This is a genomic window from Plantactinospora sp. CA-294935 (assembly GCF_050936445.1).
GTDB lineage: Bacteria > Actinomycetota > Actinomycetes > Mycobacteriales > Micromonosporaceae > Plantactinospora.
On record NZ_JBNJMU010000001.1, the window covers coordinates 800,281 to 1,685,000 of the forward strand.

Annotated in this window: 770 protein-coding genes, 8 tRNA genes, 2 rRNA genes, 1 other RNA gene, 24 pseudogenes and 3 riboswitches (2 of these 808 only partly in view); of the genes and pseudogenes, 337 read left to right on the plus strand and 468 right to left on the minus strand. The window is 72.1% G+C overall.

Annotated elements, in window-relative coordinates; translation table 11 throughout:
• Positions 1-809, plus strand: the 3' portion of a protein-coding gene (locus ACQEVC_RS03595; protein WP_432873315.1) for an ABC transporter substrate-binding protein. It extends 490 nt beyond the left edge of the window; the window shows 809 of its 1,299 coding nt (coding positions 491-1,299); its start codon lies off the left edge, out of view; it ends in the stop codon at positions 807-809.
• Positions 810-940: 131 nt separating this feature from the next.
• On the opposite strand, the gene ACQEVC_RS03600 is transcribed toward ACQEVC_RS03595, so the two are convergent.
• The 9 genes from ACQEVC_RS03600 to ACQEVC_RS03640 all read right to left on the minus strand — a co-directional run bounded on the left by ACQEVC_RS03600 (position 941) and on the right by ACQEVC_RS03640 (position 9,464).
• Positions 941-1,192 carry a hypothetical protein gene (locus ACQEVC_RS03600; RefSeq protein ID WP_432873317.1) on the minus strand — a complete coding sequence of 84 codons (252 nt, stop codon included), beginning with the start codon at positions 1,190-1,192 and terminating at the stop codon, positions 941-943.
• 146 nt (positions 1,193-1,338) lie between these two features.
• Positions 1,339-1,467, minus strand: coding sequence for a hypothetical protein (locus tag ACQEVC_RS03605; protein WP_432873319.1), 129 nt, complete (start codon positions 1,465-1,467; stop codon positions 1,339-1,341).
• Between the two features lie 52 nt (positions 1,468-1,519).
• Positions 1,520-2,014 carry a DUF1772 domain-containing protein gene (locus tag ACQEVC_RS03610; RefSeq protein WP_432873322.1) on the minus strand — a complete coding sequence of 165 codons (495 nt, stop codon included), beginning with the start codon at positions 2,012-2,014 and terminating at the stop codon, positions 1,520-1,522.
• A 309-nt stretch (positions 2,015-2,323) separates the two neighbouring features.
• Positions 2,324-3,514: an NAD(P)/FAD-dependent oxidoreductase gene (locus ACQEVC_RS03615; protein ID WP_432873324.1), complete on the minus strand. Its 1,191-nt coding sequence runs from the start codon at positions 3,512-3,514 to the stop codon at positions 2,324-2,326.
• Positions 3,515-3,599: 85 nt separating this feature from the next.
• Complete coding sequence (gene sigJ, locus ACQEVC_RS03620) at positions 3,600-4,556, minus strand: RNA polymerase sigma factor SigJ (RefSeq protein WP_432873327.1); 957 nt, start codon at positions 4,554-4,556, stop codon at positions 3,600-3,602.
• A 239-nt stretch (positions 4,557-4,795) separates the two neighbouring features.
• Positions 4,796-4,872, minus strand: a tRNA-Met gene (locus ACQEVC_RS03625).
• 180 nt (positions 4,873-5,052) lie between these two features.
• Positions 5,053-5,129 (minus strand) — tRNA-Met (locus ACQEVC_RS03630).
• 105 nt (positions 5,130-5,234) lie between these two features.
• Complete coding sequence (locus ACQEVC_RS03635) at positions 5,235-8,255, minus strand: UPF0182 family membrane protein (protein ID WP_432873330.1); 3,021 nt, start codon at positions 8,253-8,255, stop codon at positions 5,235-5,237.
• 189 nt (positions 8,256-8,444) lie between these two features.
• On the minus strand, positions 8,445-9,464 hold the full coding sequence (locus tag ACQEVC_RS03640) for a YlbL family protein (RefSeq protein WP_432873333.1): 1,020 nt from the start codon (positions 9,462-9,464) through the stop codon (positions 8,445-8,447).
• 183 nt (positions 9,465-9,647) lie between these two features.
• Here ACQEVC_RS03640 and ACQEVC_RS03645 point away from each other — a divergent pair, with 183 nt between their 5' ends.
• The gene (locus ACQEVC_RS03645) at positions 9,648-10,859 is read left to right on the plus strand and encodes a zinc-dependent metalloprotease (protein ID WP_318402805.1); all 1,212 of its coding nucleotides are present in this window, start codon (positions 9,648-9,650) and stop codon (positions 10,857-10,859) included.
• A gap of 152 nt (positions 10,860-11,011) precedes the next feature.
• On the opposite strand, the gene ACQEVC_RS03650 is transcribed toward ACQEVC_RS03645, so the two are convergent.
• A complete protein-coding gene (locus ACQEVC_RS03650) occupies positions 11,012-11,611 on the minus strand; it encodes a hypothetical protein (protein ID WP_432873335.1) in 600 nt (199 codons plus the stop codon).
• An 85-nt stretch (positions 11,612-11,696) separates the two neighbouring features.
• The gene (locus ACQEVC_RS03655; RefSeq protein ID WP_318402758.1) at positions 11,697-12,227 is read right to left on the minus strand and encodes a M48 metallopeptidase family protein; all 531 of its coding nucleotides are present in this window, start codon (positions 12,225-12,227) and stop codon (positions 11,697-11,699) included.
• A 515-nt stretch (positions 12,228-12,742) separates the two neighbouring features.
• Between ACQEVC_RS03655 and ACQEVC_RS03660 the strand changes: the two genes are divergently transcribed.
• The 3 genes from ACQEVC_RS03660 (at position 12,743) to ACQEVC_RS03670 (ending at position 15,918) form a co-directional block, all read left to right on the plus strand.
• Positions 12,743-12,910 (plus strand): DUF5679 domain-containing protein, encoded by a 168-nt coding sequence (locus tag ACQEVC_RS03660; RefSeq protein WP_165436864.1) that lies wholly within the window; start codon positions 12,743-12,745, stop codon positions 12,908-12,910.
• 225 nt (positions 12,911-13,135) lie between these two features.
• Positions 13,136-14,257, plus strand: coding sequence for a hypothetical protein (locus ACQEVC_RS03665; RefSeq protein ID WP_432873339.1), 1,122 nt, complete (start codon positions 13,136-13,138; stop codon positions 14,255-14,257).
• 269 nt (positions 14,258-14,526) lie between these two features.
• A complete protein-coding gene (locus tag ACQEVC_RS03670) occupies positions 14,527-15,918 on the plus strand; it encodes an ABC1 kinase family protein (RefSeq protein ID WP_432873341.1) in 1,392 nt (463 codons plus the stop codon).
• Positions 15,919-16,083: 165 nt separating this feature from the next.
• Here the strand turns inward: ACQEVC_RS03670 and ACQEVC_RS03675 are convergent, their stop codons facing one another.
• The 3 genes from ACQEVC_RS03675 to ACQEVC_RS03685 all read right to left on the minus strand — a co-directional run bounded on the left by ACQEVC_RS03675 (position 16,084) and on the right by ACQEVC_RS03685 (position 19,447).
• Positions 16,084-16,341, minus strand: a complete 258-nt coding sequence (locus tag ACQEVC_RS03675) for a hypothetical protein (RefSeq protein ID WP_432873343.1) — start codon at positions 16,339-16,341, stop codon at positions 16,084-16,086.
• Position 16,342: 1 nt separating this feature from the next.
• Positions 16,343-16,708: a WhiB family transcriptional regulator gene (locus ACQEVC_RS03680; RefSeq protein WP_101369728.1), complete on the minus strand. Its 366-nt coding sequence runs from the start codon at positions 16,706-16,708 to the stop codon at positions 16,343-16,345.
• Between the two features lie 570 nt (positions 16,709-17,278).
• Positions 17,279-19,447 carry an ATP-dependent DNA helicase UvrD2 gene (locus tag ACQEVC_RS03685; RefSeq protein ID WP_432873346.1) on the minus strand — a complete coding sequence of 723 codons (2,169 nt, stop codon included), beginning with the start codon at positions 19,445-19,447 and terminating at the stop codon, positions 17,279-17,281.
• Positions 19,448-19,584: 137 nt separating this feature from the next.
• Here ACQEVC_RS03685 and ACQEVC_RS03690 point away from each other — a divergent pair, with 137 nt between their 5' ends.
• The gene (locus ACQEVC_RS03690; RefSeq protein WP_318402770.1) at positions 19,585-19,830 is read left to right on the plus strand and encodes a mycoredoxin; all 246 of its coding nucleotides are present in this window, start codon (positions 19,585-19,587) and stop codon (positions 19,828-19,830) included.
• Positions 19,831-20,123: 293 nt separating this feature from the next.
• On the opposite strand, the pseudogene ACQEVC_RS03695 reads toward ACQEVC_RS03690, so the two are convergent.
• A pseudogene (locus ACQEVC_RS03695) lies at positions 20,124-21,305 on the minus strand (MFS transporter); the annotation flags it as partial.
• Positions 21,306-21,713: 408 nt separating this feature from the next.
• Between ACQEVC_RS03695 and ACQEVC_RS03700 the strand changes: the two are divergent.
• Both ACQEVC_RS03700 and ACQEVC_RS03705 read left to right on the plus strand, forming a co-directional pair.
• Positions 21,714-22,688 (plus strand): helix-turn-helix domain-containing protein, encoded by a 975-nt coding sequence (locus ACQEVC_RS03700; RefSeq protein ID WP_432873349.1) that lies wholly within the window; start codon positions 21,714-21,716, stop codon positions 22,686-22,688.
• A gap of 362 nt (positions 22,689-23,050) precedes the next feature.
• Positions 23,051-23,284, plus strand: a pseudogene (locus ACQEVC_RS03705) (hypothetical protein); the annotation flags it as partial.
• Between the two features lie 281 nt (positions 23,285-23,565).
• Here ACQEVC_RS03705 and nudC read toward each other — a convergent pair.
• From nudC to ACQEVC_RS03755, 10 genes are all read right to left on the minus strand, one after another.
• Positions 23,566-24,537, minus strand: coding sequence for an NAD(+) diphosphatase (gene nudC / locus ACQEVC_RS03710; RefSeq protein WP_432873351.1), 972 nt, complete (start codon positions 24,535-24,537; stop codon positions 23,566-23,568).
• Complete coding sequence (locus ACQEVC_RS03715) at positions 24,534-25,859, minus strand: M16 family metallopeptidase (RefSeq protein ID WP_432873353.1); 1,326 nt, start codon at positions 25,857-25,859, stop codon at positions 24,534-24,536. The genes nudC and ACQEVC_RS03715 overlap by 4 nt, the downstream gene beginning before the upstream one ends.
• Entirely contained in the window at positions 25,856-27,169 is a 1,314-nt protein-coding gene (locus ACQEVC_RS03720) for a M16 family metallopeptidase (RefSeq protein WP_432873354.1), read from the minus strand. The genes ACQEVC_RS03715 and ACQEVC_RS03720 overlap by 4 nt, the downstream gene beginning before the upstream one ends.
• Positions 27,170-27,230: 61 nt before the next feature.
• Positions 27,231-28,178: a hypothetical protein gene (locus tag ACQEVC_RS03725; protein WP_432873356.1), complete on the minus strand. Its 948-nt coding sequence runs from the start codon at positions 28,176-28,178 to the stop codon at positions 27,231-27,233.
• Between the two features lie 216 nt (positions 28,179-28,394).
• A complete protein-coding gene (locus ACQEVC_RS03730) occupies positions 28,395-28,607 on the minus strand; it encodes a hypothetical protein (RefSeq protein ID WP_318402781.1) in 213 nt (70 codons plus the stop codon).
• 269 nt (positions 28,608-28,876) lie between these two features.
• Positions 28,877-30,205, minus strand: a complete 1,329-nt coding sequence (locus ACQEVC_RS03735; RefSeq protein ID WP_432873358.1) for a DEAD/DEAH box helicase — start codon at positions 30,203-30,205, stop codon at positions 28,877-28,879.
• Between the two features lie 221 nt (positions 30,206-30,426).
• Positions 30,427-30,630, minus strand: coding sequence for a transcription antiterminator/RNA stability regulator CspE (cspE, locus tag ACQEVC_RS03740; protein WP_101369720.1), 204 nt, complete (start codon positions 30,628-30,630; stop codon positions 30,427-30,429).
• 261 nt (positions 30,631-30,891) lie between these two features.
• Positions 30,892-34,449, minus strand: a complete 3,558-nt coding sequence (locus tag ACQEVC_RS03745) for an ATP-dependent helicase (protein WP_432873361.1) — start codon at positions 34,447-34,449, stop codon at positions 30,892-30,894.
• Positions 34,446-38,102 carry an ATP-dependent helicase gene (locus tag ACQEVC_RS03750; RefSeq protein WP_432891004.1) on the minus strand — a complete coding sequence of 1,219 codons (3,657 nt, stop codon included), beginning with the start codon at positions 38,100-38,102 and terminating at the stop codon, positions 34,446-34,448. Before ACQEVC_RS03750 ends, ACQEVC_RS03745 begins: the two co-directional genes overlap by 4 nt.
• Positions 38,103-38,336: 234 nt before the next feature.
• Complete coding sequence (locus ACQEVC_RS03755) at positions 38,337-38,777, minus strand: MarR family winged helix-turn-helix transcriptional regulator (protein ID WP_432873365.1); 441 nt, start codon at positions 38,775-38,777, stop codon at positions 38,337-38,339.
• A 74-nt stretch (positions 38,778-38,851) separates the two neighbouring features.
• On the opposite strand from ACQEVC_RS03755, the gene ACQEVC_RS03760 reads away from it, so the two are divergent.
• Complete coding sequence (locus ACQEVC_RS03760; protein WP_432873367.1) at positions 38,852-39,229, plus strand: nuclear transport factor 2 family protein; 378 nt, start codon at positions 38,852-38,854, stop codon at positions 39,227-39,229.
• A gap of 270 nt (positions 39,230-39,499) precedes the next feature.
• Complete coding sequence (locus ACQEVC_RS03765; protein WP_432873368.1) at positions 39,500-39,877, plus strand: hypothetical protein; 378 nt, start codon at positions 39,500-39,502, stop codon at positions 39,875-39,877.
• A gap of 124 nt (positions 39,878-40,001) precedes the next feature.
• Here the strand turns inward: ACQEVC_RS03765 and ACQEVC_RS03770 are convergent, their stop codons facing one another.
• A complete protein-coding gene (locus ACQEVC_RS03770; protein WP_432873370.1) occupies positions 40,002-40,859 on the minus strand; it encodes a TIGR00730 family Rossman fold protein in 858 nt (285 codons plus the stop codon).
• Between the two features lie 171 nt (positions 40,860-41,030).
• On the opposite strand from ACQEVC_RS03770, the gene ACQEVC_RS03775 reads away from it, so the two are divergent.
• Positions 41,031-41,192, plus strand: a complete 162-nt coding sequence (locus tag ACQEVC_RS03775) for a hypothetical protein (protein WP_318397533.1) — start codon at positions 41,031-41,033, stop codon at positions 41,190-41,192.
• A 120-nt stretch (positions 41,193-41,312) separates the two neighbouring features.
• Here the strand turns inward: ACQEVC_RS03775 and dapE are convergent, their stop codons facing one another.
• Positions 41,313-42,386, minus strand: a complete 1,074-nt coding sequence (gene dapE, locus ACQEVC_RS03780) for a succinyl-diaminopimelate desuccinylase (protein ID WP_432873373.1) — start codon at positions 42,384-42,386, stop codon at positions 41,313-41,315.
• 116 nt (positions 42,387-42,502) lie between these two features.
• On the opposite strand from dapE, the gene dapD reads away from it, so the two are divergent.
• Both dapD and ACQEVC_RS03790 read left to right on the plus strand, forming a co-directional pair.
• A complete protein-coding gene (dapD, locus tag ACQEVC_RS03785; protein WP_432873374.1) occupies positions 42,503-43,456 on the plus strand; it encodes a 2,3,4,5-tetrahydropyridine-2,6-dicarboxylate N-succinyltransferase in 954 nt (317 codons plus the stop codon).
• Positions 43,457-43,472: 16 nt separating this feature from the next.
• A complete protein-coding gene (locus ACQEVC_RS03790) occupies positions 43,473-44,060 on the plus strand; it encodes a sugar O-acetyltransferase (protein ID WP_432873376.1) in 588 nt (195 codons plus the stop codon).
• A 54-nt stretch (positions 44,061-44,114) separates the two neighbouring features.
• Here ACQEVC_RS03790 and ACQEVC_RS03795 read toward each other — a convergent pair whose 3' ends face one another.
• The 7 genes from ACQEVC_RS03795 to fdxA all read right to left on the minus strand — a co-directional run bounded on the left by ACQEVC_RS03795 (position 44,115) and on the right by fdxA (position 55,920).
• A complete protein-coding gene (locus ACQEVC_RS03795) occupies positions 44,115-47,282 on the minus strand; it encodes a putative bifunctional diguanylate cyclase/phosphodiesterase (protein WP_432873379.1) in 3,168 nt (1,055 codons plus the stop codon).
• 191 nt (positions 47,283-47,473) lie between these two features.
• Positions 47,474-48,121: a nucleoside/nucleotide kinase family protein gene (locus ACQEVC_RS03800; RefSeq protein ID WP_432873382.1), complete on the minus strand. Its 648-nt coding sequence runs from the start codon at positions 48,119-48,121 to the stop codon at positions 47,474-47,476.
• A gap of 7 nt (positions 48,122-48,128) precedes the next feature.
• Positions 48,129-49,631: a class I tRNA ligase family protein gene (locus ACQEVC_RS03805; protein ID WP_432873384.1), complete on the minus strand. Its 1,503-nt coding sequence runs from the start codon at positions 49,629-49,631 to the stop codon at positions 48,129-48,131.
• 199 nt (positions 49,632-49,830) lie between these two features.
• A complete protein-coding gene (locus ACQEVC_RS03810; RefSeq protein ID WP_432873386.1) occupies positions 49,831-50,490 on the minus strand; it encodes an SIMPL domain-containing protein in 660 nt (219 codons plus the stop codon).
• A 180-nt stretch (positions 50,491-50,670) separates the two neighbouring features.
• Positions 50,671-54,195 carry a ThuA domain-containing protein gene (locus ACQEVC_RS03815; RefSeq protein ID WP_432873389.1) on the minus strand — a complete coding sequence of 1,175 codons (3,525 nt, stop codon included), beginning with the start codon at positions 54,193-54,195 and terminating at the stop codon, positions 50,671-50,673.
• Between the two features lie 262 nt (positions 54,196-54,457).
• Positions 54,458-55,534: a succinyldiaminopimelate transaminase gene (dapC, locus tag ACQEVC_RS03820; protein WP_432891006.1), complete on the minus strand. Its 1,077-nt coding sequence runs from the start codon at positions 55,532-55,534 to the stop codon at positions 54,458-54,460.
• A gap of 62 nt (positions 55,535-55,596) precedes the next feature.
• Complete coding sequence (fdxA, locus tag ACQEVC_RS03825; RefSeq protein ID WP_432873391.1) at positions 55,597-55,920, minus strand: ferredoxin; 324 nt, start codon at positions 55,918-55,920, stop codon at positions 55,597-55,599.
• Positions 55,921-55,999: 79 nt separating this feature from the next.
• On the opposite strand from fdxA, the gene ACQEVC_RS03830 reads away from it, so the two are divergent.
• Positions 56,000-57,148, plus strand: a complete 1,149-nt coding sequence (locus ACQEVC_RS03830; RefSeq protein WP_432873393.1) for a GNAT family N-acetyltransferase — start codon at positions 56,000-56,002, stop codon at positions 57,146-57,148.
• A 4-nt stretch (positions 57,149-57,152) separates the two neighbouring features.
• On the opposite strand, the gene ACQEVC_RS03835 is transcribed toward ACQEVC_RS03830, so the two are convergent.
• From ACQEVC_RS03835 to mshB, 3 genes are all read right to left on the minus strand, one after another.
• The gene (locus tag ACQEVC_RS03835; protein WP_432873396.1) at positions 57,153-57,617 is read right to left on the minus strand and encodes a hypothetical protein; all 465 of its coding nucleotides are present in this window, start codon (positions 57,615-57,617) and stop codon (positions 57,153-57,155) included.
• Between the two features lie 137 nt (positions 57,618-57,754).
• A complete protein-coding gene (locus ACQEVC_RS03840; protein WP_432891009.1) occupies positions 57,755-58,138 on the minus strand; it encodes a hypothetical protein in 384 nt (127 codons plus the stop codon).
• A gap of 92 nt (positions 58,139-58,230) precedes the next feature.
• Positions 58,231-59,247, minus strand: coding sequence for an N-acetyl-1-D-myo-inositol-2-amino-2-deoxy-alpha-D-glucopyranoside deacetylase (gene mshB / locus ACQEVC_RS03845; protein ID WP_432891012.1), 1,017 nt, complete (start codon positions 59,245-59,247; stop codon positions 58,231-58,233).
• Between the two features lie 167 nt (positions 59,248-59,414).
• Here mshB and ACQEVC_RS03850 point away from each other — a divergent pair.
• The 8 genes and pseudogenes from ACQEVC_RS03850 to ACQEVC_RS03885 all read left to right on the plus strand — a co-directional run.
• Positions 59,415-59,636: pseudogene (locus ACQEVC_RS03850) on the plus strand (peptidase S9); the annotation flags it as partial.
• Positions 59,637-59,759: 123 nt separating this feature from the next.
• A pseudogene (locus ACQEVC_RS03855) lies at positions 59,760-61,679 on the plus strand (prolyl oligopeptidase family serine peptidase); the annotation flags it as partial.
• 373 nt (positions 61,680-62,052) lie between these two features.
• On the plus strand, positions 62,053-62,463 hold the full coding sequence (locus ACQEVC_RS03860; protein WP_432891014.1) for a YciI family protein: 411 nt from the start codon (positions 62,053-62,055) through the stop codon (positions 62,461-62,463).
• Positions 62,464-62,476: 13 nt separating this feature from the next.
• The gene (locus ACQEVC_RS03865) at positions 62,477-63,721 is read left to right on the plus strand and encodes an RNA polymerase sigma factor (protein ID WP_432873399.1); all 1,245 of its coding nucleotides are present in this window, start codon (positions 62,477-62,479) and stop codon (positions 63,719-63,721) included.
• 142 nt (positions 63,722-63,863) lie between these two features.
• Positions 63,864-63,946: riboswitch (S-adenosyl-L-homocysteine riboswitch) on the plus strand.
• A 16-nt stretch (positions 63,947-63,962) separates the two neighbouring features.
• On the plus strand, positions 63,963-67,616 hold the full coding sequence (gene metH / locus ACQEVC_RS03870) for a methionine synthase (RefSeq protein WP_432873401.1): 3,654 nt from the start codon (positions 63,963-63,965) through the stop codon (positions 67,614-67,616).
• 114 nt (positions 67,617-67,730) lie between these two features.
• Positions 67,731-68,333 (plus strand): hypothetical protein, encoded by a 603-nt coding sequence (locus tag ACQEVC_RS03875; protein WP_432873403.1) that lies wholly within the window; start codon positions 67,731-67,733, stop codon positions 68,331-68,333.
• Positions 68,334-68,545: 212 nt separating this feature from the next.
• Positions 68,546-69,142, plus strand: coding sequence for a TIGR03086 family metal-binding protein (locus ACQEVC_RS03880; protein ID WP_432873405.1), 597 nt, complete (start codon positions 68,546-68,548; stop codon positions 69,140-69,142).
• Between the two features lie 76 nt (positions 69,143-69,218).
• On the plus strand, positions 69,219-69,707 hold the full coding sequence (locus ACQEVC_RS03885; protein ID WP_432873408.1) for a type II toxin-antitoxin system PemK/MazF family toxin: 489 nt from the start codon (positions 69,219-69,221) through the stop codon (positions 69,705-69,707).
• 117 nt (positions 69,708-69,824) lie between these two features.
• On the opposite strand, the gene ACQEVC_RS03890 is transcribed toward ACQEVC_RS03885, so the two are convergent.
• The 7 genes from ACQEVC_RS03890 to ACQEVC_RS03920 form a co-directional block, all read right to left on the minus strand.
• Positions 69,825-71,585 carry an ABC transporter substrate-binding protein gene (locus tag ACQEVC_RS03890; RefSeq protein WP_432873411.1) on the minus strand — a complete coding sequence of 587 codons (1,761 nt, stop codon included), beginning with the start codon at positions 71,583-71,585 and terminating at the stop codon, positions 69,825-69,827.
• A gap of 156 nt (positions 71,586-71,741) precedes the next feature.
• On the minus strand, positions 71,742-72,740 hold the full coding sequence (locus ACQEVC_RS03895) for an ABC transporter permease (protein ID WP_318397550.1): 999 nt from the start codon (positions 72,738-72,740) through the stop codon (positions 71,742-71,744).
• Between the two features lie 9 nt (positions 72,741-72,749).
• Positions 72,750-73,796: an ABC transporter permease gene (locus ACQEVC_RS03900; protein WP_432873415.1), complete on the minus strand. Its 1,047-nt coding sequence runs from the start codon at positions 73,794-73,796 to the stop codon at positions 72,750-72,752.
• A gap of 54 nt (positions 73,797-73,850) precedes the next feature.
• Complete coding sequence (locus ACQEVC_RS03905) at positions 73,851-74,888, minus strand: ABC transporter ATP-binding protein (protein WP_432873418.1); 1,038 nt, start codon at positions 74,886-74,888, stop codon at positions 73,851-73,853.
• Entirely contained in the window at positions 74,885-75,961 is a 1,077-nt protein-coding gene (locus ACQEVC_RS03910) for an ABC transporter ATP-binding protein (protein ID WP_432873420.1), read from the minus strand. The genes ACQEVC_RS03905 and ACQEVC_RS03910 overlap by 4 nt, the downstream gene beginning before the upstream one ends.
• Before the next feature lie 177 nt (positions 75,962-76,138).
• Positions 76,139-76,402, minus strand: coding sequence for a hypothetical protein (locus tag ACQEVC_RS03915; RefSeq protein WP_432873423.1), 264 nt, complete (start codon positions 76,400-76,402; stop codon positions 76,139-76,141).
• A 7-nt stretch (positions 76,403-76,409) separates the two neighbouring features.
• On the minus strand, positions 76,410-76,706 hold the full coding sequence (locus ACQEVC_RS03920) for a hypothetical protein (protein WP_432873426.1): 297 nt from the start codon (positions 76,704-76,706) through the stop codon (positions 76,410-76,412).
• 338 nt (positions 76,707-77,044) lie between these two features.
• Between ACQEVC_RS03920 and ACQEVC_RS03925 the strand changes: the two genes are divergently transcribed.
• Positions 77,045-78,373 carry a hypothetical protein gene (locus ACQEVC_RS03925; protein WP_432873427.1) on the plus strand — a complete coding sequence of 443 codons (1,329 nt, stop codon included), beginning with the start codon at positions 77,045-77,047 and terminating at the stop codon, positions 78,371-78,373.
• Between the two features lie 43 nt (positions 78,374-78,416).
• A complete protein-coding gene (locus ACQEVC_RS03930) occupies positions 78,417-78,947 on the plus strand; it encodes an NUDIX hydrolase (protein WP_432873429.1) in 531 nt (176 codons plus the stop codon).
• 1,422 nt (positions 78,948-80,369) lie between these two features.
• On the opposite strand, the gene ACQEVC_RS03935 is transcribed toward ACQEVC_RS03930, so the two are convergent.
• Both ACQEVC_RS03935 and ACQEVC_RS03940 read right to left on the minus strand, forming a co-directional pair.
• The gene (locus ACQEVC_RS03935; RefSeq protein WP_432873432.1) at positions 80,370-87,338 is read right to left on the minus strand and encodes a polymorphic toxin-type HINT domain-containing protein; all 6,969 of its coding nucleotides are present in this window, start codon (positions 87,336-87,338) and stop codon (positions 80,370-80,372) included.
• Positions 87,339-87,476: 138 nt separating this feature from the next.
• Positions 87,477-91,397: a LamG-like jellyroll fold domain-containing protein gene (locus ACQEVC_RS03940; protein WP_432891016.1), complete on the minus strand. Its 3,921-nt coding sequence runs from the start codon at positions 91,395-91,397 to the stop codon at positions 87,477-87,479.
• 398 nt (positions 91,398-91,795) lie between these two features.
• Here ACQEVC_RS03940 and ACQEVC_RS03945 point away from each other — a divergent pair, with 398 nt between their 5' ends.
• The 7 genes and pseudogenes from ACQEVC_RS03945 to ACQEVC_RS03975 form a co-directional block, all read left to right on the plus strand.
• Positions 91,796-93,232 (plus strand): TldD/PmbA family protein, encoded by a 1,437-nt coding sequence (locus ACQEVC_RS03945; protein ID WP_432873435.1) that lies wholly within the window; start codon positions 91,796-91,798, stop codon positions 93,230-93,232.
• Positions 93,233-93,464: 232 nt separating this feature from the next.
• Positions 93,465-94,853, plus strand: a complete 1,389-nt coding sequence (locus tag ACQEVC_RS03950) for a TldD/PmbA family protein (protein ID WP_432873438.1) — start codon at positions 93,465-93,467, stop codon at positions 94,851-94,853.
• Positions 94,854-94,933: 80 nt separating this feature from the next.
• Entirely contained in the window at positions 94,934-95,653 is a 720-nt protein-coding gene (locus tag ACQEVC_RS03955; protein WP_432873441.1) for a hypothetical protein, read from the plus strand.
• Between the two features lie 333 nt (positions 95,654-95,986).
• Positions 95,987-96,808 (plus strand): hypothetical protein, encoded by an 822-nt coding sequence (locus tag ACQEVC_RS03960; protein WP_432873443.1) that lies wholly within the window; start codon positions 95,987-95,989, stop codon positions 96,806-96,808.
• 12 nt (positions 96,809-96,820) lie between these two features.
• Complete coding sequence (locus ACQEVC_RS03965) at positions 96,821-98,746, plus strand: fumarate reductase/succinate dehydrogenase flavoprotein subunit (RefSeq protein ID WP_432873445.1); 1,926 nt, start codon at positions 96,821-96,823, stop codon at positions 98,744-98,746.
• A pseudogene (locus ACQEVC_RS03970) lies at positions 98,746-99,534 on the plus strand (succinate dehydrogenase/fumarate reductase iron-sulfur subunit); the annotation flags it as partial. The gene ACQEVC_RS03965 and the pseudogene ACQEVC_RS03970, both read left to right, overlap by 1 nt.
• 51 nt (positions 99,535-99,585) lie before the next feature.
• A pseudogene (locus ACQEVC_RS03975) lies at positions 99,586-99,837 on the plus strand (succinate dehydrogenase/fumarate reductase iron-sulfur subunit); the annotation flags it as partial.
• Between the two features lie 115 nt (positions 99,838-99,952).
• Here the strand turns inward: ACQEVC_RS03975 and ACQEVC_RS03980 are convergent.
• Entirely contained in the window at positions 99,953-100,336 is a 384-nt protein-coding gene (locus ACQEVC_RS03980; RefSeq protein WP_432873447.1) for a (deoxy)nucleoside triphosphate pyrophosphohydrolase, read from the minus strand.
• A 269-nt stretch (positions 100,337-100,605) separates the two neighbouring features.
• Here ACQEVC_RS03980 and ACQEVC_RS03985 point away from each other — a divergent pair, with 269 nt between their 5' ends.
• Positions 100,606-100,917 carry a 4a-hydroxytetrahydrobiopterin dehydratase gene (locus ACQEVC_RS03985; RefSeq protein WP_432873450.1) on the plus strand — a complete coding sequence of 104 codons (312 nt, stop codon included), beginning with the start codon at positions 100,606-100,608 and terminating at the stop codon, positions 100,915-100,917.
• Between the two features lie 86 nt (positions 100,918-101,003).
• Entirely contained in the window at positions 101,004-101,366 is a 363-nt protein-coding gene (locus tag ACQEVC_RS03990) for a PH domain-containing protein (RefSeq protein ID WP_318397569.1), read from the plus strand.
• Positions 101,367-101,433: 67 nt separating this feature from the next.
• On the opposite strand, the gene ACQEVC_RS03995 is transcribed toward ACQEVC_RS03990, so the two are convergent.
• Positions 101,434-101,853, minus strand: a complete 420-nt coding sequence (locus ACQEVC_RS03995) for a winged helix-turn-helix transcriptional regulator (RefSeq protein ID WP_432873453.1) — start codon at positions 101,851-101,853, stop codon at positions 101,434-101,436.
• Between the two features lie 114 nt (positions 101,854-101,967).
• On the opposite strand from ACQEVC_RS03995, the gene ACQEVC_RS04000 reads away from it, so the two are divergent.
• A complete protein-coding gene (locus ACQEVC_RS04000) occupies positions 101,968-102,843 on the plus strand; it encodes an SDR family oxidoreductase (protein WP_432873456.1) in 876 nt (291 codons plus the stop codon).
• 18 nt (positions 102,844-102,861) lie between these two features.
• On the opposite strand, the gene ychF is transcribed toward ACQEVC_RS04000, so the two are convergent.
• Positions 102,862-103,950: a redox-regulated ATPase YchF gene (gene ychF, locus ACQEVC_RS04005; protein WP_432873459.1), complete on the minus strand. Its 1,089-nt coding sequence runs from the start codon at positions 103,948-103,950 to the stop codon at positions 102,862-102,864.
• A gap of 254 nt (positions 103,951-104,204) precedes the next feature.
• On the opposite strand from ychF, the gene ACQEVC_RS04010 reads away from it, so the two are divergent.
• The 7 genes and pseudogenes from ACQEVC_RS04010 to ACQEVC_RS04040 all read left to right on the plus strand — a co-directional run bounded on the left by ACQEVC_RS04010 (position 104,205) and on the right by ACQEVC_RS04040 (position 114,268).
• Positions 104,205-105,884, plus strand: a complete 1,680-nt coding sequence (locus ACQEVC_RS04010) for a DNA-3-methyladenine glycosylase 2 family protein (protein ID WP_432873462.1) — start codon at positions 104,205-104,207, stop codon at positions 105,882-105,884.
• A gap of 5 nt (positions 105,885-105,889) precedes the next feature.
• A complete protein-coding gene (locus ACQEVC_RS04015) occupies positions 105,890-106,393 on the plus strand; it encodes a methylated-DNA--[protein]-cysteine S-methyltransferase (RefSeq protein ID WP_432891018.1) in 504 nt (167 codons plus the stop codon).
• A 154-nt stretch (positions 106,394-106,547) separates the two neighbouring features.
• Positions 106,548-108,518 (plus strand): annotated as a pseudogene (locus ACQEVC_RS04020) (ABC transporter ATP-binding protein); the annotation flags it as partial.
• Positions 108,519-108,745: 227 nt separating this feature from the next.
• Positions 108,746-110,656 (plus strand): ABC transporter ATP-binding protein, encoded by a 1,911-nt coding sequence (locus tag ACQEVC_RS04025; RefSeq protein WP_432873465.1) that lies wholly within the window; start codon positions 108,746-108,748, stop codon positions 110,654-110,656.
• Between the two features lie 160 nt (positions 110,657-110,816).
• Positions 110,817-112,508, plus strand: coding sequence for a serine hydrolase domain-containing protein (locus tag ACQEVC_RS04030; protein WP_432873467.1), 1,692 nt, complete (start codon positions 110,817-110,819; stop codon positions 112,506-112,508).
• A gap of 33 nt (positions 112,509-112,541) precedes the next feature.
• On the plus strand, positions 112,542-113,213 hold the full coding sequence (locus ACQEVC_RS04035; protein ID WP_432873470.1) for a response regulator transcription factor: 672 nt from the start codon (positions 112,542-112,544) through the stop codon (positions 113,211-113,213).
• On the plus strand, positions 113,210-114,268 hold the full coding sequence (locus tag ACQEVC_RS04040; RefSeq protein WP_432873473.1) for a HAMP domain-containing sensor histidine kinase: 1,059 nt from the start codon (positions 113,210-113,212) through the stop codon (positions 114,266-114,268). Before ACQEVC_RS04035 ends, ACQEVC_RS04040 begins: the two co-directional genes overlap by 4 nt.
• Before the next feature lie 164 nt (positions 114,269-114,432).
• Here ACQEVC_RS04040 and ACQEVC_RS04045 read toward each other — a convergent pair whose 3' ends face one another.
• Positions 114,433-115,353, minus strand: coding sequence for an aminoglycoside phosphotransferase family protein (locus ACQEVC_RS04045; RefSeq protein ID WP_432873476.1), 921 nt, complete (start codon positions 115,351-115,353; stop codon positions 114,433-114,435).
• 122 nt (positions 115,354-115,475) lie between these two features.
• Here ACQEVC_RS04045 and ACQEVC_RS04050 point away from each other — a divergent pair, with 122 nt between their 5' ends.
• Positions 115,476-116,078: a DUF6939 family protein gene (locus ACQEVC_RS04050; protein ID WP_432873477.1), complete on the plus strand. Its 603-nt coding sequence runs from the start codon at positions 115,476-115,478 to the stop codon at positions 116,076-116,078.
• Between the two features lie 211 nt (positions 116,079-116,289).
• A complete protein-coding gene (gene valS, locus ACQEVC_RS04055; protein WP_432873480.1) occupies positions 116,290-118,902 on the plus strand; it encodes a valine--tRNA ligase in 2,613 nt (870 codons plus the stop codon).
• Here valS and ACQEVC_RS04060 read toward each other — a convergent pair.
• Positions 118,899-119,522 carry a TetR/AcrR family transcriptional regulator gene (locus tag ACQEVC_RS04060; RefSeq protein ID WP_432873483.1) on the minus strand — a complete coding sequence of 208 codons (624 nt, stop codon included), beginning with the start codon at positions 119,520-119,522 and terminating at the stop codon, positions 118,899-118,901. The genes valS and ACQEVC_RS04060 overlap by 4 nt on opposite strands.
• A 66-nt stretch (positions 119,523-119,588) precedes the next feature.
• On the opposite strand from ACQEVC_RS04060, the gene ACQEVC_RS04065 reads away from it, so the two are divergent.
• Positions 119,589-120,305 carry a hypothetical protein gene (locus ACQEVC_RS04065; protein ID WP_432873486.1) on the plus strand — a complete coding sequence of 239 codons (717 nt, stop codon included), beginning with the start codon at positions 119,589-119,591 and terminating at the stop codon, positions 120,303-120,305.
• Between the two features lie 195 nt (positions 120,306-120,500).
• Here the strand turns inward: ACQEVC_RS04065 and ACQEVC_RS04070 are convergent, their stop codons facing one another.
• Positions 120,501-121,766 carry a M14 family zinc carboxypeptidase gene (locus ACQEVC_RS04070; RefSeq protein WP_432873487.1) on the minus strand — a complete coding sequence of 422 codons (1,266 nt, stop codon included), beginning with the start codon at positions 121,764-121,766 and terminating at the stop codon, positions 120,501-120,503.
• A 496-nt stretch (positions 121,767-122,262) separates the two neighbouring features.
• On the opposite strand from ACQEVC_RS04070, the gene ACQEVC_RS04075 reads away from it, so the two are divergent.
• Positions 122,263-122,859 (plus strand): hypothetical protein, encoded by a 597-nt coding sequence (locus tag ACQEVC_RS04075; RefSeq protein WP_432873489.1) that lies wholly within the window; start codon positions 122,263-122,265, stop codon positions 122,857-122,859.
• A gap of 473 nt (positions 122,860-123,332) precedes the next feature.
• Positions 123,333-123,497: pseudogene (locus ACQEVC_RS04080) on the plus strand (DUF397 domain-containing protein); the annotation flags it as partial.
• Here ACQEVC_RS04080 and ACQEVC_RS04085 read toward each other — a convergent pair.
• Positions 123,453-124,397, minus strand: coding sequence for a hypothetical protein (locus tag ACQEVC_RS04085; RefSeq protein ID WP_432873491.1), 945 nt, complete (start codon positions 124,395-124,397; stop codon positions 123,453-123,455). The pseudogene ACQEVC_RS04080 and the gene ACQEVC_RS04085 sit on opposite strands and share 45 nt — an antisense overlap.
• 372 nt (positions 124,398-124,769) lie before the next feature.
• The gene (locus ACQEVC_RS04090) at positions 124,770-126,695 is read right to left on the minus strand and encodes a serine hydrolase (RefSeq protein WP_432873493.1); all 1,926 of its coding nucleotides are present in this window, start codon (positions 126,693-126,695) and stop codon (positions 124,770-124,772) included.
• A 199-nt stretch (positions 126,696-126,894) separates the two neighbouring features.
• Between ACQEVC_RS04090 and ACQEVC_RS04095 the strand changes: the two genes are divergently transcribed.
• From ACQEVC_RS04095 to ACQEVC_RS04115, 5 genes are all read left to right on the plus strand, one after another.
• Positions 126,895-128,712: a glycoside hydrolase family 3 protein gene (locus tag ACQEVC_RS04095; RefSeq protein WP_432873496.1), complete on the plus strand. Its 1,818-nt coding sequence runs from the start codon at positions 126,895-126,897 to the stop codon at positions 128,710-128,712.
• 95 nt (positions 128,713-128,807) lie between these two features.
• Positions 128,808-129,704: an ATP-binding cassette domain-containing protein gene (locus ACQEVC_RS04100; RefSeq protein WP_432873499.1), complete on the plus strand. Its 897-nt coding sequence runs from the start codon at positions 128,808-128,810 to the stop codon at positions 129,702-129,704.
• On the plus strand, positions 129,701-130,483 hold the full coding sequence (locus tag ACQEVC_RS04105) for an ABC transporter permease (RefSeq protein WP_432873502.1): 783 nt from the start codon (positions 129,701-129,703) through the stop codon (positions 130,481-130,483). The genes ACQEVC_RS04100 and ACQEVC_RS04105 overlap by 4 nt, the downstream gene beginning before the upstream one ends.
• 6 nt (positions 130,484-130,489) lie before the next feature.
• Positions 130,490-131,671: a sensor histidine kinase gene (locus ACQEVC_RS04110; RefSeq protein WP_432873506.1), complete on the plus strand. Its 1,182-nt coding sequence runs from the start codon at positions 130,490-130,492 to the stop codon at positions 131,669-131,671.
• Positions 131,672-131,710: 39 nt separating this feature from the next.
• The gene (locus ACQEVC_RS04115; RefSeq protein WP_432873508.1) at positions 131,711-132,388 is read left to right on the plus strand and encodes a response regulator; all 678 of its coding nucleotides are present in this window, start codon (positions 131,711-131,713) and stop codon (positions 132,386-132,388) included.
• Positions 132,389-132,415: 27 nt separating this feature from the next.
• Here ACQEVC_RS04115 and ACQEVC_RS04120 read toward each other — a convergent pair whose 3' ends face one another.
• The gene (locus ACQEVC_RS04120) at positions 132,416-133,069 is read right to left on the minus strand and encodes a hypothetical protein (protein WP_432873510.1); all 654 of its coding nucleotides are present in this window, start codon (positions 133,067-133,069) and stop codon (positions 132,416-132,418) included.
• A gap of 112 nt (positions 133,070-133,181) precedes the next feature.
• Entirely contained in the window at positions 133,182-133,955 is a 774-nt protein-coding gene (locus tag ACQEVC_RS04125) for a hypothetical protein (protein WP_432873512.1), read from the minus strand.
• Positions 133,956-134,026: 71 nt separating this feature from the next.
• Between ACQEVC_RS04125 and ACQEVC_RS04130 the strand changes: the two genes are divergently transcribed.
• Both ACQEVC_RS04130 and ACQEVC_RS04135 read left to right on the plus strand, forming a co-directional pair.
• A complete protein-coding gene (locus tag ACQEVC_RS04130; protein WP_432873514.1) occupies positions 134,027-135,208 on the plus strand; it encodes a DNA recombination protein RmuC in 1,182 nt (393 codons plus the stop codon).
• Between the two features lie 192 nt (positions 135,209-135,400).
• Entirely contained in the window at positions 135,401-138,667 is a 3,267-nt protein-coding gene (locus ACQEVC_RS04135; RefSeq protein WP_432873517.1) for a S8 family serine peptidase, read from the plus strand.
• Between the two features lie 82 nt (positions 138,668-138,749).
• Here the strand turns inward: ACQEVC_RS04135 and ACQEVC_RS04140 are convergent, their stop codons facing one another.
• The 4 genes from ACQEVC_RS04140 to ACQEVC_RS04155 all read right to left on the minus strand — a co-directional run bounded on the left by ACQEVC_RS04140 (position 138,750) and on the right by ACQEVC_RS04155 (position 142,528).
• Positions 138,750-138,947, minus strand: a complete 198-nt coding sequence (locus ACQEVC_RS04140) for a DUF397 domain-containing protein (protein ID WP_432873520.1) — start codon at positions 138,945-138,947, stop codon at positions 138,750-138,752.
• Positions 138,938-139,816: a helix-turn-helix domain-containing protein gene (locus tag ACQEVC_RS04145; protein ID WP_432873523.1), complete on the minus strand. Its 879-nt coding sequence runs from the start codon at positions 139,814-139,816 to the stop codon at positions 138,938-138,940. The genes ACQEVC_RS04140 and ACQEVC_RS04145 overlap by 10 nt, the downstream gene beginning before the upstream one ends.
• A 756-nt stretch (positions 139,817-140,572) precedes the next feature.
• A complete protein-coding gene (locus ACQEVC_RS04150) occupies positions 140,573-141,016 on the minus strand; it encodes a hypothetical protein (protein ID WP_432873525.1) in 444 nt (147 codons plus the stop codon).
• Between the two features lie 480 nt (positions 141,017-141,496).
• Entirely contained in the window at positions 141,497-142,528 is a 1,032-nt protein-coding gene (locus ACQEVC_RS04155) for a 4-hydroxy-3-methylbut-2-enyl diphosphate reductase (RefSeq protein WP_432873526.1), read from the minus strand.
• Positions 142,529-142,634: 106 nt separating this feature from the next.
• Here ACQEVC_RS04155 and xseA point away from each other — a divergent pair, with 106 nt between their 5' ends.
• Entirely contained in the window at positions 142,635-143,855 is a 1,221-nt protein-coding gene (gene xseA / locus ACQEVC_RS04160) for an exodeoxyribonuclease VII large subunit (protein WP_432873527.1), read from the plus strand.
• A gap of 60 nt (positions 143,856-143,915) precedes the next feature.
• A complete protein-coding gene (locus ACQEVC_RS04165; protein ID WP_432873528.1) occupies positions 143,916-144,152 on the plus strand; it encodes an exodeoxyribonuclease VII small subunit in 237 nt (78 codons plus the stop codon).
• 58 nt (positions 144,153-144,210) lie between these two features.
• Here the strand turns inward: ACQEVC_RS04165 and ACQEVC_RS04170 are convergent, their stop codons facing one another.
• The gene (locus tag ACQEVC_RS04170) at positions 144,211-145,017 is read right to left on the minus strand and encodes a hypothetical protein (protein ID WP_432873530.1); all 807 of its coding nucleotides are present in this window, start codon (positions 145,015-145,017) and stop codon (positions 144,211-144,213) included.
• A gap of 81 nt (positions 145,018-145,098) precedes the next feature.
• On the minus strand, positions 145,099-145,731 hold the full coding sequence (locus tag ACQEVC_RS04175; RefSeq protein ID WP_432873532.1) for a DUF4245 domain-containing protein: 633 nt from the start codon (positions 145,729-145,731) through the stop codon (positions 145,099-145,101).
• 177 nt (positions 145,732-145,908) lie between these two features.
• Between ACQEVC_RS04175 and glpX the strand changes: the two genes are divergently transcribed.
• Complete coding sequence (gene glpX / locus ACQEVC_RS04180) at positions 145,909-146,940, plus strand: class II fructose-bisphosphatase (RefSeq protein WP_432873534.1); 1,032 nt, start codon at positions 145,909-145,911, stop codon at positions 146,938-146,940.
• Positions 146,941-146,972: 32 nt separating this feature from the next.
• On the opposite strand, the gene ACQEVC_RS04185 is transcribed toward glpX, so the two are convergent.
• Entirely contained in the window at positions 146,973-147,902 is a 930-nt protein-coding gene (locus tag ACQEVC_RS04185; protein WP_432873536.1) for an NAD-dependent epimerase/dehydratase family protein, read from the minus strand.
• Positions 147,903-148,113: 211 nt separating this feature from the next.
• Between ACQEVC_RS04185 and ACQEVC_RS04190 the strand changes: the two genes are divergently transcribed.
• Positions 148,114-148,872, plus strand: a complete 759-nt coding sequence (locus tag ACQEVC_RS04190; protein WP_432873538.1) for a TetR/AcrR family transcriptional regulator — start codon at positions 148,114-148,116, stop codon at positions 148,870-148,872.
• On the opposite strand, the gene ACQEVC_RS04195 is transcribed toward ACQEVC_RS04190, so the two are convergent.
• From ACQEVC_RS04195 to ACQEVC_RS04220, 6 genes are all read right to left on the minus strand, one after another.
• Positions 148,851-149,819, minus strand: coding sequence for an NAD(P)/FAD-dependent oxidoreductase (locus ACQEVC_RS04195; RefSeq protein ID WP_318397603.1), 969 nt, complete (start codon positions 149,817-149,819; stop codon positions 148,851-148,853). The two genes, ACQEVC_RS04190 and ACQEVC_RS04195, sit on opposite strands and share 22 nt — an antisense overlap.
• A 112-nt stretch (positions 149,820-149,931) precedes the next feature.
• Entirely contained in the window at positions 149,932-150,576 is a 645-nt protein-coding gene (locus ACQEVC_RS04200; protein WP_432891021.1) for a rhomboid family intramembrane serine protease, read from the minus strand.
• Positions 150,577-150,708: 132 nt separating this feature from the next.
• Positions 150,709-151,398, minus strand: a complete 690-nt coding sequence (locus ACQEVC_RS04205; RefSeq protein ID WP_432873540.1) for a lytic transglycosylase domain-containing protein — start codon at positions 151,396-151,398, stop codon at positions 150,709-150,711.
• A 307-nt stretch (positions 151,399-151,705) separates the two neighbouring features.
• Positions 151,706-153,124: a PhoH family protein gene (locus ACQEVC_RS04210; RefSeq protein ID WP_318397606.1), complete on the minus strand. Its 1,419-nt coding sequence runs from the start codon at positions 153,122-153,124 to the stop codon at positions 151,706-151,708.
• 363 nt (positions 153,125-153,487) lie between these two features.
• A complete protein-coding gene (locus ACQEVC_RS04215; RefSeq protein ID WP_412102828.1) occupies positions 153,488-153,820 on the minus strand; it encodes a hypothetical protein in 333 nt (110 codons plus the stop codon).
• A 318-nt stretch (positions 153,821-154,138) separates the two neighbouring features.
• Positions 154,139-154,498 carry a hypothetical protein gene (locus tag ACQEVC_RS04220; RefSeq protein ID WP_318397607.1) on the minus strand — a complete coding sequence of 120 codons (360 nt, stop codon included), beginning with the start codon at positions 154,496-154,498 and terminating at the stop codon, positions 154,139-154,141.
• Between the two features lie 264 nt (positions 154,499-154,762).
• Here ACQEVC_RS04220 and ACQEVC_RS04225 point away from each other — a divergent pair, with 264 nt between their 5' ends.
• From ACQEVC_RS04225 to otsB, 3 genes are all read left to right on the plus strand, one after another.
• A complete protein-coding gene (locus ACQEVC_RS04225; RefSeq protein ID WP_432873543.1) occupies positions 154,763-155,203 on the plus strand; it encodes a helix-turn-helix domain-containing protein in 441 nt (146 codons plus the stop codon).
• A gap of 158 nt (positions 155,204-155,361) precedes the next feature.
• Complete coding sequence (locus ACQEVC_RS04230; RefSeq protein ID WP_318397609.1) at positions 155,362-155,727, plus strand: hypothetical protein; 366 nt, start codon at positions 155,362-155,364, stop codon at positions 155,725-155,727.
• A gap of 206 nt (positions 155,728-155,933) precedes the next feature.
• Positions 155,934-156,758, plus strand: a complete 825-nt coding sequence (gene otsB, locus ACQEVC_RS04235) for a trehalose-phosphatase (protein WP_432873545.1) — start codon at positions 155,934-155,936, stop codon at positions 156,756-156,758.
• A gap of 58 nt (positions 156,759-156,816) precedes the next feature.
• On the opposite strand, the gene ACQEVC_RS04240 is transcribed toward otsB, so the two are convergent.
• The 4 genes from ACQEVC_RS04240 to ACQEVC_RS04255 all read right to left on the minus strand — a co-directional run bounded on the left by ACQEVC_RS04240 (position 156,817) and on the right by ACQEVC_RS04255 (position 161,598).
• Positions 156,817-157,587, minus strand: a complete 771-nt coding sequence (locus tag ACQEVC_RS04240; RefSeq protein WP_318397611.1) for an isoprenyl transferase — start codon at positions 157,585-157,587, stop codon at positions 156,817-156,819.
• A gap of 17 nt (positions 157,588-157,604) precedes the next feature.
• Entirely contained in the window at positions 157,605-158,753 is a 1,149-nt protein-coding gene (locus ACQEVC_RS04245) for an NAD(P)/FAD-dependent oxidoreductase (protein ID WP_432873547.1), read from the minus strand.
• 11 nt (positions 158,754-158,764) lie between these two features.
• On the minus strand, positions 158,765-159,649 hold the full coding sequence (locus tag ACQEVC_RS04250) for a hypothetical protein (RefSeq protein ID WP_432873549.1): 885 nt from the start codon (positions 159,647-159,649) through the stop codon (positions 158,765-158,767).
• 77 nt (positions 159,650-159,726) lie between these two features.
• Positions 159,727-161,598 carry a phosphoenolpyruvate carboxykinase (GTP) gene (locus ACQEVC_RS04255; RefSeq protein ID WP_432873550.1) on the minus strand — a complete coding sequence of 624 codons (1,872 nt, stop codon included), beginning with the start codon at positions 161,596-161,598 and terminating at the stop codon, positions 159,727-159,729.
• A 401-nt stretch (positions 161,599-161,999) separates the two neighbouring features.
• On the opposite strand from ACQEVC_RS04255, the gene ACQEVC_RS04260 reads away from it, so the two are divergent.
• The 3 genes from ACQEVC_RS04260 to ACQEVC_RS04270 all read left to right on the plus strand — a co-directional run bounded on the left by ACQEVC_RS04260 (position 162,000) and on the right by ACQEVC_RS04270 (position 163,868).
• Positions 162,000-162,548 carry a GtrA family protein gene (locus ACQEVC_RS04260; protein WP_318397615.1) on the plus strand — a complete coding sequence of 183 codons (549 nt, stop codon included), beginning with the start codon at positions 162,000-162,002 and terminating at the stop codon, positions 162,546-162,548.
• 61 nt (positions 162,549-162,609) lie between these two features.
• Positions 162,610-163,359, plus strand: a complete 750-nt coding sequence (locus ACQEVC_RS04265; RefSeq protein ID WP_432873552.1) for a GtrA family protein — start codon at positions 162,610-162,612, stop codon at positions 163,357-163,359.
• 8 nt (positions 163,360-163,367) lie between these two features.
• Positions 163,368-163,868 carry a MaoC/PaaZ C-terminal domain-containing protein gene (locus ACQEVC_RS04270; protein ID WP_432873554.1) on the plus strand — a complete coding sequence of 167 codons (501 nt, stop codon included), beginning with the start codon at positions 163,368-163,370 and terminating at the stop codon, positions 163,866-163,868.
• Between the two features lie 105 nt (positions 163,869-163,973).
• On the opposite strand, the gene ACQEVC_RS04275 is transcribed toward ACQEVC_RS04270, so the two are convergent.
• On the minus strand, positions 163,974-164,546 hold the full coding sequence (locus ACQEVC_RS04275; protein ID WP_432873556.1) for a PH domain-containing protein: 573 nt from the start codon (positions 164,544-164,546) through the stop codon (positions 163,974-163,976).
• 233 nt (positions 164,547-164,779) lie between these two features.
• The gene (locus ACQEVC_RS04280; protein ID WP_432873557.1) at positions 164,780-165,829 is read right to left on the minus strand and encodes a biotin--[acetyl-CoA-carboxylase] ligase; all 1,050 of its coding nucleotides are present in this window, start codon (positions 165,827-165,829) and stop codon (positions 164,780-164,782) included.
• Positions 165,830-165,973: 144 nt separating this feature from the next.
• Here ACQEVC_RS04280 and ACQEVC_RS04285 point away from each other — a divergent pair, with 144 nt between their 5' ends.
• Complete coding sequence (locus ACQEVC_RS04285; RefSeq protein ID WP_432873558.1) at positions 165,974-167,566, plus strand: acyl-CoA carboxylase subunit beta; 1,593 nt, start codon at positions 165,974-165,976, stop codon at positions 167,564-167,566.
• A gap of 168 nt (positions 167,567-167,734) precedes the next feature.
• On the opposite strand, the gene ACQEVC_RS04290 is transcribed toward ACQEVC_RS04285, so the two are convergent.
• The 7 genes from ACQEVC_RS04290 to ACQEVC_RS04320 all read right to left on the minus strand — a co-directional run bounded on the left by ACQEVC_RS04290 (position 167,735) and on the right by ACQEVC_RS04320 (position 174,745).
• Complete coding sequence (locus ACQEVC_RS04290; protein WP_432873560.1) at positions 167,735-168,829, minus strand: hypothetical protein; 1,095 nt, start codon at positions 168,827-168,829, stop codon at positions 167,735-167,737.
• Complete coding sequence (locus ACQEVC_RS04295) at positions 168,822-169,322, minus strand: SigE family RNA polymerase sigma factor (RefSeq protein ID WP_432873561.1); 501 nt, start codon at positions 169,320-169,322, stop codon at positions 168,822-168,824. The genes ACQEVC_RS04290 and ACQEVC_RS04295 overlap by 8 nt, the downstream gene beginning before the upstream one ends.
• Positions 169,323-169,518: 196 nt before the next feature.
• On the minus strand, positions 169,519-170,694 hold the full coding sequence (locus tag ACQEVC_RS04300) for a ketopantoate reductase family protein (RefSeq protein ID WP_432873562.1): 1,176 nt from the start codon (positions 170,692-170,694) through the stop codon (positions 169,519-169,521).
• Positions 170,695-170,796: 102 nt separating this feature from the next.
• Entirely contained in the window at positions 170,797-171,534 is a 738-nt protein-coding gene (locus ACQEVC_RS04305; protein ID WP_432873563.1) for a M50 family metallopeptidase, read from the minus strand.
• A 47-nt stretch (positions 171,535-171,581) separates the two neighbouring features.
• Positions 171,582-171,800 carry a winged helix-turn-helix domain-containing protein gene (locus ACQEVC_RS04310; RefSeq protein ID WP_432873564.1) on the minus strand — a complete coding sequence of 73 codons (219 nt, stop codon included), beginning with the start codon at positions 171,798-171,800 and terminating at the stop codon, positions 171,582-171,584.
• A 516-nt stretch (positions 171,801-172,316) separates the two neighbouring features.
• Positions 172,317-172,580, minus strand: a complete 264-nt coding sequence (locus ACQEVC_RS04315; protein ID WP_432873566.1) for a hypothetical protein — start codon at positions 172,578-172,580, stop codon at positions 172,317-172,319.
• Positions 172,581-172,639: 59 nt separating this feature from the next.
• Positions 172,640-174,745: a protein kinase domain-containing protein gene (locus ACQEVC_RS04320; RefSeq protein ID WP_432873568.1), complete on the minus strand. Its 2,106-nt coding sequence runs from the start codon at positions 174,743-174,745 to the stop codon at positions 172,640-172,642.
• Between the two features lie 91 nt (positions 174,746-174,836).
• Here ACQEVC_RS04320 and ACQEVC_RS04325 point away from each other — a divergent pair, with 91 nt between their 5' ends.
• Both ACQEVC_RS04325 and ACQEVC_RS04330 read left to right on the plus strand, forming a co-directional pair.
• The gene (locus tag ACQEVC_RS04325) at positions 174,837-175,064 is read left to right on the plus strand and encodes an acyl-CoA carboxylase subunit epsilon (RefSeq protein ID WP_432873570.1); all 228 of its coding nucleotides are present in this window, start codon (positions 174,837-174,839) and stop codon (positions 175,062-175,064) included.
• Between the two features lie 90 nt (positions 175,065-175,154).
• Entirely contained in the window at positions 175,155-175,628 is a 474-nt protein-coding gene (locus ACQEVC_RS04330; protein ID WP_432873571.1) for a hypothetical protein, read from the plus strand.
• 1,338 nt (positions 175,629-176,966) lie between these two features.
• On the opposite strand, the gene ACQEVC_RS04335 is transcribed toward ACQEVC_RS04330, so the two are convergent.
• Complete coding sequence (locus tag ACQEVC_RS04335; RefSeq protein WP_432892083.1) at positions 176,967-177,176, minus strand: hypothetical protein; 210 nt, start codon at positions 177,174-177,176, stop codon at positions 176,967-176,969.
• On the opposite strand from ACQEVC_RS04335, the gene ACQEVC_RS04340 reads away from it, so the two are divergent.
• The 3 genes from ACQEVC_RS04340 to ACQEVC_RS04350 all read left to right on the plus strand — a co-directional run bounded on the left by ACQEVC_RS04340 (position 177,138) and on the right by ACQEVC_RS04350 (position 179,610).
• Positions 177,138-178,121, plus strand: coding sequence for a S8 family serine peptidase (locus ACQEVC_RS04340; protein ID WP_432873572.1), 984 nt, complete (start codon positions 177,138-177,140; stop codon positions 178,119-178,121). The genes ACQEVC_RS04335 and ACQEVC_RS04340 overlap by 39 nt on opposite strands.
• Positions 178,122-178,187: 66 nt before the next feature.
• On the plus strand, positions 178,188-178,913 hold the full coding sequence (locus tag ACQEVC_RS04345; protein ID WP_432873573.1) for a Maf family protein: 726 nt from the start codon (positions 178,188-178,190) through the stop codon (positions 178,911-178,913).
• Between the two features lie 43 nt (positions 178,914-178,956).
• Positions 178,957-179,610 carry an O-methyltransferase gene (locus ACQEVC_RS04350; RefSeq protein WP_432873575.1) on the plus strand — a complete coding sequence of 218 codons (654 nt, stop codon included), beginning with the start codon at positions 178,957-178,959 and terminating at the stop codon, positions 179,608-179,610.
• A 79-nt stretch (positions 179,611-179,689) separates the two neighbouring features.
• Here the strand turns inward: ACQEVC_RS04350 and ACQEVC_RS04355 are convergent, their stop codons facing one another.
• From ACQEVC_RS04355 to ACQEVC_RS04365, 3 genes are all read right to left on the minus strand, one after another.
• Positions 179,690-180,445 carry an ABC transporter permease gene (locus ACQEVC_RS04355; protein ID WP_432873577.1) on the minus strand — a complete coding sequence of 252 codons (756 nt, stop codon included), beginning with the start codon at positions 180,443-180,445 and terminating at the stop codon, positions 179,690-179,692.
• A 57-nt stretch (positions 180,446-180,502) separates the two neighbouring features.
• Positions 180,503-181,462 (minus strand): ATP-binding cassette domain-containing protein, encoded by a 960-nt coding sequence (locus ACQEVC_RS04360; protein ID WP_432873579.1) that lies wholly within the window; start codon positions 181,460-181,462, stop codon positions 180,503-180,505.
• 113 nt (positions 181,463-181,575) lie between these two features.
• On the minus strand, positions 181,576-182,319 hold the full coding sequence (locus ACQEVC_RS04365) for a PadR family transcriptional regulator (protein WP_432873581.1): 744 nt from the start codon (positions 182,317-182,319) through the stop codon (positions 181,576-181,578).
• 301 nt (positions 182,320-182,620) lie between these two features.
• On the opposite strand from ACQEVC_RS04365, the gene ACQEVC_RS04370 reads away from it, so the two are divergent.
• Together ACQEVC_RS04370 and ACQEVC_RS04375 are read left to right on the plus strand one after the other, a co-directional pair.
• Entirely contained in the window at positions 182,621-184,396 is a 1,776-nt protein-coding gene (locus ACQEVC_RS04370) for an acetyl/propionyl/methylcrotonyl-CoA carboxylase subunit alpha (RefSeq protein WP_432873583.1), read from the plus strand.
• 231 nt (positions 184,397-184,627) lie between these two features.
• The gene (locus tag ACQEVC_RS04375) at positions 184,628-186,067 is read left to right on the plus strand and encodes a GuaB1 family IMP dehydrogenase-related protein (protein WP_432873584.1); all 1,440 of its coding nucleotides are present in this window, start codon (positions 184,628-184,630) and stop codon (positions 186,065-186,067) included.
• A gap of 123 nt (positions 186,068-186,190) precedes the next feature.
• Here the strand turns inward: ACQEVC_RS04375 and ACQEVC_RS04380 are convergent, their stop codons facing one another.
• The 3 genes from ACQEVC_RS04380 to ACQEVC_RS04390 form a co-directional block, all read right to left on the minus strand.
• Positions 186,191-186,787 carry a TetR/AcrR family transcriptional regulator gene (locus tag ACQEVC_RS04380; protein WP_432873586.1) on the minus strand — a complete coding sequence of 199 codons (597 nt, stop codon included), beginning with the start codon at positions 186,785-186,787 and terminating at the stop codon, positions 186,191-186,193.
• Between the two features lie 59 nt (positions 186,788-186,846).
• Complete coding sequence (thrS, locus tag ACQEVC_RS04385; RefSeq protein WP_432873588.1) at positions 186,847-188,058, minus strand: threonine--tRNA ligase; 1,212 nt, start codon at positions 188,056-188,058, stop codon at positions 186,847-186,849.
• Positions 188,059-188,610: 552 nt separating this feature from the next.
• On the minus strand, positions 188,611-190,014 hold the full coding sequence (locus ACQEVC_RS04390) for an NAD(P)H-quinone dehydrogenase (RefSeq protein ID WP_432873590.1): 1,404 nt from the start codon (positions 190,012-190,014) through the stop codon (positions 188,611-188,613).
• Positions 190,015-190,120: 106 nt separating this feature from the next.
• Here ACQEVC_RS04390 and ACQEVC_RS04395 point away from each other — a divergent pair, with 106 nt between their 5' ends.
• The gene (locus ACQEVC_RS04395; RefSeq protein WP_101369614.1) at positions 190,121-190,576 is read left to right on the plus strand and encodes a gamma-glutamylcyclotransferase; all 456 of its coding nucleotides are present in this window, start codon (positions 190,121-190,123) and stop codon (positions 190,574-190,576) included.
• A gap of 14 nt (positions 190,577-190,590) precedes the next feature.
• Here ACQEVC_RS04395 and ACQEVC_RS04400 read toward each other — a convergent pair whose 3' ends face one another.
• Entirely contained in the window at positions 190,591-192,567 is a 1,977-nt protein-coding gene (locus tag ACQEVC_RS04400) for a sensor histidine kinase (protein ID WP_432873592.1), read from the minus strand.
• A 131-nt stretch (positions 192,568-192,698) separates the two neighbouring features.
• Here ACQEVC_RS04400 and ACQEVC_RS04405 point away from each other — a divergent pair.
• A pseudogene (locus ACQEVC_RS04405) lies at positions 192,699-193,355 on the plus strand (ABC transporter ATP-binding protein); the annotation flags it as partial.
• A gap of 127 nt (positions 193,356-193,482) precedes the next feature.
• On the plus strand, positions 193,483-194,298 hold the full coding sequence (locus ACQEVC_RS04410) for an ABC transporter permease (RefSeq protein WP_432873594.1): 816 nt from the start codon (positions 193,483-193,485) through the stop codon (positions 194,296-194,298).
• Between the two features lie 123 nt (positions 194,299-194,421).
• On the opposite strand, the gene ACQEVC_RS04415 is transcribed toward ACQEVC_RS04410, so the two are convergent.
• The 3 genes from ACQEVC_RS04415 to ACQEVC_RS04425 form a co-directional block, all read right to left on the minus strand.
• The gene (locus tag ACQEVC_RS04415; RefSeq protein ID WP_346260338.1) at positions 194,422-195,180 is read right to left on the minus strand and encodes an SCO6745 family protein; all 759 of its coding nucleotides are present in this window, start codon (positions 195,178-195,180) and stop codon (positions 194,422-194,424) included.
• Positions 195,181-195,525: 345 nt separating this feature from the next.
• The gene (locus ACQEVC_RS04420) at positions 195,526-196,587 is read right to left on the minus strand and encodes a hypothetical protein (RefSeq protein ID WP_432873596.1); all 1,062 of its coding nucleotides are present in this window, start codon (positions 196,585-196,587) and stop codon (positions 195,526-195,528) included.
• A gap of 18 nt (positions 196,588-196,605) precedes the next feature.
• A complete protein-coding gene (locus ACQEVC_RS04425; protein ID WP_432873597.1) occupies positions 196,606-197,235 on the minus strand; it encodes an MBL fold metallo-hydrolase in 630 nt (209 codons plus the stop codon).
• A gap of 116 nt (positions 197,236-197,351) precedes the next feature.
• Between ACQEVC_RS04425 and ACQEVC_RS04430 the strand changes: the two genes are divergently transcribed.
• A complete protein-coding gene (locus tag ACQEVC_RS04430; protein WP_432873599.1) occupies positions 197,352-198,377 on the plus strand; it encodes a DUF4349 domain-containing protein in 1,026 nt (341 codons plus the stop codon).
• 90 nt (positions 198,378-198,467) lie between these two features.
• Here the strand turns inward: ACQEVC_RS04430 and ACQEVC_RS04435 are convergent, their stop codons facing one another.
• Both ACQEVC_RS04435 and ACQEVC_RS04440 read right to left on the minus strand, forming a co-directional pair.
• Complete coding sequence (locus ACQEVC_RS04435; protein WP_432873600.1) at positions 198,468-199,721, minus strand: amidohydrolase; 1,254 nt, start codon at positions 199,719-199,721, stop codon at positions 198,468-198,470.
• Between the two features lie 499 nt (positions 199,722-200,220).
• Positions 200,221-201,804: an acyl-CoA mutase large subunit family protein gene (locus ACQEVC_RS04440; RefSeq protein ID WP_432873602.1), complete on the minus strand. Its 1,584-nt coding sequence runs from the start codon at positions 201,802-201,804 to the stop codon at positions 200,221-200,223.
• A gap of 282 nt (positions 201,805-202,086) precedes the next feature.
• On the opposite strand from ACQEVC_RS04440, the gene ACQEVC_RS04445 reads away from it, so the two are divergent.
• Together ACQEVC_RS04445 and ACQEVC_RS04450 are read left to right on the plus strand one after the other, a co-directional pair.
• Entirely contained in the window at positions 202,087-204,009 is a 1,923-nt protein-coding gene (locus ACQEVC_RS04445) for a protein kinase domain-containing protein (protein WP_432873604.1), read from the plus strand.
• Between the two features lie 88 nt (positions 204,010-204,097).
• On the plus strand, positions 204,098-205,804 hold the full coding sequence (locus ACQEVC_RS04450; protein ID WP_432873606.1) for a phospho-sugar mutase: 1,707 nt from the start codon (positions 204,098-204,100) through the stop codon (positions 205,802-205,804).
• Between the two features lie 43 nt (positions 205,805-205,847).
• Here ACQEVC_RS04450 and ACQEVC_RS04455 read toward each other — a convergent pair whose 3' ends face one another.
• Positions 205,848-206,525 (minus strand): GOLPH3/VPS74 family protein, encoded by a 678-nt coding sequence (locus tag ACQEVC_RS04455; RefSeq protein ID WP_432873608.1) that lies wholly within the window; start codon positions 206,523-206,525, stop codon positions 205,848-205,850.
• A 118-nt stretch (positions 206,526-206,643) separates the two neighbouring features.
• Positions 206,644-207,276: a uracil phosphoribosyltransferase gene (gene upp, locus ACQEVC_RS04460; RefSeq protein WP_318397650.1), complete on the minus strand. Its 633-nt coding sequence runs from the start codon at positions 207,274-207,276 to the stop codon at positions 206,644-206,646.
• A 134-nt stretch (positions 207,277-207,410) separates the two neighbouring features.
• Here upp and deoC point away from each other — a divergent pair, with 134 nt between their 5' ends.
• The 3 genes from deoC to ACQEVC_RS04475 are packed head-to-tail and all read left to right on the plus strand — an operon-like array spanning position 207,411 to position 210,792.
• A complete protein-coding gene (gene deoC, locus ACQEVC_RS04465) occupies positions 207,411-208,541 on the plus strand; it encodes a deoxyribose-phosphate aldolase (RefSeq protein ID WP_432873610.1) in 1,131 nt (376 codons plus the stop codon).
• 3 nt (positions 208,542-208,544) lie between these two features.
• The gene (locus tag ACQEVC_RS04470; protein WP_432873612.1) at positions 208,545-209,975 is read left to right on the plus strand and encodes an aldehyde dehydrogenase family protein; all 1,431 of its coding nucleotides are present in this window, start codon (positions 208,545-208,547) and stop codon (positions 209,973-209,975) included.
• Positions 209,968-210,792 carry an aldehyde dehydrogenase family protein gene (locus ACQEVC_RS04475; RefSeq protein ID WP_432873614.1) on the plus strand — a complete coding sequence of 275 codons (825 nt, stop codon included), beginning with the start codon at positions 209,968-209,970 and terminating at the stop codon, positions 210,790-210,792. The genes ACQEVC_RS04470 and ACQEVC_RS04475 overlap by 8 nt, the downstream gene beginning before the upstream one ends.
• Positions 210,793-210,934: 142 nt before the next feature.
• Here the strand turns inward: ACQEVC_RS04475 and ACQEVC_RS04480 are convergent, their stop codons facing one another.
• Entirely contained in the window at positions 210,935-212,524 is a 1,590-nt protein-coding gene (locus tag ACQEVC_RS04480; protein WP_432873616.1) for an alkaline phosphatase D family protein, read from the minus strand.
• 228 nt (positions 212,525-212,752) lie between these two features.
• On the opposite strand from ACQEVC_RS04480, the gene ACQEVC_RS04485 reads away from it, so the two are divergent.
• From ACQEVC_RS04485 to cydC, 4 genes are all read left to right on the plus strand, one after another.
• A complete protein-coding gene (locus ACQEVC_RS04485; protein ID WP_432873618.1) occupies positions 212,753-213,160 on the plus strand; it encodes a BlaI/MecI/CopY family transcriptional regulator in 408 nt (135 codons plus the stop codon).
• Between the two features lie 4 nt (positions 213,161-213,164).
• Complete coding sequence (locus ACQEVC_RS04490) at positions 213,165-214,088, plus strand: M56 family metallopeptidase (protein ID WP_432873620.1); 924 nt, start codon at positions 213,165-213,167, stop codon at positions 214,086-214,088.
• A gap of 202 nt (positions 214,089-214,290) precedes the next feature.
• The gene (gene cydD, locus ACQEVC_RS04495) at positions 214,291-216,099 is read left to right on the plus strand and encodes a thiol reductant ABC exporter subunit CydD (RefSeq protein WP_432873621.1); all 1,809 of its coding nucleotides are present in this window, start codon (positions 214,291-214,293) and stop codon (positions 216,097-216,099) included.
• Complete coding sequence (cydC, locus tag ACQEVC_RS04500; RefSeq protein ID WP_432873623.1) at positions 216,096-217,889, plus strand: thiol reductant ABC exporter subunit CydC; 1,794 nt, start codon at positions 216,096-216,098, stop codon at positions 217,887-217,889. The genes cydD and cydC overlap by 4 nt, the downstream gene beginning before the upstream one ends.
• Before the next feature lie 36 nt (positions 217,890-217,925).
• On the opposite strand, the gene ACQEVC_RS04505 is transcribed toward cydC, so the two are convergent.
• Positions 217,926-218,267 (minus strand): PadR family transcriptional regulator, encoded by a 342-nt coding sequence (locus ACQEVC_RS04505; RefSeq protein ID WP_346260324.1) that lies wholly within the window; start codon positions 218,265-218,267, stop codon positions 217,926-217,928.
• A gap of 153 nt (positions 218,268-218,420) precedes the next feature.
• On the opposite strand from ACQEVC_RS04505, the gene ACQEVC_RS04510 reads away from it, so the two are divergent.
• From ACQEVC_RS04510 to ACQEVC_RS04520, 3 genes are all read left to right on the plus strand, one after another.
• Positions 218,421-219,386: a DNA primase gene (locus tag ACQEVC_RS04510; RefSeq protein WP_432873624.1), complete on the plus strand. Its 966-nt coding sequence runs from the start codon at positions 218,421-218,423 to the stop codon at positions 219,384-219,386.
• 38 nt (positions 219,387-219,424) lie between these two features.
• Complete coding sequence (locus tag ACQEVC_RS04515) at positions 219,425-221,761, plus strand: transposase (protein ID WP_432873625.1); 2,337 nt, start codon at positions 219,425-219,427, stop codon at positions 221,759-221,761.
• A 313-nt stretch (positions 221,762-222,074) separates the two neighbouring features.
• Complete coding sequence (locus ACQEVC_RS04520) at positions 222,075-223,289, plus strand: ABC transporter substrate-binding protein (RefSeq protein WP_432873626.1); 1,215 nt, start codon at positions 222,075-222,077, stop codon at positions 223,287-223,289.
• 603 nt (positions 223,290-223,892) lie between these two features.
• Here the strand turns inward: ACQEVC_RS04520 and ACQEVC_RS04525 are convergent.
• The 5 genes from ACQEVC_RS04525 to ACQEVC_RS04545 all read right to left on the minus strand — a co-directional run bounded on the left by ACQEVC_RS04525 (position 223,893) and on the right by ACQEVC_RS04545 (position 230,436).
• Entirely contained in the window at positions 223,893-224,480 is a 588-nt protein-coding gene (locus ACQEVC_RS04525; protein WP_101369592.1) for a GTP-binding protein, read from the minus strand.
• 1 nt (position 224,481) lies between these two features.
• Positions 224,482-224,859 carry a DUF742 domain-containing protein gene (locus ACQEVC_RS04530; protein ID WP_101371820.1) on the minus strand — a complete coding sequence of 126 codons (378 nt, stop codon included), beginning with the start codon at positions 224,857-224,859 and terminating at the stop codon, positions 224,482-224,484.
• 107 nt (positions 224,860-224,966) lie between these two features.
• A complete protein-coding gene (locus ACQEVC_RS04535) occupies positions 224,967-225,371 on the minus strand; it encodes a roadblock/LC7 domain-containing protein (RefSeq protein WP_130465005.1) in 405 nt (134 codons plus the stop codon).
• Positions 225,368-228,772 (minus strand): nitrate- and nitrite sensing domain-containing protein, encoded by a 3,405-nt coding sequence (locus ACQEVC_RS04540; RefSeq protein WP_432873628.1) that lies wholly within the window; start codon positions 228,770-228,772, stop codon positions 225,368-225,370. Before ACQEVC_RS04540 ends, ACQEVC_RS04535 begins: the two co-directional genes overlap by 4 nt.
• A 584-nt stretch (positions 228,773-229,356) precedes the next feature.
• Positions 229,357-230,436, minus strand: a complete 1,080-nt coding sequence (locus ACQEVC_RS04545; protein WP_432873630.1) for an adenosine deaminase — start codon at positions 230,434-230,436, stop codon at positions 229,357-229,359.
• Between the two features lie 105 nt (positions 230,437-230,541).
• Between ACQEVC_RS04545 and ACQEVC_RS04550 the strand changes: the two genes are divergently transcribed.
• Positions 230,542-231,402 (plus strand): putative RNA methyltransferase, encoded by an 861-nt coding sequence (locus ACQEVC_RS04550; RefSeq protein WP_432873632.1) that lies wholly within the window; start codon positions 230,542-230,544, stop codon positions 231,400-231,402.
• Positions 231,403-231,413: 11 nt separating this feature from the next.
• On the opposite strand, the gene ACQEVC_RS04555 is transcribed toward ACQEVC_RS04550, so the two are convergent.
• The 9 genes from ACQEVC_RS04555 to ACQEVC_RS04595 all read right to left on the minus strand — a co-directional run bounded on the left by ACQEVC_RS04555 (position 231,414) and on the right by ACQEVC_RS04595 (position 242,343).
• Complete coding sequence (locus tag ACQEVC_RS04555) at positions 231,414-232,094, minus strand: DUF4272 domain-containing protein (RefSeq protein WP_432873634.1); 681 nt, start codon at positions 232,092-232,094, stop codon at positions 231,414-231,416.
• Between the two features lie 219 nt (positions 232,095-232,313).
• Positions 232,314-233,594 (minus strand): thymidine phosphorylase, encoded by a 1,281-nt coding sequence (locus ACQEVC_RS04560; RefSeq protein ID WP_432873635.1) that lies wholly within the window; start codon positions 233,592-233,594, stop codon positions 232,314-232,316.
• Positions 233,595-233,990: 396 nt separating this feature from the next.
• Positions 233,991-234,695, minus strand: a complete 705-nt coding sequence (locus ACQEVC_RS04565; RefSeq protein ID WP_432891024.1) for a cytidine deaminase — start codon at positions 234,693-234,695, stop codon at positions 233,991-233,993.
• 30 nt (positions 234,696-234,725) lie between these two features.
• On the minus strand, positions 234,726-236,003 hold the full coding sequence (locus ACQEVC_RS04570; protein WP_432873637.1) for an ABC transporter permease: 1,278 nt from the start codon (positions 236,001-236,003) through the stop codon (positions 234,726-234,728).
• 116 nt (positions 236,004-236,119) lie between these two features.
• A complete protein-coding gene (locus ACQEVC_RS04575; RefSeq protein WP_432873639.1) occupies positions 236,120-237,550 on the minus strand; it encodes an ABC transporter permease in 1,431 nt (476 codons plus the stop codon).
• Positions 237,547-239,214 carry an ABC transporter ATP-binding protein gene (locus tag ACQEVC_RS04580; protein ID WP_432891027.1) on the minus strand — a complete coding sequence of 556 codons (1,668 nt, stop codon included), beginning with the start codon at positions 239,212-239,214 and terminating at the stop codon, positions 237,547-237,549. Before ACQEVC_RS04580 ends, ACQEVC_RS04575 begins: the two co-directional genes overlap by 4 nt.
• Positions 239,215-239,444: 230 nt before the next feature.
• Positions 239,445-240,509: a BMP family lipoprotein gene (locus tag ACQEVC_RS04585; protein ID WP_432891029.1), complete on the minus strand. Its 1,065-nt coding sequence runs from the start codon at positions 240,507-240,509 to the stop codon at positions 239,445-239,447.
• A 317-nt stretch (positions 240,510-240,826) separates the two neighbouring features.
• Positions 240,827-241,168, minus strand: coding sequence for a hypothetical protein (locus ACQEVC_RS04590; RefSeq protein WP_432873641.1), 342 nt, complete (start codon positions 241,166-241,168; stop codon positions 240,827-240,829).
• Positions 241,169-241,293: 125 nt separating this feature from the next.
• Positions 241,294-242,343 (minus strand): hypothetical protein, encoded by a 1,050-nt coding sequence (locus tag ACQEVC_RS04595; protein ID WP_432873643.1) that lies wholly within the window; start codon positions 242,341-242,343, stop codon positions 241,294-241,296.
• A gap of 99 nt (positions 242,344-242,442) precedes the next feature.
• Between ACQEVC_RS04595 and ACQEVC_RS04600 the strand changes: the two genes are divergently transcribed.
• Positions 242,443-243,048 (plus strand): TetR/AcrR family transcriptional regulator, encoded by a 606-nt coding sequence (locus ACQEVC_RS04600; protein WP_432873644.1) that lies wholly within the window; start codon positions 242,443-242,445, stop codon positions 243,046-243,048.
• Between the two features lie 268 nt (positions 243,049-243,316).
• Entirely contained in the window at positions 243,317-244,069 is a 753-nt protein-coding gene (locus ACQEVC_RS04605) for a DUF305 domain-containing protein (protein ID WP_432873646.1), read from the plus strand.
• 78 nt (positions 244,070-244,147) lie between these two features.
• Here the strand turns inward: ACQEVC_RS04605 and ACQEVC_RS04610 are convergent, their stop codons facing one another.
• The 3 genes from ACQEVC_RS04610 to ACQEVC_RS04620 form a co-directional block, all read right to left on the minus strand.
• Entirely contained in the window at positions 244,148-244,993 is an 846-nt protein-coding gene (locus tag ACQEVC_RS04610) for a sugar ABC transporter permease (protein ID WP_432873648.1), read from the minus strand.
• A 2-nt stretch (positions 244,994-244,995) separates the two neighbouring features.
• Complete coding sequence (locus tag ACQEVC_RS04615; RefSeq protein ID WP_432873650.1) at positions 244,996-246,015, minus strand: carbohydrate ABC transporter permease; 1,020 nt, start codon at positions 246,013-246,015, stop codon at positions 244,996-244,998.
• Between the two features lie 106 nt (positions 246,016-246,121).
• The gene (locus ACQEVC_RS04620) at positions 246,122-247,426 is read right to left on the minus strand and encodes an extracellular solute-binding protein (RefSeq protein WP_432873651.1); all 1,305 of its coding nucleotides are present in this window, start codon (positions 247,424-247,426) and stop codon (positions 246,122-246,124) included.
• Between the two features lie 275 nt (positions 247,427-247,701).
• On the opposite strand from ACQEVC_RS04620, the gene ACQEVC_RS04625 reads away from it, so the two are divergent.
• Entirely contained in the window at positions 247,702-248,778 is a 1,077-nt protein-coding gene (locus ACQEVC_RS04625) for a LacI family DNA-binding transcriptional regulator (protein WP_432873653.1), read from the plus strand.
• A gap of 369 nt (positions 248,779-249,147) precedes the next feature.
• Positions 249,148-250,794 carry a glycoside hydrolase family 13 protein gene (locus ACQEVC_RS04630; protein ID WP_432873654.1) on the plus strand — a complete coding sequence of 549 codons (1,647 nt, stop codon included), beginning with the start codon at positions 249,148-249,150 and terminating at the stop codon, positions 250,792-250,794.
• Between the two features lie 263 nt (positions 250,795-251,057).
• Here ACQEVC_RS04630 and ACQEVC_RS04635 read toward each other — a convergent pair whose 3' ends face one another.
• From ACQEVC_RS04635 to trpS, 4 genes are all read right to left on the minus strand, one after another.
• Positions 251,058-251,504: a hypothetical protein gene (locus ACQEVC_RS04635; protein WP_432873656.1), complete on the minus strand. Its 447-nt coding sequence runs from the start codon at positions 251,502-251,504 to the stop codon at positions 251,058-251,060.
• Positions 251,505-251,622: 118 nt separating this feature from the next.
• The gene (locus tag ACQEVC_RS04640) at positions 251,623-252,531 is read right to left on the minus strand and encodes a YihY/virulence factor BrkB family protein (protein ID WP_432873658.1); all 909 of its coding nucleotides are present in this window, start codon (positions 252,529-252,531) and stop codon (positions 251,623-251,625) included.
• A 98-nt stretch (positions 252,532-252,629) separates the two neighbouring features.
• Positions 252,630-253,145: a 2'-5' RNA ligase family protein gene (locus tag ACQEVC_RS04645; RefSeq protein ID WP_432873660.1), complete on the minus strand. Its 516-nt coding sequence runs from the start codon at positions 253,143-253,145 to the stop codon at positions 252,630-252,632.
• A gap of 135 nt (positions 253,146-253,280) precedes the next feature.
• Positions 253,281-254,306, minus strand: a complete 1,026-nt coding sequence (gene trpS, locus ACQEVC_RS04650) for a tryptophan--tRNA ligase (RefSeq protein WP_432873662.1) — start codon at positions 254,304-254,306, stop codon at positions 253,281-253,283.
• A 207-nt stretch (positions 254,307-254,513) separates the two neighbouring features.
• Between trpS and ACQEVC_RS04655 the strand changes: the two genes are divergently transcribed.
• A complete protein-coding gene (locus ACQEVC_RS04655; protein WP_432873664.1) occupies positions 254,514-255,188 on the plus strand; it encodes an RNA polymerase sigma factor in 675 nt (224 codons plus the stop codon).
• 3 nt (positions 255,189-255,191) lie between these two features.
• A complete protein-coding gene (locus ACQEVC_RS04660; protein WP_432873665.1) occupies positions 255,192-256,460 on the plus strand; it encodes a hypothetical protein in 1,269 nt (422 codons plus the stop codon).
• Between the two features lie 230 nt (positions 256,461-256,690).
• On the opposite strand, the gene ACQEVC_RS04665 is transcribed toward ACQEVC_RS04660, so the two are convergent.
• Positions 256,691-257,797 carry a hemolysin family protein gene (locus ACQEVC_RS04665; RefSeq protein WP_432873667.1) on the minus strand — a complete coding sequence of 369 codons (1,107 nt, stop codon included), beginning with the start codon at positions 257,795-257,797 and terminating at the stop codon, positions 256,691-256,693.
• A 198-nt stretch (positions 257,798-257,995) separates the two neighbouring features.
• On the opposite strand from ACQEVC_RS04665, the gene galE reads away from it, so the two are divergent.
• Together galE and galK are read left to right on the plus strand one after the other, a co-directional pair.
• Entirely contained in the window at positions 257,996-259,003 is a 1,008-nt protein-coding gene (gene galE / locus ACQEVC_RS04670; protein WP_432873669.1) for a UDP-glucose 4-epimerase GalE, read from the plus strand.
• Positions 259,000-260,217 carry a galactokinase gene (galK, locus tag ACQEVC_RS04675; protein ID WP_432873671.1) on the plus strand — a complete coding sequence of 406 codons (1,218 nt, stop codon included), beginning with the start codon at positions 259,000-259,002 and terminating at the stop codon, positions 260,215-260,217. Before galE ends, galK begins: the two co-directional genes overlap by 4 nt.
• Before the next feature lie 60 nt (positions 260,218-260,277).
• On the opposite strand, the gene ACQEVC_RS04680 is transcribed toward galK, so the two are convergent.
• Together ACQEVC_RS04680 and ACQEVC_RS04685 are read right to left on the minus strand one after the other, a co-directional pair.
• Positions 260,278-261,183 (minus strand): arylamine N-acetyltransferase family protein, encoded by a 906-nt coding sequence (locus tag ACQEVC_RS04680; RefSeq protein ID WP_432873673.1) that lies wholly within the window; start codon positions 261,181-261,183, stop codon positions 260,278-260,280.
• Positions 261,184-261,336: 153 nt separating this feature from the next.
• Positions 261,337-261,666, minus strand: a complete 330-nt coding sequence (locus ACQEVC_RS04685) for a hypothetical protein (protein ID WP_432873674.1) — start codon at positions 261,664-261,666, stop codon at positions 261,337-261,339.
• Positions 261,667-262,062: 396 nt separating this feature from the next.
• Between ACQEVC_RS04685 and ACQEVC_RS04690 the strand changes: the two genes are divergently transcribed.
• From ACQEVC_RS04690 to ACQEVC_RS04705, 4 genes are all read left to right on the plus strand, one after another.
• Complete coding sequence (locus ACQEVC_RS04690; RefSeq protein ID WP_432873676.1) at positions 262,063-262,557, plus strand: hypothetical protein; 495 nt, start codon at positions 262,063-262,065, stop codon at positions 262,555-262,557.
• A gap of 21 nt (positions 262,558-262,578) precedes the next feature.
• Positions 262,579-263,691, plus strand: coding sequence for a hypothetical protein (locus tag ACQEVC_RS04695; RefSeq protein ID WP_432873678.1), 1,113 nt, complete (start codon positions 262,579-262,581; stop codon positions 263,689-263,691).
• Between the two features lie 179 nt (positions 263,692-263,870).
• Positions 263,871-264,419, plus strand: coding sequence for a hypothetical protein (locus ACQEVC_RS04700; protein WP_432873679.1), 549 nt, complete (start codon positions 263,871-263,873; stop codon positions 264,417-264,419).
• Between the two features lie 6 nt (positions 264,420-264,425).
• Positions 264,426-264,812, plus strand: a complete 387-nt coding sequence (locus ACQEVC_RS04705) for a RidA family protein (RefSeq protein ID WP_432873681.1) — start codon at positions 264,426-264,428, stop codon at positions 264,810-264,812.
• 30 nt (positions 264,813-264,842) lie between these two features.
• Here the strand turns inward: ACQEVC_RS04705 and cysN are convergent, their stop codons facing one another.
• From cysN to ACQEVC_RS04755, 10 genes are all read right to left on the minus strand, one after another.
• Positions 264,843-266,132: a sulfate adenylyltransferase subunit CysN gene (cysN, locus tag ACQEVC_RS04710; protein WP_432873683.1), complete on the minus strand. Its 1,290-nt coding sequence runs from the start codon at positions 266,130-266,132 to the stop codon at positions 264,843-264,845.
• Positions 266,132-267,043 carry a sulfate adenylyltransferase subunit CysD gene (cysD, locus tag ACQEVC_RS04715; protein ID WP_432873685.1) on the minus strand — a complete coding sequence of 304 codons (912 nt, stop codon included), beginning with the start codon at positions 267,041-267,043 and terminating at the stop codon, positions 266,132-266,134. Before cysD ends, cysN begins: the two co-directional genes overlap by 1 nt.
• Positions 267,040-267,183 carry a hypothetical protein gene (locus ACQEVC_RS04720; RefSeq protein WP_432873687.1) on the minus strand — a complete coding sequence of 48 codons (144 nt, stop codon included), beginning with the start codon at positions 267,181-267,183 and terminating at the stop codon, positions 267,040-267,042. The genes cysD and ACQEVC_RS04720 overlap by 4 nt, the downstream gene beginning before the upstream one ends.
• Positions 267,184-267,228: 45 nt before the next feature.
• Complete coding sequence (locus tag ACQEVC_RS04725) at positions 267,229-268,092, minus strand: inositol monophosphatase family protein (RefSeq protein ID WP_432873688.1); 864 nt, start codon at positions 268,090-268,092, stop codon at positions 267,229-267,231.
• A 152-nt stretch (positions 268,093-268,244) separates the two neighbouring features.
• Positions 268,245-268,835, minus strand: coding sequence for an aminoacyl-tRNA hydrolase (gene pth / locus ACQEVC_RS04730; protein WP_432873690.1), 591 nt, complete (start codon positions 268,833-268,835; stop codon positions 268,245-268,247).
• 99 nt (positions 268,836-268,934) lie between these two features.
• Positions 268,935-269,627 carry a 50S ribosomal protein L25/general stress protein Ctc gene (locus tag ACQEVC_RS04735; RefSeq protein WP_432873692.1) on the minus strand — a complete coding sequence of 231 codons (693 nt, stop codon included), beginning with the start codon at positions 269,625-269,627 and terminating at the stop codon, positions 268,935-268,937.
• 438 nt (positions 269,628-270,065) lie between these two features.
• Positions 270,066-271,046: a ribose-phosphate diphosphokinase gene (locus ACQEVC_RS04740; protein ID WP_318397708.1), complete on the minus strand. Its 981-nt coding sequence runs from the start codon at positions 271,044-271,046 to the stop codon at positions 270,066-270,068.
• 51 nt (positions 271,047-271,097) lie between these two features.
• Complete coding sequence (gene glmU / locus ACQEVC_RS04745; RefSeq protein ID WP_432873694.1) at positions 271,098-272,612, minus strand: bifunctional UDP-N-acetylglucosamine diphosphorylase/glucosamine-1-phosphate N-acetyltransferase GlmU; 1,515 nt, start codon at positions 272,610-272,612, stop codon at positions 271,098-271,100.
• Positions 272,613-272,725: 113 nt separating this feature from the next.
• Positions 272,726-272,797, minus strand: a tRNA-Gln gene (locus tag ACQEVC_RS04750).
• Positions 272,798-272,810: 13 nt separating this feature from the next.
• Entirely contained in the window at positions 272,811-273,677 is an 867-nt protein-coding gene (locus ACQEVC_RS04755) for a helix-turn-helix domain-containing protein (RefSeq protein ID WP_432873696.1), read from the minus strand.
• A 148-nt stretch (positions 273,678-273,825) separates the two neighbouring features.
• On the opposite strand from ACQEVC_RS04755, the gene ACQEVC_RS04760 reads away from it, so the two are divergent.
• Together ACQEVC_RS04760 and ACQEVC_RS04765 are read left to right on the plus strand one after the other, a co-directional pair.
• The gene (locus ACQEVC_RS04760; protein WP_432873697.1) at positions 273,826-274,797 is read left to right on the plus strand and encodes an acyl-CoA desaturase; all 972 of its coding nucleotides are present in this window, start codon (positions 273,826-273,828) and stop codon (positions 274,795-274,797) included.
• Between the two features lie 231 nt (positions 274,798-275,028).
• Positions 275,029-275,631: a TetR/AcrR family transcriptional regulator gene (locus ACQEVC_RS04765; RefSeq protein WP_318397763.1), complete on the plus strand. Its 603-nt coding sequence runs from the start codon at positions 275,029-275,031 to the stop codon at positions 275,629-275,631.
• A gap of 18 nt (positions 275,632-275,649) precedes the next feature.
• Here ACQEVC_RS04765 and ACQEVC_RS04770 read toward each other — a convergent pair whose 3' ends face one another.
• The 7 genes from ACQEVC_RS04770 to ACQEVC_RS04800 all read right to left on the minus strand — a co-directional run bounded on the left by ACQEVC_RS04770 (position 275,650) and on the right by ACQEVC_RS04800 (position 283,070).
• Positions 275,650-276,123 (minus strand): DUF4383 domain-containing protein, encoded by a 474-nt coding sequence (locus ACQEVC_RS04770; RefSeq protein ID WP_432873699.1) that lies wholly within the window; start codon positions 276,121-276,123, stop codon positions 275,650-275,652.
• Between the two features lie 128 nt (positions 276,124-276,251).
• Positions 276,252-276,707, minus strand: a complete 456-nt coding sequence (locus ACQEVC_RS04775; protein WP_432873701.1) for a DUF4383 domain-containing protein — start codon at positions 276,705-276,707, stop codon at positions 276,252-276,254.
• 120 nt (positions 276,708-276,827) lie between these two features.
• The gene (locus tag ACQEVC_RS04780) at positions 276,828-278,636 is read right to left on the minus strand and encodes an ABC-F family ATP-binding cassette domain-containing protein (RefSeq protein WP_432873703.1); all 1,809 of its coding nucleotides are present in this window, start codon (positions 278,634-278,636) and stop codon (positions 276,828-276,830) included.
• A 23-nt stretch (positions 278,637-278,659) separates the two neighbouring features.
• On the minus strand, positions 278,660-279,616 hold the full coding sequence (locus ACQEVC_RS04785; protein ID WP_432873704.1) for a 4-(cytidine 5'-diphospho)-2-C-methyl-D-erythritol kinase: 957 nt from the start codon (positions 279,614-279,616) through the stop codon (positions 278,660-278,662).
• A 130-nt stretch (positions 279,617-279,746) separates the two neighbouring features.
• On the minus strand, positions 279,747-280,622 hold the full coding sequence (gene rsmA, locus ACQEVC_RS04790; RefSeq protein ID WP_432873706.1) for a 16S rRNA (adenine(1518)-N(6)/adenine(1519)-N(6))-dimethyltransferase RsmA: 876 nt from the start codon (positions 280,620-280,622) through the stop codon (positions 279,747-279,749).
• Between the two features lie 272 nt (positions 280,623-280,894).
• On the minus strand, positions 280,895-282,049 hold the full coding sequence (locus tag ACQEVC_RS04795) for an ABC transporter ATP-binding protein (RefSeq protein WP_432873708.1): 1,155 nt from the start codon (positions 282,047-282,049) through the stop codon (positions 280,895-280,897).
• Positions 282,036-283,070, minus strand: a complete 1,035-nt coding sequence (locus ACQEVC_RS04800) for an ABC transporter ATP-binding protein (RefSeq protein ID WP_432873709.1) — start codon at positions 283,068-283,070, stop codon at positions 282,036-282,038. Before ACQEVC_RS04800 ends, ACQEVC_RS04795 begins: the two co-directional genes overlap by 14 nt.
• Before the next feature lie 215 nt (positions 283,071-283,285).
• On the opposite strand from ACQEVC_RS04800, the gene ACQEVC_RS04805 reads away from it, so the two are divergent.
• The 7 genes from ACQEVC_RS04805 to ACQEVC_RS04835 all read left to right on the plus strand — a co-directional run bounded on the left by ACQEVC_RS04805 (position 283,286) and on the right by ACQEVC_RS04835 (position 291,259).
• Positions 283,286-284,494 carry a dipeptidase gene (locus tag ACQEVC_RS04805; protein WP_432873710.1) on the plus strand — a complete coding sequence of 403 codons (1,209 nt, stop codon included), beginning with the start codon at positions 283,286-283,288 and terminating at the stop codon, positions 284,492-284,494.
• Positions 284,494-286,107 carry an ABC transporter substrate-binding protein gene (locus ACQEVC_RS04810; protein WP_432873711.1) on the plus strand — a complete coding sequence of 538 codons (1,614 nt, stop codon included), beginning with the start codon at positions 284,494-284,496 and terminating at the stop codon, positions 286,105-286,107. The genes ACQEVC_RS04805 and ACQEVC_RS04810 overlap by 1 nt, the downstream gene beginning before the upstream one ends.
• 75 nt (positions 286,108-286,182) lie before the next feature.
• A complete protein-coding gene (locus ACQEVC_RS04815) occupies positions 286,183-287,148 on the plus strand; it encodes an ABC transporter permease (protein ID WP_432873713.1) in 966 nt (321 codons plus the stop codon).
• Positions 287,149-287,221: 73 nt separating this feature from the next.
• Entirely contained in the window at positions 287,222-288,142 is a 921-nt protein-coding gene (locus tag ACQEVC_RS04820; protein WP_432873715.1) for an ABC transporter permease, read from the plus strand.
• Positions 288,143-288,150: 8 nt separating this feature from the next.
• The gene (locus tag ACQEVC_RS04825; protein ID WP_432873716.1) at positions 288,151-289,317 is read left to right on the plus strand and encodes a M24 family metallopeptidase; all 1,167 of its coding nucleotides are present in this window, start codon (positions 288,151-288,153) and stop codon (positions 289,315-289,317) included.
• Positions 289,314-290,180, plus strand: a complete 867-nt coding sequence (locus tag ACQEVC_RS04830; protein ID WP_432873717.1) for an alpha/beta fold hydrolase — start codon at positions 289,314-289,316, stop codon at positions 290,178-290,180. Before ACQEVC_RS04825 ends, ACQEVC_RS04830 begins: the two co-directional genes overlap by 4 nt.
• Positions 290,177-291,259, plus strand: coding sequence for an Lrp/AsnC family transcriptional regulator (locus ACQEVC_RS04835; RefSeq protein ID WP_432873718.1), 1,083 nt, complete (start codon positions 290,177-290,179; stop codon positions 291,257-291,259). The genes ACQEVC_RS04830 and ACQEVC_RS04835 overlap by 4 nt, the downstream gene beginning before the upstream one ends.
• A gap of 102 nt (positions 291,260-291,361) precedes the next feature.
• On the opposite strand, the gene ACQEVC_RS04840 is transcribed toward ACQEVC_RS04835, so the two are convergent.
• Entirely contained in the window at positions 291,362-292,267 is a 906-nt protein-coding gene (locus ACQEVC_RS04840; RefSeq protein WP_432873719.1) for a TatD family hydrolase, read from the minus strand.
• 203 nt (positions 292,268-292,470) lie between these two features.
• Between ACQEVC_RS04840 and ACQEVC_RS04845 the strand changes: the two genes are divergently transcribed.
• Both ACQEVC_RS04845 and ACQEVC_RS04850 read left to right on the plus strand, forming a co-directional pair.
• Positions 292,471-293,757 (plus strand): hypothetical protein, encoded by a 1,287-nt coding sequence (locus ACQEVC_RS04845; protein WP_432873720.1) that lies wholly within the window; start codon positions 292,471-292,473, stop codon positions 293,755-293,757.
• 69 nt (positions 293,758-293,826) lie between these two features.
• Positions 293,827-295,122, plus strand: coding sequence for a DUF6236 family protein (locus ACQEVC_RS04850; protein WP_432873721.1), 1,296 nt, complete (start codon positions 293,827-293,829; stop codon positions 295,120-295,122).
• A 158-nt stretch (positions 295,123-295,280) separates the two neighbouring features.
• Here ACQEVC_RS04850 and ACQEVC_RS04855 read toward each other — a convergent pair whose 3' ends face one another.
• The 4 genes from ACQEVC_RS04855 to metG form a co-directional block, all read right to left on the minus strand.
• Complete coding sequence (locus ACQEVC_RS04855; RefSeq protein WP_432873723.1) at positions 295,281-295,841, minus strand: hypothetical protein; 561 nt, start codon at positions 295,839-295,841, stop codon at positions 295,281-295,283.
• Complete coding sequence (locus ACQEVC_RS04860; protein ID WP_432873725.1) at positions 295,841-296,413, minus strand: RNA polymerase sigma factor; 573 nt, start codon at positions 296,411-296,413, stop codon at positions 295,841-295,843. Before ACQEVC_RS04860 ends, ACQEVC_RS04855 begins: the two co-directional genes overlap by 1 nt.
• 504 nt (positions 296,414-296,917) lie before the next feature.
• On the minus strand, positions 296,918-297,778 hold the full coding sequence (locus tag ACQEVC_RS04865) for an SAM-dependent methyltransferase (protein ID WP_432873727.1): 861 nt from the start codon (positions 297,776-297,778) through the stop codon (positions 296,918-296,920).
• A 75-nt stretch (positions 297,779-297,853) separates the two neighbouring features.
• Complete coding sequence (gene metG, locus ACQEVC_RS04870) at positions 297,854-299,686, minus strand: methionine--tRNA ligase (RefSeq protein ID WP_432873729.1); 1,833 nt, start codon at positions 299,684-299,686, stop codon at positions 297,854-297,856.
• 221 nt (positions 299,687-299,907) lie between these two features.
• On the opposite strand from metG, the gene ACQEVC_RS04875 reads away from it, so the two are divergent.
• Positions 299,908-301,050: a hypothetical protein gene (locus ACQEVC_RS04875; protein WP_432873731.1), complete on the plus strand. Its 1,143-nt coding sequence runs from the start codon at positions 299,908-299,910 to the stop codon at positions 301,048-301,050.
• A 24-nt stretch (positions 301,051-301,074) separates the two neighbouring features.
• Here ACQEVC_RS04875 and rsmI read toward each other — a convergent pair whose 3' ends face one another.
• Positions 301,075-301,935 (minus strand): 16S rRNA (cytidine(1402)-2'-O)-methyltransferase, encoded by an 861-nt coding sequence (gene rsmI / locus ACQEVC_RS04880; protein ID WP_432873733.1) that lies wholly within the window; start codon positions 301,933-301,935, stop codon positions 301,075-301,077.
• Between the two features lie 147 nt (positions 301,936-302,082).
• Between rsmI and ACQEVC_RS04885 the strand changes: the two genes are divergently transcribed.
• The 4 genes from ACQEVC_RS04885 (at position 302,083) to ACQEVC_RS04900 (ending at position 309,052) form a co-directional block, all read left to right on the plus strand.
• Complete coding sequence (locus tag ACQEVC_RS04885) at positions 302,083-303,729, plus strand: dolichyl-phosphate-mannose--protein mannosyltransferase (protein WP_432891032.1); 1,647 nt, start codon at positions 302,083-302,085, stop codon at positions 303,727-303,729.
• 704 nt (positions 303,730-304,433) lie between these two features.
• The gene (locus tag ACQEVC_RS04890; protein WP_432873735.1) at positions 304,434-306,572 is read left to right on the plus strand and encodes a DUF6461 domain-containing protein; all 2,139 of its coding nucleotides are present in this window, start codon (positions 304,434-304,436) and stop codon (positions 306,570-306,572) included.
• A 41-nt stretch (positions 306,573-306,613) separates the two neighbouring features.
• Positions 306,614-308,140 (plus strand): PQQ-binding-like beta-propeller repeat protein, encoded by a 1,527-nt coding sequence (locus tag ACQEVC_RS04895; protein WP_432873737.1) that lies wholly within the window; start codon positions 306,614-306,616, stop codon positions 308,138-308,140.
• A gap of 87 nt (positions 308,141-308,227) precedes the next feature.
• Positions 308,228-309,052, plus strand: coding sequence for an SGNH/GDSL hydrolase family protein (locus ACQEVC_RS04900; RefSeq protein ID WP_432873739.1), 825 nt, complete (start codon positions 308,228-308,230; stop codon positions 309,050-309,052).
• 113 nt (positions 309,053-309,165) lie between these two features.
• Here ACQEVC_RS04900 and ACQEVC_RS04905 read toward each other — a convergent pair whose 3' ends face one another.
• The 9 genes from ACQEVC_RS04905 to ACQEVC_RS04945 form a co-directional block, all read right to left on the minus strand.
• Positions 309,166-310,578 (minus strand): hypothetical protein, encoded by a 1,413-nt coding sequence (locus ACQEVC_RS04905; protein ID WP_432873740.1) that lies wholly within the window; start codon positions 310,576-310,578, stop codon positions 309,166-309,168.
• 1 nt (position 310,579) lies between these two features.
• Positions 310,580-311,236 carry a SigE family RNA polymerase sigma factor gene (locus ACQEVC_RS04910; protein WP_432873741.1) on the minus strand — a complete coding sequence of 219 codons (657 nt, stop codon included), beginning with the start codon at positions 311,234-311,236 and terminating at the stop codon, positions 310,580-310,582.
• A gap of 245 nt (positions 311,237-311,481) precedes the next feature.
• Positions 311,482-311,715 carry a hypothetical protein gene (locus tag ACQEVC_RS04915; RefSeq protein ID WP_318397738.1) on the minus strand — a complete coding sequence of 78 codons (234 nt, stop codon included), beginning with the start codon at positions 311,713-311,715 and terminating at the stop codon, positions 311,482-311,484.
• A gap of 283 nt (positions 311,716-311,998) precedes the next feature.
• On the minus strand, positions 311,999-314,827 hold the full coding sequence (locus ACQEVC_RS04920) for an FtsX-like permease family protein (RefSeq protein ID WP_432873743.1): 2,829 nt from the start codon (positions 314,825-314,827) through the stop codon (positions 311,999-312,001).
• Entirely contained in the window at positions 314,824-318,012 is a 3,189-nt protein-coding gene (locus tag ACQEVC_RS04925) for an FtsX-like permease family protein (protein ID WP_432873745.1), read from the minus strand. The genes ACQEVC_RS04920 and ACQEVC_RS04925 overlap by 4 nt, the downstream gene beginning before the upstream one ends.
• A 16-nt stretch (positions 318,013-318,028) precedes the next feature.
• Entirely contained in the window at positions 318,029-318,733 is a 705-nt protein-coding gene (locus ACQEVC_RS04930; protein WP_432873747.1) for an ABC transporter ATP-binding protein, read from the minus strand.
• 76 nt (positions 318,734-318,809) lie between these two features.
• On the minus strand, positions 318,810-319,730 hold the full coding sequence (locus tag ACQEVC_RS04935; RefSeq protein WP_432891035.1) for an ABC transporter ATP-binding protein: 921 nt from the start codon (positions 319,728-319,730) through the stop codon (positions 318,810-318,812).
• Between the two features lie 275 nt (positions 319,731-320,005).
• On the minus strand, positions 320,006-320,665 hold the full coding sequence (locus ACQEVC_RS04940) for a response regulator (protein ID WP_432873749.1): 660 nt from the start codon (positions 320,663-320,665) through the stop codon (positions 320,006-320,008).
• Positions 320,662-321,828: a sensor histidine kinase gene (locus tag ACQEVC_RS04945; protein ID WP_432873751.1), complete on the minus strand. Its 1,167-nt coding sequence runs from the start codon at positions 321,826-321,828 to the stop codon at positions 320,662-320,664. Before ACQEVC_RS04945 ends, ACQEVC_RS04940 begins: the two co-directional genes overlap by 4 nt.
• A 192-nt stretch (positions 321,829-322,020) precedes the next feature.
• On the opposite strand from ACQEVC_RS04945, the gene ACQEVC_RS04950 reads away from it, so the two are divergent.
• Genes ACQEVC_RS04950 through ACQEVC_RS04965 form a run of 4 tightly spaced genes read left to right on the plus strand, consistent with a single transcriptional unit; the run spans position 322,021 to position 325,438 of the window.
• Positions 322,021-323,421: a hypothetical protein gene (locus ACQEVC_RS04950; protein WP_432873753.1), complete on the plus strand. Its 1,401-nt coding sequence runs from the start codon at positions 322,021-322,023 to the stop codon at positions 323,419-323,421.
• Positions 323,418-323,819: a FixH family protein gene (locus tag ACQEVC_RS04955; protein ID WP_432873755.1), complete on the plus strand. Its 402-nt coding sequence runs from the start codon at positions 323,418-323,420 to the stop codon at positions 323,817-323,819. Before ACQEVC_RS04950 ends, ACQEVC_RS04955 begins: the two co-directional genes overlap by 4 nt.
• Positions 323,820-323,823: 4 nt before the next feature.
• Positions 323,824-324,918 (plus strand): hypothetical protein, encoded by a 1,095-nt coding sequence (locus ACQEVC_RS04960; protein ID WP_432873756.1) that lies wholly within the window; start codon positions 323,824-323,826, stop codon positions 324,916-324,918.
• Positions 324,911-325,438 carry a hypothetical protein gene (locus ACQEVC_RS04965; RefSeq protein ID WP_432873757.1) on the plus strand — a complete coding sequence of 176 codons (528 nt, stop codon included), beginning with the start codon at positions 324,911-324,913 and terminating at the stop codon, positions 325,436-325,438. The genes ACQEVC_RS04960 and ACQEVC_RS04965 overlap by 8 nt, the downstream gene beginning before the upstream one ends.
• 370 nt (positions 325,439-325,808) lie before the next feature.
• Here ACQEVC_RS04965 and ACQEVC_RS04970 read toward each other — a convergent pair whose 3' ends face one another.
• A complete protein-coding gene (locus ACQEVC_RS04970) occupies positions 325,809-326,675 on the minus strand; it encodes an NAD(P)H-binding protein (protein WP_432873759.1) in 867 nt (288 codons plus the stop codon).
• Positions 326,676-326,773: 98 nt separating this feature from the next.
• On the opposite strand from ACQEVC_RS04970, the gene ACQEVC_RS04975 reads away from it, so the two are divergent.
• Positions 326,774-327,517, plus strand: a complete 744-nt coding sequence (locus ACQEVC_RS04975; protein ID WP_432873761.1) for a TetR/AcrR family transcriptional regulator — start codon at positions 326,774-326,776, stop codon at positions 327,515-327,517.
• Positions 327,518-327,929: 412 nt separating this feature from the next.
• Here ACQEVC_RS04975 and ACQEVC_RS04980 read toward each other — a convergent pair whose 3' ends face one another.
• The 3 genes from ACQEVC_RS04980 to msrB form a co-directional block, all read right to left on the minus strand.
• Positions 327,930-329,111 (minus strand): low temperature requirement protein A, encoded by a 1,182-nt coding sequence (locus ACQEVC_RS04980; RefSeq protein ID WP_432873763.1) that lies wholly within the window; start codon positions 329,109-329,111, stop codon positions 327,930-327,932.
• A gap of 783 nt (positions 329,112-329,894) precedes the next feature.
• Entirely contained in the window at positions 329,895-330,401 is a 507-nt protein-coding gene (gene msrA / locus ACQEVC_RS04985) for a peptide-methionine (S)-S-oxide reductase MsrA (RefSeq protein WP_432873764.1), read from the minus strand.
• Between the two features lie 9 nt (positions 330,402-330,410).
• Positions 330,411-330,890 carry a peptide-methionine (R)-S-oxide reductase MsrB gene (gene msrB, locus ACQEVC_RS04990; protein WP_432873766.1) on the minus strand — a complete coding sequence of 160 codons (480 nt, stop codon included), beginning with the start codon at positions 330,888-330,890 and terminating at the stop codon, positions 330,411-330,413.
• Between the two features lie 402 nt (positions 330,891-331,292).
• Here msrB and ACQEVC_RS04995 point away from each other — a divergent pair, with 402 nt between their 5' ends.
• Positions 331,293-331,631, plus strand: a complete 339-nt coding sequence (locus ACQEVC_RS04995) for an SDR family NAD(P)-dependent oxidoreductase (RefSeq protein ID WP_432873767.1) — start codon at positions 331,293-331,295, stop codon at positions 331,629-331,631.
• Positions 331,632-331,807: 176 nt separating this feature from the next.
• Positions 331,808-332,725 (plus strand): NADP-dependent oxidoreductase, encoded by a 918-nt coding sequence (locus tag ACQEVC_RS05000; RefSeq protein WP_432873769.1) that lies wholly within the window; start codon positions 331,808-331,810, stop codon positions 332,723-332,725.
• Positions 332,726-333,172: 447 nt separating this feature from the next.
• Here the strand turns inward: ACQEVC_RS05000 and ACQEVC_RS05005 are convergent, their stop codons facing one another.
• The 4 genes from ACQEVC_RS05005 to ACQEVC_RS05020 all read right to left on the minus strand — a co-directional run bounded on the left by ACQEVC_RS05005 (position 333,173) and on the right by ACQEVC_RS05020 (position 335,434).
• Complete coding sequence (locus ACQEVC_RS05005; protein WP_432873770.1) at positions 333,173-333,583, minus strand: GNAT family N-acetyltransferase; 411 nt, start codon at positions 333,581-333,583, stop codon at positions 333,173-333,175.
• A gap of 248 nt (positions 333,584-333,831) precedes the next feature.
• Positions 333,832-334,125, minus strand: a complete 294-nt coding sequence (locus ACQEVC_RS05010; protein WP_432873772.1) for a DUF6510 family protein — start codon at positions 334,123-334,125, stop codon at positions 333,832-333,834.
• Between the two features lie 2 nt (positions 334,126-334,127).
• Positions 334,128-334,868: an FAD-binding oxidoreductase gene (locus ACQEVC_RS05015; protein ID WP_432873774.1), complete on the minus strand. Its 741-nt coding sequence runs from the start codon at positions 334,866-334,868 to the stop codon at positions 334,128-334,130.
• Positions 334,838-335,434, minus strand: coding sequence for a sulfite oxidase-like oxidoreductase (locus ACQEVC_RS05020; protein WP_318400313.1), 597 nt, complete (start codon positions 335,432-335,434; stop codon positions 334,838-334,840). The genes ACQEVC_RS05015 and ACQEVC_RS05020 overlap by 31 nt, the downstream gene beginning before the upstream one ends.
• Positions 335,435-335,862: 428 nt before the next feature.
• Between ACQEVC_RS05020 and ACQEVC_RS05025 the strand changes: the two genes are divergently transcribed.
• Together ACQEVC_RS05025 and ACQEVC_RS05030 are read left to right on the plus strand one after the other, a co-directional pair.
• Positions 335,863-336,192 carry a hypothetical protein gene (locus ACQEVC_RS05025; RefSeq protein ID WP_432873776.1) on the plus strand — a complete coding sequence of 110 codons (330 nt, stop codon included), beginning with the start codon at positions 335,863-335,865 and terminating at the stop codon, positions 336,190-336,192.
• A gap of 141 nt (positions 336,193-336,333) precedes the next feature.
• Positions 336,334-336,978 carry a TetR/AcrR family transcriptional regulator gene (locus tag ACQEVC_RS05030; RefSeq protein WP_432873778.1) on the plus strand — a complete coding sequence of 215 codons (645 nt, stop codon included), beginning with the start codon at positions 336,334-336,336 and terminating at the stop codon, positions 336,976-336,978.
• A 400-nt stretch (positions 336,979-337,378) separates the two neighbouring features.
• Here the strand turns inward: ACQEVC_RS05030 and ACQEVC_RS05035 are convergent, their stop codons facing one another.
• The gene (locus ACQEVC_RS05035; RefSeq protein ID WP_432873780.1) at positions 337,379-337,801 is read right to left on the minus strand and encodes a DUF5709 domain-containing protein; all 423 of its coding nucleotides are present in this window, start codon (positions 337,799-337,801) and stop codon (positions 337,379-337,381) included.
• A gap of 607 nt (positions 337,802-338,408) precedes the next feature.
• Between ACQEVC_RS05035 and ACQEVC_RS05040 the strand changes: the two genes are divergently transcribed.
• Complete coding sequence (locus ACQEVC_RS05040; protein ID WP_432873782.1) at positions 338,409-338,837, plus strand: OsmC family protein; 429 nt, start codon at positions 338,409-338,411, stop codon at positions 338,835-338,837.
• A 405-nt stretch (positions 338,838-339,242) separates the two neighbouring features.
• Here ACQEVC_RS05040 and ACQEVC_RS05045 read toward each other — a convergent pair.
• The 6 genes from ACQEVC_RS05045 to ACQEVC_RS05070 all read right to left on the minus strand — a co-directional run bounded on the left by ACQEVC_RS05045 (position 339,243) and on the right by ACQEVC_RS05070 (position 346,434).
• A tRNA-Ala gene (locus tag ACQEVC_RS05045) sits at positions 339,243-339,316 on the minus strand.
• Positions 339,317-339,412: 96 nt separating this feature from the next.
• Complete coding sequence (sepX, locus tag ACQEVC_RS05050; RefSeq protein ID WP_432873784.1) at positions 339,413-340,243, minus strand: divisome protein SepX/GlpR; 831 nt, start codon at positions 340,241-340,243, stop codon at positions 339,413-339,415.
• A gap of 220 nt (positions 340,244-340,463) precedes the next feature.
• On the minus strand, positions 340,464-341,105 hold the full coding sequence (locus ACQEVC_RS05055; RefSeq protein WP_432873786.1) for a GNAT family N-acetyltransferase: 642 nt from the start codon (positions 341,103-341,105) through the stop codon (positions 340,464-340,466).
• A gap of 186 nt (positions 341,106-341,291) precedes the next feature.
• Complete coding sequence (locus ACQEVC_RS05060; protein WP_318400299.1) at positions 341,292-342,611, minus strand: molybdopterin molybdotransferase MoeA; 1,320 nt, start codon at positions 342,609-342,611, stop codon at positions 341,292-341,294.
• Between the two features lie 22 nt (positions 342,612-342,633).
• Positions 342,634-343,590, minus strand: coding sequence for a UTP--glucose-1-phosphate uridylyltransferase (locus ACQEVC_RS05065; protein ID WP_432873788.1), 957 nt, complete (start codon positions 343,588-343,590; stop codon positions 342,634-342,636).
• 9 nt (positions 343,591-343,599) lie between these two features.
• Positions 343,600-346,434: a diguanylate cyclase gene (locus tag ACQEVC_RS05070; protein ID WP_432873790.1), complete on the minus strand. Its 2,835-nt coding sequence runs from the start codon at positions 346,432-346,434 to the stop codon at positions 343,600-343,602.
• 101 nt (positions 346,435-346,535) lie between these two features.
• On the opposite strand from ACQEVC_RS05070, the gene ACQEVC_RS05075 reads away from it, so the two are divergent.
• Positions 346,536-347,150, plus strand: coding sequence for a 5-formyltetrahydrofolate cyclo-ligase (locus ACQEVC_RS05075; RefSeq protein WP_432873792.1), 615 nt, complete (start codon positions 346,536-346,538; stop codon positions 347,148-347,150).
• A gap of 282 nt (positions 347,151-347,432) precedes the next feature.
• Here ACQEVC_RS05075 and ACQEVC_RS05080 read toward each other — a convergent pair whose 3' ends face one another.
• Positions 347,433-347,663, minus strand: a complete 231-nt coding sequence (locus ACQEVC_RS05080; protein WP_432892086.1) for a hypothetical protein — start codon at positions 347,661-347,663, stop codon at positions 347,433-347,435.
• 353 nt (positions 347,664-348,016) lie between these two features.
• On the opposite strand from ACQEVC_RS05080, the gene ACQEVC_RS05085 reads away from it, so the two are divergent.
• Positions 348,017-348,655 (plus strand): flagellar biosynthesis protein FlgA, encoded by a 639-nt coding sequence (locus tag ACQEVC_RS05085; protein ID WP_432873794.1) that lies wholly within the window; start codon positions 348,017-348,019, stop codon positions 348,653-348,655.
• Positions 348,656-348,914: 259 nt separating this feature from the next.
• Here the strand turns inward: ACQEVC_RS05085 and ACQEVC_RS05090 are convergent, their stop codons facing one another.
• Positions 348,915-349,100, minus strand: coding sequence for a hypothetical protein (locus ACQEVC_RS05090; protein ID WP_318400295.1), 186 nt, complete (start codon positions 349,098-349,100; stop codon positions 348,915-348,917).
• A gap of 92 nt (positions 349,101-349,192) precedes the next feature.
• Between ACQEVC_RS05090 and ACQEVC_RS05095 the strand changes: the two genes are divergently transcribed.
• Positions 349,193-349,534: a translation initiation factor 2 gene (locus tag ACQEVC_RS05095; protein WP_432873796.1), complete on the plus strand. Its 342-nt coding sequence runs from the start codon at positions 349,193-349,195 to the stop codon at positions 349,532-349,534.
• Positions 349,535-349,586: 52 nt separating this feature from the next.
• On the opposite strand, the gene ACQEVC_RS05100 is transcribed toward ACQEVC_RS05095, so the two are convergent.
• On the minus strand, positions 349,587-350,078 hold the full coding sequence (locus ACQEVC_RS05100) for a DUF2231 domain-containing protein (protein ID WP_432873798.1): 492 nt from the start codon (positions 350,076-350,078) through the stop codon (positions 349,587-349,589).
• A 214-nt stretch (positions 350,079-350,292) separates the two neighbouring features.
• Here ACQEVC_RS05100 and ACQEVC_RS05105 point away from each other — a divergent pair, with 214 nt between their 5' ends.
• Complete coding sequence (locus ACQEVC_RS05105; RefSeq protein ID WP_432873800.1) at positions 350,293-350,718, plus strand: Fur family transcriptional regulator; 426 nt, start codon at positions 350,293-350,295, stop codon at positions 350,716-350,718.
• A gap of 173 nt (positions 350,719-350,891) precedes the next feature.
• Here ACQEVC_RS05105 and ACQEVC_RS05110 read toward each other — a convergent pair whose 3' ends face one another.
• The 10 genes from ACQEVC_RS05110 to ACQEVC_RS05155 form a co-directional block, all read right to left on the minus strand.
• Complete coding sequence (locus tag ACQEVC_RS05110; RefSeq protein ID WP_432873802.1) at positions 350,892-351,833, minus strand: RecB family exonuclease; 942 nt, start codon at positions 351,831-351,833, stop codon at positions 350,892-350,894.
• Positions 351,834-351,989: 156 nt separating this feature from the next.
• Positions 351,990-352,604, minus strand: coding sequence for a MarC family protein (locus ACQEVC_RS05115; RefSeq protein WP_432873804.1), 615 nt, complete (start codon positions 352,602-352,604; stop codon positions 351,990-351,992).
• Between the two features lie 40 nt (positions 352,605-352,644).
• Positions 352,645-353,544 carry a PHP domain-containing protein gene (locus tag ACQEVC_RS05120; protein WP_432873806.1) on the minus strand — a complete coding sequence of 300 codons (900 nt, stop codon included), beginning with the start codon at positions 353,542-353,544 and terminating at the stop codon, positions 352,645-352,647.
• 59 nt (positions 353,545-353,603) lie between these two features.
• On the minus strand, positions 353,604-354,779 hold the full coding sequence (locus ACQEVC_RS05125) for a hypothetical protein (protein WP_432873807.1): 1,176 nt from the start codon (positions 354,777-354,779) through the stop codon (positions 353,604-353,606).
• Positions 354,776-355,480, minus strand: coding sequence for a SigE family RNA polymerase sigma factor (locus tag ACQEVC_RS05130; protein ID WP_432873808.1), 705 nt, complete (start codon positions 355,478-355,480; stop codon positions 354,776-354,778). The genes ACQEVC_RS05125 and ACQEVC_RS05130 overlap by 4 nt, the downstream gene beginning before the upstream one ends.
• Positions 355,481-355,656: 176 nt before the next feature.
• Positions 355,657-356,532, minus strand: coding sequence for a PH domain-containing protein (locus ACQEVC_RS05135; protein ID WP_432873810.1), 876 nt, complete (start codon positions 356,530-356,532; stop codon positions 355,657-355,659).
• Between the two features lie 6 nt (positions 356,533-356,538).
• Positions 356,539-356,697, minus strand: coding sequence for a hypothetical protein (locus ACQEVC_RS05140; protein ID WP_165436875.1), 159 nt, complete (start codon positions 356,695-356,697; stop codon positions 356,539-356,541).
• A 119-nt stretch (positions 356,698-356,816) separates the two neighbouring features.
• Positions 356,817-357,488 (minus strand): DUF6758 family protein, encoded by a 672-nt coding sequence (locus ACQEVC_RS05145; protein WP_432873812.1) that lies wholly within the window; start codon positions 357,486-357,488, stop codon positions 356,817-356,819.
• Positions 357,489-357,635: 147 nt separating this feature from the next.
• Positions 357,636-358,274: a TrmH family RNA methyltransferase gene (locus tag ACQEVC_RS05150; protein WP_432873813.1), complete on the minus strand. Its 639-nt coding sequence runs from the start codon at positions 358,272-358,274 to the stop codon at positions 357,636-357,638.
• A 26-nt stretch (positions 358,275-358,300) separates the two neighbouring features.
• A complete protein-coding gene (locus ACQEVC_RS05155; RefSeq protein ID WP_432873814.1) occupies positions 358,301-358,840 on the minus strand; it encodes a hypothetical protein in 540 nt (179 codons plus the stop codon).
• 631 nt (positions 358,841-359,471) lie between these two features.
• Here ACQEVC_RS05155 and trxA point away from each other — a divergent pair.
• The 3 genes from trxA to ACQEVC_RS05170 all read left to right on the plus strand — a co-directional run bounded on the left by trxA (position 359,472) and on the right by ACQEVC_RS05170 (position 361,327).
• Entirely contained in the window at positions 359,472-359,834 is a 363-nt protein-coding gene (gene trxA, locus ACQEVC_RS05160) for a thioredoxin (protein WP_346259841.1), read from the plus strand.
• Between the two features lie 141 nt (positions 359,835-359,975).
• A complete protein-coding gene (locus tag ACQEVC_RS05165) occupies positions 359,976-360,413 on the plus strand; it encodes a hypothetical protein (protein ID WP_432873816.1) in 438 nt (145 codons plus the stop codon).
• Positions 360,410-361,327: an MFS transporter permease gene (locus ACQEVC_RS05170; RefSeq protein WP_432873817.1), complete on the plus strand. Its 918-nt coding sequence runs from the start codon at positions 360,410-360,412 to the stop codon at positions 361,325-361,327. The genes ACQEVC_RS05165 and ACQEVC_RS05170 overlap by 4 nt, the downstream gene beginning before the upstream one ends.
• On the opposite strand, the gene ACQEVC_RS05175 is transcribed toward ACQEVC_RS05170, so the two are convergent.
• Genes ACQEVC_RS05175 through ACQEVC_RS05185 form a run of 3 tightly spaced genes read right to left on the minus strand, consistent with a single transcriptional unit; the run spans position 361,267 to position 363,731 of the window.
• Entirely contained in the window at positions 361,267-361,710 is a 444-nt protein-coding gene (locus ACQEVC_RS05175) for a thiol-disulfide oxidoreductase DCC family protein (protein ID WP_432873819.1), read from the minus strand. The genes ACQEVC_RS05170 and ACQEVC_RS05175 overlap by 61 nt on opposite strands.
• Positions 361,711-361,743: 33 nt before the next feature.
• A complete protein-coding gene (locus tag ACQEVC_RS05180) occupies positions 361,744-362,559 on the minus strand; it encodes a sugar phosphate isomerase/epimerase family protein (protein WP_432873821.1) in 816 nt (271 codons plus the stop codon).
• Positions 362,556-363,731, minus strand: a complete 1,176-nt coding sequence (locus tag ACQEVC_RS05185; protein WP_432873822.1) for a Gfo/Idh/MocA family protein — start codon at positions 363,729-363,731, stop codon at positions 362,556-362,558. Before ACQEVC_RS05185 ends, ACQEVC_RS05180 begins: the two co-directional genes overlap by 4 nt.
• Positions 363,732-364,031: 300 nt before the next feature.
• Between ACQEVC_RS05185 and ACQEVC_RS05190 the strand changes: the two genes are divergently transcribed.
• The 4 genes from ACQEVC_RS05190 to ACQEVC_RS05205 all read left to right on the plus strand — a co-directional run bounded on the left by ACQEVC_RS05190 (position 364,032) and on the right by ACQEVC_RS05205 (position 367,907).
• Positions 364,032-365,060 (plus strand): LacI family DNA-binding transcriptional regulator, encoded by a 1,029-nt coding sequence (locus tag ACQEVC_RS05190; protein ID WP_432873824.1) that lies wholly within the window; start codon positions 364,032-364,034, stop codon positions 365,058-365,060.
• Positions 365,061-365,196: 136 nt separating this feature from the next.
• On the plus strand, positions 365,197-366,735 hold the full coding sequence (locus ACQEVC_RS05195) for an Rv2578c family radical SAM protein (RefSeq protein WP_432873826.1): 1,539 nt from the start codon (positions 365,197-365,199) through the stop codon (positions 366,733-366,735).
• A 98-nt stretch (positions 366,736-366,833) separates the two neighbouring features.
• A complete protein-coding gene (locus ACQEVC_RS05200) occupies positions 366,834-367,241 on the plus strand; it encodes a CoA-binding protein (protein WP_432873828.1) in 408 nt (135 codons plus the stop codon).
• 114 nt (positions 367,242-367,355) lie between these two features.
• Entirely contained in the window at positions 367,356-367,907 is a 552-nt protein-coding gene (locus ACQEVC_RS05205) for a DUF4190 domain-containing protein (RefSeq protein ID WP_432873830.1), read from the plus strand.
• 69 nt (positions 367,908-367,976) lie between these two features.
• Here the strand turns inward: ACQEVC_RS05205 and ACQEVC_RS05210 are convergent, their stop codons facing one another.
• On the minus strand, positions 367,977-368,831 hold the full coding sequence (locus ACQEVC_RS05210; RefSeq protein WP_432891037.1) for an SDR family NAD(P)-dependent oxidoreductase: 855 nt from the start codon (positions 368,829-368,831) through the stop codon (positions 367,977-367,979).
• A 325-nt stretch (positions 368,832-369,156) separates the two neighbouring features.
• Between ACQEVC_RS05210 and ACQEVC_RS05215 the strand changes: the two genes are divergently transcribed.
• Both ACQEVC_RS05215 and ACQEVC_RS05220 read left to right on the plus strand, forming a co-directional pair.
• Positions 369,157-369,723 (plus strand): DUF4190 domain-containing protein, encoded by a 567-nt coding sequence (locus ACQEVC_RS05215; protein ID WP_432873832.1) that lies wholly within the window; start codon positions 369,157-369,159, stop codon positions 369,721-369,723.
• A 44-nt stretch (positions 369,724-369,767) separates the two neighbouring features.
• Complete coding sequence (locus ACQEVC_RS05220) at positions 369,768-370,208, plus strand: DUF4190 domain-containing protein (protein WP_432873833.1); 441 nt, start codon at positions 369,768-369,770, stop codon at positions 370,206-370,208.
• A 285-nt stretch (positions 370,209-370,493) separates the two neighbouring features.
• On the opposite strand, the gene ACQEVC_RS05225 is transcribed toward ACQEVC_RS05220, so the two are convergent.
• Positions 370,494-371,510 carry a DMT family transporter gene (locus ACQEVC_RS05225; RefSeq protein ID WP_432873835.1) on the minus strand — a complete coding sequence of 339 codons (1,017 nt, stop codon included), beginning with the start codon at positions 371,508-371,510 and terminating at the stop codon, positions 370,494-370,496.
• Positions 371,511-371,613: 103 nt separating this feature from the next.
• Here ACQEVC_RS05225 and ACQEVC_RS05230 point away from each other — a divergent pair, with 103 nt between their 5' ends.
• The 3 genes from ACQEVC_RS05230 to ACQEVC_RS05240 all read left to right on the plus strand — a co-directional run bounded on the left by ACQEVC_RS05230 (position 371,614) and on the right by ACQEVC_RS05240 (position 374,445).
• The gene (locus tag ACQEVC_RS05230; protein ID WP_432873837.1) at positions 371,614-372,462 is read left to right on the plus strand and encodes an HAD family hydrolase; all 849 of its coding nucleotides are present in this window, start codon (positions 371,614-371,616) and stop codon (positions 372,460-372,462) included.
• Positions 372,450-372,971 carry a hypothetical protein gene (locus ACQEVC_RS05235; protein ID WP_432873839.1) on the plus strand — a complete coding sequence of 174 codons (522 nt, stop codon included), beginning with the start codon at positions 372,450-372,452 and terminating at the stop codon, positions 372,969-372,971. Before ACQEVC_RS05230 ends, ACQEVC_RS05235 begins: the two co-directional genes overlap by 13 nt.
• A 271-nt stretch (positions 372,972-373,242) precedes the next feature.
• Positions 373,243-374,445, plus strand: coding sequence for an Mrp/NBP35 family ATP-binding protein (locus tag ACQEVC_RS05240; RefSeq protein WP_432873841.1), 1,203 nt, complete (start codon positions 373,243-373,245; stop codon positions 374,443-374,445).
• Positions 374,446-374,537: 92 nt separating this feature from the next.
• Here the strand turns inward: ACQEVC_RS05240 and ACQEVC_RS05245 are convergent, their stop codons facing one another.
• Together ACQEVC_RS05245 and ACQEVC_RS05250 are read right to left on the minus strand one after the other, a co-directional pair.
• The gene (locus ACQEVC_RS05245; protein WP_432873843.1) at positions 374,538-374,969 is read right to left on the minus strand and encodes a preprotein translocase subunit TatB; all 432 of its coding nucleotides are present in this window, start codon (positions 374,967-374,969) and stop codon (positions 374,538-374,540) included.
• Positions 374,970-375,041: 72 nt separating this feature from the next.
• Complete coding sequence (locus ACQEVC_RS05250; protein WP_432873844.1) at positions 375,042-376,370, minus strand: S1C family serine protease; 1,329 nt, start codon at positions 376,368-376,370, stop codon at positions 375,042-375,044.
• 447 nt (positions 376,371-376,817) lie between these two features.
• On the opposite strand from ACQEVC_RS05250, the gene ACQEVC_RS05255 reads away from it, so the two are divergent.
• Positions 376,818-377,393 (plus strand): O-methyltransferase, encoded by a 576-nt coding sequence (locus ACQEVC_RS05255; protein WP_239312401.1) that lies wholly within the window; start codon positions 376,818-376,820, stop codon positions 377,391-377,393.
• 119 nt (positions 377,394-377,512) lie between these two features.
• Here ACQEVC_RS05255 and ACQEVC_RS05260 read toward each other — a convergent pair whose 3' ends face one another.
• Entirely contained in the window at positions 377,513-379,069 is a 1,557-nt protein-coding gene (locus tag ACQEVC_RS05260; RefSeq protein ID WP_432873846.1) for a leucyl aminopeptidase family protein, read from the minus strand.
• A gap of 148 nt (positions 379,070-379,217) precedes the next feature.
• Positions 379,218-379,385, minus strand: a complete 168-nt coding sequence (locus tag ACQEVC_RS05265; RefSeq protein WP_007455245.1) for a DUF3117 domain-containing protein — start codon at positions 379,383-379,385, stop codon at positions 379,218-379,220.
• 187 nt (positions 379,386-379,572) lie between these two features.
• On the opposite strand from ACQEVC_RS05265, the gene ACQEVC_RS05270 reads away from it, so the two are divergent.
• From ACQEVC_RS05270 to ACQEVC_RS05285, 4 genes are all read left to right on the plus strand, one after another.
• Positions 379,573-380,397, plus strand: coding sequence for a PaaX family transcriptional regulator (locus tag ACQEVC_RS05270; protein ID WP_432873851.1), 825 nt, complete (start codon positions 379,573-379,575; stop codon positions 380,395-380,397).
• Positions 380,394-381,182, plus strand: coding sequence for an enoyl-CoA hydratase-related protein (locus ACQEVC_RS05275; protein ID WP_432873853.1), 789 nt, complete (start codon positions 380,394-380,396; stop codon positions 381,180-381,182). The genes ACQEVC_RS05270 and ACQEVC_RS05275 overlap by 4 nt, the downstream gene beginning before the upstream one ends.
• A gap of 101 nt (positions 381,183-381,283) precedes the next feature.
• Positions 381,284-382,588 (plus strand): DUF1800 domain-containing protein, encoded by a 1,305-nt coding sequence (locus ACQEVC_RS05280; protein WP_432873855.1) that lies wholly within the window; start codon positions 381,284-381,286, stop codon positions 382,586-382,588.
• 18 nt (positions 382,589-382,606) lie between these two features.
• Positions 382,607-383,857 carry a DUF1501 domain-containing protein gene (locus tag ACQEVC_RS05285; RefSeq protein ID WP_432873857.1) on the plus strand — a complete coding sequence of 417 codons (1,251 nt, stop codon included), beginning with the start codon at positions 382,607-382,609 and terminating at the stop codon, positions 383,855-383,857.
• Positions 383,858-383,879: 22 nt separating this feature from the next.
• On the opposite strand, the gene ACQEVC_RS05290 is transcribed toward ACQEVC_RS05285, so the two are convergent.
• From ACQEVC_RS05290 to ACQEVC_RS05305, 4 genes and pseudogenes are all read right to left on the minus strand, one after another.
• Entirely contained in the window at positions 383,880-384,479 is a 600-nt protein-coding gene (locus tag ACQEVC_RS05290; protein WP_432873859.1) for a hypothetical protein, read from the minus strand.
• Between the two features lie 4 nt (positions 384,480-384,483).
• Positions 384,484-385,074: a DNA-3-methyladenine glycosylase I gene (locus tag ACQEVC_RS05295; protein ID WP_432873861.1), complete on the minus strand. Its 591-nt coding sequence runs from the start codon at positions 385,072-385,074 to the stop codon at positions 384,484-384,486.
• A gap of 125 nt (positions 385,075-385,199) precedes the next feature.
• The gene (locus ACQEVC_RS05300; RefSeq protein ID WP_346259866.1) at positions 385,200-385,718 is read right to left on the minus strand and encodes an SRPBCC family protein; all 519 of its coding nucleotides are present in this window, start codon (positions 385,716-385,718) and stop codon (positions 385,200-385,202) included.
• A gap of 455 nt (positions 385,719-386,173) precedes the next feature.
• Positions 386,174-386,785, minus strand: a pseudogene (locus ACQEVC_RS05305) (DivIVA domain-containing protein); the annotation flags it as partial.
• A 225-nt stretch (positions 386,786-387,010) separates the two neighbouring features.
• Here ACQEVC_RS05305 and folP (ACQEVC_RS05310) point away from each other — a divergent pair.
• Positions 387,011-387,880 carry a dihydropteroate synthase gene (gene folP, locus ACQEVC_RS05310; protein WP_432873863.1) on the plus strand — a complete coding sequence of 290 codons (870 nt, stop codon included), beginning with the start codon at positions 387,011-387,013 and terminating at the stop codon, positions 387,878-387,880.
• A 97-nt stretch (positions 387,881-387,977) separates the two neighbouring features.
• Here folP (ACQEVC_RS05310) and ndhC read toward each other — a convergent pair whose 3' ends face one another.
• Positions 387,978-388,358, minus strand: a complete 381-nt coding sequence (gene ndhC, locus ACQEVC_RS05315) for an NADH-quinone oxidoreductase subunit A (protein WP_432873865.1) — start codon at positions 388,356-388,358, stop codon at positions 387,978-387,980.
• A gap of 319 nt (positions 388,359-388,677) precedes the next feature.
• Here ndhC and ACQEVC_RS05320 point away from each other — a divergent pair, with 319 nt between their 5' ends.
• On the plus strand, positions 388,678-390,525 hold the full coding sequence (locus ACQEVC_RS05320) for a 2-oxoacid:acceptor oxidoreductase subunit alpha (protein WP_432873867.1): 1,848 nt from the start codon (positions 388,678-388,680) through the stop codon (positions 390,523-390,525).
• Positions 390,518-391,552 carry a 2-oxoacid:ferredoxin oxidoreductase subunit beta gene (locus tag ACQEVC_RS05325; protein WP_432873869.1) on the plus strand — a complete coding sequence of 345 codons (1,035 nt, stop codon included), beginning with the start codon at positions 390,518-390,520 and terminating at the stop codon, positions 391,550-391,552. Before ACQEVC_RS05320 ends, ACQEVC_RS05325 begins: the two co-directional genes overlap by 8 nt.
• 73 nt (positions 391,553-391,625) lie before the next feature.
• On the opposite strand, the gene ACQEVC_RS05330 is transcribed toward ACQEVC_RS05325, so the two are convergent.
• Entirely contained in the window at positions 391,626-392,654 is a 1,029-nt protein-coding gene (locus ACQEVC_RS05330; RefSeq protein WP_432873871.1) for a potassium channel family protein, read from the minus strand.
• A gap of 252 nt (positions 392,655-392,906) precedes the next feature.
• Here ACQEVC_RS05330 and ACQEVC_RS05335 point away from each other — a divergent pair, with 252 nt between their 5' ends.
• The 6 genes from ACQEVC_RS05335 to ACQEVC_RS05360 all read left to right on the plus strand — a co-directional run bounded on the left by ACQEVC_RS05335 (position 392,907) and on the right by ACQEVC_RS05360 (position 397,897).
• Positions 392,907-393,164: a hypothetical protein gene (locus tag ACQEVC_RS05335; protein ID WP_318400213.1), complete on the plus strand. Its 258-nt coding sequence runs from the start codon at positions 392,907-392,909 to the stop codon at positions 393,162-393,164.
• 217 nt (positions 393,165-393,381) lie between these two features.
• Positions 393,382-395,040: a glycoside hydrolase family 10 protein gene (locus tag ACQEVC_RS05340; protein WP_432873873.1), complete on the plus strand. Its 1,659-nt coding sequence runs from the start codon at positions 393,382-393,384 to the stop codon at positions 395,038-395,040.
• A gap of 214 nt (positions 395,041-395,254) precedes the next feature.
• Positions 395,255-395,806 carry a phospholipase gene (locus tag ACQEVC_RS05345; protein WP_318400210.1) on the plus strand — a complete coding sequence of 184 codons (552 nt, stop codon included), beginning with the start codon at positions 395,255-395,257 and terminating at the stop codon, positions 395,804-395,806.
• 304 nt (positions 395,807-396,110) lie between these two features.
• Positions 396,111-396,332, plus strand: a complete 222-nt coding sequence (locus tag ACQEVC_RS05350; RefSeq protein WP_432873875.1) for a hypothetical protein — start codon at positions 396,111-396,113, stop codon at positions 396,330-396,332.
• Between the two features lie 588 nt (positions 396,333-396,920).
• Positions 396,921-397,718, plus strand: coding sequence for a helix-turn-helix domain-containing protein (locus ACQEVC_RS05355; protein WP_432873877.1), 798 nt, complete (start codon positions 396,921-396,923; stop codon positions 397,716-397,718).
• Positions 397,709-397,897: a DUF397 domain-containing protein gene (locus ACQEVC_RS05360; RefSeq protein WP_318400206.1), complete on the plus strand. Its 189-nt coding sequence runs from the start codon at positions 397,709-397,711 to the stop codon at positions 397,895-397,897. The genes ACQEVC_RS05355 and ACQEVC_RS05360 overlap by 10 nt, the downstream gene beginning before the upstream one ends.
• A gap of 160 nt (positions 397,898-398,057) precedes the next feature.
• On the opposite strand, the gene ACQEVC_RS05365 is transcribed toward ACQEVC_RS05360, so the two are convergent.
• Both ACQEVC_RS05365 and ACQEVC_RS05370 read right to left on the minus strand, forming a co-directional pair.
• On the minus strand, positions 398,058-400,892 hold the full coding sequence (locus ACQEVC_RS05365) for an ATP-binding protein (protein WP_432873879.1): 2,835 nt from the start codon (positions 400,890-400,892) through the stop codon (positions 398,058-398,060).
• A gap of 289 nt (positions 400,893-401,181) precedes the next feature.
• On the minus strand, positions 401,182-401,400 hold the full coding sequence (locus ACQEVC_RS05370) for an FmdB family zinc ribbon protein (RefSeq protein ID WP_432873881.1): 219 nt from the start codon (positions 401,398-401,400) through the stop codon (positions 401,182-401,184).
• Between the two features lie 56 nt (positions 401,401-401,456).
• Here ACQEVC_RS05370 and ACQEVC_RS05375 point away from each other — a divergent pair, with 56 nt between their 5' ends.
• The 4 genes from ACQEVC_RS05375 (at position 401,457) to ACQEVC_RS05390 (ending at position 405,866) form a co-directional block, all read left to right on the plus strand.
• Positions 401,457-403,106 carry a lytic murein transglycosylase gene (locus tag ACQEVC_RS05375; RefSeq protein ID WP_432873883.1) on the plus strand — a complete coding sequence of 550 codons (1,650 nt, stop codon included), beginning with the start codon at positions 401,457-401,459 and terminating at the stop codon, positions 403,104-403,106.
• Positions 403,107-403,178: 72 nt separating this feature from the next.
• Positions 403,179-404,201: a GNAT family N-acetyltransferase gene (locus ACQEVC_RS05380; protein WP_432891040.1), complete on the plus strand. Its 1,023-nt coding sequence runs from the start codon at positions 403,179-403,181 to the stop codon at positions 404,199-404,201.
• Between the two features lie 52 nt (positions 404,202-404,253).
• Complete coding sequence (locus ACQEVC_RS05385) at positions 404,254-404,781, plus strand: sigma-70 family RNA polymerase sigma factor (RefSeq protein ID WP_432873885.1); 528 nt, start codon at positions 404,254-404,256, stop codon at positions 404,779-404,781.
• Positions 404,778-405,866 carry a hypothetical protein gene (locus tag ACQEVC_RS05390; protein WP_432873887.1) on the plus strand — a complete coding sequence of 363 codons (1,089 nt, stop codon included), beginning with the start codon at positions 404,778-404,780 and terminating at the stop codon, positions 405,864-405,866. The genes ACQEVC_RS05385 and ACQEVC_RS05390 overlap by 4 nt, the downstream gene beginning before the upstream one ends.
• 23 nt (positions 405,867-405,889) lie before the next feature.
• Here ACQEVC_RS05390 and hemB read toward each other — a convergent pair whose 3' ends face one another.
• The 5 genes and pseudogenes from hemB to ACQEVC_RS05415 form a co-directional block, all read right to left on the minus strand.
• The gene (hemB, locus tag ACQEVC_RS05395; RefSeq protein WP_432873889.1) at positions 405,890-406,873 is read right to left on the minus strand and encodes a porphobilinogen synthase; all 984 of its coding nucleotides are present in this window, start codon (positions 406,871-406,873) and stop codon (positions 405,890-405,892) included.
• A 159-nt stretch (positions 406,874-407,032) separates the two neighbouring features.
• Positions 407,033-408,613 carry a uroporphyrinogen-III synthase gene (locus ACQEVC_RS05400; protein WP_432873891.1) on the minus strand — a complete coding sequence of 527 codons (1,581 nt, stop codon included), beginning with the start codon at positions 408,611-408,613 and terminating at the stop codon, positions 407,033-407,035.
• Positions 408,610-409,575 carry a hydroxymethylbilane synthase gene (hemC, locus tag ACQEVC_RS05405; RefSeq protein ID WP_432873893.1) on the minus strand — a complete coding sequence of 322 codons (966 nt, stop codon included), beginning with the start codon at positions 409,573-409,575 and terminating at the stop codon, positions 408,610-408,612. The genes ACQEVC_RS05400 and hemC overlap by 4 nt, the downstream gene beginning before the upstream one ends.
• 220 nt (positions 409,576-409,795) lie before the next feature.
• Positions 409,796-411,121, minus strand: a pseudogene (locus ACQEVC_RS05410) (glutamyl-tRNA reductase); the annotation flags it as partial.
• Positions 411,118-411,981 (minus strand): redox-sensing transcriptional repressor Rex, encoded by an 864-nt coding sequence (locus tag ACQEVC_RS05415; RefSeq protein WP_432873894.1) that lies wholly within the window; start codon positions 411,979-411,981, stop codon positions 411,118-411,120. The pseudogene ACQEVC_RS05410 and the gene ACQEVC_RS05415, both read right to left, overlap by 4 nt.
• 599 nt (positions 411,982-412,580) lie before the next feature.
• Here ACQEVC_RS05415 and ACQEVC_RS05420 point away from each other — a divergent pair.
• Complete coding sequence (locus tag ACQEVC_RS05420; RefSeq protein WP_432873895.1) at positions 412,581-413,891, plus strand: sensor histidine kinase; 1,311 nt, start codon at positions 412,581-412,583, stop codon at positions 413,889-413,891.
• Positions 413,892-413,995: 104 nt separating this feature from the next.
• Complete coding sequence (locus tag ACQEVC_RS05425; RefSeq protein ID WP_432873897.1) at positions 413,996-414,658, plus strand: LuxR C-terminal-related transcriptional regulator; 663 nt, start codon at positions 413,996-413,998, stop codon at positions 414,656-414,658.
• Between the two features lie 164 nt (positions 414,659-414,822).
• Here the strand turns inward: ACQEVC_RS05425 and ACQEVC_RS05430 are convergent, their stop codons facing one another.
• The 3 genes from ACQEVC_RS05430 to ACQEVC_RS05440 form a co-directional block, all read right to left on the minus strand.
• Complete coding sequence (locus ACQEVC_RS05430; RefSeq protein WP_432873899.1) at positions 414,823-415,464, minus strand: HAD family hydrolase; 642 nt, start codon at positions 415,462-415,464, stop codon at positions 414,823-414,825.
• Between the two features lie 148 nt (positions 415,465-415,612).
• Positions 415,613-415,870 carry a glutaredoxin family protein gene (locus ACQEVC_RS05435; protein ID WP_432873901.1) on the minus strand — a complete coding sequence of 86 codons (258 nt, stop codon included), beginning with the start codon at positions 415,868-415,870 and terminating at the stop codon, positions 415,613-415,615.
• Positions 415,857-417,521: an AMP-binding protein gene (locus ACQEVC_RS05440; protein ID WP_432873903.1), complete on the minus strand. Its 1,665-nt coding sequence runs from the start codon at positions 417,519-417,521 to the stop codon at positions 415,857-415,859. The genes ACQEVC_RS05435 and ACQEVC_RS05440 overlap by 14 nt, the downstream gene beginning before the upstream one ends.
• A gap of 758 nt (positions 417,522-418,279) precedes the next feature.
• Here ACQEVC_RS05440 and ACQEVC_RS05445 point away from each other — a divergent pair.
• From ACQEVC_RS05445 to ACQEVC_RS05455, 3 genes and pseudogenes are all read left to right on the plus strand, one after another.
• Complete coding sequence (locus ACQEVC_RS05445) at positions 418,280-419,146, plus strand: ECF subfamily RNA polymerase sigma factor, BldN family (protein ID WP_432891043.1); 867 nt, start codon at positions 418,280-418,282, stop codon at positions 419,144-419,146.
• 254 nt (positions 419,147-419,400) lie between these two features.
• A pseudogene (locus ACQEVC_RS05450) lies at positions 419,401-420,291 on the plus strand (DUF5667 domain-containing protein); the annotation flags it as partial.
• Between the two features lie 293 nt (positions 420,292-420,584).
• Positions 420,585-421,463, plus strand: a complete 879-nt coding sequence (locus ACQEVC_RS05455; protein WP_432873905.1) for an HAD family hydrolase — start codon at positions 420,585-420,587, stop codon at positions 421,461-421,463.
• A gap of 10 nt (positions 421,464-421,473) precedes the next feature.
• Here ACQEVC_RS05455 and ACQEVC_RS05460 read toward each other — a convergent pair whose 3' ends face one another.
• The 9 genes from ACQEVC_RS05460 to ACQEVC_RS05500 form a co-directional block, all read right to left on the minus strand.
• Positions 421,474-422,508, minus strand: a complete 1,035-nt coding sequence (locus ACQEVC_RS05460; RefSeq protein ID WP_432873907.1) for a lysophospholipid acyltransferase family protein — start codon at positions 422,506-422,508, stop codon at positions 421,474-421,476.
• Positions 422,505-423,629, minus strand: coding sequence for an NAD-dependent epimerase/dehydratase family protein (locus ACQEVC_RS05465; RefSeq protein ID WP_432873909.1), 1,125 nt, complete (start codon positions 423,627-423,629; stop codon positions 422,505-422,507). Before ACQEVC_RS05465 ends, ACQEVC_RS05460 begins: the two co-directional genes overlap by 4 nt.
• Before the next feature lie 120 nt (positions 423,630-423,749).
• The gene (locus ACQEVC_RS05470) at positions 423,750-423,851 is read right to left on the minus strand and encodes a 30S ribosomal protein bS22 (protein ID WP_007465623.1); all 102 of its coding nucleotides are present in this window, start codon (positions 423,849-423,851) and stop codon (positions 423,750-423,752) included.
• Positions 423,852-424,080: 229 nt separating this feature from the next.
• Positions 424,081-424,293, minus strand: coding sequence for a helix-turn-helix domain-containing protein (locus ACQEVC_RS05475; RefSeq protein ID WP_432873910.1), 213 nt, complete (start codon positions 424,291-424,293; stop codon positions 424,081-424,083).
• A gap of 245 nt (positions 424,294-424,538) precedes the next feature.
• Positions 424,539-425,723, minus strand: coding sequence for an ABC transporter permease (locus tag ACQEVC_RS05480; RefSeq protein WP_432873911.1), 1,185 nt, complete (start codon positions 425,721-425,723; stop codon positions 424,539-424,541).
• Positions 425,720-426,676, minus strand: coding sequence for an ABC transporter ATP-binding protein (locus ACQEVC_RS05485; RefSeq protein ID WP_432873913.1), 957 nt, complete (start codon positions 426,674-426,676; stop codon positions 425,720-425,722). Before ACQEVC_RS05485 ends, ACQEVC_RS05480 begins: the two co-directional genes overlap by 4 nt.
• 62 nt (positions 426,677-426,738) lie before the next feature.
• Complete coding sequence (locus ACQEVC_RS05490; RefSeq protein WP_432891046.1) at positions 426,739-428,196, minus strand: efflux RND transporter periplasmic adaptor subunit; 1,458 nt, start codon at positions 428,194-428,196, stop codon at positions 426,739-426,741.
• Positions 428,197-428,232: 36 nt separating this feature from the next.
• The gene (locus tag ACQEVC_RS05495) at positions 428,233-430,047 is read right to left on the minus strand and encodes a hypothetical protein (protein ID WP_432873915.1); all 1,815 of its coding nucleotides are present in this window, start codon (positions 430,045-430,047) and stop codon (positions 428,233-428,235) included.
• 43 nt (positions 430,048-430,090) lie between these two features.
• Positions 430,091-430,792 carry a permease prefix domain 1-containing protein gene (locus ACQEVC_RS05500; RefSeq protein WP_432873916.1) on the minus strand — a complete coding sequence of 234 codons (702 nt, stop codon included), beginning with the start codon at positions 430,790-430,792 and terminating at the stop codon, positions 430,091-430,093.
• Positions 430,793-431,242: 450 nt separating this feature from the next.
• On the opposite strand from ACQEVC_RS05500, the gene ACQEVC_RS05505 reads away from it, so the two are divergent.
• Entirely contained in the window at positions 431,243-433,759 is a 2,517-nt protein-coding gene (locus ACQEVC_RS05505; protein ID WP_432873918.1) for a hypothetical protein, read from the plus strand.
• Between the two features lie 165 nt (positions 433,760-433,924).
• Here the strand turns inward: ACQEVC_RS05505 and ACQEVC_RS05510 are convergent, their stop codons facing one another.
• Positions 433,925-434,695, minus strand: coding sequence for a DUF1963 domain-containing protein (locus tag ACQEVC_RS05510; protein WP_432873920.1), 771 nt, complete (start codon positions 434,693-434,695; stop codon positions 433,925-433,927).
• Positions 434,696-434,825: 130 nt separating this feature from the next.
• A complete protein-coding gene (locus ACQEVC_RS05515; RefSeq protein ID WP_432873922.1) occupies positions 434,826-435,746 on the minus strand; it encodes a proline dehydrogenase family protein in 921 nt (306 codons plus the stop codon).
• A 117-nt stretch (positions 435,747-435,863) separates the two neighbouring features.
• On the opposite strand from ACQEVC_RS05515, the gene ACQEVC_RS05520 reads away from it, so the two are divergent.
• From ACQEVC_RS05520 to ACQEVC_RS05530, 3 genes are read left to right on the plus strand one after another with little or no spacing between them, the layout of a single operon-like run.
• Positions 435,864-436,160 (plus strand): hypothetical protein, encoded by a 297-nt coding sequence (locus ACQEVC_RS05520; RefSeq protein WP_432873923.1) that lies wholly within the window; start codon positions 435,864-435,866, stop codon positions 436,158-436,160.
• A 2-nt stretch (positions 436,161-436,162) separates the two neighbouring features.
• A complete protein-coding gene (locus tag ACQEVC_RS05525; RefSeq protein WP_432873925.1) occupies positions 436,163-437,344 on the plus strand; it encodes a glutathionylspermidine synthase family protein in 1,182 nt (393 codons plus the stop codon).
• An 18-nt stretch (positions 437,345-437,362) separates the two neighbouring features.
• Positions 437,363-437,938 carry a CGNR zinc finger domain-containing protein gene (locus ACQEVC_RS05530; protein ID WP_432873927.1) on the plus strand — a complete coding sequence of 192 codons (576 nt, stop codon included), beginning with the start codon at positions 437,363-437,365 and terminating at the stop codon, positions 437,936-437,938.
• A 64-nt stretch (positions 437,939-438,002) separates the two neighbouring features.
• Here ACQEVC_RS05530 and rpmG read toward each other — a convergent pair whose 3' ends face one another.
• Positions 438,003-438,170 carry a 50S ribosomal protein L33 gene (gene rpmG / locus ACQEVC_RS05535; protein ID WP_318400155.1) on the minus strand — a complete coding sequence of 56 codons (168 nt, stop codon included), beginning with the start codon at positions 438,168-438,170 and terminating at the stop codon, positions 438,003-438,005.
• A gap of 236 nt (positions 438,171-438,406) precedes the next feature.
• On the opposite strand from rpmG, the gene ACQEVC_RS05540 reads away from it, so the two are divergent.
• Entirely contained in the window at positions 438,407-439,681 is a 1,275-nt protein-coding gene (locus tag ACQEVC_RS05540; RefSeq protein WP_432873929.1) for a CobW family GTP-binding protein, read from the plus strand.
• On the opposite strand, the gene ACQEVC_RS05545 is transcribed toward ACQEVC_RS05540, so the two are convergent.
• Genes ACQEVC_RS05545 through ACQEVC_RS05555 form a run of 3 tightly spaced genes read right to left on the minus strand, consistent with a single transcriptional unit; the run spans position 439,615 to position 440,852 of the window.
• Positions 439,615-440,061 carry a VOC family protein gene (locus ACQEVC_RS05545; protein ID WP_432873931.1) on the minus strand — a complete coding sequence of 149 codons (447 nt, stop codon included), beginning with the start codon at positions 440,059-440,061 and terminating at the stop codon, positions 439,615-439,617. The genes ACQEVC_RS05540 and ACQEVC_RS05545 overlap by 67 nt on opposite strands.
• Positions 440,062-440,101: 40 nt before the next feature.
• Positions 440,102-440,629, minus strand: coding sequence for a GNAT family N-acetyltransferase (locus ACQEVC_RS05550; RefSeq protein WP_432873933.1), 528 nt, complete (start codon positions 440,627-440,629; stop codon positions 440,102-440,104).
• 37 nt (positions 440,630-440,666) lie between these two features.
• Positions 440,667-440,852 carry a hypothetical protein gene (locus ACQEVC_RS05555; protein ID WP_432873935.1) on the minus strand — a complete coding sequence of 62 codons (186 nt, stop codon included), beginning with the start codon at positions 440,850-440,852 and terminating at the stop codon, positions 440,667-440,669.
• A gap of 157 nt (positions 440,853-441,009) precedes the next feature.
• Here ACQEVC_RS05555 and ACQEVC_RS05560 point away from each other — a divergent pair, with 157 nt between their 5' ends.
• Entirely contained in the window at positions 441,010-441,456 is a 447-nt protein-coding gene (locus tag ACQEVC_RS05560; protein ID WP_432873936.1) for a hypothetical protein, read from the plus strand.
• A 33-nt stretch (positions 441,457-441,489) separates the two neighbouring features.
• Here the strand turns inward: ACQEVC_RS05560 and ACQEVC_RS05565 are convergent, their stop codons facing one another.
• Positions 441,490-442,464, minus strand: a complete 975-nt coding sequence (locus ACQEVC_RS05565) for a LysR family transcriptional regulator (protein ID WP_432873938.1) — start codon at positions 442,462-442,464, stop codon at positions 441,490-441,492.
• 59 nt (positions 442,465-442,523) lie between these two features.
• On the opposite strand from ACQEVC_RS05565, the gene ACQEVC_RS05570 reads away from it, so the two are divergent.
• Complete coding sequence (locus ACQEVC_RS05570; RefSeq protein WP_432873940.1) at positions 442,524-443,402, plus strand: serine hydrolase; 879 nt, start codon at positions 442,524-442,526, stop codon at positions 443,400-443,402.
• A gap of 266 nt (positions 443,403-443,668) precedes the next feature.
• On the opposite strand, the gene ACQEVC_RS05575 is transcribed toward ACQEVC_RS05570, so the two are convergent.
• From ACQEVC_RS05575 to ACQEVC_RS05605, 7 genes are all read right to left on the minus strand, one after another.
• Entirely contained in the window at positions 443,669-445,519 is a 1,851-nt protein-coding gene (locus tag ACQEVC_RS05575) for a LamG-like jellyroll fold domain-containing protein (protein WP_432873942.1), read from the minus strand.
• 195 nt (positions 445,520-445,714) lie between these two features.
• The gene (locus ACQEVC_RS05580; RefSeq protein ID WP_432873943.1) at positions 445,715-446,410 is read right to left on the minus strand and encodes a hypothetical protein; all 696 of its coding nucleotides are present in this window, start codon (positions 446,408-446,410) and stop codon (positions 445,715-445,717) included.
• Between the two features lie 353 nt (positions 446,411-446,763).
• Positions 446,764-447,969 carry a DUF418 domain-containing protein gene (locus ACQEVC_RS05585; protein ID WP_432873944.1) on the minus strand — a complete coding sequence of 402 codons (1,206 nt, stop codon included), beginning with the start codon at positions 447,967-447,969 and terminating at the stop codon, positions 446,764-446,766.
• A 127-nt stretch (positions 447,970-448,096) separates the two neighbouring features.
• Positions 448,097-448,696, minus strand: coding sequence for a dihydrofolate reductase family protein (locus ACQEVC_RS05590; protein WP_432873945.1), 600 nt, complete (start codon positions 448,694-448,696; stop codon positions 448,097-448,099).
• Between the two features lie 113 nt (positions 448,697-448,809).
• On the minus strand, positions 448,810-449,526 hold the full coding sequence (locus tag ACQEVC_RS05595; RefSeq protein ID WP_432873947.1) for a hypothetical protein: 717 nt from the start codon (positions 449,524-449,526) through the stop codon (positions 448,810-448,812).
• Between the two features lie 274 nt (positions 449,527-449,800).
• Positions 449,801-450,298, minus strand: a complete 498-nt coding sequence (locus ACQEVC_RS05600) for a hypothetical protein (RefSeq protein ID WP_432873949.1) — start codon at positions 450,296-450,298, stop codon at positions 449,801-449,803.
• Between the two features lie 311 nt (positions 450,299-450,609).
• Positions 450,610-450,870, minus strand: coding sequence for a hypothetical protein (locus ACQEVC_RS05605; RefSeq protein ID WP_432873950.1), 261 nt, complete (start codon positions 450,868-450,870; stop codon positions 450,610-450,612).
• A gap of 63 nt (positions 450,871-450,933) precedes the next feature.
• On the opposite strand from ACQEVC_RS05605, the gene ACQEVC_RS05610 reads away from it, so the two are divergent.
• Genes ACQEVC_RS05610 through ACQEVC_RS05625 form a run of 4 tightly spaced genes read left to right on the plus strand, consistent with a single transcriptional unit; the run spans position 450,934 to position 453,247 of the window.
• Positions 450,934-451,320 carry a DUF5919 domain-containing protein gene (locus ACQEVC_RS05610; protein ID WP_432873952.1) on the plus strand — a complete coding sequence of 129 codons (387 nt, stop codon included), beginning with the start codon at positions 450,934-450,936 and terminating at the stop codon, positions 451,318-451,320.
• A complete protein-coding gene (locus tag ACQEVC_RS05615) occupies positions 451,317-452,132 on the plus strand; it encodes an inositol monophosphatase family protein (RefSeq protein ID WP_432873954.1) in 816 nt (271 codons plus the stop codon). Before ACQEVC_RS05610 ends, ACQEVC_RS05615 begins: the two co-directional genes overlap by 4 nt.
• 1 nt (position 452,133) lies before the next feature.
• Positions 452,134-452,667 carry an isochorismatase family cysteine hydrolase gene (locus tag ACQEVC_RS05620; RefSeq protein ID WP_432873956.1) on the plus strand — a complete coding sequence of 178 codons (534 nt, stop codon included), beginning with the start codon at positions 452,134-452,136 and terminating at the stop codon, positions 452,665-452,667.
• Positions 452,668-452,707: 40 nt separating this feature from the next.
• A complete protein-coding gene (locus ACQEVC_RS05625) occupies positions 452,708-453,247 on the plus strand; it encodes a flavoprotein (RefSeq protein WP_432873958.1) in 540 nt (179 codons plus the stop codon).
• Positions 453,248-453,325: 78 nt separating this feature from the next.
• On the opposite strand, the gene ACQEVC_RS05630 is transcribed toward ACQEVC_RS05625, so the two are convergent.
• From ACQEVC_RS05630 to ACQEVC_RS05650, 5 genes are read right to left on the minus strand one after another with little or no spacing between them, the layout of a single operon-like run.
• On the minus strand, positions 453,326-454,675 hold the full coding sequence (locus ACQEVC_RS05630) for an AAA domain-containing protein (protein WP_432891048.1): 1,350 nt from the start codon (positions 454,673-454,675) through the stop codon (positions 453,326-453,328).
• Positions 454,676-454,692: 17 nt separating this feature from the next.
• Positions 454,693-456,216 carry a hypothetical protein gene (locus ACQEVC_RS05635; RefSeq protein ID WP_432873959.1) on the minus strand — a complete coding sequence of 508 codons (1,524 nt, stop codon included), beginning with the start codon at positions 456,214-456,216 and terminating at the stop codon, positions 454,693-454,695.
• Complete coding sequence (locus ACQEVC_RS05640) at positions 456,213-456,383, minus strand: hypothetical protein (protein WP_432873960.1); 171 nt, start codon at positions 456,381-456,383, stop codon at positions 456,213-456,215. Before ACQEVC_RS05640 ends, ACQEVC_RS05635 begins: the two co-directional genes overlap by 4 nt.
• Positions 456,384-456,436: 53 nt before the next feature.
• Positions 456,437-457,603, minus strand: a complete 1,167-nt coding sequence (locus tag ACQEVC_RS05645; protein ID WP_432873962.1) for a hypothetical protein — start codon at positions 457,601-457,603, stop codon at positions 456,437-456,439.
• Positions 457,600-458,493, minus strand: coding sequence for a hypothetical protein (locus tag ACQEVC_RS05650; protein WP_432873963.1), 894 nt, complete (start codon positions 458,491-458,493; stop codon positions 457,600-457,602). Before ACQEVC_RS05650 ends, ACQEVC_RS05645 begins: the two co-directional genes overlap by 4 nt.
• A 57-nt stretch (positions 458,494-458,550) precedes the next feature.
• Between ACQEVC_RS05650 and ACQEVC_RS05655 the strand changes: the two genes are divergently transcribed.
• Positions 458,551-458,676, plus strand: a complete 126-nt coding sequence (locus tag ACQEVC_RS05655; RefSeq protein WP_432873965.1) for a hypothetical protein — start codon at positions 458,551-458,553, stop codon at positions 458,674-458,676.
• 3 nt (positions 458,677-458,679) lie between these two features.
• On the opposite strand, the gene ACQEVC_RS05660 is transcribed toward ACQEVC_RS05655, so the two are convergent.
• The 3 genes from ACQEVC_RS05660 to ACQEVC_RS05670 all read right to left on the minus strand — a co-directional run bounded on the left by ACQEVC_RS05660 (position 458,680) and on the right by ACQEVC_RS05670 (position 460,949).
• Positions 458,680-459,021, minus strand: coding sequence for an MmcQ/YjbR family DNA-binding protein (locus ACQEVC_RS05660; RefSeq protein WP_432873966.1), 342 nt, complete (start codon positions 459,019-459,021; stop codon positions 458,680-458,682).
• Positions 459,022-459,098: 77 nt separating this feature from the next.
• On the minus strand, positions 459,099-459,836 hold the full coding sequence (locus ACQEVC_RS05665; protein WP_432891051.1) for a sugar phosphate isomerase/epimerase family protein: 738 nt from the start codon (positions 459,834-459,836) through the stop codon (positions 459,099-459,101).
• 147 nt (positions 459,837-459,983) lie between these two features.
• Positions 459,984-460,949, minus strand: a complete 966-nt coding sequence (locus tag ACQEVC_RS05670) for a Ppx/GppA phosphatase family protein (RefSeq protein WP_432873967.1) — start codon at positions 460,947-460,949, stop codon at positions 459,984-459,986.
• A gap of 80 nt (positions 460,950-461,029) precedes the next feature.
• On the opposite strand from ACQEVC_RS05670, the gene ACQEVC_RS05675 reads away from it, so the two are divergent.
• The gene (locus tag ACQEVC_RS05675) at positions 461,030-461,929 is read left to right on the plus strand and encodes a hypothetical protein (protein WP_432891053.1); all 900 of its coding nucleotides are present in this window, start codon (positions 461,030-461,032) and stop codon (positions 461,927-461,929) included.
• Positions 461,930-461,967: 38 nt separating this feature from the next.
• Here the strand turns inward: ACQEVC_RS05675 and ACQEVC_RS05680 are convergent, their stop codons facing one another.
• Positions 461,968-462,651: a response regulator gene (locus ACQEVC_RS05680; protein WP_101369394.1), complete on the minus strand. Its 684-nt coding sequence runs from the start codon at positions 462,649-462,651 to the stop codon at positions 461,968-461,970.
• Positions 462,652-462,684: 33 nt separating this feature from the next.
• On the minus strand, positions 462,685-463,968 hold the full coding sequence (locus tag ACQEVC_RS05685) for a sensor histidine kinase (protein ID WP_432873968.1): 1,284 nt from the start codon (positions 463,966-463,968) through the stop codon (positions 462,685-462,687).
• A 219-nt stretch (positions 463,969-464,187) separates the two neighbouring features.
• Here ACQEVC_RS05685 and phoU point away from each other — a divergent pair, with 219 nt between their 5' ends.
• The gene (gene phoU / locus ACQEVC_RS05690; protein ID WP_432873969.1) at positions 464,188-464,835 is read left to right on the plus strand and encodes a phosphate signaling complex protein PhoU; all 648 of its coding nucleotides are present in this window, start codon (positions 464,188-464,190) and stop codon (positions 464,833-464,835) included.
• A 60-nt stretch (positions 464,836-464,895) separates the two neighbouring features.
• Here phoU and ACQEVC_RS05695 read toward each other — a convergent pair whose 3' ends face one another.
• A complete protein-coding gene (locus tag ACQEVC_RS05695) occupies positions 464,896-465,663 on the minus strand; it encodes a phosphoglyceromutase (protein WP_432891055.1) in 768 nt (255 codons plus the stop codon).
• Positions 465,664-465,850: 187 nt separating this feature from the next.
• On the opposite strand from ACQEVC_RS05695, the pseudogene ACQEVC_RS05700 reads away from it, so the two are divergent.
• The 3 genes and pseudogenes from ACQEVC_RS05700 to ACQEVC_RS05710 form a co-directional block, all read left to right on the plus strand.
• A pseudogene (locus tag ACQEVC_RS05700) lies at positions 465,851-467,179 on the plus strand (MDR family MFS transporter); the annotation flags it as partial.
• Positions 467,180-467,399: 220 nt separating this feature from the next.
• Positions 467,400-467,924 carry an ArsR/SmtB family transcription factor gene (locus ACQEVC_RS05705; RefSeq protein ID WP_432873970.1) on the plus strand — a complete coding sequence of 175 codons (525 nt, stop codon included), beginning with the start codon at positions 467,400-467,402 and terminating at the stop codon, positions 467,922-467,924.
• Between the two features lie 22 nt (positions 467,925-467,946).
• Complete coding sequence (locus tag ACQEVC_RS05710; protein ID WP_432873971.1) at positions 467,947-468,747, plus strand: M23 family metallopeptidase; 801 nt, start codon at positions 467,947-467,949, stop codon at positions 468,745-468,747.
• Between the two features lie 415 nt (positions 468,748-469,162).
• On the opposite strand, the gene ACQEVC_RS05715 is transcribed toward ACQEVC_RS05710, so the two are convergent.
• The 3 genes from ACQEVC_RS05715 to mshA all read right to left on the minus strand — a co-directional run bounded on the left by ACQEVC_RS05715 (position 469,163) and on the right by mshA (position 472,353).
• Positions 469,163-470,329, minus strand: coding sequence for a hypothetical protein (locus tag ACQEVC_RS05715; RefSeq protein WP_432873972.1), 1,167 nt, complete (start codon positions 470,327-470,329; stop codon positions 469,163-469,165).
• Between the two features lie 86 nt (positions 470,330-470,415).
• The gene (locus ACQEVC_RS05720) at positions 470,416-470,940 is read right to left on the minus strand and encodes a YbjN domain-containing protein (protein ID WP_318400105.1); all 525 of its coding nucleotides are present in this window, start codon (positions 470,938-470,940) and stop codon (positions 470,416-470,418) included.
• Between the two features lie 39 nt (positions 470,941-470,979).
• Complete coding sequence (gene mshA, locus ACQEVC_RS05725; protein ID WP_432873974.1) at positions 470,980-472,353, minus strand: D-inositol-3-phosphate glycosyltransferase; 1,374 nt, start codon at positions 472,351-472,353, stop codon at positions 470,980-470,982.
• Between the two features lie 185 nt (positions 472,354-472,538).
• On the opposite strand from mshA, the gene ACQEVC_RS05730 reads away from it, so the two are divergent.
• Both ACQEVC_RS05730 and ACQEVC_RS05735 read left to right on the plus strand, forming a co-directional pair.
• Entirely contained in the window at positions 472,539-473,318 is a 780-nt protein-coding gene (locus tag ACQEVC_RS05730) for an SDR family oxidoreductase (RefSeq protein WP_432873976.1), read from the plus strand.
• Between the two features lie 170 nt (positions 473,319-473,488).
• A complete protein-coding gene (locus ACQEVC_RS05735; RefSeq protein WP_432891058.1) occupies positions 473,489-474,328 on the plus strand; it encodes a class I SAM-dependent methyltransferase in 840 nt (279 codons plus the stop codon).
• Positions 474,329-474,514: 186 nt separating this feature from the next.
• On the opposite strand, the gene ACQEVC_RS05740 is transcribed toward ACQEVC_RS05735, so the two are convergent.
• From ACQEVC_RS05740 to ACQEVC_RS05750, 3 genes are all read right to left on the minus strand, one after another.
• Positions 474,515-475,129, minus strand: coding sequence for a DUF1700 domain-containing protein (locus tag ACQEVC_RS05740; RefSeq protein WP_432873978.1), 615 nt, complete (start codon positions 475,127-475,129; stop codon positions 474,515-474,517).
• Positions 475,126-475,476, minus strand: a complete 351-nt coding sequence (locus ACQEVC_RS05745) for a PadR family transcriptional regulator (protein WP_432873980.1) — start codon at positions 475,474-475,476, stop codon at positions 475,126-475,128. The genes ACQEVC_RS05740 and ACQEVC_RS05745 overlap by 4 nt, the downstream gene beginning before the upstream one ends.
• A 119-nt stretch (positions 475,477-475,595) precedes the next feature.
• The gene (locus ACQEVC_RS05750) at positions 475,596-476,684 is read right to left on the minus strand and encodes a UDP-N-acetylmuramate dehydrogenase (protein ID WP_432873982.1); all 1,089 of its coding nucleotides are present in this window, start codon (positions 476,682-476,684) and stop codon (positions 475,596-475,598) included.
• 64 nt (positions 476,685-476,748) lie between these two features.
• Here ACQEVC_RS05750 and ACQEVC_RS05755 point away from each other — a divergent pair, with 64 nt between their 5' ends.
• A complete protein-coding gene (locus tag ACQEVC_RS05755; protein ID WP_432873984.1) occupies positions 476,749-477,510 on the plus strand; it encodes a maleylpyruvate isomerase family mycothiol-dependent enzyme in 762 nt (253 codons plus the stop codon).
• A gap of 119 nt (positions 477,511-477,629) precedes the next feature.
• The gene (locus ACQEVC_RS05760) at positions 477,630-478,646 is read left to right on the plus strand and encodes a LacI family DNA-binding transcriptional regulator (protein ID WP_432873985.1); all 1,017 of its coding nucleotides are present in this window, start codon (positions 477,630-477,632) and stop codon (positions 478,644-478,646) included.
• A gap of 17 nt (positions 478,647-478,663) precedes the next feature.
• Here the strand turns inward: ACQEVC_RS05760 and ACQEVC_RS05765 are convergent, their stop codons facing one another.
• Both ACQEVC_RS05765 and ACQEVC_RS05770 read right to left on the minus strand, forming a co-directional pair.
• Positions 478,664-479,182: an O-acetyl-ADP-ribose deacetylase gene (locus tag ACQEVC_RS05765; RefSeq protein ID WP_432873987.1), complete on the minus strand. Its 519-nt coding sequence runs from the start codon at positions 479,180-479,182 to the stop codon at positions 478,664-478,666.
• Positions 479,182-480,018 carry an EI24 domain-containing protein gene (locus tag ACQEVC_RS05770; RefSeq protein WP_432873989.1) on the minus strand — a complete coding sequence of 279 codons (837 nt, stop codon included), beginning with the start codon at positions 480,016-480,018 and terminating at the stop codon, positions 479,182-479,184. Before ACQEVC_RS05770 ends, ACQEVC_RS05765 begins: the two co-directional genes overlap by 1 nt.
• 98 nt (positions 480,019-480,116) lie before the next feature.
• Here ACQEVC_RS05770 and ACQEVC_RS05775 point away from each other — a divergent pair, with 98 nt between their 5' ends.
• Positions 480,117-481,139, plus strand: a complete 1,023-nt coding sequence (locus tag ACQEVC_RS05775; RefSeq protein WP_432873990.1) for a helix-turn-helix transcriptional regulator — start codon at positions 480,117-480,119, stop codon at positions 481,137-481,139.
• Here the strand turns inward: ACQEVC_RS05775 and ACQEVC_RS05780 are convergent.
• The gene (locus ACQEVC_RS05780) at positions 481,130-482,044 is read right to left on the minus strand and encodes an SDR family oxidoreductase (RefSeq protein ID WP_432873991.1); all 915 of its coding nucleotides are present in this window, start codon (positions 482,042-482,044) and stop codon (positions 481,130-481,132) included. The two genes, ACQEVC_RS05775 and ACQEVC_RS05780, sit on opposite strands and share 10 nt — an antisense overlap.
• An 81-nt stretch (positions 482,045-482,125) precedes the next feature.
• On the minus strand, positions 482,126-482,896 hold the full coding sequence (locus ACQEVC_RS05785) for a GntR family transcriptional regulator (RefSeq protein ID WP_432873993.1): 771 nt from the start codon (positions 482,894-482,896) through the stop codon (positions 482,126-482,128).
• A gap of 80 nt (positions 482,897-482,976) precedes the next feature.
• Here ACQEVC_RS05785 and ACQEVC_RS05790 point away from each other — a divergent pair, with 80 nt between their 5' ends.
• Positions 482,977-483,378 carry a hypothetical protein gene (locus ACQEVC_RS05790; RefSeq protein ID WP_432873994.1) on the plus strand — a complete coding sequence of 134 codons (402 nt, stop codon included), beginning with the start codon at positions 482,977-482,979 and terminating at the stop codon, positions 483,376-483,378.
• A 384-nt stretch (positions 483,379-483,762) separates the two neighbouring features.
• Here the strand turns inward: ACQEVC_RS05790 and ACQEVC_RS05795 are convergent, their stop codons facing one another.
• The 9 genes from ACQEVC_RS05795 to ACQEVC_RS05835 all read right to left on the minus strand — a co-directional run bounded on the left by ACQEVC_RS05795 (position 483,763) and on the right by ACQEVC_RS05835 (position 490,754).
• Entirely contained in the window at positions 483,763-484,500 is a 738-nt protein-coding gene (locus ACQEVC_RS05795) for an alanyl-tRNA editing protein (protein ID WP_432873996.1), read from the minus strand.
• Between the two features lie 164 nt (positions 484,501-484,664).
• Positions 484,665-485,549: an alpha/beta fold hydrolase gene (locus ACQEVC_RS05800; RefSeq protein WP_432873998.1), complete on the minus strand. Its 885-nt coding sequence runs from the start codon at positions 485,547-485,549 to the stop codon at positions 484,665-484,667.
• Complete coding sequence (locus ACQEVC_RS05805; RefSeq protein ID WP_107257588.1) at positions 485,546-485,860, minus strand: DUF2516 family protein; 315 nt, start codon at positions 485,858-485,860, stop codon at positions 485,546-485,548. Before ACQEVC_RS05805 ends, ACQEVC_RS05800 begins: the two co-directional genes overlap by 4 nt.
• A gap of 90 nt (positions 485,861-485,950) precedes the next feature.
• Complete coding sequence (locus ACQEVC_RS05810; RefSeq protein WP_432874000.1) at positions 485,951-486,616, minus strand: hypothetical protein; 666 nt, start codon at positions 486,614-486,616, stop codon at positions 485,951-485,953.
• Positions 486,613-487,215 (minus strand): helix-turn-helix domain-containing protein, encoded by a 603-nt coding sequence (locus ACQEVC_RS05815; protein ID WP_432874002.1) that lies wholly within the window; start codon positions 487,213-487,215, stop codon positions 486,613-486,615. The genes ACQEVC_RS05810 and ACQEVC_RS05815 overlap by 4 nt, the downstream gene beginning before the upstream one ends.
• Positions 487,216-487,338: 123 nt before the next feature.
• Complete coding sequence (locus ACQEVC_RS05820) at positions 487,339-488,301, minus strand: asparaginase (RefSeq protein WP_432874004.1); 963 nt, start codon at positions 488,299-488,301, stop codon at positions 487,339-487,341.
• 46 nt (positions 488,302-488,347) lie between these two features.
• On the minus strand, positions 488,348-489,184 hold the full coding sequence (locus tag ACQEVC_RS05825) for a 3-keto-5-aminohexanoate cleavage protein (RefSeq protein ID WP_432874006.1): 837 nt from the start codon (positions 489,182-489,184) through the stop codon (positions 488,348-488,350).
• Between the two features lie 29 nt (positions 489,185-489,213).
• Positions 489,214-490,326 carry a YgfZ/GcvT domain-containing protein gene (locus ACQEVC_RS05830; RefSeq protein WP_432874007.1) on the minus strand — a complete coding sequence of 371 codons (1,113 nt, stop codon included), beginning with the start codon at positions 490,324-490,326 and terminating at the stop codon, positions 489,214-489,216.
• A complete protein-coding gene (locus ACQEVC_RS05835) occupies positions 490,323-490,754 on the minus strand; it encodes a Fur family transcriptional regulator (RefSeq protein WP_318400068.1) in 432 nt (143 codons plus the stop codon). The genes ACQEVC_RS05830 and ACQEVC_RS05835 overlap by 4 nt, the downstream gene beginning before the upstream one ends.
• Positions 490,755-490,811: 57 nt before the next feature.
• On the opposite strand from ACQEVC_RS05835, the gene ACQEVC_RS05840 reads away from it, so the two are divergent.
• A complete protein-coding gene (locus ACQEVC_RS05840; RefSeq protein ID WP_432874009.1) occupies positions 490,812-491,672 on the plus strand; it encodes an aminotransferase class IV in 861 nt (286 codons plus the stop codon).
• A gap of 10 nt (positions 491,673-491,682) precedes the next feature.
• Here ACQEVC_RS05840 and ACQEVC_RS05845 read toward each other — a convergent pair whose 3' ends face one another.
• On the minus strand, positions 491,683-492,276 hold the full coding sequence (locus tag ACQEVC_RS05845; protein WP_432874011.1) for an FABP family protein: 594 nt from the start codon (positions 492,274-492,276) through the stop codon (positions 491,683-491,685).
• A 55-nt stretch (positions 492,277-492,331) separates the two neighbouring features.
• On the minus strand, positions 492,332-492,436 hold the full coding sequence (mtfM, locus tag ACQEVC_RS05850; RefSeq protein WP_278065698.1) for a small membrane protein MtfM: 105 nt from the start codon (positions 492,434-492,436) through the stop codon (positions 492,332-492,334).
• 25 nt (positions 492,437-492,461) lie between these two features.
• Here mtfM and ACQEVC_RS05855 point away from each other — a divergent pair, with 25 nt between their 5' ends.
• The gene (locus tag ACQEVC_RS05855) at positions 492,462-492,824 is read left to right on the plus strand and encodes a DsrE family protein (protein ID WP_318400063.1); all 363 of its coding nucleotides are present in this window, start codon (positions 492,462-492,464) and stop codon (positions 492,822-492,824) included.
• Positions 492,825-492,846: 22 nt separating this feature from the next.
• On the opposite strand, the gene ACQEVC_RS05860 is transcribed toward ACQEVC_RS05855, so the two are convergent.
• Both ACQEVC_RS05860 and ACQEVC_RS05865 read right to left on the minus strand, forming a co-directional pair.
• Entirely contained in the window at positions 492,847-493,713 is an 867-nt protein-coding gene (locus ACQEVC_RS05860) for a hypothetical protein (protein WP_432874013.1), read from the minus strand.
• Positions 493,714-493,743: 30 nt separating this feature from the next.
• Positions 493,744-494,217 carry a winged helix-turn-helix domain-containing protein gene (locus ACQEVC_RS05865; protein WP_432874015.1) on the minus strand — a complete coding sequence of 158 codons (474 nt, stop codon included), beginning with the start codon at positions 494,215-494,217 and terminating at the stop codon, positions 493,744-493,746.
• A 316-nt stretch (positions 494,218-494,533) separates the two neighbouring features.
• Here ACQEVC_RS05865 and ACQEVC_RS05870 point away from each other — a divergent pair, with 316 nt between their 5' ends.
• From ACQEVC_RS05870 to ACQEVC_RS05880, 3 genes are all read left to right on the plus strand, one after another.
• Positions 494,534-498,928, plus strand: a complete 4,395-nt coding sequence (locus tag ACQEVC_RS05870) for a S8 family serine peptidase (protein WP_432874017.1) — start codon at positions 494,534-494,536, stop codon at positions 498,926-498,928.
• 178 nt (positions 498,929-499,106) lie between these two features.
• Positions 499,107-499,877 carry a hypothetical protein gene (locus ACQEVC_RS05875; protein WP_432874019.1) on the plus strand — a complete coding sequence of 257 codons (771 nt, stop codon included), beginning with the start codon at positions 499,107-499,109 and terminating at the stop codon, positions 499,875-499,877.
• Between the two features lie 46 nt (positions 499,878-499,923).
• Positions 499,924-500,391: a DUF1348 family protein gene (locus ACQEVC_RS05880; RefSeq protein ID WP_432874020.1), complete on the plus strand. Its 468-nt coding sequence runs from the start codon at positions 499,924-499,926 to the stop codon at positions 500,389-500,391.
• Positions 500,392-500,408: 17 nt separating this feature from the next.
• On the opposite strand, the gene ACQEVC_RS05885 is transcribed toward ACQEVC_RS05880, so the two are convergent.
• From ACQEVC_RS05885 to ACQEVC_RS05925, 9 genes and pseudogenes are all read right to left on the minus strand, one after another.
• Entirely contained in the window at positions 500,409-500,909 is a 501-nt protein-coding gene (locus ACQEVC_RS05885; RefSeq protein ID WP_432892088.1) for a hypothetical protein, read from the minus strand.
• Positions 500,910-501,092: 183 nt separating this feature from the next.
• Positions 501,093-501,164, minus strand: a pseudogene (locus ACQEVC_RS05890) (DUF2510 domain-containing protein); the annotation flags it as partial.
• An 81-nt stretch (positions 501,165-501,245) separates the two neighbouring features.
• Positions 501,246-501,704, minus strand: a complete 459-nt coding sequence (locus ACQEVC_RS05895) for a hypothetical protein (protein WP_432874022.1) — start codon at positions 501,702-501,704, stop codon at positions 501,246-501,248.
• A gap of 203 nt (positions 501,705-501,907) precedes the next feature.
• A complete protein-coding gene (locus ACQEVC_RS05900) occupies positions 501,908-503,479 on the minus strand; it encodes a type I restriction-modification system subunit M (protein WP_432874024.1) in 1,572 nt (523 codons plus the stop codon).
• Entirely contained in the window at positions 503,476-504,978 is a 1,503-nt protein-coding gene (locus ACQEVC_RS05905) for a restriction endonuclease subunit S (RefSeq protein ID WP_432874025.1), read from the minus strand. Before ACQEVC_RS05905 ends, ACQEVC_RS05900 begins: the two co-directional genes overlap by 4 nt.
• A complete protein-coding gene (locus ACQEVC_RS05910; RefSeq protein WP_432874027.1) occupies positions 504,975-508,466 on the minus strand; it encodes a DEAD/DEAH box helicase family protein in 3,492 nt (1,163 codons plus the stop codon). Before ACQEVC_RS05910 ends, ACQEVC_RS05905 begins: the two co-directional genes overlap by 4 nt.
• Positions 508,467-508,722: 256 nt before the next feature.
• Entirely contained in the window at positions 508,723-509,154 is a 432-nt protein-coding gene (locus tag ACQEVC_RS05915; RefSeq protein WP_432874028.1) for a hypothetical protein, read from the minus strand.
• Positions 509,138-509,788, minus strand: coding sequence for a hypothetical protein (locus ACQEVC_RS05920; protein ID WP_432874030.1), 651 nt, complete (start codon positions 509,786-509,788; stop codon positions 509,138-509,140). The genes ACQEVC_RS05915 and ACQEVC_RS05920 overlap by 17 nt, the downstream gene beginning before the upstream one ends.
• 406 nt (positions 509,789-510,194) lie before the next feature.
• Positions 510,195-510,434, minus strand: coding sequence for a winged helix-turn-helix domain-containing protein (locus ACQEVC_RS05925; protein ID WP_432874032.1), 240 nt, complete (start codon positions 510,432-510,434; stop codon positions 510,195-510,197).
• A gap of 227 nt (positions 510,435-510,661) precedes the next feature.
• Here ACQEVC_RS05925 and ACQEVC_RS05930 point away from each other — a divergent pair, with 227 nt between their 5' ends.
• The 4 genes from ACQEVC_RS05930 to ACQEVC_RS05945 all read left to right on the plus strand — a co-directional run bounded on the left by ACQEVC_RS05930 (position 510,662) and on the right by ACQEVC_RS05945 (position 513,227).
• Complete coding sequence (locus ACQEVC_RS05930) at positions 510,662-510,973, plus strand: DivIVA domain-containing protein (RefSeq protein ID WP_432874034.1); 312 nt, start codon at positions 510,662-510,664, stop codon at positions 510,971-510,973.
• A complete protein-coding gene (locus tag ACQEVC_RS05935; RefSeq protein WP_432874035.1) occupies positions 510,970-511,275 on the plus strand; it encodes a hypothetical protein in 306 nt (101 codons plus the stop codon). Before ACQEVC_RS05930 ends, ACQEVC_RS05935 begins: the two co-directional genes overlap by 4 nt.
• 342 nt (positions 511,276-511,617) lie before the next feature.
• Positions 511,618-512,946 carry a hypothetical protein gene (locus ACQEVC_RS05940; RefSeq protein ID WP_432874037.1) on the plus strand — a complete coding sequence of 443 codons (1,329 nt, stop codon included), beginning with the start codon at positions 511,618-511,620 and terminating at the stop codon, positions 512,944-512,946.
• The gene (locus ACQEVC_RS05945; protein ID WP_432874038.1) at positions 512,943-513,227 is read left to right on the plus strand and encodes a hypothetical protein; all 285 of its coding nucleotides are present in this window, start codon (positions 512,943-512,945) and stop codon (positions 513,225-513,227) included. The genes ACQEVC_RS05940 and ACQEVC_RS05945 overlap by 4 nt, the downstream gene beginning before the upstream one ends.
• Positions 513,228-513,233: 6 nt before the next feature.
• On the opposite strand, the pseudogene ACQEVC_RS05950 reads toward ACQEVC_RS05945, so the two are convergent.
• The 6 genes and pseudogenes from ACQEVC_RS05950 to ACQEVC_RS05975 all read right to left on the minus strand — a co-directional run bounded on the left by ACQEVC_RS05950 (position 513,234) and on the right by ACQEVC_RS05975 (position 518,751).
• Positions 513,234-514,968: pseudogene (locus ACQEVC_RS05950) on the minus strand (alpha-keto acid decarboxylase family protein).
• Between the two features lie 171 nt (positions 514,969-515,139).
• Entirely contained in the window at positions 515,140-515,460 is a 321-nt protein-coding gene (locus ACQEVC_RS05955) for a DUF1416 domain-containing protein (protein WP_432874040.1), read from the minus strand.
• Positions 515,461-515,465: 5 nt separating this feature from the next.
• Positions 515,466-516,314 (minus strand): sulfurtransferase, encoded by an 849-nt coding sequence (locus ACQEVC_RS05960; RefSeq protein ID WP_432874042.1) that lies wholly within the window; start codon positions 516,312-516,314, stop codon positions 515,466-515,468.
• Between the two features lie 175 nt (positions 516,315-516,489).
• The gene (locus ACQEVC_RS05965) at positions 516,490-516,567 is read right to left on the minus strand and encodes an Ms5788A family Cys-rich leader peptide (protein WP_311202345.1); all 78 of its coding nucleotides are present in this window, start codon (positions 516,565-516,567) and stop codon (positions 516,490-516,492) included.
• Between the two features lie 87 nt (positions 516,568-516,654).
• Positions 516,655-517,467, minus strand: coding sequence for an LmeA family phospholipid-binding protein (locus ACQEVC_RS05970; protein WP_432874043.1), 813 nt, complete (start codon positions 517,465-517,467; stop codon positions 516,655-516,657).
• A gap of 147 nt (positions 517,468-517,614) precedes the next feature.
• Positions 517,615-518,751: a hypothetical protein gene (locus ACQEVC_RS05975; protein ID WP_432874045.1), complete on the minus strand. Its 1,137-nt coding sequence runs from the start codon at positions 518,749-518,751 to the stop codon at positions 517,615-517,617.
• A 268-nt stretch (positions 518,752-519,019) separates the two neighbouring features.
• On the opposite strand from ACQEVC_RS05975, the gene ACQEVC_RS05980 reads away from it, so the two are divergent.
• From ACQEVC_RS05980 to pstB, 7 genes are all read left to right on the plus strand, one after another.
• Entirely contained in the window at positions 519,020-519,733 is a 714-nt protein-coding gene (locus ACQEVC_RS05980; RefSeq protein ID WP_107257554.1) for a winged helix-turn-helix transcriptional regulator, read from the plus strand.
• Positions 519,734-519,967: 234 nt separating this feature from the next.
• Positions 519,968-521,089 carry a polysaccharide deacetylase family protein gene (locus ACQEVC_RS05985; RefSeq protein ID WP_432874046.1) on the plus strand — a complete coding sequence of 374 codons (1,122 nt, stop codon included), beginning with the start codon at positions 519,968-519,970 and terminating at the stop codon, positions 521,087-521,089.
• 46 nt (positions 521,090-521,135) lie between these two features.
• On the plus strand, positions 521,136-522,176 hold the full coding sequence (mshD, locus tag ACQEVC_RS05990; protein ID WP_432874047.1) for a mycothiol synthase: 1,041 nt from the start codon (positions 521,136-521,138) through the stop codon (positions 522,174-522,176).
• A gap of 377 nt (positions 522,177-522,553) precedes the next feature.
• Positions 522,554-523,657 (plus strand): phosphate ABC transporter substrate-binding protein PstS, encoded by a 1,104-nt coding sequence (pstS, locus tag ACQEVC_RS05995; RefSeq protein ID WP_432891062.1) that lies wholly within the window; start codon positions 522,554-522,556, stop codon positions 523,655-523,657.
• 49 nt (positions 523,658-523,706) lie between these two features.
• Positions 523,707-524,837, plus strand: a complete 1,131-nt coding sequence (gene pstC / locus ACQEVC_RS06000; RefSeq protein ID WP_346260945.1) for a phosphate ABC transporter permease subunit PstC — start codon at positions 523,707-523,709, stop codon at positions 524,835-524,837.
• Entirely contained in the window at positions 524,834-525,922 is a 1,089-nt protein-coding gene (gene pstA, locus ACQEVC_RS06005; RefSeq protein ID WP_432874049.1) for a phosphate ABC transporter permease PstA, read from the plus strand. Before pstC ends, pstA begins: the two co-directional genes overlap by 4 nt.
• 16 nt (positions 525,923-525,938) lie before the next feature.
• Positions 525,939-526,715: a phosphate ABC transporter ATP-binding protein PstB gene (gene pstB, locus ACQEVC_RS06010; protein ID WP_432874051.1), complete on the plus strand. Its 777-nt coding sequence runs from the start codon at positions 525,939-525,941 to the stop codon at positions 526,713-526,715.
• Between the two features lie 94 nt (positions 526,716-526,809).
• On the opposite strand, the gene ACQEVC_RS06015 is transcribed toward pstB, so the two are convergent.
• The gene (locus ACQEVC_RS06015) at positions 526,810-527,640 is read right to left on the minus strand and encodes an NUDIX hydrolase (protein ID WP_432874053.1); all 831 of its coding nucleotides are present in this window, start codon (positions 527,638-527,640) and stop codon (positions 526,810-526,812) included.
• A 663-nt stretch (positions 527,641-528,303) separates the two neighbouring features.
• Positions 528,304-528,513, minus strand: coding sequence for a hypothetical protein (locus ACQEVC_RS06020; protein WP_432874055.1), 210 nt, complete (start codon positions 528,511-528,513; stop codon positions 528,304-528,306).
• A gap of 641 nt (positions 528,514-529,154) precedes the next feature.
• On the opposite strand from ACQEVC_RS06020, the gene ACQEVC_RS06025 reads away from it, so the two are divergent.
• From ACQEVC_RS06025 to ACQEVC_RS06035, 3 genes are all read left to right on the plus strand, one after another.
• A complete protein-coding gene (locus ACQEVC_RS06025; RefSeq protein ID WP_432874056.1) occupies positions 529,155-529,946 on the plus strand; it encodes a helix-turn-helix domain-containing protein in 792 nt (263 codons plus the stop codon).
• Entirely contained in the window at positions 529,943-530,134 is a 192-nt protein-coding gene (locus ACQEVC_RS06030; protein ID WP_432874057.1) for a DUF397 domain-containing protein, read from the plus strand. The genes ACQEVC_RS06025 and ACQEVC_RS06030 overlap by 4 nt, the downstream gene beginning before the upstream one ends.
• A gap of 242 nt (positions 530,135-530,376) precedes the next feature.
• A complete protein-coding gene (locus ACQEVC_RS06035) occupies positions 530,377-531,372 on the plus strand; it encodes a Gfo/Idh/MocA family protein (RefSeq protein WP_432874058.1) in 996 nt (331 codons plus the stop codon).
• Between the two features lie 106 nt (positions 531,373-531,478).
• Here ACQEVC_RS06035 and ACQEVC_RS06040 read toward each other — a convergent pair whose 3' ends face one another.
• On the minus strand, positions 531,479-532,480 hold the full coding sequence (locus ACQEVC_RS06040) for an anion permease (RefSeq protein ID WP_432874059.1): 1,002 nt from the start codon (positions 532,478-532,480) through the stop codon (positions 531,479-531,481).
• 3 nt (positions 532,481-532,483) lie between these two features.
• Positions 532,484-533,110, minus strand: coding sequence for a DUF47 domain-containing protein (locus ACQEVC_RS06045; protein WP_107257547.1), 627 nt, complete (start codon positions 533,108-533,110; stop codon positions 532,484-532,486).
• A 346-nt stretch (positions 533,111-533,456) separates the two neighbouring features.
• Here ACQEVC_RS06045 and sigJ (ACQEVC_RS06050) point away from each other — a divergent pair, with 346 nt between their 5' ends.
• Complete coding sequence (sigJ, locus tag ACQEVC_RS06050) at positions 533,457-534,428, plus strand: RNA polymerase sigma factor SigJ (RefSeq protein ID WP_432874060.1); 972 nt, start codon at positions 533,457-533,459, stop codon at positions 534,426-534,428.
• A gap of 49 nt (positions 534,429-534,477) precedes the next feature.
• Here sigJ (ACQEVC_RS06050) and ACQEVC_RS06055 read toward each other — a convergent pair whose 3' ends face one another.
• Positions 534,478-534,981, minus strand: a complete 504-nt coding sequence (locus tag ACQEVC_RS06055) for a DUF402 domain-containing protein (protein WP_432874062.1) — start codon at positions 534,979-534,981, stop codon at positions 534,478-534,480.
• Between the two features lie 363 nt (positions 534,982-535,344).
• Here ACQEVC_RS06055 and ACQEVC_RS06060 point away from each other — a divergent pair.
• Both ACQEVC_RS06060 and ACQEVC_RS06065 read left to right on the plus strand, forming a co-directional pair.
• A pseudogene (locus tag ACQEVC_RS06060) lies at positions 535,345-535,449 on the plus strand (DEAD/DEAH box helicase); the annotation flags it as partial.
• Between the two features lie 1,554 nt (positions 535,450-537,003).
• A pseudogene (locus ACQEVC_RS06065) lies at positions 537,004-537,525 on the plus strand (ATP-dependent DNA helicase); the annotation flags it as partial.
• Positions 537,526-537,592: 67 nt separating this feature from the next.
• Here the strand turns inward: ACQEVC_RS06065 and ACQEVC_RS06070 are convergent.
• Complete coding sequence (locus tag ACQEVC_RS06070; protein ID WP_432891065.1) at positions 537,593-538,888, minus strand: AI-2E family transporter; 1,296 nt, start codon at positions 538,886-538,888, stop codon at positions 537,593-537,595.
• Positions 538,889-538,990: 102 nt separating this feature from the next.
• On the opposite strand from ACQEVC_RS06070, the gene ACQEVC_RS06075 reads away from it, so the two are divergent.
• On the plus strand, positions 538,991-539,329 hold the full coding sequence (locus tag ACQEVC_RS06075) for a GroES family chaperonin (protein ID WP_432874064.1): 339 nt from the start codon (positions 538,991-538,993) through the stop codon (positions 539,327-539,329).
• Positions 539,330-539,461: 132 nt separating this feature from the next.
• Here ACQEVC_RS06075 and ACQEVC_RS06080 read toward each other — a convergent pair whose 3' ends face one another.
• Positions 539,462-541,075 carry a PrsW family intramembrane metalloprotease gene (locus tag ACQEVC_RS06080; protein WP_432874066.1) on the minus strand — a complete coding sequence of 538 codons (1,614 nt, stop codon included), beginning with the start codon at positions 541,073-541,075 and terminating at the stop codon, positions 539,462-539,464.
• A gap of 66 nt (positions 541,076-541,141) precedes the next feature.
• Positions 541,142-541,263, plus strand: a riboswitch (SAM riboswitch).
• A gap of 96 nt (positions 541,264-541,359) precedes the next feature.
• Here ACQEVC_RS06080 and ACQEVC_RS06085 point away from each other — a divergent pair.
• Positions 541,360-542,622, plus strand: a complete 1,263-nt coding sequence (locus ACQEVC_RS06085; RefSeq protein ID WP_432891068.1) for an aminotransferase class V-fold PLP-dependent enzyme — start codon at positions 541,360-541,362, stop codon at positions 542,620-542,622.
• Between the two features lie 85 nt (positions 542,623-542,707).
• Here the strand turns inward: ACQEVC_RS06085 and ACQEVC_RS06090 are convergent, their stop codons facing one another.
• Positions 542,708-543,940 carry an FUSC family protein gene (locus tag ACQEVC_RS06090; protein ID WP_432874067.1) on the minus strand — a complete coding sequence of 411 codons (1,233 nt, stop codon included), beginning with the start codon at positions 543,938-543,940 and terminating at the stop codon, positions 542,708-542,710.
• Between the two features lie 369 nt (positions 543,941-544,309).
• Here ACQEVC_RS06090 and ACQEVC_RS06095 point away from each other — a divergent pair, with 369 nt between their 5' ends.
• Positions 544,310-545,719 (plus strand): FAD-binding oxidoreductase, encoded by a 1,410-nt coding sequence (locus tag ACQEVC_RS06095; RefSeq protein ID WP_432874069.1) that lies wholly within the window; start codon positions 544,310-544,312, stop codon positions 545,717-545,719.
• Positions 545,720-545,880: 161 nt separating this feature from the next.
• Here the strand turns inward: ACQEVC_RS06095 and ACQEVC_RS06100 are convergent, their stop codons facing one another.
• On the minus strand, positions 545,881-547,710 hold the full coding sequence (locus tag ACQEVC_RS06100) for a glycerol-3-phosphate dehydrogenase/oxidase (RefSeq protein ID WP_432874071.1): 1,830 nt from the start codon (positions 547,708-547,710) through the stop codon (positions 545,881-545,883).
• Between the two features lie 139 nt (positions 547,711-547,849).
• Between ACQEVC_RS06100 and ACQEVC_RS06105 the strand changes: the two genes are divergently transcribed.
• The 5 genes from ACQEVC_RS06105 (at position 547,850) to ACQEVC_RS06125 (ending at position 553,272) form a co-directional block, all read left to right on the plus strand.
• Positions 547,850-548,599, plus strand: a complete 750-nt coding sequence (locus ACQEVC_RS06105) for a hypothetical protein (RefSeq protein ID WP_432874073.1) — start codon at positions 547,850-547,852, stop codon at positions 548,597-548,599.
• On the plus strand, positions 548,592-548,942 hold the full coding sequence (locus tag ACQEVC_RS06110; RefSeq protein ID WP_432874075.1) for a winged helix-turn-helix domain-containing protein: 351 nt from the start codon (positions 548,592-548,594) through the stop codon (positions 548,940-548,942). The genes ACQEVC_RS06105 and ACQEVC_RS06110 overlap by 8 nt, the downstream gene beginning before the upstream one ends.
• Before the next feature lie 448 nt (positions 548,943-549,390).
• On the plus strand, positions 549,391-551,859 hold the full coding sequence (locus tag ACQEVC_RS06115; protein ID WP_432874077.1) for a S8 family serine peptidase: 2,469 nt from the start codon (positions 549,391-549,393) through the stop codon (positions 551,857-551,859).
• Between the two features lie 77 nt (positions 551,860-551,936).
• Complete coding sequence (locus ACQEVC_RS06120) at positions 551,937-552,902, plus strand: GNAT family N-acetyltransferase (RefSeq protein WP_432874078.1); 966 nt, start codon at positions 551,937-551,939, stop codon at positions 552,900-552,902.
• A gap of 127 nt (positions 552,903-553,029) precedes the next feature.
• The gene (locus ACQEVC_RS06125) at positions 553,030-553,272 is read left to right on the plus strand and encodes a hypothetical protein (protein WP_432874080.1); all 243 of its coding nucleotides are present in this window, start codon (positions 553,030-553,032) and stop codon (positions 553,270-553,272) included.
• Positions 553,273-553,321: 49 nt separating this feature from the next.
• On the opposite strand, the gene groL is transcribed toward ACQEVC_RS06125, so the two are convergent.
• Positions 553,322-554,944 (minus strand): chaperonin GroEL, encoded by a 1,623-nt coding sequence (gene groL / locus ACQEVC_RS06130; protein ID WP_432874082.1) that lies wholly within the window; start codon positions 554,942-554,944, stop codon positions 553,322-553,324.
• Between the two features lie 944 nt (positions 554,945-555,888).
• Positions 555,889-556,092 (minus strand): cold-shock protein, encoded by a 204-nt coding sequence (locus tag ACQEVC_RS06135; RefSeq protein WP_123563110.1) that lies wholly within the window; start codon positions 556,090-556,092, stop codon positions 555,889-555,891.
• Between the two features lie 452 nt (positions 556,093-556,544).
• Here ACQEVC_RS06135 and ACQEVC_RS06140 point away from each other — a divergent pair, with 452 nt between their 5' ends.
• Positions 556,545-557,042: an N-acetyltransferase family protein gene (locus ACQEVC_RS06140; RefSeq protein WP_432891071.1), complete on the plus strand. Its 498-nt coding sequence runs from the start codon at positions 556,545-556,547 to the stop codon at positions 557,040-557,042.
• 135 nt (positions 557,043-557,177) lie between these two features.
• Here ACQEVC_RS06140 and paaN read toward each other — a convergent pair whose 3' ends face one another.
• From paaN to thrC, 3 genes are all read right to left on the minus strand, one after another.
• Positions 557,178-558,851: a phenylacetic acid degradation protein PaaN gene (paaN, locus tag ACQEVC_RS06145; RefSeq protein ID WP_432874084.1), complete on the minus strand. Its 1,674-nt coding sequence runs from the start codon at positions 558,849-558,851 to the stop codon at positions 557,178-557,180.
• Positions 558,852-558,915: 64 nt separating this feature from the next.
• Positions 558,916-559,932, minus strand: a complete 1,017-nt coding sequence (locus ACQEVC_RS06150; protein WP_432874085.1) for a GNAT family N-acetyltransferase — start codon at positions 559,930-559,932, stop codon at positions 558,916-558,918.
• A gap of 412 nt (positions 559,933-560,344) precedes the next feature.
• Positions 560,345-561,640, minus strand: coding sequence for a threonine synthase (gene thrC, locus ACQEVC_RS06155; protein WP_346260922.1), 1,296 nt, complete (start codon positions 561,638-561,640; stop codon positions 560,345-560,347).
• Positions 561,641-561,653: 13 nt separating this feature from the next.
• Positions 561,654-561,770: riboswitch (SAM riboswitch) on the minus strand.
• 187 nt (positions 561,771-561,957) lie between these two features.
• On the opposite strand from thrC, the gene ACQEVC_RS06160 reads away from it, so the two are divergent.
• Together ACQEVC_RS06160 and ACQEVC_RS06165 are read left to right on the plus strand one after the other, a co-directional pair.
• On the plus strand, positions 561,958-562,701 hold the full coding sequence (locus ACQEVC_RS06160) for a dienelactone hydrolase family protein (protein WP_432874086.1): 744 nt from the start codon (positions 561,958-561,960) through the stop codon (positions 562,699-562,701).
• 32 nt (positions 562,702-562,733) lie between these two features.
• Positions 562,734-563,012, plus strand: coding sequence for a DUF6295 family protein (locus tag ACQEVC_RS06165; protein WP_432874087.1), 279 nt, complete (start codon positions 562,734-562,736; stop codon positions 563,010-563,012).
• Positions 563,013-563,034: 22 nt separating this feature from the next.
• Here ACQEVC_RS06165 and ACQEVC_RS06170 read toward each other — a convergent pair whose 3' ends face one another.
• From ACQEVC_RS06170 to ACQEVC_RS06185, 4 genes are read right to left on the minus strand one after another with little or no spacing between them, the layout of a single operon-like run.
• Positions 563,035-563,847: an ABC transporter permease gene (locus tag ACQEVC_RS06170; protein ID WP_432874088.1), complete on the minus strand. Its 813-nt coding sequence runs from the start codon at positions 563,845-563,847 to the stop codon at positions 563,035-563,037.
• On the minus strand, positions 563,844-564,779 hold the full coding sequence (locus ACQEVC_RS06175) for an ABC transporter ATP-binding protein (protein WP_432874089.1): 936 nt from the start codon (positions 564,777-564,779) through the stop codon (positions 563,844-563,846). Before ACQEVC_RS06175 ends, ACQEVC_RS06170 begins: the two co-directional genes overlap by 4 nt.
• Positions 564,776-565,657: a hypothetical protein gene (locus ACQEVC_RS06180; protein WP_432874090.1), complete on the minus strand. Its 882-nt coding sequence runs from the start codon at positions 565,655-565,657 to the stop codon at positions 564,776-564,778. Before ACQEVC_RS06180 ends, ACQEVC_RS06175 begins: the two co-directional genes overlap by 4 nt.
• Positions 565,654-567,306, minus strand: a complete 1,653-nt coding sequence (locus ACQEVC_RS06185) for a PqqD family peptide modification chaperone (protein ID WP_432874091.1) — start codon at positions 567,304-567,306, stop codon at positions 565,654-565,656. The genes ACQEVC_RS06180 and ACQEVC_RS06185 overlap by 4 nt, the downstream gene beginning before the upstream one ends.
• 240 nt (positions 567,307-567,546) lie before the next feature.
• Between ACQEVC_RS06185 and ACQEVC_RS06190 the strand changes: the two genes are divergently transcribed.
• Positions 567,547-568,245 carry a response regulator gene (locus tag ACQEVC_RS06190; protein ID WP_432874093.1) on the plus strand — a complete coding sequence of 233 codons (699 nt, stop codon included), beginning with the start codon at positions 567,547-567,549 and terminating at the stop codon, positions 568,243-568,245.
• On the opposite strand, the gene ACQEVC_RS06195 is transcribed toward ACQEVC_RS06190, so the two are convergent.
• From ACQEVC_RS06195 to ACQEVC_RS06220, 6 genes are all read right to left on the minus strand, one after another.
• On the minus strand, positions 568,188-569,459 hold the full coding sequence (locus ACQEVC_RS06195) for a sensor histidine kinase (protein WP_432874094.1): 1,272 nt from the start codon (positions 569,457-569,459) through the stop codon (positions 568,188-568,190). The genes ACQEVC_RS06190 and ACQEVC_RS06195 overlap by 58 nt on opposite strands.
• A 116-nt stretch (positions 569,460-569,575) precedes the next feature.
• Complete coding sequence (locus tag ACQEVC_RS06200) at positions 569,576-569,932, minus strand: hypothetical protein (RefSeq protein ID WP_432874095.1); 357 nt, start codon at positions 569,930-569,932, stop codon at positions 569,576-569,578.
• Between the two features lie 357 nt (positions 569,933-570,289).
• The gene (locus ACQEVC_RS06205; RefSeq protein ID WP_432874096.1) at positions 570,290-571,045 is read right to left on the minus strand and encodes an NAD-dependent epimerase/dehydratase family protein; all 756 of its coding nucleotides are present in this window, start codon (positions 571,043-571,045) and stop codon (positions 570,290-570,292) included.
• A gap of 131 nt (positions 571,046-571,176) precedes the next feature.
• On the minus strand, positions 571,177-571,695 hold the full coding sequence (locus ACQEVC_RS06210; RefSeq protein ID WP_432874097.1) for a DUF6879 family protein: 519 nt from the start codon (positions 571,693-571,695) through the stop codon (positions 571,177-571,179).
• Between the two features lie 51 nt (positions 571,696-571,746).
• Positions 571,747-572,631: an ABC transporter permease subunit gene (locus ACQEVC_RS06215; protein WP_432874099.1), complete on the minus strand. Its 885-nt coding sequence runs from the start codon at positions 572,629-572,631 to the stop codon at positions 571,747-571,749.
• Entirely contained in the window at positions 572,631-575,555 is a 2,925-nt protein-coding gene (locus ACQEVC_RS06220) for an alpha/beta fold hydrolase (RefSeq protein ID WP_432874101.1), read from the minus strand. The genes ACQEVC_RS06215 and ACQEVC_RS06220 overlap by 1 nt, the downstream gene beginning before the upstream one ends.
• A gap of 377 nt (positions 575,556-575,932) precedes the next feature.
• Between ACQEVC_RS06220 and ACQEVC_RS06225 the strand changes: the two genes are divergently transcribed.
• The 7 genes from ACQEVC_RS06225 (at position 575,933) to ACQEVC_RS06255 (ending at position 585,070) form a co-directional block, all read left to right on the plus strand.
• Complete coding sequence (locus ACQEVC_RS06225) at positions 575,933-577,258, plus strand: hypothetical protein (RefSeq protein ID WP_432874103.1); 1,326 nt, start codon at positions 575,933-575,935, stop codon at positions 577,256-577,258.
• On the plus strand, positions 577,248-580,376 hold the full coding sequence (locus tag ACQEVC_RS06230) for a nitrate- and nitrite sensing domain-containing protein (RefSeq protein WP_432874105.1): 3,129 nt from the start codon (positions 577,248-577,250) through the stop codon (positions 580,374-580,376). Before ACQEVC_RS06225 ends, ACQEVC_RS06230 begins: the two co-directional genes overlap by 11 nt.
• Positions 580,373-580,843, plus strand: coding sequence for a roadblock/LC7 domain-containing protein (locus tag ACQEVC_RS06235; RefSeq protein WP_432874107.1), 471 nt, complete (start codon positions 580,373-580,375; stop codon positions 580,841-580,843). Before ACQEVC_RS06230 ends, ACQEVC_RS06235 begins: the two co-directional genes overlap by 4 nt.
• 76 nt (positions 580,844-580,919) lie before the next feature.
• Positions 580,920-581,423 (plus strand): DUF742 domain-containing protein, encoded by a 504-nt coding sequence (locus ACQEVC_RS06240; protein WP_432874108.1) that lies wholly within the window; start codon positions 580,920-580,922, stop codon positions 581,421-581,423.
• Positions 581,401-582,186, plus strand: a complete 786-nt coding sequence (locus tag ACQEVC_RS06245; RefSeq protein WP_432874110.1) for a GTP-binding protein — start codon at positions 581,401-581,403, stop codon at positions 582,184-582,186. Before ACQEVC_RS06240 ends, ACQEVC_RS06245 begins: the two co-directional genes overlap by 23 nt.
• 53 nt (positions 582,187-582,239) lie before the next feature.
• The gene (locus tag ACQEVC_RS06250) at positions 582,240-582,653 is read left to right on the plus strand and encodes a hypothetical protein (protein ID WP_432874112.1); all 414 of its coding nucleotides are present in this window, start codon (positions 582,240-582,242) and stop codon (positions 582,651-582,653) included.
• 173 nt (positions 582,654-582,826) lie between these two features.
• Positions 582,827-585,070 (plus strand): AAA family ATPase, encoded by a 2,244-nt coding sequence (locus ACQEVC_RS06255; RefSeq protein ID WP_432874113.1) that lies wholly within the window; start codon positions 582,827-582,829, stop codon positions 585,068-585,070.
• 101 nt (positions 585,071-585,171) lie between these two features.
• Here the strand turns inward: ACQEVC_RS06255 and ACQEVC_RS06260 are convergent, their stop codons facing one another.
• A complete protein-coding gene (locus ACQEVC_RS06260; RefSeq protein WP_432874114.1) occupies positions 585,172-585,579 on the minus strand; it encodes a nuclear transport factor 2 family protein in 408 nt (135 codons plus the stop codon).
• A 91-nt stretch (positions 585,580-585,670) separates the two neighbouring features.
• Here ACQEVC_RS06260 and ACQEVC_RS06265 point away from each other — a divergent pair, with 91 nt between their 5' ends.
• Positions 585,671-586,255 carry a TetR/AcrR family transcriptional regulator gene (locus tag ACQEVC_RS06265; RefSeq protein WP_432874115.1) on the plus strand — a complete coding sequence of 195 codons (585 nt, stop codon included), beginning with the start codon at positions 585,671-585,673 and terminating at the stop codon, positions 586,253-586,255.
• Between the two features lie 16 nt (positions 586,256-586,271).
• On the opposite strand, the gene ACQEVC_RS06270 is transcribed toward ACQEVC_RS06265, so the two are convergent.
• The 3 genes from ACQEVC_RS06270 to ACQEVC_RS06280 all read right to left on the minus strand — a co-directional run bounded on the left by ACQEVC_RS06270 (position 586,272) and on the right by ACQEVC_RS06280 (position 588,580).
• Positions 586,272-586,817, minus strand: a complete 546-nt coding sequence (locus ACQEVC_RS06270; RefSeq protein ID WP_432874116.1) for a GNAT family N-acetyltransferase — start codon at positions 586,815-586,817, stop codon at positions 586,272-586,274.
• Between the two features lie 184 nt (positions 586,818-587,001).
• Entirely contained in the window at positions 587,002-587,598 is a 597-nt protein-coding gene (locus ACQEVC_RS06275; protein WP_432874117.1) for a DUF4291 domain-containing protein, read from the minus strand.
• A 145-nt stretch (positions 587,599-587,743) separates the two neighbouring features.
• Positions 587,744-588,580 carry a hypothetical protein gene (locus tag ACQEVC_RS06280; protein WP_432874118.1) on the minus strand — a complete coding sequence of 279 codons (837 nt, stop codon included), beginning with the start codon at positions 588,578-588,580 and terminating at the stop codon, positions 587,744-587,746.
• A 324-nt stretch (positions 588,581-588,904) separates the two neighbouring features.
• Between ACQEVC_RS06280 and ACQEVC_RS06285 the strand changes: the two genes are divergently transcribed.
• On the plus strand, positions 588,905-589,117 hold the full coding sequence (locus tag ACQEVC_RS06285; RefSeq protein WP_107257510.1) for a hypothetical protein: 213 nt from the start codon (positions 588,905-588,907) through the stop codon (positions 589,115-589,117).
• Between the two features lie 39 nt (positions 589,118-589,156).
• On the opposite strand, the gene ACQEVC_RS06290 is transcribed toward ACQEVC_RS06285, so the two are convergent.
• The 4 genes from ACQEVC_RS06290 to ACQEVC_RS06305 form a co-directional block, all read right to left on the minus strand.
• The gene (locus tag ACQEVC_RS06290) at positions 589,157-589,537 is read right to left on the minus strand and encodes a DUF3263 domain-containing protein (protein ID WP_432874120.1); all 381 of its coding nucleotides are present in this window, start codon (positions 589,535-589,537) and stop codon (positions 589,157-589,159) included.
• 260 nt (positions 589,538-589,797) lie between these two features.
• Positions 589,798-590,814, minus strand: a complete 1,017-nt coding sequence (locus ACQEVC_RS06295) for an ABC transporter permease subunit (protein WP_432874122.1) — start codon at positions 590,812-590,814, stop codon at positions 589,798-589,800.
• On the minus strand, positions 590,811-591,824 hold the full coding sequence (locus ACQEVC_RS06300) for an ATP-binding cassette domain-containing protein (protein WP_432874124.1): 1,014 nt from the start codon (positions 591,822-591,824) through the stop codon (positions 590,811-590,813). Before ACQEVC_RS06300 ends, ACQEVC_RS06295 begins: the two co-directional genes overlap by 4 nt.
• Positions 591,825-592,370: 546 nt before the next feature.
• Positions 592,371-593,270 carry a hypothetical protein gene (locus ACQEVC_RS06305; RefSeq protein ID WP_432874126.1) on the minus strand — a complete coding sequence of 300 codons (900 nt, stop codon included), beginning with the start codon at positions 593,268-593,270 and terminating at the stop codon, positions 592,371-592,373.
• Between the two features lie 154 nt (positions 593,271-593,424).
• On the opposite strand from ACQEVC_RS06305, the gene ACQEVC_RS06310 reads away from it, so the two are divergent.
• Together ACQEVC_RS06310 and ACQEVC_RS06315 are read left to right on the plus strand one after the other, a co-directional pair.
• Complete coding sequence (locus tag ACQEVC_RS06310) at positions 593,425-594,561, plus strand: sensor histidine kinase (RefSeq protein ID WP_432874127.1); 1,137 nt, start codon at positions 593,425-593,427, stop codon at positions 594,559-594,561.
• On the plus strand, positions 594,558-595,208 hold the full coding sequence (locus tag ACQEVC_RS06315) for a response regulator (protein ID WP_432874129.1): 651 nt from the start codon (positions 594,558-594,560) through the stop codon (positions 595,206-595,208). Before ACQEVC_RS06310 ends, ACQEVC_RS06315 begins: the two co-directional genes overlap by 4 nt.
• 31 nt (positions 595,209-595,239) lie before the next feature.
• Here ACQEVC_RS06315 and ACQEVC_RS06320 read toward each other — a convergent pair whose 3' ends face one another.
• The 3 genes from ACQEVC_RS06320 to ACQEVC_RS06330 all read right to left on the minus strand — a co-directional run bounded on the left by ACQEVC_RS06320 (position 595,240) and on the right by ACQEVC_RS06330 (position 597,475).
• Positions 595,240-595,755 (minus strand): hypothetical protein, encoded by a 516-nt coding sequence (locus ACQEVC_RS06320; protein ID WP_432874131.1) that lies wholly within the window; start codon positions 595,753-595,755, stop codon positions 595,240-595,242.
• A 142-nt stretch (positions 595,756-595,897) separates the two neighbouring features.
• Positions 595,898-596,569: a hypothetical protein gene (locus tag ACQEVC_RS06325; RefSeq protein ID WP_432874133.1), complete on the minus strand. Its 672-nt coding sequence runs from the start codon at positions 596,567-596,569 to the stop codon at positions 595,898-595,900.
• Between the two features lie 120 nt (positions 596,570-596,689).
• The gene (locus ACQEVC_RS06330; protein WP_318396735.1) at positions 596,690-597,475 is read right to left on the minus strand and encodes a DeoR/GlpR family DNA-binding transcription regulator; all 786 of its coding nucleotides are present in this window, start codon (positions 597,473-597,475) and stop codon (positions 596,690-596,692) included.
• Positions 597,476-597,703: 228 nt separating this feature from the next.
• Between ACQEVC_RS06330 and ACQEVC_RS06335 the strand changes: the two genes are divergently transcribed.
• The 3 genes from ACQEVC_RS06335 to nagA all read left to right on the plus strand — a co-directional run bounded on the left by ACQEVC_RS06335 (position 597,704) and on the right by nagA (position 600,850).
• A complete protein-coding gene (locus ACQEVC_RS06335) occupies positions 597,704-598,633 on the plus strand; it encodes an SIS domain-containing protein (RefSeq protein WP_432874134.1) in 930 nt (309 codons plus the stop codon).
• Positions 598,630-599,574, plus strand: a complete 945-nt coding sequence (locus ACQEVC_RS06340; protein ID WP_432874136.1) for an ROK family protein — start codon at positions 598,630-598,632, stop codon at positions 599,572-599,574. Before ACQEVC_RS06335 ends, ACQEVC_RS06340 begins: the two co-directional genes overlap by 4 nt.
• Positions 599,575-599,725: 151 nt before the next feature.
• Positions 599,726-600,850: an N-acetylglucosamine-6-phosphate deacetylase gene (gene nagA, locus ACQEVC_RS06345; protein ID WP_432874138.1), complete on the plus strand. Its 1,125-nt coding sequence runs from the start codon at positions 599,726-599,728 to the stop codon at positions 600,848-600,850.
• A gap of 105 nt (positions 600,851-600,955) precedes the next feature.
• On the opposite strand, the gene ACQEVC_RS06350 is transcribed toward nagA, so the two are convergent.
• Positions 600,956-602,035 carry an EI24 domain-containing protein gene (locus ACQEVC_RS06350; protein ID WP_432874140.1) on the minus strand — a complete coding sequence of 360 codons (1,080 nt, stop codon included), beginning with the start codon at positions 602,033-602,035 and terminating at the stop codon, positions 600,956-600,958.
• 384 nt (positions 602,036-602,419) lie between these two features.
• Entirely contained in the window at positions 602,420-604,402 is a 1,983-nt protein-coding gene (locus ACQEVC_RS06355) for a LamG-like jellyroll fold domain-containing protein (protein WP_432874142.1), read from the minus strand.
• A gap of 322 nt (positions 604,403-604,724) precedes the next feature.
• Between ACQEVC_RS06355 and ACQEVC_RS06360 the strand changes: the two genes are divergently transcribed.
• Positions 604,725-605,636, plus strand: coding sequence for a DUF3105 domain-containing protein (locus ACQEVC_RS06360; RefSeq protein ID WP_432874144.1), 912 nt, complete (start codon positions 604,725-604,727; stop codon positions 605,634-605,636).
• Positions 605,637-605,690: 54 nt separating this feature from the next.
• Here the strand turns inward: ACQEVC_RS06360 and ACQEVC_RS06365 are convergent, their stop codons facing one another.
• The gene (locus tag ACQEVC_RS06365; protein WP_432874145.1) at positions 605,691-606,908 is read right to left on the minus strand and encodes a hypothetical protein; all 1,218 of its coding nucleotides are present in this window, start codon (positions 606,906-606,908) and stop codon (positions 605,691-605,693) included.
• Between the two features lie 97 nt (positions 606,909-607,005).
• Here ACQEVC_RS06365 and ACQEVC_RS06370 point away from each other — a divergent pair, with 97 nt between their 5' ends.
• Both ACQEVC_RS06370 and ACQEVC_RS06375 read left to right on the plus strand, forming a co-directional pair.
• Positions 607,006-607,356, plus strand: a complete 351-nt coding sequence (locus ACQEVC_RS06370) for an ArsR/SmtB family transcription factor (RefSeq protein WP_346261587.1) — start codon at positions 607,006-607,008, stop codon at positions 607,354-607,356.
• Complete coding sequence (locus ACQEVC_RS06375) at positions 607,340-607,816, plus strand: SRPBCC domain-containing protein (RefSeq protein ID WP_432874147.1); 477 nt, start codon at positions 607,340-607,342, stop codon at positions 607,814-607,816. The genes ACQEVC_RS06370 and ACQEVC_RS06375 overlap by 17 nt, the downstream gene beginning before the upstream one ends.
• Before the next feature lie 139 nt (positions 607,817-607,955).
• Here ACQEVC_RS06375 and ACQEVC_RS06380 read toward each other — a convergent pair whose 3' ends face one another.
• The 3 genes from ACQEVC_RS06380 to ACQEVC_RS06390 all read right to left on the minus strand — a co-directional run bounded on the left by ACQEVC_RS06380 (position 607,956) and on the right by ACQEVC_RS06390 (position 609,283).
• The gene (locus ACQEVC_RS06380; RefSeq protein WP_432874148.1) at positions 607,956-608,207 is read right to left on the minus strand and encodes a hypothetical protein; all 252 of its coding nucleotides are present in this window, start codon (positions 608,205-608,207) and stop codon (positions 607,956-607,958) included.
• A 169-nt stretch (positions 608,208-608,376) separates the two neighbouring features.
• Positions 608,377-608,520 (minus strand): hypothetical protein, encoded by a 144-nt coding sequence (locus tag ACQEVC_RS06385; RefSeq protein WP_432874150.1) that lies wholly within the window; start codon positions 608,518-608,520, stop codon positions 608,377-608,379.
• Between the two features lie 10 nt (positions 608,521-608,530).
• Complete coding sequence (locus ACQEVC_RS06390; protein WP_432874152.1) at positions 608,531-609,283, minus strand: phosphatase PAP2 family protein; 753 nt, start codon at positions 609,281-609,283, stop codon at positions 608,531-608,533.
• Positions 609,284-609,380: 97 nt separating this feature from the next.
• Between ACQEVC_RS06390 and ACQEVC_RS06395 the strand changes: the two genes are divergently transcribed.
• Complete coding sequence (locus tag ACQEVC_RS06395; protein ID WP_432891073.1) at positions 609,381-610,637, plus strand: DUF4032 domain-containing protein; 1,257 nt, start codon at positions 609,381-609,383, stop codon at positions 610,635-610,637.
• Between the two features lie 19 nt (positions 610,638-610,656).
• On the opposite strand, the gene ACQEVC_RS06400 is transcribed toward ACQEVC_RS06395, so the two are convergent.
• A complete protein-coding gene (locus ACQEVC_RS06400; protein WP_432874154.1) occupies positions 610,657-612,621 on the minus strand; it encodes an NAD-binding protein in 1,965 nt (654 codons plus the stop codon).
• 115 nt (positions 612,622-612,736) lie between these two features.
• Between ACQEVC_RS06400 and ACQEVC_RS06405 the strand changes: the two genes are divergently transcribed.
• The gene (locus ACQEVC_RS06405) at positions 612,737-613,237 is read left to right on the plus strand and encodes an MSMEG_6728 family protein (protein WP_432874156.1); all 501 of its coding nucleotides are present in this window, start codon (positions 612,737-612,739) and stop codon (positions 613,235-613,237) included.
• Positions 613,237-614,715, plus strand: coding sequence for an FAD-dependent oxidoreductase (locus ACQEVC_RS06410; protein ID WP_432874157.1), 1,479 nt, complete (start codon positions 613,237-613,239; stop codon positions 614,713-614,715). The genes ACQEVC_RS06405 and ACQEVC_RS06410 overlap by 1 nt, the downstream gene beginning before the upstream one ends.
• Before the next feature lie 237 nt (positions 614,716-614,952).
• Here ACQEVC_RS06410 and ACQEVC_RS06415 read toward each other — a convergent pair whose 3' ends face one another.
• Both ACQEVC_RS06415 and lhgO read right to left on the minus strand, forming a co-directional pair.
• Positions 614,953-615,189: a hypothetical protein gene (locus tag ACQEVC_RS06415; protein WP_432874159.1), complete on the minus strand. Its 237-nt coding sequence runs from the start codon at positions 615,187-615,189 to the stop codon at positions 614,953-614,955.
• Positions 615,190-615,305: 116 nt separating this feature from the next.
• Positions 615,306-616,496 (minus strand): L-2-hydroxyglutarate oxidase, encoded by a 1,191-nt coding sequence (gene lhgO / locus ACQEVC_RS06420; protein ID WP_432874160.1) that lies wholly within the window; start codon positions 616,494-616,496, stop codon positions 615,306-615,308.
• Between the two features lie 209 nt (positions 616,497-616,705).
• Here lhgO and ACQEVC_RS06425 point away from each other — a divergent pair, with 209 nt between their 5' ends.
• The 3 genes from ACQEVC_RS06425 (at position 616,706) to ACQEVC_RS06435 (ending at position 618,570) form a co-directional block, all read left to right on the plus strand.
• Positions 616,706-617,530, plus strand: a complete 825-nt coding sequence (locus tag ACQEVC_RS06425) for a hypothetical protein (protein ID WP_432874161.1) — start codon at positions 616,706-616,708, stop codon at positions 617,528-617,530.
• 72 nt (positions 617,531-617,602) lie between these two features.
• On the plus strand, positions 617,603-617,842 hold the full coding sequence (locus tag ACQEVC_RS06430; RefSeq protein ID WP_432874162.1) for a hypothetical protein: 240 nt from the start codon (positions 617,603-617,605) through the stop codon (positions 617,840-617,842).
• A gap of 77 nt (positions 617,843-617,919) precedes the next feature.
• Entirely contained in the window at positions 617,920-618,570 is a 651-nt protein-coding gene (locus ACQEVC_RS06435; protein ID WP_432874164.1) for a hypothetical protein, read from the plus strand.
• Between the two features lie 24 nt (positions 618,571-618,594).
• Here the strand turns inward: ACQEVC_RS06435 and ACQEVC_RS06440 are convergent.
• A tRNA-Thr gene (locus tag ACQEVC_RS06440) sits at positions 618,595-618,671 on the minus strand.
• A gap of 321 nt (positions 618,672-618,992) precedes the next feature.
• On the opposite strand from ACQEVC_RS06440, the gene ACQEVC_RS06445 reads away from it, so the two are divergent.
• The gene (locus ACQEVC_RS06445; RefSeq protein ID WP_432874165.1) at positions 618,993-620,084 is read left to right on the plus strand and encodes an ABC transporter ATP-binding protein; all 1,092 of its coding nucleotides are present in this window, start codon (positions 618,993-618,995) and stop codon (positions 620,082-620,084) included.
• A gap of 96 nt (positions 620,085-620,180) precedes the next feature.
• Entirely contained in the window at positions 620,181-620,537 is a 357-nt protein-coding gene (locus tag ACQEVC_RS06450; protein WP_432874167.1) for an aldo/keto reductase, read from the plus strand.
• An 83-nt stretch (positions 620,538-620,620) separates the two neighbouring features.
• Here ACQEVC_RS06450 and ACQEVC_RS06455 read toward each other — a convergent pair whose 3' ends face one another.
• The 8 genes from ACQEVC_RS06455 to ACQEVC_RS06490 form a co-directional block, all read right to left on the minus strand.
• Positions 620,621-623,215: a family 16 glycoside hydrolase gene (locus ACQEVC_RS06455; RefSeq protein ID WP_432874169.1), complete on the minus strand. Its 2,595-nt coding sequence runs from the start codon at positions 623,213-623,215 to the stop codon at positions 620,621-620,623.
• A gap of 262 nt (positions 623,216-623,477) precedes the next feature.
• Positions 623,478-625,100, minus strand: a complete 1,623-nt coding sequence (locus ACQEVC_RS06460) for a pectate lyase family protein (protein WP_432874171.1) — start codon at positions 625,098-625,100, stop codon at positions 623,478-623,480.
• Between the two features lie 201 nt (positions 625,101-625,301).
• The gene (locus ACQEVC_RS06465; RefSeq protein ID WP_432874173.1) at positions 625,302-626,663 is read right to left on the minus strand and encodes a pectate lyase family protein; all 1,362 of its coding nucleotides are present in this window, start codon (positions 626,661-626,663) and stop codon (positions 625,302-625,304) included.
• Between the two features lie 254 nt (positions 626,664-626,917).
• Positions 626,918-628,150, minus strand: coding sequence for a Gfo/Idh/MocA family protein (locus ACQEVC_RS06470; RefSeq protein WP_432874175.1), 1,233 nt, complete (start codon positions 628,148-628,150; stop codon positions 626,918-626,920).
• Positions 628,147-629,652 (minus strand): mannitol dehydrogenase family protein, encoded by a 1,506-nt coding sequence (locus ACQEVC_RS06475; RefSeq protein WP_432874177.1) that lies wholly within the window; start codon positions 629,650-629,652, stop codon positions 628,147-628,149. The genes ACQEVC_RS06470 and ACQEVC_RS06475 overlap by 4 nt, the downstream gene beginning before the upstream one ends.
• Positions 629,643-630,953, minus strand: a complete 1,311-nt coding sequence (locus tag ACQEVC_RS06480) for an enolase C-terminal domain-like protein (RefSeq protein WP_432874179.1) — start codon at positions 630,951-630,953, stop codon at positions 629,643-629,645. The genes ACQEVC_RS06475 and ACQEVC_RS06480 overlap by 10 nt, the downstream gene beginning before the upstream one ends.
• Positions 630,950-632,386, minus strand: coding sequence for a glucuronate isomerase (uxaC, locus tag ACQEVC_RS06485; RefSeq protein ID WP_432874180.1), 1,437 nt, complete (start codon positions 632,384-632,386; stop codon positions 630,950-630,952). The genes ACQEVC_RS06480 and uxaC overlap by 4 nt, the downstream gene beginning before the upstream one ends.
• Positions 632,387-632,403: 17 nt before the next feature.
• Complete coding sequence (locus tag ACQEVC_RS06490) at positions 632,404-633,732, minus strand: Gfo/Idh/MocA family protein (protein WP_432874182.1); 1,329 nt, start codon at positions 633,730-633,732, stop codon at positions 632,404-632,406.
• Positions 633,733-633,973: 241 nt separating this feature from the next.
• On the opposite strand from ACQEVC_RS06490, the gene ACQEVC_RS06495 reads away from it, so the two are divergent.
• The 5 genes from ACQEVC_RS06495 to ACQEVC_RS06515 all read left to right on the plus strand — a co-directional run bounded on the left by ACQEVC_RS06495 (position 633,974) and on the right by ACQEVC_RS06515 (position 639,108).
• Positions 633,974-635,137: a LacI family DNA-binding transcriptional regulator gene (locus ACQEVC_RS06495; RefSeq protein ID WP_318396764.1), complete on the plus strand. Its 1,164-nt coding sequence runs from the start codon at positions 633,974-633,976 to the stop codon at positions 635,135-635,137.
• Positions 635,138-635,155: 18 nt separating this feature from the next.
• A complete protein-coding gene (locus ACQEVC_RS06500) occupies positions 635,156-636,502 on the plus strand; it encodes an ABC transporter substrate-binding protein (RefSeq protein WP_432874184.1) in 1,347 nt (448 codons plus the stop codon).
• Between the two features lie 77 nt (positions 636,503-636,579).
• Entirely contained in the window at positions 636,580-637,563 is a 984-nt protein-coding gene (locus ACQEVC_RS06505) for a carbohydrate ABC transporter permease (protein WP_432874185.1), read from the plus strand.
• Positions 637,563-638,432, plus strand: coding sequence for a carbohydrate ABC transporter permease (locus ACQEVC_RS06510; RefSeq protein WP_432874187.1), 870 nt, complete (start codon positions 637,563-637,565; stop codon positions 638,430-638,432). The genes ACQEVC_RS06505 and ACQEVC_RS06510 overlap by 1 nt, the downstream gene beginning before the upstream one ends.
• A gap of 25 nt (positions 638,433-638,457) precedes the next feature.
• A complete protein-coding gene (locus ACQEVC_RS06515; RefSeq protein ID WP_432874189.1) occupies positions 638,458-639,108 on the plus strand; it encodes a hypothetical protein in 651 nt (216 codons plus the stop codon).
• 100 nt (positions 639,109-639,208) lie between these two features.
• On the opposite strand, the gene ACQEVC_RS06520 is transcribed toward ACQEVC_RS06515, so the two are convergent.
• From ACQEVC_RS06520 to cysS, 9 genes are all read right to left on the minus strand, one after another.
• Positions 639,209-640,486, minus strand: a complete 1,278-nt coding sequence (locus ACQEVC_RS06520) for a hypothetical protein (protein ID WP_432874191.1) — start codon at positions 640,484-640,486, stop codon at positions 639,209-639,211.
• The gene (locus ACQEVC_RS06525; protein WP_432874192.1) at positions 640,483-641,127 is read right to left on the minus strand and encodes a GTP-binding protein; all 645 of its coding nucleotides are present in this window, start codon (positions 641,125-641,127) and stop codon (positions 640,483-640,485) included. Before ACQEVC_RS06525 ends, ACQEVC_RS06520 begins: the two co-directional genes overlap by 4 nt.
• Positions 641,108-641,479, minus strand: coding sequence for a DUF742 domain-containing protein (locus tag ACQEVC_RS06530; protein ID WP_432874193.1), 372 nt, complete (start codon positions 641,477-641,479; stop codon positions 641,108-641,110). Before ACQEVC_RS06530 ends, ACQEVC_RS06525 begins: the two co-directional genes overlap by 20 nt.
• 48 nt (positions 641,480-641,527) lie before the next feature.
• Entirely contained in the window at positions 641,528-641,932 is a 405-nt protein-coding gene (locus ACQEVC_RS06535) for a roadblock/LC7 domain-containing protein (RefSeq protein ID WP_318396771.1), read from the minus strand.
• A 29-nt stretch (positions 641,933-641,961) separates the two neighbouring features.
• The gene (locus tag ACQEVC_RS06540) at positions 641,962-643,410 is read right to left on the minus strand and encodes an ATP-binding protein (RefSeq protein WP_432874195.1); all 1,449 of its coding nucleotides are present in this window, start codon (positions 643,408-643,410) and stop codon (positions 641,962-641,964) included.
• A 186-nt stretch (positions 643,411-643,596) separates the two neighbouring features.
• A complete protein-coding gene (locus ACQEVC_RS06545) occupies positions 643,597-644,679 on the minus strand; it encodes a pentapeptide repeat-containing protein (RefSeq protein WP_432874197.1) in 1,083 nt (360 codons plus the stop codon).
• 217 nt (positions 644,680-644,896) lie between these two features.
• Entirely contained in the window at positions 644,897-647,686 is a 2,790-nt protein-coding gene (locus ACQEVC_RS06550; protein WP_432874199.1) for an Hsp70 family protein, read from the minus strand.
• Between the two features lie 316 nt (positions 647,687-648,002).
• Positions 648,003-649,160: a 23S rRNA (guanosine(2251)-2'-O)-methyltransferase RlmB gene (gene rlmB / locus ACQEVC_RS06555; protein WP_432874200.1), complete on the minus strand. Its 1,158-nt coding sequence runs from the start codon at positions 649,158-649,160 to the stop codon at positions 648,003-648,005.
• Positions 649,160-650,581, minus strand: coding sequence for a cysteine--tRNA ligase (cysS, locus tag ACQEVC_RS06560; protein ID WP_432874202.1), 1,422 nt, complete (start codon positions 650,579-650,581; stop codon positions 649,160-649,162). The genes rlmB and cysS overlap by 1 nt, the downstream gene beginning before the upstream one ends.
• Before the next feature lie 122 nt (positions 650,582-650,703).
• Here cysS and ACQEVC_RS06565 point away from each other — a divergent pair, with 122 nt between their 5' ends.
• Positions 650,704-651,381, plus strand: a complete 678-nt coding sequence (locus ACQEVC_RS06565; RefSeq protein WP_432891076.1) for an IclR family transcriptional regulator — start codon at positions 650,704-650,706, stop codon at positions 651,379-651,381.
• A gap of 45 nt (positions 651,382-651,426) precedes the next feature.
• Here the strand turns inward: ACQEVC_RS06565 and ACQEVC_RS06570 are convergent, their stop codons facing one another.
• Positions 651,427-652,827, minus strand: a complete 1,401-nt coding sequence (locus ACQEVC_RS06570) for a class II fumarate hydratase (protein WP_432874204.1) — start codon at positions 652,825-652,827, stop codon at positions 651,427-651,429.
• A 104-nt stretch (positions 652,828-652,931) separates the two neighbouring features.
• A complete protein-coding gene (locus ACQEVC_RS06575; protein ID WP_432874206.1) occupies positions 652,932-655,928 on the minus strand; it encodes a BTAD domain-containing putative transcriptional regulator in 2,997 nt (998 codons plus the stop codon).
• A gap of 245 nt (positions 655,929-656,173) precedes the next feature.
• Here ACQEVC_RS06575 and ACQEVC_RS06580 point away from each other — a divergent pair, with 245 nt between their 5' ends.
• The gene (locus ACQEVC_RS06580; RefSeq protein ID WP_432874208.1) at positions 656,174-656,428 is read left to right on the plus strand and encodes a hypothetical protein; all 255 of its coding nucleotides are present in this window, start codon (positions 656,174-656,176) and stop codon (positions 656,426-656,428) included.
• Between the two features lie 110 nt (positions 656,429-656,538).
• On the opposite strand, the gene ACQEVC_RS06585 is transcribed toward ACQEVC_RS06580, so the two are convergent.
• The 6 genes from ACQEVC_RS06585 to ACQEVC_RS06610 all read right to left on the minus strand — a co-directional run bounded on the left by ACQEVC_RS06585 (position 656,539) and on the right by ACQEVC_RS06610 (position 662,560).
• Entirely contained in the window at positions 656,539-656,664 is a 126-nt protein-coding gene (locus tag ACQEVC_RS06585; protein ID WP_432874210.1) for a GntR family transcriptional regulator, read from the minus strand.
• A gap of 357 nt (positions 656,665-657,021) precedes the next feature.
• A complete protein-coding gene (locus ACQEVC_RS06590) occupies positions 657,022-658,692 on the minus strand; it encodes a fumarate hydratase (protein ID WP_432874212.1) in 1,671 nt (556 codons plus the stop codon).
• A 107-nt stretch (positions 658,693-658,799) separates the two neighbouring features.
• The gene (locus ACQEVC_RS06595) at positions 658,800-660,230 is read right to left on the minus strand and encodes a PQQ-binding-like beta-propeller repeat protein (RefSeq protein WP_432874213.1); all 1,431 of its coding nucleotides are present in this window, start codon (positions 660,228-660,230) and stop codon (positions 658,800-658,802) included.
• Between the two features lie 115 nt (positions 660,231-660,345).
• Positions 660,346-660,627 carry a hypothetical protein gene (locus tag ACQEVC_RS06600; protein WP_432874215.1) on the minus strand — a complete coding sequence of 94 codons (282 nt, stop codon included), beginning with the start codon at positions 660,625-660,627 and terminating at the stop codon, positions 660,346-660,348.
• Positions 660,628-660,646: 19 nt separating this feature from the next.
• Entirely contained in the window at positions 660,647-661,219 is a 573-nt protein-coding gene (locus ACQEVC_RS06605) for a Panacea domain-containing protein (RefSeq protein ID WP_432874217.1), read from the minus strand.
• 135 nt (positions 661,220-661,354) lie between these two features.
• Positions 661,355-662,560: an MFS transporter gene (locus ACQEVC_RS06610; protein WP_432891079.1), complete on the minus strand. Its 1,206-nt coding sequence runs from the start codon at positions 662,558-662,560 to the stop codon at positions 661,355-661,357.
• 283 nt (positions 662,561-662,843) lie between these two features.
• On the opposite strand from ACQEVC_RS06610, the gene ACQEVC_RS06615 reads away from it, so the two are divergent.
• A complete protein-coding gene (locus tag ACQEVC_RS06615) occupies positions 662,844-663,884 on the plus strand; it encodes a DUF5937 family protein (RefSeq protein ID WP_432891083.1) in 1,041 nt (346 codons plus the stop codon).
• Here the strand turns inward: ACQEVC_RS06615 and ACQEVC_RS06620 are convergent.
• A complete protein-coding gene (locus tag ACQEVC_RS06620) occupies positions 663,788-664,330 on the minus strand; it encodes an Lrp/AsnC family transcriptional regulator (RefSeq protein ID WP_432874219.1) in 543 nt (180 codons plus the stop codon). The genes ACQEVC_RS06615 and ACQEVC_RS06620 overlap by 97 nt on opposite strands.
• Positions 664,331-664,464: 134 nt before the next feature.
• Here ACQEVC_RS06620 and hppD point away from each other — a divergent pair, with 134 nt between their 5' ends.
• From hppD to ACQEVC_RS06650, 6 genes and pseudogenes are all read left to right on the plus strand, one after another.
• The gene (gene hppD, locus ACQEVC_RS06625) at positions 664,465-665,685 is read left to right on the plus strand and encodes a 4-hydroxyphenylpyruvate dioxygenase (RefSeq protein WP_432874221.1); all 1,221 of its coding nucleotides are present in this window, start codon (positions 664,465-664,467) and stop codon (positions 665,683-665,685) included.
• Between the two features lie 11 nt (positions 665,686-665,696).
• On the plus strand, positions 665,697-666,389 hold the full coding sequence (locus ACQEVC_RS06630) for an RDD family protein (RefSeq protein ID WP_432874223.1): 693 nt from the start codon (positions 665,697-665,699) through the stop codon (positions 666,387-666,389).
• A 28-nt stretch (positions 666,390-666,417) separates the two neighbouring features.
• Positions 666,418-667,504 (plus strand): annotated as a pseudogene (locus ACQEVC_RS06635) (RDD family protein); the annotation flags it as partial.
• Between the two features lie 22 nt (positions 667,505-667,526).
• Positions 667,527-668,672: a histidinol-phosphate transaminase gene (gene hisC / locus ACQEVC_RS06640; RefSeq protein ID WP_432874224.1), complete on the plus strand. Its 1,146-nt coding sequence runs from the start codon at positions 667,527-667,529 to the stop codon at positions 668,670-668,672.
• Between the two features lie 133 nt (positions 668,673-668,805).
• The gene (locus ACQEVC_RS06645) at positions 668,806-669,360 is read left to right on the plus strand and encodes a hypothetical protein (protein WP_432874226.1); all 555 of its coding nucleotides are present in this window, start codon (positions 668,806-668,808) and stop codon (positions 669,358-669,360) included.
• A 139-nt stretch (positions 669,361-669,499) separates the two neighbouring features.
• Positions 669,500-670,393, plus strand: coding sequence for a hypothetical protein (locus ACQEVC_RS06650; protein WP_432874228.1), 894 nt, complete (start codon positions 669,500-669,502; stop codon positions 670,391-670,393).
• A 42-nt stretch (positions 670,394-670,435) separates the two neighbouring features.
• Here the strand turns inward: ACQEVC_RS06650 and ACQEVC_RS06655 are convergent, their stop codons facing one another.
• The 5 genes from ACQEVC_RS06655 to ACQEVC_RS06675 all read right to left on the minus strand — a co-directional run bounded on the left by ACQEVC_RS06655 (position 670,436) and on the right by ACQEVC_RS06675 (position 675,034).
• Entirely contained in the window at positions 670,436-671,731 is a 1,296-nt protein-coding gene (locus tag ACQEVC_RS06655) for a PQQ-binding-like beta-propeller repeat protein (protein WP_432874230.1), read from the minus strand.
• Positions 671,732-671,821: 90 nt separating this feature from the next.
• Positions 671,822-672,397, minus strand: coding sequence for an SRPBCC family protein (locus ACQEVC_RS06660; RefSeq protein WP_432874232.1), 576 nt, complete (start codon positions 672,395-672,397; stop codon positions 671,822-671,824).
• Between the two features lie 180 nt (positions 672,398-672,577).
• Entirely contained in the window at positions 672,578-672,775 is a 198-nt protein-coding gene (locus ACQEVC_RS06665; protein ID WP_318396792.1) for a DUF397 domain-containing protein, read from the minus strand.
• 179 nt (positions 672,776-672,954) lie between these two features.
• The gene (gene fahA, locus ACQEVC_RS06670; protein WP_432874234.1) at positions 672,955-674,160 is read right to left on the minus strand and encodes a fumarylacetoacetase; all 1,206 of its coding nucleotides are present in this window, start codon (positions 674,158-674,160) and stop codon (positions 672,955-672,957) included.
• A 16-nt stretch (positions 674,161-674,176) separates the two neighbouring features.
• Positions 674,177-675,034, minus strand: a complete 858-nt coding sequence (locus ACQEVC_RS06675) for a hypothetical protein (RefSeq protein WP_432874235.1) — start codon at positions 675,032-675,034, stop codon at positions 674,177-674,179.
• Positions 675,035-675,128: 94 nt separating this feature from the next.
• Between ACQEVC_RS06675 and ACQEVC_RS06680 the strand changes: the two genes are divergently transcribed.
• Positions 675,129-676,304 (plus strand): homogentisate 1,2-dioxygenase, encoded by a 1,176-nt coding sequence (locus tag ACQEVC_RS06680; protein WP_432874237.1) that lies wholly within the window; start codon positions 675,129-675,131, stop codon positions 676,302-676,304.
• A 23-nt stretch (positions 676,305-676,327) separates the two neighbouring features.
• Here ACQEVC_RS06680 and ACQEVC_RS06685 read toward each other — a convergent pair whose 3' ends face one another.
• The 8 genes from ACQEVC_RS06685 to ACQEVC_RS06720 all read right to left on the minus strand — a co-directional run bounded on the left by ACQEVC_RS06685 (position 676,328) and on the right by ACQEVC_RS06720 (position 682,855).
• Positions 676,328-677,431 carry a hypothetical protein gene (locus ACQEVC_RS06685; RefSeq protein WP_432874239.1) on the minus strand — a complete coding sequence of 368 codons (1,104 nt, stop codon included), beginning with the start codon at positions 677,429-677,431 and terminating at the stop codon, positions 676,328-676,330.
• Positions 677,432-677,540: 109 nt separating this feature from the next.
• The gene (locus ACQEVC_RS06690; protein WP_432874241.1) at positions 677,541-678,578 is read right to left on the minus strand and encodes a tetratricopeptide repeat protein; all 1,038 of its coding nucleotides are present in this window, start codon (positions 678,576-678,578) and stop codon (positions 677,541-677,543) included.
• Between the two features lie 411 nt (positions 678,579-678,989).
• Entirely contained in the window at positions 678,990-679,415 is a 426-nt protein-coding gene (locus ACQEVC_RS06695) for a hypothetical protein (protein WP_432874243.1), read from the minus strand.
• The gene (locus ACQEVC_RS06700) at positions 679,412-680,680 is read right to left on the minus strand and encodes a DUF6973 domain-containing protein (RefSeq protein WP_432874244.1); all 1,269 of its coding nucleotides are present in this window, start codon (positions 680,678-680,680) and stop codon (positions 679,412-679,414) included. The genes ACQEVC_RS06695 and ACQEVC_RS06700 overlap by 4 nt, the downstream gene beginning before the upstream one ends.
• A gap of 4 nt (positions 680,681-680,684) precedes the next feature.
• On the minus strand, positions 680,685-680,999 hold the full coding sequence (locus ACQEVC_RS06705; protein WP_432874246.1) for a hypothetical protein: 315 nt from the start codon (positions 680,997-680,999) through the stop codon (positions 680,685-680,687).
• 99 nt (positions 681,000-681,098) lie between these two features.
• Positions 681,099-681,575 carry a 2-C-methyl-D-erythritol 2,4-cyclodiphosphate synthase gene (ispF, locus tag ACQEVC_RS06710; RefSeq protein WP_432874247.1) on the minus strand — a complete coding sequence of 159 codons (477 nt, stop codon included), beginning with the start codon at positions 681,573-681,575 and terminating at the stop codon, positions 681,099-681,101.
• A gap of 18 nt (positions 681,576-681,593) precedes the next feature.
• Positions 681,594-682,304: a 2-C-methyl-D-erythritol 4-phosphate cytidylyltransferase gene (ispD, locus tag ACQEVC_RS06715; RefSeq protein ID WP_432874249.1), complete on the minus strand. Its 711-nt coding sequence runs from the start codon at positions 682,302-682,304 to the stop codon at positions 681,594-681,596.
• 65 nt (positions 682,305-682,369) lie between these two features.
• Positions 682,370-682,855: a CarD family transcriptional regulator gene (locus ACQEVC_RS06720; RefSeq protein WP_007073334.1), complete on the minus strand. Its 486-nt coding sequence runs from the start codon at positions 682,853-682,855 to the stop codon at positions 682,370-682,372.
• Between the two features lie 330 nt (positions 682,856-683,185).
• Between ACQEVC_RS06720 and ACQEVC_RS06725 the strand changes: the two genes are divergently transcribed.
• Positions 683,186-683,968, plus strand: coding sequence for a hypothetical protein (locus ACQEVC_RS06725; protein ID WP_432874251.1), 783 nt, complete (start codon positions 683,186-683,188; stop codon positions 683,966-683,968).
• 74 nt (positions 683,969-684,042) lie between these two features.
• On the opposite strand, the gene ACQEVC_RS06730 is transcribed toward ACQEVC_RS06725, so the two are convergent.
• From ACQEVC_RS06730 to ACQEVC_RS06745, 4 genes are all read right to left on the minus strand, one after another.
• Positions 684,043-684,546 (minus strand): hypothetical protein, encoded by a 504-nt coding sequence (locus tag ACQEVC_RS06730; protein WP_432874252.1) that lies wholly within the window; start codon positions 684,544-684,546, stop codon positions 684,043-684,045.
• A 36-nt stretch (positions 684,547-684,582) separates the two neighbouring features.
• Positions 684,583-685,713: a type III polyketide synthase gene (locus tag ACQEVC_RS06735; RefSeq protein ID WP_432874253.1), complete on the minus strand. Its 1,131-nt coding sequence runs from the start codon at positions 685,711-685,713 to the stop codon at positions 684,583-684,585.
• A 276-nt stretch (positions 685,714-685,989) separates the two neighbouring features.
• On the minus strand, positions 685,990-687,159 hold the full coding sequence (locus ACQEVC_RS06740; RefSeq protein WP_432874255.1) for an acyl-CoA dehydrogenase family protein: 1,170 nt from the start codon (positions 687,157-687,159) through the stop codon (positions 685,990-685,992).
• Positions 687,160-687,205: 46 nt separating this feature from the next.
• Positions 687,206-687,988: a methyltransferase domain-containing protein gene (locus ACQEVC_RS06745; RefSeq protein ID WP_432874257.1), complete on the minus strand. Its 783-nt coding sequence runs from the start codon at positions 687,986-687,988 to the stop codon at positions 687,206-687,208.
• 46 nt (positions 687,989-688,034) lie between these two features.
• Here ACQEVC_RS06745 and ACQEVC_RS06750 point away from each other — a divergent pair, with 46 nt between their 5' ends.
• From ACQEVC_RS06750 to disA, 4 genes are all read left to right on the plus strand, one after another.
• Complete coding sequence (locus ACQEVC_RS06750; protein ID WP_432874258.1) at positions 688,035-688,874, plus strand: UbiA family prenyltransferase; 840 nt, start codon at positions 688,035-688,037, stop codon at positions 688,872-688,874.
• Positions 688,875-689,053: 179 nt separating this feature from the next.
• Positions 689,054-689,773, plus strand: coding sequence for a hypothetical protein (locus ACQEVC_RS06755; RefSeq protein ID WP_432874260.1), 720 nt, complete (start codon positions 689,054-689,056; stop codon positions 689,771-689,773).
• 84 nt (positions 689,774-689,857) lie between these two features.
• Entirely contained in the window at positions 689,858-691,303 is a 1,446-nt protein-coding gene (radA, locus tag ACQEVC_RS06760; protein ID WP_432874262.1) for a DNA repair protein RadA, read from the plus strand.
• A gap of 236 nt (positions 691,304-691,539) precedes the next feature.
• Positions 691,540-692,721, plus strand: a complete 1,182-nt coding sequence (gene disA, locus ACQEVC_RS06765; RefSeq protein ID WP_432874264.1) for a DNA integrity scanning diadenylate cyclase DisA — start codon at positions 691,540-691,542, stop codon at positions 692,719-692,721.
• Positions 692,722-692,790: 69 nt separating this feature from the next.
• On the opposite strand, the gene ACQEVC_RS06770 is transcribed toward disA, so the two are convergent.
• The 3 genes from ACQEVC_RS06770 to ACQEVC_RS06780 form a co-directional block, all read right to left on the minus strand.
• The gene (locus ACQEVC_RS06770) at positions 692,791-693,459 is read right to left on the minus strand and encodes a hypothetical protein (RefSeq protein WP_432874265.1); all 669 of its coding nucleotides are present in this window, start codon (positions 693,457-693,459) and stop codon (positions 692,791-692,793) included.
• Between the two features lie 150 nt (positions 693,460-693,609).
• Entirely contained in the window at positions 693,610-694,167 is a 558-nt protein-coding gene (locus ACQEVC_RS06775) for a peptide deformylase (protein ID WP_432874266.1), read from the minus strand.
• 20 nt (positions 694,168-694,187) lie between these two features.
• A complete protein-coding gene (locus ACQEVC_RS06780) occupies positions 694,188-694,700 on the minus strand; it encodes a glycine cleavage system protein R (protein WP_432874267.1) in 513 nt (170 codons plus the stop codon).
• Between the two features lie 131 nt (positions 694,701-694,831).
• Between ACQEVC_RS06780 and ACQEVC_RS06785 the strand changes: the two genes are divergently transcribed.
• Positions 694,832-695,722, plus strand: coding sequence for an A/G-specific adenine glycosylase (locus ACQEVC_RS06785; protein ID WP_432874269.1), 891 nt, complete (start codon positions 694,832-694,834; stop codon positions 695,720-695,722).
• A gap of 64 nt (positions 695,723-695,786) precedes the next feature.
• On the opposite strand, the gene ACQEVC_RS06790 is transcribed toward ACQEVC_RS06785, so the two are convergent.
• The 3 genes from ACQEVC_RS06790 to lysS form a co-directional block, all read right to left on the minus strand.
• A complete protein-coding gene (locus ACQEVC_RS06790) occupies positions 695,787-698,318 on the minus strand; it encodes an ATP-dependent Clp protease ATP-binding subunit (RefSeq protein WP_432891086.1) in 2,532 nt (843 codons plus the stop codon).
• Between the two features lie 553 nt (positions 698,319-698,871).
• On the minus strand, positions 698,872-699,222 hold the full coding sequence (locus ACQEVC_RS06795) for a histone-like nucleoid-structuring protein Lsr2 (protein ID WP_318396815.1): 351 nt from the start codon (positions 699,220-699,222) through the stop codon (positions 698,872-698,874).
• 111 nt (positions 699,223-699,333) lie between these two features.
• Positions 699,334-700,788 carry a lysine--tRNA ligase gene (gene lysS, locus ACQEVC_RS06800; protein ID WP_432891089.1) on the minus strand — a complete coding sequence of 485 codons (1,455 nt, stop codon included), beginning with the start codon at positions 700,786-700,788 and terminating at the stop codon, positions 699,334-699,336.
• 141 nt (positions 700,789-700,929) lie between these two features.
• On the opposite strand from lysS, the gene ACQEVC_RS06805 reads away from it, so the two are divergent.
• Positions 700,930-701,676 carry a class I SAM-dependent methyltransferase gene (locus ACQEVC_RS06805; RefSeq protein WP_432874270.1) on the plus strand — a complete coding sequence of 249 codons (747 nt, stop codon included), beginning with the start codon at positions 700,930-700,932 and terminating at the stop codon, positions 701,674-701,676.
• A gap of 112 nt (positions 701,677-701,788) precedes the next feature.
• Here the strand turns inward: ACQEVC_RS06805 and ACQEVC_RS06810 are convergent, their stop codons facing one another.
• The 7 genes from ACQEVC_RS06810 to ACQEVC_RS06840 all read right to left on the minus strand — a co-directional run bounded on the left by ACQEVC_RS06810 (position 701,789) and on the right by ACQEVC_RS06840 (position 708,767).
• Entirely contained in the window at positions 701,789-702,547 is a 759-nt protein-coding gene (locus tag ACQEVC_RS06810) for a type III pantothenate kinase (RefSeq protein ID WP_432874272.1), read from the minus strand.
• Positions 702,548-702,587: 40 nt separating this feature from the next.
• A complete protein-coding gene (nadC, locus tag ACQEVC_RS06815) occupies positions 702,588-703,475 on the minus strand; it encodes a carboxylating nicotinate-nucleotide diphosphorylase (RefSeq protein ID WP_432891092.1) in 888 nt (295 codons plus the stop codon).
• Positions 703,472-705,172: an L-aspartate oxidase gene (locus tag ACQEVC_RS06820; RefSeq protein ID WP_432874274.1), complete on the minus strand. Its 1,701-nt coding sequence runs from the start codon at positions 705,170-705,172 to the stop codon at positions 703,472-703,474. Before ACQEVC_RS06820 ends, nadC begins: the two co-directional genes overlap by 4 nt.
• Before the next feature lie 191 nt (positions 705,173-705,363).
• Positions 705,364-706,269, minus strand: a complete 906-nt coding sequence (locus ACQEVC_RS06825; protein ID WP_432874276.1) for a septum formation family protein — start codon at positions 706,267-706,269, stop codon at positions 705,364-705,366.
• Positions 706,270-706,412: 143 nt separating this feature from the next.
• The gene (gene panD / locus ACQEVC_RS06830) at positions 706,413-706,838 is read right to left on the minus strand and encodes an aspartate 1-decarboxylase (RefSeq protein WP_432874278.1); all 426 of its coding nucleotides are present in this window, start codon (positions 706,836-706,838) and stop codon (positions 706,413-706,415) included.
• 44 nt (positions 706,839-706,882) lie between these two features.
• Positions 706,883-707,743 (minus strand): pantoate--beta-alanine ligase, encoded by an 861-nt coding sequence (gene panC, locus ACQEVC_RS06835; RefSeq protein ID WP_432874279.1) that lies wholly within the window; start codon positions 707,741-707,743, stop codon positions 706,883-706,885.
• Positions 707,744-707,765: 22 nt separating this feature from the next.
• Positions 707,766-708,767: a DUF2520 domain-containing protein gene (locus ACQEVC_RS06840; RefSeq protein WP_432874280.1), complete on the minus strand. Its 1,002-nt coding sequence runs from the start codon at positions 708,765-708,767 to the stop codon at positions 707,766-707,768.
• Between the two features lie 345 nt (positions 708,768-709,112).
• Between ACQEVC_RS06840 and ACQEVC_RS06845 the strand changes: the two genes are divergently transcribed.
• Positions 709,113-710,159: an SAM-dependent methyltransferase gene (locus ACQEVC_RS06845; protein ID WP_432874282.1), complete on the plus strand. Its 1,047-nt coding sequence runs from the start codon at positions 709,113-709,115 to the stop codon at positions 710,157-710,159.
• Positions 710,160-710,449: 290 nt separating this feature from the next.
• Positions 710,450-711,613 (plus strand): NADH-quinone oxidoreductase subunit D, encoded by a 1,164-nt coding sequence (locus ACQEVC_RS06850; RefSeq protein ID WP_432874284.1) that lies wholly within the window; start codon positions 710,450-710,452, stop codon positions 711,611-711,613.
• A gap of 97 nt (positions 711,614-711,710) precedes the next feature.
• On the opposite strand, the gene ACQEVC_RS06855 is transcribed toward ACQEVC_RS06850, so the two are convergent.
• The 4 genes from ACQEVC_RS06855 to ACQEVC_RS06870 form a co-directional block, all read right to left on the minus strand.
• Positions 711,711-713,936 (minus strand): hypothetical protein, encoded by a 2,226-nt coding sequence (locus tag ACQEVC_RS06855; RefSeq protein ID WP_432874285.1) that lies wholly within the window; start codon positions 713,934-713,936, stop codon positions 711,711-711,713.
• A gap of 145 nt (positions 713,937-714,081) precedes the next feature.
• Positions 714,082-715,095: a glycine betaine ABC transporter substrate-binding protein gene (locus ACQEVC_RS06860; protein ID WP_432874287.1), complete on the minus strand. Its 1,014-nt coding sequence runs from the start codon at positions 715,093-715,095 to the stop codon at positions 714,082-714,084.
• A 263-nt stretch (positions 715,096-715,358) separates the two neighbouring features.
• A complete protein-coding gene (locus ACQEVC_RS06865; RefSeq protein WP_432874289.1) occupies positions 715,359-716,093 on the minus strand; it encodes an ABC transporter permease in 735 nt (244 codons plus the stop codon).
• Positions 716,094-716,275: 182 nt separating this feature from the next.
• Positions 716,276-716,968 (minus strand): ABC transporter permease, encoded by a 693-nt coding sequence (locus tag ACQEVC_RS06870; RefSeq protein WP_318396829.1) that lies wholly within the window; start codon positions 716,966-716,968, stop codon positions 716,276-716,278.
• Positions 716,969-716,970: 2 nt separating this feature from the next.
• On the opposite strand from ACQEVC_RS06870, the gene ACQEVC_RS06875 reads away from it, so the two are divergent.
• On the plus strand, positions 716,971-718,002 hold the full coding sequence (locus ACQEVC_RS06875) for an ABC transporter ATP-binding protein (protein ID WP_432874291.1): 1,032 nt from the start codon (positions 716,971-716,973) through the stop codon (positions 718,000-718,002).
• A gap of 247 nt (positions 718,003-718,249) precedes the next feature.
• Here ACQEVC_RS06875 and ACQEVC_RS06880 read toward each other — a convergent pair whose 3' ends face one another.
• The 7 genes from ACQEVC_RS06880 to folP (ACQEVC_RS06910) form a co-directional block, all read right to left on the minus strand.
• Positions 718,250-718,741 (minus strand): hypothetical protein, encoded by a 492-nt coding sequence (locus ACQEVC_RS06880; protein WP_432874293.1) that lies wholly within the window; start codon positions 718,739-718,741, stop codon positions 718,250-718,252.
• A gap of 154 nt (positions 718,742-718,895) precedes the next feature.
• Entirely contained in the window at positions 718,896-719,204 is a 309-nt protein-coding gene (locus ACQEVC_RS06885; protein WP_107257392.1) for a hypothetical protein, read from the minus strand.
• Between the two features lie 152 nt (positions 719,205-719,356).
• Entirely contained in the window at positions 719,357-720,694 is a 1,338-nt protein-coding gene (locus tag ACQEVC_RS06890) for an ABC transporter permease (protein ID WP_432874295.1), read from the minus strand.
• 182 nt (positions 720,695-720,876) lie between these two features.
• Positions 720,877-721,356 (minus strand): DUF3180 domain-containing protein, encoded by a 480-nt coding sequence (locus ACQEVC_RS06895; RefSeq protein ID WP_432891094.1) that lies wholly within the window; start codon positions 721,354-721,356, stop codon positions 720,877-720,879.
• A gap of 127 nt (positions 721,357-721,483) precedes the next feature.
• The gene (gene folK, locus ACQEVC_RS06900; RefSeq protein WP_432874297.1) at positions 721,484-722,008 is read right to left on the minus strand and encodes a 2-amino-4-hydroxy-6-hydroxymethyldihydropteridine diphosphokinase; all 525 of its coding nucleotides are present in this window, start codon (positions 722,006-722,008) and stop codon (positions 721,484-721,486) included.
• Between the two features lies 1 nt (position 722,009).
• Positions 722,010-722,420 carry a dihydroneopterin aldolase gene (folB, locus tag ACQEVC_RS06905; RefSeq protein ID WP_432874298.1) on the minus strand — a complete coding sequence of 137 codons (411 nt, stop codon included), beginning with the start codon at positions 722,418-722,420 and terminating at the stop codon, positions 722,010-722,012.
• Positions 722,417-723,238, minus strand: a complete 822-nt coding sequence (gene folP, locus ACQEVC_RS06910; RefSeq protein WP_432891097.1) for a dihydropteroate synthase — start codon at positions 723,236-723,238, stop codon at positions 722,417-722,419. The genes folB and folP (ACQEVC_RS06910) overlap by 4 nt, the downstream gene beginning before the upstream one ends.
• A gap of 582 nt (positions 723,239-723,820) precedes the next feature.
• On the opposite strand from folP (ACQEVC_RS06910), the gene ACQEVC_RS06915 reads away from it, so the two are divergent.
• The 7 genes from ACQEVC_RS06915 to ACQEVC_RS06945 all read left to right on the plus strand — a co-directional run bounded on the left by ACQEVC_RS06915 (position 723,821) and on the right by ACQEVC_RS06945 (position 732,430).
• Entirely contained in the window at positions 723,821-724,132 is a 312-nt protein-coding gene (locus tag ACQEVC_RS06915; RefSeq protein ID WP_432874300.1) for a hypothetical protein, read from the plus strand.
• 15 nt (positions 724,133-724,147) lie between these two features.
• Positions 724,148-724,510 (plus strand): hypothetical protein, encoded by a 363-nt coding sequence (locus ACQEVC_RS06920; RefSeq protein ID WP_432874301.1) that lies wholly within the window; start codon positions 724,148-724,150, stop codon positions 724,508-724,510.
• A 90-nt stretch (positions 724,511-724,600) separates the two neighbouring features.
• Positions 724,601-728,047 (plus strand): ATP-binding protein, encoded by a 3,447-nt coding sequence (locus tag ACQEVC_RS06925; protein ID WP_432874303.1) that lies wholly within the window; start codon positions 724,601-724,603, stop codon positions 728,045-728,047.
• Between the two features lie 123 nt (positions 728,048-728,170).
• A complete protein-coding gene (locus ACQEVC_RS06930) occupies positions 728,171-730,075 on the plus strand; it encodes an MFS transporter (protein WP_432874305.1) in 1,905 nt (634 codons plus the stop codon).
• Between the two features lie 4 nt (positions 730,076-730,079).
• On the plus strand, positions 730,080-730,625 hold the full coding sequence (locus ACQEVC_RS06935; RefSeq protein ID WP_432874307.1) for a hypothetical protein: 546 nt from the start codon (positions 730,080-730,082) through the stop codon (positions 730,623-730,625).
• A 25-nt stretch (positions 730,626-730,650) separates the two neighbouring features.
• Positions 730,651-731,784, plus strand: coding sequence for a peptidoglycan DD-metalloendopeptidase family protein (locus tag ACQEVC_RS06940; protein WP_432874309.1), 1,134 nt, complete (start codon positions 730,651-730,653; stop codon positions 731,782-731,784).
• Positions 731,774-732,430, plus strand: a complete 657-nt coding sequence (locus tag ACQEVC_RS06945) for a hypothetical protein (protein ID WP_432874311.1) — start codon at positions 731,774-731,776, stop codon at positions 732,428-732,430. Before ACQEVC_RS06940 ends, ACQEVC_RS06945 begins: the two co-directional genes overlap by 11 nt.
• A gap of 14 nt (positions 732,431-732,444) precedes the next feature.
• Here ACQEVC_RS06945 and ACQEVC_RS06950 read toward each other — a convergent pair whose 3' ends face one another.
• A complete protein-coding gene (locus ACQEVC_RS06950) occupies positions 732,445-733,002 on the minus strand; it encodes a hypothetical protein (RefSeq protein ID WP_432891099.1) in 558 nt (185 codons plus the stop codon).
• A gap of 193 nt (positions 733,003-733,195) precedes the next feature.
• Here ACQEVC_RS06950 and ACQEVC_RS06955 point away from each other — a divergent pair, with 193 nt between their 5' ends.
• The gene (locus ACQEVC_RS06955) at positions 733,196-736,045 is read left to right on the plus strand and encodes an FtsK/SpoIIIE domain-containing protein (RefSeq protein ID WP_432874313.1); all 2,850 of its coding nucleotides are present in this window, start codon (positions 733,196-733,198) and stop codon (positions 736,043-736,045) included.
• Positions 736,042-736,482 carry a hypothetical protein gene (locus ACQEVC_RS06960; protein WP_432874315.1) on the plus strand — a complete coding sequence of 147 codons (441 nt, stop codon included), beginning with the start codon at positions 736,042-736,044 and terminating at the stop codon, positions 736,480-736,482. Before ACQEVC_RS06955 ends, ACQEVC_RS06960 begins: the two co-directional genes overlap by 4 nt.
• Positions 736,483-736,515: 33 nt before the next feature.
• Here the strand turns inward: ACQEVC_RS06960 and folE are convergent, their stop codons facing one another.
• The 4 genes from folE to ACQEVC_RS06980 all read right to left on the minus strand — a co-directional run bounded on the left by folE (position 736,516) and on the right by ACQEVC_RS06980 (position 740,539).
• Positions 736,516-737,193 carry a GTP cyclohydrolase I FolE gene (folE, locus tag ACQEVC_RS06965; RefSeq protein ID WP_432891102.1) on the minus strand — a complete coding sequence of 226 codons (678 nt, stop codon included), beginning with the start codon at positions 737,191-737,193 and terminating at the stop codon, positions 736,516-736,518.
• 41 nt (positions 737,194-737,234) lie between these two features.
• Positions 737,235-739,259: an ATP-dependent zinc metalloprotease FtsH gene (gene ftsH, locus ACQEVC_RS06970; RefSeq protein ID WP_318396846.1), complete on the minus strand. Its 2,025-nt coding sequence runs from the start codon at positions 739,257-739,259 to the stop codon at positions 737,235-737,237.
• A gap of 470 nt (positions 739,260-739,729) precedes the next feature.
• Positions 739,730-740,305: a hypoxanthine phosphoribosyltransferase gene (gene hpt / locus ACQEVC_RS06975; protein ID WP_318396847.1), complete on the minus strand. Its 576-nt coding sequence runs from the start codon at positions 740,303-740,305 to the stop codon at positions 739,730-739,732.
• A gap of 102 nt (positions 740,306-740,407) precedes the next feature.
• Complete coding sequence (locus ACQEVC_RS06980) at positions 740,408-740,539, minus strand: hypothetical protein (protein ID WP_346259090.1); 132 nt, start codon at positions 740,537-740,539, stop codon at positions 740,408-740,410.
• Positions 740,540-740,722: 183 nt separating this feature from the next.
• On the opposite strand from ACQEVC_RS06980, the gene ACQEVC_RS06985 reads away from it, so the two are divergent.
• Positions 740,723-741,709, plus strand: a complete 987-nt coding sequence (locus ACQEVC_RS06985; protein ID WP_432874318.1) for a GlxA family transcriptional regulator — start codon at positions 740,723-740,725, stop codon at positions 741,707-741,709.
• A gap of 152 nt (positions 741,710-741,861) precedes the next feature.
• On the opposite strand, the gene ACQEVC_RS06990 is transcribed toward ACQEVC_RS06985, so the two are convergent.
• The 5 genes and pseudogenes from ACQEVC_RS06990 to dacB all read right to left on the minus strand — a co-directional run bounded on the left by ACQEVC_RS06990 (position 741,862) and on the right by dacB (position 747,207).
• A complete protein-coding gene (locus ACQEVC_RS06990; protein WP_432874320.1) occupies positions 741,862-743,505 on the minus strand; it encodes a gamma-glutamyltransferase family protein in 1,644 nt (547 codons plus the stop codon).
• 9 nt (positions 743,506-743,514) lie between these two features.
• A pseudogene (locus ACQEVC_RS06995) lies at positions 743,515-743,736 on the minus strand (TilS substrate-binding domain-containing protein); the annotation flags it as partial.
• 102 nt (positions 743,737-743,838) lie between these two features.
• A pseudogene (gene tilS / locus ACQEVC_RS07000) lies at positions 743,839-744,600 on the minus strand (tRNA lysidine(34) synthetase TilS); the annotation flags it as partial.
• A gap of 6 nt (positions 744,601-744,606) precedes the next feature.
• Entirely contained in the window at positions 744,607-745,677 is a 1,071-nt protein-coding gene (locus ACQEVC_RS07005; RefSeq protein WP_318396852.1) for a zinc-dependent metalloprotease, read from the minus strand.
• 48 nt (positions 745,678-745,725) lie between these two features.
• Entirely contained in the window at positions 745,726-747,207 is a 1,482-nt protein-coding gene (gene dacB / locus ACQEVC_RS07010; protein WP_432891104.1) for a D-alanyl-D-alanine carboxypeptidase/D-alanyl-D-alanine endopeptidase, read from the minus strand.
• A 704-nt stretch (positions 747,208-747,911) separates the two neighbouring features.
• On the opposite strand from dacB, the gene ACQEVC_RS07015 reads away from it, so the two are divergent.
• Positions 747,912-748,418: an inorganic diphosphatase gene (locus ACQEVC_RS07015; RefSeq protein ID WP_107257365.1), complete on the plus strand. Its 507-nt coding sequence runs from the start codon at positions 747,912-747,914 to the stop codon at positions 748,416-748,418.
• A gap of 154 nt (positions 748,419-748,572) precedes the next feature.
• Here the strand turns inward: ACQEVC_RS07015 and eccD are convergent, their stop codons facing one another.
• A complete protein-coding gene (gene eccD / locus ACQEVC_RS07020; RefSeq protein ID WP_432874323.1) occupies positions 748,573-750,000 on the minus strand; it encodes a type VII secretion integral membrane protein EccD in 1,428 nt (475 codons plus the stop codon).
• 315 nt (positions 750,001-750,315) lie between these two features.
• On the opposite strand from eccD, the gene eccCa reads away from it, so the two are divergent.
• Complete coding sequence (eccCa, locus tag ACQEVC_RS07025; RefSeq protein WP_432874325.1) at positions 750,316-754,296, plus strand: type VII secretion protein EccCa; 3,981 nt, start codon at positions 750,316-750,318, stop codon at positions 754,294-754,296.
• A 182-nt stretch (positions 754,297-754,478) separates the two neighbouring features.
• Complete coding sequence (gene mycP / locus ACQEVC_RS07030; protein ID WP_432891108.1) at positions 754,479-755,771, plus strand: type VII secretion-associated serine protease mycosin; 1,293 nt, start codon at positions 754,479-754,481, stop codon at positions 755,769-755,771.
• Between the two features lie 97 nt (positions 755,772-755,868).
• Here mycP and ACQEVC_RS07035 read toward each other — a convergent pair whose 3' ends face one another.
• The 7 genes from ACQEVC_RS07035 to ACQEVC_RS07065 all read right to left on the minus strand — a co-directional run bounded on the left by ACQEVC_RS07035 (position 755,869) and on the right by ACQEVC_RS07065 (position 763,204).
• The gene (locus ACQEVC_RS07035) at positions 755,869-757,047 is read right to left on the minus strand and encodes a MarP family serine protease (RefSeq protein ID WP_318396856.1); all 1,179 of its coding nucleotides are present in this window, start codon (positions 757,045-757,047) and stop codon (positions 755,869-755,871) included.
• Positions 757,048-757,181: 134 nt separating this feature from the next.
• Entirely contained in the window at positions 757,182-757,898 is a 717-nt protein-coding gene (locus tag ACQEVC_RS07040; RefSeq protein ID WP_432874327.1) for an NUDIX hydrolase, read from the minus strand.
• Positions 757,895-758,524: a TlpA family protein disulfide reductase gene (locus ACQEVC_RS07045; RefSeq protein WP_432874329.1), complete on the minus strand. Its 630-nt coding sequence runs from the start codon at positions 758,522-758,524 to the stop codon at positions 757,895-757,897. Before ACQEVC_RS07045 ends, ACQEVC_RS07040 begins: the two co-directional genes overlap by 4 nt.
• The gene (gene nth / locus ACQEVC_RS07050; protein ID WP_432891111.1) at positions 758,521-759,315 is read right to left on the minus strand and encodes an endonuclease III; all 795 of its coding nucleotides are present in this window, start codon (positions 759,313-759,315) and stop codon (positions 758,521-758,523) included. Before nth ends, ACQEVC_RS07045 begins: the two co-directional genes overlap by 4 nt.
• A 256-nt stretch (positions 759,316-759,571) precedes the next feature.
• On the minus strand, positions 759,572-760,771 hold the full coding sequence (locus ACQEVC_RS07055) for a CapA family protein (RefSeq protein WP_432874331.1): 1,200 nt from the start codon (positions 760,769-760,771) through the stop codon (positions 759,572-759,574).
• A gap of 159 nt (positions 760,772-760,930) precedes the next feature.
• Positions 760,931-762,013, minus strand: coding sequence for a hypothetical protein (locus ACQEVC_RS07060; RefSeq protein WP_432874333.1), 1,083 nt, complete (start codon positions 762,011-762,013; stop codon positions 760,931-760,933).
• A gap of 396 nt (positions 762,014-762,409) precedes the next feature.
• Positions 762,410-763,204, minus strand: coding sequence for an adenosylcobinamide amidohydrolase (locus ACQEVC_RS07065; protein WP_432874335.1), 795 nt, complete (start codon positions 763,202-763,204; stop codon positions 762,410-762,412).
• A 377-nt stretch (positions 763,205-763,581) separates the two neighbouring features.
• Between ACQEVC_RS07065 and ACQEVC_RS07070 the strand changes: the two genes are divergently transcribed.
• The 8 genes from ACQEVC_RS07070 (at position 763,582) to ACQEVC_RS07105 (ending at position 774,741) form a co-directional block, all read left to right on the plus strand.
• Complete coding sequence (locus ACQEVC_RS07070; RefSeq protein WP_192766500.1) at positions 763,582-764,259, plus strand: Crp/Fnr family transcriptional regulator; 678 nt, start codon at positions 763,582-763,584, stop codon at positions 764,257-764,259.
• A 539-nt stretch (positions 764,260-764,798) separates the two neighbouring features.
• Entirely contained in the window at positions 764,799-765,413 is a 615-nt protein-coding gene (locus ACQEVC_RS07075) for a TetR/AcrR family transcriptional regulator (protein WP_346259105.1), read from the plus strand.
• A gap of 212 nt (positions 765,414-765,625) precedes the next feature.
• Complete coding sequence (locus tag ACQEVC_RS07080) at positions 765,626-766,450, plus strand: TIGR03084 family metal-binding protein (protein WP_432874338.1); 825 nt, start codon at positions 765,626-765,628, stop codon at positions 766,448-766,450.
• Positions 766,451-766,527: 77 nt separating this feature from the next.
• Positions 766,528-768,495: an acyclic terpene utilization AtuA family protein gene (locus ACQEVC_RS07085; protein WP_432891114.1), complete on the plus strand. Its 1,968-nt coding sequence runs from the start codon at positions 766,528-766,530 to the stop codon at positions 768,493-768,495.
• Positions 768,492-769,661, plus strand: a complete 1,170-nt coding sequence (locus ACQEVC_RS07090) for an acyl-CoA dehydrogenase family protein (RefSeq protein ID WP_432874340.1) — start codon at positions 768,492-768,494, stop codon at positions 769,659-769,661. Before ACQEVC_RS07085 ends, ACQEVC_RS07090 begins: the two co-directional genes overlap by 4 nt.
• A 121-nt stretch (positions 769,662-769,782) precedes the next feature.
• Positions 769,783-771,321 (plus strand): acyl-CoA carboxylase subunit beta, encoded by a 1,539-nt coding sequence (locus ACQEVC_RS07095; protein ID WP_432891116.1) that lies wholly within the window; start codon positions 769,783-769,785, stop codon positions 771,319-771,321.
• A gap of 48 nt (positions 771,322-771,369) precedes the next feature.
• Positions 771,370-773,406, plus strand: a complete 2,037-nt coding sequence (locus tag ACQEVC_RS07100; protein WP_432874342.1) for a biotin carboxylase N-terminal domain-containing protein — start codon at positions 771,370-771,372, stop codon at positions 773,404-773,406.
• A gap of 90 nt (positions 773,407-773,496) precedes the next feature.
• Positions 773,497-774,741 carry an acyl-CoA dehydrogenase family protein gene (locus ACQEVC_RS07105; protein ID WP_432874344.1) on the plus strand — a complete coding sequence of 415 codons (1,245 nt, stop codon included), beginning with the start codon at positions 773,497-773,499 and terminating at the stop codon, positions 774,739-774,741.
• Here ACQEVC_RS07105 and ACQEVC_RS07110 read toward each other — a convergent pair.
• From ACQEVC_RS07110 to ACQEVC_RS07150, 9 genes and pseudogenes are all read right to left on the minus strand, one after another.
• Positions 774,735-776,123, minus strand: coding sequence for a hypothetical protein (locus ACQEVC_RS07110; protein ID WP_432874346.1), 1,389 nt, complete (start codon positions 776,121-776,123; stop codon positions 774,735-774,737). The genes ACQEVC_RS07105 and ACQEVC_RS07110 overlap by 7 nt on opposite strands.
• On the minus strand, positions 776,120-777,064 hold the full coding sequence (locus ACQEVC_RS07115; protein ID WP_432874347.1) for a transporter substrate-binding domain-containing protein: 945 nt from the start codon (positions 777,062-777,064) through the stop codon (positions 776,120-776,122). The genes ACQEVC_RS07110 and ACQEVC_RS07115 overlap by 4 nt, the downstream gene beginning before the upstream one ends.
• An 83-nt stretch (positions 777,065-777,147) precedes the next feature.
• The gene (locus tag ACQEVC_RS07120) at positions 777,148-778,905 is read right to left on the minus strand and encodes a serine/threonine-protein kinase (RefSeq protein WP_432874349.1); all 1,758 of its coding nucleotides are present in this window, start codon (positions 778,903-778,905) and stop codon (positions 777,148-777,150) included.
• 31 nt (positions 778,906-778,936) lie between these two features.
• Positions 778,937-779,380: a hypothetical protein gene (locus ACQEVC_RS07125; RefSeq protein ID WP_432874351.1), complete on the minus strand. Its 444-nt coding sequence runs from the start codon at positions 779,378-779,380 to the stop codon at positions 778,937-778,939.
• Positions 779,381-779,568: 188 nt separating this feature from the next.
• Positions 779,569-781,590 (minus strand): annotated as a pseudogene (locus tag ACQEVC_RS07130) (adenylate/guanylate cyclase domain-containing protein); the annotation flags it as partial.
• Between the two features lie 249 nt (positions 781,591-781,839).
• Positions 781,840-783,411: pseudogene (locus ACQEVC_RS07135) on the minus strand (adenylate/guanylate cyclase domain-containing protein); the annotation flags it as partial.
• Positions 783,408-784,208, minus strand: coding sequence for an MBL fold metallo-hydrolase (locus tag ACQEVC_RS07140; protein WP_432874353.1), 801 nt, complete (start codon positions 784,206-784,208; stop codon positions 783,408-783,410). The gene ACQEVC_RS07140 and the pseudogene ACQEVC_RS07135, both read right to left, overlap by 4 nt.
• Before the next feature lie 321 nt (positions 784,209-784,529).
• On the minus strand, positions 784,530-784,991 hold the full coding sequence (locus ACQEVC_RS07145) for a RidA family protein (protein WP_318396870.1): 462 nt from the start codon (positions 784,989-784,991) through the stop codon (positions 784,530-784,532).
• Positions 784,988-785,143: a DUF4177 domain-containing protein gene (locus ACQEVC_RS07150; protein ID WP_130465462.1), complete on the minus strand. Its 156-nt coding sequence runs from the start codon at positions 785,141-785,143 to the stop codon at positions 784,988-784,990. Before ACQEVC_RS07150 ends, ACQEVC_RS07145 begins: the two co-directional genes overlap by 4 nt.
• Positions 785,144-786,222: 1,079 nt before the next feature.
• On the opposite strand from ACQEVC_RS07150, the gene ACQEVC_RS07155 reads away from it, so the two are divergent.
• From ACQEVC_RS07155 to ACQEVC_RS07165, 3 genes are all read left to right on the plus strand, one after another.
• Positions 786,223-786,873, plus strand: a complete 651-nt coding sequence (locus tag ACQEVC_RS07155; RefSeq protein WP_432874355.1) for an Rv0361 family membrane protein — start codon at positions 786,223-786,225, stop codon at positions 786,871-786,873.
• A 41-nt stretch (positions 786,874-786,914) separates the two neighbouring features.
• Positions 786,915-787,904, plus strand: coding sequence for an ArsA-related P-loop ATPase (locus ACQEVC_RS07160; protein WP_432874357.1), 990 nt, complete (start codon positions 786,915-786,917; stop codon positions 787,902-787,904).
• A 275-nt stretch (positions 787,905-788,179) separates the two neighbouring features.
• Positions 788,180-789,328 (plus strand): ArsA family ATPase, encoded by a 1,149-nt coding sequence (locus ACQEVC_RS07165; protein WP_432874359.1) that lies wholly within the window; start codon positions 788,180-788,182, stop codon positions 789,326-789,328.
• Here the strand turns inward: ACQEVC_RS07165 and ACQEVC_RS07170 are convergent.
• Positions 789,315-789,611, minus strand: a complete 297-nt coding sequence (locus ACQEVC_RS07170; protein ID WP_101369108.1) for a WhiB family transcriptional regulator — start codon at positions 789,609-789,611, stop codon at positions 789,315-789,317. The genes ACQEVC_RS07165 and ACQEVC_RS07170 overlap by 14 nt on opposite strands.
• Positions 789,612-790,019: 408 nt before the next feature.
• Here ACQEVC_RS07170 and ACQEVC_RS07175 point away from each other — a divergent pair, with 408 nt between their 5' ends.
• Positions 790,020-792,437, plus strand: coding sequence for a transglycosylase domain-containing protein (locus ACQEVC_RS07175; protein ID WP_432874362.1), 2,418 nt, complete (start codon positions 790,020-790,022; stop codon positions 792,435-792,437).
• A 160-nt stretch (positions 792,438-792,597) separates the two neighbouring features.
• Here the strand turns inward: ACQEVC_RS07175 and ACQEVC_RS07180 are convergent, their stop codons facing one another.
• Positions 792,598-793,056: a GatB/YqeY domain-containing protein gene (locus ACQEVC_RS07180; RefSeq protein WP_432874364.1), complete on the minus strand. Its 459-nt coding sequence runs from the start codon at positions 793,054-793,056 to the stop codon at positions 792,598-792,600.
• A gap of 25 nt (positions 793,057-793,081) precedes the next feature.
• Between ACQEVC_RS07180 and ACQEVC_RS07185 the strand changes: the two genes are divergently transcribed.
• From ACQEVC_RS07185 to ACQEVC_RS07195, 3 genes are all read left to right on the plus strand, one after another.
• Entirely contained in the window at positions 793,082-793,975 is an 894-nt protein-coding gene (locus ACQEVC_RS07185; RefSeq protein ID WP_432874365.1) for a metallophosphoesterase, read from the plus strand.
• A gap of 98 nt (positions 793,976-794,073) precedes the next feature.
• A tRNA-Pro gene (locus tag ACQEVC_RS07190) sits at positions 794,074-794,150 on the plus strand.
• Between the two features lie 204 nt (positions 794,151-794,354).
• Entirely contained in the window at positions 794,355-795,014 is a 660-nt protein-coding gene (locus tag ACQEVC_RS07195) for a class I SAM-dependent methyltransferase (protein ID WP_432874367.1), read from the plus strand.
• Between the two features lie 51 nt (positions 795,015-795,065).
• On the opposite strand, the gene ACQEVC_RS07200 is transcribed toward ACQEVC_RS07195, so the two are convergent.
• Entirely contained in the window at positions 795,066-796,499 is a 1,434-nt protein-coding gene (locus tag ACQEVC_RS07200; RefSeq protein ID WP_432874369.1) for a hypothetical protein, read from the minus strand.
• A 323-nt stretch (positions 796,500-796,822) separates the two neighbouring features.
• On the opposite strand from ACQEVC_RS07200, the pseudogene ACQEVC_RS07205 reads away from it, so the two are divergent.
• Together ACQEVC_RS07205 and ACQEVC_RS07210 are read left to right on the plus strand one after the other, a co-directional pair.
• Positions 796,823-797,287: pseudogene (locus ACQEVC_RS07205) on the plus strand (XRE family transcriptional regulator); the annotation flags it as partial.
• A gap of 150 nt (positions 797,288-797,437) precedes the next feature.
• Entirely contained in the window at positions 797,438-797,623 is a 186-nt protein-coding gene (locus tag ACQEVC_RS07210) for a hypothetical protein (RefSeq protein WP_432874371.1), read from the plus strand.
• Between the two features lie 175 nt (positions 797,624-797,798).
• Here the strand turns inward: ACQEVC_RS07210 and ACQEVC_RS07215 are convergent, their stop codons facing one another.
• From ACQEVC_RS07215 to ACQEVC_RS07225, 3 genes are all read right to left on the minus strand, one after another.
• The gene (locus ACQEVC_RS07215) at positions 797,799-798,404 is read right to left on the minus strand and encodes a hypothetical protein (protein WP_432874372.1); all 606 of its coding nucleotides are present in this window, start codon (positions 798,402-798,404) and stop codon (positions 797,799-797,801) included.
• A gap of 93 nt (positions 798,405-798,497) precedes the next feature.
• Positions 798,498-798,980, minus strand: coding sequence for a GNAT family N-acetyltransferase (locus ACQEVC_RS07220; protein ID WP_432874374.1), 483 nt, complete (start codon positions 798,978-798,980; stop codon positions 798,498-798,500).
• A gap of 103 nt (positions 798,981-799,083) precedes the next feature.
• Complete coding sequence (locus ACQEVC_RS07225) at positions 799,084-799,533, minus strand: hypothetical protein (RefSeq protein WP_432874376.1); 450 nt, start codon at positions 799,531-799,533, stop codon at positions 799,084-799,086.
• Positions 799,534-799,783: 250 nt separating this feature from the next.
• Here ACQEVC_RS07225 and ACQEVC_RS07230 point away from each other — a divergent pair, with 250 nt between their 5' ends.
• From ACQEVC_RS07230 to ACQEVC_RS07240, 3 genes are all read left to right on the plus strand, one after another.
• Positions 799,784-800,752 (plus strand): GlxA family transcriptional regulator, encoded by a 969-nt coding sequence (locus ACQEVC_RS07230; protein ID WP_432874378.1) that lies wholly within the window; start codon positions 799,784-799,786, stop codon positions 800,750-800,752.
• A 192-nt stretch (positions 800,753-800,944) separates the two neighbouring features.
• Complete coding sequence (locus tag ACQEVC_RS07235) at positions 800,945-801,568, plus strand: DJ-1/PfpI family protein (protein WP_432874380.1); 624 nt, start codon at positions 800,945-800,947, stop codon at positions 801,566-801,568.
• 106 nt (positions 801,569-801,674) lie between these two features.
• Positions 801,675-803,105: a diguanylate cyclase gene (locus ACQEVC_RS07240; RefSeq protein WP_432874382.1), complete on the plus strand. Its 1,431-nt coding sequence runs from the start codon at positions 801,675-801,677 to the stop codon at positions 803,103-803,105.
• 356 nt (positions 803,106-803,461) lie between these two features.
• On the opposite strand, the gene ACQEVC_RS07245 is transcribed toward ACQEVC_RS07240, so the two are convergent.
• Entirely contained in the window at positions 803,462-804,526 is a 1,065-nt protein-coding gene (locus ACQEVC_RS07245; protein ID WP_432874384.1) for an aspartate-semialdehyde dehydrogenase, read from the minus strand.
• Positions 804,527-804,532: 6 nt separating this feature from the next.
• The gene (locus ACQEVC_RS07250) at positions 804,533-805,798 is read right to left on the minus strand and encodes an aspartate kinase (protein ID WP_203857652.1); all 1,266 of its coding nucleotides are present in this window, start codon (positions 805,796-805,798) and stop codon (positions 804,533-804,535) included.
• Positions 805,799-806,013: 215 nt separating this feature from the next.
• Between ACQEVC_RS07250 and ACQEVC_RS07255 the strand changes: the two genes are divergently transcribed.
• From ACQEVC_RS07255 to leuA, 3 genes are all read left to right on the plus strand, one after another.
• On the plus strand, positions 806,014-806,826 hold the full coding sequence (locus ACQEVC_RS07255; protein ID WP_432874386.1) for a hypothetical protein: 813 nt from the start codon (positions 806,014-806,016) through the stop codon (positions 806,824-806,826).
• A gap of 85 nt (positions 806,827-806,911) precedes the next feature.
• On the plus strand, positions 806,912-807,457 hold the full coding sequence (locus ACQEVC_RS07260) for a nitroreductase family protein (RefSeq protein ID WP_432891119.1): 546 nt from the start codon (positions 806,912-806,914) through the stop codon (positions 807,455-807,457).
• A 298-nt stretch (positions 807,458-807,755) separates the two neighbouring features.
• Positions 807,756-809,510 (plus strand): 2-isopropylmalate synthase, encoded by a 1,755-nt coding sequence (leuA, locus tag ACQEVC_RS07265; protein WP_432874388.1) that lies wholly within the window; start codon positions 807,756-807,758, stop codon positions 809,508-809,510.
• Between the two features lie 160 nt (positions 809,511-809,670).
• Here leuA and ACQEVC_RS07270 read toward each other — a convergent pair whose 3' ends face one another.
• On the minus strand, positions 809,671-811,158 hold the full coding sequence (locus ACQEVC_RS07270) for an MFS transporter (RefSeq protein ID WP_432891122.1): 1,488 nt from the start codon (positions 811,156-811,158) through the stop codon (positions 809,671-809,673).
• A gap of 133 nt (positions 811,159-811,291) precedes the next feature.
• On the opposite strand from ACQEVC_RS07270, the gene ACQEVC_RS07275 reads away from it, so the two are divergent.
• The 4 genes and pseudogenes from ACQEVC_RS07275 to ACQEVC_RS07290 all read left to right on the plus strand — a co-directional run bounded on the left by ACQEVC_RS07275 (position 811,292) and on the right by ACQEVC_RS07290 (position 813,700).
• Entirely contained in the window at positions 811,292-811,930 is a 639-nt protein-coding gene (locus ACQEVC_RS07275) for an HNH endonuclease family protein (protein ID WP_432891125.1), read from the plus strand.
• 35 nt (positions 811,931-811,965) lie between these two features.
• Positions 811,966-812,193: pseudogene (locus ACQEVC_RS07280) on the plus strand (hypothetical protein); the annotation flags it as partial.
• Between the two features lie 86 nt (positions 812,194-812,279).
• A complete protein-coding gene (locus ACQEVC_RS07285) occupies positions 812,280-812,834 on the plus strand; it encodes a helix-turn-helix domain-containing protein (protein ID WP_432874389.1) in 555 nt (184 codons plus the stop codon).
• Positions 812,831-813,700, plus strand: coding sequence for an SRPBCC family protein (locus ACQEVC_RS07290; protein ID WP_432874390.1), 870 nt, complete (start codon positions 812,831-812,833; stop codon positions 813,698-813,700). The genes ACQEVC_RS07285 and ACQEVC_RS07290 overlap by 4 nt, the downstream gene beginning before the upstream one ends.
• 52 nt (positions 813,701-813,752) lie before the next feature.
• Here the strand turns inward: ACQEVC_RS07290 and ACQEVC_RS07295 are convergent, their stop codons facing one another.
• The 10 genes from ACQEVC_RS07295 to ffs form a co-directional block, all read right to left on the minus strand.
• Positions 813,753-814,874 carry an ABC transporter ATP-binding protein gene (locus ACQEVC_RS07295; protein WP_432874392.1) on the minus strand — a complete coding sequence of 374 codons (1,122 nt, stop codon included), beginning with the start codon at positions 814,872-814,874 and terminating at the stop codon, positions 813,753-813,755.
• Positions 814,871-815,998 (minus strand): ABC transporter ATP-binding protein, encoded by a 1,128-nt coding sequence (locus ACQEVC_RS07300; RefSeq protein WP_432874393.1) that lies wholly within the window; start codon positions 815,996-815,998, stop codon positions 814,871-814,873. The genes ACQEVC_RS07295 and ACQEVC_RS07300 overlap by 4 nt, the downstream gene beginning before the upstream one ends.
• A 6-nt stretch (positions 815,999-816,004) precedes the next feature.
• Positions 816,005-816,976, minus strand: coding sequence for an ABC transporter permease (locus ACQEVC_RS07305; protein WP_432891128.1), 972 nt, complete (start codon positions 816,974-816,976; stop codon positions 816,005-816,007).
• Positions 816,977-817,090: 114 nt separating this feature from the next.
• Positions 817,091-818,095, minus strand: a complete 1,005-nt coding sequence (locus ACQEVC_RS07310) for an ABC transporter permease (RefSeq protein ID WP_432874394.1) — start codon at positions 818,093-818,095, stop codon at positions 817,091-817,093.
• A gap of 114 nt (positions 818,096-818,209) precedes the next feature.
• On the minus strand, positions 818,210-819,877 hold the full coding sequence (locus ACQEVC_RS07315) for an ABC transporter substrate-binding protein (RefSeq protein WP_432874395.1): 1,668 nt from the start codon (positions 819,875-819,877) through the stop codon (positions 818,210-818,212).
• A gap of 420 nt (positions 819,878-820,297) precedes the next feature.
• Entirely contained in the window at positions 820,298-820,891 is a 594-nt protein-coding gene (gene recR / locus ACQEVC_RS07320; RefSeq protein WP_101369083.1) for a recombination mediator RecR, read from the minus strand.
• An 11-nt stretch (positions 820,892-820,902) separates the two neighbouring features.
• Positions 820,903-821,211 carry a YbaB/EbfC family nucleoid-associated protein gene (locus tag ACQEVC_RS07325; protein ID WP_239312288.1) on the minus strand — a complete coding sequence of 103 codons (309 nt, stop codon included), beginning with the start codon at positions 821,209-821,211 and terminating at the stop codon, positions 820,903-820,905.
• 116 nt (positions 821,212-821,327) lie between these two features.
• Positions 821,328-821,471, minus strand: coding sequence for an RDD family protein (locus ACQEVC_RS07330; protein ID WP_432891131.1), 144 nt, complete (start codon positions 821,469-821,471; stop codon positions 821,328-821,330).
• A 296-nt stretch (positions 821,472-821,767) separates the two neighbouring features.
• A complete protein-coding gene (locus ACQEVC_RS07335; protein ID WP_432874396.1) occupies positions 821,768-824,302 on the minus strand; it encodes a DNA polymerase III subunit gamma and tau in 2,535 nt (844 codons plus the stop codon).
• A 237-nt stretch (positions 824,303-824,539) separates the two neighbouring features.
• An RNA gene (gene ffs / locus ACQEVC_RS07340) (signal recognition particle sRNA small type) lies at positions 824,540-824,629 on the minus strand.
• A gap of 85 nt (positions 824,630-824,714) precedes the next feature.
• On the opposite strand from ffs, the gene ACQEVC_RS07345 reads away from it, so the two are divergent.
• Positions 824,715-824,799: transfer RNA gene (locus ACQEVC_RS07345), tRNA-Ser, on the plus strand.
• Positions 824,800-824,916: 117 nt separating this feature from the next.
• Here ACQEVC_RS07345 and cutA read toward each other — a convergent pair.
• Positions 824,917-825,264 (minus strand): divalent-cation tolerance protein CutA, encoded by a 348-nt coding sequence (gene cutA / locus ACQEVC_RS07350; RefSeq protein WP_432874397.1) that lies wholly within the window; start codon positions 825,262-825,264, stop codon positions 824,917-824,919.
• Positions 825,265-825,478: 214 nt separating this feature from the next.
• Here cutA and ACQEVC_RS07355 point away from each other — a divergent pair, with 214 nt between their 5' ends.
• A complete protein-coding gene (locus ACQEVC_RS07355; protein ID WP_432874398.1) occupies positions 825,479-826,381 on the plus strand; it encodes a phosphotransferase enzyme family protein in 903 nt (300 codons plus the stop codon).
• Positions 826,382-826,398: 17 nt separating this feature from the next.
• Here the strand turns inward: ACQEVC_RS07355 and ACQEVC_RS07360 are convergent, their stop codons facing one another.
• Complete coding sequence (locus ACQEVC_RS07360; RefSeq protein WP_432874399.1) at positions 826,399-827,010, minus strand: hypothetical protein; 612 nt, start codon at positions 827,008-827,010, stop codon at positions 826,399-826,401.
• A gap of 63 nt (positions 827,011-827,073) precedes the next feature.
• On the opposite strand from ACQEVC_RS07360, the gene ACQEVC_RS07365 reads away from it, so the two are divergent.
• A complete protein-coding gene (locus tag ACQEVC_RS07365; protein WP_432874400.1) occupies positions 827,074-827,403 on the plus strand; it encodes a hypothetical protein in 330 nt (109 codons plus the stop codon).
• A 707-nt stretch (positions 827,404-828,110) separates the two neighbouring features.
• Positions 828,111-828,413: a MerR family transcriptional regulator gene (locus ACQEVC_RS07370; protein WP_432874401.1), complete on the plus strand. Its 303-nt coding sequence runs from the start codon at positions 828,111-828,113 to the stop codon at positions 828,411-828,413.
• Positions 828,414-828,499: 86 nt separating this feature from the next.
• Here ACQEVC_RS07370 and ACQEVC_RS07375 read toward each other — a convergent pair whose 3' ends face one another.
• Positions 828,500-829,252 (minus strand): dihydrofolate reductase family protein, encoded by a 753-nt coding sequence (locus ACQEVC_RS07375; protein WP_432874402.1) that lies wholly within the window; start codon positions 829,250-829,252, stop codon positions 828,500-828,502.
• An 83-nt stretch (positions 829,253-829,335) separates the two neighbouring features.
• Here ACQEVC_RS07375 and ACQEVC_RS07380 point away from each other — a divergent pair, with 83 nt between their 5' ends.
• Positions 829,336-829,710 carry a peptidase inhibitor family I36 protein gene (locus ACQEVC_RS07380; protein WP_318396909.1) on the plus strand — a complete coding sequence of 125 codons (375 nt, stop codon included), beginning with the start codon at positions 829,336-829,338 and terminating at the stop codon, positions 829,708-829,710.
• A 118-nt stretch (positions 829,711-829,828) separates the two neighbouring features.
• On the opposite strand, the gene ACQEVC_RS07385 is transcribed toward ACQEVC_RS07380, so the two are convergent.
• Entirely contained in the window at positions 829,829-830,773 is a 945-nt protein-coding gene (locus tag ACQEVC_RS07385) for a LysR family transcriptional regulator (protein WP_432874403.1), read from the minus strand.
• A gap of 127 nt (positions 830,774-830,900) precedes the next feature.
• On the opposite strand from ACQEVC_RS07385, the gene ACQEVC_RS07390 reads away from it, so the two are divergent.
• Positions 830,901-831,521, plus strand: a complete 621-nt coding sequence (locus ACQEVC_RS07390; protein WP_432874404.1) for a dihydrofolate reductase family protein — start codon at positions 830,901-830,903, stop codon at positions 831,519-831,521.
• Between the two features lie 98 nt (positions 831,522-831,619).
• Here the strand turns inward: ACQEVC_RS07390 and ACQEVC_RS07395 are convergent, their stop codons facing one another.
• Positions 831,620-832,504, minus strand: coding sequence for a hypothetical protein (locus ACQEVC_RS07395; protein WP_432874405.1), 885 nt, complete (start codon positions 832,502-832,504; stop codon positions 831,620-831,622).
• 154 nt (positions 832,505-832,658) lie between these two features.
• Positions 832,659-835,013 (minus strand): HAD-IC family P-type ATPase, encoded by a 2,355-nt coding sequence (locus ACQEVC_RS07400; RefSeq protein ID WP_432874406.1) that lies wholly within the window; start codon positions 835,011-835,013, stop codon positions 832,659-832,661.
• A 155-nt stretch (positions 835,014-835,168) separates the two neighbouring features.
• On the opposite strand from ACQEVC_RS07400, the gene ACQEVC_RS07405 reads away from it, so the two are divergent.
• On the plus strand, positions 835,169-836,935 hold the full coding sequence (locus ACQEVC_RS07405; RefSeq protein WP_432874407.1) for a sensor histidine kinase: 1,767 nt from the start codon (positions 835,169-835,171) through the stop codon (positions 836,933-836,935).
• 82 nt (positions 836,936-837,017) lie between these two features.
• On the opposite strand, the gene ACQEVC_RS07410 is transcribed toward ACQEVC_RS07405, so the two are convergent.
• On the minus strand, positions 837,018-837,791 hold the full coding sequence (locus tag ACQEVC_RS07410; RefSeq protein WP_432874409.1) for a hypothetical protein: 774 nt from the start codon (positions 837,789-837,791) through the stop codon (positions 837,018-837,020).
• 168 nt (positions 837,792-837,959) lie between these two features.
• On the opposite strand from ACQEVC_RS07410, the gene ACQEVC_RS07415 reads away from it, so the two are divergent.
• The 3 genes from ACQEVC_RS07415 to ACQEVC_RS07425 all read left to right on the plus strand — a co-directional run bounded on the left by ACQEVC_RS07415 (position 837,960) and on the right by ACQEVC_RS07425 (position 839,977).
• Positions 837,960-838,472: a hypothetical protein gene (locus ACQEVC_RS07415; RefSeq protein WP_432891134.1), complete on the plus strand. Its 513-nt coding sequence runs from the start codon at positions 837,960-837,962 to the stop codon at positions 838,470-838,472.
• 58 nt (positions 838,473-838,530) lie between these two features.
• Positions 838,531-839,262, plus strand: a complete 732-nt coding sequence (locus ACQEVC_RS07420) for a hypothetical protein (RefSeq protein ID WP_432874410.1) — start codon at positions 838,531-838,533, stop codon at positions 839,260-839,262.
• A gap of 64 nt (positions 839,263-839,326) precedes the next feature.
• Positions 839,327-839,977: a flavin reductase family protein gene (locus tag ACQEVC_RS07425; protein ID WP_432874411.1), complete on the plus strand. Its 651-nt coding sequence runs from the start codon at positions 839,327-839,329 to the stop codon at positions 839,975-839,977.
• A gap of 323 nt (positions 839,978-840,300) precedes the next feature.
• Here ACQEVC_RS07425 and ACQEVC_RS07430 read toward each other — a convergent pair whose 3' ends face one another.
• Positions 840,301-840,996, minus strand: coding sequence for a hypothetical protein (locus ACQEVC_RS07430; protein ID WP_432874413.1), 696 nt, complete (start codon positions 840,994-840,996; stop codon positions 840,301-840,303).
• 234 nt (positions 840,997-841,230) lie between these two features.
• On the opposite strand from ACQEVC_RS07430, the gene ACQEVC_RS07435 reads away from it, so the two are divergent.
• Positions 841,231-842,601: a glycoside hydrolase family 18 protein gene (locus ACQEVC_RS07435; RefSeq protein WP_432874415.1), complete on the plus strand. Its 1,371-nt coding sequence runs from the start codon at positions 841,231-841,233 to the stop codon at positions 842,599-842,601.
• An 80-nt stretch (positions 842,602-842,681) separates the two neighbouring features.
• Here ACQEVC_RS07435 and ACQEVC_RS07440 read toward each other — a convergent pair whose 3' ends face one another.
• The gene (locus ACQEVC_RS07440; RefSeq protein WP_318396919.1) at positions 842,682-842,822 is read right to left on the minus strand and encodes a hypothetical protein; all 141 of its coding nucleotides are present in this window, start codon (positions 842,820-842,822) and stop codon (positions 842,682-842,684) included.
• A gap of 497 nt (positions 842,823-843,319) precedes the next feature.
• Here ACQEVC_RS07440 and ACQEVC_RS07445 point away from each other — a divergent pair, with 497 nt between their 5' ends.
• Positions 843,320-844,828, plus strand: a complete 1,509-nt coding sequence (locus ACQEVC_RS07445) for an alkaline phosphatase family protein (RefSeq protein WP_432874417.1) — start codon at positions 843,320-843,322, stop codon at positions 844,826-844,828.
• 133 nt (positions 844,829-844,961) lie between these two features.
• On the opposite strand, the gene ACQEVC_RS07450 is transcribed toward ACQEVC_RS07445, so the two are convergent.
• Positions 844,962-845,051, minus strand: a tRNA-Ser gene (locus ACQEVC_RS07450).
• Between the two features lie 76 nt (positions 845,052-845,127).
• Between ACQEVC_RS07450 and deoD the strand changes: the two genes are divergently transcribed.
• The gene (deoD, locus tag ACQEVC_RS07455; protein WP_432874419.1) at positions 845,128-845,835 is read left to right on the plus strand and encodes a purine-nucleoside phosphorylase; all 708 of its coding nucleotides are present in this window, start codon (positions 845,128-845,130) and stop codon (positions 845,833-845,835) included.
• Positions 845,836-845,898: 63 nt separating this feature from the next.
• Here the strand turns inward: deoD and ACQEVC_RS07460 are convergent, their stop codons facing one another.
• From ACQEVC_RS07460 to ACQEVC_RS07475, 4 genes are all read right to left on the minus strand, one after another.
• Positions 845,899-847,122, minus strand: a complete 1,224-nt coding sequence (locus ACQEVC_RS07460) for an ABC transporter permease (RefSeq protein ID WP_432874421.1) — start codon at positions 847,120-847,122, stop codon at positions 845,899-845,901.
• Positions 847,122-847,838 (minus strand): ABC transporter ATP-binding protein, encoded by a 717-nt coding sequence (locus ACQEVC_RS07465; RefSeq protein WP_432891136.1) that lies wholly within the window; start codon positions 847,836-847,838, stop codon positions 847,122-847,124. The genes ACQEVC_RS07460 and ACQEVC_RS07465 overlap by 1 nt, the downstream gene beginning before the upstream one ends.
• Positions 847,839-847,900: 62 nt before the next feature.
• Positions 847,901-849,100 (minus strand): efflux RND transporter periplasmic adaptor subunit, encoded by a 1,200-nt coding sequence (locus tag ACQEVC_RS07470; protein ID WP_432874423.1) that lies wholly within the window; start codon positions 849,098-849,100, stop codon positions 847,901-847,903.
• Positions 849,097-849,639, minus strand: coding sequence for a hypothetical protein (locus ACQEVC_RS07475; protein ID WP_432874425.1), 543 nt, complete (start codon positions 849,637-849,639; stop codon positions 849,097-849,099). The genes ACQEVC_RS07470 and ACQEVC_RS07475 overlap by 4 nt, the downstream gene beginning before the upstream one ends.
• A 131-nt stretch (positions 849,640-849,770) precedes the next feature.
• Here ACQEVC_RS07475 and ACQEVC_RS07480 point away from each other — a divergent pair, with 131 nt between their 5' ends.
• Both ACQEVC_RS07480 and ACQEVC_RS07485 read left to right on the plus strand, forming a co-directional pair.
• Positions 849,771-850,427: a response regulator transcription factor gene (locus ACQEVC_RS07480; protein WP_318396925.1), complete on the plus strand. Its 657-nt coding sequence runs from the start codon at positions 849,771-849,773 to the stop codon at positions 850,425-850,427.
• On the plus strand, positions 850,424-851,698 hold the full coding sequence (locus ACQEVC_RS07485; protein ID WP_432874427.1) for a sensor histidine kinase: 1,275 nt from the start codon (positions 850,424-850,426) through the stop codon (positions 851,696-851,698). Before ACQEVC_RS07480 ends, ACQEVC_RS07485 begins: the two co-directional genes overlap by 4 nt.
• A gap of 154 nt (positions 851,699-851,852) precedes the next feature.
• Here ACQEVC_RS07485 and ACQEVC_RS07490 read toward each other — a convergent pair whose 3' ends face one another.
• The 4 genes from ACQEVC_RS07490 to ACQEVC_RS07505 all read right to left on the minus strand — a co-directional run bounded on the left by ACQEVC_RS07490 (position 851,853) and on the right by ACQEVC_RS07505 (position 853,989).
• Complete coding sequence (locus tag ACQEVC_RS07490; protein WP_432874428.1) at positions 851,853-852,413, minus strand: nucleoside deaminase; 561 nt, start codon at positions 852,411-852,413, stop codon at positions 851,853-851,855.
• Positions 852,410-852,946, minus strand: a complete 537-nt coding sequence (locus tag ACQEVC_RS07495; protein ID WP_432874430.1) for a tRNA adenosine deaminase-associated protein — start codon at positions 852,944-852,946, stop codon at positions 852,410-852,412. Before ACQEVC_RS07495 ends, ACQEVC_RS07490 begins: the two co-directional genes overlap by 4 nt.
• A 158-nt stretch (positions 852,947-853,104) precedes the next feature.
• Positions 853,105-853,272 (minus strand): hypothetical protein, encoded by a 168-nt coding sequence (locus ACQEVC_RS07500; protein WP_203857601.1) that lies wholly within the window; start codon positions 853,270-853,272, stop codon positions 853,105-853,107.
• A 183-nt stretch (positions 853,273-853,455) separates the two neighbouring features.
• On the minus strand, positions 853,456-853,989 hold the full coding sequence (locus ACQEVC_RS07505; RefSeq protein ID WP_432874432.1) for a hypothetical protein: 534 nt from the start codon (positions 853,987-853,989) through the stop codon (positions 853,456-853,458).
• Positions 853,990-854,305: 316 nt separating this feature from the next.
• Between ACQEVC_RS07505 and ACQEVC_RS07510 the strand changes: the two genes are divergently transcribed.
• Both ACQEVC_RS07510 and ACQEVC_RS07515 read left to right on the plus strand, forming a co-directional pair.
• Positions 854,306-854,950 carry a M23 family metallopeptidase gene (locus ACQEVC_RS07510; RefSeq protein WP_432891139.1) on the plus strand — a complete coding sequence of 215 codons (645 nt, stop codon included), beginning with the start codon at positions 854,306-854,308 and terminating at the stop codon, positions 854,948-854,950.
• Positions 854,951-854,978: 28 nt separating this feature from the next.
• Positions 854,979-855,983 carry a prephenate dehydrogenase gene (locus ACQEVC_RS07515; RefSeq protein ID WP_432874434.1) on the plus strand — a complete coding sequence of 335 codons (1,005 nt, stop codon included), beginning with the start codon at positions 854,979-854,981 and terminating at the stop codon, positions 855,981-855,983.
• On the opposite strand, the gene mtnA is transcribed toward ACQEVC_RS07515, so the two are convergent.
• Together mtnA and ACQEVC_RS07525 are read right to left on the minus strand one after the other, a co-directional pair.
• The gene (gene mtnA / locus ACQEVC_RS07520) at positions 855,955-856,950 is read right to left on the minus strand and encodes an S-methyl-5-thioribose-1-phosphate isomerase (protein WP_432874435.1); all 996 of its coding nucleotides are present in this window, start codon (positions 856,948-856,950) and stop codon (positions 855,955-855,957) included. The genes ACQEVC_RS07515 and mtnA overlap by 29 nt on opposite strands.
• A 72-nt stretch (positions 856,951-857,022) precedes the next feature.
• Positions 857,023-858,870 carry a M48 family metalloprotease gene (locus ACQEVC_RS07525; RefSeq protein ID WP_432874437.1) on the minus strand — a complete coding sequence of 616 codons (1,848 nt, stop codon included), beginning with the start codon at positions 858,868-858,870 and terminating at the stop codon, positions 857,023-857,025.
• Between the two features lie 338 nt (positions 858,871-859,208).
• On the opposite strand from ACQEVC_RS07525, the gene ACQEVC_RS07530 reads away from it, so the two are divergent.
• On the plus strand, positions 859,209-860,282 hold the full coding sequence (locus ACQEVC_RS07530; protein ID WP_432874439.1) for a PHP domain-containing protein: 1,074 nt from the start codon (positions 859,209-859,211) through the stop codon (positions 860,280-860,282).
• Here the strand turns inward: ACQEVC_RS07530 and ACQEVC_RS07535 are convergent.
• The gene (locus ACQEVC_RS07535; protein ID WP_432874441.1) at positions 860,268-861,272 is read right to left on the minus strand and encodes a DMT family transporter; all 1,005 of its coding nucleotides are present in this window, start codon (positions 861,270-861,272) and stop codon (positions 860,268-860,270) included. The two genes, ACQEVC_RS07530 and ACQEVC_RS07535, sit on opposite strands and share 15 nt — an antisense overlap.
• Before the next feature lie 85 nt (positions 861,273-861,357).
• On the opposite strand from ACQEVC_RS07535, the gene ACQEVC_RS07540 reads away from it, so the two are divergent.
• Positions 861,358-861,954, plus strand: coding sequence for a Uma2 family endonuclease (locus ACQEVC_RS07540; protein WP_432874443.1), 597 nt, complete (start codon positions 861,358-861,360; stop codon positions 861,952-861,954).
• A gap of 82 nt (positions 861,955-862,036) precedes the next feature.
• A complete protein-coding gene (locus ACQEVC_RS07545; protein ID WP_432874444.1) occupies positions 862,037-863,707 on the plus strand; it encodes a DUF885 domain-containing protein in 1,671 nt (556 codons plus the stop codon).
• Positions 863,708-864,449: 742 nt separating this feature from the next.
• Here ACQEVC_RS07545 and ACQEVC_RS07550 read toward each other — a convergent pair.
• Entirely contained in the window at positions 864,450-864,731 is a 282-nt protein-coding gene (locus tag ACQEVC_RS07550) for a flavin reductase (RefSeq protein ID WP_432874446.1), read from the minus strand.
• A 480-nt stretch (positions 864,732-865,211) separates the two neighbouring features.
• Here ACQEVC_RS07550 and ACQEVC_RS07555 point away from each other — a divergent pair, with 480 nt between their 5' ends.
• Both ACQEVC_RS07555 and ACQEVC_RS07560 read left to right on the plus strand, forming a co-directional pair.
• Entirely contained in the window at positions 865,212-866,015 is an 804-nt protein-coding gene (locus ACQEVC_RS07555; RefSeq protein WP_432891141.1) for a helix-turn-helix domain-containing protein, read from the plus strand.
• Positions 865,975-866,166 (plus strand): DUF397 domain-containing protein, encoded by a 192-nt coding sequence (locus ACQEVC_RS07560; RefSeq protein WP_432874448.1) that lies wholly within the window; start codon positions 865,975-865,977, stop codon positions 866,164-866,166. The genes ACQEVC_RS07555 and ACQEVC_RS07560 overlap by 41 nt, the downstream gene beginning before the upstream one ends.
• An 11-nt stretch (positions 866,167-866,177) precedes the next feature.
• Here ACQEVC_RS07560 and ACQEVC_RS07565 read toward each other — a convergent pair whose 3' ends face one another.
• From ACQEVC_RS07565 to ACQEVC_RS07580, 4 genes are all read right to left on the minus strand, one after another.
• A complete protein-coding gene (locus ACQEVC_RS07565) occupies positions 866,178-866,729 on the minus strand; it encodes a Uma2 family endonuclease (RefSeq protein WP_432874449.1) in 552 nt (183 codons plus the stop codon).
• A 62-nt stretch (positions 866,730-866,791) separates the two neighbouring features.
• Complete coding sequence (locus ACQEVC_RS07570; RefSeq protein WP_432891144.1) at positions 866,792-868,825, minus strand: ABC transporter ATP-binding protein; 2,034 nt, start codon at positions 868,823-868,825, stop codon at positions 866,792-866,794.
• A 239-nt stretch (positions 868,826-869,064) separates the two neighbouring features.
• On the minus strand, positions 869,065-870,798 hold the full coding sequence (locus ACQEVC_RS07575) for an ABC transporter ATP-binding protein (protein WP_432874450.1): 1,734 nt from the start codon (positions 870,796-870,798) through the stop codon (positions 869,065-869,067).
• A gap of 34 nt (positions 870,799-870,832) precedes the next feature.
• Positions 870,833-871,573, minus strand: a complete 741-nt coding sequence (locus tag ACQEVC_RS07580) for a TetR/AcrR family transcriptional regulator (protein ID WP_432874451.1) — start codon at positions 871,571-871,573, stop codon at positions 870,833-870,835.
• A gap of 185 nt (positions 871,574-871,758) precedes the next feature.
• Between ACQEVC_RS07580 and murD the strand changes: the two genes are divergently transcribed.
• Positions 871,759-873,144 (plus strand): UDP-N-acetylmuramoyl-L-alanine--D-glutamate ligase, encoded by a 1,386-nt coding sequence (gene murD / locus ACQEVC_RS07585; RefSeq protein ID WP_432874453.1) that lies wholly within the window; start codon positions 871,759-871,761, stop codon positions 873,142-873,144.
• A gap of 16 nt (positions 873,145-873,160) precedes the next feature.
• On the opposite strand, the gene ACQEVC_RS07590 is transcribed toward murD, so the two are convergent.
• Entirely contained in the window at positions 873,161-874,189 is a 1,029-nt protein-coding gene (locus tag ACQEVC_RS07590; RefSeq protein ID WP_432874454.1) for a hypothetical protein, read from the minus strand.
• A 138-nt stretch (positions 874,190-874,327) separates the two neighbouring features.
• A complete protein-coding gene (locus ACQEVC_RS07595) occupies positions 874,328-878,707 on the minus strand; it encodes an ExeM/NucH family extracellular endonuclease (protein ID WP_432874455.1) in 4,380 nt (1,459 codons plus the stop codon).
• 426 nt (positions 878,708-879,133) lie between these two features.
• Between ACQEVC_RS07595 and ACQEVC_RS07600 the strand changes: the two genes are divergently transcribed.
• Both ACQEVC_RS07600 and ACQEVC_RS07605 read left to right on the plus strand, forming a co-directional pair.
• Positions 879,134-881,017 carry a VanW family protein gene (locus tag ACQEVC_RS07600; RefSeq protein ID WP_432891146.1) on the plus strand — a complete coding sequence of 628 codons (1,884 nt, stop codon included), beginning with the start codon at positions 879,134-879,136 and terminating at the stop codon, positions 881,015-881,017.
• Between the two features lie 140 nt (positions 881,018-881,157).
• Complete coding sequence (locus tag ACQEVC_RS07605) at positions 881,158-881,961, plus strand: S1 family peptidase (RefSeq protein WP_432874457.1); 804 nt, start codon at positions 881,158-881,160, stop codon at positions 881,959-881,961.
• Between the two features lie 115 nt (positions 881,962-882,076).
• On the opposite strand, the gene rrf is transcribed toward ACQEVC_RS07605, so the two are convergent.
• A 5S ribosomal RNA gene (gene rrf, locus ACQEVC_RS07610) occupies positions 882,077-882,193 on the minus strand.
• A gap of 100 nt (positions 882,194-882,293) precedes the next feature.
• Positions 882,294-884,720: ribosomal RNA gene (locus ACQEVC_RS07615) — 23S ribosomal RNA — on the minus strand; it runs 683 nt beyond the window's last position.

Genomic DNA, 884,720 nt, shown 5'->3' on the forward strand with positions numbered 1-884,720 from the left:
TGCTCGACCGGTACGACCTGCCGGAGCCGCAGATCGGGATGTCCTACGAGGACTATCTGGAGTGGGCCGAGCGGATCACCGAGCGCTCCGACGGCGAGGTCTACGGCACCATGGACCCGTCCGCGGACTACAAGGCGCTCTGGGTCTGGCTGCGCTCCCAGGACAAGGAGCTGTACCGGGGCCGGCAGGTGGGCTTCACCGAGAGCGACCTGGCTCGCTGGTTCGAGCTGTGGGCCGATGCCCGGAAGCGCGGGGCGGCCCCGCCGGCACAGGTGATCCAGCCGGCGAACAGCGGTGACGTGACCAAGCAACTGGTGGCCAGCGGCCAAGCGGCAACCTCGTTCGTCTGGTCCAACCAGCTCCCGGAGTTGCAGAAGCTCACCAAGGACCGACTCAAGGTGGTCAGCTATCCCGGCAAGCCGGCCGCGCAGTGGGCCCGGGCCTCGCTCTACTGGGCCGCCTTCCGGGGTACCCGCCATCCGGAGACCGTCGTGCACGTCATCGACTTCCTGGTCAACGACGCCGTGGCCGGCGAGATCCTCGGCACCGAGCGGGGCCTGAGCGCCAACCTGGACGTACGGCGGGCCGTGGAGGCGTCGCTGACCGACGAGAGCATGAAGCAGTCGGTCGCCTTCGAGACCACCATGACGGAGAAGTTCGGACCGGCTCCGGTGCCGCCGCCGAAGGGGCACGCCACGGTCAAGCAACTGCTGATCCAGGCGGCCGAGAACGTCCAGTTCGGCAGGGCTTCCCCGCGTACCGCCGCGGCGTCCTTCATCAGCCAGGCGAACGCCGCGCTGACGAGCTGAGCCGCCGGGAAGGGACCCGCCCGCCGTTCTCCCCGCGGCGGAGGGGTCCCTTCCGGACACCGGCGAGGGCCGCCCGCCCGGCGATCGACCAGCAGCCGGTGCGCCGGGTCGGGGTCACCCGACGCGGCTGCTCAGCGCTTCCCTCCCGACCTGCGGTTGCGCATCACGAGGACCAGTACGGCGACGATCACGCCGACCACGATCAGGCAGCAGACCAGCCCCCAGATCCCGAAGCTGCCCCGGGCCCGGCGCCCCCGGGCCGCCTCCACCACCATCTCGCCGGGCCCGCTCGACGCCCAGGCCATGGCCGGTACGAACACTGTCAACGCCGCCGTACCGAGCACTGCGGTCAGGCGGACCCACCAGTTCCGGAAAATCTCCATGGCTACATCCTCGGGGCTACTCGCAAGTCCCGCCGGCAACGCGGCCGATCACCGGACCTGAACCTCGGGCGGTACCGGCGCAGCGAGCCGGGTCGATGCGGTGACCTGCGGTGCGCCGATCGTGCTGACCTCGCTACCGGCGATCTTCAACGCGGTACACCTGAACCCGCTCGAAGCGGCAACGTCAGCAGCGCGGCACCGCCCTCGGGATCAACATCGTCGCCGGTGTCGCCGGCTCGTTCCTCGGCCTGTTGCATCCTGTTCTGGCTGGTCATCGCGATGGCCGCGCCTTGTCCGGCAACCGGCCGGCTCGCCGGGTGGGAGGGATCAGCGCCGGCGGCCGTACACGACGAGCGCGACGAGCAGGCAGCCGAACGCCGTGGAGCTGAGTACGACGCGGACCAGGTTCCACGCCCGCCACCTCGCCTCGCCGAAGTCCCGGCGTACCTGGGCGAGGTCGGCGATCCGGTCCGGGTCGCCGGCCACCTTGATCGCGTCGTTCAGCGGTACGTTCACCGCCAGCGTGATCACGACCACCACCAGGTAGAGCAGGAACGCGACGGCGATCCACGGCAACCCGCCGTGCCCGTCCGCCCGCAGGTGCAGGGCGGCGGAGACACCGGTGAGGACCAGCGCCCCGAAGAAGCAGGACATGAACCACGGGTTGATGATCGCCCGATCGACGGCCTGGAACGCACCCACGAACGTACGGTCGTCGGTACGGCCCAGCCCGGGCATGATCGTGTGTGCGTACAGGACGAAGACCCCGGCCACCAGCCCGGTGGTCATCGCGGCGGCCCCCAGCACCAGCCCGGTCAACATTCGCCCGCCTTCCCGTCGGTTCCGCCGGCATCCCCGGCAGTGGTCCCGGCACCCCGCCCCTCCCCGTCCGGCCAGACGTGTGGGAAGAGCAGAACACGCCACCCTTTCAACTCACGGTCATCGCCCGGCCAACCGTCCGCCGGCCGGCTCAACCGGCGTACGACGTGTCCGGCCGGATCCCATTCCTACCAGATGGCGACCACAGCGCAGCCCGGACGAGTTGGCGAGCGGCCCTGGGGACAGAGCCGGAACGGCCCTCCAGATGATCTCTGGAGGGCCGGCGAAGACGCCCGATCCGAGCAGGGCGGCTCAGTGGGCAGTTACCGGGAGTGCCTCGGTCTCGACGGGCGTGACATGACGGCGGCGGGTCGGCACCATGACCGTCGGGTGGCCGATGCTCCAGGCCGCGCCCGCGCAGACGAACTCCTTGATCCGGGCAGCCGGCCGGCCCGTGATGGCGGACGGCTTGGCCTGGTCATCGGGGGTCACGAACTGGATGATGCCGTCGCGGCGGCCGAGGCTGATGCACTGCAGGAAGTAGCCGATCGTCTTCTCCGGAACCTGGCGACCGGTCAGGCGCGCGGCGATGGCGTCGGCGGCCTGCCAGGCCATCGGGATCCCCGAGGCACAGGACATCCGCAGCGGCTTCCCGCCCGCTCCCTGCGCGATCCCGGCGTCGCCGACGGCGTACACGTCGGGGTGCGAAACCGAGCGCATGGTGCCGTCGACGACGATCTGCCCGGTGTCGGCGACCTCCAGGGTGGTGGCGGCGGCGATCGGGTGCGTGCTGAAGCCCGCTGTCCAGACGGTCACCTGGGCCGGGATCCGCCCGGCGGCCCCGGTGAGTACGCCGGTCTCGTCGACGTGCGTGATGTCGGTGTCCTCGTGCACGGTGATGCCGAGCCGGTCGAAAACGGTGCGCAGGTGTCGCCGGGCCTTGTCACTCAGCCAGTCGCCGACGCCACCGCGGGCGGCGATCGCGACGTCGAGATCCGGCCTGCTCTCGGCGATCTCGGTGGCTGCCTCGATGCCGGTGAGGCCACCGCCGACCACCAGCACGGTCCCGCCCGCGGCGAGGTCGTGCAGCCGCTCGCGCAACCGCAGCGCACCCTGTTCGCCGGAGACGTGGTAGGCGTGTTCGGCGGCCCCGGGAACACCATGGTCGGCGGCGGTACTGCCGAGGGCGTAAACCAGGGTGTCGTACCCGATCTCGTCGGCGCCGTGCTGGTCGACGAGATCGACGGTCTTGCGCTCGACATCGACGGCGGTGACCCGCGCCGGTCGTACCGCGACACCCGTACCCGCGTAGACGTCACGCAACGGCCGGCGCCGCAGGTCCTGCCCGGCCGCGAGCTGGTGCATCCGGACCCGCTCGACGAACTCCGGGTCGGCGTTGACCAGGGTGATCTCGGTGTCGTCGGAGTGCAGTCGCCGGGCGAGACGCCCGGCGGCGTGGGCTCCGGCATATCCGGCCCCGAGGACGACGATGCGGTGCTTCATGTTCCGCCTCCTGTCTGGTGTGGCCTGCTCGCTTCCTGAACCGGACAGCGACGCGATCCCTGACAGGAGTTGCTTGTAACCTGAGTCACCAAGCGTCGAGGAGCGGCTCCCCGCGCTCGGCTACCGCCCACTGGCGAGTGACGCGCTCCAGCTTGTCCGGGTTGGCCTGGACGTGGATGGCAGCCACGCCGTCGGGGGTCACGTCCAGCGACAGGACGCCGACGACCCGGTCGCCGGCCACGACCAGCAGCGCCGGGCCGCCGTTGACGACGGCGACGTACACGGCGACGCTGCCGCCGACGATGTTCCGGAAGATGGCCCGCTGGGCATCGGTCGGCGTGAACACGGTCCGTAGGAATCGAGCGATAGCGAGCGCGCCGACGATCGGGGTGGTCCGGGCCGGGACCCGGCCGCCGCCGTCGGCCACGCTCGTCGCGTCGTCGGTCAGCAGCCTGACCAGCGGCTCGGTGTCGCCGCTGCGGGCGGCGGCGAGAAACTCCTCGGCGATCTTCCCTGCGGCGGCGGCGTCGATCTCCATGCGCGTCCGGTCGGTGCCGAGGTGTTGCTTGGCCCGCCGGTAGATCTGCTGGCAGTTCGGCTCGGAGATGTCGAGGATCTGGGCGATCTCGCCGTGCGAGTAGCCGAACGCCTCGCGCAGCACGTACACCGCGCGCTCGTTGGCCGACAGCCGCTCCATGAGGGTGAGCACCGCGATCGAGACCAACTCACGCTGCTCGGCGGTCTCGGCCGGACCGAGCATCCGATCCCCGGCGAGAACGGGCTCCGGTAGCCACTGCCCGACATACGTCTCGCGTCTGGCCCGCGCCGACGTGAGCTGGTTCAGGCACACGTTGGTGAGTACCTTCGTCAGCCACGCCTCGGGCGTTTCGATGTGTTCCCGGTCGGCCGCCTGCCAACGCAGAAAGGTGTCCTGGACCGCGTCCTCGGCGTCGGCCGCCGAGCCCAGCAGGCGGTAGGCGATCGCCTCCAGGCGGCCCCTGGAGCGCTCGAACAGATCAACCTCACGCGAGCTGAGCGTCATCGCCCAACAGTTAAGCACGCCGGCACGCCGCGTCAACGCGAACGCGGCTCCTCCGCTGATTCGCAGCGCCTGCCGTCCGCTCCGATCGGGGCACCTGCCGTCCGCTCCGATCGAGGCACCTGCCGGCGGGGCCACTCGGCCCGATCCCACCGTCGGCCACACCAGCGTCGGTGACGTTTCTGGTTGCACCCGTACGCGAAACGGCCCCTCGGATGATCTCCGAGGGGCCGTTTTTCCACTGGTAGCGGGGACAGGATTTGAACCTGCGGCCTCTGGGTTATGAGCCCAGCGAGCTACCGAGCTGCTCCACCCCGCGTCGCCGGATGAACCCTAGCCCAACTGGGGCCGAAGTCCAACTTGAAAAAACTCTCGGTCGGCGCCGCCCTCGGAAATGTCGCGATCCCCGGAGCGCCACGCGTCGGAGAGGGCAAGAAACGTTCGGAAAAGCAAGAACCCGGCCTCATAGTTGAGGACCGGGTTCCAACTGATAGTTCTGTGGTAGCGGGGACAGGATTTGAACCTGCGACCTCTGGGTTATGAGCCCAGCGAGCTACCGAGCTGCTCCACCCCGCGTCGGCTCGTTAACACTAGCGCACACCGCCCACGCCCCGCAAAACAGGGGGCGAACTACCCGGCGGCGACCATACCGCCGCCGCCGGGAAGCCGCGTACGACCTGGTCAGCCGCTCGGAGAGGCCGGCGGCGGGCTGGGCGTACCGCCGCTCGCCGCCGGGGCCGGAGACCCGCCCGGTGCCGGGTTGCCGGTCGCCGCCCGCTGGGCGGCCTGGAACTCGGTCATCGCGTCGTCGAGCGCCTTCAGCGCGCGCCCGTACCGCTCGAAGTCACCGGCGGTCTGGGCGGCCTTCACCTCGACGATCGCGGCCTGCACCTTGCTCGCGGCGGCGGCCAGTTCCGGAGTGAGCTGCGGATTGGTGTCCGCCGGTGGTGTCGTCGGGCTGGGCGTCGGGTTCGTGCCGCCGTCGGTCGGTGGTGGCGGCGGCGTCGGCGTCGTCGGGGCGGCCTTCTTGCCCTGCTCGACGAGTTGTTTGATGCCCTCTTCGAGGCTGTTCGCCAGTACGACGTACTGGCCGCCGTCGCCGTACGAGATCAGCACCCGTTGCAGCAGCGGATAGGCGTTCGTCTGGTTGCTCTTCACGTAGACCGGCTCGACGTAGAGCATGCCGTCGCCGAAGGGCAGCGAGAGCAGGTTGCCGTACTGCACCTGGGCCTGGTTCGAGGAGAGCAGGTTGAGTTCCTGCCGGATGTTGGCGTTGTTGGTCATCTTCTGGTGCACCTGGACCGGCCCGGAGACCGCAGTCTGGTCGGGCAGTTCCAGCACCTCCAACCGGGGCTGGCCGTTCAGGTACGACCCGCTGATCAGCGCGGCGAGGTTCTGCCGGCCGGCCGGGGTGACCGCCGAGGTGAGCTGGAAGCGCGGCGCCTCCTGCCCCGGCAACTGGGTGTAGAGGTAGTACGGCGGCTGCTTCTCACCGGAGTCCGGCGCGTCCGGCGCGTTCGGCACCTCCCAGAAGTCCTGCCCGGAGAAGAACTCGGACGGGTCCGTGACGTGGAACTTCGCCAGCAGGTTGCGCTGCACCTTGAACAGGTCGGCCGGGTAGCGGAAGTGTGCCGCCAGGTCGGCCGGGATCTCCGACTTCGGCTTCACCAGGTCACCGCCGAACGCCTTGTTCCAGGCCTTCAGCACCGGGTCGGTCTCGTCGTACTGGTAGAGGTTCACCGTGCCGTCGTACGCGTCGACGGTCGCCTTCACCGAGTTCCGGATGTAGTTGACGTCCTCCCGGGCGAGTTCGAAGGTGCCCAGCCCGGTCAGCTCGTCGGCGGTCTCCTGCTGGAGGTTCACCTGCTCGGCGTACGGGTAGGTGGCCGCCGTGGTGTAGCCGTCGACGATCCACTGGATCCGCCCGCCGACCACCGCCGGATAGGGGTCGCCGTCCAGGGTGAGGAACGGTGCGACCTTCTCCACCCGCTCCCGCGGGTTGCGCACGTAGAGCAGCTTGGAGTTCTCGTTGATCGCGCCGGAGAGCACGAAGTTCGGCTCCTGCTCCTTGATCGAGTAGAGCAGCCGGCGCCCGAACGAGCCGATCTCGACCCCGCCCGAGCCGGTGTACGTGTAGTACTGCTCGCCGCCGTCCCGGCCGGTCGGCCGGTCGAACTCGACCGGGTTGTTCCCCTCGGTCTGCCCGACGATCGCGTAGTCGCTGCCGTCCATCTGCTCGCCGTAGTAGATCCGCGGCTGGGTGGCCGGGATCGTCTCGGTCGACGAGGAGCACGCCTCCTCGGCGCGCTCACCGAGGAAACCGGAGACGAAGTACGGCTGGCCGCCGCAGACCACCTGGTTGGCGGGTGCACCGACCAGGCCGTAGCCGTGGGTGAAGACGGTGTGCCGGTTGATCCAGTTGCTCTGCTGGTCGGTCAGCTCCAGGTAGTTGATCTCCCGCATCCCGACGACGTAGTCCTGGGTCTCGCCGTTGACCTGGTAACGGTCGATGTCGAGCTTCGGGCCGAAGTCGTAGAAGCCGCGCACCTGCTGAAGCTGGGTGTAGGTCTCGGAGACCAGTTGCGGGTCCAGCAGCCGGATGTTCGGCACCACCGAGGTGTCGGTGGCCAGCGCCTCCGGCGGCTTCAGGTTCGCCGCGTTGTACGGCGCCATCACGGTGTTGGCGAGCCCGAACGAGTCCCGGGTGGCCGTGATGCTGCGCTCGATGTACGCGGCTTCCTTGTCCTTGACGCTCGGCTTGACCTCGAAGGTCTGCACCGCCCACGGGTAGATGCCGCCGATCGCCACCGCCGAGATGCCGAGCAGGGCCAGCGAGATACCGGGCCAGACCAGGTTCCGCATCACCGCGTTGGAAAAGATGATGATCGCGATGGCGACCACCACCGAGATGTACGCCAGGATCTCCTTGGCCGGCAGCAGCGCGTTGATGTCGGCGTAGCCGGCGCCGTACAGGTTGACGCCCTCGTTGAACTCCAGCAGCATCGCCCGCCGGTCGAGCACGTACGCCAGCGCCTTGAGCAGTACGAAGACCGCGACCAGCGTGGTCAGGTGGGCCCGGGCGGCGCTGGTCATCCGGTCGCCGACGCCCTGCAGCCGGACCCCGCCGAAGATGTAGTGCATCGCCAGCGAGCCGATCATGGCCAGCACCACGGCGGTGAAGCCGACGCCGAGCAGATAGCGCAGGAACGGGAACTGGAAGACGTAGAACCCGATATCGATCTTGAATTCCGGGTCCTCGATGCCGAAGCTCTGCGAGTTGCGGAACAGCATCCACTGACCCCAGCGGGTCTGCGCGGAGAGACCGGCGAAGAGTCCGACGATCACCCCGATCGCGACCAGCCAGGTGCCGATCCGGGGCGCCAGCACCGAGCGGTAGCGTTCCAGGGTCACCTGCTCCGGCGAATTCGGCCGGAGCACCGGCCGCAGCCGGTAGGCCAGCCACATGTTGCCACCGACCAGCAGCGCCATGGCCAGACCGATCACGACGAAGAGCAGGATCCGGGTGACCAGCACCCCGCTGAAGACCCGGGTGTACTGCACCTCGTCGAACCAGAGCCAGTCGGTCCACGCCTGCACGCCCCAGCCCAGCAGGGTGAGGAGCAGGAACACCCCGAGGAGTACGCCGACCGTGACGCGACCGCGTCGACTCATTCTTGGTAGGGGGCTGCTACGCATGACCACTGTTGGCTCCGCACCTTCGGCAATGACCGGCTCTGATCAGAGCACCTAGACTACGGGGTATTCCTGAGTCCGATCGGTCCCCCGTCGGGGCAGCCGAAAACGACCGGTCAATCGGGCGGGACACGTGGCCACCGGAGCGCAGTCACATCGGCGCCGGAGAGTAGCCCGACACTGACGCTGCGCGACAATTCAGCACTTCGGCGGCTCGCCTCCGGCGCTGATCGTCGCCAGTGCGCTCAGCGCCTCGTCGAGGGTCCCGACCCGGGCCATCGGCAGCCCCGACTGGGCGTTGCGGACGGCCTCCTCGCAGTTGTCGGCCGGTACGAGGAAATACTTGGCGCCCGCGTTCTTCGCGCCGACCAGTTTCTGCGGGATACCGCCGATCGGGCCGACCTCACCCAGGTCGTTGATGGTGCCGGTGCCAGCGATGATCTTTCCGCCGGTCAGGTCCTCCTCGGTCCGGATCTTGTCGATGATGCCGAGCGCAAACATCAGCCCGGCACTCGGCCCGCCGATGTCGCCGAGATCGATCTTCAACTCGAACGGGTGCGGCTGCCGCTGCTCGATCTCGACGCCGATCCGCGGCGGGTTGTTGTCGGTGGCGGCGCTGACGATGGTCGCGGTGGCCGGCTTGCCGTCCCGGGTGTAGCCGATCTTCAGCGACGAGCCGGCCGGGCGGGCCCGGATCAGGTCGGTGAGGCTGCTCGCCACCACCACCGGCTTGTCGTCGACCGAGGTGACCACGTCACCCACCTTGAGGATGCCCTCCGACGGGGCACCCGCGGTGACGGCCTTGACCACGACCTCCACCGGATAGCCGAGTTCGCGCAGCGCCGCGGTCTCGGCACTGGTCTGCGAGGCGGCGAAGTCCTCCGCGTTGCGCTCCTCCACCTGCTGCTGGGTCTGCCCCGGCGGGTAGATCAACTCGTACGGCACCACGGCCTCGTCCGAGGAGAACCAGCCGGCGATCGCGGAGAGCAGCTTGACGTCGGGCTGCACGCCGACCGTGGTCAGCCGGAGTTGTCCGGCCGACGCCGAGGTCTCCCGGCCGGAAACCTGGATCACCTCTTTGTCGTTCTGCCGGCCCAGCGTGTCCACCGTCGGCCCCGGACCGAGCACGACGTACGGGATCGGGGCGGCGAGCACGCCGACACTGAGCAGGGCGGTGATCACCGCGCCGAGCAGAACCGTGACACCGCGACGTCTCATGGCCGCCAAGCGTACCCAGAAGGCACCCCCGGGCCGGTCAGTGAACCCCGAGGTTCGCCCTCGGCGTGACACCTGGGCGGGCGGCGCAACCCCCGGCGCGCGTACCGTGGACGGGTGCCTGATATTCCGTTCGGCTTCGCCCTGCCGGGTGGCCAGCCGCCCGACCCCAACGACCCGCAGCAGATGCAGCAGTTCATGGCGCAGCTGCAGCAGTTGCTCGCCGCGCCGGGCAGCGGCCCGGTCAACTGGGACCTGGCCCGCCAGGTCGCGGCCAGCCAGCTCTCCTCGGCCGGCGACCCGGCCGTGACGCCGTACGAGCGCAACGCCGTCGAGGAGGCGCTCCGGCTCGCCGACCTGTGGCTCGATCCGACCTCGGCACACCCCTCCGGGATCCGCAGCTCGGTCGCGTGGAACCGGAACGAGTGGATCTACAAGACGCTGGACGTCTGGAAGAAGCTCTGCGACCCGGTGGCCGGGCGGATGGTGGCCGCGATGGGCGACCTGGTGCCGCCGGAGGCCCGGTCGCAGCTCGGCCCGATGCAGTCGATGCTGACCACGCTGGGCGGGGCGCTCTTCGGCGGCCAGCTCGGGCAGGCGCTCGGCTCGCTCGCCGCCGAGGTGCTCTCGGCCGGCGACATCGGCCTGCCGCTCGGCCCGGCCGGAACGGCCGCGCTGCTGCCGGCCAACATCCGGGCGTACGGCGAGGGCCTCGAACTCCCCGAGGACGAGGTACGCCTCTACGTCGCCCTGCGCGAGGCCGCCCACCAACGGCTCTTCCAGCACGTACCGTGGCTGCGCGGCCACGTCCTGACCACCGTCGAGATGTACGCCACCGGCATCACGGTGAACCGGGAGGCGATCGAGGAGGCGATGGGCCGGCTCGACCCGATGAACCCGGAGTCGGTGCAGGCGCTCTCCGTGGAGGGCATCTTCACCCCGGAGGACACTCCGGCGCAGAAGGCCTCGCTGGCCCGGCTGGAAACCACGCTCGCCCTGGTCGAGGGCTGGGTGTGCCACGTCGTCGACACCGCCGCCGCCGAGCGGCTGCCGAACGTGAACCGGCTCGCCGAGGCGTTCCGTCGGCGCCGGGCCGCCGGTGGCCCGGCCGAGCAGACCTTCGCCGCGCTGGTCGGGTTGGAGCTGCGACCCCGCCGGCTGCGCGAGGCCGCCGCGCTCTGGGCGGCGCTCAGCGAGCACCGGGGCATCGCCGGCCGGGACGCGCTCTGGGGGCACCCGGACCTGCTCCCCGCCGAGGAGGACTTCGCCGACCCGGACGCCTTCGCCCGGTCCCAACTCGACCTCGGCGACCTGGACGACTTCGACTTCGGCACGCCGGAATCCGAGGGCGACTCCGGTGACTCCGATCCGGGCTCGGAGCGGCGCGACCCGGAGTGACCGACGCCGGCGGGCGTGCGGAGTGGCTGGCCGACGCGCCCTCGGGACGTGAGACGTAGCTGGCTCACGCCACCCTCCTCAACGTGAGGAGTGGCCGACTCACCCCGCCCTCGGGACGTGCGGAGTGGCTGACCCACGCCTTCCGGGGTCGGTCAGCCGCCGAGCAGCACCCGGGTGGTGTCCCAGCCCTCGACCGCGGGATCGAGGGTCGCGAGGTCGGCCGCGGTGCGGAGCCGGCGCCAGCCCGGGGCCACCGCCACCTCGGCCGGTCGCGGCGCGGCGGCGCGCACCTGCTCGACCTCGGCGGTGTCCAGGTCCAGCTCCGGCAGCCAGTCCGGCGCGGGTAGCCGGGCCGCCAGGCCGAGCAGCCCGGGCCCGGGATTCGTCGCCGGGGCGACCGCGACGGGACGGCTGGTCAGCGGGCGGAGCAGTTTGCCGAGGATCAGGCCGGGCACGTCGGGCGCGTCTGCGACCAGCACGGCGGCCTGGTCGTAGCCGTCCCGGGCCGCCGCCCCCAGCGCGGCACCGACCCGGTTGGCCGGCAGGTCGTACACCGGCATGCCGGGCCAGGCGACGGCCTCGGCCAGCGGGCGGTCGGGCGCGGTGGCGGCGATCGCCGGCTCCACCTCGGCCAGGGTGGCGACCAGGTCGACCACGTCCTCGGCGAGTGCGGCCCGCCAGCGGGCCGGATCGGTCCCGGGCGGCGCCCAGGCGACGGGGCCGAGCATCACCACGATCAGACGGCGGGTCACCCGCCGACCTTACCGATCTGCCGGCCCGGCGTCCCCGCGCGGCCGCACCGCCCGTCCGGGCCGGTTCAGCCGCACCGGTACGGGCTCAGTCCGGCAGGACGATCCCGGCGGTCGCCGCGACGCCCTCCAGGTAGCCCCGGGCCCGTTCCGTCTTCGGATAGCGCCCGACCAGTTCCCAGAACCGCGCGTTGTGACTCGGCACGACGAGGTGGGCCAGCTCGTGCAGCAGCACGTAGTCGATCACCCAGTCCGGCATCTCCTGGATCCGGTGCGAGATCCGGATCGTCCGGTCGGCCGGGGTGCAGGAGCCCCACCGGCCGTTCTGGTTCGTCACCCACCGGACGCTGGCCGGTACCGCCATCCGGCCGTGCTCGCTCAGGTAGCGGTCGATCAACCGGCGGGACCGGAGCAGCAACTCCTCGTCGGAACGTCCGAGCCGCTCCTCCCGGGCCGCGAGCCGGGCGAGCATCCGGTCCACCCACTCGGTCTCCTCGGCACGGGAGAACTGGTCGGGGATCAGCACCACGACCCGCTCGCCGTCCCGGTAGGCGGACACCGTCCGGCGCCGACGCTGACTGCGCCGTACCTCGACGACCGGCTTCCGCAACCCCGCCATTAGCGGCCCGCGCAGCCCCGGGTTTCGTTCACGATGGAAAACTAATGCGTACTGACCAGGTCACCGCAAGAGTCAACCCGCAGATAGCCGCCGGAAAAATACCGGTTAGCGGTGACCCGTCCGGAAAAAATTCATTGCGGTGATCGTCTACGTACCCATGATCAGCCGGTTCCGGGCCCCGCGGGGGCGTACGGTCGAGCGCCGGAGGCAACGGTAAACGATCATCCCCCGGTCCCGCCAGGCACCCCCCGATCAGCGATCTGACGCGGTTCATCCGGCGTGTCCCTGCGAAACTGACTTATCCGACCTATTCCGGCATGCACACTCTGGGCGTCGGCTTCCTCACAGTGTCGACAGATCGCTGACATGGAACTGCCCAGAACTGGGTAGGGTCCGCGGACCGGCGGTCACATCGGTGACCGCGGAGAAACCCCAGCGCTGGCGCCTACGTGGCCGCCCGCCGCCGGGCGCACGTCAGGCTCGCGAGAGCCGGCGGATGAGACGAGGAGGGCACCGTGGCCGAGAAGGCCCAGACCTACAACGGGTACTGCGTGAAGTGCAAGGAAAAGCGTGACTTCGAGGGCAACGTCGAGGTTTCCAAGACGGGCATGAACATGGCCAAGGGCAAGTGCCCGGTCTGTGGCACGACCGTCAACCGGATCCTCGGCAAGGCCAAGGTCTGATCATCGAGAAGTACGCGGAACTGCGGGAAGGGGTGGCCTGGCGCCACCCCTTCCCGCTTTCACTGTCGCGCTGCGGACACCCGCTGTGATGTCCGCGCGGCGACAGAAGTTACCCATGGGTTGTGGATAACACCCCAGATCCTGTGGATAGGGCAGTGCACAGCGTCCACCCGCTGTGGACAACCGCCGCCTTCCCGCACCCGGGCGGTGACAGCGTGTTGCCCCATGACCAGAACCGTGCTGCCCCGCCCCACCCTGCTGCCCGGCCTCGCCCGACTCTGGCGTGACCGGCACACCCTGCAACTCGGCCTCGACCCCCGTCGCGCGGTCCTGCTCGAGGTCGCCAATCCGGCCGCCGCCCGGCTGCTCGACCTGCTCGACGGCAGCCGCAGCGAGCGGGCCGTCCTGGACCACGCCGTCACGATCGACGTGTCCCGCGACGACGCCCGTACCCTGATCGACACCCTGCGCGCCGCCGGCCTGGTGGTCGCCGCACACACCCTGCTCCCCACCGACCTGCCCGAGCCGGCCCGGCAGCGACTCTCCGCCGAGGCGGCGGCGCTCGCCCTGCACGGCCGGGACTCACCCGGCACCCCCGCCCAACTGCTCCGGCGGCGGGCCGCGGCCCGGATCGTGGTGACCGGTCAGGGCCGGCTCGCCGCCCCGGTGGCGGTGACCCTGGCCCAGGCCGGCGTCGGACAGGTGCACCCGGACCTGCGGGGCCGGGTCCGGCCGGCGGACACCACCGGCAGCGGGCTGCTGGCCACCGACGTACGCCGGCCGAGCGCCGCCGCCGTCGCGGACGCGATCGCCCGGGCCGCACCCGGCACCGCGACCCGACCCGTCCGGCGCGGTCGTGCCGACCTGGTGGTCCAGGTCGGGGCGGACCGCCCCGCCGGACTGCTCGCCGCCGGCTACGCCCAGCACCGGCAGGCGCACCTGCTGCTGACCATGCGCGACGGCGTCCCGGTCGTCGGCCCACTGGTCCGGGCCGCCGGATCACCCTGCCTGAACTGCGTCGACCTGCACCGGCAGGACCGCGACCCGGGCTGGCCCGGCCTCGCCGCCCAGTTGGCCGGCGGTGACGGCCAAGAGCCCTGCCTGACCGCGACCCTGGTCACGGCGGCCGGCTACGCGGTCGGCGAGGTGCTCACCTTCCTCGACGGCGGTACCCCGGAGACGGTCGGCGGGGCGGTCGAGGTGACCGGTGCCGGTCGGCTGCGCCGCCGCACCTGGCCACCGCACCCGGGATGTGGCTGCACCGTGCGACGGCGCGGAACGCCGCCCCGCCGCGCCCCACGTGCGCCGGAAACCCCACCCGGACCCCCGGACCAGGGTCCCGGCTGACCCCCTTTCCACCCGAACCATGCGGCGTTGTGCGCCGTCGCGGAGACCGGCGGCTCCGGGACCGGCCGAACTGCCCAGCCGGGCGGAACTGCACCGGGTCGCACGAACCGGACCAGCGCGACGGCCGCGCCCAGTCGGGTAGGACGGGGGACGGTGGGGCGGATTCCGCCGCCCGGATCAGGCGGTGGCCGGTCGACGACGACCAGGACGTGGCCTGAGCCACCCGCTGACGGCGGACCGGATCTCGTCGAGTCGGTAACAATGATCTGGTGACCGACATCCCGCGCCGCGCCGTCTCCCGGACCGCCAAGCTCGCCGCTCTGCCGCTCGGCTTCGCTGGCCGGACCGTCCTCGGCGTGGGCAAGCGGGTCACCGGCCTCGCCTCCGAGGTGATCTCCAACGAGATCCAGCAACGCACCGCCGAGCAGCTCTTCAGCGTGTTGGGCCAGCTCAAGGGCGGGGCGATGAAGTTCGGACAGGCCCTGTCCGTGTTCGAGGCGGCCCTGCCCGAGGAGATCGCGGCGCCGTACCGGCAGGCGTTGACCAAGCTCCAGGAGGCGGCCCCGCCGCTGCCTGCGGCCAGCGTGCACAAGGTGCTCGCCGAGCAGCTCGGGCCGGACTGGCGGTCGCTGTTCGTGGAGTTCGACGACAAACCCGCCGCCGCCGCCAGCATCGGCCAGGTGCACCGGGCGATCTGGAAGGTCGAGGGCGGCGGTACGCCGGCCGTCCGGCGGCGCGGCGCGAAGACGGCGGCCAAGACGGGTACGCCGACCCCGGCCGGTCGCCCGGTCGCGGTCAAGGTGCAGTACCCGGGCGCCGGGCCGGCGCTGCTCTCCGACCTGAAGCAGCTCTCCCGGCTCGGTGCCATGTTCCGGGCGATCCAGCCCGGCCTGGACATCAAACCGCTGCTCAGCGAGTTGCGCGAGCGGATCAGCGAGGAGCTGGACTACGAGCTCGAGGCGGAGTCGCAGCGGATCTTCGCCGCCGCGTACGCCGACGATCCGGAGATCTTCGTCCCCGGCGTGGTCGCGGCCGCGCCCCGGGTGCTGGTCACGGACTGGGTCGAGGGCACCCCGATGTCAGCGATCATCGATTCGGGATCCGAGGCCGACCGGGACCAGGCCGGCCGGCTGATGGCCACCCTGCACTTCTCGGCACCGATGCGCGCCGGGCTGTTGCACGCCGACCCGCACCCCGGCAACTTCCGGCTGCTGCCCGACGGGCGGCTCGGCGTGATCGACTTCGGCGCGGTGGCCCGGCTGCCGGGCGGGCACCCGGAGCCGATCGGCCGGCTGGTCCGGTTGGCCCTGGCCGGTGATGCCGAGGCGGTGGTGGCCGGGCTGCGCGAGGAGGGCTTCATCCGGCTCGACTCCCCGATCGACGCCCAGGCGGTACTCGACTTCCTGATGCCGATCCTGCAACCGCTCTCGGTGGAGGAGTTCCGGTTCACCCGGGCGTGGCTGCGGGTCGAGGCGGCCCGGCTGGCCAATCCGCGTTCCCCGGCGTACCAGCTCTCGCGGCAGCTCAACCTGCCGCCGTCGTACCTGCTGATCCACCGGGTGACCCTCGGTTCGATCGGGGTGCTCTGCCAACTGGAGGCGAAGGCGCCCTACCGGGGGATCGTGGAGCGCTGGCTGCCCGGGTTCGCCCCGGTGGCCTGACCGCGCCTAACCCGCCGACGACCGTCACCCGGTAGGTCGCACGCAGCGGGCAGCCGCACAACGACGCCGGGCCCGGTCGCGGCGGAGGGCGTACCCCCGCCGGGACCGGGCCCGGCTGTGCAGACGTCAGATTCGGTTAGCTACCGACGGCCTCGGGCCGACGGCTCACAGGATGCCCAGCTCGCGGGCGGCCCGGCGACGGGCCTCCAGCGCGATGGTGCGGGCGGATCGGGTTGCCTCAGTGCTCGTGGTGCTGCGACCGGCCTGAGGCAGGCGCATTCGAGCCCGTGACAACGCTTCGTGGATGAGATGCATCTTGGTGGCTCCGTCTCGGATGGGCATGGCAGTGATGGTCTTCGACACCGCGGCCATCGCGGTGTTCGGCGCCGATACCAGACCGGCGTTCGTACGGATCGGGTTCATGTCAGGCCGCCAACCGGACCGCACTGCGCGACTCGGCAAGGCCACTGGCCGCCAGCCGCGCCTGGGCCTCGACCCGCAGCGCCGCGTCACGGGCGACGTCCTCCTTGCGCGGGCGACCACGGGGCCGCTTGCGCGGAACGACCGCGCCACGCTCGAAGATCTCGCCGCCCCAGACGCCCCACGGCTCCTCCCGCTCCACCGCACCGGCGAGGCACTCGACGCGCAGCGGGCAGTCCCCGCAGAGCGACTTGGCCAGCTCCAGCTCGGCAGGCGAGTCGGCGAACCACAGGTCGGGGTCGAACTTCCGGCAGGGCAGGTTCGCCTCCAGCTCGACGTTCGCGTCGAGGGGGGCCAACGCCAGACTCATCGCCCGGTCACCTCTCTCTCGTTTCGATCTCGTAGATCGCTGTTCCGACTTACTTTCGGCAGTGCGGAAATGACTAAGGCCGCGGATCCCGGTGTACGGGGTCCGCGGCCTCGAGGTGAGCCGGCTGGTCTGTGTTAGACCGGTCTCCCTCGAGGTGGAACCCCGCTGACATCCATCCGCTTGACGCCGACGCGGATGCCATTGCCCGTGAATCCATTGGTCCCCTGGCGCTGCGCGGACGCGGGGGCCTGAACCAGCTCGGCCTGGGTCAGGACCTGGTGCGCCTGCGAGTGCCGGAGGAGTTCAGTGATCAGCATGCAGCCGACCTCTGACACCGGAGCTGGGGCAGCAGGCAGCGCCCACGGTCGCTGGGTGACATAGGTCGTCCCCATCGGGGCCACCTCCTGACTCTCGCTCGTCGCCAACATCGGACTCATCCCCCTCTTGAGCAGCCAGAAAGCCGCCGCTCGCGAGGTGTGCCATGAGGCTATTCCTCCTCCGGGCACGAGGGCAAACGAATTACGGCGAGATCTCGCAACTTTCTTCCGACACCCGCCGACGGCGCTCGACTCAGCCCGGCGCCGGCTCGGTCGGCTCCTCCGTCAGCAGCACGTCGTCGACCCGGACGCCGTCGATCAGGGCCAGCGCGGCGTCGCCGTACAGGGCGACCTTGCGGGGGCCGATCCCGGCGATGGCCAGCAGTTCCGCCGGACGGCCGGGACGGCGTTCGGCCAGCGCGAGCAGGGTGGCGTCGGTGAAGACGACGTACGCGGGGACCTTCTGCGCCCCGGCGACCCGGGCCCGCCAGTCGCGCAGCCGGTCGAGCAGCTCCTCGTCCAGATCGGACGGGCAGGTGGCGCAGCGGCCGAGTTTGCGGTCCGCGCCGGCCAGCAGGGTCGCCCCGCAGACCCGGCAGGAGACGACCTGGGTACGCCGACGGTCGGGTTTCCGACTGCCGCCGGGCGCCTCGACGGTGCGTCCACCGCCGGAACGGTCGAACTGGGGCAGAAACCGGCACGGCCGCCGGGCCCGGCCGCCGGGCGAGCGCGCCGAGGCGTACGACAGCCAGAGCCACTCGCGGGCCCGGGTCACCCCGACGTAGAGCAGCCGGCGCTCCTCCTCCACCTGTTCGACGGTCTTGGCGTAGCTGGTCGGCAGCGTGCCGTCGGAGAGCCCGACCAGGAAGACCGCGTCCCACTCCAGCCCCTTCGCCGAGTGCAGGGACGCCAGCGTCACACCCTCGACCGTCGGCACGTGCTGCGCGGCGGCCCGCCGGGACAGCTCGGCGCAGAAATCCGCCAGCGTCACCGGCCGCTCGACCGAGGCAGCCTCGCCGATCGGCAGGAGCGCCGGGGTCGCCGCGTACTCCTCGGCGAGCTGCACCAGGGCGGCCACCGCCTCCCAGCTCTCCCGGGCCGAGCCACCCGGTGGGGGCTGGTCGGGCGCCCAACCGACCGCGGAGAGCGCCTCGACCACGGCCGGGACCAGCGGCATGTCCCCGGGCGTCGACCGGGTCGCGGCGCGGAGCGCGACCAGCGCCTGCCGGATCTCGGCCCGCTCGAAGAAGCGTTCGGCGCCCTGCACCTGGTACGGCACCTCCGCCTCGGCGAGCGCCTTCTCGTACGCCTCGGACTGCGCGTTGGTGCGGAACAGCACGGCAATCTCCCGGGCCGGCGTACCGGCGGCAATCAGGTCACGGCAGCGCACCGCCACCGCTGCCGCCTCGGCCGGCTCGTCCGGGAAGATCCGCAGGTCCGGCTCGGCGCCCGGCGGTCGCTGCCCGACCAGTTCCAGCCGCAGCCGCGCCTCGGCTCCCCGGGCCTGCTTGATCACCGCGTTGGCCAGCCCGACCACCTGCGGGGTCGAGCGGTAGTCCCGGACCAGCCGGACCACCACCGCGTCCCGGCGCTGCCGGGGAAAGTCGATCAGGTACGCCGAGGTGGCACCGGTGAACGAGTAGATCGTCTGGCTGGCGTCGCCGACCACGGTCAGGTCGTCCCGGCCGCCCAGCCAGGCGTCGAGCAGGCGCTGCTGGAGCGGGTTGACGTCCTGGTACTCGTCGACGACGAAGTGCCGGTATTGCGCCCGGATCTGCTCGGCGACGTCCGGGTGCTCCTCGATCCCCCACACCGCCGCCCGGAGCATGTCCTCGAAGTCGATCACACCGTTGGCGCGTTTCACCTTCTCGTAGCCGGCGTAGACCTCGGCCACCTTTGCCGGGTCGTGTGGCGTCTCGCGCAGCGCCTTGGCCGCCGCCACCACGTACTCCCCCGGCTCGACCAGGGACGACTTGGCCCACTCGATCTCGCCGGCCAGGTCCCGCGCGGCGGCCCGGTCGGTGCGCAGCCCGGCCCGGGCGGCGGCCAGGGTGACCAGCCGGACCTTGCTGTCCAGCAGCTCGGGCATCTCCCGCCCGGCGAGCAGCCGGGACGCGAAGTACCGCACCTGACGCAGCGCGGCACCGTGGAACGTCCGGGCCTGCACCCCCGGTACCCCGAGCGCGCCGAGCCGGGCCCGCAGCTCGGCGGCGGCCCGGGCGGTGAAGGTGACCGCGAGTACGTGCCGGGCGGCGACCTCCCCGGCCGTCACCCGGTACGCGATCCGGTGCGTGATCGCTCGGGTCTTGCCGGTGCCGGCGCCGGCCAGGATGCAGACCGGCCCGGCCGGAGCGGTCACCGCGGTGCGCTGTTCCGGGTCGAGTCCGGCCAGGATCCGTTCCACGCGAGAGTCAGCCGCCACAGGTAGGAATCATGGCAGCCCCTCCCGACGTTGCACCTTTAGCCTGTGTGATCGACAACCCGTCCGATCCGACGTCCGACCGGGCCGAACCGGCCGGGCCTGGCTGGGAACGATTGAGCACCGCGGAGGTCTCGACGATGTTGACGATGTATTCCACGTCCTGGTGCGGCTACTGCCACCGGCTCAAGTCACAGCTTGACCGGGAGGGCATCGGCTACACGGTGGTGGACATCGAGCAGGATCTGGCGGCCGCGGAGTTCGTGATGAGCGTCAACGGCGGCAACCAGACCGTGCCGACGGTGCGCTTCGACGACGGTTCGGCGCTGACCAACCCGTCGATCGTCGACGTCAAGAAGCACCTGGCCGCGCTCGCCGGAAGCTGACCCGGTCGGCGGTGGGCCCGGCGCGGCCCACCGCCGCCCGCGCGTCGCTCAGCGGGGCTCAGCGGGGCTCAGCGGGGCCGGCATCCCGGGGCCGGCGACGCCGCCGAGGACCGGCCGGCAACCGGCGGTACCGGCTCGGCCGGCGGTACCGGCGGCGTGACCCGGTCGGCGGTCACACCGTCGCCGATCGAAGTCACGGCGGGCACACCCGAGACGGGTGGAACGTCGGGCAGGATCACATCGGGCGCCGGCACGCCCCCGGGCACGCCGGGTCGGGCCGCCGTACCGGTGGCGGGCGGCGCGGAGAGTCCCCGACCCGCCCAGAGGTATCCGGCCGCAATCGTCATCACCACCGCGATCACCACGAAGAGCAGCCGGTAGTCGACGAAGCCGACCAGCAGTGCGCCGGTACCGATCGAGATCGCCTGCGGGCCGCTGATCAGCGCCTCCGAGGCGGCGGCGACCCGGCCGAGCAGCGGTCCCGGGGTGCGGCGCTGGATCAGCGTGTTCAACCCGACGAACGCGATCGGCAGGCCGAAGCCGAGCAGCACCAGGGCGACGAAGGCCAGCCAGATCGTCGGGTACGCCAGCAGCAGCGCGCCGGGCGCGAAGAGCGCCACCCCGACGGCCAGCGCGGCCAGCTCGCCGAACCGGCGTACCACGGCCGGGGAGGAGAGTCCGCCGAGCACCCCGCCGATGCCCTGCACCGTGACCAGCACCCCCACGAAGCCCGGTTCCCGGCCCAGCCCCTGGTCCACGTACGCGAAGATCAGCGACTCGCTGAACCCCATCACCAGTACGGCCAGCGCGGCGCCGACGACCGCCCGACGCAACGCCGGCTCGCCGAGCATGTGTCGCAGTCCCGCACCGACCTCGGTCACCCAGCGGAGTTGGGCCGGGCCGGGCCTCCGCTCGGCGATCCGCAGCGCGGAGACCGCGCAGGCGGCGGCGACGAAACCGATCATGCCGACCGTCGGCAGGGTCCAGCCGCCCGCCCCGGTGTAGAGGGCCGCCCCGGCCAGCGGGCCGACCAGCCGGAGGCCCTGCTTGACGGTCTGCAACACGCCGTTCGCCTGGGCCATCAGCTCCTCGGGCACGATCTGTTTGATCAGCCCGTTCAGCGTCGCGCCGAGGGCGACGTAGGAGAGCCCGTACAGGGCGCCCACCACGTAGATGACCCAGACGTCGGTGCGGTCCCGGACCAGGAACAGCGGGGTGAGTACCACTGCGGTGGCGAGGTTGGCGACCAGGAAGAACGGGCGTCGCCGGAACCGGTCGACCACCCAGCCGACGATCGGGGCCAGGGCCATCGGCGCGACCATGGCGAAGATGGTGGCGCCGGCCATGCCGTCCGAACCGGTCAGGTCCTTCACCCAGACGGCCAGCGCCAGAAGCATGATCGACTCTGCCGTCATGCTGAACACGAGCCCGGCGAAGAGCAGCCGGAAGTCGGGGCGACGCAGGATGGTTCGCATGCGAGGGGTCCCTTTCGAGGTGGCGGCGAGCCGCTCGGGGACCGCGGACACCCGGAGGTCAACGTGATCATCGCCGCCGGGTGGATCGCGGACGCCGGGTCGCCCGCGGCGGCTGCTCGCCGTACTGGTGGGGGGCGGGTTCTCTCCGGTGGCGTACGGCGTGGTCGTCGTGGTGGGAAATTCGTCGCAGTCGATGGTGGTGGGGGCGGCCGGTCGCGCGCGGGGCTCGATCGGCTATCCGACGGCAGGGCCGGAGGTGTCCCGGAAAGCCCTCTCCATTTAGACACGCCGTTACCATCCGACGGCATGCCGTGAAGAACGAGCGGCATACTGGACCGCCGGGGGCGTGACCTGGACGGTCCGCACCTGCCCGGCGACGGGCTCGAAGCGATCGAGAGCGAGGATCCAGTGCCTCCTGCTCAACCCAGCCCGATCCTGCGGCGGCGCAGGCTCGGCACGGAACTGCGCAAGCTGCGGGAGTCCGCCAAGCTCACCGGCGACCAGGTCATCGAGGCGGTGGGCTGGGCGTCGGCGTCCAAACTGTCCCGGCTGGAGAACGGCCGCAGCCGGCCCGACCTGCGCGATGTCCTCGACCTGCTGGACCTCTACAAGGTCACCGGGCCGTTGCGGGACGAGCTGACCGCGATCACCAACGAGGCCGGCGACATCCGGGGCTGGCTGCGCTCGTACGCGACGATGACGCCGCGGCAGCGCGGTTACGCCGAACTGGAGGCCGGCTGCGCGGAGATCCGCGAGTACAGCCCGGTGATCGTGCCGGGTCTGTTGCAGACCAAGGCGTACGTCAACCTGCGGATCCTCTCCTCGCGGCAGTTCGTGGACGACCCCGACACCGACGACACCGAGGACGCCGAGACCGAGGTGGCGGCCCGGATGGCCCGGCAGTCGCTGCTCACCCGCGAGGTCGAGCCGCCCCGCTATTCGGCGGTGATCGAGGAGGCCGCGCTCGGCGGTCGGGCCGGTCCGCGCGAGGTGCTACGCGCCCAACTGATCCAGTTGCGCAAGCTCGCCGGGCTGTCCAACGTGACGCTCCAGGTGCTGCTCACCGAGCAGACCATCGCGGACTGGTACCTGCCGCACACCGGGTTCTCGCTATACCGCTTCGCCGAGCCGCAGGATCCGGAGACCCTGGCGATCGAGGGGCTGGCCACCAACCTGATGGTGACCGACCCCAAGGAGATCGCCACCTATTCGATGGTCTTCGAGTGGCTCCAGGACGCGGCCCTCAGTCCGGACGAGACGATCACCTGGTTGACCGACATGGCGGGGCAGCGCTCGTCGGCCCCCCGGAAGCCGGCCAGCCGCGACCCGGGGATGCCGCCGACCCAGCGCAGTCGCCGCTCCGGCCGGCTGACCGAACAGTAGTCCCGGCCCAGCTCGGTCGGGCGCCGGCCCGATCCGCCGGTACCGTACACAGACGAGTCCGAAGCCGCCGGCTCCCGCCCGGGAGCCGGCGGCTTCGCCGTACCCCGCAACGGCGCCGACCCGGGCTCGCGTCGCAGCGGCGGGCCGCTCCGGTCAGCTAGGCGCTGACCTCGGATCTCACCGGGCGAGGCGTTGACCCTGCGTCACCTGATCGGACGAGCAACTACTCCAATCGGCGCGTTTCACTTGCCCACCGGCCAAGAATGGGTGAACATAGCCGAAGGGGGACGTGGAAGTTCCACGCAATGGCTTCGTTGGGTAATCGCAGGATCATCGTCCGTCACCGGCCTTCGGAGACACCCATGCGGTTTCTAATCGTTCGCACGGACATCCGTGCCGCCGCTGACGACGAGCTGGCCGCTGCCTGGGCGCAGGGGGAGCGCCTCCGCGACGAACAGACCTCTCCGGAACAGCGCCGTCAGATCGTCCGCGCCGAGGACCGGGACGCTGCCCTGGTGCTCGCCCGGGCGCTGTCCAGTGTGGGCGCGGTCCGGTCCGGACGGCAACGGGTCAAGGTGGTGCCGGTGGGCGAGCCCGACCGGCGGCAGCGCAACAGCCCGTTCCGGGACCAGGCCGGTGACCGGGTCCTGCCGGGCGACCCCCACGGGCCGGCCCAGTCCGACCCGCCGACCGGCGGGGACCCGCAACCCAGAAATCTCGGCCCGCAGTCGAGGTTCGGTTAGTCGACCGTCGTCGTCCGGGTGGCGTCCCCCGCCACGTACCATGCCTGACCCGGCAGCGACGGCCTATGATCTTGGCCCGTGATCGTCGCGGCAACGACGGTCGCGGGCCAAGATTTGGGCCCGGCGCGGCCCGACTACCGGGCATCCTCCAGCCAACTGCGGATCAGGAACAGCGCGATCGACGACGGCGGCGGCAGCGCCAACCGGAGCCCGTCACCGACCTCGACCGCCTCCCCGGCCAGCACCGCGGCGATGTCCCGCCGGCTGAACCAGCCCGCGTGCGCGATCTCCGCCGGGTCCAGCCGGATCGGCCGCTCCGGGTCGGCGAGGGCGAAGAAGCCCAGCATCAGCGAGCCCGGGAACGGCCAGGACTGGCTGGCGACGTACCCGATGTGGTGCGGGACCAGGCCGACCTCCTCGGTGACCTCCCGGACCACCGCATCCTCGGCCGACTCGCCCGGCTCCACGTAGCCGGCGAGGCAGGAGTACCGGCGCAGGCCCCGCTCGGACCGCCAGGCCGCGTTGTTGCCGAGCAGGCACCGGCCGCCGGGACCGGGGACCCCGTCGTGCACCAGCACGATCATCGCCGGATCGGTACGCGGCCAGAGCTGGTTGCCCGCCTCGTCCCGCCGGGACCAGCCCGCGTCCCCGACCGCAGTGGACAGGCCGGTCAGCGACGAGTACAGGTGCCGGGCGTGCCAGTTCGCCAGCGCCACGGCGGTGGTGAAGAGGCCGGCGTCCCGGTCGCTGAGCAGGTGGCCGACCTCGCGCAGGTTCGCCGGCCGGGTACCGGCCAGTTCCGGCAGCGGCGCGTCGACCGCGAAGACCGGTACCCCGTCCGGCTCGACGCCGAGGAAGAGCCGGGCGCCCGGGGCGCTGTCCCGGGCCGCGTCCGGGCCGAGCAGGATCAGCTCCGGCTTGTCACCGACCGAGCCGACCAGGGTCCGGCCGCCGTTCGCCACGTCCACCAGCAGCACCCGGGCCCGCTGCCAGGCGTCGGCCAGCCACTGCGGGTCGGTACGCCGGTGCGCGGCGCGGTCGAGCGTGGACCTGGCCAGCGGTGGATGACCGGCCGGCAGGTCCGTCGGCGGTAGGCCGGAGGTCACGATCCCGCGGCCTCGGTCCGGACCGGTCCCAGCACGCCGAGCGGCGCCTCCACCTGGCCGGCGTCGCCGAGCACCACCATGACCGCCCGGGCCGGAGCCAGATATTTCGCCGCCGCGGTGGCCACGTCGTCCCGGGTCGCCTTCGCCAGCCGGGCCGCGTGCTCGGCCAGGAACTCCAGCCGCAGCCCGGAACCGGCGTACGCGCTGGCCACCGCCGCCAGACCGGCCTGGGTCGAGATGCCGAGCTGGAGGGTGCCGAGGGCGTACTGGCGGGCCTGCTCCAGCTCGTCCTCCTTGGGCGGCAGCGAGGCCAGCCGGCCCAGCTCGTAGATCGTCTCCAGCAGGGCCGGCCCGGTCACCTCGGTGGCGACCTCGGCCGAGACCACCAGCGCCGACCCGGCGACCGAGTGCTCGATCGTCGAGTGCGGCCCGTACGTGTAGCCCTTGTCCTCGCGGATGTTCTCCACCCAGCGGGACGAGAAGTAGCCGCCGAAGACCAGGTTGGCCAGTTGCAGCGACGCGTGGTCGGGATGGGTGCGCGGCACCGCCGGCAGCGCCAGCCGGACCGACGACTGCACCGAGCCGGGCCGGTCCATCAGCAGCAGCGGCCCCGGCTCCGGCGGCGGGGTCGGCGGCAGCTCACCCGGGGCACCGTCTCCGGTCCAGCCGCCGAGCGCCCGCTCCACCGCGTCCAGCGCCCTCGCCGGCTGCACGTCGCCGACCAGCAGCAGGATCGCCCCGGTCGGCCGTACCCGGGCGGCGTGCAGGCGGCGCAACGCCGCCGGCCGGACCGCCTCGACCTGCTCCGGCTCCGGAGTCTGCACCGCGTACGGGTGCTTGCCGTACATCCGCTTCAGCAGCGCCTTGCGGACCAGGTGGGTCGGCTGGCTCTGCGCCATCCGGATCCCGTCGATCAGCCGGGCCCGCTCGGTGGCGACCTCGTCGTTCGGATAGCTGGCCCCGGTCAGCACCTCGGCGAGCAGCTCCAGAGTCCGGTTCAGTCCGGTGGAGAGGCCGGTGCCGGAGATCATCAGCCGGTCGGCGTCGGCCCCGGCGGAGAGCCCGCCGCCCACCTTCTGCAACTCGGCGGCGAGCTGCACCGAGGTCATCGTCCCGGTGCCGGAGAGCAGCGTCTGGGACATCATCAGGCCCCGGGCCAGGTGGGCCCGGCCGAACGGCACCCAGAGCCGCAGCTCCACCAGCGGCACCGCCGGCCGGCGCAGCACGATCACGGTCAGCCCGTTGGGCAGGGTGTGCTCGACCGCGCGGGGCAGCTTGAGCTTGCGGTTCGGCCCGAGCGGGGGCAGCGTACGGACGGTCACCTGACACCTCCACCGGGGACGACCTCGACGGCGGCCCGGCGCTGCGGTCGCAGGGTGGCGGCCGCTGCCCGCACCTGCTCCTCGGTGACCTCGCCGACCAGCCGGGGCAACTCGCCCAGCAGCCCCGGATCACCCCGCTGCTGCTCCAGTACCGCCATCTGGAGCGTCCGGCCGAGCACCGCGTCGGTCTCCCGGAGCAGGTGGGTCGCCATCCGGGCCTGGGTCCGGGCCAGCTCGTCGGTGGCCAGCCCGTCGGTGGCGACCCGGTCGAGTTCCTCGTCGATGGTCTGCAGCACCTTCTCCACCGCGCCGCCCGGCGGCAGGTGGGCCTGCAGCACCAGCGCGGTCGGGTCCCGTACGTCGAACGGGTCGCCCATCAGCCCGAGGTAGCCGCCGACGCTGGTCACCGTGCGGTCCCGCAGCACCAGCCGCTCCACCAGCCGGGACGCGTCGCCGTCGGTGAGCACCTCGGCCAGCACCACGTACGGCAGGTAGCCGGCGAAGTCGCCGATCGGGTCCGGTACCCGCCAGGCCGCCGCCACCGCCGGCAGCGGCGCCAGCTTGTCGGTGTACGCCTGGCGCCGCTCCCCGGTCAGGTCCGGCTCGGCGAAGTCCGGTCGGGCCGGGGCGGGCCGGGCCGGCACGTCACCGAAGTGCCGCTCGATCAGCGCCGTCGCCTCCGCCACGTCCAGGTCCCCGCCGACCGCGAGTACCGCATTGCCGCAGGCGTAGTACCGGTCGAAGAAGTCCGTCGCGTCGGCGATGTTCGCGCTCTCCAGGTCGTCGAAGGAGCCGTAGCCGTCGTGCGCGTTGGCGAACGTGTCGAACATGACCGGCGGCAGTCGCAACCACGGAAAGCCGCCGTACGGCCGGTTCAGCACGTTGACCCGGATCTCCTCCTTCACCACGTCGACCTGGTTGCGGAGGTTCTCCTCGGTCAGCCGCGGCCCGCGCATCCGGTCCGCCTCCAGGAAGAGGGCCCGCTCCAGCGCGTTGCTCGGCAACGTCTCCCAGTAGTCCGTGTAGTCGAGGTGGGTGGAGCCGTTGAAGGTCCCACCGGCACCCTGGACGTGCCGGAAGTGCGCAAGCTTCTCCAGGTTTTCCGAGCCCTGGAACATCAGGTGCTCGAAGAGGTGCGCGAAACCCGTCCGGCCCTCCGGTTCCGACCGGATGCCCACGTCGTAGATGACCGCCACACCGACCACCGGGGCGCTGCGATCCGGGGCCAGCACCACCCGCAGGCCGTTGTCGAGGGTGAACCGCTCGACCGAATGCTTCGTCGCTGGAATTCTCGATCTTCCCGCCGCCACGAACCGACCCTAGCGCGTCCGGTCACCACCGGTGGCGGGGCTCGGCGTACCCGCACCCGGCTCAGGCGGGGCGGACCGAGGCGAGAGCGTGCTCGACCACCCAGTCGAACTCCCGATGGGTACCGGGTATCGAGATGTACAGGACCGCGGCGGTGGACCGGCCGACGTCGATGCAGGCCACGGCGGCCAACTCGTCGGTGGCCCGCAACTGCGGCCGCTTGAAGTGCAGCCGGAACACGGAGACCCAGGCCGGCCGCCCGCCCAGCGTGGTCCGGCCGTCCCGGATCGACTCCATCCGGTTCGGCTGCGGGTAGTACTCGGTCCGCACGTCGGTCGCCACCTGCCGACCGACGCACTCCAGGTCGAACGTCAGGGCGTCGTTCTCGGCCGCCGGGACGGCCGCCGACAGGATCGAGGCGTGGTAGTCGCTGAACCCGTCGTACTCCCGCTCGGTGACGAAGTGCTGCCCGACCTTGTACGGCACCTCCAGCGTCCCGGCACTCCACACCGTCAGCCACGGCTGCCAGGGTGCGCCGTAGCTGGCGTATGAGATCCCCGCCTCCGGGTCGACGGTCCGCTCCCCGCTCAACGGCTGCCCCGGCCCGGCCGGCGGGACGACCGGATCCGGCTCCGGCTCGGTCGGCCCCGGCGACCCGGGTACCCCCGGCGACGGTGTACCCGGGGCGGCCTGGCCCGACGAGCCGGGCAGCGGGCACTTCCTGGCCAGCGGGGGCCGCACGTCCGTCGGCGCTTCCGGCCGGCTCCACAGCGGGTCGACTCCGCCGGACATGGTCAGCCCCAGCACCACCACCAGGCCGATCACCAGTACGCCGCCGGCCGCCCCGGCGAACCACCACAGCCGACGGTCCCGACCACCCGTACCACGGGGTGGTTCGGGCGGTTCCGGTGCCGGTGCGGGCAGGCCGATCCGGGTGACCGCACCCGCCGCCCAGGCGGCTCCGGGCCGGGCCTCGGTACCGTCGGTCGCACGCGGGGAGTTAACCGGCATACCACTAGTGAACACCACCGGCAGCCCGGTCAGCCGACCCGGCGGGAGGGCGGGCACGGGGGTTCGGGCTGTGCCGGGTTCACCTGACCAGGGGGTTTGGGAGGCCGGATCACCCGCTCTGGGCGGTCAGGCTTGATCCCGACACCGGCGATCCGGCCCCCACCCCGATCTGCTCGGCGCCCGTGCCCAACCTTCAGGTCAGCGATCCTGACCAGCTCAGCCGTCCCCGGCGACAGTCATCCCGATCTCGTCCCCGGACGACGTCCCCACCGTCGAGTGCATCTCGACCACCTCGACCTCGGGCGCCCCGGCGGCAAAGCCGTACCACGGGGTGAACGCGACGAGCGTGGCGAGGAGCAGACCGCTGACCGCGAGCGCGAGCACCACCAGGATCTCCCGCGTCGAGCCCTGACCGACACGCACGGTCATCGCAACCTCCCCCATCGCGACCCGCCCCCGTGGTCGCTGGTTCCCCAGGACAGGATGGCCCGTCGATGGTTACTCCGCAGTCGCCCATCGGACCCGATCAGGTGTATTCGCGGGCATAGTTGCCCTGACCGATCGGCGCACCGACCGCGCTACCCGCTCGGGACACGCCGACGAGGGTCAACGCGGCCTCACGCGGCGTCACGACACCGGGACTTCCACGGCCATCCGGGAGGGGCGAACGGCCGAGGCGGGACCGAGGCGTGGGCCGATCAGGCGGCCCGGCGAAGCCGGCGCGAGCGCGACGCCCGGCGAGGCCCACCGTTCGCGGAGCGGGGCTTCGGCACCGTCGCCGAGGCCGTCGTCGCGGCTGTCGACCGGGCCGACGTCACCGGTGCCGGCCGGGCCGTCGACGCCGAGAGCGGAATCCCGGACGGGACCCGCGCCCCGGTGAGCTGCACCAGTGCCTGGTCGCCGGGGCGGACCACCAGGGTTTCGGGCCTGATCCCGGCGTCGTTGAGGAGTCGCGCCACCTCGCGGCGCTGTTCGGGTAGCACCAGGGTCACCACCCGGCCGGACTCGCCCGCCCGGGCCGTCCGGCCGCCCCGGTGCAGGTAGTCCTTCGAGTCGGTGGGCGGGTCGACGTTCACCACCAGGTCGAGCCCGTCGACGTGGATACCCCGGGCCGCCACGTCGGTTGCCACCAGTGCGTTCACCTGACCGGACTTGAACTGCTCCAGGGTACGGGTCCGCTGCGGCTGCGACTTGCCGCCGTGCAGCGCTGCCGCCCGTACGCCCCTGGTCAGCAACTGCCGGGCCAGCCGGTCGGCGCGGTGCTTGGTGCCGACGAACATGATGACCCGACCGTCCCGGGCCGCGATCTGCGCCGCCGCCGTCGTCTTGTCCTCGGCGTCCACCTGGAGGACGTGATGGGTCATCGCGGTGACGGTGGCGGTCGTCGGGTCGACGGAGTGCGACACCGGGTCGGTGAGGAACCGGCGGACCAGCCGGTCGACGCCCCGGTCCAGGGTGGCCGAGAAGAGCATCCGCTGCCCGCCCGGCGCCACCTGGCGCAGCAGGTCGGTGACCTGCGGGAGGAAGCCCATGTCGGCCATCTGGTCGGCCTCGTCGAGCACCGTGACGGCGACCTCGTCCAGCCGGCAGTCGCCCCGGTCGACCAGGTCGGCGAGCCGTCCGGGAGTGGCGATCACCACCTCCGCGCCGGTTCGCAGCGCCGCCGCCTGCCGGGTCAGCGAGAGTCCGCCGACCACCGTGGCGCAGCGCAGCCCGAGCGTGCGGGCGTACGGGGCGAGGGCGGTGGTCACCTGCTGCGCCAGTTCGCGGGTCGGGACCAGGACCAGCCCGAGGGGGCGGCCCGGCCGGGCCCGACGCCCGGCGGTACGGGACAGCAGGGGCAGGCCGAACGCGAGCGTCTTGCCGGAGCCGGTACGGCCCCGGCCGAGTACGTCCCGACCGGCCAGCGAGTCGGGCAGCGTGGCCGCCTGGATCGGGAACGGCGTGAGGATGCCGTTCTCGGTCAGCGCGGCGTGCAGTCCAGCGGCCAGCGGCGCGTCGGCGAAAGAGTGGATGGTGCGGGTCATTACGGACCTTCCTCGATGCGGTACGTGTCGAGGAAGGTCACCGGCGCCCGCCACCGGCGGCTCAGCCACCGGCGGCGGTGCGCCCGGCGACCGCAGCCACGGACCGGGAGATACGCGGGAGCCAGCCCGTGCCGTCGGGCGCGGGCTGGCCGCGTCACCACGCCGGTCTGGGCGCGGTGGTCGAACTTCGTCTCTGGGCTGACGCCGCAGAGGGCGCTGGGTCAGATCGGGCGGATGTTCTCCGCCTGCGGGCCCTTCTGGCCCTGGGTGACCTCGAACTCCACCCGCTGGTTCTCGTCCAGGCTCCGGTAGCCGGAGCTCTGGATCGCAGAGAAGTGGGCGAAGACGTCGGCGCCGCCGCCGTCCGGGGTGATGAAGCCGAAGCCCTTGTCGGCGTTGAACCACTTCACGGTGCCAATTGCCATGTGTTTCGTCTCCTGACGGAACGTTCGGTCCGCACCTGTTGCGGACCGAATAGTTGCCCACCGTGGCCGGTGGGCCGCTGTCGCTCTGGTCGCCCCGCCCGGAGAACTCCGGACATAACAAAGAGCGCCTACGGTCACAATCCCGCAGGCGCACACAGAGTCTCTGGGAACCAAAACTGCAACGCCGCAACGTTAGCACACCACCGGCCCGGTCGGGCAGGATTCCGGCAGATCAATCGGATGACCCTGTCCTGAGCAGGCTCAACCGCCCACCGCCGCCTCGGGCACCCGCGCCAGCAGCGCGGCCAGGCCGTCGGCGTCGAGCAGGTCCGCCGGGCGTACGGTCACGTTGTCCCGTACGTAGTGGAAGGCCGCCCGGACCCGGTCCACCGGCACACCCGCCAGTTCCGCCCAGGCCAGCCGGTACGCCGCCAACTGCACCGCGGCGGCGTCCGCCTCGACCCCGGTCGGCTGCCGGCCGGTCTTCCAGTCGACCACGTCGTACCGGCCGCCGGGGAGGGTGAAGACGGCGTCCATCCGGCCCCGCACCAGCAGCCCGCCGATGGAGGTGGCGAACGGCACCTCCACCTCGACCGGAGTGCGCTCGGCCCACTCGCTGGCCAGGAACCGCTCCTGCAACTCGGTCAGCGCCTCGTCCGGCGCGGCGTCCGAGTCGGCCGCCCCGGGCAGTTCGTCGACGTCGAGCAGCCGGCTGATCCCGTACCGCTGCTCCAGCCAGGCGTGGAACGCGGTGCCCCGCCGGGCGTACGGCTCGGGGCGCCGGGGCATCGGTCGGCGCAACGCGCGGGCCAGCGCCGCCGGGTCCCGGCGCAGCGTCACGAGTTGCGAGACCGACAGGTGGCCGGGAAGCGCCACCTCGACCGGTCCGGAGCGGTGGGCGAGCATATCCCGCTCGGCGAGCAGCAGTTCGGCCTCGCGCCGCCAGGCCGCCGCGGCGACCGCCGCCTCCGGATCGACCGGCGGCAACTCCTCGCCACCGGCATCGTCTCCCGTAGCGAGGTCGCCGTCGCCGGCCCGGGCTCCCGGGGCGAGGGCGCCGTCGCCAGCCCGGGCTCCCGGGGCGAGGGCGCCGTCGCCGGCCCGGTCTCCCCGGGGGAGGTCACCGTCGCCGGGGGCGGCGATCTCCTGCGACGGCTCCGCTTCGGATGGTTGTTCGGACATCAGACGGCGGACCAGGGCGGCGGCCTCGGCGAGTACCGGGCGTCGGGCGCCCAGCGGGTCGGCCGGCCACTCGGCCCGGAGCACCACCTCGGTGGTCGGGTTGGTGGCGTCGGCCGCCGGCTCGGCTGCCCAGGCGTCGACCACGAAGCCGCTCTCGCCGGCCTCGGGCGTGGTCAGGCACCACTCGTACACCTCGGAGAGGAACGTCGACGGGCCGCGTGGTCGCTTCGTCCCCTCGCCCCACCAGTAGCCGGAGCAGAGCAGCAGCCGGCGCGGCCGGGTGACCGCGACGTACGCCAGCCGGCGTTCCTCCCGCTCGTCGTGCGCCCGCCAGTCGTCGGTGAAGGTGGCCAGTGCCCGGGCTACCGCCTTCTGGTCGTCGGCGTCGTCCAGGGCCAGCTCGGGAAGCCCGTCCGCGTCGCCGCGCAGCGGGAACGGCAGCACCCCGAGGCCGAGCAGATAGTGGTCCGAGCCCCGGGCGGTACCCGGCCAGACACCCTTGCTCAGCCCGGCGACCGAGACCACGTCCCACTCCAGGCCCTTGGCGGCGTGTGCGGTGAGAATCTGCACCGCGCCCTCCACCACCTCGACCTCGCCCGGGGAGAGTCCCCGCTCCTCGTCCTCGGCGGCCGCGAGGAAGGCCAGGAAGGCGTGCAGCGGCGCACCGGCCGAGTCACCGGCGAACCGGGCCGCCACGTCGCCGAGCGCGTCCAGATGCCCCCGGGCCAGGCCGGCGTCGCCGTCCCGGCCGTCGCTGCCGGCGCGTACCGCCACCTCGACGTCGAGGCCGATGGTCCGCTCGACGTCGGCGAGCAGGTCCGGCAACGGCTGGTCCAGGCGGTGCCGGAGCAGGCCGAGTTCCCTGGCGTACGCCCGCAGCCGGGCATAGCCCTCCGCCGAGTACGCCTGCGCCGGACCGAGGTCGGCCAGCGCCTCGACCAGGGTCGCCTCGTCCAGCCGGTCGGTGACGATCTCCGGCTCGGAGTCGTCGTCGGACCGGGGTAGTTCCCGGCGAGCGCGGGCGATCGCGGTGGCCCGGCGGTGCAGGGCGACCAGGTCACGCGGGCCGATCCGCCAGCGTGCCCCGGTCAGCAGCCGGAGCAGTGCGGCACCGTCGGTCGGGTCGGAGAGCACCCGCAGGGTGCAGACCACGTCCCGCACCTCGGGGGTGTCCAGCAGTCCGCCGAGGCCGACCACCTCGACCGGCAGTCCCCGGTCCCGCAGCGCCGCCTCGATCGCCGGGATCTGGCTGCGCAGCCGGACCAGTACCGCCGTCGTCGGCCGGGCCACCACCGGAATCTGCTCCGGCAGCGCGTCCGGCATCCGGGCCGCGCCCCGCCAGGCGGCGAGGATGCTGTCGGCGATCCAGTCGGCCTCGTCGGCGTACGTGTCGAGCAGCGCGCAGTGCACCGTGCCGCCGACGTACCCCCGGCCGGTGCGGCCCGGAATCTCCTCGTCCACCCGGAACGCGGCGGCCAGCTCGGCGACCTGGGCTCCGGCGGCCCGCAGCGGCGCGGCGAGCCCGTTGGCGACGTCCAGGATCTGCGGCCGGTTGCGCCAGCTCGTGGTCAGGGTGCGCACCTGGGCCGGGGTGCCGTCCGGCTGGGCGAACTCGGTCGGGAACCGGTCCAGGGTGCCGGCGCTGGCGCCCCGCCAGCCGTAGATCGACTGGCACGGGTCGCCGACGGCGGTGACCGGGTGACCGCCGCCGTAGAGCGAGCGGAGCAGCACCACCTGGGCGTGACTGGTGTCCTGGTATTCGTCGAGCAGCACCACCCGGTAGCGCCCGCGCTCGATCGCGCCGACCTCCGGATGGTCCCGGGCCACCCGCGCCGCCCGGGCGAGCTGGTCGCCGAAGTCCATCGCCTCGAAGTCGTCCTTGCGCTGGGCGTACGCCCGGACCAGCGGCAGCAGCCGCAGCCGGAGCTGCTGGACGTGCAGCGCCTTGCGTACGTCGGCGTAGACCCGGCCGGGTCGGGACTGCACCTCGGCGAAGAACCGGCCGGTCCAGGCGGCCAGGTCGTCCGGGGTGACCAGATGTTCGGCCAGGTCGGCGGCGAGCGCCAGCACGGCGTCGGTGACGGTGCTCGGCTGCCGCTCCACCTCGGACATGTCCCCGTCGTGGTTGCGCACCAGCGAGTCGACGATCTGCCAGCGGGACGCCTCGGTGAGCAGCCGGGTGGACGGCTCGTACCCGCCGCGCAGGCCGTGCTCGGTGACGATCCGGGCCGCGTACGAGTGGTACGTCGCCACGGTCGGCTCGCCGCCGAACGGGTCGTCGTCGCTGTTGCGGCTGTTGCGGCCGAGCCGGCGCACGAGTTGGCCGAGCCTCGTCCGGATCCGGGTGCCGAGTTCCCCGGCCGCCTTCCGGGTGAAGGTGAGGCCGAGCACGTGCCCGGGTTCGACGTACCCGTTGGCGACCAGCCAGACCACCCGGGCGGCCATCGTCTCGGTCTTGCCGGAGCCGGCCCCGGCGACCACCAGCAGCGGTTCGACCGGCGCCGAGATGATCGCGGCCTGCTCCAGGGTGGGTGCCGGCAGCCGGAGCAGCTTGGCCAGCTCGACCGGGGTGTAGCGCGGTCCGGCGTCGGCGACCCGCTGGGTCGGAGTCGAGGCGAACAGGGACGGCTGGGTCACCGGCGCTCCCCGCCGCCACGCTGTCCGGGCGGTTTCGGCGGGGCGCCTGCCTGCGGGCCGGCTCCGCGCCCGCCCGGCGGTGTGCCGGTGTCCGGGCGGCGCCGGGTGGGCGGCTCGACGACCTGCCGGCCCTGCCCGGAGATCGGGCAACTGCTGCGGACCGGGCAGACCCGGCACTTCGAGTTGGCGACGGCGGAGAAGGTGGCCGCGGCCATCGTGTCGGCGGTACGCCGGACCATCGCCCGGGCCCAGCTACCCGCTTCCTCGGCGGCGCCGGCCGGCGGCTGGACCTGCTCCTTGGCGTCCTGGGTCGGCGTACCGAGCTGCACCAGCGCGGCTCCACCGGACTCCGACCCGGCACCGAGGTCGGTGAAGGCGCCCGCCTCCACCGCCGCCTGGTACGCGCCGAGCTGCGGATGCTCGGCCAGCTCCGACGCGGTCACCGCCGTCGACTTGCCGGTCTTGAGGTCGATCACCACGAGCCGGCCGTCGGCGTCCACCTCCAACCGGTCCACCCGGCCGGTCAGCTCGATCGGCCGCGACGGGTCGTCGAGGCGTACCGCGAACTCGTGCTCGATCGCGAGCAGCCGGCGCGGGTTGCCGGCCAGCCAGCGCAGCAGCTTGTCCACCATCACCTCGGCGCGGGCCCGTTCGGTGCCGGCCATCCAGCGGGCGGCGAGTTCGATCACGTCGAACCGGGCGGCGACGTACTCCAGCAGTTTGCCCCGGTCGGCGCTGGCGTCCTCGGCGAGCATCGCGGCGGCGTGCACCAGGTTGCCCACTCCCTGGGCGGAGCTGGCCGGTGCCTTGCCGCCGTGCCGTTCCAGCAGCCAGCGCAGGCTGCACCGCAGCGCGCTCTCCATCCCGGACGGGGTGACCCGGACCGGTTCCCCCTCGTCGACCAGCGGCCGGTCGTCGGAGAGCGGTCGCAGCCCCCACCAGTCGTCGGGATGCGCCCCCGGCACACCGGCGACGGCCAGCCGGGCCAACTCCTCCGCCGCCGCGCGCCGCCGGGCCGGCGACGCCTCCGGGTCGGTGACGGCGGTACGCAACTCGGCGACCAGCGCCGACAGCGTCAACGCCCGGGGCGGCCGGCCGACGGGCAGCGCCGGTACGTCGTCGGCCACCCCGTCCACCTCCTCCACGGCGGTGCCGTTACCACCTAGCGTGGCTTCGCCAGCGGCAACGGGGCCACCCTGACCGTCCGGCCCCGCCGGACCCCCGCGACCGTCCGGCCCCGCCGGGTCCTTCGGTCCTTGCCCGCCGTCCGGTCCGCCACTGCCGTCCGGTCCGCCACTGCCGTCCGGTCCATGTCCGCCGCCCGGTCCGCCACTGCCGCCCGGTCCGTTCCTGCCGGTCGGGCTGTCGCCGTCGTCCGGGCGCTCGACCGTCGGGCCGAGTTCGTAGAGGAAGCGGCTCGGCTGCTCCTCGTGGTCGGCGACCCCGACCGCCGCCGAGGCGACCGCGCTGACCAGCAGCTTCCGCCGGGCCCGGGTGGTGGCGACGTAGAAGAGCCGCCGTTCCTCGTCCAGCATTGCCGAACTCTGCCCGACCAGCGTGGCCGCGACCCCGGCCCCCTCGCCCCGGCCGGCGAGCAGGTCGACCAGCCGTTCCGAGCCGAGCAGGCTGCCGCGCAGCCGCAGGTCCGGCCAGATCCCCTCCTGTACGCCGGCCACCGCGACCAGGTCCCACTCCAGCCCCTTGGCCGCGTGCGCGGTGAGCAGGCGTACCGCCTCGCCCCGGTCGGCGCTCGGCGCGAGCGTGTCGGCCGGCATCTGCTGCCCGAGCACGTGGTCGAGGAAGACCTCGGTACGCGCCCCCGGCAGCCGGTCGACGAACCGGGCCGCCGCGTCGAAGAGTACGACGATCGCGTCCAGATCCCGGTCGGCCGCCGCGGCCCGCCAGCGCAGCCCGCTGTCCTGCGCCCCGGCGGCCGTACGGCCCCGGGCCAGCGCGCCGGACCAGCGCTCGGCGAGCCCGCTGGCCCGCCACACCGCCCAGAGCACGTCCTCGGCGGTCGCCCCGGGCACGGCGGCAGCCTCCCGGGCGGTGGCCAGCAGGTTGGCGACCGCCTGGGCCGGGGCCGCCCACCGGCGTTCGATGGTGAGCAGGTCGCGCGGATCCCCCAGCGCCTCCACCAGTAGGTCGCCGGAGGGACGCCGGTCTCCGCCGGCCAGCGCCAGTGCGCGTAGCCCCTGCCGGAGCCGCCGCTCGGCCAGCGGGTCGGCGCCGCCCAGCGGCGAGTGCAGCAGCGTCACCGCCGCCTCCTCGTCCAGCCGCTCCGGTTCGAGCGCGCAGCGCAGCAGCAGCAGGAACGGGGCCACCGCCGGTTGCAGGTGCAGCGGCAGGTCCTCGGCGTGCACCACGGTCGGCACCCCGACGGTGTGCAGCGCGCGCTGCAACGGCGGAAGTTGCAGTGTGGTGGAGCGGAGCAGCACCGCCATCTTCGACCAGGGCACCCCGTCGAGCAGGTGCGCGGAGCGCAGCGCGTGCGCGAGGTAGGCCGCCTCGCTGGTGCCGGAGCGGAAGGTGCGGATCTCCACCGTCCCCGGCTCGGCGTCCGGCACCGGGTGCAGGTCACGGTGGGCCACCGGCCCGCGCAGCCGCCGCGCCAACCGCCGGGTCGCGTCCAGCAACCCCGGCCCGGCCCGGTACGAGGTGTGCAGCACCAGCGTCCGGGCCACCGCCCCGGAGACGGTACGGAACCGGTGCGGGAAGCTGTGCACGATCTCCGGGTCGGCGCCCCGGAAGGCGTACGTGGACGAGTCCGGGTCGGCGAAGGCCACCAGTGGCTTGCCCCCGCCGGCCACCAGGTGCAGCAGGTCCACCTGCGCCGGATCGGTGTCGGCCAGTTCGTCGACGTAGACGTGCGCGAGCCGGGCCCGTTCGGCGTCGAGCAGGTCGGGGTCGTCGGTGAGCAGGCCGGAGGCGGCCCGGACGAGTTCGGCGGGATCGTAGGCGACCGAGCCCCGGGTGGTGACGTCGCGCAGGGCGAGCACGGCGACGTACTGCCGGAGGAACCGGGCGGCGGCCGGCCAGTCGGCCCGGCCGAGCCTCTCGCCGAGCCGGGCCAGCTCGACCGGCCCGACGCCCCGCTCGGCGGCCCGCATCAGCAGGTCGCGGAGCTGTTCGGCGAAGGCCCGGGTACGCAGCGCCGGCCGCAACTCCGCCGGCCAGCCGACCGGGTCCTCGATCTCGTTCCCGCTCTCGGGCTCCTCGTCCTCGCCCCCGACCACCCCGAGCAGCTCCCGGATGATCAGATCCTGCTCCGGGCCGGTGAGCAGTCGCGGGGACGGCTCGCCACGTTCCGCCGCCGACCTGCGCAGCAGCCCGAACGCGTACGCCGGGAAGGTCCGGACCAGCGGCTCGTGCAGTACCCGGTTGGTGGCTTCGGCGACCCGGGCCTCGATCCGGTGTCGCAGTGCGGTGGCCGAGCGGCGGCTGAAGGCGAGCACCAGGACGCGCTCCGGGTCGACGCCCTCGGCGACCCGGCTGACCACCGCTTCGACCAGGGTGCTGGTCTTGCCGGTACCCGGTCCACCCAGGACCAGCAGCGGGCCGTCGGTGTGTCCGACCACCTCCCGCTGCACGGGGTCGTCGAGTCGCGCCGGCCCGGCCTCGGCCGGCCGACGGACCAGCCGGTACGCCTGCACGCCGCCCATCACACCACGCCGCCCTGACGAGCCCCCCTCAGGTACGCCCCGCGCCACGCCCTGGTCGCACTCCGGGTACGTCCGCCGATCCAGCATGGGGGCTATTCGACGAAGCGTTCAGGGACAGCAAGAATGGCGGTTCATCGCGCGGGCCGGGTTATCGGCTCGGCTGGCCGGCGACGGTGTGCCCGGAGCGGGCCGAGGTCGGCCGACCGGCCGGGCCGGCGGGCGCGGCTACCTGGCGTCGATGCGGTTCTGGGCCTCGACCAGCCGGCCCATCAGCGCGACGAGCGTACGGACCTCCTCGCGCGACCAGTCGGCGGTCAGGGTACGCAGCACCCCGTCCTGCCAGGCGTACGCGGCACGCAGCAGTTCCCGGCCCTCACCGGTGACGGAGATCGCCGTCGCCCCGCCGACGGCCGAGGGTCGCACTCGGGAGAGCAGCCCCAGCCGCTCGGCCCGGGACACCATCCGGCTGGCGCCGGACTGGTCGACGCCGAGTTCCCGGGCCACGTCATTGACAGACGCCACCACTCCCCGGCCGGTCAGCGCCGCCACCGCCTCCACCACCATCACGTCCCGCCCCCGCTCGGCATCGACGCCGAGGCCCGCACCGGTCCAGCGCCGGGACCAGTAGCGCACGAACGAGAAGAGCACCCGCCCACCGGAAGCCATCCGCCGTACCCCTCCCTTGGCAGTCGTATGACTTTCGCATACGGTTGCATGCAGAACGCATACGGAGGATGGTCATGTTAGAGGAAGCGGTCTCCCGGTGGCACGCCGCTGTCAACCAGCGGGACCTGTCAGCGGCTCGCGACGCGGTGACCGACCCGGTCGATGTCTCCGGGCCGTGCGGTACCGGCCCGATCCCGGCCGACGCGTTCGTCGAGTGGATCGTCGGCTCGGGGATCGCACTGCACCCGGTCTCCTGGCACCCGGTCCGCACCGACACGATCGTGGTCGAACAGGACGCCAGCTGGCCCGACCCCACGGCGGCGGACGCCGGCCGTACCGCGCCGACCAGGGTGGCAACGCTGTTCCGGGTACGCGACGGCGCAGTGACCCTGGCGCACCGCCATGACGACCTGCACGCGGCCCTGCGCGCAGCCGCCGACCTGGTCCCCTGAGCAGCCACGGACGCGCTCCTCGCCCGCCCGGTCGAGTGCGGGTCATGATTCTTGGCGAATTATGGTTCGCCGCTAACCACAACTCGCCAAGAATCTTGGGGTACCCGCGCCCGAACATGCCGAGTGCGGCGTGAAAGCGAAATGAAGTTCCCCGGCCGTAGCGTGCAAGCCAGCCGGCCGACGAAGACCGCCGATGCTCCGGCCTCGGCGGCGACACGTCGGCGAGCGCTGGTCACCGGTCAGCACTTCGATCCCTGGGGAGGATTTCTCGTGGAAACCATGGAAGCAGCACCGACGCGGTCCCGTACGGCGGGACGTCGATCGAGCGCCTGGCGCCGGGCGGCCCGGGTGGCCGTGGTCGGTGTGCTGGCCGGTGCGGCCGTCGGGCTCGCCGCCTCACCCGGCCTCGCCGCCACCGGCCGGGTGGTCGTCGCCAGCCCCGCCGGCCCGAGCGCCATCCTGGTCAACCCGGCCGCCGGCTGCCACAGCGTCAATGCCACGTTCCCGCCCGGCACCACGGTAAGCAACCAGACCGACGCCACGATCGTGGTCTACACCGGAGGGTTCTGCACCGGCTTCCCGTCGCTAGCCCTCCCACCCGGCGACTCCACGGTCTTCTCCCCCGGCAGCATCCGCGTGCTGTCGTAGCCGGGGAGACCGGCCGGCCCGCCCCCAGTGGGACCGAGGGCGGGCCCAGTGGGACCGGCCGGCCCGCCCCCAGTGGAACCGGGGGGCGGGCCGCCGCGCCGGACGTGTCCGGGAGGTCGGTCGTTCAGCGCGAGTTGCGTCCTCCGGCGGCCGACTGCTGGGCGGCCTCGGCCTGGGCGATCGCGGTCTCCTGGAGCGCCTCCTGCTCGGCCGCGAGGGCCGCGTCCGCCTCCACGATGTGCCGGACGGCCGCGTTCACGTCGTCGGTGACGATGATCAGTTCGAGGTCGGCCAGGCCGATCTTGCCGTCGGCGGCGAGGGTGTCCCGGAGCCAGTCGAGCAGGCCGCTCCAGTACGCTGTGCCCATCAGGACCACCGGGAACCGGGTCACCTTGCCGGTCTGCACCAGGGTCAGCGCCTCGAACAGCTCGTCCAGGGTGCCGAACCCGCCGGGCAGCACCACGAACGCCTGGGCGTACTTGACGAACATGGTCTTGCGGGCGAAGAAGTACCGGAAGTCGATCGCCATGTCGACCCAGTCGTTGATGCCCTGCTCGAACGGCAGCTCGATGCCGAGCCCGACCGACAGCCCGCCCGCCTCGGTGGCGCCCCGGTTGGCGGCCTCCATCACACCCGGCCCGCCGCCGGTGATCACCGCATAGCCGGCGGCGGCCAGCGCCGCACCCAGTTCCTCGGCAAGTACGCACTCCGGGCTGTCCGGCTTGCTGCGGGCCGAGCCGAAGACGCTGACCGCCGGGGGCAGGTCGGCCAGGGTGTCGAAGCCCTCCACGAACTCGGAGAGGATGCGCAGCGCCCGCCAGGCGTCCTTGGTCTTCCAGTCGCCCCGGCTACGCGAGTCGAGCAGCCGCTGGTCGGCCGTACTCAACGGGATGGCCTCGCGACGCAGGGTGACCGCACCCCGATGCCGTTCCGGTCCCCGACCCCGACCCCGGCCGCCGTTTCGCCCCTCGTTGTGGTTCATGGGGTCCACGGTAATCCGGTGGACCGCGACCGGGGTGGCGTGATCCGGTACGTCACGGGACAAACATCCAGCGCCGACGCAACCGAACGGGGCTGGCGGGCGTCTTACCAATCACAAGGGGGAACGCGCGGCGCCCACACCACGGCCGCGCACCTTCGGGGGGCAACGGTGATGACCAGCGGGGAGATCATCCGACTTCGACGGCAGATGCAGCGCCGGATCCGGGCGGTGGTTGCGGAGCGCCGGATGGCGCGCAACGCCGCGCCGATCGGCGCCATCGACGATCCGGGGCCGGACCAGGAATCGCGTACGCAGCAACACGTCGACGGGTAGTCCGCCGACCGAATATCACGGGGAAACCGGTGCCGGCCGGCGGCAAAGGGGCCACCGCCGGCCGGCACCGGATCGAACCTCGACGCGACGCCGGAACTCCGTGCGGCGCGACAGCGGAAGTCAGTGCGAGGCGAGCCAGCGGTGCAGGGTCGCCGCGCCGTCCCGGATCTTGCCGATCTCGACGTGCTCGTCGGGGGCGTGCGCCAGGTTGGGGTCGCCCGGCCCGAAGTTGAGCGCCGGGATGCCCAGCGCGGCGAACCGCGACACGTCCGTCCAGCCGAGCTTGCCGATCGGGTCCGCGCCGACCGCCGTCAGGAACTCCCGGGCCGGTGCCGCGGTCAGCCCGGGCAGCGCACCGGGCGCCGAGTCCGTGACCCGGACCTGGTAGCCGTCGAAGACCTCGCGTATGTGCGCCTCCGCCTGCTCCGCCGTACGGTCCGGGGCGAACCGGTAGTTCACCTCCATCTCGCAGAGGTCCGGCACCACGTTGCCGGCCACCCCGCCGCTGATCCGGACCGCGTTCATCCCCTCCCGGTACACGCAGCCGTCGATGGTGACCATCCGGGCCTGGTACGCCGCCAGCCGGTTGATCGCCCCGCCGATCCCGTGGATCGCGTTCACCCCGTTCCAGGAGCGGGCCGAGTGCGCCCGCCGGCCGGTGGCGCTGACGATCGCCCGCATGGTGCCCTGGCAGCCCGCCTCGACCACCCCGTGCGTCGGCTCCAGCAGCACCGCGAAGTCGGCGGTCAGCCACTCCGGATGCGCCTGCGCGACCAGGGTCAGCCCGTTGTAGCGGGACTCGATCTCCTCGGCCTCGTAGAAGAAGTAGGTGACGTCGTACCGGGGCTCGGGCACGCTCACCGCCAGGTGCAGCGCGTACGCCACCCCGGACTTCATGTCCGAGGTGCCGCAGCCGTAGATCAGGTCGCCCTGCACGCTGGACGGGAAGTTGTTGTTCAACGGCACGGTGTCCAGGTGCCCGGCCAGCACCACCCGCTGGGCCCGGCCCAGGTCCGTACGGGCCATGATCGTGTTGCTGTGTCGCGCCACGGTCAGGTGCGGGACGTCCCTGAGCACCTCCTCGACGCAGTCCGCGATCTCCTTCTCGTTGCGCGAGACGGACTCGATGTCGACCAGGGCGCGGGTCAACGCGACCGGATCGGCCAACACCTCGGGGGTGAGCGGGTTCTCCATGGTGGGAGACGGTACCGTCAAGGTCGTATCGGCGGGATGCGTCCAAGGCTCGGAAATGACGTTCCACACTCACGGCTGAGCCGAGGTCGCAGACGGATGACGGAGAGGTAGACCCGGTGACGACCGCACAGCCCGCCTGGGGGATCGGAGTGGCCACGCTCGCCGGAGACCAGGTGCTCGACACGTGGTATCCGACCGGCAAGCTCGGCCTCGGTTCGGCGCCGCTGGTCGCGGGCGAGGACGGCGACGTACTCGACCTGCCGCCGGGCGCGATCGGCGAACGGGCGCTGCCGGGGCTGCGTACCGCCGTGGTGGTCACCGAGATCGGCTCGCTGGCCGACCCGATCAAGGACGCTTCCGACGCGTACCTCCGGCTGCACCTCCTCTCCCACCGCCTGGTCCGACCCAACGAGCTGAACCTCGACGGCATCTTCGGGGTGCTGGCCAACGTCGCCTGGACCTCGGCCGGGCCGTGCCCGCCGGAGCGGGTCGACGAGCTGCGGGTGATCGAGCGGGCCGCCGGCCGGCACCTGGCGGTCTACGGGGTCGACAAGTTCCCCCGGATGACCGACTACGTGGTCCCGTCCGGGGTCCGGATCGCCGACGCCGACCGGGTACGCCTCGGCGCGCACCTGGCCAGCGGCACCACCGTGATGCACGAGGGCTTCTGCAACTTCAACGCCGGCACGCTGGGCACCTCGATGGTGGAGGGCCGGATCGTCGCCGGGGTGGTGGTCGGGGACGGCTCCGACGTCGGTGCCGGCGCCTCGATCATGGGTACCCTCTCCGGCGGCGGCAAGGAGAAGGTCCGGATCGGCGAGCGGAGCCTGCTCGGCGCCAACGCCGGGATCGGGATCTCGCTCGGCGACGACTGCGTGGTCGAGGCGGGCTGCTACATCACGGCCGGCTCGAAGGTGACCCTGCCGGACGGCCGGGTGGTCAAGGCCCGCGAGCTGTCCGGGGTCGACGGGCTGCTGTTCTGGCGCAACTCGGTGACCGGCGCCCTGGAGGCGAAGCCGCGTACCGGCCGGGGCATCGAGCTGAACGCCGCCCTGCACGCCAACGACTGAACGGGCCGGTCCGGCAATGGGTTCCGAGACGGATCCGCGCTCGCAGCGGGAGCGGATGCTCGCCGGTGACCTCTACCGGGCCGACGACGCCGAACTGGTCGCACTGGCCCGCCGCGCTGCCCTGCTCGTGCAGCGCTACAACTCGACCGCCGCCGACCAGCCGGAGCGGCACGAGGCGCTGCTGCGCGAGCTGCTCGGCGCGGTCGGCGAGCAGGTGGTGGTCCGGCCGCCGTTCCACTGCGACTACGGCAGCCAGATCCGGATCGGCGACCGGTCGTACCTGAACTTCAACGCCGTACTGCTGGACGTCGCCGCGATCGAGATCGGTGCCGACGTGCAGGTCGGGCCGAACGTGCAACTGCTGACCCCGCACCACCCGCTCGATCCGGAGCAGCGCCGGACCGGCTGGGAGGCGGCCCGGCCGATCACCATCGGCGACAACGTCTGGCTCGGCGGCGGGGTGATCGTGCTCGGCGGGGTCACCATCGGACCGGACACCGTGGTCGGCGCCGGCAGCGTGGTCACCCGGGACCTGCCGGCCGGCGTACTGGCCGTGGGCAACCCGGCCCAGGTCCGGCGCCCGCTCACCCCGTCGGGCGACTGAGCCGGTACCGCCGGCTCCGCCGGACAGCCCGGTCGGGGCGCGGTCCGGCCGGCGTCACTCGGCGGAGGGGCGGGGCTTCGGCACCGTGCCGGTGCCGGTGCCGGTGCCGGTGCCGGGTGCGGGTGCGTCGCCGAGCCAGCGCAGCACGTCGCGGTCCTTCAGGGGCCGGGCGAAGAGGTAGCCCTGCCCGGAGGCGCAGCCCATGTCCAGCAGGATGGTCCGGACCGCCTCCGTCTCCACCCCCTCGGCGATGATGTCCAGGCCGAGGGTGCCGGCCAGCCGGATGATCCCCTCCACCAGCAGCCGCTGCCGCCGCGACGACGCCACGGTCTCGGTGAACGACCGGTCGATCTTGAGTACGTCGGCCGGCATCTGCTGGAGGTAGCTCAACGACGAGAAGCCGGTGCCGAAGTCGTCGATGGCGACCCGCAGGCCGAGGGAGCGCAGCTCGGACAGTTCGGCCCAGACCGGCTCCTGGTCCCGCAGCAGCAGGCTCTCGGTGATCTCCAGCATCACCCGGTCCGGCGGTACGTCGGCGGCGGCCAGCGCCCCGCGTACCGTGTTGACGAAGCCCGGGGTACGCAGTTGCCGGGCCGAGACGTTGATGCTCACGTACGGCGCAGCCGTCGCGCCCCGCTCGGCACGCCACCGGGCCACCGCACCGGCCGCCTGGCGCAGCACGTAGTCGCCGATCGGCTCGATCAGACCGGTCTCCTCGGCCAGCCCGATGAACAGCTCCGGCGGCACCGGCCCCCGGGCCGGATGGTGCCACCGGGCCAGCGCCTCGAAGCCGACCGCCGCCCCGGTCCGCATGTCGACGATCGGCTGGTAGTCGACCGAGAAGCTGAGCTTCTGCACCGCCTCGGTCAGCGCGGCCCGCAGCTCCAGCCGCTCCACGATCGCGGTGTGCAGCTCCGACTGGTAGCGGCACCAGCGCCCCTTGCCGGCCCCCTTGGCGACATAGAGCGCCAGGTCGGCGCGTTGCAGCAGCTCCCCCGCGTCGCTCGCGTCGGCGGTGGTGGCCACCCCGACGCTGACCGACCCGTTGACCACGGTGTCGCCGACCTCCAGCGGTTCGGCGAGCGCCCGGACCAGGTGGTCGGCGACCTGCTCGACCTGCTCCGGGTCGTCCGCGTCCGGGATGAGTACGGCGAACTCGTCGCCGCCGAGCCGGGCCACCAGGTCGTTCGGCCCGACGATCTCCCGCAGCCGCTGCCCGGCCGCGATCAGCAGCGCGTCCCCGATCGCGTGCCCGTGGGTGTCGTTGACCGCGGTGAACTCGTCCAGGTCGATGGAGAGGGTGCCGACGGTACGGTCACCGTCCCGGGCCTTCTCCACCGCCTCGTACACCTGGTCCTGGTAGGAGGCCCGGTTGGCCAGCCCGGTCAGCGCGTCGTGCACCGACCGGTGGGTCAGCTCCTGCTCCAGCCGGACCCGCTCGGTGATGTCCCGCAGCGTCAGCACGAAGCCGCGTACGGTCCGGTCCCGGCGCAGGTCCCGACAGGTCACCTCAAGCTGCACCCGCTGGCCGTCGGGCCGCCGTACGCTCCAGCCGACCCCTCGGCGGTCCGATTCGGCGAGCGCCGTGTCCAGCAGGGCGGGGACCGAGAGCTGGTCCTCGGGGGAGAGCACGGTGCCCAGGTCGGTGCAGTCGGCCGGCTCGACCCCGAGCACGGTCCGCAGCGACGGGCTGGCGTACCGGACCCGGTGGTCGTCGTCGACGATCAGGATCACGTCGGCCGCGTTCTGCACCAGGCTGCGGAAGTACGCCTCGCTGTCCCGGCGGTTGATCTCCTGGGCCAGGCTGATCCGCTCCAGCGCCATCGCCGCCTGCGCGGCCAACACTTCCAGCGAGTCCCGCAGCGCCGGCAGCAGCCGGCTGTCGGTGGCCACCAACAGCGCACCGACCCGGGGTGCGCCGCTGGCCCCGCCGTCGACCCGACCGTCACCGACCAGCGGGCAGAGCGCGACGGTCTCGAAGCCGCGGAGCTGCTCGGCCAGCGCCGGTTGCAGGGTCCGGACCCGGAGCAGCCGGCTGCGCCGGGCGGCGGCGGCGGTCGGGGCCGGATAGAAGGGTGCCGGCGTTGCCATCCCCGGGCCCCAGATGCTCACCGTGGCCGCCGGCACCCCGTCGGCGTGGTTGATCGTGAAGACCATCCGGTGCGAGGACTGCCGGGGCACCAGCCGGGCCACCGCGGTCCGTACCGCCCGGCGCACCTCGGCGGCGTCGGTCGCGGCCACCAGTTCGGCGCCGGACTGCCGCAGGCTCCGCTCCCGGGCCACCGCCTGCCGGTGCCCGTCCACCGCGTCGCCGAGCCGGCTCAGCACCAGGGCGAAGACCACCCCGCCGACCACGGCGATCACCGCGCCGTCCCGGACGTCGCCGTTCACCACCTGGAAGAGCAGTACCGCCGGGGCGAGCGTCGCGGCGATGCCCAACAGGACCAGTCGGGTCTTGTCGATCTCGCTGTCCGGCGGTGCGGCCGGCTCGGTCAGCCTCGCCATCGACGGATGCAGCGCGGCGGCGCCCCAGGCGACGTAGAAGGCGAGCCAGCCCAGCTCGTTCGGGCCGCCCGGCTGCCACTCGCCGTGCAGCAGCGCGGCGCCGTAGCCGATGTCCGAGACCAGCATCCCGGCCGCGCCCACGACCAGCAGCAGCCCGGCGACGCTGCCGCGCGAGGTGACCGCCACCCGTACGGCGGTGGCCAGCAGCAGCACGTCGAGCAGCGCGTACGCGGCCAGCACCGACTGCTCGAACGTGCTCGGCCCCGGACCGACCAGGTAGGGCCGGATCACCAGTACCCAGAGCAGGAAGGCACCGGCGGTGGTGAAGATCAGGAAGTCGAGCAGTCCGGACCGGTCCCGGGCCCCGGTGGTGGAACGGGTCAGCCCGAGCAGCCCGGCGCCGATCAGCGGCACCATCACCAGATAGAAGAGGTCGGAGACGAGCCCGGAGTCGGCCGGGGAGTCCCCGAGCGGCAGGTTCGCGGCGAGCAGGTAGACGGTGTCGCCGGCCGCGAAGACCCCGAGTGCCGCGACAAAGAGCCACCAGGCGTACCCGCGCTCCGGCCGGTAGCGGCGGAGTCCGATGGCGACGGCCGCCATGCTGGTCAGCCCGAACGCGGCGGTCACCACCGGACGCGGCACCGGCAGGGCGAAGAAGCCGACCACCAGTACGGCGTTCACCCCGGCGTACCCGGCCAACAGCTTCCGAACTGACACGGCTCTCCTGCCGATCGTCGCTCCCCTGCCGATCGTCGCCGGCGGCTGCACACCACTGGTCCAAACAGTGTCGCCGATCGGTCTACCAGTCCTCGATGCGCTTCGCCATCACCCCGCCGGGTAGTGGTACCGGCCGATGGGCAGTGAGCAATCCGGGACCTATGTCGACAGCTCGGAATGGACCCGCGGCATCAGGCGGGATTGGACGGTGCCATCCGGACGACGAGGTCGGCGCGGTCGACCGTGCCGGCGACGAGTTCGGCGTTGCGCTGGTCGGTACCCCGGGCCCGGGCCGCCGCCTCCAGCGGTTCCCGGCCGAACGCGATGTGCCGCTCGGTCAGCCGGTGCAGCCGCTCGGTCTCGTCGAGGTCGAGGAACCACACCTCGTCGAGGAGTCCGCGTACCTCGCCCCAGGGCTGGTCGGGCACCAGCAGGTAGTTCCCCTCCACCACCACCAGCGGCACCGACGGCGGGACCGGGATCGCCCCGGCGACCGGTTCCTCCAGTTCCCGGCGGAACTCGGGCGCGTACACCGTCTCGGTACCGGCCCGCAGCCGGCGCAGCAGCGAGACGAACCCGGCTCCGTCGAAGGTGTCGGGCGCGCCCTTGCGGGCGTGCCGGCCGAGCCGGTGCAGTTCGGCCTCGGCCAGGTGGAAGCCGTCCATCGGCACCAGCTCGGCGATGCCGTCCAGCGCCGTCACCAGCAGTCCGGCCAGGGTCGATTTGCCCGCCGCGGGCGCACCGGTGATGCCGAGCAGCCGGCGCGGCCCGGTCGACGCCAGTACGCGGGCCCGGGCGACCAACTGGTCCAGGGTGTGGCGGAACGGTTCGGTGCGCACCGGGGAACTATCCCACCCCGCCGGCCCGCACCCGAACCCCTGCCGCGAGCCGGGGAAAGAGCGGCGCGGCCCGGGTGACCGGGCGTCCGCCCGGATAGCCGCCCCAGGTCAGGTCGTCGGGGACCCGCGGGGCGTACCCGTCGAGCCCGATCTGCCGCCAGATCCGCGCGGCGGTCTCCGGTACCGCCGGGGCGGCCAGTACGGCGACGATCCGCAGCGCCTCCAGCGCGTCCCCGAGTATCGTGGCCGCCTCGGGCGAGTCGGCCGGCAACCGCCACGGCTGCGCCGAGACCAGGTACGAATTGGTCGCCGCCACCAGCCGCCAGGCGGCGGCCAGCGCGTCGGACGGCTGCCCGGCCGCCCAACCCGCCGCGCTGGCTTCGGCGGCACGGGCGGCGGCCGGGGCGAGCCCGGAGCGCCGGCTCGGCGCCGGACCGGTCCCGGCACATCGGGACACCACCAGCGCGGAGACCCGGGAGAGCAGGTTTCCGAGCGTGTTGGCCAGGTCGGCGTTGTAGCGCGCCTCGACCGAGGCGGACGAGAACTCCCCGTCCGGGCCGACCGGGTTGTCCCGGAGCAGGTGGTAGCGGAGCCCCTCCGGGCCGAACCGGTCGAGCAGGTCGTCCAGGGCGACGGCCCGCTCCCCGGATTTCGCAATCTTGCTGCCGCGTTGCAGCAGGAAGCCGTGCACGGTGATCCGCTCCGGCAGCGGCAGGTCGACGGCGAGCAGGATCGCCGGCCAGTAGATCGCGTGGAATCGCAGGATGTCCTTGCCGATGACGTGCCGGGCCGGCCACCAGCGGGAGAACTCCGGCGCCGGCCACCCGGCGGCGGTGAGATAGCTGCCGAGGGCGTCGAACCAGACGTACGTCACCTGGGTCGGGTCCCAGGGCAACGGGATGCCCCAGTCCAGGTTGGCCCGGCTGATCGAGAAGTCGGTCAGTCCCCGGCGCAGCCAGCCGAGCGCCTCGTTGCGGCGGCTGGCCGGCCGGACCGCGTCCGGGCAGCGGTCGAACCACTCGGCCAGCGGCCGGGCGAACTCGGAGAGCCGGAAGAACCAGTTCTCCTCGCCGACCAGCTCGGTCGGCCGGTTGTGCACCGAGCAGACCGGCTCCGTCGTGTACGCCTCACAGCCGACGCAGTACCGCCCGTCGTACCGGCCGGGGCGGAGGTACCCGGCGTCGTGCACCCGGGTCAGCAGTTCCGTCACCGTCTCCCGGTGCCGGGCCGAGGTGGTCCGGACGAACTCGTCGTACCCGATGCCGAGCCGGTCCCAGGTGGCCCGGAACCGGCCGGCGGTGCGGTCGGCGAGCGTGGCCGGCGCGATTCCGGCCTCCGACGCCGCCCGGCGCACCTTGGCGCCGTGCTCGTCGGTGCCGGTGACCAGCCGGACCGGCCGGCCGCAGAGCCGCTCCCAGCGCGCCAGCGCGTCGGCCAGCACCGTCGTGTACGCGTGCCCGACGTGCGGCAGGTCGTTGACGTAGTAGATCGGTGTCGTCAGGTAGGTCATGGCGCTCCTCCAGAGGTGCTCGGGAGGGGCCCGGCCACATGCGAAACGGGCCCCTCGAGGAATCGAGAGGCCCGTCGACGCGGGCGGTTGGCGCGCGCGACCTAGCTCCGGCCCCTCCGGGGCCGGCGCATGACTCGGGTACGGGTCGCGGCGGTCATGGCGGCAGGCTAGTACGGCACGCCGCCGTCGCGCACCGGCATTATTCCGGTGCGAGTCGGGGCGGGGTGATGGCGAACCGGGCCTCGACGGTGGCGTGCACGGTCTGCACCTGCGGGTCGAGTTCGAGTTCCGGCGGCGCTCCGCCGGCCGCCCGGTAGCCCATGGTGTGCGCGGCCCGGGTCATCATCAGCGGCTGCGCGGTCAGGCCGGCGTCGGAGAGGTGCAGCAGGGCGGTCACCTCGGCGCCGAGCGCGTCGGCGTACTCCCGGGCCCGGGCGATCGCCTCCGCGACGGCGGCCCGCCGCGCCTCCCGGTGCACCGGGCTGCCCGGCCGCAGCTCCCACCACGGGCCGGCGACGCTCGTCTGGTCCTGGTCGGCGAGCCGGAGCATCAGCTCGCCGAGCACCCCGAAGTCGGTCACCGTGACGACGGTGGTGGCGCTGCCGGCGTAGCCGGTCACCTTCTCGCCCGAGCGCTTCAGCTCGGGGCGGACCCACAGGTCGCCGGTCTCGCGGCGCTCGATGGCGTCGCCGTAGCCGTCGACCAGGGCCCGGACCGCCTCCGACCGCTCGGCCAGCCGGGACAGTGCCGCCGGGCGGTTCTTGTCCCGGGCGGCGACCGTCACCGAGAACCGGGCGATCTCCGGAGGAACCTCCCGGACCACCTCGCCGCGCACCAGCACGTTGGGTTGCTCCGTCATCCGCCCACCCTAATGCGCCGTCCACCGACGTTCGCGACTCACGGCCGGTCGTCCGGCCGCCGGTATCTGCCCGGTGAGCGTGATACCAGGGAGTCAGCACGATGACTCTCTGGTATCACCGGCACAACGAAGTTGCCCACGCCGCCCGCCGACAATCACCTCGGCGTTCGGCTCGGGAACTCAACTCGGATACGCCTCCAGCTCCCAGAGCGAGTAGCCGTAGCCGGTGCCCCGGGCGGTGCCGTTGATCCGCAGGTAGCGGCCGGTGGCGCCGAGCCCGGTGTGCTCGTCGGTGCCGCCGTCGCCGCCGGTCACCGACTTCACCGTGGTCCAGGCGTTGCCGTCCGCCGAGGTCTGGATCTGGTACGCGCTGCCGTACGCCGCCTCCCAGACCAGCTTCACCCGGCCGATCGACCGGGCCGAGCCGAGGTCGACCCTGATCCACTGCGGATCGGTGAAGGCGGACGACCACCGGGTGGCCGGGTTGCCGTCCACCGCCGCCGAGGCGGGCACGTCCGCACCCTCCACGCTCGACGCGGTCGCCGGCCGGTTCAGCGCCAGGTTGCCGGTCGGCTCGGGGTCCGGCCCCGGCCCGCCGCCCTCGCCGAGCAGGGTGAACTCGTCGATGTCGTAGAGCCCGCCGCCGGTGCCCCGGAACACCAGGTACAGCTCGTGTGTGCCGGCCGGTGCGGTGATGCCGCCGGTGACATCGCGGAACTCGCCGTAGCCGCCGGTGGCGGGGACCGTCGCCGAGCCGATCAGCTGGCCGGTCGGCGAGCCGATCCGGAACTCCAGGGTGTGCCCGCCCACGTTGGCGCCGACCCGGGCCGAGAACGACCGCACCCCGGTCAGGTTGTACGGGGTGAACGCGATCCAGTCCCCGTTGTCGATGTAGCCGACCGCCCGGCCGCCGTGCGCCTGGCCCGGGGCGCTGGTCTGCACGCCGTTGCTCGACGAGTAGTGCTCGGCCTGGCGTACCCGGGGTTGCAGGATGCTCTGCGCGTGCGTGGTCAGCGGCGCCTGCCCGCCCCCACCGTTGTCGGTGTATTCCGCGTCCAGGACGCCGAAGATGTTCGCCGAGACGTCGTGCTCGCCGTCGGCCAGCGTCCGCAACGTGCCGGTGCAGCCCTGTGCGCTGGTCAGCAGGTGTGCGTGCGCGTCGTGCCCGAGCAGGTAGCTGACCTTGACCCGGGAGCAGTCGATGGTGCCGTCCTGCGGGTCGGTGACCACCACCCGGAACGGCACCGCGTCGCCGAAGGTGAAGGTCTGGCCGTTGCCCGGCAACTCCAGCCGGACCGTCGGGGCGGTGTTGCCGACCGTGATCACCACGCTGCCGGTGGCGGTCTTGCCGGTCGAGTCCCGGACGGTCAGCGTCGCGCTCCGGGTGCCGTTGGCGGTGTAGGTGAAGGTCGGGTTCGGTGCCGTGGAGTCGGTGCTGCCGTTGCCGTCGAAGTCCCAGGCGTAGCTGATCGGGTCGCCGTCCGGGTCGAGGGTGCCGGCCGAGGAGAAGCTGACGGTCAGCGGCGCCACCCCGGAGGTCGGAATCGCCGCCACCACCGGCTTCGGGGCGCGACCGCTGCGGGCGTACTCGACCCGGTAGACCGCCGAGTTCTCGTCGCCGTTGAAGAAGCCGGTGCCGTAGTCGAGCACGTAGAGCGCGCCGTCCGGGCCGAACTCCAGGTCCATCACCTGGGTACCGGACCACGGGAACGGATTGATCTTGAACGGCCTGCCCGCCTCGTCCAGCACGATGTTCCTGATCCAGCGCCGGCCGAACTCACCGGCGAAGAACGTGCCGTGGTAGTACTCCGGGAACGCCACCTCGGAGGTCGAGTTCGGGTCGTACCGGTAGACCGGCCCGGCCATCGGCGACAGCCCACCGCCGGGGAACTCGGGCGGCTGCGACCCGGTGTACGGCAGCCAGGCCGGCACCGCCGCCGGCAGGTTGCGGATGCCGGTGTTGTTCGGTGAGTCGTTGGTCGGCCCGCCCGCACAGTTGTACTTCGGCCCCGACGGCCCGGACGGGAAGGTGAACTCGTTGTACGCGTCGTTGTTGCCGGTGCAGTACGGCCAGCCATAGAAGCCGGGCGAGGTGATCCGGGCGAACTCCACCTGCCCGGCCGGTCCCCGGTTCGGGTCGGCGGTGCCCGAGTCCGGGCCGTAGTCGCCGAGGTAGACCGCGCCGGTGATCTTGTCCACACTCATCCGGAACGGGTTGCGGAAGCCCATCGCGTAGATCTCCGGCCGGGTGTTCGGGGTGCCGGGCGCGAACATGTTCCCGGCCGGCACGGTGTAGCCGCCGCCCGCGCCCGGCCTGATCCGCAGCACCTTGCCGCGCAGGTCGTTGCTGTTCGCCGAGGTCCGCTGGGCGTCGAACGCCGGGTTGCGACCGGGCCGCTCGTCGATGGGGCTGAACCCGGCCGAGTCGAACGGGTTGGTGTCGTCGCCGGTGGAGAGATAGAGGTTACCGGCGGCGTCGAAGTCGATGTCCCCGCCGACGTGGCAGCACATCCCCCGACTGGTCGGCACGTCCAGCACCAGTGTCTCGCTCGCCATGTCCAGGGTGTTGTCGGCCCGTACGGTGAATCGGGAGAGCCGGTTGACGCCGTTCCAGGGGGCGAAGTCGGCCGGCGTACCGGTGGCCGGGGCGCCGCCGCCCGGGGTGTTCAACGGCGGCGCGTAGAAGAGGTACACCCAGCGGTTGGCGGCGAAGTCGGGGTCGGCCTTGATGCCCTGCAAGCCCTCCTCGTCCGAGGTGTAGACGGCGAGCCGGCCGGCGACCTTGGTGTTGCCGACCGCGTCGGTGTGCCGGATCGTGCCGTCCCGGGCGGTGTGCAGCACGCCCCGGTCCGGCAGCACGGTCAGGCTCATCGGCTCGCCGACCTCGGCCACCCCCTTGGCGAGGGTGACCTGCTGGAAGCTGCTCTCCACGGTGCCGCCGCAGACCCCGGGCTCGACCCCGGCCGCGCTGCGCAGCCCGCCGAGCAGGTGGGTCCGGAACAGCGGTTCGGCGAAGGATTCGTCGGTGTGCCCGCCGCCGGTGTACCAGGACCGCCCGCCGTCGTAGTTGTGGCACCAGGCGATCGGGTGGTCGTGCCCGTTGCCCCCGCCGGTGTACGTCGTCTCGTCCAGGGTGGCCAGCACGTGCACCTTGCCGCGCGGGTTGGTCCGGAAGTTGTACCACTCGTCGGTGCGGTTCCAGCGCGGCGGCAGCGTCCGGGTGGACGGGTGCACCCGGTCGGCGACCTTGAGGGTGGCCGGCTGCGGCGCCGGATGCGAGGCGAAGTACGCCCCGACCAGCCCGCCGTACCACGGCCAGTCGTACTCGGTGTCGGAGGCGGCGTGCACTCCGACGTACCCCCCGCCGGCCTGGATGTAGCGCTGGAAGGCGCCCTGTTGTGCGGTGTCGAGTACGTCCCCGGTGGTGGAGAGCCAGACCACCGCGTCGAACCGGGCCAGGTTGGCGTCGGTGAACGCCCCGGCGTCCTCGGTCGCCTCGACGGCGAAGTTGTTGGCCGCGCCGAGTTGCTGGACGGCCGCGATGCCGGGGCCGATCGAGCCGTGCCGGAAGCCGGCGGTCTTGGAGAAGACCAGCACGGTGAAGGCGGGCGCGGCACTCGCCACCGGCGGTGTCACCGCCACCCCGACGAGTACGAGAAGCAGGCTCAGCGCAGCGCCGAGCCATGATCGTTGAAATGTCCGCACGGACCGGTCCTCCCTGTCAGCGACCGGGCGGTCCGCCGTGCACGCCCTTGGTCCACGCCGTCGGTGACCACTTCGGGCCGGCGGCGCGAAAGATGTGCATACATCGTTGCGAGCGTGTTGCCACGACGTCAAGCGGGAACTGTGAAGTTTCCGAGAGCGCTCTCCGCGAGCGCCGACGCCACGGCCAGTCCGGCGAGCAGCCGCGTCGGGCACGGGATCCGGGTCAGCCCGCCTCCTGCCGGCGGCACCTGCCGGCTGTCGATCAGGAGAGCAGCCGGTCCGCGGCGGCGGCCACCCGCTCGTCCGTCGCGGTGAGCGCGACCCGGACGTGCCGGTCGCCGGTCGGGCCGTAGAACTCGCCGGGCGCGACCAGGATGCCCCGCCGGGCGAGCCAGTCCACCGTGGCCCAGCAGTCCTCGCCCCGGCTGGCCCACAGATAGAGCCCGGCCGTGGAGTACGTGATCTCGAAACCGGCCTTGACCAGCGCGTCTCGCAGTACCTCGCGGCGGGCGGAGTATCGGATCCGCTGCTCGACCACGTGTGCCTCGTCGCCGAGCGCCGCGACCATCGCCGCCTGCACCGGAGCCGGCACGATCATCCCGGCGTGTTTCCGCACCGCCAGCAGGGTGCCGACGATGCTCCGGTCCCCGGCGACGAAGCCGGCCCGGTAGCCCGCCAGGTTGGAACGCTTGGAGAGCGAGTGCACGGCCAGCAGGTTGGTGTGGTCGCCGCCGGAGACCGCCGGGTCGAGAATCGAGGTCGGCGTCTCCTCCCAGCCCAGCGAGAGGTAGCACTCGTCACTGGCGACCACGACGCCGCGTTCGCGGGCCCAGTCCACCACCTTGCGGAGATGTTCCGGCGGCAGGACCCGGCCGGTCGGGTTGGACGGCGAATTGACCCAGAGCAGGCGTACCCGGGGGTCGGGGCCGAGCGCGGTCAGGGCGTCGGCCCGGACCACCTCGGCGCCGGCCAGCCGCGCCCCGACCTCGTACGTCGGGTAGCAGACCCGCGGGATCACCACGACGTCGCCGGGACCGAGCCCGAGCAGGGTGGGCAGCCAGCCGACCAGTTCCTTCGAGCCGATGGTCGGCAGCACGCCGACCGTCTCCGGGTCGGCCCCGCAGGACCGGGCCACCCATTCGGTGAGCGCGGCACGCAGCGCCGGCGAGCCGGCGGTCAGCGGATAGCCGGGCGCGTCCGAGGCCGCCGCCAGCGCGGCCCGGATCGCACCGGGCACCGGGTCGACCGGGGTACCCACGGAGAGGTCGACGATCCCGTCCGGGTGCCGCCCGGCCAGCGCCTTCGCCGGCTCGAGCAGGTCCCAGGGGAAGTCGGGCAGATTGCCGGTACGGCCGGAGGCCGCCCCGTCGGGCGTACGGCCGGGAACCGGTGTCGTGCCGCTCAGTGCTCACCTCGCGGCGGCTGCGCCGCGACGAAGGGAGTGTCCTTGTCGATCTTGCCGCTCTTGGAAGCCCCACCCGGCGAACCGAGGTCCTCGAAGAACTCGTAGTTGGCGGTGGTGTAGTCCTTCCACTGCTCCGGCACGTCGTCTTCGTAGAAGATCGCTTCCACCGGGCAGACCGGCTCGCACGCCCCGCAGTCCACGCACTCGTCCGGGTGGATGTAGAGCATCCGGTTGCCTTCGTAGATGCAGTCGACCGGGCACTCCTCGATGCACGCTTTGTCGAGCACATCCACGCACGGCTCGGCGATGATGTAGGTCACCGATCTTCTCCTCCGCAAGCCACGCCGCGATCGACCGCGACGGTAAGAGCCTAGTATGTCGCCGGGGAGGGGGTCGATCGTGCTCGGACGCCGCGATGTGGGACACCGGATCGTCGTTCGCCGGATTGTCGGAAATCAGAGCGGACGTACCCTGTTCAGCGACGCGCTCGGCGAGCTGGTCGACCTGACCGAGACCCATCTCACGCTGGCCACCGCGAACGGGCCGCTCCGGGTGCCGCTGCGCGAGGTGCACCGGGCCAAGCGGGTGCCGCCGGCCCGGCGCCCGAACGCGGCGGCGGTGGTCGAACTCGAACTCGCCTCGGACGAGGCCTGGCCGGCCCCGGTACGCGAACGGCTCGGCGACTGGCTGCTCCGTACCGCCGACGGCTGGTCCGGGCGGGCGAACACCGCGCTGCCGGTGGGTGACCCCGACCGGCCGCTCGACGAGGCAATCGACGCGGTGCAGCGCTGGTACGCCGCACGCGGCCGGCCGGCGATGGTCAACGTGCCGCTCCCGCTGGCCGCGCCGGTCGGGGCGGCGCTGGACGAGCGCGGCTGGTCGGCCCGGCCGCTGGTACTCGTGCAGACCGCGCCGCTGGCGGCGATCCTGGACGCCGTCCCCGCCCGGCCGGACCTGCCGGCGCCGGAGCTGGCCCGGACACCCTCGCCGGAGTGGTTCGCCCTGGCTGCCCGGCGCAAGGCGAAACAGGGTCGGCAGTACGCCCGACTCGACGCGGCCGGCACCGGCGCCGGCCGCTCCCCGGACCCCGGGGCGCCGGCCGAGCTGCCGGCCGCCGCCCGGCACATCCTCACCGCCGTGCGGCAGGTCCGCTTCGCCCACCTGTACGCCGCGCCGCCCGCCGGCCACGGAACGCCGCCCGCAGGCCACGCCGCGCCGCCCGCAGGCCACGCCGCGCCGCCCGCAGGCCACGGAACGCCGCCCGCCGGCCACGCGGGCGACGGACCGGAGTTGATCGCGGTGGCCCGGGGCACGGTCACCGGCCAGCACCGCTGGCTCGGGTTGAGCCTGATCGAGGTGGTCCCGTCGGTCCGGCGGCAGGGGCTGGCCCAGCACCTGATCCGGGCGCTGGCGGAGTGGGCGGCCGGGCTCGGCGCGACCCGGACGTTCCTCCAGGTCGAGGAGCGCAACGAGGCCGCCGTCTCGCTCTACCGCCGGCTCGGCTTCAGCACGCACCACACCTACCAGACCCGGGTCGCGCCGCACTGACCGGTCAGCGGCGTACGACCCGGCGGGGCTTGGACTGCTTGGCCTCGGCGAACCGCTTGAGCGACTGGGACCGGTAGTCCCGGCCGAACGCGGTGAGCAGCAGGTAGCCGACGAGTACGCCGCCGAGGGTGAAGCCGGCGTAGAGCCAGATCTGCGAGAAGAACGCCCCGGCCCCCGAGGCGAACGGCTGGCTGCCGCTGATGAACGGCCCGACGAAGATGGTCAACACCATCGCGACCAGTACGGCGAGCGCCATCTCCCCGCCCCAGTCGGGCAGCGGACGGCGCTGCCCCCGGAGGAAGGCGAGGGTCGCCAGGACCAGCCCGATCGCGGCGAACATACCCAGCGAGATCCGGTCCTGCGTCTCGGTGTTGTCACCGAACCCGAACCGGGCCACCAGGCGGGCCACGACGTTGATCCCGAACAGCACGCCCGCGAGTACTCCGACCGGCAGCCAACGCTCCTTCATCCGCACGTCCTCTTGACCTCGGGCCCCCACCCGTCCGGGGGCTTCCTGCCACAGATTTCTACCACCCGTGGCTGAGTGGATCCATGGTGCGAGCGGTCTCGGATCGCAGCGGGGAGGAGCCGTTGCCGGACCGGGGGTCAGAGCCGGAGCTGCGGGGATCCGGGGGCGCGCGGATTCATGATCGTGCGGAAGCCCATCACCGCGAAGGTCACCGAGCCGGCGAAGATCATCGCCAGCCCGACCCAGTTGTTGGCGGCGATCAGCACGTCACCCTCGGAGGTGCCGCCGGCGGCGACCACCATCAGGGCGAACCAGACGACGGCGGGTAGCGCGAGCGCCCAGCGCCGCCCCACCACCCGGGGCGCGAACCAGCCCAGCGCCACGTTCGCCAGGACGGTGACCAGCACCGACACCCCGATCAGCACACCGCCCACCCGGAGCATCGACAGGATCAGCTCCAGCACGGCGGTGACCGCCGCGGCCACCACCGCGACCACGCCACCGACCACCCGCAGCACCATGTCGACCGCCCGGTGCGCCGCCGACGGCTCGGCGGGCGGCGGGGCGACGGGCTCCAGCTCCGGCGGGGTGGACACGGACGGGCTCGGCAGGCTCACCGCGCGCCCGCCTGCGCCGGCGTACCGGTCGGGGGCGTCGGGACCACGGCGGTCGAAGCGGGCCGGACATCGCCGGCCGGGACCGGCGCGGTCGCCTCCGCCACCGCCAGCCCGGCGAAGAGGTCGCCCTCCCAGCCGTACGGGCCGAAGCCCGGGCCCCGGGAGCCGACGGCCAGGGTGTAGTACTCCACCCCCATGAACTCGCCGCCGAAGTTGCTGGCGATCGAGTAGAGCCACGAGTTGTCCGGAATCTGCGTGGCGTGCGCCCGCATCGCCGCCTCCTTCGCGGCGTGCTGGTCGGTGCCGTCGATCCGGGCCGCGATCTGCTCGTCCGGGGTACCGAACGGGAGGTCGTCGACCTGCTCGGTGCCGGCGAACGGGTTGTCGGCGGCGTCGGCGAAGGCGAGCAGACCGGCCTCCAGCACGCTCCTCGGCATCGCCGTCCAGTAGATCTTGTCTGGTCCGAAGCCCTCGGCGGTGGCGAGTTCGGCCGCCCGCATCGCCACCCGGTGCGCCTGGATGTGGTCGGGGTGCCCGTAGAAGCCGTTCGGGTCGTAAGTGATCATCACCTGCGGGCGCACCTCGCGGATGATCTCGACCAGGTGGCCGGCCGCCTCGTCGAGATCGGCCCGCCAGAAGGCCCGTGGGTGGTCGTTGGTGGGCAGCCCCATCATGCCCGAGTCGCGGTACCGCCCGGCGCCGCCGAGGAACCGGTGGTCCCGTACGCCGAGCGCGGCACACGCGGCGGCCAGCTCGGTGATCCGGTACCCGCCGAGCTGGTCGGCCTCGGTGGCGGCCAACCCGGCCAGCGCCGGTACGTGGATCTCGCCCTCCTCGCCGAGGGTGCAGGTGACCAGGGTGACCCCGGCGCCGGCCGCCGCGTAGTACGCCATCGTGGCGCCGGTGCCGATCGCCTCGTCGTCGGGATGCGCGTGCACCAGCAGCAACCGCCGGGCCGGCCGGGCCGGATCGGCGGCGCCGAACGGCTCGGGCGAGTCGGCCGGAGCGGCCACCTCGTTCGGGTTCGTCACCCGGGCAACTCTACGCGGCCGGGCCGGTTCACCCTACTCAGGGAGTTAGTCGCCGCCTCCGCAGAGTGAGCACCCCGCTACCGGTACCCGACCGGGCGGCGATGGCCGGCTCCGCCACATCGCCGACCGCCCGGCTCTACGATCACGATGTGGACTACCCGGAGTTGGCCGCCCGTACCCGCCGGTTCAGCCGCGGTGCGCCGCGCGCCGTGACGGTGGCGAGCGACGGCTCGCGGGTGGTCTTCCTCCGCTCCGGCGGCCCCACCGACCCGGTCGACGCGCTCTGGATGCTGGACGTCGCCGACGGCACCGAACGGCTGGTCGCCGACCCCGCCGACCTGCTCGCCGACCCGGCGGCCGACACGGACCCGACCGGGGTCGGGCCGGTCGCCGACCCCACCCACCTGGCGGCGGCCGCCGCCGGTGCCCATCCGGACGGTGCCGGCGCTGCCGGGCCGGCCGTCGGCACCGACCTGGCCGGCGCGCCGAACTCGACCGAGCGGGCACTGCGCGAACGGCTCCGGCTGAGCGCCTCCGGCATCGCCTCGTACGCCACCGACCCGGCCGCCCGGGTCGCGGTCTTCACCCTCGACGGCCGGCTGTTCCGGGCCGATCTGGTGCACGGCGACGTGGTCGAGGTCGCCGTCTCCGGCCCGGTGGTCGACCCCCGACCCGATCCGACCGGCCAGCGGCTGGCCTACGTCACCGACGCCGCGGGGGACGGTGGCCGGGTCGGGCAGTTGCGGGTGGTCGACTCCGACGGCACCGACACCCTGCTGGCCGGCGAGGACGCCGGAGTCACCTGGGGGCTGGCCGAGTTCGTCGCGGCCGAGGAGTTCGACCGGTTCCGGGGGTACTGGTGGGCGCCGGACGGGCGGTCCATCCTCGCCGCCCGGGTCGACGAGTCCCGGCTGCCGCGCTGGCACCTGCACGACCCCGGTGCCCCGGCCAGCCCGCCACGCTCGGTGGCGTACCCGCGCTCCGGCGGGCCGAACGCCGAGGTGAGCCTGCACCTGCTCGACCTGGACGGCGGCTGGGTCGACGTGCACTGGGACCGGGAGACCTATCCCTACCTGGTCTCCGTGGAGTGGGCCGAGACCGGGCCGCTGATCACCGTACTGCGCCGGTTGCAGCAGCACGGCCTGGTGCTGGCGGTGGACCCGCGTACCGGCGAGACGCAGGTGCACGCCGAACTCGCCGACCCGCGCTGGGTCGACCCGGTCGCCGGCACCCCCCGGCACCTCCCCGACGGCCGGGTACTCGTCGGCGGCGAACTCGCGCACGACGGGTACGACGCCCGCTGCCTCTTCGCCGACGGCACCCTGCTCACCCCGCCGTCCCTCTACGTCCGCCGGGTGGTCGGCTGGCTGCCGAACCGCAACGGCAGCCCCGACCTGCTGGTCGAGGGGAGCGACGGCGAGCCGAGCCAGCAGCACCTGTTCCGGGTGCGTACCGCGATCGGGGCCGGCGGGATCGACGCCCGGCGGTTGACCGGCGACCCGGGCTGGCACAGCGGGACGGTCGGCGGCGACGTACTCGTGGTGCAGTCCCGCTCGCTCGACGCGGCCGGCAGCACCTGGACGGTGTGGCAGGGCGACCGTGAGGTGGGCGCGCTGCGCTCGCTCGCCGCGACCCCGCCGTACGCGCCCCGGCCCGCGCTGGAACGGGTCACCGACCGCCGGCTGCCGGCCGCGGTGGTCTATCCCGGCAACCACGTCGCCGGCCGCCGGCTGCCGGTGCTGCTCGACGTCTACGGCGGCCCCGGCCACCAGGAGGTGGTGGCCGCCCGGTCGGCGTGGCTGGAGCGGCAGTGGTGGGCCGACGCCGGTTACGCCGTGGTCACCATCGACAACCGGGGTACCCCCGGGGTGGCGCCGTCGTTCGAGAAGGTGGTGCACCGGCGGCTGGCCGACGTGATCCTGGCCGACCAGGCGGACGCGCTGACCGCGCTGGCCGGCAAGCACCCCGACCTGGACCTGGGCCGGGTGGCGATCCGGGGCTGGTCGTTCGGGGGCTGGCTGGCCGCGCTGGCGGTACTGCGCCGGCCCGACCTGTTCCGATGCGCCATCGCCGGCGCACCGGTCACCGACTGGACCCTGTACGACACCGCCTACACCGAGCGCTATCTCGGGACACCGGCCGACAGCCCCGAGGTGTACGCCCACCACTCGCTGCTGGAACTCGCCGCCGAGCCGGTACGCACCCCCGACGAGGTCCGGCCGATCCTGCTGGTGCACGGGCTGGCCGACGACAACGTGGTGGCCGCGCACACCCTGCGGCTCTCCGCCGCGCTGCTGGCCGCGGGCCGCCCGCACTCGGTGATCCCGTTGACCGGCGCCACCCACATGGCCGCCGGTGGCACCTCCGAGCGACTGCTCGCCCTCGAACTCCACTTCCTCCGGCAGCACCTGTAGCTGCCGAGAACGGTGTTCCGGTAGCTGCCGAGGGCGGTGTTCCGGCGGGCTGAGGTGCGAGAATCCGCCCATGACCCGGCCCTCGAGCTACGAGTACGCCGGCGGCGAGCCAGCCTTCCTCCCGGTTGCCGCCGTGCACCACCGGCGCTGCCGCCAGCACGCGGTGGGCCGTGGACGAGGGAGTTCGAGTACGGGCCGCCGGGCGGCCGGGGTTGCCGGTCCCCCGCTGGTCCTGGGACGGCCCGCAGAGCGGCGGACCGGCGTAGCGAAAACCCGCCCGGGCGGATGTCCGGAACCGTCCGCCGGCCCCGACGTCTCCAGCGAGCAGGCACCGAAGGCGGTGCCGACCGGAGAGGGAGTCACCGTGAAATACATGATCATGATGAGCGGGTCCCAGCGCGACTACGACGCGATGGCGGGCAAGGACAGCGACGGCTCCCCGGCCTGGTCGCCGGAGGACATGGCGGCGTTGCACGAGTTCATGGCGGCCTGGAACAACGACCTGGTGGAATCGGGCGAGTTCGTCGACGCCCGGGGGCTGACCGCACCGGTGCACACCCGGCGGATCTCACTGCGCGACGGGGTGCCGGTGGTGACCGACGGGCCGTACCCGGAGACCCAGGAGGTGCTGGCCGGCTACACGATCGTGGAGTGCGCCAGCTTCGACCGGGCGACCGAGATCGCGGCGAAGCTGGCGAAGACGCCGCACCCGGAGGACGCGACCCTGACCAACGAGTGGTACGTCGACATCCGGCCGATCGCCGAGGGCATCGAGGATCTGTAGGGCTGTCGCCAGCGTGCCGGTAAACGACGTCGAGGACCTGCTGCGTCACCTGGCGCCGCAGGTCCTCGGCGCGCTGGTCCGCCGGTACGGGCACTTCGACACCGCCGAGGACGCGGTGCAGGAGGCGCTGCTGGCCGCCGCCACGCAGTGGCCGGGCGAGGGCGTACCGGAGAATCCCCGGGCCTGGCTGATCACCGTCGCGGCCCGCCGGCTCACCGACCTGCTCCGCGCCGAGCAGGCCCGGCAGCGTCGGGAGGACAGGGTCGCACGCTGGGCACTCCCCGAGCAGTGGCTGGCGCCGGCCGCCGACCGGGCGCCGTCGGACTCCGACGACACGCTGGTACTCCTCTTCCTCTGCTGCCATCCCGCGCTCTCGCCGGCCTCGCAGATCGCGCTGACCCTGCGCGCGGTCGGCGGCCTGAGCACCACGGAGATCGCCCGGGCGTTCCTGGTGCCGGAGTCGACCATGACCCGGCGGATCAGCCGGGCCAAGCAGCGGATCAGGGACAGCGGCATCCCGTTCGGGATGCCGCCGGCGGCCGAGCGCGCCGGGCGGCTCGACGCGGTGCTGCACGCGCTCTACCTGATCTTCAACGAGGGGTACGTCACCACCTCCGGCCCGACCCTCTACCGCACCGAGCTCTCCGCCGAGGCGATCCGGCTGGCCCGGATGCTGCACCGGATGCTGCCCGACGACGCCGAGGTGACCGGGCTGCTGGCGCTGATGCTGCTCACCGACGCCCGGCGGCCGGCGCGTACCGGTCCGGACGGCGCTCTGATCCCGATGGCGGAGCAGGACCGGAGCCGGTGGGACGCCGGGCAGATCGCCGAGGGGGTGGCCCTGGTCAGCGCGGCGCTGCCGAACGGGCCGACCGGGGCGTACCAGGTGCAGGCGGCGATCGCGGCCCTGCACGACGAGGCGGCCAGTGCCGAGGCGACCGACTGGCCGCAGATCGTCGCGCTCTACGAGGTGCTGCTGCGGATCGCCGCCAATCCGGTGGTGGCGCTCAACCACGCCGTGGCGGTGGCGATGGCCTCCGGGCCGCGTGCCGGGCTCGACCTGCTGGACCGGCTCGCCGCCGACGACCGGATCGCCGACGACCACCGGATGTACGCGGTCCGGGCACACCTGCTGGAGCTGGCCGGAGACCGGGCCGCGGCCCGCGAGGCGTACCGGACGGCGGCCCGCCGGGCGACCGGGCTGGCCCAGCAGCGCTACCTGAACGACCGCGCGGACCGCCTCACCGGCGACCCGTGACCCGTACCGCCCCTCCCGGAGCAGTTCCGTTCGGTCCTCGCGGGCGCTGGACCAGGAGCGGGTGCAGAGCACCAGGTGGCCGCCGTCCCACACTGCGCGAAGCTTTCGGCCTCGTCGGGTCCTTTCCGGTAGTCTCGATCCCCGGGTCGAGAGGCGCTGCAACGGGCGGTGACGCCCGCCACGCTCGACCCGAGGATTGATCTTCTCCAAGGGCGCCTCCGTTCCACGACGGAGGTGGCCAATGGGTACGGGTACGGCTTCGAGCGGCACCGGCACGCGGGCGGCGCGCACCCTAGCACTGCGGGAACTGCTCGCCGAGCGGATCGTGGTGCTGGACGGTGCCTGGGGCACGATGCTCCAGGGCGCCGGGCTCACCCCCGCCGACTACCGGGGCGACCTGCTGACCGACCACTCGCACGACGTGACCGGCGACCCGGACCTGCTCAACCTGACCCGGCCGGACGTCATCCTCGACGTACACCGGCGCTACTTGGCGGCCGGCGCGGACATCACCTCGACGAACACCTTCACCGCGACGAGCATCGCGCAGGCCGACTACGGCCTTCAGGCGCTGGTCCCGGAGATGAACCTGCGCGGCGCCCAACTCGCCCGGCAGGCGGCCGACGAGGCGGGCGGCAAGTTCGTCGCCGGCTCGGTCGGGCCGCTGAACGTGACGCTCTCGCTCTCGCCCCGGGTCGACGACCCGGCCTTCCGGACGGTCTCCTTCGACACGGTCCGGGAGGCGTACGCGGAGCAGATCCGGGCGCTGGCTGACGGCGGCGTCGACATCCTGCTGATCGAGACGATCTTCGACACGCTGAACGCGAAGGCCGCGATCGCCGCCGCCCGGGAGGTCGCGCCGGACCTGCCGCTGTGGATCTCGGTGACCATCGTCGACCTGAGCGGCCGGACCCTCTCCGGGCAGACCGTCGAGGCGTTCTGGAGTTCGATCGCGCACGCCGAGCCGCTGGCGGTCGGGGTGAACTGCTCGCTCGGCGCCGCCGAGATGCGCCCGCACGTCGCCGACCTGGCCCGGCTGGCCGACACCTACGTCGCCTGCCACCCCAACGCCGGGCTGCCGAACGCGTTCGGCGGCTACGACCAGCAGCCCGAGGAGACCGGCCGGCTGCTCCGCGAGTTCGCCGACGCCGGCATGGTCAACATCGTCGGCGGCTGCTGCGGCACCGGCCCCGAGCACATCGCCCGGATCGCCGAGGCCGTCGCCGGCCAACCGCCCCGGCCGGTGCCGGCGGTGCCGAGCGCCACCCGGTTCAGCGGGCTGGAGCCGTTCGCCATCGGCGCCGACACCGGCTTCGTGATGATCGGCGAGCGGACCAACGTCACCGGCTCGGCCCGGTTCCGCCGGCTGATCGAGGCCGACGACTACCAGGCCGCCGTCGACGTGGCGCTGGAGCAGGTACGCGGCGGCGCCAACATCCTCGACGTGAACATGGACGCCGACCTGCTCGACAGTGAGCGGGCGATGACCACCTTCCTCAACCTGATCGCCACCGAGCCCGAGGTCGCCCGGATCCCGATCATGATCGACAGCTCGCGGTGGAGCGTGCTGGAGGCCGGGCTGAAGTGCGTACAGGGCAAGGGGATCGTCAACTCGATCAGCCTCAAGGAGGGTGAGGAGGCGTTCCTGGAGCAGGCCCGGCGGATCCGCGACTACGGCGCCGGGGTGGTGGTGATGGCCTTCGACGAACTCGGCCAGGCGGACACCGCCGAACGCAAGGTGTCGATCTGCGCCCGGGCGTACGACCTGCTCACCCAGCGGGCCGGGTTCGCGCCCTCCGACATCGTCTTCGACCCGAACGTACTGGCCGTGGCGACCGGTATCAGCGAGCACAACGGGTACGCGAAGGCCTTCATCGACGCGCTCCCGCAGATCAAGGAGCGCTGTCCGGGTGCCAGGACCAGCGGCGGCATCTCCAACCTGTCGTTCTCGTTCCGCGGCAACGACGTCGTACGCGAGGCGATGCACTCGGCGTTCCTGCTGCACGCCGTACGCGCCGGGCTGGACATGGGCATCGTCAACGCGGGCCAGCTCGCCGTCTATCAGGACATCCCCGCCGAGCTGCTGGAACTCGTCGAGGACGTGCTTTTCGACCGGCGACCGGACGCCACCGACCGGCTGGTCAGCTTCGCCTCCACGGTCAGCGGCTCCGGCACCCGGCGCACCGTCGACCTCGCCTGGCGGGAGACGCCGGTCTCCGAGCGCCTGTCCTACGCGCTCGTGCACGGCATCGTCGACTTCATCGAGGCCGACACCGAGGAGGCGCGTAAGCAGGCCGATCGCCCGCTCGACGTGATCGAGGGGCCGCTGATGGACGGCATGAAGGTCGTCGGCGACCTCTTCGGCTCCGGCAAGATGTTCCTGCCCCAGGTGGTCAAGAGCGCCCGGGTGATGAAGCGCTCGGTCGCCTACCTGGAGCCGTACATGGAGGCGGAGAAGGAGCAGGCCCGGGCGGAGGGCCGGCTCGAGGGCAACCGTGGCCAGGGCAAGGTGGTGCTGGCGACGGTCAAGGGCGACGTGCACGACATCGGCAAGAACATCGTCGGCGTGGTGCTGGGCTGCAACAACTACGACGTGGTCGACCTCGGCGTGATGGTGCCGGCCGCCAAGATCCTGGACACCGCGATCGCCGAGGGCGCCGACGCGATCGGGCTCTCCGGGCTGATCACCCCGTCCCTGGACGAGATGGTCGCGGTCGCCACCGAGATGCGGCGGCGGGGCATGAACCTGCCGCTGCTGATCGGCGGGGCGACCACCTCGCGGCAGCACACCGCGGTCCGGATCGCCCCGGCGTACGACGGCAGCACCGTGCACGTGCTCGACGCGTCCCGGGTGGTCGGGGTCGTCTCCGACCTGCTGAACCCGGAACGGGCCGCCGAACTGGACGTGCGCAACCGGGCCGAGCAGCAGCGCCTGCGCGAGCAGCACGAGGGGCGGGAGCGGGTACCGCTGCTCACCCTCGCCCAGGCCCGGGACAACCGCGAACAGGTCGGCTTCGACGAGCTGCCGGTGCCGGCCTTCACCGGCGTACGCATCGTCCGGCCCGAGCTGACCGCACTGCGCGAGATGATCGACTGGCAGTTCCTCTTCCTCGCCTGGGAGTTGAAGGGGAAGTTCCCGGCGATCCTCGACCAGCCGGTGGCCCGGGAGCTCTACGACGACGCCAACACCCTGCTCGACCAGATCATCGCGGACGGCTCGCTGACCGCCGTCGGGTCGTACGGCTTCTGGCCGGCGCACGCCGACGGGGACGACATCGTGCTGACCGGTGACGCCGGGGCCCGCTTCCCGATGCTGCGCCAGCAGACCACCAAGCCGGCCGGCCGGCCGAACCGCTGCCTCGCCGACTATCTCGCCCCGGCCGGTGACCACCTCGGCGGCTTCGCGGTGACGATCCACGGCGCCGAGGAGCTGGCCGCCGGCTTCGAGGCACGGCACGACGACTACCGGGCGATCATGGTCAAGGCGCTGGCCGACCGGCTCGCCGAGGCGTTCGCGGAATACCTGCACCTGCGGGCCCGGCGGGACTGGTACGAGCCGGACGCCGACCCGGCGATCGAGGATCTGCACGCCGAGCGGTTCCGGGGGATCCGTCCCGCCCTCGGCTACCCGGCCAGCCCCGACCACAGCCTGAAGCGGGAGCTGTTCGACCTGCTCGACGCCGAGGCGCTCGGGATGGGCCTGACCGAGTCGTACGCGATGACCCCGGCCGCCAGCGTCAGCGGCCTGCTCTTCGCGCACCCGTCGTCGCGGTACTTCACCGTCGGCCGGCTCGGGCGGGACCAGGTCGAGGAGTACGCGGCCCGGCGGGGCCTGCCGGTCGCCGAGATCGAGCGCTGGCTCCGCCCCAACCTGGGGTACGACCCCGAGAAGTGATCCGGCACCGCCTCCCACCTATCGGCCGACCGGCCATCCACCCATTTGCCTCCGCCTATCCCCCGTTCGGCTCACTACCCTGGTCAGTGGCGCCGCTGACGGGAGGAGACGCCGGTGGAACTGCGAGGCCCGCTCTCCTGGCGGATCGGCATCCGCAGGTGGGACTACCTGGTCGACTGCGCCTTGTGGATCCGGGCGAGCGAGCGCATCGAGGTGCCGGCACACCGGTTGGTGCCCGGCCCGCTGGATCTCGACGAGCTTCCGGCGCCGGCCAGCCCGCTCGGCTTCGTCCCCGGCGCGGAATGGCTCGGCTGGTGGCTCTCGCTGGTCGACCCGGCGGGACAGCGTCCGCAGCCGCGCGCCGACCTGGAGCCCGCCGACGACACTCCGGACCCGCTCGGCCTGGCGCCGTGGCCGGCACTGCGCCGGGTGGTCGCGGAACGGTGGCCGGAGGCGCGTGACTGGCACATCGCCCGGCAACGTGACTCGTTCGGCCGGCCCGGCCCGGGTACGTCGACCACCACCGAGGTGGTACGCCGGGTCGAGGCGTCGCTGGGCCGGTCGATTCGCCCGTTCAGCGTCGAGATCGTGCTGCTGCCGGTACGCGACGAGGTGATCCGCCGGGTGGACCACGAGCGCTACCTCGTGCCGGAACGGGTACACGACAGTCCACGGTGGTCGGTCTGGCTCCGCGACCTGGTGCTGCGGATCGGCTGACCGGTCACCGCCGTCGCCCGCCGCGCGCTGGCCGGTTCGAGCCCCGGATTGTCGGTGCCGGTGGATAGTCTCCCGGAGGGTCGGCCTGGCACAGGCCCGGCCCTTCGGATGCGGGCCGGTTCGGCCGATCCGCCGCGCACCCCGGCCCGCCCGGTCGATCGACGAGTCGGTCCGGGCGTGCTCCGGCACAGAGACCCCGAGGGGAGTCGCAGATGCTCGACCTGGATCCTGCCGCTCAGGAGGTGATCCGGCTGGCCGACGGCGTGACCGACGAGCAGCTCACCGATCCGACGCCGAGCACGGACACCTCGGTGGCCGCCCTGCTCGACCACCTGATGGGGCTGTCGCTCGCCTTCACCTGGGCCGCCCGGAAGTCCGGTGGAGACGGGCCCGGCGTCTCCGCACCGCCGCCACCGGCCAGCGCCGACAACCTCGATCCACAGTGGCGCACCATCCTGCCGGCCCGGCTGACCGAGCTGGCCGAGGCGTGGCGGCAGCCGGATGCCTGGGCCGGGATGACCACGGCCGGCGGGGTGACGATGCCGGCCGAGGTCATGGGCGTGGTCGCGCTGGACGAGTTGGTGCTGCACGGCTGGGATCTGGCCAAGGCGACCGGGCAGCCGTTCCACTGCGATCCGGCCAGCACCGAGGCGGTGCTGGCGTTCACCACCGAGGCGGCCCGGCCCGAGCAGGCCGCCGGCCGCGACGGGCTGTTCGGGCCGGTGGTGCCGGTGCCGGCGGACGCACCGCCGTTCGACCGGGCGTTGGGCTTCGCCGGCCGCGACCCCAACTGGACACCGCCGGCCTGAACGCCACGACCGGCCGCTGACGTGCCGCCCCAGAGCCCGGCGGTCAGCGGGTACCGGCGACGGGTAGGGTTCCGCCGTGGCGAATCTCTGGAAGGGCGTGACCGCGACCGTCAGCCGGGTGACTCGGCGTGCCCCCGCTCCTACCGCCGGCCCCATTCCCGCTCAGCTCGCGCGGCGCCGCCAGGTCTCCACGTTGCAGCGTCGGGAGCTGGTCTACGCGCCCGAACTCGACGGGCAGGCCGATCCGGGCGAGATCGTCTGGACCTGGGTGTCGTACGAGGACGATCCGCGCCAGGGCAAGGACCGCCCGGTGCTGGTGGTCGGGCGGGTCAGCCGGACCCTCTTCGGGTTGATGCTCTCCAGCAAGAGCGACCGGGACGGCCAGCGGCACTGGCTCGCCCTCGGCCCCGGCGAGTGGGACCGGGACAACCGGCCGAGCTGGATCCGGCTCGACCGGGTCCTCACGATGCGCGAGGACAGCATCCGGCGGGAGGGCGCGGTGTTGGACCGGGCCCGCTTCGACCGGGTCGGCCGGGCACTCCGTACCGGGTACGGCTGGCGCTGACCCGCCGCTCCCGGTCCCCGAGCGTTGCCGGCCACGGAATCGCCGTCGGCCCGGTGGGTCGAGACGTGTAGGGGCCCTCTCCGGACGCGACCGGCGAGGACCCCTGCACGGACCCGGCTAAGGCTTGATGTGGCTGTTGTAGAGGACCGGGATGCCGAACTGGTCGGAGACGATCAGGCCGCCCACCTTCGGCCCGGTCACCAGGAGGCTGTTGACCTGGTAGAGCGGCACGACCGGGGCGTACTTCTCCGTGATCATCTGGTCGAGCTTGGCCCACTCCGGACCCGCCTCGCCGGCCGGCAGGTTGCTTACCCGGTCGATCTCGGCGTTCACGTCGTCGGCGTTGAAGTACGACACGTTGGAGTTGCCCTGCGGCCCGAGCTTGCGGCCGTCCCAGAGCACCGGGATGGTCGACACCGCGCTCGGCCAGTCCGCCGCCCAGTTCGACAGGTAGATGTCGTACGGGTTGCCCCGGGTCCGGGCGGTCGGGTTGTGGGCCGGCTGGTCGACATACTGCACGGTGACGTCGAAGCCCGCCTTCTCCAGGCTCTGCTCCACGATCGGCGCGGTCTGCTGGCCGAAGGCACTGTTCCGGGACATGAAGACCAGCTTGGGCGTCTGCCCGCCCAGCAGTTCCTTGGCCTTCTCCGGGTTGCCGGTCGGCCCGCCGTCGTACGGGTTCGGGTAGTCGGTGTGCCCGATGGTGGTGTCGGCGAGCAGGGTGTGGGTCACCTTGCCGGCGGCGTCACCGCCCTGGGTAGCGAGGATGCCCTGCTTGTCGATCGCGTACGCGATGGCTTGGCGCACCTTCACGTCCTTGATCCGCTCGTTGTTTATGCTCAGGTACCAGACCGACGGGCCCGGCTTGCGCAGCACCCGCTCGCCCAGCGAACTGTTGCCGAGCACCTGGTTGACCAGTGCCTGCGGCACCCCGTCCCAGGAGACCACCGTCTGGTCGGCGCCCTGGCCAGCCAGCGCCCGTTCGGTGGCGGCGGCGTCGTCGGGCCCGATCTCCACCTCGATGTTGTCCGGGTAGGCGTGCCGCAGCGGGTCGGTCTTCGGGTCCCAGTTCGGGTTGCGCTCCAGCACGAACCGGGTGTCCTTGACGTATTCCTTGATCTTGTACGGCCCGGAGGACACGACCCGGCGGTCGTACTCGGTCTTGGTGTCCTGGGCCTTCGGCACCGGCACCGAGGTCGGCAGCGAGAGCGCGAACGGCAGGTCGCAGTGCGGCTTGGCGAAGTTGAAGACCAAGGTCTTGTCGTCCTTGACGGTCAGCCCGGGGACGGTGTCGGTGCCGGAGGTGTACGGCCCCTTGTACGTCGCGTTGAACTCCGGGCTGTCGGCCAGCCACTCCTGGATGTACGTCGCCCCGCCGTCGATGCTCTCCTCGAAGGAGCGGGCGATCCCGTACGCCACGTCGGCGGCCTTGATCGGCGTACCGTCCTCGAACTTCACCCCGTCCTTGAGGGTGTATTCCCAGGTCTTGCAGTCGGAGTTGACGTCCTTGCCGGCATCGGTGGCGAGGTCGCCGACGAGCAGCACTTTCCCCTTGCCGTCGTCCTTGAAGACGGTCAGGGTACGCACGAACATCTGCTGGATCGACATGGCGGCGAAGGTGTAGCTCCGCTGCGGGTCCAGGTGCTCGAAGTCGGCCTCCTGGATCACCTTCAGCACGCCGCCGGACTGTGCCCCGGGCACCTCGGCGGCCGGCCCCTGGGAGTCCTTCGGGTCGGTCGCGATCGAGCTGGTGAACTGCTTGCCGCCGCCGTTGTCGGAGTCACCGTTCTCGCCGGTGTTCTCCGAGCAGGCGGCCAGCGCACTGGTCGCGAGCACGAGCGCGGCGCTCGTCGCGGCCACCGCGAGCCTGGGTCGCATAGGAATTCCTCCTGGTTTCGTTCCCGCAGGTCGGATCGGCGTCAATCTGTTGAAAGAAATATTCACTCAAGCAGACTTGAAGGTAAGTTTCATAGCAGTAACGATGGGGCAACGTTTCCGTACCCGCCACCGGGTCGCCACCGGACGGTCATCCGGTCACCCGAGTCGGACCCGGGGGTCGACCACCGCGTACAGCACGTCGACCAGGACGTTGGCGGCGACCACGAAGACGGCGGCGAGCAGTACCGTCGCCATCACGATCGGCATGTCCAGGTTGAGCGCCGCGTTCAGCGCCGTCTTGCCGAGCCCGGTGAACCCGAAGACCGTCTCGGTGATGACGGTGCCGCCGAGGTAGGCGCCGAGGTCCAGCCCGGCGATGGTGATGATCGGGGTGATCGCCGCGCGCAGCGCGTGCCGGCCGTACACGGTGATTTTGGACAGCCCCTTGGCCCGCGCGGTCCGGACGAAGTCCTCGGAGAGGGTCTCCAGCATCTGCGCCCGGGAGAGTCGGGCGTAGGTCGCGGAGTTGAGGAAGCCGAGCGCGAACCAGGGCAGCAGCATCGCCGACGCCCAGGCCACCGGATTCTCGGTCAGCGGGGTGTAGCGCGGATAGCTCAGGATGCCGGTCTCGTAGACCAGTCCGATCAGCAGCAGCGGCCCGAAGAGCAGGATCGGCATGGAGGCGCCGACCAGCGACGTGCCGACCGCCAGCTTGTCGAAGACGGTCCCCCGGCGCAGCGCCGAGACCATCCCGATCGAGACGCCCAGCACCAGCCAGACCACGGCCGCGCCGAAGACGATGCTGAGGGTCACCGGCAGGGTACGCCCGACGATCCCGGTCACCGGCTCGTCGTTGCGGAACGAGAAGCCGAGGCAGGGCGCGGGGCAGTCCCGGGCGGTCTCGCCGGCGCCGATGGTACGGCCGACGAAGATGCCCCGCATGAACTCGCCATACTGCGCCGGGATCGGCTTGTCCAGTCCCATCCGGCGTTCGATCATCTCGATCCGCTCCGGACTGCAGACGTTCTTGCTGTCCCCGCACATCAGCTCGGCCGGGTTGTTGGGCACCGCGAAGAACATCCCGAAGGTGATCACGCTGACCGCGAGCAGGGTACTCAGGGCCAGCAGTACCTTCTTGACCACGAATCGCAGCACGGACGCCTCCTACCTGCTCGACTTCGGGTCGAGCGCGTCGCGCAGCGAGTCGCCGAAGAGGTTGAACGCCAGCACCAGCAGGAACAGCGTGGTCCCGCCCACGATGGTGAAACTCGGTACGTCCCGGATGTAGCGCACGCTGTCGTTGATCAGCCGGCCCAGGTCGGGCGTCGGCTCCAGCACCCCGATGCCGAGGAACGACAGCGCCGCCTCCGCGGTGATCAGGGCCGGCACGTTCAACGAGAAGGTCACCAGGATCGGCGCCCAGAGGTTCGGCAGGAGCTGCCGGAACAGGATGTGCCCCAGCCCCGCCCCGGAGGCGCGGGCCGCCTCGACGAACTCCCGCTCGCGCAGCGAGAGCACCTGTCCCCGGACCAGCCGGGCGGAGATGGTCCAGTTGAAGAGTACGAAGATCAACACCAGCAGCGCCGGTCTGAACCAGGACGCCACCTCGTCGCGCGGCCCGTAGAACTGGTTGACCGCCAGCGGCACGAACGCGAAGCAGAAGATGTAGAACGGGAAGGCCAGCGCCAGGTCGAGGACCCAGGTGATCACGGCGTCGACCCAGCCGCCGACGTACCCGGCGACGATGCCGATCACCACGCCGAGCGCGATCGTCAACACGGCGGCGGTGAAGGCGATCATCAGCGAGGTACGCAGCCCGTAGACCACCTGGATGAAGATGTCCCGGCCGATCCCGGGCTGGATGCCGAACCAGTGCTCACCGGAGACCCCGGCGTAGCCGAGCGGGAACCCGTTGCGGTCCAGGCGTTCCGGGAACCGCTCCTGTGGCCCCTTGCCGTAGAGCCGGGCCACCAGCGGCGCGGCCGCCGCCAGCAGCACGAAGAAGACCAGCACCGCGCCGCTGACCAGCGCCACCCTGTCCCGGCGCAACCGCCGCCAGGCGAGCTGTCCCGGCGACCGGCCGACGAACCCGTCCGCCTCGACCGCCCTGGTGACGCTGCCGTCGGGCGGCGTGCCGTCCGGTACGCCCTCTGGAACCGGCGGAACCGGGCCGACCCCGGCCGCGATCGCCCCGACCTGCTGCTCACTCACGGCACTCGCCTTCGTTCGCGCCGCGGGACTCGCAAACCCGGCTCGTCCTCGCGCTCACGGGAGATCACCCTCCTCCGGGAAGTGGCAGGCCACCGCGCCGGTCCCACCGCCGCTCCCGCCCGGATAGGCGGTGAGCGGCGGCTCCTCGGTCGCGCAGATCTCCTGGGCCTTCCAGCAGCGGGTCCGGAACCGGCAGCCGGATGGTGGATCCAACGGCGTCGGTACGTCCCCGGTGAGCCGGATCCGCCCCGCCGGTCCCAACTTCGTCACGTCCGGTACGGCGGAGAGCAGCGCCCGGGTGTACGGATGCCGTGGCCGCTGGTAGATCTCCACCCGGTCCCCGGTCTCCACGATCTTCCCGAGGTACATCACCGCGATCCGCTGGCAGAAGTGCCGGACCACGGCGAGGTCGTGTGCGATGAAGACGAAGGCGAGATCCAGCTCCCGTTGCAGGTCGCGAAGCAGGTTGACCACCTGCGCCTGGATCGACACGTCCAGCGCGGAGACCGGCTCGTCGGCGACCACCAGCTTCGGCCGCAGGGCCAGCGCACGGGCGATCCCGATCCGCTGCCGCTGGCCGCCGGAGAACTCGTGCGGATAGCGGTTGTAGTGCTCGGGGTTCAGCCCGACCAGTTCGAGCAGCTCGCGTACCCGCTGCTTCACGCCGCCGGGCGGGACGATTCCGTTGACCTGCAACGGCATCGCCACGATCCGCCCGACGGTGTGCCGGGGGTTCAGCGAGGCGTACGGGTCCTGGAAGATGATCTGGAGGTCCTGGCGGAGCGGCCGGAGTTCGCCCCGGGAGGCGTGCGTGATGTCCCGTCCCTCGAAGACGATCTTGCCAGCGCTCGGCTCCAGCAGCCGGACCAGCAGCCGGCCGGTGGTGGTCTTGCCGCAGCCGGACTCGCCGACCAGGCCGAGGGTCTCCCCCGCCCGTACCTCGAAGTCCAGCCCGTCGACCGCGCGCACCAGGCCACGACGGCGCAACCCGGAGCGCACCGGGAAGTGCTTGGTCAGCCCGGTCACCGTCAGCAGCGGCTCGCCCCCGGCCCGGGCCGGCCGCTCCGGCGCCACCTCTGTCTGCGCACTCACGGTGCCACCCCCACCTGGGCGATCTCGTCGGCGTAGTAGCGCTGCCGGTCGGCCTCGGACAGGTGGCAGGCGACCAGGTGACCGGCCTCGGCCACCGGCAGCAGCTCGGGTACCTCGGTCGAGGAGCGACCGCCGTTCCGGTCGGCGTAGCGGCAGCGGGGGTGGAAGGCGCAGCCCGGCGGCAGGTGGATCAGGCTCGGCGGATTGCCCCGGATCGGCACCAGGTCCGCGGCCGCGTCACCGTGCAACGACGGCACGCTGGAGAGCAATCCCCAGGTGTACGGGTGCTGCGGCCGGCGCAGTACCTGCTCGACGCTGCCGTGCTCGACGGCCCGGCCGGCGTACATCACGAGTACGTCGTCGGCGACCTGGCTGACCACTCCGAGGTCGTGGGTGATCAGCACGATCGCCGAGTTGAACTCCGACTGGAGGTCGGCGAGGAGGTCGAGAATCTGCGCCTGCACCGTGACGTCCAGCGCGGTGGTCGGCTCGTCGGCGACCAGCAGGTCGGGGTCGTTGACCAGGGCCATCGCGATCATCACCCGCTGCCGCATCCCGCCGGAGAACTCGTGCGGGTAGTCGTCGACCCGGCGCTCCGGCTGTGGGATGCCGACCCGGCCCAACATCTCGACCGCGCGTCGCCGGGCGGCCTGGCGACCGGCGCCGGGATGGTGCACCCGGTACGCCTCGGCGATCTGCCGCCCGACGGGATAGTAGGGGTGCAGTGCGGAGAGCGGATCCTGGAAGACCATCGCCATGTCCCGGCCGCGCAGTTTGCGGCACTGCGCGTCGGGCAGCCCGACGATGTCCCGCCCACCGACCAGGATCTCGCCGCTGATCTCCGTACGCCTCGGGTCGTGCAGCCCGAGCACGGCCAGGCTGGTGACGCTCTTGCCGGAGCCGGACTCGCCGACGATGCCCAGGGTGCGTCCGCGCTGCACGGCGAACGAGAGCCCGTCGACCGCCCGCACCACCCCGTCCTCGGTACGGAACCGCACCCGCAGATCCCGCACCCGCAGGTACGCCTCGTCCGTCGGGGGCGCGGCCGACGCTGTCGATGCCGGTGTTCCCACCAGCGCCCTCCCTCTTCCTGCTCCGTCACCGGTTCCGCCGCTCACCCGGCCCGAGCCGCGCCGACCCCGGGGAACGTGAAGGTAACCTACAGCAGAGTTCAGAGGGTGAAAATAAGCTACAGGTGCCGATCTTCCCGGTACGCCGGACTTCCTCGGCCGGAGGACCGGTGCATCGCCCTATTCAAATGGGTCCGGTCCAATCCTGTCGACCCCGCCCGCCACCTCGGCACCGTCGATGTCTCTCCGGATCCGGTCGGCGATCCGGCGTACGTCGTCGAGAGTCTTCGGGCCACGCGGTCCCGCCGCCACCGCATCCTCGAACAGCGTCACCGCCGCCCACTCGTCCGCCGGGCAGCCGCCGCCCGGGGTGCAGCGGGGACACGTGTTGTTCTCGTGTGCCCTGATGATGCCCCGCGCGGCATCCAGGATGTCGGCCGGCAAGGGGCGCTCACCGGGCATGTCGACGGAGCACGTCGAGGCGGACCATCAGTTCGATGCAGGGCGCGTGCGGCTCTACCGACGACCACGAGCAGGTCGGGTGGTCATGGCCGGTGACCCAGACCCAGAGATGGCCGCCGTCCTCCCGGGTCACCCCGGCATGGACCTTGGTCACCGTCATGTCGCAGTACGCGGTGCAGGGCAGGTCGTGGATGTGGTACCAGTCCCCGGACCGGAGCCGGAGCGGAGTTCCGGCGGGCAGTTCGGGGATCTCGGGCGGGGAGATGTGCGGGGGCTTCGTCGTCATCGCTTCGGCCCCGGTACCCGTACCCAGCGGCGACCGTCCCACCGGTAGTCACGTACCCTGCCGCTGCCGCAACCAGATCCATCCTCGGGTTCGTGCCAGCATCGCTTCTCCTTCGTCCAGGGCCGCCAACCGGTCGAGGCCGAGCCGCCGAAATCAAGACCGGAAGGCCCCCGTGGTGATCGACACGGCCGAATGCTCAATGGCTCACAATCAGCCAACTCGCCTCGGCGGGTCGCCGGGAGGGTTTGAAAGGAGACGATCAGTGCAGCGAGTTCACACCCCGTGTGAACGGCGCACGGTTACCCTGGGCTCGCCCTGTTAGCAGAGGCTGGTGAAGGATGGAGCCGAATACCCTGCTCGACGCACTTCTTGATGAAGCCGGCATGTCCCGGGCCGGATTGGCGGCCCGGCTCAACCAAGCTGGGCAGCGCAACGGAATGATCATGCGGTACGACCACACGTCAGTAGGTCGGTGGTTGAAGGGGCAGCGGCCGCGAGGCTGGGTACCCCAGATCATCTGTGAACTCCTCAGCGAGTGTCTGTCGCGGCGAGTCACCCTCGACGACATCGGCATGGGACGCCCGGAATCCGTGCACGTCGCACCGCTCACAGGCTTCATCGCCCGCGCGACTGCGCTCTGGCGTTCAGACCAGGAGCGCCGGGATCTCCCGGACATGCCTGTCATCACCGGGACACGCGCCATCGCCCCAGTCTGGGAATGGGAGAACCCACCCGAGGACCGCGACGTGTCCCGACCTGCAGGTCTCCGCGTCGACGCCGGTGACGTCGCCATGCTTCGGACCGCCCGCACCCACTACGAATCGATGTACCGGCAGGCCGGAGGCATCGCTACCAGACCCCGAGTGGTGAGATTCCTGATGGAGCACACCGCGCCACTGCTTCGCGGCTCCTACAGCGACAGGACGGGCCGCAGCCTGTTCCGGGCCGCCGGTGGGCTGGTCGCCGTCGCCGGAATCTGCGGATACGACTCGGATGCACAGGGCCTCGCACAGCGATACTTCCATCAAGCGCTACGCCTGGCCAAAGCGTCCGGCGATCGCCGGTTCGGCGGATATGTCGTCGCCCTGTTGGTCAACCAGGCGGTGTCTCTCAAGGACTACCGACAGGCCATCGCGTTCGCCGAGGCGGGCCTGCGTACCGCCGGACCCCACATCTCTCCAGCGCTCAAGACCGATCTCTATGCGATGCAGGCAAAAGCCTTCGCCGGCATGAAAGCCGTCTCGGACGCGCACCGTTGCATGATGCTTGCCGAACAGACGGCAGCGCAGATCCGCCGTGAAGACGAGCCACCCGAGACGGAATACATGCAGCCCGGCCTGGTGGAAGCACAGCTTGCCGAAGCACTTACCAGCCTAGGGGAGCTGGCCTCCGCACGGGCGTACGCCGAGGAGGCGGTCCGCAGACACACCCACGCCCGGGGCCGAGTCCACCGGATGGCCACACTCACGATGGTGGAACTCAATCGCGGTGAGGTGGAACGGGCTGCGGTTTCCGCAGTGCAGATGGTCGATCTCGCGAGCGGTATGGAGTCCCGGCGGTTGCGCGACAGGTTTGACCAGCTACGCAGGCGTCTGACCCAGCAAGGCGGCGCTGTGACGGCCGAGGCTGTCGCCCGGCTCGACGAAGCGTTGTCGGTCCCGCTGTAGCCTGGCCGGCGACCAGACGGACGAGAAGGGCGGTCGGCGGCGAATGCGGTGGAAGAACCTCGGCGAGCACACCGTCTACGAGAACAAGTGGCTGACGGTGAACCTCGCCGACGTGGAACTACCCGATGGAAGGCACCTCGACCACTTCCTGATCCGACAGCGCCCAGTCGCGCTCTGCGCGGCCGTCAACAATCAGAACGAGGTACTGCTGTTGTGGCGGCACCGCTTCATACCCGACACCTGGGGCTGGGAACTGCCCGCTGGTGTCGTCGATGCCAGCGAGACGGTCGAAGAGGCCGCCGCACGCGAGATGCTCGAAGAGACCGGCTGGCGGCCAGGGCGGCTGACGCCGCTCATCACGGTCGAGCCGTCCAACGGGCTATCCGACGCACAACATCACGTATACCTGGCCGACGGCGCCGAGCGTGTGGGCGAACCTGAGGACTACTTCGAGTCCGAGAAGCGGGAGTGGATCCCCCTCGCCCGAATTCCGGATATGGTCGCGGCGGGTGAGATCCGCTCGGCAAATGCTGTCGCCGCACTTCTGGTGCTCCACCAACGGCTTCTCCCCTAGCCGTCCACGGGCAACACCGCGCGACTCGCTCTGTGCCAGCCGCCCGCTACGCCTGACCGAGGTCACCAACATCGCCGCCGCCAACCGGCATCACGCCCGCGACAGCACCCGCCCGCTGGCACTACTCGGCATCACCTGACGACTTTGCCGGGGCCCTGGGCAGCCCATGCCTCGCCAGTTCATCGAGGAACTCCACCACCAGTACCCACTTCGAGCGGTGACGCTCCCGATCGGGTACCCCGTACCGGGCTCGCCGCACGGTCACACCCGGCTAGCCGACCCTCGTCGACGCCCTGGTCGTCCCAGGACGTAACGACGTGGGCCTACGAACACCGAGCGGTCAACGTTCGCGGCGCAGCCGTCACCCAGCACAGCGGCCTAGCATCGGGATGATAGATGGGCCGCCCGACAAATTCATCTCACCGACACCGATCACCACATTCGAACAATGGTCAAAGTAAGCCGCATCAACCATAGGCTCTCCGGGCAATCGATCTCGCTTTTCTGCCAAACCAGATACACCTTGGTAATCGCACGCCGACAAGTGGCCGCCATTGCAGAGAGTCGCCCGCTAGAACACGGCTGTTCCAGCGACCGCCGACACGCTTCCCACCCGACCTGAAGATCCGGACGCCTCGTGCTGTTACAGCCCTCCAAAAGACTTAGGACCTTAACCTTCTATACCCCTGGCATTTAGCTTGGGCACAATTCCATGCATCTCGCCCGCAGTGAAGAGTGACTCACTGATCCCATTATCTCGGAGGGCTCTACGAACTAGCTCCTTTACTCCGCTCGTTTTTACTAGAACCGCAATTTGCGGATGCATGCTCCGCCCTGGAGAGAGATAGGGATGCGCAGCGATCACCACTTCGGGTGACAACCACCAAGAGCTCAATCCGCCCGACGCTGAATCGTCGCGCGTCAGATCAGGAAGTTTTTCAAGTACGATCTCAACCGATAATGCGCCCACGGCGACATAAGACCAACCCTGCACGGACCCCCACATTGCAGCATCCTCGATGAACAGCTCTACAGAGTCGAATAGGGGGATAAAATCTCGACTCCAGGAGCACCCAAGCCGTCGGTCGACAGTGCTCACGATTGCACATTGAAGGGTGGGATGAGACGCACACTTGAACATCTCGACGCCTTGCCGACTACGCCATACAGCCTCCGGCCCCGTAACCCCGAGTACGACCTCGCCCTCGAACGATCCTCCAAGAACGGTAATCTTCAGACCACCGTATTCACCGTCGAAACGCTCCGCCTCATGCTGGGCTTCAGGCGAGGCGTTCCACCGTGATTCGGTCTCCGGAGCAGGTGATGCCGATGCACGCCAGACAGCATCGCTTACTCGTGTAATCCCAGGGAAATTGCGGGCGCGCCCAGAAAGGCTACGCAGCAGGGTCTCAGGCAACCTCGTCACATCGGCCCCCCGTCCAAGTAGTCGAAGAGTCTGACACATGCAGGGCAGAAGCCGATCCCTTCTCCATGCTGTTCCACCGGCCAGTCACCGCCACCATGTACCTTCACCGCCTGACCGCGAGCGCCCTGAATGGGGTGTCCCCCCAGTTCCAGCCAGCAAAGCGCGCCGATTTCTGCGCACCCCATATGGTGATCGACAGCTTGAGCAGCAACGCGGACATTTGGCGTCAGCTGTGACACCGTACGAGGCCCACTGACTCCCCAGCCTACACCACCATCAGTGGCAACAACCTCGGCGGCAACATTGGTAGTTCCGTTTAGGTTGGCGTCTGCCAAATCCAAGAGCTCGTCCGACGCTTCACCGCAGTTATGGACGAGCACCGGGGTGTTGCCAGCGATCACATAGTACGTGTGTGTATCGGCGACGGTGAGGTCGTGCATCGTCGCCGCGCCGTACCAGAGACTCGTTGCCAGGACGGCGGGTGCTACTGCGGCCCCGAGTGTGGCGAGTTTCTCGCCAGGGCGTAGGTCCTTGGCGTCGGCCCACGTCTTGGCCGAGTCGTTCCAGAACGGGTGGGACTGGGTGGTGTTCAGAACCGCCTTCATCCCGGTCTTCGGGTCGACGACCGTGACGTCGGCGAGGTCCCTATCAAGGTTGATGTGGGTCGCCAGCACCTTCTTTGGGGCGGTCTTCCCGGTCCCCGGATCAGTCGCGAGGACCTTCTCCCCCGTCTTGACATCCTTTATCGGCTTGGTGCTGCCGTCGGCCATCACGACACGCGTCTTGGGATCGAAGCTGTGCTTACAACCCCGGCCGGCGATGTTTCTGACCTCTTTGCCGAACCCTCTGGCGAACGCGCTGCCCCGTGCGCCTGCACCGGCACCGATGGCGCCCTTGACTCCCGAGCCGATCGCGGAGAAGAGGCCGCCCGTCACTCCACCTACCACGGCGCCAATGCCTGTGGTCAGCGCCAGGTCCCAGCCGCGTTGACCGTCCATCCAACCGGTCACGAACGAGCCAGCCGCCCCGGCGAGCGCGCCACAAGCGACCGCGCCTACCCCGGTCCACCCGACGGCCAGCCCGCACCCGGCGCCGACCACGATCCCCACCGCCGCACCGGCGATCTTGCTCTTGTTACGGCACCAGAAGCTGGACTGACACTCCCGCTTCTTACGCTCGGCGATCGCCCGATCGCGTTGCTTCTTTGCGTACTCGTCGGAGACCGCCGTGTTCTTGGTCTTCGTGTCAGGCCACTTACCCTTGTTGACCTCAGGATTCGCCTTCGGCACGTTGCTGCTGCAACTGTACGTACCCGTACCGCCACCACACTCCGGCCGCAGACCGGTGGGGTCGGAGTGGGTGATCGGGCTGTTGTGGCCGTACGCGTACGCGTTCCACTGTTGCGGGTCGGTCAGGTCCATCACCGGGTCGACGGAGATGAACCGACCCAGGACCTTGTCGTACTGCCGAGCCCCGATGTTGACCATGCCCGTCGGGTCGATGTCGCCACCGACGAAGCCCTTGTTGTTGACCCAGACCGGATTCTCGCCCCGGGCGTCGCCGTAGGGCGTCTGCCGACGGATGGTGACCGCCTGGGTGCCGGCGTTGATCGCGGTCTGCTGGGTGCCCTGATGATCGGGATACAGCCAGGTCAGATCGGTGATGCTGGAGGCACCCTTGCGGCTGGCGCAGATGGTGCCGGCGAAGCTGTAGTACCGGGTCCCGGTGTTGACCCCACCCTCGCGACGGATCTCCTGCCCCGGCAGATACAGCGTCGTCCCGGTCGCGTCACGACGGATCAGCCGCACGCCTTCGGCGTCGTAGATGTTGGTCTCGATCGTCTGCCCACCGGACGCGACGGTGGCGAGCTTGCCTTCGGCGTTCCAACCCAGGGTCTGACTGTTCGTGGCGGTGGCACAGTCGTTCGCGGTTGTCCCCGCCGGCCGGCAGGTGGTGTTACCCGCCTGGTCGTACCCGTACCTCGAAACCACGTCCGGCTGCGCTGGAGCGGCGGTGGTCATCGAGGTGACCGCATGCGGCCGGACCACACCCTGCCCACCGTTCGGCAGAGCATAGGTACGGGTGGTGTCACCGCCGGTGGTGTGACTGGTCTCAGTGAGCCGGGAGCCGGTCGAGTCGAACGTCCAGTCGTGCCAGTACGGCGCCGGCCCGCCCAGGTCGGCAACCGTCGGATCGGCCTCGCAACTCACCCCACTCTTCGGCGTCCAGGCGGTCGCCAGCCGGCCGAGGGCGTCCTGCCGGAAACACTGAACATCGGCCTGCCCCACCTGCGGGGTGTCGGCAATCGAGGTGATGTTTCCGGCCTCGTCATAGTCGTACGCCCGGTCGGAGACGGTGCCGGCGACGGTCTCCCGCTCCACCGTGGTTCGGGTGACACGCCGGGTGGCCTCATCCCGATAGACCAGGTCCCGGGTGTACTTGCCGCTCGGCATCTTGTAAATGGAGCCCGAGCGCTCGCCGTACGCGGTGTAGGAGGCGGTGGCCATGGTGCCCGCCGAACCGGTGAGACTGGTGTCCAACCGGGTCGGCATACCCGTCGTCGAGTCGTAGTCGGTCGTCAACTGCTCCGTGACAAGCCCGCCGGCTCCGGGATACGACATCGACGTCTGGGTGCCGGTGAATTCCGAGTAGCCGTACGCGTAGATGTACGTGGCATCCAGACCCGTCTCCACCGCCGGAATGACGTAGTCGACCCCGGTCGGCTGGTAGCGGTTGTTGAACTGGCGTACCCGCCACCGGTAGGCGTTGGTGGAACCGGCCGGTTCGTACCGGATGGCCTGGGCCAGGTGGCCCTTGAAGCCGGGCTGGCCGCTGAAGAGGCTGTCGTACTTCCACTCCGCGCGCAGCGGGCCGGTAGCGGAGTCGTCACGTAGCTGCGTCTTGCGACCGATCTGGTCGTAGACGTACCACAGCGACTCGCCACGGGCGTCGGTCGTCTTGACCAACTCGTCGTAGTCGTTGTAAGTGCTGGTGGTGACGCCCTTGTCGGGGTCGGTGACCCGCCAGAGCCGGCCCTGGACGTCGTACTCGTTGATCCACTCGTTTCCGGCCGTGTCGATGGTCTTGACCATCTGGTCCTTGTGGTTGAGGACGTACCTGGTCTCCTGGTAAGCCCCCGTGACGCCCGCTGGCGTGGTGTGCTGCCGCACCGCCACGGTCCGGTCCTGGATGTCGGTCACCGTCGTGGTGGGGGTCGCGCCGGCCGGCGGGGTGACCTTGGTGAGGTCGCCTTCGTGGCTGGTGGTGGTACGCCACTTCTCGACCAGGTTGGTGACCCCGTCATCAGCCAGGAAGATCTCCGTGGTCGGCCGCGACGCACGGTCGAAGAGGGTCTTCGTCACCGCCGCCACGGACCATTCCGGTTCCCACCACAACGCACCCGCAGGCGCACCCGGTTCGGCGTGCGCTCCGTAGGAGACCGCCGCCCGCCCGAACTCGTCGTAGATGGTGTCGCTGACCACCCGGTCGCCGCTGCCACCGAGCGAGATCGACTGGGTCTGCCGAGGACGCAACAGGCCGTCGAGGATCTGGAACGAGGAGATGTAGTTGCCGTCCGGATTCAGCGTCAGCGACTGGACGTACGGGTAGGCGTTACGGCCCGACGCGTACGTGTAGCTGTACTGGGCAGATGGTCTGGTCGGGTTGGCGGACTTCGACCAGCCGAAGTCCCACACCTTGGCGACGCGCCCGAACGCGTCGTACTCGACCTCCGAGGTGGTCTTCCCGTTCTGGTCGGTGCCCTTTACGGCAGAACCCCAGTACGGGTTGACCTCCTCGCTGGTGACCCAGTTGAACGGCGCCGGTCCGGTGGTGGTGACCTTGCTCACCGGCCCGCCGACCGCCGGCGTGTAGGCGGTGGTGGTGACGTTCCCCTTGATGTCGGTGTTGGTCAACTGCCGGCCGGTGCTGTCGTACGTCGCCCGGCTGACGGTCTTCCATACCGTTTGGGTGTCGGGCGCCCAGTCCTTGAGTTGCTCGGACCTTGTCACCGACCCGAACCTCGGCGCCGTGTCCACGCTGGTCGCGCCGTCGTAGTAGTCGCGTCCGTCGCTGATCAGATGGTCGGTGCTGGTCGGTGCCGTGTCGCAGGGCAGCGCCTTGGCGGTGGTCTGCTTGACCAGTTGGGTGAGGTTCTTGGCGAGGTTTCGGTTGTAGCTGTAGGTGACACACTTCTCGTCACCGGTCTCGGCGATGTCGCCGTCGTCCTGCGACCAGTTGATCGTCCCGTAGGTGTGGTCGAAACTCTGGCGGCCGCGGGAGACCCGCCACCCCCGGTCACCGTCGACCCCGAGGGCGGTGGCGGTGTACGTGGTCTGGGTGTCGGTGAAGCGTGCCTCCACCAGGTCACCGTTGATGGTGCGGCTGGCGGTCGGGTTGGATCGCCACGGGACGTGCACGGTCTTGGAGACCGGCTTGGTGTCGACGCCGTTGTAGACGACCTGCTCGCGGATCTGCCCGGCGAACTGGTCCTCGTCGTAGACGGTTTCCGAGCCCAGCGACGCCGGCACCGGCACCGTGCGGGTACCCCCGGAAGGGCTGGACCGGTCACCGTGCATGCCACGCATGAAGGTGGTCACGGACAACGTCCGGGTCGCCGGGTCGTCACCCACCCGGGTCTTGACCTGCGCGTAGCCGCGCCACTGGCTCCACGTCTTGCGATCCGGTTTGGACAGGCCGTCGTCGTCGGCATAGTGCCAGGCCGGACTTCCGACGTATTCGTACCAGGTGTGCTTCGACGGCGCCTGGTGCCCGTCGCTCAGCTGCACGTCGTCCTCGGCGACATGCTCGACCCGGTACTTGTGCCACCACTCGGTGACCAGCGCTTTGCCGGTCGGATCAGCGGGGTCCGGCACCTTCACCGGATAACAGCGCTTGGTGTTGGTGTGCGGCGCAAGCGTCTCCACCATCGCCTCGGTGCACTCCGGCAGCGAATAGTCGACCTTGATCCGCGCGCCGGTCTCGGTGACGATGCTGGAGATCCGAAGCCAGTTGTCGGCGGTGCCGTGTTCGGTCAACACCCGGTTCGGCAGTGACTCGGCCTCGAAGGTCACCGGCGGCAGGTTCACCGTGCCGCCCACCAGCCCCGCGTGGTCGATCCGGTCCAGCCACAGACCCTCGTGGGTGGAGTCCGCCGTCGCGGCGAACGTGTGCGACAGCGTCCAGGATTCCACGTTCTGCCAGGCCGGGGTCGCCTTGGTCGTGTCCCACACCCGGGTGGTGATCTTCTTCAGCCGCTTGGTGGTCCAGAACGTCGGGGTGTACTGCTGCGGGCACGACGTCGCCGACGCCGTGCACGCCTGGTCCCACGGCGTGTCCTTCCAACTCGACTTCACCGGGGCGGACTCGGTCCCACAGTTGGCGGTGCACCGCATGTCGGTCTCGAACAACACCTGGGCGTACGGGTTGACGCTGCGCTCGGTCACGTCGTGCGTCGCGGCGGTGCGGTCGTAGGTGCCGTAGTCGACCCGGGTCAGATAGCCGGACCGGTCGTACGTCACGTCGTCGGAGTCTGTGGCGTTACGGGCGTACTTGTTGGTCTCCTTGCCGTACCAGAACGACATCGTGTTGCCGCGCACGTCCACGACGTAGTCGAGATTCCACCGCCACGCCTGCACACAGTCGGAGCCGGCGAAACTGCTCTCGTGGCACGGCTCCCCCGAGTGGTTGCCGAAGACCGGGACGGTCAGCGTCGAGTTCGTCCTACCGCTCTGCCCGGGCAGGCTGTGCATCCCGAAGAAGTACTGGGTCCCGTCGGTGGTCGTCACCTTCCAGTACTCACCGACATCCCCGTAATCCGGGTCGCCCGCGTCACCGTTCGACGCGCCGGTCAGCTTCTCGATCTTCGACCCGTCCTCGCCACGGGAATGCCAACCCCGACCCGACTGGAAGACCAGCTCTCCGCCGCGGCCGTTGAGGCTCATTGTCGCGTTGTCCGACCGCCAGCACTGGTCACCACTTGAGGTGGTGCTGTTCGCCCCGTCCTTCGAGTCCTCCGCACACGGCACGTACCGGCGCTCGATGTAGCCGGGTGAGTAGTCGAACCCCTCCCCGATCCACGACGGCTGATTGTTCGTCACCTCGGAACGGCCGTCCACAGACGACGACGAGTAGGCCAACGAGATGTCCGGCACCGGTCCTGTTGCCGGCGGCATCCGCACCGGGTAGTTCCAGGAGAAGTCACCCGACGACCCCCCGGCCGACCACGTCGACGAGGAAGCCAGGCTGGTGGCGCCGAAGTCACCGTCACTGCCGGCAGCGCCTGCGGCGAGCACCACGAACGGGCCGGCCGCTGAGGAGTCCGGTACCCGGCCGGCGGCCGGCGACGGCGGCACGTCCACCACCGCCGACGCCACTCCCGTGGCGAGGTCGTTGGAGGTACGCAAAGGCGTTGACCGGCATGCCGGCTCGTCCGGGGTGGTGAGCGCGCACCCCGGTACCTGCCACAGGCGCAACCGAGATGCCCACGACCCACCGGCCGCGTACCGGAATCCGCTGTAGTCCACCGACAGCTTCGCCGCGCCGCCGCTGGCCCCGGCCGGGGCGCCCACCTTCAACACCAGGCCGTCCTGCCACGCCTGCGGGACACTGTCGCGATCGACAACCTGGAGATGCAGAGCGGACAGTCGCCCGTCGCCCTCGCCGTCGGCACTGTCCACCCAGACCGGCATGCTTCCGGCTTTGACGCCCAGGCCCGCGGCATTGCGCGCGTTGGTCGCCGGAAGGTCGACCCGGGCGGTTGCCGGGTCTGGCCAGCGCGGCGTCGGGGCGGGATCGGAGGTGACCCGCTTCTGCGACCAGGCCCGGCCCGCCACCGGCCCGCCATCGGAGTCGAGCTTCTCCACCGGGGGTGCCGCAGGCTCTCTCGGCGGGACGTCCGGTGCCGCCTGCCCCGGACTACCTGGCAGCAGGGCACCCAGCAGCGCCGCAACCAACCCGACCACCACCCAGCGCCGGCTACCGGTGGCGGAATGCCACCGACGTCCGCGCCGCGAACCGCGTGCCGACCCTGCGAACATCAGGTCTTCCTCCCCGAACGAATCCCGCCACCACGTCTTGAGAGCGAATCGATAGCTGTCACCCGGTCACCGCCGCCACATGACCTGACCATTCGTGTCGAGCAGGACGAGTTCCCCGTCGTCGCGGAGCACAAGGCGGTCAGCCGTGCTCCCCCAGGTTTCGGTATCCCACAGCGGGACATCGTCGGCGCTGTAGAGCACCACGTTTCCGTCGACCTGGAAGAGCAGGTGTGCACCGGGATTGCCCCAGGTCGCGGTGTCCCACAGCGGATAACCCGCCTGGTAGAGAACCAGGTTGCCGTCGTCCTGCATCAGGAGCTGATAGTTACCGATGTCCGAGCGAAGATACTGGCCCTCGGTCAGCTCCTCCCCGCGCGTGAGCACATTCGTCCCCGGGGTCACCGGGATCTGCGCGTTGTACCACTCGAACATCGAGGCATCGCTCATCGCGCCCTGGAACACCGCGACATCGTCGATGCCGCCGGTCCACTGGTCCATGCTCCCGTCGTGCCACAGCACCCGACCGACGAGCAACGGACCGGACGAACTCATCGGCCTGAACGAGATCGTCCGCCGGCCCTCCAGTTCGCCGTTCACGTAGAGGCGGATCTCGCTACGGGACGCGTCGTACACACCGGCCAGATGCGTCCACACCCCGGTTTCCGGTGCCGATGTCGAACTGACCCCCGTTGTGACGGAGGGGTTGACATCCTCAGCGCTCACGTTGAACTGCCATTTGCCGTCCCCGGAGGAGTACTTCAGCCAGGCCGCGCTCTCGTGCGCTCCTCGCTGAGCCACCGCGGTACGCATCCCGTCCAGGCGGTCCAGCGTCACCCAGGCGGACATCGTGAAGGAGTCATCGGTACGCAGTACCGGCGTCTCCTGCCAGGTGGTGAACTCCCGGCCCTCGCTGTCGGGGGGTGTCACGCCCGTCTTGACCGCACTACGGCCATATTCCTCAGCCGGCTCGGTGTGGCCCTCCTCCGGGAAGTACTCGTAGTCCAGCCAGAGCCCGGAACCGCTGGTCGAGCGGCCTGCCCCGACAGCGGCACCCCGGGTCAACGCCAGCCACCGGCCCCACCCCGTCACTGTCTCCGGCGCCTCGCAGGTGTCCTTCAGGTTGGCCAGATAGCAGGGTGCCGCAGCCTCGAAGTCCCAGTTCCCCACCTGGACCGGCGTCAGGATTCCCGGCTCGTTGAATCCGCCGGAGAGTGGGTCCATCGCCAACTGGCCGGTGAAGTCGTGCCGCACGAGCACCCGATCGAAGACCTGCACGTCAGCGATGGCGCCGTTCCACCAGAGCGCGACCGCGCCGGCATTGAAGCTGTGGCCCACCACCAGCCGACCCGACGCCGGCCACGGCGCCGCGGTGCGCTCCGCCTCCGCCACCTGCTGACCGTTGACATACAGCCGGAGCATCTTCTCCGTCGCGTCGTACACGCCGGCGAGATGGGTCCACCGCCCCACGTCCGCCCCCGTGATCGCCGCCGTCGAGACTGCCGCCCGGGTGGTGCTCGACTGAGCCGCGGTGTCCTTCATCACGAACGACCAGTACGGCGTCAACGGGGTGCCCATCCGACGCACTCCCAGCTCGAACCCTGCCGCGTCGACACCCGACTGGGCAACGACCTTGACGTCAGCGGTGGTGGGGACGGCACCGAGACGGACCCAGGCAGCGACGCTGAACGACCGGGTGGTGTCCACCACGCTGGCGGCGGTCGTCGCCGCGGAGGAGGAGCCGTTGAAGGCGGCGGTCTGACCACCGACCATTCGTACGCCGTTGGCCCAGGCAACATTCGTGGCCGTCAGCGAGGAATCGATCGGGGCCGGTTGCCCGTCGGCCAGCGCCGCCGCCTGATCGACGCCCGGATAGGTCTGCAGCCCCCACTCGGCAATCGGTGGTGCCGGCCGCCCGACGGTGAACTCGACCGACCCGTTCCCCTCGTTCAGGGTGGCATCGATGGCCTTGACCAACAGCACATTGCGGCCGAAGCTCGGCGCCGTCAGGTCGACCTCCGCGTACCTCGGATTCGAGCCCTGGGCCGGAACCTCCTTCGTCGCGGCATCCCAGCCGTACCTGAACTTGGTCACGTCGGAGGCCGTCGACTCGAACCGGACCCTGCCGGTCGTGCCGGGACCGGCCGGCGCGGTCACCACCTTCGCCTCGACCGGCGGCACCGTGGTGTCCGCCGTGAACTGGCACCACGCCGACCACACGCTGGGCAGCGAGTACGGCGGCTTGTCGGTGCCCCTGGCCCGGAAGGCATACGTCTTGTCGGCAACGATCGACACCGTGTTACTCGTCGCTCGGGCGTTCGGGGTGATACCCGTCCTGGCCGGCGGAGCGGACTTCCGCGTCGGCGACGTGTCGGTCACCGAACCCATCCCACCGGCCGGCACCTCGATCCATTCGAATGTTCCGGTCAACGAGTCGGCCTTGTCGGCGTCGGGGAACACCGCCGACAGGGTGGGGCTCAACGTGCCGACCGTCAGTACACCCGAAGTTGGGCAGGCCACCCCGGCAACCTGCAGGCCGTTGGGCTGGCCAGGCTTGGTGTCATAGTCCACGTAGAGCTTCGCGCTGTTGGGGAAGAACTTCTTCCAGCGACCTTGCGTCGACTCGCCCGAACCGTCGGAGGCTCGAGCCGTGAACCCGACCGTGACGCTGGACGACCCGTCGGTCGCCACGGTTCGCAGCCGACTGGTCACCCCCGAACCTGAAAAGTTCATGATCATGTCGGGCTGGATCGACTCGCATCCGCCAGACTCGTTGGCGTGGCCGGAGGCGGAGTCCATGAACGCTTTCAGCCCGATAGACCACGAAGCCTTCGGCGTGGCGTTGATCGCCGACGTCCAGTACATCGACGCCACCGTGTCGTCACACGACCAGGAGTGGTCGAGTTTCATCTGCACGTAGGCCGACTCGATGTGCTTGCCCCGCAAGGACACGCCGTTCGCCGTCGTCGAGAACTGGAAGAACGACCGGTAGAGGGCGCCGGTATCCGGATTCAACCCCACCCGGGCCGCGCTGTAGTCGGTGTTCGACGAGCCGTTGTTGGTCGCGTACGCCCACTTCGTCTTGTAGACGGACCACGCCGGGTCGACATACAACGGGAATACCGTGTCCGGCGCGGTGAGAAGCTCCGCGTCCGGTCGCAGCAGCAGGTCCCCGCCAGAGACCTCCACCTCCACCGGCGCGACCCTGGCAGCGTCGCCAGCCGCCGCGGCTGTCGACTCCGATCCCTCCGGCGACGCCTGCGCCCCGGCGGAACGCCCCGCCGCGCCCGTACGCGAGTCCCACATCACCGGCGGCTCCGCCGAAGCGATCTCGCGTGAGCCCACCACCGCCCGAAGCCCGCCATCCGGCCCGGAAAGCACCTGCGCATCGCCGCCGAGCCCGAACCGAATCTGACGCACCGCCGGATTCGCCGCGGCACTCGCCGACTTGACCACGAAAACATGGCTGAACCCCGTCCAGGTCGCCCGAACCACCAGGTCCACATCGGGCAACACGTTCGGGTACGTCGCTAGTTCACCGGAGACGGTCGGCGTCGGCAGCGCACCACCCGGCCACGACATCACCAGGGTCCGGCCCTCGCTGACCAGCGTCGCCAGCGGACCAGGACCACCGGCCGAAAAGGCCACGTCGGCCACTGATGCGGCTGGCCGCCACAGGCCGCCCTCGGCAGGGACAAGGCCCAGGTCGACATCGACCCAACCCCCCGCCCGATAGGTACGCTGCGGCACGGCCGCGGACTCGAACAGGAACCGCCCGTCCGGCTGCGCCACCACCTGGGAGAACTCCGTCTGCGAACCGTCGACCACGACAGGTTCGGCACAGGCCACCGCCAGCGCGGACGCCTGAGCCTCAGAATCAGCGACTCCCGTGCAGACCGGGGCCGGAGCCGCCGCAGCAGTACGCCACGGTCCGGGATCGACCAAGACGCCGCCTGCCGCCGCGACCACCGCCACCACCCACAAGGCCAGACCGCGGCGTACCCGACGTCGCACGCCACGCCGCGAAGCTGAGCTGGCCGCCACCAAGCCGGGCGATCCTGTACCGACACGCCGAAATTTGGGCGCCCAGGCACCAAGCACCGCAACCCCCCGTGATTGATTGATGACAGCGTGCGCAGACTGTACAGACGCGAAAGAAGCTCCGTAAAGAGTCGTTACAACTGGTGATCACAAAACCGGCAAAGGTTTGCATCCTCGTCGCGGAACAGCACTCGTTGCAGCACCTGACCAGTACGTCGCGCGCGCCGTCGGCAAACCCGGCGAGGTGTTCCGGCTCGCTGACCCCGGCTCCTCGCATAAGGTCATCCATGATCGGGTCCGGCTCCGGCCGGATCGCCGAACGGGCGAACCAGCGAGGAGAGATGCCGATGGCCGAGTTCGACGTGGCGACGGCGGCGGTGCAGGCCGCCCTCGATGCTGGGGCCCGGTACGCCGACGCGCGGGTCATGCACCGCCGGTACGAGTCGATGTCCGCCCGCAACGGCGAGATCGAGTCCGTCAGCCAGGACGAGAGTGCCGGGATCGGGGTACGCGCCCTCGTCGGCGCGGGGTGGGGCTTCTACGCCGTACCCGATCTCTCGGAGTCGGCGGCCCGGGCGGCGGGTGAGCGGGCCGCGCGGATCGCCGCCGCGAGTGGCCGGGTCGCCGGTCCCGGCAGCAGTCTGCTTCCGGTGCCGGCCAGCACCGGGTCGTGGAGTTCGCCCTGCGCGGTCGACCCGCTCTCGGTGCCGCTGTCCGACAAGGGCGACCTGCTGGTCCGGGCCACCGGGACGTCCCGGGAACACGGCGCCGACCTGGCCGAGGGCCTCTACCAGATCTGGGACACCCGCAAGTGGTTCGTCTCCAGCGAGGGTCACCGGATCGACCAGCACGTCCGGGAGTCCGGGGCGGGGATCTCGGCGACGGCGATCGGCGACGGCGAGACGCAGCGCCGCTCCTACCCCAGCTATCGCGGCCAGTACGGCACCCAGGGCTGGGAGCTGGTCGACTCGCTCGACCTGACCGCGCACGCCGCCCGGATCGCCGAGGAGGCCCGGGAGCTGGTGACCGCGCCGCTCTGCCCGGCCGGCGAGACGACCCTGATCCTCGGCGGCGAGCAGATGGCGTTGCAGATCCACGAGTCGGTCGGGCACGCCATCGAACTCGACCGGATCCTCGGCTGGGAGGCCGCCTTCGCCGGTACGTCCTGGCTGGACCTCGACCAGCTCGGCGCGCTGCGGTACGGCTCCGAGCTGATGAACATCACCATCGACCCGACCATCCCCGGTGCGCTGGGCAGCTTCGGCTTCGACGACGAGGGGACCCCGGCGGCCAAGCGCGACGCGGTCCGGGAGGGACGCTGGGTGGGCACGCTCGCCGGCCGGGACTCGGCGGCGATCGCCGGGCTGGACTACGCCGGCAGCGTCCGGGCCGACGGCTGGGCCCGGTTGCCGATGGTCCGGATGACGAACGTCGGGCTGGAGCCCGGCCCGCACACCCTGGACGAGATCATCGCGGCCACCGACGACGGCGTACTGATGGACCTCAACCGCTCCTGGTCGATCGACGACAAGCGGCTGAACTTCCAGTTCGGCTGCGAGATCGGCTGGGAGGTCAAGAAGGGCCGGCGGGGCCGGATGCTGCGCAACCCGACCTACACCGGGATCGGCCCGCAGTTCTGGCGGTCGATGGACATGCTCTCCGCGGAGACCGTCGCCTGGGGTACGCCGAACTGCGGCAAGGGGCAGCCCGGCCAGATCGGCCACACCGGCCACCCCGCCGCCCCCGCCCGCTTCACCAACGTCCGGGTCGGAGTCCACGGGTGAGCGCGAGGAGTGAGCCGGGTCTGCGAGCCCCGCAGTCGCGAACGAAAGGCAGGCACGGGTGAGCGCGAGGAGTGAGCCGGGTCTGCGAGCCCCGCAGTCGCGAACGAAGGACGAGAACGGGTGAGCGCGAGGAGTGAGCCGGGTCTGCGAGCCCCGCAGTCGCGAACGAAGGACGAGAACGGATGACGAGTCGGCAGGGGTACCTGCCCGGCGCGAGGCTATGGAGGCAGCGATGACATCCCCACTCGACCTCGCCGGCCAGGTCGTCGAACTCGTCCGGCAGGTCGCCGGGCCGGGTGCCGAGGCGGAGGTCGGCACCGAGCACGCCGAGCTGGCGCTGACCAGGTTCGCGAACTCCTTCATCCACCAGAACATGGCCGACGCCGTCACGACCGTGCGGCTGCGGCTGCACCTCGACGGGCGTACCGCCACCGCGTCGTCCACTGTGGTGAACGCCGAAGGAGTGCGTGACCTGGTCGAACGTACCGTCGAGGCGGTCCGGCACTGCCCGCCCGACCCGGGCTGGCCGGGGCTGACCCCACCGACCACCGTGGACGGGAGTGGCAACTGGGACGAGGCCACCGCCGTGGCCGGGCCGGAGCAGCGGGCTGAGCGGGTACGCGAGTTCGTCGAGACGGCCGGTGGGCTGGAGGCGGCCGGCTACTGCCGTACCGGGCAGCGGACCGGTGCCTTCGCCAACACGGCCGGGCACGCGGTGACCGGGCGGAGCACCGAGGCGGCGATGGACGGGATCGCCCGGTGCGGTGGCGCGGACGGGGTGGCCCGGGTGGGCTCGTTCCGCCTCGCCGACCTGGCCGGCGGCGTACTCGGCGCGCGGGCCTCGGTGAAGGCGCGGGCCGGCGTCGCCCCCGTCGAACTGCCCCCGGGGCGGTACGAGGTGGTGCTGGAGCCGACCGCCGTCGCCGACCTGCTGCAGAACCTCTCGACGTACGGCTTCAACGGCAAGGCGTACAACGAGCAGCGCTCGTTCGCCGTGCCCGGGGAGGAACAGTTCGACCGGTCGGTCACCCTGCTGGACGACGCGCTGGCCGGCCCGGCGCTGCCGTTCGACGCCGAGGGCAGCCCTCGGGTCCCGGTCGCGCTGGTCGAGCACGGCATCACCCGGACGGTCGCGCACGACCGGCGCACCGCCGCCGAGGCCGGCACCGCCTCGACCGGACACGCCGTACCGGGCGGGGCGGCCTTCGGGGCGGTCCCGCTGCACCTCGGGCTGGCACCGGCCGCCTCGCCGAACGGTGTGACCAGGCCGGGCGAGGTCTCCGGGCCGGTGGTCGACGCGGACAGCGCCGCGCTGGTCGCCCAGGTAGGGCGCGGGCTGCTGGTCACCGACCTCTGGTACACCCGGGTCCTCGACCCGAGGAGTCTGGTCGTCACCGGGCTCACCCGCAACGGGGTGTGGCTGATCGAGGACGGTGAGGTGGCCGCCGCGGTGCAGAACTTCCGGTTCACCCAGTCCTACCCGCAGGCGCTCGCCCCCGGTGCCGTACTCGGGATCGGCCGGCACTCGGCGTTGCAGTCCCAGACCTTCAGCAACGCGTGGTGGTCGGCGCCGCCGCTCCGGCTGGCCTCGTGGAACTTCACCGGCGGCGCCTCCGGCTGACCGGTCTCCAGGACGGCGGAACGTCCCCGTCCCCCCGCACGGGGATGCCCGGATCGCGTCACGGTGCTTCACTGTGTGGCGTGACGGACGACGCGACCACCCCCGCCGACGACGCGGGCTCCGGCTCCCGGTACGGGTCCGACAGCCCGGCCCGGGCCGAGCCGGCGAGCAGAGCCGGCGACGTACCCCCGGGTGCGCCGGCCGGCACCGACCAGCCGGCCGGGCAGCGACGTCCGCCCGACGCGGCCGCCCGGCGGCGCCGCCGGCTGACCATCGCCGGAATCGCCGGTGCGGCGGTCCTGGTACTGCTGGTCTGCGGCTGCCTCGGCGCGTTCGCGGCCGGTCTGGGCCGGTTCGCCCGGGAGTCCGACCGCGAGCGGACGGCGCAGGCCCGGGGCGATTCCGCCTGCCGCGAGCTGGAGAGGCGGCTCAACCGGTTGACCCCGCCGGGTGCCACCGGAAGCCCGGGCGCGCGGGCGGCGGCGATCCGGGACGAGAACGCCGCCGTGCGGCCGTTCCTGTCCGAAATCGAGCGACTACGCGGCTGGTGGGACGACGACCGCGACGACGACCCGGACGACGACCGCGGCGGTCGCGGCGCTCGTGGCGAATCCTGGCAGCGGCTGGTCGACGCCCGGGCCAGTTACGCGGACGCACTCGACCGGCAGGTGACCAACGGTGAGCCGGCGTTCTTCATCGCGCCGCGCGATCCGGCCGGCCGACCTGTGGTGGACCGGTTGCAGCACGGGCCCGAGGAGTGTGCCTCGGCCGCCCGCAGACTCGGCGCGCCCGACCTGTAGGCGGCGCACCAGACCTGTCAGCGGTTCACGTTCCGCAGCCGACCTGAATTTGTCCGTGCCCCGCTCGGCCGCACCGATCCGGCCGTACCCGGCACGGCGGGTGTCACCGAGTGAAGTTATGCACAACCGCGCCCGGATCCGGGAACAGGACTTTCGTAATCGGCGGGAAACCCGCGAGACTCCCTTGCGCATGTGCCTGTCAACGTGCGGCGTAACGTGTGCACCGACGCGGACGCAGGTAGCGCGGCTGCGGGTCCTCCCCTGCCCCCGCGCGCCCCGCCGGAACACCATCCGTGCCCGTCAGCCAGACCGGGCCCCGTCAGGGAGACATAGATGACTACGAGGACGGCCCCACCTCCGGCCGGACTGCCGGGGAGCGTGCGCCAGCGCGCGGCCATCACGGCAAAAACCCTGCGTACCGACCGCTGGTGGTTCGCTCCACTGATCACGGTGATCGGGCTCGGCGCCTGGGTCACGTACGCCACGGTGCGGGTATTCATGCACGACTTCTACTGGGTCGCGGACTACCACTACCTGACCCCGTTCTACTCGCCGTGCGTGACGGAAGCCTGCATCCCCGAGGCGGCGCACTTCGGCCGGGTGCTCCCCGGCTGGTGGTTCATTCCGGACGCCGCGCTGACCCTGCCGTTCCTGCTGCTGTTCCGGCTCACCTGCTACTACTACCGCAAGGCTTACTACCGGTCGTTCTGGCTCTCGCCGCCGGCCTGCGCGGTCCCGGACGGGCACAAGACCTACACCGGCGAGACCCGCTTCCCGCTGCTCGGCCAGAACCTGCACCGCTACACCTTCTACGCCGCCGTGATCATCTCGCTGATCAACAGCTGGGACGCGGTCCTCGCCTTCCACAGCCCGAAGGGCTTCGGCTTCGGCCTCGGCAACCTGGTCCTGCTCGGCAACGTGGTGATGCTCTGGGCGTACACGCTCTCCTGCCACTCCTGCCGGCACATCGCGGGCGGCCGGTTGAAGCACTTCTCCCAGCACCCGGTGCGGTACCGGTTCTGGACGTTCGTCTCCAAGCTCAACGTCCGGCACATGCAGCTCGCCTGGATCACCCTGGGCACCCTGGCGCTGACCGACTTCTACGTCATGGCGCTCTCCGCCAACTGGTTCGACGACCTGCGGTTCATCAACTAAAGGGCCTCTGACATGACTACCCGAATCGAACGACACCACTACGACGTCGTCGTCATCGGTGCCGGTGGTGCCGGCCTCCGCGCGGCGATCGAGGCCCGGCTGGCCGGGAAGCGCACGGCGATCATTTCGAAGTCGCTGTTCGGCAAGGCCCACACCGTGATGGCCGAGGGCGGCGCCGCCGCCGCGATGGGGAACGTGAACAGCCGGGACAACTGGCAGGTGCACTTCCGGGACACCATGCGGGGCGGCAAGTTCCTGAACAACTTCCGGATGGCCGAGCTGCACGCCAAGGAGTCGCCGCAGCGGATCTGGGAGTTGGAGACGTACGGTGCGCTCTTCGACCGCACCAAGGACGGGAAGATCTCGCAGCGCAACTTCGGCGGCCACGAGTACCCGCGGCTGGCGCACGTCGGTGACCGGACCGGCCTGGAGCTGATCCGCACCCTGCAACAGAAGATCGTCTCGTTGCAGCAGGAGGACAAGAAGGCGCACGGCGACTACGAGGCCCGGATCAAGGTCTTCGCCGAGACCACCATCACCGAGCTGCTGCTCGACGGGGACAAGATCGCCGGCGCGTTCGGCTACTACCGGGAGTCCGGCGAGTTCGTCCTCTTCGAGGCTCCGGCCGTGGTGCTGGCCACCGGCGGGGTCGGCCGGTCCTACAAGGTCACCTCGAACTCCTGGGAGTACACCGGGGACGGGCACGCGCTGGCGCTGCGGGCCGGCGCGACGCTGATCAACATGGAGTTCCTCCAGTTCCACCCGACCGGCATGGTCTGGCCACCCTCGGTGAAGGGCATCCTGGTCACCGAGTCGGTCCGGGGCGACGGCGGGGTGCTGAAGAACTCCGAAGGCCAGCGGTTCATGTTCAACTACGTCCCCGACGTCTTCCGCAAGCAGTACGCGGAGACCGAGGAGGAGGCGGACCGCTGGTACACCGACCCGGACAACAACCGGCGCCCGCCGGAGCTGCTGCCCCGGGACGAGGTGGCCCGGGCGATCAACGCCGAGGTCAAGGCCGGTCGGGGTACGCCGGCCGGCGGCGTCTACCTGGACATCGCCAGCCGGCTGCCGGCCGAGGAGGTACGCCGCCGGCTGCCCTCGATGTACCACCAGTTCAAGGAGCTGGCCGACGTCGACATCACGGCCGAGCCGATGGAGGTCGGGCCGACCTGCCACTACGTGATGGGTGGTGTCGAGGTCGAGCCGGACAGCGGCGCGGCGGCCGGACACGTGCAGGGGCTCTTCGCCGCCGGTGAGGTCTCCGGCGGCATGCACGGCTCCAACCGGCTCGGCGGCAACTCCCTCTCCGACCTGCTGGTCTTCGGCAAGCGGGCCGGCGAGCACGCCTCGTCGTACGCCGGAGGGCTGGCCGCCCGTCCGAAGGTGTCGGCGGCGGACGTCGAGGCCGCGGTGGACCGGGCGCTGGCCCCGCTGGAGCGCGAGGGCGGGGAGAACCCGTACACCTTGCAGCAGGACCTCCAGGCGGTGATGGGCGACCTGGTCGGCATCATCCGGCGCAAGGGCGAGCTGGAGGAGTCGCTGGTCAAGCTGGCCGACCTGCGGGACCGGGTGACCCGGGTGGCGGTGGCCGGCGGCCGCCGCTACAACCCCGGCTGGCACCTGGCGCTGGACCTGCGCAACATGCTGGTGGTCTCGGAGTGCACCGCCCGGGCGGCGCTGGAGCGCGAGGAGTCCCGGGGTGGCCACACCCGAGAGGACTTCCCGACCATGGCGCCGCAGTGGCGCACGGTCAACCTGGTCTGCTCGCTCGACGGCGACAAGGTACGCCTGGAGCACAAGCCGCTGCCGAAGATGCGGGGCGAGCTGATCCAGCTCTTCGACCGCACCGAGCTGGCCAAGTACCTGACCGAAGAGGAGCTGGCGGACTTCGACGCCCTCACCGCAGAGGCGCACGCTGAGGAGGCGGCCAAGTAATGGCGACACAGAACGCGCCGGGCGGCACCGGCAAGGCCGGCACCACCCGCCACTTCCAGGTCTGGCGCGGGGACGAGTCGGGCGGGGAGCTGACCGACTACCAGGTGCAGGTGAACGAGGGCGAGGTGGTCCTCGACGTCATCCACCGGTTGCAGGCGACCGAGGCGCCGGACCTGGCCTGCCGGTGGAACTGCAAGGCCGGCAAGTGCGGCTCCTGCTCGATGGAGATCAACGGCATGCCCCGGTTGGGCTGCATGACCCGGATGTCGACGTTCGAGGAGAACGAGACGGTCACCATCACCCCGCTGCGGACCTTCCCGGTGATCCGGGACCTGGTCACCGACGTCTCGTACAACTACGAGAAGGCCCGGGAGACCCCGGCGTTCGCCCCGCCGACCGAGCTGGCGCCGGGTGACTACCGGATGCAGCAGGTCGACGTCGAGCGGTCGCAGGAGTTCCGCAAGTGCATCGAGTGCTTCCTGTGCCAGAACACCTGCCACGTGGTCCGGGACCACGAGGAGAACAAGGTCGCCTTCTCCGGGCCGCGCTACTTCATCCGCGCCGCCGAGCTGGACATGCACCCGCTGGACGCGAAGACGGACCGCAAGGAGTACGCCCAGGCGTCGCAGGGTCTCGGCTACTGCAACATCACCAAGTGCTGCACCGAGGTCTGCCCCGAGCACATCAAGATCACTGACAACGCGATCATCCCAATGAAGGAACGCGTCGTCGACCGACGGTACGATCCAGTTGTGTGGCTCGGTAGCAAGATCTTCCGCCGTGGCAAGCAGAACGAGGCCGCGCAGGGCCAGACCCCGCGCGACCCGGACGAACTCGGCTCGGTGCACTCGCACGCGGGCGGTTCGCACGAGCCCGAGGCCGAGGCCGGGGCGGAGCACGGTGTGCACTGGGGCCGGCAGGTCCCGCACCCGACCGCGCCCCCACTGGACTCCCGGGGTCGGTTGGCGATCAGCGAGTTCACCTTCGACAAGGCGGCCGCGCCCTCACCGTTCGGTGACGACGTGACCTTCCCGCTGCCGGCCGAGGGTCTCAACTACAGCCACCCGGAGCAGCCGCGCGACAAGGACTGACCCGTCTCGTGGTGCGGGCCGAGCCACCGGAGGGTGGACTCGGCCCGCGTCCCGGGGCCGGGTGGCGGTCCGACGACGGCCGACGGGACGACGGTGTTCAGCACCGGCCGGCCGGTCAGGACGCGGTCAACACCGCGCGCAGCGCCGCCATGATCGGTACGTCCGCCGGCAGCCACGGCACGCTGTCCAGCTCTTCCGGGCGCAGCCAGCGCAGTTCGGAGTGCTCCAGGGGTTGCGGCTGGTCCCCGTCGACCAGTGCGGCCAGATAGACCCGGAGCACCGAGCGGCCATGCCCCATCGGGACATCCCGGCCGATCCGGTCACCGATCTCGACCCGTACGCCCAGCTCCTCGGCACACTCCCGGACCAGCGCGGCGACCTCGGACTCGCCCGGCTCGACCTTGCCGCCCGGGAACTCCCACCGGCCGGCGACCTCGGGCGGGTGAGATCGCGCACAGCCGAGTACCCGGCCGGCGACCACGATGGCCGCTCCCACCACGACCTTCGGCTCCCGCCGTCCGCGCCCGGAATGTCCCCTGGTCGACCCATCCCGGTCGTTACCATTCGCCCAATCGGTCCGCACGGACGTCCAGCGTGCCAGATCAATCGGGAATTCGGGTAGCTGCGCCGGACCCACCGGCCAACAGAAGACGGAAGGGTGGACGTGGACACACCAGCCGGCCAGCGACAGACTAGGGAGCACCGACCGAGACACGGGATGGCGACGATTTGGCCACAAGCCGGCAACGACGCCTGGGAGGTTTGGCGATGCGTGCTCTGTGGGGTGGCCGGATGGACCGCGACTACCTGAGCGACGCACTCACCCTACTGGGCGGCTGGACCCGCGAGGGACAGCAGATCAAGAGGACCCTCATCCTCGACGACACCCAGCACGCAGCTCTCACCGAGCGGATAAAGATCATCGCGGACGCGCTGCATCTCCGCCCGGAGGTGCGGCGACTGGACGGGCACACCCAGATCAGGATCGGCCCCCGCGACGACAGCGAGATCACCGAGGGTGAGGTCACGCTCGCCGCCCGGATCGAGGACGTCTACCGCGCGGTGACCGCTCCGAACTGACCGGGCGAGGCCCCGGCCCCGTCTCCTCGGACCCGGCGACCCGGCTGGGCGGTGCGGTGGTGGCGGGCCCCTCCTACCCTCGGATCATGGCCAACGTCACCTTTGACCGTCGCGAGCAGCTCAAGCAGATCGAGAGCGGCCTGCTCGACGGGGAACAGGTCATCGCCGTCTACGACGCCATCGGCACGGGCACCGGGTTCATCGGGCTGACCGACCGACGCGTGATCATCCAGGACAAGTCGTTCGTCGGCAAGAAGTTCGCGATCACCAGCATCCCGTACTCGAAGATCACCAGCGTGAGCGTGGTCAGCAACAAGTCCTGGGGCGGTTCGTTCTTCTCCACCGGCGCCATCGCGATCAACGTCGGCACCCACACCTACGAGGTGGAGTTCCGTGGCGACCAGAAGAGTCACCACGTACACAACGTGATCCTGCACTACATCTCGTGACCGTCCACCGGACTGGTGTCCGGCCGGTCGCCGTCCGGGGACGCCCCCGGGACGGACGCGCCGACGCTCAGGCTTCCCGCGTCGCGTCGTACGCCTTCCGGGCGGCGAGGACGTCGTCCAGCCGGCCCTCGACCCAGCGGGCCAGCGCCGACACCTGCTCCGCGACCTCCCGTCCGGTCGGGGTCAGCGAGTAGTCCACCCGGGGCGGGATCACCGGTCTGGCGGCGCGGTGCACGAAGCCGTCCCGCTCCAGGGTCTGGAGGGTCTGCGCCAACATCTTCTCGCTCACCCCGCCGACCTGGCGGCGCAGCTCGCTGAACCGGTACGACCGGTGCAGCAGCGCGGCCAGCACCAGCACGCCCCAACGGCTGGTGACATGTTCGAGCACCCCCCGGGACGGGCAGTCCACCCGGTTGACGTCGGGCGCCGTGCCGGGCGACTTGGGCGGAACCCGACCGGCGGGAGTCGAATTCTCGGTTACGCTCACGTCACTACCTTACTCAGAAGTGGGTACTGTCACCAGAGCCCATACCCCTCCTACAGTGAGTGCGGAACGTACGGCGTGCACCTGCGCCGCCAGACGACCGGAAGAAGCACTCAGATGAGCATCGTCATCACCGGGGCAACCGGCCAGCTCGGCCGCCTGATCATCGCCGACCTGCTCGCGGCGGGCGTGCCGGCGGACACGATCACCGCCGTCGCCCGGAGCAAGGAGCGGGCGGCCGACCTGCTGGCCCGGGGCGTCGGGCTGCACGTCGCCGACTACGACGAGCCGGACACCTTCACCCGGGCGTTCCAGCCCGGCGACCGAGTACTGCTGATCTCCGGCAGCGAGGTCGGCAGGCGCATCCCCCAGCACGCCGCGGTGATCCAGGCGGCCCGGGTCACCGGCGTCGCCCAGTTGGCCTACACCGGCGTGTTCGGCGGCCCCCGGGCCGACTTCCGGCTCGCCACCGAGCACCGGGAGACCGAGCGGCTCATCCTCGACTCCGGCCTGCCGTACACGTTCCTGCGGAACAACTGGTACTCCGAGATGTACGCGGTCAACGAGCTGCCGGGGATCCTGACCCGGGGCGCCGTCGTCACCAACGTCACCCCGCGCAGCCGGATCGCCACCGCCACCCGGGCGGACTACGCCGCCGCCGCGGCCGTCGTGTTGCGCGAGGACGGGCACCTGGGCAAGGCGTACGAGCTGAGTGGCGACACCGCGTGGACCTTCGAGGAGTTCGCCGCGGAGGTGTCCCGGCGCAGCGGCCGGACGGTCGTGCACACCTCCGTGCCCGGGCCGGAGCGGGCGGCGATCCTGACCAGCGCCGGTGTCCCCGCCCCCTTCGCCGACGTACTGGTCGAGGTGGACGACGCGATCAGCCGCGGTCTGCTCGCCGGCACGCCCGGTGACCTGTCCCGACTCATCGGCCGCCCGACGACACCGATCGCCGACACCATCGCGGCGAGCCTGGCCGCCCAGGCCGGCTGAGCCGAGCCCCGACCGCGGTCAGACGTTGAACCGGAACTCCACCACGTCGCCGTCCTGCATGACGTAGTCCTTGCCCTCGATCCGGACCCGGCCGGCGGCCTTGGCGGCTGCCATCGAGCCGGCGGCGACCAGGTCGTCGTACGAGACGATCTCGGCCTTGATGAAGCCGCGCTGGAAGTCGGAGTGGATCACACCGGCCGCCTCCGGCGCGGTCGCCCCGATCGGGACCGTCCAGGCCCGTGCCTCCTTCGGCCCGGCGGTCAGGTACGTCTGCAGACCCAGGGTGCGGAAGCCGACCCGGATGAGCTGGTCGAGACCGGGCTCGGACTGCCCGATCGACTCCAACAGTTCCCGCGCCTCGTCCGGGGGCAGGTCGGTCAGCTCCGACTCGACCTTGGCGTCCATGAAGATCGCCTCGGCCGGTGCGACCAGCAGGCGCAGCTCGTCGAGCAGGTCGGCGTTGTTGAGTTCCGCCTCGTCGACGTTGAAGACGTACAGGAAGGGCTTGGTGGTCAGCAGGTGCAGCTCGCGCAGCTCGACCACCTCGATCCCGGCGTTGGCCGCGCCCGCGTAGAGGGTGACCCCGGTGTCGAGCAGCTCGGCCGCCTTCTTCGCGGCGGTGACGGCGGCGGCCCGGTCCTTGCGGACCTTCGCCTCCTTCTCCAGCCGGGGCAGGGCCTTCTCGATGGTCTGGAGGTCGGCCAGGATCAGCTCGGTGTTGATCGTCTCGATGTCGTCGCCGGGCGAGACCTTGCCGTCGACGTGCACCACGTTGGGGTCGGAGAAGACCCGGACGACCTGGCAGATCGCGGCGGCGTCCCGGATGTTGGCCAGGAAGGCGTTGCCCCGGCCCTGCCCCTTCGACGCGCCCCGGACCAGGCCGGCGATGTCGACGAAGGAGACCGGCGCGGGGATGATCTTCTGCGAGCCGTGGATCTCGGCAAGCTTGCCCAGCCGGTCGTCCGGCAGGCCGACCACCCCGACGTTCGGCTCGATGGTGGCGAACGGGTAGTTCGCGGCGAGTACGTCGTTCTTGGTCAGCGCGTTGAAGAGGGTGCTCTTGCCGACGTTGGGCAGGCCGACGATGCCGATGGTCAGTGAAGTCATGCGAACGCGACTGCCTCTCTCGTAGCCTCCGGCGACCCGGTGTGGTCCACCGGCCCGGCCCGGGATGAAGTCTACGGACGCTCCCGGACCGCTACCGCGACGGGCGAGACCCGGCGCCGGGGCCACCGCTGACGGACCGGCCGGAGCGCGCCGGCCGGTCCGGGCGGTGACCCCGGCCACCACTCGGTGAGGTAGGCACGGCCAGGTCCGATTCCCGCGAGTCAACGCGCCCGGCACGCGGCACCATCGAAGGCATGGAACTGGACTTCGAACGGTGCTATCGGGCGGTCGACAGCCGGGACCAGCGGTTCGACGGCTGGTTCTACACCGGCGTCACCACCACCGGCATCTACTGCCGGCCGTCCTGCCCGGCGATGACCCCGAAGCGGCGCAACGTCCGATTCTATCCGTCGGCCGCAGCCGCCCAGCGCGCCGGGCTGCGCGCCTGCCGGCGCTGCCGGCCGGACGCCGCCCCCGGATCGCCGGAGTGGAACGTCCGGGCCGACATCGTCGGACGGGCGATGCGGCTGATCGCCGACGGTGTGGTCGACCGGGAGGGGGTGCCGGGGCTGGCCGGCCGGCTCGGCTACACCGACCGGCACCTGCACCGGATGCTGGTCGCGGAGGTCGGTGCCGGGCCGCTCGCCCTGGCCCGGGCGCAGCGGGCGCAGACCGCCCGGATCCTGGTCGAGACGACCGACCTCGGGCTGGCCGAGATCGCCTTCGCCGCCGGCTTCGGCAGCGTACGGCAGTTCAACGACACGATCCGCGAGGTGTACGCGGTGGCGCCGTCCCAACTGCGCGACGCCGCCCGCCGCTCGGCCGGTACCGGCTCCCGCCGCGCTTCCCGGACGGTCGGGGGCGAAGTCTCCGGTGCGACGGCGTCGGCGGTCCCCGGCGGCTCGAACGGCACGCCGGGGACGATCGCGCTGCGGCTCGCGTACCGGGCACCGCTGCACGCCGACGCGCTGCTGGACTTCCTCGCCCTGCGGGCGGTACCCGGAATCGAGGAGGTCGAGGCCGGGTCGTACCGCCGCGGCCTGCGGCTGCCGAACGGGCCGGCCGAGATCGCCATGACCCCGATGCCCGGGTACGTCGCCGCCACCCTCCGGCTCGCCGATGTCCGTGACCTGGCCCCGGCGGTGGCCCGCTGCCGCCGCCTCTTCGACCTGGACGCCGACCCGGAGGCGGTGGACGGGGTGCTCGGCGCCGATCCGGTGTTCGCCGAGGCGGTGGCGAAGGAGCCGGGCATCCGGGTGCCGCGTGCGGTGGACGGTTTCGAGATGGCCGTCCGGGCGATCGTCGGCCAGCAGGTCTCGGTCGCCGGGGCGCGTACCGTGCTGGCCCGGCTCGCCGCCGCCGACACCGACGCGCCGGCCGCGCTGGCCCGGGACGCCGACCCCGCCGACCCCGCCGGCCGGGTCGCCCGACTCGGCCGGACCGAGGCGGCCACCGTCCCCACGGACTCGGCTGTCAAGCCGGCGGGCTCGGCCGGCGGGCCGGCGGGCTCGGCCGGCGGGCCGGCGGGCTCGGCCGAGACAACCGGACCCGCCGGGCTGCGTGCGTTTCCGACCGCCGAGGAGGTGCTGGCGTTGCCGGACTCCGCGTTCGGCATGCCGGCCGCCCGGCGGGCGACGATCCGGGCGCTGGCCGAGGCGGTCGCCGCCGGCGACCTGGACCTGGACCCCGGCGCGGACCGGGCCGAGCTGGTCGACCGGCTGACCGCGCTGCCCGGCATCGGCGCCTGGACCGCCGGCTACGTCGCGATGCGGGCGATCGGCGACCCGGACGTCTTCCTCCCCACCGACCTCGGGGTACGCCGGGGCGCCGCGGCGCTCGGCCTCCCCGACGACCCGAAGAGCCTCGACGCGTACGCCGGCCGCTGGCGGCCCTGGCGCTCGTACGCGGTGATCAGACTATGGAGAGCAGAGTGAACGAGATGTACAGCAGTCGGATCGAGACGCCGACCGGACCACTGACCGTCCTCGCCGACCCGGAGGGCGTGGTGCACGCCGCCGGCTTCACCACGGACACCGCCAACCTGCTCGGACTGGTGCACCCCCGACTGCGCCGGGAGGTCCGGGAGCGGTCCGAACTCGGCCCGGTCAGCGCGGCGGTACGGTCCTATCTGGACGGCGACCTGACCGCGATCGACGCGGTACCGGTCGTGCAGCACACCGACGGCGAGTTCATGGCCCACGCCTGGAACACGTTGCGGCAGGTCAAGCCGGGCGAGCCGATCACCTACACCGAGTTCGCCGAGCTCTCCGGCCGGCCCCGGGCGGTCCGGGCCGCGGCGATGGCCTGCGCCCGGAACGCGGCGGCGCTCTTCGTACCGTGTCACCGGGTGCTGCGCACCGACGGCGGGCTCGGCGGTTTCCGGTGGGGACTGCCGGTGAAGACCTGGCTGCTCGCCCACGAGCGCAGCCCGATCGGCGGGTGACCGCCCCGCCAAGTTCTGCACTGCCAGATCGTGTGCTGTTACTTCCCCTCCATGGGTAGTGACAGCACACGATCCGGCGCGGATCCGCTCCGGCGACGCCAGGTGACAACAACACGACTCATCCGGAAGCTGGATTTGCCGTTAACGTCATGGCATGGCGCCGGATCGTGACGACGAGCCCACGGTCCGGGGCCGGCCGGGCTTCCGGCTGCCCGCCCGGCTGGGGATTCGCCGGAAGGGAGAGCTGTCGCGGCGCACCACCGAGCCACCGTCGCAGCGCACCGTCGACCCACCGTCGCAGCACACCACCGAGCCGCCGTCGCAGCACACCACCGAGCCACCGTTGCGGCGCTGGCGGCGGCTCCGGCTGCCCGGCAATCCGTTGCCCCGCAACCTCTGGCGGCTGCGGCGCTACCTCCGCCCGTACCGGGTGCAACTGGTCTGGCTGCTGCTCGCGGCGTTCGCGGCGACCGGGGCGAGCATCGCCGTACCGCTCGTCGTGCAACGGGCGGTGGACGGTCCGATCGCGCACCGCGACCCCGGCGGCCTGCTCCGGCTCGGCGGGCTGGCGCTGCTGCTCGGGCTCGCCGAAGCGGCGTTGATCTTCATCCGGCGGTGGGCCCAGTCCTCCTCGGCGGTCGGGATGGAGGCCACCATCCGGGACGAGATCTACGCCCACCTGCAACGGCTGCACATCGGCTTCCACGACCGCTGGCAGTCCGGCCAGTTGCTGTCCCGGGTCACCAGCGACCTCTCGGTGATCCGGCGCTTCCTCTCCTTCGGGCTGCTCTTCCTGGTCGTGAACGTCACCACCTACCTCGCCGTGGTGACACTGCTGATCACCCTGCACCCGGGCCTCGGGCTGCTGGTGGCGGCCGGCGCGGTGCCGCTGTTCCTGGCAAGTCGCCGGTTCACCCGGTCCTACCTGCTGGCGGCCCGGCGGCTCCAGGACGAGCAGGGCGACCTGGCCACCCTGATCGAGGAGTCGGCGCAGGGCATCCGCACAATCAAGGCGTTCGGCCGGCGCCCGGAGATGACCCGGCGGTTCGCGGCCGGCAGCCGTACGCTGCACGACACCGCGACCGGCAAGGGCCGGCTGCTCGCCCGTACCTCCGCGCAGTTCGACCTGATTCCCAACCTGACCCTGGCGGCGGTGCTGGTGGCCGGTGCGGTCGCCGTCGCGCAGGGCTCGCTGACCATCGGCGGACTGGTCGCCTTCGTCAGCCTGCAACTGATGCTGATCTGGCCGATCGAGTCGCTCGCCTGGATCATCGCCAACGCCCAGGAGGCGATGACCGCCGCCGACCGGATCTACGAGGTGCTGGACACCCGGCCGACCATCGTCGACCGGCCGGGCGCGGTGGCGCTGGCCGGGCCGGAGGGCGCTGGCCGGGGCGGCGCGCTCCGCTTCGACGGGGTGTGGTTCGGCTACCCACAGGGGCCCCCGCTGCTGCGCGGCGTCGACCTGGCGGTCCAGCCCGGCGAGACGCTGGCCATCGTCGGCGCCACCGGCTGCGGCAAGACCAGCCTGCTCTCGCTGGTGCCGCGCCTGTACGACGTCACCGCCGGCCAGGTCAGCCTGGATGGGCGGGACATCCGGGACATCCGGCTGGACTCGCTGCGCAGCCGGGTCGGGATCGCCTTCGAGGAGCCGACGCTCTTCTCGATGTCGGTGCGGGAGAACCTCACCCTGGGCCGGGCCGACGCGGGCGACGACGAGGTACGCGCCGCGCTCGCCGTGGCCCAGGCCGACTTCGTGTACGACCTGCCGTGGGGGCTGGACACCCGGATCGGCGAGCAGGGGCTCTCCCTCTCCGGCGGGCAGCGGCAACGGCTGGCCCTGGCCCGGGCGGTACTCGGCCGGCCCGGGGTGCTGGTGCTCGACGATCCACTGTCGGCGCTGGACGTACACACCGAGGCGCTGGTCGAGCGGGCGCTGGCCCGGGTGCTCCGGGACACCACCGCGCTGGTGGTGGTGCACCGGCCCTCGACCGTCGCCCTCGCCGACCGGGTGGCGCTGCTCGCCGACGGCCGGATCGCCGCCGTCGGTACCCACGCCGAACTGCTGCGCGAGGTGCCCGCGTACCGGGCGGTGCTCTCCGCCGAGGACACCGACCCCGCCGACGCGGCCTGCGACGGTCGCCCCGCCGAGGCTTCCACGGCCACCCGTCGCGCCGACGCCACCCATGACAGCCGTCGCACCGCAGCCGCCCACGACAGCCGCTGCGCCGACGCCGCCCACGACAGCCGTCGCACCGAAGCCACCCACGACAGCCGCTGCGCCGAAGCCACCCACGACGGCCGTCGCGCCGAGACTGCCGAGGACACCGACGACCTGGGACTCGTCAGGTCATGACGGCAGCCGGTCCGGTCGACGGCGCGACGGCGGCGGAGTCCGCCGACGACCCGACGACCAGTTCCCCGGACCTGGCCCGGTGGCGGGGCATCGCCGCCGACCCGGAGGCGGACCGGACCGCCGCCGAGACCGGCACCGCGCAGGGCATCGCCAGGCTGCGCAGCCGCAGCCGGGTCCTGCTCGGCTCGCTGATCCGGCCGCACCGCAAGCTGATCGGCGTGGCGGTGGCCCTGCTGCTGCTCCAGAACGCGGCCGGGATGGCCGGGCCGTACCTGGTGATGCTCGGTATCGACCGGGCAATCGGGCCACTCCGGGCCGGTGACCCGGGTCCGCTCGTCGCGGTGGCGACCGCGTTCGGGCTGGCTGCCGGAGCCGAGTACGTCGGCAAGCGCGGCTTTCTCACCCTCTCCACCCGGATCGGCCAGGCCATCCTGCTCGACCTGCGCCGCCGGGTGTACGACCACTTCCTGCGGCTGTCGGTCAGCTTCCACGAGCGCTACACCTCGGGCCGGCTGGTGGCCCGGCTGACCAGTGACATGGACTCGATCGCCGAACTGGTCGACGGCGGCATCGACGACCTGGTACTCGCCGTGCTCTCCATCGTCTCGGTGGCCGGCGTCCTGCTCTGGCTGGACCTGCCGCTGGCCGCGGTGACCCTGCTCGCCTTCCCGTTCCTGCTCTGGCTGTCCCGCTGGTTCGCCCGCGCCTCCGCGTCCGCCTACCGGCGTACCCGGGAGACGGTCGCGCTGGTGATCGTCCACTTCGTCGAGTCGCTCGGCGGGATCCGGGCGGTGCAGGCATTCCGGCGGGAACCGCGCAACCAACAGATCTTCGCCACCGTCAACGACGACCACCGGCGGGCGAACCTGCGGGCGTTCCGGCTGATCGCCACCTACTCCCCGGCGATCAAGGTGATCGGCAACGTGACCATCGCGGTGGTGCTGGCGTACGGCGGCATGCGGGTGCTGGGCGGGCACACCGAGATCGGCGTACTCGCCGCGTTCCTGCTCTACCTCCGCCGGTTCTTCGAGCCGATGCAGGAGTTGAGCCAGTTCTACAACGCGCTCCAGTCCGCCACGGCGGCGCTGGAGAAGCTGGCCGGGGTGCTCGACGAGCGGCCCGGCGTACCGGAGCCGGCCGCTCCCCGCCCGTTGCCGACCGGCCCGGCCCGGGGTGCGGTCGAACTGCGCACGGTGACCTTCGGCTACCGCGCCGACACCCCGGTCCTGCCGGAGTTGAGCCTGTCGATCCCGGCCGGCCAGACGGTGGCGCTGGTCGGCGCGACCGGGGCCGGGAAGTCGACGGTGGCGAAGCTGGTCGCCCGGTTCTACGACCCGGCCCGGGGCACCGTCACCCTGGACGGCGTCGACCTGCGCGACGTGGCCGACGCCGACCTGCGCCGGGCGGTCGTCATGGTCACCCAGGAGAACCACCTCTTCGCCGGGTCGGTGGCGGACAACATCCGGTTCGGCCGGCCGGGCGCGGACGACGAGGACGTGGTCGCGGCGGCCGACGCGATCGGCGCGCACGACTTCATCGCCGCGCTGCCCGCCGGGTACGCGACCGACGTGCACCGGCGCGGCGGCCGGCTCTCCGCCGGGCAGCGCCAGCTCGTCGCGTTCGCCCGGGCGTTCCTCGCCGACCCGGCGGTGCTGATCCTGGACGAGGCCACCTCGTCGCTGGACATCCCGAGCGAGCGGCTGGTGCAGCGGGCGCTGCGGACCATCCTCGCCGACCGGACCGCGATCGTCATCGCCCACCGGCTGTCCACAGTGGAAATCGCGGACCGGGTGCTGGTGCTGGACGGCGGCCGGGTGGTCGAGGACGGTCCGCCGGAGCTGCTGATCGCCCGAGGCGGCCGGTACGCGGCGCTGCACCGGCAGTGGCGCGACTCGCTGCTCCAGTGAGCCGCCGACCCGGCCCACCGCAATCCGGAGGACTCCCCGGTCCGACGCTGCCCGCCGCCGGATCTCCCGACCGCCGGCCGGGCGGTCCCGCCGCGGTGGCCGGACGATCCGGGCCAGCTCGTTTACCTCAGGTTCGCACCGGTACTCCTAGCTTCGGCCCATGACCGAGCACTTCAGGTTCGTCGCGGTGGCGATGATCGCGGTGTCGCTGGCCGCCTGCACTGCCGAGAGCGGTCCGCCGGAGTTCGAGCCGGGTTCTCCGGCCGCCACCGGTGCCCGCTGCGACGGCCGCATCGACGCCGCCTTCGGCGCATGGGCTCGGGCCGGGTTCAGCGGCTCGATCGCGATTTCGACCGGTGGGCGCTTCGACTGCCTGGCCAGCTACGGATCGGCGGACGAGGCCGCCGGCACCCCGAACACGGTCGATACCGTCTTCAGCATCGGCTCGGTCACCAAGGCGTTCACCGCCGCCACCGTGTTCCGACTGGTGGACGACCGCAAGCTGGCGCTCGACGACCGGGTCGGCAGCATCCTGCCGGAGCTGACCGGTCCGGTGGCCGGGGTGACCGTCCGGCAACTCCTGCTGCACACCAGTGGGCTGAACGGCACGCACGGCACCGACCACGAGCCGCTGGACCGGGCCGGCGCGCTGTCGGCGATCGGCGGCCTGAGGCTGGCGTTCGCGCCGGGCACCGGTTACGTCTACTCGAACGCCGGCTACACCCTGCTGGCCCTCGTGATCGAGAAGGTCTCCGGCCGCAGCTACCGGGACTACACCATGGCGGAGATCCTGCCGCTGCCGGACGGCCGGGTCGCCGGCGGATTCTGGGACGGCCAGCCGGCCGCACCGGGTCCTCGCGCCGTCGGCCGGCTCGACGGCGGCCAGACCGGTGAGTCGGGAGGCTTCGCCGGACCGCACTGGGCGGTCGACGGCAACGGCGGGCTGGCGATGACCACTCGGGACCTGGCGGCCTGGACCCACGCGCTCTTCACCGGCCGGCTCGTCTCGGCCACGTCGGTGCGGGCGATCGGCACCCCGGGGCACGACCTGGGCAAGGGCAGGTCGGAGACGCCCGGCTGGGTGGCGTACGGCGCCTCCGTGTACGGCAAGCCGTTCCTGACCACCGCGGGTGGGGGCGGCGACATCGGCCACAACGCCGTGGTGGTGTGGGTACCCGAGGGCGAGCGGGTGATCGCGATGGCGTCCAACCGGCCCGAGGTGAGCGCCGAGAAGCTGCTCGAAAAGGTGGGCCCGGCCCTGCTCGCCGGCGCTCCGCTGCCGACGCCCAGCCCGCCCCCCGGCGGCACCGCCCCGGCCGCTACCGTCGGGAAGTACCGGCTGGAGACGGGAGGTGGGTTCGAGGTGACCACCGCCGGCAACCAGATGTCGGTCTCCGCGAGCGGTGCCGACGCCGTTGCCGCGCTCTTCCCGCCGCGCGGCGTCTCCGCCGACGAGCTGCGGCGGCACGAGGAGCGGGTGCTGGCGCTACTCGACGGGGAGACTCAGGAGGGCCGCAACGAACGCAAGGCACTGGAGGCCGCGTTCGGGCGGATCACCGGCATCACTCCCGGCGGCACCGTCGTCCGGGACGGCGAACTGCACAGCTACGTCTCCGTCACCACTGACTCCCGGACGGTCCTCGGGTGGTTCGCGGTCAACCAGGAGGGCGGGGTCGAGGCCGCCGAGGTGGACACCGGACCGCCGACCCTCACCCTCACCTCGGCCGGTGCCGGCCGCTACCGTCCCGACGACCCGACCGGCAGCGGCCCGGAGGTGGTCGTCGAGTTCGGCGCGGGCCGGCTGACCGTCACCGGACCGGGCGGCCCGTACGTCGCCAAGCTGGCCGGCTGACCGGCCCCGGCCCCGCTGTCGAGGAGCCACGCCATGCGCATCCTGCTGGTCGAGGACGACCCCGATCTCGCCGAGGTGGTCGCCCTCGGCCTGCGCAACGAGTCGTACGCGGTCGACCTGGCGGCCAGCTACGCCGACGCCGAGGAGCTGCTCCGGATCACCGGCTACGACGTCGCCTGTCTCGACCTGGGGCTGCCGGACGGGGACGGGCTCGACCTCGTCCGGCGGCTCGGCCGGGATCCGGAGCTGCACCGGCCCCGGCGCTGCCTGGTGCTGACCGCCCGGGACGCGGTGACGGACCGGGTGGCCGGGCTCGACGCGGGTGCGGACGACTACCTGGTGAAGCCGTTCCACTTCGCCGAACTGGTCGCCCGGCTGCGGGCGCTCGGGCGCCGGGGCGACGTACCCGGCTCGACGCTGCGGGTCGGCGACCTGACCCTGGACCTGGCCGCGCACCGGGCGTGGCGGGCCGGCACCGAAATCGGGCTGACCGCCCGGGAGTTCTCGCTGCTGCGCTACTTCATGCACCATCCCGGCCGGGTGCTCTCCGCCGAGGAGCTGCTCGAACACGTCTGGGACGCGCACGCCAACCCGTTCACCTCGTCGGTCCGGGTGATCCTCAGCCGGCTGCGCCGCAAACTCGGCGAGCCGGCGTCGATCGTCACCATCACCGGCGTCGGCTACCAACTGGCGGAACCGTCGTGAGCCGCGGCTGGCGCTCGCTGCGGGTACGCCTCGCGGTGCTCGGCTTCCTGGCCAGTTACGTACCGGTCCTGCTGCTGTTCGGCGTGACCCTGGTGACCGACACCGAGACGACGACGCAGGCGCTGATCGGTGCGGAACCCGTCGAGCACACCACCACCGACCGGTCCGGCTGGGTCACCTGGACGGTTCTCGCCCTCGCCCCGGTCGCCGCCGGACTGGCCTGGTGGTGGGCCGGCCGGGCGGTCGGCCCGATCGACCGGATCCGGCGGGTCGTCGAGGAGATCGAGGGAGCGGACCTGAGCCGGCGTACCGGGCTCGACCGGGGTCCGTCCGAGCTGGTGTCGCTCGCCGCGAGCTTCGACGCGATGCTCGACCGGCTGGAGCGGGCCGCCGACACCCAGCGGCAGCTCGTCGAGGAGACCAGCCACGAACTGCGGATCCCGCTGGCCGTCCTGGTCACCAATGCCGAGGTGCTGCTCACCCATCCGGAGCCCACCGTCGAGGTGTACCGGAAGGGACTCGAACGGTCCCGGACCGCGGCGGTGCGGCTGCGGGCGACTCTCGACGAACTCCTGGTGGATGCCCGCGGCCGGGCCCGCGTCCTCGACCGGCAGCCGGCCGAGCTGACCGCCATCGTCGGCCGGGTACTGGAGGACGCCGGCGTGCTGGCCGCGAAGCGGCGGATCCGGCTCTCGGTCGGCGGGCCGCCGGACGCTAGCTGCGCGGTGGACGAACCGACGGTACGGCGTGCCGTCACCAACCTCGTCGACAACGCGATCCGGTACGCCCCGGCCGGCTCGGCGGTACGGGTCGACGTCGAGGCCACCGACTCCGAAGTGGCCGTACTGGTCACCGACCACGGCCCGGGCGTCCCCGCCGACGAGCAGGAGCACGTCTTCCAGCGTTTCTGGCGTGGCCGGCGGGATGTCCCCGGCACCGGTCTCGGCCTGGCGATCGCCCGGCAGATCGCACTGGCGCACGGCGGCGACCTCACGCTGCGCTCGCCGGGACCCGACGGCGACGGTTGCGAGTTCCGCCTCACCCTGCGCCGCTGACGCCGTACCCGGCCCGGCCGGGACAACAGCCCGCCCAGCCCAGCCGGGACAACAGCCCGCCCAGCCCAGCCGGGACAACAGCCCGCCCAGCCCAGCCGGGACAACAGCCCGCCCAGCCCAGCCGGGACAACAACCTGCCCAGCCCAGCCGGGACAACAGCGTGCTCAGCTCAGCCGGGGCAGCAGTAGGCGGGCGACGTCCAGGGCGCGGCTGGCCGGCGACGGGTCGCCCGGTTTCCACTCCTCGGCCGTCCAGACGTCCGACAGCACCGCCATGACGAAGCCCCAGCCGACCACCCGGTCCACCGGCATCGCCAGCAGGTCGGCGAGCTGTTCGACCCGGGCCGGCACCAGCGCGGTCAACGTCGGGTCCCGGTCGTCCGGCTCGGGGTTGTAGAGCAGCGCGCCGACCTCGAACCCGGGATCGCCGACCAGCCCGTGCGGGTCGATGGCGAGCCACGGTTCGCGCTCCGCGCGCAGGATGTTGTCGTGGTGCAGGTCGCCGTGCAGCACCACCCGTCCGGTCGCCGAGGCGCACAGCTCGCGCATCAGGCCGCCGGCCCGGGCGACGAGGTCGGCCGGCAGCGGCCCGCCGTCGCCGTGCACCGCCAGGTACCCGTCGAAGCCGGCGCCGTAGGTGGACAGGTCGGGCAGCGGGCAGTCGGCCGGCGGCGGTACGGCGAGCCGGCGCAGCACCTCCGCCGCCACCGAGGTCGCCTCGGCGTCCCGGCCGGGCACCAGGTCACGCAGCCGCCAGCCGGGTTCGGCCCGCTCCAGCAGCAGGGCACCCCGGTCCAGGTCGGCGCGGAGCAGGCGTACGGCGCCCCGGCCGGCGAACGCGGCCAGCGCCGGTGACTCGGTACGCAGCGACTCCCCGCTCGGTACACCCAGCTTCAGCACCGCCGGCCGGCCGTCGGCACAGGTCACCGCGGTGACGAAGTGGAACGACAGGTCGTACGGCTCGCCGACGGTCAACTCCCAGTCGGCGGCCACCTCGGCGAGCACCCGGGGCAGTCCGGCGAGCCAGCGGATGCCGTCCGCCCCCCACACCTGCCGTACGTTGCGGGCCAGCGCCTCGGGAATCACGGCGTCCACGGTAGCCGGCGGATCGGCGGCAGGGCGGGGTGTCGTACCCGGGCGGCAGGATGCGGGTCGACCATCGTGGTCACGTCGGGCCGGCGACGTGCCGTCGACCGGAGGGTGAATCCGTGGCGATACGGGTGATGAGCCGGCGGCGCTCCGCCGCGACCATCGAGGCGGCGGCGCCGGGCGCGTTGGTGCTCGACGTGACCTCGCGCGGGCCCGACCCCTGGGTGCGGCTGAGCCCGTTCTATCCGCACGGCGGCATCCCGGTGCCGTTCTCACCCGGCGTTTCCGGCGAGTCCGTGGAGGGGATCTGGCAGGCGCTCAAGGTCTTCGCCGGCGCCGACGTCGACCCGAGCCGGCTCGGCGTGACCACGATGAAGGGCCTGAAGCGGACGGTGCGCCGCTACGGTGCGGTGCGGGGGCACCGGGCCGGGCTGACCGGCGACCGACTGCTGGGCTACGCGGAGGCGCGGCGCCTGATCTACCTGCCGGCGTACCGGTGGGTGCTGGAGCATCCGGCGGCCGACCTGGTCGCCGAGTTGCGTCGGCTCTCCGCCGACCGGGATCTGGTGCTGCTGGACTACACCACCAACGCCGACGTCGCCGACCTGGGCACCCCGCTGTCGCACGCCGCCCTGGTCCGGTCGTTCCTGACCGGGGACTGGCCGGCGGAGTCACCGCCGGGCGAGCCGGCTGGGGCGCTGTCCGGCGGGCCGGCGGAATAGCAGTCCGGCGGGCCGGCGGCGCCGTCCTCGGGCCGATGGCCGGCGGAATAGCAGTCCGGCGGGCCGGAAGCGCCGTCCTCAAGCCGATGGCCGGCGGTGTGGTATCGGTGTCGGGCAAGTGTGCCGGCGGTGCGGAAGCTACCTGGGGCGGGCGGGCTGGCGGTGCGGAAATCCCGGTCGCCCGCCCAGCCGTCTCCCGTACCATCAACCGATGACGGATACGGAGCGGCACCAGCGCACCGGCGTCCCGGAGCGGCCGAGCCTGGACGGGCTGGCCGAGAAGTGGGCCCGCCGGTGGCAGGAGGAGGGGACGTACGCCTTCGACCGGACGAAGAGCCGGTCGGACGTGTACGCGATCGACACTCCTCCGCCGACCGTATCCGGCGAACTGCACATGGGGCACGTCTTCTCGTACACCCACACCGACACGGTGGCCCGGTTCCAGCGGATGCGCGGCCGGACGGTCTTCTATCCGATGGGCTGGGACGACAACGGCCTGCCCACCGAGCGCCGGGTGCAGAACGTCTACGGCGTCGCCTGTGACCCGAGCCTGCCGTACGACCCGCAGTGGCAGCCGCCGCGACGGCCGGTCGGCGAGGAGGCCCGGAAGAACCCGGTGGCGATCTCGCGGCGCAACTTCGTCGAACTGTGTGCCGCGCTGACCGCCGAGGACGAGCAGGTCTACGAGGAGCTGTGGCGGCGCCTCGGGCTGTCGGTGGACTGGTCGCTGACGTACACCACGATCGGCCCGACCGCCCGGGCCACCGCGCAGCGGGCGTTCCTGCGGAACCTGGCCCGGGGTGAGGCGTACTCCGCCGAGGCGCCCGCGCTCTGGGACGTCGGCTTCGGCACGGCGGTGGCCCAGGCGGAACTGGAGGACCGGGAGCGGCCGGGGGCGTACCACCGGATCCGGTTCGAGGTGCTGGCGTCCGGGCCGGGCAGCGCCGGTACCCCGATCAGCCCCGGCCCGGGCCGCGACGACCCGTACGTCCAGATCGAGACCACCCGCCCGGAGCTGCTGCCGGCCTGTGTGGCGCTGGTCTGCCACCCCGACGACGAGCGGTATGCCGACCTGGTCGGCGGCACCGTCCGCACCCCGCTGTTCGGCACCGAGGTGACCGTCTACGCCCACCCGCTGGCGGATCCGGCCAAGGGCACCGGTCTGGTGATGACCTGCACCTTCGGTGACCTGGCCGACGTGACCTGGTGGCGGGAGCTTCGCCTGCCCACCCGGGTGGTGATCGGCCGGGACGGCCGGCTGCTGCCCGAGCCACCGCCCCCGGTCGACCCGGCCCCGTACGCCGAACTCGCCGGCCTGAGGGTCAACGCGGCCCGGCGGCGGATCGTGGAGCTGCTGGCCGCCTCCGGCGACCTGGACGGCGAGCCGAGGCCGATCACGCATCCGGTGAAGTTCTACGAGAAGGGCGACAGCCCGCTGGAGATCATCTCCACTCGGCAGTGGTATCTGCGCAACGGCGGTCGGGACGCCGAACTGCGGGCCGCACTGCTCGACCGGGGAGACGAGCTGAACTGGGTGCCGACACACATGCGGCACCGCTACGAGCACTGGGTGAGCGGGCTGACCGGGGACTGGCTGATCAGCCGGCAGCGCTATTTCGGGGTGCCGTTCCCGGTCTGGTACCGGCTCGACGACGCTGGCGAGCCGGATTACGCCCAGCCTCTCACGCCGGACGAGGCAGCGCTGCCCGTCGACCCGACCTCCGACACCCCGGCCGGCTACACCGAGTCGCAGCGCGGCCGGCCGGGCGGTTTCATCGCCGACCCGGACGTGATGGACACCTGGGCCACCTCGTCGCTGACCCCGCAGATCGTCGGCGGCTGGCTCGACGATCCCGACCTGTACGCCCGGGTCTTCCCGATGGACCTGCGGCCGCAGGGGCAGGAGATCATCCGTACCTGGTTGTTCGCGACCGTCGTGCGCGCGCACCTGGAGGCCGGGGTGCTGCCCTGGCGGGACGCGGTGCTCTCCGGTTGGATCCTCGACCCGGATCGCAAGAAGATGTCCAAGTCCAAGGGGAACGTGCAGACCCCGATGGGGCTGCTGGAGGAGCACGGCCCGGACGCGGTCCGCTACTGGGCGGCGAACGGGCGGCCCGGCACCGACCTGGCGTTCGACCCGGGCCAGATCCGGATCGGCCGGCGGCTCGCCACCAAGCTGCTCAACGCGTCCCGGTTCGCGCTCGGCCTCGGTGCCGGCGACGCCCTGCGGGCGCCGGCGACCGAGCCGTTGGACCGGTCGATGCTCGCCGGACTCTCCACTGTGGTCGCCACCGCCACCGCCGCCTTCGACCGGTACGACCACACCGAGGCGATGCAGGTCACCGAGGCGTTCTTCTGGCGGTTCTGTGACGACTACATCGAGTTGGTGAAGGAGCGGGCCTACGGCGAGGGGCCGGGTGCCGAGTCGGCCCGGGCCGCGCTGGCGGCCGCCCTCTCCACGCTGCTGCGGCTGTTCGCCCCGTTCCTGCCGTACGTCACCGAGGAGGTCTGGTCCTGGTGGCGGTACGGCTCGGTGCACCGCTCCCCGTGGCCGACGACGTACGAGATCCAGCGGGTGGCCGCCGACGGCGACCCGGCCCTGCTGGAGCTGGCCGGCGCGGCACTGACCCAGGTGCGGCGGGCGAAGTCGGAGCGGAAGGTGTCGATGCGTACCGAGGTGCCGCTGGCCGAGGCGCTCGGCCCGGCGGCGATGCTGGAGCAGTTGGCCAGCATCGCCGGTGACCTGAAGGCGGCGGGCCGGATCGGCAAGCTCGACTTCCTGCCCGACCGCACCCCGGAACTCGTCATCGCCTGCGCCTTCTAGCCGAGCAGTTCCCGGATCAGCAGCTCGGTCCACCAGCGTTCCACGCGCTCGGGCGACCAGCCGCGTCCGGCGGTCAGCTCCGCGTACGCGTCGATGCCGCAGATCGCGCCGTACATGTCGACGGCGGTGCGCGGGTCGACGCCGTCGGAGAAGGTGCCGGCGGGCCACGAGGAGAAGAGCGCCAGTAGCGCCTTCTCGCCACGCCGGGGTCCTTCGCGGTAGGCGGCGGCCAGCTCGGGTTCGGTCCGGCCGCCCTCGCGGAGCAGCAGGATCACGTCTCCGGCCCGCTCGAACAGCCGTCGATGGAAGGCGACCGAGACCGCGAGCTGACCGGACGGATCGGCGGCCGCCGCCAGCTCCGCCACCAGCCGGTCGGGGTCGGCGGCCAGGTCGGCGGCGTCCATCAGCGCGATGGCGAGACCCAACTTGTTGCCGTACGCCGAGTAGACCGTCGGGACCGAGACGCCGGCCTCGCGGGCCACGTCCCGGACGGTCGTCCGCCCCCACCCCTGGGCGACGAAGAGCCGGCGGGCCGCCTGGGCGATCTGCCGGCGGGTCTCGTCGGCCTGCGCTGTCCGGACCAGCGAGTCGTACCGCCGCCGTTCCGGCGTTGCCGCCATCTTGTCCTCCCTCTTGTTGCTGCCTATATTCAATATAAGTCACGTAAAGCCAATTGGAGGCACCTCATGCGCTTCGCCCGGCTGGCCGGCCTGTCCGGCATCGGTTTCGTACTGCTGCTGCTCGGCGGAAACCTGGTGCTGGTCTCGGCCGGCTTCCCGAACCCGTCCGACAGGATGGAACTCGACGAGATCGCCCCGGCCCATGTCGACGCGTCGGATGCACTCCGCCTCACCTCCGCCCTGCTGCCCACCGCCTGGTTGCTGGCCACCATCTTCGCCGCTGGAGTGTTCGCCGCGCTGTGGCGCCACGACCGGGTGCGGGGCGAGGGCTGGGCCATGGTCGGCCTCGCCGGCATTCTCATGCAGTGCGTCGCGTTCGCCAGCGTGGGGGCGTCCCGCCTGGCCGTGGCCACGGCCGCGTCGCACGATCCCGGCGCCGTGGCCGGGCTCTGGGGCCTGCACAACGCACTCTTCGGCTTCAACCAGATCTTCCTGGCGACAGCCCTGCTCGGCCTCTCCGTCAGTGGCCGGCGGGCCGGCCTCGTCACCCGCTGGCATGCCGCCGTCGGTGTGCTCGGCGCGGCGCTGCTCTTCCTCGCCGCGACCACCAGCCCGTACGGCACCGACGGGGTCAACCCGCTCTCGCTGTTCGGCCTGGTCGGCTGGCTCCTCTGGCTGGTCTGGATCGTGGCGTACAGCCTGTTCCTGATCCGGGGCGCCGATCGACCCGCGCAGGGCCACGCCGTCACCGGCGGCCTGTCACCGCACCCGGTGAGCCATTGACCGCCACCTGTGCCTCGACGGCAGGCGCGCTCCACGCGGCGGTTCAATGTGGCGTCCCTCTGCGCAGCGCAGGCAAGCGGTCGGAGCGGCGCTGGCGTCCCGGCCGCCCCCACGGGAGGCCGGGACAGCAGTTCGTTCCGGTCGCCCCATGGAAGGCCGGGACGCCAGTTCGTTCCGGTCGTCAGCTCCGCCTCGTCAGTCCTGCGGGACGTTCATCCGCTCCGGGATCGACTCGTAGCGCTCCGGGACGATGCCGGCTAGCGTCCCGTCGGTGACGGCGTCGATGATGCCGAACATCCCGACCTCGATCTGCTTGTTCAACATGCCGTTCTGCTTCTGGCTCCAGGACTGGGTCTGGCCCCGCGTCTCGAACAGGATGGTCGCGCTGCCCCGGAGGGCGAACGAGCCCAGTGCGGTACCGGGCAGGTTCGTGTCCTGCGGATAGCGCGTCACCTTGCTCTGCGGCGAGTTCCCGCCCTGCATGGCGTCGTAAGCGGCGACGTTGATCCGCCGGGACGCGTCGTAGTCGAACTTGGGCCAGTTTCCGTGCTGTGCCGGGTCGGTGATGAAACGCCCCGAGATGGAGAGCGTGGTGAAGTCGTCCATCCCCTCACCGGTGTAGCAGGGCGCCTGGTTGTGCAGGTCGACGAAGACGTCCACGGTGCCGAACTCCCGCTCCAGGCCACGGTAGACCTCGCGGACGGTCTGCGCCTCGGGAGTCACGTACCAGCCGACCGACGCGCTGTTGCCGGGGAAGTCGGCCGGCTGGGGAACGTAGTCGAGGTCCGGGTTGAAGTCGCGGTTCACGTCGAACCCGCCGAGCCGGGAGTTGTAGTTCCACGCCGGCTGGACCCCCGCCAACTGCGGGAAGTCGGCGACGACATCGTCCCAGCTCGTCGCGTTCTGCCGGGTGTCCAGCTCGCCGCCGTCGGCGTTGAGCCTCGGCACGGCGACCACGGTGACGGCCTTGCGGATCTCCGCGGAGCGGGCCGAGTTGTCGCCCAGCTTCTTGAGCGTCTCCAGCAGTGCGACGGTGCCGTTCATCTCGTTGCCGTGGATCTGGCTCTGGATCAGGACCACGGTGTCGCCCTCGCCGACCCGGGCGGTCCAGATCTCCCGCCCCTGGTTGGAGTGACCGGCGACGTCGACGGCGACCTTGCCCCCGCTGGTCTGCTCGATCTGCGCAAGGCTGCCCCGCAGCTCGTCGTGGCTGATGAAGCCCTCGACCGGCTTGTTGCCGGTCTCCGTCCCGCAGTGCGACTGGAGGGGCTGGGCGGCGACCGGCCCGCTGGTCATCGCGACCGCCCCCGGTACGCCGACGAGCAGGGCGGCGGCCACCGCGAGGCGGCGCTTGAGCTGGCCGACGGCCGCGTCGGCTCCGGACGATGACGCGGCGGCGCCACCTGTGACGGATCGCGTGGTGGCTGGCTGACTACTGTGGCGGGACAACCTCGATGACATGCGCTGTACCTCCGATGGGGTGGGGGTCCGGCGTGACGCAGTCGTGTCGGACACAGATTGATCTTGCTGCACCGAGCCGCACCCGGGGCCGACGGAAACAGTGAGAAATGTCCGCCGGGCCGTACGGCGGGTCGATGTAACGAAATCCGACCTAATTTCGCTGCGAATGCGTTCCTCGGCTTCAAAATCGGAGACGCGAGTCGAAACTGCCGACGTCCGCAGCGGGGTCGCCACCTTTCGAGAATCCGTCACCGTCGGCCACTGCATCCCACCCTCAGCAGGTCAGAGGCTAGGCTCGCCACTCGGACCGGCACACCCTCAGCCGACACCGTTGTCTAGCCATTGGAACCAGGACCGCCGACTCCTCACGCATCACAGGTAACCAGTTTTACTTCCACCCCGGACGCCGGCATGGGCCGGGCCGACCGTCGCCAGAATCCTGGCACGGCCTTTCCAGACGTCCGCTCAACCGCAATGAATTTGTAAGGAGAAACCGTTGGCCCCCGCGAAGAATGCCCGCCGTTCCGTCTCGCTGACCATCGCCGCGCTGGCCGTGCTCTCCGCCGGCGGCTGCGGTGGCGACGGTGAGCCCGCCACGTTCGGCGGTCCGGTCGACGCGGTCTCCTCGCCCGGCGCGAAGCCAACCGCCAGCGCTCCGGCCCGGCTCAAAGAGATCACCTCGGCCTGCGAACTGCTTCCTGCCGATGCGGTGGTGAAGACCCTGGGCGGCTCCGACCAGACCAAACTCAGGGCCACCGAAGGGCCGCCCGTCGAGGACGAGACCACCCGCTACACCTGCGCCTACCAGGACGGCAGCCGCGAGGCGCTGTCGCTGGTCGCGACCGCGTTCCCCGACCGCGCCGACACCGTGACCGAGACGATCGACGCCATCGGCGAGGGCAGCCAGGCCAAGACGACCCGGGTCGACGGCGTCGGGGCGGACGCGGTGGCGTACACGGTCGACGGCGCCCGGGTGTTGGCCTTCGCCGTGCCGTACCAGCAGGAGCTGCGACTGGTGGTGCTCTCCGGCCCGTCGGTCATTCCGCAGAGCAAGTTCGCCGCACTCGGCAAGCAGGTTGCCGCCCGGCTCTGAACCGGCGCGACATCAGTCCGAGCCGGCGAGGCGCCAACGGTTGGCGGGAGCAGGAGGAACAGGTCTCTTCTTATCGCTGTCCGATCGGCCTCGCTTCGATACCGGCGCGACTCGGAGTCGTGCGGCAGGCACTCTCCGTGATAGATGTGGGCGCACGCCGGTTACGGGTGTGCACCACCCTTTGCCGCCCACGTCGGGAGAGCGCCCCTTCGTCACCGCCTGGAAGCTCCCTCCACGGCCACGTTCCACCAGGCCGTCGACTTGGAACAACGACAGTTGCGTCGAAGCGGGTCCGCTGGCGGACGGGTCGGGGCAGATCGCCGTACGGCACAGTGAACCTTCTTCAACCTCCCCTTGCGGTCCGCCGGACCGCAGCGTCGGACGCGGTGCGTGCGCGCCGCGCGGTTCAGGTTGAAATCGGACGCGGTGCGTGCGCGCCGCGCGGTCTAGGTTGAAAAGGGTTCAGTCATCATCCGGACGGGCCGATGATCGTCTACACCCGAGACGAGTGGAACGCCTTCCTGGCCGGCGCCAAGGACGGCGAGTTCGACTTCCGACAGCCGCTCTTCGCCACAGCTCCCCAGGTCGCGGGGTCAGCGATCGGGTCGCCAGCCGGCCGCTTCGAGCCCCGCCCGTAGCTGGTCGGCCACTTCCGCCGGCCGGCTCCGGACCAGCGAGGCCGGAAACCGCAGGATCCGGTCGCCAGCGATCCAGATGTCGTTCTGCCTGCGCAGGTCGGCTTCCCAGTACCGGACGTCCATGTGGTGTGCGCCATCGATCTCGACGTGCAACCGCCAGCGCCGCCAGTACGCGTCCAGATAGCGCACCCGCCCGCTGGCGTCGACCCGCCGCTTTTGGAGGTCGGGCGGCGGAAGCCGGAAGCGGCGGCACAGTGCCACGAAGTCCAGTTCGGACAGCGCCTCGGCACCGCCGGAGATGTCGTCGAGGGTACGAGTGATCAACGATCGCCGGTGCAGCTTCGGCAGTTCCGCCATCATCTCCCGGAGTTCCCGTGCCGTCGTACGCCGCTGCTGGCAGCCGGTGGCGAGAACCGTCCGTGCCTCGTCATCGGTACGCGCCCAGCCCGCCGCGTCGAGCAGCGCCCGCGCGATGGTGGTACGCCTCGGCCGGCCGAGTTGCAGGTGCGACTCGGGCAGAATCGTCGTGCGGCGCACCAGGACACCCGGCATGTCCAGCGGTAGCCGACGCAGCGCCGTGGAGGCATGCCGGGCGGCCGGAACCAGCACGTAGAGCGGCTCCTGCCGCAGTCCCCGTACGCCCGCTTCGGCAGCGGCGGTGGCACCGGCCAACACCGCCCCCTTTCCCGCGACGAGTACGGCCACCCAAAGCTGCTGGTCACGGGTGAGGCGCCCGTTGCCGGCGAGCAGCACACCTCGGCACAGCGAGCGCCACCGGCCCGATTCGATCAGCCCACGGACGGCGCCCCGGCCGAGCAGCCGTACCGCCTGGCCGGTTGCCAGGACTCCGGCCTGCTCGAACGCCAGCCAGTCGAGTTCGCCAGCGCCCTCCGCCGGCACCCCCGACACCCCGGGCAACCGCACCCGATCCGGTCGTCTGCGATCGACGGCCGCCTTCGGCTGCCTCCGAGCGATGGACACCCGCCCAAGTCTCCGCCCCCCATCACACCCCCGCAACGCCCACCCACCCACCTGTGGACAACCACCTCCGCGCGTCAAGATTCTTGGCGAATTGTGGTCCGCCACGCGCCCTAACTCGCCAAGAATCTTGGGCGGCGGCCGCGAAGGCGGCACGGCCGCGAAGGCGGCGGGAAGCGGCGGCCGCGAAGGCGGCGGGAGGCGCATCCTGCTGGACACCTCGGCGATACTCGCCTGCACGCAGGCGTCGACCGCTCGCTGCCGATCCACCAGCAGCGGCGGGCCGGCCCCGGACTAACGACTCGACGGGGTCCAGCCGGTCGGGACGAAGCGGGTCGCGTCGCTGCCCTCGCCGGAGAAGAGCAGGCCGTTGGTGCCGACCACGAGCAGGCCGTCGACGTACACGCCGCGGCCCCGGGAAGTGCCGTCGGTGGTGTAGCTCCAGCGCAGGTCGGTGGTGCCGGTCGGCAGTTCCGCGAACGCCTGCCACCAGCGCCGGCCGCCGTAGCCGGTGACCGAGCCCTCGGCGGTCCACCGCCCGGTCGGACCGACCAGGGTCACGTCGACCGGGGCCCAGGTCTCGCCGCCGTCGGCCGAGGTCTGGAAGTGCAGCAGGTCGTAGCGCGGCTCGGTGTCGTACCAGAGTTGGAAGCTGGCCACCGCCGCACGGCCGGCGGCGCGGCGCAGCGGCGCGCTGAGGGTGACGCTGCCGCCGTCGAGGTCGTCCGCGCGCCAGGCGGTGCCGCCCATCGGTGGCCGGACCGGAGTCGCGTACGCCAGGTCACGGGCCAACGCCCGCCGGGCCACGTTGTTGCTGCCCCAGTTCCGGTCCGGGTGTACCCGGTTGGTCAGCAGGATCAGGAAGGTGTGCGACAGCGGGTCGACCACGATCGAGGTGCCGGTGAACCCGGTGTGCCCGAACGCGACCGGCGAGGCGAGCCCGGACATGTACCAGTGCTTGTGCAGCTCGACCCCGAGCCCTCGGTCGCTCTCCGGATAGCGGCTCTCCAGGCTGGCGTTGTAGTTGACCAGCATGTCCCGCACGGTCGACTCGCGGAGGATCCGGGCGCCCCGGTATTCGCCGCCGTTCAGCAGCATCTGGCAGAAGATGGCCAGGTCGGCGGCGGTGGAGAAGAGCCCGGCGTGCCCGGCCACCCCGCCGAGTGCCCAGGCGTTCTCGTCGTGCACCTCACCCCAGACCATGCCGCGGTCCGCGTACGGCTGGTATTCGGTGGCGGCGATCCGGTGCCGGAGCGCCGGTGCCGGGTTGTAGCCGGTGTCGACCATCCGCAGCGGCCCGGTCACCTCGGTGGCGACGAGTTGCTCCAGCGGGCGGCCGGTCACCCGCTCCACGAGTACGCCGAGCGCGATCAGCCCGAGGTCGGAGTAGACGTACTGGTTGCCGGGGCTGGCACCGGCGGCGAACGGGGTGGCCAGGGCGGCCGCCTCCCGCTCCTGCGGGGTCGGGTAGCTGCTCCACAGTGGCGCGAACGCGGGGAGCCCGCCGGTGTGGGTGAGCAGCATCCGTACGGTCACCGCCTCCTTGCCACCGGCGGCGAACTCCGGCAGGTAGCGCACCACCGGTGCGTCCAGCTCGACGGTGCCGCGCTCGACCTGGCGCAGCGCCACCACGGTGGTGAAGAGCTTGGAGATCGAGGCGAGGTCGAAGATGGTGTCCTTGCGCATCGGGATCTGCTGGTCGGCCGGCAACTCCACACCGACCCGCCCGGGTGCCGGCCCGACCTCGCGGTACTTCACCGCCGTGCCGACCGCCTCGTGTCGGACCACCACCCCGTCCTTGGCGGCCAGCAGCACGGCTCCGGCGTACGTCGGGAAGGTGGGGTGGTCCGGGGTGGGCGTCAGGTACGCCTCGGCGTCGGTGCGCAGCCGGTCGACGTACTCGGGCAGCAGGCCGACCTCCTGCGGCCGGCCGGCCCGCAGCGTGCGCCGGGCGAACCGGACGTCGCCGGGCTCGACGGTCGGCGGCCCGCTCTGCCAACCTCCGCTGCGGTCCCCGGGCACTGCCTGGCCCACCGTGCGACCGCTCACCGCCTGGCCGACCGTAGGACCGCTCACCGCCTGGCCCACCGTGGGACCGCTCACCGCCTGGCCGACTTTCGGTCCGGCGGTCGCCGGGTGCGGTACGGCCAGGGCCGTGACCAGGACCGCCGTGCCGACTCCGGCGCCGAGAAGTCCGGTGCCGATCCTCCGACGACGCATCGCCACCACCTCCGTGCCGGTCGTCGACCGATCTCGTCAGCCACGACTCCCGTCAGCCACGACTCCCGTCGACAACGACTCTCGTCGACAACGACCAGAATGAAGGTTTCCTTCGCCATTGGCAATAACACAGAAGCTTCTTGCCCCTCACCGTGGGGGCGACTAATTTACAGAGTCGGATGAATCACCTGGAGGTGCCATGCGGACCCGGCTACTGGCAGCAAGCGTCGCGATCGCCCTGCTCGCCGCCGGCGGCACCAGCCCGCCCGCCCAGGCCGCACCGTCCACCCGGGGCACACCGTCCCCGGTGGACCGGCTGATCGCCCGGATGAGCCTGCCGGAGAAGGTCGGCCAGCTCTTCGCCACCTACGTCTACGGCGGCTCCGCCACCGCGCCGAGCGCGGCCGACGCCACCGCCAACCGCCAGGCGTACGGAGTGGAGACCGGTGCCGAGGTGGTCGCGAAATACCACCTCGGCGGGGTCATCTACTTCACCTGGTCGCACAACCTGGACTCACCCCGGCAGATCGCCACGCTCTCCAACGGGCTCCAGTCGAGCGCCGCCGCCAACGGCCCCCGGATCCCGCTGTTCATCTCCACCGACCAGGAGCACGGCATCGTGCAGCGGCTGCCGGCACCGGCCACCCTCTTCCCCGGCAACATGGCGCTCGGCGCCGGGCGCAGCCTGGTCGACGCGTACACCGCCGCCCGGATCACCGGGCGGGAGCTGGCGGCCGTCGGCATCGGGCAGGCGTGGGCGCCGTCGGCCGACGTCAACGTCAACCCGGCCAACCCGGTGATCGGGGTACGCTCCTTCGGCTCCGACCCGCTGCTGGTGGCCGGGATGACCGCCGCCCAGGTGGTCGGCTTCCAGGCCGGCGCCGGGGTCAGCGTGGCCGCCAAGCACTTCCCCGGACACGGCGACACCCGGGACGACAGCCACACCGCGCTGCCGGTGATCCACCACACCCGCGACGAGTGGCAACAGCTTGACGCCCCGCCGTTCCGGGCCGCCATCGCGGCCGGAGTGGACGCGATCATGACGGCGCACATCGTCGTACCGTCGCTCGACGACTCCGGCGACCCGGCCACGCTCTCCGCGCCGATCCTCACCGGACTGCTCCGGGATCAGCTCGGCTTCCGGGGGGTGGTGGTGACCGACTCGCTCGCCATGGCCGGGGTACGCCAGAAGTACGGCGACGAGCGCGTCCCGGTGCTCGCCCTCAAGGCCGGCGCCGACCTGCTGCTGATGCCGCCGAACCTGGACCTGGCGGTCAACTCCGTACTCGCCGCCGTCGCCTCCGGTGAACTCACCGAGGCCCGGATCGACCAGTCGGTACGCCGGCTCCTCACCCTCAAGCAGCGCCGGGGCGTACTCGACGGGGTGCCGCCGGTCGACCCGGCCGCCGCCGAGCGGGTGGTCGGGCAGCCCGCCCACCAGGCCGAGCTGCGGAAGATCACCGACCGTACCGTGACCGCGGTGCGCAACGACGCCAAGCTGCTGCCACTGCCGAGGGCCGACCGGTCGGTGCTGGTCACCGGCTGGAACTCCAGCGCCTTCGACAACGTCGGCACCCTCGCCGCCGGGCTGGCCGCCCGGGGCAACCGGACCAGCGCGCTGCCGACCGGGCTGCCGAACGACGCGAAGATCGCCGAGGCGGTGGCCGCCGCCCAGGCCAACGATCTGACGATCGTGCTGACCCAGAAGGCCTTCGACACCACGGTCACCGACCCGAACGCCCGGCAGCAGAAGCTGGTGCACGCGCTGGCCGCCACCGGCAAGCCAGTGGTGGTGGTCGCGGTGCGGGACGCGTACGACGTCGGGCACTTCGACGACGTGCCGACCCAGCTCGTCACGTTCGGCTACACGAAGGCGTCGATGGAGGCGCTGACCCGGGTACTCGCCGGAGAGGTCGCGCCGCGCGGCAAGCTCCCGGTCAGCGTGCCGGACCCGGCCGACCCGGCGACGGTCCGCTACCCGTACGGCCACGGCCTCACCTGGCGGCTCCGCCGCTAGCAGCACCACGTACGACTTCCGGCGTACGGCCGGGGCGCCGACGACCAGCCTCGCGGCGGTCGGCGGGCGGCCCGGCCGCGCCTAGCGTCGGAGCCATGATTGAGGTGCAGGCGCTGACCAAGCGCTACGGCGGGACCCTCGCCGTCGACGAACTGTCGTTCGCGGTCACACCCGGCCAGGTCACCGGGTTTCTCGGGCCGAACGGAGCCGGCAAGTCCACCACCATGCGGATGATCGTGGGGCTGGACCGGCCGACCGGCGGGACGGTGACGGTGGCCGGCCGCCCCTACCGCGACCACCCCGCGCCGCTGTGCCAGGTCGGTACGCTGCTCGACGCCAAGGCGGTGCACCGGGGACGGAGTGCCCGCAACCACCTGCTGGCGCTGGCCCAGACCCACGGGATCGGCCGGCGGCGGGTCGACGAGGTGCTGGAGACGGTCGGGCTGACCGCCGTGGCGGACCGGCGGGCCGGCGGCTTCTCGCTCGGGATGGGCCAGCGGCTCGGGATCGCCGCCGCGCTGCTCGGCGACCCGGCGGTGGTGATCCTGGACGAGCCGGTCAACGGGCTCGACCCGGACGGGGTGCTCTGGGTACGCAACCTGCTCAAGGGGCTGGCCGCCGAGGGACGTACCGTGCTGGTCTCCAGCCACCTGATGAGCGAGATGGCGGTCACCGCCGAACACCTGGTGATCATCGGTCGGGGCCGGCTGCTCGCCGACACCACGGTCGCGGGCCTGATCGCCCGGGTCGCCGTCGGCAGCGTACTGGTGCGCTCGCCGCACGCCACCGAGCTGGCTGAACTGCTCACCGCGCACGGTGCGGCGCTGACCGGGGTCGAGCCGGGCCTGTTCCAGGCCGCCGGGCTGGCCGCCGAGCGGATCGGTGACCTGGCCCTGGCCGGCGGGCTGGCCGTGCACGAGCTGACCCCGCGCCGGGCGTCGCTGGAGGAGGCGTACATGGAGTTGACCCGAGAGGCGGTGGAGTACCGGTGAGGATCACGTTCACCGGGGTGGTCCGGTCGGAGTGGACGAAGCTCCGCTCGCTCCGCTCCACCTGGCTGACCCTGGGTACGGTGCTGCTGCTCGCGGTGGGGCTGGCCGGCGCGATCGGCTACGGCGTACGGCGCTCGGTGCAGTCCGGCGACCCGGCCCCGTCCGTGGCCGACGCGGTCGCGATGGCGTTCCTGCCGATGGACTTCCTGATGCTGGTGATCGGCGTTTTCGGGGTGTTGCAGATCTCCGGCGAGTACGGCAGCGGCGCGATCCGGGCCACCCTGACCGCCGTACCCCGGCGCTGGCCGGTGCTCGCCGCCAAGGCGGTCGCCCTGACCGGGGTCACCACACCGGTTCTCGCGGTCACCTGCCTCACGGCGTTCCTGGCCTGCCAGGCGTGGCTCGGGCCGGACGGCGCGTCGCTGGGTGATCCCGGGGTTCCCCGGGCGATCGCCGGAGCGGCCGGATCGGCGGTGTTGATGGGGCTGCTCGGGCTCGGCCTCGGTGCGATGCTGCGGCACACCGCCGGGGCGATCACCGCGCTGGTGGTACTGCTGATGGTCGTACCGGCACTGCTCGGGCCGGTGCTGCCCGGCGACCGGGAGGAGGCGGTGCTGAAATACGTACCGGCCCTCGCCGGTCAGGCGATGTACGGCCTGCACGGTGCCGGCGGCCCGTTCGAGATGCTGTCGCCCGCCCCCGCCAGCGCGGTGCTGGTCGGCTGGGCCGGCCTGCTGCTGCTCGGCGGGGTCGCCGTGCTGCGCCGGCGGGACGGATAGCTCGCCGTGCCCGACACGCCCCCGCCGGCACGGACAACTCCGGCACTGTTGGCGGACCTGCTCCGGCGGCATCCCCGGTGGGTCGACGCCGGCCTGGTCGTGCTGCTCGGGCTGGCCAGCGGACCGGTGGCGCTGGCCGGCACCGGAGTGGACGCCTGGCTCTGGTTCGTCGCCGTGCACGCCCCGCTGGTCTGGCGCCGCCAGGCGCCGGTCCTGGTCTGCTGGACGGTGTACGGCCTCGCGATCGTCGCGGCGGTGCTGGTCGGCATCCGGGTCAACGGGATCCACCCGGAACTCGTCGTCGCGGTGGCGATCTACACCGTCGCCCGGTACCGCCCGCAGCGCCACGTCTGGCCGATCGTCGCGGCGACCGAGATCCCGGCAGTCGTACTCCTGCTGCCGGGCGGGCCGAACTGGACCTCGCTCGGCTTCATCACCTGCGGCCTCGCCGCGACCGTGCTGCTCGGGGTGACGGTGCGGATCCGCCGGGCCTACCTGGCCGAACTGGAGGAGCGGGCCCGCCGGCTGGAGCGGGAACGGGACCAGCGGGCCCGGCTCGCCGTCGCCGCCGAACGGGCCCGGATCGCCCGGGACCTGCACGACATCGTGGCGCACAACCTCGCCGTGATGGTGGCGCTGGCCGACGGCGCCAGCTACGCCGCCGGTACGGCACCACAGCGGGCCGCCGAGACCATGGCCCAGGTGTCGGCGACCGGTCGGCAGGCGCTCGGCGAGATGCGCCGGCTGCTGGGGCTGCTCCGCGACGACGCGGTCGGCCGGGCGCCACAGCCGGGCCTCGGCGACCTGGATTCGCTGGTCGCGCAGGTCCGCACCGCCGGGCTCCGGGTCGGGCTGACCGTGCACGACGCGCCGCCGGTCTGCGGTCCGGGCGCCGGGCTCGCCGTCTACCGGATCGTCCAGGAGGCGCTCACCAACACCCTCAAGCACGCCGGCCCGGCCGCCGAGGTGCGGATCCGGCTGTACTCCCGGCCGGACGGCCTGCACCTGGAGATCCTCGACGACGGCGCCGGACGTACCGCCGAGGCGTCGACCGGTGGGCACGGGCTGGCTGGAATGATCGAGCGGGCCGCCGCGTACGGCGGGGAGGTCGAGGCCGGACCCCGGTCCGACGGCCCCGGCTGGCGGGTACGGGCCCGGCTGCGCCTCGACGACGAGGAGACGACGTGACCGGGCAGCCGAGGTGACCGGGCGGGGCGGGGAGGCGGCGTGACCATCCGGGTGCTGCTCGTCGACGACCAGCCGCTGCTCCGGCTGGGCTTCCGGATGGTGCTGGAAAGCCAGCCCGACCTGACGGTGGTCGGCGAGGCCGGCGACGGTGCGCAGGGCGTCTCGATGACCCGTACGCTCCGCCCGGACGTGGTGCTGATGGACGTCCGGATGCCGGTGCTGGACGGCATCGAGGCAACCCGGCAGATCGTCGAGTCCGGCGCCCCGGCCCGGGTCCTCGTGCTCACCACGTTCAACCTCGACGAGTACGTCTTCGCCGCGCTGCGGGCCGGGGCGAGCGGGTTCCTGCTCAAGGACGTACCCCCGCCGGACCTGCTCACCGGGATCCGGGCGGTGGCGGCCGGCGACGCGGTGGTGGCGCCCAGCGTGACCCGGCGGCTGATCGACGCCTTCGCCTCGCACCTGCCGGACCCGTCCACCGGGCGGTCCCCGGTCGACGAGCGGCTGCACCGGCTGACCGACCGGGAACGGGAGGTGCTGGTGGAGGTGGCCAAGGGCCGGTCCAACGCCGAGATCGCCGGGCTGCTCACCGTCTCCGAGGCGACCGTGAAGACCCATGTCGGGCGGATCCTCGGCAAGCTCGGCCTGCGGGACCGGGTCCAGGTGGTGGTCTTCGCCTACGAGGCGGGCATCGTACGCCCGGGTGACGAGCGCTGACCGGGCCGCTGGAGGACGGCGCCCGGCTCAGAACTGGAACGGCCAGTCGCGCAGGAAGCGCAGGCCGAGCAGGAAGGCGATCACCGCCGGGCCGACGGCCAGGGTGACGGCCTGGGCCCGGTACTGGATCCGGTGCCGGAACAGTTCCAGCCCGTTGGCCAGGATGATCACGCCGCCGACCATCATGAAGACGCCCCACCAGCCGGTCGAGCCGAAGTCCAGCGCGTCGTTGACCAGCAGCAGGAACGTGATCCCGAGCGCGGCGGTGTTCAGCGCCAGCATCGCGACCGTGCGGTGGAACGCCCGGGGCAGCGGATCCGGCGACCGCCAGTGATAGGTGCCGGCGACGGCCAGCGCCGGCAGAGTGATCATGAACGGCCAGCCGCGCCCCATCACCCCCAGCATCAGCATCGCGCCGACCGCGAAGACCAGGCCGCCGACGCAGGCCAGCAGGTATCCGACGAACGCGCGTCCGCCGCCGCGGGCCAGCAGGGGTCCGCCGGACGCCGCGATCAGGGCTCCGGGTACCAGCACGAAGCCGGCCCACCAGTGGAACCGGTCGATCGACTGTGCGGTCACGGTCACCGCCACGACCCCGAGTCCCGCCACGGCCAGGCTGGTCAGCCAGCGTCCGGCAATCACCGGCCGGCGCCTCCCCACGGTCTCCACGTCAACGCTCACAGTTGACGACTCTGCCGGCTGGCCCTCGCAAGGACCATCCCGTCAGCCCTACCATCCGCCGGACGGTTAGCCCGAAGACCGGACAGACCCCCGGGACAATCCGGTCGTACCGCTAAAAGTCTCCACCGCCGCCGAAGTCTCCGCCGCCGAAATCCCCACCACCGAACCCGCCTCCGCCGAAGTCGCCGGAACCGGGATCCCCCGCTCCGCCCGCGTCGCCGTAGTCCGCGCCGTCGGCGAAGCCCTCCTGGTAGCCGGCGTCGGAACCGTAGCCCGGGTCGGCGAAGGCGGGCGAGAAGAGGGCGTCGGCGATCAGCACGCCGCCGAGCACCCCGGCACCGGCCGCCAGGCCGGTCTTCCACCACGGCGTCGAATACCAGCCGGCCGGCACCGGCCGGCCCTGCATCCGCCCACCGGGGTAGTAGTAGGGCGTCCCCGCCCCCGGGGCCGGCCCGGCCCGGAACGTCTCGCCCTGGACCTGCACCTCCCTGGGCAGGGTGACCGCACCGACGCCCCGGGCGGCGGCCAGCGGCGGCAGTTCCGGCCCCGGATCGATGCCGAGCGCCACCCGGGCCGCCCGGACGTACGCCAGCCCCTCCAGGGCGGTCTCCCGGGCCAGCTCGTACTGCCGGGCGCTGCGCGCCTGTTCGAGCTGAGCACCGGCGGCGTTGTAGCGCTCCCCGGCGTCGGCCAGCGCCTGCCGGACCGCCGGTTCGGTGCCGTGCAGGTTCATCAACTGCCCGCCCAGCCGCTCGTACCAGCGACCGGCCTCGGCCCGCGCGTCGGCGAGTTCCCGGGCCTGCCGGGCGGCGCGCTCGCGACGCCACCAGAGCACCCCGCCGCCGAGCAGCACCACCAGCAGCAGGAACCAGATCACCTCGCCCATCACTCCACGGTACCCACCAGCACCGGCGAGTACTCGCGCCGCTGCGCCGGACGCCTGGCATGCTCTGTGAGGTGGACCTCTCGACCGTCGCCGTGGTGATCGTCTGCCTCGTCGCGGGCGGGGCGATCGGCTGGCTGGCCGCCACCGCACGGTCGACCGCCGAGATCGCCCGGCTGGACGCGACCCTGCGGGCCACCCGGGAGGGCGAGGGCCGGCTGGAGCAGTCGATGCGGGCGCTCTCCTACGAGGCGACCGCCCAGTCCCAGGAGGCGGTGGCCCGGGCGGTGGCGCCGCTGCACGAGACCCTGCGCCGCTACGAGCAGCGGGTCGCCGAGCTGGAGCACGACCGGGTCGACGCGTACGCCGAGCTGCGTGAGCAGGTCCGCGCGATGACGGCGGTCTCCGGCGAGCTGCGTACCGAGACCAAGCAGCTCGTCGCCGCGCTGCGCGCCCCGCAGGTACGCGGCCGCTGGGGTGAGCACCAGCTCCGCCGGGTGGTGGAGGCGGCCGGCATGCTGGAGCACTGCGACTTCGCCGAGCAGGTGACCGCGGCGACCGAGCATCAGACGGTCCGCCCCGACCTGGTGGTCCGGCTGCACGGCGGCCGCTCGGTGGTGGTGGACGCGAAGGCACCGTTCGACGCGTACCTGACCGCCATGGAGGCCCGGGACGAGCAGGGCCGGGACCGGCACCTGGACGCGCACGCCCGGCACCTGCGGGCACACGTCGACGCGCTGGCCGCCAAGTCCTACTGGGCCGCCTTCGACCAGTCCCCGGAGTTCGTGGTGCTGTTCGTGCCGGCGGACCCGTTCCTCGACGTGGCGCTGCAACGCGACCCGACGCTGCTGGAGCACGCGTTCGCCCGCAACGTGGTGCTGGCCACCCCGGCGACCCTGGTGGCGCTGCTGCGTACCGTCGCCTACTCGTGGCGGCAGGAGGCGCTGGCCCGCAACGCGGTCGCGGTGCACGCGCTGGCCCGCGAGCTGTACGGCCGGCTCGGCACCCTCGGCGAGCACGTCTCCAAGCTGGGCGGGGCGCTCGGCGGGGCGGTGACCGCGTACAACCGGGCGGTGGGTTCGCTGGAGGCCCGGGTACTGGTCAGCGCGCGCAAGCTCGCCGAGCTGGGCGTGGCCGGCGACGACCTGCCGGTGCCGCCGCAGGTGGAGACCGCGCCACGCCAACCGCAGGCGCCCGAGCTGGTCGATCCGCCCACCGCGCGGCAGCTCGAGATTCCCCGGTCGACCCAGCTCTGACCGTCCGAATCGGAACCGGCGTTCAGCCGGTCATCGACGCCGATCCGCCCAGCTACCGCGCCGATCGGTCCACTCAGATCACGGGGTGGTCACAACGCGGAGCGCGATAGTGACAGGCATGTGCACGGCGACCGAGGATTCCGGTCACGTGTGCCCTGCGCTGTAGGGCCTGTTCTCCCGAAGGACATGAACGTGAGTAGATCCCGCGCCTGGCGCCGACGGACCTCCGCCGGGGTACTCGCCTCGGCCATGGTCCTGAGCGGCCTGACCCTGGCCACCGGTGCCACCCCGGCGAGCGCCGATCCGACCGCCGCTCCCGAAACCCTGAAGTCCGATCCCACCGACACCCTGGGCCCGCGCGACCTGGAACTGCTCGCCGAGGCGAAGTCCCGCAAGGAACCCCGGGTGACGCTGCTCATCGCGGCCGACAAGGGCCGGTCGGCCACCGTCGTCGCCGGGCTGCGCAAGCTCGGCGGCATCATCGCCAAGCGGGCCGACCAGGTCGGTTACGTCCGCGCCAGCGTGCCCACCTCGGCCGTGCCGGCCGCCGCGGCGCTGCCCGGCATCGCGGCGGTCGACCTCGACGACAAGGTCAAGCTGCCGGACCCCGAGCCGGCCCCGGCTCGGGCACAGGCCCGGGCCAAGGCGGCGGTGGCCGGTCCCGGCGCCGACACGCCGGCCCGGAACCCGTACATGCCGACCCACGAGATCGGGGCGGTGGACTTCAAGACCGCGCATCCGAGCTGGGACGGCCGGGGCGTCACGATCGGCATCATGGACACCGGGGTCGACCTGGACCACCCGTCGTTGCAGACCACCTCGACCGGCGAGCGCAAGATCGTCGACTGGTTCACCGCCACCGACCCCATCTTCGACGGGGACGCCACCTGGCGGATCATGCGCGACCAGGTGACCGGCCCGAGCTTCAGCTACGCGGGTGCCACCTGGACGGCGCCGGCCGGGACGTACCGGATCAACCGGTTCGCCGAGTCCATCACCGCCGGGAGCGCCCCGGCCGGTGACATCAACCGGGACGGCGACACCGCGGACCTGTTCGGCATCCTCTACGACCCGACGAGCCACGACATCCGGGTCGACGCCAACGGCAACCGGGACTTCACCGACGACCCGGTGATGCGCCCGTACGCCGAGCGCTACGACGTGGGCCACTTCGGCACCGACAAGCCGGACACCCCGGTACGCGACCAGACCCCGTTCGTGGTCGAGTTCCGCGAGGACGTGGACACCACCCCGGCCGGCCTGCCGGGCGCGTACGACTTCGTCAACATCGGGGTGGTCGAGGACGCGCACGGCTCGCACGTCGCCGGCATCACCGCCGCGAACGACATGTTCGGCAACGCCAACCTGGACGGTGGCGCGCCCGGCGCCAAGCTGGTCTCCGCCCGCGCCTGCACCTGGGGCGGCGGCTGCACCTTCGCCGCGCTCACCGACGGCATGGTCGAGCTGGTGGTCAACCGTGACGTGGACGTGGTCAACATCTCGATCGGCGGCCTCGGGTCGCTGAACGACGGCAGCGACCTGCGCGCCGAACTCTACAACCGGATCGTCAACGAACTCGGTGTGCAGCTCGTCTTCTCGGCCGGGAACTCCGGCCCCGGCATCAACACCATCGGCGACCCGTCCACGGTCACCGACATCGTCAGCGTCGCGGCCGGGATCAGCCAGGAGACCTACCTGGCCAACTACGGCTCGGAGACCCGCACGCCGTACCAGCTCCTCTACTTCTCCTCGCGCGGCCCGCGTGAGGACGGCGGGTTCAAGCCGAACATCACCGCACCGGGGTCGGCGATCTCCACCACCCCGCTCTGGCTGCCGGGCAACCCGGTGGCCGAGGCGGGCTACCCGCTGCCGCCGGGCTACCAGATGATCAACGGTACGTCCATGTCCGCCCCGCAGGTGACCGGCGGCATCGCGCTGCTGCTCTCGGCCGCCAAGGCGAACCGCAAGCTGGTCACCACCGCCGCGTTGCGCCGGGCGATCTACTCGTCGGCGTCCTGGATCGACGGGATTCCGGCGCACGGCCAGGGCAACGGGCAGCTCAACGTACCGGCCGCCTGGCAACTGCTGGCCGGTGCCGCGCTGGAGACCCGGGGCTACACGGTCGACGCCCCGGTCTGCACGCCGCTGGCGGACCTGCTGGCCACGCCGTACCGGGGCACCGGCATCTACAACCGGTGCGCCGTCGGCGCCGGCGGGCAGAAGCCGAACGTGGCGAAGACGTACAAGGTGAAGGTGACCCGGAACAGCGGGCCGAAGGGGACCGTCCGGCACGACCTGCGGCTGGTCGGCAACACCGGCAACGTGTTCGGCAACCTGCCGGAGCACCTGGACCTGCCGCTGGGCAAGACGGTGACGTTCAGCGTCGTGGCGAAGGCGGGCGTCGGGGCGCACAGCGCGATCGTCGAGGTCGACGATCCGGCGACCCCGGCGGTGGACTTCGAGTTCATGAACGTCGTAACGGTCGCCGAGGTGCCGAAGAAGAAGAACTTCTCCTTCTCGGCCGGCGGCAACGTGGACCGCAACCTCTTCAAGACGTACTTCGTCACGGTGCCGGAGGGTGCCGGATCGTTGCAGGTCAACCTGACCGGCATCGCCCCCGGCTCGCAGACCCGGTTCATCGCGATCAACCCGTGGGGCATCCCGGTGGACAGCACCGTGAGCACCGCCTGCTTCACCAACTTCTCCGACGTGGCCGCCTGCAAGCCGGACGAGCGGTCGTACGACAACCCGATCCCGGGCGTCTGGGAGATCGAGGTCGAGTCCCGGCGTACGTCGCCGCTGCTCGGCAACCCGTACCAGATCCAGGCCCGGGTGCAGGGCGTCGAGGTCACCCCGGACGAGACCGAGCTGCTCAGCGTGCAGGCCGGGGAGCCCACCCCGGTCGACTGGGAGCTGACCAACCAGTTCGGTCCGCTCGTCGTCACCGGCTCGGGCGGGCCGCTCGGCAGCACCGTGGAGGCGCGGCCGAGCATCGGGCACCACGAGGTGCTGACCTACGAGGTGGTGGTCCCGGCCGGGGCCAGCCGGCTCGACGTGGCGATCGGCAACACCAGCGACGCCGGTGCCGACCTCGACCTCTACGTCTACAAGGACGGCGTACGGGTGGCGTTCGACGCCGACGGTGACTCGGAGGAGTCCGTCTCGCTGGCCAACCCGGCGGCCGGGACCTACGAGATCGAGGTCGACGGGTACTCGGTGCCGGCCGGTACCACCCAGCTCGACTACCGGGACGTGTTCTTCTCCCCCGCCCTCGGCAACCTGTCCGTGCCGGCGAGTTACGAATCGCTGGCGTACCAGGACACGACCACCATCACCGGTTCGGTGACCGCGCTGACGGTTCCGGCCGCCGGCCGGCAGCTCTCCGGCCAGATGCAGGTCGTCACCGTGGACGGTGCCGTGGTCGGCAACGCCCTGGTGAAGGTCGACGCGGTGAACTGATCCGCACGCTCCACCGTCAACGGGGTCCGTCCCAGCCCGGGACGGACCCCGTTCGACGTCTTGGGATTACTACGGCCTGGGGTTACCGCGGTCGCCGGGCCACCTCGTCAACGAACGCGCGCCACGCGATCGGCCCGAACGCCAACGCCGGCCCCTGCCGGTCCTTGCTGTCTCGGACCAGCACCCGACTGGGAAGGTTGTCGGCCACCTCTACGCAGTTGCCGCCCTGCCCATTGCTGCGCGAGGACTTCCGCCAGCGCGGCCCGTCGGTCAACTCCATGATTCCGCTGCTTCCATGATCAGTTCGAGGGATGGTCGTGCAGGCAGAGCGTACTCGCGGATCGCCTCCCAGATCTCGTCCAGCGCGGCCACCTGGTCCGGGTCCTCGACCACCCGACCGCCCAGCGGATCGTCCAGGAACGCGACGGTGCGACCGTCCACGGTGGCGAGCGCCAACGGACCGTTGAGCCCGGGGTAGGCACCCGCCGACGCCGGCACCACGGCGACGCTGACGTTCGGCAGGGCACACGCCTGCACGATCGCGTGCAACTGCTCGGCCATCACCTTCGGGCCGCCCACGGGCCGGCGCAACACCGCCTCGTCGACCACCGCGAAGAGCCGGCACGGGTGGTCGTCCCGGCGCAGCACCGCAGCCCGGGCGATCCGGCTCGCCACCGTGCCGTCCAGGTCCGGTACGCGGGTGCCAGCGTCCCGGAGGATGGCCCGCGCGTAATCCTCGGTCTGGAGCAGCCCAGGGACCACCGTCAGCTCGAAGCTTCGGACCATGGTGGCATGTTGCTCGTACTCCAGCCACGGCCTGATCCAGACGGTCACGCCGGAGAACGCCCGCGCCTCGGCCGCCGACTCCTGGAACAGCTCCGCGGAGTCGAACACCGCGTCGAGATCTCGGGCGGTGTCGTGCTTGGGGATCAGTCGATTGGTCTCGAACTTGGCGATGAGCGAGGTCGACACATTAAGCCGTTCGGCAAGTTGATCCTGAGTCATTCCTGATTTGGACCGCGCGAACTTGAGCATTCTTCCGAGTCCGCCATTGTGATTCGACATTCCCCGCCCTTCCCGGCGCACCATCGGGTCCGTCATCTTTGCTGCCAAGCGCTTATCTTCCGCCGATTGCCGGGCGAAGTCCAAGGTGGAATTCAGGCAACATCGCCCGGTCCCCCGTGCAAGCCCTCCGATGCCGGGCGGTGGCGCCAACGGGGGCGGTGCCAGGTCGAAGCCAGGTGCCGCCCCGTCCACATTTCGGCCGACGGGAGGCAGCAATGAGATTCAGATTCGGTCGCAGGGCGAAGCCGTATCACCGCCGGGACTGGCGCCGGCTCTGGCGGTACTGCCGGTGCGGGTTGCGCTGGCGCTGCCCGGACTCGGTGGAACTCGCCCCGAGGCCCTACCAGCCACCCCCTCCGCCGCCGCTGTCCCGTGCGGAGTACCAGGCGGCGGTCCAGGCAAAGGCATTCGCCCCGCCGAATGCGGAGACACGTTCGTCGGCCCCGGGTCGGATGCGTAACCGCCGGACCGCGTGGGACACCAGGGCCGGGTCGCACCCCCACCTGTCCAACGGTCGGGCGGGCAGCCTGACCCATGCCGGGGAGCACCGCGAGCGGCACGGCGAGCGGGTCGGTCGGAGGTCGGCGTGATCGGGCCGCAGGAACGGTGGCGCCGGCACGTAGCAGCGCATCCGTCGTACCGCTGTCGTGGCTGTGGTGCGCCCTGGCCGTGTCAGCCGGCCCGGCTGGCGCTCGTGACCGCCTTCCGGAATGACCGGGTCGGCCTGATGGTGTACCTCGGTGCCCAGCTCGCCCGTGCCCTGCGGGAGCTGCCCGACGTCCACCCCGCGTTGCTTGCCGGCCAGACCTCTACTGGGTACGCCGTCGCCGCTGACGGCGGTCAGCTCCGGGTCGCGCTCTGCACCTGGAACGGGATGCCCTGCTGGCAAGTGGTCATCAGGTCGGCACGTACCTCGCCGACGACCGTCACCCGCGCTCCGGCCGTGATCACGTCACGAGGGCCACCAACCAGCAGGTAACCGTCCAGCAGCACACAGTTCGGCTCGACACCCGCCTGGACAGTCCCACTGAGCGTGGTCGTACCGCTCGGCGCCGCCCCGCCGCGCGGTGGCGTGGTCGGAGGCGCCGGATTCGCGGTCGGGTCACTGGGGGGCGTCGGAGCGCCCCCCGGCGGGCCGGACGGACCGGAAGAGGGACCTGGCGACGGGTGCAGGGTCACCGGCGTTCCTCCCGATTCGCTCGGCGGTGTCGAGCCGGAGTCCGCGCAGCCGGCGAGGGCCAACCCGGCGGCGAGCACGGCGCCGACCATCCAGCGCGTCGTCATAACAGATCCGACGCGTACGCCGGACCGCCCGTTCCACGCCATGCTGCACCACCCAGCCCGTTCGATGCTGCCGGAATCGTTTCGCAGCGTCACTCCGGTAACCGACCTGGACATCAGAGGCGTTACCGCCCACCGATAACGCATCTGGTGTCCAGGTCAAGGTGGGAGCGGCGGCCGGAGAGCGGCGGCGGGACGGCGTGGCGGCGCGGTGGAGACGGCATCCGGGACGGCGCTATCACGACCCCGAGCCATGCCGGGCCGCGCGTTCCGCGCCGCGCTGACCAGAGGCTCCACGCCACGCCGGGGCCGCGCGTTCCGCGCCGCGCTGACCAGAGGCTCCACGCCACGCCGGGGCCGCGCGTTCCGTGCCACGCCGCCCGGACGCTCCACGCCACGCCGGGGCCGCGCGTTCCGCGCCGCGCTGACCAGAGGCGCCACGCCACGCCGGGCCGCCCGTTCCGTGCCACGCCGCCCGGCCGGTCAGCCGTTGGCAGCGCTCGCCGCAACCGGGCTCGCCTGCTCGGCCGCCGCCTTGGCCGCCGCGGCCTTCATGTCGCGCCTGAGGTCCTGCGGCAGCGAGAAGGTCAGCCGCTCGTCGGCCGTGGTCACCTCGGTCACGTCGGTGAAGCCGCGCGCGGCGAGGTGGTCGAGCACCTCCATCACCAGGTCGTCGGGGACACTCGCTCCGGAGGTCAGGCCGACGGTGCTGGCCCCGGCCAGCCACTCGTCGGAGATCTCCGAGGCGTAGTCGACCAGGTAGCCGGCCCGGGCGCCCGCGTCCACCGCCACCTCGACCAGCCGCACCGAGTTGGACGAGTTGCGCGAGCCGACCACGATCACCACGTCACAGTCGGCGGCGATCTCCTTGACCACGTGCTGGCGGTTCTGGGTGGCGTAGCAGATGTCGTCGCTGGGCGGCGACTGGAGCAGCGGCAGCCGGCGCTTGAGCCGGGCGACGGTCTCCATCGTCTCGTCCACCGACAGGGTCGTCTGGGAGAGCCAGACCACCTTCGACGGGTCCCGTACGGTGACCTTGTCGGCGTCGTCCGGACCGTCCACGAGCTGGATGTGCGCGGGTGCCTCACCTGAGGTGCCGATCACCTCTTCGTGCCCCTCGTGACCGATGAGCAGAATGTCGTAATCGTCCGCCGCGAACCGCCGGGCCTCGTGGTGCACCTTGGTGACCAGCGGGCAGGTGGCGTCGATCGCCTTCAGCGAGCGGGCCTTCGCCTGCTCGTAGACCTCCGGCGCCACGCCGTGCGCCGAGAAGATCACGATCGAGCCCTCCGGCACCTCCTCGTTCTCCTCCACGAAGATGGCGCCCTGCCGCTCCAGGGTGGAGACGACGTGCTTGTTGTGCACGATCTGCTTGCGCACGTAGATCGGCGCCCCGTAGAGCTTGAGGGCCTCCTGCACGGTCTGCACGGCACGGTCGACGCCGGCACAGTAGCCGCGGGGCTTGGCCAACAGGACACGCTTGCCGGTCTGGGGTGTCGCCTGAGCCTCGGTCACCCGCCCAGTCTACGTTCCGCCCGTGGTACCGCCCGCTGGCCGCCGTCCCGCCCAGGTCCACGAGGTGCTACCCGAGGCCGCCGGCCCCCCGCCGTAGGCTGACCGGATGACCGAGGCCGGCATCCCGCGCAGTACCCCCGACGACCCCTGGCCGGTCCGGGTGGTCAGCCAGAAGCTGAGCGCCTGGATCGGCAAGCTCGGCTGGGTCTGGGTGGACGGCCAGGTGGCGCAGCTCAGCCGCCGCCCCGGCGCGGCGACGGTCTTCCTCACCCTGCGCGACCCGTCGGCCGACCTCAGCCTCACCGTCACCACCAACCGGGACGTACTGGACGCCGGTGCACCGGAGCTGGCCGAGGGCGCCCGGGTACTGCTGCACGCCAAGCCCGAGTTCTACGCCGCCCGGGGCACGCTCAGCCTGCGGGCCGACGAGATCCGGCAGGTCGGGCTCGGCGAGCTGCTGGCCCGGCTGGAGAAGCTGAAGAAGCTGCTCGCCGCCGAGGGACTCTTCGACCGGGCCCGCAAGCGCCGGCCGCCCTTCCTGCCGAGACGGATCGGCCTGATCACCGGCCGCGCCTCGGCAGCCGAACGGGACGTGCTGACGAACGCCCGTCGCCGCTGGCCGGCGGTGCAGTTCCGTACGGTCAACGTGGCGGTGCAGGGCCCGACCGCCGTACCGCAGATCGTCGACGCGCTCAAGGTGCTCGACGCCGACCCGAGCATCGACGTGATCGTGCTGGCCCGGGGCGGTGGCAGCGTCGAGGACCTGCTCCCCTTCTCCGACGAGGCGCTGTGCCGGGCGATCTTCGGCTGCCGTACCCCGGTGGTCAGCGCGATCGGCCACGAGACCGACACGCCGCTGGTCGACTACGTGGCCGACCTGCGCGCCTCGACCCCGACCGACGCCGCCAAGCGGATCGTGCCGGACCTCGGCGAGGAGACCCGGCTGATCCGGATGGCCCGGGACCGGCTCGACCGGGCGATGATCGGGCTGGTCGACCGGGAGGCGCACCGCCTCGACGCCTGGCGGTCCCGCCCGTCGCTCGCCCGGCCGGAGGTACTGCTCGACCAGCGGGCCGCCGACGTGACCGCGCTGCGGGACCGGGCCGTCCGCTGCGTGGAACACCGGCTCGGCACCGCGACCGGGGAACTCCGGCACACCGTGGCGCGGCTCCGCGCCCTCTCCCCGGCCGCCACCCTGCACCGGGGGTACGCCATCGTGCAGCGCGCCGACGGGCACGTCGTACGGGCACCGGGTGAGGTCGCCGCCGGTGACCCGCTGCGGGTACGCCTCGCCGAGGGCGAACTGGGCGCGGTCGTCGAGCCGTAGCGGTCGCACGGGTGTGTGCGCGGATCCGTCCGGCGACGGTGTGCTGAGATGGGAGCCACCATGACTGACACGGAAGAACGCGCGAGCGGGCCGGGCGAGGGACTCAGTTACGAGCAGGCCCGGGCCGAGCTGGCCACGGTGGTCGAACGGCTGGAGGCCGGCGGCACCTCGCTGGAGGAGTCGCTGGCGCTCTGGGAGCGGGGCGAACGGCTGGCCGAGATCTGCCAGGGCTGGCTGGACGGTGCCCGGCAACGGATCGACACCGTCCGGCAGGCTCGGGAGACCAGCCAGAGCTGACCGCCGGCACCGCGAGCACCGGGCGGAGCGGCAGCGCCACCCCACCCGGCACCGGTACTCACTTGTTGAACAGCTCGTACACCTCGGGCGACGCCTCCACGACCTCGGCCGCCGGGGGCGCCTTGGCCGGGCTCGCCGCGCCGTAGTCGGAGTAGCCGACCGTCAGTTGCTGCGCCTTGCCACCGCCGACCGCCGGCAACTGGATGGTCAGCGAGGTGAGCCGGCCCTGCGCGTCGAGCTTGGCCTCGAACGGCAGCTTGGTCGCCTCGGCGCCGAGCAGCTTGACCGCGTCCTCGTCGACCATGCCGGCGCCGGTGGCCTTGGTCAGGTCGATGGTGCCGGTGTACGCGCCCTCGCCGGTCTTCTGCACGTCGACGACGGCCTTGGTCAGCGCCTCGCTGCCGGCCGGGTCGACGGCCTTGAAGTCGAAGCCCAGCCCTCGGGTACCCGTGATCTTGGACTGGTCCAGGTGCTGGTACTTGCCGGAGTTCAGCTTCTCCAGCCCCGGTACGCCCTCGGCACCGGTGACCGTCAACTTCACCCAGCTGTCCGGCTCGATGTAGATGATCTCCATGTCCATCGAGAACTCGTCGCTGCCGGCCTTCATGGACATCTGGGCGCTCTGGCTCGGCACGTGCACGACGCCCTGACCGTCCAGGTCGCTGCCCGTCATGCTGAACCTGAAGTTACCCTTGGTGATCTCCTTGGTCGACGCGAGCAGCGCCTCCTTGGCGTCGTCCGGGATCGCCGGCGATTCGGAGCCGGAGGTGCCCGGCTCGGTACCCGCGCCCGCGCAGGCCGTCAGAGCTGGCGTGAACAGGGCCACCGCGGCGATCGTGGCAACGCCCCAACGTCGGAATGTCACTGTCGATTCCTCCCCAGAAGGTTGCCCGGCAGGCGTGTGCCCACCGTGATGGCAGACACGAAGCGTACCGATACCGGACAGCTACCGCAGAGAAGCGACTAGCTGCCGCAGCTCACCCTCGGACGTCCGGCCGACCACCAGTACCGTCCGGTCGGGCTCCAGCAGCACCAGTGCCGACTCGTCGGAGCGGGCCGTGTAGCGCTGCCAACTACGGCCACCCACCTCGATCGTGCCCTGCGGCCGCCCCTCGCGGGTCAGCTCGGCCCGCAGCAGCCCGTCGGCCGGCAGACTGCTCTGCACGAGCTGCACCCCGCCGCCGTCCGGGCTGAGATAGCCGATCCGGAGGGTCGCGCCGCCGGCTTCCCGCCGGAACTCGGCCAGCACGGTGCGCCAGCCGTCCGCCAGGCCGGCCGGCTCGCCGACCGGGAAGACGTCGGCGGCGCGGGCCTCCTGGAGCGCCGGGGCCGGATCGACCACCACCGGCTGGTCCGCGTTGAGGACAGCCCGGCCGAAGCCGATCACGACGGCGATCGGTATCAGCAGCACCAGCAGCGAGATGACGATGTCCTTGGTCGACCGCTGTGACCTGACCGCGGCCGGCACGACCCGCTCGTCACCCGGCCCGGCGCCCTCCGACCGGTCGGCGAGGGCTGCGTCGGGTTCGCCCGAGAGCTGGTCGTCCGGGTTACGGTCGGCAGGCTGGGTGGGGTTCACCCCTCTATCTTGACAGCCCCGCCGGCCGGGGCTTTCGGCCCACCGGTTACCGGGATCCGGACACCGGCCCCCCGAACCGGCGTTAAGTTGACCAGCGTGTCAGGATTCCTGACAAGGCCGGCGGCGGCGCGCCGCGCTGTGCCGGGCCACCCCGCAGTGCCGCGAGGAGGAGCCGACATGACCAACGCCCGTACCCGGGTGCCACAGAACCTGGACCGCAACCTGGCCCTCGACCTCGTCCGGGTGACCGAGGCGGCGGCGATGGCCGCCGGCCGGTGGGTCGGCCGGGGCGACAAGGAGGGTGGCGACGGCGCGGCCGTCGACGCCATGCGCAAGCTGATCAACTCGATCCCGATGCGCGGCGTCGTGGTGATCGGCGAGGGTGAGAAGGACAACGCCCCGATGCTGTTCAACGGTGAGCAGGTCGGTGACGGCACCGGGCCGGAGGTCGACGTCGCGGTCGACCCGATCGACGGCACCACGCTGATGAGCAAGGGCATGCCGAACGCCCTGGCCGTGCTCGCGGTGGCCGAACGCGGCGCGATGTTCGACCCGAGCGCCGTCTTCTACATGGAGAAGCTCGCGGTCGGCCCGGTCTACGCGGACGCCGTGGACATCAACGCCGGAGTCGCGGAGAACCTGCGCCGGATCGCCAAGGTCAAGGGCACCGAGGTCTCCGACGTCACGGTCTGCGTACTCGACCGGCCCCGGCACAACGACCTGGTGCAGCAGATCCGCCGGGCCGGCGCCGGCATCCAGTTCATCTCCGACGGCGACATCGCCGGGGCCATCGCCGCCGCCCGGGGCGAGTCCGGCGTCGACGTGCTGATGGGAATCGGCGGCACCCCGGAGGGCATCACCGCGGCCTGCGCGCTGAAGTGCATGGGCGGGGCGATGCAGGCCAAGCTCTGGCCCCGGGACGACGAGGAGCGGGAGAAGGCGCTCGCCGCCGGGCACGACCTGGACCGGGTACTGCGCACCGACGACCTGGTGACCGGGGACAACGCCTTCTTCGTGGCCACCGGGATCACCTCCGGCGACCTGTTGCGCGGGGTCCGCTACCGGGCCGGTGGCGCGTACACCCAGTCGATCGTGATGCGTTCCAAGAGCGGCACCATCCGGGTGATCGACTCGTACCACCGGCTGGAGAAGCTGGCGCTCTATTCGGCGGTCGACTTCGACGGCCGGCCCCTGGCCGAGCAGGAGTAGCCCGGGCCGGGAGGCCGTCGGACCGGCCTGGATCAGCGGGACGCCGCCGGGGTGCGCCCGGCGGTCTCCCGCAGCGCGGCGTCCAGCCCGGTCGGCTCGATGCCGAACGTCGCGGTCGCCGCCGAGGAGTCCAGCACGAACGGCCGGCGGAACTGGTACGCCGTCTCCCGCAGCTCGCGGGCCGTCGGGTCGAAGAGCCCGCCGAGCCAGAGCACCGCGGGCGGCATCGAGGCCAGCCGCGGGGCCGGGGCACCGGCCAGCTCGGCAAGCCGGGCCGCCAGCGCCCGGACCGACACCGGCGGCTGACTGGGTACGTGCCAGGGCCGCCCCCAGGCCCGCTCGTCGTCGGCGGCGGCGACCAGGGTACGGGCCACGTCGCCGACGTACGTCCAACTGTGCGGGGCGTCCAGGTCGGCCGGCACGGAGGCCCGCTTCCCCGCCAGCACCTTCGGCACCACGAGGAGGGTGAACAGGGTCTGCGCGCCCGCGCCGAGGTAGTCGGAGCCGCGTACCTCGGTCACCCGGGCCCGCCCCGCCTGGTGCGCGGCCAGCGCGTCCTGCCACATCTTCGCCCGGACCTGTCCCTTCACGCCGTTCGGGCGCAGTGGCGCGCTCTCGGTGATCGGCCCGTCCACCGGGCCGTAGCCGTACAGGTTGCCGGTGGTCGCCAGCACCGCCCCGGTGCGCTCCGCCACGGCCAGCAGTGTGGCGGCGATCGGCGGCCAGTCGGTCGCCCAGCGGTGGTACGCCGGGTTGGCGCAGTTGTAGAGCGCCGCCGCGCCCTCAGTCAGCTCGGCCAGCCGCTCCAGGTCGGCCGCGTCGGCGCCGACCCGCTCGATCCCGGGATGCTCCGGCCCGGTGCCCCGGCGGCTGACCAGCCGCACCCGCTCGCCCCGGTCGGCGAGCAGCCGGGCAACTCCCCGGCCGACCGGACCGGCACCGACGATCACCTGGAGCGCCATCGTCCCCACCTTTCAGATCAACTCTCTGGACCGAGAGCACCGCTCTCTGTCTGCCTCCCCACTGTGCCTCCCGGCGAGGCCGGCGTCAAGAGCACCGCTCTGATTTCTGATCAGCGCTCACGTAAAGCACGGAATGCTCCACCGGGAATCGGCCGCTTCCTAGCTGGAGCAGGTGCTCTCGAAGTACGTCCGGGTGTGGCAGGGTGGCGGCATGTCCGCACCATCGATCCGGGCCCGGGTCCGCGCCGAGATGATCGAGGAGATCAAGGCGGTCGCCCGGCGGCACCTCGCGACCGAAGGCGGCAACCTCTCGCTCCGGGCCGTCGCCCGCGATCTCGGCATGGTCTCGTCGGCCATCTACCGGTACTTCCCGAGCCGGGACGCACTGCTCACCGTGCTGATCGTCGAGGCGTACCGGTCGCTCGGTGACGCGGCCGAGGCGGGTGACGCGGCAGCCGCTCGGCACGACCTGCGGGGGCGCTGGCTGGGCGTGAGTCACGCCGTACGGGCCTGGTCACTGGCGCATCCCGCCGAGTACGCGCTGCTGTACGGCAGCCCGGTACCCGGCTACGCCGCCCCGTCCGAGACCGTCGTCCCGGCCCAGCGGGTGGTCTTCGCGCTGGTCCAGATCATGGTCGACGGGGCCGCCGCCGGCCGGCTCGCCCCACCCGAAGGCACTCCCGTGCCGCCCCCGGTCCGCGTCGAGCTGACCCGACTGCTGGAGCCGCGCCCCGGCGCGCTCACCGAGGAGCAGCTCGCCCGCTGCATGGCCGCCTGGAGCCAACTCTTCGGCCTGGTCAGCTTCGAGGTGTTCGGCCGGTTCGCCCAGGGTGTGGTCGAGGATTGCGAGGCGTACTTCGACTACCAGATGCGGCTGATGGCCGACCTCGCCGGCCTGCCCGGCGAGCCGGGTCAACCAGACGAGCCGGGTCAACCAGACGAGCCGGGTCAGCCCGCGTCGGAGGAGTGACCGGGGAAGAGGTGCGCGGCCGGGTTGATCACCACGGCCGCGTTGTTCACCGCCGTCGCGGCCTCGCCGAAACCGGTCGCGATCAGCCGGACCTTGCCCGGATATTCGGTGATGTCACCGGCGGAGAAGACCCGGGACAGGTTCGTCACCATGGTGCTGTCGACCAGGATGTGCCGCTTGTCGAGCGCCAACCCCCACTCGGTGAGCGGGCCGAGATCGGCGGTGAAGCCCAGCGCGGCGACCACGGTGTCGACCGGGATCGTCTCGGTCCCGCCGCCCTTGACCGCGATGTCCGCCCCGGTCACCGCGCCCTCGCCGTGCAGCGTCGTCACCTCGGCGTTGACCACGATGCGTACCGGCAGTTCGCGTACCCGGTCGACGGTGGCGGCGTGGGCCCGGAACTTCTCCCGACGGTGCACCAGGGTGACCGACCGGGCCAGGGGTTGCAGCGCCAGCGCCCAGTCGAACGCCGAGTCGCCGCCGCCGACGATCAGCACGTCCTGCCCGGCGAGGTCGGCCAGGTGCGGTACGAAGAAGACGATGCCGCTGCCGACGAAGTTCTCGGCGGCGGGCAGCGGGCGGGGGGTGAAGCTGCCCAGCCCGGCGGTGACGATGATCGCGCCGCAGTGCAGGATGTCGCCGTTGGCCAGGCTGAGCACCGGCTTGCCGTCCAGATACGACAACTTCTCCGCGCGTACCCCGAGCAGGTATTCGGGGTTGAACGACGCGGCCTGGGTGACCAGGTTGGCGACCAGGTCGCGGCCCTTGATCGACGGGAACCCGGCGACGTCGTAGATGACCTTCTCCGGGTACATGGCGGTGACCTGTCCGCCCGGCTCGGGCAGCACGTCGATGACCGCGACCGACAGTCCCCGGAACCCGGCGTAGTAGGCGGCGAAGAGCCCGGTGGGGCCGGCCCCGATTATCGCGACATCGACCTCACGCATGTGCTCACCGTCGCTCTCCGACCACGGACTGATCAACAGCTGTGCTGATCCGACCGTAGGCGGACAACAGGCATCGAAGCAATAGCCGTCCCACCGGCGGGTGTACGCCAGGTCAGGGCAGGGTCATCGTGGACTCCGACCGGTACGGGTCGTCGTCGCGGGGCCGGCGTCGCCGGAAGATCACCGCGGCCACCAGCCCGCCGAGCAGCCCGAAGAGGTGCCCCTGCCAGGAGATCGGTTCGTCGGTGGGTAGCACCCCGAGCAGTTGCCAGCCGTAGAGCAGCCCGACCAGCAGCACGACCGCGAAATTCCACCAGCTCCGTTCCACGATCCCGCGCATGAAGAGCAGGCCGAGGTAGCCGAAGACCACCCCGCTGGCACCGACCACGATCGACTGGGGCGATCCGGTGATCCACACACCGACCCCGCTGACGAACATGATCAGGAGCGTGGAGTAGAGGAACCGCCGCGCCCCGGTGGCGAGCACGAAGGTGCCGAGCAGGATCAACGGGATGCTGTTGCTGTAGAGGTGGTCGAAGCCGTGGTGCAGGAACGGCCCGAAGAAGATGCCGTCGAGCCCGGCGACGCTCCGGGGCATGATCCCGGCGGTGGTGTCGAATCCGGCGTTCAGCCAGACGTCGAGCGCCTCGATCACGAAGAGCACCGGTACCACGGCGCACATCGCGACGAAGGCCCGGCCGAGCGCCGCGTAGAAGGCTTCGGTGCCGAACCGGTTGGGATCGTTGGCACGGGACATCGGGTCGAACGTCACCCTCACGTTGCTATCAGCTTCCCGGGCCAACCGCCACCGGAGCCCGTCGACAGGATCGCACCCGACGAAAAGAGCGGGGGCTCGGACCATCCGATCCGGCCCCCGCTCTCCGGGTCATCAGTAGAAGCCCTCGTCCTGGAAGAAACCCCAGGCGCCGCAGGGCGTGTCGTACCGGCCCTTGACGTAACCCAGCCCCCACTTGATCTGCGTCGCCGGGCTGGTCCGCCAGTCGCTGCCGACCGAGCCCATCTTGCTGCCCGGCAGCGCCTGCGGGATGCCGTACGCCCCGGAGGACCTGTTCTCGGCCTTGTGGTTCCAGCCACTCTCGTGGTCCCAGAGCTTGTCCAGGCAGGGAAACTCGGAGAGCTTGAAACCCGCGTCGAGCATCAGGGCACAGCCGATCTTGCGGTTACCGCTGTATTCGTTGCACGAGTCGGGGATCGGCCCGGTGTACGGCTTGGTGGCGCCCTCCGCCTCCTCCTTCTCCTGCTTCTCGCGTTCGCGCTTACGGCTCGCGGCCTGCTCGGCCTTCCTGGCCCGCTCGGCCGCCGCCCTGGCGACCTCGGCCGCCTTGCGGGCGGCCTCCGCCTCGGCTGCCCGCTGCGCGGAGGTGGCGCGGATGTGCGCCGCGTGCCGCTCGCGGAGCAGGTCCCACTCCGCCTGCTGCGCGTCGAACGCCGACTCGGCCTCGATGCTGTGTTGCTGCGCTTCCCGGTCCTCGCCGAGGTAGTAACCACCGCCGACGCCCCCCAGGAGCAGAGCGACGGCGACTCCCCGGACACCGAACCGGCTCCACAGCCGACTCACAAAGTGGTCCTCTCGTCGGGGGCAAGGACGCGGCGCGCCGGAGGCGGGAACGCCCGCCGGTCACGCCGCGAGCGCCCCGACCCGGTGGGCCGCGACCCCGACCGACCGCTGCCCGTCGGTGCCTCCGCCCCGCGAGGAGAACTGATCTCCAGCTATGCCCCTGGGACGTGGGCGCTCGAAGGACACGATTGCGCAAGGTGAGGCGGTTGGGAAACGAGAGGCAAAATTTGTGAACTGGGTCACGCCACATATCGGCACAAAGTGGGACAAATGACGCCGCCAAGTCGTTCGCCGGAGCGCTCATCCGCTACAACGGGATGTCCTCCAGCAGATCCGTGACCACCTCGGCGATCGGGGACCGTTCGGACCGGGTCAGGGTGACGTGGGCGAAGATCGGGTGTCCCTTCAGCGCCTCGATCACCGCCGTCACACCGTCGTGCCGGCCGACCCGCAGGTTGTCCCGCTGGGCGACGTCGTGGGTGAGCACCACCCGGGAGCCCTGCCCCACCCGGGACAGCACGGTGAGCAGCACCCCGCGTTCCAGCGACTGGGCCTCGTCGACGATGACGAAGGCGTCGTGCAGGCTCCGCCCCCGGATGTGGGTCAGCGGCAGGACCTCCAGCATCCCCCGGGCCAGTACCTCTTCCATCACGTTCTCGTGCACCACCGCGCCGAGGGTGTCGAAGACCGCCTGCGCCCAGGGCGACATCTTCTCCGCCTCCGAGCCGGGCAGGTAGCCGAGTTCCTGGCCGCCGACGGCGTACAGCGGGCGGAAGACGATGACCTTCTTGTGCCGGCGCCGCTCCATCACCGCCTCCAGACCGGCGCAGAGCGCCAGCGCGGACTTGCCGGTGCCGGCCCGTCCGCCGAGCGAGACGATGCCGATCGACTCGTCCAGCAGCAGATCGAGCGCGACCCGCTGCTCGGCCGAGCGGCCGCGCAGACCGAACGCCTCCCGGTCACCGCGGACCAGGCGTACGGTCTTGTCCGGCAACACCCGCCCCAGCGCGGAGCCGCGTGGCGAGTGCAGCACCAGGCCGGTGTGCGTGGGCAGCCCGGCGGCGGTGTCCAGGTCCAGCGCCGCGCCGTCGTAGAGCTGGTTGACCTGCTCCTCGCCCAACTCCAGCTCGGCCATCCCGGTCCAGGTCGGGTCGCTGGCCTGGCCGTGCCGGTACTCGTCGGCGGTCAGCCCCACCGACGCCGCCTTGACCCGCAGCGGCATGTCCTTGCTGACCAGCGTGACCGCCCGGCCCTCGGCGGCCAGGTTGAGCGCGACCGACAGGATCCGGGTGTCGTTGGACTCGGTACGGAACCCCGGCGGCAGTACGCCGTCGTCGGCATGGTTCAGCTCCACCCGCAGCGTCCCGCCCGCGTCGTTCGCCGGTACCGGCTGGTCCAGCCGGCCGTGCTTGACCCGCAGCTCGTCGAGCATCCGCAGCGACTGGCGGGCGAACCAGCCCAGTTCCGGATGGTGGCGCTTCCCCTCCAGCTCCGAGATCACCACGAGTGGCACCACCACCTCGTGCTCGGCGAACCGGTGGAAGGCGCCGGGGTCGGAGAGCAGCACCGAGGTGTCCAGGACGTACGCCCGGCGTTCTGGTGCGGGCTCCGCACTGGCGGCCGGCTCGGACGTCCGGGTGCGGCGTCCGCTCCTGGCTCGCCCCGGGGTCTTGGTGGCGGCCGGGTTCTGATCGTCGGCCCGAGGGGTGGTACGGCGATTCGTCACAGGCCTGCTCCGGCGGGTGTGCACCCGTCCACCCGCGTTCCGCCTCGTCCGGTGCCCGGAGACACGGGGTCGGATGCGGGCCCCGTGGCACGTGCAGTCGCAGAGTCCGGGCCGGCCGGCTGGCCCGGGACGACCCCGTGCCATGCGTAGACGCTAACCGGGAGATGCCAGCTTGGGCTAGGGCGCACAACTGTGCGACTTCGCACGACGCCGGGCGGCGGACCGGCCGGGATGCATGCCCCCTGCGCGCATCCCGGCCGGTGGGATCACCGTCACCGGTCTGACGTGATCCCGACGGTGCGGGTCCTCACGGACCGGCGCACCGTGCTCGCGGGTGACCGCTCACCCCAACCGCGCCGCCGGTCAGGCGTTCCTGACGGCGAGTGCGTCGGTGGAGTGCCGTCCGCCGTTGGTCGCGGTCCCCGCGAAAGAGGCGCCCGTATACGTCGTTCCCTGACCTACGACGGTGTGGGCGATGTGCGGTGTGCTGGGTGATGGCACCGCCAACACCGAGGCGATGGCCGCCTGCGCCTCTCTACGCCGACGGTTCCAGGCCCCCCGGTCCCCGTCGAAATATCCCTGGCGGTAACCGAACCGGTAACCGAGCCGGTAGCTGAGCTGGCCGTGCAGCCGTCCGGCCGCATAGCTGGCCGAGACGAGCAGAAGCAGGCCGAAAACCATGAAGAACGGACTCACCGCGTCTCCTCGCACCGCTCGCCGACGCCACGTCGCCCGCCGACGCCGCGAGTTCGAGACCTGAGCCGACTGATTCGCTCGCTCCGCCCACTCATGCCGGCACTCCGCTGCGCTCCGTGCCGTCATGAGACACATACGCACTGAGCCGACTGATTCGCTCGCTCCGCTCGCTCATGCCGCCGCCCGGCTCGGCCGGTCGACGCCGGAAGTCCGGGGCCTGAGCCGGCCGATTCGCTCGTAACTCTCGCTCACGCAATCTCCTCGCTCCGCTCGTCGCTGTCCTGGGTTCCACACCCGGCCGATCGGTCGTCGGCCGGGTCACTTCTCCTCCGGGTCGAAGGAGGTCGGGTCGAAGGAGGTGGGATCGGTGATGAGCAGCCGGTCGAGATCTTCGGTGCTCACCTCCTCGACCAGTTCGACACTGATCCGGCAGCCGTCCAGCACGACCTCGGCGACCGAGGCCCGCCGGATCTCGCCGCCGGCGTCGTACACCCGGACGCTCAACTCCGGACAGCCGAGGTGGGTCCGCCAGGAGTTCCACTCCGCACGGTCGCCGACGTTGAGCGACAGGTAGCGGCAGCCGCGGGCCAGGTAGAGCCGCCACGGCGCACTGAGACCGGCGGCGACGCCGTCGGCGATCAGACCGAATGCCTGGGCCCGGGTTGCTAGTTCGGTCACCGGACTCCTCCAGTCGCGGGGGTGTCACCCTCGCGAGCACGAAACGTCTCATGCACGAGACAAACGGTAGGGCGTATCGTACGCGTGACAGTATCAGCTTTTCGTCTGATTACCCCCACACCTACGTACACCTATTGTTGCCACGTGATACCCCTCAGCACAAGCAAGAGCGCCGCGCGCCGGAAAAGTGAGCCGTTGTCACGCACGCAGTACAGGCTGGCCGCAGTCCCCCCGGAACCGGGCACCTGGCCGTACCGTCACCGGGTGCCGGACCGCGCCCACGGACGGAAAATCGCGTTCGCTGCCTTCGTACGCAAGGCACTCGACGACGCCCGCACCACCCGCGCCTGGACCGGCACGGAGGTCTCCCGGCGTACCGGCGTGTCCCGTCAGACCATCAACCGCTGGGTGCGTGGCGAGTGGGCCAGCGACCCCGAGGCCGCCCGGGTGGTCGCGTTCTGCGAGGGCTTGGGGCTGGATCCGAGTGTCGCGTTCGGAGTCCTCGGCTGGGACCGGGCCACCCCGTCCCGGCCGGCGCCGAGCGCCCCGCCGATGGATCCGGACGTCGAGGCGCTGCTACGCCGACTGGTCGACCCTAACGTCTCGGACGCGGAGAAGTTCCACATTCGAGAGACCATCCGCTATCTGGCATATCGTCCGCCTCTGCGGCTGGACGTCCGAAAAGGCCGAAAGCAAGCCGGGTAGTTACTCAGATGGCGCAACTTCGCGCATGAGTCCCATCCAATCAGCTCCAGGAATCAATCAGTCGCGCTAACGTCCCTGCGTACTGCTTGGGCTCGTCGTCGGCGGGGGGACGGGACAAGGCCGAATTCAGCCCTGCGGGACAGAAGGAGGGGTCAGCCATGACCCTGAAGTGGATGGCTGTCGTTGTCGCGGCGGTGTCCCTGACCTTGTGCGTGACCGCGAACGTCGTGGTCGGGACGGTGCGCGGCGGCGACCCGGTGCCGTTCCTCGTGAACGTGCTCGCCATCACCGCCACCGGTACCGCCATCGTCCTGGCCGTCGTCGCCGATCTCCACGAACGGCTCAATGCCCGAATTACCGCACTCACCGAGTTCCTGATCGCCCGACTGAACGAGCTCGACCGCAACACCGGAGACCACAACACCGGTTTCGTCGAGGGCTACCTGCTGAGCCGCAACCAGGACTCGGTGGTGCCGATCGGGCCCCGACTGCACGGCCGCCGGGCGATGCTCGGCGACGACTGAGCTTTCCACCTCCGAGCCGACCACGGCGACAAGGGGAGATCGCCGTCAGCAGCTCCGCCGGCCGGTTGCCGTGCCAGCCGCCCGGCAGGCACCCACCCGTACCACCGGCGGGTCGCCACCGCGACGATCGAGGTTGCCGCCTCGACGAGTGAGACGTTTTCGCTTCGACGTCTGCGGCGGCAACCCGCCGGGGTACGCTGACGCCCGTGCGGCCGATCAACACGGGGGGCGAGCCCCCGACCCGTCCACTGACTGCCGAGCAGGCATGGCGGGCGACCGCCGAGCGGGCCGGGCGTTGTGTCCTGTTCTTCGACTTCGACGGCACACTCGCCCCGGTCCGGGACGATCCGACGACCGTCGAGCCGGCCCCCAAGGCGCTGGCCGCGATCACCGCGCTCACCGAGGTGGTGCAGCGGGTGGCCATCGTCTCGGCCCGACCGGTGGAGTTCCTCCGCGACCGGTTCGCCGGCGCGCCCGGCGTGGACCTCTACGGCCTCTACGGGCTGGAGCACCTGCACGCCTCGGGCGAGACCATCACCGAGGAGGCCGCGCTGCCGTTCGTACCCACCATGGCCGAACTCGCCGACCACGCCCGGGCGGAGCTGCCCGCGGGCACGCTGGTGGAATACAAGCGGCTCTCGGTCGCCCTGCACTACCGCACCGCCCCGCACCTGGCCGAGCAGGTCGAACGGTGGGGTCGGGACCAGGCCGACCGGCTGGGCCTGCGGGTGCAGGTCGGCCGGATGGTGCTGGAACTCAAACCGCCCGTCGACCGGGACAAGGGGATGGTGATCGACGAGGCGGTCCGGGACGCCGGCTGCGCCTGGTATTTCGGTGACGACGTCTCGGACATCAAGGCGTTCGCCGCCCTGCGCGCCCGCGAGGCGGTCGATCCGGACTTCTTCGGCGTCTGCGTCGCGGTGGCCAACCCGGAGACCGGCGACGAGGTCTCCACCGCCGCCGACCTGAACATCGAGTCCCCGGAGGCCCTCGGCGACTTCCTCACCGAGGCCCTGCACCGGCTGACCTGACCGGCGCCGCGCCAGGCGGCCGGCACGGCACGGCACGCCGGTCCCCCCGGTGGGCTGGCTAGGCGCCGTACCGGCGTTGGCGGTTGGCGTACGACCGCAGGGCACGCAGGAAGTCGACGCGCCGGAAATCCGGCCAGTTCAGCTCGCAGAAGTAGAACTCGGAGTGCGCCGACTGCCAGAGCAGGAACCCGGAGAGCCGCTGCTCGCCACTGGTCCGGATGACCAGGTCGGGATCGGGCTGCCCCCGGGTGTACAGGTGCTCCGCGATGTGGTCCACGTCGAGCACCTCGGCGAGTTCCTCGATGGTGCCGCCGGACGCCGCGTGCTCGTAGAGCAGGGACCGGACCGCGTCGGCGATCTCCCGCCGGCCGCCGTAGCCGACCGCGATGTTGACCTGCGCCCCGCCGACCCGGTCCTGGGTGCGCTCCTGCGCCGACTTGAGCGTGATGGCGGTCTGCGCCGGTAGTAGGTCGAGCGCGCCGACCATCCGCAGCCGCCAGGGATTGCCCTCCTCGGCCAGCTCGACCACCAGGTCCTCGATGATCTGCACCAGCGGATCCAGCTCGCTGGCCGGCCGACGCAGGTTGTCGGTGGCCAGCAGATAGAGCGTGACGTGCCCGATTCCGGCCTGGTCGCACCAGCCCAGCACGTCTTTGATCTTGGCTGCGCCGACCCGGTGCCCGTCGTTGGGGTCGACATACCCCATCTCCCTGGCCCAGCGCCGATTGCCGTCGCACATCACCCCGACGTGCTTCGGCACGGGTTTGCCGGCGAGCTTTGCCGTCAGACGTCGCTCATACACCGAGTAGATCAGGTCGCGCAGACTCATCCCTTGCAGCGTACCGATCAGAGTCGACTACGGAAGTGCCGGCCGGCCGAGCCGGCCACCGCGCCGGCGACCCTGGTCAATGTCCGGGCGTCCAGCCGGCCGTCGCCCAGGCCCAGTTCGACCAGGGTCCGGAAGACCCGGGCGTCCCGCTCGGCGGCCCGGACCACCCCGTCCACCACCGGCGCCCGGCGGGCCAGCCAGGCCACCGCCGAACTGTCCCGCAGGTGAGCGCCGAGCCGGGCCCGCAGCGCGGCGGCGTACCGGTCGGCGGCGGCGTGCGGGGCCGTGGCGGCGGCCGCCCCGGCCAGCGCCCCGGAGAGGACCGCGTAGAAGATCCCCTCGCCGGTGAACGGGTTGACCAGCGACAACGCGTCCCCGGCCAGCACGATCCGGCCCCGGCCCGGCGCCGGCCGGCGGGTGGAGAGCGGCAGGTGGTGCGCCCGCAGCTCGGTGACGGCCGCCGGGTCGATCTCGGGAAGCAGCGCGGCCAACCGCTCCAGCAGCTCGGTCCGGCGCAGCGGGCGGCCGGCCAGCACCTCGCCGTACCCGACGTTCGCCCGCCCGTCACCGATCGGGAACGACCAGGCGTAGCCGGGCCAGTGCGCCGCCGAGGTGACGATCCGCTGCTCGGCCGGGCCGGCGGCGTCCGGGGCGTACCCCCGGATGGCCAGCGCCAGGTGGCCGTCGGGATTGGCGCCGTGCCCCAGCGCCCGCCGGACCACCGAGCCGGCGCCGTCGGCACCGACCACGGCACGGGCGGCCACCGTACCGTCGAGCACCACCAGGCCGTCGGAGCGCTCGATCCGCCGCACCGCGTGCCGGCGCAGCTCCGCGCCGGCCGAGCGCGCCGCCGCCACCAGCCGGGCGTCGAAGACCCGGCGCGGCACCGTGTACGCCGGCCGCGGCAGCCGCCGCGCTACGTTCCCGCCACCGGGCGCCACCAGGCGCAGCGCCGGCACCGGCCGGTAACCGGACACCGGCTCGGAAACCCCCAGTTCGGCGAGTACGTCGAGCGCGTGCGCGGCGATCCCGTCTCCGCATGCCTTGTCCCGGGGAAAGTCGGCCCGGTCCAGCAGCAGTACCCGCGCTCCCGCCCGGCGGGCCGCCAGCGCGGCGCTGGCCCCGGCCGGACCGGCACCCACCACCACGACGTCGACGGTCTCCACGGCCGGTCACCTCAGCCGGGTCGGGCGGCGGCGACCCGGGCCGGGGGTTCCGACCGGGCGGCCCGGGCGGCCCGGCACAGCGCGTAGAGGGTCAGCCCGGCGGCCACCACCAGCGGCACACCGTCCCGGACCAGGCCGTCGACCCCGAGCAGCAGCCAGCAGAACGCCAGGTCGACCGCGACCACCAGCACGCTGATCAGCACCAGCAGCCCGCCGGCCCAGGTCTTGCCCCGCAGCAGGAAGAAGGTGCTGAACAGCACCGCGTAGCTGACCCCGATGCCGATGCCGAACCACAGCACCACGGTAGGCACCGCGAGCAGCCGGCCGTCGAGAATCGTGCCGATTGCCACCAGGCAGGGCACCAGGGTCAACGGCCCGTACGTGAAGGCGGCGACCCGGGCGGTGAGCAGCCAGCCGGCGACCGGCGGCCGACGCGGGGCGACCTCCCGCCAGGAGATGCCGCGCCGGTCGACGACCAGCCGGCTCGGGTGCCGGACCAGGTATTCCTGCAACGGTGGCGACCGGTAGAGCAGCCAGACGACGGCGGCGCAGAGTACGGCCAGCACGGCGAAGCCGAGCACTCCGGGCAGCGCCGGTACGCCGGCCCGGGGCAGGATCAGCCGGCCGACCGCGAAGACCGTGGTCACCGCGAGGATCAGCCCGAGCGGGCGGGCACCGGCCCGGCCCCGCCGGACGTGCCGGATCAGGATCAGGAACCCGAGGGTGCGCAGCAGCGCCCAGCCGCTGCGTACCGCCAGCCCGAAGCCGCGGTCGGCGGCGTACCACCAGTTGAGCACGTCGACCGCGACGGTGGCCGCCGCGGTCGCGGCGAGCAGCCAGGTCAGCGCGCGGACGGCGGACGGCCGCCGGACCTCGGTCGCGGCGGCCGTCGTCATGCCGTCGATGATGCCCGACCCGGACCACCCGCACACCCGCCCGGGCGTGTCCCGGACCGGCCGCCCGGGCCTTGTCCCTAGCGGGCCGAGCGCTGCTGGTCGGCGCCGACCCGGACCGCCTCGTCGTCGAGCCGGGCCCGCAGCGCGTCCAGTTCGGCCCAGAGCACGCCCGGCAGCTTGTCACCGAACTTCTCGAACCACTCGGTGACCATCGGCAGTTCGTCGCGCCACTCCTCGACGTCGACCCGGGTGGCGATGCGGAGGTCCTCCGGGCTCATGTCGAGCCCGTCGACGTCGAGCGCGCCCGGTGCCGGTACGAAGCCGATCGGCGTCTCGACCGCCTCGGCCCGGCCCTCCAGGCGCTCGACGATCCACTTGAGCACCCGGGAGTTCTCGCCGAAGCCGGGCCAGATGAAGTCGCCGTCGGCGTTCTTCCGGAACCAGTTGACGTAGTAGATCTTCGGCAGCTTCGACTCGTCGCCGTCGGTGCCCTTGCCCATCTCGATCCAGTGCCGGAAGTAGTCCCCGCCGTGGTAGCCGATGAACGGCAGCATCGCCATCGGGTCCCGCCGGACCACGCCGACCTCGCCGGAGGCGGCGGCGGTGGTCTCCGAGGAGAGCGTCGCTCCCATGTAGACGCCGTGCACCCAGTCCCGGGCCTCGGTGATCAGCGGAATGGTGTCCTTGCGCCGCCCACCGAACAGGATCGCGTCGATCGGTACGCCGTTCGGGTCGTTGAACTCGTCGGCCACGATCGGGCACTGGAGCAGCGGGGTGCAGAACCGGCTGTTGGCGTGCGAGGAGAGTTCGCCGCTCTCCGGCGTCCAGTCCCGACCCTTCCAGTCGATGAGGTGGGCCGGCGGTTCGCTCATCCCCTCCCACCAGATGTCGCCGTCGTCGGTCAGTCCGACGTTGGTGAAGATGGAGTTCCCCAGGTCGATGGTGCGCATCGCGTTGGCGTTGGTCTTCCAGCCGGTGCCGGGCGCGACGCCGAAGAGCCCGTACTCGGGGTTGACCGCGTAGAGTCGGCCGTCGGGGCCGAACTTCATCCAGGCGATGTCGTCGCCGATGGTCTCGACCTTCCAGCCCGGAATGGTCGGTTCCAGCATGGCGAGGTTGGTCTTGCCGCAGGCGGACGGGAAGGCGCCGGCGATGTAGTGCACCGACCCCTCCGGCGAGGTCAGCTTCATGATGAGCATGTGCTCGGCGAGCCAGCCCTCGTCCCGGGCCATCACGCTGGCGATCCGCAGCGAGTAGCACTTCTTGCCGAGCAGCGAGTTGCCGCCGTAGCCGGAGCCGAAGGACCAGATCTCCCGGGTCTCCGGGAAGTGCGAGATGTACTTGGTGTCGTTGCACGGCCACGCGACGTCCGGCTGGCCCGGCTCCAGCGGCGCGCCGATCGAGTGCAGCGCGTGCACGAAGTCGGCGTTCTCCCCCATTCCGGCCAGTACCTTCGTGCCCATCCGGGTCATGATGCGCATGGACGCGACGACGTACGGACTATCGGTGATCTCGACGCCGAACATCGGCTGTTCCGCCTCGAGCGGGCCCATGCAGAACGGAATGACGTACATGGTCCGACCGCGCATCGAACCCCGGTAGAGGTCGGTCATCAGGCGCTTCATCTCGGCCGGGGCCATCCAGTTGTTGGTGGGTCCGGCATCGGCCTCGTCGACCGAGCAGATGAAGGTACGGTCCTCGGCCCGGGCCACATCGGAGGGATCGGTACGCCCCCAGAACGAGTTCGGCTTGCGGGCCGGATCGAGGCGCACGAGCGTGCCGGCGTCGACCAGTTCGTCGGTGAGGCGCTGCCATTCCTCGTCCGAGCCGTCCACCCAGACGACCTGGTCCGGGCTGGTGAGTTCGGCTACCTCTTTGACCCAGGCGAGTAGTTTCGGATGGCTTGTCGGAGCTTGATCGAGACCCCGGATAGTAGCCGGAGCGGCCATGACAGTTCTCCTTTGGTCGACGCTGACCGATTGCCGCGCGCGCGGTGCCGACGGGGCGGCGACCGCGTCGCCTTGTGAAAGCCTGGGATTTCCGTCAGCGTAAACCGAGCCGGCGTTCGGGGCAGCGAGACTGGTTGTGAAGAACTGCACAAGATGCGGGCGGGCTGCCGTAAGGCGATTCTTTCCTCGCTCCCACGCGCAGTTTCACGCAAATCCTTCAGGGCAACAGCATTGCGTCACGGCGTCCTCACAGCAGTCATTGACGCCAGGTGACCCGGATGTCACACCAGACACTCCTTCCGCGAAACGGTCCGGCCACCGCCAGGCGTCCGCCGCGGTCCGGTCCCGCGAGTCGCCCGTTGCGGGGCGTGGGGACGACCGGCAACCGGTACGCTCAAGCCGTGTCTTCGACCGCCACCGGCGAACAGCCCTCACCGCCGGGCGCCCGCCGCGGTTTGATTCGGACCCTTCTGGACCGGTTCGGTCATCTCATTCATGAGCTGGGCAAGTTCGGCACGGTCGGTGCGGTGGCCTTCGCGGTCGACTTCGTGCTGTTCAACTACGCCAACGCGAGCCTCGGCTGGGAGACCCTCACCGCGAAGACGTTCTCCACGGTCATCGCCGCCACCGTCGCCTTCGTCGGCAACCGGTTCTGGACCTGGCGACACCGGGAACGCTCCGGCATGGCCCGGGAGTACTCGCTCTACTTCTTCTTCAACGCCGTCGGCCTGGGCATCGGCCTCGCCTGCCTGGCCATCAGCCACTACGGGCTGGGCAGCATCTGGCCGGGCGTGTTCAAGTCGCTGATCGCCGACAACATCGCGGCCAACTTCATCGGCGCCGCGCTGGGCACCTTCTTCCGGTTCTGGTCGTACCGCCGGTTCGTCTTCGTCGGCCCGGCGGCCTCCGACGCACCAGAAGTGATCACACAGAGTCACAAGAGGCAGTGACCGGCGACCCACCTCGCCCCGTCGGCGCGTCCGGCGCCCACATCTGCCCTAAGGTGGTCGAATGCGTTTCGCCCGTCTGTTGCCCGAGCGCTGGCAGAGGTTCCTGCGTGAGGTGCTGAAATTCGGTGCCGTGGGAGGTGTGAACGCCGCCATCAACTACGCGGTGTTCAACGCGCTGGCGCTCACCGTGTTCGCCGACGGGCAACTCAAGGCGAACGTCGTCGCCACGGTCGTCGCCACCATCTCGTCCTATCTGATGAATCGGCACTGGACCTACCGGGACCGGCCGAAATCGGCGATGCGCCGCGAATACGCCCTCTTCTTCCTGTTCAACGGTGCCGGCCTGGTCATCGAACTCGGCGTACTGGCGCTGGCCAAGTACGGGTTCGGCATCAGCGGCCTGCTGGCGCTCAACCTCGCCAAGACGGTCGGCGTCGGGCTGGCAACGGTCTTCCGGTTCTGGTCCTACCGCACCTTCGTCTTCCGGAAGTCCCCGAGCACACCGTCCGTCCCGACCGCGCCCGGTGTGGTGGGCAAGACGACCGGATTGCACCCGGCGGGCGAGCCGGACGGCGAATTCCTGGCCGAGCTCGACCCGGTCGCCGAACTCGCCGAGGCGGTCAGCGAGCTGACCGAGCCCGAGACCGTCGGTGCCGCACCGGCCACGACCGGGACACGGGCCGACCCCGGGTCCCCGGTCGGCTCCGCCCAGCCGCTCGAGGTCCAGTTCGCCGAGACCATCGACGCCGCGCTGGAGACCGAACTCGCCGCCGAGCTGAACGCCGCACCCCGGCGTTCGTCAGCCCGCTGAGCGGCACGGTGAGCCGATCCGGTACCGGCGCGCCCGCCGAGCTGTTCTTCGAAGACCTGACGCCCGGTCGCTCCTTCGACCTCGGGGTCACCGTCGTCGACGGGCGGGAGATGGTCGACTTCGCCCGGCGCTTCGACCCGCAGTGGTACCACCTCGACGAGGAACTGGCCCGACGCAGCCATCACGGTGGGCTGATCGCCAGCGGCTTCTTCACGGTCAGCCTCTTCATGCGGGCGTACGTCGACCACGTGCTGGCCCGGGCCGCCGGGGACGCCTCACCCGGGCTGGAGGAGCTGCGCTGGCTGGCCCCGGTACGCGCCGGTGACCGGCTGGCGACCCGGCTGACCGTACTCGGCAGCAAGCCGTCGGTGGCGCGGCCCGGCTTCGGCACCGTCACCCTGACCGCCAGCATGGACCGGTTGGACGCCCAGGGCCAGCCGGAACGCGAGGTGCTGCGTACCCGCTTCCGGGGCTGGTTCGTGATGCGGGAATCGGTGCCTCCGGGCTGATCTGCCCCGAAGGGCCCCTGACCGGCCGCGAACGGCGGGCTCCAGGGACCCTTCGGCGTGTTGCTCCGGCTCTCGCGCAGCCTGTTTCGGCTGCCGGCACAGCCGCTACTTCGACTCTTCGCGCAGCGGCTTGCCCTCGGTCATGTCCGCCATGATTTCGCGCATCTCGCCGTCACCGAGCGAGTGCTTGTCATGGTTTGCCTCCACGATCTCGTAGAGCATGGTCTGCACCTTCTCCACGCCCGGGATGTCCGCCAGCACCGACTGGCCCCGCTCGCCGGCCGACTCGATGGTCAGCGTGCCGCAGCCGAGCAGCCGCTCGAGAAACTTCTGGTTCATCGAGTGGTCGTTGATCCGGCCCAGCGGGATGTCCCGGCGGTCCCGGGAGAAGACACCCTTCTGCAGCAGCACCCGCTCGTTGGTGAACAGGTAGTGCGTGGTCCGCCAGACCAGGTACGGCCAGATGCTCAACCAGACGACCAGTACCAGCGCGACCGCCGCGATCACATAGCCCCCAACGGTGCCCGCACCGCTCGACGGCAGCAGAACGAGGCCGGCGACCACCGCGGCGACGGCCAGGACCAGCACCACGACCGGTCGGATCAACGCCTTCCAGTGCGGGTGCAGGTGCGCTACGACATGCTCGTCCTGGGTGAGCACGTCCTCAGGGAAAGCCACCCCATCCTCCTCGTCCATAACCGAATGTCCGCGGTGACCGTAGCGGTTCCACGCTACGACCGTGGTATCCGGTATCGACTCTTTACCGACAGTCGGGCGGATCGCCGTCCGCCCGACACCGACGCGGTGGCGGATCTCCGCACCGTTGCCGGGCCGATGACGCCGTCACGGCCGCGGCCGTGCGGGTCGGAGCCGAACGCACCCGGTGCCGGCAAAAGCAGCAGAGGCGCTGGTCAGCGCAGGTGCAGGACGTCACCGGCGGCGACCCGGCGTTCGCCGCCGGCGGTGGTGAGCACCAGTTGCCCGTCCGGGTCGACCGTGCTGGCGGTACCGACCAACTCGTCGCCGGCCGGCAGCAGCACCCGTACCTCTCGGCCGAGGGTCGCGCAGTTGCGCACGTACGCCTCGTGCAGACCGCAGGCGAGGGCATCGCCACCGGCGGTACGCCAGCGGCCGTACCAGCGGTCGATGCCGCGCAGCAGAGCCCGCAGCAACGGATCGCGGTCGGTGGCCGCCGCACCGGCCAACTGAAGCGAGGTGGCGGGCAGCCCGGTCGGGTTGACCGGCAGCTCGGCCGCGCGCAGCGTCACGTTCACGCCCAGGCCGAGCACCACTGCCGAGTCCGCTCCACCGGCTCCGGAGACCCCCTCGGCGAGGATCCCGGCAGCTTTCGCCTCGCCACCCGTGCGCCCGTCCGGCTCGCCACCCGACCGCCCGCCCGGCTCGCCACCCGACCACCCGGCAGCCTCGCCACCCGACCGCCCGCCCGGCTCGCCACCCGACCGGCCGGCAGCCTCGCCACCCGTCCGACCGGTGGGCGGGCCCTCGGAGGGGTGGCCGTTGCGGGAGTCGGGCCAGACCAGCAGGTCGTTCGGCCACTTCAGCGCGGAGTCCAACTCGGCCAGCAGGTCCACCGCCTCCACCAGCGCGACCCCGGCCAGCAGCGGCAGCCAGCCGTACCGGGGTGGCGGCACCGCCGGCCAGTCCCGGTCGGGCACCTCCACCCCCGGGCGGAGCAGCACGCTGACCGCGAGCCCGGCCCGGGCCGGCGACTCCCAGGTACGTCCGCGTCGCCCTCGCCCCGCGGTCTGCCGCTCGGCGACCACCACCAGCCCCTCCGGCTCGCCGGCCCGGGCTGCCTCGGCCGCGTCGGCGTTCGTCGACCCCGTCTCGCCGTGCAGCACCAGCCGGGTCCAGAGGCTCTCCGGCGTGATCAGGGCCCGCCGGAGCCGCCGCGCGTCGAGCGGCGGACGGTCCAGGTCGGTGTACGGCGATCCGGGCATCAGCCCAGCGTACGGGTCCGACGCCCGGGGCGGGTCCGGCCGGTCGCGGCCGGGGTATCGCCGCCGGTCGCCGGTGGGGTGGTGCGGCACACGCCCCACCACCGGGCGGTGGCCTGGGCACGGACCGTCGTTACGATCGCGGACGTGACTGGGCAGCCGAGCACCGCCGACATCGACCCCCACAGCACCGCCGGTCGCCTCGCGGACCTGGACCGACGGGTGGACGAGGCGGTGCACGCCGGGTCGGCCCGGGCGGTGGAGAAACAGCACGCCCGGGGCAAGAAGACCGCCCGGGAGCGGATCGAACTGCTTCTCGACCCGGGGTCCTTCGTCGAGCTGGACGGGCTGGCCCGGCACCGGTCGACCAACTTCGGGCTGGACCGCACCCGCCCGTACGGCGACGGCGTGGTGACCGGGTACGGCACCGTCGACGGCCGGCAGGTCTGCGTCTTCGCCCAGGATTTCACGGTCTTCGGCGGCTCCCTCGGGGAGGTGTTCGGAGAGAAGATCGTCAAGGTGATGGACCTGGCGATGAAGATCGGCTGCCCGGTGGTCGGCATCAACGACTCCGGCGGCGCCCGGATCCAGGAGGGCGTGGTCAGCCTCGGCCTCTACGGCGAGATCTTCTTCCGCAACGTCCGCGCCTCCGGGGTGATCCCGCAGATCTCACTCGTGATGGGGCCGTGCGCGGGCGGCGCCGTCTACTCCCCGGCGGTCACCGACTTCACCGTGATGGTCGACCAGACCTCGCACATGTTCATCACCGGGCCAGACGTGATCAAGACGGTGACCGGCGAGGACGTCGAGATGGAGGAGCTGGGCGGGGCGCGTACCCACAACACCAAGAGTGGCAACGCGCACTACCTGGCCGCCGACGAGGACGACGCGATCGACTACGTCAAGGCGCTGCTGTCGTACCTGCCGAGCAACAACCTCGACGAGTCGCCGGTCTTCGACGCCCCGGCGGAGCTGGAGGTCACCGACGCCGACCGGGAGCTGGACGCCCTCATCCCGGACTCGGCGAACCAGCCGTACGACATCCACCAGGTGATCGAGCACGTCCTCGACGACGGGGAGTTCCTGGAGGTCCAGCCCCTCTACGCGCAGAACATCGTGGTCGGCTTCGGTCGGGTCGAGGGGCGGCCGGTCGGGGTGGTGGCGAACCAGCCGATGCACTTCGCCGGTTGCCTGGACATCGCCGCCTCGGAGAAGGCGGCCCGATTCGTCCGCACCTGCGATGCGTTCAACATCCCGGTGCTGACCTTTGTGGACGTGCCCGGGTTCCTGCCCGGTACCGGCCAGGAGTGGGACGGCATCATCCGGCGGGGCGCCAAGCTGATCTACGCGTACGCCGAGGCGACCGTGCCGAAGGTCACCGTGATCACCCGGAAGGCGTACGGCGGGGCGTACGACGTGATGGGCTCCAAGCACCTCGGCGCGGACCTCAACTTCGCCTGGCCGACCGCGCAGATCGCGGTGATGGGCGCGCAGGGCGCGGTGAACATCCTCTATCGGGGCGAGCTGGCCGCCGCCGACGATCCGGCCGCCGTCCGGGCCGAAAAGATCCGGGAGTACGAGGACACCCTCGCCAACCCCTACGTGGCGGCTGAGCGCGGCTACGTCGACTCGGTGATCCGGCCGGCGGAGACCCGCAGCCAGATCGTCCGGGCGCTCCGGATCCTCCGCACCAAGCGGGAGACGCTGCCGGCCAAGAAGCACGGCAACATCCCGCTCTGATCGGCTGACGCCGCCCCGCTCCGACCGACGCCGCTCCCCGGGCCCCGGACAGCCCTGTTTCCGGGCCCTGACCGGCGCGGTTTCCCGGGCCTGACCGCCGCTGCTCCCGGGCCGTCGCCGCCGCTGCTCCCGGGCCGTCACCGCCGCTGCTCCCGGGCCCTCGGCGGTTCAGCAGGGCGGGGTGGCGGCCTGGCAGAGCCGGGCGGCGGCGCCCAGCGTCAACGCCCGGGCCCGCTCCGGGTCCGGCTCCTCGTCGACCTGGTCCACCGTCGCGACCAGGTCGCCGACCCGGACGACTCCGACCAGCCGGCTGGCCGGACCGTCCACCACCTCCGAACTGTCCTGCCGGCGGATCGTCGTCTGCCAGCCCAGCAGCACCGACTCGTCCCCGGCGAAGCCCTCGGCGACGACCCGCCAGCGGTGCTCCGCGTCGACGGGGAGCCGGCGACCGTCGACCTCTATCGCGCCGGGTGTGCGGTATTCGGTGCAGAGCTCGGGCACGGCACGGGCGTCCGCGAAGACCCGCCGGGCCGCGCCGGGCACGAGCCGGAAAACCCGCTCGTGTACGACCGCCGCCCCGCTGTACGGATCACCGGGTACCGTCGGCGGCTGCTGCACGGTGTGCCGGCGGGCCACCCGGGCCAGCCCGTCGTAGCGGTCCCGTGCCGCGTACCCGGGACAGCCGAGCGGCACAGTCGGATCGACCACCTCCACCGGCGCGTCCGCCTGCACGTCGACCCGGTCCACCACCAGCCCCGGCCCGACGTCCTCCGGTTGCAGCAGCGCCGACGCCGGGACGGCGACCGGATCCGGCGGCACCGGGGTCGACGGTTCGGCGAGCAGCGACTGCCCGGCCGGCAGCGGTCGTGGCCCGTACCGCTCGACGGCCGCGACCGAGCCCGCCACGACCACGACGAGTACCGCGACCGTCCCGACGAGCGACCGGATCCGATTGCGCCGCCCGGCCCGGGCCCGGATCTCCTCGGGCGCGAGCCAGCGCACCACGGCGATCTCCTGGCCGACCTGGTCGACGAGACTCGTCCCCGGTCCCGAGGCAGTGGAGCCGGACGTCAGCGAGCCCGACCCCAGCGAGCCCGACCCCAGCGAGCCCGACCCCAGCGAGCCGGACGTCAGCGAGCCCGACCCCAGCGAGCCCGACGTCACCGAGCCCGACGTCAGCGAGCCGGTGCACGGCCGAGCCGCCTCCGGCGGGTCGGAACGGTGCCCCGGCTCGGGGGTCCGGGTGGGCATCGACTCAGGCATCGGCGGCCTCCTCCAGATCCACGACCGTCAGCAGGCCGGCCAGCGCGGCCCGGCCCCGGGCCAGCCGGGCCTTCACCGTGCCGACGGGTGCACCGGTCTCCCGGGCCACCTCGGCCACCGGCAGACCCAGCAGGTAGTACAGGGCGATCGCGGTACGTTGCTCCTCCGGCAGCAGACGGAGCGCGGCGACCACCTCGACGGTCTCGATACCCGGCGCCGGGGTGTCGGCCGGTACGCCGTGCCGCAGGTAGGCCCGGCTACGGCTGCGCAGGCTGCGCCAGCGGCTGATCGCCACCCGGGCGGCCACCACCCGCACCCACGCCTCCGGGTCGGCGTACCCGCGCACCCGCGACCAGTGCTGCCACGCCCGGATGTACGCCTCCTGCACCGCGTCCTGAGCCTCGGACAGGTCACCGGTCAACAGATAGACGTACCCGAGCAGCCGTTGCCGGCTTCCCCGGTAGAACTCGTCGAAGTCCTCGACGTCGGGCACCTGCGACCTCCCCTGGCGGACATAGCCAATACGCCTGGGCCCTGCCGTGCGGTTGCCGGCCAGCTCGAAACGATTGCCGGAGTTCCGTCCGTTCCCGGATCCTCGCAGCGGCGCCTCTCGATCCCCGCTGCGGCGCCGGAACCCCTCAGCGCGAGCCGGTTCCGGTCGAAGTCGGGCAGCGGGCGTCCTGGCATCCTCAGTGCGGCGTCGGGGTCAGCTCCTCGATCGGAAACTCACCGGCCGGGATGTGCTCCCGTACCGCCCGGCGCATCGCCCGCTGCACCGCCGCGTTGGCCGGGGCCGGCACGCCGTGCAGCCGGCCGAGCAGCACGATCTCGCCGTTGAGGTAGTCCGTCTCGGCCGATCCGGCGTCCCGGGCGAGGCTCTGCCAGGTCGAGCCGCCCTGCCGGGGCTGCCCGGCCACGGGTACCGCCTCCACCCGGTCACCGCGCTCGGCGGTCTCCTCCGCCCGCGAGCTGTACCCGATCCCGGCAGTGGTGAGTACCTTCTCGCCCTCGGCCAGCACCGCCGCGAGCAGCTCGGCCACCTGGGCCGCCCGCCGGTCGTCCGGCCCTCCGCTCGCCCTCTCGCTCGGCCTTACGCTCAATCCTTCGTTCGGCCCTTCGTTCGGCCCTTCGTTCGGCCCTTCGTTCGGCCCTTCGTTCGGCCCTTCGTTCGGCCCTTCGTTCGGCCCTTCGTTCGGCTTGGACTTGGTGCCGGCCGAGGGGCCGAAGAGCGCCTGGACGGCGTTGCCGAGGTTGCGCAGCAGCTTGCCGTACTTCCAGCGCATCACGTCGTCGCGGACCGGGGCGAGGATCCGGGCCGCCGTCAGGTCCGCGCTGATCCGGTGCGCAAGGTCGTCGGAACCGTGCGGGAAGGCGCCGAGGTGCAGCATGCCCGAGTACGGGTGCCCGCTGGCCACCACCCGACCCGGCTCCAGGTGGGTGGCCGGAAGCCAGACGCAGACCGGGTACACCCGGTCGAAGAGCCGGGCGGCGGCACGTTCGTTCGCCACCCCGTTCTGCGCGGTCAGCAGCGGGAGCCGCTGCGCCGCCGTACCGCCGCCCTGGACCGGCAGGTCGGCCCAACTCCGCAGTGCCGCCTCGGTGTCCTGCGACTTCACCGTCAGCACCAGCACGGTGTCCGGGGTCAGCGGCTCGTCGGCGAGGCCGGAGTCGACCGATGCGGGATCGCCGATCGCGGGGAGTCGCCCGACGTACTCGCCGTCCGGGGTGCTCAGGGTCAGCCCGTGCGCCCGGATCGCGGCCAGGTGCGCACCCCGGGCCACCAGGGTCACGTCCCGACCCGCCTCGCCCAGCCGTACCCCGATGGTGCCGCCGACGGCGCCGGCACCGATGATCACGTAACGCATCCCGTCCCCTGTTTCTCGGCCGCTCACTGTGGTCGGGCGCCTGGCCCGCGCCGGTCGCCGCATGGCCGCATGGCCGCACCGAGCCCGGCAGGCTGGTCGAACTCAGTACAGGCTGGCCGAACTCAGTATCGGGCCGGTGAGCAGGGCGGCTCCGGCCAGCAGGGCGATCAGGTTGACCGCGCCGAAGACCCCGACCCAGACCAGTCCCGGTATCCGGGTAAGCCAGGCGAGCTGGTCTGCGTCCGACTGTGGCAGTTGCCCCCGGCGACGCAGCGTCTGGAGTTCACCCACCGGCCGTACGCCGCCGAGCAGCAGAAACCACACCCCCGTGTACGCGAACGCGGCCTGCACCTCCGGTGACGCCATCCAGGAGACCCCGAGTACGACCCCGGTGGTGACCACGATCGAGATGATGCCGAAGACGTTGCGGATCATCACCAGCATGGCGAGCAGCAGTGCGACCGCCACCCAGAGCAGCAGGGTGATCCGGTTTCCGCCGAGTACCCAGGCGCCGATCAGCCCGATCAGCGAGGGTGCCAGATAGCCGGCCAGCAGGGTGAAGACCATCCCGGGACCGGTCGGGCGACCCGCCGACAGGGTCAGCCCGGAGGTGTCCGAGTGCAGCCGGATGCCCTGGAGACGGCGTCCGGTGAGTACCGCCGCGAGCGCGTGCCCGCCCTCGTGCGCGATGGTGATGGCGTTGCGCCCGACCCGCCAGGGCACCCGGGTGACCACCACGGTTAGCGCGACCAGCCCGGTGATCAGGACCAGCAGCGGGGGTGGGTCCGGTTGCGCCCCGAAGAGCTTGTCCCAGAGGTCTGTCAAGCCGTCCACTGACATCCGAGCGAGCCTAGCTCACGTCCGCCACTGCCCAGCGGGGCTGCCTACTACTTGTCCTCGGCGACGAAGACGCCGACACCCGGCACGCCCTTGACTGCGCCGGTTGCCTTCAACCAGTTGATGGCGCCGCGAACCACCGTGATGGACACGCCATATTCGGCGCGCAGCTCAGCCGCACTGGGAATCTGGTCGCCAGGATTCAGTTCGCCCGCTGCGATCTTGCGGTTGATGTCATCAATGATCTTTTGAGTCTTCGACGTTGTCACCGATACTCCCTGGTCCGCAGGAGTATTCGATCACGCAGCCTTGTGCCAGCACAAGCCTAAGGATGCATAAGGATGCATCAAGGGTTGCCTAGGGCATCTAGATGCCCTATGTTCAAGTGGCCGATTTCTCCTGGTCCGCAACCCGGTGGGGTCGGTCTCCCGCGCGGCGGCTCGTCTCCCCCGACAGCCGGCGAGCCGCCGCGCGTCCCGCAACGGCCGGAGGTCCGGAATGGAACGCGACCGCTCCATGGCAATCGTCGAACGACATCGCCCGGCGCCCCTGTGGCGACTACTCGGCATGTGGCGCTGTGTCGCCTGCCGACGCCGCTGGCCCTGCCCCCGCTATCGCGACGCCCGTACCAGTCTGCTCGCCCACAATCGGCACGACGTCGCGGACGTGGCCCGACGACTGAACAGCCGCTGGCCACGTCCCTGAGACGAGTTAGCGGCAGCGGGACCCGTCATCACCCGTGAAGGTCGATAACTGATCCGGCTGCCGCTATCCGTAGCCCGATCTCAACGAAGCTGGCCGGCAGAGCCAGCCCGCGCCCGCCCCGTCGCCGGTACGGCCACCCGGGCCGGTAGCGCCGCAGTCCGGTTCGGCACGCCGCGCCGCAGCAGCAACCAGCCACCGACCGTACCGACGGCCACGGCCACGACGCTGGCGAGCGCGATCATCGCGACCATTCCGACGCTCGCCACCAGCAGGGCGAGATCGCCGATCGCGACCAGCATCCACAGGGCGATGCTCGGCTTCGTCGCATGATGTCGGGAACGCATCAGTCGTACCTCCTTCCGTCGAGATCACCACTACCCCGGCGGAAGTGAGGTCATGCCTGTCAACTCTTCGCGGGTCGGAAACCGTCCGCGATGATCTTGAAGGTGGCGAGTTCCCGATTCCAGTCGGCCGCCTCGGTGTCCCAACGGATCGCGTAGGCCTTCCTGCTGCTGGTGACGAAGCCCCGGTTACGGACGTGCATCCGCGCCCCGTCCTCGTCGTGCAGCCACTCCCAGTCGGCGGCCCTCAGCCAGTAGTCGACGGCCTGGATCGTCACGCGCTGGTAGTTCTGGTAGGTGCCCCGGCGAGCGCGCTCCTGCTCCCTCCAGTCCGCAACGGGATCCGGCCGAGGACTGTTCGTCTGGTCGATCATGAGGAACCGGCGGCTGTTGGGATCGTTGAACTTCACCCGCGGGCCTTCCCTGCTAATCGTCCAACCGTTCGGCACCGGCACGGAGAACCCGGTTGGGTCCTGATGCAGCCGCCAGCCCGCCGGTAGTTGCGGGGCGGACTGACCCGTCGGTGTGACCGGCGGCTGGGCCGACTGACCAGTGGTCGCCGCCGGTGTGGGCGTCGGCGCCGCACTGGTAGCGGGTGCGGACGGCGTACTGGCGGGCTGGCTCGTCGGCGCGGAGCCAGAGGTCGGGTCCCTGTCCTCGTCGCCCGATCCGCCGTCACGGACCAGTGGCACGACCACGACGAGAGCGAGCAGGAGCAGCACGACCAGCCCGCCGAGCAGCCACATCCGGCGGTTGCCGGCAGCTACGGCGGCCAGCGGGCCGTCCCGGTCGCCCTGTCGGTCGCCGTACTCGTCGTCGCGGCCGGCCGGGACCGCTGCCCGGCCCGCCGGCTGCGCTGCCGACGACTGAGCCGGGGTTGCCTCCGCCTTCGGCTGGACCGCGGTGGGCGCCGGCTCCGACTTCACCTCGGCCTTGTCGGCCGACTCGCCGGGCACGACGACGACCGTCGGCTCGGCGGGTGGCCGGGCAGTGTCCGAGTCGGTGGCTTCCTCCGGTACCTCGGTTGCGGGTGACTCCGCCGCCGGCTCCTTCTCAGCCGGGGCGGGCAACTTCGTCGTCTCGCCGGCCGGTGGAGCGGCCGGCAGCTTCGTGGTCTCGGAGGCTGACAACTTGGTCGTCTCGGCAGCCGGCGGAGCGGCCGGCAGCTTGGTCGTCTCGGCGGTGGGCGGCACCGCCGGGGCAGCGGCCGGTGCGGTCGGCGGCGCGGCAGGGGCCGGTCGGGGCGACGGCAGCGGCACGATCCGGGTACGCGGCTCGCCCGGTTCGCGCGGGCCGTGCGGCCCCGGCCGTCGTACCCCGTCCAGCAGTGACATCCCGGGGTTCCTGCGCCGGCCTGCCGCGCGCCGGAGCAACCGCTCCGCCACCTCGGCGTTGATCCGGGTCGTCGGGTCCTTGCGCAACAGCCCGGCGAGCACGGCCTTGAGCGGGCCGGCCCGGCGCGACGCCGGCGGTGGCTCGGTGGCCAGCGCCGCCAACGTCGCGATCGCGGACGGTCGGGCGAACGGCGACTGGCCCTCGACGGCGGCGTAGAGCGTCGCGCCCAGCGACCAGAGGTCACCCTCCGGCCCGGCGGTGCCGTCCCGCGCCCGCTCCGGCGCGATGTACGCGGGCGACCCCAACACCAGTCCGGTACGGGTCACGTTCGGGTCCCCCGGCACGGTGGCAAGCCCGAAGTCGGTCAGTACCACCCGACCGTCGTCGCCGAGCAACACGTTGCCTGGCTTCACGTCCCGGTGCATCACCCCGGCCCGGTGCGCGGACTTCAGCGCACCGAGCACCCCGAGGCCGATTTCGGCGGCCCGGGTCGGCGACACCGGCCCGTCGCTGGCCAGCGTGTCCTGCAACGACCGGGACGGGACGTACTCCATGACGATCCACGGATCACCATCGGTACGCAGTACGTCGAAGACCCGGACCACGTTCGCGTGGTTGAGCCGGGCGATCGCCCGCGCCTCGCGGAGCGAGCGCTCGCGCATCTCCCGACGCTCGTCCTCGGTCAGCCCGGGCGGCGGGACCAGTTCCTTGATCGCGACGTCCCGGTGCAGCACCTCGTCACGCGCCTTCCAGACCCGACCCATCCCGCCCTGGCCGAGCGGCTCGACAAGTCGGTACCGGTCAGCGATGAGTTGTGGAGGCGCACTAGACACGCGTGGACGGTACCCAACGGCAACAAGAGTCACACCCTCGGCACGCCTATCTGAGACGCCCACCAATTGACAGGGACGTACCCTCAATGCCATGGCTGACGAAGAACCACTGCTCCGGGTGGTGCGGGGTACCCCGACACCGGAGGAGTTGGCCGCCCTGGTCGGAGCGATCCTCCTCCATCCCCGACCGGCCACATCGGCCCGACCCACCGCCGTGTCGACCTGGGCACGAACGGGTCGTCCCGGTACGGTGTCCCCGTCCGGCATGCCGGCCCACACCGGCCGTGACGCCTGGCGGGTCTCCGGCCTTCCTCACTGACCTGCTCCGGGCGACCCGACGGGGCTGCCCACGCCGGCCCGTACCCACTAACCTTGGTATGGGGCAGTACGTAGCACCTGGGGAGAAGACGTGATACCTGAGGAAGACCGCGGCCCTGCGTGGCTGCGCGACTACGGCGGCGCCATAGAAGCCGACATCCAGCGGATGGAAGAGTTCGCCCAGCAGCTCCTGGCCGAGGTCCAGAAGAACTACGTACCACATATGGAAGAAGTCCAGTCGGACATGCTGCCCAACCTGCCCGCGCCGAACGCAGGTTTTGCGGAGCTGGTGTCCTTCTTCGAAGCGCACCGGAACGTCCAACAGGACACGTCCACACGGGTCTGGGACGTCGGCGACGGCACCGGTGGCCTCGCCACCGCCGCCGAGAAGGTCAGCAAGAACTACGGCAACGCCGACGCGTTCTCGCAGGCCCGGGTCCGCGACGTCGAGACTGCGCTTGATGAGACTGGTGCAGCGGCACCGCCACCCCGCGGGTCGCAGAACGCGACAGCGCCGCAGGGTGACGCGGGGAACACGGGGAACACGGGGAGTCCAGATGCTTGATGGTGGGGGGACCGGCCAGATCTCCGGTACGACCAACTGGGTGTCACATGATGTCCGGCAGATGTGGAGTCTGTTGGCCAACCAGCAGACGGACACGCACTGGCAGCATGTCAGCGGTTGGCGGAAGACTTCGGAACTCAGCCTGCTCCACCTGTCGCGGTTGAAGCAGTACCGCGAAAACCTGATCGAAGCGTGGCCGCCGGAGAAGAGCGAGGCAGCGAAGGCATACGTCGCGCGGCTCGACTACCTCGTCGAAACGGTGCAGGGCGTCTACGACACAGCCGCCGCCAACCAGCAGGCCCTCACGGGCGTGACTCAGGCGATCTGGGAGTCGCGTAGGAACCTTGAGGAGATCCACAAGGAGTACCTCGCGAAGGAGCAGGCCAAGCAGCAGTACGACGCGGCGGTTAAGGCGAACAACGGTCGGCCGCCTGCTGGGCAGCAGCCGACGACCCAATCCGACCTGGAAGACCTGAACTGGCGCGCCCGCCACATCATGTACGGGCTCAGCAGCGAACTCGCCACCGCCCAGGTACAACTCCGCAAACCTCCGGTGTACAAAACTCCAGGCGATGGAAGAGATGAGACTGGTAGCGGAAGCGGGTCGGGTGGCAGTAGCGCGATGGGCGGTTCGAGCCCACCGGTGCTTCCACCCGTTGTGCCGATGCCAGCGGGCGGGGGTGCGAGCTACAGTCCCTCTCCGACTCCGGCCATCCACACTGTCGTTCCGACACCACCTGCGCCTGGTGCAGGTCCGATCCTCGGTGGTACTGGGCCGATAGCTCCCCCGGCGGTGCCACCAACGCCGCCGAGTGTCGTTCCGCCACCGCCGCCCACCGTTGGTCCCGGCCTGCCCCCGCCTCCGATTCCCCCTGGCTTGCCGCCAGGAGCCAGACCGCCAGGATTGCCTCCTGGGGCTAAGCCGCCGGGGCTGCCTCCTGGCTATCCGACCTCAGCGGTACCACTTGGGAACCAGCTAAACAAGCCAGGACTTGGCCCCAACGTTGGAATGGGTCCGCGAGTAATGCCTCCGGGCGGGATGATCGGTGGAACACCAGGCACAGGCCTCTCACAGCCCGCTTCGGGAGTTGGAGGAACTCGGCGGATCAACCCGGTCGGTGGTGTCATCGGCGCTAACGGCGCAGGCACGACGCCAGTCGGTGCTAGCCAGCGAATCAGTAGTATGAGCTCTGGCGCACGAACTGGTGGTCAGGGTAGCAACGAAGAAAACAGTCGCCACTGGGACCCGGATAATCCGTGGGAGACAGATGAGGGAGTAGCGCCGGTCATGATGCCCAGTCGCGATAAGGGCAGGATCGACCCTGGCCCAGCGATCGGTCACAAGCGGTGATCTTCCGCGCGACCCGCACGGCCGTGGCACTTCTTTGTGCCACGGCCGTCGCTGTTTTTCCAGCGACGGCGGCCAAGGCCGACCAGGTGCGCAACAATCAATGGCACCTCAGGTATTTGAAGGTTGCCGAAGCGCACAGGATTAGCCAAGGAGAAGGGGTGGCTGTCGCCGTCATCGACACCGGCGTCGACCCGCATCCTGACCTTCGCAATAATCTCCTACCAGGCACCGTCACAGAAGGCGGCGGTTCCGGCAACGGCCGTCAGGATAGCGACCCCGGCGGCCATGGGACCGGAATGGCCGGCCTAATAGCCGCCCACGGCCGTGGAAGCAACGGTGCCCTCGGAATCGCACCACAAGCCAAGATTGTTCCAATACGGAACGGAAACAAGAGTCATGACACAGACGATACCGCCAAGGCTATCGAATGGGCTGTATCGAAACGCGTTGATGTTATTAGTTTATCATCAGGAGGAGGATCCACATCCCGCCTGAACGCAGCACTACGAGCAGCACTTGAGGCGGACATAGTAATTGTTGCAGCAGCCGGAAACAGACCAGGAGATTTCCTAATCCAATTTCCCGCCGCAGCAGAGGGAGTCGTTGCAGTTGGCGCGACTGACCAGAGAGGAGAGCACGCCGACATCTCTGTAACAGGCAGTAGGCTTGCCCTCAGCGCACCTGGGGTCGGAATTGTCAGCACCTCGGTTAACGGGCGCTACCGAACCGGTACTGGAACCTCGCCTTCGACCGCGATCGTGGCTGGGGCGGCTGCGCTCGTACGGAGCAAGTTTCCGGATCTGTCGGCGGAGGAAGTCGTACATCGGCTGACCGCGACCGCTGATGACAAGGGGGCACCCGGTCGGGACGAGGAGTACGGGTACGGGGTACTCAACCTGGTCAAGGCGCTGACGGCGGACGTACCTCCCCTGGAGGGAAGCGCCGATCCGAGCGCCAGTGCCGCGCCCAGCCCCAGTCAGACCCAGCCCACCGGCAACGCGGCTCCCGAGCCGGAGAACAGGTCGAACGTCGGCTCGACGATCCTGATCGGTGTCCTGGTGGCTCTCGTCGTACTGGGCCTGTTGGTGACCCTGCTGGTAGTACTCCTGATGCGACGGCGACAGCAGCCGCGCCGCTTCTGAATCGAGTCACCCGAATACCCGGCCCGATCGCGGGTGGCCCTCGTGGGGCCGGGTACGTTGGCCGTCGTGCACACGACAAATCGGCTACGCCTGGTGCTCGCCTCGGCGAGTCCGGCTCGACGCAAGCTCCTGCAGGCCGCCGGCATCGAGCCGGACGTACTGGTCAGCGGGGTCGACGAATCACAGGTGGACCCCTCGACCCCGGAAGCCCTGAGCCTCACACTGGCTCAGCTGAAGGCACGAGCGGTAGCCGAGCGGATCGCGTCGGCTGCCGTAGGTGCCGGTGCCACCGATGAGATCGGAAACAACGCGGCCGAGCCCCGTACGCTCGTGCTCGGCTGTGACTCGGTGCTGGCCTTCGACGGCGAGATCCTCGGCAAGCCGGCCGACGCGGACGAGGCGACCCGCCGCTGGCAGGCGATGCGGGGCAAGAGCGGCGTGCTGCACACCGGGCACTGCCTGATCGACCTGTCGAACGGGCGCGAGGTTGCCCGGGTCGCCGGCACCGCCGTCTACTTCGCGGAGATCACCGACGAAGAGATCGCCGCGTACGTGGCGACAGGTGAGCCGTTGCAGGTGGCGGGCGCGTTCACCATCGACGGGCTGGGTGGCCCGTTCGTCGACCGGGTGGACGGCGATCCCGGCGCGGTGATCGGCCTCTCCCTGCCGCTGTTCCGCCACATGCTCGGCGACCTCGACCTGCTGATCACGGACCTCTGGGCCGCCCGAACGACTCCGTTCGGTGTCGACGGCGGGACAGCGGCCACGTCGGCGGCGACCGACCCGCACTGACGAACCGCTACCGTCGGCCGGGAACCTGGCATAGCGTCGAGCAGTGCCCACGAAGTCGATTCCGCTTACCGAAGACCTACACGCGTACGTCCTGGCGCATGGCTCCCCGCCGGACGCCCTGGCCCAGGAGCTGATCGACGAGACGGTTTCGCTACTGCCGGCCGACGCCGCGATGCAGATCGCTCCGGAGCAGGCGGGGCTGCTCACCTTCCTGACCCGGCTGCTGAACGCCCGGCAGGCGGTCGAGGTCGGCACCTTCACTGGGCTCTCCTCGTTGGCGATCGCCCGTGGCCTGCCCGCCGACGGCCGGTTGACCTGCTTCGACATCTCCGAGGAGTACACGGCGGTCGCCCGCCGGTACTGGGCACGGGCCGGGGTCGACGACCGGATCGAGCTGCGGATCGGCCCGGCCGCCGAGAATCTGCGATCCCTCCCCGTGGAGCCGCACCTCGACTTCGCCTTCGTCGACGCCGACAAGCCGGGCTATCTGACCTACTGGGCCGAGTTGGTGCCGAGGATGCGTACCGGTGGGTTGATCGTGGTGGACAACGTGCTGCGGGGCGGTCGGATCCTGGCCCCGCAGACCGTGGCGGACCGGGCGATCGCCGAGTTCAACGAGGCAGTACTCGCCGACGAGCGGGTCGAGCTCGTGATGCTGCCGATCGCCGACGGCCTCACCCTGGCCCGCCGCCGCTGACCGTCGGCAACACCGACCCCGAACCCGGGTACGGGTGTAACCGACGCGGAGGTCGGCTCCGCCCGTACCCGATGGGGAGCTAGCGGACGCTGCGGGCGAACTCTCGCGCGGCCCAGACCACGGCGAGCGCCGTGATCACCGCCATCACCGAGAGTCCCTGCCAGACGGCGTCGTTGCCGAGATCGCCGGCGAACAGCGCCCGGGCGCCGTCGACCGCCCAGGAGAACGGGTTCCAGTCGGCGATCCCCTGCAACCAGCCGGGCGCGAAGTTCAGCGGCAGCAGGATCCCGGAGAGCAGCAGGACCGGTTGGGCGATCGTGTTCATCAGCGGCGCCAGCGCGTCCTCGCTCTTCACCACCAGCGCGATCCCGTAGGACAGGGCCGACGTCATCAGTGCGATCAGCGCCAGCAGCAGGTACGCCAGCAGCAGGTCACCGATGAAGACCGAGAGCCCGAAGGCCAACGCCAGCACGGTGATGATGATCGCCTGGGCGATCAGCGACACCACGTCGCGCAGCGATCGGCCGAGCAGCAGGGCGAGCCGGCTGACCGGGGTGACCCGGGACCGTTCGATCACCCCGGCCCTCAGCTCGGCGATCAGACCGAAGCCCTGGAACAGCCCGCCGAAGATGGCGAGCAGGACCAGCAGGCCGGGCACGAAGATCCGGTACGCCTCCGCGTTGCTCGACGCCTGCAACGCGGGCTTGAGCAGCGGGGCGAAGAGCAGCAGGTACATCACCGGCTGGAAGATGCCGACGAAGAGCCAGACGGGCTGGCGGACCAGCAGCAGGAACTGCCGCTGGAAGATCAACCATGTGTCGCGGGCGAATTTCATCACAAGTCTCCTGTTCGGCGGTGCGCGGCGAAGGCGCAGGTCTCGCGCGGCGAGCGGTCAGGACTCGCGCAGCGAGCGGCCGGTCTTGGTGAGGAACACGTCGTCGAGGCTGGGCCGGTGCAGCTCGATCGAGCTGAGCGCGATGCCGGCGGCGTCGAGCGCACGGAGGATCTGGGGCATGTCCCGGGCACCGTCGTTGACGTAGAGCCGGAGGCCGCCCTCGTCGGAGGCCTCCAGCCCGGTGACGTACGACTCGTTCTCCAGCACCTTGCCGGCGGCTTCGGGAGCCGAGCCTTCGATGGTGACCAGCACCACGTCGCCGGAGATCTCCCGCTTCAACTCCGCCGGAGTTCCCTCGGCCACCACCTCGCCGTGGTCCATGATGGCGATCCGGTCGCAGAGCGCGTCCGCCTCGTCGAGGTAGTGCGTGGTGATGAAGACGGTCATGCCCTCGGCGCGCAGCCGGCGGATCTCGTCCCACATGTGTGCCCGGCTCTGCGGGTCGAGGCCGGTGGTCGGCTCGTCCAGAAAGACGATCTTCGGCTCGTGGATGATGCCGAGCGCGATGTCCACCCGGCGACGCTGGCCGCCGGAGTAGGTCTTGCACTTGCGGTCGGCGTACTCGGTGAGCTGGAACGCCTCCAGTGCGCGTACCGCGCGCCGGTTCGCCTCGGCCTTGCTGAGGCCGTACATCCGGGCGTGCAGGACCAGCTCCTCGCGGGCGGTCGACTCGTCCCAGGTGCTGCCGCCCTGTGCCACGTAGCCGATCCGCCGCCGCACCTCACCCGGATTGGTCCGCAGGTCGACACCGGCGATGTTCGCCTCGCCGCCGTCCGGCTCGATGAGCGTGGCGAGCATCCGCAGCGTGGTGGTCTTGCCCGCACCGTTCGGGCCGAGGAAGCCGAAGATCTCCCCCTCGGCCACCACCAGGTCGACACCGCGGACCGCGTCGACCGACTTCTTCTCTCTGCCCTGTCGGGAGCGGAACGACTTCCGCAACCCCTTTGTCTCGATCATGCCTGCTCCTGGTCAGCCTGGACCGGCATCCCCACCGGCCCCATCCCCCGGGGCACGCCAGAAGGCGCCCACCGCAACGCTTCCGGGAGGCTAACGCGATATAGCGCATCTAGTCAACGTTGATTATTACGCGTCGTACCGCCGTCCCCGGCCGGTCGGGACGACGACTCCGGCGACGGCTCGGACCCCGCCGCCGACGGCGGCTCGGCGGGAGCCGGATCGTCAGGCGTACGGCCGCCGCCCCAGGAGGGCTCGACGGCCATCGAGGCGAACTGTGCCCAGTCCTGGTTCTCCGCGTAGTCCTCCGGCAGGTACGGCACCCCGGCGTCGATCAGGTCGGCGATCCGCTCACACCAGCCGATCTCCCCCTCCGCCCGGGCGATCGACAACTGCCACATCCAGGCGACATGCACCGGCTTGTCCTTCTTCATCCAGCCGGACTCCATCGCCGCCCGCAGACTGTCGTTGACCGCCCGCAGCAGTCGGGCCCGGTTACGCAGCGCCGCCGACGCCTCCTCCCTGGGCAGTGCGGGCAGGAAGGAGAAGGCCGCGAAGAACGGGTCGACGACCTCGTCGAGGTTCCACCAGTTGCCCCTGAGCAGGCCCTGGAACTCGTCCTCGCCCTTCGGGGTGATCCCGTACGTGACCCGGGCCGGACGGGCGCCGACCTGCTCGGTGGCCACCTCCCGTAACAATCCCTCCTCGGTCAGCTTGCGCAGCGCGTGATAGATCGAGCCGGGCTGGACGTTCGCCCACTTGTCCGCGCTCCAGCTCAACAGCTCGCGACGTACGTCATAGCCGTGTACCGGTTGCATCCACCGGACCAGGCCGAGAATCATCATTCGGGTAGCTGACACACCCAGAAGCGTAATAACCAAAATTGACTAGCTACCAACGCCGCCCCGCGGCTGGGCCGACCAGCTAGGTAACGGCGTGTAGCTGACACGGTAACCAACAGCAACACCGCCTTCTCGGCGGCGGCTGGAAGCGACTGGCGAGCGGGTCGGGAGCAGCGCCGGACGCGGGCCGGCCGACCGGGGTCACCGCCCCGCCCGTCGGACGGACGGCCGGGGTCGTTGACAATGGCCCTGGCAACGTCCCTGGCAGCCACCTCGGCGACCGGCGACGGTGGGGAGCGATTCGAGGAGGAGCAGCCGCGTGCGCAAGGTACTGATCGCCAACCGGGGCGAGATCGCGGTACGGGTCGTCCGCGCCTGCCGGGACGCCGGACTGGCCAGCGTCGCCGTCTACGCCGACTCGGACCGGGACGCGCTGCACGCCACCCTCGCCGACGAGGCGTACGCACTCGGCGGCGAGACCGCGACCGAGACGTACCTGCGGATCGACAAGCTGCTCGACGTGGCCGCCCGCTCGGGCGCTGATGCCGTACACCCGGGTTACGGGTTTCTCTCGGAGAACGCGGACTTCGCGGCGGCGGTGATCGACGCCGGCCTGACCTGGATCGGGCCGAGCCCGCAGGCGATCCGCGACCTGGGCGACAAGGTCACCGCCCGGCATCTCGCGCAGCGGGCCGGCGCTCCGCTGGTGCCCGGCACCTCCGAGCCGGTGAGCGGGCCGGACGAGGTGCTGGCCTTCGCCGCCGAGCACGGTCTGCCGGTGGCGATCAAGGCGGCGTTCGGCGGCGGCGGCCGGGGTCTCAAGGTGGCCCGGACGATGGAGGAGATCCCGGCGCTCTTCGAGTCGGCCACCCGGGAGGCGCTGGCCGCGTTCGGCCGGGGCGAATGTTTCGTCGAGCGCTACCTGGACCGGCCCCGGCACGTCGAGGCACAGGTCCTCGCCGACCAGCACGGCAACGTCGTGGTGGTCGGGACCCGGGACTGCTCGCTGCAACGCCGCCACCAGAAACTCGTCGAGGAGGCGCCGGCCCCGTTCCTGACCGACGAGCAGCGGGCGGCGATCCACGCCAGCGCGAAGGCGATCTGCCGGGAGGCCGACTACCACGGCGCCGGCACCGTGGAATACCTGGTCGGCGTGGACGGCACCATCTCCTTCCTGGAGGTGAACACGCGGCTACAGGTGGAGCACCCGGTGACCGAGGAGACCGCCGGCATCGACCTGGTCCGGGAGCAGTTCCGGATCGCGTCCGGCGAGAAGCTCCGGTTCGACGCCGATCCCGTGCCGCGCGGGCACTCGATCGAGTTCCGGATCAACGGCGAGGACCCGGGCCGGAACTTCCTGCCGGCGCCGGGCACGGTGACCGCGCTGCGGCTTCCCACCGGGCCCGGCGTACGGGTGGACGCCGGCATCGTCGCGGGCGACGTGATCGGCGGCAACTTCGACTCGCTGCTCGCCAAGGTGATCGTCACCGGCGAGACCCGTACCGAGGCGCTGGAGCGCGCTCGCCGGGCCCTCGACGAGATGGTGGTGGACGGGATGGCCACCGCGCTGCCGTTCCACCGGCTCGTCGTCCGGGACCCGGCTTTCACCTCCGCGCCGTTCACCGTGCACACCAGGTGGATCGAGACCGAGTTCGACAACACCGTGCCGGCGTTCACCGGCGCCGGGCCGGCCGACGAGCCGGCCGGCGATCGGGAGACCGTCGTGGTCGAGGTCGGCGGCAAGCGGCTGGAGGTCAGCCTCCCCGCCGGCTACGGCGCGGGTACGGCCCCGGCCGCCGGCCCGGTTGCCTCCGGTGCCGCCGTCCGACGGCCGGCCCGGCGCGCTGGCCGGTCGGGTACGGCGGGCGGGGCCGCCGGCGGTGGAGACGCGCTGACCTCCCCGATGCAGGGCACCATCGTCAAGATCGCGGTTGCCGACGGCGACACGGTCGCCGAGGGTGACCTGATCGTCGTCATGGAGGCGATGAAGATGGAACAGCCGCTGCACGCGCACAAGGCCGGCGTGGTGAGCGAGCTCGCCGTCGAGGTCGGCGGGGTGCTCACCGCGGGCGCCGTCATCTGCGTCATCAGCTGACCCGTCCGGCACACGTCGCACACCCTCGGCCCGGAGTCCCCGGCACCGGCTGGCAGCGAGCCCAGACCGTCAGACGGGCAGCGAGCCCAGACCGTCAGGCGGGCAGGAGACGACGGGAGCGGGGACACCGGCGTCGCGGGGGCCGGCGACAGCGGTGAGAACCGGAGAGGCCGGTGACGTGACCAGCGGGACTGCCGGGCCGGGCGGATCGTCCTCCGGCATGATGGCCAGGTGCGGTTCATCACCGGCGGAAAGCCCACCCAGGATCTGACCTACAACGACGTCTTCCTGGCCCCGGTCCGGTCGGCCGTGGAGTCCCGGCTCGACGTCGACCTGGCCAGCAGCGACGGGACCGGCACCACGATCCCGATCGTGGTGTCCAACATGACGGCGGTGGCCGGTCGGCGGATGGCCGAGACGGTGGCCCGGCGCGGAGGTCTCACCGTACTGCCGCAGGACATCCCGATCGAGGTGGTCGCCGAGGTGATCGGCTGGGTCAAGCAGCGGCATCTGGTGCACGACACCGCGATCACGCTCGGTCCGACCGACACCGTCGGAGACGCCATCCATCTGTTGCCGAAGCGGTCGCACGGTGCGGTGATCGTGGTCGACCCGGACGGACGGCCGGTCGGCGTGGTGACCGAGGCCGACACGGTCGGGGTGGACCGGTTCGCGCAGTTGCGGCATGTGATGTCCACCGAACTGCACACCGTGCCCGCCGAGGCCGATCCCCGAACCGGGTTCGACCGGCTGTCCCGGGGCCGCCGCCGGCTCGCTCCGGTGGTCGACGTCGAGGGCCGGCTGGTCGGGGTGCTGACCCGCCGGGGTGCGCTGCGGGCCACGCTGTACCGGCCCGCGCTGGACGGCAAGGGTCGGTTGCGGATCGCCGCCGCGATCGGCATCAACGGCGACGTCGCCGGCAAGGCCGCCGCGCTCTTCGAGGCCGGGGTGGACACCCTGGTGGTGGACACCGCGCACGGCCACCAGGAGCGGATGCTCCGGGCCCTGCGGGCGGTACGCAGCCTGAACCCGCCGGTCCCGGTGGCCGCCGGCAACGTGGTCACCCCGGAAGGGGTACGGGATCTGGTCGAGGCGGGTGCGGACCTCGTCAAGGTCGGCGTGGGGCCGGGTGCGATGTGCACCACCCGGATGATGACCGGGGTGGGCCGGCCACAGTTCTCCGCGGTACTCGACTGCGCGGCCGCCGCCCGCGAGCTGGGCCGGCACGTCTGGGCCGACGGCGGGGTACGGCACCCACGCGACGTCGCGCTGGCCCTGGCCGCCGGGGCGTCGAACGTGATGATCGGCACCTGGTTCGCCGGCACCTACGAGTCACCCGGGGATCTCTACACCGACGCCGACGGCCGGCGCTACAAGGAGAGCTTCGGCATGGCCTCGGCGCGGGCGGTCAGTGCGCGTACCGCCGAGGACAGCCCGTACGACCAGGCCCGGAAGGCGGTCTTCGAGGAGGGGATCTCCAGCGCGCGGATGTACCTCGCCCCGAACCGGCCGGGCGTGGAGGACCTGATCGACGAGATCGTCGCCGGGGTACGCAGCGCGTGCACGTACGCGGGCGCCGCCGATCTCGCCGAGTTCCACGCCAACGCGGTGGTCGGGGTGCAGAGCGCCGCCGGCTACACCGAGGGGATGCCGCTGCCCACCAACTGGTGAGCTGCCGGGAAACACCGCCACCAGGCGAGCTGCGTGAAACACCACCACCAGGCGAGCTGCCGGGAAACACCACCAACAGGTGAGCTGCCGGGAAATCCCCCACTGCTGAGCGGCGGAGACGGCTCAACCGGGTGTCGTGAAGAGTCGAGTGATCACCAGCCTGGCGGCGGCCTCCGGGTCGTCGCCGACCTGGTCGCCCCGGAGCGCTCCGCCGAGCCACAGGTTGGCGAAGCCGTGCACGATCGACCAGGCGGCCAGCTCGGTCTGCGCCCCCTCCGGGCCGACCGGTGCCGCCGGCAGGCCGGACACACCGGCCCGGAGTGCCGCCCGGGCCCGCTGCTGGGCGGCGGCGAGTGCGGCGTCGTCGCGGTGGAAGAGTTCCGGCCGGAACATCACCTCGAAGTGGGCCCGGTGGTGCACTGCGAACGTGACGTAGCCGACCCCGAGTTCGAGCAGGTTGCCGCCGGACTCCTGGCGGATCCGGGCCAGCCTGTCGGCCAGCATCTCGAAGCCCTCGGTGGCGAACGCGGTGAGCAGCCCGGCCTTGTCGCCGAAGTGGTGCGCCGGGGCGGCGTGCGAGACGCCGGCCCGGCGGGCCAGGTCGCGCAGGCTGAGACCGGCCGGACCGGACTCCTCGATCGCGGTCGCGGCGGCGGAGAGCAACGCCCTCCGCAGGTCTCCGTGATGGTACGGCCGCCCGGCGGTGCTGTCCTCGCTCATGGCGGCCAGCATATCTTGACATCGACAAGATATGCTGGCCGCACCAGCTTTGGCCCGGCTCAGGGTAGGAGTTCCGCCGATCGGCCGGCAACCACCCCGGCGATCAGGCCCAACGCGTCCGGCGCCGCCATCGGGTCGACGCCCCGGCCGTCCCGCAGCCGCAGCGCCACCTGCCCGGCCGCCACCTCCCGGGCACCGAGCACCGCCGCGTACGGGACCCGGCGCTGGGCGGCGTCCCGGATACGGGCGCCGAGCGACCCGTCGACGACCAGCTCCGCCCGCAGCCCGGCGAGTACGCAGTCCCGGCGGAACGCCTCCGCCGCCGCCACCTGCTCCGGCCCGACCGGCAGTACCCGCACCTGGACCGGGGCGTACCAGGCCGGAAAGGCACCGGCGTGCACCTCGATCAGGTACCCGAAGAGCCGCTCCATGCTGCCGACCAGGCTCCGGTGCACCATCACCGGCCGCGCCCGCCGTCCCCGGGCGTCGGCGTAGCCGAGATCGAACCGGGCCGGCTTGTCGAAGTCGAGCTGGATGGTGGAGAGGGTCGACTCCCGGCCGGCGGCGTCCCGTACCTGGATGTCGATCTTCGGTCCGTAAAATGCCGCCTCCCCGGGCGCCTCGACGTACGGCAGTCCGGACAGTGCCGCCCGGAGCAGGTCCTCGGCGTGCCGCCACTCCTCGTCGTCGCCGACGTACTTCTCGCCCGGTCCGCGCAGCGACAGCCGGAACCCCGCCGGGCGTACCCCGAGCGCGGCGTGCGCCACCCGGATCAGCTCCAGCACCTCGGCGACCTCGGCGCCGACCTGCTCCGGCGGACAGAAGTTGTGCGCGTCGTTGAGCGAGATCGCCCGCACCCGGCTGAGCCCGCCGAGCACCCCGGACCGCTCCGGCCGGTACATCCCGCCCAGCTCGGCGATGCGCAGCGGCAACTCCCGGTAGGACCGGCCCCGGGCCCGGTAGACCAGGGCGTGGTGCGGGCAGAGCGCCGGACGGAGTACGAACTCGTCGTCGTCGGAGAGCCGCAGCACCGGGAACATGTCTCCGGCGAAGTAGCCGAGATGCCCGGACAGCTCGAACAGCTCCCGCTTGCCCAGCGGGGGCGAGTAGACGTGCTGGTAGCCGGCCCGACGTTCCAGCTCGCGGACGTACTCCTCGACGCTGTGCCGGGCGGCGGCGCCGGCCGGCAGCCAGACCGGCAGCCCGGCCCCGGAGAGCGGATCGGCGTGGAACAGCTCCAGCTCACGGCCGAGCCTGCGGTGGTCGTGCATGTCAGCTCCCAGATCTGGTACGGCCCGACGGCTGCTCCGCCCAGGGACCGCGCCGATCTGGTGCGCACGACGAAGCCCCGGAGCGGATCGCCCCGGGGCCAGTCGACGAGTTGGTCTGCGTCAGCGCGGCACGCCGGGGTGTCCCGGCGTCGTCGTCTCGCTCATCGCGCTGCGCATGGCGGCCACGGTACTCCGGCCGGCCGGCCGCCCGCAGTCGATTTCCACCCGGCCCGGCTCAGCGCAGTCGGGTGATGGTCACCTCGACACCCTGCCCGGTGTCGGCGAGCACGTCGGCCCGGACCCGCAGCTCCACGCTGGACAACGGTCGCGGGGTGACGTCCAGCGCCTCGTACGGTGCCTTGATCGCCGATGGCGGATTCGCCGATTAGGAGGGCCGCCGGCGCGGGACCCGCCGGCGGCCCGGTGGCGAACCGCTTCGACCACCGGGAACGGGGGACCCGACGGGATACGGTTCGCGCGCCGACAACGGTACGCCGCCGGCCGCGCCACCACCGCCCCGCGAAACTATCCGTACCACCCGCCCGGAGCCCCCTACTCCAGCCCGTGCAGCATCAACTGCCGCGCCGCCTCGGTGATCGATCCGGACAGCGAGGGATAGATGGTGAAGGTCATCGCCAACTGGTCGACCGTGAGGTTGTTCTCCACCGCCATGGTGATCGGCAGGATCAGCTCGCTGGCCTTCGGCGCCACCACGACACCGCCGACGACCTGGCCACTGGCCGGGCGGCAGAACAGCTTGATGAAGCCGTCCCGCACGTCGGCCATCTTGGCCCGGGCGTTGCCCGCCAGCGGCAGCATCACCTGGCGGGCCGGGACCCGCCCCGAGTCCACCTCGTTCTGCGACACCCCGACCGTGGCCAGCTCGGGATCGGTGAAGACGTTGGCGGCGACGGTACGCAGCCGCAGCGGCGAGACCGCCTCGCCCAGCGCGTGCCACATCGCGATCCGGCCCTGCATGGCGGCGACGCTGGCCAGCGGCAGTACCCCGGTGCAGTCACCGGCGGCGTAGATGCCGGGCACGTTGGTCCGGGAGACCCGGTCGGTGCTGACGTAGCCGCCCGGGGCCACCGTCACGCCGTACTCGGTCAGGCCGAGATCCGCGGTGTTGGGGACCGAGCCGACCGCCATCAGCGCGTGCGAGCCGGACACCACCCGGCCGTCGGCGAGTTCCACCTCGACCCCGTCGCCGGAGCGGCGGACCGCGTTCGCCCGGCTGTTGTTGAGGATCTCCATCCCCCGGGCCCGGAAGACCTGCTCGATCGCCATCGCGGCGTCGGGGTCCTCGTGCGGCATCACCCGGTCGCGGCTGGAGACCAGGGTCACCTGTACCCCCATCGCCAGGTAGGCGCTGGCGAACTCGGCACCGGTGACGCCGGAGCCGATCACGATCAGCCGTTCCGGCAGCTCGGCCAGGTCGTAGACCTGGCGCCAGTCCAGAATCCGCTCGCCGTCCGGGACCGCGGTGGGCAGCACCCTCGGGGTGGCACCGGTGGCGATCAGCACGGTCGAGGCGTCCATCGAGTACGTGGAGTCACCGTCCGGCGGGGTCACCAGTACCCGGTGGGTGTGACCGAGCGTGTCCTCGCCCAGCCGGGCCCGACCGGAGACGAAGGTCACGCCGGCCTTGATCAGTTTTGCCTGGATGTCGGCGGACTGGGCGAGCGCGAGCCGCTTGACCCGGCCGTACACGGTCGGCGCGTCGACGGTGATCGCGTCCAGCCCGTCCGAGTGCACCCCGAACTCCTCGGTGTCCCGATATCCGGTCACCACTTCGGAACTGGCGATGAAGGTCTTCGACGGTACGCAGTCGTGCAGCACGCACGCCCCGCCCGCCCCGTCGGTCTCGACCACCGTCACATCGGCGTCCAACTGCGCGGCGACCAGCGCCGCCTCGTAGCCGGCCGGCCCCCCGCCGATGATCACAATCCGGCTCACAGTGCTCGCCCTCCGTCGCTGCTTCCAGTGACAATCTCGTTCAGAACCCGTCCGACACGCACGGTCGTATTCTCCCCCACCCCTCCACCGGGCTATCGTCATCGCCGTGCGTCATTACGCCGCGTACGGCTCAAACCTCGATCCCGCCCGGATGCGTGCCTACTGCCCGCACTCACCCATGGTGGGCACCGGCTGGCTGGAAGGCTGGCGGCTCACCTTCGCCGGCGAGGGGGTGATCGGCTGGGAGGGCGCCGTCACCACCATCGTCGAGTCGCCCGGCGATCGGGTCTTCGTCGCACTCTACGACGTGCACTCCTGGGACGCCGCCCAACTCGACGAGGTCGAGGGGGTGGCCTCCGGCACGTACCGGAAGCTGCACGTCCGGGTGGTCACCCTGGACGGCGAGATCACCGCCTGGGTGTACGTCTTCGCCGGCTACGAGGGCGGGCTGCCCACCGCGTGGTACCTGTCGGAGATCGCCAACGCGGCGGAGAAGGCCGGTGCCCCCGACGACTACGTGGCCGAACTGCGTTCCCGGCCCACCGGCACCGCCTCGGCCTGACCCGGCCGTCCCCGCTACCCGGCGAAGCCGTCTCCGCTACCCGGGAGCGGGCAGGGAATCTCCACGGTCACCAGCGTCGGGCCGCCGACCGGGCTGTGCACGGTGAGTATCCCGTCGAACGCGCCCAGTCGACGCCGCATGCCGCGCAGCCCGGTCCCACGGGCCGGATCGGCGCCGCCCCGACCGTCGTCGGCGACCGTGATCCGCAACACCGTGCCGGTGTGCGCGATGTCGATCTCCACCGTGCTCGCGCCGCCGTGCCGGCTGGCGTTGGCCAGCGCCTCCAGCGCGCAGAAGTACGCCGCCGACTCCACCGGGGCGTCGAGCCGGCCGGGCAGTTCCCCGGTCACCCGTACCGGGACCGGGCTGTCCAGCGCCACGGCCCGGAGCGCGTCCGGCAGGCCCCGCTCGGCGAGTACCGGCGGATGGATGCCCCGGACCAGGTCCCGCAGCTCGGTCAGCGCGGTCGCCGAGGCGTGCCGGGCCTGGGCCACCATCGCCTGCGCCGTCGACGGATCCTCCTCGATCAGCCGCTCCACCCCGGCCAGGCTGAGCCCGACCGCGATCAGCCGGGCCTGCGCCCCGTCGTGCAGGTCCCGTTCGATCCGGCGCAGTTCGGCCGCCTGGGTGTCGACGGCGTCGGCCCGGGTCTCGGTCAGTCGCCGTACCCGCAGCGCCAGCTCGGCCGACCGGGTCGGCGCGAGCAGCAGCCGGTCGTACCGCAGACGCAACCGGAGCAGGGCCGGGGCGAGCAGCGCGCCGAGGCCGGCCAGCGCCAGGCCGAACAGTGCACTGGTCCAGCCGGGGATCTCGCCGAGGCCAGGCGAGAGGTACGTCACGCCGTACCAGATGTACCAGGGCGTGACCCACTCCCCGCTGAACAGTCCCAGCGGCACCGCCCACGGCGCCCACCAGAGTGGCTGCCCGGCCAGCCCGAACATCCCCACCGAGATCAGCGTCGCCGGGACCAGTCCGAGCACCCCGAGCAGCGGGTTGGTGGCCATCCAGAGCTGGTCCCGCCAGAACGCCGGATCGGTGAAGAGCCACCCGTACCCCTGGACCCGGATCGCCGTGTCCCGGTCGTCGTACAGGGTACGACCGACCCGGTAGCGGCCGTCCTCGTCCGGCCGGGGCGGCGCGGGATACGGCCGGTACGGCTCCGGGATCGTCACCCCGACCCAGGTGCGTACGTACCGGCGGTAGCGGCTGACCAGCGGCCGGGTCAGCTTCGACACCTGCGGCGACAGCCCGCCCCAGGTGACGACCAGGGCCAGCAGGTTGAGCAGGAAGCCGCCGAACGCCGCGAAGCCGAGGCCGGCCAGCCCGGCGGCGCGCCAGGCACCCGTCGACCGCCGCCTCGTCCGGCCAGCCAACCCCGACCGGTGCCACCAGGACTGTTCCGGCGGCTGGAGCAGCAGCCGACTCCACCGGGCGTGCAGCCGCAGCGTCAGCGGCGCGACCGCGAGGCCGAGGGCGACCAGCACCAGCCCGACCGGCAGCGCCAGCGCGAGCGGCGGCGAGCCGACGACCGGGGCCGTACCGCCGGTCAGCCCGAGCGCGCCGAGCCCGATCCCGGCACCGGCCAGCACCGGCGGGATCAGCGTGCCGAGACCGCCGGCGAAGGGCGTGAGGTGCAGCCAGACCCACTCGCGCAGCAGCGCCGGGTCCTCGCCGCGCCAGGTGAGCTCCATCAGGTACGCCGGCAGCCGGGGCGAGCGGTAGAGCTCGTTCTCGTAGACGTACCAGCCGTCGGCCCTGCGCCGCGGCGCCGGCGGTCCCGGGCGCTGCTCGACCGGTATCGGGACGCCGCCCCAGCGCCCGGCCAGCCGCCGACCCAGATCGGCCAGCCGCTTGCCGGCCCGGGCCGCCGGCAGGTACGGCACGACCAGGGTGGCCGCCGCCACCAGCAGTACGGACATCAGCAGGCCAAGCAGACCCAGCCCGGTCTGGGCGAGGTTACGGACGAACGCGAGACCGTACCGGCGCGACATGCGTCCAGTCTGGGCGCCCGGCGCCTCCAACGGACTGCTGCCAGGCGCCCGGCCGGGGTGTAGTTACCTGCACCCCGGCCGGGCGGGTGGACGCATTCCGGGGAACGGCCCGGATTCCTAGCGTTTTCGGCATGACAGTCATCGAGATCGGCAACCTGCACAAGCGGTACGGCGACCAGGTCGCGGTCCGCGACGTCTCCTTCGAGGTGTCGGCCGGAGAGATCTTCGGGATCGTCGGCCCCAACGGCTCCGGCAAGACCACCACGGTCGAGTGCCTGACCGGGCTGCGCCGGGCCGACGGCGGAACGATCCGGGTACTCGGGCTGGACCCGGTCCGGGACCGCGCCGCGCTGCGCCGCCAGGTCGGCATCCAGCTCCAGGAGAGTCACCTGCCGGACCGGCTGAAGGTCTGGGAGGCGCTCGACCTGTACAGCTCGTTCTACGCCGAGCCGGCCGACTGGCGGGCGCTGATGGACGAGCTGGGGCTGACCGCGAAGCGGAACACGGTGTTCGGCAAGCTCTCCGGCGGACAGAAGCAACGGCTCTCCGTCGCGCTCGCCCTGGTCGGCAACCCCCGGATCGCGGTACTCGACGAGTTGACCACCGGGCTGGACCCGCAGGCCCGCCGGGACACCTGGCAGCTCGTCCGGGAGGTCCGGGACCGGGGCGTGACCGTCGTCCTGGTCACCCACTTCATGGACGAGGCCGAGCGGCTCTGCGACCGGCTGGCCGTGATCCGGGCCGGTGAGGTGGTCGCGATCGGCACCCCGGCCGAACTGGTGGCCCGGGCCGACGTGCCCGGCGTCGAGCGCCCCACCCTGGAGGACGCCGTCCTCGCCCTGACCGGTTCGACCGCCAGCAGCCCGAACTGACCCGGCCTCCTACCCGCCCGAACCGAAGGATCGAGGAACCCTGATGAACGCCACCGCCCGTCCCGAAACCGTCCCGTCCGGCAGCACCGGCCGGGGGCGCCGAGGCCGTACCGCCGGCCGGAGCACCGGCAAGCTGGTCGTCACCGAGGCGAAGCTCTTCGTCCGGGACCCGCTGGGCTCCTTCTTCGCGGTGATCTTCCCCGCCGCCCTGGTCCTGATCCTGGGTAGCGCCATGCCGGGCTTCAACGAGCCGAACGCCGACATCGGCGGCCGGAAGCCGATCGAGTTCTACCTGCCGATCACCCTGGCCCTGGCGATCGGCACCGTCGCCCTGGTCAGCCTGCTGAACACGCTCGCCGCCGACCGGGAGAAGGGTGTACTGCGCCGGCTCTCCACCACCCCGGTCTCACCGGTCCGGCTGCTGGTGGCGCAACTGGCGGTCAACGTGGCCGCGCTGCTCGCCGGCTCCGCGCTGGCGCTGCTCGCCGGCGGGCTGGTCTTCGGGATCGAGGCCCGACCGAACGTACCCGGACTGCTCGCCGCCTTCGTGCTCGGCTCGGCCTCGATGGTGGCGCTGGCCCTGCTGGTCGCCGCCTTCACCCCGACGAGCCGGGCCGCGACGGGCATCGGCAGCCTGATCTACTACCCGATGCTCTTCGCGGCCGGAGTCTGGACCCCGGGCCCGCTGATGCCGGAGGCGGTACGCCGGGTCGCCGACTTCACCCCGCTGGGCGCCACCTCCCAGGCGCTTCAGGACACCTGGACCGGCAACTCGCCGCAGCCGCTGCACCTGGCGGTGCTGGTCGGCTCCACCGCCCTCTTCGGCGCGCTGGCCGCGAGGCTGTTCCGCTGGTCCTGACCCCTCGGGCCGTCGCCCCGGACGGGGTGCGGACCGGCTCCGTGGTTCCGCCGAGGGTGGGCGGAACCACGGCGATCGCGTGCACCCCGGCCCGACGGGACCAGTTGGGCGGGGAGGAGGTGGTCAGTCCAGGTTGGGCGGTGACATCCGCACCCCGGTCAGCGCGGCGCCGAGCAGGCTGACCAACTCCACCCGCTCCGCCGGGTCGAGCACCCCGTACGCCTGGGCCACGATCCGGTCGGTCACCGACTCGGCCCAGAGCCGCCGCCGGACCAGCGGCCCGACCGGCGGGTACGGCGGCGACCAGCCGTATGTCACCGCGCCGGACTCCCCCTCCGGACCGGCGAGGATGACCTCCATCGCCGTCATGCCGGCCGCGCGTACCGCCATCAGGCTGGCGCCGGAGTAGTACTCGAAGAGCAGGTGCAGCAGCACGGCCGCCCGGGCGGCCGGGGCGGCGTCCGCCGGCACCGGCATGCCCCGCCAGGCCGCGAAGAGCGGCATCCCGGTGGCGTCGGCCGCCACGACGACCGGCTCGACCAACTCGATCAGCCGGGCCAGCGGCGGGAAGCCGGCCAGGTAATCGATCCCCCAGCGGCAGCACTCGGCCCGGCTGACCTCGGCCACCGCGCTCGGGGTGGCCACCCGGACGGCGGTCTCCCAGCCGTCGGCGACCGCGTCCGGCGAGAGGATGCCGATCGCGGCGGCCACGGTCTCGGTCCGTACGTCGCCGAGGACCGCACCACGACCCGTCACCAGGAACGCCCAGCCGGAGATGCCCATCTGGCGCGCCCGGCGCAACGTGCGGGGACACTCGATGAAGGCGCTGCCCAGCTTCAGCACGGTCGGCCTGGCCGCGCCGGCGGCCTGCTCGGGGGTCAACGACACTGCCTTCCGGTCTGAGTTCCGGGTTGTGCCCGCGTCATCCGGTTGAGTCTGCCTCGCGGACCGGGATTTCGGCAGCCCCGACCGCCAGCCGCGCCGAAACGACCCGCCGGGCGCCTCCCGGCCCGACCGAGCCGGCCCGGCCGAACCGGGCGTGTCCAGCGCGCCGGCCCGACCGGGCCGGGCGCCCTGCCGGCCAGCCACCACCTTCGGGCCGCGCCGCACGCACGGCTCTCCGGCCAGCACGGTTGCGCTGCCGTCGGTGTCCGGCTCGACGCCGGGGAAGAGCCGGGCGTCCGGGCGTGGACCGGCCCGCAGGGGATCGGTGACGGCGGCGCCGCCTCAGGGCGTGTCGTCGCCGTCCTCCGCCATCGCCTCGACCGCCGCCTGCACCTCGCCGGCCCGGCGCCGGGCGGCGACCGCTCCCCGCTCGGCGGCCCGCCTTGCCAGTTTGCGCCGCCCAGACTCCTGTTCGGCGGCGGCCCGCCGCCGCTCCAGTTCGGCGAGTTCGGACTCGATCGCGGTCAGCGCCGCGGCGGCGTCCCGCTCGGCCGCCACCGCCGCCGCCAGCTCCGCCTCGGCCCGCTCCTGCCGGGTACGCGCCTCGGCCAGCGCCCGGTCGAGGGTACGACGACGGGCGGCCCGGGCAGACTCCTCGGCCCGGGCGGCCCGGGCGGCTGCCCGCTCGGCGGTCGAGGTGCCCTGCGGCGCACCGGCCGCACCCGGTCGCCCCGCTCCGGCTCCGGTACGCCGGCCGCGCACCCCGCCCGCCGCCGCCCGACCGGCCGGACCGGTCCCGGTCTCCCGGCCCGGCTCCGCAGACCCGTCGGCGGCGGCCTCGACCAGTTCGTCGACGGCGCCTTCGGTCAGCTCCTCGGTGTCCGGACCGCCGACGATCAGTCGCAACTGCGGCCGGGGTACCTCGCCGAAGCCGGCGTAGCTGGCCGCCCGGACCAGCCGGCCGGACCGGGCCTGCTCGGCGACCCCGACGTCGGCCAGCGCCGCGTTCAACGTCGCCTCCACGTCGGCCAGCGGCAGCTTTCCGGCAGCCAGCCGGGGATCCTCCTGCTCGGCGAGCGCCCGGGCCTGGCCGACCAGCGCGCCCACCACGCCCCGCCGCTGCGCGGAGAGTTCCCGCAGGCGGTCGCCGCGCAGTTCCCGCTGTGCGCCCCGGAGCGCGGCGGAGAGTTCGACCAGGTCGGCCATCAGCTCCGGGCGGCGCAGGGCCAGCAGGTTCACCAGCCAGGCCGCCACGGTCGGCTTGCGCAGCTTGGCTATCTCCCGGGCGGCGCTCGGGTCACCGGCGGCCCGGGCCGCGGCGACCGCCTCGGAGCGGGCGGCGACGAAGCCGTCCGGCGGCGCGGTGTAGAGCCGTTCGACGAGTTCACGGGGCAGGCCGGGCATTCTCTCGATTCTCCGGGTTCAGTCGACCGCGGTCCCGGGCACCAGGCGGGCGTAGTCGCAGTTGGCCAGCAGCGCCATGTTCTTGTCGTACACCGTGAGCCCGGCGTCGCCGAGCAGCCCGTCGTGCAACGCGTACGCCCGGCGCGGGCTGACCGCCCGGACGAAGCTCACCGAGTCGGCGAGCTTGAGCCAGGGACCCGAGATCGGCACGAACAAGGTGTCCACCTCCACCGCCTCCGGTACGTCGAACGAGTCGCCCGGGTGGTACACCGAGTCGTTCACCAGGAAGCCGAGGTTCACCACCCGGGGAATCTCCGGATGGATCTCGGCGTGCCAGCCGCCGTACGCCCGCACGGCGAAGCCGGCCGCCTCGAACGACTCCCCGGAGGAGACCGTACGCACCACCCCGGCCAGTGCATCCAGTTTGGACGCCACGTCCGGATGGGTGTGGACGGTCACCGACGGACGCCGGTCGAGCGCCTCGGCCAGGGCGTCCACGTCGAGGTGGTCGGCGTGTTCGTGGGTGATCAGCACCGCGTCCACCCCGTCCAGCGCGGCCGGCTCGGTGAGATTGCCGGGGTCGACGACCAGCACCGCCCCGTCCTCCTCCACCCGTACGCACGCGTGGCCGTACTTGGTCAGTCGCATCGAGACTCCTCGGTCACCGAATCGTGATGTCTCCAGCGCAGTCTGCCGGAACCGGGGTGACTTCGCGGCGCGTCTGACGGAACGCCTCTACGGGGGACGGACGAACGGAGAGGGACATGAGCGGACGAAGCGGGACCGTGGTCGGACGGAACAGGATCTCGGTCGGACCGGGTCGGCGCAGGCGGGCCGGGCTGCTGGGTGCGGTGGCACTGACCGCCGCCCTGGCGCTGGCCGGCTGCGGAGCCGACGGCGGGGACAGCGCCTCCGGCACCTCGGCGGCGGACGCCCCGGCCGGCGGCGCCGAGCAGGCACAGCCCGGCGCGGCCGAGGGGCCGCTGGGCGGGGGCGGGGCGCCACAGGCCGGCCAGCCGGCGAAGGAACCGACGACCGAGCTGGGGGTCGGCCAGCGCGCGATCGTCTACACCGGCTCGGTGACGGTACGGGTGGACGACGTGGAGGCGGCGGCTGCCCGGGCGGTGGGCATCGTGACCGGGGCCGGCGGCTTCCTCGGTGGCGACAACCGGAGCAGCGACGCGTCACGCTCCGAGGCGACCCTGCAACTGCGGGTCCCGGCCGACCGGTTCGCCGCCGTGGTGGACGAGGTCGCCCGGCTGGGCGAGCAGTTGCGCCGGGAGGTGAAGACCGACGATGTCACCGAGGAGACCCTCGACCTGGACGCCCGGATCGCCACCCAGCAGGCGAGGGTGGCCAGCGGCCGGCGGCTGCTGGCCCAGGCGAAGTCCCTGTCGGACCTGGTGATGCTGGAGAGCGAGCTGGCCAAGCGGGAGGCGGACCTCGCCTCGCTGGAGGCGAAGAAGCGCCGGCTGGCCGACCTGACCGCGCTCTCCACGGTCACCGCGGTGCTGCTCGGGCCGAACGCCCAGGTGCCGGAGGACGACGAGCCGGCGATAGGTTTCCTGGCCGGGCTGGAGGGCGGCTGGACGGCGTTCGTCGTGTCGCTGCGGGTCCTGCTGACCGTGCTGGGCGCACTGCTGCCGTGGGCCGTCGCGCTGGGCCTGCCGGCGTTCGGGCTGGTCTGGCTGGGCCGTCGGCTCCGCGGCCGGCGCTCCCGGCCGACCCCGCCGGCCCCGCCCCGGAGCACGCCCGCGGTCCCGGCCCAGGCGCCGGCCCCGCCCGGCTGAGCGGTTTTCCGGGTACGCCGGGTGCCGCGTCCAGGGCACCCGGCGGCTCCGGCCCGGACCGTCGCGGCGATCCGGGTCCGGTACGGCGGGTCAGCCGGCCAGGGCCTTGAGCGCGGTCTGCACCAGCAGCCGTACGCCGACCCCGATCGCCCGCTCGTCCACGTCGAACGTCGCCCGGTGCAGGTCGACGTTGGCCGCCGCCCGCCCGACGCCGAGCCGGGCCAGCGCACCCGGCACGTGCTCCAGATACCAGGAGAAGTCCTCGCCCCCCATGCTCTGCGGGGTCTCGGCGATCCCGGCCGGGCCGGCCGAGGCCACGGTCGCGGCGGTCAGCACCCGGATCGCCCCGGCGTCGTTCACCACCGGCGGGCGCCCGCGCAGGTATTCGACGTCCACGGTGGCGCCGGTCGGGGCGATGACGTCCCGGACCACCTGGGCGACGATCTTCGGTGCCTGGTCCCAGGTGTCCCGGTCCAGCACCCGGAGTGTGCCGGCGGCCATCGCCTCGTTCGGGATGACGTTGTACTGGGTACCGGCCGAGGCCTGCCCGAAGACCAGCAGCAGTCCGCTGTTCGCCGGCACCCGCCGGTTGACCAGCGCCGGTACCTCGGTGACCAGCCGGCCCAGCGCGTCGACCAGGTCCACGGTCAGGTGCGGCCGGGCGGTGTGCCCGCCCGGTCCGGTCAGCCGGACGGTGATGTTGTCCGCCGCCGCCGTGATCGGGCCGACCCGCAGGCCGACCCGGCCGACCGGCAGGTTCGGGTCGCAGTGCAGGGCGAAGATCTGGGTCACGTCGGTCAGTCCACCGGCCTCGATGACCTCCAGCGAGCCGCAGGGCAGGATCTCCTCGGCCGGTTGGAAGATCAGCCGGACCCGCCCGTCCAGTTCGCCCCTCCGGGCGAGCTGGGCCAGCAGCAGTCCGACCCCGAGCACGACGGTGGTGTGCACGTCGTGCCCGCAGGCGTGGCAGGCACCGTCCACGGTGGACCGATACGGGACGTCTTTGACGTCGGTCAGCGGCAGTGCGTCGAGGTCGGCCCGGAGCGCGACCACCGGCCCGGAGGGCCGCCCGTCGATGTCGCAGATCACCCCGTTGCCCTTCGGCAGCAGGCGCGGCTCCAGACCGGCCAGCGCCAGCTCCCGGGCGATCAGCGCGGCGGTGTCGAACTCCTGGCCGGAGAGTTCCGGGTGGGCGTGCAGGAACCGGCGGGTAGCGATCAGATCGGGCAGCCGGACGTCGAGCATCCGGTCGAGCCCGGAGGGCAGGGGCTCGGCCCCGGGCGGCGTCTCGGATTCCGACGACGCCGGCTGGCTGCCGGTCGGCAGTTGCAACGCACTCGTCACGTCGAATTCTCGATCACTGTGGATGGGATGGGACTCGGACAGCCTAGACCGCCGACGGTGACGCTGCGCAACCTCGTTCTGGTAGTGATCAGACAGCACAGCGTCACGAAAGCCCTGGTAGGAGCGCTCGGCAATATACGGAGGGCTACCTATCCCGCCATCAGACCCCGCCATCTGTGCCACACCTCCTACAACGCGTGACGGTTTCACCGGTCACGATCTAGCTCGGCAGCAGCGTCGTCCGTCCGATTTGTCGAGGTTCCGACCGTCCTCGGGCAGGCGACGATGGAGCACCACCGGGTGGGGTGGCGGGGGTCCCCAGGGTGACAGTTGGTGTCAAACGGGCCGCGCACAGGCTGTCCGTCGTCCACCGGTAGGGCCCGGCCACCTCCCGATACCCGAAAAACCGGGCCGGCACTCCACAGACCGCCGATCACCCGACCGGGGTACCCGGCAGCGGGCGGCCCGGTCCGCCGGGACGTCGGTGCGATCGCGGCGGTCAGAACCGGTCGCTGGGCCGGTACGTCCCCCATACCTCGCGCAGCACGCCGCAAACCTCGCCGACGGTGGCCCGGGCCCGCAGCGCCTCCTTCATCGGGTAGAGCACGTTCTCCGTACCCGAGGCGACCGCGCGCAGGTCGGCGAGGGCGCGCTCGACGGCGGCCGAGTCCCGGTCGGCCCGCAGCCGGGCCAGCCGGTCGCGCTGGGCCGCCTCGATCGCCGGGTCGACCCGGAGCGGCTGGTACGGCTCCTCCTCGTCGACGGTGAACCGGTTGACCCCGACCACCACCCGGTCGCCGGACTCGATCTCCTGGGCCACCCGGTAGGCCGAGGACTCGATCTCGCGCTTCTGGAAGCCCGCCTCGATCGCCTCCACCGCCGAGCCGTACTCGGCGACCCGGGCCATCAGCTCCCGCACCCCCGCCTCGATCTCGTCGGTCATCGCCTCGACGACGTACGAGCCGGCGAACGGGTCCACCGTGGCGGTCAGGTCGGTCTCGTACGCCAGCACCTGCTGGGTACGCAGCGCCAGCCGGGCCGCCTTCTCGGTGGGCAGCGCGATCGCCTCGTCGAAGCTGTTGGTGTGCAGCGACTGGGTGCCGCCGAGCACCGCCGCGAGGCCCTGCACGGCGACCCGCACCAGGTTCACCTCCGGCTGCTGGGCGGTGAGCTGCACCCCGGCGGTCTGGGTGTGGAAGCGCAGCATCAGCGACTTCGGGTTCTGCGCGCCGAACTCGTCCCGCATCAGGTTGGCCCAGATCCGCCGGGCGGCCCGGAACTTCGCCACCTCCTCCAGCAGGGTGGTCCGGGCCACGAAGAAGAAGGAGAGCCGGGGCGCGAAGTCGTCCACGGCGAGGCCGGCGGCGAGCGCCGCGCGGACGTAGGAGATGCCGTTGGCCAGGGTGAAGGCGATCTCCTGCACCGGGGTCGCCCCGGCCTCCGCCATGTGGTAGCCGGAGATCGAGATGGTGTTCCACCTCGGCACCTCCTTGCGGCAGTAGCCGAAGGTGTCGGCGACCAGCCGCAGCGAGGGCTTGGGCGGGAAGATGTAGGTGCCTCGGGCGATGTACTCCTTCAGGATGTCGTTCTGGATCGTCCCGTTCAGCGCCGAGCCGGCCACCCCGGCCTCCTCGGCCACCAGTTGGTAGAGGAGCAGCAGCACCGAGCCGGGGGCGTTGATCGTCATCGAGGTGGAGACCTTGTCCAGCGGGATGCCGGCGAAGAGGGCCCGCATGTCGTCGACCGAGTCGATCGCCACGCCGACCTTGCCGACCTCGCCGTGCGCGATCGGGTGGTCGGAGTCGTAGCCCATCTGGGTGGGCAGGTCGAAGGCGACCGAGAGGCCCATGGTGCCGGCGGCGAGGAGCTGGTGGTAGCGCGCGTTGGACTCGGTGGCGGTGCCGAAGCCGGCGTACTGGCGCATGGTCCACGGCCGCGAGGTGTACATCGTCGGGTAGACGCCCCGGGCGTACGGGAACTCGCCGGGCGCACCGAGCCGGACGTCCAGACCTGCCGGTACGTCGGCGGCGTCGTAGACCGCCTTGATCGGGAAACCCGACTCGCTCGACCGACCTTCACTCATGACCGGCATGGTAGGCCGGCTCCCGCGCACCGGGCTCTCCCGGGCCGAATCGGCCCCGCCGGAGGACGCGCCGGACGGGTCCGGAGCCGCCCGGCGTGACGCCCGTCCCGGGTGAGCGGACCGGCACTCGCCGTCGATAAATACGAACGTTGAGTGAAAGAATCAACACGTACGGTCGAGTTCTCGGTAACTCCGGCGGTTGTCTTTCCCTTCTGCGGTCGGAACCCGCAATATAGGGGGGTTCTGTCCTGTGCCCCCTCGATTCTCTTCGGTGGCTTTTCTGTGACTCAGATCCCGACGTGGAGTGGCGGACCGGCCAATCCCACCAACGGACGTGCGGCACCCGGCATCACCATCGGCGGTAGGTACTCGTTGCGGGCGGCGGTCGGCCACGGCGGCATGGGTACGGTCTGGCGCGCGGCCGACACCCTGCTGCGCCGCGACGTCGCGGTGAAGGAGGTCGTGCTCCCACCGGGGCTGGCCCCCAGCGACCGCGACGCGATGTACGAACGCACCCTCCGCGAGGCGCGGGCCGCGGCGGCCCTCCAGCACCCGGCGGTGGTGCAGGTCTACGACGTGGTCACCGAGGGCGGGCGGCCGTGGATCGTGATGGAGCTGCTCGACGCGCGCAGCCTCGCCGACATGGTGATCGAGGACGGCCCGCTCGCGCCCCGCGCGGTCGCGAAGATCGGCATCGCCCTGCTCGGCGCGCTGGAGGTGGCGCACGCGATCGGGGTGCTGCACCGGGACGTCAAGCCGGCCAACGTGCTGATCTGCTCCGACGGCCGGTGCGTACTCACCGACTTCGGGGTGGCCCGGATGCCGACCGACGTCCAGCTCACCACCCCCGGCATGGTGCTCGGCTCGCCGCACTTCATCTCGCCGGAGCGGGCCATGGGCCAGGACTTCGGCCCGCCCAGTGATCTCTTCTCGCTCGGCGTCACCCTCTACACCGCGGTCGAGGGGCGGCCGCCGTTCGACAAGGGCGACCCGATCGAGACCATGCACGCCGTGGTGGAGGATCCGCCCGCGCCGCCGGTCCGGTCCGGGGCGCTGACCCGGGTACTGCTCGGCCTGCTGGAGAAGGACCCGGCCCGCCGGCTCGACGTGACCGCCTCCCGCACCATGCTCCGCGAACTGCTGGCCGGCCCGCTGGCCAGCAACGCCGCCGGGCACATGGTCACCGACCCGTACGCGGTGGTGCCGTCCCAGCGCTCGCCGTGGCAGCAGTCGGCACCCGGCGTGCCCCAGTCGCCGACACCGGCCGGAGCCCAGGGCCAGTCCACCCGGCCGGCGGCCAACGGTGAGATCGGCGGCCGGGCCATGCTCGCCCCCAACGAGTCCCCGGCCGACCGGATCGCCCGGAACTCCCGCGACGCGGCCACCTCCAACCGGCCACCGGCGGCCGGCACCAATCCGCTGGATGCCCCGACCGGGGCGATGCCGGGCTCGGCCGGCCGGCGCGGCGGGCCGCTCGACACGCCGACCGGGGCGATGTCCGGACACGGCGGTCGGGGCGGCACGGTGCACACGGCCAGGGGTGGCGGGCTCGGTCGTGGCCTGACCGGCGCCCGGCAGACCGGCGACTCGGTGCTGCGCACGGTCCAGGGCTGGCCCCGGAAGATGCAGCTCGCCGTGGCCGGCGGGGTCGCCGCGGTGTTGCTGATCGGCATCGTCGCGCTCTCCCTCGGCGGCGGCGAGGAGCCGGCCGACACGCCTCCCCCGCAGGCCGGACCGACCAGCCAGGCGCCGGTCCAGGCGGCCTTCGCCACCCAGTCGCACAGCTCGAAGGGTGTCTCGGTCAACGTCCCCAAGGGCTGGAAGAAGAACGTCGGCGGGGTCTTCACCGACTACACCGATCCGGAGGACAGCGGCCGGCGGGTCCGGATCCTGGTGGAAGAGGGCAAGACCCCGATGGGCTTCATGAAGGTCGCCGAGGGCGGCCTGAAGAAGAACGGCAGTAGCTGCAAGAAGCCGTACGCCCAGGTGGCGCTCCAGGAGGTCGAGGTGGCCGGCCAGCCCGCCGCCGAACTGGAATACACCTGCGGCGAGGGCTCCGGCAAGCGGCACGGGGTGTGGCGGGCGATCACGGAGGACGGGAAGGCGTACTCGTTCTACCTGACCACCCCGGACGCCCGGTTCGAGGAGAGCAAGCCGATCTTCGACGAGATGGTCAAGTCGTTCCGGCTCACCAGCGCCGGCTGACGCGTTCCACCCGGCCCCGCCCCGACGTACACCACGCCGGGCGGGGCCGGGCTGCGTCCGGGGGTGGCCGGCGTGCTATCACAGTCCGATGGCGGCGAAACCGAACCAGCGGGACGGCGAATCCCCGGACGAGTCCACCGACGAGCTGGCCGGGCTCAGGGCCCGGGCCCAGGCGTGGCTCGACGACGACCCCGACCCGGCGACCCGGGACGAGCTGCGGGGCGTACTCGACCGGCTGCCGGCGAGCGGGACCGAGCTGGCCGACCGGTTCGCCGGGCCGCTCACCTTCGGCACCGCCGGGCTGCGGGGCCCGCTGCGCGCCGGCCCGAACGGGATGAACCTGGCCGTGGTCACCGCGGCCGCGGCCGGGCTGGTCGGCTGGCTCGCCGCCCGCGACGCGTCCGGCCCGCTGGTGATCGGGTACGACGCCCGGCACGGCTCGAAGGAGTTCGCCGAGCGGACCGCCCGGGTGGCCACCGGCGCGGGACGGCCGGCCCTGCTGCTGCCCCGGCCGCTGCCCACTCCGGTGCTGGCGTACGCGGTCCGGGCCCTCGGCGCGGTCGCCGGGGTGATGGTCACCGCCAGCCACAACCCGCCGCAGGACAACGGCTACAAGGTCTACCTGGGCGCCTCGACCGGCGGCCCCCGGGGCGCGGGTGCGCAGATCGTGCCGCCGGTGGACGTCGAGATCTCCACGGCGATCCGGGCGGTCGGGTCGCTGGCGGCGGTGCCGCTGGGCGAGCCCGGGAAGGTGCTCGGTGACGACACCGTCGCCGGGTACGTCCGGGCCACCGCCGGGCTGATCGACCCGGCCGGGCCGCGCGGGCTGACCGTGGCGTACACCCCGCTGCACGGGGTGGGTGCCGCCGTGCTCACCTCGGTCTTCGCCCGGGCCGGGTTCGCCGTGCCGGGCATCGTGGCCGAGCAGGCCGAGCCGGACCCGAACTTCCCCACCGTCTCATTCCCCAACCCGGAGGAACCGGGCGCGACCGACAAGCTGCTCGCGTTGGCCCGGGAGATCGGCGCGGACATCGCGCTGGCGAACGACCCGGACGCCGACCGGTGCGCGGTGGCGATCCCCGACCGGGTACGCGGTTGGCGGATGCTGCACGGCGACGAGGTCGGGGTACTCCTCGCCGACCACCTGGTCCGGCAGGGCCGCACCGGCCTGTACGCCACGACGATCGTCTCGTCGTCCCTGCTCAGGGCATTGTGCGAGGCGCGGGGCCTGCCGTACGGCGAAACGCTGACCGGGTTCAAGTGGATCGTCCGGGCGGAGTCCGGCGACGCCGAACTGACCTACGGCTACGAAGAGGCCCTCGGCTACTGCGTCGCCCCGGACCAGGTACGGGACAAGGACGGGATCAGCGCCGCGCTCACCTTCGCCGAACTGGCGGCGACGCTGAAGGGGCAGGGCCGGACCGTGGCCGACCGGCTGGACGAACTGGCGCGCGAGTTCGGGGTGTACCTGACCGACCAGCTCTCGGTCCGGGTCGACGACCTGCGCGAGATCGGGAACACGATGACCTACATCCGGACCAAGACCCCGAAGACGCTGCTCGACGAGCCGGTGGTCTCGGTGCAGGACCTGGCTCCGGAGGCGGACGTGCTGATCCTGCGTACCGACGCTGCCCGGGTGGTGGTCCGGCCGTCCGGCACCGAGCCGAAGCTGAAGGCGTACCTGGAGGTGGTGGAGCCGGTGGTCGACGGTGACGTACCGGCAGCCCGGGAGCGGGCCGCCGCCTCGGTACGCGCGCTGCGCACCGAGACCGCCGCGGCCCTCGGCATCTGGTAGGCCGGCACCCGCCGGCCCCGGGCCGGTCCGCGCCGGCCGGCGGTCAGGTCCGGGTGCCCAGCGCGGCGTCGATGGCCCGGGAGAGCGCGGCGATCACCAGCGCCACCGAGGGGCGGATGGTGGACTCCTCCAGGCTCACGTCGTCGGTGAACCCGGCACCCCGGGCGATTTCGGTCAGCCGCTTCCGGGCGTCCTCGGCGGCCGGCCCGGTCAGCCCGAGACTGGGCTGTACCCGGATCGCCGCCATCACCGCGGCGAGCGCGGCGGTCCGCTCGTCCGGTACGGCCTCCCCGGTCAACGCGTTCACCAGCCGGGCCCGGATCTCCGCCTCGACCGACGGGTCGAGCACGGGATAGCGGTGGATGTGGATGTAGCCGAGTTCGGTTTCGTCGACGTCGCTGATCACGCCGCGGGTGCAGAGGCCGTTCAGGATCCGGTCGCGCAGTCCGTGCCGGAGCCGCTGCACCCAGGAGGCCGGCGTGTGCGGGGTGTCCGCCGCGATCCGGGCGAGCACGTCGTCGGCGATCGGGTCGCCGGTCGGCGTCGCGTCGGTGGCCACGATCGAACCGTCGGAGAAGGCGACCCGGCCGGCGAGCGCGAGGTCGACCAGCACGGCGGCGGCCATGCCGAGGTCGAGTCCGATCCGGGAACCGGTCGCCTTGCCGGATTTATCGTCGTAGCCGAGCAGCAGCAACTCCTCGGCCAGCCCAACACCAGTCATGGCCCGGAACGGTAGCCGTTCCGCGCCAGCCGCGCATGCGTCCCGGCCGGACCCGCCGCCCGGTTCCGTGGAATCCCGGCTGACCGCTTCGGTGGAGTCGGGTCCGGTTCGGTGCGGATCAGAACCGCGGCATGCCGCCGAACTGCCGGTCGCCGGCGTCACCGAGCCCCGGCACGATGAACATCCGGTCGTTGAGCCGCTCGTCGATCGCGGCGGTGACCAGCCGCAGCGGCAGCCCGGAGCGGTCCAGCCGCTCGATGCCGGCCGGCGCGGCGAGTACGCAGAGCACGGTGATGTCGGTGCAGCCCCGGTCGGCGAGCAGCCGGCAGCAGTGCTCCAGCGAGCCGCCGGTGGCGAGCATCGGGTCGAGTACCAGCACCGGCCGGCCGGTCAGGTCGGTCGGCAGCGACTCCATGTAGGCGCGCGGCTCGTAGGTGTGCTCGTCCCGGGCCAGCCCGACGAAACCCATCGACGACTCGGGCAGCAGGCCGAGCGCCGAGTCGGCCATGCCCAGCCCGGCGCGGAGCACCGGTACCAGCAGTGGCGGGTTGGCCAGCCGGATGCCCTGGGTGGGTGCCACCGGCGTGTCGATCGGGAACTGTTCGACCGGCAGCGAGCGCGCGGCCTCGTACACCAGCATGGTGGTGAGTTCGTGCAGCGCGGCACGGAACGACGCCGAGTCGGTCCGGGCGTCGCGCATCACGGTCAGCCGCGTCTGGGCCACGGGATGGTCAACCACGAGTACGTCCACGGTCGCTCAACCTACCGCTAACCTCGGGCCGGACCTTCTCCTGGTCGCCGGGTCCCCGGAGCACCAGGTGCCGGCGGCCGCCGGGCGGCTATGGCCAAGATCACACCTCCCGGCCGGTGCGTAGACTTGCCCGCATGACGGCGACAACGGCGTCGGCGCGATCCGACCTGCGTGAGGTGGGGCGCTCCGAGGCGACCCTGCGGACCTTCCTGCACGGCCTGCCCGGCGTGGACCAGGTGGGCGCGGAGCAGCGCACGGCGATGCTCGGCACCCGCTCGATCAAGACCACCGCCAAGGCGTGGGCGATCGATCTGGCGATCCGGATGGTCGACCTGACCACGTTGGAGGGCGCCGACACGCCCGGCAAGGTGCGTGCGCTGGCCGCGAAGGCGCTCCGCCCGGACCCGGCCGACCCGTCCTGCCCGTCGGTCGCCGCCGTCTGCGTCTATCCGACGATGGTCCCGGTGGCCGCCGCCGCGCTCTGGGGCGCCGATTCCGGTCCGGGCCGGCCAGGCGACGGGAGCGGCGCAGGCGGAAGCGTTCCCCGGCTGGGGCTGCTCGGCGAGCCGTCCGACGGCCGGGGCCCCCGGGACGGCGCGAGCCCGGCCGGCGACGGCGCAGGCCCGGCCGGCAGTGCCACGGGGCTGCCCGGCGCACCGGGCCGGGTGCACCTGGCCAGCGTGGCCACGGCGTTCCCGTCCGGGCAGGCACCGCTGGAGGTCCGGCTCGCGGACACCCGCTCGGCGGTGGCCGGCGGGGCGGACGAGATCGACATGGTGATCAACCGGGGCGCCTTCCTCTCCGGCCGCTACCAGGAGGTCTACGACGAGATCGTCGCGGTGAAGGCGGCCTGCGGAGACGCCCACCTCAAGGTCATCCTGGAGACCGGCGAGCTGGCCACCTACGACAACGTCCGGCGGGCCTCCTGGCTGGCGATGCTGGCCGGCGCCGACTTCATCAAGACCTCGACCGGCAAGGTGCCGGTGGCCGCGACCCTGCCGGTCACCCTGGTGATGCTGGAAGCGGTCCGCGACTTCCGGGACGTCACCGGCCGGCAGGTCGGGGTCAAGCCGGCGGGCGGGATCCGGACCACCAAGGACGCGATCAAATACCTGGTGCTGGTGAACGAGACCGCCGGCCCGGACTGGCTGCACCCGGACTGGTTCCGGTTCGGCGCCTCCAGCCTGCTCAACGACCTGCTGATGCAGCGCACCAAACTGAGCACCGGCGTCTACTCCGGCCCCGACTACTTCACCCTGGACTGACCCATGTTCGAATACGCCCCGGCGCCGGAGTCGCGCGCTGTAGTGGACCTCAAGCCGTCGTACGGGCTGTTCATCGGCGGCGAGTTCGTCGAGCCGGGCGACGGCGGCCAGCTCAAGTCGATCAACCCGGCCTCGGAGGAGGTGCTGGCCGAGGTCGCCGAGGCCGGCCCCGGCGACGTGGACCGGGCGGTCCGGGCGGCCCGCCGGGCGTACGACGAGGTCTGGGGGCCGATGCCGGGCCGGGACCGGGCCAAGTACCTGTTCCGGATCGCCCGGATCGTCCAGGAGCGGGCCCGCGAGCTGGCCGTGCTGGAGTCGCTGGACAACGGCAAGCCGATCCGGGAGTCCCGGGACGTCGACATTCCGCTGGTCGCCGCGCACTTCTTCTACTACGCCGGCTGGGCCGACAAGCTCGGCCACGCCGGCTTCGGCCCCGACCCGCGCCCGCTGGGCGTGGCCGGTCAGGTCATCCCGTGGAACTTCCCGCTGCTGATGCTGGCCTGGAAGATCGCCCCGGCGCTGGCCGCCGGCAACACCGTGGTGCTCAAGCCGGCCGAGACCACCCCGCTGAGCGCGCTGCTCTTCGCGGAGATCTGCCAGCAGGCCGACCTGCCGCCCGGGGTGGTCAACATCGTCACCGGGGCCGGCGAGACCGGCCGGGCGCTGGTCGAGCACGACGGGATCGACAAGGTCGCCTTCACCGGCTCCACCGAGGTCGGCCGGCAGATCGCCCGCTCGGTGGCCGGCACCCGCAGGAAGCTCACCCTGGAGCTGGGTGGCAAGGCGGCGAACATCGTCTTCGACGACGCCCCGGTCGACCAGGCCGTCGAGGGCATCGTCAACGGCATCTTCTTCAACCAGGGCCACGTCTGCTGCGCCGGCTCCCGGCTGCTGGTCCAGGAATCGGTGTACGACGAGGTGCTCGCCTCGCTCAAGCGCCGGATGGCCCGGCTGCGGGTCGGTGACCCGCTGGACAAGAACACCGACATCGGCGCGATCAACTCGGCGGCACAGCTCGACCGGATCCGGACGCTGTCCGAGATCGGGTCGTCCGAGGGGGCCGAGCGCTGGTCCCCGCCGTGCGAGCTGCCGGACCGGGGCTTCTGGTTCGCCCCGACCATCTTCACCGGGGTCAGCCAGGCGCACCGGATCGCCCGGGAGGAGATCTTCGGACCGGTGCTCTCGGTGCTGACCTTCCGTACCCCGGCCGAGGCGGTGGAGAAGGCGAACAACACGCCATATGGCCTGTCGGCCGGGATCTGGACCGACAAGGGCTCCCGGATCCTCTGGATGGCCGACCGGCTGCGCGCCGGGGTGGTCTGGGCCAACACGTTCAACAAGTTCGACCCCACCTCGCCGTTCGGCGGCTACAAGGAGTCGGGCTACGGCCGGGAGGGCGGCCGGCAGGGGCTGGAGGCGTACCTCGATGTCTGACCGGGTGGCGGTACGCAAGACGTACAAGCTCTTCATCGGCGGGAAGTTCCCGCGCAGCGAGTCGGGGCGGTCGTATCCGGTGCAGAACTCCAACGTGGCACTCGCCTCCCGCAAGGACGTCCGGGACGCCGTACTGGCGGCGCGGGCGGCGGTCAAGGGCTGGTCGGGGGCGACCGCGTACAACCGGGGGCAGATCCTCTACCGGGTGGCCGAGATGCTGGAGGGCCGGCGGGACCAGTTCGTCGGTCTCGGTGTGCCGGCCGCCGAGGTGGACGAGGCGATCGACCGCTGGGTCTGGTACGCCGGCTGGGCCGACAAGCTGACCCAGGTGTACGGCGGCGCCAACCCGGTCGCCGGGCCGTACTTCAACCTCTCCGCGCCGGAGCCGACCGGGGTGGTCGGGGTGCTCGCCCCCGCCGAGCCGGCGCTGCTCGGGCTGGTCAGCGTGGTGGCACCGGCGATCGTCACCGGCAACACGGTGGTGGTGCTGGTGGCCGAGGCGAGCCCGCTGCCCGCGATCACCCTCTCCGAGGTGCTGGCCACCTCCGACCTGCCCGGTGGGGTGGTCAACCTGCTCACCGGCCGGCCGGCCGAGACCGCGCCCTGGCTGGCCGGGCACATGGACGTGAACGCGCTCGACCTGACCGGGGTCGCCGACCCGACGCTCGCCACCGAGCTGGAGCGGGCCGCCGCCGGCAACCTCAAGCGGGTGCTCCGGCCGGCCGAAGGACCGGTCGACTGGGCCGCCGATCCCGGCATCGGCCGGATGACCGCCTTCCTGGAGACCAAGACGGTCTGGCACCCGAAGGGCATCTGAGCCGGCGGAGGTACCCCGGGGGCGTCCCGGCGGCGTCCGGCCGCCCGGCGGTGGCGTCGTCGCCGGCCTCCCCGACGTGCCGGGTCCGCCCGGCGGGGTGCGCCGCGCGGACCCGGCGGTGTTGGTCGGGAGCTGGGCCCGGCTACACCGGCCGGGCGCCCGGCCGGCCGTCCGGCACGACGAACGAGGCGTACGTCGACTCCGGCGCGTCCGGCCGGCTGACCGTGCTGACCATCCGCAGGTCGGCCCGGAGTTCCGCGCGGGTGACCCGGCAGCGCACGTAACCGCGCCGGTCCCCGTCGAAGAACCGGATGTGCGGGTTGTACTTGATCATCGGTCCGTAGTACGGCCCGTAGACGTCGCCGTCACCGTTGGTGGAGATGGAGGTGCCGACGATCTCCGAGGCGACGACCGGCGAGGACGGGTCGTCGAAGTCCCGCAGGATGTCGTTGACGAAGGTGGAGTGCCAGTCGCCGGTGACCACCACCGGGTTGCTGACCTGGTGCCGTACCCATGCCTCGGTGAGCCGGTTCCGGGCGGCCGGGAAGCCGTCCCAGGCGTCGTGCCAGAGCCGCTCCCCGGCCGGGCCGTCGTGGTCCAGCCGGGCCAGCATCACGTTGCTGCCCAGGATGTTCCACCGCGCGGCCGAGGCGGCCAGGCCGGCGTAGAGCCACCGCTCCTGCTCGGCACCGAGCATCGTCACCGCCGGGTCGTACGCCTCGGCGCAGGCGTCGGCCTCGCCCCAACCGCACGGCGGCACCGAGCGGTACTGCCGCCCGTCGACCAGGTCGAGCTGGGCCAGTCGACCCCAGCGCAGCCGGCGGTAGATCCGGGGTCCGCCGGGCCCGGGGCGGGCGGGTACCCGTACCGGCTGGTGCTCGTACCAGGCCTGGTAGGCGGCGGCACGCAGCGCGCCGATCTCCCCCTCGTACTGCGACGTGCTGTTGGCGTAGTCGTTCTGCACCTCGTGGTCGTCCCAGGTGACCATCCACGGGAAGCGGGCGTGCGCGGCCTGGAGGTCCGGGTCGCTCTTGTAGAGGGCGTACTGCATCCGCCACCGCGTCACGTCGCGCGGCGCCGCCCGCAGTACGTCCGGAGTCGACGTGCGCCGGTAGCCGCCGTCGGCCGGGATGCCACCCTCGTAGACGTAGTCGCCGAGGTGCAGCACCAGGTCGAGATCCTCGCCGGCCATGTGCCGGTACGACGGGTAGTAGCCGCTGTCCCAGGACTGGCAGGAGGCGAAGGCGTACGCCAGCGTCCCGCCGGCCGCGGACGCCGAGGGTGCGGTACGGGTCCGGCCGGTCGCCGACACGTCGTGCCGGTACCGGAACCGGTAGAACCACTCGCCGTCCGGCTTGAGCCCGTCGACCTCGACGTGCACCGAGTGCGCCAACTGTGGCGACGCCCACGCGGTGCCGTCCCGGACCACGTGCCGGAACCGCTCGTCGCGGGCCACCTGCCAGTGCACCGGTACCGGCCGGTCGGGCAGCCCGCCGCCGGGCTCGAACGGCTTCGGCGCCAGCCGGGTCCAGAGCACGACTCCGGTGGCCGTCGGGTCGCCGCTGGCGACGCCGAGCGTGAAGGGGTAGTCGCCGCCGGCCGGTCGGGGTGTGGCGGCGGCCCGGTCCACCGGAAGCTGTGCCAGGGCGGCGGCTCCGGCGACCCCCGCCACGCCGGTCAGGAAGCGGCGGCGGTCGACGGCGGCGGCGGGTGGCATCGTTCTGTCGGTCATGCCGGAAGGTCTATCGACGCCACGTGACGGGCAGGTGGCGGCCGGATGTGCGGGGAAGGGCCCTCGGCTGGCGCCTCGTCCGGTTCGACGGGGCTGCGGCGCCCGGCGCCCCCGCCCGGTTCGACGGGCCGCGACCGTCGCTCCGCCCGGCCCGGCGGGACCGCGACGGTCGCTCCACCGGGGTTGGCCGGCCGGCAACTGTACGACACTGAGTAGTAGAATTGCCGCGTGACGCGACTCGGTGATCTCGAACGTGCGGTGATGGACGTGCTCTGGGACCGGGGCACCGGTGCCGGGGCGACCGTCCGCGAGGTGGCCGAGGCGCTGCGCGACCGTGAGCTGGCGTACACCACGGTGATGACGGTGCTCGACCGGCTGGCCGGCAAGGGCATGGTCGAGCGCGAGCGGGAGGGACGGGCCTGGCGCTACCGGCCGGCCGCCAGCCGGGAGGCGCACATCGCCCGGCTGATGCTGGACGCTCTCGACCTGGCCGGCAGCCGGGACGCCGCGCTGGTCCGGTTCGCCCGGTCGGTGACCGGGACCGAGGCCGAGGTGCTGCGTGCGGCGCTCGCCGGAGAGCCCGACGACACCGCGGCGGCGACCGACCGGTCTGCCGCCACCGAACGGCAGGGCTGAGTCGATGCTCTACGCCGCGCACTTCGCGCTCGCCGTCCTGGCCTGTTATCTCGCCGCCCAGGTGCTGGCCCGGTCCGGCCGGCTGGGCTCCGGGTGGGCGTGGCACAGTCCCCGGGTCGCGATCGTCTGCTGGCAGTTCGTCGGACTGGCCCTCGGGCTCTCCGCGATCGGTCTGCCGATCTCGCTCGGGCTCGCCCCGTACGGCCAGGGCACCGGCTCCGCGCTGCGGTCGCTCGCCGGTGACCTCTTCGGCGGCGGCGACCTGCCGCCCGGCCTGGGGGTCACCCACCTCGGCCTGGTCGGCGTCGGCGTCGGCGTGGGCGTGGTGCTGCTCGGCTCGACGGCGCGGAGCCTGCTCGGCGCGCTGCGCGCCCAGCGCCGGCACCGTGACCTGCTGACCCTGGTCGCCCGGGACGACCCGGCCGCCCCCGGCGCGCTGGTACTCGACCACCCCAGTGCGGCGGCCTACTGCCTGCCCGGGGTACGCCCGCAGGTGGTGGTCAGCGCCGGCACCCTGAGCCTGCTCGACCGGGCGCAGCTCGCGGCGGTACTCAGCCACGAGCGGGCGCACGCCGACGAGCGCCACGACCTGGTGCTGCTCCCCTTCACCGCGCTCTGCCGGGCCCTACCCGGCGTCCGCTGGGTCCGCGCGGCACACGATGCCGTCGCCCTGCTGGTGGAGATGCGGGCCGACGACAAGGCCCGACGCCTGCACGCCGACGGTCCGCTCGCCGCCGCGCTGCTGCGGTTCGCCAGCGCCGGTGCCCGGGTCACCCCGGCCGGTGCGCTCGGCGTCGCGGACGGCGAGATCGACGCCCGGGTGCAGCGTCTGCTGGCCGCCCGCCGACCGGGCCGGCTGCCGGGCGCGACCGCGCTGGCACTGGCGACGGCCCTGGTCACCCTGCCGGTGTCGCTGTTCCTGCACTGAGCCGCCGGGCATCTACTACACCCCGTAGTAAACTGGCCCTGTCACGGAAGCTGCCCGAAAAGATGCGTGGGACATGGGTCTTCGATGGTCGCCGGCCACGCCGGCCGGACGGGGCGGCGCCCCCGGCACCGCCCCGCACGCCGCCGCCGGCCCACGCGCACGACGGCCAGCGCCGGCCGGTCGCCGGCAGCCCGGGGCACCGGTGAGTCGCCGCCCGTTCGACCCCCGCCTGCTGCGCCGGGTACCCGGCGCGCGGCGCCAGCTCGGACTGCTCGGCGCGCTCGGCGTCGCCGCCGCCGGACTGGTGATCGCCCAGGCCACCACGCTCGCCACGGTGCTGGCCGAGGCGGCCGGTGGCCACCTCGACCGGGCCGCGCTGGCCGGCTTCCTGGCCAGTGTGGCCGGCCGGGCGGCCCTGCTCTGGGCGCAGGGCACGGTGGCGGCCCGGGCCGCCGCCACGGTCAAGGCCGCGCTCCGCGCCGACCTGCTCGACGCCGTCGGCCGACGCGGCCCCGGCTGGCTGTCCGGACAGCGTACGGGTCAGCTCGCCACCCTGGCCGGGCGCGGGCTGGACGCGCTCGACGCGTACTTCACCGGCTATCTGCCGCAGCTCGTGCTGAGCATCACGGTGCCGCTGGCCGTACTGGCCCGGCTGGTCTTCGCCGACTGGAGTTCCGCCCTGGTCATCGCGGTGACGCTGCCACTGGTCCCGATCTTCGGAGCACTGCTCGGCTGGCAGGCCCAGGCCGCCACCGAACGCCAGTGGCGCCGGTTGGCACTGCTCGGCGGGCACTTCCTGGACATGCTGCGCGGGCTGCCCACCCTGCACCTGTTCGGCCGGGCCCCCGCCCAGGTGACCGTGGTACGCGCGATGGCGGACCGGCACCGCCGGGCGACCATGAAGACGTTGCGGATCGCCTTCCTCTCCGCGCTCGTACTCGAACTGGTCGCCACCCTCTCGGTCGCACTGGTCGCGGTGCCGATCGGCCTCCGCCTGCTCGGCGGCGGGCTCGCCCTGCAGACGGCGCTGCTGGTGCTGCTGCTCGCCCCCGAGGCGTTCCTGCCGCTGCGCGCGGCCGGCAGTCAGTTCCACGCCAGCCAGGAGGGGCTGACCGCACTGGACGAGGCGTTGACCCTGCTCGACCCCGAGCCGCCCGCCCGGACCGCCGGGCAGCCGCCCGCCCGGACCGCCGGCCAGCCGCCCGCCCACACCGCCAGCCCGCCGCCCGCCCCTGCCTCCGGGAAGCCGGCCGCTGCCCGGCTGACCGGCGGTCCGGACGACCCGGACCGCGAACGCCACCACCGACCGGGTCGGCACGGCGAGATCAGGTTCGAGGCCGTGACGGTCGAATACCAGCGCACCACCGCGCTGCGCGACGTCACCCTCACCATCCGGCCCGGTGAGCGGATCGCCGTCGTCGGCCCGAGCGGCGCCGGCAAGAGCACCCTGCTGCACCTGCTGCTCGGATTCGTCAGCCCGAGCAGCGGGCGGATCACCGTCGACGGTACCGACCTCGCGGCGCTGGACCTGGCGCGGTGGCGCCGGCAGCTCGCCTGGGTACCGCAGCGGGCCCACCTGTTCGGCAGCTCCCTCGCCGACAACATCCGGCTCGGCGCGCCGGAGACACCCGACACGGCGGTCCGGGACGCGGTCCGGGCCGCCGGCCTGGCCGAGCTGGTCGCCGACCTCCCGGACGGCCTCGACACCCGGCTCGGCGAGCGCGGCCACGGGCTGTCCAGCGGGCAGCGGCAGCGGGTCGCGCTGGCCCGGGCCTTCCTCCGGGACGCCCCGATCGTGCTGCTCGACGAGCCCACCGCCCGGCTCGACGCCGGTTCGGAGGCGGCCGTACTCGCGGCCACCCGGCACCTGGTCGCCGGGCGTACGGCGCTGCTCGTGGCGCACCGCCCGACACTGCTGGCCGGGGCGGACCGGGTGCTCCGGGTCGAGGACGGGCGGGTGACCGAGCAGGAGCCGGTCGCGGCGCTGCTGCCCCGGGAGGTGGTGGCGTGAGGCTGCGACCCGAACGTGCCGCCTGGCGACTGGCCCGCCCGTACCTCGGTCGGCTGCTCGGCGCCGGCCTGCTCGCCGCCGGCACCGAACTCGCCGGGCTCGCCCTGCTGGCGACCGCGACCTGGTTGCTGGTCAGCGCCGCCGGCCGGCCGCCGCTGGACACCCTCACCGTGGCGATCGTCGCGGTCCGGGCCCTGGCGATCGGCCGGGGTGTGCTGCGCTACACCGAGCGGCTGGCCGGGCACGACGCCGCGCTGCGCGTCGTCACCGAGGTACGGGCCCGGCTCTTCGCCGCGCTGGCGGCCCGGCGCACCGCCGCTCCGCAGCGCTCCGGTGACCTGCTCAGCCGGCTCGTCTCGGACGTCGAGGCGGTGCAGGACCTGCTGCTCCGGGTGCTGGTCCCCGGGGCCGCCGCCACGATCGTGGGCCTGCTCGCCGTGGCCGGCGCGTCCGCCGTCGACCCGCTCGCCGGGCTGGCCCTGGCCGGCGGACTGCTGCTGGCCGGAGTCGTGCTTCCGGCGCTGGCTGCGGTGCTCACCCGGCGTACCGCCGCCCGGGTGGCGCCGTTGCGCGGCGCGCTCGCCGGGGACGCGGTGGACCTGACCGCCGGCGCCGCCGACCTGGCCGCCTTCGGCGCCACCCGGGCGGCGCTGGACCGGACGGACGCCCGGGCCCGCGAACTCGCCGGGCTGGAACGCCGGACAGCGGCGGTGGGCTGGGCCGTGGACGGTCTCGGGGTACTGCTCGCCGGTGCGACCAGCGCCACCGTGCTGACCGTGGCGCTGCGGGCGGGCGTCGGCGGCGTACTCGTCGGGGTCCTCGCGGTCGGCACGCTCGCCGCCGTCGAGACGGCCCTGGCGCTGGTCGGCGCGGCCCGGCACTGGGCCCGGCTGCGCACCGGCCTGACCCGGGTGGCCGACCTGCTGGCCGCTGGGCAGGGCGAACCGGAAGGGTCGGCCGGCGGGCCGACGTCCTCGCCGGGCGTCGAACTTCGGGGCGTCTCCGGTGCGGAGGAGGTCGCCCGACGGTGGCACTGCCGGGTCGAGGAGGTGAGCCTCCGATACCGCCGGCCGGGACCGCCCGCACTCGACGGGGTCAGCCTCGACCTGGCGGCGGGGAGCCGGATCGCCGTCGTCGGTCCGAGCGGTGCCGGCAAGAGCAGCCTGCTCGCCGTACTGACCGGGATGGTCCGGCCGGACCGGGGTCGGGTCGTGTGCAACGGCGTCGACCTGCCCGACCTGCCCGTCGACCGGCTGCCCCGGATCGTCGGCGGACTGCTCGCCGAGGCACACGTCTTCCACGCCACGGTCCGGGAGAACCTCCTGCTCGGCCGGACCGGAGCGACCGACGGCGACCTGGCCGGCGCGGCCGAGGCCGCCGGCCTGCTCGACTGGGTACGGCAGCAGCCCGCCGGCTGGGACACGGTGGTCGGCGAGGACGGCGGTCAACTCTCCGGCGGGCAACGTCAACGGCTGCTGCTGGCCCGGGCCCTGCTCGCGGCCCCGGCCGGGATCCTGGTGCTGGACGAGCCGACCGAGGGTCTCGACCCCGCCGCCGCCGACGCGGTGCTCGCCTCGGCGACCGCCCACGCCGGCCCGGACCGCACGGTGGTACTCGTCACGCACCGACTATCCGGTTTGGACCGCTACGACGAGGTCGTCGTCCTCGACCAGGGGCGGGTCACCGACCGGGGCAGCCACGCCGAGCTGGTCGGCCGCCCCGGCTGGTATCGGGACCAGTGGCTGCGCCAGACCGGCGCGGAACGCGACTACCTGGCGATCGGCGCCTGAACCGGGGTCGATACCGCGGCGATCCGCGCCAACTGCTCAGGCGGGTGCGCCGGGCGTGGGCGCTCCGCCGAGAAACTGCCCCACCGTCGAGCTGAACTCCTGCCAACTGGTCCGCTCGCCCGCCAGCGCGCGCTGCCCGGCACCGGTCAGCTCGTAGGTCCGGCGTTCGCGGCCGTTGACGGTGCTCCAGGTGCTGCTGACGTATCCGGCCCGTTCCAACCGGCGCAGTGCCGGGTAAATGGTCCCGGTGGGCAGATCGAGCACGCCGCCGCTGCGGGCCCGGAGCGCCTCGATGATGGCGTACCCGTGCAGCGCGCCCCGCTCAAGCACCGCGAGCAGCAGCGCATCGAGATGGCCGTGCAGCGCCTGGGCGTTCATAAGTAGCAAGCCTACTAATATATGCGACGAAGTCCAACGGGGTGCCGGCATCCATGCCCGCCGCCGGCCTACTAGGGTGTGTGCGCAGAGTCACCGATCCGCCGGCACCCTCGCCGGGTCGGGTGCCCATATCGAGCGCACACGGAGGTCAGCGTGGCCCGCCAGTCGTCCCACCGGCCCGAAACCGACGAGCCCGGCAACGAGCCCGCCGGAAGCGACGGGGCTGTCGACCCCGGGCAGATCGACGGCTCCTCGGAAACCAGCGACGACACCGCCGGCACCGACGACGCCCCGGCGGCGTCCGGCACGCCGGACCGGTCGCTGTGGGAAGAGGTCCGGATCGACCCGGTCGAGATCGCCCTCCCCTCGGGCGCCGGCTTCACCCTGCGGACCTACCGCCCGGCGAGCGAGCTGACCCCGACCGACATCGAGGACCGGGAGCAGGACGACCTCTTCGCCAACCGGTCGCGGCAGGCCGAGGTCGAGGAGGACGAGGACGACGAGACGGTCGTGATCCTCGACGAGGAACTCGCCGACCAGTTCGCCGAGGCCGACGAGGAGGAGGCGGAGCGGGACGGCAAGGCCAAGGCCGCCGACTCCGACGCCGAGGCGGCCGAGGAGGAGGACGAGGGCGAGGAGGTGCCGGCTTTCCTCACCCACCGGGGCAAGTTGCTGCTGTTCAAGAGTCCTGAGGCACTTGTCACATTCGTCAAGTCCGGCGCGCCGCACGACCTGGCCGATCTGGACACCTGGGACCAGCTCGTCGAGCGGATCACGCCGGCCGACGTCGCCCCGCTCGACGAGGACTCCTACGAGCTCGACCTCGTGGTGGAGAACCTCCGTGGCGGGCACGACGTCTGGGACTCGACACTGCTCATCGAGGCTGGTGAGGTGGCCCGCGACCTGGCCTACGCGCTTCGGCTCCCCGCCGTACTCGATATGCTGTCCGCCGGCTCCAGCCTGGACGACCTCGACGAGGCGCTCCGGGCGACCGTGGCCGGCGGTCTCGGTGGATTCCGGGGTCGGCGGCGACTCAAGAAAATCGGGGCACAAACCGCAAGTCTCGGGTGGCGCACGATTATCGGCAAGATCTCTGCCGCCGTGGACTGGCGCGACTGACCCCTTACCAGGGAGCATCAGTCTTTGGCACACCACTTGTGTCTCGGGAGGAGGACGACGCCGTGGCGCTCGTGCGGGTGTACTGCGGTCTGGCCTCTGCGGATGCGACGGGCCGGCCGGCTTCGGCCGGCGCGACGCTGACCTCCGCGGTGGTCGATGACGCAGGCAGACTGCTCCATGTCTGCGAGATCACCGATGACCCGGCTGGCTACGCCCAGCTCGGCGCGGTGCTCGTGGAACGGAGCAGCGGGCCGAGCGGGGCGGCCGTCGCGGCGGACAGCGACGACCACATGGTCACCTCGCTGCTGAGCGCGGCCGGGCGTCCACTGGTCATCGCCGACGACGACTCCGTCGACGACTTCGCCGAACGGTTCGCCGACGACGAGTCGGCCGAGGAGCGGGAGTCCGCCCCGGCCGAGCGACGCGCCGTCGGGCTCGCCCGGGCGTTGCAGGCCGGCGCGCTCTCCGCTGCCACCCTGCCGCCGCCGCGCGAACTCGCCAGCTTCAAGCCGGTACTCGCCGCGCACGCCGCGCTCGCCAACGGCCGGCACGCCGCCGCCGTGGCCCTGCGCGAGGTGCTGCGCGAGCTGTACCCGGCCGCGCTGCGGGCGTACCCGGATCCGGCCGAGCCGGTCTCGCTGGCCGTGTTGGACGCACTGCCCGAGCCGGGCATGATCGGCGGCACCAGTGCACGCGGCCGGGACACCTCGGTCGCCACCGACGCCATCGCCGCGCATCTCGCCGCGGACGGCGTCGCCGAGGCCGACGTCATCACCGAGGCGGTCACCGCACTCCGGGTCGCCATCGCGGAGACCCCTCGACGGGGCGCCGCCAACAAGGCCCTCACCTCCGCCGCTGCGGAGACCGTACGACAGGCCGTGGCGGCCGTACGCGCCTGCGACGCCGGCTGCGACGCGCTGGTCGCCACCCTGACCGCCCGGGTCGCCCCGGCCCCGAGCCGGCGGGCCGGGCGGCGCAGCGCCGGCGAGACACCGGCGCCGGCCGGCACCGGACTGCCCGGCCCGGCCCGGGAGCCGGTACCCAGCTCGGGGCGGCGCACCCGGCATCAGCCGGCGGCGGCCGGCAACGGGCCGGCCAGCCCTCAGCCGATGGGACCACCGCCGGTGGCGCCGGCACCGGTCGCGCCGCCGCCGATGGCACCGCCGCCGGTCACCCCCTCCTCGGCACCGCCGCTGTCGCCGGCCGCCACGCTCTCCATGCCGGTCGTCCCGGTCTCCGGGCCTCCCCGCGAACCCCGCTCGGCCGCGCCCTCCTCCGCGCCGCCCGCCTACCACGCCGACACGATGGCGAACCGGCCGGTCTCCGCGCCGCCGCCCCCGCCGCCCGGGATGACGCCGATGCCACCGGCACAGCGTGGCTCGATCCCGCCGGCCGAGGCCGGCGAGCCGTTCCGGGCCACCCTGACCACCGCCGCCATCAACAGCGCCCGCAACGAGCGGCGGCCGACGCCGATCACGCCCCGGCCGAAGACCAACGGAGACGGCCCGGCACGCCCCGGCACCATCTCCGCCGCCGGCCTGACCGTCTCGGTGCCGGCGACCCGGCCCGAGCCGCCGGCACCGCCCGGTTCCCGGGCCAACTGGCCGCTGGTCAACTCCGGCGAGGAGCAGGACGACCGGGCGAGCGGGTCGGGATATCCGGGATACTCGGGCGAGCAGTCCGGTCAGCGCGACGCGCCGGTCAGCCCGGCGCCCTCCGACGGGCGGGTCACCCCGCCGTGGCAGGCGGACGACCTGCCCCCGGAGCCGCCCACGCTGCGCCTCGTCGAGCCGTCACCGCTGGCCGACGACCGGAACCTGCACAACGGGCTCCCCGCCGACAACCCGCCGCTGCGCCTGGTGGACCGGGCAGAGCCGCCGACCCAGACGGGTTCGGGCCTGCCCCGCCGCAACGCCGAGCCGAGCACGCCGCCGGTCTCGGACGAGGGTGACGGTGATCTGCTGATCTTCGCGGCGGCCAGGTCCGCCTGGTTCACCGGTCACTCCGAGGAGACCGAAGTGGAGTGGTCGTCGACGGCCGACAGCGGTTGGCAGGCCGCCCAGCAGGCGGCGCGCCCCTCGGTCGGCGCCTCGACCACCGCCGGCCTGCCGAAGCGGGTGCCGCAGGCCAACCTGGTGCCCGGCTCACCGCTGCGCGACGAGCGGCCGCTGCGGATCGTCCGCGACGCGGCCCGGATCGCCGAGCACACCACCGGGTACTTCCGGGGTTGGCGCCGTGGCCAGGAGATCGGCGGCTACGCCGTCGGCGGCCGGCCGGGCCGGGAGGCCGCCGGAGGCTGGGACTTCAGCCGTGATCCGGACGAGCGGGCCGACAACCGCGACTACGAGTACCGCTCCGCCAGTTACCGGTCCTGACGGACCGGATACACCACTCCACCGAAAACCCACACCGGCGTCGTCATCGACTTCCAGCCGGTGTGGGTTTCGGCGTCGACCGGGCTGCCCGTGCCTGTTCGGACAGGCTCCGCTCGTGTTGCCCAGCCGGTCGACACCGCCGTTCGGACTGTCCGGTCAGGACCCGCCGACTGACTGGCCAGTCAGCTTCAGACCTATGTCCACCTGGTGTTTCTCACCACACTGCGCGGAGTTGACGACGCCTGGGAGTGGCCGCGACCATACCCCGGGACCGTAGGCGGCACCTACGACCAGCGCAGGGAGGGTGGCGACGATGGCCGGACCGGCAGTGCAGGCGTGGACACTGAGCCGGCGCGGCCTCCTGGCGGCGGCCGCCACCACGCTGCTCGCCGCCTGCGGACGCGACGACGAGGACCGGGGCGGACCGCGCGGGCCCGGTTCGACCGAGCTGCTCGTCGGCGCCAGCCTCGAACTGACCGGCCCCGGCCGGGTACTCGGCGTACTCCAGGAACGGGCGCTGAAGATCACGGCCGACAAGCTCAACGAGCAGGGCGTACCCGTCGGCAACCTGCGCCGCAACATCCGGCTGGTGATCCGGGACAACGCCAGCGAACCGCGGCTCGCCGCCCAGCACGCGACCGAGCTGGCCACTCGGGAGAACGTGCACGCGCTGGTCGGCGGGTGCCTCGCCGAGACCTCCCTGGCGATCATCCCGATCGCGCAGCAGCAACAGGTGCCGTTCATCTCCTTCGCCGCCGCCGACAACATCAACGTGCCGCTGGCGCAGCGGACGTACATCTTCAAACTCACCCCGGACGCCCGCGACGTGGCACGGGCGTTGGCCCGGCTGATTCGCTCGCAGGGCTTCGAACGGGTCGGTCTGCTGGCCGCGCCAGGGGCGCACGGAGATTCGGGCGTACGGGCCCTCACAGCGGCCCTGAAGTCCGTGGACGTCGACCTCGTCAAGGTGACCCGGCTGCCCCTGCCCGAGAACGCCGACTACCGCCCGGCGGTCCGGAAGGTGACCGACCCCGATCCCGAGGCGGTGGTCGTCTGGGGCACCGCGCCGTTCTCCGGCAAGGCGGCCCGGGTGCTGCGGCAGGCCGACTACGAGGGCCGGATCTTCTTCGACGCCGGGGCGGTCGCCGAGGACACCCTGTCGGAGGCGAACGCACCGGCGGTCGAGGGCGCGTACGCCGTGCACCCCGGCTCGCTGGGCAGCTCCTCGCTGACGAACACCAGCACGGCCGGGCTGGACCGGCGAGACTTCGTCTACCGCTACATCCACCTGCACGGCTCGTTCAGCGGGTTCGCACCATACGCGTCGGACTCGCTGCGACTGATCGTCAACGCCGCACGGCTCGGCAAGAGCGTCGACCGGGGTCGGCTGCGCGCCTACCTGGGGAACCAGATCACCGAGGGGATCGCCGGGGCGTACTCGTTCGCGCCGATCCGGCACGGCGGGATGGAGCCGGACTCGCTCGGCGTCTTCACCGTGGTCTCCGGCGCCTGGAGCCGGGTCTCCTGACCAACGGGGCCGCAGCGTTCTGAACCAGGTCTACGCGAGCGCGCCTTCCCGCGGCCGGCCTTTCCGCCGGGTGCGATCACCGCCGGGTGCGATCACCGCCGTGCCGCGATGGCGGCGGCAGCCGAGCGGCCGGCAGCGGACTCGCGCGGTCCGCTCCCCGAGGGTGAGCATCCGATCCGGATACCGGTCGACCGGCTCTCCGGGCAGCGCTGCCGCCGGAACCGGCCCTCGGCCCGCCTCGCCTCGCTCGGCCGTTCCCCCGAGGTCCGTCACCGGGTGCGGGTGCGGGAACTCGTCCGGAACCGGCCCTCGGCCCGCCTCGCGTCGCTCGGCCGTTCCCCCGAGGTCCGTCACCGGGTGCGGGTACCGGAACTCCGCCGGGTCGGCTCGCGGCGTGACTGGCGGGCGTCGTGCGGCACCGGTGGCCATCCGCCGCTACGACGCCGCCACCGCAGTGGACGGTGCCGGACGGCCCGGCGGATGGCGCGTTCCGCGCCGTCGCCACCGGCACGCGGGCAGCCGGCCACCCGGCACGGGCCGGGTGACCTCGTCGGGCGTACCGGCCGATGACCGGGCCGCCGCGACGGGCGAGGTGCTCGCCGGTCAGGCCGGGGCGACGGCGCGCGAGCGCCGCATGGTGAGCACGTACTCGACCAGCGAGATCAGCACGTGCTTGGTCGACTCCCGGTTGCGGGCGTCACACGCGACCACCGGCACCTCGTTCGAGATCGCCAGCGCGTCCCGCACGTCCTGCGGGTCGTGGTACTGCATCCCGTCGAAGCAGTTGATCGCCACGAGGTACGGCAGTCGCCGGTGCTCGAAGAAGTCGATGGCCGCGAAGCAGTCGGCCAGCCGGCGGGTGTCCACCAGGACAACCGCACCGATCGCTCCCCGCACCAGTTCGTCCCACATGAACCAGAACCGCGTCTGGCCCGGGGTGCCGAACAGGTAAAGGATGAGATCCCGGTCGATCGAGATCCGACCGAAGTCCATCGCGACCGTGGTGGTCGTCTTGCCCGGCACCTGGCGGGTGTCATCGACACCCACACCAGCCGACGTCATGATCGCCTCGGTGGTCAGCGGCGTGATCTCCGAGACCGAACCGACCAGTGTTGTCTTGCCGACGCCAAAGCCACCGGCGATGACGATCTTCGCCGATGTCACGCGCCCGGCCGTTGGGCGGTGCGACATGTCAGAGCCTGCGAAGTCCACTCAGCACCCTCTCCAGCAGTTCAGTGCCCACCGCGTCGTTTGAGTCGTCCAGAATTGTCGGTTCGTGCACCGCCACCAGGCCATCGGCGGCCATGTCGGCGATCAGGACCCGAGCCACTCCGAGCGGTAACTGCATCCGCGCCGCGATCTCCGCGAGCGACTGCAGCCGACCATCACACAGCGCGGCGATGTATTGATGCTCCCGGCCCTGGCCGCCATTGCCGTTACCGGCGGACCGACCGCGCACCGTCGTCTCGACGAGCGCCTCCAGGGCAATGTCGAGCCTCGGCCTGGTACGACCACGGGTAACGGCATATGGCCTCACCAGCGCGCCCGTCGGCTCGTCGCGTTCGGCCATCATCGCCGTTCACCCCCTTCTCGTCGTACCCGAGACTCAAAGCCTGGAGTTCGTCATTGTTCCATTGTCGTCGCACCGGCCAGCGAACCACACCGGCCGGGTACCACCTAGCTCAGCATCCCCGCGGCGGCCCGGGTCGGTGGCGTCAACGCGTCACCCACCCGGTCGACGAGCAGTGCCATCTCATATCCCACCTGTCCGACGTCACAGCTCCGGGCGGCGAGCACCGCGAAGGACGAGCCGTCCGAGATGGACATCAGGAACAGGAAACCATTGTCCATCTCGACAACCGTCTGCAGCACCGCCCCACCCTCGAAGCAGCGCGCCGCCCCCTGGGTGAGGCTGACCAGGCCGGACGCGATCGCGGCGAGCTGATCCGCCCGGTCGCGCGGAAGGTCCCGTGACGACGCCAGGAGCAGGCCGTCCGCGGAGACGGCGATCGCGTGGGCGACGCCGGGCACACGATCGGCGAAGTTGGCCAAAAGCCAACCGAGATCCTGCGTAGATGTCATCCTTCATGCTCCTTCTGGCCGCTTGCGGTCGCGGGGCCCACCTCGGCCTGCGAGGACTGCTGCCCTGCCGGAGTCGCCTCCGGGTTAATCGACTGGTCGTCCGTCGGGTGCGTGCGGCCACGCTGCACCCCACGGTGGTACGCGGACAAGAGCCCGCGCACCGCCTCCGGCGTACGACGCTGCACCGGGGTGGTTGGCTTCTCCACGGCTCCGGGCACCAACTGGGCCATCGGCACCCGCTTGGGCAGTCCGGTCTGGGTGGTCTGGCTACCCGTGGTGGCGGCTGCCGTAGCCGCCATGGCTGCCCGCCAACCGTCGTCGGCAGCCGTACGCCAGCCGCCGTCACCCGGCCGTCCGGTGCCGTTGGTGATCGGCCCACTCCCCGGCTGCTGGCCACCGGGCCTCGGGCTGTTCACCGTTGCCGCATTGCCTGTCGGTACGGGTCCGGCCTGGGCCGCGTCGGGGACGGCGGTGTCCACCGCGACGGCCTGGCCGGGCGCCTGGGAAGCCGCACCGGCTCCCTGCGGCTGTCCACCGGTCTCCTCGGGCTTCCGGCGGGTGCGGAACCAGGCCGACTCCAACTCGCGGAAGATCGGCAGTTCCATGGTCTCGTCGGCGAACTTCGGCCGGGCCTCCACGTTGGCCGCGGCGTCCGCCGCCGACGGCCGAGCCATCCGAGGCAGCTCGGCGGTCATGTCCAGGGCCGCGGCCAGGCGCTCTGGAACGGGCGGCGCTGCGGCCTCCCGGTCCGGCGTGTTCACCGGCGGCCAGGCCGGCGGCGCGTTGACCGCCGGAGCCGGCGGCTGCGCGGCCGGCGGCACGGCCGGCGACGAGGTCTGACCGAACGGCGGCGCGGAGACCGGCGGTTGCGCGGCCGGCGGCGCCGAGACCGGTGGGATCGGCGGCGCGGAGACGGGCGGCAGCGCGGTTAGCCCGTTCGGCTGCGGATCCGGCGCGGCCGGACGCTGCCGGGGGATGAACCCGGACATCGTCGTCGTCTCGTTCGCCGAGAGGCCGGCCGGGTCCTGCTCGGTGGCCCGCCGCTGCGGCAGCGGCTCGATGTCGTGCCCGTTGGGGATCCGCGGCGTGAACGGGTCACTTCCGTTGCGTCCTGCCCGGGCGCCGGTCAGGTCGGACCAGGCCGGCATCTCCCTGGGCTGGCTCGGGGCGCTGGTCTGCCCGCCGCCGTTCATCGCCGGCTCGTACGGCCGGTCGACGGGCGCGCCGTCGCGGCCGCGACCGCCGCCGAAGCTCGGGGCACGGTCGCCGCCGAGGCCCGGACCACCATCGCCGCCGAAGCTCGGTACCGGCGGCGTGGCCGGACCGCTCTCCAGGGCGAGCGGGGCGCCGAAGGCCGGCCGGGCGGTCGGTTCCGGCATGGGCGGGAGGCCCCCCGGCTGCGTCCGGCCGGAGAGCGCCCGGGGGATCAGCATCGAGGTGGGCAGCGTGACGTCGGCGACGGTCCCCCGGTCGGGGCCGGCCCGCAGCTCGACCTTCACGCCGTGCCGGGAGGCCAGCCGGGCGACCACGACCAGGCCCATCATCCGGGAGACGGTCACGTCGACGGCGGGTGGCGTGGCGAGCCGTTCGTTGAGGTCCTGTAGCTGCTCGGCGGAGATGCCGATGCCCCGGTCCTCGACGAAGAGCGTCGCCCGGTCACCCACCCGACGGGCCTCCACCATCACCTGCGAGTCCGGCGGGGAGAAGGCCGTGGCGTTGTCGAAGAGCTCGGCGACCAGGTGTACCAGGTCGTTGACGGCTGCGGCCTGGACCTCGATGTCCCGGTCGACCATCCCGAACTCGATCCGGGTGTAGTGCTCGACCTCGGACTGCGCCGCCCGGAGCACGTCGATCAGTGCCGCCGGCTCGCGCTGCACCCGGGTCGAGTCGGCACCCGCGAGCACCAGCAGGTTCTCGTCGTTGCGGCGCATCCGGGTGGCCAGGTGGTCGAGCTGGAAGAGCTCGGCCAGCCGGTCCGGGTCCTCCTCGCCCCGCTCCAGCCGGTCCAGGTGACCGATGAGCCGGTCGACCAGGATCTGCGAACGGCGGGCGAGGTTGACGAACATCGTCGCGACCGAGGACCGCAGTGCGGCCTGCTCGGCGGCGGTCCGGACGGCTTCCAGGTGGACGGCGTTGAACGCCTCGGTGACCTGGCCGAACTCGTCCTTGCTGCGTACCGGTAGTGGCTCGGCGATCTGGTTGGCCACCTGCACCGGCGACATCTGCGCGGTCATCTGCGGGTCACGCAGTCGGGACACCGCGTGCGGCAGGCCGTACTGGGCGATGGAGAGCGCGCCGTGCCGCAGCTCGCGCAGCGAGCGGGCCATCGAGCGGGCGACCAGATAGGCGAAGAGCACCGCCAGCAGCAGCATGCTGAGCAGCAGACCGGTCTCCAGGAAGACCTGCCGCTGCACGTCGTCGCGGAGCGCACTCGCCTCGTCGAGCACGTCGGAGTCGAGCCGGCCCTCGACCGAACGGATCAACTGGGCGTTGCCGACCATCGCGGAGTCCCAGTCGTCGGCGTCGAACGGAGCGTCGGCCATGCTCTCGTTCGTCCGGCCCCGGATCCAGCCGCCGTAGCTGTCGACCTCACGCACGTCGGCGCCGGTGACCGTCTCGTCGTAGAAGGCGGACTCGGAGCTGGTGGCGATCGCCTTGAACGTCTGCAACGCCTGCTGCTGACCGGTCTCGGTGGCGATGTAGTCGGTTTGGAGCGCGGCGGTCAGTCGGCCGTCGATCAGGGCGCGGTGCACCACGACCCGCCGCATCGACAGGAACTCCTTGCCGCGCGCGTTGGCGGCGGCGGCCCGCATCCGGTCGCTCAGCGAGGAGTCGCCGGCGAGCTGCGAGGCCAGGTCCCGGATGTTCAGCAGGTCGTTGATCAGACCCTCGTACGACTGCGCCGCGTCGGTCAGCTTGAGCTTGGAGTTGATGACCTGGCTGCGGATCCCCGGCAGGTCGGCCAGGCCCTGGTCGATCTGGGCCAGCAGCGTGTCGAAGTTGCCCGGCAGCTCGTCGAGCTGCGCCCGGCGTTCCGAGTAGGGTCCCTTGGCCTTGTCGACCTCGGGGTGCACCTTGTTGTAGGTGTCCCGGGCCGCCTTGCGGGTGCTCTCGTTGCGCGAGCCGAGCAGCAGCACGGCGCCCGCCCGCTCGTCCTGCAGGTCGTGCACCAGTTCGCCGGAGGTCTGGGCGAGCGTGGCCAGGGTGTGCGCCCGGTTCGCGTCGTCCAACGTCTCCATGTGGTCGACGATGCTGGTCGTACCGACCACGACGACCGCGATGGTCGGCGCGATCATGATCAGACCCAGCTTCGACCAGATCGGCATGTCGCGCAGCCGGCCGGCGACCGGCCAGCGGAGACGCGACAGGAACGGGCTTGCTGTCTTCGGCCGCTTGCTCACGTCACCGCCTTCCCATCCAGTACCCGGCCAAGGGCCCAGGGCACCGCTGATCGACCGACCCGGGCGGGTCGGACCTCCGAGATTCCATCACGCCGCAACTCAAGAAGAAAGCCCAGGTTGTCACCGACTGGAAGCGCATCGGGATGTCCCCGCGATTTGACAGCAGTCTGTCTTTCTGGCGTCACCCAGGGTAGTCACGCATCCTGTCCGTGCTCTACTGCTATCGACCGTCCACAACCGGATGGTCACTGCTCGCCCGCACCCGGGGCCAGTACCGCAACGTATCGAACGTTACCGGCACGGGAAACCCTACGCCCTCGCGTACGGTGGCTGCGTTCGACTCCGGTGTCACTGCCAGCCTGGCACCCGCACAGCGCAGAGAACCATTGCCCGACCGGTCCGCCACGGCAAGGTCGAAGTGCCGGATTACGCGGTCCGTGCGGACCACCGAATGGCCGCCCGGACGGCCGTGCTGACCGGCCCGGCAGTTTTCCCGGCCAAAAGAGATAGCAGACCGGAAATCGTGCGACAACGCCCCCGCTCGGCGGCCGATCCGGGCCCGGCCGTATCGATCGGTGCGACGGTCAGGACAGCAGCTTGGCGTACGCCGGCTTGATCACCTCGTTGATGATGGCGAGCCGCTCGTCGAACGGGATGAAGGCGCTCTTCATCGCGTTGATGGTGAACCACTGCAACTCGGGGTAGCCGTAGCCGAACGCCTCCACCAGCAGCGCCATCTCCCGGGACATCGAGGTGCCGCTCATCAGCCGGTTGTCGGTGTTGACCGTGACCCGGAACCGCAGGTCCCGCAGCAGCCCGATCGGATGCTCCGCGATCGACGGGGCGGCACCGGTCTGCACGTTGGACGACGGGCACAGTTCCAGCGGGATCCGCTTGTCCCGGACGTACGCGGCCAGCCGGCCGAGCACCGGCCGGGCGTCCCCCGGGGTGATGTCGTCGACGATCCGCACCCCGTGCCCCAGCCGGTCGGCACCGCACCACTGGATCGCCTGCCAGATCGAGGGCAGCCCGAACGCCTCGCCGGCGTGGATGGTGAAGTGGAAATTCTCCCGTTGCAGGTATTCGAAGGCGTCCAGGTGCCGGGTGGGCGGAAAGCCCGCCTCCGCACCGGCGATGTCGAAGCCCACCACGCCGGTGTCCCGGTGCCGGACGGCGAGTTCGGCGATCTCCTGCGACCGGGCGGCGTGCCGCATCGCGGTCAGCAACGTGCCGATCCGGATCGGGTACCCGTTCGCCGCCGCCTCGGCCGCGCCCTCGGCGAAGCCCTCCAGCACCGCCTCCACCACGTCGTCGAGGCCGAGGCCCCGCTCCAGGTGCTGCTCCGGGGCGAACCGGACCTCGGCGTAGACCACGCCGTCCACGGCCAGGTCGAGGGCGCACTCGGCGGCCACCCGGCGCAGCCCCTCGGCCGTCTGCATCACCGCCACGGTGTGCGCGAAGGTCTCCAGGTAGCGCTCCAGCGACCCCGAGTCGGCCGCCTCCACGAACCACCGGCCGAGTTCGTCCGGGTCGGTGGTGGGTAACGGATGCCCCACCGCCTCGGCGAGTTCGACCACCGTCGCCGGGCGCAGCCCGCCGTCGAGGTGGTCGTGCAGCAGCGCCTTGGGAACCCGGACGATGTCTTCGTAGCCGATTGCCGCCATGCACCGACCCTAGTGGCCCGGCTGCCCCGGCCAGCGGCGGGACACCGGGCACCGGAGCGGCGGACCACCACCGGCCCCGGCCGGGTCGGGCACTATCGTGACGGAGTGCCACCCGAGGTCCTGCGCCGGCTCCGCTGCCCGGTCTGCGCCCGGCCGCTGGCCGCCGTACCGCCCGCCGCCGTGGTCGCGCTGCGCTGCCCGGCGGGGCACAGCTTCGACCTGGCCCGCCAGGGGTACGTCAACCTGACCGCCGGTCGGGCCACGCACTCCGGGGACAGCCCGGCGATGGTGGCCGCCCGGGAGGAGTTCCTCGGCGCCGGCCACTACGACCTGATCTCGACCGCGCTCGCCGACCTCGCCAGGGCGGTCGCCGGGCCGGCGCTCCAGACGTACCCGGAACTGGTGGTGGACGCCGGAGCCGGCACCGGCCGGCACCTCGGCGCGGTGCTCGACGCCCTGCCCGCCGCCGTCGGGTTGGCCCTGGACGTCTCCAAGCCGGCGCTGCGCCGGGCCGCCCGGGCCCATCCCCGGGCCGGTGCCGCGCTCTGCGACACCTGGCGCGGGCTGCCGCTGGCCGACGGTGCCGCCGGGCTGCTGTTGAACGTCTTCGCCCCACGCAACGGACCGGAGTTCCGCCGGGTACTCCGGCCCGACGGCGCGCTGCTGGTGGTCACGCCGACCGCCGAGCATCTCGGCGAACTGGTCGACCGGCTCGACCTGCTCCGGGTCGACCCGGCCAAGGAGGCCCGGGTCGCCGGCAGCCTGGCCGAGCACTTCACGCCGGGCCCGACGGCGGTGCACCGGGCCACCCTCCGGCTCGACCGGACCGAGGTGCGCACCCTGGTCGGGATGGGACCGAGCGCCTGGCACGCCGAGCCCGACCGGCTCGACCGGCGGATCGACGACCTCCCGGAACCCGTCCAGGTAACCGTCGCGGTCCAGGTGACCGCCCACCACCCCCGCTGACCGCCGGCCGGTCAGGTGGAGAGGTCGACCTCCTCCCACCCGGCGGGCGGGTCGTGGAACGGTCCCCGGAACACCACCGCCCACTCCAGCGCCCACCGCCGCTGGCCGATCGCGTTGCTGTCGATCAGCCCGGGCAGATCCAGCCCCTCCTGCTCGGCCTCCAGATAGCCCCAGTCCAGGCAGTAGTAGAAGTCGAGTACGGCGGCCACCTCCGCGGCGTCCCGAGGCGCCGCCAGGGTGCGGGAGCGCCACTGGCCGAAGGTCTCCCCCGCCGCCAGGTTGGGCAACTGCTCCATCAGCCGCTCGTCGCTGGGCTCCGTCGGGTCGAGGTGCCGGCTCAGCCCGAGTACCCAGGCCAGCGCGAAGATCGCGTCGTGGTGCAGTACGAACGACCGGTGGTCGCCCCGGCTGCCCATCACGAACTGCCACTCCGGCGGTGTCACCTGCTCCACCAGGTGCGAGCCGAGCAGCCAGCTCATCCCGGCCTGCGGCGGCATGCCGAAGCACCGCGCCAGCACCAGGTGCAGTACGGCTGTCCGGGCCTCGATCTCGGCGGTGGGCCGGAGTTCGACCGCGTCGCCCGGCTCCCACACCAGCGGAAACTGGGACGGCGGCACGGGCAGCCCCAACCGCTGCAACTCGGCCACGTTCGCGGCCCGGACCGCCTGCGGGTCGGGAGCGGATACGGTCACAGCGTGGTTTCCCGTCACCTCGGAGTCGCCTCGGGCGCCCACGGCACCCCCGGCACCGGATGCGGTGTGGACCCGGTAGTCGAGCCGACTCAGCACCCCGTGCTACCCCCCGGCGACGGAGGATAGCCGGTCGGCAGCGCGTACACCATGGGTGCCCGGCGTGGCAGCCGCGCGGGTGGAAGTCGACGGACAGCCCGCCGATCCCGACCCGGCCGACGGCTAACCGATCCGGTCGATGACCAGGGCCGGCAGGGTCGGCGGCTCGGCCGAGATCGACACCGCCTCGGCGGCGACGGCGCGGGCCGCCGGAATCCGGCCCGCGTCGTCGGCCCGCAGCTCGTAGAGCGGCTCGCCGGCCCGTACCGGATCTCCCGGCTTGCGGTGCAGCAGCACGCCGGCCCCGGCGCTGACCGGGTCCTCCTTACGGGCCCGCCCCGCGCCGAGCCGCCATGCGGCGATCCCGATCCGGTACGCGTCGACGGCGGCCAGGTAACCGTCCCGGTCGGCCCGGACGACCTCCACCTCCGGGGCGACCGGCAACGGGGCCTCCGGATCCCCACCCTGGGCCCGGATCATCGCCCGCCAGACGTCCATGGCCCGGCCGTCCCGCAGCGCCCGCTCCGGATCGGCGTCCGGCAGCCCGGCCGCCACCAGCATCTCCCGGGCCAGCCGCAGGGTCAGCTCCCGCACGTCGGCCGGCCCGCCGCCGGCCAGCACCTCGACCGACTCGGCCACCTCGACCGCGTTGCCCACGGCCAGCCCCAACGGCGTCGACATGTCGGTCAGCAGGGCGACCGTCCGGACCCCGTGTGCGCCGCCCAGCTCCACCATGGTCCGGGCCAGCTCCCGGGCATCCGCCTCCGACTTCATGAACGCGCCGGAGCCGACCTTCACGTCCAGCACCAGGGCCCCGGTACCCTCCGCGATCTTCTTGCTCATGATCGAGCTGGCGATCAGCGGGATGGCCTCCACCGTGCCGGTGACGTCGCGCAGCGCGTACAGCTTGCGGTCGGCCGGGGCGAGCCGCTCGCCCGCCGCACAGATCACCGCGCCGACCTCACCCAACTGGGCGATGAACTCGTCGTTGCCCAGCGCGGCCCGCCAGCCCGGGATCGACTCCAGCTTGTCCAGGGTCCCCCCGGTGTGCCCCAGCCCCCGCCCGGAAAGCTGCGGTACCGCGGCACCGCACGCCGCCACCAACGGAGTGAGCGGCAGCGTGATCTTGTCGCCGACCCCACCCGTGGAGTGCTTGTCCACGGTCGGCCGGCGTACCCCGGAGAGGTCCAGCCGGTCTCCGCTGCCGATCATCGCGGCTGTCCAGCGGGCGATCTCGCCCGGCGTCATGCCGCGGAGCAGGATCGCCATGGCCAGCGCGGACATCTGCTCGTCGGCCACCCGCCCCCGGGTGTACGCGTCGACCACCCAGTCGATCTGCTCGTCGGACAGCGTCCCGCCGTCCCGCTTGACCCGGATCACGTCGACCGCGGCGAACCCACTCACAGCTTCCTCTTCCCCACCTGCTTGTCGAAACCCCAGACCTGCCTGTCGAAACCCCAGACCTGCTGGTCGAGACCCCAGACCTGCGTGTCGAGACCCCGGTCTCCTGTCGATCGAGACCACGAACCCGGCACCGGCCCACGGTCAGTGCCCACCGAGCCGGGGCCTGCCGTGCCCGGCGGAGGGATCAAGCCTGACCGCCCGGAGCCGGGCACGGCAGGCCCCGGCCCACCCCGCGCCAGGCCGGCTCCGCCCCACGCGGCCCGGCCACCGCGAACCCCGGAAACCCGGCCACCGCGAACCCCGGAAACCCGGCCACCGTGAACCCAGAAAGACCGGCCACCGCGAACCCCGGCCACCGCGAACCCCGGAAACCCCCGGCCACGACGAACCCGGAGATCAGTCGCCCCAACGCCGAGGGATCTCGACCGGCGGCTCCGCCTCACCCGCCCAGAACATCGCCCCGTCCGCGTCGACCACCACCACCCGGGGCGTACGCGCCTGGCCCCAGGTCACCGCCTCGGCCGGGTCGTCCCAGGTCGGCGCCTCCTCGAGTACCCCGGTCTGCGCCCCTTCGGCGTCCCCGGCGGCCCGCTCCCAGTACCCGGTCCAGACCTGCCGCCCGCCCGAGACGTCCGGATGCACGAAGACGGTGCCCCGCCCCCGCCAGGCGGCCAGTTCCTCCGGTACCGGAGGCACCTTCACCGACGCCGCGATCGCCTCCAGATCTTCCACCCCGAACGCGTGCGGCAGCAGCTCGGCCATCCGCAGCGGCACCGGCTCCGCCTCGATCAGGCACTCCGGCCCACCGTTCTCCCAGAGCAGTTGCCGGCACCGGCCACACGGCATCAACGGCTCACCGGTCGCCCCGACGCACGAGAGCGCGACGAGCCGCCCCCCGCCGGAGGCGTGCAGCGCGGACACCACCCCGCACTCGGCGCAGAGCGTCACCCCGTACCCGGCGTTCTCGACGTTGCAGCCGACCACCACCCGGCCGTCGTCGACCAGCGCCGCCGCCCCGACCGGGAAGTTCGAGTACGGCGCGTACGCGTGCCGCATCACGTCGGTCGCCGCGGCCCGCAGCTTCGCCCAGTCAATCTCCATGGTCACGCCCCCATCCTGCCCCGCCGCTGGTCAGCCCTTGATGTAGGGCTTACCGTCCGCGGCCGGCGCCCGCACCTTGCCGACCAGGCCGGCGACGGCCAGCAGGGTGGCGAGGTACGGCAGCATCGCCAGGAACTCGCTGGGAATGCTGCTGTCGATCGCGCCCAGGTACGTCCCGAGCTGGTCCGCGAAGCCGAAGAAGAGCGCCGCCAGCAGCGCCCCCGTCGGGCTCCACCGGCCGAAGATCAGTGCCGCCAGCGCGATGAAGCCCTTGCCGCCGATCATGTTCTTGCTGAAGGTGTAGAGCGCCAGCGTGTAGGAGGCGCCGCCCAGCCCGGCGACCATGCCGGCGAGCAACACGTTCCGGTAGCGCAGCGCCAGCACCTTCACCCCGAGGGTGTCGGCGGCGGTCGGGTGCTCACCCACCGAGCGGGTCCGCAGCCCCCACCGGGTACGGAACAGCGCGACGTGGATCACCACCACCAGGATCAGGGCCAGGTAGAGGAAGATGTTGCCCCGGAACAGCGCCGGCCCGAGCACCGGGATGTCGGACAGCACCGGGATCGGCCACGCCTCGAACCTCGGCGGCTGGTTGTACTTCGCCGCCTCCGGCTGCATCAGCCGCTCGTAGAGGAAGCCGGTCAACCCGACCGCGAAGAGGTTGAGCACGATCCCCATCACCACCTGGTCGACCAGGTAGCGGATGGTGAAGATCGCCAGCAGCAGCGAGATCAGCGCGCCGCCCAGCGCCGCGGCGATCAGCCCGACCCAGGCGCTCGCCGCGATGGTGCCGACCAGGGCACCGGCGAAGGCGCCCATCAGCAACTGGCCCTCGATCGCCACGTTCACCACGCCGGACCGCTCGCAGAGCACCCCGGCCAGGGCACCGAAGATCAGCGGCAGGGCCAGGACGAAGGTACCCCGGACGATGTTGACCAGCGGCATGAAGTTCTGCCCGGTCGGCGCGGCCGACACCTGCCAGCAGAGGAACGAGAGCACCACCCCGACCACCGCCACGCCGAGCAGCGGCACGAACCAGCGCTTCGGCAGCCCGGCCAGCAGTGCCGCGCCGGCCGCCGCCGCGACCAGCCCGAACAGGATCGCCCCCACGGTGCCGTCGACGGACAGCGCCGCGCCGCCGGCATCCTCGCTGAGCGTGAACCGCGCGTCCGCGCCGGTGGCCTGCGCACCGAAGAGCACCGCCGCGACCAGGCCGAGCAGTACGGCACCGGCGCCGACCTTGCGGTCCCGGGTCCAGAAGCCCGGCCGTACGGTGACGGTCAGCTCCTCGACAGTCATGGTCGACATCAGCGCCGCCTTCCGTTCGCGACTGCGGGGCTCGCAAGCTCACTCCTCGCGCTCACCTGTGCCGCCTTCCGTTCGCGACTGCGGGGCTCGCAAGCTCACTCCTCGCGCTCACTGCCCTACCAGCCCTTCGCCATGCTCGTGGACAACCTGGCGGCCCGGGCGGCCCGGAGCCCGAAGATCACCTTCACCAGTGCCGGCGCGGCGATGAAGATGACGATCAGCGCCTGGAGCACGGTGACCAGCTCCAGCGAGATGCTGGCGTACGACTGCATCCGGTTGCCGCCGGCCTGGAGCGCGCCGAAGAGCAGCGCGGCGAGCGCGACGCCCCACGGCTTCACCCGGCCGAGCAGCGCCACCAGGATGCCGTCGAAGCCGATCTGGGCGATCACCAGCGGGGTGAGCGCGGTGGCGGTGCTGCCGAGCACCATGTTGGCGCCGCCCAGCCCGGAAAGCGCCCCGGCGATCACCATGACCAGCACGTACGTCCGGCCGACGCTGATCCCCGCGGTCCGCGCGGCGTCCGGGTTGGCGCCGACCGCGCGCAGCTCGAAGCCGAAGGTGGAGCGGTTGAGCAGCCAGCCGACCGCCCAGGTGGCGGCGACCGCCAGCACGATGCCGAGGTGTACCCGCAGGTCGCTGCCGAGCAGCCGGGGTAGCTGCGCGGAGCCGTCCACCGGCCGGCTGATCGCGTCCGTCCGGTCCGGATCGTGTACGCCGTTCTGCACGATGATCCAGGCCAGGAAGGAGATGGCGACGTAGTTGAGCATGATCGTGGTGATCACCTCGTGCGCACCGGTACGCGCCTTCAGGAAGCCGGGGACGAAACCCCAGATCGCCCCGCCGAGCGCTCCGGCGAGTACTGCCACGATCAGGTGCACCACCGGGGGCAGCGGGAGCAGGAAGCCGGCCAGCGCCGCCAGGATCACCCCGATGGTGGCCTGTCCCTGGGCGCCGATGTTGAACAGGCCGCCCCGGAAGACGAGCGAGACCCCGAGCCCGGTGAAGACCAGCGGGGCGGTGTAGGTCAGCGTCTCCGAGATCGGCGCGAAGACCGGCTGCCAGCCGCCGGTGCCGTTCGTCCAGGCCTGCACCGCCGCCGGGTCGAAGACCGCGCCCTTGAACAGGTTCGCGTACGCCTCGCTGACCACCGTCCAACTCGCGTTGAGCGCGTCGGAGGGCTGGGCGGTGAAATAGCCCCAGGTGGCCAGCACGTCCGGGTCGGAGACGATGATCAGTACGGCGCCGATCAGCGTGGCCAGCACGATCGCCAGTACGGTCACCGTGAGGGTGTTGGCCGCCCAGAGGTTGTGCACGAACGCCTGGAGCAGTTGCCGACCGCCACCGTTCCGGTCGGTCAGCCCGTTCCCGGGCCCGCCCGACTGGGTACCCCCGGAATCGGCCGCACCGGCTGCGGTGCCGGCGGCGGCGGACGGATCGGCCGCGGACGGATCGGCCGCGCCGACCGTGGCCACCGTCTCGGCGCCGGGCCGCTGCCCGGCCGGAGACTTCTCCGGCGACGGTGATCCGGGCTCGTTCACGTCGGTCATCGGGTTTCCTCGCTACCAGCGACGTCGGGAGCCGGGGTCACCGGCCCGTCGGGGGTTGCGGCCGACCCGGCACCGCCGCCGTCGGCGGTCCCGGTCGAGTTGGTACCGCCGTCGGCGGTCCCGGTCTGCGCGGCGGCCTCGCCGGTGCCGGTCGGTGCGGCGTCGGTGATGCCGGCCATCAGCAGGCCGATCTCCTCGCGCGGGGTCTCCGGCCCGACGACGCCGAGGATCCGGCCCCGGTACATCACCGCGATCCGGTCGGCGAGCCCGATCACCTCGTCCAGCTCGCTGGAGACCAGCAGTACGGCGGTGCCGATGTCCCGCTCGTGGATGATCCGGCGGTGGATGAACTCGATCGAGCCGACGTCCACCCCCCGGGTCGGCTGGGCGGCGACGAAGAGCTTGAGCGGCCGGGACATCTCCCGAGCGATGATCACCTTCTGCTGGTTGCCGCCGGAGAGCGTGCCGACGGCGGCCTCTGCCGACGGGGTGCGTACGTCGAACTCCGGGATCCGCTCCCGGGCCGAGGCGGTGATCGCGTCCGGCCGGAGCACCAGGCCGGAGCCGAACGGCGGCCGGTCGTAGATGTCCAGCACCAGGTTCTCGGCGACGCTGAACTCCTTGACCAGCCCGTCGACGCTGCGGTCCTCCGGGACGTAGCCGACGCCGGCCCGCAGCACCCGCTTGGTCGGCCAGCCGTCGATGCGCTGACCGGCCAGGCTCACCGTGCCGTGCAGCACCGGGCGCAGCCCCATCAACGCCTCGATCAGCTCGGTCTGGCCGTTGCCCTGCACACCGGCGATGCCGAGCACCTCGCCGGCCCGTACGGTCAGGTCGACGCCGTCGACGGCCCGGACCGACCGCTCGTCGTCGACGACGAGTCCCGCCACCTCCAGTACCGGCTCACCCGGCGCGGCGGCGGCCTTCTGCACGGTCAGGTTGACGGTCCGCCCGACCATCAGCGCGGCCAGCTCGTCCTCGCTGGCGCTCGGGCTGGCGGTGCCGACGGTCCGGCCACGGCGGATCACGGTGATCCGGTCGGCGATCGCCTTGACCTCTTTGAGCTTGTGCGTGATGAAGACGATGGACTTGCCGGACTCCTTGAGCGACCGCATGATCCCGAGCAGTTCCTCGGTCTCCTGCGGGGTCAGCACGGCGGTCGGCTCGTCCAGGATGAGCAGGTCGACGTCCCGGGTCAGTGCCTTGAGGATCTCGACCCGCTGCTGCACGCCGACCGGCAGGTCCTCGACCACCGCGTCCGGGTCGACCCGCAGGTTGTAGCGGGTGGAGACCTCGGTCACCTGGCGCCGGGCCCGCCGCCGGTCGAGGAAGCCGGCGATGCCGCCCCGGACCTGCTCGGCACCGAGCATCACGTTCTCGGCCACGGTGAAGACCGGGACCAGCATGAAGTGCTGGTGCACCATGCCGATGCCGGCCGCGATGGCGTCGCCGGGGCCCTTGGCCGCAAGCGGCCTGCCGTCGACCAGTACCTCGCCCGCGTCGGGCTGGAGGAGGCCGTACAGCACGTTCATCAGAGTGGACTTGCCCGCGCCGTTCTCACCGAGCAGCGCGTGGATCTCTCCGGGCTCCACCGTCAGGTCGATGTGGTCGTTGGCGACCAGCTCACCGAACCGCTTGGTGATGCCGCGCAGTTCGAGTCTCAGCGCAACCTCCTGGAGTGCGGGCGATGGTGCAGCCTAGCTGCTGCTCGGACCGGGTCGACAGGGTCGGTCCGTCGATCACTGCGGGCTGTTCGGCCCGTACCGGCCGGCGTGAAAACCGGCCGCCCCGACCATCGCGGAGATATGTCTCCACGACGATCGGAGCGACCGGATCGTCGGCGTCGCAGCCGTACCGGTCGGCCGTCCGAGCTGGTCAGACGGTCAACCCGGGATCACTTCGGCTGGCTGGCCGAGGTGACCTTGATCGCACCGGAGCTGACGTCGGCCTTGATCTTGTCGACCTCGGCCTTCAGCTCCGCCGGCACCTTGCTGTCGAACTCGTGGTACGGCGCGAGCGAGACACCGTTGTTGGCCAGGGTGCCGAGGTAGCCGGGGTCGTGGGCCAGCTTCTCGCCCTTGGCCGCCGTCACCACGGCCTCCTTGACCGCGTCCTTGATGTTCTTGACCACGGTGGTGACCAGCGCGGCGCAGTTCGGCGTGCTCTCGCAGCCGTCACTGTCCACCCAGATCGCCGAGTACTTGCCGCCGGAGGCCTGGGCGGCGGCCGTGGTGCCCAGGCCGGCCCCGCCGGCCACCGGCATGATGATGTCGGCGCCCTGGGCGACCAGGGTGTCGCTGACCTTCTTGCCCTCGTCCTGCTTGACGAAGCTGTTGGTGAACGAGCCGTTCTGGCTGGCCTTGTCCCAGCCGATCGACTTGACGGTCTTGCCCTTGACCTTGTTGTAGTGCGCGACGCCGTCGACGAAGCCGTCCATGAAGATGGTCACCGGCGGGATCTTCTCCCCGCCGTACGTGGCGACCACGCCGGTCTTGGTCAACCCGGCGGCCAGGTAACCGGCCTGGAAGGCCGCCTGCGCGGTGTCGAACTGCATCGGGTAGACGTTGCTCTCCGGCAGCTTCGCGTCGACGATGCCGAACTGCTGGTCCGGGTTCGCCTTGGCGATCTTCGAGGTCGCCCCGCTCATCAGGCCACCGACGGCGAGGATGAAGTCGCAGTCCTGGTTGACGTACTGGGTCAGGTTCGGCTCGTAGTCGGCCTCTGCCTTGGACGCCACGTACTTGATGTCGATCTTGTCGTCGGCGGCCTTGGCCGCCTCCAGGCCCGCCCAGGCGGAGGTGTTGAACGACTTGTCGTCGATGCCTCCGACGTCCGTCACCATGCACGCGGTGTACTTGTCGGCCGCGGCGCCGCCCGCGTTGCTATCGCTCGGTGCCTCACCACACGCGGCGGCGCCCAGCGCGAGCCCGCCCACCGCGAATACCGAGACGATCCGCATCCCACGCACAGAGCGCAAGACGGTCTCCTTCCCATTGCACACCGCCCACCGCGGTGGCAGCCCTAAGCCGGCCTGCGCGTTGCCGCCGGCTGTCCCACGTTACGGACGGGAGCGTACGCCCGCGCCTGTCCACCGGCCGACAATCGTGCCTGACTGTTGAACGCCCGTTACCCTTACGTAACTTCGGGGTGCGCGACATCACCTCGCGGCCCGCCCGGTGCGGGACCTCGAGCTATGGGACGTCCCGTTTCGCCCGTTCCGCCCGGACGGCGCCGCCGGAGCGGCCCCGGCCGCCGGTTAACAACTCGGGCGCGGGGTTAACGCCAGAAGACCGCGACGGCGGCATTGACCAGGGTCAGCCCGATGATCGCCAGGAAGTGGCCACGGTTGACCTCCTCCCGCTTGCGGGAGAAGAACACCATTACGAAGATCATCAAACCGATCACCAGCTTGGTGGCGAGCTTCGCCGGGGCGGGCTCGTCGCCGTCCCGCAGCGGTGCGGAGAGCCCGATCCCGGTCAGCACCTGGATGACGGCGCCCCAGAGCATCAGCGGGTTGATCCGGATCCGTCCGGTGGCGTACTGGGCGGCGGCACCACCCAGCAGCAGGGCGAAACCGATCAGGTGGGCGTAGAGGAGTATCAGCCGGAGAGGTTCCACGGCGGCCATCCTCCCCCATCGGGTACCCGCACGTCGTCCCCGGCCCGCCGCGCGGACCGGGGACGGCACCGGGAGACGTCACGCTGCTTCCGGAAAGTCGTGGCTTCCCGGGGAGTTCGAGGGAATCACCTCACCGAGGCAGCCCGGTCATCCGCACGGACGACGGAGGCGGAGGCGGAGTCGGTGGCGGTGGCCTGCGGATGGCGGGTGCGGGCCAGGGTGACCAGGAGCAGGCCGACGGCGGCGTACCCGGCGAGGACCAGCAGCGGGGTGCCGGCTCCGGCGCCGTCGAAGAAGGCGGTCGACCGGAGCAGGGTGCCGCCGGCACCGACCGGGAGCCACTGGCCGACCTCGCCCCAGGGCTGGGGCAGCAGTTCCGGCGCCGCGCCGACCGCCGAGAGCGGGTTGCCGACCAGGAAGACGAGTACCGCGCCGAGCCCGAGACCGGGCCGGCCCAGCATCGCGCCGAGCCCCGCGACGGTGGCCGCGACCGCCAGCCCGACGAGCCCGAGTACGGCACCGACAGTCACGACGTCGCCGGGCAGCAGGCCGAGCCAGCCCTGCAGCACCAGCGGCCCGGCGACGCCGACCAGCAGCCCGAAGCTGACCAGCCCGGCCAGCCGGGCGAACCGACCACCGAGCAGCAGCACGAGCAGCACCCCGAGCACCATGCCGGTCAGCGCGAGCGGTAGGAAGCCGGCCGCGAAGCCGGCGCCCCGGGGGTCGTCCGGGTCGGCCGGCACCACGTCGACCACCCGGACGGGCTGGCCGCCGGAGACCTGCCCGGCCGCCTGGGTGAGCAGGGCCGCCACGGTCGGGCTCGCCGCGCTCGCGGTGTGCAGGGTCGCGCCGTCCGGGCCGAGCACGAAGGCGGCGTACGCCTCGCGGTCGCGCAGCGCCCGGTCGGCGGCCGTACCGTCCGGCAGCCGGATCACCTCGAAGGCGCCCGGTGCCGCGGCGTCGAGTTGCCCCACCAGCCGGTCGGTGGCCGGCGCCGGGCCCGCGACCACCACCGGCAGGTCGCGCGGCTCCAGGTTCGCCGCCGGGCCGGCGAAGAGGGGTACGAGCAGCGACTGCAACAGCACCACCGCCACGGCCAGCAGTACGGCGACCGCCAGCGGCCGGCGGAGGTGCGTGGGGGTGGGCGGCCCGGAGAGGGCCGATGGACGAGTCATCTCAGGACTCCTTCTAAAACGAATGCTCGTTCTTTTATGCAGCGTCCTCCCCACGCACTCCGCAGTCAAGGAACGAGCGTTCGTTTTACACTGTGTGCCGTGCCACGCGTATCCGACGAACACCTGGCGGCCCGGCGCCAGCAGATCCTCGACGCCGCCCGGCGCTGCTTCCTGCGCAACGGCTTCCACGCCACCTCGATGCAGGACGTGATCGCCGAGGCCGGTCTCTCGGTGGGCGCCGTCTACCGCTACTTCGGCAGCAAGCAGGAGCTGGTCACCTCGATCGCCGAGTCGGTGGTCGACGGCGCGGACCAGCTCTTCGCGACGCTGGCCACGACCGAGCCGCCACTGCCGCTGATCGAGGCACTTGACCGGGCGCTCCAGTTCGTCGAGTCCCAGACCCGCCAGGACGGAGTCTTTCCGCTCGCCATCCAGGTCTGGTCCGAGTCGCTCCGCGATCCGGCGCTGGCCGAGTTCGTCGCGCGGCTGTACGCCGGCTTCCGGTCCAACTTCGTCGTACTGGCCCGCCGGGCTCAACAGGCCGGCGAACTGCCGGCCGACGCCGACGTCGAGGCGGTGGGTGCCGCCCTCTTCGGCCTGATCCCCGGCTTCGCCCTGCAACGGATACTCGCCGCCGGCCCGGATCCGAAGACCTATCTCGACGGTGTACGCGCCCTCCTGGCCAGCAAGGGCGCTGGAGAGTGAACCTTTCTCAACCTGGACCGCGCGGCGCTCACGCACCGCGTCGGACCTTGCGGTCCGTCGGACCCCAAGGGGAGGTTGAAAGGTTCATTAGGTAGAGCCGGCGGAAACCGGCCCGGACAGCCGCCGAGGTCAGGGCGTACTCGATCTTCCAGCGTCCCGGCGGTCGGGCTACCATCGGCCCAACCCGGGGTTGACGACCCGGCCCCGGCGCAGAGCCCCGGCTACGCCTCGACCGGCCGGCAGGGTGGACGGGAGTCACGCTGTGGTGTTGGCCAGGAGCGCGACCGGCGGCAGTCGCCGACCGGTGATCGTGTTTCTCGCGTTGGTGGAATCGGCGGCGGTACTGCTCGCCCTCGGCATCGCCGGGATCGCCACCACCCGGGAGGGACGCCAACCCGCCCCCGTCGCCGCCCCGGCCACCACGACCCCGGCCCCGGTGCCGTCGGTCCTGCCCACCTCGGCCATCGGCACGGCGCCGGTGATCCAGCCCGGCCGGCCGGGCGAGTCGGCCCAGGTGCTCCGGCCGGACCAGCTCACCCCGCCGCCCGGGGCGCAGCACAACGCGGCCGACATCCGGTTCGTCGCGATGATGGTGCCGCACCACGAGCAGGCGTTGCAGATGGCCGCCCTGGTCCCCGACCGGGCCGGCAGCACCGGCGTGATCGCGGTCGCCGACCGGATCCGGGCCGCCCAGCAGCCCGAGGTCGAGGTGCTGCGGGGCTGGCTCCGGGACCGCGGCCTCGACTCGCTGCTCGGCGGGACCGGGCACGAGCACCCCGGCATGCACGGCATGCAGACCCCGGAGGCGATCGCCACGCTCACCGCGACGACCGGGACCGACTTCGACCGGATGTTCGTCGAGATGATGGGCGCGCACCACCAGGGCGCCATCGCGATGGCTCAGGAGGTACTCGCGAACGGCGTCGACCGGCAGATCCGGGAGCTGGCCCGGAACATCGCCTTCGAGCAGGCCGTCGAGGTCAACCGGATGCGCGAGGTACTCGACCCGCAGTCGAAGTGAGCCGGAGCCGGTTCAGCGCGGCGGCCGCACCCGGAAGGTCGGGCCGTTCCCGGGGCGGCGCCAGCGCGGCCGGCCCGGTCACCCCTTGGTGCCGCCGCCGGTCAGCCCGGAGACCAAATGCCGCTGGGCGTAGAGGAAGACCAGACCGGCCGGGATGGTGACCAGCACCGCCGCCGAGGTGAGGTACTCCCACTGCGGGTTGAACTGGGGTACGAACTGCTGGAGCCCGTACGCCAGGGTGAAGTTCCGGTCCTCCTGGATGAACGCCGAGGCGTACGCCACCTCGCCCCAGGCGGTGAGGAAGGCGTAGAAGCCGGTGACCGCCAACGCCGGGCGGGCCAGCGGCAGCACTATTCGCCAGAAGATGCCGTACGGGCCGCAGCCGTCGATCGCCGCCGCCTCGTCCAGCGCGGTGGGGATGGAGTCGAAGTAGCCCTTGAGCATCCAGGCGCAGAACGGCACCGCGATGGTCAGGTTGGCGATGATCAGTGAGGCCGGCGTGTTGATCAGCCCCAGCCGAGCCATGATCATGTAGATCGGCACGATCAGGATGGCGACCGGGAACATCTGGGTGACCAGGAAGACCGTCATCAGTGGCCGGCGGCCCGGGAAGTTGAACCGGGAGACCGCGTAGCCGGTGGTGGCGGCGAGGAAGATCCCGAAGAGCATGGTGAACGCGGCGACCAACACCGAGTTGCCGAACCAGCGCACGAAGCTCGTCTCGCCCAGCACGTACGCGTAGTTGGCCAGCGTCGGGTCCTTGACCAGGGTGAGTTCGCTGCTCTGCACCGCGTACCCGGGTTTGAAGGAGGAGAGCAGCACCCAGAGGATCGGGCCGACCGCGATCAGCGAGGCGACGATCAGGGTGGCGTGCAGCCCCACCGACCGCAACGGGCTCCGGCCGGTACGCACGGATCGGCTCATGGTTACCACACCTCGCCCTGCTTGCGCAGTGCCCGCCGGTAGAAGATCGAGAAGACCAGCAGGATGGACAGGATCAACACCCCGTAGGTCGAGGCGAGCGAGTAGTTCCGGATCCCCTCGAAGGCGGCCCGGTAGGCGCCGGTCACCAGGATGTCGGTCTGGCCGGCCGGCTGGCCCTCGGTGACCAGGAAGATGATCGGGAACATGTTGAAGGTCCAGATGGTGCCGAGCAGCAGCACCGTCATGCTGACCGGGCGCAGGCCCGGCAGGGTGATGTGGACGAAGCGCTGCCACGGGCTGGCGCCGTCGATCTCGGCCGCCTCGTACAACTCGCCGGGGATGGTCTGCATGCCGCCGAGCAGCGCCACCATCATGAACGGCACCCCGAGCCAGATGTTGGTGACGATCGCGGTGGAGAGCGAGGTCCACCGGTTGGCGAACCAGTCGACCGGGTCGACGCCGACGGCGGTGAGCAGCGAGTTGGCCAGCCCGAACCGCTCGTTGAAGATGAACTTCCAGGCGAAGGCGCTGACGAAGGCCGGCACCGCCCAGGGCAGCACCAGCAGTACCCGGTAGAGCCCGCGCAGCCGCATCGGCCGGTTGAGCATGGTGGCCAGCCCCAGCCCGAGCCCGTAGTGGAAGATCACGCAGACGGAGGTCCAGATCAGCGTGACCCCGGTCCACTGCCAGAACTCGCCCACTCCGCCGGTGAGCACCCGGGCGTAGTTGTCCAGCCCGACGAACTCCCACCGGTTGGGGTTCTCCTTGCAGACCTCCCCGCCGGTGATCGACCTGGTGCAGACCTCGGCCACCTGGTTGGCCTCGGTCAGGTCGGTCAGCGAGAGCCAGATGCCACGGACCAGCGGATAGAAGATCAGTACCGCCAGCACCAGCACCACGGGCAGCACCATCGCCCAGGCGTACCAGTGCTTGTCCCAGCTTCGGCGCAGCCGGGACGGACCGGCGGGGCGGCGTCCGGGCGGCGCGGGCGCCGGCGCCGGGCCGGCGGTCACGGTGGTCATCAGCAGCGCTCCAGGAAGGGAGCCTGGCAGGGCCGCCGGCCAGCGCCGGTCGGCCCCGCCAGGTGCCGGACGGGATCGCCGGCCGGGGCCGGCGCCGATGATCGGATCACATGCCGTACGACGGTACGACCTCGGACTTGTACTTCCCGGCGACCTCGTCCAGCGCCGCCTTCGGGTCCTTGTTCTGCACCAGGACCTGGGTGGCGAGCTGGTCGAGCGGGCCGAAGAACTGGCCGCCCTCGGGGATCCACGGCCGCGGCACCGCCGACTCGACCACCGGCCGGAACGCCGAGACGACCGGGTTGTTCTTCACCGTGTCCAACTCGTACGCGGACTTGCGGGTCGGCAGCAGACCGAGCCGGTCGGCGAGGAAGCCCTGCGACTCCGCCGAACTCATGAACTTGACGAACGCGATCGCCGCCTCGACCTTCTCCTGCGGCATGCCGGACCAGACCACGTAGTTGTGCCCGCCGACCGGCGCACCGGCCCTGGCCGAGCCGGCCGGGACCGGGGCGATGCCGAGGTTCTCCAGCCCGCCGAAGGTCGGCGCGTTCTTGATGTTGTTGACCTCCCACGGCCCGTTGACGATCATGGCGACCTTCTTCTCCTTGAAGAGGGTCATCATGGTGCCGTACGCGTCGTTGGCGGCCGGCTTCGGCGCCGCGCCGCTGGCGATGAGGTCCTTGGCGACGTTCAGACCGGCGACGTTCTGCGCCGAGTTGACGACGATCTTCTTGGCGGCGGCGTCGACCAGGTCGCCGCCCTCGCCGTAGATGAAGGGCAGCATGAAGTAGCCGGCCGGGTTGACGTAGACACCGTCCACACCGGTCTTCTGCTTGACCGCAAGCGCGGCGGTCTTCAGGTCGGCCCAGCTCGCCGGAGCCGTGCTGATGCCGGCCCTGGTCAGCAGTTCCTTGTTGTAGAGCAGCGCGAGCGAGTCGGTCACCTGCGGCACGCCGTACGTCTTGCCGTCGTACTTGTCCGCCGAGAGCGGGGTGGCGAGGAAGTCGGACTCGTCGCTGGTCAGCTCCGAACCGTCGAGGGCGTAGAGATAGCCGAGCGAGGCGAACTCCGGCACCCAGGCCACCTCGGCGCGCAGGATGTCCGGGGCACCGGTCTTGGCCTGCGCCGCGGTCTTGAACTTGTTCTGGGCCTCGCCGAACGGCACCGACTGGTAATTAATCTTGACGTTCGGGTACGTCTGGTTGAACTTCGCGACGAGTTCCTGGAAGGCCGGTCCCTCGTTCTTCGGGTCCGAGGTGTCCCACCAGGTCAGTTCCGCCTTCAGGGCGGCGGGGTCGGTCTTCTGGCCCGACTCCCCCGACGTGTCGTCCTCGCCGCCGCAGGCGGCGAGCGTCAGAGCAAGGGTCGTGCAGGCGAGTACGACGATCCCTCTGGCTGTGCGACGCATCTAGCGCTCCTAGTCTGCCGGCCGGGTATCGGCGGGACAGTAGCAAGGAGTTGCCGGTTACGAAACCCCTTGCAAACCTCCTTGCAACAACCGCCGCCCAGTCGACATCTGGACGGGGCGGTTCATCCCTTTTGGAGCGGCCACCGAGTGGACGGATCACCGCTGCGGTACAGGCTGCCCCTGGCACATCACCGGACCGGCCCACACGTGGGGCCGGCTTTGCAAGTACTTGCCGTGGGCTACGCAAGAAACGACTCGTGGGCTACAGTTCCGCCATGCGTGCACGACTGGCCGACATCGCCCAGCAGGCCGAGGTGAGCGAGGCCACGGTGTCGCGGGTGCTCAACGACCGCCCCGGGGTGGCGCCGGAAACCCGACAGGCCGTACTCACCGCGCTCGACGTACTCGGCTACGAACGCCCCGCCCGGCTGCGCAAGCGCAGTGCCGGGCTGGTCGGGCTGGTGGTGCCGGAGCTGGAGAACCCGATCTTCCCGGCCTTCGCCCAGGTGGTCGAGTCGGGGCTGGCGCAGGCCGGCTACACCTCGGTGCTCTGCACCCAGACCCCGGGCGGGGTCACCGAGGACGAGTACGTCGAGATGCTGCTGGACCGGCAGGTCTCCGGGATCGTCTTCGTCTCCGGCCTGCACGCCGACACCGCCGCCGATCCGGCGCGCTACCGCACGCTGATCACCCGGCCGCTGCCGATCGTGCTGGTCAACGGCTACCAGCCCGGCCTGCCGGCACCCTTCGTCTCCTGCGACGACCGGGAGGCCGGCGAGCTGGCCGTGGCCCACCTGGTCGCGCTCGGGCACCGCCGGATCGGCCTGATCACCGGGCCCGGCCGGTACGTGCCGGTGCAGCGCAAGGTGGCCGGATTCAAGACCGCGATGAAGCGGTTGGTCGGGCTCCCCGACGCCGAGTTGGACGAGCTGGCCGAGCTGTCGCTGTTCGGCGTGGAGGGTGGCGAGGTGGCCGCCGCGCGGCTGCTCGACCGGGGCGTGACCGGGCTGGTCTGCGGCTCCGACCTGATGGCGCTGGGCGCGATCCGGGCGGCCCGGCAGCGCGGCCTGTCGGTGCCCGCCGACCTCTCCGTGGTCGGCTACGACGACTCGCCGCTGATGGCGTTCACCGATCCGCCGCTGACCACGATGCGGCAGCCGGTCACCGCGATGGCGGTCGCGGCGGTACGCGCACTGGTCGACGAGATCCACGGGCATGCGGCGCCGCACTCGGAGTACATCTTCCGGCCGGAGCTGGTGGTGCGCGGCTCGACCGCGGTCGTACCGGGGGTGCTGGACAAGCCGGTGGACAAGCCCCGGCCGCCGGCCGCCGACCTGCCGCTGCCGGTCTGAACCCGGGCCGCCCGGCGGAGCAGCCCGGCACCTTCTTGCGCAAGGATTGCTTGACTCTTGCAGGCGCGGCCCGGCATCCTGCTCTGACCCGCCCGGCGTCCCCACGCCCGACGAACGGACACCCCCCGCATGAGCGAACGTAGTGAGCGAATCAGCCAGTTCAGTGCGGATGTGCCTCATGACGGCACGCAGCGAAGCGGAGTGCCGGCATGAGCGAACGCAGTGAGCGAATCAGCCAGTTCAGTGCGCATGTGCCTCATGACGGCACGCAGCGGAGCGGAGTGCCGGCATGAGCGAACGCAGTGAGCGAATCAGCCAGTTCAGTGCGCATGTGCCTCATGACGGCACGCAGCGAAGCGGAGTGCCGGCATGAGTATCTCCCCCGCATCGAGCCGGCCCGAGGACTGGTGGAAGTCCGCGGTGGTCTACCAGGTGTACGTCCGCAGCTTCGCCGACGACGACGGAGACGGCATCGGTGACCTGGCCGGGGTACGCAGCCGACTGCCGTACCTGCGCGACCTCGGCGTGGACGCGCTCTGGCTGACCCCGTTCTACCGCTCGCCGATGGTGGACGGCGGCTACGACGTCGCCGACTACCGGGACGTCGACCCGATCTTCGGCACGCTCGACGACTTCGACAACATGATCACCGACGCGCACGCGCTGGGGCTGCGGATCATCGTCGACATCGTGCCGAACCACACCTCGGACGCGCACCCGTGGTTCGTCGCCGCCCTGGCCAGCCCGCCCGGCTCGGCCGAACGGGACCGCTACCTGTTCCGGGACGGCCGGGGACCGGGCGGCGAACTCCCGCCGAACGACTGGGAGTCGATCTTCGGTGGCCCGGCCTGGACCCGGGTCCCGGACGGCCAGTGGTACCTGCACCTCTTCGACCCGGCCCAGCCCGACCTGAACTGGCGGCACCCCGAGGTACGCGCCGAGTTCGAAGACGTACTGCGGTTCTGGCTCGACCGCGGGGTGGACGGGTTCCGGATCGACGTGGCACACGGGATGATCAAGGCGGACGGGCTGCCGGACGTCGGCGACGGCGTCCCGGCCGGTCAGCGCCAGGTCGAGCTGCTCGGCCGGGCCCGGCTGCCCTACTTCGACCAGGACGAGGTACACGACATCTACCGGGCCTGGCGGCCCATCCTGGACAGCTACCCCGGCGGCCGGATGGCGGTCGCCGAGGCGTGGGCCGAGACCCCGCAGCGGCTGGCCCGCTACGTCGGGCCGGACGAACTGCACCAGGCGTTCAACTTCGACTTCCTCGACGCCACCTGGTCGGCCGACTCGTTCCGCAAGGTGGTCGACACCGCGCTGGCCGAGTCGGCGATCGTCGGCGCGCCGACCACCTGGGTACTGTCCAACCACGACAAGCAGCGACACGTCACCCGGTACGGCGACGGCGCGCTCGGGCTGCGTCGGGCCCGCGCGGCCGCCCTGCTGATGCTCGCGCTGCCTGGCAGCGTCTACCTCTACCAGGGCGAGGAACTCGGCCTGCCGGAGGTGCTCGACCTGCCGGACGAGCTGCGTCAGGATCCCGCGTTCCGCCGCACCGGCGAGAGCCGGGACGGCTGCCGGGTACCGCTGCCGTGGGGCGGCGACGTCCCGCCGTACGGCTTCGGTCCGGCCGGCGGCGCCCCGGCCTGGCTGCCGGCCCCGCCCACCTGGCGGGCCCGCTCGGTCGCCGCCCAGACCGGCGTCCCGGACTCGACCCTGGAGCTCTACCGGACGGCGCTGCGGCTGCGGCGCGAACACACCGCGCCGGCCGGCGGTGCGACCGAGCCGGGCCGGGTGACCTGGCGGGACGGCGAGCCGGGCGTGCTCGCCTTCAGCCGGTCGGCGGTGGGTTCGGCGGAGCTGGTCTGCGTGGTCAACTTCGGCGACGAACCGGTGGACGTCGACGGATACGGGACGCCGATCCTGCGCAGCCAGCCGCCGGGCGCGGCCCACGCCCCGGCTCGGCTGCCGACCGACACGGCCGGGTGGTTCATCCGGCCGGTAACCGGGTAACTCCCTATCGACCTGGTCGCCCGCCGCGCTCCGCGCCGACGGGCGGCTGGGGCGGCGACCCCTTTGTGGTGGAGGGGGATGGTGGTACCGGTGCTCCGGGAGCGCGCTCCCGGGGCACCGGTACGTCAACCGCCCGGCCGCTGTGCCGACTGACGGTTTTGTCGTCGGTTTCCTCGGCGCGGCGGTTCGGGGAATCTCAGCGGGGTGGGAACCTCGTCGGGATTCCCCGATCCGGTCGGGACGGGGTGTGCCCGGAGCCGCCGTCAGGGGGAGGGGCGGGTGAGCATCGCGGCGATTCGGGCGATGCCGGCGCGTACCTCGGTGGGGTCCGGGGGTTGCCGGGGCTGCGCCGGCGCTCGGCTGCTCTCGCCGATCACCTCCTCCTCGCCGAGGTCCTCGTAGTCGCCGTAGATGCTGGTGTCGTCGAGGTCCGCCGCCTCGTCCTCGGCCTCGACCGCGATCTGCGCGGCGGCGATCTCGGCCCGGATCTCCTCGGCGGAGATCCGGGGCAGCAGCGGCTCGACCACCGCCATCAGCTCCTCGTCGGCGACCACCGATTCGGCCAGCGCCAGGGCGTGGGGCCGCTCGTACGGGCCGCAGACCACCGGCTCCCACTCCTCGTCGTCGTCGAGCGGGCCGAACGTGATGATCCAGGGCAGGGCGAGGATCGGCGAGTCGTCCGGCAGTTCCAACGTCACTAGTGCGCCCACGCGACTCATCATCGCGGCGATCCACACACCATTAGTGGCTTTTGCCCGAATCGTAGTTCTGGTCTCTTTCCCCGGGGCCGATCACGCTCGGCTGCCGCCCCGGCAGCCGGCCGCCGCCTCATTCGGTCGACGGTGGGTGTGGCCGGGCCGGATCGGGCACCTCCGGCGCCCTGGTCAGGTCCCGGACCCTCCCCCGGTGGCTGGTCGCCGCGAGCGCCGCCCCGAACAGCAGCAACTGGTTGAGCAGATAGAGATAGATCAGCAGGCCGACCGCGCCGGCCACCACCGTGTACGCCGGATTCCGCTCCCAGCGCACCACGTAGTACCGGCCGACCGAGTTCAGCAGGGTCACGCCCACCGCCACCAGCAGCACCGCCGGCAGCCACCGCCGGAAACTCATCCGCAGCCTCGGTACGGCGAGCAGCAGCGCCGAGGCCAGCAGCATGTTGATCAGGAACGCCAGGAACCAGCTACAGATCGTGAGCCCGATCGAACGTGCGCCCAAAAGCCAGCTCAGCACCGACTCCAGCGCGTCCACGGCGCCGATCGAGAGCCCGAGCAACACGAAGATCACCAGCAGTACGGCCAGGTCGACGAGCTGGCGCAGCACGATGTAGCCCGGATGCTGGGCCAGACCGTGGATCAGGCGCTGCGAGGAGCGGATCGACTCGACCCAGCCGATGCCGGTGACCGCCAGCAGGATCAACCCGATGACCCCGGGGCGGCTGCTGCTCTGCCGGATCTGCTCGGGGTCGACGAACGGCAGGTTCCGCTTGAGGAACCCGACTATCACCTCGCCGCTCTCCGCACTGTCCCCGAGCAGCGCGCCCAGCACCGCGTACGCCACCAGGCCGAGGGCGAAGACCGCGAAGAAGCCGTAGTAGGCGATCGCCGCCGCCAGCCGGGCGCCGAGCACGTCGGTGTAGCGGCCCACGGCCCGGGCGAGGTGGTCGAACCACGGCGCCTGCCGACGGTACGCCGTCAGCCGCGCGTCGATGCGCAGCACCGCCCGCTCGAACGCGTTCACGCCGCCATCCTTGCCCATCACCACCTGATGCGGGGCCCGCTCGACCCGCCACGCCGGCACCGCCGTGCCGTGACCGGCTTCCCGGCTCTCGACAGGATTCAGCCGCCGAGCGGGAAGTCCCGGCGGGGCTGCCAGCGGGCGTCGCCGCTGTGCGAGAAGAGGGTGAACTTCTCGACCTTGAAGAGGGCGGAGAAGTCGGCCAGGTCCTCGTACACCTGGTCCAGCGCCTCCGGTGCGACGTCCTGGGCGACCGTGACGTGCGGGTGGTACGGAAAGCGGCTCTCCCGGCGCAGCTCGGGCGCCCGGCCGATCGCCGCGGCGAGCAGCTCGCACTCGCTTATCCCGGCGGCCACCACCACGAAGACCACCTCGGTGATCGGCCGGAAGGTGCCGGTACCGCGCAGGTGCAGCAGGTACGGCCGGTGCGCGGCGGCCACCTCGGCCAGGTGCCGCTCCACCACCGGCAGGCTCGCCACGGGTACGTCGGTCGGCCCGAGCAGCGTCAGATGCGCCGGCACGTACGCGGCCTGCGGGTCACCGGCCTCCGCCCGCCGTCGGGTGAGGAACTCACACCACGGCTCCGGGACGTCCACGGCGATCCCGACCCGGGTCATCGGAGTTCCCGGATCCTGCGATCCGTCCGTGACAACCACACTCCGCTCCACTCACCGCACCGGGCGGCAGCACGCCACCCGGCGACCACGTTCCGGTACCCGGCGGTCTGAGCCCCGCCGGGGCGTCCGGCGGGCTCAGCCGTTCCGCGTGCCGGGCAGGAACCCCACCCGGTCGTACGCCTCGCGCAGCGTGCCCGAGGCGACCGCGCGGGCCTTCTCGGCGCCGATCGCCAGCAGCTTGTCGAGCTGCGCCGGATCGTCGAGATAGCTCTGGGTGCGCTGCTGGATCGGCCGGACGAACTCCGCCACCACCTCGGCCAGGTCCTTCTTCAGGTCCCCGTAGCCCTTGCCCGCGTACGCCTCGACCAGCTCGTCGATGCTCCGGCCGGTCAGCGCGGAATAGATGACCAGCAGGTTGGAGACCCCTGGCTTCCGCTCGGGGTCGAAGAGGATGTCCCGGCCGGTGTCGGTCACCGCCGACCGGATCTTCTTGGCCGATTTCGCCGGGTCGTCCAGCAGCATGATGATCCCGGCCGGCGACGAGGACGACTTCGACATCTTGGCCGTCGGGTCCTGAAGGTCGGTGATCTTCGCGGTGTCCCGGACGATGTACGGCGCCGGCACGGTGAACGTCCGGCCGAACCGGGTGTTGAACCGCTGCGCCAGGTCGCGGGTCAGCTCCAGGTGCTGCCGCTGGTCCTCGCCGACCGGCACCGCGTCGGCCTGGTAGAGCAGGATGTCGGCGGCCTGCAGGATCGGATAGGTGAAGAGCCCGACGCTGGACCGGTCGGCGCCCTGCTTCACCGACTTGTCCTTGAACTGGGTCATCCGGCTCGCCTCGCCGAACCCGGTGATGCAGCTCAGCACCCAGGCGAGCTGGGCGTGCTCCGGCACCTGGGACTGGACGAAGAGGGTGGTCCGCTCCGGGTCCAGCCCGACGGCGAAGAGCTGCGCCGCCGCTACCCGGGTGGCGTTCCGCAGCGCGACCGGGTCGTGCCCGGCGGTGATGGCGTGCAGGTCCACCACGCTGTAGAAGGTGTCGTGCGTCTCCTGCATCGCCACCCAGTTGCGCACCGCACCCAGGTAGTTGCCCACGTGGAACGAGTCGGCGGTCGGCTGGATCCCGGAGAGCACGCGGGGCCGGGCAGGAGCGTCGGACATGCCGGCAATTCTGACAGCAACCGTGGGAACGTGTCCGCACGCCCCCGTGCCATTCCGCCCCGGCCACAGCCACCGGGCCGGGCGCGGTCGAGCGGGAAACCGGGGAACCGGCCGGAACGGTGGGGACTCGTACCCTGAAACCGGAGTCGGTCGGCGCGGCTCCGCCGCACCCGGTGCGGCGTACCGCCCGGCCGGGAGGGACAGCGCTTGGTACGGCATCGGGGCGGACGCTCCTCCGGCGACGACCGGGGCGCGGTGGACGAGGCGATGGGCGAGCTGTACCACGCCTGCTACCGGCGACTGGTCGCACAGGTCTACGCGTTCACCACGGACCTGACCGAGGCGCAGGACGTGGTGCAGGAGGCGTTCGCCCGGGCGATCGCCCGGCCGCAGGGGTTGACCGACGTCGACAACCCGGAGGCGTGGCTGCGTACGGTCGCGGTCAACGTCGTACGGCGACGCTGGCGGCGACGCCAACTGCTGGACACCATCCTGCTGCGGGACCGTCCGGTGACCCGACTGGTCGAGGCTGCTCCCGGACCCGAGCGGACCGACCTGCGGGAGGCCCTGGCCGGCCTGCCGGTCAGTTATCGGGAGGTGATCGTGCTGCACTACTTCGCCGACCTGCCGGTCGAGGAGATCGCCACCGTGCTCGGGGTACCGACCGGCACGGTGAAGTCCCGGCTGTCCCGGGGGCGGTCGGCGCTCGCCGCCCGACTCGGCGACTACCAGGGCACCGGCGGGCCCGCCTCGACGCCGGGACCGAAGGGCCGGACGGACCTTCCGGCCGACAGCGCGGACAGTCCGGCCGGCCGGCCGGATCCGATGGCCGCCAGGACGGAACCACCGGCCCGGGTACGGCCGGCGGTGCGACCGGGGTGAGAGATGCCTGACCGAGACCTGCCCGACCCGGACCTCGACGTACGGCTGGCACGCGGCCGCGCGGCGCTGCTGGACAGCATCGACCAGCCGCCACTGGCCCGGATCCGGGACCGCGCGGCGACCCGGCGCCGTCGCCGGCACGCGGCCGGCGCGGCCGGGGGTGCCGCCCTGCTCAGCCTGGCGGTGGTGGCGACGGTGGCGCTCCAGCCGTGGACGGCCGACGGCACCGACCCGGTGCCGCCGCCGGTGGCCGACGCACCGCCCGGCGGTCCGGTCTACACCGGTGCCGGCATCACCATCAACGGGCTCACCACGGCCGCCGTCGCACACGTGCCGGGGACGATCAGCGACGTCGAGTTCGTCGACCCGGACCACGGCTACCTGCTGGCCCGCTGCGGGGCCGCCGAGCCCTGCCCGGCCAACCTGGCCCGGACCTCGGACGGCGGCGCGAGCTGGGAACACACCGAACTGCCGGCCAGCAGCGCCGGGCAGCCCAGCCTGGACCTGGCCGCGTTTCCCGGCGGCCGCCTGCTGGTCAGCCACCCCGGCGGGGGGTACGCCTCCACGGACGAGGGACGGAGCTGGCAGGAGGTCGGGAGCGGGGACGGAACCGGCCCGGCGCCGGCGGTCCGAGGCGACCTGCTCCGGGCCGGACCGGGCGGCGGGCGGTGCGACCTGGACGTGGAGGTGTGGCGGCCGGAGCTGGCTCGGGCGGGTGCCCCGGCGACCGCACCCGATCTCGACGTCTGCTGGGTGGCACCGGCGGCCGGTGCCGACGGCGCCTGGTGGGTCGGTGGCTTCCGGAACGGTCAACCCGCGGTGGCGATCACCCGGGACCGGGGAGCACGCTGGCGGACGGTGGAACTGCCGGAGACCAGCGCCTCGGCCGGTACCGTCGAGGTGGCCAGCCTGGGCAGCCAGGCGTACGCGGCGGTGCTCGGCACCGACCGGAGGCTGCTGGCCCTGCACCACTCCGCCGACGGTGGCCAGACCTTCAACCCGAGCCGGTCCGGCTCGTCGGGGCTGCCGACGGGGCTCTCCGGTGCGCTGGTGCCGCTGCTGGACGGGCGGCTGCTGGTGACCGGCACCGACCGGCAGCTCTATCTGAGCGCCGACGACGGGGTGACCTTCCAGCGGGCCGGCGGGAGCCTGCCTCCGCTCGCCCGGCTGGAGCGGACCGTCGCCGGCTACGTCGCCTACGACCTGTTCGGTTCCGGCTGGGCGGCCTACTCGGCCGACGGCGCCACCTGGCGCAAACTCCAGATCATCTGACCAGACTTGGGACCATCCGACCGGCCTCCAGATCGTCCGAGCGGCGCCTCGTCTAAGCGGCGCCTCGTCCGAGCGGCGCCTCGTCCGAGCGGCGCCTCGTCCGAGCGGCGCCTCGTCCGAGCGGCGCCTCGTCCGAGCGGCGCCTCGTCTGAGCGGCGCCTCGTCTGAGCGGCGCCGATCCCGGCGATCCGTGACCGGCGAGTCAGCCGAGATCGGCCGGGCCGGCCGAGTCAGCCGAGATCGGCCGAGCCGGGCGAGGGCTCGGTTGCCCCGCCGGGCTCCCCGTCGGTGCGCGCGGCCGGCACGCTGGCGCGCTGTTGCTCCGGCAGCCGGGCCACCGAGACACCGACCCGGGCCACCCGGCGGCCCTCCACCGCCAGCACCCGGAGCAGCCAGCCGCCCGCGCCGGAGCCGCCGTCCGGGTCGACACCGTTGCGGAACCCACCGGCCGGGCGGCCCGGACCGCCGCCGTTGCCGGCCACGCCGGGCTCCTCCGCACCGGGCACCGGCACCTCGTCACCGCAGACCGGCAACCGGCCCAGGGCGGCCATCACGAAGCCGCCGACCGTCTCGTACGGGCCGGGTGGCAGGGCGAAGCCGACCCGTTCGGCGAAGTCGGCGAGGTTGAGCCGGCCGTCCACCTCGGTCGGGCCGCCGATCGACACCGGGTCGGGCGCGCTGTCGTACTCGTCGTGGATCTCGCCGACCAGCTCCTCGATCAGGTCCTCCAGGGTGACGATCCCGGCCGTGCCGCCGTACTCGTCGATGACGACCGCGAGGTGGTGCCGCTCGCGGCGCATCTCGGTCAGCGCCGCCAGCACCCGCTTGCTGCCCGGGATCTTCTTCACCTCCCGGGTCAGGTCCCCGATCGTGGTGCAGGCGTCGTCGTCCGGCCGGAGCAGTACGTCGCGCAGGTGCACGAAGCCGACCACGTCGTCGGAGGTGCCGTCGACCACCGGGTACCGGGTGTGGGTCTCGACCCGGACGAGTTGGGCCGCCTCCTTGAGGGGCAGCCCGGCGGCCAGGAAGACCACCTCGGTCCGGGGCATCATCACCTCCCGGACCAGGCTGGCGCCGGCCACGAGTACCTCGTCGATGATCCGCCGTTCGACCGGGTCGAGCCGGGTGTTCGCGGCGACCAGGTCCCGGAGTTCGGCCTCGCTGATCTGCTCCCGACCCGCCGTCGGGCTGGCCCCGAGCAGCGCGGTGACCAGCCGGGTCGAGCCGTCCGCCGCCCGTACGATGATCCGGGCCAGGGCCCGCGCGAGTGGACCCGGTTGCCGTCGAGTACGCCCCGACGATCGTCGCCGGGGCCCGGTACTGCCGCCGTCCCGCATGCCAAGGATGGTAGACACCGGAGGTGCCCGATGTGGGCACCTCCGGACCCGTGCGCCCACCGGTCGATGTTCGACTCTGTGCAGAATTGACAGAACATGGTGGAATGCTGGGGGGCCCGGCGCCGAACACGAAGCCGATACGGAATCGTCACCGGAGTCAGCACGGCATCCGTCGTACCGAAGCAGAAAGGCACAGGCGTGAAACTGCTCGTCACCGGAGGTGCCGGTTACGTCGGCAGCGTCGTCACCCGGCTGCTGCTCGACGCCGGGCACGAGGTGGTGGTCCTGGACGACCTGCGTACCGGGCACGCCGAGGCACTGGCCCCGGAGGCCACCTTCGTCCAGGCCGACATCGCCGACGTCGCCGGAGTGCTGACCCCCGACTCCGGCTTCGACGGCGTGCTGCACTTCGCCGCGCTGATCGCGGCCGGGGAGTCGATGGTCAAGCCGGAGCTCTACTGGAAGGTGAACACGGTCGGCTCACTGGCGCTGCTGGACGCCGCCCGGCTGGCCGGGGTGCCCCGGTTCGTCTTCTCCTCCACCGCCGCCGTCTACGGCAACCCGACCTCCTCGCCGATCAAGGAGACCAGCACTCCGCTGCCGACCAGTACGTACGGCGCCACCAAGCTCGCCGTCGACATGGCGCTCACCTCGATGGTCACCGCGCACGGCCTGGCGGCGGTCTCGCTGCGCTACTTCAACGTCGCCGGGGCCTACCTGCGGGCGCCCGGCGGCGACCGTCCCGGGGTGGCGCTCGGCGAGCGGCACGAGCCGGAGACGCACCTGATCCCGATCGCTCTCCAGGTCGCCGCCGGCCGCCGGGACAAGCTGCAACTCTTCGGCGACGACTACCCGACCGAGGACGGCACCTGCGTCCGGGACTACATCCACGTCGAGGACCTGGCCCGGGCCCACCTGCTCGCGCTGGAGGCCGCCAAGCCCGGTACGCATCAGGTCTTCAACCTCGGCAACGGCTGCGGCTTCTCCAACCGCCAGGTGGTGGAGGCGGTCCGCGAGGTGACCGGGCACCCGGTGCCGGTCGAGACGGCCCCGCGCCGCTCCGGCGACCCGGCCGCGCTGGTCGCCTCCGCCGAACGCGCCCGGGCCGACCTCGGCTGGACCCCGGCCAAGCCGGCCCTGCCGCAGATCGTCGCCGACGCCTGGACCTTCTACCAGGAGCAGATCCTCGGCGGGGCGGCGTCATGACCGGCACTCCCGACACCACGCACCGCCCGGGCACCACCAACCACCCGGACCGGCCGGTCGGGCCGGTCACCGAGCGCGCCGCCGCCGGCTTCATCAGCGAGTACGCCGAACGCCCCGCCGGAGTGTGGGCGGCACCCGGCCGGGTCAACCTGATCGGCGAGCACACCGACTACAACGACGGCTTCGTGTTGCCGTTCGCACTGCCGCAGCGCACCGTCGTCGCCGCCGCACCCGAACGGGGACGCCGCTGGACGGTCTGGTCCGAGCAGGCCGGTGAACGGATCTCGTTCGGCCGGGCCGACGCCGCCGAACCGGGCCGGGTGACCGGCTGGGGGGCGTACGTCGCCGGAGTGGTCTGGGCGCTGCGCGAGGCCGGCCACGACGTACCGGTGGCCCGGCTGGCCATCGCCTCCGACGTACCGCTCGGGGCCGGACTCTCCTCCTCGGCCGCGCTGGAGTCCGCCGTGCTCACCGCGCTGGCCGACCTCGGCGAGCTGGACCTGCCACTGGCCGACCGGCCGGCGCTGGCCCAGCGGGCCGAGAACGGCTACGCCGGAATGCCCTGCGGGATCATGGACCAGTCCGCGTCGCTGCGCTGCCAGCCGGGGCACGCGCTCTTCCTGGACTGCCGGACGCTCGCCGTCGAGCAGGTGCCGTTCGACCTCGACGCCGCCGGGCTCGCCATCCTGGTGATCGACAGCAACGCGCCACACCGGCACGTCGGTGGCGAGTACGCCGCCCGCCGCGCCGCCTGCGAGTCCGCCGCCGCCGCGCTCGGGGTCCCGGCGTTGCGGGACGTGACCGTCGACCGGCTCGACGCCGCGCTGGCCCGGCTCGACGACGAGACGGTACGCCGAAGGGTGCGACACGTCGTCACCGAGAACCAGCGGGTACTGGAGACCGTCGAACTGCTCCGCACCGGCCGGCTGGCCGAGATCGGGCCGCTGCTGACCGCCTCGCACACCTCAATGCGGGACGACTTCGAGATCACCGTCCCGGAGGTGGACACGGCGGTGGAGGCGGCGCTGACCGCCGGGGCGTACGGGGCCCGGATGACCGGGGGCGGGTTCGGCGGCTGCGTACTGGCCCTGGTCGACACGGCAGCGGCCGAGACAGTGGCGTCGACGGTGACCGAGGCCTACGCCGGGCGTGGCTTCCGCGCACCGTCCAGCTTCACCGTCACCCCGGGGGCCGGAGCCGAACGGATCAACTGACGGTGAGCATGCCCATCGCCGCGCGGCGCCTCGGCGGCCGGCGGGGGTGTCGCGGCGGCTTCAGGCTTGGCGGTCACGTTCCCATGCGGCATGGTCCGCCTCGATTCGCTGCCACACCGCCCGCAACCGCTCCTCCGGTACGTCGTCGAGCGGCAGGTGGAACACCTCGCGCAGCAGGGCGCGCCATTCGGCGTACCCGGAGAGCTGCCGGACCGTCGCGGAGCCGGCCACCGGCCGCTCGGACAGCATCCGGCCACGGATGATCCGGGCACCGGCCGGGGTCCGGTGCTGCACCGTCACCACCCGCACCATTCCGGACGTCGGCGAGGTGGAAATCTCGACGTGCTTGGCCAGCAGGTCGGTCGGCCCGATCGCGGTGGTCGGAAAATCCATCCCGAAGAAGGCGCCGCCGGGCTCGTGGTCGAACCGCCAGCCGCCCGGCACCGAGTCCGACGGCCGCAACCGGAACCGGTCGTCCGGACCGAACGCCCCGGCGACCAGCGGTACCGGGTCGAGCGGCCCGTCGCCCAGGCCGGTGTCCAGCCACCAGCCCTGGCCGTCGAGGACGGTGGTCAGCGCGAGATGATTGCCGCTGTCCCCCGCCGGGTCGCCGGGCTGGCCCTGCACGCCGGCCCGGTGCCAGGTCACGGGATAGCCGAGGGTGGTCAGCAGCGCGGAGAAGGCCCCGTTGAGCTGGTAGCAGTAGCCGCCACGCCCCGCCACCAGGCAGCCGGCCGCCTCGACCGGGTCCATCCCCCGGGTTTCCCCCAGCGCGATCCAGACCGTCTCGTACGGCACCCGCTCGACGTGCGCGGCATGCAGCCGGTGCAGTTGCGCCACCGACGGCCACTCCGCCCGCTCGGCCGTCGGGTCGAGACCCAGCCGGCGCAGGTACGCGGTGGCGACCTCGTCGTCGAGCGCCGGTGGCCGCCAGAGATTTACCTTGGTCGAGGTGGAGTCGATCACCGCGTGAGCTTAGCCAGGGGCACCGACAAACATGAATAGGAAGTTCTCTTAGGCACTGTCGATCCGGCCCGGGTTGGCCTGGAGGTCCCAGAGCGCGGCGTCGACCCGGATCTCCCGATCCTCCGGCGGGATGCCCATCGACGAGGCCTCTCCCTAGATCGGGATGTTGCGATGATCGCGGCGATGTCGCTCGGCGGCTCGCTCGTCGGCCTGCCGATAGGCGAAGGCGACCTGGAGCAGGCTCTCGTTGTCGACCTCCAGCACGCCGATGACGCGCTCGACGGCCGTGCCGGCGCTGCCCGCCACGGTGTTGTAGGCGTCCTGTAGCTGGCCGGCCGGGCTGACCCGCCCGAAGTCAGCCGGCGAGATCACGGCGTCGGCGCGCACCGCGCGCAGCGCGGATGCGAGTTCAGTGGAGTTGTCCAGATAGGACCGCGCGACCCTGGCGATCTCCACCGGATCGGCACGCACCTCGTCCCCCATGCCCGTCCACGCTACCGCTGGGCTGCCAGCAGGCACGGATAGAAGTTCGACTATTACCTTTGGCGAGAAGTTGCTTGGCCCGCTGCCGCTCATGTCGAGGCGCACGTCAGCCATCACCTCGTCTTTGAAGTTCTTGCGGAGGCGTTCCTCGCAGCTCGCCGACGCCTAATCGCGCTGACCGAGGACACGGTCGTGGCCGTGAACGGCTGGACCGCAGGAGGTCGGTGGGGAGCAGCCGGCCTGGGACACCGCCGCCGAAAGACGGATCCTGATCGGAGGGTCGGGCGGTACGAGCGTCGAGGTTATCCACAGGTTCCCGACTGTAGGGTGACGAGACGGTTGCGCTTCGTGCTATAACCTCCGAGGCAATTTCACCTGTATCGGGGGAACGGGATCATGGAGACAACCGAGCCGGGGTGGCGGCCGGAGTATCGCGGCGATGACGCCAGCGTCGGCAACGTCGGCTCGGGCAGGGAATTCGGCGCCGACCTCTACTACCTCTATCGGGCCGGCCGCAACGAGCTGCCGCGGATCGCCAGGACCTACGCCGACGTGACCGTGCTGGTACACCAGACGGCCGGGGCGACGGAAGGGCAGTTCGACCTGCCCGGCCGAGGGATCGGTCCGGCCCAGCAACGTCTGCTGGAGTTGCGCGCCGAGGTGCAGGACGTGTTGCGGCTGACCTCGCTGCGGATGTCAGAGGTCGGCGCCGCGCTGGTGACGATCGCCGACCGGTACGCGGCCACGGACGAGGCGGCGGCGGAAGAGTTCGCCCGGCTCCTCGCCAACAACGCGTCGGACTACCAGCACCGCGCCCTCGCCCCGCCCGACCCCCCGGCCCCCGGAGAACCGCCGCTGGTGAACCGCATCCCTCGCAACATCGTTGACTGACCTGGCCAGACGGGAGACGCCATGGTCGACAACTCGATTCCCTTCGACTACCGGCAGATGCACCAGTACCTCAACGAGATCGGCACGTACCTGGCCGAACTGCACTACATCGACCAGGTATTCGCGTACATGGACGGCATCGAATCCAGTTCGTGGGAGATCTTTACCGAGATCGCCGCCGCCGGGACCGCTCCCGGTTCATGGATCACAGTGGAGTTCGCCGGGACGGTCCCGTTCAGGCGTACCTGGCGCGTGCCGCCGCCATTTCCGCCACGAATGATCTGGCAGGATTCGGTGGAGGAGGAAATTCAGAAGCAGACCGAGGAGTACCAGGCGAAGGCCGCAGGGTGGGCGTCGGACAACGTGGACTCGATCAGGACGATGGTCAAGCCCTTGGCTCATCCCACCGGATCCGTCTATCTCAACGACATCATCCAGCCGGTACGGGACGCACTGGCCCGGCTCGAGGACTTCGTGCCCCACGACTTCGGCAAGCTGCGGTACAGCCTCGGCCACTGGTCCGGTGAGGCGGCCGAGGATTTCGCGACGAACTTCTACGACCCGTTCGAGCGTACCCTGGCAAGCCATCACCGGATGCTCGCCTCGCTCGTCGCCGGTCTGGAGGCTGCGCACACCACCGTCGAGCTCAGCCAGCAGAGCCTGATGAACGTGCTGCACGCCACCCGCGAAGCGCTCCTGGAACAGTTACACCGACGGCCCGCGCAGGCGGCAGCGCAGCAGCAGGAGCAGTCCACCAAGCACGCCATGGTGATCGTCAGCGCGTTCGTCCCCATGGCAAAAGGCCGGGATCTCTGGGCCAACAGCCTCGACCTGGCCAGCGCCGGCGCCAGCGCAATGGCAAGCGGCGCAGTCCCGCAGCCCATGGATGGGCATGCATTAACTGGAGGTACTGCGGAGGAGCTACTGCATGCCCTGACAGATGCCATCACGCTCATCGACCAGAATTCGAACGAACAATATGAGGATCTTGCTGCACTGGTGAAGGGCGCTCTCTCGCGAATGGAACTCATCCGGGACATGCCGGATGGCGAGGATGGGCGACTGGTGCCCCGGCAGCCCCGGCTACTCCACGGCACGGACAGCAGTAGCTTCTATTTGTCGGGGGCCCGATGAACGGAGTTGTCGGCGTGCAGACGCAGCGCCGAGTCCGCTGTCCGATCGTTCGAGGTTGGGCGGGGGTTGTCGCCGCTGCTGCCCTGCTCGTCTACGGATGCGACTCCAGCCCGGAGCCGACCGAAACTCCTGAGCCAGGTGTGACATACGGGCAGGCGACCCCGGACATGTGCGAACAGATGAAGCTGGCGGAGGTCGCTACACGATTCGGCCTGAAGCTGAGACCCTCGTACGATCCGACGGTACAGTTCGACACCCGAGGTACGGACGTCTACCTGAGCTGCGCCATCAGAGCCTACGACGACAGCGAACGATTCCGTACCGAGGCCGGAGAGTTTGATCCGGCCGGCACGGTCAGGTTGCGGACGTACCCGAAACAGGAGGACGCCGAGAAAGCCCACGAGGCCGAGGTCATCTCACTGCGGAAGTTCGCGGAATCCAAGCCGGAGATATCGACACAGGATGTCAGCGGCTGGTGGGACGAAGGAGTCTACTTCCAGACCGTGGTTCCGATCGAGCCGAAGCAGTATCCCCGCGCCAAGAACCTTGATGCCGCCGGGGTAGAGGTTCTTTACGAGCTACGCCACGGCAACCTCCGCGTCACCACCCGTATCGACAATCGGGCAGCAACCCCAGAAATCGAGCAGGTCCTCGCCTTCCTCCGTGACTTCGCCCAAGCGTTCACCAAGGAGGCGGTTTCCCACCTCTCCCGGACCGGACCAAGCTAATCCGTCATGACACGATTCCACAACCCCTCGCCGGAACGGGTGCACCCGCCGATCGCCGGCTTCCACCACCAGGCCGAGGTCAACTCGCCGCGCTGGTTGGTGCTCTCCGACCAGTTCGGAATCCGACCTGGCGGGCATGTGCCGGACGACTCGATCGAACAACTGGTGATCGCGCTCGACAACGTCCGTTGGAACCTCTTCGCCGCCGGCCTACAGGTCAGGGATGTGGTAAAGCTGACCATCTATCTTGTCGGTGACATTGACATGGACCGGCTGCGAGCCGAGCTTGCCCGCTGGCTCGTCCGCCACAAACCGACCCTGAGCATCCTGTTCGTCGCCGGGCTCGTCGGTCCGAGCTTCCGGGTACAGGTAGACGCCCTGGCCGTCCACTGAACCACCGGGGGCGGCACCGCCACCCGACCGTCAGCCCGCCTCGACGATCATCCCCGCGCCGACCGTACGGTTGGTCGATTCGTCGATCACGATGAAGCCACCCGTCGTACGGTTGCGCCGGTACTCGTCGGCGAGCAGCGGCACGGTGGTGCGCAGCCGTACCCGGCCGATCTCGTTGAGCTTCAGTTCGGTCGCGGACTCGTCCCGGTGCAGCGAGTTCACGTCGAGCAGGTACCGCAGGTTGCGGATCACCGCCCGGGCGGACCGGGTGGTGTGCTTGATGGCGTACTTGCCGCCGACCCGCAGCGGCCTGGTCTCGTCCATCCAGCAGATCATCGCCTCGATGTCCTGGGCCACCGCCGGGGCGTTGGTGGGCCGGCAGATCAGGTCGCCCCGGGAGATGTCGATCTCGTCGGTGAGGCGCACGGTTACCGACATCGGCGGGAACGCCTGCTCGACCGGGCCGTCGGCGGTCTCGATCGAGGCGATCCGGCTGGTGAACCCGGACGGCAGCACCATCACCTCGTCGCCCGGCTTGAGCACACCCGAGGCGACCTGCCCGGCGTAGCCCCGGTAGTCGGTGACCGTGGTCGACTGGGGACGGATCACGTACTGCACCGGGAACCGTACGTCGACCAGGTTGCGGTCGCTGGCGATGTGCACGTGTTCCAGGTGGTGCAGCAGTGACGGGCCCTCGTACCACGGGGTGTGCTCGGAGCGGGAGACGATGTTGTCACCGTGCAGCGCCGAGATCGGCACCACGGTCAGGTCCGGCACGTCCAGCTTCGCCGCGAACGCGGTGAACTCGTCCGCGATCCGCTCGAAGACCTCCTGGGACCAGTCGACCAGGTCCATCTTGTTGACGCAGAGCACCAGGTGCGGCACCCGGAGCAGCGAGCACAGGAACGCGTGCCGGCGGGACTGCTCGACCAGCCCCTTACGCGCGTCGACCAGGATCAGCGCCAGGTCCGCGGTGGACGCCCCGGTCACCATGTTCCGGGTGTACTGGATGTGCCCGGGGGTGTCGGCGATGATGAACTTCCGCCGGGGGGTGGCGAAGTACCGGTACGCCACGTCGATGGTGATGCCCTGCTCGCGCTCGGCCCGCAGCCCGTCGGTGAGCAGCGCCAGGTTGGTGTACTCGTCGCCCCGGGCCGCGCTGACCGCCTCGACCGCTTCAAGCTGGTCGGTGAAGAGCGACTTGGTGTCGTAGAGCAGCCGGCCGATCAGGGTGGACTTGCCGTCGTCGACGCTGCCGGCGGTGGCGAACCGGAGCAGGTCCATCGCACGGGTCTCGGTCGGGACCGCGGTCGCCGTCATCAGAAGTACCCTTCCCGCTTGCGGTCTTCCATCGCCGCCTCGCTGACCCGGTCGTCGCCCCGGGTGGCGCCGCGTTCGGTGATCCGGGTCGCGGCCACCTCCTCGATCACCAGCTCGACGGTGTCCGCCGCCGACCGGACCGCCGCCGTGCACGAGGCGTCGCCGACGGTGCGGTAGCGGACCTGCTCGACAAAGGGCGTCTCGCCGGCCCGGGGCGAGACGAACTCGTTGACCGCGTAGAGCATGCCGTCCCGCTCGACGACCTCCCGCTGGTGGGCGTAGTAGATCGACGGCAGCGCGATCTTCTCCTGGGCGATGTAGTGCCAGACGTCCAGCTCGGTCCAGTTGGAGAGCGGGAAGACCCGGATCGACTCGCCCGGATGGTGCCGGCCGTTGTAGAGCGACCACAGCTCGGGGCGCTGGTTCTTCGGATCCCACTGGCCGAAGTCGTCGCGGAAGCTGAAAACCCGCTCCTTGGCCCGGGCCTTCTCCTCGTCCCGCCGGGCGCCGCCGAAGAGCGCGTCGAAGCGGTACTTCTCCACCGCGTCGAGCAGCACCGGCGTCTGGATCCGGTTGCGTACCCCGTCGGCCGGCTCCTGCACCAGCCCGGACTCCAGCGCCTCCGGCACGCTGGCCACCACCAGTTGCAGCCCCATCTGGGCCACCCGCCGGTCGCGGTACTCCAGCACCTCGGGAAAGTTGTGCCCGGTGTCGACGTGCATCACCGGGAACGGGATCCGGGCCGGCGCGAACGCCTTCTCGGCCAGCCGGAGCATGACGATCGAGTCCTTGCCACCGGAGAAGAGCAGCACGGGCCGCTCCAGCTCGGCCACCACCTCGCGGATGACGAAGATGCTCTCGGCTTCCAGCGCGTCGAGATGGGAGACCCGGTAGGCCGCCGGCGAGGTCATGCCGTCACCTCGCCACGCTCACCGACGGAATCCGGCTTCCCGGCGCTGGCGAGATCGGCGATTTCGGCAAGCGCGCCGGCCCGCTGGCCGATCCGCTCGCGGTGCAGGCTCGTGCCGGTCCTCGCAGGTGCTGCTCGCATGGGATTTCCAGACCCTCCCGGTCGGTTAAGTCGCCATGTCCCGGCCTAGGGTACCCGGAGGTGGCGCTGCAACGCTGCGAGCAGCCGAGGAGCGAGATCCTTACGGCACACCACCAGATCCGGCAGGCGGGGATCGGCCTGGTTGTATTTCAGCGCGGATCCGTCGATTCGGGAAGCGAAAAGCCCGGTGGCCGTCGCCACAGCGACCGGAGCCGCCGAGTCCCACTCGTACTGACCGCCGGCGTGCACGTACCCGTCGACCTCGCCGCTGATCACGGCGGCGATCTTCGCGCCGGCCGAGCCCATCGGCACCAGCTCGGCGCCGAGTTCGGCGGCCAGGTCGGTGAGGAAGACCGGGGGCCGGCTCCGGCTCGCGGCCAGCCGGATCCGCCGGCCGATGCCGTCCGGGTCGGCCGGTCCGGTATGGTCGGTCGCCGCCGCCAGCGTCATCGGCGGGTACGCCGGCGGCTGGTCCGTGCCGAGCACCCGGTGCTGGGCGGGAAGCCCGACCGCGCCGGCGACCAGTTTGTGCGCGGTGCCGGCCCGGCGGGACCAGAGCGCCACGTGTACCGCCCAGTCCGCCCGGCCCTCCTCGGAGAACTCCCGGGTACCGTCCAGCGGGTCGATGATCCAGACCCGCTCGGCGGCCAACCGGGGCGCCACCTCCGGCTCGGCCTCGGCGGCCCAGGCCAGCCGGGCGCCCTCGTCCTCCTCCGAGAGCACCGCGTCGGCGGGTCGCCAGCGGGCCAGCTCGGTGCGGAGGAGTTCGTGCGAGACCTTGTCGCCGGCCGCCTTCAACGCACCCGGGTCGGAGAAGCCCAGCTCGGCCCGGAGTTCCAACAGCGCCTGGCCGGCCCGACCGGCCAGCCAGCGGGCGAACTCACCGTCGATCACGGGCGGCGCCGCCATCAGCACACCTCCATGGAACCGGCGTCGCCGGCCGCCCGACACGGAATCATCATTGTCAGCCTCCTCACCCGCGGCGAGAAGACTACCGGTCTCGATGCTGGCACGGGTGCACCGGAGGTCCGCCACACCGGTCGCGCTCCGTCCGTCGCCGCTCAGCCGCCGTGGTACGCGTTCTGCGCCCACTCCAGGCCACGGGTCACGACCGCCTCCGCCGCGTCGGCTGCCCGGTCCACCAGGAACTCCAGCTCCTTGCGCTCCACCGAGGAGAAGTCGGAGAGTACGAAGTCGGCCGGGTCCTGCCGCCCCGGCGGCCGCCCGATCCCGAACCGCACCCGCAGGTAGTCCTTCGTTCCCAGCGACTTGGACATCGACCGCAGCCCGTTGTGCCCGCCCTCGCCACCGCCCTGCTTCAGCCGGATCTGCCCGTACGGGATGTCCAGCTCGTCGTGTACCGCGACCACCTGGTCCACCGGCACCTTGTAGAACTGGGCCAGTGCCGACACCGGGCCGCCCGAGAGGTTCATGTAGGTCATCGGTTTCGCCAGCACCAGCTTCGGCCCGCCGAACCCGAGCCGCCCCTCGGCCACCTCGGCGGCCGCCCGGCGGTGCCGGCCGAACTTGGCGCCGATCCGCTGGGCGAGCAGCTCGGCCGCCATGAAACCGACGTTGTGCCGGTGCCGCGCGTACTCCTTGCCGGGGTTGCCGAGCCCGACCAACAACCACGGATGAAGCTCCTCCGCCACGCCGCTCTTCCCCCAGTTCTGCTTCCCGGCCCGCTGGGTGTCACAGTACGGAAACAGGCGCCCCCGAAAGTCCGGGGGCGCCTGTCAGACGGTTGTCGCTCAGGCCTCCGCGGCAGCCTGCGCGGGCGCGCCCTGGTTGTCGCCCTCGGCGGCCTCGGCGGCCTCGGCACCGGGGCCCTCGGCTCCGGCCTCCTCCTCGGCCTCCTCGGTCGGCTCCTCGCCGGCCTCGGCGGCCATCTGCTCGGCGCTCGGCGCCTGGGTGACGAGCGCGAGGATCTGCTCCGGGTCGGCGACCAGCTCCACACCCTGCGGCAGTCGTACGTCCGCCGCGGTCACCTGCGAACCGACCTCGAGACCGTCGATCGAGACCTCGAAGCTCTCCGGCAGCCGGGTCGCGTCGGCGCTCACCGAGAGGGTGTTCTGCTCATGCACGACCAGGGTGTCCCTGGCCGCCTCACCGGTCAGGTGCACCGGCACGTCGACGGTGACCTTCTCGCCCCGCCGGACCAGCAGCAGGTCGATGTGCTCGAGAGTGTCCTTGATCGGATCACGCTGGATGGCCTTCGGCAGCGCGAGCGCCTGGGTGCCGTCACTGATCTCGATCGCGAACAACTGGTTGGCGCCACCGTGCCGGATGGCGGCGGCGAACTCACGCGCGGGTAGCGCGATGTGCTTGGGCTTTTCGCCGTGGCCGTACAGCACGGCGGGCACCTTACCGGCCCGGCGGGTACGACGGGCACCACCCTTGCCGAACTCGGTGCGGGGCTCGGCGCTGATCTTTACCTCGGACACGGGAAGACTCCTGATACGGTCACTGCGGCGCTACGTCGGCTGGCGGTTGGCGGTGCTTGGGCGAAGGGCGCGCTGGGGGCTTTGCGTGTGGCCACTGCCCGGAGCACCGCGTCGATGACGGTGCATCCGTGCGGCGCTTGCTTCAGCGGCCCGCAGGGCACCCTCGCCGTGGCAACCGCACCAGTCTACCCGAGCCCCGACGCGGCTTTGCGGCGGTCCCCGCCCAGGCACGTTGGCGCCATTCGCCATCCGCCAATTCCGTCTCCCGGCGCCCCCGCAGGCTGCACGCCTGCCGCGGTGCAGGGGCCCTCCACCGACCCGAAACAGCGTCGGGTCACCCCGCCGACCCGGCAGAGCGTGCAGTCAGCCCCCCGGACAGACAGCGCCGTCGGGTCACCCCGCCGGACAGGCCGTCAGCTCAGCCCGCCGGACAGGCCGTCAGCTCAGCCCGCCGAAGAGGGTGGTCACCGAGCCGTCGTCGAAGACCTCGCGGATCGCCCGGGCCAGCAGCGGCGCGATGGAGAGCACGGTGAGCTTGTCGAGCTGCTTCTCCGGCGGCAGCGGCAGGGTGTTGGTCACCACCACCTCGCTGATCCGGCTGTTCTTCAGCCGTTCGGTCGCCGGGTCGGAGAGCAGGGCGTGGGTGGAGGCCACCAGCACGTCCGCGGCCTTCGCCTCGTGCAGGATCTCGGCCGCCTTGCAGATGGTGCCACCCGTGTCGATCATGTCGTCGACGATCAGGCAGACCCGGCCCTCGACGTCGCCGACCACCCGGTTCGCCACCACCTGGTTCGGCTTGGAGGGATCCCGGGTCTTGTGGATGAACGCCAGCGGACAGCCGCCGAGCCGATCTGTCCAGCGTTCCGCCACGCGTACCCGGCCCGAGTCCGGGGCCACCACCGTCATCGGGCGGCCGGCGTACTTGCGCTGGACGTACTCGGCCAGGATGTCCATCGCGAAGAGGTGGTCCACCGGCCCGTCGAAGAATCCCTGGATCTGCGCGGTGTGCAGGTCCACGGTGAGGATCCGGTTGGCGCCGGCCGTCTTGAGCAGGTCCGCCACCAGCCGCGCCGAGATCGGCTCCCGGCCGCGGTGCTTCTTGTCCTGCCGGGAATACGGATAGAACGGCAACACGACGGTGATCCGCTTGGCCGAGCCGCGCTTCAGCGCGTCGATCATGATCAGGGTCTCCATGACCCACTTGTTCACACCATGCGTGACGGACTGCACCACGAAGGCGTCCGAACCACGCACCGACTCCTTGAACCGTACGAAGATCTCACCGTTGGCGAACTCGTACGCGTCGGAGGGTGTCGGCGCCACCCCGAGCACCTCACCGATCTCCGTTGCCAGCTCCGGAAATCCCCTTCCGGAGAAGAGCATCAGACTCTTGCGATTTTCGGCGACGATGCTGCCCATCGGCTCGTCTGCTCCCGTTTGTCGGTGGGTCACCCGGCGTTGGGCCAGAGACTATTCGGTTGCAGTATCTCCCGAGGCCGGACGACCTTCACCCGCTACGGATCCCCCGTGCAGTGGCTCACCTTCGCTTGCGCCCGGCGCCCCCTGTCCGGCACGCTCCGCGGCCGCCGCCGACTTCGTGCCGGCCCGCCGGCGCAGCACCCAGCCGTCGATGTTCCGCTGCTGGGCCCGGGTCACCGCGAGCGCCCCCGGCGGTACGTCCGTGGTCACCGCGCTGCCCGCCGCCACGTACGCCCCGGCGCCCACCTCGACCGGCGCGACCAGGCTGGTGTCGCAGCCGACGAAGGCCGCCTCACCCACCACCGTGTGGTGCTTGTTGACGCCGTCGTAGTTCACGAAGAGCGTCCCGGCGCCGATGTTGGCCCGTGGCCCGATCGTGGCGTCCCCGACGTACGTCAGGTGGGGGACCTTGGCCCCCTCGCCGATCTCCGACTTCTTCACCTCGACGAAGGTGCCGACCTTCGCCTTCTCCCGCAGCGTCGCCTCCGGCCGCAGGTACGCGTACGGCCCCACGCTCGCGCCCGGGCCGACCGCCGCGCCGACCGCGTGCGCCCGGATCACCGTGGCGCCCGCGCCGACGGTGGTGTCGATCAGGGTCGTGTCCGGGCCGACCGCCGCCTCCGGACCGACCGTGGTGGCGCCGCAGAGCTGGGTGTTCTGGTCGACCACCGCGTCCCGGCCCAGCGTGACGGTGACGTCGATCCAGGTGGTCGCCGGGTCGAGCAGGGTCACACCGCTGCGCATCCAGCCCTCGTTGACCCGGTCCCGCAGCAGCCGGCGCAGCGCCGCCAACTCGACCCGGTCGTTGCAGCCCAGCGTCTCGGTGGCGTCCGCCGCCACGTGCACCGCCACCGTCTCGCCGGTCGCGGCGAACTGGCCGAAGACGTCGGTCAGGTATTCCTCGCCCTGGTCGTTGTCGGTGGAGAGCTTGCCCAGCGCGTCGCGCAGCAGCGCGGCGTCGAAGGCGTAGATCCCGGCGTTGATCTCACGGATCGCCCGCTGGGCAGGGCTGGCGTCGCGCTCCTCGACGATCTGCTCCAGCCCGCCGTCGGCGCCCCGGACGATCCGGCCCAGGCCGGTCGGGTCGGCCACCTCGGCGGCGAGTACGGTCGCCGCCGCTGAAGCGGCCTCGTGCGCGGCGACCAGCTCGGTGACGGTCTCCGGCCGCAGCAGCGGTACGTCTCCGTTGAGCACCACCACGGTGCCCCCGGCGTCCGGCGCACTCTCCAGGGCGATCCGGACGGCGTGCCCGGTGCCGTGCTGCTCGGCCTGGAGCACCGGCTCGGCGTACGGGGCGACCTCGCGCAGGTGCGCGGTGACCTGGTCGGCACCGTGGCCGACCACCACCAGCGTGCGGTCGGCCGACACCGGGGCGGCGGCCGCGAGCACGTGGCCGAGCAGGGTGCGGCCGAGGATCGGATGGAGCACCTTGGGTAGCGCCGACTTCATCCGCTTGCCCTCACCGGCGGCGAGGACGACGACGGTGCGGAGGCGGGGCTGGGACACGAGAATGCTCCCGTCGTACGACTGGCAGTTTGCGGCCTCATGCTAGCCGTACTCCGCGGAGCGGTTCGGAGGTTCTCGGCCGGACAAACCGCCCAGGCGGGCTGAAGTAGGAGCTCGGCCGCCAGGACTCGAACCTGAAACACAAGAACCAAAATCTTGGGTGTTGCCAATTACACCACGGCCGAAGGTGTAGCGGCCTTAGCCTAGCGCCTCGCCCTCCGTTGGCCCCACCCCCTCGGCGCCGCCGCCGAGCGCGGTCACCACACCCTCGATCCGCCAGTAGAGCTCCCGGCTGCGTGGGACATCGACGATCAGGCACCCGTGGTAGCCCTCGCCGGTGTTGTAGCGGATCGTCTTCGGCTGGTGACGCTTGAGCGTGGGGCGCCGGAACCGGTCTGCCGGCAGGCCGAGCGCCGCCTGCCACCACCGGGCCGCCGCCTCGGCGTCCGCCGACTCGTGGATGCTCAGCCGATAGCTGGGAACGCTCCGGTCGATCCCGCAGATGGCCAGGAAGCGCAGGAAGATGTCGAGCAGCCGGACGTCGCTGTTGACCAGTACGACCCGGTCGTCACGACGCCAGGGCTTCGACTTGGTGCCCTCGCACCAATAGAGCGTGGCGCCGACGAGCAGCAGGTCCCGCACGCTCACCGGACCGACTTCGTCGGCCGCCCGGGTGTGCGCTTCCGCCTCGGCCACCGCCCGGGCGGTGCGGTGCCGCGCCCAGCGCGCCTCCGACATCTGGTGCGCGTGCGCCCGGCGCCGTGCCTCGGCTTCCGGGTCGGGGTCGAGCGGCAGGTGCCGGACCCACCGGTACGCCGTCGACTTCGCCACCCCCAGCTCGTCGGCGATCTCCGGCACCGAGCGGCCTGCCCCGCGCAGCTCGACGGCCCGGGCCCGCAACTCGTCCTTGGCGTTGGGCCGTTTCGTCCACTCCGGCGGGGGAACATCTCGCAGCAACGCCGACAACCGGTCCTTGCCGATGCCGAGCCGTCGCCGGATCTCTCGCGCGGACAGCAGCTCGACGGTACGCAGACGACGCGCCTCGGCAGCGAGCGGATCGACCATGACCTGGAGATTAGGACTCGTGTACGACAAGATCCGTCGATGGCTGACAGCGGATTCTCAGTTCGCGTCCATGGCAGACTACGAGAGCGTAGGTTACGGTGACGTAGGCGTAAGTTATCAGTCTTCCCCCTACGCTCAGCGAGGTGCCATGTCCTCCGTCCTGCTCGAACAACCGGCCTCTGAAGCCAAGAAGGGGCCCAAGCCGCTCACCGACGGCGTCCAGTCCAAGGGCATCCTCGTCGCCCTCTGGTCCTTCGTCACCATCCCCTTCCTCGCCCTGCTCGTCGCGATACCGGTGGCCTGGGGCGGGTGGCTGAGCTGGACCGACATCGCGATCGCCGGAGTGTGGTACGTGGTGGCCGGGCTCGGCATCACGGTGGGCTTCCACCGGTACTTCACGCACGGGTCGTTCAAGGCCAAGCGCTGGCTGCGGGTGGCCCTGGCGGTGGCGGGTTCCTTCGCCATCCAGGGGAACATCACCCAGTGGGTCGCCGACCACCGCCGGCACCACGCCTTCTCCGACCTCGAAGGCGACCCGCACTCGCCGTGGCGGTTCGGCACCAGCGTGTGGGGGCTGACCAAGGGGCTGTTCCACGCCCACGTCGGCTGGCTGTTCAACCGGGAACTCTCCAACCGCGAGCGGTTCGCCCCCGACCTGCTCGCCGACAAGGACATCGACCGGGTCGACCGACTCTTCCCGCTGCTGGTCAGCCTCTCACTGCTCACCCCGGCGCTGCTGGGCGGCCTGGTCACCTGGTCCTGGCAGGGTGCGCTGACCGCGTTCTTCTGGGCCGGCCTGGTCCGGGTCTCCCTACTGCACCACATCACCTGGTCGATCAACTCGGTCTGCCACGTCTACGGCGAGCGCCCCTTCGAGGTGCGCCAGGGCGACCGGGCGACGAACTTCTGGCCGCTGGCCATCCTGTCCTTCGGCGAGAGCTGGCACAACCTGCACCACGCCGACCCGACCTGTGCCCGGCACGGCGTACTGCGTGGTCAGGTGGACATCACGGCCCGGACGATCTGGCTCTTCGAGAAGGCCGGCGCCGCGTACGACGTACGGTGGCCGAAGCCCGAACGAGTCGCCGCGAAACTGCTCAAATCAACACCGTCGCAGTGACCCGCGACGCGGCCGGGCATCCGGCCACGAGCGTCTGCCTGGCAGGATGGCCAGGTGACCGAGCGCAGCGAGGGCACCACCAGGGACGACACGAGTCGGCACGGCATCGCGGGACGGCAGCGGGATGACGAGGTGACAGACGGTCCGCCCACCACCCGCAGGGTCGGGCGCCGGCAGGTGCCGGCCCCGACGCCACCGCCGCCGCCGGCCAAGCCCGTTTCCCGGGTACGGATGTCCGCGGCCCAGCGCCGGGAGCAGCTCATCGCGATCGGCCGGCAGGCCTTTGCCGAGCGCGGGTTCGACGCCACCTCGATCGAGGAGGTCGCCGCCCGCGCCAAGGTCTCCAAGCCGGTGGTCTACGAGCACTTCGGCGGCAAGGAGGGCCTCTACGCGGTCGTCGTCGACCGGGAGGTACGCGCCCTGCTCGACCGGGTCACCACGGCGCTGACCGCCGGGCACCCCCGGGAGCTGCTGGAGCAGGCGGCGCTGGCCCTGCTCGACTACATCGAGGAGGAGACCGACGGCTTCCGGGTGCTGGTCCGGGAGTCTCCGGTGCTCTCCGCCACCGGCAACTTCAGCAGCGTGATGAACGACGTGGCGCACCAGGTCGAGCACATCCTGGGCGCCGAGTTCAAGAGCCGGGGCTACGACCCGAAGCTCGCCGAGCTCTACTCGCAGTCCCTGGTCGGCATGGTGGCGCTGAGCGGTCGCTGGTGGCTGGAGGTACGTAAGCCGCGCAAGGAGACGGTGGCGGCGCACCTGGTGAACCTGGCCTGGAACGGCCTGTCCCACCTGGAGGCCAAGCCGACCCTGCTCACCCGCCGGACCCGCTGAGCGGCCGGCGGGTCGGGTTCAGCGGCCGGGGCGGGCGCTCGAACTGCTGCGCATCTCGCGTTCCTCCTCGGCGTGCTCCGGCGGGCCGACCTTGTCGTACAGGCCGGTGGCGAGCAGGACCAGGCCGAACAGCATCGACACGATGACCGTCGACATCGAGAAGTTGAGGATGTTCGCCTCGGTCTGCAACACGGTCATCATCGCGATGGCGACCACCAGGAAGACCACCCCGATGGCCAGGTTCATCAGGTGCCCGAAATTGCCCCGGTGCACCGCCCCGAACAGCACCACCAGCCCGAAGATCACCGACGCCAGCGCGAACGCCATGTTGGTCCGCAGCCCCAACACCCAGTGGCTGCCCCGGCTGAAGAAGTCGTCCCCGGCGGTCTCGAAGAGTCCGAAGACGCCGAAGACCACGATGTAGAGGCCGATCAGCCCGGCGAGTACCCGGTAGACCGGCCGGGCCGGATGGTTGATCGGGATATGCGCCATGTCCCCTCCTCGCCGCCGGTGGGCGGCTTTCCTACCGGATTGTCACCCGGGCCGGAGGGGATTGCCCGGCGAACGCCGGGATCGGCACCGGCCGACCGGGAGAAACCGGCGGCCGGCACGTCGCCGGATCAGAGCACCAGGCGGGCGTCCTGCCAGGCCTTGGCCTCTTCCTCGGAGCCGACCTTGCCGTACATGCCGCACATCAGCAGGACCAGACCGAGGATCATGGTCACGACGGTGGTGGCGACGGTGAAGTTGAGATAGTTGGCGTCGGTACGCAGCACCGCCAGCTCGGCGAGCCCGAGCGCCATCAGGCCGTACCCGAGGAACTTGTCGACCGCCGTGTCGACGTTCCGGCCGACCAGGGTGGCGAGCAGGATGACGAGGCCGAGCACGGTCGAGATCGCCGAGTAGCCGAGGTTGGTCCCCTGGCCGAGCACGAGGGTGTCGTCCTGGGCGAAGAACTCGCCGCCGCCGGCCTCGACGAGGCCGAGGACGCCGAAGGCCACCAGGTAGAGGCCGGTCAGCCCGCCGATCGCCCGGTAGACCGGCCGCGCGGGATGGTTGACGGGGTTGTGGGCCATGATCAGCAGTCTCCAACGCCGTTGCCAGTGGGGGGTCAGGGCTAGATTCTTCCGCATGGCATCCGGGTGACGCCGCACACCCCCGCCGGTCAGGTGCCGCCGTCGTCGCGGCGCCGGCGCTCAGCCCTCCGGTACCTGCTCGGCCAGGGCCAGCCAGGCCTCCTCGGTCTGCTCCCGCTCGGCCCGTACCGCCCGGAGCTGGCCGTCCAGCTCGGCGATCCGGGCGTAGTCGGTGGCGTGCTCGGCCATCTGGTCGTGCAGCGCCGCCTCGCGCTGCTCCAGCTTGCCGACCTGCCGCTCCAGCCGGCTCAGCTCCTTGCGGGCCGCCCGCAGCTCCCCGCCGGAGAGCGCGCCGTCGACCCGTGCGGCGGCCGGTGCCGCGCCGTTGTTCCGCCCGTCCGGTGGCGGCCCGCCGGGTGTGGCGGCCCGGGCAAGATATTCGTCGATACCTCCGGGCAGGTGCACCAGCCGGCCGTCGCCGAACATCCCGTACACCACATCGGTGACCCGTTCGACCAGATAGCGGTCGTGACTGGCCACGACCAGGGTGCCGGGCCAGGAGTCGAGCAGGTCCTCCAGCGCGGCCAGGGTGTCGGTGTCCAGGTCGTTGGTCGGCTCGTCGAAGAGCAGCACGTTCGGCTCGGCGGCGAGCAGCCGGAGCAGTTGCAGCCGGCGCCGCTCACCGCCGGAGAGGTCGGCGACCGGGGTCCAGAGCCGCCGGTCGTCGAAACCGAAGATCTCGGCGAGCTGGGACGCGTTGACCTCCCGGTCCCCGAGTACGACCCGGCGGGCCACCTCCTCGACCGCCTCCAGTACCCGCAACTGGCCCGGCAGCTCGGCCAGCTCCTGGGACAGGAAGGCGGGCCGGACGGTGGAACCGGTCCGCACCTGCCCGGCGTCCGGACCGCGTACCCCGGCCAGCAGCCGGAGCAGGGTGGTCTTGCCCGCCCCGTTCGCGCCCACGACGGCGATCCGGTCGCCCGGACCGACCTGCCAGGTCAGGTTCTCGAGGATCAGCTTCGGGCCGGCGGTCAGGGTGACGTCGGTCAGGTCGTACACCTGCTTGCCGAGCCGGGCGGTGGCCAGCCGTTGCAGCGACACGGTGTCGCGCGGCGGCGGTACGTCCGCGATCAGCGCGTTCGCCGCCTCGATCCGGAACCGCGGCTTGGAGGTCCGGGCCGGCGGGCCGCGCCGCAGCCAGGCGATCTCCTTGCGCAGCAGGTTCTGCCGGCGCGCCTCGGTGGCCGCGGCCACCCGCTCCCGCTCGACCCGGGCCAGCGTCCAGGCGGCGTAGCCGCCCTCGTAGGCGCGTACCGTCCGGTCGGCGACCTCCCAGGTCTCGGTGCAGACGGCGTCCAGGAACCACCGGTCGTGGGTGACCACCACCAGCGCGCCGCGCTTGCCGATCAGGTGCCGGGCCAGCCAGTCCACCCCGGCCACGTCGAGGTGGTTGGTCGGCTCGTCCAGCACCAGCAGGTCGGCGGTGCGGACCAGCAGGGCGGCCAGGGCCACCCGCCGCCGTTCGCCGCCGGACATCGGCCCGACCGGCTGGTCCAGCCCGAGGTACGGCATGCCGAGCCCGTCCAGGATCGCGCGTACGCCCGCGTCGCCGGCCCACTCGTGCTCGGCGCCGAACCCCTCGTCGAGCCAGGCGGTGCCGAGCACCACGTCCCGGACCCGGGCCTCGGGGTCGAGCACGAGGGTCTGTGGCAGCCCGGCAACCCGCAGGTCGCGGCGGTGGGTCACCCGGCCGCTGTCCGGCTCCTCGGTCTTGGTCAGCAACCGCAGCAGGGTGGACTTGCCGGTGCCGTTCAGCCCGACGACGCCGATCCGGTCCGAGTCGGAAAGGCCCAGGGAGACGTCGGTGAGGAGCTGCCCCGCCGCGCCGTACCCCTTGGAGACCCGGTCCAGATTGACGATGTTGGCCATGTACTCAGACGGTAGTCAGGTGGTCAGCTCACCCGGGCGCCGGGGACCGGCCCGTACGCCGTCCGGACCGTCCGGCACAGCCCGGAGGCGGTCAGCTCGGCGGCGACCCGCTCGGCGTGACCGCTGTCGACGGCCAGGAAGACGCAGGTCGGCCCGGAGCCGGAGACGATGCCGGCGAGCGCTCCGGCCGCCTCGCCGGCCTTCAGTGTCTCGGCGAGCGCCGGGCGCAGCGAGAGCGCGGCGGCCTGGAGGTCGTTGCCGAGCGCCCGGCCGAGCCGGGCCGGATCCCGGCCGCGCAGCGCGGCGAGCAGCGCATCGGCGGTGCGCAGCGGCGGTGGGGCGGCGTGTTCGGCGCGCAGCCGGTCGAGTTCGCGGTACGCGGCCGGGGTGGAGAGGCCGCCCTCGGCGATCGCCACCACCCAGTGCCAGGTGAGCGGGCGGGCCAGGATCGGGCTGATCGTCTCGCCGTGGCCGGTGCCGAGCGCGGTGCCGCCGTACACCAGGAAGGGGACGTCGGAGCCGAGCCCGGCGGCGATCCCGGCAAGGTCGTCCCGGCTCAGGTCGGTGCCCCAGAGCGCGTCGCAGGCGACCAGCGTGGCGGCGGCGTCGGCGCTCCCCCCGGCCAGGCCGCCGGCCAGCGGGATCTGCTTGCGCAGGTGCAATCGGGCGTGCGCCGGCACCCCGGCGTGCGCGGCCAGCGCCCGGGCCGCCCGGATCACCAGGTTGGACTCGTCCAGGGCCAGCTCACCGGCGCCCTCGCCCTCCATGGTCAGGGTGAGGGTGTCACCCCGGCGGGCGGTCAGCTCGTCGTGGATCGAGATCGCCTGGTAGACGGTGTTCAGCTCGTGGTAGCCGTCCGGGCGCAGCGGCCCGACCCCGAGATGGAGGTTCACCTTCGCCGGCACCCGGACCTTGACCGGGCCGGACATCCTCCGGCGCGGACGTTCGTCCTCGTCGTCCGGCCGCCATGCCTCGGTCATGCAGCGATGCCCCGGGCCCGCCGCCGGGCGAGCCGCTCGCGGAGCGGGTCGGGTGACCACGGCCGCCGGGACGCGGGATCGCCGGGCTCGGCCGTCACGTCGGCCACCTCCTGCCACACACGCCGCCAGCCTACTCGGCGGGTCGGGCGGCCACCGTGGCCGACGCGGCGATCGCGGCGAACTGCGCGACGGTCAGCGACTCGCCCCGGGCGCCGGGATCGACCCCGGCCGCGACCAGCGTCGCCGCCGCCCGGTCCGGACCGCCGGCCCAGCCGGCCAACGCGGCCCGCAGGGTCTTGCGGCGCTGCGCGAACGCCGCGTCGACCACCGCGAAGACCTGGTGCCGGGGTACGTCGGGCCGGGGCGGCTCGCGCCGGGTGAAGGCGACCAGCCCGGAGTCGACGTTCGGTACCGGCCAGAAGACGTTCGGCGGGACCCGCCCGGCGCTGCGCGCGTCGGCGTACCAGGCGAGTTTGACGGACGGCACACCGTAGGTCCGGGAGCCAGGACCGGCGACCAGCCGGTCGGCCACCTCCTTCTGCACCATCACCAGTCCGTAGCGCAGGGCGGGCAGCTCGGCGAGCAGGTGCAGCACCACCGGCACGGCGACGTTGTAGGGCAGGTTCGCCACCAGCGCGGTCGGGGCCGGCTCGGCCAGCTCGGCAGCGGTGATCCGCAGCGCGTCGGCGGGGTGCACGGTCAGCCGGGCGGCACCGGCCGGGCCGGCGTACCGGCGCGCCGTCTCCGGCAGCGCCCCGGCCAGCACCGGGTCGAGTTCGACCGCGTGCACGTGCCCGGCCACCGGCAACAGGCCGAGGGTGAGCGAGCCCAGCCCCGGCCCGACCTCCAGCACCACGTCAGCCGAGGTCAGTCCGGCGGCGGCGACGATCCGGCGCACCGTGTTCGGGTCGTGCACGAAGTTCTGGCCGAGCTTCTTGGTCGGGTGCACACCCAGCCGGGCGGCGAGTTCCCGGATCTCCGCCGGGCCGAGCAGGTCTGCGGCCATGCTGCAACAGGGTACGGCCCACCGGTGCGGCCGGGACGGCGTACCCGCCGTACCGTCCGACGCCGCTATGCCCACGGTCGCCGCAGTGCCCACGGTTACCGCTGTGCCCACGGTCACCGCTGTGCCCACGGTCGCCGTCCGCACGAGCAGCCGGCCGGCCGCTCCACCGTCGCGGCCGGCGCTGACCTGGACACCAGAGGCGTTATCCGAGTGCCGTAACGCCTCTGGTGTCCAGGTGTACCGCGCAGCGAGCCGGACCACGGCGCTGCGGGCTACGGCGTGGCCGGGATGGGCGTACCGGCGAAGTGGCAGGCGGCGACCCGCTCGCCGGCGACGGTCGTGGCGTCGCCCTCGGGTACGAGCAGCGCCGGGGTCTCCCGGGCGCAGACGTCCTGGGCGATCGGGCAGCGGGTGTGGAAGCGGCAGCCGGACGGCGGGTCGACCGGGCTCGGCGGGTCGCCGGCCAGCACGATCCGCTCCCGCCCCCGCTCACGCGGGTGCCGCACCGGTACGGAGCCGAGCAGCGCCCGGGTGTAGGGGTGCGCCGGGTCCTGGTAGACGGTGGCGGCCGGGCCGAGTTCGGCGAGCCGGCCGAGGTACATCACCGCGACCCGGTGCGAGACGTGCCGGACCACGCCGAGGTCGTGCGCGATGAAGACCAGGGCGATGCCGAGCCGCTGCTGCAACTCGGCGAGCAGGTTGACCACCTGGGCCTGCACCGAGACGTCGAGCGCGGAGACCGGCTCGTCGCAGACCACCACCCGGGGTTCGGTGGCCAGCGCCCGGGCGATGCCGATCCGCTGCCGCTGCCCGCCGGAGAACTCGTGCGGGAACCGGCGCATCATGTCCGGGGCGAGCCCGACCATCTCCAGCAGTTCGGCGACCCGGTCCCGGCGGGCGGCCGCGCCCCGGGCCAGCTTGTGCACGTCGAGCGGCTCGGCGATCACGTCCAGGATCGGCATCCGGGGGTTGAGCGAGGTGACCGGGTCCTGGAAGACCATCTGGACGGCGCGGCGCAGTTCGCGGCGGCGGGTGCCCCGGGCGGAGCCGACGTCGAGGCCGGCGTAGCGGACCTGGCCGGAGTCGGGTCGTTCCAGCCCGACCAGCAGCCGGGCCAGCGTCGACTTGCCGCAGCCGGATTCGCCGACCACCCCGAGGGTCTCGCCGGCCGCCACGGTCAGGTCCACCCCGTCCACGGCGTGCACCCGGGAGTGGCCGCCGAGGCCGCGTCCGGCCCGGTAGGTCTTGCGGACCCCGGTGGCGACCAGCAGCGGCTCGCCGACGGTCGGCGCGTCGGCGGTCAGCGGACCGGAGGTGTTCGGGCCGGCGGAGACGGAGAGCGCGGTCGGCGTACCGACCGTGGGGGTTGACCCGGCCGGGCCGGCGGAGGCTGGGCCGGGCCCGGCCGGGTGGTCAGACGGGGGCATCGACGGCCTCCTCGGCGTGGTGGCAGGCGGCGGTCCGGCCGGGTACGGCGAGCGGCCGCCGCTCCGGGCGGGTCACCGTGCACTCCTCGGTGGCCCGGTCGCAGCGCGGATGGAAGGCACAGCCGGTCGGCAGCGCCAGCAGGTTCGGCGGGCTCCCCGGGATCGGCCGGAGCCGGTCGCCGGGCTCCACCAGATCGGGTACGGAGCGCAGCAGCGCCGCCGTGTACGGGTGGGCCGGCCCGTCCAGTACCTCGGCCACGGTGCCGGTCTCGACGATCCGGCCGGCGTACATCACCGCGACCCGGTCGGCGATCTCGGCGGCCACCCCGAGGTCGTGGGTGATCAGCAGGACGCCCATTCCGAGTTCGCTGCGCAGCCGGTCGACGAGTTGCAGGATCTGCGCCTGCACGGTCACGTCGAGCGCGGTGGTGGGCTCGTCGGCGATCAGCAGCCGGGGCCCGAGCGCGACCGCCATGGCGATCAGGATCCGTTGCCGCATGCCGCCGGAGAACTGGTGCGGATAGTCGCGTACCCGGCGGTCGGGGGCCGGGATGCCGACCAGCCGGAGCAGTTCGGCGGCTTCGGCCCGGGCGGCCCGGCGGGAGAGCCCGCGGTGGATCCGGAACACCTCGCCGAGCTGGTCGCCGATCGAGAGCACCGGGTTGAGCGCGGAGAGGGCGTCCTGGAAGACCAGCGCCATGGTCTCGCCGCGCAGCTTCCGGACCTGCTCCGGCCCGGCCGTGGTCAGGTCGTGCCCGGCGACCCGGAGCTGCTCGGACCGGACCTGTACCCCGCCGGAGTCGAGCAGTCCCATCACGGCGCGGGCGGTGACCGACTTGCCGGAGCCGGACTCGCCGAGCAGCACCAGCACCTCGCCGGCGGCGATGTCGAGGTCGACCCCGCGCACCGCCGGTACGACGCCGCGCCGGCCGCTGAAAGTGACGTCGAGGCCCCGGACCCGCAGTGCGGCCGGCAGGTCGGCATCGGGTGACCGACGCTGGATTTCTACCCCGCTAGTCACTACACCTCCCGAATTTCCGTGATGTTTCCTGCCGTAACGGTTTCTGTCGCCCAGCCCTTAATCTGCGCCGGAGTTGGCCAACATGTTGACACGCTGCGCCTGATCCTGGCAATCTCTGCTCCCACATCGCCGACAATCCACACCCAGATCAGGTCACGGCGCCGAAATCCACCGCGCGCTGCGGTACCTGGCACCGACCCGAAGGAGGCAGCGGCGTGCTCGACCCGGCCCCGCGCTACACCGGATACACGTCCTACAGCTACCTGGAGGCAGGTACCGACTACCGGGAGTTCAAGCTCGCTCCGGAACTCGGCCGGGTGCCGGCGTACCAGGGCACCTCGCTGACGGACGGACAGCGAGACCGGGTCCGCCGGCTGCTCACCGACAACGTCGTGATCTCGCTGCACGACCACCCGTCGGTCTTCCCGGAGGAGATCGGCCAGACCGTCGACTACAACCGCACCGCCCGGCACCACACCGGGTACGCCGGACTGGCCCGCTCCGGCATGACCGCCGTCTTCGACAACATGATGGACGGCACCTGCTGCGTGACCAGCCAGATGGGCTGGAAGTGGACCGACGTCATCGCCGACCTCGGGATGCGGCTCTCCGACCTGGCCCACCAGGACTACCTGATCCGGGTGGAGCGGCTGGCCGACATCCACCACGCCCACGAGACCGGCCGGATGGGCCTGGTGCTGGCCACCGAGGCGGCCACGATGATCGAGAACGAGCTGGACCGGATCGACATGCTCTACGGCTTCGGCGTCCGGCAGATGGGCATCGCCTACAGCGAGGCGAACACCCTGGGCAGCGGGCTCAAGGAGCGTGGCGACGGCGGCCTGACCTACTTCGGCGAGAAGGCCGTCCGCCGGATGAACAAGCTCGGCATCGCGATCGACGTGTCGCACTCCGGCGACCGTACCTCGGCCGACGTCATCGCCGCCTCCACCAAGCCGATCTTCATCACGCACGCCGGATCGCGTACCGTCTGGCCCACCAACCGGATGAAGCCGGACGAGGTGATCCGGGCCTGCGCGGAACGCGGCGGGGTGCTCGGCCTGGAGGCCGCACCGCACACCACGCTCTCGCCGGCCCACCCCGAGCACAGCATCGAGTCGGTGATGGACCACTTTGTGCACTGTGTCGACCTGGTCGGCATCGACCACGTGGCGTTCGGGCCGGACACCCTCTTCGGCGACCACGTCGGACTGCACGACACCTTCGCCGCACACCTGTCCATCGCCGAGGCGCACGGCCACGTCGAGCACCCCCGGGTGCCCTACGTGGACGGGCTGGAGAACCCGGCCGAGTGCTACTGGAACATCGTCTCCTGGCTGGTCGGCCACGACTATTCGGACGACGAGATCGGCAAGGTCCTGGGGGGCAACATCATGCGCGTCCTTGAGGAGGTCTGGCACTGATGCGTACATTCCGGCGCGCCCTCGCCGTGGCGGCGGGCGCGCTCTCGATAGGGCTGGCGGCGACCGCCTGCTCACCAAGCAACCCGGACAGCTCCGATGGCGGCGGCAGCGGCGGCTCGGCGGACCGGATCACGATCGGCACCACCGCCGACGTGCTCAACTACAACCCGCTGGTCGGCAACAGCCGTACCGACACCTGGGTCACCAACCTGATGTATCCCCGGCTGATGAGCATGGGGATGGACGGGGTGCGCTCGCCGTACCTGGCCAGCAAGTGGGAGTACACCGACGGCGGGCGCAAGGCGAAGTTCACGCTGCGGGACGACTTCACCTGGAGCGACGGGGAGAAGGTCACCGCCGACGACGTGGCGTTCACCATCGACGCCGTCGCCAAGGAGAAGATCGGCGTCGTCGCCGGGCTGATCTCGTCGTACCAGAAGTCCACCGTGATCTCCCCGACGGAGATCGAGTTCCAGCTCTCCCAGCCGGACGGCACCTTCCTGGAGAACGTCGGCTTCTGGATGCCGGTGGTGCCGGAGCACGTGTTCAGCAAGGTCGGCAGCGTGCAGAAGTTCGCGAACGACAAGGACTGGGTGTCGGCCGGGCCGTACAAGCTGACCACGGTGGAGCGGGGCCAGCGGTACGTGCTGGAGCGGATGGAGAACTTCCCGCTGGTCGAGGGCGGTCCGAAGACCAGGGAGGTGGTCTTCCGGGTCTTCCCCGACGTCAACACCGAGGCACTGGCGCTGCGTAACGGCGATGTCGACCTGATCGCCAACGCGCTGCCGCCGCCGCTGGCCAAGACCCTGGAGGGCGACAGCAAGCTCAAGCTGGTCAAGGTGCCGTCGCTGGGCTGGGCGCACATGCAGTACAACACCGCCCGCGAGCCGCTGGACAAGCTGGAGGTACGCCAGGCGCTGGCCGCCGCGGTCGACTACGAGGCGATCCGCCGGGTGGCGTTGCAGGGCAAGGCGGTCTCGTCGAACTCCTCGGTGCTGACCCCGACGCTGAAGCAGTGGCAGGACCCGTCCGCCAAGGAGTACGCGCACGACCCGGCCAAGGCGAAGTCGCTGCTGACCGGGGCGGGGTTCAAAGACGGCAACGGTGACGGGCTCTTCGACGGGCTGAGCCTGCGGATGATCTACGACCAGGCCGACCCGAACATCTCCAAGTGGGCGCAGCTCGTCCGGGACTCCAGCAAGGAGGCCGGGATCGAGATCAAGCTGGAGGGCCTGGAGCGGAACACGTACGTCGAGAAGTACACCGCGCGGGACTACGACATCTACGCCGGCTCGTGGGCGATCATGGAGAACCCGCCGGCCAACCTGGCGCTGGCGTTCAAGTGCAAGGGCTTCATCAACTACGCCAACGCCTGCGACCCGGAGCTGGACGCCCTGATCGACCAGGCCCGGTCGCAGTTGGACCAGGCCGGCCAGAAGGGCCCGATCCAGCAGGCCGCGAAGATCATCACCGACAAGGTGTACGACAACGTGCTTTACGTCGAGGAGTTCACCATCGCGCACTCGGCGGAGTGGTCCAACTTCCTGGTCCAGCCGAGTGAGCTGCTCTCCATCGTCAACCCCGTCTCGGTGGCCCAGGCCACCAAGGGCTGACCAGTTCGACGCGGTCGGGGCGGGCCCGGTGTGACCGGCCCGCCCCGACCGGCAAGCCAAGAAAGGAGAGAGACCATGCCCGCTGGCGCCCGGTTCGTCACCCGCCGCCTGCTGCGCGGCGTACTGACCATGTGGTTCGCGGTGACCGTGACGTTCTTCCTGCTCCGCCTGCTGCCCGGCGACCCGGCGCTGGCAGTGGCGGACCCGGGGATGACCGAGGAACTGCGGGCCGAGCTGCTGCGCGACTACGGCCTGGACCGGCCGCTGGCGGTGCAGTACTGGGAGTACCTGACCCAGCTCCTGCACGGCAACCTCGGGGTGTCGTTCCGGCAGAACCAGCCGGTGCGGGACATCCTGCTGGAACGGCTGCCCTGGACCCTGCTGCTGGCCGGTTCCGCGCTGGTGGTGACGGTGGCGCTGGGCATCCCGCTCGGCGTGCTCGCGGCCACCCGGGCCAAGGGCACCCTGGACCGGCTGATCCAGGTCGGCGGCATCACCGGCCAGTCGCTCTTCATCCCGAGCATCGGGGTGTTCCTGCTCTACGTCTTCGGGGTGGTCTTCGGCATCCTGCCGATCGGCGGCGCGATGGACGACGACGTCTACGGGCTGGCCGCGTACGGCAGCATCGCGATGCACCTGATCCTGCCCTGCCTGTCGCTGGTGCTGGTGCAGCTCGGCTCGTACGTGCTGACCCTGCGCAGCACGCTGATCGACGCGCTCGGCGAGGACTACTGCACGCTGGCCCGGGCCAAGGGGCTGCCGAACCGGAAGGTGGTCTGGCGGCACGCGCTGCGCAACGCGCTGCTGCCGACGACCACGCTGGTCGGGCTGCAACTGGGCTTCCTGGTCGGCGGCGCGGTGCTGACCGAGTCGATCTACGCGTACCCGGGGGTCGGCCGGGCCATCTTCGAGGCGGTCGGCCAGCTCGACTTCCCGGTGTTGCAGGGCGCGTTCCTGATGCTCGCCTTCGCGGTGATCGCCGCCAACCTGCTCACCGACCTCGCCTACGGACTGCTCGACCCGAGGGTGCGGACCTCATGAGCGAGCGCAGCCAGCGAACCAGCCAGCTCGGCGAAGAACGTCATGACGACGACGAGCGCAGCGAGGAGGCGGCATGACGACCACCGATGCCCTGATTCCGTCGCCTGGCGACACGCCGCCGCCGGCCGCCGCGATCCCGGCGTCCGGCGGGCTGCCGCCGTCCGAGTCGGTGGGGCGGCAGACCTGGCAGTCGTTCCGGCGCAACCCGCTCGGCCTGGTCAGCGCCGGGATCCTGCTGCTGCTCGGCCTGGTCGCGCTGGCCGCGCCGCTGATCGCCGACTACCCCAGCGGGTACGGCGAGGAGGTGCTCGCCGGCCCCGGTGCCGGGCACTGGTTCGGTACCGACGATCTGGGGCGGGACGTCTTCGCCCAGGTGGTCTGGGGGACCCGGGTCAGCATCGTGGTCGGCCTGGCGGCCAGTCTGCTGGCGATCGTCATCGGCGTGCTGGTCGGGGTCGCGGCGGCGTACTTCCGGCCGGCCGACCTCGTGCTCGGGGTGATCGTCGACGTCTCGCTCTCGCTGCCGGTGCTGCCGTTGATGATCCTGGTCGCCGCGCTGGCCGGGCCGAGCGTACCGACCCTGGTGGTGGTGATCGCGGTCTTCAGTTGGCCCGAGGTGGCCCGGGTGGTCCGCTCCCAGGGGCTGGCCGTGGTGCCGATGCCGTACGTCTCGGCCGCGCACGTGATCGGCGGCTCGCACCTGTGGATCATCCGCAAGCACGTACTGCCCGGCGTCGCACCGGTGGTCGCGGTCTCGGTGGTGCTGACCACCTCCCGGGCGGTGCTCTCCGAGGCGGGACTGTCGTTCCTCGGGCTCGGCGACCCGAACAGCTGGTCCTGGGGGACGATCCTGCACCAGGCACAGCGCTCCGGCTCGCTCGCCACCGCCTGGTGGACCACGCTCTTCCCGTCGCTGGCCATCCTGCTGCTGGTGGTGGCCACCACCCTGCTCGCCGTGGCGTACAACGACGCCCGCAACCCGAGGACGAGGTGACGAGGCCGGTGCGACTGGCTGCTTCCTTCTACTCCGCGCTGCACGAGACCGTCCGGGCCGAACTGGACCGGGCCGGGCTGGACGCGCTGCTGCTGGACGATCCGCTCGACGTGGCGTACCTGACGGGTTTTTCGCACCTCCCGAACGAGCGCCCGGTCGCCGCCTACCTGGCCCGGGACGGCGCCGTGCTGCTGCTGGTCCCGGACCTGGAGCGGGAGTACGCCGCCGACCAGCGGGCCGCCGCCGACCTGGTGGTCTATCCGGAGTTCCCGGGCGAGCGGAGCCCGTGGGCGGTGCTCCGGGACGCGGTGCCGGCCCCGCCGGTCCGGGCCGGCTACGCCCCGTCCACCTCGGTCGCCCGGGTCGCCGGGATCGGCCGGGCGTTCCCCGGCACCGCCTGGGAGCCGAGCGACCTGGTCGGGGCGCTGCGGCTGCGCAAGACCCCGGAGGAGATCGCCCTGCACACCGAGGCGGCCCGGATCGCCGACGCGATGCTGGCCGAGGGCGTCCGGCTGGTCGCCGACGCGGTGGCCGCCGGCGGTGAGCTGCCCACCGAGACGGAGCTGGCCGGGCACGTCACCCGGTACGGCGCGGCGCTGATGTACGCCGAGCACGACGACGTCGTGGTGGTGCCGATGCTCACCGGCGGCCTGGTCTACGGCGGCCCGAACTCGGCCCAGCCGCACCGGCTGCCCGGCGGGGACCGGCTGCGGCACGGCGAGCCGTTCATGCTCTCGCTCGGCTGCGCGGTCGGCGGCCGGTTCGTGGAGAGCGAGCGGACCTTCCTGCTCGGCGAGCCGACCGCCGAACAGCGCCGCTACTACGAGGTGGTCCGCCAGGCGCAGCAGGTCGGCACCGAGGCGCTGCGCCCGGGCGTCCGCTGCGTGGACGCCAACCGGGCCTGCCTGGACGTGATCCGCCGGGCCGGGCTGGGCGAATACCTGCGGCACCGGCAGGGGCACGGGATCGGGCTCGGCTTCCACGAGCCGCCCTGGGTGGCCGACGGCGACGACACGGTGCTGGCGGCTGGCATGGTGCTCTCCAGCGAACCCGGGGTGTACGTGCCCGGACACGCCGGCTACCGGATCTCGGACACCGTACTGGTGACCGACGACGGGCCACGGCGGCTCACCAGCTATCCCCGGGACCTCGACGAGATCGTGATCGGAGCATGACCATGGAACCGACGATGGTGGAGATCAACGGCAACCGGCTCAACGTGCTGGTGCTCGGCGACGACGCGCCGGGCAAGCCGGTGATGATCGTGCACCACGGCGCGCCGGGGCTGGGCTCGATGGCCGAGCCGAGGGCGTCGTTCGCGGCCTTCGCCGACGAGTACCGGGTGCTGGTCTTCGACGCCCGGGGTTCCGGGGCGAGCGAGGGGAACGGGCCGTTCACCCACCAGCAGTGGGCGGCCGACGTGGACGGGCTGCGGGAGTGGATCGGCGCCGAGCGGATCGTGATGGCCGGCGGCTCGTACGGCGGCTTCATCGCGATGGAGTACGCGATCCGCTATCCGGACCGGGTGGCCGCGCTGGTGCTCCGGGACACCGCCGCCGACAACGCCAACCAGGAGTTGGCGCTGCGCAACGCGCTCGCCTCGGCGCGGGTGGAGATCGACCGGGTGAAGCTGGACCGGATCATGTCCGGCACGGTCCGGGACGACGCCGACCTGCGGGACTGCTGGGCGGAGATCCTGCCGCTCTACGACCACGACCTGGACTGGGACAAGGTGCGGGAGCGGGTGGCGAACACTCCGTACCGGTATGCCACGCACAACTTCGCATTCGCCGTCAACCAGCCGAATTACGACATCAAGTCGTTGCTCCCGGGGATCTCCTGCCCGACCCTGGTCACCGTGGGTCGACATGACTGGATCACGCCGGTGGAGTGCAGCGAAACCATCGCCGGACTGATCCCGGACGCGAAACTGGTGGTCTTCGAGCACTCCGGGCACTCCCCGCAACTGGAGGAGGCGGAGCGGTTCCAGCAGGTCGTCCGGGAGTTCCTGGCCGGCGTACCGGCGCCGCAGGCATGATCCCGGGCGAGATCTACGACCTCGATCCGACCGACCGGCGCATCGTCGCCGCGCTCCAGGTCAACGGTCGGGCGAGCTGGACGGAGATCGCACAGCTCACCGGCACCTCGGTCACCACCGTGGCCCGGCGGGCACAGCAGCTCTTCGCCGACGGGCTGGTCAAGGTCGCCGCCGCGCCGCAGCCCGGCGGCGGGCCGGCCGACCTGCTGATCGTACGGATCCGCTGCGCGGCGGGGAGCCAGCTCGCCGCCGCCCAGGCGCTGGCCGCGATGCCGGAGATCCGCTTCGTCGCACTGGTGACCGGGGTGTACGACCTGGTGGCCGAGGTACTGGTGCCGAAGGGGACCAGCCTGCACAGCGTGCTGCTCAACGGGTTGCAGAAGATCCCCGGGGTGCAGGGCAGCGTCGCCGACCTGAACCTGCACACCTACAAGTCGACCCACGAGTGGTCCCGGCACCTGCTCGGCACCGAACCCCAGCTCGTCGCCCCGCCGCCGGTGCACGACTGCCCCCCGGCGCACCTCGACGAGCTGGACGAGCGGATCATCGCGGCGCTCCGCGAGGACGGCCGGAACAGCTTCCAGGCCGTGGCCGGCGGGTTGGGGGTCAGCGAGAGTACCGTCCGGCGGCGGTTCGAGTCGCTGTACAACGCGGGCTGCGTACAGGTGATCACGCTGGTCCCGGCAACGGCGCTCGGCTTCGAGGCGGAGATCTTCTTCTGGCTCTCGGTGGCGCCGTCCCGGCTCGACGGGGTGGCCCGGGAGCTGGCCGCGCTGCGCGGCGTCCGCTACGTCGCCGCGACGCTGGGCCAGGAGTCGCTGATGTGCGAGGTGATCCTGCCGACCCACGCCGACGTCTTCGAGTTCACCACCAAGACCCTCGGCGGGATCGACGGCATCCAGGCATGGACGGCCGGGGTGCAACTGCTCACCGTCAAGCGGGGCTTCGTGATCACCCCCTGGGCCGCCCGGCGACTCGCCGCCGCCGGCATGGGCGGCGAGCTGGTGCCGGCCCAGGCGTCCGGCAGTGCGCCGGCCGGCAACGGCCGCGCCACCCGTAACCGGCGCGCCTCGGCCTGAAACCACGCCGGCCGGGAACCGCGCCGGCCTGAGACCACGACCTGAAACCACGCCGGCCGGAAACCGCGCCGGCCAGGAACGGTCGGCGGCCGGGGACCGCGGTCACCAGGGGCCGAAGACCCGGTCGCCGGTGGCGGAGATCGCCGCGCAGAGTTCGCCGAGGTCGGCGCCGGTCGTCTCGGCCAGCGACCGGACGGTCAGCGGGATCAGGTACGAGGCGTTCGGCCGCCCCCGGTGCGGCATCGGCGTCAGGTAGGGCGCGTCGGTCTCCACCAGGATCTGGTCCAGCGGGGTGATCCGGGCCGCCTCGCGCAGCCCGGCGGCGTTGCCGAAGGTGACCGTGCCGGCGAAACTCAGCAGGTAGCCGCGCCGGACGCACTCGGCGGCGAACTCGGCGTCCCCGGAGAAGCAGTGCAGCACCACCGTCTCCGGAGCACCCTCCGAGTCGAGGATCCGCAGCACGTCGGCGTGCGCGTCCCGGTCGTGGATCACCAGCGGCTTGGCGTACCGCTTGGCGATCGCGATGTGCGCCCGGAAGCTCGCCTCCTGGGTCGCCCGGCCCTCGTCACCGGTACGGAAGAAGTCCATCCCGGTCTCGCCGATCCCGCGTACCCGGTCCTCGGCGGCGAGTGACTCGATCTCCCGCAGCGCCTCGTCGAGGTCGGCCAGCCGGGGCGCCTCGTTCGGGTGCAGCGCCACCGTGGCGACCACCGCCGGTTGTCGCCGGGCCAGCTCGGCACCCCAGCGCGACGACGTCACGTCGACGCCGACCTGCACCAGCCGGTCCACCCCGACCCCGGCGGCCACCTCGACGGCCGCCGCCACCGGATCGTCCGGCCGGCCGTTCCACGGCGGGGTGCCGGCCTCGGCGAGGGTGATGTCCAGGTGGGTATGGCTGTCGATCACCGGCCCGGGCAGTGGCTCCGGTACCGGTGGAAACTCTCCCGCCCGGCGGGCGGCCCGCGCACGGCGGCTCTCGGTCGGCTGCTGACTCATCGCCGTCAGCATCACACATCGGCGGGGCGGGCCGGGCTCGGGCGTACCGAACGGGGTGGCTCTGGGCGGGATCCGCCGAACCGGCGGGGCGAGCGGCCGAACCGGCGCCAGCCGGCCAGCCGAACCGGCAGTTCGCGCTCGGGGCGGACCGGGCAACCCCGGCCGGTAACCCTCTGTTCACCGCGCCGGTACGGATCGGTCTTAGCGTCGGCGCGGTGAGCGTGTCCCCGCCGGCCAGTGCGGTGCCCGAGACGCCGGCCGGACTCCGCGTCCGGTACGGCGCAGCCGTGCACCCGGCCGAGGAACTCGCCCGGGGTGCCGCCTACGAGCTGTTCAGCACCGAGCCCCTGCCCGGCTTCGCCCGGGACCGCCGCCCCGACGCACGCTACCCGTACCACCGGTACGCGCACGCCAGCGAGGTCGGGGTACTCCCCGACGGCCGGGCGACCGGCGGTGGCGCCGGTCCGGGCGAGCGGGCGAACGGCCTCGGTGTCCCGGACACCCCCCTGGCCGCACCGCTGCACCGGGTCTGGGGCTGGACGGACATCCACGGCCTCAGCCAGAGCCCGGCCGCGGCCGAGGACCCGGTGCTGGTCTCGGTACGCGAGTCGGCGACCGTGCAGCGGGGCAGCCAGATGGTCAAGGCGCTCTCCGCCCAGCAGTTCGCCGGTTTCCTGCTGCGCGGCTGGCTGCCGTACGGCTTCTGCTACCGCGAGTACGACGTGGCGCACCTGCGTACGCCGGCCGACCAGATGCTGCTGCGTACCGACTCGGACGCGGGACGGGCGGTGCCCGAGGTCGCGTACCTGCTGCGCTGGCGGGCGACCGACCCGATCGACTACGTCGCACCGCTGGCCCCCGAACACCAGGGTCTGATGACGATGCCGCCGCACGACCGGGTCGGGCCGCCGGTGCTCGGCACCGGGTTCACCCCGAGCGGGCGGCACCTGATCCCGGAGTTCGTCACCCGGGACTTCGCCGACCTGCCGCTGCCGGCGAACGCCGCCCTGCTGGCGCACACCCCGGACGGGGACGAGGTGGTGCTCTACACGTACCAGCCGGAACAGCGCGGCTGGCTGCGGATGGCCGGGCCGCGCTGGCGGCACCTGCTGGCCGCGGTGCCCGGGGTCTCACCCGATCAGGAGTACGTCTCGACCAGCGACGCCATCCGGTCCACCCTGCTGATCGGCGGTTACCGGGGGCAGGAGCACGAGGCGGTCGCCGACCCGCCCGGCGAGTTCCGGGTGCTGGCGATGACCAGGGCGGCCCGCTATCCGGTGGATGCCCTCACCCGCCGGGCCCGGTACGTCATCTGGCGCGACACCCGCTGCCTGGTGCTCCGCGAGGAGGGCGGCTGGCTGCGGGTACGGCTCTGCCGGCCCGACCCGGACAACGTCGCGGCACTCGGCGCGCAGTGCTACGAGCGGGGCGTCTACGAGGCGTGGGCGCCGGCGGTCGAGGTGACCGACGACCGGCTCCTCGACGTGCCGTACGAGATCTGAGAGAGCGTCGGTCTCAAGACGCGTCGGCGCGACTTCCGGGTGTGGCGCCGAGCGGGCATTGTGGTCCCCGTGAGTGATGTCGCCCTCTACTTCCCATACGTCCACCTCCCGGCGGACGAGTGGGTGAAGGCCGCCGCCCTGCACTGGCCCCAGCTCGGCCGGATCCGTCCGTCCGGCTACTACGGCCTGTGCGACTCCGACACGGTCAAGCGGCTCCGGGACGAACTCGACTTCATCATCGACGTACGGCCCGAGCGGGGCGAGCGGTCCTGGGTGGACCGCGAGGTTCTCGAAAGGGTGGATGACGTCTACCTCGAGTGGGCCGGGCGGGTGGGCACCGAGGACCAGGTCGACGCGCTGTTCTTCGACTTCCTCGACCGGCACCAGGACGAGCTGACCCCCCGCTACGGGGCCGAGGCACTCGGTCTCGAATCCCTGCGCACCTCGGACGTGTACGACGAACTCCTGCCGACGGATCCCCGGCTGGAGAAGATTCATCCGGGCAAGCTGTCGTACGGGCTGGCGCACCGGTTGGCGGAGGCCGGTTTGCTGATCTCGCGGAGTTACCGGTGGCGGCGCGCGTCCGACGGGAGGGTGCTGCACATCGCTGACCTGGCGGCGCACCGCCGCCTGGCCCGGCTGTATCTGGCGATCCTGGCTGACGTCGTCGCCCGGGAGAACGGTATGACGCCGATCACCGACCAGCCGCTGGCCTCCGCCGGCATCTCGGGCTGGACGGTCGAGGCGATGGCCCGGATCCTGCTCGGCGAGGGGACCGACGCGGCGCTGGAGGATCCGACGGACTACAGCCACGCGTTCGCGGTGTTGGCCCTGGAGACGGTGCTGCCGCGCGACCTCGCCGAGGTGCCGGTCGAGCGGATCATCGAGGCGCGACGGAGGCTGCTGCCACAGTTGCTGCAATATCGCGAATTCCTCGACTCGCTCACCCCGGACTTCGTGGCGATCAGCGAGGTCCGGGACCCGGACGTCCGAGCGGCCAAACTCCGTAACCACGTGCAGAGCCGGATCGCCCATCCGCTTGAGGAGATGGAACGTACGCTCGGTCGGCTCGGCCTGGTGCCGGTCCGAGCCGTACTCAGCCTCCAAACGCTCGCGCCGCCGGCGGCATTGGGGGTGCTGGCCAACGCCGTTCACGTTCCGCCGGTCGTCACCAGCGCGGGTGTGGTCGCGGGATGCCTCGTCGGTGCGGTGAGCAGCGCGCTCGACCACCGGCGGCAGGTCGTCGCCGGCCATCCCGCCGGTTATCTGTTGCACCTGCGGCACGAGTTGGGTCCTTCCGACACCGCTGCGCAGATCCGGTCCGCCATCCGGCGGGCGGTCCCGGAGCGACGAAGCCGCCGGTGAGCACGCTCCCCCGTGATTTCGCGGCCTCGCGCCCGCATCCATACCGGTAGCGGAATGACGATCAGGACGGCCGGCGAGGCGATCGGATGCTCGACGACCGCGCGTGGCGGACAGTGCACCGATGGCCCACCGTCCGCCACGCGCCCTGCCACCTGCGGTCAGCCCCTGGCCGGCGTGCCCAGGTGCTCGCCGAGCAGGTTCTGGGTGATGATCCCTTCCTCCACCGCCCGCTGGCCGGCGTAGCAGGTCCAGTGCAGTCCCGCCGCGTCCTCGCCGACACAGCCGCCGGCGACGTTGCCCTGCTCGTCGGCGAACATCTCCTTCCGGTCCGTGTAGTCGCGGACGATCGGCTTGGTCGGGCGCTTCATCTCCGGAATTCGGGAAAGGTCGGGTAGCGGGTCGTTGGGGGGACGGCTGAGGGTGCAGGTGAAGACGATGTTGTCCTCGGTCGTACAGGTCGGGTCGGTCCCCTGGAAGATCTCGGCCGCGCCGGGCATGCCTCGGCTGACGGTCTCCGGGGTGAGCAGCGCCACCGCCGCGAAGGCGGCGCCGCCACCGATCGCCAGCACTCCGGCGGTGACCGTCGTCAGGAACGCGGCCCGGGATCCGAAGAGCCGGCGGCTTCCGTGTCGCCGGCCGGTGGCGGCGAGGTCCCGGCTGACCGCGTGTTCGAGTTCGTTGCCGAGCCGGAGCAGGTCCGGGTGCAGGTCGTTCGTCATCAGAGTGCCCTCCTGGTCCGGGTTGCCGGGGTCGGTCTGGTCGGTCGGAGTTTGCCGCGCAGCGCGGTGAGTCCACGGGAGACCCGGATCCGGGCCGCGCCGGGCGAGCAGTCGAGCGCGGCGCCGATCTGCTGGTAACTCTGGTCATGCAGTACCCGCAGCTCGACCGCGCTGCGCTGGGCCGCCGGCAGCGACGCGAGCGCCGCCTCCAGATCCGCGTCCAGGCCGTCGAGCCAGCTCTGCTCCGGGGCCACGGCGGCCCGATCGGCTCGTACGTGCAGTCGGGCGCTCGCCTCGGCGTGGATCCGCCGGTCCCGTACCGCCCGGAGCAGCAGGTTGCGGGCGATACCGAACAGCCACGGTCCCACCGATCCGGCCCGCTGGTCGACGAAGCGGTGCCGCGACTGCCATGCCTGGGCGAAGGTCTCCGCCGTCAGGTCAAGTGCCGCTTCGTGGTCGCCGGTGCGCTTGCGGCAGAACCCGTGGATCGCCTGCGCGTACCGGTCGTACAGCTCTCGGAAGGCGTGTGCGTCGTGGTCCGAGGCCACGAGCAGTTCGATGTCGGTCCTCATCCGTGCCCCGTTCGGGCCGGCCTTCGAACGTGTTCGTCCACCAACGTGTCCCTCCCAGGTCGTGGTGTTCTTCCACCTCTGCTATGCCGGAGAAGGGGTCGGTTGTTTCAGCTTGATCGGTTCGGGCGGATTGGCCGCGGGCTCAGGCAGGACGGAAAGCCGCCATGGCTGTCATCTGGGAGCGCGCGGAGTTTCTTCGTCGGGCACCCCGAACCGGCGGTGGAGCAGGCGCAGACGTTCGTGGGCACTGGTCCAAAGCCGGGGCCGGACCGGTGACCTGGACACCAGATGCGCTATCGATGCCGGATAACGCATCTGGTGTCCAGGTGAAGCTCGTCGGCCACCGAGGGGTGGTGCCCAGGTGAAGCTCGTCGGCCACCGACGGGTGGTGCCCAGGTGAAGCTCGTCGGCCACCGAGGGTGCCGGGAGCACAAGCGGGGCAGCTCGACAGCCCTCGACGGGGACATTCCTTGCCGGGACATCGTCCCCGAGTTACCGGGTGGGTCAGAGCTTGCGGAACACCACGCCGCACTCCATGGAGCGCTGGTTCTCCGGGGGTGACTCCAGATACGGCCGCAGCGGCTCGTCGACGTGCGCCAACGTCGGCTGGTCGGGGTCGGGACGCCAGTCGACGACCTTCACCAGGCCCGGCTCCACCGGCTCCGCCGCCGTCAGCCCGCCCATCAGCTCGACGACCTGGTCTGTCGTGCGGTTACGCCAGGCCAGGCCGAGCCGTTTGGTCATCTCGTTGCCCTCGTCCACCGTCGCCTGGTCCACCCCGCACACCTGAGAGAACGCGAGGTAACTGCCGGACGCGAGCGCCTCCCACACGGTGCCGAGCATGCTCCGCAGCAACGCGTCGTCGACGATGGAGTGCCCGATGGACAGGAACAGCGCGGCGGCCGGCCGGGAAAAGTCGATCAGTTTCCGCGCCTCCGGGTCGCCGAGGATCCGCTCCGGTTCGGTCATGTCCGCCGCGATCACGGTGGTGGTCCGGTCGTCGGCCAGCAGCGCCCGCCCGTGGGCCAGCACGATCGGGTCGTTGTCGACGTAGACGACGTGCGCGTCCGGCTGGAACCGCTGGGCCACCTGGTGCACGTTGGCCTGGGTCGGCAGTCCGCTGCCCATGTCCAGGAACTGCCGGATCCCGGCGTCCCGGGCCAGGAAGCGCACCAGCCGGTAGAGGAACAGGCGGTTGTTCCGGGCCTCGGTCACGCCCTCCGGGAACTGCTTGTGCACGGCCAGCACCGCCGCCCGGTCGACGGGGAAGTTGTCCTTGCCGCCGAGGCAGTAGTCGTACATCCGCGCCGCGGTGGGCAGGTCCTGCCGGATCTGAGGCTTGCTTCCGTCATTCGGCGCGGTCACGACACCAGCTCCACGATCGACAACCGTCTCTGACTCGGGGGAAATGGAAAGACGGATCGTACCCGACCGGCTGGCTCAGCCGACGAGTCGGGCGAGTTCCTCGTCCACGATCGACGGGTCGAGCTTGCGGAAGACCGGCTTCGGCGCGGCCAGTGCCCGCCCTGCCTCGACCGGTACCGACTTCCACCGTGCCCCGACCGTGTAGTCCCCGGTCAACACCGGGTACGACGGCCCGCCGTCCAGGTCGTCGACCTCCACGATCGACGGCATCGGCGCGTGCACACCCGTCCCGCCGAGCAGCTCGTGCACCTGCTGCGCCGAATGCGGCAGGAACGGGGTGAGCAGCGTGTTGGCGTCGCTGACCGCCTGGAGCGCGACGTGCAGGATGGTGCCCATCCGGGGCTTGTCCGCCTCACCCTTCAGCTTCCAGGGGGCCTGCTCGGAAAGATATTTGTTGGCCTCGGCGACCACCCGCATCGCCTCGCCGATCGCCTGCTTCTGCCGGTGCTTGGAGATCAGGTCGCCGACGGTGCCGAACCCGGCCCGCGCGGTGGCGAGCAGCGCCTCGTCGGCCTCGGTCAGCCCGGCCGGGTCGATCGGCGGGATCGCGCCGAAGTTCTTCGCGGCCATCGAGATCGACCGGTTGACCAGGTTGCCCCAGCCGGCGACCAGTTCGTCGTTGTTGCGGCGCAGGAACTCCGCCCAGGTGAAGTCGGTGTCCTGGCTCTCCGGGCCGGCCACCGCGATGAAGTAGCGCAGCGCGTCGGCGTCGTACCGGGCCAGGAAGTCGCGTACGTAGATCACGACCTGCCGGGACGAGGAGAACTTCTTCCCCTCCATGGTCAGGAACTCGCTGGAGACCACCTCGGTCGGCAGGTTGAGCCGACCCAGGTCGCCGGGCTCACCGCCCCGGTCGCCCTCGCCGTCGTAGCCGAGCAGCAGCGCCGGCCAGATCACCGAGTGGAAGACGATGTTGTCCTTACCCATGAAGTAGTAGCCGCGGACGTCTCCGCCGACCCCGTCGGCGCCGCCGGTCGAGCCCTGGGCGTCCGTTGGTGTCCAGAAGCGCCGCCACGCCTCCGGGTCGCCGGAGCGCCGCGCCCACTCGATGGACGCCGACAGGTAGCCGATCACCGCGTCGAACCAGACGTAGATCCGCTTGTCGCTGCGGTCGCGCCAGCCCTCCAGCGGAATCGGCACGCCCCACTCCAGGTCCCGGGTGATCGCCCGGGGCTGGAGGTCGTCCAGCAGGTTCCTGGAGAAGCGCAGCACGTTCGGCCGCCACCCCTCCCGGCTGTCCAGCCACTTCGCCAGCGCCTGGGCGAAGGCCGGCAGGTCGAGGAAGAAGTGCTCGGTCTCGACGAACTGCGGTGTCTCGCCGTTGATCTTGGAGCGGGGGTCGATCAGGTCGACCGGGTCGAGCTGGTTGCCGCAGTTGTCGCACTGGTCACCCCGGGCGTGCGGGTAACCGCAGATCGGGCAGGTGCCCTCGATGTAGCGATCCGGCAGGGTACGGCCGGTGGACGGCGAGATCGCCCCCATGGTGACCTTGGGCACGATGTAGCCGTTGCGATGCAGCGTCTCGAACAGCTCCTGCACCACCGCGTAGTGGTTGCGGGTGGTGGTCCGGGTGAAGAGGTCGTAGGAGAGGCCGAGCCCGTGCAGGTCCTCGACGATCACCCGGTTGTAGCGGTCGGCCAGCTCGCGCGGGGTGACCCCCTCCTTGTCCGCCTGCACCTGGATCGGCGTGCCGTGCTCGTCGGTGCCGCTGACCATGAGTACGTCGTGCCCGGCCATCCGCATGTACCGGCTGAACACGTCGGAGGGGACCCCGAAGCCGGAGACGTGGCCGATGTGGCGCGGGCCGTTGGCGTACGGCCAGGCAACCGCCGCGAGAACGTGACTCATGAGAAGCAAGCCTAGTGACCACCGTCCGAGTACCGCGAACCAACGCCGTACCCCGGGCCGACGGCGCCGGTAGGGGCCTGGTTGGAGATGCGGCATCGACGGGTGTTTAGCGGAAAGATCACTCAACCTGCCAATATTCAGACTGATATCCGACTTTTTTCTCCTTCGACACGCCTGTACGGCTGCCTGGGCGAGTCCGGTCAGCGTTGTCCAATGGACGGGTGACGGGCCAGGAGGGTGGGCAGCCAGCAGCGGAAACGCGCCCTTCCGAGGCCCAGTCCGGTCCACCGGCACCGGCACCGGCACCGGCCCAGCCCGGTCCACCGGCACCCGTCCAGCCCGGTCCACCGGCACCCGTCCAACCCGGTCCACCGACACCGGCCGGGACCGCGCCCGTACCCGCCGACGGGCAATCACCCACCGGGCCGGTCCAGCCCGCCGAGGCCACCGACAACCCGGCCGCCGAGGCGGGACCGGCGCCGCAGCAGCGGCCGGCCCCGGCGTACGAGCCGGCGCCGGCCAGACCGTTCCGGGGTGCCACACCCGCACTCGGCTCCGCCTGGCTCGGTGCCCCCGGCACGCTCGCCGGCCCGTCCGGCATCGAGCCGACCACCGGCGCCCCGCTCGCGATGCTGCCCCGGCGGGCGCCCCGGGCCACCGCACCGACCTGGAACGGACCGACCGGGTCGCTACCGACCGCCGCACCGGGAACGGATCCGGAAACGGCCGAGGAGGACGACTTCTGGCTGCCGATCGAGGAGGTCCACTGGGACGGCACGCCCGTGCAGCCGACTCCCCGGACCTGGTACGGCCGACCGAAGGACCCGGCCGCGACCGCGACCCGGCGGGTGCCGCGACCGCCGAAGCCGCCGCGGAACCCGGCGCTCGGGCTCGCCGGGGTGATCCTCTGCTCCCTGGTCGCCAGCTTCTTCGCCTGGGTCAGTGCCGAGCCGTTCTGGCTCGCCGTCGGCCACGGCGAGCTGGGTACGGCGACGGTGCAGACCTGCACCGGGCGCGGGCTCGGGCAGCACTGCCGGGGCACCTTCAGCGCCGACAGCGGCCGCTTGCGGGTCCACGACATCCGACTGGTCGACGTCGGCGCGGCGCACCGCGAGTTCGGCAGCCGGCTCACGGCCCGGATGGTCGGGGCGGACAGCGGAAAGGCGTACGTCGGCGCGGGCAGCGGCCTGCTGCACCTGCGCTGGATACTCGGCTTCGGGATGGTGCTGCTGTGCTGCGTGGGAGCCGGTTGGACCAGCGGGGCGCTGCGACTGGTCGAGCGGCGCAACCGGCACGCCGCGGCCCTGGTGAGCGTCGCCGGCCCCCTGCTGCTCGCCGCCGGGTTCCTGGCCGGCGCCTACTGACCCCCGCTGGCGGCGGCCGGCGCGTCAGCTCGACGCCGGGGGGTGCACGGCGTTGTAGACGTCCCGGCGGCGCAGGCCGTACTCGGTGGCGACCGCGGTGATGGCGTCGCGTCGGGACGTACCCCCGGCCTCCAGGTCGGCGACCGCGGCCCGCAGGTCCGCGACGGCCGGGACCGGCGCGGCGACCGCCGGGGCACCGGCCACCACCAGGGTGATCTCGCCGCGCGGCTCGCCGGTGGCGGCCCAGGTCGCCAGCTCGCCGAGCGGGCGACGCAGCACCTCCTCGTAGGTCTTGGTCAGCTCCCGGCAGAGCGCCGCCGGCCGATCGGCGCCGAACGCGGTCGCCAGGTCGACGAGCGCGCCGGCCACCCGGTGCGGCGCCTCGAAGAAGACCAGCGTCCGCTCCTCGGCGGCGAGCGCCCGCAGCCGGGCCCGGCGCGGGCCGCCGGTGCGGGGCAGGAACCCCTCGAAGCAGAACCGGTCGGTGGGCAGGCCGGAGAGGGCGAGCGCGGTGGTGACCGCGCTCGGGCCGGGCGCCACGGTGACCGGCACGCCCGCGTCGAGCGCGGCCCGGACCAGCCGGTAGCCGGGGTCGGAGACGCTCGGCATCCCGGCGTCGGTCACCAGCGCCACCAGCGCGCCGTCTCCGGCGGCGTCGACCAGGTCCGGGGTACGGCGCTCCTCGTTGCCCTCGAAGTACGACACGATCTTGCCGGTGATGGTGACGTCCAGGTCGCGAGCCAGCCGGGTGAGCCGGCGGGTGTCCTCGGCGGCGACGACGTCGGCCTGCCCGAGGGCGTCCCGCAGCCGCGCCGAGGCGTCGCCGGGGTTTCCGAGCGGCGCCCCGAGCAGGATCAGCCGGCCGTTACCGGGCGTTTTTTCCACCGACTGGCTCCTTCATCGATACCTGTCATCGCACATAGCGAGCGTCGTGCCCCGTTTCACACCATCGCAGCCTACGATCACGGGGTGACTCTGGCGTCGACAGCGCAGACCGAGAGCCCGGGCACCGCCGGGCCGGCGGCAGGCCCGGTGGTCGAGGTGGTCTCGGCCACCCCGGCCGGGACAGCCACGACCGAGCGCCCCGAGCGCCCCAACGGGGGCGTACCCGGGATCATCAGACGCCGGCTGGCCCCGTTCGACGCCCGGCTCGAACCGTGGTCCTGGCTGGCCACCGCCGTGGTGGTGCTGATCGCCGGCATCCTGCGCTTCGTCGGGCTGAGCAACCCCAAGGGCAAGATCTTCGACGAGATCTACTACGCCACCGACGCGCACAACCTGCTGCTGCGCGGCGTCGAATGGGACGAGAAGAACAATACCGCCGCGTACGTGGTGCACCCGCCGCTCGGCAAGTGGATGATCGCGATCGGCGAGCAGATCTGGGGCTACAACGAGCTGGGCTGGCGGTTCTCCGCCGCGGCGATCGGTACGCTCTCCGTCCTGCTGCTGATCCGGATCGCCCGCCGGATGTTCCAGTCGACCGTGCTCGGCTGCACCGCCGGGCTGCTGATGGCGCTGGACGGCTTCCACCTGGTGCTCTCCCGCACCGCACTGCTCGACATCTTCCTGATGTTCTTCGTGCTGGCCGCGTTCGGCGCCCTGGTGGTGGACCGGGACGTCCGGCGGAAGCGCTGGCTGCGGGCGATCGAGTCCGGCCTCGACCCGAGCCAGCCGGGGCGGCGCAACCGGCCGGCGTTCCGGTGGTCCGACGGGGTGCCGTGGTGGCGGCTGCTCGCCGCGGTGCTGCTCGGCTGCGCGTTCGGGGTGAAGTGGAGCGCACTGTACTTCGTACCGGTGTTCGCGCTGCTGGTCGTGCTCTGGGAGGTCGGCGCCCGCCGTTCCGCCGGGGTACGCCGGCCGTGGCGGGACACCTTCCTCGACGAGGGACTCTGGCTGCTCGGCGCCGGGGTGCTGATCGGGCTCGTCTACCTCGCCACCTGGTCGGGCTGGTTCGCCAGCGACAACGGCTACTTCCGGAACTGGCGGGCCGACACCGGCCAGTCCAGCGTGCCGATCATCGGCAGCCTGCAGAACCTCTGGCACTACCACGAAGAGGCGCTCAGGTTCCATTCCGGCCTCGACGACAAACACGTCTACCAGTCCTGGCCCTGGCAGTGGCTGCTGCTCGGCCGGCCGGTCGCGTTCCACTGGTCCGACCAGGGCGCCTGCGGAGCCCCGAGCTGCGCCTCGGAGATCCTGCTGCTCGGTACCCCGATCCTGTGGTGGTCGTTCCTGCCGGCGCTGGCCGCAGTCGCCTGGCTGGGCCTGGCCCGGCGGGACTGGCGCCCCCTGGCCATCCTGCTGCCGGTGGCGGCCGGCCTGCTGCCGTGGTTCTGGTTCGCGCTGGACGGCCGGACGATGTTCTTCTTCTACGCCGCGCCGGTGGTGCCGTTCATGATCCTGGCCGTGACCTACGTGCTGGGCGCGATCACCGGCCCGGCCCGGGCACCGGCGCCGGCGGGCGCCCAGGCCGGTGGTGATCCGCCGGCCGAATCGTCCGGCGACGGTGGCCAGGGCGGGCGGACCAGTGACCGCCGCATGATCGGCGCGATCGTCGCCGGCACGTACGTGCTGCTGGTGGCGATCTGCTTCGCCTACTTCTATCCGATCTTCGTGGGACAGCTCCTGCCGTACGCGGAGTGGTCGAGCCGGATGTGGCTCGGCAACCGCTGGATCTGACCCTTCGGCACAGCCGACGGAGCGGCCGGGCGGCGCACACTCCGGGCCCGCCCGGCCGCTCCCTCTCGGCGGTCCCGGCCGTGTCGACGGGGTCCGGCCGGGTCGACGGGGTCCGGCGGATCGCCGGCAGGGTGATCGTGTGGACCCTGCGGCGGTGATCCGCCCGGCGTGGTTCCACCGTGGACGACCAGGCCGAACGCGGACGATCGCAGGAACGGCTACGCGTGCGTGGTGTTGCCTGGGGCGCCTCGCGGTCGGTGCGCGGGGCACGGCGGACGGCGCCGGCCGGAAGGTTGGTCGGGACACGAAAGGGCCCGGACATAGGTGCGCGCCCCGATCGCCTGCCACGGGGGAAGCGGGCGATTGGGGCGCGCACCAAGGAGCTTAACCACCCTGGATCAGTGACACAACGGGTGGTGTTAAGTCAGATTTCCGACCCACGCACCGCCGAGCACAACGGGCGTATGGGGCAGAGTGCTCGGACGGGTATCAGCCACCCGACCGAGCGGCCCCGGCCGGCCAACTGAACCGGCCCGAAGCGGGGCCGCCACCGCTCGCTCCCGGTCAACCGGTACCGGTCCCCGGCCGGTCAGCCGCTCCCGTCGATCGGCCCCCGGTGGGTGTCACCCCGGACCGGTACGCTGCCGTACCGGCGCCGCCGGCAGTGAGCGGCGTCGATGGTCGGTGTCCACGGGGGAGGACCGGTGACGGGTGTCGAGCGGGTCGTCGCGGGCTGGGCCGGGATCGAGGAGTGGCTGGCCCGGCACGCCGTCGAGACGTACGGGTCGCTGCGCCCGCCCGCCGATGCGGCAGCGGTGGCGGACGCCGAGCGGGCGATCGGGGTGACCTTCCCGGCCGACCTGTCCGCATCGCTGGCCCGGCACGACGGCTGTGCCGACGGGGCGGGCACGCTGGAGCTGGCCGGGTCGTACCAGCCGATGTCGGTGGAGCAGATCGTGCGGCGGTGGCGGAGCACCGAAGAGGGGCTGCGCGAGTTCATGACCGACGACACGATGCGTGGCCACTACTGGCATCCCGAGTGGGTGCCGTTCGCCAGGACGAACTCGGTGGACATGCTGGTGCTGGACTGCCGCCCCGGCGGGTCGTACGGGGCGGTCGGAACGCACCTGAAGGGCGGCGGGACCAGTTTCGGCCGCTGGGCGTCGCTGGGCGACCTGCTGGCGGAGGTGGCGGACGCGCTGCACCGGGGGCGGTCGCTGCGATCCAGGCATCCGGTCGCCTTCGGCGGGCGGCTGCACTGGGAGACGGTCCGGGAGCAGCATCCGGCCCCCCGGTCGGTGTTCGCGCTGGCGGCCGAGGTCGGTCCGGCGGCAGCGGCCGGGACCACCGGGCGTTATCCGGCGCGGCCGCACCCGCCGCAGCCCGAGGCGGGCTGGGTCGGCGAGTTCGGCAACCTCTGCCTCAGCTTCGTGGCGGGCGTCGACGAAGCCGAGCTGCTCCGCCGGTACGGCGCCGAGCCGGCCCGTGCCGTACCCCGGGACCGGCTGGCGGCCGGAGACCTCGCCGGGACCTGGACCGAGGGCTACCGGCCGGTGGTCCGGGTCGGCCGGGCCGGCGCCTGGGCGTTCGCCGCCGAGGAGCGGGACGCGCAGGGCGCCCGCCCGGAGGTGTTGCGACGGCTTTCCGCCGGCACCCGGGCGGTGGCGGTGCACTACATCGGCACCGCCACCCGGTTCGCGCTGTACGAGGACGGCACGCTGGTCACCGGGTACGACACGCTCCGGCCGGAGCAGTCGACCGGCAGCCGGCCCGACCTCTTCGCACCGACGCTACGGGCCGCCGGGCTGCTCCCGCCGCCGCCCGACCGTTACCCGGACGAGGACCTGCCGGCCCTGCTCGACGTGCTCCGGGCCGAGTTGGGCATCGAACTGGACGCCACGACGCTGCTCGGGGCGCTGCCGAGTGCGCAGTATCACCCGCTGCTGCCCGCTCCGCCGACCGAGGCCGCGCTGCCGGCGGTACTGGAGCCGACGATCGCCGGCCTGATCAGGTACGCCGACGAGCCGGACCTGCGGTCGGCGATGGTCGCACAGGCCCGCCGGCTCGCCGCCGAGACCGGGCTCGACGGCTATCCGGAGTTCTCCGAGGCGCTGGACCGGGCGGCGACCGGCGAGCGCTGGCGGGTCGACGACGACTCGCCGCTCGGGCTGCGGATCCGCCGGATCGCGGCCGAGGCCCGGGCCGCGTACGCCCTCCGGGGCGACTACCAGGCGCGCGACCTGCTCACCGAGGCGGAGCGGGAGGCATGGGCGCGCCGGCAACGGGCTGCCGAGGCGATGCTCGGCGTCTTCGGCTCGCCGCCCCGGGTCGCCGTGTCGCATCTGCTCCGACACCGGCTGCCCCCGGACTGGCGTGCCGAGTTCGCCGCCGACCTGGGTCCGGTGCGGATACCGGACGGGGCGATCGAGGACCTGATCGCCGAGGAGGACCGGGCGCGAAGGGCGAACGCCGTCATCGCGCCCCTGGTGATCCGCCCGCCGCGTCGCCGGCGGTGGCTCCACCGGTCCGGTGGTCCCGCCCTCCGGCCGCCGACCGCGATCCGGGCGGTCCCACCGGCCGGTCATCTCCCCATGCCACCCCGCCAGCTTCCACCGCCGCCGGCCCCACCTGGCCAGCCTCCGCAACCGCCGGCACCACCGGTCCTACCCGGCCAGCTTCCACCGCCGCCGCTCCCACCTGGCCAGCCTCCGCAACCGCCGAGGCTGCGGGGCCGGGACCGGCGCCCGCCTGCCGCCGGGCGGCTCCCCCGTTCGCGGGATGCCGACTCCGCCGATCATCAGGCCAACCCGCCGGAACGACCGGACATTGAAGTGACCGAATAGCGGTCCTGTCGGTAGTTGACGTCGGTAGGCACACTGTTGCGGTGACCGGACCACTGCGTTCAGGATTCACCCCGACCCCGACCCGGCTTGTCGTGGTCGGCCTGGTGGCCGTACTCGGCCTCACCTCCTGCGACCTGGGCGGCGACGCGCCCGACACCGGGCCGAGTTGGTCGGGCAGCGCAAGCCCGACCCCGGGCGGCGTGGGTGCCGCCAAACCCGCCGCGTTCACCGGCTGGTCGGATCCGGCCCTGGTCGGCAAGCCGTACGGCGACAAGGTGGACGGCCTGCTCACCTTCCGGGGCAATCCGACCCGGACGTACTACGGCACCGGGCCGATGCCCCGGACGACTCCGGCGCGGCAGTGGCAGTTCCCGCGCAGCGGTGGCCTGTGTGGGGAGTCGACCGACGAGAAGGGCACCCGGGTCTGGTGCGGTACGGGCTGGACCGGCCAACCCGCCGTCTTCGAGCGGGCCGGGCGGACCTGGGTGGTCTTCGGGGCGTACGATCACAAGATCCATTTCCTGGACGGCGAGAGCGGCGAGCGGATCCTGCCGGACTTCCCGACCGGCGACATCATCAAGGGCTCGGTCACCGTCGACCCGGACGGGTTCCCGCTGGTCTACTCCGGATCGCGGGACAACTACTACCGGGTGATCGCGATCGACCGGGGCAAACCGACCGAGCTGTGGAAGCTGTCGGCGCGGGCGGTCTCGCCGACGATGTGGAACGACGACTTCGACGGCGCCGGCCTGATCCTCGACGACTACCTCTTCCTCGGCGGCGAGAACAGCCAGTTCCACATCGTCAAGCTCAACCGGAAGTACGCCGCCAACGGCAAGGTCACGGTCAAGCCGAAGCTGGTCTTCAACGCCCCCGGCTGGGACGCCCAACTCCTCCGCGACGTGGACGACCGGATGGTCTCGATCGAGAACTCGGTGGCGATCTCCGGCAACGTCGTCTACTTCGCCAACTCGGGCGGGCTGGTCCAGGGCTGGGACATCAGCGGCCTGAAGCAGGGGCGCAAGCCCAAGCGGGTGTTCCGGTTCTGGACCGGCGACGACACCGACGCCTCGATCGCGGTCGACGAGACCGGCGCGCTCTACGTCGGCTCGGAGTACGAGCGGGGCACCGCCCGGTCGAAGCAGGTCGGGCAGATGATGAAGCTCGACCCCAGGCGCAAGGGCAACCCGAGCGTCTGGCACGTCGACGACCACGCCCGCAAGCCGGCCGGCATCTGGGGCAGTCCCGCCCTGCACAAGGACATCGCGATCTTCGACACCCAGGGCGGCGAGGTACTCGGCGTCGATCGGGCGACCGGAGCCGTACGGTGGCGGTTCGAGCTGCCCGGTCCGACCTGGCAGTCGCCGGTGGTGGTCGACGACGTACTGGTGATCGGGGACTGCAACGGCACGCTGCACGCGTACGACGTCGCCGACACCACGGCCGCGCCGAAGCCACTCTGGAAGGTCAAGCTGGGCGGCTGCATCGAGTCGACTCCGGCGGTCTGGCGGGGGCGGATCTACGTTGGCACCCGGGCTGGCGCGTTCCACGCCATCGCGGCCCGCTGAGCAGAAAGAAACCTACACAGCTACTACCGCGCAGCGCAGGTATCTGCCAACCTGACATCTATCTTTGCCTATGTCAGGAGGCCAATCATGTCGCTGCCTCGTCGCCTGGTCCCCCTGCTAGCCGCCATCACCGTCCCACTCGTCACCACGCTCACCGTCGGCCTGGCCGCCGTACCCGCGCACGCGGCGGCGACCACCTACACCGCACTCGGCGACTCGTACGCCTCCGGCACCGGCACCCGGGAGTACTACCCGGACAGCGGCTCCTGCCAGCGCTCCCGGCACTCCTACCCGGTGCTCGACGCCGCCCGGCTCGGCGCCACGCTCAGCTTCCCGGCCTGCGCCGGAGCCACCACCTCCAGCGTGCTCAGCGGGCAACTCAGCAGCCTCAACTCGGCCACCAACTACGTCACGGTGCAGGCCGGTGGCAACGACATCGGCTGGTCATCGGTGATCGTGCAGTGTGCGCTGCCCTGGCCCACCACCTGCTGGTCCCAGATCGACAGCGCGGAGAACACCATCCGGAACACCCTGCCGGGCCGGCTCGACCAGCTTTACTCCCGGATCCGCAGTCTCGCCCCGAACGCCCGGGTCGCGGTGGTCGGATATCCGCGCCTCTTCAACGGCGAGGAGTGCAACATCATCGCCCGGATCTCCCCCGGTGAGCAGGCCGAACTCAACGCCGCGGCGGACCTGCTGGCGACCACCATCGCCGCCCGGGCCGCCGCGCACGGGTTCGCCTTCGTCGACGCCCGGAGGCCGTTCACCGGGCACGCGGTCTGCGACGACGTCGAGTGGCTGAACGGCACCTCCAACCCGATCGGCGAGTCGTACCACCCGAACCGGGCCGGCCACGTCGGGTACGCCGGCATCGTCGAGACCGCCATCCGGGCCGCCGCCCGCAAGTCCTGACCGGCAAGCCTGACCCGCAGGTCCTGACCGGTACGTCCACGGCCCCGCCCGGTATCCGCCCGGGCGGGGCCGGCAGATGTCCGGCGACGGCTTGCTCCCGCCGTACCCGTGGATTATTCGCAGGTCCAGCGGACGGCGGCGGTGGCGTCGTCCGGGCCGACCGAGACGAGCCCGCCGACCACCCGGCCGTCGTCGCTGACGCTCACCGCCGCCGGTCCCGCCCTGCCGGGTACGGCCCCGTCCGGCAGCGGCAGCACGACCGGCCGCTCGCCGGCCAGCACCGCCGGGGTCTCGACGCCGGCCGCGTCCCGGACGAACCCGGCCACCCAGCCGGACCGGTTGATCGCCGCCGCCCCGGCCAGGCCGGTCAGCGGGGTCGCCTCGGCGGTACGTAGGTTCCACCGGGTCGGTACGACCTTCTGCTCGGCGCCCGGCGACGCGACCGACCAGCCGAGCACCCAGCCGCCCCGGATCGAGAGGTTGCCGGTGGTGACACCGTGTCGGGGCGGGGGTGCCAGGGTGCGCACCGTACTGTCCGGAGCCCACACCAACATCCGGACCACCTGGTCGGTCCCGGACCTGAGCATGCCGCCGACCAGGGTGCCGTCGTCCCCGAGCCCGGTGGCGTAGGGCGATCCGGTGCCGTCCTCCCCCAGCCTGGTCGGGCTCTGCTCCGCGCCGGCCGCCCAGACTGCCGGGTGGCGTCCCGAGACGACCGTGTAGCCGTCGGAGCGCCCGCCTCCCGGCGACGCGGCCGGCTCACCCGGCGTCCCTGCCGCACCGCCCGTGGGCTGCGGAGGGCCGCCCTTCGTGCCGGTCGACCCGCCCTGATAGGCGAAGGTGCGGATGCCGCCGAGCACGTCACCGCGTTCGTTGAGGTCCAGCACGTCACCGAGATAGCCCCCGTTCGAGTCGGTCAGGTCCACGTACCGGCCGTACCGGTAGACCCAGGAGACCTGCACGGCGGTACCGTCCCGCACCGCGATGCCGTCACCCGCCACCACTCCCTGGGAGTTGACCAGCAGCCGGGCCGGATCGGTGGTCGGCGGTTCGAGCACCGTCATGGCGCCCCGGTCCCAGCGCAGCGTCCAGGTACGCGCGGTGCGGGGATCCCGGGCCACCCCGACCAGGTACCGCCCGGTCGGGTCGCCGTCGAGTACCTGGCTCTCGGTGGCGCCGTCCGGCAGCGGCAGCCGGTGCGGCGTACACCTGCTCAGGACGGGTGGCGGGGTGGAGTCGGCGGTGTGCCGGTCGTCCGGTGTCGGGCCGGGCTGGACGACCTGGCCGGGAGCCGGGTCGGGGGCGATGGGCTCGTCGTCGCGTACCGCGGCCAGCGCGACCGGGACCGCTACCAGGACGACGGCGGTCGTCGCGGCCAGGCCGCCGCCGGCCAGCAGCCGGCGGCGCCGGACCCGGCGCCGGCCGGTGCGGAGCAAGGTGTCTATCTCCACCGTGGAGGGTTGGTCCGGGTCGCCGTCGAGCGGGCGCAACAGGTTACGGGCCGCGGCGTCGTCGAACTCGTCCATCTCATCTCCTGTCCGTCGGACCGGGAAGGCCGTCAGGGCTGGCCGGGGCGACACGGCTGGGCCAGGACGGTGCGGTCCGCGCCCGAGTCGGGCATCTGGTCGGCGAGGTCGCCACAGCCGGCGACGGCGGCCCGGCGCGGGCGGTCGGGTCGGGCGATCCGCCGGATTCCGGCTGCTCGTCGAGCAGCCGCCGGAGCGTGGCCAGCCCGTGGAAGCTCTGGCTCTTCACCGTCCCGGGGGAGCAGCCCAGCGTCTCGGCCACCTCGGCGACGGACATGTCGCAGAGGAAGCGCAGCACCAGCACGGCGCGCTGCTTCCGGGGCAGCCGGTCGAGCGCCGCCCGCAGTACCGTCCGTTCCTCCACATCCGGCCCGCCGCGTGGGAACGGCTCGGGCGGCGACTCGGTGAGGCGTACCCGCTTCGACCACGGCCGCCGCTTCTCACCCTGGAAGAACCGGACCAGGGCGGTCCGGACGTACCCGTCGAGGTGGGTGACAGTACGGACCCGGGGCCAGTGCACGTAGAGCGTGGTGAAGGTCTGCTGGACAAGATCGTCGGCCCGGTGCGCGTCGCCACAGAGCAGGTACGCCAGCCGCCGCATCCTCGGCATCGCGGTCGTGACGAACTCGACGTACTCGTGCTCCCAGTCCGGCTGCATCCGGTCGACCCTCCCAGAGACGATTCCGGCACTGGGATGCTCGCCGGGCCGCGAATGGTTGTATCCGCGCTCGACAATTTCCCGCAGGGCCAGCAGTTCTCGGCAGGGCCAGCAGTTCTCGGCAGGGCCAGCGGTTCCCGGCAGGGCCAGCAGTTCCCGGCAGGGCCAGCAGTTCCCGGCAGGGCCAGCGGTTCCCGGCGCGGTCGGCCTCGCGTCGTGCGGCAGAGCCTCTCGCCCCGGCGCCGCTACTCAGTCATCCCGACCGGGTCGGAGCGGACGAACGCCATCGTCCAGCAGCCGTCGGCTTCCTGCTGGGGCCGCAACTCGTAGAGGTGGTCCACGCCGGGCGGCTCCGCAGGCCCGTCCGAGCTGCTGCTCAACACCCACCGTCGCGGCGGCCGGCCACCGGGCGCGGCCGGCAGGTCCCGGGCGGTGCCGTCGGCCGGACCGCCCGCGAAGCGTACGGTGACCCACTCCACGTCCTCATGTTACGAGCGCGATCGCCCGCAGATGCGCCGGAACGAGCAGCCGGTCGCGGTCCACCGCCGGTTCGACCGGGTGGACCGCGTTCCCGACATGCTCACGGTCAGAGCAAGGGTCAGACCGGCCGGTACGGGACTCACCTACATCCTCACTGTCAGAGCAGCCGCAGCCGCAGCCGGTTCCGGTTCCGGAGAACGGCCGTTTCCGAGCCGGAACTGCCGCAGGTCCGACCGCCGGCTGTCCCCGCCCGCCCGAGGTACCGCGCCCGGTCGACGGCGGCTACCCCCCGCCCGCCCGGAGTACCTCGCCCAGTCGCCGACGGCGCCGGAATGCGAACTCGACCCGCAGCACCGCGACGACCGCCACCGGCAACGCGACGGCGAGCAGACCGATCTGCCACCACGGCAGCACCAGCGCCGGGTCGGCAGCCTGCACGGTGAGCAGCCGCAGCGCGAGCGGACCGAGCGTCAGGCCGGCGAGCAGCACGCCGAGCAGCGGGCCGGCCACCGCGGCGACGGCCACCGGCGGCAGCAACTCGCCCGCGGCGACCCGGCGGGTGTCCGTCGACCGCAGGCCGAGCGTCCGCAGCCGGGTCAGCGTCTGCCACCGCTCCGACGCGCCGGCAGCCGCGCCGAGCGCCAGTCCGAGCAGCCCCATCGCCAGCAACATCGCCACCGAGGCCCAGCCCAGCCGCAGCATCCCCAGGGAGAGCGGCGCCGCGCGGCGCTGTGCCAACACGTCCTCGCGCACCACCACCTCAGCCGCGACACTGGTGTCGGCGGCCGCCCGAGCCGCGCCGGGCCCGGCCACCCACACGGTGTTCGGAACGACCGGTACACCGGTGGCGGCGATCGCGGCGGCGTCGACGATGACCACGTCGTCCGCGTCGCCGACGGTTGGCGCCGCGCCGACCACGGCGAGCTGGACGGCCGGGCCGTCCTGCCGGCGGAGCTCCAACCGCGTGCCGGGCCGCAGCTCGCCGTCGGTGGAGCGCACCAGCGCCGGGACGGGACCGGGGCCGGCCACCGCGAGCTTGTCGAGTTCCGGTCCGTCCGCCAGCGGGGTCGCGGCCAGGAGCCGCGCGAGAGCGACGGCGTCCACGATCACCAGACGGGGTGCGACGAGCGTCGAATCGGCGGCGATCGGCGCACCGTCGGTCACCTGCGCGGCCACCACCTGCCGCACCCCCTGCGCGGCGGCGATGCGCCGGGCGAGATCTGCCGTGGAGTCCTCGGCGGCCGGGCTGACGTCGAGCCGGACGTCGGCGCCGACGGTACGCCACGCGCCCGCCGTGAGGCCCCGGACGGTGGTGGCCTGGAGCGTGAGCGCGAACGACGCCAGCGCGACGGAGGTGACCAGGACCAGCAGTGGAAGCACGCGTGCCGACGTCGCCGCCGCCTGCGCGGCGCCGAACACCGCGAGCGGGCGGCGGGAGCGCAGGGAGCGCCACAGTGCAAGGCGGGTGCCGGCAGGCAGCAGCCGCAGCAGGACGAGCCCGCCGGTGAGCGCGCCAAGCGCGGGCGCGCTCGCCGGCAGTGTCACGCCATCGTGCTGGCCGGATTCCGGACCGGCCGGCGCGCCGGAGTGGACGGCCGGAAGGATTCCGCGCTGGTGCAGCGCGACGAAGGCGGCCACCGCGGCGGCCAGGACCGCAGCCTCCAGGGTGGCCCGGCGCAGTTGCCCGGTGCGGCGGACCCAGCGGCGTGCGGACCGGTTGGCCGGGACGCGCCGGTCCCGGGTGGCCCGGGCGGCGGCGAGTGTGCCGAGAGCCGGGCCGGCAGCGGCCGCGGTGAGCACCACCGGGGCCGCCCAGCTCCAGGAGAGGCCCGGGGCGACCGTGCCGGCCAGCGCGAGCCCGGCCACGGCGGCCACCAGCGCCAGCACGGTGGACTCGAGCAGCAGTTCCGCGGCGAGGTCCGGCAGGGAGGCGCCGCGCTGCCGGGCTGCGGCCAGCGCCGAGGCGCGGCGGCGGACCAGCAGCTCGGCAGCGAGCATCAGCACCAGTACCGCGACGGCCAGAACCCCGATGAGCAGTACGGACGCCTGCGCGGTCGCGGCGGCGATCTGGGTCCGGACGTCCCGTAGCACGGCATCGAGCTGCGTCTCCCAGCGCAGGGTGCCGTCTCGGACCCCGGAGGAGCCGGAGGACGCCTTGAGGGCGACCACGGTCGCCGCGATGCTGCCCGCCGAGTCCTGGGTGAGCGCCTCGGGGTCGGGGCTGAACCAGAGGCTGCGCTCCAGTTCGTCGTCCTCGAAGGCGAGCCGGGCGTCGGGCAGGGAGTCGGCGGAGAGCAGCCCGGCGAGCCGGGTGCTGCCCACGCCGTCCACGCCGGGAACGGGTCGCAACAGCCACGGTGCGAGCCGCCAGGCCGGATCGCCGCTGTCCGCCGCCTCGAAGACACCGCTCACCTGGACGTGCTTCTCGTTATTGCGCTGGTCCACGAGCGGGATGCGGTCGCCGGGGCCCAGGCCGAGCGCTTCGGCGTCCGCCTTCGACAGGCCGACCTGCACCGGCCAGGGCGGTCCGCCGTACGGGACCTCGACCCGGCTGTCCACCTCCGGAACCGCCGGCCGGGGGGCACCGCCGGCGATCCAGGTGACGTCCGGGCCCCCACCGGCGGCCGGATCGTTCCCGAGGTAGCTGAGCTGGAAGGTGCGTTGCACGCTGCCGTCAGCGATCTTGAGTGTGCTGCTGGTGACGCCGGCGATGGACGGGCGCAGCGCGGCCGCCAGATCGGGTCCGAGTTCGTCCCGGGCCATCCTGTGCAGGTCGCCGACGGCCTCGGCGAGGTACGGGTCGCGGACGCGTCCGCCGCGCGGTCCGGCGTCCGGCTCCCAACGGGCATGCACCCGGATCGCCGCGTCGTCGCCGGCGCGGCGTACCGCCTGCTGGACGGCGTCGTCGGCGGTGGCCCGGATCAGCGGCGGCACCGCACCGGCGAACAGGACGACGACCGCGACGACGACCGTTGTCAACAGCAGCGGCCCGGCATCGGCCCGAGGGCGGCTGCGGACAGTCGGCCAGTGCAGCGCGGGCCACCAGTGCAGCGCGGATCGCCAGCGCACAGCGGGTCGCCAGTGCGCCGAGGGGCGCCGAAGCCGGATCACGAACTCACCCGCAGGTACGCGGCCTCGGCACGCCGGGTCCGGACGGTGACCACGACCGCCACCGCGAGCACGCAACCGGCCAGCAGCAGGCCGAGCAGGGCCGCCTCGGCCGCCCACGGCCAGTACGGCACGACGGGCGGGACCGGCGCGGCACCGGCCTCGGACCGGATCATCGGGGGCGCGACGACGAGCGTGGCGAGCCCGCCGACGGCCGCACCCGCGATCAGCAGCGGCAGCAGCAGGCCGGCGTACTGGCCGAACAGCACCACGCGGACCTCGCGCCGGGTCATTCCCAGCCCGCGCAGCCGGGCCACCTCGACCCGGCGGGCCCGCAGGTCGACGAGCACGTGCAGGACGACACCGGCGATCAGCAGCAACGCGGCGGCGGGGACGAGCAGCCGGAGCGCGGCCGGGGGCCCGGCGCGCAACGGCCCGGCGCGCAGGCGCTCGGCCTCCGCGGCACGGGTGGTGACCTGACCGAGGTGCAGGGCCGCGGCGTGTACGGCGGCGTCCGCCCGGGCGGGGTGGCCGACCCACCAGCCGTCCACGGGATACTCGAGGTTGCCGGTGACCACCAGGGCACGGGAGACCGCGTCCAGATCGGCCAGGATGGCTGCGGCACCGGGGGCGGACGGGACGTGCGGCACCACGTCGGCGACGACGACGGAAACGGCCGAGACGCCGACGCCGATGCTGAGCGGGGAGCCGCGGTGTACCCCGAGTTCGTCGAGGAGGCGGGCCGAGACGGCCACGGGTATCGGTCCGGGCGCGGGGAAGGCGGTCGCGACGAGGTCGCGGGCGGCGATCTGAGCGCCGCCGAGCTGGACAGTCGTCGTCATCCTCAACCCGATACCCGAGGCGGTACCGGCGAGCGCGACGGCCGAATCCGTGAGCTGTTCGGGTGCGGGCGGGGCGGAGCTGGCCGTCCACGGCGGTGCGCCGTTCCGGGCCGACGCCCCGGGGGCCGTCAGCGTCACGGCGACGTGGCTGCGCTCGGGACCGGCCGGTCCGGCGGACGGATCGGCCGCGATCGGCAGGGAGAGCGCGACCAGTTCCAGACCGTCGGCCGGCACGCACTCCGGTAGCCGGTGTACCGCGCCGTCGAGCGGGACGAGCTCGCCGGTGCAGGTCGTCCGCAGGCCCGTGGCGTCCTGGAACACCAGCCTGGGGGTCACCACGACCGGGGTCGAACCGGTCGCCGTACCGGTCAGGGCGAGGGCGGTACCGGCCGGGACGGCGACTCCGACGGCGCGGGACGGCGGCGCCAGTGCGGCGCCCACCTCCGCCCAGCTACGGTCGCCGTCCAGCCGCCCGCGCAGCAGCGCCCCGGCGCGGCCGGTGTCCACGGCCACCAGCCGGGGCGCGTCGCCGGGCGTGCCGAGCCACTGGCCGATGGCGACGCCGCGCTCGGCGGCCGGGCTCACCGCTCCCCCGGTCGCCCCGCCGACCGCCGCGCCCTGCCCGGCGACCGGCGGGGCCGTCAACGCGATCGCCAGATCGGTGCCGACCGAGAGGTCGGCCTGGTCGTACTGCGACCGTTCCCAGGTGGCGCCGAAGGCGACCCCGAAGGTGCCGGCTCCGCAGGCAAGGCCGATCAGCAGGCCGGCGGCGACCGCCTGGGGCCGGCGGGCGGCCTCGAACGCGGCAAGCGGAAGCGCCAGTCCCCGGGCGCGACGGGCCAGCCGCTCGGCACCGTGCAACGCGGGCGGCACCAGGCGCAGGGCCAGCGCGGCGCCGGCGGCCAGCAGCAGCGTGGGCGCGACCACGCGGGCGGCGTCGATCCGGCTGTCGGCGACGGTGGCCTGGGCGTGCAGTTGCCAGAGCCCGGCCGCGCCGAGCGCCACGAGCAGGACGTCGGCTCCGGACCGGGCGAGCAGCCCGCGCGGGTCGCGTCGGCCGCCGGCCACGACGACCGGCCGGGCGGCGAGGGCCACGAGTACCGCCGCGAGCACCAGTACGCCGCCGATGATGACGAGCACCTGCGGGGCGGTCACCTCCGGTGGCCCGGCCAGGCCGGCACCCGCCAGCGGTGGTAGCCGGGTCAGGCCGGAATGCAGCAGGGACGAGGCGGGGACCGCGAGCGCGGCGGCGAGCAGCGCGAGCGTACCGCCCTCGACAGCCGCCCCGGCGGCGAGCCGGCCACGGCCGAAGCCGAGTGTCGACAGCAGGCCGCTCTCCTCGGCGCGTATTCCGGCAGCGAGCCGTCCGGCGAGGGCCAGGGCGGTCGCGGTCAGGACACCGCCGAGCAGGGCGACGGCAAGCACCGTGGCGGCGGCGACCCGCTGCTGTTCACGGGCGGTCAGCAGCGTCTGCGGCAGCCGCGAGGCGAGGCTCTCGATCCGCACCCGGTCGCCGAGGATCCCGGCCAGCCGGCGGTCGGCGCCGCGTACGGCCCCGGCGACGGTTTCCAGGTCGTGGCGGGCGGCACTGGAGAGGTCCGGTTGGGCGGTGATCTCCATCCGGTCGATGGTGTGGCCGCCGGAGAGCAGGTCGGCGAGATCGACGACGACCGGACCGTAGGCGTGCACCAACTGCGGTTGGCGCCCGTCGCTGAAGGCGAGATCGTAGCCGGCCCCGCCGAGCGGATCGCGGTCCCACCCGGTGCCGGGCAGCGGGCGTACGACGCCGACCACGGTCACGTCGACCGCCGGGGCGGGCTCGTCGTTCAACTCCGCGCCGAGCCGGACGCGGCTGCCGAGGCCGAGATCGAGCTGCCGCGCGGTGGGTTCGAGCAGCACGGCCTCCAGCGACGTGGCCCCGTCGGCGGCCCGTGGCCAGCGTCCGTCGACCAGCGCGGCGCGGGCCGGCAGGTCGTCCATTGCCGACAGGTACGTCTCGGTCAGGACGTCGCTCCGTGCGGCCAGCTCCTCCGGCAGCGTGCGGAACGCGGACGACGCCCGGGTGGCCGTCGTCGCGGAGAACGGGGCGAGGGTCGAGGTCAGCAGCTCGCGGGTGTCGGCGGCCACGGAGCTGGCGTGGGTGCCCCGCACGGTGACGGTGTAGGCGGTGACACCGACGTCGCCGGGGGCGGCCCGGGCCGCGGCGACCTCGAACGCCCGATCGGCGGTACCGGTCACCAGCAGGGCGCAGGTGCCGAGCAGGGTCGCGCCGAGCGCGACGACCGCCAGCAGAGCCGCGAGCAGCGGCCACTGGGCGCGGGCACGGAGCCCGAGCAGCCTCAGCATCCGCCGCCCCGGGCCGTCACCGGGATGCCGGCCCGTCGGGCTCGTCGTCGAGCCGGCCGTCCTGGATCCGGATCACCCGGTCCGCCAGCGCCATCATCACCGGGTCGTGCGTGGAGACCAGTGCCGTGACACCCTCGGACTCCACCACGGCACGCAGCAACGACATCACCGACAGGCCCGTCTCGGCGTCCAGTTGCCCGGTCGGCTCGTCGGCGATCAGCAGCCGTGGTGACGCGGCCAGGGCCCGGGCGATCGCCACCCGCTGCTGCTGGCCGCCGGAGAGTTCGCCGGGACGCTGCTGGGCGTGGTCGGCCAGGCCCACCAGTTCCAGCAGCAGCTCGACCCGGCGCTCGCGCTCCGCCACCGGGGTACGGGCCAGCCGCAGCGGTGCGCCGACGTTCTCCGCGGCCGACAGCACCGGGATCAGTCCGAACGTCTGGAACACGTAGCCGACCGTCGCGCGTCGTAGCCGGGAGAGGCCGTCCTCGTCGAGGGCGGTCACCTCGGTGCCGTCGACGAGGACGGTGCCGGAGTCCGGCCGGTCCAGCCCGCCGACGATGTTGAGCAGGGTGGTCTTGCCGGAGCCGGAGCGGCCGACCAGGGCGACCATCGTGCCGGCGTCGACGTCGAACGACACGTCCCGTAGCGCGTGTACGACCGTCGGCTCGACACCGAAGCTCCGCCGGACGCCGCGTACGGTGACCAGCGGGTCGGCGCTCATGCCGGCACTCCGCTGCGCTCCGTGCCGACATGAGACACATTGGCACTGAGTCCGATGATTCGCTCGCTGCGCTCGCTCATGCGGGCTCGGCGAGGTCGGGGCGGATCGCGACGTGGTCAGCCTCCAGGGCGAGCCGGACCCGCCTGGTCAACGCCAGCGCCTCGCGGTACTCGCGGGGCACCTGGACCCGCCCGGCACGGTCCATCACGGCGTACTCCTCGGCGACCACCCGCACGTCGCCGTCGGCGCCGGTCGCCGCACGGCGCAACACCTCGCTGCTGGTACGCCCGTCGCGGATCGCCACTGTCCGCTCGACCTTGCCGCTGACCTCGGGATCGTGGGTCACGACGACGACGGTGACGCCGAGCTGCCGGTTGACGTCCCGCAGCGCCCCGAAGACCTCCGCCGAGGTGGCGGTGTCCAGCTCGCCGGTCGGCTCGTCGGCCAGCAACACCCGAGGCTGGTTGGCGAGGGCGACCGCGACGGCGACCCGCATCTGCTGCCCGCCCGACATCTGCGCGGGACGCCGGTCGGCGCAGTCGGCGACGCCGAGGGCCTCCAGCAGTTCGGCGGCGCGGGCGCGGCGGGTACTGGCCGGGGTGCGGGCCGCGGTCATCGGCAGGTCGACCATCTGCCGCGCGGTCAGGTAGGGCACGAGATTGCTCGTGCTCTGCTGCCGGACGAACCCGACGGTGTGCCGTCGGTAGCGGACGCGGTCGGCCCGGGACATCGCCAGCAGGTCCCACCGGTCGACCCGGGCCCGCCCGGCGGTGGGTGCGTCGATTCCGGCGAGGATGGAGAGCAGCGTCGACTTGCCCGACCCGGAGGCCCCGACGACGGCGACCATCTCGCCGCTCTCCACGACGAGGTCCAGCCCCTGCAATGCCTGCACCTCGATCGACCCGGTCTGGTAGATCCGGACCAGGCTTTCGCAGACGATCAGCGCGTCCCGGCCGAACTCCACCGCTCGGCGCGGTGTTGGCTGCGGGAGAGACAGCGGTGTGATGGCGATTCCTCTCCTTCGGCCCGCGTCGCGCAGACTGTAGCCATGGAGATCCAGGCCCGTCAACGGCTGGCGGCCTGGCGGTGCCGACCTCCCCGGACCGCTCGCCGGGCGGACCGAGCACGATCAACTGCGTGATTCGGCACCGGAACGGGTGCCCACGAGGCGGAGCGAGCTTCGACGGCGTGGCGACCACGGCCGCACCGATCGAGGTGCACGGTGCGGGGGTGTCCGACCGGTACAGGTCGGCCGCGCATGACGACTTCAGGCTACTTCCTGCCGGGAGTGACCAGTCCCGTCTCGTACGCCAGGACGACGGCTTGGACCCGGTCGCGCAGGTCCAGCTTCTGCAGGATCCGGCTCACGTGGGTCTTCGTGGTCTGCTCGGCGATGTACAGCACGGCCGAGATCTCGGCGTTCGACAGGCCGAGCGCGATCTGCCGCAACACCTCGCGCTCCCGGTCGGTGAGGATGTTGAGGACGGTGGCCGACACCGACGGGTCGGGACGGGCGGTGACGAAGTTCTCGATCAGGCGTCGGGTGATGGAGGGCGCGAGCAGGGCTTCCCCGGCGGCCACCACCCGGACGGCCCGCACCAACTCCTCCGGCTCGCTGTCCTTGAGCAGGAAGCCACTCGCGCCGATCCGCAACGCCTCGTAGATGTAGTCGTCCAGATCGAACGTGGTGAGCATCAGCACGCGCGCGGGATGCGGGCCGGCCAGGATCTCCCGGGCTGCCGCCAGACCGTCGAGCACCGGCATCCGCACGTCCATCAGGACGATGTCGGGCAGCAGGCGCCGTGCCCGGTCGACGCCGACCCGACCGTTCTCCGCCTCGCCGACGACCGTGACGCCCTGCTGAGCCGCGAGGATCGCCCGGATGCCCGCACGGATCATCGCCTGGTCGTCGACGATGAGGACGCGGATCACCCGGTTCCTCCGATCGGCAGTCGCGCCGCCACCCGATAGCCTCCCTCGGACCGCGCGCCGGTGTGCAAGGTTCCGCCGAGCAGCCGTACGCGCTCGCCCATGCCGTACAGCCCGTGACCGCCTTCAGCGGATGTCGGGGCGTCGCGCACCGAACTCTCGTTGACTATTTCGAGGTGCAACGCGTCGGGTACCTGTCCTATTGTGACCGTCGTACGAGCTCCGGGGGCATGCCGGATCACGTTGCTCAACGACTCCTGGACGATCCGGTACGCCGCCGCGCCCACCGTCTCCGGCAGGTCCGGCACCGACCCGCGCACCTCCACCGGCACCCCGGCCCGACGCGCCGACCGCACCAGGTCGTCCAACTGGTCCAGGCGCGACACCGGGGCCAGCGTCGGATCCGCGCTCTCCTCGCGCAGTACCGTCAACAGTTGCCGCATCTCGCGGATCGCCGAACGTGCCCCGTCCGCGATGCGGACGAACTCGGCCTTCGCCTCCGGGTCGACGTTCGGCAGCCGGTACGACGCCGACGTGGCCTGCATGTGAATCACCGACATGCTGTGCGCCACCACGTCGTGCAGCTCGCGCGCGATCCGGGTCCGCTCGATCGCCACCGCCCGCCGACTCTGCTCCGCCGCTATGTCGCGCCGGGCGTCCGCGAGCTGCCGCTGGATCGTCGCGCCGTGCCGCACCACGATCGCGGCGATCAGCATCAACGCCGAGTTCGTGGCGTAGACGACCAATGTCGTGTCGGCGGCGTCGATGCTGTGGCTGCGCGGGTCCAGCACCACCCGCAGGATGCACAGCAACAAGCTCCCCCACCACAGCGCCAGCACCGGCCGCCAGCCGTGACGCACGCCGATGAGCCCGATGTGGGCGATCAGCCCGATCATGCCCGGAACGGTGAGCGGCCACGTCGGTACCTCGGTGACCGGTATGAAGGCCGACAGGGTGCCCAGCGCGGCGAGGTGCAGTACGGTCGCGGCCACCGGGCGCACGAGCAGCAGTGGGAGCGCGGCGGACTGGGCGGTGACGGTCACGAAGGTGAGCACGACCGGAGTGCCGTAGGTGGAGACGTCGACCGGCAGGCTGACGACCAGGAGCACCAACGCCACGGCGCCGGTGCCGAGCCACCAGAATATTCCGAGCTCCTTGGCCGGCACGGGCCGAACGATACCGGTCGGGTCGTGCCCGGGGCGTCACCCCACAGAGGTAGGCCGGCCAGTACGCCGGGGTGACGCCCGACCGCAAACCGCGGGCTCATCCTTCGACTCATGGATGTCGTGCGGCAAGGGGCCCGGGCGCCGGCGGAGAACGGTCGCGCCTGGCGGCGAGTGTGGACGACGTGCTTGCCGATGGCTGTCGTAGCGGTACTCCACGCGGCGCTCGGTGGCGCCGGCCCGGCCTCCGCCGACGGTCCGGCGGTCGGCGCCGACATCCACCTGGCGCAGACGATGGCCGGCCGGGACCTGACCGTGATCGTTCGCCGGACGGACCGGCCACCGGCCCCACTGCGGGTCGACGTGGTGACGCACGCGGGTTCGCCCGCGGGGCGGCTGGCACTGCGAGCGAGCACCGCGGGAGAGACCGTGAGCAGCACGACGATCGACCTCGGCGCGTCCCCGGGCTTCCACGCCGCGACGCTGCGGGTGGACCGGACCGGCCCCTGGGAACTGGCGCTCGACGACGGTACCCAGGTGGCCACGATCCCGTTCGTCGTACCCGCAGCGGTCCGGCCGCCCTGGGAGAACGCCGTCTACGGCGGTTTCGTCGTGGCCGGCGCCCTTCTGCTGATCGCCCTCGGCCTGGCGGCGTTCGGCCGGGTCGGCGCCGCGCTGGCGCCGGCGGGGGGCACGGTCGCGGGGCTTGCGGTGGCGGTCACCGCCGCGGTTCTGTCGTCGACGATCGTTCCGCCTTCCCCGCCCGGCACGCTGCTCGATCCCACCGTCGCCAACGTCAACGACCCCTACCGGCAACCGCCCTCCGTGGACTTCTCCCGTCCACCGGTGAATCTGACGACCCGCACGGCAGGCCGCGACCTGCACCTCCGGCTGACCGACGGTGCGACCGGCCGTCCGGTGGACGACCTGCTGGTGCACCACCACGCGTTCCTGCACCTGGTGGTGGTCTCCCCGTCCGGCGGCATGCGACACCTGCACCCCGTCCGGGTGGCGCCCGGCGACTACCGGGCCAGGCTCGATCCCAGCGAAGCCGGCGTACACGCCGTGACGGCGGAGCTGGCCAGGCGCGGTGGCGGCGTCCAACACGTACGCTCGGCGGTGCACGTCTCCGCGCACCCGTCGGCGGTACGAACCGGCGCCGCGCAAGCCGGTAGCGCCGGTTGCCGCCGGATCGCCACGGCCTCCGCCACGACCGCCAGTGCCTCCTGCACGCTGTCGAAGGAGATCCGGCCGGCCGGCACGGCGAGCACGATCACGGCGGATTTCGGCTCGCCGACCCTGCAACCGTGGCTGGGCATGCTCGGACACATGATCGTCGTGGGCCCGGTGGACGGAACGACAACGCCGGTGACCGCCCCCATCTGGGCCCACGTGCACGCGATGCTTCCGCAGCCGTCCGCAGCACGGGACGCACCCGACGAGAGCATCGCCTCGTTCGGCCCGCAGATCCGGTTCACGTACACGTTCCCGTTGCCGGGCAGGTATCTGGCCTGGGTGCAGGCGGCGCGGGGCTACTCGGTGATCACCGTCCCGACGGTGGTCGAGGTGCCTGCGGCAGGCGGGGGACAGGGATGAAGACAGCCGTCGTCGCGACCGTGACCGGGCTCGTCGCCGTCGCCGTCGCCGCGCTCCTGTGCTGGCCGAGCGGCACCGAACCGGAGATATCCACCGTCCGCACCGCCGGGTACGAGGTGAGCCTCATGGTGCAGAGCCCGAAGCGCGGCGCGAACACGCTCGACTTCGAGATCACCGACCTTTCGGACCGGCCGGTCACCGTGGACGAGGTCGGCGTGGAACTCGCGATGCCGCAGATGGGCCACGCGTTGCCACCGGTCGCCGCCACCCGGACCAGGCAGGGGCGATACCGCGCGCCGAACGTCGACATCCCGATGTCCGGCCAGTGGGACGTGACGGTGATCCTGCCCGGCACCGAGAAGGTCGTGCTTCCCCTACTGGTCAACGAAAGGGAGTAGATCCATGATCGCGACTGCGTCGGTGACGACGCCATCAACCAGAAGGGTGCCGCACGGCCTGGCCCCGGCCGGTCTCGTGCTGTGCGGCGCACTGCTCTCACTGGTCGGCATGGCCTGGGACATCCAGTGGCACAACGACGTCGGCCCGGACACCTTCTTCACCCTGCCCCACCTGGTGCTCTACCTGGGCAGTGCGACGGCCGGGCTGACCAGCCTGGCGGTCGTGCTGGCGACCACGGCCGCGCGGCGTCAGGGACGCCCGATCGACCCGAGTGTCGGCGGCCGCCCGGTCGGCGTCTTCGGCCGGACCTTCACCGCACCGGTCGGCTACCTGGTCGCCGGCACGGGAGCGGCGCTGTTTCTGCTCTACGGGTTGTGGGACGAGTGGTGGCACAGCCTGTACGGCTTCGACGTCATGCTCGCGTCCCCACCGCACAACGGTCTGCTGCTGTCGATCCAGCTAACCATGACCGGGGCTCTGGTGGTCTTCGCGTCCGCGCGGGAGCGCCGCTGGGGCGCGATCGGCATCATCATGACGATATCGACGTCGGTGGCGTTCGGAGTGGTGACGACGGCCGGGGTCGAGGGGCTGCCGATCGACGACGACATCGCGGCGCCGGTCGGCACCGTGTTCATGTGCGCGTTGCTCGTGACCCTCGCCGCCCGCGCCCTGGACTGGCTCGGCAGCGCGGTCACCGTCGCGGTGGTGGTCGCGGCCATCCAGGCGGTCCTGTGGTGGTTCGCGCCATGGGCCACCAGGGTGTACGCGAACGCGAGCGGCCTGCCGCTCCGCGACTACACCGAAGGCGTTTCGCAGCACGCCGCGAGGATTCCGATGCTGCTGGTCGTGTTCGGCGTGCTCGTGGCGGCTCTGCGGCGGCAGCCTGCCTGGCTCGTCGGTGGGATCGGGGGTGCGGTCCTCGGCGTCGCCGCCCCGCTTCAGCAGGCGTGGCTGTACGGTCTCGACCGGCCGGCGACCGCCGACGTCATAGTGGTGGCGACCGTCGCGGCGCTCCTCGCCGCCCTGGCCGGGTTCCTCGGTGCGCGCTGCGCCGAGATCCTGCGACACGTCATGCGGCAGGAGGCGAGTCATGCGTAGATCCCTCGTGGTACTGGTGACCGCGCTCGGCCTGCTGCTCGGCTGGGTGGTGCCGGCTTCGGCGTACGAGCCGGTCAGGGTCGTGCACGCCGAACGGGTCCAGGCCGGCCCCTACGGTGTCACGGTCGGCTTCAGCACCTGGCCGGTACGCGCGATGCGATCGCTGGACTTCACCTTCGCCCCGGATGGCGGGATCGCCGGCAAGTCCGGGGTGTTGGAACTCATCGGCCCGGACGCCCACTACACCGTCCCGCTGGCTCGACACCCGCGCAAACGCGAGGTGTGGGGACTCGACACGGAGAGCCTGCGGTTCGCCGGCAACTGGACCATGCGGTTCACCGTCGACGGACCGGCGGGGAAGGGCGTCGGTGAGTTCCGCCACCTCGATGTGCTGGAGCAGCCCGGCCCACCGTTCGCCCTGAGCTGGTCGGTGAGCACGCTGCCGCTGCTCTGCCTGATCGCGCTGATCGTGGTGGCCTGGCGCCGCACGCGCACGAAGGTGCGCGCGGTGGCCGCCTGACCACCTTCGCGCGCGGGCCACCGGCCCGGGTGCCTTACTCCCCCGAACCGCGGCCGGCCCGACATCCCCCCGTTCGGGCCGGCCGCCCGTGGGTCCGCTCCCGCCCGGGCCGAGGATCGCCGACGTTTCGAGGTCCTGGCTGAATCGACCGGTCGCCACGATCACGTTGCTTGATCGAGGTCCCGTAATGCGTCTACCAGACCCAGCCGGGTGACGAGTTTGGTCACGGCGAGGACTCTCGCCCGTCCGGTGACGGACGTGTCCGGTACCTCCCCACCCCGGCCGCTTGGCACGCAGAGCCTTCATCGAACACGCGAACCACCCGAACAAGACGTCCTCTCAGGTGGGCGGTGCCGTGACGTGATTCGCTCTAAGTAGTGGTCCTGGTGAGTCCTTCCAGGATCGAACGGACAGGCGTGGCTCTGCGCTGGAGGAGGTTCTCGAGTTCGGGACCGGTGGTAGCGAATTCCCTGCGGCGTGCGGCGCGGAACATGCCGAGCAGCATCGTCGCCTGATCCGCGGGCACACCATGTCCGATCATCGCGGCTGTCCACTCGTCGTCGTCGGCGACGACACGGCGGATGGTGCGTCCGGTGAGTTCGGTGAGGATGCCGGCGACGTCCGCGAGGTCGAGCGCGTCCGGCGCGGTCAGCGGCGGGGTCGGGCCATCGAACCGGCCTTCGTCGGCGAGGATGGTCGCTGCCGCTTCGGCGAGGTCGGCATGGGCGGTCCAGGACACGGGCCCATCGGCCGGTGCGACGAGTTCGCCGGTCTCGAGGGCCCGGCCGAGCAGATGCCGGAGGGTACTGGCGTAGAACCCGTTCCGCAGTGCCGTGGACGGCGTGTCCGTCTTGGACAGGTAGCGCTCGGTGGCGGCGTGGTCAGGCATCGGCGCGAAGAGCGAATCTTCGGCGGCGCCCTGGTGGCTGGTGTAGAGAATGCGCTCGGCTCCGGAGTTGCGAGCGGCGTCGATCGCCGCGACGTGCTGGGCGACCGCCGCCGCGCCTGACTGGTTGGTCGAGACGATGAGCGCCTGCGTTGCGCCCTCGAACGCATCGGCGAGGGAGTCGGGCTCGGTGAAGTCGCCGCGCCGTACCCGCACTCCGCGGGCGGCCAGGTCGCCAGCCCGGGCGGTGTCGCGGACGCTGACGCCGACCTGGTCGGCGGAGACCCGGTCCAGGAGCCGATCAACGATCTGGAAGCCGAGTCGGCCGGTGCCGCCGGTGATGACGATCATGTCAGACCTCTCCATTGCTAACACTGGAACGGTATTTACTGTATCAGTGTTAGCAACAGAGATAACAAGAGTGCGTTATCGTTGGAAGCATGGCAGAGGTGAGGCTGGACAGCGCCAGTAGGCACAAGACGCGAGCGAGCATCGTGGAGTGCGCGGCACGGCTCCTGCGTGAGCAGGGGGCGGGCGCGGTCACCACCCGCGCGGTCGCGCAGGCGGCCGGCATGCAGGCGCCGACCATCTACCGGTTCTTCGAGGACAAGGAAGCGCTGCTCGACGCCGTCGCCGAACATGTCTTCGCCACCTACGTAGCCGAAAAGACCCTCGTCCACGACAGCGGCGACCCGGTTGCAGATCTTCGCGCGGGCTGGGACACGCACATCGGCTTCGGTCTTGCCAACGCCGCGCTGTTCGGCCTCCTCACCGACCCCAGCCGCGGGGCTCGTTCACCGGCGGCGGCCGCCGGCCTGGAGGTGCTGCGCGCCCGGGTGCACCGCGTTGCGGAGATCGGCCGGCTTCGGGTCCCCGAACGGCGCGCCGTCGAACTCATCCACGCCGCCGGCACCGGCGCCGTGCTCACCCTGCTCTCCACCCCGCCGCAGCACCGGGACCTCCACCTTGCCGACGCGATGTACGAGGCGGTGATGCGATCGATCCTCACTGACGTGCCGACGCTTCCCGCCGACAGCACGGCCGCGGCCACTGTCGCGTTCCGGGCCCTCGCACCGACGCTGCCCATGCTCACCGACGCCGAGCGCGCCCTGCTCGCCGAGTGGCTGGATCGAGCAGGTGACAGCACCCCAATGCCGCAACCGGTCCCGGCCAAGACCGCCGAGCGTCCCTGACAAGCCAACGCCTCGACGCCGAACCGAGCCTGGGTCTGTCAAACGAACGGCCCTGTCTCACATTCGTTTCACAGTCCCGCCGTCAGCGGCCAAGAACGCCAAGGTCGTCCTCGCCTGACGCCCCGCAGCGCGGACAGACCCACCCCGCCGACGAACGCCCCATCCGGACCGCACCGCAGCGACCGACCCGCCCGGCGAGCGCGGTCGCGGACGATGACGCTCTGCTCGCCGAGTTGCGCTGCGCTGTTCAACCAGCGTCCGGAGCACCGCCCGAGCAGGTGCCGGTCCGGGTCCGGTCGCGGGTCCTCGCATTGACCCGGATGACGCTACCTGCGGAGACTGGTCTGTCGCACTGGTCGAGTCGGGAGATGGCGCGAACAACACCAAGTAAACCGATCAGGATCACGCGCCACTAGCCGGGTGGTGACGGCGGCTCGGGCGGGCGTTTGCGGGCGCGGGCTGTGTCGGATATGGCGATCCCGGTCAGGACGAGGGCGGCAGCGGCGGCGACCACGACTGGCGGCAGGGGGAGCATCGCCGGTGTCAGGGCGGCCAGCGCAAGGACGCCGATCGGTCGGGACCGGGACACGCGGCCGAATACCGCGTGCTCGAAGCGGGCGCGCCCGGCCAGGTACAGCGCGGGTCCGCCGAGGATGACGGCGATCCAGGCCGGTGGGGTGTGCCCGAGTGGATGGGCGATGACAAGTTCGTCGCCGACGGCGGCGGCGACCACGCCGGCCACCATGGCCAGATGGGCGTAGGACGTCGATCTGGCGAGGCGGACCGGGTCGGCAGACATGGCAATCGCCTCCGCCAGGACTTGCCCAGCGCGGTAGATGTAGATCCGCCACAACAGCACGGTGGTCGCGATCGACACTGCGAACGCGGCGGCCCCGTCCGGCGCGAAGCCGCTGCTGCTCAGCGCCAGTCCGGTGACCAGGATCAGCTCGCCTAGCGCGATGATGAAGAACTGCCGGTAGCGCTCGGCCAGATGCTCGCCCGAGATCACAAGGTCTTGGCTGGGCGTACGGCCCGCCCCCGGGGTGGGGAAGCCGATTCTGCCTGCCGTGTGGTCAAGGACCACCGCGAGTGCCCACAACGCGCCACGCGTCGTGCCGTGCACGAACGCCCCCGCGATCCACGGCAGCGCCGACAGGCCGTACCAGAACAGCCCGCGCACGCCGGTGCGCCGCAGTTCGCGGCCACGCAGAACGGCCACGAGGACGAGCCCGCGGCCGAGCTGGATGGCGACGTAGGCGCCCGCGAAGATCAGGCCTGTGTCGCCGAATGCCTCGGGTACCGCGGCCGCCATCACCAGGCTGCCGACCATGGTCGCGATGACCAGCGCCTGGATTACCGGTCGTTGCTGGTCCGTCCGGTCGGTCAGCCACGCGGTGCTGGACCAGACCCACCACATGGCCCCCAACAGCACCAGCGTCCGGAAGGCACCGCTCCACCCGAGATCCTCGGCCAGGCCGCGCGAGAGCTGAACGAGCGCGAGGACGAACACCAGGTCGAAGAAGAGTTCCAGGAACGTGGCCCGCTGTGGATCCCCGGCTTTCCGCACCAGCTCGGCCGCCCTGCTCGTCGTCATCGGCTCGCCCGTTCTGCCAGCTCTGCTCCAGGTTTGGGGGCATTCTGACATGCGGAAGCAGCGGTGACCGCAGACGTGTCGCCACGGACCGGATCGAGCGAGTTGCGTTACACGTACGGGCGACGGTCGAGGCGGGCGAGTTCCTTCCATCCGTCGCCGCTGGATCGGATCAGCTTGTCGACCTTGGCCAAGCGTCGAGCCGGTGCTACCGAGGGCGGAGTGTGTCACCCAGGTCCTGATACCGGACAGCTAGCTGCCGGCGTTGGAACTTGCTGTACGTCTTGACGCCGGACTGAACGTGCCGCAGGCCCCGCCTGCTGGCCGGCTGCCGGCTGTCCTGCTCGGCGGGCTGCCCTTGACGCCGGACTGAACGGGCCGCAGGCCCCGCCTGGGCGCGCCGGCCACTGCCGCTCGGCAGCCGTCACGGCTGACGCCAGGCGGATGCGCAAGGTTGCCGTTGGCGAGGTCGACCGCACCGGCCGCCGGACCGCCGCGTCAAGGGCGAGTCGGTCCCGTCGGCTCCGCTCGGGCCACCCTTACTGCCACCGCCGTGGAAACGCCCAAGACGTCGGGCGGCGCGGGCCCGGTCAGCGGTGAGCGCGTCGCGGGCCGGCGCACCTCCCGCAATGCCGCGCACCGGCATCTCGTGCAGCCGATCGAATGCCACGTCTCGCTCGGCACCGGTGCCGGAGAGAGCCGGCACCCATCCGGCCGAGTCCTCGTCCAGGCCGACCACCTCGGCCCCGGGCCGGCGCGCGGACCCGGGGTCCGCGCGCCGGGGTGTCAGGCCGTCGCCCGCTTCGGGAGCTTCCACCCGGGGCGGGGAAAGTGGCAGGTGTAACCGCTGGGGTAGGTCTGCAGGTAGTTCTGGTGCTCGGGCTCGGCCTCCCAGAAGTCGCCTGCCGGGGTGACCTCGGTGACGACCTTGCCGGGCCACAGGCCCGAGGCGTCGACGTCGGCGATCGTGTCCTCGGCGACCCGCTTCTGCTCGTCGCTGGTGTAGAAGATCGCCGAGCGGTAGCTGGTGCCGATGTCGTTGCCCTGGCGGTTCTTCGTCGAGGGGTCGTGGATCTGAAAGAAGAACTCGAGCAGCGCGCGGAAGTCGGTCTTCTCGGTGTCGTAGACGACCTCGATGGACTCCGCGTGAGTGCCGTGGTTGCGGTAGGTGGCGTTCGGGACGTCGCCGCCGCTGTAGCCGACGCGCGTGGACACGACGCCGGGCTGGTGGCGGAACAGCTCCTCCATGCCCCAGAAACAGCCGCCGGCAAGGATCGCCTTTTCGGTGGTCACGTCGTCTCCTTACTTGTCGTCGGCGCCAGTGTTGGTGTTACCCGTGAACAGGGTGCGGTATTCGCCGTACCCCGCGTTCTCCAGGTCATCGAGGTGGATGAACCGCAACGACGCGGAGTTGATGCAGTAGCGCAGTCCACCCTTGTCGGGCGGACCGTCGTTGAAGACGTGGCCGAGGTGGCTGTCCCCGTGCAGCGAGCGGGCCTCAGTCCGGATCATCCCGTGGCTGGAGTCTCCGCGCTCAATGACGTTCGTCTTGGTGATCGGCTTCGTGAAGCTCGGCCAGCCGGAGTTGCTGTCGTATTTGTCGACCGATGCGAACAGCGGCTCGCCGGACACGACGTCGACGTAGATGCCGGGCTCGTGGTTGTCCCAGTAGGCGTTGGCGAACGGGCGCTCGGTGCCGTCCTGCTGGGTCACACGGTACTGCTCCGGGTCGAGCCGCGAAACGGCCTCCGGGTTCTTGTGGTACTGGGTCTGCTGGGGCACAGCGCTCCCTTCCCGGCCTTTCGGCGTGAAGCTGAGGAACGAGGTGAAACGCACCCGGGCCTGCAAAGGTACAGACACCGTACGGGCTGGTTATATTCCCGCAGCCCCTACTTTTTGTGGACTATAAAGTCCAGAAGAGATGTCCGGAAGTACTCGGCTTGGCGCCGTCGTTGCGGTAGGGGCCTGGGTAGGTCGTCTCCACCGTAGCACCCGCTTGACTCCAAGAGTGGACTTGACCGGCCAGTTCTACTGCGACTAGGTTCGGGGCGTCCGACTGGGTGCCTCCCGCTGGCGAACTGTCCGACGTGCCCACCCGCGCCGGGTTCTACGGACGTCGCGCCACTCCCGGGGAACCGGGTGTGCCAGCCCAAATCGCGATTCTGTGGAGAAGGTACAACTGTCATGAGTGAGAGTTTCGAGGGCCGTAAGGTCGTGGTCGTCGGCGGCAGCAGCGGCATGGGCCTCGCCACGGCTCATCAAGTGGGCGCCGGGGGCGGCACCGCCGTGATCACGGGCCGGGACCAGGACAAGGTCGGGGCCGCGGTCGAAGCGTCGTCGCAGAACGGAAAGGCGTGGGGCATCACGGCCGAGCTGACCGACCGTGACCAGGCGCCCGAGGTCCGAAGCAGCTCACCGCCGAGCACGCCGACGCGATCCTGCTCGTCAACGCCACGGGTTTCTTCATCCCGAAGGCGTTCGGCGAGCACGATGAAGCCTTCTACGACTCGTACAACGAACTGAACCGCGGCGCCGTTTACCGACGACTTCGCTGTCGCGCTCGTTCCTCGACACCCTCGCGCCACAACCGCTACCGATCAACGTGGTAAGACGCCGAGGCCTGGCGCCGCTAATGCTGGTGAAACGAAATTTGCTCCTCGTGACCGTGCGAACGAGGACTGGATACAAGGAGGTACCGGATGAAGGCGATTGTAGTAACGGACGAGGCCACGGGAACGGCCGGGATGACGCTGGTGGAGCGGCCCGAGCCGGAACCGGCGCTGAACGACGTCGTCGTGCAGGTTCATGCGTCGGGATTCGTCCCGACCGAGCTGACGTGGCCCTCGACCTGGACCGATCGCCTCGGCCGTGACCGGACGCCGTCGATCCCTGGGCACGAGCTGGCCGGAGTGGTCACCGCTCTCGGCTATGGCACGACGGGACTGACTGTGGGACAGCGGGTGTTCGGCCTCACTGACTGGACTCGCGACGGCACCCTGGCGGAGTATGTGGCCGTCGAGGCGCGTAACCTCGCGCCGCTGCCCGGAGACGTCGACTTCACGGTGGGCGCGAGCCTGCCGATCTCGGGCCTGACCGCGTGGCAGGGACTGTTCGAGCACGGCCGCCTTCAGGCGGGGCAGAGCGTCCTCGTGCACGGCGCGGCCGGCGCGGTCGGTTCGATGGTCACGCAGCTCGCACGTGAGTTCGGCGCCTACGTCATCGGCACCGGACGCGCCGCCGACCGTCAGAAGGCGCTCGACTTCGACGCGCAGGAGTTCGTCGACCTCGAGAACGACGCCCTCGAAGACGTCGGCGGAGTCGATCTGGTGTTCGATGTCATCGGCGGCGACATCGGGAAGCGGTCCACGGGCCTGATTCGAGCCGGAGGAACGCTGGTGTCCGCCGTCGGGCCGCCCGAGGCACGGCCCGCGGACGGCCTGGCGGTCGATTTCGTCGTCCTGCCCGATCGCGCCCAACTGGGTGAGATCGTCCGGCGGGTGCGGGACGGACGGCTGCGGACGAACATCAGCAACGTCGCGACCCTCGACGACGCCGTCGCCGCTCTCAACCCGACCGAGCGGATCACCGGGAAGCCGATCATCCGCGTCCGTGCGTGAGGACTCAGGGACAGCGAGCGGTACTGCCCTCCTTGTCGAGCAGCCTCAACGGCGTGGCAAGGTCGGGCGACTCATACCGGAAGACGTCATCGGACTAGTCCGCTACCTCCTGGGTGGGCACCCGGCGTAACCAGCTCCCGGCAGCCCGGAGGAGATCACGAACGCGGTGTCGCGCTCCTGCTGTAGGGCAAGTCGAGCTGGCTGACCGGCGCCATCACCGACGTCGACGGGCTTGCCGAGCGCATTGCGGTACTCGTCGCCGACGCCCACCTAGCCTTCGCGCGATGAACCCCGCCGTGGGGGACGCCTGAACCTTCTCAGCGGGTCGGCGCACGTTCAGACGCGACGACGCGTGTTCAATGAACCTTTTTCAACCTGAACCGCACAGCGCGCACGCACCGCATCCGACCTTGCGGTCCACCGGACCGCAAGGGGAGGTTGAAAGGTTCAATGCCCGTGCCCGGCTGTGTGCGAACCAGGGAAAGCCGGGTCTAGAACGTCGGCATATTCCGGATGAGCATTGACGAATGCTGCCGCGAACGGGCACCTGACGGTGGCGGTCTTTCCTTGCATGCGCAGCTTGTCGAGGACGCCGCCGATGAGCTTGGCGGCTACTCCCTTCCCGCGGAACTCGGGGAACACGGATGTCGCCGACAGTATGACGCGGCTCCCGACCTTGCTGTAGACGAGCCCAGCGGCTGTCCGACCCCCTATCGCGGCCTCGTAGATGCCGAGTTCACTGTTGTCGGTGATGACGAGGTCTTCCGCGTCGGGCGCGGTGGCTCCCGACAGGTTCGAGCCACCCGAATCTTGCTCGGCACCGGTCAACGTGATCATATCCTCGGCGTTGCTCGCCATGTTGTCTCCTGAATCTCGCGTCTGGTCAGCGACCTGGCAGTGCCCAGTCAGGTCGGATGAAGTGGCAGGAGTATCCCGCCTCGGAGTATTGCGTAACCGACGTCGGCGACGTTGGCATCGTCCGAGTGCGCCATGATTGAACCTTTTTCAACCTGAACCGCGCGGCGCTCACACACCGCGTCCGACCTCGCCCTCCGACGAACCGCAAGGGGAGGTTGAAAAAGGTTCATTGGCCGGATTCTCAGCGTTCAGGCAGTCGGCACCGGGAGGCTGAGGACGAGCGACCCACGCAGGTCGATCAGGACACGGCCGGCCGTGCGCACCACGCGCATGACGACGTCCTCGCAGCCGGGACATCGGGCGACGAGGCCAGGCGCTCGGTCGAACACGCGCATCACGGCCAGCGGACGGGTCGTCCGGCAGCCGGCGCAGGTGAGTTCGGCAACGGTGAGGTCGGTCCCCATGATCTCGCCGAGCGGTCCGGCGAGGGCGTTACCGTCCACCCAGGGTGCGTCGTCGGCTCCGACGTTGGTGGTCGACATTGTCATCCTCCGGTGGGTCCGAATCGTTCAGTGCGGATGTTCGCGGGATCGTGGCCGATGTCCACGAGGAGGTCGGCAACGGTCTCGACGAATCCGGTGGGCCCGCAGACGAACGCCACAGCGTCGGCATCGCGGGGCCAGGCGACGCGGGCGAGGGCGTCCGCGTCCAGTCGTCGGGGTGGGGCCGGCCAGCCGGAGGGCGCGACCCTGGTATAGAGGTGTGTGACGGCGACACGCCCATCGCCTGCGGCTCGTGCGATTGCAAGATCCGCGGTGAACAGCGCATCGGACGGGGATCGGGTCGAGTAGAGCAACCTGGTGGGATTCGTCGCCGCACGCACCATCGACATCAGGGGCGCCACGCCGGACCCGCCGCCGATCAGCAACGCCGGGCGCGGATCGGCGGGTCGGCGTACGAACCAGCCGCCGAGCGGTCCACGGATCTCGAGTTGGTCACCCGGCCCCGCCACGTCGACGAGGTACGGCGAGACCTCACCGTCGGTCACCGCTTGGACGGTCACCTCGAGCCTTTCGGGCCCCGGGGCGGACGAGATCGAGTAGCTGCGGTACGCCGTGTAGCCGTCGGGAGCCGTCAACCGGACGTCGACGTGCTGGCCCGGCACGTGACCTGCCCAGCCGTCGACGTCGAGGACGAGGGTCCGCGCCGTCGCAGTCTCCGCCCGGGTGGCGGCGACGGTTGCCGGCTGCCAGGTCAGTCTGCCCGGTACCGCTGCTCGCGCCATGGGTCGCCGTAGTTGTGGTAGCCGGCCGTCTCCCAGAACCCGGGCTCGTCGTCGAGACGCAGTTCCAGTGCGCGCAGCCATTTCGCGCTCTTCCAGAAGTACAGGTGAGGAATGAGGAGACGAGCTGGGCCGCCGTGCACCGGCACCAGCGGCTCGCCGTCGAACTCGTACGCCACCCAGGCCCGACCGTCGAGAAGGTCCTCGAGCGGGACGTTCGTGGTGTAGCCGCCGTAGGAGTGGGCGATGACGTATTCGGCCGTAGTCTCGACGTCGGCCAGCAACGTGTCCACCGAGACGCCTCGCCAGCTCGTGCCGAACTTCGACCAGTGCGTGACGCAATGGATGTCCACGGTCGGCTCGTCGGCAGGCAGGGCGGTGAACTCCGCCCATGACCACGTGCTCCGCTCGCCGGTCTCGGTGACGACGGCGAGCTCCCACTCGTCGAGGCCGATGCGTGGTGTCGGTCCCGCCGACAGCACCGGGAAGTCGTCCGTGCGGTACTGGCCGGGCGGGAGGTCGGTGTCGTCGCGTCTGCGGCCGCCGAAGCCGCGTGTGATCACTGCCATGCGCCCCTCCCATGTGGCCGGGCGGCCGCGGCCCCGCTGCCACCCCGTGCTTCCACCCGACCGATGGATGTCGATGTGGCACCCGCCCATGACGTCATCGTCAACGAGTGCCCCGGTGATGAGATTCTCCGCGGCGAGGACGTGGTCGCCCGCAATTCCGAGGTAAATGAACTGGACTCTCACGTCCGTAATATGCTGGGGTGACGTCGGTCGGCAAGCCTTGCTGACCGTCGGTGGTTTAGAGTAGCACCAGCACTGCTGACGGTCGTGGCGACGCGTCCCTGTCTGGCCGACGACTCTGCAGCAGGACTGGAATGGACGATAGCGTCCATATAATGTGGTAGATCGTTCCGAGTTGGTCGTTCGGCACGTCGTCGCCGCCGCGAGATGGCGGCGGCCAGTGTCTTGCCCGAGGTCAGGAGAGTTCGATGGACGCTGTTCCCTGCGGTGGGGACGTTGTCGACGGCCAGCCGGTCGATGCGACGGACATGATCGCCGCCCTGACCGCCGCACAGTTGGTGTTCCAGGACGGTGCGACTCAATCGTTCACGGCGCACGGCCGAACGACCTACGTCGACAGGGGCACACCGTCAGCGGGCGAGTGGTCTGTTACGGGTGACGGGACCTTCGCTTCCTTCTGGCCGCCGACATACCGGGCGACGTACACGGTCCGGTGGATCGTCGAGGACGGGGTGCGGGTGGGCGTCAGCTTCACGGATGCCCGGAGCGGAGTCCGCTACGACGGCCGGTACCGGTGACCGGACGAGATTCGAGCCATACGTGGAATCACGATCGGCTCGGTGCTTCCTCCCGGCAGATTGCTCGACTCCGGCTCAGGGCACTCTCCTCGTCCGCATGACGATCCCTGTCCGCGGGAGGGAGGTCAGTAGAATGGCCACGTGGAGGAGCGCTCGAGCCAGGCCACGACCTCGCGGTTGACGGCGCGTGGCGCGAAGACGAGGTCTCGGATCGTCGGGACGGCAGCCGACCTGATGCGCGTACGAGGTGTCGGTGGTACGACCCTCGACGACGTCATCGTAGCTAGCAACGTTAGCAAGTCGCAGCTATACCGGCACTTCGAAGACAAGCAAGCGCTGGTGAGGGCGGTCATCGAGCTTGTGGGGGACCGCACGATCGCCATTGAACGCGAACGGTTGAGCAAGGTGATGACGTTCGCAGGACTGCGGCGTTGGAGGGACGCCCTGGTCGAGAACAACGCCCTACAAGAGGGCAGGTACGGGTGCCCATTGGGTTCGCTGGCAAATGAGGTTTCTGATCAGGACTCGATCGCACGGAAGAGACTCCTCGACCTGTTTTCGGCGTGGCAAGAACTCTTCGAAGATCTCCTGCGACGGTTTCAGAAGGCGGACCTCATCCCACAAGAAGCCGACGTCTCACAACTAGCCACGGGCCTCTTGGCAGCCGTACAGGGTGGCTACCTATTGGCGCAGGCGTCCCGCGACGTCACACCAATGGCTTCCGCGATCGACATGGCCCTAGCGCATCTTCACACGCTACACAGCAAGCGGAATGCGGCATCATGAAGGCCACGTGGGAAGCCCTGCCGTCTCTGCTTACCTGGAATACCCTGTCGCCGCAGCACGAAGAAACTGCATGACCTTTTCCGCCGGCACCTCACACGGCCTGAGGATTGGCCCCTCAGACGTGATCCAGACGTTTGCACCGAGTTGCTCGGTGGCGCCGAGTCGCTCCGCGTTGATGGAGACCACTTTGCCTCCTGCGTGAGTAGCACGCGTAACACCCCAAGCTCGTCCAGCTACCTCCGCACGCGTCCAACCCTCTGGGATCGCCCTCAGCAGCGTCTCGAGCTCCTGATCCCGTCCCCCGTCCATGGCCAGATCCTCCTGTCGGGCCGGTAGCTCACAAGCCGGTCGGAACCGGATGGTGTCACCTGAGTATCAGCAAGCCCATGCACCCCGACGCCTACACCCCGAACAGGTCGTCGGGGATTATATGAATCGCTGCCTCCTCCGCGGAAGCGCCCCCGCCGTCGATGCCAACGTCCTCGGCCTGAAGATCCGACGACGGGTCGTCAGCATCCTGAGTGGCCCAGACAAGCCGACCCGCCCTCAAGTATCCGACCTGGTCGTCGATCGGCTCGCCGTTAGTATCGGATGCGTCACCAATCCCATCACCGACCTCTTCAGCCGCGATGTCGGGAACCTCACGGGCAAGTCTCCGGCTTACGGGCTCGTGTGTACTAGCTTCGTAGGCAGTCACCCCCCAAGCCAGGCTTCCGATTGGGCGATCAAGCGGCGAGTAACCCGGGCCATCAACGTCGTCGCCAAGCTCCTCGTCATCGAGACTCTCATCCGCTGGCAGCAGTCCCGGAACGTACTCGTCCATAAGGTCTCCTCTGATCCTGAATCGCTCGAACTCATCCCGCCGTCCGGTCCTTCCTCTTCACCTCCGCCTGTCGGTCCGTAGGCTGGGCAACCGCCGGCTCCCCGCCCAGATAACCGTCAGCGGCCAGGAAACTGCGGATCTTGCGGTGTGCATCGAAAACGGTCCGCAGATCGCTCCTCGACTCGATCCAGACCAGGACACCATCGGAGCATCGATGTTCCTCATGTTGCCCGGATTGAGTCCGCCCGTGTCGCGGTAGGCGACGACGATCGCCGCCCGATGCGTGAACGACGGCAACATCTTAGCCAAAGCGGACTGACGAGTCCATCTCCGATTTGGTGTTGAGCGAGTTCAGTGGAGGTCGTCTTGAGCCCTAGCCGCTCTCGTCGCAGGTGAAGAAGCCCAGAGGTGATGGCCCACGAGGGCCGAGCGGTTCTGGCGGCGAGCGATCAACTGGACTATATAGTCCGCGAGGGCTAGCCTGCGGAGGCACTCGGTCATGGGGTGATACGCCCGGCCACAGCCCCCCGCTCAGACTGCGGCTCGGCTGCTGCTGGGTCCGCGTACCCGGACCGCCACCAACAGGATCTACAGGAAGGCACGACTGATGGAAACCGACCAGGATCGTGTCGTCGCATCCGCCCGAGTTGTCCTTCCGGCCACTGAACGCCGGCGCACGGACATGACCACCCGCGGCTTCACGTTCGTCGCCGATGAACCGCACAACGGCGCACTCGGCGAAGGCCCGACACCGACGGAGTACCTGTTGATGGCGCTCGCGTCGTGCACTGCTCAGACGCTGCGGCAGTACGTCGACTACAAGTACGACACCGCCGGTGACATCGCCGTCGAGATCCACTACCACGAACCCGAGCAGGAAGGCGCAGAGCGTTACCTGCAGCGAACGATCACGCTGAGCGAAGAACCTGACCCCGACGACTTGAAGGTGATGCATGACATTGCCGAGAAGTCCCCGGTGACCCTGCTGATTCAGTTCGCGTGGAGCGTGCGGACCGAGTTCGTCGGGCCGCGCTGAAAATCAGACCGCCTGCTACTCGGCGATCAGGGCCGAGCCGCAAGCGGTTGTCGTTCCGCCCTGGTGTCTCGTGATCCTGTTGTTTTTGCCTGAGGTGTGTCGTGGTTTGCTGTGGCCGTGAAGTTGTCGTCGGGTGAACGGGCCGAGCTCCGGGCGTTGATCAACGGCACGGAGGTGTCGGCGGCGGTCGGTACGCGGGCGCGGGCGCGGGCGCGGGCGCGGATCGTGTTGTAGCACGCCGAACCACGGATGAAATCGTCAAGTCTTCAGCGCGAACAGACCCGCGCCGCCGACGAACGTGGTCGCGCCCAGCCGTTTGCGGGGGTTTTCGGGGGGTGATTCAAAATCGCATGGACAAACTTCAGGCCCTGATCAGCATTCTTGCTGGTCAGGGCCTGAATTATGTGGAGCTGAGGGGATTTGAACCCCTGACCCCCTCGATGCGAACGAGGTGCGCTACCGGTCTGCGCCACAGCCCCTTGACCAACCCACCGAACCGGCGGGCCGGCGCCAAGGCTAACAGGTCGGCCGGTCCGAGCGCGAACCAGCCCCGCCGACACGTCACCCCACGCCGGTCACCGTCCGCCGGCCTCGTAGGGGCGCCCACGCAGGCCGCCGGCCCGCCGGTAGGAGACCGAACCCGCCGCCCGGCCGCCCCCACTGGCCGCCGGTGGCAGGTCGACCGTCCGGTTCATCCCCAGCGCCGCCCGGCGTACCGCTTCCCGCTGGGCCGCCAGGCGACGCTGCGCCTCCCGACGGGCCTGCGCCCGGCGGGCCTGGGCGCGCCGGACCTCCGCCTGCCGGGCGGCCAGCCAGGCTGCCTCCCGGGCCTGCATCCGCCGCCGGCGGCGATCGGCGATGGCCCGGCTCCGCAGGTGTACGAGGTACGCGCACAGCAGCGTGCCGGTGGCCGCGAAGCCGATCCAGAAGCCGGGGCTGACCAGCACCACCCCGACCAGCTCGACGAAGTTGAGCAGCAGCAGGGCGGCGAAGACCCGGCGCCGCCGGTAGACGGCCGGGGTGTGCCGGGCGGGCGGTGGCCGCCGCCGGGCCGGTCCCGGGGTCCGGGGCACCGAACGCAGTCGGCGGCTCCGCCGACCGTTCCCCGGCGGACCGGAGACCGGCGTGCCGGGACCGGCGGCCGGCGAGACCGGTTCGGCGCCCGCAGCGTCAGGAGGCGGAACGCCGGCACGCAGGGTGATGATTCGGGTGCGGGGCGGGTTCACCGGCTGCCGCCCCGGGACACTCCGGCGCCGTCGGCGGCGCTGGAGCACCCGCGCCGTCGACTGCGCCCGCTCCGCGGCCAGCCGCTCCGTGGCGTCGTACCGGCGGACCAGTGCCGGCGCGAGGGCGAGCAGACCGGCTGCGGCGAGGACGGCGAGGAGCACCGAGGCCGGCACCCTCATCCCTCCCGTCACCCACCTCGGGGCAACCGACCGGACGAGCACCTCACGCACCGCCGGGTACGTCCACGGCAGGCGCGGACCAGCTCCCGGAGCCGGCGCGGGTCCGTCCGACGTTGCCGCACGTCCCGATTACTTCAGGTTACGGGGACACACCAGGAATATCGTGCGGCGCGCCGGCCGACCAGCGACTAAGAAGATCAACAGGGGCGGCGCCGCGGGGTCAGGAGGCGGCGGCGCGCAGCCGGTGCCAGCGGGCCAGCAGGCCGCCCTCCCGGATGACCTCCTCGCTGGTCATCGCGTAGCCGATGTGGTCACGCCAGGCGCCGTCGATGTGCATGTATCGCGGGTGGTACGCCTCCTCGCGGAAGCCCAGCTTCTCCACCACCCGCCGGGACGGGCCGTTCTCCGGCCGGATGTTGACCTCGATCCGGTGCAGTCCGCCGGGCCCGAACGCGTGGTCGACGGCGAGCGCCATCGCGGTCGGCATCACGCCGCGCCCGGCCACCCGGCTGTCCACCCAGTAGCCGGCGTACGCCGAGCAGAACGCCCGGCGCACGATGTTGCCCAGGTTGAGGTGCCCGACCAACCGCTCCCGACCACCCTCGACCAGGCAGACCGCGAACGGCATGCTCTCGCCGCGACGCGCCTGTCTGCGCTGGTCACGATAGACCCAGCGGAACGCGGCCGGAGAATTCATCTCGTCCCACCGCCCCGGCGGGGACGACTCCCAGGGTGCCAGCCAGGCCTGGTTGGCGCAGCGCACCTCGGACCAGGCCACCGCGTCCGACCGCCGGTACGGGCGCAGCAGCACCGCCCCGTCCCGGAGTTCGACCGGCCAGCCCGGGGTCGCGGCAAAGTTCACGCCCGGTGTCCCGTCGGCAACCCACGCCTCCTCATCGACGTCCCGACACCCTTCCGCACGCCGTTGCCCGCGCCCCGGCAACCGTCACCGACGCCGCCCCGCAGCATCGCGGCCCGGCCACCGGCCCGGCAGCGCCACGGCACCTCACCGGCGCCGGTCCAACCGTCCGAGAGTCCGGCAGCCCGGTCACCGGCGCCGGTCCAGCAGCAGCACGTCCACCGTGGAGCCGGCCGCCGCGCTGGTCACCCGCTCGCCGAGCACCATCAGGCCGTTCGCCTCGGCCAGCCCGGAGAGCGTGTACGGCCCGCCGCGCAGCGGCTGCACCGTGTAGCCGCCGCCGCGCCGCTCGGCCACGTGCGCCGGCCGGAACTCCCGCAGCCCGGACGGCGAGGAGACCGTCTCCAGCAGATGTGCCCGGACACTGGGCCGGAACACCGGCTCGGCCCCGGCCAGCAACTGGATCGCCGGCCTCGCCAGCACCTCGAAGCCGATCAATGCCGCGCCGGGCTCACCGGGTAGACACACCACCGGCACCTCCTCGGCTCCGACCGTACCGAATCCGAGGGCGCTTCCGGGATAGAGGGCGACCTCCATGAAGGTCACCGGGCTGGCCCGGCCACCATCCCGGCGGGACAGTACCCGGCGGATCATGTCACCCGGGCCGGCGCCCGTACCGCCCGTCGTGATGATCAGGTCGGCCCGGAGCGTCTGGTCCTCCAGCAGACCGCGCAGCCCTTCCGGGTCGTCGTCGCAGATGCCCACCCGGTACGCCAACGCGCCCACCTCGGCCGCGGCCGCCGTCAGCGCGTGCGAGTTGATGTCGACCACCTGCCCCGGCTGGCTGGCCCGGCCGACGTCGACCAGTTCGTCACCGGTCGCCACGATCACCACCCGGGGACTGGGCCGGACCACCACGTGCCCGATGCCGGTCGCCGCGAAGACCGCGACCAGGGCCGGCGAGATGTACGAGCCGGAGCGGGCCAGCAGGGTACCGGCCGGCAGCTCCTCCCCGGCCCGGCGCAGCCCGTAGCCGCGCTTCGGGGTCCGGAAGATCTCCACCGCCGCCATGCCCTGGTCGGTCCACTCCACCGGCACCACCACGTCGGCGGCGATCGGCAGCGGCGAGCCGGCCGCCACCGAGAAGCAGGCTCCCGGGGTCAGCCGCACCGGCCGCCAACTCGCCGCGCCGAGGTCACCGACGACGTTGAGCCGCACCGGGCGGGGATCGCCGAGCCGGCTCGGGCCGTAGCCGCCCGCCGTGCCACCGGTACGCCCCGCACCCGAGATGTCCTCCCAGCGGGCCGCGTACCCGTCGATGGCCGCCTGGTCGAAGGCCGGATAGGCGTGCGGCGCGACGACGTCCTCGGCGAGCACGTTGCCGTACGCCTGGGTGAGGTCGAGGTCGAGCGGGGGAAGCGCCCGCAACCTGCGCAGCACGCTGCCCAGGTAGTCGGCGAGCGGCGTCAGCTCGTTGGCGGCCGCCTCGGCATCGGCCGTCGCTGTCACACCGTCACCTCGCAGCGGGGCGTCATGTGCGGCGGCCGGCGTCGGAGGCGACGAACTCGCCCAGCCACTGCCGGAACTCCGCACCGAGATCCTCGCGCTCGCAGGCCAGTTGCACCACGGTTTGCAGGTAGCCCAGCGGCATGCCGGTGTCGTAACGGGTGCCACGGTAGACGATCGCGTGCACCGGCATGCCCTCCTTGAGCAGCAGACCCATCGCGTCGGTGAGCTGGATCTCCCCGCCGCTGCCCTTTCCGGTACGCCCGATCGCGTCGAAGATCGCGCTGGGCAGCACGTACCGGCCGAGCACCGCCAGGTTGCTCGGCGCGTCCTCCGGCTTCGGCTTCTCCACCAGCCCGGTCACCTCCACCACCTCGCCGAGGTCGGCCAGGCTCCGGTCGGCCGGCGCCACCGAGGCGATGCCGTACCGCTTGGTCTCCTCCGGCGGTACCTCGAAGAAGGCCAGCACGATGCCGCCGGTCCGGGCCTGGAGGTCCAGCATGGCCGGCAGCAGCGGCTCGGAGAGGTTCACGAACTCGTCGCCGAGCATGACCGCGAACGGCTGGTCACCGACGTGCGCCTCGGCGTACCCGACGGCGTGGCCCAGGCCGAGCTGCTCCGGCTGCCGGCAGGTGTAGATCTGCGCCAGCTCTCCCGGCCGGCGCACCGCGGCCAGCAGTTCCGGGTCGCCCTTCTCCGCCAGCCGCGCCTCCAGGTCGGGCCGGCGGTCGAAGTGGTCGACCATCGCGGTCTTGCCCCGGCCGGTGATCAGCAGGACGTCGTCGATACCTGCCTGGGCGGCCTCCTCGACGATGTACTGCAACACCGGACGGTCCACCACCGGCAGCAGTTCCTTCGGCACCACCTTGGTGGCGGGAAGGAACCGGGTCGCCAGGCCGGCAGCCGGGATGACCGCCTTCACCGCCCGTCGTCCGGCCGTCGGCGTCGAGGAGTTGGCTGGGGTAGCTGCGTTCTCCGGCATGTCGCGAGACTATCGGCCACGGCCCTGGCGCGGCGGTTGTGGCCCGGATAACGCGCCGTCCGGGCCGCCGTCCGCGGTGACCGGTCCGTCCGCGCCCGGCCGCCCCGCGCGGGCCGGTCCGTCTCCGCCCGGCCGCCCCGCCCGGCTCGGCCAGCCGCCGCCCGCGCCGATCGTCGGCCGGCCACCCGCCCACGGAAGCCCGTCGTCCGGCGTCGCCGCACCGGCCCGGACCGGAATCTCCTCGACCGTCAGCCGGCCACCGGCGGTGGCCATCTGGTACGTGTCCCGGCCCGCCGCCTTCGCCGCGTAGAGCGCCTCGTCGGCCGCGACCAGCAACTGCGGGCCGGTGGCGGCGTGGTCGGGATAGACGGCGACGCCGATCGACACGGTGACCGAGACCAGGGCCCCGACCGGGGTGACCGCGCCGGGCCGGGGCCGGATCGCCATCGGGGTCTCCCGGACGGCCGCGCCCAGCCGCTCCGCCACCGTTGCCGCGCCCCGGGCATCCGTCTCCGGCAGCAGCACCACGAACTCCTCGCCGCCCTGCCGGAAGGCGAGATCCACCTCCCGCATCGCGCCCCGGATCCGCTGGGCGAACTCGGCCAGCACCGCGTCCCCGGCCGCGTGCCCGTACGTGTCGTTGACCTCCTTGAACCGGTCGAGGTCGAGGGCGAGCACGCTGAGCATCCGGCCGAACCGGCTGGCCCGTTCGATCTCCCGCCGGATCGACTCCTTGAGATAGCGGTAGTTCCAGAGTCCGGTCAGCGGGTCGGTCAGCGACAACCGCTGCGCCTCCTCGTGCATCCGGACGTTCTCCAGCGCCACCGCCGCGTGGTCGGCGAAGGTGCTCAGCGTGACCAGGTCGACGTCGTCGAACTCGTCCGCCCCGAGCCGGTCGTAGAGGGCCAGTACGCCGACCGGCGTCCGCCCCACCCCGAACGTCAGCCCCGGACGCCCGGTACCCGGCCCAGCGGCCGTACCCGGCCAGCCGCCGACGGTCGCCGAGCGCAGCGGCGGCGTACCGGTCCCCGGCTCCGCACCCGGATACGGCACCTGACCGGCCGTACCGGAGGACGGGAACGGCACCGCCACGTATGTCCGGCAGCGCGGCTCGCGGCCGTAGAGGCGCGGCCCGTCCCGGTCCAGCCGGCCCCGGCGCGGCTCACCCGTCGCCACGACCGTGCCGAGCAGCCCCTTGCCGAGCGGTACCCGCAGTGCCGGCGGATCGCCGTGCCGCTGCCGGTCGTCGGCCGGGCGATCCCGACCCGCCCCCGCGGGGCCGCTCCCCCGACCGTCCGCCGTCCCGGTGGCTCCACCGCCCGCAGGGTCGGCGGGGCCACCGCCCGCCGGGTCGGTGCTCCCGTCGCCGGCCGGGTCGATGCCGCCGGAGCTGGCGGGTGCGGCCGGTGCGCGGGTCGACGCCGGACGGGAGAGTCCGACGCCGCGCCGGTCGAGACCTTCGGCGCACTCGCTGACCAGGACTCCGGTCCTCGGGTCGAGCAGCAGCACCACCCCGGCCCGGGCCCCGGTCGCCGCCATCGCGGCCCGGAGCAGCAACTGGAAGATCCGGTGCAGGTCGTGCGAGCTGGCCAGGGTGTCGCCGAGCACGGCAAGCTGCTCACGCAACTGGTGCCGGCTGATCACCAGGGCCCGGAGGTAGGACTCCGCCTCCCGGGTCATCCGGTTGAAACTGTCGGCGAGCCGGCCGACCTCGTCCGGGGACCGGACCGGCACCCGGGTCGCCAGGTCACCCTCGGCGACCCGGTCGGCGGCCCGGGCCAGCTCGGCCAGTGGCCGGGTGGTCGACCGGGCCAGCCGGCCGGCGGCCAGTACCGCGAACACCCCGGCAAGCAGTACGACGATCGCGAGGGGTCCGTACCGGGCCACCGGCGGATCGCGCGGCACCGACAGCACCAGCGCCAGCGGCTGGCCGGGGGCCGGACCGACCCGGCGGACGTACCGGCCCCCGTTCGCCTGGACGATCCTGTCTCCGGAGATCCGCCGAGCGGCGGCGAGCACGGCCGCCCGGGAACCGTTCGACTCGGTACTCGGCGACTCGGCCCCCTGCGGCCCCCCGTCCGGCGCCGCGCTGCCAGCCGGCCCACCACCAACGGACGAAGCGACACCCGGAGAAACGCTGCCAGCCGGACCACCACCAACGGACGAACCAACACCCGGAGAATCGCTGCCGGACGGACCACCACCAACGGACGAACCAACACCCGGGGAAACGGTGCCGGACGGACGACTACCGGAGGTTCCGGGATCCGGGCGTGCGGAGCCTGGCGCCGCGACGGGACCCGGCGGCGGCGCAATCGGGAACGTCGCCGCTGGTCCGGGCAGCTCCCGCAGCAGGGTCACCGCGGTTCCGCTGGCGGCGGCGAGCCGGCGGACGAACGCCGCGTCGAGGACCTGAGCAGTCCAGACCTCGCCGGTCACCGCCCCCGAAGGGTCCCGGAGTTCCACCCGGGCCGCCAGGGCACGCGGCGCCGGGCCGGTGCCGGCCGGCCCGGCGCAGAACGTCCAGGGCCGGGCCGGTGCCGTCGGGGTGACGAAGTCGACCGCACCGGCCGGGCCGGTGATCAGCACGCCGTCCGCCAGTCCTCGCGCCACCGCCTCGGCCGCCGCGCCGGTCCGGCTGGCCGGATCGGCGAGTACGGCCAGCGCGCCGGCCGTGGCGTGCAACTGTTGGCAGAGCGCGCCGATCGAGGTACGGACGGCGTCGGCGGCGAGGTTGAGCCGGTGCTCGGCCCGATGGCGGCTCGCCGTGGCGGCCGTACCGGCGACGGAGAGCGCACCGAGCAGCACCGGCCCGAGCACGACGGCGAGGAAAGCTGTGGTCAAGCGTCCACGCAGCGTCACTCATCCCCCCGGAAGCTCGGCACCCGATGCTGCGATGCTGACCCAACCGCAATGGTTAACCGGCCTGCCCCCGGGAGTGTTACGTGCCGGATTTTTCGGATGAAGGTGTCGGCCCGCGCAAGACCGCGCTCCGGGCCACCATGCTGGCCCGGCGCCGGGCGCTGTCGGCGCCGGCCCGACTGGCCGCCGCCGAGCGTGTCCGGGCCGAACTCCGCACCCTGGTCCAGCGGGTACGACCACGGCTGGCCACCGGCTACGTGCCGGTCGGCAGCGAGCCGGGCGGAGCGGAGTTGCCGGACGAGTTGGCCGGCGCGCTGGGACCGGGTGCAGAGCTCCTGCTGCCGGTACTCCGCCCCGACCTCGACCTGGACTGGGCGCCGTACGCCGGACCGGGCTGCCTGGTCGCGGCCGGCCGAGGGCTGCGGGAGCCCGCCACCGACCGGCTCGGTCGGGGCGCGATCGGCTCGGCGGAGCTGGTCGTCGTACCGGCGGTGGCGGTCGACCGGCGCGGCGTCCGGCTCGGTCGCGGCGGCGGCTCGTACGACCGCGCCCTGGCCCGGGCCGCTCCCGGAGCCCTCACCGTGGCGCTGTTGCACGACGGCGAATTGATCGACTCGGTGCCGGCGATGGATCATGATTGTCCGGTACAGGCCGTGATCACCCCTTCCGGTGGACTCCAGCCGATGGGGTCCGGTTGACGGTCGCGGGTCAGGGTTCCCCTGCGTCGGCCCGGACACTTTGGCTGGACGAAAACGGGTACGATGCCGCACCATTGGCACTCGGATACGTCGAGTGCCAACAAACTTGCAAAATCCGGAGGGGAACGTGCCCACCTACCAGTACGCCTGCACCGAGTGCGGCCACCAGCTCGAGGCGGTGCAGTCCTTCACCGATGAGCCGTTGACCGAGTGCCCGGCGTGCGAGGGTCGCCTGCGCAAGCTCTTCAACTCCGTGGGCATCGTCTTCAAGGGCTCCGGCTTCTATCGGACCGACTCCCGGAACAACGGCTCGGAGGGTGGCGGCAGCTCCACGGCGGCGAAGTCCGACTCGTCGAAGAGCGACTCCAGGAAGACCGGCTCCGGCGGCGACTCGAGCTCGACCAGCGGCGGCACATCCGGCTCCACCAGCGGCGGCGGATCCGGCTCGACCAACGGCGCGTCGAGCGGGTCCGGCAGCAAGCCGAAGGCGACCTCCTCCTCCTCGACCAGCACGACCTGACGACCTCCGACCAGCGGATCCGCCAGGTCCGGGAGACGACCGGCAACGTGCCGTCCTTCTCCAGGAACGCCCCGCCGGGCAGGAAGCCGTCCGGCACCTGGCGGGCCCGGTGTCCCGTCCGCCGTCGACACGGTGGTCGGCAGGTCGCGTCGCCCGGCCACTCCCTCTCCCGGCGGGGCCGCCCGGGCGGATGCGCCTGACCGGGGTCAGTGGAGTTATCCACAGCCCCCCGAGTTATCCACAGGGTATGAATCGTCGACTGCCTCCCCCGGGTGCCCTCGCCTAGCCTGCTGCGCACCGGACGACGCCGACCCCACTGGCGCCGCCGGGCCGAGGGAGGTTCGCCGTGGCGCTCGACCGTACGCCCACCCGTCGCGATGCCACGCTGAGCCCGACCCGCTGGTCACGCCCTGGCGCCGGCTCGATACTGCGCTGGGTGCTGGTCGCCGCCCTGGTGGCGCTCGCGCTCGGCGCGCTCTACCTGCGCGAGCCGACGTCGTCCTGCCCCGCGCCGTCGGCCGGTGCCAGCGGGGGCAAGGTCGGCCCCGCCGGGTCCGGCGGACCGGTCGGCGGCACGGCGTCCACCGGTCCGGCCGGCACGAGTCCGGCGGCGGGGAGCGGGCCGGCGGGTCGGCCCAACGGGTCGCCGGCCGGACCCGGTGGCTCGGCAGCCCCGGGCGACGCAGCGGTGCCGGTGCCGGCGGGGACCGTGGGGGTGCCGATCCGGCTCGCCGAGCCGGCCGCGCTGACGGTGGCCCGGCCGGGAGTCCGGGTGGATCTCCTCGCGGCACCCGGCGGCGACCAGGCGGGCCGGGAACCGAGGCCGACCGTCCTGGCGACCCGGGTACTGGTCCTCGACGTGCTGGGTCCCGGTCAGACCGATGGCGCGGCCAGCGCCATCTACCTGGCGCTCCGCCCGGACCAGGCCCACCGCGCGGTCGGGATGCCGGAATCCACCCGCTTCGCAATCATCGTTCGTTCGTAGCCACCGGCACAGCCGCCGGCCGCCGGCCCGCGGATGGCCCGGCACACGTGGTCAGCCACCGGAACGGCGCAGGTGGCCAGCCGCCCAGAACGGCACAGGTGGTCAGCTACCGGAACGGAGCAGGTGGTCAGCCACCGGAACGGAGCAGGTGGCCAGCAGCCGGCACGACGCCGGTGATCAGCAGCAGGGACGGCGCCGGTGGCCAGTCGCGCCCGGAACGACGCGGTCGATCAGCCGCAGCCGCGGCGGCGCGGACGGGTCAGTCCCAGTGCGGCGGGCGCTCGGCCAACAGCCGTTCGTCGTTGGAGTCCGGCCGCTCGCCCCAGCCCCGGTCGGTGTCGTCCACAGACTGCTCCGGCAGCACCCGGTGGTCACCGGTCAGCTTGACCGGCCGGTCGTCATCCCGCCCGGCACCGGTGGTGCGCTGCTGCTCCGTCCCCGACACCCGGCAAGCGTACCCGGGGCTGCCGGTCGACAGTCCGCCGGTGACAGCGGGCGAGGGGCCGGAAACGGCTCGGGTTGGTAGCGTCGGACAGCGTGACGACGCAGAGCGGGAACTCCGCCGATGACGCCTTCTGGCGTCGACCCACCGGACCGCCCGCCGACAGCCCGGAGTCCACGGCAGAGTCCGCGACGCCGCCACCGGTACGACCCGGGATCCACTACCCCGGCCCGCCGCCGAGTACCAGCCCACCGCCGGGTTGGCGTCCGCCGCTGCACGTACAGCCGGCACCGCCACGACCACTGCCGGCCCAGGACCACGCCGCGCTGGACGTCGAGGAGGGGAGCGCCCGGACGCTGACCTATGGCGTCGGCCTGGTGGGCGGTGCGGTGGTGCTGGTGTTGATGTGCCTGCTCTGCTCCCGGGCCCTGTTCTGACCGGACGCTCGGGTGGGCGCCGGCCGGGCGCGGGCGGTTGTCGCTCGGCGGGTCAGATGACGCCCTGCCAGACCGCCTCGGCGCCGGTGTCGCCGGTGAGATAGACGTACCAGACGTTCAGCGCGGCGAGCACCACCACGACCGCGCCGAGCAGCAGGCCGAGCCAACCGGGCACGGACCGGGCCCGGGCTGCCCGAGGGCTGGTCACGACGAGCAGTACCAGCGTCACCACGCCGAGGGCGAGGCTCCACCACAACGTCAGTTCGCCGTAGCCCTGATGCTCCTCCACCTTCTGGAGGATCTCCGGGCCGTAGTTCTTGGCGATCAGCACCTTCTGGAACTCCTCGCCGGACTGCACCGCGAAGAAGGCGGCGACCGGCGCGACCACCGCCAGTACTCCGGCCGCCCAGTCGAGCCGGCTGCGGAACCGGGACCGGGCCAGTACGGCGTACCCGGTGGAGACCAACGCGAGCAGTGGCACGAAGACGACGGCCGCGTGCACCAGCAGCGCGTGGGCGGGGAGACCCATGACTTCCCTGAACACCGACGCCTCCTTGCTAACGCTCCCGGCGGGGAGCCCCTGACGGTACGAAAATTCGATCACGTCATCCGCGACCTATACCGGTACACGAGCATCGAGCCGTCCCGGTTCACTCAGGTTCCACCTCCGGTGCGACCTGCCGGTACCCGTGTGGTGGTGGCCACGATCGGCCCGCATCCGCCTTGTTGGGGCCCCATCGACGTGCTGTGATAGGGGGATGACTGGCGAGGAACTGCTCCGGTCGAGGGGCCTTCGGGTCACCCGGCCGCGCCTCGCCGTCCTCGATGTGCTGGCCGGTGGCGGGCACCTGGAGGTGGAAGAGATCACTCAGCGGGTCCGGGAACGCCTCGACTCGGTCTCCACCCAGGCGATCTACGACGTGCTCGGCGCGCTCTCCCGGGCCGGGCTCTCCCGGCGGATCGAGCCGGCCGGATCGCCCGCCCGCTACGAGGCGCGGGTCGGCGACAACCACCACCACGTCGTCTGCCGGGGCTGTGGCGAGATCGCCGACGTGGACTGCGCGGTCGGCTCCGCACCCTGCCTCGACCCGGTGAGCGCGTACGGCTTCGAGGTCGACGAGGCCGAGGTCACCTACTGGGGTCTCTGCCCGAGCTGCCAGTTGCGCCGAGCCACCGACGACTGAAAGCCATACCCACCGCGTCCGTACCCTACGGGGCCGGACGACTCAAAGGTAGGGACGACCGACTCCCGCCCTCGACTGCTCGGCCGCCCGGACGCCCACGCCCGGCTTGTCCGCCCCGAATGCCGGGCTGCCGGGTCGGGGAGCCGGGCGTCGTGCATGATGCCGGTGCCGTGTCACGCCGTCCCGGCGGGCCCGCCGTCGCCCGGGTCGGCGGGTGCGAGTGCCCGTTCCACCGCTGACCAGGGCTCGCGATCCGGGGCGTCCGCGCCGGCCGGGCAACTGCGGCGGTAGTCGCACCAGCCACACCGGATGCCGGGCGCGACCGGAAATGCTTCGTCCGGGTCGGTGCCGTCGGCGACCGCCCGCTCGGCGGCGACGATGTCCCGCGCGGTGTCCTCGGCCCGGACGAGTTGCCGGGCGAGCGACTCCTCGGTGTGGTCGTGCCCGGCCACCGTCCGGGTCGGCAGGTGGTGCAGTTCCACCCGCCGACAGGGCTTCCGGAAGACCCGCTCGGCGGCGTAGGCGTAGAGCGCGAGCGCCTGGGAGCCGCGGGCGTCGTCGGAGTCCAACCCGCTCCGCCCGGTCTTGTAGTCGACAATCACCAACTCCGGGCCGTCCGGGCCGGGCCGCGAGTCGATCCGGTCGGCGCGACCGTTGAACGCCAACACGGCGGTCTTGACCGCCACCACCCGCTCCACCCCCAGCGGCTCGTCACCGGGGTCGAGCGTCTCCACGTAGGACTCCAGCCACTCCAGAGCCCGCCGGAACACCGCCCTCTCCTGTTCCTCGTCGCGGTAGCCCTCCCGGACCCAGGTGCCCTTGAGCAGGGTCGGCAGCGCCTCCGGACGGCGCCGGTCGGGCGGCGACGCATACCAGTTGCGAAGTGCGGTGTGCACGCTAGCGCCGAGCGAGTTGTGTGCCCAGGGCGGCCCCTTGGGCGGCGCGGGCCGGTCGATGTAGGAGTAGCGGTAGCGGCGTGGGCAGTCCGTGTACGCGCCGAGCTTGCTCGGGGTGCAGACGAAGAGACGCTCGGGCATCCCCTCGAAGCCCAACTGCTCGGGCTGGGCGCCACGCGGTCGAGGAGTCCGGTTACCGGCGGACGATGGCCTTCGCACGCACCGATCCTGCCATGCCGGTCCGACACCCCCGTCGATCCGCCACCCCCACCCGCCGGACGGCGAGAGCGGTCGGGCCGGCCGGATCGGCAGCGGGACGGCGCGGTCACCCGTCGCCGGGAGATCCCCGACCGCAAGGGGCACCGGAAACCGCGGTCAGGAGCCGCCGAGGTGCGCGGTCACGAAGGCGGCGACCGAGTCGGCGATCAACTGCACCGCGATCGCGGCGAGCAGCAGCCCGGCGATCCGGGTCAGCACCTCGATCCCGGCCGGCCGGAGCACCCTGACCACGATCCCGGAGAAGCGCAGGATCAGCCAGACCGCGGCCATCACCGCGACGATGCCGACCGCGATCGCCAGGTAGTCCGCCGTACCGTCGGCCCGCTGCACGAAGAGCATGGTGGCGACGATCGCACCCGGACCGGCCAGCAGGGGCGTACCGAGGGGCACCAGGGCGATGTTCGAGGTGTTCTGCTGGCCGGGGTCGTCGGCCTTGCCGGTGAGCAGTTCCAGCGCGACCAGCACCAGCAGCAGGCCACCGGCGCCCTGCAACGCCGGCAGGTCGATGTGCAGGTAGTCCAGCAGGGTCTGCCCGGCGACCGCGAACACGACGATCACCCCGAGGGCGAGCGCCACCGCCTGCCACGCGGCGCGTACCCGGTCCCGGGCCGGCATCTGGCCGGTCAGGGCGAGGAAGATCGGCACCATGCCCGGTGGGTCGGTGATCACCAGCAGGGTCAGCAGGACCTCGCCGAGCAGCTTCATGTTCACGTGATCACGTTAACCGGGCGCCCGACGGCGTCCGCCGAGGTCAGCCCGGGTCGGCCAGTACGCCGACTCCGCTGCCCGCCGCGAGGATCCGCTCGTACGCCTCGACCTCGGTGGTGTGCGCGCCGAGCCGCACGGTCTTGTGCGCACCGTGGAAGTCGGACGAGCCGGTGACCAGCAGTCCCAGCTCGGCGGCGAGGACCCGTACGGCGTCCCGTTCGGCCGGGGAGTGGTCCTCGTGCTCCGCCTCCAGCCCGGCCAGCCCGGCCGCGGCCAACTCGACGATCAACGAGTCGGGCACGATCCGCCCCCGCCTGGTCGCCTTCGGATGGGCCATCACCGGCACCCCACCGGCCTGCCGGACCAGCCGGACCGCCCGGAACACGTCGATATCGTCCTTGGGCAGCCGGTAGCGCTCGCCGAGCCAGTGCGGGGTGAATGCCTCGGCGGTCGTCCCCACCAGCCCGGTCTTGATCAGCGCCTGCGCGATGTGCGGCCGGCCCACCGTGCCGCCGGCGGCAGCGGCCCGGATCTCCGCCCAGTCGACGTCGATCCCGTCGGCCCGGAGCAGCTCGACGATGCGTTCCCCGCGTACCTCCCGGGCGGCCCGTACCCGGGTCAGCTCGGCGACCAGCTCCGGCGACTCGGGATCGAAGAGATAGCCGAGCAGGTGCAGCGGGATCGACGGCTCGGTGCCGTACCAGCGGCAGGAGAGTTCGGCGCCCCGGACCAGGGTGAGTCCCGGCGGCCGGGCGGCGGCGGCCCGCTCCCAGCCTCCGGTGGTGTCGTGGTCGGTGATCGCCAGTACGTCGAGTCCGGCCGCCCGGGCGGCCCGGACGAGTTCCTCCGGGGTGAGGGTGCCGTCGCTGGCGGTCGAGTGGGCGTGCAGGTCGATCCGGAGCCGGCTACCGCTGTCGGGTGCCTCGGGCTGACGGGACGTCACCGGGCCGAGGTTACCGGCAGCCGTCGGTGCTGCGGCAGCGCTCCGGTAGCGGCGGGAGGTCAGCGCCCGTCGGCCGGTGCGGTCAGTCTCGGCACGGGCTGCCAGTCCGCCGAGACGCCGTCGGGCAGCGGCACGATCTCCTCGGTGCCGTCGGTGCGGCAGCGTACGACCTGCTCGTCGTCCCCGGTCACCACCGTCCGGTCGTCGGCCCAGACCGGGGGCACCGCACCGGCGGCCGGGCAGGAGACCACCCCGTTCCCGCCGTCCAGCGCCCGGTCGACCTCGATCAGCACGACCTCGGTGCCGCGCCGCTCGGCGAGCCAGTGGCCGTCCGGGGCGAGCCCGCCGTCGGAGGTCTCGGCACGCAGACCCAGCCCGCAACCGCCCTTGCGCACCGGTTGCAGTTTTCCGCTGTTCGGGGCGAGGCTGGCCAGGCAGCGCCGGGTGCCGCTCTTCTCCCGGACCAGCCCGACGAGGCCGTCGCCGCGTACCCCGTAGATCGCCGTCACGTCGGGATTGCGGGTCGGCTGCCGGCCCGGCTGGGCCAGGTCGACGAAGCCGTAGCCACGGGATCCGTCGGAGACCACCACCCGGTCGGCGGTGACCGCCACCGGCCAGGTGCCGGCGGGCACCTCGACGTGGTCCATCAGGGCCAGCCCGGTCGCGCCGACCCGGGCGATGTACAGCGTCGTGTCGAGCTGGAAGGCCAACCGGTCGCCGTCGGTGCTCAGCGCCCACCGGTCATCCTCGCCGCTCAGCGCCACCGAGGTGCCGTCGGGCCGGAGGAACCGGACCTGCTTGGCCCCGGAGTAGACCCAGCCGCCCGGCACCCGGTAGACCCGGGTCACCTCGCCGACACCCGCCAGGCTCAGCCGCCGGCCGTCGGTGGTCCAGAGCTGGTCGCCACTGCGGATGTCGAGTCCCACCCCGGTGTCCCGGCCGGGGACCGGCGGCGGCACCGGCCCGACCGTGACCTCGGCCAGCGAGTCCACGTCGAAGCCGGCGGCGGGCCCGGCCGTCGGCCGGTCGGGCGGCCACCCGCCGCCGAGAGAGGCGGCGCCGGCAGTGACCAGCACCAGCGCGGCGGCCACCGCCACCAGCGAGCCGACGGCCCGGCGCCGGCGGGCGACCCGGCCCCGCCGGATCACGGTGCCGGCCGGATCGTCGGCCGCCGGCGGTGTGTCGACCCGGGCGGCGAACATGTCGCGCAGCGAATCTTCCAGCATGGTCGTCACGCTTCCGCTCCGACCGCCGGACCGGGCGGGGCCGGCACCGCCAGGGCAGCCGGCCGCCGGGCCTCGACCTGGCGCGGTCTGGGCAGCTCCGGCGGGGTGGCCGGGCGTTGGCCGAACACCTGCTGCGCGGACCCGAACCGGCCGCCGTCGGCCTCTCCGGCGGGTACGGGGGCCAGCTCCTGCTCGCCCTGCGGCACCCGGCTGTCGGCCTCGGCGCCGAGCCGGCGACGGAGCGTGGAGAGGGCCCGGGAGGTCTGGCTCTTCACCGTGCCCGGCGAGATGTCGAGCAACGCGGCCGTCTGCGCCTCGGAGAGATCCTCGTAGAACCGCAGCACCAGGACGGCCCGCTGCCGGACCGGCAGGGTACGGACGTGCCGCCACAGCCGGTCGCGTTCGAGCTGCTCCTCGATCTGGTCCGGGGCGGGCCGCTCGGGCAGCACTTCGGTGGGGCGCTCGCCGTGCCAGCGCCGCCGCCACCAACTGGTCGCCGTGTTGATCAGAACCCGTCGGGCGTACGGCTCGACCGCCTCGATCTCACCGAGCCGCTTCCAGGCCAGGTACGTCTTGGTCAACGCGGTCTGCAACAGGTCCTCGGCGGTCGCCCAGTCCCCGGCCAGCAGGTACGCCGTACGCAGCAGGGCTGCCGAGCGGGCCGCGACGAATTCGCGGAACTCCTCGTCCACCGAGTGCTTCGGCGCCACTCCCGCCTCCCCCCGCCGGTGCCAATTCAGAAGGCTGCCACAAGCCGGACCCGCAGGTCTACGGCGGAAAGGTGCGATTCAGCTCGATGTTCGGGCAGGGGATCGCCGTTTGCGCACCGGTGCCGCCCGTGGCGTCGCCAGCATCACACCCGCACCCTCCCACGCCGGGTCGGTCGTCAGGCGCCGTCCTCGGCCTTGGCCTCCTCGGCCTCCTTGCCCAGCCGCGCCTCGACCGCCTGCGGCTCGTACATCTCCTCGACCACGCGCAGGTAGAGCTCGTTGGGGTTGGGAAGATACTTGATCTCCCGAAGCGCCTGCTCCTGACCGGCCGACTCCAGCACGAAGGTGCCGTAGTTGAGGGCCCGGCCGAGCGGCGACTGCTCGTATTTCATGTCGGTGACCCGCAGCAGCGGCATCATCGCGACCTGCCGGGTGATGATCCCGTTGACCACCATCACCCGCTTGTTGGTCAGGATGAACCTGTCGAAATACCAGTCCGCCACCTTCCAGGCGACCCAGCCCATGATGCCGAGCCAGATCAGCACCGCGACGGTGGTCAGCGCGCCGACCTCCTGGCCGGCGAGGAAGCCGGAGAGGTAGCCGAGCACGAAGGTGGCGAGCAGCCCGATCAGCAGCGGGGTGGCCAGGTAGATCTTGTGCCGCTTCCACTCACCCCGGTAGCGCTCCGTCGGGAAGAGGTAACGGGCCACCAGCGAGGTCGGCTCGTCCTCCAGCGGCAGGACCCGGCGCGGGCCGAGCGGCATCCCGGAGGCGTCGACCCGGAGGCCGGCGAGCTCCTCCTCGGAGATCTCCGGGCCCTGGTCCGGATCCCGGACCCAGCCCCGGGTGCCGGCCCGGCGCTCGCCGTAGCCGATGTCGTCGGAGTAGGCGGGCCCGTCCGAATAGGAGGGCCCGTCGGAGTAGGCCGGGCCGGTGCCGAACTCCGGCCCGTCATCGGGTCGGACCCGGGGGATCGGCTCGGTGTCCCGCTCGCGCCGTCGACGTTCGTCGTCGTCCTCGGGCTCAGGGGGTTCACCCGACGGATTGCCCATGGGCGATTAAGCGACGAGGTCGGTGAAGAAGTCGCCGAAGCCCTGGGCAACGTCCAGCAGGCTGCCGCCCAGCGACTTGAAGACGTCGGCGGCGGAGGAGGGCTGGTAGGCGATGAAGAAAACCAGGAAGGCGATACCGCCCCAGGTGAGGACCTTTTTAACCATGGCGGGCCATCCCTCCGTGCGGCACCGGGTTGCGAACCCCGGCAAAACCCAGAGTATCAGTCGGGTGTCCTGCGGGAAATAATCCACATACGCCCTCCGCCCCAGCCTGGCCGGCCATATCAGACCCTCCCGTGCAGGTAGGGGGACGGAGCACCGTACACGAGCTCGGGCGGTGTCCACTCGGTCAGGTCGTGGAGTTCGACGTCTTCCGCGAGGAGGTAACCCGCACTCGCCGGCCAGGCTATCGCATAGAGCCAGATCCCCCGAGCTTCACCGGCGTAGGCGCTCCGGTCTGTCGGAGATTTGACTGACCATAGTGGAGTCGGGTGCCCGGCCGCCCTGACCTTGGCGTGCCCGATCCGCTCGGCGGATCCCGGGCCGGGATCGGTCAGCGCCTCCGCGAGCTGCGGCCCCGGGTCGACCCCGGTGGTACCGGCCAGCCGGGTGCCCAGGCCGACGCCCGGCTCCTCGGCGACCAGCACCAGGTCGGCGGGTCCGCCGCCGAGCGGGTCCGGCCCGGTGCAGGCCACCGCGGTCGCGCGTACGCCGCCACGATCGTCACCGGCCCAGCCGACCCCGGTCATCGTCCAGCCCTGCGGAAGTGGCCAGGGGCACCAGAGCGGCAGCGGGGAGCCGGCCCGGGCTGCCGGGCTGCCGTTCTCCTGGTCGGCGGGGTCGCGCTGCTCGATGATCCGCTCGACGGTGCTGGCCACGATCTCCGGCCCGATGTGCTCCGCGACGTGCAGCGGGCAGACCGGGCCGCAGTCCGGGCACCGCCAGGCAGTGTGCATCAGGTCCGGCGCTCTGACCGGACCGCCGCAACGCGGACAACTGACCGCGACACCCACGACAACTACAGTCCCCGCACCTGTGCCCCGAGTCAAGGCGAACCGGCCTTTTCGGTCGTTCTGCGTACGGTCGGGACGCCTTGCCTCAGGTCAGCCGGTCTCGCCGGGCGGCTCCGCGCCGTACGTGCGGATCCAGGCGTGCATGGCGATGCCGCTGGCCACCCCGGCGTTGATCGACCGGGTCGAGCCGTACTGGGCGATGGAGAAGACCGCCGAGCAGGCGAGCCGGGCCGGCTCGGACAGCCCCGGGCCCTCCTGCCCGAACAGCAGTACGCAGCGGCGCGGCAAGACTGCGCTCTCCAGTGGGCGCGACCCGGGCAGGTTGTCGATGCCGATCACCGGCAGGTCGCCGGCGCGGCACCAGTCCAGGAACGCCTCGATCGTCTCGTGGTGTCGGACGTGCTGGTAGCGGTCGGTGACCATGGCGCCCCGCCGGTTCCACCGCCGCCGGCCGACCACGTGCACCTCGGCCGCGAGGAAGGCGTTGGCGTTCCGGACCACGGTGCCGATGTTGAAGTCGTGCTGCCAGTTCTCGATCGCCACGTGGAAGTCGTGCCGGCGCAGGTCCAGGTCGGCGACGATCGCCTCCCGCCGCCAGTAGCGGTACCGGTCGACGACGTTGCGCCGGTCGCCGTGGCTGAGCAGTTCCGGGTCGTACCGGGGATCGGTCGGCGGCTCGCCCGGCCACGGCCCTACCCCGACCTCGAGTTCGACCTCGGTACCTTCCACGGTTGCCGAGGGTACGCACCCGGCGGTCAGCCGGCGGAGCGCAGTCCCAGCGCCTCGCCGAGCTGGTCCAGCACCCGGCGCTGGTCCGGATCCACCGGATCGCCGAACGGGCGCGGCCGTCCGTCCGAACCGGCCGCTCGGCAGACCCGGGCCGCGACCGACTGCACCCACTGCCGGTAGGCGGCCGAGTCGGCCGGGTCGGCGTGTCGGGCCAGCGTCTCGACCGCGGCCCGGCAGGACCGGAGCAGTTCGGCGAGGCCACCGTCGACCTGTCCGGTGCGGACGGGTCCGGAGTGCCCGTCGTCGGACTCCGCGTAGATGGCGGCGACCACCGCCCGGACCAGTTCGCTGTCGAACGACCGCCCGGCGGCGATGCCGTCCAGGCCGGCCAGCCCCTCGGTGACCGCCCGGACCGGGTTCTCCGGCCGGGCCGACGACGCCGCGACGATCACCCGGCCGGGCAGCCGGACGAGTAGTTGCCAGTCGTCGGGCGGGTAGCCGGTGGTGGTGGCCCGCCAGGCACCGTGCGTGGCACCGGGCGAGTCTGGAGATCCGGTGTGACTCATGGCGCCTCCCGGCTCAGCATAAGCCGCCGGTAGGCGGAAAGCCCGGTTCCGCCCGAAAAGCGGTAGTGCTGGTGTCGCCGTCGGTCGACCCGGCGGGCGTGATCGCGTGCGCCGACGCGACCGGCCGGACACGCCGGGTCCTCAGCGCTGATTTAAAGGTGTGCCCGGGCGGAGAAACCGACCCCGGACGCAATGAGCGGCGGGGCCCTCCCCGGCACCCGCCGCCCACGCTCTGATGGGAAAGATTCTGCCCGACCCGACCCGGTCGACAGAAGAGTTCGCCACGAGATCGGGGTCACAGTTACCTTTTTGTAATGTTACTTAACGTGAACAGGCGTACGCACCCGGCCATCCGTTATGTCACCTGTTTCCGCTTGCCAACCGGGAAGTTTCCGGATCACACCCGGACTGGCCAGCGGAAGTCCTGGAAACGCTCCCATAACTATCAGTCACCGAACTATGTCACCGGTGTTTCACTTCCAGGCCGGCTCAATGACCGATCCGCATCGATGCCCGGCCGGAACGTGAGCCGCCACACGATGACCGTTTCAACCCGTCGTGCCGGGGAATTCCAAGGAGGCCGGGTGGGTTTCCCAGTCGTAGGGCCAAATTGCGGTGATCGGAGAGATCAATGGCGACCGTTGAGCTGACCACAGCCAACTTCGACGAGGTGACCGAGCAGCCGGGCATCGTGCTGGTGGACTTCTGGGCGGACTGGTGTGGCCCGTGTAAGCGGTTCGCGCCGGTCTACGAGCGGTCTTCGGACAAGCACCAGGACATCGTCTTCGGCAAGGTGGACACCGAGGCGCAGCAGGAGATCGCCGCGAAGTTCGACATCCGCTCGATCCCCACGATCATGGCGATCCGAGACGGCGTGATCGTCTTCGCCCAGCCCGGCGCCCTGCCGGAGTCGGCGCTGGAGTCGCTGATCGAGCAGGTGCAGGCGCTCGACATGGACGACGTACGCAAGCAGCTCGCCGAGCACAGCCACTGACGGCCAACTGACCAGGTAACGACCACGCTCCGGCCGGACACCACGCATCGGTGTCCGGCCGGAGTCGTACCGGCCCGGCGGTCGGCGGCCTCCGACCGACGGTGCCCGGAGCTTGCGGGTACCGCGTAAGGTCTCGAACCGATGGACGCGTTGCCGAGGCGGGGCCGGAATCTCCGGGTGGGCCTCACCCTGCTGGCCGGCGCGGTGCTGCTCGCCGGCACCCTCTGGGGCCAGGACGACCACTTCCCGTTCGGCCCGTTCCGGATGTACGCCGGCTCCAACCCGCCGGACGACCCCGCCCCGGACACCCGGGTCGAGGGGGTCGACGCCACCGGCGCGGTGGTCGGGCTCGGCGAGGAGAGCACCGGGATCCGCCGGGCCGAGATCGAGGGCCAGCAGGGCCGGTACGAGGCCGACCCGACCCTGCTGCGCCAGGTCGCCGACGCGTACGCGCAACGGCACCCCGGCGCACCGCCGATCGTCGAGGTACGCATCGTGATCCGCTGGCACGGCATCACGGACGGCCGGCCGACCGGCAACACGGTCGACGAGACGGTGGTCCGGTGGCAGGCCTCGTGAGCACGTCGAGACGGATCGGCGCCGCCGTGTCGGGCTGGCTGACCGAACCGGTGCCGCTGGGCCGGGTCGCCGCCTTCCGTACCCTGGTCTACCTCTTCGTCGCGGCGGACCTGCTGGTCTTCACGCCCTGGATCCGCGACAAGGCCAGCATCCCCGGCGAGCTGTACCAGCCGCTCTTCGTCGGCCGGCTGCTGCCGCTGCCCACCCCGACCCCGCTGCTGGTCAACCTCATCTTCTGGGCGCTGCTGCTGCTCGCCCTCGCCGCCGCCACCGGGCGGGCGCCCCGGGCGCTCGGCTGGGCCGTCTTCGTGCTCTATTTCGAGTGGATGGTCATCGCGATGAGCTACGGGAAGGTGGACCACGACCGGTTCGGCTTCCTGGTGGCGCTGGCCGTGCTGCCGACCGTGGGACGAGCCCGGCACCGTGACCGCACCGAGAGCGAGGCGGCCGGCTGGGCGCTGCGGATCACCCAGATCGCCGTGGTCTGCACCTACTTCCTGGCCGCCTGGGCCAAGCTCCGGTTCGGCGGACTGGAGTGGATGACCGGCTCGGTACTGGCCCGGGCGATCATCCGGCGCGGTACCGAGCTGGCCGACCTGATCGCCCAGGTGCCGTACCTGCTGATCGCGGCACAGTTCGGCATCATCGCGTTCGAGCTGCTCAGCCCGTTGGTGTTCGTGGTGCCGCCGCGCTGGCGGCAGGCCGTGGTGGCGTTCTTCTACTCGTTCCACGTGGTCACCGTCGCCACCATCACGATCTCGTTCGCCCCGCACCTGGTGGCGATGACCAGCTTCCTGCCGCTGGAGCGGCTCCGCCCGGTCGAACGGCTACGCCGGCTGACCCGCCGACGCGGTCAGGACGCCGGACCGGTCCCGACGGAGCCACCCGCCGCGCCGTCGCCGGCCGTGCCGTAGAGCCGGTCCCGGGTCGCCTGCGGTAGCGAGCAGGCGGCCGTACCGCCCGGCAGGCGGTGTCGGTTCCGGGCCACCCAGCGGTACGCCGGCCAGGCCAGCAGGCGTACCGGAGGCACTCGCAGGCCGGCGCCGAGCAGCCGCCAGCCGGGGCGGCTCGCGCCGAGCAGCCGGGCGATCGCGTCCGGCCCGGCCGCGCGTACGCCGTCGGTGCCGACCCACCAGACCGCTTCCTCGCACTGGGCGGCGGTCAGCCCGAGCGCGTCGAGGTCGGCGAACTGCCAGGGCACCACCCTGGCCCCGGTCGGGATCCGCCGGCCGATGAACTCGGCGCAGGTGGTGCAGAAGGCGCAGTCGCCGTCGTACACGAAGGTGGGCTGGTCCATATCACCAGTTTCCCCCTCCGGTGACGGTGCCGACTAATCCACGTGGGCGAGATAACCCGAGAGGGTGCGATCCAGGATCTCCGGACCGGGCCGGGCCCACACCTCGGCGTTGAAGACCTCGACCTCGATCGGCCCCCGGTAGCCGGCGGCGTCCACCGCCTCCCGGAACCGGCGCAACTCCACGCAGCCGTCGCCCGGCAGCGCCCGGCCGAGCAGCACCCCCTCGGGCAGCGGGGTGGCCCAGTCGGCGACCTGGAAGCAGGCGATCCGGTCCTCCCGGCCGGCCCGGGCGATCTGCGCCCAGACCTGGTCGTCCCACCAGATGTGGTAGGTGTCCACCACCACCCCGACCGTCTCGGCGGGATGCGGCGCGGCCAGGTCCAGCGCCTGCCCGAGGCTGGACACGACGCAGCGGTCGGAGCAGTACATCGGGTGCAGCGGCTCGATCGCCAGCCGTACCCCGGCGGCGCGGGCGTGCGGCACCAGCTCGCCGATCGCCTCGCCGACGTGCGCGCGGGCCGCGTCCACGTCCCGGCTGCCCTCCGGCAGTCCGCCGGAGACCAGCACCAGCACCGGCGCCCCGAGCGTGGCGGCCTCGTCGATCGCCCGGCGGTTCTCGTCGTACCAGTCGGGGGTCTGGAAGAAACCACCCCGGCAGAGTGAGGTGACCGCGAGCCCGGACTCGCGCATCAGCGTGGCGGTCTTGTCCAAGCCGTGTTCGAGGGTCTCCTCCCGCCACAGCCCGACCTGGGTGACCCCGGTCGACAGGCAGCCGGCGACCAGCTCGGGAATCGGCCAGTACTTGGCGGTGGCCTGGTTGAACGAGAACCGCTCCGCGACGGTGGTCATCGGTTCCCACCGTCGAGGTCGGGAATCTCGATGCGCCGGCCGTCCCGGGCGGAGGCGAGCCCCAGCTCGGCGAGCTGTACGCCCCGGGCGCCCGCCCACAGGTCCCAGCCGTACGGCTCGTCGGCGACCACGTGCCGGAGGAACAGCTCCCACTGCGCCTTGAAGCCGTTGTCGAACTCCTCGTTGTCCGGTACGACCTGCCACTGTGACCGGAAGTCCTCGGTCGCCGGCAGGTCCGGGTTCCACACCGGCTTGGGCGTGCTGGCCCGGTGCTGGATCCGGCAGTTGCGCAGCCCGGCCACCGCGCTGCCCTCGGTGCCGTCGACCTGGAACTCCACCAGCTCGTCCCGGTAGACCCGGACCGACCAGGAGGAGTTGATCTGGGCCACGATCCGGCCCGACTGCCCCGGTCGCTCGATCTCGAAGATGCCGTACGCGGCGTCGTCGGCGGTGGCGTCATAGCGCTCGCCGGCCTCGTCCCATCGTTCGGGGATGTGCGTGGTGACGTGCGCGGTCACCGCCGCGACCCGGCCGAAGATCTGCTCCAGCACGTAGTGCCAGTGCGGGAACATGTCGACCGTGATGCCGCCGCCGTCGGCGGCCCGGTAGTTCCAGGAGGGCCGCTGGGCCGCCTGCCAGTCACCCTCGAAGACCCAGTAGCCGAACTCGCCGCGTACCGAGAGGATGCGGCCGAAGAAGCCGCCCTTGACCAGCCGGTCGAGCTTGCGCAGGCCGGGCAGGAAGAGCTTGTCCTGCACCACGCCGTGCTTGATGCCGGCGGTGTCGGCGAGCCGGGCCAGCTCGATCGCGCCGGATAGGTCCTCGGCGGTCGGCTTCTCGGTGTAGATGTGCTTGCCGGCCTCGATCGCCAGCTTCAGCGCCTTCTCCCGCTGGGCGGTGACCTGCGAGTCGAAGTAGATCTGCACGTCCGGGCGGGCCAGCGCGGCGGGCAGGTCGGTGGTCCACTCGGTGAGCCCGTGCCGCTGGGCGATCTCCTGGAGCTTGGCCTCGCTGCGGCCGACCAGGATCGGTTCGGGCCAGAGCCGGCGGCCGTCGGGCAGCGCCAGCCCGCCCTGCTCCCGGATGGCGAGCAGTGAGCGGACCAGGTGCTGCCGGTAGCCCATCCGGCCGGTCACGCCGTTGAGCACGATGCCGATCGTGGTGCGGCCCATGTACGTCGCCTCCTCAGGCTGGCTGATCCGCGGGTGCCACTCGTCGAGCGCGCGGGGGTACGTGGTGCGGTGGGGGTCGTCCTGGCGCGCGATGGTCGCGGTGGAGCACGCCGTACGTCGGTAAGCGCTTTCCCGATTACGCTACCGACTCCGTTCCGATTCGGGCAAGAGCCTGCCGGCACGCCGGTGATCTTCAGCCGCCGGGGTCACCCGGCCCACGACGGCCGTGAATGGCCCGGACGGCGCCGCGCTATCCTCACCTGCAACCGGCCACCGGGCGGCCGGGGAAGGACGCACTCGATGGCCACTCTGGCGGATGTCGCGCGGCGGGCCGGCGTGTCACCCGCCACCGCGTCAAGGATCATCAACGGCAGCCCCAAGCCGGTGACCGACGCGCTCCGCGAGCGGGTGCTGGCGGCGGTCGAAGAGTTGCAATACGTGCCGAACGCGCACGCCCAGCAGCTCGCCCGCAACCACCGCAGCGCGGTCGGCGTGATCGTGCACGACGTCTCCGACCCGTACTTCGCGGAGATCACCCGAGGGCTGCAGCGGGTGGCCACCGAGCACGGCCGACTGGTCATCATCTGCAACACCTATCGGGACCCGGACAAGGAACTGGAGTACGTCGAGCTACTCCGGGCCAACCAGGCCGCCGCGATCATCCTGGCCGGCTCCGGCTACCACGACGAGCAGTTCACCAACACCCTCGACGCCAAACTGCGGGTCTACCAGTCCACCGGGGGGCACGTGGCGGTGATCGGCCGGCACGAGCACAGCGGGCATGCCGTCATCCCGGCGAACGAATCCGGCGGGCACCTGATCGGCGCCGAACTGTACGGCCTCGGGCACACCCGGATCGGGGTCGTCGCCGGGCCGCGCCATCTCACCACCACCACCGACCGGCTCGCCGGACTGCGCCGGGCCGCGCGGGAACACGGCCAGAAGCTCACCACCCGGCAGATCGTCTACGCCGACTTCGACCGCTCGGGCGGCGCCGCCGCCACCGCCACCCTGCTGGACAGCTATCCGGGGGTCACCGCCATCGTCGCCTTGAACGACTCGATGGCGATCGGCGCGCTCGCGCTGCTGCGGTCCCGGGGCATCGACGTACCGGGCCAGATCAGTGTGGTCGGCTTCGACGACATGCCGATCGCCCAGGACGTGACGCCCGCGCTCACCACGATCCGGCTGCCCCTGGCCGACATGGGAGCCCGGGCGATGACCCTCGCGCTGCAACCTCCCGAGCCGCTGAACACCCCGCAGATCGAGCACGTCGCCGCGGAACTGGTCCGCCGGGAGAGCAGCGGCCCGCCGGCCGACGACCGATAGCCGCGATCCCCTTCGATTCTGGGGTCGCCGCCTTCTCGGCGCCCTCTCGCCGCCTTCTCGGCGCCCTCTCGCCGCCTTCTCGGCGCCCGGCGTGGCGAGTTGCGCGGGGTCTCGTACGTATGTTCGAATAGTGGCCATGCGCTGGGAAAACCTGACGTCGGCTCCCCCCGACAGCGGGACCCCTCCGGGGGCGGCGCCAGCGGCTCCACCCCTGCCGCTGGCGCTGCCCGGCGCGACCGTCCGCACCTTCGACACCCCTGGCTTCGCCGGCATGACGTTCTACGAGGTACGCGCCAAGTCGATCATCAACCGGGTGCCGGGCGCCTCGCGGGTGCCGTTCCAGTGGACGATCAACCCCTACCGGGGGTGCAGCCACGCCTGCGCCTACTGCCTGGCCGGCGACACCGCGATCCTGCTCGCCGACGGGCGCACCCGACCATTGGCCGAGCTACGGATCGGCGACCAGATCTACGGCACCGTCGCGCAGGGCAACCACCGGCGCTACGTCCGGACGGAGGTGCTGGCGCACTGGTCGACGGTGAAGCCGGCATACCGAATCGTCCTGGCGGACGGCACCGAGCTGACCGCCAGCGGCGACCACCGGTTCCTCACCCCGCGCGGGTGGAAGCACGTCGTCGGCGCGCTGCCCGGCGAGCCGCCCCGGCCCTATCTGGCGATCACCGACAGCCTGGTCGGCACCGGACGGGCCACGCCCGGTCCCGCCGACCTACCTGCCGGCGGGCTCGACGGGACGATTCTCGGCGGCCGGGCGGTGCTGCGGATCCGCAGCATCGAGCCGCTCGACCAGGAGCTCCCGCTCTACGACATCACCACCGGCACCGGCGACTTCGTCGCCAACGGGGTGGTCAGCCACAACTGCTTCGCCCGGGGCACGCACACCTATCTCGACCTCGACGCCGGCCGCGACTTCGACAGCAAGGTGGTCGTCAAGGTCAACGCGGGCGAACTGGTCCGCCGCGAGCTGGCGGCGCCGAAGTGGGCAGGCGCGCACATCGCGATGGGCACCAACGTCGACTGCTACCAGCGCGCCGAGGGGCGCTACCGGCTGATGCCGCCGATCCTGACGGCGCTGCGCGACTTCGCCAACCCGTTCTCGATCCTGACCAAGGGCACCCTGATCCTGCGGGACCTGCCCCTGCTCCAGCAGGCGGCCACGGTCACCCAGGTCGGTGTCTCGATGTCGATCGGTTTTGTCGACGAGCGGATGTGGCGTTCCGTCGAGTCGGGCACGCCCAGCCCGCGACGCCGGCTCGATGCGGTACGCCGGCTGACCGACGCCGGCTTTGCGGTCGGGGTGCTGATGGCCCCGATCCTGCCCGGGCTGACCGACGGCGACGAGTCGATCGAGGAGACGGTGGCTGCGATCGCGGCGGCCGGCGCGGTGAGCGTCACCCCGCTGCCGCTGCACCTGCGTCCCGGCGCCCGGGAGTGGTACGCGAGCTGGCTGGCCCGGGAGTTCCCGCACCTGGTACCGCGCTACCGAGCCCTCTTCAGCCGAGGCTCCTACCTGCCGCAGGCATACCAGCGCGAGCTGACCGCGCGGGTGCGGATGGCGGCCCGCCGCCACGGCCTGCACCGCTCCGAGCCGGGTGAGGCCCGCCAGGTGCCGGTGCCGGCCCCGGCACCCGCCGTCGAACAGCTCACCCTGCTCTGACCGGCTTCCCTGCCGGCCAGCGTCACCGTCCCGGCCTCCCCGGGTCCGCCTCGGGGTCGAGCGGGGCTGACGGTACGGACCCGAGCTACTGTCGCGGGGTGCGTAGTCCTCAGCAGATCCTGGCCGAGGCCGGGGTGATCGCCGTGGTCGGGGCGTCCCGCGACCCGGGCAAGCCGGCTCACAGCGTCCCGGCGCTGATGCAGCGGTACGGCTGGCGGATCATCCCGGTCAACCCGAAGGCGGACGAACTCTTCGGGGAGCGGGTCTACCGCTCGCTCGCCGAGATCCCGCACCCGGTCGACCTGGTCGACGTGTTCCGGCCGGCCGAGGACGCCGTGGAGGTGGTCCGCGAGGCGGTCGCGATCGGCGCCCCGGCGGTCTGGCTGCAACTCGGCATCGTCTCCAGCGAAGCGAGGCGGATCGCCGAGGAGGCCGGCATCGACTACGTCGAGGACCGCTGCCTGGCGGTGGAACGCGCCACCGGCGGCCTGTCCCGGCGGAACTGACCGCCGGCCGGAACCAGGCGACCTCTGCTTTCCTCACCGCACCGTGTGCCATCCCGGACATTTGCCATGAAAGTCGGCGCTGACGGGTAGCGTTCCCGGTGAGGAGGCCGCGCTATGAGCAACCCAGGGCCGGGTGAGCCGCAGGATCCGCAGGGATCCCCGGCGCAGCCCCCGTCCGGCTCCGGCGAACGCCCTGACCGGCCCGGCCAGTACGGCGGCTACCCCGGCCAGTACGGCCAACCCGGCCAGTACGATCGCCCCGAGCAGCCCGGCCAGTACGGCTATCCGGGCCAACCCGAGCAGCCCGGCTACTACAGCCAGCCCGGCCAGTACGGCTACCAGGACCAGCCCGGTTACTACGGACAGCCGGGCCAGCCCGGTGCCCAGGGCGAGCCCGGCTACTACGGTCAGCCCGGCCGGCAGTCCGGCGTCAACCTGCTGGCGATCCTCTCCCTGGTCTTCGCCTTCGTCTTCGCGCCGGCCGGCATCGTGCTCGGGCACCTGGCCCGACGCCAGATCCGCCGCACCGGCGAACAGGGCGGCCAGTTGGCCACCTGGGGGCTGATACTCAGCTATGTCTTCACCGCGCTCTACCTGATCGGCTGCTGCGGCTGGCTGGCGCTGGTGAGCTGGGCCGGCGCGGAGGGCGACGGTGGCGCGTACTGACCGGTCGGGCGGCGTGTCGCGGCGGTGCGTCGGGACCGCTCGCCCGACCGGTGACGGACGGCTTTCCGGCTACCGGTACTCCGCCTCCCGCACGCTGTTGCCGCCGTCCACCACCAGCATCTGGCCGGTGATGTACGAGGCGGCCGGCGAGCAGAGGAAGGCGATCGCGGCGGCGACCTCGTCCGGGGTACCGGGGCGGCCGACCGGGGTGCCGAGCCCCTGCTTCAGTTCGGCCATGGTGGACGCCGCGGTGTAGATGGTTCCGGGTGCCACCGCGTTGACGGTGACCCCGTCGGCGATCATCTCCATCGCGAGCGCCCGGGTCAGCCCGACGACACCGGCCTTCGCGGCCGCGTACGCCGCCTCGGTGGGCAGGGCGTTGACCGGGCCGGCGGTGGCGGCGAGGTTGACGATCCGCCCCCAGCCCCGTTCGGCCATGCCGCCGCTGAACGCCCGACTGCACAGGAACGCCGTACTCAGGTTGCGTTCGATCTCCCGGTGCCACTCGTCGTAGCTCAACTGGGCGACCGGCCGGAGCACCTCGGGACTCGCCCGGCTCGCCAGGCCGGCGTTGTTGACCAGTACCTCCACCTCGCCGAGCTGCTCGACGATGGCGTCCGCCAGCGCGCCGACCTCGGCCTCGTCGGTGAGGTCCGCGACGAAGCCCGTCGCGCCCAGTTCGGTGGCCCGGTCGTGGATGCGTCGGGTGGTCGAGACGATCGCCACCCGGGCACCGAGCGCGCAGAGCCGGCGGGCGGTCGCGTATCCGATCCCGTCCGGACTGCCGGCGCCGGTGACCAGCGCCACCCGCCCGTCCAGCCGCATCGTCACCGGTTCGGTGTCATCGGCCGGCGCTCCCGTCCGGCCCGGGTCGATGCTCTGCGAGACGGTGCCCTGCGAGCCGGTACGGGGCCGGCGGGCCAGCGCGGGGCGCGTGGCGTCCCGACGAGGCCGATTACCGGATCTGTCCCCGGCGCGCGCGTCGAATACCATGCCCGCGATCCTGCCCGGTCCAGGCGATACGGGCAACGCCGCAGCGCCGTGGCACCGCCGACCGCGCGTGAGCCGAGACCGGCCCGGCACGTGAGGCGAGACCGGCCCGGCACGTGAGGCGAGACCGGCCCGGCACGTCGGACAAGACCGACCCGGCACGTCGGGCGACGGCCGCCGGCCGGATATGGGGACACCGATCTGGCGAACGCCGACTACCCTGGCGACGCATCCGAACGGACGAAGTGAGAGACCTCGAATGACTGACCCCCAGCAGAGCGGCTACTCCGGCGATCCGTCCTGGCAGGCACAACCACCGGCCCAACCCGGGGGCTACCAGGATCCGGGCTACCAGCCCATGTACCAGGACCCGACGGCGCAGGCGGCCGGCCCTGCCCAGCCCTACCAGCCGGGATATCCGGCCGACGCCGGCTACCCGACCCAGGCGTACCCGGCCGGCACGGATCCGATCAGCGGTCAACCGGTGATGGCTCCGGGCTATCCGCCGGCCGGTTACCCGGTCGTCACCCCGGGTCCGTCGACCAACGGCCTGTCGATCGCCGCGATGGTGGTCGCCATCGTGGGCGCGCTCGGACTCTGCGGGTACGGACTCGGCGGCTACCTCGGTGCCGTCGGGGCGATCATGGGACACGTCGCCAGCAAGCAGATCCGCGAGCGCGGCGAGGGCGGCGCGGGATTCGCCAAGGCCGGCATCATCGTCGGCTGGATCTCCACCGCCATCGCGGTCCTCGCCACCATCGCCATTGTCATCTTCTTCGTCTGGTTGGCCAACCAACCGTCGTCGTCGTACGACAGCGGCTACTGAGCATCGACACCGGCTACTGAGCATCCGGACCAGCAGGAGGCGCCGTGAACCCCGGCAGCACCGGTAACCCGTCCGAGCCCACCAGCGACCCGGGTGTCGTCGCACAGCCGGCCCTCGACGCGGGGCAGTACCCGGGACCGGCCGGCGAAGCGCCGCAGCCGGGTTGGACGCCGGGCCACCCCGGCTACCCCGGCTACCCGTACGTGGCGCGCCGGCCGACGAACGGGATGGCGATCGCGGCCATGGTCACCGGGATCGTGGCCCTGTTCAGTTGCCAGCTCGTGGGCGGGGTCGCGGTCTATCTGGCGAAGAAGGCACGTACCGAGATCCAGGCGAGCGGCGAGGAGGGCGGCGGTTTCGCCACCGCCGGCCTCGTGCTCGGCTGGGTCTCGCTCGGGCTGGCCGCGCTGGGCCTGCTCTTCTTCCTCGCCTACCTGGGCTTCATGGGCGTGCTCTTCGCCACCACGGCGAGCACCTCGGGCTGACCCTCGGCCGGTCCGAGAATCCCGGTAGACCCGAGACCTTCCCGGCCGGCCGGGATCGCGGCCACGGTCCGACCGGTCGTCGCCGGCCGGTATCCACGGCTGATCCGGGGCCCGCCGGTGACCGGGCGACGACGCCGGTCGGCATCGGCGGCATCGGGACCGGTCCACCCGGCCGGCGGGGCGTCCGTTCGGCCGGCCGACCTTCCCGACCAGCGGCACCTCGGCCGGCCGACCTTCCCGACCGGCGGACGTCCGGGCGGCCTTCGCGGCCGGCGGGATGTCAGGTCAGCGGTTCTGGTGCGCTCCTCCGGAGCGCGGCTCGCCGTCCGACAGGGGGCCGGCCTCCGGCGGGGCGGTTAGCGGCTCCGGGTGGACCCCGGTGCCGGGGCGCCGGGCGGCCCGCGCCGCGCCGTGCAGCACGACGGCGACGCCGGCCAGCAGCAGGACCAGCCCGGGCAGGGCGGCCGTCCGGGGTACCTGGCCCAGCCAGACCCAGGCGAGCAGCGCGGCGCCGGGCGCTTCGAGCAGGAAGAGCACGCTGATCGTGGTCGCCGAGATCCGGCGCAACGCGTAGTTGAACATCGAGTGCCCGAGCAGTTGGGCTCCCACCACCAGCCCCAGTACGGCGAGCCAGGTGCCGGCGTCATAGCCGCCGAGGCGTACGCCGCCGGCCAGGCAGACCACCAGCAGCGCCGCCGCGCAGACCCCGTAGCAGACGGTGGTGTAGCCGAGGGTGCTGATGGTGCTCCGGACCCGTTCACCGAGGGCGGTGTAGACCGCCGCCGCCATGCCACCGGCGACCGCGAGCAGGTCACCGGCGACGGCCCGGCCGGAGACCCCGAAGTCCGCGCCGACCGCCCAGATCGCGCCGACCACCGCGAGCCCGATACCGAGCCAGGCGACCGTGGAGAGCCGTCGGCCCTGGCCGAGCGCGATCAGCCCCTGCCAGACCGGCTGGGTGACCACCAGCGCGGTGGCGGCGGCCACCGAGGTCAACTGGGCGCTCGGCATCCAGGTGGCGAAGTGCACCGCGAGGGCGAGACCGGCGAGCACGCAGTAGCCGGCGTCCCGGCGGCCGGTGTCGCTGGCCAGCGCCCGGAACTCGGCCCGGCGCCGGAAGAGCGCGACCGGCCCGAACACGCCGACCGCGAGGAAGTTCCGCCAGAACGCGATGGCCAGCGCGGGCGCGGCGGCGAACGCGATCAACGGCGCCGACGAGGACACCGCCGCGATGGCGACCGCGACCGCGCCGATGCTCAGCGGGTCGATCGAGGTCCGGGGCGGTGGTACGGCGACAGGCACGGAAAAATCCTCACATGTCACTGCGGGCCACCATCTGGTCGACAAGTCGTTACGATCGTCCGATCGCGCCTGGCTTCACCCGGTTCCGGAGGCCTGCTCCCCCATGCCCACATACCGGTACCCCTCCCCGACAGACCGCTGCTCCGCCCCCGACGACCAGCCCCGACCGGATCGGTCGGAGCAGGGCGGGGAGCGGCGATTACCCGCGTACCGGGCGGTGCTCTTCGACTTTTTCGGCACCCTCACCTGCGCCAACCGGCGGGGACAGCAGCACGCGGCGGTCGCCGCACTGCTCGGCTGTGCCGTGGAGGCGCTGGTCGAGGTGCTCGACCGGTCCTTCTACCTGCGCGCCAGCGGGGCGCTCGGCGACGCCACCGACACCATGCGCTGGATCTGCGCGCAGGCCGGTGGCCGACCCTCCGCCGCCGACCTGCGCGCCGCCGTCGAGGCCCGGGTCGAGGCGGTACGCGCCGACACCCGACTCCGCCCCGAGGCGGTGACCGTGCTGCGCGCCGTTCGGCGTCGTGGCGCCCACACCGCGCTGGTCAGTGACTGTACCCACGAACTCCCCGCCTTCCTGCCGCAACTGCCGGTCGCGCCCCTGCTCGACGCGCGGGTCTTCTCGGTGCAGGTCGGCCGTTGCAAGCCCGATCCGGCGATCTATCTCGCCGCCTGCCACCGGCTGGGTGTCGCCCCGGCGGACTGCCTCTACGTCGGCGACGGCGGCAGCCAGGAACTCACCGGCGCCACCCGGGCCGGGATGACCGCGATCCGGCTGGCCGCCGCCGACCTCGACGGTCACCTCGTCTTCAACCGGGACCTTGGCTGGACCGGTCCGGCACTCAGCTCGCTGACCGAGCTCCCCGGGCTGCTCGACGTACCCCCGAGCCGGCCCGGGTCGGAGCCGGCGGGTTCCGTGCCGATCCCGGGTGAGGCAGGATGCGGGGTGTGACGGACGAGCAGGTGGCCCCGGTCTCGCCGCTGGTGACGGAGGCGGTGAAGAAGGCGGCCGTGGCCTGGGTGGCGGTCGGCGACCGGCCGCCGGTGGCGCTGTGGTGCGTCCCACTCGACGGTGGGCTGTACGTGGTGAGCGGCCCCGGCGAGCAGTCCGCGCCGGGGCTCGCCGAGACGCACACCGCGACGGTGACCCTGCGCGGCGACCACGGCGGGCGGATCGTCACCTGGCCGGCCGAGGTGTCCCGGGTCGCACCGGAGAGCGAGCAGTGGGCGACGGTGGCCCCCCAGGTGGCAGCCAAGCGGCTCAACGCCTCGGGCAGTCCGACCGACCTGGCCGAGCGATGGAGGGCCGGCTGCGTGCTCAGCCGGCTGGCCCCGGCCGGCCCGCCGCTGGCCGCCGGGCAGACCCTGCCGGACGACTCGCTCGCCGCCCCGCCGCGCGAGGCCACCCCGGTGCGGCAGACCCGCCGGCCGTTCCGGTTGCACCGGGTCCGGCGCCGCTGACCGGGCCGCCGTCGGCGGACCAGCGAACCGCCCGGCGACACAAAAGCGCCGCGCGCCTCAAGGGGCTAGGCGCGCGGCGAACTTCAACGATCGTCGCACCCCGACGGGTACGGCGTCTACCGTCAAATCGCCAATTTCCCCACCCATGGCTGAACGCCCGACTTGCCGGCCCCGCCGTACTCGTTCGATTCGTCTGTCGAGTGCTGCTCAACGCCCGTCTGTCCCGGTGCGGCCGGCCAGTCGGACCGGCCGGCGACGTAGCATGGCGAACATGTCTGCTCCAGCCGTTCCCGGCCAGGAGGCCGCCGCCTCCGGCACCGACTCCGCCGTCCGGCCCACGAATGCCGCCGAGGAGGCGGTGCACGCCGCGCTCGCCACCGTCGACGACCCGGAGATCCGTCGACCGATCACCGAACTCGGCATGGTGCGCTCCGCCGTGGTCGCCGCCGACGGCACGGTACGGGTGGAACTGCTGCTCACCGTCGCCGGTTGCCCGCTGCGGGACAAGCTGCGTACCGACATCACCGCGGCGGTCGGCGCGGTGCCGGGCGTGACCGGAGTCACCATCGACTTCGGCGTGATGAGTCCGGAGCAGCGGCAGGCGCTGCAAGCCCGGCTGCGCGGCGGCGGGCAGAGCCAGGAGCCGGTGATCCCGTTCGCCCAGCCCGGCTCCCGGACCCGGGTCTACGCCGTGGCCAGCGGAAAGGGCGGGGTCGGCAAGTCGAGCGTCACGGTCAACCTGGCCGCCGCCCTCGCCGCCAAGGGGCTCGCGGTGGGCGTCGTCGACGCGGACATCTACGGCCACTCCGTACCCCGGATGCTCGGCGTCGAAGGCCGGCCGACCCGGGTCGAAGACATGATCATGCCGCCCCAGTCGCACGGGGTGAAGGTGATCTCGATCGGCATGTTCACCGACGGCAACGCGGCGGTGGTCTGGCGGGGGCCGATGCTGCACCGCGCATTGCAGCAGTTCCTCGCCGACGTCTACTGGGGCGACCTCGACGTCCTGCTGCTGGACCTGCCGCCGGGCACCGGCGACGTGGCCATCTCGCTGGCCCAGTTGCTGCCCAACGCGGAGATCCTGGTGGTGACCACGCCGCAGACGGCGGCGGCCGAGGTGGCCGAGCGGGCCGGCGGGATCGCCCTGCAGACCCACCAGCGGCTGGTCGGGGTGGTGGAGAACATGTCGTGGCTGGACCTGCCGGACGGCTCCCGGATGGAGGTCTTCGGCTCCGGCGGCGGCGCCATGGTCGCCGAGTCGCTGACCAGGGTGGTCGGCGCACAGGTGCCGCTGCTGGGTCAGATCCCGCTGGACACCCGGGTACGCGAGGCCGGCGACGCCGGTGACCCGGTCGTACTCGCCGAGCCGGAGGCGCCGGCCGCCAAGGCGCTGGCCGCGGTCGCGGACCGGCTCGCCGTACGCCGCGAGTCGCTGCTCGGCAAGCCCCTCGGGCTCCGCCCCACCGGTCGCTGACCACCGCGGCGGCCGGCGCTCGGGCCGTCGTCCACGTCGGCGCTCGACGCCGGACCAGCGTGCCGTCAGCGCCTCGGATCAGGGGCGCCCGGTCAGGTGGCGTCGGCGTCGAAGGCGCGGCGCCCAGCCGGCGTCACGTCGCTGCCGGTACCCGAGGTCGAGGCGGTCGAGCCGCTGGACGAGCGGATGTCCGCCGAGGCCGCGACGTCGTCGACCTCCCGGCGTACGTCGGTCAGGTCGGAGCGGAGCTTCTCGAACGTCCCCTCCAGCGGCTTCCGGATCGCCTGCTCGTCTTCCTCGCTCAGCAGGTGCTTGCGGATGAACGCCTTCGGGTGCAGGTCCTCAAGCTGGATGTCGGTGCCCAGCTCGCGGCTCAGGTCGCCGGTGGCGTTGCGGGCCATGTTGCGCAGGTTGCGCAGCATCCGGAGGCCGTCGCTGATCACGGCCGGCAGCCGGTCGCCGAAGATCAGCAGCGCGACCAGCAGCAGCGCACCGATCTCCCACCAGTTCAGGTTCTCGAACACGCCTGCCTCCTCATCCCCGCCCCCGGCAAGAGTACGCACGTCATGGCGGGCGGTGGGAGGGGGAGCGGGGCGCTACTTCACGTCGGCGGCCAGGGTCACCGAGGCGGCCTGCCGCTCCGGCCCGCGCCGGTACTCGACGTTCACCACCGAGCCGGGTGCGTACTTGCGGACCAGCGCGATCAGGTCGCTCGGGTCCTCCAGCGGCTTGCCGTCGATTTTGAGAACCACGTCACCGGCGCGCAGCCCGGCGGCGGCGGCCGGTCCGGTCGGCTCGACGGCGGAGATCCGCACCCCGCCCGACCCGCCGGAGCGGGTGCCGCCGACCGTCGCGCCGATCACGGTCCGGCGGGCCTTTCCGGTGTCGATGATCTCCTGGGCCAACCGCTTGGCCTGGTTGATCGGGATCGCGAAGGCCAGGCCGACGTTGCCGGCGGTCTCCTCGTCGGCGGCCGGCGTCTGGATCACCGAGTTCACCCCGATCACCCGCCCGCCGCCGTCGACCAGCGGCCCGCCGGAGTTGCCCCGGTTCACCGCGGCGTCGGTCTGGATGGCGGCGTAGTAGCGCACCTGCCCACCCGCCTCACCCTGCCGGAACGTCCGGTCCAGCGCGCTGACGATGCCGGCGGTGACGGTGTTGGCCAGCGACAGCGGGGTACCGAAGGCGAGCACCGGGTCGCCGACCGCCACGGCGTCCGAGTCGCCGAACTCCACCGGCTTGAGGCCGGTCCGGGACACCTTGATCACGGCGATGTCCGCCTCGGGATCCTTGCCGACCACCTCGGCCGGTGCGGTGGAGCCGTCGTTGAACACCACCGTCGCGGTGTCGGCGCCGGCACCGACCACGTGGTCGTTGGTGATCACGTAGCCGTCCTGGCTGACCACGAAGCCGGAGCCGAGACCGATGCCGCCGTTGCCGCTGACCCGTACCGTGACGACGCTGGGCAGCAGCCGCTCCGCGACACCGGCCAGCGAGTCGGGTGGCCGGCGGGCCGTGGCGGGCGGCTCTGCGGCGGTCGAGCCGAGCGTGGTCGTACCGCCGGCACCGCCGCGCACCGCGAAGGCGTACCCGAGTGAGCCGCCCAGCGCGCCGGCCAGCAGCGCGGTGATCAGCGAGACCAGGAAGACCGGGGCCAGCCCCCGCCGCCCGGCGGTGGCCGGGTCGGTCACCGGCTCGGGTTCGGCGCCCGCGCCCGAGGCCGGTGCCGCCTGCACCACCACGGCCGCCGGAGTGGCCGGGTTCCGCCACGGGTCGTGCAGCGCGTCGGACCACCACGGGGACGATCCCGGGGCGGCGGCCGACCCGGGCACCGCCGGCGTGCCTACCGTCGAGGGCGTCGGCGGCGGGGGATTCCCCGGCGTCGCCGTCCCGTCGGGCTGGCGCCAGTTCCAGCCGTCCGTCACGTTCGCTGCCTCCCAGTCCGTCCCTGAAGCCGGGCGCCGCGCGGGCCGGGGCGACCGGTTCCGGCCGCGGCGTCCGGGTTCCGCATCCAGGATCGCACGGATGGCCGATTACCGGTCATCGGTTGGTCCGAGGCGGCGACGCCGTCCGAGGTACGCGCCTGCCGATCACGTACCGCCACCCTTAGGCTCATACCCGCAACCCCGCCCCGGTCCGCCGTCCCACCGCCGCCGTTCCACCGTCACCCCGCGAACCCGCCGTCCGCAAGCTCCGCCCGCCGGAAATCCCGGCACCCCCCGAGACGCACCGAGACCGAGTTCCATCCCCAGGTTCCATCCCCAGCCGAGTTCCTCGCCGCCCGGAGGTGCCCCATCGCCACGGTCGCCCGGTCAGTCAGTACGACGACCGCCCAAGCACTCCAGTTCGCCGAAGCGTACGTTGCCGAGGACCTGGTCCTGCGTACCGCTCGCAGCCTGGCCAGGGAGGTCGGACTCGACGCCGTCACGCCGGGCACCGGTGCCACCCTCCGGCTGCTGGCCGCGGCCGGCAGTGCACGAGCCGTCGTGGAGATCGGTACCGGTACCGGGGTCAGCGGGCTCTGGCTGCTCCGCGGCATGCGCCCCGACGGCATCCTGACCACGATCGACGTGGAGACGGAACACCAGCGGATCGCCCGGCGGATCTTCCAGGAGGCGGGCTTCGCCTCCGGGCGTACCCGGATCATCACCGGCCGGGCGCTGGACGTGCTGCCCCGGCTCGCCGACGGTGTCTACGACCTGATCTTCGTCGACTCGGAGGTGGCGGAGTACAGCGCCTGTGTCGAGGCGGCGCTGCGGCTGCTGCGCCCCGGCGGGGTACTCGCGCTGCACGGCGCGCTGGCCGCCGGCCGGATCGGCGACCCGGCCGCCCGGGACGTGGAGACGGTGACCGTCCGGGAGGTGGTCAAGGCGGTCCGCGAGTCGGAGGAGTGGACCCCGGCGTTGCTGCCCACCGGCGAGGGACTGCTCGTCGCGGTCAAGCGCTGACCGGCCCCGGTCGAATGCCGCGCACCCGGTCAAGCACTGACCGGAGCCGGTCGAATGCCGCGGACCCGGTCAAGCGCTGACCGGACCCGGTCTGACGCCGGCCGGACCAGCGGCACCGGCTACGGCTGGGTCGCCAGCCAGCGCAGCAGGGTGCGTACGCCCCAGCCGGTCGCGCCCTTGACCAGTTCGCCGTCGTTGCCGTCGGACCAGGACGGCGCCGACATGTCCAGGTGCACCCAGCGGTCCCGCAGGTCACCGGCGAACTCGCGGAGGTAGAGCGCGGCGGTGACCGATCCGGCGCCGTGGTTCGGGGCGCTGTAGAGGTCGGCGATCTCGCTGCCGAGGTATTCGGCGTAGTCGGTGGGGAGCGGCATCCGCCAGGCCCGCTCGCCGGCCGCCTCGGCCGCCGCCAGTACCGCTTCGGCCAGCTCGTCGGTGTCGCTGTAGAGGGCGGCGGTCCGCTTGCCGAGCGCGACCGCGTTCGCCCCGGTGAGGGTGGCGAGGTCGACCAGCAGGTCCGGCGCGAGCCGCGCCACGGCGTAGCCGAGCGCGTCGGCCAGCACCAGCCGGCCCTCGGCGTCGGTGTTGGTGCTCTCGCTGGTCAGCCCGTTGTAGTGCCGCACCACGTCGCCCGGCCGGTACGCCGAGCCGCTGACCATGTTCTCGGCGAGCGGGGCGAGCGCGGTGACCCGGACCGGCAGCCGGAGCGCGGCGGCACCGAGTGCGGCGGCGACCACGGCCGCGGCACCGCCCATGTCCTTGCGCATCAGTTTCATGCCGTCCCGGGGCTTGATCGAGACGCCGCCGGTGTCGAAGGTGATGCCCTTGCCGACGAGTACCACATGCCGGTCCGCACCCTCGGGTCGCCAGCTCAGCTCGACCAGCCGGGGTCCCTGCGCCGATCCCCCGCCGACCGCGAGGATGCCGCCGAACCCCTCGGCGGCGAGCCGGTCCGGCTCCCGGACCTCGACGGTCAGCCCGTCCCGGCCGGCGGCCGCCTCGACCACCCGGTCGGCGAACCAGGCCGGGCTCTTCACCGAGGAGGGGGTGTTGGTCAGGTCCCGGGCGAACCGGGTCGCCTCGGCGACCACCCGGGCGGTGTCCAGAGCCGCCTGGTAGGGCTCCGGGGCGGCGACCGCGAGCAGCACCTCGGTCAGCGCGGGCGGGTCGCCGGCGGCTCCGTCGGCGTCGGTCATCCGGAACCGGTACGACGCCAGCCAGATCCCTTCGGCGAGCCCGCGTACCGCCTCCGGGGTGGCATCGACCGGAATCGCTATAGTGATCGAACTCTCACGAGTGGCCGCCCGGACCACCGCCGCCCCGGCGGACCGCCAGCCGGCCTCGTCGCCACCGCCCACACCGGCCAGCAGCAGCCGGGTCGGGGTGCCCTGCGGCCGGATCGACCGGTGCAGCGCGCCCGCGCCCCCGGGCCGGTCGAGGTACGGCAGCAGCGCGGTCGCCTCGGCGGCCAGTTCGGCAGGCAGGGCGAGGAAGGTGGGCAGCACTCGACCGCCCGGCGCGGCGCCGTCCTGGGTACCCGATCCGGCCTGGTCGGTCGAGCCCGGGTCGACCCGTGTCGCCCCGTCGGCGGGCACACCCGGCGGCTCCGGAGGCGCGACCGGCAGGGCCAGGGTCTCGAACCCGCTCGGGTCGACTACCAGACGGATCGACAGCACGCCGGCGTTACCTCCAGACGATCTTGTGAGAGCGGGAAGAACGTGCCCGCCCGGCATCACGACCCTGGGCCACCGGCGACACCGCCGGTGGCCCAGGGTGAGAAACCCCGCCGGACGAGACGTACCGCCCGGAGGAGTCGGCGTTCACTTAGCCGGCGGCGGCCTTCAGCGCGTCACCGAGCGCGTTGGCCTCGTCGGGAGTCATCTCGACGACGAGCCGGCCACCACCCTCCAGCGGAACCCGCATGACGATGCCCCGGCCCTCCTTGGTGACTTCCAGCGGACCGTCGCCCGTCCGCGGCTTCATCGCCGCCATGTTGTCTCCCCTCAGACCTTCATCAGGGTCGGTGGGTTGCCCCACATCCATTTGGTCAGCATCACCGCCCAAGGCCGCGGTGCCGACCAACGATTTTCCCTGATGAACACCGCCGGACCCAAACCGAACCAGCGTTGATGTAACAGCATCTAGCATATCTTGAGAAGGGGTGTCACAATGTGCGGTCATGCAGGCACGGTCGGCACTCTTCGACCTGTACGGCGACTACCTCCGCTCCCGGGGTGGACGCGCACCGGTGTCCGCGCTGGTCAAACTACTATCCCCGCTCGGCATCGCCGCACCCGCGGTCCGTACCGCAGTCTCCCGGATGGTCCGGCAGGGCTGGCTGCACCCGCTCCGACTGGCCGCCGGACCGGGCTATCTGCTCACCCCGAGAGCGGCCCGACGACTCGACGAGGCGGCGGCCCGGATCTACCGGACCGGCAAGATCGGATGGGACGGCCGATTCGACCTGATCGTGCTTGAAACCGGCACGAACCGCCGGGACCGGCAACGCCTCGCCGCCAACCTGAGCTATCTGGGCTACGGCATGCTCGACGAGCAGACCTGGGTCGCCACCCGGCCCGGCGAGGACGTGGACGCCCTGCTGACCGAGGCCGGGGTGCGCTACGAGCGGTTCACCGCCGCGCACACCGCCGGCACGCCCGGGGCGATGGGGGTGGTCCGGCGGGCCTGGGACCTCGACGAGATCGCCAACGCGTACCAGGAGTTCGTCTCCGAGCAGCGGCCGCTGCTCGCCGCGGTGACCGTACGTAGCTGCGACGAGGACGCGTACGCGGCCCGGTTCCGGCTCGTGCACGCATGGCGTACCTTCCTCTTCCGGGACCCGCAACTGCCTCCCGCGCTACTGCCCGAGCGGTGGCCGGGGACGAGCGCGGCAGCCTTCTTCGACCGGCACGCCGCGCGGCTGCGCCCGGCCGCCGACCGCTTCGTCGAGCAGTGCCTCGACGGTTCCCACCGGATCGCCCGACAGAAGGGTCAACACCCGTGACCGAGCCGTTGCTCATCGACCGCTCCGACTCCGTGGTCACGCTGACCCTGAACCGGCCGACCGCGATGAACGCGCTGGACGTGGCGCTGAAGGAGGCGCTGCGGGACACCCTGGCCGAGTTGGAGCACGACCGCTCCTGCCGCGCGGTGGTGCTCGCCGGCGCCGGGTCGGCCTTCTGCGCCGGCCAGGACCTGCGGGAACACGCCGCCACGCTGGCCGGTGGCGGCACCGACCCGCTCGGCACGGTCCGGACCCACTACAACCCGATCGCCTCCCGGCTGGCCAGCCTGCCCAAGCCGGTGATCGCGGCGGTACGCGGCATGGCGGCCGGCGCCGGAGCCTCGCTCGCCTTCCTCGCCGACTTCCGGATCGGCGGCCCCGGCACGAGCTTCCTGCTGGCCTTCGCCAAGGTCGGCCTGGCCGGCGACACCGGCGCCTCCTGGTCGCTGCCCCGGCTGGTCGGCCACGCCAAGGCGGTCGAGCTGCTGATGCTCGCCGAGCCGGTACCGGCCGACGAGGCGTACCGGCTCGGGCTGCTGAACCGGCTGGTCGACGACGAGCAGGTGCTGGAGACCGCGCAGGAGCTGGCCGTCCGGCTGGCCGCCGGACCGACGGTGGCGTACGGGGCGATCAAGCGGCAGCTCTCGGTCGGCGACGCCGGCACCCTCTCCGAGGCGCTGGCCGCCGAGGCCCAGGCGCAGGCGATCTGCGGCGCCACCGCCGACCACCGGGCCGCCACCACCGCCTTCGTGGAGAAGCGCCGGCCGACGTTCGAGGGCCGCTGACCGTCCCCGGGCGCCGGCATCGCCGGAATCACCGCTGACCCAGACCGACCTCGATCGCCGGCCTTACCGGGCTCGTACACAACCGGCCTAGGGTCGGCCGCATGGTCGATCGGGACGCCGTCGTACACCTGCTGCGCCGCGCCACCTTCGGGCCGACAGCCGCCGAGGTGGAGGCGGCCGGACGCGCCGGGGTGGCTGCCACGCTGGACCGGTTGCTCAGCCCGGTCGGCACCGACCCCGGCGCGGCGGCCACCCCGCCCCCCGAACTCGGCGCCGACCCGTACGCGGGGATCACCAAGGAGTCCGGCCGGGAGCAGCGGCAGCAGGCCCAGAAGAAGCGGGCGGAACAGGCGCGCGGGCTGGTCGACTGGTGGCTGGACCGGATGGTCGCCGCCGAGCACCAGCTCACCGAGAAGCTGGTCTTCTTCTGGCACGGGCACTGGGCGACCAGCGTACGCAAGGTGAAGTCCGCCCAGCTCATGCTCGGGCAGCTCGACACCTTCCGGCGGTACGGCCGGGGGCCGTTCGAGGCACTGGTCCGGGCGATGGTGCGGGATCCGGCCCTGATCCTCTGGCTGGACGGGCAGAAGAACACCCGTACCGCCCCGAACGAGAACCTGGCCCGGGAGCTGATGGAGCTGTTCACCCTCGGCATCGGGCACTACACCGAGGCGGACGTCAAGGCCGGGGCACGGGCGCTGACCGGCTGGCAGGTCGACCGGCGTACCGGCGAGGCACGGTTCGTCCGGCGCCGGCACGATCCGGCCGGGAAGACGATCCTCGGCCGGACGGCGGCGTTCGACGCCGACTCGTACGCCCGGCTGCTGGCCGCCCGCCCCGAGGCCGGCGCCTTCGTCGCAGCCCGGCTCTGGGCCCGGTTCGCCGGCGCCGACGTGCCACTGCCGCAGGCGCTGGCCGGGACCGCCGGCACCACCACCGAAGTGCTCCGGGCGCTCTTCACCGCCCCGGAGTTCGGGCAGGCCCGGGGCGGCCTGGTGAAGCAGCCGGTGGAGTGGGCGGTCGGGGCGATGCGCCAGCTCGGCATCCGGCCCGGCAAGCTCCCCGACCAGCAGCGTCGGGAGCTTGCCAACCGGTTGGCCGGGATGGACCAGGTGCCGCTGCGACCGCCGAGCGTCGGCGGCTGGCCGGCCGGCCCGGCCTGGCTGACCACCTCGTCGTTGCAGGCCCGGATGCGGCTGGCCGCGCTGCTGGCCGCAGCGGCGGCTCCCGAGGTGACCCGGCGGCTCGCCGGCACCGCCCGGGACGACCGGCCGGAGGCGCTGGCCCGGCTGCTGGTGGTGGACCGGTGGACGCCACGCACCCTGGCCGCCCTGGCCCCGCTGGCCGACGACCCGCGCCGGCTGCTGGTCGCCGGGCTGGTCAGCCCCGAGTACACCGTCAGTTGACGAGGAGGAGACGAGCGGATGGACATCCTCACCCGACGCAGGTTCCTGCTCGCCAGTGGCGTGGCCGGGGCGGGAGCGCTCGCGGCCGGCGCAGGCGCGTACGGCCTGTCGGACCTGTTCGACACGGCCGGTGACCGGGACCCGCAGGCCCGTACCCTGGTCCTGGTCACCCTCTACGGCGGCAACGACGGGTTGAACACCGTCGTCCCGTACGCCGACCCGGCCTACCAGGACGCCCGCCCCGAGCTGGCATACTCGGCCGACGAGGTGAAGCGGCTGGACGACCGGGTGGGGCTGAACCCGGCGCTGGCCGGGCTGCACCGGCTGTACGGCGAGGGCAGGCTGGCCATCGTGCGCGGTGTCGGATATCCGACACCGGACCGCAGTCACTTCCGCTCGATGGACATCTGGCAGACCGCCCGCCCCGACCGCCCCGAGCACACCGGCTGGCTCGGCCGCTGGCTGGACGGGGCGGGCGGCGACCCCCGGCTCGCGGTCTCCTTCGAGCCGACCCTGCCGCCGCTGCTCGCCGGTGCCCGCAGCGCGGGTGCCGCCGTACCGGTGACCGAGCGGAAGGCCCGCCGCCCGGTCGGCGACCCGACGCTGGCCAAGCTCGCGGTGGCGGAACCCGGCGAACCGGCCGGTCAGGCCCGGGCCGCCGCCTGCTTCACCGACCTGCGCGCCGTCGACGCGATGATCACCGAGGTACGCGACGCCGCCGCGGCCGAGGAGGCCGACGACGGCGGTGACGACGACCGGCCGGCCGCGACCGCGACCGGCGGGGCGCGCAGTTCGCTCGCCGCCCAACTCGACCTGGTGGCGCAGTGCGTCGAGGCCGGGGTGTCGAGCCGGGTCTTCTCGGTCTCCCTGGGCGGCTTCGACACGCACGCCGACGAGAAGCAACTCCAGGCGGTACTGCTCGGCCAGGTCGACAAGGCGCTGACCGCCTTCGTCGACCGGATGGCCGGTACCGGGGCCGGGCGCCAGGTGGTGGTGGCGGTGTACTCGGAGTTCGGCCGGCGGGTCCGGGCCAACGCCTCGGACGGCACCGACCACGGCACCGCCTCCGACGTCTTCCTGCTCGGCGCCGGGGTACGCGGCGGCCTGCACGGCGAACCGCCCAGCCTGACCCGGCTCGACGACGGCGACCTGCGGTTCACCACCGACTTCCGGGACGTCTACGGCAGCCTGCTGGAGCGGGTCCTCGACACCGAACCGGAGCAGGTGCTGGCCGGCTGGCGGGGGCGGCTCTCCGGCGTACTGACCTGACGGCCGCCGGGGCGGGGCCGGGTCAGTCCTCGTCCTCCTCCGGATCCTGGTTGGCCTCGACGCCGAGCACGAACGCCTGCATCGCCAGCTCGTCGTCCGACGGCGCGACGAACGCCGGCAGCTCGCGGGGGCCCAGCTCCTGGACGTACGCCCAGAACAGCCGGACCGCCTCGGCCGGTGACCCCGCCTCGATCGGCAGGTCCAGGCTGACCAGGTAGTTCCGGCGCTCCGGCGCCGGGCCGACCCGCCCAACCAGCTCCTGGTAGACCGCCGGGTCGACCGGGGTGACCGGGCCGTCGAGGGCGAGCCGGTCGGCCGGGACCGGCGCGTCGAAGACCTGCCGGGTGTACGTCACCGCGAGCGCCCCGGTCTCGCCCGGTCCGGACTGAGGATCGTCCGGATCCCGCTCCTCGACGCCATCGGCGGCGATCACCCGGCCGAGCGCGACCACCAGCGGCGGCCGCTCGTCGCGGACCACCAGGACGGGGTCACCGGGGCCGGGGCGGGGCCCGCCGTTGTGGCCGGTCAGCTCCAGGGTGTCGTGGTGGAAGAGCCGCTCGGCCTCGTAGCGCTCACCGGGGATGACGACGGCCCACGTCCGGGCCGAACCCGCTGCACTCATGCCGCTATCCCATCACGGCGGCGGCCGGCCGCTTCACGTGGCAACCGTCGAGATGGTCGTCGACCATGCCGGTCGCCTGCATCAGCGCGTACGCCGTGGTGGGGCCGACGAACCGGAAGCCCCGCTTCCGGAGTGCCTTGGCCATCGCGGTCGACTCCGCGGTGATCGCGGGCACCTCCGCGAAGGACCGGGGCCGGGCCGCCCGGGCGGCCGGGGCGAACGACCAGAGCAGTGCCGCCAGCCCGTCCGGCAGGTCGAGCGCGGCCCGCGCGTTGGCGATCGCCGCATCGATCTTCGCCCGGTTCCGTACGATGCCGGCGTCCGCCATCAACCGGGCCACCTCCGCGTCGCCGTAACCGGCCACGGTCTCCAGGTGGAACCCGTCGAAGGCGAGCCGGAACGCCGGCCGCTTCCGCAGGATGGTCAGCCAGGAGAGCCCGGACTGGAACGCCTCCAGCGTCAGCCGCTCGTAGAGCGCGTCGTCGCCGTGCAGCGGCCGGCCCCACTCCTCGTCGTGGTAGACGGCATAGTCCGGGGTACTCGCGCCCCAGCGGCAGCGGGCCAGCCCGTCGTCGCCGGTCACCAGATCAGTCACGGCGCCAACGGTAGGCCAACCGGCCGACAACCTGCCGGTGACCAGCACCACCACCGCCGTCCCGGCAACGGCCGGATGGTGCCGGGGTCAGGGCAGGTGGCCGGGGTCAGGGCAAATGGCCGGGGTCAGGGCAGTTGGCCGCGCTCCACCAGCCGGGCGAACCGCTTCAGCGCCTGGGTGAGGCCGAACTTGGAGCCGGGCCAGAGCACCGGCCAGGCCACCCGACCGGCCGAGCCACCGGGCAGGTGGAACCACTCGTGCCAGACCACCTGGGTCCGATCCTCGGCCATCTGGGTGCAGCGCAACACCCCGGGGCCGCGCAGCAGACCGCCGCAGTGCACCACCCGCACCTCGTACGGCGGGTCCACCCGGACCACCCGCATCTCGTCGCGGAGCACGGCCGGCCCGACCGCGGTGACTGCCTCCACCAGGCTGCCCTCGCCCCCGTCCCCCTCCACCAGCCGGACCCGGGTGAACGGGATCCAGTCGCCCTGCCGTTCCCAGGCGGTCAGCGCGGCGAAGACCCGGGGTGCGGGGGCCGCGACGATGACCGTCGCGGTGACTTCTCCGGCGCCGGGCTGGGCCGCTGCCCGGAGCCCCTCGGTGCCGTCCGGATCCGCACCGCCCGGGTCGGCGGCGCTCACGCCCGCTCCGGTTGCTCCGCCGGTCCGCTCGGCCCGGCCGCCCCGTCCACCTGCATCGGCCGCCGGACCCGGGTGGTCGGCGCCCCGTCGGCCGGTTCGTCCGACTCGTCAGCGACGTCCGCCGGCACCGGCCGCCCGTCCACCAATTCGTCCCGCTCGACGGCGGTGTCCACCGGCACCACCCGCCCGACCGACCCGGACGGCCGCCCGTCCACCGGTTTGTCCCGCTCGACGGCGGTGTCCGCCGGCACCGGCCGGGGCGGCTCGGCGTCCGCGCCGCCGCCGGTCGGATCGCTCGATCCTGCGCTGGCGGCCGGCCGGATCGGTGCGGTGGGCTCGGCCAGGTCGCCGTCCTCGGCCTCGATCACGGAGCCGCCCACCCGGACCGGCCGGGTCGCGGCCGGCTCGTCGCCGCCCGCCCGGTCGTCCTCCCCGGGCGCGGCAGGCTCCGCCGGAGTGGGCTCGGGCCGGCTGGACGGCTCGGGCCCGAAGTCGACCCGCTGGAAGTCGAGCGGCGCCGGCTCGGCCGGCCCGGACCTGCGCTCGGCGCCGGTCGTGCCGTCCCCGGCGGCGCCGGCCGGGCCGCTCACCGGCGGTACCGGCGACGAGTGCACCCCGATCCCGCCGGTCGTCGCCGCGGCGGCCAGCGTACGGGCCGAGGAGTTGTCGACCACCGCGTCCGGCGCGGCACCGGCCGACCCGGCCGGTACGAGAGCCGCCTCCCGGGCCCGGCGGAGCACCTCGGCGTCGTCCAGCCGTCCCTCCCGCAGTGCGGTGACCTCCGCCTGGAGCACCCCGATCAACTCGTCCTTGTAACCGATGTCGTACGCGGTGCGGCGCAGCGCCTGGTCGACCTGGGCCATCCGGTAACCCCGCAGCGCCAGGTCGAACCGGACCTGCCCGACGTCGGTCTCCAGCAGCGGCCGGTTGCCGGGCAGCGGCACCGCCCGACCGTCCGGCTCGGCGGTGCCCAGCCCCGGATCGGAGCCGGTCACCAGCACCGTCACCCCGAAGACCACCGCCGCGACGGTCAGCGCCACGACCAAGAGGAGCAGAACCTGACCCATCCGCCGATGGTGGCATGGCGAGCCGGGCCGGGCGACCCCGCCACCCCGGTCATTCTTCGACGGACGTGAAACCCTGCCCGCCGGCACCGCCGCCGGACCGGACGCCGGCGCTCAGGGCGGCCCGGCACCCCGGCCCGCGAGCCCGACCGACGCGGGCGCCCGCACGGGTACGGCGGTCCGCGGCCGACTAGCGTGATCAGCGCCAAGACGGTGGAGGAGGAGTGGATGGCGGACGCGCTTCGACTGGGGCGGCGCACGTTCGCGCCCGGCGACCTCGCCGTGATGGCGATCGTGAACCGTACCCCGGACTCGTTCTTCGACCGGGGCGTGACGTTCGCGGCGGAGAGCGCGCTGCGGGCGGTGGAGCGGGCGGTGACCGAGGGTGCGGAGATCATCGACATCGGCGGGGTGAAGGCCGGGCCCGGTGTCGAGGTGGACGTGGCCGAGGAGATCCGTCGTACCGTCGGCACCATCGCCGCCGTCCGGGCCGCCTTCCCGGACGTGGTGATCTCGATCGACACCTGGCGGGCGGAGGTGGCCGTCGAGGCGATCGCGGCCGGCGCCGACCTGCTCAACGACACCTGGTCCGGAGCCGATCCGGCGCTCGCCGAGGTGGCCGCCGCGACCGGGGTGGGACTGGTCTGCTCGCACGCGGGCGGGTTGGCTCCGCGTACCCGGCCGCACCGGGCGGCCTTTCCCGACCTGCTGGGCGACGTGCTCGACACGGTCACCGGGCTCGCCGACCGGGCGGTCCGGCTCGGGGTACGCCGGGACGGCATCCTGATCGACCCGGCGCACGACTTCGGCAAGAACACCCGGCACTCGCTGGAGATCACCCGACGGCTCGGCGAGTTGACCGGCACCGGCTGGCCGGTGCTGGTGGCGCTGTCCAACAAGGACTTCGTCGGGGAGACCCTCGACCTGCCGGTGGACCAGCGACTGGAGGGCACCCTCGCGGCCACCGCGATCTCGGCCTGGCTGGGTGCCCGGGTGTTCCGGGCCCACCAGGTACGCCCGACCCGGCGGCTGCTGGACATGGTCGCCTCGATCCGGGGCGACCGCCCCCCGGCGGTCTCCCGGCGCGGACTGGCCTGACCCGGCTCCGGTCAGACCGGCCTGGCAGTGCCGGTCAGACCTGCCGGACCGCCCTCGTCAGACCTGCGGACCCCCGGTCATGCCCGGCTCACCGGGCTCACTGCGTCCAGCGGAGGATGTTCTTCCGCCAGGCGTAGAGGATGCCGAGGGCGAGCACGGCGACGAAGATGGCCATCTCGACCACCGTGACGAGGCCGAACCCGGGCCGGTCGAAGACCACCGCCCAGGGAAAGAGGAAGACCGCCTCGACGGCGAACAGGACGTAGAGATAGGCGTAGACGTAGTAGCGGATCTGCATCTGCGCCCAGTCGCTGCCGACCGGGTCCAGCCCGCACTCGTAACTGGCCCGCTTGCCGGGCGGGTCCGCGGGGCGGGCCGGCCTGAGCACCCGATTGGCGGCGAACGCCCCGACGAAGACCAGTACGCTGGCGAGCAGCAGCAGCCCCAGCGTCGCGTACGACCCCAGGTATCCGGTCATGTGCGGCAGCCTACCGCCCCGTGTCGGGTTTCTGCCCCGCAGAATTCGACGTCCGGAGTTCGGTGATCTGGATAACGACACCGCTTTCCGGGTGGGGCGAAAGCACGCTAATGCTGCCATTACAGCGTCCCACGGGACGGACCTTGGGGAAGGATCACCTAACCATCGACGTAGGCTCTGCAATGAAGGACTGGAGCGGGCCCGGCCCTCACCACCGCCAACCCGCCACCGGCGCTCAAGGAGGACATGTGGCCGAGCAAGGCGAGGTCACCCCTGAGCTCAGCCCGTCCGACCGGGCCGAGCGAAGCGAGGTGCAGCAGTGAGCAAGCAGGTCCAACAACTGGATCGGGTGGTCATCCGGTTCGCCGGCGATTCCGGCGACGGCATGCAGCTCACCGGCGACCGATTCACCTCGGAAACCGCTCAACTGGGCAACGACATCTCGACGCTGCCGAACTTCCCCGCGGAGATCCGCGCCCCCGCCGGCACGCTACCCGGAGTGTCGAGCTTCCAGGTGCACTTCGCGGACTACGACATCCTGACCCCGGGCGACGCCCCCAACGTCCTGGTCGCGATGAACCCCGCCGCGCTGAAGGCCAACCTGGCCGACCTGCCGCGCGGGGCCGACATCATCGTCAACACCGACGAGTTCACCAAGCGCAACCTGGCCAAGGTGGGCTACCAGGTCAGCCCGCTCGACGACGGCTCGCTGGACGGCTACGTGCTGCACCCGGTGGCGCTGACCTCGATGACCGTCGGCGCGCTGGCCGAGCACGACGTCTCGAAGAAGGACGCCGAGCGGGCCAAGAACATGTTCGCGCTCGGCCTGCTCTCCTGGATGTACTCCCGGCCGTACGAGTCGACCATCCGGTTCCTGCAGCGCAAGTTCGCCGCCCGGCCGGAGCTGGTCGCGGCGAACACCGCCGCCTTCAAGGCCGGCTGGAACTTCGGCGAGACCACCGAGGACTTCGGGGTCCGCTACGAGGTCAAGCCGGCGAAGATGAACCCGGGAACATACCGGAACATCACCGGCAACGCCGCGCTCTCGCTGGGCCTGGTCGCCGCCGGTGTCCGGTCCGGGCTGCCGGTCTTCCTCGGGGCGTACCCGATCACCCCGGCCTCGGACATCCTGCACGAGCTGAGCAAGCACAAGCGGTTCGGCGTCACCACGATGCAGGCCGAGGACGAGATCGCGGCGATCGGGGCCGCGCTCGGCGCCTCGTACGGCGGTGCGCTCGGCGTCACCACCACCTCCGGCCCGGGTGTGGCGCTGAAGGGCGAGACGATCTCCCTGGCGGTGGCCCTGGAACTGCCGCTGGTCATCGTCGACGTGCAGCGGGCCGGCCCGTCCACCGGGATGCCGACCAAGACCGAGCAGGCCGACCTGAACATGGCGCTGTACGGCCGGCACGGCGAGGCACCGGTCGCGGTGGTCGCCCCGCGTTCGCCGTCCGACTGCTTCTTCGCCGCGCTGGAAGCGGCCCGGATCGCGCTGACCCACCGCACCCCGGTGATCCTGCTCTCGGACAACTACGTGGCGAACGGCTCCGAGCCGTGGCTGCTGCCGGACGTCGAGTCGCTGCCGGACCTGCGGGTCGAGTTCGCCACCGCGCCGAACGGCGAGGACGGCAAGACGTTCCTGCCCTACCTGCGCGACCCGGCCACGCTGGCCCGGCCGTGGGCGATCCCCGGCACGCCGGGGCTGGAGCACCGGATCGGCGGCCTGGAGAAGGCCGACAAGACCGGCGACATCTCGTACGACCCGGCGAACCACGACTTCATGGTGCGGACCAGGGCGGCCCGGATCGAGGCGATCCAGGTACCGGACGTCGAGGTCGAGGACCCCGACTCGGACGCCCGGGTGCTGGTGCTCGGCTGGGGCTCGACGTACGGGCCGATCGGCGCCGCCTGCCGTGGGCTGCGCCAGCGCGGCCTACCGGTGGCCCAGGCGCACCTGCGGCACCTGTCGCCGCTGCCGGCCAACCTCGGCGAGGTGCTGGCCCGCTACGAGAAGGTGGTGATCCCGGAGATGAACCTCGGCCAGCTCGCGCACGTGATCCGGGCCCGCTACCTGGTCGACGCGATTGGATACAACCAGGTCCGGGGGCTGCCGTTCACCGCCGTCGAGCTGGAGACCATGCTGGAAGAGGTCGTGAAGAATGCCTGAGTCCGTCGCCCTCAAGCTCACCACCAAGGACTTCAAGTCCGACCAGGAGGTGCGCTGGTGCCCCGGCTGCGGTGACTACGCGATCCTCGCCGCGGTCCAGTCGTTCATGCCCGAGTTGCAGATTCCCCGGGAGCGGATCGTCTTCGTCTCCGGCATCGGCTGCTCGTCGCGCTTCCCGTACTACATGAACACGTACGGGATGCACTCGATCCACGGCCGGGCCCCGGCGATCGCCACCGGGCTCTCGGTCTCCCGGCCGGACCTGTCGGTCTGGGTGGTCACCGGTGACGGCGACGCGCTGTCGATCGGCGGCAACCACCTGATCCACGCGCTGCGCCGGAACGTCAACCTCAAGATCCTGCTCTTCAACAACCGGATCTACGGGCTGACCAAGGGGCAGTATTCTCCCACCTCCGAGGTCGGCAAGATCACCAAGTCGACACCGGTCGGCTCGGCGGACGCGCCGTTCAACCCGCTCTCGCTGGCCCTCGGTGCCGAGGCGACCTTCGTGGCCCGGACCATCGACTCGGACCGCAAGCACCTCCAGTCGGTGCTGCGCGCCGCCGCCGAGCACCAGGGCTCGGCGTTCGTGGAGATCTACCAGAACTGCAACATCTTCAACGACGGCGCCTTCGACCAGTTGAAGGAGCCGGCCACCCGGGACGACTACCTGATCCGGCTGGAGCACGGCCAGCCGATCACCTTCGGTTCCGAGGGCCAGTTCTGCGTCGTACACCCGCCGGGCGGGTTCGGCCTGGAGGTCCGGGAGACCGCCTCGGTACCCGCGAGCGAGATCGTGGTGCACGACGCCACGGTGACCGAGCCGGCGTACGCCTTCGCGCTCTCCCGGCTGCCCGGCTTCGCCCTGCGCAACACCCCGATCGGGATCTTCCGCAACGTCGACCGGCCCAACTACGACGGTGTGGTCCAGGGACAGCTCGACGCGGCCCGGGCGAAGAGCACGGGCACCCCGGAGGAGCAGCTCGCCGGCCTGCTGAACAGCGGCGACACCTGGACGATCCTCTAGCTCGTCCAGGATCGCGGACCCGTCGACCGGTGAGCGCCGGTCGGCGGGCCTGGGCCGGCAGCGCGGGCGACCGTCAGCGGGACTGGTCGGCAGCGGCGCTGCCGCTGCTGGACCGGTCGTCGCGGACGTACACCAGCATGTCGCCGGTCTCGATGGCGGTGGCGGCCTGGTCGGAGAGCGAGACCACCTTGCCCCGCCGGACCAGCGCGATGACCAGCGCCTCCAGCCGGCGCGGTGAGACACCGACCTCGTCCCGGGTGGCCGAGCGCATGGCCAGTGCCATGCCCTGACCGGGGGTGAGCAGGTCCTCGACGACGTCGATCAGCGGCGGGGCCGAGGTGGAGACGCCGAGTAGCCGGCCGGCGGTCGCCGACGAGACGATGACGTGGTGCGCCCCGCTCTGCCGCAGCAGCGGGGCGTTCTCCGCCTCCCGGGCGGCGGCGATGATCCGGACCTGGCCGGCGGTGAGCTGCCGTACGGTCAGCGTGACCAGTACGGAGACCTCGTCGCTGTCGGTCGCGATGATCACGGATTTCGCGTGCCGGACGTGCGCCTCGTTCAGCGTCGCCGACCGGGTGGCGTTCCCCTCGATCACCACCAGTCCGGCCGAGGTGGCCTGCCGGACCGCCGCCGGATTTCGCTCGACGACGAGGATCCGTTGCTTGTCGAAGCCGGTTTCGAGCAGTGCGGAGATCGCGCTACGGCCCTTGGTGCCGTAGCCGCAGATGATGACGTGGTCCTTCACTTTCCTCCTCCACCGCGTCAAGCGGAGGTTGGTGCGGTACTGCTCGGTCAGGACTTCCAGGGTGGTGCCGACCAGGATGATCAGGAACAGCACCCGGGCCGGGGTGATCACCAGGACGTTGATCAGCCGGGCTCCCCGGGTGACCGGCGTGATGTCGCCGTATCCGGTGGTGGATAGGGAGACCACCGCGTAGTAGAAGGAGTCGAGAAGGGTGATTCCGTCCTCGTTGACGTCACGGTAGCCGTCCCGGTCGAGGTAGACCACCGCGACGATCAGCAGCACGAGACCGATCGCGGCGGCGAGCCGCTGGCCCAGCGCCCGTAGCGGCCCTCTGCGGATGGCGGGAAAGTGGATCATCGCCAACCCCGCCTCATCGCCGCCGCCCGCACGCCCACAACATAGCGGGGATCTTCGCACCGGGTTGGCCGGGTGCCCGGATCGGGGCCGACAGGCCGGGTTGTGGTCGGGCGTCCAGCCATGCATCGAGCTGAAATTTTGGTTAGATACGTTGCGCTGGGTACGGCTGAATTAGCACGCTGTGACGTCAGGTGCGGTCATCCGCCCCCAAACCCCCGCGCTGCGCAACTCTCTCCGTCGCCTGGAGGTGCCGTGACCACGCTGCCCGCAGTTCCCGACCTGGCCGCCGGGACCGTACTCCAGCTCCGTCAGGAGGACTGGCGGTACGGCGGCTACCCGCTCCGGCTCCGGGTCGAGCAGGTCCGGCACGACATCTCACACTATTACCAGGACGAATGGGTCTGGATCGTCGGCGAGCGGCTCGACCGGGACGGCCGGGCACAGGGCCGGATCGAGGCGCTGGTCAGGGTGGCCGCCCTGGGCGAGCGCGACCGAGAAGAGCGCGGCTGAGCGGAGCGGGCCGGGCGCGGGGGTGTCCGGGCGGCACAGCGGATCGCGGGCGGCGGACCGTACGGCCGAGAGTCCATGGTCGGTCGAAGGCTTGCGCCCGGCGGCCACGGTGTGAAAATTTCCTTCCAGCGGCATAAGCGTGTCGGTATAAACCGCCGACGGGCGCCGCCGTGCCCCTCCCCGCCCCCCGGGGGAGCCCAATGAAGGGACGCACCGCATGAAGCCATATCGGCTCGTAGCCGCCGGGCTGGCCGCAGCGCTGCTCGGTTCGCTCGTCGCCGCCACACCCGTGAACGCCGCACCCGCGACCACCACCGCGCCCGCCCATGCCGGCAGCACCGGCTGCGCGACCGACCCCGCCACCCCGAAACGGCAGTTCCGGGCGATGTGGATCGCGAGCGTCGTGAACATCGACTGGCCGACCAAGGCGTCGTACACCGCGCCGGACCGGATCGCCGCCCAGCAGGCGGAGTACACCGGCTGGCTCGACCTGGCCCAGCGGCTGAACCACAACGCCGTGGTCGTGCAGGTCCGGCCGACCGCCGACGCGTTCTGGCCGTCGCCGTACGAGCCGTGGTCGGAGTACCTGACCGGGGTGCGCGGCCAGGACCCCGGCTGGGACCCGCTGGCGTACCTGGTCGCCGAGTCGCACAAGCGGAACCTGGAGTTCCACGCCTGGTTCAACCCGTACCGGATCTCCATGCCGGACGGCGCCGGCGCCGACGTCGACAAGCTCGCGCCGGGACATCCGGCCCGGGAGAACCCGGAGTGGGCGGTCGCCTACCCGCAGAACGCGGCCGGCTCCCGGCTCTACTACAACCCCGGCATCCCGGAGGTACGCCAGTTCGTCCAGACCGCCATGCTCGACGCGGTCAAGCGGTACGACATCGACGGCGTGCACTTCGACGACTACTTCTACCCCTACCCGGCGGCCGGGCAGGACTTCGCCGACCAGGCCACCTTCGAGCGGTACGGTGCCGGCTTCGCCAGCAAGGCGGACTGGCGGCGGCACAACATCGACCTGCTGGTCCAGGAGATGGGTCGACGGATCAAGGCGACCAAGCCGTGGGTGAAGTTCGGGGTCAGCCCATTCGGCATCTGGCGCAACAAGGCGGTCGACCCGCTCGGCTCGGAAACCAACGGCACCCAGTCGTACGACGCCAACTTCGCCGACACCCGCAAGTGGGTCAAGGAGGAGTGGATCGACTACATCGTGCCGCAGGTCTACTGGAACATCGGCCTCGCGGTGGCCGACTACGCCAAGCTGGTGCCCTGGTGGTCGGAGGTGGTCGCCGGCACCCGGGTGCAGCTCTACATCGGGCAGGCGGACTACAAGATCGCCGACCCGGCGCAGCCGGCGCCCTGGCAGGACCCGGCCGAGATGTCGAAGCACCTGACCTTCAACCGGGACTATCCGCAGGTCGCGGGCAACATCCACTTCAGCGCGGTGCAGGTCCGGGCGAACCGGCTCGGCGCCACCGACCGCTACGTCGCCGAGCACTACTCCCGGCCGGCGCTGATCCCGACCATGCCGCACCTGGCCGCCAAGCCGCTGATGTTCCCGGTGCTGACCGGCGCGTCCCGGCAGGCCGACGGCGTGCGGCTGCGCTGGCGGCAGCCGGCCGACGGGCTGGGGCCGTTCGGCCGGGCCACCTCGTACGCGATCTACCGGTTCGACGGAATCGACCTGCCCGGCTCCTGCGGCTTCGCCGACGCGGGCAACCTGGTCGGCACCGTCCGGGCCGGCGGTGCGGGGGCGCAGTCCTGGCTGGACAGCACCGCCGAACCGGGCCGGCGGTACAGCTACTACGTGACCGCACTGGACCGGCTGGCCAACGAGAGCCAGCCCAGCCCGCCGTGGTTCGTGCTCCGCTGAGCGGACCCGACCGGCACTGACGCGCGAATGCTCCGGGGTACGGCACCTCGGAGCATTCGCCTGTTCTGGCGCCGGTCAACGAAAATAAAGGTCGGATAGAGATCGGCGGGCGACGATGCCCCGAGACTGTCACCACGTAGATCACCTACCGGTGACAGCTCCGCCCCGCCCGGGCTCCCCACGAGGAAGCCCTTCCTATCCGGAGGTACCTGCCTTGTCCCGTCGCCTGCTCACCACCCTGACCGCCAGCATGTTCGCGGTGCTGGCGCTCCTCGGGTTCGCCGCACCCGCTGCCGCCGCGGTGACCCCCGAACAGAAGCTATCGGTGCTGTCGAGCTGGACCCAGACCAGCGCCAGCAGCTACAACGCCTGGAACTCCGCCCGCACCAACCAGGCCGCCTGGGCCGACTACGCCTTCAACTGGAGCACCGACTACTGCTCGTCGAGCCCGGACAACCCGCTCGGGTTCAACTTCGAGCTCTCCTGCCATCGGCACGACTTCGGCTACCGCAACTACAAGGCGGTCGGCCAGTTCGACCCGAACAAGGCCCGGCTGGACAGCGCCTTCTACGAGGACCTGCGACGGGTCTGCGCGACGTACAACGCGTTCGTCCGCCCGGCCTGCTACAGCCTGGCCTGGACCTACTACCAGGCGGTACGCGCGTTCGGCTCGCTGGTCATCAGCCAGTCCGACCTGGACAAGGCGGCCAAGCTGAAGGCCGACGGCGAGCGCCGGGCGGCTGCCGCCGCGGCCGCGGCCCGCTGACCTCCGCATCCGCAGGCCGCTCGTCGCCCAGGTGAACCCCCTCAACCTCCCCGCGCGGTCCGTGGTACCCGAAGGTGAAAGTCGGGGCGCGCGGGCCACGCCGTCCAGGTCGGAAGAGGCTCACTGATCCGGTCGGGGCCGGCGCCGATTGCCGTCGGCGCCGGTCCCGATGCCGGTCCCCTCTCGGCCCGGGTCCCCTCCCGGTGCGGGACCGGCCGGCTCAGATCGAGCGTCGCGCCAACGATCGCCGCCGCGACCCGCCTGGCGTCGGGGCCGTCCGGCGCGCACTGTCGAGCTGCCCCGGTTGTCCGCCCGCCGTCGGGGCCGTCCGGCGCACACTGTCGAGCTGCCCCGGATGTGCGCCCGGATCGAGGATCCGCGCGCCGGAATTGGAGTCCGGTTCGGCTGGCCGGCCCGGGTCGCCGGTCACGGCACGTCGCCGCCGTCCGGCGTTCTGGCCGAACCCGGCCCCGGCGGCTGTCGGCTGCCCGGCGCGGACCGCCCCCGGCTGCCCGGCGCGGACTGATCCCGGCTGCCCGGCGCGGACTGATCCCGGCTGCCCGGTGCGGACCGCCCCTGGCTGCCCGGCCGGCGTTGGCTGACCGGCCCGATCCGGCTGACCGGCCCTACCGGCCCGGCTGCCGACGGGACGCTCCCAGGTGAGCCGCTGGTTCGTCGGTCGGCCCCGGACCGGCGCCGGCGGCGGGTCGGCGGTCACGGACATCCGGGACGGCGGCAACGGCGGCCCGGCCGACCGTGCCGCGGGGGTCGAGTCGGGACATCTCCATCGGTGGCCACACCGGCAGTACCGCCAGAGTCGGCGCCAGTCCCTTCGATGCCGATCGGGCGTACGGCGTAACCAGCTCATCTCGCGATCCCCTCCGCGTCCGGTCTGGAGGCGGGGACCGCTCGTGCGGTGCCGGCTCCGAGCGGTCCCCGCGCGGGTACCGCTCTCCCCCAGAGACGACCCGGAGCGGTCCCGTCGGTGACAGTCTGGTGCAGCGGTAACTACTGTGGACGACGATCCGGCCTCTTTGCGCAGTTGAGCCACGGCGTACGCGTAGTCGTGAGTGGGCCGCGTAGATACCGACACATTCCGAGTGGAGGGTGCGTGATGGGCGCAGCGGTGGACCTCCTGGTCGAGGAGTTGATAGAAGCACGAACGTCCCGGGCCATGACCCAGGAGGAGTGGGCCCGCACGGTCAAGTTCTCTCCGACGCACGTCAGCTCGGTGGAGACGCGGCACCGGCCACCGACCGGCGACTACGTGGCCGCCGTGGACCGGGCGTTCCAGACCGGAGGCGCCTACACCCGGCTCCTGGTCAAGCTCGCCAGTTTCGACAGCGCGCCGATCTGGCTGCGGGACTGGATCGAAATTGAGCGGGAGGCGGTGCTGCTCCGCTGGTTCGAGCCGGCGTACGTGCCCGGCTTGTTGCAGACCGAGGCGTATGCTCGGGCGACCCTGGCCGGCGGCCGGTTCACCGCCGAGGAGATCGACCGGCACGTCGCCTCCCGGCTGGCCCGGCAGGCGATCCTCAACCGGGACGTCCCGCCGCAGCTCATCGCGGTGATCGACGAGGCGGTACTGCGCCGGCCAGCCCCGGAGCAGCCGGGGCTGATGGGTGAACAGGTGGAGCGGATCGTCGCGCTCGCGGAGCTGGACCACGTCCAGGTGCAGGTCGTCCCGGCCACCACCGGGATCTATCTGGGGCTGGCCGGACAGTTCATCATCGCCGAGATGCCGGACGACAGCAGGGTGGGGTATGCCGACAATCAGCTCAAGGCGCAGATAGTCGATCAACCGGGCGAAATTGCTAGACTGGTGCGAATGTGGGAAGTAGTGCGTAACCATGCTCTTCCCGTCAAACAATCGCTCGAACTGATCAAGGAAGTGTCGAAGATATGGACTTAACTGGGGCCGTTTGGCGCACGTCGACCCGGTCCGGTGGTAACGGTGGTGCCTGCGTGGAGGTGGCGGACAACCTGCCTGGGGTGGTCGCCGTCCGGGACAGCAAGGACCCGACCGGCCCGGTCCTGGCGTTCCGCCCCGACTCCTGGCGGATATTCGTCGACCTCGCCAAGGACCTCTGACCACCGCCCTGCCTCGATGCTCCCGCCCCCTCCGGGGTACGGGAGCATCGTCGTCTCCGGCACCGTGCCGACCGTTCCAGGTGTCCCGACGTCTCGACGAACACGCCGCGGCGGCCACCGCGACAACCCCGCTCGGCCGAGCCGGATCGGTGGGCGTGCCTCAGTGCTCGACCTCACGGGGCGCGTCGACGCTCTCCCGGGGCCGTGGGCGCTGTGCCGGCGTCTCGACGTGGGAGAACCTGATCGAGCCGGCGGCCAGGTCGGGATGGTCGACCTCCAGGGCCACCGCCGCCGCCTCCTCCAGGGTCAGTTCGGCGCCGGCCGCGTACGCGGTGTCGAAGGCCGTGTCGCCCATCAGGTTCCGCAGCGAGGCCTGCTCCTGGAGCCAGTACGCCCCGAAGGTGCCCGGGGTACAGCGCATCGCCGAGCGGGTGAGCTGGGCCGCGCCGAAGAGTCGCGCCGCCGACCTCGGGTCCCCGCCGCCGGCGCAGCGCACCGCGATCGCGTTCACCGTGTCGCAGGCCCTGGCCAGATAGCCGTAGCTCATCCGGGACCGCAGCGCGACGACCAGGTGGTCGTGCGCGGCGACCAGGTCGCCCCGGGCCAGCGCCACCATGCCGAGCAGCATGTCGACGGAGCGCTTGCCGCGCTCGGTCGGCCGGCCCGCCTCCACCGGCCGGGCCGCGCCGAGCAACTCGGCCGCCTCGTCCAGGGCACCCCGGCGCCAGAGCAGCTCTGCCAGGCTGTAGACGGCGAGCAGCGCCTCGCCGGCCACGCCCTCCGTCTCGGCCTCGGCGATCACCTCCCGGCACACCCGCTCGGCCTCGGCGAACCGTCCCATGTCGATCAGCGGCGCGGCCCGGCCGGCGAGTACCCGGGTCAGCAGGCCCGCGTCCCCGGCCTGCCGGGCGGCCGACTCGGCCCGCTGCGAGAAGCGCAGCTCCTCGGCGAACTCACCGTCCGCACCGGCATGCTGCGAGTGCATGTGGTACGCCGCCGCCAGCTCCGCCTCGGGGATCTGCTCGCCGGTCTCGGCGATCCGGCCGTAGAGCCGGAACAGCCACAACCGGCCCTCCCGGGCCAGCCCCCGCTCCCGCCACCACTCGTCCAGTCCACTGGCCAGTTGCAACCCCTGTCGGGCGCTGCCGCCGGTGACGGTCCAGCGCAGCGCGGCCCGCAGCTCGTCGGCGAGCGGGTCGAGCGCGTAGAGGGAGAGGGTGACCGGCCGGTCGTCCGGGCCCAGGTAGGCGCGCTGCAACGCGTGCAGCGACCAGGCCACGTGCCGGTCCCGGGCGGTCTGCTCCTCCCCCGCGTCGACCAGCCGGCGCGCCGCGTACGCCCGGATCGGGTCCAGCATCCGGTAGGTGCTGCCGGAGACGTTCGGCTCGGCCTGGATCATCGACTTGTCGACCAGCACCGACAGCGGGTCGAGCGGGTCGTCGTTGAGCAGCCACTCGACGGTGGCCAGGTCGACCGGGCCGGAGAAGACCGCCAGCCAGCGCAGCAGCCGGGCGGCCCGGGGGCCGAGCGTCCGGTACGACCAGGTGACCGTGGCCTGCATGGTGACGTGCCGCTGGGTGGCCGAGCGCTGGACCGCGCGGACGCCGACGGGTGGCGCCACCCCCCGGGCCGCCGCCGCCAGGTCCACGGTGTCCTGCTGGTTGGCGACCCAGCCCCGGGCCGGCACCGGGGCGGGTTCCACGTCGTCCCGGCCCGCGTCCAGGGCACCGAGTACGTCGTCCAGCCGTTCGGCGAGCTGGCTGGCGGAGAGTACCCGCAGCCGGGCGGCGGCCAGCTCGATCGCCAGCGGCAGCCCGTCCAGCCGGGTCACCACCCGTTGCAGGTCGGCCGACTCGGCCGGGCCGGACCGGCGCCCGCCCCGCGCCGCCGCGGTCCGGTCGAGCAGCAGGGTCACCGCCTCGCTCGGACCGCCACCGGGTGCCGGGTCGACGGAGAGCGGTGGGATGCGCCAGATCACCTCGCCGGGCAGCCCGAGCGACTCCCGGCTGGTGGCGAGCACGCGTACACCGCTGCCGCCGGCGAGCAGTCGCGAGATCACCTCGGCGCAGGCGGCCGGCTGGGCGTCGCAGGTGTCGAGTACGACCAGCATCCGCCGGGACGCGGCGAACTCGACCAGCGTCTCCAGCATCGGCCGGCCCGGCTCCGGCCGCAGCCCGAGGACCGCGGCGACCGCGAAGGCGACCAGCCCGGGATCGGTCACGGTGGCGATGTCGACGAACCAGACCCCGTCCGGGTACGACTCGACCACGCCGCCGGCCAGCTCGACCGCCAGCCGGGTCTTGCCGGCCCCGCCAGCGCCGACCACCGTCACCAGCCGGTGTGCGTCGATGAGCTGGTCCAGCTCCTCCCGCTCCGCCTTGCGGCCCACGAACGAGGTGACCTGGGTCGGCAGGTTGTGCGGGATCGCGTCGGCGGTGCGCGGGCGGGGGAACTGGCGCTCCAGCCCGGGGGCGACGAGCTGGAAGAGCCGCTCCCGGTCGTCGAAGCCGCGCAGCCGGTGCAGGCCGAGGTCGAGCAGGGAGGCGCCCGGCGGCAGCGGCGCGGCGTGCCTGGCGGTCGCGCCGGAGCAGAGCACCTGGCCGCCGTGCGCGGCGGCGGCGATCCGGGCGGCCCGGTGCACCTCGGCGCTGGCGTACTCCCCGTCGCGCGGCTCGGCCTGCCCGGTGTGCAGCCCCATCCGGACCCGGGGGGTGGCCTCCGGTGTCGGCCACTCGTGGTTGTTCAGCGCGCGCTGCGCGGCCAGCGAGGCGTCCAACGCGGACGAGGCGTCGGCGAACGCAACGAAGAACGAGTCGCCCTCGGTGAAGAGTTCGGTGCCGTCACTGGCGGCCAGCGTCGCCCGCAGCAGGCGCCGGTGCTCGCTCAGCACCGGCCGGTAGCCCGGACCGAGCATCTGGGCCAGCCGCGTGGAGCCCTCGATGTCGGTGAACATGAATGTCACCAACCCGCTCGGCAGGTGGATCCGTGCTGACATGCCTGGAACCTCCCGCCCCCTGGAAGTCGCGTTCATGCTGCCGCATATTTACGGGTTGGCCCATCGTAGAAACGGACGGCGCGACCCCGTACCAAGGTGCTAACCGGGGACTGTGCCACGAAACCGACATCACGGTCGCGAACTGTCCTCACTGAACCATTTCCACCTCCCCATGCGGTCGGCCGTGCCCGCAGGTGAGAGTCGGGGCGCAGGCGCCGCGCTGTTTGAGGTCGAAAGGTTCACTGTCCGGGACGGGAGGGGGCCGGGCCCGGACAGCCGGGGTACGGCCTCAGCAGCCGCAGCTCCCGCCGCAGCAGCCGCCGCTGGAGGCGGCCGGTGCCGGGGCGGCACCGGCCCCGCCGCGACCGGTGAACGCGACCGTCGACAGTAGCTTGACCGTGTCGTCGTGCCCCTGCGGGCAGGACGCCGGAGCCGTGGCCTCGGCCATCGGCCGGTTTATTTCGAAGGTGTCGCCGCAGGCGCGGCAACGGAACTCGTACCGGGGCATACCAACAGCGTACGGCCAGACCTGACGTTCGACGGTCGATGGGTAATACTCGACGGGTGGCGGAGCCCGACGAGATTTCTACGACTCGACCACTGCGGCCTGCGGCGCCGGTCTTCGACGGGCCGCTGGCGAGCTCGGGTGCGGCCCCGGATCCGGACTTCGATCCACCGTCGGTGACCGTGCCGCGCCCGCGCGCGGGGGCCGAGCCCGTCCGGCCCACCGAGCCGGAGCCGGTCGCCACACCCGCCGAGCCGAAGGCCACCGGCGCCGAGTCGGCCTCGCCGACCGCGTCCGAACCCGACCCGGCCTCGCCGACCGCGTCCGAACCCGAGTCGGCCTCGCCGACCGCGTCCGAACCCGACCCGGCCGCCGATCGCGCGACCGGCGAACCCGAGTTGGACTCGGTCACCGAGACCGCGCCGGTCCCGGTCGCCGGCTCCGGGTCGGACCCGGGTGTCGGCTCCGAGCCGGGCCCGCTCACCGGTTCACGGGCGGATTCGACTCTCACGTCGGAGGGTGAGGCCGCCACCGAACCCGGCCCGACGACCGAGCGGCCGGAGTCCGCCGCCGGTACCGAGCCGACCACCGCCGCCGGGCCGACCGCCGGTGCCGGGACCGAGGACGCCGCCGGACCGACCGCGCAGCCGACCGCCCCCGGCGGGGCCGAGAGCGCCGCCGGGCCCGCAGGTGGCAGCGCCGGCACATCCGCGCCGACGGCCACACCGCCGACGACGGGCAAGCCGGGCGAGACGGTGATCGACCTCGACGTACCGGCGACCGCGCCGGCCGGGCCGAACCGGCGGATCCGAGTCCGGTTCGCGCACGCGGTCGCCCGCTGGCCGTCACCCGGGGCGGTACGCGCCTGGTCCAAGCGGCCGAGCGGCCGGGTCACGCTGCCGGCGCTACTGCTCTTCGCCCTGGTCGCGGCGACCGGCGCCGCTGGCGCGTTCCTCCTCCCGGCCACCGCGCGCCAGGCCGGGCCGGTCCAGCCGGGTGCCGCGACGAGCCCACCGCCTTCGCCGACCGCCCCCGGGTTCCCCGTCGGTCCGGCCGGGCTGCCCTCGGGGCTGCCGAGCCCGCCGGCGTTCGGCACGCCCAGCGTGCCGGCGCCGCCCTGGAACGCGACCGGCGGGCGCCCCTCGGACGTGCTCGCCGGCTGGGCCGCCCAGATCGGGCCCCGGGTCGGGATCTCCACGACGGCGATGCAGGCGTACGGCTACGCCGAACTGCAGGTCGGCCAGACGGCGCCCGGCTGCCAACTCCGCTGGACCACGCTGGCCGCGATCGGCCAGGTGGAATCCGCGCACGGGCGGGCGAACGGGGCGATCCTCGGCGCGAACGGGATAGCCGCTCCCGAGATCATCGGCCTGGCGCTGGACGGCAACGGCGGCCGCATGCGAATCCTGGACACCGAGGACGGCCGGCTCGACCGGGACGCCACCTACGACCGCGCGGTCGGCCCGATGCAGTTCATCCCGACCACCTGGGAGGAGATCGGGGCCGACGCCGACGGCGACGGGGTGGAGAACCCGCACAGCATCGACGACGCGGCTCTGGCGGCCGGTAACTATCTGTGCAAGGGAGGCCGCAACCTGTCGGTCGCCTCGGACTGGTGGAGCGCCATCCTTTCCTACAATGACGTGCGGCCATATGCCCAATCGGTGTTCAACGCGGCCAACAAGTACGGCACGGACAGTCGGACTTAGCGTAATGTCCTCGACACATTGAAGAACTGGGCACTTTCGCCAGGCTGCGGTTGACGGCAAGCTAGACGGGTGATGGTGCGCGAGTGGGATCCCCGGACCGCCCCGGCCGCCGAGATCGAGTCCTTCCTGGACGCGATCAACGCGGTTTTCGCGGCCGACCTACCGGAGGACCCCCTGTGGGAAAACGGCATGCTCCGGGAGTACCTCTGCGAGGTGATGCCCGGCGAACGCCGGATCTCCTGGGTCATCCAGGACGAGCCCTCGGCCGACGGGCAGCCGGGGCGCATCCTCGGGCACACCCACGTACTCCTGCTGGGTGACATCGGCGTACTCGAGGTGATGGTGCACCCGGCGGCCCGGCGTCGCGGGCTCGGCCGCAAACTGATCGCCACGGCGGCCCGGCGGACCTACCAGGAGGGCTTCCGTTCGATGGGTGTCGAGGTCATCGGCGACACGCCCGCGGTCGGGTTCTACGAGGCTCTCGGCTTCGCCCGGGAATACGAGGAGGACCGCAGCGTGCTGCGGCTCGGCTCGGTCGACTGGGGCGCGCTCGGCGACATGGCCCAGGGAATCGGCACCGGATATCGTCTGGAGTTCTGCCCGGGCGGGCCGCCGGACGACTTGATCGAGCCGTACGCCATGGCGAAGGCCGAGTCGCGCGACATTGACGACGGTGACCTGGACCTACGGCCGAGTTCACATGATCCGCAGCGGCTCCGGGACAGCCTGAACTGCCTGCACCGGCGCGGCATGAAGCCGTACATCGTGCTCGCGATCGAGGAGAAGACCGGGATGGTCGCCGGGCTCACCGAGGTCGTCGTACCGGCCCAGCACCCGACCCGGGCCGACCAGTGGGACACCATCGTCGGCCAGGAGCACCAGGGCTACGGCATCGACCGGGCGATGAAGGCCCGGATGCTCTTCGAACTGCGCTCGGCCGAGCCCAAGCTCGCCGAGGTGCAGACCTGGAACGCCCGGACGAACGAGGCGATGCGGGCCGTCAACGCCGACCTCGGTTTCCAGGCCGACCGGGAGTGGTACGAGTACGGCGTCGAGGTGGCCGAGCTGGTGCACCGGCTGGACGGCGGCAACTGAGCGCGGCGGGACAGGGCGGGAACGCCCGAGCCCGCCCCCGCGTGTACCGGACATGGAGGCAGTGGCCAGCGAGCCGGTCACCGGCCCGGCCGGGCATGTCGCGGCCGAGCCGTTCGACACGTTCTACCGGGCGCACAGCGACCGGGTCTACCGCGCGCTGGCGCTGAGCCTCCGCGACGACGGTCTGGCCCGGGAGGCGACCGACGAGGCGATGACCCGCGCCTACGCCCGGTGGGACCGGGTCCGCACGCTGGACAACCCGGCCGGCTGGACGTACCGGGTCGGTCTCAACTGGGCGACCTCCTGGTGGCGGAAGTTGCGCCGGGAGCGGCCGCCGGTCAGCGAGGATCGGCATCCGGTGGCTGTCCCGCCCGATCCGGCGGCGCTGGCGGCCCGGGACGCCCTCGACGAACTGCCGTTGGCCCAGCGCACCGTCGTGGTCTGCCGGGTGCTGCTGGACCTGTCGACGGCGGAGACCGCGGCCGTGCTGGGAGTCAGCGAGGGGACCGTGAAGAGCCGGTTGGCCCGGGCATTGGCCGCGCTGCGGACGGCGCTGACCGAGGAGGAAGACCAGCGATGAACGTCGTACCTGACGAGCTGGCGAGGGCGGTCCACCGGGCCGCGACGGCCGCGACGGCGTACGACGGGAGCCCGGATCTCGTCCGGCGGCGCTGGCGGGGCCGGCGGCGGCGCCGGCTCGCCGTGGCGGCCTGCCTGGTCGCGGCCGGGGTGGCCGGCGTGCCGGTGCTGGCCGGTCAGTTGCTCGGCAGCGCCGGTGGACCCACGGCGGTCACCGATGACGGGCGGTCGACGCCGTTCCAGCGGCTGCTGGTCGGATCGGCCGACTGGTACGCGACGGGCTTCGTCCAGGCCAACCCGAGGGGACCGGGAGAAATCGGCGAGATCGGCTCCGACGGCCGGTTCAGCCGCCACGCGGTGCCGGCGGACTGGAGCCAGGGCATCGGGCTGCCCGACGGCCGAATCGTCGGCCTGCTGCGCTCCGACGCGCGGGAGGGCCTGCGACCGGGCGAGCGACTGTCGATCAGGCTGGTGCTGCTCGGCGCGGACGGTGCTGTCCAGGCCGACCGCCCGCTGCCGGCCCGGCCGGACACCGTGTTGGTGGGCGCCACCGGCCGGACGGCGTACCTGCTCCGGGGTGGGGCGATCCTCGGCCACGAACTCGGCACCGGGCGGGAGTCGCAGGTGTTGGCACCGGCGGGGGAGGTCGTCCACCCGCCCTGGGCGGTCCGCGGGGACCTGCGGGCCGGGCTGCTCGCCGTGCCGGACGCGGACGGGCCGGACTGCGCGATCCAGGTGATCGACCTGGCCGACCGGCGGCTCCGCGCGCACCTGCGGATCGACCGGGCCTGCGCCGCCACCGTCCGGTTGTCCTCGGACGGCCGGCTGCTGGCGGCGGTCTACGCACGCCCGGCGGAGACGGGGGCGGGCCTCGACCACCGGGTGACGATCCTCGACGTGCCGACCGGGGCGGTCCGGGCCGACCAGCCGCTGCGCCTCGGCGTGTCGCCGGTGGGGCCGGGCAGTCTCGTCCCGCTGGTCGGTATGGCCTGGAACGACGCCGCGACGATCCGGGTCGCGACCGGCCAGCCGGGTGCGACACCGGTCGACGGCGGGTTCAGCATCACCACCGTCACCGCCCGGTAGCGCCGCGCCGGGCGGAGCCGCGCTCAGTAGCGGTCGCGGAGCATCCGGGCCGCCTCGACGGCCCAGTAGGTGAGGATGATCTGGGCACCGGCCCGGCGGATCGAGGTCAACGTCTCCAGCACCGCCCGTTCGCGGTCGATCCAGCCGTTGGCCGCGGCGGCCTCGACCATCGCGTACTCACCGGAGATCTGGTAGGCGGCGACCGGTACGTCCACCTCGGCCCGGATCGCGGCGAGCACGTCGAGGTAGGGCAGGGCCGGCTTGACCATCACCAGGTCGGCGCCCTCGGCGACGTCGAGGCGTACCTCCCGGAGCGACTCCCGCAGGTTGGCCGGGTCCTGCTGGTAGGTGCGGCGGTCGCCCTGCAACGACGACTCCACCGCGTCCCGGAACGGGCCGTAGAACGAGGAGGCGTACTTCACCGCGTACGCCAGGATGCCGGTGTCGGTGTGCCCGGCGGCGTCCAGCGCCCGCCGCACCACTCCGACCTGGCCGTCCATCATCCCGGACGGCCCGACGACGTGCGCCCCCGCCTCGGCCTGCGCCACCCCCATCTCGGCGTACGCGGCCAGGGTGGCGTCGTTGTCGACGGTGCCGTCCGGGGCGAGCAGCCCGCAGTGCCCGTGCGAGGTGAACTCGTCGAGGCAGAGGTCGCTCATCACCACCGTGGCGTCGCCGACCTCGGCGATCACGTCCCGGATCGCCACGTTGAGGATGCCGTCCGGGTCGATGCCGCCGGAACCGGTCTCGTCCTTCTCGACCGGCACCCCGAAGAGCATGATCCCGCCGACGCCGGCGTGCACCGCCTCGGCCGCCGCCTTGCGCAGCGACTCCCGGGAGTGCTGCAACACTCCCGGCATCGAGGCGATCGGCCTCGGCTCGGCCAGCCCCTCCTTGACGAACATCGGCAGCACCAGCTCCGCCGGGGCGAGCCGGGTCTCCTCGACCAGCCGGCGGATCGCCGGGGACCGCCGCAACCGGCGCGGGCGGATCTCTGGGTACGACATGACCACTCCTCACGGCCGACCGGCCGGCACCCGACCCGGCGTCTGCCGGGCCACCGGGACCGCCGACGGCCCTGTGCCGTCGATGGCGTCCTAGGACCGATGGTGCCTCAGAACCGAGCGTGCTTCACAACAGATGGCGCTACACAAATCCGACAGAGATTACCGGAACCGCAGCGCGGTCGGGCCCTGGACCTTCGAACCCCGGCGCTGCTTCGCCGGCATCGCGGCCAGCTTCTCCCGCAACTCCACCGCGTAGGACGCGAGCGCCTCGACCAGGTCCGGCACCGAGGCGTGCGCCGGCTGGGCGTCCACCCGCAGGCCGAACTCGGTGGCGGTCTCCGCCGTCTTCGGGCCGATCACCGCCACCACCGTCCGGGCGTGCGGCTTGCCGGCGATGCCGACCAGGTTGCGCACGGTCGAGGAGGAGGTGAAGAGCACCGCGTCGAAGCCGCCGGACTTGATCGCGTCGCGGATCTCGGCCGGTGGCGGCGCCGCCCGCACGGTCCGGTAGGCGGTCACGTCGTCGACCTCCCAGCCGCGCTCGGTCAGCCCGGCCGCCAGGGTCTCGGTGGCGATGTCGGCGCGGGGCAGCAGCACCCGGCCGACCGGGTCGAGGATCTCGTCGTGCGGCGAGAACTCGGCGAGCAGCCCTTCCGAGGACTGCTCTCCGGAGGGGATCAGCTCGGGCTGGATGCCGAAGGCGCGTACCGCGTCGGCGGTCGCCTCACCGATACAGGCGATCTTGACGCCGCCGAAGTGCCGGGCGTCCAGACCGTGCTCGGCGAACTTCTCCCAGACCGCCCGGACGGCGTTCACCGAGGTGAAGATCACCCAGGCGTACCTGCCGTCGACCAGGCCCTTGACCGCCCGCTCCATCTGGGCCGGGGTACGCGGCGGCTCGACCGCGATGGTCGGCACCTCGCACGGGATGGCACCGTATTCACGGAGTCGGGCACTCATCACCCCGGCCTGCTCCTTGGTGCGCGGCACCAGCACCTTCCAGCCGTACAGCGGGCGGTTCTCCCACCAGCTCAGCTTGTCCCGGTGCGGCACACCGGCGCCCAGGGTGAGCACCACCCGGCCGGTGAAGCCGAGCGCGGCGGCGACGAAGCTGTCCACCGTCGAGGTGGTGGTGTACTGCGTCTCCCCGGTGCCGTCCCCGGTCACCGCGACCGCGGTGGAGCCGTCCACCCCGACCGCGAGCAGTCCGTCCCGGACCGCGGCCAGGTCACCGGCGTCCACCGCCAGCGCGAGTGAACCACGGCCGACCGCCGCCGCCAGCGCCTCGAAGTCCATCGCGGTGACGTCGTCCACGTCGGCGGCGGTGCGTACCCCGGACAGCGGTACCCCGGCGTAGGTGGCCACCCCCTCGGCCTGGCCGACCCCCGGCACCACCTCGAAGTGCACGGCGGTACGCGCCACCGCCTGCACCTCCTTGACCACGGAGTCGTGCCCGAACGGGTCACCGGCGACCAGGTGCACGGCGGTCAGCCCGGACCGGGCCGCCGACAGCAGCACCTTGGCCACGTCGCCCGGCGCCCCCTCGGCCGGGGTGAACTGGGCGTCCTCCTTGGCCTCGGCCTTGACCGCCGTGAGCAGGGCCTCCGGGACGCTGCGGTCGTACACCACCTGGTCGGCGTCGATCAACGCGCCGTGCGCCCGGCGGGTCAGCAGGCCGGGGTCACCGGGGCCGGCCCCGACGAACGCGATGCGGCCTGCGGGCTTACGGGTGCCGATCATTCTGTAGCTCCAAAATGCTGGGTCCTCGCGCCGGATTCCTTGGGCGCCCCGAGGATCGAGTCGGCGCCGAGGTCGAGGAGTTCGGCGGCGAGCGCCTTACCGATCTCCGTCGCCTCGGCGGGCGTACCGGTGCGGGACAGCCGGATGTCACGGGTACCGTCCGGGCTGATCACCGCCCCGCGCAGGTAGATCTCATCGCCGTCGTCGCCCTCGGCGACTTCGGCGTACCCGGCGACCGGCGCACTGCACCCGGCCTCCAGGGTGGCCAGAAATGCCCGCTCCGCGGTGACCGCGGCCCGGGTCGGTGCATGATCGAGTACGCCGAGCAGCTCGACCAGTTCCGCGTCGTCGACCCGGCACTCCACCGCCAGCGCCCCCTGTGCGGGTGCCGGCAGCATCAGCATCGGGTCGAGGGTCTCGCTGATCTCCTCGGCGCGGCCCAGCCGGACCAGCCCGGCCCGGGCCAGCACCACCGCGTCGAGATCCGCGTTCGGGCCCCGCACCCGGCCCACCCGGGTGTCCACGTTGCCGCGGATCGGCACCACCGTGAGCTGGAGCCCGAGCGCGTGCAACTGGGCGATCCGGCGCAGCGCACCGGTGCCGACCGTGGCACCGGGCGGCAGCTCGGCGAGGGTACGGCCGTCCTTGGCGACCAGCGCGTCGCGCGGGTCCTCCCGGGGTGGTACCGCCGCGATGTGCAGCCCGGCCTGACCCGCCGTCGGCAGGTCCTTGTAGGAGTGGACGGCGAAGTCGATCTCGTTGGCGGCCAGGGCGTCCCGCAGCGCGGAGACGAAGACCCCGACACCCAACCGGTGCACCGGGGCACTGGACCGGTCGCCGGCCGTGACGACCTCGACCAGCTCGACCTGGCGGCCGGTCGCCGCCGTCACCGCATCGGCGACGGTCCGGGACTGGGCGAGGGCGAGGGCGCTGCCCCGGGTGCCGAGCCGCAGCGCGGTCATGCCGGCACCCCGATCCGCCCGGCGAGGTCCGCCCACCCGGTGCCACCGGTCCGGCCGGCGGGGGCCTGAACCTCGGTCATCGTTTTCCTCCGGATTGCTGTCGGGGCACCGGCGCGCGCAGGGCGGGACCGGCACCTAGGCCGGGCTGACCGCCGATCTCCGGCGGGCCGCCGAGGCCGGGCAGGCCGGCGAGACCGGTCAACCGGCTGCCGGCCGGTACTCCGGCCAGCTCGGCGGCGGCCAGTTCCGGCACGGTGTCCGCCTGTGAGGTGATCGGCACCTCCAGGTCGAAGAGTTCCCGGAGCAGGGCGGCGTACTGGTCACCGCCGGGCTCCGCGGCGAGTTGCCGGACCCGTACCGTCGGCGAGTGCAGCAGCCGCTGCACCACCCGGTGCACCGTGTGGCTCACCTCGGCACGCTGGTCGTCGGTGAGGTCCGGCCGGCGCTGGGCCAGCCGGCGCAGTTCGGCGGTGACCACCTCGTCGGCCCGGGCCCGCAGCGCGGCCACGGTCGGCGCGACGTCCGCGCCGCGCAGCCAGGTGAGGAACGCCTCGACCTCGGAGCCGACGATCCGGGTGACGGCCGCGGTGTCGGCGGCGGCCGGGCCGATCGGCTGGGCCGCGGCCAGCCCGTCGATGTCGATCACCATCGCGCCGGGGAGTTCGGCGACCGCCGGCTCGATGTCCCGGGGTACGGCGAGGTCGAGCAGCACCAGCGGGTCCGGCCGGTCGGCCGTGCGCTCCCGCAGCGCCCGGTCCACCGTCTCCCGGGTGAGGACCGGCTCGATCGACGCGGTGGCGGCGACTACTATGTCCACTGTGGAAAGGGCGGTCGGGAGCTCGGCGATCGGCACCGCCGTCGCGCCGTACGCCTCGGCCAGCCGGAGCGCCCGGTCGTGACCCCGGTTGCTGATCTCCACCGGGCCGGCGCCCAGCCGGGAGAGCGTGGCCACGGCCAGCGCGCCCATCGAACCGGCCCCGACCACCAGCACCGGGCGGCCCTCGATGTCGCCGCCGAGGTGCGTGGCGGCCAGGTCGAGAGCGGCGCTGACCACGTTCTGCCCGGCCCGGTCGATGTCGGTCTCGGCGTGCGCCCGCTTCCCGACCCGGAGCGCCTGCTGCATCAGCTCGTGCAGCAGCCGGCCGGGCGCCTCGGCCTCGCTCGCGGCATGGTAGGCGTCCCGGAGCTGGCCCAGGATCTGCGCCTCGCCGACGACCATCGAGTCCAGCCCGGCGGCGACCCGGAAGGCGTGCTCCACCGCCGCGCCGTCGTAGTGCACGTAGAGGTGGTTGGCCAGCTCGGCCGGGGCGGCCCCGGCGTGCCCGGCCAGTACCGCGCAGATGTCCCCCAGCCCGCCGTGGAAGCCGGTGACGGCGGCGTAGACCTCGACCCGGTTGCAGGTCGAGACGACGACCGCCTCGCCGACGTACGGCTGGGCGAGCAGCCGGGCGAGGATCTCCGGCAGCTCGGTGCCGGCGACGGCCAACCGCTCCAGGATGGCGACCGGCGCGGTGCGGTGCGACGCACCGACGACAAGCAGATTCATGAACCGACCGCCTCCGCGTTCGTCGACCGGAGTGTCCCGGCGGGCGCTGCCTCGGTGGTGCCGGTGGCGGCGAGCCCGCCGGGCAGGGCGGTCAGCCCTGCCGGGGCGGCGCCGCCCCGCGTGGTGCCGTTCGGTGTGCCCAGCGCGGTGCCCGGTCCGGCGGTCGCCGGCAGCCCGGTCAGCGCCGCCTTGCGGTGCTCGTGGAAGGAGAGGATCTGCAGCTCGATCGCAAGATCGACCTTGCGGACGTCGACCCCGTCCGGCACCGCCAGCACGCACGGCGCGAAGTTGAGGATGCTGGTTACCCCGGCCGCGACCAGTTGGTCGGCGACGCTCTGCGCGGCGGTGGCCGGGGTGGCGATCACGCCGATCGCGATGCTCTCCTCGGCGGCCACCTGCGGCAGCTCGTCAATGTGCCGGACGACCAGTCCGTTGATCATCTCGCCGAGCCGGGTCGGGTCGGCGTCGAAGAGCGCCGCGATCCGGAAGCCGCGGCCGGCGAAGCCCGCGTACCCGGCGAGGGCGTGACCGAGATTACCCACACCGACCAGGGCCACCGCCCGGCACTGGGTGAGCCCGAGCACGAACTCGATCTGGTCGATCAAGAGGGCGACGTCGTAGCCCACGCCCCGGGTGCCGTACGACCCGAGCTGCGAGAGGTCCTTGCGCAGCTTCGCCGAGTTGACCCCGGCCGCCGCCGCCAGCTCCTCGCTGGAGACCGTGTCGTTGCCGGTTTCCGCGAGATTGTGCAGGGCACGTAGGTATTCGGGGAGCCGGGCGACCGTCGCCTCAGGGAGATCCGGAAGCGCCGGCACGGCACCGGCGCGGCCGGGCGTGCCTACGGGGCGGTGCTGACTCATGCGACTCCGTGCCGTGCGATCTTCGACCAGCCGGACCGGCGGGTCGTTCCGGTGGACCCGCTGGCGACCGCTGTGACCGGCTGTGCTAGCAGGGCTCGTCGGAGTAACAGAGTAGGCGCTTGTGAAGACACGCACAAATCGCGATCTTGATAGACCGCGATAACGCCCCACCTGGGCCTCCACTTACAAGATCAGTTCGCGACCCAACCGGAGCCGTCACGGCGATTATTACCTAAGTCCGACTTATCTGACCAACTCGCCGCTACCGCGCTGGCCGATCGGCCAGCTCTTTCCGTCGAGCCAGCAATCACGACGCGCCGCGGATTTCCTGAACCCACCATTACATTCGACGACAAACCCTTGGCGCCCAGGGGATTGCCGGCTGCCGGACTTCCGATCCGAACGGCGCCCGGGGAGCCCGACCGGACGGGCAGGGCACGGTGGTGACGGCCGAGGGGCCCGCCGCCGTCGTCCCTTCCGGCGCTCGCCCGCGCCGACGAGGGGGCGCGCGGATTTCGTCCCGGGTGGGGACAGCCCTACCGTGAAGAGGCCAGCCGATGGGATGGGGACCGACCGCGCCGATGCCTAGCGTCGAGAACATGACCACGACCACCGCCACCAGCGTGGCTGCCGGTGCCGAACCCGGCGCCGGCCGCACCGTGCTACGCCAACTCGCCATCGACTCCGGCTATGTGTTCCTCGGCCTCCCCCTCGCACTGGCGAGCTTCGTCGTGCTCGTCACCGGGGTCGCGCTCAGCGCCGGGCTGGCAGTGACGGTGACCGGGCTGCCGATCCTGGCCGGCACCCTCTACGCGGCCCGGGGGTTCGCCGACATCGAACGGCTGCGGATGCCGGCGGTGCTCCGGCAGCCCCGGGTACGCCCCAACTACCGCACCGCCGAGCCCGGGGCCAGCGCCTGGCGGCGGATCTTCGTACCCATCGCCGACGCGCAGTCCTGGCTCGACCTCGCGCACGGCTGGGTACGGCTGGTGGTGGCGCTCGGCACCTTCGTGATCACCGTGGTCTGGTGGGCCGGTGCGATCGGCGGCTCGCTCTACTGGGCGTACGACTGGGCGATCCCGCAGAGCCCGGGCGACGAGGGCCTGCCCGAGCTGCTCGGACTGGGTAACACCGCCGCCGCCCGGATCGGGTTGAACACCGCGCTCGGAGTGTTCTTCCTGATCACCCTGCCGCTGGTGGTCCGGGGCTGTGCCCTGATGCAGGCCGGGCTCGGCCGCGCGCTGCTGACCGGGGTGGCGGAGATGCGCAACCGGATCACCGTACTGGAGGAGCAGAAACGGGCCGCGGTCTCGGCGGAGGCCACCGCGCTGCGCAAGTTGGAGCGGGACATCCACGACGGGCCGCAGCAGCGGCTGGTCCGGCTGGCCATGGACCTGAGCCGGGCGCAGCAGCAGCTCAACTCCGACCCTGAGGCTGCCCGGCAGACCCTCGGCGAGGCGCTCGCGCAGACCCGGGACACCCTCGCCGAGCTGCGCGCACTGTCCCGGGGCATCGCCCCGCCGATCCTGGTCGACCGAGGCCTGCCCAGCGCTCTGGCGGCGCTCGCCGGGCGCGGCCTGATCCCGGTCGAACTCGCCGTCGACCCCCGGCTCGGCACCGCGGACGGCCGGCCCGACCCGGCGATCGAGTCGACGGCGTACTTCGTGGTGGCCGAGGCACTGACCAACGTCGCCAAGCACAGCCGGGCCACCGAGTGCTGGTTGACGGTGACCCGCGAGCAGCGGTCGCTGCGGATAGTGGTGATCGACGACGGCGAGGGCGGCGCGCACCTCTCCAAGGGACACGGCCTGGCCGGGCTCGCCGACCGGGTACGCGCCAACGACGGCACCCTGACCGTGCTCAGCCCGGTCGGCGGGCCGACCGAGATCCGGGCCGAACTGCCGTGCTGAGCGCCTCCGGCACCCCCTCCGACACCGCACCGGCACCGGCCGGGGCCACGCCCGACGGCCGGGAATGCCCGCCGGACGGGCCGGCGGTGGTAGACAACAACATCATGCGCGTAGTGATCGCCGATGACGCGGTCCTCCTCCGGGAGGGTCTGATCCGCCTGCTGACCGAGCACGGCCACGATGTGGTGGCCGCGGTCGGTGACGGTACGACCCTGGTCGAGGCCATCGTCACGCACCGCCCGGACGTCTCGATCGTGGACGTCCGGATGCCGCCCTCGCACACCGACGAGGGGCTGCGGGCGGCGGTGGAGGCCCGACAACGGGTACCCCGGACCCCGATCCTGGTCCTCTCCCAGTACGTCGAGGTGTCGTACGCCGACGACCTGCTCGCCACCGTCAAGCCCGGCGGCGTCGGTGGGGGTGGGATCGGTTACCTGCTCAAGGACCGGGTGGCGGCGATCGACGAGTTCCTCGACGCGCTACGCCGGGTGGCCGGCGGCGGCACCGTGCTCGACCCGGAGGTGGTCGGCCAGCTACTCGTCCGGCGGCGCCGGGACGACCCGCTGCGGCAGCTCACCCCGCGCGAGCGGGAGGTGCTCGGGCTGATGGCCGAGGGCCGGTCGAACACCGCCATCGCCCGGGCCCTGGTGGTCAGCGACGGCGCGGTGGAGAAGCACGTCCGGAACATCTTCACCAAGCTGCAACTGCCGCCGGACGAGGAGCAGCACCGCCGGGTCCTCGCCGTCCTCGCCTACCTGCGCGGCTGACCCGACCCGCCGGGCGGGACCCGCACCGGGAGGCGTGACCCGGCCCGCCCGGGTCGCCAGCCCGGGAAGCGTGACCCGGCCCGCCCGCGCGCCAGCCCGGAAGCGTGACCGGGCCGGCGACCCGGCGCAGTTCCCGGCGTCGGCCAGGGGCGCAAGCCCAGAGGTCAGTCCAGTTTGGCGGCCAGTTCGACGGCCTCGGTGAGCGAGTCGGCCACCGGCCAGCCGCCGGCACGCAGCCGGGCCGCGTCGGTGAACCCACCGGTGTAGAGGACACAGCGGGCGCCCACCGAGTCGGCCGCCTCGGCGTCGTCGATCGAGTCGCCGATCAGCACCGCCGACGTTCCCTCGATACCGAACGCCGCCAGGTGCCGGGCCAGGTGGCTGGCCTTGCGCTCGCCGCCGACGGTGCCGCGCAGGCCGTCGACCCGGCGGAACACGGCGGTCAGCCCGTACCGGTCGACCGCCGGCACCAGCTCCTCGTGGAACCACATCGACAACAGCGACTGGGTACCGGTCCAGGTCTGGATGGCCTTGGTGGCGTCGGCGGCCAGCGCGCAGCTGGCCAGCCCGACCCGGTACGCCTCGTGGAAGAGCTGGTCCAGCCGGCTGAACTCCTCGGCGTCCACGGCCCGGCCCAGCACCTCGGCGTAGTAGTCCGCGATCGGCCGGCGGAACTGCGTACGGTGCTCCTCGGCGGTCACCTCGGGCCCGCCGGCACCGGCCAGGGCCACGTTGGTGGCGGCGACCACCAGGGTCAGGTCGTCGAGCAGGGTGCCGTTCCAGTCCCAGACGAGGTGCTCACGCATCCGAGCACGATACGCGGAGACCCCGACCGGGCCCACGGCTGCGGCCGGACGGCGGGACGGGAAGTCACCGACGTCACACCCGGGGCCGGGACCGTCGCGCGGGGGCGGCCGGTTGCGAGAAAGGCGCTCAGGCGCGGGCGAAAAGCGGTCAGGCGCGGGGGGCGGTCAGGTCGCGGAGCAGGCGCTCCTCCTCGACCCGCCAATAGCCGTGCTCCAGACCGTCGAGCAGCACCACCGGCAGCCGGTCGCCGTACTCCCGCTCCAGCTCCAGGTCGCCGGTGACGTCCAGCTCGGTCCACCGGTCGCCGGTCACCGCCACCACCCGGTCCACCGCCTCCTTCGCCACCTCGCAGAGGTGGCAGCCGGGCCGCGTGATCAGGGTCAGCCGTGGCTCACTCGTCGTCACTCGCGCCCCTTTGCCGGATCACCGATCTGCGTACCCGGCCGATCGCGGAGAGCGGCAGGGACCCGACGAACTCTATCCTGCTCGGGCACTTGAACCGGGCCAGGCTGCCGGCGCAGTGCGTGGCCAGCTCGGCGGCCGAGACGCTGCTCCGCGGGGCCCGTACGACGTACGCGGTGACCGCCTCCCCGGCCACCGGGTGCGGTACCCCGAACACCACCGACTCGATTACCTCCGGGTGGGCGCCGAGCACCCGTTCGACCTCCTGCGGATAGACGTTGAAGCCGTTGACCAGGATCAGTTCGCCGAGCCGGTCCACCAGGAAGAGGTCGCCCCCGGCATCGGCGTACGCCACGTCGCCGGTCCGCCACCAGCCGTCCGGGTCCGGCCCGCCGTGCCCGTCGGGCCAGTAGCCGGAGAAGAGGTTGGCGCCCCGGACCACGATCTCGCCGGGGTCGGTGCCGGGCGAGGAGAACTCCAGGTCGGGCTCGTCCGCGCTGTCCCCGTCGTCGGCCGGCTCGACGGTGGAACCGTCCCGCCACAGCTCCTCGCCGTCGGCGGCGACGAGCCGCAGTTCGACGCCGGGGATCGGCCGGCCGATCGAGTTCGGCTTTGCCGTCGGGCCGGAGAGCGTGGTGGTGAGCACCGGAGCGGTCTCGGTGAGGCCGTAGCCGACCTGGATCTGCCGGCCGGTCGCCTCGGCGAACCGGGTCGCGCCGCCGACGGCCAACGGGGCGGCGCCGCAGATCGCGACCCGCACCGAGGCCATCGCGGTGCGCAGCGCCGGCCCGGCCGGCACCCCGGCCGCCGCCGGGGCGTCCGGCAGCATCGTCCAACCGAGAAACATCGACGGTACGCCGACCAGCACGCTCACCCGGCGTCGGGCGACCACCTCCAGTACGGCGGCCGCGTCGAACCGGTCGACCAGCACCCCGCACGCCCCGTGGTACGCCACCGCGCCCAGCCCGGCGTTCAGCCCGTACGCGTGGAAGAGCGGCAGGGCCAGCAGCACCCGGTCGTCCGTGCCGACCACCGGCGGGGAGATCCGGTCGAGCTGCTCGTGGTTGGCGAGCAGCGCCCGGTGGGACAGCATCGCCCCCTTCGGCTCGCCGGTGGTGCCGGAGGTGTAGAGCAGCACCGCGACCGCCTCCGGGTCTGTCCGGATCGGCCCGTCGGCCGGGTCGCCGCCCGGCACCACCCTCGGGCCCGGTTCCGGCAGTGCGGTGTGCAGTTCGGTCAGTGCCGGCAGCTCGGCCCGTACCCCGTCGACCGCCGCCCGGACCTGTTCGGTGCAGATCAGGACGCCCGCCGCCGAGTCGGCCAGGATGTGCCGCAGCTCCGGACCGGTCAGCGCCGGGTTCACCGGCACCGCGACCAGCCCGGCCCGCTGGGCACCGAAGAACGCCACCGCGAAGTCGGGCGAGTTGGGCAGTGCGATGGCGACCCGGGCCGGATGGCCGTCGGCCGGCCCCGCGACCCGGCCGCGCAGCGCGGCGGCGACCCGGTCCACCGCACTGTCCAGTTCGGCCCAGCTCAGTACGCCGTCCGGCCAGAGCAGTGCGGGTCGGTCGGGTCGACTGGCGGCGGCCAGGCGTACCCGGTCGGCCAGGGTGACCGCGGCTGGCTCGGCGGGGGTGTCCGGTCCATCCTGCACGGTCGCTGAGTCTGGCACAGTGCCGGGCGCGACGCGTACTCCGACCGCCGCCGGTGCCCAGCGGTCGCCCAACCGGCCATTCCGGACCCGCCGGTGCGCCACACGCCGACGACGTCGGTGGAAGTTCTCTCGACGTGGAACTTCCCTCGACTTCTCCGCTTACCCGGGGTACGGTCCAGCAGACCGTAACGGGTTTCGGATCTCGGCACCCCCAGCACGGTGGACTTCTCCTAACACGTTCGCGGCGGCACGCCCAAGGCTCGCCGCGCATTGGCGTGTTTCCACGTTTCCCCTGCTCAGAGCCCTCACTACCGCACTGTCAGGCATCTGACAGCGCACAAGCTGTGCGCCCCGTTCGGGTGGCTTCTGGAAATACTTTGGCTCTGTGTAACGGACTTGCCGCACATGGGTGACGTTGGCCCTATCATCACTCGGGTCGGCTCACCCCTTTTGCCGTGAGTCGACACCCCTCAGCCCGAGGAGGCCGCCGTGCCTGTGAGAGCACTGCACCAGCAGCTGTGGGGCGTGTGCCGTCGTACGGCGCACCCCGGAACTGCCGTGCCGGATCGCGCCGACCCCGGCGTGGGTACGGCCCCCATCGCGGCCGGGTCCCGGCGACCGGTCCCGCGGCCTCGGCCGGCCGGGGAGGTCCAGTGAGCACATACGGATACGTCGGCGGAGCGACCGGCGGCGCCCCCCGGAACACCCGCCTCGCCCTGACCGAGGGCCTCGACCGGCTCCGCGTGTCCATGGACGACATGCTGAGCCTGGCGGTACGCGGCGACGGCGGCTCGAAGCGGACCCGGAACCGCCCGCATCCGAACGAGACCCCACCCCGGCACAACACGCCGGGCGGGAACGCCCGTCCGGTCGGCGGCCGGGTGGCCAGTCCGACCCGGCCGGCCATGCCCGCCCAGCCGGGCGCCGCGGCACCGCCCACCCAGCCCGCGACGTCGGAGACCGAGACCGCGGTGCTGCCGGTGGTGCCGGCGACCGAGGAATCGACGGGTTCGGGCGGTGGCTCGCCGACCGGTTATCCGGACCGGCCGGACCCGTCGGATCCGGCCCGGGAGGTCTGGGCACTGGTGGAACGGGCCCAGGCCGGCGAGCCCGAGGCGTTCGGCCTGATCTACGACCGGTACGTCGACACCGTCTTCCGGTTCGTCTACTTCCGGGTCGGCAACCGGCAGCTCGCCGAGGACCTCACCTCGGACACCTTCCTACGGGCACTGAAACGGATCGGCAGCTTCACCTGGCAGGGCCGTGACCTGGGTGCCTGGCTGGTGACGATCGCCCGGAACCTCGTCGCGGACCACTTCAAGTCCGGCCGGTACCGCCTGGAAGTTACTACGGGTGACGTTCTGGATGCGGACCGCGAGGATCGGGGGCCGGAGGGAAGCCCGGAGGCGGCCGTCGTCGAGCACATCACCAACGTCGCCCTGCTGACCGCGGTCAAGCAGCTCAACCCCGAGCAGCAGGAATGCATCGTACTGCGATTTCTACAGGGTTTCTCGGTGGCGGAGACGGCCCAGGCGATGGGCAAGAACGAGGGCGCGATCAAGGCTCTGCAGTACCGCGCGGTCCGGGCACTGGCCAGGTTGCTGCCGGACGGATTCCAGCCGTGAGGCGCTGTCACGGCCGCCGTTCGCGCTCCGTGACTCCGCTCACTCTTCGTAGTATTTCCCGCCGCCGGCCCGTAACCGGTCGACCCCGCCGACCGTTTGTCCGGGTGCGACCGGCGGTTGGCCTGACATCCCTCCGGCCGGTCGGCCGGAGAGCGGATCCGGCCTCGGGCACCGTGGCCTGGTCCTGAAGTCAGCCACCGTCGTACCCGGGCGGCGAGACGGGCCGACCGCAGCATCGCGACCAGCGAAGGGAGGTGTCGGCGGTGAGTTGGAAGACTTTCTACCGCCAACGCGCCGAGCGCTTCGCGCAGCTGCTCGACGAGGCCAACGGAGGCCGTCGCCACCACGTCCGGTCCCGGGTCGACGACGACCTGGCACAGCCGCTGGCTGTCGGGCAACGCCTCAGGGACGTGCAGTCCACCGTCGAGGTCGACCCCGACTTCCGGGCCGGCCTGCGGGCCATGCTCGTCGCCACCGCCGAGCGGGAAGGGATCGGCGCGACCGCCAGCGACGACGCCATCGTCGACGGCGGCGGCCAACCCGCCACCCGCCGGGCCGGTCAGCCCGCGTTCCGGGGTCCACGTACCCGGGCCCGGGCCCGCGGCGCCGTCGTCATCGGGGTCGCGGTCGGCGCGATCGCGGTTTCCGGGATGTCCGCCGCCAGTGAGAACGCCGTACCCGGCGACGCGCTGTACGGCATGAAGCGGCACACCGAACGCGCCCAGCTCGCCCTGGCCAGCTCCGACCTGAGTCGCGGGCAGCTCTTCCTCGACTTCGCGCGTACCCGGCTCGCCGAGGCGGTCGCGGTCGGTGGGCAGAACTTCGGCTTCTCCGCCGTCCTGGAGGACATGGACGCCGACACCCGGCAGGGCATCAAGCTGCTGACCAGCGCGGCGGTGCAGCGCCAGGACCCGGCCGCGCTCGACGCCGTGGACAGCTTCCTGCGTCAGCAGCGGCCGCAGGTCGTCCGCCTCTTCGAGGACACCACCCGGGCCACCCGCAGTCGCGCCAACGACTCGCTGGAACTCCTCGACGACGTGCAGCACCGGTCCGAGAGCCTCCGGGCCGCGCTCGCCTGCGGAGTCGGCGCGATCGGTCGGCAGGACTCGATCGGACCGCTTCCCCGGACCTGCCCGGTCAGCCGTGGCCCGGCCGGTACGCCGCCGGACGGGCTGCCACCGGCGACCGAGGGGGACGGCGGCAGTCGTACCCCGGAGGAGCCGCCGCGTGCCCCGGACCGTACCTCGGCACCCAGGCCACCGGCTCCGACGCCCAGCCAGGACCAGCCACCGGCGGTACGGGACCGCAGCACCACCGAGCCCGTGCACCGGGTCGGCGGCTGACCATCGCCCGCACCGGCCCGGCTGTCCCGGACTCCGGGTGCGCCTCGGCGGATCCGGCTACCCTCGCTGTGTACCCGTAGCGAGGAGGTTCCCGCGTGGCCCGGGCCCGCAAGGTGACGGTCAGCACCGACGACCACGGTCACACCGCCGGCTGGGCCGACGCGGGGCCGGACGCCCCACCGGCGGATTCGGCCCGGACCGACCCCCGGGCCGCCGCCTTCTTCGACGTGGACAACACGGTGATGCAGGGCGCCTCCATCTACTGGTTCGCCCGTGGCCTGGCGGCCCGCAACTACCTCACCACCGGTGACCTGGTCCGGTTCGCCTGGCAGCAGCTCCGGTTCCGGGTACTCGCCGTCGAGCACCCCGGCAGCATGTCCCGGGTCAAGGAGGCGGCGCTGGCCTTCGTCGCCGGTTGGCGGGTCGAGGACGTCGAACGGCTCACCGAGGAGATCTTCGACGAGCTGATGGCGCCCCGGATCTGGGCCGGCACCCGGGCCCTGGCCCAGCAGCACCTGGACGCCGGCCAGCGGGTCTGGCTGGTCACCGCCGCCCCGGTGGAGATCGGCCGGATCATCGCGGCCCGGCTCGGCCTGACCGGTGCGCTCGGCACCGTCGCCGAGATCCGCGACGGGGCGTACACCGGGCGGCTGGTCGGTGACCTGATGCACGGGCCGGCGAAGGCGGACGCGGTGGTCCAGCTCGCCACGGTGGAAGGGCTGGACCTGGACCGGTGCGCCGCCTACAGCGACTCCGCCAACGACCTGCCGATGCTCTCCGCCGTCGGCCGGGCGGTGGCGATCAACCCGGACGGCACTCTGCTCCGGCACGCCCAGGAACGCGGTTGGGCGGTACACGACTTCCGGACCGGGCGGAAGGCGGCCCGGATCGCCGTACCCTCGACCGTGGCCGCCGGGCTGGTGGCCGGCGCGGTGACGGCGGGGCTGGCGATGCGTCGCCGGCTGACCCGGTAACCGCCTCCGGTCAGGGGCCGAACGGGTCGGGCCGCTTCTCCAGCAACTGGTGCAGGGTCTGCTGGATGGTCTCCCGGACCTGGTCGGCGAGGTTGAAGACGACCAGTGGATCGTCGGCGGAGTCGACCAGGTGATCGGTGGGGATCGGCGGGCAGAACTCGATCAGCCACTTGCTGGGCAGTGGCACCGCACCGAGCGGGCCGAGCCACGGAAAGGTCGGCGTCACCGGGAAGTACGGCAGCTTGAGCAGCCGGGCCAGCGGCTTGATGTCGGCGAGCATCGGGTACGTCTCCTCGGCGCCGACGATCGCCACCGGGATGATCGGCGTCCCGGTGCGGAGCGCGGCGGAGACGAAGCCGCCCCGGCCGAACCGTTGCAACTTGTAGCGGTCCGCGTAGAGCTTGCCGACACCTTTGAAGCCCTCGGGGAAGACGCCGACCAGTTCACCCCGGCCGAGCAGCCGCTCGGCGTCCGGGTTGCAGGCCACGGTGCCGCCGGTCTTGCGGACCAGTTCGGAGACGACCGGCATCCGGAAGACCAGGTCGGCGCCGAGCAGCCGCAGGTAGCGGTGCTTCGGGTGCCGGTCGTGCAGCACGGCCGCCAGCACCAGCGCGTCCATCGCGACCGTGCCGGAGTGGTTGCCGACCACCAGCCCGGCACCGTCGACCGGCAGGCGGTGCACGCCGTAGACCTCGGTGCGGAACCAGTCGCGGTAGAGCCGGCGCAGCACCGGATGGAAGACCTGGTCGGTCAGCTCGGGGTCGAAGCCGAACTCGTCGACCTCGTACTGTCCGGAGAGGCGCCGGCGCAGGAAGGCCAGCCCGGCGGCGACCCGCCGGTCCCAGACGTCACCCGGCCGGTCGGGCACCGACGGCCCGGTCGGGCCGGACCGGCGCCCGTTGCGCCGCGCCGACCGCTCCAGCGCCGTGCCGTCCTGCTCCGCGGGCACGGAGTATCGCCGGTCCGGGGTGTTTCCCGGATCGTGCCGCGCCCCTGCGTACTCGCCGTTTCCGGTGCCGGTGGGCTGCCGGTCGTCGCCGGTCATCGTCCGCCCCGCTCCGCCGGCCCGGCACCGTCGACCACGCCGAGCTGGGCGATCCGGTCCCGGACCGTGGCCCGGGTGTGCCGGATGCCGTCCATGATCGCCTGCTCGGCCCGGCGGAGCTGCTCCGGCCCGAGCACCGTACCGTCGCGGTGGCTGGCGATGAAGTCGTCGAAGGCGGCGGCGGTGGAGCGCGGGGTGAAGCCGTACTCCGTGGTCAGCCTGGTGGTGTCGACCACCCGGCCGTGCACGAACAGGTCGACCTGGTCGAGCCCGTAGCGGGCGAAGCCCAGCACCCGGGCGAGCCCGGCCGCGCCGGAGAGCCCCGGCTCCACCACCGGCAGGGCGACCCGGCCGGCCCGGCGGATCGCCTGGGAGAGCGCCAACACTCCCGGCCCGGCGACGTTGTACGTCCCGGGGTGCTCCTCCACCACCGACCGGTGCAGCACCTCCAGCACGTCGTCGAAGTGCACGAACTGGAGCCGGGGGTCACGACCGAGCACGGTCGGCACCACGGGCTGGGCGAAATACCTGGTCAGCGTGGTGTTGGCCATCGAGCCGACGAAGGGCGCGAAGCGCAGCACAGTGGCGGTGACGTCGGGGCGGCGCCGCCGGAAGCCGCGGACGTACCCCTCGATGTCGAGGATGTCCCGGGCGAAGCCGCCACGCGGCACGGCCCGGGGCTCGGTGTCCTCGGTGAAGACGGCCGGGTCCCGGAACGACGCCCCGTAGGCGGCGGTCGACGACCGGACGACCAGCTTGCGCAGCCGGGGCGCCCGCTGGGCGGCGGCGAGCAACTGCATCGTGCCGATGACGTTCTGCTCCTTCATCGCCGCCCGGCCGCCGTGCTGCGGATCAGCCGCGGTGACCAGCGCCAGGTGCACGACGGCGTCGGCACCCAGCTCGTCGATGATGGTGCTCACCGCGCCGGCGTCGGCCCGGACCCGCTCGACACCGTCGAGCAGCTCCGCGATCTCGTCCGCCGGTTCGTGCACGTCGAGACCGACGACCCGGGCGATCCGGCCGTCGGCGACGAGCCGCGCCGCGACGTGCGCGCCGAGGAACCGGCTGACTCCGGTCACCACGACGACCCCCGGTGCACCGGGAGTGCTACCGGGGGTCACCTCGCGCTCCGCGCGGGACGACCCGGGCCGGGCCCGGACCGCCGCGACGTCGTCACGTGGGCCTCCGAAGGTCGACAGTCTGACCGGCTCACCACCGGCCGGGCAGGCGCCCGGCCGGGGTCACTTACCGAGACGGCGACGCTGGACGCGGGTCTTGCGCAGCAGCTTGCGGTGCTTCTTCTTGGCCATGCGCTTGCGGCGCTTCTTGACCACCGAGCCCATACGACAGCCCTTCTGATGCGACGTGCTGATCGGACCGGCCTCACCCGCGGGTGCGGCCGGCTACCGAGCTGGACAACGGACCGGGCCGGCACGACGGGCTCGCACCCATATCGGCACGTGGCCACGGTCGCGGTCCAGACTAGCCCTCGGCGGTCAGCCGGACCAAAGCGCCCCCCACGACGAACCGCCCGGAGCGCTCCGGAACCGTCGCGACGCCACCGCTCAGCCGTCAGGCGGTCTCCTGAAAGGCGCCGCGCAGATAGTCGTGCACGGCGTGCTCCGGCACTCGGAACGACCGGCCGACCCGCACCGCGGTCAGCTCGCCGGAGTGCACCAGCCGGTAGACCGTCATCTTCGAGACCCGCATCAGCGTCGCCACCTCGGCGACGGTCAGAAACCTGATCTCCGGCATTCGGCTGTCCGGTTGTGGTGATCCTGCCATGGCTCACCAACCCATCCCAATCCCCGGCGCGTGCCGCCCGGCGGGATGCTTCCGCGCCGCAGCTACGCGCGTGTTACCAGTACGGTAACGGGGCGGCTGTGACCGGCGCGATCCCTTCGGGCAATTGATCATCACTGGCTCGTCCGTCGACCCGTGGGAACCCGTCATCGGGCCCTTTCCAACCTGAACCGCGCACCGCGTCCGTGCCTGCGGTGCGCGGGACCGCCAGGGAAGGTGGAGAAGGTTCATTCGGCGCGCAGCGCGATCACCGGATCCAACCGGCCGGCCCGCTGCGCCGGTACCACCCCGAAGATGATCCCGACCGCCGCCGAGACCCCGAACGAGAGCGTCAGCGACCACCAGGTGACCACCGCCGGTACCGGGGAGAGGGCGGCCACCAGCAGCGCGGCGCCCACCCCGAGCCCCATCCCGAGCACCCCGCCGAGCGCGGTCAGCAGCACCGCCTCCAGCAGGAACTGGATCCCGATGTCCCGGGGGCGGGCGCCGACCGCTTTGCGCAGGCCGATCTCCCGGGTCCGTTCGCGTACCGAGACCAGCATGATGTTGGAGACCCCGACGCCGCCGACCAGCAGCGAGATGCCGGCGATCGCGGCCAGCACCCCGGTGAGCACCCCGAGGATGTCCCCGAGTACGCCGAGGATCTGCTCCTGGGTCACCGCGCTGAACTCGGTGTCCGGGTGCCGCCGGGTCAGCTCGGCGACGACCCGGGCCGCGAGGTCGTCGATCTCCTCCCGGTCCGGCGCCTTGATCGCGATCCCGTCGATCCGCTGGGTGCCGTAGAGCCGGTGCGCGGCGGTGACCGGGATGTGCACCTCGTCGTCCCGGTCCACCCCGAGGCTCTGGCCGAGCGGGGCGAAGACCCCGACCACCCGGAACCGTACGCCGGCGATCGCGACCTGCTGCCCGACCGGTTCGCGGTCGCCGAAGAGGGTACCGGCGACCGTGGCGCCGAGCACCGCCACCCGGCGGCTGGTGTCCACATCGGACGAGGTCAGGTAGCTGCCCCGGTCCAGTTCCCGGACGAAGACCTCGGGCGTGGTCTCCAGTACGCCCTGCACGGTGGTGAACGCCGAGCGGGTGCCGGCGCGTACCGTCTCGCCGGAGGTGACCGTGACCGCCACCCGGCGCGGATCGCCGACGACCCGGTTGACCGCCTCGACGTCGGCCAGGGAGAGCCGGGAGACCGCCGGTGCCGCGCCGAAGTCGAGCCGGCCGGGCACCACGACGAGCAGGTTGGAGCCGAGCCCCTCGACCTGTTGCTCCACCTCCCGCTTGGCGCCGGTGCCGATCGCGACCAGCACCACCACGGCGGCCACCCCGATCACCACCCCGAGCATGGTGAGCATGCTGCGCAGCCGGTTCGCCGCCAGGGCGTCCAGCGCGACCCGCCACGCCTCGGCGATCCTCACGATCCGCTCTCCGGCCCGGCTGCCGGCCCGTCGGCGTGCCCGGGGCCGGCTCCGCTCGACCCGCGGCGTCCGGTGGCTTCGGTGGCGCCACCGAAGCCACCGGACGGGTGCCCCGAGTCGCTTCCGGACGCTCGTCGGGGCTCCGCGCTGGGAGCGGGATCTACTATCTCAGGCGCCCGCCGCGCCGCCGGCACGACCGTCGCCGAATCCGGCCCGGGCGCCGGTGGTACGGCCGCCGGTTCCGGCTCCAGCGCCGGTGTGACCAGGACGCCGTCGCGCATCGTGACCTGCCGGTGCGCCCGCTCGGCGACCTCCCGGTCGTGGGTGACCAGCACCAGCGCCACCCCGTCGGAGGCGTTCAGCTCCTCCAGCAGGGACAGCACGGACTCGCCGGTCGCGCTGTCCAGGTTGCCGGTCGGCTCGTCGGCGAGCAGCAGTACCGGATCGGTGACCAGGGCCCGGGCGATCGCCACCCGCTGCTGCTCACCGCCGGAGAGCTGGTTGGGCCGGTGGTCCAGCCGGTGCCCGAGGCCGACCCGGCCCAGCATCGCCGCCGCCAGCTCCCGCCGCCGCCGACCGCCGATCCCCCGGTAGACCAGCGGCAGCGCGACGTTGTCGAGGGCGGAGGTCCGGGGCAGCAGGTGGAACGACTGGAAGACGAAGCCGATGGTCTCGTTGCGCAGCGTGGCGAGTTCGCCGGCGTCCAGCGTGGCGACGTCCCGACCGCCGATCACCAGCCGGCCGGCGCTGGGCCGGTCCAGCCCGCCGAGCAGGTGCATCAGGGTCGACTTACCCGACCCGGACGGGCCGACGACCGCCACGTAGTCACCGGCGGCGATGGTCAGCGAGACGCCGCGCAGCGCGGTCACCGACACCCCGCCCAGGTCGTACGTCCGGACCAGGTCGACCGCCTCGACCGCCACCCCGGACCGCCGGGTCGGTCCATCGGCCACCCCGGACCGCCGCGTCGGTCCCCCGGTCGCAACGTCGGCGGAGCTGCCCACCGGCGCGGCGGTCAACGTACCCGCTCTCCGGAGCGCACCTGGTCGCCGCCGCTGACCACCACCTGCTGGCCCGGCTGCACCCCGCTGACGATCTGCACCAGGTCCTGGCCCTGCACCCCGACCGTCACCGGCACCTGCTCGGCGATCCCGTCCTCGACCACCCAGACCGCGTCCCGCCCCTGCGCCGAGTGCACCGCCGCGGCCGGTACGGTCACCGCGCCGGCCGCCTCCCGGACCCGCAGCCGGACCACCGCGCTCATCCCGGGGCGCGGTGCCGGGGCGGCCCGCCCGTCGGCGAAGCGCCCGGAGCCGAGCGAGAGCCGCACCCGGTACGAGACACCGCCCCGGGCCGACGCGGTCGGCAGTACGTCGACCGAGCGGACCCGGGCCGAATATTCCGCCCCGGTGGCGGCGTCCAGCTCCACGCTCGCCGGCACACCCTGGTTGACCAGCAGCACATCGGTCTCGTCCACCTCGGCGACCAGCCCGAGGTCGGACAGGTCCACCACGGTCAGGATCGGGGTGCCCGCGCTCACCCGGCCGCCGACCGGCACCGCGCCGTCGACGCCGGCCACCGGTGCGGTCGGATTGCCTCCGCCGAGCGCCCCGGCCGGATCGACCCCGCCCGGGGCACCCAGCCCACCGGTCGCGCCGAGCAGTCCGGCCAGCGCGTCGGCCGTACCGGCACCGGCAGCCGGCGAGGCGGGGCCGCCGAGCTGCACCACCCCACCGATCGGTGCCCGCAGCACGAGCGCGTCGACGGTCGCCTTCGCCAGGTCGTACGCCTGCTCGGCCTGGAGACGCTGGGCGGCGGAGAGTGCCCGTACCGCGGAATTCAGCCCGGCGACGCCGCGCTGGACGGCGCGTACCGCCGCACCGGCGGTCTCGGCCGCCGCCTGGTACTGCCGCTCCGCGATCCGGACCTGGGCGAGCAGCGCGGCCCGGGCGGCCGGGTCGGTGAGCTTGCCGGCGGCGTCCCGGGCGGCCTGGAACGCCTGCGCCGCCGCCCGGTCGGTGCCACGGCGCAACCGGGACAGGTCGGTGCCGCCGCCGACCCCCCGCCCGGCGCTCCGGGCCGCATCGAGGGCCCGACGGGCCTTGGCCAGCCGGTCCCGGGCCGAGGGCGAGTCGACGACCGCGAGCACCCGGCCCGGCCTGATCAGGGCACCCGGCCTGACCCGCAGCTCGGCCAGGGTGCCGTCGGCGGGTGCGCTCAGGGTGGCCGCCGCCCGCGCCGTCACGCTGGCCGGCGCGTCGACCAGTTCGGCCACGTCGGCCCGCTCCACACTGGCCAGCCCGACCTGGTCCTCGGACTCGCAGGAGGCCGCGGAGAGGCCGAACAGGACGGTGAGGGCGAGGAGGGCGGCGGGTATCACGGGGCGACGGGGCCGCGGTGCTGCGGACAGGCGCGGCGGAGAGGCGCGACGCACGCCGCCATGGTACGAGGTGCCACCCGCATCGGCCGGCAGGACGCGCGGGCCACTAGCCCGCTGAGCTGCACCTGATCAGGAGGCGGTCCTCTTCACGTACGCCACGCACTCGTCGTGCAGCTTCGACCAGTCCTGGCCGAACGCCTCCTGGGACGCCTCGTCCTCCGACCGGCCGTCGTGCACCACCAGTTTGAAGAAGGTGAGTACGTCCTTCTCGCCGAACCGGTCGACGAGATGCCGGACGGCGAGATAGCCGACGCCGTAACTGCCGGCGACGTGCCAGTCCTCGGAACGGTCGCTGGGCGCCACGTCCGCCAGTTCGCCGTTCCAGCCCGAGCTGACCAGCCGGCCGACGTCGTCGAGGCTGCCGTACCGAGTCGCCGCCCGGCCACCCGCCGCCGCCTGTTCGGCGATCCCCTCCACCAGCCACCAGGCGTCGTCGGGGATCCGGCCGGCGCCGGCCAGCGAGGAGGCGTGGGTCAGCTCGTGCCGCATCAGGTCGGCGTACTGGCCCGGCACCACGGCCTTGGAGTTGAGCACCAGGTCGTACTGGTCACCGCCGACCGGTACGGCGTATCCGGCGGTCCACTCCGGACGGTTGCCGCCGTACCAGCGGCTCCACTCGTTCGGCCCGGCGTAGAAGATCAGGTAGCGCTCCGGCGGCGAGCCGTCCACGGCGTACCGGTCGGCGACCCTGGCCGCCCGCTCCCCCTCGCGCAGCAGGTCGGGCAGCCGGTCCCGGAACGCCCGGGGCGCGGCGACCAGGGTACGTTCGCCGATCGAGGCGACCAGTTCGTCGCTCTCCCAGGGCCGGGGCCGACCCGGCCCGCCGGTCCTGTCGGTGTCGATCGCGGTCAGTCGCGGCTGGCCGCCGGCGTCCTTCCACCGGGTGACCATGGTGATCTCGTTCGGCTCGCAGGCCGGGCTGACGAAGCAGTGCGAGAGGGTGAGGTTCGCCCGCCACTCGCCGGCCGTGTTCAGCTCGCTCACCCGGCCCAGCAGCTTGGGCTCCCACTTGCTCACCCGCATCGCCCGCAGCGTCCGGAAGTCGCGCCGGAGTTGCCGGGCGACAGGCGTGTTCGGCTCGGCGAGCCCGACGTAGCCGTTCTCGTCGCCGCCGAGCAACGCCTTCGCCTGCCCGTCGAGCAGGCCGCGGATCTGCTCGGTGAGCCAGTCGCCGGTGACCGAGGGCGGGTCGCCGGCCTTCGGGCTGGCTGCCGCCCCGGCACCGGCGGCCGGGCCGGTCGGCCCGGACACCCGGTCGAGCAGCGCCGCACCGATCGCGACCGGGGCCGCGCAGAGCAGCAGGGCCACAACGGTGCCGAGCCCCACCCAGAGCGGCCACCGTCGACGGCGCGGCGGCGGAACCAGCCCGGCCGGTGGCGGGTAGCCACCGGGCATCGGGTACCCGGCCGGCGCCGGATAGCCGGGCCGCGCCGGATGACCGACCGGCCCCGGCGGGTACCGGCCGGGCTGCTGGTCGGCCGGCTGGTAACCAGCGGGCGGCTCCACACCAGCGCCATAGCCGGCAGGCTGGTAACCAGCGGGACGCTCTGCACCAGCGCCGTAGCCGGCGGGGGTGGGCTGGTGGTGGTAGGGGTTCGGCTGGTAGCCGGTGGGCTCCACGGGATAGCGGGAGACCGGCGGGCGACCGTGCATGGCCGGTTCCGGCGCGGACGGCTGGTAACCGCCTGACGGCGGGTACCCGGAGGGCTGGTGGTCGGCCAGTGGATAGCCGGTCTGCGGCTGGTGGTCGGCCAGTGGATAGCCGGTCTGCGGCTGGTGGTCGGCCAGTGGATAGCCGGTCTGCGGCTGGTGGTCGGCCAGTGGATAGCCGGTCTGCGGCTGGTGGTCGGCCGGTGGGCGGTCGCGGTACTCCCCGTCGGTCACCGCCGGAGAGTACGACCAATCGTCCAACCGCGCGATCCTGCCCTCACCGAGCCGCCCACGACCCGGCCGATTGTGCCGCCGACCGGCAGCCCGGCCGCTCCGCAGCCCGCCAGCAGTGCCGGGCCGAGCCGAGCAGCAGGCCCGACGAGACCGCCCAGCCCACCCCGCCGACCAGCGCCTGCGCGCCCCCGTCCCCTGGCGGCAGTACGGCCAGCAGCACGCCGCAGACCATGGTCACCCCGACCACCACCGAGGCGAGTACGGCGGTCAGCCGAATCGCCGCCGGACGGATGTCGAAGTGCCGTGGTCCCCAGCGCAGCAGGATTGCCGCGACGAGGGCGGTGCCGAGGGCAAGCCCGGCGAAGGTGTCCGTCACCCGGGCCAACCACAGGTACGCCGCCCCCGGCTCGACGCCGTCCCAGAACTGCTGCCACCCGCCGATCCGGGCCAGCAGCTCCGACGCGCCGTACTGAACGCCGAGCACTCCGACGAGCAGCAGCGCCGTACGCCGTCCCTGTGCCACCGCCAGCACGTCCTGGAGTCCCGTCGCGATCCGCTCGGCCGAACCGAACTCCCGGACGGCCACCCGTTGCGCCTCCGCGTCGGTCAGCCCGTCGCGCCGGTGCCACTCGGCGGCGTCGACCAGCGCGTCCCGGATCTCGGCCAGCATGTCGGCCCGCAACCGGGCGGAGCCGCGCAACCGGTCACCAACCGCGGAGACGTAGTCGTCGATCGGGGCGGTCACCGCCCCAGTCTCGCTGCCGTACCCGTGGAAGGCCATCCGGAGCAACCCGGCCGGAGGAACCCTGACCCGGATAGGGCGTCTTTACGGTCGCCACTACCGCAACGCGCTGGATGAGCGGGATGGGTTCGATGTACGAATTGTGCCTGGACCGGCCGACTCAGGCAGGAAGAGCGGTACGTCCGCCGAGTAACCGTCTGCTTTTTTCTGCCCGAAATTGGATTGCCACGATCTGGCCCGCATCTATCCGGTTAGCGCTTTTCAAGCGTGGACTGGCCCCGATTCCACTTGTTCGTGGGTTTTCTTCATATCGGCCCGCAATGCACTGAAGGGCACCGTACGGTGACGTTAAGTGGCTACAACCTATTTGTGGCCCTCCGCGCCCCAGATGGTGCGGCCGTGTCTTGTATTCGAAAGGCAGGGAGCTTGATGTCCGAATTCCAAGGGAGCCACGTGGATCCCGGTCAGCCCACGACGCGGCCGAAAAGGCGGCGGTCCCGGTGGTTCTTAGCCGGGGGCATCGTCGCTGGCAGCCTGGTAGCCGGCGCGGCTGGCCTGGCCGGGGTGGCCACGTTGGCCGGCGACAAGGGTCTGGCAGACGTGGACCTGGGACAGTTGTCCGTCGTCGCCGCCGAGAACGACAAGGGCGACAACGGCAAAGACCAGGGCAAGCACGAAGATCCCAAGGACCCGAACGGCAAGCACGAGGGTGGCGAGGACTCCCAGGGCGGCAACTGGCAGGACTACTGCAAGCCCGGCGGCTGGCAGGGCCACGGCGACAAGAAGGCCGAGGACCCGAAGGCGAAGCCCGAGGACCCGAAGGACCCGAAGGCGAAGCCCGAGGAGTCGAAGGACCCGAAGGCGAAGCCCGAGGACCCGAAGGACCCGAAGGCGAAGCCCGAGGAGTCGAAGGACCCGAAGGCGAAGCCCGAGGAGTCGAAGGACCCGAAGGCCGGACCGGCCACCGAGTCCAAGGACCCGAAGGCCGGACCGGCCACCGAGTCCAAGGACGCCAAGGAGAAGCCTGAGGACTCCAAGGACTCCAACGGCTCCGGCTGGCAGGGCGGCTCGCAAGGCGGTTCCGAGGGCGGCTCACAGGGCGGTTCCGGCTGGCAGGGCGGATCGCAGAGCGGATCGCAGGGCGGTTCCGGCTGGCAAGGCGGATCGCAGAGCGGATCGCAGGGCGGATCCGGCTGGCAGGGCGGATCGCAAGGCGGATCGCAGGGCGGATCCGGCTGGCAGGGCGGATCGCAAGGCGGATCGCAGGGCGGATCCGGCTGGCAAGGCGGATCGCAAGGCGGATCGCAGGGCGGATCGCAGGGCGGATCGCAGGGCGGATCCGGCTGGCAAGGCGGCTCACAGGGCGGATCGCAGGGCGGATCCGGCTGGCAAGGCGGCTCACAGGGCGGCGGCGAGAACGGCTCGTCCGGGGAAACTCCCGGCTCCGACAGCTCTCGCTGGCACGGCGGGTCCCAGGGCGGCGGCGAGAACGGCTCGGGCTCGGAGGGCTCGGGCTGGAACGGCGGGTCCCAGGGCAGCAGCGAGAACGGCTCGGGCTGGAACGGCGGGTCCCAGAATGGCCGCGAGGGCTGTGGCTCGGACAAGCGCGAGGACGAGGACAAGCGCAAGGACGAGGACAAGCGCAAGGACGAGGACAAGCACGCGGACGAGAAGGTGACGTCCGTACCGTGCGACCCCGACAAGCTCATCGCCGCGCTGGTTCACGCCAACGCCGAGGGTGGCGGCAGCCTCAAGCTCGCGCCGAAGTGCACCTACACGCTCACCGCGCACGACGACAGCGGCGAGAAGCACAACGGCAAGGGTGAGAAGGGTGAGAAGGACTACGGCAAGGCGTCGACCGATGCCGCCTCCACCAACGACACCATGGGCGTGCCGGGGGCGAAGGGCGAGAAGGACGACAAGAAGCACAACAAGAAGGATGACAAGAAGCACGACAAGAAGGACGACAAGAAGCACGACAAGTCCGGCCTGCCCGTGATCAAGGCGCCGATCAAGATCAAGGGTGAGGGCGCGACGATCACCCGGGACACGTACGCCAAGGACTTCCGCTTCTTCACCGTCCGTGACGGTGGCGAGCTGGAGTTGAGTGACGTCTTCCTGGAGAACGGGCGGGCGGACGAGGGTGGCGCGATCTCGGTCGACCACGGCGCCAGCGCCAAGGTCAAGCGGGTCACGATCTCGGACAGCACCGCACTCGCCAAGGACGGCGGCGGCGGCGCGATCTTCAACGACGGCCACCTCGAGGTTACCGAGAGCAAGTTCGAGGAGAACAACTCGGCCGGCAACGGTGGCGGGATCCTCAACGGTGGTGTCCTCACCGTGGAGAAGTCCGAGTTCTTCAGCAACAGCGCCTACAAGGCCGGCGGTGGGCTCGCCAACTACCAGGGGGCGGCCGACATCAGCAAGAGCGCCTTCGAGCACAACAACGCGGCAGAGGGCGGCGGCATCGCCAGCGTCTCGGCCCGGACCAAGGTCTGGGACGGCGAGGTCAACGGCAACACCGCGAAGGTCGGCGGCGGCCTGTTCAACAAGGACGCCACCCTCACGGTCCGGGGGCTGCACGTCAGCAAGAACCTCGGCACCAAGGACGGCGGCGGCATCGCCACCATCAAGGGTCTGCTCACGGTGGACGAAAGCAAGATCACCAAGAACACCACGCGGGGCGACGGCGGCGGCATCTTCGCCGAGAAGTCCGAGGTGATCGTGCGGGACACCGAGGTCAGCAAGAACAGCGCCGTCGGCGCGCGTTCGGTCGGTGGCGGCATCGCGGTCGAGGGCGGTTCGCTCGAACTGAAGAAGAGCAAGATCGTCGAGAACGACGCCACCAAGAAGGGCGGCGGGCTCTTCGCCGAGCACGCCAAGGTCAAGGTGGACGACGACACCGTGATCAGCAAGAACCGGCCTGACAACTGCGCAGGCAAGGAAAAGGTCGACAACTGCTTCGCCTGATCCTCGGGTAACCGAGGCGCGGGTGACCGGTGGCGGGTAGCCGGTAACGGAGACCACGGCCGGTGACGGAGCGGACGCATCCGGTCCGTCGGGGGCAACGATCAGCAGATCGCACCCTCGGCGGGCCGGATGCGCTTTTCCGCGTACCGGGGCGGGGCGGACATCTCAGGCGACGTCGAGGACCCGGCGTACCCGGGAGAACCGGCCCGCCGCCAGATCCGGGCCGTCGATCCAGAACGAGATTCCGACCAGTTCGCCCCAGGCGGTCCCCGGCTCGGCCTCCAGCGCCAGCAGCGGCCGGTGGCCGGCCGGTCCCACCACCGGGCTGTCCGGCCAGCCCAGCAGCCGGTGCCGCACCGTCGGCAGCCGGTCGCGGATCTCGGTGACCAGGTCCATCACCCTGATCGGATCGGTCGAGAAGGCCGCCGCGAGTTCCGGCTCGGCGTAGTCGGGTGCGGCCAGGACCGGGGCGGCGACGAGCGGCAGTGCCGGAATCACCTCCGCCTCCGGCGGGGCGGCCCGATCCGGCAGCCCGACGGGTACGTGCAGCACGGCGCAGCCGTCGTCGCCCGGGCCCGCCCCGAAGTCGGCGCGGAACCACTCGTCGGAGAAGAAGAGCAGCGTCCCGTCCCGGGGCAGCATCCACTCCGGACCGAGCATCGGCGCCAGCGCGGCACAGTCGAGCCGGGCCAGCAGCGCCATCGGCCGCCCCTGGTGCTCCGGCCACCGCACCCCGTCCGGCAGTCCGGGCAGTCCGCCGTACCAGCCTGCGACCGGGCCGGCGGGCTCGCCGTCGCGGCACCGGGCCGGTACGGCGAGTCCGATCGAGGGGCGGACCAGGCCGAGGACCTGTTCGAGCAGGTCCGGATCGGCCCGTGCCCGGGGCGAGTCGGCGAGGGCGGCACGCAACGCCGCCACCGCGCGGGAGAAGTCCATGGCGCGAGGATGCCAGGCGAAGCGGTTCGATCCCAGCCGGACCAGAGCCGCAGCCGGGCCAGAGAGCGCCGGCTGGGCAGCGGGCCGACCGGCGAGGCCGGACCGGTCACCTCCGGGTCGGCGTCGCGCGTTACCTCCGGATCGCCACGGCGCGGGCGAAGAACGCCAGGTTGGCCGGGCGCTCGGCGAGCCGGCGCATCAGGTAGCCGTACCAGTCGGTGCCGTACGGCAGGTAGACGCGTACGGTGTGGCCTGCCTCGGCGAGCCGGGCCTGCTCGTCCGGGCGTACGCCGTAGAGGAGCTGGAACTCGAACTGGTCCGGCGTACGGTCGAACCACCGGGACCGGTCCTCGGCGATCGCGATCAGCCGGGGGTCGTGGGTGGCGATCATCGGGTACCCCTGGCCGGCGAGCAGGATGTTCAGGCACCGGACATATGACTTGTCCACTTCCCGGGCCGACTGGTATGCCACCGACTCGGGCTCGGAGTAGGCCCCCTTGCAGAGCCGCACCCGCGACCCCGGGGTGGCCAGCTCCCGACAGTCCGCCTCGGTGCGCCGCAGGTACGCCTGGAGCACCGCCCCGGTACCCGGAAAGTCCTTGCGCAGCTCGGCCAGGATGTCCAGGGTCGAGTCGGTGGTGGTGTGGTCCTCCATGTCCAGGGTGACCGTGGTGCTTGCCGCCGCCGCGGCGGCGCAGATCGCGTGTGCGTGCTCCCGGGCCAGCCGCTCGTCGAACTTCTGGCCCAACGCCGAGAGCTTGACGCTGACCTCGGCCGGCGGGGTGAGCCCGGCCTCGGCGAGCCCGCCGAGCAGGGCCAGGTATTCGTCCCGGACGGCGATGGCCTGGTCTGGGTTGACGGTGTCCTCGCCCAGGTGGTCGATGGAGACCGCGAGACCGTCGGCGACGAGCTGGCGGGTGGCGCCCAGCGCGTCGTCGGTGGTGGTGCCGGCGACGAACCGGCGTACGACGTCCCGGGTGAACGGGGCCGTCTCGACGAGCCGCTCGATCCGGGATGACCGGGAGGCGGCGAGGATGACCGATCGGAGCATGAGCCGAGCGTAACGCCAGCCGGTCACCCGTACGCGGGGACCGGAGCCTCCCGGGCGACCGGGTGACGGACCCGCGCGATGGTCGCGGGCGGTGCGACGCCGGTCGGGGTGTCCGCGGTGGCGCGGATCGGTTACAACGATCTCGTGGAAAAAGTTTCGCGACGCCGTCTCCGGTCCGCGAGCGTGCAACTGGGCGCGCTCACCGCCCTCGCCGTCACCCTCTCCGGGTGTAACCAGGTGAGTGACGACGACGACTGCGACTCGCGGCCGAGCACACCACGGCCCCGCTCGCTGGCGTTGGCGGCGTACGCCCCGGCCACCGTGCCGGCCACCACGACCGGCGGGTCGACCGCCCCGGACGTACTGCCCGAGCGGGGCGGCTTCGGCACCCACCTCGCCTCCTGCGGCGGCTGACGGTGCGCCGGGAGAGCTGCCCGCCCCGGCCGGACTGGTCGGCGACGGTCCGCGCCCAGGGCCTGGTCTACGCCGACACCGAGCTGCCGGACGGCGGCCTCATGTCGTACTGGGACGAGAGCGCCTGCTACGCCTTCGACCTCGACGAGGTGCTCCGGCTGGAGGAGGCGACCGAGGAGCTGCACCGGATGTCGGTGGCCGCCGCCGAGCACGTGGTGGCGCGGAACCGGTTCGCCGAGTTCGGCATCCCGGCCTGGGCCGCCGAGGCGGTCACCCGGTCGCTGCGCGAGCAGCCGCCCACCCTGTACGGCCGGTTCGACCTCTGGTACGACGGCTCGTGGCCGCCGAAGCTGCTGGAGTACAACGCGGACACCCCGACCGCGCTGGTCGAGGCGGCGGTGATCCAGTGGTACTGGCTGGAGGACACCCGTCCCGAGCTGGACCAGTGGAACAGCGTGCACGAGCGGCTGGTCGCGGCCTGGCAGCGGATCGGTGCCGGCCTGCACGACCCGCTGGTGCACGTCGCCTGGTCGGACGAGGAGGAGACCGGCGAGGACCAGATGACCGCCGGCTACCTCGCCGAGACGGCCCGACAGGCGGGGCTGAAGACCGAGCTGCTGCCGATGCTCCAGATCGGCTGGGACGGCCGCCGGTTCACCGGCCCGCCCGGCCCGGACGGGGTGAGCACGCCGATCCTCACCTGCTTCAAGCTCTATCCCTGGGAGTGGATGCTCGCCGAGCCGTACGGCCGGCCGGCGCTGGACCCGGGCACCCCGACCACCTGGATCGAGCCGGCCTGGAAGCTGCTGCTCTCCAACAAGGCGCTGCTGGCCGTGCTCTGGGAGCTCTATCCCGGTCATCCCTACCTGCTGCCGGCGTACCTCGACTCGCCCCGGGGAATGACCGAATACGTGGTCAAGCCGCTGTTGGGTCGGGAGGGCGGTTCGGTGCGGATCGTCACCGGCGCCGGGGAGATCAACAATCCAGGGATTTACGGTGACGAAGGATGGTGTTACCAACAATTCCGCGCACTACCGTCGTTTTCGGATAATCACCTGGTGCTCGGCAGTTGGGTGGTGGCCGGCGAGGCGGCCGGTGCCGGGCTGCGGGAGAGCCGGAGCCTCATCACCGACGGCTACGCGCGGTTCCTTCCCCACTACGTGGACGCGCCACGGGAGCCGTAAGTCGTCTACGGTTGTCGGGTGAACTTCGACGCGTACGCCCGGACCGGGGTCGATCTCGTCAACGCGCGACTCGACGACCTCGACGACCTGCGGGCCGTTTTCACCGACGAGCACGGCTGGATGCGCGACGAGGTGACCGAACGGGACGTCGCCGCCTTCCGCCGGGCCCAGAAACGCCTGCGGGACGTCTTCGAATTCGGTTCCTCGGGACGGGACGCCAACGCGGTGGACGAGCTGAATTCGCTTTTGGAGAGCTATCCCGTCCAACCGCGCATCTCCGGGCACGACGCCAAGGACTGGCACATGCACGTGACCAGCCGGGGAGCCTCGGTGAGTGCCGAGTTCCTGGCCGGTGCGGTCTGGGGGCTGTCGGTCTGGCTCTGCGAGTACGGCAGTTCCCGGTTCGGTGTCTGTGCCGACGACCGCTGCGGCAACGTCTATCTGGACACCTCGTCCAACTGCTGCCGCCGGTTCTGCTCGGAGCGCTGCGCCACCCGGTCGCACGTCGCGGCGCACCGGGCCCGCAAGCGGGCCGCGGTGGAGGCGAAGGCACCGGCCGAGGTCGAGGAGAAGACTCCGACCCCGGTCGGCTGACCGGCCTCGCGGCAGCGCCCCGGCCCCGGGCAGGGGCGTCGCCGACCACCCCACCCGGATGCCGTCAGCGCTCCTCGCGGAAGTCGACGTGCCGGCGGAGCACCGGGTCGTACTTGCGTACCACCAACCGGTCCGGGTCGTTGCGGCGGTTCTTCCTGGTCACGTACGTGTAGCCGCTGCCGCCGGTACTGCGCAGCTTGACGATCGGGCGTACGTCGTTGCGCCGGGCCATCAGACCGTCACCTCCCGCCACGCCGGGTTGCGCACGGGGCCGTCGCTCGGCCGTGCGCCGGTGCGGGCGCTTCGTCTGGACATCTGGTTCCTCCTCGACCGCATATTCCCGTTTCGCCCCGACCAGGTCTTCCCCCGGCCCTGCCCGCCGAGTTCCACGCAGCGGGCGACTATAACCCGGGCGACAGGAGCGTGCTTATACTGACAATCATTTTCAACTACCTCGGAAGGCCCGCCATGTCGTCACCCCTGGCCCCCGACCACCTCGGCGCCGCCGCCCGCACCGACGGCCGCGCCTCGGTCACCGTGCTCGCCGGGTTCTGGCCCGCCGCCAGCTATGCGGTGGCGAGGGCGCTGCTCGCCGACGACCCGAGCCTGCTGCTGGTCCGGCACGAGCTGACCGACCTGCGCGCCGGGGTGCTCCGCCGGGTCGTCCGCGACGGAACCGGGATCATCGAGGACGAGATGATCGCGCTGGCGCACGGCTGCCTGTCCTGCACCCTGCGCGAGGACGTGCTGCCCACCCTCACCCGGCTGGCCCGGACCCGTCCCGGGCGGGACCTGCTGCTGCTACTGCCGGAGACCGTCGAGCCGGAGGCGGTCGCCGAGGTCTGCGCCCACCACCTGGTGGACGGCGCGCCGGTCACCGACCGGCTGCACTTCGACTCGTACGTGACGGTGGTCGACGCCGAGCACCTGCTCGACGGGCTGGCCAGCCCGGACGCCCTGACCACGCTCGGTATCCAGGCCGCCGACGACGACCACCGGGCCCTCGCCGACGTGATCGCCCGGCAGATCGAGTACGCCGACACCCTCGTGCTGTGGGGCGCCCCCGGCGACAGCTCCGACAGCGGTCAACTGTCGGTACTGCTGCACCGGCTGGCCCCGTGGGCGGTGCAACTCCCCGTCACCGAGCCGTACGTCGACGCGGGGGCGCTGACCCGGCGGCTGCGGCACACCGACCGGCACCGGCCGGAGACGCCCGGCGTACTGGCCCGGGGGATCGAGGGCTACCTGCTCGGGGTACCGGAACCGCAGCCGGACCACGGGGTGGTGTCGGCGGTGTTCCGGGCCCGCCGGCCGTTCCACCCCGGACGGCTGCACGAGGTGCTGACGGCGGTCAACGCGCCGGTGCTGCGTTCCCGGGGCGTGTGCTGGCTGGCCAGCCAGGCACAGATCGCGGTCGGCTGGGAGTTCGCCGGCGGCGGTCTGACGCTGGGCACCCTCGGCCGGTGGCTGGTCGACGCGCCGGACGAGGACTGGGCCGAGGCGAGCGACCAGCGCCGGCTCGCCGCCGCGCTGGACTGGGACCCGTACTACGGCGACCGGCACAACTACCTGGTCTTCGTCGGCTTCGACCTCGATCCGGTCGACATCCACCGCACGCTCGCCCGCTGCCTGCTCACCGACGCCGAACTGGCCGACGGCGAGGCCGGCTGGCGCGACTATCCCGACCCGTTCGCCGGCTGCTTCCCCGCCCCCGGATCCACACCGTCCACACCGGACGCCTGATCCGGCCAGGTACGTGCCTCGGCGCGGAACACCTCGGGATCGCCGGCCACCGGGATCACACAGAGCAGGTGACCGCCGGGTGCCCGAAGCACGTGGCAGTCCAGCCAGGTCGCGACCTCGGTGGCGCCGAGCGCGACCAGCCGGGCCACCTCGGCGGCCACGTCGTCCGTCTCGATGTCGAGGTGGTAGCGGGCGGCGGCGTCGACCGACTGGACCGCCGTCACCAGGCCCGGGATCGCCCGGCTCAGCACCTGGAACTGCGGTTCGGCCGGTTCCGGCCGGGCCCGGGTGCCGAACACCCCCGACCAGAAGTCGGCGGCGGCGGAAACCTCCGCCTCCGGCGTGTCGATGATGATCGCGTACGTCCGGGACCGGTGCATCGATGCGATGCTACGCCCGGCTCGGCCGGGACGCCGAGTGTCAGGGTTGGTCGGTACGGGTCAGGTCGAGCCGCCAGTCGTTGGAACGCATCAGCCGCCCCTTCGGAAACTCGAACTCGGTCTCGCCGAGCAGCTCGAAGCCGGCCTTTCGGCAGACCGCGTTGGAGGCGGCGTTGTCGACCGAGGGATAGGCGTGGGCGTACCGGTGGGTCCGCCGGGCGCGGGCCTCGTCGACCACGGCCAGCAGCGCGGCGGTGGCCAGCCCCCTGCCCTGGTACGCCGGCAGGATGCTCCAGCCCACCTCGTAGACCGTCTGGTCGTGCCAGTTCCGCTCCCAGTAGCCGATGCTGCCGACCGGCACCCCGTCCGGCAGGGCGACCACCCGGAACATGCACCCCTGCCCGCCGCCGCCGAACCGGACGTAACGCTCGTGCCGGGCGAGGACCTGCTCCTCGGTCTCCGGGCCACCCAGGTGCCGCTTCATCTCGGGCGCGTTTATCCGGCGCAGCAGCTCGAGGTCGCCCTCGCTCCACGGCTCGATCCGGACCCCATCCGATCCTCCGACCACGCCACCCACCTTCCTTCCGTCCGTCTGCCCCTGCCATTCAAGCTGGCCGGACCGACAATCGAGCCGCCTCGGATCCGCCCTCGTGCCACGCCTCGCGCATCCGCTCGTAGAACGCGGCCCGGTCGAGCGACTGCCGGACGCCCCGGCCGGAAGCCGTACGGGCCTGTTCCCGGCACAGCTCGGCGAGGGTGCTCACGCTGCTCATCGCGGTGCCGGTCGGCATCGTGGTGGCGCTGCGGCCGTACCGGCCTCGACCGGCGACGCCGTGCCGTTGACCACTCGCCGGCCGGGTAGCTGATACCAGTACCTGCGGCGCCGGGGCGGGTTCGGGCGAAGTCCCGAGACGGTCCTCGGCGTTCCCACCTCGGTAGTCTCGCCCGATGGCCACCGTCGACCAGCTCGCCGTCATCGACGCCCTGCTCGCCCGCCCGTTCCAGGCCGGGGACTCCGGCGAGGCGCACCTGTTCAGCGGGGCGGATTACCACCTGTGCCACCTCCAGGCCAGCCGGGACTTCTGGGAAGACCGGGACGAGGAGGTCCGCGATGCGGCCCAGCAGGAGATCGATACGGCCTTCGGCCACCTGGCCGCCGCGCTGACCGCCCGCTGGGGCGGACCCGAGACCGTCCGGATCGACTGGGACGACGAGTCGGCGCCGGAACCGGTCTCCCGGCTCGGCATGCTGACCGGCGAGGTCCAGGTCTGGCGGCGGCCGGAGGTCGACCGGTGGGTGGGACTCGCGATCGGCCAGGCCGACAACGAGTACCCGATCGAGTTGCTCGTGACGGTCGCCGGGTTGTCGACCCTGCCGTCGACGCACCGGAACTGAACGCCCGGCCGTCAACTCCGCGGGTCCTCGGGCTCAGCCGGGTCCGGGGAAGTCGTCCGGCGGATAGACCACCGACCACGGACGCGGCTGGCCGGGCGACAGCGCGGCCGGGGTGGCCGGGGCCGGGCCGGCCAGGATCTCGGCGGCAACCTGGGCGAAGGTCGACGCGGCCGGATGCGCCGAGCGGTCCGGCCAGACCGCCGAGGTGCGGCGGCGCAACACCGGCTCGGTCAGCGGCCGCCAGGCGACCCGGGGCTCCCGGCGGGCCGTCGACTCCGGCTCGAACGCCACGCACCCCCGGGCGAGCACCAAGCCGAGCAGGAACTCCGGGTTGTTGGCGTGCCGGACCCGCCGGGGCGTGAAGCCGTGCCGGCGGCACACGTCGAGGACCCGGTCGTGCCAGTCCGGCGCGGTGGCCCGAGGAAAGATCGCCAGGTCGTGCCCGGCGAGGTCGGCGAGCGCGACCTCCCGCAACTGGGCCAGCGGCGAGGCACGCGGCAGCAGTACCCCCAACCGGACCTCGACGGCCGGCCCGACCCGCAGCGCCTCGGCCCGTACCGGGTGGTGCACCAGCCCCACGTCGAGGCGGGCCTCGGCGAGCGTCCGGAGCTGCTCCGCGCTGGTCAACTCCTGGAGGTCGACGTCCAGGCCGGGCGCCCGCGCCGCCATCCCGTGCAGCAGCGCCTGGAGCGTGACGGCCGGGGTCTCCGGGGGTACGCCTGCCCGCAACGTCCCGATCTCGCCGTCCCGGGCCTTGCGCATCACGATCCGGATGCGTTCCTCGGCGGCGAGCAGGGTCGGGGCCTCGGCCAGCAGGAGCTGCCCGGCGGTGGTCAGGCTGATCTGGCGCCGGGAGCGGTCGAAGAGCTGGACACCGAGATCCCGTTCCAGCCGCTGGATCGACTGGCTCAGCGGTGGCTGGGCGATGCCGAGGATCTCGGCGGCCCGGCCGAAGTGCAGTTCCTCCGCCACCACGACGAACTGCCGCAGGTGCCGGGCCAGGTCCACCCGGCCGATGATATGAGTTCGGATATCGGAGCCGCCCGCCGGCCGGCTATCGTCGCCAGGTGCCGACCGGACGTATCACCCGGATATTCGACGATGTGGGGGTCGACGCCCGGCTGCACGTCACCGACATCGACAGCGGGGCCGAACTGGGCATCGGCGCCGACGACCAGGTGGTGCTCGCCTCGATCTTCAAGATCCTGCTGGTCCTGGAGTTCGCCCGGCAGGCCGCCGCCGGGCAGCTCGACCCGACCGAGCGGGTGGTCGTACGCGCCGAGGACCGGTTGGGCGGCTGGGGTACGGCGGGCTGTGCCGACGACGTCGAGGTGTCGCTGCGGGACCTGGCGTACTTCGCCATCACGGTCACCGACAACAGCGCCGCCGACCTGCTGCTGCGCCGGGTCGGTCCGGACGTGCTGCCGCTGCTCGCCGCCGAGCTGGGGTTGACCCGTACCCGGATCCTCGGCGGGCCCCGGCAACTGCTGGAGTCCATGTACGCCGACGTCGGCGCGCGGGACGACGCCGAGTTCGCGCAGATCTTCCCGTTGCTGCCGGAGGAGCGGATCCGGGCGATGCGGGTACAGGACCCGGAGCGGACCACCTCCAGCACGGCCCGGGACGTCACCCGGCTGCTCGGACTGATCTGGCGGGACGAGGCGGGGCCCGCCCCGGCGGGTGCGCTGGTCCGGGAACTGATGGGTCGGCAACTCTTCTGGACCCGGATCGCCTCCGGCTTCCCGCCCGGCGTACGGGTGGCGGCGAAGACCGGCACGCTGCCCGGCCTGCACGCCGAGGCCGGGGTCGCCGAGTATCCGGACGGCGGCCGGTACGCGATCGCGGTCTTCGCCCGAACCCGGCGGCTGGCCACCCGGCGGATCGATGTCGACCTGGCGATCGGCGCGGCGGCCCGGACCGCCGTGGACGCCCTGCGCGCCCGCTGACCCCTCCGCCGTCCCACCGCCGCGAGCCAGCCTGATAGTCGAAGCTCTGCGCACCGCTGACCGTCGCCGTCCCACCGCCGCGAGCCAGCCTGATAGTCGAAGCTCTGCGCACCGCTGACCGTCGCCGTCCCACCGCCGCGAGCCAGCCTGATAGTCGAGGCCCTGCGCACCGCTGACCGCCGCCGTCCCACCGCCGCGAGCTGGCCTGATATCCGAACGGATATCGGCCGCCCCGCTGGCCGGGGCCGGGGCGGGCGCCGAGGAGGTCAGGCCCGGAGGAGGCGGTCCACCGGCAGCGGCCGGTCGGTGATCCGGATGTCGCCGATCCACCCGTAGAAGCCGGGTTGGACGATCCTGTCGTGGTGGTACGCCCCGACCAGCCACGGCTCGCCGGAGGTGGCCAGCCCGGACGCCGCGACGGAAGGGTTGCGGAGCAGCCGCGCGCCCTCGACGTAGAGCGTGCTGAGCCGGCCGTCGTTGACCACCGCGACGTGGCACCACTCCCCGGCCGGCAGTTCGTGGCCCCAGTTGGCGACGATGCCGTCCAGCTCGACCGGGAAGACGGCCCACTTCAGCATCATCCCGGCGGATAGCCCCAGCAGCGCGATCGGCTGCGCCGGGTCGGCACCGGTCTTGCCGGCATCCCGCCCGGTGCCGTACCGGCTCAGGATGCCCATCCCGTCCGAGCCGGTCTCCCGGACGTCGGCCGGCAGCTTCACGAACGCCTCGACCGTGTAACCGTGCGCGAACGTCGCCGCGTTCAGCGGCGCCCCGTCGACGGTACGCAGGTAGCCGCCCCGGGCCGGTCGCCGGCCGCCGGAGAAGAAGAGGCTCGCGGGGGCCGGCTGGTCGTCGTGGTGTTCGGCCGACCAGCGCAGCGCCTCCGGCGGGCTGCCCGGCAGGCTGAGCCGGGTCAGGTGGTTGCCCCGGCCGGAGAGATCCTCGACCCGGAACCCGTCCGGCACCGCCTCGCCGTCCGGACGCCCCTGGTCGAACCGCCAGTACGCGACGGTGCCGTCGCCGACCACGACGGCCGGGCCGCGCGACGGGCGCCCGGTGACCGGGGCGAAGCCGGCGAACCGGTCGGCGAAGTCGACCGCCAGGCTGAACCGGTTGGCCGGGTCGGTCAGCTCGACCTCCCGCCGGGCCAGCGCGTTGCGCCGCGCCGCGGGCTGGCCGAGGATCCACGGCGACAGCGTCTCGACGTCGATCGTGTTCCGGGCCAGGTCGAACGAGTACAGCCGGACCATCCCGCCGCCGCCGTAGTAGCGGTACTGGTAGTTGGTGATGTGCACGTGCACGTCCCGGCCGGCGGCGTTGCGCAGCACCAGCCGGCCGGGCGGCCAGAAGTGCCCGTTGAGGGTGAGGAAGATCTGGTCGCTGCCGCTGACCAGCCGGTCCCAGAGCCGCTGGCCGTGCTCGGAGAGCCAGGTCGACCCGGTGTGGTCGGCGTCGGCCAGGTCGTGGGTGGTCAGGATGGCCGGGCTGGTCGGATGCGCCGCCAGCACCGACCGGGCCCAGTCGAGCGTGCCGTCCGACGGCCGCCAGTCCAACGCCAGCAGCAGCCACTCGCGCCCGGCGGCGGGAAAGACGTGGTACGTGTTGTAGCCGTCCGGCGTGGCGCCGCCGTACGTCGGCAGCCCGCGTACCCGGTGCGGCCCGAAGATCTCCAGGTAGTGGCTCGGTCCACGCTGGTCGGTGGTGGACTGGTCGATGTCGTGGTTGCCGGCCAGCACGCTGTACGGCAGCCGGCGCCGGTCGAGGATCTCGAAGACCCGGCCCGCCTCGGCCAGCTCGGCGGCGGCCGCGTTCTCGACGATGTCCCCGAGGTGCGCGGTGAAGACGATGTTCCGCTCCGCCTGGTGCGCCACGATCCAGCGCAGTGTCGCGGCCAGCGGCGCGCTGTCGCCCCGGTCGCCGTCGAAGAGGTACTGGGTGTCCGGGATGACGGCGAGGGTGAACCGGGGCGACGCGGAGTCGGGACGGTAGCTGTCGTCGCCGTCGCCGACCCGTTGCCACGCGAGCCTGGCGGCCGGCAGCAGCGCCCCGGCGGCGGCGCCGGCCCCGACCAGTCCGGCGCCCCCCAGGAAGCCGCGCCGACTCGGACCCTCTGCCATGGATCGTCCTCCTCGGATCGCGGACGGTCCGCCCGAGAGTACGTGCCGGCCGGGCGCATAGCGGTGAGGCCGGCGGCCCGGCGGCGTACACCGTGACCGGCTGCTGTCGTCGACGACGTGCTGGATCGCCGAGCGCCGTCGGGCAGAGCAAGCCTGCCAAGGCGGGACAGGCGGGCCGCTGGGGTCGGGCGTGGGTCAGACCGCGCCGGATCCGGTGGGGTGGCCGTCCGAAGGCTCACCGTCCGAAGGCTCACCGTCCGAAGGCTCGCCATCCGAAGGCTCGCCATCCGAAGGGTTGTCGTCCGGGGGGTGGTGGTGGACCGAGGAGATCACGCGGCTGGCGTTGCGGGCCAGCGGCTTGCGGCCGAGATGCGGGTCGATCATCGCGAGGTGTCCGCCGTGCGGCACCTGCCCGCCTCGCCAGAGCGCGGGTGACCGGACGCCGTGCTCGAACGCCACGGCGCAGCTCAGGACCATGACGGCCAGCGCGATCAGCACGATCTCCGCCCCGGCAAGAAGCAGTGGCCACAATGCGCTGTCGGCCGCCACCACGACATCGATGCCGACGCCGTAGAGCAGGGCCGCGGCAACCAGCAGGATCGCCCCGAGGCCGTACGCGTAGAGGCGACGACGGCGGGTCAGGGCGACCGAGAAGACGGTGAACGGAACCGGGTACCCACAGTGGCCACAGTGGATAACCTGCTCGGTCTTGCCGTGTGCCGGGCGGGTGGCGGTACGGGCCGTCTCGCAGTACTCGATGGTGTGGGTGCCGGGCGCGGACGACCGGTCGAGGAGGTGCCCGGCTTCGAGGCGTACCCGATCCCGGACGGCCCAGAACGCCACCGATGCCTCCCGCAGCTCCGCCATCCAGATGTACGCCCATCCTGGCATATTTCGTCATCGATGGCCTGTGATGCGTAACTCGACGGAATCCACACGGCTCGGGTCGGTTCTGTGGGTTCTCAGCCGAGTTGCCGGCGGTCAGCGCGTTGACCTGCGGGCGGCTGCCCGTTCTCGCCGGGATGGCGGCGCGGCTGTCTCAGCGAGTTGGCGCCCGGGCCGGAGCCGAGCATGGAGGAGGCCGCCCGGGCCGCCGCCGCGCCTCGTCCAGCAGGGCAAGCACGACGAACTGATGGCCCGGGACGGCCTCTACCGCGAGCTGTTCGAGTCGCAGGCCAGCGGGTACCGGACGGAGCCGGCACCGGAGGTGGTGCGGCAATCCGGTTGATGCCGCACCGGCCCCGTCATACCGTGTCCGCGGCCCGCAGCCGTGGCCACCGTTGCTCGGTCCAGGCCCGCAACAGCCACTCCATCGGCCCGTACTGGAACCGGGCCATCCACGCCGCGCTGGCGGCGAGCTGCACGCAGTAGATCGCGACCGCGATGAGTACGACGACCAGGGGTGCGACGGCACCGGCGAGGCCCAGCCCGACGCCGGTGAAGACCAGCACGCAGAGCAGCGACTGACCCAGGTAGTTCGACAGGGACATCCGTCCGGCCGGCGCGAGTACGGCGACGACCCGCCGTCCCCGGTCGGACTGGAAGAACTGGAGCAGGGTGGCGGCGTACGCGGCCGCGAGCAGCGGCGCGGTGAGCACGCCCGCCGTCAGCCCGGTCAGGTTGGCGGTGCCCCCGCCCGATGCGAAGATCACCCCACCGGCCAGGCCGACCGGATAGCCCACCCGCTGCACCCGGCGCAGGAGCTGCCGGTTCCCGACGACGTCGGTGAGCAGCCGGCGCCGCCCGGCCGCGTACCCGAAGAGGAAGGCCGACAGGGCGAGCGGCCCCTGCACGAGGAGCGCGCCGAACATCCCCGGCAGTTGGCGTACGTGCTCGCTGATCACCGAGCCGAGCCCGCCCTGTAGTGCCTCGGTGGACCGCTGCCCCGCCGCCAGTGCCGTCGCCGGATCGGTGACCAGTTGGGTCCCGCCCGTGGCGGCGAGCGCGAGGACGAAGCCGATCCCGGCGGTCAGCAGTACGGCCACCCGCAGCGCGGTCCCGACGCCGACTTTCCGCATGGCGAGCAGGACCAGGCCGAGCAACGCGTACGTGGTCAGGATGTCGCCCTGGAACAGCAGCACCGCGTGCAGGATGCCGAGCACGAAGAGCCCGGCCAGCCGTCGCCGGAACCGTGGGGCGACGTCGACGCCGCGCCGCGCGGCGGAATCGAGCTGGAGCGTGAAGCTGTAGCCGAACAGAAAGGAGAAGAGCAGGTACGCCTTCATCGCGAAGAGCGCCTCGACCAGCCACACAACCGCCTGGTCACCCCACGAGTCGTGCGCGGGATCCGGAACCAGGTGGAAGGAATAGCCGGAGGCGAAGAAGGCGATGTTGACGACCAGGATCAGGAGCAGCGCCACGGAACGCAACGCGTCGACGTCGACGATCCGGGACACCGTCCCGGACGACGCTCGATTCCCGACAAGCGGGGCCTGGGTGGAGCGGTTCACGTGACGTCCTCCGAACGGACAGGAATAGTGTTCGATGCCTGTCCTGTGACCCTATGAAGCGGCCTGTCCGGATGACAGCCGGTGAGCGGGAAGGTCGTCGGTAGGGCAAGCCCTACCGACGTGGTCGCTACTCCGTGGGCGTGCGGGTGTAGGTGAGGTAGGCCGCTCCGCTGCCCAGCACGACGTGGTCGGTGAGCTGCCAGGTACGCGGATCGAACTTCGCCTTACGGCCGAACAGCGGAATTCCGGTGCCGATGGTCAACGGGGCCAGCTTGACGATCAACTGGTCGATCTCCGGGTAGAGCACACCAGCCAGCTCACCGCCGCCGATGAGCCAGATGTCCTTACCCTCCTCCCGCTTCAGCTCCTGAACCTTGGCGACCGGGTCACCACTCACCACCTCGACGGCCGGGTCCGGGCTCGTAGACAGAGTCGTCGAGAACACCAGGTGGCGCAGGTGTGGAAAGGCGTCGGTGACGCCAACCCGCAGGCCGACCTCGTAGCTGAGCCGCCCTTCCAGGACGGTGTCGAAATGCGTGCCCACGGCCGTGACGGACAGCGCGGTACGGGCCGGGCCGGGCAGCGTCTCCGGGTACTCGGAGACGAGGTGGTTGAGGTAGTCCTCCGGAATCGGCCAGAAGCCGTTCGGGCCAGTGGGATCGGCACCGTCCGGGCCGGCGATGTAGCCGTCGACGGTGGCGGCGATGTAGTACACGAGCTTGCGCAAGATGTCCCCCTGTTGGTCGATCAGACACGCCGTACTCGCCCGGCGACAACGGCGGCGCGCCTGGTCAGCAAGTATCCGACATCAAGATCATGCGCAACCGGCCAGGTCTTCGCTCAGCCGCCCGGCGGGGACGACGACTCCTGACCGGGGAGCGGTCCGAAGTACGGGTCGACCGGCGGCGGCAGGTCCGGGTCGAGCGGCAGGCTGGCGTACGGGTCGACCGGCGGGGGCGGGTGCGGCTCGGTCGACGTGTTCGAGTAGGCGCCGGTGGGCGGGCCGGAGGTCGGCCGGTAGGACATCGGCGCCGGGCTGAACACGGCGGGGCTGCCCGGACCGTAGGCCGGAGAGGCGGGTGCGATCGGCGGGTAGCCCGGCGAGACGGGCGGGGCCCCGGGAAAGTGGCCGGTCGGCTGCCCGGCTGCCGACGTGGACCAGACCGGCGCCTGCGGCGGTGGGGCGTACCAGGGGCGGTGGCCGGCCCGCCAGCGCAGCCAGGAGACGTTGAGGATGCCGGCGTGGGTGATGCTGGCCATCCAGCTCAGCAGGAAGATGCCGGCGGCCCAGTCGGAGACGGCGGTGCCCTGGTTCGTGCCCCCGACCAGCATGAAGCAGCTCCAGGAGACCACCAGATAGCCGACGCCGGGCAGCCACCAGGCCGGCCGCTGGGCGCGCAGTCCGATGTAGAGGAAGCCGAAGCCGGCCAGGCAACTGAAGCCGAGTACCGGCAGCAGCAGCCACCAACTGTGGCCTATCCGCCACCACAGGCTCGGCCCGGGAGGTGAGAAGGGCGGTGCCGGCTGTGCCGGTGGGTGCCAGGTACCACTGGGCACGTACGACATCGTGCTTCCCTTGCCCCGTCCGCTCGGTGGCGTCGACCTCGTGGTGGCCGGCGGTGCACGCCTCGACTGGATCCTCCGAAGGGGCACCCTAGTGCAGGCGGCGGACGCAACGGGGGCACCGATGCCGGGTACGGCGAGCCTGTCCGGTCAAGGCCGACGCAGTGGGCAACTGGTGGAAGAGGGGGTCGAAGGTCGGCCGCCGACCTTCGACCCCGAGAGCTACGAGCAGACCGCTGCAACCACACCGCGCCGCGTCACCACGACGTCAGGCGTTGTTGTTGATCCATGGCGCTTGGCTGATGTCGCTGGGATTGCAACGATTTCCCAGGATGTCTCTGTTGCACACCTGGAAGCGGACCCGACTGCCTTTGCTGCCGTAATAGTTGACACTGCTGCTCTCGTACAGGTCCTTATTGCACTGTCCCCAGTTCGGGGAGTCCAGATTGTTGTTACATTCACCGTGTCGGTACGGTCTCCAGGTTGTGCCGTCGAGTAGCCAGTTCTCCCAGTAGATGAAGGTTTCGTCGCCGTTGAAAAGGCTGTCCTGGATCCGCCAGATGTCCCCGTACCTGGTGAAGCAGCCTTTGGCGGCCTGACCAAAGGGGCCTACCGTGACCGTGATGCACCTCTCACCATTTTCTTCGAAGGTGTACGCGGCGATGTCGTCCTCGAAGGGTCGGGCGAAGTCGGCGGCGAGGGCCTGGCCTTGGCCCCCCAGGAGGATGGCGATGATGACCGAGACGATGACAAGGGATCTTTTCATGGAAGTCGATGTAACGGGGAGTGAGGCAGGCACACAAGGGATCGGGCATTCGAACTTGTCCGGATCTGTTCCGAACATGGGATAAACCACTGTCTACGCGGCTGGGAGTGGGTGGGGCGGACGGGGGTGTTCCTGGCCTACGCCACCGCCAAGGGCCACACGCTCGTGGACCGAGAGTTGTATTTGCCCCCTCCGGGAAGGTATCGACATGTGGGCCGGGCCGGGCGGTGGTCGTCGGTCCGTCGTGGGCCGTTCGGTGAGCGGCACCCGCCGGGTGGGAGGCGGCGGCCCGACACCCGGGCCCGGCGTGGTCAGTCGGCCCAGGCGCCGGGGTGGTCGACGGACCGGTGGCAGCGCCGGCTGCCGGGGCCGGCGCGGGGTTCGCCGATTGGGGCGTCACACCAGATCCGGGTACGCGTCGACTGCTCCGCCTCCGCCGAAATGGTCGCTTCGCCGAAGTCGAGTACGGGGATGTGTGCGAGGGAGGCGCGCAGGGCGGCGAGGAGGTCGACGGCCGCCTGGCGGCTGGTGAGGGTGGTGGGCAGGTGGATCACCCAGTGTGGGGCGCTCACCAGTGGCCGCCGTTGCGGGGCTGCCGCTGGTCCTGCTCGCTGCTGTCGGCGGGTCGCCGGCCGGTGCCGAGGCGAGGGTGTGGTGGGGGTTGGAAGTCGACGGCGGATGGGTCGGCGAAGTGCAGCCGATGTGTCGGGCCTGCCACTGGCGTAGGCCCTGGCGGACGCGCTCGGCCTGGGTGCGGGCGGTGGTGGCCTCGGTTGTTACGGATCCGCGACCGACTGCCCAGCGGCCTACAGGAATGCCTTTCTGCCGGGGTCTACGACGAGACAGTGAGGTTCAAAATCGTCATCGTGGACAACCTCTGTGTCACGCAGCCCTACCTTCCGCAGAGCAGGGGAGTCGACGCGCCGGCCTTCGTAATCCGGCGCGGGGAGCCGACGTCGAGGCTGTACTCCGTCTTCGAGCAGGTGTTCACCTCGCAGTGGGAGCGGAGCCGACAACTGTGACGGCATATCGCGAGCTGCTACCGATCGCGGTCAAGGCAGTCGAGCGGGCAAGCAGCGTCATGCGAGGCCAGCCACCCGGGGCGCTGACGCCGAAGGGTGACCGCGACGTCGCTTCTGAGTTGGACTACCAGATCGAGCGCGACCTCCGGGCCTTCCTCCACAATCTGACCCCTGACATCGGTTTCCTAGGTGAGGAGGAGGGCGTCAGCGGGTCGGGTGAGTTGCAGTGGGCACTCCATCCCATAGACGGCACAGCGAACTTCGTCCGTGGTCTTCCCCTCTGCGGGATCTCACTCGGTTTGATCCATCACAAGCAGCCGGTCCTCGGCGTGATCGACCTCCCGTTCCTTGACCGCCTGTACACGGCGGCCAGAGGCGAGGGTGCGTACGCGAACGGCCGATCGATCGAGGTCAGCAAGACGGCTAGCCTCAGCGAGGCCATCGTGGGGATCGGCGACTACGCCGTCGGTGCGGGGGCGGCGGAGAAGAACGGGCTGCGCCTGGCGTTGACGGCTCAACTGGCACACGAGGTGCTGCGCATCCGGATGACCGGCTCGGCGGCGCTCGACCTCGCTTGGCTCGCCGAAGGAAGGCTTGACGCCGCTGTCACACTCTCCAACCATCCCTGGGACATGACAGCCGGTGTCGCCATCGCCGCCGAGGCCGGCGCCGTCATCCTCGACGGAGACGGGACATCGTACACAAGAGACTCTTCTGTCACCTTGGGCACGACACCTGCCTTAGCCGATCAACTGCTTGCTCATCTCGTCAGAGCCCATGCAACCAGCAAGGGCGACGGTGGGGATGGATAGTATGCGGACCGACCACGTCAGGGCAGCGCTTGTAGTCGTCGACATGCAGAACGGCTTCGTCAACGAGCACAGCCAGCACGTAGTGCCCAGGGTGGTGAACCTGGTACAGCGCTGGGAAGCCGCTCGCCGGCCTGTTGTCTTCACGCGCTACCACAACTACCCCGGCAGCCTCTACGAGCGGCTGATCCACTGGTCGAAGGTGCAGGGACCACCAGAGACGGACATCGTGCCCGAACTGGTCCCACACGCCGCAGCAGCGCACGCCGTGATCGACAAAACGACCTACTCGTGCTTCGTCCCCGCGTTCACCGCTCTCGTTGAACAGCATGAGTGGACTGACCTCTTCTTCTGCGGCATCGCTACGGAGAGCTGCGTCCTGAAGTCGCTCGTTGACGCCTTCGAGCGCGATCTGATCCCCTGGTTGGTGGCGGACACGTCCGCCAGTCACGGAGGCAGGGCGGCCCACGAGGCCGGGCTCCTGGTCGCGCGTCGCTTTGTCGGCGCTGGCCAGCTCATAACCGCTGCCGATCTGTGATACCAGATGATCAGTCCCCCAGACCTACCAGGTTGAGGTGATGAAACAGCGCTCCGTGCTCTACCTCGTGGTCTGCGCCGCTCCCCCGGTGCTTCAGATCCAGGACCTCGTCGATCTGCTGAGGGAGGGCGGCTGGACAGTCTGGGTGATCGCAACGCCTACGGCTGTGAGCTGGATCGATCCCGATGCGTTGGCGCAGCGGACTGGTAACCCTGTCCGCTCAGACCGGCGGAAGCCGGATCAACCGGATCTGTTGCCCAAGGCGGACGCGTTACTCGTTGCCCCCGCCACCTTCAACACGATCAACAAGTGGGCGCTCGGCATCAGCGACACCCTCGCCCTCGGCATCCTCAACGAGGTGCTTGGCCAACACGTGCCCATCCTGGTATCTCCGTACGCCAAGACGGCCCTGACCGCGCACCCGGCGTACGACCAACATGTCCGGACGCTGAGCACTGCCGGCGTGCTGTTCACGCCATCCGAGGCGCTTCGACCACCGACGCCGAACGGTCACTTCCAGTGGCGTCAGTTGGCAGAAGCATTGTCCCAGTTCAGGGTCGACGATCAAGATCACCGCTGACCGGGGGTCAGGACGCGGGCCGGTGCCTGATTCAAGACTCGACTGAGGCAACGTTCCTACCGACCATTTGGGCTCCGGTTAGCTGGCCGCACATGTCCTGTTGGTTGCAAGATGCGCGGCAATGGCCTGGTTCGCTTCCCAGCCGTCCGGGAACTTGACCGGTACGTTCAGGTGCACCGGCTCGGTCGACGGATGGGCGTCCAGCAGCTCCCCGATCCCCGCCCGAGCCACCACCACACACGCGTGCCGGTGCCGCGACACCAACACACACAACCGCCCCGCCTCCAGGTGGAACGCGGTCGCGTCCCGCCGCCCCGACAGCGGATGCAGCACGATCACCACGTCGTACTCGCGCCCCTGCAACCGGTTCGCCGTGTCCACCGTGATGCCGGCCCCGGCCGGCCCGAGCCGCGAACGGATCGCCGCCACCTGGTCCCGGTGCGCCGCCCCCACCGCGATCCGGTCAGCGGTAACCGGCGCACCCGCAGGAGAACGCTCCGACAGCGCCACCGCCCCCCGCTCCAACACCCGCAACGCCAACCGCGCGCAGGCCGCCGCCGCCTCCGAGTCCGTCCGCAGCGTGTGCCGCGCCGGCAGCTCGTACAGCGCCCACCCGGTGGACGCCGCCATCTCCAACGCCTCGTCCACCGCCCCACCACCGAACCCCGCCGTCGCGAACGACAGCGACCGCTGGCCAGCCGTAGTCCCCGCCGAGAAACCCGTGAACGGGTAGAACGCCTCCGCCACCACCGGAGCCGCCGACGCCGGCAGCCGCCACGACACCGGCAGCCGGTGTACCGGCAGATCCGGGTTGTGCCGCAGCAGTGCCGCCACCGCCGACTGCATCGGATCCCAGGTCAGCCCGGTCCACCGCTCGGTTTCCACCGTCGAGAACGGATCCAACTGCCCCGGATCACCCACGAACAATGCCCGGTCGAACCGCCCCGCCACCCGCAGCAGCGCATCGGAACGCATCTGGTACGCCTCGTCCACGATCGCCCACGGCCAGCGCCCCTCCGGCACCAGCGCCCACTTGGCGGCCGTACCGATGATGACGGACGACCCGCCCAGGTCCGCGACCTTCGCCGCGACCCGGACCGTCGAATAGTTCTTGATCCGGTCCGTCGCCGTGTATTCGTTCGCCGACAACCGCCCGATCGGCAGCTCCGGCTTGGCCTGCGCCAACCGGTCGATGAGATCGTCGACCTGCTCATTCGTCTGCGCGATTACGATCAGCGGCTCGCCCGCCTCGGCCAGCTCCCCCGCCGCCCGCACCACCAGCGTCGACTTCCCCGCCCCGGGCGGGGAGTCCACCACCACTCCACGATGATGGCCGCTGTGCAGGTCGGCCAGCACCTCCCCGATCACCCGCCCCGCCGCCTCACCCGGCGGCAACGCCAACCGCCCGGCCGCCCCAGCACGGGGCATCAGCAAACCAGAAGAACTCACGACCACTCCTCCCGAGCATCGTCCACGCTCGGCTCCACCGGCTCCTCGTACGCCTGCGGCGGCCCGCCGTGCGTCCACGGCGTCTCCTCCCGGCTCGGGAACTCCCCCGGCGGCATGAACGAGTCCGACAGCGAGGTGTAGCAGAGCCGGTCCCCCACCTCCGGCACGCTCCCCGGCGCCGGGGTCAGCGACCGCCCCAACCCACCCGACAGCTCCAACACCACGTCCGTCCGGCCGGTCGACCGGTCCGGCGTCACGAACACCACCCGGGCCTTCTGCCCCGGCCGGCTCGGCGAGTGCAGCACCGCCCCCACCGTCACCTGCACCGGATCACCGGTAGTCACCTGGATCCGAGGCCGCAACACCCGCCGCTTCCCGCTGTCGTCGATCCGGTGCGCGTCCGCCAGCGTCACCTCACCCACGAACGCTTCCCCGGTCAGCCGGTAGTCGGCCATCACCAGCGGATCGTCGTAGGCGCGCTGGACCGCGTACGACTGCAACGCCCGTTCCAGCCGGTGCAGCCGTTGTGCCGCGTTGACCGCCCCGTCCCGGCGCGGTTGCGGATAGCCGCCCCCGTCGACATAGAGCGTGAAGTTGCTGAACACGTCCCGGTCCTCGGCCCAGCGCCCGGCCACCCGCGACCCGACCGGCAGTTCCCGGAGCAGCGAGACGCCCCGCCACATCAGCTCCCAGGTCGGCGTGAGCTGCGACCGCAGGGCTTCCTCGAGTACGCCCCGAGCCCGCCCCCGCCGCACCTCGTCACCGCTGCCCACCGCCTCCTCGTAGGCGGCCATCGCCGGCGCCAGAATCTCGTTGTCGAAGGTCGGATCCGTCGCCGGGCCGGCCGGCGGCCAGCGCAGCGGATCCTCGGCCACCACCGCCGCATCCGCGCCGCTCAACCCATCCTCCGGATCGATCCAGGCCAGCAGCGCCGCCAGATGCGCGTCCTCCAGCGCGGACTGCCCGGTCGCCCAGTGCAGCCCGAGCGCCTCGGTCATCGCCAGCAGCATCCCCGAACCCGGATGTTCGGCCCGGTCCGCCAGGAACGTCAACCACTGCCCGAGCAGCGGCACCGACGGATGCACCGGATAGTCCCCGTCGGTCCGCCGGAACCGCGTCGACCGCCCGAACAACCGGACGAACCCGATCCCCGCCGAGTTTGGCACCAGGAGTTGCGGCGCGTCGACGTACCGGTAGCGGACCTCCTTGCCCCGGTTGGCGGTGACCGCCTCCGTGACGCCGCGGAAGCTGTCCAGGTAGGGCAGCAGCACCTCGGCCAGCTCGGCGGCGAAGCCGAACCGCTGGTCCCGGTTGCGCGGCTGCGGCACCACCAGCAGCCTCGGCGCGGCCGGGTCGGTGCCGACCAGCGCGGCCAGCGGCGCGTTCGCCTCGCCGGCCATGCTCAGCGGGATGAAGACCAGCGGCCGGTCCGCGACGTGCAGGTGGCGTACCGTCGTGATCCGCTGGGCGTGCCCAGCGGCCACCGCCTCCGCTCTGGCCAGCGCGGTCAACGTGCTCACGCCACCGCCCCGGCACCCGCCACCGCCCCGGTAGCCAGCGTCGCCCCGGCACCCACCACCGACCCGGCCGCCAGCATCACCCCGGCGTCCGCCATCACCCCGGCACTCGCCACCGACCCGGCCGCCAGCGTCGCCTTGCCGGCCGGCCGGTTGCCCCGTCTGTGCACCCAGCTCGACAGTCTCCGCACGAGGTGGTGCGACCCGGCACGCGCGGGCAGGATCATCCCGCCGCCCCGGCCGCCGCCACCAGCTCGGCGCGGAGCCGGGCGGCGTTCCGGAGCAGCGCCGCCGCCTCCTCCTGCTCCTCGGCCGGGGTCAGTTCGCCCTTCGCCAGCCCCAGCGCGGTCTCGACCCGTTCGATTCCGCCCAGCTCCTCCCGGGCCGAGGTACCGAGCGCGGCGGTGCAGCCACGCGCCTCGGCCCGGCAGAAGTAGGCCAGCTCGCAGACCGACAGGCAGTCCGGGGCGTACCGGGCGTCGACCGTCTGTAACGCGTCGACCAGCGCCTCCGGGGCCCGGGTCGGCACCCCGTCGGCGTCCGGCGCCAGGTCGAAACTCAGGTTCGGCGGCAGGGCGGCCAGCATCGCGTCGACCTTCGTCATCCGGCCGAGCTGCCGCCGCAGCACGGCCAACTGCTTGCGTACGTCGACCAGCACCGCCGTCGGCTGGTTGGAGAAGTCACGCGGGCAGACCAGTACCACGTCGTGCGCCACGATCTCCGGGTCGTGCCCGGCCTCGGCCAGCATCTGGCGCATCGCCAGCACGTAGACGGCGGACTGGATCGCCGCCGCCGACACCTTGCCCGGGTCGGCCTGCCCGTCCACCACCGCGAACGACTTGATCTCGACGACGTGGAACCGGCCCTCGTGCTGGAACGCGATCAGGTCCGGTTCGAGATAGACCCGCTGGCCGGCCACGTCGAGCCCGAGCAGCGGGTGGTCGAAGAGCGTGCCGGCGTCGGAGTCCCCGGCGGCGGCCCGCAGCAGCAGCGCGCGGGAGCGGGCGTACCGGACCTCGGGGGTCTCGTTCTCCCGCCCGGTCACCGTCTCCAGGTCGTCGTACGCCACCTCGGGGATCGGCAGCCCGAGCCGTTCCCGGAGCAGTTTCACCAGCTCGGCGGCGCCGCTCGCCTTCACCTGCGCCTCGAACGCGTTGCCCCGGGCGATGGCGAAACCGGACTGCCCGAACCGGGCCGGAAAGTCGACATACGCCGCCAGCCGCTGCTTGTCCACCCCGGCCGTGTCGAGTACGGCCCGCCGGGCACACCCGGGATTGCGGGTCAGCGCGGCGATGGTCCGGGCGTTGTGCCGCTTCGGTTTGACCCCGCCCCGGATCGCGGCCAGCCGCTCGGCGGTGCTCCTGCTGGTCCCCATGCTGATGCTCGTCATGCCATCTTCCCCTGGAGCGTCCGCAACGTACTGCCGAAGAGTTGTTGCACGTCATCGAGCTGCCGGCGGGCCCGATCGGCCGCCGCCGCCCGCTGGGTCCGGTCGGCGTCGGCGTGTACCGCGCGTTCGGCCTCGGCCGCCCGGATCACCGTCTGCGGATCCACTGTGTCATGTCGATCAAACATGCCGGGCGAACCGGTCGCCCCCGGGATGTTCGTGGCGAACCGCCACAGCAGCCGGGTGACCGGCACGTTGCCGTCCGGGACCGTGCCGGCCCGCTGCGCGACCCGGACCGCCGCGGTCAGGAAGTCGACCCGGGGACTGAGCGGGCCGACGATCCGCCGCTCCAGCGACCAGGTCGAGACCGCGATCAGGCCGCGGGCCGGCGCCAGGTGTGCGGCGGTCAACGCGGCGCAGAGATGGTACGGCCGGGCGTACGGTGCCGTCTCGAACGACCGCTTCTCGTCCCGCCGCAGGTGGGTGAGCCGGTTCGCGGCCAGGCCGGTACCCGGCGCCCCGAAGAACGCCGCGTGCACCTCGGCGATCAGCTTCGGCGCGGCCGGTACGGAGAGCAGGGTCAGCGCGTGGTGCACCTGCTCGCGTACCGGCACCAGCGAGCCGGACGGCATCGCGCCCCCGGACCGGGTCGGCGGGCCGTCTCCCGGCACCCGCACTCCGGGGACCACCTCGACGGGCTCGCCGCCCGTCTCCTCGGCAGGACCCGTCTCCTCGGCAAGGTCGGTGATGGCCTGCTCCCAGGCACGTTCGGCGGTCCGCAGCTCGGCCCGCAATCCCCGGGTCCGGGCGGTGTCCCGGGCCGCCACCGCGCGCCGGATCTCGGCCCGTAGGGCGTCGATCCGGCGTTCGAGCAGATCCACCGGCTCCGGCACGACCGCAGAGTACGAGTTCCACTCTTTTCCAGCAATCACCAGCAACCCGACACGCCGGTGAGGCCGGCGACGGCGGACGGCGCAGCGCGCGGAAACTCGGCCGCCGCCTCCGAACTGGACGCCGAACTCTGCCGGCTGCCCCGAGTCAGCCGGGTGGTGCTGCCGCCGGAGATGCGGGACTGACGGTCAGCCGCCCAGCCGCTGCCGGGCCAGGAACTTGGGCACCACCATCCGCCACGCCTCGGTGACCAGCTCGGTCATCTGGTCGTGGTCGAGCCGGTCCAGGTGGCAGCAGACCCAGTTGAACCGCAGGTCGGACTGGCCGGGCAGGAAGAACAGCTCCGGGTCGCTGGCGACCAGGGCGTCGCGTTCCTCCTTCGGGAAGCCGAAACCCATCGTCGTCTCGTCCCGGGAGAAGGCGACGTAGACGATTGCGCCGACCCGGAACTTCACCCGGTCGCGGATCAGGTGCTCGCTGCTGCGCGGCAGCGTCCGGGCCAGCGCCCGCACCTCGGCTACGGTCACCACTCGACGATGGTATTGACCGGCACCGACAAATCCGGCCGGTCGAGGCGGCGCGTACCGGCCCGGGTGCCGGCTGTCGGTCAGCGAGCGTCGACCGGGGTCGGCGCGGCCAGGTGCTGGCGGGCGAACTCCAGCGCCGCCCGCAGGTCGCCCTCCCGGTCGGCGCGGCTGCGGGCCCGCCGGGTGGAGACCTCCACCGCGACCGAGCCGGTGAAGCCACGCCCGGCGAGCGAGGTCAGCAGTTCGGCGCAGGGCTGGGTGCCCCGGCCCGGCACCAGGTGCTCGTCCCGGCCCTCGCCGGTGCCGTCTCCGAGGTGTACGTGCGCCAGCCCGGCCCCCATCTTGTCGGCCATCTCCAGCGCGTCGCTGTGCGAGGCGGCACAGTGCGACAGGTCCAGGGTGTAGGCGGGGTAACCGGTGTCGGTCGGGTTCCACCCCGGCATGTAGGGGACGAACTCCCGGCCGGCCATCCGGACCGGGTACATGTTCTCCACCGCGAACCGGATCCCCGGGTGGTCGTCGCCGAGCTTGCCCAACCCGTCGACGAACGAGCGGGCGTAATCCCGCTGCCAGGTGAACGGCGGGTGCACCACCACGGTCGACGCTTCCAGGGTCTCGGCCAGCACCGCCGAGCGACGCAGCCGCTCCCACGGGTCGGAACTCCAGACCCGCTGGGTGACCAGCAGGCAGGGCGAGTGCACCGAGAGCACCGGTACCCCGTAGTGCCGGGCCAGGCCGCTCAGCGCTCCGGCGTCCTGGCTCACCGCGTCGGTCCAGACCATCACCTCGACGCCGTCGTAGCCGAGCGCCGCCGCCATCTCGAAGGCGGCCGCGGTCGGCTCGGGGAAGACCGAGGAACTGGACAGCAGTACGCGGGTGGTCACGGTCTCAGGGTAGCCCGACCCGGCGAACCACACCCGGTCCCGGACCGGCCGCAAAGCCCCAGCGAGGGACAGATCAGCAGGTCAGACCGGCTCTCGTGGGCCCTGTGCCGGCTCCAGCAGATCGAGCCGGCGCAGGATCACACCCTCCCGGAGCGCCCACGGGCAGATGTCCAGGTTCTCCACCCCAAGCCGGCGCATCGCCGCCTCGGCCACGATCGCCCCGGCCAGCAACTGGTGTGCCCGACGCGCGCTGACCCCTTCGAGTTCGGAGAGTTTGCTCGGCGGGATGTGCCGGATGAACCCGATCACCTGCCGCAGCCCGGTCTGGGAGAGGCTGCGCGGCGCCCAGAGCCCGTCCGACGACGGCGCCGCCCCGGCGAGCCGGGCCAGGGTCCGGAACGTCTTGCTGGTGGCGGCGACCCGGTCCCAGCCCACCTCGACGGTGTCGTCGACCACGGTCTCCAGCGTCTCCTCGACGTACGTCTCCAGCTTGGCCACCGCTGCCGCCGACGGGGTGTGGTTGCTGTCCGGCCCCACGTCCAGCCACTCCCGGGTGAGCCGGCCGGCGCCGAGCGGCAGCGAGTGGGCGAACTCGGGTTCCTCGTCGATCCCGGCCGCCAGCTCCAGCGAGCCGCCGCCGATGTCCAGCACCAACAGCCGACCGGCGGACCAACCGAACCACCGGCGTACGGCGAGGAAGGTCATCCGGGCCTCGTCGGCACCGGAGAGCACCTGGAGGAGTACCCCGGTCTCGGTCCGGACCCGGGTCAGCACCTCCGGCGCGTTGGTGGCGTCCCGGACCGCGGAGGTCGCGAAGGCCAGCAGGTCGTCGGCGGTCAGCCGGGCGGCGGCCATCTTCGCCTCGTTCACCGCCTCGACCAGCGCGTCCGCCCCGGCGACCGTCAACTCCCCGTCCCGGCCGATCTGCTCGGCGAGCCGGATCACCGCCTTTTCGGAGTGTGCCGGCCAGGGGTGGGCGCCGTGGTGCGCGTCCACGACCAGAAGGTGCACGGTGTTGGAACCGACATCAAGCACGCCGAGTCGCATGGGAAAGACACTAGACGCAGGTCGCGGGCGGATAGCGGGCGTAGGCTGACCGGGTGGCAGCAGCACGTAACCAGCTCCGGATCCTGGTGGACGACCCCGCCGACCCCCGCAGCCGGGAGGTCCCGCTCGACTTTCCCCGGGAGTGGCTCGAATTCTCCGACCCGGCCGACCCCGAGCACCTGGTCCGGGCCGACCTGACCTGGCTGCTCTCCCGGTGGACCTGCGTCTTCGGCCAGGCCTGCCACGGCATCATCGCCGGCCGGGCCGCCGACGGCTGCTGCTCGCACGGCGCGTTCTTCACCGACGCCGACGACGAGAAGCGGGTCCGGTCGGCGGTCAAGCGGCTCACCCCGCAGACCTGGCAGCACTACCGGCGGGGCTTCAAGAACTACACCGAGATGGACTCGGTGGACGGCGAGACCCCGGCCCGGCGTACGGCGACCCGGAGCGAGGATGCGCCGTGCGTCTTCCTCAACGACGCCGACTTTCCCGGCGGGGGCGGCTGCGCGTTGCACGCCCAGGCGCTGCGCGACGGCGTACACCCGCTGGAATACAAGCCGGACGTCTGCTGGCAACTGCCGGTACGCCGGGACCAGGACTGGGTCAAGCGGCCGGACGGGACGAAGGTGCTGGTCTCGACGCTGGGCGAGTTCGACCGGCGCGGCTGGGGCGCGGGCGGGCACGACCTCGACTGGTGGTGCACCTCGTCGCCGGAGGCGCACGTCGGCACCGAGCCGATGTACCTGTCGTACGAGCCGGAGCTGACCGCGCTGATCGGCAAGCCGGCGTACGCGAAACTGGCCGAGCTGTGCGCGGAGCGGGAGCGGCGCGGCCTGGTGGCGACGCATCCGGCGACCGCCGGGGCCGACCCGGTGCTGGACCGTCCCGAGGAGGGTGGCCGGGAGCCGGCCAGCCCGAAGGCCGCCAGCGCCGGCCAGCGGCCGGCACCGCAGCGGAGGCCGCGCGGCGCGTCCCGCTGACCGGGCGGACGCCCCGGTCTACGGCTCGAACTCGCGGCCTACGGCTCGAACTTGTAGCCCAGGCCCCGGACGGTGACGATGAAGCGCGGTGCGGACGGCTCCGGCTCGACCTTCGAGCGCAGCCGCTTCACGTGTACGTCGAGGGTCTTGGTGTCGCCGACGTAGTCCGCGCCCCAGACCCGGTCGATCAACTGCCCCCGGGTGAGCACCCGCCCGGCGTTGCGGAGCAGCAGCTCCAGCAGCTCGAACTCCTTCAGCGGAAGCTGCACCGGGGAGCCGTCGACGGTGACCACGTGCCGTTCGATGTCCATCCGGACCGGGCCGGCGGTCAGCGTCGGGGTGCCCGGCTCGACCGTCTCGTTGCCGCGCCGCCGCAGTACCGCCCGGACCCGGGCGACCAGCTCGCGCGGCGAGTACGGCTTCGTCACGTAGTCGTCGGCGCCGATCTCCAGCCCGACCACCTTGTCGATCTCGCTGTCCCGGGCGGTGACCATGATGATCGGCACCTGGGAGCGTTGCCGGAGCTGCCGGCACACCTCGGTACCGGACATCTCCGGCAGCATCAGGTCGAGCAGCACGATGTCCGCGCCGGTACGGTCGAACTCGGTCAGCGCCGCAGTGCCGGTCGCCGCGGCCGAGACCTCGAATCCTTCCTTGCGCAGCAGGTAGGAGAGGGCGTCGGAAAACGACTCCTCATCCTCGACCACGAGTACGCGGGCCACGGACTTTCCTCTCTGGTGACGGTCGGCTCGGAACTATCCGAACGAACCGGTCTCGATCTCAACTGACGGGGCTGGCGGTAGGAAGGCGTCCGGCGGACGCGCGGGAAGCCGGAGGGTGAACGTCGAGCCACCCCCAAGAGTGCTGGACACCTCGACCCGACCGCCATGGTTGGTGGCGATGTGTTTGACGATCGCCAGGCCGAGGCCGGTCCCGCCGGTCTGCCGTGACCGGGCCTGGTCGGCCCGGTAGAAGCGCTCGAAGATCCGGCCCACGTCGTCCGGGGCGATCCCGATGCCCTGGTCGGTGACGGCGATCTCGATGTGTTCGCCGGTGCTCTTGATCGCCACCGTGACCTGCGTCCGCTCCGCGGAGTACGCGATCGCGTTCTCCACCAGGTTGCTGACCGCGGTGGCGATCTGGCTGTCGCTGCCGTAGACGGTCAGGTCCCGTTCGCCCTCGACCACGACGGTGATCTCCCGGGCGGTGGCGGCGGTACGGGTCCGGTCGACCACCTCCGCGGTGACCCAGTCCAGTGCGACCGGCTCCGGCGCGGGCAGCGGCTCCGCGCCCTGCAACCGGGTGAGTTCGAGCAGCTCGTTGACGAGCTTGCCGAGCCGGGTGGACTCGTGCTGGATCCGCTCGGCGAACCGGCGGGCCGCCGCCATGTCCTCGGAGGGGTCCAGCGTCCCGTTTCCGGCGGTCTGGTCGGTGGCGTCCAGCAGCGCCTCGGCGAGCAGTTGCAGCGCACCGATCGGGGTCTTCAGCTCGTGGCTGACGTTGGCCACGAAGTCCCGGCGGACCCGGGCGACCCGGTGCGACTCGGTCACGTCGGCCGCCTCGACCGCGATGTAACCGGAGCCCAGGCCCATCGCCCGCAGGTGCACGCCGAGCGGGTCGGACATGCCGCCCTCGCGGCCCCGGGGCAGGTCCAGCTCGACCTCGCGGCGCACTCCGGTGCGCCGCACCTGGCCGGCCAGGGTACGGATGATCGGGTGCGCGGCGACCGTGCCGGGGGTGGCGCCGACCCGGAGCAGTCCCATCGCCCGGGCGGCCGGGTTCACCAGGACCGGGACGTCATGGGCGTCGAGGACGACCACCCCGACCCGGAGCGAGTCGAGGCTCTTGCGGCCGAGTCCCGGCAACCCGCCGGCCTGCTCGTCAGTGCCTATCGCCGGCCTCCTGTTACTGCGTGTCCCGCCTCGTCCGGTCGCGGTGCGCCCGGCCGAGAACCATCCGGCGACCCGGTGGCGGAGCGGACCGAAGGACAGGCCGAGGCCGAGCCCGACGAGCACGCCCGCGACCACCCCCCATTCCACGCGGCGATCGTAGGGTCATCGTTAACCTATCGACCAGGCAAAATTGGGCGAATCACGCGCGCATCCGAGAATGTTCACCCGCCGGCCCAGTACCGTTCACCGATGTTCACCCCGGCGCCGCCGGATCCCCCTACCGTGGTCCGGACCGACACCTGTAGCACCGTCCGTGCGCGAACCCGCCACGGCCGGCGAAACCGCCACTCCCCGCAGGACGTGATCATGCGCGACGAATTCCGGATCGACCTGAACATCGTGAGCCAGTTGCTGGTGGACATGGCCGAGGCGATCCGGGCCGCCATGCGCCAGGCCACCCGGGCGCTGCTCACCGCCGACCGGTCGGCCGCCGAGACCGTGATCGAACGGGACGCGGAGATCGACTCCCTCTACCGGCAGGTCGAGGAGCGGGTCTGCGACCTGCTGGCCCGGCAGGCGCCGGTCGCCTCCGACCTGCGCGCCCTGATCACCGCCCTGCACGTCGCCGCCGACCTGGAGCGGATGGGCGACCTCGCGGACCACGTGGCCAAGACGGCCGTACGCCGGCACCCGTCGCCCGCCGTACCGGCCGAGCTGCGCCCGGTCTTCACCGAGATGGCCGGGGTGGCGGACCGGATCGCCGACAAGATCGCGAACGTACTCTCCAAGCCCGACGCCGATCTCGCCGCCGAGCTGGACCGGGACGACGACGCCATGGACGACCTGCACCGGCAGCTCTTCGCGGTGCTGCTCGCCGACGACTGGCCGTACGGGGTGGAGACCGCCATCGACGCGACCCTGCTCGGCCGCTTCTACGAGCGGTACGCCGACCACGCGGTGAACGCCGGCCGCCGGGTCGTCTACCTGGTCACCGGCGAGACCGTCACCGACTGACCCCGAACACGTCGAACGCCCCTTCCCTGGGCCGGGAAGGGGCGTTCGGCGTCGTACGGCTCAGCGGCCCTGGTTGGCGACCGCGGCGGCGGCCTCCTTGGCCGCGTCGGGGTCGAGGTACGCCCCGCCGGCCACCAGCGGGCGCATCGACCGGTCGAGGTCGTAGCGCAGCGGGATCCCGGTCGGGATGTTGAGCTTGGCGATCGCCTCGTCGGAGATGCCGTCCAGGTGCTTGACCAGCGCCCGCAGCGAGTTGCCATGCGCGGCGACCAGCACGGTCCGACCGGCCAGGATGTCCGGGACGATCGAGTCGAACCAGTACGGCAGCATCCGGTCGACGACGTCCTTCAGGCACTCCGTCTTCGGCATCAGCTCGGGCGGGAGCAGGGCGTAGCGCGGGTCGCCGGCCTGGGACCACTCGTCGCCGTCGGCGATCGGCGGCGGCGGGGTGTCGTACGACCGGCGCCAGAGCATGAACTGCTCCTCGCCGTACTCGGCCAGGGTCTGCTTCTTGTCCTTGCCCTGGAGCGCGCCGTAGTGCCGCTCGTTGAGCCGCCAGGAGCGGCGTACCGCGATCCAGTGCCGGTCGGCGGCGTTCAGCGCCAGCTCGGCGGTGCGGATCGCCCGGCGGAGCACGCTGGTGTGCAGCACGTCGGGCAGCAGGTTGTGCTCGCGCAGCAGCTCGCCGCCGCGCCGGGCCTCGCTCTCACCCTTGGCCGTGAGGTCCACGTCGACCCAGCCGGTGAAGAGGTTCTTGGCGTTCCAGTCGCTCTCGCCGTGCCGGAGCAGCACCAACGTGCCCACCGCGGCGCCCTCGCCTGCCACCACGGTTTCCTCTGGCCGATCACTCGTGCTCGCAGTCATGCAACTCATCCTGCCGGACCCGCCCGACCGCCATGCGGCGACCCGGGGTGACGACCGACACGTGGAAAACGGGATGACCAGGCCGGACCCGCCGCACTAGCTTCGTAAGGCGTTTGACGATGAGCGGTCATTACAAGTACGGGGGCGGCGGATGCGGACGGTCGGGAAGTGGTTCCAGGACACCACCGGCGGTCTACCCCGGACCTTCTGGTACCTCTGGGCCGGGACGCTGATCAACCGGCTCGGCTCCTTCGTCCTCGTCTTCCTGGCCATCTACCTGACCACCGAGCGGGGCTTCTCCGAGTTCCAGGCCGGGATCGTGCTCGGCCTCTGGGGCGCCGGCGGTGCGGTCGGCACCCTCACCGGCGGGATCCTCGCCGACCGGTGGGGCCGGCGGCCCACCCTGCTCACCGCGCACCTCGGCGCGGCGGCGATGATGCTGGCGCTCGGCTTCGCCCGGGACCTCTGGCTGGTCGGGCTCGGGGCGCTGCTGCTCGGGATGTTCGCCGAGGCGGCCCGGCCGGCCTTCGGCGCGATGATGGTCGACGTCGTGCCGGAACGGGACCGGCTGCGCGCCTTCACCCTGAACTACTGGGCGATCAACCTCGGCTTCGCCTCCGCCGCGATCCTGGCCGGGCTGGCCGCCGAGGCGAGCTACCTGCTGCTCTTCGTGGTCGACGCGGCGACCACGGTCGTCACCGCACTGATCATCTTTATGAGGGTGGGCGAGACCCGCCGGGTCCGTGCCGCGCCGGCCGGGCTGGCCGCCCCGCACCGGGGCGGGCTGGGCACCGCGCTGCGCGACCGGGTCTTCGTCGGTTTCGTGGCGCTGAACGTCCTGCTGGCGCTGGTCTTCATGCAGCACATCTCGATGCTGCCGATCGCGATGGGCCAGGACGGGCTGTCCCCGTCGACGTACGGGTCGGTGATCGCGGTCAACGGGGTGCTGATCGTCGCCGGGCAGCTCTTCGTACCGCGACTGATCCGGGGGCGGGGCCGCTCGCGGGTACTGGCGCTGGCCGCGCTGATCGTCGGGGCCGGCTTCGGGCTGACCGCGTTCGCGGACGCGGCCTGGTTCTACGTGCTCACCGTGCTGATCTGGACCCTCGGCGAGATGCTCAACTCGCCCTCCAACTCGACCCTGATCGCCGAGCTGTCCCCGGCGGCGTTGCGCGGTCGCTACCAGGGACTCTTCTCGCTCTCCTGGTCGGTGGCGACGTTCGCCGCCCCGGTCGCCGGGGGCTTCGTGCGGGAGCAGTTCGGCAACGCGGCACTCTGGCTGGGCTGCGCGGCGCTCGGCGGCGTGGTGGCGGTGGCCCACCTGCTCTCCGGGCCGGCCCGGGAACGGCGGGTCCGGGCACTGCGTACGGCCGAGGTCGGCGCGGCGGGGCTGGCGGCCGGGGCGACGGAACCGGAGCCCGGGGCGACGGGGGTACCGGAGCCCGATGGGGCGGGGGTATCGGAGCCCGATGGGGCGGGGGTATCGGAGCCCGATGGGGCGGGGGTATCGGAGCCCGATGGGGCGGGGGTATCGGAGCCTGGTGGGGCGGGGGTACCGGAGCCCGATGGCGCGGGGGTGCGGGAGCCCGATGGGGCGGGCTCGACCCGACGGTCGGCTGCGGCCCCGCCTGAGCTGCGGACATTCCTCGACGGCAGGCGCGGACTGGCAGGGAGTTACGTAATTACGTAAACTCGAACTCATGACGCTGGAGGAGCGGGTCGCCGAGCTGGAACGCCGGCTGGCGGCCCTGGAGGAGCGGGCGGACGCCCCGGCGGCCCCGCCGCAGCCGCCGCCGGGCGAGGGCGACTTCTGGGCCCTGGACGGCCTGAAGGCGCGGCTCGCCGCGCTCGGCGCCGAGCGGGGCGGCGTGCTCTACACCGGCTCGGTCCGGTCACCCAGCCACGAACGCTACGACTGGCAGTACGGCCTGCCGACCGAAGCCCTGCTCGACGGCGAGGCGGGCGACTGGAGCGACGTGGCGGACTCCTTCGCCGCACTCGGCCACCCGGTCCGGTTGCGACTGCTCCGCGAGATCCTCGCCGGCCGGCGTACGGTCGCCGAGCTCACCGCACTCGACGGCCTGGGCACCACCGGACAGGCCTACCACCACCTGCGGCAACTGGCCGCGGCCGGCTGGCTGCACAGCCCCGGCCGGGGGCGCTACGAGGTGCCCGCCGGGCGGGTCGTACCGCTGCTGGTGGCGGTGGCGATCGCCCGGGCCTGACCTCGCCGGAGAGGAGATTTCCATGCTCAAGGCATTGATGATCCTGCACCGCCGCTGCTGGCTCGCGTTCCTGGCGATCCTGGTGGCCGGCTTCTTCGTCGACTTCACGTCGCTGTGGGGCTGGCTGGCGATCGCCCTCGCCATCGCCCTACGAGTGGTGCTGGGTCGGATGCTCGCCAAGGGGCCGGACGCCGGGTCGCCGGTCGAGGTCGATCCACCGGTCCTCGGCCGCTGGTCGGCGCTGAACAGCCCGGCCAGCAAGGTACCCAGCCACGGCGTACGCGCCTACGGCCAGGCGTACGCGATCGACCTGGTCGCGGAGCCGGTGGACCGGCCGCGCCCGGGCTTCGGCTGGTGGCCGCTGACCCGGCGCAACCGCGACTTCCCGGCCTTCGGGGCACCGCTGCTGGCGGTCGCCGACGGCACCGTGGTCCGGGCCGTCGACCGCAATCGCGACCACCTCAGCCGCAACTCGTACCCGGCCCTGCTCTACCTGGTCTTCGAGGGGCTGTTCCGGGAGATCGTCGGCCCCGGCCAGATCCTCGGCAACCACCTGATCCTGGACCTCGGCGACGGCCGGTACGCCGCGTACGCGCACCTGCGCCGGGGTTCGCTGCTCGTCCGGGCGGGAGACCGGGTCCGAACCGGTCAGCCGGTGGCGGAGTGCGGGAATTCCGGCAACTCCTCCGAACCACATGTCCACTTCCAATTGATGGACAATCCGGATCCGGACGTGGCCCGGGGAATTCGATTCACCTGGCGGGGAATCGGCGTACCGGCCAACGGGGAGGTCTTCTCGGTCGAGTCCGCGACGACGCGGTAGCGGGAAGGGATCTCGCTGCCGACTGGATCACGTTGGCCGGGTTCGCCGTCGAGAAGGCGCGGAGCAGCTCGGCGGGCCGGCACGCCCGCCGGGTTGGACCGGCGGCGGCGGGCGACGTTCACCCCCGTAAACGTCGCCCGCACACACCGCCGGTTACAGGTGGCGGCGCCGTCCCCCAACGGCTTCACTGCCACCCGTCCCCCAGCGCCGGTGCCCGGTGCACAGATCTGCGCGATCTGCCGTTCCCCCGAACGCTTCCGAGCGTGGCGCGTGCAATAACGTTAGTTGTCGCCGGATGACCGACACAAGTCGGTAACTCTGTCTCGCCCATCACACCCAAGGGCGATCGATATCCGGCGCCTCGTGTGACAACGCCCCAGGTGGCCCGGGGTATTCCCGGTCCACCACCCGAAATTCAGCCGTCCTCGCGCATCGGCGATTCGGTACGGAAGAAGTTGCTCTGCCGACCGTCGGAAAGCTGCTCCTGGTAAATGAAATTCAGTTGGCGTAGGTCGAAGGTGTGGAACCACTCGTCCCAGCTGACCGGCTTCAGTCGTCCGCCTTCCCGCCAACCGGGGAAGTCAAACGTCAGTACGCCGAGCCGACCCTCGCGTTCGGTGCCCTCGATCGTCGCCGGTTGGGCGTTCCGGCCCTCGGCCCAGCGCCGGATCACGTCGTGGTCCCGGGTCACCAGGCTCCGCCCCGGGCGCTCCGGGGTGTCCTGCGGTGAGGAGATCGGCTGGGCGTACTTCAGCGACTTCGACTGACCACCGCCGTTCGAGGCAGCCCTTCGGGCCCCGCCCGCCTTCCGGGCCGGCGCGGCGGTCGACTCCCGCGCTCCGGTCGTCTTACGGGCGGCGGTGCTCTTCCCGGCGGCCGTACCCTTCCGTGCCCCGGTCGCCTTACCCGGGCCGGTTGCCCGTGCCCCGGTCGCCTTGCCCGGGCCGGCGGCGCGGGCTCCGGTCGCCTTCCGGGCCGGCGCGGTACCGGTCCGCTGGGCGGCGCTCGTCGTCCGGGCGGAGGTCACGGCCTTGCGGGCCGGTGCCTTCCGGGCGGCGGACACCGTCTTGCGGGCCGGGGCCTTCTTCGCGGGGGCCTTGCGGGCGGGCGCCTTCTTCGCGGTGGCCCGCTTGGCCGGGGCCTTCTTCGCGGTCGTCTTCCCGGCCGGGGCCTTCTTCGCGGTGGCCTTCCGGGTCGGGGCCTTCTTCGCGGTCACCCGGGCGGTGCTGGCCTTGCGGGCCGGTGCCTTCTTCGCCGCGACCGTACGGGACGGCGCCTTCTTCGCGGCGGCCCGCTTGGCCGGCGCCTTCTTCGCGCTCGTCCGCTTGCTCGGCGCCGTCGTGGCCTTCCGGCCCGTCCCGCCCCGGCTCTCGGCTTTCAACGTCCGGACCAGGCTCTTCACCAGGTCCATCTTGCGCAGCGCGGATATGCCTGAAATGCCGCGTTTCCTGAGCTGTCCCCGGATGTCGTCGACCTTCATCAGACTGATCTTGCGCTCGTTGATGTCGCCCGTGCTGCTGCTGGATCGGCGCTTCGTCGCGGTCGCGGTTGCGCCGCGACCGGAACTGTTCCGCTGAGCCATGAGATCCTCACGCTCCCTCTGACAGTCTGTCTCGGCAGGCGGCGCGGCCATCGCCACATCCTGGTGCCGCCGCCCGGGCATACCCGTCAGGGGCGGTCCAAACCCGAGTTTTCCGTCGCCGAACGTTCGAAGAGGTGCGCGAACGCTCGCAGGTTCGCCAACGACTCGCCCCGGCTGACCCGCCACTCCCACTCCCGGCGGATCGCCGTCCCGAACCCGATCTCCAGCATGGTGTCGAACGACTCGTCCGCGTACGTCAGCACCGAGCCGAAGAGCCGGTCCAACTCCTCCTCGGTCACCCCGGCCAGGCCCACCCGGCCGGTCAGGTAGACGTCACCGACCGCGTCGACGGAGAACGCCACCCCGTACATCCGGGCGTTGCGCTGCAACAGCCAGGTGAAGAGCTCCTCGCGCCGTTCGTCCGGTTGGCGCATCACGAACGCCTCGATCCGCAGCGAGTGCTCCCCGACGATCAGGTTGCAGACCGTCTTGAGCTTGTGCGTGCCCGGCAGGGTGACCGCGTACGAGTACTCGCCGGTCGGCTCGCAGGCCAGCTCCCGGTCGGCACAGACCGCCTCGATCAGCCGACCGATCTCCGCCCGAGACTCCATTTCCGTCCACCCTCCCGTCCGGGGCCGTGGCACGCGCGTTCAGCAGGTCGCCAGCGGGAGCGTCGCCGTGCCGTCCGCCAGCTCGGAGGCGAGCCGGTCACGGTACTCCGCCACCGCCTCACGGTAGACCGCGAGCAGCCCGCTGGCGGTACGGGCCCAGGAGAAGGCGCGGGCGTGCTCGACCGCACCCCGGGACAGCTCGGCCCGGCGCACCGGCGCGGCCAGCAGGCCGCCGAGCACCCGGGCCCAGTCGCGCGGATGGTGCCCGTCGACGAGTACGCCGCTGCTGCCGTCCCGGACGGCGGTGACCAGCCCACCCACCGCGGCGGCGACCACCGGGGTACCGCAGGCCTGTGCCTCCAGGGCGACCAGGCCGAACGACTCGTTGTGCGAGGGCACCGCCACCAGGTCGGCGGCCCGGTAGAGCGCCGGCAGGTCGTCGCCGGTCTGCGGCGGCAGGAACCGCACCGCGTCGCCGACGCCGAGCTTGGCGGCGAGTTCGATCAGCGCGGTCGGCCGGTCCAGCCCGGTGCCGCTCGGCCCGCCCGCGATCACCACGGTGACCGTCCCGGCGATCCCGGGCTGCCAGCTCCACAGCTCGGCGAGCGCGTGCAGCAGCACGTCCGGCGCCTTCAGCGGCTGGATCCGGCCGACGAAGGCGACGAGCGTGCCCCGCTCGGGCAGCCCCAACCGGCGCCGCGCGGCGAGCCGGGCGGCATCCTCGAGACCGGGCGGGGACGGCGTGAAGCGGTCCAGGTCGACGCCGGGGCGGACCACCTCGACCCGTTCCGGGTCCGCGTCGTACCGGGAGATCAGGTCCCGGGCCTCGACCGTGGTGTTCGCGACCAGCCGGTCGGCCTCGGCCACCACCTGCTCCTCGCCGATCACCCGCGCCTTCGGCTCGGGCCGGTCGCCCTCGGCGAGCCGGGCGTTCTTCACCTTGGCCAGGGTGTGCGCGGTGTGCACCAGCGGCACCCCCCAACGCTCCTTGGCCAGCCAGCCCACCTGCCCAGAGAGCCAGTAGTGCGAGTGGATGAGGTCGTAGAAGCCGGGCGGGCGGGCCGCCTCGGCCCGCAGTACGCCGGCGGTGAACGCGCAGAGCTGGCCGGGCAACTCCTCCTTGGCCAGTCCCTCGAACGGGCCGGAGGTGACGTGCCGGACCGTCACTCCGGGGGCCATCTCGACCACCGGAGGCAGGTCGCTGGAGGTGGCCCGGGTGAAGATCTCGACCTCGACGCCGGCCTCGGCCAGCCGCCGGGAGACCTCGACGATGTAGACGTTCATCCCACCGGCGTCACCGGTGCCGGGTTGGTGCAGCGGCGAGGTGTGTACGGAGAGGGTCGCGATGCGTCGTGGCGTCGGCCACGGCTGGGTACCTCGTTGCCGGGCCACCCCGGTGTGCAGTTCCGCCACGTTCGCTCCTTCTGTCAACGTGTTACGCCGTCCCGCACGACCGGGTCACCTCACAGAGCAACCACCGTGTTGCGTGTCATCTTCCCGATCGGGCGTGGGCCAATCGTCCGGGCGCCCGAGGAGGTGACCGACCTCATTCGGGCCCAGGTCCATGGCATCGGGACGGCTTGGGCCAGAATGTCCCGATGACCCCTGTCGCGATCGTCACCGGGGCGTCCAGCGGAATCGGCGCCGCCACGGCCCGCCGGCTGGCCGCCGAGGGATTCTCCGTGCTCGCCGCCGCCCGCCGGGCCGACCGGCTGGACGCCCTGGTCGAGGAGATCCGCCGGGCCGGCGGCACGGCCACCGCGCAGCCCTGCGACGTCACCTCGGACGAGTCGGTGGCGGAGCTGGCCGCCGCCGCCGGAAAGCTGGGCGGGCCGGTCACCCTGCTGGTCAACAACGCCGGTGGCGCACGCGGCCTGGATCCGGTCGAGTTGGGCTCGGTCGCCGACTGGCAGTGGATGTACGACGTGAACGTGCTCGGCACGCTCCGGGTCACCCAGGCACTGCTGCCCGCGCTGGAGTCCTCCGGCGCCGGCACGGTGGTGGTGCTCAGCTCGACCGCCGGCCTGATCGTCTACGAGGGCGGCGGCGGCTACGCGGCGGCGAAGCACGCCCAGACCGCGCTGGCCGAGACGCTGCGGTTGGAACTCTGTGGACGGCCGATCCGGGTGATCGAGATCGACCCCGGCATGGTCCGGACCGAGGAGTTCGGGCTGGTCCGCTTCGACGGCGACGCCGGCCGGGCGGCGGCGGTCTACGCCGGGGTCGCCGAGCCGCTGGTCGCCGACGACGTGGCCGACTGCATCGCCTGGTGCGCCACCCGCCCGCACCACGTCAACGTGGACCGGCTGGTGGTCCGTCCGCTGGCCCAGGCGGCCCAGCACAAGGTGCACCGGGTCGGGACCGACACCGGGCAGTGAGCCGGGTGCCGCCGCGACCGGGCGCCGCCGGTGAACCGGGAGCCGGTGTCCCCGGCCCACCCGCTCGGCGGGGACCGGCGGGATCACCAACCGGTGGGCCGGGAGCCGGTGTTCCCGGCCCACCCGCTCGGCGGGGACCGGTGGGGTCACCGACCGGGCGGATCGACGGCGTGCCGCCGACCGGTGCCGGTCGCGGCGGGGCAGTCCGCCCGGTCGGCGCGGTGACCCGGGGGACGACCAACCCCAACCGGCTGCGCCGGGTGGACAACTGGATCGCGGCGACCTGCGCCGACCTGCTCCGGGATGCCCGCGATCCGCTGGTGGTGGACCTCGGCTACGGCGCCAGCCCGGTCACCGTGGTCGAACTGCGGGCCCGGTTGGCCGCCGCCGTCCGGCCGGACGTCCGGGTGGTCGGGCTGGAGATCGATCCGGTACGGGTGGCCGCCGCCGCGCCCGCCGCCGACCCGCCGTGGCTGGCCTTCGGCCGGGGCGGCTTCGAGCTGGCCGGGCTGCGCCCGGTGCTGGTCCGGGCGTTCAACGTGCTGCGGCAGTACGCCGAGCCGGAGGTCGTACCGGCCTGGCGGACGATGACCGGGGCGCTGCAACCGGGCGGGGTACTGGTCGAGGGGACCTGTGACGAGCTGGGCCGGCTGGCCTGCTGGCTGCTCGTCGACGCCACCGGCCCCCGGTCGCTGACCCTGGCCGCCCGGCTCTCCACGCTGGACAGTCCGGCCACGCTGGCCGAGCGGCTGCCCAAGGCGCTGATCCACCACAACGTGCCGGGCACCGGAGTCCACGCGCTGATCCGGGCGCTGGAGGAGGGCTGGCGGGACGCGGCCCCGTACGCCACGTTCGGGCCCCGGCAGCGCTGGCGGCGTACGGTCGAGGCGGTCCGGGCGGCCGGCTGGCCCGTACTGGACCGGCCGGCGCGGTGGCGGCTCGGCGAGGTCACCGTGGCGTGGCCGGCGGTGGCACCACCTGGCGACTCCCCGGCGGGAGAGCTTCGGTAACGCGGGCCGCCCCGGTGCGCCCCCGCGCCTCCCGGGCAACTCGGCCACCGCGTGCCGAGCCGGGCCGCCGATTACCGGGTGCCGGGCCGGGGTGGCCGGGTTATCGAGTGCCGGGCGAGCAGGGCCGGACTACCGAGTGCCGGGTGCCGAGCCCGGCTCCCCCGGGTGCCGAGCCCGGCCACCCTGCTACCGGGTGCCGAGACTGGGCGGCACAGTGGCGCCGAGTCGGGACATCCGGATCGCCAGGTAGCAGGTGGCGGCACCGAAGGGCACGAAGAGCGCCACCAGCAGCAGGGCCAGCGAGTTCAGGCCGGTGTCCTGGAAGCCGAGCAGGTCGAGCAGGACGAAGACGGCCACGCAGCCGAGCAGCAGGGCCGTGCCGACGACCTTGTCCCGGACCCGCCAGAGCCGGGAGAGCCAGAGCAGCGCCGCGACGGCCACCGGGACGACGTGCCAGGGCCGAACCGACCCGAACGGCAGCAACACGGCCGGGACCAGCACCAGGAACGGGCCGGCCGCGGCGCAGACCAGCACCAGCGTCTCCACCGGGCCGCGGCGCCGGGGCGGCACGCCGAACCGCTCCCGGGCATCCGCACCGAGCGTCGCCGGATCACCGAGCCGGTCGAGCATCGCGCGTACCTCGGCCAGGGTCCGCCCGTCCGGCTCCGACCGGCGTACGGCGATGTGCTCGCCGATCTGGTCGAGCACCTCCTGCCGGCGGTCGGCCGGCAGCGGGGCCAGTTCGGCGCGCAACTGACGCAGGTATCGCCGGACGAGCGCGTCGGGGGTGGTCGGCTTCATTTGGTCTCCTTGGGGATGACAAGGGAATCCACCGCGTCGCGGAACCGGATCCACTCACCGACGAACTGGGCGAGCCGGTCCCGTCCGGCGGCGGTGAGCCGGTAGTAGCGGCGGGGCGGCCCACTTGGCGACTCGTGCCAGGCGGTCTCCACCAGACCGTCCCGGCGCAGCCGCGACAACAGGGGGTAGATGGTGCCCTCGCTGGTCACCATGCCGTCGACCGCGCCCAACTCGCGGACGAGGTCGAGGGCGTAGCGCTCGCCGGGCCGGAGCAGTGCGAGTACGCAGTACTCCAGCGTTCCGCGGCGGAGCTGGCCGGGCAGCGCCTCGGGCTTGGCCGCCGCCATCTACTGGCGGCGGGCGTCGACGGTAACCATGCGGAACATGGTACCTTGCGGCGCAAGGATCCGCAGCGGCGTGCCGGTGGATTCGAGCACCAGCGATGGCGGAAGGGTCCGGTGCGGCCTCAGAGGGCGCAGTTGACCAGTACCGGCTCCGGATGCAGGGTGGCGCCGAACCGGTCGTGCACCCCGTCCCGGATCTCCCGGGCCAGCGCCAGCAGCGCCCCCGTCGAGCCGCCGTCCCGGTTGGTCAGCGCCAGGGTGTGCTTGGAGGAGATGGCCACCCCGCCCGGCCCCTGGTAGCCCTTCGGATAACCGGCCTTGTCGATCAGCCAGGCGGCGCTGACCTTCACCGTGCCGCCGGTGCCCGGCCAGGACGGCGGATCGCCGAGCCCGGCGGCCCGCTCCCGCAGCGCCTGGTACGCCCCGTCGTCCAGCACCGGGTTGGTGAAGAACGACCCGACCGAGCGGGTGTCCGGGTCGACCGGGTCCAGCACCATGCCCTTGCCGGCGCGCAGTGCCCGTACGGCCGCCCGGGCGTCGCCCAGCGGCACCCGGTCGCCGACCTCCACCCCGAGCGCCCGGGCCAACTCGGCATAGCGCACCGGAGCGGAGAGCGTCGAGCGGAGCAGCCGGAAGTCGACGGTGAGCACCGTCCACCGGTCGTTGTACTTGAAGACGCTGGACCGGTACCCGAAGGCGCACTCGGCCGCGCTCATCCGGGTCACCTCGCCGGTCAGCCGGTCGTACGTCTCGACCCCGGTGACCGTCTCCGCGACCTCCTGCCCGTACGCCCCGACGTTCTGGATCGGGGTGGCGCCGGCCGAACCGGGGATGCCGGAGAGGCACTCCACCCCCGACCAGCCGGCCTCGACGGTGGCCGCGACCAGGTCGTCCCACGGCTCGCCGGCGGCCACCCGGATGGTCACCGCCGCCTCGTCCTCGGCGACCACCTCGAAGCCCCGCGACCGGACCAGCAGCACCGTGCCGGGGAAGCCCTCGTCGGCGACCACCACGTTGCTGCCGCCGGCCAGCACCAGGACCGGCTCCTCCCGCAACTCGGCCTCGCGGAGTTTCCCCGGGATTTCATCCGTTCGGGTGGCGGTGACGAGTCGCCGCGGCGCGCCGCCGAGCCCCAGGGTCGTATAACCGGCCAATCGTGTGGGATCGGCGGAGTCGGCGGCAGTTATCGGGCGGGCATTAACGTCTGGCACACCATTCACCCTAGGCTGAGAGACAGCCCGGCCGGTGGCGGCCCGGTGGCACGGGAGGAACGTCATGACCAGACTGCACGGCACCAAGGACTTCTGGATCGGGGCACTCCGCGCCGAGGGGCCGACCTTCGGCGCCACCGTCGCCGAAGCGCCGCTCGACATCCGGGTGCCGTCCTGTCCCGAGTGGACCATGACCGATCTGGTGCACCACCTCGGGTCCGTCTACGCCCGGGCCCGGGGCATCCTGAGCCGGGGCACCACCGAGCGGGCCGACCCGCTCACGGTCCCGGACGGCCTGCCGACCGGGCCGGCGGCCGTGGAGTGGTGGCGACAGGAATTCGACCAGCTCATGGCCGTGCTGGACCGGGTCGACCCGGAGGCGCCGGCCTGGAACTACGCGCCCCAGCCGAAGAAGGCCGGCTTCTGGCACCGCCGGATGGCGCTGGAGACCGCGGTGCACCGCTGGGACGCCCAGATGGCGGTCGCCGCCGGGGAGCCGATCGAGGCCAAGCTGGCGGCGGACGGCGTCGGCGAGGTACTCGACACCCATCTGCCGGCCGGTTCGCGCGTCGTCGACCAACCGTTCCACGGGGTGGTCCACCTGGTCGCGACCGACGCCGGCCAGGAGTGGTACCTGCGGCTGCGCGGTGCGGGCGTGGCCCTGCTGGACACCGACACGATCCTGGACAGCGACGACCACCACGCCCGGGCACAGATTTCGGGTACGGCCAGCGACCTGCTGCTGGCTCTCTGGGGCCGGCTCGGCTTCGACGCCCTGGACGTGGCGGGCGACGCCGGGCTGCTGCAGGGGCTGCGCATCGGCTGACCGGAACCGGTCCCGGGCCACGCGTGCCGTGGCCGAGGGACCCGGCGCCCACCGACGGGGTTGTTGACCTTCAGGCGCGCGTGGAACCATTTTCCCGGCGGCTGAGCTGAGGAGCGGAGATGGCGGTGACCCGCGCGCGGCCCACGCTGGAGGCGGTGGCTCAACGGGCCGGGGTGTCCCGGGCCACCGTGTCCCGGGTGGTGAACGGCTCGACCACGGTCGCCGAGCCGATCCAACAGGCGGTCCGGCGGGCGGTGCGCGAGTTGGGCTACGTGCCCAACCTCGCGGCGCGCAGCCTGGTCACCCAGCAGACCGACTCGGTGGCGCTGATCCTGCCGGAGGCGTCCACCCGGGTCTTCTCCGACGACCAGGTGTTCCCCGGCATCATCCTCGGGGTCAGCCGGGAGCTGGAGGCGGCCGGCAAGCAGCTCGTGCTGACCCTGGCCGAGTCGGCGGCCAGCCACGAGCGGGTCGAGCGCTACGCGATGGGCGGGCACGTGGACGGCGTACTCTTCGCCTCCCTGCACGGCGCCGACCCGCTGCCCGGCGCGCTCGCCCAGGCGGGGCTGCCGGTGGTGTGCAGCGGACGCCCGCTCGGCCAGCCCCCCGTCCCGGTGCCGTACGTCGACGTGGACCACGTCGCCGGGGTACGCGGTGCGGTCCGGCACCTGCTCCGGTCCGGCCGGCAGCGGATCGCCACCATCGCCGGCCCGCAGGACATGGTGGCCGGGATCGACCGGCTGGCCGGGTACCGGGCCGAACTCCGGGACGCCGGACACCGGCCGGTGGAGGCGTTCGGGGACTTCACCCGGGAGTCCGGTGCGGTCGCGATGCGGCAGCTCCTGGCCGAGGAACCGAGCCTGGACGCGGTCTTCGTCGCCTCCGACCTGATGGCACACGGCGCGCTCCGTACGCTGCGCGAGGCGGGTCGCCGGGTGCCGGAGGACGTGGCGGTGATCGGCTTCGACGACATCGAGCTGGCTGGCTACACCGACCCGCCGCTGAGCACCGTACGGCAGCCGATCCAGGATCTCGGCCGGACCATGACCCGCCAGTTGCTCCAGCTCGCCGCCGGTGAACGGATCGAGCCGACCGTCCTGCTCCCCACCGAACTCGTACTGCGCGCCTCCGCCTGACCCCGCACGGGCGGCGGTCAGGCGAACTCGTGGCGTACCCGCTGGGCGGTCTCGGCGGTGGCGGCGTCGAAGAGCACCAGGCGTGCGGTGGTGACGCTGGCCGGCCGGGCGACGGTCAGTACGGCCAACGCCTGCCGGACCGCGTCCTCGACCGGCCACCGGTAGACCCCGGACGAGATCAGCGGGAAGGCCACCGAGGCCGCGCCCAGGTCGTCGGCGACGGCCAGGCTGTTGGCGTAGCAGCTCCGCAGCAGTGCCGACCGGTCCTCGTCGGCGGACCAGACCGGCCCGACGGTGTGCACCACCCAGCGGGCCGGCAGGTCGCCGGCGGTGGTCGACACCGCCTGCCCGGTGGGCAGGCCGCGCCCGTACCGGGCGGCCCGCAGGGCCCGGCACTCGGCGAGGATCGCCGGGCCGCCCCGGCGGTGGATCGCGCCGTCCACTCCGCCGCCGCCGAGCAGCGACGAGTTGGCGGCGTTGACGATCACGTCCACCCGCTCCGCGGTGATGTCGCCCTGGACCAGGTCGATCCGCATCAGGCCGCCCCGGAGGCGGTCACGCGGGGCCGGTCGGGGTTGTCGATCGACTGGCCGAGCGTGCGGCGGGCCAGCAGGGTCGCCCCGGCGACCGCGGCCGGGGTGAGCAGCACCGCGCCGAGCGGGATCAGGAAGCAGAGGAAGACCGCCACGCCGAAGCCCAGGGTCAGCGGCCGGTTCGCCCGCAGCGCCCGCTGCCGGTCCGGCAGCCGGAGCCCGCGCCGCTGGAACGGCACCCCGACCATGCCCACGGTGAGGAACCAGCCGCCGACCATCGCGGCGATCACGGGTACGACGAACTGCCCGACGAGCGGCACGAACCCGGCGACGAAGAGCGGTACCCCGAACAGCACCGACCGGACGAGCAGTCGCGCCGCGTCGGCGATGCTGCGCCGCAGCGAGCGCCACCAGGGCAGCTCGACCTCGTCCGGCACCCCGCCGTAACGCTCCTCCACCCGTTCGGAGATCTTCTCGTAGAACGGGTCGCCGATCACCAGCGTGATGGCGGTGAAGGTGAGCACCCCGAGCAGGCCGCCCAGGCCGAGCAGGGCGAGCCCGGCGACCAGCCGGAGGAGCTGGCGCGGCCCGTCCGACCAGTCGTCGGCGAACGGGGTGATCAACGCGGCGAGGTCGTCGGAGAAGTAGATCAGCGTGCCGAGGCCGGCCAGGTAGAGCGCCCCGGAGATCACCGCCGGCACGATGCCGAGCAGCACCAGCATCGGGTTGCGACCGTAGACCGCGAGCCCCCGGAACAGCAGCCCGACGCCGGAACCGAACGCGGAGAGGAACGGGCCGACCCGGCGGGGACGCGACTCGGCGGGGGTGGGGGTCTGCACGAGCGGAAAGCCTATCGGCCGCTGTCACCGCCGGCACGGCGGCGAGGCGCTGCCGCCGCCCGGCGGAGATGTCGGCGCCGCCGGGCAGGATGGGACGCATGCGCGCCGCCCGGTTGATCTCCCTGGTCCTGCTCCTGCAGAACCGCGAGTCGATGACCGGTGCCGAACTGGCCCGGGAGCTGGAGGTCTCGGAGCGGACCATCTACCGGGATGTACTGGCGCTGAGCGCCGCCGGCATCCCGGTCTACGCCGACCGGGGCCGGGCCGGCGGTTACCGGCTGCTCGGGGGCTACCGGACCCGGCTGACCGGGCTGAGCCGGACCGAGGCCGACGCGCTCTTCCTCTCCGGGCTGCCCGGCCCGGCCGGCGAGATGGGTCTCGCCGACGTGGTGGCGGCCGCCCAGTTGAAGGTGCTGGCCGCGCTGCCGAGCGGGCTGCGGGACGCGTCCACCCGGGTGGAGCGGCGGTTCCACCTCGACGTACCGGGGTGGTTCCGGGCGGCGGATCCGCCGGTCTGGCTCAGTGAGCTGGCCGAGGCGGTGTGGCAGGACCGGACGGTCGAGTTCCGCTACCGGCGTGGCGACCGGGAGGTGACCCGGACCGTCGAGCCGTACGGGCTGGTGTGCAAGGGCGGCGGGTGGTATCTGGTGGCCCGGGTCGGCGCGGGGCACCGCACCTACCGGGTGGACCGGATGACCGGGGTGACCGTCGGCGCGGAGACGTTCGACCGGGACGAGGAGTTCGAGCTGGCCGGCTACTGGGCCAGCCAGGCGGAGCGGTTCGTCCGGGAGATGCTGGGCGACGAGATCACGGTCCGGCTCAGCCCCGCCGGGCGGTACGCCCTGCGGTTCGTCACCGAGCCGCCCGCCGTACGGGAGGCGGAGGCGAACGCCGGGGAACCCGACGCGCAGGGCTGGGTGGTCACCCGGCTGCCCGTCGAGTCCCCCGACGTCGCGTACGGCCAACTGCTCAGCCTCGGCCCGGAGGTCGAGGTGCTGGAGCCGCCCGAGTTACGGGCTCGGCTCGCCTCGGCGGCACGGCGGCTGGGCCAGCTCTACACCGACCGCCGGAAACCGGCCCGATCCGAGGACCCGACCCCGGGGGAGGACGGTCAGCGGTAGCCGGTGGCGTCGGCGGGCTTGCCGGTGGCCTCCACCTCGATGATGTAGCGCCAGGCGTCCGGCTGGCTGCCATCGAGGTCAGTAAAGCCGTACACCTTGGCGAGTTGGCCGCTGGAGAGGGACTGCCCGGACCAGCGGGCCTTGTCGGGGTCGGCGGCGAGCGCGGCTACCGCCCGGCCGACGTACGCCGGGCTCTCCGAGATGACGAAGTGCGGCTGCTTCTCGATGGCGTCCCGCCAGTTCTCCTCGGTGACGCCGAACTCGTCGAGCATGAACTCGGAACGCAGCCAGCCCGGGGTGAGCGCGACCGCCGTGGCACCGTGTTCCTTCAGCTCGTGCGCCCAGAGGTAGCCGAGCCGGTTCACCGCGGTCTTCGCCAGGTCGTAGAAGGCCGACAGCCGGTAGTTCGCGTCGTTGTACTCCTTGGTGCCGTCGCCGACCTCCACCACCAGGCCGCCGGGGTTGCGGATCAGCAGCGGCAGCGCGAAGTGGCTGGTGATGATGTGCGTGTCGACGGCGAGCCGGAGCGTACGGAAGCCGTCGTCCAGGTCCTGCTCCCAGATCGGCTTGTGCCAGCCGATCAGCGGGTCCGCTCCCCAGACGTCGTTGACGAGTACGTCCAGCTTGCCCTGTTCCCGGTCGATCCGCTCCACCAGCGCGCGTACCTGGTCGGGGACGAGATGGTCGACCTGTACCGCGATCCCGACCCCGCCGGCCTCGGTGACCAGTTCGGCGGTCTCCTCGATGGTCTCCGGCCGGTCCAGTTCGGAGCGTTTCTCCCGGGTGCTCCGCCCGGTGGCGTAGACGGTGGCGCCGGCCGCGCCGAGCTGCACCGCGATCTGCCGGCCGGCACCCCGGGTCGCCCCGGCGACGAGCGCGACCTTTCCAGTCAGTTCTGCTGTCATGACGCCGACTCTGGCAACGAATTCTGACAACCCGCGTCAGGATTTCCTCCGGGAATCCGGCCACGGGTTCTGGGCAAACGATCAGGTCAGGTCGATCCAGTAATCCAGTTCAACCCGGTCGGCCGGGATCACGATGTCGGTGGCGACCTCAACGACCTGCTCACCCGCGTACGTCTGTCGAGTAATTGTCACCACCGGCACGCCGCCGGGGATCCGCAACGCCTCGGTCTCTTCGCGGACCGGCATTCGGGAACGCACCCGCTCCCGTACTCCGGTGATGCCGAGGCTGTGAAGCTGGGCGGTGTTCCCGCCCGGCCACGGCTCCCGGTCAGGGTCGGCGACCGGCGTGTCGACCACCATGTCGAGTAGGAGGCAGGACGTCGACATCTGCTGCGGTACGCCCTGGGAGCGGAACACGAACCGGCGTTCCAGCAGCATCGTGCCCGGGGCGACGTCGAACAGTTCGGCGGTCGCCCGGTCTGCCGGCACCTCGCGGAACTCCCTGTCGAGCCGGTAGTCGGACCAGCCGATCTGCTGGTCGGCGGTGAACGACGTGCCCAGTTCGCCGGACCGGACTTGCTCCAGTTCCCGGCGGTACCGGTCGGAGCCGAGTCGGCGAACCGGCAGTACCGGCCGGGCGTACGTTCCTCGGCCCATCTCGGTAACGACCAGGCCCTCATTGCGGAGCAGTCCGACCGCTTCACGGACGGTTCCACGGGCCACGCCGAAGTCGGCCATAAGCGCGGATTCGGACGGCAGGATGGACCCGGGTGGGATCGCGCCGGAGAGGATCCGACGGCGTAACTCGTCTGCGACCCGGCGATAGCGGGGCCGCTCGTGCGGGGTAGGCACGTCGGTCACCGTACCCCCGATCAGTGCGCTGGGAATGTTTCCGCCCTCCCGACAGTGAACCTACGGAGCAGGTACGCCGGGTGCTCCGGCGGGCGTACGCCTTGAAGCGGACACTGCCGCCCGGGTCGCTGGCTCGGCCGCTGGTCGACGCCCTCGACCGGCAGTACGGGCCGCTGGCACACCCCGAGCAAGAGCAGGAGGAACCCGCCGTGACGTCCATGTTCGATAGCTGGTCGACGACGCTGGAGGATCTGACCGCACGCCGGTTCCTCCACATGCACAAGGACGGCCGCCGCTGTCGGCAGTGTGACGACGACGGGAAGTGCCGGTACCTGACGTGGGCCGTCGGCTACCTCACCCGGATCGGCGATCCGGTACCCGGTCAGGCTGCGGACATCCTGGCCCGCGCATCCCATCCCGGCGAGGTGACACCGGCCGAGCTACGGGAGGTCGCGCAGACGCTCCGTCGGCGGATCCAATGAGCGACACGACGACGGTGTGTATGCCGTGCCGGCTCGGCGTTCCTCCGGCGCTGCCGAGCGAGACGCCACACGGCTGTCCCGGGTCGGTGATTGTCGGTGACGGTCCCGGCGTGGTGACGAAGCTGTGCGTGTGCCCAATCTGCTGGCCGGACCGGCAGCCACCACCAGAGCCACCCCCGATCATCGATCGCACGAGCGAGGGGTGAGGGTCGGCGTCCCGGCCTTGCGTGCCGCTGTTGCAGCGGTGGTGCGCTGAAGTCCCCGGTCGGCCTGGTGATCCGGCCGGGGACAGGGCGAGCATGGCCGCTGACGGGAGCGGCCACCGCGCCCGCTCCGTCGACGTGCTGGTCAGCGAGACGGCGTCGGCACCGCGCCGGCTCGGGGTCAGTTGACCAGCCGGACCCGTACCCGCCGGTTGGCCCGGCCCTTGCTCTCCACCTTGACCACCTGGACCTTGCCGATCTGGGCGGTCGAGGCGACGTGGGTGCCGCCGTCGGCCTGCACGTCCAGCCCGACGATGTCGACGATCCGGATCTCCTGCTCGTCGGCCGGAATCAGATTGGACTGGGTACGGATGATGTCCGGCAGGGCCAGCGCCTCGTCCCGGGGCAGCACCTTGACCGCCACCGCCCGGTCGGCGGTGACCTCGGTGTTGACCAGCTCCTCCAGCCGGGCCTTGAAGTCGGTCGGCACCTCCGGCAGGTTGAAGTCCATCCGGGCCTCGCCCGGCTCCATGTTGCCGCCGGTCACCAGGGCGCCGAAGTCGCGGAACACCACGCCGCAGAGCACGTGCAGCCCGGAGTGGGTACGCATCAGCAGGCTGCGCCGCACGTCCTCCACCGCGCCGGTCACCGCCGTGCCGACCGGCGGCAGCGGGTCACCCTCGGCGGGGATCAGATAGAGGTCGTCGCCCTTGCGGGTGCCGACGATCCGGGTCTGCACACCCTGCCAGAGCAGCACCCCGTGGTCCGGCGGCTGACCGCCGCCGCCCGGGTAGAAGGCCGACCGGTCCAGCACGATCCCCTGCTCGGGATCGGCGGAGAGCACCGTGCACTCCCACTCCCGCAGGGTCGGGTCGGCGAGGTCGAGCCGGTGCGTCCGGCCATGCTGGGAAACGCCCATGGCTCGCCACGTTACTCCGGCCGGCGGGGTTCCGGTGGTACCGGTGGCCGCTCGGCCGGGCGCACAACCGGGGCAGCCGGGCGCACAACCGGGGCAGCTCGACAGCCTGGTCGACAGGTACCTCCGGCGCCGCCGGTCCGGGTGATCCGCCCGCCGAACCCGGGTCAGTTGAGGAAGCCGGAGATCCGTTCGCGCAGGTCGGCGCGGTGCGTCCAGAGCAGGCCCGGCTTGTCGTAGACGTGCAGCGCCGCCCCGGGCAGCGCCTCGGCGAGCTGCTCGGCGACCGCGACCGGATGCAGGTCGTCGCCGGCACAGCCGATCACCAGGGTACGGGCGGTGACCGCGGCCAGGGCCGAGCGCTGCCGGACGGCGACCTGACCGGCCAGATCGGCCAGCCCGGAGGCGAGACCGTCCCGGGTCAACTGGTCCACCCGCTGCCGCAGGTAAGCCCAGCCGGCCGGGGTGTTGCGGATCGCCGGTGGCACCTCGTAGGCGACCGCCTCGGCCACCTCGGCAGCGTCGCCGCTGCGTACCGCGGTGAGCAGTTCGGTGAGCCGCCGCCGGGCCACCTCCGGACGCGGTTCGTCGAGTACGGCCGGCAGCACGAAGACCGCGCGCGCGAAGCGGGCCGGGCTCTCCCAGAGGAGCCGGCAGAGCGCACCCGCGCCGAGGCTGATCCCGAGCGCCCGGCTGGCGCCGCCGAGATCGGCGACCGCCCGCAGGTCACGGGCCAGGTCGGCGTAGCTCCAGTCGCCCTCCGGAGCCTCCGAGCGGCCGTGCCCTCGGAACTGGAAGAAGATCTTGCGTCCGTTGACCGCGCTGCCCAGCGGTCGGGTGGTGGAGATGCCGGTGCCGAGTCCGTGTGCGAAGACCGTGACCGGATCACCGTCGCCGGTGACCAGCCGCTCCAGCCGTACGCCGTGCGGGGTGGCGACCAGCTCGGTCTCCGGATCGGGCAGCGCCGGCCGGCCGCTGCGCGGCGCGGTCGGCCCCGGGCCGTACGTCCGTGGCCCGCCGTCGGGCGGCGGTGGCCAGCGGAAATCCCTCACCAGAAGCCTTTGCCGTCGGTCAGGTCACGCAACCCGACCCGGACGTCCAAGAGATAGATCAACGCTGCCGCGATGCCGATCAGCGCGAAGAGGCTGAGCGGCCGGTAGAGCAGCAGGGTGAGCACCAGGCAGACGGCCAGGATGGCCACCCAGGCTCCCTTGGGGAGGGTGCCGATCGCCGGGAAGGCGTCCGAGCGCTGGGTGATGCAGTGCACGAGCGCGACGCCCTGGATCACGAGGGCGAAGACGATCAGCACCAGGTTGATGATGAAGACGACGTCGTCGAAGAAGAGCGGCGCGGCTGTGCCCATGGCGGAAAGCTTATGCCGGCGACCCCGGGTACGTGCCACTTGGCGCACCCACCCGAGGTCACCGGCCGTTGCTCGGCGGTCGCCGGCCGCCTACTTGTCGGCCGCCGGGCGAGTCCGCTTGGCCGCCGGGCGGGTCGACTTCGCGGCCGGGCGGCGCTTCACCGCCGGGGCCTTCGCCGGGGCGGCCTCGGTCGCCGCGGCCGCCGCGGCCGGCTCCTTGACCTGCTCGACGACCTCGGCCGGTGTGGTGCTCAGCGCCGGCTGTCCGGCGGCGGCCACCGCCGGAGTCTCGGTGACGGCCATGTCCGCGTTGACCGTGTCAGCGGCCTGCACCACGCCGGAACCGACCACCCGCTCGCCCCGGGCAACGAGGTCGCCGTAGACGGCGATGGCCCGCTCCTGCGCGGCCTGGGCACCGGCCACCACCACCGCCGCGTTGCGGATGGTCGCCTCCCGCAGCCGGTCCAGGTCCAGCTCGCCGTTGGCGGCCCGGTTGCGCAGGTTCGCCGCGCCGGAGTTGGCGTTGCGCAGGGTCAGTACGGCCTTCTCCCGCAGCTCGGCGGTGGTCGCGATCGCCTTCTCCCGCAGCTCGGCGGTGGTCGTCACGGCCTTGGACCGCAGCTCGGTACGGGTCGCCTCGTCACCGAGCCCGCTGACCACGGCGGGGAGCCGGCGCAACTGCTGGTACGCGAGATCGCCGGCACCGGCCACCGCGTAGAGCGGGGCGGGGATCCGGGCGGTTCGGGGCTGGGTCATGACTGTTCCTCCTCGTCAGAGGCCGAGGCAACCGTCGGAGTCGACGGCGCGGCCTTCTTGACCGCCTTCCGGGCGGTCCTCTTCGTGGCTGCGGCCGGCGGCGTGGACTTCGTGCCGGGCCGGGATTCGGTCGGTGGTGCGGCGGCGCCCGCCTCGGTCACCGCCACCGATTCGAGGACGGCCTCCGCCGGATCCTCGTCGGCGACGACGCCCGGGGCGCCGGTGGCGGCCGGCTCGGCCGGTACGTCCGCGTGCCGGAGGTTCTCCCGGCGGAAGGTCTCGTAGATCTGGCTCAGCGACTGCTTCTGCGGCATCGTCAGGTCCGGGTCGGCCGCGATGGCGGCGAGCACGCCCTGCCCCTCGCGGTCGTCGAGCAGCCCGGCCCGGAGGTACATCGCCGGTGTGGAGACCCGCAGGGCGCTGGCCAACTGCTGGAGCACCTCGGCGCTCGGCTTGCGCAGCCCACGCTCGATCTGACTCAGGTAGGGGTTGCTCACCCCGGCCTGTTCGGCCAGTTGCCGCAACGAGATCTTCGCGTTGCGCCGCAGGTCGCGGATGAACCCGCCGATGTCCCGCGGAAGGTCCTTCGGATTGGCCATGTCTCGACGGTAGCGAGCGGCGCTTGCTCTTGCAAGCAAAACGCTTGCGAAAGTTAGCAATAGTTAGCGGCGTCTCATCCGGCGCCGATCAACCAGCGCGGCTCGGCATCGAGGGCGGCGGTGTCACCAGCGGGTGCGTACCGAGCCGACGACCTCTCCGCCGCCGTACAGCGGCAACTCGGCCAGCTCGTCGAGGATCGGGGCGTCCAGCGACAGCCGGCGCAACGCCGAGACCAGCACCGGCAGCCGGCCGCGCGACGCACCGTCGTCGATCTTCGCCGCCACCGCGCCGACCCCGGGCACCGCCACCGCGACCACGCCCTCCGCGCCGCTCTTGGCGAGCAGCCCGGGGATCCCGGTCATCAGCCGGGTGTCGTACGCCTCGGCGCCGGTGCCGGCGACCATCTCCGGGTACGCCCGCATCGCGTCCACGACGGTCCGGGCCACCGAGCCCGGCTCGGCCGAGACCAGCCGCAGGTACGCCCGGGCGAGACCGGTCAGCGAGACGGCGAGCAGCGGTGCACCGCAGCCGTCGATCCCCACCGCTGCCGCCGGCTCGCCGGTGAACTCCTCGATCGTGGCGGTGATCCGCTGCTGGAGCGGGTGCTCGGGACGCCAGTACTCCGCAGTCGGGAAAGCGGCGGCCTGGCAGGCGAGCAGCATCCCGACGTGCTTGCCGGAGCAGTTCATCCGGAGCCGGGACGGCCCACCGCCGGCCCGCAGCAGGGCGGCCCGGGCCGACTCCGACAGCGGCAGGTCCGGCGGGCAGCGCAGCGCCGACTCCGCCAGTCCGGTACGCCGCAGCAGCGCACCGACCCGGTCGACGTGCAGGTCCTCGCCGTGGTGGCTGGCGCAGGCGACCGCCAGGTCGGCACCGGTCAGCGGCAGCCCGGCCCGGAGCATCCCGATCGCCTGGAGCGGCTTGTTGGACGACCTCGGGAAGACCGGTCCGCGTACGTCACCCGCCTCGGCCCGCACCGAACCGGCCGCGTCCAGTACCACCACGGAACCCCGGTGCACGGACTCCACGAAGCCCGACCGGACCGCCTCCACCAGCGGTACGCCGCCGTCGTAGATCTCGCCCATGGTCGCGGACGGTACCCACCGGGCCGGCCCGGTGCCCCGGCACCCCTCAGCGCTGTGCCGCGAGTCCCAACAGCTCCCGGGCCTGGGCCGGACTCAGCGGCGGGCGCTGGGCGAGCTGTGCCAGCCCGACCGCCCGGGCGACGAGTTGCATGTTGGACTCCACCGGACGCCCCTTGGCGTACGTGATGGTGTCCTCCATGCCGACCCGCAGGTGCCCGCCGGCCGAGACCGAGGCGAGCATCACCGGGATGGCGCTCCGGCCGATGCCGGTCGCCGAGAACGTCGTCCCGTCCGGCAGGTCCCGCAGCGCCTGGGCACAGGCGACCAGCGCCTCGGTGCTGCCCGGCATCCCGCCGGGCACCCCCATCACGAAGTCGACGTGCACGTGCCCGCCGGCCGGCAGGCCGTACCGGTCGAGCAGCCGGCGCAGCGCCGTCAGGTGGCCGAGGTCGAAGATCTCGTACTCCGGCACGACGCCCCGGTCCTGCATCCGGGTGTGCAGGTCGACGACGAACTGCCAGCGGTTGAGGAAGACGTCGTCACCGAAGTTGACCGTACCCATGGTGCAGGAGGCCATCTCCGGGGCGGCGTCGAGCACGGCCAACCGGTCCGCCTCCGGGTCGGTCACCGCGCCACCGGTGGAGAGCTGCACGATCAGGTCGGTGCTCTCCCGCAGCGCGGCCACGGTCTCCCGCAGCCGGCCCAGGTCGAGGGTGGGCCGGGCCTGGTCGTCCCGGATGTGCACGTGGATCACCGCGGCGCCGAGCGCCTCGCACTCCTTGGCGGTGACCACCAGCTCGTCGAGGGTGACCGGCAGCGCCGGCACCTCCGCCTTCGCCGACTCGGCCCCGGTCGGCGCGACCGTGATCAAGGTGCCCGTCATGCCGGGATCCTAACCGAGGCGGCGGCCGGTCACTCCGGGTCGATCGCGGCGGCCGAGCCCTCGACCAGCAGTGCCGCGTCCTCCGGTACCGACCGCTTCAGCACCGCCAGCGCGACCGGCCCCAGCTCGTGGTGCCGGACCGCCGTACCGACGAAGCCGACCGTGCGCCCGGCGGCGGTCACCGGTGCACCGGTCGCCGGAAGCTGGTCGGTGGTCACCCCGTCGAGGTGCAGCAGCGCCAGCCGGCGTGGCGGGCGGCCGAGGTTGTGCACCCGGGCCACCGTCTCCTGGCCCCGGTAACAGCCCTTGTCCAGGTGTACGGCCGGAGCCACCAGTCCCACCTCGGCCGGAATCGTCCGGTGGTCGGTCTCGAAGCCGACCCGGGGCAGCCGCTGCGCCACCCGCACCGCCTCGTACGCCCACAGTCCGGCGACCGGCGTGCCAGCGGCGGTCAGCGCGTCGACCACCTCCGGCATGCTCCCCCGGGGCACCAGCAGGTCGACCCCGAGCCGGACCCGGCGCGCCCAGCCCCCGCTGGGCAACGCGCGTACGTCGTACACGACGGTCGGCCGGGGTGGCAGGGAGCCGGCGGCGAACTTCGGGCCCGGCACCCCGAGCAGGTCCGGTTCGGCCAGCCCGGTGACGCCGAGCGTGCCGACCGCCTCGGTGGCGCGCGGCCCGACCAGCGAGAGCAGTGCCCAGTCGGCGGTGGCGTCCCGGGGGTCGACCGGGGTGAAGAAGCGCATCTTCTCCAGGTAGCTCAGCAGGCCGCCGGTGTCGCCCGGCTCGGTGTCCAGCCAGGTGGTCTCGCCGTCCTCGGCGACCATGGCGTGCTGCTCGACGTGCCCGTGCGGGGAGAGGACCAGCAGCTCGCTGCCCTGCCCGGCGGCGAGCGCGGCGAGGTGCTGGCTGGTCAGGGTGTGCAGCCAGCTCGCCCGTTCGACCCCGGGGACGGCGATCACCCCCCGGTGCGACCGGTCCACCAGGCCGACGTCGTTGGCGAGCAGCCGCTGCTCGCGGATCGGGTCGCCGTAGTGGGCGGCCACCGGGCGTACCCCGGCGGCGGCGTGCTCCGGCTCCGGCTGGTCCCGGGTCTGCTCGTCGATCGCCTGGACAGCCACCGCACCCGCGATGTCGATCATTCCCGCCGCTCCTCGCAGTCGCTCCGCCCGCAGACGCCGAAGAGCGCCACGTGCCCGATGTCGACCTGGAAACCCCGTTCGGCCGCGAGCTTGTCGCAGAGCGGCCCGAAGACCTCCGGATCGACCTCGTCCACCGCCCCGCAGATCCGGCACACCAGGTGCACGTGGGTGTCCTCACCCGCGGCGTGGTACGTCGGTGACCCGTGGGACAGATGCGTATGGGTAACAAGTCCGAGGCGTTCGAGTAGTTCCAAGGTCCGGTAGATCGTGGTGATGTTCACTCCGGCGGCGACCTCGCGGACCGCCGAGTGCACCTGCTCGGGGGTGGCGTGCCCGAGCTCCAGCACGGCCTCGAGGACCAGCTGCCGCTGCGCCGTCAACCGCAGTCCGCGGGAACGCAGCATTTCCGCAAGTGACGATTCCGACACCGACAAAGCATAGTGCGCCCCGGCGAGTACGGCCCCACGGCCGCTACCCTCGGCAGGATGTCGAGCGAGCAGCCGGTCGTCGCCGTACTCGGCCGGGGCGTGGTGCCGGCTGACGAGCCACTGATCCGGGCCGACGACCGGGGCGTACTCCGGGGTGACGGGCTCTTCGAGACGATGCACGTCCGGGCTGGCCGCCCCTGGCTGGTCGGGGAGCACCTGGCCCGGCTGGCCCGGTCGGCGGCGGCGCTGGAGCTGCCGCTGCCCGGCACCGGCGAGCTGCGCGAACTGCTCGACACCGCCTGCGCCGGCTGGCCGACCAGGACCGAGGGGGCGCTGCGGCTGGTCTGCACCCGGGGACCGGAGGGCGGCACGGAACCGACCGTCTACGCCACCCTCTCCCGGGTGCCGGACGCGTCCCGGCAGGCCCGGCGGGACGGCATCCGGGTGGCGACCCTGCCGCTCGGGATCGCCGCCGACGCCCACGCCGGCCGGCCGTGGCTGCTCGGCGGGCTCAAGACCCTGTCGTACGCGCTGAGTACGGCCGCCCGGCGCTGGGCCGCCGCCAGCGGCGTGCAGGACGTCCTCTGGACCTCGACCGACGGGTACGCCCTGGAGGGGCCGACCGCCAACCTGGTCTGGCTGACCGGCGAGGAGCTGTGCACCGTACCGGCGGAGCAGACCGGTGTGCTGCCCGGCGTGACCGCCGACTGGCTGCTCCGGCAGGCCGACGACCTGGGCTGGACGGCGGCCCGCCGCCTGGTCACCCCCGCCGAGCTGCACACCGCCGACGGGGTCTGGTTCACCTCGTCGGTACGCGGCCTCGCCGAGGTCCGCGAGCTGGACGGGGTGCCGCTGGCCGCCTCGCCGCACACCGCCGTACTGGCCGACCTGCTCGGCTTCCCCGTCCCGCCGCGCTGAGCGGTGGCCGTCAGCCGCCGACCCGGATCAGCCGGGCGGAGAGGTGCGGGGAGAGCGGGTGCCCGACCGCGGCCATCTCCTGGGCGTAGAGCAGGGCTCCCTCGACGATGCCGAAGAGCCGGTGCCCGGCGGTGACCTCCTTGGCGGTCGAGGTACGCAGCACCGCGTCGGTGGCGATCTCGACCCGGGTGCCGGTGACCTTGCCGAGGTAGAGCTCCATCACCCCGGTCGGGGTGGCGAGCATGACCTCCAGCTCGTCGGTGCCCTTGCCGTCGGCGTCGAGTACGGCCCGCCACCAGCCGACCTCACGACCGGCGGGCCGGACCGGCCGGCTCTGCTCGTCCAGGATCCAGGCCCGCGACTCGTAGTGGAGGAACGGTCGCCCGTCGTGGGTGATCCGGATCTCCTGGGCGTAGTCGAAGTCCTCGATGCTGGGGAACCCGCCCCGCCCCCGCCCGCGCCAGAGTCCGACGTACGGCAGCAGGCCGAGCAGCGCCGGGTGCAGGTCCGGCCCCTTGCGCAGGTCGTACGTCTCCTCGTACGGGTACGGATCGACCGGCGGCGCGTTCAGCCAGGGCGGCGGCTCGATGGGGTTGTCGCTCACAGCGTCCCTTCCGTTCGTGACTGCGGGGCCCGCAAACCCGGCTCACTCCTCGCACTCACCAACGTCCTCTCGAAATTCTCACGGCCAAGTAGACCAGGTAACCGGCGAGCGCGCCGAAACCCGCGACCAGCAGGCTGACGAACCCAATCTCGGTAACCATGACGGGTAGATCCTATGCTGGCGGCATGGCTCGTACCCTGGTCGTCAAGGCCACCGCCGGTTCGGATTCGCCGGAGCGCTGCGCCCAGGCGTTCACCGTCGCCGCCACCGCGGTCGCCTCCGGCGTCGACGTGTCGCTCTGGCTGACCGGTGAGTCGAGCTGGTTCGCGCTGCCCGGCCGGGCCGAGGAGTTCGAGCTGCCGCACTCCGCGCCGCTGGCCGAGCTGCTGCACGTGATCCTGAGCAGCGGCCGGGTCACGGTCTGCACCCAGTGCGCCGCCCGCCGGGAGATCGGCGAGTCCGACGTGCTGCCCGGGGTACGCATCGCCGGGGCGGCGGTCTTCGTCGAGGAGGCGATGGCGGACGGCGCCCAGGCGCTGGTCTATTAGCCCGGGCTACGGACGGCCCCGGTCACCGGGCGCAGCCACTGCTCACGGCGACCCGGATCCGGCCGTCGCCGCTCTCGACCACCACGCTCACCGGGCCGCTGCGGTACGCGTACAGCTCGGGGGTGTCGGCAACCACGACGGCGCCGGCCGGCCGGGGCAGCGCGGCGCTCGGTAGACCGGCCGGCACGCCCCGGCCGGTGGCGCGTGCGGTCCAGGTGGTGCCCTGCCCCGGGCAGCGCGCGGCGACCAGCTCGACCGGGGTCGGCTCGGCCGCGCCGAGTACGCCGAGCACCTGGAGCGGATCCGGCTCGGCCGGCGGCAGCGGCGGAACGGCCCGCTCCTCCGGATCGCCGGAGACCGGTCGGCAGCCGGTGTCGACGGTCAACTCGACCACACCGGGCCCGGCCTGACCGCCTTCGATCGCCACGAACTCACCCGCGTCGGCGCGCAGCGCGTGGGTGCTGCCGTCGGCACTGTGCCGGACCCTGGCCCCGTACGCCGCCGGCAGCCGGTCCGCGATCCGGTCCAGCAGGGCGGGTACGTCCGCGTCCGGGGCGTGCACGACCACCGCGGCGTCTAGCGTCGCGCCGTCCCGGACGACGGTGAGTTCGCAGTCGTCACGTACCGGTCGTCCGGCGATCTCGACGGCGACGTCCGGGCCGGCTGCCGCGACGAGTTCACCGAGGGCACGGTCCAGCACCGGTTCGGCCTGCTCGATCGTCCGCTGCTCTTTCACGGTCGGCTCGTCGCCGTAGACCGAGACGAGGGTGAGCACCAGCAGCAGCGCGCCCCAGCCCACCAGGCCGGCGAGCAGCCAGCGCCGCCGCCGGGGCGGGGCCGGAGGGGCCGGCTGACCGGGCCAGGCCGGTGTCGGGACGTCGATGCTCACGCCCGACATGGTGGCACGGTGGCCCCCCGGTCAGTGTCCAGGGGCGAGCCGGTAGCCGACGCCGCGTACGGTCTGCACCTGCGGCCCGCCGTCGACGGCGCGCAGCTTGCGGCGCAGCCGCTTCACCGCGGAGTGCAGGATGGCGGTGTCGCCGAGGTAGGCGCCGCCCCAGACCGAGGCGAACAGCCGCTCGTACGTCCACACCCCGAGCGGCGCGCTGGCCAGCCGGGCCAGCAGTTCCCGCTCCAGCCGGGTCAGCGCCAGTGGCTCGCCTCGCCAGGTGACCAGGTGGCCGCCCGGGTCGACGGACAGGTCACCGAGGCTCACCGGCCCTGGTTCGGAATCCGTCGCATTGCCAACCATCGGAAACAACATTGCCCGTAACTCGGACAGGTCCGAACAGATCACGACCGTACCGAAGTCGTCGAGTCGTCGAACCACCCGTTCCCGCACCGCAACGTCCGTCGACACGCACACGACGAGCGGGACTTCTCCGCTTGCCACCTCGCTCCACTCCTCCCCCGTCGGCTGCGGACCCTAGCCAAACGGGTTTGACCGGGCGAGTCAACAGCGACGCTAACCGATGTAAGGCATTCGGCTCACTCCTGACCGAGATACGCCTAGTTACTGCCTAGATACTGGCCGACATCGGGCATTGATCACCACCCCGGGGAGCAAGAGCATTACTCCAGGCCGATGTGGGGGGCGCTGTCCGTAAGCAAACGTCGGACCCACGCGCGCGCGGCAGCACCGGGCAGCCCGGAGCTGGGGGAACTGGCTCCCGGGATGGCTCGGGACGCCGAACAGTGGGGGAGGAACCATGCCGCATCGTTCCGGACGGAGCTGGGCCCGAAGGCCGAGACGCTGGCGCCTGGTGGCCGCCGCGGCCGCCGTGCTGCTCGGCGTCACCGCACAGCCCGCGGTCGCCACGGCGGCCGGTCCCGAGGCGGAGGTGAACCGGGAACTGCTCGCCGAACTCGCCGCCGAAGGCAGCACCACGTTCACCGTCTACCTGCGAGAGCGCGCCGAGCTGAGCGGAGCGGCGAAGCTGGCCGACTCCGACCGGGCCACCGCGGTCTACCGGACGCTCACCGCCACCGCGGAGCGCAGCCAGCGCGACCTCCGCGCCGAACTGGACAAGCGCGGCGCGACGTACCGGTCGTACTGGATCGCCAACGTGTTGCGGGTGGAGGGCGACCGCGCCCTGCTCGACGCGATCGCGGCCCGGGACGACGTGCAGAGCATCGAACCGAGTCGTACCTACGAACTGATCAAGCCCGAGCCGTTCCGCGCCACCACCGGCACCGGTACCAACGCGGTCGAGTGGAACATCGACAACATCGAGGCACCCCGGGTCTGGTCCGAGTTCGACACCCGGGGCGAGGACGTGGTCGTCGCCAACATCGACAGCGGGGTGCAGTTCGACCACCCGGCGCTGCGGAACTCCTACCGGGGCAACACCGGTGGTGGCTTCGACCACAACTACAACTGGTTCGACCCGGCCGGGGTCTGCGCCAGCCCGGCGCCGTGCGACAACAACGGCCACGGTACGCACACCATGGGCACGATGGTCGGCGACGACGGTGCCGGCAACCAGATCGGGGTGGCGCCCGGGGCCCGGTGGATCGCCGCCAAGGGCTGCGAGACCAACGACTGCACCGACGCCTCCCTGCTCGCCGCCGGCCAGTGGGTGCTCGCCCCGACCGACCTGAACGGGCAGAACGCCCGGCCCGACCTGGCCCCGGACATCGTCAACAACTCCTGGGGCGGCGGGCGCAACGACGAGTGGTACAAGCAGACCGTGGTCTCCTGGCGGGCCGCCGGCATCTTCCCCAGCTTCTCCGCCGGCAACGACGGGCCGGGCTGCAACACCACCGAGAACCCCGGCGACTACCCCCTGACCTACGCGGCCGGGTCCTACGACAGCAACAACAACGTCTCCAGCTTCTCCGGCCGGGGCGTGTCCAGCATCGACGGATCGGTCAAGCCGAACATCGCCGCGCCGGGCAGCAACGTCCGGTCCAGCCTGCCCAGCAACGGCTACGGGACGGGCAGCGGCACCTCGATGGCGGCACCGCACGTCTCCGCCACCGTCGCGCTGGTCTGGTCGGCCGCGCCCGGGTTGAAGGGCAACATCCCGGCCACCGAACGGCTGCTCGACGACACCGCCACCGACGTCAACGCGCTCACCTGCGGCGGCACCCTCGACGACAACAACACCTTCGGCGAGGGCCGGCTCAACGCGTACCAGGCGGTCGAGGCGGCGCCGCGCGGCGATTCCGGCCGGGTCACCGGCACCGTCACCAACGCCAGCACCGGGGAGCCGGTCGCGGGCGCCGAGGTGCGTACCGGCGAGTTCAACACGGTCACCGACGCGGACGGCCGGTACGCGCTGGTCCTGCCGGTCGGCACCCACGAACTGACCGCCAGCGGGTACGGCTTCAACCCCGGCTCCGCCACCGTGACCGTGGCCCGGGGCGGCGCGGTCACCCAGAACTTCGCCCTCGGCACGGCCCGGATGGTCACCGTCGCCGGCAAGGTCACCGACGGCTCCGGGCACGACTGGCCGCTGTACGCGAAGATCCAGGTCTCCGGCCGACCCGGCGGCCCGGTCTACACCAACCCGGTGACCGGCGCCTACTCGTTCACCGTTCCCGGCAGCGCCACCTACCGGCTCGACACCACGGTCGTCTACCCCGGCTACCGGCCGGTCAGCACCGAGGTGGCGGTCGGCACCGGCTCGAAGACCGTCGACATCAGCGCCACCGTGCTGCCGGCCTGCACCGCCGCCGGCTACGCGGCCGGGGCAAGCGACCCGCTGCTGACGGAGAGCTTCGACGGCAGCTCGGCCCCGGCCGGCTGGTCGGTGGTGAACCGGACCGACAAGGGCGGCTGGGCGTTCGACGACCCGGCTGGCCGGACCAACCTGACCGGCGGCACCGGCAACTTCGCGATCATCGACAGTGACAACCTGGGCAGCGGCAACACCCAGGACACCGACCTGGTCACCCCGGCGCTGGACTTCTCGGCGACGGACGCGCCACTGCTGCGCTTCAACAGCGACTGGCGGGCGGTCGGGGTCAGCGACACCGCCGACGTCGACGTCTCCACCGACGGTGGTACGACCTGGACCAACGTCTGGCACCAGACGGTCAGCCGGCGTGGCCCACGGGTCGAGGAGGTACCGCTGGACCCGGCGGCCGGCGCGGCCAACACCCGGGTGCGGTTCCGGTTCAACGGCACCTTCGCCTGGTGGTGGCAGGTGGACAACGTCCAGCTCGTCAACCGGACCTGCACCCCGAAGCCGGGCGGCCTGGTCGCCGGCTTCACCACCGACGCCAACACCGGTGCGCCGTTGAACGGTGTCACGGTGGTCAGCGACAACCAGCCGGCCGACAAGGGCGTGTCGGCGGCGACGCCGGACGACCCGAACATCCCGGACGGCTTCTACTGGCTCTACTCCGGGCTGACCGGGGCGCAGCCGTTCACCGCCAGCCTGTCGCCGTACCGGGGATTCACCAAGCAGGTGACGGTGCCGGCGGACGCCACCCGGCGGGCCGACTTCGCGCTCAAGGCGGCCCGGCTGACGGTCAGCTCGAACGCCCTGGAACTGCACCAGCCGTACGGCACCACCCGGAACGTCACCCTGACGGTGACGAACACCGGCAACGCGCCGGCCACGGTGCAGGCGATGGAGCGGGCGGCCCAGTTCAGCCAGCTCTCGGCGAAGGGCGCCGAGTTGGTGGAACACAAGATGAAGGGGCTGAGCCAGAGCCGCACCGGGACCGCGTACGGGCCCGGCACCGGTACCGCCGCCGCCGCGCCGCTGGTCGACGAGGCGTGGACCCGGGTGGCGAACCTCCCGGCGTCGGTCTACGACAACTCGGCGGTGACCCTGGACGGCAAGGTCTACTCGATCGGCGGCGGTGCCGACACCGGCAACGAACGCAAGACCTGGGTCTACGACCCGGCGACCAACGTCTGGACCGCGCTGCCGGACATGCCGACCGCGCGCTCGAAGCCGGCGGTCGCCGCGCTGAACGGCCGGATCTACGCGATCGGCGGCTGGGGTGCCGGTTCGGCCCCGGTGGCCACGGTCGACATGTTCAACCCGGCGACCGGGACCTGGAGCACCCTGCCCGGGGTGACCAACCCGGCGCCCCGGGCAGCGGCCGCGTTCGCGACCAGTGGCGGCAAGCTCTACGTCATCGGTGGCTGCGGCGACAACGAGTGCTCCGTCGACACCCCGGACGTGACGGTCTTCGACCCGCTCGCCGGCACGTTCGAGACCGTGGCCGAATATCCGCAGGGTTCCTCCTGGATGTCCTGCGGCGGCATCGGCGGCAAGGTCTACTGCGCCGGTGGCGTCGGCGCGGTGGAGTACAAGAACGGCTACGTCTACGACCCGGCCACCGACGCCTGGGACTCGCTGCCGGACATGCCGCTCGACCTCTGGGGCTCGCAGTACGCGGCGGCCGGCGGCATGCTGGTGCTGGCCGGTGGCGCCACCGCGGCCTCGACCACGCTGACCAACCGGACGATCGGGTACGACCCGGTGGGCGGTGCCTGGGTGAACCTGCCGAACGCGCAGTTCGCCCGCTACCGGGGCGCCGGTGTCTGCGGCGCGTACAAGGTGGGTGGTTCGCCGAGTTCCTTCGTCGGGTCGGCCGAGACCGAGCGGCTCGGCGGGCTGGAAGCCTGCCTGGAGGCGGGCGAGGCGTCCTGGCTGAGCACCACGCCGGCCAGCTTCACCCTGGCCGCCGGGGCGTCCCGGAACGTCACGGTCACTCTGACCGCCACCGCGGCGGCCGGGGTCGCCCAGCCCGGCACCTACACCGCCGAACTCGGCCTGGTGGCGGACAGCCCGTATCCGGTACCGGTGGTCGGGGTGGAGATGAACGTCTCCCCGCCGGGCACCTGGGGCAAGATCCAGGGTACGGTCGTCGGCCGGACCTGCGGCGGCGCCGAGGTGTCGCTGGCGGCGACGGTCCGGGTCAACCTGGTCGGCGATCCGTCCACCGGATACACGCTCTCCACAGTGGACAAGGGGGCGTACTCGTGGTGGCTGCCGAGGGGCCGGTACGACGTCATCGCCGCCAAGGACGGCTGGGTGCCGCAGGTGAAGCGGCAGCAGATCCAGGCCAGCCTGGTCAGCACGCTCGACTTCACCCTGGAACCGGTGAACCCGTGTCCGGCCCGGCTGGGCGGGATCTGACCGGCGGCAGCCGGGTACTGACCCGGCTGTGACTGCCGAGCGGCGGTGCCCGCCGTCCCCGTTAGGGGGCGGCGGGCACCGCCCTTGCCGTCGGGCGCCGGTCCGGTACCGGGTCCGGCCGGTCCGCTGCGTCGGGCACGTTGACAGCGGCGCGGTACCCGTTGGTAGCCTGCCGGGCGTGATCGACGAGGCCGGATCCGCACCGCCGCAGCACGTGCTCTGCGTGCTCGGCGCGGGATTGGACCTCGACGTCGTGGCCCGGCTCGCGGCCGAGATCGGTGGCCCGGACTGCACCCTCGACACCGAATACTCCCGGCCGGAGCCCGACCGGCGGATGGTCGCCTCGTTCCGGTCCTCGCTGACCAGCCCGAGTTTCACCGACGCCGACCGGCGGGCGGTCAGGGAGCACGACACGGTGGCGTACCTGCTGTCGCCGCCGGCCACCCGGCAGACCGCGCTGGAGGTGTCGCGGCAGATGCTGGCGTTGACCGCCGCGCTGCTCCGGGCCGGCGCCACGGCGGTACGCAACGAGAGCAGCGGCCTGGCGCACGGCCGGGACCGCTGGCTCGACCTGGCCGACCGGGCCGCCGCCGCGACCGACGACCCGACCCTGGCGGTGGTGCTGCACCGGGCCTGGGTCAAGCGGCCGATCACCGACGGCGTGGCGGTCTACAGCTGCGGGATGCACCTGCTCGGCGCTCCGGACGTCGAACTGCGCGCCGGGCAGCCGGCCGGGGCTGCCGAGATCGACGCGCAGGTACGCCTGCTCGACGCCCTGGCCCGCTATCTGCTGACCGAGCCCCGGGCGCAGCAGATCCGCGACGGCGAGACCTTCGCGCTCGCCGCCGATGCCCCGCACTGGATGCTCGGCAGCCGGGACTGCGCCCGTTACGACCCGGACGACCTCTACCGCAACCCGTACGGCTACTGGTGCCTGACGCCCGGATAGCCGGGAGAAGCACGGGTAACCGACATTCCTACTTAGGATGGGGATCATGGCGACACGTCCTCCGGTGCCCCCGTTCAGCACCGAGACCGCGATCCAGAAGGTGCGGCTGGCCGAGGATGCCTGGAACGGCCGGGATCCGGAGAAGGTGGCGCTGGCCTACACCCCGGACTCCCGCTGGCGCAACCGGGCCGAGTTCACCCAGGGGCGGGACGAGATCGTCGCGTTCCTGCGCCGCAAGTGGGCCAAGGAGCTGGAGTACCGCCTGATCAAGGAGCTCTGGGCGACCGAGGGCAACCGGATCGCCGTGCGGTTCGCGTACGAGTGCCACGACGACTCCGGTAACTGGTTCCGGTCGTACGGCAACGAGAACTGGGAGTTCGACGAGAACGGGCTGATGCGGGTCCGGCTGGCCAGCATCAACGACCTACCGATCGCCGAGTCGGAACGGAAGTACCACTGGCCGCTCGGACGCCGCCCCGACGACCACCCCGGGCTGAGCGACCTCGGCCTCTGAGCGTGAGCGCCGCCCGGCTAGCGTGCCGGGGGCGGCGTTTTGGGCTTCGTCCCGAAACCGGGGCAGGCGACGAAGAGCGCGAAGATGCCGCCGAAGACCGCCAGCCCCGCACCTGCGGGATGTACGCCCTCGATGTCGGCGAACGGTGAGCCGAAGTGGACGGCGATCATCGACGCGAAGAGCAGCAACTGCAGGAGGCCACCCCAGGGGGCGTGCCTGCCGGGCCGGCTCACCGCGATCGTCACGGCGGTGGCGACGAGCGCCACGAGTGCGTGCACCAGCCCCAGTCCCTGCGCGTACGCGCGCTGCCATCCGCTGGCCTCCAGGTCGGCCGCGTCGATCCAGCCCGCGAAGTCGAGGTAGTGGACTGTTGTCACCGGCATTCCGGGGCGGAGGATGTGACCCCATGGCAGCACGAAGAAGCCGGTCAACAGCAGGCCGAGGGCGACGGCGAGCAGCAGGATGCGCCAGGCCAGCCAGAACAGCCACCGTCCCTGGTCGGCCGGGGGCACCGCCACGGACAGCGGCGCCGGAGCCGCACCCGGCAAAGCCGGCGGCGCACCTGGCGTTGCCGGCGGCGCACCTGGCGTTGCCGGCGGCGCACCGGACACTGCCGGCGGCGAGCCTGCTGCGGAGGTGGTCTCGGCCACCGCCGGCAGCGGGTCGACGACCGGTCGCTGCCATCCGTCGAGCGCCTGTGGCGTCCACTGTGTACCGTCAAACCACCGCAACGGGTGTCGGCCGGACGGATCGGGATACCACCCCGGGCGCATACCGTCCTCCCCCCAAGGTCGCCGACCAGGCGAGCCTAGTACGGCGGCCGGGGTGCGATCCTCGGCCCGTACTCCGGCCGGCTACGGCTCGTCGGATTCGGGCCGCTCGGGAGCGCCCTTCTCGAAGTAGAACGACATGTCCTCGAAGCGTGAACCGAGATAGAAGCAGAGGCCGAGTATCGCCGCCGCCAGCAGGACCGTGCCCGGCCCGCCGGTCGAGATGTCCAACCCGAAGAGGCCGGCGAACCGCGGAAGCACGGCGAGCAGCAGCATGTTGACCAGCACACCGGTCAACAGCCAGCGCACCTTGACCCAGGCCCCGGTCCGCCCCGAGGTCCAACCGGAGTAGCCGGTGACGGTGCCCAGCCAGTCCAACCCGGCGTTGACCAGATAGCCAGCGAGGAGCGGCGTCGCCCAACCCCAGAAGCCGTCGTCGAAATCCAGTCCGCCCAGCGCGAGGCCGAGCACCGCGAGGGCGGACGTCGGGAGGATCGCGACCGGGCTGATCGTCAGGCTCACTCGCCAGCTGGTCCCTGCCATGTGCGTCCTTCCCACCCGTCCGGAGTGGAGCAGTCGACGCCGGAACTGGCGGCGATCGCGGCAGGTCGATTCTCGCAGGGTCGTGCCGGTCGCGGCCACCGCCAGCGGGAACCAGCCGGCCACCGGCCGGCACCGCTGGAGGTCGAATGGACGTCACGAACACGTTATTGACGGGGTCCGGAACGCACATCGAGGCTGAAGGGTTAGCGCCTGCGGTCACCACCCCTTGCCGCCTCCGCGTCACGTTGCTCCGGCTGGGGCGGCTCACTCGGCGTGGGCCCGTCGGTGGTCGTCGTCGTACGCGACGACAGCGCCTCCGCGATGGCGGTGAACTCGCGCAGCGCGGCCTCCAGGTCCTCCACGATCTCCTGGGCGATCACCTCGGGCGGCAACAATGCGTCGGCGTCCTCCAGCGAGGCATCCTTCAGCCAGGTGATGTCGAGGTTGACCTTGTCCCGGGCGAGCAGCTCGTCGTACCCGAAGGCGCGGAACCTCTCGGTCTCGACCCGCTCGGCGCGGTCCTTGCCCGGCAGGTAACAGTCGACGAAGTCCTGGAGGTGATCGCGGCGCAGCGGGTTCTGTTTGAGGGTGAAGTGCTGGTTGGTGCGGAAGTCGTAGACCCAGAGTTTCGTCGTCCACGGCTCCTCGCGGGCGCGCTTGCGCTCGAAGAAGAGCACGTTGGCCTTGACCCCGCCGGCATAGAAGATCCCGGTGGGGAGGCGGAGCAGGGTGTGCAGGTCGTACTGCTTGAGCAGCCGGCGCCGGATCACCTCGCCCGCGCCGCCCTCGAAGAGCACGTTGTCCGGCAGCACGACGGCGGCCCGCCCGTCGATCTCCAGCAGCGAGGCGATGTGCTGCACGAAGTTGAGCTGCTTGTTGGCGGTGGTGGCCCAGAAGTCGTTCCGCTCGATCTCCCGCTCCTCGCGAGTCGCCCGGCCGTCCTCGCCGACCATCCGGATCGACGAACTGCGCCCGAACGGTGGGTTGGCGAGCACCAGGCTGGCCCGGCGGTCCGGCTCCCGGCCCAGCGCGTCCCGCACGTCGATCAGCGACGGGCCGTTGGGGGTGCCGATGCCGTGCAGCAGCATGTTCATCGCGGCCAGCCGGGCGGTGCCGTCGACCAGCTCGATGCCGCTGATCGCACCCTGGGCGAGCCGACGCCGCTGGTCGGGCGTGAGCGCGGCGCCGTGGTGGCGCTGGATGTGCTCGTAGGCGGCGAGCAGGAAGCCGCCGGTGCCACAGGCCGGATCGATGATCGTGTCGTCCGGGGTCGGCAGCATGCAATCGACCATCGCGGCGGTCAGGGCACGCGGCGTGAAGTATTGCCCGGCGCCGGACTTGGTGTCCTCGGCACCTTTGGCAAGCAGCTCCTCGTAGGCGTCACCCTTGACGTCTACGCCCGCCTGCGACCACTTCTCCTTGTCGATCAGATCGACGATCAGCCGCTTGAGCTTCGCCGGGTCCTGGATCTTGTTCTGCGCCTTGCGGAAGATGGTGCCGAGGGTGCCGGGCTCGTGCGCCAGCCCGGTCAGAATCCTCCGGTACTGCGTCTCCAGTTCCTCGCCGTCGGCGTCCAGCAGGGTCTGCCAGCTCAGCTCGTCGGGGACGATCTGCTCCGGCTTGATCGTGCGCTCTGCCCGCTCAGCGGCCATCTTGAGGAACAGCAGGAAGGTCAACTGCTCGACATAGTCGATTGTGGAGACACCATCGTCGCGCAGCACGTCGCAGTAGTTCCAGAGCTTCTGCACCAGCCGGCGCGAATCCACATTGGTCACAGCGGCAGCTCTCCCTGCTGGTAGTCGCGGCCGATCACCCTGGTCGGGGGTGCCGGCTTGTCTTTCTGAGTACGCCGTCCGCGCCCCGCCCGCTGCTTAGGCGGTACGGCGGCCCGCTCGGCCCTGATCCGCGCCAACAACTCGGACGCAGGCTCGTCGTTCGGATCCTGCGGTACTAGTCGTCCAGAGAACGCCCGGGCAAAGATAGTCGCCCTCAGAGTTGCCGATCTCAAAACGATCCCACGCGTCGCGTCACGTAGGCGCCACATGCCGTCAAGGCCAGCTTCTAGGGAATCTACAATCCGATCCTGCACTTCCCGAGGTGGGAGAATAATCGGACACCTGCGAGCATCCTCAAGGTTCAGCGTCTTCCTTGCGACCTCATTGGCAGCTCCATCCAGAATCTTCCGAATCAATGAAGTAGAGAGGACATTCACGACCCAGCGCGGATTGACTATGTATTCATCCAGGGGAAAGACTCCAAGCGCGCGCGCAACGTTGGCGCCCGCCAGCGTGGAAGGCACAACAGCACTCCGACCGATTGTTCCCACAAGAGAAAGCAGCACTTCACCGCCCGACAGTAGCGTCCTTGGATATTTGCTCGCTATCACGGGGTCGATCTTCTTGAGACTGTCAACTCTGACGCCGCCTCGCGCCAGGTCTCCTATCCTAACGAACGGAGTGCCGTCTTCCACGTGCTCCCCGGGCACAAGGACACCATAAGCCGGTTTCTTATCCGACCGGACGAGTTGTTCAAGGGTCGCGACTCGCCATCTCTTCGGCAAGGCATACGAGTCTGGCAGCCGTAAGCGCACGTAAGATCCGAGCTGACGGGAGTCAGCAACGCTTGCGATTGAGCCCGATTCCACCTCTTCGCTCGGCGCCCCCGCTATGGACTCATCAATGTACCGCTGGGCTAACGCTTCACATCTCGTTCCCACGGCCTCGACGGTCTTGGTCGCTGCATCAACACGGACAAGAAGCGTCTCAAGAGCAGCCACGATGCGGCGCTGCTCGGCGAGCGGAGGCAGCGGCAGCCGGACAGAGCTTAACTTGCTGGTGCTCAATGTATAGAGCCCACTGGTCGAGCCCGCGATCCGGCGCAGGTGCCGATAAACCATGGGGGAGTTCCAAGCGAATTGCAGATAGGCAGGCAAGATCGCACCCGAGGGACGGACGCGTATGAGATGGTTCTGATGAACGCAATTCTCAATGCTTCCGTCCCATACCGCCGCACGGCCGATTTGATCAGGACTGCCATTACCCTCTACAACAAGAAGATCACCTTTACGCAACCGATAACGATCTATCTCACCATCAAACAACTCGATTTCGTGCACATCCGCCAGGTTCAACTGTCCGCGAAGGACGTTGGCAACCCGTAAAAACGGGTATGTGTTCGCCACCGGACGCCGCTTGGCCTGCTTCTGGATCCCGCCCCGTATCTCCGCAACCTCATCAAGGGACACCCACATCCAGCCGTGCGGTAGGCCGCTCACGCGGAAAGCTCCTGGTTTAGTTCGGTGATCAAGGGGGCGGCGCGGGGGCCGAAGGCGTTGACGAAGCCGTCGACGCCGCCGCGTTCGGTGAAGGGGGCGCCGTCCAGGTCTTCGGGGGTGAGTTCCACGCTGACCGCTATCACGTCCTTGATCCTCTCCAGCCACCACACCTGGTCGGCTGTGAACGTAGCCCCACCCTGCTTCTGCTGAAGCAGCCACCCTCGGAAGCGCTCCTCGACCAGCGAGCGGTACGGCTTCAACTCCTGGTCGATCCCCAATTCATACCTGACCAGCGAGATCAGGTCGGTGACGCCCCGGTGCCCCGGCGTATCCGCCGTACGCCCCAGCAGCACGTACGCCTGCCAGAGCGAGTCCGGGGTCCATGCCTGTGGCGGCCGGGCGATTCGGGCCGCTAGCTCCTTGAGCTGGTCGAAGCCGACCCGCCCTTTCCCCTCGTAGAAGAGCTGCAACGCGGTGATCTCGTCCCGGTGCTGCTCGATGTAGTCGTGCCAGCTCCGCACCGTGACCTGTGCCCGCTCCTCAAGCGGGACACCACGCGCCTCCAGCAGCGTGTCGACGTTGCCCTCGTCGATGACGATGTCGTGCGCCCGCCGGATCTCCATAATCCGATTCCGCAGTTCCGGCTTGGCCGCCAGCGGACGCAACGCGGTCTCCATCAGGCCTCGTACCGCCTCCGGTCCGGCCTCGCGGGCGGCGTTCAACTGCTCCGGCGCCACCGCGTCGACCAGACCGCGCACGATCTCGGTCATCGGCTGGCCGGCCAGCTCGTCCAGTTCCCGCTTCTCGTCCTCCGTGAGCTGTTGGTTGAGCCGCGACAGCCGGGACGCCAGCGTCGCCACCTCGTCCGGGGTGGCACTGAGCCGACCCGCCTTGCCGAGCAGTTGGCTCAGCGAGACCTGCCGCTCGGAGTGCCGCTCCAGCGGTACGGCCTCGTCCAGGTCCAGCTCCGTCACGCCGACCGCGTCCACGAGAACGAACCGGTCCTTCACCTCGGCATCCTCGGTGACCGCCTGGAACTCGGCCGGGTCGATGGTCCGAGCGCCGCGACCCTTCATCTGCTCGAAGTACGTGGCGCTGCGCACCGGGCGGAGGAAGAAGACACACTCCAGCGGGCGTACGTCCGTCCCGGTGGCGATCATGTCGACGGTGACCGCGATCCGCAGTTCCGGACTGTTCCGGAACGCCTGGATCAGATCGTCGGGGTCGTTGCCGTCCCGCCGGGAGGCGTACGTGATCTTCTGCGCGAAGTCGTTGCCCTTGGCGAAGACCTCCCGCACCATCTTGACGATCTCCTCGGCGTGGTTGTCGTCCCGCGCGAAGATCAGCGTCTTCGGCACCTTCGACCGGCCGGGGAAGATCTCGGTGAACAGCCGGTCCCGGAAGGTCTCCAGGACCAGCCGGAGCTGTCCCCGGGAGATGACCGACCGCCCGACCTGGCCGCCCTCGTACGCGAAGTCGTCCTCCAGCTCCTGGTAGCGCTCGGCCCGGGTCCGCCGGTCCCGCAGCGGCACCACCGTGCCGGCTTCGATCCGCTCACCGGACTCGGTGATGTGGGTCTTGATCCGGTACACGTCGAAATTGACGTTGACGCCGTCGGCGACCGCCTGCTCGTAGGTGTATTCCGAGACGATGTTCTGCTGGAAGAAGCCCATGGTCTGCTTCACCGGGGTCGCGGTCAGCCCGACCATGAAGGCGTCGAAGTATTCGAGCACCGCCCGCCACTTGCCGTAGATCGAGCGGTGGCACTCGTCCACCACGATCAGGTCGAACGTCTCCGGCGGAATCTCCGGGTTGTAGCCCACCTCGGCCGGCTCGTCCAGGTCGTAGTCGTCGTACGCCTGGTCGTCCAGGTCGACGTCGGGCAGCTCGCGGCCGCGCAGTGCACCGTAGAGGCGCTGGATGGTGGAGATGACGACCTTGGACGAACCGAGCATCCCCGCCCCGGAGAGCCGGTCAACGTTGTACAGCTCGGTGAACTTCCGCCCGTCTCCCGGCGTCTGGTAGGCCGCATACTCCCGAAGCGTCTGCTTGCCGAGGTTGTTGCGGTCGACCAGAAATAGGATCCGGTTGGCCCGCGCGTGCTTGAACAGCCGGTAGCTGCCGGTCACCGCCGTGAAGGTCTTGCCGGCCCCGGTCGCCATCTGGATCAGCGAACGCAACCGGTCCTCCGCCAGCGACCGTTCCAGTCCCCGGATCGCGTCGCCCTGCGCCGGCCGCAGGCCGCCGTCGTCGAGCGCCGGCATCCGCCGCAGCCGCGCCCGCAGCGTCGGCGCCGCCGGGTCGTCGTCGGCCTCCCGCATCCACCGCGCCAGCGTCTCGGGCCGGTGAAAACCAAAAACCTCCCGGGTACGCGGGGACGGGTCCAATCCGTTCACGAACGCCGTCTCGGTACCGGTGGCAAGGTAGCCGAACGGCAACGGCTCGTCCCGCTGCCACGCCCGCATCCGCTGCTCGGCGGTCAGTCCGCCCCGGTAGCGGTCGAGCTGCGCCTCCGCTGCCCGGGGTGCGGTGCCCTCCCGTTTCGCCTCGATGACGCCGACGAGCTGCTGGTCGACGTAGAGCAGATAGTCGGCCCGGCCGGTGGCGAGGGTGACCTCGCGGACGGCCACGCCCTGCCCGGCAAAGAGGTTGAGCTGGTTCTCGTGCTGGACGACCCAGCCAGCCGCCGTCAACTGGCGATCGATTTCCTCCCGCGTCTGCAACTCGTTGAGCGGTTCCCGGGACGCACGCCGGGCCCGGGAGATGAACTCCTCCCGCTTGGCCGCCGAGACCTTGACCGGCTTGACGCTGTCGAACTCCCGCTGGGCATGCTCGGCCTGCGCCTCAAGGGTCGCCACCAGGTCGACAGTGGTCTCCCGGCGCGCGTCCGCCTCCCGTACCGCCCGGTCCGCCGCCGCGACCGCGTCCGTCTTGGCGACCGCCAGTGACTTCTTACCCGCCAGCAGAAGCTTGGTCTGCGCCAGTTCATCCTGGTAGCGGCGAAGCTCGGCGTGCAGCCCATCCACCACCGACTGCGGGACCTGCTGCGGCGGCGGGCTCGGCGGCACAAACCCGATCGGCGTACGGTCCCCGGTCAGCGCCCGGTGGAACCACACGCCAAGCTCGAAGCTGGTCCGCAGCAGTTCCAGGGCGCTGCGCAGCTCGTCCAGGTGGTCGTGCACCGCCTTGTTGCCGACATCCCGGAGCCGGTTGAAGGCCGCGAAGATGTGCGGCACCAACGCACCGCTGGCGTTGAGCGCCTGCACCTGGTGATAGAAGCTGCCGCTCACCGGCTGCGCCCCGGTACGCCGCACCAGGTCCCGGGCCATCACGTCGCCGAAGGCGCGGGTCTTGAACATCGCTGCCTGGGCGTCCACATAGATCAGTGTCTCGGCGCTGGCGCCGTACCAGAGCAGCAGTGGGTGCGCCTGAAGGAAGCCGAAGTTGGTGGACTGCTCCGCCAGTTTGCGTATGTACCGAGGATCCATGAGTCCCACTCGCTCCGTAGCCGTCGGCGAACAGGTCAGGATAGTGGCCATCGACCGGAGGCAAAGACCCTCGAACGGCCCACACCTAAGCCACGCCAGGCCAACCGCTCGTTACATGCTCATGAATATGACGCGCTCACACCATTGTTGATCAAGCAGCCCCATCACTCCGACCCGATTCCCATCCCATGCCGTGCTGTCGAGAAGCCGACACCGGACGCAGAGGCGGGGCAGCTCGACAGCCTCTCGGGACCGGTCAGAGTCGGCTGGCGACCTCTTCGGACTTCCGGAGCAACGTGTCGAGGTCGTCGTCGGTGACCTCCGGAGCGCCGAGCACGTGCACGACGACCATCCCCTGAATCGCCCCGGCCATCTCCGGCTCGACATCCGAGTCGAGATCAGGGTCGAGCGCCGCCCGGACCAGCGTTTCCGCCGCGTTCGCGTCGATCACGGCTGCGGCCTCGGCGGGCGCGGCGGCCCGCATCTCGGCAACGAAGCGGATGACCTCCTCCTGCGTTGCCCCGCTCCCGAATCGTCGTTCGACGGCGTAGTAGAAGACGATGCCGAGCAGGGTCGGAAAGTCGTCCCATCCCTCGTCGTCGAGCTTCGCCTCCAGCCGGTCGTTCTCTGCGTACTGGCCGCGCACCATCGTTCGGATGTATTCGACCATCTCAGGTTTGATCACCACGAGCCTTCCTCCCACGTCGTTGCTTCATCTTCGCCCAGGCCCGCCTGATGCCGACGGCGGCAGCGCCGACGCTGATGATGACAGCCGTAGCGGGGTGCTCCACCTGAGGTCGGTCAATCGGCGGAGGTTGTGGTGCCGAGGTCTCGGTGCCGGTGGAACCAGGCTTTCCTTTGTAGATGCTAAACAGTTTCTTGACTCCGTCGGTCGCCACGGTCTCGGCGTTCTGTAGGTTCCCCTCAGTCTGATCGGCCTTCTTCACATGCCTACGAATGAAGCGGTCGACGTTGCCACCCTTGTCTTCCGCCTCCCGCACGAGGTGCTCCCCCGACGGCGGGCCTTCGCTCGCCCTGTGCCGCGACGGGGCCGAGCCAGGCGCGATGACCTGCATGTAGGCCGCCAGATGTCCCGCAGCCTCGCTGAGCAGTCGTGCGACCTTGCCCGCCTTCTCATCTGCCGTGCGACTTTCGGAGACGGCTTGGCGGATGGCAGGATGCGCCGTGCCCCTGCCTGCCTCGGTAAACTGGGCGTTCGCTTCGCGCGTCTCCGCCTGCACGCGGCTTGCCATCACGGCGGAGCCGTCCAGGCGCTCGGTTATCACGCGGAGCTGGGCAACGACACCACCGATGTCACTCATCCCAGCGCCATCAAATATTCGTCAGCAGCCTCAGCGCTCGCCTGGAGGCGACGAGCAGTTATATCGATCTCGCGCTGCGCCTCTCGGAGGCACGTCAAGGCTCTCTCGACTTCCGGGTGGCGACTGTCGTGCACGGTCTGTCGGGCGAGTCCGCTGACCTCACTCACCTCGACATCGAGACCGCCGATGGTCCGCCGTGCTTCGACAGTCCGTCGGACAGCCTCGCGGACCATGGCCTTTACATCCCCGACGCTCATCGTGCTCCGATCATGACGGTCGCACCCCGAACGAGTTCACATCTGCGTAGTCGCGCAAACACTATCGGAGTTCCGATCGATCGGCAGTCCCGGCGTCGACGCACAGGCAGGCAACTCGACGGTGCGCGTGCGAGTCAGGGCTTCCGCAGTCAGGGCTTCCGCAGCCAGGTCTTCGGATCGGTCACGAAGACGCCCTTGCCCTGATACCGGTCGATGACTTCCAACGCTTCGAGACGCACGAACACGAGCCGGATGGTCGACGGGCTGACCTTGTACTGATCACACAGCTTGGCGATCGACGGCAGCTTGTCTCCAGCCTTCATCTTGCCGGCTCTGATGTCGGCCATGATTGCGTTCGAGATTCGGAAGTAGTCCGGCAGGGCAGGCATAGCACTCCTCGCGTGGCACCTCCGATTTGATCACGGTCTACCGCACGGAACAAGCCTTCGACGTTTTTGGTGTGGACGTTGACGTCCGCGTTTCCGCACATAAGTTGTCAGCGAGCACTCCTCGTGTGGCAGCTAGGAGCGCTCCTCCCCAGGTCGGGGCGGGTAACGAGAGGAAGGAATCGCCCGTCCCGGCCCGCCCCACCTCCACCCGTCGGAAGGTGCTCCGCATGCGCAGACTGTTCCGATTCCTCGTCCCGGCCTCACCGCCGCCGACCATCCGGACCGGGCCACCGAACGCGGGCAGGCACTATCCGCCCGTCGCCTACCCGCCGCTGACCGCCGGCCAGATCCGCTTCCAACGATTTTCCGGCGTCCGGCGCGGACTCGATCCGGAAGAGGTGCGAACCTTCCTCTACCGGGTCGCGGACGAGTTCGCCGAGGTCCGGGCCGAGCTCGCCCGGACGCGCACCGAGAACAACCGGATCAGGTCCGCCCTGCGCGACTGGCAGGCCCACTATCGGCGGGCGGGCCGGGTATGAGCCGGGAGACCGCCGTCGCCGACGACGGGCCGGCAACCGGCAAACCCCGCCAGCGGTACGTCGTCCATCTCACCATCACCAGCACAGACCTGCCGGCGGCGGAACTGCTGGCCCGTACCCTCGCCCGGTCGCTGCGCTTCCTGCCCGACCTCGTCCCCGGCGAGACAAGTGTCGCCCTGGCCGGCGATCCGGCAACCCGGCACCCGGTCTTCTGCGACCGGCCGCTCGGCGGCGGCGACCGGTGCCCACTGCGGGCCGGGCACATCAACGACTGCCGGCGGATCGACCCCGATGACCGCTGAGCCCGCCCCGGCACCGGCCGTCCCGTGTACCACCTGCGACGGTACGACGTTCACCATCGACCAGTGCCGCTGCCGGGACGGCGACGGCGGTTTCCTGGTCGACCGGGTACTTCCGGCCGGGCTGCCCTGGCCGGACTGCGAAGTCTGTGCCGGGCAGGGCAGCGTGGCCCGCGCCTGCCTGACCTGCGAGGGGCGGGGCCGGCAGCGCGCCCAACTCGTCGTCACGGTCGCCGACCCGGAAACCGGAGCGGTGGCCTCGGCGAACGTCGTACCCGATCGGTCGAGCCGACCCGCTGCCCCGGCGGTGGCTGGCGGATCGCGCTCGCTCCGCTGCTCGCCGAGTTGGCCGACCGTGCCGGGACCGCGCCGGAGACCCTCCGCGAGGTCTTCGACCCGGACCGGCCAGCCGACGCGGAGGGCCAGCTCAGCGTGCCACTCGACCCCGGCTGGCACCCCAGGCTGGCCGCCAGCGACCGGTACGACCTCGAAGGCCGGGCACTGGCCCGCCGCGCGTACGCACCGTGGCTGGTCTTCCTCGGCCACCGTGACCCGGTCGACCCGGACAGCTACCTTCGCGGCCTCGATGGACGACGCGACCTGAGCGGACAACTCGACCGGCTGTGTCGGCTGGCCGACCGGCTCTGCCTGGACCTGGTCGTGGAGGCCCGCGCCATCGCAACCTGCGCGCCGAGCTGGGTGATCCGGTTCGAGGTACCCGGCTCGGCCGTGCCGGAGCAGCCGCACGGAAGCCACCCCGACCTGCCCACGGCCGTCGCCCGCACCACCGTCGCCGACGCATGGCACGACTTCGCCGAACGTGGCCGGACCGCCCCTGCCCACTTCGTCGATCCGCCGCTGCCCGACCCGGATTCGACTCCCTTCGAGCCGGTCGACGTCGACCAGCTCGAACGCCGGATCCTGCGCGACTGCGCGGACGCACCGGGTGCCCAGGCGGTATGGCGCGACGGCCGGTGGCGGCACACCCGGCTGCGGGCCGAGCCCGAAACTGAGCGGCTCACCGAACTGGAAACCGGTCAGGTTGCCCGTTGGCACCGGACGACGCTGGCCCGGAACTGGGAGCCGCCGGCACCGAGCTGGCTCGGGCCGCCGATTCCGCACACCCGCTGCCCCGGGTGCCGGGGCAGCGGCACCCGGGAGTGGCTGTTGCCCTGCCACACCTGTCGAGGTGGCCGACGGATCCACCACGGGGCGGTGCTCACCGTCACCGACCTGGCCGACCGGGTAGTACACCTGAACTGGCGTCCGGAGGCCGCCCCGGTGCGGGTGGTCGGCAGCGAACCCGCCGGGCTACCGGTGGTCCAGCTCCCCGAGCGCTACCGGGTCGGCACCTGGGCGGCCACCTTCGGGGTACGTCCCGAAGAGCTGCACGATCCCGGAACCGGGCGCGCTCTCGACCAGGACCTGCTGGACGGTGTCGTCACACTGTCCGATCCGGACGGTGACCCGGTCGAGGCGTACCTCGCGGCGGTCGCTCGGGGCCGTCCGGCCGCCCGGGTCGTCGTCTCCGCTGCCGGCCGGGACGTGCCGCCTCTACCCCGACTCGCCCGGCTGGTCTGCGGGCTCGGCCTCGTCCTCCAGGTCACCGTCGCCGATCACCGGCACGACGCCGGCGCGATCCCCGGCTCGCCCACGGGCTGCGCTGGCAGGTGACCGCCGTAGCCCCGGACGCCCCGCTCGATCCCGCCACGGTTCCGCTCGACCGCAGCCTCTCCGAGGCGGTCGCGAACTGCCTACGCCAGCTCGCCGGCACCCTGCACCGCAGTCTGCCGGCGTCTCCGGATTTCCCGATCCGGGTACCGCAGCAGCCGGTGCCGCCCGCCGAGCCCCTCGACCCGACCCGGCAGCTCCTCGACCTCGCCGCCCGGCATCCTAGGCGGCCGGTCACCGCCCGACTCGGGCGTACGGGGTGCCGGGTGCACGTGCCAGAGTGATCGGGATCATTGGTCCGGCGGGCCCCGCCAGGAGAGCCGGGGTTCCTCGCCCAGCGTCGTCTGGTAGTCGATCGCCGTCGTCTCCCGGCCCCACTGCGGCATCCCGACCGGCAGGTCCAGCCGGTCGAGGATCACCTCTACCACGGTCGGCCGATCCGGTACGCCGCCCAGCCCGGCCAGTACCCGGGCCAACTCCCCCTCGGTACTGACCAGGTGCGAGTCGACCGCTACCTGCCGGGTGAAGACGCCTGGTAGGTCGGTGTACCGCCAGTTGTCGATGTCGTTGTACGGCTGGTGCCGCCCGTCGACGGCCCGCTCCACCGTGTAGCCGGCGTTGTTGAGCACGAAGATGAGCGGTCGCTGACCGGTGGCGATCATCCGGCTGATCTCCTGGGCGGTCAGTTGCAGCGAACCGTCCCCGGTGATCAGCACGACCCGCCGCTCCGGTGCCGCCGTCCCCGCCCCGAACGCGGCCGGTACGGCGTACCCGATCGCCCCCCCACAGCGGCGCCTGTACGCAGACCGCGCTCCTCGGCAGCCGGATCGACGCGACCCCGAACGACGGCGTACCGGTCTCCGGCACCACGATGTCACCTTCGGCAAGCATCGCCGAGATCGCCGGCCAGAGCCGGGCCTGGGTGATCGGCGCGTTGCCGGCCGGGTCGAGCCGCGCTGCCGGCGGCCGGCCCGGATCGGGCGCGGTCGCCCAGTCGACGGCGCGGACCGGCCCGATGGTGTGCAGCCGGGCCAGCGCGGCGGCCGGGGCGACCGGTTCGAAGAGCCGCCCGCCCACCGAACTCGCCCGTCGGCCGATCGAGATGATCCGGGCCGGATCCAGGTCGGCGGTGAACAGCCCGTCCCAGTCGAAGAACTTGGTACCGACGCAGACCAGCACGTCGGCCTCCTCGATGATCCGCCGCACCGGCTCGACGCTGTCCCCGCCGTTGTAGACGCCGACGTAGTTCGGGCCGGTCTCGTCGACCAGCCCCCGGCCGAGGCCCTGGGTGGCGGCCGGCCAGTGCCGGTCGGCGAGCAGCGCGGCGATCTCGGCGCCGAGGCCGTACCGGACGGCCAGGTTGCCGACCAGCAGGGCCGGGCAGGTGGCGCCGTTCAGCAGCCGCTGGGCGGCGGCGTCGAAGGCGTCGAGCTGCTCGGGAGCGTTGACCTGAGCCGGCCGGTCGAACCGCCGGGGCGGCTTCGGGACCGGCTGCCGGGCGACGTCTCCGGGCAGCCGCAGGTAGACCGGGCGCTGCTGGGTCCAGCACTCCCGCAGCACCCGGTCGATCTCCACGGTGGCGTTGCCGGCGGTGAGGGTGGCCTGCGCGACCGTCACCTCCCGGGCGACCCGGACCCACCGGTCGAAGTCGCCGTCCCCGAGCGAGTGGTGCATGGCGGCCCGCCGGTCCATGATCTCCGTCGTCGGGCCGCCGACGATCGAGACGATCGGCACCGACTCGGCCATCGCGCCGGCCAGGCCGTTGACCACGGACAGCTCGCCGGGGCCGAAGGTGGTGACGATCGCGGAGATGCCGGCCAGCCGGGCGTACCCGTCGGCGGCGTACGCCGCGTTCACCTCGTTGCAGCTTCCGACCCACTCGATGTCCGGAAACGCCTCCACCTGGTCGAGGAACTCCATGTTGTAGTCGCCGGGCAGCCCGAAGATGTGCCGTACCCCGAGGTCGTGCAGCCGGCAGAGCAGAAACTCGCCCACCGTGGTGGTCTCGGCCGAGTTCTCCGGCATGACGTCCCCCATCGACCGTTCAGCCCGTTTCCCGGCCCTGCGGGTTCCCGCTCCGGCCCGTCGCACACCTCGACCGTCGTACGCCCCGGGGGCACGTCGGCACAGGCAGAGGTCCCGCGATCGGAGCGGATCGGCGGGACCCCTGCGTGCTGTCAGCGGTGGTGCGGGGAATCAGGCGACGGTGACGGCCACCTCGTTGATGCCCCGGCCGGCGGTGACCGAGAGGTCGCCGTTGCCGTGCCGGGAGAGCGCCCGCAGCGTCCAGGTGCCCGGTGCGGCGAAGAACCGGAACTGCCCGGCCGGCGAGGTGACCACCTCGGCGGTGAACTCGCCGGTGGAGTCGAGCAGCCGGACGTACGCCCCGGGAACGGCCTCGCCGTTCTCGGCGCTGACGATCCCGGTGATGACGGTTTCCTTCTCCAGGTCCAGGCTCGCCGGCAGCGGAGCCGCCTGGTCGGGCGCCGCGCAGCCGGCGGCGATCGGAGCGGTCATGGTGCTCACGCCTCCCCCGGCTCGTCGCCGAGCGCCACCGGCACGCCCACCAGCGAGCCGTACTCGGTCCAGGATCCGTCGTAGTTCTTCACGTTCTGGTGCCCGAGCAGCTCCTTGAGCACGAACCAGGTGTGCGAGGAGCGCTCGCCGATCCGGCAGTAGGCGATGGTGTCCTTGCTGCCGTCCAGCCCCGCCTCGCCGTAGATCCTGCGCAGGTCGTCGTCGGACTTGAAGGTGCCGTCCTCGTTGGCAGCCTTCGACCACGGCACGCCGATCGCGGTCGGGATGTGCCCGGCCCGCTGCGCCTGCTCCTGCGGCAGGTGCGCCGGGGCGAGCAGCCGGCCGGCGTACTCGTCGGGGGAGCGCACGTCGACCAGGTTCTTGCTGCCGATCGCGGCGACCGCCTCGTCGCGGAAGGCCCGGATCGACAGGTCCGGCTCCTGCGCGGTGTACTGCGTGGCGGGGCGGGAGACCTGGTCGGTGACGAGCGGACGGGCGTCCAGCTCCCACTTCTTGCGGCCGCCGTCGAGCAGCTTGACGTCGCGGTGCCCGTAGAGCTTGAAGTACCAGTACGCGTAGGCGGCGAACCAGTTGTTGTTGCCGCCGTAGAGCACCACGACGTCGTCGTTGGAGATGCCGCGCTCGGAGAGCAGCGCCTCGAACTGCGCCTTGTTCACGAAGTCCCGACGTACCGGGTCCTGGAGGTCGGTCTTCCAGTCGAGCTTGATCGCACCGGCGATGTGCCCGCCGTCGTACGCGGTGGTGTCCTCGTCGACCTCGACGAAGACCACGCCGGGAGTGGCGAGGTTCTTCTCGGCCCAGTCGGCCGAGACGAGTGCGGTGTCGCGACTCATCAGATCACTCCTTGGTGAGGATTTGTGTGAGCCTGCGCGTGGAGGTCGACCGATGTTGTTGTCGCATCTCACGCGCGGGACCCATGGACAGGTAGGGATCACGGGTACGTGCGACGGCGCCGCTGCCGGGCGTGAGGGGGGAAGGACTCAGAGGGTACGCAGAACAGCCCCGCCGTCAGATGACGGGGCGACACAGGCAGGTGGCCACGCGGCACAGGTCGACCGCGCGCCGTTTGGTGAGGAGCGTCCCCATGAACCGGGAGCCTACCAGCGCGACGGACTCGTCACACAGGACCAACCACGATCCGGGATCGCGCGACCCCGGATCCGGCCGCCCTGATCAGCTAACCTCGCTCAACGCCACGTCCCGGGCGCTGGCTGTGACGGCCAGTCCGGTCGGCAGTGGCCGTACCTCGTGCAGTTGCAGCGCGAACGGCAGCGGCGGCAACGGCACCCGGACCGAGAGCTGCCGGGCGAAGTTGTTGACGAAGGTCTGGATCACCGGATTGTCCGGCAGGTCGGCGGAGGTGAGCCGGTCGAAGGTGACCACGATGTCGTCGCCGTCGACGGAGACGTTCGCGGTGCCCTGCACGGTCAGCTCCTGCTCCACGATCGGCACCCGGACCGGCGCGGTCACGGCGAGCTTGCCGTCCTGCTCGCGCAGTTGGACTCCCGGCCGGTCGATCAACGCCACCACGCTGTCGTACGCGACGGTCCCGGTGCCCTGGACCGTCTTCGCGGTGACCTCGCCCTGGCCGGATCGGAGCGTGTCGAGCGACGCGGTCACGTCCCGCGCGTCGACGGTCAGCTCCGGCACCTTCACCGCGGCGTCGGTGCCCTGCACCGGCCCCTGCACGTCGCGGAGCACGACCTTGATCGAGTCGTACCGGCCGCCGAGCACCTGGGTCAGGAACGGGAAGCCGCCGACCGTCACCTCGGGAGCGGAGGACTGCACGTTCTGCCGGGAGATCTCCTGGTCGATCTGGTCCGCGACGACCCGCTCGGCGACCCCGGCGGCGACCCGGTCGGCCACCACCAGCAGCCCGGCCAGCACCAGGAGCAGGATCACCAGGATGACGAGCGCCCGACGCCCCCTGCGCCGGCGGGGCCGTTCGCCGTACGTCCCGCCGTCTGCCGGATAGCTGTCCGCCACGCCGCCCCCCAGATCCGGTGCCGTCGCACCCGCCTACCACCGTCGTCGGCACCACTATCTACCCGAACGGGCACATCTCCAACCGTCGAGGTACGCCGCCCGGTCGGGTGGCGGGAGGCGTGACTCCGCTCCGGTGCCGCCCCCTGCTCAGAGGAAGAAGACGCTCATCGCATACGCGGCCGGTGCGGCCAACGCGAAGCCGCCGAGTGGTCCCTGCATGTGCCGGGCGACCCACATCGTCGGCGGTTCGCCGGCCATCTGCCGACCCGCCTCGCCGTAGCCAACCCCCAGGTCGGCCAGGGCCGCCGCAGCCGCGGCGACCAGTCCGACCATCGCACCGCTGGTCGGGGTGAACGCCACCAGGTAGCTGCCGAGGATGCCCGCGGCGAGGGTGCCGAGCATCGCCCCGATCACCACACCGGCGGCACCGCGTGGCACCTGTGGGGCCAGACGCGGCCAGGGCAGCACCGCGTCGGTCACCCGGGCGACGGTCAGCGCCACCGCCGCCGCGGTCAGGCAGACGAAGATCGCCTGGGTACCCTTCGGGATCCGGCTGAGCACGATCAGGGTGCCGAAGGCGACCACGCCGACCACGATGAACAGGGTGGCGCCGAGCGACTCGGTCACCCGGGCCCGGTCCGCCCGGCGGACGAGCTGCCCGAGCACCCCGACGAGGAAGCCGCCCGCGGCCACGTACCCGAGGGGGGCGAGCGCGGCGATCTGCGGCAGCACGGCGGCCGCATCGGCGGCGGCCGCGACCGCCACCGCGACCCCGCCCACCAGCAGCAGGGCCGGCGGGCGCATCGCCATGGTCCAGGCGAGGACGAAGAGCAACTGCACCCCGAAGACGACCACGGCGAACGGCAGCCGGGCGCCAGGCCCGGCGGTCTGCGCCCCGAAGATCAGCCCGACGCCGAGCAGTCCGGCGAAGCCGGCGATCGCCACCGAGAGCAGCCGGCGGACCGGTACCGGCGGCAGTTCCTCCTCGCCGTCGAGTTCCTCGGGGTCCACCTCGCTGCCCTGGCGCGAGCCGTCCGTGACCCGGGCGCCGGCGCGGTGGCCGTCCGGGTTCCGGGGACCGTCGCCGGACCTGCCTCCGTCACCGTGCCGGGGACCGTCCGGCACGCGCGGACCGTCCGGCACGCGCGGGCCGTCGAAGGGGCTGCGGGCGTCCGGCCCGGCGGGGCGACCGCGCGGGTCCGGGGCGCGGTGCGGGCCGGCCGGACCGGGGCGGTTCTCCGGCCAGGAGTCGCGGCCGGTCTCCGGTGGCGTCGAGGGGTACACGCCCCGATCGTGCCAGACCGACCACCGACGCGCCGGGCCCGACGTCCCCGAACCGGAACACGATCCGGGAAACCTGCCGGTAATGACCGATCACACAACCGATGAACCGAACGTGTGAGAGCGTCCGGCGGAAGTTCCGATAAGGTTGAGCCTTACCTGCCCGTCAGTGACGCCGGGACTACCCCAACCCCCCAGCGGTCCGGAGTCCCCGCCCGAGGCCGCTGGCCACCGCGCGGCGCCCCAGGTGCCGCCGGGACGGAGGTGATGTGTGGAGATCCTGCTGCTGGTGACCGCGCGCGCAGGCGAACCGTCCGTCGTGCTGCCGGCCCTCGACCTGCTCCCCCACTCGGTGCGTACCGCCCCGCGCGATGTCCGCACCCTCGTCTCCGGGCCGAGCCCGGACGCCGTACTCGTCGACGCCCGCTCGGAACTGAGCGAGGCCCGGGCGACCTGCCGGATGCTGCACGCCACCGGGCTCGGTGTGCCGCTGGTCGCGGTGGTGACCGAGGCCGGTCTGATCGCCCTGAACGCGGACTGGGGCGTCGACGACGTGATCCTGGCCAGCGCCGGTCCGGCCGAGGTGGAGGCCCGGCTGCGACTCGCGGTCGGCCGACTCAGCAACGCGACCGCGGCGGCCGGCGGGCTGATCCGGGCCGGCGAGCTGACCATCGACCCCGACACCTACGCCGCCAAGCTGAAGGGTCGGCCGCTCGACCTGACCTACAAGGAGTTCGAGCTGCTCAAGTTCCTCGCCCAGCACCCGGGCCGGGTCTTCACCCGGGACCAGTTGCTCCGCGAGGTCTGGGGCTACGACTACTTCGGCGGCACCCGCACCGTCGACGTGCACGTACGTCGGCTGCGGGCCAAGCTCGGCTCGGAGTACGAGTCGATGATCGGCACCGTCCGGCAGGTGGGCTACAAGTTCGTCACCCCGCCGTCCCGGCCGCTGCCCGAGTCGGAGAGCGTGCCGCTGCCCGTCTGACGGAGACGTCCGACCTCGACCACGAAGGCCACCCGGTTGTGCCGGGTGGCCTTCTGGCGTACGGACCCGAAGGGCGGCTCGCAACAAATGCGAGAAACCATGAGAATTCGGGCAATAGGTACGTAGCCTTGACCGGAAACGTCCGGAGGAGGCAGAGGTGGCATCAGTGGTTCCCACGGTGGTTTTCGGTGCGGGACGGGCGGATTCCCCCGGGGCGGTCCGCTGATGCCGACCATGTCCCGCACCCACATGCTCACGGTCGCCACGCTGGTCACCGTCGCCGTACTCGGCGGCGCGTATGCGCTCGGCCACACCCTCGGCCGGCCCGGCGGGGCACTGGCCCCGCCCGAGAACCGGGCCCGGCACCAGACCGATCCGCAGTCGGACGGGGAACCGGGCCAGCGGTCGGCAGACTGGGCCGGCGGGCCGGCCGAGGGACGGGCCGACCCGGGCCAGCACGGCGGACCGGCCGAGGTGCCGGACGCTCCGGGGCTTCCGGCACCGTCGGCCAGCACGCCGCCCGGCGGCACGCCGCAGCCTGGTCCGGCCGATCCGGACCGGACCCAGCCGTACGAGCCGCAGTTGCCACCCGAGCAGGACGGACCGTACGGCGCCCGGGTCAGCACCGGCGCCCGCTACGTGGCGCTCACCTTCGACGACGGCCCCGATCCCCGGTACACCCCGCAGACCCTGGCCGTGCTGCGCGAGTACCACGTCAAGGCCACCTTCTGCCTGGTCGGCGAGAACGCCCAGGAGTACCCGGAACTGGTCCGGGAGATCGTGGCGGAGGGGCACACCCTGTGCAACCACTCCTGGCGGCACGACGTCGGGCTGGGCAGCCGGCCCAGCGCCAGCATCCGGGCCGACCTGGTACGCACCAACGAGGCGATCCGGGCCGCCGTGCCGGACGCGCGGATCGGGTATTTCCGGCAGCCCGGCGGGGCGTGGACCTCCACCGTCGTCGCGGTGGCCCGGCAGTTGGGCATGACCTCGCTGCACTGGGCGGTGGACCCGAAGGACTGGACCCGTCCCGGTGCCGGTGCCATCGCGGCGCGGGTGAGTGCCGGGGTCGCGCCCGGAGCGATCGTGCTGCTGCACGACGCCGGCGGCAACCGGCAGGGCACGGTGATCGCGCTCGAATGGCTGCTGCCCGATCTCGCCCGGCAGTACGCCCTCGCCGCGCTGCCGACCGGCCCACCGCCGATCGGCACGCCGCCCGCCAGCACGCCCCAGGGCGGCACGCCGACGCAGGGCCAGCCGGGCGGCGCGGCGCCCTCGCCCGGACAGCCGGCGCCCCCGCCCGGTGCAGAGCCGCCGGCCGGAACTCCGCCGGCCGGGCCGCCGGTGCGGTCCTGAGCCTCCGGCCGGCCGGCACCGGCACGGCGCGGGCTACGGTGAGCAGATGACCACCGAACAGCCGGCGGAGTCGCGGGTGACCAGCCTTGACAGGCTCGCGCCGGACGAGGTCGAGGCGGTACTCACCCTGGCCGGTGTGGCGGGTGCCGCCGACGGCGCCGACCCGCTCTCCGAGCACGTGACGCTGCGCCTCCGGCAGGCCGAGGCGAGCCCCGTCACCCATCTGCTCGTCCGGGGCCCGGCCGGGGCGGTGGTCGGCTACGCATACCTGGAACCGCTGGACGGGACGGCCGAGGTCTCGGCCGAACTCGTCGTACATCCGATGTGGCGCCGGCAGGGGCTCGGCCGGGCGCTGGTCGCGGCGGCGCTGGACCGGGTACCCGGAACCGGCGCGCTGCTGGTCTGGGCGCACAGCGACCATCCCTCGGCCGCCGCGCTCGCTCTCGACCTGGGGCTGCACCGGTCCCGGGTGCTGTGGCAACTGCGCCGCTCGCTGCGGGACCCGCTGCCCGAACCGAAGCTGCCGGCCGGGGTCGCGCTGCGGGCGTTCCGGCCCGGCAGCGACGACGAGGCGTGGCTGGCGGTCAACCGGCACGCCTTCGCCAGCCATCCGGAGCAGGGCCGCTGGGACCTGGCCGACCTGCGGCTGCGCCTCGCCGAGCCGTGGTTCGACCCGGCCGGCTTCCTGCTTGCCGTCGAGGAGTCGTCGGGACGGCTGCTCGGCTTCCACTGGACCAAGGTGCACGGCGGGCGGACCGAGGCGCACGGCGGGCGGACCGAGGCGCACGGCGGGCGGACCGAGGCGCACGGCGGGCCGGAACCGGCCGCCCGGGCAACGGGGACCGCGCCGATCGGCGAGGTGTACGTGCTCGGTGTCGACCCGGACAGCCACGGGCTCGGGCTCGGCCGGGCGCTCACCCTGGCCGGCCTGCACCACCTGCGCGACCGGGGGCTGACCCGGGTGATGCTCTACGTCGACGAGTCCAACACCGGCGCGATGGCGCTGTACACCCGGCTCGGCTTCGCGAACTGGCTGCGGCACGTGCGGTACCGCCGGTCACCGGAGTCGGTGCAGCACCCGGCCTGACCCGGCCGTCCCTCCGGAGTGGACGGCCGGCACCCCGCGCGGCCGTCCGGCGGCGACCGTACGGGGGACCGGCACCGTCCCGGCGGCCGACCCACACCGTCCGTACGGAGCACCGGCCACCGGCCGTCCGGTTGGCCCGGGCGGGTCACGAACCGCGCTAATAGCCCTAGATGTCGCACCGGTCCCACGGTTCACGGAACGGACATCTTACCCTCAGGATCCGGCCACCCAGCCGGCTCTCCCTGTTCACCCTGCGTTCACTCACGACCGGCGAACCGGCTACCTGGCGCTCCTAACTTCCCTACTAGCCGACCACCAGTCGGCTCCCGGGGCGGCGCCCCGGGCTTGCTTCGTACAAGGTGAAGGGAACCTTTCAGGTGAAGCTCCAGCGGCACGGCACCATTGCCTGTCTCGCTCTGGCCACGGCACTGGCAGTCAGCGCGTGCGGCTCGGACAATAACGAGCCCACCGAGCCATCGGCTTCCGGGTCCTCCGCGGCGGCCGACTGCGCCACGGGCACGATCAACGCCCAGGGTTCGTCGGCGCAGAAGAACGCGGTCGACGAGTGGCGTAAGGCATACCAGCAGAAGTGCACCGGCTCGACCATCAACTACGAACCGAGCGGTTCCGGTGCGGGCATCCAGGCCTTCATCGCCGGCACCGCGGACTTTGCCGGCTCGGACTCGGCCCTCAAGGACGACGAGCAGCCGAAGGCCGACGCCAAGTGCCCCGGCGGCAAGGCCATCCACCTGCCGATGGTGATCGGTCCGGTCGCGGTCGTCTACAACGTGGACGGCCTGGACAACCTCCAGCTCAAGCCGGCCACCCTCGCCAAGATCTTCGCGGGCAAGGTCACCAAGTGGGACGACGCCGCGATCAAGGCTGACAACCCGGGTGCGACCCTGCCGTCGACCACGATCCAGACCGTGCACCGCTCGGACGAGTCGGGCACCACGGACAACTTCACCGACTTCCTGGCCAAGACCGCCGAGGCCGACTGGACCTTCGGCAAGGGCAAGGCCTGGAAGGCGCCGGGCGGCACCGGTGCGGCCAAGTCGGACGGCGTGGCCAGCGCGGTCAAGCAGGCCAAGGGCAGCATCAGCTACGTCGAGATGTCGTACGCCGAGAACGGCGGCCTCAAGATGGCCAAGATCGGCAACGGGGCCGGCGAGTACGCCGAGCTGACCCCCGAGTCGGCCGGTAAGACCATCGCCGGTGCGCAGGTCACCGGCCAGGGCGAAGACCTGAAGATGTCGATCGACTTCAACACCAAGGAGGCCGGGGCGTACCCGATCGTCCTGGTGACCTACGAGATCGTCTGCTCCAAGGGCCTCGCCGCCGACAAGCTGGCGCTGGTCAAGGGCTTCCTGAGCTACGCCGCCAGCACCGAGGGGCAGGCCGACCTGACCGAGCTGGGCTACGCCCCGCTGCCGGAGACGGTCCGCGCCAAGGTCGAGGCGTCGGTCAAGGCTCTCGCCTGATCTCCAAATAGATCATCCTCATAACTTCGTCAACGGAGCGAGCGAGCAGATGGGCGACACCCCAGACCGCTCGGCCAACGCCGGCACCGGCGGACCTCGGGTGACCATTGGTCACACCGGGTCCGCCGGTGCCGCGCTGTCGGTCGACGTACCAGTGACACCCGCGGACCGCGCTCCGGACGGAGCCGGCTGGCGCGGAGGCGACGGCAGCGGCGGCGGCACCGGCCTGGGCGGCGGCGGGGCGCTGCCCCGGCGACGGGCCTTCGGCGCCGAGCGCCTCTTCCAGGGCTTCACCATGGCCGCCGGCACGATGGTGCTGGTCATCATCGTGGCGATCGCGATCTTCCTGATCGCCAAGGCCGTACCGGCACTCAACGCCAACACCGCCAACTTCTTCACCTTCGAGGGTTGGTTCCCCAACGAGGCACAGCCGAGGTTCGGCATCGGCGCCCTGGCCTTCGGCACCGTACTCACGTCGGTCCTGGCGCTGCTGCTGGCCGTACCGGTGGCGCTGGGCATCGCGCTCTACCTGTCGCACTACGCGCCCCGCCGGGTCGGCACCGCGCTCGGCTTCCTGATCGACCTGCTGGCCGCGGTGCCGAGCGTGGTCTTCGGGCTCTGGGGCCGGGACTTCTTCTACGGTCCGGTCCAGGAGTTCTCGGTCTGGCTGAACAAGTACTTCGGCTGGATCCCGATCTTCGGCGGTGACGGGCCGTTCGGCCGGTCGATCCTGCTCGGCTCGCTGGTGCTGGCCATCATGGTGCTGCCGATCATCACCTCGCTCTCCCGCGAGGTGTTCCGGCAGACCCCGACCGCCAACGAGGAGGCCGCGCTCGCGCTCGGCGCCACCAAGTGGGAGATGATCCGGACGGCGGTGCTGCCGTACGGGCGCCCCGGCGTCATCGGCGCCACCATGCTCGGCCTGGGCCGGGCGCTCGGCGAGACCATCGCCCTGGCGATGACCCTCGGCATCGTCTCGAACATCTCGTTCAACATCATCGAAAACGGCGGCAACACCGTCGCCGCCAACATCGCGAACGCGTTCGGCGAGGCCAACGACGTCGGTCGGGGCGCGCTGATCGCCTCCGGCCTGGTGCTCTTCTCGATCACGCTGATCGTCAACATCACCGCGCGGGCCATCATCTACCGGCGCCGGGAGTTCACGGAGTCCGCAGCATGACGACAACGATGACCGCACCCCCCTCGGCCGCGCCGGGGCAGAGCCCACAACTGCGTGCCCGGAAACTCCCGGTGGTGGCGAGCCTCGGCATCGCGGCCGCCGCCGTGGTGCTCTCCGCCGCGCTGGTCTACGGCGCCGGGATCGGCGGCGCCGCCCTGGTCGTCGCCCTCGCGGTGGTCTTCTACCTGGTCGGCCTCTTCGTCGCCAGCAGCGTGGTGGAGGGACGGCGGCAGGCCCGCAACCGCACCTGGAGCGCGCTGATCCACTCCGCCTTCGTACTCGCCCTGCTGCCGCTGGCCTCGGTCACCTGGACGCTGGTCAGCAAGGGTGTCGAGCGGCTGGACGGCAACTTCTTCGGCACCTCGATGAACAACATCGGGGCCCGGGACCCGAACGGCGGTGCGTACCACGCGATCGTCGGCACGCTGGAGCAGGTCGGCGTCGCCACCCTGATCACCGTGCCGCTCGGCATCGCCTGCGCCGTCTACATCGTCGAGTACGGCCGGGGCCGGTTCGCCTTCACCATCCGGTTCTTCGTGGACGTGATGACCGGCATCCCGTCGATCGTCGCCGGCCTCTTCGTACTGGCCTTCTGGATCCTGATCGTGTCGCCGTACTTCAACGACGGGCGGCCGGGCTATTCCGGCTTCGCCGCCTCGCTCGCGTTGAGCGTGTTGATGCTGCCCACCATCGTCCGGTCCACCGAGGAGATGCTCCGGCTGGTGCCGGCGCCGCTGCGCGAGGGTTCGTACGCACTCGGCATCCCGAAGTGGAAGACGATCCTGCGGATCGTGCTCCCCACCGCCCTGCCCGGCATCGTCACCGGCGTCATGCTCTCGGTCGCCCGGGCGGCCGGGGAGACCGCGCCGGTGCTGCTGGTCGCCGGGGGTGGCGCCGCGATCAACTTCAACCCGTTCGAGAACAACCAGTCGTCGCTGGCGCTCTTCGTCTACCAGCAGGCCGGGGACGCCTCCCGGTACGCGCCGGCCCGCGCCTGGGCCGCGGCACTCACCCTCGTCGCCCTCGTGCTGATCCTGACGATCGCGGCGAAACTGCTGGCCCGCCGCAACCGGTTCAGCCGATAACCCCGAAGGAATGATCATGGCCAAGCGAATCGACGCGACCAGCGTCACCGCGTACTACGGCTCGTTCAAGGCGATCGAGGACATCAACCTCACCGTCGAACCGAAGACCGTCACCGCGCTCATCGGACCCTCGGGCTGCGGCAAGTCGACGTTCCTGCGCACCATCAACCGGATGCACGAGGTGCTGCCGGGCGCCCGGGTCGACGGCAAGCTCACCATCGACGACCAGAACATCTACGAGCGGGACGTGGACGTGACCGCGGTCCGCCGGATGATCGGGATGGTCTTCCAGCGGCCGAACCCGTTCCCCACCATGTCGATCTTCGAAAACGTGGTCGCCGGGCTGCGGCTCAACGGCGTACGCCGCAAGTCGGTCCTGGAGGACGCGGCCGAGCGGGCGCTGCGCTCGGCGAACCTCTGGGACGAGGTCAAGGACCGGCTCGGCAAGCCCGGCGCGGGGCTGTCCGGCGGGCAGCAGCAGCGGCTCTGCATCGCCCGGACCATCGCGGTCGAGCCGCAGGTGGTGCTGATGGACGAGCCCTGCTCGGCGTTGGACCCGATCTCCACGCTGGCGATCGAGGACCTGATGTTCAAGCTGAAGGACCGCTACACGATCATCATCGTCACGCACAACATGCAGCAGGCGGCCCGGGTCTCCGACCGGACGGCCTTCTTCTCCATCGAGCGCACCGGCGACCCCGGTCGGCTCATCGAGTACGACGACACCCAGAAGATCTTCAGCAACCCGAGCGTGAAGAAGACCGAGGACTACATCACCGGCCGCTTCGGCTGACCGACGCGCTCCGTACGCTCGCTCCTCCATGATCCCGGGGAGTTTGGCCCGTCCACACCGGCCGAACTCTCCGGGATCATCAGTCTGTCCGGTCTCAATCCAGCACGAAGTGCGGGGTGCCGTCCTCGGCCTGGGCGAAACGGGGCATGATCGCGGTGCCGGGGTCCCGCACGGCCGCGGCGGCAGGCACCCCGGCCAGGTCCGCGCAGTCGCCGATCTCGGTCAGCGTGATGACCGTGGGCGGAAGCATGGCGAACTCGCCCGCCTCGAACCGGCCCAGCGCCTCCGCCGGACGGATCCACATCGTGTGGTCGGCCTCCCCGGAGACGTCCCGGGGCACCTGCCCGGCCGGCAGCAGCGCCACGAAGAAGTACGTGTCGAAGCGGCGCGGCTCGAACTCCGGGGTGACCCAGCGGCTCCACGGCAGCAGCAGGTCGGAGCGGAGGGTCAGCCGGCAGTCCCGGAGCAGGTCGGCGAAGCCGCTACGTCGGTTCACCAGCGCCTGCCGGGCCCGTTCCCACTCCTCGCCGCTGACGTCGCCCACCACCCTGTCGTGGTCCGGGCCGGCGAGCAGTACGCCCGCCTCCTCGAAGACCTCTCGGGCCGCCGCGCAGACCAGCGCCTGAGCCGGTCCGGGCGGCTGGCCCAGCCGGCTCCCCCAGTCCGCCGGGCCGGGGCCGGACCAGTCCAGCCGGATCTCCGAGTCGCCGGGGTCGACGCTGCCGCCGGGGAAGGCGTACATGCCGCCGAAGGTCATGCTGGCGGCGCGGCGGATCATGTACACCTCGAAGCCGTCCCGCCCGGAGGCGTCCGGGCGGAGCAGCAGTACGGTCGCGGCCGGCCGGGGCGGCACCGGCACCCCGCCCTCGGCGTAGAACCGGCGGGCGTGTGCGGCGATCGACTCCGGGGCGGCAAAGCTGGTCATGCAGCGAGGGTAGTTCGGCCGTCCGGGCAGCCGCGATCTTGTGTACGGGGGGCAGGGTGCTCGACTCCGGAGCCGGACATGAGGCGCTCAAGTCTGGCCTCAGAGGCGAAATAGAGCCGAGCACACACCAGCAGGTCAGCGGGTCGCAAAGGCCCCGGCCCCGGACGGTCGGGACCGGGGTGTGCTGAGACGGCGCCAGAGAACGGCTCCGATACGGCGGAAAGGCCAAGCGCACATCGACCGATCTCACGTAACCCTGTCGGTGATGAAGCGGATGGCCGTAAGTGTCAGAAAGAGCGCCCCGGCGAACCGGGGAGTAGCTGGTGCGCGGACTGTCGAGCTGGGTGCACAGACGGGGCACGGAGAGTCGGGTTTGCCGAGACGGCGCATGGCGAGGTGGTTCGGGTCGACCGGCCAGCGGGGGCCGGGGCCTGGACGGCCCGGGACAGTGGGCGCACAGGCGGGGCAGTTCGACAGTCTCGCTGGCGGATATCCCAACCCACACCATCTCGCACACGATCGAAGGAACGGGTTGCCCGATCAACCCGCACAGAGACACGCCCGAACCGGGGGGCGGCCGGTCCGGGCATGCCAGTCGGGTGATGAGGCGTCAGGGCTCGGGGTTCGTAATCTCCGCAGGCAGCCACCCGAAGAATTGCCGGATCAGGCCACCCGGGGCGTGTGCGGCTGGTCGGCCAGCGCGGCGTAGAAGTAGGCGCCAAGGTGCAGCAGCAGACCGGGCGGGTCATCGCGGTACCTGGTCAGCAGCCGCAGCCGAGCCGGTGAGCACGGCCACGGGGCGCCGCAGTACCGGCACAGAGATAGCGGACGGGTCGGTATGTGCGCCCGGAACCGGGCGAACGGCCGCAACATCACGCGGCGCGACGCGCGGGGACGCTCATACCCGCTCGCCTGCCCGCGATCGGTGCTCCTGCGCGGGCGTCAGGCTGCCTGCGCGGCCGTTGCTCAGCCGAGGCACCAGCCCGGCCGGGCGGTTCCACACGGGGCGCTGGTTAGTTGACCGGCGTCCCCCCTCGTCTGGCGGGCAATCCGGGACCGGTGACGGGGGCGGCAACGGTGGTGGGTCCGGGATGGGCACCACGGGCGCCGGGGGTCGCAGGGCGGCACGGTACGTCCGGCGGGTCAGCGCCGGCACGGACGCCGGTTCATACGGCATCGGCATCCGCTCGACACTGTCCGGACAGACCCACCGGAACCCGCAGCGGCAGTACAGCCATAGGCGTCGCCAGTTCCGGCGGTGCCCCTGTCGCGGCCTACGAAACAGTCTCATGGTTTTGCCTCCCGTCGGCGAAATGGGACGGGGGTGGCGCTCGGGTTCGTACACCCCTACGCCACCCCCGTGGGCGTCTCGTCCGGCGAGGCGTCAAATCACGGGGACGCCGGGCGATGCGCTTAGTTCCACCATGGACTTTGAGTGTTGCCACATGGAAGATAACTAACAGACACGCTCGATAAATCAGGCTCGGACAGCCGCCGAGAAAGGGCGAGAACAATTGAGTAACAACGGCATTCCGCGAATCCTAAAATTTCTGCGTACCTTGAACGGCGGTGTTACGCAGGAACGGCTGGCCGAGCAACTCAAGGTGTCCACGTCGTTGATCGCGAAGTTCGAGACCGGCCGACTCGTGCCGATGCCGGATACGGCTCGGCAGCTCGACGAGATATTCAGCAGCGGGAACTTGATTCAGGGGCTATCGGCCGACGCCCGGACAACGACGACGGAGCCGCCGGAGTGGTTCCGGCCGTGGCCGGAGGTGGAGCGGGAGGCGACCGCGCTCCGGTGGTACGAACCAACCGTCATCCCAGGTCTGCTACAGACCGAGGCGTACGCCCACATGATCCTGCGTAGCGGCCTGCTGACCGAGGCGCAGGCCGAACAGTACGTGTCGGTTCGGCTCGACCGGCAAACGGCAGTCTTTGACGACCGTGACGATCCGCCGGTTTGCCAGTTCGCGATCGATGAGGCGGCGCTACGCCGAGGCGACCCGGCGACGCTGCGGGAGCAACTTAATTGGTTGGTAGAGATCGGGCAGCGTCCCCGGACCTTCATCCATGTCGTCCCGGTCAGCGCCGGGCTCTACATCGGTCTGTCCGGGCCGTTCATGCTCGCCACGCTCAGCGACGGGCGGGTGGTCGGCTACGTCGATGACCAGTTACAGGGGCGGCTGGTCACGGACACGGATAAGGTTGTCGAACTCGATCGCACCTGGCAGGCTGTAAGTGCGGTCGCACTGCCCTGCGACCTGTCCCGAGATCTGATCATGAAGATTGCGAGTGAGCTATGAGCGCCACCGATCCCCGCTGGCGCAAGGCCAGCCGGAGCAACGCGAACGGCTCGGCGTGCGTCGAGGTAGCCGACAACCTGCCCGGCCGCGTCCTGGTCCGGGACACCAAGGATCGTGACGGCGGCACGCTGACCTTTGCCCCGGGCGCGTGGCGGTCGTTCGTCACCGAGGTAGCCCGCCGGCCGTAGCGCCGCCACAGACACGGCCAGCGCCCTGCTCCCCGTCAACCCGGGCGGCGGGGCGCTGTTTTGTCTGTCCCTGAGTGTGGGACATGGAGGCGCGACGGGTGTCACGCCGGGAGACCCTGCGACGACGCCTGTTCAGACCGGGTGCGGTTTGCCTCGCCTTGGGTCGCCGGGGATGCTTCAGGTCTGTTTCCCGTGCCGTTGACCGGCGGACGTGCCCGCCGACCCGTAGTTGAAGAGGTTCCATGGCGCAGCAATACAGCCCCGAGCGCAAGACACGTTGGGGCATCCTGGCCACCGGTTACATCGCCGCCACCTTCGTCGAGGATCTGAAGCTGCTGCCGGACGCCGAGGTCGTCGCCGTCGGCTCCCGTACGGAGGAGACCGCCCGCGCCTTCGCGGACCGGCACGGGGTCCCCCGGGCGTACGGGTCGTGGCAGGAACTCGCCGCCGACGACGACGTCGACGTGGTCTACGTCGCCACCCCGCACGCGGCGCACTTCGACGCCACGATGGCCTGCCTGGACGCCGGCCGGGCAGTACTCGTCGAGAAGCCGATCACCCTGGACCGGGCCGCCGCCCAGCGGCTCGTCGATGCCGCCACCGCCAGCGACCGCTTCCTGATGGAGGCGATGTGGATGCGGTGCAATCCGGTCGTACTCCGGATCCTGGAGCTGATCGCCGACGGCGCGATCGGCGAGGTGACCAGCGTGCAGGCGGACTTCGGGGTCGGCGGGCCGTTCCCGCCCGAGCACCGGATGCGGGCCCGCGCGCTCGGCGGTGGCGCCCTGCTGGACCTCGGGGTCTATCCGATCAGCCTGGCGCACCTGCTGCTCGGCCTGCCGGACCAGGTCCGCTCCTGGGCCCGGATCAGCCCGGAGGGGGTCGACGAGAACACCGGGATCATCCTCGGCTACGAGACGGGCGCGGTCGCCACGCTGAGCTGCGGCATGATCGGCGCGACCCGGGTGGCGGCGACGATCACCGGGCGGACCGGCCGGATCGAGCTGGCGCCGCCGTTCTACCGGTCGGGCCAGGTCACCCTGCTCCGGGACGGCGCCGACCCGGAACTGCTGCCGGTCGACCTCGCCGGCTCCGGCTATCAGCACGAGGCGGCCGAGGTGCAGCGCTGCCTCGCCGCCGGGCTGCTGGAGAGCCCGCTGGTGCCGCACGCCGCGACCCTGGAGGTGATGGGCCTGCTCGACGACATCCGCGAGCAGATCGGCGTCACGTACCCATGAGGCGTCACGTACCCATGAGGCGTCACGTACCCGTGAGGCTTCGCGTACCGGTGGGCGGAACGGCCCCCGCAGATCGCCCGTAACGAGGGCCGTTCCTACACCGTGCTCAGAAGAGCGGGTTGACCAGCACGTACATCAGCGCGCCGATCGAGCCGGCCGCCGGGAAGGTGAGAATCCAGGCGCCGACGATGTTGCCGGCCACGCCCCACCGGACGGCGGAGAGCCGCTTGGTCGCCCCGACGCCCATGATCGCCGAGGTGATGGTGTGTGTGGTGGAGATCGGCGCCCCGAGCACCAGGGCGTTGAAGTAGAGCACTCCGCTGGCCACGGTCTCGGCGGCGAAGCCCTCCGGCGGCCGGAGGTCGATGATCTTCCGCCCGAGGGTACGGATGATCCGCCAGCCGCCCGCGTAGGTGCCGAGGGCCAGCACCGTCGCCGAGGTCCAGAACGCCCACTCCGGGATGTGCTCCGCGCTGCCCTGGAAGCCGCCGACGAAGAGGGCGAGCACCACGATGCCGATGGTCTTGGCGGCGTCCTGCATGCCGTGCCCGATCGACATCGCCGCCGCCGAGGCGGTCTGGGCCCACCGGAAGCCCCGGTTGAGCTTGCCCGGCTGCCCGTTCCGGAAGATCCACTGTACGGCGATCATGACCAGGTAGCCGAGCAGGAAACCGACCAGCGGCGAGAGGATCATCGGCAGTACGACGCTCTCCCCGATGCCCTTCCAGAGCACGGTGCCGGAGGCGGCCAGCGTCGACCCGACCAGCCCGCCGATCAGCGCGTGCGAGGACGAGGAGGGCAGTCCGAAGTACCAGGTGACCAGGTTCCAGGTGATCGCACCGATCACCCCGGCGAAGACGATGCCCAGGCTGGAGACGCCGGGCGGCAGCTCGACCAGGCCGGAGCCGACCGTCTTGGCCACGTCCGCGCCGAAGTGCGCGCCGATGAAGTTGCCGATCGCCGCCATGCCGAGCGCGACCCTGGGGGTCAGCGCCCGGGTGGAGATGCTGGTGGCGATCGCGTTCGCGGCGTCGTGGAACCCGTTGGTGTAGTCGAAGAGCAGCGCGACGGCGATCACCGCCAGTACGGCGATGAGTTCAGGACTCACGGGTCAGCTTTCCTTGACCGCGATGGTCTCGACCGTGTTGGCGACGTGCTCGAACGCGTCGCAGGCCGCCTCCAGCTCGTCGGCGACCTCCTTCATCTTGAGCACGGTCAGCGCGTCGTACTCGCCGGAGAAGAGCCGGACCAGCAGCATCCGGTACGCCTGGTCGCCGTCGTTCTCCAGCCGGTTGCACTCGATCCAGTAGTCCTCCAGGTCCTTCATCGCCCGCAGCCGGGGCATCGCCTCGGCGGTGAGCTTGGCCTGCTGGTCGAGGACGTTCACCAGCTCGTGCATCTCGCGGGGCAGCGACGGCAGTTTGGTCAGCCCGTAGAGGTAGAGCAGGTTGCCGACCGCCTCCAGGTGGTCCATCACGTCGTCGAGCAGCGAGCCGAGCCGGTAGATGTCCTCCCGGTCGAACGGCGTGACGAAGGTGGAGTTGATCTTCTTGTACAGCTCGTGGGTGATCTGGTCGCTGTCGTGCTCGACCTCGGTGAGCCGCTCGCTGACCGACTGCACGTCGACCCCGGGCAGCGCCAGCTCGTTCAGCAGCTCGGTACCCCGCACGAGGTTCTGAGCGGCTCTGGTGAACAACTCGTAGAACGCGCCCTCGGAGGGGCGGAGGGAAAACTTCACGGCACGGACCTCGTTGCGTCGGCGGACGGGTGGCGGGCCGCAAGAGGCTGCCCCTGGGGAATGCTAGGAAACCTCGGATCGGAGTTATCGCCCGCCCACCCCTGGTCAGGGGCGGTTCACCTGGCATTCATCTGCTGTTCACCTTCATCGTCGACAGGCCGGCACGAACCCGACCGAACGGCCCGACACCGCCGCGGTGTGAGATTCGCCGCGCCGGCACCCGCCCATCGACGCACCAGGCGGTCCTGACCTCCCGGTCCGGCCGAAACCGGACCGGTACGGCCGCTGCCGGCCTCGCGGTCGGCGCTAACCTCGCGGAAGGACGTACGGCGGCGGGGAGGCAGCGGTGCGGGATCTGGCCAGCGAGTTCGAGGCCGAACGGGACCACCTCACCATGGTCGCGTACCGGATGCTCGGCAGCCGCGCGGAGGCGGAGGACGCCGTACAGGAGACCTGGCTGCGCTGCGCCGGGGCCCTGGACACCCCGCAGGCCCGCGCCGAGGTACGCGACCTGCGGGGCTGGCTCACCACCGCCACCGCCCGGATCTGCCTCGACGTGCTCCGCTCGGCCCGGGTACGCCGGGAGTCGTACCACGGTGAGTGGCTGCCGGAGCCGATCGTCAGCCGGCTGCCCGGTCCGGCCGGCGGGACGGACGGGTTCGCCCCCGACCCGGCCGAGCGGGCCGCGCACACCGAGCAGGTCAGCATCGCCCTGCTGACCGTGCTGGAACGGCTCACCCCGGAACAGCGGGTCGCGTTCGTGCTGCACGACGTCTTCGCCGTACCCTTCGCGGAGATCGCCACGGTGCTGGCGACCAGCCCGGCCGCCGCCCGGCAGCTCGCCTCCCGGGCCCGGCGCGCGGTCACCGAGGACGGCCCGCGCCACTCCGCCGACCCAGCCGAACACCAGCGGCTGGTCAGCGCGTTCCTGCACGCCGTCGAGTCCGGCGAGCCCGAGCGGCTGCTCGAGGTGCTCGCCCCGGACGTGGTCTTCGTCGGCGACGGCGGCGGCCTCTTCCCGACCGCGCGGCATCCGGTGGTCGGCGCGGTCAAGGTGGCCCGGTTCGCCCTCGGGCTGATGCGCCGGGCCGCCTGGGACACCCACAACCTGCGGATGCGGCCGGTACTCGTCAACGGCGCGCTCGGACTCCAGATCGAGGCGGACTACCGGCCCGGCCTGCCGCTGCACGGCATCATGTGGTTCACCGTCGCCGACGGCCGGATCACCGCCGCCTACCACCAGCTCAACCCGGAGAAGCTGGCCCGGGTGCCCCGGATCGGCGCGGACGGGCATCCCTGGCAGCTCCAGCGCGACTAGCCGGCGCCGCGCGGCGTCCGCGGGCGGCCGGGCCGCGCGGGCGCCGGGCTCAGACCACCAGCGCCAGCCACTTCCGGTACGCCGACGCGAACGGCTCGGTGCCGTCGCCGAGTGCGACGTAGAGCCACTCCGCCGCAGCCCGGGCCTGTGCCACCGTCTCCTCCGGATAGCCGAACCGGACCCGGTGCTCGGCGAACTCGTCCTCGTCGCGCAGCTCCACCAGGCCGGTGCCGCGCCGACGCACCACGTCGAGGTCGAGGTCGATCAGGTGCACGGTGTCCCCCTCCCATCGGGCCGGGCTGGCGATGTCGCAGTAGACCTCGCTGGTCCGCGGCGGCGGGTTGAACATGGCGCTCCACCACGCGTCGTGCGGCACCAGCAACACGAACGGGATCTGTTCCACCGAGGGGCGGCCGTGGTAGACCGATTCCGTCCCGGTGGTCACGCCGAGCCACACACCCAGGTCGTCCTCGGTCAGTCTGCGGGCGGGGTAGTCCCGGTGCGCGGTGCCGTCGTACTTTCGGTAGACGACTCGGACCACATCGCTCGACATGCCCGCACCCTAGCCGATGTCACCCAATACGCGCGGTGCGTGAAGCGTCCGGCAGGCGTCGAAATCGACAACATCATCCGGGCCCGCTCCCTGGTCCGGGCGCCGATCCGGCCGGGCCGTGGACCCGCCGGGGCGAGGCGGCGCAGCGGTGTCGGGATCGGCGGGTACGGTCGCACGGTGACCGTGCCCGCCACCGACGCCAGCGCCCCCACCCTGATCGACTCCGAGGCGGCGGACTCCGGCCGCTCCCCGGCGCCCCGGTCCCGCCGACGGCGCCGAGGTGACCGCCCCAGCGGCGCGGAACTGCTCGCCGCGGCGGTCGGTGCGGTGCCGGGCGGCAACGCCCGGCCGGGCCAGCAGCAGATGGCGACCGCGATCGAGGAGAGCATCCTCTCCGGCGAGCACCTGCTGGTGCAGGCCGGCACCGGCACCGGCAAGTCGCTGGCCTACCTCGCCCCGGCGCTGACCGTCGACGGCCCGGTGGTGGTCTCCACGGCCACTCTCGCGCTCCAGTCCCAGCTCGTCGACCATGACCTGCCCCGGCTGGCCGACGCCGTCACCCCGGTCCTCGGCCAGCGGCCGACCTTCGCGGTGCTGAAGGGCCGGCACCACTACCTCTGCCTGGCCCGGTTGGAGAACTCCACAGAGGACGAGCCGGAGGACACCCTCTTCGACGCGCCGGGCCGGGGCGGTGGCGGGACGAAGTGGCTCGGCGAGGCGGGCCGGCTGGGCAAGCAGATCGAGCGGATCCGGGACTGGGCGATGGAGACCGGGACCGGCGACCGCGACGAGCTCGACCCGGGCGTCGACGACCAGGCGTGGCGACTGGTCTCGATGCCGGCCCGGGAGTGTGTCGGCGCCGCCCGCTGCCCGTACGGCACCGAGTGCTTCGCCGAGGCGTCCCGGGCCCGGGCCCGGGAGGCGGACGTGGTGGTGACCAACCACAGCCTGCTCGCCGTCGACATGCTCGCCGGCCGGCACATCGTGCCGCCGCACAAGCTGCTGGTGATCGACGAGGCGCACGAGCTGGCCGACCGGGTCTCCTCGGCGGCCCAGGCGGAACTGATTCCCGAGCTGATCGACCGGGCCGCCCGACGGAGCCGGCCCCTGCTCACCCCGGAGCTGGCCGAATCGCTGGTGGCGGCCGGCGACTCGCTGGCGGTCGGGCTCGCCGAGGCACCGCCCGGGCGGATCACCGGCGAGCTGCCGGGCCCGCTGCGCGAGGCGTGCACGCTGCTGGACGCGGCGACCCGGGCAGCACTGGAGAAGATCGGCGACGTCAAGGGCGACGATCCCGACCCGGTCCGCAAGCAGCAGTCCAAGGCCGTACTCGACGACCTGTCGAAGACCGCCCAGCGGCTGCTGGGGGAGGCCGACCACGACGTGGCCTGGGTGGAGAAGCCGGACGGCGGCGGCGCGGGCCGGCGGGCCCTGGTCGTCGCCCCGCTCTCCGTGGCCGGCACCCTCGCCACCCACCTGTACGAGGACCGCACCGTCGTCGCCACCTCGGCCACGCTCGCCCTCGGCGGCCGGTTCGACACCGTGGCCCGGGCCCTCGGGCTGGCCGCCCCGGCGGATCCGGGGGTCGATCCGACCCGTCCGCATCCCCGGGCGACGGCGCTGCGCACCGTACGACCTGACGCGGCGCCACCCGGTGCCGGGGCGGCCCGCACGGCACAGCCGGGCGCCGAGGACCGGCCCGGGGTCGCTCACCGGGACACCGCCCCGAAACTGGACCCCCCGAAACTGGACCCCCCGAAACTGGACCCCCCGAAACTGGACCCCCCGAAACTGGACCCCTCGAAGGTGGACCCCTCGAAGGTGGACTCCTCGAAGGCGGGCTCTGCCAAGACGGACGGGTCGGGGGCGGACGCCGGCTGGCGCTCACTCGACGTCGGATCCCCGTTCGACTACCCGCGCCAGGGCATCCTCTACGTCGCCGCACACCTGCCCCGGCCCAGCGCCTCGGGCCTGCCGGCGGCGGCCGGTGAGGAACTGCTCGGGCTGGTGGGCGCGCTCGGCGGCCGTACCCTGGGGCTGTTCTCGTCCCGCCGGGCCGCGTTGCAGGCCGCCGAGCTGCTCCGGGCCCGTACCGACCTGCCGATCCTGCTCCAGGGCGAGGAGGCGCTGCCGCTGCTGGTCCGCCGGTTCCGGCAGGATAGGGCGAGTTGCCTGTTCGGGGTGATGTCGCTCTGGCAGGGCGTGGACGTGCCCGGCGACTCCTGCCAGCTCGTGGTGATCGACCGGCTGCCGTTCCCGCGCCCGGACGAGCCACTGGCGGCGGCCCGGGCCGCGGCTGTGGACGCGTCGGGCGGCTCGGGCTTCGCCTCGGTGAGCGTGCCGATCGCCGCCGTACGCCTGGCCCAGGGGGTCGGCCGGCTGATCCGGTCGACCGGTGACAAGGGCGTGGTGGCGGTACTCGACTCCCGGCTGGAGACCGCCCGGGGGTACGGCGCGTTCCTGCGGAAGTCGCTGCCGCCGTTCTGGTACACCACCCGGCCGGAGGTCGCCCGGGGCGCCCTGGAGCGGCTCGGCAAGTCCTGACCGCTCCCGCCACCGACCGGCGCGATCGGGACGGACCGACGCGACCGCCCGTCGCGACGACGACGCGCTAAGGGGCCTTCGCGGCGACCACCACGGCGTCCGGCGGCACCTCCGGCGGCCGGCGGTGCGCGAGTCGACGGACCGCGGTGTTGAGCACCGCGATCAGCGGTACCGAGACCAGGGCGCCGACGATGCCGGCCAGCACCACCCCGGCGGCGATGCCGACGATCACCGCGAGCGGGTGGATCGCCACCGCCCGACCCATGATCAGCGGTTGCAGGATGTGTCCCTCGACCTGCTGCACCCCGATCACCACGCCGAGAATGATCAGCGCGCTCACCCAGCCGCTGTCGACCAGGGCGACCAGCACCGCCACCGCACCGGAGAGGGTGGCGCCGACGATCGGGATGAACGCGCCGAGGAAGACCAGCGCGGCCAGCGGAAACGCGAACGGGATGTCGAAGATCACCAGGAAGATGCCGATCCCGACCGCGTCGATGAACGCGACGAGTACGGTCGCCCGGACGTACGCGACCAGCGTCGCCCAGGAGGCCCGGCCGGCGTCGTCGACCCGCCACCGGGCGGCCAGCGGGAGCAGCCGGACGAGGAAGCGCCAGATCTTCTCGCCGTCCCGGAGGAAGAAGAAGGTGGCGAAGAGCACCAGCAGCGCCCCGGTGAGCAACTCGGCCACGGTCGCGGCGGTGGAGACCGCCCCGCTGGTCAACGCCTGGGTGTTCTCGTTGATCCACTGCTCGCCCTGCTCGATGTACGAGTTGAGCTGGTTGTCCGACATGTGCAGCGGGCCGGTCTTCAGCCACTCCTGGATCTGCCGGATGCCGCTGGTGGCGTTGCGGCTCAGGTCCGGTACGCCCTGGACGAACTCGTTGACCACCAGGGTGAGCGTGCCGACCACGGCGGCCAGGCCGGCGACCAGCACCACCGCGGTGGCCAGGGACCGCGGGAGGCGGACCCGCAGCAGCAGGCCGACCAACGGGGCCAGCAGGGCGGAGAGCAACAGGGCGATCGCCAACGGAATGATCACGATCCGGATCGTGCCGACCACTCGCAGCAGCGCCCAGGCGACGAGACCGATCACGATCAGTCGCCACGACCAGGCGGCGGCGATCCGCAGCGCGTGCGGTACGTCCGCGTCGTCCCGGCTCGACGTCGACGGGTGCAGGTCGGTGACCGGTTCACCCCCGGCCGGCGTCGGCCCGGGCGCCGGCTCGGGCGTGGCCGCCGGACGATTCCGCGCGGGCCCGGCTCCGCCGGACGAGCCCGACGACCGCCCGGACGCGTACGCGTTACGGATCCTTGCTCGTAGCTGCTCGAAACGGCGCAAGCGCACCTCCCACGGCGGAATCGGCCTTCCTACGGTAGCCGCCCCGGCACAGGCCGGCTCGGCACGGCCGGCCGGGGACGGCCACCAACCTGCCTGGCGGCGGCGCACGGTACCGTTCCGGTCGTGACCGCCGAGGAGAACAACGACAACGGCCTGCCCATCCGCCTGCTGCACGACCGGGTGCTGGTCCGGGCGGACGGCGGCGAGGGCGAGCGCCGCTCGACCGCCGGCATCGTCATCCCGGCGACCGCCTCGATGGGCCGGCGGCTGGCCTGGGCGACCGCGGTGGGTGTCGGTCCGAACGTGCGCTCCATCGTCTCCGGTGACCGGGTGCTCTTCGACCCCGACGACCGGTCCGAGGTCGAACTGCACGGCCGGGAGTACGTCCTGCTCCGCGAGCGCGACGTGCACGCGGTGGCCGCCCGGCGGGTGGAGACCAACTCCACCGGCCTCTACCTGTGACGCGCCGCCCCGCCCGCTGACGCCTGTGACGGCGCCGCCCCGCCCGCGCCCGCTGACGCCTGTGACGCGCCGCCCCGCCCGCGCCCGCTGACGGCCGACCCCGCTCGGTGTCCCGGCGGGGGGCGGACCGGCTCAGCGCCGGTACGGGTCCGGCCAGGGCCCGACCGGTCCGGGGCCGGGTGCGGGCGGCCCGCCGTACGGGCCCGGCGTGCCGGTGTACGAGGATGGCGGCCCGCCGTATCCCGGGGGTGGATAGCCGGGGCCGACCGGCGCCAGCGGGCGCGGCGGCGCCACCAGGACCACCGGGATCGGCACCACCGGCTCGGCCGGAGCCGGCAGGGTCCGACGGGAGCCGTCCGGGAACGACAGGTGGTACCGGGAGCCGTCCCAGATGCCGGCCGGTGCCTGCGGATCGCGCCCCACGAAGACCTTGCGGGCGGCCTGGATCGCGTCGAGCAGCCGGCGTTCCTCGGCGAGCCGACCGGCGAGCCGCTCCGGCCGGCGCTCCAGCCCGCGCACCAGCCCGTCCCGGAGCAGGGCGAGCCGGGTCGCCGAGATCTGGAACGCCCGCATCGCCTTGACCCCCTCGTCACCGGCGATCCGGCGGGCCCAGCGCCGGGCCGCGTGCCGCCGGCCGAGGGTGCCGAGCGCGGCCAGCTCGGGCGGGGTGAGCCACCCCGTCGACACGTAGTCGGGGAGCCGGCGTTGGGTGAGCCGCCCCTCCCAGCTACGGACCCAGACGGCCAGGCCGACCACGCCCAGGAAGATCGGCACCATCAGCCCGAGGTAGCTGTAGAGCAGGATGAGCGGCTCCCCGGAGAGCTGGGTGAGGGTCGCGGCCAGGTTCCAGGCGCCGTGCAGCATCATCGCCAGCAGCAGGCCGGCGAGCGGGGCGAGGATCCGGATCGGGCGGCTGGCCGACCGGACGGCGACACCGAGCCCGATGCCGGTCATCGAGGTGAAGAGCGGGTGCGCGAAGCCGCTGATCAGGACCCGCAGGATGAAGATGCCGAAGACGTTCTGCGCACCGGTGGCCGGGCCGTACTGGTCGACGCCCTCGGCGTAGCCGTGCAGGCCGAAGTAGAGAATGTTCTCCACCATCGCGAACCCGACCGCCGACAGGCCACAGTAGACGATGCCGTCGGTGATCCCGGACCACTTGCGGCGCTGGTAGAGCAGGAGCAGGAGCGGTCCGAGCGCCTTGGTCAGCTCCTCGATGAAGGGCGCGACCAGCACCCCGACCACCGGGAGGGGGAGCTGGAGGGTGTCGGCCGCGAAGGTGTTGGTGCGCAGTGCGGCGAAGGTGGAGACCGCCGCACCCCAGCCCAGGCAGAAGGCGAGATACTTGACCGGCTCCGGGTCGTACCGGTCGAGCCAGAGGAAGCAGGCGACCAGCACCGGCACCGGCAGTGCCGCCGCGGCCAGCCCGATCAGCGGCGGCGTGACCCCGGCCGGCGACACCAGCTCCCAGGCCATCAGCACCGCGCAGACGACGATGAGCGTGATCGCCCCGATCACCGTCAGCAGGCGGGCCAGGCTCCGCCGCTCGGACGTCGCCGCCACCTCCGGCACGGTGCCCTGCACCACCTCCGGCACGGTGCCCTGCACCACCTCCGGCACGGTGCCCTGCACCACCTCCGGCACGGTGCCCGCCGGCTGCGGGAATTGCTGCGACGGGGCGGGCGGCCACGGCGGAGTCGGCGACGGCGGCTGGGGCGCCGCCGCACCGGGCGGGGTGTCGGCCATGTGATCAGCGTAGTTCCTCCGGACAGCCTGGCCGGACCACATCCGGCCCCGCTATGCTTCCTGGCAGGTCACGAGTGCCAGCGTCCAAGCCCCGGCTTGCTGGCCGGCAACCCTCGTCGAGGTTCGCGGTGGGGTGCCCCGGGTGATGACCGGGCTCGGTGCAGGTCCGCACCGGGCAAGCGCGGACCCCGTTCCCGCCCGACTTCCGGGGTCCCTGGACACCGGAGGTGTGCCCGATGAGCACCAGCCTCGTTTCCGTGCCCGCCCGACCGACCGACGCGGCCATGCCGACGGCGCCGGCAACGCCGGGCGTAACGGCGGCCGGAGTCGCCACGACCGGACCGCTCGGGGTGCTCGGGGTGCCGGGGCAGGTCAACCTCGACTACGCCGCCACCGCGCCGTGCGCGCGGGCCGCCGCCGACGCGGTGGCCGAACTGCTGCCCTGGTACGGCAGCGTGCACCGGGGCGCCGGAGCGCTCTCCCGGCGCAGCACGCTGGCGTACGAGCGGGCCCGGCAGGAAGTCGGCGACTTCCTCGGGGTACGCGCGGGCGACCACGTCGTCTTCACCCGCAACACCACGGACGCGCTCAACCTGCTGGCCCGGGCCCTGCCGCCCGGCGCCCGGGTGGTGACCTTCGCGGCCGAGCACCACGCCAACCTGCTGCCCTGGCCCACCGGTACGGTCCGGTTGCCGGTGCCCGGCTCGGTCGGGGACGCCGTCCGGGCGGTCGACGCGGCACTGCGGGAACTGCGCCGGGGCAGCGGCGGCGGCGCACCGATCCTGGTCGCGGTGACCGGGGCCAGCAACGTCACCGGCGAGCGCTGGCCGGTCGCCGAACTGGCCCGGGTCGCCCACCGGCACGGCGCGCGGATCGCGCTGGACGCCGCCCAGCTCGCCCCGCACGCCGAACTGGACATCACCGCCCTGGCGGTCGACTACGTGGCCGTTTCCGGACACAAGCTGTACGCGCCGTTCGGGATCGGCGTACTGGCCGGACGGGCCGACTGGCTGGACGCCGCCCCGCCGTACCTGGCCGGTGGCGGGGCGACCATCGGAGTCGGGGCGGCCACCCATGACGTGCGCTGGGCCGACGGGCCCGGCCGGCACGAGGCCGGCACCCCCAACCTGCTCGGCGCGGTGGCGCTGGCCGCGGTCTGCGCCGCCCTGTCCGAGGCGGACCGCGACGCGCTGTACGCACACGAGCAGGCCCTGCTCACCCGGCTGCGGTCCGGGCTCGCCGCCCTGCCGGACGTGGTCGAACTGCGTACCTTCGACGCGGACGCGCCCCGGGTCGGCATCGTGTCGTTCGTGGTCGCCGGCCGGGACTCGGCGACGGTCGCGGCCGACCTCGCCCGGCACTGGCAGATCGGGCTGCGGGACGGGCTGTTCTGTGCACATCCGCTGGCCCGACGGCTGCTCGCCGAGGCGGCCACCCGGAGCGGGCGACGTGACCTGCCGCCGACCGCACTGCGCGCGAGCATCGGGCTGGGCAGCACCGCCGCGCAGGTCGAGCGGCTGCTCACCGCCCTGTCGGCCGACGGCTGAGCTACCGCGCGGGGCCGCTGAGCTACCGCGCGGGGCCGCTGAGCTACCGCGCGGGGCCGCTGAGCTACCGCGCGGGCCCGCTGAGCTACCGCGCGGGGCCCGCCTCCGAGGAGGGGGTGTCGGAGGGCCGGTCCGAGGCTCTGGTCGCGGGCTGCTGGGCGGCCTCCGCGGCGGCCTCGCCGGCATGCCCGCCCGCCGCCCGGCGGACGAGCTGGTTCGCCTCCAACCGCTCGATGCCGGTGGCCCGGAGCAGGTCACTGCCGGTGGTACGCACCTGCGCGATCACCACGCTGCCGGAGAACCCGACCCCCTCGGCGTACGCCCGACCGGCCTGGCTGATCGCCTGCAACGCCTGCTCCCGGGCTGCCTCCGGGCGTACGCCGAGCCCGAGGTCCTTGCGCAGCAGCCGTACCGCCTCGGCGAGCAGCGCCACCGCGTTCGACATCTCCTCCGGGATCGGCTCCTCGTCCTCCAGCGCGGTGACCGCCCGTCGGATCAGGGTCCCGCTGTTGTGCACGGCATGCTCGATGTACTCGGAACTCTCCACGTACTGGGTCAGCGCTCCCCGGCGGTGCCAGCGCACCGGTGACAGGATCGACGTCTCCCGGCCGCCCTCCAGCGCCTCCTCGAAGCCCTGGAGGTGCCGCTCCACCTCGCGCAGCCGGTCCAGCGCGGCCTGCGCCCGCGGCGCGTCCCGGGACTTGATCGCCTCCGCGGTCTCGGAGAGTTCCTCGGTGAGCCGGCCCAGCGCCGGCCGGGCCGCCCGGTCCACCACGCGTAACGGGTTCAACGGCAGCACCAGTGCGATCACCACGAGCCCGGCGAAGCCGCCGATCAGCGCGTCGATGACCCGGGGCGACTCGATGTTGGCCTCGTGCGGCATGTCGACGGTCACGATCAGCACGGCGGTCGCCGCCGCCTGGGTCACCACCGCCGGACCGCCGCCGAGGAAGATGGTGACCACGATCGCCAGAAACACGATCACGCCGAGCTGCCAGGGCCCGGTGCCGGCGGCGAAGACCAGGGCGTCGCCGAGCCCGATGCCGACCGCCACCCCGATGATCAGCTCGACGGTCCGGCGGAGCCGCTGGCCGACCGAGGAGGCGAGGGTACCGATCGCGGAGATCGGTGCGAAGACCGGCGACGGGTTGCCCAGGAACTCGTGCGAACCGACCCAGGCCAGCGCGGCCGCCACCCCTGCCTGGAGGGCCAGCACCAGGTTGAACCGCACGGCGTGCCAGCGGTCCCGTACGGTGGCCCGGGACCGTTGCCGGAACTCCTTCGCCAGGTTGGCGATCCGCTCCCGATCGAGCTCCACGGGCGTTTTGGCCACGGTGTGCCGGACGGAGCGCATGGCGGGGACTACCCACTGACGAACCCGCCGAACCCGTCCGGGGACGACGTCCGGGAACGACGTCCGGGAACGACGTCCGGGAACGACGTCCGGGAACGACGCCCGGGAACGACGCCCGGGAACGACGCCCGGGAACGATGTTCGGGAACGATGTTCGGGAACGACGCCCGGGAACGATGTTCGGGAACGGCGTTCGGGAACGCGCCCGGGAACGATGTTCGGGAACGGCGTTCGGAGCGCGCCTGGGCTTGTCGACCGCGGTTGTCCGAGGTGTCCCCGGACGGCCGGAAACGGCCGTGGTCGGCATGCTCTCGGGCGACTAGCCTGCCAGGCATGCCGGATCTTCTCGACGACCTGCGGGCGGCGCTCGGCGAGTCCGCCGTACTGACCGACCCCGACCTGCTCCGCGGCCACCAGCGCGACGAGGCCGACCTCTGCGTGGCCGGCATGCCGGCCGTGGTGGTCCGGCCCCGGACCACCGAGGAGGTGGTCGCGGTGGTCCGGGCGGCGGCCGCCTACGGGGTACCGGTGGTGCCGCAGGGGGCCCGGACCGGATTGGCCGGGGCGGCCAACGCGGTCGACGGGGCGGTGGTGCTCTCCACGGTGTTGATGGACGAGATCCGCGAGGTCGACCCGGTGAACCGGATCGCGGTGGTCCAGCCGGGCGTGGTCAACGCCACCCTGGCCGGCGCCGTCGCCAAGCACGGCCTGCGCTATCCGCCCGACCCCGGCTCCTGGGAGTCGTCCACCATCGGCGGCAACGTGGCGACCAACGCGGGCGGGATGTGCTGCGTCAAGTACGGCGTGACGACCGAGTACGTCCTCGGTCTGGAGGTGGTGCTGGCCGACGGCGAGATACTGCGCACCGGACGGCGTACCGCCAAGGGGGTCGCCGGATACGACCTGACCCGGCTCTTCGTCGGCTCGGAGGGCACCCTCGGGGTGATCACCGAGGTGACCGTCTCGCTCCGTCCGGCCGCCGAGGAGTCGCTGACCCTGGTCGCGGTCTTTCCGTCGACCACCGCCGCCGGCCGGGCGGTCGCGGAGATCTCCGCCCGGGGGCTCAGCCCGAGCCTGCTGGAGCTGCTGGACCGCACCCACCTGGGCGCGATCGAGGCGTACCGGCCGATGGGGTTGCGGACCGACGCCGAGGCGCTGCTGCTGGCCGCCGCCGACACCGGCACCCGGGCCGCCGCCGACCTCGCGGTACTGGCCGAGGTCTGCACGGCGAGCGGCGCCGACGAGGTCTTCGCGGCCACCGACGCGGAGGAGGCGGCCGCGCTGCTCCAGGCCCGTCGGCTGGCGCACCCGGCGATGGAACGGTTCGCCGCCGACAGCTATCCGGACGGCAGCGGCGGGCTGGTCATCGACGACGTGGCCGTACCCCGGGACGCGCTGGCGGCGCTGCTCGACGGGGTGGCCCGGATCTCCGCCGAGTACGACGTGCCGATCGGCGTGGTCGGGCACGCCGGGGACGGCAACATGCATCCGAACATCGTGGTCGACCGGGCCGACCCGGCCAACCTGGAGCGGGGCCGGCGGGCCTTCGACGCCATCATGGAACTCGGCCTGTCGCTCGGCGGCACCTGCACCGGCGAGCACGGGGTCGGCCTGCTGAAACGGGACTGGCTGGCCCGGGAGATCGGGCCGGTGGGGCTGCGGGTGCACCGGGCGATCAAGGACGCGCTCGACCCGACCGGACTACTCAACCCCGGCAAGGTGCTGCAGGCCGGCGGCTGGTAGGGGGTCGCGTCCGACAGCAGGGTGTAGATCGTCCCCGGCGATCTTCGGTGCCGGCACCGCCAGCACCATGCCGGTCCACCGCCACGACCGAGATCCCACGGCGGGAGGGCAATGCACCGTACACAGTGGACGCCGCCCGATCGACGGGACCCACCAGCGGGTCAGCCGGGCAACTCCACCCCGTCGAGGCCGGCGCCGGCGCCCCGGTCGAAGGCGTTGCCGCGGACGTCCGGCGCGCCCAGCCGGGCGGCGTCGGCGGTGGCGTCGTCCGGCATCCGCTGGGACTGCCGTTCCGCCTGCACCCGGGCGAGGTAGTGCTCGATCTCGCGGGCCCGGACCGGGGCGTTCCAGCCGAGCACCCGGCCCATGATCTCGGCCGCCTGCTCGGCCGACTCGACGCCCCGGTGCGGCGTCTCGAACGAGATCCGGGTACGCCGGGTCAGCACGTCGTCGAGGTGCAGCGCCCCCTCGGCCCGGGCCGCGTACGCCACCTCGGCGGCGAGGTATTCCGGCGCCCCGGCCAGCGGGGAGCCGAGCAGCGGGTCGGCGTCGACCATGCCCAGCAGGTGGGTGGTGAGGTTGCCGTACCGCTCCAGCAGGTGTTCGACCACCCCGGCCGGTACGCCGTGCCGGCGGGCCAGGTCGGCCCGGTCCCGCCACAGCGCGGCGTAGCCGTCGGCGCCGAGCAGCGGCAGGTCGGCGGTGCGGGACGGGCGTACCCCGCCGAGTCGGCGGGCGGCCCGGTCGACCACGTCGGCGGCCATCACCCGGTACGTCGTGTACTTCCCGCCGGCCACCAGCAGCAGCCCGAGCATCGGCTCGTAGACGGCGTGCTCGCGGGAGAGCTTGGAGGTCGAGTCCGCCTCGCCGGACAGCAGCGGGCGCAGCCCGGCGTAGACGCCCTCGATGTCGGCGGTGGTCAGCGGCCGGTCCAGCACGGTGTTGACCTGGTCGAGCAGGTAGTCGATGTCCCGGGCCGAGGCCGCCGGGTGGGCCCGGTCGAGCCGCCAGTCGGTGTCGGTGGTGCCGATGATCCAGTGCCCGCCCCACGGGATCACGAAGAGCACCGAGGTCGGGGTACGCAGGATCAGCCCGGCCTCGCCGGTGATCGCCGAGCGGGGTACCACCAGGTGCACCCCCTTGGAGGCGCGGACCCGCAGGCCGCGCCGCACCCCGACGTCACCGAGCAGTTCGGACATGTCGTCGCTCCACACCCCGGTGGCGGCGATGACGGTGCGGGCGCGTACCTCGAACTCGGCGTCCGGGGAGCCGGGCGGTGCCTCCATGTCCCGGACCCGTACCCCGGTCACCTCGCGGGCCTGCCGGATCAGGCCGACGACGCGGGCGCTGGTCACCATCGCCGCGCCGAGGCTGGCCGCGGTGCGGGCCAGGGTGACCACCAGGCGGGCGTCGTCGACCTGCCCGTCGAAGTAGCGGATGGCCCCGGCGATGGCGTCGGCACGCAGGCTGGGGAAGGTCCGCCGGGCTCCCTCGTGGGTGAGATGCCGGTGCAGCGGCATCCCCCGCCCGCCGCCGAAGATCCCGGCGAAGGCGTCGTACGCCGCGACCCCGGTGCCGTAGTAGGAGCGTCGCCAGGCCCGGCCGGCCAACCCGGCCGGGCCGGTGCCGGGTGGCAACGGGATCAGGATCGGCACCGGGCGCACCAGGTGCGGGGCGAGCCGGGTGGCAAGCAGGCCACGCTCGGTCAGCGCCTCGTGGACCAGGTGGATCTCCAGTTGCTCCAGGTAGCGCAGCCCGCCGTGGATCAGCTTGCTGGACCGGCTGGAGGTGCCGGAGGCGAAGTCCCGGGCCTCGACCAGGGCCACCTTGAGTCCCCGGGAGGCGGCGTCGAGCGCGGCGCCCGCGCCGGTCACCCCACCGCCGATGACGAGTACGTCGAACCGCTCGCTCCGGAGCCGGCGCAGGTCGGCGGCGCGGCGGGACGGGGAGAGCCGGCTGGCCGTGTTCCGGGAAAGGCTGGGGTCACGCACGTGTCCACGGTAGCCGCAGCGGCGCCCGGCGCGGGCTCCCCGGGTGTCACTTCGGGCGGTGTCGGCGGCGGAGGATTGACAGCCGCCATAGACTTTGCATTGCAGAGTGCAGCACTGACGCAAAGTTGAGGAGGCGACGATGAGTTCCACCGACGAGGAACGGCCCGCCGAGATCCTGGCCGAGCTGGATCGGCTGCGTAACCGCACCCGCACCCGGACCCACGGCGGCGCCTGGCTGCCGGCGCTCGCCGTCGCCGTGCTGCTGCTGGCCAGCATTGCCCTCTACCGGATGCCGTTCGGGCAACCGACCGCGATCGACACCTACCATCCCTACTGGGCCGGGCTCCCCGACGAGCAGCGGAACCCGGTCCTGTCGTACGCCTTCTGGTTCGTCGGCACACCGCTGCTGTTCGCCACCACAGCCGCCTGGTACACCCTGCGCGCCCGGCGGCTCGGCCTGCGGGTCTCCTGGCCACTCTTCGCCGCTGCCGGTCTCGGGGTACTGCTGCTGCTCGCGGTCCTCGCCGCGGTACCCGAGACGGAGATCCGACCCGACGGCCTCGCCCCGGCAGCCGACTGGTTCTGGCCGGGGCTGCTGACCCCGCTGCTCCCGGTCGCGGCGGCCGTGCTGGCGCTCGCCTGGGCCGAGCGCAGTCCGGGTCTCGCCGCCGCCGGGATCTGGATCGTCCTGCTCACCGTCTGGCTGTGTGGCACGTTCCCGCTCGGCTACCTGCCGCCCTGGGCCACCGACATCCTCGGCGGCGAGTCCGGTTCACTCGGCGGCCAACTCTCGCTCCGCCCGGGGCACTACCTTGTGCTGATGGCACTGCCGCTCGTCGTCTTCGCCGCCGTACGCGCGGCCCGCAGCAGACACGACCGCGATGCCTGACGACCGGCCGACGCCCGCACATCCGGCGCTGGCCCTGGACGACACCGTCCACCAGCGGGTACGCCTCGGCATCCTCACCGTGCTCAGCGAGACCCGGGAGTGCAAGTTCGGCACCCTCCGGGACGAGTTGGGGTTGACCGACGGCAACCTCAACCGGCACCTGCGCATCCTCGAACAGGCCGAGTTGCTCCGGGTGATCAAGGGGTACGAGGGCCGCCGCCCCTGCACCTGGCTGCGGCTCACCCGGCAGGGTCGGGCCGCCCTGCGCGCCGAGGTCGCCGCGCTGGAGCAGTTGGTGAGCCGACTGCGCAACGCCACCGCCGAGCCGGACGCGGAGAGCTGAACACGGCGTACGCCAGCGGCCGAGGCCGGCGGTGGGCCGGCCCCAGCGGCCGAGGTCGGCGGTGGGCCGGGCGTCGTCGTACTGTTCGGAGATGCAGGATGGTCCGCCACCGCCGCCCGACGAACCGTCCCCGCCGACTCCACCGCCGCCCGAGGGTGGCTCGGACATCCCCGCTCCGCCGTCCCGGCCCGGTGTCCAGCCGGCGCCGGCTGCCCCGGTGCCGCCGCCCCCACCCGTTGGGTCCCGGCCGGCAGCCCAGGGCGCCGGATCGGCGCCGAACCCGTCGCCCACTACCGCGCCGGCCCCCTGGCCGGGGTCACCAGGCGCCCCGGGGCCGCAGCCGAACCAGCCATGGCCGGCGGGCCCGCAGCAACCCTGGCCGGCGGGCCCGCACCAATCCTGGCCCGGCGGGCCCAATCAGCCGTGGCCGGCAGCGGCGGCCCGGCCGATGGCGGGCGCCGGACGTGGGGTCTGGCCGGTGGTCGCCGCCGCGCTGGTCGGAGTCTGGGCGGTCGGCGCCACCGTCGGCGGCCAGAGCATCGCCTGGCTCGTCGAGCAGGTCCTGCTCGTGTCCGGCCTGGATCGGCAGGACTGGCTGTGGCCGGTGACCGGCGTGGTGACCGCGCTGCTCGTCGGGGTACCGGCCGGACTGCTTGCCGCGCTGCCCCGCTCCCCGGCCGTCCGGGCTACCGGCCGCGCCTGGCTGCTCGGCGCGATCGCGCTCGGCACGCTCGGGCTGCTCCGGGCGGTACCGCTCACCCTCCCGGAGGTCTATCTCGCCGGGCTGGCCGGGGTGGCCGGACTGGGCGCCCTGCTGATCCGGCGCCTCGGCGGCCGGACAGCACAGGCCCAGACAGCACAGGCCCGGACAGCACAGGTCCGGGTGGAGCCGGCCGCGGTCGGTCTGGCCGTGGCCGGCGGGCTCGCCCTGCTGCTGCCCTGGGTCTGGGTCGGCGCCCTGGGCGGCGCGCTGGAGACGGTGTGCGGGCTGCTCGCCTCGGCCGCGGTGGGCTGGCTGGCCGCCACCGTCCTGGATGGACGTTTCTGGGCCGGTTACGAGCGGTCCGCCCCGAGCCGCAGTGGCGGCCCGGCCCCGGAGCGCCCGGTGGGCGGGGCCCGGTTGGTCCTGGTCGGCGGGCTGGTGGCCGGGGTGACACTGGCGCTGGTCGCGGGCGGGATCGGCCAGTCCGGCGCGCAACTCGGCGCGCTGCTCGTCCTCCCGCCGGCCGGTTTCGCGCTCGCCGCCCTGCGGGTGGCCTCCCGGACCCGGTCGGCGGCCGGGGGGCCGGAAGCCCGGCTCCGGCCGGTCGGCTCCGCACCGGTCGGCTGGCTGGTCGGCATCGCCGCCGCCGGACCGCTGACCCTGGTCGACCCGGAGGAGATCACGCTGCTGCTCTCCACCACCCGGGACGTGCCGTTCTGGGCGGCCATCGCCGCCGCCGGCTCGCTCGCCGTCGCGGTGCTGCTCGGCATCGGGTACGGCGTCGGCCTCGGTCGCCCCGGCGCAGCCACCCCGCGCCGCCCGGTCGCCGCCGCCGTGGCCGGAGTTCTGCTGCTCGCCACCGGCGCGGTGTACGTCGGGCTCGGCTCCCCCGGCTGGCACGGCGAACGGCTCTTCGTGGTGCTCAGGGAGCAGGCGGACCTGACCGGGGTGGTGGCGCAGACCGGCCCGGCCGGTCGACAGGCCCGGGGTCGGGAGGTGTACCGCCGGCTGGTCGAGACCGCCGGACGGTCCCAGGCGGACCTGCGCCGGGAACTGGATCGGCTGCACCTGGACTACACCCCGTACTACCTGGTCAACGCGGTCGAGGTGGACGGCGGCGCGGCGGTACGGGCCTGGCTGTCCCGGCGGGCGGATGTCGACCAGGTACTGGTCAGCCAGCGGTTGCGCCCGCTGCCGGCCAGCGGGTCGCCGAGCCGTGGTGCCGAGCCGGCGCCGGCCGTACCGAGCTGGAACCTCGGCCTCGTCGGCGCGGACCGGGTCTGGTCGCAGCTCGGCGTCACCGGCTCGGGCATCGTGGTGGGTGGTTCGGATTCCGGTGTGGACGGGGGGCACCCGGCGCTCTCCGCCGGTTTCCGGGGCGGTGACGACTCCTGGTACGACCCGTGGAACGGCTCCCGCTCCCCCACCGACCTGGGCGGCCACGGTACGCACACCCTGGCCACCGCCGTCGGACACCAGCGGGTCGGAGTGGCGCCCGGAGCGGAGTGGGTCGGCTGTGTGAACCTCGACCGCAACCTGGGCAACCCCGCGCGCTACCTCGACTGCCTCCAGTTCATGCTGGCGCCGTTCCCGCCCGGTGCCGACCCGTTCACCGGCGGCCGCCCGGACCGGGCACCCCAGATACTCAGCAACTCGTGGGGCTGCCCGGCGATCGAGGGCTGCGCCCGGGACACCCTCCAGCCGGCCACCTCGGCGCTCGCGGCGGCCGGAATCTTCTTCGTCGCCGCCGCCGGCAACACCGGCTCGTTCTGCGGCTCGGTCGACGACCCGCCCGCACCGTACCCGGACGTCTTCACCGTCGGCGCCGTGGACCGGCAGCGCCGGGTCACCTCGTTCTCCAGCCGTGGCCCGGCGCCCGGCGGGTTGCCCAAACCGGACCTGGTCGCGCCCGGCGCCGACGTGCTCTCGGCACTGCCCGGTGGCGGGTACGGCACGCTGAGCGGTACCTCGATGGCGGCCCCGCACCTGGCCGGGGTGGTCGCGTTGATGTGGTCGGCCAACCCGGCGCTGGTCGGCGACCTGGAGACGACCCGGCGCATCCTGCTCGACACCGCCACCCCGGCCGAGCCGACGTTCCGGTCGCGGCAGGACACCGACACCTGCGGCTCGGAACGGAACATCACCGGCGCCGGACTGGTCGACGCGTACGCGGCGGTCCAGGCCGCCCGACAACTCGGCCGGTCGAACCGGTAGCCGGTGCCCGGTCCCTGGCCCGGCCCGGCTGAACCGGGCCGCGTCGGGTCGGCCGGGCTCGGTTATGGTCGGCGACCATGAACGCCGAGCTGTCCCTGACCGGGTTGACCGACGACCAGCTACCCGCCGTGGTGGAACTCTGCCGGGTGGCGCTGGACCTGCCTGACGACTCGGCCGAGGCGGCGGAGATCGTGGCCCGGCTCCGGGACGACTCGCCGCTGCCGGGCGCCGCCGTGCCACGGCGTACCGTCGGGGTGCTCGGGTGGCAGGACGGCGCGCTCGCCGGGGTCGCGCTCGGCTCGATGGCCGACCGGGGCCCGGACCCGACCGCCGGTCACCTCGACCTGGTCGCTGTGCATCCGGAGCGGCGACGGCGGGGCATCGGCCGCGCCCTGGTGTCGCGGCTGGAGCAGGCGCTCGCCGGGCTCGGCGCGACCCAGGTACGCATCGTCGGCAACCCGCCGCACTACGTCTGGCCCGGCATCGACGTCCGGTACACCCCGGCGGTCTGCACCGCGCTGGCGCTCGGCTACGGCCCGGAGGGCACCGCCTGGAACATGACCGCCGACCTCTCCACCGAGTCATCTCCGGCGCTGCGCTCCACCGAGGCGGCCGAGCGGCGGCTGGCGGAGCAGGGTGTCACGGTACGCCGGGCCGAGCCGGCCGACCTGGAGATGCTGACCGGGTTCGCCCGGTCGACCTTCGGCGGCAGTTGGGACGCCGAGCTGCTGCACTCGGTCGGTCGGCAGGGTGCCGGCTGCCACGTCGCCGTCCGTACGCCCACTGGCGGCGGGGCGCCGGAGCTGCTCGGCTTCGCCGCGTACGGCTCGTCCCGGCCGAGCTGGTTCGGGCCGATGGGTACCGCGCCCGCTGCCCAGGGACTGGGGATCGGCGGCGTACTGCTCCGCCGGTGCCTACGCGACCAGCGGGCGGCCGGACACCTGCGGGCCGAGATCGGCTGGGTCGGCCCGGTGCCGTTCTACGCGGGCAGCGCCGGGGCGCGGATCGAGCGGGTCTTCTTCCTCTACCGCAAGCAGCTCTAGGGGATCCACCGCGAGCGGCTCCCGGAGCCCCTACCGCAGTTTTCTCGGAGCGGCTCGCATCGATACCGCGCCATTTACCCGTGTTATCCGCCGACGCCTCCTACCGTTTGCGGTGGAGGAGGCAGTCATGACAAAAGACGACGAACCGGTTGACGATCTCCATTCGGTCGCCTGGGCGTCCCCGGATCTCTCCGCCCATACTCCGGTGTCCCGGCTCGACTACGGGGACGCCGAGCAGCGGGCGGAAATGGACGGGGTCGACGGCATGTCTCCCGAGGAGCCCGTGGCGCTGGTGGACGCGCCGATGTCGACCCGGGAACCGTTCAGCCAGGCGCAGAAACGACGCAACCAGCGGCGGATGCCGAGATGACGAAGGGGCGGGCCGCTGACGCGGCCCGCCCCCGACGTGGAGCCTGGACTCAGAAGTCCATGTCCCCGCCGCCCGGCGCAGCCGGGGCAGCCGGGGTCTTCTCCGGCTTGTCCGCCACCACAGCCTCGGTGGTCAGGAACAGGGCCGCGATCGACGACGCGTTCTGCAGCGCCGAACGGGTCACCTTGGCCGGGTCGATGATGCCGGCCTGGAGCAGGTCGACGTACTCACCGTTGGCCGCGTTGAGGCCGTGCCCGGCCTCCAGGTTGCGGACCTTCTCGACCACGACGCCGCCCTCGAGGCCGGCGTTGACGGCGATCTGCCGCAGCGGGGCGTCCAGCGCGATCTTGACGATCTGCGCGCCGGTCGCCTCGTCGCCGGCCAGGTCCAGCTTGTCGAAGGCGGTCTTGCCGGCCTGGACCAGCGCGACACCACCACCGGGGACGATGCCCTCCTCGACGGCGGCCTTCGCGTTGCGCACCGCGTCCTCGATGCGGTGCTTGCGCTCCTTCAGCTCGACCTCGGTGGCCGCGCCGACCTTGATCACCGCAACACCGCCGGCCAGCTTGGCCAGGCGCTCCTGCAGCTTCTCACGGTCGTAGTCGGAGTCGCTCTTCTCGATCTCGGCGCGGATCTGGTTGACCCGGCCGTTGATCTGGTCGGCATCGCCGGCACCGTCGACGATGGTGGTCTCGTCCTTGGTCACCACGACCTTGCGGGCCCGGCCCAGCATGTCGAGGCCGACGGCGTCCAGCTTGAGGCCGACCTCCTCGCTGATCGGCTGCCCGCCGGTCAGGATGGCGATGTCGCCCAGCATGGCCTTGCGGCGGTCACCGAAGCCCGGCGCCTTGACGGCGACGGACTTGAAGGTGCCCCGGACCTTGTTGACCACCAGGGTCGCGAGGGCCTCGCCCTCGACGTCCTCGGCGATGATGGCCAGCGGCTTGCCCGACTGCATCACCTTCTCGAGGATCGGCAGCAGGTCCTTGACCGTCGAGATCTTGCTGTTGACGATCAGGATGTACGGGTCGTCGAGCACGGCCTCCATCCGGTCGGGGTCGGTCATGAAGTACCCCGAGATGTAGCCCTTGTCGAAGCGCATGCCCTCGGTCAGCTCCAGCTCGAGCCCGAAGGTGTTGCTCTCCTCGACGGTGATGACGCCTTCCTTGCCGACCTTGTCCATCGCCTCGGCGATGATCTCGCCGACGCTGGTGTCACCAGCGGAGATGGAGGCGGTGGAGGCGATCTGCTCCTTGGTCTCGACGTCCTTGGCGAGCTTGCTCAGCTCCTCCGAGACGTTCGCGACGGCGGCCTCGATGCCCCGCTTCAGGGCCATCGGGTTGGCACCGGCCGCGACGTTGCGCAGGCCCTCACGGACCAGCGCCTGGGCGAGGACGGTCGCCGTCGTCGTGCCGTCACCGGCAACGTCGTCGGTCTTCTTGGCGACCTCCTTGACCAGCTCCGCACCGATCTTCTCGTACGGGTCCTCGAGCTCGATCTCCTTGGCGATGCTCACACCATCGTTGGTGATGGTGGGAGCGCCCCACTTCTTCTCGAGCACGACGTTGCGGCCCTTCGGGCCCAGCGTCACCTTTACGGCGTCGGCGAGGGTGTTCATGCCCCGCTCAAGGCCGCGGCGCGCCTCCTCGTCGAACGCGATCATCTTGGCCATACGGCGTTGTCCTCCTGGACACTCACGGCCGCCGGAGCCTGTCGACCCCGACCTGCCGCCTGATTACGCACCTTCGGACGTCACTACGGCACTGGCGGACGGGGCCGCCGACACCCGTAGGTGCCTGCTCTGCTCCGTCGCGCTGTGCGACAGTGACGTCCGCCGGCCGGGCCGGACAGCCCGCGACGACCGGCCATGTGCCGCGCACCCGCGACCGTGGCCCTACCGCCCCGACCTTGGCACTCACGGTATGCGAGTGCCAAACACTTGTTTAGCACTCTCCCCTGCCGAGTGCAAGCGAGTGGACCGGTCCAACCGGGCATCGGGACCGGCCGGCGGCGGCCGGAGCGGGCTGGGGCGACCAGCACCCGAACGGGAGCGCAACGGCAGCCGAACCAGCGGCGTCAGAACCGGGCCGGGAGTCGAGAAGGCCGGCAGATCCGCATCGCCACGCCCGCCGAGTACGCGGCCCCGGTGTCCGCAAAGGGCGCCGGAATGCGCGGTCGTCGCAATCCGGGAAAGCCCGGCCAAGGGGCGGTCGGCGTCACCTGATCAGGACAGCGGGCGCGTTACCGAGGCCATACCGCGGCGGCCCGGATCCGTGCGGACAGTCCGAGAGACCCGCCGGACGGAAGACGCGTCGAGACCCACCGCCGACGATCTGGCCCCGGGCGTGGGTCCTGGACTCGCCCGGCAGCAGCCGCCAAAGGAGGACCGGCACGAGCACGGGAATCACCGTCACACCGATCCGCCGGACACGCCAACGTCATGGCACGGCGACCCGGCCAACCGCGGACCGCCGTCGTTGCGGAGTGTCGAAACGGCGGGAGTCCGGACTGGGCCGGCAACGGTCCCGACCGGCGGCTTACCGGCGGCCGGGTGGCAGCGGTACGGGAAAGGTACGGGAAACGAGCCCGAGAGCGGCGGGCCGACGGCCCGGCAGCTCAGGCGATGACCCGGACCTTTTCCGCCTGCGGGCCCTTCTGCCCCTGGGCGATCTCGAACTCGACGCGCTGACCGTCGTCAAGCGCCTTGTAGCCGTCCATCTGGATCGCGGAGAAGTGGACGAAGACGTCCTGCCCGCCATCGACCGCGATGAAGCCGTAGCCCTTTTCGCTGTTGAACCACTTCACGGTGCCCTGCGCCACGGTGCACTTCCTTACTTCGGTCGCGTCGGAGCTGCCCGAGCTCCGGCGACGCCGTATGCCTGCCGGGACCGCCGAGTCGCCTTTCCCCAATATGGATCATGTAATTGGGGAGCAACGAATCGAGCGGCCGAACCCGCACCGTACACCAAGGTCGGGCGGCGGCGCACTAGGCCAAAACGGTCACCGAGCAGACAACCGGGCGGCCCTTTCCCGCCTCTCACCTATTGGCGACCGTCGCTGCCCAGCTCAACCGGCCCGCACCGAACCGCCGACGGCTCCGTTACCCGCCGAAACCGGGCACCGCACGGCGTGCGACCATGGCGGACGTGCCGGCTTCCATCCCGCAGACCGCCGCCGAGCCGGAGTCCGCGTACTCCTCCGACCGACCCGGGTCAGCGACACCGGACCGAGCCGCCGGTACGGCCGATTCCGGTCTTCGGCCGAGCGCCGAGCTGCCGACGGTCCGCCGGGTACGTCCCGCCGACGCCGCCCGGGTCCGGGCGATCCGCCTGGAGATGCTCGCGGATTCCCCGCTGGCCTTCCTGGAGACCCTCGCCGACGCGGCGGCCCGACCGCACGCCGAGTTCGCGGCCCGGATCGCGGGGATGTCGACCGGGCCCCGGACGGCGGCGTTCGTCGCCGAGGTCGACGGCCGGGTCGTCGGGCACGCCGGTGGCCAGGCGGCACCCGGTCAGCCGGGCGTCACCGTCGTCTTCGCCGTCTACCTCACCCCGGCCTGGCGGGGCAGTGGTCTGCTGGCCGCCCTGGTCGAGGCGGTGGCCGACTGGTCCAGGGCGGTCGCCCGGCCGGAGCTGGTGCTGGAAGTGGTGGTCGGCAACGACCGGGCGCTACGGGCGTACGAGCGGTTGGGCTTCGTCGACACCGGGGTGCGGGTGGCACACCCGACCGTCCCGACGCTCCGCGAACTACAGATGCGCCGGACCGCCTGATCTCCGGCGTTCCTCGCCCGGCCGGCGTCCCGACGCCGGGCGACGAGCCGAACGGGGGAGCCGTCCGAGGCGCGTCTTCGGCATGCCGGCGGAAGGGGCCCCGACCAGCGCGGAGGAGCCCCTTCGGTGGCCGGGTCAGCGGTGCCGGCGGGCCTGGACCACCCGGAACCGGTTGGCGACGTACGCGCCGTCGGTCAGCGCGGCGTTCGCCGCCGGGTTGGCGCCGCTGCCGTGGAAGTCCGAGAACGCCGCCGACTGGTTGACGAAGACTCCGCCGGTGAGGTTGCAGGAGAGATGCACCCCGGTCTCGATCGCCGCGTTCTCGGCCGCGTCCAGCACGGCGGAGTCCGTCGAGTAGACCGCGGCGGTCAGCGCGCCGCGCTCACCGACGGTCTGTCGCAGGATCGCCAGGCTGTGCGGGGTGGAGTCGGTGGCGATCACGAACGAGATCGGCCCGAACCACTCCCGCCCGTACGTGCCGGCGTCGTCGGCGCCGAGCTTCGCGATCAGCGGCGTACGGACCACCGCGCCCGGGTAGTTCGGGTGCTCGACCGGCCGGGACGGCAGTACCGGCTCGCCGATCCCGGCGACCTCGTCGAGCCGGGCCAGCACGCCGTCGTTGACGATCGCGCCGATCAGCTCGACCGCGCGGGCCGGGTCGCCGGTGAGCTTGCCGACCACCCCGGCGATGCCCGCGGCGACCTCGTCGACGCTCTTGTGTCCCTGGTCGGTTTCGATCCCGTCACGCGGCACCAGGATGTTCTGCGGGGTGGTGCACATCTGCCCGCTGTAGAGGGTCAGCGAGAAGCCGATGTTGCGGCACATCCCGACGAAGTCGTCGGTCGAGTCGACCACGATGGCGTTGACCCCGGCCTTCTCGGTGTAGACGGCGGCCTGCCGGGCGTTCGCCTCCAGCCAGTCGCCGTACTCGGTGGAGCCGGTGAAGTCGACGATCTTCACCTCGGGGCGGAGCGCCAGGGTGGTGGCGAGCCGCTCGCCGGGCGCCTCCGCGGCGAGCAGCATCAGGTTCGGGTCGAAGCCCGCCTCGGCCAGCACCTCGCGGGCGTACCGGACGGTGACGGCGAGCGGCAGCACGGCCCGGGGGTGCGGCTTGACCACCACCGGGTTGCCGGTGACCAGCGAGGCGAAGAGTCCGGGGTAGGTGTTCCAGGTCGGGAAGGTGTTGCAGCCGATCGCCAGCGCCACGCCACGCGGCACCACGTGGAAGTTCTTGGTCATCCGCAGCGGGTCGCCCTTGCCGGCCGGCTTCTCCCAGGCCGCCGTCGCCGGGTGCCGGGTCATCTCCCGGTACGCGTAGGCGAGCGCTTCGAGGGCCCGGTCCAGCGCGTGCGCGCCACCGGCCTGGAACGCCATCACGAACGCCTGCCCGCTGGTGGCGTGCACCGCGTTGGCCAGCTCGAAGATGTGGGCGTGCAGCCGGGCGAGGATCTCCAGGCAGACCCCGACCCGGGTCTGCGGGCCCGCGTCCCGCCAGGCCGGCAGTGCGGTCGCGGCGGCGGCCAGCAGCACCTCCGGGTCGGCGTGCGGGTAGCTCACCCCGAGGTCGATGCCGAACGGGCTGGCCTCGGTGGCCACCCAGTCACCGGTGCCGGGCTGGTCGAGCGGGAACTTGCCGCCCAGGTACGCCCGGAACGCCGCCTCGCCCTCGGCGGCGGCGGTCTCGCCGTAGACCCGGGGGCTGGGCGACTCGGGGTAGGCGGACCAGTAGGAGCGTTCGGCGATCGCGGTGAGTGCCCGTTCCAGGGTGTCGGTGTGCCGGGCGAAGAAGGGGTGCGGGGTCTCCGTCATCCCGCCATCATGCCGCACCGGCCCGACCCGTCCCAGCCTCCGCACCGGGGGTGGACGCCGCTGGTCAGAGGGTCGCCTGCCAGGTGTTGAGCCCGGCGACCGCGCGGAATCCCAGCGCCTCGTTGATCGAGATCATGTAGTCGTTCGACGCGGCGTTGAAGGTGTCGATGAACCGCAGCGCCGGCTCGTACGCCCGGATGTGCCGCAGGTTGTCGACCTTGATCACCGTGCCGAGGCGGTGCCCCCGGTGCGCCGGCTCGACCAGGGTGATCTGCTGGAACGCGTGCCAGTCGCAGCCGGCGCTCATGCCGATCCCGGTCCAGGCCACCAACCGGCCGGTCGCGTCGTGCCGGGCGCCGCTGTTGTACCAGTACTGGCCGCGATCGTGGTAGCCCTGCTCCATCTCGCGTAGCCGGGTCACCTCCGGCCTGGCCGCCTCCCAGGTGAGGTCGCCGATCGGCGCGTCGCTGACCAGGCGGCTGTCCAGGTAGGCGACGTCCTCGGCGTACTCGTCGGGGGTGGCGCCCTGCCAGCGCACGATCGAGTAGCCCTCGGCCCGGGTCAGGCCCTCGGCCAGCAGCCGGTCGAGTTCCGGCTCGTCGAGGGTGGTCAGGTCGAGCCGGCGGCGTACGTCGGCCAGCGCCGGCCTGGCGCCCATCGCGGCGGCGAAGGCGTCGCCCGGCATCGTCGGGGCGGCCTCCGGGCTCATGTTCGCCACCTCGCCGATGATCCGTTTGCGGCCCTCGTCCCGGACCACCCGCACCGCGTACTCGTAGAGGGCCCGGCCGACGCCCCGGCGGCGGTACTCCGGATGGACGGCGAGCGTCAGCCCGGCGTTCTCCCGGTTTTCCCGCTGCGGCAGCGAGACCGCCAGGTAGCCCACGGCCACCCCGTCGAGACAGCCCAGCGCGTGCCGGTCGTCGTTACCGGGCCAGGGGTGCCGGAGCCCGGCGAAGAAGCGCTGCCGGGGCAGCCTCGGCATGTCGGGCTGGTCGGCCGCCCGGGCGGCGGACTCGATCTCGTACGCCCGCTCGGTGGCGGCGACGTCGGCGACGTCCAGTGCAGTGACGAGGATGTCCATGCCCTGGAGGGTGCCGCTTGCACGAACCGGGCGCGACCGAATATCGGCGAACCGTCACCCGGGTCGATGGATCCGCGTTGAGCCAACGGGCGGACGATTGCGGCAGCCCGGCCGAGAGAGAGAGTTTGGTCGGGAGGACGCCCGCACAACGCCTCCGGCGTCGGGTCGTAAGAGCTTTGAAAGTCTACGGCGGTGCGTCCTCCCGCACGGAGCATCTTGCGACGTGCAGATGCAGGCGTCAAGCCCTCTTCCGCGCGTTTTCGTCACGGGCGGCAAAACAGCAGCTACGCACCGCATCCGTACCACCGGGTCCATCACTCGGTCGGCGGACCTGAACGATCTCACCTGCAAGTTGCACGTGCATCTGCCCGGGCAGGCCCGGGCAGATGCCGAAAAAATTCTTCCCGGAATTTCAGCCGAGCAGGCCGGCGTCGCGGGCCGCCCGCAGCGACGGCTTGACCCGGTACGTCGGACCGACCTGCGCCGCCACCGCGTCCAGTGTCTTGAGGCCCTCGCCGGTGTTGTAGACGACCGTCTCGGCGTCCGGGTCCAGCCGGCCGCTCGCCACCAGCTTGCCGAGCACCGCCACCGTCACCCCGCCGGCGGTCTCCGCGAAGACTCCGGTGGTACGGGCCAACTGCCGGATGGCGGCACGGATCTCGTCGTCGTCGGCGTAGTCCATCCAGCCGCCGGTGCGGCGGACCGCCTCCAGGGCGTAGAGCCCGGCGGCCGGGTCACCGATGTTGAGCGACTTCGCGATCCCGGTCGGCCGAACCGGAGTGATCACGTCGGTGTCGGCGTGCAGTGCGACGGCGATCGGGTTGCAGCCGGCCGACTGGGCGCCGAAGACCTTCCAGCCGTTGGCCGGCGCCTCGACGAGTCCGATCTCGACCAGCTCGCTGAACGCCTTGTCAATCTTGGTCAGCAGCTCGCCGCTGGCCATCGGGATCACCACCTGCTCGGGGATCCGCCACCCGAGCTGCTCGGCGACCTCGTACCCCAGCGTCTTGGACCCCTCGGCGTAGTACGGCCGGACGTTCACGTTGACGAACGCGGTGTCCTCGAACTCGTCGGTCTCGACCAGCTCGCCGCAGAGCCGGTTGACGTCGTCGTACGAGCCGTCGATGGCGACCACGTCGCCGCCGTAGACGGCGGTCGTCACCACCTTGCCCTGCTCCAGGTCGCCGGGGATGAAGACGATCGACGGCACCCCGGCCCGGGCCGCGTGCGCGGCGACCGAGTTCGCCAGGTTGCCGGTCGAGGCGCAGGCAAACCGGGTGAAGCCGAGGCCACGGGCGGCGGTCAGCGCCACCGACACCACCCGGTCCTTGAACGAGTGGGTGGGGTTGGCGCTGTCGTCCTTGACCCAGAGCGGCGCCCGGATGCCCAGCTCGGCGGCGAGGCCGGCGGCCGGGACCAGCGGGGTCAGCCCCGGGTCGAGGGTGACCCGGGTGGTCGGGTCCTGGCCGGTCGGCAGCAGGGCGGCGTACCGCCAGAGGTTCTTCGGGCCGGCCTCGATGTCGGCCCGGGTGACCCGGGCCAGGGTCGCGGCGTCGTAGCCGACCTCCAGCGGGCCGAAACACTCGTAACAGGCGTGCTGGGCGACCAGCGGGTATTCGGTGCCACAACCGCGACAGACGAGGACGCGGGCCGGGTTGGGGGCCACCGGGCTGGTCTGGCTGGGGGTCGCGTCGATGATCGACGTCATGACGATTGCCGTCCTCTCATCTTTCCCTGGCGCCGCACCGCGCGGCGGGGACGGATTTGGCACCTGCTCCGCCGTGGAGTGGTTGCCGGGGCGTCATCGGGCCGTATCCCTCAGCCCCTCTGGATGAGGTATGAAGTTGTGCCGTCAGTCTACGGGCACCGGGAGCCACTGTCCTGGGTCTCTTCCCGGTGTGAGCAAGATCCCGCAGCGGGGCGCCCGGCCGTCACCGACCGCCGGCTGAAATAGTTACCCCAGGCTAACGAAACTTCGGTACGGCCGGCGGTCACAGACCGGCCGAGCAGGACGGGAGCGCGACGTTGCAGGACGCGATGCAGGCCGGAACGGTCCGGATCACCGGGGCGGGCGGTGACGAGATCGAGGCGTACCTGGCCCAGCCCGTCGGATCCACGCCGCACGGCGGGGTGGTGGTGATCCACCACATGCCCGGCTACGACGAGGCGACCAAGGAGATCACCCGCCGGCTGGCCAGCTACGGGTACGCGGCGATCTGCCCCAACCTCTACTCCCGGGAGGCGCCGGGAGCGAGCCCGGACGACGCGGCGGCCACCGCGCGGGCCGCCGGCGGCGTACCCGACGACCGGCTGGTCGGCGACGTGGGCGGCGCGGCCGAGCACCTGCGCGGGTTGCCGGGCTCGAACGGCCGGGTCGGGGTGATCGGGTACTGCTCCGGTGGCCGGCAGGCGTTCCTGGCCGCCACCCGGCTGCCGCTGGACGCCGCCGTCGACTGCTACGGCGCGTTCGTGGTCGGCGACCCGCCGGAGAGCTTCCCGCTGGCGGTGAGGCCGCTGCTCGACCAGGCCGACAAGCTGCGCTGCCCGCTGCTCGGGCTCTTCGGTGCCGAGGACCAGTACCCGTCGCCGGCCCAGACGGACGAGCTGTCCAGGGAGCTGACCCGGCTCGGCAAGCCGCACGAGTTCCACACCTTCGCCGACGCCGGGCACGGCTTCTTCGCCGTCGACCGGCCCGGCTACCGGCCGCTGGCCGCCACCGAGGGCTGGCAGCGGGTCCGGGACTTCTTCGACCGCCAGCTCGGCGCCTGACCCCGTTCCGCCCCGAGCCAGAGGAGGCCGGCATGTGCACGTACGTCACGGTGAAACGCGAGGTCGACGGCAGCGGCAAGGGTGCCGACGGGTGGTTCCCGGTCAGCCACGCCTGCGTCTACGTGGACCATCCGACGCACGCCCCGTACGCACACACCCTCAACATCGACTTCCTGAACCCGGCCGCCGGTCCGGGCGCCCGGGTCGCGGTCGAGCTGACCGAGGAGTCCGCGCTCGCCCTGGTCGAGGCGATCCAGGCGGCCCTGGCGGCCGCACCGGCCGGGCTGGCCAGCCGCGACCAGAAGGTCTGACCGCGAGCCCGGCCGGGTCGGTTCAGAGCGCCCGGGACTGCCGCACCAGGGCCCGACCCACCCCCGCCACGGCGACGACGCCGACCACCCCGAGCAGCAGGAAGTACGGCCAGGCACCGGGGAACCCGCGCAGCAGCGCCTCCCGGAGCGCGGTGACGCCGTAGCTGACCGGGTTGACGTCCGCGAGGATCCGCTGCACCGTACCGAGATTCTCGATCGGATAGAACGACGGGCTGGCGAAGAGCAGCAGCGGGGCCAGCACGTTCACCAGTACGGTGAACCGCTGGGAGTCCTGCACCACGGTGGCGAGCAGCAGACAGAGCGCGTTGAACGCCAGCGCGGCGAGCAGCGCCCCGCAGAGCAGCGCGGCCCAGCGGTCCGCCGGCCAGCGACCCCGGAACAGCGCCGCCGAGGCCGCCAGCGCCGCGACCGTCTGGACGAACACCAGGGCGGAACCGGCGAGCAGCTTGCCGGCGACGTACTGCCAGCGGGTGAGCGGGTACGACCACAGTTCCAGCGCCATCCCGTGCGCCCGCTCCTGGACGAGCGCGGTACCCGAGGTGGTGGCGGCGGCCAGCAGCGCGGCGAACATCAGCGCCGGTACCACGAAGTCGGGGTAGCCGACCGGCTCGCCGCGGTAGGTCACCGTACCGATCAGGTCGGCGAGCGAGGTGGCGAAGAGCGCGATGTAGCCGGCGGTCGGCACCACCGCGAGCAACAGGTTGCTGCGGTTGCGGGTGAGCAGCAGCCACTCCCGCCGCAGCGTCGCGGTGAATCCGGAGCCGTGCCAGGGCGGCGCGGCGGTGTCGTCGTCAACCAGGTCGGACAGGTTCACCGGGTGGTCAGCTCCGATCGGGTCAGGGCCACGAAGGCCTCCTCCAGCGAGGCCGTGGCCAGCTCCACGCTGTCGACCGGGATCCGCTGGTCGGCCAGTTCGGCGAGCAGCCGGGGCAGCCGCCGCCGCAGGTCCGGCCCGGTCAGCACGATCTCGTTGCCGCTGCGGGCCGCGGCCAGGCCCAGCCGGAGCGCCCCGGCGGCGATCGCCGGCCAGCCGTCCACCGACCCGCTCCGCAGCACCGCCCGCGCCTCGCCGCGTTCGTCCCGCAGATCCGCCGGAGCGCCGTCCCGGATCATCCGGCCCCGGCACAGCACCAGCACCCGTTCGGTGTTGCGCTCCACCTCGTCGAGGTAGTGGCTGGTCAGCACGATGGTCAGCTCGTGCTGCCGGCGCAGCTCGTTCAGGGCGGCCCAGACCCGACGCCGGCCCTCGACGTCCAAGCCCGCCGACGGCTCGTCCAGCAGCAGGACTCTCGGTACCCGGAGCAGCGCCCGCACGAGCTGGAGCCGGCGCCGCTGCCCGGCGGAGAGGGTGTGCACGAGCTGGTCCGCACTGCCGGTCAGCTCGAAGGCGCCGAGCAGGTCGTCGGCCCGGGAAAGGGCGCGGCGCCAGGGCAGACCCCGGAACGCGGCGGCGATCCGCAGGTTGTCCCGGACCGTCAACATCAGGTCGAACGGCCCGGACTGGTGCACCACCGCCACGTCCCGGCGCGTGCCGGCGTCGGGCTGGCGGCCGTGCACCAGGATCCGACCCGAGCTGGCCGGGCAGGCGCCGCAGACCAGTTTGAGCAGGGTGGTCTTGCCGGCGCCAGCCGGGCCGAGCAGCCCGACCGCCTGGCCGGGCGGGACGTCGAAGGTCAGCCCGTCGACCGCCGGGGTGGCGCCGGGATACACCTTGACCAGGTCGGTCGCGGCGATCGCCGGGGTCACGGTGCACCGGGGAGCGCCGGCTCCGGGGATCCCGGCAACGGGGGTACGCCCAGCGTGGCGAGGATGATCCGGATCTCGCTCTCCGGACCGGTCTCCCGCAGTGGCGGGCCGGTCCGCAGGTGGTGGTCGACGTCGTCCGGGGCGATGAGCGGCTGGGCGTCGCCGGGCCCGGCCTCCGGCGCGACCGCGCTCCCTCCGGCGGCGCCGGGCAGGGCCGGCGAGCCGAACCGGCAGCCGAGCACGATGTCGAGCCGCTGCGCCGGGCGGCTCGGGCCGGCCAGTCCGGCACGCAGGTCGTCGACCGGGCGTACCGCTGCCGGGGAGATGCCCACGGTCACCCCGCCCAGCGCGTCGAGGGCGTCCAGGGCTCGGCGTACCCGGTCCGGCAGGGCGGAGCCGGCGGCGAGGTGGCGTACCCGGACCAGGGCCTCCGGACGGCGGCTCCCCGGCACCGGAAGCTGGTGGTCGGTCTCCGGTACGGCCCGGGCCGCCGCGCCGACCAGCCAGAGCGTGACGCCGTCCGGCAGTGGGAGCGGCGGCCAGCCGACGGCCGGGACACCCGGGATCCGGGCGGCGACCTGCGGCACCCGGCCGAGCAGTGCCGCCCGGGGCACCGGCGGGTCGTACAGCGGCAGGTTGTCGCCGGCCGTCAGCAGGTGCTCCGGCAGCCGGGCCACCACCCGGTGCACCACGATCCCCTCGCCGTGCTGGTACGCGACCACCTCGCCGGGGCGGATCTGGTCGAACTCGACCGGCTCGACCACGACGGTGCCGCCGGAGAGCACCGGCAGCATGCCGGAGTCGGTGACCGGTACCCGGGCCAGTCCCCCGGCGGCGAGGGTCGCGCGTACCAGGTCGGCGAAGCCGCTGCCGCTCACCGGTCGCCCTCCACTCCGGCCGGTCCGGACGGCTCGGACGTCCGGAGCAGGTCCCGGGCGTGCAGCAACGCGACGAACTCGCGGACGTCCCGGGCGACGGCCTCGCGTTCCCGGCCGTCGTCGCCGCCGAACGCGTCGGCCAGGTCACGCACGACGGTCTCCACGGCGCTGCCGGCGGCGAGCCGGCGCCAGATCCGCGCGCCGCTCGCGTTGAACGTCTGGAAATCCCCGTCCTCCGGGTTGTAGAGCCGGACCTCCTCGTCGTCGTCGACCCAGACGATCCCGGAGTTGATTCCGACCGTCACGCGGCACCTCCCGGTCCGGTGGTCAGCAGTGGAAGCGACCGGCATCCGCCGGACAGCGGAGTCCGGGCGTGCCGGTCGTCGTACGCCGGGTGCGCCGAGCCGTCCCGGACCTCCCGGGGGCTCGTCGCGCACTCCCGTCCCCCCGCGCGGCCGGAGCCGGTCCAGGTGGCAGCGCCGGCAGTCGGCCGGCTCCCCGCCCTCGACGACGTCGTCCGGCGACGGGTCGGCGTGGACGGGTGGGGCGAACATCTCGTGCAACGGCCGGCTCCGCAGGTTGCCGGCCGGGTGCGGCGGGCCGGGGACCGACTCGCGGGGGTAGACGTCGCCGCGTGGGTCGATGTGGAGGTCGATGCCGTGGAGCCCGCAGTCGGCTTGGACGGGGCACGAGGAATGCGCCCTCGGGCCCTGGCTGAGGACCTTCCGGGCCACCGGACTCGTCCAGCCGGACCGCCGCGCCGCGAGCGGGTACTCCCCGCCGAGGTACTCCCAGCCGAGGTGCGGACCGTCCGAGCCGCCCCGGTCGACGGCGGTGTGGCTCATCATCCGGACCCGGCTGAACTCGATGCCGTCCAGGAACGCCATCAGGTCGTCCAGCGCGGCGATGTTCTCCGGCGACACCACGTGGTCGATCGCCGGCTTGACACCGGCCGCGTTCAGCAGGGCCAGCCCGCGTACGGTCCGCGCGAGCGTGCCCTCGCCCGGAGTCGTACCGGGCAGCTCGTGGCCGCCGCCGTCCAGGCTGACGGTGATGCTGGCGAAGGTGTCGGCGATCCGCTGGGCGGTGCCGGCGTCCCGGATCCGGCTGCCGGTGGTGACCAGGTTGACCCGCAGCCCCCGACTGCGGGCAAGATCGGCCACGTCGAAGAGATCGCGTCGCAGCATCGGTTCGCCGCCGGTCAGGATCAGCAGTTCCGCGCCCAGCTCGGCGATCTGGTCCACCAGGTCGAGGGACTCCGCCGGCTCCAGCTCACCGGGGCGGGGGTGGGCGCAGGAGGCGGGGCGGTCCCGGCGGGGCGGGTGGCAGCCGTCGGTGATGGCGTAGCGGACCGCCCTCAGCCTCGGCTCGGCCGGCCGGACCCGGGGCACCCGGCCCGGCAGGTAGACCAGCCAGTTCAGCACCAGGGTGGCGAGTTGGCGTTCGAGACGGTGCCACTCGCCCGGCCCGCCGGATCCGGACGGTGGGACGGCCCCGTAGGCGAGCGCCCGCAGCAGTCCGAGTTCCTCCTCGGTGAGCACCGCCCAGGCGGCCAGGTCCGGATTCTCCACGAGATACCGGTCCCGGCAGCGGAAGTAGCCGAGGTCGTCCGGGACGACCAGGGAACTCCAGATCGCCGACAGTCGCATGAGCACTCCCCCGTCCAGCCGGAGGGAGCCGCCGTCGGGCGGTTCCCCGCTGTCCCGAGCTCCGTGCGGCGGGTCTCACCGACGGGACTCGAGTCCAGCAAAGGATCACTGACTGTCACCGGGAGGTACCAGAAAGCAAAAACTGCGTCTTGACAGCGGATCGGCGGGGCTCTAGTGTCCGGGTCCCCTGCCACCCCACCGCTTTAGGCTCCGGAGTCACCCTCCCCGGCGGAAGGCGAGGTGCTGTCTATCGTGTCCGCGCTCTCGGTCTCCGTGGTCGACGACGACCGGATGCTGCTGGACGGCATGACCGCCTGGCTCGGCTCGGTTCCCGACCTCCGGCTGCTCTGCACGGCGGCCACCGTCGACCAGCTCCTCGACACCGAACCGGGCCCGGCCGACGTCGTCGTACTCGACCTGCTGCTGGCGGACGGGTCCGCGCCGGTGGACAACGTCCGTCGGCTCGTCGCCACCGGGCGGCCGGTGCTGGTGGTCAGCGTGGTGCCGCACGTGGTGCACGGTGTGGACGTGATCCGGGCCGGCGCGTCGGGCTACCTCACCAAGGACCACGACCTGCCGAGCCTGGCCGAGGCGATCCGGACGGTCGCCCGGGGCGAGGTGGCACACTCCCCCGAGCTGGCCTTCGCCTGGTCCTGCGACGAGCGGCCCGACCGGCCCAAGCTGGCGCCCAAGGAACGGGCGGTACTGGTCGCCTACGCCTCCGGCATGACGCTGACCGCGGTGGCCCGCAAGGTCGGCATCCAGCCGACGACCGCGCGGCAGTACCTGGACCGGGTCAAGGCGAAGTACGGCGACGCGGGCCGGCCGACGTACACCAAACTCGACCTCGCCGACCGGGTCCGCGAGGACGGGCTGCACCGCTACTCGTCCGCCTCCGGCGACGACGCCGGCCAGAGCAGCTCGACACTCGTGCCGTGACCGGGCTCGGAGAAGAGCCGCAGTTCACCGCCGACCTCGGTCATCCGTTCGGCGATCGAGCGGTGTAACCCGAAACCTCCGGTGACGCAGTCAGTGTCGAACCCGACCCCCCGGTCGACGACCCGTACGCCGAGCACGCCGTCGTACCAGTCGACGGTGACCCACGCCTCGCCGGTACCGGCGTGCCGGGCCACGTTGTTCAGCGCCTCCCGGGCCGCGTCGCAGACCGCCCGTACGACGTGCCGGGGCGGCGGGGACGGCACGTTGCCCGAGCGCAGGTGCACCCGCAGGCCCAGCCCGGTCGCGTCGGCCACCACCTCGGCCAGGCTGGCGCCGAGGGTGCTCTCCGCCTCGGCCCGGTCCTCGGTGACCAGGCTCCGGATGTAGTCGGCCTCCCGGCCGCAGCGCCGCCGGACGTCCTCGGCGCGATGGTCCAGCCCGCCCCGGGCGATCGCGGTCAGCGTCGCCAGCGCGGTGTCGTGCAGCCGGCGGTAGTGGTGCAGGCGTTCGGCGTACCGGGCCGCCCCGGCCGCGGTCGCCGTCTCGGCCGCGAGCCGGCGCTGGGTCGCCTCGTCGACGGCGTTGGCCTGGGCGCAGAGGAACCGGCGGGTGAAGTGCAGCACCAGCGCGAACCACAGGCTGGAGTTGACGTGGTTGACGAAGCCCGACTCCCAGGGCGGCAGGCCACCGATCTGCACCGAGGCGGCGACCACCGCGGTCAGCACCAGCAGCCCGAGCCCGACGAGCAGCGCACGCAGGCTCAGCACCGCCCCGACCAGCGCCGCCGAGCCGAGGGCGAACTTGCCGGCCCAGTTCGCCGCCGACAACTCGTAGCCGGACCGGATGTTGGCGTTGACCACGACCAGCAGCCCGCAGATGATCGCCACGTCCAGCACGACGTGCCCGTAGCTGAACCAACCCCGCCGCCACACGAACGCACCGAGCAGGACGTTCCAGCCGACCACGCCGACCAGCAGCGTCGTGTTCAGCGCGGGGCTGTGGTAGCGGGTGTCGCCGCTGGACATGCCGAGCAGCGCCGGCACGATGTAGCTCGCCCGCTGGCAGAACAGCAGCACGGCGATGAAGCGCAGCGCGCGCTCCCGGCCGGGCATCGCGACCATCAGCCGGGCGTCCACCCAGCCCAGTCGCGCCTCGGTGAGGAACCGGCTGATCCGCCGGGGCGGTCGCCCGACCCGGGTGGCAAGCTCCGACACAGAACCCACCCCTGTCACAGAGTCACCGGACGGCCACCCAGCCCCGACCTGCCGACTATAGGGCAGATTTCGCCGCCCAGGGCTTCCCCGAGCCTGCCCGGGGAGCGGGATACCCGTCAGTTTCCTGACTCGTCCCCCGGTGCCGCATCGTCTCGAAGCTGCCAGGCTCCGATCGGATGCGGAAGGTGGATGATCTCTCCGATCATCCGCGCCGTCTGTGCGAACGTGAGCAGCACCGTCTCGGTGGATCCGTGCCGCGTGACGTCGATCTGCAACAGTGGCGCGTGACCGGCCCCTCGATCGGCGACAAGCTGGACACTCAGCCAACCGCTACCCTCCCTGCCGACGGTCGCCAGCCGACTACGGTGCCCCGGGCTGCTCGACAAGCAGCCCTGACACCACAGCGGGCAGGTATCGGGAGCGATGCCGAGCGCCGATCTCGGCGCTCCGTCCTTCCGCTCATGCTCGGGCATCGCCGCCTCCCCCCGGGGACGTGAATCCCGCTTCGCCCAGCACGTGGTCCAGGTGCCGGGCAAGCTGCCATCCGTCAACGAGCCGAAGAAACGCACCTCCGGATCCCCGCCATCGTCCGGCCGCGTGCAGCCCCAGCATGGGCGGGCCTGCCTGCGCGGCGACCATGTACACGGCTACGCTGCCGCCACCACGCCGATCTCCAAGCAGCCGCACCGGCCCCTTGCGCAGGGGGAGTCCATATTGGAACTGAGGCGGAACCAGGAACTCACAGCGCTGAGGTACGCACCACGGCGGATGCACGACTTCTCGCCGCCGACGGGCTGCCCCGCCTACTGCGGCCATCACCTACAGCTCCCTCAGTACGAGCCTGCGTCGGACCCAGTCACCTCGGCGCATGCGGCGAGTAGATCCCCGAAGGTCGTCCCGCCGATCGGCGCCGTCACGTTGTATGTCCCAGATGCCCCGTCGGTGATGGTCCGGAGCACGAACGCCGCAAGGTCGCGCACGTCCACAGGCTGAATCGCACGCTCCGGCGAGCCGGGAGCCAGTACCCGACCCCCGGCAGCGACCCGGCGGAGCCACCACGGCAGGCGGCCGACGTACTCGCGCGGGCCAAGCACAACACCGGGACGGAGAATCGTGGTCCGATCCGGACCGAAGGCCAGGAGCGCCGCGGACTCGCAACCCACCTTCTGGTAGCCGTACCTCGTCGGGCCATCCTCGGTATCCTCGCCGTAGTCTTGGCCGGCATCGGGCGGACAGTCCAGGAGTGCCGACTCATCGGTGAGTGGCTCGATCGGCCAATCCCGATAGACGCTCACGGTCGACATGAAGACGTATCGGCCGGCAACGGGCGCGAGGGCATGCGCTACGTCGAGCGTGTTGCGCGGCACGTAACCGGACGTATCCACGACGGCGTCCCAGGTGCCAGCGGCGACCAGGGCACGCACAGCATCGACCTGGTTCCGGTCTCCTCGAACCGCTCGTACCTGTTCGAGGAACGGATCAGATGCCCCTCGATTGAACGTGGTCACTTCCCAACCCGCCTCGATGGCGGCGCTCACGATGGCGTGACCGACGTACCACGTACCACCGAGCACCAGCAGCCGCATGCCCACCATCATGCCGATCAGGGGCACGCGACCGCCGGCAGGTACCTCCCGACCGCTGTCCAGGATTTCGCGAAGCCGCGCCCCGCTGGCAGCCGTTGCCTCACTGGGCCTCCTGGCTCCGGCCTGCGGCACTAGATGGGCTGGTAGTCACGGTGTGGGATGGACAACTGCCACACGGCCTCGAACGCCGACCGGCACAATCGCAGGTCAGCAAGCTGGGAAGAGGCCACCCGATCTACGGCCAAGCCGTTGCCGGCGTAGATGAGAAAGACCGCCAGGCGGTCATCGAAGAGGTAGTAGTCGTTGCCAGGCACGGCTACCGACGACACGCGTCGCCGGGGTATCCAACGGATGTCCTCGCCAGCCTCCACCATGGGCTGCGCGATGCTCCACGACCAGCGCTGGTAGTCGCTGAGCGGTTCGGACACGATCCGCGCCCGCCGCACGGACCGACCGGCCTCGACGTGCTGTCGCAGGCTCTCGCACCAGCCTTCCAACCACGCCAGGTCATCCGGCTCGCCGTTCGCCCACTTCGCCATATGCGGCAGCTCCACTGCCGTGCCATAGGCGTCACGCGTCTCAAGATGGATGGCTTCACGCTCGAAGCCGACCAACAGCCGCTCGAACTCGCCCTCACTGATCGAGGTCACGATCCCCTGCCTCAAAACTCGGGATCTCTACGCAGGTCTCCTTCCGGAGTACTACGACACCACGTCCTTGCGAGTGAAGCGCCAGAACGCGAGCGACCAGAACACCGTGGCGTAGCAGATCGCCGAGATGGCGCCCTTGACGATGTCGTCGGTCTGCACCGGAGTGGAGAGCAGGCCGAGCCAGGCGCTGCTGTAGTGCGTCGGCAGGAAGTCCCGCACCACTCCCAGCGCGGTGATCTGGTCGAGGATGCTGGAGAGGATCCAGAGCAGCACCGCGCCACCGACGGCGCCGAGCGCCGCGTCCGTGGTCACCGACAGCAGGAACGCCAGGCCGGCCACGACCAGCAGTACGACCGCCAGATAGCCGAGGATGCCGAGCAGGCGCAGCAGTCCCTCCCCGGCCGGGATCTGCGCGGCGACCGTGCTGGAGAGCGGGGACCAGCCGTACCGGAGGGTGCCGACGAGCAGCGCGGTGCCGGCCAGCAGCAGCAGGGCCAGCAGCGAGTACCCGAGTGCGACCACCAGCTTGACCGCCAGCAGTCGGGCCCGGGGCACCGGTACGGCCAGCAGGTAGCGCAGGCTGCCCCAGCTCGCCTCGCTGGCCACCGTGTCGCCGCAGAACAGCGCCACCACCACGACCAGCAGGAACGACGACGAGACGAGCAGCGCGAAAAGGGTGAAGTTGAGCCCGCCGCTGGTGGCCAGCTCGATCAGGCTGCCGAACTCGCCCCCGCCGTTGTCGTCGTCGCCGGAGCCCTCGAACTGGAACGCGATCAGGATGATCAGCGGTAGCAGCACCATGAAGCCGAGCGCGAACTGGGTACGTCGGCGGGACGCCTGCCGGCGCCACTCGGCGGCGATCGAGAGCGTGGCCCGGGGCCGGTACCCGGCGGCACCGCCGGCCGCGTCCGGTGCCCTGGTCTCCGTGGCGGTCATCAGCGGTCCCCGCTTCCCCGAGAGTTCTCGCCGACCAGGGCGAGGAAGGCGTCCTCCAGGCGGCGGCGCGGCACCACCCGGTCCACCCCGACACCGGCCCGGACCAGTTCGGCCACCACCGCGCTCCGGGCGGTGCCGTTGGTGTCGACCACCAGCGCGCCGTTGGTCTCCGGCAGCACCCGGACACCGTCGAGCCGGTCCAGTACCGCCCGGGCGGCGTCGACGTCGGAGACGTCGAACTGGGTACTCGGCGACTCGCCGACGATCTCCTCCACTCTGCCGGCCGCCACGATCTGCCCCTTGTGCACGACGACCGCGTGCGTGCAGGTCTGTTCCACCTCGGCCAGCAGGTGGCTGGAGACCAGCACCGCCCGGCCGTCGGTGGCGTACCGGCGCAGCACCCGGCGCATCTCGGCGATCTGCGGCGGGTCCAGCCCGTCCGTCGGCTCGTCCAGCACCAGCAGCTCCGGCAGGCCGAGCATGGCCTGTGCGATGGCCAGCCGCTGCCGCATGCCGTGGCTGTACTTCCGGGTCTTCCGGTGGATCGAGTCGCCGAGCCCGGCGATCTCCAGCGCCTCCTCGAAGTGCGCGTCCGCCTCCGGCCGGCCGGTCGCCCGCCAGTACGCGCGCAGGTTTTCCAGACCGCTCAGGTGCGGCAGGAAGCCCGGCCCCTCCACCAGCGCGCCGATCCTGGACAGCACCGGCGAGCCGGGCACCAGCCGGTGCCCGAAGACGTGGATCTCGCCGGTGGTCGGCTGGGTCAGCCCCATCAGCACCCGCAGCGTGGTGGTCTTGCCGGCGCCGTTCGGCCCGAGCAGGCCGACCACCTGGCCCCGGTGCACCTCGAAGTCGATCCGGGAGACCGCGACGAAGCCGTCGGCGTACTCCTTGCGCAGGTCGCGGACGACCAGCGGCGTGTCGGCGTACTCGGGATGCACCGAGGTGTCGTGCCGGCGGTGCCGGCGGCGGAGCACGGCCACCACCACGACGAGCCCGAGCACGATCGCGGCGACCAGGCCGGCGAGCGCCCAGCGCCAGACCACCGCCGGGGTGGCGATCGGCTCGCCGACCACGGTCGGCAGCGACACCTCGGCGCCGGTCAGGGCGGCACCGGCCGGCATCCCGGGTACGGCCCCGGAGGCCGGCCCGGCCAGCGCGACGGTGTAGGTGACCGGCTCGACCGGGGTGGCGTAGCCCTGGTCGGAGGTGGCGACCACGATCCGGAGCCGGTGCCCGGCCTCGATCCGGCGCACGATCGCCGGCAGGGTGACCCGGACCGGCGTCGCGGCGGAGATGTCGGCCGGCAGCCCGGTCAGCCGGACCGGCGCGACGAGGCCGTTCGAGAGCGCGGCCGGGCCGTTCGGATCGACGTCGTAGAGCTTGACGAAGAGCACCGCCTCGCCGGTCGGCGACGCGGCCCGGATGGTGACCGTCGGCGAGCCGACCACGTCGACGGCCCGGGGAAGCGGTGCCGACTCGAACCGGGCGTGCTGGCCGGGCAGGTCACCGGCGACCCCGTCGAGCAGGGACGAGAAGCCGCCGCCGAACGGCAGTGCGGAGATCGCCGCCGGGTTGCCGGCCGGCGGGTTGGCGATCCGCTGTGCCGGTCCGGCCACCGCGATCGACTCGGTGGTGGTGCCGCCGACGCCCGGATAGTCGGTGACGGAGAAGCCGGTGGCGACCAGGCCGCGGTCCAGTGCGTCGAAGCCGGCGATCCGCGACCAGGTGAAGCTGGTCGACGGCGCGTCGCCGGACCCCTTGACGTAGTGCTCCAGCCACTGTGCCATCAGGAAGCGCAACCGGTCCCGGTCGGTCTGCGGGCCCTCGCCGCCGTCGTGTCCGCCGGTGAACCAGGCGACCCGGACCGGGGTGCCACCGGCCGCGATGCCCCGGGCGTTGGCGTCCGCCTCGGCGAGCGGGAAGAGGGTGTCCGCGGCGCCCTGGACCAGCAGGGTGGGCGCCTTGATCCGGTCGAGCACGCCGGCCGGGCTGGACCGGCGGAGCACCTCGACCGCCGCCGGGTCGGCCCGGCCCGTGGTGGCGATCCGCAGGTACGCGGCGCAGACGTCGGCGGCGAAGCGCCCGCAGGCCGGGTCGTCCGGGGTACCGCCCGGCGCGGCACCCGGCACCGTGCCGAGCACCGGGTCCTGGCCGCCGGCCGGACCGTCCTCGTCGGCACCCTCGTCGCCGGAGTCCTCGCCGCCCGGTGCGGCGCCGGGGGCGGTGAGTCCGCCCAGGCCGGTACCGCCGCCGCTGCCGAAGAAGATCCCGGCCCAGCCCTTCTTGAACACCCCGTCGACCGGCTCCCGGCCGGTGGACTCGGGCAGGAAGGAGCGGGCCAGGTCGTTCCAGGTGATCATCGGCACGATGGCGTCCACCCGCTGGTCCTGGGCGGCCAGCAGCAGGGCCAGGCCGCCGCCGTACGAGCCGCCGACCACGCCCACCCGGGGGTCGCCGGCCGTATCCTTGCGGATCTCCGGCCGCGCGGCGAGCCAGTCGAGCAGCCGGGCCGCGTCCCGTACCTCGTAGTCGGGGTGGTCCAGGTGGATCTGCCCGCCGCTGCGCCCGAACCCCCGGGCGGTGTACGTCAACACGGCGTAACCCAGCCCGGCCAGGTCCTCGGCGTCGGACTCGACGGACCGCTTCGTGCCGCCGAAGCCGTGCGCCAGCAGCACCGCCGGCACGGGCCGGTCGGCGCTCGCCCCGTCCGGCAGGTAGAACCTGGTGTCCAGGTCGACCGGCTGGTCGCCGCCCGGTCCGGACCGGACGGAAATCATGGAGTCCGTTGTGGAGTAGGGCGGGTTCTCCGGCCACACCGCCCAGCCGACCAGCGCGGCCAGCAACACCAGCACGGTCGATCCGGCAATCAACCGGCGCCGGGTCGGCCGGGCACGGCGCAGCCGCGCCAGCAGTCGGGAAGGCATGGGTCACACCGTACGGCTCCGGAGCTGAGCGTTGGCTGAGATCCGCCGTACGTCCGTCCGGCTGGTCCGTTCGGCGGCTGTGAGTCGTCGTCCGCATTGCACCACCGGGTATCCGGCGCGGCGACTTCGGATCCTGTGAATTCCGATCTTTCGGTGCAGCGCCCACTAAATCAATACATGCGCCTAGGCAACTATGCACAAGGAGTCACATTTTTGCTCACCGGGTGTTACCTGTACCCAAGTGACGCATAACTGACTGCTCAGCCCCGATCGAGCGGGTCCGACGTCTACTAGTTTTCCGGTCCGGTGGACGGGACCGGGCGGTCTCCCCACGCCCGCCACGCAGATCGACCCCCTCGCGCCGATGGAGATGGACGATGACAGTTCCCGCGCAACGGTCCCGGCGCGAGCCGAACCGGACCGGTACGGCGCTGCGAGTACTGCTCGCGGTCGCCCTGCTGCTTCCGGCCGGCGTGCTGTTCAGCTCGGCCTGGCGCAGCAACGACGACCGGCTCACGGTCGCCGAACGCGAACGGCACGGGGTCGAGTACCTGCGTTCCCTGGGACAGGTGACGCTCGCCCTGGTCGACGCCCAGTCCGGTGCCGTGGCGGGCCGGGCGGCGGCCGCCGCCGCGCTGCGTACCGCGGTCGAGGAGACCAGCGCGGTCGACGTCCGGTACGGCGCCGAGCTGCGTACCAGCGAGCGCTGGGCCGGGCTGCACGCCAAGATCGAGGCGCTGCCGGACCGCCCGCCGGCCAACCCGCAGGACGCCTGGACGGTCTACACCGAGACCACCGACCTGCTGCTGGCGCTCTACGCCAAGGTGCGGGAGAGTTCCGGGCTGATCCGGGACCCGGAGTCGGACTCCTACCACCTCCAGGACGCGGTGGCCGAGGAGCTGCCGGAAGCCCTGGTCGCGGCCGGACGGCTCGCCGACCGCTCGGTACTCGCGGCGGGCCGCTCGGGTGGCAACCCGCTGCGTACCGCCGGCGAGCTGGCCCTGGCCCGGTCCGCCGTACTCGCCCCCGCCGCCGACCTGGTCGAGAACCTGCGCGCGGCGGTGGAGAACACCGCCAGCCGGACGCTCGGCGGCAACCTGCTCAGCCGGCTCGACGGCTACCAGCGTGCGGTGGAGGACCTGGCCACGCTCACCCGGGACTCGGCCGCACCCAACCCGATCCAGGTGGGTGCCGCCCGAGCCTCCGCGCAGCTCGCCGGATCCGGGCTGGCCACGATCATCCTGACCGAACTCGACATCCTGCTCCGGGACCGGGTCGACGGGCTGACCGGCGAGCAGCGGATCGCGGCCGGCGCGCTGGTGCTGGCCGTACTCCTGGTGCTCGCCCTCGCCGCCCTGCCGGTGCTGGCCGCCCGATCCGCCCGGGGCGGCGGCACCCCGGCCGAGGCCGGCGAACCGGCCACCGGCGGGTTGCGCCCGGTCGCCGACGCCGAGTCCGGGCCGCCCCCGACCGGGCCGCCGCTGGCCGAGTCGGCGCGGCCGGTCGGCGCGGCCGTGGCCGGGCCGCCGGCCGGCGGGCTGCCCCCGCTGCCCGAACGCCGGCCGCGCCGGCCGGACCCCTCGGGCGAGCCGGGCCGGCGATCCCCGCTGGCGGACTGGCAGGATCCGGTACCCGCCGGCCAGGCCGGCCAGTCGACCGTGCCGGAGCGCCCGGCGCCGTGGGGACGTCCCGATGCTCGGTAGGCTCCGGATCCGGGGCCGGCTGGCCCTGCTCGTCATCCTTCCGCTGCTCAGCACCATCGGCCTCGCCGTCCCGGTGCTGGCCGACCGGATCTCCTCGGCCCAGAAGGCCGCCGACACCGCCGACACGGTGCGCCGGGCCGGCCAGGTCGGCACCCTCGTGCAGGATCTCCAGCGGGAGCGGCTGCTCTCCGTCGGCTACCTGCTGAACGTCGTCGACCGCTCGGAACTGGTCCAGCAGAGCGCGCAGGTGGGTGACCGGATCGCCGACCTGCGGGCCGACCTCGGCGAGCAGTTGACCGGGGAGATCGACAGCGCGATCGCGGATGTCGGGCGGCTGGCCGACCTGCGGGCCGGCGTACTGGCCCGGCGGGCCAGGCCGGACCAGGTCATCACCGCGTTCGGGCAGGTACACACCGCGCTGATCGCGTCGCTGGGTCTGGTCCGGTCCGCCGACGCGACCACGCCCGAGGGCCGCCAGATGATCGCCCTGGACGCGGTGCTCCTCACCGACGAGGGGATCAGCGCCGCGGCCAGCCTGATCGTGCTGGTCGCCGGCACGAAGACCCCGGCCGCCGGCATCGCGTACGTCGGCACCATGGCCGGGCTCGAATCCAATCTGGCCCGGTTCCGCAGCTTCGCCACCCCGGCACAGAACGATCTCTACCGGCTCATCGAGCGGGCGACTGCGGCCCGGACCGGCCCGGAGTTCCTCAGCGCCGGTCCCACCGACCCGACCGAGGCGATCGCCGACCTGAACCTGGCGGACCTGTTCCCGGCCGCCATCTCGCTGATCACGCTCGGCCAGTTCATCGAGAAGAAGATCGTCACCGACGTGGTCACCGAGGTGACCGACCAGCGGCAGCGGGCCATCGCCGGTGCGTACACGGTCGGGCTGCTGGTGCTGCTGATCATCGCGCTGATGATGCTGCTCAGCCTGGCGGTGGCGCGTACCGTCGCCCGGCCGCTGACCCGGCTGACCGTCTCCGCCGACCGGATGGCCCGGGTCGCCGAGGAGGAGCTGACCCGGATCGTCGACGACGAGTCCGAGTCGTACCAGCCGATCCGGCTCGACCCGGTCGACGTGGACGGTCGCGACGAGATCGGCGACCTGGCCCGGGCCTTCGAGCGGGTGCAGGGTACGGCCGCCCGGCTGGTGGAGCGGCAGGCCGCCAGCCGGCGGAACGTGGCCCAGATGTTCGGGCACGTCGGACGGCGCACCCAGAACCTGGTCGGCCGGCAGATCGCCCTGATCGACCGGCTGGAACACCAGGAGACGGACCCGGGTCGGCTCCAGCACCTCTACCGGCTCGACCACGTCTCCAGCCGGCTGCGCCGCAACGCGAGCAGCCTGGTGGTGCTCTCCGGCGGCGCCGGTGGCGACGGGCACGTCGCCCCGCTGCCGCTGGGTGACGTGGTCCGGCTGGCACTCGGCGAGATCGAGGACTTCACCCGGGTCGACGTGCAGGTCCGGCTCGACGTCGGAGTGGCGCCCGGGGTGATCGGCGACCTGGTGCTGACCCTCGCCGAGCTGATGGAGAACGCCACCGCCTTCTCCCCGCCGCACACCCGGGTCACCGTGCTCGCCGAGGTCATCCCTGGCGGGATACGCCTCAACCTGGTCGACCACGGCATCGGGATGGCCCCGGAGCGGCTGGCCGAGGAGAACGCCCGGCTGACCCGGCGGGAACGGCTGGACCTGGTCCCGACCGAGGTGCTCGGACTGTTCGTGGTGGGCCGGCTGGCCCGCCGGCACGGCTGGCGGGTCACCCTCTCGGCGACCACGCCCGGCGGCGGGGTCACCGTCGGGGTGGAGATCGACGACTGGCTGCTGGTCACCCGCCGTCCGGAGTCCGAACTGCCGACGCCCCGGGCCAGCGCCTCGGCGCCGCTGCCGGTCCGACCGGTCCGGATCACCGAGGCCGGCACCCCGGTCGGCCGGGCGACGGCCCCGACCGCCGAGCCGGCACCGTCCAGGCCCACCGAGCCGGTGCCGGTACACAGCCCCGCCGGGCCGGCGCCGGTGTTCCCGGAACCGGTGCCGGCGATGGCCGAGACCGCGCCGGTGTTCCGGCTGCCCGAGCTGATGCCGGTGGCGGTACCGGCCGGACCGGTCTTCGACGAGGAGCTGATCCGCCGGGCCACCCGGTCGCTGACGTCCGGCCAGCCCTGGAACGCCTTCCTGACCCGCCCGGTGGCCACCGCCCAGCCCAGCGCCGCCGAGACCAGCGCCGCCGAGACCGGCACCGCCCAGCCCGGCATTGCCCAGCCCAGCGTCGCCGAGACCGGCACCGCCCAGCCCGGCACTGCCCAGCCCAGCGCCGCCGGGACCGGCCCGGCCCAGCCCGACACCGCCCGGCCCGGTGCCGTCAGGACCGGCGCGGACCCGGCGGGACAACCGGGCGGTGGCGCCCCGGGCGACCGGCCCGGTGGCCCGGATGCGGAAGGTGGCCCGGCGTCCTCCGGTGCGCCCGCGACGCCTTCCGCCGACAGCAGCCCGGGACCCGCCTCGTCCGGCCCCGGCACCGGGCTGCGCCAGCGGGTCCCGGGCGCCCAACTGCCGAACACCACCAGCAGGACCCGCCCCGAGCCGACCCCGGCCGACCCGTCCGTGGTCCGGGCGTTGATCGAGGAGTTCGAGGCCGGGGTACGCCGGGCGCAGCGCGAGCAGCAGTCCCGGCCGGCCGGCCCGGATCTCCGGCCGGAGCAGGTCGGCACCGGGTCCGGAGAGCCCCGCCAGGGCGCCCCACGGCCGGCGGCCGCCGGTCCGGAGGGGACTGACCAGCGGCCGCGGGGAGCCACCCCGCCGGAGCGGACCGGCCCGCGTCCGGAGGGCGGTACCCTCGGGCCGGCGGGGTCGGCCTCCCGACCCAACGGCATCGCAGCGGCGACCCCCGCCGCGACGGACGCTCCGCCGCGGCTCAACCGCAGGGTCCCCGGAGCCAACCTGAGCATTCCGCTGCCGACCACCCCGCTCGGCCAGGCACCGGCCATCGCCGCCGCCGGACCGGGCGACCCGGACAAGGTACGCGAGCTGATGATGCAGTTCGAGTCCGGTGTCGCCCGCGCGCTGAGCGAAGTCCGAACAGAACACCGCCACGAAGAGGGAACCCCACGATGAGCACTCCCTTCATCCGTACCGAGCAGGACCAGCAGGCAGCGGGCGCCGGCGAGCTGAGCCAGGAGGCGCGCACCTTCAACTGGTTGCTGGACTCGTTCACGTCCGGCACCGCCGGCGTACAGGAGGCGATCGCGGTCTCCTCCGACGGTCTGCTGATGGCCATGTCGTCGATCAAGGACCGGTCCAACGCGGAGCGCCTGGCCGCGGTGGTCTCCGGGATGACCAGCCTGGCCAGCGGCGCCGCGAACTGGTACACGCTGGGCGCGCTCAACCGGGTGGTGGTTGACATGACCGACGGCTACCTGCTGGTCAGCGCGATCAGCAGCGGCTCGGTCCTCGGGGTGGTCGCCGACCGGTCGGCCAACCTCGGCACCGTCGCCTACGAGATGACCCTGTTCGCCGGTCGGGCCGGAGGCGCGCTCACCCCTCGCCTGATCGTCGAGCTGAAGAACTCCGTCCAGTCGTGACCACGGGTGCTGCGGTGGGCGGCGGCCCGCCGCGCCGTACACCCCGGAACGCCCGCGGGCGGAGTGAGGGACCGGCATGACCGAGCGGAGCGAGGTGCCGGAGCCGGACGCGGAGCCGGAGCCGGAGGTACTGTCGACGGTCCGGATCCGTCCCTATCTCCAGGCCGCGCTGGCGGAGGAGGAGGCGGAGCCGGAGGCCGACACCGGAGAGCTGCCGATCGTACAGCCGGTGCCGACCGGGCTGCGCCCATTCGTGCTGACCTCCGGGCGGGTCACCGGGGCCGATCCGGCGATCGGGTTGGAGACCCAGGTGACTGCGAGGATCGATGCCACGTCCTGGACCAGCCCACCGGTCAACCGGCTCTCCTCGGAACTCCAGGAGATCGTCGCGCTGTGCGCCGAGCCGATGTCCGTGGCGGAGATCTCCGCACGGCTCCGGATGCATCTCGGCGTCACCAAGATCCTGGTCGGTGACCTGCGGGCCGCCGGCCACCTCGACGTGCACGTCTGTCCCGTCGAGGATGCCCACGACCCCGACCTCATTATGCGAGTGATCGATGGACTTCGTGCGATCTCCTGACTGGCCCGCCTCGCCGCCGGCCGGCCCCCTGGCGAACAGCGCACCCGGCCGGTACGGCAGCCCACCCGGACACGGCGTCGGGACGGGCCGGGGGCTGCCCGCCGGGTACGCCCCGCCCACCCGCCACGTACCGCCCCGGCACGCCCGGGAGACCGGCGCCGACCCGGCCGGGGCGCACCGGTCCGAGCAGCGGCGTGGCACCGCGCCGCCGATTCCGGTGAAGATTTTGATCGCCGGCGGTTTCGGGGTCGGCAAGACCACCACGGTCGGCGCCATCTCGGAGATCGCGCCGCTGACCACCGAGGCGGAGATGACCACCGCCGGGATCGGCGTCGACGATCCGGGAATCCGCTCCGAGAAGACCACCACGACGGTGGCGATGGACTTCGGCTGCGTCACCATCGACCGCAGTCTCAAGCTGTACCTCTTCGGCACGCCGGGGCAGTCCCGGTTCGGGTTCATGTGGGACGACCTGGCCCGGGGCGCGCTCGGAGCGCTGGTGGTGGTGGACTCCTCGCGGCTCGACGACTGCTATCCCGCCATCGACTACTTCGAGCGGGCCCGTCTACCCTTCGTCGTCGCGGTCAACGCGTTCGACGGCCAGATCGCGCACGACCTGACGGCGATCCGTTGGGCGTTGGCGATCGGAGAACACGTCCCATTGGTCCAGTTCGACGCCAGAGATCGACTTTCGGTACGCGACGCCTTACTGATCGTGCTGGATCGGGCCCTGGATCGAGCGATCCGGGAGCGGGAGACTTAGCCCGCGACGGTCCGGCCGCGACGGGTCGGCGGTTGGCCGGGAAGGGTGACACGATGAGGGGCGAACTGGACGACGCACTGGCACGGATGGAGCGCCGGGAGGCGCTGCAACGACGACGGGCCCAGGAGGCGGCGGCCCGGGCCGGGTCACCGGTCGAGGAGGTGACCGACGCGGTCCAGCGGGTCGTCGCGGAGTATCCGAACGTGGCGGTCACGATGTGGGTCGCCGACGGACCGAACATCTCGGCGATGCACGTCGCCTGGTCGGACGGGGTGGTCACCGTACGCCCCGCCGCCGAGCCGGCGTTGCCGACCGCCGGGCAGCCACCGCACTCCTGGCCGATGTCGGTGCGGACGGTGCCGAGCTGGGCCGCTCCGGAGGATCCGCCGGCCCCGGACGCCGCCGCCCGGCTCGCCGACCTGATCCGGCGGGACCCGTCCCTGCTCGGCCCCGACGACCACGGCTGAGGCCGTCGACGGCTACCGGCGCACTGAACCTTCTCAACCCGGATTGCGCGGCGTGAATTGCGCGGCGCGCACGCACCGCGTCCGACCTTGCGGTCCGCCGGACGGTAAGGGGGGTTGAAAAAGGTGCACTCGTCGCGTCCCGGCGGCTGGTTCCCGGCCGGTACTCTCGGCCGGTGACGGGTCGGGATCTCACGCTCACCGCCAGCCTGCGGCCAGCCGCGCTGGACGCCCGCCGGGGCATCGTCCGGCTGCATCCGGAGGTACTGACCGCGCTGGGCCTGCACCCCGGCGCGCCGGTACGGCTCACCGGACGCCGTACCACCGCCGGGATCGTGGCCCGGGCGGAGCCGTCGGCGAGCCGTGCCCTGCTCTACGCCGACGACCTGGTCCTCGGCAACCTCGGGGTACGCGACGGTAGCCAGGTCACCGTCGCCCCGACCCCGGTGGTGGCGGCCCGCCGGGTGGTGTTGACCGGCCCGCCGGAGATCGTCGCCGTGGTCTCGCCGGAGATGCTCCGCCTCGCGCTGCTCGGCAAGATGGTGACCACCGGTGACGACGTCTCCCTGCTGCCCCAGGACGTACTCCCGGACGCGGGGGTGCGGACCCTGGTCGAGGCGGCCCGACGCAGCCTGGCGAACACCGTCGGCTACGCCTGGACCAGCACCCTGTTGACGGTGACCTCGGCGGAGTCCGCGAACGGGCGCCCTGGCGACGGCACGGACTCCGTGCTGGTGACCATGGACAGCGTGGTGGGCTGGCAGGACGGCCACGCCACGCACGGCACCGCACCGACCGAGGTACGGGCGGTGACCGGCGGCCCCAGCCCGGCGGCAGCGCCCGGGGCGGTGCCGGATCCGGCGCCCGGGCTGGACGAGTTGCCCGGGCTGCGGGCCCAGGCCGAGGAGCTGACCGAACTGCTCGACCTCGGCTTCCACCACCGCGAGGTGCTGGGCCGGCTGGGCACCACGGTCTCGCTCGGCGTACTGCTGACCGGTCCGGCCGGGTCCGGCAAGTCCGCGCTGGTCCGGGCGGTCTCCCGGGCGGTGGGCGCCCGGTTCGCCGCGGTCTGGGCGCCCGAGGTCGCCGCGCTGACCAACGACGCCGCCGCCCGCCGGCTGCGCGAGGCCGCCGCGTCGGTCCGGGACGCGCCGCCGGCGGTGCTGCTGGTCTCCGACGTCGAGGCGCTGGCCCCGCGCGACACGCCCGGTCCGGTGGGCACGGTCTTCCGGCAACTGCTCGCCGAGACGGTACGCGCCGGAGCCGCCGTGGTCTGCACGACCAGCCGACCCGAGTCGGTGGATCCGGCGCTGCGCTCCCCCGACCTGCTCTCGCTGGAGATCGCGATCCCGCTGCCGGACGCCGCGCTGCGCCGGGAGCAGTTGACGGTGCTGACCCGGGGGATGCCGCTGGCCGAGGACGTCCGGCTGGACGAGGTGGCCGCCCGTACGCCGGGATTCGTCGCCGCCGACCTGGCCGCGCTGACCCGGGAGGCCGGGGTACGCGCCGCGCTGCGCCAGAAGGAGGCGACCGCGCCGACGGTGGCGATGGCCGACTTCTCGGCGGCGCTGGAGGTGGTCCGGCCGACCTCGATGGCCGAATCCTCGATGCTGGAGTTGGCCGACATCACCCTGGACGACGTCGGTGACATGGCGGAGGTCAAGGAGATGCTGACCGAGTCGGTGCTCTGGCCGCTGAACTATCCGGACACCTTCGCCCGGCTCGGCGTGCAGCCGCCGCGCGGCGTACTGCTCTACGGCCCGCCGGGCTGCGGCAAGACCTTCCTGGTCAGCGCGCTGGCCGGTACCGGTCGGGCGAACGTGCTGTCGGTGAAGGGCGCGGAACTGCTCTCGAAGTGGGTGGGCGAGAGCGAGCGGGCGGTCCGGGAGCTGTTCCGGCGGGCCCGGGAGGCGGCCCCCACCCTGGTCTTCCTCGACGAGGTCGACGCGCTGGCCCCGGTACGCGGCCAGGCCACCGACGGCGGCACCACCGACCGGGTCGTCGCGGCGCTGCTCACCGAGCTGGACGGGGTGGAGCCGCTGCGCAACGTGGTGGTGGTCGGTGCGACGAACCGGCCGGATCTGGTGGACCCGGCGCTGTTGCGGCCGGGCCGGCTGGAACGGCTGGTCTACGTGCCGCCGCCGGACGCCGCCGCCCGGGCCGAGATCCTGAGGGCGGCGGCCCGGTCGGTGCCGCTGGCCGAGGAGGTGGAGTTGGCGGCGCTGGCCGAGGAGCTGGACGGGTTCTCCGCGGCGGACTGCGCGGCGCTGGTCCGGGAGGCGGCGCTCGCGGCGATGCGGGAGTCGCTGGAGGCGAGCCTCGTGCACGCCGGGCATGTGGCGACGGCCCGGGCCCGGGTCCGGCCGTCCCTGAATCCGGGCCAGGTCGCCTGGCTGGCCGCATACGCCGCGCAGCGGTGAGCCGGTTCCCGGCTCGGGGTCGCCCGGTGGCTCGGGGTCGCCCGGTGGCTCGGGGCCGCCCGGTGGCTCGGGGCCGCACTGGCTCGGGGTCGCCCGGCGGCTCAGTCCTGGCCGGTCGCCAGGGCCAACGCGGCCGGGTTCTGGTATTCCCGCCAGTGCGCCACCCGGCCGTCCCGGACCCGGAGCACCGCGATGAACGGGGCGGAGGCGGAGATGCCGGTGGTGGTCACGGTGGCGGCGAGTTCGTACTCGACGACGATCACCTCGGGGTCGGTGGTCTCGTGGATCACCACGTTGCGGCAGTCGTCGATCCGGAGTGGGAGCTGGGCCCGGCCGGCGGCGGCGAAGTCGAGGAACTCCCGCCGGCCCTCGATCCGGTTGGGCCGGCCGGGTGCGGCGAACGGCATCTCCACCACCACGTCCTCGGCGAGCTGGTCCTCGTCGAAGACGGCCGTGTTGGCCAGGAAGTTGTCCCGGATCCGGGTGAAGGCTTCGCTGGGCGTGCTCATCGGGAACATCTCCTCCGGGACTAGAGTGAGTGATGACTCGACTTAGGAAGATAATGAGCCTCGACTCATTTTGCAAGGAGGGCAGCCCCGCATGACGTCCCGGACAGCCGGTCCCGGCCGGCCGCTGCGCGCGGACGCACAGCGCAACCGCGTCCGGATCCTGGCGGCCGCCGAGGAGGTGTTCGCCGAGCACGGCGTCGCGGCGTCGACCGAGGAGGTCGCGGCCCGGGCCGGGGTCGCCATCGGTACGGTCTTCCGGCACTTTCCGACCAAGAACGACCTGCTCGCCGCGATCATGAAGGGCGTACTGGCCGGGCTGGTCGAGCGGGCCGCCACGCTGAGCGGCGACAACGGCGACGGCACGGGACTGTTCACGTTCTTCGCCCAGACCGTCGAGCAGGCCGCCACCAAGAAGGCCGTGGCGGACCTGCTGGCCCGGACCGGCGTCGAGATCCAGCTTCCCGAGGTGCTGGAAGTGCTCGGCGAGGCGGTGCACGGCCTGCTCCGTCAGGCCAGGGCCGCCGGCACGGTCGACCGGCAGGTACGCCTGCCCGAGGTGATGGCGCTGCTCGCCAGTACCTGCCAGGGCGCCCTGCACGGGGGCTGGGACGCGGAGCTGCGGGAACGTACCCTGGCGATCATCTTTGCCGGCCTGCGGCCGGGCGCGGCCCGCTGACGGCGGCGGCCAGCGGCTACCCGGTCCCGCCGGCCGCCCGGGCCTCACCAGGCGCTGGCACGTCCTCGTTTACCCCGAGTCGGATCTCCGCCCGGATCGCCGTGCCGTCGCCGCCCAGCACCGCGCCGCAGCGGGCCAGCAGGTTCAGCGCCGGGATGTTGTCCGCCCGGGTCTCGGCCACCACCCGCCGGGCGCCGGCCTCGACCGCCTCGGCCAGCAGCAGCCGCAGTGCGATCAGCCCGATGCCCTGCCCCCGGGTGGACTTGCCGAGCCACATCCCGGTCTCCAGGGTGCCCGGCTCGGCGTGCCGGCCCAGCCGGGCCATCCCGACCACGTCGCCGTCCTGGACGATCGCGTACATCAGATTGCCGGTCGGCCCGTCCAGGCCGCCGAAGTTCGCCCGGTGGAACTCGCGGAACGCGTCGCGCCGAGCCTGTGACCAGCCGGCGGGCGCCTCGACCGGTGGCATCACCTCGTCCGGCTCCGTCTCGGCGACCGCCACCGACAGCAGCGGTTCGAGATTCTGCTCGTCTACCGGCGTCAGCCGTACCTCACGGGTCACGATCTCGATGCTTCTCGCCGCTGCGCCGCCGCGTCCACCGGTTTGCCAGACCCGCTCCGTTCGGGCCACCCCGACCCGACCGGGCGACCCCCTCACCGACTGGCTGGTCGTGCCTCCCCCGGCGCCGGCCGGCGGACCCGCGACACACCTCGGGCGGGGCACGTACGACCGCCGCCGGCACGCCTCAGGACGCGCCGATGACCGCCGCCACCGGCTCCGGCAGCGGGTACGGCCGCTCGGCGGGGAGCAGCGCGGTCGCCGCCTCCCGCTCGCCGGCCCGCAGGTGTGCCCGGATCGCCCGCGCGGTTGCGGTGACGTCGCGGATGTCGACGGTCCACTCGTCCACGTACCGGGCGACGGCCGGGCCGCTCAGCCCGACCTGGAGAGACCGGTGCGGCAGCGGTGCCAGTTCCAGCGAGCGCTCCGGATCCCACTGCACGCGTACCGGGCTGGTCTTCAGCCGCGCGGCCCAGTCCGCCCGGCTCGGATACCGGTCCGGATCGTAGTGGCTCAGGCAGGCCCGGCCGAGCACCCACTCGAAGCCGTCCCGGGTGATCTCGACCGCGAGCACCCGCTCCTGGCCGGGCTTCTCCGTCCAGCCGCAGCGGTACATCATCCACCGGAAGGAGGGCTTGATCCAGGTCATCCGCTCCCGCTTGAACGGGGCCACGAACCGGCCGGCGGCCAGCGCCGGCTCGGCGATCGACGGCGGGTACGCCTGGTAGACCGTGATCGTCTCGTCGGTGTAGCCGGCCCGGACCTGCCGCTGGGGAATCGACACGACGCCGATCGTCGCCGTACCCGGCGATCGCCGCCACCCGGTTTCGACCCGCCGCCCGGTTTCGACCCGCCACCCGGCGATCGGCGCCACCTGGTTTCGACCCGCCACCCGCGATGCCGAGCCGGTGCCGCGCCCGGGCCGGCGTTCAGGCGCCGAACTCGCAGAGCACCGCGGTGGCGTCGTCGTGCCGCTTGAAGCCGCTGCGCCGCTGGCCGTCGCCGGCCTCGACCAGCCGGACCCGGCGGATCAGCTCGCCCGGTCCGGCCTCGCTGAGCAGGTCGAGCAGGCCACGCCAGTCGAAGAGGCCGAACTGCTCGACCGCGACCGAGGCACCGTCGGTGAGCAGCGCGGCCCGGCGGACCCGCCCCGGCCCGTGCAGCGGCAGGCTGCCGGCGACCGCGTGGTACGCCGCGTCCGGGTTGGCGGCGGCCACCCAGTAGCCGTGGGTCTGGTTCATCTGCTCCCGCTGCAACGCCACCGCCCGGCGGAACCGGGTCGCCGGGTCCACCTCACCGCCCACCCGCGCCACGGTGGTCGCCTTCTGCCGCAGATCGGCCATTGCCGTCCGCAGCCGCTCGTCGGAGACCACCTGGATCCGCTCGCCGAGGTCGAGCACCAGCGGGCTGTCACAGAGCACCAGGTAGTCGACGGAGTCGCCACCGTGCCGCAGCAGGCAGACGGTCGCCGACGGGGTGCCGGGATGGTCGAGGTCGCAGGCACCGCCGTGGTCCGCGCGTACCGCCAGGATCGCGGCGGCAAGGTTGCCGGTCAGCGCGGCGGCGGGGCGGTCCGCCGCGGCCAGCCCGAGCCGCGCCGCGAGCCGCCGGACGTACCAGGCCGGACCGTGCACGCAGCCGGTGTCGAAGCCGTCCGGCACCGTCGCACCGTCGAGTACGCCGACCAGCTCCCCGGACCGGAAGACGTGGTCCTCGTTCTCCAGCCGTCCCGGCGCGGCCGCCGAGGCCGACCACACCCGCATCATCGGCGCGGCTCCGGCCACTCCCGGCTGCCTGACGGTCTCATCGGCGGCTCCCCGGCGCTCCGACGGTGGTTCTCCCTCCCCTGTCTACCGCGAATCGGGCCCGGCCCGACCGGAATCGACGGGTCGGGAAGCAGTTCCCGCACCCAGCCGTCCCAAGTTCCCCGCCCAGCCGTCCCAAGTTCCCGCGCCCAGTCGTCGAGGTGGGCGATCCGTGGCCGAGCGGACGTCGACGCGGATGGCGGAACGCATCCGGGGAACCTGCCCGCCAGCGACGATTACCGACGGTAACGTCAGTGGCGGGCTTGACACGAGGGGGGAGCGCAGATGTTGGAGCACCTGCACCGGATGGGCCTGCGGGCCGAGCACATGTACATGGCGGGCGCGGCCAGCATCGGGCTGTCGTTCCTGAGCTGGTGCCTGTCGAAGCAGATGGAGAGCGCCGGGATCGACCGGGCGGACCGCTGGGGCATCTTCATCGGCGAGTGGGCGCCGACCTTCATCGCACTCGGCAACGGGCTGCGGACGTACGAGAAGTGACCGGTCCCGGGCGGCCCGGCGCGGCCCGTCCGGAGCGGGTCAGCGGCGGCGGTTGCGGCTGCGGGCCGCGCGGAGCCGGCGGAGCCGGGCGACCAGCATCGGCTCGGCCTCCAGCGCGGCCGGATTGTCCAGCAGTCCGTTGAGGAGTTGGTAGTACCTGGTGGCGGAGAGGTCGAACGCGTCCCGGATCGCCTGCTCCTTGGCGCCGGCATGCTTCCACCAGCGCCGCTCGAAGGCCAGGATCTCGCGCTCCCGCTCGGACAGTGCCGGGTCGGCCGGCGGCGCCGGGGCGGGGATCTCGGGTACGTCCTCCGACTCCGCACCGGGCGCGGGCCGCGGCTGCGGAACGTGGACGGTCTCGGCGTGCCCGGTGGCGGTGTCGTCCGCCTCGTCGTCGGCCGGAGCAGAGGCGTTCCTCATGGCGCTCCTCCGGGGTAGACACGGCACGACCTGCGGCTCACCAGCCTACCGACGCCCGGCCAGGACCGCACCGGTCGCCACCGGCGACAACCGTCACCTCCGGACAACCCGTTCCCGGGCGCGGCGGCCGCCGGGGGCGGCGCCCCCCGGCCGCCGCCCCCGACCCCCGTCACCCGCCGCCGCGACAGGACGATGCCCTGTCAGGTGATGTCCCGTCGGACGATGCCCTGTCAGGTGATGTCCCGTCAGGTGATGTCCCGTCAGGTGATGTCCCGCCGCCGCATCGACCAGATCGCCCCGCCGAGCACCACCACCAGCCCGACGGCGAGCAGGACAGACGAGTTCTGCCAGGTGATGTCCTTGGTCAGCGGGTGACACTCGCCGCTGAACGAGGCCTGGCAGGCGTCCCAGTTCTCCAGCGTGACCTTCTTGTCCATCCAGGCCAGCAGGTACGTCGGCAGCAGCCAGCTTTCGATGAACCTGACCTGGGCCATCGCCAGTACGATGCCCAGGCCGAACTGCCCGACCACCATCACCCCGAGCACCCCGCCGAGGGCCAGCGCGGTGTGCCGGCCGAGCGAGGCCAGTCCGAAGCCGAGCACCCCGGCCACCAGGATCAGGACGAGCCCGCGCAGCCCGGTCAGGCCGAACGACTGCCAGGCCCCGGAGGTCATGCCCGCGGTGCTGCCCCGGAGGCTGCCGGTCGCCCAGAACGCCGCCGTCCAGAGCGCGCCGGTCAGCACCGTCACGCCGAACAGCGCGGAGAGCAGCGCGCCCAGCTTGGTGAGGAGCACCCGGATCCGCTGCGGTCGCCAGAGCAGCAGGTTCATCATCCCGCCGGTACTCCACTCGGCACCCACGAACGAGGCACCCCCGACGAACGCCACCAGCGCGAGGACGGCGGTGAGCGTGGTGATGGTGCTGGCGAACTCGTCGCGGAACTCGAAGGTGGCCGGCAGGTGCCAGTCGGCCCGGAACACCTCCCGGGGCGGCGGCTGGATGTCCGCACACTGCTCCGGGAAACGGTCCGGCAAGGTGTCGCCGGCCGCCTTCGCCCGCTCGCACTCCTTCCGGTGCTGCTCGGTCATCGCGACGTTCTGCTGGTATTCCTGATCTGCGGCGCGTTCCGCCTGGGCGACCTGGGCCGGCCCGATCTTCTGATTGGTGAAGAACATCCCGATCGCGACGGCGACCAGCACGAGCAGTCCGGCCAGGGTCAGGTAGCGGACGAACCGCCGCTTGGCGAGCCGGCGCAGTTCCGTGGTGTAGAGGTTCACACCCCCCACCCCCCGTTCGCCCTGGAGTCGGTTGCGGAGGTGCCGTCGACCACCACGGACTGGTCCACCTGGCGGTGCTGGCCCGGCACCGGAGCGGTGGCGGTCAGCTCCAGGAAGACGCTCTCCAGGTCGACGGTGATCGGCGCCAGCTCGCTGACGTAGAGGTTGGCAGCGGCGAGCGTACGGGTGATGGTGGCTGGTTTGTCCACCTCGTACACCAGCAGGTGGTCGTCGTGCGGGCTGACCCGGGCGCCGGCCCGGGTGAGCAGGTCGACGGCGGCCGGCAGGTCGGTGACCGCCTCCAGCCGGACCCGCAGCCCGCCGCCGGAGTGCTCGGCCAGCACTTCGGCGACCGGACCGGCGGCGACCCGACGGCCCAGCGAGATGATGGTGACCGAGTCGCAGATGAGCTGCACCTCACCGAGGATGTGGCTGGAGACCACCACGGTCATGCCGGATGCGGCGAGGTCACGCATCAGGCTGCGCATCTCCCGGATGCCGCCCGGGTCGAGGCCGTTGGCCGGCTCGTCGAGGATCAGCAGCTTCGGGTTCTTGAGCAGGGCGGAGGCGACCGCGAGCCGCTGCTTCATGCCCAGCGAGTAGGTCTTGACCCGGTCCTTGGCCCGCTCGCGCAGCCCGACCAGCTCCAGCACCTCCATCACCCGGGTCTGCGGCACGCCGCCGGCCCCGGCCAGCAACGAGAGGGTGTCCCGGGCGGAGAAGTGCGGGAAGAACTGCGGGCTCTCCACGATCGCGCCGACCCTGCCGGCGACCGAGGGCAGCGCCGCCGGCACCTCCTGGCCGAGGATCGCCATCCGGCCCCCGTTGGGCCGGATCAGCCCGAGCAGCGTACGCAGCGTGGTGGTCTTGCCCGAGCCGTTGGGGCCGAGGAACCCGTGCACCTGGCCCGCCTCGACCCGCATGTCGAAGCCGTCCAACGCCTGCCGGGTGCCCCGGCGTCTACTCCGGTAGGTCTTGCGAAGACCTTCGATCTCCAGTACGGCAGCCATCTCGGCCTCTCTGGTCGTGTCCGGAATCGCTTACGTCCGGTAACGACCGACACCGTACCATCGCTTTGCGCGCTACCGCGCTATACACGCTACTTCGGTGGCAACGATCGATCCGGGCGCGTAGGTAACCCGGACGACTTCGGCGCTCGCGCCAGCCTTGACAACGATCGTGCGACCCGAGGTGTGCTCGGGCCGAGCCTGGTCACCCCACCCACGCGGGCCGGATCGGTGACCTGGACGCCAGAGGCGTTACCCGGGCTCGGTAACGCCTCTGGCGTACAGGTGAAGGGCTGGCGACGGCGACGGCCGGGCCGGGCCGGGTGCACGGGCGGGCAGCTCTACAGCGCGCGCGGGTGCGGCCCGGCGGTCCGGCTACCGGCGAGGGGTCCGTCACCGGGCGGGTGGAGTTTGAGCGTGATGCCACGAAGCGTTATGCGATGGAACGTGATGCAACGGAGTCATGATGATGACTCCGTGGCATCACGCTCGACCGGCATATATACCGGCGCCCGGATGACCCGTCCGTGCGGCGTACGTCCATCGCTGTCATGACCGGTACCCGGCCGACGCCGGGGGCCGGGCCGCGTCCCGGCGCGCCGCTCGCTCCCGGGCGTCGGCCGAGCGCCCCCACCGGGTACGCGGCCACGGCTTCAGCACCGACAGGATGGTGGCACCCCAGAGCGCGACGGTGAACGCGGCCAGACAGGCCGTCAGGGCGACCCCGGTGGCACCCGGTGCGGCGTCCGGGTCGACGGTACGCAGCGCCAACTCGTCGGCGAGCGCGCTCTCCACGGTCCCGGCGACCAGCGGGATGCTCACCGAGATGGCGAACTTGACCAGCACCCACCAGTGCCGGACCAGACCCCACTTGGTGCCGAGCGAGAGCACCAGGCCGGTGATGATGGCGAGGAACATCGACGGGATCGCCGCCGCCAGATCGACCACGTGCAGCACCTCGTACGCGCCGTGCCGGAGCGCGTGCGACTCGGCGGCGCTGCCGACGATCGCCAGTACCGTCATGGTGAGCGCCACGCCGAGCCAGCCGACGCTGAACCCGACGTGCAGGATCAGCCAGACCTTCCTGGTTCGGGGCGACATCCGGGGAAACCTCGGCCGGCTGACCCCGAGGATCGTCAGCGACAGCGGGATGCCGAGCAGCGCGACCGGGGCCGGGATGCTGAAGACGAACTGCGCCAGCGCCAGGACCAGGTGCAGGACGATGGTGATCCGGCGACCGCGCTCCGGCCCGCGCAGCGCGGCGACCACCGACAGCAGCGCCGCCACCGGATAGCCGACCAGGGCCGCCACCCGGAGTACGACAGCGTCGGAGCCGCCCAGCAGCGACCCGACGGTCAGCACGGCGAAACCGACGAAGACCCAGTGCAGCACGGTGACGGCAGCGGGCCTGGACACGCGGCCCCGCTCCGGTCGGACATCCAGCGACATGCCTCGACGCTAGGTACGCCCGACCCGGTCGCCATCGGCCGAGATACCCCGCATCGCCGCCCGATGGTCGCTCGGTGCCGAGTCCCGGGCACTACTAACGGATGAATCCAACGGCCGAGGCGGCACGCGGCCGACCTGCATAGACTTCTCCGGCATGGGTCCCCGCCAGCAACGCGCCGTGGACCTGCTGTTCGCCGCGGTCTGCGTGCTGGCCGGCGTCTGGGACGGGCTCCAGTCTGGGTTGTTCGAGGGCTCGCCGATCGTCAACCAGCGCGCCCCGCTGGCCGTCAACGCGGCCCTCGGGGTGCTCACCGGGCTCGCCGTACTGGTCCGGCGCGACCGGCCACTGCTGCTGTACGGCTCCGCGCTGCTCTGCTGGACCGTCGTCGGGGCGTACCCGGCGACGATCCTGGCGCAGTACTCCGTCGGCGCCCATCTGCGCCCGGCCCGGCTACGGGTCGTGCTCACCGCCGTCATGGTGACCGCGGTGGCCTGGCCGATCTGGCGCGCCAACGGCGGCGACGCGGGCGTACCACTCAGCGTCGCGCTCTGCATCCTGCCGGTGCTGGTCGGCCTCTACCTGTCGTCCCGCCGGGAGGTGCTGGCGAACCTGGAGGAGCGCGCCCGGCGCAACGAGCGCGAGCAGCGGCTCCGGATCGACCAGGCCCGGGCCGAGGAGCGGGCCCAGATCGCCCGGGACATGCACGACGTGGTCACCCATCGGGTGGCGCTGATGGTGCTGCACGCCACCGCGCTGGAGTCGGCGCAGGGGCGGGACGCGGTGACCATCGCCGGCCGGATCCAGGGCATCGGCCGTGAGGCGCTGGCCGAACTGCGTACCCTGGTCGGCGTGCTGCGGGACGACGCCGCCGTGCCGCTGCGGCCACAGCCCGGTCTGGACGACCTGGCCGAACTGGTGACCGCGTCCCGGGCACTCGGGCACACCGTCGAACTCTCCGTCGAGGCCGGGCTCTCCGCCCCGGCCCTGGTACAGCACGCGGTCTACCGGGTGGTGCAGGAGGCGCTGACCAACGTGCACAAGCACGCGCACGACGCCCGCACCACCGTGGCGGTCGGCTCGGACGGCGACGGGCTCTGGTTGGTGGTCCGGGACGACGGCGGCACCAGCGCACCGGCGCTGGCGCCGGGCGGCGGGCACGGGGTGCTCGGCATCGCCGAACGCGTCCGGCTGGTCGGTGGCACACTTCGGACCCGCCGACTGGCCGACGGCGGCTTCGAGGTGTCGGCCCGGCTGCCGGTGGCCGGCCCGGCCCTGGAGGTCGGCCCGTGATCCGGCTGCTGGTGGTGGACGACGAGTGGATGGTCCGGGCCATGCTCCGGACGATCATGGACGCGTACGACGACATCGAGGTGGTCGGCGAGGCCGGCGACGGGGACGAGGCGGTACGCCAGGCGCGGGACCTGCGGCCCGACGTGGTGCTGATGGACATCCGGATGCCCCGCGCCGACGGGCTCGACGCGACCGCCGCGCTGGCCCGGTCCGCGATGCCGCCGAAGGTGGTCGTGCTGACCACCTTCGACCTCGACGAGTACGTGGCGACGGCGCTCCGGCACGGCGCGGTCGGCTTCCTGCTCAAGGACGCCACGGCCGACCAGATGGCCGCCGCCGTCCGCAGCGCCGCCGCCGGTGATGCCATGCTGTCGCCGCAGGTCACCCGCAGGCTGCTGCACCGGTTCGCCGAGCCGGTCGACCCGGACCGCCACGATGCCCTCCGCCGGCTCGACGTGCTGACCGACAAGGAGCGGGAGGTACTGGTCGCGCTCGGCGAGGGACTGACCAACAGCGACATCGGTCGGCGGCTCTATCTCAGCGAGGCCACCGTGAAGAGCCACGTCAGTCGGCTCCTTGCCAAGCTTGCGCTCACGAACCGGGTGCAGGCGGCGATCCTGGCGCACCGCGCCGGCCTGGTCCGCTGAGCCGGGTCGGCCGGCCCGCTCCGCCGAACGTTCAGAACGTGCTGATGTCGAACCGGGTGGCCCGGGCGCTCACCGGCCCCCGGCCGGTCTCGTTGCCGTCGATGTCGAGCCCTCGGTAGGTGCCCTGGCTGGTCAGCGTGTCGCCGCGTACCTCGGCGTGGTGCAGGGCCCGGACCTCGCCGTTGTAGCGCAGCGGCATCCCCTTCAGGTCGTCCGGCAGCACCTGCCAGAGGGTGAACGTGACGGTACGCCGCCCGGTGGGCTCCCAGCGCCCGGTGGCGATGTGGATCCCCTGGGCGAAGGAGAGGAAGAAGCCGTCCGGCAGGAAGGTGAAGAGTGCCACCTCCTCCTCGTGCGGCAGCGTGACGACACCACGCCAGGTACCCACGACCGGGCTCTCCGGCCTCCGGCGGTTCGGCGGGGACGCCTCGGCGGCCCCGCCCGCACCCACCGCCACCCCGCTCGCGGTCACCGCCGCACCGATCGCCACTGCGCCGGCACCGGCGGCACGCCGCAGGAACCGCCTCCGGTCGTCGTGTCCGGTCATCGGAAACACCTCGCCATCACTGATTCGGACTGGACGGAGACGACCGTACGGCGATGCCCGGTTCGTCCACATCGCCCGTTGGTGGCCGGAGCCGCCCTTCCGGCCCGTCGTTCGGTTGAGCCGTTCGGTTGAGCCGTTCGGCTTACCGGGCTTCCGCTCTCCACAGTTCCCAGGCCAACCAGGCCGAGCCGATCCCGACGAGCACGCCGTGCGTGATCCGCACCGCGGCGGGCGTGAAGAACTGCGGCAGGAACAGGGCGAATCCCAGCGCGAACGGGATCCCGCTGTAGCGGGTCAGCGTCCCCGACCGCCAGACCGCCACCGCGGCCAGCACCGCGCCGATGCCCAGCGCGAGCAGTCCGATCCCGAAGGTGGTACTCGCGACCGGGCTGAAGCGTACGGTCTCGACCACGGTGAGCAGGTCGAACCGCTGGCCCTCGGCGGCCTCCCGGGCGAGGGCGTTCAGGCCGAAGTCTTCGGCGCCGTAGTACGGCAGGATCAGCCCGGCGCCGATCCACCCGGTCAGCATCGCGGCGACCGCCGGCCGTTCGCCCGGGGTGCTGTCGACCGCTCTGCGCAGCGCGAGGAGCCCGAGCGGCAGCAGGATGAAACCGATCATGGCGAACAGGTGCGAGGCCACCCAGGCGGTGGAACTCATCGCGGCGATCGCGCCGGCCGGGGTGGATTCGTCGTCCCAGGGCCGGATGGCCGGATAGAGCACGAAGAGGGCGCCGGCGGCGGCGAACAGGAAAGCACCGGGCCGGGTACGGGTGGCGGCAGGTGTCGAGGTCACCGTGAACCGAGGATGCTTCATAGCCGTGAAGCTAATGGCCTTAGCTTCACGGTGTCAAGTGCCCATCGAGATCGGCAATGTGTCGAACTCCGGCCAGGCAGACCGGCAAGAAACTCCCGCGCCCCGTCCTGCCGTCGGTGGTCAGGCGCAGACGACGTTGACGCCCGCGTCCCGGAACGCCTGCACCGTCACCGGGTCGGCGCCGGAGTCTGTGACCAGGGTCTCGACCCGCTCGATCGGGCAGATCCGGGCGAAGGCGTGCCCGCCCAGCTTGGACGAGTCGGCGATGATCACGACTCGCTTGGCCCGGGCCACCATCAGGTTGTTCATCGACGCCTCGCCCTCGTGGTGTGCCGCCGCACCGAGCTGCACGTCGATGGCGTCCACCCCGAGCAGCGCCACGTCCAGGGTGACCTCACGGAGCAGCGCGCCGCCGAGCGGGCCGACCAACTCGAAGGACTGCGGCCGGACCACTCCGCCGGCCACCACGATCTTCATCCGGGACCGGACCAGCAGCTCGTTGGCGATGTTCAGCGCGTTGGTCACCACGGTCAACTGGGCGCCGTCGGCGCTGCTGTTCAGGTCGGGCCGGACGGCCAGCCCCCGGGCCACCTCGGTGGTGGTGGTGCCGCCGTTGAGCCCGACCACCATGCCCGGGGCGACCAGGGCCGCGGCGGCGGCGCCGATCCGCTGCTTCTCGGCCGAGTGCTTGGCGGTCTTGTAGCGCAGCGGAAGGTCGTACGAGACGCCGTTGGCGACCGCGCCGCCCCGGGTACGCGTGATCATCTGCTGTTGGGCGAGCTGGTCGAAGTCGCGCCGGATGGTTGCCTGCGAGACGTCCAGCCGGGCGGCGGCGTCCTCCACACTGACCCGACCGGTGTCGGTCAGCAGTTCGAGCAGCGCGTTCCATCTGGCGTAGCGATCCACCCCGGGCCTCCAGCTGCGTGCGATGCGGAGATTCCGTGCACAATAGTGCGCGAAACGCGCAGCCGCAAAACGATGTTCTGCGCAAAGCTGCGCACGGTTGCCACGACCGTTATCTTTCGCGCAGAATAACGCGCGAAAGATCGTCAAACCGAGCCGTATTGCGCAGGCCGGTCCGCCGTCACATGGCGCCGCCCCGCCGGTGCGGTCTCCCGCCCGCGAGGAGCTGAGATGGGCCACGTCGACGCGGAGATCGCCAGTCAACCCGAGTGCTGGCGGCAGGCCGCCGCGCTGGCCGCCGACTCCACCGGCGCACTGCCCCGGCGCGGCGAACGGGTCGCCGTGGTCGGCTGCGGCACCTCCTGGTTCATGGCGATGGCGTACGCCGGGCTGCGCGAGCGCGCCGGGCACGGCGAGACCGACGCCTTCCAGGCCTCCGAATTCCCGCTCGACCGCCGGTACGACCGGGTCGTGGCGATCACCCGGTCCGGCACCACCACCGAGGTGCTGGACGTCCTCTCCGCGCTCGGCGGGCGGCGGCCGAACACTGTAATCGTCGGCGACCCCGGCTCGCCGGCCGTAAATCTCGCCGAGCAGGCCGTCGCGATGCCCTTCGCCGACGAGCGCTCGGTGGTGCAGACCCGGTTCGCCACCAGCGCCCTGGCCCTGCTCCGGGCCCACCTCGGCACCGGGATCACCGCGCTGGCCGCCGACGCCGAGGTGGCGGTACGCGCCCCGCTGCCGTTCGACCCCGCCCGGGTGGAGCAGATCACCTTCCTCGGCAAGGGCTGGACGGTCGGGATCGCCCACGAGGCGGCGCTCAAGTGCCGTGAGACGGCCACCGCCTGGGCCGAGGCGTACCCGGCGATGGACTACCGGCACGGCCCGATCTCGATCGCCGGACCCGGCCGGGTGGTCTGGGCGTTCGGCGAGATCCCCGACGGGCTGGCCGAGGACATCGCGGCCACCGGGGCGGCGTTCGTGCACAGCCGGACCAACGGCGTTCACGCGGTGATCGGCGGCTGGGCCGCGGGCCGGCCGCCGCTGGACCCGATGGCCGACCTGATCCTGGCGCAGCGCTTCGCGGTCGCCCTGGCCAAGGGGCGCGGTCTCGACCCGGACGCGCCCCGGCACCTCAGCCGGTCCGTGGTGCTCGCGTGACCGAACCCGTCCCCCCACCACCGGCCGGAGACGTGGTCGTCGCGCTCGACGTCGGCGGGACCGGGATGAAGTGCGCCCTGGTCCGACCGGACGGACGCGTCGCGCACACCGAACGGCACCACACCCGGGCCGAGCGCGGCCCGGCGGCCGTGGTGGAGAGCATCCTCGACGTCGCCGAAGGACTCGCCGGCAAGGCCCGGGCCGACGGGCTCACCCCGGTCGCGGTCGGGCTCGCCGTGCCGGGGGTGGTCGACGAGGCCACCGGCCGGGCGGTCTGGTCGGCCAACCTGGGCTTCCGGGACGTACCCCTGCGGGAGCTGGTCACCGCGCGGCTCGGCCTGCCCGCGGCGCTCGGCCACGACGTGCGGTCCGGCGGGCTCGCCGAGGCCCGGCTCGGCGCCGGGCGGGGCACCCGGCACGTGCTCTTCCTCGCCATCGGCACCGGGATCGCCGCCGCACACGTGGTCGACGGGTCGGCCTTCGGCGGCGCACACGGCGCCGCCGGCGAGCTGGGCCACGTCGTGGTACGCCCCGAGGGGCCGCGCTGCGGCTGCGGCCGGCTCGGCTGCCTGGAGGCGGTCGCCTCGGCCGCCGCGGTCGGCCGGCGCTACGCGACGCTGACCGGCATTCCGGCGACCGCCGCCGAGGTGGTCGCCCTTGCGGCCGGCGGTGAGGAGACTGCGACCCGGGTGTGGCGGGAGACGATCGACGCCCTGGCCGACGGGCTGGCCATCGCCCAGGCGCTCTACGACACCGAGGTCGTGGTGCTCGGCGGCGGGCTGGCCGAGGCCGGCGCCGACCTGCTCGACCCGCTCGGCGTGGCCCTGCGGCAACGGCTGACCTTCCAGACCGAACCCCGGCTGCTGCGGGCGGCCCTCGGCGACGAGGCCGGCTCCCTCGGCGCCGCGCTGCTCGCCCTCGACACCCTCGACCGGCCGTGAGCGGGGCACGCCGCCCTGCGCGGCCGGCCCGTCACGAGCCGTTCGGGCCATCGGCGCGACGCAACCACGACGACATGACCGAGCCTGACGAGATCGTCGGTCGGCCCGGTCTGATATGTCATGGCGACGACGAGCGCAGCGAGGAGACGACATGACCGTCCGGGTCAGTGGCAAGGTGGTAACCCCGACCGGCGTGATCCGGCAGGGATGCGTGGAGCTGGACGGTGAACGGATTTCGGCGGTCGCCGAATATCCGTCCATCCGGGACGGACACTGGGTCGTGCCCGGCTTCGTGGACATGCACAGCCACGGTGGCGGCGGGCACACCTTCACCACCGGGGACGCCGACGAGGCCCGGGCCGCCGCCGCGTTCCACCTCTCGCACGGCACCACCAGCATCCTGGCCAGCCTGGTCAGTTCGCCGTACGAGCTGATGCGGGACGCCACCGAGGCGTTCGCCCCGCTGGTCAAGGAGGGCGTACTCGCCGGCGTCCACTACGAGGGGCCCTATCTGTCCGGGGTACGGTGCGGTGCGCAGAATCCGAAGTTCCTCCGCGACCCGTCCCTGGACGAGCTGACCGAGCTGCTCGCCCTCGGCGACGGTACGGTCCGGATGGTCACCCTCGCCCCCGAGTTGCCCGGCGCGCTGGCCGCGATCGAACTGCTCGTCTCCCGGCGGGTCGTCGCGGCGATCGGGCACACCGACGCCACGTACGAGCAGACCGGTGCCGGGGTGCTCGCCGGGGCGACCGTGGCGACCCACCTGTTCAACGGCATGCCCAGCGCGCACCACCGGGAGCCGGGGCCGGTCTTCGCGCTGCTCGGCTCGCCCAACGTGGTCTGCGAGCTGGTCGCCGACGGCGTACACCTGCACCACGGCACCCTGGCGTTCGCCGCCGGGATGGCCGGCCCGGACCGGGCCGCGCTGATCACCGACGCGATGGCCGCCGCCGGAATGCCGGACGGTGAGTACGAACTGGGCGGCCAGCCGGTGGTGGTGGCCGGCGGCACCGTCCGGTTGGCCACCTCGGACTCCTCGCCCGGTGCGATCGCCGGCAGCGTGCTGACCATGGACGCGGCGCTGCGCGCGGCGGTGGCGGCCGGTGTCCCGATCGTGGACGCCTGCCGGATGGCCGCGACCACCCCGGCCCGGGCGATCGGGCTCGGCCAGCGGATCGGCGCGCTGATGCCCGGCTGGCGGGCCGACCTGGTGGTGCTGGACGACGACCTGAACGTCGTCCAGGTGATGCGTGCCGGCGAGTGGGTCGGCGACTGACCACCCCTGCCGGATCCGCGCCCGCCCGGGGCGGACCTGCCGGCGACTCCGACTACCGTCCGCGTCGCTCGATCGGCGGAAGGGCCGTGATCGGGTCCGGCGGTCTTATCGCTGGGCGGTCGCGGGGCCGGGCGGCAGTTCGGGTCGGGCCACCGCGTCGGTCGTACCGGATGGTGGCTCGACGTGGGCCGGGGTGACCGGGGCACCCAGGGCTGCCAGGTCGGCCCGGCGCATCCGCCGGTGCAGCAGTACCGCTCCGGTGAAGACCATCGGCGCGATGAGGGCGCGTAACGGCGTGACCGGTACGCCGAGCAGCAGCGCACTGGTGGCACCGAACCCGATCGCGCTGGCCCGGTGCCGCCAGACCGCCCGGAGCTGCCCCCGGAACGTCGCCGTACCGTGGTGGTGCAGCGGGATCGCCAGCATCAGCAGTCCGACCAGGAACCCGTTGAAGACGGCGACCGCGCCGACCGCGACGAAGACGTTCAGCCCCGGCACGAGCAGCAGTGGCACCAGCAGCAGCCAACCGAGCTGCACCACGATGGTGACCAGGACGGCCTGCCGGATGGCAACCCCGGACGCCCGCCACAACGAGGGGGCCCGGCCGGTGATACCAGCACCAGCACCAGCACCAGCACCGGTGGCGGCGGTCGGCTCGACCGGGCCGAGCCGACGCTCCAGCCGGCGGGCGAGCAGTACGTAGCAGGGGGCGCCGAGCACAATGCTCAGCGGCAGTACGAGATAGCCGAGGGCGAAGTGTACGCCGATCCGTACGCCCCAGAGCAGGATCTCACCGACGGTGTCATGGATCCACTGTGGCCAGCTCCCGGTGAACCAATCGATCACGGCGACGGCACCGGACTCGACCGTGTGCGCGATGCCGAACATGGCCAACGGCAGCAGCACGAGCGGGGCCACGGCGTAGGGCCAGAGTGCCGGGCTGCCGAGGAACCGCCCGCAGCCCCGGAAGAAGTAACCGATCCCGGCGGCGAAGTTCACGATCGGCCGGGTGCCCCGGTAGGCGGCGGTACGCGCCGTCCGGGCCGCTCCGGACGCCACCGACGCGGCAGCCTGCGCCGCTCCGGACGCCACCGCGCGGCCGGTTTGGCGTACCGCCTCGACGTCGGGGACCGGCATCTGCCGGGGGATCCACTGCCGTTCCGGAGCGACGGGGGGCTGTTCCACCGGAGCCAGCATCGCCGCCTCGGCCGGGACGACCTGCTGGTGGAGGAGGTCCGGGAACTGGGCGGCGCGATCGTCTGCTTCGGCCGGACGGGGTGGAAGCGGAGATCCCGGCTCGGGCGTATGCATCTGCCTCTCGATGACCTCTCGCGCATCGGGGAAGGCGTGACCGTCGGAACGAAACGGCCACCCTGGCGTGTGAGGACCCGCTCGCCCCGAATCGTCGAGCAGTTTAGTACCGATCCCGTTGGTTGACAGTCCCCTTCGGCCGGCGTGGCATCAGGCCGGGCCGTACGGTGCTACTCCCTTGTCGTCACCGCGACGGTCCGGCGGAGTGTCCGGCGTCGTGGACCCTGAGCCGGCTACCCGCTCAGCTACGGCTCCGATTCAGCCCCTCCCACCCCCGGGGCACGGCAACAGATAGAGGTCGAAATACGTCCCTGACGGGGGGACATCGATCGTTACGCCGGCGCAGCGCCCCTCGTGGCTGGTCGACACGGTGTAGGTGCCGGCAGGGATGCCGGTGAAGGAGTAGGCCCCGTCGGGACCGGTGGTCGACTCGACGCCGCCCGGTTCCAATCGCACCGTCGCGCCCGGGACCGGCATGAACGTCTCAACGTCGATCACGGTGCCGGTGAGGTACGGCTGCCCGATCACGGTGAACTCCCCGCGCGCCAGGCCGCTGACGCGGTTGCCGCCATCGACCGCGACCGCGTACACCGACCGGTCACCGTACAGGCTGCCGACGTCGAACGTCACCGTCGCCGTGCCACCCGGCTCCGTCGCCGCCACCTCGGTACCCAGCCCGGCGTCGCCGACGCTGTAACGGAACCTCGTCACGTTGGTGTCGCCACGGGCGTCGAAGACGACGGTCAACTGGCCGCCGGCATCGGCCACGGCTCCACCGGGGAAGGCGATCGCCGGTGGCAGCGGTACGGCCAGCCCGGCGAGCTTCGCCGGGGTCTCGGGGTAGTCGTAGAGCCGTACGTCGTCCACCGCGCCGGTGAAGAACCCCTGGTCGCCACCGTTCCACCGACGCTTGCCGATCGTGGTGTCGGTCGTGGCGCCGAAGCCACCGGCCAACGTGGTGGTCGTGCTCTGCGCGACCCCGTCGACATAGAGGGTCAGCGTCCGGGTCGCCGCCTCGTAGACCCCGGCCAGATGCGTCCACTTCTCCGGCACGGCGGCAGCGTCGGAGGTCACCGAGTACCCGGCCGGGTCGTCCGTGTCGGCGCCGGTCATCGAAAACCGCCACCGCTCGACGTTGCCCGCGTAGCTCAACGAGTACGCGAAGGTGCGCGTGCCGTTCCCGGCCAGTACGACCTGCTCGGCGGGGCCGGCCGGCGAGGTGATCCTGGCCCAGGCTGCCACCGTGAAGTCCGCATCCGTCCGGACCGGCACCACCGTGCTCTCACCCGGGCGGGTCAGCGTCACCGGCCCGCTCACCGTGCCGGCCGCGCTGCCGTCCAGCGCCAATGCCGTGCCGACGCCCGAGCGTCCCGGCACCCGGTCAGCGGAGGCGTCGAGGGCGGCCGTGTTGCCGTGTCCGCTCACGTCGACGGCGTCGCCGCCGGTCTCCTCGAACGTCCAGTGCCCGGCCGGCCCCCACGGCGCCCGCACCGAGAACGTGTAGATCCGCGCCTGGGTCGAGAACCGGCCGGCGCGATCCATCGACCACACCCGGAGCATGTTGATCCCGTCGCGGGGCGGGGCGACCGTCAACGTGGCCCCGTGGTCGGTCGACCGGGCCGGGATCGTGGTCGTCGGCAGCGTCCCCGAGTCGAAGGTCCAGGCGTACGCCTCGACCTCGTGCGGATCCACCTCGGGCGGCGCGATCTCGAACACCCCCGGCCAGCCGACCGCGCCGTGCGCGCCGTCGTCCGGGTAGTCGGTCGACGTCACGTTGCCGGGCATCGGTGGCGGGGTGACGTCGACGGTGAACTCACAGACGCCGGACCAGGCACCGTACCGGGAGCCGTCGTGGGTGCGGGCCTGCCACGCGTACGTGCCACCGTCGACCAGCTTGCCGGACGGGATCGCCTGCGACACCGTACTCGGGTTCCCAGAAGCCTGCGAAACCTTGTCGACCTCGTTTCGGGAGTCGCCGAGGGGCCACCAGTAGAACCAGGTGGTCAACGACTGCTGCCCGGTGTCCGGATCGGACTGCCGGCCTGCCAGGACCGGGGTCGTGGTCAGCACGTACGGCCGCGCGGCTCCGGTCGCACAGGGCTTACCGTCCGACTTGGGGTCCGCCAACACGTTCGGGTCCGCGTTACGGCCGATTGCGAGGCGCGGCACCGAATGGTTCGACCGCTCGAACCGATCCTGCGTCGGCGACGCGGCGGCCGGGCCGGCGGGGGCCACGACCATGCCAGCGATCAGAACACCGGCCGTGGTCAGCAGCGCCGACCGCCGCCAACCGCGGGTGCTGGGCAGAGAACGGGCACGAACGTAACGCATGGAACCCCCCGCCAACACGGCAACGCTCAGCTACCGGGCGATCACTGTATCAACCTCATAGATCTTGGACAACATCGTCAGGCGTCGCCCAGCTCGACTTCGTCCACCTGACGATCGGTGACCTGACCGCGAACGGCTGCGTCCAGGCGGCGTCTCCACCGCCGACATCGTCTCCCGAGCCCGCCTCGGTACGATCGGGTCCCACACCCCTGCCCGGGAGGCGTAGACAGACATGGGCAACCCGGAACCGCCGCAGCCGCAGCAACCCAGTTCGCCACCGGGACCGCTGCCCCCGCAGCCCGGGTACGCGCCGCCGCCCGTTCCCCCGCAGCCCGGATATCCGCCACCACCGGCACCCGCGCAGCCCGGCTACGAGTCGCCGCAGCAGCCACCGCCTGGCTACGGGCTGCCGCCCACCGCCGCCCCCGGTTACGGCACGCCGCCGGTACCGCAGCAGGGCTACGGAGCACCCCAGCCCGGATACGGCCAGCCGCCCGCCCCACCGCCCGGGTACGGCCAGCCGGGTCACCCGTACCAGGACGGCCAGCCGGTGCCGGCCCCGAAGTCGGGGTCGCGTACCGGGCTGATCATCGGGATCGTGGCCGGCGGGGTGGCCCTGCTCCTGCTGCTCGTCTGCGGGGTGGGCGCGTTCCTCTGGTACCAGCAGCGGGACGGCGGCAGCGGCGGGGACCTCTCCGGGGTGATCAACTATCGGGAGACGAACCCCGGGGCGCTCTCACCGGACCACGTCCAGGAGCCGGTGAGCTACCCGATGACCCCGCCGGCCGGCGGACCGCACTTCCAGCGGTGGCAGAACTGCAACGGCGACGTCTACACCGCGCCGATCGAGGACGGCAACGCCGTACACAGCCTGGAACACGGCGCGGTGTGGATCACGTACCGGCCGGGCCTGCCGGCGTCCGATGTGGGCAAGCTCATCGACCGGGTACGCGGGCTGTCGCACATGATGCTGAGCCCGTACCCGGGCCAGTCGGCACCGATCTCGCTCCAGGCCTGGGGCTACCAGCTCACCGTCGACGACGCCGACGACGACGCGATCGCCGCGTTCATCTCCGCCTACCGGCAGACCGCCGCGATCGAGCCCGGGGCGCCCTGCGGCGGCGGGATCACCACCACCCGGTAACGGGGAACCGCCCGCGCCGGGGCGGACCAGCCGGGCCGCGTCACCGAGGCCGTGTCACTGCCGGTCCGGGTCGTCGTCCAGCTCGGTCAGGAGTACCGGCTCGGTGAGCAGGCGGCGCACCCGGGCGGCCCGCTCGGGGTGGTCGAGCCAGGGCCGCAGCAGTCGCCAGCCGTGGTAGTAGCCGAGGACGTAGACGTTCATTCCGGGGGTGCGGACGAAGTCCACGGCCCACCTCGCCTCCGCGGCGGTGACCAGGGCCCAACGCGTCAGGTAGTCGACGATCTCCGCGTCCGGCCGTCCCTCGGCCGCGAGGAACGCGGCGTTGCCCCAGGCGCCCCAGAGCGCGTTCCGGGCGTCGTGGATCGCGGCGAAGTCGCTGCCGTCCGGGCCGATGCCGAGTGGGCTCAGGACGTTGTCGGTCAGCCACCGCTGCGCCCCGTCACCGGGAAAGACGATCTCCTGCGCGTGCAGCCCGAGCCCTTCGCTCAGCACGAAGGACGGCGAGATCATGAATCGGACCTGATGCTCCGGGAGGCCCGCTCCCTCGACCAGGTGGATCTCCTTCAGCATGGACTCGGCGATGTGCCCCGGGAACCCCTCGTGCGCGACGACGTACAGCAGGTCGGCGAGGTTGACCGGGACGCTGTCGCAGATGTAGAGCGTCGCTCGCCGTCCGCCCTGGTAGTGACCCCGGTGCGGGCCGGGGTCCAGGACGCACTCGACAGCGGTCTCCGCGGGCAGCGGCACGATCGCCTCGGTGCGGGCACGGGTTTCGGCGATGGCGCGGTGCACCAGCTCCGGCAGCCGGTCCGAGCGGTCCGGCGACAGGGTGTACGTCTGCTGCCAGCGGTGCAGGCGGGCCGCCAGTGACCCTCCGGTGGGCAGGGCGCCGTCGAGTTGGTCGTGCGCCACCGCGAAAACCGTCTCCGGCTGCCAGGTGGCCGCCACACCGAGACACTGCCTGGCGTACTCCTCCAGCGGCGGACGCGCGCCGTCCGCGCCGCCGACCATCGCCCGCATCGCGCGGAGCTGACCGGACAGGTGGGCCGCCCGGGTCCCGACGAAGGGCATCTCGCGCAGCAGGTGTGCGCAGTCCTCGATCAGCTCGGCGGGTGGCCTCGATTGTTCGGCCTCGACCTGGGCGCTCCACTCGGCGGGACCACGGTAGATGAGCACCGTTCCGCCAGCGTGGCTGGTCAACAGTTTGTTGACACGCAATGCCAGGACGGCGTAGGACTGGAGCCACGTCTCGGGATCTAGTTGAGTCTGCATGACTAAACTCTGGCGCGCGACGGCCGGGCACGCAAGAGTCGGTCCTCCGAATACTTTGCCCTTGCACTAAGTGTTTCGGCAGGCAATACTTAGCCGCATGGCACAGTATTCGGCCCAGCTCGACGGTGTGTTCGTCGCCCTGGCCGACCCGACCCGGCGCGACGTCATCCGACGCCTCGGCCGTGGTCCGACGAGCGTCGGTGACCTCGCCCGCGAGTTCCCGATGACCCTTCCCTCGTTCATGAAGCATGTGCGGACGCTCGAGACGAACGGCCTGATCCGCACGGTCAAGTCCGGTCGGGTACGCACCTGCGTGCTCAACCGCGAACGCCTCGCCCTTCTCGACGACTGGCTGGCCGAGCAGCGCCAGATCTGGGAGGAGCGCACCGACCGCCTCGAACGGCTGGTCACCGACCCGGAGGAGAACCACGATGAACCCCGACCTTGACCTCGCCCTGCGGCGGATCATCCGCGCCCCTCGCGCCCTCGTGTGGCGTGCCTGGACCGATCCGTCCCGCTTCGAGAAGTGGTGGCTGCCCGCTCCGACCCTGTGCCGCGTCGACCGCCTGGAGGTCCGGCCCGGTGGCGGGCTGGTGACCCGGATGAGCGACGACGGGGCGGAGTTCGTCCCGCACCTGGACGCGAGCTTCCTCGTCGTCGACGAACTGGAGCGGATCGTCTTCACGAACGCGATCGACAGCGAGTGGCGGCCGAGAAACCCGGCCCCGGTCCCGATGACCGCCGAGATCACCCTGACCGATCATCCAGACGGCACGGAATACCGGGTCCTGCTCCGGCACGGCGATCCCGCCGCCCGCGCCCGCCACGAGGAACTCGGCTTCGCCGAGGGCTGGGGGTCGGTCACCAAGCAACTCGCCGGAATCGCCGAGGGCGAGGCGGCACGATGAGGATCGCCGCACCGATCTCGTCACCCGGACCGTCCGCCGCGATTGCGGGCATCGACCGGGCGACCGGGTACCGGTGCGGCCGATCCGTCATCCACCGGTGCCCGGTCCGGCGCTGGCCCTACTCACTCGCCGGCCCTACTCACTCGGCGTCCCGGCTGCTCCCAGCCGCCGCCCGGCGTCGCCACCACGAACGCGCGGCCAGCCCGATCAACATCGCCGAGACGACGCCCGGACCACAATGGACCAGCAGAACCCCGGCCAGGCTCGGGCCGCCCCAGTCCCGCCGGTAGGTGGCGGGATCGGTCATGTCAATCACGAACGGCTCGGCGATCGCACGAACGATCAGATAGAGCCCGAACAGGATTCCGACAACGGCGAGAGCCTTCTTCATGCGCTCGACCATAGGAAGAGATCACTGGAATCCGCGTCGCCCTCCGGTAGCATCGCCGCGCTCGTACCTGGGTATGACCTGCCGGCCGGTCACCGCGACCCGTCGGCGTCGCCGGACTGCCCGCCGAGCCGGCGGGCGGCGTAACCGAGCGCGCCGACGGCCAGCACGCTCAGTAGGCCGAACCCGCTGCCGGCGACCGCAGTCGCCGACCGAAGACCACGAACACCCGGGCCCCGAGAATCGGCCCCAGGCCGATGACCACCGCATCGGGTCCGCCCAGCCGGCGCTCCAGCCGCTCCGCGGGCTCCTCCACGGCGTGGAATCTAAAGATCGTCGGTGAACACTCCGCGTCGGTGCACCCCACCGGGCAGGGCCGGCAGCGGTACGTCGTCCCACGGCACCCGGCCGAGCAGCCGGCCGAGGAAGAGCCCGAGCAGCAGCCCGGCGACCGAGTCGGTGATCCAGTGCCAGCCCAGGTAGGTGGTGGTGCCGAAGACGATGACCGGGGGCGCCAGCCGGATCACGGCGTACAGCCCGGTCGGGGCGTCGGGCCGGCCGAGCGTACGCAGCAGCGCGCCGAGCAGCAGCGCGATCGCCGCGTACCAGACGATGGCGTTCGCCACATGCCCCGACGGGTACGCGGTGCCGTCCGCCGGGTCGCTGAACAGCTCCTCCGGGTGCGCCAGCGCGAAGTTGTGCGGATAACCCCGGTCCAGCCACAGCTTCAGCGGGCCGATGGTGAACGAGGTCAGCACGAACGCGCCGATCGGCACCAGCAGCGGCCGGACGGACCGGGTACGCCAGCCGACCAGCACCGCCAGCCCGAACGCGATCGGCATCAGGAACCAGCCGCCCTGGCCCAGCGAGTTGAAGACCCGGGCCACCCAGTACGCCGGCCCCGGCCGGTGCGCGTCGACCCAGTCCCGTACCGCCAGATCGAGCCCGAGCAACTGGCCGGCGGCGAGCGCGGCGGTCAGCGCGACCACCGCCGCGACCAGTACGCCGTCCAGCCACCAGCCGGCCGGACGGACGGGGCGCAGCCGCAGCGGCCGGCGTACCGTCGTGGTCTCCCGCATAGCCGACCACGCTACCGGGCCGGCCGCCCCGGAGTCGGCGCAGGACGGCGGCCGGCCGGTTTCCGTCCCGCTGCCCCCGGGTGACCGCCGGCGATGTGTGCCCGCACACGTGAGGCGGCGCCCGGCGGCCCGGACCGGCATGCTTGTTGCCGTGCGGATCACCTCGGCCCTCGTCGACCCGGCGCTGCTCGACCTTCCCTGGTCGACCCCGCTGGAGGAGTGGCCCGCCGACCAGTTGGTGGCGCTACCCCAGGGAATCTCCCGGCACATCGTGCGATTCGTCCGCCTCGCCGGCACCGTGTACGCGGTCAAGGAGACCGGCGAACGGGTGGCCGAGCGGGAGTACGACCTGCTCCGCTCGCTGGAACGGATCGACTTCCCGTCCGTGCAGGCGGTCGCGATCGTCGCCGACCGGCAGGACGAGCGGGGCGAGCCGCTCGACCCGGTGCTGATCACCCGGCACCTCCAGTTCTCGCTTCCCTACCGGGCGCTCTTCTCGCACACGCTGCGTCCGGAGACGCTGAACCGGCTGCTCGACGCGCTGGCGGCGCTGATCGTCCGGATGCACCTGACCGGTTTCTTCTGGGGCGACTGCTCGCTGTCCAACACCCTGTTCCGGCGGGACGCCGGTGCGTTCGCCGCCTATCTGGTCGACGCCGAGACCGGCGCGCTGCACCCCCGGCTCTCCAACGGGCAACGGGACGAGGACCTGGAGATCGCCCGGGTCAACATCTTCGGCGAGGCGCTGGACCTGGAGGCCGCCGGGCTGCTGCACCCCTCGATCGACCCGGAGGTCGTCTGCGAGGAGGTGGTCCAGCGCTACCAGCGGCTGTGGCACGAGATCACCTACGAGCAGCAGATCGAGCGGGAGGCCCGGCACGACATCGAGGGCCGGATCCGCCGGCTCAACGAACTCGGCTTCGACGTCGCCGAGGTGGCGATGTCGGTGGTGGACAACGGCCGATACCTGGTCCGGCCCAAGGTGGTCGACGCCGGCTACCACAGCCGCCGGCTGCTCCGGCTGACCGGGCTGGACGCCGAGGAGAACCAGGCCCGGCGGCTCCTCAACGACCTGGACACCTACCGGGCGGAGAGCGACCTCACCGACGAACAGCAGGCGGCGCACCGCTGGCTGACCGAGGTCTTCGAGCCGGTGGTCCGGGCGGTGCCGGCACACCTGCGCGGAAAACTCGAACCGGCCGAACTCTTCGTGCAGGTCATCGAGCACCGCTGGCGGCTCTCCGAACGGGCCGGCCGGGACGTCGGGCTGGCCCCGGCCGTGCAGTCGTTCCTCGCCGACGAGCTGGTGCACCGCCCCGACGAGCAGGCCGTACTCGGCGTCGAGGTGCGCTGATCCTCAGCATCACCGCGGTCTAGTGCGGGGGATCGGGCCGGCCGGCTGGTGGCGGACTCGGCTGGCTCCGCCGAGCCGGACGACCGGGCTGACCCCGGGTGCCCGCCCGCCCCGGCTGGCCGGACTGCCGGGGTACGGTCCGCCGGCTGGGCCGGCTCGGATCCGACGACCGGCCCGCCGGTTCACCCGACCGGCCCGCCGATCCCCCGCTCGGCTCGGGCGGCGGTGGCAGCGGGGTACTCGCCTCTCTGAGCAGGCGGTTCAGTCCGGCCCGCCGGACCACCACGGTCAACACGTCCCCGGGCCGGAGGTGGTGCCCCGGCGGCGGGGACCACTCGGAACGCCGCTGGCCGGCACCGGTCAGCGCGATCACCCGGACCCACTCCGCCTGGCTGACCACCCGGAGTTCCTGCCCGGCCAGTGCCGCGCCGGGCGCGATCGGCACCTCCGCGACCAGCAACGCGTGCCGGGCCACCGGGATCGTCGCGATCACCGCCCGGTTGAGCAGGGCCGCCGAGAACGACGGCGCGGCCAGGTAGGAGACGCTGCGGGAGACCCCGATCCGGAAGGTCCTCTGGATCCGCTGCGCGAAGTCGCCGTCGAAGAGCCGCAGCACCACCCGCAGGTCGGCGCGGAGCGCCCGGGCGTTCAGCGCCGCCTGGAGGTTGGTCACGTCGTCGGTGGAGACCACCACCAGAGCCTGGGCGGTACCCACCGAGGCGGTGTCCAGGGTCTCCTCCCGAGCGGCGTCCCCGACGATCAGCGGGATGTTCAGCCGCCGGGCGACCGCCGCCCCCCGGGCCTCCGGATCCTTGTCGATGGCGACCACCTCGACGCCGAGGTCGTTGAGCTGCCACATCACCCGGGTACCGACGTTGCCCAGCCCGACCACCACGACGTGCCCGTTGCGCTCGCTCGGCAGCAGTCCGGCATCCAGCGCCAGCCGGGCCTTGACGATCCCGTCCACCACCGCGGCGGTGATCAGCGGAATCAACGCCAGTCCGGCCAGGTTCAGCACCACCTGGAGGATCTGGGCCGCCGCGCCCTTCTCGGTGTCCGGATCGGCGCCGACGATCGTGGTCACCATCGTCAGGTAGATCGCGTTTCCGATGCTGGTCTCCTCGGCGAAGGAGAGCAGGAAGCCGAGCACCACCACCACGATCAGCACCGCGATGGTGGCCATCCCGATCTTCCGGGTGGCGAACGAGCGCACCGCCCGGAGCAGTACCGAGGTGCGGCGCCGCCCCGGCCGCTGGGTGCGCAGCAGCCGCCGCCGGGTGGCCTGCTCGGTGCCGACCTGGCCGACCGCCTCGGCGAGTACCAGGTCGGCGTCCGCCGGATCGGCGGGCAGCACCACCGGGTGGTGCGGGTCCCGGGTGTCGGCCAGGCCGCAGACCACCTGCTCCGGCCGGACCTCGGCGCGGGGCGCGACGAAGAGGGTACGACCGCCGTGCCGGAAGTACGACGGTGCGACCTCGCCGAGCGCCGCCGCGACGAACGCGGGCGCGGCCATCGAGGCGTCGGAGAGTACGGCGCTGTTCGGGAAGAGCTGGCGGATGCCGTTGCCGAGGCTCATGTTGAACATCCGCAGCACCACCCGGAGGTCAGGTTCGACCTCCTGGGCGCAGAGGGCCGCGTGGATGTTGCCCACGTCGTCCTGGTGCAGCAGCGCCAGACCGGTCGCCCCGACCAGCCCGGCCGTCCTGAACGTCTCCTCGTCGAGCCGGTCCGACTGGATCACCCGGACGCCCCGGACCGACCGGATGTCCGACCCGTCCGACCGGCGGCGGTACGGCACGATCACGGTCACCCGTACGCCGCTGCTCTGCGGATCGTTGCCCAGCAGCTCGCTGACGAGGTGGACCGCGAGGGCGTCCTGGCCGCACACCACGTAGTGCGGGCGGTGGTCCCCGTTGGTCCGCAGGCCGTCCCGCAACCGCGTCTCGAAAGCGCGCCGGGCCCGGGTCCGCCAGAGATCCGCCATGCCCGGATGGTAGTCACTGTGATCAGTACGCGGGAGCCGCCGGAAGCCGGACGGGGCAACACGATCACCCAGCGTGTCGAAGAATGGAAGGCCCGGTCACGGGTAGTGCACTCCGGTGCAGACCTTCCTGCCGTATCCGGACTTCGGGCAGACCGCCCGGAGCCTGGACCGGCTGCGGCTGGGCAAGCAGCGGGTCGAGGCGATCCAGGTGCTGCGCGGCCTGGTCCGCCCCGGCTACGGCTGGCGGCACCACCCCGCGGTGAAGATGTGGGCCGGCTACGAGGAGGCGCTGGTCCGGTACGGCCTGGACGTCTGCGCCGAGTGGGTCTCGACCGGCCGGGCCGACACCTGCGCCGGCACGCTCGTCGCCGATCTCGCCGCCGGCTGCGGCCTGACCCGGGTACGCCGGCAGGACGAGTTGGCCGCCGCGGGTGAGCTGCCGCCCTGGGTCGGCCGGGAGGACCTGCACCTGAGCCACCGCTCGGCACTGCTGCGCAAGGATCCGGTGCACTATGGACCGATCTTCGGCGAGGTGCCGGAGGTGCCGTACGTCTGGCCCTCCTCCGACCGCCCACCAACCTGTCGGCCGTCGGCTCCGCCTCCTGGAGAGTCCTGATGCGACCGCCGCCGGAGCGGGTGCGGCGCGCCACCGACGCGCTGGTGGTGGGTGGCGGCGTCGCCGGGATCTCGGCGGCGGTCGTGCTCGCCGAGCGCGGTGTCCGGGTCACCGTGCTGGAGGCCCGGTCGCGGCTCGGCGGCCGGCTGGACACCCGGCCGGAGACGCTGACCGACGGCACGGTCGCACCGGTCGACCACGGTTTCCACGCCTTCTTCCGGCAGTACCACAACCTGCGGGCGATCCTGCGCCGGATCGATCCGGCGCTCACCTTACTCCGGCCGGTACCCGGTTATCCGGTGCTGCACGCCGACTGGCCGGCCGAGGACTTCGCCCGGCTGCCGGCGAGGCCGCCGTGGAGCCTGTTCGCGCTGCTGGCCCGCAGTCCCAGCCTGCGGCTGCGTGACCTGCCCGGGATGGACGGCCGGTCGGCCCTTCCGCTGCTGGCCTACCACCCCCGACGCACGTACGCCGAATTCGACGGCAGCACCGCCGAGGAGTTGCTCGACGCGCTGCGGTTGCCGGACCGGGCCCGGGCGATGCTCTTCGAGGTCTTCTCGCACTCGTTCTTCAACCACGAGGCGGACCTCTCCGCCGCCGAACTGATCGCCAACTTCCACTTCTATTTCCTTGGCAACCCGGAAGGGCTCGGCTTCGACGCCCCGGACCGGGACTACGAGTCGGCGATCTGGCGACCGCTCGCCGGCCACCTGCGCCGGTACGGTGCCCGGATCCTCCTCGGGCAGCCGGTGACGGCGGTACTGCCCGACGGCGACGGCTGGCGGCTGGAGACCGGCGCCGGGGTTCAGCACCGGGCCCGCGACCTCGTACTGGCCGTGGACCCGCCGGCCCTGACCGCGCTGCTGGCCGGTTCGCCGGAGCTGGCCGTCCGGGCACCGGTACTCGCCGGACAGGTGGCCCGACTCGGCACCGGCCCGCCGTACGCGGTCGCCCGGTACTGGCTGGCCGGCGACGTGGCCCCGGACCGGGCGGTCTTCAGCGGGGTGTCCCGGCGACCCACCCTGGACTCGGTGACCCTCTATCACCGGCTGGAGGCGCAGGCACGCGACTGGGCCACCCGGACCGGTGGTGCGGTGCTGGAACTGCACGCGTACGCCTGCCCGGACGGGGTACCCGCGCCGGAGCTGGCCCGGCGGATGCACGCCGAACTGGCCGGGCTCTGGCCGGAGGTCGCCGGCCTGCCGGTACGCGACCTGCGCTGCCGGGTCGAGCGGCGGGCCCCGGCGTTCCCTCCGGGCTGCTCGGCCGACCGGCCCGGCGTGCTCACCGACGCGGACCGGCTCTATCTGGCCGGCGACGGCATCCGCACCGAGTTGCCCAGCGCGCTGCTGGAGCGGGCCGCCCTGACCGGGATGCTCGCCGCCAACCACATCCTCCGGCGTGCCGGTGCGGCCACCGAACCCGTCCGGACCATCCCCCGGCACGGCCTGCTGGCCCGCCGCCCACGCCGGCCCTGACCCGGCACCGTCCCGCCGTCGCCCGCCGCAGCGGGAGGTTCGGTGCCGCGTCGGCCGCCGGGTCGAGGATATGGAGACCAGATCACGCAGCCCCGGCGGTCGACCCGGCCGAGCCGGCCCGACGGCCGGCCTGCGGGGGCAGCACGGCGGAGGGAAGTTCGGCGAGACCGGGACCGGCGAGCAGCGGCAGCCCGCCCGGCCGGCACCCGCCGTCGGCCTGTGCGCCGGCTACTTCGGTCAGTGTTCGCCGCCGACGGCGGCCCAGCCGACGGCGGCCAGGCAGATCAGCAGCACGATGCCAGCACGGCTGGTGGCGATCCGGGTCACCGTCCACGCGGTCTTCCGGAGCCCGGACAGGCTGGCCCTGGTCTTGCGGTAGTCCACCCAGGCCCGCCGGGCCACCGCGTACGCGGTGCCCACGAAGAGGCCGAACGCCACTCCGACCAGCAGGAAGGCGACACCGGGGCGGTCCACCAAGCCAGTGTCACCGGCACGGGTCGACGATCGCCATCGCCCGATCCGGTGACGGACGGTGATGACCAGTGGGCACTAGGCGACCGGCGGGCCGGTGACCGGTGGCGGGCACCCCGTCAGCGGTCGGCGGGAAGCAGGTCGACGATGTGCCGGGCGATCTCGAACGAGCTGGTCGCGGCCGGGGAGGGCGCGTTGAGCACGTGCACCTGCCGCTCCGCCTCGACGATCAGGAAGTCGTCCACCAGGCCGCCGTCCGGGCGTACGGCCTGGGCGCGTACCCCGGCGCCGGCCGGGACGATGTCGGCCTCGGTCAGCTCCGGCACCAGCCGCCCCAGGCTGGCCGCGAACCGCTTCCGGGACAGTGACCGGGTCACCTCGGTCAGCCCGTACCGGTAGTGCCGGCGGGCCAGCGCCCACAGGCCGGAGTAGCCGACCTGCTCCCAGACGTCACGCGGGTCGAACCGGCGCCACGAGTAGCCCTCGCGCGCGGTGGCGAGCACCGCGTTCGGGCCGGCGTGCACGGTGCCGTCGATCATGCGCGTCAGGTGTACGCCGAGAAACGGGAACTGCGGGTCGGGCACCGGATAGATCAGTCCACGCACCAGCTTCCGGCGCTCGGGAACCAGCTCGTAGTACTCGCCCCGGAACGGCACGATCCGGGCCGGCGGGTCGATGCCGGCCAGCCGGGCGATCCGGTCGGCGTGCAGCCCGGCGCAGTTCACCAGTACGTCGCCGGTCACCTCCCCCGCGCTGGTGTTCACGAGTACGCCGCCGGCCCGGCCGCGGATCCCGGTGACCGTGGTGTTCCGGCGAAGCTCGGCACCGCTCCCGGCGAGGAGGTGAGCGAGCCGCCGGCAGACCGCGCCGAAGTCGACGATCCCGGTCGAGGCGACCCGCAGCGCGGAGACGGCGGCGACGTGCGGCTCGTACTCGGCCGCCTCGATCGCGTTGAGCAGGGTGACCGGCAACCCGTTGGCAACCGCCCGCTCGTGCAGCGCGTGCAGTCGGGGCAGTTCGGCGGCCTCGGCGGCGACGATCAGCTTGCCGCAGACCTCGTGCGGCAACTCCTGCTCGGCGCAGAACCGCACCATCGAGGCGCTGCCGGCCCGACACAGCGTCGCCTTGAGACTCCCCGGCTTGTAGTAGACGCCGGCATGGATCACGCCCGAGTTGTGGCCGGTCTGGTGCGCGGCCCAGCCGGACTCCTTCTCCAGCACGGTCACCGTGTCCCGGGGCCGGGCGGTACGCAGCCGGTGCGCCACCGCGAGCCCGAGGATCCCGCCGCCCACGATCACGTACCTGGTCATCCGCGCTCCCCGGCCGGTGGCATCGGAGCCGATGGTATGCGCCCGCCCGCGCTCCGGCAGGCGTTCGTGAATGCGCCGGTCAGCGCGTGTCCCGTTACGACACTGTCGGGTTGACGACTGTTTCTTCCGCAACCTGGTAAGTCGCGACAAATATCAATACTAGTCTGGATCACCCCATTTTAGAGAACTATTCACAATAGGCAGGTCCGATGCCGACCTATGCACAATTGCAGGCTGAACCATGGTGGGGTCGGGAGATCATCACCTCGGAGCTGGACTGGCTCGGCGACGAACTGTGCCGACGCACCAAACGTCCCCGGGGCGCCTTCGGCACCAAGGGCGACAACAACCACCTGCGCGGCGCCCACCGCTCCCAGGAATGGATCCTCAAGTCCCGGTACTGCACCTCCCGGACGTACACGGTGCAGTCCGGGCTGACCGCCGTCCAACAGCGACACATCGCCGGGGTCGACTTCACGCCGGGATCGGCCGGCCAGATGGTCGCGCAGTGCAAACGGCTCTACGCCGCCCTGCGCGCCGGCCATCTCGAAGAGGTACGCGAGTTCTACGGCAACGTCGACGGCGACAAGGTCGTCGACGGCTGGGACAACGTACGGAACCGGGCCGCGAGCAGCGATTCCAGCCACCTGTGGCACTGGCATCTGACCCTCGACCGGCGCTCCTGCGCCGACAGACGCGTGATGGAGCGGATCCTGGCGATCGCGCTCGGAGACCCGACGGAGGAAGACGTGGACGACGCGACGATCGACAAGATCGCAACCCGTACCAAGACCAAGGTGATGGCCGACACCGGAATCCAGCAGTTGCTGGCCCGGGTCCAGCAGTTGACCGTCAACCAGGCGGCCCTGCTCGACGCCGTCGGCCGGGACACGACCGACGAGAAGGCCATCGTCGACGGGGTACTGGCCGGGCTCGGCCAGCGCGACATGGACAGCGTTGCGGCCGCCCTGAAGACCGCGTTCGGCGACCGGTCGGCGGAACTGGCGGCGAAACTCGGCACCCCGGCGAGCTGACGTGTGGGTGAACTGGCAAATCTCCTCCCTGCCGGCGGCGTCGGTGCCGTCGGCGTCGGAGGCCTGCTCGTCATGATCGTGGCGTACCTGCTCAATGCCAACCGGGCCGATCGCAAGGAGTACCAGGAGGCGATCGACCGCGCCGAGAAGCGCGCGGACGACGCCGCACGCCGGACCGATGCCGCCGAACAGCGCGCGGAAGGGCTGCAACAGGCCGTGGACGAGGCCCGCCGGGCGCGACGGGCCGCCGAGGACGCGCTCGCCCTCGTCGAACGCGAGTTGCACCGCTACCGCCCGAACAGCTCGGCATGACCCCGACGAGGTGTCGGCGCGGCGAGCAGGCCCGTACGAACACCACCCGTCGGGCTCTCTATGGGAGGTAGGGCGGCATGACCGAGGAGACGGAGATCTTCCGCCGTCGGATGGACCGGCGCATCCGACGTCGGTTCGTCATCGTGGTCGTGGCGACCGCGTTGATCGCGGCGACGGGCGGCTGGGCCTGGGCCCGCCTCGACCGGCAGGCCGCCGTGGAACAGCGCCGTGCGGCGACCGCCGTCTCCGGCGCCGAGCAGCTCTGCCAGCAGGTACGCCAACTCGGCGGCGAGTGCGTCGTCGACCCCGCCAACCTGCGCGGCGAACAGGGCCCGGCCGGTCCGGAGGGCCCACCCGGGCCACCGGGATTGCCCGGTCAGGACGGTAGACCCGGTGATCCGGGCCCGCCCGGCGAGCCCGGACCGCCGGGCGATCCCGGTCCGGCCGGTGCTCCCGGCCCCAGCGGCCCCAACGGCGAGCCGGGCGCCACCGGGCCGGACGGGCCGGAGGGTCCCGCCGGGCCGACGGGTCCCGCCGGGCCGACGGGCGAGCCGGGTCCGCCCGGTCCGACCTGCCCCGTCGGTACGACCCTGCTGACTCTCTCGGTGGTGACGCCCGAGGGGCCACGGCAGATCGCCGCCTGCGTCGTCGACCCGACGCCGCAGGCCCGCGCCAGGGTGCTTACGACATCGCCCGCCGGATCACCGCGGCATGGGCCGACGCAATGAGCCTGGCACTGGCGGGAGGGGAGTTGGAGCCCCCGGTCGGACTCGAACCGACGACCACTCGCTTACAAGGCGAGTGCTCTGGCCAACTGAGCTACAGGGGCGCGATGTTCGTGGTCAGCATAGCCACAGATGCCCTCCTACCATGGGCGGCACCGATTCCGATACCCGACACCGGCCGGCACCCCACACACTTGATGGGGGAGCGTGCCCAGATGCCCGAAATGTTCGTCAGATACATCCCACGAAGGGCCCCCGACCTTGGCATGTGAGAAAAACCCGTTTACCGTGGCGTGACGCGGACGACACCCGAGGCTGCCCACGGCTGCCCGGATGCCTTCCACGGACCGGTGCGGTAACGCGCCGGTCGCTCTTTCACTCGGATCGTCCGGCACGTTCCTGCCGGTGAAAGGAAGCGCTGCACCATGGCTACGGTCACCTACTCGAAAGCCACCCGGATCTACCCGGGTACGGAGCGCCCAGCGGTCGACCACCTCGACCTGGAGATCGGCGACGGCGAGTTCCTCGTCCTGGTCGGCCCCTCCGGCTGCGGCAAGTCCACCAGCCTGCGGATGCTCGCCGGGCTGGAAGACGTCGACGACGGCTCGATCTACATCGACACCCGGGACGTCACCCACCTGCCGCCGAAGGCCCGCGACATCGCGATGGTCTTCCAGAACTACGCGCTCTACCCGCACATGACCGTCTACGAGAACATGGCGTTCGCGCTGAAGCTCCGCAAGACCTCGAAGTCGGAGATCGACCGGCGGGTCAAGGAAGCGGCCGCCCTGCTCCAGCTGGAGGACTACCTCAGCCGCAAGCCCAAGGCGCTCTCCGGCGGTCAACGCCAGCGGGTCGCGATGGGCCGGGCGATCGTCCGCGAGCCCCAGGTCTTCCTGATGGACGAGCCGCTGTCCAACCTGGACGCCAAGCTCCGGGTGCAGACCCGTACCCAGATCGCGACTCTCCAGGCCAAGCTCGGCGTCACCACCGTCTACGTGACGCACGACCAGGTCGAGGCGATGACCATGGGCCACCGGGTGGCGGTCATGCTGGACGGCGTACTCCAGCAGGTCGACACCCCGCGTGAGCTCTACGACACCCCGGCCAACGTCTTCGTCGCCGGCTTCATGGGCTCCCCCGCCATGAACATCAAGACCGTGCCGCTGACCGACAACGGCGCCATGTTCGCCGATCTGGCCATCCCGCTGACCCGGGAGCAGATCGCCGCGGCCAAGGCCGAGGGTGGCAACGGCAAGGTGACCGTCGGCTTCCGTCCGGAGGACTGCGACCTGGTCTCGGAGAGCGAGGGCGGCCTCGCCCTCGTCGTCGAGCTGGTCGAGGACCTGGGCTCGGACGCGAACGTCTACGGCCACGCCGCGATCGACGGCACCTCGGAGCGGTTCGTGGTGCGTACCGACCGCCGGCACATGCCGAACATGGGTGACACCGTCTACGTCAAGCCGCGTACCGGTCGGAACCACGCGTTCCACGCCGTGACCGGCACCCGGATCTGATCCGGTTCCACACCGCACGTCGGGGCGGTCGCTTCCACTGGGAGCGACCGCCCTTTGTGGTTCCGCCGGGCCTCGCTCGGCCCTGTTCAGCCTCGGGTGCTCAGTCCGCGGCGGGCTGCCCGGCGAACTTCTGGACGATGGCCGCGACGGCGGCCACCACCACCTCGCGGTGTGCACGCCGCCGCTGAGCGGGACACCACCGTCGCCGGGGTCGCGCTGGCCTGGGTACGCCAGCGGCCGATCGTCACCTCGACGATCATCGGTGCCCGAACCGTCACCCAGCTCGACGCCAACCTCGGCTCGCTCGACGTGACCCTCTCCCCGGAGTATCTCGCCGAGCTCGACGGCCTGACCACTCCGGCGCTCAACTTCCCGGCCACCTTCCTGCGCAACCTCGGCTTTCCCGCCCAGCAGGGAACCACTGTGATCAACGGGTACCGGGCCGGCACCTGACCGCGCCGACCCGTGCCCGAGGTGTGCCGATCGGGGCCGGCGGCCGGCCGAAGCCGGCCGCCGGCCGTTACCTGGATCCGGCGTCAGAGCCTGCCCGCGCCAGCACCCGCGGTGACGGATGCCTTGACCGTGCCGACGTTCTCCGCGGTGTAGCCGTACGGGACCGGGGCCACCGAGCCGTTGACCTCGCACGGGCCGGAGTTGGTCAGCGAGTTGTTCCGGGCCACCAGCCGTCCGGGATCGGAGTCCGCGTACCCGCTCGCCGACCAGCACGCCTGCTGCACGTTCTCGAAGACGTTGGCTTCGACGAGTACCCCGGCGTTCATCGTGGAGGCGATGGCGTAGGAGTCGGCGTTGTTGTTGACGTTGGAGTAGTAGTTGTTGAAGACGTGCACCGTCTCGCCGAAGCGCACCCGGGGGCTGCGCTCGAAGGTGCGGTCGAACCAGTTGTGGTGGTACGTGATCCGTAGGTGACCCACGTCCTCGCCGGAGTTGCCGTCGGAGTGCCCGACCAGCGAGGTCTTCCAGTGGTTGCGGACGACGTTCCAGGACAGCGTGATGTAGTCACCGGCGTGGGTGATGTCGATCATGCCATCGTAGTGGTCGGGGTCGTCCTCGATGGTGCTGGACAGCGTGTTGTGGTCGATCCAGATGTGCGTCGCGTTCTCGATCTGGATCGCGTCCCCGCCGGTCACCCCACGGATGTTCATGTTCTGGATGATCACGTTGGCCGGCTGCATGTCCTCGATGTTGAGGGTGGTGCCGGAGATGCCGGAGTTCGCGCCGACGCCCCGGATCGTCTTGTTCGCCGTGATCTCCACCGTCCCCGAGCCACTGAGCATGCCGTTGACCAGGATGGTCCTGGCCCCCGAGGCCTGCGCCTGGGTCCGGAAGTCGGCGAAACTCGTCACGGTGACCGTGGAGCCACCCGCACCGCCGGTGGTGCCACCGGCCTGGGCGGCCCAGCCGATCAGACCGGTCTGCGGCGGGCCGCTGGTCGGCGGCGGCGTCGTGGGTGCCGGGGTGGTGGGCGGGGGCGTCGTCGGGTTCGTGGTCGGACCGCCGGGCAGCCCGACCCGGCCCACGCCGGCCTGCGCGGAGACCACGGCCTTCATGTCGCAGGCGGTCTGCACGGTGTACGGGTACGGCGGGTTGCTGACGCTGCCGCCGGTCTGGCCGGAACCGGAGTTGATCAGACAGTTGTTCCGGGCCACCAGCCGGCCGTCCCCGGAGTCCCCCTCACCGAGGTGGTACGGGTCGTCGACGTTCTCGAAATAGTTGCCCTCGACGATCACGCCGGCGTTCTCGGTCGACGCGACACCGTAGTCGCCGGTGTTCAGGTAGTAGTTGTTGTAGACGTGCACCTGGTCGCCGAAGCGGACCCGGGGGTTGCGCTGGTTGGTGTTGTCGAAGAAGTTGTGGTGGTAGCTCACCAACAGATGGCCGACGTCCTGGGCGGCGTTGCCGTCGTCGTGCCCGAGCAGCATGTTCTTGTCGGTACCGTCCGCGTGGTTGTACGAGATCGTCACGTACGACGAGCCGCGCTTGACGTCGACGCCGCCGTCGGCACCGGTCGTCCAGGTGTTGTGGTCGATCCAGATGTGGTGCGAGAACATCTGCACGTTCACCGCGTCGTCGTCCCAGTTGCGGAAGTTGAGGTTCCGCAGGATGACGTTGTGCACCGCGTTCGACGGCGGCGAGGTGATGTCGTCGTCGATCGGCAGGCCGATGTTGAGGCCACCGCCGGTGAAGCCGGAGTTGGATCCGAGGCCGACGATCGTCTTGTCCGAGCTGACCTCGTGCATCGGTCCGGGCAGATCGATCATTCCGCTGACCTGGATGATCTTCGGTCCGGCCGACGCCGCCTCGGTGACGAACTGTGCCGCCGAGGTGACCGTGACGGTCGGGCCGCCCGCGCCACCGGTGGTGCCGTTCTGGCCGAGCGCGTTGACCCCGGCCCAGCCGTCGGCCACGTTGGTCCCGGGGTTGCCGGTCGGCGGCGGGGTGGTGGTCGGGCCGCCGGTCGGCGGCGTGGTCGGCGTACTCACGCTGTCGCTGACCAGTACGTCGTCGAAGTTGGCGGTGGCGTTGAAGGTGGCCACCCCGATTCGGCCGGTGGCGTACTGGCTGTCGGTGCCCTCGGTGAGCAGCGTGTCGTTGACGTACCCGCGCAGCGAGCTGCCCGAGACGTCCAGCCGGAGCGTGTACCAGTTGTTCAGGCCGACCGTCACGCTGGCGGTGTCCAGCGTGGTCGCGGAGCCGTTGGAGAGCCGCTTCAGCTCGACGGTGTTGTTGCTGCGCAGCGCCAGGTAGTAGTAGCTGGTGTTGCTCTGCACCCGGGCCAGCACCGCGACGAACCGGTTCGAGCCGTTGAACGCGGTCGGCTTGACCCGGGTCTGCACGGTGTAGTTGCTCCAGCTCGTGGTGCCGGCCAGCGCCCGGGCGTCGCTGCTGCTGCCACCCTGCTGGTAGACCCGGCTGCCGTCGGTGCCCACCGACCAGGAGCCGCCGGATGCGGTCCAGCCGCTGGAATTGCCGTCCTCGAAGTCGTCGGAGAAGAGCGTCGCGGCCTGGGCGGTGGCGCCCATTCCGACCGCGAGGGCGACCGCGGCGAGCGCGGCGCCGGTCGAGATCAGGAGACCACGACGGTGTCTCCGCCGGGTTTCGGTGATACTCACGGAACCTCCTCGGGTTATGTGTTTGCCCTGTCGGGCACCGGCCTCGGATTCACGGAGCTATGCATTGACCTTTGTCGATCTTTAAGTGCCGGATCGGCCCAGGACGGCCGGACTCGACACGCCGGGTGTGCGGAGGGAACGGGGCTGCGGAGGCGGTCGGCCCGGCGGCCTGCCGGCGTGCGAGACCGACCGGGAGTGGGCTGTGCCGGAACCGCGCGCGGCGGTGCGGTGGTGCGGGCCGGTACCGCCGCGCGCGGGATCCCTAGAAGGGCAGCTTTCCGGTACCGCTGCCCGCCATCACCGTCGCCCGGATGCCGTTCGGGTCGGCGACGGTGTAGGAGTAGTAGCTGCTCGGCTCGGTCACCGAGCCGCCGGAGTCACCCGGCTCGCTCGTACCGGCCAGCACGTTGTTCCGGGCGACCAGCCGGCCCCGGTCCCCGGCGTAGCTGATCGACCAGGGCACCTCGACGTCCTCGAAGTAGTTGCCCTCGACCACGCAGCCCGAGTTCATCTGGCAGGCCACTCCGACGTCGGTGTTGTAGACGAAGTAGTTGTTGAAGACGTGCACCGGGTCGCCGAACCTGACCCGGGGGTTGCGCTGCGGCGTACGGTCGAACCAGTTGTGGTGGTAGGTGACCTTGAGATATCCGGTGTCCTGCGCCGCGTTGCTGTCGTCATGCCCGAGCAGCATGTTCTTGGTGTGGTGGTGGGTGTGGTTCCACGACACCGTCACGTAGCTGGCGCCCCGCTTGACGTCGATGAGGCCGTCGTAGCCGGCCGACAGGTCGTTGTGGTCGATCCAGACGTGGTGCGAGAACATCTGCACGTTGATCGCGTCGTCGACGGTGTTCCGGAAGTTCAGGTTCCGGACGATCACGTTGTGGATGGCGTTCGCCGGTGGGCTGGTCGCGTCGCTCACCGGCAGCCCGATGTTCAGCCCGCCGCCGGTGATCCCGGAGTTGGCGCCCACCCCGACGATGGTCTTGTCGGACATCACGTCGTGCATCGGGCCGGGCAGAGCGATCATGCCGTTGACCCGGATGTTCAGCGGGCCGGGCTGGCTGATCGCGGTGAGCAGGTCGGTGGCGTTCGAGACGGTCACCGTCGGGCCGCCGGCCCCACCGGTGGTGCCGTTCTGGCCGAGCGCGTTCACCGACGCGAAGCCGACCGGCGGGGCGCCCGGGTCGAGCGGCGGACCGGTCGGCGGCAGGGTCGGCCCGGTGGTCGGGCCACCGGTCGGCGGCGTACCGGTCACGGTCGCCACCTCGACGTCGTCGAAGGAGGCGCTGGCGTACGAGGCGGCCAGGCCGACCCGCCCGGCGGAGAGTACCGAGTCGGTGGCCTGCACCGACAGGCTGCCGTTGACGTACCCGCGCAGCGTGCTGCCGGTCGCCTCCAGCCGCAGCGTCGCCCAGGTGTTCACCGGTACCGCGCCGGAACCGCTGGCCAGCGCCACCGGCGCCGAACCGTCCCGCTTGACCAGTTGTACCCCGCCGCCGCTGGTGACCACGAGCGCGTAGTAGCGGCTGGAGCTCTGCGCCCGGGCGATCACCCCGACGTGCCGGTTGGCACCGTTGAACCCGGTCGGCTTGACCCGGCCCTGCACCGCGTAGTCGCTCCACGAGGTGGTGCCGGTGAGGGTACGGGCGTCGCTGCTCTGCCCGGACTGCCGGTAGACCCGGGTGCCGTCGGTCGCCACCGCCCAGCTTCCGCCGGAGGTCGACCAGCCGGAGGAGTTGCCGTCCTCGAAGTTGTCGGTGAGCAGGGTGTCGGCGAAGGCGGCCGGCATCGCGACGGTGATCGCGGCGGCGGCGAGCATTCCGGCCGCGCCCGCGACGGCGACCAGCCGCCACCTCGGTCGTCCCCGGGACTGGTTGGCATGCACAGTGAGCCTCCCTGTGGTGGTGGGGGTGGTGGGCCGCCGCCTGCGCGGCGACGGCGGCGGTGTGGGTACTGCGTTCTCGGCGGCGCCGCGCCGCCGCGGGCTGACCCGGTGGGACGACCGGGTCAGGGCTGGACCGGCCGCCGGTCGGTTCCGGTGAGGGTCCGCACTACCGGCGGTACCGATGGAATCGAGGGGCCGGAGCTAGACCGGCAGCCGACCGGCCCCGGCGAGGGCCTGCACCACCAACGGGACGAGTGGAGCGGGCAGCACCGGCCCGGCCCGGAGCGTCGGCGTCCACCCGGCGTCGCCGCCCAGGTCGGGGTCGTGCTCGACGTTGTACGCGGCCAGCAGGCTCACCGGCCGGGCCGGCTTCCGGCCCTCGCGTACCCAGTTGCCCCGCTCGGTGATCGCCGTGCCGTCCCAGTCGTAGAGCAGGTCCGCCGCGGTGACGCCGGAGCCGAGCGTGAAGTGGTTGTTCTCGGCGTAGACCGCCGACTGCACGCCGACCCCGATCGCGTAGCTGAACCCGTCACCGGCGAGCCGGTAGGCGTTGTTGTAGATGTCGACCTGGCCGAACCGCACCCGGGGCAGCCGCTGCATCGTGCCGTCGAAGAGGTTGTGGTGCAGCGTGACGTTGAGCCGGCCGACGTCCGGGCCGACGGTGTTCGACGAGCCGATCAGCATCACCTTGTCCCGGGCGACGAACCGGTTGTACGAGGCGGTCACCCGGCTGGCGGTGTGCGTGACGTCGAGCGACCCGTCGTGCACCATGTACGGCCGTCCGAAATAGACCGGCAGCCCGCTGTCCGGGTTGGCGCCGTCGGTGAAGGTGTTGTGGTCGACCCAGACGTTCTCGCTGCGCCGTACCGACATCAGGTCGAACTGGGAGTTCCAGTTGCCGGCGTCCCCGTCCGTCGGCGACCACGCCGGGAAGCAGTCCCGGGCGTCGGCGAGGGTCAGGTTGCGCACGATCACGTTGTTGGCGGTGTCCACCATCAGGGTCAGCCCGGCGAGCGTGGCACCGCGCAGCCCGACGATGGTGGTGTTCGGCCCGACGTTGATCTGGGTCTGCCGGGTCTGGTACGCCACCGACCGGACCCGGGCCTGCTCCAGTGGCCCGGACGGCGCCACCCGCCCCCAGATCGCCGGGTCGTACGCGGCCAGGTAGGCGTCGAGCGAGTACTCGGGGTCGGCCAGGTCGGCGCAGCCGAGCAGCCGACCGTCGGCGGACTCGAAACCGTCGATCCTGCCATTGACATAGATGATCTTTGGAGTAGCGTTGCTCCTGTTGGTGGCGTTGTCGCCACCCAGTGCCTGTACCAGCTCGGTCCTGGTGCGGACCACGTGCACCTGGTCCGGGGTGGCCGCCGAGCCTCCGGTGGTGCCGGGGCCGGCGGCGGCCCAGCCGTCACCGGCCGGCAACGCCTGCCGGCCCAGCGAACGGGCCACCCACGACACTCCGTCCTTCCCGTGTGCGCCGGCCGTCGCGGGCGCCGCCAGCACGGCGCCGGAGACCACGAGAAGACTGCCGACCACGGCGGCGGTCAACCTGCTCGATCGCATCCCACTCTCCGCGTCTGTCTACCGTTTGCCGGATCTCGTAACGGCTACGAAATCCTCCTGTTATTGAACGGTAGGTATCAGCACTTAAAAGTGTCAATGCGTTCTGTTTGCAGGTATGTTGCACTGGATAGAGGCAATAACGATTAGCTCGGCGACCGTATGCCGAGTAGAGGGATATTCGGTCCGATTTCTATCGAACAGTTGTCCCCGAGATTTGCAGTCTGTCGTCCGTTGTCACGCAGGACTTCCGGCCGTCACGCATCGCCCGTCTCCCTATCCACCGCCACCCGGTGCGGCTTCACCGCCCACGGCACAGCCAGCTCCGACAGCAGCGCGCCCTCGGCCGCCGCCCGGCGCAGCACCGCGTTCACTCCCCGGATCGTCAACACCCGGTCCGGCCCCGCGCCGGTCGCCACCACCCGCTCCCCGCCGATCAGTTCCGGTTCCGGAGCGGACGAGATCGCCTGCACCAGGGCGGTGAACGCCGCCGTCCGGGCAAGCGGCGCGATCAGCGGTACCCCGCCAGGGTCGGCCCGGTGCGCCAGCAGGTTCTCCAGCAGGTTCGCCCGGCCCGGTACCTCTTGCGGCCCCGGGTCACCGGGCAGCGTCAACCGGTCGGCGGTGTATTCCAGCACCGCCCGGCCAGCCGTGCCGTGCACGATCACCTCACCGGCGATGAAGTCCTCACCGGCGAGCGTCACCGCGGCCAGCACCGGCAGGCCACAGCCGAGGGTCGCCCGCAGCGCGGCGGTGTCGTCCACCTCGATCGGCCGGGTCCGGTAGCGCTCCAGCTCGACCTGCGCCGGCCAGTCCGGCGCGGCGCCGTCGACCGCGCCCAGCGGCGCGACCGCGCCGGCCGCCACCGCCGCCCCGGCCACCGCCAGGCACTGCATCACCGCGTGCGCCAGCGGATTGACGAGTACGCCGTCCAGCGCCGGCCGCCCGTCCAGGCTGCGCCGGCCGGCCCACGGAGCGCGGGCGTAGTAGCCGTCGGTGCGTTGCCAGGAGGCCACCGTGGAGATCCCGGTGACCCGGCCCAGCCGGCCGTCGGTGACCGCCGAGGTCAGCTCGTGCAGCGCCGTCGAGCCGAGCGCCTGGAAACCGATCTGGGCCACCCGGCCCGCCTCGGCCAGTGCGCCGGCCAGCGTGCGGTGCTCGGCCAGCGACAGCACCGGCGGCTTCTCCAGCAGCAGGTCCGCGCCGGCCCGGATCGCGTCCAGCGCGATCGGCAGGTGGGTGTGCGGCGGGGTGCAGATCACCACCACGTCCGGGCGTACCGCACCGAGCATCTCGCGATGGTCGGTGAAGATGCCCGTGCCGGGCGGGACCGGCGCGTCCGGCGCCGCCTCCACCGGGCGTACGTCGACCAGGGCGACCAGTTCCAGCTTCCCGGCGTCGTGCAGCGGGGCGATGATCCGGCGGTGCCACAGCCCGTGCCCGCTCGCCCCGACCAGCGCCACCCTCGGCGGTGCCCCGACTCCGGTCATGCCGCACCCGCCAGCGTCTTCTCCACCCCGTGCCGGTCCAGCGCGGTGAGCCACCCGACCACCAGGTCGCGTACCTCGTCGTCGGCGGCCAATTCCGCCGGGAAGACCTCGGTCAACCCGAACAGCGCCTCCACCGCGCCGGCCGGGGAGCGCCTTCCGGCGGCCAGGGCCGCCCGGATCCGGTCGGCGAGCGGGTCGTCCAGGGGCAGCGACGTACCGTCGTCGGCGTGGCCCTGGGCGAAGCGCATCCAGGCCGCCACGACCAGGGTCGCCCAGCGGGGCCGGGCCCCGGCCGCGCGCAGGTCCGCGATGGTGTGCAGCACCCGCTGCGGCAGCTTCTGCGAACCGTCCATGGCGATCTGGATGGTGCGGTGCCGGATCACCGGATTGGCGAACCGCTCCAGCACCTCCTCACCGTAGTCGACCACCGAGACGCCGTCCGGCGGGGTGAAGCTGGCGGCCACGTCCTCGGCGATCAGCCGGCGCAGCACCCCGGCCAGGTGCGGGATCTCCAGCGCCTCGGCGATGGTCTCCCGGCCGGCCAGCGCACCGAGGTACGCCGTTGCCGAGTGCACGCCGTTCAGCGCCCGCAGCTTGAGCCGCTCCCACGGGCCGGCGTCGTCGGTGAGCACCGCCCCGGCCCGCTCCCAGGCCGGTCGCCCGCCCGGGAACCGGTCCTCGATCACCCACTGCCGGTACGGCTCGGCCGCCACCGCCGCCAGGTCGCTCACCCCGAGCGCCGCCTGCGCGTCGGCCAGCGTCTGCGGGGTGCTCGCCGGCACGATCCGGTCCACCATGGTGCCGGGAAAGCTGACGTTTTCGCGCAGCCAGTCGGCGACCCGCTCGGACCGGCCGTCGGCGGCGTCGCCGACCACCTGGAGCGCCTGGCCGACCAGGCTGTGCAGCCGCTCCCCGTTCGACGGCAGGTTGTCGCAGCTCACCAGGGCGATCGGGCCGGCCTCGGCGACCGCCCGGGCCAGCAGGCCCCGGACCAGTAGGCCGGGCACGGTCTGCGGCGGCCGGTCGGTGGTCAGGTCGGCCAGTACCGCTTCGTCCGGGCGGAGCCGGCCGGTCGCCGGATCGAGCTGGTACGCCTTCTCCGTCACCGTCAGGGTGACCACCCGGATCGCCGGGTCGGCCAGCAGCGCGACGATCGCCGTCGGGTCACCGGCCGCGTGCCGGGCCCCGGCGAGCGCCCCGACCACCCGGGTCTGGTTGCCCGCCCCGGAGGTGCTGGTGACGCTGAACAGGCAGTCCTGGGCGGCGAGCTTGGTCACCATGTCGGTGCTGCGCGGTGCCACCCCGACGATGCCCCAGTCGCCGCCGGCCGCCGCGACCGCCTCCTCGGTGTAGACCGCCTGGTGGGCCCGGTGGAACGCGCCCAGCCCGAGGTGCACGATCCCGGCCGGTACGGCACCGGGCCGGACCAGCGGGCGGCTCGACGCCGGCAGCCGGCGCAGCACGCCGAGGCCCAGCCGCGACGCGCCGACGGTCACGCCCATACCGGGCCGTCCGGGAAGGAGTACTCGGCGATCGAGCCGGGCTTCATGGTCGAGCTGTAACCGGGCTGCTCCGGCAGGAGATAGCGGCCGCCACGGGTGCGTACCGGGTCGACGAAGTGCTCGTGCAGGTGGTCGACGTACTCGACCATCCGGCCGTCCAGCGAGGTGCCGACCCGCAGGTAGTCGAAGATCGCCAGGTGCTGGACGTACTCGCAGAGGCCGACGCCGCCGGCGTGCGGGCAGATCGGCACGCCGAACTTGGCCGCCATCAGCATCACCGAGAGCACCTCGTTGACCCCGCCGATCCGGCAGGCGTCGATCTGGCAGACCCGGATCGCCTCGGCCTGCATGAGTTGCTTGAAGATGACCCGGTTCGCCGCCACCTCACCGGTGGCGACCCGGCAGCGCCCGCCGGAGAGTCCGGTCACCGCCTCGGCGATCCGGGCGTGCCCCAGTACGTCGTCGGCGTGCGTCGGCTCCTCGATCCAGTACGGGTCGAACTCGACCAGCTTCGACATGTTGGCGATCGCCTCGTCGACGTCCCAGACCTGGTTGGCGTCCATCATCAGCAGCGCGTCCGGGCCGATCTCCTCACGGATGATCCGCGCCCGGCGTACGTCGTCGTCGACCGGGCCGCCGACCTTCATCTTCATCGCCCGCCACCCCTGGGCGTACGCCTGGCGGGTCAGCGCCCGGACCTTGTCGTCCGGATAGCCGAGCCAGCCGACCGAGGTGGTGTACGACGGGAACCCGTCCCGCGAAAGCTCCGCGAGCCGGTCCGCCAGGCCGACCTGTCCCTTGTCCAGGATGGCGGCGGCCTCGGCCGGGTTGATCGCGTCGATGATGTGGTGGAAGTCGACGTTGCGGACCAGTTCCTCGCTCGGCATCTCGGCGAGCAGCCGCCACAGCGGCTTACCCTCCAGCTTGGCCCGCAGGTCCCAGACCGCGTTGACCAGCGCGCCGGTCGCCATGTGGATGACGCCCTTCTCCGGCCCCAGCCAGCGCAACTGCACGTCGGCGCTGAGCGACCGCCAGAACGCCACCGGCTGGGCGACGATCTCGGCCATGGTCCGGCCGACCACATGGTGGGCCAGGGCCCGGATGGCGGCGCAGGTCAGCTCGTTGCCCCGGCCGTTGGTGAAGGTGAACCCGGCCCCGAAGGTCCCGTCCGGCGCGTCGGTGCGCAACTCGACGTAGCTGGCCGAGTAGTCGCCCCGGTTGATCGCGTCCGAGCCGTCCCCGGCCGCCGCCGTCGGAAACCGCACGTCGTGCACGTCGACGCCGGTGATGGTCACACTCACTTTTCGCTGCTCCCGAGCTTGAAGACCTTCTTGGGCAGGTGGTAGGCGAGGTCGACGATGGTCTCGGCCGCCTCGTCGGCCGGCAGCCGGTGCTCGGCGACGAGCCGGGCCAGGAAGCCGGCGTCGATCCGCCGGGCCACATCGTGGCGTACCGGGATCGAGCAGAACGCCCGGGTGTCGTCGACGAAGCCGGCGGTGTTGTAGAAGCCGGCGGTCTCGGTCACCGCCTCGCGGAACCGGCGCAGCACCTCGGGCGAGTCCAGGAACCACCAGGGCGCGCCGAGGTAGAGCGCCGCGTAGCCGCCGGCCAGCGGGGCCAGTTCCCGGGTGAAGGTGTACTCGTCCAGGGTGTAGACGACGACCCGCAGCCGGGGGTCGTTGCCGTACGCGTCCAGCAGCGGGGTGAGCGCGTGCAGGTACTCGGTGGCCTGCGGGATGTCGCCGCCGACGTCCCGGCCGTGCTTGGCGTAGAGCCAGCGGTTGTGGTTGCGCACCGAGCCCGGGTGTAGCTGCATCACCAGGCCGTCCTCTATGGACATCCGGGCGAACTCGACCAGCATGTGCGCCCGGAACGCCTCGGCGTCCTCCGGGGTGGCCTCGCCGCGCAGGCCGCGCTCGTAGAGGGCGGTCGCCTCGGCCTCGTCCAGGCGCAGGGTCAGCGCGGTCGGGTGGCCGTGGTCGGTGGAGGTGGCTCCGGCGGCGATGAACGCCTCGCGGCGCTTGCGCAGCGCGGCGAGGTAGCCGGGGTACCGGCCGGTGTCCTCGCCGGAGATCTCGCCGAGCCGGGCGACGTTGCCGGCCCAGCCGTCGAACTCCATGTCGACGACGTTGTCCGGCCGGAAGGTGGTGATCACCCGGCCGCCGGGCCCGCCCCAGCCGTCGGCGGCCAGCTTGGCGTGCCGGCCCAGCTCGTCCAGCGGCGACTCGGTGGTGGCCAGCACCTCGATGTTGAACCGCTCGAAGAGCGCCCGGGGCCGGAACTCCGGCTGGGCGAGCTGGGCCGCGATCGCGTCGTAGGTCTCGTCGGCGGTGCCCGGGGAGAGTCGGGCCTCGATCCCGAAAACGTTCCGGAAGGTCTCCTCCAGCCAGAGCCGGCTCGGAGTACCCCGGAACAGGTGCCAGTGCGCCGCGAACCGCCGCCAGATGGTCCGGCCGTCCGTCTCGACCGGCTCGCCGTCCACCGCCGGCACGCCCAGCTCGGCCGGGGTGACCCCCTGGCTGAGCAGCATCCGGGTCAGGTAGTGGTCCGGAACGATGATCAGCCGTGCCGGGTCCGGGAAGGCGACGTCGTCGGCGAGGATGCCCGGGTCGACGTGCCCGTGCGGGGAGATCAGCGGCCGGTCCCGGACCAGTGCGTACAGCTCGCGGGCGATCGCCCGCTGGCTGGGCTCGGACGGGAAGAGCAGGTCGGGCCGGTCGGACGGTGCGGACACGGGCTGGCTCCTTGCGATCAGGGGATGGTGAGCAGCTCGGCGACGCGGACCGGCTGCCCGGTTTCGAAGGATCGGTTCGCGGCCAGGCCGGTGAGCAGGGCGAGCGCGCCGTCCCGGGCGGTGGCCGCGCGGTCCATCGGGTCGGTGTGCCCGCCGAAGAGCACCGCGGTCATCCGGGCGTCCGCGCCGCCGTGTCCGGTGCGGGTGTAGCCGGAGACCGGTACCTCCCGGGGCTGCTCCCAGAACGGCCGCAGAGTGATCTTCGCCCAGCCCTCCTCCACGGCGGCCTGTACGCCGTGCAGCGCGGCACCCTTCAGCTCGCCGGCCGCCTGCGGGCTGACGAAGTCGCTCTCCACCACCTCGAGTTCGAGCCGACCCCGGCTGCCGTTGAACATCACCCGGTAACCCTCCCAGGGTGCGTACGCGGTCAGGTGGTAGGTCATGGTGGCACCGCTGTCGTACTGCGCCAGCACCGCCATGTCGTCCTCGATGGTCACTCCGGGCGCGAAGACGTTCTGGTCGCGGTGGTAGCCGTCCTCGACCTCCGCCTCCAGATAGAGCGCCCGCAGCCTCGGGTGGTCGGCCAGGTGCAGCGCGAACGGGTCGTCCGCGGCGGCCGCCGAGCCGTGCGCCCGGTCGTACGGGCGGGCGTAGCCGTGCCGCTTGCCGGCCACGTCGCCGTAGAAGAAGAGCCGGCCCGAGGCGTAGACCTGGACCGGCTTCGCGTCCAGCCACCAGTTGACCAGGTCGAAGTGGTGACTCGCCTTGTGCACCATCAGCCCGCCGGAGTTGGCCTTGTCCCGGTGCCAGCGCCGGAAGTAGTCGGCGCCGTGGCGTACGTCGAGCAGCCACTCGAAGTGGACCGAGCCGATCTCGCCGATTGCGCCCTCGGCGAGCACCTCCCGGACCTTCTCGTGCAATGGGTTGTAGCGATAGTTGAAGGCGACCGAAACTTTCCGGCCGGTTTCCGCAACAGTCCGCAGGATCCGCTCGCACCGGGGGACGTCGGTGGTCATCGGCTTCTCGGTGATCACGTCGCACCCGGCCCGCAGCGCGGCGACGATGTACTCGTCGTGCGTCCGGTCCACACTGGTCACCAGCACGACGTCGACCCGTTCCTTCTCCAGCATGGAGGAGAACTCGCTGGCCAGGTACGTCGGCACCGGGTCGAAGTCGAGTTCCGCGAGCCAGCCGTTGTGCGCGTTCATCCGGGCCGGATTGACATCGGCGAAGGCCACCAGCTCGGCCGTGTTCGGGTGGTCCAGCACCAGGGCTCGGACGAACATCTCCGCACGCGCGCCCGTACCGACCAGGGCGAAACGCTGCCTTCCCGGGGTTACCGACATCCCAGCTCGCCTCCGTTGGCTGCAAAGGTTTGCAGGAGAAGTAACCACGCATCCCGGGCGGCCGTCAACGGCCGGTAGCAAAGCTGCGGCCTATATCCGGATTTGTAACTATGGGAGTGCTCCCATAGCTGCGTACCGCAACAAAGCCGTAACCGATCCCCGTTGACACCTGAGCAACCGTTTGCATTAATTGGCCAACCAAGTGACGGCAGACACACCGGCAGCCACAGAGAGGACTCGCGTGCCAGCCACCATTCGAGACGTCGCGCGGGCCTCCGGGGTGCACATCTCCACCGTCTCGCGGACGTTCTCGGCCCCGCACCTGGTCAACCCGGAGACCCGGAACCGGGTGCTGGCCTGCGCCGAGCATCTCGGCTACCGGCCCAACCGGGCCGCCCGGGCACTGATCACCGGGCGCACCCACAACATCGGCCTGATCATCGCCGACATCGCCAACCCGTTCTTCCCGCCGCTGATCAAGGCGGCGGAGAGCCAGGCCCGGCAGCGCGATTACCACATCTTCATCGCCGACACCAACGAGGACCCGGCGGCCGAGGAAGACCTGGTGCACGCCCTGGCCAAGCAGGTCGACGGCGTACTGCTGTGCAGCCCACGGATGAGCAACAGCCTGATCGAGCAGCTCAGCCGCGAGGTGCCGCTGGTCGTGATCAACCGACAGGTCACCGGCCTACCAGCCGTGGTGATGGACGTCGGCCAGGGCGCCCGGCTCGCCGTCGAACACCTGACCGGGCTCGGGCACCGCGAGCTGGCCCTGCTCGGCGGGCCGCGCGGCTCGTGGACCAACCGGGAGATCCGCCGGGCGGCCACCGCCGCCGCCCGGGCCGCGGACGCCTCGCTGACCGTGCTCGGCCCCAACCCGCCCACCGAGGGCGGCGGCATCGCCATGGCCGAACAGGTCCGCCGGACCGGTGCCACCGCCGTGCTCGCCTACAACGACCTGATGGCGATCGGCCTGATGGAAGGGCTGGACTCGCTCGGGCTACGGGTGCCGCAGGACATCAGCGTCGTCGGCATCGACGACATCGCGCTGAGCCGGCTCACCCGGCCCAAATTGACGACGGTGGCCACGCCAACCGCGGCCGCCGGCCGGACGGCCGTCGACATGCTCCTGCAACACGACGGTTCCTCCTCCGCACGCGCCGGGCGCGGCGGCGGACGGACCAGCACCGCCGACGACCGTCGCACCACCGCACAGGTAAGCCTGCAGACCGAGTTGGTCATCCGCGACTCGACGGGCGTCGGTCCGGCGGCTTCGGCCGACCGGCCCGGAACGGCGGCAGCAGCCGACCGCCCGGGCGCGGCATCTCCTGCTCGCCCGGGCCCGCACGGCCATCCGGCCCCGGGCGGCGCGACCGCGGCCACCCCCGAAAGTGTCGCCTCCTAACGCCAAGGAGTGAGCGAAATGCACCCCGCCACACCCCCGACGGCAAACGCGCCCGCCGCGCCCAGCCACCGTACCCTGCACCGTCGAGACCTGCTCCGCCGCTTCACGGCCGCGATGGTCGCTCTGCCCCTCGTCCTCGGCGCCGCCGCCTGCGGCGACGACGAGCAGGAGCCGGGCGGCCCGGTCAGCATCGAGTTCTTCTGGTGGGGCGGCGAGGCCCGGGCCGAGATGACCCAGAAGGCACTCGACCTCTACAAGCAGAAGAACCCGAACGTCACCATCAACCCCGTCTGGCAGGCCTTCGACGGCTACTACGACAAGCTCGCCACCATCTCCGCCGGTGGTAACGCCCCGGACGTCTTCCAGATCGACGACAACGGCCTGGCGGAGTACGCGAGCCGCAACGTCACCCTCGACCTGACGCCGTACGTCAAGAACAACAAGATCGACCTCAGCAAGCACGCCGAAGGGCTGACCAAGTACGGCCAGCTCGACGGCAAGCAGGTGGCGGTCGCGACCGGCGAGAACACGCCGGCCATGATCTACGACAAGACCAAGATCAAGGAACTCGGCGTCAGCGAACCCCAGGAGGGCTGGAGCTACGAGCAGCTCTTCGACTGGGCCGCCCAGGTAACCACCAAGGGCGGTGGCAAGTACTGGGGCACCATGGACACCAGCTCCGACTACAAGGCGCTGTGGCTGTGGCTGCGGGCCCAGGGCAAGGAGTTCTACGACGGCAACAAGCTCGCGTTCACCGAGGCCGACCTCGCCTCCTGGTTCCGGCTCTGGCAGGGTGCCCGGGCCAAGAACGCGACCCCGCCGGCCGACGTCGTCCACGAGGCGGTCAACGGCAGCGTCGCCACCCAGCTCGTGGTGACGGGCAAGGCCGCCACCTCCTTCATGTGGTCGAACCAGCTCGGCGAGTTGCAGAAGGCCACCAAGAACGAGCTGGGCATGGTCGCCTACCCCGGCGACCCGAAGGGTCAGTGGGCGCGCGCCTCGCTGTACTGGGCGGGGTCGCGCAGCACCGAGCACCCGGAGGTGGTGGCCGACCTGATCAACTTCCTGGTCAACGACCCGGAGGTGGCAAAGATCTTCGGCGTCGACCGGGGCCTTCCGTCGAACATGGACACCCGTACGGCCATCGAGGCGACCCTGACCGATCCGGCGATGAAGGCGACCGTGGCCTTCGAGAACGGCCTGGCTCCCAAGTTCGGCCCGGCGCCCACGCCGCCGCCGAAGGGACACAGCGGGCTGCGCAACAAGCTGCGTGACATCGCGGAGAGCGTGACCTACGGTCGCGCCACCCCCGAAGACGCCGCGAAGCAGTTCTTCGCCGAGGCCCAAACGGCGCTCGCCGGCTGACCGCCCGACCAGGGGTGGGGAGCCGGGCAACGGTTCCCCACCCCGGCCGGAGCGTCGTTCGAGAGGAGAACCAACCCGTGGCTCTATCCACGGCGACCAAGCCGCGTCCCGACGACGCGGCGCCGGCCGGTACGCCGGGCCGGCGGACGCGGGCCAGTCGGCGGCGACACCGCGCCGAAGGGGTCGCCGGCTACGTCTTCCTTTCCCCGTGGCTGATCGGCCTGATGGCGATCACCGCCTTCCCCATGCTGTTCTCGCTCTATCTGAGCTTCACCAACTACGACGTGCTCTCCAGTTGGGAACTCGTCGAGTGGGTCGGGCTGGACAACTACCGGCGGATGTTCGGCGAGGACCCCGCGTTCTGGCACGCGGTGACGGTCACCCTGACGTACGCCCTGATAGCCGTGCCGCTCAAGCTCGCCGCCGCCCTGGGCGTCGCGCTGCTGCTCAACCGCGAGCGGCGTGGCGTCGGCCTGTTCCGCAGCCTGTTCTACCTGCCCTCGCTGCTGGGCGGAAGCGTCGCGCTGGCTCTGGTCTGGCGGGCCATGTTCGGCGGCGACGGCGCGTTCAACAGCTTCCTGGGACTCTTCGGAATCCAGGGCGAGGCCTGGGTGAACGACCCGACCTGGGCGCTCGAGACACTGATGGTCCTGGCCATCTGGCAGTTCGGCGCCCCGATGGTGATCTTCCTCGCCGGGCTGAAGCAGGTACCGACCGAACTCTACGAGGCCGCGTCGGTCGACGGCGCCGGCCGGGCCCGCCAGTTCTGGAACGTCACTCTGCCGATGCTCTCCCCGGTCATCTTCTTCAACCTGGTGCTGGAGACCATCAACGGATTCCAGGGCTTCACCTCGGCATACGTGATCAGCAACGGCACCGGCGGACCGGTCTACTCCACCCTGCTCTACACCCTGCACATCTACGACCAGGGCTTCGGAGAGTTCCGGATGGGTTACGCGTCGGCGCTCTCCTGGGTCTTTCTGCTGGCTATCGCGGTGATCACCGTGATCTTCTTCAGCACCGGCCGGTTCTGGGTGCACTACTCCGACGGAGACGACTGATGGCAGTCCAGGCAGTCCGGGCAACCCCGGCCACCGGCCGCCGCTCGCGCGGCGTCGTCCGGGTCCTTGCGCTCGTCGGGGTGCTCGCCTTCGTGCTCTATCCGCTGCTGTGGATGGTCGGCTCGTCGCTGAAGTCACCGACCGAGGTGGTCAGTAACCTCTCCGTCATCCCGCAGGAGGTGACCTGGGCCAACTATCCGGACGGCTGGAACTACATCAGAGACCTCAGCTTCGGCCGGTTCTTCCTCAACAGTACGGTGATCGCCCTGGCCACCGTGGTCGCCAACGCGGTCTCCTGCCTGGTGGCCGCGTACGCCTTCGCCCGGTTGCGATTCCGGCTGCGGAAGCTCTGGTTCACCGTCATGATCGGGACCCTGCTGCTCCCCAGCCACGTGCTGATCGTGCCGCAGTACGTGATGTTCAACTACTTCGGCTGGATCGACACCCCGCTGCCGCTGATCGTGCCGAAGCTACTCGCCACCGAGGCGTTCTTCGTCTTCCTGATGGTGCAGTTCATGCGCGGCATCCCGCGCGAGCTGGACGACGCCGCCAAGATCGACGGCTGTTCGCCGTACGGGGTGTTCCGGCACGTGATGCTACCGCTGAGCCGGCCGGCGCTGGTCACCACGGCGATCTTCTCCTTCATCTGGACCTGGAACGACTTCTTCACCCAGCTCGTCTACCTGCCGAGCCCGACCAGTTACACCGTGCCGATCGGGTTGCGGCTGTTCATCGACTCCAGCGGCCAGACGTCCCTCGGTCCCATGTTCGCGATGTCGGTACTGTCGCTGCTGCCGGTCTTCGTCTTCTTCCTGGCCTTCCAGCGCATGCTGGTACAGGGCATCAACACCAGCGGACTCAAGGGATGAGGCGTCGGGGATGCAGACTCGGAGGATGACCGAGCCACCCGCTCCGAACTGGCCGGAGCAGCCCGCCGCCGACACCCGACCGGACTGGCGGGACACCCTGCGCAACGCCACCGACCTGGCGCTGCTCGGCATCGTCATCACCGTCGCGGCGCTGCCGGTAGTCACCGCCGGTGCTGCGGTCGCCACCGGCAGCGCCGCACTGCACTCCTGGATCGAGACGGGGAGCTGGCCCGGGGTACGGCCGGTGCTGCGGGACTTCCGCCGCGCGGTACTGCCCGGCATCCTGCCCACCCTGCTCGGCGGGATCGCCGCCGCCGTACTCGCGGTGAACCTGCTGGCGCTGACCCGGGGCGTCGTACCGGGCGGCGCGGTGCTGGTCGTGGTGACCGCCGCGCTGGCGGTGGCGGCCGGCGGCTTCGCCGGGCTGACCGTGGTGCGCCTCGGCCAGCGGGGCGGCCAGGGCTGGCGGGACGCGCTCCGTGCGGCGGCGCAGACCGTGCGGGACCGCCCGGTGACCCTGCTCGGCACGGCCGGCACGGTCGCGCTGGCCACCCTGCTCTGCGTGCTGATCCTGCCGCCGCTGACCCCGATCCTGGTCGGCTACACCCTCTTCGGGCTGCACGCCACCACCCGTCGGCTGGCCGGCGCCCCGCCGTCCCCGGAGGACGCCGGATAGCCGGCTCCCGGCCCGGGCGTCAACCCGGTCCGCAACGCCACACGGCCGGCGGCCGGGCGCCACAAGTTCACGCCGTACGGCCCGCGCCCGGGACGACCGGTCAGGACTCCCCGTCGGCGGTGTGCCGGACCGGCGTGAACCGCACCGGAATCGCCCTCGGGGTACGCCCCCACGGTGAGGGGACCGCCTGCAACTCCTCGGCCGGGACCACCAGCCGTACTCCGGGGAGCAGGTGCAGTGCGGTCTCGACGGCGGTACGCACGATCAGCCGGGCCGGGATCTGCGCCGGGCAGGCGTGCGGGCCGGCGCCCCAGGAGAGGTGTGCCCGGTTGCCGACCTCCCGCCACGGCTCACCACTGGGGTGGATCCGTGGGTCGGCGTTCGCGGCGGTGAACCCGAGGATCATCGCGTCGCCGCGCCGGACAGGTTGCCCGGCGAGTTCGGTGTCCCGCAGCGCGTACCGGGCCGGCGCGTTCGTCATCGGCGGGTCCCGCCACAGCACCTCGTCGATCGCGTCGTCCACGCCGAGCCGGCCGCCCCGGAGCCGTCCGGCGAACCGCTCGTCGGTGAGCATCAGCCGCAGCGTCTGGGCGATGCAGCTCATGGTGTTCTCGTTCGCCGCCACCAGCAGCAGCACCATGGTGTCGTAGACCTCGGCGTCACCGCGCAGGTTCGGGTGCCCGGCCAGATAGCTGGTCAGGTCGCCCAACGGAGCCGCCCGGCGGGCCGCGACGACGTCGGCGAGGATCTTCATGACCTTCTCCCGGGCGGCCAGCGCGTCCGCGCCCCAGGCGAACATCGCGGCCAGGCCGGCCTGGAGTTCGTGGCTCTGCACGGCGTCCAGCCCGAACCGGTCCGCGACGGCCAGCACCGGGACGATCGCCGCGTAGTCGGCGACCAGGTCCGCCTCGCCCCGGCCGGCGAACGAACCGATCACGTCGGCGCAGAGCGCCGCGACCGCCCGGCGCATCGCGCGCTGGTCGATCTCGGCCATCCCACCGGCGATCGGGGCACGCAGCCGGCGGTGCCGCTCCCCGTTGACGAAGAAGGCGTTGTCGTAGGGCGACATCATCGGGCGCAGCAGCGAGTCCGCCGGCAGGCTGCCGTCGTGGTGGGCCGACCAGTCGTCCGGGTCGCAGGAGTAGACCTGCTCCTGCCGGGTGACCGTGAGGATCTCCTGGTAGCCCATGACCAGCCAGGCGTGCACGCCCGGCTCCAGCTCGACCGGGGCGACCGGGCCGTGCTCGGCCCGCAGCCGTGCGAAGACGTGCTGCGGGTCGGGGCAGGCGGTGGTGGCGACCAGCGGCACCAGTCCGGTCAGCTCGGCCAGCGGCTTGCGGACACCGGCGGGGCTCTCGATCGCGGGGGAGGTTGTCACGGGACCATTTCCTGGGAGACGGGGATCTTCGGAGTGGCGTCGTCCGGCGCGGTGGCCGTGACGTCGAGGGCGTGCTGGACCAGGCTCGTCAACGCGGCCAGCGCGGAGGCCCGGTCCCGGGCGTCGCAGTCCAGGATCGGCGTCCCCGGCAGCAGGTCCAGAGCGGTACGCAGCTCGTCGGCGGAGTGCGGCACCGTGTCCGGGAAGTGGTTGACCGCCACCACGAACGGCAACTCGGGGCCGATCTCCAACTGGTCGAAGACCTCGAAGCTGGCCTCCAGCCGCCCGGGCCGGGTGTCGACCAGCACCAGTACCCCGGCGGCGCCCTCGGCGAGCCCCTCCCACAGGTCCCAGAAGCGCCGCTGCCCGGGGGTGCCGAACAGGTACAGCGCCAGGCTCTGGTTGAGGGTGATCCGGCCGAAGTCCATCGCCACGGTGGTGGTGCGCTTGTCGCCCACCCCGGCCAGGTCGTCGACCCCCTCGCTGACCTGGGTGACGATCTCCTCGGTGCGCAGCGGGGTGATCTCGCTGACCGAGCCGATCAGGGTGGTCTTGCCGACCCCGAAGCTGCCGACCACCAGGATCTTCACCGACTTGGTCACGGTCCCGGGCAGGTAGCCGTCAGAGCGCGCGGAGACCATTCAGCACCTCTTGGAGTAGTTCCCGGGGAAGCTGCGCGGCGCGGGGGCTTCCGGCCCGCGCGGTCAGGTGGCCGGAGTCGACCAGGTCGCTCGCGAGTACGCGTACGACGCTCACCGGCAACTCCAGCCGGGCGGCGACCTCGACCAGGGAGAGCAGCCCCCGGCACATCGCCAGCAGGGCACGTTCCTGACGACCGGCCGAGATCGGCAGCGAGGGCGCCGGATCGGTCGCGATCAGCAGCGTGTCGACGCTGATCGTGTTGCGCGACGGGCGGGCCCGCCCCTTCGTGAGCACGTACGGCCGCAGCGCCGAGTCGCGGTATTCGCGGCTCCGGTCGTCAGGAGGGGTCATCCACGCTCCCTGGTCCGGTCTGTCATGTCCTGACCCCGCCGCCCCCGGTCATGCCCCGGCACCGTGCCGGGCCGTGGTGGCGAGGTTGCGTTCACCGATCTTGTTGACCTGAGACTGCATCTGGTGCGCGATGAGTGCCGGATCGACGGCCGGTTCGGTCACCACCGCCAGGTGCGAGCCGTCCCCGGCCCGCCGGACGAACAGGTATCCGCCGTCGAAGTCGATCATCAGCGAACGGAGGGACCGTCCGCCGGACCCGAACTCCCGGCCCACGCTCCGGCCGAGCGACTGCAACCCGGAACAGGCGGCGGCGAGCCGGTCGGCGACGTCCTGCTCGGTGTGCTCGGACCGGACCATCGCCAGTCCGTCGGCGGAGAGCACCACGGCGTGCCGGACGTACGGCACCGAGACCACCTCGGCCAGCATCCAGTTCTGGTCTTGCTTCGCGCTCATCGTTCGTCATCCTTCGTGGTTGTCGGCGGTCAGCGAGAGCCTTCCGGGTCCGCCTGCGCACCGGTCCGGCCGCCGGAGATGAAGGCGCCCATCCAGGAGCCGGCCTGCTCCGGCGTCGGCTCCGCGGAGGCCGTCGCCGGTGCCGCCGGCTCGGGGGCGGCCGGGGTGGTCTCACCCCGGCGGGACCGCCGGCGGGGCAGCGTCGGGCCGGCCTCCGGATCGGCGGGTTCCACCTCGACCGGCCTCGGCCCCGGCTCCGGCTCCGGCCGCACGGCCGGCGGCTCTGTCAGCACCGGGGCCGGCGGGCGCATCACCACCGCCTCCGGCGGGTCCACCGTCTCCACGACCTTCGACGGGATCAGCACCACGGCCCGCAGCCCACCGTACGGGGACTCGCTCAGATCCGCCCGGAAACCGTGCCGGCGCACGTAGTGGCCGACGACGGCGAGCCCGGTCTGCGGGATCTCGCCCAGCTCGCCCAGCCCGACCGGGCGGCGCCCGGAGACCGTCTCCCGGGCCTGCGCCAGCCGGTGGTCGTCCATTCCGATGCCGCCGTCGTCGATCTCGATGACCGCACCGCGCTGCACCCGCCGCACCGTCACCGGGACGCTGGTGGCCGGCGGCGACGACTGGGTCGCGTTGGCCAGCAGCTCCGCCACCAGGTGGATGACCGGCTCCACCACCTCGGCGGCGACCGCCACGTCCTGGTCGCCGGAGACCTCGACCCGCTGGTACGCCAGGATCCGGGCCGAGGCGGCGCGTACCACGTCCACCATGGCCAGCGGCTCCTGCCACTGCTGCCCCGGCCACTCTCCACAGAGCACGGCGAGGCTCTGCGCGTGCCGGGCCTGCTGCGCGGCGGCGTGGTCGACCCGCATGCTGGACTCCACCACGTCCGGGTCGTGCTGGTGCCGTTCGGCCATCAGCGAGACCTGCTCCTGGATGGAGTGCGCCGCCGTCTGTACCCGGCGGGACAGCGCCACCACCGCCAGCCGCAACGACTCCTCGCGCTCGTCCGACCGCTTCAGCGCGCTGGTCGCCTCGGCGAGGATTCCGTCGATCAGGCCGGTCGTCCGGTCGCCCAGCATCGGATCGGGCCGGGCGGACGGCACCGGCGCCCCGGCCAGTACCGCCGGGAGCCGGACCCGGAGCAGGTGGTCGAGGGCGTTGTCCACCGCCGCCGACCGGGCCTCGGCCCGTTCCCGCCACTGCGTCTCGCGCTCCGCCAACTGCTGCTGGTAGCTGCGCACCTGCCGCTCGAACTCCCGCTCGCGCTCGTCGAGCGCCGCCCGGGCGGCCCGCTGCCGGCGCCGGAGTACCGCCAGCAGCGCCAGCGCCAGCCCGGCGGCCACCGCCGCGAGCGCGATGACCACCAACCCCGGCGGGTCGGTGCCGAGCACGGCGGCGACCACGGCCGCCGTACCCGCCAGGGCGGTGAGGAGGAAGGTGGCCGACCACACCGAGCGGCCCTCGGACAACGGACGACCTGACGGTCCAAGAGGTGTCATGTTCACCTTCGAGCGGAAGATCGGGCAGGACGGAGCCCCAAACCGCAGTTCAGGCACGTGGTGGATGAGGATCGTACCCGATCGGATCGCGATCACCGCCCCCCTGACTGGACAGTTGTCGCTCACCGGAAGCACCGGCCGTACGGTTGGAAAGGGTCAGTCCGCGCAGCTCGGGGCCGGCGGTCCGGGACGGGTCATCTCGGCCGGCAGCCGGGTCCGGTCGCTCAGCACGGCACAACTGATCTGCTCCGCGGTGACCTCGGTGGCGACCATGGTGGCGCCGTGCAGCAGGGCGCGGTTAAGGTTCGCCCCGATCAGTCGGGCGTCGGTCAGGTCTATGTCGACCAGGTTGGCACCGACCAGTCTGGTCCGGACAAGCTCCGCTCCGGGCGCGGTCACGTAGCCGAGGTACGCGTCGCTGAGGTTCGCCTCCGTCAGGTCGGCGGCGGCCAGGTTGGTGGCGTCGAGCCGGGCGCCGCGCAGGTCCGCGCCGACGAGCGTCGCACCGGTCAGCCCGGTGCCGTCCAGCGCGGCCCGGACCAGCAGGGCACCGGCCAGCGTAGCCCGGTCGAGCATCGCCAGGTTGATCCGCGCCTCGGTCAGATCCGCCCCGCGCAGCCGGGCTTCCCGCAGGCTGGACCGGTCGAGTACGGCACCGCGCAGGTCGGCGTCGGTGAGGTCGGCACGGTCGAGCCGGGCACCGGTCAGATCGGCCCCGTCGAGCCGGGCACCGGTCAGGAGTGCCCCGGTCAACCGCGCCTGCGCCAGCGACGCCCCGGTCAGCACCGCCCCGGTCAGGTCCAGCCGGTCACCCGGGAGGTCCCGGTCAGGGTCCCGGCGGCCGAGCACGGTCAACGCCGCCTGTACGTCCACCTCGGGCCGCCGGCCGGGATCGGCCTGCCGCCGGGCCGACCCGCCGGCAGTCCTCCCCGCGTCGGCCTGCGACTGTCGACGGACGAAGGTGGCGAGCACCGCGGTGACGGTGGGCTGCTCGGCCGGCGCGTCCCGGAGTACGCCCTCCAGTGCGTGCACGCCGCCGGCCCGTACCACCTCGGAGGGGGCGGCCAGCAGCTCGACGGCGGCGGTGAACCGCGCGGTGACCGGGTCGGACCCGGAGTCCGCCGCGCGGGCGGCCGTACGTAGTGCCGCACCGGCCAGCAGCGTGGCCACGGCGCTGAGCACCAGCGCGGGTACGCCGAGGAGCAGGACCGGCCGCCGCCGGCCGGGCTGGATATTCATGAACGTAGTTTGCCCGCCGACGCTCGCCCGGGCTACCCGGCGGTTTCCCGGACCCGCGATCACGTCCTACCCGACGGCCGTGCGGCGCGGGCGATCGCCGACCGGCACTGAGCGTGGCTTCCCGGACCCGCGATCACGTCCTACCCGACGGCTGCCGGCCGACGAGCCGGTCCCCGTGCTGCACAGCGCCACGCCTCGTCCGGCGGCCCACTCCGGGCTATCCGGCGGTGAAGCGGACGACGACGAACTCGGAGCGGGCGCCGCAGACGACGACGGAAGTGTTCCAGGAGCAGGAGGTCCCGATGACCTGCTTGAGCTGGCCGAGCTCGGTCAGCTCTCCGGACTCGGCGACCACCCCGGCGACGCTGGCGTCCTGGCTGTACGTGCCCGGTTGCTCGTCGAAGACCAGCAGGTTGCCGCCGTCGACCCGGACCGCGAACCCGTCCCGGCTCAGCTTCTCGTCGCCGTCGCCGGAGAAGAGTTTCGCCGCCGAATTGGTGGAACCGAGCCGGACCAGGGCATGCTCGCCGACCGGCAGCAGGCTCTGCGCCTGCGGCACCTTCTTTCGCCAGGCGGCGGGCTGGCCGGCGCCCCGGTCGGTCCGGACCGCCACCAGCTCGGTGGTCTCGGCGTCCGAGCCGGCGATCTCCAGCAGGCAGACCTGCTTGTCCCCGCAGGGCTCCAGAGCGGTCGGTCGGCGGCTCTTGTCCACCGCGTTGTAGATGCTGGTCGGCGTGGCCAGGGTCGCCAGGTCGTACCGGGCCAGGCCGTAGCCGTCGGTCTTCGGCGCGACGAAGAGTTGGCCCTCGTACGCCAGCACCTCGTCGTCGGTGTCGGCGGCGTCGGCCCGGGACTTCAGCACCCTGCCGTTCGTCACGTCGACGACCCGGATCGAGTCGTCCACACCGATCTGCACGAGTCGCGGCTCGTCGCCACGGTTGCGCGGTGGCGCGTCCCCGGTCGGGTCGGCCGCCCCGCCCACCTCCCCGGCGGTCCGCACCGGATAGACGACGGAGTCGCTGCTGTACTCGCCCTTCGGGTTCGGCAGGGTCCACTCCGGGCCGCTGCGCGCGTTGATCCCGATCAGCGCGTCGGCGATCTCGTCGAGCACCACGACGTACTCGTCGAAGAGGTAGAGCTTGTCGTCGCTGCCGACCTGCCGGCTCCACAGCTTCGCGCCGTTCGCCGGGTCGAAGGCGATCATGTCGCCCCGGGTACCGGTGCTGGTGACCTCCGGCTTGACCAGCAGCACGTCCGGCAGCGCCGTGATCCAGTCCCACCGCTCGGCGCCGGCCTCCGTGGTGATCCACCGATCGACCTGCGCCGACTCGGCGTCGAGCACCGCGATGTCCAGCCGCTGGTCGTTCCGCTGGTAGGCGGCGTACGCCCGCTCGCCGCCGGTGGCCGTGAAGAGCGCGGACGAGTTCTCCTCGCGGGTGGCGATCCGGTCGACCTCCTGGAACGCGGCGAAGTCGATGCCCGGATAGCGGTCGCGGGTCAGGTAGAGCAGGGTCGCGACGACCACACCGACCAGTGCGACCAGCGCCCCGGCGCCGATCCAGACCGCCCGGCGGCGTACCAGCCCGGCCAGCCCTGCCGGTGTGGTGCCGCCGGCCGGGCGTGCAGGTCCGGGCGGACGGCCCGGTCCGCCGGCTCCGAACGGCGCCGGACTGCCCGGCGGGACCGGCTGACCCGGCTGACCGGGATAGCTGCCCCCGGCCGGCGGATAGCCGCCGGCAGCCGCCTGGGCGGGTGGCGCGGCGACCGCCGCGGCCCCGACCTCGTACGCCCGGGTCTGTCCCGGTACCGCGCTGCCGGCGGCGGCCGGGCCGGTCGGCACCCCGGCACTGCCCCGGGCCGCCGGTACGGTCGTGACCGGGAGTTCGGCGAGCGCACCCTCCGCGACCGGCAATTCCGGCTGTTCGAGTACGGTCGGCGCGATGCCGAGTTCGGCGTGCAGCATCCGGGCCACCAGCGGGACCCGGGAGGAGCCGCCGACCAGGAACAGCCCGGCGAGCTGATCGGTGCCGAGCCGGCAGTCGGCGATCACCGACGCGGCCTCGTAGACACCCCGGCGCAGCAGCGGGGTGACCACGCTCTCCAACTCGTCCCGGGTCAGGTGCAGCGCCTGCTCGACGCCGGGCACCGGAACCGGTGCCGTCGCGGCCCGGGACAGCATCTCCTTGGCTCCGCGTACGTCGTCCCAGAGCTGCCGGCGACTGCGCCACTGGCTGGCCGTGACCGGCTGGCGCAGCTGCTCCCAGATCGGCCCGTGCGCGGTCCGGATCACCCCGCCCAGGTGCTCGACCAGCGCCGCGTCGAGGTCGAGCCCGCCGAGGTCGGCGACGCCGCCCGAGCCGACCACCACGAACCGGGCCCGGCCGCTCTCGTCGGTGCCCTCGTTGCGCACCACCGCGATGTCCAGGGTGCCGCCGCCGAAGTCGAAGACCGCCAGCGCGGACCGGACCGGCACCGGCCGGCGCAGCACGTCGGCGAAGTAGCGGGCGGCGGCGACCGGCTCGGGCACCAGCAGCGTGCCGGCAGGCCGGGTCGCCGCATCCGGGCCGGCCGGTACCGGCGGCCAGCCGGCCCGGGCGACGGCGGCGGCCAGGGTGTCCCGGCGGCGGGATCCCCAACTGGCCGGATAGCTGAGCACGGCCGGCGGCAGGAACCCGACCGCCTCCACCGCCGCGCCGGCCACCGCACCGAGCACGCCGGCCAGCAGGTCGACCGTGGCGATCTCGCGGTCTCCGAGGAGTACGGCCGGCTCGTCGACCCGCCGCTTCGGGTTCGGCTCGTAGCGGGAAGGGTCGGCCTGGGCCAGCCGCTGGGCGTCCCGCCCGACGTGTGCCCGCCCGTCCTGGTCGAGGAACACCCCGGACGGCAGGATCGGCTGCCCGTCGAAGAGCAGCGGTCTGGTCCGGCCGTCGGGCCAGCGCAGCACCGCCACGGTGTGCGAGGTCCCGAGGTCGACGCCGAGCCCGTAGCCTCCGTCCTGACCTGCCATGAACCGACTCCTCCGCAGGGCGAGGGGTTGCCCGGCCCTGCATGTTACGGGGCACCGCCCACCGCCGACCGGCACGTCTGCGGCCACCCTCCGTTCCGACCGGCGCCTATGCGACCACCCTCCGCCCGGGCCGGGCCGCCCGGGGCCGATCCGGCGCCCAGCACCGGGACGGGCGGTGGGCGCACGGGCGGGGCAGCTCGACAGCACGCGCGGACGGACGTCCCGGCCGCTCGCTCCCTATCGAGACGTCGGGCCGGACGACCGGGCGGCGGGTCAGGCAGCCACGTCGGTCACGCGGGTCAGGTAGCCAGGCGGGTCAGGCGGCCAGGCGGCGCCGGGAGACCTCGGCGAGCGCCACCGCCGCCGCCACGCTGGCGTTGAGCGACTCGACCTCGGAGACCATCGGGATGCTGACCCGCAGGTCACAGGTGGCACCCACCAGCCGGGACAGCCCGCGCCCCTCGGAGCCGACCACCACCACCAGCGGGCCGACCGCCGCCTCCAGGTCGTAGAGGTCGGTCTCGCCGTCGGCATCCAGCCCGACCACCAGGAACCCCTCCTGCTGGGCGAGCTTGAGCGCCCGGGTCAGGTTGGTCACCTGGCTGACCGGCACCCGGGCGGCCGCGCCGGCACTGGTCCGCCAGGCGGTCGCGGTGATGCCGGCGGCCCGCCGCTCGGGTACGAAGACGCCCTGCGCGCCGAAGGCCGCCGCCGAGCGGATCACCGCGCCGAGGTTGCGTGGGTCGGTGATGCCGTCCAGCGCGACCAGCAGCGGGGAGGGCTGCTCCAGCGCCACCGCGAGCATGTCCTCGTAGGGCTGGTAGGCGAACGGCGGCACCTGCACCCCGATGCCCTGGTGCAGCACTCCGCCGGTCATCCGGTCCAGCTCGGCCCGGCTGACCTCCAGGATCGCGATGCCCCGATCGGCGGCGGTCCGGACCGCCTCGTTCACCCGGTCGTCGATGTCGATGCCCTGCGCCACGTAGAGCGCGGTGGCCGGCACCTGCGACCGGAGCGCCTCCACCACCGGGTTACGCCCGACCAGCAGCTCGGCCGCCTCCCGTCCGGGCGCGGAGCGGCGACCCGGCGCGACCCGGGGACCGCCCGGACGCGGAGCCGGCTTGCCACCCGTACGCCCGGCGGTCGCCGCGCCCCGTCCGGCGCTGACCGACTTGCGGCCGCCCTTCTTCGTACCGGCGCCGCCGGCCCCCCAGGTCGTGTCCTTGCTCCCCGGTACGCCGACCTTCGGCGCCCGGCCCTCCTCGGCGGCGGCACGGCGCTCCTTGGCCTGCTTCCAGGCGGTGCGCTGCGGGAGCTGCTCGGTGCCGGAGTATCCCTTGTGCCAGGGGCGCTCGTCGGCGGGCAGGGTCTTGCCCCGGCCCTTGAGCGCACCCCGGTTCTTGCCGCCGGATCCCGTGGTGGCGCCCTTCTTGGCGCTGACCCGACGCCCTCTTCGTGCCGAATTTCCGGGCATCAGTCCTGTTCTCCGATCGTCCAACGCGGCCCGTGCGGGGTGTCCTCGACCACCACGCCCGCGTGTTTGAGCTGGTCCCGCACCGAGTCGGCGGCGGCCCAGTCCTTGCGGCTGCGGGCCTGTGCCCGCTGCTCCAGGGCCAGCGCCACCAGCGAGTCGACCACGGACCGCAGCTCTCCATCCTGCCCGTTCGTGCTCCAGGCCGCGTCGAGGGGGTCGAGTCCGAGCACGTCGAGCATCGCCCGGACCACGGCGAGCGCCGCCCGGGTCCCGGCGTCGTCCCCGCCGGCCAGTGCGATCTGGCCGTCCCGGACCGTGTCGTGCAGCACCGCGACCGCGGCCGAGGTGTTGAGGTCGTCGTCCAGGGCCGCGCCGAACTCGGCCGGCAGCTCGCCGAGCGTACCCGCGCCGACCCGTTCCACGGCCCGCCGCACGAAGCCCTCGACCCGGCGGTACGCCACCGCGGACTCGCGCAGCGACTCGTCCGAGTAGTCGATCCGGGACCGGTAGTGCGGGGCGACCAGGTAGTAGCGCAGCTCGACCGGGCGGATTCCGATCGAGGCGACGTGGTCGAGGTCGACCACGTTCCCCAGCGACTTGCTCATCTTGGCCTCGCCGAGGTTGAGCAGGCCGTGGTGCACCCAGTACCGGACGAAGGGCAGGCCGGCGGCGCGGGACTGGGCCTGCTCGTTCTCGTGGTGCGGAAAGGTCAGGTCGAGCCCGCCGCCGTGGATGTCGAACTCGGCGCCGAGATAGCGCCAGCACATCGCCGAGCACTCGATGTGCCAGCCGGGCCGGCCCGGCCCCCACGGCGACGGCCAGGCCGCGTCCGCCGGCTCCTCCGGCTTGACACCCTTCCAGAGCGCGAAGTCGTTGGCGTCCCGCTTGCCCCGTTCGGCGGCCTCCTCGGCGATCTGGGTCTGGGTCGCCTCCGGCCGCTGACCGGACAGGTCACCGTATTCCGGGTAGGACCGGACGTCGAAGTAGACGTCGCCGGAACCGTCGTCGGCGACGTAGGCGTGCCCGTCGGCGAGCAGCTTCTTGATCAACTCGTGCATCTCCGGGATGTGCCCGGTCGCCCTCGGCTCGTACGTCGGCGGCAGCACGTTGAGGCTGCGGTACGCCGCGCCGAGCAGCACCTCGTTGGCGTACGCGATCGACCAGAACGGGCGGCCCTGCTCGACCGCCTTGGTCAGGATCTTGTCGTCGACGTCGGTGATGTTGCGGATGAAGTTCACCTGGAAGCCGCTGCGCAGCAGCCAGCGCCGCAGCACGTCGTAGTTGACCCCACCCCTGAGGTGGCCGATGTGCGGCGGAGACTGGACGGTGAGGCCACACAGGTAGATCCCCACCCTGCCGGCGTGCATGGGGACGAAGTCCCGCACCGATCGGGCGGCGGTGTCGTACAGGCGTAGCGTCACCGTACAAGGGTACCGACCGATGTCTGTCCGGGCTCACCCCGCGACCACCCCCCGGCCCGGCCCCGGTCGTGCCCGCTCCCGTGCCGGCCGGCACCGGCCGTACGCTGCCTGGTGTGGCAAGGGTGGCGGGCGGCGCAGCGGCCGGCCCAGCGGAGGAGCCCGCTGGCCGGGCCGGCGAGACGGCGCAGACCCTGGACCGTGGGCTGCGCCTGCTGCACCTGGTCGCCGACGCCTCCGGCGGATTGACCGTGACCGAGGCGGCCGCCCAGTTGGGCGTCGGCCGGGCGGTGGTCTACCGGCTGGTCGGCGCGCTCACCGAACACGGGATGGTCCGCCGGGACGCCGGTGGCCGGCTGCGGCTCGGGGCGGGCTTGCTGCACCTGGCCCGGCGGGCCCAGCCGCTGCTCGCCGACGGGGCACTGCCGGCGCTGCGCCGGCTGGCCGAGCAGACCGGGGCGACCGCGCACCTGACCGTGGTCGACGGTGCCGAGGGGGTGGCACTGGCGGTGGTGGAGCCGAGCTGGACGGCGTTCCACGTGGCGTACCGGACCGGGGCCCGGCATCCGCTGGGCCGGGGCGCGGCCGGCCGGGCGATCCTGGCCGGCCGGCAGGGCCGGGCCGACCCGGTCGCGACCAGCGGCGAACTCCAGGCCGGCGCGCACGGCGTGGCCGCACCCGTGCTCGGCGTGCCCGGGCTGGAGGCCAGCGTCGGCGTGGTCGCCCTGGCCCCGCTCGACGTCACCAAGACCGGCGCCCAGGTCCGCACCGCCGCCACCGAGATCGCCGCCGCCCTCTCCTAGCGGAAATCGATCTCGGCCAGTACGGCGGCCGGCGTGCCGGGAGGGTCAGGGGTGGGTCATCCGGAGCACGTCGAGCGCCTCGTCGAGCTGCTCGGCGGTGAGCCGGCCCGCCTCGACGTGCCCCCGGGCGAGCACCACCTCGCGGATCGACAGCTCCTTGGCCAGCGCCTCCTTGGCGATCGAGGCCGCCTCGTCGTAGCCGAGGTAGCGGTTGAGCGGGGTGACGATCGAGGGCGACCCCTCGGCGTACGCCAGTGCCACGTCGACGTTCGCGACCAGGCCGACCACGCAGCGGTCGGCGAAGAGCCGGCTGACATTGGCGAGCAGCCGGATCGACTCCAGCACGTTGCGGGCCAGCACCGGCAGCATCACGTTCAGCTCGAAGTCCCCCTGCGACCCGGCGAAGGTGACCGTGGCGTCGTTGCCGATCACCTGGGCGCAGACCTGCCGGACCGCCTCGCAGACCACCGGGTTCACCTTGCCGGGCATGATCGACGACCCGGGCTGCAGGTCGGGGATCTGCAACTCGCGCAGCCCGGCCCGGGGGCCGGAGCCCATCCAGCGGATGTCGTTCGCGATCTTGTAGAGGCCGACCGCGACCGTGCGGAGCTGACCGGAGACCTCGACCAGCCCGTCCCGGGCGCCCTGCGCCTCGAAGTGGTTGCGCGCCTCGGTCAAGGGCAGCCCGGTCATCTCGCGCAGTTTCTCGATCACCTTCGGGGCGAAGCCGGCCGGGGTGTTGATCCCGGTGCCGACCGCGGTGCCGCCGAGTGGCAGTTCGGCGAGCCGGGGCAGGCAGCTCTCCAGCCGCTCGATGCCGTACTGGAGCTGGGTGGCGTACCCGGAGAACTCCTGGCCCAGGGTCACCGGGGTGGCGTCCATCAGGTGGGTACGCCCCGCCTTCACCACCTCGGCGAACTCGTCCACCTTGGACTCCAGCGCGAACTCCAGGTGCCGCAGTGCCGGCAGCAGGTCGTGCACCACGGCATGGGTGGCGGCCAGGTGGATGGAGGACGGGAAGACGTCGTTGCTCGACTGGGCGGCGTTCACGTCGTCGTTCGGGTGCACCTCGCGGCCCAGCTCGCGGGCGGCCAGCGTGGCGATCACCTCGTTGGTGTTCATGTTCGACGAGGTGCCGGAACCGGTCTGGAAGACGTCGATCGGGAACTGGTCGTCGTAGCCGCCGTCGGCGACGTGCGCCGCCGCGGTGACGATCGCTCCCGCGACGGCCTCGTCGATCACGCCCAGCTCGGCGTTGACCATCGCGGCGGCACCCTTGATCTGGGCCAGCGCCCGGATGTGCGCCGATTCGAGCCCGCGCCCGGAGATCGGGAAGTTCTGCACCGCCCGCTGCGTCTGGGCCCGCCACAGCGCGTCGACGGGCACCTCCACCTCGCCCATCGTGTCGCGTTCGATCCGGTAGCCGGCCGCCTCTGGTGTGGTCACGCGTTCCATCCTGCCCCGACCCCGGCCGGCTCGCAGATGATCGCCGTCACCGACCGGCGGCTCCGGGTGCCCCGCCGTGCCGCATCGGGGTGCTGGCGGCCGGATCAGCCCAGTTCACGCAGCCGCCGCCGGACGTCGTGCTGCTCCGGGGAGTCGACCTGGATCAGCAGGGCCAGCGCCCGGGTCCAGTACGACCGGGCCGCCGCCGGGTCGGTCTCCCGCAGGCAGCGGGCGAGCCCGTCCAGCGCACGGGCCTGCTCGTACGCCAGTTGGATCTTCGTCGCGCCGAGCAGGGCCTGCCGGTGCAGGTCCAGGGCGGCTTCGGTGTCGCCCAGCGCCAGCATGGCGCGCCCGAGGAGGTTGCGGGCCGCACACTCGCCGGCCCGGTCCCCGGCGTCCCGCATCGCGGCCAGCGCCTCCCGGTGCCGCTGCACCGCCACCTCCGGCCGGCCGCACTCCCGCTCGATGCTGCCGATCTCGTTGAGCAGGTCCGCGACGGCGAACGGGTTGCCCCGGGCCTGCTGGATCCGCAGTGCCACGGACATGTAGCGCAGCGCCCGGTCGCGCTGACCCTGCCGTCCGTAGACCCCGCCGATCGAGCCGAGGGTGTCCGCCACCATGGCGATCTTGCCGACCTGGCGGGCCATGAACAGCCGGTTCCGCAGCACCCGCAGCGCGTCCGGGTAGCGGCCGAGGACGAGGTAGACGCTGCCCAGGTTGGTCAGGGCGTTCGGCATCGCGTGCCAGCCCGGTGTCTGCCGGGCCAGCTCCAACCCGAGTTCGAGGTAGTGCACCGCCTCCCCGGTCCGGCCGAGCATCATCAGCGGCAGGCCGAGGTTCACCGTAGCCACCGACCGCCCGGCGACGTCGCCGAGCCGCTCCCAGATCGCGATGACCACCCGCAGCGACTCGACCGAGCGCTGGAACTCGCCGAGCCGGAAGTACGCCGAGGTGAGGTAGTTGTGCATGATGGCGATCCCGGCGTCGTCGCCGAGCGCCTCCGCCGCCCGCAGCCCGTCGGTGTGGGTCTGGATCAGCTCGTCCAGGTGGCCGCCGAGATAGAGCTGCCGCCAGTTGGCCCGGGCGAGCTGCCAGGCGTACCGGTGCAGGCCCTCCTGCACCGCGAGCTGGACCAGCGCCACCAGGTTGCGCCGTTCCGCCTCCAGCCAGTCCCGCCCCTCCTGCGCCGCGGCGGCGACCAGGTCGGGCCGGGCCGGCTGCCCCGGTACGGCCATCCGCAGGTTTCCGGTCGGTTCGAGGACCTGGCTGACCGAGGCGGCGGTGTGCAGGTAGTAGTCGAGCAGCGCCTGCAACGCCTGCCGCCGCTCCGGCTCGCCGCCGACCACGGTGACCAGTTCGGCGGCGTACTCCCGGACCAGGTCGTGCAGGCGGAACCGCCCGGCGTCCACCTCGTCGGTCAGGTGGGCGTCGACCAGTTCGTCGAGGTGTTCCCGGGCCACCCCGAGCGGCAGCTCGGTCAGCGCGGCGCAGGCGTACTGGTCGAACTGCGCGCCGGGGTGCACGCCGAGCAGCCGGAACGTCCGCTGGACCGGCTCCGGCAACTGGGCGTACGACAGCGCGAAGGCGTCCGCCAGGGTGCGGTGCTCGACGGTGAACTCGGCCAGTACCGGGCGGTCCGGGTCGCCGAGCCGCTGCGCGAGGTCCGCCACCCGCCAGCGGGAACGGTGGGCCAGCCGGGCACCGGCGAGCCGGATCGCCAGCGGCAGGTACCCGCAGCGCCGGACCACCTCCTCCGCCGCCGCCGGCTCGGCCCCGACCCGCTCCGGGCCGGCGATCCGGGCCAGCAGGTCGACCGCCTCCGCCGGCTCCAGCACGGTCAGCGACTGCGCCCGTACCCCGTCCAGGCCGACCAGCCGGCGTCGGCTGGTCACCACGGTCAGGCAGCCGGGGCCGGCCGGCAGCAGCGGACCGACCTGGGCGGTGTTGGCGGCGTTGTCCAGCACCAGCAGCACCCGCCGGCTGGCCAGCTCGGTACGCCACAGCGCCAGCCGGTCGTCGAGGTCGGCCGGGATCCGCTCCCCGGGTACCCCGAGCTGCCGCAGCAGCGTGCCGACGGCGGTGCTCGTCGGCAGTGGGCTGTGCAGGCTGTGCCCGTGCAGGTCGACGAAGAGGTGCGCGTCCGGGTACGCGGCACCGAGCGCCGTCGCCAGGTGTACGGCCAGCGCCGTCTTGCCGCTGCCCGGCATGCCGTCGATGACGTAGACGGCGGAAAAGTTCGGACCGGCCTCCTCGATCTCCTTGCGCAGCCGGGTGATGGTCTCGTGCCGGCCGGTGAAGTCCTCGATCGCCCGGGGCAGCGCACGTACCGGTGACCGGGGCGGTGGCTCGTCGTCCGCCGGCCCGACCTCGCCGGCGAGTACCCGCCGGTGGATCTCCCGCAGCGCCGGCCCGGGCTCGATGCCCAGCTCGCCGGCGAGGATCTCCCGGCCGGCCCGGAACACCGCGAGGGCCTCGGCCCGGCGGCCGCTGTCGGCGAGCGCCAGCATCAGTTGACCCCGGAGCCGTTCCCGCAGCGGATGGCGCTCCACCAGCTCGGTCAGTTCGGCTACCAGGTCGCCGCTCCGGCCGCCGAGCCGCAGCTCGATCTCGAAGCCGTCCTCCATCGCCAGCATGCGCTGCTCGTCCAGCGACGCCGCGCCCCGGCGGACCGCCGTACCGGTGATGCCGGCGAGCGCCGGACCGCGCCAGAGCGCGAGGGCGGCCCGGTAGCCCTCCCGCGCCTCCGGCCAGTTCTGCTCGGCGGCGGCGCTCCGGGCCCCGGCGACCAGCCGCTCGAAGAGGTGCGCGTCCAGATCGTCGGGCCCGAGCGAGATGCGGTAGCCGGCCGGCCCGGTGACGATCGTCTCACCGGGCACCCCGGCGACGGCGAGCAGCCGGCGCAGCCGGGAGACGCAGGTCTGCAACTGTCCCCGCGCGGTGACCGGCGGGTCGGCGTCCCAGACCGCGTCGACCAACTCGTCGACCGGTACCACCTGCGGGGCATGCAGAAGTAGCACCGCCAGAACGACCCTGTCCCGGCCAGCGGTCACCGTCGACTCACCGCCGCTCACCTGGAGCGGCCCAAGGATTCCGAACCGCATGCCAGCTCCTGACCGAGGTCGCATCCGGCAGCAGAGTAACCCGACAATCACTCGCAGCAGAATCGACTTGATAGCGGGGTGGCAGCGGAACGAGAGTGCCACCGCCCACACTGTGCGCTGGGATGCACGACACCAGGTGAGACACATCGACGGGGGCGGTGCGTCCGCCGACCTGCGGGGGCGACGGACGCACCGTGTCGGAGCAGCGGTTTCGCCGCCATCCACACCTGAGGAGACGCCAGGACATGGACGCCTCTGCAAGACCCGAGCGGTCCCGGCCGGTGCCGGCCGCCGGGGACGTGTTGCAATTCGCCGAATCCGACTACTGCTACGGAACCGGCCCGCTCGTGCTCCGGGTCACCGGGGTCGGCGCGGATCTCGGCCGTTATCCGCAGCTCGAGTGGCTGTCCCTGCGCGGCGTGGAGCTGCACGGGGACGGTAGCGCCGGTCCCGAACGGCAGGTGCTGGTCCGCACCAGCGCCCTGCTCGGTACCGGCTGAGCGGTGCACCAGCGTCAACCGTCGGTCAGTGTCGCCCGACGGTCAGCACCGGCTTGGTGACCTCGGCGAAGCAGTTCCTGGCGGTGTGGGCCCGGCCCTGACGGTTGGAGTCAGGACTCCGGTGTAACGAACGTGCCCCGGCCGGTGAAGGTCACCACGCGGCCTTCCTCGCGTAGCAGGTCGAGAGCGGCCCGCACGGTGCCGCGCGCTACGCCGTACGTCTGTGCCAGCGTCACCTCACCGGGAAGCTTGTGCCCGCGTGACCGCTCGCCGCTCTCGATTTTGCCCGTAGTGCGTTGGCCACCTGCACCGCGAATGAGCGCACTGCCCAAGGGTCCAGGCGCCCACGACGTCGGACGGCCATCAAGATTCTTGGCGATCTATGGTCGATGTCGAACCATAGATCGCCAAGAATCTTGAGATTGCCAAGCCCGCGCCCGGCTTTTCAAGTTTTCTCGCCGAAACTTGAAATCGCACCCGGGAAATTCAAGCGCGGAGTGTGACGTCGCCGCTTCGCTGGGGCTCCGGCCACACCGGCTCGCCGCCGCCGAGCCTCATCTCACGGCAATAGGCGCTGCGCGGCTCAGGATCGGTCAGCGTCGCCCGACGGTCAGCACCGGTTTGGTGACCTCGGCGAAGAAGTCGTTGCCCTTGTCGTCGACGACGATGAAGGCCGGGAAGTCCACCACCTCGATCTTCCAGACCGCCTCCATGCCGAGTTCCGGATATTCCAGCACCTCGACGTGCTTGATGCAGTCCTGCGCCAGCCGGGCCGCCGGGCCGCCGATGGAGCCGAGATAGAACCCGCCGTGCTGGTGGCAGGAGTCGGTCACCTGGCCGGACCGGTTGCCCTTGGCCAGCATCACGTGCGAGCCGCCGGCGGCCTGGAACTTCTGCACGTACGCGTCCATCCGGCCGGCGGTGGTCGGGCCGAACGAGCCGGAGGCGTACCCCTCCGGGGTCTTCGCCGGCCCGGCGTAGTAGACGGCGTGGTCGCGCAGGTACTGCGGCATCGGCTCGCCCGCGTCCAGCCGCTCGGCGATCTTGGCGTGCGCGATGTCCCGGGCGACCACCAGCGGACCGGTCAGGGAGAGCCGGGTCTTCACCGGGTATTTCGACAGCTCGGCCCGGATCTCGTCCATCGGCCGGTTGAGGTCGACCCGGACCACCTCGGCGCCCTGGTCGAGCTGGGCGTCGGTGACGTCCGGCAGGAACCGGGCCGGGTCGGTCTCCAGCCGCTCCAGCCAGACGCCGGACGGGGTGATCTTGCCCATCGCCTGCCGGTCGGCCGAGCAGGAGACCGCGATCGCCACCGGGCAGGAGGCGCCGTGCCGGGGCAGCCGGACCACGCGTACGTCATGGCAGAAGTAGCGCCCGCCGAACTGGGCGCCGATGCCGAACTGCCGGGTCAGCTCCAGCACCTCGGCCTCCAGCTCCAGGTCGCGGAAGCCGTGCGCCAGCATCGAGCCCTGGGTGGGCAGGTTGTCCAGGTATTTGGCGGAGGCCAGCTTCGCGGTCTTCAGCGCGTACTCGGCGGAGGTGCCGCCGATGACCACGGCCAGGTGGTACGGCGGGCAGGCCGAGGTGCCGATCAGCCGCAGCTTCTCCTCCAGGAACTGCATCATCCGGGTGGGATTGAGCAGCGCCTTGGTCTCCTGGTAGAGGTACGACTTGTTGGCCGAGCCGCCCCCCTTGGCCATGAAGAGAAACTTGTACGCGTCCGGGTGCCCGTCCGGGTCCTCGGCGTAGATCTCCACCTGGGCCGGCAGGTTGCTACCGGTGTTCTTCTCTTCCCACATGGTGAGCGGGGCGAGCTGCGAGTACCGCAGGTTCAGCCGGGTGTACGCCTGGTAGACCCCCCGGGACACCGCCTCGTCGTCGGACCCGTCCGTCAACACGTGCCGGCCCCGTTTGCCCATCACGATCGCGGTGCCGGTGTCCTGGCACATCGGCAGTACGCCGCCGGCGGCGATGTTGGCGTTGCGCAGCAGGTCCAGCGCGACGAAGCGGTCGTTCGGCGACGCGGCCGGATCGTCGATGATGGCCCGCAACTGGGCCAGGTGCGCCGGCCGCAGGTAGTGCGAGATGTCGTGCATCGCCTCGGCGGTCAGCGCGGTCAGCGCCGCGGGCTCCACGGTCAGGAAGCGGCGGCCGCCCGGCCCGTGGACCACGTCGACGCCCTCGTCGGTGACCAGGCGGTATTCGGTCTGGTCGGCGCCGACGGGCAACAGGGGGGAGTACGAGAACGGCGCGCCACTGCTCATAGCCGGCAAGCCTAGGCCAGCCGACCGGGACCGGCGCACCCGCCGGGTCGACCCTGCGACGCCGCTCTCATCCGATCCGCCGCGCCGACCGATCAGCGGGACGCCGGTCAGCCGTCCTTGCCGTTCTCCGGTGGACACTCCGGCTGTTTCGGGCCGCCGCACTCGGTACCCGGCTCGGGTCCCTGGCCGCCCGGGCCGGCGCTCGGCGCCGGGCCGCCGGTCGAGACCCCGGCGAACTGGAGGTACCCGATGTCCCGCCCGTCGCCGATCACCATCCCGGCCGGACCGACCGCGAGCACCTCGGCCGAGGAGCGGACGTTGGCCAGTTCCCGGCCGCTGCGCGGATCGAGCGCGATGATCCGGTTCGGCCGCCGGTCGATCAGCAGGGCGGCGTTGCGGGCGAGCGCGGCACCGCCCTCCGAGTTGACCGGCCGGGTCCACCGGGCCCGGTCGATGGCGAGTTCGCTGCCGATGACCGAGCGCTGGTCGGCCGAGCGGGAGAGCGCGTACCGGTCGTCGACGGCGAGCAGCTTCTCACCTTTCGGACCGGTCCAGAGCACCCGGCCGTCGTACGCGTCCACCACCGCTTCCCGGGCGTCCGGCCCGACGCCGACGAAGACGTTCTCCCCGCCCTGCGGGTCCTCCCGCTGGGCGCAGCCGGCACCGTCGGCGGTACGCAGGTTGAGCCCGTCCCGGCGCCACACCTCCTGCCCGGTCACCGGATCCCGGGCCACCACGGTGAAGTAGCAGGTGCCGTCGGCGGCCCGGGCCTCGATGCGCAGCATCCGGCCGCCGACCACCACGATCCGGTCCTGCTGCCCCGGCTTCACGTCCTGCATCACCCGGCCGGTGGCGGTGTCCACGATGTGCACCCGGCCGTCGACGGAGAGTCCGAGCAGCGGCGGCATCTCGACCGGGCCACCGGCCCCCTCGTGCACCTGCCGGGTGGTCAACCGTCGGGTACCGAGGGTGTCGGGGTTCCCGGCCAGCGGCCCGGTCTCCACTCCGGGCAGGAAGGTCGTCCAGCTCGGATTGCTGCCCCGGGGGTCCCAGGCGCTGAGCGTGCAGTCCCGGGGCTCCCGGCAGCGCACGTCGACCACGGCGTTGCGGTACGTCCAGACGCCGACCGCCGCGTTGTCCCTGCGGCGTACCGCTCCGGTCTCGGGGTCGAGCAGTTCGTAGCCCTTGCTCAGCAGCTTGCCGACGGCGACGACGGCGTCCCGGTCACCGCCCGCCACTGCGGCCCAGTCGGCCTTGCGCTCCCACAGCCGCAGCCCGGTGGCGAGGCTGCGGGCCTCGACCCGGGTGCGGTACCGGATCACCACCGTGTTGCCGGCGATGGTGACGCTCTGCGGCGTACCGCCGATCCGCTGTTGCCAGACGACGTCCGGCTCGGAGATCGGCTCGTCGCGGTTGACCCAGTCCCAGACCCCGGGGAAGGGATTCCAGACGTTGGTCGCGGCGAGCACGATGACCGCGATCAGCGCGATGGCCAGGGCGGACATGACGCCCGCGCTCCGGGCGCTCCCCTTGGCCATCCGGTTACCGTAAACGAGATCGTCCGGCAAGTGCCGCTAGGACGTTATGTCCGTGTCGTGAATTCCGGCCGCACGGTCCTCGGCGTACCGGACTTGGCGGCCGGCGGCGGGGACTTCACACCGGATAGCCAAGGGTCGAGAAGTTGTCGCACACCACGCTGTGCTCAGTCTCCTTGACCCAGAACGAGCAGAGCACCATGGCGAACGCGCCCGGCCGCCCGACCGCGGTCCCCCGGATCCGCACCGACCACAGATCCGGAAACCCGGGCTCCCGCCTGGCGCCCTCGTAAGGATCCTCCATGCGGGTCAGGATCCACTCGGCGACGACGATGCGAAGGTCTGGTGATGGGTTGTCGCGGTCAGCCCAGGCATCGAAGCGGTCTTCGAAGTCGGCCAACTGCCACAACCCGCGCCCCTCAGGCACTCCGCCCCAGTTGGGCCCGCATCTCCGCTATCCGAGCGCGCAACCGCTGCGGGTCGTCGGCGCGCGGGGTCGGGTTGCGACGTGCTTCGGCGCCCTTGAGGATGGCTCGCACCTCGGCGGCGTCGACCGGGACCTCGTCGTCATTGTCTACCGCGCCCACTGTGGTGAAGTACTCCCGTATCCACTCCAGCTCGATCCTGGCTGACTCGCCGGGCATACGGAGGGTGTTGGCGTACTGCCATGGAGTTTCGGAGTGGGTGAGGTGTTCCAGGTCGGTCCCGGTGAGCTTGCCGTAGCGGCTGACGACGTAGCCGATGGTGTTGAGTTCGGCCTCGCCGAGTTCCAGGGGGGAGGCGGGGATGTCGCCGCCGCGTTCGGCTTGCCAGAGGCTGCCGACCACCGGCCCCATGTCCCAGGCCGAGATCGTTTCGCGGAACAGGGGCACCCCGAACGCGGCCAGATGGTGCCCTTGGCAATAGTAGAGAAGTTTGTGCAGTTTCTTCGTCGGTAGACCGGGAAGCCGATGGCGGAGTGCTGCGGCTACGTCAAGGGCCGACACGGTCATTGCGCCAGCCTACTTTCCTGATCTCGGTCGCGGGGGGCGCCACACGCGCAGGTTGCTCGCACATGCGTACGAGCCTGCCAGGCGCCTGTGACAGGACCGGTGACCCCGACGAATCACCGCAACCTCGACCGATGATCAGGATATCTGGGAGTGGGCACAGTTTCCGCCGTCAGCGGTCCGCTCGGCGCGCTCGGGGCGCAGCCAGCGCCACAGCAGCAGGGTCGCGGCCATCGAGGCGACTCCGGCGAGCGCCATCACCCGGCCCGGCGCGAGCCACTCGGCGAGCAGCCCGGCCAGCCCGGCGCTCAACCCCTGCGCGGTCATCAGCCCGGTGGTCAGCAGCCCGAACGCCTGTCCCCGGCGCTGTTCCGGTACCGCCGCCAGGAACCGCCGGGCGAGCCCGAGCTGGAAGGCGAAGCCGAAGGTGGCCACCCCGAACAGCACGACGGCGGCGATCAGCCCCGGCCCGGCGGCGAAGCCGAGCATCGGCGCGCCGAGCAGCAGCGCCAGCCACGGGGCCAGCCGTTCCCGCCGGGCCGGCGCGACCCACCGCCCGACCACCAGGTCGCCGACCAGCATGCCGAACGCGGACGCCGCGAACAGCACCCCGGCGCTCGCCCCCGGACCGAGACCGTCGGCGTACGGCACGATCACGCCCTCGGCGCCGACCAGCAGCGAGCCGGGCAGCCAGTGCCCCAGCAGCAGCCCCCGGACCCGCCGGTCGCGCAGCAGCAGCCGGTTGACCCGCCAGGTCTGCCGGACCACCCCGTGTGCCACCGCCCGGTGCGGCCGCTCCGCCACGCCGTACCGGACCAGGAGGGCGGAGACCGCGCAGGTGAGCACGGTCAGCCAGAGCGCGCCGTACGGGCCGACCAGGCCGAGCAGCAGGCCGCCGAGGGCGAACCCGAGCACCTGGGTCGCGCCCGCCGCGACGGTGAAGAGCGAGCGGCCGAGCACGTAGCCGTCCCCGGCCAGCAGCTCCGGCAGCAGGCTATTGCGAGCGGCGCTGCTCACCGGGGCGAGCAGCCCGACCGCGAAGACCAGCCCGAGCATGCCGGCCGGCGGCAGCACCCCGAGCGCGAGCAGCGCGACGGAGGCGAGCCGCAGCAGGTCGTAGCCGACCATCAGGGCCCGGGGCCGCCACCGGTCGGCGAGGGAGAGCAGCAGTACGCCGCCGACCGCGTGCGGCAGGAAGCCGACCACGTACGCCAGGGCGGCGAGCGGAGCCGACCCGGTCCGCTCGTACAGCAGTACGGCGAGGACGAGCATCTTCACCGTCTCGCCGACCAGGAAGACGCCGAAGCCGGCGAAGAGCGCCCGGAACTCGGGCACCGCCAGCACGCTGCCGAACGTCGCGGGCCGGTCGCCGGGGGGCCCGGTCCGAGGCGCCGCGTCGCCGGGACCTGGCGTACCGGTCCGGGGCGGCCCACCGGCCGGTCCGGGTCTGCCCGCCCGGTCCCCGGCCGGCCCCGTCGCGGTACTCACCCGGCCAGGGTGCTCGACCCCGCCGCCCCGCACTAGGGTTTCGGGCAGGAGCGAAAGGTGCCGGCAACTCCCAGGTCGGCGCGGCGGCGTGGGTGGACGCACGCCGGAGGCAGCGGCGCGAGGAGGCCCGTCGGTGACCATCCGGATCGAGGTGACCTCGGCGGACGTGGCGGCCAGCCGGTTCGCCATCTCGCCGCTCGGCGAGGCGATGTCGGCGTTGCGGCTCTGCGCCGGTCAGCACCGGTCGGCCGCGCTCTCCCCCTGGCTGGCCCGGGCCCGGGAGCGCTACCTGCGGTTGCGGCGGGACTCGCCGACGGTCGGTGCGCTGCTGGCGCTGCTGCGCCGGGGCGGCTACAACGCGGACTTCGTGCAGCCGCCGCCGTCGGGGGTCGGGCTGACCTTCGCCGACGAGCTGGCCGTGATCCGGGCCACCCCGCTGGAGCAGGCCCGCGAGGAGTTGGCCCGCAACCTGGCCGGGCACCGCACCCCGCCGGAGTACGCGCGGCGGATCTTCGAGGCGCCGGACGTGGTCGACCGGATCGCCGACGGGATCGAGGCGGCCTGGACCGCACTGGTGGCGCCGGACTGGACACGGCTGCGGGCGGTGCTGGAACGGGACCTGTTGCACCGGGCCGGTCAGCTCGGCACGTACGGCTGGGCCGCCGCGCTCGCCGACCTCGACCCCCGGCTGCGCTGGATCTCGGACGGGGCGAACGGGGTGATCGAGGTCGACTGCTCCGGCCAGGGCAGCCGGGAGTTGGCCGGCCGGGGGCTGCTCTTCGTACCCACCGCCTTCGGCCCGCTGATCAGCTACACCGAGCCGCCCTGGCCGTACGCGATCGTCTACCCCGCCCGGGGCGTGGCCGACCTGCTCGGCCCGCCCCCGCCCGACCGTACCCCGGACGCGGTGGACCGGCTGGTCGGCGCCTCCCGGGCGGCGGTGTTGCGGGCCCTGGCCGTCCCCGCCACGACCAGTCAACTCGTCGCCCAGCTCGGCACCGGGCTGGGCAGCGTCGGCGGTCACCTGGCGGTGCTCCGGGACGCCGGGCTGGTCAGCCGGACCCGGCTCGGCCGGTCGGTCCGCTACGAGCGCACCGCGCTCGGCGACGCGCTCGCCGCCGACGACCCGCCCTCCGGCGCGGCCTGCACGGCCGAGCGGAGCAGCGGCAGCACCCGGTAGGGGATCTTCTCCGCCAGCGCGATGATGCTGGACGCCCGGGCGATCTGCTCGTGCGAGACGATCTGGTCGAGTACCCGTTGCAGGTCGGCGTTGGACCGGGCGACGATCCGGCAGAGCACGTCGCCGGAGCCGGTGATGGTGTGTGCCTCCAGCACCTCGGGGATGCCGTGCAGGTGTGCGGTCACCGGGTCGTGGCCGGGCCGCTGGTGGATCTCCAGTGTGACGAAGGAGGTCACCGCGAAGCCGATCGCCGCCGGGTCGAGCTGCGGCCCGAGACCTGCGATCACGCCCCGGGCGAGCAGCTTGTCCAGCCGGGCCTGCACGGTGCCCCGGGCCACCTGGAGCCGGCGGGAGCACTCCAGGACGCCGATCCGGGGTTCGGCGTCGAGCAGGTCGATCAGGCGGACGTCGAGCTGGTCGAGCTGCACATCTTGCACAGTAGTCACGGCTGTTGACCATACTAAATGCACAACCTGTTCAGCATTTCCCGGGTCGGTTGCCCAGTCGGCGCCCGAGCGGGATGCTCCGGGAAAGACCGGCCGGGCCGCCGGCCGGTCGTGCACCCCAGGGAGGCAGGACGATGACCAGCGCACTCCACCAGCCGTCCACCGCCGGCTCGGCTCTGGACCTCGACGTCGACGTCGACCGGCTCGTCGGGGCCGTCGCGCACGACGACGCCACCGACCCCTTCCCGGTGCAGGGCATCGACCACATCCGGTTCATGGTCGGCAACGCGAAGCAGACCGCGCACTACTACTCGACGGCGTTCGGGATGACCCGGGTGGCGTACCGGGGGCCGGAGCAGGGCCACCGGGAGCACGCCGAGTACGTGCTGACCAGCGGCTCGGCCCGGTTCGTCTTCACCGGCGCGGTCCGCCCGGACGCCCCGGACGCCGACCACGTGGCCCGGCACGGCGACGGCGTACTCGACATCGCGCTGGCGGTGCCGGACGTGGACGCGGCGTACGCGCACGCGATGGCACAGGGCGCCACCGGCCTGGTCGCCCCGTACGACGTCACCGACTCCCACGGCACGGTGCGGATCGCCACCATCGCCACGTACGGCGACACCCGGCACTCCCTGGTCGACCGGTCGCGCTACCACGGCCCGTTCCTGCCCGGCTTCGTCGCGCAGGGCCCGATCGTGGACCGGCAGCCGATGATCGACGCGGGGGTACAGCCGAAGCGGTTCTTCCAGGCCGTCGACCACGTCGTCGGCAACGTGGAACTGGGCCGGATGGACGAGTGGGTGGAGTTCTACCGCCGGGTCATGGGCTTCACCAACATGGCCGAGTTCATCGGCGACGACATCGCCACCGACTACTCGGCGCTGATGTCGAAGGTGGTGGCGAACGGCACCCGCAAGGTCAAGTTCCCGCTCAACGAGCCGGCGGTGGCCCGCCGCAAGTCGCAGATCGACGAGTACCTGGAGTTCTACGGCGGGCCGGGCGCCCAGCACATCGCGCTGGCCACCAACGACATCCTGGCCAGCGTCGACGCGATGCGCGCGGCCGGGGTCGAGTTCCTGGACACCCCGGACTCGTACTACGACGACCCGGAACTGCGGGCCCGGATCGGCCAGGTGCGCGCCCCGATCGAGGAGCTGAAGGCCCGGAAGATCCTGGTCGACCGGGACGAGGACGGCTACCTGTTGCAGATCTTCACCAAGCCGGTGCAGGACCGGCCGACGGTCTTCTTCGAGTTGATCGAGCGGCACGGATCCCTCGGTTTCGGCAAGGGCAACTTCAAGGCGCTCTTCGAGGCCATCGAGCGGGAGCAAGAGGCGCGCGGAAACCTGTAACACTGTCCTGCGTGACCCAGCAGCCTCCAGCCATGCCACCGCCGCCCGGACAGGGTCGGCCGCCGTCCGGGCCGCCGCCCGGCGGGTTCGTCCCGCAGCCCCGCCAGCCCGGTTACGGCCCGCCCGGGTACGCGCCGGGCCGCCCGGGCTACGGTCCGATGCCCGGTTACCCGGTGGCGCCACCGCCGGTCAGCCCGTCCGGCCAGCCGCTCGCCTCGTTCGGCGACCGGCTGCTGGCGTACCTGATCGACGCGGCGATCCTCGGCGGGACGGTGCTGGTGCTCGCCATCCCGGCGTTCGTCGTCTTCTTCTCGACGGTGGGCGCGGACTTCTTCACCGTCCCCGATCAGGACGGTCCCGTCGTCGAGCCGGACCCGTTCGGCTTCCTGGTGCCGTTCCTGCTGCTGGAGGCCGCCCTGCTCGTGGTCGGGTTCGCCCTGCAGTACCTCTACCAGGTGGAGTTGCCGAGGCGGACCGGGCAGACCGTCGGCAAGCGGGTGATGAAGATCAAGATCATCCCGCTGGACCCGGCCGGCTCGATCGGTCGGGCTCCCCTCGCCCGGCGCTTCCTGGTGCAGGCGGGCAGCGGCCTGGTTCCCGGCCTGGGCTACGTCGACGGGCTCTGGCAACTCTGGGACAAGCCGTACCAGCAGTGCCTCCACGACAAGTTCGCCAAGACCGTGGTGGTTAAGGTTCCAGCGTGAACGTCAGGACTCAACCAAGGTCGTTCCGGTGACGGTGCAGCCGGGCTGGTACGCCGACCCTGCCGAGCCGACCACCCAGCGGTACTGGGACGGCGAGGGCTGGGTGGGCGCGCCGCTGCCCGTGGACGCCACACCGCCGCCCGGCCCGCCGCCGGCCGAGCCGGCCGAGCCGCCCGAGCCGGCACCCGCACCGTCCAGCGGTGCCGGTGCCCCGCCCGCAGCGCCGGGTTCCCCCGCCGCTCCCGGCTCACCGGCGACGCCGGCTCCGCCAGGTGCGCCCGGTGGACCGGCCGCACCGTGGGGCGGGCCGCCGTGGGGCGGACCGCCATGGGGCGGGCCACCGTCGAGCGGGCCACCGGTCAGCGCTCCGCCGCCGGGTGGCGCACCACCGAGCGGACCGCCTGCCTCCGGTCCGCCGGCCCCGCCCGGTTGGCCCGGCGCCGGCCCGGCGGGTCAGCCGTACGGGCCGCCGCCCGGGATGCCGCCGTACGGGCCGCTGCCAGGCTGGCCGCACCCGTACTGGCCCGCGCCACCGCCCCGACCGCACGGGCTGGAACTGGCGCCACTCGGTGCCCGGGTGGTCGCCCGGCTGATCGACATCAGCCTGGTGCTGCTGCTCAACGTGGTGGTGAACGGCTGGTTCGTCTGGCGTTTCGTGCAGGAGATCGAGCCGGTCACCCGGGAGATCTTCCGGCGTGCCCTGGCCGGCGAGTCGACCACCGAGGGCCTGCCGCAGGCCAGCGCCCAGGCCGACGGGTTGCAGGTGGTCATCCTGCTGATCGCCGTCGCGCTCTGGTTCGCCTACGAGGTGCCGTCGGTGGCCAACACCGGGCAGACCCTCGGCAAGCGGGTGATGGGGATCAAGGTCGTACCGCTGGCCGAGACCGAGCAGTTGGGCTTCGGCCGCTCGTTCCGGCGGTTCAACATGCTCGGCCTGCCGGTCTTCCTCTGGAGCTGCTGCGGCATCGGCTTCCTGATCCAGCTCGTCGACTGCGCGCTCCCGTTCTTCGACCGGCCGCTGCGGCAGGCCCTGCACGACAAGCGGGGCCAGACCGTGGTGGTCCGGCTCGCCTCACCGGCCGGTCCCCCGGCCGAGCACACCGGCACCCCGAACGACCGCTCTGGAGGCCCCGCGTCATGACCGGTCCGACCAGTTCCACCCCCGGCCCCGACCGGCGGCCCGGGGCTCCCCGGCTGACCCGCGCCGATCTCGACGCGCTGCCGAACTACGTGCCCGGGCGCAGCCCGGCGGACCTGGCCCGGGAGCTGGGCCTGCCGGAAGCGATCAAGCTGGCCAGCAACGAGGTGCCGTACGGGCCGCTGCCCGGGGTGGTCGAGGCGGTCTCCGAGGCGGTCTCCGGAGCACACCGGTACCCCGACATGGGCGTACTGGCGCTGCGGGCGGCACTCGCCGAGCGGCACGGCGTGGACCCGGACCGGATCGCCACCGGCTGCGGGTCGGTGGCGCTGGCCGAGCACCTGGTCCGGGCGACCTGCCTGCCCGGGGACGAGGTGGTGTACTCGTGGCGCTCCTTCGAGGCGTACCCGATCATCGCGGCGACCAGCGGCGCGACCAGCGTGCGGGTGCCCAACGACGCCGGCCACGGGCACGACCTGGCTGCGATGGCGGCGGCGGTGACCGACCGGACCCGGCTGATCCTGGTGTGCAACCCGAACAACCCGACCGGGACCAGCCTGCGCCGCTCGGAGCTGGACCGGTTCCTCGCCTCGGTGCCGGACGACGTGCTGGTGGTGCTCGACGAGGCGTACCGGGAGTTCGTCACCGACGCCGAGGTGCCGGACGGCCTCGCGGTCTACGGCGACCGGCCGAACGTGGTGGTGCTGCGCACCTTCTCCAAGGCGTGGGGGCTGGCCGGGCTGCGGATCGGCTTCCTGGTCGGCCAGCCGGAGGTGGCCGCGGCGGTACGGAAGGTGGTAACCCCGTTCTCCACGAGCCTGGCCGCCCAGGCGGGTGCGCTGGCCGCGCTCACCCAGGTCGACGAGGTGCGGCGGCGCTGCGCGCTGGTGGTCGCCGAGCGGGACCGGGTCACCGAGGCGCTGCGCAAGCGGCTGCCGGTTGGGCCGACCGCGACGGTGCCGGACAGCCAGGCGAACTTCGTCTGGTTGCCGCTGGGCGACCGGTCCGTGCCGTTCGCGCAGGCGTGCGAGGCGCGCGGGATCATCGTCCGCCCCTTCGCCGGTGAGGGCGTACGCGTCACCATCGGCACCCCGGCGGAGAACGATGCCTTCCTGGCCGTTGCCGACCAGCTCGGCAATCAGTAGAACATGAGCAAAATGGCAATTACTCCACTTTAGGGCTGAAATAGGACAATATCCCTTATCTTCTCGAATGGAGGCCGGCGCTGGTCCGGCTCCCGAGATCACAGGATCCATTCGAGAACGTGAGGTACTGTCCGTGCGACTTGCCAGAATGCTGGTGATCGGGGTAGCCGCCACGGCTGCGGTGGGACTCGCCGCCGCACCCGCCGTGGCGGCGCCGACCGACACCACCACCGTCACCTTCGACGTCACCGCCGGCACCCTGGACATCGACGCGCCGGCCTCGGCCGACCTCGGCGCCGGCGCACCGGGCACCGCGATCGACGGTTCGCTCGGCCCGGTCACCGTCACCGACGCCCGCGCCTCGGCGGACGCCTCCTGGACGGCGAGCGTGACGTCGACGGTCTTCACCACCGGCACCGGTACGCCGAGCCAGACCATCCTCGCCGCCGAGGTCGAGTACTGGTCGGGTCCGCTGATCACCTCGACCGGCAATGGCACCTTCACGCCCGGTCAGGCCACTTCCGGCGACGCCGTACCGCTGGACACCACGACACCGGTGGTCGCGTTCACCCACGTCGGCGGCACCGGCAACAACTCGGCCACCTGGAACCCGGGCCTGTCCATCAACGTTCCGCTCGATGCCGAGGCCGGCACCTACACCGGGACGGTGACGCATTCGGTGGCGTAGTCCCCGGAGGCGACCGGCGGGCTGGGCACCACTGCTCCTCGCCTGCCTCGTCGGCCTGGGTCTGCCACCCACCCAGGCCGGCGCGGCCGCACGTGATCCCGATGCGGAGAGCATCGGGATCCAACTGCTGGAGGCACCGGTGGACCGGCGTGGCGACCCACGGGCGCTGCGCTACATCGTGGACCACCTGCCGCCGGGCACCGTGATCCGGCGGCAGTTGCTGGTGGTGAACAAGACCTCCCGGGCCCAGCGGATCGACCTCTACGCTGCGGCGGCCACCGTCGAGGAGGGCCGGTTCCGGTTCGGCGAGGGCCGGACCCAGAACGAGCTGAGTTCCTGGATCACCCTCGACAAGGACCGGGTGGATCTCCCGCCGGGCGGCCGGACCCGGGTCCGGGCCACCCTCGACGTGCCACCGCCGACGTCGATGGGTGAGCGGTACGCCGTCATCTGGGCCTCGACGAAGTCGCCGCCGAAGAAGTCGGCCAACGTCAACCAGGTCCACCGGGTCGGCGTACGGGTCTATCTCGACATCGGGGTCGGCGGCGAGCCTCCGTCCAGTTTCACGATCGGTGACGTGATGCCGGCGCGGGACGCGCAGGGCGTACCGTCGGTCGGCATCCGGGTGCAGAACACCGGCGGGCGGGCCCTGGACCTGGGTGGAACGGTGTCGCTCTCCGAGGGCCCCGCCGGGACGCGCGCCGGCCCGTTCGACGTGATCGAGGGGACGACACTCGCACCCGGTACGTCGGGCTCGGTCGGCGTACGGTTCCCTCGGGAACTACCCAACGGCCCGTGGAAGATCGACATCGAACTCCAGAGCGGCACGGTACGGCAGACCGGCACCGGAAGGATCACCTTCCCCGACCCCGGTGAGGTGGGCGAGCCGAGCGAACTCCTCGCGCCACTGCGCACGCCGCAGGGGATCCTCGGAAGTTCGCTGGTCGCCGGCTTGATCGTGGCCGGCGGACTCTTCGTCGTCGCCCGCCGGGTACACCGCCGTCGCAACGCCCGGGCGGAGGTCGGATCGTAGTCCCCCGGGGCCACGGCCCGGTGCGACGCCGCTCCGGCCGGGTCAGGTGCCGGCCAGGATGACCGGCTGGGCGGCCAGGTAGTAGCGGTCGTCCCCGGCGGCCGGATCCACCGGCTCGGCGAGCCGCTCCACCGCCACGAAGCCGCCGGCGGCGTACGCGAACCCGGGCGACCAGGTGGTCGAGTCCCGCCCGTACGTGAACGGGAACCGGGACCGTTCCACCCCCGTGGCGGCGTCCAGGGTGACCAGGTCACCTCCGGCGGTACGCAGGTGCACCCGGCCCGGTTGGGCGGCGATCAGCCGGCTCTGCCCGGCCCCGGACCAGCGCCAGAGTTCGGCGCCGGTCCGCACCGACCGGCCCACCAGCCCGGTCCCGCCCGGAGCCACCGCGACGTCGCCGACCAGTACCGCCTCGGGCGCGTCCAGGGCCGGGGCCGGCACCGGGCGGGTCCCCTCGACCAGCCAGCCCCGGGTCACGCCCCCGCTGACCGTCCGCAGGGCTCGGCAGCCGGACCGACCGGCGGTGCAACCGGCCGGGCTGACCTGCTCCAGCCGCGCCGAGCCGTCGGGACGCCAGCGACCGGCGAGGGTGCCGGTGGCCACGTCGTGGAACTTCACCTCGACCGACCCGGCACAGCCGTCGAGGACGGCGAAGAACCCGTCCGCGGTGATCAGTCCCTGACCCGCCCCGGCGGCGGCCTCGCCGTCCGGGCCACGGTCGGAGCAGGTCGGAACGGCGGCGAGGCGCCACAGTTCCCGCCCGGAGTCGAGGTCGATCCCGCGCTGGTCGGCGGTCTCGCCGACCACCAGTACGGGGCGGCCGGTCGAGGTGCGGGCGGTGTGTAGGCCGGTCGGGGCGTAGACGGTGGCGGCTCCGGTGCGCCGGCCGAGATAGCCGTGCCCGGGGCGCGGTCCGGCGGCCCGCCAGCGGACCGTGCCGGTACGGGCATCCAGCGCCACCAGCTCGCCGTCCGACCAGCGGGTCACCACCGTGCCGCCCTCGGCCACCAACCCCGCCACCTGCGCCGGCCAGCGCCGGTACGACCAGTACGGCGTGCGCCGGGTCGGTGCGTCGACCGGCCGGTCGGCCCAGATCTGCCGGGTGGTGGCGTAGACCCTGATCCGGTCGTCGACGATCAGCGGTGCCGCGTTCAGGGTGCCGACCACGCCCGGCCGGGCGGTCGCCGGGGCCGGATAGTCGGCCCGGGCCGGCGTGCTCACCTCGGCGGGCGCCAGCACCCGGTGGACGATCACGGCGGACCCGACCAGGAGCAGCCCCGCCACCACGATGGCGACCGCCGTCCGCGGCCAGTTCCGCGCGCCGTTCGGCGTTGCCATGCCCGGACACCTCCGCCGGAACCCTATCGACCGCCGGGCGGCCGCCGCCTGGCAGGTGCGCGATCCGGTACCCGGCGGGCACGCGATCGGTCAGGCGGCGACGGCCGGGCCGCTCGGGCCGGTGGTGGTGGCGGTGGCCAGGTCGGCGAGGTCCCGGCGCAGCGCGCCCTCGCCGGCCCGCGCGGCGAGCCCGCCGAATACCACGGCCAGCAGCCGGCCGTACCGGGCGGTGGGCACACCCTCGTGGCTGACGGTCACCACGGTCCGGCCCCGGCCCGGTCGCCGCGCCGGCACCGGAACGAAGGTGTACGTCGTCAGGTAGTCGACGCCGTTGCCCGACGAGCTGACGACGAGTCGCCGGGGCGGTAGCGCCTCCTGGACCGCGAACTCCTCGACCATCACGGTGCCGTCCGGCCCGGCCCGGCTCTCCCGCCAGACGGTGCCGACCCCGAGGCCGGTATCCGATCCTTCGCGGCTGGTGTCCGGTTCTCCGCCGGACCCGGGCGGCGCGGCAGCCTGGCCCGGTGCCGGTGCGCCGGTCGGGTTGAGCACCTCGACCTCGTCGACCTGGCAGAGCCATCGGGGCCGGGCGGGCAGGTCGGTGAAGACCCGCCACAGCTCGTCGGCGGGTGCCTCGATCAGTCGGCTGAACGCCACCGTCGACATTGGGCACCTCCCCGACCACCACGGTACGGCGCGGGAGGGGCCGGTCACAGTCCGGACCGCCGCAGAGTGATCAGAACGTGACAGCGCGACGTATGAACTGCCTCACCGCCCGGCGCCGTACCGGGGCGAGGTTCCCCGTGACCGCGCGGTCCCGGCAGTGCTCGGAACCGCGCGGTTCAATCAGCTCCCGAACGCGCCCGTCCTGGTCGCGGCCACGAACGCCGCCCAACTGGCCGGCTCGAACGACAGCACCGGGTCGGGGTCCTTCGAGTCACGCACGCCGACCACGCCGGGCAGGTTGTCGGCCACCTCGATGCAGAGCCCCTGGTCGTTGGAACGGCTGCTCTTGCGCCAGCGAGCAACTTCCGCGTTGAACATCTTTGTACCCTTTCAAGCCGAATCACACCTGATGACGGGTTTGTCCCCGCCCGGGTAAGTCAACGCGCGATGAGCAATCCTGTTACTCGGCTCGGCCGGTCGATCGCACACTCCGTCCGACCGGCTGTGCGGGACCCGGCTGAACGCCGGCTGGACACCGGTTGTGCGGACGCCGAGCCTCAGTCGGTGCGGGCCGGGGCGATCGTCCCGACGACCTCACCGAGGCCGACGGTGCTGCCGTCCGGTCCCGGCGCGGTGGCGCCGATGCTGACCGTGTCACCGTCGGACAGGAAGGTCCGGGTCGAGCCGTCGGAGAGCGTCACGGGCTCCGCCCCGCCCCAGGTCAGTTCGAGGAACGAGCCGACCTGCTCCCGGCGGGGGCCGGAGACCGTGCCGGAGGCGTAGAGATCGCCGGTACGCAGCGCCGCCCCGTTCACCGTCAGGTGCGCGAGCTGCTGGGCCGGCGTCCAGTACATCCCGGCGAACGGCGGCTCGCTGACCCGGGTGCCGTTCCAGTCCACCGTCAGCCGCAGGTCCAGCCCCAGGTGCGGTACGTCCCGCAGGTAGTCCAGCACCGCCGGCTCCTGGGCCGGAGCCGGTACCCAGGCGTCGGCCAGCGCCTCCAGCGGCACCACCCAGGGCGAGACCGAGGTGCAGAACGACTTGCCGAGGAACGGCCCGAGCGGCTGGTACTCCCAGGCCTGGATGTCCCGGGCCGACCAGTCGTTGAGCAGCACCACCCCGAAGACGTGCGCGGCGAAGTCGGCCACCCCGACCCGCTCGCCCAGCGGCGACGGTACGCCGACCACGAAGCCGACCTCGGCCTCGATGTCCAGCCGGGTCGACGGCCCGTACACCGGCCCGTCCGGGGTACCGCGCTGGCCCGTCGGGCGGACCACCGGGGTACCGGAGACCACCACCGTGCCGGCCCGGCCGTGGTAGCCGACCGGCAGGTGCCGCCAGTTCGGCAGCAGCGCCCGCCCGTCCGGCCGGAAGATCTTCCCGACGTTGCTGGCGTGGTGCTCGGAGGAATAGAAGTCGACGTAGTCGGCGACCTCGAACGGCAGCACCAGCTCCACCCGGTCGAGCGGGACCAGCAGCGGGGTCACCGCCGCCCGGTGCCGCTCGTCGGTCAGCAGTTCCACGATCCTGGCCCGGACGGTGGTCCACTGTGCCCGGCCGAGCGCCAGGAACGCGTTCAGGGTCGGCTGCCGCAGCGCGTCACCGGCCAGTACCAGCCCGGCCGCCTCCGCACCGTCGAGGTCGAGGACGAGATCCCCGACCCGTACGCCGATCCGGGGCGACCGCCCCGCCGACCGGAAGACACCGTACGGCAGGTTGTGCACCCCGTACGCCGATCCCGCCGCCTCCGCCACCCAGGTCACGCGCGCTCCCCCACTGTCACGGCTCGAAGCCTCCGTTCACCAGTCCCAGCCGGACCAGGTCGATCAGCGGTTCCAGCACGCTGCACGAGCCGAACCCGATCCAGAGCGGACGGTTCTGCTCCCGCCGGGACCGGGCCGCCTCGACCAGCGGCAGCGGGTCGGTCGCGGCCAGTGTCTCGGCCACCTCGGCCACCTCGGCGCCGGCGCAGGCCACGGCGGTGCCGGCCAGGATGTTGACGAAGCCGTGGTGGGTGAAGCCGGTCTCCGGGTCGATGTGCCGGATCGCGTGGTGCAGCCCGGCGGTGAGCTTGAACGGCAGTTTCCGGTCCCGGCAGGCGCCGATCACCGCGGCCAGCTCGACCGGGGTGGGGAAGAGTTCGGCGGCCAGCCCGCCGGTACGGAACTTGGCCGCGATCCGCTTGCCGGCGGCCCGTTCGTCGGCGAGCCGGTCGAGCGCGCCGAGCAGCCCCCAGGTGAGCGGGATCTCGGCGTAGACGTCGGCGTCGTCCAGGTGGGCGGGGAGCCGGGCGAGGGCGGCGAGCCCGGGCAGCGGGTCCTCGCCCCGCTTGGCCACCGCCATCTCGACCTGCCGGATCCGGATCCGCGGGTCGGTCCGCTCGCGCAGCGCGTACAGCTCCGGCACGGGTACGTCGCCGATCACGCCGACGTCGATCCGCTCGTCGTCGCCGAGCAGGGCCGGCAGCTCGGGCAACGCCGAGGCGGGCAGCAGCAGGGGACCGACCAGGGGGGCGTACCAGGCGCCCCGGTGCCGGCGGTGCGCGGCGACCGCCTCGGGCAGCGTGGCGCTGCCGGGCGGGAAGACGGCGGCGTCGTCGACCAGCCCGGCGAAGAGCCGGGGCACCTGCGTTGACACGAACAGAGAACTTACGGGACGCTACGACTAGCGGACAACACCGTCCGATTATCGGACGTTTTCGGCCGGTGACTGGGACAAAAGGGAGGCGATCATGCCGTACTACCGCAGCGTCGGCGAGGTTCCCCGGAAGCGCCACACCCAGTTCCGGCAGCCCGACGGCAGCCTCTACGCCGAGGAGCTGATGGGGCAGGAGGGCTTCTCCTCCGACTCGTCGCTGCTCTACCACCGCTATCTGCCGACCGCGATCGTCGCCGCGGAGGAGTTCACCCCGCCGGCCTGGCAGCGGGTGCCGAACCTGCCGCTCAAGCCCCGCCACCTGCGTACCCACAAGCTCGACGGCGGTGCCGGCACCGACCCGATCCTCGGCCGGCAGCACCTGCTGGCCAACGACGACGTCCGGATCTCGTACGTCGTCGCCGACCAGCCCTCCCCGCTCTACCGCAACGCGGTCGGCGACGAGTGCCTCTACGTCGAGTCCGGCGCCGCCCGGGTCGAGTCCGGCTTCGGGGTGCTCGGGGTGACCGCCGGCGACTACGTGATCATCCCGACCTCGGTGGTCTACCGGATCGTGCCGGTCGCCCCGGAGCCGCTGCGGATGCTCGCCATCTCCGCGTCCGGGCACATCGGCCCGCCCAAGCGCTACCTCTCGGTACGCGGCCAGTTCCTCGAACACGCCCCCTACTGCGAGCGGGACGTACGCGGCCCGGAGGCGCCGCTGCTGGTCGAGGAGACCGACGTCGAGGTGTACGTCCAGCACCGCCGGGGCTGGACCCGGCACGTCTACGCCAACCACCCGTTCGACGTGGTCGGCTGGGACGGCCACCTCTACCCGTGGGCGTTCTCCATCCACGACTTCGAGCCGATCACCGGCCGGCTCCACCAGCCCCCGCCGGTGCACCAGACCTTCCAGGGCCCGAACTTCGTGATCTGCTCCTTCGTGCCCCGCAAGGTCGACTACCACCCGCTGGCGATCCCGGTGCCGTACAACCACCACAACGTCGACTCCGACGAGATGCTCTTCTACACCGGCGGCAACTACGAGGCGCGGCGCGGCTCCGGGATCGAGCAGGGCTCCATCTCGCTGCACCCGGCCGGTTTCACCCACGGCCCGCAGCCCGGCGCCCCGGAGCGGGCGATCGGGGCGGAGAGCTTCGACGAACTGGCCGTCATGGTCGACACCTTCCGCCCGCTCGACCTCTGCGGTCCGGCACTGTCCTGCGAGGACACCGGATACGCCTGGACCTGGTCCGGCCGGACCACCGGCTGAGCCCTACCGCGCCGGCGACCCCGTCACCGGCGCGCCTCGACCAGGGGCCGGAGCTTGCGCTGGAAGGCCGTCTCGTCGATGCCCCGGGCCAGCTTCCGGTTGTAGTTCATGCGAAACGGGCAGCTGTCCTCGGCGCCCTGCCGCCCCGGCACGGTGAACTCGCTGACCATCCTGCCGCTGCGGGCCTCCCGCACCGTGACGTGGTAGACGCTCTCGAACAGGTCGAAGGTGAACGGGGTACCACCGGCCAGGAGGGCCGATTCACTCGCGTAGCTGCAGGTGACGTCCTTGCGCGAGTCCCGGGTCGCCGCCACCCGTACGCAGACCAGGAGCTGCACCTGATCGAGGTTCCGCTCCGAGGTGCCCGGCTCGTACCGGGGCTCCCAGCCGCGAGGCAGGAGTATCTCGGCGTACTCCATCTCCCGCTCGTCGGAATACCTGACCAGCGCCATCAGATGCGGGCCGCGGCCGGCGAAGGGTCGGGAGGTGTTGTTGTAGACATAGAGCTTCGGCGACCGGCACGGGTCGACGGAATCCTCGCTGCGGGTCGACGTCGGGCCGGACGGCGCCGGCAGGGGTGGAAGCTGTCCGGAGGACGGCGGCCCGCCGGGCCGATCCGGCGGCCAGGTGCACGGCCCGGTCAATCCCACGGTGAACTTCCCACTGTCCCGAGCCATCTCCATGAGCAACTCGGTGCCGTCGTCGTGCTCGCCGGTGATCTCCTGGACGTCGGCGGGCGTGTCGACCCGCCACCGCTTGGTACGTTCGCCAAAACCCTCGCGGATCATCCACGTGTCCACGTCGTCGAGGTACTTCCCGGCCTTCGCACCGGCGGAGACCGTCAGCTCCGCTCGCGGCCGGACACCCCAGGTCGGGCCGCCCCCGGGCAGGTCGCCGCAGCCCACCGTGCGGGATTGGGTCGGCGCGGTCGCCTGCGCCTCGGGTTCCAGCGCCCCGTTCACGGCGCGGGACAGGTGCTCGGTGAGTCGCTGTTCGACCTCCTGGGCGGTGACCTTGGGCGCCGGGGGTTCCGGCCCGGTCTCCTCCGTACAGCCGGCGAGCACCAGCACCCCGCACACCGTCACACCGAGCCGGCGACTCCACCGCTGGGTCCACTGCCGAGCCATCGCACCCCCGATCGTCCGGTCGGCACGGGCAAGCCGAAAAGAAGTGGGATGTTCTGTACTGTCCCGGACTCTACCCGTTCATCCACGCCGTCCGATACGGATCATGCCGTCAGTCTCGGTCGGGCGACCAGCCGAAGAGCACCGCCAGTTCGGTCGCGGCGGTGGCGGCGATCGCCAGTACCAGCGGCCACGGGGTGCCGAGAATCGCGTAGAGCAGGATCAGGCAGGGCCCGGCGATCACGCCGTAGACGGCGAGGGCGAGCAGCCGGTCGGAACGGATCAGGTCAGGCAGCCGTCCCCGGCCCAGGTTCGGCACCCGCTTGGCGAACCGCCAGACCAGGATGCCGCCGGTCACCGCCGCGAGTCCGGCCCAGAGCCGGGACGACACCGGGTTCGCCGCCGCCAGGCAGGCCACCAGCACCGACACCACGATGGTGTAGCCGGCGCCGTACATCAGGAGTTGGCGCAGTCCGCCGCCGATTGCCCGGGCGCCGTCCCGGCTGGTGGGCTCCAGTGCCGCCGCGTCCGCGAGGTGTTCCAGCGCTTCCGAGTAGCGCCGCTGCTCCAGCCGGATCACTCCGATGTTGTGCTGGGCCGCCGCCAGCTCGGGGTCGAGCCGCAGCGCCTCCCGGTACGCCCGCTCGGCCAGGTCGAACATCTGCATCCTGGCTGCCACCAGGCCCAGCACCAGGTGTGCCTGCGGATCCTCCGGCGCCAGTTCGACACCACGCCACGCGGCGTTCAACGCCTGCTGTCCGTTACGCGACTCACCCAGGATCGCCGCCGCACTGCGCTGGGCGTACGCGTCGTCCGGCCCGAGCGCGAGGATCTCGTCGGCCGTCGCCGCCGCTTCCTTGAACCGGCGCAGGTCGGCCAGGGCATGTCCCCGGATCACCAGCGGATGGATCAGCTCCGGGGCGGCGGCCACGGCCGAGTCGGCGGCGTTCAGCGCCTCCTCCGGCTTCTCGGCCGCGAGCTTGACCATCGCGAGCATGACCAGCGCACGCACGTTCGACGGGTCGAGCGCGATCGCGAACCCGACTTCGGCGGCAGCTTCGTCGTACCGGCCGAGTTCGGCGAGCAGTTCGGCGCGCTGGACGTACCCTTCGGCGGAGGAGGACTGGTCGGAATCGGCGTCGCTGGACACGGGCCGAGCCTATCCGGCACTGTCCCGCCGGATCTTCACGCCCGACCCGCCGAACACCCACTCCCCGGGCAGTTGACGGGCCGCCACCGGCCAGTTGACCGACGACCCGCCGAATGCCCACTCCCCATGCCGCCCGATGCGCGGTACCGTAGACGGGACCAAGCCTGGCGCTCCCCCCGTGGCGTCAGGCTTGGTCCCTTAACACCCCCGGTCACCTGGTCGGACGGCTTCCCGCACCCGAGCCCGGCTCGGCTTCCGCGCTCGCGAAACCTCGATGGGATCCCGTCAGAGAGACTCCCGCCGGAGCCCGGCGCAGGGCAGCGCCCCCGCGCCCGTGCTGCCACACGGATCGGGGGGCGATCACTGACCGACGGTTTGCCGCTGACCCCAGTTCGCCACGATCTCCGAGAACTAATTCGGAGACGCCAGGGTCATTCCCTTGTCGACGACGGTGGTGGTGCCGGCGGGTTGTCTGCCTGGTGTGAAGGTGAGTTCGGGGATGACCAGGGCCTTGACCACCCCGCCGCCGTTGGTGAACACGGCCAGGGCGCCGGAGACCATCAGCCGGCTGCCGGGCTCCAGTACGGCCGCGCCGACGTCGCCGTTGACCTCGCTGGCCGTCGCGCCCTCGTAGTAGCAGTAGACGGCGTCCCAGTCGAACGAGGTCAGCGTGCGCAGCGGCGCGGAGCCGCCACTGGCCCGCAACTCGGCGAACTTGGCGTCGAGGTCCTCGTCGAACTGCGGTGTCATCGTCCGGCTCTCCTTCGCACAGCCCGCCACGGCGGAGACCGGCAGCAGCACCATTGCCGCCACCAGCATCGTCCGCCTGCGGATCACGATCCGGTCTTCTTCTGCGGCTGGGGATGCCCCGGCAGGGTCGTGTTGGCTGGCTGGCCCGTGTCCGGGATGGTGAGCTGGTCGCTGTAGTCCAGCTTGCCGTCCCGACCGATGACCACCGTACGTCCCTGCTGCACGGCCTCCTGCACCCTGTCGGCCAACGCCTCGGGTGAGACGCCGGGGTTCGCCAGCGCCACAGCCCGGCCCACCTCGTTGTTGTACAGGTCCATGGCCTCGCGTGCCGCCTGGTTGCCCGGGACGGTCTCGTGCGCCGTCGTGTAGCGCGTCGTCCACTCCTCGCCGAACTCCTGGGTCAGCCGCGCGTTCCAGTACACGTGCCGGAAGGCGTCGTTGTGGTCGTCGTTCCGGTCCGGCGAGGCGAAACGCGCGTCCGCCACCGCGAACGCCTCGTCGTGGATGTCCTTGAACTTCTGTAGCCCCAGCAGGCCGCGCGTCTGCTGCAACTCCCGCAGGATCTCCGCCTCGGACGCCGTGAGCTGGCGCTGGTCCACGACCCAGCTCAGCGGCGGATCGGGGAACCTGTCCCGGTTGGGGTCCTCCACGACCTGGTACTCGGCCATCACCGCCGCGCCGGGCCGGCGGGCGTTGGGGTCGGTAGCGGCCTGGTGGATCTCCTGTTGAAGGCCCGAGACGGCACCGATGACGGCCCGCGCATCGCCACTGTTGGCCAGGAAGTCGGGCAGGTTGCCGCGGGCCGCTCCGAGCGCCGCTCCGGCCAACCCCCGGGCTGCGGTCTCGGTCCTGATCGCCCGCTGGTAGAAGTCGCCCGCCTGGTTGAACAACCGGTCGGCCTCGGGCTGCATCTGCCTGATCTGTTCGGCGATGCCGGTCTCCCCGGCCCGGGCGAGCTCGGCATGCCGGGCGCGCAGGTGCTCCCAACCCTTCATCGGCTCAGGGCCGGGGTCGCCGATCTGCCCGATCAGGCTGCCCAGCGCACTCTCGACCCGTACTCCCTCGCCGACCAGGCGCTGGGCCTCCGTCTGCGCGTCCACGTAGTCGTCGAGCGCCCGTCCGGCCTTCCGGTAGCCGTCGCGCAGCGCCTCCATCATCAGGTCGGCTTCCTTGAGGCGGCGGTCGAACAGCTCCTTGCCGGTACCGGCCCACCTGGTCCCGCGTTTGACCCGCTCCAGGGTCGGCAGGGCCGATTCGATCAGCCGGACGACGCGCTTGAAGTCCTCGGCCGCCATGTCGACCAGGTGCGGCTTCATCGCCTCGATGTACCTGACCTCCGTCCGGTACGCCACGGCGTCACGTCCGCCGGAAGGTGGAGTTGGTGATGAAGGAGTCGACCTTCTGCTGGATCGACGCGTCGGCGTTGACGTAGCCGGCGGCCGCGACCTTGAGCTTCGTCGACAGTGCCGACAGCAACGCCACCACGTCCTGGTACTGGTCGTGCGCGTAGTCGGCGAAGACCCTGGTCCGGTCGGCCACCTCTTCGTGCGCGTTCGGGGTCGCGACCCGGCCCGACAGGGTCAGCTCCGGCCGCCCGGCCTGGAGCAGGCCCGCCAACTCGATCAGCGTGTTCGCGCTTCCGTCCAGCGACTTGGGTTTCACATAGGTCACGGCACCCACCCCCGGCGTCGGCGGCTCATCGAGGGAGATGGTAGTTATCCGTGACAACAGAATCCACGGCGCGCCACCGGGAACGGCGGGGCGCCCGACTCAGGACCGCCGGTGGATGAGCGCGACGGCGATGCCGGCCAGCCCCTCACCCCGACCGGTCAGCCCCAGACCGTCGGTGGTGGTGCCGGAGACCGTGACCGGGGCGCCGACCGCCGCCGTCAGCGCCCGCTGCGCCTCGTCGCGGCGGGGACCGATCTTCGGGCGTACCCCGATCACCTGGATCGAGACGTTGCCGATCTCGAAGCCGGCGGCCCGGACCCGGCGGGCGGTCTCGGCCAGCAGTGCCACCCCGGCGGCGCCGGCCCACTCCGGCTCGGCCACCCCGAAGTTGCTGCCCAGGTCGCCCAGGCCGGCGGCGGAGAGCAGCGCGTCGCAGGCGGCGTGCGCGGCGACGTCACCGTCGGAGTGCCCGGCCAGTCCGTCCAGGCCGGGCCAGTGCAGGCCGGCCACCCAGCAGGCCCGGCCCGCCTCGAACCCGTGCACGTCGGTGCCGACACCGACCAGGGGAAGGATCATGTGCGGAAGCGTAGGCGATCAGTGGTGCCCGGCGAGCGGCACCGCGTTGAGCAGATGCTCGGCCAGGGCCAGGTCGAACGGACGGGTGATCTTCAGCGCGTATTCCGAGCCGGGGACGCAGGCGACGCGTACCCCCTGTTTCTCGACCAGGCCCGCGTCGTCGGTCAGCGGATCGACGGCGGCGGCGTGCGCGGCGGCGAGCACCGCCCGCCGGAAGCCCTGCGGCGTCTGCACGGCCCGCAGCGCGGACCGGTCCACCGTGCCGAGCACCACACCGGCGGCCGAGACCTCCTTGACCGTGTCGACCACCGGGAGCACCGGAATCACAGCGTCCTCGCCGCCGCGGACCGCCTCGGCCACCGACTCGACCAGGGCGGTCGGGGTCAGCGCCCGGGCCGCGTCGTGCACCAGGACGATCTCCGGCCCGGCCGGCACCGCCGCCAGCGCGGCGGCGACCGACTCCTGCCGGGTGGCTCCGCCGGTCACCACGGTCAGCTCGGCGACCGGGGCGAGCAGTTCCCGGACGGCGTCCTCGTCGCCCGGCGGCGCCGCCACCGCGATGGTGTGCACGGAGGGTGCGGCGGCGATCCGCCGCACGGCGTGCACCAGCAGCGGTTCGCCACCGATCCGGCGGAGCGCCTTGGGGCCGCCCGGCCCGAGCCGCACGCCAGCACCCGCAGCCGGAACGAGGACCGCGACGTCACCGCGCGGATTGAGCTGCGCGGTCACGTCGCGGTCCTCGGACTTTCTTCGGGGTACTTCGCAGGCACCGGCGGAAAGTGCCAGCGTGGGGGCTATGCCTCGGTGAGCACCTTGTCGAGCAGAGTTTCCGCTTCGTCCTTGGTGCTCTTTTCGGCGAGCGCGACCTCACCGACGAGGATGTCGCGGGCCTTGGCGAGCATTCGCTTCTCGCCCGCCGACAGGCCCCGCTCCCGCTCCCGGCGCCAGAGGTCGCGGACAACCTCAGCCACCTTGAGGGGGTTACCGGAGGCCAGCTTCTCCAGATTTGCCTTGTAACGCCGCGACCAGTTGGTCGGCTCCTCGGTGTGCGGGGCACGGAGGACATCGAAGACCTTGCCCAGGCCCTCTTCGCCGACCACTTCGCGCACGCCCACGATCTCGGCATTCTCGGCGGGCACCCGGACCGTCAGATCACCCTGAGCGACCCTGAGGACGAGGTACTGCTTGGGCTCGCCCTTGATGACCCGAGTCTCGATTGCCTCGATGAGTGCGGCCCCGTGGTGGGGGTAAACAACGGTCTCGCCGACACTGAAAACCATAGGTTCGAAACCCCTTTCGCTGTGTCTAGGGTAACACGCTCAGGCACCGATGTCCCACCGCAGTCCTGACCGTTAGCGCAGCTCAGAGGCCCTGTGAGAGGTCTTTCTTCGGCTTGACACGGCAGCGATCCATGGATTTAGGCACACTGCGTGACACACGGATCACCGGCCGACAAGGCGGATCGGAAAAATCGGATGTAGGGCGTTGCGGTCCCACCAGCATATCTCTTCGGCACCCGGCACCGCCGCCCACTAGCGGTACGCCCCCCGGTGGGGGAGGCTGGAGCGGAGCCCGTTTCACACCTCAGGTGAGCAGCCAGGGGGTGCGCCATGAGCACGTCGGCGGACGGCGACGGCCGCCCGGACAACGGCCCGTTCGACGGCGTGCCCGACCTGCCCGCCGACTGGGGCCGGATCGTCATCCCCGACGATCCCGCCGAGCTGGCGGCCGAAGCCGCGCAGGTGCGCCGCGAGCTGCGGCTACAGGCCCGCCGCGACGGATGGCGCAGGTGCCTCGGGTTGCCCACCACCACCGCCGGCCCCGCCCCGCTGCGACTCTCCCTGCTGATCATGTCTGTCGCCCTGCTGGCCACCCTGACCAGCCTCTTCGCCATCACCTGGCCCAGCCCGCACCGGCCGGTCGTCACCGGCCGGAGCACCCCCGGCACTCCGGGCACCTCGACGAACCCCGGCAGCCCGACGGTCGCCGCCGGGCAGTCCCTGCCCGCACTCGACCTGGTGGGCGAGAACGGCCGGGTGGTCCCGCTGCGGAGCCTGCTGCCCGCCGTGATCATCCTGATCGACGGCTGCGCCTGCGACGAGCATCTCGACGCCGCCGTCCGGGCCGTACCGCCCGGAGTCGCCGTGGTGGCGGTCAGCACCCGCCGGACCGAACCGGGTGCCCGTACCATGCCACCGCCCGGCGGCGGGGTGCCGCGCTTCCTGACCGACCCGACCTCCGAGCTGCGGACCGCGCTGCGCCTGGGTACCGGGAAGGGCAGCCCCGCCGCCGTACTGACCAGCCGGTCCGGTCAGCTCCTCCGGACCGTGCCGGAACTCAGCTCACCGGGCGACTACCAGGCCGACCTCCCCCGCCTGCTGACCGCCGCCTGAGCCGCCCACCCGAACCGGCCTGAACCGGCAGCGTCACGATCCCCGTCAGGCGCGTCACGATCCCGTCAGGCGCGTCACGATCCCGGTCGGGACAGTGCCACCACCTGGAGGGCGATCTCCACGTGCCGGTGGTTCAGCCGCCGGGCGCCAATCGACAGCTCGTCACCGGCCGCGACGAGCTGCACACTGCCGAACGGTCCCGGGCAACTCACCGACTTCGACCAGCTCCCCGTCACCCCCCGGAGCACCCGGATGTGCAGCTCGCCCGGGCTGAGGCAGACGTACTGGAGCAGGTAGCGGCCACCCGGCCGGGTGTCGATCGACCAGGTGACGAACCGGCGCTGGTTCAGCGTCGCCGTCTCCCGCCAGACCGTGTCCGGAAAACGCGGCAGGCTCTGCCCACCCGCACTTCCACTCCGCTCGCCGGCCAGGTCCGCCCCACCGATCCCGGGCGCCACCTCCGGTGCGCCGACCCGGGTCTGCCCCGGCCGGGCCGGCTCCGGTGCCGACCGGACCGACCACCAGCCGCCGATCCCGACCAGCAGCACCGCCGCCATCGTCAACGCCACCCTGCGCACCGGTCGCCTCCTCCCGCCGGTCCGGCGGAGATCTCTCTAGGAGCCACCCCGGCCGACCTCGTGGGCCGGCCGCGTGCCGTCCGCCCGCGCCGCCCCGGGCCGCCGGTCCAGCAGTGCCGCGTAGAGGGTCAGCCCGGGTCCGAATGCGAGCATCACCACGGTACGGGGTGGAACGGCCGCCCGCCGAAGTCGTTCCAGGATGAGCAGGGACGTCGGTGACGAACAGTTGCCGTACTCGTCGAGTACCGCCCGGGAGGCGGCCATCGCCTCCGGCGGCAGGCCGAGCTCCGTCTCCACCACGTTGAGGATCCGGGGGCCGCCCGGGTGCACCGCCCAGCCGTCCACCTCACAGATCCGCCGGCCGTGCCGGGCCAGCAGGTCGGTGACCAGGTCACGGACGTGCGCCGCGAGTACCTGCGGCACCTTCGGCGACAGTCCCATCCGGAAGCCGGTGTCGGTCAGCTCCCAGGTCATGTGGTCGGCCGTCGAGGTGTCGGTGACGGCGGTGACCTCGCGGACGGCGTACCCGGGACGGTTGCCCGGGGCGACCACGACGGCGACGGCGGCGTCGGAGAAGAGCGCGTGCGAGATGATCTGCTGGGTGTCCATCCGGGCCGTCGACGGCTGGATGTGCAGGCTGGTGAGTTCGGCGCAGAGCAGCAGCGCCGGGCGGCCCCGGGCGGTGACGAAGTCGTTCGCCGCGGCCAGCCCGGGCAGCGCCGCGTAACAGCCCATGTGGCCGACGAACATCCGCTGGGTGTCCGGGGCCATCCCCATGTCCCGGGCCAGCAGGATGTCCAGCCCCGGAGTGGCGTACCCGGTGCAGGAGCAGACCACGAAGAGGCCGATCTCCCCGGCCGACAGGCCGGCGTCGGTCAGCGCCCGGCCGACCGCCTCCTTGCCCAGCGGCAGCGCCTCTATCTGGTACCGACGCATCCGACGCTCGGTCGGCCAGTCCGAGACGTCCTCCAGCAGCGGATTCACCGCCGCCTGCCGGTGCCGTACCCCGGAGTTGGCGAAGATCCGCTCGGCGAGCGCCCGGGTGGCCCCGGAGAAGTGCCTTGCGAAGAAGCCCGCCCACAGCTCCTGCTGGCTGGCCGTGGGCGGCAGCGCGACACCCACGCCGACGATCACCCCTGAGCCGTCCCGCCCGCTTCCGCTTCCCATGCGTCCTCCGATCGCGACACCGTGCACCCCTGCACGCTCCACGCGCCCACCGAGCCCAACCCCCGAGCGTGACCTCGGGACTCGCACCGGGGCGAACGCGCCCGATCGCGGTACGGCCCGACCCGACCTGTGGTGGCCGGGCGGCCGGCTCGCGCACCATCAGGTACCCACTGAACCTTTCTCAACCTCCCCTTGCGGCCCGGCGGACCGCAAGGTCGGACCCGGTGCGTGAGCGCCGCGCGGTTCAGGTGGAAAAAGGCGCGGTCACCGGCCGCCTCACCACCTGGGGGTCGCGGCGTCCCGGTCCGGGTCGCCGCCGAGCGCGGCGATGCCGAGCCAGTCCGCGCAGACGTCCGAGGTCGCCGGGTGCAGCGACCCGCACCGGGCGTCCCGGTAGAGGCGCTCGAGCGGATGGCCGCGCCGGGTCGCCGAGGTGCCGGCCGCCTCCACCATCGAGGCCGCCACCTCGGCCGCGGTCGTCCCGGCCAGCAGCTTCGCCCGCCACACCCAGCGGTTCGTCTCGGCGTCGCCCGGCGCCTCGTCGACCCGGCGGGCCGCCTCGGTCACCGCCAGCCGGGCGGCGGCGGTGGCCGCGTCCGCCCGACCGACCCGGGCGCGTACCGCCGGCAGACCGTCCAGCCCGCGTGCGGTGAGGTGCTCGACGGCGGCGTCGATCGCCGCCCGGGCCACCCCGACGTAGACGGCCGCGTAGCTGGCCACCAGCCAGTGCGGCATGAGCTGGGCGACCACCAGGGCCAGCCCCTCCACCCCGCCGAGCAGCCGGTCGGTCGGTACGGTCACGTCCAGGTGCAGGTCGTGCGAGGCGGTGGCCCGCATCCCGAGCGCGTCCCAGGTCGGCTCGACGTGCAGCCCGTCCGGCTCGGCCGGGACCAGGAACTGCGACACCACCGACTGGTCGGCGACGCTGCGGGCGGCCACCAGGTAGGCGTCGGCGTGCCCCGCCCCGGAGCAGAAGGTCTTGGCCCCCTTGATGTGGTAGCCGCCGTCCACCGGCTCGTACGTCGTGGTCAGCTTCGACAGCCGGGAGCCGGCCCCGCGCTCGCTCATCGCCACCGCGTACCAGGCGCCGGCAGCCGCCTCGGCGAGCAGCCGGTCCCGGGCCGCCAGCGCCTCGGACGGTACGCCGAGCGCCTCGGCCAGCTCCTCGGTCAGCGCGCCGAGCGCACCGGTCACCGAGGCGTGCATGTTGAACACCAGGGCCGTCGCGCCGTTGCCCCGGGCCAGTTCGGTGGCGACCGCCGCGTACCCGGCGAAGCTGGCCCCGAGACCGCCCAGCCTCGGCGGGACCATCAACCCGAGGAGCCCGGCCGACCGCAGGTCGGCGAAGTCCTCGACCGGGAACGTGCCGTCCCGGTCGTGTTCGGCCGCCCGGGCGGCGAATCTCGGCGCCACCCGGCGTGCCGCTGCGAGCGCGTCCACCGTCATCCGTGTCCTTTCCACACCGGCCGGTCGGCCGGTGCTGTCGCTCGCCCTACCCCTGCCTGGCTCCCCACCCCTGGTAGAGCACCTCCGCCGACCATGTCGGCACGATCCGTGGCGTGCTTCCGCCGGCCGGGTCGACGCGCCGGACGGCCCGGCGCAGCAGCCAGCGTGCCGTCCCCCAGACCGCCGGGCGGATGCCCCGGATCCGCAGCGCGATCCCGTGCCGGGCGCACTCGCGGACCAGCTCCCGGGCGTCGACGAAGAGCCGGGGGTCGTGGATCCCCCTCGGTACCCCGGGGAAGAGTTCGGCCACCCGTACCGCCAGCAGCCGGCTCAGCGCGGTGGCGTTGAGGGTGTCCAGCACCAGCGTGCCGCCGGGCCGGAGCAGCCGGGCCGCCTCGGCCACCACCCGCCGCCAGTCCGGTACGTGTTCCAGCACCTCGCCGGCGGCCACCACGTCCGCGCAGCCGTCGGCGAGCGGCACCGCCCCGGCGTCCCCGTTCACCGGGGTGACCCCGTGCGCGGCGGCCTGGGCGAGCGCGGAGCGGACCAGGTCCACCCCGACGTGCCGGTAGCCCTTGCCGGCGACCCGGGGGGCGAGCAGCCCGGCGCCGCAGCCGAGGTCGACCAGGACCGCCCCGGGGCGGGCGGCCGGCGGCACCAGCGCGGCCCGCGCGTCGGCCAGCCAGTGCAGCATCGCGAAGGCGCCGTCCGGCTGCCACCACTGGTCGGCGAGGTCGTCGTACTGCCGGGGATCGTTGCGGGGCAGCCGGCGGACCCGGCTGCCGGGCGCGACGCCCTCGGCGTCTGCCCTGGTCCGCGCTGTCCGCATGTGATCGAGCCTGGCACGACCGAGCGGTAACAACCAGACTTCCCATATGTCGCATGTGGTGTTAGGGCTGATCCGGGCGAGCCACCCCGAGCCGGCGGTCGCGGTGACCACCGTCTCGGCCCTGCTCGCCTGGGGCGTCGGCCACCCGCCCGGTGGCATCGCGGCGGTGGCCCTCACCGTGCTGGCCAGCCAGCTCGCCATCGGCTGGGTCAACGACCGGCTCGACGCCGACCGGGACGCCGCGGTCGGCCGCCGGGACAAGCCGGTGGCCAGCGGGATGATCAGCCGGCGGCTGGTAGGCACGGCAGGGGTGCTGGCCGCCGTGCTCACCCCGCTGCCCGCGCTCACCCTCAACCTCGCCGCCGCCGGGGCGGCCACCCTCGCCCTGGTCTCCGCGCTGCTCTACAACTGGCCGCTGAAGTCCACCCCGCTCTCGGTGCTGCCGTACGCGGTCTCGTTCGGGACGTTGCCGGCAGTCGTCGTACTCGGGCTGCCCGGCGCGCCGGCCCCGCCGGCCTGGCTGGTCGCGGCCGGCGCGCTGCTCGGCGCCGGTGCGCACTTCGCGAACGTGCTGCCGGACCTGGCCGACGACGAGCGGACCGGGGTGCGCGGCCTGCCGCACCGGCTCGGCCCGGCCGGCTCCCGGCTGGCCGCCGCCGGGCTGCTGCTCGCGGCCACCGCGACCCTGGTGGTCGGGCCGCCCGGACCGCCCTCCTGGGCCGGCCTGACGGCGGTCGCGGTCGCCGCCGTGGTCCCGGCGCTCGGCTGGTACGCCAGCCGGGCCGCCACCGCCCGGGGTGACCGCCCGGTGGCCGTCTTCCGGGCCGTCATGCTCGTCGCGCTGATCGATGTGGTGCTGCTGGTGACCAGCGGTCGGGTGGTCTGACCCACCCCCGCCGCCGGCCGGTACCGCCCGCGCGGGCCGGGCCGGGATACCGGGTCGGCGTACGGGAGCCGATCACCGCCCACTACCCTGGAGCCCGTTGGGCCCGGGTACGGCCACGGTGCCCGTTCCGCCGACCCGGGGATCGCGACGGCGACCGGGATCGCACAGAGGAGGACCAGGTGACGCGCTCGATCAGGGGGGCTCGGCGAGCCGCTGCGGTGCTGGCCGGTACGGCCACCGCCGCCACCCTGCTGCTGTCCGGGTGCGGTGCGGGCCAGATCGCCGAGACCGCCGCCAAGGTGCCCACCAGCGTCGGCACCAACGCGCAGTCGGCCGACAACACCTTCAAGGTCCGCAACCTGTCGATCGACTACCTGAACACCCAGGGCTATCCGGCCGGTGCCGACGCGCCGATGAACGTCGGCCTCTACAACGACTCCGGGGAGGCCGTCACGGTGCGGATCAGCTCCGCCGGTGCCCGTGCGGTGGTGCTGGCCGGCGCCTCGGCCGCGCCGACCCCGGCCGGCACCGTCTCGCCGAGCCCGTCGCCGACCACCGGCAGCCCCTCGCCGGAGGCCACCTCGGGCAGCCCGGAGCCGGGCGGCTCGCCGTCGGCGACCCCGACCGAGGGTGCCGCCGCCACCCCGTCCCCCACGGCGTCCCCGACGCTGCCGGCCGAGATCCGGATCCCGGCCGGCGGGTTCGTGATCCTGAACAGGACCGTCGGCAACTGGCTCCAGCTCTCCGGGCTGACCGAGCCGCTGCCGCCGGGCGGCAACGTCGAGCTGACCTTCGACTTCGGTGGCACCCAGGTGCCGGTACGGGCCCCGGTCGCGGTGCCGTTCACGCCGGCCCCGGTCGGTACCCCGGTCGTCGGCGAGGACGAGGAGCACGAGTAGCCCCCGGCACGTCACGACCCGGCCCGGCATGACGTCCGGCCGGGTCGTTCCGGTTCCGTCGTACGGATTGGTTAGCGTGCTCGGGTGACGACCAGCCGAGCCACGCCCCGCCCCGCCACCGGGCGCGGCCGCGCCGCGAGCCGCGACCCCCGCCCTGCCTACGAGTGCGACGCCTGCGGCCACCAGCCGCCCAAGTGGGTCGGCCGGTGCCCGGAGTGCGGCGAGTGGGGCGCGGTCGTCGAGTCGACGCTCACCGGCCCCACCGTCTCGGGCCGGGTGGTGAGTTCCCGGGCGCCCGCCGAGCCGGCCCGGCCGATCGCCACGATCAGCGCCGCCCCGGCTCGGGCCCGCCCGACCGGCGTACCCGAGCTGGACCGGGTGCTCGGCGGCGGCCTGGTGCCCGGCGCGGTGGTGCTGCTCGCCGGTGAGCCGGGGGTCGGCAAGTCGACGCTGCTGCTCGACGTGGCCCAGCAGTGGGCGGCCGGAGCCGGCAGCCCGTCGCTGGTGGTCAGCGGCGAAGAGTCGGTGAGCCAGGTCCGGCTGCGGGCCGAGCGGATGGGCACCCTGCACGACCAGCTCTATCTGGCCGCCGAGAACGACCTCTCCGCCGTGCTCGGCCACCTCGACGCGGTCAAGCCGGGCCTGCTGGTGCTGGACTCGGTGCAGACCGTCTCCACCCCCGGCACCGAGGGAGTGCCGGGCGGGGTCACCCAGGTCCGGGCGGTCACCGCCGCCCTGGTCGCGGTCGCCAAGGAGCGGGGCGTCGCGACGGTACTCGTCGGGCACGTCACCAAGGACGGCCAGGTCGCCGGCCCCCGGGTGCTGGAGCACCTGGTCGACGTGGTGCTGCACTTCGAGGGCGACAAGCACTCCTCGCTGCGGATGGTGCGCGGCGTGAAGAACCGTTTCGGCACCGCCGACGAGGTCGGCTGCTTCGAGATGCACGAGGGCGGGATCAGCAGCCTCGCCGATCCCTCCGGGCTGTTCCTGACCCGCTCCGCCGACCCGGTCCCCGGCACCTGCGTGACGGTGGCGATGGAGGGCCGGCGGGCACTGGTCACCGAGGTGCAGGCGCTGATCGGCGCCACGGTGGCCGGGTCGCCCCGGCGGACGGTCTCCGGGCTGGACAGCGCCCGGCTGGCGATGGTGCTGGCGGTGCTGCAACGCCGGACGGAGCGGCTGACCCTGCACGACCGGGAGGTCTTCGCCGCCACCGTCGGCGGGATCCGGGTGGTCGAGCCGGCCGCCGACCTCGCCGTCGCCCTGGCGGTCGCCTCCGGCGGGCTCAACCTGGCCATCGCACCCAACCTGGTGGCGATCGGCGAGGTGGGGCTGACCGGTGAGGTGCGCAGGGTCGCCGCCGTGCCCCGCCGGCTGGCCGAGGCGGCCCGGCTCGGCTTCAGGTACGCCCTGGTGCCGAACGGCTGCGGGCCGAGCGCCAGCGGGGTGGCTCCGGAGAACATGCGGGTGATGGAAGTCACCGACGTACGATCGGCGCTGCAGTCCGTGGCGCGAGTGTCGGCTGAGTAACCATACAGTCACACCGTGCTGCTGTTGGCCAGCGCGTGGCATGCTTACGGCCGTTGCCACCTGCGCCAAGGCGGGCCGGCCACGGCCGGCAAGGGTTGCCAATCAGCTACAAACTGGACACTACGCGGCGGGTCCCAGACGGTACCGACGACGCGCCGATGGGAGGAAGCAGGCACAGTGGCACGTCACAGTAACCGCGACAGCACCGAACGCAGGGCGGTCCGTAGAATGTCCGAGTGCCGATCGACCGCGACGCGAACCGAACCGCCAGCGCGGCTTCTCCTGTCCGCACCAGCGCCGGCACCTCGGCCCGTCCCGTCGGCGTCGGCATGACCATGAACGGGACGGGGCCGACCGGCGACCCGTTGCGGGCAAACCTGGCGCTGATGGCGCCGGGCACGGCACTGCGGGACGGGCTGGAGCGCATCCTGCGCGGCCGGACCGGCGCCCTGATCGTGCTCGGCTACGACCGGGTCGTCGAGACGCTCTGCACCGGCGGCTTCCCGCTCGACGTCGAGTTCTCCGCCACCCGGGTCCGGGAACTGTGCAAGATGGACGGCGCTGTGGTGCTCTCCAGTGACGGCACCCGGATCGTCCGGGCCGCCGTGCACCTGATGCCCGACCCGGCGATCCCGACCGAGGAGTCCGGCACCCGGCACCGCACCGCCGAGCGGGTCGCCCGGCAGACCGGCTTCCCGGTGATCTCGGTCAGCCAGTCGATGCGGATCATCAGCCTCTACGTCAACGGGCAGCGGCACGTGCTGGACGACTCGGCCGCGATCCTGTCCCGGGCCAACCAGGCGCTGGCCACTCTTGAGCGCTACAAGCTCCGCCTCGACGAGGTCTCCGGCACCCTCTCCGCACTGGAGATCGAGGATCTGGTCACCGTACGGGACGCGGTCGCCGTGGTGCAGCGGCTGGAGATGGTCCGCCGGATCGCCGACGAGATCGCCGGCTACGTGGTCGAGTTGGGCACCGACGGCCGACTGCTCGCCCTCCAGCTCGACGAGCTGATGGCCGGGGTGGACGCCGACCGGACCCTGGTGATCCGCGACTACCTGCCGAGCGGGCGCAAGGCCCGGACCCTCGACGAGGCGCTGGTCGAACTGGACCTGCTCACCGCCACCGAGCTGATCGACCTGGTCGCGGTCGCCAAGGCGATCGGCTATCCGGGTGCCTCCGACGCGCTGGACGCGGCGGTCAGCCCGCGCGGTTTCCGGCTGCTCGCCAAGGTGCCCCGGCTGCCCGGGCTGGTGGTCGACCGGCTCGTCGGCCACTTCGGCAGCCTGCAACGGTTGCTCGGCGCCACCGTGGAGGACCTGCAGGCCGTCGACGGGGTCGGTGACGCCCGCGCCCGGGGCGTACGGGAAGGGCTGTCCCGGCTGGCCGAAGCGTCCATCCTGGAGCGGTACGTCTGATCCTGACCGCCGGCACCGGCCGGATCGATCGGTACCGGCCGGTGCTGCGCGGCGGAAGGGTGCCGCCGGTCAGCCGGTGATGGTGATCCGGACCGGGTTGCTGAGCTTGTTGCCGAGCCGGCCGAAGAGCTGGTAGGTGCCGGCCACCGGATAGGGCCCGTTGGCGACCTGGTTGGCGCACTTGGAGCTTTCCCGCCCGTTCCAGGAGATGGTGTATTCGTTCTCGTGGCTGGGCGGGAACGGCCGTATGTCGTTGGACCGGACCTCGCTGCACACGTCCGACGACCAGACCTTGCGGGCCCCGGACTTGATGTAGAGCTCCTGGAGGTCGGCGCCGACGTTCCGGTTGCAGGTCCGGTCGGACACGTTCTTGATTCTGAGTCGCAGCTCGATCGGCTCGCCCCGCTGCGCGGAGGTCTGCGAAGGCACCGGAGTCACCGAGATCTCCTGATCGGTGCACTCGTTGTCGACCGGCGGCGGTGCGGTCGGCACCTGACCGCCACCCGCCGGCTCGACGGAGGTCTCCTCCCCGTCCGCCGGAGGCACGTCGGACGGCTCGCCGCCGCCCGGAGCACCCGACTCCGGGACGCCCGAGTCGGGAGGGCCGGACGCCGACGGGTCGACGTGCGGGGTCAGGCTCGGCGACGGCCCGGGGTTGGCGGTCTTATCCCTTCCGGAGTCGTCCGCCCCACCTGTGTTGATGCAGGAGTAGAGCAGCACGATCAGGAAGAGCAACATGGCGCCGAGCACGACGGCTCGACGCCGCCAATACACGGCGGGCGGAAGGGGGCCAACCGTCAGACGCATAATGGTTTCACCGTATCGGCACGCGTGGCCCGGACCCCCGCGACGCGCCGGAGGCCCAGCACGCCGTGTCGGCGCTGCCGCTCAAAGATAGACCTTGCGCTGGTAGACCGCGTGCGCACCGGCCACCCGGTCCAGGAACAGCCGGCCGGCACAGTGGTCGATCTCGTGCTGGAGCGCCCGCGCCTCGAAGCCGTCGGTGACCAGCCGGACCGCCGCCCCGGTGCCGGGCAGGACCCCCTGCACCACCACCCGGCTGGCCCGCTTCACGTCGCCGGTGAGGTCGGGTACCGACATGCAGCCCTCCCGTCCCGGCCGCCAGCGGCTCGCCTCGACGACCTCGGCGTTGCAGAGCACGAAGGTGCCGTGCGAGGTGACGGTCTTGGGATGCCCGGTCACGTCCACCGCGAAGAGCCGGGCCCCGACCCCGATCTGCGGCGCGGCCAGGCCGACGCAGCCGGGCGAGACCCGCATGGTGGCCACCAGGTCGGCGGCGAGCCGCACCACCTCGTCGTCGCAGGGGTCGACGGTGGCACCGATCCGGCTCAACACGCCGGCCGGTGCGGTCACCACCGGGCGTACCGTGCCCTGGTCGCCGAGCAGCTCGGGTCTCCAGTCGCCCAGGCCGCGGTCCTCGGCCATCCCGGAATCGTCCTTCGCCGTCACAGCAGGTCCGAGTCGGCTCGCCGCAGGGTGACCTCCACGTCCAGCCCGACGGCCGCCTCGGCCAGCCGGACGGCGACCTCCTCGGCCGTGTCCGGCCGCAGCTCCACCTCGGCGAGGAGGACGTAGAGCGGCCCGGTCAGCCGGGTGGTCAGGTCGGTGACGTTCCCGCCGGCCTCGGCGAGTATCCGGGTCAACGCGGCGACGATGCCGAGCCGGTCGGCGCCGTGCACCGCCATCAGGTACGGCTCGCCGAACGGCGTACTCGTCGCCTCGGCGCCGACCTGGCGGACCGTCGCCAGCAGCGGGCCGTCGGCGACGACCGGGGCGAGCGCGGCCTCCGCATCGACATCGGACGGGCCGACGCAGATCAGCGTCATCGCGAAGTGCCCGCGCAACCGGGTCATGGTCGAGTCGGTCAGGTTGGCCCCGACCCGGGCGAGCGCCTCCGTCACGTCGGCCACGATGCCGGGCCGGTCCGGACCGATGACGGTGATCGCGAGCTCGTTCATCCGGGCAGTCTGCCCGATCGTCCGCTCCGTCCGCGGCCCGGCCCGGCATCCGGCCCACGCTCCGGGACGAACCCACAACCGGCGCCCGGCACGGCCTCCGGCCGTGCCGGCATGACAGGATCGACGGTGCCATGTCGACAACGCAGCTCGCCGCCGACGCCATCCGGTGGTACGACGAGAACGCCCGTGACCTGCCCTGGCGGGAGCCCGGCATCGGTGCGTGGCCGATCCTGGTCAGCGAGGTCATGTTGCAGCAGACCCCGGTGGTACGGGTGCTACCCGCCTGGCGGGCCTGGCTGACCCGATGGCCCCGGCCGGCGGACCTGGCCGCCGACACTCCGGCCGAGGCGATCCGGATGTGGGGGCGGCTCGGCTATCCCCGACGGGCGCTGCGACTGCACGAGTGCGCGGTGGCCGTGCTGGAGCGGCACGGCGGCGAGGTGCCGACCGAGCTGGAGGAGTTGCTGGCGCTGCCCGGCGTCGGCGGTTACACGGCCCGGGCGGTGGCGGCGTTCGCGTACGGGCAGCGGCACCCGGTGGTGGACACCAACGTACGCCGGCTGGTGGCCCGAGCCGTCGCCGGAGAGCCGGATGCGGGGCCGGCGACCCGTCCGGCCGACCTGGTCGCCACCGAGGCGCTGCTGCCGGCGGTACCGGAGCGGGCCGCCCGGGCCAGCGCCGCGTTCATGGAGTTGGGGGCGCTGGTCTGCACCGCCCGGGCACCCCGGTGCGTCGACTGTCCACTGGCCGCCCGCTGCGCCTGGCGGGCGTCGGGGCGTACCGCGCCGTCCGGCCCGACCCGCCGCCCGCAGCGGTACGCCGGCACCGACCGGCAGGTCCGGGGCAAGCTGCTGGCCGTACTCCGCGAGGCGACCGGCCCGGTGCCCCGGGCCCGGCTGGACCTGGTCTGGTCGGACGACCTGCAACGCTCCCGGGCGCTGGCCGGGCTGATCGAGGACGGCCTGGTCGAGATGGTCGACGACACCTGCGTGCTGGCCGGGGAGGGCCGCCCCGACGCGTGAACGAATTCGGCCCGGTGGCGACTGCCACCGGGCCGAACCGTTTGTTACCTGAGCTGCTGCTCGGCTACTCGTCCGCGCCGGCAGCGGCGGTGTTGCCGAGGTCGGCCGGCACCGCGTCGGGCACCGGGACCGGCTTGTCCGCGCCGCGGAACACCAGCTTGGACTTGTCGACATTGTCCGGGTCGCCCTCGCAGTCCACGACCACGATCTGGCCCGGGGTCAGCTCGTTGAACAGGATCCTCTCGGACAGGTTGTCCTCGATGTCGCGCTGGATCGTCCGGCGCAGCGGCCGGGCGCCCAGCACCGGGTCGAAGCCCTTCTTCGCCAGGTACTTCTTGGCGTTGTCGGTGAGCTCCAGCCCCATGTCCTTGTTGCGGAGCTGGGTCTCGATCCGCTGGATCATGATGTCCACGATCGACAGGATCTCGACCTCGTTGAGCTGGTGGAACACGATCGTGTCGTCGATCCGGTTGAGGAACTCCGGCCGGAAGTGCTGCTTCAGCTCGTCGTTGACCTTCTGCTTCATCCGCTCGTAGTTCGAGTCGGAATCCTCAGAGGCCTGGAAGCCCATCGAGACCGCCTTGGCCACGTCCCGGGTACCGAGGTTGGTGGTCAGGATGATGACCGTGTTCTTGAAGTCCACGATCCGGCCCTGCCCGTCGGTCAACCGCCCGTCCTCCAGGATCTGGAGCAGGGTGTTGAACACGTCCGGGTGAGCCTTCTCGATCTCGTCGAACAGGACCACCGAGAACGGCCGGCGGCGCACCTTTTCGGTGAGCTGGCCACCCTCGTCGTAGCCGACGTAGCCGGGGGGCGCCCCGACCAGGCGGGAGACCGTGTACCGGTCGTGGAACTCGGACATGTCGAGCTGGATCAGCGCGTCCTCGCTGCCGAAGAGGAACTCGGCCAGCGCCTTGGACAGCTCGGTCTTACCCACGCCGGACGGGCCGGCGAAGATGAACGAGCCCGACGGCCGCTTCGGGTCCTTCAGACCGGCCCGGGTACGCCGGATCGCCTTCGAGACCGCCTTGACCGCGTCCTCCTGGCCGACGACCCGCTTGTGCAGCTCGTCCTCCATGCGGAGCAGCCGGGAGGTCTCCTCCTCGGTGAGCTTGTAGACCGGGATACCCGTCCAGTTCGCCAGCACCTCGGCGATCTGCTCGTCGTCGACCTCGGACACCACGTCCAGGTCGCCGGCCTTCCACTCCTTCTCCCGCTGCGCCTTCTGACCGAGGAGCTGCTTCTCCTTGTCCCGCAACTGGGCGGCCCGCTCGAAGTCCTGCGCGTCGATCGCGGACTCCTTGTCGCGGCGCACCTGGGCGATGCGCTCGTCGAAGTCGCGCAGGTCTGGCGGCGCGGTCATCCGGCGGATCCGCATCCGGGCACCGGCCTCGTCGATCAGGTCGATCGCCTTGTCCGGCAGGAACCGGTCCGAGATGTACCGGTCGGCGAGCGTCGCCGCCGCGACCAGCGCGGCGTCGGTGATGCTCACCCGGTGGTGCGCCTCGTAGCGGTCCCGCAGCCCCTTGAGGATCTCGATGGTGTGCGCCAGCGACGGCTCACCCACCTGGATCGGCTGGAACCGCCGCTCCAGGGCGGCGTCCTTCTCCAGGTGCTTGCGGTATTCGTCCAGCGTCGTCGCGCCGATGGTCTGCAGCTCGCCACGGGCCAGCATCGGCTTCAGGATGCTCGCCGCGTCGATCGCGCCCTCGGCGGCACCCGCACCCACCAGGGTGTGGATCTCGTCGATGAACAGGATGATGTCGCCACGGGTCCGGATCTCCTTGAGCACCTTCTTCAGGCGCTCCTCGAAGTCACCCCGGTATCGCGAGCCGGCGACCAGGGCGCCCAGGTCAAGCGTGTAGAGCTGCTTGTCCTTCAGCGTCTCCGGCACCTCGCCCTTGATGATCCGCTGCGACAGCCCCTCGACGACCGCGGTCTTACCGACCCCGGGCTCGCCGATCAGGACCGGGTTGTTCTTGGTACGGCGGGAGAGCACCTGCATCACCCGCTCGATCTCCTTCTCCCGACCGATGACCGGGTCGAGCTTGCCCTCCCGGGCCGCCTGGGTCAGGTTGCGACCGAACTGGTCCAGCACGAGGCTGGTCGACGGCGCGGCCTCACCCGGCGCGGTACCGGCGGCTGCCGGCTCCTTGCCCTGGTAGCCGGAGAGAAGCTGGATCACCTGCTGGCGGACCCGGTTGAGGTCGGCGCCGAGCTTGACCAGGACCTGGGCGGCGACGCCCTCGCCCTCGCGGATCAGGCCGAGCAGGATGTGCTCCGTACCGATGTAGTTGTGGCCGAGCTGCAACGCCTCACGCAGCGACAGCTCCAGCACCTTCTTGGCCCGCGGCGTGAACGGGATGTGCCCGCTCGGCGCCTGCTGACCCTGACCGATGATCTCTTCGACTTGCTGGCGGACGCCCTCCAACGAGATCCCCAGACTCTCCAGGGCCTTCGCCGCGACGCCTTCACCCTCGTGGATGAGACCTAGCAGGATGTGTTCCGTACCGATGTAGTTGTGGTTGAGCATCCGGGCCTCTTCTTGGGCCAGGACGACAACCCGCCGCGCTCGGTCGGTGAACCGCTCGAACATGCCCTCGTGCTCCTCACGTGCCGTGCGCACTCGATCTTGATGGTCCAAGCATCGTGGCGGGGCCACCACCCGGACGTCCGGGGCGGACGTCCGTGCTCCCTTACTCTATCGCCGCGAGCCGACTCTCCTGAGGTCGTGTGTTCCCGGAATGAGCCACGTACGCGACGTTTTTCCCAACCGCCCACGCTCAGCGATGCTTCCCAGACCATCCGCTGTACGCGCAGAGCGAAATTCGAGCCCCTGCCCGGACGACGCAGCCCCGCGTCATCCACAGGCTGTGGACAACTTCGTCCACTGGTTGTGGACAACGCCGGGGCCGCCAGGATGTTCCCCGGTCGGCATGATCGTTCCCCGGACCGGCGAGCCGTGCGGGGAGGACCCCCGCGGGAGTGGTACGCGGCGGGCCGGGGAGCGACCGGGATCACCGACCGCCGACGAAGCGGACACTCAGACCAATCTTCTCATACCACTCGCAACAGGCAAAAAGGGCGCGGGGTGGGTGGACGAATGCTCGTCCACCCACCCCGCGCGAGGGATCAAGGAAGCACGACGCCTAGCGGCCCGCCTTGGCGTGGTACTCGTCCACGATCTCCTGCGGGATCCGCCCGCGGTCGGAGATCTCCTTGCCTTCCTTCTTGGCCCAGGCCCGGATCGCCTTGTTCTGCTCGCGGTCGGCGGTGGCGCCACCCCGCCCCCGTGCGGCACGACCGCCGACCACCACGCCGCCCCGGCCCACCTTCGAGCCGGCCGCGACGTACGGGGCGAATAGCTCCCGCAATTTGCCGGCGTTCTTGTCCGACAGGTCGATCTCGTACTGCACGCCGTCGAGCGAGAACTTGACGGTCTCGTCCGCGTCTCCGCCGTCCAGGTCATCGACCAGCTTGTGAATGATCTGCTTGGCCACGTGTCGCTATCCTTTCGAGCAGGTTCGCCGCAAACAAGAGCACAATAGCCCGTTAGATGCTTGCTCCGTCAATAGGACGGCGAAACTACGCGACAAGCCGCTCGGCGGCAACTACTCCGGGCGGACCATCGGGAAGAGGATGGTTTCCCGAATTCCGAGGCCGGTGAGGGCCATCAGCAGCCGGTCGATTCCCATTCCCATGCCCCCGAGCGGCGGCATTCCGTACTCCATGGCCCGCAGGAAGTCCTCGTCGAGCCGCATGGCCTCGTCGTCGCCCCTGGCCGAGCGCTGGGCCTGGGCCACCAACCGCTCCCGCTGCACCACCGGGTCGACCAGCTCCGTGTAGCCGGTGGCCAGCTCGAAACCGAGCACGTAGAGGTCCCATTTCGCGGTGAGCCCCGGCTCGTCGGGGTGCGCCCGGACCAGCGGGCTGGTCTCTTCCGGGTAGTCCCGGACGAAGGTGGGCTGGCGCAACGTCGGTACGACCAGTTCCTCGAAAAGCTCCTCGGCGAGCTTGCCCGGACCCCACTTCGGGTCGACCGCGAGACCGACCTTTTCCGCGTATCCCAGCAGGTCGGCCATGCCGGTGCGGACGGTGACCTCCTCGCCGAGCGCCTCGGAAAGGGTGCCGTAGAGGGTCACCGAAGGCCACCGGCCGCCGAGGTCGAACTCGGCGCCGTCGGCGTGCGTCACCACATGCGACCCGGCTGCGGCGAGCGCGGCGGCCTGCACCAGGTCACGGGTGAGGGTCGCCATGGTGTCGTAGTCACCGTACGCCTCGTACGCCTCGAGCATGGCGAACTCCGGGGAGTGCGAAGAGTCGACCCCCTCATTACGGAAGTTGCGGTTGATCTCGAAGACCCGGTCGATGCCGCCGACCGCCGCCCGCTTGAGAAAAAGCTCGGGGGCGATTCGCAGATACAGATCCGTGTCTAACGCATTGCTGTGCGTCACGAATGGCCTGGCCGTGGCCCCGCCCGGCAGCGGCTGCAGCATGGGGGTTTCCACTTCGATGAAACTCCGGGCGTGCAGCGAATCGCGCAGACTACGCAGCGTCGCCGCCCTGGTGCGTACCATCTCGCGGGCCCGGGGGCGCACGATCAGATCGACATAACGCTGCCGGACCCGGGCCTCCTCGCTAAGTGGCTTGTGCGCCACCGGCAGCGGGCGGAGCGCCTTCGCGGTCAGCTCCCAGGAATCGGCGAGCACGGAAAGCTCCCCGCGCCGGCTGGTAATCACCTCACCGGTCACCCCGACGTGGTCACCGAGGTCGACCAGCCGCTTCCAGGCGTCGAGCCGATCCGGACCGACCCGGTCGAGCGAGAGCATCGCCTGGAGTTCGGTGCCGTCACCGTCCCGCAAGGTGGCGAAACAGAGCTTTCCGGTGTTGCGTACGAAGATCACCCGGCCGGTGACGGCGGCGACGTCCCCGCTCGCGGTGTCGGTCGGAAGGTCCGCGTAGCGGGCCCGGATCTCGGCGAGAGTCGCGGTACGCGGATATCCCACCGGGTACGGCTCGACGCCCTCGGCGAGCATGCGGTCCCGCTTCTCCCGACGGACCCGCATCTGCTCGGGAAGGTCGTCCACGGGGTCGGCGGGGTTCGGGATCTGCTGGCTCACGGCATGCTTCCTCGGGAATTGTCGGCGGAGTTCGGCCCCGAGCGTACTCAAGTGCGCCGGCGGCGGGGCACTGGATAACCTCCAGGCATGGTCGACCAGGTCCACGCCCTCTCCTTCGGTGCCGCGGCCGAGCGCTACGACCGGTACCGGCCGAGCTATCCGGAGCCGGCGGTGGAGTGGGCGGTCGACCGTCCCGCCCCGGCCGAGGTGCTGGACCTCGGCGCCGGCACCGGCATCCTCACCCGGGTACTGCTGCGGCTCGGCTACCGGGTGACGCCGGTCGAGCCGGACCCGGGGATGCGGGCCAGGCTCGACACCGCCACTCCGGGCACGGTGGCCCGGGCCGGCTCGGCCGAACGGGTGCCGCTGCCGGACGGGTCGGTGGACGCGGTCGTCGCCGGGCAGGCGTACCACTGGTTCGACCATCCGGTGGCGCACGCGGAGGGGGCCCGGCTGCTGCGCCCCGGCGGGACGTACGCGGCGATCTTCAACCACCGGGACGAGTCGGTGCCCTGGGTGGCCGAGCTGACCGCGATCACCGTCGAACTGCTCGACGGGCGCGGCGCCCGGGACGACGGACCCGACGTCGACGGCTACGGCCCGGAGTTCGCGCCGGTCGAACGGAACGAGTTCCGGCACAGCGTGACGCTCACCCCGGAGAGCCTGGTCGGGATGATCAGCACCCGCTCGCACTACCTCACCGCCAGCCCGCAGCGGCAGCGGGAGGTGGCGGCCGCCATCCGGAAGCTGACCGCCGGTCATCCGGAGCTGGCCGGGCGGGAGAGCTTCGCGCTGCCGTACCGGACGCTGGTCTTCCGGGCCCGGCGGCGCTGAGCCGGCCGGCTCTTCCCCGGGCGCCGAGTGCTTCCCGGAGTCTGCGGACGCTGGACTCTTCCGTGGGTCGCCGGACGCTGGGCGGCCGGCGGCGGCCGAGCCGCGGAGGGTGTCAGCGGTTGCGGTCGTAGACCATGCGCAGGCCGATCAGCGTGATCATCGGCTCGTGGTGGGTGATCGTCCGGCACTCGCCGATCACCAGCGGCGCCAGCCCGCCGGTGGCGATCACCGCCCGCACCTCGCCCAGCTCCCCGATCATCCGTTCGACGATCCGGTCCACCTGGCCGGCGAAGCCGAAGTACATCCCGGCCTGGAGGCACTCCACGGTGTTCTTGCCGATCACCGAACGGGGTACCGCCGGCTCGACCTTGCGCAACTGGGCCGCCCGGGCGGCCAGCGCGTCGAAGGAGATCTCGATGCCGGGCGCGAACGCGCCGCCGAGGAACTCCCCCCGGCCGCTGATCACGTCGAAGTTCGTGGTGGTGCCGAAGTCGACCACGATCGACGGCCCGCCGTAGAGGGTGTACGCCGCCAGGGTGTTGACCACCCGGTCGGCGCCGACCTCCTTCGGGTTGTCGATCGCCAACTGCACCCCGGTCTTCACCCCCGGCTCGACGACCAGGTTGGGGATGTCGGCGTAGTAGCGGGCCAGCATCGTACGCAGCGAGCGCAGCGCGGCCGGCACGGTCGAACAGGCGACCACCCCGGTGATCTCCACCGCGTCCCCGGCCAGCAGGCCGCGCAGCTTCAGGCCCAGCTCGTCGGCGGTGGACCGGGCATCGGTCTTGATCCGCCAGGAGTGCACCAGCTTCTCGCCCTCGAAGGTCGCCAGCACGGTGTTGGTGTTGCCGATGTCGATACAGAGCAGCATGTCGTCAGTCCCGAACCCCGAGTCGTGGCGCGTCCCGCCGCTACGCGGCGCGCGAGCGGAGGTCCAGTGCGATGTCCAAGATAGGCGAGGAGTGCGTCAGCGCCCCAACCGAGAGGTAGTCGACGCCGGTGGCCGCGTACTCGGCCGCGGTCTCCAGGGTCAGCCCGCCGGTCGCCTCCAGCTCGGCGCGGTCGCCCACCGCCGCGACCACCTCGGTCAGCAGCGCCGGCGGCATGTTGTCGCAGAGCAGGAAGTCGGCGCCGGCCTCCACCGCCTCCAGTGCCTCGGCCACCGTGGTCACCTCGACCTGGATCGGCACCGCCGGGAACGCCTCCCGCACCCGCCGGTACGCCGCGGCGATGCCGCCGGCCGCCAGCTTGTGGTTGTCCTTGATCATTGCCACGTCGTACAGCCCGAGGCGCTTGTTGGCGCCGCCACCGGCCCGGACCGCGTACTTCTCCAGCGGGCGCAGCCCGGGAGTGGTCTTCCGGGTGTCCAGCACGGTCGCCTTGCTGCCGCCCAGCGCCGCCACCCAGGCCCGGGTGTGTGTCGCCACCCCGGACATCCGGCAGAGCAGGTTCAGCGCGGTCCGCTCGGCGGTGAGCAGTCCCCGGGTCGGCCCGGTCACCGTGGCCAGCACGTCTCCCACGGCGACCTCGGCACCGTCGGTGGCCACCGGCAGCACCCGTACGCCCGGGCCGGCGGCCAGTTCGAAGACGGCCGCCGCCACGGCCAGCCCGGCCACCACCCCGTCGGCCCGGGCCACCACGTCGGCGGTGTCGACCTGGTCGTCCGGGATGGTGGCCAGACTTGTCACGTCCAGCCGCTCCGGCCCCAGGTCCTCGTCCAGCGCCGCCCGGGCGATGCGTTCCACCTCCACCGGGTCGAGCCCGGCCGAGCGCAGCGCCCGCGTGGTCGAGTCCGTCAGCACAGTGCCTCCCAGTCCTGTTGCAGGTGACCCGCCGGACCGATCGACCCGACCAGGTGCCCGAGCCAATCGTCGCGTGATTCCGAGTAATCCTCGCGCCAATGGCAGCCCCGGGTCTCCTGCCGGGCGTACGCCGCGCCGACCAGCGCCGCGGCCACCGTGACCAGGTTGGTCGCCTCCCAGCTCGCGGTACGCGGCGCACCCCGGGTCGCACCGAGGGTGCCCAGCTCGGCGGCGGTCGCCCGGAGCGAGTCGGCGGAGCGGAGCACCCCGGCACCCCGGGTCATCGCCCGGGCCAGGTGCTCCCGCACCGCCGGATCGACCGTCGCGCCCTCGCCGCCCCGCCACGCCCCGGTCGGAGCCGGTTCGGCCTGGGCCGGCAGGTCCCGGGCGATGTCCTGGGCGATCCGGCGGGCGAACACCAGCCCCTCCAGCAGCGAGTTGCTGGCCAGCCGGTTCGCGCCGTGCACGCCGGTGCAGGCGACCTCGCCGCAGGCGTACAGGCCGGGGATGGAGGTGCGGCCGTGCAGGTCGGTGCGTACCCCGCCGGAGGCGTAGTGCGCGGCCGGGGCGACCGGGATCGGCTGCTCGGCCGGGTCGATCCCGGCCGAGCGGCAGGAGGCGACGATGGTGGGGAAGCGCCGGGCCAGGAACTCCGCGCCGAGGTGCCGGGCGTCCAGGAAGACGTGGTCGGCACCGGTGGCCAGCAGTACCCGGTGGATCCCCTTGGCCACCACGTCCCGGGGCGCCAGCTCGGCCAGCTCGTGTTGGCCGACCATGAACCGCTTGCCGTCCGCGTCGACCAGGTGCGCACCCTCGCCGCGCAGCGCCTCGGAGACCAGCGGCTGCTGGGCGGCCCGGGCCGGGACGCCGCCGTTCCCGGGTGCGGCCGGCGCCAGCAGCGCGGTCGGATGGAACTGGACGAACTCCAGGTCGGTCACGGCGGCACCGGCCCGCATCGCCAGCGCGACGCCGTCCCCGGTGGAGACCGCCGGATTGGTGGTGGCGGCGAAGACCTGCCCCATCCCGCCGGTGGCCAGCACCACCGCCCGGGCCAGGATCGCACCGACCCCGTCCTCGCTGCCCTCGCCGAGCACGTGCAGGGTGATCCCGCAGGCCCGGCCGGGACCGGCCCAGCCGCCGTCCGGGGCCCGGAGCAGGTCGAGGACGAGAGCGTGCTCCACCAGCCGGATCCAGGGGTCCCGACCGACCGCCGCGTGCAGCGCCCGCTGCACCTCGGCCCCGGTCGCGTCGCCACCGGCGTGCACGATCCGGTCCGCCCGGTGCCCGCCCTCCCGGGTCAGCATCAGCGAGCCGTCGGGGTTGCGGTCGAACTCGGCACCGGCCCGGATCAGCTCCCGCAGCCGGGTCGGTCCCTCCTCTACCAGTACCCGGACCGCCGCCGGGTCGCAGAGCCCGACCCCGGCCAGCTCGGTGTCGGAGGCGTGCGCGGACGGGGTGTCCAGCGGATCGAGTACGGCCGCGATGCCGCCCTGCGCCCACCGGGTGGAGCCGTCGTCAATGTTGACCTTGGTCACCACGGTCACGTGCAGTCCCGCCTCGCGCAGGTGCAGTGCGGCGGTGAGCCCGGCGATGCCCGACCCGATCACGATCACGTCGGTCGTCTCCACCCAGCCCGGTGCCGGGGCGGCCAGCAGCCGGGGTACCACCGGCAGGTCGACGGTCGGAAACTGCATCACTCCAGTCAACCGCGTAGCGGTGGGGTCGGGCGGCCCGGGGGCGGGAGAAGTGGCCTACGACGCTCCCCGATCCGGACGTAAGGGCCGTCCGCTCCGGAGCCGGCGGACGGCCGGCCGGGACGGCGTGCTCCGAGCGACCGGGGTGCCCGGCCGTGCCGGTGCAGGTCAGGCGGGTTGATCGACCGGGATCAGCCGGTCCGGATCGGCAGGCCGCCGGCGCCGGCGCCCTTGAGCGAGCGGGTGAACTTGCCGTCCGAGACCCACAGGTAGCACCGGACGCCCCGGTTGCCCGACGTCCAGTCGTCCCGCCCGCCGGGCAGCGCCACGACGCCGGTACGGAACCGGATCGTGCTCTGCGACACCCCGACGAACCGGGCGGCGACGGTGTAACAGCCGTCGTAGAAGGGCTGCCAGTCGCGCTCCGCCGTCGGGTACTTCAAGGTCGCCGGCGCCCGAAACACCCCGGCGAACTCGGTGTTGTGCCGGGCCGAGCATTCCGCCGGGGGCATCCGGTCGATGGTCTCGGTCCGGGTCAGGGTGGTGGCGTAGCAGCCCAGCCGCAGCGGCCCGGCCTCGCGTAGCGCGCCCTTCAGGCTCGCCGTCCGGCTGACCGCGTCGCCGTCCTCCTCGACGTTGGACAGTTCGGTCATGTCGCAGCGGAACCACCGGGCCCCGGCCGTCCAGCCCTTCGGCGAGGGCACCGCCACCCCGAGCCAGAGCCGACCGGTACGCCAGTCCGCGCCGAGGAAGCCGCGCGCCCGGCTGTCGCACTCGGCGTACGCGGTGGTGAACTGGGGCGAGCCGGGTGCCGGCGGCTTCTCCGCCTCGCCCGCCGCCCCGGCGAACGTGCCCACGTGCACGGTCTCCAGCCGATGGTTGGTGGTGCACTCCACCGGCACGTACGACGACAGGTAGACCGTCTCGGAGAAGTCCGCCGAATGGCAGGCCTCGGCCGCCGGGGTGAAGACCGTCGGCTCGCCGACCGGAGCCCAGGCGTTGGTGAGGTCGCCGTCCGTGCCGCCCGGAGGCGCGCAGCCGGCGACGCCGAGCAGCACTGCCCCGGCCAGCGCCAGGGCGCTCGTCCAACGGCGCATCGCGTCCTCCCCAGGGCGACCAACGGTCCGGATGGCTGCACCCTACGTTAACCGGCGGGGTCATCCGGACGGCGAGATCATCCTTCCGGCGGGTCGCCCGGGGAGGCCGTCGAGGACGGGCCGGCAGGCGGTCGTCAGCCGGATCAGCCGGTGGCGACGAGGTCGCCCCGGACCGGGTCGCCGACCATCCCGGGTACCGCGCCCGCCGGGTCGGCGCCCAGGTCGAGGATCCGGTTCTCCGCGTCGACGTGCACGATCCGCGGCTGGTACGTCCGCGCCTCGGCGTCGTCCATCTGGCCGTACGAGATCAGGATCACCAGGTCGCCGGGGTGCACCAGGTGCGCGGCGGCGCCGTTGATGCCGATCACGCCGCTGCCGCGCTCACCGACGATCACGTACGTCTCCAGCCGCGCCCCGTTCGTCACGTCCACGATCGCGACCTGCTCGCCGGGGAGCAGGTCGGCGGCGTCCAGCAGATCGGCGTCGACGGTCACCGAACCGACGTAGTGCAGATCCGCCTGGGTCACCGTGGCCCGGTGGATCTTCGACTTGAGCATGGTGCGGAGCATCGGGTACATCCTCCCTAGCGCAGGGGTCTCGGGCGGTCGGTGGCTCAGCCGCCCGGCGTGGAAACCGGAGCCAGGTCGACCGGCATGTTGTCGATCAGTCGGGTGGAGCCGACCCAGGCGGCCACCAGCATCCGGGCCGGTCCGGCGGCCGGTGCCGGGCCCAGGTCCGGGGCGGTCAGCACCAGGTAGTCCAGCTTGGCGCCGGTCGTACCCTCGCCGAAGGCGCGGTAGGCGGCGGCGAGCGCACCGTCGGCACCCCGACCGGCCTCGGCGGCGTCGCTGCCGGCCCGCAGTGCCGCCGACAGCCGCAGCGCCGAGGTCCGCTCCTCGGCGGAGAGGTAGCGGTTGCGGCTGGACAGCGCCAGCCCGTCCGGCTCGCGTACGGTCGGCACGCCGACGATCTCCACGTCCAACTCCAGGTCGCGGACCATCCGGCGAACCAGGGTGAGCTGCTGGTAGTCCTTCTCGCCGAAGAACGCGACGTCCGGCCGGAGCAGGTTGAGCAGCTTCGCCACCACGGTCAGCACCCCGGTGAAGAAGCCGGGGCGGCTGGCGCCCTCCAACTCCTCGCCGAGGCTGCCCGGGTCGACCCTGACCATCGGCTCGCCGTCCGGATACAACTCCTCGCGGGACGGGGCGAAGACGTACCGGACCCCGGCCGCCCGGCAGAGCGCCACATCGGCGTCGAAGGTCCGGGGGTACCGGTCGAAGTCCTCGTTCGGGCCGAACTGGAGCGGGTTCACGAAGATCGTCGCCAGTACGGTGTCGGCCCGCTCCCGGGCCGCCCGCAGCAGCGCCTCGTGCCCGGAGTGCAGGGCCCCCATGGTCATCACCACCGCCAGCTTCCCGGGCAGGGGCCCCAGGGCGGCCGCCAGCTCCGCCCGGGTACGCAACACCGTGGTCATCTCGGCTCTCCCACTCCCCCGGTCACGCGGCGGCGACCTTCCGGACCCGGTCGGCCAGCACCCCCAGCAGGAACTCGGCGTCGGCCGGACGGAGCCGACCGGCCGCGATCGCCCGGTCGGCGGTGCGGCGGGCCAGCGCGAGGTAACCGGGCACCGACTCCGGGGCGGTGGCGGTCAGCCGGTCCAGGTGCCGGGCGATCGTACCGGCGTCACCCCGGGACACCGGCCCGGTCAGCGCCGCGTCGCCGAGTCGCAGCGAGTTGTCCAGGGCGGCCCGGAGCAGCGGACCGAGCACCTTCTCCGGCTGGGCCACCCCGGCGGCGCGGAGCAGGTCCGCCGCCTCGTTGACCAGCGTGACGAGATGGTTCGCCCCGTGCGCGAGAGCGGCATGGTAGAGCGGGCGGTCCGGTTCGGCCACCCACTCGGGTACCCCGCCGAGGTCGGCGACGAGCCGGACGGCGAACGGACGCAGCGACTCCGGGACGGTCACGCCGTACGAGATGCCGGCCAGCCGGTGCAGGTCCTCGGCGGTACCGGTGAAGGTCATCGCCGGGTGCAGGGCCAGCGGGTACGCCCCGACCGCGACGACCGGGGCGAGCACGTCGAGCCCGTGCGCGCCGGAGGTGTGCGCCACCACCTGCCCCGACCGGAGCGCACCGGTCGAAGCCAGCCCGGCGATCACCGGGGCCAGCGCGTCGTCCGGTACGGCGACCAGCAGCAGGTCGGCGGCGGCCCGGGCCACCTCGTCGGCGGGGCGTACGGCGGTGCCCGGCAGCAGCCGGTCGATCCGGTCCCGGGCGGCGGTCGAGACCCCGGCGGCGGCGACCACCCGGTGCCCGGCACGGCCCAGCGCGGCACCGAGCACGGCGCCGACCCGACCGGCACCGATCACACCGACGGTGAGCTGGCGGGGGAACGAAGGATGCGACTGGCCCTGGCCGGCACGGTCACGGCTCGGTGCGGCGGCCGTCGGCCGGGCCGACCCGCCGGAGGCCGCGGTACGCGGGCGCGCGGAAGCGCTCATAGCGGTGATCCAGTCCTCGATAAGTGGTACCGGTCGATCGCAAGTATGCGCCGTCCGGCCAGCTCGGGACCAAGGGGTTGTGAAAACCAACACCCCTTGCCGGTACCCGGTCCGCCGGGGCGGTGACGCACCCCACCCGGGGCGTCACCGCGACCCGAGGGGTGGATCAGGATCGATGCCGGCGGTGGGGTCCAGTGGCGGGTCCGGCGGAGGAAAGGTGGAGTCCAGTGGCGAGTCCGTCGGAGGAAACCTGCGTCTCACCACCGCCGGCCGGAGGAGCGCGGCGGTGCCAGCCCGCCGCACGTCGGGTGAACCCGGGGAATCTGCGCCGCATAACCTGGGCCGGTGCCGATCGGATGGCGAGCCGCGATGACCACCGCGCTCTACGGTGACCACGGGTTCTTCGTCAGCGGCGCCGGGCCGGCCGCGCACTTCCGGACCAGCGCGCACGCCGTACCGGTGCTCGGCGGCGCCCTGCTGCGGCTGCTGGACCGGCTCGACGCCGCGCTGGGCCGGCCGGACCCGCTGCACGTGGTCGACGTCGGCGCCGGCCGGGGTGAACTGCTCGGCACGCTGGCCCGGCTCGCCCCGCCGGAGCTCGCCGCCCGGCTCCGGCTGACCGCGGTCGAGCTGGCCGCTCGCCCGGACTCGCTGCCGGAGACGATCGGTTGGCGCTCGGACCTGCCGGAGCGGGTCGTCGGGTTGCTGCTCGCGACCGAGTGGCTGGACAACGTACCGCTGGACGTCGCGGAACCCGGCCCGGCCGGCTGGCGACGAGTACTCGTCGACCCCGGCACCGGTGCGGAGTCGCCCGGTGGCCCGCTCGACGCGGCCGAGACCGCGTGGCTGGCCGGCTGGTGGCCGACCCCGCCGGACCCAGCGCTGCCCGGCCGGGTGGAGATCGGGCTGCCCCGGGACGTCGCCTGGGCCGAGGCGGTCGGCAGCCTGCACCGGGGGCTGGCCCTCGCCGTCGACTACGGACACCTGCGGGACACCCGCCCGCCGCACGGCACGCTCACCGGGTTCCGGGGCGGCCGGCAGGTGCACCCGGTACCGGACGGGAGCTGCGACCTGACCGCGCACGTCGCGATGGACTCGGTGGCGGCGGCCGGTACGGCGCGGGCCGGCCGGCCGTACACCCTGGTCGGGCAGCACACGGCACTGCGCGCGCTCGGGGCCGACGGGCGGCGACCCGCGCTGGCGCTGGCCTCGACCGACCCGGCGGGTTACGTCCGGGCGCTCGCCCGGGCCTCCACGGCGGCCGAACTGACCGATCCTGCCGGCCTCGGCGGCCACTGGTGGCTACTCCAACCGGTCGGTGTCGATTCGGGACCGTCCGGGTGGCTCCGCCCAGAATCCACTGGACCGACACCCGGGCGACCCGCGAGATGACCGCGTAGCCGCGGTCGTCGTGCAAGACGGTGAGCCGGTTGCGGCCCGCCCTCACCGCCATGGCCCTGCCCGGCCCGGTTCCCTGCGCGGCCGAGCGAACTGCCACGGCTTTCTCGGCCGCCTGCTCCTCCTTCCAGAGATCCCAGGCGACCCCCGCCACGCTCGGCCATCTCCTGCGCCTCAAGCAGCGCCCCAAGCAGCACCCCAAGCAGCACCCCAAGCAGCACCCCAAGCAGCACCCCAAGCCGACGCACGTCGGCCGGCGATGCGGCCGGGCGGATCGTGGCACGATGGCGGGCATGACTGCCGACACCGGGGCGCTGCGGGAGCTGACCGTCGGCACCGGGGCGGGCCTCGACACCGCCGACATGGTGCTGAACATCGGACCGCAGCATCCGTCGACCCACGGCGTACTCCGGCTCAAACTGGTGCTCGACGGCGAGCGGGTGATCTCCTGCGAGCCGATCGTCGGCTACATGCACCGGGGTGCGGAGAAGCTCTTCGAGGTACGCGACTACCGGCAGATCATCGTGCTCGCCAACCGGCACGACTGGCTGTCGGCGTTCTCCAACGAACTCGGCGTGGTGCTCGCGGTCGAGCGGATGATGGGGATGGAGGTGCCGGAGCGGTCCGTCTGGCTGCGCACCGCCCTGGCCGAGCTGAACCGGGTGCTCAACCACCTGATGTTCCTCGGCTCCTATCCGCTGGAGATCGGCGCCATCACCCCGATGTTCTACGCGTTCCGGGAACGCGAGACCCTCCAGACGGTGATGGAGGAGGTCTCCGGCGGCCGGATGCACTACATGTTCAACCGGGTCGGTGGGCTCAAGGAGGAGGTGCCGGCCGGCTGGACCCGGCGGGCCAGGGCGGCGATCGGCGAGGTGCGCCGCCGCCTGCCGGACCTGGACAACCTGATCCGGCGCAACGACATCTTCCTGGCCCGTACCGTCGGAGTCGGGGTGCTCTCCGCTGCCGACGCGGCCGCGTACGGCGCCTCCGGCCCGGTCGCCCGGGCCTCCGGACTCGACCTCGACCTGCGCCGCGACGAGCCTTACCTGGCGTACGGGTCGCTGGAGGTGCCGGTGGTCACCCGGAGCGCCGGTGACTGCCACTCCCGGTTCGAGGTCCTGCTCGACCAGGTGTACGTCTCACTCGACCTCGCGGAACGCTGCCTGGACCAGGTCGACCGGATCAGCGGTCCGGTGAACGTGCGGCTGCCCAAGGTGGTGAAGGCGCCGGAGGGGCACACCTACGCCTGGACCGAGAACCCGCTCGGGATCAACGGCTACTACCTGGTGTCCCGGGGCGACAAGACCCCGTGGCGGATGAAGCTGCGCACCGCCTCGTACGCCAACGTCCAGGCCCTGGCCACGCTGCTCCCCGGCTGTCTGGTGCCGGACCTGATCGCGATCCTGGGCTCGATGTTCTTCGTCGTCGGGGACATCGACAAATAGCGCCGCCAGGTGGCTGCCGACGAGTAGCCGCGGACAACCGACCGCAAATGGGTGGCGCGGACGGGTGGGCCCGGACAGGGTGGCGCGGGGGCGGCGGTCAGCGCCAGTCGCCGTCGGCGGGGTAGCCGCCGTACTCCGACCGCCGGGTGCCGCCGGCCCGGGGCGACTCGTCCAGCGGCGGGTAACCGTACTCCTCGTCCTCCCGGTGCCGCCGCCCCCGCCGGGCCGGCTCCGGCTCCTGCCGGGGCGGCCCCCAGACGGAGGCCGGGTCCACACCTCCGGCGGGCAGCGCCGGAGCACCGCCGGACGGCTCCCAGCCCCGGCTGTCGCCCGGGTCGCCGCCACCGCCGCGTCGGGCAGCGTCGCCGCCGGACCAACCGCCGGAGCCGTACTGACCGTCGGACCGCCGGTCGTCGCTGCGGGACTCCGACCACTGGCGACCGGCCCGCCGGCCCTCGTCCGGCCTCGGCTCCTCCCGGCGCATCTCCGCCCAGCGGTCCTCGACCCGGAGTTCCGTACCCGACTCGTCGGACCGCATCGACGCCCGCCGCTCGCCCATCCGGACCTCCCGGCCCCGGTCGTCGCTGCGTACCGAGGTCCAGCGGTCGCCGGCCCGCAGCTCGGCCCAGTACGAGTCGTCGGCCGGGTCGCCGGTCTCGGGCTCCGGCTCCGGGTCAGCCGGGCGGTCACGCCAGCCGCTGCCGGACCGGGCGTCCCGCCCCTCGTCGGCGGGCTCGGCGGACCGCCGGCCCCGCGCCGCCTGCGGGTCGGCCAGGTCCTCGTCGCGCCCGTCCCGCTCGCGACCGCCGCCCCCGTAGCTGCCACCGCCGTACGTGCCGCCGCCGTGGCCCCCGCCCTGGTCGCCGGCTCCGTAGCCGCGACGCTCACCACCGCCGTAGCCGGCACGATCGTCGCCGCGGCCGTAACCAGCCCGGTCGTCGCCGCCGTGACCGGTCCCACCGTCGCCGCCGGGGCCACGGCGCTCTCCGCCGTAGCCGCCTGCGCCACGCTCGTCCCCGCCGTAGCCGCCACCGGACCGGCGCTCGTCGGGGCCCCGGCCCGGACCGCCGGACCGCTCCTCGGCACCGCCGTAGCCGCCCCCGCCGTACGTACCTCCGCCGCCGTAGGTGCTGCCGGCCTGGCCACCGCCGCCGTAGGTACCGGCCTGGCCACCGGCGCCGTAGGTACCGGCCTGGCCACCGGCGCCGTAGGTACCGTTGCCGTAGCCGCCCGAATGGGCGCCGCCGTAGACGCCGCCGCCGTAACCCGCGCCGTGGTCGTCGTCCTCGTGGCCGCCGACGATGGTCTGCCGGGTGGTCACCTGCACGGTCTCGGTGTGCCGGACGATGCCTCGGCCGAGTGGCGGCCCGGACACGCCTCCGGGGCTGCCCGGCATTCCCGCCGGGCCGCCCCGATGCGGCCGGGCGCCCTGCGCCCACGAGTGGCCGTACTGCCCGGGCTCACCCGCTGTACCGTCGTCCCGGCCGTACCGTCCCCGGCCCGACCCGGCCCGGCCGCCGTCGGAATGGCCGCTCGCCTGGTAGCTGCCGCCCTGGTAGGCGCTGCCGGGCCGACCGTGGAATTCGCCGGTGTCGCCCTGGTCCGCAGCGTGCGCCGGGACCGAAGCGTGCGCCGGGGCCGAAGCGTGCGCCGGGGCCGCGCCCCCGGCGGCCCGGCGTGGCCCGTCCGAGCGGGAGCCGGAGCCGTCCCGAACCGGTCCGCCCGGCGGCGTCCAGCCCGCCGGGGCCGGCTCGTCCGGCACCCGGGCGGCCCGGCCCGGATCCGTGGGTGGTGCCCAGCCGCTCTGACCCGGCTCGGCCGGCGCCCGTCCGGCGGGCACGCCGGCGGCACCGACCGCGCCGCCGACCACCGCCCCGGCACCGACCGGACCGGTCGTGGCGGCCGGCGCGGCCGTAACGGAGGTGACCGGCGCCGCCGCGCCGGCCCGGACGGCGTCGAGCTGGCCCCGCAGCGCCTCGACGTCGCCCCGTACGACCTCCAGCTTCTCGCCGAACGCCTTGTGGGTGGCCCGGGCGGCGGTGGCGATGTCGTTGCGCAGCTCACCCCGGAGATCGTCGAGTTCCTCGATGAGGGTCTCCTCCAGGTCCAGCCGGACACCCTCCGAGTCGCCACGCAACGTGATCGACAGTCCGATGAGTACGACCGCCAGCACGGCGAGCACCGCCGCGATCCGGAGCGGCCCGTTGCCCTGTCCGACCAGGAGTAACAGGGCGGCCAGCGGAGCCAGCCCCACCCCGACCCAGAAGAGGATGGTCAGCAGCGGCCTACGGCGGGTTTCCTCGGGGGCCTCGCGGGCTGACATGGCAGTCGAGCCTACCCACACTTACCGGGGACCGGAATGGCGGCGGCCGGCAAAGCGGGGCCGGTCGACGCCACGTACGGTGACATCGACCGACCCCTCGGTCAGCTCCGCTCCTCGCGCGGGAGGTTCACCCCCGCGCCGACGGTCAGCTCGTGGCCAGCGCGCCGTCCGACGAGAAGACCAGTCCGACGCTGATCGTGCCGCTGGTCAGCGCCGACTTGGTCTGCGGGCCACCGGCGTCGAGCGAGTCGAACCGGCCCGCGTTGAAGTGGTAAACCTGCACCAGCCCGGCCTGGCACTTCGGCCGCTGGGGGCACTCCGGCGGTCCGCCGAGCACGGTCGCCGAGCCGGAGCACTTCGCCGCCAGCTCGCTGAGCGTCCGCACGCCGTACTTGTCGGCGAACTCCCTGGTGACCGCGAACGCGTTCTGGTCCTGGGCGGCCGACGGCTTGCCGAAGGTGATGCCGACCTTCTCACCGGCCGCCTTCAGCCCGGTCACCGTCTGGTTGAGATCCGGCGAGGAGATCGGCGGCGGGGTGGCACCGCCCTTCGCGTTCACCTTGTTGTTCAGGAAGTCCGCCATCGTCGCGGCGTACTCCGGAACGACCTGGATGTCGCCCTTCTCCAGCGCGGGCTCGTAGAGCTCGCGGTTGCCGATCTGCTGGACCTTGACCTGGTAGCCGGCGGCGGTGAGGGCGATCCGGTACAGCTCGCCCAGGGTCTGGTTCTCGCTGAAGTTGGCCGCGCCGACCGTGATGTTGCCGGTGCCGCCGGTCGGGATGCCCGCGGTGAGGTTGTTGGCCGAGGCGAATTCCTCGGCGGCCACCTTCGGGGTCTTGCGCTCCACGTCGACCGCCTTGTTCAGACCGATCAGCTTGCTGGTGTCGAGGCTGTCCGAGACCTTGTCCAGGGCCGCGACCAACTGCGGCTGGGCCGCCTTGCTGTTGATCGCCGGAATGATGTTGTCGGTGTTCTGGAGCTTCTTGTCGTCGTCGAGCACGACCAGGCTCGACCCGGCCACCGGTGCGCAACCGGCGCCCTGCGCCCCGGTGGCCGGGGCCTGGGTGCCGGAGGAGCCGGCCCCACCGCAGCCGGCGAGAAAGCCGGCCGCGACGACGGCACCGGCGGCGCCGACTGCCAGACGTGAACGTGTACGCATGAAAACGCCCGCCTCCTGTGTCCCGGCGCGGCCCGGGGTGGGCCGGCCGCGTGTCCGACGGGCGACGTGTCAGGACGGTCGCCCGCGACCTCTCACGAAACATCCTCTCGTCAGGTACGACAATCTGCGGCGCGCTTCGTCACCGGATCGTCACGCAAAGGGGCACGATTCGCACAGAGACGACCACTCTGTGTGATAGTCACGCGTGCCGGGCGGCCGGATCGGGCCGACGGCAGGTGATTGAACCCACACCCGCCGAGGGGTCAGGAGCCGGTGATCGCCGCCGCCGCCCGCTGGTCGGCCCGCCGGGTGATCCGGCGTCGGGCGCGGCGCAGCGGCCGGGGCGTGACCACCCGTTCCACCAGCGCGAAGACCAGCTCGACCAGCAGCGCGAGCAGGGCGACGAGCAGCCCGCCGGCCAGGATCTGACCCCCGCCGACCGAGATGCCCAGCCCGAACCCGGCGCTGATGATCTGGCCCAGCCCGCCCCCGTTGACGAACGAGGCGAGCGCGGCGGTCGCCACCACCTGCACCGCGGCGGTACGGAACCCGGCCGCGAGGTAGGGCACCGCGAGCGGCAACTCCACCCGGCGCAGCAACTGCCCGCCGGAGAGCCCCATCCCGCGCGCGGCGTCCCGCACCTCCGGATCGACCTGCCGGATCCCGGTGTACGCGTTCGCCAGCAGCGGCGGCACCGCGAAGACCGCCAACGCGATGATCACCGGCGGCTTGCCGAAGCCGAGCGCGGTCAGCGGCAGGATGGTCAGCAGCGCGATGGTCGGGATGGCCAGCGTGACGTTGGAGACCAGCACCACGATGCCACCGCCCCGGCCGGTGTGTCCGAGCCAGAGCCCGAGCGGCCAGGCGACCAGGCAGCCGAGCGCGACGGCGGCAGCGGAGATGCCCAGATGCTCGACCAGCCGGTCGAGCACACCACCGGGGTTGGTCCAGTTCAGCGGGTCGTTGAGCCAGACGACGGCCTGCTCGATCGGGTTCATCCCCGCCCACCTCCGGTTCGCGACTGCGGGGCTCGCAACACCGGCTCACTCCTCGCGCTCACCCCTGCCCACCTCCGGTTCGCGACTGCGGGGCTCGCAACACCGGCTCACTCCTCGCGCTCACCCCTGCCCACCTCCGGTTCGCGACTGCGGGGCTCGCAACACCGGCTCACTCCTCGCGCTCACCCCGCCGCTCCCCGACGTCGTGCCCACGGGGTGAGCAGCCGACCGAGGCCGGCGAGGACCAGGTCCAGCACCAGGGCCAGGAGTACGCAGAGTAGCGTTCCGGTCATGATCTCGGCCTTGAAGAGGTTGTTCCGGAACCCGCCGAGGATGAGCTGTCCGAGCCCGCCGTGCCCGACCAGTACCCCGACGGTGACCAGCGCCACCGTGGAGACGGTCGCCAGGCGCAGGCCGGTGAAGATGCCCGGCAACGCCAGCGGAAGATCGATCCGGAGCAGTCGGGCGAACCGGCCGTACCCCATGCCCTGGGCCGCGTCCCGGACCTCCTCCGGCACCTGGTTCAGGGCGGCGAGCGCGTTTCGGATGATCAGCAGCAGGGCGTAGAGGACCAGCCCGAGCAGCACCGTCGCCGTCCCCGTCCCGAGGTACGGTGCGACGAAGGCGAAGAGCGCCAGCGACGGGATCGTGTACAGCACACCGGAGAGTGCGAGAATCGGGCCGGTGAGCGGCCGGAACCAGTACGCCAGCACGGCGAGCGGGATCGCCACCAGGGCGGCGATCAGCACGGCCTGGGCGGTGAGGGAGGCGTGCTCCCGCAGTGCGGCGAGGATGGTCTCCGAATTGCCCTGCACATAGTCCCAGGAGAACCACGGATTACCCGGGTCAGCCCGGTCGATCACCCGGAAGGACATACGTGGACGTTACCCCGGAGGCCGGCTCCGCCGGGTCCGCCGGCACCACGGGTGCCGCCGCGATAACCCTCGACCAGGTACGCAAGCAGTATCCCGACGGCACGGTGGCGGTCGGCGAGCTGAGTCTGGAGGTCAAGGCCGGCGAGCTGGTCGTGCTGATCGGGCCGTCCGGCTGCGGCAAGTCGACCGTGCTCCGCATGATCAACCGGCTGATCGAGCCGACCTCCGGCCGGATCCTGCTCGGCGACGAGGACGTTACCCGGACCGATCCGGTGCGGCTCCGGCGGCGGATCGGCTACGTGATCCAGAACGTCGGGCTCTTCCCGCACCAGACCATCACCACGAATGTCGGCACCGTGCCGAGACTGCTCGGCTGGCCGAAGGCCCGGATCGCGCAACGCACCGCGGAACTGCTGGACCTGGTCGGTCTCGACCCGGCCACCTTCGGCCCGCGTTATCCGCACGAGCTCTCCGGCGGCCAGCGGCAGCGGGTCGGGGTGGCCCGGGCCCTGGCCGCCGATCCGGTGGTGCTGCTGATGGACGAGCCGTTCTCCGCCGTCGACCCGATCGCGCGGGCCCGGCTCCAGGAGGAGTTCCTGCGGCTCCAGGCGGAGGTACGCAAGACGATCGTGCTGGTCACCCACGACCTGGACGAGGCGGTCCGGCTCGGTGACCGGATCGTGGTGCTCTCCCAGGGCGGCAGGCTGGAGCAGTACGCCGGCCCGGCGACCCTGCTCGGCGAGCCGGCCTCGGCCTTCGTCCGGGAGTTCGTCGGGACCGACCGGGCGATCCGGCGGCTCGCGGTCACCCCGGTCACCCGGGACCTGCTCCGTCCGCTGCCGGTCGACCCGGCCGCCACCGCCGGGCTGCCGACCGTGCCGCTCGGGTCGTCGCTCTACGACGCGCTGGCGGTGCTGCTGCGGACCAACTCGGACGACGCCCGGGTGACCGACGAGGGCGGCGAGCCGGTCGGCACGGTGAGCCGGCACCAGATCCTCAGCATCGACTACCCGGCCGACCCGGTCGGCGGATAGCCGCGGCGCCCCGCCCGGGCGGGCCGGCCCGGCCCGGCCAACCTCTGCACGGCGGCGGCAGGCCGACGTCGCCCGCAGAGGACATCCCCGGTCGACCGGCGTGCACACCGGCATCGCCAACACGCGGCACGACACCCGGAGTGAGCCGGTCGCGGGAGGGAGGCGAACGGTCACTCCGGGCGCCGTCGGGCGGCTCGTTCGCCCGCCCGGGGAGGGGCCTAGGTCGTGCCCGGGTACTGCCGCGAACTCAGTGTCGGCCGCGCCAGCCGCCCAGGCTGGCCAGGCCGATGATCCAGCCGACGAAGAAGCCGTACGCGGCACCGCTGCCGGCGGCCTGGAATGCGCCCAGCAGTGACGGGTTGCTGCCGATCAGCGTGGCGAACAGCGCCGCGAACGCACCGGCGAAGACGTACGCCGACCAGCCCGCGAGGAACTGGCTGAGGGTGCCCCGGGCCCGGGCCAGTTGCGAGCCGGGCAGCAGGTAGAGGAAGACCCAGGTGAGCACCACCAGCAGGATGGCCTTGAGGTCGGCGGCGATGACGTTCTGGATCGTGTCGTCCGAGTCGAACCGCCAGGCCGGCCAGGCGAGCAGCCGGAGGAACCAGCCACCCGCCGTGTCGGGGTCGGTCTCGTCCCGGGCCCAGTCGGCGTACCAGGGGCCGCCGAAGACCAGGACCAGTACGAGTGCGGCGAGCGTACCCGCACCCGTGGCCGTCTTGTACCTATTGCTGAGAGCCATGCCCGGGGTAATTCCCAGCGGAATCTGATCGCGAAACCCGGTGCCGGATTTCCGGAATGCGCTTTACTTCAACCCGATGCACGCCATTGGCGTACCGATAGCGCGATTTACCGGACTCGTTCCGGCCGGCGGATCCGCCCGGTCGGCGTCCCGGTCAGTGCTTCTGTAGATAGTCGATGAACGCGGCCCGGAGCAGCGGCGCGGTCTCCTCGTAGCCGTGCCCGGTGAACTCCCGCCAGAGCGCGACCGCCTCGTCCACGGTCGGTCCGGCCGCGTTCGGCGAGCCGTCCAGCGCCGCCGCCTCGTCCGCGTTCGGCAGGTGCCGGATCACGGACCAGAAGAAGCCGATGTCCCGCCGTTCCCGGGCCAGCGCGAAGGCCCGCTCGCGCAACTCCTCCGTGGACAGCGCGTCCAACTCGGCAAAGGTCGGCGTGGTGCGAGACTCGGGACCGGATTCCGTCATAACGCCGAGCCTATCCGCCCGAACCGCCGCAAGCCGCACCGCCCGCCCCGCCCGAACCGCCGCAAGCCGCACCGCCCGCCCCGGCCGGACCAGCGGTCCGGAGCGTCCCAGCGGTCGGTCGGACGACGGCTCCCGACCGGCAGCCGGCCGGGTCACCGGTCCGGGGCGTCCCAGCGGTCGCCGCCCCAGCGGTCGGTCGGCTGGCCGGGCGGCGAGGAGGTCCAGGGCTCCGGCGGCTGGGCCTGGGTGGTGTCCCAGCTCGCCCTCGCCGGCTCCTCCACCCAGTCGCGCTCCCGCTCGGCGTATGCCCGGGGGCGGCCGTTCGCCTCGATCAGCCGGGTCACCACCAGACCGGCAGCCACCAGCACGGCGGCGAGGGCGGTCGGCGCGATGTCCAGGTTGCGCTCGTCGGCGTACCGGATGAACAGGGCCAGCGCGACGGTCGCGAGCAGCCCGCCGGCGATCCCGCCCCGCCGCCCGAAGGCGCTGGCGCCGCCGAGCAGCGCGGCACCCATGGCCAGACCGGTCCACTCGAATCCGGTGGTCGGCGCCACCGGCCCGGTACCGCCGGCCGCGAGCAGCATCCCCGCGGCGACCGCGAAGACCGTCGACAGCACCAGGCCGAGCGTGACGATGACTCCGGCGGCCCCGCCCCGGCGCAGCGCCGCATCGCCCACCGGCCGGAACCGGCCGACGGCCCGGCGTACCGTCTTGACGGTGCCGAAGAGGCCGGCCAGCACGGCGACGGCGGCGAAGCCGGCGAAGAGGTAGACCGCGTGCTGCGTCGGGTCGTACTCGCCCTGCACGTCGACCGGGGCGCTCCGCCGCTCGATGAAGACGATCACCGCGAGTCCGGCGGCGAGGCTGGCCGCCCAGCCCGGCACGTGGAAGCCCACCACCAGTACGGCGATCACCAGCCCGACGGCCACCCCGGCGACCAGCGCCGGCAACATCGTCTGGACGGTACCCCGGTCGGAGTTCTCCGCGAAGTGCAGCGCGGCGGCGACCGCGACCGGACCCAGCGCGAGGTTCGGCGCGGCGATCCGCAGGGTCAGCCCGGCGCCGAGGGTGAGCAGCCCGATCGCGGTACCGAAGACCAGCAGGCTCTCCCGCTGTGCGCCACGGAGCAGGTCGGGATAGTCGCGGTTGCACAGGAAGAGCAGCACCGCCACCACGACCAGCAGCACCAGCTCCCAGAGCAGGTGCACGGCGATCCGATCCCGGCCGGGCTCGCCGTGCGCGGGATCGTCGAAGACGTTCTCCAACGCGGCCGGCGAGACGTTCCGCCGCCTGGTCGGCTCGACCGGCTCCGGGTCGGCCCCGACACCCGGCTCACCACCCATGAACCGTCCGGTCAGCGGGCTGGATGACGTACGGGTGTCGGCGTCGTATCCGGGGTCACCGCCGTACCGGGGATCCTCCCGCTCGCTGGTACCCACCGGATCCGTTCCGGGGTCCCGTCGCCGATAGATCGAATCGTCGTACGCCATTGCGCGCGCCTCCTGTTTCGTCCCGCCGAACAGGCTCCGACCCGGGGCGGCGTCCGGGACCGGAGCGGTCGGACTGGGCCCGATCCAGCGAAGCGGACGGATCTGGCCCAGTCCGAGGCACCGTACCCGCGCGCACGCCCGGCCGTCACCCCCGGTGCGCGTCGATTCGGCGCGCGACCTGCTCAGCGCTCGTCGCGCCGACCCGGATCGTCACTCTGCGAATCTTGATCATCACGATCGGGCACCCGGCAGGAACGCTCCAACCAGAGCGCCGCGCCGACCAGGGCGAGCGACGCGCCCAGTCCCGCACTGGCCGCCGGTACGTCGTTGGCGGCTGCCCGGGTCCGCTCGATCAGCAGCCAGACGTCCAGCCCGGCGTAGAACCCGGCGAAGATCGACCCGGCCAGCGCCGACGCCTTGGCCAGTACGACGAACCGGGCCACCGCCAGCGGGTCGACCGGATCCCGGCCGGGCTTGCGCTCGACCCGGGCCTTGGTGTTCGCGGCGGCGTACCCCTCCAGGGCGGCGAGCGCGAGCAGGGTGACGATGGGCAGCCAGGGCAGCGGCGGAATGTGGCTGTAGAAGCTGCTCACCAGCAACCAGGCCAGGGCCGCCGAGGCGAGTCCGGCCACCACCAGGGAGGCGGGTCTGGTCGGACCCATCCGCCCGCGCTCGGGGGCCGGGCCGCGCGTCGGGGGTCTGCGCTCGGTCACAACTCTTCCTCACTCCGCTCGTCGGCACCGGATCCCGCAGATCGGCGGACCCGTCCGGTCCGCACCGCGGCCACCGTCAATCCGACTCTATCCGCAGATCCGGGCGGGGGCGCACGTCCAGCACGTCGGTGGCGACCGGCTCGGTCGACATCAGGTCGGTCAGCCAGCCGTGGCCGGGCAGCCGCCCGTACGGCTGGATGTCGATCCACGGCCGGAGCACGAACGCCCGCAGGTGGGCCCGGGGGTGCGGCAGGGTCAGCTCCGGATCGTCGCTGCGCACCGGCTCGTCGTCGGCCGACCAGACCGCGATCACGTCCACGTCGAGGCTGCGCGGCCCGAACCGGCGCTCCGGGTCACGGACCCGTCCGGCGGCCGTCTCGGCGGCCCGGGCCCGGTCCAGCCAGTCGCGCGGGCCGGCCGCGTCGTCCGCGACCAGCAGGACGGCGTTCAGGTACGCCGGCTGGTCCTCCTCGCCCCACGGCGGCGTCTCGTAGACCCCGGAGGCCACCAGGAGTACGTCGCGCAGCCCGGTCACCGCCGTGCGCAGGTGTCCGAGCCGGTCACCGAGGTTGCTGCCGAGCGAGAGCACGGCCCGGGTCATGTCACCTCCGCCGGGTCACGGTCACCGCCACGTCGGCGAAGTCGTGCGGGATCGGCGCCTGCGGCTTGTGCACGGTGACCGAGGTGACCAGTACCCGTGGATCGGCGAGACAGGCGGCGGCGAGCCGCTCGGCCAGCGTCTCGATCAGGTTGACCGGCTCGCCGGTCACGATCGCGACCAGCCGCCCGGCGAGTTCGCCGTAGTGCACGGTGTCGGCCACGTCGTCGGAGCGGCCCGCCATCGTGAGGTCGAGTTCCAGCACCACGTCGACGACGAAGTCCTGCCCCTGGGCGCGCTCGAAGTCGTAGACGCCGTGCCGGCCACGCGCCCGCAGCCCGGTCAGCACGATCCGGTCGGTCCCCGGCCCGAGTGGCCCGGCGGGAGGACCGCCTTCGCCGGCTGGCCCGGTCATCCGGCCACCTCCCCGGTCGCCAGCCGGGGCCGACCACTGGCGGCCCAGACCGCGAGCGCGTCCACGGTCTCCCGCACGTCGTGCACCCGTACCCCCCAGGCGCCGGCCGCGACCGCCAGCACGCTGGTGGCGACCGTGGCGGCGGTACGCCCGTCGGTCGACCGTGGCGTGCCGTCCGGGCCGGCCAGCAGCGTACCCAGGTACGACTTGCGGCTGGCCCCGAAGAGCAGCGGATAGCCGAGCGCCAGCAGCTCCGGCAGCCGGGCGGTGAGCTGCCAGTTGTCGGCCGGCCGCTTGGCGAAGCCGAGGCCCGGGTCGATCACGATGCGGTCGGCGGCGACCCCGGCGGCGAGGGCGTCCTCGATCCGCTGCGCCAGCTCGGCCCGTACGTCGGTGACCACGTCGGTGTAGTGGGCGAGTTCCTGCATCCGCTTGGCGTGCGCGCGCCAGTGCATCAGGATCCACGGGCAGCCCGCCTCGGCGACCACCTTGGCCATGTCCGGGTCGGCGAGTCCACCGGAGACGTCGTTGACCACGGTCGCGCCGGCGGCCAGCGCGGCGGCGGCGACACCGGCCCGGTAGGTGTCGACACTCATCGGCACTCCGCGGGCGGCGAGTTCCCGGATGACCGGCAGCACCCGGGCGGCCTCGGTCTCCTCGTCGACCCGCTCCGCGCCGGGCCGGGTGGATTCGCCGCCCACGTCGACGAGCTGGGCGCCCTCGGCGTGCATCTGCACCCCGTGCCGTACCGCGGCGCCGAGGTCGGCGTAGCGGCCGCCGTCGGAGAAGGAGTCGGGCGTGACGTTGAGGACGCCCATCACCACCGGCCGGGACGAGCGGAGCAGCCCGCCGTCGCCCGACGAACCCCCGCCGGTCGCGGCGGTGCCCTCGACTGACTCGGTCACGGCTTCGACGCTACCCACCTGCCCGGTCGCCACCCCGGTCGCCCCCGGGGTCGCGCCGCTTCCGTGAAGATGCCCCCTGCGGCCCGGCGCGCAGGCCACTCCTCTCGGGAAGCAGCCCGATCTTGCTCGGATCCCGGGGTCGCGCCGCTTCCGTGAAGATGCCCCCTGCGGCCCGGCGCGCAGGCCGCTCCTGCCCGGAAGCAGCCCGATCTTGCTCGGATCCGGGGGACGGGCGGGCACGTGAAAACCGCCCGGTCGGGACGGATCGGTGGCACTCGGCGCCGCTTGTTCCAAACAGGCACGCGCCGTACGCTCGCATCAGCCAGATGCCAGAACTTAAGAGATGGGCCGAATTAGGACAAAAATGCCCACAAACCATCACCCTTCGCGGTGATTGCGAGACGCAGGGTCGATCAACACCCCACGACCGACCCGGTTGACCGGGCTTGACAGCAGTGCGGAGGCGAGGCGTCTCCGCACCCGGGGAGGATTTCGATGTTCGCCATGGAGCTGGTGGAGACGGCATGGCCGACTGCCACGCACGCGCTCCACACCCTCGCGTCCGTAACGGCGGCCGAACCCGAGGGCAATATCGACACCAAAGGGATCGTCAATTTCTTCGCCAGCAACATCGCGCCCATCCTGCTCGCCGTACTCGGCGTGATCTTCATCGGTCGGGCCAGCAAGGGCGAGGTCTCCAAGGTGCTGACCAGCTCGGCGATCGCGCTACTCGGCCTGGCCTTCATCGCCGGGGCGGCGACGCTGTTCTTCGTCGGCGAGAACCTGATCAACCTGATCTTCGAATAGACCGCGGAGCACGAGATGCGGCTGCGCACCGACGACGACATCTATCGGGCCCGCCTGGTCTACCTGGGGCCGCCCGGCTACACACTGCCCATCCACCTGCCTTACACGCAGTACGGGCTGTTCATGTTGCTGGTGCCGCTCTTCATGTTCATTCATTGGCTCTTCACCCTCAAGGTCGAGCTGATCCCCGCCTGGGAGATCGCGCTCGCGATCGTCACCACCTCGTTCGTCTTCCGGTACGTCGACCCCGACCGTCCCGCCCGAGTGGTCATCCGGACGGCACTGACCGACTGGCGGCGCACCCGTGAACCGGCGACAGAGCAGCGTGACCCCCGACTGGTCGCGACCCGTATCCGGATCCGGGAGCAGTTGACATGACCGACCGCAGCGAGGTGACGGCGTGACCGAGCGAACCAGATTCCTCTGCCGCTGGACGGTGGAGCCCGTCGGGCTGGGCGAGGCGGCAGCATGACCCGCCCCACCCGGCCGGGCTCGTCGCACCCGGCAGGTCGCCCGGCCGACAACCCCGGTAACGGTACGCAGTCCTCCGGCTACCCCCCGTCCGAGCTGGCCGAGGAGAACGAGTACGACGCCGCACTGCTCAGCAACACCGGCCACGGCGGGGTCGCGGTCTTCCAGGCACCGCAGCCACCGGCCCGGAACCGCCCGGCCCGGCCCGCCGCCGCGCCGCCGGCCCGGTCGCCGGCCCCGGTCGAGCATCCGGACATCGACTCCCCCTTCCTCGACCTCTTCGGCGGCCCGGTCCAGCCCTCGTCGCCGGCCGCCCCGGCGCCCCGCCCCGCACCTCGCCCGCCCGCACCGCAGCCACGCGGACGCTGGGGCGAGGATCCGGACGCCGCCGTCGGCCTGCCGGCCTGGCAGCCGGACGAACTCCCGGCGGGCGGCACCGGCCAGCCGGAGGCCGCATCCGGACAGCCCAGCGCCCGGCACGCCCCGCCGGCCGCCCCGCCGGCCCGGCCGGTGCGCGAGGACATCACCGGCGCCCGGGCCGACGGCACCCTCCGGCCGGTGGAACCGGTCCGCCTCGACCCCGATCCGGCCGGTGGCGCCGGCTGGCCGGCCGAACCGGCGGCCCCCCGCGCCGTCCCGGGTGGCACGGCCGGCGCGCAGGCCAAGGCGTACCCGGGGCGGCCGAGCCCGGCACCGCAGCAGCGCGGTGGCGAGCACTCCGGTGCGCTGCCGATCGTCCGCGAGCCCGTCGAGCAGCCGGCCCGTCGAGCCGCCAGGCCGGCGGACCGGGACCCGGGGCCGGTCACCCCGAAGCAGCGGCGGAGCACGCCGAAGCCGGCCCGGCCGCAACCGCTGACCAAACCCCAACGGGTACGCGCACCGAAGCTCCGCTTCGGCGACCGGGATCCCGCCGTCGAGCTGGCCATCACCGAGATCGCCGGCCACCTGACCTTCACCCCGAACACCGTCACCGCGTGGTACTGGCTGCCGGAGGTGCGCTGGGCGTTCCGGCCGGACGCCGAACGGGAGGCGCTGCTCTCCGCCATCTCGGAGCAGTACGCCGGCCTCGCCGGCTTCCGGCTGCACCTGCGCCGGACCACCCGGCCGTTCCCGGCCGACGAGTGGGCCCGGACGATCGACCAGCACACCCCGCAGCCGCTGGCCACCGTGGCCGGCGCGCCGAGTTGGTCGGACCACCTGGTCGCCGCCCAGCGGCACCTGCTCTCGGTCAACCACGCCGAGGGGCAGACCTATCTCGGCGTCACCTTCGCCCGCCGGTCGCTCGGCAACTCGCTGGCCGAGCGGATCCTCCGGGCCTTCGGCCGGGGCGTCGCCGACGGCGAGCGGCGCAAGCTGGGCCGGACCGTCGAGCAGTTCGACGAGGTGCTCGGCGCGTTCGGGATGCGCGGGCGGCAGGTCACCGCCGAGGAGCTGGAGTGGCTGATGTACCGCTCCGTGGCGCTCTGCATGGCCCCGCCCGGTCAGCTCTCGCCGGTCACCAACGGCCGGTGGGAACGCGGCGACCTGCTCGCCCTGACCGAGCAGGTGGAGCGCTACCGCACCCCGTACGGGTCGACGGTGAAGCTGGTCAACCGGGTGACCGGGGAGGAGCGGCACGTCGCCGTACTCGCGGTGGGCCGGATGGAGCCGCTGGAGATCCCGGAGCGGCACGAGCCGTGGCTGCACTTCCACGAGCGGCTGCCCTGGCCGATGGAGCTCTCCACCCGGGTCGACATCCTCGGTCCCGGCGACTCGTTCCGCAACCTCGAACACCGGCTGCGGATGATCCGCTCCCAGCAGCTCGACTACGCCGAGCACGGCATCGACGCCCCGCCCGAGCTGGAGCGGCTGGCCAAGCGGGCCCTGGTGATCGGCGACGAGATGACCACCGGGCTGCCGGTGGACTCGGCCCGGGCGCACGGCTGGCACCGGATCGCGGTCGGCGGGCGGACCCGGGAGGAGTGCCTGGAGCGGGCCCGTCGGCTGATCCAGCTCTACTCGCGGGAGCTGCGGATCTCGCTCCAGCATCCGAAGAACCAGGACTGGCTGGCCCGGGAGTTCATTCCCGGCGAACCGATCGCCAACACCGGCTACCTGCGCCGGATGCCGGTCAACCTGCTCGCCGCCGCGCTGCCGCAGGCCGCCTCCACCGTCGGCGACCGGCGCGGCGACCTGATCGGGCGGACGGCCGGCACCTGCCGCCGGCCGGTCTTCCTCGACATGCACTTCCCGATGGAGGTACGCGAGCGCTCCGGCCTCGCCGTCTTCGTCGCCGAGCCGGGCGGTGGTAAGTCCACCCTGCTCGGCGCGCTCGGCTATCTGGCCGCCCGGCGCGGGGTGCAGGTGACCCTGCTCGACCCGTCCGGCCCGCTGGCCCGGCTCTGCGCGATGCCGGAGCTACGTCCCTATTCCCGGGTGTTGAACCTGACCGGCTCCGAGCACGGCACCCTGGCGCCGTACGCGCTGATCCCGACCCCGCTGCGCAGCGAGTTCCCCACCGGCGCGGCCGGTGACCGGGAGTTCCAGATCGCGGTCTCCAACGCCCGGGCCGAGCGGCGGATGCTGGTGCAGGACATCTGCATGATGCTGGTACCCCCGCAGGTGGCCCGGGAGGCGTCCACCGCGACGCTGTTCCGGCACGCCGTACGCCAGGTGCCGGCCGAGGAGACCTCCACGCTGGACGACGTGGTGGCCTGCCTCGCCGGGCTGGAGGACGAGGGCCGGGAGCTGGCCAACCTGCTGCTGGACACCGCCGAGATGCCGCTCGCACTGCTCTTCTTCGGCCGGCCGCCGGAGGGGCTGCTCGGCGCCGACGCCACGCTGACCGTGATCACGATGGCCGGGCTCCGGCTCCCCGACCTGAAGATCGAGCGGGAGTACTGGTCGGCCGAGGAGGCGCTGGCGCTGCCGATGCTGCACACCGCGCACCGGCTGGCGGTACGCCGCTGCTACGGCGGCGCGATGTCGTCGCGGAAGCTGGTAGGCCTGGACGAGGCGCACTTCATGGAGGGCTGGCGTTCCGGCCGGTCGTTCCTGGTCCGGCTGGCCCGGGACTCCCGGAAGTGGAACCTCGCCGCGCTGGTCTCCTCGCAGAACCCGAAGGACATCCTCGGGCTGGACGTGCAGAACCTGGTCTCCACCGTCTTCGTCGGACGGATCGCCGAGGACGTCGACATCGCCTCCGAGGCGCTGCGGCTGCTCCGGGTGCCGGTCAACGACGGCTACGAGGCGACCCTGGCCTCGCTGTCCAACGTGGACGCCTCCTCGGCGGACCGGCTCGGTTTCCGGGAGTTCGTGATGCGCGACGTCGACGGCCGGGTGCAGAAGGTACGCGTCGACGTCTCGTACGTGCCCGGCCTGCTCGACCACCTGGACACCACCCCGGTCACGGCGAAGGCCGCCGCGGCCAACCTGCCCTCCCCCGTCGCGGACCTGGAGGCTTGACCGATGGACCGTTTCCAACTTCCGCTCACGGTCCGCCGTGGCCGCCGGCGCCCCGCTGTCGGAGTTGGAAAGGGTCCGACGAGGAGCGGAGCGCGCCTCGCCGCCCTGCTACTCACGATCGGGGTGCTGGCGACCGCCACGCTGGTCTGGCCGGTGCTCGGCGGCGCCGCGCCCGCCTCTGCCGCGCCGGTCCCGAGCCGGGCCAAGGTCGCGCTCTGCACCACCGCCGAGTGGGAGGCGAACTTCCGGGACTGCGTCGACCGGCTCGCCGACGTCGGGCAGAACATCCGCGACTGCGTGAAGGCGCCCACGCCGAGCACCCCGGACCAGGGGCTGGGCGGCTGGTTCGCCACCCGGCCGGAGGCGAGCGGCAAGCCGGGTGTCAAGGGGATGTACACCGAGTACGGCAACGCCGGCTACAGCTACGAGACGTACGACGACACCGGCGGTTGCGCCTCGGACGTGATCGATCCGGGCAGCAAGGTGTTCAACAAGATCGCGGATGGCGAGATCCGGATCGCCGCCGCGATCATCGGCGCCTCGAACGCGCTGCGCGAGCGCGCCTGGGACCCGAGCACCATGTGGGACTGGGCGGATCCGCTGGTCGAACAGGCTACCAAGGCGATCTACGAGCGGGTCTTCAGCGTCTTCGGCATCATCACCCTCTGCGTCGTCGGCATCTACCTGCTCTGGCGCTCCCGGCAGTCCGACATGAGCAACGCGATGACCACCGCCGGCTGGGCGGTGCTGGTGATGGTCGCGGTGACCGCGATCGCCGCCTGGCCGGTCCGGTCCGCCAACGTCGCCGACGGCACCCTGGTCACCACCCTGAACGTGGTGCACGAGGCGGTCGGCCCCCGGGACAAGAGCATCCCGGCCGACCGGTGCGGATCGCTCAGTCCCGCCGCCTGCAAGGACAACCGGCCGCCGGCGCTGCGGGCCGGCGACACCGCGACCGAGACCATGCTCTACCGCAACTGGCTGCGCGGCGCGCTCGGCTCCTCGGACAGCGAGACGGCCCGCAAGTACGGCCGGGCGCTCTACGACGCCAAGGCGTTCACCTGGGAGGAGGCCGCCCGGATCGCTGCCAACCCGGGCACCCGGTCGGCCGCCGTCGAGGCCAAGCAGGAACAGTGGATGAAGGTCGCCGAGCAGATCCACCAGGAGGACCCGGAGGCGTACGAGTACCTGCGCGGCGCCCGCGACTCGGACCGGATCGGCGCCGGGCTGATCGCCATCCTCGCCGCGATCCTCTTCGCGATGTTCGACCTGACCGCGTCGCTGCTGGTGCTGCTCGGTTTCCTGCTCTTCCGGTGGGCGGTGATCGCCGCCCCGGTGCTCGGCACGGTCGGGCTGCTCCGTCCGGCCAGTGCCGGGCTGCGCCGGCTGGGCAACGCCGTGGTGGCCGCCGTGTTCAACATCGCCATTTTCGGCACCGGCGCGGCGATCTATCTCTTCGCCGTCGACCTGGTGATGAGTACCCCCACCATTCCCGGCTGGCTCCAGGTGGTGCTGGTCTGGCTCTGCGGTGTGGTGGGCTGGCTGCTGCTGCGGCCGTACCGCCGGATCACCCAGCTCGGTGGCAAGGACAGCACCGAGGTGATCGGATCGGCCAGCTCATGGCACCGCCGGTTCTTCCGGGACGTCCGGTCGGCGTCCCGGCTGGAGAACGACTCGGACGACCGTACCGACGTCCGGGGCAAGAACCGCAGCGTGGTGATCCAGCAGACCAACGTACGCCCGGAGGCCCGGCACGAGGACCCGGCGCAGAGCGCCGTCGGCAGCCGCTCGGAGACCAGCACCGACCGGGGTACCGATCCGCCCGGCACGCCCCCGGCGGACGCCCCGGCCGGCGGGTCCGGTTCGCGACCGGGCCGGGGCCGGCCGTCCCGGCGCCGGCCGGCGGAGTGGACCGAGCCCGACGTACCGGTGGAGAACCCCTCCTACGTGATCTACCGCCCCGATTCCGCACCCGCGCCCGACCCGGCCCCCGCGCCGGCGCCCCGGATCCGGTCCGAGGCGAGGTGACCCGATGCGGCGGGCCGTCGAGTTCCTCTTCACCCGGCTCCTCCGGTCCCGGCTCGGGATCGCGGTCGTGATCGCCGTGGTGGTCCTCGGCATCGTCGGCGCGGCCCGGCTGGTCGCCGGACCCGGCGAGGACCGGCCCGGACTGATCGGCGGAACTCCCGGCCCGATCAGCGTCACCGACCCGGCGGCCGGCGACGACGGGCTGACCGTGACCACGGAGCCGTCGCCCCGGACCAGTCCCGGCGCGCCCGAGCCGGCGCAGGTGGCCCGGTCGTTCGCGACCGCCTGGCTCGACCACCGGGACGTGACCGCCGACGAGTGGCACGGGAGGCTGCGCCCGCTCGTCACCGAGAATCTGGCCGAGCAGTTGACCGGCGTCGACCCGGCCACCGTGCCGGCCGACCGGATCACCGGCGAGCTGCTGGTCGTACCCCAGAACGACAGCCTGGTCGAGGCGGTCGTACCGGTGGACTCGGGCGAACTCCGGCTCGGCCTGGTGGCCCTCGAGGGCCGCTGGCGGGTCGACACGGTGGACTGGCAACGGCGCTGAGCGGGCGCGGGGAGGTGGGGTGGGGATGACCGACCGTGGTCCGGCCCGACGGCCGGTACGCCGGGTCGCGCTGGCGACGGCGCTGACCGGGGTACTCGCGCTGCTCTGCTGTGTCGGGGGTACCGGTGCGTTCCTGGTGACCATGTTCGCCTCCGAGGAGGAAAACCTGGCGGCGGCCACCTTCGGCTGCGGCAACACCGAGCCGATCAAGATCGAAGGCGAGTTGCCGCTGGTCGGGCCGTACAAGACGAGCCAGATGCGGAACGCGGCGATCATCATCAAGGTCGGCCGGGAGATGGGCCTGCCGCCCCGGGCCTGGGTGATCGCGGTCGCCACCGCGATGCAGGAGTCCGGCCTGACCAACCTCGGTCACCTCGGCGACCGCAACGACCACGACTCGCTCGGGCTCTTCCAACAGCGACCCAGCACCGGCTGGGGCACCCCGGAGCAGATTCGCAACCCGGAGTACGCGGCCCGGAAGTTCTACGAGAAGTTGAAGACCGTCCGGAACTGGCAGAAGCGCTCCCTCACCCGGGCCGCCCAGGCGGTGCAGGTCAGCGCCTTCCCGGACGCGTACGCCAAGCACGAGCCGCTGGCGACCGAGATCGTGAACGCGTTGACCGGTGGGGCCGCCCGGGCCGCCGGTACCGATCTCGGGCTCGGCTGCGCGGACGGGGCGGAGATCGCCGCCTCGGGCTGGACCGCGCCGATCCCCGGTGCGGTCGGCTCCGGATTCCGTACCGCCAGCCGGCCGTCGCACAACGGCGTCGACATCGGCGCGGCGAAGTACACCACCCAGATCCGGGCGGCTGCCGCCGGCCGGGTACTCGTCTCCCGCTGCGACCCGGACCGGCGCGGCCGGTTGAGCTGCAACGTCGACGGCTTCCCGGGCAAGGGCGGCTGCGGCTGGTACGTCGACATCCTGCACGCGGGCAACGTGATCACCCGGTACTGCCATATGGTCAGTAGACCGATGGTTTCGAAGAACGACATGGTGGAGGCCGGGCAGGTGATCGGTCGGGTCGGATCCAGCGGCAACTCCTCGGGGCCGCATCTGCACTTCGAGGTGCACCTGCGCGGTGACCGGAGCAGGCACGGCGCCACCGACCCGGTGCCGTTCATGCGGGACCGGGGCGCACCGCTGACGGATGGCGGATGAGCCGGCGGAGCAACCCGTGAGTCATGATCCACTTCCCGATCCGTTCGCCGGCCAGCCCGACTGGGCTCCGGCGCCGCCCCGACCGATCGTGATCGCCGCCGCCGCGAACCGGGTGGACCTGCGCGGCCGCCGGGTCCTGGTCGGTCTGCCCGGGCTCGGCTGGCGGGGCGACCTGCGGGCGGACGAGCGGGTGGTGCAGGGCAGCCGCACCTACGTGCCGGTACTGGCCGAGCACGAGTGGTACCGGGCGGAGGCCGAGCAGATCGAGGTCTTCGCCCCGCTGGTGCCGGCGGAACGGGTCTGGGTGGAGACCCTCGGCGAGGTATCCGGGTGGGACGCCGGCACACCGCCGATCCCCCGACCGGCCCGGCCGGACGTGATCTCCCGGCTGGTGTCGCTGGACGCGCCGACGCACCGGGCCCCGATGCCGGTGGTCGAGGCGGACGCGGTCGCCGGCCGCCGGGTGGTCCAGGTCGCCGACGCGATCGAGCGGCGCGACCTACGCGCCGTCACCGAGGTCTACACCAGCAACGACGGGGACATCTGCGTACGGGTCACCGCCGAACTCGACTGGTATCGCTGGGCGTGGAGCGGCCGGCCGCCGACCACCCTGGAGGTCCCGGTGCACCTGCTCTGGATCGAGTGACCCCGCGAGCCCGGTCAGGTGACCGGGTTGGCCTCGCAGACCCGCCAGCCGTCGTCCTGCTCGGCGCCGAAGCGCCACCGCTGGTGCTCGGTCTGCGAGAGGTTGTCCACCAGGTACGAGATCACCAGCTCGACCGAGACCTCGGCGCGCTCCCCCTGGGTGCGTACGTCCAGCGGCCCCCACTTGACCACGAAGGTGATCTGGAACTGCTTCTCCCGGGCCGCCAGGTCGGCGCGCAGCGCCCGCAGCGGGGCGAGACCGGCGGAGTCGGCGCACTCGAACTGCTCGGCCAGTACGTCGTTCTCGTCGACCAGGAAGGCCCGCAGGTAGTTGTCCACCACCACGTCCGGGGCGCTCCGGTCGGGTGCGGTGAACCGGTCGTAGGCGACGTAGGCGAATGCGGCGCCGGCCAGGCAGAGAAGTGCCAGTGCACCACCGACCACCGCCAGCACCAGGCCCAGCCGCCGTCGAGGCGGCGCCGGTGGCGGTGCGACCGGCTCGGGAGCGGCCTGTCCGGGCGGGGTCCGTTGGGTGGGTACCCGGGACACCTGGGAATCGGCCGGGGGGTGCACTGATTCCACCCCCTGAGGCTAGCCGCTGGCGCCTCCGTACCCAATGGGCGTGAATTCCAGCTTGGTAACCAAAAGGGAGCAAGCGGTAACTACCCGCTATGTCCGCTATCTGTGCCACGACCATCCCCACAGGTCCGCGAAGTTGCCGCCGCGCTGGGATACCGTCTCAGACCAGGACGAGGGAGTTGGTGCGGTGGACACCTGGAGGGGATCGACCGGGCACGCCGCCACGCTGCGCTGGCGGGCCGCCGCCGGCACAGCGGCCGTACTGCACCGCCGGGCCGCCGCCACCACCGCCGCCGCGGCCACCGCCCTGGAGGCGATCCGGCCGATCCCCGCCGACCAGCGGGAGCAGCACGAACTCGCCGAACGGCTGCGCGCGGCGGCGAGCCAGCTCGCCCCGGGCTGGCTCGGCGCGCCGCTGGACGCCCAGTCCGAGGACGCCCCGCTCGGCGGCCCTGCCCAGCCGGCCTTCGTGCGGATCGGCACCGCCCAGCCGCTGGACGACGCCCGGTTTCCGGTGCTGGTGCCGCTGCTCGGCACCGGCCACCTCACCGTTGACGCGGACAGCCGGGATCCCCGGGTCGCCGGGCTGCTCCGGTCGGTACTCCTCCGGCTGCTCGCCGCCGCCCCGGCCGGCTCGCTGCTGGTGCGGGGCGTCGACGCCACCGCCGAGGGCCGGCTCTTCGCGCCGTTCGCGCCGCTTGCCGACGCCGGCCTGATGCCGCCGCCGGTCACCGACCGCACCGGCCTGCGGGCCGTGCTGGCCGAGGCCGAGCAGTGGGTACGCCCCACCCGGCCGGCCACCGCCCGCTACAACCGGCACGACCGAACCCTGCTGGTGGTGGTCGGCTCGCTGCCGGAGCTGACCGAGGCGAGCGACCTGGCCCGGATCGGCGCACTGGCCCGGGAGGGTCCCGAGGCGGGGCTGCACCTGATCGTGGCCGGCTGGCCACCACCGCCGCTGACCGTCCAAACGAGTCAGGCACCGCTCTCCCGATCCACCATGATCGCGATGCGCAACCCGTACGCGCTGGTCGGCGATCCGCCCGGAGCCTCGTTCAGCGCCCCGGTGCCGCACCTGCCGGGCACCGGTCTCAACGCACCGGTCTTCCTCGACGAGTGCCCGCCGGCCCCGCTGCTGGACCGGGTCTGCCGCGACCTGGCCGCGCGGTTCCATGCCGACTACCGGCGTACCCTCGACGACCTGCTGCCGGAGCCGGCGGACGGATTCTGGACCGAGTCCGCGGCCGACGGACTGAGCACCCCGGTCGGGCACGACGGCGACCGGACCGTGCCGCTCGGCTTCGACGAGCGCACCCCGCACTGGCTGGTCGGCGGCCGGGGCGGTGCCGGCAAGAGCGCCTTCCTGGTCAACGTCCTCTACGGGCTCTGCACCCGCTACCACCCCGACGAGTTGGCGCTCTATCTGCTCGACTTCGCCGACGGGACGGCGTTCACCGAGTTCGTGCCGGTGCCGGCGGACGGGTCCGGCGGCACCGGGCCGGGCGGGCCGTGGCTGCCGCACGTCCGGGCCGTCGGGGTGCAGGCCGACCGGGAGTACGGCCTCGCGGTGCTCCGCGAACTCGACGCCGAACTGGACCGCCGTGGCGCGGCGGATCCGTACCCGGCGGTGGTGGGGCCGGACCACCCGGCCGGCGCGGTGCCGGTGCCCGCCCAGCGGTCCGCGGCCGACCGCCGCCCCACCTCCCGGATCCTCTGCGTGCTGGACGAGTACGCGCTGCTGCTGGCCGAGGAGGACGCGATCGGTACCGAGGCGCTGGCCCGGCTGGAGTCGGTGGCCCGGCGGGGGCGGTCGGCGGGCGTACACCTGATCCTGACCGGCCGACCGGCGCCGGCGCTGGCCGCGTTGCGCGCCCGGCGGGACTCGTTCCTCGGGCAGTTTCCGGTCCGGGTGGCGCTGCCTGGCGGCGCTGACGTGCTGGAGCCGACGAACGACTCGGCGGCGGGGCTGCCGCTCGGCACGGCGGTGGTGAACACCGCCGGTGGGCTGGGCGGGCCGCGTGGCGCGACCCGGGGGCACGAACGGACGGTCCGGTTTCCCGATCCGCACGCCGACCAGGGGGCGCTCAGCGGGCTCCGGCACCGCCTCTGGGCGGACCGGCCGGCCGGAACGCCCGCACCGGCCGTCTTCACCGGCTACCTGACCCCGCCGCCACCCCGGATCCCGGCCGACGAGCCGGACCCGGCCGTAGCCGGCGGGCCAGCGGAAGCCGGCGGGCCAGCGGAAGCCGACGGGCCAGCGGGAATCGACGGGCCAGCGGAGGTCGACAGGCTCGCGGAGGTCGACAGGCCGGCGGAGGTCGCTGACCTCCCGGAGCCGGCGGGTGCGCCGGTCGGGCTGCTGGTCGACGTGTCACCGCGCCCGGCGGAGCTGCCCCTCGACCGGGCGCCGGGCCGGCACCTCGCGGTCCTCGGGCCGGATCCGGCCGGCGCCGGGGTCGTGGCCGGCGCGGCCCGAGGACTTGCCGCGCGGCATCCCGCCGGCAGCATCGAGTTCGTGATCGCCACGCCCGGCCCCGACCCGGCGGCCGACGCGCTGGCCGCCGAGCTGTCCCGGCGACATCCGGTCGGCCGGGTGGACGCCGCCGGGCTGGCCGCCGCGCTGGAGCTGGCCGGGCCCGGCTACCTGGTCGTGTTCGGGCTGGACGAGCTGGCGGCCGCCGACCTGCCGGCCGACCGGCTCCGGGCTCTGCTGCGCGACGGCCCGGCCCGCGGCGTACACCTGCTCGGCTGGTGGCGGGCGGTGGGTCCGTTCACCGACCTGGTCGCGGTACCGCCGGCGCCCGAACCGCCTGCGGATCCGGAGCCGGGCAGCGATGCCGGGACGGTCGACGCGGCTCCGGCCGGCATCGACGGGCTGCTCTTCCTCGACGTACCCGAGCCGGAGGTCACCCGGCTGCTCGGTCGACCGGTAGGGTGGCACCCCCGCGCCGGCCGGGCACTGCTCTACGACCGCCGCACCGACCTGGCCAACCTGGTCGTCCCGTACGGCACACCGGACGGGGAGGGTACGCGGTGAGCGGAGACGCCTGGCAGGACTACCTGGCCGCCGCACAGCGACTGGACGAGGTACGCCGGTCCGCGGCCACCGCCGCCGCCGACCAGGATCGGGGCGTGCACAGCGCCCGGGAGGAGCTGGCCGGGATACGGGCCCGGCTGGTGCCCCAGCAGTCCCGACTGCGCGCGTTGGGCGTCGCCGAGGCCGACCTGGTGCCGTCCGAGCCGGAGGTGGCGGCGGCCGGTCAGGCGATGGCCGGCGGCCCGCAGGCGGTGCTGGCGGCGCTGCGGGACGCCCGGGCGACCGCGGACGCGGCGGACGCCGCCACCCGGCTGCCCGGGGCCGGCCCGCTGCCCTGGACCCGGGTACTGCTCTACGGCGCACTCGTGACGGCGTTGCTGGGTCTGCTGGCCGTGCTCTGCCTCGGCGGCGTCTACCTGGCCGGGTGGCGCGGCTAGCGGGCTGTGCACCCGCCCGCGACGGGCGGACGGTCAGATGGCGCGGTTGGCGCTCAGGATCAGGGCCATCGCCTCGGCACGGGACTTGGCGTCCCGTTGCAGCAGGCCGCGTACGGCCGAGGTGATGGTCCGGGCGCCAGCCTTCTGGATGCCGCGCATCGCCATGCACATGTGCTCGCACTCCAGCACCACGATCACGCCGCGCGGCTCCAGCCTGGTCATCAGCAGGTCGGCGATCTGCGAGGTCAGCCGCTCCTGCACCTGCGGCCGGCGGGCGTAGACCTCGACCAGCCGGGCCAGCTTGGAGAGCCCGGTGATCCGGCCGTTCTCGCCCGGGATGTAGCCGATGTGCGCCGAGCCCCGGAACGGCAGCAGATGGTGCTCGCAGAGGCTCATCACGTCGATGTCCCGGACCAGTACGAGTTCCTCGTGGTTGGCCTCGAACGTGGTGCTGAGCACCTTGGCCGGGTCGACCCGCAGCCCGGCGAAGAGCTCGGCGTACGCCCGGGCCACCCGGGCCGGCGTCTGGCGCAGGCCGTCCCGGTCCGGGTCCTCGCCCACGGCGATCAGGATCTCCCGGACCGCCTTCTCGATCCGGGCCAGGTCGACGGCCTCCTCGACCGGCCCGCCGCCGAGCTTGCCGTTGACCAGCCGGGCGGCCAGGTAGTCCAGCTCGTCGTCGCCGTCCGGCTCGGTGGCGGACGCGGACAGGCCGCCGGCGTTCCCGCCGGCGGCCTGATGATGTGCTGCGCTCAGTGTGGGCCGTCCGAGTTCGGCGTGGTGTTGTTGGTGTTGCCCCCGACGGTCGCCTGCACACCGTCGGCCTCGGCCTGCGCCTTGAGCTTCTCCTTCTCGGCCGGGGTGAGCACCGGCGGCTCGGTCGACGGCTGCCGCTTGCCGAACCCGTTGTACGGGGCCATCGGCGGCCGCTTGACCACCCGGGCGCAGATCCGCGCCATGTCGGCCGTGGAGAGGGTCTCCTTCTCGATCAGCTCCAGCACGAGGTTGTCCAGGACGTCCCGGTATTCCACCAGGATCTCCCAGGCCTCGTCGTGGGCCAGTTCGATCAGCGACCGCACCTCGGCGTCGATCTCGGCGGCCACCGCGTCGGAGTAGTCCCGCTCGTGGCCCATGTTGCGGCCCAGAAACGGCTCGTCGCCGCTGGTGCCGTACTTGATGGCACCGAGCTTGCTGCTCATGCCGTACTGGGTGATCATCGCCCGGGCCAGCGCGCTGGCCTTCACGATGTCGTCCGCGGCACCGGTGGTCGGCTCGTGGAACACCAGTTCCTCGGAAGCCCGGCCACCCAGGGCGTACGCCAGGGTGTCGATCATCTCGGCCCGGGTCTGGGTGTACTTGTCCTCGGTCGGCAGCACCAGGGTGTGCCCGAGGGAGCGGCTGCGGGAGAGGATCGTGACCTTGTGCACCGGGGCGGAGTGCGGCAGCGCCCAGGCGACCAGGGCGTGCCCGCCCTCGTGGTAGGCCGTGATCTTCTTTTCCTTGTCGCTCATCACCCGGGTCCGGCGCTGCGGGCCGGCGACCACCCGGTCGATCGACTCCTCCAGGGAGTCGTTGGAGATCGCCCGCTTGTCGCTGCGGGCGGTCAGCAGCGCCGACTCGTTGATCACGTTGGCCAGGTCGGCACCGGTGAAGCCCGGGGTACGCCGCGCCACCGCGTCGAGGTCGACGTCGGGCGAGAACGGCTTGCCCTTGGCGTGCACCCGCAGGATCGCCTTGCGGCCCTCCATGTCCGGCGTGTCGACCGCGATCTGCCGGTCGAACCGGCCGGGGCGCAGCAGCGCGGGGTCGAGGATGTCCGGCCGGTTGGTCGCGGCGATCAGGATCACGCCGCCCTTGGTGTCGAAGCCGTCCATCTCGACCAGGAGCTGGTTGAGCGTCTGCTCCCGCTCGTCGTGGCCGCCGCCCATGCCGGCGCCACGGTGCCGGCCGACCGCGTCGATCTCGTCGACGAAGACGATCGCCGGAGCGTTCGCCTTGGCCTGCTCGAAGAGGTCGCGGACCCGGCTGGCGCCGACACCGACGAACATCTCGACGAAGTCGGAGCCGGAGATGGAGTAGAACGGCACCCCGGCCTCGCCGGCCACGGCCCGGGCCAGCAGCGTCTTACCGGTACCGGGCGGGCCGAAGAGGAGCACGCCCTTGGGGATCTTGGCGCCGAGGGCCTGGTATTTCGCCGGGTTCTGCAGGAAATCCTTGATCTCGTGCAGCTCCTCGACGGCCTCCTCCGAGCCCGCGACGTCCGCGAAGGTGGTCTTCGGAGTGTCCTTGGTGATCATCTTGGCCTTGGACTTGCCGAAGTTGAGCACCCGGGAGCCGCCGCCCTGCATCTGCGACATGAAGAGCAGCAGCAGGATCACCAGGATCACGATCGGCAGCAGGTTGACCAGCAACGAGACGAAGAGATTGTCGCCGGAGACCTCGGTGTCGATCGGACCGCTGATCCGGCCGGCCGCCTTGGCGCCGGCCACCGAGTTCCAGACCTCGTCGCCCACCTCGTACGGGAACTGGGCCTGGATCTTGTCCGTATCGGTGTCACCGAACTTGGCCGCACTCTTCAGGTCGAGCTGGAGCGTCTGCTCCTTGTCCTGGAAGATGGCCTTCTCGATGTCGCCCTTGTTGAGCTGGTCGAGCACCACGTTGGTCTCGACCTTGTGATAGCTCGGGCCACCACTGAAGAATGAGCTGAGCGCTATCGCACCGATGATCACCAGGATGATCCAGACCACCGGGCGGCGGAAGAAACGCGTACGTTCCATGCTGTTGTCGGGCGCCGTAACGCCCGGACCCTCCTGATCGACGTCCTGATCGTCCTGGTTGCCTACTGCCGCCACCGGAGCGGCGGGCCGAAGCCGCCCCCTGCGAGCCGGCCTCGACGCCGGGCGCTTGGTACCGCGCCGCGGTCATTCGACGGTACACCGTGAACGCGAGGAGCGAGCCTGCGAGCCCTGGGGTAACAGGTCCGCTTCCGCCCGGTGCCGGGTGATCACGGACCAGTGCCGGACGCCTGGCCCCGTACGGCCCCATCTTTCGGGTCAAACTGGGCAGGAGGCCCGGCGCGGGATGCTTCCGCGCCACCACCGCATACCGTAACCGCGTTTCCTGGGAGCGCGCTGTACGTCGACTCGATATTTCGGCGATGACATTCAGGATGGTCAGGGCGTACCGGACAACGATTCGGGTTGACGACCGGACGACCGGGCAGGGATCGGGCGGAACGGGGCCTCGATCAGGACCGGGCGTAGACCTCCGGCTTCAGTACGCCGACGTAGGGCACCTCGCGGTAGCGCTCGCCGAAGTCCAGCCCGTAGCCGACCACGAACTCGCTCGGGATGTCGAAGCCGACGTACTTCACCGGCACCGAGACCTTGATCGCGTCCGGCTTGCGGAACAGCGCCACCACCTCGACGCTGGCCGCCGCCCGGGACTCCAGATAGCGCAGCAGCCAGGAGAGGGTGAGGCCGGAGTCGACGATGTCCTCCACCACTACCACGTGCCGGCCGGCGATGTCCCGGTCCAGGTCCTTGCGGATCCGCACGGTACCGGAGGAGGTGGTGCCCTGCCCGTACGAGGAGAGGGCCATGAACTCCAGTTCGGCCGACGGCCCGTGCCGGCCGAGCGCCCGGGCGAAGTCGGCCATGAACATGATCGCGCCCTTGAGCACGCACACCAGAAGGATCCCGTCCTTGATGCCGGCGTAGTCCGCTGCCACCTGTTTGGCCAGTTCCGCGATCTTTTCCCGAATCTGCTCCTCCGAGATGATCACGTGGTCGATGTCGGCGTCGTACCAGGAGCCCTGAGCCATGCGCCTAGCCTGCCGTACGCCGGTTCGCGGCCGTCGCCGGGGCGGCACCTTCGCGCGGTGCCCACCCCGGCTGGCCAGGCGCGGACTGTACGACACGGTTCGTCAGCCACGGGGCGACGACCGCCAGCCACCGTTGCTGGGCCGCCAGTCGGCCGAGTCACGGCTGTCGGCGGTGAGTCCGAGCATCGAGGCGAGGAGCAGGACGAGGAAGAAGAGCGGGACGAAGAGTTCCATGGCGGCGCGACCTCCGTTGGCTGCGGCCGGCCCGGGATCTCGGGCCTGACCAGGTCTTTTGGTTCGCCGCCGGTGCGCACCGGCTGTTACGACTCAAGTCTGCGCCGCCGGGCGCCAACCGGACAGTGGCAGCTTTGCCATGCAGCATCGATTTTCTGCCACTTCCCCGCTAGCATCGATTCCATGCTTCGCAACGTGGCCGTGATCGCCCTGGACCCGGTGGCCCCCTTCGAGCTGGGCGTGCTCTGCGAGGTCTTCGGGACCGACCGGGTCGCCGACGGCTTCCCCGGTTACCGCTTCGACGTCTGCACCCACGACGGCAGGCCCGTCCGCACCCGGTCCGGCTTCGGGCTGACCCCGAGCGCCGACCTGACCCCGGTCGAGGACGCCGACCTGGTCGCCGTGCCGGCGGTGCACACCATCGGCGCCCCCATCCCGGAGACCGTACTGGCGGCGCTACGCCGGGCCGCCGACCGCGGGGCGTACGTGCTGAGTGTCTGCTCGGGCGCGTTCGTGCTGGCCGCCGCCGGCCTGCTGGACGGGCGCGAGTGCACCACCCACTGGAAGTACGCCGACCGGCTCGCCGAGATGTATCCGCTGGCCAAGGTGCGGTGCAACTCGCTCTACGTCCAGGACGGCAACCTGCTCACCGGCGCCGGTACGGCGGCCGGGATCGACGCCTGTCTGCACCTGGTCCGCCAGGAGCACGGCTCGGCGCTCGCCACCAAGCTGGCCCGGCGGATGGTGGTGCCACCGCACCGCGACGGCGGGCAGGCGCAGTACATCGAGGCACCGATCGCGCCCACCCCGGCGGCGCCCACCCTGGAGCCGGTGCTGGGCTGGCTGATCGAGCACCTCGACCGGCCGCTCACCGTCGACGACCTGGCCGGCCGGGCGCACATGGCGCCCCGGACGTTCGCCCGGCGGTTCCGGGCCGAGACCGGCACCACACCGCACGACTGGATCACCAACCAGCGGGTGCTGTTGGCCCGGCGGCTGCTGGAGGAGACCGAGCTGAGCATCGAGGCGGTCGCCGCCCGGGCCGGCTTCGGCGACGCGGCCACCCTGCGGCACCACTTCGGCCGCCGGCTCGGCGCCACCCCGCACGCCTACCGGTCGACCTTCCGGGGCCGGCTCCCCGTGGCGGGGCACGAGTCGGTCACCGCCTGAGTCCCGGCGGCACGGTCAGCGGGTCGGCGGTGCGTCCGGGGTGTGTGCGCAAACGAGGCAGCTCGACACTCTCGCGACCGCCATCTCCTCGTCGTCGGCGGCACGGTCGCCGTCACCGGCGGGCACGCCACCGTCGGCGGCGCACCCGCAGCTCAGTAGCCGATCGCGCAACCGTCGGCCCGGGGCTCCGAGCCGGCCACGTAGCCGCCGTCGGGCAGCCGCCAGATCGCCTGGCCGTACCCGAAGGAGGACGGCTCCGGCTCGACGGCGATCTCGTGCCCCCGGGCGCGCAACCGCTCGACCACGTCCCGGGCCACCCCGTCGGCCAAGCCGGGCTCGACCAGCACCGACCGGCCGGCGTGCCAGTACCAGCGCGGCCGGTCCAGTGCGGCCTGCGGGTCGAGCCCGTCGTCCAGGGTCGCGGAGACCACCTGCAGGTGCCCCTGCGGCTGCATGTGCCCGCCCATCACCCCGAACGGGCCCACCGGCTCGCCGTCCCGGGTGAGGAAGCCGGGGATGATGGTGTGGAACGGGCGCTTGCCCGGCGCCACCACGTTCGGGTGGGCCGGGTCGAGGCTGAACCCGGCACCCCGGTTCTGCAACCCGAAGCCGAGACCCGGCGGGACGACGTACGAGCCGAAGCCCAGGTAGTTGGACTGGATAAGGCTCACCATCATCCCGTCCCGGTCGGCGGCACAGAGATAGACGGTGCCGCCCCGGGCCGGGTCGCCGGGTGCCGGCGTGCCGGCCGTGTCGGTGACCAGCGCCCGGCGGGCGGCGGCGTACTCCGGGGTGAGCAGCTCGGCGGTCGGCACCCGCACCCGCTCCGGGTCGGCGACGTACGCGTGTGCGTCGGCGAAGCCGAGCTTGACCGCCTCGATCTGCCAGTGCAGGCGCTCGGTCGGGTCGAGGTCGGCCAGTTCCACCCCGTCCAGGATGTTCAGCGCGAGCAGCGCGGCCACGCCCTGCCCGTTCGGCGGCAGCTCCCACACCTCGTGCCCCCGGTAGCCGGCCCGGACCGGATCCACCCAGGTCGAGGCGTGCCCGGCCAGGTCGTCGCCGGTGAGTCGGCCGCCGGTCCGGGCCGCGTACCCGGCCAGCGTCTCGGCGATCCGGCCGGTGTAGAAGTCCGCCGCACCGCTCTCGGCGATCCGGCGCAGCGTCCCGGCGGCGTCCGGGTTGCGCCACCGCTGCCCGGTCCGGGGCGCCCGTCCACCGTCGACGGTGAAGACCCGGCCCCACTCGGCGTACTCCTCGCCGACCAGTTCGGCGTGCACCTCGACGGAGCGCGCCCAGCTCGCGGCGACCCGTGGCGAGACCGGGAAGCCGTGCTCGGCATAGCCGACCGCGTCGCCGAACAGCTCGGCGAAGGGCAGCCTGCCGAACCGCTCGTGCAGGTCCCGCCAGCCGGCCGGCGCCCCGGGTACGGTCACCGGCAGCCAGCCACGCGCCGGCATCGCCGGCCCGACCGCCTGCGCGCCGCCATGGCCCGGGGTCGGCTCGGCACCCCGCCCACCGGTCGCGGCGAGCACCAGCTCCCGGGTCAGCCCGGCCGGGGACCGGCCGGAGCCGTTCAGCCCGTGCAGCCGCTCCCCGTCCCAGACGATCGCGAACAGGTCACCGCCGATGTCGTTGGAGCCGGGCTGCACCACCGTGAGAGTGATCGCGGTGGCGAGCGCGGCGTCGACGGCGTTGCCGCCCCTGCGGAGTACGGCCAGTCCGGCGGCGGCGGCGAGCGGCTGGCTGGTGGCGACGGCACCGTGCGGCGCGAGGAGCGGCTGTCGGGGGGAAGACATCCCCCATGTCTACTCCGCGATCAGCATCCCGCCGCGCCGGGTCGCCCGGATGCCGCCGGGCAGATGTGTCGCGCCCTGGCCGTGCCATGCGGTGACCAGCGCGTTCAGCGCCGCGATGTGCCGGTACGACAGCGCGGCCGGCGCCGCACCGAGTTCACGGCACCAGAGGTGCAGCACCCGGGTACGCACCGCCGGCGGCATCCCGGCCAGCACCGGTACGGCCAGCCCGCCGGCCGCGGCACCCGCCACCACCGGCCCGCCCGCAGAGACCGGCCCGGCCGGAGTGACCAGCCCGCCCGGGGAGAGCGGCCCGCCCGCAGAGAGCGGCCCGGCCGGCGGAATCCGGGCCTCGGCGTAACCAGCCCGGGCCAGCTCGTCCAGCGCGGCGCCGTCCTCGGCGGCCAGCCGGGCGGTCCTGGCCAGGTTGTCCAGTACCCCGGGGCCGAGCGCCCGGACCAGCACCGGCAGCACGTCGGCCCGGACCCGGGCCCGGGCGTACCGGTCGTCGGTGTTGTGCGGGTCCTCCCACGGGGTCAGCCCGAGCAGCGCGCACGCCTTGCGGGTCTGCTCACGGGTGACCTCCAGCAGTGGACGGGCCAGCGTCACCCCGGCGTACTCCCGGGTGGCCGGCATTCCGGCGAGCCCGCGCGGGCCGGCGCCCCGGGCCAGTGCGAGCAGCACGGTCTCGGCCTGGTCGTCGCGGGTGTGCCCGAGCAGCACGGTGCTGGCGTCGTGCCGCCGGGCGGCCTCGACCAGGGCCCGGTAGCGCGCCTCCCGGGCCGCCGCCTCCGGCCCGCCCGGCCGGCCGGCGACCTGGACGGTCGCCACCTCGATCGGCGCGAACCCCTGCCCGCCGGCCCACTGCGCGACGTCGGCGGCCCGGCGTGCCGAGCCCTCCTGGAGGCCGTGGTCGACGGTGACCAGCCCAGCCGGCACGCCGAGCCGGGGGGCGACGAAAGCGGTGCCGGCGGCCAGCGCCAGCGAGTCGGCGCCGCCCGAGCAGGCGACCAGGACCGGCCGGTTCCGGGGTACGCCGTGCAGCGCCCGCCGGATGGCGACCCGGATCGCCGCGACCGGCGGCGGCAGGGCGGCCACGGCGGGTCAGCCGGTGGCGGCGACCGGGCCGACCGGGCCGTGCACCCGGGCCACCCAGGCGTCCGGGTCGGAGAGTTCCTCCAGCCGGGGCAGGGTCAACGGGGAGCTGAAGATCCGGTTGAAGCCCTCCATGCCGACCCGGTCCACCACGCCGTGCACGAACTTGCGGCCCTCGGCGTACTGGCGCATCTTGACGTCGACGCCGAGCAGCTTGCGGATCGCCTTCTCCAGCGGGTTGCCGGACTCGCGGCGCCGGTTGAACTTGGCCCGGATCGACTCGACGCTCGGGATGACCTCCGGCCCCACGCCGTCCATCACGAACTCCGCGTGCCCCTCCAGCAGGGTCATCAGCGCGGTCAGCCGGTCGAGTACGGCCCGCTGGCCGGGCGTCTGCACGATGTCCAGCACGCTGGCCCGGCTCTCCGGGTTGCGGATCGAGTCGGAGAGGGTGCCGACGCCCCGGCGGATCCGGTCGAGGAAGTTGTCGCCGCCGGCCTGGGAGGCGTCGACGAACGCCTGCACCTCGCCGAGGAAGTGCCCGCGCATCCACGGCACGGCGGTGAACTGGGTGCGGTGGGTCACCTCGTGCAGGCAGACCCAGAGCCGGAAGTCCCGGGGATCCGCCTGCAACTTCCGCTCGACCTCGACGATGTTCGGCGCGACCAGCAGCAGTTGGCCGGGATCGGCGGAGAAGACCTCGTACTGGCCGAGGACCCGGCCGGAGAGGTAGGCGAGCACCGTGCCGGCCTGCACCCCGGTCAGCCGGGAGCCGATCGTGTCGGTGATCACCCCCGGCGGCTTGTCCCCGGAGAGACGGGTGATCAGCGGGGTGATCACCTCACGCAGCCCGGCGATGTTGGTCGCCGCCCAGTCCCGCCGGTCCACCACCCGCACCGGCGGATGGGCCACCTGCGAGCGCAGCCCGGTGTACGCCAGGACGTGACCGGCCGCCTCGTCGGTCAGCCGGCGCAGCTCGGACACCACCTCGGTCGCCTCGTCGTACGAGACCCGCGGTCCCGACTTTCCCAACGCCCCAGCGGTGGCGGCGGCCAGATCCCAGTCCACGAACTGCGCCATACCACCACCGTACCCGGGTGCTCACACCCCCACCCCGGCGTCGCAGGGTCAGCGGCAGCCGCACCGGGCCAGGGTGGTGGCGATCCGGTCCAGCTCCGGCTGCGCCTCGTCCTGCCCCACCGGCACCTTGTTGGCGAGTACGGCGAAGGCCAGCAGGCGGCCGTCGGCGGTGGTCACCACCCCGGAGATCGCGTGTACCCCGCTCAGCGTGCCGGTCTTGGCCCGCACCACCCCCGCTCCGGCCGTGGTCGCCCTCGCGCCGGACCGGTCGAACCGGTCGCTGAGCGTGCCCGACCAGGCCGCCACCGGCAGCCCCGGGAAGAGGTCGGCGAGTTCCGGGCGGGTCCGCTTGGCGGCCATCGTCAGCACGTCGGTCAGCAGGCTCGGGGTGACCCGGTTGGCCCGGGACAGCCCGCTGCCGTCGGCGAGCGCACTCTCCGCCGCCGGCAGCCCGAGTTCGCCGACCATCTCGTCGACCGCCTCGGCCGCGCCGACGAACGAGGCCGGCTTGTCCCGGCTCAGCGCGACCTGCCGGGCGAGCGCCTCGGCCACCACGTTGTCGCTCTCCCGGAGCATGAACTCGACCAGCCGGATCATCGGCGGCGAGGAGACCCGGCCCAGTTCGGTGCCGGCGCTGGGGATGCCGGGGCTGGCGCTGGCCGCCGCGGCCGGTGCGGTCGCGGCCGCGGCGGGTGCCTGGCCGCTCACCACCGCCGAGTTCGGCAGCCCGAGCAGCTTGGCGAAGGCCCGCCCGGCGGCCTCGTCGGGCTTGGCGTACCGCTCCTGGCCCCGGCCCTTGTCCTGCGGGTCCTTCCGCGCGCCGTCGGTCATCAGCGCGGTGATCACCGCGCCGAACCCGCCGGTGGGGATGTCCGAGTCCCAGGCCGGTTCGACGACCGGGCCGGGGAAGAGGGTGCCGTCGACGATCACCTTCGTCGGCGCGGTGCCGCCGAGCGCCTTCCTCACCTGCGCGGCGAGCCGGTCGAGCCGCCCGGCGCCCGGGTACCAGCCGGTGGCGTTCACCGCCAGCGTCGGGTCACCCGCACCGATGATCACCACCTCGCCCGGGTTCGGCCCGGCCACCACCCGGGTGGCGATCCGGTACGCGGGGCCACGGGCCGCGAGTACGGCAGCCGCGGTGACCAGTTTGGTGGTCGACGCCGGGATGGTCGGGGTGTCCTGGCCGTTCTCGTACAGCGCCTGCCCGGTGACCGCGTCGACCACGGAGATGTTCACCTCGTTGCCGAGCGGGGACGAGGTGACCAACGGGCTCAGCGCGGCCCGTACGCCCGCCGGGGTGGGTGCCGGAGCGTTCGCCCCGGCGGCGGTCAGTACGGGGGGTGGTGGCGGTTCGGTCGGGTCGAGCGCGCCGGGGGTGGCCCGGTCGTCCCCGCCCAGCCAGCCGTCCACCGGACCGGGGCGGACCACGGCCACCCCGGCGACCGCGAGCGCGAGCACCAGGACGGTCGCGAGGACTCCGAGCAGCCTGCCCCGGCTCCGCGGTCCGGCCGGCGGTACCCCACCGGGCACCGCCCCGCCGACGGTCACCCCCGGCGGCGGGCTGCCCGGCGGCGTACCCGGTGGAAGCGTGCCGTTGCCGGAAGCCGGCGTGCCCGGCGCGTCGGCGCCCGACCGCCCGGGCCAGGCCGGTGGCGCGGGCCGGTCGGACCAGGCGGAGGGGTCCGTCGGAGGCTTCCCCGGCCCGCCGGGCGGCACAGGCACGGCCTGCCCCGACCACCCGGCCGCGCCGGCCGGTGGCACGGGCACGGCCTGCCCCGACGAGCCGGGCGCGACACCGGACGGCGGAATCGGCACGCTCTGCCCGGACCAGCCGGTGGCGCCGGGCGGCGGGGTGGCCCGGCCGGGCCGGGCCGACGGCCCGGGCGGAGGATTCGGGGTGTTTGACGGCGGGATGGGCAGATTGGTCGGCAGCGGCACGGCGGCCCGGCCACGGACCGGGCCAGACCCGGCGGGCGGCTGCGGCCCGCTGGCGCCCGGCACCGCCACGCGGCCCTGTGCCGGGTGCTCCGGCGGGTTCTCTCCGGTCAGGCCCGAGTGTGAATCTTCACTCCCCACCGGCCCCTCCTCCCCGTCGAATTCTGCCTAGGCGACACTACTTTGGTCCGAACACCGCACCGGGGCCGGCGCCGCAAGGTGAATCGCGAGATCACCCGCGCAGGTGCCGACCGTTGTGGTTCCGTTGGCCAGCGCCGGCAAACGAGGGAGCGTGTGAGATGGATTTCGACGTCACGGTTGAGATCCCCAAGGGTCACCGCAACAAGTACGAGGTGGACCACGCGACCGGCCGGATCCGGCTGGACCGGACCCTCTTCACGTCGACCCAGTACCCGGCGGACTACGGTTTCATCGAAGGCACCCTGGGTGAGGACGGCGACCCACTCGACGCTCTGGTGCTGGTACCCGAACCCACGTTTCCAGGTTGCCTCATCCGGTGTCGGACGATCGGCATGTTCCGGATGACGGACGAGAAGGGCGGCGACGACAAGGTCCTCTGCGTGCCGTACGAGGACCCGCGCCAGGAGCACCTGCGGGACATCCACCACCTCGGCGAGTTCGACCGGCTGGAGATCCAGCACTTCTTCGAGGTGTACAAGGACCTGGAGCCAGGCAAATCGGTCGAGGGCGCCACCTGGGTCGGTCGGACCGAGGCGGAGGCGGAGATCCGGACGTCCTTCCGCCGGCACCAGGAAGCGGTCGAACGGGGCGAGTCGCCGCACTGAACCCCGGCAGCGCAGCAACCGGCCGGTGGCACCCCTCAGGGGCCACCGGCCGATTTCGTCGGTCATGACGTCCGGCCACCGCCGGGACCGGGCGCGGGTCAGCCCACCGCCGGGACGGGACGCGGTCCGCCCATCGCCGTGCTGGGCACGCGGGTCAGCCGAGCAGGCCGCGGGCCTGGGCGTACAGGCCGAGCACCGCGCAGGCCACCGGGACCACCGCGATCACCATCAGGGTGTCGATGATGTCGGCGGTCCGGCCCAGGTAGGGCCCGGGCTCCCGCTTCGAGTACGTCGCGCCGGCCCCGATCACCACCAGGGCGAGCACCAGGCCGCCGGCGGTGAGCAGCAGCAGGCCGGTCTCCTGCATCCGGAACAGCAGGGCGATCCCGAGCACCACCGCGGAGCCGATCCCGGCCGCCATCAGCGGTACCCGTTGCCGGACCGTGACGAAGAGCCGGGACCGCAGCAGTAGGGCCGCCGCCGAGACCGCGACCATCAGCCGGCCGGAGAACCCGCCCGCGACCACCAGCACCAGCGCCGCCACCACGGCGAGTATGGCGTGCCCGACCAGCATCCCGGTGAGCATCTCCTCGGTGCGGGCGACCGCCGCGAAGACCCGCCCCCGGTCCGGTCGCTCCCGCACGCCGCTCGGCAGCGGGGTCGAGGCCGTGAAGCCCTCCGCCGCCTCGGCGCCGGTGGGCAGCGTGATCGGCGGCATCGGCAGCTTGCCGAACCGGATCGCCAGCAGCGGCAGCATGCCGATCGCGCAGACCAGCGCGGCCATCAGGATCGCGGCCGACCCGGCCGCCGAGAGCAGGAATCCGACCAGCGCGGTCAGCGCGCCGAGCAGCCCGACCGAGACACCGGCGGCGAAGACCCGCAGCCCGGCGGCGACCCCGACCATGCCGAGCACCGCGATCAGCAGCAGCGCGACCGACCCGGCCAGCGCCTCCGGCGCACCGAGCCAGCCGATCCACCCGACCACGCCCACCGGATCGCCGGAGGCGACCAGCAGGGCACCGCCGAAGAAGGCGAACGGCATCGCGTACCCGCCGAGGGCGGCACCGGCGGTGGCGTCCCCGTACGCCCGGGAGGCCACCACCGCGCTCAGCGCGAGCAGTACGGCCGCACCGAGCGCGACGAAGGCACCGAACTCCCACAGCGTGCCGCCGGCGATCACCGCGAGCAGGCAGACGGCGAGCAGGGCGCCCGCCGCGCCCAGCGTGCCGATCCGGGTGTTCCGCCCGGCCCACGCGCTGCCCCGGCGCCTCGCCCCGTCGGCGATCGCCTCCACCACGTCGTCGTACTCCAGCTCCGGCCACTGCGCCCGGGCCGGCACCAGATGCAGCACGTCGCCGTCGCGTACCCCTTGCGGCAGCAGGGCCTTGCCGGCCGCCAGCGGTTCGCCGTCGGTACGGCGCAGCAACCACCCGCCGTGCTTCTCGCCGTCGTCGGCCAGCCCTTCGCCGGCATGCCGGAGAACCTCGGGCAGGAGTTCGGCCAGCGGCAGGTGTTCGGGCAGCGCGACGTCCACCCGTCGTTGCGGCGCGCTGATCGTGACGCGGGCGAGCCCGGTACTCATCGACAGTCCTCCATCGAAGGGGCAACCCATGGCTGCGCGGACGACCGCACTTTACCTAGGATGGGTCACACTCGTCCGACCGAGCGCGATGACATTTGCGACGCGGGGGCGTCGGATGGCCCGCCGGACGGCCAACTGCTCCGCCGGTGCGGCCTTAGGGGAGGTCTCTCACATGGACACGGGTAGCCAGGCCCGGAGCGGCGGCCACCGCGCCGGACGCGCCCCGGAGCTCGTCGTACGGCCGGGTGGCGGCCGGTCCGGGCAGGTGGGCACCGATCGGCGGGACAGCGCGGACCGACCGGCGGGAGGCGACCGATGAGCACCGTCGTCATCAAGCGCCCGCCGCGCCGACCGGCGCCGGACATCCCGACCGGCGAACTCGCCGTCGAGGCACCGCCGGAGATTCCGCAGGCGACCGGCGGCAAGTGGCAGCAGATCATGATGGTGCTGCCGATGCTCGGCGGCTCCGTCGCGATGGCCATGATGTTCGGCCGGGGCGGCGGCGCCTACTCCTACGTCGTCGGCGCGATGTTCGGCGTCTCCTCGCTCGCCATGGTGGCGTCCTCCTGGGGCAGCGCCTCCGGTTCGCCGAAGAAGTCGGAGATGATGCAGGCCCGCCGGGAATACCTGCGGCACCTGGCCACGCTCCGGCGCCGGGTCCGGGAGACCGCGTCGAAGCAGCGGGCCGGCCTCTTCTACCGGCATCCCGACCCGGCCCAGCTCTGGTCCACCGTGGGCAGTTACCGGGTCTGGGAACGGCGCCCCAGCGACGGCGACTTCGGTGTCGTCCGGGTCGCGGTCGGCCCGCAGACCCTGGCCACCCCGCTGGTGCCGCCGGTGACCCGGCCGCTGGAGGACCTGGAGCCGATGACCGCCGGTGCACTGCGCCGGTTCCTCGACGCGTACTCGGTGGTGCCGGACCTGCCGGTGGCGCTCTCCATCCGGGGCTTCGCCCGGGTTTTCGTCCGCAACGCGCCCAGCCAGCGCGACCAGTCCCGCGAGCCGGCCGGCGGCGACCCGCAGGCGCTGGCCCGGGCGGTGCTCACCCAGCTCTCGGTCTTCCACGCCCCCGAGGAGCTGCTGATCGCGATCTGCGCCGGCCCGGAGCGCCGGGCCCGGTGGGAGTGGGCCAAGTGGCTGCCGCACGCGCACCACCCGACCGCCGTCGACGCGCTCGGCCCGGTACGCCTGGTGGCCAGCTCCGCGGTCGAGCTGGAGAAGCTGATCGACGACGTGGTCGGCAACCGCTCCCGGTTCAGCCTCTCCGGCCCGGCGACCGACGGCCCGCACGTGGTGATCGTGCTCGACGGCGGCGACCTCAACGGCGCCAGCTATCTCGCCGGGGACAGCGGCATCGACGCGGTGACCATCATCGACCTGGACAGTCCGCCGCCACGGCTGCTGGACCGGGCCATGCTGGTGCTGGAGACCGACGGCAGCCGGCTGAACACCTACTCGATGGACGGGCAGGCCGAGGTCGGCACCCCCGACCGGCTCAGCGTCGAGGAGGCCGAGGCGGTCGCCCGCCGGCTCGCCCCGCTGCGGCTCGCCGCCGCGCAGAAGGGCTCCTCGGACGACTCGCTGGTCAAGGAGATGACCCTGGGCGAGCTGCTCGGGGTCGGCGACCCGGAGAACTTCAGCACCGTGCAGGGCTGGGCGCCCCGGCCCAACCGGGACAAGCTGCGGGTGCCGATCGGCGTCGGCGGCGACGGCGGCGTGGTCGACCTCGACCTCAAGGAGTCCGCACAGGACGGTATGGGGCCGCACGGCCTGCTCATCGGCGCCACCGGTTCCGGAAAGTCCGAGCTGCTGCGTACCCTCGTGCTCGGGTTGGCGGCGACGCACTCGTCCGAGGCGCTCAACTTCGTACTTGTCGACTTCAAGGGTGGCGCGACCTTCGCCTCGCTGGACCGGCTGCCGCACACCGCCGCCGTGATCACCAACCTCGCCGACGAGCTGCCGCTGGTCGACCGGATGGTCGACGCCATCAACGGCGAAATGATCCGCCGGCAGGAGCTGCTGCGCAAGGCGGGCAACTACGCCAACCTGAAGGACTACGACAAGGCCCGCTCCGGCGGTGCCGCGCTGGCACCGCTGCCCTCGCTGCTGATCATCTGTGACGAGTTCTCCGAGCTGCTCAGCGCCAAGCCCGACTTCATCGACCTCTTCGTGCAGATCGGCCGGCTGGGCCGGTCGCTCGGGGTGCATCTGCTGCTCGCCTCGCAGCGGCTGGAGGAGGGCCGGCTGCGCGGGCTGGACACGCACCTGTCGTACCGGATCGGTCTGCGGACCTTCTCCGCGCTGGAGTCCCGGGCGGTGCTCGGGGTGCCGGACGCGTACGAGCTGCCCCGGGCCCCGGGGCACGGCTACCTGAAGTTCGGCACCGAGCCACTGGTCCGGTTCAAGGCGGCGTACGTTTCGGGGCCCTACCAGAAGGCCGCCGCGAGTGGGCCGGGCGCGCAGGGCTACACCGGTCCCCGGCTGCTGTCGTACTCGACGCACTTCGTGCCGGTGCCGAAACCGGTGGTGCAGGCCGCCCCCAAGCCGGCCCCGGAGGACCCGGCCGCGCAGAGCCTGCTCGACGTGATGGTCTCCCGGCTGGTCGGCCAGGGCCCGCCGGCCCACCAGGTGTGGCTGCCGCCGCTGTCCCAGGCCCCGGCGCTGGACGAGATCCTCGGCCCGGTGATCACCGACCCGGCGCGCGGGCTCACCTTCGGCAACCCCGAGCTGCACGGCGCGCTCCAGGTGCCGGTCGCGATGATCGACAAGCCGTTCGAGCAGCGGCGTGACCTGCTCTGGCTCTCCCTGGAAGGCGGCGCCGGGCACGTGGCGGTGGCCGGCGGTCCGCAGTCCGGCAAGTCGAGCCTGCTGCGCACCCTGATCTGCGGGCTGGCGCTCACCCACACCCCGGCCGAGGTGCAGGTCTACTGCCTCGACTTCGGTGGTGGCTCGCTCGCCGCACTGCGCGACCTGCCGCACGTCGGCGGGGTCGCCGGGCGCTCCGAGGCGGCGGCGGTGCGGCGTACCGTCGGCGAGATCTCCACCCTGCTCAACGAGCGCGAGCAGCGCTTCGCCGAGCTGGGCGTGGAGTCGATGCCGGCGTACCGGAAGCGGCGGGCCTCGGCCGGCGGCGTCGGGGTCGGCGCGGACCCGTTCGGTGACGTGTTCCTGGTCATCGACGGCTGGCCCACCCTGCGCGGCGAGTACGACGACCTGGAGCCCCTGGTCACCGACATCGCCACCCGCGGCCTCTCGTACGGCGTGCACGTGGTCGCGGCGGCGCCCCGCTGGATGGACTTCCGGCCGGCGATCCGCGACCTGTTCGGCTCCCGGCTGGAGCTGCGGCTCGGTGACCCCACCGACTCGATCGTCTCCCGCAAGGCGGCGGTGAACGTGCCGGAGAAGTCGCCGGGTCGCGGCATCACCGCCGAGAGCCTGCACTTCCTGACCGTGCTGCCGGAGCTGTCCAGCCTCGGCGGCGGGCAGACCCAGGCTCTGGTCAAGGCGGTCGCGGGCAACTGGAGCGGCGCACCGGCCCCCCGGGTCCGGCTGCTCCCGCCGGTGCTGCCCTACGCCGACCTGGACGTCGCCGGTGCGGCCGGCCTGCGGCTGCCGATCGGCATCTCCGAGGCCGACCTCCAGCAGGTGTCGATCGACTTCGCCTCCGAGCCGCACTTCCTGCTCTTCGGCGACGCCGAGTGCGGCAAGTCGTCCTTCCTGCGGGCGCTGGCCACCTCGATCACCAGCCGGTACACCCCGGAGCAGGCCCGGATCATCCTGGTCGACTTCCGGCGCAGCCTGCTGGGCGTGATCCAGTCCGACCACCTGATCGGGTACGGCACCGCCGCCCAGGCGACCAGTGAGCTGATCGAGTCGGTCGCCGGCTACATGCAACGCCGGCTGCCCGGGCCGGACGTCACCCCGCAGCAGTTGCGGGACCGCTCCTGGTGGACCGGGCCGGAGCTGTTCGTACTCGTCGACGACTACGACCTGGTCGCCACCGGCCCGAACAACCCGCTGCTGCCGCTGGTGGAATATCTCCCCCAGGCCCGGGACGTCGGTCTGCACCTGGTGCTGACCCGGCGTTCGGGTGGCGCCTCCCGGTCGCTCTACGAGCCGATCATCCAGCGCCTCCGGGAACTCTCCTCCCCCGGTCTGGTGATGTCCGGCAGCAAGGACGAGGGCGCCCTGATCGGCTCGGTACGCCCCGGCCCGATGCCGCCCGGCCGGGGCCGGCTGGTGACCCGGAAGGAAGGCATCCGGCTGGTGCAGCTCGCCTACCTCCCGTCGACCTGACCCTTTTCCGAGCCCGAGGGCCCGGCCGACCTGATCACCAGGGCGGCCGGGCCCTCGGTCTCGGGGCGGTGGACAGTGGATCTCAGATCGGTTGCAAAGTTTCGCCACGCGACGGGGGTGAAACGGGGTAACCTCCGTGCATCATGTGTCCCCCGGGGTGAAATGACCATGCTGTGACCAGGCTGCCGCATATACACCAGAGTGCTGTCGCCCGGGTCGCCGGAGCGGCGTTGCTCGCCACGGCCGGGGTCGCCGGAGCGCTGTTCGGTCCGCGTCCGGCGCCGGCGACGGCCGCCGTGCCGGCGCCGCCGGTCAGCCTGCCCGTGCTGGCCGACTCGGTGCGCAACGAGCAGTGGCAGTTGGACGAGTTCGACGCCAAGGCGGTCTGGAAGGTCGCCACCGGCAAGGGCGTCACGGTTGCCGTGGTCGACTCCGGGGTCGACGCCTCGCACGCGGACCTCGCCGGGCAGGTGCTGCCCGGCATCGACCTGGTCGCGGGGAGCGGCAACGGGCAGACCGACCCGGTCGGGCACGGCACCACCGTCGCCGCACTGATCGCCGGACGCAACGACGACACCCGGGGCGTGGCGGGACTCGCCCCCAAGGCCAAGATCCTGCCGGTCCGGGTGCTCGACGAGGAGAACCGCTACGACGACGCCCTGATCGTGGCGAAGGGCGTCCGGTGGGCGGTCGACAACGGCGCCCAGGTGGTGAACCTGTCGCTCGGCGGCACCGGGGAGAGTCCCGCGCTCGCCGCCGCCCTCGACTACGCCTTCGCCCGGGACGTGGTCGTCGTCGCCTGCACCGGCAATCTGGGATCGTCCGCCGGCAAACGGGTCTGGTATCCGGCCCGCGAGCCGGGTGTGGTCGCGGTGGCGGGCCTGGAACGCGAGAGCGACGCGCTCTGGTCCGGCTCGATCACCGGCCCCGAGACCGTGCTCTCCGCCCCGGCCACCGGGCTGACCGGCGCCCGGCCGGGTGGTTTCTGGCGGGTCCAGGGCACCAGCTTCGCCTCGCCACTGGTGGCCGCGGCGGCGGCCCTGGTCAGGTCACACTGGCCGAAGATGTCCGCCGGGGACGTGGTCAACCGGCTGATCAACACCGCCCGGGACGTCGGGCCGTCCGGCCGGGACGACCGGTTCGGCTTCGGCGTCGTCGACCCGGTCGCCGCGTTGAACGGCGAGGTGTCGAGCGTACGGGCCAATCCGCTGGACGACGGCGCGGCGCCGCCCGGCGTCGCCGGCTTCGGCTCGGCGCCCGGTCAGGAGTCGACGCCCGCACCGCCCAGCGACGGAGCGGAGACCGTGGGCACGGCGGCGTCCGGCCGCTCGGCCGACTGGACCGCCCAGGCGGCGGGCGACCAGGTCAGCCATCCACTGCCCAGGCTGTGGAGCGGCGGCGGCGTCCTCTTCCTGCTGGTCGTCGCCGGGGCGGTGCTGGTGGTCCGGCGCCGGTTCCACCGCGACCGCCCCTGACACCACCCGGTCGGCGCCATTCCGCCGCCGATCCCCGTCACTGTCAGGCTTCGCCGCCGGTCCCAGCACGGTTTCCCCGCCGCCGATCCCACCAGGTTCAGGTGCAGGCGCCGGTGTTGGTGACCCGGGTCCGTTCCAGCCCGGTGCTGGCGGTGGAGCGCGCCTCATCGGCCGTCACCGCGAAGCCGGTGTTCGGGTCGTCGGCCGCCGCCGCGAAGATCACCCCGAGCACCTGGCCGTCCGGGGCCACCAGCGGGCCGCCCGAGTTGCCGCTGCGGACCAGACCCCGGATCGTGTAGATCTCCCGGTTGACCCGGCCCGACTCGTAGATGTCCGGACCGGCGATCTCGCCGACGTCGCGAATCCGGGCCGGCTGGGCGTTGTAGGGCCCGTCCAGCGGGAAGCCGAGCACGATGGCGTCGTCCTCGATCGCCGCCTCACCGGTGGCGAACCGCATCACCGGGGCAGACATCTCCGGCACGTAGAGCACCGCCAGGTCGCGGTCCGGGTCGTAGACGACCACCCGGGCGCTGTGCCGCTCGCCGGCCACCTCGACCTGGACGCTCCGGGTACCGGCCACCACGTGCGCGTTGGTCATCACCCGGTTCTCCGCGTACACGAAACCGGAGCCCTCGATCCGGCGGGAGCAACTGGGGGCGTTGCCGAGCACCTTGACGACCGAGCGTCGCCCGTTCACCACCACCTGCGAGCCGGCCAGTGCCGGGTCGGGCGAGGCCACCTCGCGGGACCGGGTCGGGGTCAGCCCGCCGAACACGTCCGGGAAGCCGTTGGTGTCGACCGTGTCGCGCAGCGCCTCGGAGAGTGCCTGCGCCTCCGGCGGCAGGACCCGGTCCACCACGGTCAGCAGCGCACTGTTGCGGACCGCGCTGGCCAGCCAGGGCAGCGAGGAGGAGGCCAGCGGGACGGCCACCAGCCAGGCCACCAGGAGTACGGCGAACAGCGAGACCAGCGCCCCGCCGACGTCGTCGGCCGTCCGGCCTGCCTGGCTGGTGATGGCGTGCCGCAGGTGCGAACCGAGCCAGCCGGCGAGAGCCTGACCGAGCACCGCCAGGCCGAAGATCGAGACCAGCGCGACCACGACCCGGGTCGAGTTGCTGGTGAACTGCTCCGCGAGCAGCGGACCGACCTGCAACCCGATCAGGGCGCCGCCGAAGAAGCCGGTGAAGGAGAGCAGACCGATGACGAATCCCTGCCGGTAGCCGCTGATCGCGAACAGCAACATGAGCAGGATCAGAACGACATCCACCACCGACACCCGTTCAGGGTACGGGGGAGACCTGGAAATGGCCTGGGCCACCGGCGCTTACCGTCGAATCGGTTTCCGTACCTCCCGCCGCGAGCCTTCCGCGAGCCTTCCGCGAGCGCCGTCGTCCAGGGCCGGGCGCCCGGTCAGGAGGGTGTTGCCGGCCCGGTCAGCTCGTCCGCCGTGTCGGGTTCCCCGGCGCTGGGTGCGGGGCTCGGGGGCGGGCTCGTCGGAGGAAGGTCCAGTATCCGGTCCTGCGGCCAGGGCCTCGCCCAGCCGGCCATCTCCAGCAGTGTGGCGAGCACCCCGGCCGTGAAGCCCCAGACCAGCATGCCCCGGGACTGAAAGGCCGGGCCGATCCAGCCGCTGGGGTGGCGTACCCGGACCCGGTTGGCCGGGTCGACGAGCTCGGCGATCGGCAACCGGGCGACGTGTGCCACCTCGGCCGGCTCGCGGGAGTGCACCGGATGGGGCCGGTGCCACCAGGCGAGTACCGGGGTGACCACGAAGTCGCTGACCGGAATCCACAGCCGGGGCAGTTGGGCCAGCACGGTGACGCTGGTCGGGTCGAGGCCGACCTCCTCGTGCGCCTCCCGCAGCGCGGTCGCCGCCGCGTCCTCGTCGTCCGGGTCGCAGGCCCCGCCCGGAAAGGCCGGCTGCCCGGCGTGGGTACGCAGGGTCGCGGCCCGTTGCAGGATCAACACGTCGAGCCCGTGCTCCGGCTGCTCGCCGAGGAGCACGAGTACGGCGCTGGCCCGTCCGCCGTCGGCGGGGGTGCGTACCCGGGTGAAGTCCTCGGTACGCGCCGACCGGACCCGGGTGAGCAGCGGCTCGCACCACGTCGGAAGTTCGTACTCGGTCACGACGGCACCGCCACCCCCAGGTGCCGGCGGACCAGCGTGGCCAGCTCGGCATCGTCGAGGGCACCCGTCTCGTCCCGGTGCCGGATCCGCCCCTCGGCGTCCACCAGGAGCGTGACCGGCAGCACGGCCCGGCCGCCCAGCTCGGTCAGCAGCCTCTTGTCGCGGTCGTAGAGGTTGGGAAACTCCAGTCCGAAGTCCTCGCCGATCGACTGGGCGGCGGGCCGGGCATCCCCGCTGTTCACTCCGACCACCCGGAGCCGGTCGCCGGCCCGTTCGGCGAGCCGCTGGAAGGCGGGCAGCTCCTTCCGGCAGGGCGGGCACCACGAGGCCCACAGGTTGACCACGGCCGGCCCGCGCAGCTCGCCGACGGCGACCTCGCCGCCCCCGACGAAGCAGGGCAGGCTCAGCGCCGGCAACAACCGCCCCGACCCGGGTGTCGGGCCGGCCGGGCCGCTGGGCGCGGCGACCGGGGCGGTCAGGACGGCGCAGTCGGCGAAGGCGGCCGTGGTGGCGCTCTCCTCCGCGCCCGGCGCCGCGCCGGCCTCCGGCTCCGCGTCCGGTCCGGTGCAGGCGGCGGCGAGCAACACCAGTGCCAGCAGTGGCCCGCCCAGTCCCAGCCGCTTCACGGGGTGTCGCCGACGGCGGCGGTCGCCGGCACCAGGTCGGGATCGACCCCCGCCTGCACCGCCAGCTCGCGGGCCCGAGGGCCCTTGAGCAGTTTCGCGGCGGCGGCCGGGTCGGTCGGGCCGAGGCCGTAGGAGGGACAGAGCCGGGCCAGGGTGCAGGCGCCGCAGGCGGGCTTGCGGGCGTGGCAGACCCGCCGGCCGTGGAAGATCACCCGATGCGAGAGCATCGTCCAGTCGCGCCGCTCGAACAGTGCGCCGACGGCATGCTCGATCTTGACGGGGTCGGTCTCGGTGGTCAGCTCCCACCGGTGCACCAACCGGTCGAAGTGGGTGTCGACGGTTATCCCCGGCACCCCGAAGGCGTTGCCGAGGATGACGTTGGCGGTCTTGCGACCGATCCCGGGCAGGGTCACCAGGTCGGCCATCCGGCGGGGCACCTGGCCGTCGTACCGCTCGACGAGCTGGCGGCCGAGGTTGATCAAGGAGTTGGTCTTGTTCCGGAAGAAGCCGGTGGGCCGGATCATCTCCTCCAGCTCGGCCCGGTCCGCCCCGGCATAGTCGGCCGCGGTCGGATAGCGGGCGAACAGCTTCGGCGTCACCTCGTTGACCCGCTGGTCGGTGCACTGCGCCGAGAGGATGGTCGCCACGGCCAGTTGCAGCGGTCCCTGGTGGTTGAGCTCGCAGTGGGCGTCCGGGTGCGTCTCGGTCAGCACCCGGCCGATCCGCCGGGCCCGTCGCTTGCGGCCGAGATCGGATTCGACGGTACGCCGGGTCGGCCGGACCGCCCGGATCGCCCGGGTCGCCTCGCCGGGCGTGACTGCGACTCCGGTCTGCGCGGAGTCGTCTCTGGCACTCACGCCGGCCAGCCTACGTCGCGGCGCCGACATCGACGCCGGGGAGCCCGACCCGGCCGAACCCTGGGAAGCCCGCCCGCCCCGAAGGCAGCCGGCCCGCTGCCCCGCCTCGACTCGCGACGCCCGGCTCTCGGCTCGCGACGCCCCCGTCTCAGGTCGCGACGCCCCCGTCTCAGGTCGCGGCGCTCGGGTCTCAGCTCGCGGCGGCCGGCGGCGTGATCTTGCCGTCGGCGGCCACCCGGGCGCCGGTCTTCGGGAAGTCAGATTTGCACAGGTCCCGGACCAGCCCGGCGGCCCGACGCTGCGAGTCCATCGTCGGCTGGCCCGAGCCGTTCATGTACGTCGAGATGAGCTGCCCGCCCGCCCACTCGCCCTCGGCGGTCAGCGAGACCTTGAGCACGGCTCCCCAGCCGAGCCGGCCGTTGTTGCTGAGCGTCCCCCCGCCACCGGCGAAATTGCCGAGGCTGTACGCGATCAGCCGGCCCTTGTAGAACTCCAGCGCCCGCATCACGTGCGGCCCGTGCCCCACCACCAGGTCGGCGCCGGCGTCGATCATCGAGTGCGAGAACTTGATCGGGTCGCCCCGGTTCTCGCCCAGGAACATCTCGGTGCCCGGCCGGACCCGGGTCTTCTCCGAACCCTCGCCACCCATGTGCACCTGCACGACGACCAGGTCCGCCATGGTGGCGGCCTTCTGGATCACCTTCTTCGCCGAACTGATGTTGATCAGGCTGTTGGACCAGGCGTACGACGAGAAGCCGGCCACCGCCACCTTGACGCCCTCGACGTCGACCACGGTGATCTGGTTGGGCGCGCCGGTGTGCTGGAGGTCGTATTTCTCCAGGGCCTCCTGGGTGTTCTCGTAGCCGGCCTCGCCGTAGTCGTACCCGTGGTTGTTGGCCTGGTTGAGCAGCTCGAAGCCGGCCTCCTTGAGGTGCGCCGCGTACGACGGCGGGGCCCGGAACTGGTGACAGCGGGTGGAGTTGGCGCCGCACTTGGAGGTGCCGGTGTCGTCGGTCAGCGGCTCTTCGAGGTTGCCCATCACCAGGTCGGCGGCGAGCGCCTTCTTGACCGAGTTGAAGAACCCCTTGCCACCGTTGGCCGGCAGCCGTCCGGGGGCGTTGCCCATCACGATGTCGCCGGTGGCGGACATGGAGATGACCTTGGGCGCCGGCTCCCCGGTCGGGGACGGGTCGGCGGAGGCGGAGCCGGCGGCGCTCGGCGCGGCCTGCGGCCCGGCCGGGTCGTCGCCGCCGAGCATGTCGAAGGCGGCCACTCCGGCCACCCCCGTGCCGAGGAGCACGGCGAGGACCGCGGTCACGACGAGGGCGGTCCGGCCGGCGCTGCGAGGCGCCCGGCGGGACTTGGGGGTGGTCGGTTCGGTCTCGTACATCGCCCGGTGACAGTACCGGGATCGGGCGACCGGGGCGACCGTCGACCGGCCGATGTTGCCGCACCGCCGGCCGATGTTGCCGCACCGCCTGTCGGGACTTCCCCGAGGGTCACCTACGGCCGGTCCTCGACCCGCGTTCGGTCGGCTACACCGGCGCCGTCACTTCAGGGTGACGGTGCCGGTGTTGCGGGTGTCGCGACGCTCGAACGCCGCCTTCCGGCCGTCGTCCTCGGTGACGGTGGCCCGGGTCCGGTAGGTCACCGACAGCTTCCGGGTCTTCGCCGGTACCCGGAACGCCTCGGACCAGGTGACCGGAACCGTCAGCGTCGAACCCGGCGCCTGGAAGTTGGGCACCGTCAGCGTCGTACCGGCCGGGACCCGGAGCACCTGTCCAGCGGCGGTCCGGATGGTCAGGCTCCGGGACAGATCAATCTTGAACTTGACCCGGGTGGGGTTGGCATGGAGTTTCACGCTGACGTACGCCCAGAGGGCGCCGTCCGGGGCCGCGCCCCGCTTCTGGTCGTACCGGCGCAGTTCGACCTCGACGTCGACGTCGATCAGCGCGTCCCAACCCAGGCCCGGATCCCGGCGGGCGACGGTGACATAGTCGGCCAGTCGGACGGAACCCGAGACGACCGGCCGGTCCGCCCCGGGTGGGGCCGACGTCGGCGTCAGCGGCTTCGGCGACGGTCCGACGAGCTTGCCGGTACGGATGCTGATCGACTGGGTCTGCCCGCCCTCGGTGACGGCGAGGGTGGCGTCCGCCCCCGCCGGTACGGACACCACGACCACCCGGTTCGGCAGCAGTGCCGTCTCGCCGAGCTTCCGGGGCTCGCCGTCCACCAGCACCGCCGCCTCCGGGAACCGGTTGGACAGCCGACGCTTGGGCTGCTCGGGCTCGGTCAGGTGGAGCATCAGGAACTCCCGGCCGTTACCGGCCAGCCAGGGCGCAGCCTGCGCCTGACCCCGCAGGCGCAGCTCCCGGACCGCCTCCTCGGTCAGCTCGCTCGCCACGCCGTACCGGCTCAGTGCCACCTCGTACTCCGCGCCGACGAGTACGGCGTTCTCGGGAAGTTCCCGTGACTCGATCTCCAGATCGCCGAACGGATCCGAGAGTCGGGACGTGCCCTCGGCGACGAAGGTGTCGGGGACCGGAAGCAGGCGCGGTTCGTCGCCACCGCCACAGCCGGCCGATCCGCCGGTCAGCGCGAAAATCAGCAGAATGCCGCCGAGTCGTCGCATCGAAACGCTCCCCCGTACCACGACGCCGTGTCAGCCAGATCGACGTGAGTCATCATGGCCTACGCAAGCCACCGCGGCAGCCCCGCCGGACACCCGACCCTTGTGGTCAGGACCGGATCCTCGACACATCGACCTCCGACGTGCCAGCACCTCGACGCGCCAGCATCTCGCCGCGCCAGCCATCACCTCGACGAGCCAGCCATCGGCTCCACGGGCAGGCCATCGGCTCCACGCGCCAGCCATCGGCTCCACGGGCAGGCCATCACCTCGACGAGCCAGCCGTCGGCTCCACGGGCAGGCCATCGGCTCCACGGGCAGGCCCATCGGACGGGTCATCGCCTCGACGGGCAGGGCATCGGCCCGACCCGCGATTTCCGCCGCGTGACGCAGCAGCGCTCAGCGCTGCGACCAGGGGACGGTCGGTCGAGCGCCGCCCTCACGTACTGCCCGGCAGGCGGCGCGGGCCAGCGGGGCACCCCAGCGCGACCGCGGGCCGCCGTACGGGGCGGCGCGGCCGTCCGCCGGGCAGAGCACGGTCACCGCGTCGGTGGCGGTACCGGTGGCCGGCAGGCCCAGCTCGCGCAGCGCCTGCGCCTTCGCCTCGGTAATCGTCGCGACGGCGTTCACCAGTGCGGCGTCGCCGAGCCGTTCCGGCAACAGCGCGACGATGTTGACCGTGCCAACGTGGTCCATCGCGCCAACGGGACCCACCGCGCCGACAGCCTCGGTTGCCGCACCACGCTCCAGCACCGCACCAGGCTCCAGTTCAGCACCAGGCTCCAGTTCAGCACCAGGCTCCAGTTCAGCACCAGTCTCCAGTTCAGCACCATGCGACGGTGCCGGGCCGGGGGTGTCGGCCGCCCAGATCGGGGCACCAAGACCGACGGTGGCCCAGATCCGGACACCGCCGTCGTCGGCGGTCACCACCTCGGCCACGTCCACCCCGGTGAGCAGTCCGACCCCGGGTCCGTGCAGGCCGAGCCGGTCGGCCAGCTCGCCGAGGTGGACGTCCGGGTCGTCCCGGCGGTACGACATCAGCACGGTCGCGTTGACCACCCAGTGTCGTACCCCGATCCCGCCGCCGAGCGGCCCGGAGCTGATCGCCAGCGCCGGTCGGTCGAGCCGCCACACCAGCACCGGGACCTCCCGCCCCTCCTCGGCACGGTGGGTCAACTCAAGTTCACCAAGCACCGACCGACTCTACGGTCCACCCCAAACCCTTCGTCGCCCCAGACAACCCTTTGGTCGCGGCCGGGCCCGACAACCGCCTGGACGTCCACCTGGACACCAGAGGCGTTACGAATGGTGGGTAACGCCTCTGGTGTCCAGGTCGCCACCAGACGTCGGCGATCCGGACCCGGGCGTGGGCCCTGGACTCGCCCGGGCGGACACAGCGGCCACCAAACCGGGCGTACCCCCGGGTTATCTGGGGTTACCCGCCCCGGCGCCAGATCAAGATTCCAGGGGTGCTCCTCCGATTACTCTTCACATGCGCCTAGACTTGGCGGCGCGCGCCGATCACCGGCCGGAACCCGGCCGCGGGCGGCTCGCGTGGGCGGAGGTGCGCGATGGACGAGGTGTTGGCTCGGAGCGGGATCTTCCAGGGCGTGGACCCCGAGGCTGCCGAGGCACTCGCGAAGGACATGGAGACGATCGAGGTCCGCAAGGGCGAGATCGTCTTTAACGAGGGCGAACCGGGCGACAGCCTTTATATCGTCCTGAGTGGCAAGATCAAGGTTGGTCGCCGGGCCGCTGACGGCCGGCAGAACCTGATCGCCGTGATGGGCCCGTCCGACATGGTCGGCGAGCTTTCGCTGTTCGACCCCGGCCCGCGTACGGCGACCGCCACCGCCGTGATCGACACCCGGCTCGCCCGGCTCCGCAAGCAGGCGCTGCGGCCGTGGCTGAACAACCGGCCGGAGATCGCCGAGCAGTTGCTCCGGGTACTCGCCCGCAGGCTGCGCCGGACGAACGACAATTTGGCCGACCTGATCTTCACCGACGTGCCCGGCCGGGTGGCGAAGAACCTGCTCCAGATGGCGGGCCGGTTCGGCACCCGGGACGGCGGCGTACTCCGGGTCACCCACGACCTGACCCAGGAGGAGATCGCCCAGCTCGTCGGCGCCTCCCGAGAGACCGTCAACAAGGCGCTGGCCGACTTCGCCTCGCGGGGCTGGCTGCGGCTGGACGGCAAGAGCATCATCATCCTCGACCCGGAGCGTCTGGCCCGCCGCGCCCGGGTCTGACCGACCGCGTCCGCCCTCGGTCCCGTACCACCACCGGGATGGTGCGGGGCTGATCCGCGTCCGCGGCGCACCGCGACCTCGCCAAGATCCTTGGCGAACTACGGTTCGCCGCACGCCCTCTTCTGCCAAGGTCCGAGACCGCCGGCAGCAGCGGCCGAGCCTTCGGCGGCCCGGATGTCCGTCCAGCATGCCGACGTGGGGCAGTCGACCCGGTCGACCGCCCCGGACGGTTACTCCCCGTCGATCTCGACGTCGAGGCCGACGTCCTCCAACGCGTCCTCAAGCTCGTCGAGATCTTCCTGGATCTCCTCTACGAGGTCGTCGAACATCCTGCTGACCCACCTTTCCACCGAGCGGGAGAACGCCTCGCGGACCGCGAAGCACAGATACCGTACTTTTCGTACAAAACGCCGTCAACCAACTCCGGGTTACCACGACGCCTCGGTTGCGTACGCCGAGTGTACGAAGTGGAATCGACAGAGCGGCGACGAAAAACAAGCAGTCTTGACTGTTTGTTTCTCACCCGGCAGGCTGTCCTCGTGTCCAGTACACCGACCCGTACCCCCCAGCGGGAACGCAGCCGGGCCACCCAGGCCCGGGTGCTGGAGGCCACTGTGGAGTGCCTGGTCGAGCGGGGTTGGTCCGGCACCACCACCACGGTGGTGGCGGCCCGGGCCGGCGTCTCCCGGGGCGCCCAACTGCACCACTACCCCACCAAGAGCACCCTGGTGATGGCCGCCGTCGAGCACCTGGCCGAGCGCCGGGCAGCGGAGATCCGGGCCGAGGCGGCCGGCCTGCCGGCCGGACCCGAGCGGCTCGACCGGGTCATCGACATGCTGGCCAGTGCGTTCACCGGCCCGCTCTTCGTCGCCGCCCTGGAGCTGTGGGTGGCCGGGCGGACCGATCCGGAACTGCGGGACGCGCTGGTGCCGCTGGAGGCCCGGGTCGGCCGCGAGATGCACCGGCTCACCGTCGACCTGCTCGGCGCCGACGAGCGGCAACCCGGGGTACGCGAGGCGATCCAGGCGACCCTCGACCTGCTCCGAGGGCTCGGGGTGGCCAACCTCCTCTCCGACGATTCGGCCCGGCGCGGCGCTCTGCTCGGCATCTGGAAACACCAACTCGCCTCGATCGTCGCCACCGCACACCCCTGACCCGCACCGCTACCTCACCGAGCCGCACCGCCACCCACCCGCACCGCCACGCCACCCACCCGCACCGCCACGCCACCCACCCGCACCGCCACGCCACCCACCCGCACCGCCACGCCACCCACCCGCACCGCCACGCCACCCGCACCGCCACGCCACCCACCCACCCACCCGCACCGAACGCACACGATCCGCGACCGGCAAGGAGGCCGCGCATGGTCGACCTGGACAGTCTGCTGACAGACCTGGCCGCCGAGTCGGCGGCGCTGGAGGCGCTGGTCGCGGAACTGCCCGAGGCGGACTGGGCCCGTCCCACACCCGCACCGGGCTGGACCGTCGCCCACCAGATCGCCCACCTCGCCTGGACCGACCACGTCGCCACGCTGGCCGCCACCGACATCGACGCGTTCGCCGAGTCGATCCGGCACGCGGCAGGCGATCCGCACGGCTTCATCGACCGGGGCGCGGCGGAGTTCCTGGCACCCGTACCCGAACTGCTGGACCGGTGGCGGGCAAGCCGGTCGGCCCTGGACCGGGCGCTGCGCGGCGTGCCGGCCGGGGTGAAGATGCCCTGGTACGGCACCCGGATGTCGGCCACCTCGATGGCCACCGCCCGGATCATGGAGACCTGGGCGCACGGCGAGGACGTCGCCGACACGCTCGGCGTCACCCGTACGCCGACCGCCCGGCTCCGGCACGTCGCCTACCTCGGTGCCCGTACCGTCGGACACGCCTTCGCCACGCGCGGCCGCCCGATCCCCGACGCAGCCGTACGGGTCGAGCTGACCGGGCCCGACGGTGAGTCCTGGCGGTTCGGGCCGGCCGACGCGGCGGACCGGGTCTCCGGGCCGGCACTGGACTTCTGCCTGCTGGTCACCCAGCGCCGCCACCACGCCGACCTGGCCCTGGTCGCGGTCGGGCCGGTCGCCACCGAGTGGCTCGGCATCGCCCAGGTCTTCGCCGGCCCACCCGGCCCCGGCCGCGAGCCGGGCGGACACCCCGATCCTGCTGAACACCGCCGGCCGGGCGGGGTGTCGTGATCGGTGCCCGCCCGGACGTGCTGCGGATCGGCAACGCCTCCGGGTTCTACGGCGACCGGTCCAGCGCCTGGCGGGAGATGCTCGACGGCGGCGACCTCGACGTGCTGACCGGCGACTACCTGGCCGAGCTGACCATGCTGATCCTCGGCCGGGACCGGCACCGCGACCCGGAACTCGGCTACGCCCGCACCTTCCTCCGGCAGCTCGAACCCTGCCTCGGCACCGCGCTGGACCGGGGCGTGCGGATCGTGACGAACGCGGGCGGCCTCCACCCGGCCGGGCTGGCCGCCGCGCTGCGTACCCTCGCCGACCGGCTCGGGCTGCCGGCCCGGATCGGGTACGTCGAGGGCGACTCGCTGGACCGGCCGGGCACGCTGACCGCGAACGCGTACCTGGGGGCGTTCGGCATCGCCGCCTGTCTGGGTGCCGGGGCGGACGTGGTGGTCACCGGGCGGGTCACCGACGCCTCGCTGGCGGTCGGCCCGGGGATCGCGCACTTCGGCTGGACCCGGTCCGATCTCGACCCACTGGCCGGGGCGACCGTCGCCGGCCACCTGCTGGAGTGCGGCACCCAGGTCAGCGGCGGCAACTTCAGCTTCTTCACCGAGCTGCCGGACGGCGGGCACCGTCCCGGCTTCCCGATCGCCGAGCTGCACCCGGACGGCTCGGCGGTGCTCACCAAGCATCCGGGCACCGGCGGGGCGGTCACCCGGGAGACCGTTACCGCACAACTGTTGTACGAGATCGCCGGCCCCGACTATCTCGGCCCGGACGTGGTGACCCGGCTCGACACGGTCACCCTGGCCGACGCCGGGCCGGACCGGGTACGCGTCAGCGGGGCCCGTGGCACGCCCCCGCCGCCAACTCTGAAGGTCGGGGTCACCCGGCTGGGCGGCTTCCGCAACTCGATGACGTTCGTCCTCTGTGGACTGGACATCGAGGCGAAGGCGGCACTGGTCCGGGCCCAGCTCACCGAGGCGGTCGGCGGGGACGGGCTGGAGTTCAGGCTCGCCCGTACCGACCAGGTGGACGCGGTCGACACCGAGACGGCGAGCGCGCTGCTGCACGTACACCTGAGCGACAGTGACCCGAGGCGGGCCGGGCGGGCCTTCTCGGCCGCCGCCGTCGAACTGGCCCTGGCCTCCTACCCCGGCTGCACCCTGACCACCCCGCCCGGCGACGCCAGCCCGTACGGGGTCTTCGCCGCCGAGGAGGTGGCCCAGGAGCAGGTACGGCAGGTCGCCGTGCTCCCCTCCGGCGACCGGGTCGACATCGCACCTCCGGCGGTCACCGCGCCGCAGCACGCGGAGCCGCTCGCCGACCCGGACGGGGTGCCGCTCGCCGACCCGGACGGGGTGCCGCTCGCCGGTCCGGACGGGGTGCCGCTCGCCGGTCCGGACGCGGAGCCGCTTCCCGACCCGAACGGGGTGCCGCTCGCCGGTCCGGACGCGGAGCCGCTTCCCGGTCCGGACGGGGTGCCACCGGCCGAGACCGGCCTGACCCGGCGGGCACCGCTCGGGACGGTGGTCGGCGCCCGCTCGGGTGACAAGGGCGGCGACGCCAACCTCGGGGTGTGGGCCCGGTCGGACGCCGGACACCGCTGGCTGCGCGGCTGGCTGACCGTCGAACGGCTGCGCACGCTGCTGCCGGAGACCGCCACACTGCCGGTGCGGCGGTACGACCTGCCCCACCTGCGGGCGGTGAACTTCGTGCTCACCGGCCTGCTGGGCGCGGGCGCGGCCGGCTCCACCCGGTTCGACCCGCAGGCCAAGGCGCTCGGCGAACTGCTGCGCGCCCGCGTCGTCGACCTGCCGGCCGAACTGCTCCCCGCGCCACCGATGGAGGCGGCGGGGACCGGCAAGGCGACCCCGCAGGCCGGTGAGGCAGCGGGGACAGGGGAAGCGACACAGCCCGGCCAGGCGACACAGCCCGGAGAAGCAACACAGCCCGGCCAGGCGACACAAACCGGCCAGGCGACACAAACCGGCCAGGCGACACAAACCGGCCAGGCGGCGGGTCAATCGGCCGTGGCGGGGTCGGGATGAGCGAGCCGGAGAGCCTGGAACGGCGGCAGTTCCGGGAGCTGACCCGGCGGTTCGTCGCGCGCGACGTACTGTCCCAACTGGACGGGTGGGAGCGGGCCGGCGAGGTGCCCCGGGCACTGCACGGCGTCGCCGCCGAACTGGGACTGCTCGGGGTCGGCTTTCCCGAGGAGGTCGGCGGCAGCGGCGGCGACCTGCGGGACAGCCTGCTGGTCACCGAGGAACTCATCCGGGCCGGCGGCTCGTCCGGGCTGGTCGCCGCGCTCTTCACGCACGGCATCGCGCTGCCGCACATCGTCGCCGCCTGGCAGCGGGACGGTCGTCCGGAGTCGGGCGGTGCCGCCGAGCTGGTCGACCGGTACGTCCGGCCGACCCTCGCCGGTGCCCGGATCGGGGCACTCGCCGTCACCGAGCCGGACGGCGGCTCGGACGTGGCGGCGCTGCGCACGACCGCCCGGCGGGAAGGTGCCGACTACCTGGTCAACGGCACGAAGATCTTCGTCACCAGCGGGGTACGGGCCGACTTCGTCACCACCGCCGTCCGGACCGGTCCGCCGGGTGCGGCCGGCATCTCGCTGCTGGTGATCGACAAGGACGCACCGGGCTGCACCGTCGACCGCCGGCTGGACAAGCTCGGCTGGCACTGTTCCGACACCGCCGCACTCTCCTTCACCGACGTTCGGGTCCCGGCGCGAAACCTGGTCGGCGCCGAGAACGCCGGCTTCGCCGCCATCATGCGGGAGTTCGGCACCGAGCGGCTCTCCCTGGCCACCCAGGCGTACGCCACCGCGCAGCGCTGCCTCGACCTGACCCTGGCCTGGTGCCGGGACCGGCACACCTTCGGCGCTCCGCTGACCCGGCGGCAGGTCGTCCGGCACCGGCTCGCCGAGATGGCCACCCGGACGGCGGCGGCCCGCGGGTACGTCCGGCAGGTCGCCGACCGGGTGGCGGCCGGCGAGCCGGTGCCGGACGAGGTGGCGATGGCCAAGAACGCCGCCGTGGCGGCCTGTGACTGGGTGGTCGACCAGGCTGTCCAACTGCACGGCGGCCACGGCTACCTGCGCGACGCCGAGGTGGAGCGGCACTACCGGGACGCACGGATCCTGGGCATCGGCGGCGGTACCACGGAGATCATGAACGAGATCATCGCCAAGGGCCTGGGGATCTGACCGTGGGACATCGGGAGCTGGCCCGGCACGGGCCGGCGGTGGGCGTGAGGAGCCGAGGGTGAGCGTGTTGCGGACGGCCGTCGACCCGGCGGCTCGGGCATACCGGGAGAACCGGGCGGCGATGCTGGACCGGCTGGCGGAGCTGGAGAGCGCGCTGGACGCCGCCCGGGCCGGCGGCGGCGAGAAGTACGTGGCCCGGCACCACGACCGGGGCAAACTCCTGGCCCGGGAACGGATCGAGCTGCTGCTCGACCGGGACGCCCCGTTCCTGGAACTCTCGCCGGTCGCCGCCTGGGGTACCGACTTCCCGACCGGTGCCGGCGTGGTCACCGGGATCGGGGTGGTCGAGGGCGTCGAGTGCGTGGTCGTCGCCAACGACCCGACGGTACGCGGCGGCGCGGTCAACCCGTACACCCTGCGCAAGACCCAGCGGGCCGGCGAGATCGCCCTGGCGAACCGGCTGCCCATGATCAACCTGGTCGAGTCCGGCGGGGCCGACCTGCCCAGCCAGGCGGAGATCTTCATCCCCGGTGGGCGGGTCTTCCGGGACCTGACCCGGCTCTCGGCGGCTCGGATCCCGACCGTCTCGGTGGTGTTCGGCACCGCGACGGCCGGCGGGGCGTACGTGCCGGGGATGTCCGACCACACCATCATGGTGCGCGGTCGGGCGAAGGTCTTCCTGGCCGGGCCGCCGCTGGTCAAGATGGCCACCGGGGAGGACGCCGACGACGAGTCGCTGGGCGGCGCCACCATGCACGCCGGCACCTCCGGACTCGCCGACTTCGTCGCCGCCGACGAGCCGGACGGGCTGCGGCTGGCCCGGCAGTGCGTACGCCGGCTCGCCTGGCGCAAGCAGGGTCCGGCACCCCGGACCGCCCTGCCCGAGCCGCCGAAGTACGACCCCGAGGAGCTGCTCGGCATCCCCAGCGGCGACCTGCGGGTGCCGTTCGACCCGCGCGAGGTGCTGGCCCGGATCCTGGACGGCTCGGAGTTCGACGAGTTCAAGCCGGCCTACGGCCGCGCCCTGGCCACCGGGTGGGGCAACCTGCACGGCTATCCGGTCGGCGTCCTGGCCAACGTCCAGGGCGTGCTCTTCTCCGAGGAGGCGCAGAAGGCGGCCCAGTTCATCCAGCTCGCCAACGCCGCCGACACCCCGCTGCTGTTCCTGCAGAACACCACCGGGTACATGGTCGGCACCGAGTACGAGCAGCGCGGCATCATCAAGCACGGCGCGCTCATGATCAACGCGGTGTCGAACTCGACCGTGCCGCACCTGACGGTCAACCTCGGCGCCTCGTACGGGGCGGGAAACTACGGCATGTGCGGGCGGGCGTACGAGCCGCGTTTCCTCTTCACCTGGCCGAACGCCAAGTCTGCGGTGATGGGCCCGACCCAGCTCGCCGGAGTGCTCTCGATCGTGGCCCGGCAGGCGGCGCAGGCCAGGGGCCGGCCGTACGACGAGGACTCCGACACCGCCATGCGGGCCATGGTGGAACGGCAGATCGAGGCGGAGTCGACCGCGCTGCACCTCTCCGGCCGGCTCTACGACGACGGCGTCATCGACCCCCGGGACACCCGTACGGTGCTCGGGCTCTGCCTCTCCGCGGTCCACAACGGACCGGTCCGGGGCGCCGACACCTACGGCGTCTTCCGGTTCTGAACCGATGACCACCTCTGGTGCACACAACCCTGCGAGGAGGAGCGGCGGATGATCCGCAGACTGCTGGTGGCCAACCGGGGCGAGATCGCCCGACGGATCTTCGCCACCTGCCGGTCCCTCGGCATCGAGACGGTCGCCGTGCACTCCGACCCGGACGCCGACGCACCGTACGTCGCCGAGGCCGACGTCGCGGTCAGGCTGCCGGGCGCCGCGCCGGTCGAGACGTACCTCCGGGTCGACCTGCTGGTCGAGGCGGCCCGCCGGACCGGGGCCGACGCGGTGCATCCCGGCTACGGCTTCCTCGCCGAACACGCCGGCTTCGCCAGCGCGGTCGGGGACGCCGGGCTGACCTGGGTCGGCCCGCCCGCCAAGGCGATCGCGGCGATGGGTGACAAGACCGAGGCGAAGGCGCTGCTGGCCGACGCCGGGGTGCCGATGCTGCCGACGTACACCGCCGCCGGTCAGGTCGAGGCGTTTCCGGTACTGGTCAAGGCGGCGGCCGGTGGCGGCGGGCGCGGGATGCGGATCGTCCGCGACCCGGCCGACCTGACTCGGGCGATCGAGTCGGCCCGCCGGGAGGCCGCCGCCGCGTTCGGCGACGGCACGGTCTTCGTCGAGCCGTACGTCGAGCGGGCCCGGCACGTCGAGGTGCAGGTCGTCACCGACGCGCACGGCACCGTGCTCTCGCTCGGCGAGCGTGAGTGCTCCATCCAGCGTCGGCACCAGAAGATCGTCGAGGAGGCGCCCTCGGTCGCGGTCACCCCACACCTGCGGGCCGAGTTGGAGAGCGCGGCGGTGGCTGCCGCCCGCGCCGTCGGCTATCTCGGGGTGGGTACCGTCGAGTTCCTGCTCACCCCGGCCGGCGACTTCCACTTCCTGGAAATGAACACCCGGCTCCAGGTCGAGCACGCGGTGACCGAATGCGTCACCGGTACCGACCTGGTCCGGCTGCAACTGCTGGTCGCCGAGGGCGGAGCGCTGCCGACCACCGCCCCGCCGGTCACCGCACACGCGATCGAGGTACGCCTCTGCGCCGAGGACCCGGCCGCCGACTGGTTGCCGGCCACCGGCACGCTGCACCGGTTCGCCGTGCCGGGGGTCACCGCCGAGTTCGGCACCGACCCCCGGCGCGACTCCGGGCTGCGGCTCGACTCGGGAGTACGGGACGGCTCGGTGGTCGGGGTGCACTACGACTCGATGGTCGCCAAGCTGATCGCCTGGGCACCGACCCGGGACGAGGCGGCCCGGGCGCTGGCCGGCGCACTGCGTCGGGCGGAGCTGCACGGCGTGACGACCAACCGGGACCTGCTGGTCCGGGTGCTGCGCTCGGCGGAGTTCCGGGCCGGCGAGATCGACACCGGTTTCCTCGACCGGCATCCGGAGGTCTTCGCCCCGCTGCTCCCGCCGGACCGGGTCGGGCTGGCCGGGCTGGCCGCCGCGCTGGCCGGGGCCGCCGAACGCCGGGCCGCGGCCCCGGTGCTCGGCACGCTGCCGTCCGGCTGGCGCAACGTGCCCACCATGCCACAGACCATCGGGTACGCCGGCCCGACCGGCCCGACCGAGGTCGACTACCGGCTGGACCGCTCCGGCACCCTGGTCACCTGGGCGGCCCTGCCGATCGGCGCCAGGCGATCCGACCCGAGCGGGCAGCCCGAGCCGAGCGGGCGACCCGACGTGGTGCTGCTCGCCGCCGAACCGTCCCGCACCGTGCTGGCGGTCGACGGGGTCCGGCACGCGTTCGCCGTACGCCGGGTCGGGGCAGTCTCCTTCGTGGACGGTCCGGACGGTTCGGTGGAGCTGACCGAGCTGCCCCGGTACGCCGAGCCGGTACCGGAGCTGGCCGAGGGCTCGCTGCTGGCGCCGATGCCCGGCACGGTCAGCCGGACCCTGGTGACGGCCGGGCAGCGGGTCGCCGCCGGTGAGCCGCTGCTCGTGCTGGAGGCGATGAAGCTCGAACACCCGGTCGTCGCCCCGGTCGCCGGGGTGGTGACCGAGTTGCCGGTCGCCGCCGGCTCCCAGGTGGAGACCGGTGCGATGCTCGCCGTGGTCACCCCGGAGCAGCCCACGACACCAGGCCCGGAGTAGTCCGGCGCCCCTGGCCCGGAAGGGTCCGGCGCCCCTGGCCCGGAGTAGTCCGGCGCCCATCCCCAGCTCCCTCGCAGGAAGGCATCCCGCATGGACTTCGACCCCACTCCCGAGCAGCGGCAGCTCCGCGAGGCCGTCCGGGCCCTCGGCCAGCGCTACGGCCACGACTACTTCGTCGCCAAGGCGAAGGCCGGCGAGCACACCACCGAGCTGTGGGACGAGGCCGGCCGGCTGGGCTACCTCGGGGTCAACATCCCCGCCGCGTACGGCGGCGGTGGCGGCGGCATCACCGAACTGGCCATCGTCTGCGAGGAACTGGCGGCGACCGGCTGCCCGCTGCTGCTCCTGGTGGTCTCGCCGGCCATCGCGGGTACGGTGATCGGTCGGCACGGCACCGAGGCGCAGCGCCGGACCTTCCTGCCCGGGCTCGCCGACGGGTCGCTGAAGATCGCCTTCGCGATCACCGAACCGGAGGCGGGCTCGAACTTCCACCGGCTCGGCACGGTCGCCCGCCGGGACGGCGCGGACTGGCTGCTCTCCGGCCGGAAGTGCTTCATCTCCGGAGTGGACGAGGCGCCGTACGTGCTGGTCGTCGCCCGGGTACCCGACGACGGGCCCGCCGGGGCGGAGGGCGACGGCACGACCGACCCGGGCGGCGGTGGGCGCCCGACGGCCGACGAGCGGCTCCGCCCCGCGCTCTTCGTCGTCCCGACGGACGCCCCCGGGCTGACCATGTCGAAGCTGGAGATGGAGATCGTCTCCCCGGAGAACCAGTGGCTGCTCTACTTCGACGACGTACGGCTGCCCGGTGACGCCCTGGTCGGCGGGGCGGCCGAGCCGGGCGACCGGGGCGGGCTGGACGCCGGACTGCCGGCGCTCTTCGCCGGGCTCAACCCGGAGCGGATCACGGTCGCCGCAATGAGCGCCGGCACCGGCCGGTACGCGATCGAACGCGCCTCCACCTACACCGCCACCCGGCGGGTCTGGGGTCGGCCGATCGGCGCCCACCAGGGGGTCTCACACCCGCTCGCGCACGCCGCCGTCCAGGTGGAACTGGCCCGACTGATGATCGCCAAGGCGGCCACCCTGTACGACGCCGGGCGGGACGTCGAGGCCGGTGTCGCCGCGAACCTCGCCAAGTACGCCTCGGCGGAGGCGGCGGCGCTGGCCGTGGACACCGCGATCCAGGTGCACGGCGGCAACGGGATGACCACCGACTACGGGGTGGCCACCCTGCTCGGCGCGGTACGGGCCGGCCGGATCGCCCCGGTCAGTCGCGAGATGATCCTCAACTTCGTCGCCCAGCGCGTCCTCGGACAGCCGAGAAGCTACTGAGCACCCGGGGAGCCCATGCTGATGGCCGTCCGGCACTCCGCGTCGATCCGGTTCACCGGGCGTACCCGCCGGCCCATCCCCTCCAGCAGCGAGTCCTCGACGTGGAAGCCGTGGATCCGCAGCCGGTAGCGGGGTAGTTCCTCCTCGGTCGGGCAGAGCACCTGCGCCTCGACCCGGCCGGTCGGCACGTACCGGACGCCACCGCGCTCCTGGAGGATCACCATGCTGACGTCGTCCACCGTGATCACGTGCCCCCGGATCCGCTCGACGCCACCGGCCTCCGCGCCGGGCGCGACCGGCCCGCCGTCCGAGGCCGGCGGGGTGGTGCCGGTGCCGTCGTCGGCGGCCCGGATCGTGGTGACGGTCAGCGGCAGCACCGGAGTGGTGATCACCGGCAGCGCCGCCCAGCAGAGCATCGCCAGTACCGCCAACTGGGCCGTCATGGCGAGCGGCCGGGCCACCCCCACCGGTACGGGGCCGGTGACGAGCATCGCCAGCAGCGGCGGGGCCGCGATCACGAGTACCGCGAACGCCTCCCGCTGCTTCCACGCGTCGGCCAGGGTCGGCAGCATCAGCACGGTGTACCCGGCCAGCAGTGCGCCGAGGAGCAGCAGCCGGGGGATCCGCCGCTCGTCGAGCCGGGCCGGGCTGAGCTGAAACGCGGCCGCGAACGCCGGCAGCAGCAGTGGCAGGTAGAGGATCGGCCAGGTGGCGAGCGCGACGGCGAAGCTGGCGATCACCACCCACGGCGGGGTGATCGCCCGCCATCGGGCGAAGATCGGCGGATGCCGGCCGATCCGGTGCGACGGGTTGCGCTGGGCACTGGCCAGCAGCACGGCGCCGATCGCGAAGACCGCGACCAGCCCGGCCGAGACCAGCCGGGCGGCGGTGGTGACCAGCGCGGCGGCCAGGTTCACCGGATTCACGTTGGCGACCAGCAGCAGGGTGGTCTGCAACTCGCCGCCGGCCTCCACGCCCAGCCGGAGTACCGAGAAGATCGCCGGCACCCCGACGACCAGGGTCCAGAACGACTGGCTGGCCCGGGATCTCCGCTCCGCGGCGTCGGCGGTGGACGGCCACCCGACCGCCGCCCCTCCGTCCCGGTCACCGCCGCCGGTTGCGGAAGCGACCACCGGAACGTCAGATTTCGGCTCATCGGCCGCCGGCAGGTCGGACGCCGGCGGGCCGGACGCCAGGGCATCGGTCGCCGGCAGGTCGGACGTCGGTAAGTCGGACGCCGGCGGGCCGGACGCCAGGGCATCGGTCGCCGGAACGTCACCGGCCGCCGGCCGGCCGTCCACCGGCCGTCCACTCTCGACGCCGCCCCGGCCGGTCGGTGCGCCGGACCGGGGTGCCGTCGACTCCCGCCCGGAGAGGGTCACACCGGCGCCTTCTCGTCGAAGTCCACCAGGTCCGGGACGTTCAGCGGCGGCGGCTGCTGACGGTCCGGCCGAGGGAGCCACGGCCCCAGGTTCCGGTGGTACGCGCTGAGCCACGCACTCGTCCGGCCGGCGCGCCCCTCCTGGTAGCTCTTGTGCAGGAAGAAGGCGACCAGGTCGCGGAGCGCCGGATCGCTGATCGGCACCCCGATGCCGAGTTGCTCACTGGTGCCGAACGGCATGTCGACGATCTCGAACCTCGCCGGATAGCGGGAGCGGAACCCGGCGAGGATCGTCTCGTCGGAACTCACCGCGTCGTACCTGCCGTCGATGATCCCCTGCACGCAGTCCCGGACGTTCTTGACCACCAGCGTCTTGACGTCGTGTTTCTCGAGTTCGGCCTCGGTGGTCGACCCGCCTCCGACACAGATCCGCAAACTCGGGTCGCGCAGGTCCTCGATGGTGCGGATCCGGTTCTTCAGCGCGACCGGGATCATCACCTCCTGGGTGGTGACGAAGTACGGTCCGGCAAAGCTCACCAGCTTCTGCCGCTCCTCGGTGATGGAGAAGCTGGAGACCACCATGTCGACCTGCCCGCTCTGCAGCGCGGGAATCCGGTCCTCGGTGGCGAGCTGCACGAACTCGATCCGCTGGTCCCCGGCGTAGCCGAGCGACGCCGCGATGTACCGGGCGATGTCAATGTCGAACCCGACGTACTTGCCGTTGTCGTCCAGTACGCCCATCAGCGGCTCCAGGGTGGCGACCCCGATCCGCAGCTTGCTCTGGCCGTAGATGTGCGACTGCTTGAGCTTCTCCTGCACCGAGGGGGGCTCGGGACCGCGCTGGCTGTCGCAGCCCGCTCCGGCGGCGAGCAGCAGGGTGAGCACGACCGCCATGGTCGTGCCGAGCAGCCGTAGCCGGCCTCTGCGCGATGTCTCGGTCATCGACGGACCCCGGTCTGGGAGGGGGATGCTACCGCCGAGCGTAGCCGCCGATGCCCACTTCGGTAATCACCACCACGCGGAGGTCAGCTCGCCGTCAGGCTGGGCCCGGTGAGCCGGTCGACGCCCTTGCCGGCCAGGCAGCGGAAGGTCCGTTCGGTCCCGCCGGCCGGCGGCGGCAACACCTCGAAACGCCACGGGGCGACGTCGATCAGGGTGGTGGTGTGCCGGAAGACGGTCGCGTTGCAGACCTGGCGGACGGTGATGTCGTTCTTCACCGCCGCATGGTCGGCCGGGTCCAGCCCGGCTGGCAGGTCACCTTCGGCATAGGACTCCCAGGTGTGCCGGCCCGCGCAGGCAATCTCGCTGGCCTCCGCCGCCGTGCCCCGGAGCCGGACCGGCCCAAAACACTCCAGCTCGGCCGGGCAGCGGGCGGCCTCGGGCAGCGGCAACTGGCAGCCCGGCAGCGCACCGGTCCCGACGGACGGCCGGCTGGCGGTCGGACCGGCCGTCGTCGCCACCGCCCGCCCGCTCGGCGACGGCCCCGGCAGCCCTCGGGTGGCGAGGAACCAGGAACCGCTGGCGATGGTGGCCACCAGGACAAGCACGCCCAGACCACCGAAGATCCAGTAGCGCCGCTTGCGGCGGGGCCGGGAGATGGTGGGCTCGCCGCCCACCTCCGGCGGGCCGGAGCCGGGCCGGGGTGGCGGCGGCGTGTAGGACTTCGAGAGGTAGACGCTGGGCGGGGCACCACCCGAGGTCGGGGCCCCGGAGCCGGGGGCGCCCGAGACCGGCACGCCGGAGACGGGTGTGCGGGGCGAGGGCGTACCGGCGGGGGTCGAGGTCATCGCGGGGCCCGCCGGGCCGCCGCTCCCGGAGGCGGCGGCGCTGCCGGCCGGCGCGCCGAGGGCACCGGGTGGCCAGGACCCGCCGGAGACCGGAATCCCGGAGACCGGGATCCCCGACACCGGCACGCCGGCGACCACGTTCCGGTTCGGCGTGTTCGGCACAGCCGGCGGATCCAACGGTACGGCGACGAGCAGGTCCCGCAACTGCTCGGCGGTGGGCCGGTCGGCGGGGTCGTTGGCCATCCCGTAGCGGAGCAGGTCGAGCAGTGGGGCCGGTACGCCCGGCAGCTCCGGGATCGGCTCGGCGAAGAGCTCCAGCAGGGTGAGCAGTCCGGGGTTGCGGTCGGCCTGCCAGCGCGGCGGCTTGCCGTGCATCACCGCGTAGAGGGTGGCGCAGAGCGCGTACACGTCCACGGCCGGTGACGGTGGGCTGTGCCGGAACATCTCCGGTGGCGCGTACGCCGGGGTCAGCACCTCAAGGGTGATCGCCGTGTCCCGGGCCTCGGCGAGTACGGCCAGCCCGAAGTCGGCCAGCGCCGGCTCGTTGAACCGGGAGTAGAGAATGTTGGCCGGCTTGACGTCCCGGTGCAGTACCCCGAGCTGGTGGGCGTCGGCGAGCGCGTCGGCGATCTTCACGCCGACGTCGCGGGCCTCGACCGGGCTCAGCGGCGAGGTACGCATCCGCTCGGCGTACGACCCGTCGCAGAGTTCCATGATCAGATATGGGTGCTGGTCCTCGGTGACCCCGGCGTCGAAGAGGTCGACCACGTGCGGATGGGACGACATCCGGCCGGCCGCCCGCGCCTCGCGGAGGAATCGGCGCTGGTCCCGTTCGCTGTCCAGAGTCCGGTTCTCGACCTTCACCGCGACCTCACGCCCCACGGACTGCTGGGTCGCCCGGTACACGGTGGCATAACCACCCCGGGCAAATACCTGCAAATCCGTCAGGCCGGGCACGACGGGCAGCGGCAGCGCGCCTGGCGGGGTGTCGGTCACAGACTTGAAAATACCGGGAACATGAGCGGGTTCAGCCCCCCGCGCCCGTGGCTGTTACCGGCTGGTTGCCATTCCGGCGCCGGTCGTACCAGAGACCGGCGGCGGTGGCAACCGCACCGAGGCCCTCCCAGAGGGCCACTCCGAAGAACCGACCCGGCGCCACCCCGGTCAGCACCAGGACGGTGAAGACGGTGAAGGTCAGCAGCCGGAACGGCACGGTGAACCGGAAGAACGGCCGCCATTCGGTCCACGCGGCGAGCAGGTAGTAGACGCCCATGTTGAACGAGGCCATCGACGAGGCGGCGACGAAGGTCCGGGTGTGGTCGCCGGCGACCCGGTCGGCCGGGGCGAGCACCTCGAAGCCGAGCATGCCGAGCAGCCACTCCGGTCGGACCAGGCCGACGGCGCCGAGCAGCAGGGCGAGCCCTCCGAAGACGGCGATGGTCCAGCCTGCGGCCGAGCGGGGCAGCCTCACCTGCGATCCTCCGTGCCGGCGCCAGTCCGCTGTGGACGGCAGTGGATCTAGGCTAACGGCTGCCCGGGCTGGGCGGTATCCCGAAGATCGATGGAATCGAACCCGGCGGCCGGCGCCGTGATCTCCTCAGGGAGCCGCTGCCGGACCACCACCAGCCCCTCCCGGGCGGCCGGACCCGTCGACGGCCGGGCCAGCCGGGCCCGCAACTCCTCCGCCGCGGCCCGCTCACTGGTCTGCTGCGTCGAGTACGCCAACCGGACCGCCTCCTCGGCCGCCTCGACCGCCTCCGCCGGCTGCCCCGCCCCGGCCAGTGCCTCGGCCAGTATCCGAACGGCGATCACCCGACTGCGGATGTCCTCGCCCGGAGCCTCCACCGCCTGCCGGGCCCAGTCCAGCGCGACCGCCGTCCGCCCGTCGGCGAGCAGCGCGGACGCGTACCGGGCCAGGGCCTGGCGGCGGCTGAACAGCACCGACGGCACCGCGCCGGCCGCCGCGATCGGTTCGAGCAGGTTCACCGCGGTCGCCGCGTCGCCGTCGGCCAGCCGGCTCGCCGCGAGCAGCATCCGGGGACCGAGCTGAGTCGGCGCCAACGGGTTGTGCGGCTCCACCGCCGCCAGCACCGCCTCGGCGTCCCGTTCCGCCGCCGCGACGTCCCCCCGGTCGAGTGCCACGAACCCGCGCAGGGTGCTGGCGAGCCCGGTGAGCAGCGGGTGCGAGGTGCGCCGGCCGTACCCGAGCGCGTCGGTGAGCAGGTCGGTGGCGTGCTCCGGCTCGCCGACGCCGCGCGCCACCGCGCCGCGTACGACCAGGGCGAAGCCCCGGCCCCAGTCGTCGGCGGCGGCGGCGAAGTCCCGGTACGCCCGCCGCGCCTCGCGGTCGGCCTCGGCGAGTTCGCCCAGTTCGGCGGCGGCGAACGCCTCCACGGCGCGCAGCGTACCCACCGCCCACGCCTCGCTGACCCGCTCGCCGAACGGCAGGAAGACCTGGGCCAGCCGACGCGCCTCGCCGAGCCGGCCGGCGAGCAGCCGGGCGAACGCGGTGGTGCCGCGCAGCCAGGCCCGCCCCACCGGGTCGTCGATCTCGGCGAAGAGCCGCGCCGCCCGGCCGAGTACGGCGTCGGTGCCGGCGAAGTCGCCCCGGGTGGTGGTGACCCAGGCCAGGTTCTGGAGTGACCACGCCTGTCCCCGGGGATCGTCCGCATCCAGGTTGACCTGGTACGCCCCGGCGAACCGGCTGCTGGCCTGGCTCAGCCGGCCGCTGACGAAGTCGGCCATCCCGAGCCGCCGCATCGCCGACGCCCGGGGGCCCGGCAGGTTGTGCTCGGTGGCCACCTGCAACGCCTCCTGCCAGGAGCTCACCGCCCGCGCCTGGTCGCCCTGGGCCAGGTACGCCTGACCGACCACGAGCAGTGCCCCGGCCCGTACGGCGACGTCGTCCCCGGCGTTCGCCCCGATCTTCTCGGCGAAGGCGAGCGCCTCGGCGATCCGCCCCACCTGGAGCAGGGCGCGGGCGTGCACCAGCCGGTCGCCACCGGGTACCGACTCACCGGCGAGCCGGGCGGCCCGCTCGGCGTACTCGACGGCCTGTGCCGGCTCTCCGGCGGCGAGTGCCCGCCGGGCGGAGCGGCCCAGCGCCGCCATGCCGAGCGGCGCCACGTTCCGGGCGGTCGCGTCGGAGCGCAGGCTGACCACGTCGGCGAGCGCGCTGGCCCGCTCGGCGTGCTCGGCGATGAAGGCGTCGCGCTCGGCGGCCGGCAGCCCGCTCGCCCCGGTGCCGGCCCGGACCGCCTCGCCCGGACCGGTCCCCGGGTCCGGCGGCGCGGCCCACTCGGCGAGCGCGGCGTGCCGGTCGGCGAGATCGGCCTTGCCGATGCCGGCGTAGACGGCCTCCCGCATCAGCGGGGTGGCGAAGATGTAGCCGTCCCGGTTGCGGTGCAGCATCCGGCGCTGGAGCAGCTCCTCGACGGCCCGCTCCAGCTCGACCGCGACGACCGCGGTCGGCCGCCCCTCACGCCCGGCCCGCCGCTCGCGCAGCGCCTCCAGCGCACCGGCCGGCACCGTGTCGCCGACCACCGCGGCGTCCCGCAGCGCCGCCCGGGCGTCGGGCGGCAACGCGTCGATCCGGGCCGCCAGCACGGCGGCGAGGTCGCGGGAGAGCAGCCGGCTGCCCAGCGAACCGGGCGCCAGCCGCCAGACGCCGGCGGCTCCCGCAACGGTGCCGCCGACCGGACTCACCCCGCCGACCGGGGCGGATGTCGAGGCCGCTCCCGGCCCCGCTCGCTGCGCCTCGTCCCCGCCGACCGTTCCGCCGGTCCCTCCGCCGACCGTTCCGCCGGTCCGCCCGGCCGGGGCGTTGGGCCCGGCCGCGCCGGGTCGCACGGCGGAGCCGGCGACACCGGTACCCGGGGCGACGGCCTGGCCGGCGCCGGAGGGCCGGGCCGGTGCCCGGCCCAGCACGGTGGTCAGCGCGCCCCGCTCCATCAGCAGCGTGACCAGCTCGGCCAGGTAGAACGGGTTGCCCTGGGCGGTGGCGAGCAGCCGGTCCACGTCGGCCTGGGGCAGCCGCCCCCCGCCGAGGTAGGCGGTCAGCAGCCGGGCGGCGTCCGCACCGCGCAGCGGCGGCAGGGCGTGCACCTCGGCGTCGGCCACCCGGGTCAGCGCACCGGCGGTGCGGACCAGCTCGGGGCGGCCGAGCAGTAGCACCAGCACCGGCCCGGTCAGCCGGGACAGCGTCACGCCGAGCGCGTCGGTGGTCTCCGGGGTGGCGTCGTGCAGGTCGTCGACGATGACCGCGAGCGGGGTCTCGGCGGCGAGTGCGCTGAGCAGTTCGGCGACGGCGACCGGGATCGCGTCGGCGTCCGGGCCGGGTTCGCCGGCCGACCACTCGGCGGGGCCCGCCGGCACGGTGCCGTGCGCCGGAGGCAGCTCGGCGTAGCCCAGCAGGGCGAGCAGGAGGTCGACGGCGACCGGTGGCGGGTCGGGGCGATGCCGGGAGAGCCGCTGGCCCAGCCGGCGCAGCCGCTCCTCGACCACCGGTCGGGTGACGGCGGTGGCCGGGCCGTCCGGCAGGCCGACCGCCGCCCGGACCAGGTCGGCGAGCGGGGCGAGCCGGCGGCGCTCCCCGAACGCCGCGCACTTGACCGAGAGCACCCGGGCGCCAGTGTGCGTCGCGTACCGGCCGGCACCGACGTCGTAACCGGCGGCCAGCCGTTCCACCTCGGCGGCGAACCGGGACTTGCCGATCCCCGCCTCGGCGGTCATCAGCAGCACCCGGGGCTGCCCCTGGTCGATCACCTCGGCGAGTCGACCGGCCACCCGGCCGATCTCGGTCTCCCGACCGACGAAGGGCGCCTCGTCACCGAGCCCGGACCGGGTGCCGGGCGCGTCCAGCAGGCCCAGCAACTCGTACGCCTCGACCGGCTCCCGCTTGCCCTTCAGCCGCAGCGGCCGGAGCTGCCGCCAGGAGGCGACCCGCCGGCTGGCCGCCGCCGTCCGGGCACCGGCGTAGACGGCGCCGATCGCGGCGGCGTCGGCCAGCCGGGCGGCGGTGTTCACGGTGTCGCCGATGACGGTGTATTCGATCGACGCCTGGATGCCGGCGACCACGTCACCGGTGTTGAGCCCGACCCGCAGCCCGAGCGGGGCCCCGCCGCCCTGCTCGTCGTCGAGGACCCGGCGTACGGCGCGCTGCATGGAGAGCGCCGCCCGGACCGCCCGCTCGGCGTCGTCCTCGTGCGCGACGGGTGCGCCGAAGACGGCCATGATCCCGTCGCCGGTCAGCTTGTCGACGTGCCCGCCGAAGGTCTTGACCGCACCGGCGAGCGCGGCGAGGACCCGGTCGGTGACCGTACTGACCCGCTCCGGGTCAAGATCCTCCGACCAGGAGGTAAAATCGGACAGATCGCCGAAGAGTACCGTTACCACCCGGCGCTCCGCCTCTGGCAGGGTCGCGGCAGCCGGCAGCGCGACTCCGCAGTTGTGGCAGAACCGCGCACCGGGTACGGCAACGGTTCCACACACCGGGCAGGTCACGGATTTTCCAACCCACCGGCCCCCGGGCCGGATTCCCGGTTCTCTTGATCGAGATAGGCGAGTTGGGCCCGGACGGACCATTCGGCCGCCGACCAGAGCGACCGGTCCACGTCCGCGTAGACCACCGCCACCACCTCGGCGGCGGTGCGCGCCCCCCGGCTCACCGCCGTGCGGACCTGGTCGAGCCGGGCCTGCCGGTGGGCCAGGTAGAACCGGGCCGCGACGGCGCAGTCGGCCAACGGCGGGCCGTGCCCGGGCAGCACCGGCACCCCGGCGAACTCGGTCAGTGTCTCCAGGCTCTCCAGATAGTTCCCCAGGTCGCCGTCGGGGTGCGCGACGATCGTGGTGCCCCGGCCCAGGATGGTGTCGCCGGTGAAGACGGCCCGCTCGTCACCACCCTCGACCAGGAAGCAGAGCGAGTCGGCGGTGTGCCCGGGGGTGATCAACAGCCGGATCCGGAGACCGGCCAGCTCGATCGTCGACCACCCGCAGCGGAAGGTCAGCGGCTCGGCGCCGGTCAGCTCCAGGAAGCGGTCCAACCCCTCGGTGTGGTCGGGGTGGCCGTGCGTGACCAGCACCCCGGCCACCGGCCCGTGCGCGGCCACCGCGGCCAGGTGGCCCTCGTCGAGCGGGCCCGGGTCGACCACGACCACCTCACCCGTGCCCGGGACGCCCAGCACCCAGGTGTTGGTGCCGTCCAGGGTCATCGGCCCCGGGTTGGGGGCACGGACCAGCGTCGCCCAGCTCGGTAGCTGGTCGGCCAGCGCCGCCGCCGGCGCGGTCACGTGCCCGGTCATGGCTGAGATGGTACGACCCGCAGGCGACAGCACCGTGACCTGCCGGTGTCGCCCGTCGGACAAGCCACCCCGGCGTTCCGCCCAGCGGTCCTCGGCCCGGACCCGGTCAGCCGGCCGGGTGGCCTGGTCAGCCGGTCGTGCGGCGAGTTCTGTCACCGCGGCGCGCGGTGCCGGTCCCGCACCGCCGGCCCGGCTCCGGCAACCCCTCGACTCAGCCGGCCGCCCACTCCGGTCCGGGGTCACGGTGACGTTCTGGGCCGGGACGGCCGCACGGGTCCTCCGGGCGGCCCCGGCGCTACCTGATCGGGTGCCTCACCCGGATCAGGCCACCTCGACGATGACCTCGACCTCGACCGGCGCGCCCAGCGGCAGTTCGGCGACCCCGACCGCGCTGCGGGCGTGCCGGCCCGCTTCACCGAAGACGGTGCCGAAGAGTTCCGAGGCGCCGTTGACCACGCCGGGCTGCCCGGTGAACCCGTCGGCGGAGGCCACGAATCCGGTCACCTTGACGATCTTGACAACGCTCTCCAGGCCCACCAGCGTGTCGATCGCGGCCAGCGCGTTCAGCGCGCACTGCGCGGCCAGGTCCTTCGCCTGCTCGGCCGAGACACCCGCGCCGACCCTGCCGGTGGCCAGCAGCTTGCCGTCGCGAAACGGCAACTGGCCGGAGACGTACACCTGGCGACCGGACTGGACGGCCGGTACGTACGAGGCCAGCGGTGGCACCACCTCGGGCAGTACGAGGCCCAGTTCGGCGAGCTTGCCGTGTGGTCCAGCCGTCACGACTTGGCCCGCTTGAGGTACGCGACGAGCTGCTCAGGGTTCGGGCCGGGTATCACCGCCACCAGTTCCCAACCGTCCTCGCCCCAGTTGTCGAGAATCTGCTTGGTGGCGTGCGTGAGCAGCGGCACCGTGGCGTACTCCCACTTCTGCATCGCTAGAGGTCTCCTCGTCTCGGGCTTGTCGGCGACAGCCTACGGGCTGCGGCCACCGCGGTACGCGTACGCCTCCCGATCGGTGGGGCGGAGCTGTCCCGATCCCGCGCCGGACCGTGGCTGCCCCGGTTGGCCGGGGCGGGATACCCTCGCCGGGCCGGGTCGCCACAGTTCCGCCGCCGCACCTTCCGACCACGCCAGCCCTCCCGACCCGCCGGCCGGCGCCTTGACCACCGCACCGGGGGCCTGCGGGGATTGGGGAGACCATGAGGCAACCGTCCGACGGCGACGAACCCGCCCGCCCGCCGGCCGAATCCTCGCCACAGACCGGGCCCGCCGGACCAGTCCCGGACATCGAGCCGACCGGACCGGCACCGCAGGCCGAACCGACCGAACCGACACCACAGCCCGAACCGACCGAACCGACACCACAGCCCGAACCGACCGGACCGGCATCGATCGACGTGCCGGAACGACCGGAAGGACCGGCCGGCGGGTCGACCGAACCGACACGCCCGGCCGAGGTTCCGGCGTCGGCGGAATCCTCGTCGAAGGTCGCCTCGCCGGTCGACGCGTCCGCCAACACGCCGTCCGACCACGAGCCGACGGAGCCGGCCTCTCCGGCGGAGACCGCAGAGCCACCGACCGCTCCCGCCGAGACCGCAGAGCCACCGACCGCTCCCGCCAAGACCGGCGCCCTCGACACGCCGGAGTCCCCCACCCGAGGGCTCGCCCCCGAGACCTCAGCCGTCCCGGACCTCCCGGAGACCGCCACCCAACGGCTAGACCCGGAGACCCGGGTCCTCCCGGATCCCCCAGAGGTACCGACCCAGCGGATCGTCCCGGCATCGCCGGCACCCGCCGCCCCGACCGGAGCGCCCGTCCCGCCGGCCCTCACCGAAGCGGGGGCCTCGGTCCCCTCGACCGAAGCGGCAGCCCCACTGGCCCCGACCGGGCCGTGGGCCTCATCGGTCACGGCGGCCTCCGAACCTGTCCCACCGACGCCGGCCGGGCCGATGCCGTACGGGCCGCCGACCTCGGCACCGCCGATTCCCGGCGCACCGGTCTCGGCCCCGCCGATGTCCGGCCCGCCGATGTCCGGCCCGCCGATGTCCGGCCCGCCGATGTCGGCGCCGCCCGGATACGGCCCGCCGGGACCGGGGCAGCCGACTCCGGGACAACTCGGTCCGGGCGCCTACCACCCCGGCCAGCCCGGGCCAGGCCCCGCCGTACCCGGTCACCCGGCACCTCCCGGCTATCCGGCGACCGGACCCGCCACACCGCCGAGGAAGCGGCGCGGTCTCGTCATCGCGTCGATCGCGCTCGCCGCGACGCTGCTACTCTGCGTGGCCGGCGGAGTCTCCGCCTTCCTGGTGGTCCGCGGCGTCGAGCGGGGCGAGGGGGCCGCGGATCCCGTGGTCGCCGTGGACGAGTTCCTGACGGCGGTCTACAGCGAGCGGGACGCCGGCCGGGCGGCCAGCCTGGTCTGCTCGGCCGCCCGGGACGACGACGAGATCGCCGCGAAGATCCAGGAGGTGGCGGAGTCCGCCGGGCGGTACGACACCGCGCGGTTCCGTTGGGCCACGCCCAAGGTCGACGAGCAGACCGAGGAACGGGCCCTGGTGTCGACCAGACTCACCATGACCACCGGCGACGAGCGGTCGGTGGACCAGCAGTTGACCTTCGTGGTGGTACGGGAGACCGGGTGGTGGGTCTGCGACGTCATCTGACCGGCCGGCTGGTCGGGCTCGGGGCTGGTTAGGCTCGAAGGGTGCGAGCGGGCGAGGAGTCGGGGGACCGGGCGGGCGCCGACCGGGCGAGTGCCCGGTGGCCGGCCCGGCTGCACGTGATCACCGGAAAGGGCGGGACCGGCAAGACGACGGTTGCCGCCGCGCTGGCGCTGGCACTGGCGAGCGGTGGTCGCCGTACGCTGCTGGTCGAGGTGGAGAGCCGGCAGGGCATCGCCCAGCTCTTCGGCACCGACCCGCTGCCGTACGAGGAGCGGCCGATCGCCACCGCACGCGGCGGCGGCGAGGTACGCGCCCTGGCCGTCGACTCCGAGGAGGCGCTCCTCGAGTACCTCGACATGTTCTACAGGCTCGGGGCGGCCGGTCGCGCGCTGCGCAAGCTCGGCGCGATCGATTTCGCCACCACGATCGCACCGGGGCTGCGGGACGTACTGCTCACCGGCAAGGTCAAGGAGGCCACCACCCGGACGGCCGACAAGCGCCGGGTGTACGACGCGGTGGTGCTGGACGCCCCGCCGACCGGTCGGATCGGCCGGTTCCTGAACGTCACCGCCGAAACCGCCCGGCTGGCCAAGGTCGGCCCGATCAAGACCCAGAGCGAGGGGGTCGCGGCGCTGCTCCGCTCCCCGATGACCGCCGTACACGTGGTCACGCTGCTGGAGGAGATGCCGGTCCAGGAGACGATCGACGCGATCGCCGACCTGAACGGCCTGCGGATCCCGGTCGGCCGGCTGATCCTGAACGCGACCCGCCCGCCGCTGCTGGCCGGCAAGGTCACCCAGGCCGAGCTGCGCCGGGGGCTGGCCGCGGCCGGCCTGCCGACCGATCGGGCGACCGTCGCCGGCCTGCACGCCGAGGCCCGCGACCAGCTCATCCGGCGTGAGTTGGAGGAGTCGCTCCGGGCCGACCTGGTCGAGCTGGGGCTGCCCCTGGTGGAGCTGCCGCTGCTGACCGAAGGGGTGGACCGCACCGGTCTGGACGTGATCGCCGACACGCTGCTGGCCGCCGGCTGAACCCGGACCCGGCCGGACCCCATTCGGACTCCGGTCGGACCTCGCCGGACCGAGCCGGGGGCGCCGGCTCCATCCTCGGCGTGGTGATCGGGGTGCAGCGGGTCGAGGGGACACATCCTGCACCTACGCCGCTTCGGCAACGCCGGCCGGGCCGGGAAGGCGGCGAGCAGCCGGGCCGCCGAGCGAGAGGGCGAACACGGGCCCGGACAGCCGATTGACTCACACCTGAGTGGCACCACGCCGCCCGCGCGGCACTGTGCCGATACGCTCGGTTGGTGCGTCCCGATCACCCAGCACCGGAGCTGGACATCGACCAGATCCTCGCCGATCCCGGTGTCCGGATCGTGGTCTGCTGCGGCTCGGGCGGGGTGGGCAAGACCACCACGGCCGCCGCCCTCGCGCTCCGGGCCGCCGAGCGGCACGGCCGGCGTACGGTGGTGCTGACCATCGACCCGGCCCGGCGGCTGGCCCAGTCGCTCGGGTTGAGCGAGCTGGACAACACCCCCCGGCAGGTCAAGGGGATCGACGTCGAGACCAGCGGCGGCGAACTGCACGCCATGATGCTGGACATGAAACGGACCTTCGACGACGTGGTGCTCGCGCACACCGATCCGGCGAAGGCGGCGGAGATCTTCGCCAACCCGTTCTACCAGGCGATGAGTTCCACCTTCGCCGGCACCCAGGAATACATGGCGATGGAGAAGCTGGGCCAACTGCACGCCCGGGACGAGTGGGACCTGATCGTGGTCGACACCCCGCCGTCCCGGTCCGCCCTGGACTTCCTCGACGCACCGGCCCGGCTCTCCCGGTTCCTGGACGGGCGAATGCTGCGGTTGCTGCTGGCGCCGGCCCGCAGCGGTGGGCGAAGCATGTTCAGCCTGGTCACCGCCTCGTTCGGGATGTTCTCCCGGGTGGTGCAGAAGGTGCTCGGCGCCCAGTTGCTCACTGACCTGTCCGGTTTCGTGGCGGCGCTCGACTCGATGTTCGGGGGTTTCCGGCAGCGCGCCGAGCAGACGTACCAGGTGCTCCAGGCACGGGAGACGGCGTTCCTGCTGGTCGCGGTGCCCGAGCCGGACGCGGTCCGGGAGGCGGCGTACTTCGCGGGGCGGCTGAGCCAGGAGCGCATGCCGCTGGCCGGTCTGGTGCTGAACCGGGTGCACCGGCCCGCGGTGGAGCGGCCGACCGCCGCCGAGAGCCTGGCCGCGGCCGAACGGCTGGTGGAGCTGGGCGGGCACGAGGCGACCGTGGAAACCCTGTTGGCACATGCCGCGCTCAGCCAGCAGGCGGCGCGGGAGCGGCGGGTCGCCCGGGTCTTCACCGATGCCTTTCCGGCGGTACCGACGGTTGCGGTGACGGCTCAGCCCGCCGACGTGCACGACGTCGACGGGCTGCGCACGATCGGTGCCGCGATCAGCCGGCGTTGACCAGGACCTTGTCCTTGTTCTTCAAGGCCGCCTCGAACATCTTGCGCCAGCTCGCCACCTGCGGGTGACGACGGAGCAGCGCCCGGCGTTCCCGCTCGGTCATGCCGCCCCACACGCCGAACTCGATGCGGTTGTCGAGCGCGTCGGCCAGGCACTCGTACCGCACCGGGCAGCTGCGGCAGATCCGCTTCGCCACGTTCTGTTCGGCGCCCTGCACGAACAGCGCGTCAGGATCACCGTTCTGACACGCTGCCAACGTGGGCCAATCTGTGATCATGCCCATCTGTTCCTGTCCCCCCTTGCAGTCCCGCTACCGACCAGAGCCGGTCAGCCGGCGATAACCCCCCGGCCACCCGTGCCGCCCTCCCCCGGGCACCACGGACGACATGCGTTTCTCTCGCTCGACCATCATGCTCTGTAGTCAACTGATTACGCAACGTTGTTAGCCAAATCCGTCAACCCGGACATTCCTTGGCGCTTCATCCGGCAATCCGGCCCTGACTACCCGGCCGCGATCAGCGAAAACGCTGCGGAGACTTCCCGGAGGGAGGAGACTCTGCAGCAAGGAGCCCGCAACCGCGCACCAGGGGTCGTGCGTTTAACACAACGAGGCCAGCGCCCGCAGGAAATGGGGAAAGTACGCAGGGCGCGACCTCTGTGTCGATTCACGTACCCTGTCGAGGTGACCTGGATGCGGAAGCGTGACCACAATGTCTTCACCAACGCCGCGTCGCTGCTGATCTGTGGGCTGCTGGCCGGTGTGGTGGTTGCCGCGGCCGCGTTCCCCGCAGTGGCGATGTCCGGGCTGGCCGCCAAGGCCGGCGCGGAGACGTTCGACAAGCTGCCCACCGAGCTGACCGTCAAGAAGGCCCCGCAGATCAGCTACCTCTACGCCTCTGACGGCAAGACCCCGCTCGCCACCATGTACGACGAGAACCGCCGCGACGTGCCGCTCAAGGATGTCGCGCCGGTGGTCGCGCAGGCGCTGATCGCCGCCGAGGACAAGCGCTTCTACGAGCACAACGGCGTCGACGTCAACGGCGTCGCCCGGGCGTTCGTGGCCAACAACCAGGCCGGGGTCACCACCCAGGGTGCCTCCACGCTCACCATGCAGTACGTCCGGCTCACCATCGCCTACTCGGCGACGCATCCGCAGGACGTCGTGGCGGCCACTGAGGACACCAGCATCCGGAAGGTCCGCGAGATGCGGTACGCCCTGCAACTCGACGCCGACCTGACCAAGGACCAGATCCTGGAGGGCTACCTCAACATCGCCCCGTTCGGCAACGGTGCGTACGGCATCTTCGCGGCCAGCCAGGTGTACTTCGGCAAGCACCCGAAGAACCTGAAGCTCGAAGAGGCGGCGATGCTGGCCGGGATGGTGAAGGCCCCGTCGGAGAACGACCCGACCACCAAGAGCGGCTACCCGGAGGCGCTCAACCGGCGCAACTGGGTCCTCGACCAGATGGTCGAGACCAAGGCGATCACGCCGGAGGAGGCCGAGAAGGCCAAGGCGATCAAGCTGGTCGTCAAGGACAAGCGCACCCCGAACGGCTGCGTCGACGTCGGCAAGAACGACTGGGGCTTCTTCTGCGACTTCTTCTACCGCTGGTGGATGCAGCAGGAGACCTTCGGCCGCACCCAGTACGACCGGGAGCGGCGGCTCAAGAGCGGCGGCTACACCGTCGTCACCACCCTGGACGCCAAGACGCAGGACGCGGCCAAGAGGGCCGTCGAGCGCAACGTCAAGACCGGCAAGAAGGAAGCCATGATGGTGGCGGCAATCGAGCCCGGCACCGGACGGGTCCGCGCGCTGGCGGTGAACCGGAACTACAAGCTCGACGACCCGGACAAGCCGGCGAACAAGATCAGCACGAACCCGGCGAAAAAGAAGAAGAAGATCCGGGGTACCTACCCGAACACCACCAACCCGCTGCTGACCGGCGGCGGCGACATCACCGGCTACCAGGCCGGCTCGACCTTCAAGATCTTCACGGTGGTGGCGGCGCTGGAGAACGGCTACCCGCTGGAGTGGAGCATGAACGCCAAGCCGGTCGCCCAGACGAAGTACATCGTCGAATACAACTCCCCGGCCGCGTGTCCCGGCACCAACAAGTACTGCCCGCAGAACGCCAGCGCGAGCATGGCGGGGGTACACAACATGTGGAGCGCGTTCGGGTCGTCGGTGAACACCTACTTCGTGCCGCTCCAGGAGCGGGTCGGCGCGGCCAAGGTGGTCGACGCGGCGAAGCGGATGGGCATCACGTTCCGGGCCAGCAACGACGCCAACTTCGCCTCCACCAAGCAGATGGCGAACGGCTGGGGCGCCTTCACCCTCGGCGTCTCCCAGACGACCCCGCTGGAGCTGGCCAACGCGTACGCCACGCTGGCCGCCGACGGCAAGTACTGCGAGCCGATCCCGGTGCAGCTGATCCGGGACCAGGAGGGCAACAAGCTCGACATCGCCAACCCGCGCTGCTCCCAGAACATCAAGCCCGAGGTGGCCCGGGCGGCCGTGGACGCGGCCCGCTGCCCGGTCGGCGACAACTCGTCGACCTCACGCTGCAAGGGGCGTACGGCCGGAAACGTCCGGGGCATCGTCGGCAAGCCGGTCGCCGGCAAGAGCGGTACCACCGACAGTGAGAAGAGCGCCTCGCTGGTGGCGATGACCAAGCAGCTCGCGGTCGCCGGCATCCTCGCCGACCCGGACTGGGCCGAGACCACGCAGAACATGGGACACAACGAGCCGGGCGGCGTCAACCACGCCGTCTACCAGACGCTCCGGGACGCGATGAAGGGCAAACCCTCGATCCAGTTCACCCCGCCCGGCGGGAAGATCGTCAACGGCGACCAGCGGAACATCCCGAACGTCAAGTGCCAGCCGGTCCAGTCCGCCCTCTCCCGGATCAGGGGCGCAGGCTTCGAGGCCGAGGTCGGCGGCCAGGTCGACTCGACCTGTCCGGCCGGCACGGCGGCCGGCACCAGCCCCGACGGTCGGACGATCAAGGGTGGGACGGTGATCGTCGAGGTCAGCAACGGCAAGGCGCCGGCCGGGGGTCCCGGCGGCCCCGGGGGTCCCGGGGGTCCCCGGCCACCCGGCCGCCGCTGAGCCGGTCGGTTGTGGTGCAGCCCACCGGCTGACGCCGCGCCGAACAGGTCACGACGACAACGGGCGGGCATCCCAGACCAGGGATGCCCGCCCGTTGTCGTGCTGTCGACGTCGTCTTCGTGCGGTGTCGCCCATGACCCGCTGGGCTGACGCGCGGCCGTCAGCCGGCGCCGAGCTGCCGGCGTACCTCCGCGGCCACCCGACCGCCCTCGGCCCGGCCCGCCACCGCGGCCTGGGCCGCCTTCATCGCCGGGCCCATCTGGCCGCGCTCGGTGAACCCACCGGCGGTCAGCGCCCCCGCGACCAGCTCGGCCAGTTCCTCGTCGGCGAGCTGCTTCGGCAGATACCGGTCCAGCACCTCGCCCTCGGCCCGCTCCCGCTCCGCCTGCTCGGCCCGCCCGGCGTCGCCGAAGGCGGTGGCCGCCTCGCGGCGCTTCTTGGCCTCCTTGGTGAGCACCGCCAGCACCTCGGAGTCGGAGAGCTCCCGCTTCTCCTTGCCGGCGACCTCGGCGGTGCCGATCGCCGCCAGCGCCATCCGCAGCGTCGAGGTGGTCAGCTCGTCACGAGCCTTCAGCGCGGTACGCATGTCCGCGGTCAGGAGGTCCTTCAAGGTGCCCATGGACGGTCAAACTACCCTGAGCGGCATGCGAAAGCGCACAGTATTCCGGCTGGCCGCCGGTACGGCCGTCGCGGGCGGTGCCGCCCTGGCGTACGCCTCGCTCGTCGAGCGGAACATGTTCACCCTGCGCCGGTACGACGTACCCGTGCTCGCCACCGACGCCGAGCCGCTGCGCATCCTGCACCTCTCGGACCTGCACATGATGCCGGACCAGCGCCGCAAGCAGTCATGGGTGGCATCGCTGGCCGCCACCGACCCGGATCTGGTGGTGGTCACCGGAGACAACCTGGCGCACCCCGACGCGGTTCCCGGGGCGCTGCGGGCGCTGCAACCGATGCTCGACTACCCCGGTGCCTTCGTGTTCGGCTCGAACGACTACCGGGGACCGGTCTGGAAGAACCCGTTCAGCTACCTGCTTCCCGAGCGGGAGTACGTGCAGGGCGTCGAGTTGCCCGCCGAGGACCTGCGGGAGGTGCTGGTCGGTGCCGGCTGGGCGGACCTGAACAACGCCCGTACGTCGATCAAGGCCGGTGGCCGGCAGATCGAGCTGGTCGGCGTCGACGACCCGCACGTCGAACGGGACGACTACGCCTCGGTCGCCGGGCAGGTCCCGCCACAGGCCGACCTCGCCATCGGGGTCACCCACTCGCCGGAGCCCCGGGTGCTGGACGAGATGGCCGCCGACGGCTTCACCCTGCTGCTCGCCGGCCACACCCACGGCGGCCAGGTCCGGGTCCCGCTGGTCGGCGCGCTGACCACCAACTGCGGGCTGCCCCGCTCGATGGCCCGGGGCCTGCACCGCTGGCCCGAGACGGACGCCTGGCTGCACGTCTCCGCCGGCCTCGGCACCCACCCCACCGCCCCGGTACGGTTCGCCTGCCGCCCGGAGGCGTCGCTGCTGACCCTGATCCCACGCTGACCTGGCCGCGCTCAGCGGCGGGTGTGGGCCGGGACGCACCGGGCGGGATACCGAATTTGCCCGGCGGGGCGGGTGGGCTACTATTGCTCGGCACGCCTCGGGGTGTGGCGCAGCTTGGTAGCGCGCTTCGTTCGGGACGAAGAGGTCGTCGGTTCGAATCCGGCCACCCCGACCAGGTGAGAGGGCACATCCAATCGATGGATGTGCCCTCTTGTGCTACCTGGCCGCCCAACTGAGCGACCGCCGGTGGGGCGGTTCGTGCTCTCCTCCGGTGGCACTAGCATGCCGAGATGCGCATGCTGCACTTCGGGCCGCAGGTCACCGACCTGGCGGCCAAGGGCCTCACGGCCGAGCCGTCGGCGGAACTGGGCCGCCGCCCGTGACCGAGACACCGTTTCTGCACGCCACCCGCGAGTCCTACGACGCGCTAGCCGTCAATCATCTGGACGTTGTCGCCACCGATCTGAGCCGCCTGCCGCTGGAGCGGGGGCTGTTGGCCGTCTTCGCCGAGTGGGTCCAGGCGACCGGCAACACCGTGGTCGCGGATATCGGCTGCGGACCCGGCCGACTGACGAACGCCCTGCACGAGCACGGTCTCAGTGCCTTCGGTGTCGACCTGTCTCCCGAAATGATCGCCCTGGCCAGGCGGGCCTATCCCGATCTGCGGTTCGAGGTGGGGTCGATGCTGGCACTGGACATCCCCGACGCGTCCCTCGGCGGCGTCCTCGCCAACTATTCGATCATTCACGTTCCCTGGGAGTACCGCTCTCAGGTGTTCGCGGAATTCCATCGGATGCTGGCCCCGGGCGGGCAGTTGATGCTCGCCTTCCAGGTCGGTGACGACCGCAGGCACTACGACGGGGTCGACGACCTGACGTTCTCGCTCGACTTCTACCGGCAACAGCCCGAGGAGGTCGCCGAACTGCTCGAAAAGGCGGGCTTCGAGATCCGGGTGAAGACCATCCGTGCGCCGGACTCCGAGCGGGAGGTGACCCAGCAGGGCCACCTGCTCGCCCGCAAACCCGTCGACGCCGGATAGTCCCCAGCCGGCCCGGGGTGGAACAGATCCACCCTGGGCCGACAGCGGCAGTTAGCCGCGGGTGATCAGCGACTGGAAGGCCGCCCGGACGTTGGCGGTGGAGGCGGTGACGTACACCTCGGACGGCGGGCCGATATCGATGAGGCCGGTGTAGCGGGTGTATCTGAGCACCCTCGGGCAGCTTGCGCCGCTGATCTGCAGCTTGCCGTTCACCACGAGCTTCCCGGTCCGGAGTTCGTAGGCCTGCACCGGAATCGCGATCTTGCGGAACGCCACGTTGGTGGGGAACAGCCGGGAGATCTTGTTCTCGTAGGGGCAGGTCCGGACGGTGGTTCCGTACTCCTTCTGACCCACACAGACCACCAGCACGGCGGCAGTGACGTCGGAGGCCCGCCACGCGGCGGGGAGCCTCTTCGTGTACTCGTCGTCGCCGTAGAACAGGGCGCGGTTCGTCCTTCCCTTGGTGTACGGGGTGGCGGCGCTGTACGGCGCCGGCTTGGTGCAGTACTCGGGTCGGGTGGTGGTCGGCCCCTCAAGCAGGCTGCGGACGTTCGCCAGCTCGATGGCCAGGCCGGCCTGCTTGACTCCCTCGACGGCCCGGGCGTTGAATTCCTGGCCGGGGTACTGGTCGAGAAGCTGCTGATAACGCGTCCGGGCCGCCTCCCAGTTCTTGCCGGCCATCAGGCCGTCGGCGCACCCGACGAGCGCCGTCGGCGCGGTCCGCGCCACGACCTCGGCGGACCGGTCCAGCGTGTTGTTGGTCGGCTGCCGCTGTCGGAGCCAGTCGGTGACCGCGACGGTCTGGCACGGGTCCTTGGTCGGCAGCCTGCCGAGGAACCCGTCCAGGGCGGCGTCGACCATCTTCTCGTGGCCCGGCAGATCCGCGAGGACCGAGCCGAGACCGTCGAAGCCCGTCTTCAGCCCGTCGGTGTCCCCGGTCAGCCCGGTGGCGAGCTGCTCCTCGGCGGTCCGCAGCCGCTGGCAGGCTTCGACGCTCCGCTCGCCACGAACGGTCAGCGGAGCGTCGGCCACCCGGTGACCGAACGCCACCCGGTCCAGCGCGGTCAGGGCCCGGGCACAGTCGCCGCTCTGCCGGGCTTCGGTGACGGTCCGCTCGATCCTCGCCGCGTCGAACCGCAGAAATCCCACGGCCAGCAGCACCGGAACCGTGACGGCGAGCGCGACCAGTCGTTGATCACGCTGTACGCCACCCTGACGGCGCCCGCCCGCCAGGATCCACGCGTGCACGACGAGCGCCACCCACCAGAGGAGTACGACGACCTCGGCCCAGACCGATCGCGCGCCCCAGACGAGGGAACCGACGAGTACGGCGCTGACCAGGGTCGCGGCCACGGCCAGCTTGATGCGCCCGAGCATCAGGTAACCGACGCCGATCAGGGAGGCGTTGCCGAGAGCGGCGGCCAGCGGGTCATGGGATCGGTCCGCCGGCTCGCGTTCCAGGTCGGCCTGCGTCACGACGTCCATCGTGGTCCCTCCTCCGTCACGCCAGTTCGATCGGTCGGTCGTCCCGCCGGTGGGACGTGGCCAGGTCACCGCTGATCGCCGACCGGCAGGGTGGCTTCCGCAGGCTAACCCGACCGGCTCGGGACCCCTCCCCGACAACCAGATCGACTCTCATCAGGCCACCCCGTACATCCCATCGTTCCACGACGGGTGGGCGGAGTGCTTCGGCCGGTTGCTGCCAATCTTCACATCTGTCCATTATCGACAAACCGGCAGTCGGTCGGGCGGCCATCCACCGCGCCTCCGGCGGCATCCCCCGGGATCGCCATCCAGCCGGCACGCCAGCGCTCTGCTTCGAGGCCGCGTACACGGCGGCGCGCTCGGGGGAGGAGGGACATGCCTGGCACTACTGGGACCAGGCCGATCGCGTCGCGCAGCGGCTCCCATCGGACTACTACCAGCCGCAGACGTCTTTCTCCCGAGTCATCATGGGCGCGCACGCGCTCACCCTCGCCGTGGAGTTGCAGAAGTCGGCTGAGGCTGTACGGCAGGCGGGGCGTACCGATCCAGCCGCCATCCCGTCCCGGCCACGACGGGCCCGGCATCTGATCGAGACCGCTCGCGGCCACCACGGCGCGGGTGATGTCGAGGCGACCATCGGCAGCCTGCACCACGCGTACAACTCCGCACCCGAGACCATCCGGTTCAACGGCTACGCCCGGCAGATCACGATGGACCTGCTCAACGGCCCCGCATCGGTCCGGCGCCCGGCGCACGATCTGGCGGTCAAGGTCGGTCTCGCCGGCTGACGTGAGGGGTAGGAACCCTACCCCTCCGAGCTGACGACTCTGCGTATCTTCCCCATCACGGGATGCGGCGGGCGGTGCACGGATCGCCTGCTCGCCGTGTCCCTCTCAGCGCTGGGGCAGTAACCCAGCCCTTGAGCCGAGGGGGTTCTGGTGCGACGGGTCTCGTACGACGCGTACGTCTTCGCGGTCGCGACCACGCTCGCCCGCCGGCACCGCCCGGTCTGGTCCTGGCGGAGATGGCGGCGGATCTGCCGCTGCGGCGCCGACCTGCCCTGCCGGGTACGCCACCGGATCCCGATCAACCGGGGTCACTGGCCGGGAGAGGAGCAGCGGTGAACGAACGACCGGAGGCGAGCGAAGCTTCACCCGTACCCGTGAGCCCCGCCGGCGGGACGACAAGCCGGCGCCGCCGGACGGATCCGCGGGTGCCCGGCGACCCGGGCTTGCCCTCTGCCTGGCCGCGCACTTCGTCCGCGCCGCCCGGGATCTCGTCGGGCTTCCCGTCGGCCCGCTACACCGGCGGTTCCTCGGCTGGCTGTGCTGACGACCCGGCCCGCCCGGCCAGCGGGGCGAGGCCGGCGAGGATGAGGAGGGCGCCGAGCGGCAGCAGGTCGAGGTTGACGGCGATCGGTACGAAGCCGAGGAACACCAGAACCGGGCTCCACGGCGGGAGCCGACGTGGCCGGAGTACGGCGAGTTGCACCAGCAGCGTGAGTACGCCGAGCTGGAACAACAGCGGGCCTACGGCGTAGAGCGGGTCGGGCAGCGGAGCCTGCTCCCTGATCGGCTCGGACAGGTCGCCGAGGATCACCCAGAGGAAGGCGGCGACGCCGAACAGACCCGCCACCGTCGCGCTGCCGGCTGCGACCAGCCGGCCCCTGCTGGTCGCCGGCACCATGTGGCGCAGGCCGACGACCATGACACCGAAGAGCAGGAAGGCGACGAAGAACATCGTGTGCCCGATGTCCCAGGTCAGCCCGGGACCGTGCTCACCGTCGAGGCCGTCGACCAGCCGGAGAAGCCCGTAGAACAGCAGCAGGACCGGCGCGGCGACGGCGGAGATCCGCAGCCACGGCGTCGATTCCACCTGGTTCCGGGGCGCGTGGACCGAAGTCATACCAGCATCCTCGCGGCCGGACGGCCCGACGCCATCCGGGCATCTCCCAGAGCCGCCCCCGGCATATCCCCTACTGGTGAGGGTCGGAGCGGATCAGTCGAGCAGCACCAGGTGGGTCATGGTGGCCTCGCTGCCCTCCCGGATCGGCACGGTCCGGCCGTCCGGGCGGAAGCCGTGGCGCTCGTAGAGGCGGCGGGCGCCGGGATTGCCGTCGGCGACCCACAGGTCGACCAGCAGCCCCCGCTCACCGGCCCAGCCGATCACGTGGTCGAGGACCTGCCGTCCGATGCCCTGTCCGCGCCGGTCCGGCACCGTCCACATCGCGACCACCATCAGCCGGCCCGGCTCGTGGAGCCAGCCGGCGCCGATCCCGACGACCTCGTCCCCGGCGTACGCGAGCACGGACGGCCCGCTCGTGCCGTCGAGCCGGGACCGCCAGGTCTGCTCGGTGAACGCCGCCTCGCGCTCGTACGTCGAACCGAAGGCGTCCGGGTCCTGCCGCAGGGAACGCAGCCGGATCTCCCGCCACGACTTCCAGTCGTCGGGGCCGACCGCCACGGTCCGCACGTCACCCACCCGAGACTCCTCCTCGACACGTGGAGCAGGTCCACCAGGTCATCATCGCCAGCGGGTCAACCCGGATTCCGGTCACCGCTCCGTCGACCGATCGTGGCCGGGCTCAGTGCGCGGGCACCGGGTCGTTGTTGAGTTGGGCGGTCACGATCGCCACCAGCCGGTTCCGCGCCTCCAGGAGTTGCCGGGACAGCTCGTCGAGGGCGCGGGGGTCGACGAGCTGGCGTACGTAGCTCTTGTCGTCGAGCAGTTCCCAGCGCTGCACCGACTCGTCCGGCGCCTCGCTGACCCACATCGCGGAGACGACCGCGTGCCGCTTGGCAAGCAGCTTCGCGGCGATCTCGACCACCGGCAGGTACGCCTGTCGGTATTCCGGGGTGGCGAACTCGACCGAGCCCCGGGCGGCGCGTACCGGCTCGCCGGGTCTGGCCAGTACCTCGAACGCGTTGCCGCCTGCCTGGTCGGCGCCGATCCAGGCCAGGATCAGCTCCAGGTCGCCGGCCGCGATCGTGATCCGGCCGATCGCGGCCACCACCTCGTCGGGCAACCTCGCCATGTCGGGCTCTCCGTCCTCCGACGTCCGCTTTCCAGCATCCCGCTTCCGCTTCCGCTTCCGCTTCCGCTTCCGCTTCCGCTTCCGCTTCCGCTTCCGGGTGATCATGATGACAAATCCCGGGCCACCATGATCACAAAGACTGTGGCCGATCCTAACCAAGCACCGACCGCCCGCCGAGCGCCGCCCGCTGGCGTAATCTGCAATACCTGCGTCATTGACGCCACAACCCCGCCGCGAGCAGCATGAATGCATGCAGCGACGGGTGGTGGCGGTGATCTTCGAGGGCTTCCAGGGCCTCGACCTGACCGGCCCGGCCGACGTGTTCGCACTGGCGAGCCTGATCCTCGGCGGGAGCCGCGGCTACAGGCTGGAGGTCGCGGCGGTGCATCCCGGCCCGGTGACGGCGGGCAACGGGGTCGCGACGCTGGCACCACTGGCGCTGGACCAGGTCACCGGGCCGATCGACACGCTGCTGGTGGTCGGTGGGCTCGCCGCGCCGGCGCACGTCGCCGACCGGCAACTGGTCGCCGGTATCTCCCGGCTGGCCGGCATCGCCGACCGGGTCGCCTCGGTCTGCAACGGCGCGCTCCTGCTCGGTGAGGCCGGGCTGCTCGACGGCCGCCGCGCCACCACACACTGGCTGACCGCCCAGGATCTGGGCGACCGCTATCCGGCGGTCGAGGTGGACGCCGACCGGATCTACATCCGGGACGGGCACGTCTGGACCTCGGCCGGAGTGACCGCCGGCATCGACCTCGCGCTCGCCCTGGTGGCCACGGACCACGGCCACGAACTCGCCCGGCACGTCGCTCGGGGCCTGGTCGTCTATCTGCACCGGCCCGGGGGGCAGAGCCAGTTCAGTACGGCGATGCGGACCCCGGTGCCCCGCAGTGAGCCGCTGCGCGAACTCCAGACCTTCATCGACGCCAACCCGACCGAGGACCTGAGCGTGCCGGCGCTGGCCCGGCGGGCCGGGATGAGCGAGCGGCACTTCTCGCGGCTCTTCACCGAGCAGACCGGCGTTTCCCCCGGCCGGTATGTCGAACGCAGCCGGGCGGACGCCGCCCGCCGGCTGCTGGAACACACCGGCCATCCCCTGGACCGGGTGGCCCGGGAGTCCGGTCTCGGCGCCGCCGAAACCCTCTACCGCGTCTTCCGCCGACACTGGCGGGTCGCACCCGGCGACTACCGCCGCCGGTTCCGCGCGAAACAGAGCTGACCGCCCCACCCACCGAACCGACCTGACACCTCCGACCCCCGCCGGCACCCGCCGGCAGCGGAGTCGATCCCGCATGCCCCGACACCTGCCGGACGACACGTTCCGAGCAGCCGATCCGCCCTGCCCGACACCTGCCGGACAACACGGTTCCGAGCAGCCGATCCATCCCGTTCCGACAAGGAGGAACCGAGCATGCACGTCGCCATTCCGCTCTATCCCCGATACACCGCCCTCGACGTCGTGGGGCCGTACACGGTGCTGGCCTTCGCCCCCGGCGTCACAGTGACCATGGTCGCCGCCGAACCAGGCCCGGTCGTCGACGACCGGGGCACGATGGCGATCACCGCCACCGCGAGCTTCGCCGAGCTGTCCCGCCCGGACATGATCGTCGTACCGGGCGGGGCCGGCACCCGCGCCGCGCTCGCCGACGCGGCACTGGTCGGCTGGATCGCCCTTGCGCACCAGTACACCCGGTGGACCACCTCGGTCTGCGCCGGGTCGTTCCTGCTCGGCGCGGCCGGGTTGCTGGCCGGGCGGCGGGCGACCAGCCACTGGGGCTGGGTCGACGGGCTGCGGGCCTTCGACGCCGAGCCGGTCCGGGAGCGGGTGGTCCGGGACGACCGGATCATCACCTCGGCCGGCGTCTCGGCCGGCGTCGACATGGCGCTGACCCTGCTGGCCGAGGCGACCGACGTACCGACCGCGCACGCCGTCCAGCTCGCCATCGAGTACGAGCCGGACCCGCCGTTCGACGCCGGTTCCCCGGTGAACGCCCCGGCCCCGCTCCGCGAGGCGGCTCTGGCGTTGATCAACTAACCGCAGCGTCCGGGGAGGCGGGGATCACTCGCGTCCAGCAGATTCTCAGCACCCTGAGTAATCTTGGTCGGGCCCCTCGGAACCCCTCCTCCCCGGATCGGAAACGGTGTCCCTCCACCACTCCCGTGTAGTCCGTGACGTGACCGCCCGGCTGCCCACGGCGTCCACCGCCGTCGAGGCTGGCCAGGTGACGGTGGCCACGCTGGGCAAACACACCCCGGGACGGGTCGCGGTGCTGCTCTGGGTCCGCGACCGGCTCCGCTGTGTCGCCGCGACCGGATCATGGCAGGTCTTCGCCTCGGTACCGGCCGGGGCCGGGACGGTCGGTCGGGTGTACGCCTCCGGCAAGACCGAAACCGTGCCAGAGGTGACGGACGAGCCCGACTACGTAGCGCTGCGTCCCGACGTACGGGCCGAGATCTGTGCCCCGATCCTCGACCGGGCGGGGCAGCCGATCGGGGTGTTGGACCTGGAGTGGCCGACCGCCGACGTCGACCTGGACGCCTGGCGACAGACCGTCGAGCGGGTCGCTTCGCTGCTCGGCACCAGGATCGGGCAGCTCGGTGGCCCTCCGGCCGAGACCCGGAGCGAGAAGCTGCTCCGGCACGCCTCCGCGCTGACCTCCGCCGCCACCGAGGCCGACCTGATGACCGCCGCCGTCTCCGCGGCCCGGGACGTCTCCGGGCTCACCTCGGCGGTCTTCGTGCTGGACGGGCCGGCCGGACCACGGGTGGCGACGCCGAGCCTGGTACCCGACGCTCTCGAATCGCGGGTACACGCCGCGCTGGCCGGCGCCGGCCGACCGGTCCTGGAACGGCTCCGGGCGCACGCGCACGCCTACGGCGCCTCCTACACCCTGGGCGAGGGGCACCACCCGACCACGCCGGACCAGGACGTACTGATCGCCGCCGGGGTACGCACCCTGATCTCGGTGCCGCTCGGCCCGACCGAGTTCTGCGGGGTGCTGCTGGTCGGCGACACCCGTACGCTGCGCCCCGATCCGACCACCGTCAACCTGATCGAGCTGCTCGCCGCCCAGTCGTGGATCTGCCTCGAACGGCTGCGCGGGCTGGCGAGGTTGCGCGAGCGGGCCAGTTCCGACCCGCTGACCGGGCTGCGTCACCAGGGGTCGTTCGGCGAGCGGATCGCCGAGTCGCACCCGGGCCGGACGGCCCTGCTCGCGGTCGACGTCGACGACTTCAAGGCCGTCAACGACACCTACGGTCACCAGGCCGGCGACCAGGTACTGGTCGACCTCGCCCGGGCCCTCCAGGGTGCGCTGCGGCACGGCGACGAGCTGTACCGGATCGGCGGCGACGAGTTCGTGGCCGTGGTGGAGGTGCTCCGCCCGGAGGAGGCGGTCGGGATCGCCCAGCGGCTGGTGGAGGCGGCCCGGCGTACCGGCCGGACGGTCAGCATCGGCGTGGCGGTGCAGCAGGACGGCGAGTCACCCGACCTGACCCTGCGCCGCGCCGACGAGGCCCTGTACGGCGTCAAGCGCGAGGGCCGCGACGGCGTCCGCCTGGCGGCCGCCTGACCGGCCCCCGCCCAGCCGCCACGCCGGACCCGTCCGGCACCCGGCCGAGTCGCGTCCAAGATTCCTGTCGAGCCGTGGCGCATGGCGAACCAGAGGTCGACAAGAATCTCGGACCGGACCGGACCGGACCGGACCGGACCGGACCGGCGACGGCCGAGCGATGCCCGAGCCCAAACGACGGCCCAGCGGTCCGGCGGCCAGGCGCCAGGCGGCCAAGCGGCCAGGCGGTCCGGCGACCAGGCGGCCAGGCGGTCCGGCGGCCAGGCGGCCAGGCGGTCCGGCGGCCAGGCGGCCAGGCGGTCCGGCGACCAGGCGGCCAGGCGGTCCGGCGACCAGGCGATTCCCGGGCCGGGCTGTCAGCGGGCGGCGGAGAACTCGGCCGCCAGCAACTCGGCGATCTGGGCGGTGTTGAGGGCGGCGCCCTTGCGCAGGTTGTCGCCGGTGACGAAGAGGTCGAGCGCGCGGGGGTCGTCGATCGAGCGGCGGATCCGGCCCACCCAGGACGGGTCGGTGCCGACCGCGTCGATCGGCATCGGGAACTCGCCCGCCGCCGGGTCGTCGACCAGGATCACTCCGGGGGCGTTGCGCAGCGCCTCCCGGGCACCCTCCGCATCCACCTCCGTGCCGAAGACCGCGTGTACGGCCACCGAGTGCCCGGTGACCACCGGCACCCTTACGCAGGTGGCGGAGACCTTCAGGTCGGGCAGGCCGAGGATCTTGCGCGACTCGTTGCGCAGTTTCAGCTCCTCGGACGACCAGCCACCGTCCCGCAGCGACCCCGCCCAGGGGACCACGTTGAGCGCCATCGGGGCCGGGAACGGGCCGAGGTCGTCGCCGACCGCCTGGCGCACGTTGCCCGGTCGCGAGCCGAGCACCCGGTCACCGGCGATCTTGGAGAGCTGGTCGTGCAGGGTGTCCACCCCGACCTGCCCGGTCCCGGAAACCGCCTGGTAGGACGAGAGCACCAGCTCACGCAGCCCGTACTCGCGGTGCAGCGGCGCGACCGCGATGATCATCGTCAGGGTGGTGCAGTTGGCGTTCGCGATGATGCCCTTGGGGCGGTTGCGTACCTGCTCCGGGTTGATCTCCGGCACCACCAGCGGCACGTCCTTGTCGCCCCGGAACGCGGCGGAGTTGTCCACCGCCACCGCCCCCCGGGAGACCGCGACCGGCGCCCACTGCGCGGAGACCTCGTCCGGTACGTCGAACATCGCCACGTCCACGCCGTCGAACGCCTCGGCGGTCAGCGCCTGTACGGTCAGCGCCTCGCCCCGGCACATCCGCGTCTGCCCGGCCGAGCGCGCCGAGGCGATCAGCCGGATCTCACCCCAGACGTTCTTCCGGGAGGAGAGCAGGTCGCACATGACCGTGCCGACCGCGCCGGTCGCCCCGACCACCGCGAGTGTGGGGAGCGTCGTCATCGCGGCCTACCTCCCGGTCCCGGCGTAGACCACTGCTTCCTCGCTGCCGCCCAGGTCGAAGGCCTCGTGCACGGCCCGGACCGCGACGTCGAGGTCGGTGTCCCGGCAGACCACCGAAACCCGGATCTCGGACGTGGAGATCATTTCGATGTTCACCCCTGCCTCGCCCAGCGCGGCGAAGAAGCTGGCCGCCACACCCGGGTGCGAGCGCATGCCGGCGCCGATCAGCGACACCTTGCCGACGTGGTCGTCGTAGAGCAGGCCTTTGAACTTGACCTGCTCCTGCACCTTGCTCAGCGCCGCCATCGCGGTCGGACCGTCGGTCTTGGGCAGGGTGAAGGAGATGTCGGTCCGGCCGGTGCCCTCGGTCGAGACGTTCTGCACGATCATGTCGAGGTTGATCTCGGCCGCCGCGACGGTCTCGAAGATCCGGGCCGCCGCGCCCGGCTCGTCCGGTACGCCGACCGCCGTGATCTTCGCCTCGCTCCGGTCGTGGGCGACCCCGGTGATAAGTGCTTGCTCCACGGGTAGGTCCTCCGTCGATCCGGTCACCATCGTGCCGGTGTTGGTCGAGTATGACGAACGTACCCGGATCGGCAACCCGGCCCTCCGGGCGTACTCCACGCTCCGTAGATGCAGCACCTTCGCACCGCACGCGGCCAGTTCGAGCATCTCCTCGTAGGTGATGGTCCTGATGTGCCGGGCGTTGGGCACGATCCGCGGGTCGGCGGTGAAGACCCCGTCGACGTCGGTGTAGATCTCGCAGACGTCCGCGCCGAGCGCCGCCGCCAGGGCCACCGCGGTGGTGTCCGACCCGCCCCGGCCCAGCGTGGTGATGTCCTTGGTGTCCTGGGAGACGCCCTGGAAGCCGGCGACGATCACCACCGCGCCCTCGTTGAGTGCCGCCCGCAGCCGGCCGGGCGTGACGTCGATGATCCGGGCCCGGCCGTGCACCGAGGTGGTCAGCACACCCGCCTGGGACCCGGTGTAGGAGCGCGCCTCGTAGCCGAGGTTGTGGATCGCCATCGCCACCAGCGCCATCGAGATGCGCTCGCCTGCGGTGAGCAGCATGTCCAGCTCCCGGCCGGGTGGCAACGGGCTGACCTGGTTGGCGAGGTCGAGCAGCTCGTCGGTGGTGTCGCCCATCGCGCTGACCACGACCACCACGTCGTCGCCGGCCTTGCGGGCCGCGACGATCCGCTCGGCCACCCGCTTGATCCGCTCGGCGTCGGCGACGGACGATCCGCCGTACTTCTGCACGACCAGTGCCACGACGGTGCACTCCTTCCCCTGGGCCGGGCGAGGTGCACGGCCCTGAGCGTGCCGACGCCGCCGGGTCGAGACCGGCGGCGCCGTGTGAGACCAACTCAGGGTACCGGCCGGCGTCGTCGCCCCGACCAGGCGTTCCCACCATCCGACCGCCCGGCGACACGCGAGGGTAGCTGGACTGACCACCCGTTCCGGGGGTATACCCCGAGAATGGCGAGGTGCATCCCGGCGTAGCCCCCCTGCTCGGCGCACTCCTGATCACCGGGACGGCGCTGCTGGCCGGCTGCGGCAGCCAGGCACCGGCGCCGGCCGCGACCACCTCCGCCCCGGCGGCCAGCCAGCCCACCGAGGCCCGGGACCAGCTCGCGGCGCTCGCCGCCGCCGCTCAGGACCGCCAGCTCACGGCCGTCTACACGTTCACCGCCCCCGGTCAGCCGGACCGGTCGATCTCGGTGGTCCGGGCGGCGGACCGCTCCTGGCGGGTGGACATCCCGGGTGGCGCGCTCGGCGGCAGCGCCGACGTCTCGCTGGCCCAGAACGGCGCCGGACTGTTCCAGTGCGCGCTCCCCTCGGCCGGGCAGCCGGAGTCGGGCTGCGTACGGGTGGCCGGGCCCGGCCAGCCGCTCGATCCCGGCATCGACCCCTGGATGCGGCATCCGTTCACCGACTGGCCGGAGGTGCTCACCGACCGGCAGGCCCCGCTCTCGGTCTCCGCCGCCACCCTGCCGGGCGCCCAGGGCAGTTGTTTCGCGGTCGAGTCGACCTCGGCGTCGGTCAGCCCGCCGCTGGATCCGGGCATCTACTGCTACGCCCCCGACGGCACCCTGACGGCGGCCCGGCTGCCCGCCGGCACCCTGACGCTGGCCGGTACGCCGACCGCGGCCCCGGCCACCGTCGCGTTGCCCGGTCCGCTGGTCGACCGGGAGCCGCTGCGGATCGCCGGACCGCCACCCGGCGAGCCGACCGACGGCGGCACGCCCGGGAACGACGGCTCGACCAGTAGCGACGACTCGGCCGGGACCGGCGGATGATCTCTATTCACGTTATGGGTGCACCCGGTCACGTCAGGTGACCCCGGTGCCGGGACAGAGTGCCCGATACGGCACACTCGGCACCATGGCCCAGCTCTCCCCGATACTGGCGACCCGGTGGAGCCCGCACGCCTTCGACCCGGTCGCCGACCTCACCGACGCCGAGGTCGCGTCCCTGCTGGAGGCGGCCCGCTGGGCACCTTCGGCCGACAACACCCAGCCCTGGCGCTTCCTGGTGGGCCGCCGGGACGACGAGGCGTACAAGCGGATCCTGACCAACCTCTCCACGGGCAACCAGCGGTGGGCCGGGCGGGCCTCGGCGCTGCTGCTCGGTGCGCACACCACCACCGGGCCGACCGGCGGGCCGCTGCCGCACGCCGCCTACGACCTCGGCCAGGCGGTGGCGCATCTCACGGTCCAGGCCACCGCGCTACGCCTCTACGTACGGCAGATCTCCGGATTCGACGCCGCCGGGCTCCGTGCCGACCTGGAACTCTCCGCCGAGGTACGCCCGCACGTGGTGGTCGCGGTGGGCCGGCTCGGCGACCCGTACTCGCTCCCCGAGGACCTCCGGGCCCGGGAGATCGGCCTGCGCCAGCGCCGCCCGCTGGCCGAGTTGATGCTGCGCTGACCCGCCCGGCGCACCCGTCGCCACCTGGGCGGTTCTCAGATTGCGGACTACGCTTACCCGATCGCTCGTCGAGCACTTAAGGTGACTTTGTCATGTGGCAGGCCCTGCTCCTTCGCCGCCGCGACGAGGCTTCCCAGGCCGGCACCTCGTCGCGGGGTTGAAGCGCGCCGTCCTGCATCCGGCCGAACCTCGTTGCGGCCAGTCTCTCGGGGATCCGACACCCGGATCCGGCACGAAGATCTGACACCTCGATCTGACACTCGGCGCTCACGCCACATGACCACGGGAGCTTTCTGCCATGGCACAACCTGCCGGCACCACCACCGACGGTGATCCGATAGCCCGGCAGCGGCCCAGCCGCATGCCGTTCCAGCGTTACCAGCCCTACCACCAGCAGTTCGCGATCGACCTGCCCGACCGGCAGTGGCCGACCCGGCGCATCGAGACGGCGCCCCGGTGGTGCGCGGTCGACCTACGCGACGGCAACCAGGCGCTGATCGACCCGATGTCGCCGGAGCGCAAGCGGCGGATGTTCCAGCTCCTGGTGCAGATGGGCTACAAGGAGATCGAGGTCGGCTTTCCGTCGGCCAGCCAGACCGACTTCGACTTCGTCCGGCAGTTGATCGAGCAGGACCTGATCCCCGACGACGTCACCATCCAGGTGCTGACCCAGTGCCGGGAGCACCTGATCGACCGCACCTTCGAGGCGATCCGGGGTGCGAAGCGGGCGATCGTGCACTTCTACAACTCGACCTCGACGCTCCAGCGCCGGGTGGTCTTCGGCCTGGACAAGGCGGGGATCACCGACATCGCCACCTCCGGCGCCCGGCTCTGCCAGAAATATCACGAGATCCACGCCCCGAACACCGACGTCTTCTACGAGTACTCGCCGGAGTCCTACACCGGGACGGAACTCGACTACGCCCTGGAGGTCTGCGCCGCGGTGATCGAGGTGATCGACCCGACCCCGGACCGGCCGCTGATCATCAACCTGCCGGCGACCGTCGAGATGGCCACCCCGAACGTCTACGCCGACTCGATCGAGTGGATGCACCGGCACCTGCCCCGGCGGGACAGCGTGATCCTCTCCCTGCACCCGCACAACGACCGGGGCACCGGAGTCGCCGCCGCCGAGCTGGGCCTGCTGGCCGGGGCCGACCGGGTCGAGGGCTGCCTGTTCGGCAACGGCGAGCGCACCGGCAACGTCGACCTGGTCACGCTGGGGCTGAACCTCTTCTCCCAGGGCGTCGACCCGGAGATCGACTTCTCCAACATCGACGAGATCAAGCGGGCCGTCGAGTACTGCAACCAGTTGCCGGTGCACGAGCGGCACCCGTACGCGGGTGACCTGGTCTACACCGCCTTCTCCGGCTCGCACCAGGATGCGATCAACAAGGGCTTCGACGCGCTGGCCGCCGACGCGCAGACGGCCGGGGTGCCGATCGACCAGTTCGGCTGGGCGGTGCCCTACCTGCCGATCGACCCGAAGGACCTGGGCCGGACCTACGAGGCGGTGATCCGGGTCAACTCGCAGTCCGGCAAGGGCGGCGTGGCGTACGTCATGAAGACCGAGCACCACCTGGAGCTGCCCCGGCGGTTGCAGATCGAGTTCTCCGGCGTGGTGCAGCGGGTCACCGACGACGACGGCGGCGAGGTGGAGCCGGAGCGGATGTGGCGGCTCTTCGCCGAGGAGTACCTCGTCGACCGGCAGCGGGAGCCGGTCGTGCAGGTGGAGAGCTACACCATCGGCACCGTCGACGGCAAGGTCGAGATCGAGGTGGACGCCCGGTTCGGCGCCGGCCGCCGGGCACTCTCGGCGACCGGTAACGGCCCGATCGACGCGTACGTCAACGCGTTGCAGGCGCTCGACGTCCGGGTACGCGTCCTGGACTACCACGAGCACGCGATGTCCTCGGGCGGCGACGCCCAGGCGGCCGCGTACGTGGAGTGCGAGGTCGACGGCCGTACGGTCTGGGGTGTCGGTCTCGACGCCAACATCGTGACCGCCTCGGTCCAGGCGGTGACCAGTGCGGTCAACCGCGCCCTGCGCTGAGCCACCCGATCTGCTGAATCGCGCACCGCGCTGAGTCCTGTGCTGCGCGCGACAGCCGCATCGTGCGGGTCGGACCGGTGATCCCGGCCGACCCGCCTGATCCGGCTCGCCGCCGCCGACGTGCCCGTCCCATCCGTGGCGTGCACGCCTGCCGGCACCGCTACGAGCGGCGCCGTCCCGTCGCCGACCGGTCCGCATCCCGGCCCGGTTCGTGCTGGTGGGTCGGGGGCGGCGGCAGGGTCGGGCAGGGGCGGGACTTCTTCGGCTCCCGCTCCGGCCGGTGCACCAGCACGGCGGCGATCAGTGCGCCGAGCACCATCAGCCCGGCGGACCAGAGCACCGCCTGCCGGTACGCCGGAGTGAGCTGGCCGGAACGCTCGTATCCGCCGCCGGAGAGGCCGACCACCAGCGGCAGCGCGGAGACGGCGAGCAGCCCGCCGACCCGGGACGCCGCGTTGTTGAAGCCGCTCGCGGCGCCGGCCAGCCGGTCCGGTGCGGCGGCCAGCACGGAGGCGGTCAGCGGGGCCACCACCAGGGTCATGCCGAGCCCGAAGAGGGTGATCCCGGGCAGGATCGCCGTCCAGTACGAGTCGCCCCGGCTCACCCCGTGCAGCAGGAACAACCCGGCGGCGGCGACCAGCGGGCCGACGGTGAGCTGTGGGCGTGGCCCGATCCGCGAGGCGAGCGCACCGGAGCGGGCCGAGCCGACCAGCAGCAGGATGGTCATCGGCAGGGTGGCCAGTCCGGTCTCCAGGGCGGAGTAGCCGACGACGTTCTGGAGATAGACGGAAAAGAAGAAGGTGAGCCCGGTCAGCGCGGCGTAGACCAGCACGGTGTAGACGTTGAGCACCCCGAAGAGCCGGGTGGCGAAGAGCGTCGGCGGCAGCATCGCCCGCTCGCCCCGGCGCCGTTCGAGCAGCACGAACGCGACGGCGGCGGCGACTCCGAGCACGGCGGCGCCGATCACCGGTCCCGAGCCGGGTCCGAGCTGCTGGGCCTCGATCAGCGCGTACGTGACGCCGGCCAGGCCGAGCGCGCCGAGCAGCGAGCCGGCCACGTCGAACCGGGCCCCCGCCGCGCCGTCGGCCCGGCTCTCCGGGGTCCAGCGCAGCGCGGCGACGATCACGAGTGCCGCGAGCGGCACGTTGAGGAAGAAGATCGCCCGCCAGGAGAGCGCGTCGATCAGCCAGCCGCCGAGGAACGGGCCGAGCGCGGTCGACACGCCGGCCAGGCCGGACCAGGCGCCGATCACCCGGCCCCGCTCGTCCGGGTGGAAGCTGGACTGGAGCAGGGCGAGCGAGCCGGGGGTCAGCAGCGCACCACCGAGGCCCTGGAGGAAACGGGCGACGATCAGCCACTCGATGCTCAGCGCCGCGCCGCAGAGTATCGAGGCGGCGGTGAAGGCCAGCACTCCGGCGAGGAAGACTCTCCGCCGCCCGACCCGGTCGCCGAGCGCCCCGCCGAGCAGTACGAAGGCGGCCAGGGTCAGCAGATAGCCGTTGAGCGTCCACTGTAGGCCGGCGGTGTTGGCGTGCAGCTCGGCGCCGAGGTGTGGCAGGGCCACGTTGACCACGGTGGCGTCCAGGAAGACCATGCCGGAGGCGACGACGGCGGCGAGCAGGGTGCCCCGGCCGGCCGTACTGGACATCCGCAACGGTGCTGACGAATCACTCACGGTGTCAATCTGCCCTGCCTGTGTCGTAAGATGCCGCGAAACGCCGGAACCTGCACCGGTTGCCTGTGCACCGGTCTACACCTCGCAAGCTGGAAACGTGCCGTTCATCCGTACCAGATCACTAGCGCGGTCGGGAACAGCGGCCGTGCTCGCCGGCCTGCTCGCGGCCGGCGCCGCCGCCTGCGCCCCGGTCGAGAGCCCGGCACCGGAGCCCACCGGTTCGGCCGACACCCAGGCCCAGCTCGACCAGCTCACCGTGGCCGGGGCGGGCTCGATGCGGGGCTACAGTCGGGAGCGCTTCCCGCACTGGCGCAACGCCGGCAAGAACTGTGACGTCCGGGACACCGTGCTCCAGCGGGACGGCACCGGCATCAAGCTCTCCGGCTGCAACGTGGTCGGGGGCCGCTGGTCGAGCCGGTACGACAAACGGACCCTCACCGATCCCTCGGACGTCGACATCGACCACATGGTGCCGCTGGCCAACGCCTGGCGTTCGGGTGCCGACGAGTGGGACGACGACAAGCGGAGCGACTTCGCCAACGACCTGGACCGGCCGCAGTTGGTGGCCGTCTCGGCGAGTTCCAACCGGGCGAAGGGCGACCAGGACCCGTCCCAGTGGAAACCGTCGAACCGGGACGACTGGTGCCAGTACGCGGAGGACTGGATCGCGGTCAAGCACTACTGGCGGCTCTCGGTGACCTCCGGCGAGAAGGCCGCGCTCGACGACATGCTGGGGAGCTGCTGATGGGCGAGACGGGAACCGCCGCGCAGACCACCGACATCACCGCCGGCCCGGGTGGGGTGATGACCGACGAGGTCGGGGTGATCACCGGGGAGCTGACGCTCCGCACCGAGCTGGACGGCAAGGACGCCGTACTGCGGGTGCAGTACAAGGACGCCGCCGAGTGGTACGCGGTGACCGGTGGGCGGGCGGCGCTGGCCGACCCGGCCGACCTGGTCGCGGTGCACACCGTCGCGGTCGGCCTGCTCAACCGCCCCGAGGGCTGACCGCCGCCGCATCCACCGGGAGGCCTGATCCGCTTTCGCGTGCTCGATTGACAAAATCTAGTTTTACGTACAGGATTGTTTTTGCCATGAGAGACGTGATGTACCTGGAGCAGATCGAGCAGGCCGAGACCCTGCTCAAGCCGCAGCGCATCGAGGTGCTGCGGCAACTCGCCGAGCCGCACACCTGCACCGAGGTGGCGAACCAGCTCGGCCAGACCCCGCAACGGGTCTACTACCACGTCAAGCGCCTGGTCGACGCCGGCCTCGTCGACCAGGTCTCCGAGCGGAAGGTGCGGGGCATCTCCGAGGGCATCTACCAGGCGAGCGCCCGGTCGTACTGGCTCTCACCCCGGCTGGTCGGCCGGCTCGGGCTGCGCAAGGCGCAGGACGAGATGAGCCTCGGCTACCTGCTCAACCTGATGGAGGAGGTCCAGGCCGACATCGCCGCCCTCGACCGGGCCGCTCCGGAGCTGCCGTCGATCGGCGTCTCCGGCGAGATCCGGGTGCCGGCGGAGCTTCGCCAACAGTTCCTCACCGACCTACAGACCGCATTGCAGGAGCTGTTCACCCGCTACGGCGGAGCCGAAGGCGACGCCTTCAAGCTCGCCGTCGCCTGCTACCCACATGGAGGCACCACATGACCGCACCGGTTACCCTTCGCGCCCGCGCCGCCGCGCCGGTCAAGACCGTCTGGCACGCCCTGACCGACGCCGCCGAGCTGCGCGTCTGGCTCGCCGACCACGCCGAGGTCGAGCTGCCGCACCGGTACGAGTTCTGGGGCCGGCACGTGCCCGAGGGCGACGCGCCGCACCAGCGCCTACTGGACGTCGGCGAGCACAGCCTCCGGTTCGGCTGGCTGCTGGACGGCGAGGAGACCACCACCGAGATCACCCTCACCGAGGAGAGCGCCGACTCCACGATCATCGTGCTCTCCCAGACCCACTGGAGCTTCCAGGACGTGATCAGCGGCGCGATCCGGGGCGTGCTCGAGACGTACTGGTCGCTGGCGATCGCGAACCTCGTCGACCACGTCGAGGGGCGGCCGCTCACCCCGAAGACCGACTTCACCTCGGCGACGCTGCGCTACGAGGTCGTCATCGACGCCTCCCCCGAGGCGCTCTACGAGTCGCTGACCGACTCGGCCAAGGCCAGCGAGTGGTTCGGCTACCCGATCGGGATCGAGCCCGTCGTCGGCGGTCGCTACGCGATGGGCGGCTTCGACAACAACCCCAACCCGGCGAAGGTGCTGGACCTGACCCCCGGCAAGGCGATGACCGTCGACTGGGGTCCGGCCGGGGTGGTGAGCTGGGAACTGGAGGGCAGCGGAGGGAAGACGAAGCTCTCCTTCGTGCAGAGCGGCTTCGACCAGCCGCCGTACGCGGGCTGGACCGGGTGGCTCAGCGGCCTCGCCGAGCTGCGCCGCTACCACGAGCTGGCCGACTGGCGCCCGATCTGGCTCCACGAGCCGACCGAGGCCGTACCGGCCGACGCACACGCGGAGAGCTGACACCACGCCGTACGCCTCGGCCCGGGGTTTGCCCCCGGGCCGAGGTCGTGGCTCAGACGAACGAGCCCGGCTCGCTCGGCGCGGAGACGACGCCGGGCGCTTCGCCCTCGTCCTCCGGCCGGACGATCTGCGCGGTCACCTTGTGCGGCCGGATCTCGCCACCGGCGATCTGCTCCGCCCAGTGGCAGGCCACCCGGCTCTCGCCGATCTGCCGCAGCACCGGCCGCTCGTCGGCACACCGGGTCGGCTGCGCCCACGGGCAGCGGGTGTGGAACCGGCAGCCGGCCGGCGGGTTGGCCGGCGAGGGCAGGTCACCGGCGAGCAGGATCCGCTCCCGGCGGTCCTCCACCTCCGGGTCCGGCACCGGCACCGCCGACATCAGCGCCCGGGTGTACGGGTGCAGCGGCTCCCGGTAGAGCCGGTCGCTCGGCGCCTCCTCGACCAGCGCGCCGAGATACATCACGCCGACCACGTCGGAGATGTGTCGGACCACCGCCAGGTCGTGCGCGATCACCAGATAGGTCAGCCCCAGCTCGTCCTGGAGTTCGTCGAGCAGGTTCACCACCTGGGCCTGGATCGACACGTCCAGCGCCGAGACCGGCTCGTCGGCGACGATCAGCTCGGGACCGAGCACCAGGGCCCGGGCGATGCCGATGCGCTGCCGCTGCCCGCCGGAGAACTCGTGCGGATAGCGGGACAGCGCCCACTTCGGCAGCCCGACCGCGTCGAGCGTCCGGGTGATGATGTCCCGCCGGGCGGCCCGGTCGGCGCCGATCCCGTGTGCCTGCAAACCCTCGACCAGGATCGACTCGACGTTCTGCCGGGGGTCCAGACTGGACATGGGGTCCTGGAAGATCATCTGCATCCGGCGGCGCATCGCGCGGAGCCGGTTCGGCGGCAGCCCGGTCAGCTCGACGCCGTCGAAGTTCACCTGCCCGCCGGTCGGCCGGGTCAACTGGAGCAGCGCCCGGCCGAGCGTCGACTTGCCGCAGCCGGACTCGCCGACCAGCCCGTACGTCTTGCCGCGCGGGATGCTCAGGTCGACCCCGTCCACCGCCTTGACGTGCCCGACGACCCGGTCGAAGATCACACCCCGGGTGATCGGGAAGTGCACCTTGAGATCCCGGACCTCGACCAGGTTCGCGGACTGCCCGGTGGCCTTCACGTCGGTCATGCCGACTCCTCCTCGCGCGGGGCGGGCAGCTTGGCCTGCTCCGCCACCGGTACCGGTACGTCCTCGGTCGCCGTCGCCTGCGCCGGAACCACGCCCTCCGCCGCCGGCTCGGCCCGGGTCGGCGAAGCGGGCGGGGGCGGCGCCGAACCGGCCGGCGGCACCGGGTTGACACACCGGTACGTCCGGTCGGTGTGGGTCAGCGCGAGCTGCGGCGGCTGGCCGAGGCATGCCTCGATCTGCCGGTCGCAGCGGGGCGCGAAGGCGCAGCCGTCGGCCCAGGGCAGTACGTCCCGGACCGAGCCGCGGATCGGGGAGAGCCGTTCGCCCCGGCCCGCGTCGAGCCGGGGAATCGATGCGAGCAACCCCACCGTGTACGGGTGCCTCGGCTCGGCGAAGAGCGGCTTGCGGCGGGCGGTCTCCACCACCCGGCCGGCGTACAGCACGTTGACGGTGTCACACATCCCGGCGACCACACCCAGGTCGTGGGTGATCATCACCAGGGCGGTGCCGGAGTCGCGTACCAGATCCTTGAGCAGCTCCAGGATCTGCGCCTGGATGGTCACGTCGAGCGCCGTGGTGGGCTCGTCGGCGATCAGCAGCCGGGGCCGGCAGGCCACCGCGATCGCGATCAGCGCCCGCTGGCGCATCCCGCCGGAAAGCTGGTGCGGATATTCCTTGAGCCGCCGGTTCGGGTCCGGGATGCCGACCCGGTCCAGCAGTTCGGCTGCCTCCTTGCGGGCCGCGTCGCCGCCCAGCCCACGGTGCCGGGCCAACACCTCGGTCACCTGCCGGCCGATCGGGATGACCGGGTTGAGCGACGAGAGCGGGTCCTGGAAGATCATCGCGACGTCCCGGCCCCGGATGTCCCGCATCGCCCGCTGGTCGACCCGGAGCAGGTCGGTGCCGTCGAAGTCGGCCCGGCCCTCCACCGTGATCCCGGGCTGCTTGGGAAGCAGTCCCATCAGCGCCAGCGAGGTCACGCTCTTGCCGCAGCCGGACTCGCCGACCAGGCCGACGACCTCGCCCGCGTTCACCGAGAACGAGACCCCGTCGACCGCCCGCACCGTACGCTTCCCGCGCTGTCGGAACGTGACGGAGAGATCGTCCACATCAAGCAGTGCCATGACAGATCACTTCCGCAGCTTCGGGTCGAGGGCCTCGCGCATCGCCTCACCGAGCAGGGTGAAGCCCAGCGCGGTGATGATGATCGCCACCGCCGGATAGATCGCCAGCGCCGGCCGGATGCCCAGGTACGGCTGCGCGTCGGCGAGCATCACGCCCCACTCCGGTATCGCCGTGTCCGGGTTGCCGAGGCCGAGGAAGGAGAGCGCGGCCGCCTCGATGATCGCGGTGGCCAGGGTCAGCGTGGCCTGCACGATGACCGGGGCCAGCGAGTTCGGCAGCACATGGCCGAGCGCGATCTTCGAGCGGCGTACCCCGAGCGAGGTCGCGGCGAGCACGTAGTCACTGTTGGCCTGGGCGATCATCGCCCCGCGCAGCAGCCGGGCGAAGACCGGCACCGACACCACGCCGACCGCGATCATCACGGTGGTCAGGCTGGCGCCGAGCAGTGCCGCGATGCTGACCGCCAGCAGCAGGCTGGGCAGCGCCAGCATCATGTCGACGATCCGCATCAGCGTGGTGTCGACCCACCGCCCCCAGCGCCCGCCGAGCCCGGCGGCGGCACCGGCGACGCCGCCGACCAGTGCGCCGATCGCCAGACCGATCAGCGTGGAGACCACGCCGACCAGCAGGGTCTGCCGGGCTCCGACGATCAGCCGGCTGAACTCGTCCCGTCCCTGGTGGTCGAAGCCGAGCCAGTGGTCGCCGGAGGGGCCGGGGATGATGCCCTGGCCCGACTTGACCAGGCCCTCCCGGATCCCGACGGTGTCGGTCGGCCCGTACGGCACGAAGAACGGCCCGACGATCGCGACCAGCACGAAGATGCCGAGCACGACGGCGCCGACGATGGCCGCCGGGTTGCGCCGGAGCCGGCGGAACGCCTCCTGCCAGAGGCTGACGCCGCGCTCCTCGTCGCGGGCCGCGGAGAGTTCGCCGAGCCGGTCGAGCTTCTCGGCCTTCTTCCTGGCCCGTTCGGTGATCGTCACCTGCGCCACCCTTCGTTCGCGACTGCGGGGCTCGCAAGCTCACTCCTCGCGCTCACCGGAGCCACCCTTCGTTCGCGACTGCGGGGCTCGCAAGCTCACTCCTCGCGCTCACCGGACACGCACCCTCGGGTCGATCAGGCTGTACGAGAGGTCAACCAGCAGGTTCACCAGTACGAAGAGCACTGCAATGATCATGATGAAGCCCATCAGCACCGGATAGTCCCGCTGGCTGATCGAATCGGCGATGAACGCCCCGATGCCGCTGAACGCGAAGACGGTCTCGGTGAGCACCGCGCCGGAGAGCAGACCGCCGGTGAGCAGGCCGATCGTGGTGGCCACCGGCAGCATGGCGTTGCGCAGTACGTGCCGCCGGCGTACGACCCGCTCGGTCAGGCCCTTGGCCTCGGCGGTCCGGACGAAGTCCTCGCCGAGCACCTCCAGCACGCTCGCCCGGGTGATCCGGACGATGATCGCCAGCGGGATGCTGGCCAGGGCGAGGCCGGGCAGGACGAGGTGCCAGAGCGCGTCGATGGCCGCGTCCCACTCGCGGGTGAGCAGTCCGTCGAGGACGAAGAAGTTGGTGATCCGGGTCGCGTCGATGGTCGGATCCTGCCGGCCGCTGGCCGGGAAGAGATGCAGGTTCTCGGCGAAGATCGCCTTGAGCACGTACGCCAGGAAGAAGACCGGGATGCAGACCCCGATCAGCGATCCGGCCACCGAGGCGTGGTCGAGGAGCCGGCCGCGACGGCGGGCGGCGAGGTAGCCGAGCGGGATGCCGACCGCGATCGCAATGATCATCGCGGTCGCGGCCAGTTCGACGGTACCCGGGAAGCGTTGCAGGAACTCGGTGGTCACCTCGCGCTTGGTGGAGATCGAGGTGCCCAGGTCGAGCCGGAACATGCGCTGCATGAACCGGCCGTACTGCACCAGGATCGGCTCGTCCAGCCCGAGGTTGTCCCGGATCGCGGCGCGCATCTCCGGGGTGCCGCGCTCGCCGAGGATCGCGGTCTCCGGGCCGCCGGGCAGCCGGTGCAACCAGATGAACAACAGGATGGAGAGCCCGAAGAGCGCGGGTATCAGCTGCAACAGGCGTCTGACGATGAACCGGAACACGGGCGGCCTCTGGCGGGGTGCGGAGGGTCGCGCGGGCGGGCGCTAGACTGACCTCCGGCCGGGGTCTACCGGCCGGGATCAGGGCGCGCCCGCCCGCGGTCCCTTTTCTCTATGTCAGGACTTGAACTCGGCGGTGGCGAACCGCTCGTCGGTGAGCGGGCTCGCCTTGACGCCGGTCACGTCCTTACCGAACACGATCGCCGGCGGCGAGTGCGAGATCGGCACACCCGGCAGGAACTTCATGACCTCGGCGTTGAGCTCCTTGTAGAGCTCGTACCGGGCGGTGGAGTCCGCGGTGGTGTCGGCCTTCTTGAACAGTTCGAAGAGCGCCGGGTTGTTGAAGCCCCACTCCGGCTTCTGCCGGTCGAACATGGTGCCGATGAAGTTGTAGCCGTCGCCGTAGTCACCGGTCCAGCCCAGGAAGTGCAGGTCGTGCGCGGTGCCCGTGCTGGTCGCGTTGAGGTAGTCCGGGGTCCACTTCAGCGGGATCGGCTGGATCTTGATGCCGACCGCCTGGAGGTCCGCCGAGAGCAGCTCGAAGAGGTCCTTCGGGTTCGGCATGTACGGCCGGGTGACCTCGGTCGGGTAGTGGAACCGCAGCGTCAGGTTGCTGGCGCCGGCCTCGGCGAGGAGCTGCTTGGCCTTCTCCACGTTGTAGTCGTACGTGGTGACCTGCGGGTTCCAGCCCTCCACAGTGTCCGGCATGAACTGGGTGGCGACCTTGGCGCCCGGGGGCAGCTTCGAGTCGACCAGCGCCTGCCGGTTCAGGGCGTGCGCGATCGCCTGCCGGACCCGGATGTCCTTGAGCTTCGGGTTGCCGCCGTTCTGGTTCATCGCCAGGTAGAGGATGTTGAACGCCGGGCGGGTCAGCATGTTGAAGCCCTCGTTCTTCAACGGCTCGACGTCCGCCGGACCGACCAGGTCGTAGCCCTGGATGTCGCCGGAGCGCAGCGCCTGCTTCCGGGCGTTCTCGTCCGAGATGGTCTTGAAGATGAGGGTCTTCAGCTTGGCCTTCTGCTCGCCGCTGTATTCCTCGTTCCGCTCCAGGGTCAGCGTCTTGTTGGCGATGTCCCAGGACTTGAACTTGAACGGCCCGGTACCGGTCGGGTGCTCCATCGCGTACGACGGGTACTGGATGTTGTCGGCGCTACCGCCGATGGTGCTGGCCTGGTACTGCTCCAGCGCCTTCGGGCTGTGGATGGAGAACGAGGGCAGCATCAGCGCGGCCGGAACCTTGCTGGAGACGCGGGTGAAGGCGAGGTCGACGGTGGTCGCGTCCTTCGGCGTGCAGGACTTGAAGAGGCTCGCCGGCAGGTCGGTCCGCTCGTTGGCGGCGAAGCCACCCATCACGTCCTGCCAGTACGGCGTGACGTCCGGGCTCTGCATCAGACCCTTGGCGTTGTACCAGCGGTTGAAGTTGACGCAGACCGCCTCGGCGTTGAAGTCCGTGCCGTCGTGGAACTTCACGCCCGAGCGGAGCTTGAAGGTCCAGACGGTGCCGGTCGCGTCCGGAGTCCAGCTCTCGGCCAGGCCGGGTGTGATCTTGGTGCCGCCCTCCTCGGGGCGGACCAGCGTCTCGAAGACCTGACGGGCCACCCGCAGCGACTCGCCGTCACTGGCGAGGCTGGGGTCGAGCACCTTGGGGTCGCCGGCCACGCCGAAGACCAGGGTGTCGTTCTGGCTTGCGCCCGAATCGCCGCGGTCGCTCTCGGCACAGCCGGCTACCGCGAGGGCCGCGACCGCTACGGCCGCGATGGCGACCTTCGGTCTTGGTGCACGCATGGTGCTTCACCTCGTCCTGTGGATACGACAAACGCGGTGACGGGGGCCACCGATGGCGAGACATTAGCCGTCGGGCGGACCGGGCGGAAACGGGCCGCGAATGGGTTGGTACCGGATCGTGTCTTTACCGTCATGGCACCAGCGACAGAGCGTCGCGCATGGTCGCCAATCGGGGCGTTTGTCCGGATCTGACTATGCGAATTTGTTACATCGCCTGTCGGGTGGATCACGACCGATGTCAGACGGACAGCGGGGCCGGTGACGGGTCTGAACGGTGGTTGAACCGCGCTGTTCGGGAGGCTGAACAAGGGCGGCCGGGCCCGTATTCACCCGGCCCGTATCGACCGGTGGCGAGGGCCGACCCGAAGAGGCGCCGGACGCCAGGATGAGGCGCCGGACGCCAGGATCCAGACGGCAGGGTCAGACGGCGCGGCGGCCTTCGAAGGCGCGGCCCAGGGTGATCTCGTCGGCGTACTCCAGGTCGCCGCCAACCGGAAGACCGCTGGCGAGCCGGGTCACCGAGATGCCCATCGGCTTGACCATCAGCGCCAGATAGGTGGCGGTCGCCTCGCCCTCGGTATTCGGGTCGGTGGCCAGAATCAGCTCGCGGACCGAGCCCGTGCCGAGCCGGACCAGCAGCTCCCGGATCCGCAGGTTGTCCGGGCCGATGCCCTCCAGCGGGTTGATCGCGCCGCCGAGCACGTGATAGCGGCCCCGGAATTCGCCGGTCCGCTCGATCGCCACCACGTCCTTGGGCTCCTCGACCACGCAGAGCACCTCTTCGGTACGGCGTGGATCGCGGCAGACCCGGCACTGCTCGGACTCGGCGACGTTGTAGCAGACGGTGCAGAACCGCACCAGCTCCTTGACCCGGCGCAGCGCGGTGGCCAGCCGGGTGACGTCGGCCGGATCGGCCGAGAGCACGTGGAAGGCGATCCGCTGGGCGCTCTTCGGACCGACCCCCGGCAGGCGCCCCAACTCGTCGATCAGATCCTGGATGGCACCCTCGTACATCGCGGGGTTGCTCAGAAACCGGGCAGGCCGAGGCCGCCCATGCCGCCGGTGACCGGGCCCATCTTCTCCTCGGTCAGCTTGCGCACCTCGTCGTGGGCGTTGTGCACGGCCGCGAGTACGAGATCCTCCAGGGTCTCCACGTCCTCCGGGTCGACCGCCTTCGGGTCGATCTTGATGGCCTTGACCTCGCCGGCACCGGAGATGGTCACGGTGACCAGCCCGCCCCCGGCCGTACCGGTCAGCTCCGCCTCGGCCAGCTCCGCCTGCGCGGCGGCGAGCTGCTGCTGCATCTTCTGCGCCTGCTTCATCATCTGTTGCAGGTTGGGCTGTCCACCCGGGCGCACGGCGACTCCTCGGTTGCGGAAACTGGTCGCGTCCAGCCTAGTCCGGCCGATCCCGGGCGGCTCGACGGCCCGCGACCGGCCGGCGGGTCGACTCAGCCCACGACCACGGTCTTCATGATCTTGTCGGCGATGGTCTGCCTCTTGGCGTCCCAGAGCGGGAAGAGGTAGCCGATGTAGCAGATGATGCCGTCGACGAAGTGCGCCAGATCGCGGAGGAACGCCTTGCCTGCGCCGATCGGCTGCCCGGCCCGAGCCGCTCAGGTACCGAGAACTCGCGCACACCACACTCACAGGAAAATCACAGAAAACGGGGATGGGCGACCGATGCTAGAAGATCGTCGATCGTCCCGTTCTCCCGTTTTCCGGCGGACGCCGAGAGCGGACGGTCGAGTCCCGGTAGCCGATTGACCAGCCGGTCAGGCCGGGGTCGTCCGGCCGGTGAAGACGATCCGAGGACGACGCCGGCAAGCCGCCCGGGCGACTCGTCGCCGTCGGTGGCATCGTTCGGGCTGGAGTTACTTGAGGTCGACGCCTACTTGAGGTCGACCTCGCCGATCCGTTCCGCGCCGAGGGTCTGCTGCAACAACTGCACCGCCTGCTGCTCACTGGTCTGCCGGGCGGTCCGCTCGTCGATCACCTCGTCGAGGGGTTCGTCGCCGGGGTCGAAGCCCTCGTAGCCGATCCCCGCAGAGGGGCGCGGGCCGTCGTACTCGGGGTCGTAGGGCGGCTCGCCGGCCCAGTCCCGGTCCGCGGTCCGCTCCGGCGCCGGGGCGGGTTTCGGTGCACGGCCGGCCGCCGCCGCCCGGGCCGCCGCGAGCCCGGAACTGACCGCGCCACCGCCCGCACCAGCACTGGTACGCCCACCGTTCGGCTTGCCGACTCCGTCGCTGCCGGCGCCGTGACCGGCGGATACGCCGTTACCGCCGGCCGCAGCACCGGTGCCGCTCGGTGCGGCGGTGCCGTTGGTACGGCTGCCGGCGCCACCCGTCGGGCTGCCGGTGCTGGTCGGCGTGCCGGTGCCACCACCCGGGGAGGTAGAGACGCCGGTTGTCGTGCCGGTCGTGCGGGTGGGACCGGTACCGCCGGGCGGGGTCGGCTCCGGCCAGTCGTCTTCGGCCGCTCCGCTCGGGGCGACGCCGCCGGGTCGGGCCGGTTCCGGCCAGTCGTCGTCATCGGCGCTGGCCGGCGAGCCGCCCGCGCTACCCGAGCCGGACGTGCCGGCCGACCGCTCCCGTCCACCGGTCGCGCCCCGGCCGGACGGAGCCGAGCCGTTACCGCCGCCCCTGGCCGGAGCGCTGTTCGTGGCTGGGCCGCTGCCGGTCGACTGGCGGGGTGGTGCGGTCGGCGCCGGTCCGCGCTGCTCGCCGGCCACCTCGCAACGGATCTGCCAACGCCCGCCCAGCTCCTCGTAGAGGGCGTCGGTGAGCACGCCGGAGGCGTTGGCGAGCATCTGGGCGAGTACCGGGGACTTGACGGTCAGCACCAGGGTGTCGCCGTCGAGGTCGCGTACGACCGCGTCACGCATCAGGGCGGCGATCCGCTTGTTGGTGCGGTTGACCATGCCGACGACCTCGCCCCAGACCCGGCGTACGGCGGCGGCGTCCAGCTCGCCCGTCGGCTCGGTACCGGCCGGCACCGGATCCGGGGTGGCCGGGTCGGGCATCACCGCCTCCGGGGGCACCGGACGCCGGGCCGGTGGCTCCGGCGCGGTCGGGTGCTGCCCGGCCGGTCCGGCGGGCGCCTGACTCGGCCCGGGTGCGGTGCTTTCGGGTACCTCCCGAGGGGGCGCGACCGGTGCGGTGCTGGCGGCGGCCGGCGGTGCGGGAGTGGTTGCGGAGGGCGTGCCCGGGTCGACGGCGGCGGCGGGCGGGCGGATGGGGGCGGCCGGCGGAACCGCGTCGCCGGAGAGGGTGAGCCGGCGCTCCATGCGTTCGAGGCGTTGCAGCAGGCTGCCGGTGGAGTCCTCGGCGCCGGGGAGCAGCATCCGGGCGCAGATCAGTTCGAGCAGCAGCCGGGGGGCGGTGGTGCCGCGCATCTCGACCAGGCCGTTGTGCACGATGTCGGCGCAGCGGGACAGTGTGGCCGGGCCGAGCCGTTCGGCCTGGGCGGCCATCCGCTCGATCTGGTCGGCCGGACCGTCGATCAGGCCCTTGGCGACCGCGTCCGGCACCTGGCGCATGACAATGAGGTCACGGAGCCGTTCGAGCAGGTCGGAGGCGAATCGGCGGGGATCGTGCCCAGCCTCGGCGACCCGGTCGATGGTGGCGTACGCGGCGGCGCCGTCCCCGGCGGCCAGCGCGTCGCACATCTCGTCGATCAGGGCGGCGTCGGTCACCCCGAGCAGGGCAACCGCGCGGGAATAGCTGACCCCCTCCGGACCGGCACCCGCGATGAGCTGGTCGAGCACCGAGAGCGAGTCCCGGGCGCTGCCGCCACCGGCCCGGACCACGAGCGGGAAGACCGCCGGCTCGATCTTGACGCCCTCGGCCGAGGCGAGCTGCTCCAGGTAGGGGCGGAGCACGCCCGGCGGGATCAGCCGGAACGGATAATGGTGCGTCCGGGACTTGATCGTGCCGAGGACCTTCTCCGGCTCGGTGGTGGCGAAGATGAACTTGACGTACTCCGGCGGCTCCTCGACCAGCTTGAGCAGGGCGTTGAAGCCCTGGGTCGAGACCATGTGCGCCTCGTCGATCACATAGATCTTGAACCGGCTGCTGGCTGGCGCGAAAAAGGCGCGTTCGCGCAGTTCGCGGGCGTCGTCCACGCCACCGTGGCTGGCCGCGTCGATCTCGATCACGTCGATCGAGCCGGCCCCGTCGGTCGCCAGGCTCTTGCAGGAGTCGCAGACCCCGCAGGGCTCCGGCGTCGGCCCCTGCTCGCAGTTGAGCGAGCGGGCCAGGATCCGGGCACTGGAGGTCTTGCCGCAGCCACGCGGGCCGGAGAAGAGGTAGGCGTGGTTCAACCGACCGGTACGCAACGCCTGGGACAGCGGTTCTGTGACGTGGTCCTGGCCGATCACCTCGGCGAACGTGCGGGGCCGGTACTTGCGGTAGAGCGCCAGTGCCACTCGTCCCGCCTCCTCTCGACCGGGCCATTCTCCACCCGGCGCCGCGCTGCCGAGTGCCAGGTTGTCACGCGCGCCCGACGATTTCCACGTCGATCATGCGGGTCCGGTCGGCGGCCGGTGGGCCCGGGTCGATCATGGGGGCGGGTGGCGTGTCGACCGGGTACGGCCGGGCCGGTGGGGTCGGGTTGGCGTCCTCGGGCCTGGTCAGGGCCTGCTCGGGGACGCTCCGGGGGAAGACAAGGCCCCCCGTGCACCCGCCAGAGCTCGCTTATCCTTGCTGCCTTCCGGCCCTGGGGAGGTTCACGAGGTGACGCCACACGGGGGGTGCCGCCAAGTGTACCCGGCCGGACTCCGGGACTTCGGGGGGACCGGCGGGGTGGGCGTACGGCGAGGAGCCTGTATCCTGTCGGACGGAGGATTCGCCTAGAGGCCTAGGGCGCACGCTTGGAAAGCGTGTTGGGTTCACACCCTCACGAGTTCGAATCTCGTATCCTCCGCTCACCTGAGCAGCAGAAACGTCGAGGCCGATCCCTGTTTGGGATCGGCCTCAGGCGTCTGCCCGATCGATGGTAGGCCGAAGCTTTCAGCGCGACCGAGATGTACCTCCGCCGGGGCTAGACCGACGGCGTGGGACCTGCCGGCCGGTCGGCGATGGACTCGGAGAGCCAGCGCAGGTACGACGCTGCCCCCACCACGATCGAGGTAGCCGTCACCTGCGGATTGTCCCAGGGATGCCGCGCCAACAGCGTCGCCTCCAACTCCGGATAGCGGTCGGCGGTGGTGAGGAGCACGAGACGCCACTCCTCTCCCGTCCCCTGCTGGCCGAGGTGCCAGAAGACGCTGGTAACTGGGCCGGTGATCTGCGCGCTGCCGGCCAGCCTCGTCCCCACTAGGTGCTCGGCGAGAGCCACCGCCGCTTCGCGGGTCTCGGTCGCTGTGGCCACCTCGATGAAGTCGGTCACAAGCAGAGCGTAGCCCGCATACCCGCAGCCATCCGGGAAGTCGCCATCGACATTCACCGATTGACCTGCCTCCGATCCAGGTCATCGAGTTGGCGTCTCGGCCGCTGCGCTGACGTGCCGTCCGGCAAGACACGAGGGCGACCTGTCGGAGAAGATGTCATGGGAGACGCCTCCACACGCCGTGGCGACCGAGAGCTAACGGAAGACGGGGACCGTGAACGCCACTCTTGCCCCTCTGGATCATCGCAACGGTCGTGCGGCTCTGGTTGAAGCCTGCCTCTCGGTCGGCCTTGACCCTGCCGGCGCCGAACTGGTCCGCATCGGAGAGAACGCGGTCTTCCGCCTACGCCGGGATCCCATCGTCGCGCGCGTGGCACGCTCGGAAGCACGCTTACCCGACACCAAACGCGAGATTGCCATCTCCCGCTGGCTCGACACAGAAGGCATCCCGGTCATCCGCGCCCTCCAGGTACCACAGCCGATCCTGGCGCAGGGCCGGGTGGTCGTCCTCTGGGAATCAGCAGCCGACACCCAGACGTACGGGACGACTGCCCAGTTGGGTGAAATTCTTCGCCGACTGCACAGCCTCACGCTCCCCGCAGAACTGTCGATGCCCCCTCTAGATCCTGTCATCAGCGCGCGGCGGCGCATCGCCAGGCTCACCGGTCTTACCGAGGATGATCGATTCTTCCTCCGCGCTCGTTGCACAGAACTTGGTTCGGCCTACCAGGCCCTGACGTTCGAACTTCCGAGCGGAGTCGTCCATGGCGACGCCAACGTCGGGAACCTGCTCCGGGGTCGGGACAGACAAGCGGTCTTGGCGGATCTGGACGGGTTCGGCTACGGGCCACGCGAGTGGGATCTCGTGCTCACGGCGATGTACTACGAGCGGTACGGCTGGCACAGCCGGGAGGAATACCAGAAGTTCGCCGAGGCGTACGGTTACGACCTGCTCCAGGCAGACTGTTACCGGACGCTTGCGAACCTGCGCGAGCTGATCATGGTGGCGTGGCTCGCCCAGAACGCGTTCCACGATCCGAAGGCGATGAACGAACTGACCAAGCGGCTCGCCACCCTGCGGACGGGGACGGGGCGCCGGGACTGGCAGCCGTTCTAGCAGGCATCGGCTCCTGCTCAGTAACCCCACAGTCGATGTCCGACGGCGCCCTCCGCGAGATCACGGTAGGCGGCATTCCCCACGAACTCGGTCGCCCGGGAACGGAACTCCCGGACGTACTCTGCGCATCGCGCCGACCTGAGCTGCGAACCCAGGTCAAGGGCCTGCCGGACGGTACGGCAGGCCTCCTCGACCTCGCCGAGGTCGAGATGGCCACCGGCAAGCTTCATGATCACGAAGAAGGTTGTCCGGACCGATCCCCCGCCCGAGGCGAGGTATTGCCTGGCGCTGGCAATGACATCGTTACCGCACCGGAGGTCTCCGAAGGTGTGACTCAACTCGGACGCCAACTCGGAGTCGTCGAAGTATCGGATCCACTGCGGATCGTCCTCGGGCAACCTCTTCTCGAACAACCTAACGGCCTGGCCAAGTGCCTGTTGGGCGCCCCGCGCATCCCCACCGGCAGCGAAGAGATCACAGGTGGCGCGAACCGCTGCGACGTCGGATGCGCCGATACGTGATCCTCCCGACCGCTCCTCGATTACCTCCGCGCCCGGCCTAACGAGCCAACTAAGCGAGGAATCAGACCAGACACGATCGTCGGTGGGAGCGGTGACGAGAGTTCGCACCCCATCAAGATCGGCTTGCCACAACCGTTCAAGCACCCGCTGGCGCCGGTACCGGGAGTGGCGATGACCGAGCCGCGCCCGACCGTCACCCCCACGGCCGAGATCCCGGACCTGCCGGTCGGCACCCTGCTCCGGTTCGCCCCCGGCGAGTGGTCGCACTGCGCCACGGCACGGCTCGGGACGTACCTGGAGATGACCCTGTCCCGGATGCACCGCAACGCCGTCCGCGAGGACGAGGCGGGTCTCTGGGTCTGGCTGGTCGGACACGAGCATCCGGCCTGCACCTGGGCGCATGTCGACCCGCACCCACCGTGCCTACAGGTCATGGTGCGGGTCGATGCACTTACGGCGGCGGCGGGCGGGTGGCCGCCGGCCTGCTCCTTCCCACCCTGACCAGGACGCAGCGGCGGCGGGCCGAGCTGCCCTGACGATCTCTGAGCAGGCGGAGACCTGTCCACGTGCTGCGAGGAAAACTATGCGCGAAGTACTAGACATCCTCGCCGTCCTCGGCTAATCTTCCTCAAGTCAAGGGTGAAGAAAAGACGTTGACGTCACCGCCGCCCCAGCCGAGGGCGAAGGGGCAGGGCCGAGGATCGTTCCGGCTCCGCTCGCCAGGTAGTGAAGATCCACCGCAGTAAAGATCCACCGCAGTTGAGCAGGACGCACGAGAAGTTGGTAGGCAGTGCCCGGACGTGATGCACGATCGGGTGTGACAGCAGGTGGGGCCGATGTGGGATTCAGGGCTCCACCTGAGGCAGGAGACGTCCGTCGCACGTGTACGGGGCCAGGAAGTCGCGTGGGGCTCCGACACCGGCGGACAGCACGGAGTAAGACAGAGGAAGTCAGAGGAAAGGGAGGGCCCGTACACCGTTGGATCGCCCGCCGCCGGCCGCACGCCTGGGCTGGGCGCGGACACCGCAGTTTCCATCGAACGAGAGGTGGTCTCCGGTCACGCTTATGCGATCCTCGCACCCGTTCCCGTCTCGCACGGGTGGTGCGGATACGACAAGCCGGCAATTCTGCCGGTAGATGGTGTTTCTGACCCGTAAACCCTTGGGCCCCGGCGCTTCTAGCGCCGGGGCCCTCGTGATGGAGGTTTCATGGCCCAACCCGACGACATGCTCGACGACGAGGACTACCCGGCATACACGATGGGCCGCGCAGCGGAAATTGTGGGCTGCTCGCCGGATTTCCTGCGCCGGCTCGGCGACGCGAAACTGATCGACCCGTACCGCTCCGGCGGCGGGCACCGCCGCTACTCCCGCTACCAACTACGGCTGGCCGCACGGGCGCGGGAGATGTGCGACCAGGGCACCGACCTGGCGTCGGCCTGCCGCATCATCATCCTCGAAGACCAGCTCGCCGAGGCCCTGCGGCACAACGAGCGCTACCAGCAGGGCTGACCGCACCCGCCCGGGCGGTGTGCCCGGGGCGACACGAGGAACGTACGGTCCCTCCCGTCAGGCAGGGACCGTCTGTCGTTCCTGGGTCACTTCTTGACCCGGTACCGGATGTGGGTGACGCCCGTGCCCTCGACGAGCGTGATCGGGCCGTCGAACTGCGCGGGCGTGGCACCCAGGTCGGCGAAGAGCGGCGTGCCGCCGCCGAGCACCACCGGTACGAGTTCGATGCCGATCTCGTCGAGCAGGCCGGCTTCAAGGCACTGCCGAGCCATCTGCCCCCCGTTGACGACGACGGTCTTCTCGCCGGCGATCTCCTGTGCCTTCGCGACGGCGGCCTCGATGCCCTCGGTGACGAACACGAAGTTCTCGTCCGCGACCGGACGGTCCTGTGGCGGGCGGTGGGTGAGCACGACCGTCGTGACGTCCATGGGGTGTCGGCCGCCCCACGCGTTGGTCATGTCGTAGAGGTGCCGGCCGACGACCAGGGCGCCGGTGTTGCCCCACTCGTCCTTGAGCAGCTTCGCGCTCGCGGCCGACAGCCGCAACGGCGGCACGTTCGGGCTCGCGGTCGGGATTTCGACGTCGCCGTTGCCGTACCACTGAAATAGCAGGTCGAAGCCGCTCTCGTTGGGGCCGGCGATGTAGCCGTCGAGTGACATCGTGCCACCGGTGATGACCTTGCCCATCTCACTGTTCCCTTCGTTCGGGTCTCCTGTGAACACGTCGTCCGGCATGCCCGCCTCCAGGACATCCTCTCCAGAATCTTTTCCCCCGCCTCCGCGCCCCGGGATCACATCGGCGGTTGAAGCTGGAATGAAGCAGGACGCCGATACCGTCACCCGATCATCGGCAGACGAAGGTGGCGAAGACGGCGAAGCGCAGCCTTCGCCGCCAGAGATATCCAGGTAGTAGAGGTGGGAACGTGTACAGAGGCATCAGGGCAATGCTCGTTACCGCGATCGCCGGCCTGAGCATGGTGGGTGCGCTGGTCGTGGCCGCGCCCGCGCAGGCCGCCGTCGGGTTCGATCGGTGCCCGTCCGGCTACATGTGCCTGTTCACCGGCTCCAACGGTACGGGCACGATGGCCTACTTCCGGCTCGGCTCGACGAACCTCGGCCTCCAGGGCATGGACAACAACGTCTGGTCCGGCCGCAACCGCTCCGGCAAGACCGCGCTCGGCTACGAGGGCTACAGCTACACCGGTCAGGTCATGCTCAGCTCGCCCGGCCACATCACGACCGGCTTCAACGTCAGCGCCTTCGCGGCCACCCGGATGAGTTCGATCAGGGTGGGCTGACCAGCGGACCGGGCCGACCGGGGCTCGGAACGAATTGTCAGGACCTGCGGGTCGTTCTGTCACGCGGCTCGCCGGTCACCTCCGGTCCCGTCAGGTCGTACGGCGAGATCTGGTCCCGTCAGGTCGTACGGCGAGATCTGGTCGACGGCGTTGCGGTCGACGGCGAGCTGGTGGTGGCGGCGGTCGTGGGCGATGTCGTCGGCGTCGTTGCTTCGGTGAGTGCGGTCAGTACGGCGGTGACGGCGGGCGGGTCGGGTGGTTCGCCGTAGGTGGCGGCGTGGATCTGGCGGTGGAAGTTGGCGAGTTCGGTGGTGTGGACGTCGGGTCGGCGGTGGGCTTGGAGGGCGAGGCCGGGCAGGGTGGCGACGCCTGCGCCGGCGGCGACGAGGGCTTGCACGACGACCATGTCGTCGCTGTGTGCGGCGATGCGGGGGGTGAAGCCTTCTCGCCGGCACACGGTGATCAGCTCGTCCTGGCACCGGTCGCAGCCGCCGATCCAGGCGGAGTGGCGATGGTTCGCGAGGCTGTCGTCAGGCCGCTGGCTGACGAGGTAGATCGGATCGTCGCCGATGTGGAGGAGGCGGAATCCGTCGTCCTCGACCGGAGCGTCGGCCTGTCGGAAGACGAGGGCGACGTCGATCTCGCCGTGTCGCAGCATCTGTAGCGCTTCGACCGGGTGACGGTCGATCAGGCTCAGTTCGAGTCCCGGGTGCGCCTGGCGCAACGTGGCGGCCGCCCTGGGCACGATTGTGCTCAGCGCGGATGCGTTGGCGGCCAGCCGGACGCGTCCTGCCTGTAGGCCGACCTGTGCGGCGAGTTCGTTGCTCGCCGCGTCGACCCGTCCCACGATCTCGGCGGCCCGGTTGGCCAGCAGCCGCCCTTCCGGCGTCAGCCGGATCCCACGACCGACCCGCTGGACGAGCCTGACCCCGGTGGCAACTTCCAGACGGGACAGGTGGTGGCTCACCGACGGCTGGGAGTAGTGCAGCTCTCTTGCCGCTTCGGTCACCGACTCGTGCCGGGCCACCGCGGCCAGGACCTTGAGGTGGACGAGGTTGAGCATAGATCGAAGATATCAATGTATTGAGCACAGGATTGGCATTGGACGTCATGCATCGTCTGTTTCATGCTGATGCTCGACACGAAGCGGACCGCGGGGGCGACGGCAGCGCCACGAGGAGGACAGGGAAATGACCGCACATAACGGCAAGGTGATCTCCGGTATCACGGTCTCGGCCGACGGGTACTCGGCCGGGCTCAACCAGACCGAGGAACGCCCGTTCGGCGACGACGGCGGCGACGGCTGGGGCGACAAGCTGCACGCCTGGTTCACCGACACCCCCGACGAGAACCGGGCCGAGATCGACCGGATGCTCGCCGCCAAGGCATTCATCATGGGGCGCAACATGTTCGGCCCGGTACGTGGCGAGTGGGATCGGCAGTGGAACGGCTGGTGGGGTGACAACCCGCCGTACCACGCCCCGGTGTTCGTGCTCACCCACCACCCGCGCGAGCCGCAGCCGATGGACGGCGGCACCACGTTCCACTTCGTCACCGACGGAATCGAGTCGGCACTGACACAGGCGCGCGAAGCGGCCGGCGACGGCGATGTCGCGATCATGGGCGGCGCGACCACCATCAACCAGTACCTCGCCGCCGGCCTGATCGACGAGCTGCGGCTGCACATCGTGCCGCTCACGCTCGGCGCCGGCACGCGGCTGTTCGACGGCGTCCCGCCGCTGAAAATGGAGCAGGTGACGTCGCGGGCCGCGAGCCTGGTCACGCACGTCACCTACCGCGTGCTGTCCTGAGGGGCACGAACGACAGCCTGCCGACCGGCACCGAACACAACGGACGGATCCCCGTACACCCTTCCGGGCGGACGGGGATCCGTCGGTGTGTGTGACGGTCAGGCGCAGATCGCGTACGCCTTGACGGCCCACGAGTTGCCGTAGCCGCCCTCCTCTTCGGCGCCGGTCACCGTGACCGTGGTGGACGAGGAGGCCCACATCGCGGTCATCCGTACCCGGCCCTGGCCGTTGTCGATCTCACCGCCGACGCCGTGCACCCGCTTGCCGTCCGGGCACCGCACGGCCGCGGTCTTCGGGGTCTGCGAATCCAGCACCCCGAAGCCGGTCACCCGGACCAGGCCGGCCGGCGGGGTCGCGCAGATCGCCTTGCCGACCATCATCCACTCCTTGAGGTAGTCGGTGCCGCCGTCCTCCATGCCGGCCACCGTGACCTTGGTCAGGTCGGCGCTCGGCCGCAGGTCGTCGATGACCACCCGGCCCATCCCGCCGGACATCTCCGCACCGAGGCCGAGGACCTTCTTGCCGGGCGGACACTCGACGTCCATCGTCTTGCCCTCGTTGGAGTCGCTGTCCGAGAGTTGGGTGCGGGTCTCCAGGCCAGCCGGAGCCGGCGCGCAGAGCGCCGAGGTGGTGATCGACCAGTCGCCGCCGTACCCGTTGCCGTCCTCCCGACCGGTCACCGAGTACGCCTCCCCGCCGACGAGCGGCAGCATGGTGTCCATCGTCACCTGACTGTTGGCGGCACCGTTGTTGCTCACGATCCGCCCGCCACCACCGAGCACCGTCGTGCCGACCGGGCACTGCGCGTTCGTCGTCTTCCAGTCGCTGTTGCTCGGGCCGCCCGTTACCTTCAACACCAGGCCGGGGACCGCGCTGGCCGGCGGGACCAGCGCCAACTGGGTCACCAGCAACGCGGCGGATGCCAGGCCCGCCGTGGTGGCGATCCGTCGGGTACGCCCAGCACCATTCCGTCGTACGTACATCGGGCAGCTCTCCTCATTCCTCGTTCTCTATCGGCGCCCGGACTGTCATTTCCCCGACAGTTCCCCGAACTCGCTTTCTTTCGGGGCCGATCCGCCTCCGACCTGGGTTCTCCCGGTCGAGAACGACGTTAGAAGACAAGGGTCCACACCCGACTCACCAATTCGTGCCGCGCTCGCGAGTAGCCACCGGAGAGGCCGGCACCGGAAAGCGGCGGATCAGTTCCAGCAGCAGCCCGGCGGCGACCGCGAGCCCCGCCGCTATGCCCGGCGCGGTCGTGCCGACCAGGCTCAACTGGAAGAACTCCTGGAGGAACGGCACCACCAGGATGGTCGCGAACGCACACCCGAGGGCCAGCACCAGCAGGATCCGCCACCAGGTGTACGGCCGGGCGATGATCGCCACCGCCCAGAGCCCGACCAGGAACAGGGTCAGCGTCGCGGCCGAGGTCTCCGCGGCCAGGTCGCCGTCGTAGACACTCCGGGCGACCAGGTACGACGTGATCGTCGCCGCCATCGCTACCAGCCCGGACGGTACGGCGAACCGCAGCACCCGGCCCACGAAACCCGGTCGGGCCCGCTCGTGGTTGGGCGCCAGTGCCAGGAAGAACGCCGGAATGCCGATGGTCAGCGACGAGATGATGGTCAGGTGCCGGGGCAGGAACGGGTACGGCACCTGGCTCAGCACCACGATCACGGCCAGCAGCACCGAGTAGACCGTCTTGGTCAGGAAGAGGTTCGCGACCCGTTCGATGTTGCCGATCACCCGCCGCCCCTCGGCGACCACCGCCGGCAGCGCGCCGAAGTTGTTGTCCAGCAGCACGATCTGGGCCACCGCCCGGCTGGCCGGACTGCCCGAGCCCATCGCCACCCCGATGTCCGCGTCCTTGAGCGCGAGTACGTCGTTGACCCCGTCCCCGGTCATCGCCACCGTGTGCCCGGCACCCTGGAGCGCCGCCACCATGTCCCGCTTCTGCTGCGGCCCGACCCGGCCGAACACGGTGTGCCGCTGCACCACCTCGGCGAGTGCCGCCGGATCGGTGGGCAGTTCCCGGGCGTCGACCGGGTGCTCGGCGCCCGGCAGTCCGAGGCTGCGGGCCACCGCACCCACCGAGAGCGCGTTGTCGCCGGAGAGGACCTTCACCGCCACGCCCTGCTCGGCGAAGTAGCGCAGCGTGTCGGGCGCCTCCGGGCGGAGCCGCTGGGCGAGCACCACCAGCGCGACCGGGTGCACCGGGTCGGGCACCGGCCCGTCGGCGGTGACCCGGGCCAGCAGCAGCACCCGCAGGCCCCGGGCACCGTACGCGTCCGCCTCGGCCAGCGCCGGATGCCCGGCCGGCAGGAGTACGTCCGGGGCGCCGAGCCGCCACTGCGCGCTGATCCCGTCCGGGCTGGTGAGGGTGGCTCCGCTCCACTTGCGGGCGGACGAGAACGGGACCCGCTCCCCGATCCGCCAGCCCTGCGGCGCCGGGTATGCCTCGACGATCGCCCGCAGGCTGGCGTTCGGCCGCTCGTCGGCCGCGCCGAGCAGACCCAGCACCTCCGGCAGCGGGGCGGCCGGGTCGAGCTGGCGTACCTCCGCCACCGCCATCGCGGCGTCGGTGAGCGTGCCGGTCTTGTCCAGGCAGACCACGCTGACCCGGGCCAGCCCCTCGATCGCCGGCAACTCCTGCACCAGGCAGCGCCGCCGGCCGAGCCGGATCACCCCGACCGCGAACGCCACCGAGGTGAGCAGGACCAGCCCCTCCGGCACCATCGGGACCAGCCCGGCGACCATCCGCCGGACCGCCTCCGGCAGGTCGTCGGAGTTGACCAGGTACTGGCTGACGATCAGGGCCAGCCCGGTCGGGATGATGAGCCAGGTGACGAACCGGAGGATGGTGTTGAGGCCGCCGCGCAGCTCCGAGTTGACCAGGGTGAACCGGCTGGCCTCCTCGGCGAGCCGGGCCGCGTACGCCGCCCGGCCGACCTTGGTGGCCCGCATCGCGCCGGTACCCGCCGTGACGAAGCTGCCGGAGAGCAGCGGGTCGCCGGCCTGCTTCAGCACCGGGTCGGCCTCGCCGGTCAGCAGCGACTCGTCGACCTCCAGTTGCTCCGCCTCGACCACCACCCCGTCGACCGCGATCTGGTCGCCGGGTCCCAGCTCGATCAGGTCGTCGAGTACCAGGTCGGCGGAGGTCACCTCGACGGCCTGGCCGTCCCGGCGTACCACCGGCCGGGCCGCGCCGACGATCGCCAGCCGGTCCAGGGTGCGCTTGGCGCGCAGTTCCTGGACCACTCCGATCAGGGTGTTGGCGATGATCACGCCGCCGAAGAGGGCGTCCTGGATCGGGCCCACCGCGAGGATCACTCCGAACAGCACACCCATGATCGCGTTGATCCGGGTGCAGAGGTTCGCCTTGACGATCTCCCCGACGCTCCGCCCGGACCGCACCGGTACGTCGTTGACCTGCCCCGCCGCGATCCGCTCGGCGACCTGGGCAGTACTCAGCCCGGTCTCGGTTGTCAGCATGGCTCGAAGCTACGAACCCGGGCCGCCGCTCGGCTGCACCCGATGGTCAGCCGCCGACCCTGACCTTTCTCAGGGTCGGCGACGCCGGCTTTTCCGGGTCGGCGGGGCGGCGTCCCGGATCGTCGGGAGCCGCTTCGCTGCGTACCGTCGAAACGGTGCGACCCGTAGCGCAGGCAGACCGGTTCGGGGGCGGGCGGCGGCGCTACCTGGCTCCCCTCCTGGACCTGCTGCTCTGGGCATCGCTGGCCGCCGTGGTGGCCTGGTCCTGGAACGGGCACCGGTCGTACCCGTTCGGGCTGCTGCTCGGCGGCCTGGCGGTCTGGGCCGGCGCGGTGGCGGCGGGGCGCCGCCTGCCACTGGTCCCGCTCTTCGCCGTGGTGCTGCTCTGCGCGCTGGACGGAAACTACTCCCTCGGCCTGCCGCTGGTCAGCTATCTGCTCGGCCGGCGGATGGCCAGCACCTGGCCGGCGGTGGCGAGCTACTCCGCCCTCACGGCGCTGGGCACCCCGCTGGTGTTGAGCTGGTCCGGCTTCGTGGCCTGGGCGACGATGGCCGGCGCACTGGTCTACGCCGGACTCTTTCCCTGGCTGGTCGGCCGCTACCGGCGGCAGCAGCGCGCGCTGGTTGCCGCCGGCTGGGAGCAGGCCGAGCAACTCGAACGCGAACAACGGATGCTGGCCCGGGAGGTACGCCTCCGTGAGCGGGCCCGGATCGCCGAGGACATGCACGACTCGCTCGGCCACGAGCTGAGCCTGCTTGCGCTCCGGGCCGGCGCCCTGGAAGTCTCGGCCGACCTGGACGAGCGGACCCGGGCGGTGGCCGGTCAGCTCCGGGCCGGCGCGGCCGCCGCCACCGGGCAGTTGCGGGACATCATCGACGTCCTCCGTGACGACCCCGACCCGGCGGGTGATGCCGCACCAACGGCGGGTGACCCCGACCCGGCGGATGACGCCGCACCGGCAGCGGGACCGCATCCGGCGGCGGGACCGGTCCCGGCGGGGGGACGGGCTCTGGCGGGGGGACGGGCTCTGGCGGGGGGACGGGCTCCGGCGGGGGGACGGGCTCCGGCCGCCGGTTCGGCGCCGCAGGCCGACGCCGGGGATGTCGCCGACCTCGTGCGCCGGGCGCGGGCAGCCGGGATGCCGGTCGAGCTGCACGACGGGCGTCCGGCGGAACCGCTTCCGCCGCTGGTGGGGAGGGCTGTCTACCGGGTGGTGCAGGAGTCGCTGACCAACGCCAACAAGCACGCGACCGGCGCGGCGGTGAGCGTCCGGCTCGGTGTCGACGACACCGGGATGGTCCTGGTCAGCGTCACGAATGCCCGGCCAGCCGGTGCACCGCGGTCCGCGCCGGTCCCGGCCCGGGGCGGACGCGGCCTGGTGGGGCTCCGCGAGCGGGTACGGCTGGCCGGCGGCACCCTGCACACCGGCGCGCGGGACGGCGGCTTCGAGGTCGTCGCCCGACTGCCCGGCCGGGCCGGCCGCCCGGGTAGGGCAGCGCAGGGGGATCCGGTCTCGTCCGGTGCGGTCCCGCTGGCCGGGTCGGCCGCCGACCGGCGTCGGCGGGTGCACCGGGAGGCCCGACGGGGCCTGGTCGCGGCGACGATGGTGCTGGCCACGTTCGCCGGAACACTCGGTGGTGCCGCCCTCGGCTACTACCTCTACGCGACCGGCAACTCGGTGCTCAGCCCGGAACGGTACGCGGAACTGCGGGTCGGGCAGGACTGGGCCACCGCGCTCCCCCTGCTGCCCCGCCGGGAGATGCTGGAACCGCCGGATCCGGATCCACTGCCGGTGCCGGCCGGTGCCGACTGCCGGTACTACCGCTCGCACGGCGACGTGCTCCAGCCCCGGCTGGACGTCTACCGGCTCTGCGCCGCGCACGGCAAACTGGTGTCGAAGGACCTGCTCCCGGCCTCGTAAGCCCCTGATCCACCGCCGATCGACCGGGCCGGGCGGCGTGACCGACCGGGAGCGGCGGTGTGTCCAGGACGCGGCCTCCGGGTCAGCGGTGCTGGACCCAGATGTTGGGTTCGACGTAGCTTCCCCGGTCGGCGTCCAGGTCGACATGCAGCGTGCTCAGGCCGTCCGGGATGACGTACTCGCCGGAGTCGGGAAGCTCCAGTCCGGTCCAGCGCTGCCACTCGGCGGCGGTGCCCGTGATCACCTGAGACCGGGGCGCCGTCGCGATGATCCGCCCACCCAGCCTGACGTGGGTACGCAGCCACGGGTCGAAGGGCGTGCCGTCCGGCCGGGTCCAGTCGGCGTACCTGTCGATCGGGGTGAGCGGATAGCGCGCCTTGCGGGTCGGCCGGACCGGGCAGATCACCCGGTGTTGGGCAGCGGCGAGGTCGCGGAGTGCCCGCAGCAGTTTCCCGGCCAGTCCCCGCCCCTGCCGGTCGGGGCGGACCTGTGCGGCGAGGATCGCCAGCGTGTCCGGCGGGTCACCGGCGTCGTACGCGTCGAGCGCCCGGGCCAGCGAGTCGGTGTAGCCGCTCGGCAGGTCGTCGACGGCACCGGTCCAGCGCAACGGCACCGCCCAGCCGGCGGCCACGATCTCGGCACCATTCCCGGCACGCTCCTCGGCGCGCTTCCCGGCACGCTCCTCGGCGTGGTCGAGGAGCACGAGTTCCAGGCCGGCGAAGAGTTCGCGGATCCGGCCGAGGTGTCGGGCGGTCTCCCCGTCGTGGAAGACGAACTCCGGCCAGCCGTCGCCGAGCCAGGCCAGTTCCTCGGTAGGTCGAGGCCGCGCGTGCAGCGGCTCGGCGGTGATCGCCATGGCCGGATTGTGCCGGCGTGTTCCACCAGGGGTAACCGATTTTACTCGTACACATGTGCTATCCACAGGCTGTGGATCCGCATCCACCACCCCGGCGAACTGGACGAATCAGGGATAAACTACGCTCTGCCACCGGAGGGGTACATGGAGGCACGAAAAGTCGTACGTCTGGTGGCAGTACTCGTTGCGGGTGCGGTGGCGCTCTGCCATGCGTACCGGACGGTCTCGGACGAGCCGGCGACAACGCCCGCCTACGGGCCGGACGTCCTCCATCTCAAGGGCGTACGCGACATCGAGTTCGGCGACACCGAGCAGGAGTTGCTCCGGCGCGGTGAACTCCACACCGAACCCGCCCTCGCCTGCGGCCCGAGCCTGACCGGCCCGGCCGCGGTCAGCCCGGTCTTCGCCGACGACCGGCTGGTGCTGCTCTGGGCCAGCCCACCGGTGCGTACCCCGGAAGGTGTCACCGCCGGCACCCCGGTCGACCAGGTCGAGGAGGCTTATCCGGCCGCCACCCGGTTGACCGCGCCGCCGGGCAGCTACCGCTACGACGGCCTGCTGGCCATGCAGGGCGACCGGGCCTACCTCTTCCTGCACGACGGACGCACGGTCCGGAAGACCGTCGCCGGCTACACCGACTACGCGAAGCGCCTCTTCGACGAGGGTTTCGGCACCTGCTGACCCGCCCGCCGTCACGGGCGCCGGCAGGGTGTCGCCGGTCGGCGGTAGGGTCCGGTCCGTGCAGGGCAGGATCTGGTTTCCCGGCAACCCGTGGCCGGACGGGCACCGCATCACCGAGTTCGCCTGGACCGGCCGACTCGACGGCGACGGCCGGCTCTGGTTCGACCTCATGCTGAAGACCGCGGACTACGACGAAGCCGACGACGAGTCGGCCGAGGAGTCGGCCGAGGAGGACGTCAACGACGACGGGGACGACGTCGAGGACTTCCTCGCCCCGATCGTCTGGCAGAACTACCACTCCTGCACGCTCGGCTCGACCTGGGAGGACGCGACGGGACTGGTCGCGGCGACTCCCGGACGCCCGTTCCGGTTCGCCGGGCCGGAGCCGCAACGGCTGACCGCCGATCCGCTGCCGATCGCCGACCCGGAAGCCGCACCGGCGTTCCGGATCTATCTGCTCGGCCACGACTCGGTCGCCGCGCACCAGGTCGACTTCTTCCGCGAGCCGAGCGGCGCGGGCTACCGGATCGGCTGGCAGGGACGGATCGCGCTCACCTACATCGGCGAGCAGGAGTTCCGCTACACCTTCCGGGCCGACATCCGGAACGTCGAGTTGGGACACGTCGGCATCCCCGAGTCGATGTCGGTCGGCCAGGCGCGCCGGCACCTGGCGGAGCTGGTCGACGTACCCGAGTGGTTCGTCGCCGCCGAGGTCGCCGGGCGTACGGTGCTGAGGCTCGTCGCGCCCCCGGCGACTTCTCCGGCTGCGGCTCCGACAACCCCTGGCTGACCTGCCAGAACGCCACGTCCGATGGCCGCCAGCAACCGCCCGGCCGGCCGATGAGAGTTGCCGCATGCACATCGTTCCCGGGCTCAGGGTGCTGTACTTCGGCACCCCGGTGGTATTGATCAGTTCCCGTAACGAGGACGGCAGCGCCAATCTCGCGCCGATGTCCTCGGCCTGGTGGCTGGGCCAGTCCGGCATGCTCGGGCTGGGCAACAGCGGCCAGACGACGGCTAACCTGCGGCGGGAACGGGAGTGCGTACTCAACCTGCCGTCGTCGGCGATGGTCGGGGCGGTGGACCGGATCGCGCTCACCACCGGGAAGCGAGTGGTGCCGGAGCACAAGCTGGCGCAGGGCTACCGGTACGAGCCGGACAAGTTCACCCTCGCCAGGCTGACCGAGCAGCCGTCCGAACTGGTCCGGGCCCCCCGGGTCGCGCAGTGCCCGATCCAGTTGGAGTGCCGGGTCGTCTCGGTGCTGCCGATGGCCGAGCCGACGCCGGACTGCACCGCCTTCCAGGTCGAGGTACTCCGCGCCCACGTCGACGAGTCCCTGGTCATCCCCGGTACGCACCACGTCGACCCGCTGGGCTGGGATCCGCTGATCATGAAGTTCTGCGAGTTCTTCGGCGGTGGCCACAACGTGCACCCGTCGAGGCTCGCCGACGGCTGGCAGATGCCGGACCGGTTCCTCACTCGGTCTGTGCCTGACCGCCGATAATGATCGGGACAACGGCCGTCCGATATCGACTAGCGACATCAGCGTTTAGACGGACGCGACGCCATCGGCGGCCGGCGCCCGCTGGCGGAAATGGAACTTCCATGAACCTTTTTCAACCTCCCCATGCGGTCCGTCGGACCGCACCGTCGGACGCGGTGCGTGCGCGCCGCGCGGTTCAGGTTGAAAAAGGTTCATTCAGCGGCGAAACGCCAGATCGTGTCCGGCATCTTCGGCAAGCGGATCGTACGCGGGCTACTGGAGGCGTCCCCGGACGGGTGGCCGGACCACTCCGACGGCGCGGACCGGGCCACCCGGGCAGGGTGTCAGCCGATCCGCTCGATCACCGGCCGCCGGATCAGGAACTTGCCCGGCTCCCGAACCTGCTCGAACGCGGCGTTGTTGAGCAGTACGCAGCTGCCGGACGGGCTGGTCACCCTGACCGTGACGCTCTTGTTGTTGTCCAGGTTGGTGACCTTCAACGTGGTGCCGATCGGAAAGGTCCCGCTGGACGCGGCCGGCCCGGCGTCCTCGTTGAAGAGCGTGACGGTGGAACCCTTGCAGACCACCTCACCGCCACCGTTCGAGCCGTTGCCGTTCGAGCCGTTGCCGTTCGAGCCGTCGTCGCCGCCGGGGTTGGCCGGTGGCTGGGCGGGTGCCTTGGGCGGCTGGGCCGGAGGCTTCGCCGTCCCGGTCGGTTCGGCCGCCGGCGGGGCGGCGGGCGGGACCGGCGCGTCCGCGCGTACGTCCGCGGTGCAGCCGGCGGTGGCCCGGCGCTGCTGGATCAGGTCGACCACGGCCTGCCGGTTGGCGATCCGGGCCTCGGACTGGGCGTCCGGGTTGGCCTGCTGGCCGGCGATGAAGTTCAGGTTGTTGCGCAGTGCGGTGTCCAGGCCGGCGCAGCTCTCGCCCGCGTTGCCGAGTCCGGTGCCGACGGCCAGCGCCCCGCCGAGCAGGGCCGCCGCCGCCACGCCCAGGAACACCTTCCGCGCCCGGCTGGTCGTCCTGCGTCGCCTGTACATACACCGCTCCCTCGATCGTCCGCTGCCCGGTTGCAGCCACCGATGGGTACGACGGACGGTACGAAGTGGATCAGTTCAGATTCCTAAATGTTCTTTAACTACCCACCGCTACATCTTCAGTGCGATCCGGCACGGCACACTTGACCGCCGGACATCGACCGCCCTACCTTGCAGAACACCGGAAACTTTCCTAACTGTTCTGCCGACGCTCCATCCCCCGTTTCAGGAGTGCACATGCGCGGATCCGTTCTCCGTCGACTCAGTACCGTCGCCGCGGCCACCGCCGTCACCGCCCTGCTCGCCGGCATCGCCGTACCCCCGGCTGCGGCCGCGCCCGGCGCGGCGTCCCCGCACGACGGCGGCCGGGGCGGCGACTACGTCAAGGTCGGCTACTTCACCCAGTGGGGCATCTACGGCCGGGCCTTCACCGTCAAGAAGCTGCATGACTCGGGCGCCGCCGGCCGGTTGACCCACCTCAACTACGCCTTCGGCAACGTCAGCCCGGACGGCCGGTGCTACGTCGACGGCGGGCCGGGCGAGGGCGACGCCTGGGCCGACTACCAGCGGCCGGTGCCGGCCGAGGAGAGCGTGGACGGCGTCGCCGACACCTGGGGCGAGCCGTTGAACGGCAACTTCGGGCAGCTCCAGAAGCTCAAGGCGGCCCACCCGGGCCTGAAGGTGCTGATCTCGCTGGGCGGGTGGAGCTGGTCGACGCACTTCTCCGACGCGGCGCTGACCCCCGAGTCGCGGCGGAAGTTCGTCGCCTCCTGCATCGACCTCTACCTCAAGGGCAACCTGCCGAACCCGGACGGCAGCGCCGGCGGGCCCGGCTCGCTCGCCGGAGTCTTCGACGGTATCGACCTGGACTGGGAGTGGCCGGGCTCGGCCGGTGACGTCGACACGGTCTACCGGCCCGAGGACAAGCAGAATCTCACCGCGCTCGTCGCCGAGTTCCGCCGCCAGCTCGACGCGCTCGGCAAGCCCGCCCGGAAGCACTACGAGCTGACCGCGTTCGTACCGGCCAACCCGGCCGCGATCGACGCCGGCTTCGAGGTCCGGAAGGTCTTCAAGAACCTGGACTTCGCCACCGTGCAGGGCTACGACTTCCACGGTAGCTGGGAGCCGATCGCCAACCAGCAGTCCGCGTTGCGGGTACCGGCCGGAGCCACCGAGCCGGACTTCGCGGTGGACCGCACCATCGACGCCTGGCTCGACCGGGGCGCCGAGCGCCGCAAGCTGGTGCTGGGCATCCCCTACTACGGGCGCGGCTGGACCGGGGTGACCGGCGGGCGCAACGGCCTGCACGGCACCTCCACCGGAGGCGCCGCCCCGGCCACCTTCGAGGCGGGCTACGAGGACTACAAGGTGCTGAAGACCAAGGCCGGAAAGGACGGCTTCAGGGTCTACCGCGACCTCCGCGCCGGCACCGCCTGGCTCTACGACGGTACGACGTTCTGGACGTACGACGATCCGGCCGTCGTACTCCAGAAGACGCTGTACATCCGCGCGGAACGGCTGGGTGGCGCGATGATCTGGTCGCTGGACGGCGACGACGAGCAGGCGACGCTGACCCGGACCATCGACCTCGGCCTCTGGACGCCGTAACCCGACTGCCGTACGGCGGGGTGCCGCACGTCGCTCCAAGGAGTTGTGGCACCCCGCCGTCCGCTCTGGCCCGCCCGCGTTCAAGGACGTGCTGGCCGCCGGTTGCGGATCACACCGGCCTTCTTGTCCAGCCGACGCCGCTGGCGTGGCGTCGGCTCCTTGCGCCGGGTCTGCTTCCGGTAGTTCTCGGCACGCCGCTCGTTGCTGATCGGCCCGGTCATCGGGTGACTCCTTCCGGCTCGCCTCCGCATAGCGACACGGTGGTGTCCGCACCCAGGCGCGACCGAGGTGCGCCACCTCCTCATCCGACATCGTCCCCCCGGCTGAGGCGAGGCCGGTTCGCCCGCCAGGGATGAGAGGGCGCCGGATGGCGACGACGGAAACCGGTAGAACCTGGTACGCCGAACGCCCGATGCGCCGCTACGTACCCACCGGGCGTTTTGCCTGTTCGGTGGCGGGCTGCGCAAGCGGCAGGGCGGCTGCGACTGTCCGCACGGACGTCCGGCCTTGCTCACCTCCGTCGTCACCCGGTCGGTCACCCAGGAGGAGATGGCGACATCTCTGGGTGAGGAGTTCTCGCAGCGCCACCCGGTGTTAGGCCGGAGTTCTCGTCGAGCGGATCTTGTGTTCGTAGCCGTCGGCCTAGCATCGAAACTCGCTGTTTCCAGGTCGGATGTGCGGCCTGCGGGCGGGTCGCGTCGCGGTGAGGGAGCTTTTGATGGCCGAGGAGACTCAGTCTTCGCAGGGTCCGGTGTTTACTCGGCGCCGGTTGTTGGGGGCGGGTGCTGCCGCAGGGGGCGCAGCACTGGGACTGATGCCGCCCAATGTCCAAAAAGCGCTGGCTTCGCCCCCATCGGGCAGGCGGCCGTCGCTGAACGACATCGAGCACGTGGTCCTGCTCATGCAGGAGAACCGGAGCTTCGACCATTACTTCGGGACCATGTCGGGTGTGAGGGGTTTCTCGGATCCGGACGCGATCCGGTTGCCGACGGGTCGTAGCGTGTTCTACCAGCCTACGGACAAGAACCCTGATGGTTATGTGCTCCCGTTCCACCTCGACAGTCGCACGACGTCGGCGCAAGGGATGCCGACGGCTGGCGACTACGCGTGGGACCCGTCGCACATGGCGTGGAACGGGGGCAAGATGGACCAGTGGCTGCCGGCTAGTTATCGGTATATCCAGGGCGACAAGTCGAGGATTCCGCTTCTCATGGGGTACTTCGACGAGCAGGACATCCCGTTCCACCGCGCACTGGCCGACGCGTTCACGATCTGCGACAACTACTTCTGCTCGGTCCTCGGGTCCACGACTCCGAACCGGCTCATGTGGGAAACCGGCACGATTGATCCCAACGGAACGGCCGGCGGCCCTATTCTCATCAACCGTATGAACATCAACACGTGGAGGACCTACGCCGAGAACCTCACCGACGCCGGAGTGAGCTGGAAGTTCTACTGGGAAGAGGGGGGAATGAGAAGCCAGGCCTACCCGTATTTCCAGGCGTACCGGGACGCGCCCACAACCTCGCCTCTGTACGAGAACACTCGGGTGCCTTCCGCTCCTGGCCAGTTCGAGTACGACGCGCTCAACGACCGGCTTCCGACCGTGAGCTGGTTGTTCCCCCCTGCCGGGCAGAACGAGCACCCCAATCAATCCATGCCCGCCGCTGGAGCGCAGTACATCGCGTCGAAGATCGACGCGATCGCGGCGAACCCCGACGTGTGGGCCAAGACGGTGTTCATCCTGGTCTGGGACGAGAACGGCGGCATGTTCGACCACGTCCCGCCGCCCACCCCGCCGGCCGGCACTCCCGACGAGTTCGTGACCGCGACCTCCCCGGGTGGCGTCAACGGCGGCGGTCTTCCTGTCGGGGCAGGCTTCCGGGTCGGTTGCATCATCGTCTCACCGTGGACGGCGGGTGGCTGGGTGTGCAGTGAGCCGTTCGACCACACCTCGAACCTGCGGTTGCTGGAGCGGGTGACGGGCGTGGAGTGTCCGAACATCAGCGCCTGGCGGAGGACGACCTTCGGCGATCTCACCTCGGCCTTCCGCTTCCGCGGCAGACCGGCCCACCCTCCGACGATGCCCAGCACCGCCGGAAACCTGGCGTTGGCCCAGTACGAGGTGGCGAACCTGCCTGCACCGGTTCCCCCCAGCGAGCACCAAGTCCCCCCGGTCCAGGCCCCCGGACGCCGACCCGTCGTCCCACCCCGCCACGACCGATGACGGCATCAGCACCAACAGGGCTGCCTCGGGCCTGACGGCTTGCGTCACGAACAGGTTGATGCCGGTTCCCTGAGACCACAAGCCGAACGCCCGGTAGGTCGTCTCCGACCTGCCGGGCGTTTTGGCTGCTCAGTGGCGGTGGCGGCGGGATTTGAACCCGCGGAGGGCGTAAACCCTCACACGCTTTCGAGGCGTGCTCCTTAGGCCACTCGGACACACCACCGCCGAGAAGGGTACCCGACGCATCGGGGCGACGTCGCGGCGGTATCGGCCGGGGCGACCTGGCAGGATCACCTCACATGAGTACGCACATTGGCGCCAAGCCCGGTGAGATCGCCGAGCGGGTCCTGATGCCGGGCGACCCGCTGCGGGCCAAGTGGATCGCGGAGACCTACCTCGAGGACGCCAAGTGCTACTCGACGGTGCGCGGCATGCTCGGCTTCACCGGCCGCTGGTCCGGCACCGAGGTCTCGATCCAGGGCTCCGGCATGGGCATGCCGTCCGCCTCCATCTACGCGCACGAGCTGATCAACGAGTACGGCGTACGGTCGCTGATCCGGGTCGGCTCGTGCGGGGCCCTCAGCGAGGACCTCCAGCTCCGGGACGTGATCGCGGCAAGCGGCTCGTCGACCGACTCGAACATGAACCGGATGCGGTTCGACGGGTTGATCGACTACGCCCCGGTCGCCGACTTCGGGCTGCTGCGTACCTCGGTCGAGGTGGCCGAGCGGCGTGGCATCGCGATGCGGGTCGGCCCGATCCTGGCGACCGACGTCTTCTACACCGACCGTCCGGGCCTCTACGACACCCTTGCCGACTACGGCGTGCTGGCGGTGGAGATGGAGTCGGCGGCGCTCTACACGATCGCGGCCCGGTTCAAGGCGCGGGCGTTGACGCTGCTGACCGTCAGCGACCACATCAAGCGGGGCGAGCAGACCACCGCCCAGGAGCGCGAGCAGACCTTCAGCCAGATGGTCGAGATCGCCCTCGACACCGTCGTCGCCTGACGGAACCGACGCGACCGGGTCGGGAGTACAGCAAAAGCCCGTACCCCTGACCCGGTCGCCTCCTCACGGCGTGGCGAGCGCCTCGGTCGGGGCCAGCCGGGCGGCCCGGATCGCCGGGTAGAGCCCAGCGAAGGCGCCGATCAGCAGGGTCGCACCGACCCCGCCGACCATCGCCCAGCTCGGTACCACCGTCGGCCAGTCCCGGGACAGGGCGTAGCCCGAGGTCACCCCGATGCCGATCAGCACTCCGCCGACTCCGCCCAGGGCGGAGAGCAGCAGCGACTCGGCGAGGAACTGGGTGCGTACCTGACCCCGGGTCGCGCCGAGCGAGCGGCGCAACCCGATCTCGGCCCGCCGTTCGAGCACCGAGATCACCATGGTGTTGGCGACTCCCACCCCGCCGACCAGCAGCGCGACCGCGCCGAGCCCGAGCAGCAGCCCGGTGAACGCCTCGTCGGTGGCCTGCTGCGCCTCCAGCGCGTCGGACGGCCGGGACACCTTGACCTCGTTCGGCGCCTCCGGGTTGGCGGTGGCGCCGAGTACGGTCTGCACCGCCTCGACCGACTGCTCGGCCGAGCGGGTGTAGACGGTGGTCGGGTGCCCGTCGAAGCCGAGGTACGACGCGGCCGCCTCCCAGCCGACCAGCGCGGAGAGGTCCAGCTCCGGCGCCAGCGGCACCGGTGCCAGGATCCCTACCACGGTGAACCACCGACTGCCGAGATAGACCTGTACGTCCGGTCCGGCGCTGCCGAGCCCGAGCCGCTCCGCCGCGGTCGCCCCGAGTACCACGGCCGGATAGCGCGCCGTCGCCCCGTTCAGCCAGGTACCGCTGGCCATGCTCGCCCCGACCGTGTCGATCAGGTCCAGCCGGGCCGCGCGGGCGGCGATCCCGCCGCTCTCCACCTCGGGGATCTGGTCCGAGCGGTACACCCGGGCCTCGGAGAGCTGCCCGGTGGCGGAGACCTGTTCGACCGGGCCGATCCGGCCGATCATCGCCACCGACTCCTCCGGCAACTGGGCCGCGTCACCGAACATGGTGTTGCCGGGCGCGACGGTCAGCAGGTTGGTGCCGAGCGAGTCGAGCATCCGGTCCAGTTCCGCCCGGGACGAGGAGGAGATGCCGACCACCGCGACCATCGCGGCGATGCCGATCGCGATGCCGAGCGCGGAGAGGAACGCCCGCAGCGGCCGGGTACGCAGCCCGACGCCGCCGACCCGGAGGATGTCGCGGGGCCGCATCCGGGCCGGTACCAGCCGGGTGCGTGCCCCGCCGTTCGCCCCGGCCATCAGCCGACCCCGTTCGACGCGATCGGCGCGAGGCCACCGCTGGCGGCCGCACGGACGGCGGCGCTGTCCGACAGCACCAGGCCGTCGCGCATGTGCACCTGCCGGGGCAGGCTCGCCGCGATCTCCCGGTCGTGCGTGATCACCACCACCGTGGTCCCGGCGGCGTTCAGCTCACGCAGCAGCGCCAGCACCCCGGCCCCGGACGTCGAGTCGAGGTTGCCGGTCGGCTCGTCGGCCAGCAGCAGCGCCGGGTTTCCCACCACGGCCCGGGCGATCGCCACCCGCTGCCGTTCGCCGCCGGAGAGTTCGTGCGGCCGGTGGTCGAGCCGGTGCCCCAGCCCGACCCGGACCAACGCGGCCTCCGCGCGCCGCCGCCGCTCCCCGAGGGGTACGCCGGCGTAGAGCAGCCCGTCCGCCACGTTGTCCAGCACCGGTACGCCGGGCGCGAGGTGGAACTGCTGGAAGACGAACCCGATCCGGGACGACCGCAGCGCGGAGAGCTGCCGGTCCGACAGCTTCGCCACGTCGTACCCGTCGATGTGCACGGTGCCGGTCGACGGCCGGTCGAGGGTGCCGATCAGGTGCAGCATGGTGGACTTGCCGGAGCCGGAGGGCCCGACGATCGCCACCAGTTCGCCCGGCCGGACGGCCAGGGTGACGCCACCGAGTGCGGTAACGCCGCCCGGGTAGACCTTCGTGACCCGGTCGAGCACCACGACCCCGTCGGTGCCGGCCGGTGGATCGGCGAGCGCGGTACCGGACGCCGCCCGGTCCCGGCTCACTTCGGCATCCCCACGGTCGCCCCCTCGACCAGCCCGTCGCCGGTCACCTCCACCCGGCCGGAGGCGAACATCCCGGTCTGCACCGCCACGATCCGGGTCGCGTCGCCCTCGACGACCTCGACGCCGTAGCCGCCCTCGGCGAGGGCGAGCAACGCGGCGACCGGAACGGTGAGCACGTTCTCCCGCTGGGCTGCGGTGAAGGCCACGTCGACCGAGGCGCTGTCGAACCCGGCCAACGCCTTCGGGTCGGCGGCGGTGACGGTCACCTCGATCTTGGTCTCCGGCTCGCCCTGTGCGCCGTTGGCGCCCGTACCGGTCTCGATGATCGTCTCGGTGGCGGCGATGGTGCCGGCCGCCTCCTTGCCGTCCGGCAGCGTCACCGTGACCTTGGCGCCCCGCTTGGCCAGCCGCTGGTCGTCCACGTCCAGCGAGACGGTGACCACCCGGGAGGTACCGCTGTAGCTGAGCACCCCGCCGCCGGGCTGCACCGCGTCGCCGACCTCGGCCTCGGTGCTGTCCACCCGGACCTCGCCGGTGGCGTAGACGACCTGGCCCAGCTCGACCCGGCCGGTCTCGTCGAGGCCGAGGTCCTCCTGCCACTCCTGCACCGCCTCGGCCGTGGCCGAGGTGTACTCGTCGTCGACGGTGAACCCGTCGTAGCCGAGCGCGCTCAGGTTCTTCTCGAACTGCTCGACGTCGTCGCCGCTGTCACCGGAGCGCAGCGTCCGGTACGCCGGCAGCCCGCCGTAGAGCAGCACGACCTTCTGGTTGTCGACCGAGTAGAGCGGTTTGCCCCGGGTGACCCGGGTACCGGCGGCGACGATCGAGGTGATCGTGCCGCCCTTCCGGGCCGCCACGGTACGGGTCTCGCCGTACCCCAGTTCGCCGTCGGCGGTCTCCGAGTCGACCAGCGTCTGCCGGGTGACCTGGGCGTTCGCCGGTGGCAGATTGCTGGCGGTGGCCGTACCCGGGTCGTCACCGCCGAAGCCGACGGCGGCGGCGACTCCGGCGGCGACCGCCAGCGCGGCGGTGGTCACCACCGCCACCGCCCGGCCCCGACCGCCCCGGCGTCGCCGCCCCGACCGGCTCCCGGCCGCCGGAACCGCCCCCGTGGCGTCGCCCGGTCCGGCGGTGGTGGCCGGAGCCGGCCCGTCCGGGGACGGGCCGGTCTCGGTCACGGAGGTGCCCGCCGTCATTCGCCACCACCTCGGATCCGGACCGGGAACTCGCCCCGGCACTTCTCCATGGCGGCCTGGAACGTCGGATCGTCCCGTTTGATCCCACTGCCCTGGTTGAACTGGATGCTGCCGTCCGCCTGCGGGTCCGGGAAGTTCGGCACACCGTTCTCCCGCATGCACTTCGCCATCTTGCGCAACTGCTCGACCTGCTCCGGGTTGAGCTGGAGCTGACCGCCGTTGGGCAGCAGGTGACGGCACTTCTCCATCGCCGCCTGCGTCTTGGCCGGATCGTCACCGGGGTTCCGCTGTACCCGGATCCCGCCCTGACCCGGCTCCGGGTCCGGCATCTCCACCCCGTTCTCCCGCATGCACTTGGCAAACTCCAGGCGGCGGTCCTCGTCGCTCAGCGCGGCGGCACTGGCACTGGCGGTGGGTCCGGCTCCGGCGCCGCCCTGGGCGGTGGCCACCCCCGGCCCCTCGTCGGCCTTGGCGCAGCCGGCGAGCGCCAGGCCGAGGACGGGGAGGGCCAGCCAGATGCCCGACATTCGTCGGCGCATGGCACAACTCCTTCCGTGGGCCGGCGCGGTTCGCCGGCCGATACGGACAAAGTCAAGCCGGTGGCACGTATCCGGGGCGTAACCGTCGACGTTTACGGCGGGGTTATCCACGACCGAGTCACCATGGAACGGTGCGGGTACTGGTGGTCGAGGACGAGAAGCTGTTGGCGGACGCCGTCGCCGAGTGGTTGCGCCGGGAGGCGTTCGCGGTCGACGTCGCGTACGACGGCGACGCGGCCCTGGAGCGGCTCGGCGTCAACGACTACGACGTGGTGGTGCTGGACCGGGACCTGCCGGTGGTACACGGCGACGACGTGTGCCGGGCGATCGTGGAGGGCGGGGGCGGAACCCGGGTGCTGATGCTCACCGCCGCGGCCGCGGTCCGGGACCGGGTGGCCGGGCTGGCCCTGGGCGCCGACGACTACCTGATCAAGCCGTTCGCGCTGGTCGAACTCTCCGCCCGGGTACACGCGCTGACCCGGCGGGCCCGGCCGGCCGCGCCGCCGAAGCTGAGCCGGGCCGGCCTGGTGGTCGACCCGGCCCGGCACGAGGTCTACCGCGACGGCCGGTACGTCGCGCTCTCCCGCAAGGAGTTCGCGGTGCTGGCCGAGCTGATGCGGGCCGGCGGTGCGGTGGTCTCCGCCGAGGAGCTGCTGGAGCGGGCCTGGGACGAGCACATCGACCCGTTCACCAACGTGGTCCGGGTGACCGTGATGAAGCTGCGCCGCAAGCTCGGCGATCCGCAGATCGTCGAGACCGTGCCGGGAGTGGGGTATCAGATCCGGTGAAACGACTGACGATTCGGGCCCGCCTGACCCTGGTCTACGGCGGCCTCTTCCTGCTCGCCGGGCTGGTGCTGCTCGCCGTCACCTACGTACTGGTCGAACAGCGGATGCCGGCCACCTTCGGCGTGGCGCTGAACCGGGCACCGAGCACGAATCCCGGCCGGATGCTCAACCCGGAAAACGCCGAAGAACTCCGGATCTTCGCCCGGCAGGTCCAGGACGAGGCCCGGGAGAACGCGCTGGAGACCCTGCTCACCCAGGGCGGCATCGCGCTCGCCGTGGTCTCGGCGACCGCCCTCGCCTTCGGCTGGCTGATCGCCGGCCGGGCGCTGCAACCGCTGCACCAGATCACCGGTATCGCCCGGCGGATCGCCGGAGCCGGCACCGCCGGTCGCGGACTGCACGAGCGGATCGCGCTGGACGGCCCCCGGGACGAGGTCAAGGAACTCGCCGACACCTTCGACCTGATGCTGGAACGGCTGGACCAGTCCTTCGACGGGCAGCGGCGGTTCGTCGCCAACGCCTCGCACGAGCTGCGTACGCCGCTGGCGCTGAACCGGTCCCTGCTGGAACTCGCGGTCACCCGACCCGGCGCCCCGACCGAGTTGCAGCAGCTCGGTGAGACGCTGCTGGCGGTCAACGAGCGGCACGAACGGCTGATCGACGGGCTGCTCACCCTGGCCGACTCGGAACAGCAGGTGGTGGAACGTACCCCGATCGACCTGGCCGAGGTGGTCGGGCACGTCGCCGAGCAGATGCGTACGGAGCTGCCGGTGCACCGGCACCTGGCTCCGGCGCCTACCGCCGGGGATCCGGTACTGCTGGAGCGGCTGACCCAGAACCTGCTGGAGAACGCGCTGCGGCACAACGTCCCGACCGGCGGCCAGGTCTGGATCAACACCGCCACGGTCGACGGCTGGGCGACCCTGGTGGTGGCGAACACCGGGCCGGTGGTGCCGGGGTACGAGGTCGAGACGATGTTCCAGCCGTTCCGGCGGCTGCGCCAGGAGCGGGTCGGTGGCGGCCGCGGGTTCGGTCTCGGGCTGTCGATCGTCCGGGCGGTCGCCACCGCGCACGGCGGTTCGGTCCGGGCCGAGCCCCGGCACGGGGGTGGGCTGGTCGTCACGGTCCTGCTGCCGGCCGAGACCCCGGTCCAGGCTCTCCCGGAGTACGCCCCACCGGCGGTTGCGGCCGCGACCCTCGCGCCCTACCCCGGCCTGCCCGCCGGCGCCCCGGCCGCGGCGCCCGGCCACGCCCGGATCACGCCCGGCTGACCCGGTGGCGGTGTCGGCGACGTGAGAGTTTTCCACAGTCGTTCCGGGTTATCCACAGACTGTGCACAACCCGGGTCGGAGTTGTGGAGGACCGGCATCGTGCAGGAGAGGCGTCGCCAGGAGAAGCGTCGCAGAAGAGAAGCGTCGAGCGGGGTCAGCGGAAGAAGGCCCGGAGCGCGGCGGCGCACTCGGCCTCCAGGACGCCGCCGTACACCTCGGGGCGGTGGTTGAGCCGCCGGTCGCGTACGACGTCCCAGAGCGAACCCACCGCACCGGTCTTCGGCTCCCAGGCGCCGAAGACGAGCGTGGAGATCCGGGCGAGTACCAGCGCACCGGCGCACATCGTGCACGGTTCCAGGGTCACCACCAGGGTGCAGCCGGTCAGCCGCCAGGCGCCGACGGCCCGGGCGGCCCGGCGCAGCGCCAGGACCTCGGCGTGTGCGGTGGGGTCTCCGGTCAGCTCACGCTCGTTGCGGGCGCTCGACAGCTCCGTACCGTCGGGACCGTAGACCACCGCTCCGACCGGGACGTCCCCGGCCAGCGCCTCGACGGCCGCCGCTGCCGCCCGGCCGGTCGTCGCAGGGGCCGGGCCGGGCGGGGCGCCGGAGACCTCGAGCGCCCGTCGCATCCACGCCTCGTGCCGGTGTCGACGCCCGGTCAGCGGCAGGTCGGGCAGGTCTGATTCGTCCGGAGGTCGACCCGTTGACCCGGTCACGCCTCGCGGAGTTCCTCGACCTCGTTGCCACAGCCGATGACCTGGCAGACCTCCGCCGTCACGTCGGCCGGCAGCATCCCCTCGTGCGCGCAGAGTGCGAGCAGGCGATGGGCCGAGATGCCGAGGTCGGCGAGGAGGTCGGCGTCGCCCACCGGGTCGGCGTCCGGATCGACGGCCGGTTCGTTCTCGTCGTCGCCATCGGTCGACCCGGCCACGCGCTCCACCGGCTCGACCACGTCGTCGATGCCGAGGGCCGGGGCCTTGATGTCGCCGACCAGCAGGGCACCGAGCCGCGACTCCTCGGCGAACGCCGAGTCCGAACCGAAGACCCGCAGGTCCTCGCCCTCGTCGAGACGCATGATCGCCAGGTAGGCGTCGTCGGACTCGACGAAGAGCAGGGAGATCTCGGCGTCCTGGTCGACGTCGCGGAGCAGGTCGGCGACCTCGTCGATGTCGGCCGCACCATTCAGGTCAACTTCTGTCGCGGTCCAGCCGGACGGGCGGCGCACCACCGCCGCAGCGAAGTACGACACGGTCCCCCCAATTACCCAGCGGCCCCCAGCCGCATCACGCCGACTGCACGGTGCCCAGCCGGCTCTCTGTCACGCGTGACGGTATCCGGTCGTATCCGGCAGAGCCCACGCAACGCCCCGAAGGAGGGACGGGGAATCGAAGTGGACGAGGCTGCCGGTCAGTTCGCCAGGCGGCGACGGGTGGCAATCAGTTCGCGCAGACGGTCGACGCGGGCACGTCGGGGATGTTCGCGCTCCCGCACCGACTTCGCCCCGGCGAGCTCGGCAAGGAGCTGCAACCGACGACGGCTGCGGTCAGGGTCGAGCCGATGCTCTGTCCAGGCCATACCGCCGAGGGTGCCGAGTCGCGCCCGATTCGTCAAGGCCGATAGCGGTGTGCAGCGATCGCCTCACTCAGCGCGGCTGTCCCGAACGATTCTCGGAGACTCCGGTGACGCGCCCGTACCGGCCCCGAGCTGCGGCGCGAGCCGTATGGATCATCCGGAACGGGACAGCGGGGTGGCGGGCGGCTACCACAACGGCCAGTCGGCGCTGCTGTACCAGCGGGTCGCGACGGCCACCGCGGCGATGGCCCAGCCCACCCCGGTGGCCAGGGCGATGCCCGCGCCGGCTCCCCGGTTGCCCCGCTCGGTCAACAGCAGCGCGACGAGCCAGGCCAGCCCGCCGGCCAGCAGCGTCCAGAGCACGTATCCGCGCAGGCCGTGTCCGAGCAGGCCGAAGGCGACCAACCAGGCGGCGGCCGAGGCGGCGCCCGCGGCGACGGCTCCGGGGCGTACCGGATGAGGTTCCCGGTAGGTCGGCTGGGCGTGCCCGGGTGGCGGGCTGGCCGGAAACAGGCCGGACGGGCTGTGCCCGAAGGGTCGGGGCTGCCAGACCGGCCGGGGCTCGACGGCGGGCGGCGGGGCGGGGTGCGGCATGCCGGGCCGGGCCGGCGTGCCGAACTGGAGCACCCCCGGCTGGGCCGACGTACCGGGCTGGCCGGGCTGGTGCAGCCCGGGGTGCGGTACGCCGGGCCGGGGTTGCAGAGCCGGCTGTTCCGCCATGACCCCGCTCCTTTCCACCCACACGTGCGCGCACACACCCCCGGGTACGCCACCCGATCCGGACGGTCCACCCGGTTCGCAGCCTACCCGGCGGAGGCCGGCGACCGACCGGATCGGGACGGGCCCGACCGCCGGGCCGGCAAGGTTCGAGCCGGTCTGCCACTATGGCCGGATGCCATGGGGAGGATCAGCGGGACGGGGGCGGCCCGGCCGGCGTCCGGGGTACCCGGTCGCCGTCCTGCTGGTGACGCTTACGGCGCTCGCCGCCGGCTGTGCCGACACACGGCAGCCGACCGGCGCACCGGCCTTCGAGCCGATGGACGGCCCGGCCACGAGCGCGGCCGCCGACGGTACGCCAACCGCCGCGCCGACGCCGACCATCAGCGCGAAGCCGAGCAGCTCGCCGTCGAAGAAGCCCGGCACTCCGCCGCCGACGACCAGCGGCAGCCACACATACGCCTTCCCGGTGCGGACGAGCAACGTCGCCTACCACCCGACCCACTCGGTGTACCCGGCCACCGACATCTTCGCCAACTGCGGCTCGCCGGTGGTCGCCGTCACGGACGGCCGGATCCTTGAGGTGAGCCGGGTCGACCGGTACAGCAAGAGCGGGCCGCAGGGGCCCAACAACGGCGGCAAGGCGGTCTCGCTGCTCGGTGACGACGGGGTCCGCTACTACGGCTCGCACCTGACCAACGTCAGCGGCGGGATCGAGGCGGGCGTCCGGGTGCGTGCCGGCCAGCAGGTCGGCACGGTCGGCCGGACCGGCAACGCCAACAACGTCTGCCACCTGCACTTCGGCATCTCGCCGCCCTGTGAGAAGACCGCCGACTGGTGGATCCGGCGCGGCGTGGTCTGGCCGGCGTCGTTCCTGGACGCCTGGCGCAAGAAGCGGAACACCTCACCGGCCGCCAAGGTCAGGGATTGGCGCGCCGACAACGGCTGCCCGAAGGCGCCGTAGCCCCGGCCGGTGTGCGAGAGTTCCGGTCGTGGACGTCGCGGTGATCGGGCTCGGTCTCATCGGCGGCTCGGTGCTGCGGGCACTGGCCTCGACCGGTCATGCGGTGCTCGGCTACGACGCCGACCCCGCGACCCGGGCCACCGCCCGGACCGCCGCCGCACAGGCGCCGCCGGCGGCGCGTTGGCAGGTCGCCCGGACCGTACGCGACGCGGTGGCCGGCGCCGACCTGGTGGTGATCGCCGTACCGCTGCCGGCGGTGGCCGGAGTACTCGACGAACTCTCCGGAGCCGGCTACACCGGACTGGTCACCGACGTCACCTCGGTCAAGGAGCCGGTACGCGTACTGGTCGACCGGCACCTGCGCGGCGGCGCCGACCGACGGGCCGGATTCGTCGGCGGCCACCCGATGGCCGGCCGGGAAACCTCCGGATTCGGTGCCGCCGATCCGGGCCTCTTCACCGGCTGCGCCTGGGTGCTCTGCCTCGAACCGGGGGCGACCTCGGTGGCCGACTGGCTGGAGCTGGCGGCCCTGCTGACCGGCATCGGCGCCCGGGTGGTGCCGGCGGTCGCCGCCGAACACGACCGGGCGGTCGCCGCGGTCAGTCACGTACCGCATCTGCTGGCCACCGCGATCGCGGCGGTCGCCGCCGACGACCCGCTGGCCGGGACCCTGGCCGCCGGCTCGTTCCGGGACGGCACCCGGGTCGCGGCGACCCGGCCGGACCTGGTCGCCGCGATGTGCGGCGGCAACGCGGCAGCGGTCGGCCCGGCGCTGGACGCGGTACTGCGGGAGCTGGACGGCGCCCGCACGGCGGTTGGCTCGGCGGACCCGATCGGTGCGCTGCGGCGCTGGCTGACGCCCGGCTCGGCGGCCCGGCTGGCCTGGCCGCCCCGGCCGGGCGGCGCGGTGGAGCTGCCGGCCCGGCCCGACGCGCTGCTCCGGCTCGGCCGAGCGGGTGGCTGGGTGACCCGGGTCGCCGAGGACCGGCGTACGGTCACCGCGGTCAGACCCGCTCTCCCCGATCCAGCCTGATCACCCGCCGCTCGGTGACGATCGCCGTGACCAGCTCGTAGGGGGTCACGTCGAAGGCCGGGTTGACCGCGTCGACACCGTCCACTCTGGCCGGTCGGCCGTCGCCGGCCGGCGTCCGGCCGTACGACAGCACCTCGTCGGCACCCCGGTCCTCGATCTCGACCCGCGCACCGTCGGCCGTGTCGGGGTCGACCGTCGACTCCGGCGCGACGACCACGAACGGGATGCCGGCCCGGCGGGCACCGAGCGCGTGCGCGTACGTGCCGATCTTGTTGATCACGTCGCCGTTGGCGCAGATCCGGTCGGCGCCCAGCACCACCCCGTCGACCTCGCCCCGGGCCATCAGGAACGGGCCGGCCCCGTCCACCGCGACCCGGTACGGCACCCCGGCCCGACCCAGCTCCCAGGCGGTCAGCCGGGCCCCCTGCAACAGCGGTCGGGTCTCGCTGGCCAGTACCGCGCCGAGCGCGTCCCGCCGGTGCAGTTCCAGCACCGCCCCGAGGGCGGTACCGCCGACCACCGCCGCCAGCGCGCCGGTGTTGCAGTGCGTGAGCAGCCGGGGCCGGGCCCCGCAGAGTTCGGCCAGCAGGTCGGCGCCGAGGCGGGCCATCGCGGCCGACGCGGCGATCTCCTCGTCCCGCACCGCCAGCGCCTCGGCGAGGACCGCGTCGGCGCCCTCCGGCAGCCGGGCGGCGGCCCGGCGTACGCCCCGGGCCAGGTTCACCGCCGTCGGCCGGGCGGTCTCCAGCCGGCGTACGGCGGCCGGCACGTCACCCGGCTGCGCTACGGCGAGCGCGACTCCGAGCGCACCGGCCACCCCGAGCGCCGGGGCGCCGCGTACGGCGAGCCGCTGGATCGCCGCGACCAGGTCGTCGACGGTACTCACCCGGAGTACGGTCAGCCGACCCGGCAGGGCGGTCTGGTCGATCAGTTCGACGGCACCGTCAACCCAGTCGATCGTGCGCATGAGCGCCAGGGTACGGCGGCACTACCGGGGCCGGCGAGCCGGTGAGTGTGCCGGCCCACCGGCCGGGAGGGGTCAGCGCTCGTCGAACGACTTCAGCGCCTCCAGCAGGGTGTCCCGACTGTTCTTCTCCAGCAGTTCGCTGCTCCACGCCTCCTGCAACGCCAGCCGGCGGCCGTCGTGCAGCACGAGTTCGGCCTTCAGTGGCACCTGCTTGCGGATCGTGGCACCGGCGACCTCCTCGAACGGCAGGAACTGGTGCCGACCGGCCAGCTCGGCGACCGGGGCGGAGCTGACCAGTTCCCGCAGCCGCTGCGTACCCTTGTCGGCCTTGCCCGGGTTGCCGACGAAGACCAGCCCGCGGTTGAGCATCAGCACGTCGTGGTCGACGCCGTCGATTTTGATGTTGGCGAGCGCGGCGAGCAGCCGGGCACCGTTCGCGGTGGCCCGGCGCTGCACCACCCGGCCGTGCGCCGGATCGATGCCGAGCGCGGTCAGCCGGGCGACCGCCTCGGGCAGGGTCTGCGCCGAGATAGCCAGCTCGGCGATCCCGGCGAACGAGATCGGCCGGCCGTCCCGCCCGACCAGCTCGGCCGGCCCGGACCACGAATGCCGCCACCAGGCCGCCTGTGCGCTCACCGCCGCGCTCTGCAACAGCGTCTCCATCGGCTCGGCGAACTTGCGGGCCGCCTCCCGCCGGGTGGCGTCCGGGAAGAACTGCTCCGCGAACTCGCCGAGCCGGCCCGCCTGCACCACCTGGAACAGCACCGGCAGCCCCGGCTCGGGCGCCCCGGTGAACCGGCCGAGCGCCCGGAAGACGGCGTCGGTCTGCCGTTGCACGCCCGCCGCGACCATCGCGTGGGTGAACTGCGGCCAGGGCAGCACCTTGCGGTCGCCGACCTCGACCATCCGGTCCTGAAGCCGGCGGCCGAGCGCGACGATGTCCGGGAGCAGCACGTACCCGGGCCGGTTGTCGGCCGGCCGGGGTACGTCGGGGGCGGTGGCGATCACCGAGATCCGCTCCGGGATCGGCGGGTGGGTGTCCCAGCGCGACCCGGTGCCGTCCGGCTCGTTGCCGCGCAGCTCCGCCAGTTCGGCCTGGCGGGCGGCGACCAGGGCGTAGAAGCCGCCGAAGAGGTCGTCCGGGACGAACCCGGCCTCCCAGCCGGGGTGGACGTACCGCTGGAAGAAGAAGCCCCAGGCGGCGTCGAGCACCGGCAGCTCACGCAGCGCGGACGCGGCGGCGGCCCGGCCGGCGACCTGCACGGAGGCCTGGTCCGCCTCCAGTTCCTGGCGTCGCGAGGCAGCGTTGTCGACCAGCAGATAGAGCCGGGCGTAGCCCCTGAACACCCAGCCGACCGGGTTGCGGGGGCCGATCCGGCTGATGGTGCCGCCGAGGGCCAACCGGCCCCGGTACGCCACCGCGCCGAGCCGGGTGTGCCGGCCCGAGTAGTGCCCCAGCTCGTGGGCGAGTACCGAGCGGATCTGGTCGACGCTCATCGCCTGGAGCAGCGGGAGTCCGATGTAGAGGATGCGCCGGCCGCTGACCAGACCGAGCAGTTTGGCGTCCTCGGTCACCGCGGCGTTGACCTCGGGCAGCAGCCGGATCTCGTCCGGCACCCGGGTACCGACCACGCCCGCCAGTTCGTGCACCGTACGCCACAGTTCGGGAGCCTGGTCGGGGCCGACCGGTTGCCCTTCCGGCGGCTCCGGCCTGGCCCGGATGGCCTTCCAGAGCGCGACCGAGACCGCACCGACCGTGGCCACGAAGAGCGGAAACACGAGCTTCAGTGCGATCGCGCCACTGAGTACCGTACTGAGCCAGATGGCCAGGGCCACCGCGCCGCCCAACTGGACGAGCGCGACGACGTAGAACCCGGCGAGCATCACCACCGACGCCATCGCGCGGAAAGTGGCGACCACGATTTGTCCTCCCCCGTGACGTACGTCCGCCAACCGCTGGTGCGGAGCGGCGGACGGACATTACGACGAGGCACCGACACCGGCAACCCCGTTCGGGTGGCAACGACCGGCCAGGACCGGCCGCCGAGTTCCCACGCCGGTGCCGACCGCTGACTAACCTGGTCACGCACGACCGGGTGGACCTGGTCGACGATGACCGGGCAGCGTGGTCAGGGAGGACCGGGCAGCGTGGTCCGGGAGGGACCGGTCAAGCCTGCTCTGGGGTGAGCGGGCAGCCTGGTCTGGGACGAGCGGGTGGAGCGGGGAGGCGACGTGACCGAGCGGACCGAGGAGACGGCATGACCGGGCGGGACCCGCTGGCCGACCTGCGTCGGATCGCCTTCTTGCTGGAACGGGCGAACGAGGCCAGCTTCCGGGTCAAGGCGTTCCGGTCGGCCGCCAAGACCCTCGCCGAGCTGCCCGCCGAGGAGCTGGCGACCCGGGCCGAGGCCGGCACCCTGACCGAACTCTCCGGGGTCGGCGACGTGACCGCGCGGACCGTCACCGAGTCGCTGCGCGGCGAGGAACCGGTCTATCTGCGCCGGTTGCTGGCCACCGAGGGCCTCGACCTGGACGAGGAGGCCGCCGCGCTGCGGGCGGCGCTGCGCGGCGACTGCCACACCCACTCCGACTGGTCGGACGGGGGTTCGCCGATCGAGGAGATGGCGCTCGCCGCCGTCGAGCTGGGGCACGAATACCTGGTACTGACCGACCACTCGCCCCGGCTGACCGTGGCCCGCGGACTGACCGCCGCCCGGCTGCGCAGACAACTCGACTACGTCGCCGCGGTCAACGACGCGCTGCCGGAGGGCTTCCGGATCCTCACCGGCATCGAGGTCGACATCCTCGACGACGGCTCGCTGGACCAGGAGGAGGAGCTGCTGGCCCGGCTGGACGTGGTGGTCGGCTCGGTGCACAGCAACCTGCGGGACCCGAAGGCCCGGATGACCAGGCGGATGCTGGCGGCGATCGCCAACCCGCACCTGGACATCCTCGGGCACTGCACCGGGCGGATGGTCGCCGCCCGGCCGCCCGGGGTGACCGGTCCCGGCGACCGGGGACACCGGGCGCGTACCCGGCCGCCGAGCGACTTCGACGCCGACGCTGTCTTCGCCGCCTGCGCCGAGTACGACAAGGCCGTCGAGATCAACTCTCGCCCGGAGCGGCAGGACCCGCCGAAGCGGCTGATCCGGCTGGCCGTGGAGGCGGGCTGCCGGTTCGCCATCGACACCGACGCGCACGCACCGGGTCAGCTCGACTGGCAGCGGTTCGGCTGTGAGCGGGCCGCCCGGTGCGGCGTACCGGCGGACCGGGTCGTCAACACCTGGTCCGCCGACGCGCTGCTCGACTGGACCGGCTCACACCCGGGCTGACGGGGTCAGCTCCGGCGGCATGCCGGCTGGTACGGCGGGGCGGCGCCGCCGGCTGAACAGCCCCTGCGAGACCGCCACCCCGGCCAGCACGATCGCCGCGCCGACCGGCTGGTACCAGGCCAGGTGCTCGCCCAGCGCGAGCACCCCGATCAGCACCGCGAAGACCGGGATCACGTAGGTGACCGTCGACGCCGTGCTCGCGCCGGCCACCCGGATGTTGCGCAGGTTGATCACGAAGGCCAGGCCGGTGCCGAGCGCGCCCAGCGCCAGCACGCTGGCGATCACCTCGCCGGAGAGGCTGGTCGGTGCCGGCGGGGCACCGGCGATCAGCGGAGCGGCGATCGTGAGCTGCGCCGTCGCCATCAGCAACTGCGCCGCCGAGAGTGACAGGCCGGACTCGGTCCGACCCGCGACGAACCTCTTCTGGTACGGGATGGCCACGCCGTAACACGCCGCCGCAGCGAAACAGAGCAGTTGGCCGGTGAAGTGCGCACCGCCGAGGCCCTGCCAGACGCCCAGCACCACCAGCACCCCGACGAAGCCCAGCCCGAGCCCCACCCCCCGGCGTACGGTCATCCGCTCGGTCCGGAACACCAGCACCGCCAGCGGGAGCACCACCAGTGGGGTGGTCGCGTTCCAGATGCCGGCGAGCATCGAGGAGACCCGCTGCTCGCCGTAGCCGAAGAGGGTGAACGGCAGGGCGACGCCGATCGCCGAGTAGAGCGCGGTGTGCAGCCACAGCATCGGGTCCCGGGGCAGCCGGTCGCGGAGCACCGCCAGCACGATCAGCAGGGTGACCGCTCCCGCGCCGACCCGGCCGAGGGTGACGTAGACCGGGTGCATCTCCCGGATGCCGACCTTGATGAAGAGGAAGCTCGATCCCCAGATCGCGCCGAGGGCGAAAAAGCCCGGCAACCACGACTTGAGGGCGGACTTGTCAGGAGTGGTAGCGGCAGTCACCCCTGACACTCTGGGCCAGGAGTACGACATTGTCTCGCGATTTCCGGACCTCGTGGCGGGCGCCACACACCGCACGGTCGGGTTGGTACCGTCGACTACGTCGAGGAGGTGACCCATGGCCATGCCGGCACAGTTCGATCCGCTGGTGGACTTCGACGGCATGTGGACAACCCAGCTCGCCGACCGCTATCTTCCGCTGCCGGAACTGCCTACCGCACGTTACGAGTGCATCAACGGAAGGTTAGTGATGACCCCGGCAGAGACGATGTCCAACACGTTCGGGGAGATGACGCTGGCGCGTCTGCTCGCCCCCGCTGCCCAGGCTGCGGGGCTCTACGTCTGCGGCCCGGTCAACCTCACGTTCGAGTTGCGGCAGTGGATCCAGCCCGACGTCACGATCTTGCATGCGCTGCCGGAGACCGACGAAGAGGACAAGTGGGTGCCGGTCCGGCTCTGCACCATGGCGGTCGAGTTTGTGTCGCACGGCAGCCGGAAGCAGGACTTCGTCGACAAGCCGAAGCGGTGTGCCGAGGGTGGAGTGCCGTACTTCATGCGGGTGGAGATCGTACGCCGGCTCCGGCACGCCTCCGTCGAGTTCTTCACCCTCGCGGACGGCGGATACCAGCGCACCGCCGAGGCGGTGTGCGGGCAGCGGCTCCGGGCGAGTGAGCCCTTCGAGATCGACTTCGATCCACGCGAACTTCTGCCCTGACCGGGGCGACCCGCGCGGCCGCCGACCGCCGTACGCCCCGACGCGGATGAGTCGCGTCGGGCCGATCACGTAGGGTCGTGGCGTGGGACGAATCAACGAGTTGGCCGACCGCTACGTCGACGAGTGGGCCCGGCTCAATCCGATCGGCGCGACGTTCGTCGGCATCGGGGGGTACGACGACCAGCTCGGTGACCTCTCGCCGGATGGCTTCGCGGCGCAGGCCGAGCTGACCCGGCGTACGCTCACCGCCCTCGGCTCGACCGAGCCGGACTCCGAGGCGGAGCGGACCGCCAAGGAGGCGATGCAGGAGCGGCTGGGCCTGGAACTCGCCCGGTACGAGGCGGGCGAGACGGCCAGCGAACTGAACGTCATCGCCAGCGGACTGCACGAACTCCGGCAGGTCTTCGACCTGATGCCGACCGAGGGTGCCGAGGCGGTCGGCAACATCGCCGCCCGGCTGGGCCAGTTCGCCGGAGCGCTCGACGCATACAAGACGACGCTGCGTACCGCCGCCGGTGCCGGGCACGTCAGCTCCCGGGCGCAGATCGTCGAGGTCGCCAAGCAGTGCGACATCTGGACCGACCCGGACGGCGACAACTTCTTCCACTCCCTGGTCGAGCGGCTCCCCGCCGATCCGGCGCTCGCCGCCGAGCTGCGCCGGGGCGCGGCCGCGGCCACCGCCGCCACCGCCGAGTTCGGGCACTTCCTGCGGGACGAACTCGCCCCGCTGGGCCGGGCCAAGCAGGCCGCCGGCCGGGACCGGTACGAACTCGCCTCGCAGTACTTCCTCGGCGCCCGCGTCGACCTGGCGGAGACGTACGCCTGGGGGTTCGAGGAGCTGGCCCGGCTGGAGGCCGAGATGCGCGCGGTGGCCGCGCAGATCGCCGGCCCGGGCGCCAGCGTCGACGCGGCGGTGACCGCGCTGGACGCCGACCCGGCCCGGCGGATCCAGGGCAAGGAGGCGTTCCGGGACTGGATGCAGGCGCTGGCCGACAAGGCGATCGCCGAGCTGCACGGCACCCACTTCGACATCCCCGAGCAGGTCCGCCGGATCGAGTGCTGCCTCGCGCCGACCAGCGACGGCGGGATCTACTACACCGGCCCGAGCGAGGACTTCTCCCGGCCGGGCCGGATGTGGTGGGCGGTGCCGCAGGGCATCACCGAGTTCTCCACCTGGCGCGAGGTGACCACGGTCTTCCACGAGGGCGTACCCGGGCACCACCTCCAGGTGGCGCAGACCCAGGTCCGCGCCGACCTGCTCAACCGGTGGCAGCGGCTGCTCTGCTGGACCTCCGGGCACGGCGAGGGCTGGGCGCTCTACTCCGAGCGGCTGATGGACGAGCTGGGCTACCTCGCCGACCCCGGTGACAAGCTGGGCATGCTCGACGGGCAGGCGTTCCGGGCCGCCCGGGTGGTGGTGGACATCGGCATGCACCTGGAGCTGGAGATCCCCCGGGACAACCCGTTCGGCTTCCACCCCGGCGAGCGGTGGACCCCCGAGCTGGGCTGGGAGTTCATGCGGGCGCACTGCCGGGTGCCGGACGAGAACCTGCGGTTCGAGCTGAACCGCTATCTGGGCTGGCCGGGGCAGGCACCGTCGTACAAGGTCGGCGAGCGGATCTGGTTGCAGGCCCGGGAGGACGCGAAAGCGCGCAAGGGTGCCGACTTCGACCTGAAGGAGTTCCACCGGGCCGCGCTCGACCTGGGCTCCATCGGTCTGGACCCGCTCCGCGCCGCGCTGGCCCGCATCTAGATCATCGGGTACGACTACCAGATGAATTCGAGTTATTGATCAACAAGTGATCCACGACTGAATGATCCTTGGGTCCGGTTCTCGGGTTGTTGAATCTGATTGGTAGCGTGCCGCTGTCGAGTCGGCATCTACATCGACGGCTATAACCTCTATTACGGCGCTCGCGGTCTCTGTGGCCGTGGCACTCCAGGCTGGCGCTGGCTCGACATACGCGCGCTGGCGCATAAGATCTTGGCCGGCCGAAAGGACTGGCCAGGCGCCACCTTGGAACGGATCGTCTACTGCACTGCGGTGATCGATGCCGCCAGCAACCCGTCAGGCTTCAACGACCAGGACGTCTACCTGAAGGCACTGATCGCCGCGCACAGCGTCGACCACATCGAGTACGGGACCTATGTGGCGAGGGTTAAGCAGGCGCCGCTTGCGGTCAAGACGCCAAGCCGGAGCCGTCAGCCACAGATCCTGCATCCACAGTGGCCGATTATGGTTCAGGACTCCGAAGGTAATGCGATGCCAGATGCGGTCTTCATGGTGTCGTACGCCCATCGGGAGGAGAAGGGCTCGGACGTCAACGTTGCCTCCCACCTCCTGGTCGATGTCCTAACCAGGCAGGTCGATGCGGCAATCGTGATCTCGAATGACAGCGATCTCAGTTTTCCGTCTGGCCCCGCAACGCGACCCGCCCCGGACCAGGGGGAAGGCGGGGTGGTCCGGGGCGGGCCTGATCGGGTGGTGAGGCGGGTCAGTAACGCCGGGGCACCCAGTGCAGGAGTTGGCCGGCGATCAGTGCGGGGTGCGTGTCCGGGAGTTCTTCCAGGGCGCGGGCGAGGTGTGCGGCGAGGTACACCATCAGGCCCACCCGGTCGCCCTGGAAGCCGATCAGCAGGCAGAGCCGTGCCTGCGGGCAGGGCCAGGCGTCATCGCAGTCACGGCAGCGGTACGACGGGTGTGCCGGGACGTGGGCGCCGGTCCTGCGACGCCGCCGTGCGGCGAACCGGTACCACCGCTCCTGCGGCCCGATCACCGGTCACACCCGCTGGCACCGCTCGGCGCGATGCCGCTGCGTGAGGGTGTGGTTGTGGGCCCTGACGCCGGAGTGCCGATCCCATCCGGACCACTGGTTCGTCGGCCGGACCGTCGGTGGACGGGCATCCGGGCAGCGCCAGCGGAGCCCGCATCGGCAGTACCGCCACAGTCGTCGCCAGTCACGTCGGTGAATTCGCAGTGTTCGGTGAATACGCATCAGCCACCTCCTGAAGGTGAGCGGGGCGGGGCCGTATTGCTCCGCCGCGGCCCCCGCCCCTTATCCCCATGACGGAGGTGGACTGGAACCGGCCCAACCGGGCGCCATTCCCCGGCCATGTCGATGGGCCGCTCGGCAACTCCGTCGATTCCACCCTGGACCGTGAACGCACGGTGACGGAAGATAATTGGCGAGCAGTAACGCTGGATACTCCGGATCGCACTCAGCCACAGGAGAGCATTGAACGTGAGTAATCTTCCGGTGAAACTTCGAGAGCTACGGGCCGAGCGGGGCGTCACCCAGGACCAGGTTGCCGATGCCGTGCAGGTCAGCAAGTCGTTGATCGCGGCGTTCGAGACGAACCGGCTGGCCCCGCAGCAGGATACGGCGACAGCCCTGGATGCCTTCTTCGGCACCGGAGACGAGATCCAGAAACTGTCGACGGAGGCCAGAAAGAACCGCAAGCCCGGTCCGAGCTGGTTCCGGCCCTGGCGCGACGTGGAGGAGACGGCCGTGATCCTCCGCTATTTCCAGGCAACCCTGATTCCCGGCCTACTACAGACGGAGGCGTACGCGCGGGCGATCTTCGCCAGCACCGGCATGCTCTCGGACGACGAGGTCGCGGAACGGGTCGCCAACCGACTTGAGCGACAGAGCGCCATCCTCGACCGGGCCGACCGCCCCACCTTCGCCTTCATCATCGACGCCGCCGCGCTCCGGTGCGGCCCACCCGAAATTGCCAAGGACCAACTGCTGCACCTGGCAGACACCAGCGCCCGCTCGAACATCCTCGTCCACGTCGTACCGGACTCCGCCGGGTTGCATCCTGGCCGCAACGGGTCGTTCGCCTTGGCGAACATGGACACCGGCAGCGCGGTCGGCCTGCTCGACGACTTCTACGAAGGCCGGGTGATAGCAGAGCCGATGCGCGTGACCGGCCTGGAAAGAACGTGGCAGACTATAGCTGGCTTCGCCCTGCCATGTGACCAGTCAAGAGATCTGATCTCGAAGTTGGTGAATGACTATGACGACCCAGCCACCAAACTGGCGCAAGTCCAGCCGTAGCGGTCAGAACGGCGGCGACTGCGTGGAGGTCGCCGACAACCTTCCGGGCCGGGTCCTCGTTCGGGACAGCAAGGACCAGCAGGGACCGGTCCTGACCTTCACGCCTGAGAAGTGGCAGGCGTTCGTCAGCCTGGCGAGCCAGCAGCGCTGACGTTCACACGCTCAACCGAGGTCGTGCTCGGTCGGGCTGGTGTTGAGGACCCAGGCCAGCGGCATGCTCGCCCGTACCACGTAGTGTTCGCCGTCCAGGCGGTGCATGCTGACGGTCTGGGCCGGGTCCTGGTCGATCACCCAGTACTGCGGGATGCCGGCGGCCGCGTACTCGTTGCGCTTGGTCACCGTGTCCACACCCTCGGAGCCCGGCGAGACGATCTCCACCACGAGAAGGACGTCGTCCACCGGCAGCCAGACACCGTCGGCCTGCGCCTTGCTCCACACAACCAGATCGGGGATGCGCCCGCCGACGCCGTTCCGACCGGGGATGCGCAACCCGACCGCCTGCGCGATCCGGTCGGCCGGGATTCCGGCGTCGGCAAGCCACACAGTCAACCGAGTCGCGATGATCGCATGGGCATACCCCGGCGAAGGTGTGACCGACAGAAATCCCTCCGGGCCGACTTCGTACCGGTGGTGCTCGTCGGCGGCCATCATCGCCGTGAGGTCGTCGAGCGTCACGACCGCGGGCATGTGCCTGCCGACAGCCTTTGAGCTCATGCCCGCATCCTACCGGCGCAGGCCGGGCCGAGGCCCAGCCTGCGCTTCGGCTCGTTCGCCCGTCACCCCCGCTGCCGGGGTGCCCCGGCCGGTACGCCGCCCGGCTCCGCCACCATCGCCGGCTCCACGTCGGCGACCGGCTGGGAGAACTGCGCGTGGTAGAGCCGGTGGTACGCGCCCTGCGCGGCCAGCAGTTCGGCGTGGGTGCCCTGCTCGACGATCCGGCCGCTCTCCATCACCAGGATCAGGTCGGCGTCCCGGATGGTCGACAGCCGGTGCGCGATCACGAAACTGGTCCGGTCCGCCCGCAACGCCGCCATCGCCCGCTGGAGCAGCACCTCGGTACGGGTGTCCACCGAACTCGTCGCCTCGTCCAGGATCAGCAGCGACGGATTGGCCAGGAACGCCCGGGCGATGGTGATGAGCTGCTTCTCGCCCGCGCTGACGTTGTTGCCCTCCTCGTCGATGACCGTGTCGTAGCCGTCTGGCAGGCTGCGGACGAACCGGTCGACGAAGGTCGCCCGAGCCGCCGCGAGGATCTCCTCCTCGGTCGCCTCCGGGTTGCCGTACGCGATGTTGTCCCGGATCGTTCCGCCGAACAGCCAGGTGTCCTGGAGCACCATGCCGATCTCGCCGCGCAGGGTGTCCCGGCGCAGTTCGGTGAGGTCGACCCCGTCCAGGGTGATCCGTCCGGCGTCCAGCTCGTAGAAGCGCATCACCAGGTTGACCAGGGTGGTCTTGCCGGCCCCGGTCGGCCCGACGATCGCCACCGTGTGCCCCGGCTCGGCGACCAGCGACAGGTCGTCGATCAGCGGCTTGCCCGGCTCGTACCGGAACGAGACGTGCGCGAACTCGACCCGGCCGTGCCGCTCGGTCAGTCGGGCCGGCTCGGCCGGGTCGGGGCTCTGCTCGTCGGCGTCCAGGACGTCGAAGACCCGCTCCGCCGAGGCGACCCCGGACTGGAGCAGGTTCGCCATCGCCGCGACCTGGGTCAGCGGCTGGGTGAACTGCCGGGAGTACTGGATGAACGCCTGTACGTCGCCGAGGGTCATCGCCCCGGACGCGACCCGCAGCCCGCCGATCACCGCGATCAGCACGTAGCTCAGGTTTCCGATGAACATCATCGACGGCATGATGATGCCGGAGACGAACTGGGCGGCAAAGCTGGCCTTGAACAGTTCCTCGTTCTTCGCGCCGAAGGCCGCCTCGACCTCGCGCTGCCGGCCGAAGACCTTCACCAGCTCGTGCCCGGTGAACGCCTCCTCGATCTGGCCGTTCAGCGCGCCGGTGTGCGTCCACTGCGCGATGAACTGCTTCTGCGACCGCTTGGCGATCTGCTTGGTGACCAGTACCGACGCCGGTACCGCGATCAGCGCGACCACGGCCAGCAGCGGCGAGATCCAGAACATCACCCCCAGTACGCCGATCACGGTGAGCAGCGAGGTGAGCAACTGGCTGAGGGTCTGTTGCAGGGTCTGCGAGATGTTGTCGATGTCGTTGGTGACCCGGCTGAGCAGCTCACCCCGGGGCTGGCCGTCGAAGTAGGGCAGCGGCAGCCGGTTGAGCTTCGCCTCCACGTCCGACCGCAACTGCCGGATGGTGCTCTGCACCGCGCCGTTGAGGATGTAGCCCTGGAGCCAGCCGAGCAGGCTGGCGGCGAGGAAGAGCAGTACCGCCAGCAGCAGGATCCGGCCGAGCTGCTCGAAGTCGATGCCGACGCCGGGGATGACGTCCATCTTCAGCAGCAGCTCGGCGAAGCCGTCGTTGCCGGACGCCCGGGCACCCTCGGCAGCCTGCTCGGCGGTGGTGCCGGCCGGTAGCTGCTTGCCGATCAGTCCGGAGAAGATGACGTCGGTGGCGTACCCGAGGATCTTCGGCCCGGCCACCGACAGCCCGACGCTGACGATCGCCAGCAGGATCACCGCGATCAGCGACAGCCGGTGCGGCCCGAGCAGACCCAGCAGCCGCCGGGCCGACGGGCCGAAGTTCATCGACTTCTCGGCCGGCATGCCGGCGGTGGCCCATCCCGGACCGCCCCGGGCGGCACCGCCGCCCGGCAGCCGGGCCGGTGTGGCCCGGGCCGTCTTCTGGTTCATCGCCCCACCCTGGGTGTCGTGGTCCGCCGGACGGCCGTCGGCGCCGGCGCCCCGCCCGTGCTGCCCGGCGTTCCCGTTCCGCTCGGCGTTCCCGTCTCGCTCGGCGTTCGCGTTGTGCTCGGCGTTGCCGTTCCGCTCGGCGTTCGCGTTGTGCTCGGCGTTGCCGTTCCGCTCGGCGTTCCCGTTCCGCTCGCCGTTGCCGGGCTGCTCGGCGTTGCCGGGCTGCTCGCTCCGCTCGGTCATGCCGTCACCTCGACGGTGAGCTGGGACTCGACGATCTCGGCGTAGGTCGGACAGCTCTCCAGGAGTTCGGTGTGCCGGCCGGCGCCGACCACCGCGCCGTCCTCCAGCACGATGATCTGGTCGGCGTCCAGGATCGTGGAGACCCGCTGCGCCACGATCACCACCGCGGCGTCCGCGGTGACCGGCCGCAGCGCGGCCCGCAGCCGGGCGTCGGTGCCGAGGTCGAGCGCCGAGAACGAGTCGTCGAAGAGGTAGATCTCCGGACGGCGGACCAGAGCCCGGGCGATCGCCAACCGTTGCCGCTGCCCACCGGAGAGGTTCGTCCCGCCCTGGGCCACCGGAGCGTTCAGCCCTTCCGGCAGCGCCTCGACGAAGTCGCGGGCCTGGGCGATCTCCAGGCTGGCCCAGAGTTCCTCGTCGGTCGCGTCCGGTTTCCCGTACCGGAGGTTGCTGGCGACGGTGCCGGAGAAGAGGTACGGCCGCTGCGGCACCAGGCCGATCCGGTCCCAGAGCAGATCGGGATCCAGCTCCCGGACGTCGACCCCGTCGACCAGTACCGCGCCGCCGGTGACGTCGAAGAGCCGGGGTACCAGCCCGAGCAGTGTCGTCTTGCCCGCACCCGTGCTACCGATGATGGCCGTCGTCTGGCCGGCCCGGGCCCGGAACGAGATGTCCCGGAGTACCGGTGCCGCCGCGCCCGGGTACTGGAACCGGACGTTCCGCAGCTCCAGCTCGCCCTGGCTCTGGACCTCCCGGACCGGTTCCGCCGGCAGGACGACCGACGACCCGGTCCGCAGCACCTCCATGATCCGCTCGGCGCAGACCGCCGCCCGGGGCACCATGATCAACATGAAGGTCGCCATCATGACGGACATCAGGATGAACATCAGATAGGTCAGGAAGGCGGTCAGCGCCCCGATCTGGATCTGCCCCGCCTCGATCCGGTGCGCGCCGAACCACAGCACCGCAACGCTCGACAGGTTGAGCACCAGCATCACGATCGGGAAGATCAGCGCGGTCAGCCGACCGACCCGCAGTGCGGTGGCGGTCAGGTCCTCGTTCGCCGCCTCGAACCGCCGGGTCTCGTACGGCTCCCGGACGAACGCCCGGACCACCCGGATGCCGGTGATCTGCTCCCGGAGTACCCGGTTGACGGTGTCGATCCGGGTCTGCATCAGCCGGAACTCCGGGACCATCCGGCGGATCACCAGACCGATCGCCAGCACCAGCACCGGTACGCAGACCAGCATCAGCCAGGAGAGACCGACGTCCTCGCGCAGCGCCATGATCACGCCGCCGAACAGGGTGATCGGCGCCGCGACCAGCATCGTGCAGGTCACCACGACCAGCATCTGCACCTGCTGCACGTCGTTGGTGGTGCGGGTGATCAGCGAGGGTGCCCCGAACTGGCCAACCTCCCGGCCGGAGAAGCCCATCACCCGATGGAAGATCGCCCCGCGTACGTCCCGACCGAAGCTCATCGCCGTCCGCGCTCCGAAGTAGACCGCGGCGATCGAGCAGGCGATCTGCGCCAGGGTGACCAGCAGCATCCAGCCCCCGGTGCTGACGATGTAGCCGGTGTCACCCTGGGCGATGCCCTTGTCGATGATGTCGGCGTTGAGGCTGGGCAGGTAGAGCGAGGCCATGGTGCCGACGAGTTGCAGCAGCACCACGGCGGTGAGCGGTCGGCCGTACGGCCGTAGATAGGTACGCAGTAGTCGGGTCAGCATCGACGACCCCCCGAATCGAGGACGCGGTGACCGGTCATGGCCGGTCCGGTCGGTTGTGGTCAGCGTGGCGTCCCGAGCCGGACGCCGCCCGATCGGGCTCGGCCGCTCCGTCAGGCTCGGCCGCTCCGTCAGGCTCGGCCGTCTGGTCGGGACGGGCCGGTCGGTCGGGCTCGGGCTGCCGTACGCCGTCGAGCAGCACGGCGGCGATCATCTCGGGACTGAGTGGTTCGTTGTCGGTGATCCGGGGGTGCGAGCCGGCGAAGGTCAGCAGTCGCAGCAGCCGGGCCACCTCGGGCAGCGGATAGCGGAAGCGGTCGGCGTCCGGCTCCAGCACCCGGACGACGGCCTGGTGGATCTCCTCGTTCGGCGGGTGGAGCTTGCCCGTCCCGGTCGGCCGGCCCGTCGAGCTCTCCGGCGGGCCGTGCATGCCGACGGAGTGCAGCAGGTTGAAGATGCTGGTGAGCCGGCGTTGGAGGATCGCGGCCAGCGCGGTGAGCCGCTCCGGCAACGGGGTCTCCAGGTCGAGCGCGGCCAGCTCGTCCAGCAGCGGAGCCGGGTCGAGTGCGGTCTCGACGGCTACCCGGACCAGCCCGTCCTTGTGCGGAAAGACCCGGAAGATGGTGCCCTCGGCCACCCCGGCCGCCTCGGCGATCTGCCGGGTGGTGACCTTGACGCCATGCTCGGTGATCAGGGCCAGGGTCGCCGTGATCAGCGCGGCCCGCCGCTCCTCCGGCGGGAGCGGCCGGGCCCGGCCCGAGGGAGTCTGCGAGTTCACGGCGGCAACAATAATGAGTGAGTGACTCACTCACAACCGATTTACCCTTCTCCGCCGGGGCGGTGCGCAAGCTCACACGTCCCGGTGACCGGCGCACCCCGGCCGGCGGCCCGCAGTCGACGTCCCCACCCGGGACACCGGGAGCCGGGACTAGAGTTTGGGCGCGTACCGGAGGGAGTTGTCAGGTGCAACTGGCGGATTTGCGCGGCCGTCGGGTCGCGGTCTGGGGCACCGGCCGGGAGGGCGTCGCGGCGATCAACGCGGTCGCCCCGGTCGGGCCGGCCGAACTGGTCGCGGTGATGGACCGGGAGACGTACGCCGCCAAGCCCTGGACGGGTCCGGTCGCCGACCTGGCTCCACTGCACACCGGTCCCGCCGCACTGGACGTCCTGCTCCGCTCGGACGTGGTCGTCCGGTCCCCGGTGATCGGCGAGACCCACCCGTGGGTGGTACGCCTGCGCGAGCACGGCATCCCGATCACCAGCGGCACGGCGCTGTGGATGGCCGAGCACGCCGCCAGCACGATCGGGGTCACCGGCAGCAAGGGCAAGAGCACCACCACCAACCTGATCAGCCACCTGCTCACCGCCGTCGACCGCCCCAACGTGATGGGCGGCAACATCGGCGTACCGGTGCTCGACCTGCCGCCCGCGCAGCGGTACGTCCTGGAACTCTCGATGTACCAGTGCGCCGACCTGACCGACTCGCCCGACGTGGCGGTACTCACCTCGCTCGCCCCGGAGCACCTGGACTGGGCCGGCGGGGAGGCCGAGTACTACCGGCACAAGCTGAACCTCGTCGACCACGGGCCCCGGTGCGTGGCGTTCAACGCGCACGACGACCGGCTCCGCACCGAACTCGCGGCCCGGCCCGGGCTGCCGCTGCTCCCCGCCGGCACCCTCGGCACCCCCGCTGCCGCCGGTGAGCCCACCTTCCACGTGGCCGCCGAGCCCGACGGCACCCGCTGGGTACGCCTCGGCGACCAGCCACTCTTTCCACGTACCGCGCTACCGCTGGTCGGGCGGCACAACGAGGGGAACCTCTGCGTCGCGCTGACCGCGCTGCGGGCGGTCGGCGTCGACTGTGTCGCCGAACGGGACCGGCTCGCCGCCGCGCTGACCACTCTGCCGCCCCTGGAGCACCGGCTGACCCCGATCGAGGACCCGTCCGGGATCACCTTCGTCGACGACTCGCTCTCGACGATCCCGCAGTCGGCGATCCACGCCATCGAGGCGTACGCGGGCCGTCCGTTGACCGTGATCGTCGGCGGCGAGGACCGGGGCGTGGACTACGGCCCGCTGCGCGACTTCCTCGCCGAACAGGAGATCGTGGCCACACTGATCGGCATCCCGGACAGCGGCCCCCGGATCCTGGACGTGGTCAAGGACCTGGGCACCATCACCACGCTGACCGCCGAGGACCTGCCTGCGGCGGTCCGGCTCGGCCGGGCACGTACCCCGGCCGGCGGGGTGGTGCTGCTCTCCCCGGCCGCCCCCAGCTACGGCCGGTTCGACAACTACGCGCACCGCTCCCGGGTCTTCCGACAGGCGATCGAGGAAACCGGCCGCTGATCCCCGGCGTGCTGCCTCAGGAAAGGGCGTGGAAAAGGTTCCGCATCGAGCGGATCGTCGAGCGCAGTTCCTGGAGGTACTGGTCGGCACCGAGCTGCCGGAGCGACCCCGACTCGGCGATCCGGCTCGGGTCGAGGCCGATCGTCCGCACCTCGCAGCCGTATCCGAGCCCCAGCGTCCGGACCGCGTCGCAGTGCTGGAACGGCACGTACGGCTGGGAGGTCAGTACCAGGACCCGGTCTCCGGCCGCCGGCCCCAGCTCTGCCGCCCAGAAGTGGTACGTGTCGGAGGTGTGCGCCCGCCGGCTCGCCGGCTCGGTCGACGGCGCGGCCAGTACGTGCACCGCCGTCCCCGCCGCACAGCGGTAGCTCCGGACCGACCAGGAATGGTGGCTGATCTCGCCCTCCGACGACCGCTCCTCGGCCGGCGCGGCGCACTCGAAGGCACGCCGCATCCCGTACTCCAGTACGTCCACCTCGTACTCGCAGCCGGGCAGGTCCAGCTCGGCGGTCTCGGTGGGCCGCAGCGGCCGGAAGCTGCCCAGGGCCGCCATCTCGCCGGCCTCGACCGCCCCGCTCCGCAGCAGGTGGGCCGCGTAGGCGGTCCGGTTCAGGCAGGACCGGGCCAGACCTCCCAGCACCAGCAGATGGTCGTACCGCCGGCCCGACGACGGGGTGGCGGCAGGCTCCGGCCCGGGGCCGATCAGTCCCAGCGCGGTGGCGGCCGCCCGGACCAGCTCCGTGAGGGCCGCCGGCAGCCGGGTCTCGGCCACCTCGTCACGCTCGACCGCCGCCGTCCGCCCGTTGGGCGACGGCTGCGCCGCCGCGCCGCGCCGGCCCCGGAAGTCCCAGTGCCGGGCCGCGAAGTCGTCGAGCCAGGCCAGCAGCTCGGCCGTGTCGAGCCGGTCCGGCAGCTCGGCGCCGAACGCGGCCACCAGGTCGCGCAGCGGCGGCGAGCAGATCCACCCGGTCACTCCGGCGACCAGGTCGGCCCGGGACGCCCCGGCCGCACCCGTCGGCAGTGGTACCGGCCGATAACCGCTCACCATCGTCCTCCCGCCCCGCCACCCGGGGATTCCTTCCGCACGACCAACCGACAGACTGCGGGCCCGGAACCGGTGACCGGCCCGGGCCCGCAGTCGCGATGCGTCAACTCAACTGTCGGTCCTAACTGACACCGTCGTTCACAGCCTGGCACACTGCCCGGTCGCCGGGCCCCGGACCGTGTTGGTCCGGCCGTCGTTGCCCGGCGCCGGCGAGTTCGCCACGCAGCTCAACGGCCCGCTGATGGTGTTGCCGGCGACCAGCACCGGCTGGCTGCCGGAGTTGCCGACCAGCGAGACCGGGCCGGAGACGGTGACGGTGTCGACCCGCACCCCGCCACGGCTGAGCGCGACCGAGACCGGACCGCTCACCCTGCCCTTCTCGACCAGCACCTGGCCGGTCGCGGCGACCACCGTGACCGGGCCGGAGACCCTGGTACCGCTCAGGGTGAGCAGCGCCGAGCCGGTGGCGGTGACCGGGCCGGAGATGCTGCCGCCGGTCGCCAGCAGCGACGCGCCGGGCAGCACGGTCACCGGACCGGTGACGGTCGCGTTCTCCAGACAGGTGAGCCCGGAGAAGACGGTCAGCGGCCGGTTGTGCCGACCGGTGATCGTCGTGGTGCACTCCGGGCCGGGCCGACCGACCGCCGAGCGGGGCGCCGGGTCGGCGGTGACCGGCGAGTTCTCGGCGAGGTAGTCGGTCAGCATGGTCAGGTCGTTGTCACCGGTGGTGACCTTGTCGACGTTGGTGGCCAGGGTCGCGAAGTTGTCCCCGCCGGCCGCCAGGAACGAGTTCACCGTCACCCGGTAGGTGCCGGTCGGGTTGATCGGCGTGCCGTTCAGGGATATCGACGTGATCCGGGAGCCCTGCGCGGCCTCGGGGTCGTAGGTGTAGCTGAAGCCCTTGGAGACACCCAGCCAGAGCACCGGCCGGGAGGCGCCCGCCGGCTGCCACTGCTCCTCCAGCACCTGCTTGATCTGGGCCCCGGTGTACGTCTTCGTCACCACGTCGTTGGCGAACGGCTGCACCGAGAACGCCTCCGCGTACGTGACCACCCCGTCCGGGGCGTACAGCAGGTCGGCCCGGAGACCGCCCGGGTTCATGAACGCGATCTGCGCCCCGCCCCGGCCGGCCGCACTGGTGCCGGCGAGCTGCACGTCGGCGACGAAGTTGCCGAGCACCGACTCCTTGCCCCGGTCCTCGTTCCCGGCCTCGTTGTACGCCCGCCTGACGTCCGCGGTGATCGATCCGAGCGGCCGCTGGCCCAGCTCCTGGGCCCGGGTCTTGGCTGCCGCCACGATCTCGGCGACCCCCGGGTGCTGCGGTGCGCCGACCACGTCGACGAGCGCGGCGTCGGCCGCGGTGACCGTACCGGTGGCCGGGTCGAAGGTCAGGTCGACCTTGCCCAGCCGCTTGCCGTAGTCCTCGGCCTGCACGATCGGCCGCAGCTTGTCGGTGCCGGGCACCGGCACCTCGAAGGCGTACGGCTGGTGGGTGTGCCCGCTGAAGATGACGTCGATGGTGGCGTCCGCCCGGGTGAACTTCCCGAAGACGGGGTCGTTCGCCAGCGCCTCGGCCGAGCTGATGTTCTCGGTCGCCGCGCCCTCGTGGGCGAGCAGCACCACCACGTCGGCCTCGCCGTTGGCCGGGTTGCCGTCCTTGAGCTGAGCGGCCACGGCGTTCGCCTCGGCCACCGGCTCCCGGAAGGTGATCCCGGCGATGCCGTCCGGGCTGACCAGCGAGCCGGTCTGCTCGGTCACCACCCCGACGAAGCCGACCCGCACCCCGCCGACGCTGTTGACCGAGTACGCCGGCAGGGCCCGCTCGTCGCCCCGGTAGACGTTCGCACCGAGCAGCGGGAAGTCGGCCCGGTCGGTCACCCGGCCGGTCAGGTCCGCGATTCCCTTGTCGAACTCGTGGTTGCCGACCGCCGAGACGGCCAGCCCCATCTCGTTCAGCGCGTCGATCGTCGGGTTGTCGTCGTCGATCGCCGAGATGAACGTGGAGGCGCCGATGTTGTCGCCGGCGGAGACGAACGCGGTGTTCGGGTTCTCCGCGCGGAGCTGGTCGACCAGGCCGGCGACCTGGGCGGCACCGCCGACCGGGCGACCGTCCGGCGCGTTGCCGGGCGACTCCAGCCGGCCGTGGAAGTCGTTGACGCTGAGCAGTCGCAGGTCGACCGGGCCGGTCGCACCGGTCTCCAGGCCGACGACGATCGGGTTGTGGTCGCTGGCCCGGTACGGGTCCGCGGCGAAGAACGCCGGGTGCCCGTCGTACTGGAAGGCGTACGACTCGTGCGAGTTGATCTGCCAGACGTCGACCCCGGTGACCCGTTCGGCCAGCGACGCCGAGGCGACCGCGTGGTCCAGCGAGCCGGATTCGCCGCCGAAGACATAACTCGCCTTGCCGGTGTCGTTCAGGTCGCGGTACCCGGCGTCGTAGAGGACCTGCATCGGGTCCTCCCGGGTGTACGCGTTGAAGTCGCCGAGCAGCAGCACCTGGTCGCTGCCGCTGTCGGCCTTGAGCTGCTCGACGAAGGCGGTCAGCGCGCGGGCCTGGCGGACCCGGTCGCCGTTGAACGCGCCCTGTCCGTCACCGCTGTCGGCGTTGTCGCCGGTCGCCGCGTCGGAGCTGCTCTTCGACTTGAGGTGGTTGGCCACCACGGTGAAGGTGGTCGCGCCGGCCGTGAAGGTCTGCGCGATCGGCTCCCGGGCGTTGGACCACACGGTTTCGTCGTTGACCGACCGGGACGCCCCCTTGGGCTGCGCCTTGGCCGGCTTGAAGATGATCGCGGTGGTGATGAAGTCCTGCTGGGCCGCGGCCGGCAGGTCCGCCGGGGTACGCACGTAGTCCCAGGTGCCGGCGCCGGCCGCCGTGTTCAGTGCGGCGACGAGCCGCTTCAGCGCCTGCTGCGGGTCGGCGGCGTTGAACCGGACCGAGTTCTCGATCTCCTGGAGTGCCACCACGTCGGCGCCGAGTGCGTTGATCGCCGCGACGATCTTCGCCTCCTGCTTGGCGAGCGCCGCCTCGTTCTCGGCGCCCCGGGCGTCGCCGCCGAAGTGCACGAAGTAGTTCAGCACGTTGAACGCGCCGACCGACAGGTCGCCGCCGACGTTGCCAGGTGCCGGCGTACGCGGGTTGGTCACCTTGAAGGTGGTCCGGCCGGCCGGCGGGGTGTCCGCGCTGACCGGGGTGGTCGGCTGGAGCCGCCACTCGTTGAACCCGTACGACAGCACGGTCGGGCCGAACGCCTCGACCGAGTCGCCGACCCGCAGCGGGCTGCCCGGCGCCAGGTACGGCGGCAGCAGGCCCGCGTCGGCCAGGTTGGTGGTCCGGCCGTCGTCGACCAGCAGCCGGGCCAGCTTGTTCGCCGCCGCTGCCGCGCGGGCGGCGTCGGTACCGGGCCGGGCGATGTCGGTGGGTATCACCGCGGCGCGGTCGCCGGCGGCGAGCACCACCTCGCCGTACCGGTTGGTGTTGTAGACCTCGGAGACGGTGAACTGGCCGACCGGGGCGACCAGCATCGACTCGACCGACTCCCGCGCCGGCACGTCCAGCGGCAGCGAGAGCGCGACCGGCGACGGCAGCGCGACCTGATGCGCGCAGACCTGCACGTCGGCCTTGACGGCGATGCTGACCTGGGTGAGCCCGTTGAACTCGCTCGCGGTGCCGCTGACCCGGACCCGGTCGCCGAGCGCGACGCTCGGGTGGTTGGCGGCGTTGCTGGTCAGGTAGACGAAGATGCCGTCCGAGGCGGTCCCGGCGGCCGGCGCCCGCCCGCCGGTGCCGGCGGTCTGCAGGTAGATGCCGTTGTACCCGCCGGTGCGGTGGTCGCCGGTGACGACACCCTCGACGGTCACCCGGGTACCGGCCAGCGGTGTCGCGTCGCCGGTGCCCTGGACCTGGGCGATGGTGTGGCTGACCGGGGTGTCGCAGCCGACCGGGTCCGGATCCGGGTCCGGGTCGCCGCCGGTGTTGCGGGTGCCGAAGCTGTTCAGTGCCGGGGCCCGCCACGTCCCCTCGATCCGCTGGAGGGACTCTCCGATCGGGGTGCTGCTCCCCTCGGCCACTCCGATGTCGGTGGCGGCCCGCCCGTCGGCCGGCCCGCCGACTCCGGTCAGCCCGCCCTCGTAGCTGAGGAACTCGGCGACGGCGCCGTCGGGGGCAACCAGCGCGACCGCGTCCGGCGAGCCGTTCTGGATCCCGTCCGTCGGGTACGTCGCGACGACCACCCCGGCCGCCGGCACCGTCCCGCTGAGCGTCCGGGTGTGGTACGGGGCGCCGTTGTTGCCGTTGTAGAGGACGAGCTGCCATCCGGTCAGGTCCGTACCGGCCGGGGCCTCGACCTCGATCGCCTCACCGGTGTCCGTACCGACGTTGTCGTAATGGATCTCACTGAGAAAGGGCGTCGCCGCGGGTTCGGCGGCGAGGGCCGCTACTCCGCTGGTCATACCGAGCGCACCACTGGTGAGCAGTACGCCCAGCGCCTTGAGCGAGCCTCCGCGTCTGTTCCGGCGCATCAAGTTGCCTCCGATAGGGGGTAGACGGTCGGAGCATATGCGGGCTCGGTGGCGTACCGAGAGCTGCCAGGTGTACGGAACACCATGGATGTTCGGTCGTAGCGCGCCGAAGATCGGACTATTCGCTGTTTTCGCCCGAGCACTGAAACCGTTTCCTCCGGCACCGTCCACTCGGGTTCGATCAATCGCGAGGTCCCGCGCCACGCCGGAAGTCAGAGGTGCGGCCGCCACCGGCCGGACCCGTCGCCCGTTCTGGTCGAGTTTTGGTTACCGTAGTCGGTCAAGGTCCTGCCGGGCGGGCTATCGTGCCCGCCCGGCGCATCGCGCTGAGGTGTCCGTGAGGCTGAGGTGTCAGTGAGTCAGTACGGCGACAACTCCGTGAGTCAGTACGGCGACAACGCGGTCCCGGCCGACGAGCGGCCGACCATGCAGATGGCCGCCGTCAAAGTGCCCGCCGAGGATCGCCCCACCATCCCGATCACCGCCGTCACCCTGCCGGTCGGACATCAGGACGGCGGCGTTCCGGCCGCCGGTACCCCGGTGACCGTCACCGCGACGTCGGCCGGCTGGGACACACCGACCCCGGGATCCGGCCCCGGTGGCCCGGCGGGAGCCCCCGAGCAGCCGGCGGCCCGGCGTCGCCTGCGTCGGGTACTGCTCGCCGGTGGCGTGGCCGTCGCCGTGCTGGTCGCCACAGGCGGCGCCACGGCCGGCTACGCGTACGCCGGTGAGGTGCCCCGGGGCACCAGCGTGCTCGGCGTCGACCTGGGCGGCAAGAGCCGGGCCGAGGCTGTCCAGGCGCTCCGCGCCGACCTGGCCTCCCGGGCCAGCACCTTCACCACCCCGGTCCAGGTACGCATCGGTGACCAGACCGGTGAGGTCTTGCCGGCCACGGTCGGCCTGGCGGTGGACGTCGAGGCGACCGTAACCGCCGCCGCCGCGCACCGGCCCGGCCCGTTCAGCCTGCTCTTCGGCTCCCGCAGCGCCGAGCCGGTGGTCACCGTCGACGCCGGGAAGCTCGACGCCGAGCTGCGGAAAATCGTCGGCCGGACCGAGCAGCAGATGAGGCTGCCGGCAATCACCTTCAGCGGCACGACGCCCCGGCCGGTCTATCCGAAACCGAGCAAGGGCCTGCGGGCCGAGGAGTCGGCGAAGGCGGTGCGGGAGGGCTGGCTGCGCGGGCAGCCGGTGCAGGTACCGCTGGTCGAGACGCATCCGGCGACCACCACCGAGGAGGTCGACAAGCTGGTCACCGAGCTGGCCAGACCGGCGGTCGCCGGCCCGGTCACGGTGACCACCGACCGGGGGAACTTCACCATCCCGCCAGCGGCGATCGCGAAGAGCCTGGTGCTGACCGCCGACAAGACGGGCAAGATCGCGCCCCGGGTGGACGAGAAGAAGCTACGCACCGCGCTTCCCGGCCAGTTCGACAAGGTCGAGGTGAAGCCGAAGGACGCCACCATGTCGATCCAGGGCAACAAGCCGAAGATCGTGGCCGGCTCAGGTGGCTCGCAGGTGGACACCGCCGCGCTGGCCCGGGATCTGTTGGCGGTACTGCCGAAGCCCGACGGCCGTACGGTCCGGGCGCAGCTCAAGCCGGTCGAGCCGAAGGTCAGCGCCGCGGACCTGACCAAAATGGGGATCAAGGAGCGGGTCTCCACCTTCACCACCAACTTCACCGGCGGTCTCGGCTCGCCGCGCAGCCAGAACATCGTCACGATCGCCCGAGACGTGGACGGCACCGTGGTGAAGCCCGGGGAGACCTTCTCGCTCAACGGGCACACCGGGGAGCGGGGCTACGCCCAGGGCTACCGCGACGCGCCGGTCATCCTGGACGGCAAGCTCGTACCGGGGGTCGGCGGCGGCACCTCGCAGTTCACCACCACGCTGTTCAACGCGACGTACTACGCCGGGCTGGAGGACGTGGAGCACAAGCCGCACTCGTACTGGTTCAGCCGCTATCCGCCGGTCATCGAGTCGACCATCTTCTGGCCCGACCTCGACTTCAAGTTCAAGAACGACACCCCGCACGGCGTGCTGATCGACACCTCGCACACCTCCAGCTCGATCACGGTGTCGATCTGGAGCACCAAGGTCTACGACAAGGTGACCACGGAGTGGAGCCCGCGGCGCAACATCACCAAGCCAAAGGTGATCAAGCTCCAGCCGGGCCCGTCCTGCATCCCCACCAACGGGATCGACGGGTTCACCCAGGACGCCTTCCGGCTCTTCTACAAGGGTGGAAAGGTCGTCAAGCGGGAGAAGTTCACCTGGAAGTACCTCGCCGAGCCCCGGTACAGCTGCGGCTGATCGTCCCTCCGCCCGGTGGTATGACACAACCGGGATGACATCGGCGCATTGCGATACAGCGATGGGGATCCATACGCTGCCGGCATCGTGATCTCAGGCGCGCTCACAAGGCGCGCCATCGATGCTCGGAGAGGACCCCCATGGCTCGTTGGCGCTTCCTCACTCGCCTGGCCGCCGCCGCGTTCGCCGCGGTAGCCGTCGGCGGCGTCACCCTGGCCGCACCGGCTAACGCCGGCCCACGCAACACCGACGTCACACCCTTCGTCGTCGGCGGCACCCGCGCCGCACAGGGCGAGTTCCCGTTCATGGTACGACTCTCGATGGGCTGCGGCGGTTCCCTCTACAGCCCCCGACTTGTCCTCACCGCCGCACACTGCGTCGGGCGTACGGGAAGCAACTCCAGCATCACCGCCACGCTGGGGGTGGTGGACCTCCAGTCGTCGAGCCGGATCCAGGTCCGCTCCAACTACGTCTACCGGGCGCCCGGCTACAACGGCAACGGCGACGACTGGGCGTTGATCCGGCTGGCCAGCCCGGTCACCGGGCTCAGCACCCTACCGATCGCCACCTCGACCACGTACGACAGCGGGACGTTCACCATCGCCGGCTGGGGTGCCACCCGGGAGGGTGGAGCGCAGCAGCGGTACCTGATGAAGGCCAGCGTGCCGTTCGTCAGCGACTCGGTCTGCAACGGCCCCTCGGCGTACGACGGCGACGTCATCGCGGCCGAGGAGATCTGCGCGGGGCCGCTCTCCGGCGGTACCGACACCTGCCAGGGTGACTCGGGCGGCCCGATGTTCCGGCAGGGTGGCAGCGGCCTGGTCCAGGTCGGCATCGTCAGCTGGGGCAACGGCTGTGCACGCCCGAACTATCCTGGCGTCTACACCCAGGTCAGCTACTTCTCCTCGGCGATCGCCTCGGCGGCGGCCAGCCTGGGCGGCTGACCGGTCGGGGTGTGGTCGGGGCCGTGGGAACCGGCCAATCCCCACCCCTGTAGACCGGCCGGGTAAAACACGAGTGGCGCCACCCCTTTGAGGGTGGCGCCACTTCGTAGAAGATGTCCGGCGGCGTCTTACTCTCCCACACCCTCCCGAGTGCAGTACCATCAGCGCTGGAAGGCTTAGCTTCCGGGTTCGGAATGTAACCGGGCGTTTCCCCTCCGCCATAACCGCCGTAACCCTATCAACAACACAAACAACAACTCCCTCACCCACACGCAAGGGAACCACTCATTGTTCGTTTGCTGTGAATCACACAGTGGACGCGTAGCAGCTTTGTAGTCAAGTCCTCGGCTTATTAGTACCGGTCAACTGAACCAGTTACCTGGCTTACATCTCCGGCCTATCAACCCAGTCGTCTCACTGGGAGCCTTACCCCCATCACTGGGGTGGGATACCTCATCTTGAAGCAGGCTTCCCGCTTAGATGCTTTCAGCGGTTATCCCTCCCGAACGTAGCCAACCAGCCGTGCCCCTGGCGGGACAACTGGCACACCAGAGGTTCGTCCGTCCCGGTCCTCTCGTACTAGGGACAGCCCTTCTCAAGTATCCTACGCGCACGGCGGATAGGGACCGAACTGTCTCACGACGTTCTAAACCCAGCTCGCGTACCGCTTTAATGGGCGAACAGCCCAACCCTTGGGACCTGCTACAGCCCCAGGATGCGACGAGCCGACATCGAGGTGCCAAACCATCCCGTCGATATGGACTCTTGGGGAAGATCAGCCTGTTATCCCCGGGGTACCTTTTATCCGTTGAGCGACACCGCTTCCACACGCAAGTGCCGGATCACTAGTCCCGACTTTCGTCCCTGCTCGACCCGTCAGTCTCACAGTCAAGCTCCCTTATACACTTACACTCAACACCTGATTGCCAACCAGGCTGAGGGAACCTTTGGGCGCCTCCGTTACATTTTAGGAGGCAACCGCCCCAGTTAAACTACCCACCAGACACTGTCCCTGAACCCGATAAGGGCCCGAAGTTAGATACCCAAACCAACCAGAGTGGTATTTCAAGATTGCCTCCACCCATACTGGCGTATGGACTTCACCGGCTCCCACCTATCCTACACAAGCTAATTCAGATACCAATGTCAAGCTATAGTAAAGGTCCCGGGGTCTTTCCGTCCTGCCGCGCGTAACGAGCATCTTTACTCGTACTGCAATTTCGCCGGGCCTGTGGTTGAGACAGTGGGGAAGTCGTTACGCCATTCGTGCAGGTCGGAACTTACCCGACAAGGAATTTCGCTACCTTAGGATGGTTATAGTTACCACCGCCGTTTACTGGCGCTTAAGTTCTCAGCTTCGCCCCGAAAGACTAACCGGTCCCCTTAACGTTCCAGCACCGGGCAGGCGTCAGTCCATATACATCGAATTACTTCTTCGCATGGACCTGTGTTTTTAGTAAACAGTCGCTTCCCCCTGCTCTCTGCGGCCATACAACGCTCCAGGAGCAAGTCCCTTCACGTCTCCGGCCCCCCTTCTCCCTAAGTTACGGGGGCAATTTGCCGAGTTCCTTAACCACAGTTCACCCGATCGCCTCGGTATTCTCTACCTGACCACCTGTGTCGGTTTAGGGTACGGGCCGCTCGGAACTCGCTAGAGGCTTTTCTCGGCAGCATAGGATCACTGACTTCACCTGAATCGGCTCGGCATCACGTCTCAGCCACATGCACCACGGATTTGCCTATGGTGCGGCCTACACGCTTACCCCGGCACAACCACCGGCCGGGCTCAGCTACCTTCCTGCGTCACCCCATCGCTTGACTACTACCCGCCAGGTTCCCACGCTCCCCCACATCAGTCCGAAGACATCAGCAGGTTCGGGTGGTTAGCACAACGAGGTTCATCACGGGCGCTCCTACACGGGTACGGGAATATCAACCCGTTATCCATCGACTACGCCTCTCGGCCTCGCCTTAGGCCCCGACTCACCCAGGGCGGATTAACCTGGCCCTGGAACCCTTGGTCATCCGGCGGAAGGGTTTCTCACCCTTCTTTCGCTACTCATGCCTGCATTCTCACTCGTGCCGCGTCCACAACTAGGTCACCCTGCTGCTTCACCCCCGGCACGACGCTCCCCTACCCATCCACACACCTGCACACCACCCCGAAGAGCGATGCGAAGTCAAAATGTGAATGCCACAGCTTCGGCGGTGTACTTGAGCCCCGCTACATTGTCGGCGCGGAACCACTTGACCAGTGAGCTATTACGCACTCTTTAAAGGATGGCTGCTTCTAAGCCAACCTCCTGGTTGTCTATGCGACCCCACATCCTTTTCCACTTAGCACACGCTTAGGGGCCTTAGCTGGCGATCTGGGCTGTTTCCCTCTCGACTACGAAGCTTATCCCCCGCAGTCTCACTGCCGCGCTCTCACTTACCGGCATTCGGAGTTTGGCTGATTTCAGTAACCTTGTAGGGCCCCTAGACCATCCAGTGCTCTACCTCCGGCAAGAAACACGCGACGCTGCACCTAAATGCATTTCGGGGAGAACCAGCTATCACGGAGTTTGATTGGCCTTTCACCCCTAACCACAGGTCATCCCCCAACTTTTCAACGTTGGTGGGTTCGGCCCTCCACGCGGTCTTACCCACGCTTCAGCCTGCCCATGGCTAGATCACCCCGCTTCGGGTCTAGAACACGCGACTACACGCCCTATTAAGACTCGCTTTCGCTACGGCTACCCCACACGGGTTAACCTCGC

Coding starts and splice junctions, on each gene's coding strand:
- ACQEVC_RS03600 (WP_432873317.1), bottom strand. CDS start 1,192: ATGGAGATTTTCCGGAACTGGTGGGTCCGCCTGACCGCAGTGCTCGGT.
- ACQEVC_RS03605 (WP_432873319.1), bottom strand. CDS start 1,467: ATGACCAGCCAGAACAGGATGCAACAGGCCGAGGAACGAGCCGGCGAC.
- ACQEVC_RS03610 (WP_432873322.1), bottom strand. CDS start 2,014: ATGTTGACCGGGCTGGTGCTGGGGGCCGCCGCGATGACCACCGGGCTG.
- ACQEVC_RS03615 (WP_432873324.1), bottom strand. CDS start 3,514: ATGAAGCACCGCATCGTCGTCCTCGGGGCCGGATATGCCGGAGCCCAC.
- sigJ (WP_432873327.1), bottom strand. CDS start 4,556: ATGACGCTCAGCTCGCGTGAGGTTGATCTGTTCGAGCGCTCCAGGGGC.
- ACQEVC_RS03640 (WP_432873333.1), bottom strand. CDS start 9,464: ATGAGACGTCGCGGTGTCACGGTTCTGCTCGGCGCGGTGATCACCGCC.
- ACQEVC_RS03645 (WP_318402805.1), top strand. CDS start 9,648: ATGCAGCAGTTCATGGCGCAGCTGCAGCAGTTGCTCGCCGCGCCGGGC.
- ACQEVC_RS03655 (WP_318402758.1), bottom strand. CDS start 12,227: ATGGCGGGGTTGCGGAAGCCGGTCGTCGAGGTACGGCGCAGTCAGCGT.
- ACQEVC_RS03665 (WP_432873339.1), top strand. CDS start 13,136: ATGACCAGAACCGTGCTGCCCCGCCCCACCCTGCTGCCCGGCCTCGCC.
- ACQEVC_RS03675 (WP_432873343.1), bottom strand. CDS start 16,341: ATGAACCCGATCCGTACGAACGCCGGTCTGGTATCGGCGCCGAACACC.
- ACQEVC_RS03680 (WP_101369728.1), bottom strand. CDS start 16,708: ATGAGTCTGGCGTTGGCCCCCCTCGACGCGAACGTCGAGCTGGAGGCG.
- ACQEVC_RS03690 (WP_318402770.1), top strand. CDS start 19,585: ATGTTGACGATGTATTCCACGTCCTGGTGCGGCTACTGCCACCGGCTC.
- ACQEVC_RS03725 (WP_432873356.1), bottom strand. CDS start 28,178: ATGCCGGTTAACTCCCCGCGTGCGACCGACGGTACCGAGGCCCGGCCC.
- ACQEVC_RS03730 (WP_318402781.1), bottom strand. CDS start 28,607: ATGACCGTGCGTGTCGGTCAGGGCTCGACGCGGGAGATCCTGGTGGTG.
- ACQEVC_RS03735 (WP_432873358.1), bottom strand. CDS start 30,205: ATGACCCGCACCATCCACTCTTTCGCCGACGCGCCGCTGGCCGCTGGA.
- cspE (WP_101369720.1), bottom strand. CDS start 30,630: ATGGCAATTGGCACCGTGAAGTGGTTCAACGCCGACAAGGGCTTCGGC.
- ACQEVC_RS03755 (WP_432873365.1), bottom strand. CDS start 38,777: ATGGCTTCCGGTGGGCGGGTGCTCTTCTCGTTCGTGCGCTACTGGTCC.
- ACQEVC_RS03760 (WP_432873367.1), top strand. CDS start 38,852: ATGTTAGAGGAAGCGGTCTCCCGGTGGCACGCCGCTGTCAACCAGCGG.
- ACQEVC_RS03770 (WP_432873370.1), bottom strand. CDS start 40,859: ATGAACCACAACGAGGGGCGAAACGGCGGCCGGGGTCGGGGTCGGGGA.
- ACQEVC_RS03775 (WP_318397533.1), top strand. CDS start 41,031: ATGACCAGCGGGGAGATCATCCGACTTCGACGGCAGATGCAGCGCCGG.
- dapE (WP_432873373.1), bottom strand. CDS start 42,386: ATGGAGAACCCGCTCACCCCCGAGGTGTTGGCCGATCCGGTCGCGTTG.
- ACQEVC_RS03790 (WP_432873376.1), top strand. CDS start 43,473: ATGGGTTCCGAGACGGATCCGCGCTCGCAGCGGGAGCGGATGCTCGCC.
- ACQEVC_RS03805 (WP_432873384.1), bottom strand. CDS start 49,631: ATGACCTACCTGACGACACCGATCTACTACGTCAACGACCTGCCGCAC.
- ACQEVC_RS03810 (WP_432873386.1), bottom strand. CDS start 50,490: ATGACGGAGCAACCCAACGTGCTGGTGCGCGGCGAGGTGGTCCGGGAG.
- ACQEVC_RS03835 (WP_432873396.1), bottom strand. CDS start 57,617: ATGAAGGAGCGTTGGCTGCCGGTCGGAGTACTCGCGGGCGTGCTGTTC.
- ACQEVC_RS03840 (WP_432891009.1), bottom strand. CDS start 58,138: ATGGTGCTGCGGGTGGTCGGTGGCGTGGTCGCGGTGGTGGCCGCGGCG.
- ACQEVC_RS03860 (WP_432891014.1), top strand. CDS start 62,053: ATGATCATGATGAGCGGGTCCCAGCGCGACTACGACGCGATGGCGGGC.
- metH (WP_432873401.1), top strand. CDS start 63,963: ATGGGTACGGGTACGGCTTCGAGCGGCACCGGCACGCGGGCGGCGCGC.
- ACQEVC_RS03880 (WP_432873405.1), top strand. CDS start 68,546: ATGCTCGACCTGGATCCTGCCGCTCAGGAGGTGATCCGGCTGGCCGAC.
- ACQEVC_RS03890 (WP_432873411.1), bottom strand. CDS start 71,585: ATGCGACCCAGGCTCGCGGTGGCCGCGACGAGCGCCGCGCTCGTGCTC.
- ACQEVC_RS03920 (WP_432873426.1), bottom strand. CDS start 76,706: ATGACGACGAAGCCCCCGCACATCTCCCCGCCCGAGATCCCCGAACTG.
- ACQEVC_RS03925 (WP_432873427.1), top strand. CDS start 77,045: ATGGAGCCGAATACCCTGCTCGACGCACTTCTTGATGAAGCCGGCATG.
- ACQEVC_RS03930 (WP_432873429.1), top strand. CDS start 78,417: ATGCGGTGGAAGAACCTCGGCGAGCACACCGTCTACGAGAACAAGTGG.
- ACQEVC_RS03945 (WP_432873435.1), top strand. CDS start 91,796: ATGGCCGAGTTCGACGTGGCGACGGCGGCGGTGCAGGCCGCCCTCGAT.
- ACQEVC_RS03950 (WP_432873438.1), top strand. CDS start 93,465: ATGACATCCCCACTCGACCTCGCCGGCCAGGTCGTCGAACTCGTCCGG.
- ACQEVC_RS03960 (WP_432873443.1), top strand. CDS start 95,987: ATGACTACGAGGACGGCCCCACCTCCGGCCGGACTGCCGGGGAGCGTG.
- ACQEVC_RS03965 (WP_432873445.1), top strand. CDS start 96,821: ATGACTACCCGAATCGAACGACACCACTACGACGTCGTCGTCATCGGT.
- ACQEVC_RS03985 (WP_432873450.1), top strand. CDS start 100,606: ATGCGTGCTCTGTGGGGTGGCCGGATGGACCGCGACTACCTGAGCGAC.
- ACQEVC_RS03990 (WP_318397569.1), top strand. CDS start 101,004: ATGGCCAACGTCACCTTTGACCGTCGCGAGCAGCTCAAGCAGATCGAG.
- ACQEVC_RS04000 (WP_432873456.1), top strand. CDS start 101,968: ATGAGCATCGTCATCACCGGGGCAACCGGCCAGCTCGGCCGCCTGATC.
- ychF (WP_432873459.1), bottom strand. CDS start 103,950: ATGACTTCACTGACCATCGGCATCGTCGGCCTGCCCAACGTCGGCAAG.
- ACQEVC_RS04010 (WP_432873462.1), top strand. CDS start 104,205: ATGGAACTGGACTTCGAACGGTGCTATCGGGCGGTCGACAGCCGGGAC.
- ACQEVC_RS04015 (WP_432891018.1), top strand. CDS start 105,890: ATGTACAGCAGTCGGATCGAGACGCCGACCGGACCACTGACCGTCCTC.
- ACQEVC_RS04025 (WP_432873465.1), top strand. CDS start 108,746: ATGACGGCAGCCGGTCCGGTCGACGGCGCGACGGCGGCGGAGTCCGCC.
- ACQEVC_RS04030 (WP_432873467.1), top strand. CDS start 110,817: ATGACCGAGCACTTCAGGTTCGTCGCGGTGGCGATGATCGCGGTGTCG.
- ACQEVC_RS04035 (WP_432873470.1), top strand. CDS start 112,542: ATGCGCATCCTGCTGGTCGAGGACGACCCCGATCTCGCCGAGGTGGTC.
- valS (WP_432873480.1), top strand. CDS start 116,290: ATGACGGATACGGAGCGGCACCAGCGCACCGGCGTCCCGGAGCGGCCG.
- ACQEVC_RS04060 (WP_432873483.1), bottom strand. CDS start 119,522: ATGGCGGCAACGCCGGAACGGCGGCGGTACGACTCGCTGGTCCGGACA.
- ACQEVC_RS04065 (WP_432873486.1), top strand. CDS start 119,589: ATGCGCTTCGCCCGGCTGGCCGGCCTGTCCGGCATCGGTTTCGTACTG.
- ACQEVC_RS04070 (WP_432873487.1), bottom strand. CDS start 121,766: ATGTCATCGAGGTTGTCCCGCCACAGTAGTCAGCCAGCCACCACGCGA.
- ACQEVC_RS04090 (WP_432873493.1), bottom strand. CDS start 126,695: ATGCGTCGTCGGAGGATCGGCACCGGACTTCTCGGCGCCGGAGTCGGC.
- ACQEVC_RS04095 (WP_432873496.1), top strand. CDS start 126,895: ATGCGGACCCGGCTACTGGCAGCAAGCGTCGCGATCGCCCTGCTCGCC.
- ACQEVC_RS04100 (WP_432873499.1), top strand. CDS start 128,808: ATGATTGAGGTGCAGGCGCTGACCAAGCGCTACGGCGGGACCCTCGCC.
- ACQEVC_RS04125 (WP_432873512.1), bottom strand. CDS start 133,955: ATGGGCGAGGTGATCTGGTTCCTGCTGCTGGTGGTGCTGCTCGGCGGC.
- ACQEVC_RS04140 (WP_432873520.1), bottom strand. CDS start 138,947: ATGGAGTTGACCGACGGGCCGCGCTGGCGGAAGTCCTCGCGCAGCAAT.
- ACQEVC_RS04150 (WP_432873525.1), bottom strand. CDS start 141,016: ATGACGACGCGCTGGATGGTCGGCGCCGTGCTCGCCGCCGGGTTGGCC.
- xseA (WP_432873527.1), top strand. CDS start 142,635: ATGACCGAGGCCGGCATCCCGCGCAGTACCCCCGACGACCCCTGGCCG.
- ACQEVC_RS04165 (WP_432873528.1), top strand. CDS start 143,916: ATGACTGACACGGAAGAACGCGCGAGCGGGCCGGGCGAGGGACTCAGT.
- glpX (WP_432873534.1), top strand. CDS start 145,909: ATGACCAACGCCCGTACCCGGGTGCCACAGAACCTGGACCGCAACCTG.
- ACQEVC_RS04185 (WP_432873536.1), bottom strand. CDS start 147,902: ATGGCGCTCCAGGTGATCGTCGGTGCCGGTCCGGTCGGCCGGGGAGTT.
- ACQEVC_RS04190 (WP_432873538.1), top strand. CDS start 148,114: ATGTCCGCACCATCGATCCGGGCCCGGGTCCGCGCCGAGATGATCGAG.
- ACQEVC_RS04195 (WP_318397603.1), bottom strand. CDS start 149,819: ATGCGTGAGGTCGATGTCGCGATAATCGGGGCCGGCCCCACCGGGCTC.
- ACQEVC_RS04200 (WP_432891021.1), bottom strand. CDS start 150,576: ATGTCCCGTGCCAACGATCCCAACCGGTTCGGCACCGAAGCCTTCTAC.
- ACQEVC_RS04230 (WP_318397609.1), top strand. CDS start 155,362: ATGACCCTGAAGTGGATGGCTGTCGTTGTCGCGGCGGTGTCCCTGACC.
- ACQEVC_RS04240 (WP_318397611.1), bottom strand. CDS start 157,587: ATGAGTCTGCGCGACCTGATCTACTCGGTGTATGAGCGACGTCTGACG.
- ACQEVC_RS04250 (WP_432873549.1), bottom strand. CDS start 159,649: ATGACGACGGCCGCCGCGACCGAGGTCCGGCGGCCGTCCGCCGTCCGC.
- ACQEVC_RS04255 (WP_432873550.1), bottom strand. CDS start 161,598: ATGGCCGCTCCGGCTACTATCCGGGGTCTCGATCAAGCTCCGACAAGC.
- ACQEVC_RS04265 (WP_432873552.1), top strand. CDS start 162,610: ATGCGTTTCGCCCGTCTGTTGCCCGAGCGCTGGCAGAGGTTCCTGCGT.
- ACQEVC_RS04280 (WP_432873557.1), bottom strand. CDS start 165,829: ATGCCCGGATCGCCGTACACCGACCTGGACCGTCCGCCGCTCGACGCG.
- ACQEVC_RS04290 (WP_432873560.1), bottom strand. CDS start 168,829: ATGCCTGAGTCGATGCCCACCCGGACCCCCGAGCCGGGGCACCGTTCC.
- ACQEVC_RS04300 (WP_432873562.1), bottom strand. CDS start 170,694: ATGCGTTACGTGATCATCGGTGCCGGCGCCGTCGGCGGCACCATCGGG.
- ACQEVC_RS04305 (WP_432873563.1), bottom strand. CDS start 171,534: ATGTCAGTGGACGGCTTGACAGACCTCTGGGACAAGCTCTTCGGGGCG.
- ACQEVC_RS04315 (WP_432873566.1), bottom strand. CDS start 172,580: ATGCGTTCCCGACATCATGCGACGAAGCCGAGCATCGCCCTGTGGATG.
- ACQEVC_RS04325 (WP_432873570.1), top strand. CDS start 174,837: ATGGCTGACGAAGAACCACTGCTCCGGGTGGTGCGGGGTACCCCGACA.
- ACQEVC_RS04335 (WP_432892083.1), bottom strand. CDS start 177,176: ATGCGGGTCGACGCCGGTGTCGATGACGGCGACAGCCACCCCTTCTCC.
- ACQEVC_RS04355 (WP_432873577.1), bottom strand. CDS start 180,445: ATGAAATTCGCCCGCGACACATGGTTGATCTTCCAGCGGCAGTTCCTG.
- ACQEVC_RS04360 (WP_432873579.1), bottom strand. CDS start 181,462: ATGATCGAGACAAAGGGGTTGCGGAAGTCGTTCCGCTCCCGACAGGGC.
- ACQEVC_RS04380 (WP_432873586.1), bottom strand. CDS start 186,787: ATGAGCGAGGACAGCACCGCCGGGCGGCCGTACCATCACGGAGACCTG.
- thrS (WP_432873588.1), bottom strand. CDS start 188,058: ATGCACGACCACCGCAGGCTCGGCCGTGAGCTGGAGCTGTTCCACGCC.
- ACQEVC_RS04400 (WP_432873592.1), bottom strand. CDS start 192,567: ATGTCGCGCCGGTACGGTCTCGCGTTCGTCCGTAACCTCGCCCAGACC.
- ACQEVC_RS04410 (WP_432873594.1), top strand. CDS start 193,483: ATGAACGCCACCGCCCGTCCCGAAACCGTCCCGTCCGGCAGCACCGGC.
- ACQEVC_RS04420 (WP_432873596.1), bottom strand. CDS start 196,587: ATGCCCGGCCTGCCCCGTGAACTCGTCGAACGGCTCTACACCGCGCCG.
- ACQEVC_RS04425 (WP_432873597.1), bottom strand. CDS start 197,235: ATGCGACTGACCAAGTACGGCCACGCGTGCGTACGGGTGGAGGAGGAC.
- ACQEVC_RS04430 (WP_432873599.1), top strand. CDS start 197,352: ATGAGCGGACGAAGCGGGACCGTGGTCGGACGGAACAGGATCTCGGTC.
- ACQEVC_RS04440 (WP_432873602.1), bottom strand. CDS start 201,804: ATGAGTGAAGGTCGGTCGAGCGAGTCGGGTTTCCCGATCAAGGCGGTC.
- ACQEVC_RS04450 (WP_432873606.1), top strand. CDS start 204,098: ATGGCGGCGAAACCGAACCAGCGGGACGGCGAATCCCCGGACGAGTCC.
- ACQEVC_RS04455 (WP_432873608.1), bottom strand. CDS start 206,525: ATGACTGGTGTTGGGCTGGCCGAGGAGTTGCTGCTGCTCGGCTACGAC.
- deoC (WP_432873610.1), top strand. CDS start 207,411: ATGACGGCGACAACGGCGTCGGCGCGATCCGACCTGCGTGAGGTGGGG.
- ACQEVC_RS04470 (WP_432873612.1), top strand. CDS start 208,545: ATGTTCGAATACGCCCCGGCGCCGGAGTCGCGCGCTGTAGTGGACCTC.
- ACQEVC_RS04475 (WP_432873614.1), top strand. CDS start 209,968: ATGTCTGACCGGGTGGCGGTACGCAAGACGTACAAGCTCTTCATCGGC.
- ACQEVC_RS04480 (WP_432873616.1), bottom strand. CDS start 212,524: ATGACCGACAGAACGATGCCACCCGCCGCCGCCGTCGACCGCCGCCGC.
- ACQEVC_RS04490 (WP_432873620.1), top strand. CDS start 213,165: ATGCTCTACGCCGCGCACTTCGCGCTCGCCGTCCTGGCCTGTTATCTC.
- ACQEVC_RS04505 (WP_346260324.1), bottom strand. CDS start 218,267: ATGAACGCCCAGGCGCTGCACGGCCATCTCGATGCGCTGCTGCTCGCG.
- ACQEVC_RS04520 (WP_432873626.1), top strand. CDS start 222,075: ATGGCCGGACCGGCAGTGCAGGCGTGGACACTGAGCCGGCGCGGCCTC.
- ACQEVC_RS04525 (WP_101369592.1), bottom strand. CDS start 224,480: ATGTCGCACCGCCCAACGGCCGGGCGCGTGACATCGGCGAAGATCGTC.
- ACQEVC_RS04530 (WP_101371820.1), bottom strand. CDS start 224,859: ATGGCCGAACGCGACGAGCCGACGGGCGCGCTGGTGAGGCCATATGCC.
- ACQEVC_RS04535 (WP_130465005.1), bottom strand. CDS start 225,371: ATGACATCTACGCAGGATCTCGGTTGGCTTTTGGCCAACTTCGCCGAT.
- ACQEVC_RS04545 (WP_432873630.1), bottom strand. CDS start 230,436: ATGGCGGCAATCGGCTACGAAGACATCGTCCGGGTTCCCAAGGCGCTG.
- ACQEVC_RS04565 (WP_432891024.1), bottom strand. CDS start 234,695: ATGGAGATTGACTGGGCGAAGCTGCGGGCCGCGGCGACCGACGTGATG.
- ACQEVC_RS04570 (WP_432873637.1), bottom strand. CDS start 236,003: ATGTCGACCATGACTGTCGAGGAGCTGACCGTCACCGTACGGCCGGGC.
- ACQEVC_RS04575 (WP_432873639.1), bottom strand. CDS start 237,550: ATGACCGACGTGAACGAGCCCGGATCACCGTCGCCGGAGAAGTCTCCG.
- ACQEVC_RS04585 (WP_432891029.1), bottom strand. CDS start 240,509: ATGCGGATCGTCTCGGTATTCGCGGTGGGCGGGCTCGCGCTGGGCGCC.
- ACQEVC_RS04595 (WP_432873643.1), bottom strand. CDS start 242,343: ATGACTCGTCCATCGGCCCTCTCCGGGCCGCCCACCCCCACGCACCTC.
- ACQEVC_RS04610 (WP_432873648.1), bottom strand. CDS start 244,993: ATGAGCCGATCCGTGCGTACCGGCCGGAGCCCGTTGCGGTCGGTGGGG.
- ACQEVC_RS04615 (WP_432873650.1), bottom strand. CDS start 246,015: ATGACCACCGTGACCGCCGGCCCGGCGCCGGCGCCCGCGCCGCCCGGA.
- ACQEVC_RS04620 (WP_432873651.1), bottom strand. CDS start 247,426: ATGCGTCGCACAGCCAGAGGGATCGTCGTACTCGCCTGCACGACCCTT.
- ACQEVC_RS04625 (WP_432873653.1), top strand. CDS start 247,702: ATGCGTGCACGACTGGCCGACATCGCCCAGCAGGCCGAGGTGAGCGAG.
- ACQEVC_RS04630 (WP_432873654.1), top strand. CDS start 249,148: ATGAGTATCTCCCCCGCATCGAGCCGGCCCGAGGACTGGTGGAAGTCC.
- ACQEVC_RS04645 (WP_432873660.1), bottom strand. CDS start 253,145: ATGACCCGGGTCGGGATCGCCGTGGACGTCCCGGAGCCGTGGTGTGAG.
- trpS (WP_432873662.1), bottom strand. CDS start 254,306: ATGTCCGACGCTCCTGCCCGGCCCCGCGTGCTCTCCGGGATCCAGCCG.
- ACQEVC_RS04660 (WP_432873665.1), top strand. CDS start 255,192: ATGCCTGACCGAGACCTGCCCGACCCGGACCTCGACGTACGGCTGGCA.
- ACQEVC_RS04665 (WP_432873667.1), bottom strand. CDS start 257,797: ATGCGGGACGGCGGCAGTACCGGGCCCCGGCGACGATCGTCGGGGCGT.
- galK (WP_432873671.1), top strand. CDS start 259,000: ATGACCGGCACTCCCGACACCACGCACCGCCCGGGCACCACCAACCAC.
- ACQEVC_RS04685 (WP_432873674.1), bottom strand. CDS start 261,666: ATGGGGGACGAGGTGCGTGCCGATCCGGTGGAGATCGCCAGGGTCGCG.
- ACQEVC_RS04690 (WP_432873676.1), top strand. CDS start 262,063: ATGGAGACAACCGAGCCGGGGTGGCGGCCGGAGTATCGCGGCGATGAC.
- ACQEVC_RS04695 (WP_432873678.1), top strand. CDS start 262,579: ATGGTCGACAACTCGATTCCCTTCGACTACCGGCAGATGCACCAGTAC.
- ACQEVC_RS04700 (WP_432873679.1), top strand. CDS start 263,871: ATGAAGCTGGCGGAGGTCGCTACACGATTCGGCCTGAAGCTGAGACCC.
- ACQEVC_RS04705 (WP_432873681.1), top strand. CDS start 264,426: ATGACACGATTCCACAACCCCTCGCCGGAACGGGTGCACCCGCCGATC.
- cysN (WP_432873683.1), bottom strand. CDS start 266,132: ATGACGGCGACCGCGGTCCCGACCGAGACCCGTGCGATGGACCTGCTC.
- cysD (WP_432873685.1), bottom strand. CDS start 267,043: ATGACCTCGCCGGCGGCCTACCGGGTCTCCCATCTCGACGCGCTGGAA.
- ACQEVC_RS04720 (WP_432873687.1), bottom strand. CDS start 267,183: ATGCGAGCAGCACCTGCGAGGACCGGCACGAGCCTGCACCGCGAGCGG.
- ACQEVC_RS04725 (WP_432873688.1), bottom strand. CDS start 268,092: ATGGCGGCGCCGCCCGTGATCGACGGTGAGTTCGCCCGCTGGCTGGCC.
- ACQEVC_RS04740 (WP_318397708.1), bottom strand. CDS start 271,046: ATGGGCAGCATCGTCGCCGAAAATCGCAAGAGTCTGATGCTCTTCTCC.
- ACQEVC_RS04755 (WP_432873696.1), bottom strand. CDS start 273,677: ATGGTCGATCCGCTCGCTGCCGAGGCGCGTCGTCTGCGTACCGTCGAG.
- ACQEVC_RS04760 (WP_432873697.1), top strand. CDS start 273,826: ATGTCCTCCGTCCTGCTCGAACAACCGGCCTCTGAAGCCAAGAAGGGG.
- ACQEVC_RS04765 (WP_318397763.1), top strand. CDS start 275,029: ATGTCCGCGGCCCAGCGCCGGGAGCAGCTCATCGCGATCGGCCGGCAG.
- ACQEVC_RS04770 (WP_432873699.1), bottom strand. CDS start 276,123: ATGGCGCATATCCCGATCAACCATCCGGCCCGGCCGGTCTACCGGGTA.
- ACQEVC_RS04775 (WP_432873701.1), bottom strand. CDS start 276,707: ATGGCCCACAACCCCGTCAACCATCCCGCGCGGCCGGTCTACCGGGCG.
- ACQEVC_RS04780 (WP_432873703.1), bottom strand. CDS start 278,636: ATGGCCAACATCGTCAATCTGGACCGGGTCTCCAAGGGGTACGGCGCG.
- ACQEVC_RS04785 (WP_432873704.1), bottom strand. CDS start 279,616: ATGACCGAGGCATGGCGGCCGGACGACGAGGACGAACGTCCGCGCCGG.
- rsmA (WP_432873706.1), bottom strand. CDS start 280,622: ATGGCCGCAGACCTGCTCGGCCCGGCGGAGATCCGGGAACTCGCCGCC.
- ACQEVC_RS04795 (WP_432873708.1), bottom strand. CDS start 282,049: ATGCCCCCGTCTGACCACCCGGCCGGGCCCGGCCCAGCCTCCGCCGGC.
- ACQEVC_RS04810 (WP_432873711.1), top strand. CDS start 284,494: ATGCGTACATTCCGGCGCGCCCTCGCCGTGGCGGCGGGCGCGCTCTCG.
- ACQEVC_RS04815 (WP_432873713.1), top strand. CDS start 286,183: ATGCCCGCTGGCGCCCGGTTCGTCACCCGCCGCCTGCTGCGCGGCGTA.
- ACQEVC_RS04820 (WP_432873715.1), top strand. CDS start 287,222: ATGACGACCACCGATGCCCTGATTCCGTCGCCTGGCGACACGCCGCCG.
- ACQEVC_RS04830 (WP_432873717.1), top strand. CDS start 289,314: ATGACCATGGAACCGACGATGGTGGAGATCAACGGCAACCGGCTCAAC.
- ACQEVC_RS04835 (WP_432873718.1), top strand. CDS start 290,177: ATGATCCCGGGCGAGATCTACGACCTCGATCCGACCGACCGGCGCATC.
- ACQEVC_RS04840 (WP_432873719.1), bottom strand. CDS start 292,267: ATGCTGACGGCGATGAGTCAGCAGCCGACCGAGAGCCGCCGTGCGCGG.
- ACQEVC_RS04855 (WP_432873723.1), bottom strand. CDS start 295,841: ATGACGAACGACCTGCACCCGGACCTGCTCCGGCTCGGCAACGAACTC.
- ACQEVC_RS04860 (WP_432873725.1), bottom strand. CDS start 296,413: ATGAGGACCGACATCGAACTGCTCGTGGCCTCGGACCACGACGCACAC.
- metG (WP_432873729.1), bottom strand. CDS start 299,686: ATGAGTCACGTTCTCGCGGCGGTTGCCTGGCCGTACGCCAACGGCCCG.
- ACQEVC_RS04900 (WP_432873739.1), top strand. CDS start 308,228: ATGTCGCTGCCTCGTCGCCTGGTCCCCCTGCTAGCCGCCATCACCGTC.
- ACQEVC_RS04905 (WP_432873740.1), bottom strand. CDS start 310,578: ATGGACGAGTTCGACGACGCCGCGGCCCGTAACCTGTTGCGCCCGCTC.
- ACQEVC_RS04910 (WP_432873741.1), bottom strand. CDS start 311,236: ATGCAGCCGGACTGGGAGCACGAGTACGTCGAGTTCGTCACGACCGCG.
- ACQEVC_RS04925 (WP_432873745.1), bottom strand. CDS start 318,012: ATGCTGAGGCTGCTCGGGCTCCGTGCCCGCGCCCAGTGGCCGCTGCTC.
- ACQEVC_RS04930 (WP_432873747.1), bottom strand. CDS start 318,733: ATGAGCGCCGACCCGCTGGTCACCGTACGCGGCGTCCGGCGGAGCTTC.
- ACQEVC_RS04950 (WP_432873753.1), top strand. CDS start 322,021: ATGGCTGTCGTAGCGGTACTCCACGCGGCGCTCGGTGGCGCCGGCCCG.
- ACQEVC_RS04955 (WP_432873755.1), top strand. CDS start 323,418: ATGAAGACAGCCGTCGTCGCGACCGTGACCGGGCTCGTCGCCGTCGCC.
- ACQEVC_RS04960 (WP_432873756.1), top strand. CDS start 323,824: ATGATCGCGACTGCGTCGGTGACGACGCCATCAACCAGAAGGGTGCCG.
- ACQEVC_RS04965 (WP_432873757.1), top strand. CDS start 324,911: ATGCGTAGATCCCTCGTGGTACTGGTGACCGCGCTCGGCCTGCTGCTC.
- ACQEVC_RS04970 (WP_432873759.1), bottom strand. CDS start 326,675: ATGATCGTCATCACCGGCGGCACCGGCCGACTCGGCTTCCAGATCGTT.
- ACQEVC_RS04980 (WP_432873763.1), bottom strand. CDS start 329,111: ATGACGACGAGCAGGGCGGCCGAGCTGGTGCGGAAAGCCGGGGATCCA.
- ACQEVC_RS04995 (WP_432873767.1), top strand. CDS start 331,293: ATGAGTGAGAGTTTCGAGGGCCGTAAGGTCGTGGTCGTCGGCGGCAGC.
- ACQEVC_RS05000 (WP_432873769.1), top strand. CDS start 331,808: ATGAAGGCGATTGTAGTAACGGACGAGGCCACGGGAACGGCCGGGATG.
- ACQEVC_RS05005 (WP_432873770.1), bottom strand. CDS start 333,583: ATGGCGAGCAACGCCGAGGATATGATCACGTTGACCGGTGCCGAGCAA.
- ACQEVC_RS05010 (WP_432873772.1), bottom strand. CDS start 334,125: ATGTCGACCACCAACGTCGGAGCCGACGACGCACCCTGGGTGGACGGT.
- ACQEVC_RS05015 (WP_432873774.1), bottom strand. CDS start 334,868: ATGGCGCGAGCAGCGGTACCGGGCAGACTGACCTGGCAGCCGGCAACC.
- ACQEVC_RS05020 (WP_318400313.1), bottom strand. CDS start 335,434: ATGGCAGTGATCACACGCGGCTTCGGCGGCCGCAGACGCGACGACACC.
- ACQEVC_RS05025 (WP_432873776.1), top strand. CDS start 335,863: ATGGACGCTGTTCCCTGCGGTGGGGACGTTGTCGACGGCCAGCCGGTC.
- ACQEVC_RS05035 (WP_432873780.1), bottom strand. CDS start 337,801: ATGGACGAGTACGTTCCGGGACTGCTGCCAGCGGATGAGAGTCTCGAT.
- ACQEVC_RS05040 (WP_432873782.1), top strand. CDS start 338,409: ATGGAAACCGACCAGGATCGTGTCGTCGCATCCGCCCGAGTTGTCCTT.
- sepX (WP_432873784.1), bottom strand. CDS start 340,243: ATGAGGGTGCCGGCCTCGGTGCTCCTCGCCGTCCTCGCCGCAGCCGGT.
- ACQEVC_RS05065 (WP_432873788.1), bottom strand. CDS start 343,590: ATGCCGGAGAACGCAGCTACCCCAGCCAACTCCTCGACGCCGACGGCC.
- ACQEVC_RS05105 (WP_432873800.1), top strand. CDS start 350,293: ATGACTGGCGAGGAACTGCTCCGGTCGAGGGGCCTTCGGGTCACCCGG.
- ACQEVC_RS05135 (WP_432873810.1), bottom strand. CDS start 356,532: ATGGGCAATCCGTCGGGTGAACCCCCTGAGCCCGAGGACGACGACGAA.
- ACQEVC_RS05140 (WP_165436875.1), bottom strand. CDS start 356,697: ATGGTTAAAAAGGTCCTCACCTGGGGCGGTATCGCCTTCCTGGTTTTC.
- ACQEVC_RS05145 (WP_432873812.1), bottom strand. CDS start 357,488: ATGCACACTGCCTGGCGGTGCCCGGACTGCGGCCCGGTCTGCCCGCTG.
- ACQEVC_RS05155 (WP_432873814.1), bottom strand. CDS start 358,840: ATGAGTCACACCGGATCTCCAGACTCGCCCGGTGCCACGCACGGTGCC.
- trxA (WP_346259841.1), top strand. CDS start 359,472: ATGGCGACCGTTGAGCTGACCACAGCCAACTTCGACGAGGTGACCGAG.
- ACQEVC_RS05165 (WP_432873816.1), top strand. CDS start 359,976: ATGGACGCGTTGCCGAGGCGGGGCCGGAATCTCCGGGTGGGCCTCACC.
- ACQEVC_RS05175 (WP_432873819.1), bottom strand. CDS start 361,710: ATGGACCAGCCCACCTTCGTGTACGACGGCGACTGCGCCTTCTGCACC.
- ACQEVC_RS05180 (WP_432873821.1), bottom strand. CDS start 362,559: ATGACCACCGTCGCGGAGCGGTTCTCGTTCAACCAGGCCACCGCCAAG.
- ACQEVC_RS05185 (WP_432873822.1), bottom strand. CDS start 363,731: ATGGGCCGCACCACGATCGGCATCGTGCTCAACGGCGTGACCGGCCGG.
- ACQEVC_RS05190 (WP_432873824.1), top strand. CDS start 364,032: ATGGCCACTCTGGCGGATGTCGCGCGGCGGGCCGGCGTGTCACCCGCC.
- ACQEVC_RS05195 (WP_432873826.1), top strand. CDS start 365,197: ATGCGCTGGGAAAACCTGACGTCGGCTCCCCCCGACAGCGGGACCCCT.
- ACQEVC_RS05205 (WP_432873830.1), top strand. CDS start 367,356: ATGAGCAACCCAGGGCCGGGTGAGCCGCAGGATCCGCAGGGATCCCCG.
- ACQEVC_RS05215 (WP_432873832.1), top strand. CDS start 369,157: ATGACTGACCCCCAGCAGAGCGGCTACTCCGGCGATCCGTCCTGGCAG.
- ACQEVC_RS05230 (WP_432873837.1), top strand. CDS start 371,614: ATGCCCACATACCGGTACCCCTCCCCGACAGACCGCTGCTCCGCCCCC.
- ACQEVC_RS05235 (WP_432873839.1), top strand. CDS start 372,450: ATGCGGGGTGTGACGGACGAGCAGGTGGCCCCGGTCTCGCCGCTGGTG.
- ACQEVC_RS05240 (WP_432873841.1), top strand. CDS start 373,243: ATGTCTGCTCCAGCCGTTCCCGGCCAGGAGGCCGCCGCCTCCGGCACC.
- ACQEVC_RS05265 (WP_007455245.1), bottom strand. CDS start 379,385: ATGGCGGCGATGAAGCCGCGGACGGGCGACGGTCCGCTGGAAGTCACC.
- ACQEVC_RS05270 (WP_432873851.1), top strand. CDS start 379,573: ATGCAGGCACGGTCGGCACTCTTCGACCTGTACGGCGACTACCTCCGC.
- ACQEVC_RS05280 (WP_432873855.1), top strand. CDS start 381,284: ATGGTCGATCGGGACGCCGTCGTACACCTGCTGCGCCGCGCCACCTTC.
- ACQEVC_RS05285 (WP_432873857.1), top strand. CDS start 382,607: ATGGACATCCTCACCCGACGCAGGTTCCTGCTCGCCAGTGGCGTGGCC.
- ACQEVC_RS05290 (WP_432873859.1), bottom strand. CDS start 384,479: ATGAGTGCAGCGGGTTCGGCCCGGACGTGGGCCGTCGTCATCCCCGGT.
- folP (WP_432873863.1), top strand. CDS start 387,011: ATGGCGGACGCGCTTCGACTGGGGCGGCGCACGTTCGCGCCCGGCGAC.
- ndhC (WP_432873865.1), bottom strand. CDS start 388,358: ATGACCGGATACCTGGGGTCGTACGCGACGCTGGGGCTGCTGCTGCTC.
- ACQEVC_RS05325 (WP_432873869.1), top strand. CDS start 390,518: ATGCCTGAGTCCGTCGCCCTCAAGCTCACCACCAAGGACTTCAAGTCC.
- ACQEVC_RS05330 (WP_432873871.1), bottom strand. CDS start 392,654: ATGATCCACTTTCCCGCCATCCGCAGAGGGCCGCTACGGGCGCTGGGC.
- ACQEVC_RS05340 (WP_432873873.1), top strand. CDS start 393,382: ATGAAGCCATATCGGCTCGTAGCCGCCGGGCTGGCCGCAGCGCTGCTC.
- ACQEVC_RS05355 (WP_432873877.1), top strand. CDS start 396,921: ATGGGCGCAGCGGTGGACCTCCTGGTCGAGGAGTTGATAGAAGCACGA.
- ACQEVC_RS05360 (WP_318400206.1), top strand. CDS start 397,709: ATGGACTTAACTGGGGCCGTTTGGCGCACGTCGACCCGGTCCGGTGGT.
- ACQEVC_RS05365 (WP_432873879.1), bottom strand. CDS start 400,892: ATGTCAGCACGGATCCACCTGCCGAGCGGGTTGGTGACATTCATGTTC.
- ACQEVC_RS05370 (WP_432873881.1), bottom strand. CDS start 401,400: ATGCCCCGGTACGAGTTCCGTTGCCGCGCCTGCGGCGACACCTTCGAA.
- ACQEVC_RS05380 (WP_432891040.1), top strand. CDS start 403,179: ATGGTGCGCGAGTGGGATCCCCGGACCGCCCCGGCCGCCGAGATCGAG.
- ACQEVC_RS05385 (WP_432873885.1), top strand. CDS start 404,254: ATGGAGGCAGTGGCCAGCGAGCCGGTCACCGGCCCGGCCGGGCATGTC.
- ACQEVC_RS05390 (WP_432873887.1), top strand. CDS start 404,778: ATGAACGTCGTACCTGACGAGCTGGCGAGGGCGGTCCACCGGGCCGCG.
- hemB (WP_432873889.1), bottom strand. CDS start 406,873: ATGTCGTACCCAGAGATCCGCCCGCGCCGGTTGCGGCGGTCCCCGGCG.
- ACQEVC_RS05400 (WP_432873891.1), bottom strand. CDS start 408,613: ATGATCGGCACCCGTAAGCCCGCAGGCCGCATCGCGTTCGTCGGGGCC.
- hemC (WP_432873893.1), bottom strand. CDS start 409,575: ATGACCGCGCTGCGGCTCGGCACCCGGGGCAGCGCCCTCGCCCTCGCC.
- ACQEVC_RS05415 (WP_432873894.1), bottom strand. CDS start 411,981: ATGAGTCAGCACCGCCCCGTAGGCACGCCCGGCCGCGCCGGTGCCGTG.
- ACQEVC_RS05420 (WP_432873895.1), top strand. CDS start 412,581: ATGACCACGACCACCGCCACCAGCGTGGCTGCCGGTGCCGAACCCGGC.
- ACQEVC_RS05425 (WP_432873897.1), top strand. CDS start 413,996: ATGCGCGTAGTGATCGCCGATGACGCGGTCCTCCTCCGGGAGGGTCTG.
- ACQEVC_RS05430 (WP_432873899.1), bottom strand. CDS start 415,464: ATGCGTGAGCACCTCGTCTGGGACTGGAACGGCACCCTGCTCGACGAC.
- ACQEVC_RS05445 (WP_432891043.1), top strand. CDS start 418,280: ATGCTGAGCCTGGCGGTACGCGGCGACGGCGGCTCGAAGCGGACCCGG.
- ACQEVC_RS05460 (WP_432873907.1), bottom strand. CDS start 422,508: ATGACCGGCGACGACCGGCAGCCCACCGGCACCGGAAACGGCGAGTAC.
- ACQEVC_RS05470 (WP_007465623.1), bottom strand. CDS start 423,851: ATGGGCTCGGTGGTCAAGAAGCGCCGCAAGCGCATGGCCAAGAAGAAG.
- ACQEVC_RS05475 (WP_432873910.1), bottom strand. CDS start 424,293: ATGGCAGGATCACCACAACCGGACAGCCGAATGCCGGAGATCAGGTTT.
- ACQEVC_RS05510 (WP_432873920.1), bottom strand. CDS start 434,695: ATGGACTTCTCCCGCGCGGTGGCGGCGTTGCGTGCCGCCCTCGCCGAC.
- ACQEVC_RS05515 (WP_432873922.1), bottom strand. CDS start 435,746: ATGCTCCGATCGGTCATCCTCGCCGCCTCCCGGTCATCCCGGATCGAG.
- rpmG (WP_318400155.1), bottom strand. CDS start 438,170: ATGGCCCGGCGCAACGACGTACGCCCGATCGTCAAGCTGCGCAGTACC.
- ACQEVC_RS05540 (WP_432873929.1), top strand. CDS start 438,407: ATGTCGTCACCCCTGGCCCCCGACCACCTCGGCGCCGCCGCCCGCACC.
- ACQEVC_RS05545 (WP_432873931.1), bottom strand. CDS start 440,061: ATGCACCGGTCCCGGACGTACGCGATCATCATCGACACGCCGGAGGCG.
- ACQEVC_RS05555 (WP_432873935.1), bottom strand. CDS start 440,852: ATGCCGACCGGCACCGCGATGAGCAGCGTGAGCACCCTCGCCGAGCTG.
- ACQEVC_RS05560 (WP_432873936.1), top strand. CDS start 441,010: ATGGCCACCGTCGACCAGCTCGCCGTCATCGACGCCCTGCTCGCCCGC.
- ACQEVC_RS05575 (WP_432873942.1), bottom strand. CDS start 445,519: ATGGCAGAGGGTCCGAGTCGGCGCGGCTTCCTGGGGGGCGCCGGACTG.
- ACQEVC_RS05580 (WP_432873943.1), bottom strand. CDS start 446,410: ATGCCAGGATGGGCGTACATCTGGATGGCGGAGCTGCGGGAGGCATCG.
- ACQEVC_RS05600 (WP_432873949.1), bottom strand. CDS start 450,298: ATGAAAAGATCCCTTGTCATCGTCTCGGTCATCATCGCCATCCTCCTG.
- ACQEVC_RS05620 (WP_432873956.1), top strand. CDS start 452,134: ATGCGGACCGACCACGTCAGGGCAGCGCTTGTAGTCGTCGACATGCAG.
- ACQEVC_RS05625 (WP_432873958.1), top strand. CDS start 452,708: ATGAAACAGCGCTCCGTGCTCTACCTCGTGGTCTGCGCCGCTCCCCCG.
- ACQEVC_RS05630 (WP_432891048.1), bottom strand. CDS start 454,675: ATGCCCCGTGCTGGGGCGGCCGGGCGGTTGGCGTTGCCGCCGGGTGAG.
- ACQEVC_RS05645 (WP_432873962.1), bottom strand. CDS start 457,603: ATGACGAGCATCAGCATGGGGACCAGCAGGAGCACCGCCGAGCGGCTG.
- ACQEVC_RS05665 (WP_432891051.1), bottom strand. CDS start 459,836: ATGGCGGCGGCGCTCGGCTACGACGGCGTCGAGGTGATGGTCTGGACC.
- ACQEVC_RS05670 (WP_432873967.1), bottom strand. CDS start 460,949: ATGCGACTCGGCGTGCTTGATGTCGGTTCCAACACCGTGCACCTTCTG.
- phoU (WP_432873969.1), top strand. CDS start 464,188: ATGCGCGACGAATTCCGGATCGACCTGAACATCGTGAGCCAGTTGCTG.
- ACQEVC_RS05705 (WP_432873970.1), top strand. CDS start 467,400: ATGACGCTGGAGGAGCGGGTCGCCGAGCTGGAACGCCGGCTGGCGGCC.
- ACQEVC_RS05710 (WP_432873971.1), top strand. CDS start 467,947: ATGCTCAAGGCATTGATGATCCTGCACCGCCGCTGCTGGCTCGCGTTC.
- ACQEVC_RS05715 (WP_432873972.1), bottom strand. CDS start 470,329: ATGGCTCAGCGGAACAGTTCCGGTCGCGGCGCAACCGCGACCGCGACG.
- ACQEVC_RS05720 (WP_318400105.1), bottom strand. CDS start 470,940: ATGGAGTCTCGGGCGGAGATCGGTCGGCTGATCGAGGCGGTCTGTGCC.
- ACQEVC_RS05730 (WP_432873976.1), top strand. CDS start 472,539: ATGACCCCTGTCGCGATCGTCACCGGGGCGTCCAGCGGAATCGGCGCC.
- ACQEVC_RS05740 (WP_432873978.1), bottom strand. CDS start 475,129: ATGAAGCCGACCACCCCCGACGCGCTCGTCCGGCGATACCTGCGTCAG.
- ACQEVC_RS05745 (WP_432873980.1), bottom strand. CDS start 475,476: ATGGCGGCGGCCAAGCCCGAGGCGCTGCCCGGCCAGCTCCGCCGCGGA.
- ACQEVC_RS05755 (WP_432873984.1), top strand. CDS start 476,749: ATGACCAGACTGCACGGCACCAAGGACTTCTGGATCGGGGCACTCCGC.
- ACQEVC_RS05760 (WP_432873985.1), top strand. CDS start 477,630: ATGGCGGTGACCCGCGCGCGGCCCACGCTGGAGGCGGTGGCTCAACGG.
- ACQEVC_RS05765 (WP_432873987.1), bottom strand. CDS start 479,182: ATGCGGATCGACCTGGTCCAGGGCGACATCACCGCGGAGCGGGTGGAC.
- ACQEVC_RS05775 (WP_432873990.1), top strand. CDS start 480,117: ATGCGCGCCGCCCGGTTGATCTCCCTGGTCCTGCTCCTGCAGAACCGC.
- ACQEVC_RS05780 (WP_432873991.1), bottom strand. CDS start 482,044: ATGACAGCAGAACTGACTGGAAAGGTCGCGCTCGTCGCCGGGGCGACC.
- ACQEVC_RS05795 (WP_432873996.1), bottom strand. CDS start 484,500: ATGGGCGTTTCCCAGCATGGCCGGACGCACCGGCTCGACCTCGCCGAC.
- ACQEVC_RS05805 (WP_107257588.1), bottom strand. CDS start 485,860: ATGGGCACAGCCGCGCCGCTCTTCTTCGACGACGTCGTCTTCATCATC.
- ACQEVC_RS05810 (WP_432874000.1), bottom strand. CDS start 486,616: ATGACCCAGCCCCGAACCGCCCGGATCCCCGCCCCGCTCTACGCGGTG.
- ACQEVC_RS05815 (WP_432874002.1), bottom strand. CDS start 487,215: ATGGCCAATCCGAAGGACCTTCCGCGGGACATCGGCGGGTTCATCCGC.
- ACQEVC_RS05820 (WP_432874004.1), bottom strand. CDS start 488,301: ATGGGCGAGATCTACGACGGCGGCGTACCGCTGGTGGAGGCGGTCCGG.
- ACQEVC_RS05825 (WP_432874006.1), bottom strand. CDS start 489,184: ATGACGGGCACCTTGATCACGGTCGCGCCGACCGGGGCCGAGTCGGCG.
- ACQEVC_RS05830 (WP_432874007.1), bottom strand. CDS start 490,326: ATGATCGACATCGCGGGTGCGGTGGCTGTCCAGGCGATCGACGAGCAG.
- ACQEVC_RS05840 (WP_432874009.1), top strand. CDS start 490,812: ATGTCGAGCGAGCAGCCGGTCGTCGCCGTACTCGGCCGGGGCGTGGTG.
- mtfM (WP_278065698.1), bottom strand. CDS start 492,436: ATGGTTACCGAGATTGGGTTCGTCAGCCTGCTGGTCGCGGGTTTCGGC.
- ACQEVC_RS05855 (WP_318400063.1), top strand. CDS start 492,462: ATGGCTCGTACCCTGGTCGTCAAGGCCACCGCCGGTTCGGATTCGCCG.
- ACQEVC_RS05870 (WP_432874017.1), top strand. CDS start 494,534: ATGCCGCATCGTTCCGGACGGAGCTGGGCCCGAAGGCCGAGACGCTGG.
- ACQEVC_RS05880 (WP_432874020.1), top strand. CDS start 499,924: ATGGCGACACGTCCTCCGGTGCCCCCGTTCAGCACCGAGACCGCGATC.
- ACQEVC_RS05895 (WP_432874022.1), bottom strand. CDS start 501,704: ATGGCAGGGACCAGCTGGCGAGTGAGCCTGACGATCAGCCCGGTCGCG.
- ACQEVC_RS05910 (WP_432874027.1), bottom strand. CDS start 508,466: ATGGATCCTCGGTACATACGCAAACTGGCGGAGCAGTCCACCAACTTC.
- ACQEVC_RS05920 (WP_432874030.1), bottom strand. CDS start 509,788: ATGAGTGACATCGGTGGTGTCGTTGCCCAGCTCCGCGTGATAACCGAG.
- ACQEVC_RS05925 (WP_432874032.1), bottom strand. CDS start 510,434: ATGCCTGCCCTGCCGGACTACTTCCGAATCTCGAACGCAATCATGGCC.
- ACQEVC_RS05930 (WP_432874034.1), top strand. CDS start 510,662: ATGCGCAGACTGTTCCGATTCCTCGTCCCGGCCTCACCGCCGCCGACC.
- ACQEVC_RS05935 (WP_432874035.1), top strand. CDS start 510,970: ATGAGCCGGGAGACCGCCGTCGCCGACGACGGGCCGGCAACCGGCAAA.
- ACQEVC_RS05955 (WP_432874040.1), bottom strand. CDS start 515,460: ATGACCGCTCCGATCGCCGCCGGCTGCGCGGCGCCCGACCAGGCGGCT.
- ACQEVC_RS05960 (WP_432874042.1), bottom strand. CDS start 516,314: ATGAGTCGCGACACCGCACTCGTCTCGGCCGACTGGGCCGAGAAGAAC.
- ACQEVC_RS05965 (WP_311202345.1), bottom strand. CDS start 516,567: ATGGGGACGCTCCTCACCAAACGGCGCGCGGTCGACCTGTGCCGCGTG.
- ACQEVC_RS05985 (WP_432874046.1), top strand. CDS start 519,968: ATGTCCCGCACCCACATGCTCACGGTCGCCACGCTGGTCACCGTCGCC.
- mshD (WP_432874047.1), top strand. CDS start 521,136: ATGACCACCGAACAGCCGGCGGAGTCGCGGGTGACCAGCCTTGACAGG.
- pstC (WP_346260945.1), top strand. CDS start 523,707: ATGGGCGACACCCCAGACCGCTCGGCCAACGCCGGCACCGGCGGACCT.
- pstA (WP_432874049.1), top strand. CDS start 524,834: ATGACGACAACGATGACCGCACCCCCCTCGGCCGCGCCGGGGCAGAGC.
- pstB (WP_432874051.1), top strand. CDS start 525,939: ATGGCCAAGCGAATCGACGCGACCAGCGTCACCGCGTACTACGGCTCG.
- ACQEVC_RS06015 (WP_432874053.1), bottom strand. CDS start 527,640: ATGACCAGCTTTGCCGCCCCGGAGTCGATCGCCGCACACGCCCGCCGG.
- ACQEVC_RS06020 (WP_432874055.1), bottom strand. CDS start 528,513: ATGTTGCGGCCGTTCGCCCGGTTCCGGGCGCACATACCGACCCGTCCG.
- ACQEVC_RS06030 (WP_432874057.1), top strand. CDS start 529,943: ATGAGCGCCACCGATCCCCGCTGGCGCAAGGCCAGCCGGAGCAACGCG.
- ACQEVC_RS06035 (WP_432874058.1), top strand. CDS start 530,377: ATGGCGCAGCAATACAGCCCCGAGCGCAAGACACGTTGGGGCATCCTG.
- ACQEVC_RS06055 (WP_432874062.1), bottom strand. CDS start 534,981: ATGTCGAGCGATGTGGTCCGAGTCGTCTACCGAAAGTACGACGGCACC.
- ACQEVC_RS06080 (WP_432874066.1), bottom strand. CDS start 541,075: ATGGCCGACACCCCGCCCGGTGCGGCGGCGCCCCAGCCGCCGTCGCCG.
- ACQEVC_RS06085 (WP_432891068.1), top strand. CDS start 541,360: ATGCCGACGGCGCCGGCAACGCCGGGCGTAACGGCGGCCGGAGTCGCC.
- ACQEVC_RS06095 (WP_432874069.1), top strand. CDS start 544,310: ATGCCGGATCTTCTCGACGACCTGCGGGCGGCGCTCGGCGAGTCCGCC.
- ACQEVC_RS06105 (WP_432874073.1), top strand. CDS start 547,850: ATGAGTTCCACCGACGAGGAACGGCCCGCCGAGATCCTGGCCGAGCTG.
- ACQEVC_RS06110 (WP_432874075.1), top strand. CDS start 548,592: ATGCCTGACGACCGGCCGACGCCCGCACATCCGGCGCTGGCCCTGGAC.
- ACQEVC_RS06115 (WP_432874077.1), top strand. CDS start 549,391: ATGGCGGGCGCCGGACGTGGGGTCTGGCCGGTGGTCGCCGCCGCGCTG.
- ACQEVC_RS06120 (WP_432874078.1), top strand. CDS start 551,937: ATGAACGCCGAGCTGTCCCTGACCGGGTTGACCGACGACCAGCTACCC.
- ACQEVC_RS06125 (WP_432874080.1), top strand. CDS start 553,030: ATGACAAAAGACGACGAACCGGTTGACGATCTCCATTCGGTCGCCTGG.
- groL (WP_432874082.1), bottom strand. CDS start 554,944: ATGGCCAAGATGATCGCGTTCGACGAGGAGGCGCGCCGCGGCCTTGAG.
- paaN (WP_432874084.1), bottom strand. CDS start 558,851: ATGACGGAGACCCCGCACCCCTTCTTCGCCCGGCACACCGACACCCTG.
- ACQEVC_RS06150 (WP_432874085.1), bottom strand. CDS start 559,932: ATGGACATCCTCGTCACTGCACTGGACGTCGCCGACGTCGCCGCCACC.
- thrC (WP_346260922.1), bottom strand. CDS start 561,640: ATGACGTCGATCATCGACGCGACCCCCAGCCAGACCAGCCCGGTGGCC.
- ACQEVC_RS06165 (WP_432874087.1), top strand. CDS start 562,734: ATGTGCACGTACGTCACGGTGAAACGCGAGGTCGACGGCAGCGGCAAG.
- ACQEVC_RS06185 (WP_432874091.1), bottom strand. CDS start 567,306: ATGCGACTGTCGGCGATCTGGAGTTCCCTGGTCGTCCCGGACGACCTC.
- ACQEVC_RS06200 (WP_432874095.1), bottom strand. CDS start 569,932: ATGCCCGAGCATGAGCGGAAGGACGGAGCGCCGAGATCGGCGCTCGGC.
- ACQEVC_RS06205 (WP_432874096.1), bottom strand. CDS start 571,045: ATGCGGCTGCTGGTGCTCGGTGGTACGTGGTACGTCGGTCACGCCATC.
- ACQEVC_RS06215 (WP_432874099.1), bottom strand. CDS start 572,631: ATGACCGCCACGGAGACCAGGGCACCGGACGCGGCCGGCGGTGCCGCC.
- ACQEVC_RS06220 (WP_432874101.1), bottom strand. CDS start 575,555: ATGCCTTCCCGACTGCTGGCGCGGCTGCGCCGTGCCCGGCCGACCCGG.
- ACQEVC_RS06225 (WP_432874103.1), top strand. CDS start 575,933: ATGACAGTTCCCGCGCAACGGTCCCGGCGCGAGCCGAACCGGACCGGT.
- ACQEVC_RS06230 (WP_432874105.1), top strand. CDS start 577,248: ATGCTCGGTAGGCTCCGGATCCGGGGCCGGCTGGCCCTGCTCGTCATC.
- ACQEVC_RS06235 (WP_432874107.1), top strand. CDS start 580,373: ATGAGCACTCCCTTCATCCGTACCGAGCAGGACCAGCAGGCAGCGGGC.
- ACQEVC_RS06240 (WP_432874108.1), top strand. CDS start 580,920: ATGACCGAGCGGAGCGAGGTGCCGGAGCCGGACGCGGAGCCGGAGCCG.
- ACQEVC_RS06245 (WP_432874110.1), top strand. CDS start 581,401: ATGGACTTCGTGCGATCTCCTGACTGGCCCGCCTCGCCGCCGGCCGGC.
- ACQEVC_RS06250 (WP_432874112.1), top strand. CDS start 582,240: ATGAGGGGCGAACTGGACGACGCACTGGCACGGATGGAGCGCCGGGAG.
- ACQEVC_RS06260 (WP_432874114.1), bottom strand. CDS start 585,579: ATGAGCACGCCCAGCGAAGCCTTCACCCGGATCCGGGACAACTTCCTG.
- ACQEVC_RS06265 (WP_432874115.1), top strand. CDS start 585,671: ATGACGTCCCGGACAGCCGGTCCCGGCCGGCCGCTGCGCGCGGACGCA.
- ACQEVC_RS06280 (WP_432874118.1), bottom strand. CDS start 588,580: ATGATGCGGGTGTGGTCGGCCTCGGCGGCCGCGCCGGGACGGCTGGAG.
- ACQEVC_RS06285 (WP_107257510.1), top strand. CDS start 588,905: ATGTTGGAGCACCTGCACCGGATGGGCCTGCGGGCCGAGCACATGTAC.
- ACQEVC_RS06290 (WP_432874120.1), bottom strand. CDS start 589,537: ATGAGGAACGCCTCTGCTCCGGCCGACGACGAGGCGGACGACACCGCC.
- ACQEVC_RS06300 (WP_432874124.1), bottom strand. CDS start 591,824: ATGGCTGCCGTACTGGAGATCGAAGGTCTTCGCAAGACCTACCGGAGT.
- ACQEVC_RS06305 (WP_432874126.1), bottom strand. CDS start 593,270: ATGTCGCTGGATGTCCGACCGGAGCGGGGCCGCGTGTCCAGGCCCGCT.
- ACQEVC_RS06310 (WP_432874127.1), top strand. CDS start 593,425: ATGGGTCCCCGCCAGCAACGCGCCGTGGACCTGCTGTTCGCCGCGGTC.
- ACQEVC_RS06320 (WP_432874131.1), bottom strand. CDS start 595,755: ATGACCGGACACGACGACCGGAGGCGGTTCCTGCGGCGTGCCGCCGGT.
- ACQEVC_RS06325 (WP_432874133.1), bottom strand. CDS start 596,569: ATGAAGCATCCTCGGTTCACGGTGACCTCGACACCTGCCGCCACCCGT.
- ACQEVC_RS06335 (WP_432874134.1), top strand. CDS start 597,704: ATGGGCCACGTCGACGCGGAGATCGCCAGTCAACCCGAGTGCTGGCGG.
- nagA (WP_432874138.1), top strand. CDS start 599,726: ATGACCGTCCGGGTCAGTGGCAAGGTGGTAACCCCGACCGGCGTGATC.
- ACQEVC_RS06355 (WP_432874142.1), bottom strand. CDS start 604,402: ATGGTCGTGGCCCCCGCCGGCCCGGCCGCCGCGTCGCCGACGCAGGAT.
- ACQEVC_RS06360 (WP_432874144.1), top strand. CDS start 604,725: ATGGGCAACCCGGAACCGCCGCAGCCGCAGCAACCCAGTTCGCCACCG.
- ACQEVC_RS06365 (WP_432874145.1), bottom strand. CDS start 606,908: ATGCAGACTCAACTAGATCCCGAGACGTGGCTCCAGTCCTACGCCGTC.
- ACQEVC_RS06370 (WP_346261587.1), top strand. CDS start 607,006: ATGGCACAGTATTCGGCCCAGCTCGACGGTGTGTTCGTCGCCCTGGCC.
- ACQEVC_RS06375 (WP_432874147.1), top strand. CDS start 607,340: ATGAACCCCGACCTTGACCTCGCCCTGCGGCGGATCATCCGCGCCCCT.
- ACQEVC_RS06380 (WP_432874148.1), bottom strand. CDS start 608,207: ATGAAGAAGGCTCTCGCCGTTGTCGGAATCCTGTTCGGGCTCTATCTG.
- ACQEVC_RS06390 (WP_432874152.1), bottom strand. CDS start 609,283: ATGCGGGAGACCACGACGGTACGCCGGCCGCTGCGGCTGCGCCCCGTC.
- ACQEVC_RS06400 (WP_432874154.1), bottom strand. CDS start 612,621: ATGGCGGATCTCTGGCGGACCCGGGCCCGGCGCGCTTTCGAGACGCGG.
- ACQEVC_RS06410 (WP_432874157.1), top strand. CDS start 613,237: ATGCGACCGCCGCCGGAGCGGGTGCGGCGCGCCACCGACGCGCTGGTG.
- lhgO (WP_432874160.1), bottom strand. CDS start 616,496: ATGACCAGGTACGTGATCGTGGGCGGCGGGATCCTCGGGCTCGCGGTG.
- ACQEVC_RS06425 (WP_432874161.1), top strand. CDS start 616,706: ATGCCGACCTATGCACAATTGCAGGCTGAACCATGGTGGGGTCGGGAG.
- ACQEVC_RS06430 (WP_432874162.1), top strand. CDS start 617,603: ATGATCGTGGCGTACCTGCTCAATGCCAACCGGGCCGATCGCAAGGAG.
- ACQEVC_RS06435 (WP_432874164.1), top strand. CDS start 617,920: ATGACCGAGGAGACGGAGATCTTCCGCCGTCGGATGGACCGGCGCATC.
- ACQEVC_RS06445 (WP_432874165.1), top strand. CDS start 618,993: ATGGCTACGGTCACCTACTCGAAAGCCACCCGGATCTACCCGGGTACG.
- ACQEVC_RS06465 (WP_432874173.1), bottom strand. CDS start 626,663: ATGCGATCGAGCAGGTTGACCGCCGCCGTGGTCGGCAGTCTTCTCGTG.
- ACQEVC_RS06470 (WP_432874175.1), bottom strand. CDS start 628,150: ATGACCGGAGTCGGGGCACCGCCGAGGGTGGCGCTGGTCGGGGCGAGC.
- ACQEVC_RS06475 (WP_432874177.1), bottom strand. CDS start 629,652: ATGGGCGTGACCGTCGGCGCGTCGCGGCTGGGCCTCGGCGTGCTGCGC.
- ACQEVC_RS06490 (WP_432874182.1), bottom strand. CDS start 633,732: ATGTCGGTAACCCCGGGAAGGCAGCGTTTCGCCCTGGTCGGTACGGGC.
- ACQEVC_RS06500 (WP_432874184.1), top strand. CDS start 635,156: ATGCACCCCGCCACACCCCCGACGGCAAACGCGCCCGCCGCGCCCAGC.
- ACQEVC_RS06510 (WP_432874187.1), top strand. CDS start 637,563: ATGGCAGTCCAGGCAGTCCGGGCAACCCCGGCCACCGGCCGCCGCTCG.
- ACQEVC_RS06515 (WP_432874189.1), top strand. CDS start 638,458: ATGACCGAGCCACCCGCTCCGAACTGGCCGGAGCAGCCCGCCGCCGAC.
- ACQEVC_RS06525 (WP_432874192.1), bottom strand. CDS start 641,127: ATGGTCTCCGCGCGCTCTGACGGCTACCTGCCCGGGACCGTGACCAAG.
- ACQEVC_RS06530 (WP_432874193.1), bottom strand. CDS start 641,479: ATGACCCCTCCTGACGACCGGAGCCGCGAATACCGCGACTCGGCGCTG.
- ACQEVC_RS06535 (WP_318396771.1), bottom strand. CDS start 641,932: ATGAGCGCGAAGCAAGACCAGAACTGGATGCTGGCCGAGGTGGTCTCG.
- ACQEVC_RS06545 (WP_432874197.1), bottom strand. CDS start 644,679: ATGAATATCCAGCCCGGCCGGCGGCGGCCGGTCCTGCTCCTCGGCGTA.
- ACQEVC_RS06550 (WP_432874199.1), bottom strand. CDS start 647,686: ATGGCAGGTCAGGACGGAGGCTACGGGCTCGGCGTCGACCTCGGGACC.
- rlmB (WP_432874200.1), bottom strand. CDS start 649,160: ATGCCCGGAAATTCGGCACGAAGAGGGCGTCGGGTCAGCGCCAAGAAG.
- ACQEVC_RS06575 (WP_432874206.1), bottom strand. CDS start 655,928: ATGCGGTTCGGAATCCTTGGGCCGCTCCAGGTGAGCGGCGGTGAGTCG.
- ACQEVC_RS06580 (WP_432874208.1), top strand. CDS start 656,174: ATGGACGCCTCTGCAAGACCCGAGCGGTCCCGGCCGGTGCCGGCCGCC.
- ACQEVC_RS06590 (WP_432874212.1), bottom strand. CDS start 658,692: ATGAGCAGTGGCGCGCCGTTCTCGTACTCCCCCCTGTTGCCCGTCGGC.
- ACQEVC_RS06595 (WP_432874213.1), bottom strand. CDS start 660,230: ATGGCCAAGGGGAGCGCCCGGAGCGCGGGCGTCATGTCCGCCCTGGCC.
- ACQEVC_RS06605 (WP_432874217.1), bottom strand. CDS start 661,219: ATGACCGTGTCGGCCCTTGACGTAGCCGCAGCACTCCGCCATCGGCTT.
- hppD (WP_432874221.1), top strand. CDS start 664,465: ATGACCAGCGCACTCCACCAGCCGTCCACCGCCGGCTCGGCTCTGGAC.
- hisC (WP_432874224.1), top strand. CDS start 667,527: ATGACCGGTCCGACCAGTTCCACCCCCGGCCCCGACCGGCGGCCCGGG.
- ACQEVC_RS06655 (WP_432874230.1), bottom strand. CDS start 671,731: ATGGCAACGCCGAACGGCGCGCGGAACTGGCCGCGGACGGCGGTCGCC.
- ACQEVC_RS06660 (WP_432874232.1), bottom strand. CDS start 672,397: ATGTCGACGGTGGCGTTCAGCCGACTGATCGAGGCACCCGCCGACGAG.
- ACQEVC_RS06665 (WP_318396792.1), bottom strand. CDS start 672,775: ATGTTCAACGCGGAAGTTGCTCGCTGGCGCAAGAGCAGCCGTTCCAAC.
- ACQEVC_RS06680 (WP_432874237.1), top strand. CDS start 675,129: ATGCCGTACTACCGCAGCGTCGGCGAGGTTCCCCGGAAGCGCCACACC.
- ACQEVC_RS06685 (WP_432874239.1), bottom strand. CDS start 677,431: ATGGCTCGGCAGTGGACCCAGCGGTGGAGTCGCCGGCTCGGTGTGACG.
- ispF (WP_432874247.1), bottom strand. CDS start 681,575: ATGATCCTTCCCCTGGTCGGTGTCGGCACCGACGTGCACGGGTTCGAG.
- ACQEVC_RS06720 (WP_007073334.1), bottom strand. CDS start 682,855: ATGGTTTTCAGTGTCGGCGAGACCGTTGTTTACCCCCACCACGGGGCC.
- ACQEVC_RS06725 (WP_432874251.1), top strand. CDS start 683,186: ATGAGCACGTCGGCGGACGGCGACGGCCGCCCGGACAACGGCCCGTTC.
- ACQEVC_RS06735 (WP_432874253.1), bottom strand. CDS start 685,713: ATGGGAAGCGGAAGCGGGCGGGACGGCTCAGGGGTGATCGTCGGCGTG.
- ACQEVC_RS06740 (WP_432874255.1), bottom strand. CDS start 687,159: ATGACGGTGGACGCGCTCGCAGCGGCACGCCGGGTGGCGCCGAGATTC.
- ACQEVC_RS06745 (WP_432874257.1), bottom strand. CDS start 687,988: ATGCGGACAGCGCGGACCAGGGCAGACGCCGAGGGCGTCGCGCCCGGC.
- ACQEVC_RS06750 (WP_432874258.1), top strand. CDS start 688,035: ATGTCGCATGTGGTGTTAGGGCTGATCCGGGCGAGCCACCCCGAGCCG.
- ACQEVC_RS06770 (WP_432874265.1), bottom strand. CDS start 693,459: ATGTTGCTCTTCCTGATCGTGCTGCTCTACTCCTGCATCAACACAGGT.
- ACQEVC_RS06775 (WP_432874266.1), bottom strand. CDS start 694,167: ATGGCCGAGGACCGCGGCCTGGGCGACTGGAGACCCGAGCTGCTCGGC.
- ACQEVC_RS06780 (WP_432874267.1), bottom strand. CDS start 694,700: ATGAACGAGCTCGCGATCACCGTCATCGGTCCGGACCGGCCCGGCATC.
- ACQEVC_RS06785 (WP_432874269.1), top strand. CDS start 694,832: ATGTCGACAACGCAGCTCGCCGCCGACGCCATCCGGTGGTACGACGAG.
- ACQEVC_RS06790 (WP_432891086.1), bottom strand. CDS start 698,318: ATGTTCGAGCGGTTCACCGACCGAGCGCGGCGGGTTGTCGTCCTGGCC.
- lysS (WP_432891089.1), bottom strand. CDS start 700,788: ATGCGGGTCCGTCGGGAGAAGCGGGACCGCATGCTCGCCGAGGGCGTC.
- ACQEVC_RS06805 (WP_432874270.1), top strand. CDS start 700,930: ATGGTCGACCAGGTCCACGCCCTCTCCTTCGGTGCCGCGGCCGAGCGC.
- ACQEVC_RS06810 (WP_432874272.1), bottom strand. CDS start 702,547: ATGCTGCTCTGTATCGACATCGGCAACACCAACACCGTGCTGGCGACC.
- ACQEVC_RS06820 (WP_432874274.1), bottom strand. CDS start 705,172: ATGCAGTTTCCGACCGTCGACCTGCCGGTGGTACCCCGGCTGCTGGCC.
- ACQEVC_RS06825 (WP_432874276.1), bottom strand. CDS start 706,269: ATGCGCCGTTGGACGAGCGCCCTGGCGCTGGCCGGGGCAGTGCTGCTC.
- panD (WP_432874278.1), bottom strand. CDS start 706,838: ATGCTCCGCACCATGCTCAAGTCGAAGATCCACCGGGCCACGGTGACC.
- panC (WP_432874279.1), bottom strand. CDS start 707,743: ATGACCACGGTGTTGCGTACCCGGGCGGAGCTGGCGGCCGCCCTGGGG.
- ACQEVC_RS06840 (WP_432874280.1), bottom strand. CDS start 708,767: ATGAGCGCTTCCGCGCGCCCGCGTACCGCGGCCTCCGGCGGGTCGGCC.
- ACQEVC_RS06850 (WP_432874284.1), top strand. CDS start 710,450: ATGGCGGGCATGACTGCCGACACCGGGGCGCTGCGGGAGCTGACCGTC.
- ACQEVC_RS06855 (WP_432874285.1), bottom strand. CDS start 713,936: ATGTCAGCCCGCGAGGCCCCCGAGGAAACCCGCCGTAGGCCGCTGCTG.
- ACQEVC_RS06860 (WP_432874287.1), bottom strand. CDS start 715,095: ATGCGTACACGTTCACGTCTGGCAGTCGGCGCCGCCGGTGCCGTCGTC.
- ACQEVC_RS06865 (WP_432874289.1), bottom strand. CDS start 716,093: ATGAACCCGATCGAGCAGGCCGTCGTCTGGCTCAACGACCCGCTGAAC.
- ACQEVC_RS06870 (WP_318396829.1), bottom strand. CDS start 716,968: ATGTCCTTCCGGGTGATCGACCGGGCTGACCCGGGTAATCCGTGGTTC.
- ACQEVC_RS06880 (WP_432874293.1), bottom strand. CDS start 718,741: ATGGCTCTCAGCAATAGGTACAAGACGGCCACGGGTGCGGGTACGCTC.
- ACQEVC_RS06885 (WP_107257392.1), bottom strand. CDS start 719,204: ATGACGGAATCCGGTCCCGAGTCTCGCACCACGCCGACCTTTGCCGAG.
- ACQEVC_RS06890 (WP_432874295.1), bottom strand. CDS start 720,694: ATGGCGTACGACGATTCGATCTATCGGCGACGGGACCCCGGAACGGAT.
- ACQEVC_RS06895 (WP_432891094.1), bottom strand. CDS start 721,356: ATGGGTCCGACCAGACCCGCCTCCCTGGTGGTGGCCGGACTCGCCTCG.
- folK (WP_432874297.1), bottom strand. CDS start 722,008: ATGACCCGGGCCGTGCTCTCGCTCGGCAGCAACCTCGGTGACCGGCTC.
- folB (WP_432874298.1), bottom strand. CDS start 722,420: ATGACCGGGCCAGCCGGCGAAGGCGGTCCTCCCGCCGGGCCACTCGGG.
- folP (WP_432891097.1), bottom strand. CDS start 723,238: ATGGGCGTCCTCAACGTCACGCCCGACTCCTTCTCCGACGGCGGCCGC.
- ACQEVC_RS06915 (WP_432874300.1), top strand. CDS start 723,821: ATGTTCGCCATGGAGCTGGTGGAGACGGCATGGCCGACTGCCACGCAC.
- ACQEVC_RS06920 (WP_432874301.1), top strand. CDS start 724,148: ATGCGGCTGCGCACCGACGACGACATCTATCGGGCCCGCCTGGTCTAC.
- ACQEVC_RS06925 (WP_432874303.1), top strand. CDS start 724,601: ATGACCCGCCCCACCCGGCCGGGCTCGTCGCACCCGGCAGGTCGCCCG.
- ACQEVC_RS06935 (WP_432874307.1), top strand. CDS start 730,080: ATGCGGCGGGCCGTCGAGTTCCTCTTCACCCGGCTCCTCCGGTCCCGG.
- ACQEVC_RS06940 (WP_432874309.1), top strand. CDS start 730,651: ATGACCGACCGTGGTCCGGCCCGACGGCCGGTACGCCGGGTCGCGCTG.
- ACQEVC_RS06945 (WP_432874311.1), top strand. CDS start 731,774: ATGGCGGATGAGCCGGCGGAGCAACCCGTGAGTCATGATCCACTTCCC.
- ftsH (WP_318396846.1), bottom strand. CDS start 739,259: ATGGAACGTACGCGTTTCTTCCGCCGCCCGGTGGTCTGGATCATCCTG.
- hpt (WP_318396847.1), bottom strand. CDS start 740,305: ATGGCTCAGGGCTCCTGGTACGACGCCGACATCGACCACGTGATCATC.
- ACQEVC_RS06980 (WP_346259090.1), bottom strand. CDS start 740,539: ATGGAACTCTTCGTCCCGCTCTTCTTCCTCGTCCTGCTCCTCGCCTCG.
- ACQEVC_RS06985 (WP_432874318.1), top strand. CDS start 740,723: ATGCTTCGCAACGTGGCCGTGATCGCCCTGGACCCGGTGGCCCCCTTC.
- ACQEVC_RS06990 (WP_432874320.1), bottom strand. CDS start 743,505: ATGTCTTCCCCCCGACAGCCGCTCCTCGCGCCGCACGGTGCCGTCGCC.
- ACQEVC_RS07005 (WP_318396852.1), bottom strand. CDS start 745,677: ATGGCGCAGTTCGTGGACTGGGATCTGGCCGCCGCCACCGCTGGGGCG.
- ACQEVC_RS07015 (WP_107257365.1), top strand. CDS start 747,912: ATGGATTTCGACGTCACGGTTGAGATCCCCAAGGGTCACCGCAACAAG.
- eccD (WP_432874323.1), bottom strand. CDS start 750,000: ATGAGTACCGGGCTCGCCCGCGTCACGATCAGCGCGCCGCAACGACGG.
- eccCa (WP_432874325.1), top strand. CDS start 750,316: ATGAGCACCGTCGTCATCAAGCGCCCGCCGCGCCGACCGGCGCCGGAC.
- ACQEVC_RS07055 (WP_432874331.1), bottom strand. CDS start 760,771: ATGTACGAGACCGAACCGACCACCCCCAAGTCCCGCCGGGCGCCTCGC.
- ACQEVC_RS07060 (WP_432874333.1), bottom strand. CDS start 762,013: ATGCGACGACTCGGCGGCATTCTGCTGATTTTCGCGCTGACCGGCGGA.
- ACQEVC_RS07070 (WP_192766500.1), top strand. CDS start 763,582: ATGGACGAGGTGTTGGCTCGGAGCGGGATCTTCCAGGGCGTGGACCCC.
- ACQEVC_RS07080 (WP_432874338.1), top strand. CDS start 765,626: ATGGTCGACCTGGACAGTCTGCTGACAGACCTGGCCGCCGAGTCGGCG.
- ACQEVC_RS07085 (WP_432891114.1), top strand. CDS start 766,528: ATGCTCGACGGCGGCGACCTCGACGTGCTGACCGGCGACTACCTGGCC.
- ACQEVC_RS07090 (WP_432874340.1), top strand. CDS start 768,492: ATGAGCGAGCCGGAGAGCCTGGAACGGCGGCAGTTCCGGGAGCTGACC.
- ACQEVC_RS07095 (WP_432891116.1), top strand. CDS start 769,783: ATGCTGGACCGGCTGGCGGAGCTGGAGAGCGCGCTGGACGCCGCCCGG.
- ACQEVC_RS07100 (WP_432874342.1), top strand. CDS start 771,370: ATGATCCGCAGACTGCTGGTGGCCAACCGGGGCGAGATCGCCCGACGG.
- ACQEVC_RS07105 (WP_432874344.1), top strand. CDS start 773,497: ATGGACTTCGACCCCACTCCCGAGCAGCGGCAGCTCCGCGAGGCCGTC.
- ACQEVC_RS07115 (WP_432874347.1), bottom strand. CDS start 777,064: ATGACCGAGACATCGCGCAGAGGCCGGCTACGGCTGCTCGGCACGACC.
- ACQEVC_RS07140 (WP_432874353.1), bottom strand. CDS start 784,208: ATGACCGGGCACGTGACCGCGCCGGCGGCGGCGCTGGCCGACCAGCTA.
- ACQEVC_RS07150 (WP_130465462.1), bottom strand. CDS start 785,143: ATGCAGAAGTGGGAGTACGCCACGGTGCCGCTGCTCACGCACGCCACC.
- ACQEVC_RS07155 (WP_432874355.1), top strand. CDS start 786,223: ATGTCCGGCCCGCCGATGTCCGGCCCGCCGATGTCCGGCCCGCCGATG.
- ACQEVC_RS07170 (WP_101369108.1), bottom strand. CDS start 789,611: ATGGGCATGATCACAGATTGGCCCACGTTGGCAGCGTGTCAGAACGGT.
- ACQEVC_RS07175 (WP_432874362.1), top strand. CDS start 790,020: ATGCGGAAGCGTGACCACAATGTCTTCACCAACGCCGCGTCGCTGCTG.
- ACQEVC_RS07180 (WP_432874364.1), bottom strand. CDS start 793,056: ATGGGCACCTTGAAGGACCTCCTGACCGCGGACATGCGTACCGCGCTG.
- ACQEVC_RS07185 (WP_432874365.1), top strand. CDS start 793,082: ATGCGAAAGCGCACAGTATTCCGGCTGGCCGCCGGTACGGCCGTCGCG.
- ACQEVC_RS07200 (WP_432874369.1), bottom strand. CDS start 796,499: ATGGACGTCGTGACGCAGGCCGACCTGGAACGCGAGCCGGCGGACCGA.
- ACQEVC_RS07215 (WP_432874372.1), bottom strand. CDS start 798,404: ATGACTTCGGTCCACGCGCCCCGGAACCAGGTGGAATCGACGCCGTGG.
- ACQEVC_RS07225 (WP_432874376.1), bottom strand. CDS start 799,533: ATGGCGAGGTTGCCCGACGAGGTGGTGGCCGCGATCGGCCGGATCACG.
- ACQEVC_RS07230 (WP_432874378.1), top strand. CDS start 799,784: ATGCAGCGACGGGTGGTGGCGGTGATCTTCGAGGGCTTCCAGGGCCTC.
- ACQEVC_RS07235 (WP_432874380.1), top strand. CDS start 800,945: ATGCACGTCGCCATTCCGCTCTATCCCCGATACACCGCCCTCGACGTC.
- ACQEVC_RS07245 (WP_432874384.1), bottom strand. CDS start 804,526: ATGACGACGCTCCCCACACTCGCGGTGGTCGGGGCGACCGGCGCGGTC.
- ACQEVC_RS07260 (WP_432891119.1), top strand. CDS start 806,912: ATGGCCCAGCTCTCCCCGATACTGGCGACCCGGTGGAGCCCGCACGCC.
- leuA (WP_432874388.1), top strand. CDS start 807,756: ATGGCACAACCTGCCGGCACCACCACCGACGGTGATCCGATAGCCCGG.
- ACQEVC_RS07270 (WP_432891122.1), bottom strand. CDS start 811,158: ATGTCCAGTACGGCCGGCCGGGGCACCCTGCTCGCCGCCGTCGTCGCC.
- ACQEVC_RS07285 (WP_432874389.1), top strand. CDS start 812,280: ATGAGAGACGTGATGTACCTGGAGCAGATCGAGCAGGCCGAGACCCTG.
- ACQEVC_RS07290 (WP_432874390.1), top strand. CDS start 812,831: ATGACCGCACCGGTTACCCTTCGCGCCCGCGCCGCCGCGCCGGTCAAG.
- ACQEVC_RS07295 (WP_432874392.1), bottom strand. CDS start 814,874: ATGACCGACGTGAAGGCCACCGGGCAGTCCGCGAACCTGGTCGAGGTC.
- ACQEVC_RS07300 (WP_432874393.1), bottom strand. CDS start 815,998: ATGGCACTGCTTGATGTGGACGATCTCTCCGTCACGTTCCGACAGCGC.
- ACQEVC_RS07315 (WP_432874395.1), bottom strand. CDS start 819,877: ATGCGTGCACCAAGACCGAAGGTCGCCATCGCGGCCGTAGCGGTCGCG.
- recR (WP_101369083.1), bottom strand. CDS start 820,891: ATGTACGAGGGTGCCATCCAGGATCTGATCGACGAGTTGGGGCGCCTG.
- ACQEVC_RS07365 (WP_432874400.1), top strand. CDS start 827,074: ATGACCGAGCCGCGCCCGACCGTCACCCCCACGGCCGAGATCCCGGAC.
- ACQEVC_RS07370 (WP_432874401.1), top strand. CDS start 828,111: ATGGCCCAACCCGACGACATGCTCGACGACGAGGACTACCCGGCATAC.
- ACQEVC_RS07385 (WP_432874403.1), bottom strand. CDS start 830,773: ATGCTCAACCTCGTCCACCTCAAGGTCCTGGCCGCGGTGGCCCGGCAC.
- ACQEVC_RS07390 (WP_432874404.1), top strand. CDS start 830,901: ATGACCGCACATAACGGCAAGGTGATCTCCGGTATCACGGTCTCGGCC.
- ACQEVC_RS07395 (WP_432874405.1), bottom strand. CDS start 832,504: ATGTACGTACGACGGAATGGTGCTGGGCGTACCCGACGGATCGCCACC.
- ACQEVC_RS07400 (WP_432874406.1), bottom strand. CDS start 835,013: ATGCTGACAACCGAGACCGGGCTGAGTACTGCCCAGGTCGCCGAGCGG.
- ACQEVC_RS07410 (WP_432874409.1), bottom strand. CDS start 837,791: ATGGCGATCACCGCCGAGCCGCTGCACGCGCGGCCTCGACCTACCGAG.
- ACQEVC_RS07425 (WP_432874411.1), top strand. CDS start 839,327: ATGCACATCGTTCCCGGGCTCAGGGTGCTGTACTTCGGCACCCCGGTG.
- ACQEVC_RS07430 (WP_432874413.1), bottom strand. CDS start 840,996: ATGTACAGGCGACGCAGGACGACCAGCCGGGCGCGGAAGGTGTTCCTG.
- ACQEVC_RS07435 (WP_432874415.1), top strand. CDS start 841,231: ATGCGCGGATCCGTTCTCCGTCGACTCAGTACCGTCGCCGCGGCCACC.
- ACQEVC_RS07440 (WP_318396919.1), bottom strand. CDS start 842,822: ATGACCGGGCCGATCAGCAACGAGCGGCGTGCCGAGAACTACCGGAAG.
- ACQEVC_RS07445 (WP_432874417.1), top strand. CDS start 843,320: ATGGCCGAGGAGACTCAGTCTTCGCAGGGTCCGGTGTTTACTCGGCGC.
- deoD (WP_432874419.1), top strand. CDS start 845,128: ATGAGTACGCACATTGGCGCCAAGCCCGGTGAGATCGCCGAGCGGGTC.
- ACQEVC_RS07460 (WP_432874421.1), bottom strand. CDS start 847,122: ATGGCCGGGGCGAACGGCGGGGCACGCACCCGGCTGGTACCGGCCCGG.
- ACQEVC_RS07470 (WP_432874423.1), bottom strand. CDS start 849,100: ATGACGGCGGGCACCTCCGTGACCGAGACCGGCCCGTCCCCGGACGGG.
- ACQEVC_RS07475 (WP_432874425.1), bottom strand. CDS start 849,639: ATGCGCCGACGAATGTCGGGCATCTGGCTGGCCCTCCCCGTCCTCGGC.
- ACQEVC_RS07500 (WP_203857601.1), bottom strand. CDS start 853,272: ATGGCCTGGACAGAGCATCGGCTCGACCCTGACCGCAGCCGTCGTCGG.
- ACQEVC_RS07505 (WP_432874432.1), bottom strand. CDS start 853,989: ATGGCGGAACAGCCGGCTCTGCAACCCCGGCCCGGCGTACCGCACCCC.
- ACQEVC_RS07510 (WP_432891139.1), top strand. CDS start 854,306: ATGGACGGCCCGGCCACGAGCGCGGCCGCCGACGGTACGCCAACCGCC.
- mtnA (WP_432874435.1), bottom strand. CDS start 856,950: ATGCGCACGATCGACTGGGTTGACGGTGCCGTCGAACTGATCGACCAG.
- ACQEVC_RS07530 (WP_432874439.1), top strand. CDS start 859,209: ATGACCGGGCGGGACCCGCTGGCCGACCTGCGTCGGATCGCCTTCTTG.
- ACQEVC_RS07535 (WP_432874441.1), bottom strand. CDS start 861,272: ATGTCGTACTCCTGGCCCAGAGTGTCAGGGGTGACTGCCGCTACCACT.
- ACQEVC_RS07540 (WP_432874443.1), top strand. CDS start 861,358: ATGGCCATGCCGGCACAGTTCGATCCGCTGGTGGACTTCGACGGCATG.
- ACQEVC_RS07560 (WP_432874448.1), top strand. CDS start 865,975: ATGACGACCCAGCCACCAAACTGGCGCAAGTCCAGCCGTAGCGGTCAG.
- ACQEVC_RS07565 (WP_432874449.1), bottom strand. CDS start 866,729: ATGAGCTCAAAGGCTGTCGGCAGGCACATGCCCGCGGTCGTGACGCTC.
- ACQEVC_RS07570 (WP_432891144.1), bottom strand. CDS start 868,825: ATGAACCAGAAGACGGCCCGGGCCACACCGGCCCGGCTGCCGGGCGGC.
- ACQEVC_RS07575 (WP_432874450.1), bottom strand. CDS start 870,798: ATGCTGACCCGACTACTGCGTACCTATCTACGGCCGTACGGCCGACCG.
- ACQEVC_RS07595 (WP_432874455.1), bottom strand. CDS start 878,707: ATGCGCCGGAACAGACGCGGAGGCTCGCTCAAGGCGCTGGGCGTACTG.
- ACQEVC_RS07600 (WP_432891146.1), top strand. CDS start 879,134: ATGCAGATGGCCGCCGTCAAAGTGCCCGCCGAGGATCGCCCCACCATC.
- ACQEVC_RS07605 (WP_432874457.1), top strand. CDS start 881,158: ATGGCTCGTTGGCGCTTCCTCACTCGCCTGGCCGCCGCCGCGTTCGCC.